Source organism: Psychrobacter sp. R86515 (assembly GCF_042466315.1).
GTDB lineage: Bacteria > Pseudomonadota > Gammaproteobacteria > Pseudomonadales > Moraxellaceae > Psychrobacter.
The window spans coordinates 1,095,759-2,018,504 of the sequence record NZ_JAXHCC010000001.1 but is presented as its reverse complement, the minus strand read 5'-3'; the positions used below and the strand labels follow the sequence as shown (position 1 = coordinate 2,018,504).

The following is a 922,746-nucleotide window of genomic DNA, read 5'->3' as shown; positions in this document are numbered from 1 at the left end:
TGGATAGGCTGCATCTTTATTATTACGGCAGCGAAAGCGATAAACACCATGGGTTTGCGGGAACTGATGCAGCATGGCTTGTAACATCGTAAATTTGTACAAATCATTATCAAGCAATGAAGTAATAATAGGTGCATAAGAAACGGTCATGCTATGGCCTTAAAAGTGCAAAATAAGAAACAAACGTCATTTGATAGACAAAGCGACATCATATGTGGACGATAAACAATACACGCTCATTCATTATGAGCCATCGATAAACCGTTCAGTATAACGAAGTTTGGTATTTATTTCAGAGTTCACTTTTGATTACCGTAAAATGACAGTGAAAAGCCAGTAAAACGATTGCGATTATTTAAACCATTTATAAAAACATCGTATAAGTCTATCCAGACAACCTATTCATGGATGGTTAACACGGCTTACGCTTTTGCACTCATAAACTGCTCCACATAATTATCAGCAGGATTATGCCGCAACTCGCTTGGCGTCCCCGTTTGTATAAGACGACCGCCATTTAGCATACTGATACGCTGACCTACTTTGACAGCTTCATCGATGTCATGGGTGATAAATACAATAGTCTTGTTCAATCGATCTTGTAATTCGAGTAGTTGGTCTTGCAGTTGAGCGCGAATAAGCGGATCAAGCGCAGAGAATGCTTCATCCATTAGTAAAATTGGATTATCCGTCGCTAAGGCACGAGCCAGACCAACGCGCTGCTGCATACCCCCTGACAACTCATCAGGGTAGCTGTTTTCCAAATTCGATAGACCGACTTCATTGAGCCAATGTCGTGCCGTTTCATGTCGCTCGTTTGCGCTCATTTTTCGAACACGCAGCCCATAAGCGACGTTTTGTATGACCGTCATGTGCGGCACTAAGCCGAAATGCTGAAAAACCATACTGACTGTCTGCTGACGATAATGCTGCAACTCTTTATCGTTGAGCGCTAAAATATTAATAGCCATAGCAGAACTGTCTTCTACTGCCGTACTTGTATTATCTGTCACTGATTGCCTATCAGCCATTGTATGAGTCGCATCTTCTCTATTCAGAGCAGTATCTACCCATATCTCACCACTGGTTGGATCGATCAAGCGGTTAATATGACGTATCAGCGTTGATTTTCCTGAGCCTGATAGCCCCATAATACAATGCAACTCGCCTGCCTTAATATCTAGATTAATATCATAAAGACCCACTGAATAGCCCGTTTGCTCTTTTACTTTGATGCTATCCATACCCTCAGCCAGCAATGCCAATGCAGACTGTGCTTGCGTACTACTGGCATTATAAATTTTACTGATATTTTTTAATTGAATATGATTCATCGGTGCTCTCACTATTCACGTGGTTTTTATCATTATGGCTTCGGTCGATTACCATGGATTCAGTCATATACCACCATTACACAACCTTCTACCCAATCGGACGTCTGCCTGCTTCGATGGTTTTTTGACGGGTACGCTTACCTTGACCGAATGCTTGCGTGATACGGTCAATGATAATAGCAACAATAACGATGGCCGTACCTGCTTGTAGACCCTGACCGATATTGAGCGTTTGGATAGACTGCAATACATCTTCACCAAGCCCAGGAGCACCAATCATTGAGGCCAATACCACCATGGCAAGTGACATCATCACAGCCTGATTGATACCTGCCATAATACTAGGCAACGCTTGTGGCAATTTAATCCAGAGAAGTAGCTGTAAATGCGTACTACCAAAGGAGCGTCCTGCTTCGACCATTTCATGATTGACTTGTGTAATCCCTAATGTCGTCAGACGAATCAAGGGTGGCAAAGCATAAATCACGGTCGCGAATAACGCAGGCACTTTACCAATACCAAACAACATCAGCACTGGTATGAGATATACAAAACTCGGCATCGTCTGCATGATATCTAGCACTGGCGTCACAATCTTGCGTAGCAGTTTGCTACCTGACATAGCGATACCAATAGGAATACCAATCACTACCGTGACCAGTACCGATACGATAAGCAGCGCTAGAGTGTCAATTAATGCGCCCCATAAGCCAAAAGCACCTATCAAAAATAACCCTGCACCACATGCCAGCGCAAACCAAATCTTGCGAACACCAAACCAGCCAAGCACAGTCACAAATGCAATAATCAGCCAAGGCGGGATAACCGTTAATAATCGCTCAATAGGTAGTAGCAGATAAGTAAGCGCCATCGTGCTAATAGTACGAAATACATCACCATAGTTTTGAACGACGTTTGCTAAAGCGTTATTGAGTGGGGTCTCAAGTGACCATGAAGGAAAGCTTGAAGCGGGCGCTGACTCATTGATACTAGATGCAGTTGTACCAGTAGAGATAGCACCCGTTGAGCTAAGGCCTAACTTGATAGCGAGATTGGTAGCGGCTTCATCGGATAACCATGCTTGCCAAACCTCTGGGTTGTCACGCAAAAACACCATGGCCTGCTCATCGCCAGTGCGTTTACTTTCACTCATCTCCAAGATAGCACCGTTTAGCTCATCAGAGGTAAATTGCACCTTTTCAAAGACAGCTGCTAGTTCAGGATTGGATTCGACAAACGGGGTAGAAACAGCAATACCTAACGGCGATACTGGGAATCCTGACACGCAATCCATCTTACCATCAGCGAGCAGCAGATTTTGCCAACAAGCATCCTCATAAGCTGGGAACTCTAGTGGCGCAAGGTCATATTTTGCCATTAGCCCAGTGGGTTGCCAGTAGTAAAATAACAATGGCTTATGCTGTTCAAAAGCGGAGGCAATTTCGGCATCGAGAGCAGCACCTGTACCAGGGTGTGCGTTGTTAAAGAGGCTGTCTAGACCGGTAGTTTTTAGCAAACGTGTGTTAAAAATCTCACACGTCCAACCAGAAGGACAGTTCATAAAGCGTGATCTACCAGGATCTTCAGGGTCTTTAAATAGCTCAGTATATTTGGGCAAATCTTGATAGCTGCGTAGTCCTGGGTTCTCTTCCAAGACGTATCGTGGGACATACCAGCCTTGAGTTGCACCACCTTTTAGCGTATCGCCGATGATAGCCACTTTATTCTGCTCAATGGCTTTTTCCATGATTGGCGAGCGACCAACCCACTGCTCCCCGATGACCTGAATGTCATTCTGTGAGAGCGCTGTATCAAGTGCAGGCCCTGCTCCTGGTACTTCCTCTACCGTACAACCGTATCCATCTTCTACGATATGTCTGAGTACGCCGGAGGTGAACTGTCCACTCTCCCACGTCAGTGCGCCAAATTTAATCGGTGATTCACACGCCGCTGACGCCGGTACAGGCAGTAGTATCGCGCTCATCCACAGTAAGCTTAATGCAATCCATTGGCGCATACTCTTTCCTATTATTATGTTGTATCGGCATGAAATCACCATTGAAACAATAGAGCTAAAAAACAGCTGAACGTCGCTATATCAAGTTTACCAATACTGGCTCTAGACCATTCAGCTACTATCTACTGTTGTTTAGACTTACTACAAAGTGTAGCGATTTATAGAAGTGATGACAAACGCTTATTTGTCGATTAACGCATTAGATAAATTTACGATAATTTTGATAAAGCTCTTATGACAAGTCGCTCTTAATTTTAGAAATTTATATTTGAGAAGTCATATTTTAGACAAAAAAATAGCACCTATCTGGATAGGTGCTATTGGTTATGATATCGATTAAAAAGGTCACTATTACTTTCTATAGCTACTATAAAACGTCTACTTCGAAAATAGTTACTTTAAAGACAATTATTTTAAGAGCTGTTATCTTAAAGACCTTTCTTTCAAGAACAGTTATTTCAAAAACAGCGCCATCGCCTTTTTAAACAGTCCACCGTAAGGCGGCAATAATAAATTCAGACCATTGAGCTTGGTTTGGACAAAAACCGGCTTCATATGGCTGAGACGTTCAAAACCAGCCTTACCATGATATGCGCCAGTACCAGAGTCACCCACACCACCAAACGGCAAGTCATGCTGAGCGACATGTATCAAAACTTCGTTGATACATAAGCCACCCGAGACCGTATTATTACGCACATTTTCGATACTGCTGTAGTTGTCACTAAACACATATAGTGCCAATGGCCGTGGACGCGAGTTCACAAAGTAAATGGCATCATCAAGCGTCTCATAATGTATCAGTGGCAAAATCGGGGCAAAAATCTCGTTTTGCATAAGGTCGCTGTCAGGCGCAGGTTCGCTGACGATGACTGGTGGCATTAGACGGGTTTCGATATTAGGCTCAACGGTAGTTAATGCATGTACCTCGCCGCCTGTTAACGCATCTAGATAGCCTTTTACCCGTTTGAACTGCTCACCATTAATAATGCGAGAATAATCTGGGTTTTCTTCGATATCAGGATAATGCTTGGTCATCCACTCTTTTGCAAGTTGGATGAACTGGTCATGGTATTGGCGCTGAATCAAGACATAATCTGGCGCAATACATGTCTGTCCCGCATTTAGTGTCTTACCCATCATCACACGATTAACGACAGACTCTAGATTGACATCATCTAGTACGATCACTGGTGATTTACCACCAAGCTCAAGCGTCACTGGCGTTAGATTTGGCGCAGCAGCAGCCATGACCTTTTTGCCCACCGCAGTCGATCCGGTATATAGCAGATGGTCGAATGGTAGCTCACTAAAGGCGGCAGCAATCTCGACTTCACCGAGTACCACACAGATCATATCTGGCGAAAAATAACGAGCAATAGCGTCAGCAAACGTCTGAGCAAATTGCGGCGCAGCTTCACTCATCTTGACCATAATACGGTTGCCTGCGGTGATTGCATCAATCATCGGGCCAATTGCTAAAAATAATGGATAGTTCCAAGGCACCATAATACCGACTACACCCAATGGCTGCGGCTGAATTTCATTGTGGGCTGGCATATACAGCGCTGAGATAGGCGCACGATGGGCTTTCATCCACTTTTTGCCGTGTTTTTTGGCGTGACTGATACCGGTAAAACTAGGAAACAACTCAGCAAACTGAGTCTCTGATTGGCTACGATAGCCAAAATCTGCACTAATCGACTTTGCAAAACTCTCTTGGTTGTCACTCAGCATCACTTCTAGATTATCTAGCTGCGTCGTACGAGTGCCCCAATCATTGATTGGCTGGGTACGGCTTAACATTTGCAAGCGTGAAAATTGCGCTTTCATCTCATCGATAGTCGTCGCCGTACTTAGGGCTTCAGGCACACGCTGCAGCGCAAAACCTGTCTCGGTCACTGCCTGCTCATGGGCGCTTCGGTTGCTATCTGTCATTTGTCTTCCTTGTCATAATCATAGTAATAGTCATAAGGTTTGTAGTCACTACAGTATATTGGGTTAGAGGCTCTATCTTTCTAGTCAGGTGCACTCTTTGATAACCTACTCTGACTATAAATTTCATCAGATTCCATTCATCACACTTTAATGTAGCGCATCGACTGAGCAATGAACAGCACCTTTGGTTGACTACTGCGTCTGTACTAGCAGCACCGCTATGAACCACTTGCCACTGTTCTATACTTATTATTTCGTCATCAATTGCTAGCTGTTTGCTATCAGAATTTACGCCACTTGCAGACATTACGACAGTATATATCTTTGGGCGATAGTCGCCAAAACTGCTACACTACCGATGAGCATTATTTATTTTAAACTTGATAATAATAAGACAGATACTCTCATGCAAAATGACACACAACCACTCAATGATACGCTTGTCAGCAAATCTCTATCAGCGGCCGATTATGTCCCTACTCTCGATGCGATGCTAGCACGCACCCTCGAACGTATCGATCTAAAAAAACAACAAGGGCTGCGTACGCCTGATGAATTGTGGATTGTCGATCATAACGACGTCTACACGCTTGGACAGGCAGGCAAAGAAGAACACATATTACAGCGTAATGACACGCCTATCATCAAGACCGATCGCGGTGGTCAAGTGACATGGCATGGTCATGGGCAGTTAGTGATCTATTGGTTGTTTGACTTGGACAGTCTCAAATGGAGTGTGCGCAATCTCGTCTCCCATGCTGAGCAAGCGATAGAAGACGTCATCAATGACTGTTTACGTAACTCACCATCTGATAGCGACAATATCAGTGCTCATGCGCGCCGTGATGCCCCTGGTGTCTACTTATATGCAGATACTGCTGCAACAGATGACAGTACCGCTACAGATGACAACTCTCTTGATAATAAGATTATGCTTGGCAAAATGGCCTCGCTAGGCTTTAAAATTAAGCATGGCTTTAGCTACCATGGTATTGCGATTAATCTAAATTGTGACTTGTCTTCATTTAACGCCATCAATCCTTGTGGCTATGCCGGTATGCAAATGTTGCGACTGTCTGATTTTGTAGCCATGCAGACAGATTCAGAGCAAACAGAGCAAACAGAGCAAACAGAGCCAGCGGCGCAAAACGAGCAGCAAATGAGCAACTCATTCAGCTATGAGACAGTCACTCAAAAACTTATTGATAACATCGCCAAGCGCCATGCTGGACTGATTGAGTTGCGAGCTATCGCACCTAAGTAAGTTTTGAGCCTATTTTTGCATAATCTTTTTTTGCATAATATCTTGCACGCTTAGACTTAAGCATTAAGAGAAAATTCAGTACAAACTTGCTATAATCGCATGCAGTACAAATCGGACTCAGCAACTATCCTTGCTGTGTCCCTAGCTCAACCCCTTATTCAAACATTTAAAACAAAAGCAAATTGGAGCATTTTATGGCAGATTTTAACAAAATTTTGGACGCAGGCGACGTAGACGGCGGCATCATCAACGTAGTAGTAGAGATCCCAGCTGGTAGCAGCCATAAAATTGAGTGGAATCGCGAATTAGCAGTATTTGAGCTTGACCGTATTGACCCACAGATTTTTGCCAAACCTTGTAACTATGGTTTCATCCCGCAAACACTTGACGAAGACGGCGATGAGCTTGACGTATTGCTATTGACTGAGCAGCCACTACCGACTGGTATTTTCTTAAAAGCAAAAGTTATCGGCGTGATGAAGTTTGTTGATGATGGCGAAGTAGATGACAAAATCGTTGTTGTCCCTGCTGATGACCGTGACACAGGCAATGCTTACAACAGCTTAGAAGACCTACCAAAGCAGTTGATCAACCAGTTAGAGTTCCATTTCAGCCATTACAAAGACCTGAAAAAAGCTGGTACGACGGTTGTTGAATCTTGGGGCGATGTCGCAGAAGCGAAAGAAGTTATCAAAGAGTCTATCCAACGTTGGAAAGATCTATAATTATCGAATATTGGCAAAAATGCCGATAACGATAAATAATAAAATACCGCAGTCACCATAGTGGCCGCGGTATTTTTTTGCTTGAACATTGCTTATCTAACATGGTTATAATGAGCATATTACTCATTCACACTTATACGCCGTAATAAGGACAGTCATGTTTAACCCCGACCCTAGCGCAAAACCGGTCAATACCAAGTTGCCAAGAGACGTCATTATGATGGTCGAAAAAAACAACCTAGTAATGGCCATTAAAACTTTGGCGGCAGACGAAAACATCAGTATGGATGAAGCCAAAAGTAGAATTGATGCTTATGAGACTCAGCTAAAGGTAAAGCAACAACAGAAGCTCAATACCATCGCTAGTAAACAAGGCATTCCAAATCAAGCCATCAGTTTTGATAGAGAGCAAGAAGAAGACGAGCCTGGGCCATTGGTAAAAAATCGTATTAAAACCACCAAACAGAGTCAAGGGTTTAAGGGGCTGCAAGATGGTGTCGATAGTCAGTTGAATGACTTAGGCTACAAGAAACCTCTACTACCTTATTGGCTAAAACGACTGCTCGTGATTGCTGTCTTGATGATAGGAATATTTTGGATATTGTGGCGAGTATTTGGTTAAGTGATTTAGCTAAACAAAGGACTGAATCAACATACCTTCTATAAAACTGCATACCGACTAGCTACAATTTAAGAATGTAGCTAGTCGAATAGTTCATTGAAAACCTGCCCTTGAATCCTTTCAAGCGTTCATTAATCTCAAATCACTTAGAACAATCCTTTATATAAAAAGTAACAGCCTACGACGGTCAACAGTACTGCAAAGCATTTTTTCAGCAACTGCGGCGATAATGCGTGAGCGACTTTTGCGCCTAGCTTGGCGGTGAAAAAGCTCATGATGCTAATACCTAAAAAAGCATAGATATGGACAAAGCCAATCGTATTGGGCACATCAACTTGAGCTTGCATGCCAAAGAACATAAACCCTAGCGCACCTGCAATCGCGATAGGCAATCCACAAGCGGCTGAGGTTCCAACAGCCTTTTGCATCACCACACCGTAACGCGTGAGATAAGGTACGGTTAAGCTACCACCGCCAATGCCAAAAATAGCAGAAGCGATACCGATACCAGCCCCTGCTGCTAGCTGCTTAGGCTTTGAAGGCAAAGCTATATGGACATTACCAGCATCGCTATTTGCTTTCTTTTTGCCACCCATAAACATTTTATAAGCAACCCAAAGCAAAAACACACCAACAATCAACTGGAGATATAACCCAGATATCTGTCCTGCGATCCCTGCTCCTAAAAAGCAGCCTATTACTAAGCCTGGCGTCAGATTTTTAAAGACAGGCCACATGACCGCGCCCTTTTTGTTGTGTGCCATGAGCGAGCTTATGGACGTAACGATGATAGTCGCCAGTGAGGTGCCCAAAGCCAAATGCATAATACTGTCAGGACTGTAACCCATTTGCGTAAAAACGATAAATAGCAGTGGTACGATAATAGTGCCACCGCCCACTCCAAATAGCCCCGCAGCAAATCCTGCTAGCGCCCCTATTATTAAAAAAGTTATTAATTCCACAGGATAGTTACTTCTTATTTAGATTTAATGAGATGATTATTATAGTTAAACGACTGCTCAATATTGAACGAGCAATAGCCCATAGGCTTAGGTGTTGGATAATAGGTATTGGATTAAATAAGCTCCACTTGCCCAACTCTAGAGTAGGCACGGTTAAAGTAAACCAACCCTTCATCAGTTCCGCCTTGTGGCTCAGCCTGATTGATGGCCACAACGCGGCACATAAAGACGCTATGCGTGCCGACTTCTTGAATTTGTTCAATCTCACAATCAAAGCTGACCAAGGCATCCTCCAATACAGGAGCGCCTGTTTGTAATTGTGTCCAAGAACCATATTCAAACCGTTCTTCTGAACACAGCTTAGAGGCAAAAGCATTGGACAGCTGCTCATGTTGCGCGCCTAACACATTGACAGTTAAAATCTTGTTTTCCAGAAAGTAGCCATGTGACCGAGACGTTTGATTCATACAGACAAGCAAGGTCGGCGGTGTGTCTGTGACACTACATACTGCCGATGCTGTAAACCCATGTACGCCCGTTGCACCTGCTGTGGTCACCACATTGACCGCAGTCGTTAGCAAAGACATGGCATCTCTAAAGTCGGTCGCGTCAATCCTATCTTTAATCATTGCTTCCATCCTGAGAAACGTTAAAAGATAACGTTAAAAAATTGTGCTTCAATTTTAATTTTGCAAAGGAAATTCTTTAAATAGAATTTCCTAAACGGCTAAACTCTAAGCAGTCAGTTCTTGACGAACGATTTGAGCACCAGCGCTTAATGCCGCGAGCTTACCACGTGCGACTTGGCGAGACAAAGGTGCCATGCCGCAGTTGGTCGCAGGATATAGCTTATCAGCATCAACGAATTGTAGCGCTTTGCGTAGCGTATCTGCCACCTTTTCTGGTGTCTCGATAGTGTTTGTTGCCACATCAATGGCACCGACCATCACTTTTTTACCACGAATCAATTCAATCAGATCCATGGGTACACGTGAGTTTTGACACTCCAGTGAGATGATATCGATTTTCGACTGTTGCAGTTTAGGGAATGCTTTTTCGTATTCGCGCCACTCTGAGCCCAGTGTCTTTTTCCAATCAGTATTGGCTTTGATGCCATAACCGTAGCAAATATGCACAGCTGTCTCACATTTTAGGCCTTCAATGGCACGCTCTAAAGTTGCAATACCCCAGTCATTCACATCATCAAAGAACACATTAAATGCGGGCTCATCAAACTGGATAATATCAACGCCAGCCGCTTCTAATTCTTTCGCTTCTTGGTTCAGGATTTTAGCAAATTCCCAAGCCAATTTTTCACGGCTTTTATAATGACCGTCATATAGCGTGTCAATCATCGTCATCGGCCCTGGCAACGCCCATTTAATTGGCTGATCGGTTTGCTGACGCAAAAACTTGGCATCATCAACGAATACGGACTTCGGACGACTTACCGCACCAACGACTGATGGCACGCTCGCATCATAACGATTGCGGATTTTTACCGTTTCGCGCTTCTCAAAGTCAACACCATCAAGGTGCTCGATGAACGTAGTCACAAAGTGCTGACGGGTCTGCTCACCATCACTGACAATATCAATCCCTGCATGCTGCTGTTCTTGCAATGATACACGTAGCGCATCTTGCTTGGCTTCAAGCAACTGCTCGCCCTCTAACGCCCAAGGTGACCAAATTTTCTCGGGTTCTGCTAGCCAAGAAGGTTTTGGTAAGCTGCCAGCGGTAGACGTCGGTAATAGTAGTTTCATACGATTTATCTTCTAATTAATTTATTTTTTATTATGTTGATGAGTGGTGCTCAGTTAAGCGGCTTGCTTCCTAGCCGTTTCTTTATCAGCAGCTTCTTTTTGAGTATCCTCGCCTGTTACATCATAGCTTGCAGCCCATTCCTCAAGGATGGTTTGATACGGCTTGATAAAGTGTGTCTCAGTAAATCTGCCTTGGGTTACTGCCATCTGACTACGTTCGGCGCGGTCATAGACTACTTGCGTCAATGAATAGTCTTGGTAATTCAGGCTAGGTTGATACACTTGTCCAGCGCTTGAGTTGGCATTGTAAATCTCAGGACGGTAGATCTTCTGAAAGGTCTCCATAGTACTGATTGCACTAATCAGTTCAAGATCGGTGTAATCACTGAGCAAGTCCCCTGCAAAATAAAAGGCTAGCGGCGCGGCGCTACCCTCAGGTTTAAAATAACGTACCGTTAAGCCCATTTTATGAAAGTAGTCGTCGGTCAACGAGTATTCATCTTGCTTGTACTCAATGCCCAATACAGGATGCTGATTGACAGTACGGTAGTAAGTCTTGCTGGTTGAAACGCTCAGGCAAATCACAGGTTTTTTATGAAAGTGAGCGTTGTAAGCTTCTGAATTCAATAAGTATTGAAACAATTTGCCATGCAACTCACCAAAATTATCTGGTGTTATGGATGCTAGGTTTTTGTCGCGATGCTCTGGTAACACAATACTAAAGTCATAATCACGCACGTAAGAGGAGAAGCTGTTACCAACCATACCGTCGATACGCTTATTTTCTTTATGATCCACAATCGTGGTTTTTAGCGTTTCGATAATAGGAAACGTCTGACCATTGCCTTTAACATCTAGGTCGACAGAGATGATATCAACTTCAACAGAATAACGATCTGCTGTCAAATTGTCCCAATGCGCCAATGCATTGAATCGATTATTGATCATGGTTAACGTTTTGCGTAAGTTCTCTTCGCGGTGCTCGCCGCGTGCCAAATTTGCAAAATTAGTCGTCAAACGCGTGCTATCTGCAGGCTGATAGTTTTCGTCAAAACGAATGTGCTTAATTGAACAATTGAATTCTTTACTCATGGTGATCCGCTACCTTATTTATCTGAGATAAAACCAAATCTGTGTATGAGGTGAATCATACCGAAATCTAAACATGAATAAAAACGATACAATTTAAACATAAGATGAATTTTATTCATCTTACTAAAACTTAGATATATAAAGGAAATTTAACAGCGGAAGTTTTAAAGGTTTATTTAACGTATAACTAAGTCTTTCACATATAAAAGGAGAAGAAGGCTTTTATACTGCTTAAGAGTATTTGTTAAGATTATTTGAGACATAAAAAAAGGATACCGTAGTATCCTTTCTCATCATATTCGAAGCTAATAATAAATTGATTCTAGTGATGCTCACCAGGGAGAATCTTGGCAAAGGCGCGCTGAGCAAGGTTAGGCTTGCTATCAGTCGTTTGTGCGGCGGTCGAACTTGGGAAAATACGATAGCCAATGGACTGGACGCCAACGTTAAAGGCTGGTACTAGTGAATAAGTCGCTGATGCAAATTTGCCCATATTACTAGCAATGCTATTTGGCTTATGAACGATGGCTTTTGCGACCATCATCGCTGCTTCGTCCGGCATCAGTGCTGGCATGTAGCGATATAGCTTGGTTGGCGCAATCATCGGGGTACGCACAAGTGGCATAAAGATATTGGTCACTTTGATATTATCGCCTTTGACTTCAGCAGCCAGACAGCGACTAAATGCGTCTAAGGCAGCCTTTGACGCGACATACGCTGAAAAGCGCGGACTATTTGCCAATACCCCAATCGAGGAAATATTCACGATTTGACCGGTCTGGCGACCAATCATCGTTGGCAAGAAACCAAGAATGATTTTGACCGCGCCAAAATAATTAATCTCCATGGTACGTTCAAAATCATGAAAACGGTTGACCGACTCATGCACTGAACGGCGAATCGAACGACCCGCATTGTTGACTAGTACATCGACATGCTTAAAGTCAGCCAAAATCTTTTCACTGGTTTTTTCAATCTCATCCATATTGGTCAGATCGCATGGATAGTAACTAGCCGCGCCGCCAAGTGTTTCAATATTTTCTTTGACCATTTTTAGCTTATCTTCAGTACGGGCCAGCAAAATAACATGCGCGCCGCATTCACTGAGCAAAAAAGCCGTACGCTCGCCGATACCACTTGAAGCGCCTGTGATGATAATATTCTTGCCTTTGACGGCTTTGGTGATTGCTTTTTTCGAGAGATTGGCCATAAAAAGTCCTTTTCGTTTATTCTATAGTTATTGGTATTCGGTTATAGCATAGCAAAAAATGTCGTATGGAGTGAACAAAACCATAGTGGGCGTTAGCTAACGGGACTTTTACAAATTTCGTCGACATAAATATTTATAAATATATTTTTAGCTTGTTGTTAACTACTAAGTGCTAAGCTTTTTTCTGATCAATTATGAGGGGTACCTGCTTTGATAGACACACTAACTCACTATATCGACTTAATTGCCAAAATGATCGAAGTCATTGGCGTCCTCATCATGTTTTTTGGGCTATTTCTTGCTTTGTATAGAGCTTTTCGAGCGTCTGGTCATTTCAATAATGATACTTATGTTGAAATCAGACAGACCGTAGGTAAGTCTATACTGTTGGGGTTAGAGGTGCTAATCGCCGCTGATATTGTGGCTACTGTCGTCACCGAGCCATCGCTACGCAGCGTACTGGTGCTAGGTTTTATCGTACTGATTCGAACCTTTTTAAGCTTATCGTTACAGGTTGAATTAGAAGGACGATTCCCTTGGCAAAATAGAAAACCTGCGCCTGACAAACAGCCTGATACTGACAATCATACTGTGCCAATTGATAAAGCATAGCTGATATATAAAAGCGCCATCAAAAAACGATGCATAGACATGGTTAGCACTGATTTATAAAACAATATTTAAGCGATTACTACTCGTGCGCCTGCAAAAAAGTCTCGACCACTTTGAATTGCCCAGCGGTGCTTTCTTCACCATACATCGCCTGTCTAAAGGCGTTAGAGTTTGGAATACCTGTCGTATACCATGCAATATGTTTGCGAGCGATACGGCAGCCTGAGTACTCCCCGTAGAAATCATAAAGCTCTTGCAAATGGGCCAGTACGATCTGTTTTATCTCACTCACGCTTGGTGCCTCTAGGCGCTCGCCAGTACGCAAAAAGTGCTCAATATCGCGAAATATCCACGGCTGCCCTTGTGCAGCACGCCCAATCATCACCGCATCACAGCCTGTCATCTCATAGACGTGTTGGGCTTTTTGTGCACTATCGATATCACCATTCGCAATGACAGGAATACTGATACTTTCTTTGACTTCGCGTATTAGCTCATAGCGCGCATTGCCTGTATACATGTCTTCACGCGTACGTCCATGAATAGCAATCGCTGCAATACCTGCCTGCTCAGCACGCTTGGCGACTCGTAAGATGTTTTCACGACCGTTTTCAAAACCTAGACGTGTCTTTAGTGTGACAGGTGCATTCACAGCATTGACCGTGGCATCTAGCAATCGCGCGACCAAATCTTCGTCTTGCAACAATGCAGAGCCTGCCAGCTTACGACAGACCTTTTTCGCCGGACAACCCATATTGATATCAATAATCTGTGCACCATTATCAATCTGATATCGTGCCGCTTCAGCCAGTTTATCCGGTTCAGCACCTGCTATCTGCGCCGAAATAGGCGCAATCTCATTGTCAAAATTGGCACGATACAAGGATTTTTTGCGCGCATAAAGAGCCGTATCAGCGATGATCATCTCGCTGACCGCATGACCTGCGCCAAATGACTTGCACAGTCGGCGAAAAGGATTGTCTGTCACGCCTGCCATCGGTGCGACCATCAAACGGTTTTCAATCGTTAGGCCACCTATGTTCAATGGCTGCAACAATGGATGGTCAGACAAAGTCGAGGACGAAGGTAAAATGGGAGAATCAATGGACATAAAAAAACGGCTTGATTTGTAAGGAAAACAAGCCGTTATTCTAAGGATTCCTGCGTTTATTGCAAGCGATTAACGTAAATAGCTTGCATAAGCATTACTCGTTTTTAATACATCCCATGCATTATTTATCAAGCACACTGCCCTGCTCTAGCGTGATGTCATCATCATGCTCTTGCATGCGCCACGGCAGACTATCAGGCGATACATTGAGGAAATGTAAATACTTCTCGAACTGATCGATGATGTCATTAATCACTGATTCAGATTTGTAGCCGTATAAGTCATAGGTCTGACCACCACGGCGTAGATATACCTCAGCGCGATGATGATGCTCTTGTGGCAAGGTATCTGCGCTGTCTTCAGTATAATAATCAGGCGCATCATGTTCAGATAAGCGCACCTCATACCAAAACTCGACATCGTCACCACGCTGTAGCTCTAATACGGCTCGGTTATTGACCCCGTCATAGTTGACCTCAGTCGTCCAGCCGGTTTCTGCAAATTTAGACGACACTTCCATCATCGAAGGCATAACCACTTCTTTAATATAGCTAAGAACCTTTTCACGCGTTGGCTTATCGGTCATATAATCAATACGCTCGCGCCATGCAGACGGTTTGAGTAAATGCGGCGGCAGTCTGTTGTCATTACCGAGGCTCTGATTACGATGTCCTTCGATACGCAGCGCACGCCACATACCAAACATTGAAATAAGAATAATAACCGCAAATGGTAACGCACTAACGATAGCCGCTGTTTGTAAGGCTTCTAAACCACCTGCAAGTAGCAATACTGCTGCGACAGCACCTTCAGTCACTACCCAAAAGCTACGCTGCCACCATGGTGTATCACTGCGACCACCTGCCGCTAGCGAGTCGATTACCAATGAGCCAGAATCCGATGACGTCACAAAAAAGGTAATAATCAATAAAATGGTCAACGACGACACAAATTCAGTAAACGGTAGATTCTCTAACAGTTTAAACAAAGCAATTGCTTGGTTGTTTTGTACTTCACTGATTAATGAGGTATAACCATCGACCATAATCATATGTAGCGCGGTATCGCCAAACACCGAAAACCAAAAGAATGTAAAGAAGGTCGGTACTAGCATCACACCCAATACGAACTCACGAATAGTACGACCACGGCTAATCTTGGCGATAAACAGACCCACAAAAGGCGCCCATGCAATCGTCCATGCAAAAATAAACAAGGTCCAGCTGCCGATCCAATTGCTATTTTCGTATGCCTGCAAGCTAAAGGTACGTTCAACGATGTTACCTAAATAGCTACCCGTATTTTCCATGAAGGCATTTAAGATAAAAATCGTCGGACCGACAACAAATACGAATAGCATCAACGCAGTTGCCAACAGCATATTTAAAATAGATAAGCGTTTTACACCCTTATCCATCCCTGCCAATACCGATACCAATGCCGCAGCGGTCACCAAGGCAATGGCAATCACCTGTACGGTCGTATTCACTGGAATGATATCTGGCAACAGATAATTGAGTCCCGCATTAATTTGCGACACCGACAAGCCAAGACTGGTAGCAATACCAAACATCGTACCTAATATCGCAAACACATCGACTGTATGACCGATAGGGCCATGAATCCTGTCACCAATAATCGGGTACAGCGTCGAGCGTATTGATAGTGGTAGACCATGACGAAACGCAAAATAAGCTAGTGATAAACCAACGACACCATAAATCGCCCAAATATGAAAACCCCAATGAAAATACGCTATTTGCATCGCCTCTTTTGCCGCGGCAATAGTCTGTGGATCCGACATTGGCGGACTAGAAAAGTGCATCACTGGTTCCGCTACCCCATAAAACAGTAGCGCAATCCCGTAACCTGCCGAAAACAGCATGGCAAACCATTCAAGGAATCCGTACTCCGCCTCAGCATGATCAGGACCTAGCTTGATACTGCCATAAGACGAAAACGCCAGTACAATAATGAACATCAAAAACAGTGCCACTGCCAGCATATAAAACCAACCGAATGTCTCAGTCGTAAAACTAAGCACATTACTAAACAGAGCACCCGCTGCTTCAGGGTTAATAGCCGTACCAATGACCAATAGCAGCATAATAATTGCTGCAGGTACAAAGACTGGTAATAAAATAGTCGAACGAGGTAATTTACTCATGAAAGATAATATCCTCAAAAGTTGGCGATGCCTTTTTATAGAAAAGTTTTAATTAAGGCAAAGATTAGAAAATGTGTGTGAATGGTTATAATAATTATCACACTCTTTTCCAAAACCCTAGACAAGCGTTCAACTCGTAACATGACTTTAACGAATGTTACATGACTATTACCAAGAAAATAAAAAAGGCAGCTTGTTAGCTGCCTTTTGATTGTATATGTATTCTATTTTAATAGTTTCTAACCTATAAATGCTCGCTAATTCGTAAATACTAATACTTTTTATACCTAAACAGAAGCACTCTGTTTCCTGACTAGGCATCAATCACTGCCGCCAACTTCTGCGCAATATCTGCCAAATCATTGTTGTCGGCTTGGGTCACTGCATGACCTCCCAACTCATGGATACTTGATGGAATGAGATGCACATGATAATGAAAGACTGTTTGACCTGCTTGTGAGCCATTCAACTGCATTTGGATAACGCCTTCACGCTCAAACACTTGACGCTGGGCTTGCATGACCTTTTTAGACGTCATTAATACCGCAGCAGCATACTCTGGCTCAAGATCGGCCAAATCTACCGCTTTTTGCTTCGGTATCACCAATACGTGGCCTTCTACTTGCGGCATGATATCCATAAAGGCGAGCGTTTTATCATCTTCATATACTTTGTGATACGGAATATCACCATCTAACATTTTGGCAAAAATATTATTGTTGTCATAAGCAGTCTGTTGATTCACGTCAGTCATTACTTTTCCTTTAAGAGTTTTATTATCAGTTAATTAATAGCTTAATAGCTTAATAGCTATCCAAGATAGATAAAAGCGTCTGTCATATAGTGGACGAAATATGACTTTAGTACAAGTCAGTATGACAATCGAATTTGAAAAATATCAAGCCATATTCCAACCATGCTAGCTCACTAATTTATTGGCGGGTCATGCCTTTAAAATGTTATATTAACCCTCTATTTTAATAACGCTATGTTTATGGATTTGCCTACTTTGCCAACTCAAACAGATATGGATAACACTGCTGCAACTCTTGATAATAAGGAAGAACACTCTGATATTGAGAGTGGAAGTGGTACTCAAACCATCGATCCGAACGCTATCATATTAGCAGAAGCATTGACTGATAAAGCCATCAGCTGGCAGATACACAACTGTAAAATTATAAAGAAGACTGTCACGCAAGATTTGCCACTGCCCTTTTTGTATCACTATGACAGTTTAGATGATGCGACCAAGCAAACGCACCCGCTCACTCCTGAGCTACTGCTTCAGTTCAACACACCCATGTCGGCTCATCAAGCTGCTAAATTAATCGGCATTGACGAGGAGCTGCTGACCAGTCCTTGGCATGTAAAAATTATCGGCTCGTTGGTAGTCTTTAGTGAGGCATTGCAGTTGGCTGTACGCCTACACTGGACCAATACGGGTAAAGAGACGCAGCAGGTATATACTAAGGATGCTGCCGACGCTATTATTGCCTCTTTTAAAGACTGGCAGTTTTTTGGTCGTGTAGACGTCCTGTATAAAAACAATAAGCAAATATTAATTAGTATTGACGAGCAAAACCCTAACACGCAAGCACTACCTGCCGAATCATTGCTGACGATTGAAGCTAGTGGCGATTATCAACAGCTACTGGCTACTCATGCGCTTGCAGCTATTGTGAAATTAGAAGCAGACAAAGCTGATCTTCCTTGGTTTGACAAAGCCATATTAGAACGTATCGAATAGCTATTTTGAATAACTGTTTTTTCGCTCATCGCTTGTGATTATTAATTCGTTATTATTAATTCACTGTTATTAGCATATTGTTTTTAGTTATTCATATCTAATGGTATGGTAACGAATTAGTATTATTCACTAGTACTCACTCTCTATAAAAAGCACACTATCCCTATTAAAACTGAGGGTGCACATTTTAACAACCCCGCCTATTTGTAAGGAATATCACATGGATTATCGCTCAAAAACCTCTACCGGCGGTCGTAATATGGCAGGCGCGCGCGCATTATGGCGTGCAACCGGCATGACTGACGGCGACTTTGGCAAGCCAATCATTGCGATTGCTAACTCTTTTACCCAGTTTGTACCCGGCCATGTGCATCTAAAAGACCTTGGACAACTGGTCGCCCGTGAGATTGAGCAAGCAGGCGGCGTTGCAAAAGAGTTCAATACCATTGCGGTCGATGATGGTATTGCGATGGGCCATAGCGGTATGTTGTACTCGCTACCAAGCCGCGATTTGATCGCTGACTCTGTCGAGTATATGGTCAATGCTCACTGTGCAGATGCACTAGTTTGTATTTCTAACTGTGACAAAATCACTCCGGGTATGTTGATGGCCGCCATGCGCCTTAACATTCCAGTGGTGTTTATCTCAGGTGGCCCAATGGAAGCAGGCAAAATCTTAGCCAGTACCGTTGGTAAGAGCCATAATACCGATAGTAGTGACAGCAGTGCTGTTCGCAAGCTTGACCTTGTGGATGCGATGATGGATGCTGCTGATGATAGCATCAGTGATGAAGACGTCGCCGCTATCGAAGCTTCAGCCTGCCCTACTTGTGGCTCATGCTCTGGTATGTTTACCGCCAACTCGATGAACTGCTTGACCGAAGCTTTAGGTTTAGCTTTACCAGGTAACGGCTCACTACTAGCTACCCATTCATTGCGTCGCGAGCTATTCTTAGAAGCGGGTCGTACCATTGTGTCGCTTGCTAAGCGTCGTTATGAGCAAGATGACGATTCCGTGCTACCACGCTCTATCGCTACCAAAGCTGCTTTTGAAAATGCCATGAGCTTAGACATCGCCATGGGTGGTTCAACCAATACCATCTTGCATTTACTTGCTGCTGCCAATGAAGCAGAAATTGATTTTAAGATGGCTGATATTGACCGTCTAAGTCGCGGTGTGCCTTGTCTGGCAAAAGTAGCCCCTGCCTCACAGAAGTACCATATGGAAGATGTGCATCGTGCTGGCGGTGTCTTTGCATTATTGGCTGAACTCGACCGTGCTGAGTTACTAAAAACTGACGTGCCAACTATCCATAGCGCAACGATGAAAGAGGCCATCGATAAGTGGGATATCATGAACCCTGACAACCATGAGGCACGCGCACGCTTCCTTGCAGCACCTGGTGGCGTACGTACCACAGAAGCATTCTCACAATCAAAAGAGTGGTCAAACCTCAACGTCAACCGTGAATCAGGCTGTATCCGTAGTGCCAAACACGCCTACTCTACAGATGGCGGCTTGGCCGTACTATATGGCAATATCGCTGAGCGCGGCTGCGTGGTCAAAACCGCAGGCGTCGACGAAAGCATCTTGACCTTTACTGGTCGTGCACGTCTATTTGAATCACAAGATGATGCGGTTGCTGCGGTATTGGCTGATCAAATCGTTGCAGGCGATGTGGTCATCATTCGCTACGAAGGCCCTAAAGGCGGCCCTGGTATGCAAGAAATGCTTTATCCAACGACTTATCTAAAGTCAAAGGGATTGGGTAAAGAATGCGCCCTACTCACTGATGGTCGTTTCTCTGGTGGTACATCAGGTCTATCAATTGGTCATGCTAGCCCAGAAGCTGCTGAAGGTGGGGCGATTGGTTTGGTCGAAGAAGGCGATAGTATTCATATCGATATCCCAAATCGTACCATCAACATGCAAGTAAGCGATGCAGACTTAGCCGCTCGCCGTGAAGCCATGGAAGCACGTGGACGTGATGCATGGAAGCCTGTCAACCGTGACCGTCATGTCTCGCCAGCATTACGTGCTTATGCGGCTATGACCACCAGTGCTGATACTGGTGCCGTACGTGATGTGAGTCAAGTAGAACGCTAGTCTATAAGCTATTGATGATACAAACATACTAATGAAAATATATTAAGCCTGCGCAATGCAGGCTTTTTTTTCACCAAAAAACAACGTAGCTGTCGTTTTGATAACTATTTTTTGCGGTAATTATTTTATTTTGACGTCATGATAAAGAGTATCAATGACTGACTATCAACTATTGCTGTGAATTGTCATCAATAACTAAAATCACCCTCTTAAAATCGATCCTTAAAACATAACGACGTGCGTAAATCTTATGATTGAAAAATATAACCTATTCTTATTAATCTGCGGGATTGCCTTTTTACTCGGGGCCTTGTTTCCTGTTATTTTTAAGCGCACCTCTATATCATTACCGATGCTCCAAGTCAGCTTCGGTCTGATGATGGGCTACTGGTGGACGTCTTTATCCTTTTTAGACCCACTTGATAACGGTTTACTCATCGAGAAACTGACTGAGATTGTTGTATTGGTCTCATTGGTTGGTGCTGGTATTAAAATCGATACTGAGTTGTCTTGGCGACTGTGGCGACCAACGGTAAGGCTACTACTCATCACCATGCCTATTGGTATTTTTGCGATGGCAGTCTTGGGGTATTACGCGTTTGGTTTAAGCCTTGGTGCAGCTATTTTATTAGGTGCGGTACTAGCGCCTACTGATCCCGTGTTAGCTTCGAGCATTCAGGTGGGACCTCCCAATACAGGAGGAGAAGACACACCGCGCTTTACTTTAACGTCAGAGGCAGGGTTGAACGACGGTTTGGCTTTTCCGTTTGTGTACCTAGCGATTAAGATTGCAGAAGCGTTCAGTGAAGGCAAAGCCTTTACTTACGAGATGCTATGGTCGTGGTTTACTCATGATGTCTTATGGAAGATTGGCGCAGGCGTAGTGGTAGGTGTATTGGTTGGTAAATTATTGGCCAAAGTCGTGTTTTCTAAACATACTCGCGACACTACCATCTCGCAAGGCTATGTGGTTATTGCGTTGACGCTACTAGCCTATGGTCTGGCCGAGTATGTACATAGTTATGGCTTTATCGCTGTATTCGTGGCCGCATTTGCGTTTCGTCGCTCAGAGTGTGAGCATACTTATCATCAAAAACTGCATGATTTCGCTGAGCAATCAGAAGGCTTATTGATGTCATTAGTGCTGGTTATCTTTGGCATGTTCCTCGGTCAAGGGCTGCAGGCAGGTGTCGAGTTGACATGGCGCGTCTATATCGTCAGCTTTACCTTCTTACTACTTATACGTCCAATTGGTGGATTTATTGCCTTATCAGGATTGAACTTACCACATACCGAGAAATACGCAATATCGGCTTTGGGTATTCGTGGTATCGGTACTTTGTATTATCTGTCCTATGCGCTCAATCAAGGGTTTTTCGCAGATGAAGATGCGCTTAAACTGTGGATTGTTTGTTCGATTGTCATTTTGACTTCTATCTTTATCCATGGTCTTAGCGCATCAAGATTGCTTAAAATGACACCAAACAAGCAGCATTAAAATTAATGCTGCTTATATTTGAAACAGAATCAATTCGCGAACAAAACTAGCATAATTAAAGTATCTCTTCTACCCAGCTCAAGACGGCTTCTGTCAGCGCAAACTGACGAACGTCATTGAGCATAGTGGTATCAAAATTATGAGTAAAAGCAAATGACAACTGGCGCTCAGGGTCGCACCAAGCAACCGATCCGTTATATCCCATATGCCCAAATCCTGATAATGCAGGACTCATTCTCTTATCCGTATCATCGTTGTTAGCATACAAGCTAAATAATCTATGGTAGCCCAATCGCCATTTCATAGCTGCTGGCATAACCGCATCTAAACCCTCAACCTGCGGAGTAGATAACTGCTCAAAAGTAGCACTATCGATCAGTGTTTTCCCTTGCCATATACCGCCATTAGCGAGCATTGCGTAAATCGTTGCCAGTGCTTTAGCGGAAGCGACACCATTTGCCGCTGGAATGACCGCCTGTAGTGTCTGACTATTATAATAGTCAAGGGCATGTTTGCCAGCAGGTATCAGCGCTGCCTTATAGTTTTTTAGATTAAGCTGACTGGTATTGAAATATAAGCTATTGATACGCGCCGTATTTAATACAGGTTGTACGTTATCAATATCAGAACTATCTAGATTTTCATCAAGGCTGTCATCAAGGCTATTTTGCGTCTCAGCTGCACGCTTGTCATTTAGCATTTTCTGTTGCCAGTAATGATAACTAGGTAAGCTTGCATAAGTACGTAAAGTCTCTTGAGAGTCTACTTTTAAGGTTGGTTTTTGGCGTCTCAACTTTAATTGGGAACTCGTATCCTCTGTTTCTTCAAAATCTTTGGCCAATTTTGCCACCTGATCTACTTTACTCTCTGGCACACCAAAATAGCAGCTGTCGGCAATGCCCAGAGGCTCTGTTAGATACTGGCTCAGTGCTTCAGCGAACGATAGATCTGTGACCGCCTCTACTACGCCGCCCAATACCCAGCCATAGATCAATGCACTATAAGCGCTATCATATTTGGTCGCATCTTCGGGAGAGGTAATGGGCATCACCGCAATGTGGCGCAGCATCGTATTCCAATCGAGTACTGTCTCGCTATCGACATCGATACTTTGAATCGAAAACAAATCGGCTTGATGTGACATGACTTGTCGCAACGTAATTTGGTCTTTGCCGTTTGCAGCAAACTCTGGCCAGTAATACGCAATAGGTTTGTCATATTCGATCAGTTGCTGCGAAACCAGCACATGAACCAACGTTGCCAATACCCCTTTACCGGTAGAGAAATTAATGGCCAACGTATCGGGCTGCCACGGCATATCAGGACGCGCCATACCTGTACTGGCTTGCGCGATACACTGACCTGCCTGATACACGGCCACAGCCCCGCCAGCAGGTACATCATCAAGCTGTAAATCTGTCAGTAATTGCTGTAATTTTTTTTGAAAGTCAATGTTTATGGGTGTATTAGAATTCTCTGTATTATGATCCATTATTATTACCTTGCTCCAGTGATATAAATTATTCTATTTTTAAGATGATAGTAATACACAAGCTATAGTCAAAGAAGTTTAAAACGCATACAAGCTAGCTGATTACAGATTGCACAAGTAGTTCTTTGACTATATAAAATATTTGAACCAGTATAAATGAATTGTGAGCCAATAAAAAAGGCCACCTATTGGTCGCCTTTTTTATTATTTATTTCGATGTTATTTTTAGAGTTTACTCACGTCTAAGACAGCATTGAAATGCAGTGCTGTAAATTTAATTAACGCGGTACTAGCAAACGATTATGGACTTCTTGTTCAAGCTTGGTCAAACCATGACTGCGACCACGTTCCATCGCTGTATCCATCTTACGTCCGCGCAACCATCCTGCCCGCAGCGCTATTGCTGCTCCTACTCTATTACCTGACCCACAGTGCATAGCGACTTTTTTGCCATGGTGCTGGCGCAATACATTATCAAACGCCAATATCTTAAGCTGCTTTAGCTCTTTAGCACCGCTGATAGGCAGCTGTTCGTAGTGCATACCTGCCTGCTCAACTGCTGATGCCTCATCAAAGCTCAACTCGTCATCAGGCTGCAAGTTGATGACCAGCTCAACGCCTGCTTTCGCTAAAGCCGCAACTTTTCCCTCATCTAATGCACCGCACACGATAGTGTTTGCATCTGGACGAAAATAAGGCTCAAAGATATCGGCCAAATCAACGCCATTATCGGCACTAATATGCATGTTAGCGCCGCTATCGTTAGCAGCGACCGTATCGGTTGCTATCGAGTTCTCCGTTTGATCTACGTCTATCGCGTTTTCTTCTGAAGGCATGTTTTGTGAAGTCATAATAATAAATATGTACGTTAAATATGGCTGTTAAAATAGAAGCTTTATGATACTTACTCTACTTGCTGTCACTCTTTAGTGTTACAACACCCGCCAAATGGGGTTTATTGTTTTTAGAGCTATACAGTCCAAACTCACAAATATCATCTACGTTTGTAAGTTGGGCTACTGGCTCAGCAATCAGCTCTACTTCAGCTGGCAAAAAGATAGGCAGCTTAAATGAGACGTCAATTGTGTAAGCATCAGGCAAATCACCCATCAGAGCAAGGCACTTAGCTTTTGACCACATACCGTGTGCAATCGCTTTAGGAAAACCAAAGGCACGTGCTGATAGTGGATGCAAATGAATCAAATTAAAGTCGCCCGACACAAAGGCATAACGACGACCGATATCTTCCGGCACTTCAAAAATGCTATGAACACCTTCTTCGTTTACTTCAGGCTTGACCATGACCGGACGCGGCGCGCTCTTCTTATCTTTACTGCTAGGTTTTTTACTACGTGATAAATAAGTCGACGTACCTTCCCAGATGACTTCATCTTCTGACTTTACGATAGTGACAAAGTCAAACTGCTGACCTTGAGCATGATCGCGTAGGTTATCAAAAGTGACCGACATTGCTACCGTTTCACGCTCTCCAATCGGGCGATACTGAGTGACACTATTATCGACATGGACAAGACCTAACATGGCAAATGGGAATGGCTCTTTGACCATCATGTTCATCTGCAGCGTCTGCGACAATACTGAGAAGTAAGTCGCTGGCACTTTACCATCATCAGCAAAACCGCAAATTTTGCGATAGTCATCTAGGTTTTCTTGATCGATATGCAAGTCATCTACATAGTAAGTAGATTGTGGCAACTGGTCTCTACTGACCTTACCACCATTACCGATAGGCAATAAGCTTTTGACAATATTGGCATAAGTGGTGTGCGCTTTTGGCAACGCATCATAATGTTTGTCTGACATAAGTACATCCTAAGTGTGGCTTGAACAAGTTCTTTAACGTATATAAAGACAATCTGCAGTCATTAACTAAAGCCTACTATTAAATCATCTAATAAGCATTAAATTTAATCAACCTCATGAGTATCTTTAATAGCAAAAAATAGTTTGGCTATTGGTTCTTGTGTTTTTATCATAAAAAAGCCACCCTTGGGCAGCTTTATTACACTTTATCAGAGATTATTTCGTAAGCATATGTGATACAAATGAGAAATAATAGCTCATATGATACAACTACTTTCTCTACCTGCACCTTATTTCTCACATATACTTATTAGTTAATCAACATTATGCACCAAGTAAGCTTTGACCACAGACGCGAACCGTGTTGCCATTTAGACCGCCAGACGCAGGTGAAGCGAACCATGCGATAGTCTCAGCCACATCTACTGGCAGGCCGCCTTGGCTCATTGAGTTCATGCGGCGACCAGCTTCACGAGTAGCAAATGGAATGGCTTCTGTCATTTGGGTTTCGATGAAACCAGGAGCGACTGCATTGATCGTCATGCCTTTAGCATTGTCTTCTAATTGCTTGGCAGTTGCGTTAACCAAACCAATTACCCCAGCTTTAGAAGTGGCATAGTTGGTCTGACCCATGTTGCCAGCGATACCTGAAATTGACGACACACATACGATACGTGCGTTTTCTTTCAGTACGTCATTGTCCAACAAGTAGCGATTCAATCTAGCGATACTGCCCAAGTTGATATCAATGACCATGTTCCACTTTTTCTCATCCATTTTAGCCAACGTCTTATCACGAGTCACGCCAGCATTATGGATGATTGAATCTAAACCACCACGTTTTTGGGCAGCGTCAGCGATTTCTGCACCAGCGTCTTCACTAGTGATATCTACTGTCAAAGCAGAGCCACTGATTTCGCTAGCAACTTTTTGTAGGTCAGCTTGCTGCTGTGGTACATCTAGACAGATAACATGAGCCCCTTCACGAGCCAATACACGAGCGATGGCTTCGCCAATACCGCGACTTGCGCCAGTCACTAGCATAGTCTTGCCGCCCAAAGGCTGGTTCCAGTCAACATCGACTGAGCTGCCTTTACTGACACGTACTACTTGTCCTGATACGTAAGCTGAACGAGCTGAGGTAAAAAAGCGTAAGGTTGAATCTAGGTTTTGTTCTGCGCCTTCTTCAACATAAATCAGCTGCGCTGTGATACCGCGCTTAAACTCTTTACCCACTGATTTCACAAAACCTTCAAGCGAGCGTTGAGCCATTGCAAATTCAATATCAGTGATGTTCTCTGGCGTACGGCCAACCACAACCACACGGCCTGATTTTTCTACGCGGCGTGCAACTGTATGGAAAAACTCGTAAAGCTCTTTTAGCTGTTCAGCATTGCTGATATTACTGGCATCAAAAAGCAGTACTTTGAATTGATCATCGCTACCCGTGTTGGCTTTTGCCTCAACGCCTGCATCAGCAAGTGCGTCTTTGATGTCATCACTGCTGTTTACATATACTTCGGCATGGACGTCTGACAGGATACGGGCAACCGACTCACTGACACTCTTGTCATCACCAGTAGCACGGCCAACCAATACGCTACCACGCACCAAACGCTCACCGCTTTCGAAACGATCAAGCGTCGTTGGCATCGGCAAACCTAAATTTTTTGCTACTTTTTTGCCAATAGAAGATTGAACAAAATCACCGTAACGGTCTGACATAATATAATCCTTATAATTAATGATTCGTAGAATAATAAAAAATGCAATGAATCTATTATATAGAGACATTGACATCGTAATTATTTAAATTTAGTAAATCGCCTCAAAACTAGCCTAACTATACACTTCCCTTATAAACAAGTCCAAAAACAGATAATGTCTACAACAATCTGTAAACAAGTCAGTATACAAGCCAGTCGTTTTTAGCAGCGTTAAGCGCCACTATAACATGTTAAAATCTGACCTATAGGTTATGGCATACTTAATTATTGATAACAATATATTATCAAACGTACTGTTATGCAATGCTAATATTTCTTACTAGTCAGTCTATTAGAGCGATGCGTCATGATCATGAATCTACTACCTACCTCATACAAGCGTCACATAGTTTGCTAAAGAGATACATTAAGTGAATAAAAAACGCCTTATGATAAACAGCTGTATCGCGTAATAAATGATAATATTTGCTTGTATAAAATAACTTAACTATTTTTTATTATTACCTATCACTTTTTACTTCTACCCATACTTTTTAAGGATAATATTATGAGTAATAAAAACAATCATCCAGATAGCCCTGTTGTTGAAAGTACGGTTGTTAAAGCAACGGATACAAAATCAGATACAGCAAAAAAAGAAACCGCTGCAAAAAACACCTCAACTAAAGACGCTAGTGCTAAAGAAACTACTAGCAAAAAAGCGGTCGATGAAAAAGTAGAAACCACTGCTGCCAAAAAACCTGCTCCAGCTAAAAAAGCCAGCGAAACCAAACCAGCTTCAAACCTAAACCGTGTTGCTATTTTAGGTGGTAACCGTATTCCATTCGCACGCTCAAATGGAACATACGCTGATGTTAGCAACACAGACATGCTAACCGCTGCATTGGACGGTTTGATTGAGCGTTATAACCTACAAGGCGAAACCGTAGGTGAAGTGGTATCTGGCGCAGTTATGAAACTTAGCCGTGATATCAACCTTACTCGTGAAGCGACATTGAATACCGCGCTAAACCCACATACGCCAACTTATGATATCTCACAAGCTTGCGGTACTGGCTTACAAGCGACCTTTGCTTCTGCTAACAAGATTGCACTTGGTCTGATCGATTCGGCAATCACTGGCGGTGTAGATACTACTTCTGACGCTCCTATCGCTGTCGGCGATGGCTTGCGTAAAGTACTGATCAAACTTGGTGCAGCAAAAGACAACAAACAACGTCTAAAAGCACTAATGGGTCTCAATCCAAAAGACTTAATCGACTCACCACAGAACGGTGAGCCACGTACTGGCCTATCAATGGGCGATCATCAAGCGATTACCACGCTTGAGTGGAATATCAGCCGTGAAGCGCAGGATGAGCTTGCATTTAACAGCCATCAAAACCTAGCACGCGCTTATGACGAAGGTTTCTTTGACGACTTGATCACGCCATACAAAGGCCTGACTCGCGATAACAACTTGCGTCCAGATACTACATTAGAAAAGCTGGGTAAATTAAAGCCAGTATTTGGCAGAAAAAATGCTAACCCAACGATGACTGCTGCCAACTCTACGCCGCTTACTGACGGTGCTTCTTGTGTACTACTAGGTACTGATGAGTGGGCAAAAGAGCACGGGCTAAAACCACTTGCTTATATCGTCCATCAAGAAACCGCAGCAGTAGACTTCATCGGTAAATCTGGTACTACAGAAGGCTTACTAATGGCACCAGCTTATGCGGTACCACGTATGCTTGAGCGTGCTGGTCTGACTCTACAAGACTTTGACTTTTATGAGATTCATGAAGCCTTTGCTTCACAAGTACTATCAACCTTAGCTGCTTGGGAAGATGAGAAATTCTGTGAAGAGCGCTTAGGCTTAGATGCCCCGCTAGGTTCTATCGATCGTAGCAAATTAAACGTAAACGGTTCATCACTAGCGGCAGGTCATCCATTTGCAGCAACTGGTGGTCGTATTCTAGCCACTGCTGCTAAATTATTGGATCAAAAAGGTTCAGGCCGTGCACTTATCTCTATCTGCGCAGCAGGTGGTCAAGGCGTGACTTGTATCCTAGAAAAATAAGCTTGGTCACTTTTAAGTGGAAAAGATACACTGACTTATTATTTTAATCAGTACATATCTATCAATAAAAAAATGCCCTTTAATTTATTTAAAGGGCATTTTTTATTGTCTGTACTTTGCTATGATAGAAACGACCTAGATAGTAGCCTCTTAAAAAAGCCGATACGCAAAACAAAGGTAATATTTATGGGTAAGACAAAAATTTTCTTAAGAAAAATGAGGCAAGTCATTTTTGGCTCTGAAAAACTGGTGATGACAGAACCGCTTGCAACCGCTGATTTTCGATCTCTAACGACTGAGGAGGATGTAGATCGGTACAATCAGGAACAAGCCATTCTTACTGAACGCATCGAAAAAGACATTCTTGATGATGATTTACGTCGAAAAATGCACCAAGACTTAATCGATACATATGATGAAGAACTAGAAAATGAAATAGATGACTATGCACGTGACTTTCGTTTTAACGGACGTGAGATGAGCGAGCAAGAAAAACTGGATCGACGCACCTACTTTCAAGAGTTGGTACGACTACAGCGAGAACTGATAAAACTACAAGATTGGGTAGTTGATCGCGGTGAGCGTATCGTCGTTATCTTTGAAGGGCGGGATTCTGCTGGTAAAGGTGGTGCCATTAAACGCATTACCCAACGATTAAACCCACGCGTGTGCAGGGTAGCTGCCCTGCCGGCTCCCACTGAGCGCGAGCAAACGCAGTGGTACTTCCAACGTTACGTGGCCCACTTGCCTGCAGCAGGCGAAATCGTATTGTTTGACCGTAGTTGGTACAACCGCGGAGGCGTTGAGCGTGTCATGGGGTTTTGTACTGACGCGCAATATGAGGAATTTTTTCAATCAGTACCAGAATTTGAGCGTATGCTCGTACGCTCAGGCATTCGCTTAGTAAAATACTGGTTTTCTATCACTGATGATGAGCAACATGCTCGATTTATGAGCCGAATATATGATCCGCTTAAGCAGTGGAAACTCTCACCAATGGACCTACAGTCGCGCCGACGTTGGGAAGATTACACCAAAGCAAAAGAAACCATGTTTGAGCGCACTCATATTCCTGAAGCACCCTGGTGGGTTGTCGAAGGCAATAATAAAAAACGTGCTAGGCTGAACTGTATTGCCCATTTGCTCGACCAAATCCCTTACAAAGAAGTGCCTCGTGACGAAATTGAGTTACCCAATCGCAAACGCGATGATGAGTACTACCGCGAACCTATTCCCGATGATATGTATGTGCCGCCTCGTTATTAAGCGACTAGCGCCTACTACTATAAAAATCTAAAGAAACTTGATCTAAAAAAGCAGCCTTACTAAATAATAAGGCTGCTTTTTTTATATTAATAAGTTCAAAACCACAGCCAAACTTATTAAAGATACAGGTGTGATTTCTAGTTATTGCCTAGTTATTACCTAGATACTACATAGTATAAGTCGATTGCAAGCTATCGATTTTTCCTGCTAGCAAGCGCTCAACTTCATTCTTGATTCTTTGACCAGAGACATCACTACCAATTTGCACAGCAAACCCTGCTGGGCGACTGCCTTGACTCTTAGAGTTAATCCAAACAACCTTACCATTCATTGGTAGGCGTTCACTAGAGTTAGGTAGCGTGATAGCAATAAACACTTCATCACCCAATTGCTGAAGTTTGTCCGACGGTACAAACAAAGCGCCATTACTGACAAAAGATAAATAGCTGGCATATAACATTTCGATACTTTCATAATGACAGGTTAAAATCCCGCCACGTCCTGGCATTGCCATAGTCAGCTTCCTTCATCAACTGGGTTTAGTATGTTTATATAAATAATTGATAGTATATAGTTAAGAACAATTGCAAATTTACGAACACAAATTAAGCGTTAAAACATGGCTCTATAAGCTTGCCAACTCTTGCATTAGCTTATCATAGGCAAATTTTTCTTGCACATTTTGTTGCAGCGCAATTTTGGTCTGCTGCACGCTGTTAGCAAATGCCTCTAACCCGCTATCAGTAGGTTGATAAGTAGCCAATATCGTTGATAGATTGACATCCTTTTGTAGTTCACTCAGCCCCAAACAGACACGGCGTATATCAAGGAGCATCAGCTCAGACAGCTGTATAAATTCTTTAATATTGAGCTGACCTTGCCAATAATCACTTGCCGCCACACCACTACGTTTACCGCTACGTAGCGCCTGCCATGTGGTCAGCCATAGGCTGCGCTTGCTATACCATGGTGCTTGCGCCAAAGCTATAGCAGCTAAAGGCGCACCATTGGCCAGTTGTATCAACTGCTCAATCGCAGCGGTACCGACGGCTTCGCGGTTAATCGTGTGACCTAACGCCTGCGTCACGTAATCGACAGCAACAGTCGGCTCAATTGTCTGTAGTGCCAACTGTTGCACACGACTCTTAATCGTTGGCAATAGCTGAGCAGGCGTATCACTAATCAAAAACAGATGTACCTGCGCTTGTGGCTCTTCCAATGTTTTAAGCAACGCATTAGCAGCGGCTACTGTCATTTTTTCAGCGTGATCTAATACACAGATGCGCATCCCCTGCCCACCTTGATAAATAAAAGGCTGCAAAGCACGAATATCATCTACTTTGATCTTAAGTGCGCTATTGCTGGTAGCTTTAGCGCCTTTTTTATCTTTTGTGCTACTTGATTTTTCTTGAAGCGCATCGCTTTCGGCACTGATAGGCATACTAACGAGTGGTAATACTTGCAAGCTCGGATGAGTTCCCGACTTGAGCCACTGACAGCTCTCACACGCTTCACAAGCACCTAATGGGTGTGTGCCACGCTCACGGCATAATAGCCAAGCGACCAATCGCCATACAAAGGCGCGTTTGCCCATACCTTGCATACCAGCAGCGAGCAATGCATGCGGCAAAGACTGCTGCTTAAGTACGCGCTCGGTCAACTGTAACCACAGTACTTTTTGCCATGGTAGTAGTGGCGCAAAATACATACGGTCTGTGTTATCTAGTGCGTCCATATTTCCTGTCAAATTATTCATGGTTATGGCTCTGTCACATTGATTAGATACTTCAGGTATAGCCACGACAACGATACTTTAGCGTTGTAGGAAGCTTAGAATCGTACGCAACTTTGCTCAGACTATTACTTATTAGGGTTCTGAAAGTTATCTAAGCTCATCGCATTTAGACGGTCTAAATCTTCTTGTGTATCGACGCCAGCTGGTAGCTGACAGCCAGCTTCTGCGATGGCGATATGCTGACCGTTTTCTAAAACACGTAATTGCTCTAGACTTTCGAGTATCTCAAGTGGCGTTTGTGGCCAGTTTACGAACTGCTGTAATAGACTGACACGATAAGCGTATAAACCCAAATGGCGATAGGCGTTCTTTGGTGGTTGCGTCTGATTATTATCAGCTAATACGACGTCACGGTCACAAGGAATCGGTGCGCGGCTGAAATAGAGCGCACGCTGTAAGTTATTAGCAGATTGGCTGACTACTTTTACTACCGATGGCCGCTGGAACGTATCATAGTCATCGATAGGCTCACAAAGTGTGGCCATCACGCTATCTTCATCCGCTACCAAAAGCGCCTGTACTTGCTCCAAAAGCAACGGCGGTACAAGGGGCTCATCGCCTTGCATATTCACCACAATATCGTGGTCAGCCCAACCTTTGATAGCTGCTACCTCTGCCAAGCGATCCGTACCTGAAGCATGCTCGCTACTGGTCATAACCACATCAAAGCCTGCATCGGCGCAAACTTTTGCGATTTGCTCATCATCAGTCGCTATACACATGTCATCAGCAAAACTTGCTGTCTGCGCTTTTTCTGCTACCCAAAGTATCATCGGCTTACCATGAATAGTTAGCAATGGCTTACCAGGTAGCCGTGTACTTTTAAAACGTGCAGGAATCACGATATGGGTTTTAGCGGGCGTGGTGGCGAACGACATGGCGTATTCCTATAAAAGTGGTACGGAGATTTAAAATATTGGCTGATGTTTACAATAAGGCTGACGTGTTCATATCATGGTCGTTACGAATCCCTAGCGCCTTTAGTTGCTCATCTAGATTATGATAATTATTCTCTGATAATACAGCCGTCACTGGCAACACCCATAGTCTACTGACAAGTTCTACATACTCATCATTGAGTGCTTGTGTCGCTGTATAGTCTACCAATAATGCGCTGATTTTTACCGCATCTTTACTGGTTACAATAATAGGATAATCACCATATCGTAAAAGCTCAGCCAAACTAAAATCATAGTGATCAGGGTAAGGATGCCCTATGATTTCAAAGCCAATAGATTCTAAGGTATCAAAAAACCGCTGCGGATAGCCGATACCACTAACAGCATGGACGCGGCTATTATTAGTAGGCTTAACACTATTTAATTGAGCTGCGCTCGATATAGGATTCCATAGGCGCTGTAACTCAGCTGGTTGCAAATGCATGGTCAAACGGTCAGCAGACTGTATCGTATTATCACTTCTAGAAGTCTGAGTTGAATCTGTACTTGGCTTTTCATGATAGATAACATTTGCACCTTCTAATCGTGACATCGGCTCACGCAAAAAACCTGTTGGTAATAGCTGCTTGTTGCCAAACCCACGGGCGGCATCTACCACAATCCATTCGATATCGCGCTGTAGTGCATAATGCTGCAAACCATCGTCTGCAATAATCAATTGCAAATTAGGCTCTGCCTTTAATAGAGTGGCAATCGCTTGCTGACGATTGGGGCACACTGCCATAGCAGCGCCTGTCATATGAGCAATCAAACACGGCTCATCCCCGACTATATGGGGTAAGCTAGTAGCACTAACCAATGCTGGCATTTGACTCGTATCACCGCCATACCCGCGACTGATTACCCCTACTTTTATGCCTTTTTTTTGTAAGTAGTTGACCAGAGCAATAATCAGCGGCGTCTTACCACTACCGCCCACACTGATATTACCAATGACCATCACGGGAATAGGTGCTCGATAGCTTGATAACAGGCCGGCCTTATAAGCTTGACGGCGCAGCAATGTGATTAAACCGTATAACCAACTGATAGGCAGCAACAACCACAACCAAGCAGCTTGACGTTGCCATGCGCGGGTAATTGTCGTCTCAATACTCATTAATCAATATCGCTTATCTTATTGGTTCATGGCTGCGTGAAAATTGGCTAAAAACTTCTAAATTGACTACTCAAAATCTCGAGCATACATTTGCGCATAGTGGCCTTGCAGCTGCATCAGCTCATTGTGCGTTCCTAACTCAACAATCTGGCCGCCATCCATCACTGCAATACGATCCGCTGATTCGATAGTCGTCAATCGATGGGCAATGACCAATGTGGTACGGTCTTTCATCACATTATCCAGCGCTTGCTGGATATAATACTCAGACTCATTATCAAGTGCGCTAGTGGCTTCATCTAAAATTAGAATCGGTGCATCTTTTAGCAACGCGCGAGCAATCGATAATCGCTGACGCTGACCGCCTGATAGTTGCAACCCTTCAGCACCAATTTCACTCTGATAGCCATTTGGCATTTTCATAATAAAGTCATGAGCGAAGGCATCTTTTGCGGCTTGTTCAACCTCAGCTTGAGTCTTGTCAGCTAGGCTGCCGTAAGCAATATTATTAAATACGGTAGTATTAAACAATACTACTTGTTGGTTCACCATTGCAATCTGGGCACGCAAACTCTCTAACTTAATATCTTCAATAGGCATACCGTCTAATGTGATTTGCCCTGAAGACGTCTCTAGAGTACGTGTTAATAAATTAACCAATGACGACTTGCCCGCGCCACTTCGCCCTACTAATGCAACTGTCTCGCCTGCTTTAATATTCAAGGTAAAGTCACGTAGAGCCACCGTTGAATCTGGATATACCAAGCTGATATTGTCTAACGACATTTGCCCTGATAGCGCTTTACTGATTGTGCCTGTGTCTTCTTCTTCTGGCTCATCAAGTAGTGCAAAAATCGACTCACCAGCAGCCAGACCTTTTTGCAGCTTCTGATTAATATCAGTCAGCGAACGTACAGGCTTACTTAATAAACCTGCTGCTGCAATGTAGGAGATGAACTCACCTGCTGAAATATCATCTATTACTGCAGGTCGCAACGCAAGCCAGACGACAACGGCCATCGCAACCGCCATCAACAGCTGTACGGCTGGCGTATTAATACTATTGGTAACAACTACCTTCATACCTTGGCGTAGATTTTTCTTCGATGTCTTATCAAAACGTGCTGACTCGTATGATTGACCGCCGTAATTTTTGACCACTTGATAGCCGCCGATGACTTCATTAGTAATGTGACTGACATTACCCATCGTTTCTTGGATACCTTTTGAGAGTCGTAGATAGCGCTTTGATGCAATGCGTACCAGCCATAGTATTGGTGGCAAGACCACAAATAGAATAAGCGTTAGACGCCAATTGCTATAAAACAAAAAGCCGATCAATGCAACAACGGTCAAACCATCACGCAGCAAAGTCTTCATTGAGTCTGTACTGGCGGCCGTGACCTGTTCAACATCAAATATCAATTTCGATGAAATCGTACCGGCTGGATTGGCCAAATAAAACGAACTAGGCAAGCGCAGTAATTTATTAAAAACTTCTACACGTAGCTCATAGACTAAGTTGCGTGAGACCAATGCAGAGTAATAGTTACCCAAAAAACTACCCACCCCGCGCACAAAGAATAGCAATATAATCAATAGCGGAAATAAGGCTTGTTTGCTTCGATCATTCTGATTGATAGCATCAGTAATATATTGCAGAAGCTTGGCAGTCCAAATCTCTGTCCCTGCATTAATCGCAAAACCTAACGCCGTCAATAGCAATGCCCACCAGTAAGGCTTCAAATACCTTAATAAGCGTAATAATGTCTTACTCTTAGGCGTAACGGGCGATACTGCCGATGCATTTTTAGCAGAAGATTTTTTAGAGTCAGGTAAATAAGCTTGGCTCATAAAAGCCTCAATTTGGGTATCAGGGTATGAATGGGCTGTGTGTCACACAGTTTTATGATGATAAGACTATATATGTTATTGCGGCAGCGTTTGGCCAAGTGGCACCACTGTACTGATGTTTAAATTCAAAAATCCGAGCTTTCCAGCGATATCCATCACTCGTACCACAGACTGATGGGTCGCATTGGCATCCGCTGCAATGACAAATAGCATATCGCGATTGCTGCCCGCCTCTTGCTGCAACATACTGGTCAGTTCAGCCTCATTGCTACTAGCAAGTGTAATACCGTTGACCAAATAGCTACCATCCTCTTGCACAGCTACTTCGATACTGTTGTTTTGTTCTGTCAGTGCAACACCTTCCGCTTCCGGAAGAATAATATTTAAACGACTAAAGTGATTGAATGAGGTAGCAAGCAATAAAAAAACAATCAAAAACAGTAAACAATCAATCATCGGTGTCAGATTAATTTCAAGCGGTTCAACCGTTGGTTTTCTAAAACGCATATCAATCTCTTTAATTCAGCTACCATTTATAGGCCCAAGACTTCTATTCTTTAAAACCGTATTTACTACACTGCTGCTATGCTAGGCTTATCCGAATCCAACCCACCGAATGAACGTTCTTGCACAATACTATCTTCTATTGACGTACGGCTAGAAGATGTAGATGGCTGAGCACTAGCAAGCAAGTGATAATCATACAACTCTTGAATCATAAGCCCTGCTTGAGTCTCGAACTGAGCGTTAATATCAATGATACGGCGCTGAAAATAACGATAAGCAACCAACGCGGGGATAGCAACGATCATACCTGCAGCGGTAGTGATTAGTGCCTGTGATACACCAGCGGCTAGCATCGTCGGATCTTGCATTGCGCCATCGGTAATCGCTAAGAATGAAGAGATGATTCCTAGTACCGTACCTAATAGGCCAAGCAACGGCGCTATCGCACCGATAGTACCTAGCATATTGATGTTTTTTTCTAACTGATGAACTTGGACGCTGGCACGATTTTGCATGTGCATCGTCATCGACTCTAGCCCATACTGCCGATAAAGCAAACCCGTTGCCAAGATATCGCCAAGCGCCGTTTTTTCTTTTACATTCATCAATTGTGTACGGCCAATATCGCCATTTTCACGTAAACGAGTTATTAGCTGTTCGCGCAACCTGCTAGGAGCGACTTTGTTAAACTGTAGCGTATGGCTACGTTCAATAATGATGACTAATGCCAATATAGAACAGACCACGATAGGTGTCATTAGCCAGCCACCTGCTTTTACCAATTCCCACATACTTACTCTCTTCCATATTTTTGCAAAAATAATTATTACAGAGGCGATTTAGCGTTTGGATAGATACAGCTAACTCGCAAACGTTCTTAAGCCTGAGCTTCTATATGTTTAATCAACGCAGCTAATTGGTCTTGATTGTGGAAAAATATCTCAACACTACCTTGACCATCTTTTTTATGCTTTAGTTTGACTTCAGCACCAAGCATGTCTGTTAATCTTTGGGTTAAACGCTCTACATCACGAGATTGTGCTTGTTCAGCACGATTGGTTTTGGGTGCTGGCTGCAAGATTGATTTGACCAACTTTTCAGCTTCTCGCACGGTCATACCGCCATCGATAATCTTTTGCGCGATGATAGGTTGTTGTTCAGAGGACAACGCCAAAAGTGTGCGAGCATGACCCATATCTAGCGCACTGTTGGCCAAATGGTCTTTTACTGTATCATGGAGCTGATTTAAACGAAGTAAATTCGATACTGTCGTACGCGCCTTACCAACGACTTCAGCGATCATGGCATGACTCATACCAAATTCGGTATGAAAACGCTGCAATGCTGCTGCCTGCTCAATCACTGATAAGTCTTCACGCTGGATGTTTTCAATCAGTGCTAATGCAATTGCCAACTCATCAGATAAAGCACGCTCAATCGCAGGGATAACCGCTTTTCCTGCCATTTTTGCTGCGCGCCAGCGGCGTTCACCAGCGATAATTTCATGAGTGACAAATGCTTCACTTTTATCTTCATTTGCCAATAGCGGGCGGATAACGATAGGCTGCATTACGCCATGCTGCTCGATAGAAGACGCCAACTCTGCAAGTGCTGTCTCACTCATATCACGACGAGGCTGATACTTACCTGCTTGCAAACGTGTGACATCGATCTGCACAAGGCTAATCTGATCTTCGGTCGCGCTCGTATCTGCACTATTGCTACGCGACTTATTGAGCGACGCCTTACTGGTAGCACGTGGTGCGCGCGATGAGCGAGTGCTATTATCACTAGCAACCGCATTATCCGTGGTTTTTGCCGTCGGCTTTTTACTGGCTTTGGCCGGCGCGGTATCGGTAGACTCACTATCTACAGGCATATTAATATCTGGCGTAGCATTTTCACGCGCCACCATGTCGTCTTGCAAGGCAGAGGCGGTAATTTGCTTTTCTTTTTTGATTGACCCTAATAAGGCATCTAAGCCCCGATTAGCAGCCAACCCTCTTTTCTTCGCCATGATTACCTATCCTCTAACGCTAAAATAAAAGCCAATTGATTACTGATGCGGCTTACTAAATACAATGTTAAGTGTTCTATACTTATACTATTCATTCACTGTGCTGACCAGTGACACTTTTTATCTAAAAATTCTTTGTAAGAGCTTTGGATAAAAACTAGCTACTTTGTTTCATCACTTCAGCGGCCAGCTTTTGATACGCGCGTGCACCTTTTGACCATCTCTCATACGCAATAACTGGTAAGCCATGCGCAGGTGCTTCTGCCAAGCGAATATTCCTTGGAATATGAGTCTTGTACATGATATCGCCAAAATGCGCTTCTAGCTCAGTAGAGACATCACGAGCAAGCGTGTTACGCGCATCAAATAGCGTTCTAACCACACCGCGAATATATAGCTTAGGGTTCAACTCTGTAAGGCGTTCAATCGTTTGTGATAAGTCTGCCAACCCTTCTAGTGCATAATACTCACACTGCATAGGAATAATCACACTATCTGTAGCCACCAACGCATTAATCGTTAGTAGATTCAAACTAGGCGCACAATCGATAATCACATAATCGTATGGCTGTTTTTGTGTGGATACCTGATCGTTAACCAATTCGGCCATCGCAGTCTTAAACAGCTCATGACTGTCCGTCTTACTCATTAGCGTAATGTCCATGCCAGCCAAATCGCGATTAGCACCGATGACATCGAATCCAGCAGGACTAGTAACGATTGCTTCAGACAGCGCGACACCATCTAGCAAAACGTCCGCTATGGTAAGATCTAACTCGTTTTTGTCAACGCCTGTACCACTGGTCGCATTACCTTGTGGGTCTAAGTCAATCAGCAGTACATGCTTGCGTTTAGCAGCCAAGCTGGCGGTCAAATTTACTGCCGTTGTGGTTTTACCCACACCGCCTTTTTGATTCGCAATTGCTATGATTTCCATACACTCACTCAATTCTATTAGGGTCTATTACTTTTGACTCGGTTGGTACAATTATTTTTTTATTCAATCTTGTACAGCGACACTCGCTCAATATTTAAAAATAAGCAATTTATGGTCTAAAATGCTCAGTTTGCGGTCGAGCATTTTAAATGCTTTTAAATACTATGTCATTTAGATACAGACGTAAACTGTGTTTCACAAAAAACAGTGCCTGTTTCATGACTGCGAAGTGTTTATGGTTCAACTATCTTTAGCAGACATTTCAATTAAATGACGACTGTCGTGCAAACGTGGCACCGTCAGTTTAATAGTTTTGATATGCCAATCGCTATCGAGTGCTTGTAGCTCTTCCTCACTCGGCACTTTGCCCTTCATAGCACATAAGAAGCCACCATCTGCTAATCTTGGCTGCGCTACCTCTACAAAATCTATCAAACTGGCAAACGCTCGTGATGTCACCACCGCATAACTTGCTTCATGCGCTTCAATACGCGATGCAATCGGCTGCATATTACTCAAGCCAAGCTCGCTGCTGATTTGCTTAATAAAGCGGATTTTCTTCTGATTGCTATCAAGCGCCGTACACTGGCGCTCAGGCTGACAAATGGCAATGATAACTGCCGGCAACCCTGCTCCCGTGCCGATATCTAGCAACGATCCGGCGGGTAAATGCGTTATAATAGACAGACAATCTATCACATGCTTGATCAGCGCTTCTTCTGGATCAGTGATCGCGGTCAGATTATACGCTTTATTCCATAGTAAAAGCTGGTCTAAGTACAATAATAACGTACGCTGCTGCGTTTCACTTAACGGCAGACCCAGCTCATTTATCGCTTGCGCCAAGATATTGGCCAGCTTTGGCAGTTGCGAACCAAGCTTTGCGAAACCAGTCGGATCAATATTGATATTACCTACACTAGCAGACGATGAAGAGTTTTTAGCGGAAGCTGACATACAACGAGTTATCCAGTTTTGACTTGTGAACCGTTTATTTTATCATGCAGTCTGCCCATTGAATAGTTGCAGATTGCGCCAATGTGGGACATCTTATACTATCTACGCTGATCATGAGGCGTTATTCTGCTTTGATTACCTCCAATTCGCTGATTAAGTCATTCGTTTTTTACTGTTTACGCTCAAGCATTTGCCTGAATATGATACAAAACTGCGCTTAATGACTTCGCTAATAGGTGACTATATCTTGTAAGATGTCATGATTGACTATAAAAAACTCAGAATACGCCTGAACAGATAAAACCAATCACTTCTCATATTCCTTTAATACTTTTTAAGATGATTTTTCAAACGCCTATGACAGAACAACCCTACACCCCTATATCGCCAGTATCAAAAGACGCTAACAATATAGTAGTACCTACTACCGACACAAAAAACTCTAAGCAAACAGCACCTGATACGTCAAACCCTATCTTCACAGAAGTTCAGCAAAATTGTCGCATTTCCGCTGAGCAATTAAAACGCTATAGCGACCCTGATGAATTGCCTACAGACACTCGCACTGCGCCTGACTTAGATGTGGGCTTCGGTCAACAACGCGCGCTCAAAGCATTACATACAGCACTGGATATTAGAGCCAGTGGTTATCATGTGTTTGCCGCTGGTGAAAACGGTTTGGGCAAACGTACTGTCATTAGTCGTCTGTTAACACGTATTGCCGCCGACGCACCGACGCCAGATGATTGGGTATACGTGCATAATTTTACCGATCCACGCACACCATTGGCGCTGCGTCTACCAGCTGGTCAAGCCTCGCTATTACAACAGCAAGTTAATAACTTATGGCAGCAAGCAAAAAAGCGTTTAAGCCAACGCTTTCGTAGCGATCAATACCAGAGCAAAATCGAAGCCATCAAAAACAGTACTCATCAAAAAGAAAGTCATGCCTATGACGCACTTAATGCTGAAGGCAAACAATATGACCTAGCATTGACGTTTCGCTCGTTTGATAATAAAGCCGTATTTGTCCATCCTAGTCAGCTGCCTACAGAAAGCAATAGCGGTGATGATAAGCAAATAAAAATACCTAGCAATCGTCAAGATTCGAAAAAGCTCGATGATAGCGAAAAAGTTAACATTTTGAGCGATGAAGATAATGAGCGTAAGGAAAGCCAAGACTCTACATATGGCAATAATGAGTATGAAGCTGAGCTGAATAACTTTGTACAAAAAAACCATATGCAAAAGCGACTGAGTCAACTGACCATCGCTTTAGAGCAACTAGAAGACGAAGCCAACGATGAGATAGAGGCATTACATCGTAGTATTGCCCAACGTGCTTTACAGCCATTATTTACCCCTATCTACGAGCAGTTTGCGACTCATCCACTTGTCGTGGCATATCTCAAGGCTGTATTTAATGACATGGTCACTCACGTAGAGCGTATCGTCAATGGCGATGATGAAGAGTTTGTGACGGCAGTGTTGGCTACGACGCCTAGTCGTTATGCGGTCAATGTTATTGTCAGTCATACACCTGACAGTGGCGCGCCAGTGGTATTTGAGGATTTGCCAACCCATCTCAATTTATTAGGGCATGTCGAGCAAATCACCCAATTAGGCACAGTAACCACTGACGTGAGTATGATTCGTGCAGGCGCTCTACACCGCGCTAATGGTGGCTATTTACTGTTAGAAGCCAGCCACGTACTTGAACATCCTTATGCATGGCAAGGCTTAAAGCGCGCATTACAGTCACGAAAAATCAAACTATCTAGTCTAGAGCAAATGCTGACGCTGACCGGTAGCTTGTCTCTGTCACCAGCACCTATTGATTTAGATATCAAGGTTATCTTGTTAGGTGAAGCAGATTTATATTACGAGCTACTAGAGCTTGAGCCTGAATTTGATGCCGTATTCAAAGTCCGAGCTGATTTTCATGACGATGTGCCTCGTACCACTGAACATGAATTGGCATTGGTCGCAAAAATGGCTGATATCATCGATTATGCCGACCTTTACCCATTTGATGGCAGTGCGCAAGCCACGCTACTTGAGCACTTAAGCTTGCAAGCTGAAGAACAAGATCGCTTAAGCCTACACAGTGACTTATTGATTAAACTATTGCATGAATCAAACCGTCATGCTCGCTTAAATAATGAGGCTATGGTGACGGCAGATCATGTCACTCAAGCAATCGATGACATGGATGAGCGTTCAGGATATTTACGCGATCTGTACTGGGATGAGCTGAAAAATGGCCAGCAGCTGATCCAAACGCAAGGCGACGCTATCGGACAAGTTAATGCATTAACCGTGGTCAGTTATGCCGATAGTGAGTTTGGCATGCCAGCACGGCTTACTGCGGTCATTCAGCCCAATATTGGCACAGGTGAAATTCTTGATATTGAGCGTGATGTAGACTTGGGTGGTAGTTTACACGCCAAGGGCATGTTGATTATGACCAGCTATTTGCGCGCGCTGTTTAGTCAACATCATGCACTGAATTTTAGTGCCTCACTGGCGTTCGAGCAGAGCTACGCGCAAATCGATGGCGATAGTGCCACCGTTAGCGAAGGCTGTGCATTGCTATCCGCATTAGCAAACGTCCCTATCAATCAGTCTCTCGCGATTACTGGATCAATGAACCAGCTAGGCGAAGTACAGGCAGTTGGTGGCATCAATGCCAAAATCGCAGGTTTCTTCGACGCCTGCCGCGAGCAAGAGCTAACAGGCGAACAAGGCGTCGTCATTCCGATGGCTAATGTCAAACAACTGATGCTACGTGACGACATTATCGATGCAGTAAATAGAGGCAAATTTCATATTTATGGCGTCTATACTCTAAGTGAGGCCCTGACGCTGATGACTGGTTTGCCCATCGACACCATGAATAAAAAAGGCCGTTATCGCAAAGATACTTTATTTGGCAAAGTATTAAGCCGTCTGATGCTATGGGATGAAAATCAAGAAAGCACTGATGACATCGATGATGAAAAGTCAAAAAAGAAAGCGAAGAAGAAGCGTAAAGAAAAACGTCAAAAAAAAGAAAATAAGAGAATAAAAGAAAAGCGAAAAGGTGAGAGAAGTAATGAGAAAGGCAGCGAGGAAAGTAACAAGCAAAGCGATGCTAAGCCTATTGATGACACCCTAAACGATAGCGAGACAACAGCTGTCGATGAGGATGGTAATTAAAATTTAAACGGTGCTACTGATACGTACGCACATTGCTGTTCGACTAGATTCATTGTTATGTTTATGGCTAGATCGAGCAGCAACCATCGAATAGCAACTTTCAAATAAACATACGCATGCATGAACGTTGCTAGACGCTACGCTGCTTTTCTGCGATGATTAACGGTTCCTGATCGAGCAAAATCATGCCAGAAACCGACTTGTAACTTCATAAAGGGTATCTCTTAATGACTGTACATCCTACTGATGCTGATAACATCCAAGCTCAGTCCAATCCTAGTGAGCAGGCAGGTGAGCTTGCAACTGTAGACACTGGCACCTCAAAAGAGGCCAATGCCGCCAATATTAGTGACAATCGGCATGGTGCGGCAACGACTGCACGTCAATGGCAGGTACTATCACAACTACAGCGCAATCGCTGGGTAGGCACCACACATATCTATGAGCAGCTGATGATGGCAGGTTTCGATATCAGCCTACGTACTGTCCAACGTGATTTGAATGCCCTTGCCAAACGCTTCCCTATCGAAAAAAATAATGCCAATCCTCAAGGTTGGCGCTGGAAAGAAGACGCCCCATTACAAAGTTTGCCGCATATGAACTTATCACAAGCGGTTGCTTTTAATATGGTCGAGGCCAATCTGACCCAGTTACTGCCACCTGTGATCTTAGATGAATTATTTCCTTGGTTTGACTTAGCACGGCGACAGCTCAAAAACAGCAAAGTAACCCACTCTTGGATAGACAGAGTGCGTATCGAGCCTGCCACCCAGCCGCTTATTGCACCAGATATAGATTTAGACAGTAAAGACAATATTTACCACGCGCTATTTTATCAACTACAGATTCATGCTTGTTATACTCGTAGCAACAAATTACAAGCCAGCGAATACATCCTAAATCCAATCGCAATTATCCAGCGCGGCGTGATTATCTATCTACTGGCAACTCGTACCGACGACCCAGAAGCCACCATTCGCACCTTTGCCCTACATCGTTTTGATAGTGTTGAGATTCTCGAAACCGCTGCAAAAACACCAGAGAATTTTCAACTCGATACGTATTTGGATGAAGGCAGCATGGGCTTTAGCCACCCACTGTTTGGCGAATTGGACGAGCGTGGCAAGAATACCGCTGTTGAGCTTAGGTTCACTAGGCAAGCAGGTAAAAGTCTGACCGAAAGTAAGCTTAATGATGATCAAACCGTGACGCTAAATGAGGATAACACCCTTACTGTAAAAGCCACTGTTAACTTGACCTCACAGCTGGTTTGGTGGCTACGTGGGTTTGGTAGTGGGTTATTAGATGCTAAGCCTGAACTACTTTATCAAGCAGTATTAGATAAGTCTTCGACAGCAATCAGTGAATGACATCACTGACCTGAGATAGGCTAACATCCGCACGCCTTAAGTAAGCAGACACCAAATCTAGATAACGGTTAAAAACTAAGAATAAAAAAGGAAAGTTATGTCGACCACTGCCCCATCACCACTGTTATCAGATAGTTTACGAGGACTGGGACTAGACGCAGGGACTTTGTTCTTTGCACTCAATTATGAATTTACCAAAATTGAGCCAAAAGGCATATTTAAGCGCTTTAAGAAAAATCAAAGCGCGATGGATATTGATCTGGCTTGTGTGTTGTACGATGATAATTGCGTCATCAGTGATATTGTTTGGTTTAAGCAATTACGAGATAAAGCTGAATCGGTCAAGCATCAAGGAGACAGCTTAAATGGTAAGGATCGCGGTGAACAAGCCATGTATCTTGCCCCACTTGATCAAGAGCAAATCAGATTGGAGCTTGAGAAAATACCCGCTCATATTACTCACATTGGTTTAATGGCCAACTCATACCATGGCCATTCGTTTTCTAGAGTCAAGAAAGGCGAAATTCATCTGAGTGACGATGAAGGAAACCGTTGTTTTGAAGTCAACCTTAAGCAGCTTCCACGCGACTGCACGACGTTATGGGTAGCGCATTTGCGTCGATCTGTTGATGATTGGCACTTAACATTGCAAAACTTACCACTCACTGCAGAAGGTCTAGCAGATGCAGCACAAGAAGTGGCTCATGAGTTAGCACGTGCATTGCCTATCCCTCAGGGAATATAACAGCAACTGGCCATCGCATATCAAAGAGGTCTTATGCTATGTAAACACAAGACCTCTTTTATATGGTCAAAATATTAACTACGATTAACTGCTAAAAACCTATCTCTCATAAATCATTTAATACTTGCCTATAAAACTTCACCGCAATGCGGACAGAAGTTCTTTTGGCGCGTTTCAACTTCTTTTTCACGCCGTTCAAGCTCTTGCTCTCGAAGTACCTGTAAGACGATATTTTGTGCCTGCTCTTTATCTAAACCCAGCTCTCGACGAATTTTATCAATCATCATCTGATTCTGTACCAAATCAAAGTCACTATCAATAAGCTGCTCACGAAAGTGCTGTTCAAGCTCTTCACGGCGCTGAGCCAATTCATTCGCTAGTCCTGTCGCTAGAATACCAGCTGGCAGTGCTGCGAGACCTACGCCCAATATCGTAATGACCGCACCCAATATCTTGCCCGCATTAGTAATTGGCGTGACATCTCCGTAGCCTACTGTTGTTAGTGTCACCACAGCCCACCACATCGCTTTAGGTATAGACTCAAACTCGTCTGGCTGTGCGTGATTCTCCACTAGATAAATACCGCTAGAGGCAGTCACAATCATAATAATAAGAATAAAAATAACGGCCTGAAATGAGCCTCGCTCCTTGCTAATCACGACTAGCAAGATGCGCATCGACGCAAAATAACGAGTCAATTTTAGGATTCGAAATAAACGTAAAATACGCAAGAAACGCAAATCAATATTGACAAAGAAATTCAAAAAGGCGGGCACGATGGCTACTAAGTCAATCAATGCGGATGGACTTCTGAGCCAATCCCATCGCTGTTTCCACGTTGTATTATCGGGCTTTGCTTCAGCTACACTCCACAGACGCAGTAAGTACTCAATAGAAAAAACAACGATAGAGAAATTTTCAAATAAGGTGAAGTAATCTTGATAAGGGTAATACCACTGATCGACAGACTCTGCTATCACAGCAGCTACGTTAGTCATAATCAAAAATATAAGAAAATAATCAACGTAACGGCTAAATAACGTGTCATGTTCTTCATTTTGTAAAATATCATAAACAAAATGACGCAAGCGCCGTATAGATTGGAATAACATGCCAGCCCTATGCGGTGAAATACCGATTTGATATTAGTAGAATAAAACAACAGTCAAACAATAAAGACCAAACTTTCATCACAGAACATAGGATATATTTGCAGCAATCATCCGTGATTTTTATCAACAACGCTTATTTTAAGTACTGGCATGTCCATTATCAGCCATGACTATCGGCTATACAAAATGCAGGTAATAAATATAGACCGATACCAGCAGTATAAACACAATTAGTAGGATAGAGAACCTTAAGAACTGTTCGTCAGCGCGAAGCTGCTGGCTAATATCTTGCGCAGGTATCAAAAACAAGTGACATTCAGGACAACAAGAGTCTACCTGATTCAATATTTTCATCGTACGCGCATTCGTACAGCGTAGAGGGGAGTTACTGCAATAGCCAAGCATAATATATTGCACCTCTTGTTGAATCATAAATAAGAGATACCGACTTACGTCAATGACACTTACTTAAAAAGCAGCTTTTGTTTTGTTTAATTATAGACTGTAGACAATTGAATTACATGTAAATGTAATTTATTGCAGAAATATTGCTACTTTATGCTCAAAACCTTACCAATAATAATGATTTTCGTATTATAATAGACATTAAATGTTACAGATTAAACTTTAATCATGACATTATGTATCAGTAGCTAATGCCATCCCTCATTAGAAAACTGCTGATAATTTTTTATTACGTTAAGGAATGAAATGATGAAACTACAATCCCTAGTTTTAGCAACTGCTGCTGCACTTACAATGACAACTGCTTTTGCAGTCCCTGCTGGTACTTGGTCTGTTGCTGCTGGCGCGCATTATGTTGATCCTAAAAGCGACAATGGTACTCTAGATAACGGTTTATCTGTTGATGTTGATGGCGATGTACGTCCAACTATCAGTGGTGAGTATTTCATCGCTAACAACGTTGGTGTTGAACTGCTAGCTGCTATTCCGTTTCATCATGACATCACTCTGAAAACTGGTGATACTACTATTGATGCAGAAACTCAGCACCTACCACCTACTCTATCTGTACAGTATCACTTCGATGGCTATGATCTGCCTATGAATGTGAAGCCTTTTGTTGGTGTTGGTGTGAACTATACAACTTTCTTCAAAGAAAGAATCTACCTTGGCAACGGTAATGATTTGGAGCTTGATGATAGCGTTGGTGTAGCTGGCCATGTTGGTCTTGATATTCCTTTTGCTCCTACCGAAGCTTTCCGTATTGATGCCCGTTATATGGACATCAAAACAGATGCAAGCCTAAACGGTACTGATATCGGCGAAGTTGATATCAGCCCTTGGGTATACGGCGTAGCATTCGTTAAACAGTTCTAAATTAGTAAAATATAATACGTAATAAGAGCCAGCTTGATAGCTGGCTTTTTTGTGCCTATTAATTATGGATATTACCCTCTACTCTAGTTATTAAGCAATTATTTATAAAAGCGGCTAGCAACCTACAAGAACAAATAATCTCCATAAAAAAAGACCACCCTTGGGCAGTCTTTTTTAATTGCTAGCTAGCTTTAGATCAAGATACGACGTGGGTCCGCTAGTAGCGTTGCGATATAACGAGTAAATACAGCAGCGTCTGCGCCATTAATCACACGATGGTCATAAGACAAAGACAGTGGCAACATCAAACGTGGCTCAAAGCTTTGTGTCTTAGCATCCCAACGTGGCTGCATACTTGCTTCAGAGACACCTAAGATACCAACTTGTGGCCAGTTAACTAGTGGCGTAAATGCCGTACCACCCAAGTTACCTTGGCTCGATATAGTAAAGCTTGCCCCTTGCAAGTCTTTAGTGCTGAGCTTCTTATCACGAGCTTTTACAGCAAGCTCGCCAATCTCAATTGCTATTTGCTTCAGACCTTTATCTTGTACGTTTTTGATAACAGGTACGATAAGACCATCATCTGTTGCCACAGCAATACCCATATTGACACTTTTACGCAATATAACCTGAGTATTGTCATCGCTCAAATGACTGTTGAATCGTGGATGCTGGGTCAACGCATAAGCAGTTGCTTTAACCACGAATGCCAAGATAGTAAAGCCAATACCTTCAGCTTTCATACCACCTTTTAGCTCACCACGTAGCTTTTCAGTCTCAGTGATATCAGAGAGATCGAACTGCGTTACTTGCGGTAGCAAAGTATTGTAGTTGAGCTGTGGTATCGAGACTTTCTGCAAGCGGCTGAGGTCTTGTGTTTCCGTCTCACCCCAGATCTCAGCGTTACTCATGTCAGGCAGTTTCGGTAGACCTGAGCTAACAGGATTACTGCTCACAGGTGCCGCTTTCTGCTTGGTTAGATTGTTTTTAACATGTGCAAACAAGTCTTCTTTTAGAATGCGATCGTTTAGAGCTGAACCATTCACTTGTGTGATATCAACACCTAACTGACGGGCTAGTTTGCGAACAGCAGGACCTGCGTACACATCAACCAATTTTTCATTGACCTGTGCTTCAGTTAACTTACCCTCTGTTTTGCTAGCAGCTGTATCAGTATTGGTCGGTTTGGCAGCTTGTTTTGGCTCACCAGTGGTTTTAGATGGTGCTGGCTCTTGTGGCTTAGGCGCTTCAGATTCACTATCACTAGCATCATCTGTACCACTTGCCATGATAACGATAAAGTCCTGACCATTAGCAACCATATCGCCTGCTTCGACCAAGATTTTTTCAATCTTACCGGCAACTGGTGCTGGTACTTCAACCGATGCTTTATCTGATTCAATTAGCAAAATCGACTGTTCAGCGCTAACAGTATCACCAACGCTCACCATAATTTCAGAAACTTGTGCTTCATCAACACCTAAGTCAGGTAGTGCATGAGTAGTTGCTTTACCAGCATTAGCGGCTGGCTTGGCAGCAGACTCTGATTGCGTTGACTCAGTTGCAGCAGGTTCAGGTTTTGATTCTGGTTTAACATCGTCTGTGCTGTTCGCTTCTTGCTCTTCAGCAGCAGCAATGTCATCGTTGCTTTCTGCGCTATCGTCTGCGCTTTCAAGCTCAATTAGCACCATACCTTCACTGACTTGATCACCGATAGCAACACTAATCTTAGTCACTTTACCAGCAGCAGAGCTTGGTACTTCAACTGAGGCTTTGTCAGATTCTAATAATACGATGTTGTCGTCTTTTGCGATGACATCGCCAACTTCTACCATAATCTCGCTGACTTCGGCGCTATCCACACCTAAATCGGGGGCTTTAATGTCCATGATTTATTTCCTCGTCTTATGGTTATTATTATTTGACATCTTTATCATCAAGTACATTTGCATCTGCTTGATCTTCAGCACGGCCTTCATTACTGATTTCATCATCGTCTTCAGCGATAAATTCAGGTACAGGATTTGGATTTACGTTACCTGGCGCTGGTGCATCTGGAGACTGATCATAGTAAGACTGCTGCTGCCATGCAGGAGGATGATCCACATCGATACCTAAGCTTGAAATCGCGTCTTTAACCAAACGCATCTCAACTTCGCCTTCATCGGCTAGACGTTTAAGCGTTGCCACAACGATATGCGCCGCATCAACGTTGAAGAAACTACGTAGGTTTTCGCGCGTATCAGAACGACCATAACCATCGGTACCTAGAGTCGTGTAAGGACGATTATCTGGTAACCAAGCACGGATTTGCTCTGAGTAGTTACGCATATAATCTGTCGCTGCAACCACGATACCTTCGTACGGTGCTAACTGCTCAGTAACCCAAGGCACTTTCTCTTCATCCATTGGATGTAGACGGTTGTAATCGTCACAAACCATACCATCACGAGTCAACTCATTAAAGCTGGTTACGCTCCAGACGTTAGACGTAATATTGAACTCGTCTTTTAATATTTGTGATGCCTTCTGTACTTCACGTAAAATAACACCAGAACCTAGTAGTTGCACTTGTGTTGAGCCATTGTCTTCAAGTAAGTACATACCACGTTTGATACCTTCTTCGGCACCTTCTGGCATAGCAGGTTGCTCGTAGTTTTCGTTCATCAACGTCAAGTAATAGTAAACGCGCTCGCCTTCACCATACATACGGCGTAAACCGTCATGCATGACCACAGCTAGCTCATAACCAAAGCAAGGATCATAGCTGACGCAGTTTGGCACGACATTGAATAGAATCTGTGAATGACCATCTTGATGCTGCAAGCCTTCGCCATTAAGTGTCGTACGACCAGCAGTTGCGCCTAATAAGAAGCCTTGTGCTTGGCAATCACCTGCCGCCCAAGCCAAATCACCCACACGTTGGAAACCGAACATTGAGTAGTAGATATACATCGGAATCATCGGTAATGCGTTCACAGAATAACTGGTTGCCAATGCAATCCAAGTACTCATTGCGCCCGCTTCGTTGATACCTTCTTCTAGCATGTGACCATCGATAGCTTCTTTATAGCCCATCAACGCTTCACTGTCTTCTGGCGTATATTTTTGGCCAACAGCCGAGTAAATACCCAATTGACGAAACATACCTTCTAGACCAAACGTACGCGCTTCGTCAGGTACGATTGGTACGACGCGATCTTGGATGTCTTTGTTTTTGAGCATTGCAGATAGCAATCGCACAAATACCATCGTCGTCGATTGCTCTTTACCATTGCTGCCTTTTAATACCCGATCAAACATCGATAATTCAGGTATATTCAGTGGGATATGACCACTACGACGGTTTGGTAGATGACCACCTAACGACTCACGACGACCTTTAAGATACTTCATCTCCGCCGAACCTTCTTCAGGGCGGTAGAACGGTAGAGTCTCTAACTGCTCATCAGTAAATGGCAAATCAAAACGATCACGGAAATACATCAACGCTTCTTGATCAAGCTTCTTCACCTGATGCGATTTGTTGACTGCTTGCGTTTGGGCAGACAAGCCATAACCTTTAACGGTCTTAACCAAAATAACCGTCGGTTGGCCTTTAGTTTTCATAGCTTCGCTAAAGGCAGCGTAAACTTTAACTGGATCATGACCACCACGGTTCAGACGTGAAATTTCTTCGTCAGTCAACGCATCTGCCATCTCTTCCAACTCTGGATACTTACCAAAAAACTCTTTACGAGTAAATTCGGGCGTACGAGCTTCATATAGCTGATACTCACCATCCACCACTTCTTCCATACGTTGCTTGAGGACACCCGTATGATCTTTACCAAGTAATGAATCCCAGTTGCCACCCCAAATGACTTTGATGACTCGCCAGCCTGCGCCGCGGAATACTGACTCTAGCTCTTGAATGATTTTGCCGTTACCACGGACTGGACCATCAAGACGCTGCAAGTTACAGTTAACTACCCATATTAGATTGTCCAACTTCTCACGACCAGCGAGAGAAATTGCCCCTAAGCTTTCTGGCTCATCAGTTTCACCATCACCCAAGAATGTCCAAATCTTACGACCTTCTTTTTCTAGCAATCCACGATTTTCCATATAGCGATGTACATGGGCGTGATAAATAGACATGATTGGGCCAAGTCCCATCGATACGGTTGGAAACTGCCAGTAATCAGGCATTAGATATGGATGCGGATAGCTTGATAGACCTTTGCCGCCTACTTCACGGCGGAAATTATCAAGCTGATCTTCGGTCAAACGACCTTCTAAATAAGAACGGGCATAGATACCTGGTGCTGAGTGACCTTGATAATAGATCATGTCACCACCGAAATGATCGCTAGCGGCGCGGAAGAAGTGGTTAAAACCCGTTTCATAAAGCGTTGCACTAGAGGCGAATGTCGCTAAGTGACCACCCAAGTCGTCGTCATTTTTATTGGCACGCATAACCATAGCAAGTGCGTTGTAGCGAATTAGCGCACGTATCTTACGCTCCATGCCTAGATCGCCTGGGTACATTGGCTCATCCTCAACAGCGATACTATTGACATACGCAGTGTCTAGTCTGTTAAACGGCAGTCCTTCTTGAACCGCCATATTGTATAAAGCTTTTAGGAGAAACTGAGCACGGTCCTTGTCTGCATGTTTAACCACAGACTCAAAGGCTGCCAGCCATTCCTGAGTTTCGGTGCTATCAGCATCCTTATAATAATTCATTCTTGTTAATCCTTTTATATCAGTCATACCTACCTAATGGCAGGGCTTCGTTGAATAATGCATGATGAGAGATTTATTTACTTATGACATCCTTGCTACGTTCAAGCATTCCATTGTTTTGTGCGATGACATACTGCTAGATTATAAAAATAGTATTACTCATATCGACAAATGCATCAAATCAACACACCTGCCAAATCGTCATAATGCTATAGCTATTCGTTTAATCATTATTTGACTATGACATTCCATTATAAGCTTTTACGGTTAAGTTGTTTATGGCTGTAGAGAAATGAAGAAATCGCAAGTATTTTTTAAATAAATAATGATTAGTTTTTTTAAAAATGACTATCTATACATATCTCTTCTGTAGTTCACCCATACAGCTATTAGTTCTAATTAAAGATAATTTTTAGATATAATTAAATGTTTATATACAATTAGTTACATAGTGTCTATTATTAGTAATAATATAACTTTCTTTTTTATCAATGTAAGCTGTGTTAAACAAAGTGATTCGTTGATTGAATTAATTTAAAAGTTGTTAACTATTAGGATTGGTATTATGAGAAAAAATAGTGACTTTCTATTCCTATTCTTTAATTTGTTTAACAACACTCTACGCTATATTAAGATATTGGTAGCAACGGGCTTAGTTTTAAGTTTTGGCAGTTCAGCGTTTGCGGCTGCAACATGTCCTGCTGAACAAAGGCTGTATTACGTAGGTGCTGCGCCACCCACCACAGCATACAAGTCACTACCTTTATCTAGCTGGGTAGAAGGCAGCTTAACCCGGACTTACACTTTTGCAGAAAGTACAGGGAATAAAACATTAACTATTAATTTCCCACTATTTCTAGATAAGTATACAACTTACAGCTCACAGCCTCCCTACTATGGCAGTCTCAATGGCGCTACATTAAATGCCATTACCATGATTCATAACTCTACAGCTACCAAAGAAAACCATATCATGGATGTAACGGTCAACAAACCTGTTACGAAACTTGGTTATGTCATACAAGATGTTGATTCAACCAGAGACGGTGTTGGTAATGTTCCTTATCAAGAAGCTGTCGATGTCTCCTCAACTTCTGGCACCTTGACCTACCAACCTGATTTTCACACTATTAACCTTTCCTTCGATATAGTTACATCCATTTTGCGAGCAGCTTGTGTCGGTAATTCGACCATCTATGCTTGTCCTATTGAAGCAACATGGGGCGCCAAAGCCACTAACAGCATTTTTAGAATGACTCATAGTAACCAGCGCAGCGATTATAATGTAGGACATGTTCTTGGTTACTCCGACTTTTACTTTTGTATGGCACCGCCCAAACTTGTAGTGAAAAAAGTGCTAAATGGCTCACGTGTTAACAGCAATGATCAATTTGAAATCTTTGTCACTGGTGGTTCGGTTGCTACAAATAGCTTTACTACTGCTGGTACAGGCTCAACAATCAATAATGGCACTAGTGCTACACTGAGCTTGACAGAAGGCTCAAGCTATACTGTTACCGAAAGAGTGGTGAATGGAACTTTAGGCGATATTGCAAATTACAATGCGACTTATAAATGTTTAAATACCACTACAGGCAGTACGACCATTATGCCAACTGCTGCAATGACTTATGATGCAACAGCTAAAGCTCGCTCTTTTACGCTTGCCAACACTGTATATGGTGATGAGATTACGTGTACGGTTACTAATGAGCCAAACTACATATTTTCAGGCATTGTGTTTAATGATAATGGCGGTATCGTAGCCAGTGATAACAAAAAATCAGACATTTCTAGCACCTTTACTGGTAATAGCAATTATTTCAATGGTATTTACGATAGTGCGAGCGAGTTAGGAATATACGATAGCAATTTGAATATACGTTTGACAGACTGTAATGGAAACAATATTACAAGCACTACTTTAAACCCTCAAAACGTTTTGGATACTTCGACTAACAGAGGTCAATACAGTTTCGTAGTACCTGCCAGTGCATTGGTTAACAAAACAAGAGTCTGTCTCATAGAAAGTGAACCAAATGTGTGGGACTACCCAGTAGACACGACCACAGATAGACGAGAGGTTACGCTCACAAGTAATGTTTACAACTACACCAATCTAAACTTCGGTGAAGTCGCAGCAAACAACGCTGCCTTAGTATTGATAAAATCACAATACATTCATGAATGCGACGACAATTTAAATTACCAGAATATTAGAAACAACAGTACTGACCCAATCACGGGTTTTAGTGTCAATTCAGTCAATGGCGCAAGTCCAGGAAGTTGTGTTGCCTATGCAATACGTGCCTATAACCGCGGTCACTTGGCTCTTGAACAAGTACAGATCCGTGATCAACTACAAAGTGCTCTTGTTATCTCAGTCTTTAGACGTCCTGCTCCTTTGTTTTTACCTACTTCAGTAAGCAGCCCTACCGTCATATACGGTAGCAATGGTGAAATTCGTTCTAATCAATTTAGCTTATCTGCGGTGCCTCTAGGTAGCACGCAGCCGAGTTCGGCCGTTTTATATTTTAATACAAGATATGGTTCAACACAGTAAATCTAGTTTCTGAAACTAACTAGCTAATAATTTTTCTCTTATTAAATACTTATTCTACCACTACATTTGAGCAGACACTTTTGTAAAAAAGGGTGTCTGCTTTTGATTTTATTTATTGAATATTTGCACTTCGTCATATGATAACTACCTTTCGTAACATATTGTTAGTCTTTACTTATCTTTATATTTAAGATTATGTATCGAAGTAATCTAACTACAGTTTTTAGTTAGCTTGTTATCTAAAAAAGCATAAATTAGAAGGTGCGATAGTATGTTTTGTAAAACTCAAAATCATTTGTATTCATACTTGAGTAGTGTATCTATATACCGATTAGTCATTCTAACTGCTTTTTTATCATTGTTTTTAAACAACAGTGCTAACGCTAATTTCGAATCAACGGACAGCTCTAGTACTGGATCATGTCCCATTAATCATAAAATGTACTACATTGGCGCAAGTGCGCCTACATCTACTACTGCTGCGCCTGTAGTAAGCACACCTTTGAATTGGACAGCTGGCAATCTATCAAATACTTTTACATTTAATGAGGCATCAGGAAGTAAAATATTCAAAATTAACTTTTCTTCAGTAATAGATCTGAATAGTAATTACGGTGGTACGCCACCTTTCTATGGGACGTTAAACGGTGTCACCACATCAGCCCTAAACCTTGTTCACAACTCTCCATTATCCGCTACTTCTAGAACCAACCATGTCATGGATGTGAGCATTAACCGCCCAACCAGTAAGGTAGGTTACAAGATTCAGGATATAGACTCAGTAACCAACAATACTTTGACACCATATATCGAACAGGTTGACGTGTCTGCTAACAGTGGACAACTGACGTATAACAGCACTTATCACACTATTAATGCGAATAGAAATATAGTTACTGGTAGAAAAGGCCTTAACTGTGGTACGGGTGGCTGTACTATCGATGCCAACTGGAACTATACACTCGCTGATATTGCACTTAACTTAAAACACAACAATACGGTAAGTGAGACAAATAGCCCCCATGCAGTAGGTTACTCCGACTTCTATTTTTGCCTTGCACCGCCCAAACTTATCGTAAAAAAAGCATTGAGTAGCACACGTGTCAACACTAACGACCAATTTGAAATCGTAGTTAGTGGTGGTTCAGTGGCAACAAATAGCTTTACCACTACTGGTACGGGTTCAACTATTGCAAATGGTACTAGTGCAACACTTACCTTAGCAGAGAGCACAAGTTATACCATTACTGAACGCGTAATGAATGGTACGATATTAGGCGATATAGCGAGTTACAATGCCACTTATACATGTAACAACGCAACTACAGGTAGTGCGACCATTATGCCTAGCTCTGCGATGACCTATAATGCATCAGCTAAAACTCGTTCATTCGCGCTTAGTAACGTCACTTATGGTGATGAAATTACATGTACGATTACTAATACCCCCTCAACCTATACGTTTTCAGGTATAGTTTTTGATGACAATGGTGGTATCACAGCAACTCAGGCAAGTGCAACTAATGCCGATATTACGAACGGTATTTACGCAAATAACTCGAACTATTTTAATGGTATATACAACCCTACTGCTTCAGAAGCTGGTATTAGCGGTAGTACTATCAAACTTGTCAACTGTGCTAACACCTCTACTATATATGGCACACAGGCAGCAACAGGAAGTGGTGCAGCCATTGGTCAGTACCAAATCAGCGTATCAAGTAATATTTTAAATGGTAATACTAGTAACCTTTGTCTTATAGAGGAGCGTACAGGCAGCACCTACCCTTTGCGCACTAACGATAGCAGTAAAACGATAGCTTTTTCGTCAAGTACTTATGACTACCCAAATAATAACTTCGGTAGAGTGATTGCTGAAAATGTTGCTTTAGTACTAAGAAAATATCAATATCTAAATGATTGTCCTTCTACCCTAACCTATACCTCTATTAGTGAAACTAGTACGCCCAATACAGGTTTTAGTACAGCAACTATAAGCAATATTGAACCTGGTCGATGTATTGCCTATAAGATTTCTGCTACCAATCGCGCCAATGTGAATATTGACAATTTTATTATGCGAGATACCTTGCAACAAAAGGGCGTCAGCGGCGCTACTGTAACATCTGTACTTGCTAATCCAGCACTTTCTACAATTGATTATACTGCTAGTGATAATCCAACAATTGGAGCCAATGGTGAAGTAAAAACTAAAACCTTCGTTTTAGGCCCAAGAACCAAACGTGATTTTTACTTCAATACCAAATACGGTACCACTCAATAAAACCGAATCAAGAAGCCTATCTAGAACACTTACTAGATAGGCTTCTTTTCGCTCTAATTATTACTCTCTAAAGATTTTACTCTTCTTTCTATACTCAATTACCAATTGAGACATATTACCACTTAGATAGTCCAAATCACCTTTTGTCGTTTTAATAGTGACTTTTTGTAGATGATTTGTGATTATGATTCCATAGAAAAATACTTCAATTTTAGCGCCTATACAAAGAAAAGAATGTGAAGTATTTCGAGCTTTATACATTGGCTACGTCAATAGTTTTTTCGACATTAATTGCAAATACTTTTAAAACATGAGCCACAAACTCAGTGACCATTGAAAGACTAAAAATAACGATCAGAGGTCATGAAACGTTTACTGAAATCCCGATTCATCATATTAGCTTAGTAAAAATCTACTTTATATTTGGAATCTCTATGAAATCAAAATGTTTTCACTATAGTCTACTACCTATCAGTATCGCAGCCTTTATGAGCTTGAATACAGCAAATGCTGCTACTGCCACTGCTGTCAGCGCTCCAGCGGCAGCGATTAATAACAAAGCGTCTGCAAGTTATAGTATCGGTACGGTAGCTCAGCCTGTCGTCGAATCTAACACAGTGACGGTAAGCGTAACTGAGACAGCAAATTTTTCTTTAATAGCTACGCTCGCTGGTGGCAATGCTGATGCGAATATGAACCAAACAGCGACGCCCGGCAGTACCACTACCTTTACTCATACCCTAAGTAATACTGGTAACGTTAGAGATACCTATACGATTAAAACAACAGGGGATAATGACCCTAATATCGTAACAACCAATCAAGACTACCCTCTCGGTGTAGCAAGCATCAATTTTGTCATCAAACAGACAGGTGGTGCTGTTTTAACAGATGCTCAAAAAACAGCTTTGTCTGAGTTTGGTCAAGCTACCACGACAGGTACGATCGCGAATGGTGGCAGTATCAAACTAATACCAGGGACAATCGTTGAACTTTCTTATGCAGCATTAACTCCTAGTACTCAAATAGGTAATCAAAAGGGTGTAGGTACATTAACTGCAACCAGTACTTTTTTTACTACCGCAAACTCTACTAAACCTACTTTAGTCAATGAAAACCAAAGCATCGTCAAGTTACCTGTGTTTAAGATAGAAAAGACAGCAACATGCCAAAGCTCTACAAATTGTAGCAGTCTCGATCTGAATGCTGCTAATACGGATATCACTTACAGTATTAAAGTAACTAACGCCACTACTGACTATAGTGTCGCTGCTGACAATTTTATCATTAGAGATGTGCTTCCTGCTGGTATGACATTGTCTGGTAATGTGGCTGTGTCCACCACTGGTGCTACCATCACTTCAACGGGTAAAGATAGTAGCAATAGACAAATTATTGATATCACTATTCCAAGCTTGGCTGTTGGCTCTAACACTATAGTTAGCTTCAAGGTGACTGTTAATAAAACTACCCTATCTGCAGCAGGTTCAGCAACTAATCATGCTACTGTCTATGACAGATTTAGCAATGCTGTACCAGTACCTGGGACTGATACTAGTGGTTATGATATCGTTGATAGTACAGATACTGTAGCTGCTAACAACGTCACAAAAGTTCCTGACGAAGGCACAGGTACAGCTGGTGCCGATACTGCTACTACTATTACTTTCACTGATCGTAAAATGACAATAACAGCTGGCACAGTCAAAGAGATTCCTATATTAGGCGGTGAGGTAAAATATACTCATACCCTTACCAATACTGGTAATGCATCAGAAGGGGGTGCTAATCGCCCAATCGGTATTACTATCATAGATCCTGATACCGCAAAACCACTTGAAGTAAAAAATCCTAAATACAAACTCCCAAATGGCAATGAAATCGCGTTAGAAGTTATTGACGCTGCTACAGGCAAATACAAACTACCTGTAGGTGTTACTTTGGCACCAAATGCCACTGTCGAGATTAGCTATACGGTAGTCTCTGACGGCACAAATGCAGACCTTGGTAAATCAGAAACCAATAGTCTACAAGTTGTCTTGCCCCAAGGTGCTACTGCTGACTCAACCTTTCCGACTGTTTCTGCTGTTTCAAATACTACGACCATTAGAGGTCTGACACTACTAAAGCAGCTAGCACTACAAGTCGACTGTACTGGTACAATTAGCGCATATGAAGGAACATTAGGTTCTAACTCGACAGCAACTTTTAATAGCAAACCAGGTGACTGTATATACTACAAAATTACAGCAACCAACACCTTTACTTCGACAAGTTTGAGCAATGTGGTTGTGTCTGACTCGACCAATCAATGGAAGGATTCTACCGGTAGAGTGCAAGCTGTTTATCAAGACAATGCTGTTGGATCTACAGGTGCTAGTAATACTGGTTTGACAGGGACTGGCGATGCTCAAAAAGTCTCTACCACTTTTGCAACCCTTGCTAGTGGAGCTTCAGGTACTTTGATTTTTTCTACTAAGGTAAGTTCATAGTTAGTAAATGTTTAGCCTATCCTTAAAAGGTTAACAAATGATGCTCTGGTTTGAATATCTTTAAACCAGAGCTTACTTTTTCAGATAACGCTACTTTCCAATCGTCCTAAGCTTTTTAAGCTCTCTAAAAACTTCTTATCTATTCTATATTTACCCTATTTAAAATACTCTCGTATAGTCTCCTATCAAAATAATTCTCTCTGTTAAACGTAGCTGTATTCATCATGTTATTGACATAAACATATACAGTATATGAGCAAAATGAGCTTATAAAGCTTTTAGAAATGTCTCATAGGTCCTAATTTCTCTAAATATAAGCCATTAAACTCTTCTAATCTACCACTTATCATATATCTAATGACTAACTGTAATTCGTTTGTAATAATGTAAATATAAAAGATTTATTTTATTGTTATGTAATTGTGTAGCCTGCTATATATATTTTTGGCACATTTATTGCTTATTGAATAATAAATGAAAATCTTACTGACAAATATGGTTTGGCAAGGAATAGAATATGAAAATCTTTAACGCTTTACGTATCAGCTTATTAGCTACCGTAGCATCTGTGTCGTTATTGAGCGTTGCTCATGCTGAAAATGCGCTGAAAATGGAATTGACCGCTAATAAAGTTGTCAAAAATTCAGAAGGGAAAGTAAGCTATTTACCTGTAAGTACAGCGCCTACAGGTACTGTAGTTCAGTATAAAGCGACCTATACTAATACGGTAAACCAAGATATCAATGACTTGGCCGTAACCCTTCCTATTCCTACTAACATGGCGTTCAACGGTGAAGTAACCCCAGCCAGTGCTCAAGCTAGCATCGATGGTAAGAATTATGCTGATATTCCATTAATGCGCAAAGTCGATGGCAAAATGGTAAAAGTACCATACTCTGAATATCGCACTTTGCGTTGGAACATCAAATTGCTACCAGCAAAAAAATCTGCTGCTGTGTCACTCAATACCATTGTTGAATAGTTCCCTTTTAGAACTTTTTATTTAATACCTCTAGGAGATTTACCGTATGAAACCTAACTTATTTAAATACTCAATGTTAACTGTTGGTATCGTCACTGCAATGGGTGCCGCCCATGCAGCTACCAGTGTCTCTTATAATCAAGAACAAGCATTTACTGTAAAAAACATTGCAACAGCTACTTATAATGTTACTGGTAACCCTGCTGAACAAAAAGCTGAATCAAATGAAGTAACTATTAATGTTACTGAAACAGGTGCATTTAGTTTGCTTGCAACTGGTGGTGCTTCTCCTACTGATGATATCAACGAAAATATTAAGATTAATCCACAAACAGGTGCAACGGTCGACTTTACACATACGCTAGCGAACAAAGGTAACGTCACTGATACTTATACAATTAATCTTGCGAATGAAGCAGGCGATAACTTCAACTACAATATTGCAAATAGTACAATTACTTATCAAAAACTGGATGCTAACGGCGCGCCTGTAGGTAGTCCAGTTACTATAGCTAATGGTGGCAACATACAACTTGCACCAGGTCAATCTGCTACTATTATCGTTAATGCTGCTGCCGATACAAATACATCGCGAGTAATCGGTAATACAGGCATCTTAGATGTTACAGCTACTAGTGCTTATTTAACGGGTAAAGGTCAGACTGCCACGGCTACTAACACAGATACAGCTGTCACTGTAACACCTATTTATGCCATTACTAAATCAGCACAAACCAACCTAGGTACCAAAGTCATTGATTTAAACAATGATAATGCATATGTTGATTATACGATTACCGTCCAAAACCAAGGTACTGCTAATGGTACTGCCGTTACTATCGAAGATGCCCTCCCGAATGGTTTGGTTGCCATAAAATCTGGTGAACCAAATTATCTAGCACCTACCACAACTGGTGGTAGTAGCAATGTGACTCCTGTCATTTCTGCTGATGGCAAAAAAATTACTGTGACTGGCCAAGATATAGCTCAAGGCAATACTATAACAATCAAATTCCGTGCCAAGAAAGCTGCAGGTGCTACCACTAGTAGTAACTTTGTCAACTACGCTGTTGTAAAAGATGATACCGATGGTGATGGCATATTTGACCTTGTGGATAGCTCGGGTGATGCAAACGATACCGCTACGAGCGAAAATAACTACGAAGATCCAACTAAACCTACGATCGGTAAAGACAACAACACTGCTGCTACAGTGACTGCTCAAGAGCAGACCCGTGCGATTACTATTAGTCCTGGCCTTGATAAAGAAGTCGCTTTACAAAGTACCGCTAATGGCTATACCTATGTTATTAAAAACGAAGGTAGTAATATTACTGAAGCAGATGCGAAAGGCGAGGTTTTATTCACAGTCAAGCCTGTAACAGATATTACTCAGATTACGACAACCCAAGTGTTTGTAGATACTAACAACAATGGTGTTCTTGATACTGGTGAAACCGTATTGACAGCGAATGCACAAGGTGAATACGACCTAAATGATGCTATTACTGCAGGTTTAGCTCCTGGTCAGTCAGTCAATATCGGTGTTTTAGTCGATACTAATGGCTCAGGTAGTAACAATGGCAAAGACAGTGATATTGGCAAGTCTGAAATTATTACTGTCAAAGTATTACCAAAGACGGTGGTAGACGGTACCCCTGCCCCTACAGATGATATCTCTACAACATCTACCACCACCATGCAAGGCATTGATTTATTCAAATTCCAGGCCGCTGCTGACTGTGGTACGGCACCAAGTACTATTACCAATTGGGTCAACTCTGAAGTTATTGCCAAAGCTGGACAATGTGCTTATTACAGACTAGAAGCCACCAATACCTTTAGTAATAAGAGTGTTACGAATATCGCCTTGACTGATACTTTAGTCGACAAGCTGACTTATCAAAGTGATTTTTCGTCTAAGACATCAAACAACTCACCAGTTGCAACGTCAAACATTTCTGGCCAAATAATTCGTGGTACGTTTGGAACTCTAGTTGGGAAAGAGGTCGGTACTATCTATTTCTCTGCCAAAATATCGCAGGCAGGTGCTACTGTAACGCCATAAATAGATTAGTGGCTCTTTTTATAGGAGTTTTCTTAGTAAAGCGCTAGGAAAACTCCGCTGCCCAAACCTTATCAGCCAAGCTTAAGATCACTTTGTTTTTTTTCACAAGTAGGATTACCGATTATGCGTCAAGTTGTATCTTCGTCTCGTAACCCTAGCTATCGCGCAAGTGCACTGACTGCGCTAGCTGCTTCGATCCTACTTATGCAAGCAAACACTACCCATGCCGAAACTGGCAAGGGTGTTACGACTATTAATAATATTGCACAAATTGACTATAGTATTGAGTCAACTCAACAAAGTGGTACATCAAATCAAGTTAGTTTTAAATCTCTTTCTCTACCACTATACGATGTTAGTCTTACACAGCCCTCACTACAGACCATCTCGCGTGGTAAAACTGTTGAATGGGTAAATATTTTATCTAATAATGGTACGTATGACGAAACCATCGCTTTGAGTTATGACTACTCAAGTACTCTATCTAACTTCAAAGTTTATCAAGACATTAATAAAAATGGTCTTATTGATGACAACGAACTGGCGCTTACCGACCCAAGCCAAATAAAAATTGGTCAAGGCGAGAGTATTCAGCTTATTATCCAAGCCCTTCTTGATTCTGATGTCAATGATGGCGACATTGCTGATATAAAAATCGGTGCAATAGTTGTCAATGATGAGTCAGTGACGGCATCTGCAACTGATCGTCTGATCGTCGTAGAACCTAGTATTAAATTTACCAATGCAGATTTCAATGATACTGCTGGAACTTCTCAAGTCGGCGAAAAAGTCTACGTGAAAGCCAGTTATGCACAATGTAATGTACAACCTGAAAAACCTGATCAAGTATGGGTGACCATCAAATCTCCAAAAACTGGAGACAGTTATTCATTAAAAGCTGTAGAAACAGGCAATAATACGGGCAAATATCACTTATCAGCATCGACTCAAAACAATGCCAACGCTATCGATGATGAGATTGTTCAAACACTAGAAGGTGATGATTTAGTTGTAAGTTTAGATGCCTGTATTGCACCGTCAGTAGACTTAAACGAACAACCAAATCAGTCTGATTTAGACTATATTACTGGCAATATTAGTAGCAATGTCGCTATTATAGATAACTCATCTACTTTAAAAGTTGAAAAAGAAGGTGATGTAAAAGCCGCAGAGTTTGGTGATTATGTCAATTACACAATCAAAGTCACTAACGATGGCAAAGTACCAGTTTACAATGTTGAATTAAAAGATGCACTTCCACGCGGTTTCGATTATGTCGATAATAGTGTCCGTGTTAGCCCGAGTTCTGATCTCAATATCAATCAAGCACAAACGACTGAGTTTAAGGCAGAAGGCAAATATCAAGTACTAAACTTAGGTACTCTCACTGCAGGCGAAACTAAAAACATTACTTATCGGGTACTTATCGGATCATCAGCATTAGGTGGGGATGGCATCAACCGCGCAACTGCCCATGGCCGTGACGAAAACAACAACACCTTAGCTTCATTGGAAGCGCAGTGGCCTATCGAAGTAAGCCGCGGCGTTATGAATACTGATGGTATTATCGTCGGTAAGGTCTATCATGATATCAATCGCGATGGTATTCAGCAAAAAGAAGACGGCGAGCTTGGTGTCGCTGGTGTACGTATCTACATGGAGAACGGCAATTTCATCGTAACTGATCCTGAAGGTAAATATAACTTCTACGGTATCAGCGCCAAAACACACGTACTAAAGGTCGATCGTACTACTATTCCCAGAGCAACTGAGCTGGTTACCCAAAGCAATCGCAATGCTGGTGATGCCGGTAGTCGTTTTGTTGATTTGAAATACGGCGAATTGCATCGTGCAGACTTTGCAATTGTTAGTGGTATGGCTGATAGTACTGAACGCTTAAATCAAGAGTTGGTTACCCGTAGCAAAAGCCTTAGCGCAAAGAATAATGCTCTTGAGCAAGCGGTGAAAACTGAGCTGACTTTAGAGCCTGATTATAATACCGACACTACCGATAATGTAGATGCTAGTGGCTGTAATATTAATGGCGACTTAGATATCGGCAACAACTGTGATTCAGCTATCGTTAATGACATGGTCAATCTAGCAGATGACCGTATTGATATGACGGTAACCACTGTTGCCCTGCCAGTAGAAAAAGAGCTCGAAGAATACTTAAAAGAAGTGGCTAATAACGATGTTACCTTCATTAACTTAAATGAAGGTCAGCAGCTTAGCACGTATAAACAAATGGTCCAGGTTCAAGCACCACTAGGCTCAACTTTTACCTTGTATGCCAATGGCAAACCTGTACCAGAACAAAAGATCGGTAAAACTGCCGAGCAGAAAAAGCAGAGTGTTGTAGCCTTTGATTATTATGCCGTTGACTTACAACGTGGTAAAAACTCCTTGCGCGGTGTCGCAACGGACATAAATGGTAAAGTGATCTCTGAGCAGACGATTAAGGTATTAACCCCTGATAGCCTACAAGCTATCGACTATCGAACTCAGGAAAATCTAGTACCAGCAGATGGTATTAGTCAGTATCAAGTGGTTATTAGTCTAAAAGATCGTGATGGTCGTCCATATATTGCATCAACTCCGATTACTATCGATACCAATATTGGTCGTATTAACCTTAATGACAGCAGTAAAGACCAATCTGGTACTCAAGTAATCGTATCCGGTGGTGAGCTACTAATACCCGTAACTGCACCTAGCGTACCAGGTAAGGGCGAGCTAGTAATTGACACTGGTAGCAGCAAACAAATCATTCCATTACAGTTCACCGCTCAACTACGTCCACTACTTGCTATTGGTATTGTAGAAGGTGCTATTTCACTAAAAGACTTTGATGGTAGCAGCATTACCGATGCTCAAGGTGCATTTGAGCAAGAGCTAAATGACTTTGCTGGTAATGATGATTACACAGCTTCTGGTCGTGCCGCAATGTTCCTAAAAGGAAAAGTGCGCGGTGACTACCTGCTAACGCTTGCTTATGATAGTGATAAAAAAGGCGAGCGTTTGTTCCGTGATATCGAGCCGGGCGAATACTATCCTGTCTATGGCGACTCATCAGCTAAAGGCTTTGATGCTCAGTCTACTAGCAAGCTTTACGTGCGCCTTGATAAAGGTCGTTCGTTCGCTATGTATGGTGATTTGAAAACTCAGATTGATGGTGACGAAGGTATCAAGCTTGGTCAATACAACCGTACATTAACTGGTCTAAAAGCTCAATTTGAAGATAGCAATACTCGTGTTACTGCCTTTTTAGCAGAAACCAGTACTAGCCAACGTGTAAATGAGACTCGCGGTTTAGGCATTTCAGGCCCATATCCATTGGCTGAGAACTTCGATGCGGTATTAGAAAACTCTGAAACGGTTGAAGTTATTACTCGTGACGCTAACAACCCTGGGCTTATTATCAATCGTGAGACGCTTACTCGCTTTGCTGATTATGAGATTGACCCAATCAGCCGTAGCTTATTCTTGACGGCACCGATTGCTAGTCAAGACATCGAGGGCAATCCTATCTATATCCGTGTCACTGTCGAAGTTGATGAAGGCGGTGAAGATTACTTCGTCGGTGGTATTGCCGCGAAGCAACAACTGACGGATAAAGTCGCCATCGGTGGTAGCTATGTGAATAGCGATGACCCACTGAACAAAGAAGAGTTGGCTAGTGTTAATAGTGTTGTTAAATTCAATGATAAGCTAAAGCTAGTCGCAGAATATGCGATCAACAAAGCTGAAAACCCAAATTTTCAGTCAAGTAATCAAATCAACGCGACAGAACTGACTGATAGTGATGTTGAAGGTAACGCACTACGTATTGAGCTTGATTTTGATAATAAGAAAAATACACGAGCTAAAGCTTATTATAATGATGCTGATGAAGGTTTTATCACTGGTGCATCACCGCTTACTGCTGGACGTACTGAATCTGGTGTAGAGGTTACTCATACTCTAAATGATAAGAAAACTGCTCTTAAGTTAGAAGGCATACGCACAGAAGAGCATACTACTGACGCTAGCCGCGAAGGCGTGCAAGCAAGCGTTGAGCATCGTTTAAGTGAAAACATCGTTGGTGAAATTGGGGTTCGTTATTACAAACAAGACGCGACTGCTGCCTCACGTAATACTCAGGCCGCGACAGACGTTGTAGATATTACAGACGACACTTTGTTTAATGATGACATCATCAATCAGTCAGCGTTGAGCAGCGTTAGTAACGCTGAAGAAGATATTGAAGGTACGACTGTTCGTGCTCGTATTGCCTCTCGTCTACCTAAGTTGAATAATAGCTTGGTATTTGCAGAGTATGAGCAAGATATCGAAAATAGCTCACGTAATGCAACTTCTATCGGCGGTGAGACACCGCTCGGAAATCTAGGTCGACTATACGCACGTCATGATTTGATTAATAGCCTATCTGGTACTTATGGTCTTGATGATACAGATGAGCGTCAACGTACCACTGTTGGTTTTGACGCGACTTACATGAAAGATGGTAAGGTTTATAGCGAATACCGCATGCGCGATGCCATTAGTGCACGTGAGGCAGAAGCAGCTATTGGTCTAAAAAACAAGTGGTATGTTCAAGAAGGTCTAACTTTAAATACTTTATTTGAGCGTGTCGAGTCTCTGGAAGGTGAAGAAAGTAACACTGCAACAGCGGCAGGTATCGGTGTTGAATATCTTGCCAAAGAGAATTATAAAGCATCAGGACGTTTTGAAAAACGTTGGGGTGAAACAAGTGATACGCTACTTGGTAGTGCTGGTATCGCCTATCGCTATACTGATGAGATTACCTTCTTAGCTAAAGACATCTACTCACGCACTGACTATAGTGATGGCGATCGCACTATCAATCGTTTTCAGCTAGGTGCTGCGTATCGTGACTACGATAGCAATCAGTTAGATATGCTTGCAAAATTCGAATATCGTTTGGATGATAATAATACTGGCGATGACGCTTATCAAAAAGACACCATGATTTGGTCATGGAATGGTAATTACCATCCTACGCGTCCTTTAACGTTGTCTGGACGTTATGCTGGTAAGTATACAGAATACGAAGCAGATAGCTTAACCAGCGATAACACGGCTCATGCTGTTTATGGCCGCGGTCTTTATGATATCAGTGAGCGCTGGGATATTGGTTTACAAGCAGGTACTTACTGGAATGATCAGGCAAATGACTTAGCTTATATGCTTGGTGCAGAAGTGGGTTATAGCCCAATGACCAACCTTTGGTTATCACTTGGTTATAACTTCATGGGCTTTGAAGATGAAGATATTGCTTATGATGACAGTACTCAGCAAGGTGCTTACTTTAGATTGCGCTTTAAATTCGATGAAGATTTATTCAAACGTGAAGACCCACGTAAGAACCAACGTCTGAGCAGCAATTCTGCATTTTAATTGTTTGATACTGTCGTAAGTATATCCTTAAGACAGTATCATGATCATCTTATGACAAATTATTTCGTCATTCAATAAACAACTAAGTCAGCCCTAGTAATGGTAAATAATACCAACGTTTATTACCTTAACATAAGGTTTACACCATGTTTGATTCAGCCATCAATGCAGCACCTTTCAAGCGCTCAGTATACGTTACACTATCAGCTTTATTCTCGTTAACCTTTATACAGCCAGCTTTAGCTAAGAGTGAGGCTGTCCAAGTGGCTCACTCAACTAGCATGGCTGAATACTGCCGCGATGATAGTCAGACTCAAGCACGCTCTTATAGATATCAAAGCGAACAACAGCGCCTATTAAATTGTATGGTAACGCAGTTAAAACCTTATCAACAAAAGGGCAAGACAGCAGCTCAACAGTATTTCGCTTACAAAGCGCAAGCGTGGTTGAACTATGCTATTCATCAAGACAGTATGAATAGCCGCTCATCCGCAGGTCAAGTTGCGTTAGAAATGGCAGAGCCTATATTGCAAGCGCTAGATAATGACACGGTACAAGACTTGGGCCTGCATCAAGATATTCCGTCTACCTCTGCCTTGATGCGTCCTGATCTATGGGCAACTTTAAGCGCGCTTAAAGACGGTAATGGCATAGCATCAGCACCACGTGAGATGGCATTTAGTGAAGTGGCTTTGATTTGGGCTGCGACCAATCAATGCGCACGAGGCTGGCGCGAATCTGGTATGCATTTTCGCATGGCTGATCGCTGGCTTGAACAAGCTCGCGAAGCTTATGTCAATGCAAATGATGCACAGACCAATGTAGCGCTAGAGAAGTCAATAGTCAGTTATCATAAGCAGTACTCGCCTTTAGATGCGAGCGATGATACTTGCCGTGGACAAGATTTGACATCTGACCGTTAGAATAGTCGCTGTTTTATTAGAGATATTAATCTTTAATATTTCTAATCTTATGCTAAAAACTAAACATAAAAAATCCGACATATTTGTCGGCTTTTTTATGTTTAAAGTGAGCTCAATTAGCGGTTTTTACGTGGCAACTTTTCTGGTAGGTAACAACGTAAATAAGCAATAAATGCTGTATTTGCTTCTTGGATATACTCTTCAGTAATACTCTGATGACGGCGATAAGACAACGTAAAAATAGCATTTACGATGCTATAAGCAATCAACAAGGTATCTTGGATATCATGGAAGTTTGGCATCTCATAACGCTCTGACAAACGCTTATAGACCAGATCAACAATTTGATGATCCATATCTTCACCAAAACTGTCACCTTCAAAATCAGGTGTATTAGTGTCATAGATAAGCTTGGCTTTTGTCTCATCGTTATGGAATATCGTAATACAACGATCGATAAGCGCCGTTAAATACCCTTGCCATCTATCATAGTTACCAATATCGACCGTCTCTACCATCTCTAATATTTCAATCGCATTCAAAAAACGCAATGCTAAAAATATTGCTTCAATATTAGGGAAAAAATGGTAAGCAGAAGCTCTTGGTATACCCGCTTCTTCACACACAGCTGCTAACGTAATATCGTTAATAGCATGCGTTTCGCTCAATTTTTTGGCACCAGCCAATAGTTTTTGACGACGTGCACGGCCTTGTTGGCTAGTAAACTTAAACTTATTAGGTACAAGCTTTTTTGCCAATTCCGAATCTACCAGCACATCTTCAATCTTTTCGTCTTTATTATCACTCATTGTGAATCTCTTAATGTTGCGCCCTATTTTATAAATATAATCTTCATTGAATAGTATTTATCCTCAGATAAAGGATGGTTGACTGTTGGCTAAAATATAAAGCCTGTATGGTCACTACTATATTCAATGCAGAGGCATCATAAACGCTTGCACATTATCAAGCAAGGGACATGAATAGGTTAAAAAATAATACTACGATCAGCAATTTAATAGAGCTAACCGTCTAATTTTATAAAGTTAATCATTGAGTTTTATTTTCGCCCTTATAATACCATGATCAGTGACTCTATCGGCATAGTCCCACTTCAAATGATCATTAAAATAATCGACTCGTTCGACATAACCGAGCGAAAATTTACTATCGGGCAAAAACTCTTCTGAGACAAATAACTGGTCGATAACTTCTGGCATGCCTTGATATATATGGGTATAGGCAACATCCTTCATCCAGCCATATCGTGCTTGAATACGAGCAGCATCAAAAAGTGCGACATCACGCATACTTTTATCGTAATTAACCTCCCCAGTTTCTGTCATCAACTGAGTAGTCACGCTACCTGTGACATCATTCATATCACCCAATAGGATCAATGGTTCACGGGTATGTTGCAATCGCTCTATGATAGACATACGGATAGAGGCCGCTTCTGCCGCGCGCATACATAAACTACGAAGCTTGGCGCGAACTCGAATATTTGGATCGTCCATGTCTTCTAATAAGTCACCATTTTCGTCACGTAAGAAAAAAGCACGTTTGCTTTTTAGATGCGCTGTAATAATTGTGATGGGCTGCCCGTACGCGTCAACACGTAACACTAATGGAGGACGGTTGAAGCGTTGATAAGGACCGATATCAGGTACATCAATAATGGCTTTTGGTGCTATATCTTCTAGCAAACTGGTTTCTAACTGCTCAAATCGGCTGATAATACCGACAGCAGGTGTATTCTGTGCACCCATGCCTTTGGTATATATACTCGCGCTATCGTTACTGGCAAGTGGAATGACCGCATGCTCGGGCTTAAATCCTAATGAAACAGCCAGCGCTTCTAATGCATCACTATCCCAAACCTCTTGTACTGCGATAATGTCAGCATGCGCTTTAGCCAATAAATCTGTAAGACCTCGCAGCTTATGTTCATAGGCTTTATCGTTATAAGCTGGCGCATTTTCATAATAAGTTCGATTAGGGTTCGCAAAGTTCAGCAAGTTTGCCGTTGCGATATAAAACTGTTTATTGCCTTCAGTGTTATTACTCATATATTCCCCATCGCTCTCATTATTATAGTACATAATATTCACGTATATGTATACGTTGCAAATTTTATGCCTAAAAAAACTCCCAAAGTTAAACTTTGGAAGTTTTAAAATAGCATAAATGTTGATAAGTAGATTTACTAATAGAACTGAACATACAATTAATCTATTTTAAGTAATGGTATAGCAATCTCTAATACTGGCCAATTACTAGATCAACTGTCTGCCAAAGTGTCTGCATAACCGCTCTATTAGTTACTTAAACTCTCTTATGATACGCGATTCCATGCGTCACGTGATGCTTGACGCGCTTCGTTCCATTCCATGCGAGACTCACCTTTTACTTCATGCCATGAACGCTCTAAATCTGCTTCATGATCTTCAAAACGAGCATCTACTGGATAACGAGCACGGTTCGCATAACCAACTGCATATGCTGGATGTAAATCACGGTCGAAATCGTATTCTTCTCTATGGTAGTCAGCATTTACATACTCTGCGCGCCAGTACGCTTCTTCATGAGTTGGATCAATGGCTTCTGCTGCTGCATGGCCTGCGCCGCCACCAACAATAGCACCAATAGCACCACCAATTAGCGTACCTAATGGACCTGCCATCGTACCGATAGCTGCACCTGCTGCTGCACCGCCTACACCGCCGATACCTGTACCTACTGGATGTGAACCTGGCTCACCGGTAATGATGTCTGCGTTTAAGTCTTCTTTTGTCTCTTTTGACATATGTTTTACTTCACTGCGATCGATAGCATCATGGTTACTCATAGTATTGTCCTTAAATTATTTATTATTTATTGAATTATTTATTTGCTAATTATTAGCGGTCTTACTAAATCCAATTGAAGTATAGAAATTTATAGGTAAGGACAGATAGGCCGATTTTGTAAACTGTGTCCGTATTGCGATTATCTTGCGTTACAGCCTGTATCTTTATCACATTTGTGTACAGCAGCCTCATACTTTGAGTAATTATAAATGTACGATCACAATAAATTTACTAAATAAATCAATCCTATAACGGCATTAGAGACCTTTTGATAGCCTGTTGCCATTTAGCAAGATGTCGCTCACGAGTATCAGACGACATACTTGGTTCAAACACGCGATCTACCTGCCATGAAGCTTTCATGGTCGATTCGTCATACAGCCCAGTCTTTAAACCTGCGAGGAGGGCTGCGCCCTTTGCCGTAATCTCTGTATCTCTAGGACGTAATACCGGAACACCCAACAAATCTGCTTGGAACTGCATGAGTAAATCATTATTTGCAGCGCCGCCATCTACCCTCAGCTCAGTCAAAGGATGAGGGCTGTCCTTTTGCATAGCGATAAGCACATCATAGGTTTGATAAGCCACAGCCTCCAATGCAGCGCGTGCAATATGTGCTTTAGTAGTACCGCGGCTCATACCAGTGATGCTAGCGCTAATATCAGAACGCCAGTAAGGCGCACCCAGTCCAGTAAAAGCAGGTAATAGAACGACATCTTCGCTACTGTCTACTTGACGGGCTAAGTCTTCGACGTCACTACTCTGCTGAATCATACCCAAATTATCACGCAGCCATTGTACGACAGCCCCCGCCATAAAGACACTGCCCTCCAGGGCATAAGTGACTTCCTTTTTGGGTGGTTGTAGCATACGTTTGCCTGACTGTACGATTTGGTCAAATGATAAATTGTCTGGACGAATTGGTGACGTTTTACGTTGCCACGCGATGGTGGTTAGTAGCTTATGCTCACTCAATTTTGGCTGCTGGCCAATATTCATTAGCATAAAGCAGCCTGTGCCATAAGTGTTTTTAGCCATGCCTGCATCAAGGCAACCTTGTCCAAAGAGCGCTGCTTGCTGATCACCCAATACTGCTTGAATGGGTATTTGCTTTGCAAACAGGCCTTTTTTGGTTTTGCCAAAATCGCCGTCGGACGATAGTACTTTAGGCAATATATTCATAGGTATAGCAAAACGGTCACAAAGTGTCTCTGACCATGCTAGCTTATGGATATCGAATAACAATGTACGAGAAGCATTGGTCACATCGATGACATGCTCCCCGCCTGTGAGCTTATAAATCAGCCAACTATCAATGGTACCGACCGCTATCTCACCTTTGCTGGCTCGTACACTAAGCTTCGGGTTGTTTTCGAGCAACCAAGCGATCTTACTGGCACTAAAATATGGGTCTAAACGCAGACCTGTAATACGCTGAACCTCGTGTGCCATGTTGATACTATCAACATCCTGATGCACAGGGTCATTCATACTATTGCTAGCACTTTCAGCAGCAAGCGTCTTACAGTAATTTGCGGTACGCCTGTCTTGCCAAATGATGGCAGGAGCCAGTGGCTTGCCAGTTTGCTTATCCCACATCACAATCGACTCACGCTGATTGGTAATCGCGATACTGGTAACGTCAGTGGCAAGCAGTCCTGCCCGATTAATAACATCGTGTGCACAGCTAATCTGAGTTTGCCAAATTTGCTGTGCATCTTGTTCAACGAATCCAGCTCTTGGTGTTTGCAGCGTCGTTGGCTGTTGTACCATTTTGATAGGACGCGCATGATCATCGTACAATATCGCACGACTCGATGTGGTCCCTTGATCCAACGCTAAAATATACCCTGCCATGACACACCCTCTACTAATATTATTTATTCTACTTAATAGCCATTTAGTGACTATTCATTGACTGATTCTTATTAATTGCTACTTATTGAGCATTTTTTATTTGTTAATTACTGCCTAAATGCTTTCATAATGAGATTAAAAACAAAATCTAACTAAAAATAAATCGCTTGAATCTAAAATACCTTGTTGGCTATGTTGTTACTTATAAACAGATATTTAAAAATTAAATCAATCCTCTATCATACCGCTACTGGTCACACAATAGAAAACGGCAAAATACTAAGCATTGACCCGTCACTATTGTGGCTCTACAGTGTACCTCTTATGACGAATGACCGCTTGTTAGCGCTTTTAATATAGATATATTTTTATATTAGAATATGAATGATTTATTTAAGCATCATTTTTTCGCTAGCTAGCAAATAGTCTATAATAGTTCAGCAACTTTATATCCTGAGCAATGAAACCTATCGGTGCTGTTCCTTATTTTATAATACCTTACATTCTAATTAATGGCTTATGTGACTTATGAAATTCATTTTATCAGCGCTACCGACTGCTATGATGACAGTTGCAGTCATGAGCGTACCTGTCATGACTTACGCGAGCACTGACACTGACAGTATAGAAGTGTCAGATGATGTTACACCAGTGGCTGTGACACAAATCATAGATACTGATAGTCCAACTGATAATAATAAACCAGCTGTAGCGCCTTTTCATACAGTACCAAAGCCTAATAAGGCTAAATCGCAGGCACTGTCTACGCTTGTTGACCCTATTACACATAAAGCCGTCGATAACAGCTACGCACTAGACGTCTCAAGCTTTTTGAGCTTAGAGCAAGCGCAGAAGCTGCTGGTACAAGTATCACCTAAAATTGCTGCCAATCAAGCAGCGATTGCTGCCAGCGAATACCAAACTGACGCACTCAGAACTATCGACAATCCGCTCGTATTTGCTCGAGTATCTGCCAGTGCCTATCATTTAGATGAGGATATAGATTTATCTTCTCTTAGGAGCGGTATCGTCAACGAAGTAAACAATGGGGTAGATAATATAGTCCCTCCGACAGCAGACTTACCAGATTTTGGTGAGCTGGTTGGTGAGCGTATTCCCGACTCCTACAACCTCAAGCGCTCAGGCTCTACATCAGGCGCAGGTCTTGGAGTCGTTTGGCCTATTTATACTGCTGGACGTACAGACGCATTGACTGGCGCCTCGGATGCACGTACACAAGAAGCGATAGCTGATAGCGTACTGGATAAAAATGAGCTTTATAATACGTTAATTGAGCGTTATTTTAAGGCACAGCTAGCGATTATCGCCGCTTACTTACGAGAAGACGCTTACGATACATTGCAGCAAACCGATCATATGGCCGAGCGTCTGTTTGAAGAAGGTTTTATCTCACGTGTCGATAGACTAGAAGCACAGTCGGCGCTTGCGGATGCCAAGAGTGAATCTGTCAATGCCAATAATGACGCGCGCCTAGCTATGATTGCGCTACAGCGTCTACTACGTACCGACTATCGCATCAAGCCGACCACGCCTTTGTTTGTCTCTAGTCGCCCCCTACCAGATGTGAGCTACTTTCAGGACTTGGCACTAAATAACCATCCCGGACTACAAAAAGTTGCCGCCAAGCGAGCACAGGCGCAGCAGTTACATGCGCTATCAGATACAGGCTACAAGCCTACGGTATTACTATACGGTTATGGTCAGGTAGAGAAAGATCCAAGCTGGGTCGCTGGTATATCTGCCAGTTGGAAGCTATGGGGCGGACTCGATAAAACCGCATCATTAGCATCCAGTAATGCCAAAATTCGTCAGGCCGATCTCTCTGAGATTGAAGTCAGTGACAATTTATTGCTACTGGTAGAAAAAAACTGGCACGATGTCAATAATGCTCAATCACGCTATCAGGCATTGCAAAGCAATGTTGATTTGGCAGCAGAAGTATTACGACTACGACGCTTAGGATTACAAGAAGGTGTAAATACCACCGTTGACGTAGTGCAAGCACAAACGCAATCGCTGAAGGCACGTACCGAGCAAGCACAGGCTGCTAATGACTATGTACAGTCACTGGCTGCCCTTATGCAAAGCTGTGGTACGCCACTTGCTTTTAATGCTTATCTCAATGCCGCTGACATTCAATTGCCTACTTTATATACTGAGCAATGATGTGATATGAGAAACCATAAGTCGTGCTGATAAACGCTTTGTATTACTATAAAGCCGATATCGAAAATACTATTACCAACCCTATTACGAACAGCTGCTTTTATGAAAAAATTGACCTCTAAATCGATAAAAAACTGGCTACAGACGCTACTAGAAACGTGGCGTATTGCCAATAATTCTAACGTTTGGGCGCATTGCGCAAGCGTAGGTTTCTTTGGTTTCTTATCAATTTTTCCAGTGATGGCTGTGTTTGTACTGCTTTATGGTCTTGCGTTTTCTCCTGCCGAGATGCAAGAGCAAATCGCGCTTTTGAGTCAATTTATACCTGATACAGTATATGAAGTACTCAACTCCCGTCTGAGCGAGTTGGTTTCTACGACTACGTCTGCCCTGACTTTCAGCTTGCTTATATCGTCCTTGCTCGCACTTTATGCGGGCTCCAAAGGTATCAAATCTTTAATTATTCTTATTAATCTTGCGTTTCATATAACTCAGGAGCGTAGTTTTGTACAAAGCACGATTCGCGCAGTTGGTTTGACCTTTGCAGCAGTAGTCGTATTGATTATCGCGGTCTCCTCTATCGCGATTATCCCTTTGGGGGCGGCCTACTTCCCTTTCCCTCAGATAGCTAAGACGATTGCGCTTTGGAGCAGGTGGCCCATATTGACAGGTATCATATTCTTAAGCTTTTTGGGTCTTTATCGGCTAGCCCCAAATCGTGATGCCGTCGCCCTCAAAAAATTAATGCCGGGCGCTGCGTTAGCAACTGTCTTATGGATTATATTGTCCATCTTGTTTTCAATTTATGTGCAAAATTTTAATAATTATAGTGCTGAGTTTGGCGCGCTTTCAGCTGCCGTAGTCATTATGCTATGGCTCTATTATTCAGCATTTATCGTCGCCCTTGGTGCTATTTTTAATTCTGAAACTATAGACAACGCCAAGCCTTATGCGTTTCGAGTGTACTAGTAATAAACCCTTTATTTTCAACTTTGTTGCTTTAGGAATCTCATTGTCATGACAGAATTACCACGCGAATCAGACGACTCAAATAAATCAGCTGATGCAACCGAGTCAGTGACCTCTCAAGATACACAAAATTCAGTCGATCCTGTAGAAGACGTGTCTGATATTGAACCAGAGCAACCGACACCTACTTATAATCGTGACGCCTCTAAAACTGACAAATCTGCGCGTATAAAAAAAGCATTACTTGCACTATTCATACTGATTGTCCTCGGTACGATTGCGTATGGCCTATACAAAAGTAATGCGCATAGCGAGCCAGAAGTTATTACGCTGCAAGGGCAAATGCAAATGCAGCAAACGTCGATCGCTGCAAAAGTGCCAGGGCGTATTGCCCAAATTATGGTAACAGAGGGCGATACGGTAACGGCAGGTCAGCAACTGGTTGAGATGGATTCGCCTGAGATTAATGCCAAGATTAATCAAGCACGTGCTGGTAAGCAAATCGCACAAAGTCAATTAGACAAAGCAGAAAATGGTGCGCGCCCGCAAGAAATCGCCCAAGCAAAAGCTGCTTGGCAAGCCAATAAAGCCGCGTCTGACTTGGCAGAAAACACCTATCAGCGTGTCAATCGCCTTTACGAAGAAGGACTGATGGCGCGACAAAAGCGCGATGAGGCGTATGCTCAATATCTTGCTACTCAAGACCAAACCGAAGCAGCCCGCTTGCAGTATGATCTGGCGCTAGAAGGCGCACGTACTGAAGATAAGTCAGCGGCCACTGCACAAGTCGCACAGGTCGATGCAAAACTCGATGAAGCGCTAGTAGCAAAAGAGGAAGCGAACCTAAGAAGCCCTATTGCTGGTATCGTTGACAATGTCATTGTGAGTGCTGGAGAAGTTATCGGTCAAGGGGTTCCGCTTTTAACGCTGGTGGATACCAATGACCAATGGGTAGTACTTAACGTCACTGAGTCTTATTTAAATCAATTTGCTATTGGTCAGACATTTACGGGTACTATTCCAGCGCTGTCATCAGCGGATAAGCCTTATACAAAACAGTTTACCGTCTATGCGACATCGACCTTATCAGACTTTGCCACTTGGCGTCCGACCAATAACGATGATGGTTTTGATGTGCGCACTTTTGAGGTAAAGGCACGACCATCTAAGCCCGATGCCCGTATCCGCTCAGGTATGAGTGTGGTCGTACGTATCAACTCTACTCCTGTCAATCAGAACCAAGAGTAAGCCATGCACTTGACTAAGTTAAGTGAGGCTTTTTTACGCAGTGCAGCCTACGAGCGCCGTTTTTTGGCAAAAAATCACTGGGACTTTAGCATGGTGGTATGGATACCACTGGCAACGGTGCTGCTAATATGGTGGATATTTTCACAGACTCAAATTACCGATTTGCCTATCGGGGTCATCGATCAAGACAACAGCGCTGTTGCCAATACTGCCGTCCGTTACTTAGAGGCCAGTCCTACTTTGACAGTCAGACAGCTTTATTACTCCCAAGCAGATGCAGAGGCTGCGATTTTACAGCGCGATATTTACGCTGTTGTCATTATCCCAGAGGACTTTTCTCGTAATATCTTATCGAGCCAGCCTGCTCCGTTGACTCTACAAGTTAATGCACAGTACGGTACACACTCTGGTATTATTCAGGCAGGTGTCCAAGCAGTCGCTAGTACATTATCCGCAGGTGTAGAGATTAAACGTTTGGTCAAACAAGGCGTAGCACCATCACAAGCGATGACGGCTTACGCGCCTATCAGTGTGCAGCGTATTAGCTTATTCAATGCTGCGACCAATTATCAGCAGTTTTTGGCTTCGACCGTCATACCTGCCTTATTACATATACTGGCAATGGTCATTGGCGCAACCACGATTGGCCGCGAGTTACGTGATAAGAATATCGGTCGCTGGTACCGTTTTATTGATATAGGAAAGCCTAATTTAACCTTATCTAAACCTTCAAAAACGACATCTTCGCTATCAACCAAACAAGATAGCAGCGATAACAAAGCATCATCGTCAAGCGCAAAAGTGCCCCATTCGGTCAGCTTATCAGTGTTAGGATTTGGCTTATTAGGTAAATACTTTTGGCCAATACTGGCTTATAGCTTGTGGTCAGCGTTAATATTGTGGCTGGCAACGTCCAATCAGAATATCAACATCATGTCTCTTATGGCAGTCTATGCTGGGTTTCTGTGCCTAATGGTATTGTCGTTTTGGCTAGGTGCTATTTTTACTTTGAATTCTTTTTCATTACGTATGGGTCTATCGACTACTGGATTTATTTCAGCGCCTTCTTACGCCTTTGCAGGTGTTACTTTTCCTTATATTGCGATTAGTGATAGCGCGCAATATTGGTCAAATGCCCTGCCGCTAACGCATTATCTCAAACTCCATATTGCACAGTTACAAATGCAAGCACCGATCGCCATCTCGCTACCTATCGTCTATGGCCTCATGCTTGCAGCCATAATAGCGCTAATACTTGCGGCACTATTAACCAAACGCGCATTGGCGCATCCTGAACGTTGGGGAGCACGCTAATGTCTGCACAATCAAATAATACACACTCAAAAACTACATCAACGGTCACGCCAGCATCACAAAGTTTTTGGAACAGCTTTATTCAAACTTTCAAAGACGTCTTTAGTGATAAAGGCGTACTTTTGATGTTGATTATTGCCCCTATTATCTATGGGTTTTTCTATCCCTGGCCTTACTCGTCTGAGGTGGTCAATCATGTGCCAGTAGGTATCATTGATCATGATAACAGTAACTTATCACGTACTCTCGTGCGCTATGCGAGCGCTAGTCCATACCTAGATACTAAACGATTTATCAATGAGCAGGCTGCCAAAGAAGCCATATGGTCAGATCAAATTGCAGGCTATATGGTGATTCCAGCTGGTCTTGAAGAACAAGTTCAGTCCGGAGAGCAAGCGCACGTTAGCGTACTGGGTAATGGCGGTTATTTTATTTTAAATAAAAACGTCCAATTGGGATTCTCTCAAGCAGTAAGTACGGTATCGGCTGGTATTAAGGTAAAGAAAAGCATTGCGAAAGGCGCTTATGCATCTACCGCAGCGCAGAATACTCAAGCTGTACCGCTACGGATTATGCCACTGTATAACCAAACTGAGGGCTATGGTGCTTATGTCGTACCTGCTGTCTCTGTTATTATCTTACAGCAGACACTTTTAATGGCGACTGCGATGCTGATTGGCACATGGTATGAGCAGCGCCGTCACAGTACGAGTGTACGTGGCTGGTTAGGACGTATTGGAGCGCTAAGCTCACTTAGCTTTATCGTTGGCTGCTTTTATTATGGGTGGGCGTTTGAGCTACATCATTATCCACGCGGACAAAACATGCTTGGTACGCTACTATTTTTGGCACTATTTTGTCCGACAGTCGCAACGCTCGGCTGCGTGCTCGGATTATGGTTCCGGCAGCGTGAGCGCAGTATGCAGATCTTAATTTTTATCTCCTTACCGATATTTTTCTTAAGCGGCTACCCTTGGCCAGCAGACCAATTGCCTCAAGTATTGCAAGTAATACGTTGGCTGGTACCGACCACGCCTGCAATCAATACCTCTGTACAGCTTAACCAAATGGGTGCCAGTGTCTCTCAAGTCGCTGTAGGATTTTATGCGTTGGCTGGCTTATGGTTGCTCTATTTTGTTTTATTGCTATTTTTACGCAAGCGTATTCCGCAGCGAAAAGCCTACTTATAAATCTTCAAATTAATGAAATCTATGAGCATAAAAAAAGCGCCTGCTAATAGTAGTAGGCGCTTTTTTATTTATACGATATAAATAGACAATGGTTTAAAACACTCGGTTCAAACCATTCAATGCCGCCACACGATACGCTTCTGCCATCGTGGGATAGTTGAAAGTCGTATTTACAAAGTACTCAAGCGTATTGTTGCTCTTACACTTCATCACTGCTTGACCAATATGAATAATTTCTGAAGCGTGATTACCATAGCAATGGATGCCTAGAATTTCTAAGGTATCACGATGGAACAATATTTTTAATACGCCCGAACGTTCACCGATAATTTGGGCACGTGCCAGATGTTTAAAGAACGCCTGACCCACTTCATATGGGACTTTTTCATCCGTGAGCTCTTGCTCTGTCTTACCGATACAAGAGATTTCAGGAATTGTATAGATACCAGTCGGTACACTAGATACTGGCTCGGCATCACTATCACCAACCATAAATGCAGCAGCACAGCGACCTTGGTCATAGGCAGCAGAAGCTAGTGATGGCCAACCGATTACGTCACCAGCAGCATAGATATTGTCGACGTCCGTACAGTAAGTATCATCTACTTTTAGCTGACCACGGCCGTTTGCTTTTAACCCAATGGCTTCTAAGTTCAAACCTTCGGTGTTACCTGAGCGACCATTTGACCAAAGAATGGCATCAGATTTGATGCGCTTACCACTCTTTAAGTGTAAAACCACATAATCATCATGAGTCTCAAGATGATCAATCTCTTCGTTACTACGGATAAGCACACCGAACTGTCTAAAGTCATGCGCGATGGCATCACTGATTTCGCTATCTAAGTAATTGAGCAACTGATCTTGGTTATTGATTAGATCAACTTTGTAGCCAAGACCAGTAAAGATAGACGCGTACTCACAACCAATCACCCCTGCACCATAAATGATGATTTTTTTGACCACATAATCCATTTGCAAGATTTTGTCAGAGTCAAAAACGCGTGGATGGTTAAAGTCCAAAATCTCAGGACGGTAAGGACGACTACCGACAGTGATGATGGCTTTATTAAAAGTGATGGTTTCGTAAACATTTTCATCGACTTCAATACGTAGCGTATGTGCGTCAATGAAACTTGCCCAACCTTGGATGACTTCAATACGGTTGCGCTCATAAAAACGTGTATGGGTACTGACTTGACGACGAATAACTTGACGCGCTTTGGCGAGTACTTCATTTAGCGGTACTTGCTTATATTCCATCGCCTTGGTAAACATTGGATCGCGGCGGAAGTTAATCAAGTTAAATACAGATTGACGCAATGCTTTACTTGGAATCGTACCGACGTGAGTAGAGTTACCACCTACTTGATCACGTGGATCGACGACGACAACTCTTTTACCAGACTTGGTAAATTTCATAGCAGCGGCTTCACCAGCAGGGCCCGCCCCTAAAACAACGGCATCATACTCATACTCATGATCGTCGCTTTTTAGACGACGAGAGTCTTTGGTAAAACCAGATTTAATATCGATTCGTGTGTCATCGAGCGGATTCACTAAGTCAGGATGATGCATGACATCATCAGTCACTTGCTCGTGAGTCTGCTCTATTTTTTCTTTTTTGTTCTTACCTTCGGTATGTTCAGGGCTTGGCACGTGTCCGCTAGATTTATTTGATACTTCGGTATGAATATCTTTACCAGTATCGTTGGTCTCGTCGCTTGCACTTTTACTTACCATGATGTCCTCTTTATATTTATTTATCGAGTAAATGTTTGAGATATAAATGAATCAATATGTAGATGAGTTAGTATCATGTAGATAAATGAATACTGCCCTACTGAGGCATACTCACCATACGTTGTGACAATATGTTTTGCAATGTCCAGTGACCAGTAGCGCTCTGTTGCCCTTCATCAATCTGCGGGCGGGCGCTAATGATGTACTCTGTACCAAGGGTTGGTTTGAAATCGTCGATCCAGTCATAAGGAATCTGGAATACGCTACCGTCTTTAGACTTAGCAAGTAGGCACTGCATTGGCAGTTCTGAGGCACAGGCCACACGGTTTGGCATGACGGTCAGTGTCTGTGCTTCTCCCAATACGATACTTGGAATATATCGCGGCTCAGGTACTGGATCCTTTGTAAATGGTGATGTTTGACAAGCACTCAGTAAAGTCGCTGCACTGATTAAACCTGCCATCAACAACGATGGCTTTATAGATTGATAGGCTGAAATCATAATATTCTCTATATGATAATTATCTAGGATGAAATGATGTATGTTTATTAGTGTTTTATACGCATTTATTAAAGCTGCCTAAACACTTATTGATACCGATTGAACAGATACTGTTTAAGCTGACATTCATTATCCAATACGGCGTTTGAGACCTGTCATCTGCAAAATACGCGTGGCAATTTCTTCAACAGACATCTCCGATACATCTAAGCTCGGGATACCATGCGTGATATAGATACCCTGAATCGCGCGCTGCTCTTGCTGGCATTGCTGATAGCTAGAATAACGACTGCCTGCACGGCGCTCTTGACGGATTTTTACTAAGCGATCAGTATCAATAAGCAAACCAAATAGTTTATCTTTGTGCTCACGTAATGCTTTCGGCAACTGATTGTCGTACAAATCATCTTCGGTTAAAGGATAGTTAGCCGCTCGAATACCGAATTGTAATGCTAAATATAAAGAAGTCGGCGTCTTACCTGAGCGCGATACACCCACCAAAATAATATCGGCTGCATTGTAGTGACGAGTACGCGCACCATCGTCATTGTCTAAGGCAAAGTGAACTGCATCGATCCGCTCTTTATAGGTTTCAGAGTCGACATCATCATGTGCATGCCCCGAATGACCATCTGGCTCTACGCCAGTCTCTTCTGCAACACGGCCAATCAGACCTTCATACATATCTAAGTTACAGCTATGCGCTGAATTAATTTTTTCGCGAATCTCAGGATTGACGATCGTATCGAAAACCAATGGCAACGACCCATCGCGCTGATACGCCATGTTGATTTGTTCAACCGCATCTTCCGCACGCTCTAAGCTATCGACGTATGGCAATACTCTTGTCTCAAAAGGAACTGAGGCAAACTGACTCAAAATAGCACGTCCAAGTGTCTCAGCTGTAATCGCTGTACCATCTGAGATAAAAAACGCCGTTCTAATGGCCTGTGAGCTGTCCAAGTTTAGCGCGTGGCGATTTTGGATAGTGGATTTAACTTGTTCAGATGGATTGCTTGAGTACATATCGTTGACACCTCGGTTGAAAACTCAATAGTGACCTTCATTTAGTTTTTGGTATAGATCTTAGTAATAATTCAGACTTAGCAAACATTTAGCAGTTGACTATTAATAGCATTACTTTGATTATCATTAATAGTGTGGCTTTTACTTAGATTTTTATAGTTGCCTTTATAACTCGTATAACTAGGCTTTATAACTGCCTACTTCAAAAGAGCCTTTTCAGTACCTATACCGCACATTTATTATGCAATGTGCATCAACTATCTATGCGCTACATTATACGCATATTAGCTTCTTAATAGAAATCAATGTTACAGGCGTACACTTAGCACCAACATTGTTTTTCATATTGTCGTCATAGTTAATTCACCTCTCATTAAGGCTTTTTTTATGCTTCTTTTATACAGATACATAAGATTGAAACATAAGTTATGGAAATGCTCTAGATGTAGCTTATTTGAATTCATCTATTTTATGCAGTAATTGGCTTTTGATAGCGCATAACATCGTCACTAGCAATCAGATTTTTCATCTGAGTAAATACGAAACTTGATTAGACTGGCCCTAATTTATGTAGCAAACCCCACAATTTGTATATTTTTAACAAGTTTTTTGGCGAAAACCCTCGAAATTGTCCTAATATGGCGGTATAATTCACCGTTATAATCTTTACTAAATAACCTTATTTTCTGGAGTTATCATGGCAGCGCAATCTACAGCACTTGTAATCAATCTTGATCAGCTAGGAAAAGACGACATCGAAATGGTTGGTGGTAAGAACGCTTCGCTTGGCGAAATGATCAGCCATCTTTCTGATTTAGGCGTTAGTGTTCCAGGCGGCTTTGCCACCACTTCAAATGCATTCAACCGCTTTTTGACTGAAACGGGCTTGCTTGACAAAATTAATAGCGAGCTAAAAACACTAGACGTAAATGATGTTAATAAGCTTGCGGCTACTGGTAAAAAGATTCGTACTTGGATTATTGAACAAGAACTGCCAAAAGATCTTGAGCAAGAAGTACGTCAATCATTTGAAACCATGAGCGGCGGCGAAGACATCGCTGTTGCTGTACGTTCTTCTGCCACTGCTGAAGATTTGCCAGATGCGTCATTTGCCGGTCAACAAGAAACCTTCTTGAACATTCGTGGTATTGATAACGTCCTAATTGCTATTAAAGAAGTATTTGCCTCTCTATACAACGACCGTGCAATCTCTTACCGTGTACACAAAGGTTTTGAGCACGAAGGCGTTGCGCTATCTGCTGCTGTACAGCGTATGGTACGTTCAGAGACTGGTGCTGCTGGTGTTATGTTCACGCTAGATACCGAAAGTGGCTTTGATCAAGTGGTATTCATCACCTCAAGCTATGGCCTAGGTGAAATGGTTGTACAGGGTGCGGTTAACCCAGACGAGTTCTACATCTCTAAGAAATTGCTAGCCAATGGTAAGCCGTCAGTTATCCGCCGTAACCTAGGTAGCAAGCATAAGAAAATGGTTTATGGTGATGAAGGCAGCACGGCTAAATCAGTTAAAACCGTCGATGTTGAAAAACAAGATCGTATGCAGTTCTCTTTATCTACTGAAGAGCTAACCTCACTTGCCAAACAAGCGGTAACGATCGAACAGCATTATGGCCAAGCGATGGACATCGAGTGGGCAAAAGACGGCGATACTAACGAAATCTTTATCGTTCAAGCACGTCCTGAGACTGTTAAGAGCCGTCAAGACAGCAACGTAATGGAGCGTTACGTCATCGACACGACTGGCGCAAAAGTATTGTGTGAAGGTCGTTCAATCGGTCAGCGTATCGGTTCAGGTAAAGTGCGTATCGTTAGCAACCTAAACGAGATGGACAAAGTAGAAGAAGGCGACGTACTCGTATCAGACATGACTGATCCGGATTGGGAACCAGTTATGAAGCGCGCTTCTGCTATCATCACCAACCGTGGTGGTCGTACCTGTCACGCTGCTATTATTGCGCGTGAGCTAGGTGTACCAGCTATCGTTGGTTGTGGTAACGCAACTGAGCTATTGGTTGATGGTCAAGACGTAACTGCTTCTTGTGCTGAAGGCGACACTGGTTTCATTTATGAAAGCCAGATTGATTTTGAAGTACAGACTAACTCTGTTGAATCTATGCCAGAGCTAGCATTCAAAGTTATGATGAACGTTGGTAACCCAGATCGCGCATTCTCATTCACCCAAATGCCAAACGAAGGTATTGGTCTTGCACGTCTAGAGTTCATCATCAACCGTATGATTGGTGTGCATCCAAAAGCCTTGCTAAACATGAACAGCCTGCCACGTGAAATTGCGCAAGCCATCCAAGAGCGTATCGCAGGCTATGCGTCACCTGTTGACTTTTATGTTGATAAATTGGTCGAAGGTATCTCAACGCTAGCTGTTGCCTTCATGGATCAGCCAGTGATCGTTCGTATGTCAGATTTCAAGTCAAACGAATACGCTAACCTGCTTGGTGGTAAGTTATACGAGCCATCAGAAGAGAACCCAATGCTTGGTTTCCGCGGTGCTAGCCGTTATGTGTCTGATAACTTCCGTGACTGTTTTGAGCTTGAGTGTAAAGCACTAAAACGTGTACGTGATGACATGGGCTTGACCAATGTTGAGATCATGATTCCATTCGTACGTACTGTCGGCGAAGCCAAAGAAGTCATCGAGTTACTTGAGAAAAATGGTCTAAAACGTGGCGAAAATGGTCTACGCATCATCATGATGTGTGAGCTACCAACCAACGCCTTATTAGCAGAAGAGTTCCTAGAGCATTTCGATGGTTTCTCAATCGGTTCTAACGATTTGACTCAGTTAACGCTTGGTCTTGACCGTGACTCAGGTATCGTCTCGCATCTATTTGATGAGCGTGATCCTGCTGTTAAGAAACTATTATCTATGGCTATCGAAGCTTGCCGCAAGCAAAACAAATACGTCGGCATCTGTGGTCAAGGCCCATCAGACCATCCAGATCTAGCTTTCTGGCTAATGGAGCAAGGTATCAGCTCAGTGTCATTGAACCCTGACTCAGTATTAGATACTTGGTTCTTCTTAGCTGGTGAAGAAGCGAAGTAAACCGCTACGTTTAATCACGGCGGTCATTCACACAGTCATTAAAGATACCACTATTAGGGTCTATTTGATTTTTTCAAATAGACCCTAATATAATGTCCTAAGACATGACTAACTATGCAGGCAATTATGCAGATTTTCCTTGCTCGAAATAACGTACAAGCTGGCCCATATCAGTTGGAGCAGCTGAATATCATGCTGGCATCTGGTGAAGTATTGCTTGATGATTTGATGTGGCATGAAGGCTTAGCTCAGTGGCAGCGCGTAGGTGATCTTACCAATAACCAAACGGTTTATCGCCCAACTGGTGCTAACACGCCTGAAGTAAACGACTCTATCATCAATAACGTGACCGTCTTCCCTGAAGATACCAATAAAGCGAAAGATGATAAGTCAGTATCGTTAGATAGGCTATATGGCAAGCCTGAACGTCCTAAAAACGTGAAAGCCGATATGACAACCAATCGTCATCAGACGCCGCACAACAATGTCTCATTAAACAAGTCGACTCTCAAAAAGGCTGTTGCAGACAATGATAAAGTTGTCGGCAATGTGGTACTTGCGCCAATCATGTCACGTGTATTGGCGACTGCATTGAATGGCCTACTTTATATATTGGCCATACTGCCGCTAGTAATGGCATTAACTAAAATGGATGTGGACTATACCAAGTTCCAAAACATCCAAGATATGGACGCCGCCTATCAATATTCAATGACGCTGATGGAAAGCCTTCCTAGTAGCACATTGATGATGTCACAGGTGATGGTCTTCGGTCTATTTGCCTTACAATTGGTATTTATCACCATCCGTGGTCAATCGCTAGGCAAGCTGATCACTGGTATTCGTGTTGTGGATCAAACCACGCATCGCCTACCTTCGTTCATTAAATTGATCGGTACACGTACGTTATTGTTGTTTATTATCTATAACTTACTGTTTTCGTTTACCAGCTTTTTAGGCTTTGTGATTATCGCTATCCATTATTACATGGCATCTAAAAGCCCTGAAAACATTGGTTGGCATGACAAACTTGCCAAAACCTTAGTGGTTAAAGCAGACAGTAGTCAATTGGCAAAGAAGTCAAAATCTGAATAACAGTATTTGATTTGGCTATTGGTTTTATAGCTCGTTATACTCAAAAAAGCTGCGTACTATCGCGGCTTTTTTTATTTACCAAAGACTATTTAGCCTCTTTTTATATTTTATTGGCAGTAGCTTGGTGATTAACCTTTGTGTTAGTTGCCGAGTACTGTTATAATACGGCGCTTTATAAACTAAGCTTATTCTTGATTGTTTTTTATAAAATATGACTAGAATTGGGCTTACCTTATAAATCTCCTTGCTATTAACATAGGGTTAATAGCTACTAATCCGTAAGGAGTCATAATGCGACATTACGAACTGGTGTTACTTGTACACCCAGACCAAAGCGACCAAGTGGTCGGCATGGTTGAGCGCTACATCAAGTTAGTTCAAGACAACAACGGTGTTATCCATCGTCTAGAAGATTGGGGCCGTCGTCAACTGGCTTATCCAATCAACAAGATTCACAAAGCTCATTACGTTCTTTTCAACATTGAAACTGACGGTGAAACTTTAGCTGAACTTGAAGAATTATTCCGTTATAACGACGCGATCATTCGTAGTCTAGTTATGCGCCGTGACGAAGCTGTCACTGAAGAGTCGCAGTTAGCCAAGAATGCCGATGAAAAACGCGCACGCAAAGCAACTACTCGTCGTCCAGACAATCGTGAAAACGATAATGACGACAACGACAACAGTGAAGACTAATTAAAGGAGAATACTCATGGCACGTTTCTATCGCCGTCGCAAATTCTGCCGTTTCACTGCTGAAGGCATCACTCACATCGACTATAAAGATGTTGAATTGCTAAAACAGTACATTAGTGATAATGGTAAAATCGTACCAAGCCGTATTACTGGTACATCTACTAAATATCAGCGTCAATTAGCGACTGCTATCAAGCAAGCTCGTTACTTATCGCTACTTCCATACACTGATAACCATCAAGGTTAACCGCTAACTAGGAATGACTCATGCAAATTATTTTGTTACAGCGTATCGTCAACCTTGGTAAACTCGGTGAAACTGTCGATGTAAAACCAGGTTACGGACGTAACTTTCTTATCCCTCAGGGCAAAGCACTACCTGCTACTAAAGCTAACATCGAAAAGTTCGAAGCACGTCGTGCTGAACTTGAAGCTGAAGAAGCAAAAGAGATCGCTGTTGCTCAAGAGCGTGCTGATGCATTAACTGACGTTAATGTTATCATGCGCGCTAAATCAGGTGACGAAGGCAAGCTATTCGGCTCTATCGGTACTCGCGATATCGCTGAAGCATTGACTAACTCAGGTCTAGAAGTAGACCGTGCTGAAATCAAGCTACCTGAAGGCACTTTACGTCAAGTTGGCGAATACAATGTTGATATTCAGCTACACCATGACGTTACTGCTAGCATCTTAGTTACTATTCTTTCTGAAGATGGTAACAACGAAGATTCAGCTGACGAAGAAGCTGCTGAAGAAGACTATTCTGAAGAGTAATCTTCTATGTAGTTAGACTCAGTCTGCAAAAAGCCAGCAACTTAGGTTGCTGGCTTTTTTACGTGCGTCATTTTTGACATTAGAGTTTATGTATTTAGACAATCTATATCGCTAACTTGCACTCCTTTATCTTGATAAATTAGGATTTTATATATTCCTAAACAGCTTAGGATTCTCAAAAAATCTATTGCTATGATAGCGGTGTTATCTATGCAATGTTGTAGTAACTAAATACAACAACTACCTTAAAACGCTATACCAAACAACAAGATACTGCCTATATAATCATCTTTATTACTATTAGCAGAATTGATAATCTACTGCTATTTAATGTACTAATAGGGCGCAAGAATATGAAAGAAAATAATAACATCCATACCAATGACAAGCTTATCTGTACTCAAGGTAATGCGTACTACTCCGAAGGTGAGGTGTATACAGTTGGCAGAATAGTCAATGACAAATACTTCCAGCTGCTGACCAGTGGCAATGATGATCATTGGTATGCCACGTTGGATGATCAAGGCATTTACGTCAGCTTTGATACTGAAACTGCTACCAATAATAAAGCTTTCTTTGATAAGATTGCCTAATTGTTAATCAGGGTACTTCTTAGAATATCTGTCCTAAAAATAATTATTACTCAGGTAGGTAAATATTGTTTAGACAGGAACTGGTCATTATAAATGGCCAGTTTTTTTGGTTTGAAGTATTAGCAATTGCTAGTTATAAAAGTATTTCCACACACGTCTTCGACGTTTTCTTACTAATTTCCGTCATTGCAAAATTAAGTATCTCTCAATTTTTTGTCAACAGCGCCAACTATTTAACGAATCTATTTCCTAGCGGCATCTATTTGCTATAAAATATGCCCCTTCAAAATTTCGTATCGTTATTGATGCCTGTTCGCGTGAATAACTCATTAAGATATAAACCATATTGAGACAGTGATGATTGTATTTTGGCTTGTGCTGACCATTCTTTTTATTATTTTCGCTACCGCAAAATTAAAGTGGCATCCCTTTTTAGTGTTGATTTTATCCGCTTTTTTGGTCGCGCTATTTTATCAAGTACCACTTAACACGGTCGCCAAAACGATTTCTGATGGTTTCGGTGGTATCTTAGGCTATATCGGTCTTGTGATTGTATTTGGTACGATTATTGGCTTAATCCTTGAAAAAACGGGTGCTGCTATCGTAATGGCAGAGTCCGTTATTAAAGTATTGGGGCCACGCTTCCCTACTTTGACCATGTCTATCGTCGGTGCGGTCGTTTCGATTCCTGTATTTTGTGACTCTGGCTATATTATCTTGAACTCTCTAAAAGAGTCTTTGGCTGAGCGCTTACATGTATCAAGTGTCGCGATGAGTATTGCCTTGGCCACTGGTCTATACGCTACCCACACCTTTGTCCCACCTACGCCAGGCCCAATCGCAGCGGCAGGTAACTTAGGTCTAGAGTCAAATTTAGGTTTGGTTATTATGGTCGGTGTGGTCGTGACAGCAGTTGCGGTACTGGCTGGCTGGTGGTGGTCTAATCGCTTCCTTAACGCCACTCCTGACAATATCAATGCGGCAGATGCTCCAGCAGCAATGCCTGAAGGAATGAAAACTCGTGATGATTACAGTCACTTGCCTTCAGCGACAATGGCTTTCTTGCCGATTATCGTTCCTATCATATTAATCTGCTTATCTTCGGTTGCTAATTTCCCAAGCGCACCATTTGGCAGTAGCATGGTAGCGGAAATTTTGATATTTATTGGTAACCCATTGACTGCGTTACTTATCGGTTTGTTCTTATCGTTTTTCTTGATTAAATCAAGCCAAAAAACGCAAGAAATCAGCGACAGTATCTCGCAAGGTTTGGTAGTAGCAGCCCCTATCCTACTGATTACTGGTGCTGGTGGTGCATTTGGTGCCATGCTAAAAGTGACGCCTATCGGTGATTACCTAGGTTCGACGCTATCTGCTTTAGGTTTAGGTATCTTCATGCCATTTATCGTCTCTGCGGCGCTAAAAACAGCACAAGGCTCAACCACAGTCGCATTGGTTACGACTTCTGCTATGGTTGCCCCACTATTGAACCAGATTGGCCTAGACAGCGAACTTGGACGCGTGTTCTGCGTGATGGCAATTGGTGCTGGTGCCATGACCATCTCACATGCCAATGACAGCTTCTTTTGGATTGTTAGCCAGTTTAGTCGCATGAGCGTCGCACAAGCGTACAAGGCTCATTCAATGGCCACTGGTATCCAAGGTGTAACTAGCATCGTATTTATCTGGTTGTTGACCCTAGTGTTTATCTAGTTCATAAAATTGGGTATTTCTACATACGTTTATTTGATGATTGCTAAGTAAACGTTTTAAAACATGACACTATCGCAATGATCGTGTCATTAAGATATTCAAAGAGAACCGTATGAAAATTTTGATCGCCCCTGACTCATTTAAAGAAAGTTTAGAAGCACTTGATGTTTGCCACGCCATTCAATCTGGCTTTAGCCAAGTGTTTCCAGATGCTGACTACAAGCTGTTGCCAATGGCCGATGGCGGTGAAGGTACCTCAGCGGTATTGTCTTATGTATTGGGCGGGCGCTGGAAAGAAGTCAGAGTACATGACCCATTGATGAGACCGATTACGGCAAAGTATCTATTATTGCCTGACGCGACCGCTGTTATTGAAGTGGCTCAAGCGTGCGGATTACATCTACTGACGGCTGATGAGCGTAATCCCGTTATTGCGAGTAGTTATGGTGTTGGGGAGCTGATCGAAGATGCGTTAGCAGAAGGTGCTAAGCGTATCGTTATCGGTCTAGGTGGTAGCGCAACTAATGATGCAGGCCTTGGCATGCTAATGGCGCTAGGCATAACATTTCATGATATTAATGATAGCCTGCTGACTCATGGTGGTGGCGCACTTGCCAGCTTACATAAGCTCGATAATACTAGCCTGCATGCAAAGATATCAGACACGGTATTTGAAGTTGCTTGTGATGTGACCAATCCATTATGCGGTCTGCTGGGTGCAAGCGCAGTATTTGGCCCACAAAAAGGCGCTTGTCCAGAGCAGGTCAATACTTTGGACAAGGCACTCAGTCACTTTGCTACCGTATGTGGACAGCATGGCTATGAAGACTGTCAATACGCTGAAGGCGCTGGCGCTGCAGGCGGTCTTGGCTATGCGATGATGACGTTCTTTGAAGCTCAGCTAAAGTCAGGCTTTGATACGGTTGCCGAAGTGGCTCATCTGTCACAGCATATCGCAGAGACTGATCTCGTCATCACTGGCGAAGGCAAACTCGATGCACAGACAGCCATGGGTAAAGTGGCAGGCGGTATCAGCCAAATCGCTAAGGCTAACCGCACACCTGTTATCGCTATCTGCGGCAGTGTCGATGGACTAAAACCTGCTCAAACCAGTCAGTTCGATGTGGTCATGCCGAGTATCCAAAAAATAGATACAATTGATAATGTGTTAGGCTCTGCTTATAACAATATTGAAACTACTGCTGCTAATATCGCTGCAAGTATCAAACTTGGGCAGACTTTAAGATAGATGCAATTTTTCATAGGCTCAATCTATCAATAAGCCTCCTTCACTAAATGCACAGCTATTGAACTTTCGATTAACCCTTCGTTAGCTGTGCATTTATCATTCTTAACATGTCTATAGCCATTTTTTTACTTCGTCAATGACCGTATGCATTCTATTAGAAAATGCTTGCTGTCGTCTGACTGCCAGATATAGCGTCTCACTAACGGCAACTGGTAAATGATGACTGTTAATCAGCTCAGGCTTTGGATAAGCAGCCACGGCATGTGCTGGCAAAACAGTAAAGCCTAATCCTCTGCTGACTGGCTCTAAGATTAACCCTATCTGATTCGAAAATCCTTTTTTCTCAAAGTCATTGATATGCTGAAATTGCTCATAATTGGCAGTTAGTAGCATGCCTGCATGATGGGCGCCATCCGGATGATCGATAAATCCAAGTGCCATAAGCTGCTCCCAGCTAGGCTCTACTGTAGCCGCAGGGGTTACTAGTATCAATGCTTCTTGTGCCATAGGTTTGCAGCTAACCGTTTCATCGTCTGATATATCTGTCATAAAGCCGATATCAATCTCGTGATTTGCCAACGCCCGCTCAATGTCAGAATTGGGTGCAAAACGGTAATCAATTACTAGTTTTGGATGCTGCTGCTGTAGTGTCAAAAGCTGCGGATATAGCTTGAGTCCCACACTACCCGGTGACATCAAACGCACCAATCCTTCATAAGGTGGATCTTCACCGATGCGCTGTTCTAAATTTGATAATCGCTGCAATATCTCGCCTGCTTCTTTATAAAGCTGCTCACCTGCATTGGTCAACGAAAACTGCTTTCCTTGACGAATCAACAAGTCCGTATCTAGTTGCTCCTCTAACTTACTTATGTGTTGGCTCACACCGGACTGCGTCATATATAGACGTTCAGCTGTGCGGGTAAAGTGCCCAACTTCAGCAAGCGTACAGAAAGTTCGTAGCCATGTGATATTTATCATTACGTTTTATACTTATTTATATAATGTTTGATAATTTTACATAATGATGGTGCATTTGTATACTGGCCTCACGTTAAACAAGAGTACAGCAAACAGGAGCACAAATTATGAACAACGTTTATCCAAGAAGCTTTTCGCACATCGGTCTGTCAGTCCCTGACCTAGATGCAGCCGTGAAATTCTATACTGAAGTAATGGGTTGGTATACGATCATGGAGCCTACTGAGATTGTCGAAGATGACAGCCCGATTGGTGAGATGTGTACTGAAGTATTCGGTGCAGGTTGGGGCAGCTTTCGTATCGCTCACCTATCTACTGGTGACCGTATCGGTGTTGAGATTTTTGAATTTAAAAATCAAGAAAACCCTGAAAACAACTTTGAATACTGGAAAACAGGTATCTTTCACTTCTGCGTTCAAGATCCAAATGTTGAAGAGTTGGCTGAGCGTATGGTTGCAGCAGGCGGTAAAAAGCGTATGGAAAAACCACGCTACTACTACCCTGGCGAAAAACCTTACCGCATGATCTATATGGAAGACCCGTTCGGTAACATCGTTGAAATCTATAGCCACAGCTACGAGCTTATCTATAGCGAAGGCGCATACTAGGTTCAGTATAAATACAGCTTAGTATAAATTTAAGTTAGTATAGATTTAGCTTATATCTGATTGAAAAACCAATAGCGTACTCATCATCTGAGTGCGCTATTTTTTCGTGCGCTTTCTATGTGCTCCATCTATCGTATAGAATATGAGCCATGCTACTATTTATATAGCTTTATATAGCTTTATATAACTTTATAAATAGTAGCATTTGCCAAATCAAACAATCGATTATCAAGGATGATAAATGACTCAATCTGACATTACTCTAGACCTAGACGACCTTTTGGTTATTAGAGAAGACAGTAAAGAAAGTGGCGTCGTCACGCTCACTTTAAACCAACCCAAGCAATTCAATGCGTTGTCCGTTGAAGTGCTGTCTGCCATGCAAACAGAGCTAGACAGTATCGCTCAAGACGATACGATCAGAGTCGTGGTTATTCAAGCGACAGGCAAAGCATTCTGTGCTGGTCATAATCTAAAACAGATGCACACGCATGCAGATGCAGCATTTCACCGTGCCCTATTCCAGCAATGTAGTAAAATGATGCTTACCATCAACCGTATGCCGCAAGTCGTCATTGCAAAAGTACAGGGCATTGCCACAGCCGCAGGATGTCAGCTGGTCGCCGCTTGTGACTTAGCCGTTGCCGCTGATAATGCAAAATTTGCCACCTCTGGGATAAACGTTGGACTTTTCTGTTCCACGCCTGCCGTTGCTGTCAGCCGCAATCTACCTCGTAAGCAAGCGTTTGAAATGCTAATCACAGGTGAATTTATCGACGCGCATACTGCCTTGCAATATGGCTTGATCAATCGAGTCGCACCAGCAGAGCAACTAAATCAAACACTACAGTCACTGATAACGGCGATTACTACCACGTCTCCGGTAGCAGTAAGAACTGGCAAAAATATGTTTTATAAGCAGCTGAGCATGAACATCGAAGATGCGTATGATTATGCCAGTGAAGTTATGACGGGCAATATGATGGCAGACGATGTGGGTAAAGGGATTGATGCATTTATTGATAAACGCCAAGCGGTATGGAAAGGGTGTTAGTACCTATATCACTAATCATTGTACTTTTTAAATGACGTCATATAGCGCAAGCTTTATCTAGAAAGCTTGCACGCCCTTTTTCAATAATTAAATTTGCTTATTACCAAGCATAAAAAAGGCCACGATATCGCTATCATGGCCTTTTTTATTTCTATTTGATACAGGTACTACAGATGCTGCGAGCCGTTTATTACTCAGCAGCGATGGCGATCATCTCAACCAATAGCTCAGGACGTGCTAAAGCTGACTCACCACAAGCGCGAGCTGGTGGCTGAATACCTTCAAACCACTGGTCATAAACTTCATTCATGGCAGCAAAGTCAGCCATGTCTTTGATCCAAACTGTTACTGATAGTAGCTTTGATTTGTCACTGCCTACCTCTTCTAGCAACGTTTGGATTTTTTCTAGACAAGTCAATGTTTGCGCTTTGATATCGTCTTCTGCATTACCTACCTGACCACACAAATAGATAGTTTGGTTATGGATTACGGTTTTGCTCATACGTTGATTGCTGTGTAGCTTCTTAATCATGTCTATACCTTTCATTTATTAATTTAAGTCTGTGCTAACTATAATCAATCCACTATAAAAGCGTTACTGCGTTAACCTCGCTTGAAGTATGACATATACATCTGCACTCGGTTGCCTTGTACCGCTCTTAAATTGGATCAACTATATATCAGATACGCGCTTAGTTAGAAAAACGCTGGGCACTAAATGGTGCAAGATTGACCAATGTAGGCTTATCGTGAATCATCTCTTCAACCAGACGACCTGTCATTGGCCCTAAAGTAAAGCCTTGATGACTGTGACCAAATGCGAACCATAGTTTGTCATGCTTGTCTGCAGGACCGATTACTGGCTTCATATCAGGCATACAAGGACGTGAGCCTGCCCACGCTTCACTTTCAACCGCATCTTCTAATGGCAAGATTTTTTTAGCTAACTTCAATACAGTTTTTAACTGACCAAAGTTCTTTGGCGCATTCATCGTAGTCATCTCAGCACCAGTAGTGATACGAATACCCTGCTGCATTGGCCCCATTACAAAGCCTTTGTCCATATCAAACATACTGTGATTGATAGTGTTCTTCTCTGTCACTTTAAAATGCTGATGATAGCCGCGCATTGGGAATAGTGGCAAGTTATAGCCAAGGGGTCTGATCAAATCATTAGACCATGGGCCTGCTGCGATAACCAATTTGTCACTATAGTAGGTATCGTTATCCGTGATAACTTTCCAGCCTTCGCCATCTTGAACGATTTCTTTCACATCGCTTTCTTTGATCGTACCCTGCATATCTTGGAAGTTTTTTGCATAAGCTTTTACGAGCGAGCTTGGGTTCGATACTTGCCAAGAGTTTTTCCAATGAATCGCGCCAACGAAACCTTCAAAATTGGCACTAGGCTCCATTGCTTTTAGCGCTTCAAGGTTTAGTACGTTATGCTCAACACCTTGGTTACGCGCGTCGATAGCTGATACTTGCGCTTCTTTAAAAGTCTCTTCTGAGCGATGCAATTGCAACCAACCATCACGAGTAATGAGCTCGTCAGCACCAGAAGCGCTAATCATGGTTTGGTGCTCACTAGTACAATGCTCAATCAACGTCTGCCACTCTGATTCGATTTTTTTGACTGAAGCAGGTGTAGAGTATTTCCAGTACTGAAGCAGGGCTTGGTGATAACGCAAAATGGCCGGGATACGATAGCGAATATCGGTACCTTGGTTTGGTAACACTCTGATCATTTCTGTCAGCTGACGAGGAAAAGGATGTGTATGAATGGCTTCGCGCTGAATCAATCCTGCATTGCCGTATGAGGTCTCTGACCCTGGCAATTTTTTGTCTAACAATAATACATTTGAGTTATTTTTTTGTAGATGCCACGCGATTGACGTGCCAACCATACCTGCACCGATAACGATAACTTCGTAGCGCATAACCTATCCTTTTCTTAGGGTGTTAATACAGAGTATCAAATATAAGGGTCTAACAGAATTAGGTGGTAATAGTAACGCATTAGGATAAATTTGAAACCCTTATCTGAGAAATATTTTCGCGTCACATACTTTTGGTTATGGGGTTTTTGAGAAGGTATTTTTGATAGGAATAATACTGGCATTGAGCAATAATCTAGCAACAAATTTGATGAAAATAGCGTCAAATTATCCAATGTTTTTGAACATGAAATTTTCAACTATTTGAAAGCTCACTTATCTATATTACTGAATAGCCTTATTAGCTTATGTTTAATTGATTGGATAATCAACTAAACATAGCGTATTACCACCAAATTGGGTCATCATCTTCTATCATGGTCCGCCTTGTCGTCTCAACCGTTACCTCATCCGCAGATAGCTCAGCGATAAAACGTGAGGGTTTGTCAAAATATCCAGAATAACTAGAAAAGTAATTTGGTGCTGTCAGATACAACTGTGTCTTTGCACGACTACAGGCAACATAAAACAGCTTACGCTCTTCTTCTAATGCTTCAAAGTCATCCAAAGAACGGTGATGCGGCGTGATGCCATCTACCAATGAGTTAACAAACACTACTGGCCATTCAAGCCCCTTAGCACTATGAATGGTCGAGATAGTAACTTTGTCATTGCTACTGTCTTGTCCATTATCTAAATTGCCCATCACGGCAACTGAATCATTAGGTGGGTCTAAAGCGAGATTTTCTAAAAAACTATCAAGGCTTGTGTGCTCTGTCGCTAAATTTTTTAATACCCGAAAGTCTTCGGTACGCTCACGCCAATTGTCTTCGATAAGCTTTAACACTGGGATATAAAACTCAAGAATATGTTCAATAGCTGTCTCGACCGATTCAGCTTGCTGTGCCTTGGCAAGCGCATGATATAGAGGCTCTAACTGATCACTTTTTTTCGCAAAGGGCGCGGCCAGTAAGGATTCAAATGCATTATTGTCAGCAGTAATGGCTTGGGTTAAGCGCGTCGCCGTCATTGCACCCACCCCTTTAAACAAAGTTAAAATACGATGCCAAGCAATCGTGTCATTTGGGTTATAGAGTATTTTGACAAAGGCCAATACGTCTTTGATATGACGTCTTTCAATGAACTTGATACCGCCCACGACGATAAAAGGAATATTGCGCGCCATAAACTCTAGCTGTACATAATTGGACTGAAATGACGTACGGCATAATACCGCAAAGTCTTTGTAGTCATACTCTGGCTTTAGCGCGACAATCTTATCAGTGATATAGCTCGCTTCTTTTGGCTCATCACTGATTCGTCGAAATACTGGCTTGTGTCCTTCTATCGGCGCATCAGAATACAGCTGCTTTTGATAGCCTAGCGTGATTTGCGCTGACAACGCGTTGATATAGTTTAAAACGGACGGCGAGCTGCGATAATTTTGCTCAAGCTTAATAAGTTTGGCTTGAGGATAAGTCTCACCGAATAGCAAAATGTTTTCGTAGTTGGCACCGCGAAAGGCATAGATGCTTTGATTGTCGTCACCGACTACCATCAGCGATACCGTCTCAGGCTCACATATTAAGTCGATTAGCTGCTTTTGTGGAATATTGGTGTCTTGATACTCATCAACCATAATATAACGATATTGGCTTTGCAGCAGCTGTCGAAAAGTGTCATTGGTCTTCAAATGGCGCACTACTTGACTGATGATATCGTCAAAATCATATAAGTGATTGGCGCGCTTGTACTCATGGAAATCGACCGCCAGCTGCTCGATGATAGGAATATGCACGGCAATATCAGGGTAGTTGCTTTCGATTAAGTCGCGAATATGTATACGTCTGTTTCTAGACGTCGATATGATATTTTGCAGCGTTTTTTTGCGTGGAAAGGCGTGTGACTTGGTCTGAGCAGGATACTTTTTTTCTTTATGCACCAAGTCGATAGCATCCTCACTATCACCCGTATCCAAAATCGTAAATCGCGGATTGATACCGAGTAGCCCTGAATACTGACGCAGTAACATATTGCAAAACGAGTGAAAAGTACCACTAGTGATGCTATTTAATGCTTTATCAGTTGGCAGCTTATCCTCAGCCAGCTCTTCATCTGATAGCTCTTGATTTGAAAGACTGCTTGCTAGCAAGGATTTAGCTCGATCTTTTATTTCATTTGCCGCTTTACGCGTAAAAGTCAGGAGCAAAATCTCTTTAGGCGACACCCCATTTTCCAATAGATAACTGGTCCGATAGGTCAAGGTTTTGGTCTTACCTGAGCCAGCTCCAGCAATGACCAATACTTTGCCTTCGATCGTAGTCGCGGCCATTAACTGATCGGGATTTAACTCTCTGGCATAATCGACCTTTAACCCCAACCCACTATCTAGCCTATGCTTTAACAACTTGATATTTGTCGTCTCAGCAGTATCGATTAAATTCGCTTCTAGTTTTTTAATAGCCTGCTCAAGCCGAGTCAGTTTAGGCTTCATCTCAAGAAAGTTTTGCGGGTATTTATAGTGGCGTGTGTCAAAAATCGAGGTTGTCATTGTCTACAATTGCCTTACATTTTATTTTGGCGATATTATCAGCGTATGTCTGACTGTCTATAGCTTTAGAATAATTATGATTTGCTAAACCTAGCAGAATATATGTGCTGAATTTACGTGAACTTTCAGCCCTTATCTATGAGTGACAGTTTAGCATATTAAAAAATAGGGTTTATTAGCCCACATAAACTATGTGTCACTCGTATTGGTTAGCTTTATTCATTTTTAAGCTCCTAATATGACCTGCTTTTATCATAAAGCTGCGTATCGTCATCGGGTAAAAACCTGAGCATATACCGTAACAACCTCACCCCTATTCAGGTAAATTTGCTACAATGTGCCCAATTTTGATTTATCATTTAACCAAACTTTATACCAACTGATTTTATTAATACATTGAGAGAATGTTATGGGTTTTAATTGCGGCATCGTCGGCCTACCAAACGTGGGTAAATCCACCTTGTTTAATGCGTTGACCAAAGCGGGTATCGCCGCTGAAAACTTTCCATTTTGTACCAAAGATCCCAACACGGGTATCGTACCAGTACCAGACCCACGCCTAAAACAACTGGCTGACATCGTCAATCCTGAGCGCGTATTACCAACGACCATGGAGTTTGTCGATATTGCAGGTTTGGTCGCAGGCGCGTCAAAAGGCGAAGGCATGGGCAACCAGTTCCTAGCGAACATCCGTGAGACCGATGCAATTGCTCATGTGGTACGCTGTTTTGATGATGACAATGTGGTACACGTTGATGGCCGCGTTAGCCCGATTGATGATATCGAAACCATCAATACTGAACTGGCACTTGCGGATCTAGAAGCTGTTGAGCGCGCGGTATTTAACTTGACCAAAAAAGCAAAAGGCGGCGATAAAGATGCTGGCGCCATGCTTGATGTGTTCAAAAAGATTGAGCCATTACTAGCAGAAGGCAAAGCGGCTCGTGCTGCTAACCTAGACGCTGATGAGAAAAAACTGATCAGAAGCTATGGTCTAATCACGCTAAAACCAACCATGTATATCGCTAACGTCTCTGAAGATGGTTTTGAAAATAACCCATACCTTGACGCTGTTCGTGATTATGCCACTGGTGAAGACTCTATCGTCATCGCCCTATGCAACCAGATCGAATCTGAAATCGCTCAGCTCGATGAAGACGATAAAAAAGACTTCCTAGCTGAGATGGATATGGAAGAAGCTGGTCTTGATCAAGTTATTCGCGGTGGCTATGACTTACTGGATATGCAGACTTACTTTACCGCTGGCGTAAAAGAAGTACGTGCTTGGACTGTCGCTATTGGTGCGACAGCACCGCAAGCAGCTGGCGTGATTCATACTGATTTTGAGCGTGGTTTTATTCGTGCTGAGGTCATTGCGTATGACGACTTTATCGAATATAACGGTGAAAAAGGCGCTGCTGCTGCTGGTAAATCGCGTTTAGAAGGTAAAACTTACATCGTGCAAGATGGCGATGTGATGCACTTTAGATTTAACGTGTAACTTTAAATAGTATAGCTTGTTTAAAGTTAATTAGCCGATGTTGGATATTCTCCATCATCGGCTTTATTTTATCTATCAATTGTTATATTATAACATATCTTTTTTTGCTTATTTGAGGATTCATACCGTGACTAATTATTTTTCTAAACTTGCAGGTATTACTATACTAGGTAGTGTGATGGCAGGCTCTCTATTGGGCTGTCAGCCAAACAACGATACCGATGCAGTGGCATCTGAAGAAGCACCAATAGATAATCGCGCCGATCATGAACAAGGTCATGAAATGCATGATGATAAAGAGCATGAAGATCACGGCCACGAAGAGCATAGTGATATGGAACACGATCATGAGAGTCATAGCCACGAAGAACATGCGCACGCAGGTCACGATCATGCAGCTCATGCCAGTAACAGCACTCCTTTCTCTTGTGAGCCTACTGCTACTATCGGTGTTTCTTATCATAGCGACAGTACACCGCAGACAGCGCATTTGCTCATCGATGGTATCGAATACGATTTAACAGCTACTGCTAATAGTAAAGCTGATACTGATAAAGGCATCTATACTAGCGATATTGGATTAGACGATACACACGGCATCATATGGCAAGTAAATGGAGACAAAGCGACATTGCTCAATAAGACACTAGACAGCGATGTAGCTATCGACAAGGAAGACGTAATTTTTAACTGTCAAAAGTCTTAATATAGTTGATTCAATATAATTTGGATACAAGCAAAGCGAGTGAAGTTACTACCAGTAGTAGGCTAAGCGAAACTGGCACTGCATCCGATTTATAGGGCATTAACTCTAGTCAAATAAGTCTAAAACGGGTGCAAGGCAGCCGACTGCAGATTATACAAATAGTACCTCTAAGGAGGGTAACATCGTAGCCGTTTAGTAGTTCTCTGACTATACAGCTGTACCAAGGGCTCTATTTTGCTATGCTAGAGGCTCCCTTGGTTCCGGATGTTTAATATGCTAAGTACTCCAACCTCTTCGTCGTCCCCTACCGCACAATGGTCACATCTCCTCAACTCACAGCGTCTTGGTGCTTTCAAAAAATTTAACGCCAATACCAGTACTCGCTCTCAGTTTCATAAAGACTATGACAGACTGGTATTTTCTCACTCTTTTCGCCAGTTAAATCAGAAAACCCAAGTCCATCCATTGACCAATCAGCTTGGTATTCATACGCGCCTGACTCACTCGCTAGAAGTGTCTTCTATTGGTCGCTCTTTGGGAATGATGGCCGCCGAAAAAATTCATGACGCATTAGGTAGCGGCCTACCAGCAGGAGTCTCACCAGCAGATGTCGGCGTGATTGTACAAGCGGCTTGTCTCGCTCATGACATTGGCAATCCACCTTTTGGCCACGCTGGAGAGTATGCGATTCGTGATTGGTTTAGGCAGCCTGAACCGCAAGCGATTTTGCAAAATTTAAGCAGCAACGAGCGATTAGACTTACTGGCATACGAGGGTAATGCTCAAGGGTTTCGCCTATTGGCACGTAATGAGCATCATCCTGACAAGGGTGGTATGCGGCTCACCTGTGCCACGCTGGGCGCCTTTATGAAATATCCGTGGTTGGCGACTCACAGCAACGATGTCAATAACAACCATTATAATGTGCAGAAATTTGGCTGCTTTTATAGCGAAGCGTCTCAACTAGAAGAGTTAGCGGCATGTTTGCACTTACCACGCTCAGAGCAACACGATGGCTTTGCGCGCCATCCATTGGCTTACCTGCTAGAAGCAGCAGATGACATCTGTTATGCGCTAATCGATTTAGAAGATGGCATCAATCTGAATATGCTAACCTATAGCGAAGTGGCTACGATATTTTATGAGCTGATTGGTGAACGTCCAAGCAGCGTAAACTTGCCAGCGCATATGTCTGTCAGACAAAGCCTAGCCTCCCTGCGGGCACGAGCCATGATGCGTTTGGTCAATACCGTCACCGATGCTTTTGTAGCCAATAGTGATGCATTGCTAACTGGAACGCTGCAAGGCAGCCTATTTGCCCATTGCGATACCAGTGTGCAGAATGGTATCAATCAAGCTAAGCAGCTGGCACGCGAAAAAATATTTAACCATCCGAGCAAAGTAAGAATGGAGCTGATGGCCAATCAGTGCTTACATAGCCTATTGAATGCCTTTATGCCACTCGCTTGGACAGGGTCTCAATCTGCTACTATGCAGCCGCCGATGTCTTTTGAGCAGCAACGTCTGTTAAGATTACTACAGCCTCATCTTGACGAACATCGCCGCATCTTGTCTGACGATATCTATCATAATGTCTTAAATATTTTGGATTTTATTACAGGTATGAATGACCATGAAGCTTATCGACTGGCGCAAGAATTGCAAGGCCATTGGGGCACAGTGGTTTAAAAGACCAATGCAGGTTTAGTAAATTAACACGAATGGCGTATTTCAGTCGTATTTATACGTTGAAATGAGTATGATAAACACCTACCGGACAATTTTGAAATATTATGAGCAGTCGCGAACAAAAGAAACTTCAAACTCGGCACGCCTTTTTTAATGCTGTGCTCGATTTATGTATGACAGGGCAATCTTTTAGCTCTATCAGTCTCAGACAAGTAACACGTGAGGTTGGCGTTGTGCCGACGGCGTTTTATCGCCATTTTGATGATATGGAGTCACTCGGGCGCGCTTTGGTCATTGAGGAATTGGGCGGTACGTTGGCCACGTTAAGTGATAGCCTGCAGATTGGGCGCAAACGTAGCTTCGATCGTCAAATCGCAAAAAGTATTCAGCTATTCTTGTATATGGTCAGCGATCAGCCTTACTACTGGCAGTTCTTGGTCAGTGAGCGTTATGGTGGATCAGAAGCAGTACGCAAAGCCATCAATGAGTTGATTAAGATACATGCTCAAGGGTTGGCCGACGACTTAGCGTTGCAGCCAGCGTTTACCCATATCAATGCTTATGACCGTCGCCTATTGGCGGAGGCTGGCGTGAATATGTTCTTCTCTTGGATTATTGATTGGCTAGAGCTGACTTACACGGAAGATCACGATGATGAAATTGATCTAAACGAAATCGAAGAGAACAAGCAGCTAATGCTACATAACTGTACTCGTCAAGCACAAATGCTTTTTTACGGAGCATATAATTGGAAGTCTAGTGAAGAAACACGCCTCAAAGACTAAATACCATCTGCTAAAAGCTCGGACGAAATGCCCATAGTCGCTGTGTCACTACTTTGACTTCCTTGGGCATTTTACCGTCTACCTCACTACTGTTACTCGCCTGATTATTACTAGCAGCCTCACTACTATTAACTACTTGATTATTATCAACGACAGTTTTACTAATCAAAACAGTAGCAAAACGCTCTCTCGCTTGACCGACAGTTGCATTATCAGTCGCTGTGATAAGCGCCATGAATGCTTGGCTATCAACGGCGAGCATGGGTGTTAAGGCTTTTCGTTGCTCATCATTCACACTGCCAAATATCGGTAATTGCCATACTGCATCAATAGACGTCAGCGCCTGCTGTGCGCGCATATCTACCAGTGATTGCATCTGTTGGCTGTTAGCACCATCAATTAGTGCTGCTAACAATACAGGACTGGCAGTATTGATATTGATCGGCACATAATAAGGCACTGCGGTAAGATAAGGCCGTAATACTGCTAGAGTTTCATCGCTCACCCCTGTCACTTCTAGTAGCTGATCGATACTGACAAAAGGTTGATTTGGCAAAGCATCTGTTGCTACAGCATTTGACTGCTGCGCATATACCGTACTTTCATCACCGCCATCTTGGTATACCTCACCGTCTGCATCTTGCCAATCAAGTATAGCAATAGCAATATCAGGCTCTAGATTTAGTTGCGTGAGTAGTCGTTGGAATACTGCTAAAGCAGTGGTATTGGCCGACCCATCTTGATACAAGTTGTTAATGTTAAAACGACCAGACTCATCGCGTAGCTCGATGCTGACACTATGATTAGCCAATGTATAAGGTGGTATAGGCTGCGCCCAGATATCTTGCGCACTATCCGTATCATTGAGGTTGCTATCAGCGCGAATCATCGTCACTGCCAACTGTTGACCTGCATCGATATCTTGCAGCAACTGATTTTGATCGAATAACAGCCCACTACGCCTAATTGCAATTTTTTGGCTAGCAAGCATCGATCCGGCAACCACAGTAATACTTACTACCAGTAATAAGATAGTCAGCAGTGCAACACCGCGTTGAGAGTTCGCAGTCATCGACATACATAGCCTTTGTTATTGAGCAATTGATGCATTTTAACGACTACCTTCTCAATTATTCGTTCCCGCACTGCTATTATTGTCACTATCATCATTACCGCTGTTGTCATTATTGGCATTGGCATTATCATTGCTACCACCATCTGTATCATTGGCTGTGCTTTGACTATTGCTATACGATATCGGTTGCGGAGCAAGTGCCCATTGCCAAGTGATTGGCATGTCTTGGTATGTAAAGCTGACCGCGATTCCTTTCGGTAATAAAACAGATGTAGGCTTAGGACTCACTGTATTCGCTGATTGTCCTACTGCTGCGTTTGTACTACTACCACTGCTAGCATCATCATTTGGAAACTTGGTACTTAGCTCTGGTAGATAGGCTTGCCAGCGTCCTCCTGTGACACCCTCAAGCAATACGCTGTCCAAGCTGACGCTGTCACGCCCGTCTTCCATACTGGTATACTGGCGACGTATCAAACGCTCATCCGCAAAAATATATTCAATACGTTGGAGACTATTGCTACTCTGATATCGTGGATCAGGATCGGCAAAGCGTACAAAGCTGACATGCTCGCCATCTAAGCTCATAAAGGGCTCAGGCGCTATTTCGTTTATTTGCTCGCTTGATTGAGTATTATTACCTGAACTAGTACTGTTGCTTGTATTATTGTTCGCTGCACTGACACTTTGGGTCGCCGCTTGATAAGGGATAATCTGACCCATGTCTTGCTGTAACTGTAAATAAGCGTACTGCAAGACAGCCAGATTGTCAGCATGGAATTGTGCGCGCTCACGAGCACGATTGACCCCATCAAACACTTGCCAGCCTGCAACGGCTAACATCGCAAATATTGCCATAGCAACCATTAGCTCAAGCAGTGTAAAACCACGCTGATGCCTCACAGACCGCCCCCTGCCTGCTCACTATTACCTGTTGTGCTTAGACCACTCCAATCCAAACTGCCTGTATCTTGCTCAGCATTACTTAGCATCACAGTGATATCAGTGACCGATGTGCGAGTCTGTCCATCTATAATAGGCGCAACTGCGATATTTACTTCTTTTAAGGCAGGTGTGATGGCGTCACCGACTGTCATTACTATTTGCCAATCACGCCCTTGAGCATTAACAGCTTGGGTGCGGTTGGCTGTCAGCCACGTCTCTTGAATACGTAAATCAGCGGCGGCATTTTGGGCGACAAAGTGAGCAAGCGTACGAGTACGCAATATATCAACTGAGCTCAGATATGCACTACTAGCACGGCTCGCCGCGACTGCTACCACTGCCAAAATAGCCAGAGCAACCATCACTTCGATAAGGGTAAAACCGCTCTCACGCCCAGAATTGAGTGATACAGATTTTGGTGACATAGGCTGGTTTGTTATATGAGGTTTGTATAATTTAGTCACTATAACCTCTGTCCGATTCGCATGCTACCATCTGGCATTATCGTAATCACCTCACCCACTAAACGCGAATCGTGAAGTACTTCAATGGTGACAGGCGTTGCTTGTCCTGTACCAAACCATAATACTTGGGGTACGTTTTGATCGCTAAACCAAGGCTTTAACGTTTGGGTTCGTCCCGTATTCTGTAAACCGCTAGAATCCAAACTTTGAAATCTAATACTTACGCCAGTAGGCAGTTCAGGCAAGCTAACACCTGACTCAACCTCCCAACTTGGCGTTGGTTTTTTCTCATCAGTAGAGTCTGATAAACCAGCCACCTCTGCCGACAGCTCCATAGCATTTTTAGGTTGACTGTCGATACTATCTGACGTCATCTCAATTGTCTGGTACGCGACATATGGATTTGATAGGGTAACGATGACTGGCTCTACTTGACCTTGCTTATCTGCCTGCATACGCAAACCCATTGGCTGCATACGTTCAGCCGATAATAGGCGAACGTAGCTCAACGAATCAGTCAGATGCTCATAAAAAGCGCGGTTTTTTCGGGATTCACTGCTACCGACAGACAAACTCATTAGGCCAGCAAATATAGACAAGATAACCACTACCACCACGATTTCCACCAATGTAAAACCAGCCTGTGTCCGACTGTTTATTGGTGAGACTGATGATAAGAGATGAGTATCAGTTGATATGCAGGCACAGCTACGACAATGGTCTGTAGGTCTTGTATCTAAGCAGATTGGCCGAGACGTTTGACTAATTAGAGCAAAAGAGCAAATAGCCGCTGAACTGGACTGCGTCTTAACACTGACCGGCATATTGCACCTATAAGCCCAAGTTTAATTGTCGCAGAATGAGAAAGAGTGTTTGAGGAATATTAAAAGATATATAAATTCGTGCTGCAATAGTAAGCATTACAACACGATTTATTAAAGCCAAGAAAGGTTCACAACCCCAAAATTACTTGCTACTTTATTAATAGCTACTTTAGTAGTTGGTATTGCGGTGCTCTTCTGATTCAGTATCGATTTGCTCTACCAGCTCCTGCATATCCTCATCCATGACCTCTTCATCATCAGCAGGATAATGGCTCGGCAACTCTAGCACTTGCTGAACAAAGGCATAACGGAGCGTATCACGGCGACCTAAGTAGCGTTGGTAAAAGCTTGAGTTTAGTAGCCCTGCACCGCCCTGACCAATCGCCCAAATAGACGATAGATAATCACGAGTACTCAAATTACTATGCTCATCTTTTAAGTATGCGCTAATAATATCAATCAAACGCTTCATGCGCTGGCGACGGATATCATATAACTCACCAAACAAACGATTGAGCCCAGTTACTGATGCTGCCAAACGCTCTTCGATTTGGTTCAATAGCATGGCTTTTTGCGGGTTGAACAACTGCTGAAAAATCATGCGGGCAACGCCTGCCGAGGGGCAGTCATCAATACGGTTAATCTCAAACAATTGCTCTTCGTAACGAATAATAATACGCAGATAAAGCTCATCTTTACTGGAGAAATGCTTGTACAGGGTGCCTTTAGCCAAATCGAGCTGATCTGCCAAACTGTCTAAAGTGATATCACCATCGCCTGACTCAAGTAGCAATTGTTCTGCCATCGCTAAGATGTTCTCTTCTCGTGCCTTGAACTGGTGCTGACGACTCATAATCTCTCCTAAAACATGACAAGATTAAGCATATGACCATCAATTATGTGCGTACATTTGGCAATGAGCGTATAAAACTATACAAGAACTGCTGAAATACCATAAAAGGGATATGCTTATATTTACAAATAGTCATTGATAATCATATAGTTACATTTAGTAATTCAAATACTAAAGGGGATTGAACTATACGACTATCACATAAATGACTGACTGGTCATAGCATAACCATTTTAGCGATACTGTGCCAGTAAATTTTCAAAGTTTTTTGCGGTTAATGCTCCAATCTCGTTACTATCACAACCATACATATCTGCGATGAAGCTGGCGACATAAGGTACGTAGGCAGGCTCATTGGGACGACCACGCTTAGGTACAGGCGCCAAATATGGACTGTCGGTCTCAATCAAGATTCTGTCTTTAGGCATGTGCCTTGCAGCATCTTGGATATCTTGGGCACTTTTAAAGCTGACAATACCTGAGAAGGAGATATAAAATCCTAAATCTAAAGCACGTTTCGCGGTCTCCCAATCTTCAGTAAAGCAATGGATAATACCATGCTCAGCACCTTCACTTTTTAAGATATCGATCGTATCTTCTTTTGCGTCACGCATGTGTATGACAAGCGGTTTTTTTAGTTGCTGACTGGCATGGATATGACGTGCAAGACTGGCTTGCTGCTCTTTTTTATTTTCTGTAGACCAGTAGTAATCTAGCCCTGTCTCGCCTATTGCCCATACATGGTCTTTATCAGCAGTCTCTACTAGACGCTCAACCGTTGCTGATTTCAGTACATCGATATCTTCGCAAGGATGAATCCCTACACTCATCCCTAGATTTAATGTCTCGTCACCATAGGTGCTCACAATATTGGCAATCTCGTCATATTCTGCAAAATCACACATGATTGCCATCGCACGGGTAACATTAGCAGTTTTCATGGCGTCAATCGCGCCAGATAATTTACCATCATATTTCGTCAAATCTAAACGGTTGAGGTGACAATGAGTATCTGTAAACATAAATAATCTCGTTGTTAAAAACTTATCAATTAAAAGTCTGGGAATTAAAAATTTGAATCTTGTTTGCATTGATTGCTGTGAAGGAAGCTGTTTTCAAGTGGCATCGTATTTCCTACTTTTAAAAACCTATTCACCAATCCATGTCCTAATACATGAGACTAATCAAGAGGCACGACTCGCATCACCTCTTCTATGGTTGTCACGCCTTCACTAATACGTTTTGCACCTGATAAACGTAATGGCTGTAGACCTTCACGATAGGCTTGTTGTTTGAGCACATCTAAGTTTGTATCGGCTGCAACCAGTTTTTTTAATTCGTTAGACAACGGCATAATCTCGTATAGGCCGACTCGTCCCTGATAACCAGTGTGTCGACAATGCTCGCAGCCTTGAGCAATATAAATTTGTGCTGGGGCAGGCGCACGCCAAGGTTGTACCAACTCCTGCCATTGAATGGCAACCTCGCTGTCTGGCATAACGTCTACCGCTTTTTTGCAATGCGGGCATAGCGTACGTAACAAACGCTGTGCCATTACGCCTAAGATAGTCGCTGATGTCAAAAATGGCTGAATACCCAAATCATGCAAGCGAGTGATTGAACTTGGCGCATCGTTAGTATGTAGTGTCGAGAGCACTAAATGCCCTGTCAATGAAGCTTGTACTGCCATATTGGCTGTTTCGGCATCACGAATCTCCCCCACCATAATAATATCAGGATCTTGACGCATCAAAGAGCGAATGCCGTCAGCAAAGTATAAATCGACACCTGGATTCACTTGCATTTGGTTAAATGCAGTTTCAATCATTTCAATAGGATCTTCAATGGTACAGACATTGACTTGTTCAGTTGCTAACTGCTTGAGAGTACTATACAAGGTCGTGGTCTTACCCGAACCTGTAGGCCCAGTGACCAAAATAATCCCGTTTGGATGAGCAGTCAATTCATGCCACGTTTCAAGCTGCTTACCCGATAGACCAAGCTGAGCAAAGGAACGCACCAGTACTTCAGGATCAAACACCCGCATGACCAACTTTTCACCAAAAGCGGTTGGCATAGTCGACAAACGAAGTTCTGTCTCTAGTCCCTTCGGCGTTCGCGTCTTTAAACGACCATCTTGCGGCTTACGCTTTTCTGCGACATTTAGCCGTCCTAAAATTTTGATACGTGCGGTCACCGCAACGATGATTGCCAATGGCATCTCATACACCGTATGTAGCACCCCATCGATACGGAAGCGCACCTTACCTGTCTCACGGCGTGGCTCTAAATGGATATCACTAGCTCGTTGCTCAAAGGCATATTGCAACAGCCAATCAACAACTCTAACTATATGCTGGTCATTGGCATCAGGATTGGTATTGTCACCCAATTGCAATAATGCTTCGACATTAGTCACATCGGCAGCTGCACGCTTATGGACACTATTTGCGCCTGCAATCGCTTGGGTGACTTGATAGAACTCCTGACGGTAGCGTTTGATCTGCTCAGGATTGATATAGACCGTACGATAGCTTTTTGATTTGATTAATTTTTCAATACTTGAGTGCCAGTCAGTATAAAAAGGCTGATCCGTTCCGATAACCACTTCGTCTACAGCGACCTCAATCGGTAAAATATGCTGTGAACGTGCATATTCGAATGACATCAATTGTGTGACTGCAGGGACATCAACTTTTAGAGGGTCAATACGAACGAGAGACATGTCTGCTTTAGCCGCCAACCACTGATTGAGCCAAGCCAAAGTTAATTTATTTTCAGCGCTATTGTCCGTCGCATGGCCATTCGGCAAGCCAAATTCACTAATCGTTAGTAAAGGATGCTGCGCTTTGTCGCGGCGGCTAGTAATGACTAGGTTATAGCCGCGTTGGTCAATCACTTTATCTGCCAATAGCTCATCTAGACACCAGCGCAAATCAATCACTATCGAGTACTGTTGAGCAGACATATCTCTCTTCTTCTATTGTTTTAAAATGTGTTGTCAAAAATAATATCAATGCAAGCCAGCTACACCGCAACCACAGCGATTATCTGTAGCTGTCCTGATTCTATCAACTGAAAACTCACGTCAGCCGATTTATAACGCATAACAAATGGTGTAGCGATCTCTGTCCGTCGATAAGCTGGACGCGGGTCTTGGGCAATTAATTCTTTGATAATGCTCATATCTGAGGCTACTAATTGATTTTGTATACGATGAATCGTAGACGCAACTGTCGCACTATTCGATCCAGTGTTTGCGTCTTTAATACTTGTATCATTGTTATTAGCATCACTAGGCTCGCCTGCGCTTACTAGCATCATAAACTGTTCGTTAGCAGCATCGGTCACGGTTACGTTTAATAATTCTGGAGCAGTTGGTGCAAATCCACTCTCTGTCTGAATCAACGCATCACTATAGGCCACATATGGCTTTATATCGATGATTGGCGTGCCATCTATCATATCAGCGCCTTTTATAATCAATAGTACACAGCCTTGAACTATTTTGATTTGCTCGAGCTTGACGACAGATAGGCCTAACCCCGAAGGACGATACATGCTACGACTGGCAAACACCCCTATTTTTTGATTACCGCCCAATCTTGGTGGGCGTACTTGAGCGCGAAAACTAGTACTGGTTTCATTGTTGTTTTTATATCGATAATTATGATGAAACTGCCAACTCACCCATATATGGCTAAACTTATCCAAACCATCAAATGCAGCTGGCGTATCATATGGCGCTAACATCTCAATGACACTAGTCAGAGCGACCAGGTTTGGCTGGCGCGGCGCACCAAATTTCTGCGAAAGCGGCGCACGATGATAGCCAATAACAGGAGCTTGATGGTAGTTATCTAACAGGGAATTCTCATCAAGCATAGACCAACTCCAATGATACAAAACTGGCCTAATAAAGCAGTTTTGCCAAATGATACAAAATTACTCACTAACGATATTCCATTTTATCATGCTAGACAATCACTGCTAGACGGATTTTTATTTTAAAGTTTGGTATTATGAGCAAGAAATTTGATGAGAGTCATTTACATTTGGGCGATATGACCGATAATGCTGTCATCGTTGACGCAAATCTACTATGTCTAATGACGTAATAGCTGGCTATATATAAGCTGATAAACCAACTGTATTACGCTTACTCATCATTTACTCATTCATAAAAATAGCAGTTTCGACAACGATTAAAAGACTGATACGTTTTTACAATGTTCAATTTAACATTGAAAATTCTGATTTAATACTTATTCAAACTTAACACACAAATAACAACTTATTAACGAGGACTTTATGTCAAAACTTCGCACCGAAACGGTCACAGAGGTTCATCACTGGAATGACTCTCTATTTAGTATCAAAACCACTCGTGACGATGGCTTGCGCTTTCGTAATGGCGAATTTGCGATGATTGGACTTGTTGTTGATGGCAAGCCACTATTACGCGCTTATTCAATTGCCAGCCCTAACTATGAAGATCATTTAGAGTTCTTCTCTATTAAAGTTCAAGATGGTCCGTTAACTTCGCGCTTGCAACATATCAAAGTAGGCGACGAGCTGTTGGTCAGTAAAAAACCAACGGGCACACTAGTATTGGACGATCTGCTACCAGGTAAGAACCTTTACATGCTCTCTACTGGTACTGGTCTTGCTCCGTTCTTGTCACTAGCACGTGATCCTGAAGTGTATGAGCGTTTTGACAAAATCATCTTAGTGCATGGCGTACGTCATGTTCATGATTTGGCTTATCGCGAGATGTTTGAAAACGAGCTGCCTAATGATGAAATCTTTGGTGAATGGTATCGCGAAAAATTCATCTATTACCCAACCGTTACGCGTGAAGAATTCAGAAACCAAGGTCGTGTCACTGATTTGATGAAATCAGGAAAATTGTTCGAAGATATTGGTTTACCGCCAATGAATAAAGACGACGACCGTGTCATGCTTTGTGGCAGCATGCCATTTAATGCTGAGGTTTCTGCTATTTTAGATGACTTCGGCCTGACTGTTTCACCACGTATGGGTGTGCAAGCAGATTACGCAGTTGAGCGTGCCTTTGTCGGTTAGAATGATGCTATTTAGCATCAGTAGAATAAATGAAAAATTGTATAAAATAATACTTGACGCATGTAAATAGGCTGCTATAATACGCAGCCTATACAGTAAACACTGTAACCCAATTCGGTAATATTTAGTCAATAACTATTATCACCTAACATGCCAGTGTGATGGAATTGGTAGACATGACGGATTCAAAATCCGTTGCCTTTAAAAGCGTGTCGGTTCGAGTCCGACCACTGGTACCAATATTTAGTACAAATCAGCCTCCTTTATCGGAGGTTTTTTTGTGCTTATTATATTTGTTTTAACAAATTCTTAACTCGTTTATATCGATACTTCAAATGGCATAACAGCGCTTATCTTAATCGGTACTGCATAACTCCATGGCATGCCAGCACTACAATAAAAATATCCATCATTAAATGACACAATATAAGCGGTAAAATCATTACCACACTGATCCATCATCGCTTGTTCATCGCTTTCATCACACACCGCACACCATATATTTTCATCACCCCGCGCTAGCATTGCTCGTGTCAAATCGCTCCCTTTTAATTCATGACTCATCATCAGCTCCTTAATTATCTTGAACTTTCTCATTACTATTTTTTTAGAAAGTTAATTTGCCAGTACTCAATTTATAAGTTTGGTATGAGCTATAAACAATGTTTTATCAGGTAAATAAAATTCCTATAAAAAACCATTTATTACTTTCATAACTATTAATTGTTTTGGTTAATATATTGTAAAACGATAGCATTAGAACTGTAACATATAACTATAATATTCATGATGTAAGGCAATAATATTCAGACAGGCGGTATGGAAAATCTGAAAAACTTAAGGTATGTACCATACAGAACATCTATTAGTAAACATATGTTAACTATATTTAATTTATTAGTATTTTAACGCCATATATATCTGACTATTAACTTTACACTATATTTAATTATTGATATATAAATTATTCGCATATTGCCATATTTTTATGGTTCTATATTCGAAAAACCCCTTTACCGTTTAATAATCGATACTGAAATAAAAGTATTGAGTGATGTAAAATATTAATAATGAAAACTCTTACAGCATCCAATCCACGTAAAATCATTCATATAGATATGGATGCGTTTTATGCCAGTGTAGAACAACGTGACTTCCCAGAATTACGGGGCAAGCCACTAGTGGTTGGTGGAGATCCAAATGGTCGCGGTGTTGTAGCAGCGGCTAGCTATGAGGTACGTCAGTTTGGGGTGCGCTCAGCCATGTCTTGTTATGAGGCTCGCAAACGTTGTCCAGAAGTCATATTTGTCAGACCACGTTTTGAAGTATATCGAGCTGTTAGCAGCGATATTCGCAATATCATGTACAGCTTAACGCCTCATGTTGAGCCATTATCGCTAGATGAGGCTTATCTCGAAGTCACTGGTCTCACCGTACATAAAGGCTCAGCGACATTAATGGCCAATTGGTTAAGAGCACAAATATTACAACATACAGGATTGACTGCTTCTGCTGGCGTGTCTTTCAACAAGATGTTGGCCAAGATTGCCTCTGACATCAACAAGCCTAACGGCACCGCTATTATCACACCAGAAGACGCTGATGCTTTTATCAGTACACTACCTATTGAACGATTTCATGGAATAGGTAAAGCAACGGCAAGACGATTACATGCGATGGGCGTGACTAATGGTGCTGATCTACGCCGTATGTCAGCCGATGTATTGATTAATGAGTTTGGTAAGCGAGGACAGTTTTATCATGATATCGCTCATGGTCGGGATGAACGCGCTGTCAAATCTGAGCGCCTGCATAAGTCTGTTGGTTCGGAGACTACTTTTAGAGAAAACCTAAGTGATGACACGGCATTACGTGTACAAATCTATGAACAAAATGCTGATGCCTTCGCGCAACTGCACAAAAAAAATCTCATCGCTCATACTATAACGCTCAAGGTTAAGTATGCCGACTTTACTCAGATTACCCGTACGCACACGCTGACTACCGCTTTTAGTAGTGCTGAATCTGCTCATTACTGGTTAGACAAATTATTCTTAGATATTCCGCGCCAGCTCCCTATCCGATTAGTCGGGGTCACTTTTTCGTCATTGACACCTGCAGCTCAACTATTGCCTCAATTAAATTTATTTGAGTAAAATAAGAAAAGACTAACGTAACAAACATTAGGATAGTTAAATATTTTTGCTTAGGCTATTCAAATATGTTTTGTGCACGGTGACTACTTAGTAAAGCAACCTTTTATAGCAGTATTTCTGCTACAATTATGCCAAAATTTCTATCCATTTAAAGACTGATTATGACCAACGCTCACACTGCATCTTCCAATTCTAATACTCCGCTTGATACCAATAACAACAGTGACGTCTTAGATTATCTAAGCGTGGAAGACTATGACTATGACCTACCAGATAGTTTTATTGCGCGATATCCATTAGCGCAGCGTTCTGCTTCAAAACTTTTATACTTGCCTGCTCGCACTGACACAAATGCTACGCCTATAGAAGACTGTTTGTTTTATGAGTTGCCTGATTTATTAGATGCTGGAGACCTGATTGTATTTAATGATACAAAGGTGATGAAGGCACGCCTATTTGGTCAAAAAGATACTGGCGGTAAACTTGAGGTTTTGATTGAGCGATTGGTTAATATCTCAGACTTAGATGTAGCAACACTGCATTTAGAAGATTCAGATAATGAGTTAGTCAATCAAGAATATATTGCTCTTTGCCATGTTAAAGCCAGTAAAGCACTGAAACTTGGTCAACGTTTTCAACTGGCTGATGGTCATATGAGTGGCGCGATGATTGGTCGTCAGGACAACTTGTTTATTTTAGCCTTTGATGCGCCAATTTTGCCTGATTTAGAACTTTACGGCGAGTTACCTATCCCGCCTTACTTTGAACGTCATGCTGATGACACCGATAATACTCGTTATCAAACGGTATTTCATGATCCCGCTAAGCTTGCAAGTGTCGCTGCACCGACAGCAAGTTTGCATTTCGATGACTTGGTGCTTAATAAACTTTCAGAAAAAGGCATCAATACTGCTTTTGTGACATTGCATGTTGGCGCTGGTACCTTTGCACCAGTTAAAACAGACAATCTACTCAATCATACTATGCACAGTGAGTATGCACATCTGCCACAAGCAACTGCTGAGCTAATTAATCAAACGCATGCAAATGGTAATAAGGTTATTGCTATTGGTACCACGGTGACTCGCGTCCTTGAAACGGCGTATCAAAAAACGGCTATTAATGGACAAGCACTCTCTAGTTGGTCAGGGGACACGGACATTTTTATTTATCCAGGGTTTAAATTCGGTGTCATTGATCGACTGTTAACAAACTTTCATTTACCCAAATCGACGTTGCTAATGTTGGTATCAGCTTTTTCTGGCAAAGCATCGATTGAACATGCCTATCAACATGCTATTGAAAAAGAATATCGATTCTTTAGCTATGGCGATGCTATGTTACTTGACAAGAAAATAAGCTGAACATTAAATAAACATTTATGCATTGGACGCAACAGTTGTGAAATAAACTGGTAAACTAAACCGTACTTTGTTATAACAGCAAAGATAACTTATTTTGTAAAGGACTGCTCATGTCTTGTCATTTATCTCGTCGCTTGACTCCTGTACATCGCGCGGTATCGATGGCATTACTTTATTCTGTAGGTTTGGCCGCTATTATTCCAAGCGCGCAAGCGGCAACTATCGGTAAGACAGTCGTTAGTTCAGCTCAGCATGAACCTTTGAGCGCAAGTATCGTGGTCACCGACATACGAGCAGCTGATTTTTCAGCGAGCTTGGCCAATCCAGTTATCTATCAACAGATGGGATTGACGCCGACTGATTCAATGCAGGTGCGCTTTCAAGCAACTTCAGCGACTAGCGGTCAAGTATTAATCAGCACATCACAGCCTGTGTCCAAGCCTTTTGCTGATTTGGTGTTGTCGATCAATGATAATGGGCAGCAAAATGTCGTACCAAAAACATTATTGATGCCGTTAAATGATAGTCTACCGATTAATAATGCTTCCAAGAACAGTGTTAAAGGCACTCAGAAACTCAATTTACCAAATGTTTCTGCAAGCGCTGCAAAACCGTTAACCGTAAGAAAAGGCGCACCGCCGCTACTAATATCGGTATCTAACGCTGCTGTAAATAAACCAGCTCTAGCAAATACAGCAGCAGTTGATTCTTCCATTTCCAGATCGGTGTCTAACATACAAGCTCCGACAGTGACAGCTACTTCGCAGACTAGCAATCTTACTTACGCGCCTAGTCGGCTTGATAATGGGCGCTTAAATAGCGGCTCTGATATAAAAAACACTAGCAGTAATGCAAAGAAGACTGATAACGGCCTTAGTTTAGCGAACCGTTTAGATAGCAGTTCCTTAAATGTAAATAACAACACTGAAACTACGAAAGTTAGTGCCAATGATAACGCCAAAGCAAGTATTAAAAACACTCCAATCTTAGATAAAGTATTGATTGATAAACCACTCGATACTCTAAATATTCAAGTCACACGGCAGATACAGCCGAGTCGTAAAAAAACAGACGCTGACGTATCACCCATACCTACTCCGACTACTAGCATCATAGCAAGCAATATTGAGAAAAATGATACTAGCGTCTTGGCTGCTTCTACTGACAATACAACGTTGAAAACTACTAATAACACTATTAATAGTGCGCCTTCAAATGATAGAGCAACAGATAGCTCGACAATCAATCAATACCAAGTACAACGTAACGATAGCCTATGGATTATTGCTCAGCAGATCGCGCAAGAAAATAATCTAGATACTTCCATTGTGATGAAGCAAATTCAGTCACAAAACCCTGATGCCTTTATCAATAGAGACGCGGATCAATTAAAAGCAGATGCTAAGCTTATTTTGCCTAGTTATGATGTCATACCATCGCAAAAAAACTTAGAAACGGCTATCGATGCACAAAGACAATATATTCGCAGAGCAAATACAGCGGCGATGCAAAAAACCGTTCAAAAATCTATTAAGAAACCATCCAAAAGCACTCAAGCAGTCAAGGCCAAACGTCCTAAGAAAGTAGTGATTACTAAAACGCAAATATTACCAAAAGCGCAGTTTTCTGTGCTTGCGCCTGGGCGAGACGGTAATGCAGATGGAACTCAAACGAAATCATCTTCAAATACTGGGAGTGGTTTGAGTACCGATATACTGGCAACTCTTAAAGCCACAAGGCAGAAAACTGCTGCACAAGCTCAGCGTTTATCAAGTACTAGTAACGCTCTTAATAGTTATACTAAAAAGCTTCAACTACAGAATCAAAAACTGGCTGAGCTACAAGCTCGTCTTAAAAAATTACGTAATCAATAATTGTCTGGTTGATCAACACAATAGATTGTGATCACAGGCGTAGGAGTAACTATGGACAATATGCTATATATCATCGCTGGATTGGTACTTATTTTATTAGTAGCTGGTTTTTTATTACGCAAAAATAAAGCTCAAAAATCGTCAGCACAATTGCCTACAAATTCAGAAAGAAACACAATTACCCCAACGTCAAAAGTAGATTATGGTGCTCCTACCCAAAATATTGCAATTGATGAGAATAAATTTGATCACGTTACCATTGCTCAGCGTTTTATGGATCAGCAACGTTATGATAAAGCAATTGAAACTCTCAAACGCGGTTTAAGTGACAAACCTAATGATGGAGCACTTTCTCTTAAGTTACTAAGCATATACGCTACGATAGATCAGCCAAAAGACTTTAATAATGTTTATGAGTCTATAAAAACTCATAATGATAGTCAGACTATCGCTCAAGCAGACGAGATAAGAAATCTATCTTTCGATGAATTAGAACCTGCCGCTGTGCAAACGCTAGCAACAGATAATGCTAACAATGATTTTGGTGGTATCGACTTCGATTTGCCTATTAGTCAAACTGATAACATCGATGCAGCAAGCCATCAGTCAATTGAAGAAGAAGAAGAAGAAGAAAATAATGATATTGCAATAAGTGAGCCTATCGACAGCTTAGAAGTGTCAGACGAAGTTAACAGTGTCAATCCTACTACCGAAACTTCGAATGATAGCTTTGATCTGACCCTCAGCGATTTAGAGAACGATTTCGCTGCGCCTAATGCGACCAGTGAAACGCCAGTCACACCATTGGACAATGTAGATAACGACATTTTAGAGAGCTCTGCTAACGATAATGTTAGTAATAACGAAGATAACGATCTTAGTGACTTTGAGTTTGACTTTGATTCATTTGATGATACTTCGAATGAATCAACTATAGACACTAATCTCTCACATAATGACAATGAGAAAGCAGTACTAGAAGAAGATGAGTTTATCTTAGACTTCGACGATCTATCAGCCGATGTAGATGAAGATATAGCCGTAACTAGTAAAGAGGATTCTAATACAGAAGAACACTCTATCGATACTATTCAAAACAGTGAGGATGACTTTGCTTTATCTCTAGATAACCTAGATACATCGGATAATATAGATACTACCTTAAGTGATGAACTACCTACTACTGAAACAAATAGTGATATCGATAACTTTATTTTTGAGGATATTGACTTTGAAGACAATGCCTCCGAAAACACTACTCTTAAAGAAAATAGCTTTGTAGATATTAACCTTGAGGAACCATTACTCAATAATGATATTGAGTTTAATGATGTTGAAGAATCGAATGTCGCACCTACTGCATCATTGAGGTTTGATGACAATACGCTGATGGACGATGATTTTAATATTGACGATACTGATTCTCTATTTGACGCTCCATCGGTCACTACCCCAGTCTCTACAGCTGCGCCTGTTGAGAGTGACACTTCTATCACGCCTCAAGAAACTGAATCAGCAGAAGATTTTTCATCACGTTTCGCAGCAGATTTTGATTTCGTAAAGTCATTAGACAGTAATCAAGTAACGTTAGACTTGGCAGATCAATATCTAGAACTGGGTGAATATGACAGTGCAAAGCGTTTACTCAATGAAGTGATAGCTCAAGGTACTAGTGAGCAGAAACAGCAAGCACAGCTATTACTCGAACGTACTGCGTAGTTAATAGTCTAGTCTCTCATCAGCAAGTACTTCCGAATCACGGGATGCTTGCTGATTTTTTTTGCATTTAACTCTAATACTATCTATTATTGAACCCTTTAGCCATCGTTGCTCAATTCTCCAGCACCTCTTTTCTTCCATACTTGTTTACTGTGTTGATACTATGCCATCTTCTGTTATGCTCAAAAATCTATCCGATCCTATTCAACTGATTTATACTGGTGGTACCTTTGGTAGCTATGGCAGACCTTTAGCGCCATTATCAGCAGAAGTATTTTTGCCTACTCTACAAAAACTTTTATCTGCACAAGACAGTAAGAATAACTTACCGACAGTCTCATGGTTGGAAAACGCCCTGATCAAAGACAGCAGCCAGCTTACCCCTAACGACTTTGCGCATTTCTATCAACTACTACTGAATGCTTATACCAAAGGTGATAGACGCTTTGTACTCATCACTGGCACGGATACGTTGAGTTACTTAGGCGCATTTTTATCAGAAGCTTTTGCAGGTAGTGATATTTGTATTGTTTTGACCGCAAGTATGCGTCCATTATTAGACAGTGAGATATTGCATTCCTATAACATCGATGAACATAGCGATGCTTGGGGCAATCTCAACGACTCATTAAAACTAGCTGCTGCTGGTGAATCAGGTGTGAAGGTCAGTTTTGGCGGGGAAGCATGGCCTGCTCAAACGGTACAAAAAATTCACAGTCATGATCTGATGGCATTTACTGGTCATTCTCGCGCCGCTTATCCAGCCAATAGCTATATAAAAAATCTACCTGACACTCGTAGACAACATTGGCTTGATGATCAACAAGACTTGCTATCCAGTATTCAAACACGCGCTGAAAACGCGAGTGTTCATGCGCTATATTGCCTACCTAACGATGTTTCGATGATAAACAACCAGCTACAAGCTTTATTGTCGCAGCCACCATGTGGCATTATTCTATTGGGATTTGGCGCCGGTAACATCCCTTATTCAGCTGCACTAGCAGAGACACTGACCTTTGCTCATGAGCGTGGACATATGGTGATATCAGCCAGTCAATGTCCGTTTGGCGGCGTCAGCGATAGCTATGCAGCGGGTAGTTGGCAGTACGAGCATCATGTCATTGCTGGTGGGCGTTTGACCATACCTGCTATTTATGCCCGATTACTTTGGTTGCTACTTCGCTATGATAGTCCTGCAAGACGCAGACAGCGTTGGTTGAATAATGTCAATCAAACTGGCACTAGCATCAAAAAGCGATAAGTGACTTTTAATTAACTTTCATTTTATAAGTTTAGAAACCCTAATGTCTGAAACTGAAATTATCGACACTGAGCCAACCTACACTTTAGCGATTGCTATTGAGTTCTTAGGAACTCATTATCATGGCTGGCAACGACAACGAGAGGTTTTGGGTGTACAAGAAGCCTTAGAGACAGCTATCGGCAAAGTTGCCAATGAGCCTGTAGAAGTCATCGCAGCTGGGCGTACTGATGCCAGCGTCCATGCTAGCAATATGATTGCCCATTTTACAACTCATGCGTATCGCCCAACTCATAACTGGTTACGCGGTGTAAATAGCCTGCTTCCCGATGATATTGCTCTACGCTGGATACAACCCATGCCAGCTGACTTTCATGCGCGCTTTGGTGCCATTGCTCGTCGCTATCGTTATATTACACTCAACCAAGCACAGCGCCCTGCCATACTAAATCATCAAGTGACTCATATCTACGAACCGCTTGATTTGGGAGCCATGCAGCAAGCAGCAGCTGATATCGTCGGTACACACGATTTTAGCAGTTACCGTGCTGCGGCCTGTCAATCCAATCAGCCAGTACGTACGATTAGCCATGCAAACCTTTTTGCTCATGGTCAATTTATCGTTTTTGATATACAAGCAGATGGGTTTTTACATCATATGGTTCGCAATTTGATGGGCACGTTGTATGCCATTGGTAGACATGAGCTAGAGCCAGCAGATTTTTTGAATATTTTGCATAAAAAAGATCGAACGATTGCACCACCTACGGCTTCAGGTGATGGATTGTATTTTATCAATGCCTATTATCCTGAACGTTTTCAGAGCTTATTACCAGATGCACCACTAACGCCTGTCTGGTTAAATTTGCCTGACTAAATCAATATCATTTGGCATACATATCACTTACATGCTGTCAAGTCAAAAGCAGGTTCGTATTGCTTTAATCCACTAACTTACGTATAATATGGGCTTATTTTTTAATTGATTGATACAAATTATGGCAAAAGACGATATTATTGAATTTGAAGGCGAAGTCATTGATACCCTTCCTAATACTTTGTTCAAAGTTCGTTTAGAAAACGGGCACGAAATCATCGCGCATATTTCTGGTAAGATGCGTAAGCATTATATTCGTATCTTGACAGGTGATAAGGTTAAAGTTGAAATGACGCCTTATGACCTATCTAAAGGCCGTATCACCTACCGTGGTAAAAACTAAATACTAACTGACCAATATGGTTATGAAAGTATTAGCATTGGTAAGATACAGTCAATAGCCGAATAGCTACGTTATCGCTGATAGCTGATATGACGCTTGGGTAGTGTAACTGATAATAATAATGAAAATGCTAATCTGCTCATTATTGCCTATCAATATTTTAGTTATTTAGTATTGACTGTTTCTACTTACCATAAAAAATACCGCTAGATTTTAGCGGTATTTTTTTGTCCATTTTTTATGACTTAGTACTATCGCATTTAACTAAATTCAACAGTTGCGCCGTTTTTTATGACTCCGAGCAAACTAAGCGCGTCCCAATTGGTCAAACGCACACAACCTGCTGATGCTTGACGACTGATACGAGCAGGATCTGGTGATCCATGGATGCCATAAGTTGGTTTACTAAGCCCAATCCATACTGAACCCACTGGATTGTTAGGACCTGGTGGAATGATAGACTTGCTACCGTCATTGGCCGTGTAAGTGTAGTTCGGCTCGTGCACCTTTACCTTAACAGTATGCGTACCTGTTGGTGATGGTGTCGCTGTACTACCCACTGTCGTCGGATAGCTAGCAATCAAGTTATTGTTCTCATCATATGCGTAGAGTGTTTCAGTGGCTTTATCAGCGACAACGCGATGCACAGGCTTAGTGTTAGGATTGCCAGGATTATATACCGTGATAATTTCACCAGCAGTAAAACTGGCATCAGGATTAAGCGATTTTAAATATTTCTCACTAATATGAAACTTCTCTGCCAATGCCTCAGTAAGACTTTCGTAGTACATTCCCTCAAGCTTGGATTTGGCAACAGAATCAGCAGGTATGGTTGTGGTTTTGACATTCACATCTGCTTCAGTAAGCTGATAACTGACTAGTACTGGTTGAGTCGTGAGCTTCTCATTTTTGGTCAGTGCTTGCCACGTCTCAGCATTTAGCGTATCGGTTATATCTAAATCATTTGCTTTTTGAAACGCCTGCATGGCTTTGCGAGTATTTTTGCCCCAGTAGCCATCGACAGGCCCTACTCCGTTGTGATGCCAGTTTAATAGAGCCTGCAGCTTTGTTCCTATATTACGATCAATATCTGCATCTGCCGTCCAAGTGACATTGTTTATCTTTTTTGCATTGTCAGGTAGGTTCTCAGTTGTGTATTTAATAGTAGGCAGTAGCTTATTCAATGAAGTCGCGGCTTTACTATCTCCTGTTAACTTTTGACTTACGCCATTAGTCACCGGACTGACTTCTGCCGGAGCTTTGATACTATTACTTGAGCTCACACTATCCGTTGTCTCTGCTGCGATGCTTTGCCCCATGAATAGTAAGCTAGAGAGACTAACCACTGTCAATGCTTTACTGATTCTTGTTAATTGATACATGTAACACTCCTAATTTAAGAAATTCTATTTTTATTTTCAGTTTTCAAATACTACAGTCTTTAAATTCTATATAACTTGATTTCGTTAATTTTACTTTTACTCTTATACTTCTGCTAAAAATAAAAGATTTTAACTCCTTTATAAGCTATTAATGTTGTCATATTACCTTGTGAGCATATAACAGCTTTATGTTAAAAGGAGCTTTGTTGTACAGCGTCTCTGTTAATACAATGCTTGTAAATAAGCTTGGCTAACAGATAAACGATAAACGATAAACGATAAACGATAAAAAACCCATAAGCCACTTGGTAGCTTATGGGTATATAACACGCAAAATGAGACTGTGGAAAATGCTATATAAGAATAGCCTTTAAACACAAGTTAACTTATATCAGTTTAGCCAAGACCGCTTGACCCATTTCCTTACAACCTACTTGCTTAAGTCCAGCTTCGCTGCTATCTAAAATATCTAGCGTACGTAGACCATCATCAAGCACATCACTGACTGCCTGCTCGATTGCTTGTGCTGCATCTTCTTGCTTGAAGGTATAACGCAGCATCATAGCAACAGACAAGATAGTCGCTAATGGGTTGGCTTTATCTTGTCCTGCGATATCAGGCGCTGAACCATGACACGGCTCATACATACCCTTACCTGACTCATCTAAGCTCGCTGATGGCAACATACCGATAGAGCCTGTCAACATCGCAGCTTCATCAGATAGAATATCGCCAAACATGTTTCCCGTCACCATGACATCGAATTGCTTAGGATCTTTAATCAACTGCATGCAAGCGTTGTCAGCATACATATGTGATAACGCTACATCGCTATAGTCAGCTTGTTGCATCTCGATCATCGTCTGTTTCCACAGCTCAGTGACTTCTAATACATTGGCTTTATCAACTGAACATACCTTAGCTGCTGTACCTGCTGCTTGCGCACGCGTTTTTGCCAATTCAAAGGCAACTTTACCAATGCGCTGAATCTCACTTGTACTATACACCATCGTGTTATAGCCCTGCTGCTCACCATTTTCTAGTGTGCGGATACCACGAGGCTCGCCAAAATAGATACCGCCTGTTAGCTCACGAACGATCAATAGATCTAAACCTGAGATAATTTCAGGTTTGATACTTGAGGCATTAGCCAACTGTGGATAGAGCTTGGCTACGCGTAGGTTAGCAAATAAACCAAGCTCACCGCGGATTTTCAATAGACCGCGCTCAGGGCGTTTACTACGCTCGATTGCATCCCATTTAGGACCACCAACTGCACCTAGCAATACGGCATCTGCGGCGCGAGCACGAGCCAATGTCTCATCTGGCAAAGGCTTACCAGTTGCATCAATAGCTACACCGCCAATCAATCCAGACTCAAGCGTTAAATCAAGTGAAAACTTATCATTGACAGCCTTGAGCACGTCAATGGCTTGGGTCATAATTTCAGGGCCAATACCATCACCCGCTAATGTTAAAATCGTTGCCATACTGATCCTTTTGGAATGTTTTTATTGGTTGGTTATATTTTTGAGCTTTTCAGTCTCATATTTTATGCTGCCATTTTTTTGGCTTTGGGTGCTGATGTTACTGCTTTATCCATACCCGTCTCTACAAACTCGCCTTGATGCTCAGCGTCTAGTTGCTTGCAGAATCGGCGCTGTACTTTCGTACCTTGCAATAGCTCAATGCATAAAGGCTCAGGTGATGCTGTGTCTAATAGACTGCCTGATTTTTCGCTGTTCTTCTTCTGATAAGCGCGCAGCTGATAGGTACCCGCTTCAGTAAAGTCATGAATCATCGCAAAACGCTCAACATAGCCCATGTTATTTTCTGGATAAAAATTAACATGTACCTCGTGTTTGGCAGGCATGACCCGTGCATAGTAGTTGGTCAATCCTGGCATACTCGAAGGCGCTAACGGCACAACTTTTATGGCATTTTTATTGACGAGTGGTGTCATATCCATGTTCATCGATGTTTTTGCCGTGCCTTCTTGACGTGGTAAAGCTGTCATAATCTGATGACTGATTGGCTCGTGACTGTTGGGCGCGATAATGAGTGTTTTATCTATCTGCACAATTTCGCAATGATATGTACCCACACAGGCAATATTTACTTCACCAGCGATAGGTTTGATTTTACCCACCCATGCTTCAGCACTCTCTGCCTCATTTATTTTTTGATAGCCCGTCAATAGCTGACAGCCTGACAATAATAAGCTTGCAGCAACAATTGTACTTGTCCATAGAGCATAACGTTTTGTATTCATAATGGCGGCTACTATTCAAGAGAGATAATAAAATGTAGTGAAAAACTATCCTTCATTTTAGACAGTTCACCGCCATAACTCAACGCTGCGTTGCGACTACTCGCAGTTTTATAAGCAGTAGATTATAGAATGACTCTCTACGCTCTTACGTCGTTAAATATCCACGGTGTTTTTTGCATCATTTGTTGTTCATAATCTTTGATAGCATCACTTTGCTGCAAAGTTAGACCAATATCATCAAGTCCGTTTAACAAGCAATGTTTGCGAAAGGCATCTACTTCAAAGGCATACTCTTCACCAGTTGGTGTAATAACAACCTGACGCTCAAGGTCTGCGGTCAACTCATAGCCTTCGTTATCAAAAGTCGCCTTCATTAACGTATCGACAATCGCTTCATCCAACACAATCGGCAACATGCCATTTTTAAAGCAGTTATTGTAAAATATATCTGCAAAACTAGGCGCAATTACCGTACGGAAACCATACTCTGATAACGCCCAAGGTGCATGCTCACGACTAGAGCCACAACCAAAGTTTCTGCGTGCTAATAAGATAGTAGCACCTTGATAACGTGGTTTATTCAATACAAAGTCTGGATTGATAACTCGTGTACTGTTGTCTTGACCAGGGTAGCCTTCATCAAGATAGCGCCAATCGTCAAACAGATTCACGCCAAAACCTGTACGTTTAATAGACTTTAAAAACTGTTTTGCGATAATTTGGTCGGTATCGACGTTTGCGCGATCTAACGGGCAAACGATACCTGTTTGGATGTTATAAGCTTGCATAAAATTTCCTATCAATTGTATTTTTGCTGGCTGATGATCTTGATAAGCATATTAAACAGTAAATAAGTTTTTACCATCTTTGACATCATGCTCATATATTTATCGTTAATACGAGCATGATGTCAGTACTTACTATCAGATTTAAAACGTACGAACGTCTACAAAATGACCTGCCAGCGCGGCGGCAGCTGCCATTGCTGGGCTTACCAAATGCGTACGACCACCATTACCCTGACGACCTTCAAAATTACGATTAGACGTTGAGGCACAGTGCTCTTGCGGCTCAAGCTTGTCTGCATTCATCGCAAGACACATTGAGCAGCCCGGCTCACGCCATTCAAAACCAGCTGCGGTAAACAAGGCATCTAAGCCTTCTGCTTCTGCTTGCAGTTTCACTTGTCCAGAACCTGCAACAACGATCGCTTCTTTTACGTTATCAGCAACTTTGCGACCTTTGATTACCGCTGCCGCATCACGTAAATCTTCGATACGTGAATTGGTACATGAACCGATAAATATACGATCAAGTTGGATATCCGTAATTTTCTGACCTGCCTCTAGCCCCATATAAGTATAAGCACGTAACCAGCCCTCTTCTTGAGCTTCATCAATGGCTTGATCTGGTGTTGGTACAGATTGCGTGATATCTACTACCATCTCAGGCGATGTACCCCAAGACACCTGCGGTGCGATCTGACTGCCATCGATTTCTACCACAGTATCAAATACCGCGTCATCGTCTGAATATAGTGTACGCCAATAGGCTTCCGCTTGTTCCCATTGTGCTTCGCTTGGCGCATATGGACGACCTTTGACATAGTCAATCGTCGTGTCATCGACCGCAACCATACCGACACGTGCACCTGCTTCGATCGCCATGTTACAGACGGTCATACGACCTTCCATACTCATGTCTTCGAACACTTGACCTGCAAATTCAATCGCGTGTCCTGTACCACCTGCCGTACCAATCCTCGCAATAATAGCTAACACCACATCTTTTGAAGTAACGCCAGCACCAAGTTGACCAATGACGCGGATTTGCATATTTTTTGATTTCTTTTGAATCAAACACTGCGTTGCCAATACATGCTCAACTTCGGAGGTTCCGATACCATGAGCCAAACAGCCAAGTGCTCCATGGGTCGCTGTATGCGAGTCACCGCAAACAACCGTCATACCCGGCAAGACCAAACCTTGCTCTGGACCGACCACGTGCAAAATTCCTTGACGGGCATCATTAATAGTAAATTCAGCAATATCAAACTTGGTGCAGTTATCGTCCAAAGTGACAACCTGCAAGCGTGATACCTTATCTTTAATCCCTGGCACCCCTTCTAGGCGCTCTTTGGTGACGGTCGGCACATTATGATCCGGACTGGCAATGTTAGCTGATAAACGCCATGGCGCTCTATTTGCTAACTCCAACCCTTCAAATGCTTGCGGACTCGTCACTTCGTGCAACAGGTGGCGGTCGATATAAATCAGGCTCGAACCATCGTCGCGCTTAGTGACTTCGTGAGCGTTCCAAAGTTTGTCATATAACGTTTGACCAGCCATGTTGCTATCCTTTATAGGTTACTAATTACTTAATTTTTACTTACTTGAACATTGCCAAGCTAAGATTCTATGTAAATACTATGTCTATCTATAATGTTTGATAATTACTGTCGTATCTAAGACTTAAATATTATTTCTTCATCAGACTCAACATATGACTAAAATTAACGCTTAAAATACGTTTTAAATGGCAAATAGCCAATTTTTTAGAATAAATATGTCACAATATGCCTCGATGTCTTGTGATTATAGCAGGCAAATCCTATAATAATAATTGATGATTTTTAACCAGACGCAAACTTTTATTTCTAATACGTTGTGATTGGGTCAGCCAACTTTTATTTATAGCTCGTAAAGTAGCTAAGGACATTCGTTTGAACACCACAAACTTGACGACATTCGTTACCGTTATGCACACTGGCAGTATCTCGGGCGCCGCAGAAAAGCTATTTATCACGCAGCCTGCTGTCAGTAAACGTATCAAAAACTTAGAAGACGAGTTTAACATTACCTTGTTTGATACGGTAGGACGTGGAATTGTGCCTACTCAAGCGGCTAGTGAAATGCTACCTCATGCCAAACGTTGGCTAGAAGACTATGAAAATTTTAAAATCAACTTGCAGCATTCTCAGCACATTGTCTCTGGCAAGTTAGTTATTGGTACTAGCCATCATATTGGCCTACATCATTTAGCACCTGTCCTGAAACACTTCATTCAAGCTTATCCAGCTGTTCAGTTAGAAGTACACTTCGTAGATTCTGAAAAAGCGCATAAAGCCGTATTGGATGGTGATTTGTCTTTGGCCTTTGTAACTCTACCTCCTGTATATGATAAGCGCTTAACTTATCACACGCTCTGGTCAGACCCTCTTTATTTTATGACGGGTACGCTATCACCTTTGGCTACTAAATCTAATGTGACGTTGGAGCAGTTAGCGCGCTATCCTGCCATTTTGCCTTCTGCCAATACCTTTACCAGTCAAATTACCTTGGCTGAGTTTGCCAAGCACAATCTGAAGCCTTATGCCACGATGAGCACCAACCCGCTTGAGTCTATCCGTATGCTGGTATCTGTTGGTCTTGGTTGGTCAGTACTACCACAAACGATGGTCAGTCAAGACTTGGAACGTATCGATATGGCTGACAATATTGAATTACAACGCTATTTAGGTGTGGTTATCAATCCAAAATTAACTCAATCTAGCAGCGTGACCGCCCTACTAGACTTACTTGCGCCTATTGAATAAAAAGAGCTCACTATAACAGTCTAAGAATTAAGCTATTCGCATTTGTGACTCTCATGCGTTATAATACGCTTGACGTTGCTTTTATAACAAAAATTTACCACAAGGACACTGATAGTCATATATTGAATACTTCTAGTAAGATATGATGGTTAACAGTAGGTTTAATGGTTTAGATTGATGATGTAGGTTGCTAATACTCATATATAAATAGCAGATGCGAGCAATAACAATAGATAAGTGGAATGCGATGTTCCCGTTGTTCTCTATCTCTATATGAGTGCTAGCCATAGAACAATATCAATCATATAAAACTACAGAAGATACTGAAAAAAGCCATTATGTCTCAATTAATGGCTTTTTTTGTCTTTAAATATTGTTTTGAACATCGCCTTGCAGGACAAAACTTTTATAGTTAAAAAATAATTACAGCCAACCATGTTGGTTAAGGACAATTTATATGAACGGAGTTTCTAGTGGCGTGCTGATATCACTCGGCGCCTATTTCTTAGTGATGATTGGGATTGGTGTTTACGCTTATTTTAAGCAAGCCAATGATACTGAAGGCTATATGTTAGGGGGTCGTAACTTAGGCCCAGCAGTAACCGCACTTTCTGCAGGTGCATCAGATATGTCAGGTTGGTTACTACTTGGCTTACCTGGTTATATGTTTGCCGATGGTGTGGTCAGTATTTGGATTGCGCTAGGTTTGACATTAGGTGCATTACTAAACTATCTCATCGTAGCACCTCGCCTTCGTGTTTATACCGAAGTGGCTGACAACGCTATCACCCTACCTGATTATTTCGCCAACCGCTTTGAAGACAAGTCGCATATGCTACGCGTCATTTCAGCAGTGGTCATCATTCTATTCTTTACCGTCTATACCGCTGCAAGTCTTGTAGGTGGTGGTAAACTCTTCGAAAGCTCACTTAACCTCTCATATAGCACTGGCCTATGGGTTACTGCTGGTGTGGTTGTGGCTTATACGTTATTCGGTGGTTTCTTAGCGGTATCTATGACCGATTTCGTACAGGGCGTTATCATGCTGTTTGCCATGGTAATCGTACCTGTCGTTGCCTTTACTGATCTTGGTGGTATTTCAGCCACGACAGAAGCGGTCAGAAACATTGATCCAACCCTTTTAGACGTTACTAGCGGTATGAGTGTCATCGGTATTATCTCACTCATGGCATGGGGCTTAGGTTACTTTGGCCAGCCGCATATTATCGTACGTTTTATGGCGATTCGTTCAGTGAGAGATGTGCCAACCGCACGTAATATCGGTATGAGCTGGATGGTTGTGAGTCTGGTTGGTTCACTAATGACTGGTTTTGCTGGTCGTGCCTACGTACAAAAAACTGCGATGACGTTGGATGATCCTGAGACTATCTTCTTAGTATTCACTCAGTTCTTGTTCCATCCATTGGTTTCAGGTTTCCTATTAGCAGCTATTTTAGCAGCAATTATGAGTACTATCTCATCGCAGCTATTGGTTGTATCAAGCTCTCTAACCAAAGATGTATACAAACTATTCTTTGATAAAGACGCACCAGAAGCTCGCCAGGTATTGGTTGGTCGTATCTCAGTTATTATCGTTGCTATCGTTGCCATTATGCTAGCGTCTAACCCAGATAGCTCAGTATTGAACCTAGTTTCTAATGCATGGGCAGGATTTGGTGCAGCGTTTGGTCCATTGGTTATCTTCAGCCTTACATGGCGTGGTATGAACCGTAATGGTGCTGTTGCTGGTATGGTTGTTGGTGCGTTGACTGTTATCCTATGGATCTATGGTCCTTTCCAAGTAGATGGTATGGCACTAAATAGCTGGTTATATGCTATCGTTCCAGGCTTTATCTTAAGTACTATCGCTATCTTTGCCGTTAGTATCATGACTGGTGGCCCAAGACCTTCAGTTTCTGCTAAGTACAAAGAAATGGAGCTAAACTTAAACAAATAAGTTTACGTAAAATCTTAAGATTATTGTTATAAAAAAACCTCGTCATTATTGGCGAGGTTTTTTTATGAGTAACGATTTAGTATATTTAACCTACTACAGTATTAAAACAAAAAATTATGACAAATGAGACAGTCGTACGGACAAAGATAGTAGCATGGATATACTACGCTAGATTATCCTAGCCTATTTGGCAGTCCAACTGCTACCCACTCTTGAACGGTAGGCCTTTATTAAGACAATTACCTTTATTTAGCACCGTATTTTACTATCTGCTCATACGTATACATCGTTGTACACCTTGAGTATATTATGCTGTTATTAACAGCTTACTTACTAAATATTCGATAAGATATAAGTACGTATCTGCTCTTGATCCGAAGAATATGCGTTATACATGGATACGGAGCTAAACTAGGCGGTGGTGTATCAAAAAGTATGCTAGCGATAAAAGTCAATAAGAAATCTATGCTAAGTTCCCTGATTCTATAGGGCTTTAAAGGCTTCAAAAATTGTTCGAATTTTAATCAGCATACTTTTTGATACACCACCAACTAGGCAAATAAAATGTAGCCCTACTATATGAATTAGTACTATAAAGATTATCTTTACTGTTGTACCTATATTTGAGCACTAATAATAGAATACTTAATAGAAAACCCATAAAAAAAGCGACCTATTGCAGGTCGCTTTTTTATTATTCAGCAGTTATATAAAAAAGCTATTTACCTTGATAAGAAAGTTTTACACCAGCGATATAGCCATCATTGTCTTGGAAATCGCCAACGATTTTGCCTGTTGGCAGTTGACCTTGGGCATCACCGAACCATAAGTACTTACCACCAGCAGATACTGCCCAGTTCTCAGTGACGTTATATTTGGCCCCAAGACCAACACTATAGTAACCGTCAACAGGACCTAAGGATGTTGTCGGATCACCAGCGCCACTGTCCCAACCAACCGTACCGCTGATCGCAAGTGCTGGTGCGACACGCTTGGCAAGACCAAGTTCTACTTGCCATTGGTCATCATCGTATTCAACCAAGTTCAAACCATCAGGGCGTGCTGCGTTAGTGCTTACTTCATTATACAGTGGTGGCGTGATGACAAAGTCGCTCCATGGTACCCAGCGTACTTTTGCGGTGGCTAGCGTTGTAGGGTTAATGCCTGTCTGGAAGTCAAAGTTAACAGATTTAGGAGTAGTAATACCAATGTTGCCACCTCGATTAGTTGGAATTGCGCGTGGCGGTGTACCACTTCCGCCAATGATTGTAGCTAATGGATAATTCTCATTGATTTGCATATCGTGGTCAATTTCGGAACGATAAGTCAAAGCTGCTTTTAACGCAATCTCAGGTTTACTAAACGCCACACCAGCGATATAACCATAATCCATATCAGGGTTACTGTTTGAAGTATAACCACTAGCAGGTCCATAAGCTAAACCGCGTAATTTAGTTTCGGATTGGATACGTTGAGCAACTGGACCACCGTAAATCTGGAAGTTTTTATTGGCACCAAACTTCATACCAAGGATACCGGTTAAGCTTTCACTACGTACTTCAACCTTAGTGTTTTCACCTGCAGTACCCGCTTCAGCAACACCTATAATCGCTCTGTCAAGCCCACCAGGAGTAGCTACTGGATCATTAGCGAACTCTCCCGCTGAATCAGCTGGATTAGTATTTGCAACAAAATTGTTATCACCTTTATATTCTGCAGAGGCACCAAAAGGCTCATCGTATAAGATACCAATACTAAATGTTTCATTGATATCAGTTTTCACACCATAACGGAAAAAGTCATAGGACTCAGCAATATCACCCGTTTTATTACCGCGTACATAGGTATTATCGAATGGATTGTTGTTTGAACTATCATAACCACTTACATCGGCATCAATGTAGGTATAAACGGCTTCAGCATAGGTACCATCTTGAAAAAAGGCGGTGACATCCTGACCTGAACGATCAAGACCAGCAGCATTAGTCATGCTAGCGACAGAAAGAGTAGCGATTGCTACTGCAAGGGTTTTCAAGTGAAAGGTAGTGCGCATTGTGTATCTCCAACGGTCCTTGTTGTATTACTACTTTGATAATCAATATATAGCATTGCTGCGCTTAACATTGAGAGTGTCAAAGTCGTGTCCTAAGTTGAATACTAATGCCTTTTTGACACTAAAACAACAATTAAAGTGCTTTATTTCTCAATTATGACTGAACAGTACAAATAAGATATAAATCAAACAATGTCGTTTACTTCTACTTTTAAATGTGAATTTTCTGAAATATATATTTATAGGAGAATTTTTCTTTGAGATAAAACGGGTTCACTATGACTGTAATACTGCCTATAAAAAAAGCGACCCATAAAGGATCGCTCTTTTATCAATAACATCTAAAAAATTTGCTGTATAGCTAAGTTGTGAATTACTGAGCTTGGTAAGAAACTTTTACACCAAGTACAAAACCATCATTACTTTCGAAATCGCTAACAATAGCTTTATTTGGTATCTGGCCTTTAGCATCTCCAAGCCATAAATACTTACCACCGGCAGATACAGCCCAGTTTTCAGTAACGTTATATTTAGCACCTAACCCTGCACTATAGTAGCCTTCCGTAGGCCCAAGTGAGGTAACAGGATTACCAGCACCACTATCCCAACCAACAGTTCCACTTACTGCTAATACTGGTGCTAAGCGCTTAGCCAGACCTAACTCTACTTGCCATTGATCATCGTCATAACTAACTAATGCTAGACCATCGTCATCCTGAGTCGAAACCTTACTAACATCGTTGTATAGTGAAGGTGTAATTGCAAAATCACTCCATGGTACCCAGCGTACTTTTGCTGTTACTAATGTTGTAGGATTTATACCAGTTTGAAAGTCAAGGTTTACTGACTCTGGGGTATTAATCTCGATATCGGCATATCTAGTAGTTGGTAATGCTAAACCAGCTCTAGCTCCGGCAGCTGTAGCAATAGGGAAAACCTCGAAAGCTTTTGCATCGTGTTTAATCTCAGAGCGATACGTTAATGCTGCTTTTAGTGCAATCTCAGGCTTACTATAAGACATACCAGCAATCCAGCCGTAGTCTTGATCTGGGTTAATATGTGTAGTATAGCCAGAAGCCGCACTATAAGCCGTACCACGTAGTTTTACATCAGCTTGTACACGTTGGGCTACTGGACCACCATAAGCTTGAAATTCTTTATTTTGACCAAATTTCGCACCAAAAATACCAGTAATACTTTCTGTACGTACTTCTACCTGTGTAGTTTCGCCTGCAGTAGCCGCCAAGCCTTTTGCAGCTTCAAGCCCTATAAGCTGACCCTGAAACTCTTGTAGTTGCTCAGGTGAAAAATTACCTGGGTTACCTGGAGCAAGCGCACCTTTTAGATCAGTAATATTTTGATCAACCAAACCTTCATTTAAACCAAGGTTGCCTGTGAAGCCTTGAATAAGCGCATCTGCATCGTCATTAGTAACGAAATTATTGTTACCAGTATAATCAGCGGCAGCACCAAAAGGCTCATCATATAAGACGCCAACGCTAAAGGTTTCGTTGATATCTGTTTTCACACCATAACGGAAAAAGTCATAAGACTCAGCGATATCATCAATCTTCTTACCCTGAGTGTAAGCTTTGTTGTCTGAACCGACATAAGCGTTGTCGTGACCAGTAACATCAGCATCGATATAAGTGTAGACAGCTTCTGCATACGTGCCGTCTTGTAGGAATGCGGTGATATCTTGGCCTGAGCGATCAAGGCCAGCAGCACTAGCGACGCTAGCAACAGAAAGAGTAGCAACAGCTACTGCAAGAGTTTTTAAATGAAAGGTGTGGCGCATTTTATATCTCCAAACATCCGCATTGTTTTACTGTTTTACCTAGTTTTAATAGGCAATCAGCATCCGAGGTGGAAGATAGTAAAGACTTTTTAACACTAAAACAACTACAAAAACACATTATTTCTATGTTATGACCACATAGTCATCAGACAGTATCTATATATAAAAATACGTATATATCTTCCGCTATTAGATGCTTTCTTTCCAAATTCTACTCATTAATAATGTGGCGGTCTGTCTGCCATTACATCAAATGGTGCAATACCGCTTTCCGTATCTTGACCTTCAATCTGTTTATAAATCAGCTGTAATTGACGTTGCAGCGTATGAATATCTCTGTCTTGTCGCGTGATTACGTCATCCAGTCGTTCGACGGTCACTTCAAGGTGCGCGAGGCTCATTTGCAAATCGATTACTTGGGCTTGCAAATCATTTTGAATATCAGAAGTATCATCTGTAATTCTAGGTTGGTTCATATTTTTCTCTATATTGTAATAAGTATTAAATTGAAAGGATGGATCACTAAGAAGTTTGAAGAGTACCGTAGATTAGCGATAAATCTACAAACATAATCATGGAATAGGAGCCGTTAGTAAAAGCAGTAAATAGTACTGATAAAACTATTTACTCCCACTACAGTGACGCGGTGGCATGTTATACTGCAGACAATTTTGCAACAACCCCTACCTCACTATTATATAAGCTTAAGATACTCTATGGCACTGATTCATTTAAAAGACATTCACTTAGCCTTTGGCGTCGCGCCTGTTCTTGATGGTATTGATTTTTCTATCAATACAGGCGAGCGTGTGTGCTTGATTGGCCGCAACGGCGAAGGTAAATCTACTTTGTTTAAACTGATCAATGGCTCATTGCAGCCTGACAGTGGCGAGATTATTACCAACAGTAGCATGCGTGTAGCAATGCTAGAGCAAGACGTTCCCGAGACCAGTGGTCGCATATTAGACATCGTTATGGGCGGCAGTCGTCGCACGGCTGATTTGCTCATTAACTATAATAAGCAAGTCGATATGTGCGCGAATGGCGATATGGATGCCTGTGAGCATATGGCGACCCTACAGCATGATATCGACGCGGTACATGGTTGGGACTTAGAACGTGATGCCATGCGTCTGATTACGACCATGGGCCTTAATCCAGAAGACGACTTATCATCTCTATCTGGTGGTCGTAAACGCCGCGTGTTACTTGCTCGTGCGCTAGTTACCAAGCCTGATGTACTACTACTAGATGAGCCAACCAACCATTTGGATGTTGAAAGTATCGAATGGTTAGAGCGCTTTTTGCTTGATTGGCAAGGCTTAACGTTGTTGTTCGTGACTCATGATAGAGCATTCGTAAATAAGCTATCGACTCGCATTATTGAGCTTGACCGTGGCCAATTGACCAGTTATGACGTAACACAAGGTGAAGGTGGTTACGCGCGCTATCAAGAGCTGAAAGAGCTACAGTTACAGGCTGAAGAAAAGAACAATGCCAACTTTGATAAAAAACTGGCACAAGAAGAAGTTTGGATTCGCCAAGGTATCAAAGCACGTCGTACCCGTAACGAAGGCCGTGTACGTGAACTAAAGGCCTTACGTGAAGAGCGCAGCGATCGCCGTGAACAAGTGGGCAATGTAAACATCACCATGGGCCAAGGCGAGAAAAGCGGTAAGCTTGTCTGTAAAGTTAAAAACTTACATCTTGAATATGACGGCAACGTATTGGTAGATGATTTTACGACCACTATTATGCGTGGCGATAAGATTGGTATTGTCGGCCCTAACGGTGCCGGCAAAACTACGCTTATTAAAGCTCTACTCGATATGTCTGATGATGAAGTTACCAAGTCTGGTAGTGTCGAATTAGGTACTAATCTGAAAATTGCATTCTTCGATCAGCTGCGTGATCAGTTAGACCTTGAAGCAAGCGTTGCACAAAACGTTTCGGAAGGCTCTGACTTTGTCGAAGTTGGCGGTCGCAAGACGCACATCATGAGCTACTTGCAAGATTTCTTATTTGCACCAGAGCGTGCACGTACACCAGTGAAAGCATTGTCTGGTGGTGAGCGTAATCGCGTCCTACTGGCCAAGCAGTTATTAAAACCTGCCAATATTTTGGTACTCGATGAGCCGACCAACGATTTGGATATGGCAACACTTGAGCTATTAGAAGAGTCAGTCGCCAGCTTTGGTGGTACGATTTTGCTAATCAGTCATGATCGTTCATTCATGGACAACGTCGTTACCTCTACGTGGGTGTTTGGCGAAGATGAAGACGGCAAAGGTACTGTTAGTGAGTATGTAGGTGGTTATCAAGAGTACCTCGTACAAAAAAACCGCGAAGAAGCATCCCGTGCTGCCAAAGCACCTGCCAATAACGCAGCAACCAACAAAGCGACAAACAAGTCTGGCGCAGCAGCGAAGCCAAATAAGGCAGCCAAAAAGCTAAACTATAATGATCAACGCGAACTGGATAACTTGCCAAAAGAAATCGCTGCACTCGAAACCGAACAAGCTCAATTGCAAGAAAAGCTGGCCGATGGCTCTTGGTTCAATACTGACTTTGATGCGGCGACAGCTGCTAGTGAGCGTCTCCTAACCATTGAAGATGAGATGATGCACAAGCTTGAACGTTGGAGTGAGCTTGAAGGCTAGTATTGGCACTCTCTAGCTAAGTTTATTGGAATATCGCATGTGTACTTTATATTGCGTATTTCGATAAACAAGTTTTTGATAGTCTGACAAAACATTATTAATCATTGTGAAGACATCACCACTTTATTATATAGAGTGGTGATATTTGTTTTACAGCAACTTACAAAGTAGTTAGATGGTGAAAGTTAGTGAACATTACCTTAATTTCAAGTATCATTCGCTATTGCTGAAAATCCTTATTATTTATAAGGTCATCACATCATAATCCTTGTTAAAGCAAAGTTAGCGTTAAACGTTGATAATCCAACTGTTTTGGTTTGATTGTCATATTCAACCTTCTAATATGTCCTATTGAGGTTGCTTTATTTTTAACGCAATAATTTATTTTATCACCGAAATAGCTTAGAATAGCAACAATTAGCAAAATTAGGCACAGCTAAAGTGGCTTGATATTGTATATTTTCTAAGCCACAAACCCAGTGTGGGATAATCCCATTTCATTCACCTGGAGGAAGTATTAATGAGCCAAGCCGAAGGCGTTAATGTACAACGCCGTAGAGTTCTTATTGCCTCAACTGCCGCGATTGGTGCAGCTGGGGTAGCTGCCGTGGCGACACCTTTTGTCCGTTCTTGGTACCCAAGCGCTAAAGCTGAGGCTGCAGGGGCTGCAGTGACCCAAGATATTGGTTCTATCGAAGATGGACAAATGATCGTCGTCAAATACCGTGGTAAACCTATTTATGTGGTTAAGCGCACCGAAGACATGGTTGCAGGACTAGAGTCAGTCAAACCTCTATTATCTGATCCTGAGTCTGATGCGTCTCTACAACCTGAATATTGCAAAAATCCTACTCGCTCTTTAGATCCAACCGTATTGGTTGTCGAAGGCGTTTGCACACATTTGGGCTGTGCACCAAACTACCGTCCTGATGTGGGCGCGGTGGATTTAGGTGGTAATGATTGGTACGGCGGATTTTTCTGTCCGTGTCACGGGTCAAAATATGACTTAGCAGGTCGCGTGTATAGCGGCGTCCCTGCACCACTTAATTTACCCGTTCCAGAATATGGTATGGATGGTACCATCTTGACGGTTGGGGAGGCTTAATATGAGTATGGGTAAAAAGTTAATGCATTGGGTGGACGCGCGTTTTCCAGCGACCGAAACCTATGAATACCATATGTCAAAGTACTACGCACCAAAGAACTTTAACTTTTGGTACTTCTTTGGCGTGCTATCAATGATTGTATTGGTCAACCAATTGGTGACTGGTATATGGCTTACGATGATGTACAACCCAAGTGCCGAAGGGGCATTTGCGTCTGTTGAATACATCATGCGTGACGTAAAAGGTGGCTGGCTCATTCGCTATATGCACTCAACCGGCGCATCTGCGTTTTTCGTCGTTGTATACCTGCATATGTTTAGAGCATTGCTATACGGTTCATACCAAAAACCTCGTGAGCTTATTTGGCTCATCGGTATGGGTATCTACCTAGCACTTATGGCAGAAGGTTTCTTTGGATACTTACTACCTTGGGGCAACATGTCATTCTGGGGTGCACAGGTTATCTTGAACTTACCTGCAGCTCTACCTGTTATTGGTGATGGCCTTGCTGAATGGGTACGTGGTGACTATATCATCTCTGGTATTACCCTAAACCGTTTCTTTGCTCTACACGTTGTTGCTATTCCATTAGTACTCGTGGGCCTAGTATTTATGCATATCGTGGCGTTGCACCATGTGGGTTCGAACAACCCTGATGGTATCGACATCAAAAAGCTAAAAGACAAAAATGGTGTACCTTTAGACGGTATCGAATTCCATCCGTACTACACTGTGCATGACATGGTGGGTATCGTAGTATTCTTTATCTGTTTCTTTGCAGTGGTATTCTTCTTCCCAGAAGGCGGCGGTTTCTTCCTTGAACCACCAAACTTTGAGACAGCGAACTCACTGAAAACACCAGCACATATTGCACCAGTATGGTACTACACGCCGTTCTACGCTATTTTACGTGCGGTTCCTGACAAGCTTGGTGGCGTGATTGCGATGGGTGGTGCGATTGCCGTACTGTTCTTGATCCCATGGCTTGATAGGTCTCCTGTGCGCTCTATACGTTACAAAGGTATATTATCTAAGATTGCGCTGACCGTCTTTGCTATTAGCTTTGTTGTATTGGGTTACTTGGGTGCGACGCCTGCTACACCAACGGCAACCATCATGGCTCGTGTATTCACGATTCTATATTTCTTGTTCTTCTTACTGATGCCTTTCTACACTGCGATTGAGAAGTGTAAACAGCCACCAGAACGCGTTACCGGAGGTCACTAATGAACACGCTAATTAAATCCCTAGCTGGTCTAGGCTTAGGCGCGGCATTAACCTTGACTGCTGGTACGGCAATGGCTTCAGGCAGTGGCTGCGGTACATTCACCAATGCAGATGGCGTTGATGAACACCTGGCTTGTAGTACAGCTCCTATTGATTTTACCAATAAGGGCTCACTACAAAACGGCGCGAAGATCTTTATGAACTACTGTGCTGGGTGTCACTCAGCCAAGTACGTTCGTCATTCGCGCATTGCCAAAGATTTAGAGATACCGCCTGAGCTGGTTGAAAAGTATTTGATGGTTACTACCGATCAAATCGGTGACCACATTACTGCTGAAATCGATCCTGAGATTCAAGCGTCTTGGTTTGGCGCAGCGCCTCCTGATCTATCACTTGAGACACGTCTGCGTGGCGACGACTGGGTATATACTTACCTACTGTCGTTCTATGAAGATCCAAGCCGTCCTTGGGGCGCGAATAACTTAGTACTGGCCAATGCAGCGATGCCTCACGTATTGCATAATATGCAAGAAGAGTTGAGCCAAGAAGAGTTTGAATCTGAAGTTGGTGACTTGGTTAACTTTATGGCGTGGATGGGTGAACCTGCTCGCCATGACCGTCAAGTAATTGGTTTCTTTGTAATTCTATTCTTATTAGTACTGCTCATCCCAGTTTACTTATTGAATAAAGAATTCTGGAAAGATGTTAAATAAGTCATAGTTAGCAGACCGTTCTTAGAATTAAAAAAGCACTACTTCGGTAGTGCTTTTTTGTGCCTTGATATAGATCATAAATACTAGAGAAGCCGGAAAATAACTCGCTCAGCGCTAATGTTTACGTACACTACCTTGATAAACGTTGCGAGTTTGTTTACGATGACAACCTTCACTATTAACATTAGGCTTTCATGATTGATGCGAATGACATTCCAAGTAGTCAGCTAATTTTGTATGCTGATGACGGCTACGACAGTCATGTGGTACGCCTATTACTTGAAGAAAAAAAGCTCGCTTACTATTTGTCTCGCTTACATTCTGAGCGCCCTGAAGATTTGACTGAGCTAAACCCCTATCATACCTTGCCTGTATTACAGCAGCGTGAGATTGCGCTTTATGAGATTAACGTCATTTTTGAGTACCTTGAAGAGCGTTATCACACAAATAAATTGCTCCCTGAAACACCGCAAGAGCGTGCACAGTTTCGCCAATTAGCTTGGCGTATTCAGCGTGATTGGTTAGTACTTGGCAAACGTCTGCTGACACATCCAGATAGCTTTAATAAAGCACAGGCTGCCGTTGCCAAAAAACAGCTTAGTGATTCGTTAATTACTCTGTCGCCATTGTTCGCTCATAAGCCTTATTTTATGGCCGATGAGTTTGGTTGGTGTGACGTGTTATTAGCACCACTATTATGGCGATTAGATGAGATGGGTATTGAGCTGCCACGTGCCATTAGCCGTCCATTGTTTGAATACCAAACGAGAGTGTTTGAACGCAGTAGCTTCCAAAAAAGCGTGCGTTGATTAGACAAGTATCGAAAGCTGTCCTAAAATAAAGTATAAATAAGATAGACGTTAATTAGCATTTGTCATTTGATAAGTTGCTGAACGAGATATTTTTCATTATTAAAAATTATTAGTATAGGAAATCATTAAATGAGCGAAACCACCTCTATTACACCTACCCGCCCTTATATGGTACGTGCACTATATCAATGGATAGAAGACAACGCTCTGACACCATACTTGATGGTTGATGCTACCGCTGACAATGTGCAAATACCAACCGAACATGTGCAAGACGGTCGTATTGTATTGAATATCGCCAGCCGTGCTACTGGTAACATGAGTATGGAAAATGACTATATTCATTTTAGTGCGCGCTTCGGTGGTGTATCACAAGAAATCTGGGTACCACTTACTGCGGTGATGGGGATTTATGCTAAAGAGAACTCGCAAGGGATGTTCTTTGATCCAAAAGAGTATGACAACTATCAGCCAGAAGACGACTCAGCACCAATGTCTAACAACAGTCCTGCTAAAGCACCTAAACCAAAGCGCGATAATAAAGCGGGTTTAAAGGTCCTAAAATAAAAATTCTGGAAGTAAATAGAACCTTAGACCAATTCTATTTAACCCAATAAAAAAGCTAGCCATATTTAATATGACTAGCTTTTTTATTAACTATTTAAAGGCTTATTAACTTTCTATAACTGATAAGCTTTTAAACGGACGCTTACTGACTAGGTTCTTGGCAGTGTCACGCCACGTTGACCTTGGTATTTACCACCGCGGTCTTTGTAGCTGGTCTCACAAACATCATCAGCATCGCTTTGGAAAAACAGCATTTGCGCAACGCCTTCGCCAGCATAGATACGGGCTGGCAGATTGGTGGTATTACTAAACTCTAAAGTGACGTGCCCTTCCCACTCAGGCTCAAGCGGCGTTACGTTGACAATAATACCGCAGCGCGCGTAAGTCGACTTACCTAGGCAAATAGTCAATACATCACGCGGAATACGGAAGTACTCCATAGTACGGGCTAAAGCAAACGAATTAGGTGGAATTATACACTCGTCACCAACGATATCGATAAAGCTTTTATCATCAAAGTTTTTAGGATCAACGACTACTGAATGTACGTTGGTAAAAACTTTAAACTCAGGAGCACAGCGCACATCATAACCGTAGCTTGAGGTACCGTAGCTAACCAAACGCTCACCTGCATCATTAAAGCGTACTTGACCTGGCTCGTATGGCTCAATCATGCCGTGCTCTTCGGCCATTTTACGAATCCATCGGTCAGACTTAATAGACATTGTTGTTCCTTAGCAAATATTTAATAGCGGTTATGATAACAGTATTTTGATAGCGACGATTATACGGAATTGGTGGCTGAATTTATAGAGGAGCGGCTACTTAAAACTGAATACAGCCATTAATCTCATTTATTCCCATGTTATGTCTTAGAAGCTACCATTTGGCAAAATGATCTTCTGCGAGCCCCATGACATTATCAAGCCTAATAACTTCATCTCTTATTCGAATTTCACCACTATAAAAACCTATCCACTGCTCAAAGATACTGGCTATCACACCAAAATTATCGGTCTTTTTATAGACGATAATCGGTGTGAAGCTCAAATCAATATCGACATTGCTCCAACCAAGATTTTGATGATAGATACGCCATGGCTCTGAAATGCTAGCGTCAGTTTCTACGCCTTCTATACTTGGCTTAAGACTATTTGGCTGATTTGATCGAATACTTGAACCCTCACGAGCAAACATAACGGGTGGTAAATAGAATATCTGCCCGTCAAGCCAGCAAGCATTTTCACTGGCTCCTGTCTCATTGACACCCATAGACAGATTGAGCAAAAAGTGACGACCATCTGACAAATAGCTAGTGATACAGCTCCAAAACCAATTGGTTTCATGACGCATATAGCCGAGCGTCCAATCTAGATTGGCAATAGTAACATCGGTGAAAGTTATTTTTTGAGATTGAGCATCAGGAGCATCAGGAGCATCAGGAGCATCAGTATGAAATTTTGACTTGGCTTTAATGAGCAAATGCCCAGATAGTGAGGTCAACGGCTCTTTTTGCGTAAACGTCCAGCCACGCCTACCAGTCGGCGTACATATGGCTAACGGTTGTGCGCTTCGTGCTAACGCTGCCGTTATTGCAACATACTGACTGTCGAGCGCAATAGTCATCTGAGCAGGACTAAAATCCAAGGTGACACTCAGCTTTGTATGTGTAAATGCCATCTGCCCTTGATAACCATCACCATCTAAGTGCGTATGATGCGTCAAAGGCTGTAGCGCCTCACAGACTTCCAGCTGCTGAGTATCTTCATTATAAATGTAAACGAAAGCACTAGTCGCAAGCTTAATCGTTGCGAGCGCGAGGCACACTCTATACGGGGGCTGGAGTATCTGAATGAAGCAGAACTGGTTGGCTTTTAATTCTTTACGCCAGTTAGGTAGGGATTTTTGTGAAATGAGATGACTATAATAGTCTAAGTAGTTGATACTTTTGACTTGGGAGAAAACACCAAAAACAGGCTGACCATTTTGGATAAGATATTCGAGATTCGCCAGTTTTAAGTTGGCGGCAGTATACGGTTTGTCGTGGCTTTTATTCATGATATCGGCATCCTAGCCAAATTTTCCTAAAGGTACTATCTGTCCTTGATAGCTTACGGTGCTAAGTGAAATTCTTCTTTTTGCCTGTACAGCACCCACAAAAAGTGCTTCAGTTATCACCTTAACTTCAATATTGGTTAATCCATCTGCTAGTGTTTCTGTAACATTGATTGATGCAAGCGCACTTACCCATAAAAAGTGTCTTGGAAACTTTTTTAACAGCTCAGCGAGAGCTTTTGTGAATTTGTTAAAATCGGCAATTACCATTCGGCGATTGCTAAAGTCAGCATTAATCTGATAGCGTTTGCTACTGCCATCCTTATAGTAGCAAACGGCAATCAACTGATTGTTTGAGAGTTCAATGATGTATATCGGTGGGCGAAATAATCGTAAGACTCTATACTGCTTGGGAGTATTGTCTAAATGGCTTTGATAAATAGATAAGTTCAAGATATCCTCTTTTTAGACAATACATTCACTTTAAAAGTCGCCAGCTTAGGCTACTTCTCCATCATCAAAAAATCCGCTTATCATCGACAGGCTTTGCAAATTTATTGATATTGGTTTCGATATTTTTGGCAATATCTAGATAATACTGTGCAAACTCATCATCAGCCAATACGCTTGGCACGCCTTTATCAACTTGCGCACGAATACCACTGGCAAGTGGTAGCTGACCCAATAGTGGTACATGATACTGCTCAGCGATAAACTCACCACCACCCGTACCAAAGATTGCTTCGGTGTGATTACAGTTGCTACACGTGTGTAGCGCCATGTTTTCAACCACACCTAGCACAGGAATATTGGTCTTATTAAACATCTCAACGCCTTTTTGCGCATCGAGCAAGGCAACATGCTGCGGTGTCGTGACAATGACAGCACCCGTGACTGGAATACGCTGCGCTAATGTCAGCTGTATATCACCCGTACCTGGTGGCATATCAATCACTAGATAGTCCAGCTGCGGCCAATTGGTTTGATTATATAGCTGCATCAATGCACCCGTTGCCTTCGGTCCACGCCATGCAACCGGGGTATTATCTCCATCGAGCAAGCTACCGATAGAGAGCATTGCCATACCATGCGCATCGACTGGTACGAATTGCTCGTTTTCTAGTTGCGGCTTCACATCAGCAACGCCTAGCATCGTTGGCATACTAGGACCATAGATATCTGCATCTAGCACCCCAACGCGATTACCAAGCTTCTGTAGTGCTAGTGCGATGTTGACCGTCGTTGTCGATTTACCAACACCGCCCTTACCTGATGCCACGACAATAATATGACGGATACGAGGATGCGCTGCCAACGATGCTTGGGTAGGTGCAGCTTTCGTAATCGGTGGCTCAGCGTTAGTGCTATTAGCATTGTTATTAGCGCCAGATGAAGGCTGGGATTCCATCGCATTGGTTGTCTTTGGCATCTGCTTTGGTAAGCTTGAACCTGAACCCTTTTCTGGCGCAGGCAGACGCACATTCATATGAATCGTGGTAATACCATGCGGGTTTAGCAACTGCCCGAGCTCCTGCTGGATAACTTCAGGATTGCTATCTTTTGGCAAACGCAGGTCTAACGTAAGTGCTTCGCCATCACGCTCAAGTCCTGTGACCATCGTGGCAATACTGACGGCACCTATCTCATATCCAAGTAGGACTTTGTCGACGGCACTATCACGCTCTGCCTGCTGCTGAGGCGTTTCGGTTTTTGTGGTTTTTTTCTTCATGAAGTTAAACATAGCTACTATTATGGCCTATACAAGTGGGTAGATCTGACAAATCGCTCAAGTCGTCTCGTTGCGCATATTACAACCGATAACGTTAATGAGTATATTAGCCAAACCTTCTATCGTGACAGTGTAGCTGAATTGGACGCATAAAAAAACCACAACGTCAGTAGGTCTGACGCTGTGGTATATGCAAATGGCATATATATTAATTCATAAACCAACCATGACTGGCAACGATAGATTGTCCAGTGAATACATTGGTTGGGAAAGCCGCTAAAAATAGCGCCAATTGGGCAATATCTTCTACTGTCGTAAACTCTTTATCTACGGTATTGACCAGCATAATATCGTTAATAACCGACTCTTCACTGATGCCCTTTTCAGCTGCTTGCTCTGGGATTTGTTTTTCTACCAATGGCGTCTTAACAAATCCTGGGCAAATCACATGCGAGCGTACCTTATGCGCTGCACCTTCCTTGGCTAACACACGGCACAGTCCTAATAGTCCATGCTTCGCGGTCACGTAAGGGGCTTTATATAATGAGGCCTCATGCGAGTGCGCAGAGCCCATATAAATAACTGTGCCGCCCTTATCGCCTTTATACATATGCTTAATCGCGGCTTTAGTGGTCAAAAAAGCGCCATCTAAGTGGATGTTCAGCATTTTTTTCCAATCGCTAAAAGCCATTTTATCGATTGGATCAATGATCTGAATACCAGCATTAGAAACTAAAATATCAATACTACCAAAAGTATCAACTAGCTGTTGCACACCATCGTTTACCGCATCTTCTGAGGTAACATCCATAGCAATCGCCAGAGCACGTCCACCAGCAGCTTCAATAGCATCAACCGTCTTTTGTGCTGCTTCGAGATTAATATCAGCAATACCAACCGCTGCGCCTGCTTTTGCATAAGTTTCAGCGATGTCACGTCCGATACCACTTGCAGAGCCAGTGACCAATGCTACTTTGCCTGTCAAATCCTGCTGTAATTGGGTGGCCATATAGGTTCCTTATTATGATCTATAAATATCAGAAGATAAATCCTATTGAGCAATACTGACTGGCGTTTTTTCTTGTAACTCGTCAAAGCTAACACCATCTGCTAATTCAACCAATTTTAGGCCACTGTCAGTAACATCTAATACGGCAAGCTCAGTAATGATACGATCAACCACGCCTTTGCCCGTCAATGGTAGCTCGCAATTGGCTAGAATTTTTGGGTCGCCGTGTTTATTGACTTGTTCCATGAGGACAATCACACGCTGTACGCCTGCAACCAAATCCATCGCACCGCCCATGCCTTTAACCATCTTTTTTGGAATCATCCAGTTGGCCAAATCACCATTTTCTGATACTTCCATCGCGCCCAATATTGCCAAATTAACATGACCGCCACGAATCATCGCAAAAGACTCTGAGCTGCTAAAATAACTGGAGCCTGGCGCTGCTGTGACCGTTTGCTTGCCAGCATTAATCAAGTCAGCATCAACGTTATCTGCTGTTGGAAACTCGCCAATACCTAACAAGCCGTTCTCTGATTGTAACCACACGTCCACGCCTTTAGGAATATAGTTAGCGACCAACGTTGGTAGACCAATGCCTAAATTTACGTAATAGCCGTCTTGTAGCTCCTGTGCAGCACGCTGCGCCATTTGTTCTCTTGTCCATGCCATGATAAATTCCTTATTTTTTTACGATATTCTATTTTTACTTATCTAAACGATGAGCTATCTAAACTGTCATGAATATAAAGACTGATTATCAGTTTCAAACACAATTAAGCTTTAATCGTGGTTTTTTCGATACGTTTTTCAGGGCTATTATTCAATACAATACGCTGAACAAAGATACCTGACAGATGCACTTCATCTGGATCAAATGTACCCGTCTCTACAATCTCTTCGACTTCAACGATGGTGATTTTACCTGCCATCGCACAATCTGGATTAAAGTTGCGAGCGGTTTTATTAAAGATTAGATTGCCCGCTTTATCTGCTTTTTGCGCTTTGATTAAGGCGACATCAGCACGTAGTGTATGCTCTAACACATAAGTACGCCCATCAAAATCACGCGTCTCTTTACCTTCAGCGACCAGAGTACCTACACCTGTTGCAGTATAAAACGCAGGGATACCTGCACCACCTGAACGCAATTTTTCAGCCAAGGTTCCTTGCGGCGTCAACTCAACCTCTAGCTCGCCAGCTAAATATTGACGCTCAAACTCTTTGTTTTCACCCACGTATGATGAAATCATTTTTTTGATTTGACGTGTCTGTAGTAGCAGACCAAGACCGAAGTCATCGACACCAGCATTGTTACTGATACAGGTCAGCTCTTTAACTTTGCTATCGCGCAATGCTCCAATTAGCGCCTCTGGAATGCCGCATAGACCAAAGCCACCGATCGCGAGCGTTTGCCCGTCACTAACGACGCCTTTTAGCGCTTCTTCGGCACTGTTATATACTTTTGACTGACTCATGCTTGTCTCCTATGACTGTTATTTATATTTTTAATCCGTGCATAACCTAATGCTGAATTAAGTATTTCAATTATCCATTTGCTTGTTGCTTTTAATAAAACCTAACAACGAAAACTCATCATGCTTATTTTTCTTTTGAGCGTTATAACGCCATATAGTCGATTCAATTTAAAAATAGTACAAGGCAACTGAGTGTAGATGTATATTAAATACTTCAAGCGAGGTTAACGCTGTAATACTTTTATAGTGGAATGACTATACCAATAGCCAAAACACGCTCATGATAATAGCACCCGATACTGCCAGTACTATCAGACAGTAACCCATGATAGCGCGTGCATCCAAACCTGCGATACCCAATAATGGCAACGCCCAAAACGGCTGAATCATATTAGTCCACGCATCACCCCACGCAATCGCCATCGCAGTAATGGCTGGACTGACACCTAGCTCAATACCAGCAGGAATCATAACAGGGCCCTGTACCGCAAACTGTCCACCGCCCGACGGTACAAAGACATTGACCAAGCCAGCACTTAAAAATGCAAAGATTGGGAAACTGTCTGCAGAAGCTGAATTGACGAAAAACTCGGTCACTTGCGTACTGATAGAGATACCATCCGCATTGGCACCTGTCATGATGCCCATGATGCCACCGTAGAACGGGAACAATAGCACAATACCCGTGATACCACCTATCCCTGAGTGTACGGCACGATAATAACGCTCTAGCGTGCCATGCGATAGCAAACCTATGAACAAGAATAGCCCAATGACGATGTTTAGCCCTAGGTTAAAACCGTTACTACCAAACTCGCTGATATAGTACATCAGTGCTAAGCCCAATAAGATGACAGCGATAATACGGCTATCATCTAGCTTTTGTGCAGGTGTGTCTCTTTGAGGCGCGACGTAGATCTCTTCTTTGATCAGTTTAGGATCAATAACTGTAGGGTTTTTAGGATGCATAAAGCGATTGACGAGTGGCAAAATAACGATAAGTAAACCTACTAGCAGCATGTTGTAGCCTGCAAATACCGTCTGCGATAAAGGCACTGCTTCTGTCATAGTGTTGCCTGACAGCGTCAGTAGCGTATCACCGCCCGAGCTAAGCGTCAGCGGTATCGAACCTGAAAAACCACCATGCCAAATCACAAAGCCTGAATAGGCAGCCGCGACCAATAGTGGATAATCGACATTAGCCACTTTTCTAGCCAGTGCCTTTGCAAAGATTGCCCCGATGATTAAACCAAACCCCCAGTTTATCCATGAACCAACCAGTCCAACCAAGGTTGATACGATAATGGCGGTCGTAGGAGAATGAACTCTGCTGGCAAGATTGTCCAATAACCGTTGAATAAAGGGTGCACTGGCAAACGCGTAACCTGTGACCAAAATCAGCGCCATTTGCATCGCAAAGCTATGTAACGACCACAGTCCATTACCCCAGTGCCCTGCCATCGCAATCATATCTTGACCAGTAATAGCTAAGCCAACGACAAAGGCAATGAGGGTTAAAACAATTGAAAAGACAAACGGAGATGGTAGATAGCGATTGACCAGCTGTACGCTCACGTTAGTGATGGCACTAAACATATTCACATTCCTTGTAAATTTGCTGTTTGTGATGAGATTTATGACCAGTTTTTATGGTTAGCGCTTATTATCAATAAACTTCCATTTGATAAGCGCGGCTCATATTAAACATTATACTTTATATTTTTATTTATAATAATACATATTATATCGGTATATCATGTATAAAATACTTATGCTAACTTAACATATTATTTTCATAGCGACTAGAAAATAACCATCAGCGCATGTGAGTCAAGGCTGTGTAGGAGTTAAATTGTCGAGATATTAATGATTAGCAGTCTATGAGTCTAGATTTATGTTTGATAAAACAGACGACATAGGCTTATTTTGATTAATTTTATTGACCTATATCGACAGGCACGGCATACTCGCTGCCTTATTTTTTTGCCAAGGAGGGCCGTCATGTTTAGTACACTTGCTATTGTCATTACCCTATTATTACTCATGTTCTTTGCTTATCGCGGTTATTCTGTGCTGATCCTAGCACCGATTATGGCGACATTAGCAGTCTTACTGTCAGGTGACTTCTTAAGCACCATTCCCGCTTATACCGATGTCTTTATGGGCGCGTTGAGTGGATTCTTACTCAAATTCTTCCCGATATTCTTGCTAGGCGCACTATTTGGCCGCCTAATGGCAGACTCTGGCGCAGCAACTGCTATTGCCAATACGGTCGTCGAAAAGCTCGGTGCCAGCAAAGCCATCCTTGCGGTGATTTTGGTCTGTGCTATTTTGACCTATGGCGGCGTATCGTTGTTCGTTGTGGCTTTTGCTATCTATCCAATCGCCAAAGACTTGTTTAGAGCCGCAGATATCCCAAAACGTTTGATTCCAGCAGCGATTGCTTTAGGATCATTTACGTTTACGATGACCGCATTACCAGGCACTCCAGCTATTCAAAACGCTATTCCAATTCCTTACTACAACACCAACGTATTTGCCGCACCTATTTTGGGTATCATCGGTGGTACGATCATGTTTGTTTGTGGTTGGATGTGGCTCCAGTCGCGTGCCAGAAAAGCCAATGCAGCAGGCGAAGGCTATGGTCAGCATGACGAAGAAGATGTAGGCGGCGTTGGCGCAACGGCAAAAGAAGCTGAGGTATTAAACACTCACCACACTTCTTTTACCATTGCGATGATTCCACTTGTATTGGTCATTGGCTTAAACGCTATATTGACCTATGTGGTCTTCCCGTCGATAGATTTCAGTAGTCTACAAACTCAGTTCCCAGACTTAAATGTCGCAGGCTCACTTGGGTTGTGGTCAATTATTATCTCGTTGGTCGTGGCTTGTGTGGTGTTAATTTTGCTGCGTATCGGACATTGGAATAACCTACAAAAAACCATTAACCGTGGTACTTATGATTCTATGCTGCCGATTTTTAATACCGCATCAGAAGTGGGTTACGGTGCGGTTATCGCGTCGCTCGCAGGCTTCCTTATCATTCGTGATAGCATCCTAAACCTAAACCCTGACAACCCTCTGATCTCAGAAGCGGTCGCTATGACTACGCTTGCTGGTATCACAGGTTCCTCGTCTGGCGGTTTGAGTATTGCGCTGTCTACATTGGGTGAAGATTATCTAAGAATGGCAGTCAATGCCGGTATCGACCCTGAGTTGATGCATCGCGTAGCCGTCATGGCGGCAGGTGGTCTAGATACACTTCCGCACAGTGGCGCTGTCATCACCTTGCTAGCGATTTGTGGTCTGACCCATAAGCAGTCTTATTTGAACTTGGCGATGGTTACAATGGTCATTCCATTGGTCGCTGTGGTCGCTGTAATTATTTTAGGTACGATGTTTGGTTCATTCTAAGCTAGCTTAGCCACTTAGTCACTTAGTCACTTAGTCACTTAGTCACTTAGTCACTTAGTCACTTAGTCACTTAGTCACTTAGTCACTTAGTCACTTAGCCACTTAGCCACTTAGCCACTTAGCCACTTAGCCACTTAGCCACTTAGCCACTTAGCCACTTAGCCACTTAGCCACTTAGCCACTTAGCCATTTATTATGACTAACCACTGGTATCTAAGCGAATAATGGATAAATAAAAAACCCACTTTGCATACTGCTTGGTGGGTTTTTTTATGGCTGATTGATAACCATTCTATAACTATCAGATTTAATGTAAGGCTATTGTTTATGGTTAATAAATGCCTGCCAAATGAGAAGTAATTACCAAGGAATATCACAAATTTATTTGATTTACGGTATCATAGGCACACTTTTTGAATTTTTATTATTTTTAGAAGTTTTTAGCATTAACGATGTCGCATCGATGAGCGGTGAACCGCTTGAGATGTTCGATAACTAACCCGTTTATATAAAAATATAGGTGATTTTGTGCGTGAGATTCTAGTAACCAGTGCGCTGCCCTACGCCAATGGCTATATCCATTTGGGGCATCTTGTAGAATATATTCAGACTGACATTTGGGTACGTGCGATGAAAGCGCAAGGCCATCAGGTCACCTATGTCTGCGCGGATGATGCACACGGTACGGCAATCATGCTCAAAGCAGAGGCCAATGGCGTAACGCCAGAGGAACAAATTGCCTCAGTTAAAGCCTCACACGAAGCGGATTTTTCAAAGTTCCTGATAAATTTTGATAATTATCACAGCACTCATTCAGAAGAAAACAAACAGTTCTCTGAGCTGATTTATCGTCGTCTCAATGATGCTGGTCATATCAGCACAAAAGATGTCGAGCAACTGTTTGATCCTGAAAAGCAATTATTTCTAGCCGATCGCTTTGTCAAAGGGACTTGCCCAGAGTGTGATTCACCAGACCAGTACGGCGATAACTGTGAAGTATGTGGTACTACGTACGATGCAACGGATCTAAAAGACCCGCATTCGACACTGTCTAATGCAACGCCAGTACTCAAAACCTCTAAGCATTATTTCTTTGATTTGCCAGAGTTTGAGCAGTTCCTAAAAGATTGGACGCGCAGTGACAACCGTTTGCAAACGTCAGTGGCTAATAAACTTCAAGAATGGTTTGAGGCAGGACTTGCCAGCTGGGATATCTCACGTGATGCGCCCTACTTCGGCTTCCAAATTCCAGATACCCCAAGTGATGAGCCAGACAAATACTTTTACGTATGGCTAGATGCGCCAGTAGGCTACATGGCAAGCTTTAAAAACCTATGTGATAAGCGTGCAGGAACAGACCAAGCGCTTGATTTCGACCACTACTGGGCGCAAGAAAACGAGCATAAAACTGAGGTTTATCACTTCATTGGTAAAGACATTGTTTACTTCCATGCCTTGTTTTGGCCAGCCATGCTAGCTGGTAGTGAGTTACGCACGCCAACTGGCGTCTTTGCCCATGGTTTCTTGATGGTCAATGGCGAAAAAATGAGTAAGTCACGCGGTACTTTTATCAAAGCCGAGACGTATGCTGAGCACTTACATCCTGAATATCTGCGTTATTATTTTGCCAGTAAACTGTCTGACAAAGTTGAAGACATCAACTTAGATTTAGAAGACTTTATGCAAAAGGTCAACTCTGACTTGGTTGGTAAAGTCGTCAATATCGCCAGTCGTAGTGCAGGGTTCTTGGTTAAGAAGTACGACGGCATGCTGTCAGAAGTTTGCGTCGAGTCAGAGCTATTAGAAGACATCACCAAAACGGGTGATGAGATTGCTGCTGCTTATGAGAATCGTGAATTCTCGCGTGCTATGCGCCTAATCATGCAATGTGCGGACAAAGCCAACGAATATATCGATGCCAAAAAACCATGGTCACTCGCAAAATTGGAGGGTACTGAGCAAGAAGTTCAAGACGTCTGCTCGGTCGCTATCAATATTTTCCGTCAATTGATGGTGTATCTCGCGCCAGTATTACCTGAGCTGACTAATAATGCGAAAGCGTTTTTGAACCTTGATGATTTAAGTTTTGCCAGTCGTAATGAGTGGTTACTAGGTCATAAAATCAATAAATTCAAACCACTAATGCAACGTATCGAAGAAAAAGATATCGAAGCAATGGTAGAGGATTCTAAAGCATCCTTAACTCAAGCAGACGCTCCTGCTGCGACTGAAAGTAGCAAGCCTGCCGCAAAAGACAAAGCACCTGCAACAGATGCTAATGTGGATGCTGAACAAACTGACTATATTGGTATCGAAGACTTTGCCAAAGTCGAGATGAAAGTCGCACACGTTTTAGAGTGTAACCATGTCGAAGGTGCTGATAAGCTATTACAATTCACGCTAGATGTTGGTGAAGACAAACCACGCAACGTATTTAGTGGTATTCGTAAGTTCTATGAGCCTGAGCAATTGATTAATAAGAAAGTCATTTGCGTGACCAACCTTGCCCCGCGCAAGATGAAATTTGGCGTATCAGAAGGCATGGTATTGTCAACTGGCGAGCCAAAGACAGGCTTAACCGTCGTTACCTTACCGGATGCTTGTGTTGTTGGCGACGTATTGGCTTAACGGTTATTTTTAGGATTAAGAAATAAAAAAGATGCCCTCAGCGGCATCTTTTTTTATAGTTGATTTGTCAAATGACTAAAAACCAAGCCTGATACTTATCTACTCAAAATATCGATAATCTGCAACGTATCATTAATCACCGTCACAATGTTATTTTCTGGCGTACGAATACGAACGTAACGGTCATCATAACGGTCTAAAACGACAGAACGGTCATAGTCCCTTCTATCAATCTTGCCGACTACTCTATAACCGTATCTATCAAGATCACGCTTAAATGAAGCATTCGGGCTAGCATTGCGATAAGCGTTGATACTTGGGTGGGCATTGCCATTATGTTTATAGTTTTTACTAACATGGGCAGAGTTACCTTTGCTATTACCATGTCCATTACCGTGCCCGTTTCCATGACCATCTTTTGCCATAGCAGGCAATCCAATCAAAGAAGTAGCAGTGATACCGGCGATGGTTAATAATTTAAGATTAGCAGTGTTCATAATATTATCCTTAAAATAGTCATTCGAAAAAGTTAGATAAGTTATAAGGACTACTTCGTATCCACAATGTCACCAAAATGACTGGATTATTCTTAGACTTATCATGTTTCTCGTATGAAAATTAGCTTACATTAATTATGAAGTGAGTACGTAATAGATGCGTTGCTAGGATGTAAGCCTTTTGCATATGGTTTGAGCAAACAAAAGTACCCTAGCGGCATCTGTTATATTTAGATCTACATAAGAGCTTCAATGCACCACGCGTCTTGATAAGATAAAAAGAAGTGATGATTTTTTTATTATCCATCACCATGACCGCTACAGATTAATTTCTTATTGCGATAACTTACATTACTGTCATAATATGAACATAATAATCGATGGAACGATTACTTTATTTAATTGTTAGCCTGCTATCTCAGCATCAACATAGCATTGACTTGGCTAATCTGCATTCTTCAATATCATGGCAAACAACCAAAGTACACCAAACAGATGAGCAAAATGACTACTATATAAGTTAGTAGGCTCAGTCTGTCTGGCCGTATTTACTTAGTTTTTGCGATTGATATAACCTATGAGTTAACCTAATAATGACTATCGCTTCTACTCTACGCTTAAGCCTATATGGCGTTGCTCTTAGTGCCATTAGCACATTTGGACTAATCGGCTGCTCAAACTCCTCTACCGAGACCGCAGCGACTGCTGAAAATAGCACGGCTACAGACAAACCTGCCAAATCTATTGCCATTACTCAAATCGTTGAGCATCCATCATTAGATGATATGCGCCGCGGTATTATTGATGAGTTGGCAGATAATGGTTATGTCGAAGGTCAAAACCTAACTGTTAACTTTCAAAGTGCACAAGGAAACACAGCGACTGCAGGACAGATTGCCAAGCAATTTGCAGGAGACAACCCTGATGCGATCGTAGCAATCTCAACGCCTTCTGCGCAGTCAGTGGTAGCCGCTACCACCACTATCCCTATTATCTACACTGCTGTGTCAGATCCATTGGGTGCCAAACTCATCACAGCAGATGGCAAGCCTTTTCAAAGCAATTTGACTGGACTATCAAGCCAACTACCGCTAGAGCCGCAGTTGGATTTGTTACAGCAGATAAAGCCTGACTTAAAGACCATCGGTTATGTCTATAGCCCAGGTGAGGCAAACTCAGTATCATTACGTGAAAATCTAAAACAAGCTCTGCCAGCACGAGGTCTGTCACTATTAGACATTCCTGCCAATCGTCCAACGGACATCGGTATGGCAACACGCAGTTTACAAGGACGTGCAGATATTATTTATACCTCATTTGACAACAATGTTGCTTCTGCCTTTGAGGCCATGACTCAAGCAGCAAATGAGCTAAAGTTACCAATTATCGCGTCTGATGAATTCAGTGTAAAACGCGGCGCGACTGCTGCGCTTGGTGTTAATGACTATGACTTTGGTCGTACCACTGGCAAGATGGTATATCGCGTGTTAAATGGCGAAGCGGTCAACACCATCAAACCTGAAGTCATGAATGACCTGACCTTATATGTCAGTCCTAAGCATGCCAAAACACAAGGTGTCAGCTTACCAGCAGAGTTACTAAAAAACGCCATCAATGTTGATATTGATGCTGAAACCAAATAAAAAGTAGTAAGCTATCTATTAGCTTGTCAATTATTTATATAGTGTACGGACACACTATTATTTTAGGAGTAAGACCCATGTTGTCTCAAAATCGTTTTGGTCGTTTTAATTTCGGTAAGGCTTTATTATTAGGCGGTGTATGTACGGCTATCTTGACTGGTTGTAACCAATCAGCACAAGATGATGGCTCCACGGATGCTGCCGCTACTGGTGATGCAGCGACGGCTATGAAGACCGTTGCTATTACCGCTATCGTCGAACATCCAGCGCTTGATGATGTACGTAAAGGTGTCATCGACGAGCTAAACGAAGCAGGCTTCAAGGACGGTGAAAACTTAACCGTTAACTTCCAAAGCGCGCAAGGAAACACTGCTACTGCTGGTCAGATTGCCAAGCAATTTGTCGCTGATGCGCCAGATGTTATCGTCGCTATCGCAACACCGTCTGCGCAGTCTGTTGCTGCTTCTACTAGCAGCATTCCATTGGTATTCTCAGCAGTTACTGACCCAGTAGCAGCAAAACTGGTACCTAAGCTAGATGGTTCTGGTACCAACGTGACAGGCGCATCAGATGCCCTACCGTATGAGCCACAGATTGATTTGATGCGTCAAATCATTCCATCATTAAAGAACGTCGGTTATGTCTATAGCCCAGGTGAAGTCAACTCAACGATTATCTTAAAAAATCTAAAAGAGAAGCTAACTCCACTCGGTATCAATGTACTAGAAGCGCCTGCACAGCGTAGTAACGACATCGCGATGGCAGCCCGTAGTCTCGAAGGTAAGGTCGATATGATCTACACTTCAACTGACAACAACGTGGTATCAGCGTACGAGTCACTCTATCAAATCGCCAAACAAAGTAAGATTCCTCTAATTGCCTCAGATACTAGCTCAGTTGAGCGTGGTGCTGTTGCTGCTCTAGGCGTGAACTACTATGAGCTTGGCCGTGAAACTGGTAAAATTGTCGTACGTATCTTAAACGGTGAAAAAGCAGGCGCTATCCCTGTTTACACTCCACAAGCGCTTGATCTATACGTCAGTCCAAAACACGCTAAAGAAGAAGGCATCACGTTGCCACAAGCGGTTATCGATAAAGCAAAAGAAGTGGTAGAATAACGCTCCTTTGTATTTGGCTCACAATAGCAGGTATGAATAGGAAAGCGACACTACTTAATACTGTGTTGTATGCCTTAAAATATACGGCTAATGATTAAACAAGAAACCCAGCTATGAGTCATTAGGCTGGGCTTCTTGTCTAAACAGAGTCTTTTTTGGAAGCGTGTTTAATAGTGCTGTATTTGTCTGACTATTTATCTGATACTTGTTAAGTAGAGGATAGGTTTATTGCTCATATTACAGTGTCTTGAACCGTCGCTTCAAACCAAGGTAGCTTATGATCGTTGTTAATCGTGATATGTTTTGGTTTACCCTAACCGCAGATTGCTTAATCTGTTAAATTCACCGCTTAGCTGTTTAGCAGGTAGATGATTTTGGCAATTGCCATTTACTTATCTTGGTACCATACGCTAGACACTTGGTTATGACTTACTGATCTCTTATGTCTTTAATTGCTTTTTTCGGTGCGCTTGAAAGTGGTCTGATTTATGGCCTAGTAGCACTCGGTGTGCTTATCTCATTTCGTACGCTCGACTTCCCAGATTTGACCGCTGACGGTAGTTTTCCGTTAGGTGGCGCAGTCGCTGGTATTTCTATCATCGCTGGTATCAACCCGTGGTTGGCCTGTGCTTTTGGAATGTTAGCAGGTTCAGTCGCTGGTATCGTCACGGCATGGCTACATGTCAAACTTGGCATCTTGCAGCTGCTTGCCAGTATCTTGGTCATGGTTGCCTTATATTCTGTCAACCTACGCATCATGGGCGCGCCAAACCTACCCCTGCTTGGCGAAACTACAGTGTTTAGCACCTTGGTGACCGATGGTAATGGCTATTGGATGCGCTGCCTGATTATTGGTGTCGTTGTCGCAGCTGCCATGTTATTTTTGAACTGGTTCTATAGTACTGAGACAGGTCTGTCGATGCGCGCTACTGGCTCAAACCTAAGAATGGCACAGGCGCAAGGTATCAATACTTCTTGGATGACTATCATCGGTATGGCTATTTCCAACGGTTTGATTGCCTTAGCGGGAGCACTATTTGTCCAGACTCAGGGTGGCGCAGATATCTCAATTGGTATCGGTACAATCGTCATTGGTCTAGCAGCGGTCATCATCGGTGAGACAATCATTCCTGCCAAGCGTATTTGGCTGATTACCTTTGCCGTTGTTGTCGGCGCGGTATTGTACAAACTGTTTATTCAGGTTGCGCTATCAAGCGATACGCTACGTAGTATCGGCTTTGGTCCACAGGATTTGAACTTGATTACCGCATTGCTCGTGGTACTAGCCTTGGTATTGCCAAAAGCGAAAACCAAGTTTTTATCACGCAAAGTTCGCACCTAATGACAGTCAAAGCAGGTATTTATAACACTTGCGACGCTTGAAGAGACAATAAGGAATAACGATTATGATGCAAGCCACTGATTTACGGTTGACCTTTAACCCAGGCACGCCTATCGAAAACCCTGCCCTACGCGGTATCAGCTTAAACATTGCTGACGGTGAGTTTGTCACTGTCATCGGTACCAATGGCGCAGGTAAATCTACTTTTTTGAATGCAGTAAGCGGTACGACACGCGTCGATAGTGGCTCAATCTTGCTAAATGGTATTGATGTGACCAAAAAATCTGCCCATCAACGCGCGCATTGGGTTGCTCGTGTCTTTCAGGATCCGATGGCGGGCACTTGTGAAGCGCTAACGATCGAAGAAAATATGGCTTTGGCCTACAAACGTGGTGGTAATCGCGGTCTAAAATTTGCACTGAATCAAAACAACCGCGATTTGTTTCGAGAAAAACTATCCGTTTTAAAATTAGGTTTAGAAAATCGTCTAACCGATCGTATGGGCTTGCTCTCTGGTGGTCAACGTCAAGCGGTAAGTTTGCTAATGGCATCATTGCAGCCCTCTAAAATCTTGTTGCTTGATGAGCATACTGCAGCTCTCGATCCTAAGACTGCGGCATTCGTCTTAGAATTGACCGATAAGATTGTCACTGACAATAAGCTAACCACAATGATGGTCACCCACTCTATGCAACAAGCATTGGCACATGGTACACGCACCGTTATGCTGCATCAGGGTCAAGTCGTGTTGGATGTGGCTGGTGACATTCGCAAAGGCATGACCGTACATGATCTACTCGATATGTTTGAGCAAACACGTGGCGAAAAAGTTGAAGATGACAGCCTGATTTTAAGCTAAGTTTTTGAGCTAATGCTGTCCATGACTTACGACTTATAAATTTGTACCTGTCGGATATAACCATTTCCGACAACCTCAAAAACCTTCAAGAGAATTGATTTTTCTTGGAGGTTTTTTGTTATCTATAGTTAATGATCATATGAACTTTTCACTGACCATTATATAGTTGTCGTCTATCAAAGCTTCGCTGTTGTCACTTACTATATGAGGTCTGTCATGCGCAAAATTCCTATTTACTCCCATCCTGCTGCTGGTTGGCCTGCGCTGATCTCATCTACCCAAAAGCTAATGGACTATAAGACATTTTTGCGCGGCGGTATAAGTGTATTTAAAAGCAATCAGCCGCAAGGCGGATTTGACTGCCCAGGCTGTGCTTGGCCTGACCATAAGTCACACAAAGCTATCGATGTTTGTGAGAACGGCATTAAAGTCATTGCCAGTGAGACCATGACCCACAAAGCAAATGCCGAGTTTTTCGCAAGACATACCGTCACTGAGCTACAGAGCTGGACTGGTTACGAGCTTGAGCACAGTGGTCGTTTATCAGAGCCGATGTGTTACGATGCGGCGCAAGATCGCTATGTTCCTATCCCTTGGGAAGCAGCTTACAGCTTAATCGCTGAGCAGTTAGGACAGCTAGATTCACCTGATGAGGCATTATTTTATACGTCAGGCCGTGTGACTAATGAGCCTGCCTTCTTATTTCAATTGTTCGTACGCTGCTTTGGTACCAATAATTTGCCTGATTGCTCAAATATGTGTCACGAGCCAACCTCAGTAATGTTAAGCAGACAACTAGGTATTGGTAAAGCGACGGTCATGCTAGAAGATTTTGAGCAAGCCAAGCTGATATTGATGTTTGGGCAAAATCCAGCGACTAACCATCCACGTATGCTAGAGATGCTCGCTCATGCGCATGAGCAAGGCTGTCAAATCATCTCAATCAACCCGATGCGTGAGCAAGGCCTGAGTAAGTTTAGAAATCCGCAAAAACCAACTCACATGGCAGCCGGTCAAAGTGCTGATATGGTCGATGACGTTATTCAAATTCAAATCGGCGGTGATGCAGCGCTATTGACGGGCATTGCCAAGTGGTTAATCGAAAACGATAAAATCAATCATGACTTTATTACCACTCATACTTCAGGCTTTGAACCTCTCAAACAGTGGCTAACAGAGCAATCATGGGCAGACATCACGCTTGGCTGCGGTATTTCTCAGACAGATATTATCAATCTCGCTGAACTCGTGGCCGATAGTCCAGCAACGATTTGCACTTGGGGCATGGGCATTACTCAGCATGTGCAAGGTGATGACAATGTCGCGATGATTACCAACTTGCTCCTGCTGATGGGCATGATTGGTATCGACGGTGCTGGTGCATCTCCAGTGCGTGGGCACTCCAACGTACAGGGCGATCGCACCATGGGTATCCATGAACGCCCTAGCAAAAGCTTACTAGACAGTTTAGAGCACGTGTTTGAGCACCCTATGCCGCAAGAGCATGGCTACGATGTCGTCACAGGTGCCAAGGCTCTTATCGCAGGTAAATTAAAAGTCTTTATGGGCATGGGTGGTAACTATGCAGTGGCCGCCCCTGATACCAGCGCGATTGAGCAAGCCTTAACCACTACTCAGCTTAATATATTTGTCGGTACTAAGCTCAATGAGACCATGCTATACCCCGGTGCAAACAATTTGATCCTACCTTGCTTAGGCCGTACCGAGCGTATTGTCACAACAAAGGGTGAGCAATTTGCCACTATCGAAGACTCTATGTGTCAGATCGTACCTACTCAAGGCAAGCTCAAACCTGTTAGCGATACTTTAAAATCTGAAGCGCAAATCGTAGCGGATATCGCAACTCATGTACTCGGCGCCGACTCGTCTATTCCTTGGCTGGCGATGAGTGAGGATTTCGATATTATTCGAGACTATATCGCTCAAGCGATTAATGGATTTGAAGACTTTAATCAGCGTATACGTAGCTCTGAGCGTGGCTTTCATTTGTATCATGCGGCGCGTCATCGTGTATGGAATACCGAGAGCGGCAAAGCTCAGTTTGAAGTGCCACAATATCCGATTACTTTTGTCGCTGCACAAATGGCAGCCGCAAACGATATCGATGATATTGAAAATACAGCGCAAAAGGTTTGGCAATTGACCAGTGTCCGCAGCCATGACCAGTTCAACACTATGATTTTTGGGTTTAAAGACCGCTATCGTCAAACGGATCGCCGTGATGTGCTATTCATGCATCCCGATGAAATAAGCCGTTTAGGTTGGCAAAAAGGTGACCGTGTTATGGTCACTCGCCAGCGTGCTAAAGATAGTCTAGAACAGCCACGCATATTAGGCCCATTGGTATTGAGCGAGATGGATATTGCCTCTAACGCTGTTGCCGCTTACTATCCTGAATGCAATGACCTCTTTGATTTAGAGACACATGCGCCAGACTCTCATATCCCAGCGTACAAATCGACCACTGTCTTTTTAGAGCGCGTAGAAGCAAATACATCGATAGCTATGCCTGCGTAAATCATACTGCAGAGAGCCAATAATGACATTTTTATTGGCTCTCCCTTTAAATGATCATAAGCGCGCTCCTACTTTAGGCCATAATAAATCGTGATAACTATTGAAGATAACGCTGAGCAAAGTGATGCTTTTATTGACCCTACTATGATAGATAATTCAACTAGCACTAAGATAGTTACACCTGAGCTGTCTAACGATGATAGGTTGTCAGAGACACCACTTGCTCGTAGTCACTTAGCACAAAAGCATCATTACTCGTCAATTAACAATAATCCTAATCATGACTCTCACCTTCAAATTGAACCTCAGAGCACCAGCTTAGCAGTCGAAGCTGCGATCTCTATCATTATTAATGGGATTCATTATGCTGTGTTGATGGCCAGTCCACATCAGCTAGAGTATTTGGCTGTTGGTTTTTTATTTAGCGAAGGCTTAATTCAATACAGTCACGAGTTACTCGACTGGGAAGTGACTCACCTTGCAGATATCGCTAGCTACCAGCAGTTTGCTCAAGATTCGAGTGACGAAGATCTTGATTCAGTATCGATTGAGCAAAGCTTAGAACAATTTCAAGATTACGATATCTATGTCGTGGAGTTAATATTAAGCCAGCGCTGCCATCAACGTATCCAAGCACAAAAACGTCAGCTAGCAGGGCGTACAGGCTGCGGTATGTGCGGTATTACTGGACTAACCCAAGCTTTGCCTGATCTAAGCGCTTACTCACCAGACCATTTACACCACGAACATAACCGACAAAAAGGTATAAATGACATTCAAACGGCCGCACCAAGTCTTGACTCCCTATTGGCACTGCGTCAACAAGTAGATGCCGCGCAGCATACACATCAGCTGACAGGTGCGGTACACGCCGCATCGACGATACATAATCAGCAGCTGTACTTATTTGAGGATGTAGGCCGCCATAATGCACTTGATAAACTCATCGGTTGGCAATTACGACAAAAAGCAGACGTTAGCTGTGTGCTCATGACTTCGCGTCTCTCTATTGAGCTGGTTCAAAAATCTATTCGAAGTCAAATCCCGTGGCTAGTTGGCATGTCAGCACCCACCAGTACAGCAGTGCGCGTGGCTGAGCGTTATGGCCTTGGATTGGCTGGATTTTTACGTGATAATCGAGTCACTTACTACACCAAACAAGATAATATATAAAAATTCACTTCTACTTGTTCATTGAGAGCACCCGTCTATCGCTCATTATCTATTTTTTTAATGAAAGCTTCAGTTACTTACTCATACTTATAATTTAGCTCATAGTGATATATCACTCGATGCTGCTCATAATAAACCACTATTTTTCAATACCTTATTAAACATCCTATTAAATTTCTTTAATTAAACACTTATATGTCATCTTCGGTCATTGTCTGGTAAATATCAGATAATGTTTGAGGTTAGTGACGTAATAGGTTACTCTTATCGCGCAAATATGTTACAGGTACTTAACAAATATGTAGTTTTATTTATTAATGCCGCTTAGTAATACATCAATCGCAATAGACGAGTAGAGACTTCCTACCTATTGCTTATTACAGCTGATAAGGCTGTCTAAATCGAGTTCGGGTCATGCCATCATGGCTTATTGCTTATTCGTAATTCCGCTATAGACACTCATCAGATGAGTTTTCTTTAGCACGTATCTACCTTTGTGTATGCCTATTAATAGCGTGATGGTTTACCCATTAACTGACGCCTATTGAAAGTAGTCCCTGTCTTTTTGATTTGACACTGTTTGTCTCATTAAGGTTTGGGTGTGTCACTTAGCATTTGCTTACCACTACAGTTGGTATTTTCGCTATTCATATTAGCCACATACGTTCGGTATGAGGGCTATGTAGGCTATGCTGTATTCCTAATGGTTTGGTATCTTTCGTTTTTACTGAACTTTATTCATCAACTAACAATTGCGAGGTCTGAGTTTGAAAACTGAGTCATTGTTCCAATTTTCTTCATTAACGATTATTTTATTATTATTAGCATTTTATGGTGGCACCTATTTACTGTCCTTATTAATCAAAAAAGATAAAGAGACAACTTCTGGGTTTATGGTCGCAGGTCACGGTGTTGGCTTTGGTATGGGTGCAGCCAGCATGACCGCCACTTGGATTTGGGCCGCCTCATTTTATGCTGCGGCTACCTCTGGCTATAAATACGGCGTATCAGGGCCGATACATTATGGCTTTTGGGGTGCATTGATGATTTTGTTCATCTACCCTTTCGGTATGCGCTTTCGTGAATTGGCGCCAGACGGTCATACACTAGGTGAACTTATTCATGCCCGCCACGGTTCATCAAGCCAATTAATCTTAGCCATATCTAATATTATGGGCAGTTTAATTAGCTTGATGGTCAACTTTACCGCTGCTGGAGCATTGGTGTCAGTCCTGTCGCCATTATCGTTCCAAACAGGGGTAATGATCGCAGGTATCGGTGTACTAAGTTACACATTAACATCAGGGTTTCGAGCATCTGTCTTTACGGATTTTGCCCAATTGGTCGCTTTAATGGCCATTGGTATTGTTATTATTCCCGCCGTGTTATTTGCCATGGGTGGCCCTGAAGTTATGGTTAGTGGACTATCAAACCTGACATTAGAGCAGCAGAACTTCTTCTCCTCTGAGGCATTCTTTCAACAAGGTGCGCCCTACTTCGTCGCTGTATTAGCATATGCTATCGGTAATCAAACCATCACTCAGCGATTATTCGCGATTGATAAAACCAAGATTAAAGCGACGTTTATCACTGCTACAGTCGGCTATGCTGGTATCGTTATTGGTCTTGGTATGATTGGACTAATGGCTGTGACGATTGGCGTCGAGCCACTCGATGGCAATATGAATAACCTCATTCCTCAAATGGTCAGTACTTATCTGCATCCCGTCTTTATCGCCTTATTCTTTATTTTAGTGATTGGGTCATTGTCTTCAACCGCTGACTCAGATTTATCAGCGCTATCAACCATTATGATGGCGGATGTCTACGGTAAAAACATCGCCAAAAAAGGCCATGTAAAACCTAAAACGATGATGTTGATTGGTCGTGGCACGATGATTGTTGCGACGGCAGCTGGACTAATTTTTGCGAGCTTTAAGCTCGATATTCTCGTCATGCTAGTGTTTGTTGGTGCACTATGGGGTGCTATTGTCTTCCCTGTTATCGCCAGTGTGTTTTGGAATCGCGTCACCAATACTGCCTTTACCTCAGCAGTGATCGTCGGACTACTCTTATTTTGCGTTGCCCGTTTCGAATTACTCCCAATCACTGGTGTCACCGCTCTATTCTTTGAAATACTGGCTAGTGTAGGTGCAGCAGTCGTTATTGGTCTAATGGTCTTTGGGTTCCTAGGTCGTAAGGTTGGCATGGTCGCCGCAGCTATTACACTTGTGTTGATGCTTATCTTCGCTACTGGCTTCTTGCGTCAATATATGGTCCTACTAGCCTCTCTAACCGCTTATGGCGCTAGTACCGTCGTCTGTGTGATTATCAGCCTGATGGGAGACGAACACTTCGACTTCGACTTAATTAAGCAGCGTGTGGGCAATTACGATAAAAAGTCGGAAATCCCATCGTCACTTAAATCTTAAACCAAAGTCGCTTTATCCGAGTGCCGATTGGCCAGTAGTATTTAGCTAATCGCTACTTACTTAGCAATATTATAAGGAGATATCATGGACAACGTTTTTATCTACGGCTTATATATCTTAATTTGGCCTGCCATTACTCTTGGTGTACTCGTATTAATTTGCACAGCCACTTATCGAGATGTGAAAAGTGCTAAACGTGACAATAGAGATATTGTTTAGCGTATTATATTTTAAACCATCATCATTAAACACTGGGTTACTGATTGCTTGAAAAAGCCTATTAATAGCATAAATGTCCTGAAACTGGGGCTAAATATAGATAAGATAATAAATAAGCTGTTTTTAATTAAAAAAGGACTTGTAATTTACTATATTTTTGCTAATATAGGCGACCTTGATTGGCTGGATGGCAGAGTGGTCATGCAGCGGACTGCAACTCCGTTAACGCCGGTTCGATTCCGACTCCAGCCTCCAATTATTTATTAACTTTACGTTAATTTTGGCTTGCATTATTATCACAACCGATTATAATAGCGACCACTTATCTAGTAACTAGATGGTCTATCAGCTAGTTTACATTTTAGATAAAACAAGTTTTGCCCGGGTGGTGAAATTGGTAGACACAAGGGATTTAAAATCCCTCGCTAGCAATAGCGTGCCGGTTCAAGTCCGGCTCCGGGTACCATTACATAGTCCTATACTATCTTATAGAACAGCTAAAGCCCCTGATATCAGGGGCTTTGTTGTATCTGAAATATAGATAAATAAGAGTGACTAATTTACACTCAAAATATAAAATTAAGCTTTCTTTAGCTAGCTAATACGACTAGTTAAATTCAGTCGATATCATATATAGAATAATTAAACCTTATAAAAAAGATAGCCGTATTACTTTTAAGTAATATGGCTATCTTTTTTGCTCAGCCTACCTTATTTCGATCTCAATACTAAACCTATCTTCTAATTCACTCCACACTACCCTGACCTTCGTAAACTGTACTTTCTTGGGGAACACTGGCTCGCTACGATCTGAATTTCCATTAATTATTTTATAAGTTGCAGAGCGACTAAGAGGAGTATGACAGCTAATACCCTTGATATTTAACATCTAAAAAATATGATTAATATGCTGACCGACAGACTATGTTCTATTAACTCAAGTTTTTCACAATTATCTATTTTGTAAGTTAATAAAGTGTTCCGTCTTCTACAGTTACTACATCTTATGTTCTTATCGCTCCCCATACACTCCAACTATTGGCCCTAGTAGCAGTTATAAAAAGTGCTAAACAAATAGTTATTTTTCTAGGTCAGCTATATACCTTAACTGCTTTGATAAAACATTGTTATCTTTTCTTGAAGATTTGTTCTAAACCAATCGCACTATGCATTGTGTAAAACTCTTTATTGACTGCTACTAATATTTATCGTTTTCAACTGTTAAGAATATCTAGCCAACTAGCACTCATTTAGATACAACTAAAATCTATATGCAGGTACTAGGATGTAATATCGAAATTTTGTTTGTAATTACTACAATTCTAAAGGATGAGTTTAGATAAAATTAAGTAACGTCAGTATGAAGGTGAAATTAATTGCATATTGGTAAAATCTGATAAATCATAATGTTAATCAAACATTTAACGTGCATTATTATGAGAACTGTATTACAATGCGATTACAAAAAATGACAGGTGGTATATATTTAGAGATAAACGGTTTATATTTTTATTGGCTATTGTTGAGTAATTTCCTATAAGAACCTAATTTTAGTAAATTATGAATATCTATAACTCTCAATACTTTATGAAATATAAGCTATATATCTATTTGGTATCACCCCTAACTTATCGAAATACTAAAAACGCTTATATTTTCTGGAGAATACCATGACATTTAACAAACAATTACTTACCGCTGCGTTTCTCACTGTTGGTGGCTTCGCAGCTATCTCTAGTGCAAATGCTGCAGGCAGCAAAACTGGTTCATTTCAAGTGGGCATGACCGTTATATCAGCTTGTACATTAGAAACTAGTGAAACTCAGAATATTAATTTTGGGGAAGTAGCAGGCAATGCTGTAGCCAATGATAACCAGACCTCTACGACTGCGCTATCTGTCATGTGTTCTGAAGGTGCGCCTTATGTGATCAACTTGACACCAACGAGTACAAACAGTACTGATGGTACTGGCACTATGGCTGGTCCAGGATCAGATACAATTGCTTATAGTCTTTATTCAGACGAAAGCTCTACTCCTTGGGGCAATACGAGTACCCTAGAACTTGCTGGAAATGGAGTAAGCAGCACCGGAGAAGGCGCAACTGTAGTGAAATCTCATCCTGTCTATGCCTCTGTAGACGGCCCCACTGATGTCCAAGTAGGCACTTACTCTGATACAGTTAACGTGTCAGTACTTTATTAAACGCTATGAAAAATTTTCCATTACGTCTTGTAATGAATTTGACAAAACATGTCCTGATATTAGGCTCACTGCTACTCGGTTCACTAGAAGTGATGGCGAGTGGATTACAGGTCTCTCCCATCTCGTTGAGCCTACAAGCTCGCGAGACTGCCAATGGTCTGACCCTTAGTAATTCCGGTAACAATATAGTACATGCGCAAGTACGCGTGTATCAATGGTTACAGGATGAACAAGGCGATCAGCTTACTCCCTCTCGAGGACTATTGGCCAGTCCACCGATGCTTGAGCTGAAACCGGGTGAAAAACAACTCATTCGAATCATTCGTGCGAAAGCACCACCGCAAGGTACAGATGCTGTGGAGGCCGCTTATCGTATTTTGGTTAATGAACTGCCAATCAAGTCTGCCAACCAAACGACAGGCTTGCAATTTGCGCTAAGCTATTCACTCCCCGTCTTTGTACAGCCGATAGGGGTTACTGAAACCAGTCCACAGTTGCAGTGGAGTACACATCTGCAACCAGATGGCAAAGCGATAAAACTCCGCGTCAGCAACAGTGGCAATGGTCATGCCCAACTGGCTAGGCTGAGCTTTATAGATACAGCTGGTAATAGTACGGTGATCAATCCGGGGCTGCTAGGGTATGTCTTACCCGATGCAACTATGAACTGGACACTGAAAATACCGCCCTCTGCCCTGGCGGCAGGCGGTAAATTCAAGGTTATGATGAATGGCACTCAGACGACACCAAACGTCACGATGGACACATCCATTCGCTAAAGCAGTTTTTCTACAGTGCGTGGCAGTATCAGCCAGTCACGCCGTAGACCTAAATGCTGTTACTATAAGCATTGACGAAAACGAACTTACCCAACTCAACTTAGACAGCTACAACTCTGGCGACGATGAATTTGGGTTAGATCTATATCTAGACGTTACTCTAAATGGTACTAGTGCAGGCTTGACTCATTTCTATTATCGTGATGATCAACTCTGGGCTAGTAAGACCATTCTACAACAGCTTGGCTTTATAGTACCTGCCGATACGACCACCGACGCCATACTCCTAAATAGCTTACTTGATCTCAATATTGATTATGATGCTCGGCAGCAATCCTTGCGACTTATCGCGCCTCTAAGTATGCTCAATTTAGACACCACTGTCCGTAACACGCGTACCAACAAGCGCCCTCAGCCCACATCATCTTCTGGTATATTGCTCAACTATAATGTTTACGGCACCCAAACTCAAAATAGCGCGAGAAATTTAAGCGTTTATACTGAACTGCGCGCGTTTAACACGTTTGGTGTACTCAGCTCTACTGCTTTGACTAACGCGAATAGTTATACTGATAGCAATGACTGGGATAGTCGTAGCGTACGTCTGGATACTAGCTGGAGTCAGTCATTTCCAGATAAGCTAATTAAGGTTCGTGCAGGCGATATTCTCACGAGTGCGTTGTCATGGACACGACCTACGCGCTTGGGTGGTCTACAAATTGGCACCAATTTCTCCCTTCAACCCTATAGATCAACCACACCATTGCCTTCATTTCTTGGCACAGCCACCCTACCCTCAGCGGTAGAGCTTTATGTCAATGGTCTCAAACAATACAGTGGTGATGTACCCGCTGGACCATTCGAGCTTAATACAGCGCCAAGCTTTAGTGGGGCAGGCACCGCCCAGCTGGTGGTGACCGACGTGTTAGGGCAAAGCACGACGCTTAATTTTTCTTTATATGATGCGCATCGGTTACTACAGTCCGGCCTGTCTGACTGGTCCATAGAGCTTGGCGCAGTGCGAGAAAACTATGGCATTGATTCTTTTGATTATGGTAGCAATATTGCTGCTAATGGAACGTGGCGTTATGGCATGAATGACCGCTTTACTGTAGAAGCTCATGCTGAAGTCACCAATGGCCTGAGTAATGCGGGTGTTGGTGGCACGTGGCTGCTTGGTAGATCAGGCGGTATATTATTCGCCTCATTAGCGGGCAGCAAGAGCCAAGGTCAAGATGGCATACAATACAGTACAAACTACTCATGGAATAACAGTCGCTTGAATATTGGTATCAATGCCATGGGTACTATTGACGATTACCGCGATGTAGGCACACAATACGGCTCTGCTTCTGCTCGTCGAAGTGAGCAAGTCTCAACTGGTTATAGTACAAAGTCTTTAGGCCGTTTTGGTGTGAGTTATAATCAGGTAGCGCAGGCTGAGCATGAGACCACACAATTTGCTAGCGCCTACTGGTCTAAATCCTTTGGTCGCAGATTAAGCTTAAGCGCCAACTACAATCATGATATTAATGATTCTGCTAATAACAGCGCCTCTCTTAGCGCATCCTTATCACTGGATCGCAATATTTCGCTGAGCAACAGTGTACAGCACACCGATAATAGCACCGTTTTCTCATCTGATGTTTCGCGATCTGCTCCGAATGCAGGTGGTATTGGGTGGCGGGCTCAAGCACGTCATAGCCTAGAAGGTAGTACGGATAGAGAGGATGACACTAGCGGTCTTGCCGAGCTGAATTACCTTGGACGCTACGGTCAAGCACGAGCGGGTATCAGTAGCAACAATGGTGACTACGCAAGCTATGCAAGTGCTACAGGCGCCGTAGTTGCGATGGGCGGTGGCTTGTTTGCTGCTCGAACAGATAAACAATGGCTTTGCCGTAGTTTCTACAAATGGTATCGCCGATATACCTGTCTCTTTACAGAACAGTCCCATCGGCACGACCAATAGTAAAGGTCTATTATTGGTAACACCATTGAATGCCTATCAAGAAAATAAGATTGGCATTGACCCTATGCAACTGCCAGCAGACCTGCGTATTGACAAAATAGACATAAATGCCACACCGACCGAGCTTGCTGGTATTCTTGTCGGTTTTGATATCACGCCAGTACGTTCGGCGTCAGTTATCCTAACAGATAGTAATGAACAACCGCTCCCGCTTGGCAGTCAAGTACGTCAGCTTAGCAACAAGGAAGTGCCATCGACCATCATTGGCTTTGATGGTGAGGTATATCTCGACACGCTTGATAAACGCAATGTGCTTGAGGTAACTACCCCCTCGGGTGATGTTTGCACGGTTAGCTTTGATTATTCCAAGCAGGGTGATGAGATTCCACTCATTGGCCCCCTCATTTGTCAAAAGGTACAACCATGATGAAATTACTTCAATGGCGTTACGGTTTGTTATTGCTGCCAGTTGCGCTGTTGTGGCTCCCATCAAATGCGCAAGCACTTACTTGCCAAGTAGACAGCTTTGTCTCACCCAATCTTGGTACGATTACTCTTGGCAATGCCAACAATGCAAGCATCGAGCAAACACTGACTTACAGTTGCACTAATACGTCTGATGTCACCCAGTGGGCATCCGTCTGTATTGGTGTTGATGGCGGTAACAATAATACTTCTCAAATCAGTCCACGTCATCTGACTGGGCGTGATGGTTCAAATTTAAATTTTGACATGACACTTAATGATATGAGTAATGCTACTTGGGGCAATCGCATCGTGGGTGGTACGGAGTTTATTGATTTCTTCAGCGTAGCGCCAGGTACTACTACACCAACCATTAAAACAACCGTTGTTGGAGTATCTCTGCTATATAACAATAATGCTGCCAAAGCAGATGAATACACTGCCGCTTTTACGGGTAGTAATGCAGCATTGACATACGTAACCGTTGTTTCTAGTAGTGACACAAGCCGATGCTTATCAGAAACTGAAGGAACTAGTCCATTCTCATTTACTGTTGAAGCCAATGTTGTTAATGAGTGTAAAATTACTACCCCTCCCGCCAATGTCAACTTGGGAAATGTCCCAGCAAACAAGCTTAATATCGAGGGTAGTAGTAGTATCGGTGTGACCTGTACAAATGCTGCTCCCTATACAATCGGCTTGACTCTTTTCAACGCTGCCAGAAATAATGATGGGATGAGCTTCATGAGTGGCACCGGTAACAATCCCGACCAAGTACCCTATCAACTGCAGCGGGATAGTGAAAGTGGACGCATACCTTGGGGCGATGGAAAAGGAAATTGGGCCGTAGATGTTGGTACTGGCGAAGTTAAAACAAAAAACATATACGTTATTGTGCCTAGCGCCGACTTCACCCCAGATAGCTACTCTGATACGGTAACGGTTCATGTAAACTATTAATATTTGTGTTTTCAATGTTTAGCAGTCAATTAGATTAGCTGTTCTATAGTATGCTGCATGGGTAATTTTGAGTCATACTTCAAGCGAAGAATAAAAGCAACCTAGTTACACTTGTGAAGCAATTAAATTCTGACAAAAAAACAAACTGCCTTACTCTGCACTGTCCAAACTGTTAGATAGCTTCAGTCTATACAAGCAGCTACCTGGCTGTCGGTCCATTATTCAATCCTGCTAATTTTTTATATTACTCCTACTTTCGTCACTCCTATCTACTTAAAGTAACATTACATAATATTATGCTACTTTGTAAAAAAGCACAGCCCTAATATTAGAGGCTGTGCAAAATTTAAGACCATATGCTAACTTTAAGAAATTTATCTAACTTATATACCAAGCTCTTCAAATGGTATTATCAATCTTCTCTTTTGACAGCTAAATCAGCTATCCAACAATACGTTGCCATAGTCATCACGCAAATCTTTTTTGACCATTTTCCCAGCGCCATTTAGGACGATATTATCTACAAATATGACTTTATCGGGTATTTGCCAGCTGGCAATTTTACCTTCGTAAAAGCTCAGTACTTGCGACTCATCGATTTCTGAATCTGGTTCTTTCACCACAATCAATAATGGGCGTTCGCTCCATTTTTTATGCTTTGCAGCAATAGCGGCCGCCATTCTTATCTGCGGATGGGCGACTGCGATGTTTTCTAGCTCTACTGACGATATCCACTCTCCACCAGATTTGATCAAATCTTTTGAACGATCCCGAATATTCATATAGCCATCGGCATCAATGGTTGCAATATCGCCTGTGTCGAACCAACCATCTTCAGTTATCGCATCAGGATTTTCTGTGTAATAATCATTGATGATCCAGTGCCCTTTGATCTGTAAACGACCTTGAGACATACCATCTTCTTCAACTTGCTGTAGTGGCTCGTCAGTATCTATGAGACGTAGCTGAACGCCGTAGGGTGGACGACCTTGAGAGTTACGCAACTCATTAATCTCATCTTTACTCAGCGATTTATGCTTGGCTTTTATTTGATTCATCGTTCCAAGTGGACTGGTTTCTGTCATACCCCAACCATGCACCGCATCGCAGTTAAAGTCTTCTCTGAACGTTTTGATTACCGATGGTGGGCATGCAGCTCCTCCGACAATGGTACGCGTCATGCTATCAAGCTTGCTACCTCTGGCTTTGGCAGCGGTCAATAGACTTTGCCAAATCGTTGGGACGCCCAAAGCAACCGTAACATGATAATCATCAATGAGAGATACTAGGCTGTCACCATCGAGATTTGGACCAGGAAGTATGAGAGAGCAACCAGTCAAGGCAGCTGCATAAGGTGTGCCCCACGCATTGACATGGAACATAGGTACTACGGGTAGCAAAACGTCTTGTGCAGATAAAGCAGAGACATCAGGCATACATAACGCCATCGCATGTAGCACAGAAGAGCGATGCGTATATAAAATCCCTTTAGGGTTACCGGTAGTTCCTGAGGTGTAGCATAAAGAGCTGGCGGTCGCTTCATCGAATTGAGGCCAGTCAAAGTCAGTAGAATTTTCTGCTAATAACTCATCAAAGAACAGTACATTAGGCAGTTTTTCGACAATACTATCATCTCGATCACTTAGACAAATGAAGTGTTCAACACCTTTGATATGCTCTTTGATTGCCATAATTAGCGGTAGGAAAGTAGTATCAAAAAACAGCACACGATCATCAGCGTCATTGATAATGTAGCTAAGCTGCTCGGGGAACAAACGTGGATTGATAGTATGGCAAACCATGCCACTGCCTGAAATCGCATACCAAGCTTCTAAATGACGACGATTATTCCAAGCCAAAGTCGCTATGCGTTCTGATGATTTAAGTCCCAGTGTAGCCAACGCATTGGCTAATCGTTTTGAATTATCTGAGACAGTGCGCCAATTGGTATGAGTCATCTGTCCATCGACTTCTTTGGACAAAACTGCCGTATCACCATGATAACGGGCAGCGTGTTCGATTAGACCACTGATCAGCAATGGCTGATACATCATTTTTCCTAACATAATACATTCCCTGTAGTTATTTGAAAGTCCGCTTATTCTTGCTACTGCATCGTCTGATACTAAGAATAGGCCTCAACTAAGAATAATCAGAATTATTCTTTAAGACAAGCTAATATTATGTTCTCCATAGACAACAAAAAATTGTGATTCAACTTCAAAGACTTGATGATTACTTTATATAAATAGTTTTTATTTACTCACCAAAAGTTTATCAGCATCATTGTTTTTTTTAATTAACTATAAAATTTAGACAAAAAAAATCCGACCACCTAAGTGATCGGATTTTTAATATTTGGTGGAGATGGCGGGAGTTGAACCCGCGTCCGCCAGCATTACGCTCATGAATCTACATGTTTAGTTTCTGTCTTTAAATTTAATCCGCACCGATCCGACAGTCAGGATGGATTGGACGATTCTCTACTTTTGAACCCAAGCAATTGAGACAATCACTTGTGGCGAGCCTACATGCGGACGCTTCAACTTAGTTAACCAACTGTAGGTGATCAGCAACTAAGTAAGCAGGGTTTAAGCTGCTAGAGCGTAAGTTTCGTCGTTTGCGACTATAACAATATATGTTTGATTAACGAGAGGACATACACTCTCGACATGCATCATTGAGTTTCATCACCAGCGTCGAAGCCAGAACATCCCCAATAAGACTGGCTATTATATAGGAGATACCGGTTAGGTTTCAACCTATAAGTAGCCTGCATTACATTACGTTACAGCTTAATAGGTTAGGCCAAGACAGTGTTTAACCATTTGCCGATATTTTGAATCTGCGGCATACAGACTTGATGTGCCATTGGATAAGTATTGTAGGACACATTGTAATCCTTTGCTGTCAATAACTGCTGTGCTTGCTCACCTAGGACGACAGGCACGACTGGATCATGAGAACCATGTTCAATCAGAATCGGCATGTCTTTATTGGCAGCACTATACTCAATATTATCATTGGTCGCTAAGTAGGTAGAGAGCGTCATCAAGCCAGCCAAACGTTTTGGATAGCCAAGTGCCACATGATACGCAACTGCCCCGCCCTGCGAAAACCCTGCGATGACGATATGCTCTGGTAACACGCCGCGCTCTATCTCACGACTGATCAAATCTTGTATCTGCTGAGCAGACTCTTCAATTTGAGCCACATCTACTTTACGCTCCAGACTCATCTCTATGATGTCGTACCATGCTGGCATCACCATGCCACCATTTACTGTGACTGGGCGTTTAGGTGCATGTGGGAAGATAAAACGTACTGCCATATCATTAGCCAACCCAAGCTGCGGTACAACTGGCTCAAAATCATGACCGCTAGCACCTAAGCCATGTAGCCAAATCACTGCGCGATCTATCTTTTTTTGAGAGGGATTGTGCTCAACGACGACGGCGTCTAAATAGTTACTCATAGTTATCCTTAATAATGTAGTGAGATATGCCCTAAGCATTTCTATGTTTTTTGCCAAAATAACGTGTATGTCATTATTTGGTCAATATCATCTGTTAGTTTGAGAGTATGGTCAATAGTAAGGTACTAAACGGACAATAGCGAAATGAAAACAGTATAAGAAGACACGTATGATTTTACGACCGATAAGCTTAATACTATCAAGCTCAAATACTGTCAGCTGTCTATTCTTTAGTACATGTGCCTACAATTGTATCCGCATTAATGCTAAGTTCTTACAAGAATGCATGACCCTTAGTTTCTTTTAGCAAGTAGCAACCAATAGTCAAACGTTAATTTTTCAATTCCTATCCATACGTCCGATGGGATTTTTTTATAATTTTGCAGGAACATTTTACATGACAATTTCTAATAAATCAGCGCTTGAGCTGAGTAAGCAGACGCCGGCTAAGGTTAATAAGATTAATTTCGCCTTACCTTTAACGCTGATCAGCTCATTATTGATAGTAGGCTGCACTACCGATAGCCGCTCAACGCTCACATCAAAAGCCCCTTTATCGACAGCGCAACCGCAATCACAGCCACAATCGCCCTCATCTATCGCATATACCTATGGAGTGCGTCCGTTTTATTTGATAAATGATATGGACGAGGGACCACTAAAAGAAGAGCTACAGGCGTGCAGAGGGCAACTGCCAAGTAAGACAGACTTCTCTATTGCGCATCGAGGTGCGCCATTACAGCTGCCTGAACATACTTATGATAGCTACGTGGCGTCAGCACAAATGGGGGCCGGCATCTTAGAATGTGATGTCGCTTTTACCAATGACGGTGAGCTTGTCTGTCGTCATGCCCAGAACGATTTGCATACCACTACTAATATATTAGCCACGCCGCTCGCCAACCAATGCACTGTACCGCCCATATTGGATGCTAAAGGCAAACTTACTAATGCAGATAGTATCGAATGCCGTACCTCAGATATCAGTGCCGCTCAATTTAAAACCTTGACGGGTAAGATGGATGCTGCCAATAAAAAAGCAACCAGTATTAGCGAATATATGAACGCAACCGCGCCTTGGCGAACAGATTTATACTCACAAAATGGCAAGGTGTTGACGTTAAAAGAGCATATCGCATTGGCTCGTAAACTAGGCATGAAACACACGCCTGAGCTAAAAGCGCCCGCCGTGACCATGCCGTTTGACGGCTATCGTTTGGACGATTACCGTCAACAGCTGATAGATACTTATAAGGCAGCGGACGTGCCTGCACGCGATGTATTTGCCCAGTCATTTAATATAGAAGATCTTGATTACTGGATCAAAAACGAGCCAACTTATGGGGCTAATGCCGTCTATCTGATCGATGACAGCAATGAGACCGCTAAGGATAAAACATTTGATAAAAACGACGCAACCACATGGAAGCACTCACTGGCTGATATCAAAGCACGTGGCATCAACACCATTGCTCCAGCACTTTGGTTATTAGTCACTACTGATGGTAAGGGAAATATGCAACCATCAGAATACGCAAAACAAGCCAAAGCCAATGGTCTAAAAATCATTACCTGGTCGATAGAGCGTTCAGGGCCATTAACCGATGGTGGCGATTGGTACTATAGCGGTCTTGGCGACGCTATCAACAATGATGGTGATATGATGAATTATATTGACGTACTAGCACAGGACGTCGGTGTTCAAGGCATTTTTTCAGATTGGCCCGCTACAGTGAGCTACTATGCCAACTGTAAGGGTCTTAAGTAGGTTTTCGCTTAGTCTATTAATAGATAATCACGCTTAATATTCGTTACCAAGGCCAGCTTATTCATTGAGCTGGCCTTTTTGTTGAATGTATTAAAATGATTACATCGCACACTATCTACTGAGCACCCTACTTTTCCATTAACTTTTCACACCATTTAACTCGTGGCAGCAAAAGCAGTCTGCTGTTTTGTGCTACGATAATTTACTAAGCTTATAAGACGATGTAGAGACTATGACCCATATTTTACTGGTAGAAGATGATCCTGCGATCGCGATGTCACTCAAGGTCACCTGCAAGCGTGAAGGCTGGCAAATAACTTGGCTGGATAACGCCAGTAGCGTGTTACCTATGCTACATAGTCATGAAGCACAAGATCTATCAGCAATTATTATGGATGTCGGTCTGCCAGACGGTGACGGCTTGAGTCTATGTCAACAAATACGTCATACGCCTGATATCGACGCCTTAAAAGATTTGCCTATCGTGTTTTTGACTGCACGTAGCGATGAGGTCGATCGTATTTTAGGATTGGAGATGGGTGGTGACGACTATTGCGCCAAACCCTTTAGTCCACGTGAATTGGTCGCTCGTTTAAAAGCCATTTGGCGACGTGAACAGCTAATTCAGCAGTCAAGCTTTCATACTACAAATTCAGATGACAGTACTGATAATACTTCCTCGAATAATCTATCAGGACAAGCATTAACGTTTGAGAACCAATCTGGTGTTTGGCATTATCAACCGCTCAACTATTCATTAACGTGGCAAGAGCAAAAGCTTGAGCTTAGTAATACAGAACGCAAAATTTTGCTGACACTATTACAAGCGCCGCAGCAAGTCTTTAGCCGTGAGCAGTTGCTTAGCGCAGTAAGCGACTATCCTGACCACCGTTTGGCGCGAACTATAGACAGCCATATCAAATCAATTCGTAAACAGCTCGCTATGGTAGATGCTAATGTCGATGTCATCCATACGCATCGCGGACTGGGTTACGCATTATGTCCAGCTTAACAATGGCTGCTAGTTTATGAATAATAAAACCTATCCTGCTGAGAATGATATTCATAATGACCAAAGCAATTGGTATGCCAAACTGCATCCTATTGGTACTGCTCAGCAAACCCCTAAACGCAAACGACTGCTCAATTTAAGTATATTTTTTAGGATTTGGCTAGCCGTTGCGTTGGTGCTCGTCATATGCGGCGTGGTCGTGTTTACTCAGTTGTTTGGCTACGTCAAGCCAACCGCGCAGCAAGTCATCGAAGACACGCTCCTAGACACCAGTAAATTACTCGCGGCCAGTTTACAGGTGCCGTTATCTACAGGACAATTATATGATGAGGACTATCAAGCGCAACTTGATGCTGCATTTGTCGGCATACCAGCGATTAATGATAATTTAGGTCCCGTCTATCAAACCAAAAGCTATAGTAGCTTTCGGGTATATGTGACAGACAGCAGCGGCAGGGTCATTTATGACTCGCTACCCAAACCTGACAATAATGAAGGACAAAACTATGGGCGCTGGAATGATGTCTATCTCACATTAAGAGGTCAGTACGGTGCAAGAAGTACGCTGCGGAATGGCCAACAGCGTGATGGCTCGGTCATGTATGTCGCACAGCCAATCAAGAATATGTCTGGCAAGATTATCGGCGTGGTTAGCGTCGGCAAACCTGTCTCCAGCGTGCTACCTTATTTGGACGACACACGTAACCGTATGCTTATCACCGCACTACTTATCAGCATCGCAGCCCTTATACTGGCAGGTCTAGTAGCATGGTGGCTTAAGCAAAGCATTACCTTGGTGACTCAATATACCAGTGCGCTGGCAGAAGACACTAAAAAGCCCTATTTCTATCTGGGTCATGAATTAAATAGCCTGACAGATACCATCGAGACCATGAAGCATCGACTCGAAAACCGTGCTTACGTCACTGATTATGTCCATACTTTGACCCATGAGCTAAAAAGCCCTTTGACCGCGATACGTGCCAGTAGCGAGCTATTAGAGGACGATGGACTAGATGGCAATAAACTGGATAATGAAGATCGGCAGATGCTCATTGAGACGGTAGGTGAGCAAAGCGTAAAGATGCAACAGCTCATCGACCGATTACTGTTGCTTGCTAAAGTAGAACAGCCTACCTTTAAGCTTAACCGACAATTGACTCCCCTATTACCACTTTTGCAAAGTTTGATCAAAGATAATACAGCCAAGCAGCAACAGCAGAATCTATATCCTATCGATATATATATTGATAATAAGAATGTGACCAATACTGCAAACTTGCCAGCAGAAATACTGGCAGCGAATAGTGTGTATGCTGACCAATTTTGGTTAATACAGGTACTGCAAAATGTGCTTGATAATGCGATACACTTTGCAAAGCGTACCGTTGAGATTTCATTGCATAGCACTGCTCGGACCGTCACTATCGATATATTCAATGATGGTAAACTACTACCCGAATATGCTGTCGCAAAAGCATTTGAGCGTTACTTTAGCTTGTCTCATCAAAGCCAATCATCATCTCAAACAACGAATCGCACAGACAGCAATGATCTATATACAGAGTCGGCAGATTCGACGACTAAGCCAAGGCAGACTGACTATAGTAGTAATACGCTTAAAAAAGGCACGGGCCTTGGTCTAACACTAGTGAAGCAAGTAATTGAACATCATGGTGGTCAGGTAGCCCTCAATAATGTCCGTACTAATGATGATAAAGCTGACACTAATAAAGCTAGAACTGATAATACTGATACTGGTAAAAACCAGCGTTCTGGTGTGATGGTTAGTATCACCCTACCACTAGCTTTAGAATAAGAATTTTATAAGGATTCATCAACTTTCCATCATGACTATACAGGATTTCTACTTTATTGTTTTACGATAGCACTAAGATCTGTTGAACCGTCAAATTTGTAAAGTAAATGAGGAGTAGACAACCTATGTCACATCAATTAACGGATAACCCTATTATCAAGAACCTAATCGGCTTTAGCCGTCATTACTGTGCACAGACATTAACGAGCCAAGGCGTCGATAGTATTGAGTTTGGTCATTGGTTAGCGATTCCTAGTCAGCGGTTATTATTGGTATTTCGACACCAGCAGTGCGTAGCTATTGATAAATATCAACTGGCAGCCTAATATTTAGCTAGCTTAAAACGTTGATTATATTTAAATCTAATTCATATTATAACGAGCCATAAAAAAGCCCTTTATTATTTCTAGTATTAAACTACTAGAAACAACAAAGGGCTAATTACGTTAAAACAAAAATACTAAGTAATCGATTGTACTGGCGGCTGTACATCCGCGTTTTGACCACGGTGACGTAGATAATGATCAAGCACTACAACCGCTAGCATTGCTTCGGCAATAGGCGTAGCACGCACACCAACGCAAGGATCATGACGACCCTTAGTCAGCATATCGACTGCTTCACCTTGAGTGTTAATGCTCTTGCCAGCAGTGGTAATACTAGAGGTTGGTTTTAGAGCAATACTGACACGGATATCTTGGCCTGATGAGATACCGCCCAAGACACCGCCAGCATGGTTGGCTGCAAACCCATCTGGCGTCAGCTCATCACGAGCGCTATGTCCGAATTGACCTGCCACCGCCATCCCATCGCCAATCTCGACGCCTTTGACCGCATTGATACTCATCATCGCATGAGCAATATCTGCATCTAAACGATCAAATACTGGCTCGCCTAAGCCTACTGGCACACCGCTCGCAATGATATCAAGGCGCGCACCGCAACTGGTGCCTTCACGGCGCAAGTTATCAATCAAGGTTTCAAAACGGCCAATCGCTTCTTTGTCTGCACAAAAGAACGGATTGCTATTTACAAACTCCCAGTCAATTTGGCTTGGGTCTAAGACATTACTATGCTCATTGCCAATCTGAGTCACGTGACCACGAATTTGCACGCCTAGACGTTCTTGCAAGTATTTCTTGGCGATAGCACCAGCTGCTACACGCATAGCCGTCTCACGCGCTGACGAACGACCGCCACCACGATAGTCACGGAAGCCATATTTCATACTATAAGTATAGTCAGCGTGTCCAGGACGGAAAGTGTCTTTGATATCGCTATAGTCTTTGGATTTTTGATTGGTATTACGAATCAATAAACCGATAGACGTACCTGTGGTTTTGCCTTCAAATACGCCAGAAATAATCTCAACTTCATCAGACTCACGGCGCTGGGTTGAATACTTAGACGTACCTGGTTTGCGACGATCCAAATCTACTTGTAGGTCGTCTGCAGATAATGTTAAACCTGGTGGTACGCCATCAACGATGGCCATAAGGCCTGCGCCATGTGACTCACCGCAGGTGGTGACCGTAAAAACCTGCCCAATACTATTGCCTGCCATAACTGTCCTTAAACAAGTAAACGCTACTGATGACTATGTAACCAATCACTCATGGTCATTGCTTATACTGATTTTAATGAGTGATTGTATTGTTATTTATAGTTTCGGCTCATGAAGCCGACGTCTATTTAACCTAATATCTGTCTATTGAAGGCTATCTAATAGCTGAACATAAGAGGCAAACAATTGACGGTTTGAGACTAGCTCATCATAGGTAATCGCAAAGACACCATGCCCGCCATGTGCAAACTTCAACCAATCAAATTGAATTTCAGGATAGGCTTGTTTTAGCGCCCATTCGCTGTCACCCACTTCACAGATCAGCAACCCATCTGGGCTAAGGTAATCTGGCGCTTCAAATAAGATACGATGTACCAAATCTAAGCCATCTTGACCCGCTGCTAGTGCATGCTCAGGCTCATATAAGAACTCAGGCGGCAAATCTGCCATGATAGCCGCATCGACGTACGGTGGATTGGTGACGATAAGCTCATACTGGTTCTCAGCAGGTATCTTGGCAAACAAATCAGACTCGATTACGTTGACTTGATGACCAAGGTCATGATGATCGACGTTGACCATTGCCACTTCTAATGCGCCTTTATCGATATCGACGGCATCGACCAACGCATCAACGAAACGGGTAGCAAGCGCGATTGCGATACAACCAGAGCCAGTGCACAAGTCTAAGATACGCTCAGGCTGCGACAACTGCTTCACATCCAAGCCATGATCATAAAATACCGCTGACTTTTCGTTCGGACTGACACCCAGTGGTTTGGCCAATTCGGTAACTTCAAAGTACGGATGGAACTGCTGACGAATCAACTCTGCAATCGGTGAGCGCGGGATAAGAACTCGTTCATCGACATAAAAAGGCAGATCGCAGAAATACGACAAGTTAATCAAATAACTGAGTGGCTTACGTTCAGCGATACGCTCTTCTAACAGTCCTAGTACCAACTGCTTTTCAGACGTGGTCAGACGACAGTCTAAAATCTGCTCATTGGCAGACCAATCGAGAGACAAAGAGTGTAAGACAATGGCTGACGCCTCTGCAAACTCATCGGTTGTGCCTTGTGCAACAACGACGTCATAATTACGCAACTGCGTGACTGAAAAACGAATAAAGTCGCGAATACTGACGAGCTGCTCACGTGCTTCGTTTAGCTCTGCATGTAAGTTAGCAAATTCATCGTGCTCACCAAGAAGTCCAGTCTCTAAATCATACTCCATCTCACCGTCTAAGCCCTCAGACTCATCATTGAAGTATTGGTTTTGAAACTCTTCTGCACTCATTGTTTGGTCTTCTGACATATCGCACCTTGTGGATTAACTGCTAGCGGGTTAAATTGCTTTTTGCTAAAAATCGTTATATTAAATAAAATTCAGTCATACATTATAGACGTAAACCTCTAATAGCGCCAATAACTGTCATTTTTACTTGCACAAAAAATAGTGCCAATAATGAACAGTTTGCGTAAGAATCGAGCACGACGCCATACACACCTTGGTTAAATTATTACCCAACTGTAGCGAATACGTCAGCAGTTGACGTTTGGCAAGTCTTAAATGCAAAAAGATGTGTCAAAAGTTTGCGATGCAATCAAATTATGCGCATAATAGCCGCATTAGTAGCAACCACAAGTGACTCAATATGATGAAAATAAAGCCAATTATTACTGCCATATCTATCGCAGCTGTAAGTGCTAGTGTAGCCGCACTTGCTGCACCTGCCGATAGTACTCGCACATTGCCAGTACGCACGGCTGACGCTATGCCAGGTCTTGCCAAAAAGGTTAGCCTTAATGTGCAAGAGAACCGTAGTCGCTCAGATGGCGCTGCTACTGTACAGTTAAATACAGAGAAAGCGAAACCAGTCGACAGCATGAACCAGCTTATCAATAATAAGCAAGAAGCCAACCAAAACGTGCCAGCCCCAGCTGCTGACAATATGAGTGCAGCAGAACTAACGCGTAAAGATGAGCAGGCTGACCGTAACGATGACATTAGTGAAGGTCAAGCCGTTGCTGCGCCTAGCGACCTATCATCTATCGACTCGTCTGATCCACTCGCTTTTGAGTTACCAGAGAGTGAGAAGCGTCAAGACTTCAGTGATGACCCAACCATCAAAAATATCGAAGATAAAGATGGTAAGAAACATACAACGCTGAACTTGTCGAACTATGCCAAGCAAGTGAACGGTGCTGTTTGGTCACCTAATATGAAAGTCAACTCAGCGATGACGATCAAAATGCAGGCGCTGCTCGATTGGAACCATGCTTCTCCTGGTCCTATTGATGGCGGTTGGGGTATGAATAGCAAAAAAGCCCTTGTTAACTTCCAAACGATGAAAGGCTTGCCAGCGACTGGTAAAATGGATCAAAAAACTTGGGATGCCTTGATTAAAAACATTCCTGCGAACAAACCTGTACTGGTCACTTATACGTTGACTGCAGACGATATCAATACCAATTTTGCGACTACCCCTTCTGGTTCAGAAGCGAAGTCAAAAATGAAAGGTCTTTATTATCAAGATATCAAAGAGATGCTAGGTGAACGTTTCCATATGGATGTACGTTACTTAGACAAACTCAACAAAAATAAAAAGTACGCTGTTGGCGAGACTATCACAGTGCTAAATACTCGTGACAAGCTGAACCAACGTATCAATCGCGTAGTCGCCAACAAAGCCGACAAAACATTGTATGCCTATAATGGTGACAAATTGGTTGCCACTTATCCGACGACCGTTGGTAGCGATGCCACACCGTCTCCAAAAGGCACGTTCAAAATTATCAATAAAGTGAAAATGCCTTGGTATAAATCAACCGTTGGTGAAGGCGCTCAAAAGAAAGTTCACATGATAGCACCAGGACCAAACAACCCAGTCGGTGTCGTTTGGATGGGATTATCTAAGCCTTCTTACGGTTTACATGGCTCACCAGTACCTGAAGGTATCAGTCGTCAAGGCTCAGCAGGTTGTGTTCGTTTGACCAACTGGGATGTGTTAGAAGTTTATGCCAATATCGAAAATGGCGCGGTTGTCGAACTTCAATAAATAGAACCTTATTAAATCTAGCTTCGGTGCTAGTTAGCAAATAATTCTAACGATAAAAAAGACCTCAACATTGAGGTCTTTTTTTGTTTGTTGATAGGCCGTTCCACTTCACATCGATAACACTGCTTGTCTTTATGTCTTACTGTTCGCCTTTATGTCTTATAGCCTTCCTCATTCCCAGTAATACTGCCAATTTTTTTGGTAAAGAATAATCCTGCAGGTATCGAAGCCAAAACGCCCAATCCAACCGCTATTTGAATATGAAATATCTCATCGAACCCTGTAATGAGAGCACCAATCATAAAAAGCCCGATAGTCACGGTGGCTGTCATTGAGTAGATGACAGAAAATAATGGCCAGTTCATAAGTTATTCCTTATCTTTATTGTGGATATAATATATTTAAACTTAATTCCACAAAAAAAGTAAGTATTTACCGTGAACCCTTGTATCATCTATATCGAATGACTTTAGAATAAAAACCATGCTATTATTAAGGTTTTAGACTTAATCATAAGAAACATCAGTTTTTACTCCCATCTTCTCTCAACTCTTTTTTATAATTTTCAAGAATCCCCTATATCTTTATTTATTTATCATTACAATAATGACTTTCTTTATCTACTAAGAACGCTATCTGCTATGTACTCATCTGAAAAAAATACTGCGCCTAACTCAGTGGATCAAAACGAGTCATCAGCCACTACTGACGCTTCTCACAATCAAGACGCAACAATTGAGCCAGTAGTTGATGATGCCGCTGTAGACAATGATGAAAGCGAAGACAATCAACACAAGCAATCGACTGATACAGATGGCGAAATAGACTCCGAAGTAGACACTGAATGTGCGCAGCCACCTGACGCTGAGATAACCATGGAAACCATCAGTGACGATGTGGTCGTGGCGACATTGGAGTCGACAGAGCCTGAGTCACAATCAAATACTGAAGCGTCAGAGGTTGCAGAATCAGAATCTATAGAAGCGAAAGAAAAGTCCGATTTCTTTCAGTCGGATACGGCGGAAACAACAGAAAAAAGTGCTCAAGACGATAGTGATGCTGAAGTAACGGTAAAAGCAGAAGACGACCCTACCGATGACCAAACTATCGCAGCACAGTCATCAGATAACAAAACAGCCAATAGACAAAAAACAAAAAACAAATCTAGTCGCGATCATGACAATCAAAATAATGACTCAGAAGATGATAACCAAAGTAAAGACACCGATGTAGAAGATAGCGACGATCAAAAGGCTCAAGATGAAAGTGATGAAGATGAGGTTCAAGAGGAAAAAGAAGCCAAACTTGAGTCTTATAAGCAGTTTGTCGCCGAGCAATTCAGCAATCAAAAGGTAGATTACCCAGAAGTACGGGTTAGGATTGAGGCAAACGCCCTGCCTAGCAAGATGTACTTCATCATGAACATTTTGTCTGCCATCATTGCCAGTTATGGGCTAGTGACCAATTCAGCAGCCGTAGTCATCGGAGCAATGTTAGTTGCGATGATGCTAGGCCCTATTACGGGTATAGCGCTAGCAATTATCGATCACCGTATGCCACTGCTACGTAAGTCGCTTTTTACCGTTATTATCGGTGTCTCGCTGGTGGTATTGGTCGGCTTTATCGTTGGTTGGCTACATAAAGACCAACCGCTAACGGCAGAAATCCTATCACGTACCCAGCCCACCTCTATGGATTTAATGATTGCCTTAGCTGGCGGTACCGCCGGTGCTTATGCAATGGTATCCCCGCATCTCTCGGTTGCTGTTGTTGGTGTTGCAGTTGCCACAGCCTTGGTACCACCACTGGCTGCTAGCGGTATCTTGCTCGCTAATGGCGAGATACAGCTTGGGCTTGGTGCGCTGTTATTGGCAGCGACCAACATTCTTGCTATCCAGTTTACCAATGCGCTTGTATTATGGGTATTAGGCTTCCGTCGTTTGGTCGATGACGATTATAAATCCAATACCTATTTGACTTTTTTGCAGCGGAACGCGGTGACTTTATTACTACTTGGCGGCTTAGGTGCCTATTTGACCATCAATCTACAGACCAATGCCAAGCAGCAAGTATTTGAGAGTAGTGTCAAGGAAGCGATCAACAACTATTTTATCGATCAAGGTAATGTATTGACCAATACGCAGTTTGATACCTCAGAAGAGAATCAAGTGGTGCGGGCAATCGTACGTGGAGAGACTTTACCGAGCTCATATGACGTACGCCAGATTGAAACGCTCATTACCAATGATATGGCAGAGAATTTCCCAGAGTACTTGCCAATTAAACTCCAACTACGTTATTTGCCTGTGCAAGTAATCGAGTCTAATCCAACGACGCAAGACAAATTAGATGAAACTGATGCGGCAATTTTGACCAACTAGTCTGCATACTCTACAAATTAGGCGATGACTAGCATACGTATAATAACCTAGTAGTTATAACTCTTGTACCAAGAGCTTGGGCGTTTGTGCTAAAATCGCTTGCAAAATTATTTTATGTCATTTACTCAATTCTATCCGTCAGTAAGGAGCCGCTGTGAGCCAGCCATTTCGCTCAGCCGATATTCGCCAAGCCTTTATCGATTTTTTCATAAGCAAGCAGCACACCCAAGTTTCATCGTCTAGCTTGATTCCACACAATGACCCGACATTGCTATTTACCAATGCCGGTATGAATCAGTTTAAAGAGACCTTTTTGGGTATGGAACCACGTGACTATACACGTGCGGTAACCTCGCAAAAGTGCGTACGTGCTGGCGGCAAACATAATGATTTGGATAATGTCGGCTATACTGCCCGTCATCATACTTTCTTTGAAATGCTTGGTAATTTCTCATTTGGTGATTACTTTAAACAAGCAGGCATCGAGTATATCTGGGAATTTTTGACCTCAGATCAGTGGTTAGCGATTGATAAAAATCGTCTCTACGTCACTATCTATGAGACTGATGACGAAGCCTTTGAGATTTGGAATAAAAACATCGGCATTCCGAGTGAGCGCATCATTCGTATTGGCGATAACAAAGGTGCTCCTTACGCTTCTGATAACTTTTGGACGATGGGTGACACTGGTCCTTGTGGCCCTTGCACCGAGGTCTTTTATGACCATGGTGCCGATATCGAAGGCGGTTTGCCAGGTACGCCAGAAGAAGACGGCGATCGCTATATTGAGATTTGGAACTGCGTATTCATGCAGTTCAATCGTCAAAAAGACGGCACGCTGTTACCACTCCCTGCACCAAGTGTCGATACAGGCATGGGTCTTGAGCGTATTAGTGCCATCATGCAAGGCGTTCATGGCAACTACGAGATCGATTTGTTCGTCTATTTAATGGATGCAGCAGCTGACATCTTAGAGATCAGCAACGAGCAACAATCATCATTGAAAGTCATCGCCGACCATATTCGTGCCGTGGCGTTTTTGATTGCTGATGGTGTTACGCCAAGTAATGAAGGTCGTGGCTATGTGTTGCGCCGTGTCATTCGTCGCGCAGTACGTCATGGCAACAAGCTTGGCGCTGATAGTGAGTTTTTCTATAAGATGGTAGCGCCGCTTGTCGCTGAAATGGGCAGTGCCTATCCTGAGCTAAAGGACAAACAAAGCGTCATCGAAAGTGCTATTCAAAAAGAAGAAGCACAGTTTGCTAAAACATTGGCCCAAGGCTTACGTTTACTTGCCAGCGAACTTGAAGGCTTACAAGATGGCGATACGCTATCTGGTGAAGCGGCATTTAAGCTTTATGATACCTATGGTTTCCCACTTGATTTGACCGCCGATATCACTCGTGAGCGTGGTATCGCTATTGATGAAGCCGAATTTGATGAGCATATGCAGGCACAACGTGAGCGTGCGCGTGATGCTGGTAAGTTTGACGTCGATTACAGCAGCGTTATCCAAGTAGAAACGCCAACGACATTTATCGGCTATGAGCAGCTTGAAGAAGACGGTGTGACTATTGACGCACTTTATCAAGACGGCAACCCAGCAGACAGCTTAACAGAAGGCATGGAAGGCGTTGTGGTATTGGATCGCACCCCATTTTATGCTGAAGGTGGTGGTCAAGTTGGTGAGCTTGGTGAAATCCGTACGGCATCTGGCGTTTTTGAAGTACAAGATACCAAAAAATCTGGTCAGGCGATTATCCATTATGGTGTCGTGACCATGGGCAATATCAGTACTAAGCAAACCGCTGAAGCGCAAGTACTGTCTAGCATTCGTGCAGCCAGTGCCAAAAACCACTCAGCCACTCACCTATTGCATGCAGCGCTAAGAGAAGTGCTGGGCGATGCGGTCACGCAAAAAGGTTCACTAGTCTCAAGCGAAGTGTTACGTTTTGACTTTGCTTACGACAAACCTGTCAGCGCCGCTGAAATCATGCGTGTCGAACGTCTCGTTAATGAGCAAATTCAAGCCAACACCCCTGCCCGTATCGAGCACATGTCGATTGACGAAGCGATGAACCAAGGCGCTATGGCACTGTTTGGCGAAAAGTACGGCAGTGACGTTCGAGTCCTAACCATGGGTACAGATCGTATCGTTGATGGTCAGCGCAAGCCTTTTTCTATCGAGCTATGTGGTGGCTTGCACGTACAGCGTACGGGCGATATTGGTGTGCTAAAAATCACCAGTGAGTCTGGTATTGCGGCTGGCATCCGCCGAGTTGAAGCCGTCACTGGCATGAACGCGGTCAAAAACATCCAGCAAAGCGAGCAACAGCTAAGTGAATTGGCAAGTCAGCTAAAAGTAAAACGTCCTGAAGTGGCGCAGCGTGTCCGTACGATGGCTGATAAGCAACGTGACCTAGAAAAACAACTAGAGCGTTTGCAACAAAAAATAGCCAGCGCTCAAGCAGCCAATTTGCTTGATGATGTACAAACGATCGCAGGTACGCCAGTTCTTATCAGCACCTTAAGCGGTATCGATGGTAAATCTATCCGTACACTGATGGACGATATCAAATCAAAACTGCCTGATAGCGTGATTGTATTGATTGGTGATAAAGATGACCAATTAGCACTCGCAGCGAGCGTCGCAAAATCTGTTACTGCCAAAGTGAAGGCTGGTGATATTATTCGTCATTTGGCAGGTGAGCTTGGTGGTAAAGGTGGCGGTAAGCCTGACTACGCTCAAGGCGGTGCACCGAAGTCTGGCAACAGTACAGCGGTTATCAGCGCTCTACCTGCTTGGATTGAAACCCAGCTTAGCTAAGCTAGTGAATGTTAAATTCGCGAATATATTGGCATAGCGTCTCACAATGTACCTTATATTTACTGTATAGCTTTACTCTACTACGCATAGAATACATGATTGGTTATAACTACTATAACCAATCGCCATATATCTAAGCGCTCCTGAGGCTTAAAGTTATACGGTAGATATGGTATAAAGGTCAACGTTTGGGCATATTGTTCATTCCATAAGGTTGATAGATACCATTAGAAGAACGAAACACCTAAAGGCATAACTCTTATCATCTGGCTTTATCTATACAAGCATTGGCGAGTATCACATTGACTCTCATCAATGACAATAAAAAGTCATTATTGAATAAATAGGTAGATTTTTATGGCGTTAATAGTACAGAAATACGGCGGCACCTCGATGGGCAGTATCGACCGCATCAAAAACGTCGCCAAACGAGTCAAACGCTGGCATGACAACGGTCATCAAGTGGTCGTCGTGGTCTCAGCCATGAGCGGCGAAACCAACCGTTTGATTGATCTAGCTCGCCAAATTAGCACGCAGCCTGATCCTCGCGAATACGATCAGATGGTCTCAACAGGTGAGCAGGTTTCTATCTCACTACTCGCTATGGCGATTAAAGAGCTTGGTATCGGTGCCCGTTCAATGACTGGTCGCCAAGTCGCGATTAAGACCGACAATGCCCATAACAAAGCCCGTATCGAAAGTATCGATGATAAAAACATACGTGAGCAATTAGATGCTGGCAATATCGTTATTGTGGCAGGTTTCCAAGGTATCGATGAAGAAGGCAACGCGACCACATTAGGACGCGGCGGTTCTGATACCACAGGTGTGGCGATTGCCGCGGCCTTAGGCGCTGACGAGTGTCAAATTTATACCGATGTCGATGGTGTCTATACTACTGACCCTCGCGTGACCTCAAAAGCCAAAAAGCTTGAAAAAATTACGTTTGAAGAAATGCTTGAAATGGCAAGTCTTGGCTCCAAGATTCTACAGATTCGCTCAGTAGAATTCGCTGGTAAATATGGCGTGCCGCTGCGTGTACTCTCTAGCTTTGATGAAAACACAGACGGTAGCTTTGACCAAGAATTTCAAGACAACGTTGGTACCCTAATTACGATAGACGAAGGAGACAATATGGAACAGGCAATCATCTCAGGTATCGCGTTCAACAGAGACGAAGCAAAAATCTTGGTACGCGGCGTGCCTGACCATCCTGGTATCGCCTCTGCTATCTTAAGCCCAATTGGTCGTGCCAATATCGAAATCGATATGATTGTACAAAATCTTTCGGATAACGGTACTACTGACTTTACTTTTACGGTTAACCGCACTGATTTAGATAAGACGCTAAAAGTGCTTAACGAAGAAGTGAAAGATGAAATTGGCGCCAAAGAAATATTAGGCAACAGTGAAGTTGTTAAAGTTTCATTGGTTGGTGTTGGCATGCGCTCACATGCTGGTGTTGCTAGCCTTATGTTCCAAACGCTGGCTGAAAACAATATTAATATCCAAATGATTTCAACCAGCGAAATCAAAGTGTCAGTCCTAATTCAAGATCAACACCTAGAAAAAGCCGTTAAGTCATTGCACACGGCATTTGGCCTAGATCGTGAAGACGGTGAAAGCAAAATCGCTGGGCTATAAGACATAAAAACTGTTAAAATATGGCATTAGGATTGATGGTTATCTATTAACCGCTATTAATGACTTTATATAGTATGTAGATAAACAGCATTTAAATTAATAGCGTTTGAATTAATTATATCTAAATAAATACAGTACTTAAATAAAATAGGATCTTTTTAGGTCCTATTTTTATTTTTTAGCATAGTTGAAATGAGCATTTACCTAATAGTTTTGTGAAAAACCGTGACAGTATCTGTTATGCCGCCTATAATGGGGCTTTCATTTGGGCTAAATGAATCTACCTATCATTACCGCTATTGGCACGATATCTGGCATCGTGATAATGGTTATATTGCATGTTTGGTGCTGCGGTAATGTTCTGCAATTGAGAAGTAATCTGATGAGTAATAATTTGTTGATGCGACATAAGGAGTGTGACGCATGTTAATTTTGACACGCCGCGTGGGCGAAACGCTAATGATTGGCGACGAAGTAAGTGTGACGGTTCTAGGCGTCAAAGGCAATCAAGTACGTATCGGTGTAAACGCACCTAAAGATATTGCAGTACACCGCGAAGAGATTTATCAACGTATTCAGCATGAGCGTTCTGTACAGTCGCAAATGCAGCATCTTGAGCAAGGCAACTTTTCGCCTTCATTTGATGACGAAGACTACTTTAATCGCTAAGCTAGCTAAATTATAATGCTGAACGCTCAACGGCTACTATCATCATTGAGCACACATAAATATTATATTGTTTTTTTAATCTGCTCTGAGGTCATTTATTTATGAGTATCCGCCAATCAGATGTATCGGCATTACTTAATGGTTTGAACAAAAAAGCCATTGGATTCAATGATGTCATCAGCTTTATCGATGATTTTTATCGCTATGCGCCTGCCCCTTTTGTAAATGGGATGGTACATAATGCAGCCGGTGAGAACGAAGGTAGCGCAAAGATTTTCGGTTTTGCTAAGCACCATGGCTTGAACCAATTGGACACGCTTAAACTATTTGGCGAGCATTATGCCAAGGTACAAGCAACGCCTAACGGTACCGATCATGCCAATATCCGTAATTTTTTACATTGGGGCTGGCAAGGATTTTTGATGCAAAAGAACCCGCTAACGGTTCGTCCTAGTGTCGATACGACTGCTATTTAATCATTTATGATGATTAAGCTATTTCTGATAATTTAATTATTGATAAAGTAAAAAAAGCCACGCTATATAGCGTGGCTTTTTTGTGAAAATTGTTTTTATAACAACTATTACAACTTATTTATAAATCTATTTATCACGAAACTTAACAGGCTGTACCGCGCCTTTAGGATTCGGCATATTAGGATAGTGATGCTCGTGCTCAACGTCACATTCAGCACCAACGACAGTACCATCGTCTTTTACGGGTTTATGAATATAACCTGTACGCTCAGCTGGCGGCAGATGCTCATGTTCCCATACCATCACAGCTTGCATACAAGTCTCACGCTGCTCAGCGGTAATCTTACGACCGTCAGGCCATTTACCTAGCTCAATTGCCATACGAAATTTATCAACCACTTCGGGCGTTAGACTTGCTAGTATTGTTTGTTTATCCATCTTGCCTACTCTCCACTACCATTTTTTGTATCATATTTGGGTCTAATAGATACGCTTATTCATCGTCTATAATATCATCATCGACATCAAGACTGAATTCTTCGGCATGTACGTTCCAGTGCAGCTTTGTACGGCAGGCCTCATAAAAGTCAAACCCAGGCGGGTGCAACAAAGTAAGCTTATCAGGATGCTTACGAATATGAAGGCGCTGCTCTTGCTCAAGTGGCACGCTTGGCTTACCGTCCGCACTTACCATCGGCTGAGTACGATTGTCTTCGTGGATACGAATACAAACCTCACTATTACCGCTGACCACAATCGGTCTGCTAGATAACGTATGGGGATGCATCGGCACCAAACAAATAGCATCCATACTCGGATGAATGATTGGACCGCCACCTGATAAGGCATAAGCAGTAGAACCAGTCGGTGTTGCCGCTATCAAGCCATCACTATGCTGTCTATAAACGTCATGTCCATCAATTTTCATCTGAAAATCAATCATATGTACCGATTTACCAGCATGCAGTACGATGTCGTTCAGCGCCATGTCTTCATGGATAATTTTGCGCCCTTCTCGTATCTCCATCGTCAATAAAAACCGATGGTCCAGTTGATAGTCTCCCATCAATACTTGGCGTAACTTAAACGCAGCTTCATCAGGTTTTACATCTGCTAAAAATCCTAAACGACCACGGTTTACCCCTAGTACAGGTACACGGTAGCGTGCTAACGCCTCAGCGGCATGTAGTATCGAACCATCACCGCCAACCACAATAACCAAATCACAAATCTCACCAATCAAACCCCGTTTGACGATTTTGACTCTTTCTATGTCTGTGAGGTCAAGCGTTGGTAAATTGGCCGTTTGTACATCCATTATTAACGTCAAATTCATATCATTGACGGTTTGGGCAATCTGTACCAAGCTTTGAGTGACACTACGTTTACCAGCACGGCCCATTAGACCAATGCGCCTAAAGGCGGGGTTTTTAATAGCGTGGAATAGCTCTGATTCATGTAAGTGTGGCAATCTTGCTGACTGCGCTGAGTTTTCCATAAAACGACTCGGTATAACGGTGAAGTACAAGGTAATGATAGCGATAAATGCGCGCTTAGACTAGCATGTTTATGAATTATCGTTGTTAACTGTCGTAACTGACCCCATATAAAAGCTATCAAATGTTTTACTTAGCCGAATCTGTCTGTTCAGTTTTCCAATTAGCGTATTGAGCGATACAGTAGCCCGATGCGCTAGCCAATGAGCAGTCTAAGGTTGCACCGCAGCAGTTGTCACGCAAACACAGTTGACAATAATAGCGGTTTTGCTAAAGTAACTAACATCACTATTTTTATATTTTATTATTAAGGACTTATGTATGGCCAATCCTATTGTCAGTCGCGCAGAACTTGCGATCGGCGGTAATCCAATGACGGTCAAGGGCGTAATTCAAAAGACCAGCTTGTTACTTGGTTTATCAGCCATTACTGGTGTGGGCTTTTTCTTTTATGCGCTTATGGCAGGTTTATCGCAAGGTTTTATTACGATGGCAGCCTTCGGTAGCATGATTGCTGCGTTTGTTCTGGCTCTTTTTATTACCTTTAAGCCGCAAAAAGCCAAGACTTTGGCAGTGCCTTACGCCTTGTTAGAAGGTATATTTTTGGGCGGTATCTCATTATTTTTCATGAGAATGTATCCAACAGTACCAGTTACTGCAATGTGCGCAACTTTCGTCACAGCTGCAGTTATGCTTGGTCTATATCGTTCAGGTTTAGTTAAGGTTACTGAAAAGTTCCGTTCTATCGTGACCTCAGCGGTTATTGCCATTATGCTTGTTTATGTAGCACAGTGGGTACTTTCTCTAGCGTTTGGCTCATCATTGCCGTTCCTATTTGAAGGTGGCGCTATCGCTATTGGCTTTAGCTTATTTGTCATCGTTATCGCTTCTTTCACCTTGCTATTAGATTTCGATAATATTGATCGCGGTGTTGCGATGGGTGTTTCTGAAGATTACGAGTGGTTGTTCAGTATTGGTATTCTTGCAACCCTAGTCTGGATGTATATCGAATTTATGCGTCTGCTAAGCTATCTACAAGACTAATTTTAAGATCGACCTAACAGTATCTCTATATAGAAAAAACCGCCTTCCATTTGATGCAAGGCGGTTTTTTTATGGGCAAATTTCACAGGCTTGTTTAAATTAAGTACGTCTTAAAAAGACTAAGCACGTTTTAAGCGCAATGCATTTAACACAACAAACAATGAGCTGAGCGACATACCAATCGCAGCGAGCCATGGTGGCACATAGCCTAAAGCCGCTGGTATCAGAACGATACTGTTGTAAGCGAGCGCCCAGCGGAAGTTTTGCTTGATAATACGTTCCGTCTTATCAGAGATGCGTTTAGCCGCAGTAATGGCCTCGATTTGTCCATTTAAAATAATACTATCACTGGATACTTGTGCTAAGTCTGCCGCCCCTGCAATCGAGGTCGACACATCTGCTGCTGCTAGCACTGGCGCATCATTGATACCATCACCCACCATCAATACCACAGCACCGTTAGCTTGCAACTGCTGGATATGATTGACCTTATCAGTTGGTGATAGTCCATTGTATGCTGCTTGCATTCCCAAGTTCTCAGCCATGACTAGCGCTTGCGGGCTTGGGTCACCTGTCAACATAACAGTCTCGATACCTAGTCCTTTGAGCGTATCGAGCATCGACTGCGCACTATCACGTACCTTGTCATTGAAATAGAAGCATGCCAGCGCCTGCCATGTTTTGCTATCAGTATTTTGATAAGACAATACTACTGCTGAGCTGGCTCGTTGCGCTACTAGATCGATGATTAGATCATTACTCCCAGAGACATTATTTGCACTGTCATTTGTTCTATCTAATGCAAAGTCTTTGTGACCGATTCGATATACAGTGCCATCAATCATTGCTTCTACACCGCCTGCTGGGTAATGTTGTACGGCTTGTGTCGATGGCAGGTGTAACTGATAGGCTGCCGTCAGTAATGCGTGGGCAATTGGATGACGACTCCCTACTTCTAGTGCAGCTGCAATTGCCAATAGCGTATTTTTTTGCGCCGTTGAGGATAAAACATCAGATTCGGTCTGGCTTTTTGGTGTGATTAACTCAATATTTAATAAATTTGGCTTACCATAAGTCAGCGTACCCGTCTTATCAAAAGCAACATGCGTGATTTCAGCTAGCGTTTGTAATGTATGTCCACGCGTCGTCAAAAAACCATAGCTGGCCAGACGATTGGTAGAGACGGTCAAGGCAATCGGCGTGGCCAATGACAATGCACAAGGACAAGTGGCGACCAATACTGCCACCGTTGCCCAAATGGCTTGGCTTGGATCAACGATATACCAACCAACAAACACTAAAACTGATAGCACTAGAATACGCGCCACAAACCAACGTGCTAGCTTGTCCGCTTGCTGTGCCAGTTTAGGCTTTTCACTCATGGCGCGGTTCATCAACCTATCAATTAAACCTATCTGGCTGTCTTTTGGCAGCGCTGTGACCAGCATCTCAAACGGCTGGCTATCGTTTTGTGCACCGCCGACAATATAATCCCCTTGGGTCTTGATAATTAAATCACCTTCACCCGTCAGTAGACTTTGTGACACCGTTGCAGTAGAACTTAGCAAGATACCATCACTGATAATCTCTGAACCTGCCTCAACCAAAATAATATCACCCACTTGTAAACTATGAGCGGTGACCATTTGCTTTGACTCTATATCGCCTTCGGGTTGTGATTGCGCATTCTGTTGGTTGCGTGACTGCTGCCAATCTTGAGCGATAAGCGATGTGAGCGTATGAACATTAGCATCCATACGCTGCATAAAATCAGGCATGACTTCAGCCGCCATACCTGAATCCTTCTGAGCCTCATCTTCGATAGCTTCACTTTGTTGATATTCATTTTCTTTCAGCAGTTGTAAAATACGCTCGGCAGCTGCTTTGTCTTCAGCGATTTTTTGTACCAATACTGGCTCAACTACGACTAAATCATTAGCCATAGTCGCGGCTTTTAGACGTGCGTTATGCTCGATATAACGCCCTGCCAGCAAAAAGAAAATAAACATACTGACCGAGTCATAGTATGTCTCCCCTTGCCCAGTGATGGTAGCGTAGAGACTGGCAAAGAAGGTGATAATCAAGGCAAGACTAACAGGCACATCCATATTGACTTGGCGCGCACGAATTGCTGACCATGCAGAGGTAAAAAAAGGAATACCAGCATAGAAAAATACAGGCGTACTCACAAACAAAGATACCCAACGCAAAAAGTCACGCTGGAATATCAACATGTCGCTATACTCGCCAAAATAAAGCGCAACGGCATACATCATCGCTTGCATCGAACCTAGTGCAGCGATGCCGAGACGCAATAGCATTTGATTATTATGACGTGCCAGCATGGCTTCATGAGTATCTTGGCGATAAGGCTTGGCTTCGTAGCCGATTTCATTGATGACCGCTAGAATACGACTGATGGGTAATTTGTTTTCATCCCAAATGACCCGCATACGTTGGTTGGTCAAATTCACCTGACATTTACCAATACCCTCTAGCTCATCGAGACGCGACTCAATCAGCCAAGTACAGGCAGCACAGCGTAAGTTATTAACAGACAGCTCTGCTACTGACATGCCATCTTGCGCGTAAACGAATTGTGATTTTATCTCGTCATGATCGTAGACCTCAAGACGCGTCAGCTGAGTTGGCAAACTTGCCGTACGGTTAATTTCCGATCGGTCAAGATAATACTGCTCAAGACCAGCCTCTACTATGCTTTGGGCAGCTAACTGACAGCCCATACAACACATCTCTCGTGACTGACCTAATATCTCAGCATAAAACGGTGGCTGAGGTACGGGATCGCCGCAGTGGAAACAGTGATCAGCCAGCGGAAGCACTAAGCCTTCGATGATAGAAGTGTCTTCATAAGAGTGATTGGTAGCAGATGATACTGATGATGGGATACTAGACATAGTCGCGCTTACTTCCTTTGACAGGCTTGCTCAAAATGCATTCATTTAAAGCAAACTTGCTCGTATTGACTGTACTGTACGTCATGCAATACAGCCGTTTTTAATCACACAAATATCACTACCGCTAGTAGCATAATATTAATAACAAACGGCTAATAGCAAACAATTAGCAACAGCGAATTCATACAAAATACATCGTGAGGACAATCGTAAATTGTTATCTTATATGGCGTTTATTTACCAGATTGAAAGTGACTGACGCTTTATTACAAGTATCGGTATTTTAATAGGGATTATACTATAAGCCATCGCTATGAGCAGTACCATCGCTCATGGTCTACGACCAATAAATGCCTGCGTTGACGATGATAGATTGAAAAATTTGTCAATTTGCGTCATTATGAGGCAGTTTTTTATCCAAAAATGGTGCGACATCCGTGCAAAAACCTAATTACAAGTTACCAAATACCAAGTTATCAGCGTCATCTAAGTCTGCTATGCACACGCTACCCTCGCAGCAGCGCGGCTTGGTCTTTAGTAGTCTGCTATTAATTATCATCATCGCAGGCATGGTGCTGTTGGCGCTGTATTTGATCAAACTTGATCGCACCATTACTCATAAGTTTGAGGGCAAGCGCTGGGACATTCCAGCCAAAGTGTATTCGCAGCCGCTTGAGCTGTATCAAGGTGCCAATGTCGATAGAGATACGATGAAGACATGGCTAGAGTTGCTCAATTATCAAAGCAACAAGGCTTATGATCGCACGGGCACCTATCATCGGACAGGTAATACTTACTTTATTCACACTCGCGGCTTTACTTATAGCGCCAATGATAAAGATGCCGAGCAAGTCATCAAAATGACGATTTCTGGCAATAAAGTAGAGTCTATTCAAAGTACTCTGCCTGCCAAAAGCGGCATCATTCGTTTAGAGCCTGTCAATATCGGTGGGATCTATCCCAACAGCAATGAAGATCGGATGGTTGTGTCTTTGGACGAAGTGCCTCAGCCGTTAATTGATGCCCTTATCGCTACCGAAGATCGCGCGTTTTATGAGCATAAAGGGGTATCGGTACGTGGTATCGCCCGTGCCGTAATCAATAACTTTACTGGTGGTGCCAGACAAGGTGGCTCGACCATCACCCAGCAGCTGATCAAAAACTTTTATCTCAACTCAGATCGCACTATCAAACGTAAAGCCAATGAAGCATTGATGGCCGTGCTACTTGAGCTGCACTACAGCAAAGATGAAATTTTACAGACCTATTTGAATGAGATTTATCTGGGTCAAAATGGCAATCGCTCTATCAATGGTTTTGGTTTGGCATCACAGTTTTATTTTGACAAACCTCTTAATGAGCTGCGCTTAGATCAGCAAGCGATGCTGGTTGGTATGGCAAAAGGTCCAAGTATCTATAACCCACGTCGCAATCCAAATGACTCAAAAGCACGCCGTGACGTGGTACTTAACAACATGCTGACCATGGGCACACTGAGCCAGGAAGACTACGACAAAGCCTTAAAGCAACCGCTTGGCATCGTGGATAAGCCTGCTGAAGGCAAAAGCCAGTTCCCTGACTTCTTAGATATTGTCAAACGTGAGCTAAATACCGTTTATTATTCTGACGACCTCAAGAACGAAGGTCTGATTATTATCAGTACTCTAGACCCTATCGCTCAATTGGCCGCAGACAAAGCCGTTGATAGAAAACTTGGTGAGCTACGTCGCAATAGTAGCAAAACTAAAGATTTACAAGGGGCATTGGTGAGTGCCAACCCTGAGACTGGCGAGCTAGTATCTGTCGTAGGTAGTGGTAGTGAATTTACAGGGTTTAACCGCGCGGTCGACGCCAAACGCCAAGTCGGCTCACTGCTAAAGCCTATCATTTATATGACTGCACTTGAGAGCGGTCGTTATAACTTGGCCAGTTCAGTAGATGACTCCCCTATTACGGTCAATCTAAACGACGGTACTGACTGGAACCCTAAAAACTACGACAATCGTGATCATGGTTATGTACCATTTACCACGGCATTGTCTCAATCCTACAACCAAGCAGCAGTACGTTTAGGTATGGAGTTCGGCGTTAATACCTTTGCTAAGCAATTACAGCGCATGGGTATCAAAGAAAAAATCCCACCTTACCCATCAGCGTTACTAGGCTCGGTTAATTTGAGTCCGATGGATATGCTTGGTATTTATCAAGTCTTTGCCACTGGTGGCTTCCGCACTCCTATTCATAGTATCCGTACGGTCATTGATGATCGCGGCCGTATTTTACAGCGTACTGGGCTTAACACTCAGCGTAGCATTCCACCTGAGACCAACTTTTTGACCAACTATGCATTACAGCAAGTCGTCTCAAATGGTACAGCCAGACGTGCACAATCGCTCGGCAGCAATTTAAACTTAGCCGGAAAAACGGGGACGACAAACGACTACCGCGATGCTTGGTTTGCAGGCTATAGTGGTAACTATGTGAGTGTCGTTTGGGTTGGCCGTGATGATAATAAACCGATTGGTTTGAGTGGTGGTACTGGCGCCTTACCAGTTTGGGTAGATTATATGAAACGCCTAAAACTGACTCCAGTTGCTCTACCAGAGCCAGAAGGTATCGAGTGGTTATGGCTAGAGAACAACTCAGGCAAACTGTCTAATGAGCGCTGTGCTAACGCTCGCTACCTACCAGTAATGTCAGCTCACCTACCAGAAGAAGCCAGCAGTTGTGCGCTGAGCCTGTATCAGCAAGATCGCGCTCGTGAACAGACACAGTTTCAGAACCAGCAAGGTGATATCAATCAACAAAGTCGCCGCGAAGGTTTAGAAATTCCAAATGGTGAAGCTGTTGAGTCTGATGGTGCAGAAGGTAGCAGCGAGCAAAGTGAAGGTGATGAAGACCGTGCTGATACTTGGTATGACCGCGCTGTTGAATGGTTCTAGCTGTTGAATGGCTTTAATAGTGTTTTTGATATTTAGCTTTTAATATTTAAAAAAGGTTTTAACATGATGGTGTCATCTTTACGGACAACTACTTCAGTAAAACAAACCATAATGCTATGGCGTAATAAAATTACGTCAAGCAATACCTTACTTGCAGGCAGCGCGATCATTGGCATGCTCAGCCTAAGTGCTTGTCAGACGGCCCCTAGCACATCGCCCACAGTGCAAACCACGCCTGTTCAAACATTACCAACATCACAACCGACCGTGCCATCAACGACAACTGCTCAAGCGCCTATCACGGAAGCAAATGATCAAAGCAACTATCCAACCGAGCCTTACGATGCAGTTGAACAGTCCGAAACACCAAATCCATTAACGCAAGAGACACCTGTATTTACACCTCCTGCTCCAGAAGTGGTGCAGCCTGATCCTGTTATCATTGCGCCTTCTCGTAACGACTATATAATCTCCGAGCCAACAGTACCGTCGCATAATGAGTTACTTGAGCACGCTAGAAGAAACTCGCAGCAACGTACTCAACAATCTGCCAGCAACAACAGTAATCTGCCTGCCTTTCGCAATTTGATGCAAGTAGGCATCAGTCAATTGAAAGCGGGCAATCTAACCAATGCCGAGAGCAGCTTTACCCGTGCGCAGCGTTTAGCGCCTAAATCATCGGCGGTATACTTCTATTTGGCACAAGTAGCATTAAAAAAGAACCAGCCTCGTAAGGCAGAAGCGATGGCACGTCGCGGTCTTAGTGTCTCTCAAGATAGTAATCGTAGACGAGCACTATGGCAAGTTATATTGCAATCAGGACAAGCTCAGGGTAACTCACGCGTAGTCAATGAAGCAAAACAAGCATTGCGCTAATAACTGATATTTGCATATTTTAGATTCATTATTTAAAACCTCTATATACATCATACATTTCATTGTATGTAGATTTATCTAGGGCAGCCCCTAACACCTACACTTATTTTTATTTCCGCTTAAGGTTATCTTTATGGCATGGCAACAACTGCATTTACAATGCGAAAAATCAAACGTCGACTTAGCTGAAGCGCTTTTGTTAGAAGCAGGCGCATTATCAATAGCTTTAGACGATGCTGGCGATCAACCTTTGTTTGAGCCACTTCCAGGTGAATCACCGCTTTGGGATGAGGTGATACTAACAGGACTATTTGATGCGACTACTGATGCTGGCAGTCGTCAAGCGGTTGAGCAATTAAGTCATGAAATTGCTGCACAAGTGCAGGCTACTCGTATTTGGCTAACGGCAGTTGATGATAAAGACTGGGAACGCGAGTGGATGAGCAATTATCATCCTATCGAATGTGCTAATGACTTATGGATTGTGCCTGACTGGCTAACGCCGCCTAACCCTGAAGCCACTAATATCATTATGGATCCAGGCTTGGCATTTGGTACTGGCTATCATGCTACGACTCGCCTATGTCTAGACTGGCTAACAGAGCAAGACCTAACAGATAAAGTGGTTATCGATTATGGTTGTGGCTCAGGCATTCTAGGGATTGCTGCTTTGCTATTGGGCGCACGTCAGGTATATGCAGTCGACATCGACCCGCAGGCGGTACTTGCTACCAATCAGAATGCGGTACGGAATAATGTAGGCGATCGTTTGCAGGCATTTCTACCAGAAGAATTTACAGAGTACTGCTCGCAAAATGATGTGGTGCCTGTAGAAGTGATCGTTGCCAATATTTTAGCAAAGCCGCTTATTGGTTTAGCACCTTACTTTGCAACACTGATTGCGCCAAAGGGCCGTATCGTTTTGGCAGGTTTGATTGAATCGCAAACTGAGCAAGTCACTGAAGCTTATCAGCCATATTTTGCATTGGATCCAAAGCATGCTTTTACTGCGCAAGAAGACCAACACTGGCAGCGTTTATCAGGTACATTTACTAGCTAGCAACATTTAATTACATCTGTTACGATAGAGGGCAGTCAAATGTTATGTGTTTGACGCCACTCTGTCTTTGCCCATAATTCATCGAAATTAAATAAGTAAAATGAGTATTGTGGGCAGCTATTGGTGAGTGGCTAAGCGGTATTGATAACCATACTTTTTTGGATTCGCCTCTATGACCACACCAATAAAAACCCAATGCCCCCATTGTCAAGCTTGTTATAGCGTTAAACAAACTCAACTGAATCAAGTCAATGCTACCATCAGCTGTGATCGGTGCCAGCAAAGTTTTTTGGTCAATAAGCATCTTGTGGTAAATTCTGAGGTCATTCAAAAGCCAACATCACAAAAAAACATTCCTGCTCAACAAAAAGCTCAAACTCAACCAATATCAAACGAGCAAAAAGCGACTACTAGTAGCAATCAGCATAACCCTCAAAATGTGCCAAATCGCCCTACACCTTCAATCAGTAAGAAAAAATCATCTGATATTTTGATTCATGACGACTTAATTTATGATGATATGGATATAGACGATCCAGAAGAGAACGTTCAAGAGTATGACTCATTAGATAGCATGGATGCATGGTTAACCCAAGCCAGTAATACCAGTCCTAGCGTATCAACCACAGAAAAACCAAAAGCGCCCTCTTCTAAAGAAACTATCAAAAGCCCTAATCCATCAATAAAGAAACCATCTACTAGTACAATATCAGCATCCTCATCAACACAGGACATGCTCAGCTCGGCAGCGGCCAATGATATTCATGCCAATGTTGAGAGTACTGATAACAATACATGGCTGCAAAAACTATTAGAAGAACAAAATCAACCCGAAGAAACACCACCAGATGATACAGACTTATCACAGCTTCTGTCTGATATGGGAGTACCCGTTAAAGATGAAGACCCTGTTGCCGACGAACGTTTAAGAAAAACACAGCTACCGTTTGCACCAACCCAAACGACACGTTCAATTGCATCATTATTATGGATATTAGGTTGTTTGGTCCTAGCACTGCTACTCGCGGCTCAGTATGTTATTTTTAACTTAGAAAATTTAGTCAAAAACCCAGCCTATGCTCAGCGTCTCCAGTCAATATGCTCTGTCGCTGCTTGCAGCTTGCCCAGTGCGGACTTATCAGCACTTACCATCAGCAATACCTTTCATAGAAGCAGTCAGATTAAAACCGCTGGTACATTTAGCGATATAGGCGCTACTCTAAGTAACGGCAGCCCGCAAGCACAACTATATCCCAATGTAAAAATAAGCGTTTATGGTAGAGACAAGCTTATTGGAGAGTTCATTGCAGATCCAAACGATTATTTATTAGGAAAGCAAAGTCAGTTAGCTGCCAATACAGATAGACAGCTATTATTTACTATTCCTGTGGCTAGTGCGCAAATTCGCGACATTACTATGACCGCTCTTTATTAGATTAAGTTGTCATATATAGATAAGCGTGAGTAGAAAACACACCGTAAATTCACTTTCAATTAAACCGTGATAGCCAAGATAACGATGAATCTATCAGCGCTAGGCGATATTAATTTGATATACTATGGTTCTGACCCTTCACAATCAGAATTTTTCTTCATCTCAAGGATATTATTTTATGGCACCTCATGCACAGCATAATGCCAATCATTTTGCTAAAAGCTCTGAGCACCTTGCCGATTATAATAAAGACGAATACCAACCACCTACGCACGGCTTTGATTTTGCTAGTCAAAACTATACAAATAATGCGCAGCAACCTCTACGGGTTCATGTAGAGCGTGTGGTACGTCAATACTTTGCGATGCTGGGAGATGAGATGCCCACTGATTTATATGAGCTGATTTTGAAGCAAGTCGAAGAGCCTCTCTTATCTGTCGTCCTAGAAAAAACAAGAGGCAACCAAACCAAATGTGCTCAGATATTAGGCCTAAATCGAGGCACTTTGCGCAAAAAAATGAAAACCTATGATTTAATGTAACATTGTTATATGAGCTTACCCATCATTGACTATCATTATGTATGGCAATTAAATGTTCCGCGCTTTATCTATCATGATACGGCATACCATTGTCATCATCACCTTGCCAGACGTTTACGTCAGGCTTTTTTTATGGAAAATTTCTTATGAGTACAACCCCACTTGCCCTACTATCGGTCTCCGATAAGTCTAATATCGTTGAGTTTGCTCAAGGCCTTCTCAAAGCAGGTTTTGGTTTATTATCTACTGGCGGTACTTATCGTCTGCTCACAGAAAACAATGTCGACGTGACTGAAGTATCAGATTACACAGGCTTTCCTGAAATGATGGATGGCCGTGTTAAAACGCTACATCCTAAGATTCACGGTGGCATTCTAGGACGCCGCGGTACAGATGATGCAGTTATGAGTGATCATTCGATCGAACGTATCGACTTGGTCGTCGTGAACTTATATCCGTTTGCTGAAACGATCGCACGTGCGGATGTGACTATGAACGACGCTATCGAAAACATCGATATTGGCGGCCCTACCATGGTACGTTCAGCAGCGAAAAACCACGCTCATGTGGGTATCGTCACTGATCCAGCTGATTATGACCGTGTACTTAACGCCTTAGATGGTGGTACCGAACTGACAACCGCTTTACGTTATGACTTGGCAGTAAAGGCGTTTGAACATACTGCACAGTACGATGGTATGATTGCCAACTTCTTAGGTAGCCGTGTCAACGAAACTCAAGAGCCAGAAAACTTCCCACGCACATTCAATGTACAGCTTGAAAAAGCACAAGACCTACGCTACGGTGAAAACCCGCATCAAAACGCGGCTTTCTATACTGAAAACCAGCCTTTAAAAAGCAAACAAGCTTCAATCGCGACGGCTAAGCAGTTACAAGGCAAAGCACTATCTTATAACAATATCGCTGATACCGATGCTGCGCTTGAGTGCGTTAAAGCTTTCAGCGCGCCTGCTTGCGTTATCGTTAAGCATGCCAACCCTTGCGGTGTCGCAGTTGATAATGACCAAGTAGCGGCTTATCGTACTGCTTTTAGCACCGATCCTGAATCGTCTTTTGGCGGTATCATCGCATTCAACCGTCCGTTAACGCTTGCTGCGGCAAAAGCCATTATCGACAATCAGTTCGTAGAAGTGATCATTGCACCTAGTATCGAAGACGGTGTACTTGAAGCAACAGCTACTAAGAAAAACGTACGCGTATTAGTATGCGGCGAGCTACCAGCACCAGATCAGCGTGATATCCAACTTGACTATAAGCGTGTTAACGGTGGCTTACTGGTACAAGAGCAAGACCTTGGTTTAATCACGGCTAACGACCTAAAAATCGTCACTGATGTACAACCAACTGAAGCGCAAGTGGCAGATCTACTGTTCAGTTGGAACGTGGCAAAATATGTTAAATCTAATGCTATTGTCTATGCAAAAGGCCAACGTACTATCGGTGTTGGCGCAGGCCAAATGAGCCGCGTTAACTCAGCACGTATTGCTGCTATCAAAGCAGAACATGCTGGACTCGCAACTGAAGGTGCTGTTATGGCATCAGATGCGTTCTTCCCTTTCCGTGATGGCATCGATAATGCTGCTGAAGTAGGTATCTCTGCTATTATTCAGCCAGGTGGCTCTATGCGTGATGACGAGACTATTGCTGCTGCTAATGAGCATGGTATCGCGATGGTATTCACGGGTATGCGCCATTTCCGCCATTAAACAATCACCTATTAATTTAAGACTGGCATTAGTCACAGCAATTGTATTTATTACTGCGACTAATTTTCAGCTTCTATAGTATTCGTGATAATTATCGTTAAAGCATCATCCATAAAAAAGCCACCGTATCAATCGATACAGTGGCTTTTTTAATAGCTAAGCATAACGAATTAGCAAATACTTAGCGTCCTTGTGCGTTTGCCATGTTGCTTTCATTAATCTCAACCGTATACACCATACGTAGATAGTCCAAATAGTCTTGCAACTGGTCTTGGCCTAAATTGTCACGGATAATACTGGCTGTTTGCGCTCTTTGCATATCAGACAGTGGTGACTGCTGCTCAGTTTTAATACGGTCTCCAACCAGTAGCGTTGCACCCATTTCAGTCTCACTAGCAATCGCAACGACACCATTATCAGCAGCTTGCTGGCTAAATGCCAATCCGCGCTCTTTGTCCGTTAGCTGTGTCGTTTGACGGTTAATCTCACCCAGTGCTTGGAAGCTTACCGACTGCTTACTTATATCAGCTGGCGTCTTGATACTAGCAGCCAATGCTTTAGCATCTTTTAAAGCTAATGCTGTCGCTTTCTGCTGACGGAGTATTTGAGTGATTCTTGGAGTTGCATTTGCTAGAGCAAGCGTCTTAGTAGGACGATAATTGCTTGGCTGTAGCCATACGGTACCGTTACCAACTTCCACGCCTGCCGTTACCGCTTGATCTTGAATAGTAAACTCATCAAAGGCCTGTTTAACCACTGCTGGTTGCGGCAATGCAGACTTATTATTCACTTTACGATAATCTTTGATACGCTTTAAACTGACGTTTTCTTGCTGTGCAATATCTTCGATACTGAAACCATCTGCCGCCAAATCATTGATTGATGTCACTTTATCAGCATAGATTTCCTGACGTTTATACTCTTTTGCCTTTGCAGTCAACTCTTCACGCATACTGTCTAGGCTTGGAGTCTTTTTGCCATTGTCTTCAGTAACCGTAAATATCTGATAACCAAAGCTGGTTTTGATAGGCGCAGTCACATCACCAACGCTCAACCCTTCTAGTGCCTCTTGCACAGTATCTGCATCACTGCCAAACACTGACGGATTAAAGCGTCCGATATTACCACCTGTTTCACCTGATGGATCATCCGACTCTGCTTTAGCAAGCGCAGCAAACGCTTCACCTTTATTCAGACGTGCTTTCACTTTATCCGCTCTTGTCTTAGCATCTTTACCAGTAAACAGAATCTGACTAACTTTACGCTCATCAGTAGCCGCAATGCTCTGCTTATAAGCTTCGTACTGCTGCTGCAACTCTTCTGCAGTTACTTCATCAACCTTGATAGTTTGCGGGCTAAGCTGGATATAAGCCAAGTCAACCATCGCTGCACTTTTCAGTGTGTCTTTGTTAGCATCATAGTAGGACTGAATGTCTGCTTTGCTAAGCTTAACTTTGTCAGCATAGTCTTGCCAATTAAAGCGATGCACCCAAACGTTGCGCGACTCAAGTTGCAAGTCAATCAATTGACTGACCGCTTGCATAGGGTAGACAGCAGTACCAACGATACTAGCGTTCAATTGATCCAAGCTTAACTGATTGCGAAATTCTGCAAATAGCTGGTTTTTGGTCATGCCGCGCTGACGCAAGAAGTTTGAGAACTGATCGTTTGAAAAGTTACCCTCTGCATCTTGGAATATTTCTTCTTGACGCAGTAGGCGATTGATCGTGTCGTCAGACACTGTCATACCAAGCTTGCCTGCTTGCTGCTCTAACAACGTACGGTCGATTAGACCCTTTAATACTTGCTCATGAAGTACATCTTCATTCAACAAGCTAGCATCTTCGACTTGCTCTAGCACTTCAGAACGACGGCTATTGACAGCAGTTTGATACTCGGACAGTCCTACGCTTGCCTCACCTACCTGCGCAATCTGGTTGGGATCGACGTTGCCGCCAAAATAGCTTTCGACACCCAAAAGAGCGAGCGGCGATAGGCATAAAATCAATAAAATGCGACCTGGCCAGCTTTTTAAGAAATCGCGCAATTTATCCATAGTTATCTCTGCTTTATTAACCTATATTGATGAAAAACCATTGTAATACTGTTAGGAGCTGTTAAGTGCAACCTGCCAACATCAGTGCTATCTAAACTAGCAATGGTAAGAGTAAGAGCGTATGCATTTTATAGTAAAAAACAAAATTTACTAAAGAAATCTGACTTAAATGACACACCTATCGCGCGCCCTATGATACGTGATTTTTCATGCAGACTCAAAATATTCACGACGCATGATACAAACTATAGCGATAAAAAAAGCACCTAAATATTAGGTGCTCTCTTCGATGGCTAGCTCATTACCTCAGCTATAGACCACCGACTATCATTTTACGCTTAAAAAGGCGGCTTAGTTCAAGCGCTCTTTTAAGTTTTTACCAGCTTTAAAGCTTGGTACTTTGCTTGCTGGAATGCTTAGCTCTTCGCCAGTCTTAGGGTTGCGACCAGTACGTGCTTTGCGATCTTTTACACTGAAAGTACCAAAGCCAACTAATGAGATGCTATCGCCAGCTTCTAGCGCTTCGCCAACACTTTCCATAACAGCGTTTAGTGCATCACCAGCTTGGGTTTTATTTAGACCACTTTTGTCTGCGATGCTATCAATTAATTCTGACTTATTCATAAAATTTCCTTCAAGTTTAAGGGGGTAATAAATGCTCACGCCAAGTATTGTAACGCTCTCATGGTGCTTACGCAATAAAAACTACCTAACTGGCGCATTAACAGGTTCTTCTTTGTTATCGTCTTTATATCAAGGCAGCATAAGGAGCGCAAGCGATTTTACATATTTTTGTGCTCTACACTACGTATTTGACACCCAATGTTACGCAAAGCGTTAGGAATTTATATATAAGTGGCTCTGCATAACTGAGACGATTGGCTTTCCTATTTTCTACGCTTTGGCAGATTTGTCAATTGCCGTCTGTGTATTGCTATACATTAAGTTTGTATATTGCTGGTCATAAATAAGAGTGTCTTTATTGACTGCTAAATTGTAATGTAATAGTTTAGCCACTACAGAAACTAGCGTTACTTTTTATTATAAAGACGTTACTATAAGCAAAATATCACTGCAAGTCTTGGGCAAATACAGACTTCTGTTTGCTCAATATCTAAAACTTGCTAAATAAAAAACGGATTACTTACATGAAGCGTTCTACGTTGTCTCACTCTTTTCTTAATATCATTTTAGTATTTATCGAGTCGGCGCTGACATTATTGTTACGTTTGGATCCTGAACTGCGTAAGGCCGCTTATCCGCTTGCTAAGCAAGGCACCGTGGTGGCACTTCGCCTGTATTTACCGCATGTAGAAGTATTTGCCACTTTTAGTACCAAAGGCGTGTTATTAGATGCGCAACTACCGATTGGGCGTAGTGAGCCCGACGTAGTTATCAATGCCTATAGCATTCAAGTTATCAACGCCATCACCACTCATGATAGCGAAACCACCGAAAAGCTACAGATGCGCGGTGAGTCGATTCAAGTACAACTGGTCAAACAGTTTATTATGCAACTTGGGCTTGGCAGCTTGATTCAGGGGCTGATCAAAAAGATAAAGGGTGGTAAGACTAAAACCAAACCTACCGAAGCTGACTTGGAAGAAAAAAAGAACAACTACAAACTGCGTATTAAAGAACAGCAAACACAGATTAATACCTTGACCATTAAAAACCGTGAACTTGAAACAACCGTAAAAGAGCTTCAGAGCAAGCAAAAAACGTTGATGATTGTCACTGTTGTCGCAATTGTCATTATGATAGGTTCAATCATCGCGCTATTGATGAATTAGTTTTGGTTCGCTGAATTACCTATAAATAAGCGTTCAATGTCTTCTATAGATATTGAACGCTTATTTTTTACTTCATTAAATGTATCTGTAGCAGACAAATGAAGCTACTTATGTCTCACTCATATGTCTCTTCTGAACATCATTGTTTTTATCAATTACAGCAATAAGCTTGATTAACCATTGAACCACACTTTAATCTTGACTAAATTACTCGGGATTAAGTATAATTACCTTAATCGTTGCACACATCGGGTTAATCATCTGTTGTTCAATAACGATAAGACAAAACTTAGCTGGCGTATTATTGGTTGCTCTTTTTATTTTATGAGTACTTATTAAAACTTTTGGCTAAGATCGTTGTTAAACATAAATGACATCAAGTTTGGAGATAACACATGCGTTTGACTACTCGGGGCAGATACGCTGTTACCGCATTATTAGATTTGGCATTACAGACTAGCCAACAAGACAGTGCTGTATCATTATCCGATATCGCCAAACGGCAATCGATTTCAATCTCGTATCTTGAACAGTTATTTTCTAAGCTCCGCAAACGCGGCCTTGTCACGAGTATTCGCGGTGCTGCAGGTGGTTATCACCTAGCTAAGCCCTTGAATGAGATAGATGTGATGAGCATCATATCTGCGGTTGATGAGTCAGTAAACGCGATGCAGTGTGAAGGACGCGGTGACTGTCAAGGTGGTACAATGTGCCTAACTCACGATCTGTGGTGTGCACTGTCGAATCATATCGAACAGTACTTGAAAAATATAACATTAGCGCAATTATTAGATATGGAAAACGTGCAGTCAGTCTCAGAGCGTCAGCACACCTCTACAAAAGATATTTCCATAAAAGACATTAATACTATTACTCTATCGAACAGCGAGGCAAACCCAGCATGAGCCAACATAACAACCTTATATACTTAGATTATGCCGCCACTACCCCAGTTGCTAAATCAGTAGCTGCTAAAATGAGCGAGTATTTGACTGTAGATGGTGTCTTTGGTAACCCAGCTTCACGCTCACATGGTTACGGCTGGCAAGCGGAAGAAGCAGTAGAAACTGCTCGCGGTCAAGTGGCTGAAGTAATCAACGCTGATCCACGCGAAATCGTCTTTACTTCTGGCGCAACTGAGTCTGACAACCTAGCCATTAAAGGTGCAGCACATTTTTATCAGTCTCGTGGCAAACATATCATTACCAGTAAAATTGAGCACAAAGCTGTATTAGATACCTGCCGTGAGCTTGAGCAAGAAGGTTTTGAGATTACGTATCTTGAGCCACAGCCAAGCACAGGTCTTATCCTGCCAGAGCAAGTAAAAGAAGCACTACGTGATGATACGATTTTAGTATCACTTATGATGGTAAATAATGAGCTTGGTACTATTACTGATGTTGCAGCGATTGGTGAAATCACTCGCGAAGCTGGCGTAGTTTTCCATGTTGATGGCGCACAGTCTGTTGGCAAAGTAAAAATCAATCTTGAAGAAATGAAAATTGATTTGATGAGCTTCTCAGGTCATAAAGCATACGGCCCTAAAGGTATCGGCGCATTGTTTGTTCGTCGTAAGCCACGTATTCGCTTGAAAGCTGAGCAACATGGCGGTGGTCATGAGCGCGGTATGCGTTCAGGTACTCTACCAACGCATCAAATCGTTGGTCTAGGCGCAGCATTTGCTTTAGCTAATGAAAGCTACGAAGCTGACCATGCACATGCAGCCAAACTACGTCAAAAGCTTTGGGATGGTCTACAAGATATCGAAGAGATTTACTTAAACGGTGATCTTGAGAATAGCGTACCAAACATTGTAAACATCAGCTTTAACTTCGTTGAAGGCGAGTCATTGATGATGTCACTTAAAGACTTAGCTGTATCATCAGGTTCAGCCTGTACGTCAGCAACGCTTGAGCCATCATATGTACTACGTGCAATCGGTCGCCCAGATGAATTGGCACATAGCTCAATCCGTTTCAGCTTCGGCCGTTATACCACTGATGAAGACATCGATACTGTTATCAAACAGATGCACGAAGCTGTTGACAAATTACGTGCTCTATCACCACTTTGGGATATGTACCAAGAAGGTGTTGATCTAAACTCAGTCGAGTGGGCTGAGCATTAATTTCTAATATAGCTTTTTAGTATAGCTAGCAATATATTTATTAAACGATTGATCAGACAATTAAATTAAGCGTTTGACCCCAATTATCGATGAGTAGTTAGACACTTAAAGTTGATAAACGACTACTCATCATCTAACTAGGAGAAAACCCCATGGCCTATAGTGACCAAGTTATTGATCATTACGAAAACCCACGCAACGTTGGTAATCTTGATAAAAACGCCAAAAACGTCGGTACCGGTATGGTCGGTGCCCCAGCATGTGGCGATGTAATGCGTCTACAAATCCAAGTCGACGATAATGGTATTATCGAAGATGCACGTTTCAAGACTTATGGCTGCGGTTCAGCAATTGCTTCAAGCTCGCTCGTTACTGAGTGGCTAAAAGGCAAAAGCTTGGATCAAGCTGGCGAAATCAAAAACAACGATATCGCTCAAGAGCTAGCATTACCACCAGTAAAAGTGCATTGCTCTGTACTTGCAGAAGACGCCATTAAAGCCGCTATTAGCGACTATAAAGGCAAGCATGGCGTAGCGGCTCCAACAGAAGAAGCTGCGATCTAAGCTAGGCTAAACCTGCTAGCGTATGCGCTACGTTGTACTAGCAACGCTAAAGTAGCAATGTGTAATCGCTACTGACGCTAAAGAGGTGACAATGACACTTATGTAATTGTCACCTTTTGTTTTCTAATAGTTGTAAGCCTATTGTTTTGGCAATCTTGTAATTCTGGTTGTCAGTTTATCTAGATTTTTTTATTGATATTTATGATTAATAGTCAATGGGAGTTGGCATGATTGAAATGACAGAACGCGCCGCTCAGCATGTTCGAGACTTTTTGGACAATCGCGGCAAAGGCGAAGGCATTCGAGTTGGTATCCGTACAGCGGGTTGCTCGGGCTTGGCTTACGTTTTAGAGTTTGTAGATACCCCTGATGAAAACGACACGCGTTATGAAAGTCGCGGCGTTAGCATTTTCATTGATCCTAAAAGCCTCGTGTACTTAGACGGCTTGTTGATGGATTATGAAAAAGAAGGCCTAAACGAAGGCTTTAAATTTACCAACCCTAATCAGAAAGGTGAATGTGGTTGCGGTGAGTCTTTCACAGTTTAATTGTTCAATGGTTGAAAACTGATATATTTATGCTTCAATAAACTTTCATAAGAATAGTGCAGTATCTCTGCTATCGCTATGAAAAATGGCTAATGTAGTTGAGTAGCCAAGCGATTCAGATATTCTTAGCTAGGTCATGACTTCAAAATAAATAAAAAAGCAAGGCATCAGATTATGACAGATATTACTTCAGAACCACAGTTTGATAACTTCTTTGCCCTATTTGAGCAGCCTGTACAATTTGAAATTAACCAAAGCAGTCTAGAGCAACGTTTGCGATTGTTGCAGAAACGCTATCATCCTGATAATGTTGCCAAAAATCAGACCGATATGGTTCAAGCACAGTTGCAGTCTGAAAAAGCGTCGGCTTTAATTAATCAAGCGTATCAAACGCTAAGCGCTCCTGATAGCCGTGCTGGTTATTTATTAGACATGGCAGATCAAGCACAAAATATAGAGCACTCAATCGCAGATTTAGACTTTTTGGAAGATGCGATGCAGATGCGTATGGATCTAGATGATGCTATCGAAGACAAAGATCTTGTAGCCTTGCAGCAATTACATCCTCAAATTACAAATCGTCTAGCAAATCAATCTGAACGCTTTAATAATGCTTATCAAAATCAAGATTGGCAAACAGCGATTGATGCGACACAGAAGCTAAAATTTTTAGTTAAGCTAAATGCCGATGTGACGACGGGGCTTGATGACGTTGCAAATTCATCACATTCAGATGACGATGACCTATACGTCTAAGCATCTGTGGTTATGACTCTCACTAATAAGCTAAATTCTATATATTTGGTTAAAATAGTGACCGTGATACCGTATAATCTTTGAGCCTAAGCGCGCCAAACTGTCAGAATCCGTATTCCATGGAGTGAGATTACCGACGTTAAGCTCTCGTACTACATATGCTATATTTGCTCCATTTCACTTATTCATTTTATCTCTGAGTTATCCTTATGTCTTTAATGCAAATTGCTGAACCCAATCAAAGCGCTCAACCTCACCAACATAAATTTGGCTTGGGCATCGACCTCGGTACTACACGCTCGTTGGTTGCTGTGGTGCGTTCAGGTAAGGCACAAGTCTTAGAGGCAGGTTCAGCGACAGATACACTATTACCGTCTGTTGTCTATTATCCAGCGACTGGTACGCCATTGGTTGGCTATGACGCCCTAGCGCATTTAGCGGATGATCCAAAAAATACGATCGTCTCGGCTAAGCGTTTTATGGGTCGCAGTCAAGCTGATATCAAATTCTCTCATCCTTATGAGTTGTCTGGTAATAAAGATGATATGCCAGCCTTTGTAACGGCTCAAGGTGAGGTTTCTCCTGTTGCAGTATCGGCGCGTATATTAGCCGCTCTTGAGCAGCGTGCAGCAAGCGCCTTACCTGCAGATAGTATTGAAGGTGCCGTGATTACGGTACCCGCTTATTTTGATGAAGCACAGCGTCAAGCAACCAAAGATGCCGCTCAAGCAGCGGGTATCAACGTACTTCGCTTATTAAACGAACCAACAGCGGCGGCAGTCGCTTATGGGCTTGACCAATCATCAGAAGACAGTAAAAAAGAGAGCTATTACTTAATCTATGACTTGGGCGGTGGTACTTTTGACGTCTCTATTTTAAAGCTTACCGACGGTGTCTTTGAAGTGTTGGCAACTGGTGGTAATAGCGCATTAGGCGGCGATGATATCGATCGTCTTATTACCAATTGGATTATTAAACAATTAAATATCGATCCAAAAGACGTAAGCCTGCATGACAAATCAATACTAGCTCAACAAGCCAAAGCTTATAAACAAGCATTGACTGACGCTGAGCAAGTGGACATCAATGTCACTGTCAATGGTCAGTCTTATCAAGGCGTATTAAGCCGTACAGATGTGCTAACGATTGTAGAGCCTGTTAGTCGCCGTACGCTCAGTGTGTGCGAACAAGTTCTACGCGATGCCAAGCTGTCTACTACAGATCTAGATGAAGTCATCTTAGTGGGCGGCTCAACTCGTATGCCTGCAGTACAGCAAGTCGTGACTGAATTTTTTGCTAAGCAGCCACTTTGCCGTCTGAATCCAGATGAGGTGGTTGCTTTAGGTGCTGCCCAAACTGCTCATCAATTGGTTAATGGTGATAGTGACAACAATTTATTGTTATTGGACGTGACGCCATTATCATTAGGTCTTGAGACCATGGGCGGTTTGGTCGAAGTACTTATCCCACGTAACACGCCTATCCCTGTGAAGAAACGTCAAGTGTTTACCACTTATCAAGATGGTCAAACTGGCATGGTGATTCACGTGGTGCAAGGTGAGCGTGAGACGGTAGAAAACTGTCGCTCACTTGGACGTTTTGAGCTGTATGGCATCCCGCCAATGAAAGCTGGGTTTGCTCGTATCGAAGTTACCTTTAGCATCGACGCTAATGGTCAGCTTACTGTCAGTGCACAAGAAACTACGACCAAAACAGAAAGCAAAATCGAGATTGTGCCTTCTTATGGTCTATCAGATGAGCAGAAAGAACAGTTGCTGGTGGCAGGGTTTAAACACGCAGAAGAAGACAAAAACGCGCGTTCTTTAATTGAGACCAAAGTAGAAGCGGAACGTGAAGTACTTGCCCTAGAGTCTGCACTTAACGAATTTGTAGCATTACTCTCTGTCGAAGAACAACAATCACTATCAGAGCATATACAAGCGCTACGTAACTCTCTTAGTACTGATGACTTAGCGCTTATTGAAGCAAAACAAGCTCAGCTCAAGCCGCATAGTGATGCCTTTGCTGCACGTATTATGAATCAAAGCGTCAAGACCAGTATGGCCGGTACTAGTGCCAAAGACTGGTAATAAATACATCGACATATATCGCTTAACTGACACGTTAAGCTAACTTCTAATATTTTTTAAATTGATTAGCATCGGACAGATAATTTATGCCAAAAGTTACCGTACTACCCCACCACGAAATTTGCCCTGAAGGCGCAGAAGTTGAGCTACAAGTTGGTGAAAACTTATGCAAAGCACTATTAGAAAAAGGCATTAAAATTGAGCATGCCTGTGAGATGTCAAAAGCTTGTACCACATGCCATGTTGTAGTACGTAAGGGTTTCAACAGTTTAGATGAGATGGATGATATCGAGGCGGATCTACTTGATCGTGCTTGGGGGCTAGAGCCTGATTCACGTTTATCTTGTCAGGTCATGCTTGATGATGAGGATTTGACTATCGAAGTTCCTAAATATACCCTCAACCATGCTAAAGAAAATCATTAAACACTGAAGATACTTTCTAGTTAAGATTAAAAAAGGCCAGCTATATGATAGTTGGCCTTTTTCTATATATAATTTTAATATATTAAGCTTGAAATGCTTAACGCTTACTTGCGATTGGCATTCTCACGCTTACTTTCTGCTGCTATGTCCTTTACTACTTTTTCTTCCTCTTGCTCTATGCGTTCCAGCGCAAAATTTAAACGAGCTCTAATATCTTGATAATCATTGTCTTTCATATCTTTAAAATTCAAATGCAAATTGAAACCAGGTAATGTGTGGTCGACCCATTTAGATAAATGACCTGTACTGGCACTAGGATCGAGTACTTGCCATGCATCGACCTTTTCATCAATACCTTTCAAGCAAAATGCGGCAACGTGCTCGCACTCATAGTTATGGCAAATATAATCGTAAGTGCTTTCACTGACCAATATCTGATCTTTGCCCGCACAGGACTCAAGCCTAGAAGCTAGGTTGGCTTCTTTACCAATGATGGTATAGCTTAATCGACTATTACTACCAAAATTACCAACGTGGCAGTAGCCAGTTGTGATACCAACACGTATATATAAGCCTTCAAACCCCATCAACCGCCATTTCTGGCGTAAGGTGCGCATTTCTCGGCGCATATCAATTGCCATCGCTACACAATCTAGTGCATCTTGACGCGAGCCGCGGCTATTAGGTTCACCAAAAAAACATACCATGCCATCACCAATAAACTTATCAAGCACTGCACCATGTTTGTCAGCGATCGACGTCATGCAATGCATATAAGTATTGAGAATATCTGCCAAATTATCAGAGCTTAGACTATCAGACAGCTCGGTAAAGCCAACAATATCCGAAAACATGATAGTTATTTTTGCGCGTTTATTAGAGACACTAACGGGGCTATCCGATTTGACAATAGGCTCCCAAATTTGTGGTGGTACAAATCGAGTCAATTTATTGATCACTGATACCATGGTATTCAGGCGTCCACCAGCCTGATGGGCACGTGCTTTAAAAGTAATATGCTGCTGATAGATACGCCTGAACTGATACAAAATAACGCCTAAACTTGCCACCATTACTATCAATGGTAATAAGCCTTCATCAAAGTCCATGCTATCTGCATTTAAGACTGTGCTAACGTAGAAGAACACAATGATAGTCACTACAGATACAGATAACAGTCTGAGGTGATTCTCAGGTCGGCTAAGAATGATACGTACACCAATCAAAGCAGCCAAGCTGATTGATATGACCGTACAGCATTGTAGTGAGCCGATGACAACCGATAATAGAATAATAACGATATTAGACGTCCAAAAGCTGGTCTGGCGTCGGTAGTTGTATATCAGGATCATGAGGCTTGGCAATGTAATAATAACCAATAGTGCCATTGAGATAGAGCGGAAGTCGTAGTATATAGCACGCAACACAACCGTCAGTATTAACACGAACACTTCTGGATAGTCAAAACGACATGTCCCAGTATCCTTTAACGGCGTCATTGGTTTAAATGTCTCTGAGAAGGTCATATGAGATTCACTTGAATAAGGTGAGCTATCTGAGAGACAAAGGCATACTACACTAACATATGTACGTTATTTGTCCTTATGACGATTTATCATAAGATATATCTAATAATATATTATACTTTTGAAATGAGTTTAAACAAGGTTACTGATGACTATAAGGCGACCTTTTGTCTAGTTTATTCACTGTTTTACAGTTTTTATCCAAATTTAAATAAAAAGAGAGGTCAGATACATTTAAGTATCTGACCTCTCTTTTTACCTATAAAATTAAGGTGCAATCTATTCTTATTGAAGACAGATTGGAATAATAATTACATTTGCCAATCAAATGGCATTTGGTGATGACCACGTAGCGCCATCATCAATGTTTGCTGCATTTGCGCCAATACTTCTTTAGTATATGGGACAGCTGGCACACCCCATACTGGGTTTGGCCATTGCATATCATTTTGGTAACGGACAATGTGATGAAAGTGAAGTTGTGGCACTTGATTACCAAGAGCGGCTACATTCATTTTATCAGCTTGAAAGGTTTTGGCTAACTGGCTCGACAACCAGCTGGACTCTCGTAAGAACTGTGTTTGATCTGCCTCAGACAGCTCATATAACTCTTTGATACCGGATACACGTGGCACTAATATAAGCCAAGGAAATTGGCAGTCATTGATTAAACGACAAGTGGATAATGGAAAATCCCCCACTAAAAAACTATCAGCAGCAAGTTTATGATGAAGTTGGAACATAATGACGGTTCTCTTGTTGTTTAATGCAAATAAAATACAGAAGGTTAAAAAGTTAGTTTGGCTATTTTATCAGTTATCGGGTTGATAAAATAGCACCATGATTTATTGCCTTAGTATGACTACCTAGCCTACTTGATATCCAGCTATGTACTAAGCAGGCTCTGTCACCATGTGCTCGCTAAAATAGCGCAGCAGCTCTTGTATGACCGTCACACGCTGTTGCGGTGTGGCCAATTTATCGCTATTTTGGTAACGGATACCAGATGCGCCATTCATACGATAATGCTGGCCATTTGATTGGATCAACTTAATAATCGCTAACGCATCAACTGGAGTATCTGGCGCAAATTCCAGCGTCATACTACTACTATTGGCATCAATTTTGTTAATCTTAAGCGGCTCTGCTTGTAAGCGTAATCCATGAATAGCGAATAGCTGCTTGGTTTGATCTGGCAGTGCACCGAAGCGGTCTATCATCTCCGTACGAATATCCGTTAATGCTTCTTTATCATCGGTATTACTAATACGTTTGTAAAACAATAAGCGCTGATGCACGTCATGTAGATATTCCTCTGGAATGAGGGCAGAGCTGTGTAAGTTGATTTCACTGGTTAGCGACAATGGTGTATTTAAATCAGGCTCCTTGCCAGCTTTAATGGCTTTAGTCGCCCGCTCAAGCATATCCATGTACAAGCTAAAACCAATCGCCTGCATATTGCCACTCTGCTGCTTACCCAATATCTCCCCTGCACCGCGAATCTCTAAATCCTCACTTGCCAGCATAAAGCCTGCACCTAAAGTATTGGCACGCTCAATCGCATGCAAACGGCGCTTGGCATCACCTTTGAGGCCTTTCAGAGAAGGCACTAGTAAGTAACAATACGCTTGATGATGACTACGTCCTACTCGGCCGCGCAGCTGATGTAATTGCGCAAGACCAAACTTATCAGCGCGCTCAATGATAATCGTATTGGCATTGGGCACATCAATACCTGTCTCGATAATGGTAGAGCAAACCAACACGTTGAATTTTTTATGATAAAACTGCTGCATGATCTGCTCAAGTTGGCGCTCTTGCATTTGCCCATGAGCTACTCCTACTCGTGCTTCTGGCACTAGGTCACGAATAGTCTCTGCCATGCGCTCAATACTGGCAACATCATTGTGTAGCAGATAGACCTGCCCACCACGTAATAACTCACGCAATATGGCTTCTTTCATCAGGGCTTCTGTCTTTTGCATCACAAAAGTTTTGATGGCAAGACGACGGGCAGGCGGTGTGGCGATAATCGACATATCGCGCATACCTGAGAGCGCCATATTAAGCGTTCTAGGGATCGGAGTTGCCGTCATAGACATGCTATCCACATCTGTTTGAATGGCCTTAATACGCTCTTTATGACGCACTCCAAAGCGATGCTCTTCATCAACAATCATCAGGCCAAGGTTGGCAAACTTCACATCTGGTTGTAGTAGTTTATGGGTACCAATGACGATGTCCACTTTGCCAGCAGCCAAATCAGCCAATACCATTTCTTGATGTTTTTTGCCGCCAAAGCGCGATAAGCTCTCGATACGGACTGGCCAGTCGGCAAAACGATCGCGGAAATTGTCTTCATGCTGACCGGCAAGCAACGTAGTAGGCACCAATACGGCAACCTGATAACCAGCACTAACGGCAATAAAGGCGGCTCGCATCGCGACTTCTGTTTTACCAAAACCGACGTCGCCGCAAATGAGACGATCCATAGGCTGGTTTTGTCTCATGTCTTCCATTACTGCATGAATAGCATTGGCTTGGTCGGCGGTTTCTTCAAAGGCAAACTGGCTAGCGAATAGCTCATACTGTGATGGGTCTATTTTGAAATGAATGCCAACTTTGGCCTCACGTCTTGCCTGCATATTGAGCAATTCAGCAGCAACGTCATGAATTTGCTCTAATGCTTTTTGCTTGGCTCGGTCCCATTTACCACTACCAATCTTATGTAGCGGTGCTAAGGCAGGATCACCGCCACTATAGCGACTAATCATTTGCAAATTGGCAACTGGCACATAGATACTAGCGTCATCAGAATATTTTAAATGGATAAATTCTTGCTCACCATCGCCCACATCTAAGGTAATCAAGCCATTATAACGACCAATACCATGCTCAATATGCACCACTGGACTGCCATCTGTTATCTCAGTGACGCTTTTAACCAAGAACTCTTCTGATACACCGCTTTGGCGACGACGGCGTGTCTGTAAGACTTGACGACCAAACAGCTGTGTCTCGCTAATCAACACCAAACGTTCAGGCACATAGACACCGCGCTCAATTGGCGCTACGGTCAGACCGACATGTGGTAGATGACTGTTATTAATAGCGCTGGTTTTATCTGCAGCTAGAAAGGTCTCAAAGCTATCATACGCCTTGATATCAATCTTGCCCTTGAACAGTTCAATGAGAATCTCACGACGGCCTGCAGTCTCTGCAACGATTAGTACAGGTGTTGAAGTCTCTAATTGCGTATTCAAGAAGTTGAGCAATTCTGATAATGGTTCAGACTTTTGATGATTGACTGCTAATTGTGGCGGCTCTTGAGCACTTAATGTCACCAGTCCTTGTTGTTTAGTGACACTCAATGGCAATGGTATTTGTGAGGCATCTATACTTTCTGGCACTGCCACATCATTCATCGTAGCCAGTTCATCACGAGCACTCAATATAACTCGTGGATATTGATTGAGCTGTTCATTAAGCACATTAGATAATAGATACAGCATTGCTGGCTCTACGATAGGCTTATCAATGTCATGGCGACGCTCTTCGTAGCGGCGCTGAATTTGTGACCAGTAATCAGCTTGTTTTTCATTGATTAATTCATCGGTGATAAACAATGCATCACTTGGTAAATAGGAAAATAAGCTACTCTCTGCTTCCCAATCTTTTAAGTTAAAAAATAGCGGCTGATAGTACTCTAATCCACTACTTGCAATCCCTGCCATCACGTCTTTGTGCAGCTCAGACTTGCGACTACTGGTATTAGGGAACATCGCGGCAAAGTTTGTGCGGAACGTCTCACGCCCTTCATCGAGCGGAAACTCTTTTGCGGGCAAGATTTGAAATTGGTCAATAGGTTTAGAGATATCTGGCATTTTGTGCAGTAGTGACAATGACTCTTTTGCCATACTGGTATCGTTGCCCGTTAACATCGCCTTCAAATCATCGGCAGTCAATGTACGCTGCGTTTGAGGATGAAAAAAGCGAATCGTTTCGATTTCATCATCGAACAAGTCTAAACGTAGCGGAAAAGGTTGACCCATGGCAAAAATATCAATAATACTGCCACGTACTGCAAACTCACCTGGTTCAAAGACATTTTCAACAGCGCGGTAACCAGCCTTTGCCAGTAGCCCGCGTTGGGTATTGATATCAAATCGATCACCGACACTCAAATCAAAGTGCTGACCAATTAACCAACTTGGCGGTGCGACGCGATGCATGAGGGCTTGTATCGAAATAAGCAGCACACCTGTTTTTGGCATATCCGTCAACAGATTGATGCGTTCGCTGACGATGTCTTGATGCGGAGATAGCTCATCATAGGTTAGCGTTTCCCAGTCCGGGAATACGTAAGCATCGACTCCGCAAAATGCCAGCTCAGTCTCTATTTGATTGAGTTGGTTTTGGTCACGTGCCACCACAACTTTTAGGCGCTCGGCAACATTCCACATAGGCGTTTGAACCAAGCTTGCCAGCCACAAACTGCTAACCGCACCATGGACAGGCGCTAGCCAACGCCGCTCGGCATTTTGGATAGGAAACAACTGCTGGTTAATAGGGTCAAACGCGTCAGTCAGAGCAGTAATAGGCATAAAGAGTAGAATCAAAGTTAAGGAGTCAGAAAGCTATTATACGAATATTTGAGCAATTACCAAAACTTATGCCGTAACGGTTTGTCACTTAAGAGTTTACTCATTAATGCTTGAGGGTTAACAACGATTATTACGCTTTAACTGTCATTACACAATAAAAAACCCCAACTTATCAGCTGAGGTTTTCGTTTTTGCTAATCAAGCCAAGCCTAAAACCTCAGCTGATAAGTGGTTTATCACTAGCGATGATACCATTGTTATCAGCATAAACGAACATACCTGAATTCAACATCAAATTACCGAAGCTGATTTCGATATCCGTTTGACCTTCATCACGGCGGGTTGATTTACGCGGGATACAACCAAGCGCCATCACACCAAGATCCATCTCTGCCATGTCATCAACATCGCGGACACAGCCATATACAATTACCCCAGCCCAGCCATTATCGATAGCTGATTGTGCAATCATATCGCCTAGTAGTGCACAGCGCATAGAGCCGCCGCCGTCAACGACCAATACTTTGCCATTACCTTCTTTATCTTTGCCATCGCTATTCAATAGTGACTTAACACGACTATTGTCTTCAAAGCACTTAACCGTCACGATTTCACCGCAGAATTTGTCTTTTGCACCAAACTGACGGAATGACTTGCCTTCGATATTTGGCAAGCATACTTGCGACTCAGGATTGGCATCCAATAGATCACAAGTGACAAAATTCCCTCTATCCATTTGTATCGATTCTGACATTGCTCCTGCTCCTTGTTTTAGTGATTCAACTGACTGTTATTCAAATACTTATTGATGCTTTGATAATAGTTATTGTATTTTTTACTCTTGTACTATGGTTTTGATGCAACCTTGTTCTGACACAATTGACAGTCGATATCTATAGATTTCAAGTTTTGAGACTGAGTCTGTCACTAGAAAAAATGTACTTTATTTTTTGACACGGGTCATCGCTAGCATCTGTTTGTTTTCGATAATGTCGATATGCTTGATTTGAGGCTCGGTACGGTACTTACTACGATGATAGATATCATGAGCACTCATGGCCATAGCACTAGCAACGCGCTTAGCGGAAATAGGATGTAACGATAGCGACTCTGACACGAGCGGCGAGATAAGTTTAAAGGCTTTTTGACCAATGCTCTCAAGTGGACGACCTTTATGTTTACCAAGCAATAATGACGGACGAAAAACGACCAATTGGCCAAAATCTAATGCCATAACAGCCTGCTCTGTCTCAGCCTTGACTCGATTGTATAAAAAACGACTGTCAATATCCGCATTCATTGAGGAGAGTAAAAAGAAATTCTCTACCCCTTTGTCACGACATAACTTGGCAAAATTTACGTTATAGTCTCGATCTACCTTGCGAAAAGCCTCATCACTACCAGCTTGTTTTTTTGTTGTACCCAAACAACTAAAAGCATCCGTGGTTCGATCGGCACCAACACTTGCAAACACTTCAGAGAGATTATCAAAATCATTGATTTGATAAAAACGCATGCTGGCATTAATGTAGCGTGGCGGACGACGAGCAATCACAATCAATGTGTCATAAAGCTCACTCAGTTGCTTTACCAAATGCTGCCCTACTAACCCCGTTGCGCCAATCACAATTGCTTTTCGCTGCATACCCTATCCACTTATATAACATTAGATGAACTATATTGATGAGAAAATACCTATATCAAGGCCTATCGTTAGAATATCATACCTAAATTCCTCAATAACTGACGCTATTATATAGGATATATTGTAAGAGATTTTATCAACCCTCTACGTCTATCAACGCTTACTATTGATTTAGTTACTAGAATGACCCAAATTCGATGATATTACGTAACTTCTTTGAGCATTAATCATCAAATATATTGTCCTTAGTTCAATAATTTGCTAAGATAATCGGCTTTACACGTCAACGCTGTTTAATTATTCCAAACAGCTCTGGCGCTTACGATGATCTATTCATATTAGATACTTTAATATCAGACATCGACATCATATTTGACGAGACGGCTGCTCGTCACCGATGATTGTTAAACCCATTATTGCAATCAACATTCATATTTTTATCTATCTTTATCAAGGAGATACGCGTGGCTAATACTGCACAAGCTCGTAAACGCGCCCGTCAAAACACCAAACGTCGTCAGAACTCTGCGTCACAACGCTCTATGGTTCGTACTTACTTAAAACGTGTTGATGCGGCTATCGCAGCTAAAGATTATGACGCGGCTACCGAAGCTTACAAAAAAGCGGTACCAGTTCTTGATCGTATGGCTGACAAAGGTATTATTCATAAGAATAAAGCTGCTCGTCGTAAGAGCCGCCTAAACAAAACAATCAAAGGCCTACAAGCTTAAGATTTGTATTGATTAGACCGCATTTCGCTTTTATAGCGTAATGACTAAAACCTTGTTACTGGTTCTAATACCGTGGCAAGGTTTTTTTATGCCTATTCAAAACGTATTCAATGAACAGCTTTCATATCAGCGCATTTCAATGTTTGAATAAAACATTAATTCCACTGCACTTCTGGCGGCAATAGCAACTTGCTAGGATGGTAGCCAGCTGCACGATAACCGTCTAATAATGAACTAATCGGCCGAGTATATACCTGACCCCGCCAAATAAAATGCGCGCTCGCTTGATCAAATGGCTTATCATCGAACCATAAAAATACGCCTTCCATCATCTTCGGCCAATCATTCCAATCAATCTCTACCACATCGAACATGACTGCTAAGAATGCAGATAGCAACGTATCATGACTCACAGCGAGCATCAGATGGCCATGCTGCGGCTGATTCTGGTAAAAAAGCGACAGAATATCTAAACCGCCTTGATAAGTGTTTTTGGTCCCTTCCAAATTGCCTTGCAAGAAACGATTAATAAAGTTCAACACGCCAATTTCTTTGAACACAGGATTGGCTATTTCAGGCTCAGTGACGAGACTGCCAGGCTCAACTAACAATGATTGATGCGTAATGTCACGCCGTAGTCCTGCCCCCTCTTGCATCAGCTGCGCGGTATCGATACAACGTCCAATGGGGCTAGAGATACTATCGACGTTCGAGCGAATATGGTAGATGACCTGATAACCAACGACCCCAAGACTTTGCCAGTATACGGCCTTTAGGAGTCAACGGTAACTGATAACTGGCAAAACCATTACCATCAGAGCGCTCGCGTAAAGAGTGCCTAGTAAATAGTATCAGTCGCTTATTTTCAGGCAATAAGCTGACAGAGGAAATCATACTATCTGGTAGGTGCGAAGGTGCAGGTGCGCTTGGAGTATGACTCGTAAGCTTGTCAGCAGATATTTTGGACAGGGTGTTATTCAAATATTTACTCATGATAGCAAGCCTAGCAGATTTCTTATCAGGAATGAACCACAGACAAATCTAGTTGCAATATATCTTATAAATACACTTCACTCTTTCAAAAAATGCTTTATTCAAAAGAATCTATGTCTAGAATAAATAAAGATTTGCCAGATATTTATACACGGTCCTAGCCAATATCAATGACTTTGTCCCATGCAAACTCTAATGCGGTACTACTGACCTCATTAGGATAGGCTCGTGGATTGACAATCACTCGCGTATTACCAATTTTATAATCAAATGCTTCATGAGTATGTCCATGTACCCATAGCATCGGTGACCAATCCTCATGCATCCATCCTGACAAGTCACTGACGAAGGCCGCATTACTCGGTAAATTGGCATATTTTTCAGACACCGATAACGCACTGACGCTGTGATGACTCATTACCACTGTTTTTTTACCAAGTTTATGAGACTCAATCAAAGCTTGCTGTAGCCACTTACGATGCTTGGCATGAATTTGCATAGATACCTCAGGTGCAAACAATTCATTGCCTGCGTAAATCTGCTTGTAGTCACGCATAAAATGCCTAGCAGCAGCCATGGTGTCTTCATTAGCATGATACTGATAGTCGGTCCAAAGCGTACAACCTAAAAGGCGTATATCACCGATATCGATATGCTGACACTGTAAGACGCGAACCCCTTTTTTAGACGCAGCATCATAGTTATCCCAAGTTGCCAGTTTACGGTCAAAGCTCAATACGTCTTCATCAAAGTATTCATGATTACCAGCAATAGTAATCAGGGGAACTTCTAAGCGCGCTGCCTGTTCTTGCAGCCACGGCATACCTTTGTCGCTATTAGCAGTATCCCCTGCTACCAGCACTATATCTGCATCGGTTTTAGGAATATATCCAACGGGGTGCGACTGACGTTCATAACTATCAATATGTAAGTCACTCAATATCTGTAATTTCATATTATCCAACATCATTTAGTGGCGTTATTATTAAAAATCTAATTAGCGATAAACACTCATAGCAGTACTACTGATATTTAGCTACATGAGCGTTGTCAATATAGTTATTATATTTTAGAAAGGTTGTAAGAATAAATTTAAGTAGTGTAGCAGCTTTTTCTTGACCATCAAAAAGTAAAAAGACAGCCATTTAGGCTGTCTTTTTTTATTAACGTCTATTCAAACTTAAATACTTTGAAGTATTGTCTGTAGTTTAGCAGCAGGGTCTGAAGCTTGTGTAATCGAACGGCCAATGACTAAATAATCAGAACCGTCTATTAGCGCCTGACTTGGTGTACAGATACGTTTTTGATCATCTGCATTGTCTTCAGCTAGGCGAATACCAGGCGTCACCAGTTTAAAATCCTGACCACATAATGCTTTAAGTGCCTTTGCTTCTTGAGCCGAGCACACCACCCCATCTAGACCAGCTTGCTTAGTCAGTTGTGCTAGTCGGCTCACTTGGGTATCTAAGCTATCAGTGATGCCTGTTTGCATCAACGCTTCACTATCCATAGAGGTTAATACGGTGACTGCAATAAGTAAGGTATCAAGATCTCTATCTAGCAAACGCTGTTTTGCCAACGACATGGCTTCTAACCCTGCGCTAGCATGGACATTCACCATCCAGACACCAAGTTCAGCGGCAGCCAATACTGCTTGAGCAGTGGTATTAGGAATGTCATGAAATTTTAAGTCTAAGAACACTTCAAAATCACGTTGATGCAGTGCCTTGATGATATCAGGGCCACAACGCGTAAACAGCTCTTTACCTACTTTCAATCGACATTGAGATGGATCTAACTGGTCAGCTAACGCTAGAGACGCCTCTACCGTCATATTGTCTAGAGCGACGACAACTGGAGAGTTAATTACATTATTCATGGTTTTACCATATATTTTGAAGTTATCAAAGTATTGTATTTGAGGTCAGTACTGCGTTCGTTGAACTATCACTTAGCAGATCACATAAAAAATCACTTAACGACTTAATCTCGTCTACGCTTAGACAGAGTAGAGCCTTCAGTTAGGCTAGTTGCGTCACTACTTTGTACATTGGCAGCAGAAGCACCATAAACAGCTTCATCTACTGTTGGCGCGCTTGCTTGACGATCGATAACTGTATTGGCTTGAGTCAATTGCTCTTGCAGGTTTGCGTTTGCTTTTTGCAGACGTGAGATTTCCCACTTATTTTGCAGCACACGAAAGATAAGCAATGCCAGTAAAATACCAATAACAATACCTAGCATCAAACACAAAATAAGTAGCAACCCTAGGTTCATCGTAGGTGCTTGCGAAAACAGTAGGTTGACTCCGACCTCAGTATTATTTGCCAATACCAAACCAAGTGAATAGGCAAAGCTCAAGAATAGCAATACAAATAGTAAAAAGCGCATGAGACAGTTACCTCAGTTTGGAATGATAAATTTTGACGGTTAGATAGCCAGTGCTGGTTTAATTAACCGTTTGCTACCGTATCGTTTACTGCTTCGCGTAAGGCCTTGCCTGGCTTAAAATGTGGAATCGCTTTAGCCGGTACAGGTACGCTTTCACCTGTCTTAGGATTGCGTCCCATACGGGCACGGCGATGATGTAGACAAAAACTACCGAATCCGCGAACTTCGACTCGGCCATCATTGGCTAAAGTATGGGTCATCAAGTTTAAGATTTCACGCACTGCGTCATCAACCACGGTATCTGCCATGTTGTCACAGTTTGCACTCAAATTACTAATAAATTCGGATTTGTTAATCGCTTGCTGCATTATTACGCTTGCCTTGTTGATTGATGGATAAGCTGATGATAAGTCAACGCTCTATAGTACGTAAATGCGTTTGTATAATTAAACTATATATACTGAATCTTTGAAAACTAACATTCAGAATCATATTATGACCATAAAAAGCTTATAACTATCATCTCGTTACTCAATGGTGCAAATGATAGCGGATATTAGCGTAAATGGGAATAAGAGTTTGCCCATTTGGCTAAAAACCTCTATTACTAACTGTGTTAATAAAATCTAATCATAAAAAAAAGCGACCGAAGTCGCTTTTTTTATATTACTTTTATATCAATAGTTTGCAGCTTACTGCATTTGCTCTTTGATCAAATCACCAATAGTTTTTGGCTGTGCATCAGAACCTGGAGCAGCAGTAGTGTTGGTGCTACCAAGATCTTTAATCGCTTGACGCTCTTCAGCTTCGTCTTTCGCTTTGATAGACAAGTTGATGTTGCGTGTTTTACGATCAACACTGATGATTTTAGCTTCAACGTCATCACCAACAGTCAGATGCTTAGTTGCATCTTCAACGCGGTCACGTTGGATTTCAGAAGCACGTAGATAAGCTTCAACTTCGTCAGCAAGTTCGATAGTAGCGCCTTTGGCATCTACTTCTTTTACTTTACCATTAACGATAGCACCACGGTCATTGTTGACTAGGTATTCGTTGAATGGATCAGAGCTTAACTGCTTCACGCCTAGGCTGATACGGTTAGCTTCTGCATCTACAGACAATACCATTGCTTCAACGGTGTCGCCTTTATTGTAGTTACGGATAGCATCTTCGCCAGTTTCGTTCCAAGAGATATCAGATAGATGAACAAGACCATCAATACCACCGTCTAGACCGATAAAGATACCGAAGTCAGTGATTGATTTGATAGTACCAGTGATTTTATCACCGCGCTCATGTTTCTTATCAAACTCATCCCATGGGTTAGCTAGAGTTTGTTTGATACCTAGGCTGATACGACGACGTTCTTCATCGATATCAAGAATCATTACTTCAACTTCATCGCCCACTTGAACAACTTTAGATGGGTGGATGTTTTTGTTGGTATGATCCATTTCTGATACGTGTACTAGACCTTCGATACCTTCAGAAATCTCAGCGAAACAACCATAGTCAGTCAAGTTGGTTACGCGAGCTTTTACAACACTACCTACTGGGTAAGTGCCGCCAACGTTATCCCAAGGATCAGTACCAAGTTGTTTTAGACCTAGGCTAACGCGGTTGCGTTCACGGTCAAACTTCAATACTTTAACTTTTAGGTCTTGGCCAACTTCAACAACTTCAGATGGATGCTTGATACGGCGCCATGCCATGTCAGTGATGTGCAATAGACCATCGATACCACCTAGATCAACGAACGCGCCGTAATCAGTAAGGTTCTTAACGATACCTTCGATCTCGATGCCTTCTTCAAGCTTGTTCAATAGCTCTTCGCGCTCAGCTGAGTTTTCAGCTTCCATAACTGCACGACGGCTAACAACAACGTTGTTGCGCTTCTGGTCAAGTTTGATGACTTTGAATTCTAGCTCTTTGCCTTCAAGATGCGTTGTATCACGGATAGGACGTACATCTACCAATGAACCTGGTAAGAACGCGCGTACTGAGCCGATATCTACAGTGAAACCGCCTTTAACTTTGCTTGAGATAATACCTTTAACGATTTCATCGTTATCAGCGATTTTTTCAAGGAAGTTCCAAGTTTCAACACGTTTAGCTTTCTCACGTGACAGCAAGGTTTGACCCATGCCGTTATCAACCGCTTCAACTACGACATCAACGCTATCGCCAACTTCAACTTCAAGTTCGCCTTCTTCGCTTAAAAACTCTTCACGAGCGACGATACCTTCAGATTTAAGACCAGTATCTACTGTGATCCAATCACTATCGATGGCCACAACAGCACCTGTAATAACCGAGCCACGCTCGATATCTAGGCCCTGCTCTTCAATGCTCGCTTCAAATAGTTCAGCAAATGATTCCATTATGTCTACCTTTGTATAGCCGTATCCTGTCCAGCACAGTACGGATCAAATTTATGATTGTATAGAACGAAATACTGGTTTTATATCCCATGCAATCATATAAAAAAACGTTTGTTGATAGCGAGCTCATCGTAATTAAAACTGACTAACAACAACTGTCTTATATCGACTGCAATATCTTAAATAAACTAGGTTTTTCTTACTGCTTCAATAAAATTTAACTTAACCGTATTATTTTATACTAAAACAATGATTAATAGGAAACTTTTTGGTACTTAATATGTTGTTTTTACTAGCTATTAAATAACTAACTGGTGAAAAACACACCTTTATCTTGGCAATGCTTTTTGACCTGCTCATATACTGCATCGGCATTCAGTGCTGAACTATCAAGTAATAGGGCATCTGCCGCAGGCTTTGATGGCGCTGTACTGCGATTTTCATCACGGTCATCACGCTCTTTTATCGTCGCTAAAATTGCCTCAAAATCTGCTGTTTGACCAGCGTTCAACAACTGAGTCACACGGCGCTCTGCACGTGCTTCAGCACTGGCGGTCAAAAACACCTTAACATCAGCATCTGGGAAAACAACCGTACCCATATCGCGGCCATCAGCTACTAAACCAGAACGAGTGGCCATATCTTGTTGTAACTTAAGCAATGCTTGGCGAACCTGTGGAAAGACAGCTATCTGTGATGCATAGCCTCCGACCGTTTCATTGCGTACTTGCTCACCTACTGCTTGTCCATTAACAATGATATCTACACGCCCTGAGTCATTGTTTGGTACAAACGCTATATCCAAGCTTTCAGTCAATGCTAATACAGCATTTTCATCAATTGGTTGGCTGGCATCTGCGCTAATCAAACCCGCTTCAAAGGCTTTTAGACCAACAATTCTATAAAGCGCACCAGAGTCTAATAACTGATAGCCTAACACTTGTGCTAGACGCCATGTGACAGTGCCTTTACCAGCGCCACTAGGACCATCGATACAAATAACAGGATAGCGCACTGATGAGATGTGGCTATTCTCTGTATTGAGTAAAACATTATCAGGTGTAGAACTAGTCATAATACTTACTCAATAATATGCGTTACTTATATCGCTTATCGTATGTCATTAATAAAACAATATTTATTCGTATGTTAAGTCTTTAATAGCCCATCAAGACGGGTGCTATCAAATAGGGCAATATTATAGCAAAAAATCATCGTGACCACTAGCACCAAGACTGATATCTTGTTTATTAGTATTTCTAGCTTAGATATTAGCCTTATTCTTTTTCGCCGCTTGCCTACGCTCACGAAAAAATGTCTTTAGTATTTGGCTACTATGCTCGCTGCATAGTCCATTGTAGGCTTGGATACTATGGTTGTAAAAAGGTTGTAATGATAAGTCCATTTGACTACCAACCATCCCAGCACGCGGTTCACTCGCTGCGTACACCAACTTGTTTACACGCGCATGGATTAATGCGCCGATACACATCGTACAAGGCTCTAGAGTGACATATAAAGTAGTCTGTAGCGGCAATCGATAGTTTTCTAAACGCGCACAAGCATCTCTCAATGCAACTATCTCTGCATGAGCAGTAGCATCATGGCTACTAATAGGTTGATTAAACCCTTGGCCGATAATCTGCTGGTCATGTACCAATACCGCACCTACCGGCACCTCTCCTCGCTCAACACCTTGCTTAGCAAGTTCGATTGCCTCTCGCATCCATCTAACATCTTCAACTGACCAAAAGGTGTTGGATTGAATATTTAAGGGTTGATACGGCATTAAGCTTATATTCTGTATATTTTGCATCTATTGTGGTAATTGCCAGTCAATTGGAGTTTGGCCGTACTGTACCAAGTAGTCATTTGTTTTAGAAAAAGGCTTGGTGCCAAAGAAGCCGCCACGGTTTGCCGCAAGTGGTGAGGGATGTACCGCTGTCAAAATCAAATGCTTATCGGTATCGATATACTTGCCTTTCTTCTGGGCTTTACTACCCCACAAAATAAATACGGTATGCTTGGTCTGTTCATTGACGGCATCGATCACAGCATCAGTAAACTGCTCCCAGCCCTTATTCTGATGACTGTTTGGCTCGCCTTCTCGCACAGTTAGTGAGCTATTAAGCAGTAGAACGCCCTGCTGTGCCCAGTACGTTAGATCGCCATGTGCTGAAGGGCGAATACCAATGTCATCTGCCATTTCTTTAAGCAAGTTATTCAATGATGGTGGCTTTGGAATGGCTTTAGGAACAGAAAATGATAACCCCATAGCCTGACCTGGACGATGATAAGGATCTTGGCCCAAGATTACCACTTTAACTTGTGATAACGGCGTGAGATTAAGCGCATTGAACATTAATGGTGCAGGCGGATAGATACTGTCGTCTGACTGATAGGCTTCCTTTAAAAATGCGCGTAGATTGTCCATATTCTCGGATGTTAATTCATCTGCTAATGCCGTTTTCCAATCCTCTGGTAAACGAACATTGTCTAAAATCGCTTGTTTTTGTTCTGCTGTCTTGGTTGTCGGTTCATCAAACAGTTCCATAGTGTGTCCTTTTTATACTTGTTATAAGTTTCATAGCTTTGTTAAAACTAGCTTACTGTAAATAATCATACTAACAAAAAATGGGTGTGCGCTTTGTTGATGAATTATAGCAATAAAAAAACGGCTACCGCAGTAATACGGTAGCCGTTTTTGTGACATCAACATTAAACAACTTAACTGGCTAAAGACTCAGAATCAGGATGCGGTTCATGAGTTTCAACGACTGTTAGAATAATACGACTATCAGATGAGCCTTTGTCTGACACCTTATCAAGCTTCATCGTATCATTCTCTTGAGAATCATCGATTTTAGGCTCTAAGGTCAGGTGTACTACCCCACCATTAACCAGATCACCAAACAAAATCATACTTGCCAATGGTTTTTTGATTTCATCCTGAATCAGACGTTGCATCGGACGTGCACCCATTAGACGGTCATAGCCTTTATCCGCCAAGTAGTCACGTACATCATCATCAATCTCTAATGTCACTTGTTTATCATCGAGTTGCACTTGCAGCTCAACCAAGAACTTATCGACAACTGATACAACAACTGACGTATCTAGAGGGTTAAACTGAATAATGGCGTCTAGGCGATTACGGAACTCTGGCGTGAAGACACGTTTCAGTGACTCTGTGTTATCACGGCTATGGTCTTGCTGCGTGAAGCCCATTGAAGAGCGACTGATACTATCAGCACCAACGTTCGTTGTCATAATAACGATGACTTGTTTAAAGATTGCCACACGACCGTTGTTATCGGTCAACGTACCATGATCCATTACTTGTAGTAACAAGTTGAAGACATCTGGATGCGCCTTTTCAATCTCATCAAGCAATAACACACAATGTGGATGCTGATTGATTTTTTCGGTGAGTAAGCCGCCTTGATCATAGCCAACATAACCTGGAGGCGCGCCAATCAAACGTGATGCCGTATGCGCTTCCATATACTCTGACATATCAAAGCGTACCAACTCTACACCTAACAGGTTCGCTAACTGACGCGATACTTCTGTTTTACCCACACCAGTTGGACCTGCAAACATAAACGAACCAATCGGTTTATCAGGTGCTTTTAATCCTGCACGTGATAGTTTGATAGCATCGGCCAACGTGGCAATTGCCTCATCTTGACCAAATACCAAGTGCTTAAGGTCTCGATCTAGGTGCTCAAGGATACTCTTGTCATCACTCGATACAGATTTGGGTGGAATACGTGCCAGTTTAGCAATGATAGCTTCGATATCAGCCACATCGATTTTCATCGGTGGCTTTTGACCTTTTGATAATTTAACACCATCTGCTGATTTAGCACTATCGCTTGCTTTCGCAGTCGCTGCTTCATCCTGCATTTCATTATCTGTATCACCATCGATATCAGCATCAATCTGCGCATCAAAATCTTGCTCTAAATCAGCAATGAAACTTTCTTCCGCTTCGATATCATCGACATCAGGCACTACGCCTAAGCGCTTATACGCACCTGCTTCGTCAATCACGTCAATGGCTTTATCAGGTAAAAAACGCTCATGAATATGTTTGGCTGACAACTGTACCGCTGTGACCAACGCTTCATCCGTATACTCAACGTTATGAAATTCTTCATAACGAGGTTTTAGACCACGCAGGATATCGATGGTGTCATCCACACTTGGTTCTTTGACATCGATTTTTTGGAAACGACGCGACAATGCATGATCTTTTTCAAATACTTGACGATATTCAGTAAAGGTCGTTGAACCAATACAACGCAGCTCACCGTTAGCAAGCGCTGGCTTGATAAGGTTCGATACATCCATATTGCTGCTCATAGATGAACCAGCACCAATAATCATATGAATTTCATCAATAAAAAGAATAGCATTTGGTTTTTTCTTTAGCGCATCAAGCAATGACTTCATACGTTTTTCAAAGTCACCGCGATACTTGGTTCCCGCAATCAGTGAACCAATATCAAGGCTATAAATCACGCAACCGTTAAGGGGCTTTGGTGCTTTATCGTTAATGATTAACCATGCTAAACCTTCAGCGATAGAGGTTTTACCTACGCCAGGCTCACCTACTAACAATGGGTTATTTTTACGACGGCGGCACAGTACTTGGGCAGCACGTTCAATTTCAGAGGCACGACCAATCAAAGGATCTGTTTTACCTTCGGCAGCTCGCTGGTTTAGATTGGTTGCAAATTCAACCAATGGATCTTTGCTAGTCTTTTCAGAGGCACTACGACGCTCAGTACCTGCAGCACCACGTGATTCAGATGGCTCTTCTTTATCTTGGCCGTGTGATAAATACTGGGTTAGCTCAAGGCGACTGATGCCTTGTTTTTTAAGCAGGTAGACAGCATAGGTATCATGTTCTGAAAACATAGAGACCAAAATATCAGACCCTTCTACCAATCGACCACCACCGATCGACTGCACGTGAAAAATAGCACGTTGCAAAATACGATCAAAGCTCTGAGTCGGCTGCGGTGACTGTTCTGTATCAGCATCGATGGTTGGCGTGTGTTTATTAATATAAACCTCAAGCTCAGTACGCAACGCCGAGACATTAGCATTACAAGCAGTCAACGTATTGGCAGCATGAGTGTTTTCTAATAAGGCCAAAAGCAAGTGTTCAACAGTGAGATACTCATGCGATTTTTGGCGCGCAAGCGTCATTGCTAAACGTAGAGAAACTTCAAGATGACGACTTAACATAACAACTTCCTACGGTTATATCTATCTTTATAATTGATAGTTTTATGAATGAGTTAGTAAGTAAATCAGGGCGGTAGATGAATTGTTCAAGGGCTATATTCGTATTATTAGAAGTCATGAATAAATGAGGTGAGCGGTAGAGTATTGATTAAATACTATAATCTCGCTATCAGCCAACAGTAATCATAACTATCAATGGCCGCTTTTCTTTATATCAACACGATACTTCGACGGAGTCAATCTATTAACACAGACTAAAATGTATCAAAGCGTGCTACAAGCTAGTAGCGACAACCTTAATAACGAATATTAAATGTTGAAAAACTGATTAGATAGAAAGAGAGATTGATATTTTAGAAGCTAGAAATGACAGAGTTTTAGCAGGTTCAACGGAGATGCTTAGTCTAAGAATATTGAATAGCACTCTTTAATAGATAGGGTTGTTTTCTATAGAAATCAATACCCTATGGATAATAAATCTATTTTTAAAAGATGCTACTTGTATACAAGGGGAGTGACTGAAAAGTCAAAAAAGCTCACTATAAAGGTGAGCTTTGATATGGATTGCTTAGCAGGAGAGAACAGTAGGTAGAGTTTTAATAGAGCCATATATCAGTATAAGAAATTAATAAATTGCTCTACTCGCCTTGATGCGGTTCGATTTGGGTCAATAACGGATAACCTTCACGATGTGCCAGACTATTTACTTTTTTGGCCTTAGTCTCGGCGATATCTTTAGGATAAATGCCAGCAATACCTTTGCTGCTATTATGAATAGTCAGCATAATCTCGACTGCAGAATCCATACTATGACGAAATTCTGACTGCAATATATATACAACAAACTCCATCGGCGTGTAGTTGTCATTATACATAACAACCGCATACATAGGCGGTTTAGCTACTTCAGGCTCTGCGACCAATACATCTGCTTGCGGTGACGTTTCACCATCGGTATCACCGTCTTGTGCACGATGAGCAGGCATATTGGGAAAGTGCCAATCAGCAACCGTTGGCGTGGCTTGTGATATCATTTTTTTCATCATAATCAAAATATAATTATAAGGTAAGTTTAAGATAGAAGAAGTTGTTAAGGCAGGCGATAAGGCATGGTATAAAGCACAACCACTAATTAGGGCTATTGTGCTTTGATTTCAACCACAGCATCGTCACTGAGTATTTCATTAAGACATGAGGTAATTAAGGTACGATAGGACTTTCATCAACTTCTGGTAAATCTAGGAGCGATGGTAGCATGTTATCCACACTATCACCGAGCTTCCAGTCATACAACTGCTCTACTTTTTGACCACCAGCTTGCAAAGTCAGTTTGGCTTGCAATGGTCTAAAGCCTGATGGCATTACAAAGCGGCCACGTATCCGAACGATACCTTCGATCATATGGTATGCAGGGTCAAGTGGCACCTCTACAAGGTCATCATTGTTAAGTAGCGTCAATACAGGCCTTAAGCGCTTGGCCTGACCATCGCTACTGAGCATCCCAATATCAAAACCGTACTCAAAAGCATTTTCAGGTAGTGGCGAAATTTTGGCACCTAATACCTGTAAAGGCATACCACCTTTCTCACGGATGACATCTGAATACAGCTCATTGAGCTGTGATACTTGTTTATTTTCTACTGTTAATTCTTGCTGGCTCTCACGCAGTTCTTTTAAATTAGCCAAACTGATGGCCAGCTCTTGTTTGGCAGTTGCCGCTTGGTTAGTGGCTATCTTATTGCTAAGGCGCAAGTCTTCTAGTGCTTGTGTCGCTTCAGTGCTATCGATGATTGCTTGCTTGGCTTCTGTTTCCATCGAATGAAGACCACGTTGGTAGCCAAGCTTATGACCGAATACCAGCCCAACCACCGCTGTCACTAATACGGCTACAACAAACAGTGCCAATACCAATGTAGAAGCGCCGCGTTGTGAGCTAGCAATACCACTTATCGGGACATTATTATTTCTAAAGGAATGCTGTTTGCGCTCCAAGCTAGGTATAACCGAGTCTTTGCACGATAGACGTGCTGGCTGTGAGCAAAAGCGTAGTACGAGCTGAACACGCATTTAGACAGTATCTCTTAAGGGTAAGGGCAAGTCATTATAGCCGAATTTATAATCAATACCTAGCACCGTAAATGTGAATGATTGGAATATGAAGTCGTTGATATTAAGGAACAATCGGTGCAAAATTCAGCCCCATTGACTCATCAAAACCGAACATTACGTTCATGTTTTGCACAGCCTGCCCAGCAGCGCCTTTGACTAAATTATCTTGAACAACGATAACTGTTAGCTCAGCACGCTCGTTATCTTGATATACGGCAATACGTAGACGGTTACTAGCGCGAACACTGCGCGTATCGGGATAAAGCCCTTTTGGCATGACATCAACAAACAACTCTGATGCATAGCTATTGTCAAATGCTTGCTGCCAATCGATAGCAGCACCTGCGTCAGTCAGCTCCATATGAATAGAGCTTAGCATGCCACGAATCATCGGTACTAAATGCGGCAAAAAACGAATACGATGCGCGAACTGACTGTCTAATAACTGTGCAACACCCTGCTCAATCTCAGGTAAATGACGATGGCCTTCGACGCTATAAGCTTTAAAACTATCTGTTGTCTCAGCATAGTTAAGTACAAGTGATGCTTGACGACCTGCACCAGACACGCCAGATTTTGCATCGATAACGATACGAGACTCGATCAAACGCTCTGCTTGCTTATTCTGAGCCTCTATAATTGGTTTTAGACCCAAAATCGCAGTGGTTGGATAACAACCTGGGTTGCCTACTAGTAACGCATTCGCAAGCTTGTCACGATTGATTTCTGGTAGACCGTAGACTGCTGTTTTCAACAATTCAGGGCAAGCATGTGACTGCTTGTACCAATGCTCAAAGTCAGTCAATGACTGCAAACGAAAATCAGCAGCCAAATCGATGACCTTAACGCCAGCTTGGGTAAGCGCTTCAGCTTGCTTCATTGCTACGCCATGTGGCGTCGCAAAAAACACAACATCACATTTTTGCAATGCAGCAAGCGTATTATCACCTAGGTCGCTGAAAACGATGTCAGACACACCGCGTAAGCTTGGGAAGATTTCATCAGCACGAGTGCCAGCTTCGCTACGAGAAGTTAATAAATCAATAGAAACCTCAGGATGAGCAGATAATAAGCGAATGAGCTCAATACCCGTATAGCCTGTACCACCGACGATCGCTGCTGAAATCATAAAACACCCTTTTCTTAGTAAATACTAAATATGCACTGATAGATTCTATATTCGCTTATAACTCATACAGTTCTATAAATTATACAGTTCCACAAATGCGAACAAATACAGAATCACTCTCTAAATATTCTGACTCTTAAATTTTATAGTCGTGTACTGCATCCACAAACACTTTGGCATTGTCAGGATTGACCCACTGGGTGATACCGTGACCTAAGTTTGCTATGTAACCAGTCTTTTCACCATCAGCGTAAGCACGGTCAAGCATGGCGTTCACTTCAGAACGGATAGTGGCAGGCGAGCCATATAACGTCGCTGGGTCTAAGTTACCTTGGATAGCCTTGCTGCTTTGCAATTTCTTATGCTTTTTGGTCAATTGACGCTGACTCTCAGTCAATACTTGACGCGCACGATCAATCGGCATCGTCCAGTCTAAACCTAATACATCTGCTTCGCTGTCAGCCTGAATATCAAGCCATAACCCACCGCCTTTAGTGAACAGCACTACAGGTACTTGTGGATGACGTTCCTTTAGTTCGGCGACAATACGTTTATTATAAATGTGTGAAAATTCGATAAATTGACGATGACCTAACGCCCCGCCCCAACTATCAAATATCTGAACGATTTGAGCGCCAGCTATGATTTGAGCATCTAAATAGTCAATAACTGACGTTGCAAGCTTGTCTAATAACTGATGCAAAAAATCAGGGTTACTATACAAAAAGCCTTTAGTATAACGATAATCTTTCGAGCTACCGCCTTCTATCATATACGTAGCCAACGTCCACGGACTACCAGAAAAACCAAACAATGGAACTTGACCATTCAATGCTTTACGAATGCTGGTTACAGCACGCATTACATAATCTAGAGAGTCGTTTGGCTCAAGCACTGGCAATCTATCAAGATCAGCCTGCTCACGAATCGGATGTTTGAACTTAGGGCCTTCACCCGTTTCGAAATACAAGCCTAGTCCCATTGCATCAGGGATAGTTAGAATATCACTAAACAAAATAGCAGCATCTAAGTCATAGCGACGCAATGGCTGTAGAGTAACTTCAGTAGCGCGGGCTGTATCTTTGCACAGACTCATAAAGTCACCCGCTTCAGCACGAGTGGCTTTGTATTCTGGTAAATAACGACCAGCTTGACGCATCATCCATACCGGTGTGGTATCAATGGGTTCAAAACGTAATGCACGTAGCAATCTATCATTTTTTAAAGGTGCAAACTGTTGCTGAACCGAGTTACTACCGTCTGAAGCACTCATGTACAAATCTCCAAAACAGCACAATATCCATATTTATAAATGGATATTGTGCTGGATAAAATAAGTTGAATAAAAAAGGTTATATGAAAACGCTATACAGTTAATGCAAGATTGTCGCGGTGTACCATGACGACACGTTCTTCGCTACTGCCAAAGATCTTATCGAACTGTTCGGTACGCTCACGAGCGACGCGGCGCGCATCATTCGATGAAAAGTTTACCTGCCCAACGGCTATGCGTTCGCCCGTATCTTGATGAATGATTTCTACCACATCACCTTCATCAAATCCGCCCTGCACTTCTACAACACCCACTGGCAATAAACTTCTGTTGTGCTCAGTCAATGCTCTTGCAGCGCCTGCATCAACGACCAAGCTACCTGACATACGTAGATGCGCAGCTAGCCATTGCTTACGCGCAATGATTTTATCTTCGTCATTAGTCGTCAATAACGTACCTACCGCTTCGCCTGATACCACACGGGTAATAACGTCATCAATAGCACCGCTGACGATAACGGTAGGACAGCCACCCATAGCAGCAAGGCGTCCAGCACGGATTTTGGTTAACATACCACCGCGTCCAAGCTTGCCGCCGTCTCCTGCAATATCAAATAAATAATCAGCCATTGCACGTTCTTGACGAATCATCTTAGCGTCAGGATTATCACGTGGGTTATCAGTGAAGACACCTTCTTGATCGGTTAAGATAATGTACAAATCAGCATTAACCATTGCGGCTGCCATCGCACCCAAGGTATCGTTATCGCCAAATTTAATCTCATCAATCGTGATGGTATCGTTTTCGTTGATAACAGGTAGTACGCGCCATTCTAATAACTGTGTCAGCGCACCCGTCGTATTAAGGTAACGACTACGATTAGACAAGTCATCATGAGTTAGGAGTAGCTGCGAGCTTTGAATGCCATGCTGAATCAAAGCTGACCACCATGTTTCAATCAACCCCATTTGACCAATAGAAGCACAGGCTTGTAGTGCTGCTAGTTTCTTAGGACGTTCCTCAAGGTTCATACGTACCACACCTTCAGCAACGGCACCTGATGATACTAACAGTACCTCAACGCCTTTTTTGTGCAGCTTAGCAATCTGCTTTGCCCACTCATATATGGCAGTACGATCCAGCCCTCGACCGTTATTGGTTAATAGTGATGAACCAATTTTGACAATAACGCGCTGAATATCAAAGTTGCGAGTTTGCTTAACAAATCTTGCTTCTTCCATCGTGTTTGCTATGTCATCTGCCATATAAACTCCTTTTTTTCATATCAATTGATTGTAGGGATTAAATTCACAATTCAAGTATAACTGCTCAAGCATACTAGCTTAAGGAACGTACATTACCTCAACGCCATCGTCATCATCGTCGTCAAAATCAGACGTATCCAAGCCTTCACGCGCCGCTTTACGAGCTGCACGATATGCTTCACGCTGTGCTTCAGTGTTAAGACGTACTTCAGCTTCTAAACGCTCAAAACGTTCTTTTTGTGCTTCAGCGAAGATAGGATCTTCTATTTCACGCTCACGCTCAAGTTCGATATCATTCATTAAATGATATTTGACTGCATCAACGCCTTCACCAGTTAGCGTTGCCGTACGGAAGACCATACCAGTCCAACCAAGCTCTGCGACAATATGAGTACAAAGCGCATTCAAATCTTCATCATTGACCTGATCGATTTTGTTTAATACCAAAATCTGCGGTAAATTAGCCAATTCAGGAGAAAAACGCTCAAGCTCGTTTAAGATAACGCGAGCATTTTCGACTGGATCGCTACCATCAACAGGCTTGACATCAACTAAGTGTAGCAGACGACGTGTACGCGCAACATGTTTTAAGAAGCGAATACCAAGTCCAGCACCTTCTGATGCACCTTCAATAAGACCAGGAATATCTGCCATTACAAATGAGCGATGGCGACCAATATCGACCACACCCAAGTTTGGTACTAGGGTGGTAAACGGATAATCAGCCACTTTTGGTCTAGCAGCAGAGACTTGACGGATAAAGGTCGATTTACCAGCATTCGGCAAACCAATCAAACCAACATCAGCCACTACTTTTAGCTCAAACTTAAGAACTTTTAGCTCGCCTTCAAAACCTGACGTCGCTTTACGCGGTGCTTGGTTAGTCGAGCTTTTGAAATGGGTATTACCCAGACCACCATCGCCACCTTTGGCAATCAGTAGTGTCTGGCCAATTTCAATCAAATCACCCAATACTTCGTCTGTCTCGGTATCAACTACCGTCGTACCAACTGGTACTGGCAAATAAAGATCATCAGACCCCTTACCTGAACAGTTTCTACTATGGCCGTTCTCAGCACGCATAGCGTCATGACGACGCGTATAACGATAGTCAACTAGGGTGTTGGTGTTGTCTTCTGCAATGACATATACATCTCCGCCCTTGCCGCCATCACCACCATCAGGTCCACCACGCGGGACATATTTCTCTCGGCGAAAACTGGCGATTCCGTTACCACCGTCACCTGCTTTTACCGTTACGACGGCTTCATCAATAAATCGCATCTTACGTTCCTTAATTCACAATCCAGTCTATAAACTGGTTACAACCAACGGTTGTATTTTGGGGTTTTGCTATGTTGTTGCGTCAAAATATACACTGTATAAAGTCTACTTTTACTTAGTGCCCATTATGACAATAACACCCGATAATCAATCGGACTATCGGGTGTTTAAGTATGACAGTTAAAGTCCTACCAAGCTATTTAAAGTAGCATCTACTGCAGCGCAATCTTATGACACGATAGCGCTACTATACTTGGTATGACGTTATTGCTCTACTGTATTTAGTAATCTATGCTGGAATCTGAGCGTAGCTGATTCCAGCCATTTGCGTCGCCAAACGCAATACCTGAGTACTATAACCTACTTCGTTGTCATACCAAACATATACGATCGCTTGGTTGTCAGTCAAAATAGTAGCTTGAGCATCGATAATACCAACATGAGTCGTACCAACGAAATCCGTTGATACCGCTTCTGTAGAATCTGTATAAGCAATCTGCGACTGCCAAGTGCTGCTGTTAGCCATTTTACGCAAAAACTCATTCAACGTATCAGCGCTTGCTGGTGCAGTTTTTAGATTCACGTTCAAGATTGCTAAGCTAACGTTTGGTGTTGGTACACGAATAGCGTTACCCGTTAGCTTACCGTTTAGTTCTGGCAATGCTTTACCAACAGCTTTTGCAGCACCAGTACTGGTGATAACCATGTTCATCACAGCACTACGACCACGGCGGTCTGCTTTATGATAATTATCAACCAAGTTCTGATCATTGGTAAATGAGTGAATAGTCTCTACATGACCATTTACAATACCGTACTCATCATTCAATACATTCAGCGTTGGCGTAATCGCATTGGTCGTACAGCTAGCAGCACTAACGATCGTATCATCACCAACGGTATCATTGTTCACGCCATAAACGACGTTTTTGATATCGCCGCCAGCAGGTGCTGTTAGTAGCACTTTTTTCACGCCAGTAGACTGTAAATGTTTGCCAAGGCCTGCTTCATCTTTCCAAATACCTGTGTTATCGATAACAAGAGCATTGTCGATACCATAAGCAGTATAGTCGATTTCGCTTGGGTCTTTGGCATAGATAACTTGTACAAAACGACCATTAACGATCATGCCGTTGTTATCGTCGTCAATGCTGATGCCGCCTAAAAATCTACCATGGATTGAGTCACGCTCAAGCAATGAGATGCGCTTAGCCAAGTCACCAGCAGCGGCTGGGCGTACAACGATCGCTTTTAGTTGTAGACCTTTCGCGCTTGACGCTTGTGACAATAGCAGACGAGTCAAGATACGACCGATACGGCCAAAACCGTAAAGCACAACATCCGTCGCGCCATTTATAGCACCAGCATTGTTGATAGACTGTAGAGCGGTCTGTAAGTCAGTATCATTAGCAATCAATTGACCAACATCGATACGAGTGGCTTGGATATCAGTGTTTTCTGAGATAACCTTTACCATCGCTAGAGTATCAGCGATATCGATAGCTTTGGCGCCATGGTCGCGTAGCGCTACTTTTTGATGCAAAGCAAGTATTTGACCAACTGAGGTAGAGTCTAGCGTTTCGCCAAACAAAGTCACTTGTACGTCTTGCTTGTTATAGAGCTTGTTTAGTAGCCCCATAAGCTCAATCGCTTGTTGCTCTTGATTGTTGTAGTTGTTCAAGTGGTCTTGATGTAATTGGCGTAAGGTATCAGCGTTGCTCACGAGAAACATCCTTATGGTCAGTAATGTATGATCAATAAAATATGAAGAAGTGTAAAATAGATAGGTCGTGTATGCTCTAAATGGCGACTCTAATATGATAATCAACCACTATCAATATGGGTTATTGACGCTAGAGTATTTGAATCGCCTAGATTTTAGCCTAAAACGCCTCATTTTGCCAGTAGTAACCGATTAGCTAGCGTGCATAATAGGTTTCATTCTCTTATATAGTTCTTATATCTTATATAGCTCTTATATAGCTCTTATATATAGTTCTCATATACAGCTAACAATAAAAATAATGGCAGCCATATATGCTACCTTATCGAGACGTGATGAAATAATAATGGCTATAGAGCTTAACTAACTGAAGCAGTAATTTCAGTTACATCTATTATGGTGCTAGATTCACTGTTTGGTTGCTCTGCGACGTCAATGTAAATTCTTTTAAGTCGTAGCCTTGCTGCTGAGCAATTTGACGATATTTAGTATACGTTTCCTGACTGATATTTGGCGAGCGTGCTAGTAGCCATAAGTATTTTTTATCAGGCGTCCCTACTAGCGCAGTTTTATACTCTGCATCACGTGCTAGCACCCAATAATCAGCACGGCCGACTGGAATCCAACGAATCCACTTCGGTAAGAACGTCACTTTGAGTTTGCTGCCACTTTCATCGACTGGCTTAGCCAAACCTTCTGCCACGATACCCGAACCGTCCTCGCTCACACACTTATTAGTAACCGTGATTCCTGAGCCGTCATCTTTTTGAGCATAATTGGCGGTCACATCACCAGCACATTTACGCTGGAAATACATCGGCAAACGGCCGATTTCATACCAAGTACCTGCATAGGTGTTCAGATCTACGCTATCTACAGTAGTTGGTGTGCTTGCAGATTTATGAATAATATCGCTTGGCTTAACCGATAGCACATCAGTCGTGGTCTTCTCGCTCATCGCATCATCAGACATGCCATTAGCTGCCGTGTTATTAGTTGCCATGTTTACTGGCGGCGTGGCCGCATAGGCTGAGAACGCTGCTAACGGTATAATAATTGCTAAGGCAATGCCTGTATGTTTGATCAGTCCATTCATAAATATGCGCTCCGGTATTTCTTTGTAGGATGAATTATTTGTTGATGCATCACCAATTTGCTCAGCGTCGATAGCCTGTTCAGAACCACTGTTTAGATTATCTATTTGATCCTCTAACAGTCCCGACATTAATGGCTCATCTTCATTTAGCTTTTTTGGCTGCTTATTTTGCGCTGACTTATAGCCAGATGATTTATAACCACTAGCCACGTCATGATTGTTCTCATTGCTATTTTTTAGATCTTTGCTTATCTCATTGTTACTCATAGCTGACTCTTTTGCCCTAAGGCTATTGTCGGCGCTTTTGTATCCAAAATAGCTGTCTTGCGAAGACGTGTCTTTTGCCAGATGGTGCGAATATTCGCCATTCGAGCTGTCGTGATTATAGCTAGCATCGTTACTAGCTTGGTTTGTCTGTTGCGTGTCATCGCCATATTCATTGTCATTGAGCGATTGCTTAGGCTGCTGAAGTTGAGAACCAGCTGCCTGTGAATCAGTCCATGCTGACTCAGGTAACTTATTGGTTTTCATAGGAGTACCATTCTTAAATAGTGATTGTTAAAAACGCTTTATGTACGGCATCTATTTGGTCTCGTTTTCTAAAAGCCATTTGCTTTGGTATAAATTATTCGTGCAAAACTTGACTCTACAAAAGCTTTTTTATTATTGTATTTTGAGCATTACTTTTGGTTAGTCATTGTTCTATAGAAATAAGATCAACGTATCGTAGATATGCAATATATATTAAGGACAACTGGACTATTAAAACAGTAGTGCAATGTAGGAAAACGCAACGGTTTGTAAGTAACTATGGGGTTTGAGTGTTGTTTGAACACATCATAACCACACAGTTACTTGCTGGATAACTAAGTTAAAAATCAGTTATTTGAACTTACTAAGCTTAATACGCAAGTCTAATACGGGTCACATTCAGGCAAATGGCATGATGGATTCCCTATAGCTTTTTTGAGTTATGCGGATTATATGAACTGACGAATACCTGCCACACTGATACCGCCATACTGCAATGCTTGATTGAGCATAGCAGGCTCTAGACCACCTAACCCAATAACAGGCATATCAGCTAACTCTGCCAACGCTGACCATGCTTCCCAGCCAAGCGGTACGTCATTAGGATGCGTTTGGGTGGCGAGCACAGGTGATACGAAAGCACCAATCACTGGTGGTAATGCATTCTGTATGCGCATGCTGGCAAGTTGATTGGCTGCCGTTATGCTCGCGATGTCATGGCAGCTGACAATGAGCGGATGGTCTTTAGATAACGACTGCGTGAGAGCTGTAGGATTGCCATCCTTATTAAAGCACTGCATCAGTGTCGAGTGTGTCAGATGCTTGGCAACTATTCGCTGGCCAGTTTCTGTCTCATTAGCGGTTAGTGATTCCTCAACATTCAAAGGTTGTTCTTTTTCATTAGGTAAAATCGCTAAAATATCTGGACGTGCCGTTATCAATTGCTCAGTAAGATGCTTAGAATTTGCGTCCTTCAAGCGGATATATACCCACGACTCTGATACTAGATTTTCTTGATGATACTGCAGCCATGCCGCGGCTGCATCAGTGTATGTGCCGAAATGTGCTAGAGGATAAGTAATCGCAATCTTCAATGGGAGTTTCAACCATTCAAGGATTGTCTTATTAGCAGCGGGCAGATGATACGCTCCTGCCAAAAGCTGTGATTTGCTTACCCAAGTTAATGCCTGCCCTTCTAAACCCTGCTCACAGTGTCTATGCTGCTCGTACTGCTCTGCTGTCAGCTCAATCCTATAAACCTGTAAGCTGACCTGCTTATCGCCATAATCATGATGCAAACGCCCAAGCTTAACGATAGTATTATTATCAAGTAGGATACCCGTCTCTTCCGCCACTTCTCTTATCAACGCCTGCGCTGCTGACTCATTTGCTTCTATCTTTCCGCCAACGAACTCGTAACGATTTCCCTGATGCTGAGTAGCATCTCGAAATCCAAGTAAATACTGATCTTTATAATGAATGACAGCCACTGCAACATTTACAATGCTAGGTTTGTTAGCTTTCGCCTTACTATTTGTCTTACTTTCCGGCTTCGTCTCTGATTGTTGATTTGACCCTTTCAACATACTTATATCCTTTATTTCAGTGTTTACTCTGATTATTTCTGATTATTTAATAGTTTTTATAGACTAGATGAATTATTGAAATTTATCACCTAACTTATTAATTTATATAGATAAAATATTAATTAGAGATGATTTATAACAGCGAACTTAGATAAGTTTACATAATAACTGCATTTTATTTTATCAATTGCCTTGCAAATTTATCAAATCTAAATGATAATTATTATCGTTAAAAACAATTACGCTATGGTTAGCCAATTTTTTAAGCCACTTCTTCTCAAAAGGAATTTACTATGAGCATGGTCATCTCTCGTTATTTAAACTGTCGTGAAAACCGTCTGCCTACTTTGCAATCACAACATCTATTTGCACTGACTAAGGAGGTACGTATCGAGCATGAAGGCGAAGAGTATCGACTACGCCTAACTCGCAACAATCGCTTAATTCTAACCAAGTAACGCCTATTTCAATATTATCTGTTTCAATACTTCTATAAAAAAACGCCTTCATTATGAGGCGTTTTTTTATAGGCTATCCAACTTAAAAATAATTTCAAAAGCTCTCTAAGTTGACATAAACTCGAAAGCAGTCATCTTCTGAATAAACGATTTAGAACTGCCAACTATAGACCACATCTACTGCATTCTCCGCTGCTGAGCTTGCTTCTACATAGATGCGGCGCGTCAATTGATAACGAACAGAAAGACTATTTTGCGCATTGAAAACACCCACACCATAGCGAATGTACAAATCAGGCGTTACGTAACCTGTGACGTTGACATTGGTGTCCTCGCTACTACCTGAGGCATCGACTGTCAGACTTTGCAAGCCAAACGCTTGCCCAATTTGATTGGTCAGGCTACGAGTGCCACTCAGACCAAAGCTCAATCCAGCGGCGGCCAAATTATTGGTCACTTGCGACTTAAATCCTTGTTCGCTAATTTGCGTTGCACTCTTATTATCGATGCGACCTGTAACCAAGGCGTTCATTGCTTGCTGCTGGGTCAGTCCTGCATTGTTAAAGACGATAATATTGGGGCTTTCAGTCGTTCCTTTGACACGCAGACCAACTGTTTTTCCATTAATCGTTTTGGCCGCTTCAATACTCAAGCTCGGCTTCATCACGTCACCATTGAAACGAACTTGACCATAATTTAGCTCTAGGCTTTGGCCAAAGGCATTGATGTTGGTACGGCGTGAGACCTGCACAACACCTCTGGCACGCATGATACCTGTGCCATTCTGAGTCACATTAATCGCACCTGCCAATGGAATGACTGCGCCAAAACCACGGAAGTTGATATCATCGCCCAAATCAATACCGATATCAGCATTGATTGACCAAGGTTTTGAGATAGCCAGTACTTCATCGATATTACCAATCAAACGACGATCTAGTACGACTGCATCTTCAGTTTGAGTGATGATATCTTCGCTTGCTTCAGGCGGACGAATGGTCGCAGACGGCACACTGATCGCCCCTTTTATATCAACATAACGATCGCCTGGGCGCACGATAATATCGATATCAGGATCAATTTCAGCAACCAGTAATGGCGGCTGGGTAATGACTAGGCCTTCACCGACGATACTCAACTTGGCTTGCAATTTTTGCTGCCAGTTGACTGTCCCTGACAATTCGCCTTCACCTGTACCACTATTGAATGTGCCATCAATAGTCGCTTGTGTGCCGCGGATTTTGGCTACCGCATTTACTTTGGATAGATTCACGGGCAAATCAAGCATGGCTATACGGCCGTCAGAGAGTTTTACGTCGCCATAGAACTGTGGTTTGGTTAAGGTGCCGCCTAGGCCACCCGCCATTGTAACGTTACCTCTTAGGACGCGCATACCGGGGAAGAATGGCTTAAATATCGCAAGATCAAGCTCGTTCAGCACCAGTGCACCAGAAATTGGTTTAGGGTCTTTATAAGGATCGACGATCACCTCAGCATAGCCACGCGCACCGCGTCCAGTATTGATGTCAGTACGCAGCTTGATACCCTCAGGCACAGACAGAGCAATGAGAGAGACACGTTTGTATGGCAAAGTCATTGATGTGCTCTCGCCATCTTGAACAAGGCCAATCTTGCCATTGTCTGAGTATAGCGTGGTATTGATAGTTGGCGGACGACCACGTTGCCATCCGACGATTGCTTTACCATTAATCTTGCCATTCCAGTCAATATCTTCTGGCAAGAACACTGAGAATAACGACGTATCTAAATTCTGCAACGCTACATTGACTTCGCCTTGGTCCGGCGATGCCACTAGTTTTTCTCGTAGACAAAGCTTGCCGGTTTGATCCGTGGCCTGCCAACAATGAGCGGCAAGCTGTACTTTTAGATCACGATTCTCACCACCCTGATTGTAAGGTAAATTCACAATCAGCTGTGCAGGTTGCAATTGATTCAAAGTCGCATATTTAGATTTAATGCGGCCTTTTCCAATGACACCTGACCAGCTTAGCCTGTCTCGATCAAAACCACCTTTTAGCCTAGCGCCGACATCGAGTTGCTTATTGGCCACATTGAGATCGACCACATGAGACTTTTCGGTACCATTAAAAGACGCTTTAACGCTATCGAAACTTTGACCAGCAGCATCTAGGCCTTCAGCCGTCACAATTAGCTGACTGGGGCTATTGGCTAAGTTAACCAGCTTGCCGCGTACACGGCCTTGACGCAATATAAAGCCAGGTAGCGCGAGTCGCTCACCGACCAAATCAATATAAATAGTAGGCAGTGCTTGACCAGTTGGTTGAGACAGCGTGGCACCGCCAGTGACTTTACCAGCCAGTTGGCTAGATAGTTGATCTAGACTGGTGATGTTAATTTTGGTTTGTAGCTGTTTGGCATTGCCGTTAGCCGTGACGTAATTATCACCCCAACGCAGCACCAGATTATTAGCGTTTAAGCTATCAATCAAAGCATTCACTTGCTTGTATTGCGCTTGGGCATCTTGGGTCTGAAGTTGTTTGAAGTAACTTGCTAAATCTTTAGGCAAACGCATTTTCGCTGATAGGCTGCCTTTGGCACTCAGTTGCTGCCCTTTTAGCATGCCATTTAGATTGACTTGTTTAATATTGACGATCTGCTGCGTGTCACTCCAGCGGCCATCTGTATCAATCGTACCAGTGATAAGGCTTGGGGTGTCTTTTAGGAAATAACCAATGTTAAAACGATCCATGACCGCGTTGATATCCCATGCAACGCCTTGACGCACATCAACGGTTCCGCTGGCATCGATACTACCTGCCGCACCCACATGACGGAAACGGTTGATACGTATCAGCTGACTGTCACCACTGGCTTCTATATTCAGCTTACCTGCTGGCAATTGCTCGGCATCCAATATGCCGTTGAAATTTACGGCAAAGCGCTGCAAAGTACCTGCAGTATTTTTGCTGTTTTTTGGCGCATTTTGCCACTCGCCACTGGTTTTTAGATCGCCTGTGATTATCGCTGGATTATTGGGTAAAAAATAACCCAAGTTGAACTGGTCAAAACGACCATCTATATTCCAACCAATATTTTTACGTAAGTCGATGACCCCTTTCGCATCAACTGCGCCCGCTTCACCCTTATAGTTCAGCTTACGAATACTAATCAGCTTTGGTGTACCCGCAGCATCGATAGACAGACGGCCTTGTGGTACATCTGCCGTATCAATTCGACCATCAAAACGCGCATCAAATACTGACAGCTCACCACCTACGATATCGACACTGGCATCACCAGCACCAGTGATACCGATAGCACGATCCGCTTGCGTCGCATCGAGCTGCGCTTGCATGTCAGTATTGTTTAAAGTAATCACATGACGTTGACCGCTGACACCATTTTTGGTGATGTTTAGCAGTCGACCACGCGCACTTATACTACCTGTTAGGCGCTCAAGCGGTAAATCGCTACGATATTTCTTAGGGAGTAAACCTTTGGTACTGGCATCAATCTGCCATGTCAGTGGACGCTGTTTGCTCGCTAACTGAATCTGTCCTGTACCGGATAAGTCTCCTACTATGCCGTTATAATTAAGACGATTGATATCTATGACATCACCAGCCTTACGTATACGTAGATCATAGTTGCCCTTGGGGGCAGCATTGAGCTCATTGATAACGGCATTGGCATCGACTGATAAGGTTGAACCACGAACGATGACGTCTGCCTGCCCACTAGGACTGTCGATATTGCCAATATTGGGTACGTTACGGCGGGTTAGGTTTTTCCAGTTAGCGTCAATATACCAAGGCGCAACTTGCTTAGATTTGGCAGAGGTTTTACCGCGAACCATATTCGCATTGATATGCTCACCATCACGCTGACGCAAATCTGCATCAATCTGCGTGTTACCAGTGGTATTTTGCTGCTGATAACGCAGTGACAGCCTACCGTTAAGGGTTTGCGGAGCATAAGCTTTAAAGTCAGTATATTCATCCGGAATAGCTTGGCGAATATTAAAATTACTACCCGTCGCACGCACTGTGGCCTCAAAGCTGTCTTTCCAGTCTAGAATACCTTGCAACGCCAAACGTCCCGCTGGCACGTCAGCATCCAAGCGATCTATACGTAGCTGACTGTTGGCAATAACGGCACGGCCTTGATAATGACCTGATGGAATGTCTTTGGCCGTCAATTCAGTATTGATACGCAATCGTATCTCAGAGATGATACCAGAAGCTGTGGCTGTACCGCTTTGTAGGCGAATGTTTTGGCTATCGGCGTAAGGGATAAGAATATCATCCCACTGTAGTTTTGCATCAAACGGCGCACCTGCATCTAGCCCCTGCACTACAAAGTCGCCTTTCACATCGCTATCGTTATACCGACTGCGCACCTTACCAACAGTACGTTTGAGCGTTCCCGTTGCAGAGATATTCAATGGGTCGATATAGGCTTTTTCAAGGGCGCTGACTTCCGCAATCGCACTCAAATCTAGTGGATAGTCGCCCTGTAGGTCGATCTCTCCTTGTAAGGCACTGACTTTCACGATATCAGCGTACTGCAAGTCACCACGGCCAACGGTCACCGTACTACCTACCCACGTTAGATCACGCGCCGTAATATCTTGAATAACGATAGGATCTTTGGTTACTTGCTTATAAGTAATTTTCTTAATTTTTGCTTGATCAAAGCGCAAGTTTACTGGCAACTTTAAAGTTTTATAATCAAACGGTTCACCAGTAGGCGGTTTTTTATTGATAATCTCTATGGTCTGGATGTCTGCATCACTTAAATGCACTTCTTTTGCAAATACTGCACGCCAGCCTATTTTTACATAGGCTTTATCTACCAATATTTCAAGATCTTCAGTCGCTTCAATATCGATATCAGTGACCCAAATACCATCGCGCAAGTTACCGCGTCCGTATTTGAAATCAATACCTGTCTCAACACTGATTTTTTCTAATATAAACTTCGTACCAGCGTCAGTCCCTGCTGCATAAAAGAATATGGCAAACATAATTGCTAGTACGATAAGCACCAATACCAGCAGTTTAAGCAGAAATGACAACGGATACCAACGCCTAACGGCACGGGCATCACGCTGTGCTGGATCTTCATCTGGAGCATTATTAGGCGGGGTATTTTCTGTCAGCATGACACTCAACTACGTTAAAAAATGAAGACCAGCAATCGGTACGATAAATGATAATTAGAACATTTGGAGCTACTACATTGAGCGATTATAACGGTGAACCAATAAAGAAGTGTAGTCGTACTGGAATGCTTTCCTCGGTCACGCCAGCAGCCACATCGACACGCACCATTCCTACAGGCGATGCCCAGCGGATACCGACACCAACGCCGACTTTTGTATCAGTATCAAAATCTTTGTCGTAGGCATTACCGACATCAGTAAAGAATGCGCCACGGAAACCTGGTTTAAATTCATAGTTATACTCAGCACTACCGACCGCTAGAACCTGTCCACCCGTTAGATAGCCTTTGTCTAATGGTGACAAGCTCTCATAGTCATAACCGCGGATACTCTGATCGCCACCTGCAAAGAAACGCAACTTATAAGGCACATCGTAAAAATCATCCGCCCAGATATAACCGGCATTGGCACTACCTAATACTTGATGCTTTTTGTCTTCGCCAAAGCTATAGATACCACTAACGCCTGCGCGAATAATCGCCATATCGGTATCACTGAATGCGCTATCAGTGCCAGCCTCGATTGAATAGTACTGGCGCATACCCTGCGTTGGGTTGGTAGCGTTGTCGGTATCTGTTTTATTCATACCATAGCCAAACAATAACGCGCGCTGTTTCGGACTTGAAGAGGTAAAGCGGATAGGCAAATCATCTAATGCTGTCCCATCAACCCCCGTCTCAAGCTCATCCAAGCGGTAACGCACAGAGTAGCTACGATTCCAACCAGTATCACTACGGATATTACGTGCCAAAGCTGCCTTCAGCGTTGTCGTCGACAGATCGAAATTGCCTTCACCTTGGTCAATCACTTCCTCTTCATAAGTAAGACGTGCATCTAGCTTATCATTGAGCGGATGATTCCATGGTCGACTGGCATACACAGCCACGTTTTTGCTGATTCTCGATACTTCTGTTTCTGCCCCTGCTTGGTAGCCTTGGCGATTGAGCAAGTTATAGTCTATTTTTGCGGTGGCGCGAACGCCTGTATCTGTTCCATAACCCAGACCAACTTGAGCATCACGTGGTTTATCCGCGTATACAAACACATATAAAGGTACTTTTTTGCTTTCTGCGACGTCTTGCGGCGTTTTACGTCCTGCTAGCGTTGGTGGTACAAAGTTTTCGTCAGCAATCAGACTCTTTTCGTCAGGGAATATCTTTTGCGCGACATTACTGATTGAGTCACTGATTTTGCCCAATAGATTATCGGCTTCCTGATCTTTTTCATCGAGCACGCGATCATTCGGCAAGCGGCTTAGTCGTTCTGCTTTTTGTCTGATGGCTTGCAGCTTATCAAGGGTGGCTTCATCAGCTTCAAAATCAATCGCAGCGATATCCGCTTCATTGACCGTCTCGCCGCTGTTAGCACTCAGAGCATTATCGCTCTCTGCACCTATGTCGCTATTATCATTGACCGTATCTTCTTTGCTAGCAGTTACATTTGAGGCAGCTGCGCCATCATTGCTACTCAGACCTGCGACGCCATCATTATCTACATTGTTAATATCGTCATCTAATGTGTCGTTACCCTCGGTAGCAGCATTGTCAAACGCTAAGGTACCAGCTTCACTACTATCACTTGGCGGTAGTATCGACTCGACGTTGACCGTATTAAAGTAACGAGTTGCCGATAGGTCATTACTGAACTTCGTGACTGCTGGACGATAAAACGGCTCACCCGGCGTAAAGCCATAGAGCTGTTGTAACAATGAAAGCTCTACTGGTAGCTTGTCAGGATCTTGGGTCAGCGTATTGGTTTCTTTGTCATAGGTAAAAAACACCACATCGTCAAAATCGTAACGATCACCTGTGTTGTAAACCAACGAGACATCTGCTTTATTGTCCGGCAAGATGATATCAACGGATTTGTTCAGCCAATACTGATCAAAATAGCCGTAGGTATTGCTCAAGGACTCTAAAGCCGCTTTACTGCTCTTATAAACACGATGATTAAAAATATCCCCTTCTTGCGGCGGCAAGTCTGCCTCAATCGCTGCAAACTCTTCTTGCTCACTGCCCTCACCGCGAATCTCAATAATACGGCTGTCTACCAGTACCGGCTCGCCTAGCTCTTCAATCACAACATTGACTGTATCGCGGTCAGGTTGGGTCAGACGCAGCTCAACCTCGTAGTAACCAACGGCTTTAGCAGCATTCTGTGCCGTCTCACGCAAACGTGGCAATGCCGCAGTAAAGTCAATAACCGACTGAACAGAAGTATCATCTAGTGCTGCTTTGATGTTTTTCATTGGCTGAATATCATTGTCAGCTTCAATCAGTTGAGCCTTACCGTTAGGAGAGTCTTCAGCGGATACTTGTTCTAGATAAATAGCAGTTTCTACATTTGGCAAAGCCACCACGCCACCGTCGTTAAAAAAGCGATTGTAAAGACGCGTCACGATATTACCTCTATTGCGTGAGCGTGGCCGTGGTCTATTGGCTTGTTCGATACTTTGATCAACGGCCTGAGTATCATTCTGATAATCTGGTAGATAGTCATTAGGATTGATAATATCTGTTGTCGTATCTTCTACATTGGCAGGCGCATTCGTACCAGCTATCAGCTCATCACTACTATCATCAGTCGTCAGGCCACTTTCATTCTTAACAGTAGCTTCGTTGCTAATGACATCTTCATTGCTAACAGCACCACTTACCTCAATCGGACGTGACATCCCTTCAGCTGCGTTCGCCTGCTCTTGCGTTGTTTCACTTCTACCCAACGTATCAAGGTTGTTAGGTGCTGGCAAGTTTGTTGCATCTAGCTCTGTATCTAGACCAATTGGCGATGTTGTGTCATCTAACGTAGCGATTGGCGCATCAAAGTCACTGTCGTTATTGCTAATATTGTTACTGTCAATGTCTTGAGCATTCTGCGCATCCATTGCCGCTAGCTCACGATCGATCTGCTCAGGCGTCATCATTTGATAGACTTGCTGCTGAATCTCGGTTGCTTGTTGCAACAGGTCATCATTAGAAGCGATTGATTGAGCGTTATTTGGATTATATGAAGTACTTGGACTATCAGTGAAAGTTTCTAGATTTTGAGAGTTATTTCTTTGAGAAGTTGTGTTTTGAGCATTGGCATTTTGCGTCGTTGAGTTTCTAGAGCCTGACTTTGTTGAGTTAGGTTTTTTAATGCCCAAGCTCTGTTCGCTATAGTCGTCCAATACTGACTGATCGATAATGCCTTGTTCTACTGCTTTTTTTAGACGTAGCGCATCTAGAGCCATATCTAGCTGAGTATCGTCATCTGACAATGTAGCTGATTGCTTGATAGATGCTTGATCATTCGCACTTTGACTATTGTTAGTCTGGTTACTAAGCGTTTGATTACCGTCAGTTTGCTCAGCAGCAGATGAGTTGGTGATAGCCGTATTGTTTACATTGTTAGTAGTGTCTGCCATTGCCGCAGGTGCTATACCGAACAAACTGGTCGCAAGCGCAGTGCACAGTGCAGAGCGTCTGAAATTTTTACGCGGCGGTGCTGGATATGTACTTGGGTTATTACTATCGTTTTGGATTATGGCTGTGTCACGCTGCATCATGAGACCCTTGCATGCTCGAGTTGAAGGCTGCTTTATCATCTTTACGTCCTATCAGCTCACGCGGCACAATCTTATCAACGATAACAATCGTCAAGTCTGACCGGTGAATAAACTTATAGCAGTTATCTGGAATTAATGGTTTACTACTTTAACTTTATGACTGGTTATCTATAGTGTCGGCTTTAGCAATGTATGTCTACTGCCTTGTAGGTCTACTAGCTTAGAGAAGGCTACTAGCTTATAGATAGTGTTGATGGGTAGTAGCCTTTGTTTTCACTACTATTTATACCCTAAAACGCAATCACATAAAATTTATAAATCATAACTTAGTTAAATATCGAATCATAGCATTGACTGCATGTATTTTCACCGAAGCCTTGCTATTATACGGCTTAATATTGATAAAACCTATGCTATATCTTGATATAGTTTTTAATAAAATTTACGATTATTATCATAAAAAAATTGTCGTTCAGCGCCGCTCTTTTCTCTATCAGTCGCGATTTATCTGTAGGAATGTCCATGTCCAACCAGTTTCAGTTATTCAAGCGCCGTCGTTTTAGCGCTATGTTTTTTACCCAGTTTTTGGGCGCATTCAATGACAATATTTTTAAGCAGGCGCTCATACTGGTGCTCACTTATACTGCCGCCAGTAAATTGGGCGTAGAGGTCAGTATCCTTAATAACTTGGCCGCCATGTTATTCATCCTGCCCTACTTTTTGTTTTCTGCCTTGGCAGGACAGATTGCTGATAAATATGAAAAATCAAAGCTTACGCAGTTTATCAAACTCCTTGAGCTGGTCATTATGGCAGTTGCCGCAGTCGGCTTTGTCTTTGAATGGTATGCACTGCTATTTGTCGCGTTGTTTTTGATGGGCACACATTCGACCTTCTTTGGACCGATTAAATACGCTTATCTGCCGCAAGCGATGAAAGAAGATGAACTGGTCGGCGCCAACGGCCTTTTTCAGATGGGCACTTCGCTGGCTATTTTGGTCGGGATGATTGTCGCTGGTATTTTGACTCAGCTATCACAATCACTGTATTGGATTAGTGCCACGGTGTTGGTTGTCGCTGTCTTAGGATATTTAGCTGCACGCTATATCCCTAATATGCCAGCGATGCAGCCTGACCTGAAGATTAATTGGAATATTATTACCACCAGCTTAGCCACTGTCCGTTACTTATACTCTCTGCCTTTTTTATTCTTTATCATTCTTGGTAACAGCTGGTTTTGGTTTTATGGGGCGACGTTTTTGACCCAAGTGCCAGAGTTCAGCAAGGTGATTTTGCTTGGTGATGAGTCAGTCGTTATTTTCTTACTCACATTGTTTTCTGTTGGCGTGTCGATCGGTTCGGTGCTGTGCAAAACATTGACCAAAAACAAAGTCAGCTTGCGTCTATTGCCTTTTGGTATTGCTGGATTAAGTATCTTTGCTATTGATTTGTATTTTTCACTTTCAGGTTTAGATATAAATGTGAATAATGACACAACATTACTTGGCATCGGTGATTTGTTTAATATAAGTGGTAGCTGGCGAGTGTTTGCAGATTTATTTTTATTAGGGTTCAGCGGTGGTTTGTATATCGTACCGCTATATGCTTCCATGCAAGCCTACGCACCTAAGAGTCATCGAGCACGTATTGTCGGTGCAAATAACATCTTTAACGCGATATTTATGGTTACTTCAGCGATTTTTGCGATTGTTATCTTAAACGTTTTAGGGTTTACGCTACCACAGCTATTTTTGGTGACAGGGCTGTTGAATATTGTATTTGGTGCATTTTTATACATCAAACTCAATAAACATATTAAGCATGCCGTTATCCAAACCAACGATGGTATAGCGCCTTAAATAAGTTTGGCTCCATAGATATAGTCTAATGTTGGGCTGATGACTTCGTTGCTTTTACTGCTATAGCAACCTACCAACCATCTATAGATTATTTATGGGCTACCTAGACAGTAATATTCGAGCCGATAATTTGGATTGTTTGTTATAGTAATACGCATTATGCCATTACGTTTAAACGGTAATACATTTTATTTTATTGACAGTTTTTAACACCATCAGGAGTGAGTTATGACCCTGCGTCCTTTATCTAAAATTGACCAGTTGTTACTTGGGGTCGATAAGGCATTACGAGCTGTCGTGCCACATTCTAATCCAAGCACGCGTCCGTTGCCCGTCAGTAGCGATGAGATTCCTGAGCTGACCATCACAGAAGCGCGGCACGTTTCAGGTCTTATGCGTATCAATCATACAGGTGAAGTATGTGCGCAAGGTCTATACCATGGCCAAGCGTTTGCCGCGAAAGATAGTGGTGTCAAACAAGCCATGCAACAATCGGCCGAAGAAGAAGTCGATCATTTGGTCTGGTGCGAGACTCGTCTAAGCGAACTTGGTAGCCATGCCAGCGTATTTACACCGCTTTGGTACGGTATGTCTTTTGGACTCGGTGCAGTCGCAGGCGCGATCTCAAATGAGTTTAGTCTAGGGTTTGTAGCGGAGACAGAAGCGCAGGTCAGCGAGCATCTACAAGATCATATCAAGCAGTTACCTGAGCATGATCAGCGCTCAAAAGAAATACTGGCACAAATGGATAAAGAAGAACTGCATCATCGTGAGCTTGCACTTGCAAGTGGCGGCGCGGCCCTATCTCCAGCAGTACGTCGGACCATGCGATGGATGGCAAATCGTATGAAAGATACCGCTTATCACTTATAGCTTATGGTTACAGGTACTATTGTTAGCTGCTGTCATAATATTTTTGCTAATCAGTGGCTGCACAGATTTACGTAGGTTTGCTTAATTCTAGCGATTAACAATCCTACCACAGATAGCGTAAAGCTTAATTTGCTACGGTATTAAAAATTTGTACGATTTTGCAGCAATGCGCTATTTATATTACCGTCCAATCAATGAATAACAACCAAATAAATTAAACAAGGTAACGATTTTTATGAAAGCGATTCTCTCTAGTAGCCACTCTATTAAGTCACCAAAGTTTGCAACGTTGACCGTCATGGCTGCAACCTGTGCCATGCTGTTATCTGCGCCTGTGAACGCTGCAGAAACTGATGCCACTGCAACAGCTGTACCTAGTGCGATGGACTCAAGCAAACGTGTGATTCGTCTTGCTCGTCCTAATGCAGCTATCAGTCCTGCTCAAGCCAACACCGCTCAAACGAGCTTGCCAGCAACACCTGCGAGCAACAGCCAGCCGACTAATGCACAAACAACTAACATGCAACTAAGCGGTACTCAGCAAAACAATGCATCTGTCAGTACTGCTCAGCCTCAAACACCGCAAATGATGTCGCCTGCTGCTGCACCTGTCATGAACGGCACTACTTGTATCTATGAGCCTGGTCCAATGACAGCTACTGGTATCGACTTGCGTAGCGGACAACTTCCGAATATTCCTACACCGCAAGTACAACTATCAGACATGAGCTTTGTCAAAACCATACTGATTCCGCAACAAAAAGGGCTAGGTACTGATAAGCTTGATGTCAGTTTATTAGACGATTTCATCGCTGATGTATCCCCCAACGCACGTCACTATCCACCAAACTTCCCTAATCGCTCACAGCGCCATTACACTCGTGAAAAAATCAAAGTATTGGCTGATTGGATCGAACCGTATGCCAAGTCGCCAGACGCGTCTTTTGATGTATTGCTTCGTGCTGCTAAGCTAAATGGCATGGGTCGTAACCTAGACTTGGGTTCAGACTACACGGTACGTGGTGGTCAGTATGTCGATCGCGCTATCAAGCTGCAACCTGATAGTGGTGAGGCTAACTTCCTATACGGTATGATGCTATCAGAAGGTGGCGGCTTCAAAGAAGGTCAAAAGTATCTAGACCGCGCTGTCGCTTTAGGATATACCGAAGCGGAACAAAGCTTAGCACAGTCAGATCTACTTAGTGACCGCCGTGCTAATGCGTTAGAGCGCCTACGTCGTCTTGAAGGGCAATACCCTAACAATACTGTTATTCCTCAACAAATCAAACTCGTTGAAGAAGGCAAATTCTACATTTGGGATATTCCTGCCCCTGACATCAGTGTAAAACCAGGTGCTTAGAAACTCTATATTTGTTGAGATTAGCTATTGAGGAGTTGATTCATAAGATATTTGTTTCATAAGACTTTCACTAGGTCAAATCTCTAATAAATAATCTAAGCTTTAAATACCAAGCGCTTTTGTTTTATATCTATAAGACAAAAGCGCTTTTTTTCGACTAGTAGAAACCCTTTCGTTTTAAAACACGCCTTTATAGAACTGCAAATGAATAGTCTAACGCCAAAAGTTGCGCTACACTCATTGTCAATTGCTACTTTCATTATTGATACTCTCATAACCACCGTTTATTGGACTGACTTATGACTTTCGCTGGCTTTAGCAAACAGACAGTAATGCATACTAATAAAAAAACCCTGCCCATTACGTCACTTATGCTTTTGGCGGCAGCAGTATTGCTACCAGCGTGTAGTACGGTGACGGTCGATAAACAAGCCTCGGCCAAGACCATCTCAGCGCAGCGCGGCAATATCGTCACTGACAATGCGCTAAGCAGCGACACAGCATCTGCCTTGCTATCAGCAGGACTGAATGAGCAAGCCTGTATGCAGCAATTTGACTTATGCTTGACTCAGCTCTCTGATAGTATGCTTAACAGGCACTATCGGCCTGCCTTAGCTATTTTTGCAGAACTGCACTATGCAAAAGCGCGTCAACTATCTGACTCAAAAAACTGTCGTAATGCACTTGCACGCCCGCCACTTAATCCGTATTACGCCAACGCCCCCTTAAGTGAGGATGATGCAAAAACACAGCAAGAAGAGACAGACCTGTGTTTGACCGACTATCAAGCAAGGTTGTTTGATGCCGTCAAATACAGCTACACCTACCTATTTTATGACAGCTTGACCCATGACTTTGAAGGTACAGAGCAAAATAGCAATAGCCATCGTGCGCAAAACCGTATTCCAAATGACAACGACATCCAAACCCAAGACATTTATAACGCTGCTAGCAATGACGTTATTACTCAAATCTACCAATCGACTGAAAATGCCAATAAATTGATGGGTGATACAACAGTAGAGTATTTGCCGATAACCTCTACCAAGCGTGATAACACGGATGAAGCAGCGATTGCTAATCGACCACCATTAAAGGGCAAAGCAACAGACCAAGTCAAAGTCATGAAAGTTACCGTAAATGACTACAATCTTGATATTTATTTGCCCAACGAAAACAACTATCTGCAAAATGCTCATAAACAAACTTCCGCTTTGGCAGACTTATCATCTACTTATGAGCTGCGACTATCGGGTCTCAATTCTGTGAGCAAACGCCCCGGCTTAGGCATCAGCTTGGTGGCGTCGTTAGATGATCGCTACACCACCACAATCCGTCAGTTGTTGGTCGCTTCCTTATCTGGTCGGCTAACAAATGAAGATAAAAACACCGACGACAGCGAGCCAAGCTCTCGTATTTATCCCACGGGACATCTTTTACTAACTGGATTGATTAAGCCAGATGGCGATAGCGTATTAGATGCGCTGAGCAGTCGTAAGCTTGATATTCATTTATATAACCCGTACCAAACCGAATCCGTTAATATTCTCAACGATGACTACCCACTGGCAGCCAACTTTTCGGCGGGATATGGCTTATGGCTATCAGAGAACCAGTTAGATGGCGTAGGCTATTTAAATTTGATTACGCGCCAACCAGATGCTCAGCTGCCCAAACTCTTCATGCTTGAGCCTTATGATCCTGATAAACGCGTGTTGATTATGTTGCACGGGCTAGCCTCTAGTCCGGCCACATGGGTCAATCTGACCAACGATATTCTTAATGATGACAAGCTGCGTGATAATTACCAAGTTTGGCAAATATTCTATCCAACCAATCTACCTATTTTAGAAAATCGTTATCAGATTCAGCAGTTAATCAACAGCACGTATCAGCAGACTGATCCCAATGGACAAAATCGTGCCAGTCAAAACAGTGTGATTATCAGTCATAGTATGGGTGCCATTATCGCTCGTATGATGCTGTCTGATGAAAATTTAGTCGATGATTTAGATAAGCTTAATGATAAAGATATACTCTCTAGTAATGAGAAACAGCAAATCCGTAACGCGCTCAAAACGTCTTTTGGCGAAGATGAATTAAAGGAACGATTTGAGCTACAGGCGTTGCCACAAGTAGACACCGCTGTTTTTCTATCTGCACCTTTTCGTGGTACCGATTATGCAGATCGTTGGTTTACCCGTGCGCTACGCCGCATCGTTTACTTACCCGTAGGTCTGGTCAAAACATTCACTGATAACTTAGCGACCATTGCCACTCAAGGCGATTTGGCACAAAACCCACTGGGGGCCTTATATTTGCAGAACGGTGCCAGCCAGTTAAGTGACAAGTCTTCTTTTATAGAGTTAACCAAAGACATCACTATTAACGAGCGGATCACTTACCATTCAATCATTGCCAATAATGATGCCGATATCACTAAAGGACTGGCACAAACGCAACCAAATGGTGCCAAGATTGATTTGTCTCAAGCGGTAGAAGACAATTCTGGAGATGAATCGGCGAGCGTTGATGTGAGTAATAATACTGAGACATCACAGCTACCACCCGAGCCGCTTGTTGCCGCTGTGACAGTCAATGATGATATCAGTCAGGCACTGACCGAGCGTTTGTCAGATGGTATTGTTCCTTACAACAGTGCCCATCTCGATGGTGCCGCGTCTGAGACAATTATCAATGGCGGTCATAGTATTCAGACTAATCCGCAGACCATTTTAACGTTGCGAAGAATTTTGCATAAGCAGCTACAAGAATGATGTAGATTTTTGTTATTTCACAAGGTTTTTGACGTATAAATCGTAACCTTTAAACATCAGTTATAGGTTTCAAATAAGCAGTATGTTCACGCATACTGCTTTGTTTTTAATAATATTAATTTTATTTTTCAATGTTTGAATTATGTTATTTTGGTGACTCTTAGGTCTGTAACAGACAGACTGGGTTGCTTGCGTGTATATCTAGGTGAGCGCATAATATATCTATAGCACATGACAGTAATATGTAAATTTATAAGGACATAAATTATTCAATTCAGCTAAACAGTGAGTCGCAAACTTAGCCACAATTTATGTCTAATGGAGCTAAGTCCACGTCACTGAGCTATTGCCCGTAATGCTTGCCACTTTGATCAATGGATAGTTACGGACAGTTACTTGAGCGTTGTATGGAAGTCAGCGCTATTCAGCTAACAGATGAGAGTAACCGTTTATGTTCGCTACATTTATGATTGACCAGCTCGATGCGCTGATGCTTGCGCGTATCCAATTCGCTTTTGTTATCTCGTTCCATATCGTCTTTCCTGCCTTTTCTATCGGTCTTGCCAGCTGGCTTGCGGTGCTTGAATTCCGCTGGTTAAGAACTGGTGAACCTATCTATGCTGAAGTCTACAAGCATTGGGTCAAAATATTTGCTGTCGTCTTTGGTTTAGGCGTTGTATCAGGCGTGGTGATGTCCTACCAGTTCGGTACCAACTGGGCCGTATTCTCTGATAAAGCCGGTAACGTTTTAGGCCCATTACTCGCCTATGAGGTACTGACAGCGTTCTTCTTAGAAGCGTCCTTCTTAGGTATTATGCTATTTGGTTGGGGTCGCGTGAGCAAACGCATGCATTTTGCTTCAACTGCTATCGTTGCTATCGGCACATTGATTTCAGGTTTTTGGATATTAGCCGCCAACAGCTTTATGCAAACCCCTCAAGGTTTTATGATGGGCGCAGATGGCTTGCTCTATCCTACCGACTGGCTTGAAATTATCTTCAACCCCTCGTTCCCTTACCGTTACGCTCATATGATGACCGCGGCATTTCTGACCACTGCTTTTGTTATTGGTGGTATCGGTGCATATTATATTCAATCTAAAAAGCATGTCGAGCATCGCGCGCATGGTCGTGTAATGCTAGGTATGGCGATGATTATGGCCATCTTTGTTGCGCCGGCGCAGGTATTGATTGGTGATGAGCATGGTCTAAATACCCTTGAACACCAACCTGCTAAAGTTGCTGCGATGGAAGGACTCTGGGAGGATGAGCGCGGTGCCGCACTACGCTTATTCGCGATTCCTGACCAAGAAAATCAGACCAATAAGTACGAAGTAAAAATTCCTTATGTGACTGGTTTAATCTTAACCCATTCGTTAGATGGTGAAGTTAAAGGGCTTAAAAATTGGGCACCTGAAGATCAACCACCTGTCATTATCGTGTTTTGGGCATTTCGTATCATGGTTGGTATTGGCATGCTTATGGTGCTGGTCGGCCTATTCAGTCTATACAAATACTTCAAAAAACAGCAGTTCAATACTGACAGTGTTTGGTTCCACCGTGCTTGGATGATGATGACTCCGCTTGGTTTTATCGCCTTATTATCAGGTTGGTTCGTAACCGAGACAGGACGTCAGCCTTGGACGGTTTACGGTGTCATTCGTACTGCTGAAAGTATGTCTCCGCTTGCAGCACAGCAAGTAGCCACTACCTTGATTGGCTTTATCGTACTGTACATATTTGTCTTTGGTGCAGGCAGTTTTTATATCTTGCGCTTGATTGCTCAAGGGCCGAAACCTTATACAGATCCTGCAGAAGATAACTTCTACGAGCACTCAGTGACCGAGAGTCAAGGCCGCGCATTAAGTGGTGATAGTAATCCTGCCAAAGGTACTGAAGAAGGCTTAGATGAGCCTGCAAACGATGTCGATGATGGAGGATTACGCTAATGTTTAACTTCGGTGATGTATTAGATTTACCTCTCATTTGGGGCGGTTTGATTGCTTTATCTGTCTTTGTCTATGTACTGCTTGATGGCTTTGATTTGGGCTGCGGTATCTTGTTCCCATTTGCAGGATCAGATAAAAACCGTAGCCGCATGATGAATTCTATCGCCCCATTTTGGGACGGTAATGAGACGTGGCTAGTGCTAGGCGGTGGTGGTTTATTCGCAGCATTCCCTGTTGCTTATGGCATCATTATGACAGGTCTATATTTGCCAGTAACTGCCATGTTGTTCGGTCTTATCATGCGCGGTGTGGCGTTTGAGTTTCGATTCAAATCCTCTTCACGTCGGCATGTATGGGATACCTTTTTCTTTGTCGGCTCAGTCGTTGCCACTTTCTCTCAAGGCATTATGCTTGGGGCATTAGTGCAAGGACTGGAAGCCAGTAACCGTCTATATACTGGTGGCCCATTTGATTGGCTCACGCCCTTCTCGATTGTGTGCGGATTTGCCATGATTATCGGCTATGCCTTACTTGGTTCAACGTGGCTTATCATAAAAACAGAGCACACGTTGCAAGTGTGGGCGCGCCAAGTTTCTAAATGGATGCTTACTGCGTTACTAGTGGCGATGGTTGTGGTCACAGCATTTATGTATTTCTCAGACATCGATGCGTTAGAGGGATGGTTTAGTTTCCCAGATTTATTGTATCTTGCTCCTATGCCTATCATTGTCATGCTCTTATTCTTTATCATGCGTAAAGACTTAAAAACTGAGCGTGAGTATCGTCCATTTTTACTAACGGTAGCTCTATTTTTAATGGGTTATATTGGGGTTTGTTTCGCCCTGTTCCCTTATATCGTACCGTATCAAATGACGATTTATGAAGCTGCTGCTGCCGATACTTCGTTATCATTCATGCTGATTGGCGCCTGTATCATGTTGCCGATTATCTTGAGCTATACGGCATTTGCTTACTATACCTTCAAAGGTAAATCTGATCACAATCCGATGTATTAGTCGCTAATCGCGGCGGGCAACGGATCAGCTAAAAAGGATGGCTATCATCGTTTATAGATGGTAGTCACACTTCAAACGCTAATCAGGAGATCTCTATGAAAAAGTTCAGTAAAAAACAATCGCAATGGGCATGGTTCGTGGGTCTATATTTAGCAGGGTTTTTAGTGGTGTTTACCATTGCTCAGCTAATTAAACTGGCTATGGGTGTTTAGCGTAATTGTCTAATCATACGATTGAGTGCCAGTTAGTTAGCTAATGAGTAGCTTGCTTTCTAAATGCTATATTTGCATTTTTGTCTTGCCAATATACTTTTTAGACATGTCGTAAAAAATATCTCTATATGCATAAAAAAAGCAGCGTTGAATAATCGACGCTGCTTTTTATTTATCTTAAATTTATCAGCTTGGTTTACCTGCATGCTCGATATCATTCTGTTCGATAAACTGATTGACCTGTGTTAGACGCTCTGGGGTCCCAACGTCTATCCAATTATCTGTTGTCACTTCAGCGGTAATTTGAAACTTTATCATTGCTTGCTTTAGTAGTGGTGCTAATGCAGCAGGCTGTCCTGACACCAGACCTTCTACCAATTTGGGTGACATTACGCTAATACCCGCAAAGGTATACTTATCTGCATCGCCCACCGGCTGCTCACTAGCAAGACCATTATTGATGGCGAAATCACCGCCATTATTGTGCTCTGGATTGTCAATCAATAATAAATGGGCGCGCTGATCCGCTCCCAATGTATAGTCTGTTAATTGAGAGAAATCATAAGTAGTCCAGACATCAGAATTGACCAGAATAAATGGCTCATCCTTTAGTTTACCTGATTGTAATGCCTGAAAAATGCCGCCTGCGGTCTCAAGTGGTTCATCGTCTTCTACTGACCAATGCAGCTTTACGCCATATTGTGAACCGTCACCTAAGGCGTCCATTAGCTTATCTGCCAACCATGAGGCATTGACCGTGATATCAGTAATGCCTGCTGCTTGTAGTGCTCTAATATGCCAAACAATAAGCGGTTGACCTGCGACTTCAACCAAAGGCTTAGGTATCTCAAGTGTTAATGGACGTAGGCGTGTGCCCTTGCCCGCTGCCAAAATCATGGCTTGTGTAATCGTAGAGGTAGACATCTGCGCTCCTATCTTTATTATTTAAATTGATTTAGTTGAGCGTCATCTACGCTGAAGCAAACTTCTCTTTATAAGCAGGTAGCACTGCCACTTGCAGCCATTGATTAAACGGTATAATTGATTGCTTTAGTTCATCGTTGCCATGTTCGGCAAGCCAGTTTAATTCAATAATCAAATCACGCATAACTTTAGGAATATCCGCCAAATAGCGGTCTTTGCCATCGCGCTCAGACAAACGAATAAAAATCCCTAATACCTTTAAGTGACGTTGTATGCCTATGACATTTACATCGTTTTCAAACTGCACCGCGCTATCAGCAGTGGTCAGTGACTTTTGCTTTTGTAACTGCCAAAAGTCATTAATCCATGTAGATATTTGGCTCTCTGGCCATTCAACATAAGCATCGCGTACTAACGACACTAAATCATAAGCATACGAACCAATGACAGCATCTTGAAAATCAATCACGCCCAACTTTGATTGATCTACTTGATCTTGCATGAGGTTGCGGCTGTGATAATCACGATGGACCACCACTTGTGGCTGTTGCAAAATCTCATTCATTAGTGCTGTTTTTAGGTTTCCCCAAACCTGCTCATTTAGCGCTATACCAATATAAGGCATAAACCATTCGCTAAATAAATCCATCTCACGGTCTAATAGTGCTATATCATAATCTGGAAGCTGGTGTTGCGACTTTGCCGTTTCTACTGGTACCGTTTGTAGCGCGACTAATGTATGCATTGCTAGCTGATAGTAGTCATTGATTTGGTCTGCAGTGGCATCGACAAGCAAATGAGCAAATTCTACTGTGCCAAAATCTTGTAATACCAAAAATCCTTTTTCTACATTTTGCGCAGTCAGTGTCGGCACGTTGACAGCATGTGTCATCAGCTTAGCGACATTGATAAACTGCAGCATCGCATCTTGCTCGTCAGCGGAGTCCATGACGATATAATGTTTATTGGCATTATTATCTGTCTCTGATAGTTCGATACGATGATATCGGCGGGCACTAGCGTCACCAGGTAAGCTGTCTAGACTAAATGTTTGACCTAAAAATACTTGCTGTAACCATTGTTCTAATTGCTGTTGGCGGTTGTTATTTTCATCGATCATATCAGTCTCTAAAGTCGTTTTGTCAGTCATATTGGGCATCGCTGGTTAAATATAAGTCATAAATAATTAAAGTAGTGATAAGTCTGACAAATACTTGCTAAAATAGCGATATGTATCGGTGCTATACAAGCTGCCACAGACGTATTGCTATATCATTCAATACTTGATGTCGGATAGAATCGCTATCGCTACTTAAAAATCAGCATGGCTATATTATAAATTTTGGTAAATAGTGTAGCTGATTTGGTTTTTTTTGACTATGATTAGTCGTCATTATATGTAAAACATTCAAATTTTTGAGAATACATTAGTCATATTTTAGTTGCTCGTTCACTGCTTTATGTCGTTCGGTGATACCGCTACTAAACTCAGTCATGCAATCCAATAAGCTCTGCAATCATAGGTGTGCCCTTGTTATATTCTCCGCTTTACCAAAGCATCCGCTTGATCTTATTTGGTGCCTTAGGCTTATCTAGCCTAACTGTCAGTGCTGCCATTGGTGATACCAATACGCAAAAAACTGAACCACTCACTACGGATAGTACAGGCAGCTATGCGTCTAATAGTGTGGCGACTGACGCCAGTAGTATTAGTCGTACTCAAAGTAATGATGGCTATCAAGAAGCAGATATTCTAAATGATAGCTATCCAGACGATGCTAATTCTACTAATACGAATAATTCTACTAATACGAATAATGCTGCTTTATCGAATGATACTGCGTTAGATAGCAGATTCTCTGAAAACAATGACCTAGATATTACAGATATTAATGAAGCTGCTGACTCTGAAGCTTTTAGCAACGAAGTTTCTAATGCTAGTAATCTAAATACAGAAACTAGCAACCAAGCAAGCAGTAATACACCAGATAGCAATGCCTTTGTCCCTAAAGCGATAACAACAGATAATGGCAAGCTAGATCTTAATGATGAGAGTATTCAAGCCAGCTTAATGCGCTTAGCAGAGTTTTATGAGCTAACACCAGATACCGATGCTTCAACATTAAACAATGAGGCTGTCAGCACTGAGGCGGACAATTCTCATAATAATGCCATGCCTGCCGCACAGACGATTCCAAAGGTCGGTAGAGATTTACGTCTACTGCCAAATGCCGTGGACAGTGCCCAGCGCTGTGAAGGTCAATGGGTATATCCGCAGAGTAACCCCAATTATCAACGCGCTGTCAATGAAGCTGGTACGGCAAACGGACGACCAGCACCAAATGTAGCTAGCGTTCCGAACAATCAAGCCCCTTTATTTACCGAGTCTGATTACGGTTATTACAATAACGTGAATTACGCTGAGCTATCTGGCAATGTAAAAATCGATCAAGGTACTCAGCATATCGAAGCAGAAAAAGTCATGATTGACCTGAGCAATGGCGTTGCCGCTGCTCAAGGCAAAGTCATGTTTACAGATAATGCGACTGGACAGCGTACAAACAATGCCGCTACAAAAAACGGCCAAGCCAGCTTTAATGATAGAGCGGCACAAAGCGGCCTAATTGGCGTTGCAGACAGCTTGAATTACAATACTGAGACTGGTCAGTCAACAGCCAATGATGTGGCATTTGCTAGTGTTGGACTACAAGCGCACGGCTATGCCAAACGCTTAAATAAACCTAACGAGAGTGAATACGAGCTGGATCAGGTTATGTTTAGTACCTGTCCACCTACCAACCGCAAATGGCAGTTTGAAGCGAAGAGTATCGATCTAAATACCGATACAGGACGCGGCGAAGCGTATAACACCACTTTCCGTGTGGCTGACATACCCGTATTTTATCTCCCCTACTTTAACTTCCCGATAGACAGTCGCCGTAGTAGTGGATTTTTATTACCAAGTGCTAACGTCAGTAGTGAAAGTGGTCTTGAAGTTGATATTCCTTATTATTTCAACTTAGCACCTAACTATGATGCCACTCTTAACACGCATATTTATACTGACCGTAACCCTATGCTATCAGGTGAGTTCCGTTATCTGACTGAAAATTATGGGGAAGGTATTTTAAACGGTTCATACTTACCTAACGACAAAGAGTATGACGACGAAGATCGTACCAGCTTGTTTTATGACCACACTTGGTCGTCGAAAAGCATTCCACGATTAAGCGCTGATGCCGAATACAACTATGTGTCGGATGCCGATTACCTTAATGATTTTGATACGTTGGGCTTGTCAGACAGCACCATAAACTTGCCACGTCGTGCCCGCGTCAATTATTACAATGATTATGTCGATGGTGAACTAAAAGTAGAAACTTTTCAGACTCTAGATGCATTCACTGATAGCGGTGAGGCGTTAGAAGACAAAGACAAACCGTACTCACGTTTGCCACAGCTCAAATTAAATTATCGCTTGCCTTGGGCCGAGCGCTTCGATATCACTGGTATTCATGATTCTGCATACTTCAAGAAGTCTATCGATGATGGCTCTGAAAACGAAAAAAGTGGCGCACGTATTTATAATAAACTAAGCGCTGTCTATCCGATGGAGACCTCTTGGGGTTATATCAAACCTAAGCTTAGCTTGCAGCATCTATATACGTCATATGATGAAGATAGCTTGGAAGATAATCAGCTTAGTGAAGAAGATGGCAGTCAATCTGTGTTTGTTCCGCAAGCCAGTATCGATGCAGGACTACACTTCTATCAAGCGGGCTCACCATTTGGTGCGTTTGACGATACGATGGGCGGCTATCGTTTACTTAGTCCACGCGTAAAATATACGTATTCACCGTATAAAAACCAAAACGACATTCCTAACTTTAATACGCGTATTGCCTCTATTAATTATGAACAGCTGTTTTCGGACAGTTGGTTCTTAGGTCATGATCGTTTGCAGGATTTGCATTCTATTACGCCTGGTGTCAATTATCGTTACATCGATGCAACGGGTGTGACACGTTTTGATGGTAGCATTGCAGAACAGTTCTATCTAGATGATGGACGTGTAACACTCGATGACGATCAGCCAGTGTTTACCTCGTCTTCTTCAGGTATGGTATGGGATACCAGCACTCAGCCTTATAATAATTTTTGGGTTGATGTCAGCGGTGCCTTAACCAGCAATTATGACTTGAATTATATTACGACTGAACTGCGCTATCAGCCGTCAGACAATAGCTTATTTAACGTGGGCTATGTTAAGCGTCAACGTGATGACAATACCGATCAGTTGCCGTTATCTGCGTTTACCGCTTCCGCTGTTTTCCCTATCAATAACAGCTGGCGTATATTGGCTCAGGGTCAGTACGATTATAATCGTAACAAGATGCTCGATTCACTTATCGGCGTTGATTACGAAGACTGCTGTTTCGGCTTTGCTGTTTATGGTCGCCGCTATTACAATGACCTAAACGTAAAAGACGAGCCAACACAAGCTATTATGGCAGAAGTTAGATTAAACGGTCTTGGCAGCGGTAGTAGCCGCTTGACACGATTACTTGCTGATAAGATTTTGGGCTTTGAACCTGTGCAAACGGCATGGAAAGACTAACCAGTTTTTTGCTAGATTAGAGTTATTTACGTAAATATTTATAAGACACTATTTGAACCCCTATTATGGGAAACGCTGTCGAATATTTTATTATTAAGAGTATTGGATAGAGTTGACCGACTACCATCCGATGCAATGACATTGATGAGGAGCATCATGAGATTTTTTTCTTTACGTCAGACTAGCAGAGCAGTATTGCTATCTATGGCAGGCCTTACGCTTACGTTAAGTGCCAACGCTGCTACTGTAAAACCTGCAGCAGCTCAAGCTTCTACTTCTGCTGCGCAAAACTCAGTTGATCGCTTAACGCCAGCCAATAGCACAGACGGTATTATTGCCCTAGTTAATGAAAATGCTATCTTAAAAAGCGAACTGGTTGATGCTATCGAGCAAACTCAAGCACGTGCAAAAGCTGCTGGAGAGCCTATCGCAAACTCAGCACAACTACAATCTGAAGTGTTAAACGCACTTATTTTGCGTGAACTACAACTGTCTATGGTCAAACGCGCGGGACTGTCTGCCGATGAAGCAGAAATCAATCAACGTCTTGGTCAAATCGCTCAAGCTGAAGGCCTTAATAGCATCGCAGCATTGCAGCAACGTCTAGATGCAGCGCAACCTGGTAGTTATGCCAATCTACGCGCCAAACTGATCGAAGAGGCTTCTATCCAAGCGCTACAGCAGCGTCAAATTACTCGCCGAGTACGTATTAGCGAGCAAGACATTGATGCATTTTTGGCCTCACCTGAAGCCAAACGTCTGAATCAAAGCGAATATCAAACCATTCACGTACGTGTGCCTTATATAGATGACTATAGTCGCCTATCGGCCGCTCAACGTGAAGAAGCATTAAAAGTCGCGCAAGCATTACGTACGCGTTTGCTTGAGCCAAATGTCAACGTCGCTGAAGCCGTTGCTGCTAGCCAAGGTAGCTATCCGATTCCATTGCAAGGTGGAGACATGGGCTTTCACAAGGCTGCTTCTTTACCAACAGAGCTGTCTAGCAAAATTACCAAGTTAGACGTTGGTACCGTAAGCGAGCCATTATTGACTCCTGAAGGGATTGACATCATCAAGCTTGCTGATAAAAAAGCCAGCAATACGATGCTGATACCACAGTGGCATACTCGCCATATCCTAGTTAAAGTCGATGATTTACAGACTGATGCGCTTGCTGAACAAAAAATCAATGATCTATACGAGCAGCTTCGTGGCGGCGCTGACTTTGCTAGCTTAGCCTCAACGTATTCAGACGACCCAGGTTCTGCGGGACGTGGCGGTGACCTTGATTGGGTTAGCGAAGAAGATATGGTTGGTCCATTTGAAGCCACAATGAAGAATACGGCTGTTGGCGACTATTCTGCACCATTTAAGACACAGTTTGGTTGGCATATCCTAAAAGTTGATGGTAAGCGCGATCAAGATATTAGCGAGCAATATCGTCGCAATATGGCACGTCAAGCATTGTATCAACGCTTAGCACCACAAGCTCAAGAAGACTGGTTACAAGAGCTACGTGCTGGCGCTTATATTCAGATACTTGGCTAATAGGTTGTAATAAGCTAATAGTATTAAGTTAGCGAAAGTACTGAATCGATTTAAATAAAGAAGGGTATATGCAATGGCATATACCCTTCTTTGGTTTGCGCAGTTAAATATTTAATTGAAAGCTTTGATGGGAAAATCCCAAAGTTAAATAGTTTAAATCTTGATAAACCAAAATCCACACAAAGAAAAACCCCGAACCTAGGGCGATTGGTTCAGGGTTTCAATACTTCGTGTTATTGTTATTATCTCTCTTCCGTGCTGACTCATCCTAAGTCATTTAACAGTATTATATAAGACAGCGGGCTGACCTGTGCTTTTATTGATACTATCTCAACACTACATCCATGCGTATCCTTGTGTTGATGGATGTATTATAGGCCAATGGGTTTGGTGCCGATAGAAGCTAAAGACTCTATTTTGCGTAAGCATATGCTTACATCACATTTATGTATTACAGCTAATAAACAGCCTATTTTATTAACCAAAGCTGCGCTGATCTTGTCTGTGCTCTTCTGACACTTTTTCGCCTTCTTTCTTGCCTTCTTCGATTTTGTTATCAGTCTCTTGGATATCTTCTGCTTGTACAGTAGGCGCATTGCCTTCTTGCTTGCTTGCTTCTTCTGGCTCATATTGCAAGGTAGTCATCACAGGGAAATGATCAGACCCTACGGATGGCATACGCTGAATATCAACTACCGTAAAACAGGCACTATGAAAGATATGGTCTAAAGCCCAACGTAGAAATGGATATTTAACATGAAAGGTATTAATAAAATGTCGACCAATACGAGGATCTAGTAGTCCTGAGATACGTTGGAAACGACGTGTGGTTTTTGACCATGCGACATCATTGAGATCACCTGCCAGTATCGCCGTTTGGTCGTTTTCTTTTATATGTTTACCAACCATGAGCAGCTCAGCATCACGCGTGGTGGACTTATCAGCTTCAGTTGGACTAGGCGGCATGGGATGCAAGCAATATAACCAAACGACGCGGCCTCCTTGCAAACGCAACTGTGTATGAATAGACGGTATATCATCTATCATCAAATACTTAACTTCAGGATCAATCAGCTCAAGCTTAGAGTACAAATGCATACCATATAGATTATCTAGTGGCACTTTCACGGTGTAGGGATAGTCAGACTCGACTTGCTGTAAGGCTTGCTCCCATTTCTTGTCACTCTCTAATGTAATTAAGATATCCGGCTGCTTTTGCTTAACCAAATCGACCAGTTTTTTTGTTTCGTCATTGGGCGTCAATACGTTTGATACCATGATTTTTATTTGATGCGCTTGCCCTTCTGGCTTATCTTTTGCCTTTTGAACTTCTTTTTTCCATAGCTTAGTATACGGCAGTACCATTCTCAGCTGAAATGCTAACGTACCGCTCAGTACAACAAATAATATCCACTGCCCTAACTCCCACTCTGAGAAAAACACTATCATGCCGACCCAAGCGATAATACCAAGCATCATTATTTGGATGCGTGGAAACTCAACACCACGCACCCACCAGTTATCCAGCGGCAGCCAGCCCCAGATTGTGACAAAGGCGATGAATCCTGCTAGACCTTGTAAGGCGTAATATAATAGTGAGAAATCCATAAGTAGGTACTAACCGTTGATTGAAATATTAATAGAGCCGATGATGTATATTGGTTAAGCTTTTGTTTGATAAGAAATATCGTGGTTGTAACTCACCTGACATCAAATAACTAACGTCGAGTAATTAGATTTGAGACTTACTTTAGCATTTCAGAAGATTCTCGCCTACTGGTGAGTCTCAATTATGCGACAACTATCATAAAACGTTACAATATTAGATTACGCAATGTAATGAGTGCTTTATTAAACACCATATTTTTGAGGTCGTCAGATAGCCAAGTATCTCTTCAATAGTAATAACTTAAAGTTATAGCCGACATAGTTAATAGTGTATGGAAAACGACCAAATAATAGCCAAAACGCCTTGCTTTTTCGCGCCATTCACGGCATTGTTATCGGTTGACGATGCAACAAATAATTGTAAATAGGATTGAACTTCATGAGTGATTTAACAGTAGGTTTGGTAGGCTGGCGCGGTATGGTAGGGTCAGTATTGATACAACGTATGCAGGAAGAAAATGACTTCAACGGTATTACACCGGTGTTTTTTTCTACCAGTAATGCTGGTGGTGATGCACCAAAATTCGATGGTATTGAAACCGGCCAACTAAAAGACGCTCATGATATTAAAGCACTTGCTGCTTGTGATGTCGTTATTACTTGCCAAGGTGGTGACTATACGTCAAAAGTCCATCAACCACTACGTGATAGTGGTTGGAACGGCTATTGGGTTGATGCGGCAAGTACGCTGCGAATGAAAGATGACAGCATCATCATCCTTGATCCAGTCAACCGTAAGGTTATTGATAGTGCCCTAGCCAACGACAAAAAAGACTTCATCGGTGGTAACTGTACCGTATCGTTGATGCTGATGGCTATCGGTGAGCTGTTTAATAAAGGCTGGGTCGAATGGGTCAGCGCGATGACATATCAAGCTGCTAGTGGCTCTGGCGCAAACAACATGCGCGAGCTCATCAATGGCATGGGTGTGTTACATGGTGCCGTTCAAGACGAATTGGCTGACCCTGCTAGTGCTATTCTTGAGATTGATAAAAAAATCGCTCAGACTCAGCGCTCAGCAGACTTCCCTACACAATACTTCGGGGTACCATTGGCAGGTAGCTTGATTCCTTATATCGATGCGCAGCTAGAAAACAAACAGTCAAAAGAGGAATGGAAAGGCGGCGTCGAGACCAATAAGATCTTGGGTAATGATGAAACCAGTACGATTCCTATCGATGGCATGTGTGTACGCGTCGGTGCCATGCGTTGTCATGCGCAAGGTTTAACGATCAAACTAAAAAAAGACATTCCACTAGAAGAAATCGAAGCTGCACTCAAAAACAGTGGCAACGAGTGGTTGGACTTGGTCGAAGATGACAAAGAAGCTACTATGGACCGCCTAACTCCAGTAGCCGTAACTGGCACCTTAACTGTTGCGCTAGGTCGCTTACGTAAGCTTAATATGGGCCCTGAATATTTAGGTGCTTTTACCGTTGGTGATCAGTTGTTATGGGGCGCAGCAGAACCATTACGTCGCATGCTTAATATCATCCGTGAGCAAAACGTCTAACTCAGATATTTTAAATGAAGCACAAAAAAGACAGCGATTGCTGTCTTTTTTTATGGGCTGATTACTATTCAGGTTGATACGCAATCATCACCTCATTACGACGTAAAAATGGTAGCGTCCAAGGCGGGTTATAACGGGCCAATTCAGGCTCGCCTATAGGCGTCAAATTCTGGTCTTGCATCCATGTTTGCAGCGCTTCGGTTTTTTCCGCTACTTTATCTTCTCCTGCGAGCCAAGAGAACTTAATCACACCGTACGTCTGTGCAGGCACTTCTATAATCTCAACGTTTGGATTATTTGGTTTAGGCAACGTTTGCATCGTATATTTACTAGGCATCGTAAATTGTACGCGCCACTTACCATCGTCTTGTTGCATACTGACTGGTGCTGTCATGGCAATTTTTTGTGACTCATTGTCACTTTCTTTGTTATCAGCTTGCATCGTGACAGGTGCCGTCATACTAATTTTACTACTGTCTCCACTTGGTGCTGTGTTATTACCAAAAATATAGTCCGCTAAAACCTTAAATCCTTCACGACTTGCTGAGTCTTGGTCACCACTCACCCACGTTTGCGCCACTAGCTGCTCATCATAACGACGCAACTCAAAGTCATCTATTTGGGTCAACACCGTATATTTCGGCTCTTCGGTAGCCATAGCCCCTCCTGATATTAATAATGAACCACTCAATAATAAGTAAGCTGTCTTTTTCATGTCATGTCTCCAGCATCTAAAAGCATGATGTGGCAATGATTATCACCTCACCTGTATAACTTCTACTGTATCAACAGACCTTTAGCACTGTCTGTGTCTTTTGGCGTGCTATCTGTGTTTTTTGGTTATGGTAAAGCGGTATTGACCAAAGTGTATATTGCGCGTATATCGATGACACCTAGTAGGTATAGTTAAAGAATGCTAAAAATGAGTACAAGGCCGCCGACTGAAAATTGTACAAGTAGTACATTTAGGGAGAGTAACGCCGTAGCAGTTCAGTGATTCTCTGACTATATGTCCAAAAAACCGCTAACAATGCTATAATTAACGCCATTTTCATAGCTTAAATAGCGGTTATCATATGCAATTTGTCTTACATAAAACGGCCAGCGGTGCAACGCGTGCACGCCGTGGTACGGTTCATCTCAATCATGGCGACGTGCAAACGCCTGCTTTTATGCCTGTTGGTACTTATGGTACGGTCAAAGGCATGCTGCCACGTGATATCGAAGCCATCGGTGCTGATATTATTTTGGGCAATACCTTTCATCTATGGTTACGTCCGGGTACCGAAGTCATTGATAAATTTGGTGGCCTGCATAAGTTTATGCATTGGGACAAGCCTATCTTGACCGATTCGGGCGGTTTCCAAGTATTCAGCCTCGGCGCAATGCGTAAAATTACCGAAGAAGGCGTAAATTTTAAATCTCCTATCGATGGCGCAAAGGTATTTCTCTCACCAGAAAAATCCATGCAAATTCAGTACAGCTTGAACTCAGACATCGTCATGCAGTTTGATGAGTGTACGCCGTATCCAGCCACTCATGACGAAGCGAAAAAGTCGTTAGAGCTATCATTACGTTGGGGACAGCGCTGTATCGATGAGCACAACAGACTGGGCAGCACCAACGCATTATTCGGTATTGTACAAGGCAGTATGTACCCTGATTTGCGTCAGCAATCACTCGAAGGTCTGTTAGAGATTGGCTTCGATGGTTATGCTATTGGCGGTCTTTCGGTTGGCGAGCCTAAAGAAGAGATGATAGATGTTCTAGACTACCTGCCTGACGATATGCCAGCAGATAAACCGCGCTATCTTATGGGTGTTGGTAAGCCTGAGGATTTAGTTGAAGGTGTACGCCGCGGCGTGGATATGTTCGACTGTGTGATGCCGACGCGTAACGCGCGTAATGGCCATTACTTTGTGACGGGCGATGCAGATAATGCTGGTGTGGTACGTATTCGTAATAGCCAATATCGCAATGATGAAGGTTCATTAGATCCTGAGTGCGACTGCTATACTTGCCAAAACTTTAGCCGTGCTTATCTGTACCATCTTAATAAGTGTAAAGAGATGCTAGGTGCTCAGTTAGCGACCATTCATAATTTACGCTATTACCAACGTTTGATGCAGGGTATTAGAGATGCTATCGAGCAAGATAAATTTGATGAGTTTGTCAGCGAGTTTTATGCCAAACGCGGTCAAACGGTTCCTGAGTTAAACTTGCGTTAATCCTGTTTAATATTTACTACTTATTATCTAAATCTGTTGAAATAAAAAAGGGCTTAAGAATAATCTTAAGCCCTTTTTTTGTGCTGCTTTTATCATTTAATGATTCAAATAGTGTCAACTCTGACTACTATCCCATCAATGACGTCACAAATACTACAATAACAGCGATTGGCGCGATGAATTTTGCAACGATTTGCCACAGCTGCCATGTACCATTAGATAAACCAAGCTCTTGCTGAATGTTACGCTGATCCATTTTCCAACCAACAAATACAATTGCAGCCAGACCGGTTAGAGGCAATAGGAACTTACTAGTAAGCTTATCTAATGCATCAAAGATACCATTACCCATGATAGTAAAGTCAGACCATAGGTTGAACGATAGCAATGCTGCAATACCTAACAACCAGATTACTGTACTTGCCACGATAGTAGATACAGTACGACTCATCGACGTACGCTCTTCTAACAACTCAACGGTTGGCTCAAGTAACGAGATAGATGAGGTAATAGCGGCAAAGGTAATAAGTAAGAAGAACAATGCGCCAATGATAGTACCCGCACCCATGCTACCAAAAGCAATTGGTAAACTTACAAAGATAAGACCAGGACCTGATGCAGGATCTAGACCATTGCTGAAGATAATTGGGAAGATGGCAAGACCAGCAGCCAACGCAATAACCGTATCCAAAATAACAACGGTACGTGCTGTTTTTAGCAAGTTCACTTCACGGCCCAAATATGAACCATAAGCAACCATGATACCCATACCAATTGATAGAGTAAAGAATGCATGACCTAATGCTGCAAGCATAACATCAGCCGTTAGTTTGCTAAGATCTGGCGTAAATAAGTAAGCAACTGCTTCACCGAATCCACCGTTCATCACGTTATAACCAACGATAACGAACAGAATCACACCCAATAATGGCATTAAAATCTTAGCTGTTTTTTCGATACCACTTGTCACACCAATACCAACGATGACAGCGGTTAAAATCATAAATACCGTATGCCAAATCGTCAATGTACCAGCTGATGCAAGCATAGCATCAAAGGTTGCAGCAACAGAGTCACTGTCTTGACCAGCAAAGCTACCTGTTGCAACTTTAGTGATATAGTTAAGCGCCCAACCACCGATCACACTATAGAACGATAGAATTAAGAAGCCACCCAAAACACCAGTAGCACCAATAATACCCCAACTACGCGATTTACCTTCAGTCGCTGCTACGTCTGAAAAAGTATTGACTGGGTTTTTTTGACCACGTCGACCAATTAACCATTCAGCAACTAATATCGGAAAACCGACCAGCGCGATACAGAACAAATAAGCAATAACAAAAGCTGAACCACCGCTTTCGCCAACCATGTATGGAAATTTCCATATGTTTCCTAAACCAACTGCTGAGCCTACTGCTGCCAATACGAAGCCAAAGCTTGAGCTCCATTGGGCATGTTCTTGTTTATTGATAGCCATTTTTTCCGTCCTCGTGCTTCAATTAACGTTACTGATAATCTTCCTTGATCAACATAAATAGTCGGCCTTACCATTGAGCTATTTAGTAAACGCTTCGATGTGAAGCGCCCAGCAACATTAAGAAAGAATTGATTACAATATCGTAAACGCTCAGTTTCTGCTAAGCGACCAAAAAAGTCAAGTGCTCATAAATATAAAAAGCCATAACAAATAGTTATGGCTTCTACGTAATTCGCCTTCATTCCATAAGAATTTAGCTCATTAAAAGTATCAAACTCATCATTAATCGAGTTATGCTTTTTTAGCGCACAACACCACGGCTGCTATTTTGTAATGAGTCAATAAGCAGCTGAATTCTTGGCTCTTTAGCCAATAGCTCACTATGTAAGACTTCCAACGCTTGTGCAGTGGTCAAACCTGATCTGAAAATCGTACGGTACGCTTGACGTAAGACATTAATCGTTTCTTTTGACCAACCTTTACGGCGCATACCTTCGATATTGAGTCCATGAGCCTTTGCTGGATTACCAGATACCATCGTAAATGCAGCGACATCTTTTAGAATGAGGCTTGCTCCGCCAATTAAGCTATAGTCATCTACTGTACAAAACTGATGTATGCCTGAGTTACCACCAATGATGGTATGGTCGCCGATAGTTACATGCCCCGCTACACCGACATTGTTAGCCAGTACGTTATGATCGCCAATGACACAATCATGTGCGACATGGGTGTTTACCATCAGTAGATTATGGCTACCAATTTTAGTCAGCTCGCCGTCTTGCGCTGTACCGCGATGTAAGCTACAGGCTTCACGAATCGTATTGTGATCGCCGATTTCAAGCCAAGTGCGCTCACCTGCATATTTCAAGTCTTGAGGATCTTCACCAATACTCGCAAATTGATAAAACTCATTGTGTTGGCCAATACGAGTCAGCTTAGTCACAACCACATGTCTATGCAAAACCGTATGCGCACCAATTGATACTTCATCACCAACGATACAATAGGGCCCGATGATAGCAGTCTCGTCAATCTGCGCGGACGGTGAGATGAGTGCTGTAGGATGAATCTGACTCATAAGATGGGCCCTTGTATCATTTGATGCGAGTAAATAATAAAAAAGTATCGCTATTTCAGTGTTACTAACGAAGCTAATACCAGTTGCGTTGTTGAGTTTACATATAGCTATTTGTTGCAGTTATAGTGAGCAATTTAATATCGCTCTTCGTACAGTATGGGTTATTAAAACCTTAAGCGCCCTTCACATTAGCAGGTTTTTGCTGCTCCTGACGTGCAATCATGATTTGCGCACTAGCAGCCAGTTCATCTTCGACATGGACAGTACAATCAAATTTGTAGATACCATGTCTTTGCATCACGGTTTTTGCACGAATGATAAGCTGATCACCGGGAATCACACGGCGTTTAAAACGGACCTTATCCACACCTGCAAACAGATAGAGGTAACCGTCTTCTGCCGTTAGCCCTGCACTGATAAAACCAAGCACACCTGACACCTGTGCCATTGACTCCACCATCAATACACCTGGCATAATCGGCTCGTCAGGAAAGTGACCGTTAAAGAACTCTTCATTAATAGTCACGTTTTTGATACCAGTAATACACTCACCTGGCGTACAAGCTACAATACGATCTACCAGCATAAAAGGATAACGATGCGGTAAATAATGCTTAATCGTATGATACGTCAATGGTAGCGTAAGACCTTGCTCAGCCAAGCTTTTAACGTCTTCATCAGTTGGGATATCTATATTGTTATTGCTCATAATGACGCTTCCTTGCTGTGTTTTGAATATCTATTATTTGTTTGTGTTTGCATTAGTTATTGCCTAGCTGACGAAAACGTACAGCAGCACGTCGCCAATTAGCAGTTGGCATTGCAGCAGTACCAGATGAATATGAGCCAGCGGTTTTAATGGATTTGGTTACCATGGTCATGCCAGACAAAACGACATCATCTGTAATCTCAATATGCCCTGTGATACCGACAGCGCCGCCTATTATACAGCGCTTCCCTATCGTAGTACTACCCGCAATACCCGTTTGAGCAGCAATAGCAGTACCGTCACCGATACGGACGTTATGGGCAACTTGTACTAAATTATCAATAATCACGTGATTACCAATAACGGTATCATCGATAGCGCCACGATCGATACACGTCTGGCTACCAACTCGTACATAATTACCAATAATGACACGGCCTAACTGGGCAATGCGCTCCCAACCTGTGTTACTAGGATCTTTAGTAGGCGCAAAACCGAACCCTTCAGATCCGATGCTTACTCCTGCATGCAATCTAACGTGATTGCCAATGACACACTCAGGCCCAACAACGACTTGCGACTTAATGACACAATCGGTACCGATACTAGTATTGGCCTCAACCACGACATGAGCATCAAGTGAGCTACGCGCCCCTATTTGTACATTGTCACCAATCACACAAAAAGGACCGATATTGACTTGCTCGCCAATAGCAGCACTGTCTGCAATCACAGCACTAGGATGAATTCCGTTAGATAAAGAATGACGTGCAAAAAGCTGACTGGCACTGGCATAAGCCAGGTATGGATTTGAAACGACTAGCGCTATCGCTGAGGTAGGCACCTGGTCACGATATGCTTCCGTTACCAACACTGCCCCTGCGTCACTGCTCGCCAAGCTAGAAATATAGTGAGGATCTGCCAAAAAGCTTAACTGCTGCTGACTGGCTGTCGTCAAACTACCGACGCTACTGAATGGTTGACACAATTGCTCAGTATCAATCTCAGCCTTATTAATAATAGGCTGACGCTGCTCAATTCGAGTAATGAGTTGCTCAATCGTTATCATAATGACTATTAATAAAATATGTTTATAAATGAAACGGTCGCCAAAATAACAATGCGTTTTGACGACCTACTAAGCTCTAATGATATTTCCGTCTATTTGAGACAATCTTTGAAACTGCTCAGATAGATGAGAGTAATGTCATTAATTTAGAATGTATTACCAATCTGGAACTGGACTTTTTCAGTCTCATCGCCTTCTTTGTCACCAAATGGTACCGCGTAACTAAGTGAGATTGGACCAATGGGTGTATACCAAGTGATACCAGCACCTGCACTGTAGCGGAAGTCATTATCTTGGGTCAGTAATGGAACATCTGAATCATTAAAAGTGCGATCTTCTTTATCAGACGTGTCAAAGACCTGACCACCTTCAGCAAACAATACTGGGCGTACTTGATCTGCCCAATCACCTTTAAACGGCATTGGTAAAATTAGTTCAGCACCAAACGTTGCTAGCGCATTACCACCAACCTCTTCTGCAGTGAAGGTTTGGTTGTCTGGATCATTGACCGCATCAAGATAAACTTGTGATTTAGGTCCTAGAGTAGATGATTCATAACCACGTACTGAGCCATAACCACCAGCATAGAAGTTTTCATAGAACGGTAAATCATTACCATAACCAAGCTTAGTATAACCACGCGCGATCACATCTTTATAAATAGGGTAATATATATTGCCGCTATAAGTTAGCTTTTGGTAATTGGCATCGCCAAGACCGATGGTTGCATCAATCGCATGGCTCATACCTTTGGTAGGGAATACTGGACGGTCTAAAGTGCTGTAGTCCCAACCAAACAATAGATTATAAGTCTGATAATCATTCTTGAAGGTGGCAACACCATCAGTATCAACTTCAGGCGTTTTCGTACCGCCCTCGTCTAGAATCTCTTGGACATTAGATATACCTAAATAACGACCACCACGAACCTTTGTGTTGTCCACATTCAGACCAGCACTCAGGCGTTTGGTTTCATCAATAGGATAACTGTAGTTCAGCGTCGCACCATATGAATCGGTCACATAGTTACTAACGTTGTCGTCATCATATTTGGTTTTGCGATAATAACCGCTGATACCTTGAGAAACACCGTTTTCTGTAAAGTACGGATCGGTATAACCTAGGCTATAAGAGTCGCGTGTTTCTGAACGAGAAAGCGCAGCCTTAACACGGTTACCGGTACCCATAAAGTTGTTCTGGGTCAGATCCAATTGGAAAGTCACACCACCACTTTGTGAGTAACCGGCTGCAATCGTTGAGCTACCAGAAGGCTGCTCTTCAACCACATAGTTTACATCAACTTGATCTGGCTGGTTGGGTACTGGCTTAACATCGACAGTAACATTTTTAAAGAAGCCAGTACGCATCAAACGCGTGCGGGATAACTGAATTTTGTCATTAGAAGACAGCGTACCTTCTAACTGACGCATCTCACGACGTAATACTTCGTCTTGCGTTTTGATATTACCCGTAAAATTGATCCGGCGAACATAAATAGGGCGTGCAGGGTCAATATAGTAATCAACATCGACCATTTTCGTATCGTCATTGATACGTGGTACTGGTCTGATTTGAGCTAGATAATAGCCTTCATTACCATAGCGTCTTTTAAGAGAAGCAGTGGTTTCGTCTAGTTTTGCTTGCGAGTATTTTTCATTAGATGCAAAGCTAACCAGCTCTTTTAGCTCACTATTCTCAAAGGTAGGTTTACCTAAAAAGTTCACTTCGCCAAACTGGTATTGCTCGCCTTCGCTTAGGCTAACTTCGATAAACACGCTACTCTTGTCTTCACTGATGTTTAGTACGGCATTATCAACTGAAAAACGCACATAACCATCGTTTTGATATAGCGCTTTTAAACTCTCTAGACTGGCAGCCAATTTTTCTTGAGCGTAACGATCAGACTTAGATAACAGACGCGTCCATGAAGATTCTTTTACCGCGAAAACGTCTTTAATCTCTTCATCACTAAAGTGTTTGTTACCAATAATATTGATATCGACAACTTTAGCAGGCTTGCCTTCTACAAAGCGTACGTCAAGTTTGACGCGGTTACCATCAAGGACCGTTTGATCTACTTCGATATTACTATTGTAATAACCTTGGCTAATGTATTGCTGTTGTAGCTCATTGGCCACACCTTGCAAAGTAGACTGCTTGAGCACGTCACCAGCAGAAAGGCCAGCATTCTTCAATCCCTGCTCAAGCCCTTCTTTAGGAATAAGCTTATTACCTTCAAAGGTTACTTCAGCGATCGTTGGACGCTCAATGACGTCAAATCTTAGCTTGCCACCTTCGACACGGCTTTGAATATCAGCAAAGTTTTCAGTTGCATATAGCGCCTTAATACTGGCAGCTAAGCTACTATCATTCACCGTATCGCCTACCGTAACAGGTAAGACCGGATAGAGGCTATCAGGGGTTAGACGTTGTAAGCCATTAAAACCGATGTCAGTTACTACAAATTCTGCAGCCTGTACTGGCATACTCATCATCGCTACAACTAACGGCAACCCAGCCGCGCTCATAATTAAAGGCGTACGCATAAACACTATCCGTCAATAAAAAAATTGCTTAAGTTAAGTTAAAAGGCACGTATTGTATAACCCATTCACGCAAGGTTATAAATCCATGCAAGGGTAACTCAGAACACTTTATATAAATTGCATCACAAAATAAACTAAAAATTACGATTAGTACAGAGGCTGCGACACAGAGTAGCATGCCTATCATAACAATAATCAGCCTATAATAGGCGTAAAACCATTAGTATATCGTGCTTTATCAGCCATATTGCTCATCCGCCGATCAAAATAGCCGACTGATGTCATTACCAATTGCTAACACCATGAAACCTGCCAGTAAGAGTAAACCGATATTTAGACCGACCATTTGCACACCTTCAGACAGTGGCTTACCGCGAATCAGCTCAATAAAATGATAGACAATATGACCACCATCTAATACTGGAATCGGCAAAAGGTTTAAGACGGCAAGACTTAAGCTAATAAGCGCCGCTGTCGATAATACCATCTGCCAACTGATATCAAAGCTTTGTTTGGCGACTTTGGCAATGGTAATTGGCCCTGATAGATTATCTAAACCAATCATACCTGATAGCATTTTTCCCATCGAGCTTACGGTCATTACTGCGAGCTGCTCAGTCTTTTCAAACGACTTAACTAACGACTCACTAGGACCGTAGACCACGGTAGTCTTGTAATCATCAGGAATCACAATCTCAGTCTGATCCACCATCGCACCAATCTGTCCGTAATCATTACCCAAGTTGTCTTTTTTACCTTGAGGCATAATCTGCAACTGTACAGGCTTGTCATCACGCAACACCGTAAAGTTCAACAGCGTCTCAGGATTATCACGAATGATACGCGTGGCAGTAATCCAATCTTCGATTGCTGTATCATTAATAACAGTAATGCGGTCGCCAACCTTCAGACCTTGGCGGCTAGCGGCACCATCGGGAGCCAAACCGCCTACAATCGGCACAATCTGCGGCTGCCATGGCAACATACCAAAGCTGGTCAATGCGTCTTTGCCTTGAGCCTCACCTTGCATAAACTGCGTAACTGGTGCTTGATAGGTCTTAGTCGACTGATTGGTTTGGGTATCTGGCTGCAAGGTAATGCTGACATTATCCGTTTCACCCATACGTCCTGCAAGGCGATAGTTAATACCTTCCCATGTCTGCACATCATGTCCATCAATCGCAACGATTTTGTCACCGACTGGTAGCTGTGCCATTGCAGCAGGCGTATCTGGTAGTACCTGTCCAATCTTAGTCGCCAACTGCTCAGATGGGGTCATAAATAGTACCCAAAATAGCGCGATAGCGATAACAAAATTCATGATAGGGCCAGCTGCAACGATAGCAATTTTCTTGAGCGGATGCTGCCGATTAAATGCAAGATGCTGCTCATCTTTTGCGACATTACCTTCACGCTCATCTAGCATCTTTACATAGCCGCCGAGTGGCAATGCTGAGATACGATAGTCGATACCGCTCTTTTTGCTAGTCCAGCCAAAAACTTTAGGACCAAAACCGATAGAGTACGTTAGCACTTTGACACCGCAAAGCCGCGCCACAATATAATGTCCCCACTCGTGTAAGGCAATAAGCGGGCCCAAGACAAATATTGCGGCAAGAAGTGTTAGTAAAAACGTCATGATTTTTTCTCAGTATTGTCTCTCAGCATTTTTATTAACATCTTCGCTAATATCGTTTATCAATGTCATATATCAGCTAAGAGACGCTTGCTACGATTATGTCAGCTTTGCTACCAACTTATCAGTCAAGTGGCGTGCAATCTTATCAATTGCCAATATGTCTTCTATGTCAGCAGTTTCGTTCAATGGTGGCAGCTGTATGTCATTTAAGGCTTGTTCGTTAATATTAGCAATGTCCGTCAAACGAATCTTCCCATCTAGGAACGCTGCTACTGCAATTTCGTTTGCCGCATTGAGCACAATCGTGGCTTGCGTCCCTGCTTGCATAGCTTGACGAGCCAAACGCAGGCAGGCAAATTTTTGCAAGTCAGGCTCAATAAATTCCAAACCACTAAGTGCAAATAAGTCTAACGGCTGTGAGCCACTATCAATCCGATTAGGATAGCTCAGCGCGTGCGCAATGGGCGTTTTCATATCTGGACTGCCCAGCTGTGCTAAAAAGCTGCCATCGCTATATTCTACCATTGAGTGAATGATACTTTGAGGATGAATAACCACATTTATCTTATCTTCAGGCAAATCAAATAAGTGACAGGCCTCTATCAGCTCAAGCCCCTTATTCATCATTGTTGCCGAATCGACAGATATCTTTTGACCCATTGACCAATTCGGGTGTTTAACCGCTTCTGCGACGCTTGCTTGCTGCATTTGCTCGAACGACTGCTGCAAAAATGGCCCGCCAGAGGCTGTTAACCATAGTTTACGAACACCATGATTTGACTGATGAATTTGAGTATTGTCTTGCTGAATAGCGAGTGGTAAGCATTGAAAAATAGCATTGTGTTCAGAGTCTAGCGGCAGCAAAGTGGCTTTGTGCTTTTTGACCGCATCAATCATGACTTTACCTGCCATCACTAGGGCTTCTTTGTTGGCCAATAAGATACGCTTACCTGCACGTGCTGCTGCCAATGTAGACGGCAACCCTGCCGCACCTACGATCGCTGCTACAACCGTATCAGTCTGTGAGTCAGTGGCAATATCTACCAATCCTGCCTCGCCTCCTACGACCTCACTATCAATCCCTGCTGCTTTAAGCCTTTTAGCAAAGTCATCTACGGCTGATATTGGCACACTAACGCGCTTCGGCAAAAACTGCTGACAAAGTACAAATAGCTTATCTAAGCGATGATAGCCTGATAAAGCATAGACTTCGTAGGTGTGCGGTTGCGCCGCTAATATTGCTAAAGTGCTATCGCCAATCGAGCCTGTCGCGCCTAGTACGGCGATGCGTTGCGTCATAACCATCAATGCCCATGATACTTAAAAATAATAAAAATAGAATATCGTCTGTTAACTATAAAATTGTCATGCTAGTAGCCACGCTTGCCATACCAATGCATTACTCGCTCTCGGCTCACTTATACCAATATTATGATGGACTGACTACAGAACAGGTTTAAATAGAAAAGTGCTGCTATATAAACTTATACCACTATCAAACCAAGCTGCTGTATCGCCCAAAAACCAAGGGCAAATATCGGTGTAGCAGACAATAGTGAATCGATACGGTCAAGGATACCACCATGACCTGGCAAGATAGTGCCTGAATCTTTTACATCAGCACGACGTTTGAGCATCGACTCAAACAAGTCTCCAAGTACAGAAGCAAGAATAGTGATGGCCGATAACGCTACAAATGTGATTAACGGTACACCGGTCAGCTGTAATTTAAAGACGCTGATAGCTATCACAACTAACAGCCCTGTGACGAGACCACCAGCCAACCCTTCCATGCTCTTATTGGGCGAAACATTGGGTGCCATTTTTCGGCGACCAAGCTTGCGTCCAACGAAATATGCGCCACTATCTGCACACCATACTAATAAGAACACATACAGCAGCCACCACGCCGACAGTTGCCAGAGATAGAACATCGCCGTGATAGATGCCGTCAAAATAACTGCGCCCATCATTGCCAGCTGGTTGCCGTACCACCTCGTTTGTGTCGGGAAAGCTCGAACCCAAGACAGCGCCATCAGCCATATAACGAGTGAAGCCACCCACCAGAACAGCCAAGTCACCTTGAACATCAGTGAGAATATAGTAAGCGCTAAAATCAATAGAACGAATACCACAGGCTGGCGCCACTTAGGCATTAATTTGGCCCACTCATGAGCGGCGATAATGACCCCAATGGCCAACAGTGGTGCAAATAAAATAGGCGTTTGGCTCGCAAACATTGCAATACCAACGATAATAACGAGAACAATTGCCGTCTTAATTCGTTGCCACATACTTATCGAGCCTTATAATAATGAAGAACAGATAGTCAAAAAATGTATTATAGCAGCTAACTAACGATGGCCTAGTGATAGCATTCAATACTCATTCAAGCCGTTTATCATTGCATAAACCAACCCTATTGACCAGTCATACAATACTAACTGAACTGAACCGACTGAACTTATCTATCAGCTCACTGCTCAGTGACCTTGCTGCTCTATCACTACTTGCTCGCTGGTTTTGCCAAAGCGACGTTGACGTTTAGCAAACTCTGCGATCATCAAAGCCAGCTCTTCTGCTGTAAAATTCGGCCATAATGTAGGAGTGAAAAACAGCTCAGCATAAGCAGATTGCCACAATAAGAAATTAGAAATACGATACTCGCCGCCCGTACGCACCAGCATATCTACTGCTGGGGTATCGGCTAATTGTACGTAGTTACCTAACAACTCTTCGCTGACATCTTCAGCTTTTAATTCGCCATCTTGCACTTGCTGAGCCAGCTGTTTTGCTGCATTTGCGATATCCCACTGTCCACCGTAGCTAATCGCAATCACCAAGGTCATTGCGTCAAACTCTGCCGTCTTTTCTTCTGCGTCAGCCATTAGCGTTTGTAATGACTCACTAAGCTGACTACGGTCACCGATGAAACGCAAGCGAATACGATACTCATTCATGCGCGGCATTTGCTCATGAATCGTCGATGTAAGTAGCTGCATCAAAAGTGCTACCTCACTAGGCGGTCTCTGCCAATTTTCGCTAGAAAACGCAAATACAGTCAGTACTTCAATGCCTGTATTGACACAATACTCAACGATAGGATCGAGCGCGTCTTTGCCAGCCACATGCCCTTGACCGTGGCCCAAATCATTGGCCTTACCATAGCGATTATTACCATCCATAATGATGGCGATATGACGAGGAAGAATAGCGGGCGCCAAAACGGCTGAAGTGGACATAGGCGAACTTGCTTATTGTTAAGGTAAAATAATAATAACGTGTGCAACAGCGATTAAAAAGCGCCATTTATATAATTCACTAACTTATCATAATTGCGTCGTTAGTTTTTAGTGCTCAGAATGCGATGGATCCAGTTCAATCAACCACACCTTTGGCTTGCTTTAGATATGGCTTTATATAGTTAATTCAGTTTACAAGAGAAACAAGGCAACCGAGTGCAGACGTAACTGTGATACTTCAAGCGATGTTAACGCTGTTACTCTTTTATAGAGAATTGACTATATCAGTCTACACAATAATAAACAGCCAATAGCTATAAAGTATTGGCTGCTCAATTACAGATAATCTACCGAACTGACTCTTGCTATAAATACCAGATATATCAGTATTAAACTTCCATCAAATCGCTTTCTTTCTTACTCAAGCGAGCATCGATTGTTTCGATATACTTGTCAGTGATTTTTTGAATGTCATCACTAGCGCGGCGCTCGTCATCTTCTGAGATTTCTTTTTCCTTTGCCAAGTCTTTGATGTCATTCATCATGTCACGGCGAATATTACGGATAGACACTCGGCTGCTCTCAGCTTCACCACGTGCAAGTTTTTGCATATCGCGACGAGTATCTTCTGTCAATGCTGGCATTGGCACGCGAATCACATCAGCAGACATTGGGTTTAGACCCAAATCTGCTTCACGAATAGCCTTGTCTACTGCTTGTACCATCGTACGGTCAAATGGTTGAACCAGTAAGGTACGTGAATCTTCGACGTTGACGCTTGCTACTTGGTTCAATGGTGTATCAGAACCGTAGTAGCTGACCATCACACCTGATAACATGCCTGGATGCGCACGGCCAGTACGAACTTTACTGAAAGTGCTTTCAAGCGCTTCCAATGTTTTTTGCATGCGTGCTTCGCCGTCTTGCTTAATCTCTTTAATCATTGTGTATCCTTATTTATCGTTACCGACAAATTTTTTATTTGCTATTGGGATATTAATTATTTATTGCTAATCGTTAGCTATTTACTGACGTTAATTACCAGTATCGCACCAATTAATGAAAAACTCGTGTGCCTTCATTCTCACCCATGATGACATTCAACAATGCATTAGGCTTTGTCATATCAAACACTTGTAGCGGCACGTTATGCTCACGGCACAGTGCAATAGCCGTTAAATCCATAACACCTAGCTTTTGCTCTAGTACTTCATCAAAAGTCAGACCGTCATATTTGACTGCATCATCATGTAGGCTTGGGTCTTTGTCATAAACGCCATCGACCTTAGTCGCTTTCAAGATTAAACCAGCTTCGATTTCGATACCGCGCAAACAAGCAGCGGTGTCAGTGGTAAAGAATGGGTTACCCGTACCTGCAACAAAGATACAAACTTCGCCATTTTTGAGATAGCGAATGGCATTACGACTGCTATAGCTTTCGGTGACTTCACCAATCGGTAATGCTGACATCAAGCGAGTTTTTATGTTGCGACGCTCAAGCGCATCACGCATTGCCAGTCCGTTCATAACGGTCGCTAGCATACCCATCTGATCACCAGTAACGCGGCCAACGAGACCTTCTTTTTGCAATTGCGCACCGCGATATAAGTTACCACCGCCAACTACGATACCCACTTGGACACCAAGTCCACGCAAGTGAGCGATAGACAAGCTCATTTTATCAAGCACTTCGGTATCAATACCCATGTCTTTACTACCAGCTAAGGCTTCACCGGAGAGTTTCAGCAAGATACGAGCGTAACGCGGGTTTTTGTCAGACATGAGGTCACCTTGTTATCATGAAATTATAAAGAAAATTATCGGTAAAATACAAATCGAGTTTGCCCACAACGCCACACTTACAGCTAAGCGTATTAAAAAGGCTAAATTGCGCTAATTGTAGCAAAAACTGCCCGCCATTGGGCAATTTTCACTCGCATATCTTATTGGATATCTAGCCTTGATAACTGGCGAATAGATCGTATTCGCTAGCATCATCGATAGTCACTGTTAAGAACTGCCCTACTTTGACTTGAGCGTTGATGTCATCAACATAGACATGACCATCAATTTCAGGTGCATCAGCATAGCTACGGCAAATAGCAATATTTTCATCGCTATCAATTTCATCGACCAATACCGTTAAGGTCTTGCCGACTTTTTCCTGTAGCTTTTGCGCTGAAATATCTTGCTGTAGCGCCATTAGTCGCTCATAGCGAGACTGCTTGACGTCTTCAGGGACATGATCAGGCAAGTCGTTGGCAACTGCGCCTTCTACTTCTGAATAAGTAAATGCGCCCACGCGATCGAGGCGTGCTTCAACTAACCAGTCAAGCAAGCACTGAAAATCTTCTTCTGTCTCGCCAGGGAAGCCAACCACAAAGGTCGAACGAATGACGATATCAGGACAGATATCACGCCATGCTTTGATACGGGCCAAGGTATTTTCGCTATGCGCAGGGCGTTTCATCGCTTTTAGGATGCGATGGCTGGCATGCTGGAACGGAATGTCCAAATAAGGAAGCAGTTTCTGCTCACCCATCAACTCAACGACTTTGTCTACATGTGGATACGGATAGACATAATGCAAGCGAACCCAAATGCCCAAATCGTTCAATGCTTGGCATAAGTCATAAAACTTAGACTTGAGCGGCATGCCATTCCAAAAGCTGGTCTTATACTTTAGGTCAAGACCATATGCCGAAGTATCTTGCGAGATAATAAGTAATTCTTTCACGCCAGCTTTTTTGAGCGCCAGTGCTTCGTTCATTACATTATCAATCGGGCGCGATACCAAATCACCGCGCAAGCTTGGGATAATGCAGAACGTACAACGGTGATTACAGCCTTCTGATATTTTTAGATAAGCATAATGGCTTGGGGTCAGCTTGATACCCGCTTCATTAATCAAATCTATTTTTGGATCATAGTTGGCGTCCTGACTGCGATTTGGCTTAGGCACATGCTGCGCCACTGCCGTAATCACTTCGTCATAGGCATGCGCGCCCGTCACTGCTAATACAGCTGGATGCATCTCACGGATTTTGTCTGCTTCTTTGCCCAAACAGCCAGTGACAATCACTTTACCGTTTTTGCTAATGGCCTCGCCGATCGCATCAAGCGACTCTTGTACTGCTGATTCAATAAAGCCGCAAGTGTTTACCACGACTAAGTCAGCACCATCATAATCACTGGCTACTTGATAGCCATCACGGCTTAGCTCAGTGATAATACGCTCACTATCCACCAATGCTTTTGGGCAACCTAGTGATACAAAACCAATCTTTGGCGCTGCACTAACTGGCATCGTAGCAGTCGCATTGGCAGTCGTAACATCACTGCTTTGGGCTACACTACGGTTCTGGTTGTGGTTGGCTTTATGATGGTAAGGTTGTTTAGCATCTGTTTGACTGACATCTGCCTGACTCTGCTCTTGTACTATGGTAGGCGCGGCAGGATTGAAGATAGTGGCAGTGTCTTTTACGGCAGATAGAGGAGCTGTTGCTGTCGTATTCACTGACTCGGTAGAAGTTTTGGACATGGCTGACCTTGCTAGAGATAAATTGGCTGAGCGCATTGTACGTTTTTTTTGCAAAAATCACCAGTTTTGCCGCTCTATAGTCTTGATTTGTGGTTAAATATTATCTCAAGCATCTGACTTTTTTGGGCCCTACTGATGAACGCTGATTTTATAACCGCCAAAACAACCCCTGACCTCGCATTTATATCTCAGCATTTATTCACCGCTATTTTATGGGTCAACGATGAGCTATCAATCACGCGGTTGAATGCTCAAGCCGAGCAGCTACTTGCCATTAGTAGCGGCAGATTAATCAATCAATCCATCTTGACACTGCTCGCACCCGATGAATTAAAGACTAAAGATACTGCATTTATCGATAATAATAGTAATGATGCAAATGAAAACGAGGCTTCGAGCGAGCCAGCATACTCGTTGACCGAGCGTTTTGTGCAGGCGCAAAACTACCAACAGCCTTTCATCGATCATGACCACATCATAAAAACACCGCTAAACGGTAATTTATCATTGTCAGTCGACTATAGCGTCACGCCAGTCATCTATGAACAGCAGCCTTATTTTATTATCGAGATGTGGGGCAAAGATCGTCAAAGTCGTATCTCTGAGGAGCAGCGTCAACAGCAGCAGTATACAGTTGCCCGTCATATGCTACGCTCAGTGGCACACGAAATAAAAAACCCTCTTGCTGGTATTCGCGGGGCAGCACAACTGTTGCAACGGCAGTTTATTAAATTCAGTGACGCATCTACTACTAGCGTCTCTAGTGTTGATAATGCTTTGACAACTACTAACATTGATACGCAGCATGATTTGCAAAAAATGAATCAAAAACTGCGCAACTATACGGACATTATTATTTCAGAAACTGATCGATTAACCCATCTTATTGGGCAGCTTCTGGGTTCCAATCAACTGCCAAACTGGCAAACGCTCAATATCCATGAGCCTTTGGAGCATGTCTTAACCTTAGTGACCAATCAGTATCCACAGGTAGTGTTACAGCGTGATTATGATTTATCATTGCCAGAGTTGTGCGCTGATAAGGATCAGCTGATTCAAGTGTTTTTAAACCTCATTAATAATGCTTGTGAGTCGATGACTGAGTTCGAACAAACGCTACAACAGAATAAAATCTCAGAGTCTCAAGAGTTACAACAAGCTACTATGCAAACTGAGAGCAATTCTGACTATCAACCGACATTGCATATCCAAACGCGGGTTGCTTTTCAGCATACAATCGTCGGACAGCAGCACAAGCAAGTGATGCAAATTACTATTACTGATAATGGCTCAGGTATTGATCCAGCCTTGATTGGTCAAATATTTTTCCCAATGGTCACTAGCCGTGCAGCCGGTACAGGTCTTGGATTATCCATCGTCCAAGATATTATCAGTCATCATCATGGTATGATTGATGTGAGCTCGACAAAAGAACAAGAGGACAAGCAAACCCGATTTACGCTATACCTACCATTTACTCAACCCATCACTGAGACATAAAACAAATTATGAATTTATGAATTAAAGGCTGCTAAGTTTCCTAATGCCCAACTCCCAATCCCCAACTTACTATCAATAATTGCTGATTAGGCCCAATACATGACTGAATATAGCGACGACCTCCAACCTAAAAGCGATAATCAATCACCACAATCACAAATAGTAACTGTGAATAATGCACCCAGCGACCACCCTGCAACATTGTGGTTAATCGATGACGATGCAGCCCTACGTATGGTGTTGGCCGACACGTTTGAAGATGCTGGATTGACCGTTATCAGTTTTACTCAAGCACAAGCAGCATGGACTCGCCTTAATGATGTTTTAAAGCAGCAAGAGTCAGCTGAGCAATTACCAGACGTCATATTGACCGATATTCGCATGCCAATGATGGATGGGTTGTCTTTTAGCGACTGGGTCCATCAGCATTTCCCTAAAATGCCAATCGTAATTATGACGGCACACTCAGACCTGACCTCCGCTATCAATAGCTATCAGACTGGTGCTTTTGAATACCTGCCCAAGCCTTTTGACTTAGATGACGCGGTTGCAACGATTTATAAAGCAATCAATTACCAACCCAATTTAGAAACAACGACTGTTTCCCTTTCAGATGAATCCAATACCAATACAACGTCTGGCACGTCTACCGAAGACCTGATAAAACCTAAAGCAGCATCTTCTAGTAAGACAACCAAAGACAATAAGAGCAAAGGTGCCGGCGTAACCAAAGATAATGGGAACCCTAGCGGCATCATTGGACAGTCTCCAGCCATGCAAACGGTGTTTCGTGCTATCGGCAGGTTGGCACAATCTCCCATTTCCGTCTTAATCACTGGAGAGTCTGGAACGGGTAAAGAGTTGGTAGCCAGTGCATTGCACCAACACTCCCCGCGTAGACAGCAACCGTTTATTGCGCTTAATATGGCAGCCATACCGCATGACTTGATCGAGTCTGAGCTATTCGGTCACGAAAAAGGCGCGTTCACTGGTGCAACAACGATGCGTCAAGGCCGTTTTGAGCAGGCAGACGGCGGTACTCTATTTTTAGACGAAATCGGCGACATGCCTTTTAGCACTCAAACACGGCTGTTACGCGTATTGGCCAATGGTGAGTTTTATCGTGTTGGTGGTCAGCAGCCGATAAAGGTCGATGTACGTATCATCGCAGCCACTCACCAAAACTTAGAAGAGCTGGTAAAACAAAGCCGATTCCGCGAAGATTTGTTTTATCGTCTTAATGTCATTCGATTACCCCTACCACCATTACGTACACGCCCTGAAGACATTCCTGCATTAGCCCTCTACTTTATGCAGTCTGCCGCATTGCAAATGAATACCTCTCCAAAGCATCTACATCCTGCCGCATTGCAAATTATGCAGACGTTTGACTGGCGCGGTAATGTGCGTCAATTAGAAAACGTCTGCTTGTGGCTCACTGTGATGGCCACTGGTGATACGGTGATGGCGACAGACTTGCCACCAGAGCTACTTGAAAATATCTCACCTAATACGGTGCTTTATGAAGAGCATGGCTCATCGAAGGAAGACGCTCAAGAGAACTTGGTACAAAGTGGCGATGTATTAAATAGTAGTGTGTTAAACAGTCGTCAAAATAATCAAAGTAGCCCGTTGCCTAAAAGCCAAAGTTGGCAACAAGCATTGGCTGATTGGGCTGAGCAGTCGCTAAGCACGGGTGAAACTGATATTTTGCAAACAGCAACCCCTGAGTTTGAGCGCGTTTTATTAACAGCAGCACTCAATCATAGCGGCGGTAAAAAGATAGAAGCCGCGAGCTTACTTGGCTGGGGACGCAATACTCTGACACGCAAATTGCAGCAATTGGATATCTCTGCCCCGAGAGTACCAACTAAAGAATAAAGAAACGCATAAATCACGATAATAAATTATTATTAATATCAATTACTTAAAATTAATGTCGAAAATAAATGATAAATAATTAAAAATAATTGCAAATAGGGGTTGCCAAACAATTAAAACTCTATATAATAGCCAACCACTGAGACGCACTACCGAATCAGTTAACTATCTAGATAGCGTTTGAGTTTAATCGCTTTTGATGATAGAGTAACGAAAATGGGGCTGTGGCGGAATTGGTAGACGCACCAGATTTAGGTTCTGGCGCCGCAAGGTGTGAGAGTTCGAGTCTCTCCAGCCCCACCATTTTCGGATAGTACATCTTAGACCAAATATCAAAACCTGCTTTTTAGCAGGTTTTTTTGTGTCTGGAATTTGGTATTAGAACTATAAAATAACTTATGAGAAGTATTAATCTACTTTTCTACCTTTTATAAATCCTTTAACACTTCCTACATACTCTGATAGCGCCCACTTATCCGCTGCATTAATGCTTTCATGCACCTACCATAGCCAGAACTAATTAATAGAAAGGTTTCCCTCACTGTCATTGAATAATGCACTACGTTGATTTTTACGCAGGGTTTCACGCTTAATGATATTTTTTGCATCGACTTTTTCTAAAGGTAATCTTGTTTCGCGAGAAAGATCGCCATCAGCTATTAAAGATAAATAACGAGAACAACAAACTCTCAAAAAAGAGGTGAAATTACCAATATCATGATCAGCATCGAGAGATTCAAGGTATAGCTTAGTGATCAGCTGATTAACCGTCATTTGATCCCGAAATGACAACTCTTCTAATATATCCCAAAAAAACACCTCTAAACGAATTGAGGTGACAACTCCCTGAATTCGAAGTGATTTGGTCTTAGAGCTCCACAAGCTGTCGTCAGCACTAATAAAAAGTTGGCACATATATATTCTCTCTCGATATTGGGGTCTATTGAACGTTCAACAGACCCGAATTAACGCTTATAGCAAGGCAACAAACTGCTTTAGCATCGCTGGGTGGGCGGGCCATGCAGGTGCCGTTACCAGTTGGCCATCTGTAATAGCGCCATCCATAGGTAACTCGATATACTCAGCGCCAGCCATTTCTATTTCTGGCTGACACGCAGGATAAGCAGATACTTTTTTACCCTTTAATACGCCAGCAGCCGTCAGCATTTGTGGCCCATGGCAAACCGATGCAATCGGTTTATCAGTATTTGCGAAATGCTGAATCATTGCAATGACCTTAGCATTCAAGCGCAAGTATTCTGGCGCACGTCCACCCGGTAAATACAAAGCATCGTAATCTTCTACATTGATATCAGCAAAAGACGCATTAAGGAAAAAATTATGACCGCGTTTTTCGGTATAAGTTTGATCACCTTCGAAGTCGTGTATTGAGGTAGCAATGCTATCACCTGCCACTTTATCTGGGCAGACCGCATCAACCTCATGTCCCATCGCTAGTAGCGCTTGGAACGGAACCATGTTTTCATAGTCTTCAACAAAATCACCGGTTATGATAAGTACTTTAGCCATGATATTCTCACTGTATTGTAATAAAACATTGTAATGAAATATGGGAACCCAAATTAGTTTATAGCGACTTCGCTTAAAATGAGCCTGAATATCCATTCAAACATAAAAAACAACGACTGGGTAATATGTGAATACTACAAACAATCACTTTTTAAAATAAAATAATAAATTCAGCTGTTGTCTAATAACTTCAAATCTATCAATATCTTATCCATTTCCTGATACCGTCTCTCTACCCGTTTCGCCAATGCTTTGTCGACAATACATTGATAGTGACTACATTCTGCTGATAACGTTGGAATAGGTTGTTGGCAATGCTGAATCGCCCACACTTTTAATTTCTCATTGCTATTGGCGCTTACCTGAAACGGGCGCTTGCCTGTTAGTATCTCAACCATCATTACGCCAAACGCGTAGATATCACTTTGCACCGTTGCACTCTGTCCTTGCCAGCGCTCAGGTGCGAGATACGCTGGTGTTCCAGCAGGATTTGGTTGGCTATTAGCCACCGTCATACGTTGTGCTAAAGCAAAATCAGTGAGTAATAATCTAGGAGGCAGACCATTACTCATAGTATCTGCGGGCCATTCATCGTCAGAACCTTTAATCAAAATATTGCTGGGCTTGATATCATTATGTAGCCAACCAGCCTGATGCAAATTAGCTATCAAGTATGCAGCCCGAGTGATGAAATGATGCTTTTGTGATGCTATTAGTGACAGGTGTTTTGAAGCGGTCAGCTGACTCGCCAAGCTACCATTAGGGTAATAAGGCATGACTACTATAACTAGTCGTTGCAACTGCGATAGTATCTGAACATTTACGCAATGATGAGCCAATAGTGGCGGTGCGATAGTGTTATCTTTGATTTTCGATAAAGCATTTACAGCAGCTAAAATATCCGCTTCATGAGTTAAATCAGAAGCGATAGGATAAGCGCCATCACTCAACTGCCACTTAATCATCACGCTACCAAATTGCGGATGCTGGGCACGTGTTAGTCCTTGGAAGTAGGTCTTGTCGATATGTTGCGTTTGTTCTGTGCTTTGCTGAGCAATACGTTGATGCACTATCTCCCTAAAATATTGTGCGTCCAGTTCTTGGGTAATAATGGCCAATAGCTGCATCGCCTGCGCTTGCAAGGCTTGCGTAATAGACGGATTACTGGCACTATTTTCCATGGTATTGTTTCTCATAATATAGTGAGATTATTGCCTTCCCATTCGTATCATTTCCAAAGATAATAATAGCGCGAATAATGATTACAAGTACTAAGATTGTAGGCACTGAAATTTCAGCAGCGTTAATTGTATTTTTGGGTATGGTATTAAAGACAACCTTAATTGCTAGAGCCACTATGTCACGACCAACTATCTCAACCATGCCATCTAATCAACCTACTTATGCCCTACCCGCACCTTTGTTAGACTTACTCAGTCAGTACTTACAAGAGCGAGTCACACCAACTATTGAAATCGATCCGAGCCAGCTTGCTTATCGCTGGGTTGGTGGACGCACTGGTCACCTGCAGCCTTTGTCGGTCAACCTGTTTTTGAGCTTAGATGACTTGCATGGTATCGATACGCAAAAGTCGAAACTGGTACAAAATACCCGCCAGTTTATTAAAGGTTATCCTGCCAACCATGTATTGATGTCAGGCACACGCGGTGCCGGTAAATCATCATTGATTCGCGCTTTGTTACAAGCCCATCATAGTGAAGGCTTACGTATTATTGAGGTTGCCCGCGATGATCTGCAAGTATTGGATAAGATTCGTGCTGCTATTAATGCCCTACCAACAGATTGTCATTGCCGCTATATCGTATACTGTGACGACCTCGCTTTTAATGGTCAAGACGAAAGCTATCGTGCGCTAAAGAGCGTACTCGATGGCTCGCTAGACTCTGAGCAAGACAAACTACTGGTCTACGCCACCAGTAATCGCCGTCGCTTGCTACCGCAGATGATGAAAGACAATGTCGATATCTATAATGGGCAGACGGATGAAGTCAATCCTTATGAGGCCATTGATGAGACCGTGTCATTATCAGATCGATTCGGTTTGTCCCTCACTTTCCATCCTATGGATCAGCAGACTTATTTGCAAATCGTTCAGCATTATCTGAATTTAGAGCAGCAAAAAATCTCAGCTGATATGGATAGTGATGCTAAGGACATTTTGGAAAGTCAGTCTATGCCTGATAAGATTAGAAAGGATGCGCTACGTTGGGCCTCTGAACGTGGCGGTCGCTCAGGACGAGTTGCTTATCAATTTAGCCGTTTTTGGAGTGGTGAAACACAATTGGCTATCGAAGACAGTAAGCGCTAGGTCGTACTTAACGCTAAATCATATCTAAGCTTAACGATGTCTAATCATTGCGTGCAGAGCCTGTATACTGCACGCGATTTTCTTCTTGACTGCCCTTTTGGCTGCCCTCTTGATTGCTTACCGACTCAATTGCACCATCGACCATATATTGGTCAAAATCTGCCGCCAGCCAGAGATTGCCTTTGTAGACGCTCTCAGCATCTAAACGAATATTTGCCATGTTTGGCGTCTTGCTATTAGGGTTATCAAAACCCTGATAACGGGCGCTAATGTGCGTCAAAATTAGGTTTTTGAGTCCAGCCGCTTGGGCAAATTCGCCGAGCAATTGGGCGCTACTATGCATCGGATCATAGTCTGGGTTTTTGGCTTGAATCTTAGTCAGCACTTCATGGGTGTAAGTGGCCTCATGTACCAATAAGTCCGCATCTACAACGACTTTACTTAACAAATTTGGCGCATCATTGTCTCCTGCCACCACCACTCGCGTCCGCTGTATTTCCTCATCAATATAGTCTACTGAGTGCAATTGTCTATTACCCTCAGTCGTGACATCTTCGCCTTGCTGTAACTTGCCCCATAGTGCACTTGCTGGAATACCATCTGCCACAAGCTTATCTGTATTAAGGATGCGGCGGCTAATAGTCTGGATAATACCAAAGGCATAAGAAGCAACTCGATGTGATAGCGGCGTGATATCAATATCAAGCTGATGTTGGTCGCTTAAGCTAATACTGACCTTGTTCGTATCACCTTGCTCAGCTAACACCTCTTCAATCGCTATAAAGTCGAGAGCGAAGGGTAGATACAGCTCTGTAGTAGCGACAATGGCTTCAAGCAAAGTAGCAATCGCTTTTGGAGCAATCAAAGTTAATGGCTCACGACGTCCTGACATGGCAGCACTTGCTAATAGTCCTGGCAGACCGTAGCAATGGTCACCATGCACATGAGTGATGCAGATAACGGCCAATTGATGCAAGGAGAGCTTGGTATGTAGCAACTGCTGCTGTGCGCCTTCACCGCAATCAATCAGCACCCATGGGCGCGATTTTTTACTCTGATTATTCTGTTGACGACTTCCTTGCTGTGCGCCAGAGGTATGCGGATTCAAACACTCTATTGCTAATGCGGTCACATTACGCTGTTTAGTCGGTACACCTGCAGAGGTACCCAAAAAGGTTAGCTTTAGCATAGTGATGCCTTTTATTTATCAGGAGTACTGGCTCAGAAGTACGAGAGCATCTCTTCATCGTAAATCAATGACAAAAATAAGATAAACGAAGAATATGCCCTAGCTACGACAGTTGGCATATCATGGTTTTTTGACCTTCAACCATTTGTCCACCATTGGCGGTGCACTCATTTACCATATTTGATTCGTAAGATTTCCAGCCACCATAAAAGCTCGCTGCACACAGAATTACCACCAGAATTTTCTGTGACCACGACTTGATAGAGACTTGCTGGCTATTAATCTGTTGGCTATTATTTTCTTGCATACTGGTATCTTGCTTATTAAGTGACGTTTGAGTTGCTGACTGATTATCGTCTTTATCTAGGCTATCTTGTTTCAGATGGTCTTTATTCGAGGTGTTTAGATCTGTCATAACATTATCCTAAAAAAGGCTTTGTTTATTCATAAACAAAGCCTTTGGTCTACATGGCTACTTAAGCGTTGAGAGATGATTATACCAGTATCCTCTAAAAATTCAGACGGCCGCCCTTTTTTTCTGCTCGCTTAAAGGCATCTCGTTCTTCGCATCGTTTGAGCCAGTTCAAAAGATTGGTATATTTACTCTGATCTAAACCTGCACCAGCATTGGCACCTAAGACCGCAAGATGCATTTGAATATCAGCGGCGCTAAATTCGCTACCTGCAAACCAGTGATTTTCATGTAAATGACGCTCCATCATATCTAGCATCTTCTCCAAACCGCTACTGATCATGTTTTTTTCAATCTGACCTTGGATTTTTTTGCTGATAGGTTTGATTAGCATTGGCGACTGAGACACCACTTTTGTAAATACCAAACGCATGACCAACAGTGGCATTAATGAAGCCTCTGCAAAGTGTAGCCAAAACGTATAGGCTTCCCATGCTGCTTCGTTATTATCATCAGGTTTGAACTGCTTTTCTTTATCATAGTGCTTAATCAAATATTCAATGATAAACCCTGACTCAATCAGCACACGATCGTCTGCTTCTAGTATCGGTGCATTACCAATCGGATGCACTTGCTTTAAGCTATCAGGAGCACGGTATGCCTTGTTGCGCTCATAGCAAGTCAGTTTATAATCGGCGCCGAGCTCTTCCAACAGCCAGATAATACGAAACGAGCGCGAGTTTGCTAAATGATGAAGATGTAACATAAACCGTCCTAGTTATATATTGTAGTAAATCAGCCATAATATCTCAGATATAGCGCCATATGTTCACTCAATCGCGGCACTACTGCTCTCGATAATAGCGTAATTTCTACTTCTTTAATACTGTGAGTTGGCAGACATACTGGAAAACAATGCCTACCGAATCGATACTATCTAAGACGGTGTACTCTTTGACATCAATCTAAATGTAATGCTTCAATCTTACGCGTCATTTTATCTATCTTTTGCTGATATTTTTTGATCTGGCGGAATCGATGCGCGATTAGCACGCCTTTTATACGGCGGTTTTTGAGACGACGACGTGGTGGAAAACTGCCTACTTGTGGCTCATTGTAGCCGTGTAAGCGGTCTTCACGTTTACGCGCCATATAGCCCAACGCACTATCAGCAATCATAATCAGCAGTGCGATGAAAATCATGCTGTACATCAGCATGGAGCCACCATCATGTAAATTACGATCTAAAATTGCGATTGAGAAGATGAACAAGAATATTGGCTCAAGGTAACACAGAGTGCCAAATAGTGAGACAGGCAGCTTCTGACTCGCTACCATTGTTAGTGACATCGCAGCGGTACTGATGATGCCTAATAACGGTAACAGATACCAAAGCTTGTGGTTGGTGATTGCTACTTCAAAACCACCATTCATATACAGCGCGACCAATACCACTGGCAACAACAATACAAGGTCTGAAATCAAACCAGTAATAGGCGGTACTGCAAGCTTACGGCGTAGTAGATAATAAGGAGGATAACCCAAGCAAACAAATAAAGTTGCCCAAGAAATAGCACCATACTCAAAAATATCGTAAGCGATACCAAGACCTGCACATACGATAGCAGCCCACTGAAGTAAGCTCATGTCTTCGTTGTAAAAGAACCTGCCGACAACGATCATAATCATCGGATATAGGAAGTAACCCAACGTTACTTCAAGCCCCAACCCATTGACTGGCGCCCACATAAATATCCAGATTTGCGCGCCCAAAATCGGTGTGGGTAATATGAATAAAAACCACTCTTTTGCGTTCTTTAGTGTTTTTAGATAATCAAAAATGTGCTGCCATTGCTTTAGTACGCTGACCAGCAGCACGAGACTAAAAAACATTGTCAGCACGCGCCACGAAGCGACTTGCGTACCTGATAATGGTTGCAGCAATAGACCAAATAAGAACAGTAATGAGTATAAGAAGTTTGCAGCGACAGCGGTGATTATACCCTGCGAGGTTTGGTTAGTAGTCAGCATTACAACAGCCTTTAAAGATTGGGGCACATCCATGGCAATTTTTAAAAAAAACAAAAGCCTCAGACGAGAACGTCTGAGGCTTTTGCATATAAGGTCGTCGCGCAATCTAAGTTGAACGCTTTTGATGTACTAGGCTTACATCATGGTCGGCATTATGTCAAAGTCAGAATGAATAAGCAATGCCACTGTTCATCTAGTGTCTAAACTTTTAAATTGAGTAAATTTAATGCAGGTAAGTACTTATTTTGCATCAAGTTGTTCGATTTTTTGCTGTATCTTATCCATCTTCTTTTGGTAACGACGAATCTTACGAAAACGATGGGCTTTTAGCACGCCATCGATACGCTGATTGATAAAATGACGACGCGGTGGAAAGCCGCCAATTTGAAGCTCTCTATAGCCGTGCAAGCGGTCATTACGCTGACGAACGAGGTAGCCTTTTACGCTATCAGCCATCATGACCAGTAGCGCAAGCGTAATCATGCCGTACATAAAGAGCGAACCACCTTCTTCAAGGCTTTGACTCAAAATAGTAATAGACAACACAAATAACAGCATCGGCTCGATGTAACTTAATGCTCCAAATAGTGATACTGGCAACTTGCTACTGGCAATCATCGTCAGCGACATCGCAAGCGCACTAAAAGCACCAAGCAGCGGCAATAGATACCAGAACTTCATGTCTTGCGCCGCAACATCAAAACCGCCTGTCATGTAGAGCACGATGAGCACGACTGGTGTCAACAGCGTCAAATCAAACAACAACCCCGTAATGGGCGGTACAGAAAGGGTGCGCCGTAGCAGATAATACGGTGGATAACCCAAGCATACAAACAGTGTCACCCAAGAGACCGAACCATACTGAATAATATCGTAGCCGATGCCGAGCGCTGCAAATATCGCGGCAGCCCATTGCAGGATGCTCATATACTCATGGTAAAAGAATCGACCAAGCACAATCATCACTAGCGGCAATAAGAAATAACCCAACGTGACATCGAGACCAAACCCATTGACCGGTGCCCACATAAACAACCAAATCTGCCCACCTAGGATTGGCGCAGGTAGTATAAATATCAGCCATTCTTTTAGTGTCTTTAGCGTCTTTATATAATCAAAAACACGTTGCCATTGCTGAGTCAAACTGACCAATATCACCAAACTGAGTAACATCATGAGCACACGCCATGAGGCTACCTGTGTCCCTGTTAAGGGCAGCATAAACAGTCCAAACAAAAACATCATCGAGAATAAAAAGCTCGATGATACCGAAGCAACCGTTCCCTGAAAAGTTTGATTGGTCGTAAGCATAACAACAGCCTTAAAAAATAGAACCTTATTTACAGTATTGAAAAAATGAGAGTTAAAAAACAAAAGCCTCCGACGATAACGTCAGAGGCTTTTTTCTAGAAAAATGCTAAGAGACTAGACTCAAAAGCTAATTACCAAGACTATTACTCGTCATCTTCTTATGCATAGTTAGTCTATTATAGATTATCACTTGGTTTATGATCGTTTGCAATATCAATCGCATCATCGACGTCGGTAGTTGCAGTATTGTCAGTTGTCGCATCAATATCTATCTGCTCCTGACCTTCTACGTCAAACGTACCGTCTTCTCTCATGGCATCGATAAGCTCATCATCGCTCTCTTCGTGCTCAACACGCGCCATGGCAACCAGTTTTTCATCTTTTGACAGACGAATCAATGTTACGCCTTGCGTATTACGACCAGAGCTAGCAACATGCTCAACTGGGGTACGAACCAACGTGCCTTTATCAGAGATTAGAATAATATCATCGGTAGAGTCAACCTTGGTCGCTCGTACTAGTGCGCCGTTACGCTCACTGGTCTTGATAGCGATCACACCGCCACCGCCACGATTTTGCGTATTGAACTCATCGATGAAGGTACGTTTACCAAAGCCATTTTCACAAGCAATCAGGATTTCACGTACATCATCTTCGATAACGACTAATGATTTGATAAATTCATCAGTAGCCAGACGCATACCGCGGACGCCTTTTGCCGTACGGCCCATCGCACGCGCATCATTCTCATCAAAACGAATGGCTTTACCACTTGAAGCAAACAACATCACTTCTTGGCTACCGTTAGTGATACGAGCGCTGACCAATTTGTCACCGTCTTCTAATCCAACCGCAATCAAGCCGTTCGAGCGAATATTGGCAAACTGCTTCAGCTCTACCCGCTTCACTGTACCGTTGGCCGTGGCAAAGAATACAAAAGGCGGCTCTGCTTGGTTGCTATCTTCTACCGAATCGTCATCATTGCTTACTTCTGATACTTCACTTACTACTGATGTATCTTCTACGATTTTTGGAATTGGTAGTATGGTCGTAACGGTTTCGTCGCTATTTAGGCCAATTAGATTGACCAATGGACGACCACGAGCACCGCGACTGGCAATCGGCACTTCAAAACCACGTAAGCTAAAGACACGTCCACTATCAGTGAAACACAGTACCGTCGAATGCGTTGATGTCACGACTAAATGATCGATTACATCATCTTCTTTCATTGCCGTAGCAGACTTACCTTTACCGCCGCGTTTTTGTGCAACATAATCATCAATCGGCTGAGTTTTGGCGTAGCCAGTACGCGATACGGTCATAACAACAGTTTGCTCAGGGATAAGGTCTTCGCGACTAAAGTCCATACGTGAATCGATGATATCGGTACGGCGCTCATCACCAAAGTTATCACGAATCTCGATCATCTCATTAGAGATAATAGCCATCAGCTTATCAAAATCACCAAGGATAGACTCTAAGTGTGCAATTTCACGCAGTAAGTCTTGGTATTCTTCAGTCAATTTATCTTGCTCAAGACCCGTCAAACGATGCAATTGCATGTCTAAAATCGCATTGACCTGCTCAAGTGATAAGCGATAGCGCTCTTCGCCTTCGATCAGACCAAACGGCGCTTTAGGATCTTCGCCATCGATAAACTCAGGACGTACTGATTGACTACCAGCAGCCGTAAGCATCGCAACGACGCTACCTGAACCCCATGTATTATTTAATAAACTTTCACGCGCCAAGCCACGGTTTGCAGAGGCTTTAATCGTCGCAATAATTTCGTCGATATTGGCTAGTGCGACCGTTAGACCTTCTAGCAAATGACCACGAACGCGGGCTTTGTTCAATTCATAAATCGTACGGCGGGTCACCACTTCTTGACGATGACGGACAAATGCAGCGATAAGCTGTCGCAAGGTCAATAGTTTTGGCTGACCATTATCGAGTGCCACCATATTGATACTAAAGCTAGACTCTAGTGGCGTTTGTAAAAATAGGTTATTAACAATAACTTCAGCAGTCTCACCGCGACGCAAGTCAATAGCGATACGCATACCGTCTTTATCAGACTCATCACGAATCTCGCTAATACCTTCGATTTTTTTATCACGTACCAGCTCTGCGATACGCTCAATCAGCTTGGCTTTATTGGCCTGATAAGGTACTTCGGTAAATACGATGCGCTCACGATCACGGTTAACGCCAGAATTGCTCATCGGCTCGATATGATAACGACCACGAATATGCAAACGGCCTTTACCCGTACGATAAGCATCTAAAATGCCCGCGCGACCATAGATAATACCGCCCGTAGGGAAATCAGGACCTGAGATATGCGACATCAACTCTTCGGCTGAAACTTGTGGGTTTTCAGCATAGGCCAAACAAGCATTGATCACTTCAGTCAGGTTATGCGGGGCCATATTGGTCGCCATACCAACGGCAATACCCGTCGCACCATTGACCAATAAGTTAGGAATACGCGCTGGCATCACGCTTGGCATGCGCTCAGAGCCGTCGTAGTTGTCTTCCCAATCGACCGTGTCTTTGTCCAAATCAGCGAGCATCTGGTGGGTCAGTTTGGTCATACGTACTTCGGTATAACGCATCGCTGCCGGAGGATCATCATCGATCGAGCCAAAGTTACCTTGACCATCAACCATTGGATAGCGCAAGCTGAAATCCTGTGCCATACGTACGATGGCATCATAGACGGCACTATCGCCATGTGGATGGTACTTACCGATAACATCACCGACCACACGTGCTGATTTTTTGTACGGTTTGTTATAATCGTTTGATAGCACGTGCATGGCATACATCACGCGGCGGTGTACAGGTTTGAACCCATCACGCACATCAGGCAGCGCACGCGAGACGATCACGCTCATCGCATAATCCAAATACGACTGCTTTAGTTCATCTACGATGCCAATAGGACTGACCGATTCGCTCATATACACTCCTTCACTCACATTTTTTTCTAACGTTGACACATCGCTTATGGCACCCATAGATCATATAAAAATACTGCCACATAAATGGGCAGTCATGACCAAAATAGTTACCATAAAAAAACACTGCTACACGTGCAAAACAATAGGAAAATAGCGATAGTTTTAATGTTTAATAAAAGAAGCTATTTTAGCACAAATTTGCTGATTTAGGGGGCTTTGACTGCCATTAAAATCAAGCTAGACGGTTCATTCACAGTGATATTTTGAATTATTGATACACACTAAAATAATTCTAATGACAGGTTTTTTTTGATTGGCTGATTTTGCCATTTTTACAAACAAACTTACCATCTGCTGAGCAATGAGATACCCCGCCCATTTTACCTGAACAAGGCGTATTGCGAGCTTGGGCTTGGCTCATAGATGTAAAGGTAAATACTAGGGCGAGTAGCGCTGTGATGATTGATTTCATTGTTTATTCTCCGTATCCGATGGATATTAAATAGAAAAATACTATACTCATTCAGTACAGCTCGACAAGATTTATTTTGACTAACTGAGTGGATACTTATATTTCTATCTACAATTCAACACGACATTTAATTTAGCGCTAAAATCTTGAGCATAGAGCTCATACGTGGTTTGCATATAAGCTCTATTGGCACACAACTAGGATGCTTAGAATATTTAGCCAATACCACAACACCTACAACTGTCTCTGACGTGAACTGATTGTTTTTATGGTCATATTGTTTTCATAAGCATAATGCTTTGCCATGAGCTAATAGCTTTCAAAATCACATTATTCTCATGAGCACATTATGATTTAAACCACTTTAATGCGGTTATTTTTTAGTGATACTGGACAAAAAAATTCTAAGCGCTACACTACCTCATCTTTTATAGCACTTAAATAACGACCTAACAGGCTACTATTACTATGGATATCATTCTTGCAATTGTTTGGATTTTAGCAATGGTGCTATACAGCTTTTCGAGCGATTATGTTGCTAGCTTTCCTAACCATAACAATCGCGCTGTCCCTTATGTCCGTTGGGGAGCACTTTTAGTCGCGATGGCTTTATCAGCATACTTCTCAAAAGCCTATCAAGAGAATCTACAAGGCAATGGTATGTGGGTGTTTGTTATCGTGGTATTTGTGGTTATTGTTTTAGCGAAGGTCGTTTTTAAATGGGTAATTAACAGACGTTTGAAACGCTAGTTCATACTGAATAGTTTTATTAATTTGACCCTCTTAATTATTGATCTAAATACCTTATGACAATCAAACATCAAGATAGCCAGCCTGACTCAAACCTTTCTATACTAGCAGAAGACGATCGAGAAGATCGTAGCTTCGATGCCATTGCCGATCATTTCGAAAAGAAAGTCTATGGTGGTTTAAAAGGCGAGATTCGATTGGCTGTGCTACGCCGTGATATTTTCGAATATAGCGCACAAATGAGTGAGGCGCTTGGGCGACCTTTACGTATCTTGGATGTAGGTGCAGGGCTTGCGCAAATTGCGATAGAACTTGCTGCTCAAGGTCATAGCGTAGTCATCAATGATATATCAGCAAATATGCTTGAGAAGGCGAAAGTGAGCGCAGAAAAAATTGATAAAAATTTAGACATCACTTGGTATGTTTGCCCTTATCAAGCGCTTGAAGAAAAACTGGCTCAGACAGAGACAGAAAAATTTGATTTGATTATGTCGCATGCGCTACTTGAATGGTTGGCAGAACCAGCAGCGGTCATGAACTTTTTTGATGAGCATTTAACAGATGATGGCGCGTTATCTGTCTGCTTCTATAATCCAGCAAGTTTCGATTATCGCAATCTTATCATGGGGAATTTTAACTTACTCGATAGCTTACTTGATGGTAACGATTACAAAGCGGACAATAAGAAAAGTCTAACCCCCAACCATCCCGTGGCCAAAGAAGAGGTTCAGTCTTGGTTAAAGGCGCATGACTATCAGACGGTGCGCAGCAGTGGCTTGCGGGTATTTCATGATTATGCACCACTCAAGCGTGGCGGGCATAACGACCCAGATGCAGTGATCAGAATGGAGTTACGCTACTCACAATTAGAGCCGTACAAATGGCTTGGCCGTTATTTACACATTTTGGCTAAACGGTAAATTTAGAAGATTACCCAAGAATGATGAAGACTACTAAACCTCTTCATCCATTCTCGATGATCTATCATATTCTGACCAAGTAGTGGCATTGATGTCTTTTTCATCGAAGACTACGACATGCTCCAGCAACGGTAGAATGCCAATATGCGAGCCGATTGCATGATTATGATGGCTTGCAACCAAGGATAAGACAGTCTGTCCGTCATCTAACTGCAGTCGATACAAGTAGTTGGCACCGCGAAAAACACGTCCGATAACCAAAGCTGTCTGCGTACTGTCGTCATCATGAATGATGTCATCAGGGCGTACGAGTACTTTGATCGGTGTGCCATTTGGATAATCATATTCGCAGTACTGTGGTTGGCCAGATTCATCATAGACTTCCATGCGGCGATAGATATTCCCTAGCGCCGTCTCAACATGACCTTCTTTGATGATACCGTCTATCATAGCGCCTTCACCCACGAACTCAGCGACAAAAGGACTGACAGGCTCATGATACAGCTCGCTTGGTCGCGCCCACTGCACCAATCGTCCTTTATCCATTACCCCTACTTTATCCGCTAGCGCAAACGCTTCATTTTGATCATGAGTGACCAAAATCGCTGTAGTGTTGGTACGTTTGAGAATATCACGGACATTCATTGCCAGTGACTCACGCAGCACCACATCTAGATTAGAAAACGGCTCGTCAAGTAATAGTAGTTTTGGTTTTGGGGCGAGCGCTCTTGCTAGAGCCACACGCTGCTGCTGACCACCAGAGAGCTCATTAGGACGTTTATCCGCATGCTCAGTCAATTCAACTAAGCTTAGCATCTCAGCCACTCGAGCTTTTTTGTCAGCAGCTGACCATTTATTTAGGCCAAAGGCGATGTTCTTTGCCACGCTTAAATGACCAAACAGAGCATAGTCTTGAAACACCATGCCCATGCCACGCTTGGCTGGCGCCACTGCAAATGATTGGCGAGCTGTCTTTTCAGTTAGGCGTTGATTATTTAGATAGATAGTGCCGCCACGACTTTGCTCCAATCCCGCGATTGCTCGTAGCGCTGTTGTCTTCCCACAGCCGCTATAACCTAAGAAGCAACCAATCTCGCCTTGTTCCAACATCAACGATAGACCATTAACGACGATAGTATCGTCATAGCCTACGATGAGATTTTGCACCCTAAAATAAGGATCTGTCGCGATATTTTTCTCAGTATTTTGTTGTGAGGTATTACTTTGTTCTACAGTTTTATTCGGCTGAACTGGATTGATTCTATTTTGTGACAGTGGTGATTTTGCTACAGGCATGTGATTAGCCCGAGCTTTTTCTGACTTAGAATTTGTTGAGTCGTTCATTGAATCAGTGTACATAAACGGTACCAGTTCGCTATTAGTAAGTAAAACCATCGATAAAACAGAGCAAATTATAATATAGCTGACACTACGAGTGTGCTGTTAAACTTATGTCAAATTATTGCTATTAACTTTGTTGCTATTAGCTGTGTTTGTCACTTTGACGGAGTAGTATCCAGACAGGGAGCAAACCAACCAGCACGATTAGCAAACTCGGCAATGCGGCTCGTCCCCACATACCTTCGCTCGTCATTTCAAACACTCGTACTGCGAGCGTATCCCAGCCTTGACGCCGTGTCATTAGCGTAATGGGCATCTCTTTCATCACTTCGACAAAGCCCATCAATAATGCGGTCAATACACCGGGGCTAAGTACAGGCAGCATTACATGACGCCAACGCTGATAAGGACTGTCGCTCAGTAATTTTGCAGCCGCTTCTTGATTGACTGTCAATCTTTGCAGTTGTCTGTCAACTGGCTGAAAACTCACCGTCATAAAACGTGTCGATAATGCCAGTAGCATAACAATGACACTGCCAGAGAGCACTTGCTGTGAGGTGATACCAAAGGCAATCATTCGATTATCAAGCCACGCAATGGGTATAAATATCCCTACCGCCAACACAGTCCCCGGTACAACATAGCCTAGATTGGCTAAAGTGGTCATTAGCTTAGTCGACTTATCAGGATACTGGCGTTTGATCCACGCAATGATAATGGCCAAAAAGGCGATAAACAGCGTGGTCATACTAGCAATCATGAGGCTATTGGTGACAAAATCAATATAACGCGCATCAAAATCTTGGCGAAAGTTAAGTGCTGTCCAATAGATGAGCTGTAAGAAAGGAATTAAGAAGGCGATTAAAAAAATGAGCGTACACAGCAGTGTCATGGCGAGTTTGGCAGGTTTGCTAGTGTCAAAGCGTTGGCTGCTACCTTGGGTAAGTGAGCTACCACGCTTCGCTTGCCAATACTGCTCAAACAATACCACAATAAATATCACACCAATGAGCAAGGCTGCTAGCTGAGCCGCTGTGGTCAAACTAAAAAAACCAAACCACGCTTTATAAATGGCGGTAGTAAAAGTATCGACATTGAATACCGATACTGCACCAAAATCCGCTAAGGTTTCCATACTAGCGAGCAATAAGCCGCCAATGATCCACGGTAATGCTTGCGGTAATGCCAATCGGAAAAACACACGGCTACGACTCAAACCAAGCATCTGCCCCGCTTCTATCGCTCGTCTGCCTTGCGACAAAAATGCCTGACGCGCTAGCAAATATACATAAGGATAAAACGCTAGCGATAATACCAAGCCTGCGCCCCATACATTCCTTATCGACGGTATGGCAGTACTGATACCGGAATCGCGCAACGCGGTCTGTAGCGGCCCACTAAAATCAACAATCCCAATAGTGACAAATGCCAATACATAAGCAGGGATGGCAAGTGGCAACATCAATGCCCACGAAAAAAAACGCTGACCAGGGAAACGATACATACTAGTAACCCAAGCCAGAGCAGTACCAATAGTGCCTGAAACAACAGTCACCATAAGCAATAAAATCGCCGTGTTTTTGAGCACTTGCGGCAGTACATAGTCTGCCATATGTGTCCAAATCTCTGCCACTGGTTGAGTCCATGACAGCAGCACGATTAAAATCGGTACTAGCATAAACAACGAAATCAGCCCTAAGACTGATTTCGAGATAATACGTTTACGAAGGGCGTGGTCTTGGCTGACAGTCTGCTGGTCATTAACACCGTCATTGACAGTATCATTTTGACTAACAGACGCATCTGGCGTTGTGATCATATTATCATTACCGTGTCATACGTATAGAGACCTTGTAAGCTTATACCAAACTCAAAATCGTCATTACCTGAATAACTCATCTGTAATGACTAACCTTTGAACCTATTCTTTAAAAGCTGTGGTTTAAAAGCTACTGTTTCGAGAACTATTGTCTAAAAGTTATGATTTTAAGATTGGTATCAGTATTACTGGCGATCCCCTATTTATAACCCGCTTTATCCATCATTTGGATAGCTTGAGTTTGTAGTTCACCGAATTTCTGTACATTGATATCGTCTTTTTTGAACTCGCCCCATGATCTGAGCATGTCTGACTCATCGATACCTACTTTTACTGGGAATTCTTTGTCAGAGCTGGCATAAAGACCTTGTGCCTCATCAGATGACAACCACTCTATCAGTTTAAGCGTACCATCTGGATTGTCCGAACCTGCAACCACGCCAGCGCCTGAGATGTTTACGTGCGTACCAGTCGTATCTTGGTTTGCCCAGAATATCTTCACAGGGAAGTTTGGTTTTTCGTCCAATAGACGACCATAGTAGTAGCTATTGGCGATACCGACTTCACACTGACCAGCAGCGATGGCTTCTAGCATCGCAACGTCGTCACTGAACACATCAGTCGCTAGGTTATCAACCCACCCTTTGATAACTGCTTCGGTCTTCTCTTCACCCAAATGCTCCATCATGCTAGCGACAAGCGATTGGTTATAAACCTTCTTAGAGGTGCGTAAGCATAGTTTGCCTTTCCATTTTGGATCGGCCAAATCTGCATAAGTAGATAACTGGTCGGCAGTAACTTTGTTTGGATCATAAAAGATAGTACGTGCACGTAGTGACAAACCAGTCCACTGACCTTTTGGATCACGGTATTTTGCAGGGACATTAGCTTCTAATACAGTAGACGATACTGGTTGTAATAGGCCTTGCTCTGCAGCCTGCCATAAGTTACCAGCGTCAACGGTCAATAGCATATCAGCAGGAGTATTCTGACCTTCAGCTTTTAGACGCGCCATCAAAGGCCCAGTTTGGTCTGTAACCAGTTCAACTTTTACGCCTGTTTGCTCAGTATAGCGATCTAGCAATGGCTTAATTAGCTGCTCATTACGTGATGAGTAGATAGTAATTGTCTGACCATCAGCAGTCGTAGCTTCGTCAGTTGCTGCTTGCTGCTCAGCACCTGTTTCTGTTGACTCTACTTCTACGTTCTCTTCTGTGGTTGAAGAATTACTACAACCTGCCAAACCCAACATCATGCCAAATACGGCTGCAGGTAGGATAAGCTTCGTAGAGGTTAGATTAGCGCTGATAGCGTTCAATGACATGGTTTTCCCCATAGTAATGCTATAAAAAAAGTAAGACGGATGGTGAGACAAAATAACAGTAATTATAACGATGACTTGCTAAGCGTTAACAGTAATCAGGCCATAATATATCAAAGCAACATACTAATGGAAGTGAGATTAATTATCAATACATTTGTTTAACTGGCAAATATATCAGTGATGAGTCTTGAGCATTGATTTTTAAGAACTATTTTTCACCAGCTCTTTCAATAGTTTGGTCTAGCGACGCGTTTTAGTGTCCATCTAAAGCAACCATTGTCCTAAGATCGCATTGACCGCAGCTTCTGTACGTAAGATACGAGAGCCTATATGTACAGGCGTGCAGCCTTGTGCTGACAACAGCTCTATCTCATAGTCAATCCAACCACCTTCAGCGCCTATACAGACTATACTCGGTAGCTCTCGTGATGGTTGCTGTTGTAAAAATTCAGAAAAAGACTGCTGACTATAAGGATGCGCGACAATCGCTCGACTGTTCATTAGGCTTGCAAGTGAGTCTTCAACAAACGGTTTAAAACGTTTTTGTAGCGTAATACTAGGAACGATCGTATCGATGCTCTGCTGTAAGCCTTCTAATACAAACTCGTCAATCCGCTCAAGCATTGGGCTTTGCCAATAGCTTTTTTGGGTACGGTAGCTATTGATAAGAATGATATCGCGTACACCAAGCGCCGTCATATCCATGATCAAACGCCGTAGCACTTTAGGACGTGGTAACGCCAAAATGACAGTTAAATCCAATTTGGCCGGCGGTACAGTATTGAGCTGAACGTTACTTAACCGAATACTGTCGGCGGTAATATTTTTAATGATAGCAGTACCAAGGGTGCCACCGACTTGTCCAATTTTAAGCGTATCACCTACTTTTGCGCCTAGCACTTTAGTCACATGGCTGACTTGAGACAAGGCATCGATTTTTGCTGTGTCTGATGAGAAGTTTTCAGCGGGCAATAATATACAGTTCATAAATTATCTTGGTTGGAGGACAGTTCGATTGCGTCTTCAATCATCGTAAATTGGCGGGTCAATACCGCTTGCTGCTGTATCGTCATTTGCTCGCCAGATTGCCCTGCCTGCGCGGCCAATGGCAAATTGCATAGCCAAGTCGCTAGCTGCGTATAAATGCTCACAGCGTCTTCACGGTTATAAGCTGTTTTCTTGCGAGAGGATTTTTTGTTCGCCTTTAACTGATCATCAATGGTCATCTGTGTATCCGAACTACTTGAGTTATTTGACTCGACTGGACGATAGAAGTCATTATTTGGCTGATATACAGCGCCTACGCTAGCCAGTTTGTTTATCACGCTTTGACAAGACTGAGTATAACGTCCCATCAGTACAGGCGTGGCCACACTAGCAGGCTCCACTGGATTATGCCCACCAATATCTACCAGCGAGCCGCCCACAAATGCTACGTTTGCCAATGTATACCAAGTCATCATCTCACCCATGCTATCTGCCAGATAGACTTGCGTGTCTGCATCAATCACGTCTCCATCACTACGCCGAGCCATATTTAACCCAGTTTTTTGAATGAGTTCTGCTACTGCGTCAAAACGCTCAGGATGCCTAGGGACAATAACAAGCAACGTATCTGCTAATGTGGCTTGAGACAATAGTTGCTGCTGTAATGACAACGCTGCGGCCTCTTCGCCATCATGAGTACTCGCAGCTACCCACACAGGACGATCTGCTATACCAAACCCTGCTCGCAGTTCAGCTTTCTTATTATAAATACTATTATCTGCTACCGCTTTGTCATCAATTTTGGAAGCATTGATTACCCACTTTAATGAGCCTGCCACACGAATTTGGGCGCTACTAGCCCCTAACTGCCGAAAGCGTTTAGCAGAGTCGCTGTCTTGCGCAATAATTAAAGAAAGATTTTTCATCATACTGGTGCTGACTGCACCAATCTTTTGATAGCTCTGAAAAGAAGAAGCAGATAGTCGACCGTTGACTAGAATACTTGGAATACGGTGCTGAGATAATTTGGTCAAGATATTTGCCCATAGCTCTGTTTCTACAAACAGTGCAGCGATAGGCTGTACGTGCGTCAAGAAAGTCTCGATAACAGCAGGACTGTCGACTGGCACATAGCTGTGACTCATCTGACCTTGAGCTATCTGTTCTGCAAAACGACTGGCGCCACGAGCAAAACCTGTCTGAGTCGTATTGGTCAACCATATCTGATAGCCATTAGCCAATAACATATCTAATAAAGGCGCAACCGTATTGGTTTCGCCTAATGAGACTGCATGGCACCAAATTACCCCTTTATCGCTATCAGCATTGACCACTGGACGCAGTGGATACTGCTTACCAAAACGCTGCTCGATTTCCTGCTGATAATTGTCGTTCTTATGAGATCGACGCCATACTTGCAGACGATATAGTGGCTTTAGCAGCCCAATAAGAGACTGATAATATAAAGGTGTCTCATGTACCGCTCGATTAGGCGATGATACAGGGTCAATTAAATTTGCAGAGTGGTCAGACGAAGTATTAGATGATGGCATGGAACAGCCCAGATTAGTTATGAATCAAACAATAAAAGGGTAAATGTAGAGCGCGCCAATTCTACCTGAATTTAAGCTGTAACAATAAGCTTTTAAAAAGTTACTGAGTAAATAGTTATTAGATAATGATTGTTAGATAATGACTATTATCAATAGAGCGACTGCGATGATTGCGCCGATTAACAGCTGATAACGCTTGGTGCTATGCTGCTCTTGCTTCTGTGTGGTCAGCAGCATTTCTGCTTGCTGCCATTGCTTGACCAGATTGGCCGCTTCTGCATGACCATTATCTGCCGCTTGCTCTAACCAGTATTTACCGCTATCTATATCTTGAGACACCCCTACTCCTTGGTAATACATTTTACTGAGTAGACGCTGAGCACGGCTGTCGTTTTTGCTGGCAGCTTGATTGACCCACTCTACGCCAGATTTTTTTTGATTGTCACTATCCGCTGTCAAACCTTCACCTAACAATTCATACATGGCCAAACGTAGCATAGCCGCTGTATTCCCATCTTCAGCAGCCGCTTGTAGTATTAGAAGCGCTTTGTTTTTTGCTGCGATGTGATCATCTGAAAATATAACTTGGCGACGAGGCTTGTCCTGCTTGGCAATATGCTGCTCGAACTGATCCATTACTTTGCGCGCTTGCTGATATTGAACATCACCAGTTGGTTGTGGCACCGCTATCTCATCTAACTCTACGAGCAGCTGCGTAAACATCTCTGGCGTTGATGTATTCTTTACAGACGACGTAGGCCTAGCTATTGGTTGCACTACTTTAGTCAGCTCAGGCTTTATTGGATTTCCAGACTCAGGAGGCACTACGCTTGTTTGCAACTTAGTTACAGTATCAGGCATAGCAGATGGAGCTGCGCGACTCTCACTGTCGGTTACAACTACATTGGCTTGATTATACTCAGTTCCTATCGATACTTCCTCTGGCTTGTTAAGAGAAACATTTAATTGGCTAGTACCGACATACGCATTTGAATCGGTGCTCGGAGCGGTACTATCAGTGGTTTGATGAGTGGTTGCTTTATGCGTTGTTGCTTTGTTTGTTGTTACTTTATCCGCTGTTAATTCAGGCACTGAATGAACATCGTTGCTTAAAGTAGTTGGTAGTCTAAGGCTAACCGCTTGATACAGCCCACTCTCTACTTGCCCGCCTTTTACTGCGTCGAACTGCCGATCAATATGACCAAACAGACGCAGCCCTATTGGCTCTAGTGCAAAAAACAAGCTTTCTTTAACCCCGCTATCATCATAACCGACCGCCATATGCTGATAAAAATCATCGGTGATCAATGTTAGCTCAGGGTAACGTTTACGCAGCTCAAACTGACCATACCAATGTGGCTTGTTTTGCCACTGCTGCGCCAATACACGACCGGCATAAAACGCCAAAAACACCATGAAATTACGATAGCGCTCATCGACCAGCAGCGTCACTTCATCCCATATACTGCTCTTGATCATATCTCGGCGCACTTGGGACAATAGCGTATCGATACGCTGTAAACTCTCAAGCGACTCGTCTAGTGTACAAGCGCGCAGCTCAGTTTCGTAGGCGATACCGCCCGCAATAGAACGCCCAGCTAAGAAATCTTGCCAATAGCCTTCTGCAATATAGTCCAGTGGTGTTAAAGGTGATGCAGACATAGACGGACGTGACCTCTTTGCAGATAGATAAACCGAAAAAGTATAAGGTATAAAAGTGCTACGACTAAAATAATAGAACGGTACTGGTAGATTACCTTACCCTAAAAATTCAAGTGCTACAATAAAGGACTGAACAAGCGCACGACATTATCAAACAATCGTTGTGACCCGTGACGCTGTTGCCACTCATCACTATCTAGGATTCTGCAGCTTTCTAAATAGACTTCCTGACAGTCCGCTACTTGGGCAACCATTTCTGGCGTATAAATCGCCAAACTGACTTCCATATTTAGATAAAAGCTGCGCATATCAATATTGACGGTGCCAAATAGACAGTAGTCATCATCGATAACCACTGTTTTTGCGTGTAGCAAACCACCTCTAAACAAGGCAATCGTTACTCCAGCATCCAACAACTCTTGATAATAAGCTTGAGAGGCATGCTGTACCAGAAACGAGTCTACTTTTTCAGGAACAATAATCGTCACATCGACGCCGCGCTTAGCCGCTATCGTCAGTGCACCCGATAGGGACTCATCAGGGACAAAGTAAGGTGTAGTAATACGGATGCGCTTATTGGCACGATGAATCACAGTAACTAACGTATTGTAAATCACATGAGCCGTTAGCTGCGGTGCTGAAGGTATTAGCTGCGCCAAGACTTTGTCCACGACAGGCATCTTTGGTACGACAATCGAAGTGGCACCTACATCTGGCTGCTCATGATCATCAATCGTATCCGCCAATACCTTCACTCGGCTATTTAGATCATTGATGGTCGGATGCATCACATATAACTTACGAGTGTAGTTATTAACCCGCTGATGCAGCTCAGCAAGATTGTCATTACTTTCAGCACCAATATCGGTAACTATCACCTTAGCCATCGCTGTATTGATACTAATCGAGTGCTGGCTAGTTGTTCGTAGCGCCACATCAATCCATTGACCGACGTTTTTATTTTGCTTAAAAAACCTTGGATCAACCAAATTAAAGCTGCCGATATAACCGATATGTTCATCGATAACCACCATTTTACGATGATTGCGCAAATCAGAACGTTTAAATAATGTCTTAAACAACCCTACTGGCAATGACTGATGGACATAAACCCCTGCTTTTTCTAATTTGCGGTGCACGCTACTATTAATAAAGCTAAAGCTGCCTACACTATCAGCCAATATATGACACTCTACGCCGCGCTGAGCCGCTACAGACAGCGCCTCTATGACTTCTAGCACCTGTCCTTTCGGATAAACAATATAAAACTCCATAAGGACAATACGCTGGGCGGCACGGATATCTTCAATCAAACGTTGAAAAATAGAAGCGGGATCCGTCAACAGCTGCATTTGATGATTGGGAAATACGCCAAACCCTGTCCAGCGCGTTCCTATTTGGCTAACACCGCGGTAGTTAGCTGGTAATAAGTCCTGCCCTTTGTCAAAAATCAGATGCTCACGCCTTGCCATATCATTCATCAAGATGCTGGCTTGATCCACGCGTTCACGATAGCGCCGTCCAATCATCGGCTCACCGAGCAGAATGTAAGCCACAAAACCAAATACTGGTAACGTGTAAAGCACAGCCACCCAAGCAATAGACACGCCAATATTGCGCTGCACAGAAACCACTCGCAGCGTCATTACTATCATAAGTACAATATGCAGTACCAAACCCAGACCCGCTAAGTCTCCCCAAGTCCAGCTCGTAAAAGTATCTTTAATAGTAAAAGTGTTTATATTGGCCTCCATCAACCGTGTTCAACGAGCAAAGCATCCATAGTATAGTAGCTTTTCAACGCCAAACAACAAATAATGATAATAAGTGTATTTTTAGAAATGCTATATAATACATGGCTTTGAGTGCTATTTTTGATAGATTACAAGTCCGATTTATAATTATTTTCTAAAAACATTAAAATAATATTTGACACCCCACAGTAAATCTATATAATACACACCCACAGCAACGGAGCTTAGTGACAAACTAAAAGGCTCAGTTGATGTTGAATAAATTGCCTAGCAATTTTTCGAAGGGTGATTAGCTCAGTTGGTAGAGCGTCTGCCTTACACGCAGAATGTCGGCGGTTCGAATCCGTCATCACCCACCACTTCTTAGCAAGTGGCTAAACAAGCTAAGAGACCTAAGCAGCGGTAGTTCAGTTGGTTAGAATACCGGCCTGTCACGCCGGGGGTCGCGGGTTCGAGTCCCGTCCGCTGCGCCATATTTAAAACGAATTTAAACCTTTGGGTTTAAGCAAGTTTCGCCTCAAGCATTAGATTGTTTGAGGTTTTTTTGTGTCTGCGTATTTTGCTTAGACATTGTTTATATAGCTGCTGCGCTACCTAACACTTAACTCGCATGCAAATATTTCAGTACTATGGACGTTGACTTATTCGGCTCACACTAGCGATTAACGCTACCATCACTACACCCATAATAATCAGAATACCAGACATCATATGCGCCGCCTCATAGTTGAGCGCCTCTACTTGCTCATATATCGCAATCGATACCACCTTAGTTTCGCCTGAGATGCTGCCGCCTATCATCAGTACAACCCCAAACTCTCCAATGGTATGAGCAAAGCTTACCAAACTACCCAAAATAATACCCACCCGCGCTTGCGGTAAGGCTACTTTCATAAACCGTCGCATACGACTTGGTTCTAAGAGATGAGCAACTTCTGTGACACTTTGTGGAATACGCAAAAACTGTGCATAGACAGGCTGTATATAAAAAGGTAACGAGTAAATGATGGAGCCAATGACCAGACCTTCAAAGGTAAAAATTAGCGGGCTAATATTATGTTCGCTCAACCATTTACCGATACCTACACTAGGACTGAGCAGTAACAGTAGATAAAAACCAATCACGGTAGGTGGTAGCACCAGAGGCATCGCAATGATGCCCATGAGCAGTACCTTAAGACGTCCTATTGCTTTTATACGGCTCGGCTTAGCCAACCAATAAGCGATAGGCGTTGCAAATAGTAATAGACATAAAGTGGTCACGCAAGCGAGCTTGATGCTCACCCAAAATGGACTGAGCATATCTGACATGAGAGACTGGTCGATCATATAATGTCACTGCTCGTTCTATGATGAGAGGGGTTAGTCTAACGTATTACTGGACGGCCAGATAGCCTGCTTGTAAGAAGTGCTGCTGCCCTGCTTTTGAGCGCAGGTAGTCGGTGAAGTCTGCTGCTTGGTCAATGTTATTAACGATTATCCCATCTTGGAAGATAGCTGGATAAGACGCTGGCAGCAAAGTAATAAATTGCTCAGGCTTGGCTTTAATCGCAACAAGCTGAGACTGTGCTACAAAACCATAGTCCACACTACCCGTATGCGCATATTGAAATGCTTGACCGATATTCTCTGACTGTATTAAGCTTTTTTGAGCATTCAACTTATCATACATATTTTGTGATTGCAGATAGGATTTTGCAGAGGCACCATAAGGAGCAAGGTCAGGGTTAGCGATAGCCACCTTGCTGTCCTGAGTAAAGTCAGCGCTGGTAAACATATCGCCTAGCGATGTTGGCGTAAAATCGTTTAAAGGTTTGGTGACACTATAGAGTGCTAATTGACCTCTGGTATACGTAAAAGGCTTGGTTAGCTTATTACCTTCGTTAATAACACTAGCTGAATTTTCATCAGCCAATTTAGCAGGAAAATCTTGATTGGCAGACAAGAATATATCATACGGTGCCCCTGCTTTGATTTGCGCATATAATTTGCCAGAAGAGGCATAAGTAACTTCAATATCTGAGATACTTGAAACATTTTGGGCAGATGAGCTGTTATCAGCCTGATAGCTATCAATAATATGAGGGAGTACATCAGATAAGTTAGCAGCCGCAGCGATACGCAATGTTTGAGCTGGTTCAACTTTTTCAGAAGCAAGCGCCATATTGGCGTCTTTGTCTTGCGTACAAGCATTTAGTGACAATAGCAGACAAGCAGATACACAGACAGTAACTAATGACTTACCCATTATTACTGAGCCATTTAGATGAGTCGTCTTCGTAGTATTCTTGCTTCCACACAGGAATGTCTGCTTTGATGGTATCTAATATCCAGCGACACGCATCAAATGCTGGGTAACGGTGCGCTGACACTACCCCAACCCACACAGCTACATCGCCAATTTCTAACGCACCGATACGATGTATCGCAATAGCATGCGTAATTTCAAAACGCTTTTTGGCTTCTTCTATAATGGCGCGGCCCTGGTTGATGGCCAAATCTTCATAACCATAATAGGTAAGGCTATCAACGCTCGTGGCGTTATTATGGTTGCGTACTCGCCCTTCAAAGCAAACAAACGCGCCGCAGCTGTCATTATCTAGCGTACTTTTTAGCCTATCTTCGTCTATAGCAATATCTAGTAGCGCAAAACCATCACGCTCAGCGATAAGGTAAGCTTCATCAGCACTACGTTTGATGCTCATTGAATGATCGTGGACATTGTCTGTCATTTTTCTTCTCTATTTATTATTTTTTCTTTGTAACCACTGAATAGCTACTGACACTGGATAGCTACTGACAAAATGGACACTAGTAAACGCTTATCTAACCACCAGCGACTGGCGTGATGAAAACCACGCTATCACCATCGTTTATCTGGTCAGTCCATTTAGCAAAGTAGTCATTTACTGCAACACGTAGCTCTGACTGTGGACGGCTAAAGCGATGCTTTTGACTCAGCTGTTCGTACAGTTCAATCAGTGACGTATCCTGCTGTACGCTTACCGTCTCTTGCTGACAATTGGCCTCGTCAGCCAAACTGGCAAAATACATGACATTGATATTCATCGTTGATTCGATATCGGCTTTCACGTCGGTAGCACTCATAAACCTCTCCATCTTATGCAAGCTTCCTTGCTTGATATTCAGCATATCTTTATTGATTGATGACGCACTCTGCAACTTTGTCACTTTAGGCATGACTATAATCTGACTTACCACCTGTCTTTTTAACCAGATGGATATCATCTATAACGATGTCATGCGATAGTGCTTTGGTCATATCGTAGATAGTTAAGCAGGCAACGCTAACTGCGGTTAATGCTTCCATCTCAACCCCTGTCTTATGCGTAACCTTGACCACCGCACTGACCGTGATGCTGCTGAGCGCGTCGTTGTACTCAAAGCTCAAACCTATCTTGTCTAGCGGTAGTGGATGGCAAAGCGGTATAAGATCATGAGTGCGTTTGGCCGCCATGATACCAGCGATGTGAGCCGTTTGCGTGATGCTGCCTTTTTTGGTCATTCCATCAGCCGCTTTAATCTGCGTATAAATCTCACTGGGAAAGCGTACTTGTCCAGTGGCATTGGCTTCTCGCGTCGTTGCGACCTTGCCACTGACATCAACCATGGTAATATCACCATCACTATCTAAGTGAGATAAAGTAGATTGTTGATTTATCTGTACGCTGTCACTCATTTATATAACCTTTCTTATGTGATATTTTTATTATTTTGGTAGAGCAGCACATGCTTGCTTAAAATCTTCAGGCGTATTGAAGTTGGTCAAATTTTGCCACTCTTTGCTAAATGGTACGGCTTGCACCAATGGCTGAATAAACTGCATCACTCTACGCTGACCGTTATCTATATAGGCCTTCAAATCAGGCTCAATACTTAGCTGATACAGGCCTAACAATGGATATAAGTGACTGTCATCTTTTAAGCAAATTACTTCTTTATCGGCAGCAAGGCTTATTTCACATTGTAATTTCTGCCACAAGTCAGTTACTGGTATTAAGCTATCGCAGCTAATAACCAGTAACCACGAAGCTTGTACGTTTTTTGATACGCCTGAATCATTCAAGCTGATCAAATCATTCAATGTTTGTAAGGCTGATTCGATAGCGACCAATGCGCCGCCAGTTTTAATCTGCTCATCATGCTTACTAGAGTCAACATCAGTACCATAATCAGCAATGTGAATAACAGGCGCATTAGGTTTTTCTGAATGGACATCTAAACCAGCTTGAAAGCCGCGACCATTATCTGCAATCAATATAGGAACCTGTAACTTGCTCGCATGACGAACATGATAGTCTAGCAGCTGCTCACCTGACGGTAGTGTTAGCATCGCCTTGGCCGTTCCCATACGTCTAGATGCGCCGCCTGCCAAGATAACCACACCTGCCAAACCATCCAGATTATTTGAGCAATTTGTCATTTACCATTACCTGTCAGGCTTGATTGTATAACACTCATAGCTCAATTATTTATAACTCAATCATGGCTAGGATTTTGTGCCAAAAAATGCGGCACGAAGTTACATGGACGAGTACGACTATCAAACTGATCTTTTAAAATATTTTCCCAACCCGTACGGCAAGCACCAGAAGAACCTGGTAGACAGAATATACCCGTACCATTGGCCATGCCAGCAACTGCTCGCGATTGTACGGTAGACATACCAATTTCATCTTTTGAGATTAAACGGAACATTTCGCCAAAACCATCGATCGACTTGTCAAACAGTACACTCACCGCTTCTGGCATGCTATCTCTGATGAAGAACCCTGTACCGCCAGTGGTGATAACCGCATGAACGTCTGGACTAGCAATCCAGCCACTAATGACTGCGCGAATTTGGTAAATATCGTCGGTAATTAGTTGACGATCTGCTAAATGATGCCCTGCTTCAGTCAAGCTATCTACTAAGTACTGGCCTGACGTATCTTCTGCCAGCGTACGGCTATCAGAAACGGTCAATACAGCAATATTAAGCGGTGTAAATTGTGCAGCAGGCTTACTCATAAATAATCCTTTATAGATGTCATTTTATAATTGTATTAAAGATCCGTTGTATCAAAAAAAGCTATGTAGAAAAATGATTGCGTTGGAAAACAATCTCTATCAGCGTCATGGTTGCAGACTCAAAATGTTTTAACCACCGATTATCGATAGATTGTGCATGATGCCACTGTTAGAGTCATGCAGATGATGATGCTCAGGTTTGATCGGCATAAAGCTATGTAAAGTGTTTACCAGTCCTTGGATATCGTCTTGCTGTAAGTATGGACGGATATCATAGTTACCTTGATCAAACAGACACAAATGCACCTTGCCTTGGCTGCTTACACGCAGACGATTACAGGTATCACAGAAATGCGCCGCATACGGGGCAATCATACCGATACGACCGACATATTCAGGGTGGCTATACTCTACTGCGGGACCATCGGCACTACCGCGCTCGTGCGGCTGCCAGCCATTTTCTAACAAGTAATCGATGATAATATCAGACTGAGCATGTTGAGCAAAAAACAAATCGCTATTGTCACTGGTCTGCATAAATTCAATAAAGCGATAGGTCACTTGTCTGTCTTTGACATAGTCGATCGCCGTGATTAAATTCTCAAACGCAGTCTCTGCCATCAAAACACTATTTATTTTCAGTTTGATATCAGTCGTTTCTAACAATGTATCCATGTCAGCCAATATCTGCGGCAAGGTATCAAAGCCTGTCATTTTATGAAAGGTAGCGGCATCAAAACTGTCCATACTGATATTGAGCTGATCAAGTCCAGCAGCTTGCCAGTTAGCTATATGTTTACCCAATTTATAACCGTTGCTGGTCATCGCAACTGTCTCAATACCGTCAGTTTGCTTAATCGTTTCGATAATTTCGACGACATCACGACGAATAGAAGGCTCACCACCTGTAATTCTAACTTTTTTAGTACCTACTTGAGCAAAGCCACGCACCAAAGTGGCAATTTCAGAGATACTTAGCTCATCATCAGGGCGCTTACCTTGATAACCATTTGGCAGGCAATACTCACAGCGAAAATTACAGAAGTCAGTAATAGATAGACGCAAGTAAGTCAGACGCCGTGCAAACCCATCGGTTAGCGGCTGGTGATAGTCACTCATCTGCTCAGTATGCACGACCAAGGAAGGCTCTATGTAGCCGTCAGATAATGCCGGTGCCAAGCTCGGTGAATACAGTTGCGGGCTGTCTATTTTGTGTTTGTCATCTATGTTGTCATCAATCATATGTTACTGCCATCAGTACTGCTTATTATAAGCACTACTTTATTATTCGTGTTTAGCATACCAGTGTAAGGTTACTCTCTAGCATTGTATGACAACCTTACAATAAATTGGCAAACGATGAATTAGCGATGTAGCCAAGGAAACGGTTGTACAACGACGTCATTACCTGCTGCTACGTTCCCACTGTCTTTGTCCAACACAATAAAGCAATTGGCGCGGCTCAGCTGTTTGATTCTATGTGACTGCTGTCTTGAGAAGCACTCAACTTGATAATGACCTGTCTCGTCTCGTGACAATACGCCACGCTGAAAGTCTTTGCGGCCGGGAGACTTTCTGATATCACTGATAAGTTTGGCCTTGATAGTTAGCGGCATCGGCTGCTCTGATACGCTAGCACCTGACATTTGCCATAATGCAGGTATCACAAACTGTAGCGTACCCACGACCGTAGAGAGCGGATTGCCCGGTAGGCCAAAATACAATACTGGCTTATCGAGATTTTTATTCAATTCACCAAATACAAAAGGCTTACCAGGTTTCATCGCTACTTTATAATGGTTAATCTGACCTAATGTTTCGATCACAGTGGTCAAAAAATCATAGTCACCAACAGAGACACCTGCAGTCGATATCAGTACATCACAGTCCTGCATAGCCTCATTGACTGCGATAGTTGTCTGCTCTAGGTTATCAGAGATAATGCCATAATCACGAATAGTGATAGGCAAATCTGATAGCAAGCTTTTGAGCGTTGGAGTATTAGAATTATATATTTGGGCTAGGCTTTGTAGCTCATTGCCAATAGCCACGAGCTCATCACCTGTTGCCAACACGCCTACAACAAGCGGCTGGAACACGTTCACTTGGCTAATACCAAGGTTGGCCAGTAAGCTAATATCTGCAGAATTGAGGCGTTTGCCGATTTTTAAAACGGCTTCGCCAGACTCAATTTCTTCACCTTGTGAGCGGATATTATCATCAACTTTGGCAGTTTGCGTGAGCGTGATGTCGTAAGGTCGAGATTTATCAACGGTCGCTTTGATATCTGCAAAGTTCGTATTCTCTTGCATAATGACCGTATCACAGCAATCTGGTACGACTGCACCAGTAAAAATCCGAACCCCTTGCCCTGCAGCTGTCTTACCAGTATAAGCACTGCCAGCTTGCGACTCACCAACGATTTCGATAATACTGTTTTCTAATAACTCACTACCTTTGGCAATCGCATAGCCATCCATTGCAGACAAGTTTTGTCGCGGCACATCAAAGGGTGAAGCAATATCTTGAGCCAGTATGTGGTTTAGGCTGCCCAGCAACTCTAGAGTGTTAACGGCTCTTTTTTGTAGTGGAAAGTCAGTAATATGATAATTATCTATTCGCTGCTGTATCGCAGCTTGTAATTCTTCCATGGTAATCATAAGGTCACGCTCTTTCTGTCGTTCTAATTATTTATAATCGAAACTGTTATTTAAAATGGTCGTTAAAAACTGTTACTAAACACTATGAGTAAAAGTCATCGTTAAAAAACACATTATCTAGAGTCTATCATTCAAAGTATCAACTTTCTTGTATTAACCTTGTCCTGATAAGTTTTGAATAAAGCCAGATTACACTGGTCTTAATATTTGATATTTATTGCATGGTCCATTGTGTTAAAGATGTCAGCAAAATCAGACATAGATTGAGACAAAAAAAGCACCTTGGCAAGGTGCTTTTTGTAGAACAAATTAAATTATCGTTTGATGACTAGTGGCTGATGCATAATGGCTAAGCACGATTAAAAAGAGCCACTTTTATACAGTGTATAAATACCGTCAGCCTACCTCACCAACCAGCCAGTGAAGACGCACTGTTTTGAGTAATAAATCCGTCTGGCGTTTGGCCATTATCTGCTTGCCAGCGCTGGAATGCCATACGAGTATTGGTACCCACGATACCATCAGCGCCTTTGGTATCGTAACCCATACTAGTCAAACGACGTTGTAAATTAGTCACTTGCGTGGTCGATAATGGACGCTCGTAACGAGGCCAAGATTTTTGCAACCCGCTTTGTCCATTAATCGTTTTGCCTAGCAGACTAACACCCAACGCATAACTTGATGAGTTGTTATAGACTTTGATCACATCAAAGTTTGGGCTTAACAGTAACACTGGACCGTCTTTACCAGCGGGTAACCATAGCTCCATCTGAGTATTGGCATCTAAGTAAACATCCGCTATCGTATCGACACCCATTGCAGCCCATCTAGCCGCAGGTTGTTTGCTACCAACTACGGAGTAATCAAACGAGGCTGGCACCGTTGCTTCATAAAAAGGCGCTAAGCCACGAACCCAACCTGAATTGCTAAGATAGTTGGCCGTCGAAGCCAATGCATCACCAGTGGCCCATGGATTGCGATGCCCATTGCCATCACCATCGACCCCTTGTTTGAGCCAAGTCTCAGGGATAAACTGGGTTTGTCCCATACCGCCCGCCCAAGAACCATCGAGCTGTGACCATGATACGTCACCGCGTTGTAGCAAGGTCGCTAACGATAGCAACTGCGTTTCAGCGAACTCTTGACGACGACCATCATAAGCAAGGCTGGCAAGCGAACTTGGCAAATCGCTACTACCCGTCACAGCGCCATACGATGACTCCATACCCCATATCGCAGCGATAATCTCTGCATTAACCCCATACTGAGACTCTAGCTGAGACAAATAAGCACGCTGCTCGGCAAATTTGCGCTTCCCTACACTGACGCGTCCACTTGATACCGCAGAATCTACGTACTCCCACGGCATCTTAGAAAACTCGGGCTGACCTGAATCTAATGAGATGACTTGCTGATTTAGATAAGCAGAGTCAAGCAATCGACCAATCACTTGGGCATCATAGCCTGACGATATGGCCCGCATAGAAAAGTCTGACTTCCAATCAGAAAAGCTACTATAGCTAGGCTTTGGCGCAGGCTGCGGTTTTACAACTGGCGCAGGTGTTGGTTTGACCTGAACGGTTTGAGTTTGAGTAATCTCAACGCCGCCTTGACGAACAGGCTTACTTTGCATTGCCTGCTGGCTTGTACACCCGACCATCACTAATGCTGGCACAAAGGTGAGGTATTGCTTTTTTAATCTCATAAAAAATCTCAAACATGAATAAATAAAATGGCTCACAGTGGCCAAGCTATCCGTAGCTATTATTTAAGTCTAACGCCCAAGTACGCTACGTGGGTCAATAGGATTACCATTTAAGCGAACTTGAAACTCTAAGCCTACCTCATTGGTCTGACCACTGCTGCCCATACTAGCAATACGTTGACCACGCTGTACTGTATCGCCCTCTTGCACCAACAACTGGCTATTGTGCGCGTAAGCTGTGATGTAGTTATCACTATGACGAATCATAATTAGATTGCCATACTCTGGCAGACCGTTGCCTGAGTAAAGCACAGTTCCTGATTGACTGGCAAGTACTGGATCACCAACTTTGCCTGCAAACCACATTCCCATATTGCCCGCAGCAGGGTCAATGTTACGAGTTACTGGATTACGCGTAGGATAATCATAACCAGAGGTCGAGTTAGCAGTGGCTTCATAAGCTGGTGTTTGAGACTGAGTGACAGGCGGCGTATAAGTTGGCTGCGTTCGAACTGGTGCACTATAGCTATTGTTACTTGCAGTGGTGGCCGCATTGCCTTGCCATAGTTTGAGCCATTGGCCACTATAGATGGTGTATTTACTATCTAGATTGTTCATCGCCCCGATTTGGCGGTAGTTCAGACGATAGCGCGCTGCAATCTGGCTGACCGTATCGCCGCGTTGTACACGGTGATAGTTAGGGACGCCTTGCGCGTTAGTGATAATCTTAGGCCCTGCTTGGTTTGCTGACTGATAGGTAGGCTTCGTTGCACAGCCGACGACAGATAGAGTAGCGACTGCCATAGTACCAATCAACGCGGCTTTAACAAGGTGCGATCCAGCTATGATTTTTTTCATACAAGGTTCCTATTCTTTGTGTTGCTCATTCATTGTTTAATCATTCAAAAGCGCTTGATATCATACAAGAGTCTTCTGATATTCTCATAACACGTCAGTGTTTAATAAGCCGGTATGGATTATATCTTATAGAATTTATAGCGCGAGTGTTGATAATCTATCCAGCGCTGCCGTTGGCGTATGATGTAGGCGTACTGGTGATAAACTGACATACCCTGCCGTTACGGCTTGATAATCTGTCATCACATCCTGCTTCGCTTGTATCGCATCGATTGATGTCTCTAGTGGTCGCTCATTTTTACCTTTTCGTAGAGACAACCAATATGCATCTCGGCCGCGTGGATCTATCATCTGGCGTACTGGCTGAGCAGCCTGCTTATGGCCTAGCGAGGTTATTTTTCGACCCTTGATATCATCGGCATGCTGTACATCAGGAATATTAACGTTTAATACATGATAGGGCAAACTTTTGAGCATCTCTAAAATCGAAGTCTCAGTAAGCAGTTTGACGATTTCATGTGCGGCCACTTGATAATCACTGGCTGATTCTTGCCCGCCGTTTTTGACACCCCCGCCTACCAAAGACGTTGCTATAGCAGGAATACCAGATAGTTGCGCGGTCAATGCAGCACCGAACGTACCAGAGAACATCACATCTTGTCCCAAGTTAGCCCCTGAGTTAATGCCTGTAATCACGCAGTCAAAGTCAGTATCACGATACAACTCATGGATTGCTAGATAAACACAATCAGCTGGTGAACCATTTACCGCTACAAATCCAGAAGGCAGCTGATGCGTATTCAGTGGTCTTGAGACACTCAGCGCACTGGCATAGCCGCTTTGTTCATCGTTCGGGGCGACGACCACCACTTCACCAATAGTCGATAATGCCTGAGATAGTGCCAATAATCCTGGCGCATACACACCGTCATCGTTACTAATTAAAAATCTCATTTCTGCTCAGTATATGGTTAATATTTTATTGCCGATTTTTCTACAGCTCTATTTGATAATTCTGCTATCGTGCCATATCTGTTCAAGATAGCCATCAAAGAACGATGCTCATATTTAAAATGAAAACATGATACTCTAATTCTCCAATAACATGACGTCTCAGTCTAACGAAAAAGTATCGTTTTGATAGCATGGGCGATTATAACTGAATAATATAAAGACACGAACCCTGTCTTTAGCAAAGTATCATGCTCTTCTTATGCTGATAATTATACGATGAAAGTAGCGTAACAAGATCTGTATCAAACGAATAACAACTAGTAGATTAAGCATCGCGTTACAATAAGCAACACCCCACAACAATACAAACCGATGTACTGATACTGAAGTAACGTCATTAGAGTATGCTACTGATATGTTGCTAAAAAATGGTTTTGGCTCACAAGATATCTACACATAAATCAATATTTTATGTGACTTTTGTTTTTTTACCGATTAACATATGACCATTAAATAAAGATGAGCGAGTGTAATACTGAATGAATAAACAATCGATATTATCTATAGCTTCTGTGATAGCAAATACTGCCTCAAAAATTGGGATTGCAGGACTGATAACGTCTGTTGCTATGCTGTCTCAAGCTTCTAATGCTGCGAATAACTCTGGCACTACCATTCCGCTAGACATGTCTGGCATCAATATCACTAAGCACGAAATTGCGGTGATGCAGGTACTATCAGAGATATGCCCACCAATGCTAAATGGTAAGCAAAAACAGCGGTTCTATAAGTCGTACACTGTACAGCTGCATGAGCTAATGCCTTCTCTAGAAGATCCAAAAGCGGCTATTCAATACCTATCTACACAGCAAGACTACCGCCAGATACTACAAGGTATTCGTAGTTGGACGATGGGATTCTCAAAGCAAGAAAACAAAGCACTATGTGAAGATTTGGCAAACGCAGATTATTAGGCAACTATCTAGTTTAATTCAATGACTAGCGTCATCTGCTTAGCTTATTAATAATATTAGTATTAACGATAATAAAATAAAAGCTATGTACTCTTTATAACATTGGTTAAGCAAATATTATCAACTGGTTGTTTAGACGTCTGTAGCATCAAAGCTTGCTGTCACTTTACTTGTTATTCACAAGCAGTGCAGCAGGCTTTTTTGTGAGCGTTGAATTCTCTATTGCAGAGACTGGTCAGATGATAGTCAGAATAAATATATGATAGGCCTTCATTTTTCTTTTCAAACTTGCCTTATTTTTGCATTTATTGATTCCCCATCGGTAGTCATTTTGCTAAGATAAGGCGTTAATTTTATGTCTATTGTGTAGGCGTTACTATTTTCGTCGATACATTATTTTAAACACTGCATTTAAGACATGCTGCTTAAAATAATGTATGGAAATAGGTACAAAACATAAGCGATAGATACATTTGGTTCCATGATGCGGTGTAATGATATATGACAGTAAAGCGTGTAAAAAATCAGCTGGTACAGCTGGTAGTTGGTGTAAGTATCTCGATGAGTGCAGTAGTGGCAAACGCAGCCATTCAACCACCTGAAATGGACAATACTGCCTATGTGTTGATGGACTATAACACTGGCGAAATTTTGGCTCAAAAGAACGCCAATGAGGCGCTGCCGCCAGCATCTCTAACTAAGATGATGACCAGTTATATCATTGAGCAACGCTTAGCATCAGGCGACCTGAAAGAAGATGAACAGGTATTGATGAGTCCAAATGCATGGTGCCGTGGTAGCAGCAGCCAATCTTGTATGTATGTGCCTGTGAACAAAACCGCCAGCGTCATCGATATGCTACGCGGTATTATCATTCAATCAGGTAATGATGCATCAAAAGCCATGGCTGAACATATTGCTGGTAGCGAAGCCTCGTTTGCAATATTGATGAACGAACAAGCACAAAAGATTGGCATGGAGAACTCTAACTTTGTCAATGCTACGGGTATGCCTGACGAAGGTCATTTAGCATCTGCTTTGGATTTGTCTAAACTTGCGCGCGCTATTATCAAAAACAGCGGCGATTACTATAGTATCTACGCAGAAAAAGAGTTTACTTATAACGGTATTACCCAAGGTAATCGTAATGCTCTGCTGATTACTGACCCAACCGTTGATGGCCTAAAAACCGGCCACACTGATGCGGCAGGCTACTGCTTGGTTGCATCAAGCAACCGTGAAGGCATGCGCCTAATCTCTGTCATTATGGGTACCAAGAGCCAACAAGCTCGCGCCGATCAGTCACGCGAACTACTTAACTGGGGTTTCGGTCACTTTACAACAGTTACCAAGGCGCCTGCTGGGCAGTTCGTTAGCAAGCTTCCAGTATGGTTTGGAGAAGCTGACGAGGTAGAGCTGGCAACTGGCGACAACTTGCAAATTCTAACCAGCAAAACCCAGAAAAACAAAATCACCACAGTGGTCGATATTCCTGAGAGCTTAGAAGCACCGATCAAGAAAGGTCAGGAAGTTGGTAAAATGATGGCTGTTATTGATGGCAAAGCGGTAGCCTCAGTTCCTATCATCGCAACCAATGATATCGAACAGTCTGGCTTTATGAGCCGTACTTGGGAGCATATCGTACGCTGGGTAAAGAATCTTCTCTAAGAGAGACCTTTAGAAAGCAATACTAGCTAAACACTGTTTAAAAAAAGACGCCCATTTTAAGGCGTCTTTTTTCTTTTTATGCTTACTTTAATTCAACAGTGCTTCGATAGTAAAAAATATGAAAAATGCTACCTAGTCAATTAAATAAACCTAACTAGGAACACCGATTCAATAGAACCGTACTACGTCTAAACCAACCATTGTTTTAATAAGTCGCTTAACGCTTTGTCTTTATAAGTAGCAATATGACAATAGTCAACGCCAGCTGCTTTTAAACCATACTCAAAACTGTCTACATAGCGCGCCCGATGCTGCGGATACCAATATACCAATAACGCACGATGCTCGCTCTTACTACCCTCATCGCTTTCATATTGACGGATACGTTTGGCTAGCATCGCAGCTTTTTCTGGGAAAACATCTTCAGCAAACATCACTATGTCAACTTTCTGCTTACGCATCTCCTCTATGACGAGTTGGTTACCTTGACGACAAATAATCGTAGCTCCTAGGTATTCCAGTTCCTCTAACAAGGAGCCTGTCTCATGATAGTAATAATAAATAATTGTTAGGCCAGACAATAAGCGCTGCTGTTTTGATTGCTGTTGATTGGGCATCGCTATGGTCAGCGTAAATTGTGTACCTACGCCAAGCACACTATCAACATCTATAGTAGCACCCATAAGCTGCGCCATTTGTCTAACGATAGGTAAGCCAACCCCCGAGCCTTCATACTGGCGAGTTTGCGAAGAATCTACCTGAAAGAACGGGTTAAATATATCGTCTAGGTGCTCATTATCGATACCAATACCGGTATCTTTCACGCTAATCTGCCAGCGATTACTCTTATTAAAATGTGTCAGTTGCGACGTAATCGTAATTTTTCCGACAGGCGTGAACTTAATCGCATTGTTGAGCAGTATCGATAGTATCTGATGTATTTTTTCTGAATCACCGTATAGGCTATAGTCTATATGATGAATATTACTAATCAGCTCTAACCCTTTTTGCGTAGCCATATTTTCAAACTTAGCTAGCAGATCAGCGATTAGCTGTAATGGGTTAAACTCATTTTTATGAATTCTTATCTGGCCTTTTTGAATCTGGTTCAACTGTATAATATGATCTAAAGACAATACCAATTTATCACTACCACTACTGATAATCTCTACCGCGTCTTTTTGCTCTCTGTTGAGCGTCTCATGATCCAATAGTTGTAAACCACCTACAATTGCATTCAACGACGTTTTTAACTCATGAGAAATCATGCTTTGAAAATTATGCAACTGTACATCAAGTGACACATCTTTATTGTGTAACTGCTGTTCGAAGGCCGCAAGGGTTGCATAACCTTGCCGTGCTTCTTGTAAACGGTTGAATAACACAATTAATGCTTTTTTGATTTGGGTCAGTTCTTGAAAATTAAATTGTTGCGGAATGACTGGCAGTTGCTCTAGATTTGCGTTGTTCATGACAATGGCACAAACATCCGTCAATGCTTCGATATCTCTGACTGGCCAATTAAGCTTTCTGAAAATGTATAAGGCAAACATGACAATCAGTACCACTGTTGTTAGCCATAACCACAGGATATTTTGGAACCAATGTAAACGTAGCAACTCTACGTCCATCGTAATATTGATATAACCAATCAATGTGCTATTTTCGGTAGCTATATCAGTCGTCTCATCTGGCGCTGACGATTCGCTCATAATATTTGATAAAGCCAGTGCTAACTGTTGATTGGAATCAGACTTATTCGACGCGGCACTATTGGCATCAAGGTCTTTACTAATCACTGGATAGTTGAAACTGACCGTATGCGCAAATAAAGCGTTTTTCCAATCATCAATCGACTGGTCTATATCTTCAATTGGCTCAGAAGTTGAATAGAAAACAATACTCTGAATCGTCGGCTCGTTTTCTAATAAGATATTGACTTGTTCAGCCACGATATCTGCGCCATCTGCAGTCGATGCGCTAGTCGTTAGTAGCGATGCCAATTGTTGAATATGCTGGTTTTTTTCTTGATAGTGATGCACTAAACCATAAATAAAAGGCAATAAAAAACCTGCCAGCACTGCCAATACGACAGCTTGTATGACAGAACGCCAAATAAGTACGGGAATGGTTTGAGACGAACGGTTGTTCATATCACTCTACTGAGTCGCGTGCAGCTTTCATTTATAGTACAGGTATTTTAAAGATGTGATAAGTAAAACATTTGAGTATTTTTTGAAACTAAGATAGTTATTTATAAGCCCAAACTATAGCGTATTAATATAAAAATGTCATCGCGCTATCGAACGCGATGACATTAATCATAAAGCTAAAGATATAAAGCCTAAAATACGAGGATTAACGAGGCTTTTTATCTTTGGTAGTAAATTTCTGTGATCTATTACGCTCACGCTGACGCAATTGCTGAGCTTTAGCTTTAGTCGGCGTATCACTCTTATTCGCATATGGGTTGTCATTTTGCTTCAAGATAACGTTAAGCGGTGTGCCTTCTAGCTTAAATACTTGACGGAATTGATTCTCAAGATAACGCTGATAGCTCTTAGGAAGCGCACTGGTTTGGTTACCATGAATAACAATAACGGGTGGGTTGTGGCCACCAATATGCGCATAACGTAACTTGATACGACGACCAGCAACGGTCGGTGGCGGATTGGCCGTTACCGCATCTTGCAAAATCTGGGTCAAACGGTTGGTCGATACTTCGAACATCGAAGATTTATACGCACGCAAGATAGACGGATATAAATTACCAACGCCTGTACCATGTAGTGCTGAAATCAAATGTATTTTTACATAAGGAATAAAGCTAAAACGGCGATCCATTTCAAGCTTGATATAGTCTCTTTGATCTTGCGTTAGACCATCCCATTTATTGATCGCAACGACTAACGCTCGTCCAGCGTCAAGCGCGTAACCAATCATATGCAAATCTTGATCAACGATACCTTCGTGAGCATCGATGACAATCACGGTTACATTGGAATCTTCAATCGCTTGCAAGGTCTTGATGACAGAGAATTTTTCTACTTTTTCATCGATTTTACCACGGCGACGTACACCCGCAGTGTCGATCAAGACATAGTCTCTGCCTTCACGCTGATAAGGAATATAAATACTATCACGCGTTGTGCCTGGCATATCAAATACCACTACTCGGTCTTCGCCAAGCAGGCGGTTGACGAGCGTCGATTTACCAACGTTTGGACGACCAATAATGGCAAGCTTTAAGCCTCTTGGCTCTACTATGTTTTCTTGCTCAGGCATATCAGCCGTTAGCACTTCAAGCAAATTGCCTACACCGCGACCATGACTGGCTGCCATCGGATATGGCTCACCCAAGCCTAGTGCATAAAACTCGGCAGGCGCTGCATCATGTACGCCGTCGACTTTATTGGCAACAACATAGACAGGCTTGCCTAATGTATGCAAAAACTTACCAATTTCAGCATCAGCGCCAATCATACCGGCACGAGCGTCAACGACGAATACAATAATATCTGCTTCATGGATTGCTGTATGCGACTGCTCAGACATATAGTCATCAATATTACCGCTACCGTCATCAGCTTCACCGATACCACCCGTATCTACAACGATAAAAGATTTGTCTTCATAAGTTGCATCACCGTACTGACGGTCACGAGTCAATCCTGAAAGGTCAGCGACCAATGCCTGCCGACTTTTTGTGAACTGATTAAATAAGGTGGATTTACCGACGTTTGGACGACCAATTAAGGCGACCACAGGCTTGATACTCATGGGTTACTCTCAGTGAAAGGCACAATGACGGGCAGTACAGTTATTCTTATAACCAGTGACATAACAATAGTAATAGATATGCTGCAATTGACCGTGAATTAAAATGAATGATAGAACAATAGCAAAAATAATAGATGGCTATTTTACGTTTAAAAATAGTATATAGGATGGCTTCATAATACCTATTATACATAAATAAGTAGTATATATGGATAGCACATCGGTCGCATAGAGTACGCGAAAGCCTGTGTTTAAACAAGCAATTTACACAAGGCACTAAACGCTGACTGAGCAGCGTTTGTGTTTTATAAATGATAATCAAGAATAGGCTTAAGGGCTATAGTGAAATATTACACTTCGTTAATTATCTATAAGCACCTATCTATATAGTTATTAGCGCACTAACTGCCAGATAGCAACTTGTCCTGACGTACTTTGAGTCATTAAACGACTACCTTGTACTTGCAAGTTGGTCAACGCACCTTTTGTCTCTACACGACTAACAATGCTACCCGTAGCAGGATCAAACAAATGCACTACGCCATCGAAATCACCAATGGCGATATAGTTGCCAATCATCACAGGATTGGTTAGATCACGATAAGCCAATTCGTCACTTTCCCAGAGTGTCTCGCCACTGTTGCGATCATAAGCAACTACTTTGCCATCTAGACTGGTAGCGATGACTTGCTGAGTATTTACTGCTAGTGATTTGAGACTCGCAATTTCATTAACGAACATTACCTGACGTGAGGCCAAATCAATACCTAATAGCTGACCACTATAGCTGATCGCAAACAACTGATTTTTATCTACGATAGGTTTGCCATCGACATCACTCATGCGCTCAACTTCACTACTACCAGCGCCTACGCCAACACGTCTTGACCATAGCGGAAGACCGTTATCGACAGTAATTGCGTGCAGGCGACCATCAGCTGTCGCCAAAAGTGCCGTCTCATTGTCTAATAAAGTTGGCGCAGCGCTACCGCGAACGCTGATAGCAGGTACTTGAGTTGCGAACTGCCATACTGACTGTCCAGTTTGCAGCGATAGACCATGTAAGAAACCATCATTCGCTGATAATACCACACGATTATTAGTAATCAGTGCTGGCGTCAAAACCGAACCTGATAACTGCTGCTGCCAACGCTTTGCACCAGTCGCGCTATCAAATGCCATGACCTTGCCACCACGAGTACTAACGATAGCTGTCTGGCTCAATGCATCTACTGCAACACCGCCGGTGATTTGATCGTCAACATTGATTGACCATACACGTTCGCCTGCGCTATTAAACCCTGACAGCTCACCACCGCGTGATGCAGTAACGATTTGACCATTGGCATAGCCAACTTGCAAATCTAGCGGATCTTTTTTACTGGCTTTTTTGTTGCCAACATCGGTACTAAATACAGGCTGTAGTATGCTAATCGGCTGAGCGATTTGTACCAATTTTACCGGATCATTAACGACTGGCTTAATACCGCGATTACATCCAATCACTGCCGTGCTCATTACTGCCAGTACGGCCACATGCATGACTGTCTTTTTGATAGTCTTGGTGTTTAACATTTTGCTAGAGTGAATAGATTGAGTCATTGTATGTTCTCACTACAGATAAATTATTATTAATTGGTAAATTGGCCAACCGCAAATTAGTAATCATTAGGTTATATTAAAAAAGAGCTTTGGATGATTACCAACTCTCAATACTATCCTACTGACTTACTGCCCTGCTTCGACAGCGACTTCGTTCGAGGTATCCATCACTAGCGACGGCTCAGGAGCTGATGCCTCTTGAATAAGACTGGTTTGCTCAGCAATCGGCTCAGCCGTGATACCTAAGCTTTCCATCTTTAGTGCCAATACTGCACGCGTTTCTTGACGGCTACGTAATAGCTCCCACGCATTGCTATAAGATTTAATCGCTGAGTCTTTATTGTCTTGAGCTAAGTAAATATCCCCTAGCAGCTCCTGCTGACTTGCTTCAAACGAGCTTGGCATGTCATTGTTTGCTTCTGACAGTGCAGCATCTGTATCACCTGCGGCCAATAAAGTTTTTGCATAGCGTAAACGAGTAATCGCTTCTAGACCAGCATCACCCAAATCGATGGCCAATGCTTTTTTAAATGTCTCAGTCGCTGCTGCAAAGTCATCATTGTCTACTTGTTGACGTGCCTTTATCATTAGCGCTTGCCATGCATAAACCGACTCACCGTGCGTGCTGACCAAAGTATCAATATCTTTGTCTAGCTGGCTACGACTTTGGGTAAGTGCTTCTTGAGCCTCTGCCTCTAAATCTGGGTTTTGCGAGGCCAGTTTGACCTCTTCGTTTAGCTGCTGAATATCAGCATATTGATCGGCGGCGACGGTATCTACTCGCGCATGGTTGTTTTGCCAGTACGTCCAACCAAAATAGGCGGCCAGTGCTAACAAAATCGCAGTGACGATATAACTACCATATTGCTTTAACGCTTGCATGGAGTTATCTGCATTCGGCGAATTAGGTGTCAGAGCCATATATATTTACCTGATAAAATTTACATTAAATTGCTGGTGCGACAAACAAATCTGATTAGTCAAAGTCGATTAGCGACGAGAAAAGTTATCTTTATTTGATAGCCAATCTTGGGCGACCGTCTTTTGCTCACCTGTCTGCATATCTTTAATACTAATCGTATTATCATCTAGCTCTTGCTGGGCGATGATGACTGTCAATGCCGCACCTGACTTGTCTGCCTTCTTCATTTGCGCTTTTAGACTCGTGGCACTGGCCATCTTTACTCGTACATCTGGACGACTGTGACGTAAGTTCTGTGCATAGCTTATACCAGCACTATATACCTCAGGATGGGCCACAACGAATACATCACAAGCAGGTATGTCAGCAATCGGCGCAACCGCTTCTATGAGTAGCAATAAACGCTCAAGCCCCATTGCAAAACCAACACCAGGCTCAGATTTTACTGGTTTACTACCGTCTGTACCGATTGATTTTAATTGCCCTACTAGCCCATCATAACGACCACCCGCACAAACAGTAGCTTGGCTTCCAAGCTTATCTGTTACCCACTCAAATACCGTCTTATTGTAATAATCAAGGCCACGTACTAAGTGCGGATTGATTTCAAAATCGATATTAAGCGCAGTCAGATAGGCTTTAACTTGCTCAAAATGCGCTACACTCTCTTCACCCAAGAAGTCAGCAAGCTTTGGCGCATCTGCCAATACTGCTTGCGTACTCGCCTCTTTGCTGTCCAAGATACGTAAAGGGTTAGTCGTTAGACGACGTTTGCTATCTTCGTCTAGCTGGTCTTTTTTATCAGTTAAATAGGCAACCAATGCTTCGCGATAAGCATAGCGCTCATCCAACTCACCCAAACTGTTTAGCTGCAAACGCATCTCATTGTTGAGGCCTAACTCTTGCCACATCAGATGAGTCATCGCAATCAGCTCAGCATCAGCATCTGGTAATGCACTACCGAAGCTCTCGACCCCTAACTGATGAAACTGGCGATAGCGGCCTTTTTGCGGACGCTCGTAGCGGAACATTGGGCCGATGTACCAAAGCTTGGGCGTGTCACCACGTAGCAAGTTATGCTCGATGACTGCGCGTACTGCTCCAGCCGTGCCTTCAGGACGCAATGCTAATGGCGTTGGTGGCTCAGATTTATCCGTAAAGCTGTACATTTCTTTTTCGACGATGTCAGTCGCGCCGCCAATAGCACGGGCAAATAGATCCGTCTGTTCAACGATAGGCAAGCGAATATGCTCGTAACCGTACCTACCAAGTACATCAGCCAATATCGCTTCTAAATGCAGCCACTTTGCTGATTGGTCAGGCAAAATATCATTAAAACCTTTAATAGCTTTGATCATGGTACGGTCGTATCCTTAAATGTTTAACAGGTATTCTATTATTGTTTTCTATATATTCAAATAAGCGTCGTATCTAATTGATACTGTGACGGTATGGCCTAACGTATCAATCTATTCTATGGCTTATTTTACGCGAATGATTTCATTCTCACGTTTTTTCGCCAAGTCTTCTGCATGAGCGCGAACCATACCTTCTATTTCATCAACCAGATTGCCTGTGTCGATAAGGTGGCTTTTTTCACCCATACGATAGACCAGTGATCTAGGGGCAGCACCAACGATACCAATATCGGCTTCTTTTGCCTCTCCTGGACCGTTTACCTTACAGCCAATCACAGATAGGTTCATCGGTTCACGAATATCTTCTAGGCGCGACTCTAACGCTGTCATTACTTTAATCACATCAAACTCTTGACGCGAGCAACTTGGGCAAGCGATAAAGTTTACGCCGTTCGAACGAATATTAAGCGATTTTAAGATATCAAAACCAATCTTAATTTCTTCTTCAGGCTCGGCGGCTAATGAGATACGAATAGTATCGCCAATACCATCTAGCAATAATCCACCTAGCGCAATGGCAGATTTGACAGCGCCCGTACGGTAGACACCCGCTTCCGTCACGCCCAAATGTAATGGATTATCAATTTGCGCTGATATTAAACGATAAGCATCCAGTGTCAAAAACACGTTACTGGCTTTGACAGATACTTTGTACTGGTCAAAGTTAAGACGCTCTAAAATATCGATATGGCGCATTGCTGATTCAAGCATTGCCTCACCAGTTGGCTCAGTATACTTACGCTGTATATCTTTTTCTAAAGAACCAGCATTGACGCCAATACGAATCGGAATATTATGATACTTAGCACAAGCGACCACTTCACGTACTTTGGCATCGCTACCAATGTTACCCGGATTGATACGTAAACAATCAGCGCCCGCTTCAGCAACGGCCAAAGCGATTTTATGATCAAAATGCACGTCAGCGATCAAAGGCACGCTTACCAGTTTGCGAATTTCACCAAAGGCTTTAACGGTATCCATCGTTGGCGTAGATACACGCATCAAATCTGCACCTGCTTCGACACAACGCTCGATTTGAGCGACAGTCGCTGCTACATCACAGGTATCAGTGTTGGTCATGCTCTGTACGCTAATTGGTGCATCACCACCAACCGCGACATCACCGACATAGATTTTTTTGGTCAGACGACGATTAATAGGCGATGGCATTGACATACATAAATCCTTGAATCAAAAATAGAAAAGCCCTAGGCCTTTGTACATATAATATAAACCAGCTAAATCAGCCTACACATGTGCGCTTTATTCAAACACATGGCTGCTTCATCCAAACATATAAGTGCCTTATTCAAATTTGGCACTTATGCAACTGGCTATCTATGGTGCCAATTCAAAAGTGGCTTGCTTATCTGTTGCATACGTCTCTAACGCGACTGGTTGTTGATTGAGCATCAAGCTAACATTATCAATACTATCAATTTGCACATTAAACGGTGGCACACCTGATAAGTCATAGTTACCTGCAGACTGAGAACCATTTATCAAACTGTTTCCAGAAGAATCCGTGATACTAACCACAGCGTCGCTTGTCAATACAAGGTTTAGGGTAGCAGTCGTTGCAGCATCACCCAGATTCAATGCAGAGCCAGAAGCACCAACGCCACTTGCATCACTATTGATGGCGGCACCTTGGGCTTGCTCTATCGCTGACATGTCTTCAACAGCTGATACAGGCTCTTGCGTGTTTTCTTTGCTAGCGTTACTCACCATGCGGAATAGGAATACCGCCAAGATAATCAATCCGATAACGCCTATGATCAATAGCGGGTTAAAGCGGATACGGTTATGAGTATCACGCTGCAAAGTCCCCATTGGACGCAGCGGCGTATCGATATTGCTGGCTGATTTGGCCTTTAGCTCATTAGGATAGGCGGCATCGAAGCTACTAGCGATTTTTGCTGAGTCTAAGCCCAAATATTTGGCATAGTTAATCGCAAAACCACGAGCAAATGCAGCTTGTGGTAGCTCAGCGAAGTTTTCGCTCTCTAGCGCCTCTAGATGACGCTTTAGAATGAACAGCTCAGCCGCCGCTGCTTCTAAAGTTACTTGCTTGTTTTTACGGGCTTGCTGCAACACGGCACCAAATGATCCCTGAGCGTTAGATTGAGTGTTAGATGATGGGGTGATCATTTCCATGGTGCCTCTGGATTGTTAAGCCAAGTCTTAAGTTGTTTTGCTTCATCACTTAGCGGATAAGCGGATAAAAGCTGCTGTGCCAATTGCTGGCGCGTTGTTATATTATTTTGTGCTGCTGCAAGCTTGATACCTTGTAAGAGCAAGCGCGGGCTAATACCCTGCCCCTGCACCAATATCAGTGTCTCATCATACAGTCTCTGTGCCTGAGGTATACGCTGTTGTGCCAGCAGCAAATCTACCAATTCAATATGAGCAATGATGCTATTACGATTGCCATCAAGTGCCCGTAAAAATGCTTTTGAAGCGGCACTATTATCACCTAACTGCAGATAAGTACGACCTAGGTTTTCTAGCGCGCCAATACGGCCTTCATAGCCTAGCGTCGCCCCTGCAATCTCAAACTGTTCTGCTGCTTCACGATAGCGCTTTGTCTGTGACAGATACACGCCATAATTATTGTGTGCTTGTACAAAGTCTTTATCTAGCGCGATTGCTTTTTTGAAGTACTCATCAGCTTTGGCTAGATTGATACGGCTGCCTTCTTGCTGCAACAAAACGCCCATCATATCATAGGCTGGCGCATAACGGCTATCGGCAGCAAAGGCTTTTTCGAGCTGCTGCTGCGCGGTATCAAGCTCATTTTTTCGGATGTATTGCGCGGCAAGTGAGGTACGTACACGGGCGATTTCCTGCTGATCTAAATTTCGATCATTGCTTGCGCGCGTAGATGTTTGATAAGGAGAGTTACCTAGCAAATCATTAGTCGGTGTGGTCTGACAGCCACTTAATACAAGAACGCCAAATACTGCCGACAGCACTGCACGCTTTGGCAAAGCGGTTTGGGCAGCACTGATACTCGACTGCTTATAAAACTTAGAAAATGATTTTTGATATTTGAACTGACAAGAATTTTTAGAAGTCATCATGGCCGCCATCATAAAACTGGGATTCAATGCGTTCGATCTTCGAGGCCTCAGTTTAATAGATTTAACCCCTATAAGTACAATTTAGTTGTTATTAATTGCCACGTTCTGCAATCTTGACAGTCATTGCTACATTTTCTTACCATTGCGACAGAAAAAAGACAGCTAAAACGCTATACCAGTCAGATATAACGCTTATCTTCTCAAAGACTACTAAACGCTTTCACGATCTTTAATGCTCTGCTGCCACGCGGCTGAGCGTCTAGTACGATCGGCAACTTGTCCAACCAACTGACCACAAGCAGCATCGATATCATCACCACGTGTTTGACGAATCGTACAAACAAAACCTGCCTCGCTCAATATATTACTAAACGCATGAATACGGTTGTTGCTTGATTTATCATACGGTGCATGTGGGAATGGGTTGAACGGAATAAGGTTAATCTTACTTGGCAACCCTTCTAATAGAGCAACCAACTGATGGGCATGCTCATTGCTATCATTGACCCCATCAAGCATCACATACTCAATCGTAACGTGCTTCTTATGACGTGGATTGACATCATAAACGTAGTTTTTTGCCGCTGCAATCAGCTCTTCTAGCGGATATTTTTTGTTAATTGGTACCAACTCGTTACGCAGCTCATCATTTGGCGCATGCAGTGAAATGGCCAATGCCACATCGATGTCTTGTGCTAGCTGATACATTTTCGGGACGACACCAGAAGTTGATAACGTAACGCGGCGCTTTGATAATCCATAAGCATGATCGCTTAGCATCAGCTCCATTGAGCCTACTACAGGCTTGTAGTTCAATAGCGGCTCACCCATGCCCATCATCACCACATTGGTGACGTTATTTTCCCATAGGCTATGGTCGACGTTTTCTAAACTTTCATTTTCATCTGTCATATATGACGCATTAGCGACCCATAACTGACCGATAATCTCAGCCGCACTCAAGTCACGCTCGAACCCTTGCTTACCTGTACTACAGAAGCTACAGTCTAGTGCACAGCCTACTTGAGAAGACACGCATAATGTCTTACGGCCATTTAACTTGCTATCATCTGCAGGGATAAGCACCGTCTCAACCAACGAGCCGCCAGTGACTTCAAATACCCACTTACGCGTACCATCATCACTATATTGACGATGAATCACTTTGGGCGGTACCACACAAGCATTAAGCGATAACTTGTCTCGCAACGATTTACTCAAATTGGTCATTTGCTCAAAATCTGTCACGCCATGCTGATAAATCCACTTAATCACCTGAGTAGATCGAAATGGCTTTTCGCCAATACTCTTGAAGTAATCAGCCAGTTGCGCTTGCGTCATACCCAATAGATTGGTTTTGGCATGTGCCTCATCTACTAGCTTGATGCTATCAGTAATCTTAGCAGGTACGTGCTGAGTAGGTGCTTGAACAGTTGACATAATAGGTAACCTTTTTGCAGAAGCTTAGATAAGCGGTGCAATTATTTATATGGGCTTTGCCATACATACGTGAGTGCATGAGCAATCCGCTATGAGCGCAGTTTTTCGAATTAATGAAAACATGCTGATAAGGGATTGATAACGCTAAGTAAAATCAATAATGAGGCAAGTCGCTAAGAATTTCAATGAATAAAATAATTACAGAACTCTAAAGCAGATACAAGGCTGCAGATTGTACAAATAGTACATCTGATGAGGGTAATACCGTCGCAGTTTAGTAGTTCTTTGATTATAGGATTATTACAATAGCTAAAACGGCCTATACCCATAAGATATAAGCCGTCTCGCAAACCAATTATAAACAATCAATGTTGTAAATAATTCGTATATAGTCAATCAAGTATAAAACTCATACAGGTAAGATCAGTCTAAATCGTAGCTGTCTTATTATAGCAGTTACCTCAAACAAATCGAACGCCATAAAAACTTATAGTTTATTTACTATATTAGCGTGTACGTGCACAAACTTCATCATCGCTGAAGAAGTAGCTGATTTCACGTGCTGCTGATTCGGCTGAATCTGAACCATGTACTGCGTTTTCGTCGATGCTGCTAGCGAAATCAGCACGGATAGTGCCTTCAGCAGCTTCCTTTGGGTTAGTTGCACCCATGATTTCACGATGCTGAGCGATAGCGTTTTCGCCTTCTAGTACTGATACCAATACTGGACCTGACATCATGAAAGATTTTAGGTCGTTGTAAAATGGACGCTCAGCGTGCTCAGCATAAAAACCGCCTGCTTTTTCATCATCAAGTTGTAGCATTTTAGCTGCAACGATTTTTAGACCAGCTTGTTCAAAACGGCTGTAGATAGCGCCGATATGGTTGCCAGCAACTGCGTCAGGTTTGATGATAGATAAAGTACGTTCGTTAGCCATGAGAAGCTCCTAATAAATGATAAATTCAATAAAATATGAAAAATTAATGCATTGTTTTAGCTTTAGCCACAATGTTGGCTTGGACTGTTTTACACAACTCATGGTATATCAGTGTATAACCATAAGCGCCAACATCGGATTGCTGCCTATTATAATGATTAAGGCCATAAATGATAGGGTTAATTTATGACCATACCTTGCATAAAAGTAAATTTATAACAGTATCTTACTTACATCCAAGTTAAGTACTCATCAACAACAGATGCATGAGCTATCGACTTACTTACCTTATCGCTACTCATATTTATCATTTATAGCTACCAGACTGATTTTATAGAGTATTTATATCATTATTAATGATTAGAAACCCTCAACACACCTTGCTAAGAGTTTTGCTAATACATACTACCAATCAAAACATTTAATCATCTAAGCGACTGTCTCGACAACTACCTGCATTGCATTCACGCACACGTTCATTCAAAAAATTAACTCGATTAGCTGTCTTATTGGTGGCACATTTCATATTGACAAAGAAACCATCGCCATCGTTATAACTACATTGGTCGTTGCGCTCGCGCATCCACGCTAACTGTCCGCGTTTAAGCGTGGCTTTTTGCTGTTTGTTTAGGAGTTTACTCAATTTATTGTAAGAGTTGTTAAGCTCCTTATCTGCTTCCAAATATACTTTCGTGAGGCAATATAGCCCATCAAAGTCATTGTTTGGTTTGTCACAGTTTTCTGCACCCCAAGCAAACAAAGGTAACATGAAAGCTGCGGATGTAACTATTGCTATAGAGGTATTGCGAATCGTGGATTTAAGCGTATTCGTTGTCATAGCAAATTCCTTTTTGTATGTTAATAAAACCAAATCCGTCTATAATATCTTACACTTAATTAAGCCAAAATAATGTCAGTATATCCATTATTTATGATATTTTTAGATGACATTATAGCTAGTAGCTCTACTCTTACACTGTTGAAATTCAAGGTAATCAATCAATTTCTTGAAGTAGCACACACAAAAAACCCCAACGCTCAGCATTGGGGTTTTTTATTAATACTAAAAACTATTTAATCAAGTCTGTAGTAAAAACTAAGCGTCGTACGGATCACGCAATACGATAGTCTCTTCGCGATCAGGACCAGTTGAGATAATATCAACTGGGCAACCAATCAATGCTTCGATACGTTTGATGTATTTTTTAGCATTTTCTGGAAGCTCATCATAGTTAGTAATACCAACAGTAGACTCGCTCCAGCCTTGCATTGTTTCGTACTTAGGCGTGACTGACTCATAGAATTCAGCATCATGTGCGCCTGCACACTCAGTTTCAGGTAGGTTGTAACCCACGCCGATTAGCAATTCTTCAAGACCATCTAGTACATCAAGCTTGGTCAAGCAAATACCTGACATAGAGTTAAGTACTACTGCACGGCGTAATGCTTCTGCATCGAACCAACCACAGCGACGTGCACGGCCAGTTGTCGCACCAAATTCATGACCGACTTTGGCTAAGTGAGCACCAACATCATCGAACAATTCAGTTGGGAACGGACCACTACCAACGCGCGTAGTGTAGGCTTTGGTAATACCAAGCACATAGTCTAAGTACAATGGACCGATACCTGTACCCGTTGATACACCGCCAGCGGTTACGCTTGAGCTGGTTACAAACGGATAAGTACCATGATCGATATCAAGTAGCGTACCTTGAGCACCTTCAAACATTAGGTTTTTGCCAGCTAGACGTAATTGATTTAGGTCTTCAGTTACATCAGTAACCATACCTTTAATCTCTTCTTTCCACTCTTTACAAAGCTTAAGTGTCTCATCAAAATCAATCGCTTCAACTTTATAATACTCAGTCAGTTGGAAGTTGTGATATTCGATTAGGTTACGTAGTTTTTCCTCTAGATCTTCACGGAACAAGTCAGCAAGTTTAATCGCACGACGTGCTACTTTGTCTTCGTATGCAGGACCGATACCGCGACCTGTTGTACCGATTTTACCGCTGCCACGCTTGGCTTCACGAGCTTGGTCAAGTGCCACGTGATAAGGCATGATAAGTGGGCAATTAGGAGAGATACGTAGACGCTCACGTACTGGTACGTTGTTGTCTTCTAGCTCTTTCATTTCCTTTAGTAGTGCGTCAGGTGCTAACACCACGCCATTACCGATAAAGCAAGTGACGCCTTCACGCAAGATACCTGATGGAATCAAATGCAAGACAGTGGTTTTGCCATCGACAACCAACGTATGACCAGCATTATGACCGCCTTGGAAGCGGGCTACTGCTGAGGCTTTTTCGGTAAGTAAATCAACGATTTTACCCTTACCTTCGTCGCCCCATTGGCTACCCAAAACTACAACATTCTTACCCATGATCAATCCTTACCTTTATGTATTGAGGTGTGTGCAATAAAAGCTGAAAAATTAAAATGATTTTCTTAGCTATATCTTTTTATCTTAGTGCTTCACGAAATAGAAACACTGAGATATCTAACAAATAATTTTACGTTCTCATAATGTGTACTGAATAATTTTGGCTGCGTGCGCCATTCAATCGCCTACTATCAGACAGTTAAATAGTCTGTAGCTGCCATTGACTGTCATCAGATATGCTCAAACGATGCGTCACATCATCTGGACTGTCCTGTGCATCTAACGGCATAGTGACGCGATAGCCTTGCTGACGTAGACTCTCTACTTGTTGCAGTAGCGTCTGCATCTCATCTGTATTTGCATTAGATAAAGCGGCAAAATCAACCAAGACAACGGTTGGCGCATCTAACTGTGTATGAGCCAGCAATCGGCTGACATCCATACTAAACCCTGTAGCCGCACGTAACGCTTGTGTCTGGCTTTGCATACCATCAAAACGACCACCACGTACTAGTGGCTGCGTTTCGCTATTGATATAACCATTGAAGACGATGCCAGTGTGATAGTGGTAACCTGATAGCTCCGTCACATCAACACTGACTGGGCACTGCCATTGGTCTTGTAGATAGTTTTTCAGACGCTGTAGCTCATCAATTGCCGTTGCGATTTGGCTGTCTTGCTGCGCCGCATCTGATAATTTGGCTAATAGGTTTGCGATATCGTGACCAAAGCGTGCCAACACATAAAAATCATCACCCATTAGCAAAGCGCGGCAAACACGCTTAAGCTCTGGTAGGTTTTTATTGGCATATAAGTACATCAATTGTTCAGTATCACTGTCTGACAGTTCAGCCAATTCAGCCAAACGTTTGAATATTGCCACGTGACCCAAATCGATATGGAGCGCTGCACTCATATTGAGTTTGTTTACCATCGTAAATAGCACATCTATCAGCTCAATATCTGCTGCTAGTGACGCACAGCCAAATATCTCAGCACCCAACTGTAGCGGCGTACGTGAGCCAAACAGACCTGATGGCAAGGTATGAATCACATCGCCCACATAGCAATAACGCGCAATACCTGTACCGCCATGATGCGCATCTATACGCAAAATCTGCGGGGTGATGTCAGCGCGCACGCCCATTAGGCGACCCGTCAACTGATCGATAATCTTAAAGGTTTGACGTTTCAGATCTTCTGACGCATCACTTAGCAAGGACTCAGTAAACTCGATCATCGGCGGACAAACCAGCTGATAACCATGAGTAATAAGCTGCTCGATTAACTGATGTCTAAGCACTTCTTGCTTATGCGCATCTTCAAACAGGACATCAACCACCCCATCAGGCAATAGCCAACTATTGGCAACATCACTGCCAAAGTTACTCAAATATGGCATGCGATTGGGTGCAGCACTGTTTTCGGCAGGCTGAGACACTGTTTCGTTGGTAGAATTTGGCTGGGCAGGTTTTGCAGAATCAGAACTAACAGACACAATAAATCCTTGTTTGGCGTATCGCTTACCAAAAACGCGGTACTGATGCGGTACTTAAAGGGTGATTTGCCGGGCATTGACGCTGTGTGTGTTTATTTTTAACGCGCAACATCATTGACCCAATTATTTATAAACAAACCAGGTAACCGCAAAAGGGTGAATAATAAGTATAATTTAGAATGATAAGACGAGTATCTTCATGCGCTAAAAAATTGCGACAAATAATCAAGGCACTTTATGCTTTAGTTTAGCATAGCACTCAAGGTTCGCATAGTGACAATTAGCTACAATCACTATCTAATTACAGTTCAATTGCCGCTTATTAGCTTAGCAGGTGTGACAGTCATCATTGATATATTTGGCTCAATATTGGGCGAATAGCCGAGAGGTTTATTTTTTGTTAACCATAAGATAATGAGCGTGATTACGGCAGCGTCATCAACACAGACTCATGATACACTAACACATATTTTTATCTCGGAAGCCTTATGTCATCTGATTACCACCCAAACCCTGCCATCAACCAAACCAATATCTTAGGCACCGCACTTGCCAGCTGTTGTTTCGATCCAATTACTGGCTATTATCGCAATGGTTTTTGCCATACTGGCAACCATGATGTTGGTCAACATACCGTCTGCGCCAAGATGACCAGCGAGTTTTTAAACTTCTCTGCCAGTCGCGGTAACGACCTGATTACCCCACTACCTGAATACAACTTTCCTGGTCTCAAACCTGGTGACTACTGGTGCATCTGCGCGCTACGTTGGGTTGAAGCATTGGACTTTGATATCGCACCGCAAATCAAACTAGAAGCGTGTCACGAGAGCCTACTGACATTAGTAGATATCGATACGCTAAAAAGCTATGCCCTATAGATAGTATTGGCACACGATAAAACCGTAGCAGCGTTCACAGCATATTTGGATTATTGAAGTTTTTTATTATATGACAGGAAAGTATATGGAAAATGATAATAATCAATTGATTAAAAAAACGGCTCATATTGCGCCTGATTCCAATATGAATCATATCTATGCCAATATGAATGACAAGCACCTCTATTTGGACGATGATGATAGCTATATCTATGGTGATGTGGACGCCACTACTGAAGATACTATTGAGACCATGACGGTCTACGATCCTGACTCTGAACGCTATGAAGATATTGATTCATCAAGCGCAGGTGAAGTGGTCAATTGCTACGCTTACTCACGTAAAACAGGTGAGAACCTTAATAGAGTGGCGCTTAATGATGTGAGTCGTACGCTAGGGAACAACGGTCAATTTATTTGGCTTGGGCTATATGATCCAAGCTTAGAAACCATGGTCAAAGTAAAGGAAGCCTTTGACCTGCATGAGCTAGCGATTGAGGATGCCTTTGCTGATCATCAACGTGCCAAAGTCGAAAACTACGATAATGACATGGTCTTTGTGGTGCTACGTACGGCCAAGCTAGAAGACAATGTCATTCGTTATGGTACTACTGCGATATTTATGGGTAAAAACTACCTCATTACGATTCGCAATGGTCCGTCAAACTCTTATGCGCCAGTACGTGAGCACTGCCATCGTCGCCCCGAAAAGCTGCGTATGGGTCCTATATTTGTACTGCATGCTATCCTCGATTTTATCGTTGATAACTATATGCCGATTACCGATCGATTAGGCCGTTACTTACGCGAGCAAGAGCGCTACGTATTTACCTCTGAGTTTGATAAGGGCACCCTAAAAAACCTTTACGAGCTCAAATCGCAACTGGTACATATGCGTGCCATTATTTTACCTGTGCAAGACATCTGTAGCTTTTTTATCAATCATAAAAAGAGTGAGATTGTCTCTGGGTTTTCTCAAGCCGCTAAGCCGTATTTTCGCGATGTCAACGATCACCTCTTACACTCACTAGATGCCATTAATGGTCTCAATGAAATGCTGAGTGTGGTGATGAACACCTATATGGCGATGGTCAATATGGGTCAGAATGAAGTGGTGCGTAAGCTTGCTGCATGGGCAGGTATTCTAGCAGTGCCGACAGCCATCGCTGGCATCTATGGCATGAACTTTGATTTTATGCCTGAGCTTCATTGGAAATACTCTTACCTTGTCATCATGGCCATTATTATCGCCTTATGTAGCTATCTGTACTATAACTTCAAAAGATTGAAATGGTTGTAATATCAAATGCCATCCGTAAAAAAAGAGCAACCACTGGTCGCTCTTTTTTTATGTTGCTATCTTTTTATATTGCTATCTAATTATTCACGGCGATGCTTGGTATGGCTATCGGGTGCCTGAGCATTATCAGGCAATAGCGCCTTAACTGTTAGGTTTGCATGCTGCTTATCGAGATTATCCTCTGGACGACCAAATGTTTTTGCTGTCCAAGTCAGGATTACAATAGAGCCACTCAGTAGCATGATGGCCACAGAAATTGTCGCAAGCAGCCATAAATGGAAATAGTCTGAAACTGCCTGTACATCAACCACCAAATGTCGTGACAAGGCCGTTATGGCAATAAATATCAAAAACTGTACTGGCAGTCGGTGGGTTTTAAAATAAATCCCTATCATAGCCAGTAGCTCAAGGTAAATAAACAACATCAATATGTCTTTTAGATCCGCTGAACCCTTTTGGACAATATAAATAAACTCTTTACCTGCGGTCCAAACGACAACCACACTGATTAGAAATAAAATAACGTAATGACAGACATCGACAAACTCTCTACCAATACCCTGTAGTCGCTCATGAACACCTACGTTTTTTTTAGCCATGTTTAGGTCCTATCAACTGAAATGTGGTTGATTTAGCCTGAGTTTATGTTACCTCAGGCCCCTTATATATCGGCAATCAGTATTCGTATGACTATCTTTTTAGCCGTTATTCAAACCCGCTGATTTTTCAGCAGCATCGACCGTTTGGCGAATAAGCGTGTTGATAGTCATTGGGCCAACGCCGCCTGGTACTGGCGTATAAGCACTGGCAATGTTTTCCATGCCTTTCATTTCGATATCGCCAACACCGCCATCATCTGTCGGATGGAACCCTGCATCAACGACAACCGCTCCTGCTTTGATCCACTCCGCTTTAATCAGCTCAGGTACACCTACCGCACCAACCACGATATCTGCACGCTTAATATGTGCTGCCAAATCTTGAGTTCTTGAATGGCAGATAGTCACCGTACAGTTAGCATTCAATAGCATCATCGCCATTGGCTTACCTAGGATAGCACTACGCCCTACGACTACTGCTTCTTTACCTGATAGCTCGATATTATAATGCTCTAACAAATGCATAATGCCCTGCGGTGTGCATGAGCCATAAGCTGACTGCTGCATCGCCATACGACCAAAACCAAGACAAGTCACACCATCGACATCTTTTGCTAAGTCAATCTGCTCAAAACAAGCACGCTCATCGATATGCTCAGGAACCGGATGCTGTAGCAAAATGCCGTGTACATCTGGATTACTATTTAACTCATCTATCTTTGCCATGAGCTGCTCAGTGGTCGTGGCACTTGGCATCTCAACGCGTATAGAGTCCATGCCAACACGCTTACAGGCGTTGCCTTTCATACGAACATAAGTGGCAGAGGCTGGATCGTCACCAACCAATATCGTCGCTAAGCTTGGGGTGCGGCCAGTCTTTTCCTTAATCGTATCTACGCGCGTGCGCAGATCCTGTTCTATTTGTTTGGCAAGTGCTTTGCCGTCCAAAACGGTGGCGGATTCTTGGGCAGTAGACATAGTAACTCCAATAGAGGGTACGATATAAAAAAATAAAGACAGCGCGCGCAAATACTTTGCATGCCTGTCCTTTGCTTCGTCAATCTTTGACTAAGAGTAATATTGTACCTGTGTACGCTACAAAATCCTAGCGTAAGATAAAGCCTGCGCACTGATAATTTTTTATAATAAGTGAATGAAACAGTATTACGTATATATAGGCAAATGTATCTTGTGCTTTCAGTAAAAATAGCGTCAAATTCAAAGTAGATTTCTAAAAATAATCATTAATTATCGTCTTATTCGACCATCGAACCAAATACGCTATCGATCGCCTGTATTGTCAGTTCAATTTCAGCCGTCGTAAGCGTAGGATGTACTAGAAACATGAGACTACTCTCTCCTAGTTGCTTTGCTATTGGCAATCTAATGCTTGGACGCAACCCAGTATTATCAAAGGCCTTCTCCAAATAGACTTCTGACGCAGATCCAGAGAAGCAAGGAACACCTTGATTATTAATTGCCTCAATAATGCGGTCACGTGTCCACCGATCAGGTAGATTATCGGACTGCACATAGACATATAATTTATAGTAAGCATGGTTCGTATTGGAGAACTGCGCTAAATGCTCTAGTCTCGGCACACAAAGGTAACCTTCGGACTCCCACTTGCTACAGGCCTCTAGTATGGCTTGCGCATTAGTAGTCCGTTTTGCTGTCCACTCATTCATTTTCTCCAGTTGAATACGTCCCAGAACGCCTTGCATCTCAGTCATACGCCAATTGGTGCCAAAGCTTTCATGCAGCCAATTGTAGCCAGGTGATTGCTCCGTTTCATAGACTGCCGCATAGCTCTTACCATGATCCTTATACGCCCACATTTTTCGCCATAGTAGCTCGCTATCAGTAGTGACCATACCGCCCTCACCTCCTGTGGTCATAATTTTATCTTGGCAAAAACTCCATGCCCCAACATGACCAATACTGCCAACACTTCGCCCTTTATATCGTGCGCCATGAGCTTGTGCGCAATCTTCAATGACATATAGGTCATGCTCATCTGCCAATGCCATAATGCTGTCCATATCACATGGCCAGCCAGCCAGATGGACGCACACGATACCTTTGGTTTTATCACTCAGTACAGCTGTGATGGTCTCAGCGGTGATATTGCCAGTTGCTTCATCGACATCTGCAAATATGGGCATCGCACCTGCATTGACGATTGACGAGATACTAGCAATAAAGGTACGCGGTGTGACAATGACCTCATCACCTGCACCTATATCGAGTGCTTGTAACGCGACATCCAATGCCAAGGTGCCATTACCCAATGCTATTGCGTACTTACTACCTACCCAGTCAGCAAACTCTCGCTCAAACTGACGACATTCTTCGCCTGTCCAATAATTGACTTTGTTAGATAGTAGCACTCGACTGACAGCGTCGGCTTCATGCTGCGTGAATTTTGGCCAAGGTGAAAAAGGGGTATTTAGCATATGTTCCTCTATGGTACTTATGTCTAATGTTGTGTCACGCTCTACAATAAACTGCTCACTATGTTATTAACCTTTTTATCTCTCACAATTTTTCTAATACTTAATGTCTTTTGATTAGCTGTATTGCTATCAGCAAAGAGTACTCTTAAAGCATTTCTTCATTAATACTATTGCCCATAAATTTACTCATAGTTGCTTCGCCCTCAGCACTGATACCCTCTTTAACAATGACTTTTTTTACCGTTTTAAATAAAATCTTGATATCCAGCCACAGCGACTGATTGTCAACATACCATGTATCAAGTGCAAACCTCTCATCCCACCCAATAGCATTGCGACCATTAATTTGGGCATACCCTGTAATACCTGGGCGGACGTCGTGTCGACGCGCTTGTTCATCATTATATAAGGGCAGATATTCCATCAATAATGGTCGCGGGCCCACTAAACTCATATCACCTTTTATGACATTCCAAAGCTCAGGCAACTCATCAAGGCTGGTATTACGCAGCGCTTTACCAAACGATGTCAATCGCGCGCCATCCTCCAAAGGATTGCCATTTACGTCTATATCATCTTTCATGGATCGAAACTTTATCATCTCAAATGGCTTGCCATACAGACCTGGACGAATCTGACGAAATAGAACAGGCGCACCAAGATTTTTACTCACCTTATATGCAGTTGCAGCATAGACAGGAGACAGCACTACTAACGCTGTCGTTGCACCTACAATGTCAAATAGTCGTTTTATCATTTATAAACCCAACATATTTATTAGTCGTTTATTGACTTTATCTGCATCAAATTTCTCTTGTGCTAGCTTGTAGCTTTCATCACCCATCTCTTTAATTTGTTCAGGATGTTCTATAAAGTAAATCATTTTCTCTGCCAAAGCTTTCGGATTCCATTTCTCTACTAAAAACCCATTTACTCCATCAACAACCGTTTCACGGCAACCAGGTACATCAGTAGTAATAATAGGTCTTCCAATTGCCATCGCTTCCTGAGTACTGCGCGGCACACCTTCACGATAAGACGGCAGTACAAATACATGATGATTTGCAATCCAGTCTTTTACATTATCAACATGACCAGGATAGTTTACGATGTTCGAGGCAATCAACTCATCTAACTCTGATTTCTGCAATGCACCCATATTAGAAGCATCTATCTCTCCCAAAATAGTGAAATACGCTTCAGGGTATACTTTCTTTACTATTTTTATAGCCGAAATAAGATCATGGACACCTTTTTCTTTCAATAAGCGACCAATAAATAAAAATTTGATAGGTTCTTCGATATTTACTATGGACTGATATTTGTACTGGCTTAGATTTAAGCCGATACCACCTAGCACATTTACCTGTTTCACTTGTATTTTATACCGCTTCAATAAATCATTAGGATCATCAGTATTTAAAAATATAAGACGATTTAACCGTGGCAAAGCAATTTTATACAATAAGACCTGGATACCTTTAATCACTTTTACCTTCTTGCTGAGGCCTTCAGGTTGATCTGTAAAACAATAACCCAATCCTTCGAGCATACCTACAACCTGTGGAACCTTTGCTATTTTTGCTGCTAACGTGCCAAAGATGACTGGTTTAGAAAAGTAAGAGAACACAATATCTGGCGCTATTTTCTTAATAACTTTGGACAGATGATAAGCTGCTGTGATATCCGCTAAAGGATTTAAACCCCCTCGATTTAAACTATAGGTTACAGGTATGGCACCCAACTTCTCTATTTTCTTTAGCTCATCTTGAGTATATTCAGAAGTAAACGCATAGACAGTATGCTGCTGTCTGACCAACTCCTGAATAAGGTCAGCGCGAAAGCCATAAAAACTATAAGCAATGGTGCCTAAAATAATTATTTTCATCCATTCACCACCTATACTCTATTTGAGGAGGACTTTCTAAAAGACGATCTTTTAAGCCTTAAGATATAAAAAAAACTGATATATATAGCCAAATAGTTGTATATCCTTAAACGTACTGCGGTGCCTAAATTATCGTTTCCGATCAGCCAAACACTGCCGTAGAATATGAAAAATATAATGAGAAAACGTACAAAGCTGTCTGCTAACTTAATGTTCTTTAATACATATATGAGCATGAAAAAGAAAGGAACGGTTTCGAGTACGAATAGTACAAGCGCTAGCGGGTTAGTAATGTACAAGCCCAGCATCTGACCCAAAAAGCTAATTATAAAATTAGGTATAAATAGTATAGGATTAGAGAAGCTGAGACCTAGAGTCGAGCCACCTTCCGACTCTTCAAATCCAGACCGATACTCAGTTAGCAAGTCCAAAACGCCTAAATAGTTTGCTGCAAACAGAAGTCCAAGATAGAGAAGACCTAAATAAAAAGCTCTACTTTTAGTAAATTTTATTTTTAAGAAAAGTAGACTAAGCAAGTAGGCATACCCTAAATAAGGTCTTATCTCTATTAAGAAGAATCCAATCACCACAGATAATAAAAAATAAAAGACAGTACCAAAGACACTATGACTACTTAAGAACCACTTTACTGTCAGGCATCCTAATAGAAAACTAAAGGCCATAAATATATCGCGAAATATATCTGTTGAAAAAAAGAATATCGTTGGATGAATCAAGCAAACTAAAAGAGCGTATAAATAGTATTTTTGATTTCTTTTGAACGTTATGCCTGAAAGTCTAACTACCATAATGGGAATAGCTATTAAACTTAGAAAAAATAAGAAATAAGTAGTCAAATCACGCGAATACAAGCCAAAATCGTTTAACCACCTTAGTAATACTGGCCAAATATTTACTGCGGTATCTGTAAAGCCTTCAGCATAAGAGTTATAGTAATTAGCATCGCTGCCACCGCCCAAGTTTATTATTAAAATATCGTATTCCATCAGTACGAATGCAATTATTTTTGAGAAAAAGATAGCGGTAACTAATAAAAATATATTAGAGTTAGAAAATCTCTCGAATAATTGCTGATTATTTCTCATGGTATATTTCCACCCATTCATCGGAAATAATCTTTATATCAAATTTGTCTTTGGCATATTGTCGACCTAGAATATTCTTCTGTTCAATTAATAAATTAGCTTCGATGGCTTTTGCTAAAGCTTCAGGCTTCTGGATAGGTACGATACTTCCATAACCGTCTAATATCTCACGGGCGCCGCTAACATCAGTAGAAACGACGTTTGCTTGACAAGCTAAAGCTTCAATCAATACTGTCGGCAGCCCCTCATAATCAGATGATAAAACGAACGTATCACAAGCACTCATCAACGTTGATATATCACTCCTTCTACCTAACAGAATAACTTCTTTATCTAACTCTAACTCTATAATATGCCTTTCGATTTCTGACCTTAATTCACCATCACCTGCAATAATCAGTACAAAAGGAATAGAATTAGCGGTTTTTAAAAATCTTATAGACCTCAAGAGATTAAGGTAGTTCTTTGCTTTATTAAACCTACCAACTGCTAAGATTACCTTGCAGTTCTGATCTAGCCCGAGCTCATCCTTTATTGCGATTTTTGCCTGCGTACTATAACTAAAGTCATCAAAATTCACTCCGTTATATATAGCTTTCATTCCTTTTTTTGGTACTGCATATCTTGATTCAAAAGAGGCAACTGCCGTGTTGCTGACATTGGTGCTTACATCGGCCAAGCGGTTAGTCAGTCGATAAGCTAGCATACGTAGTGCACCGCCCTCATTGCTACTGTGGGCGGTGGATATCAATCTATTTATTGGAGTTACTATTTTGACTAAACGCGTCAAAATATTTGCATGGACCATATGCGAGTGCACAACGTCAGGCTGATAACTTTTAATTATTTTTGATAGCAAAATATATGCAGCAGGTAGAGAGATTATATTGGTCAAGCTAACTTTCATTAACTCAATACCTTCACATGTTGGTCTAGTAAGTACCTCACCTACAAAATACACAATTCTAACTTGATGCCCTTTTTGGACCATGGCATCCGCCAAGTCACAAACAACTCGTTCAGCGCCTCCTTGTCCTAAGCCTGTAATAACATATAGTATTTTCATTGTTATCCTATAGCTATAAAATTGTTATATGAGTAGGCATACATCCATTATTTTAATTCTATTTATTCTATTTATTCTATTTATTCTATTTATTCTATTTATTCTATTTATTCTATTTATTCTATTTATTCTATTTATTCTATTTATTCTATTTATTCTATAATTAGTCACTCTTTTCTAATAGCTCAATCCACTGCCCTATTATTTCTTTAGGTTGATATTTTTTAGATTTCTCTTTTCCTCGTAAGCCAATTATTTTTCGATCTTCTTTACTATTCATCAGTTCTATCAAGGCTGAAGCAAGCTCATCGATATTGTTTTTCGGTACTAAAATTGAACCTGTACCTTCTAATATTTCTGCAGGGCCTGTATCACAATCAAAGCTAACAATAGGTAGTCCAAAAGCTAACGCCTCAAGCAGCACCATTGGAAAACCTTCAAAACGAGAGCTTAAACAAAATATTTCTGCTTCTTTATAGTATTTACTTACATCCGAAGTCTCACCCACCAAGCTCACTTTTTCAGTTAACTCATTCTCTTCGATAAATTTTGTGAGTTTGTTTCTCTCTTTGCCCTCGCCAACTATGACTAGTTTCCAATCTGGCATAAAGTCACTTACCTTAACCCAAGCCTCAAGCAACATATCGAAACCTTTCACCTGAATCAACCTACCTACTGCCAATACGGTTCTTGTGTTTTCTCGCTTGATATAGTCTTGTGGTGGGAATGGACAAGCATTTTCTATTGCTAAGATTTGTGATTTATGATGCGTGCCGTCTAACCAATACCGCTTATCTCTTTCCGTTAAAGTCACTACTGAATCGCAATATCGTGCTGCTAGTTGACGAGCGACTCTTCTACTTCTAACTCCTAAATCGTGATTAAAATTCAAGTGCTCCCAACATATATGCTTGACCGGTAAGCCTATGGTGGCAGGTATAGTAAATTGAGAGCATAATGTCTCTACTACTATCAATGCATCAATCTCCTCTTCTTTTAGTAGCTTCCTTAATTTATAAATAGTATTAGGAATACGGAGCAACCTATGGTCTGAAAAACTCATTAGAGACACTAGTTTTATTTCTTTATTTATAGGAAAAAAAGGTTTATCTCCATAGGATATGCTGGCTAGTATTACTTCATACCCTACTTCAGATAAGCTATTCGCAAGCATACATCCTACTCGCTCAGTACCGCCCGAGCTATTGACACTACTAATTACTATTAGAACTTTCATGTCGCTCTCCTTATTATTTATTTCTAAAGGCTATAACATAAATGGATTTCATATAAGTAACTTTTATGAATATGCGTAAGCTAAATATTGATCATATCTCATGCTATTACTATTTATACTAAAACTATATTTGATAATTATTACCCGCCCAAAAAATACTAAATCTCTTATCTGGATTAATATAGTCATATAAAAAATAATCTTAGCTCTTTAAACCCTCTAACAAAAAAACCCACTGGCTTATTATTTCTTTAGGTTGATAGTTTTCAGACTTGCCCCTACTTTTTATGCCAATCATTTTTCGATCTTCTTTATTGTTCATTAGCTTTATCAATGCTGAAGCCAGTTGCTTAGTATTATTTTTTGGCACTAAGAGAGAACCCGTACCTTTTAATATTTCTGCAGGGCCTGTATCACAATCAAAGCTAACAACAGGTAGTCCAAAAGCCAGCGTCTCAAGTAATACCATTGGAAAACCTTCAAAACGAGAGCTCAAGCAAAATATTTCCGCTTGTTCATAATATCTACTTATATGAGAGGTATTACCTACTAGGCACACGCTTTCTGTCAATTTGGTCCTTTTAATAAATCCTGTTATTTTTTTTCTATCTTCTCCCTCCCCAACTATGACTAGCTTCCAATCAGGCATAGAGCTATTTACCTGCACCCAAGCCTCAAGCAACATGTCAAAGCCTTTTATTTGAGTCAATCCACCAACTGCCAATACGATTTTTGTGTTTTCTTTTTTGATATATGTCTGCGGTGGAAATGGGCAAGGGTTAGGTATTGCTACTATTTGAGACCTATGATGTGTGCCATCTAACCAGTACTGCCTATCTCTTTCTGTCAAAGTCACTACTGCATCACAATATCGTGCGGCTAATTGACGAGCTAACCTTCTAACAGGTTTTCCTAAGTCATTTTTAAAATTAAAATGCTCCCAGCAAACATGATTGACATTCAAACCCGCTAGCGCAGGTACTGTAAATATGCATGAAATACTATCAACCACAACGAGCGTATCGATTTTTTGCTTTTTTACAAATTGACGTATTCTATAAATTGCTTGCAAAATTCTCTTTTTAAAAGACACACTCTTAGAGTATAAAAAGTGATTTTCTATATTATCATTTAGATTAAAAAAAGGATTGTCGCCTCCTACAAGGCTTAAAATTGAGATATTATAACTTCTTTCGGCAAACCCATTCGCAATTAAACTGGTTACTCTTTCAGTACCGCCAGCGTGATTAAGATTACCTATAAGAAAGCATATATTTTTCATATTTTATCTCTCGAATAAATCCATATACTCTATTGCGTTTATTGTTAAAACTTCATAATCGTTATTTACCATAGAAAATAGTGATTTATGAAAATAATTTTTTATTATTTCAACTATGAATACATAGCCATTTTTTCGAACGTTGGGTTGCTATTTATTAACTGTTGATAAGTGCCTTGTTCAATCACTTTACCTTTTTCCATAAAATAAATAATATCGCAATTTTTTACTGTTTTTAGACGATGGGCTATCATTACGATGGTCTTCTGCCCACTTAGCTCTTGAATAGCGTCCATTATGACTTTTTCAGTAATACCGTCTAAGGCACTTGTTGCTTCATCAAACACCAATACATCAGCTTGATTGTATAATGCTCTAGCTATGCCAATACGCTGTCGCTGTCCTCCAGATAGTTGTACGCCTCGTTCACCAACTTTAGTATTTAAACCTTCAGATAAACTGTCTACTAAGAACTCTAGATGGGCAAGCTTAATTGCCTGTTTTACTCTTACTAAATCAATATCTTTACGACATATGCCAAAAGCGACGTTTTCAGCGATACTACCTTCACTCAAAAATATACTCTGCGGTACGAAACCTATGTATTGCTGCCAAGCCTGTTTGTTTTTTTCATCGATAATTAAGTCATCAAGCATTAACTGTCCGGTATTTGGTGCAATAAGACCTAGTAATAGATCGATAGCTGTAGATTTACCAGACCCCGACTCACCGACAAAACCAACTGTAGAATTGATAGGTATATTTAGATTTATATTATCTAATGCTGGCATTACTTTATTAGGATAGGTAAAGCTAACCCTATTCAGTCGTATAGTCTTAATTTTTGCTAAATCAATTGTTTGACCGCTCGCAATATCTGAAGCAGCACCCTGCTCACTATTTACGGTCAACGATGCAAGCAAGTCTTCTTTTATAGAATAAAAAGCAGCCGTATTGCCTCTAATCGTAGCAACGCTATGGTATATTTGCTGCAAAGCAGGTAATAACTTAAAACCAGCAAGAGCATAAACGGTTAATATAGGTAATACTTGGCTCAAATTCCCTTCGCGTGTTGTCAACAAAACTAAAACTAGCCCAATCATTGCACCAAAAGCTAACAACTCCATTAAATATCTAGGTGCTTGGCTTAATGCTGTATTTACTCCTTGAGCATGCGCAAATAACTTTCCACTTGTCTCAAACTGATGTACAAAATCATGTCTACGATTGTAGAGTAGTACATCTTTGATCCCCCCAAAGCCCTCATTCATTAAACGAAATCGATCAGTTGAGGTAGTAGAAACGTACTCTCCATACAAGGCGATACGCTTACGAATCATTCTGTATATAATTACGTAACCGCTAGCAAACAATACAACCCCTACGGTTGCTATCAATGGGTTATAAATAAAGATACTAACTGAGATAAATACTGCTAATACTAGACGAGCATTCATCTGTATAAATGGCAAAATAATAAAGTTTGTTACTCTTAATGCCTCAGTTGCAATTTGCTTAGTCAATTGAGCGCTGCTTCCACTAGCGTGGAACAACCAGTCTTTTTGCAAATAATAATGATACAAACGATCACTAATCTCTGTACCGACCGAATAAGCAAATAAAGACAAACGCCATGTCGTAATCATCGACAAAATAGACGCTAAACTAAGCATCAACAGTACAAATAGACCCGTTATGAACAAAAAATCTGTATGTGTACTCACACCGCTGGCTACATATATACGATTAAGAATTGCATTGGTTTCAAGCAGCTGCATATCAGCCACTAAGGCCATAAAGGGCCCTATAGAAGCAATTCCCAACAGCTCCATAAATGCCATGAACACCATCATAATCTGCAAAGACAAATAACGTCGTCGCTGGTCTACAGTTAACAGGGCAAACAATTCTTTGGCTAATCGCAACATACTTTTAACCACTCTATTAGTTTACTTACTTCAATTTTTTATTCTATTAACTCACTACGTCCATCAGTTCTATATCTATCTTTTCGGCATCAGCTTCATCGCCTTCTCGGTAGCCTTCAACGAAGGTCCTAAATTGTGCTTTCAACCATTCAGTATCGTGCCGCTTTGATCTTTCGATAAACTCAAATAAGATAGCTTCGATATCTTCCAATGGAAAACTATGTTCCATTGCTTGCATAATGAGTGGATGAAACGTGGTCTCTATATTGTCAGCACCAATGATTAGCTCTTCATAGAGCTTTTCACCTGGTCTCAATCCAGTAAATACAATTTCGATATTACCATTAGGATTGCTCGCATCTTTTAGCTCACACCCTGTCAGACGAATCATACGTTTGGCAAGATCCACGATTTTGACAGGTGCACCCATATCAAGCACAAATACTTCACCACCGAACGCCATGGCCCCTGCTTGGATAACCAAACTGGCCGCTTCTGGTATGGTCATAAAGTAGCGCGTGATGTCTGGATGGGTGATGGTAATCGGACCACCCTGCTCAATTTGTTTGGTGAATAGTGGTACCACAGAGCCTGATGAACCCAAAACGTTGCCGAAACGCACCATACTAAAACATGTATGACTGTTGCTTTGGCTCAGTCCTTGGCAGACGAGTTCAGCCAAGCGTTTAGAGGCTCCCATCACGTTGGTCGGCCGCACTGCTTTGTCAGTAGAGATCAGTACAAACGTATCAACGTGAGCCTTTATTGCGGCACAAGCACAATGGTAGGTGCCTTTAGTATTGTTGATTGTGCCTTCAAATGGATTGGACTCGACAATCGGTACATGTTTATACGCTGCAGCGTGATAAATCGTTTTTATATGGTATTTTTCGAATATATTGATTAATTTTTTTTCGTTACCAACGCTTCCAATGACGCTAACAATCTCAGTATCTTGATATTCAGTATTACTAATGACATTGCTAGTGACGTTACTAGCGACAAGGCTTCTAAGTTCTTGATCGATTGTGTACAAAGCATATTCAGACTGCTCGTATAACACCAAGCATGCAGGTTTATTTTTCATGATTTGTCTGCATAACTCACTACCAATAGAGCCGCCTGCGCCTGTCACGAGTACGTTTTTACCCGTAATGTTTTTTTGAAGGAGCTCAGCAACTGGTTCGACAGTCTCTCTTTCAAGCACATCTAATATATCGACTGGCCGTATATGGCTGACTGTTACGATCTCATCAGCAAGCTCTCGTAAGCTCGGTAAATCCTTTAATTTGACAGAAACGCCTGACAGGCTATCCATAATCTGTTTTTTACGACCACGGCTCATAGAAGGCATTGCCAAAATCACTTGCGCGACATTTAATTTTTCTATTAACCAAGGTAACGCATGAGCAGCATATATTTTTTTACCATGTAGATAAGCCCCTATCAGCTGCGGATCATCATCGATATATGCCACTACATTATATTTATGAGAATGTCTCAAGCTCTCTAATAGCTCTCTACCAGCCGATCCTGCGCCATAAATAATCACGTTATCGCAGCAACTATCTAGGCGACCTTGATTGTCTGGTTTCTGTAATCGATTCAGCAACCCGCGAATCATTAGCCGACTGTTCCATAACCAAATAAAAAATAAGAACAAAAATATAATTGGCGCTGAGCGCGGCATCATTGATACTGGATTTACATAAATGATGAACTGATAAACGATAATAAGTAATAAAAACAACTGTAGTACTCGACCCATCGCCGCATCGAAAAACCCTCTAGAGGCGCCTCTATAAAAGCCAATCAGATATAAGCTGACGACAGGTATCATTGCATAAAAAGCTAATACCGTAAGGCCGATTTGATCATCGACATAACCTTGACGCAATGCCAATGCCGCTACCAAGCAAAGGACAGCAACCGAAAAATCGATACCAAATAAGATAGAGCATTTAGCAAAGCGTGGTAAGGCTAATAAAAACAGCATCATACGCTTCGACCATCGATTGATATCGCTTGGCGTGTGATAAGCATTGTTAGACTCTGTTTTTATAAACATAAGATCCACCTACCTAAGTTATGTCGCTCGTTTGCCATGGACAATGAACAGTAGCTAACTACGAATTGTGTCCATAAGCATAATGGTAGTGATAGCTGTACCTATTCAAAATACTTTGCTGTATGTCATTTAAGATGATGCCATCGACTTGTACGTTTGCTTTACTCATCTGTTTGATGGCATAGACCAGTTGGCCTTCTACTGAATGATCAAATTTGGTGACAATCAGTACTCTGTCTGCGTGTTGTGCCAATACCATGGCGTCTGATGCAGCCAATATAGGAGGCGCATCGATAACGATATAGTCATACTTCGTTTTGAGCGCTGCCATCAAATGATTGAACTTCTCTCCTATCAATAAAGAAGTCGGATTATGCGACGGTCGTCCCCGCGATATAAGGTCAATATGCTCCATACCAGTCGGCTGAATAAAGCTTTCAAGGTTTAACTTAGCCATGTCAGTATCTAATCGAGGCTCATTAACTGTTAGAGAGCTATCTTTATCCTGCAGTAAGTAGTCTGTGAGACCACTGTCTGGATTCAGACCAAACATTTTGTGCAGCTCCCCTAAACGCATATCTCCATCGATAATCAGCACTTTTTTGCCAAGCTGTGCAAATACCTCAGATAAATTAGCCGTAATAAAAGACTTACCGACACCTGGGCTTTCTCCAGTGATTAATATGGTCTGAGCGGACTTTTCATCTGCTGTCTTCGTCGTCTTACCAAATAAAAGGTTTGTCCGTAAATTTTTAATTGCTTCATAACTCAAGCCATTGTGATCAACGTGAGCAAGCATTCGACCAGTATTTTTTTTGTTCCCACCTAGCTTAGATATCGAGGTCGAACGTGGAATCGTTGCAATGACAGGAATTCCCGTTTTAGACTCTAGATGTTCTGGGTCTTTTACGACATTTCTAATTAAGTTTCTGATTAGAACCAGCATTACCCCCAGTACAGTACCTACGAGTAGCGCCAGCAGCATAATTTGGAATTTGTTTGGTGCAATGGCATCGAAAGTACTGGTCGGTCTATCTAGAATACGGGCATAACCAACCTGACCAGCTCTAACGATTTTTAGTTGCTCATAATTTTTGAGCAGCGTGAGGTAAATCTCTCTATTAATGGCTGTATCTTCCGATAACTTTAAGAACTTTCGCTGGATTTCAGGCAGTCCTGCCACTGTGCTACCTATCGCTCCTATTCGACTGTTGAGGACTTTTAGTTGCTCATTTATCTGGATAACGAGTGGGTGCTCATTGGTATAGTAAGTCGTTAAATCCGCTCTCTTTAATTTGAGATCATTGAGCTGCTCATCGATTCGAGACTTTTCATTTAGTAACAGCTCAGCTTCTTTACCTACATCGATGGTGCCGTGCTTTTTACGAAACTCATTAAACTGAGCTTCAGAGGTGTCTAATTTTTCTTTTAATGCTGGAATCTGCGTTTCCATGAAAGCCAGTGTTTTGGTCGTTTCTTCCGTACCACGAGATTGGTTTTGATCGATATAAGACTGGACTATCTGATCAAGTGTGGTCGTGATTTGCTGTTGGTTTGTGCCTGTCATCGACAGCTGAATAATATTGGTTTTATCGCCTTTTTCTTCCACAGACAATGCGCTGTTAATCGCATCTGTCGTGGTCTTTAAGGTCTGCTTAGTGATGCTAATAGGATAACCATCTGTAGGTAGCTCAGTCACCGTAATATTAATCTCACCGTTTACCCCATTGAACTGATGTGGCTGACCTAACTGTCCTTTGAAATCATCTAGTCCATTGCTCAAGACAAATCCTGTTTCAGACTGTGATAGCGTAAAAGATTGGTTTAAATACGCTGGTGACACATCGAACTGATTGATTTGAACCGAACCGTTTTTTGTGCTCAAAGACACACCATCATTTGTATTCAACTGAGTATTAATGCGGTCGTTTGTTATTTTATCGAGATAGCCAATATTAGGATCGGTCAGTTTGATGTCTAGATGTAGCATATCGACGACTGGCTCTAGTATCATCCGAGACCGTATGAGCTCGGCTTCAGCCTCAGCCTTGCTCGCTTCTTCTCCAACCAACTCTGAGATGTTTGCACCAAGCGCATCGACTCCTTGGGAGTTTTCTTCAATTTGGATCAGTGCATCAGACTTGAAGGTCGGATTAATATAACGTGTATAAAAGAAACCTATTAAGAGTCCGACTGCTGCCATGAGCGCTATGATTTTCCAGCCACGCAACAAAACCAAAACCAGCGCCGTTAAGTCGATGTTGTCATTGTCGTTGTCACCCTTAGGTGTCGATAGGTCTTTTGAATCTATATTATTCATAACCATATACCCATTATTCAATGTTAATCGCTTAATAGCTTTCGCTTAGCTTCAAGTCCCTAACTGCCCTTGACTGCCCTTGACTGCAGTTAGATTGCTCTCTGCCTCATCGCACCTTATAAAATCTATCACTCTACTTCCTATTCTTATTTCAATTAATCTCAGTATTGAAATTCAAAGCACATCCAGTATTTTCACTAGCTATCATTTATAACCCTGATATCACGTTGATGGCAGAGGTTGATGGTAGTATCGCGCTAATCACACGATTCCAGCGAGCCAAGCCTGTTGGATCTACATAAAGAATGTCATTGGCTTGCATGTCAAAGCGACTGGCTAGTGCCAAGCTTGTAATGCTCTGCATGTCGACGTAATAGATATTGGTATACTGGTACTGAGGGTTGTCGCGCACGATATATACTTTGGCGGCGTTAGCCGTACTGGAATTTAGCCCATTTGACTCGCCCAATACATGCGCTAAGCTCAGCCCTTGTTCTGGAATCGCCACTGGCTCAATTTTGCCAAATTCACCCAATACGTAGACCTTATTGCGGTTTTGGCTATTGACGTGGATAGAGTCACCATCCCGGAGATAGATTTGATTGGCAGACAGCCCCATTCTTTGTAGTGACTGCACTCCTAAGCGATAGCTGTTGCCCTGACGATTTAGCACAATGTTATTTGAATCGCCTGTCTCAGTAGTACCACCTGCCATAGAGATAGCCCCATATACCGACACTGGCACATCAGCAATAGCAAACTCACCAGACTGCTTCACCGCACCATCTACGAAAAACTTGCTACCACGGTAATTGATGATTTTGACTTGAGGATCTGAGTACTTGAGATAGCGCTGTAGTTTGCTTTGCAACGTAGCGGTGAACTGCGGCACGCTCAGCCCACTGGCTTGAACTCTGCCTATCAATGGAAACTGTATATACCCTTGTTGATCTACCGTTAAGCTAGCAGTTGACGCATTAATATCTGGATAATTGGTAAGGATGATATTCAGCACATCCCCTTTCGCAATGCCGTAATTGACTCGTCCAGAGGTTTTGATCAAATGAGAGAGATCTTGAGTAACAGTAGGCGGCGCTGTACGCGGTAAAGTTGCCAGACTTAAAGGCTGAATATGAAATTGAAGACCGTTTTCTGCGGTAAAGGTGCCAGATTCAGGAAGATTTCCTGACTGAAGTCCTGAGTTGATCGTACAGCCACTAAACAACCCCATTAGAAATAAGCAAAATATGCTCATTACCAAAAAGCGTCTGTGTACAAAAATGAAATATTTATTAACCATAACAGTTACTCATATTTATATTTGTGAATCAAACCAGTAAACCTACCCACAGCATTTATATTCGTAAAAAAGAATATATTTAATAAATATACACCTAAACTATATTCAGTGCAATACATATAATATTCATAAAATAATTAACTGACTATTTTGCAATTTCTCATCAATCCCTTTATTTGCGGCTAATTACGAAAATTAATATCAACTTTCAAATTGCTGAGCGATAAAAAAATGGAAGTAAAAACAGCTTTGTAATAAATAAAGTTTTTATTTTTAATTTGAAAAATTTCAGCTCAATGAAGGATTGTTTCGATTACACTTATGATTGGAACTATCCTTTTAATGCCGGAATAGTGTAAGTGTTTGTATCTATGTAATCATTCATACAATCAGGCACTGAGAATCTTCAAGTCTATATTTCGTATACGACTAATAAACTTTTATTGATTAGCATTATGTTTGTTTAGGCATCAATAACCAGTAAAGTATTGGTTTACGTGCTAAATTTGTTAAAATAGCGTAGAATAGTCAATCCAATTTTTTACATTGAGAAATGTAAACCCACCGACTCAAGGATATTATGATGAAAGATGAAAAATTACAGAAAGCACTCGCCCGTATGGGACTTGGTTCACGCCGTCAAATGGAAGAAGTCATCAAATCTGGCCGCGTAACGGTTAACAATGGTCCTGCGACCATCGGTGATCGCGTCTCGCAAGGTGATGAGATTCGCGTTGATGGCCGTCAAATAAAATACACTTCTGAAAATGAGAAGCGTCGCCGTGTTATCGCTTACTACAAGCCTGAAGGCGAAGTTTGCTCGGCTAAAGATCCAGAAGGCCGCCCAACTGTTTTTGAACGTTTGCCAAAGCTGACGCATGATCGCTGGGTAATGGTTGGACGTTTGGATATTAACTCAACTGGCCTATTGTTATTTACTAACGATGGCGAAATGGCGCATCGCTTGATGCATCCATCTGGTGAAGTCACTCGTGAATATGCCGTGCGTGTATTGGGTGAAGTAACGCCTGATATCGCCCGTGCATTGACCGCTGGCGTCATGCTAGAAGATGGCCTTGCCAAATTTGAAGACATCAAAGAAGGCGGCGGCGAAGGCGTCAACAAGTGGTATCACGTCCAGCTAAAAGAAGGCCGTAACCGTGAAGTACGTCGTTTGTTTGAGTCACAAGGTCTAAAAGTTAGTCGTCTACTACGTACACGCTATGGCACGATTGTTCTACCAAAAGAGCTACGTACTGGCCGTTTCTTAGAGCTTGATAAAAAAGAAATCAACACGTTGACGGATTTGGTCAGCTTGCGTCCACGTTATGGCACGGGTCTACATGGCGCAGCCAAAGAAAAGCAAGAACGTATCAGAAACAAGCCGCTTAAAGCGCGTCGTACTGACACTCGTAGCGATAACCGCAATAGCAGCGCGAAACCTAAAAGTAGCGCTAGCCCTGCCAGCCGCGGTACACGCAACACCCGTGATCGCAATGATAAGCGCTAGTTAAATTGGTTTAACATTATTCTAAGTCTTAAATAGATTTGGGATAAACGTAAAAAAGCGGTCAATGATGAATAGTCATTGACCGCTTTTTTTGCGTCTTTTTATAGGCTTCACAGTTTACAGGCGTCACATTCGCTCAGTATAAATGTAACGGCTCAGCTATCGTGGCTATTAATATAGTGTTTCATAACTCGCAGCTCTTGTAGCTGTTCCTCCTCCATTTGCGCCAGTAGTCTATCCAAACGCTGCTCAATATTATCTAAAACACTCTGCAATAATTCATTAGCTTCCAATCTCTTATCGTTATTCCCATTATTGACATTTATATCCGTTAATTGGTAATGAGTGGCTAGCATTTCGGGTAACCGTGTTTGCAGCATTTTATTTAATACAAACTGCGCTTCTGTTATCGCTGGTGTCTTATGTTGAACATGTAATGCTGCTTGATAAGCGTAATAGCTGCTTACTTTTTCATCGATACGTTTTAACTGGCGTAGTTGCTGCTCAGACAAGTTTTTTAAGTGCTGTTTATTTAACGTTAGCTGCTGCAAGCGTAATGTGGCTAATGACAAGGGCGCATCGTAATCCTGATACGTGAGCACGCCAGGTGAGATACCGACAGCTTTATGAAAAGCCTGCCAGCCTTTTCTACCTAGATAAAAGGTAGTGACGGTCGTTACAATACCGATGCCTATTAAGATACTCATATACGCTTGCTCTTTACCCTTTCACCATTCAACTTTGTATTTATAACTTAATATCTTTAGCGCTCACATTTTCACCAGTTGGGCTTTCAATCGCTTGGATATCTACATTACTGCTCGCATTTCTACTGGCAGTGCTAGTGCTATCGGGCTTTTGAAACTCTGTGTTGCTAGTAGGATTATCAAAACGTTTTTGGAGATAGCGATTGGTTGCAAGTAGTTTTTGTCCGTCTTGATGATATGACGCGTTGAGCAGGTCATCGAACTGTGTGTTAATTGTCTTAAGCACATCTAACAAGGCTTCTTTGCCAGTGACATTAGAATGTTTAATTTTGGTAGTATCAGCAAGCGCGCTATCCGTCACATCTAAATCATGTAAGCGGCGATAGTCAGCGACTGCTTGTGGCACATGCCTATCCATTAAGTTTTGAATCATAATATAAGTTTCATTAACTGTATCTTTGTCATCAATCTTGCCATCATTATTGGTATCGCCATACATGACACGCAACTTTTCACCCTTTGTATTAATTTGATCAAGAGCGGTCTTAACGTCGACGGGTAGGCTTTTTTCAGGTATATAACCCAGTTGCGGCATTGCCTTATATTCGAGCATTTTGGGTGCTGTGACTTTTTTAATGCCACGATAACCTAGATATAGCCCAGCCGCTGGCAACAGCCCATACAAAACAAACATTACGAACATCGCAGTCATTTGGGTCATTATATTGTCCTTATTACTTATCAGAATGTCGTGGCTGATTTCTTATGGTTGTTATTATTAAACAAAAAAATAAGGCTCTATTAAAGCCCTATATTGTTATGCACTGGGTCGATTGTGTTTTTTGATAATACTTAACTTTTGCAAATGTACGAGAGAAAGTGTCATCAGAGAATATTTAACTTTGCGTACGGCTTTTAACGTAGCGGTGGGTTGAGGCAAGGCGGTTTAAGACTGTCTGATGCAATTCATCCAATAATTCGTCAAGCTCATAATCAATCTCTAAGAACAAATCTGTCAGCATATCACCGGCAGTCATCTTGCCCTGCACCATATTATTTTTGGTGCGATGCGGACTAAAGCGTTGTAGCTGCTCATAATGATGTAATGCTTCAGGGATACTTTCGGACACTAATTTATCGATGACGAACTGACGCTCGTTATGCTGCTGCTGTTGCTGTTCGTTCAGCTCACTACTCCACTCACGATAACGCTTTAGCTTACCGTTGATACGATCTAATATCGCAACGGCTTCGATAGGCATGGCATTTAGGGTGGCCTCATCGACCACATCAATAAGCTCAGTCATAATCGGACAACGTCCATGTTTGAGATACCACAAGGTATCTGGGTCAAAAGGCGGTCTATTGGTTGGGCGCATTTGAGCACGATTACTCAGATAGCGATCAGTCAAAGGCGTGGATGATTGGCTATCACTCACTTGTGCCAACGCATCACATATACGGTTTACACGTTCAGGCGGAGTTAGTGTAGAACGCTCTTGTACTGCATGATTGCTATCACTATTAGCAGCAGCATCCTGTTCATGATTGACGCTCATCTCCTGAGCATTCTTTGCTGCCAACGTCGGTAGGTCATCTTGAGCTTGCCCAAATGACTGTAGCATTCTTGTCAAACTGACTACCATGACTTGCTCTGCCCCTCGTCTATTACACTCACATTGTGCGCATATTGCATACATTCATTCAATAGCGTATCTTAGCAGGTTTTTGCTGGCCTGCCAGTAAGCAAAATGTCACCATTCCTACACTCCAACCGTTAAGCGCCGTATTATGAATGCTCCCGATTATATTTCTGGCTTCCTACTTGGGCTATCTCTCATCATTGCTATTGGCTCTCAAAACGCCTTTGTACTCAAACAAGGTCTCAAACGCGAGCACATATTTTTTGTTTGTTTATTTTGTGCGGTGAGCGATGCGTTTTTAATCTCAGCAGGTGTTGGTGGTTTTGGTGCAGTCACGGCCCGTTATCCTCACGTTATAGATATCGCAAAAATAGCAGGTGTTATATTTTTATTAGGATATGGTTTACAGAGTTTGTATGCCAGCGTACGTGTGTCACACGCTTTGACTGTCGAAGGACAAGTCGTGACTAGCTTAAAAAAAGCCTTATTACTATGCTTTGGCTTTACTTGGTTAAACCCGCACGTCTATCTAGACACATTGGTACTCGTCGGTATGGTCTCTACGGGTGCAAGCAGTAAATTGACGTTTGCCGCAGGTGCAATTAGCGCTTCGTTCTTTTTCTTCTTTGCTCTTGGGTATGGTGCGCGATTACTCAGGCCTCTATTTGAGAAACCTAAGGCATGGAACATACTGGATGCTTTGGTAGGGTTACTGATGCTCTATCTGGCTTGGCATTTGTATCAAAGCTGATAGAGGTATGACTGAGAAATGATAAGTAAGCTGAGTGTTGAATAAACTGAACATTAAGTAAACGACGTATTGGATAATACTGAATCAGGTCGATATCCGCTAACCACTGTATAAATTATGTGGTTAGCGGTAGTATTAATTATTTACATCAAGCTAGGAAAGAGCGTACGCAGTCCATTAACGATAATCTCGATAGAAACGGCTGCCAATAGCATACCCATGATTCGGCTCATGATGTTCAAGCCAGTATCGCCTAGTAAGCGACTGATACGACCTGCTGCCATCAATGCCAAATAGCAAAACAAACTGATAAATAAGCCAGCAATCAAAATGGCAGATACCTGCAAAATACCTGATACTTGTGAAGAATAAATGATAACCGTAGAGATACCACCAGGCCCAATCATCATCGGAATCGCGAGGGGAACCACGGCAGCTGCCATTGAAACCGGCGCATCTTTCACATGATCAACATCGAAGTTCTCTTGATCAGGTTTAACCGGGTTACCCTCTCCATTCATCATATTTAGGGCAATTAAAAACACCAATATACCGCCTGCCAATTGGAACGAGCCGATAGAAATACCAAGGGTTTTTAGTAGCGTCTCACCTGCAATCGTGAAAAAGCTAATGGTGATAAAAATGGTCAAACAAGCAACGCGTGCGACCTTACGTCGATTGTTCATCGAATAGCCGCGAGTCAAATCTAAAAATAACGTCAATGCGCTAAATGGATTGATCAATACCATAAAGGCTAGGATTATCTTGATAATTTCAGTATTCACTGAGCGCTCGCTTGTCTATTGATACCGCTTGTGCAAAAAGATAAGGTCATCGTGCGAGTGCAACGATGACCCAATAGGCAACTAAAAATAGCATTGTAGCATAGGCAGATAAGCTAATAAAATCATTAACTTTGCGCCGTTACGCCTACATGTCACCTTAGTAAAGCTTCAGTGTAAAAACAAACATTTAACAGATGATCAGTACAAGCTATCAGTATAAATTACCATTTTACTAACTCTGTGATAACCCTGGTCATAAAATCGAGCACATGTAGTGCTATTAGTCTTTATTACGTCTGCACTTATGCACTTATGCACTAAAATCTAGCCCAATATCTAAGGCTGTCGTACTGTGCGTCAAATAACCCATCGCGATAAAATCAACCCCTGTACTTGCCGCCGCTTGTACCGTTTCAGGCGTAATACCACCTGAGGCTTCAGTCTTTGCGCGACCCTTACACATAGTAACCGCTTGCGACAATGTTTCAGGCGACATATTGTCCAATAGTACTAAACTTACACCTGCATCGAGCGCTTGCTCTAATTGCTCTAGCGTATCGACTTCGACCTCAATAGGAATCAGATGCCCAGCAAATTTCTGTGCTTGCTGAATGGCTGTTTTGATGTCACCAGCAATAGCGATATGATTGTCTTTAATTAAAATTGCATCATCCAACCCCAAGCGATGATTACGTCCGCCGCCGCAGCGTACGGCGTATTTTTGTACAATACGCAAACCTGGAATGGTCTTACGCGTACAAGTAATTTGTGCAGGATATTGCGCTACGCTATCGACAATTTGACGGGTCGCTGTCGCAATACCGCTAAGATGGGTCATAAAGTTCAGTGCCGTGCGTTCTGCAGTCAATAAATGACGCGCGTTACCTTTTACGGTCGCTAACACTGCACCAGCCTCTACTGTTTCGCCATCCTGTACTTGTGCAATAAACTCAATTTGTGCATCGACTAAGGCAAAAGACAAACGTGCCAAATCTATACCGCATATCACACCTGATTGCCGCGCCTTGATCTGTAGCTGCGCTTGCATATCGGCTGGGATAGTAGCTTGTGACGTTACATCACCACGCCTACCCAAATCTTCAGTTAGTGCATTCTCAACCAATGGCTTGAGCAATACGTCATCCAATGCTGGCTCTTGTTCAATTGTCATCTTTGACCCTTATATAGGCATGATATTGATAAAAAATGCTTGTTATTTAAACTCAAAATGAGCATAAATATAGCGTAAAGTTAGCGACCCTGCAAGGGAAGGTGACAAATTTTTCGTTTTACTAACCATTTCAAGTACGAGATATTATTGGATGGTCATCGTTATTTGCGCTTAGGAAGTTTGCTGTCCATCAATAAACTCTGTAATTCAATATCATGGCGGAAGCGATATAGCTTGGCAGGACGACCGCGCTGAGCAGTACTACTCTCTCCTGTCTCCATTACCAAGTTTTGTGAATCAAGCAATCGACGAAAGTTTTGCTTGTGCAAACGCACGCCTGATAACGCCTCAACACTCTGCTGCAACTGCGATAAGGTAAAGACGTCTGGCATCAGACCAAAAATAAGCGGTCTATATTCAATCTTCGCGCGCAGTCTTGAGATAGCAGTAGCAATCACGCGACGGTGATCATAATACATGGGGACGCCTATGCGTTGTGACCAGTCCTCTGGCAAAGCAACAGCCTGATAGTTGGGCGGATAATTAGGGGCTTCGGGTATCAGACCTGCTTCATAAAGCATCTCATAGCGTAGTAATACATGCTCTGCAATCCATTCTCTACTTTCATTATCGTGTTCGTTGACTGATTGACTGTCAGTGAGTTTACCACTTGCCAAAAACGCTTCGTCCAGCCCCCAACATAAGCCAATACGCTGACGCCTGCGCTGTTGAACGATTGAATCGTTGGCAGTATTGGCCCATTCAAGTAGCGCAGGCACGATAAAGTCCATAATAATACTGGGCATACCGTCCAAATGATTTTCCCATGGGAAATAGTCGTACCAATCTCGCCATAGCGCTTTGCTTTGGAGTGCCTGCGTTTGCGTCTCTTGCACCAAACCTAAATAACTCACATACACCAACGCATGACCGTCGATGTTGCGTCTATTGGTATCGACAAAGGTATATAACTGCTCCAAATATCCAAGCGGTTGCTGCGTTTGCTCTTCTACCCACTGACGTACGCCTGCTTGTAACGAGCGATGTAGCGGCATAAGTGGCCCATTTGGCAATAGCTTGCCTTGGTCAACGGTTAGAACGCGCGCGATATGATCGGTGATAGCGACCAATACGGCGACCACTTCTGTCGTGCCGCTACCTTGCTGGTGCGCATGTGAATAAGACAACGTCATGGCTTTGGGAATTATCCTTTTTCTCTGAAATGTGAAAGGCTATTGAGGTCAATAGCTATGGTATGGCTTAGTATAGCTCGAATCTAAAACTATCATAGTCTGTGGTTGTAAGTATGAAAAATCAATAACGATAAATAGTTATAAAGGGCATGAATTAGCATTATTTTTAAACTTAGTACGGCTTAATTGCACATCACTTTGAACACTAAAGCCTAATCTTTTGACTTTTTAAGTATAAAAAACTACTTGTAATTATGCTCAAAATGAGCATAATTAAGATAACTTATAAATTTGTTATGCCCAATTACCCATTTTTTAGCACATACATTTATCGTTATTGCACCAACAAAGGCTGCCATTATGAAAAAATATCCTTACGACGCACCTATCATGAGTACGGACAATCGCATCGCCACTCAGATGAACATTGAATACGCCAAGGCTAAAATGCCAGCAGACTTGCCTCGCGCTGAACGCATCGTAGTCGAAGAAAATATCAAGAAACTACTGAAAGAGAATAATGCCGTACTGGTAGCACACTACTATGTCGACCCTTTTATTCAAGACTTGGCATTGGCAACCGGTGGCTGCGTCGGTGACTCACTTGAAATGGCTCGGTTTGGACAAGCACATAGCGCTCAGACTTTGGTTGTCGCTGGTGTACGCTTCATGGGTGAATCAGCAAAAATATTAAGCATGGAAAAGACTGTCCTCATGCCAGATTTGGAAGCCGAATGCTCGCTTGATTTGGGCTGCCCTGCTGATGAATTTTCAGCATTTTGTGATGCCCATCCTGAGCGTACTGTGGTCGTCTACGCCAATACCAGCGCCGCAGTAAAAGCGAGAGCTGATTGGGTAGTGACCTCATCTGTCGGTATCGACATCGTTCGTCATTTACATGCCCAAGGTGAGCCGATTATTTGGGGACCTGACCGTCATTTGGGTAAATATATCGCTCGTGAGACTGGCGCAGATATGCTGCTTTGGCAAGGGTCTTGTTTGGTACATAACGAATTTAAAGCCACTGAGCTAATGCAATTAAAAGAGGAACATCCAGAGGCCAAAGTATTGGTACATCCTGAGTCACCTGATAGCGTGGTTGAACTAGCCGATGTGGTCGGCTCGACTAGCAAGCTTTTGCAATCAACGTATGAGATGGATGCTGATACCTTTATCGTCGCTACTGATTTGGGCATATTGCACGAGATGCAAAAACGCTCACCAAACAAGCGATTCTTGGCCGCACCAACTGCTGGTGAGAGTGCAAGCTGTAAGAGCTGTGCGTTTTGTCCTTGGATGGCCATGAACGGTCTAAAAGGGATTGAACAGTGCTTAACCAATCAAAGCGGTGAAGTGCTAATGACACCTGAGTTAGCGACTGCAGCAAAAAAACCATTACAACGGATGCTCGATTTTGCCGAATCACAAAAGCAACGTGTAGCCGCCAGTGGCGACATAGTAAAAGACCGTACACTGTTCGCTAACGTTGGGGCAGCCTAGCATGAGTCAGTCGCATTCAGTTGATTGTTCCAACACCACTCGCTATAAAAATAACAGGAGCAGCAGTGATATGAGTAATATGATAAAAACTGATGTTCTTATTATTGGGGCTGGTCTGGCAGGTTTGAGCACCGCGCTATCTCTGCCAAAATCGCTGAATATTACTGTTTTAAGCAAAGCGGCACTTGAGGTTTGCTCAAGTCACTACGCTCAAGGTGGTATCGCAGCTAGCTTAGACAAAGCAGACTCTGTGACTGATCATGTCGCTGATACCTTAATTGCTGGTGCAGGATTGTGTGCGACGGACAATACTGCCCGTATCTTGGGTGCAGGACAGCAAGCGGTGCAGTGGCTATGCGAGCAAGGTGTGCCATTTACTCAATCTAATTTAACTAAAGAAAATGATAATGCACCTGATTTTGCAGTCTTAAAAACCAGTGACTTACACTTGACCAAAGAAGGCGGTCATGGCTGTAGACGTGTGGCTCATACGGATGATGCAACGGGTCGACACGTGATGGATGCCTTAACCACCAAAGTACAGACTGCGGCCCATATCACTATCTTGCCTTATCATGAAGCATTGGAATTACTAACTTCACCTATGATTAGCAGCTCTTCTTTTAGCATGAACGATAGCGAGATTAAACATTGCCGAGGGGCGCTGGTCTTTGATCATAACAATGAGCGCCAACTCACCATTCATAGTGCGGCTGTTGTACTCGCTAGTGGTGGCTTAGGTCAACTATTTAAGCGTGCCAGTGCACCTAACGTCTGTGTCGGTGATGGTGTCATGATGGCATGGCAAGCAGGCTGTCGTTTAGCAAATTTAGAATTTATTCAATTTCATCCGACGGGTCTGGCATTAGATGACAGCAGTTTTTTGATATCTGAAGCGTTACGCGGTGAAGGTGGACGACTCTATTGTCCAAAGACTGGCGTGCGCTTTATGTTAGACATTGATGAACGCGCTGAATTAGCCCCACGCGATATCGTCGCTCGGGCAATAGCCAATCAGATTAGTAGTAACGGACTTGGCTACGTGCATCTTGATATCAGTCACTTGCCAGCCGCATTTATACAAGCGCATTTCCCGCAGATTTATCAGACGCTGCTAGCACTCGGCATCGATATGACCACAGACCCTATTCCGGTCGCTCCGACTGCCCATTATAGTTGTGGCGGCGTGGTGACTGATGCCAATGGATTGACCGATATTGCAGGGCTGTATGCAGCAGGTGAAGTTGCTTATACAGGGCTACATGGGGCTAATCGTTTAGCAAGCAATTCATTGTTGGAGTGTGTGGTGGTTGGTCGTAACATCGCCGCCAACTTACCTCATTATTTAACAAAATTGGAACGCTTAAAAAACTTAGAAGCTTTAGAGAAAACGGCTGAAGCTTTAGAAAAAATGCCGCAGCCACATACGACTGCCTATTATGAACTGCATCAGTTGGCTACCGATATTTGGCAATATCCGACACTAGAAAACACGCAATTTGTTATCTTGCCATCTTCCAAGCAGTCATCATTTTCAACTTATAATGTCGATAAGGCGTTTCATTCTGACGTAGATAGTGCAGAGATAACTATAGCATTGAAAGCTCTTTTGACAGCCAATATGGGCATCACACGTAGTGCCAAACAATTAGAGCAAGCATTGCGACAAATTGAGCAGTGGCAAGAGTCAATCGAACATAATAAAACCATGCTATCTGATATGAGCAGTAAAGCCCCTACTACTTACAGTGAGCTTGTCATTTTTCAATTGGTGAGGCAATTAGCGTTAGCAACGATGATTGTTCAATCGGCTTATCAGCGTTTTGAGAGTCGCGGTGGGCATTACCGTGAGGATTATCCTAACTTAGCTGAAACGCCTTTAACCAGTATCATTCTGCCACGGAGAGACGCTATGCTTAGCTCCTTTTCTCACATTATAGAAAATGAGCGTTGTCCGATACCTGTTACTGACCATATTTAAGCGTACGACAGATAATAGCCAAACCCATTAAGGGCGATATCTAACACTATAGTTAAAGAGGCATTTAAGCTATCATTATGGATAGACTTAAAATATTACCTCTTCTTTGAGTGCCCATGGTATGGCTTCTGATATTGTGTTTGTGATTGCCCTGATGATAATCGTCAGCTTGGCTTGGAGTGTACTTGCCGTACCTCGTCTGCGCAAGCGCTTGCCAAAAATCTACCTGATAGCCCGCTCGTGGTGGTTGATGCTAGCCGCGCTCTGCACTTGTTATGTGATTGCAAAAATAACGAACGATACGCAAGGTTCTCATTTGCAAGTATATGCCTATCAATGGCTGCTCATTTTATTTTTTATATTAATTGGTTTACGCGGCAGCTACGAGATTAAACGCATATGGTGTTTACATAGTAAAGCCGTACTCATTCATAAACTCCAAGCGCAAGGCTTACAGCCAAGTACTGTCCTGCTACCGAAAACCTCTCTCAATCTGACTCAACAATATACGCGGCTCAACTCCTTAGATCTGCTACTGAGTGTTGCATTCATCTCACTCGTCATTAGCCTTATTGTTTTGCAGCAATTGACTTGGCAACGCCAACAATATGGTGTTTTACTCTTCGTATTATTTGCCAGCCAGTTTAATGATATTGCCCAATATCTATGTGGGCGACTGCTTGGACGTAAGCTGTTTAAACGAGGTCTAGCGCCGACTATTAGCCCCAATAAAAGCATTGAAGGTGCTATCTTTGGCAGTTTAGTTGCGGCAATGTTGGCAACAGTATTAGGTCTTTGGCTCACTCCTTTTACTTGGTGGGTCTGTCTATTAGCTGCCTATGGCTTGGCTGTAAGCGGTATCTTTGGAGACTTATTAGAATCAGCATTCAAACGCCAGCACGGGGTAAAAGACACTGGAACGATGCTCGCTGGTCATGGTGGGGTATTAGATCGGATAGACAGTTTGCTGATTGGAGTGCCAGTATTTACCTTACTCTATTGGCTACTTGGTTAAACCTAGCCAAAATATTGATAGACATACTATCTGGCTTTATCCAGCTTACTGCGCAATATCCAATTTAGTACAGGCTTAGGTAAATGATTTAAGGCACTCGTGATATAGCGCATTGAGCGTGGGAATATCGCTAGTTCTACATCAGCGTCAATCGCTTGCATAATATGATTAACCGCGGCTTGCGTGCTCATGATAAATGGCTTATGGCTAGCATCGCCGTCGTTTAAATCACACAATGCTTGGGTATCAATATAGCCTGAGGCAATACAGTTCACTTGGATATCATAAGGTATAAGTGCTGCTCGATAAGCACTAGCTGTAGCAATCATTGCGCGTTTGCTTTTTGCATAAAGGCTGGCATAAGGATAATCCATCGTGCCAGCGATAGAGGAAATACAGATGAGGCTAGGTCTGTCACTTCCAATCAAATCCAACGCCTGATATTGCTGCTTTAACTGGCTGCTTGCCCATCTAAAAACATGCTCAAACGCTTGTAAGTTGATCGCTAGCATTTGATCGCTATCTGCTTGATTTAAGTGATGGATACGCTCATTGGTATAGCTACCAGCACTATAGATCAGTCTTTGAAGTGGAATACCTGATAAATTGTCTAATAGCGTCTGCGTTTGACTTGGGTCAGTTAAGTCGCATGCATAAGTCACAATAGCAGGATGCTGTCTGTTGATATCGGCTATCTTTGCTGCGCTACTTCCGACAACGCTGACTTGCCAGCCAAGCGTCTGATGATGCAACGCCAATGCCAAGCCAATGCCACTTGTCCCACCAAAGATAACAATATGCGGCGTATAGGTTTCGGCGATATCTTCTACGAGAGTCTTCATAATTTATGTTGCTGTATATAGTCGACCGTACGCTGATAGCCATATTGCCATTGCGCCTGCATTTGCTGCACAAAGCCATCGTAATCACTGTGTATTAGCTCGACGGTCATTTGCTTTAGGTTAAAACGCTTTTGCACATTTTGCCCTCTCAGTTGCTGCTCGTTATCTGCAAATGGTAACCAGTGTAGCTGATGGTGATTGCTAGTAGCATAAGATGGCTTTCTCATTGGTTGATAATCGTGTACTGCTGCCAATCGCCTATTAGGATCAAAACCAAAAACGCGCTGAATCGCTGGGGCGGCAAGCCATGGGTCATAACCTGCCTTTGTCTCTGCAAATACGCTGTCACCCAACTGACAGGCTAGCTCAATCGGTGTGAGATTGATTACCCCACCCAAGCACCAGCCAAGCTCTGGGATATGTGTTGGCGGTAGATAGTACATGTCAGCCATAGACGCGCGGATCACTGGGGCAAAATCCCATTGCGTCTGCACCTTTACAGATGGATGGATGCGTCCATTAGCTAACGTATGCGTTGGTGACGTTATTTGCTCTTCAGCCAGACCTAATATAGAATCTGGCAAATTTGCTAAGCACGGCGGCGCAAATAACAACTCTTGCAGTGTGAGTTTTTCATTATATAAGCCATCAGTAGATGCTTGATACAATCGACTGGCAATGATAGCTATCTCTGGCGTTGTTTTATCAGCAGCGCTACCATTAATACTAGCAGCGAACCGCGTCAGCTCATCTAGCCAGTACTGCTCATTATCGATACGAAACATCGCTAACTGCTGTAGCTCATTTAACAGTCGCTCGTAGCTGTCTGCTTGACGTTGTCCTTGTCCATTATCCCTTTGCTTTGATAACCGCCAACGTTTGAGTGCATGGGTCATATAGCGCAGCTTTAAACGTTTATTGGCTTCCTCTGGTGCGACATGTCTGATGGCAGTAATGACGCGATACAACTTACAGCTGCACATCAACGCTTGCAAATCATTAGGGTCAGGCGCAAGTTGTACTAAGTAAGCAGATAAACTCCCACCGCAAGTACCAACGATAATATCTGGCGTCAAATCATGCGCCGCTAGTGCTGCATAACTGCCCAAATAATAACCAAAACGTGAACCGCCGCCTGAAAACAGCTGAACACGCTCGTAAGGTTTAACCTGCTGATTATTCATCTATCACTCATCATCAGCTGGTACAGTTTTAATCGCTAACGAAACAGTAAATATCCCAAAGCGATCGATACGCATCGTGACTTTCTTAAAGCCTGCACGCTCAACCAATTGATCCATTTCCGCCTGCGAACGGCAACGCATAACCCAACTACTGCCACGGTGATTGTTTAATGTTTTACTGATAAATTCTTGCTCAGGATGCCAAGGTTGGTTGGTATAAATCAGATAACCGCCCGATTTTAAACTATCATAAATACCTACTAAAGCTGTCGCCGGTAGCGCATTATCAGAGAACAACTCAAACAACCCAGAAGCAATAGCAAGATCTGATTTTTTAGTATCGGTGCTAGTGTCATTCGTATGTACATCAATATAGCTAGTAGGATCAAAGGCATCCTTTTGACTGGTCATTACTCGATTGCTTATGGCTAAATGCTCTGCCTTTGCTTGCAATGCTTGGATATTATGCATCTCATAATCACGCAACTCAGCATGCAAATCTGTAAACTCTGTCAGCAGATCAAATGCATAAAAACCATGTCCACTAGCGATATCTAACATTTTTGGTCGGTATGGTTTATTACTACTTTGATTTTTGTCTTCAATATCTGCAAGTGCTAAGCGTGCCAACTCCAGTATGTGCTCACGGCGAATGCGAATACCTTGCCAGCCGATATTATTTAAATAAAACTTATCGACTGCCTGTCCAAATTTATTCTGACCGCTGGGTTTATTATAATAGACATGATCCAGTGAATGACCTGAATCAAACCCATGCTCGAGCCCTGTGGCAATTGCATCGCTGACATGACCGAACTTCTGCATCGCAAAACGCGTAATGGCAAAGCTTGGGTTAAATGGCTTAATCGCTAGGCGATCGACTTTGTCTTTACTGGCACTATTCAAATGAGCGGTACTCAAATCAGGCGCTTGGACTTGTGTGCTAAACACTTGCTCAGCAAAGTCAATGCAGTCGGCAAAAACGTCTGCTTTATTGGTCTCATGAAAAATTGCATGATAGCTGTCTGGGTACAACTGCCAGCGTTTGGTAGATGTATTAATCGCTTCATAAAACGTGCGTTCAGCCTGCTTATCAACCACATAATCCTTGCCTGCACACAATACAAACGTCGGTACAGTGATAGCCCCTGCATCGTCGAGCAAGCGCTGACCCGTTGCATGGGTATCGATGAGTAAGTCGGTTGAAATGCTATTCGATATCAATGGATCAGCATTATAAGCTTGCTGCGCGTCTTTATCATGAGTCAATACTTGCGCTTTGACATAGCTACTAACACGCGACATCAAACCCAATGTCCGTGCTACCTTTAATGACGGTATCGCAAAAGGCATATATAAGCGAATACTTAGCGCAGGTGTGCCGAGTATCATCCCGCGAATACTGGGCGCATAGTCATGTACCCATGCTGCTGCCAATACCGCGCCGATACTACTGGCGACAATCAGCGTATCCTCGATAGCAATGCCTGTGTGCTCAATCACCAGTTGGACAAAACCTTCTAAATCTCGCTCAAGCTCGGTAACGCTCTCTGCATGATCTTTGATACCCCCTGAGCGACCATTGCCGCGCGCATCCCAAGCAAACACTTGATAGCCAGCTGTTGCAAACTGCTCTCCTAGCTCTGCCAATCGTCCCGAATGCTCATGTCCTCGGTGCAATAAGATAACTTGGCGCAACGGTTGGTTGGCTTGCTTGATAGCTGATTTTTTCATGTCTTCTAAAGGCATCGTTAGCCAATAGCGATAATAAATAGCCGTGCCGTCGTAAGCGTTATAACAGCTTTCACCATTGATGATTTTAGATGCAGGCAAGTCAAAACCAACACTGGCCTGTTCTTCGGATTTTTGACTATCAACGGTTGTGGTTGGCATTTCTTTGAACTCCAATGGGCGAGCGTTATCAGTAGAAGTATTTGGCAAAACAACAGTAAGGGATAGTGAGTTGTTTGTTGACTCACCCAGTACGGATCGCAGCTCAGGTGGATTGAGCATCAAGTATAACTCTGTCATATAACGTAGTCGATTGAGACAGGTCTTTAGTAGCATTATCTCTGTTAGTATAAATAATTGACTCATTCTGATAGCAGGTAAAGTCCCCTGCGTTTTAATACCTACTGGCGCTTTGGCTCTAATGCCCATAAACGCACCAAGCATACCTAATAAGAAGGCACGATCGCTTTTGCCCAAAGGCCCTTGATTAGCACGAACACCTAACATGGTATTACTAGTAACGCCTAACAGCTCGGTGCCAATACTAAGGGCGATCAGAGCAATGATATGATGCTGAGAAGTTGATATATACGTTGGCAAATTAACTATTAACGTTTGCTGTTCTTTATCATTGATATGATGGGTCAGAATATGAGGGATCAGGCTCGCTAATAGCGCCGTATCGGCAACCATATCACCTACTTCGTTTAACACGGCTCCTAGCGTTGATGCCTGCCCATGCTCACGCGCCATCATGCCATCGATGGCATTGAGTGCCATACGTACAAACAATGATGATGGTAATAAAAGCCACAGCCGCTGCTGTTCAGCCGTTGGTTTGGCAATGATATAGGCAGTACCGATACTTAATAAAACAGCGGATACTGTCACTTGATTAGCAGTAATATTTTGCTCAACCAGCGCATTACTTATCGGGCGTAGTTGATTTTGAAACTGAGTTTTGAGCTGATATAGCGACATGGGTCTAGCCAAATATTTTCAGTACTTTAATGTAGCAACAAAAGTTTGTAAGGTAAAGAATTACAAAGCACTCAAAAACGTTCAAACATTTCGAAAAAGATATTTATTATCATCATTATAAGCGGCCAGTTTTTTCCATTTTAGTCAACAACGACCAATGATTTGCAATGAATCTCAGTGGCTCATATCAGTATTGCTGACCTTATATGGTACAATCTTCAGCTTCTTAAAAACGCCTTATTAAAAATGCTGCGAGCCCGTCATCATGGAAAGCCTAGTCACCCTTGTTCTGGTATTAATGCCAATGTTTATTGGCTTTGCCATTCCGTCTAATCCTACTATGACAAAAGTGGCCGACAAAGGTCTATCATATCTAGTATTTATCATCCTAGCGTTGATCGGTATTGAGCTGTCTCAGGTAGAAGGTCTGGGTAATCAGCTGGGTGAAATTGCGCTGTATGTCACTGTATTATCAATACTGACGATTGGTTCAGGATTGTTTGCGCTTATGCTGTTTGACCATCTGCGTCCATGGCATGCCAAAAAACCAAGTGTAAAATCTAAAGAGCATCGGGTGAGCATTCGAGGTAGCTTGGCGCAAGTGGTTTGTGTGGTGATTGGGATGGTGATTGGCTATTTCTTGCCTGCTGATTATATGCCGCCTGAAAACTCTATGACCGTCATGCTGATGATTTTAATTTTACTGGTTGGTATAGGCTTAAAAGGCTCGGGCATTACCTTAAAAGAAGTATTACTGAATAAACGCGGCGTAGAAATGAGTGTCATCTTTACGCTAGCGGTATTGGCAGGCGGGCTTATTTTCGCGCTACTATTTACGGATGTGTCATGGACGAAAGGCTTAGCACTATCGTCAGGATTTGGTTGGTACTCGCTGTCAGCGATTGTCATGACCGATGCTTATGGCGCGGTTTGGGGTAGTGTCGCGTTGTTCAACGACTTGGTACGTGAGTTCTTTGCATTAATCTTTATTCCAGTATTCATGCGTAAATACCCTTCCGCCGCAGTTGGGCTTGGTGGCGCGACCAGCTTAGACTTTACCTTGCCTATCATTCAGCAGTCAGGTGGTTTAAAAGTCGTACCACTAGCGATTAGCTTTGGCTTCCTAATTAACATTGTCTCGCCAGTGCTGATGGTGTTTTTTTCGGCGCTTGGCTAAGCTATATTTTGTAGATCAGCTTATTCGTATTTGATATTACGATTATTTTATTACTAACCATCTGTGTAACTAGCTTATCGATGGTTTTAGAGTCTTCATTGCGTAAATGGCTTTTAAGATAGTTTGTTAAACTTGACTTTTTGGATGGTTGAGTACCTGCTGGTCTACTTTTTAGCTGTGCTATTGCACGTTGATATGTTGTAGCAGAGTCTTTGCTATTCTTATTATCATCTTGTGAAACTTTACTCGAATTTCCTTTGATATTATCGAAAGGTGAGTAGTAGATAGCTTTGTTATCCTGTTTTATTATTGCCTTCTTTTTGAGGTAAGTTACAACTAAATCAATTTGATCCTGACTATTTGCTTGGCGATAACTTGCAAGTTTTTGCTTGATCACATTATTCAATCCATCAATTTCTTTTGCCTTACTTCGTAAAACTTGATCAATGACTAAATCTAATATTCCTTGACTGTCTACTTTATAACTTAGTTTTTCTTCGTTTTGATCATGCCTAATAAGACCTAATTTAATAAACTTATCAAAAACCTGTTCAAAAATATAATCTTGCTCAGTACTATTAAATCTCTCTAGTGCTGTCACTGGAACGTACTTCTTTATCGAGTACAATAGGTTAGATTTATAGCTCGGTAAAAAAACCTTACGATTGACAATGCTATCAAAAACCAATACATAACACTCATGTATAACCGATTTGGGAACGCTCTCTTCAAGGCTTTGCGCTAAAGATTTCTTATTGTCCATGGCAACGCTAGTAACGTCATCACACAAAACATGATGACTATCTTCGATGACAAGTTGGCTTTTTTTTATATCTGATGCACTTTCTATGTTTGACTCGTAAGCCACAGTTAGCTGATTAGCATTTTCTAACCGCATGATGTTCATACCATCATAAGCACTATTGAGATGCTCAACCAAGATATCATAACCACTATCTCTTGCTAAAATACAAACATCAGCACTAGGATCAATTTCAGAGATTTTGCCAAGATAAAAAGACAAGTAAAAATCTAGCGCATTCTTCCCTGCATGTTGCATCTTAATAATGTGCACATTTTCATTATCAAACCTGAGCAAGTTTTCAATCAATTCAAGAGGTAAACTCTTCTGCTGATTGATACCCAAAAACAGCCATACATGGCATTCATCCACCTCTACATTATCGAAGCTTTTAGGCTGAATGTTTTCATAATCAATTAAAATATGCTTCATCAAAATATTCTTATCATTTAATAAAAGTTACGATTACTTATACCCCACTGGCCTGCTTAGCAAACAAACGCATTAATGGCTTGATTTTGCCGACTCGGTACATACCCTCATTACGTATCTGCTGCACGGGACGCACTTGTGCAAGCGACCCTGCAAATAACCAGTTAAGCGCAGAAAAGCTGTGCATCATTAGACTATTATGCGGACGGCGCGAACGCTCATAATGACGTAGCGTTTGATTGCTGCCCCAAAGCGTACCGCCACTACGGGCAAAATCATGCGTTAACTGCTCACATAATACTTGCACATCCAGCATGCCGAGGTTCAATCCTTGACCTGCCAGCGGATGCACGCCATGAGCAGCGTCACCGATGAGCACCAAGTTATCCGCCACGTAGCTTTTCGCTTGCTGTGCCGCTAATGGAAAACTAGCGATAGACTCAATCTGATTAATCGCACCCAGCTCGTAATTGCTAGCAGCTGCTAACTTATCAGCAATAAAACGATCTTCTTCCTCTATCAATGCCAATGCCTGATTGCGCGGCAATGTCCATACGATCGACTGCCAATGCTGCGGGCTTGCCTTATCAACATCGGTTATATCTGCTAATGGCAATAGTGCCAGTGTACCCGTCGGTAGCATAGCTTGGCGTGCAGTTGCCTGATGCGGTTTCTCAGTCTGAATCGCACAGCAGATGGCAGTTTGATTATAATCAAGCATATCTACGCCAATCCCTGCTTGCTGACGGACAAATGAACCGCGCCCATCAGCGCCAACTAATAGACGTGTATCAATCGCTTCGCCATTGTCCAGAATTACACGATAACCTTGCTGCGCCCCTAACCAATCCACATTGACAACTTTATGACCAGCGATAAGGGTCAGATAGTCACTGACATCAGCTTCATGCAAGCGTTGCCATAATGCGTGCTCGATAACAGCAGGCTCAACCATACTACCTAATAATGTAGGCTCATGAGTTTCACTACTATTATCCTCAGCGCCGCTATCTTCACTTTCGCCAAATAATAGCTCACCCATCCCATTTAGCTGCCATACCTGCATTTGCGAGTAATCAGCCTTACGCTCAGATCTAGCAATCTTTTGCCACGCGCCAATGTCATTGAGCAGATTAATACTAGCCATACTGAGTGCATAGACACGTGCATCACGTTTGCTAAGTACGTTTTGCCAAGCTGATTCATCACGCTCAGGACGGGCATCAATTAACGTCACGGGCATTTTTGCTTGTGCCAGCTTTAGAGCAAGCGTTGCCCCAACGATACCGCTACCGATAATCAGCGTATGGTTATTTTTCATAAGGTGTCTCTCAATATTGCTCAATATTAGAATGCTTATTATCAATCTTAATTACAGTTAGTTGATTCAGTTTAAAAGAGAGACAATGCAACCGGGTGAAGATGTATAGGCAATACTTCAAGCGAGGTTAACGCTGTCACTCTTTTAAAGAGGATTTAACTATAGCGCTATGATTTTAGACCCATCGCATAAGTGGCGACTAGTGGTTTAAGATTTGGCAATTTATCAAAGGCCAATAACGCCATATTTCGCGCCAGCTTAATCGCTGGGTTAGGATGCGTGAAGCCATGTACTACCGCATCACAAAAACGAATCACTCGCTTCTGGTCGGTTTGACGTGCTTTTTCATAACGCTTTAATAACTGTGCATCACCGATATCTGCGCCTTTGAGCACTTGTGCATTTAGCATTTGTGCCAGCACATGCGCATCTCGCATACAGAGATTAAAGCCTTGACCAGCGACAGGATGCAGAGTGTGAGCTGCATTGCCCATAATGACGCAGCGCCCTTCTACCTGCTTATCCGCTAGTACGCGGGTCAATGGATAGGCGCCGCGGCGACCTGCAGTGGTGAACTTGCCAGCGCGTTGGCCAAAGGCTTGCTGTAGGGTCTGCAAGAAATGGGCGTCGTCTTCTAAGTATCTGGTTTCTTCACCTGTTGGGCATACCCACACCACAGAGCGTCTGTAGCCTTGTTGATACTCATCATTGCCATCGCCCTTTGGATCAGTCAGTGGGAGCACGGCAAGCGGGCCAGCTGGACTAAAACGCTCAATCGCTGCATGCTCGTGTGGCGTATCTGTCTCTACTACGCCAACGATGGCCGTTTGCTGATAGTCATACGTCGTTGTACCGATATCTAGCAGTTGGCGTACTGTAGAGTCGCGCCCATCACAGGCAACTAATACGCTAGCTTGTAGCTGCTGCTCGTTTTCGGCTTCATCATTGTAATTAAAGCTAAGTGTCACACTATCGGCCTGCTGTTGGACAGTCGTCACATTGGCATTATCTATCAAGGTAATTAAGGGCTCTTGCTGCGCGGCTAATAAAAGCTTACGACCCAGCCAAGCGTTTTCGATGACTTGCCCAAATGACTCAACGCGCTCTTCTGCTTTGTTCAGCTGCGCGCGCCCAAAACTACCTTGCTCACTAATCTGTACGGTATCGATACGGCAGGCATGGCTCTGTAATTCATCCCACAGTCCAATCTCTTGATATATCTGTACCGTGCGCCGCGATAACGCCGTATTGCGACTGTCTAAATAATGGCTGCGAGTACTATCATCCGTTGGACTGATGGTTGGATAGCTGTTTTTTTCTAATAAGGTGCTCGCAATACCGTGATGGGCCAATAGCAATGCAAAAGACAAACCAACATGACCACCACCTGCGATAAGCACTTGCTGGTCAGTTATCGATTCTTTGTTTTTAGATATGCTGTCAAACTTTTTAGGTATGCTGTCAGCATTGGATAAATGTGAATCAGTATCTTGCATCGTTATTTTCCTATTATAATTTTTTGGACAAACAATTGATTAATGATAAATAGCCGCTCGTCACTGACTTTATTTTATAATTTTTATCATGTTACTACCGTTGTTAGATGGGTTGCAGCAAAATATGGTATCGCCCATAGATTACCACAAATTGTCTATTCTGCCGTGGTCTTAACCGTAGACAAATCGTTTCTCCACTATCACCGTAAACGAGATGTATATTTATAAAACTCAAAAACCTTAATCTTATTAGAGCACTGTCATACGATGGGTAGCGATGAATTATATAGAACTAATAGCAACATCTAGTCAATCTATAGAAAATCGCTGTAGCAGTTGCAATCTGCATACAAAAACAGCGTTATCTATCTAATGTATGGCTTGAAATTTAAAAATTCTCTACCATAATGAAGGCAAGACTTTTCATTACTTTCATTTATTACCTTCCACAAAAACAACAATAATATCGCCGTCATTTTTATTATCTACAATCTTTGCATCACCTAAACACTGTAACGCCACTAACTATTTTATCTATGCAACCCGCCACGCAATTAAAACCAAATCATAGCGTCGGGTACACAATAAAAGGATAATCGCTTGACTGATTCCATGAGCCGCCGTATAAAGTTTGAATCATTAACCCCAGCACAGCTGAAAACCGTGCTTGGTGAATACAACAATCACATGAAATATATCCAAGAACGCCTCGATATTAAAATCATGCAGCGCCAAGGCGATTTTTGCCTGAGTGGCGATGTGACCAATGTCGAACGCGGTGAACGTATTATCTACAAAATGGTAGATGAAGCACAGAACACCAAAGACATCAGTGCAGAAGAGCTGCACCTTATCATCCAATCTAGCCTCTCTCGTGATGAAGACATGGAAGAAGACGAGCAAGACCATGATGATATGGAATATGATGAAGACTTGGATGAGGCTAGCGAGTTTACGCCCATCAGTTTACGTACACGTAAAGGCCGCATCGTTCCGCGTGGTGGCAACCAACAGCGCTATGTGAAAAACGTCCTGAGTTCTGATGTGTCATTTGGTATTGGGCCAGCTGGTACGGGTAAAACGTATCTAGCAGTGGCATGTGCCGTCGATATGCTTGAGCGTAATGAAATTGAGCGTATTTTGCTAGTGCGTCCAGCGGTAGAAGCTGGCGAAAAACTGGGCTTCTTGCCAGGTGATTTGACCCAAAAAATCGACCCATACTTACGCCCATTATATGATGCGCTCTATGAGATGATAGGCTTTGAGAAAGTTGGTAAAATGATTGAGCGTCAGATTATCGAAGTAGCACCGCTGGCCTATATGCGTGGTCGTACTTTGAATAACTCGTTTGTCATTCTAGATGAAGCGCAAAACACCACGCCTGAACAGATGAAAATGTTTTTGACCCGCTTGGGCTTTGGCTCACGTGCCGTCATCACTGGTGACATTACTCAGGTGGATTTGCCACGTGGTCACAAATCAGGCTTGGCACAAGCAATGGATATTCTAAAGGATATCGAAGAGATTCATATCACAAAGTTTGATTCAAAAGACGTCGTACGACATCAATTGGTACAACAAATTGTTGAAGCCTATGATGTGTTTGATGAAGAGCAAATGGCTTTAGAAGAAAAACGTAAGTTTGAACGTATTAAAGAACAAGAGCGTAGACAAGCCGTTGCTAATGCAGCAGCCAATCTGTAATAATCAAGCTAATCATTGAATTACAATCATTTGCTATAAGCATTTATCTTGCATAAGAAAACCGGATTACTAAAAGTAGTCCGGTTTTTTCTTACCAATAGTTTATTGAATTTAGCTCTTTCGCTACTAGTCGCCTACCAGCAACTTAGCTATAGTAGCCTCTATGTATTCTATACATTGGCCTCTATTTATTAGCCAACAATTTAGCGATGAGATAAACAGTGATTGAACTACTTTTATGATAAAAAAACCACTAAGTAAATAACGCAGACGATGCAGCATTAGAAACGCATTTATTTATAATAAAAAGGACAGCAATATGAGCCAACCTGACAATACTAACTTCGATGACAAGATCGCTAGCAACCATGCTAGCTTAGCAGCACTTGATATCAGTGCGACCGACAGTATTGATGATGAAATATTAGATACTTTTTATAATCGCGAGCATTTACTGTCAGTCATGATGGCGACTTTAGATTATATAGACGGTCGTATTAATAATGGTCTGACCCTACCCTATTTTGCAGATATCGATCCTGAGCTGTGGCAAGAAAAGTCTAAAACACTAGATATATATATCACTGATGACGTCGAAGGCCGTGCTTTAAATCTAGAAGCACGGGGTAAGGACTATGCGACCAATATTTTGTCTTATCCAAGCGAATTACCTGCGGCCGTCATTGAGCTGATGCCAACATTGCCTCTTGGAGAGCTGATTATCTGTCATGAAGTGATGGTACGTGAAGCGGCTGAACAGGACAAAACAGTGGCGCAGCACATCAGCCATTTATTGGTACATGGCGTACTGCACCTACTGGGTTTTGATCATGAACTTGGACAAGCTGAGCAAGATGAGATGGAGTACTTTGAAATTGAGATTTTGGCAGGCCTAAACCTACCAAACCCTTATATCTAAACTAGCCCTGCTTTATTAAACAGTCTTCTAACTATTAGGCAGCTACTCATTAATCTTTAGTTAATGGTAGCTTTTGCGCTTGACCCATTTGGTTGATCATATGATCTAAGCCTTTAACATGGACACTGCGCTGCGGGAATGGAATCTCAATCTTCTCATCATCTAGAGCTTGCTTGAATTGCTCTAGTAGCTCGCATTGCATCGACCACCAGTCGGCATTGGTTGTCCAAACGTTCAGGGTAAGATCTACTGAGTTGTCGCCTAGATTGGTCACTCGTACGATAGGCTCAGGATCAGTGAAAGCCAATGGGTTATTTCTTGCCAGACTTAACATCACGTCTTTAGCCGTTTTTATATCAGCATCGTAACCAATACCGACAGTGATATCGACGCGGCGATTGGGTAGCGCTGTATAATTGACCACAGGTGAAGTCGTGATATCGCTATTAGGAATGATGATATCGTGATTATTAATGGTCGTCAGATGGGTATTAACCAAGGTAATCTCTGTCACCGTACCTGTGTAGTTACTAATCTGTACATAATCACCGCGCACAAACGGGCGAAATGTCACAATCATAATACCAGCGGCAAAATTTGATAGCTGGTCTTTTAGTGACAAACCAACGGCAACAGCAGCACCACCTAAGATCGCGACGACAGACGTAGTCTGTACACCGACTTTGCTAAGCGCAGCTAAAATCACCACGACCAGTAGCACGCCATACAATAGACGACTTAAGAAGCTAGCAACCGTCTCGTCCAGATGGCTACGCGTCATCAGGCGATCGGAAAAAGCGACTGCCTTTTTGGCAAGCCAACGTCCAACGATAAATATAAGTATTGCTAAACCGACTTTAATGACCAGCTCTAGGGCGTTGCTCGTTAAGGTAGCGACATCGACGGTAAAACCTAAAAATTCCATACTGACTCTTTATTTTATAGCTGTGTGTTATGAACTTGGATATCTGTGATTATAAAAAATAGTGCGTTAAGCGTTATTCTTAACAGTCGTGTTTTCAGTGACATTTTTTCCAGTAACTTTAATTTCAGTAGCTTTTTTCTTAGCACCTATCTTCTTAGTGCTTGAATACGTTAACCCTAGTACGTTACTTCGACTGTATCACTATAGCGGTAAGTACGTATCAAGCGCAGCTCAACGATATCGCTCATATCTTCGGTGAATTTACCAAAAGGTGCAGCTTGTCGTACCGACTGCTTGGCCGCTTCATCCAATATCGTAGAGTTTGAGCTTTCAAGTAAACGAATGGCTTTGATATTGCCGTCATTACTGATGATAACCATAAGCCGTACTTCACCCGTAATGCCTTGAGCACGCGCTTGCACAGGATAATGCAAGTTGCCCACTCGCTCGAACATGCTCGCGGAATGTATTGATATAGTCTGCTGCCGCACCCCGTGTGGTCGAATTACTATCCATCGTCACGACTTTGGATTTGGTCGCGTAGACCTGCTGACGCTGGGATAGCTGAGCTTCTAAGGTAGCAATCTGCTTACGTAGCCGCTCTTCTTGCGCCATCGCGTCATCTTGCGCTTGCTCGCTGTCATTATCCGACTCTACAGTAGCCTGACGCCAACTCAACGTCGTGCGTAGATAACTCTCTTGATAGCGCTGCTGACGCACTTTACGCTGTAAATTAACGATGTCTTGAGTCTCACTCATTTGCTCAGCAGACATTGCACTTAACTGATTGTTCTCTTGTCTGAGCTGCTCTTCTATTGTACCGCCGCCCTCTTGTGAAGCGTTGGCAATAAAGTGCGCATCTTCATTGGGCTGCATGTTATCGGTCAGCGCCTTTGCCACATCTTGCATCATAGCAGCTGGGTCTTTTCCCATAGAAAAGCTAATCCCGAAGATAATCAGCACATGGACAGCCACCGCAATAACAATAGCGACAGGCAAACTTATATCGCGCTTGGGAGCTTGCGCGGAAAAATGATAGCTCTGTGAGTCTTTTATATAGGCCACAATGAATCTCAGCTTGTGAGCACATCAGTACAAAGCACTATTTAATAAGTGTTGTAACGATAGGCATGATTTATACTGGCGCTATCATAACATGACATAGAATTATGTCGCCAGTATAAGCACTGAGACGGCATTTTGACATCTGCCATGCAGTATTGGTAACCTTATCTGCTGATTAAAAAACATGCATTTGAGAATATATAAGGCAGAAAAAACACTGTCTATAACAAATGAATTGCTATAAAACGCATGTGTTCATTTTGAAGCCACTGTATTTGTTATATACTGCTTTATCACAATAGCATTAGTAGCACGTTACTTTGCAACAATCAGAACTGTGCATCGTCTTAATTAGGCACGGCAGATGGTCAAGCAGCACAGTAAATGTATATTCACTATGCACTAGTATCAGAGGTCAGTTTTTCGCTTTTGCTACCTATCAGTATAAAAATTACTAATGGTCGTAGATATTCAGAAATTATAGATAATTAGCTTTCGTTTAAATCAATGATAGCCTGCAAAGTTTGTTTAGCCATTTTTACGTCACCGATTGAATGACGCGCCCTATAAGGATAATAAGTTTGAGTGACTTTGATAACGTGAATAATTCAGACAATTTTGATGAGTTCTTCGAGAGTATTGGCTATCGTTTTGACGAGTCATTCGGCAGTGGTTGGGAGCGTATCGCCCAATCGGTTAAAGATATCTATAATAAGACGACGGACAAGTTCGAAGATGAGTTGTCATTACCAGTGGCACAGACTTACGTCAATGATGCCCTACAAACATTCGTCACCGACAATGTAAAAGCCATTTTAGAGCTACGCGTCGAGATGCATGATGATTGGTTTCGTTTGTACTGCACTGTCAATGCAGGCGGCATCTATGCTGAAGTAGCAAGTAACTTTAGCTTAGTTCACGTTCAGCTCGATCGCAATGTGCAGCGCTTTGTATTTGGTCAGCAAACTTATACCGATATATTAAATCTGCGCTGCGAATCTTTTGTGAAACGCCAAGGCGTCAAACTGGCAATTTGGTTTTATCATAGCGTCCTCAAAAAAGACCCTTTAGGCTTCATTCTGTCGTACGTTAATATTGCTCGCGCAAAAGACGAAGTGATTTATCTCGATATCCATCGTTGGTTAAAAAACAACAAAAAAATCATGAGTACCTTGCATAAGGTACAGATAAATTATGGCGAGCTAGAAGAAGAGCAAATGATTTTGAAGGCTCAAATCAACTATCGTGATTTGCTGGCGGCCAGCAGTAACGAAGATATCATCGGTGATGATGACGATCCTGAATTGATGCAAGGCCCTATTAACCCTGTAGACGATGCGACTGAGCCAAGCCAAGAGTAAGTTGCTAATGCCTTATCCCATAAGACGATTTTTTATTAAAGTCATCAACTACCAGTAGTTCTCTACGGCAATATTACCCTCACCGCGGCGATTCATCACTAGTCCTAATGTCTTTAATGCCTCTTTGGTATCTTCTACCATATCTGGGTTGCCACATAGCATGACATGCGTATTATCAATATCTAATGCGATACCTGCGCGCGCTTGTAACGTCCCCTCTAGCAGTAGCTTCGGCAGACGCTCTGACAATGCACCTTCGACAGGCTCACGAGTGACGATTGGGATAAAGATAAGCTTTGCTGGATTATCAACCAGCGTGCCGAAGTCTTCTTGTAGGCTCTCGATTTTCTCAACGTAAGCAAGTTCATCGAGCGAGCGGGCACTATAAGCCAATACAATGTGCTCGTAATCTTCCCATGTCTTTAAATCTTGTAGCATTGACAAAAACGGTGCTAAGCCAGTGCCTGTTGCCAGCAGCCATAAATCTTTTGGCAATGGTTTTTGGTAACGTGCTAACGTCAAAAACCCAAATGGCATGGTGTTGAGCAGCAGTTCATCACCCACTTGCAAGTGCTGTAATTGCGAGGTAAATGCACCGTCAGGAATTACGATAGAAAAGAATTCTATCACCTCATCAAAGGGCGAAGAGACAATCGAATACGCGCGAAAGACATCTTCATTCAATGCGGTATCAGCAGTTTCATCACCTGCCTCAGTCTGTTGATAATATTTCAATTGACTAGGATTGACGCCTAAACGTACAAACTGCCCCGCTGTAAACTTAAAACTATCGGGACGGCTGACGGTAAAGCTAAATAAATTTGGCGTCCATGTGGTTTTACTGAGCACCGTTACGGTTTGAATATTATCACTCATAATTATTCGTCACTTATACTTTATTAAACTGTATTTTTATAAGATACCTTTGATAGGCAAAAGAAGATAAACACCAAAAAGGTAAGCACAAAAAAAGATGCGCCAAGCTTATCATAAAGCTGGCGCATCTTGGTTTTTTAACCGTAACAACAGATAGATCGCAGCGACTTATCTGCCGTATTGACTCAGCAACATTACCAAATGCGAGCCAAACTTGCCCACTCAATCATACTGTTTGGTAAGATACCAAAGAATAGAATAATCGCCGTCACAGCAATGACCATGATACCACCGGTACGAATACCCCATTGCCCAGACACGTCAAACTCGATGAACTGCTTAGGACGTTTGAACAGCGTGAGTAACACACGTAAGTAATAGAATAGACCAATCGCACTACCCAAGATAATCATCGCGGCCAAGAACCAGTTGGTTCCCTGTACCGCAGCTAAGATAGCAAATAGCTTGGTGATAAAGCCTGCCGTCAACGGAATACCAGCCAATGACAACATCATGATGGTCATGACAGCAGTCAATACTGGACGACGCCAGAATAGCCCTTGATAATGCGTCAACTCATCAGCTTCACCAGATAAGCGATACGGACTCGACATCAACGTCACTACCCCAAAGGCACCGATAGAGGTAAAGGCATAAACCGCCATATACATACTAGAGATACTATCAGCGGCCGAGCCAATGCTGACAATCACGATCATCACATAACCCATATGGGCAATAGATGAGTAACCGAGTAGACGCTTCAGGCTAGTTTGACGTACTGCCAACAAGTTACCTACCAAGATAGATAAAGTGGCCATTACCATCAATAGCATCTGCACTGATGGCAATGCCAGCAAAGCAGTATCGATTAAGAAACGCACGGCTAGTGCCATCATCGCCACTTTTGATACTGATGCTAAAAAGGTAGCGATAGGCGCTGGTGCACCTTCGTAAACATCTGGCGTCCACATATGGAAAGGAGCAGCCGAGAGTTTAAAGGCGATACCAAACATCATCATTGCCGCGCCCAGTATCAGTAGTGGCGACTCAAAGATATTACCCAACACCATGCTGATTGGCTTAAATGCTAGTGAGCCTACTTCTGCATAGATAAAGGCCATACCCATCAGCAACGTCGCTGATGCAGTCGCAGATAATACCAAATACTTCAGTCCCGACTCAAGTGACTGGTTGCGCATGTAAGTATAAGCAAGCAAGCCATATAGTGGTACTGACAGCATCTCCAAGCTCATAAAGAATGACGCCATATGCTGCGCGCTTACCATAAGCAGTGCACCAATGGTTGATAGCAGCATGAGCAAATACAGCTCTTCTTTGTTATCTTTGAGGTTGGCCAGATACGCGTAAGACAGCGTACAACAAGCCAAGGCACAGATAAAAATCACCACCATATTAAACTGAGCAAAGTTATCAATAACAAATAACTGCTCAGCGTTTGGTGCGATAGATCCGCTGTCAATCACACCGATCATCTGACCGATAAGGGTAAATAGACCAATGTTTAAGCCTGCCACCGTAATCGTACCAGTGACCATGTGCGAGCGTTTAAAGGTAATCGCGATCATAACCGTCAGTACCGTAATCACTACGGCGATAATCGGCGCGTAAGGCAACAATCCTATCAAATCATTCATCATAATATCATTCATGACTTAACGTGCCTCCATTACATCAAGCAGCTGCGACGCATCTACCTGTGTCACTTGACTGTATATATATGCGTTATTGATCCACTGCATTGCGTGACTTGAGGTATCAAGGAACGGCTGTGGGTACAGTCCAAGCCATACCAAACCTGCAGCTAGCATCAGTAGTAATGACAGCTCGCGCTTGCCCAAATCTTTTAATTTGCGTGCAGGTAAGCCATGTGACTTAGTCTCTCGCTCTGCCAATGCGGCAATATTGTTTTCACCAAATAGTGCGCGATGAATCAAAATAAGCGAATAAAGGCCTGCTAGTACCAAACTGAATGTTGCAAAAACAACGAATACTGGATACTGAGCAAATGAGCCAAATAAAATCATGAACTCGCCAATGAAGTTACCCGTACCAGGAATACCAAGCAACGCAGCACAGAAGAACATCAATATCGGTGCGTAGTAACGGAACTGTCCCCACATACCACCCATTAAGGTCAAATCGCGTGTATGCAGACGCTCATATAGCTGTCCTGCCATGATGAATAGTGCGGCTGAACTCAAGCCATGAGCAAGCATCTGAATCATCAGACCTTGTAAGCTGAGCAATGTTCCAGCATAGATTGCCAATACCACAAAACCCATGTGCGAGATACTGGTATACGCCAGCAGACGCTTCATGTCAGTCTGCATAAATGCAAGCCATGCACCGTAGAAGATACCAATCGTACCTAGAGTAATCGCTATCGGCGCAAACTCTTGTGACGCTGCTGGAAATAGCGGCAACACAAAACGAATCAAGCCATATGCAGCAGTTTTAATGAGCACCCCTGCCAAATCCACCGAACCTGCCGTTGGTGCCTGCGCATGCGCATCTGGCAACCAGCCGTGGAAAGGAATGATTGGCAACTTCACCGCAAAGCCAATGAAGAAGCACAGCATGATTGGATATTCCCAGCCGCCAAGTGACGTACCGAGCAAGTCATTATAGTTAAAGCTCACTACCCCTTTTTGGGCGTAGCTGATAATGACCAATACCAAAATACCGATGAGCATGATAAGCCCAGACGCTTGGGTATAGATAAAGAACTTGGTTGCGGCGTATTCTTTGGTTTTGCCAACCACATCATGACCCCAAATGGCGATCAAGAAGTAGATAGGAACCAGCATCATCTCCCAAAAGAAGAAGAATAAGAACAAATCAATGGCTAAGAAAACACCGATGACGCCGCCCAAACTCCATAGCAAGTTCAGGTGGAAAAAGCCAACGCGGCGCTGAATCTCATTCCACGAACAAGCAACGGCGGCCACACCAAGCAAACCTGTTAAGGCCACCATCATCAATGACAAACCATCTAGTGCTAAGTGAAAGCTAATACCAAAACTTGGTATCCATGGCACACTGAACTCCGCTACCCAAGGCACTGCAGCATCTGGCGCAATGACCTGCTGACTCATACCGCTAAAATCGCCCTGCTGCCAAAGCACTAATGACAAAGCAAAGGTCAACGCCATACCGATCAAGGCAATCCAGCGCGGCAGACGTTTATTAAATCGCTCTACCACCCAGCATAGCAATCCTGCAATAAAAGGAATTGCAATTAATGCTGGTAGCATCCACGTTTGTTGTAACTCAATCATCTTTTACACCACCGTCATCATTACCAGCACCAGCAATACAGCCATACCCAAGCCAAAGCTTGTGGCATAACTTCGAAGAGACCCTGTTTGTGTCGCAGACAATACTTTATTACCAGCTGAGGCCAGCTTAGGTAACAGCAACCACGTTTTATCGATAGGGTCGGCTTTTAATAAGCGGCCGATGAATAAAAAGGGTTTTACAAAAATTACATCATATAGCGCGTCGAAACCTAGGCCATGATAGCACCAGTGATATAGCGCCCCACCAATACGTGAACGCTTAAAGCTAGTGAGCAAGCGACCTTTGTTGACGACATATAACAGTGCGGCCAATATCAAACCTGCTGCCATGGCACCCATCGCGATATATTCTGCGGTGTGCTTAGCATGTGCTTGACCTGCGACTTCTAATAGATGACCAACGCTCTCTGGCAATACACCATCTAATGGTGGCGTAATCCAAGCACCAACGGCTGTAGATAGCACTAGCAACACGGTCAAAGGCAACCAATACGATACACCTGATAGCTTATGAGCATGGGTTTTTTCTTCGCCAAAGAATATGATCCAAATCATACGGAATGTATAAATCGCGGTTAAGAATGCGCCGAATACACCCATATAAAATAGTACTAAGTGACCTGTGGCATAAGTTTCCCAAAGAATCGCTTCTTTAGAATAAAAACCAACGGTAACCCAAGGTATGGCAGCAAGTGCACCGCCACCGATGATATAACACCAAAATACCAATGGGATCTTTTTACGTAGGCCGCCCATCTTAAAGATATCTTGCTCATGGTGTACTGCAAGGATGACCGCACCTGATGATAAGAACAGCAATGCTTTAAAGAAAGCATGGGTCATCAGATGGAAGATTGCCCCTTGCCATGCGCCCACGCCAAGTGCTAAGAACATATAGCCAATTTGACTCATGGTCGAATACGCAAGAATACGTTTGATGTCTGTTTGCGCGAGTGCACAGAATCCAGCAACGACCAGCGTCAATGCCCCTACGCCGCCAACCCAATACAATAAGATGCCTGGGGTCAACTCAAACAATGGATGTAAACGAGCAATCAAATAAACCCCTGCCGTCACCATTGTTGCCGCGTGAATCAATGCCGATACTGGTGTCGGACCTGCCATCGCATCAGCAAGCCATGTATGTAGTGGCAACTGGGCTGATTTACCCATCGCACCGCCGACCAACATCATCGTGGTAAGCATCATCGTTGGGTTATTAACATCGAATACTTCTGGCGCGCGCGTAATAATCTCTTGAATATTAAGCGTACCGAATTCGCGGAATAATAAAAACAAACCAAAGGCTAAGAAAACATCACCGACACGCGTGACGGTAAAGGCTTTCATCGCAGCACGGCCGTTGGCTCTATCATGGTAATAATAACCAATCAATAGGTACGAACAGATACCCACGCCTTCCCAACCTAGATATAGCAGAAATAAGTCATCTGCGAGTACCAGTAACAACATACTGGCCACAAACAAGTTCATATAGCTAAAGAAGCGAGCAAAGCCAGTGTCGCCTTTCATATACCAAGAGGCAAACAGATGAATCAGAAAGCCAATCCCAGTGATAACACCTGTCATGGTCAATGCAAGACCATCAAAGCTCAAACCGAAATGTGGGGCAAAATCGCCCACTTGGAACCAAGTCCACAGCGGAACCTCTACTACCGTTCCAGCTGGGTTGGTGGTCAAAAAGGTATAGCTAACCACTAGCGTGCATAGTGCTGAGAGCAGCATGCTACCTACGCCAACAATCGCTGCGACCGTCTCTGATAATTTGTCGCGCATAAAGGCTAAAATCAAAAAGCCAATGAGCGGGAATATAAAGGTTAATGGTAATAAACTCATGACATCATCCTTTCATCTCATTGGCGCTATCGACATCGAGATGCCCACGCTGATGATAAAAACGCAATAATATTGCCAGACCAATTGACGCTTCAGCCGCGGCCAAGGTCAAAATAAAGATAAACATAATCTGTCCGTCTGGATCGACCCAGCGACTACCTGCTACTACAAATGCCAATGCTGCCGCATTCATCATGATCTCAAGACTCATTAGCATGAATAGGAAGTTACGTCGTACCATGACGCCGCACAGACCGATGGCAAATAAAATACCTGCCAAAATCAGTCCATGACTCATGGGTATCATACCCAGTACATTTTGCGCCTCAGCAACTGGCTGTACTAAGCCTGCCACCTCGTGGGCAAACGGCACGTTTGACACATCTTGTGCCACGCTTGCTGCTAGTACCATTAGTCTGACTCCTTGCGCGTAACTTTGTTCGCACCTACTTGACTACCTGCTTTCATGCCTACCTTCATACCTACATAGTCATGCGGGTCAACATCTTTATATTCGTAAGGCTTAGCCATTTCTACGCCGTCATGCTGTGTAAGCGTACTATCATTGTCGTATTGTTTGATACTGCCTAAGCTTGGCTTGAAGTTTTGGCTATCGTTACCGATGACCTCATCGTCGACTGTCTCTTTACCTAAATGATAAGCGGCGACCAAGGCTGCCAATAATAGCAATGCAGCTACTTCAACCAACATAATGTATTTGGTAAATAGCACCGTACCCACTGCTTTGGCAGAGATAGTCGTGCCACCCATCATGACAGCTTCATCATGATTAAGACCAATCATCGCGTAAAGCACAACGGCAATGATTATCGTCAATCCTGTTGGTATTGCCCAAGTGCCTGCATCGAGCCAACGCTCTTCGCGCTCGTCATTACTCATGCCCAAATTAAGCATCATGATAACGAAAACGAATAGCACCATGATGGCACCGGCATAGACAACAATTTCTAGCGCACCCGCAAACGGCGCACCTAATACAAAAAATATCCCTGCAATTGCCAACAACGACACAATCATCGATAAGATAGCATGCACTGGATTGGCCTGAGTCACTACGCGCAGACTGGCAAATATTGCCACTGCCGCCAGCGAATAAAACCCAGCCAATTCAGGATGGTTCAAAATATTCATCATGGTAGCAAGCTCCTTAGATCAATCGGTGCAGACTCATTTTGTGCTGCGCCTTTTGGTTTATCTGCTACCGCCATACCTGTCACACGATAATAGTTATAATCAGGGTATTTACCTGGTCCTGAAATGAGCAAATGCTCTTTTTCATAGACCAAATCTTGGCGCTTATATTCACCCAATTCAAAATCTGGGGTCATTTGAATCGCTGTCGTTGGACAGGCCTCTTCACACAAACCGCAAAAGATACAGCGTGAGAAGTTAATACGGAAAAACTCTGGATACCAGCGTCCATCTTCACGCTCGGCTTTTTGTAATGAGATACACCCTACCGGACATGCCACCGCACACAAATTACAAGCGACACAGCGCTCGTCTCCATCAGGATCACGCGTTAGGACAATACGTCCACGAAAACGCGGCGGTACAGGTACCGGCTCTTCAGGATAAAGGATGGTGTCACGCGGTCTGAGCGCATGACTATTGACCATCCACATGCTGCGGACAATGGTAAATATACCAATGACGGTCTTTTTTATGGTAGTAAACATGGGATTATTATCCTTATCAGCTTTACCCTAGTTCATCAGTGATGGCTAGTAATGACTATAACGTTGGGGAAAAGATCAAAATGACCGCAGCAGTAATCAACAAATTGATCAAGGTTACGGGCAGACATACTTTCCAGCCAAAGTTCATCACCTGATCATAACGCGGACGCATGAGTGAGCCTCGAGCCAAAACAAACATGGTCATAAAGAACAGCGTTTTAATCATGAACCAAAAAGCTGGTGGAATAAATGGAATATCTAAATTGAACGGCGCAAGCCAACCGCCAAAGAACAAGCAAGTCATCAATGCAGAAATCAAGACAACGTTGACATACTCACCAATAAAGAACATACCAAACTTCATGCCAGAATATTCGACATGATAACCTTCAGCCAGTTCTTGCTCTGCTTCTGGTTGGTCAAATGGATGTCTGTGAGTGACGGCTACACCAGCCACGACAAAGGTCAAAAATCCGAAAAACTGCGGGATGATATACCAGCCGTCTGCTTGTGCTTCGACAATAGCGCGTAAGTTAAATGAACCTGTTAGCGCAACAACGCCCATCAACGACAAACCCAAAAACACTTCGTAACTGATCGTCTGTGCTGCTGAGCGCAAACCACCGAGTAGCGAGAACTTATTGGCAGATGCCCAACCACCGAACATCACCGCGTAAACAGCAATACCAGCCATGGCAAAGAAAAACAGAATACCAATATCCCAATCAACCACGCCAAGCGTTGGCGAGATAGGAATAATGGCAAATGAAGCTAAGGCAGTAAACATTGCGACCGCAGGTGCCAACGTGAACATAAACTTATCGGTAAAATTTGGTGTCCAATCTTCTTTAAAGAAGATTTTGAGCATATCGGCGACCAACTGCAACGAACCAAAAGGCCCGACGCGGTTTGGACCATAACGATCTTGCCATAAGGCCAACATACGGCGCTCATAAATAATCATCATCGCGGCAACCAATACCACGACCAAAAAGATGACTAAAGACTGACCCACCAAAAACAGAATAGACCAAGTATCAAAGCTCATGCTATTGGCCAAAAAGCTTGGCACATCAGGGATAATACGGGTAACTTGCATATTACACCTCCTGTGTGGTGGTCGGCGCTGCGTTTATTTGCGCAGTATCGTTATTGTTCATTATATCGTTAGCCATGCTACCCATCATCGTCACTGGTGCATCTACTTTACGCACCGACGCTGGCATTGATGGGTGAATGATACTCACCTGCCCAACTGGGTAACCGATACAGCCTTCCGCCAAATAACCGACCAGCTGTACTGGCAAGGTGATTTGTTGCTTATCAATCTCAATCGCCAAGTAATCACCAGCAGCAATATTCCAGTCCTTAGCATCATCCATACCGATACGCCATGCAGCAACAGGCAGTTGCTCAGCGACGATTGGACTGCGAGAGGCCATCATTGAACTGGCATAGATATTATAGATAGGCACTAGTTTCGCTTGGCCTTGCTGCATATCAGTCGTCGTCGCAGACATTGCTTCTGGCGCAACATACTGACGTGTTTCTAAACGTGCTAGCTGATCGAACAAACGTACACCCGGATCACCATTTTTTAGATGACCGCCGACTTTGTCTTGGTATTTGTTCCACGCTTGCGGTGAGTTCCAACCTGCCGCATTGGCAAAAGGAATCATCGAGCTTGGCGTTTCTTTACCGCTATAACCTTCCATTGAGAAGGTCAGACCAGTGTCCAAATCTTTCGGCTGCATTGGCTCGTGCACTGAGATTGGCGCACGCATAGCAGTACGACCTGAATAACGACGCGGTTGACGCGCGATTTTCAGACCCGTTATACGGTAGTCAGCATCAGGCGCAGCACCTTTGATACCTGCAAGTTTAGGATGCGTTACGATCAATGCATTGATAACATCATCTAGCTGCGTCCAATCGACATCACGACCTTCGATGCTGCTATGCACAGCATGTATCCAGCGCCAGCCTTCTTTAATGCTGCTCATTGGATGGTAGTATTCGTTATCGTAAACTTGGAAGAAGCGTTGCGCACGGCCTTCAGCTGATATCAACGTGCCATCTGCTTCTGCAAAGCTAGCCGCTGGCAATACAATATCGACATCTTTATGCCAATCAAGGAGCTGATGATCTAATGCAATGACCGTTTTATCAGTCAGTAGCTGCGTCAATTTATTGGCATCAATCGCATCTGTTAGCTGGTTTTCTGCAACCACAACCACATCGTACTCAGTGGCTAGCAGCTCTTCTACTGATTGACCGCCAAGCATACAAACGCCCATGCTATTGGCATCAGGAACCGTTAGATAGATACCTGCTTGTGCCTGATACTTGTTATTTACTTCTTTTAATTCGAGTTTTTCAGCAGGTTCACGTTCGACATCATCCTGCGCTTCTGTATTCACGCCTGTTTCAGGTTTGTTTGGCTTAGCAGATAAATCTTGATCTTCTTCAGGCTGGTCATTAGCCGCTTTTGCTTGGGCTGCTTGTACTTTGGCATTATGTGCCTCAACCTGCTGCTGCTCAGTCGCTTTGATTGCCACGCGTTTTTGGGTCAATGCTTGGGTAATCTGTGCCGCTGCTTCTATCAATGCGGTAGAAGACAAGCTGCCACCCGAAACAACTAACGGCTTATCAGCTTGAATCAAGTCATAAGCGATTTGCTGCGCCAACGCTTGCATACCGTCAGTTTCAGCACTTGCATCAGCTGCTTGCGGATCTGTTATGTCTGCTAAATCATCAGCGAAATTAGCAATTTCATCAGCAACTTTGAAGCCAAGTTTGGTGATGTCTTCAGGTGTCGCCACTACGCTCACTTTACTGATATCTTCTAGCTTAGTTTGCGTTACATCGATGACATAGACCGGGCTTAACGCATCTTGAGCGATACGCTTGACTGGTTCAGCAAGCCACGGCTGCGTTTGCAGCGCCGCCGCCATTTTCAATCCTTCATTTTTTGCGGCTTGACGTACTGACAGCGCAACACGTGATGAAGTTTGTGTGATGTCTTCACCTAATACGAGCACCGCATCATGCGTTTCGATATCGGTCATGCTAGGGTTATAAATGCCTTCCGTGCTAAGCACTTCGATGCATTTATTGACCAGTGCTTGCTGCTGGTGATTCAGACCTGTTGAGAAGTTATCAAAGCCAACGAGATTTTTTAGCGCAAAGTTGGTCTCTAAACTGGCACGCGGTGAGCCAATCCCGATGACTTTTTTATCTTTGATACGTTTGATGGTTTCATCAAGTGCGTAGTCAATATTGATTTTGACATGCTTATCATTGATACGTTCAAGCGCTTGGGTTGGACGATCATCACGATTGACATAGCCATAACCAAAACGACCACGGTCACATAAGAAATAGCGGTTTACTTCACCGTTATAGCGGTTTTCGATACGGCGCAATTCACCATAACGCTCACCCGGTGAGATATTACAACCAGCTGAGCAACCATGACAGATGCTTGGCGCATACTGCATGTCCCATTTACGGTTGTAGCGCTCAGAGTGGGTTTTATCAGTAAACACACCCGTTGGACAGACTTCCGTCAAGTTGCCTGAAAACTCGCTTTCAAACTGACCATCTTTATCACGGCCAAAGTAAACACGATTATTTGAGCCATACACACCCAAATCTTCGCCGCCCGCGTAGTCTTTATAAAAACGTACACAGCGATAGCAAGCGATACAACGGTTCATCTCATGTGCGATGAATGGACCAAGCTCTTGGTTATGGTGCGTGCGTTTGGTAAAGCGATAGCGACGACGGCTATGACCTGACATATAGGTCATGTCCTGCAAATGACAATGTCCACCCTCTTCACAAGTTGGACAGTCATGTGGATGGTTGGTCATGAGTAGCTCAACCATCGACTTGCGGAATGCTTTGGCTTCATCGTCAGTGACCGAGATATACATGTCATCGCCAGGAGCGACCATACATGACATCACAAGGCGACCGCGACCTGCTTCCATATCTTCTTTATTTTGGAATTGCTTGACCGCGCACTGACGGCACGAGCCTACTGAGCCAAGGGCTGGATGATAACAAAAATACGGCACATCAATGCCGAGTGATAAGCAGGCTTGTAGCAAGTTATCTGCGCTATCTACTTCGACAGTGGTTCCATCAATATGTATGACTGCCATGCCGCTCTCCTTATTTCACTACTGGCTGTTGGTTGGCTGCAGCATCAATAACATCGACACCAACCGCCTGCGCGATTTTTTGATCAAACTCTGGACGGAAATATTTAATCGCACTCATTAGTGGTTCCATCGCACCTGGAGCATGCGCACAGAATGTTTTACCAATCCATAAGTCACGCGTTAGGCCTTCTAGTTTTTCTACATCGCCCACTTGCCCTTCACCATCATTGATGGCGGTAAGCAGTTTCACGCCCCACGGTAGACCATCACGGCATGGTGTACACCAACCACATGACTCACGCTGAAAGAAAATCTCAAGGTTGCGCAGTAATGGCACCATATCTTGTGATTCATCGACGACCATAATGAGACCAGTACCCATACGGCTACCAGCGTTTTGAATGGTGTCAAAATCCACAACTACATCTAAATGCTCTGCGGTCAAAAAGTCAGTCGAGGCGCCGCCCGGTAACCAAGCTTTCAGTGTTTTACCATCTTTCATACCACCCGCTAAATCTTCAATGATTTCGCGAGCTGTATAACCAAACGGTAATTCCCACAGGCCTGGATCATTAACTAAACCTGAGCAGCCGAATAGTTTGGTGCCTGGCGTTTTGCTTTTGCCTTTGATTTCAGATAACGACTGATACCATTCAACGCCATGATTCAAAATCGCTGGCATATTACACAGAGTTTCAACGTTGTTAACAACGGTTGGACGACCCCATGCACCAGAGATTTGCGGAAACGGCGGCTTAGTACGTGGGTTAGCACGGCGGCCTTCTAGACAGTTAATTAGCGCTGTTTCTTCACCGCAGATATAACGTCCAGCGCCCGTATGCACATGCAGATTAAAACTAAAATCTGAGCCTAAAATATTATCGCCCATGAGATTGTTAGCCAAGCACTCTTCGATAGCAGCGACCAAACGCTCAGCGGCCAAGATATACTCACCGCGGATAAAGATATAACCGTCAGTGGCACCAATTGCATGAGCAGTAATGAGCATACCTTCGATCAGCTGAAACGGTAGACGCTCCATGAGCAAACGGTCTTTGAATGTGCCCGGCTCCATTTCATCAGCATTACAGATCAGATAACGCGGCAAACCGTCTGGTGGCGACATAAACGACCACTTTAGACCAGCGTTAAAGCCCGCACCACCGCGGCCTCGAACATTGGCGGCTTTAATCATATTACCAACGTCTTTAGGCGATTTGGATAGCGCTTCTTTTAGACCCGTAAAGCCTTTTAGAGACTCATAAGTAGCTAAATCAAGCACCGCATCATGATGCGCTAGACGCCAAGTCAAAGGCTTAGTTTCGCTAGTGGCTGTCGCTTTATCACCATAGATTGGAACACGCTGTGCATTTAGCTGGCTTGGCGCTTGGCCTTGACCGCGACGAGCAATTTGCTCTGAAATCGTTAAACTCATGCGTATAGCTCCAATAATTGCGCGACCTCAGATGGCTGGACAGGGCCGTAAGTGTCTTCATCAATCAGTACCGCTGGTCCCTTATCACAGTTGCCCAAGCAGCAAATTGGCAATAGCGTAAAACGTCCATCAGCAGTGGTTTGACCGTACTCTATACCCAGCTGCGATCTAATCTCAGCTGACAGCGCCTCATAACCTGTCAAATAACAAGCCACAGAGTCACATATGAGAATCACATGGCGACCGACAGGTTGGCGATAAATACGGTTAAAGAAAGTCGCAACCCCATCCATGTCTGACATCGGAATGTCTAGGATGTTGGCAATGGCATTTGCTTGCGCATCATCGACCCAGCCGTTGCGCTTTTGCACGATTTTTAGCGCATCTAGCGAGGCAGCACGCGCCTGTGGGTAATGATGCATAAACTCATGAATGGCAGCGATTTCATCACTAGTGAGAATGCTTTCCACATCTACTTTTGGCATTTTGTCGGAAACAATTTTCATAATCTTCTGTCTTTCCTCACTCATCCTGCTCTATCACAAGCCAATATCAGTCTGATTGAAACTGTAGTTATATTGGCGAATGACAGCATTTTGGTGTGCCATCAGGCAATAATATATTGATGAACAAATACTTTTGAAGCAGCGGCTCTAACGATCACAATCCGCCATCACAATATCAATCGATGCTAGGTACATAATGGCATCAGAAACCAGCGAGCCATTGATGACCGACGGCATCTGTTGCAAATGCGCAAATGTCGGTGTACGGATACGGGTACGATAGCTCATCGTGGCCTTGTCTGAAGTGATGTAATAACTGTTCAGACCTTTAGTCGCCTCGACGATCGTCGTACATTCGCCCGCTGGCATCACAGGACCCCAAGATACTGAGATAAAGTGATTAATAAGCGTTTCGATATCATTTAGCGTACGGTCTTTCGGCGGTGGTACGGCCAGTGGATGATCCGCTTTGTAAGGGCCTTGTGGCATATTGTCCATACACTGGCGGATGATACGTAACGACTGACGCATCTCTTCGACTTTGACCATACAGCGATCATACGCATCACCGTTGTAACCGACTGGCACTTCAAAATCGTAATTCTCATAACCCATGTATGGACGCGCTTTACGCAGGTCGAAATCAACGCCTGTCGCGCGCAGACCAGCGCCCGTCACGCCCCAAGCAAGTGCTTGCTTAGCATTATACTGAGCAACCCCTTGGGTACGGCCTTTGAGCACGCTGTTTTGTAATGCCGCTTTGACATACTCGTCCAAGCGTTTTGGCATCCAATCTAAGAACTCACGAACCAAACGCTGCCAGCCACGTGGCAGATCAGCAGCAGTACCGCCGATACGGAACCAAGCGGGGTGCATACGATAGCCAGTCACGGCTTCGATAACGTCATAAGCTTTTTGGCGATCGGTAAACATATAGAATACAGGGGTCATACCGCCCGCATCCTGAATGAACGTACCGACGAATAGTAAGTTATTGGTAATACGGAAAAACTCGCTCATCATCACGCGAATAGTTTCAGCGCGCGGTGGAATAGTGATTCCAGCAAGCTTTTCGACCGACATGATGTATGGCAGCTCATTCATTACGCCGCCAAGATAATCGATACGGTCGGTATAAGGAATAAATGAGTGCCAAGTTTGACGCTCAGCCATCTTTTCTGCGCCGCGATGGTGATAGCCAATATCAGGAATACAATCGACGACTTCTTCGCCATCTAGCTGTAATACCAAACGGAATGCACCGTGAGCAGAGGGATGGTTAGGACCGATGTTCAAGAACATAAAGTCTTCGTCACGACCTGAACGCTTCATGCCCCACTCTTCTGGGACGAAACGCAGGTTCTCTTGCTCGTATTGCTGCTTGGCCGTATTCAAGAAGTACGGGGTAAATTCCGTCGCGCGTGCATGATATTCTTTACGCAGTGGATGTCCTTCCCAGTATTTTGGTAATAAAATACGGGTCAAATGCGGATGACCTGTAAAGACGATACCGAACATGTCCCACACTTCACGCTCATACCAGTTGGCGTTTGGCCAAATATTGGTGGCGCTCGGTACATTGACATCGTCTTCGCTCAGCGCGACCTTGATACGTACATCACTATTGCGCTCAAGCGACATTAAGTGATAAAACACCGTAAAATCACTGTCAGGCAAACCCGCGCGATGCTGGCGTAAACGCTCATCTATCGCTGACAAGTCAAATAGCATGACGTAAGGTTTAGGCAGTTTACGCAAGAATAAAAGAATATCTAATAAATCAGCACGCGCCACCCAAACCGTTGGAATCTCATCCACAGTCTGCTGCACGACAAATTTACCAGCATACTTTTGCTCCAGCTCTGTGATAACTGCTGGGACGGGCTTGATCTTAGGATCTATGTTTTCGACTACCGTGACCATGAATGATGTATTCCTTCATTAATCATAACTGAACTATGTTAGTCATAACCGAACTATGTCAACCATAACTGAGCTATGTTAATCATAACCGAACTATGATAAGCGCATAAAATATTGAAACTGTTGCTACAAGTCTAAATGCTGTTTGAAACTTAAATGCTATCTGGGCTGCGCAAGTTTTTAACAGCGATACGATCTGCCTGCTTGCGGTCACGCTCAGGCGTCATTTGCGGCTGATAGATACCCTGCTCATTGACATGGATACCCAGCGGACGACGCTCTTTAGTAATAGATTCTTGTAACAACATCAAACCCTGAATAAGCGCTTCTGGACGCGGCGGACAACCTGGCACATACACATCAACAGGGATAATCTTATCGACGCCTTGTACGACAGAATAAATATCATACATGCCGCCCGAGTTGGCACAGGCACCCATAGAGATAACCCATTTTGGCTCAAGCATTTGCTCATATAGGCGCTGGATGACAGGGGCCATCTTAACGAAGCAAGTACCAGCGACGATCATGACATCCGCTTGACGAGGCGAGGCACGAATAACCTCTGCCCCAAAACGTGACAAATCATGAACGGCGGTTAAGGTAGTAGCGTATTCAACATAACAGCAAGAGGTACCAAAGTTAAATGGCCACAGTGAGTTCTTACGCCCCCAGTTTGCTGTTGAATGAACGAGGTCTTCGAGACGACCCATAAAGACGTTTTTATTCACTTCATCTTCGATAGGATCATTGACCGTTTGACTGGTCTGTGCAGGATAGGTATCTGCATCGGGGTTGGCTTTTGTTAATGTGTATTTCATAACATACAACCTTCATATTAGGCTTGGCGTGGCAATCATCTTGCTCGCGCTGTCGCCATAATTTTATTATTAATAAGTGGCTAATCATCAGCGATCATTAATACAAACAGAACTGACGCCTTCATGCTTTGCTGCTCGTTTTTGCAAACGCTATAAGCTGAGCATCAACTGCTACTAACGTTCAGTTTTGTCCTGCTGAGCAGACGTCGCAAAATCCACAGAAGTAACGTTACCCGTGGTATTAATATGATCGATGTTTTGTAGATGACGACGATTGGTCTCAATATTGTTTGAGACATTGATTTGACCGGATGACTGCGCGGGTACTTTACCTGTCGGATCGACCATTAGCTCATGAGCACCATCAAACTTGGTGATGTCTGCCAAATTAAAGCCTGCAGGCGCCGCATATAAGCGTGCTTTTTTGCGTAACTTATCAGCAGGTGCCCAGTTCATCGCACCCAAGCTCAGCTCATAAATCAAACCGATAATTAGAATAGTGATAAACGTGCCAGCGGCGGCAAAGCCAAGCCAACCAGCCTCCCGTACCGACACAGCATAAGCGTAGAGATATAGCGCCTCTAAATCAAAAATCACAAAGAAGATTGCGACCAAATAAAATTTGGCAGACAAACGAATACGGGCGTTGCCAGATCCGACAACACCCGCTTCAAATACTTCTTCCTTTTGTGAGCCTTGAGAGCGACCGCCAAGTAAGCGCGGTACGACCAGCATAAAGACAACTAGCCCAATGGCGGCTAAAATAAAAGCAATGGCTGACCAATTAAAAGCAGACATGATAATACGTGCTCCTCACCCAATCGAGTGTTAGACACAGCGCAAGCACTGACCCACTCAGGCCATGTTGCGACAGGTATAACGCAGACGAAAACACAAAGTGACTTTATTTAAAAAGTGACTTTATTTAAGTAATTGTCACTGCACTTCAGCAACTGTCACTGTGTTTAAGTAACTGTCATTGAGTCACATGTTAGGTATTTTGCTGGTAACAACCAATTATCAAGCTTATTGACGACGATGTCAGACGTGACCAACTGTAGAGATTCCGGTATGCGCGCGGATAAAGGCTGGTCGCCCAACGCATCTTCTAACAACGTAAGATCAACGTATTAAATCAATATCATATCTGACTGCTTACTTAATTGATTTAATAGCTCATTACACGTGGTCAACAATGACGTGACAACTGGCATAAATTATTTACGTACTATACGCATATCAGTGCCTAAAAGCTAGTTTTTAACTGTATTGAACGGTCACTTTCTGTGTAAAAAAAATGTGTTTTTTTTACTATGAATTATGATATAGACCTTACCTTATATTAACCCCAAATCCGTACTTTTGGCTACGAGCAAACACTGCCACGCTATTTGTCAAAAATTAAGTGTCCGAATACCCCACTTTCATCACCCAAGTCCTCCCCCAAAGTGAGCATTTTTGCTTTATAATGACCCACCAGATTTTTATGATATGCCATCATCAAACCTTAAATTCTATTATTCTTACAATAAAGATTATTAAAATATCGCAACGATACGAATTTTGATGATGCACGCTGCGTTTATCTATCTTTGTCATATCAGCGCTACCCTCTTTTTTGCTTTTGTCTTACAGGTCACGTTATGAGTCAACTCAATCCCAAACAATCCGAGGCCATGCTCTACGTATCTGGTCCATTACTTGTACTTGCAGGTGCTGGCTCCGGCAAAACCTCTGTGATTACGCGTAAGATTGCTTACCTAATCCAAGAATGTGACATGCCAGCTGAGCGCATCACCGCCGTGACCTTTACCAATAAAGCGGCACGTGAAATGAAAGCACGTGTCAGTAAACTGCTACCAAGCGAAAAAATGCGCGGGTTAACGGTATCGACCTTTCACCAATTTGGTTTACAGTTTTTGCGCTATGAGCTGATTCATACTCCGCTAAAAGGCAACTTTTCCATCATGGACAGCGACGACAGTAAGCGATTGCTGATGGAACTAATGATGCGCGACAACTTGAGTGGCGCTGAAAGTCGCGAGTTGGTCGGTAAAGCCATCAAAATGATTTCGGATTGGAAAAATGATTTGGTCGAGCCCGATAAGGCGATGGAAACGCTAGACGATCCAGAAGACATGATTTTTGCCACGTTATATGCGCTTTATGAGCGTAACTTGCGTGCTTATAATGCCGTCGATTTTGATGACTTGATTGTACTGCCAACCAAGATATTACGTGAGAACAGAGAACTGCGTGACAAATGGCAAAACCGTATTCGTTATCTATTGGTCGATGAGTATCAGGATACCAATACCGCCCAGTATGAGATGATTAAATACTTGGTTGGGCCGCAAGGTCGCTTTACCGTGGTTGGTGATGATGACCAATCTATCTATGCGTGGCGCGGGGCAAAGCCCGAAAACATGGCACTGCTAAAAGAAGATTTTCCAAAACTGAAAATCGTTATGCTTGAGCAAAACTATCGCTCAACCACGCGTATTTTGACTTCGGCCAACGCCGTCATTCTAAATAACGAGCATTTATTCGAGAAAAAATTGTGGTCAGATAAAGGCCAAGGCGAAAAAATCCGCATCATTAACTGCCGTAATGACGATGATGAATCCGAGCGCGTGGCCAAAGAAATCGTCACGCATAAGCTGCGCTTTGGTAACGAGTGGGAACAGTATGCGGTGCTGTACCGCAGTAACTTTCAGGCACGTATGCTAGAGGCACAATTACGCCAGTTGCAAGTACCTTATAAGTTATCGGGTGGTCAATCATTCTTTGCGCGTAGTGAAATCAAAGACATCATGGGCTATCTGCGTCTGATTTTGAATCCCGAAGATGACAGCGCATTTTTGCGTATTATCAATACACCTAAGCGCGGTATGGGACCAGCCACGTTAGAAAAACTCGGTTTGTTTGCGCAAGAGCACAGCATATCGTTACTGGCCTCTTGTACCCACGCTGGTCTGACTCATGTATTGCCGTCAAAGGCTTATGGTACGATAAAAGAGTTTGGTGAATTCATCGAGCACTATACGCGTGAGCTAGATCAACATCCTGACCCTGTACCTATCGTACGCCAAATGATTGATGAGACGGGTTATATTGATTTTGTCCGTAGCGATGCCAAAACGCCGCAACAAGAAAAAAACCGTATTGATAATATCGATATGCTGTACACCAGTATTCAGTCCTTGATTAATCGCGCTGAAGAAGACGAAGATCGAACGATTGATACCATCATTCGTAAGCTGGTTTTGCTTGATATGCTTGAGCAGCAGCAAGAAGAAGAGAATACCAACAAAGTTAACTTGATGACCTTACATGCGGCAAAAGGTTTGGAGTTTGATTTTGTTTATATCATGGGTCTTGAAGAGGAGATGCTACCGCATCGCAACTCTATCATGAGTGAGACGGTCGAAGAAGAGCGCCGTCTGATGTACGTGGGCATTACCCGTGCACGCCGTGAGCTGACATTGACACTCGCGACCCAGCGCCGTGCTGGTGGTCAGATGCGAGTTACCTCAGAATCAAGATTTCTGGATGAGCTACCTGAGGATCATATTGACTGGCCTGCCAAAGCGAAAAAGAAAAAAGCGACCAAAGACCCAGAAGCCGTCGCTGATGAATATCTGGCCAATATTCGAGCATTACTGGGTAAGCGTTAATCTTACTCAAGACATTTAAGCACCTAAGCAATAAACACCTAAGTAAAACGCTTGCGAGAATACGCTTTAGACTGTGCAAAAGGCGATTGTTATAATCGTCATTGTTATTGTTCTTTATATACTGTAAAAACTTGACTGTAAAAACTTGGAACACTTATGCCTACCCCGACGCCCAATCAGGAACGAACTGCCATGCTGTCAGGAGACTATAATTCGGCTGAATATAGTGCCGAATATAAGCTTCTGTATCTGCAGGGTTTGGTTGCTGATAAAGCATACGAGGCCATTACAGAGTTTCTGGAAAAGCAGTCCGAATATGAGATTGCCAACCTACTAGAGTCCTTCCCAACTCAAAACCGTCTGTTGATTTGGGCGCAGGTGCCAGAGCATATCAAGGGTGAGGTACTTGCCGAGCTAGATGTCGATACCCGCCAGCCGTTGATGGAGAACATTTCTTCTCAAGAAATATCGTTGTTTACCCAAGATCTTGATGCGCAAGATATATCTGAGATTTTGGACACTGTTACTGAGAGCGTACGTACCTCAGTCATGGCAACGCTAGACGAAGAGACGCGGGTTCAAGTCAACAAACTTGATACCTATGCCGACTGGGAAGTAGGTAGCTATATGGATCCCGATATTATCCAGATAAGGGATGATATCTATTTGGCTGATGTGCAAGAGTGGCTACGTGAAAACGACGACCTGCTCGATGACGAGAGCCAAGAGCTGCTCGTTGTCGATCAAAGCCAGCAATTGCTGGGACTACTGAGTCTAGTAGATTTAATTAAGCATAAACAGAATACATTAGTTTCGGATCTGATTGACACTGCCATTACGATTAACGATCGCTTGGATATTCAAGATGCTGCTGCGATTTTTCGTTCAGAAGACATCCGTTTTGCCCCCGTCATCAATAGCCATGGCGAGCTGGTTGGTCAACTAAACGGCGAGGACATCATGGAGATTATCCAAGATGATGTCGACAGTACCATGAAAAACCTCGCTGGTGTTAGCCAAGATGAAGAGCTGTTTGCCCCTATCCTAACCAGTGCCAAAAGCCGTAGCGTCTGGCTAGGTATCAATTTATGTACCGCCCTATTGGCCGCAGCAGTGATTGGACAGTTTGAAGAAGTATTGGCACAAGTCGTGGCGCTAGCGATATTGATGCCAGTAGTCGCCAGTATGGGCGGTATTGCTGGCTCGCAGACGCTAACGGTCGTTATCCGCGGGATGGCGATGGGTCAAATCGGTGGTTCTAACCGTGTCTGGCTGTTGAATAAAGAGCTGTGGGTGGGCGCAATCAACGGTATCATCTGGGCGATAATTATGGCGTTTATTGCTCAGCTATGGTTTCATGATATTAAGATCAGTGCCGTCATCGGTTTTGCCATTGCGATCAACATGACTGCGGCTAATGTCTCGGGGATCAGCATACCGCTGATGCTAAAACGGATGAATATCGACCCTGCTCTATCTGCTTCGGTTATCCTAACGACCGTCACAGATATCGTCGGCTTTATGTCCTTTTTAGGATTGGCTAGCGTGCTGATACTTTAGTTTTTTGCTGAATTACTGAATTACTGAATTACTGAATTACTGAAATATAGAATTGTTATTTGTATAAAAATTTCGAATAAGATTTATTTAGACCTTAGTTCAAGACCTTAGTTCAAGACCTTAGTTCAAGGCCTTAGTTTTAAATCATAATTTAAAAACCATCAAATCGTTAAGTGAGTGTGTTATGCAAGCTGTACAAGTTAAAGTGGTAAACCCTAAAATTACTGAAGATAAAGCGTTTTCTCTACCCACTCGTGCCACCGATGGCAGTGCAGGTATTGATTTGCGTGCTTGTATTGACGAGCCATTAACGATTAAAGCAGGTGAAACCCATTTAATTGGCACAGGCCTTGCGGTTTATATCCAAGACCCTAACTATGCAGGTATGATTTTACCGCGTTCAGGTCTTGGTCATAAGCACGGTATCGTCTTGGGTAACTTAGTTGGGCTAATCGATGCTGACTATCAAGGCGAGCTGATGGTTAGTATTTGGAACCGCAGTAACGAAGACTTTGTTCTTAATCCAGCTGAGCGTATGGCACAGTACATCGTGGTACCTGTTGCGCGTCCTGAGTTTAAAGTGGTTGCAGAATTCAGTGATGAAAGCGTACGCGGTGCAGGCGGGTTTGGACACTCAGGTCGTCAATAGTAGCTATTTTGATGGTCCATCCTGTTAGTAATTTTTAGATAGCGATTAGAATTTTGCTTGAGCTATATATAAAGCCTTGCGCTATTCATTTTTTATTTATCATTGAACACCTATCACGGTTATAAGGAGAGTAAGCAATGCCACCTTTTGCGGCGCAGCAATCCTTATTCCGTGCTTATGATATTCGTGGTGCCAACCAGTATTTTACTAGTAGTTTTATACAAGCGTTAGGCCATGCTTTTGCTACTCTCTATAATGCGCAAAATAGCCAACCGACTCAAGACATCAATGCTAATGCCACTGTTGAGACTAAGCAGAATGTTGTCGTTGTTGGTTATGATATGCGTATTGGCAGTGAGGCCATTGCATCCACACTTTCTACTGTACTAGCTCAGCAGGGTTTACGCGTAATCCAGTTAGGTCTGGTTACCACGCCGATGATGGCATTTTGGGCAGCGCAATATCAAGGTCATGGCATAGTTGCAACAGCGAGCCATTCCGCTAAAGACATATTAGGCATCAAATGGTTAGTAAATAACAAGTCTCCTAGTAGCTCAGAGATACAGACGCTCTATCATCAAATAACCGCTAATCATAGTTGTCACGCCTATCCCGATAGCCAAGCTACCAATCCTATCTTACATTCAGAAAACATTGATAATAACTACGACTCAAAATTGCCAACAGATTTGCTTGAGCAATCACCTACTAATCAAGTAGGTAATGTATATATCGATGCTATTGCGCAGGTATTTGAAAAATTATTTCAGCACAATCACTCGGCAACTAAAGCCAATCAAAAAAACGCTTATAAACTTGATTTAGTCATAGTTATTGACTGTATGCACGGTGCAACCGGTAGCATTGCTCAACGCTTGTTCGAACGTTTTTGCCAGCATGTTATTTTTCTCAATGATACCCCCAATGGCAATTTCCCCCTTGGTAATCCAGACCCTACCGAACCAAACCGCTTAAACGAATTGCAACGAGCCGTTGTGCTGCACGTAGCAGATATCGGCTTGGCGTTTGATGGCGATGGCGATCGTTTGATGATCGTTGATAACAACGGCAAAATAGTTACGCCCGATCATTTGCTCTATCTACTGGCACGTATTGCTATTACTGAACATCCTAACTCTCTTAGCGCCTCTTTATTAGCGTCTGAAGTTCTTTTCGATATTAAGTGCGCCCATCATTTACCAAGACTGTTATCTGAGCTTGGTACTATACCTGTGATTAGCAAGACTGGCAGCAGCTTTATGCGCCAGCAGGTACAGCATCCTGACAATCAGATTGTTTTCGCTGGTGAATTATCAGGGCATTTCATCTTTAATGATAGCCGCTTTATCCCTTATGATGATGCGATGTATGCTGCATTACGGTTGCTGCATTGGCTTGACCAACCTCATGATGATACTAATGATAAAAAACCGCTAGCAGATATCATCCAAAACTTGCCCACTATAGTCAGTACTGCTGACCATTACTTGCCAATGCCGCAGACCGCTACTACCGACTGCTCTCTCGTAGAGCAATTAACGAGATTTTGTCATTACTTGCAGCATCTAGTAGATATGTCTACTCATACTGATTCTTCATCTAGTCAGCAGTTAAAAGATACTTGCCTGCCCGTCACAATATGCAAGTCGTCAGTGTGTACTTGCGCTACTGCGAAGGCGCAAATAGCATTAAAACAGACGCATGAATTATTACCTGTAGGGACCAAGCTGAGCTGTATCGATGGTGTGCGTTTAGATTTTGCGCATGGCTTTGGCGTACTGCGTCAATCAAATACCAGCAATAGCCTGACCGCGCGCTTTGCGGGTGACAGTATAGATGACCTAAAAGATATTCAGGCGACATTTGCCGTTTTATGCCGACCATTTAACGCAGCGCTAGCTGAACAGATTCTTGCTATTCCTGCGGAGTAGCCTCATAAAACATATCACTGTCTCATTAGATATAATAGAAAAACAACCAATTTAAAACCGGCCCTTAGGAGTTTGTAATGACGCTTAATTTAGATGATGCCAAAAACACCGCTGAAGTATTGACCACTGCTCTGCCCTATATCCAGCGTTTTGTTGATAAACTCATCGTCGTAAAATACGGCGGCAACGCCATGACCGACCCTGAGCTTGAGAGCTCATTTGCTCGTGATATTGTTTTGCTAAAGACCGTCGGTATGCACCCAGTAGTCGTACATGGTGGTGGCCCGCAAGTTGACAATCTCCTAAAAGAGCTCGGCCGTCAATCAGACCGTATCGATGGAATGCGTGTCACTGACAAAAGCACCATGGATATCGTAGAAATGGTCTTGGGCGGTAGCGTCAACAAATCGATTGTTAGCTTGATTAACAAACACGGCGGTCGCGCGATTGGTCTTACAGGTAAAGATGCTAACTTGATTCAAGCAAAAAAACTGATGATGGAAAAAATTGGCGCAGACGGTATTGCTGTACCAGTTGATTTAGGATTCGTCGGTGATGTGGTCAGCGTCAATAAAGACGTGATTAACATGTTAATTGCCTCTGATTTTATCCCTGTAATCGCGCCACTTGGCGTTGACGCTGAAGGCAATACCTATAATATCAATGCTGATCTCGTTGCAGGTAAAGTAGCGGAATTTTTACAAGCAGAAAAGCTGATGCTATTAACCAATATCAAAGGTGTATTGGGCCGTGATGGCGAAGTGGTAACTGGACTCACGCCAAAGAAAGTCGATAGCTTAATCGAAGATGGCACTATCTCAGGCGGCATGATTCCTAAGATTCAATGTGCGCTTGATGCGGTACGTAGCGGCGTCAAAAGCGCGGTAATCGTTGATGGCCGTGTCCCTCATGCGACCTTGCTTGAGATTTTTACCAACGAAGGGGTTGGTACGCTCATCAGTCGAGAAATAGATTCATCATTGAGCTAGCAAAATCTAGCAATGTTAAATGTAAGAAAGCTAAATGTAGAAAAGCCCGAGTTGATATAAACGCTCGGGCTTTTTTATGCATTTTTATCTTTAATAATCAGCCTAGCTTAGTTTTTATAGCTCAATTTTACGAAAAAACTTTATCAAACTCCGCTTCATCGAAGCCGCATAGTAATACTGCTTGATCTTTATCTTTATCTGCCGACTGACCTTCTACAATCGGACGTTTAATCATACTGTTATTTTCCACGAGTAAACCTATCGCGTTGTCTACATTAGCATCAGCTGCCTGCTTTTGACTATCGTCTAGCTTGCGCCACGTCGTACCGCGCTTATTAAGCACTTTGTCGATACCTAGCTCACTTACCCAGCGCTGTACTGTATCTTTATCAATACCTTGCTTTTTATAATCGTGAAAATCATAGCTGACATCTAGATCGTTTAGCTTAGTAAACGCTTTTTTCATCGTGCTACAAGACTTGATACCGTAAATGGTGATGGTCATGATAAATCCTCATAAATATTCATTAATTTGTCTATTATACCTAAGGCTGACTGGATATAGAGAATGCATTACTTTTAATCGTCAAACCTATTAAGCAACTGCATCATATCGTCGCAATTTTCGCCAAATTACGCTATGCTATGGCATTGTCAAATTCCACCTATTTTGATCAGTATTAAACAAATCCGTATTAAACAAATCAGTATCAACCAATTTCGAGCCGACTATGAGCAACGCCGTGACAGCAGACCAAACAGAAAACAACTATTACAACCCGCAAGCGATAGAAGCCGCGCAGCAAACCAAATGGGCAACTGACAAGCGCTTTGAAGTAAGCAATGAGCCAAGCAACAAGCCAAGTCGTTACATGCTATCAATGTTCCCTTATCCAAGTGGCAAGCTGCATATGGGCCACGTCCGTAACTATACGATTTCTGACGTATTAAGTCGTTATTATCGCCTAAAAGGCTATGAAGTCATGCAGCCAATGGGTTGGGATGGTTTTGGCTTGCCAGCAGAAAACGCAGCGATTGCTAACCAGACGCCACCTGCGGCATGGACATTTGCCAACATTGACAGCATGCGTGCACAGCTTAAATTGCTAGGCCTGTCTATTGATTGGTCACGTGAATTTGCCACTTGTAGCCCTGAGTATTATCAGTGGGAGCAGTGGTTATTCTTGCAATTGTACAAAAAAGGCTTGGTCTACAAAAAGCTATCGACGGTCAACTGGGATCCTGTTGACAACACTGTTTTAGCAAACGAGCAGGTCATCGATGGCAAAGGCTGGCGTAGTGGAGCTGCCGTCGAAAAGCGCGACATCCCTATGTACTACTTCAACATCACTGACTATGCTGATGAGCTATTGGATGATTTGGATCAGCTAGAAGGTCACTGGCCGTCTGAAGTACTAACCATGCAGCGCAACTGGATTGGTCGTAGTGCCGGTATGGAAGTCCACTTCCCTTATGAGCTTGCTGGTGAAGAAAACACCTTAGATGTGTTCACCACTCGTCCTGATACCTTGATGGGTGTGACTTATGTTGCTGTTGCCGCAGAGCATCCACTTGCACAGTATGCCTCTGAGCAAGATGACGCAATCGCTCAATTCTGTGCATTATGTAAAAAAGGCTCAGTAGCTGAAGCTGATTTGGCCAAAGCTGAAAAAATCGGTATGGATACAGGCCTCACTGTGACGCATCCTTTAACTGGTGAAGAAGTTCCAGTGTGGGTTGCCAACTATGTGCTAATGAGCTACGGCTCAGGCGCAGTCATGGCGGTACCTGCTCACGATGAGCGTGATTATGAGTTTGCGGTTAAGTACGACCTACCAATCAAACAGGTCATCAATACCCCTGAAGGTTACTTTGATGAGCTAAAAGCAGATGCCAAAGCGAACGATAGTGAAGTGAATCTTGCTTATACTGAACGCAACACTTTGGTTAATTCAGGTGAGTTTGACGGTCTAAATTTTGAGCAAGCATTTGAAGCAATGCTAGCTAAGCTTGAGCCAAAAGAGCTGGCTAAGAAAAAGATCCAGTATCGCCTACGTGATTGGGGTGTCTCTCGCCAGCGCTATTGGGGTTGCCCTATCCCAATGATCAACTGTGAGCATTGTGGTACGGTACCTGTTGAAGAGCAAGACTTACCAGTTGTGTTGCCAACCGACGTCGTACCTGACGGTCGCGGTAACCCACTTAAAAATATCCCAGAATTTGTCAATACTACTTGTCCTAAATGTGGCAACCCTGCTGAGCGTGAGACCGATACCTTTGATACCTTTGTAGAGTCTAGCTGGTACTATGCACGCTTTGCTAGCCCAAATGATGCGCAAAACATGGTCAATAAATCTGCTGCCAATAAATGGTTGCCAGTCGATCAATACGTCGGCGGTGTCGAGCATGCGGTGATGCATCTGTTGTATGCACGCTTCTTCCATAAGCTGATGCGTGACGAAAACTTAGTCACAGGTGATGAGCCATTTGCCAACCTAATGACCCAAGGCATGGTGCTCGCTGGTACGTTCTACCGCGTCAATGCGGATGGCAGTACGACTTACTACTTTGCAGAAGATATCGATATTGACTTCAACGAACGTGGTCAACCCATTAAAGCTATCTTGAAGTCAGACGGCCAGCCAGTGACGATTGGCAAAATCGAAAAAATGTCTAAATCAAAAAATAACGGTGTCGATCCACAGCTAACCATTGATAAATATGGTGCTGATACGGTTCGTTTATATACGCTATTTACTGCGCCTGCGGATCAAACGCTTGAATGGTCAGACGACGCGCTAAAAGGCCCTTATAACTTTGTGAAGAAAGTATGGCGTATTGCAACCGACCATATGCAAGCGCTAACAGCCGCCAATATCAGCATTGATACGCTTAATAGTGCTACCTTGAACACAGACGGATTGAGCAAAGAAGCCAAAAACTTACGCCGTAAAACGCACGAAACAATTGCTAAGATTGATAGTGATTTGGGTGATCGTCTGGCATTGAACACGCCAGTATCAAGCCTAATGGAACTTGCTAATGAGCTGACTGGCTTTAATGCGAGTAATGAGCAAGAGCTGCACGTCAAACACGAAGCATTGACCAATCTGCTGATTATGCTGTCTGTATATGCGCCGCACGTTGGCGAGCATCTGCTTGAGCAGCTAGGTCTTGATACCTTAACGTTGGACTACCCAACCGTGGATGAAAGTGCGCTGGTACAGGACATGATCACGATGGTGGTACAGGTCAATGGTAAGATGCGTGGTAAGATGGATGTCGCACCAAACAGCGATCCTGAGCAGCTAAAAGAGCAAGCTCGCACTATGGAAAGCGTGGCAAAATTCATCACGGGCGAGATCAAAAAAGAAATCGTCGTTCCTAACAAACTGGTTAACATCGTGGTTGTAGGCTGAGGTATCTTGAGCTAAGTATTTTAGGCTTAGTGTTCTAAGCCTTCTTATCATATGAGGATAGCGTTTATGTCATACAAGCATCGAGCTGAGCAGGCGCAACCAGAATTAAGTGCAAACAGCCTAGCTAATAAAAAGTCCCATGGCCAAAAGCTCGGAGCAGTCTTACTTGCCACGCTGCCAATGTTTGCAGTGGTAGGTGCAGCCGCTGCTCTTAGCGGCTGCGGCTTTCAGCTGCGTGGCTACGACTCAGCGATGCTGCTTGACGTCGAAAAAACAGCAGTTATTATCGAAGACAATCGCACCTCATTCCCGCTGAAACTACCATTGACGCGCCGCCTAAAGACGTTAGGTGTCGATGTTATTAGTAATATCAGCTCGGAAGAAGTTGCCCGCAATAACCAACAAGCAGGGGCTGAGTCTATTGCCGCTATCGACATCCGTAATGTACGTTTTAAGCGTTACGAATTGGTTGGCGTATTAACAGAGATTCGCTTGGTACTATCAGCAGATGTCAGCTATCAAACGATGGAAAATGGCAAGCCTGTAACACTAAGCAACCCCATTCAGGTTGAGCGAAGCTACCAGTACAACGAAGCATCTGTTAGTACTGACGATCAGCAAGGCGATCAGACACGTGATTGGCTCTATGATACTTTAGCACGCCGTATCACTGACCAATATGTCGCAATCTCGCTTCCAAAAGTCGCACCTGCTGCCAAACAATCTGTGCAAATGAATAAAGGTGTGACACCAACCGTTGTCGTCGTACCACAACCGTAAGAGTTAGTTGTTCTGATTATCAAACGATACCATTTCTAGAAGTATGAGTAGCAAAATAAGCAAGTGCATGTACTACTTTAAGTAGGCTAAGCTAGCTTGACACTGCTGATCATATTTTTGGAATTGGTATTACACGCTCATCAACCTGTGTAACACCACGCTATGCAAAATACTTTCATAAAAGCCTATCCAAAACTACTGCAGCCTTCCGTTGCGGTAGCGGGCTTGTGGCTAGCGCACGGTGACGAGCCACTGCTGAGTCAATGGTTGATAGATGCGCTGCGTCCACACTGGCGCGCGCAGAACTATGCAATCAAACGTATAGAGCTAATTTCTGTCAAAAGCTGGCAAGAAGTACTGTCTGAGCTTGGCAGCCAGTCTCTATTTGATGATGCCAGTGCCTTAATCGTGACGGGCAACCATAAACCTGACAAAGCAGTTATCGCCGAGCTGGAACGTTTTGCGGTCGAGGCACAAGCTGGCACACACGGTCATAGTGTGTTGTGGCTCACACCTAAGCAAGACAAACGCAGCCAAAGCAGCAAATGGTTTGCTCCTTTTGCACAATATGGCAATGTCATCGATTGCAATTTATACAATGAGCAGCAGCGCCAACAGCTACTACAAATACAAGCTCAGAAGTTTGGCTTACGACTGTCTCAAGAAGCGTGGCAGCTACTCATGTCACACACTGAGCATCATTTGCTAAGTGCTTATCAAACCCTATGGCGACTGTCCTACCTGTTTGCACCGCAGCTAGTTGCTAATAACAGTACTAGTGAAGATAGTGCTAATGACACAAGTACCGAACAATCTAATAGCTTTTCACAACCTGTGAATAATGTGGCATTAGATATTGCAGACCTACAAGCAGCGTTGGTCAGCGACGCCCAATTTAGCGTGTTTGATTTGTCTGATGCGATGCTCGCGGGCAATAGTACGCAGGTTGCCAAAATTATGTTTCAGCTAAAGTCAACCGACGAGCCTACTACTTTAGTACTCTGGGCTATTAGCAAAGACATGCGTCAAATTATCCAACTTATGGACGGTCAAGACCCTCAAGCATTAGGCATTTGGCGTAGTAAGCAAGGGTTGTACAAACAAGCCTGCCGTCGTCAGTCAAAAACGCACACGGCCGAATGGCCTGCCCTGCTTTACCGCTGTGACCAAGCTATTAAAGGACTTATTCGCCAGCCAGCATGGGAGCTATTATTGCAAGCAGCATTGGAGCTCGCAGGTAAGCGTTTATTTGCTATGCGCTAAGACTGAGCCACTTGTCACCACCTTTTATTGTTGCGCTTAGCCACGAGTTATCCATCTCTTCTCTTACTGATCTATACGTTTTTCTTATTGGTTTATACATTTAAACGCTATAAATCCAGATTCTACTACCCTATCTTATTCTCCTATAATCTCCGTTTTATTGATTTTTAGTAAGCATTTCTTTTCTGTACCTGTCTCTATTCTTGGCTACCTTAACCTTTCGTAAACTAATTTCCATTCCCTTTTGTAGGTGAAGTCTCTACTATATCTACACTTGATTTAATTGTGATTGGATTGTTGTCATGCGCAAAATAAGCAAAAAGTCTGCTATCAAATGGGGTGTTATTGCCTTAATTATCGTAGCATTAGGGGCTTTGGCCTATACTTTTTTAAAACCAGAAGAAGCCACACCTAACTATTTAACCGCAACAGTCGAAGTCGGTGATATTGAAAACAATGTCATGGCATCCGGTAAAGTAAAAGCGTTAAATACCGTCGATGTAGGGGCACAGGTGTCTGGTGAAGTAAAACGCCTGTATGTTGAAGTCGGTGACGAAGTTAAGCAAGGCGATTTGATTGCGCAGATTGATCAAGTGACTCAGAAGAACAGCCTGAGTAATGAGCAAGCCAGTCTTGAACAAAGCGAAGCTGCGCTACAAAGTGCTCAAGCAGAATCGTTAAGCAAACAAGCCAGTCTAAAAAGTGCCTATGCTGATCTTGCCAGCCGTCAGTCTGAGCTCAAACAAGCACAGTCTGATTTTGCGCGTTTGCAAGACTTAGTCGCTATCGACGCCATCTCGCAGCAAGAATATGACACGCAAGCAACCAGTGTCGAGACCGCAAAAGCAGCGGTTGCCAATGCACGTGCAGCTATCGATACAGCAAAAGCAGCGATTGCGACCACCGAAGCCAATATCAACAGCCAACAAGCAGCATTACGCAAATCACGAACCAACGTCAGTACTGCTGAAGAAGATTTGAGCTATACCACGATTCGCGCCCCGATATCAGGTACTGTCGTTTCTATTACGACTGAGCAAGGCACTACGGTCAACGCCAACCAAACAGCGCCTACACTAGTAACGCTAGCAGATTTATCGACCGTACGTATCAACGCGCAAATCTCCGAAGCTGATGTCATTAACGTCAATGCTGGTATGCCCGCTTATTTTAATATCATCGGTAATCCAGACCAGCAGTATGATGCGACGTTGACTGCTATCGAACCTGCCCCAGAGCAGATCAGTAGCACCAGCTCGACAGACGCTGCTATCTATTATGTCGGCTACGTAGAAGTACCGAACCCCGACCGCTTGTTCCGAATTGATATGACGGCGCAGATTTATATCATCGTCAATGAAGCCAAAAATGCGCTATTAGTACCGTCAACAGTGATACAAGAAAAACGCTCTAAAGGTAAAGAAAAAGGCAAAGCAGCCACGGGCAAGTTTGTACGTGTATTAAAAGAGGACGGAACCGTAGAAGAGCGTACTGTAGAAGTCGGTATCGATAACCGAGTAAATGCGCAGATCTTAAGTGGTTTAAAAGAAGGGGAAGAAGTCATCATCAGTGAAGAAAGCGGTAAGAAATCAGGTAGCGGCCGTATCCCTGGTGGACCTCGAATGTAACTTGTTCTTTGACTATGTTGAATAAAAAAGGGCTTGTTAAATATCGCAGCCCTTTCATAACAACACTATAACGCTTATTAGCCTTTATTAAAGACACTGCTATGACTATATCTCAATCTCCTAAACCGTCGACTGAAGATAGCTCTGAAAATAGTACGGCTCAAAACTTAGGGTCACAGACTTCTGCTAATCCTTCAAACAACTTAGATAATTTAGACAATTTGGATAACTCAGATAACTTGGCAAAAACCAATACTGCTAACCATCCTGCATCAGGCCAGCCCATTATGGAGCTGTCTGGCATTATCAGAGAGTTCCCTGCTGGTGAGCAAACCATTCGTGTCTTGCATGATATCAATCTAACTATCAATCAAGGTGAGATGGTTGCCATCATTGGACAGTCAGGCTCTGGTAAGTCCACCTTGATGAATATCTTAGGCTGCTTAGATCAAGCCACTGCTGGCGATTATAAAATTTATGGTCAGTCCGCTCGTAAGCTTGACGCCGATCAGTTGGCAGAGCTACGCCGTGAGCATTTTGGTTTTATTTTTCAGCGCTACCATTTGCTTGGTGATATCAGTGCCAAAGATAATGTCGCCGTTCCTGCCGTGTATGCGGGTATGGATACCGAGGCACGCACCAATCGTGCTGAGAAGCTATTAACGGATTTAGGCCTTGGTAGTAAGGTCAATAACCGTCCCAATCAGCTCTCAGGTGGACAGCAGCAGCGTGTTTCTGTTGCTCGTGCACTGATGAATGGTGGTGACGTAATCTTAGCAGATGAGCCAACGGGTGCCCTAGACAGTAAGTCTGGCGAAGACGTCATGGCGATTTTGCATGACCTCAGCGCACAAGGTCATACCATTATCATGGTCACGCATGATCCAAAGCTGGCGGCACAAGCGGAGCGTGTGATTGAACTAAAAGATGGCTATGTCATCGCTGACTATCAAACTGAGCATTACAAGCACACAGACAAAAAGCCAGAGTCTATCCTTGGTGAACATCGTAAAAGTGCCTTTAGTAGCTTTATAGATCGATTGCTTGAAGCGTTTAAGATGTCTTTGCTTGCTATGCGCGCGCATAAGATGCGTACCCTACTGACCATGCTCGGCATTATCATCGGTATCGCTGCGGTTGTATCTATCGTAGGTCTTGGACAAGGCTCTCAGCAGCAAATCCTCGCCAATATCAGCTCGTTAGGTACTAATACCATTACCGTCAATGATGGCTATCCTAGAGGCGACCCTAGACGCCGTTACAATGATGACAACCTGACCCCAGAAGACGCAGAAGCGGTCGGCAACCAGCCCTATATTATCAGCGTCAGCCCTCAGGTAAATGCCAACTCGAGCGTGCGCTATCGTAGTATACAGGAGGATGCTACCGTCAACGGCGTTGGTGAAGACTACCTAACCGTCACTGGTGAGACATTGGCATTGGGCCAAGGGTTTGATGCAAAAAGCGTCACATTACGTAGTCAAGATATCATCATCGATGACAATGCTAAGCAGACCTTTTTCTCAGATGTTGATAATCCTATCGGTGAAGTGATACTGGTTGGTAGTGTGCCTGGGCGCGTGATTGGCGTCCTCGAAGAGAGTGATGGTGGCTTTGGCCCCAGTGTGACGACGCCTACTATCTATATGCCTTATACGACGGTGATGTCGCGCGTCACGGGTAGTACCAATATCGACCGCTTTGTAGCGTTGTTAGATGACAGTATCTCTTCTAGCGCCGCAGAGACGGCCATCTCTGACTTAATAGAGAGTCGCCATGGTAAAGATGACTTTGAGTTGCGCAATTCAGACTCTATCCGTCAAACGATCGAGTCGACGACGGGCACGATGACCCTGCTTATTTCATCAGTCGCGGTTATTTCATTGATCGTCGGCGGTATTGGGGTCATGAACATCATGCTAGTCTCTGTCACCGAACGTACCAACGAGATTGGCGTACGTATGGCAGTGGGCGCGCGTCAGAGCGATATCATGCAGCAGTTCCTCATTGAGGCCGTTTTGGTCTGTATTTTAGGGGGACTGATTGGTATCGGACTGGCCTTTGCCATTGGTGAGCTGATTAATAGTGTGGGCGGTGATAATTTCAAAGTTATCTATTCATCAACCTCTATTATTGCCGCTTTTGTTTGTTCGACGTTAATTGGTGTGGTATTTGGATTCTTGCCAGCACGTAATGCTGCCAAATTAGATCCTGTTGAAGCACTTTCTCGAGACTAATAATCGATTATTGACTCGCTTTAGACAGAAATAGAGCAGTCAATATCGATATAATGGCAAAAATTTAAAGAAACTGGAATAAATTGGCAATTTTATAAGAGAATTACACTTTTTTTATCATGTGGGGTTGTAATTGTCATAATAATATATATAATGTGCTCTCACGTTTAGGGATACAAACACTTTAAACGTTAGGGCTGTTAGCTCAGTTGGTAGAGCAGTTGACTTTTAATCAATTGGTCCCGCGTTCGAGTCGCGGACAGCCCACCATATTTAGTTTAATCTTTATTAATCGTTCTACCCTATCCGGTAGTAGACTAATAAAGGTAAGTTTAAAAGACATCGTTAAGATGTTTAGTTTTAGAAAGTTCTTTAGTTAGAATTTTCTCTTGCAGAGTTAGAAAGCATCGCTTTTTTATATACTCTTCAGGGCTGTTAGCTCAGTTGGTAGAGCAGTTGACTTTTAATCAATTGGTCCCGCGTTCGAGTCGCGGACAGCCCACCATATTTAGAAAGCCCAGTTACTATCTTAGTAATTGGGCTTTTTTTCGTCTGAGCTTTTTAAACGTTTTTTTAGCTATTAGTTTCTTAACTTTTATATACCTCTACTTATTATGCTTACGTTTAAACAGTCGAAAGTTATCTCTCTTGCGCCATAGTAGTTTATGTCTGATCGTATCCTTGATGGTACGTGGATGCTTGGGCGCATGAGCGATAAACTCATCAAACTCTGCCTCACTCATCGCCAGCTCTCGTCCATGTGCCATCATCACCATTGACGGTTGCAATGCTCTGATTTTTTTTAGCGACTGGACATAATCTTTAGGATAGTAGACAGGAAATGGCGCTACGAACTTATGGCGCAATTTAATGATTAAATCAGCAGTGTATACTTCGCGACTGGGCAGGTGAAACAAAGACAAATCACGATCCGTGTGACCTGGCGTCTCTAATACTTGCCATTCATCAAAATGTGGCACAAGCTCGCCATCTGTGACAGTGATATCTGGTTTCAGACTTGCCGAGTAATATAGGTTTTTAAATGGTTTACCTTGACGTCTGGCCACATAATATCCTAGATGTATATCTACGAAGTGCATCGTGTGCCCGCCAATACCGCTATACCATTGCTTTTTTTTATCTGCTGAGACAATTAGACAATCAGTCTTTTCTCGAAACTTATTCGCACCACCTGCATGATCCGGATGCATATGCGTGACCACTACTACTTTTAGATCGGTGATAGGTCGTTTTAACGTCGACTTGATATAGTCAAGCACCATCGGTACATCAGCACGGCAGCAGCCATCTAACAGCATTATTTTATCTGGATATACTGCCAGATAGCTACTCTGGATATATCCTTCTAAACGTACAATTTCACATAGACTCATTGGTGTTCCCTACCTCATTCGTCGTTATTATTGTGAGGCTTTTGTTCAGTTTTATAGCCAATCTTTAGTATAGCGCCCGTCACCACAAATAAAACGACTTTGGGTGAACGCTTGTGACTATATATAGAAGCGATGCGGCACACAAAGACGGTGCAACTAATAATTCTTAATAAAGAACGATTAGAACCTGTATACATAGTTTTATACGTGGCAATTCTCACCTTACCAATAAAAAGCAAAAACCCAGCACTTAGGCTGGGTTTGAGAAAACATTTAGTATTTAGATAATTCGTAAATTACCTATTTATCGACTATGCAAGGTCACGAACCTTTGGCTCACGTTCCCATAGACGAGACTTAGCATTGCTGATAAAGGCATCTAGCTCAGCCAATGGCGTCACAAATTCATCTTTTTCAACTGGAAGTTTACTTAGGATAAATTCATCAGTCGCGCCGCAATAGGCGATGGCTTTGCAATGGTTGTACGCGTCGTTGAACCAATCTAATGCTGAACTGTCTTTTGCGAGCTTTTTAGCTTGGTCAGGCATGATGATACTAACGACGGCATCAAACATCACTGACGGACCACCAGCGAGGCGCTCATCAGCTTGTATACGTGTACCATCATCCAATACGACTTCTTTGTTAGGCGCTACAATCTTGACACTAGCACCCTGCGCTTTGGCAGCATCTTCGAATTTTTTGACTTCACTACTATTAGAACCTTCTGCAACTAAGATACCAATCATGCGACCTTTTAAGCTATCAGGCGTTAGGCCAATAGTTTGTACCGCTTTAGAGGTTCCCAAGTCTTGGACAGGTGCAGCTGCGTCAGCTGGCTCTGGTAGCTCCATACCCAGTGCAGTCGCTACGCGATTGGCCAAGTCTTCATCGATATGAATCAAATGGCTAAGCATACGCGTACGTACATGGGCTGTATCTACTTTACCTAGCTCAAACGCATAAGCGGTTGCGATATGTGCTTGCTCAGTTGCTGTCTGACTACGGTAGAACATACGTGGCTGACTATAATGATCTGCAAAGCTCTCGTCACGGACGCGACCTTTTACGCCATCATCTAGTTGCTCATGGAATGAGTTGAAACCACGTTTAGCGCTTTCACGAGGGCGAGTTGGATCTAGGCTTTGTGGCTCATAGAGTACACGTGTCTTAGGCACTTGCATCTGCATATGACCATCTTGCTGATTGTTAGCAAACGGACATTTTGGTGCATTGATAGGAATCTGGGCAAAGTTTGGCGAACCTAGACGTGATAGCTGCGTGTCTAGATAACTGAACAAACGACCTTGTAATAATGGGTCATTACTAAAGTCAACACCCGGTGGTAAATGCGATGGGCAGAATGCCACCTGCTCAGTCTCTGCAAAGAAATTATCTGGATAACGGTTCAATACCATCTTACCCACGACTTTCACTGGCACCAACTCTTCTGGAATCAGTTTGGTCGCATCGAGATGGTCAAATGGGAATTCGTTGGCTTCTTCTTCAGTAAATAACTGTACGCCAAACTCCCATTCAGGATAGTCGCCATTATTAATTGACTCAAACAAATCACGGCGATGATAGTCAGGATCAGCACCTGAGATTTTTACTGCTTCATCCCATGTGGTTGACTGTACGCCTAGTACTGGCTTCCAATGGAAACGTACAAAGGTACTCTTACCGTCTTTGTTGATTAAGCGATAGCTATGAATACCAAAACCTTCCATCATACGTAGGCTACGTGGTAAACCGCGATCACTCATTAGCCAAATTAGGTTGTGCATGGTTTCAGGGCTTAATGAGACAAAATCCCAAAATGTATCATGGGCGGAGGCCGCTTGCGGGAAACCGCGATCTGGTTCTGGTTTTACTGCATGAATCAAATCTGGAAACTTCATTGCATCTTGAATAAAGAAGATTGGCATATTGTTACCAACGATATCCCAGTTACCTTCTTCTGTATACATTTTCACAGCAAAACCGCGAACATCACGTGGCGTGTCTTTTGAGCCTTTATTACCCGCTACCGTTGAGAAACGCGTAAAAAGTGGCGTTTGCTTACCTGTTTCGGTCAACACTTTGGCAGTCGTATATTCTTCTAGTGACTCTGTCAGCTCAAAATAACCGTGTGCGGCACTACCTCGAGCATGGACGATACGCTCAGGGATACGCTCATGGTCAAAATGATTGATTTTTTCACGTAATACAAAATCCTCTAACAGCGTCGGTCCACGTGAGCCTGCTTTTAGAGAGTTTTGATTATCAGCGATTGCCACACCTTGCTGCGTGGTTAATACTTTAGTGTCGTCGCCTGCACGCTGATGGGTTTCGCCACCATTGCCACGTTCCGTATTCATGTTTTTGGCGGGGTCCGTATGATCGATATTATTATTCATAAAAAGTCCTAGCTAATAGATTGAGAGTGCTCTTTTAGATCATTAAAAGAGTGCCTACACAGGTTTGATATCCTTTGAGATCGTGGTGACTTCATCTGTCATTTATTTGTCTGTGTTTCCAGCATTGCCAAGCGTTAAATTGATACCGCACTAAAATTCGTAAAGGAATAATAGGCTTAGGAGTTATACTACCCAAAAAATAAGTCAAATATAGTTGCGTATATAGTAAACCTTGTTGATATTTAGTTAACGTTTATAGATGCTATAAAGCGACTACTTTAGATGGTCTTAAAGGCGCATAAACGTTAACAATAGAATCTTGTAATGTAGTTATTCTTTAAGGTATGCTTTTTATGCAGTACTAGAGACTATTGATAAATAAATTGGCAGGGTTTTAGCCTTATATTTATCTTCTTTATATCGTTGGATTCAAATAATTTCGATACAAGAAAACCGAGCGCAAGCTATACATTAGTATGGTTAGCGAGGATGACGATGTAACGGATTTATAGGGATTTGATGATGCGACTATTTTTTATATAACTATAAGGCTACCTACCATGTTACCAACTCTAAGCTCCCCGATTAAAAAACCTTATCACTCATTGCTAGTAGGCGCGTCAATGGGTCTAATGGCATTAACGTTCAGTCAAACGGCTGCTGCTATCACGACCAAAAACGTGACCTATACGGTCGATGATAAAGTGTACGAAGGCTATTACGCTAAGGCGGACAAAGCTAATGCACCTTTTATCTTATTGATTCATGATTGGGATGGTCTAACTGACTATGAGCGCAAACGTGCTGACATGTTAGCGGCTGAAGGCTACAACGTATTGGCGGCCGATATGTTTGGACAAGGCATTCGTCCTACTTCTATCGAAGAAAACAAACGCCTAACTGGGGAGCTATATGATGATCGTAATAAAATGCGCCGCATATTGGCAGGGGCATTAACGGCAGGACAACTACAAGGCAATGATGTGCGTAAAGGCACGACCATGGGATATTGTTTCGGCGGTACGGTTGCGTTAGAGCTAGCACGCTCAGGTTTTGAGCAAAAAGCCTTTGTACCCTTCCACGGTGCCTTTGACATTCCAACCGGTCAAAGCTATGACAAAACTACGGGAGAAATCCTAGTATTCCATGGCTCTGCTGACCAATCTGTCTCGCTAGAGAGCTTTGCGACTTTGGGCAAGACATTAGAAGCAGCCAAGATACCTCACGAAATGGTTACCTACAGCGGCGCGCCACATGCCTTTAGCGTATTTGGCAGCGATAGATATGATGCACGCGCCGATGAACGCTCTTGGAAACGTTACTTGGATTTTTTAGCAGAAGAATATAAATAGACTAATAGTATAAAAAAATAAGAAAACCCAAATAAAAAGACACCTCAATTAAGATCTGATAACGATCCATTGAGGTGTCTTTTTTTATACAATCTTAAGCATTTAATTCTTTCGAAATACCAATAGCTGATTATTAGCAGGCATCGCATACGTTTTAGAAAATTGTAGATGATGAGCATTTGCTAAACTAACGACATCTTCTTTATCGCGAATGCCACTATCAGGATTACCTGCTCTCAACATCGCATCAAATCGCTGATTCCCCTCACTGGTATAGTTACCATTCTCGTTAAATGGGCCATATATAATCAACTTACCGTCAACAGGTAGCGCATCACTAGCCAATGTAAATAACCGCTCCACCAAAGCCCAGCTAATGATATGCAAAGTATTGGCCGTAAATATCACATCGTAAGGTTTGTCTACATAACTGCTATCTAAATGACTACTATTTAAATGACTACTAACAGGTACAGAGTCTTGCGCCAAATCAAACGCTAATGGCAAATATAAATTAGGTGCAGGATACGCATTATGCCAAGCGATTATATGGCGATGATTACTAATCACATCGCTAGTTTGCCACTGTATCTCAGGCAGATTAAGCGTAAAGTAAACGCTATGCTGACCTGTCCCAGAGCCAATCTCTAGCACATGACTAAAGCCTTGTAGCTCTGTTTGAAGTACTTCTAGAATAGGCTGTTTATTATTCTCACACGCTTGAGAAAACGGCAATGCAGAGATATCTACTTTATTATTTGGATTATCACTATCCAGATTATCGTCTTGCATAACTATTCTCCCAGACTGTTTGTTATGCTCTCAGTATTGATAGCAGTAGATGGACAAGCACTGCCTAATACTGACCTGATGCCCGCCAAACAACTCACAACTAATAAATACCTGCCTCTACCCCAGCAGCCAAGGTCATAGCAAGCTCTTCTACTTGCTCAGCAAAGCTATCTTGCCAATCGCCTTGTAGTATCAGCGCCTCTTGAATCCATGACCAACGTAGCCCCGTTGTAATCGTTTTGAGCGCAAGCTTGGTACCTGTACCATCATGCCCTGCCCGTATATATACCGCAAACGGCATACCTTGCTTTTCTTCTAACACGGGATAATAGCAACGGTCAAAAAAGTCCTTGGTCAGCCCTGCCATATACGCCAGATTTTCGGTCGTACCTAATAGCAAGGCATCAGCAGTCAACACATCCTCAGGCTGCGTATCCTGAGGTGATTTCAAAATGACGTTGATATCTATATCAGGATGATTGGCACCGTCATAAGCTGCCTGCGCCAATTTCTGAGTATTGGGTGATGGTGCATGAGCGACGATGAGTAAAGTCTTAGTAGACATATTAGGCTTCTGTGCCATTGTTAAACACTAAGTTTTGAGTAATAGCAGGATCCAAGCTATTGCCTACTGGGCAGGTCAACGCGGTTTTATAAAATCGCTTTAAGGTACTCTCGTCCAATGCCTTTGAGAAATTGACCACAATATGTATTTCACTCACACGCCTTGGTTTCGCCGCCATGACTTTGGTGACTTCTGCGGTCGTACCTGAGATATCGATATCCATCGCTTCGGCTTTGATACCAATAATCGTTAAGATACAACTGCCCAAACTGGTCGCTAGCAAATCAGTAGGAGAAAACGCCTCACCCTTGCCATGATTGTCCGTCGGCGCGTCGGTAATGATTTGATTATTCGACTGTAGATGGATAGCTTGGGTACGTAAATTGCCTTGGTAGGTTACTTTTGAGGTGGTCATGGGACTCTCTTTGGTAGTTTTTTTTAGCTTGAATCACTTTAGAATATTTTAAGTAGCTCAGAGATAAAGAGTAAGTGCTTTAAACTCATTAGCCAAAACGTGAAAATTTCGACATGGAAATTGTTATATAAATATTCCATATATAGAGTTTAAACAAGGTATCACAAGCACCCATTATTGTTTAATGGACTGGTTACAATATGGGTGCGTAAGTTGAACGTTTTCAGCACGACCATCACCACCCTCTCTAACTCTTTCAATATGGTCATAGGATACAGATTTATCGACATCTAAATAACCCTTACAAATAGGACACGTAAGAGCATTATTCAAAGCGATATTTATAAATAACTTGCTTTTCTGCTCTTCTGTAATTCTAGAGTTGTTACTTTGAGAATCACCAGAAATTAGCTTTCCATCTAACTGAGCAAACAGGATTAGATCGTCTTGACTCACTTCTTTACTTTCAGATAAATGTTGTATTATTTTCTCTAATAATTCTTTAAATATGTTGATGCGCTTATGACTCATATGTTTTTGCAAAACTGTAGCTATCAGTTCTTTATTTAGGATCAAAATATCTTCTAACTCGGCTCTAACGTTTGTAAATTTAGTAAAAAACATTTTATTATTTTGATCTAATTTTTCATTAAAAAGAGACGCCGCTCCAAGAAACATAGCACTTGAATGACGACCTGTAGGACCATAGAAATATATTGCCGGATGAAGCCCTAAGCTACCACGATCATTCCCCGTTATCCTAGAAGCTAAATTTATTGTTTTTTTCAATACGTTTAGTGTCCCATCTCCATTAATATCGTCTGGATAGTCTTCCAATTTAGTTATACCGTCTTGTTGGTTTGAATTCGATATAGCAATAAACTCAATTAGTATCTGGAGCGCAGTTCGTATGCCTTTTGACCCGCTGAGGGGAAGGTCTAATGTTTTAATAGGTTTCTTAATTTCAGGATCAAATAAAAGTCGATGTAATTTAAGCGACTGCTCTTCTATTTTTCCTGCTTTTTCCTCATCAAACAAAGACCAATAACGATGCCCTTTGCCTGCCCTAATTATTGCTCTCGCAGCGATAGGAACAGGTTTTTTACGATTTCTTAATAGTAGTTCCTCAAGTGTATCTAATGGAGTTCCTTTCATATTGATATTAAAAAACGATGTTTCAGCTTTATTAGTATCACCCTTAACCCATTGCACAGGTAATCCACGAGCGGTTAAAGTAGTAAGCTTTCTTCTTTGCTCGGCCGTTATATCATTATTATCATTATCATCCAAAAGGCTTTTATAGTAACTCCAGGTTCCTATCTGTTCTTTTACTAACTTTCTAGTCTTGTCCGCAGCTTTCTTTTGTTCAATCGATATATCATGACCAAATAGTTTATGCGATATATAGCCATCACCGTAATCGTCTTCCATCCAAGCTCGAATAACACTCAATCTATGGCCACCATCAATCACAAATAAATATGAAGGTGACATCCATAAGATTACTGAAGGTATCAAATCACCATTAATATAGCATTCAAGCAAAGATACAACCTGATTTGGCGTCCAATGATTAGTCTCTCTTTGAAAATCTGGCTTCCTGAGCAAAGCTACTATCGGGCTTCCTGTAGCTAACTCTCTTGCAGGAATACTATTAAAAGTTTCAAAAGATGAATTTTCATCCTGTCTATGTGCAAAATCAGCTCTTTTTATCATTGCATCAAGATTTACTAAGTTAGACTTGGCAGCCATAAATTTCCTTAACTAAAGATCATAGATTCATCATAATACACTATTCTACACTTGTTGGTATTTGTGCCAATATAACTCAACCACTAAATTCCGAACAAAGAAAAACCCCCATTGCGTTAGCAAAGGGGGCTAGATATGAGTCTATTATTTTTATAATATGACTATAAACATTACTTTTAGGCTAAAACGACAACTAGAGCGCACTAAACAACTTATAGAACATTATTCCGTTCACAGTACCTCTTCAAATTATTCAAGCGAACCTGCATTTCCCATCCAAAAATCAAGGCACTAATAGGACCAAATAGCTTATTAAATACTTTACCTTTTAATTCATAATTGTAAGTAAAGATAACCAAAGACTCTCCGATACCAGTGCTCTTTACATTCCAAGCACCGCTAAACTTTTCAAGTATTCTTGGACCTTTTATCATTTTTACTGCTGCCACATCTGGACTTTTGTAAGATATATACTTGGAAACCATAACCATCCCCAGTTTATTTTTACAATATGATTCTTCGCCAATACCAGCATTCTGTGAATTGCCTAAAAGCCTAGCTTCATTCAAATAAGGGTCCCAGTCTAATCTTATGTAATAGTCTTGAGTAACTTCAAATACATAATTCTGACTTAAATTAATTTTAATAGAGCGTTTTATTGTTTTCATTTTTTTAGAAAATACTGTAGTAAGTAACCCCTCAACAAAGCAGAGGGCTAAAATGTGTGGCAGAAAAAATGTCTATTTATCTAAATCACACTAAAATATATATCCGATAACCTAACAGTAGAATGAGTAAGCCCTAAAATAACGAAAAGCATAAATAGTATGAGTCGCTATTAAGTGCCAAATAATAGTGAAGATCCAGTCCAATAGTCACTAGCAGAAATCTTTTATCGAAAAAACCAACTGCACAGCGTAAATAGTTAAATAAAATTAGTAAAAAAGGAAAATCTGTTCCAACCAAAAACTCTTGCCAAACCCTCTACACTGGCCAAGCGCTCCAGCCTATCTATAGATTATGCTATTCTATATTGGATATATATAAGCATTTATTTAGTTTTAGCAAATTTTTTAGTTATTGCTAATTAAATTATGAATCCAGACACAAATACTTTAAATAGGCGTCCCATATGTTTATAAAAAAACATTTTTTTCATTTATCTATTTTTACCATGATACTTATGTTTTGCAGTAATGCACAAGCTGAAACTCATCAAGATAAAATCCAAGTAAAGGTATTTATCGCAGCGATGTTTGAAATTGGTGAAAATAGCGGAGATAAAGCAGGCGAATTTCAGCATTGGTATAATCAATACTTTACAGATAGTAAGCCTATAAAAGTAGAAGGCGCTCATAGCCCAGTTTATTGTAACTCAGAAGGTGTCTGTGGTTCGGTATTAGGGATGGGTAAAGTAGGATCTTCAGCATCCATGCAAGCAATTACACTTTCTCCTAAATTTGACTTTAGCAAAAGCTACTTCGTTCTAAGCGGTGTCGCAGGAACACCACCGAGTAAAGGTACGATAGGTGATGTAAGCTGGGCGTCTTGGCTTGTAGATTATGACTTAGGTCATCGCTGGAAAGCCGAAGAAGGTGAAAAAGGTGCACCTACGTTTACACCCCGCAAAGGCTATGAAGATATTCGCCGATATCAACTTAACTCTGAACTGCTAAAATGGAATCTACATCTCAGTCAGTCAGTTGCTTTAAAAGATTCAAAAGAAGCCAGCGCATATCGAATGAAATATCCTGATGCAGCAGCGCGACGGAGCCCAGCTATAACCGTAGGCACTCATATGACGGGAGATACCTTTTTTCACGGTCCAGGGTTGTCAAAACAAGCGCAATACATCGCTGAATTATATAATGCAGATGATTACATTATCACTGAAATGGAAGCCGCTGCAATAGCACAAGTACTTAATAGAACGGTAGGTATTGAACGCATAATGAGCTTACGTGGTGCAGTGAATTTTGACCAAGGTAATCCAAATGAGACTACGCTTCAACATCTAGATCCAGCGCCAGGAGAAACAGCTGGTGGTTTTGCAGAGACAGTAGAAAATATCGTGCTAGTAGGTTCAAAAACTGTCGATCACATCGTTGATAACTGGGATGTCTGGGAAAAAGGTGTGCCAGAATTCAAAGAAGAATAAAGAACTCCAAGATAAATTTTAAGTAGTACAACAAACAGTTAATAGTTAGCAGTCAGTAAGTAGTTTCTAGAATGGGTTTACGCTCATTCTGGGAACTACTATGGCTTATAGATTTACTACCAATATAGCTCTCCACTACAGCTTCATTAGAAAATAATTAAACCCTCTATCCGCTTACGCTCATTAGATAGCATACGATTAAGTAAACTACAAGATTCATCCTTGATATAGACCTGTATTTAATATTCAGCGAGTTTTCTCACTCTATTTGAATTACTCAAAAGATGACAGTGCCACTCTGCTAAGTGTTAAAAATACTGCATCACTTGCAGTAAAAGGTACTTCTTATCCCAATATTAATACCTTACAGCTCTCTCCTTTAGCATACTAAAAGATGGAAACGAATATTGTGGTGTTGTTTATCGCTTATAAACTCTACTGGCTAGGTATAGTTTAATACATTTGGTTAGATTCAACGGCATAGTCTTGCCTAATAATAGATATTTATTTCGTCTTAGGGCACGGGTTTAGCTTTAAAATAGTACATACGCAATGAAAACATCTATGGTTCTGTAAGTAGTAAGGTTCGCATATACGTTATAGGATTGGCAAAATAATTTTTAATGTTAGATAAAGAAAAGCCCCCTTTGCTAACGCGAAGAGGGCTTTATTTAGAATAGAGAGCTGACGAACGAGAAGAGCACTGTTAAGGAAAAGCATTGTTTTGCTAGGCAGCGCAAGAGCTATCTATAGGCATAGCCTTTCGTCTTGCGCTGCGGACGACTGTCTCCCAGACAGTCGTTACTCCTTACTCACCTTTAAATAGGATTTGCTACGTAAGTCACTAGGAATAAAAGACAGACGCAAAGAAAATCCCCCGACAAGCTAATGTTGGGGGATATTCAGAATAGAGAGCTGACGATGACCTACTCTCACATGGGCGAACCACACTACCATTGGCGCTACGATGTTTCACTTCTGAGTTCGGGAAGGGATCAGGTGGGGCCATCGCGCTATTGTCGTCAGCAAAGGAGGTTAGATATGAGTCTGTTATTTTTATTGTTTGACTATAAATGTTTAGTTTATGGTCGATCAACTTGTAACCTAACTGAATCAAGGTTAAAGGTGATATCGAAATGTTCTTTCTTATTCTATAGCCTGAGCTATACAAGATAGATTAATTAGACTTGCATACAAACCACTTGGGTGTTGTATGGTCAAGCCAAACGAGCAATTAGTACAGGTTAGCTACACGCATCGCTGCGCTTCCACACCCTGCCTATCAACGTCCTAGTCTTGAACGGCTCTTTAGGGAAATCTAATCTTGAGGTGGGCTTCCCGCTTAGATGCTTTCAGCGGTTATCCCATCCGAACGTAGCTACCGGGCAATGCCACTGGCGTGACAACCCGAACACCAGAGGTTCGTCCACTCTGGTCCTCTCGTACTAGGAGCAGATCCTCTCAAATTTCCAACGCCCACGGTAGATAGGGACCGAACTGTCTCACGACGTTCTAAACCCAGCTCGCGTACCTCTTTAAATGGCGAACAGCCATACCCTTAGGACCTGCTTCAGCCCTAGGATGAGATGAGCCGACATCGAGGTGCCAAACACCGCCGTCGATATGAACTCTTGGGCGGTATCAGCCTGTTATCCCCAGAGTACCTTTTATCCGTTGAGCGATGGCCCTTCCATACAGAACCACCGGATCACTAAGACCTACTTTCGTACCTGCTCGACTTGTGGGTCTCGCAGTTAAGCGCGCTTTTGCCTTTATACTCTACGACCGATTTCCGACCGGTCTGAGCGCACCTTCGTACTCCTCCGTTACTCTTTAGGAGGAGACCGCCCCAGTCAAACTACCCACCATACATTGTCCTCGGTATTGTTATACCTGAGTTAGAACCCCAACATGACCAGGGTGGTATTTCAAGATTGGCTCCACCGAGACTAGCGTCTCGGCTTCAAAGCCTCCCACCTATCCTGCACAAGTCAGGTCAAAGTTCAATGTAAAGCTGTAGTAAAGGTTCACGGGGTCTTTCCGTCTAGCCGCGGGTACACAGCATCTTCACTGCGATTTCGATTTCACTGAGTCTCTGCTGGAGACAGCGCTGCCATCATTATGTCATTCGTGCAGGTCGGAACTTACCCGACAAGGAATTTCGCTACCTTAGGACCGTTATAGTTACGGCCGCCGTTTACTGGGGCTTCGATCAAGAGCTTCGCTTACGCTAACCCCATCAATTAACCTTCCAGCACCGGGCAGACATCACACCCTATACGTCCACTTTCGTGTTTGCAGAGTGCTGTGTTTTTAATAAACAGTTGCAGCAGCCTGGTATCTGCGACTGCCAACAGCTCAAGGAGCAAGTCCTATCACCATCAACAGCGTACCTTCTCCCGAAGTTACGGTACCATTTTGCCTAGTTCCTTCAGCAGAGTTCTCTCAAGCGCCTTGGTATTCTCTACCTGATCACCTGTGTCGGTTTAGGGTACGATTCGTTTATAACTATTGCTTAGAAGCTTTTCCTGGAAGCATGGTATTTGCCACTTCGCTGTACAAGTACAGCTTGCTATCAGATCTCGGTATAGAATAGCCCGGATTTACCTAAGCTATAAACCTACATCCTTTCACCTGGACAACCAACGCCAGGCTGACATAACCTTCTCCGTCCCTCCATCGCATTATAAACAAGTATCGGAATATTAACCGATTTCCCATCGACTACGCCTTTCGGCCTCGCCTTAGGGGTCGACTCACCCAGCCCCGATTAACGTTGGACTGGAACCCTTGATCTTCCGGCGTGCGAGCTTTTCACTCGCATTATCGTTACTCACGTCAGCATTCGCTCTTGTGATACCTCCAGCATGCTTTACAACACACCTTCACAGGCTTACACAACGCTCCCCTACCACTTGAAAACAAATTCAAATCCGCAGCTTCGGCTCCTAGTTTGAGCCCCGTTACATCTTCCGCGCGGGCCGACTCGACTAGTGAGCTATTACGCTTTCTTTAAAGGATGGCTGCTTCTAAGCCAACCTCCTAGCTGTCTATGCCTTCCCACCTCGTTTCCCACTTAACTAGGAATTTGGGGCCTTAGCTGGCGGTCTGGGTTGTTTCCCTCTCCACGATGGACGTTAGCACCCACCGTGTGTCTCCCGGATATCACTCATCGGTATTCGGAGTTTGCATCGGTTTGGTAAGTCGGTATGACCCCCTAGCCGAAACAGTGCTCTACCCCCAATGGTGTTCGTCCGAGGCGCTACCTAAATAGCTTTCGGGGAGAACCAGCTATCACCGAGTTTGATTAGCCTTTCACCCCTATCCACAAGTCATCCCCTGGCTTTTCAACGACAGTGGGTTCGGTCCTCCGGTGCCTGTTACGGCACTTTCAACCTGCTCATGGATAGATCACTCGGTTTCGGGTCTATACCCTGCAACTAAACGCCCTATTAAGACTCGGTTTCCCTACGGCTCCCCTAAACGGTTAACCTTGCTACAGAATATAAGTCGCTGACCCATTATACAAAAGGTACGCGGTCACCCAACAAGTGGGCTCCCACTGCTTGTACGCACACGGTTTCAGGTTCTATTTCACTCCCCTCACAGGGGTTCTTTTCGCCTTTCCCTCACGGTACTGGTTCACTATCGGTCAGTCAGGAGTATTTAGCCTTGGAGGATGGTCCCCCCATCTTCAAACAGGATTTCTCGTGCCCCGCTCTACTTAATATGTTAACTCTAATGTTTCGAATACAGGACTATCACCTACTACGGTCAGCTTTCCCACGCTGTTCTTCTACATTAGAATTAATCGGCTTCTCCCCGTTCGCTCGCCGCTACTAGGGGAATCTCAATTGATGTCTATTCCTAAGGGTACTGAGATGTTTCACTTCCCCTCGTTCGCTTCCTAATAAATTAGGATACCTACCTTATGGTAAGTGGGTTTCCCCATTCAGAAATCTCCGGATCACAGGATATTGCCGCCTCCCCGAAGCTTATCGCAGGCTGTCACGTCTTTCATCGCCTCTGACTGCCAAGGCATCCACCATGTGCGCTTCATTACTTGACCATACAACCCCAAGTAGTCTTTCGACTTCTAAGTGTCATACAATCTAATTATGATAACGATATCACCTATGTTTATACGCTTGATTCAGTTCTCTTTACTTTTTTAATAACTCACCCCTGGGATAACAACTGATGTCGTTAAGAGGTGAGTTATTAAGGTTAAGAAGTGCGCGTGAACACGCTCTTCCTAACCCAGACTCATATCTATGTTTTTAAATAGTCTCTATGCTCTCGTCGAGTCACAGATTCTGTATAAAACAGAAAGAAGTAATCAATCACAATCACTTGTTTCTATTTAATACCTATTTATTTATTAGCATCTAAAGCTTACTTAACCGTCTTAGTAGTGGTGGAGCCAAACGGAGTCGAACCGTTGACCTCCTGCGTGCAAGGCAGGCGCTCTACCAACTGAGCTATGGCCCCATTGTAAAATGGTGGGTCTAGGTGGACTTGAACCACCGACCCCCGCGTTATCAACACGGTGCTCTAACCAGCTGAGCTACAGACCCTAATACGTTTGTTAAAAACGTAAGCTTAAACTAAAGAACAACTTGTTGTGAATTCTTGCTGACCGAATGCGTCTATAAGGAGGTGATCCAGCCGCAGGTTCCCCTACGGCTACCTTGTTACGACTTCACCCCAGTCATCAACCACACCGTGGTGAACGCCTCCCCGAAGGTTAAGCTATCCACTTCTGGTGCAATCAACTCCCATGGTGTGACGGGCGGTGTGTACAAGGCCCGGGAACGTATTCACCGCGGCATTCTGATCCGCGATTACTAGCGATTCCTACTTCATGGAGTCGAGTTGCAGACTCCAATCTGGACTACGATAGGCTTTTTGAGATTCGCATCACATCGCTGTGTAGCTGCCCTCTGTACCTACCATTGTAGCACGTGTGTAGCCCTGGTCGTAAGGGCCATGATGACTTGACGTCGTCCCCGCCTTCCTCCAGTTTGTCACTGGCAGTATCCTTAGAGTTCCCGGCTTAACCCGCTGGTAACTAAGGACAAGGGTTGCGCTCGTTGCGGGACTTAACCCAACATCTCACGACACGAGCTGACGACAGCCATGCAGCACCTGTATTCTAATTCCCGAAGGCACTCCCGCATCTCTGCAGGATTCTAGATATGTCAAGACCAGGTAAGGTTCTTCGCGTTGCATCGAATTAAACCACATGCTCCACCGCTTGTGCGGGCCCCCGTCAATTCATTTGAGTTTTAACCTTGCGGCCGTACTCCCCAGGCGGTCTACTTATTGCGTTAGCTGCGTCACTAAGTCCTCAAGGGACCCAACGACTAGTAGACATCGTTTACGGCGTGGACTACCAGGGTATCTAATCCTGTTTGCTACCCACGCTTTCGAGCCTCAGTGTCAGTATGATGCCAGGAAGCTGCCTTCGCCATCGGTATTCCTTCAGATCTCTACGCATTTCACCGCTACACCTGAAATTCTACTTCCCTCTCACCTACTCTAGCCTAACAGTTTCAGATGCAGTTCCCAGGTTAAGCCCGGGGATTTCACATCTGACTTATCAAGCCACCTACGCTCGCTTTACGCCCAGTAATTCCGATTAACGCTTGCACCCTCTGTATTACCGCGGCTGCTGGCACAGAGTTAGCCGGTGCTTATTCTGCAGCTAATGTCATCGTCTCCGGGTATTAACCGAAGAGTCTTCTTCACTGCTTAAAGTGCTTTACAACCAAAAGGCCTTCTTCACACACGCGGCATGGCTGGATCAGGGTTTCCCCCATTGTCCAATATTCCCCACTGCTGCCTCCCGTAGGAGTCCGGGCCGTGTCTCAGTCCCGGTGTGGCTGATCATCCTCTCAGACCAGCTACAGATCGTCGCCATGGTAGGCCTTTACCCCACCATCTAGCTAATCCGACTTAGGCTCATCTAATAGCGAGAGCAGTAAACTGCCCCCTTTCTCCCGTAGGTCGTATGCGGTATTAATACGAGTTTCCCCGTGCTATCCCCCACTACTAGGTAGATTCCTAAGTATTACTCACCCGTCCGCCGCTCAACGCCTGGTAGCAAGCTACCATCGTTTCCGCTCGACTTGCATGTGTTAAGCCTGCCGCCAGCGTTCAATCTGAGCCATGATCAAACTCTTCAGTTTAATCTTGCTATGAAGCTCTTTAAAGAAGCTTCTAAACTTGGCTCATTTAATCTGGCAAAATCGCTAAAAATTATGTTCGTAATGAATTAACTTTGAGTTTTTCTGCTGTCTTAAATGACAATTTTTATAGTTAATAATCTTCCCGAAAAGAAAAGATAGTCAACTTTATTTTTTAGCATTCTGAATCAGCAAAAATCCACACAAGTTGTTCTTTAGTTATGCTTTTAAATAATGTCTGACACTGTCGTCCAGTGCTAGTATTTCAAACTAAATAAGTCAGCCAATATGGCTTATCCTATTTAGCGAGCTGACCATCATATCATGTTTTAATAGTCTGTCAACTTCTTTTTTTAATTTGTTTCAACAAGTTAACTGGGTTATTAATGTGTAATCTACACACTAGCTACTTCCAGCTCGTCTTGATGAGGTGCGTATTATAGACGCTATATTTATTTAGTCAAGAAGTATTTTCTATTTAATTTAAACAATCTGCATCATTCAAATTAGTAACCCACTTCCCTTTCGACTGGGTGGCATTATACGGAGTTTTAGATAGAAAACAAGAAGAGTTTTCAAAAACATTTTAACTTGATAAATTGAATTGATTGAGCCTACTATTAAAGACAATAGTAGGCTCAAGTATTTCCTTATTTCTTAGATCTACATATTAGTCGAAAGTATAGCTTACGCCAACATTGCCACCATTTTGGCTGCCACTACCACCAAAAGCACTACTGATAGAAAACTGTCCGTCAGATGTAGTGTAACCGACACCAAATGCGTACCCTGTCTCACCTTCCCATGTACCACCGCCCAGACCAACACTTACTTTACCTGGCGTGTTGGGATAACGTAGAGCACCGAAAGCAAGCGCACCCGCTACTGCTGAGTGAGTCTCACCTTCTAAATCATTTATTCTTCTATCTGTATAACCAAAGGCTTCGGCACGATTTTGGTTAAGCTGAGAAACGTTAACTGCATCATTTGAATTAATACCAGCGGCAACATTGGTAATTCGGCGCTGGTTGTTTGCACTGCCTACCGATACGGTATTATCTGCCGTTGATTGTGAGTTTGCTCCTAATGCTACCGCATTGCTATGAGTCGCACTGCTATTAGCACCGATAGATACTGCATTAGCTGCTTGGACGTTCACCGACTCACCGATAGCAACAGAGTTTGAGGCATTAGTCTCGTTAGCAAAGGTTGGTGCACTATTAGTATCAACTGTGGCCGCTGTAGCACCAACTGTCGCATTACTACCTAACACTACTGAATTACTAGTAGTATCACCGATAATGTTGTCGTTGCCAACTGCATAATTAGCGCTGCCGCCGATAATATTCGGGTCTCCAAACGCACCTGAGCGATCACCTGAAACGATGTTGCCATTACCCACGCTGGTAGATTGATCGCCAGTCACCGTATTGTTAGTGCCCATAGCGATGCTGTCCTTACCTTTGGATTGAGCATTAACCCCAATTGCTATTGCACCGTCAGCAGTAGCGCCATTGCTGTTATAATTGCCTGCATCTTCACTGTTACTAGAGCCATTAACGCTAAAGAAGCGAGCTTGGCTGTCTTCGATTTTACTTTCTAATTCAATTTTAGCTGCTTCGCTAATACCTGAGTCGCCTTTATCACCTTTAGCACCGTCGATACCATCCTGACCTGCTGGACCTTGTTCACCTTGAGGACCTTGCGCGCCATCTTGACCATTGATGCCGTCAGATCCTGCTGAACCTTGCGGACCGATTGGACCCTGTAAACCATCAACACCATCTTTACCGTTAGTGCCATCAGTACCATTTAAACCGTCAACACCGTTTTGACCCGCTGGTCCTTGTTCACCCTGAGGACCTTGCGCGCCATCTTGACCATTGATGCCGTCAGATCCTGCTGGACCTTGCGGACCGATTGGACCCTGTAAACCATCAACACCATCTTTACCGTTAGTGCCATCAGTACCATTTAAACCGTCAACACCGTTTTGACCCGCTGGTCCTTGTTCACCCTGAGGACCTTGCGCACCATCTTGACCATTAATGCCGTCAGATCCTGCTGGACCTTGTGGACCAATTGCTCCTGTATCACCTTGTTCGCCTTTAGGTCCAGGTGTCAGCTCAATCGTATTTATCTGTGTTTGCAAATCTGTCAACTTGCCATCAACTGCAGTAAATGCAGCACCCACGTTATTGTAGTTCGCATTGTTTATTTTATATGTGGGTGCTTGGAATACACCTGTATTACTGAACTGTGCACCCCCACCTAAAGCGGTTGCTACATTACTGAAATAAGAAATACCTGTTGTTTCTAACTTTTTTAACTGAGCAATATTCACTGCATCAGTATCAGATGTGCCTGCTGCTACACCCGTAATTTGGCGGGTTTTCCAATTATTTGAGTCAACACTAGACGTATCGCCAACACTAAGTGCTGCCAAAGTAGATTGCCACGTTGAACTAGTATTACCGTCAGCTGAATAACCTGCTACACTTGCATCTACAGTAGTGACGCTTCGCTCTCCTAGAGCAATGCTGTTATCAATATTAGCGGTCGCGTTTGACCCTACGGACAAGCTATTGGCGCCTGATGCCCTACTAAAACTACCTATCGCTGAACTAGAAACACCTGATGCAATATTGTAGTTCCCCAATGCTGAACTTCTCTCTGCTAACGCTTGATTACTAAAACCCAATGAAGAGCTATCGTTAGCTGAGGCTGTATTATTGTAGCCTACTGCTGAACCACCTAAACCAGATGCTATATTGTTGTAGCCTACTGCTGAACTATTGTTACCTGATGCAGCATTATTGAAGCCTATTGCTGAACTGTTGTTGCTCAAAGCCTGATTATTGCGACCTAACGCTGAGCTACCCTCCTCAGAGGCATTATTATTAGAGCCTACTGCTGAACTATCGTTACTTGATGCAGTATTACCATACCCCACTGCTGAGCTACGTTCTCCCGAAGCAGTATTATTAGAACCTAGCGCTGAACTACGCAACTTAGAAGCTACGTTTAGACTACCAACTGCAGTACTACGCTCCTCAGCGGTTGAGTTGTCGCTACCTATTGCCAAGCTACGAACTCCGGAGGCTGTATTTTCGTTACCTATTGCGGAGCTGGCTTGACCAATTGCCTTATTACTAAAACCTACAGCCGTACCAACATAGCCTTCAACCTGATTAAGGCGACCTGCTGCCAATCCAAAACCTTCTGTTATTCTATTTTCGTTACCAAATGCTGAGCTTCTAAAACCTACAACATAATTTTCTGAACCTATAGCTGAACTGGAATTCCCTAATGCTCTATTGTAAGCACCTATCGCTGAGCTACTTTCACCAGAGGCAGTATTAGTGTTGCCTACCGCTGAGCTATATAGACTTGATGCTTCATTTCTATGGCCCATTGCTGTGCTAAAAGGACCTGAAGCAACATTGACATAACCTATTGCTGTTGCATTAGTATTCAAAGCTCTATTTTGGAAACCTACTGCTGAGCTAGAAGGAGCTGAAGCAACATTGATATAACCTATTGCCGTTGAATTGGTATTCAAAGCTTGGTTTTGAAATCCACAAGCTATAGATGTATTTTGTGGGGCGGTACTGCCATTTGTTCCACTGGGTTGCGTTATACACACTTCCGCTTGGCTACTCATTGCCGTCAATCCTAGCACGCCAGCAATAGCAACCCCTATAGCACTCCGGCGTAGTGAGTTGCCTAGTTTCGCAGCTGGCACTGTGCCCACTTGACCTGATCTATTATTAGACTTTCCACCCGACTTGCTGATTTCACTAACGGCGGTATAGCAACCCGTAGAACGATTAAAAACAACGCGGTAAACATGGTTTAACATGAGAGTATCCTGTATATATAAAGTCGCTATTAGGGCAACTATATGATGGCTATATAAATAGACTGATAGTTAAGCTATCACTATTAGACATAGACGTTAGTGTTGATAAATAGTTAAACAAGGAAGCTATTGGTTGAGTGTTTCTATGAACAGCCTGTCCACTAGAAAATTAAAATATTATTCTTAAAGTTTTGAGAGCTAAAACTCTCATCTCTAGAAATATTTCTGTGTAATTTTGATATAAAAGGGAACATTATAGATACATAATGAAATATTATATATTAATTGTAAAATTCTTGTTTTGAATTTGTAACTTATAAATATATTCTTTAAAGAATATATTATGAGGCTGGAACAGAAAATACTGGCTAATATATATGTTTGACGAGTATTGGTTTGATGGAGTTATCTATTACATGTAGATGAGAATACTCATTAACCTATGTATGACAGTATGCAAGTCATTAAGAGAATAATGGTTTTTCATAAGACACAAAAAAGCCGCTTATCAATAGATAAGCGGCTCTTGTAAGATATGTTTAGAGTTGTTTTAGTATTAACTAACTTAAATGGTTAAAGTTTGAAAATAACTCATAGCAATCTAAAATAGGATATGGAAGATATCAAATTTAGTGTTTAAAATTTGCTTTTATCGTAGTCACGATACCTGATAACGCATAGATAATGCCGATGGCTAAGATACCAACAGGAATATCATAGAGCACGATGCTCATGACTAGCACCCCAATGATAAGCACTACAAAAGGTACTTTCTTTTTATCAAATTCTTTAAAGCTATAGTATTTGACATTGCTGACCATCAGTAGACCGCAAGTCACGACCCAAGCTGCAAACAGTAGCATGACGGCTGTATCGTATTGACCAATCCACTCATTATGATCGACTGCGACCATCACAGCGGACGTTACCAATATAGCAGCCAGGGGACTTGCCAAGCCAACAAAGTACTTTTTATCGACGATGCCGACTTGAACATTAAAGCGTGCAAGGCGAAAAGCAGCACAAGCGGTAAAGACAAACGCACAGCCAATGCCGATACGACCCAATGGCTCTAAAGCGAAGCTATAAATCAAAATAGCAGGGGCAACACCAAACGCTAGCATATCTGCTAAAGAGTCGTATTGCTCACCAAATGGACTTTGCGCATTGAGCATACGTGCGACACGTCCATCTGCGCCATCAAGAATAGCGGATAAAAAGATAGCCAAAGCTGCCTTATAGAACTCGCCTTGGGTACTCGCCAAAATCGAGTAAAAGCCTGACAGTAGCGATAAGGTAGTGATCAGATTGGGTGCCAAATAGACGCCGCGACTGACCACTCGCTTACCTTCGGCTACTTCAGCTTCAATCACCTCAAATGTCAAACCATCATAGCTGTCGTTATCCGCTAAGCGGATATTAAACTCATGCTCATCAATAAACGGTGGCTGAGTCGCTGCATTATCTTGCAGCGAGCCGTCGTTTAGCGATGAATTGTTCACAGGTGCATTATTCGGCTGGCCGATAGGTGGCTGAGTCGTCATCTTAATATCCTTATTGGCCGTTATTGCTATTCGCCGACAAGCCAGCGCACATTGGTCGCACTATCAGGCGTCAAGTTTGGCGCGTCTTCTACTTTTAGTACTGGCTGTAAGAAACGTAATATCTCACGTGCATGATTATCAAACTGCCATGGCGGATTGATAACCAGTAGACCTGTACCGTTCAGACCAACCGCAACATCATTAGGATAAATGTTTAGCTCACAAACCAGCTGACGTCTCATTTCAGTACGTTTGAGCTTTTTATAGAAGAGCTCTACGGCTTCGATGTTTTTGATTGGGAACCAAAGCGCATAAGTGCCCTGTGGCCATTTGTTATAAGCCGCGACCAATAGGTCGATAAGACGCGTAAAATCTTTATGCTCTTGCTCATAAGGAGGATCAAGGAAAATCAAACCGCGCTTTTCTTTTGGTGGAATAACAGCGGTAATACCTTCAAAAGCATCACGATGTTGGATACCAATTGGCAACTTATGTAGCTGATAGTTCAACGCATCGTATTCAGTCGCTTTGGCTTCAAAAGCCTCAGCACGCACGCCAGCATCAGGCTTTTTAGCGGCGGTTTTTTCAACGTGATGGGCCACCCACCATGGCGAACCAGGATAGACTTTATTGTCGTAAGTGAATTTGGCTTGCTTAATGCCTTCCATATAATCTTTGACAGCAGCTGGTGCCTTTTCGGTATCTGCTTTTAGAAAAGCTTGAATACCGCCTTTGGCCTCACCTGTTTTGCGCGCTTCTTCACTGCTTAGTGAATACAGTCCACGACCGCCATAAGCGTCAAGCACATAAAAAGGTTTGTTTTTCTGCCCCAGTTGATTAAGCAGTTGTACCAATAAAATGTGTTTAACCACATCAGCAAAGTTACCAGCGTGGTAGGCGTGTTTATAGTTCATAATCTCAAAAGTTTAAATAAGAAAAATTGCATCTATGGTAGCATAGGCAGAGTAAAAGATAATGTGGTTTTAGTAAGTGCTTTCAATAAAAACGTATTGAATGACGGTATATTGACAGCTGATTAATAATAATGAGATGAAATGACGCAGATTATTAGCAACCTTAACAAGACAGCGTTGGTCGTTGATCATCCGATAGGTCAGGATAATCCACCATTACTGCTGCCAAATACTCATAATGATAGCCAAGAAACTCCTACTCAGCATATATTGCAAATGTCTGACTTTGCGGTTAACTGGAAAGATAAGCTGACGGATAAACAGCTTGATACCTTTGTCACTGATGGCTGGCTCATTATTGATAACGTATTCAATAGTACTGCCTTATTGGCACTACAAGCAGAAAGCGGTTTTATTGACTATCGTGATGCAGAGCTGACCGCTGGTGTTCGCATCAGTGATATTCGCGGTGATAGAATACGCTGGATTACCGAAGACTTTTTTGCAGGCTATTACTATCTACAAAGCATCAATGCTTTGGCCTCGCTATTCAATCGTAGTTTATTCGCTGGTATTCGCCATAGTGAAGCACATTATGCGTGCTATCCGACTGGCTTTGGCTATCAGTGGCACAGTGATAACCCCGCTGGACGTGATGAACGGGTTATCTCAGCAGTGTTTTATCTCAATGATGATTGGGGAACAACTGACGGCGGTGCGCTAGAAGTCGTTGATAAACATGGCACGCACCATGAAGTGATGCCAGTTGCCAATAGACTGATTATTTTCGATAGCGATTTACGTCATCAAGTACAAACTGCACATCGCCAACGCTACTCTATCGCCACTTGGATGCGCCGTGACGGTCTTGTACCCTTTGTCGAAGTAGCCGTTTAGCATTTATCCTCTATTATTCATTTATATTTACCATTTCAATTTATTATATAAAAGGTTTATCCATGTCTGACTCTCATAACCAATCAAGCGCGTCGCAACACACGACTCATCAGCAAGAAACCTTAGATTTAAGTATTGCACTGTTAGAGCGTCCTTCAGTAACGCCCGATGATGATGGTTGCCAAGATATGTTGTCAGCACGGTTAGAACAAGCAGGCTTTGATTGCGAGTTTATGTATTTTGGTGATAGAAAACAAAGCGGCGAACATGCCGAAGTTAAAAACTTGTGGGCACGCCGCGGTACTACCGATCCAGTGATTTGCTTTGCTGGTCATACTGACGTCGTGCCAACGGGTGACGAAAAAAACTGGACATATCCTCCGTTTACACCAACCATCGCTGATGGTTATCTATGGGCACGCGGTGCCGCCGATATGAAAACGGGTATTGCAGCTTTTACTGTTGCAGCCGAACGCTTCGTCGCCAATCATCCTGAACATGATGGCTCTATTGCTTTTTTAATCACCTCAGATGAAGAAGGCCCGTCAATTAATGGTACGGTCAAAGTGATCGAGACTTTAGAGGCACGTCAAGAAAAAATCACCTACTGTCTCGTTGGTGAGCCATCAAGTACCGATACGTTAGGTGATATTATCAAAAACGGTCGTCGTGGCTCATTGGGCGCAGAGCTTACTGTTACAGGTAAACAAGGCCATGTCGCCTATCCACATCTAGCATCTAATCCGATTCATGCGGCGATGTCTGCCCTTGCTGAACTGACGTCTACCGCATGGGACAATGGCAATGACTACTTCCCAGCCACGTCATTGCAAATATCAAATATTAACGGCGGCACTGGCGCAACCAATGTCATTCCTGAAACGTTAGACGTGGTCTTTAACTTCCGTTTTTCAACTGAAACGACTGAAGATGAACTAAAGGCAAAAACGCATGCTATCTTCGATAAGCACTTTGCCAACAGTAAAGCGAGCTACGATATTCATTGGAAATTATCTGGTCAGCCGTTTTTAACCCCTGAAGGAAAACTGGTTTCGGCATGTCAAAATGCCATCAAAAAAGTGACCGATGTTGATACGACATTATCAACTTCTGGTGGTACCTCCGATGGACGTTTCATCGCGCCAACTGGTGCACAAGTCGTCGAACTGGGTGTGCGTAATGCGACGATTCATCAAGTAGATGAAAAAGTAGAAGTCGATGACCTAGGAAAGCTTGCGCAGATTTACGAAGGCATTTTGGAAAATCTACTGTTGGATTAATTGTAAGATTAATTACGCCTTTTTAATTAATTGCATCTGTCCAAAGAAAAAGCGCTACCTGATTTAGGTTAGCGCTTTTTTGTCATTGTTTTTTTCGGTAATATCTTGAGCAGCTTAAATTACTTAAGCCAATTACTAGCTTTACTCGATACCAATATAGACATCAACTTGACCGTATTCTAAGTTGCCACCGATATAATGCTCGAAGTCTATATTGAAAGTACGGGTATGCTCGCAATCGGGCGCATTAAAATACTCCCAAGCACTTTCCCATGCATTCATCACAGTGTTAGGCATATAACCTTCTTCAGAAAATACCAAGTACTTTCCTGCAGGAATATCAACCGTCACTACATTACTAGCATTGGCCACACTGTCGCTTTCTGATTGTGCATCTTGCTCGCTGGCTACTTTCCAACTGGCCACAACGTCAAAGGCTCCTGCCAGATCATCGCTTTCGTAGTTGTGATAGACACCATAAATGTCTTCACCTTCAGGAAGTTCACCCGCGTGATTTTGATAAAATTTCTGCCATAATCTACCAAGTTTGGCAGTGTCATGGCTTATCTCAGCGTTGTTAGTGGTACGAACGCTGATACCGCGACAAGCTATCGCTTCTGGTAGCTCTTTAATTTGTGAGGTCATGATGCGGCCTTTTTTATCTGTTTATTTAGTTTTCTATTTATGGCAATGCTGGCAGATCGAATCGATTAATCTGCTTCATCAATCCAGTTCATTTGAATGGCTTCTAAGATGCCTTCATTTGATTTTTGTGGATCATCATCAAAGCCTTCAAGCTCAGTTACCCAGCGATGCAAATCAGTAAAGCGAATATACTGTGGATCTGTTTCTGGAAATTTCTCATAAAGCTCAATCGCGATATCTAAGCTGTCTGTCCATTTTAATTTTTGTGGTGTCATAACGGTACCTTATTTTTAGTCGTTTTGAGAATCATCATTTTAAAAACGATGCCATCGTCCTAATACTGACGATTTGATGGGCTCTATCCTACCAAAATTCAGCAAATGATTATAGCCAAGTTATTTTATGATGTTGTTTTCCAATACTGGGTTTCAATCCTGTTTTGCGATGTAGCTTAGGCTGACTTAGTCGATTTTACCGCGACTTGATGCTCATTCCATGTGTTAATGGTGTCTGTTAATTGCTCGCCCATCATATCTAATACTTCTGGTGTGCGCATACCTTTACTATCTGTAAAAACAAACTTGGTCATACCAACGCCCATCAGCTGGTTTTTGACAAAAAAACGATGCTCAAAATACACATATTTATGATCCCATCCTGCGACTACACTGCTAAGCGTCATTTTATCCAAAAATTTAATTTGCTTAAGATAAATCATCTCTTGCATGGCAATCACCCAATTCAGTGACTTAATGCCTTTTTCGTGACAGCACGCCTTTACCCAGCGTGTCACGTTTAGCTCAATAAATGATAAATAACGATAATTGGGTAAATGATCGCGAAATCCCATATCGTGAGGCAAAATTCGATAATGACGAACGGTCGGTGCAGTCAACGTCTCTAGACTGATAGTCTCACTCGTCGATTGATGCTTGAGCTGTTGCTTAAGCAAGTTAACCATAATAAAAAAACGCAGTAACATGTTCATAAATCTTTCTCTTATTTCATCGTATTTATAATTGGTAATCGTCTAACGTTGAAGCTGTTCAGATGGGTTAAAAGGTTAATCAGGCGCAAATCGTATACTGAGTAGATAAAGCACAGTTAATATTATGATTATTAAAAACTCACCGTAATTGGAAATAACCTCAGTCTATAGTCGGCTCATAAATGCCGCCCACTTTAACGCAAAAAAAGCCACCTCAGTGACTTTCTTTATCTAAAAACTTATCTGCAAATAATAATGGTTAAAAACATAGCTTAGAGATTAATGACCGCCGCCATTGATAGTACGTACCATCTCTTCTACCATTTTCTTAGCATCACCAAAGATCATCATGGTTTTGTCCATGTAGAATAAGCTGTTATCCAGACCTGCATAACCGGTACTCATTGAACGCTTGATGACCATGACCGTCTGGGCTTTGCTAACTTCTAGAATCGGCATACCAAAGATTGGGGAAGTAGGATCATCTTTCGCAGATGGGTTTACAACGTCGTTTGCACCGATAACCAACACCACATCTGTACTCGCAAAGTCTGAGTTGATCTCGTCCATTTCTAAAATATCATCATAAGGTACATCAGCTTCAGCCAATAGGACGTTCATATGGCCTGGCATACGACCCGCGACCGGATGAATGGCAAAGCGAACGTTAACGCCTTCTTCTTTTAATAGCTCATATAGCTCTTTTACTGCATTTTGTGCACGGCCTTGTGCCATACCATAACCTGGTACAATGACCACACTGCTAGCATTAGACATGAGGAACCCTGCGTCTTCTGCTGAGCCTGCTTTGTAGTTCTTCGGTGCACCATCATCGCCGCCTACGGCAACAGCTGACGTACCCATACCACCGAATAAGACATTAAGTAGTGAGCGGTTCATGGCTTTACACATAATATAAGACAAGATCGCACCTGATGAACCGACTAGCGAACCCGCGATAATCAGCATCGAGTTGCCAAGCGTGAAACCAATACCTGCTGCTGCCCAACCTGAGAATGAGTTCAGTAGTGATACAACTACTGGCATGTCACCGCCACCGATTGGCGCAATCCACATCCAGCCAAAGATAACGGCAATCACTGCCATCGCATAAAATGCCGGTAATGAGTCAGTGACGAAATACACACCACCGAAACCAATCATCGCAATGAACAGTAGCGCTTGAACTGGTTTTACCCAGCCGCCAACCAATGTTTTCGCCCAGCTTTTCGCTGCCAATTTACCAAAGGCAAAGACTGAAGCTGAGAACGTAATTGCACCAATGAAGCAACCGATAAATAGCTCGATGCGAGCAACGGCACCATGCTGCTGTTCAGTGTGTAATACCGTCGCAAGTGCAATCGCAACCGCTGCTAAACCGACGAATGAATGCATCAAAGCAACCGTTTCTGGCATTTGTGTCATCGCGACTGTTTTCGCTTTCCACATACCAACGAGGGCACCCAACACCATCGCCCCGATAATCAACCAAAGCACAGGACCTTCTGCTAAAAAGAAGGTTGTTACGACGGCAATCGCCATCGCTGCCATACCAAAACGGTTACCACGAATCGCGGTCTTTGGGCTAGACAAACCACGTAACGTTAAAACAAAGAGGATAGCGCCGACTAGATAGAACCAATCTGCATTTGCCGCAATCATTGCTGAGAAGTCGTTCATGCGTCACCTCCGGCATCGGTGGTTGCTACTGGTGCTTTTTTCACTTTCGGTTTGAACATCGCAAGCATACGCTCAGTCACAGCAAAGCCACCGAAAATATTGATACTGGCTAAAAATACCGCAAAGGCACCAAGCAAACTGGTCGGTGTAAACATTGAACCATCAATCGTGACGGTCTGTAGCATCGCACCCACGATGACGATACTTGATAAAGCGTTGGTTACCGCCATCAATGGCGTATGTAATGCAGGCGTAACGCCCCAAACCACGTAGTATCCGACAAAAATAGCGAGCACAAACACAGTGAAAATCGCTACAAATGGTGTGCTACTCATGGCCGCACCGGCTGGCGCTGCAGCTAAAATAGTGGCAATCATCTAATCCTCCTAAAAATTTATTCATTACTGGCAAATGTGTAGTGACAAAATATGTGGTAATAGACTATTCAAACTAGCGTTTGGCCAGTCGTACCTGACTGTCATGCGTCACTGCCAGTGCGCCCTGAATCTCGTCTTCCATGTCTAAGTTAAGTGCTAAGCTAGCTGATGCTTCATCGCCAGCAGGTGCAATCAATGTCGTAATAAAGTTAACAAGGTTATTGGCATACAAATCTGAAGACTGTGCGGCTAGCATAGATGGGATATTGGCGGCGCCAACGATACGTACGCCGTTGTCTGTGGTGATGGTTTCGTTAGGCACACTGCCTTCGACGTTACCACCGGTACCAGCCGCCATATCGATCAGTACAGAACCTGCCTTCATTTTGGCAAGCGTTGCGCCATGTACCAAGCGCGGAGCGTTACGACCAGGAATCTGCGCCGTAGTAATAACGATGTCAGCGTTGCTCAATGCTTTGTCCACGACAGCCGCTTGATCTTTGACATATTGCTCTGATGGCGTCCATGCATAACCACCGGTAGACTTAGCTGTTTCAGCCTCCTCTGCGCTCATCGGCACATCAAGCCATTTACCACCGAGTGACTCTACTTGCTCGCGAGCGGTTGGACGTAGGTCACTGGCTTCTACCACTGCACCCAAACGCTTTGCTGTCGCAATCGCCTGTAAACCTGCAACACCAACACCTAGGATAACGACTTTGGCTGGCTTAACCGTACCTGCCGACGTCATAAACATCGGAAAAGGACGTGAATACTCATTGGCCGCGAGCAATACGGCTTTATAACCAGCAAGGTTGGCTTGTGATGATAATACATCCATATTTTGTGCGCGTGACAGTGTACGAGGCAATAACTCCATCGCAAAGACTGTTGCGCCTTTGGCTGCATAAGTGTCAAGCTGAGTGTTACGATACGGGTCAAGCATGCCAATGACGATCTGACCAGACGACAAGCTTTCAGTGGCTTCCGCTGGTAGGTCATTGACGGTGGTAATAATCTTAGACTGGGTAATCACCTCGGTACGACTACTGGCAATGTCGGCACCCGCAGCCTGATACAACTCATCAGCATAGTATGCTGATTGGCCTGCACCTGACTGAATGACGACTTCAAACCCAAGTTTACGCAATTTTTTGACTGCGTCTGGGGTTATGGCTACACGGCTCTCGCTCGTGATATCTGCACTGATTACACCGATTTTCATACCGTCTCCTTACTTACGTCCAATGACTATATTTACGTCTCACGACTACCTTTAATACCCTCAACGCACATCTAAAAAGCACAGGGGACAAAACCCTTTGATCATGATTAATCCATTACAGCGACCAAAGGTTATCAATTTAATAAATGATAGCTACTTTACCATCATGCCTTTTTATTATAGAGATATCGTTCGTCAAGTTTCATTGTCTAATGATGACCCACAAGTAAAATAAAAATTTAGGTATTTACACCATTGGCATACTTTTTGTTGGTATATTAAAGCCTTTTATTTTTCTGAAAAACGCTTAGCCCTTATAGGTACAGGCCTAACTCCATTTATTTCCTAATGTTAAATCCGTTCTTTTATTAAACAAATAACGTCAATAAACATAAAATAAGCAAGGTGAAGTCAAGTTCCACCCATGCATACCGTATAATAAGAATACTTGACACTCGAAAAAACCCGTCATCGATTCATTATAATAAGGAATAAACATGTATTTTTTGCTCTCCCCTGCAAAATCCCTGAACGAAACAGATGCTATACCATTAAATTTAGGCAACTACTATAGCCAGCCCGAGCTAATCGAGCGCTCACAAGAATTGATGAAAGTACTGAAGTCAAAAGAGCCCGTTGACCTACAAGAATTGATGAGTATATCTGACGATTTGGCTCAGCTTAATGCTACGCGCAATCAACAATGGCATTGGAGCGAAGAGCAACCATTTACTAACGATGCCTCTGATAATGCCGCTAAGCCTGCAGGCTATTTATTCGATGGCGATGTCTATACTGGACTTGATATGTATCATATGGACAAAGATACCGCTACTTATGTCAATGAGCACTTAGGTATTTTGTCTGGACTGTATGGAGTACTAAAGCCACTAGATCTGATCCAGCCATATCGTTTAGAGATGGGCACCAAGCTGAAAAATGAGCGCGGTGACAATCTTTATGAGTTTTGGGGTGAGGAAGTCACTAACGTTATCAATGCGCGTATGGCTGACAGCGATGACAAAACATTGGTTAATTTAGCTTCTAATGAATACTTTAAGGCGGTAAAAAAGAAAGCACTGAAGGCAGATATCGTCACGCCACGATTTGAAGACGAGAAAAATGGTCAATACAAAGTGATTAGCTTTTATGCCAAAAAAGCCCGTGGACTGATGGTGAAATATGCTGCTGATAATAAGCTGACCGATGCTGAACAGCTAAAGCAGTTTGATTTGGCAGGATATTACTATTGTGAAGATGCGTCCGATAATAAGACGTGGACGTTTAGAAGGGATGCGGCGGATCAGTAACTTGATATAATATGAGTCACAATTATAAAAGACCCATCATAAGCCGAAACTTATGATGGGTTTTTTATTCTCCAACCACTAAATGTTTTAGTACCTATATTCTAAAACGCAACTTATCTCTTGATACATCAAGTACCACTGTTTCATCATAAATATTATAGGTATGGAGACGATCAATATCTGTCTCCCAGTCCGGTTCAATATAACGTACAAAAGTTTCTTTATAAGACGTCGGTGTTAGCTCTTCTACTAGGTACAAAGCAATCCTACGCCCGTATCTAATAGTTCCATCTTGAGCAGTACGAAATAACTGACCATTTTTTCGAAATAGTGCTCCCGCTAGTCGTGAGCCACGCACATCAATCTTGAATGGTGCACAAGGATGAATGACCCAGTTATCTGATTCTAAGCTGTCAGAAGTATAGATATGCAGCTCTAAATCTATTGTCATATTTGAAACTGAACCATGCGTTGTAAAAAGATACCATAATCCATTGTGCTCTATGACTGCACTATCTGCTGCCTGAATGCCCAAAACTAACTCATTAACTTTCTTCCACTTTCGGGGAAAATCTACTGCCTTCAATAAGTTGATACAATGAGTATCTGCAGCTTCTGGAATCATATATACCGCACCTTTATGCTCAAACACATTGGGAAAGCTTAAATGCGTACTAATACCTAAATCTGCGAGGCCAGTGTCAATAATTTGACGGCTTTTATTTAGTTCTATCCACTCTATTCGACCAATATTCTCTTTATAGTTCAGACTCTCAAAAAATATGTAACGTCTTGAGTCGTGTTCAATATAAAAAGGATCAGCCCAAAAGCAGCCTTTCGCAGGCGGTATTTCTGTATATGTATGTATTGGTTGATCAACAGATCCAATAAAGAGGCTCCACTGATTGAGATAAAAACTCTTATAAAAAGTTTTGACAGTATAATATTTTAAGAATCTAGGTAAGTGTTTGATGGTCATTGATAAGTCGGGTTTGTGATGAACCGTGTGTTCGCCAGTTGTCTTAATAGGCTTTCCGGTATTAACTCCAACTCTATTCCTATGGAAGTACCAATATAATACCGATGCTGCTATCCCATTTGACTTACGCTTAGTTAAGTTATAATCCCAATAAAATAGCGTGCCATAACCCTCCCCTACAACTTTATCTACATTAAGATGTTCATTTAATAATTGCAGAGTCACGACACTACTTTCCCATTGTTCAGCAAACTGCCAATATAACGTAGGCTTATCATGTTGTATCGCATTGTTGCCATAATGAAAAAAAAGCACGCCATTTTTTGTAATACTTAAAATTTTTCCTGTCAGCGCTCTGAAACCAATATTAAGCAGGTAATCTAAATCCGCCGCTTCGATTTTCTCAATCACTGAATCTTCAATTTCTTCAGTGTACTCACCCTGCTTCGGTATAGACATGATAGTAGGCATTGAGCCATTTTTTGATAAGTCGTGGATAGAATAATGCTTAGCATTACTCTTAGTTCGAGAAAGAGAAGAGAATATTTTTTGATTAATTAGGGGAATAGACTTTAGTACACTGCGTTTTTGTTTTATATTTCGTTGAATAGCGATACAAACCTCAACAACTCCTTCATCCACTAATGACTTAAGTGGTTCAAAGTTGTACCACGCCAAGGTCTTATCTTCTACAAGGATTCCAAGTCTAATCTTCTTCATCGTGATCACATTAAATGGCACACGATATTTTGCGCATTCTGACCCGCAACACGTGTCCAAACTCCTTTTAATTGAATTGTCACTCCATCATATATTCAAATAATAACATATATAGTAGTACATGTTAAAAGAAACTCACCATTAAATTAGACACAAAAAAGCCCTGCTATCTTTCGATAATAGAACTTCTAATAGCCAAATAGACTTTATGACAAAATCATACTTTTAGCGAAACGCGATTCATCGAGAAAGGTGAGAAAATGGTCAATATAAAGTGAAAGGCTGAACAGCTAAAACAGTTTAATTTGGCGGGATATTATTACTGCATCGAGGCGTCTGATGATAAGACGTGGTCGTTTAGACGAGGCGAATCAAGCCAGTAGCTTGATATAAAATACATTTACTACAGTCACTAGAAGCATTGCATTCAGTGCTTCTAGCCCAATCATTAGATATCCTTTAGTTGAACATATGAACAGATTACAACAACCCTTCTTGTGCCATCATTTCTTGTACCGAGGCGCGGTTTAGCATGGCTTGATAGTGTGCACTTAGGTGTGTCCAGTCTTGTGCTCGACTCGCATATCGCTGACTCCAGTGAGCAATCATAAATAAATGAAAATCAGCCCCACTTAATTTATCGCCCAACAACCATGGACCATGACTCACCAATCCCTTTTCAATAATATCCCAGCAGTGGGTTAGTACGTCATTCGCTTTATCTTTCACTTGTTGCAAATTGTGCTCGCCGCTAATGTACTGCTCGGGATGTGCCCAACGATTGGCAGCTTCTTGTAGTGTAGAAGACATCCAAAACAAATACTGGTAATAGACACCGCGCTTAGAGCATCCTGTGTCAGGTGCTAGCCCAGACTCTGGGTGCTGATCTAACACATACATTAAAATTGCTGCAGACTCATAAATAACCTGTCCCTGATGCACTAACGTAGGTACTTTGCCATTTGGATTAATGGCTAGATACTCAGCTGATTTTTGCATGTTTTTAGACAGGTCTATTTCTATCATTTCATAAGACACGCCTAACTCTTCAAAGACAGCATGGGTGGCCATATTGGCACCACCCTTATCCCAATATAAAGTATAAATAGTCGTGTCCTTCTTGACGTTGCGATTAATGCATAAAATATTGCACTGAATAATAAAGATTATTCTCTAACGTGAAATAATCGACATGATAGCGTCCGCCAGTTGAGGGATTTCCGTCATTTTCAAACCGGCAATATTGATTCTGCCATTTGGCATGCCGTAGATAGCGAACTCATCTTGCAGTATCAGCATTTGATTTTCTGTTAGCGGTAATAGAGAAAACATGCCTTTTTGGTGCGAAATATCCAAAAACTCTGCAGGTGCACCTCTATCTTTTAATGCTGTGCCCAATGCTTGGCGAATAGTATCTACCCTATCGCGGTAGCTTGCCAGCTCGTCTAGCCAATCGTCTGGTTTGTCTAGCAAATAAGATGCCACTGCAGCACCGTGGTTGGGCGGCATAGAGTAGTTGGCACGTGTGATGGTTTCTAAAAGTGTCTGTATACCTGCGTGACGCTCATGGTTCGTCGTTACCACCATGGCAATACCCGTCCGCTCATTGTATAGACCCATGTTCTTTGAACAGCTGGCGGCGATAAATGCAAAATCAGCGTCTTCAATCATTAAACGAAGTCCTGCAGCATCGGCATCAGGATCATCTCCAAAACCTTGATACGCCATATCAATAAACGGGACAATATTTTTCTGTTTACATTTATCAGAAAACAGTTGCCACTGCTCTAAAGAAGGATCTATACCGGTAGGATTGTGGCAGCACGCATGTAATAACAACACGTCTCCTTCTTTTGCTTCTTCTAGCGCAGCAAAACACGCATCCATATCTAACTGGCCATTTTTATTTTGCCAAGGATACGTATTAACTGCTAACCCAGCACCTTCCATTAGCGGACGATGATTGATATAGCCAGGGTCACTGATCCAAACGGTTGAATCTGGAGAGAGCGTAGCGATCAAATCCGCAATGAGTCGTAACGCACCTGATGCCCCAACCGTCTGAATCGTGCATTGTTTGTTTAGACTTGGACTGTCACCCAGTACAAATTTCGCCATTTGCTGGTTAAAACTAGCGTTACCCGATAACATGCCATAAGCCTTCGAATGAGCTTCATGAGCAAGATGCATTTCTGCGTCTTGCACGGTTTTCATCACAGGCGTATTGCCATACTCATCCCGATAGACACCAACCAATAGATCTATTTTATGTTTGCGCTGGTCAGTACGAAACCTACCTAACAACGCCCACAATGGATCACCATTAATGATAGGCATATTGTTTAACATCATGATACTTCCTCAATTAATTTATTTTGCTCGATTGGACAAAATGACGCCAATGGTACTGAGTACGATGCCGCATATCATAATGACCGATAAAGATTCATTGAGTATCAGCGTAGCCAGTATAGCGGTTAATCCTGGTGACAAAGAGCCAAGTAATAAGGTACGAATGGAGCCCAGTTTTTTGACCGCATAAGAAAATGCAATAGTTGATACCACCCCTACACCAAGTCCTTGTACTAGGATAAACGGAAACGCTTCATCAAAAGATACAGAACCTATATTGGTCTCCACAATACCAGACAGGACCATCATCAATGTCAGAAAAAACGAGGTATAAGAGAGCACGATAGCAATAGCGATTGGACTCAACTTGGTGCTTTTTAACCCTAAGGTATAACCCGCCCAAATCAGGCTTGCCATCAACAGTAACCCTACACCGTACAGAAGACTATTAGGCACTGACTGTGCACGCCCGCCAATCATAGTAGCGATACCAAAAAGAATAAGGATTAATGCGGCAAATTTCTTCAATGATATTCGCTGACGATAAAAAATAAAAGACAATATTGCGGCAAAGAAGACTGGTGTCCCTGTCAAAATAGTACCAACGTAAGCTGCTGGTACCGTACTTGCACCAAAAGCGGCCAATAAAAGAAAAGGCACGCCACCAAGTAAAACAAACATGATGTCTGGCAGTCTTATATTTTTGACTTCATTCAAACTAGAGAGTACCCAAGGAGTCAATAAGACCAGCGGTACACTAAAGCGAATAAGCATGACATCGGCAATAGTTAGCGACGATGCTCCAACCGCTCGTACAGTCAACGCAAAGCCTGACCAAATCAATAATACGACGCTCATCGCCACATAGCCTTTGGTTAGTGGCGACATTACAAACAAAGGATTTTTGCGCGATGAGGGATGGAATATCGTATTCATAGTCGTGTCTTATGCTGGTATACAAAGACCAATTATCGATTAAAATACGCGCTTTTATCTCTATTTATTCATTGCAATTTTACAAATATTTGGTGGATAATGCTAATTAAATAAAAATTATTGGCATAAAAAGCCAAAAGGTAAATTATGGACAAAATCGACCGCCATATCTTGGAAGTGCTCCAAAAAGAAGCGCGCTTATCTACGGCGGAATTGTCCGAACGTATAGGGCTGTCGCCGTCTCCTTGCGCGCGACGCCTAAAACGTTTGGAAGATGAAGGTTATATAGAGAACTATCAAGCAAACGTAAATAAAGCCAAAGCGGGTATTGCGATGAGTTTCTTTGTGGAAGTCAGTCTCAACAGCCACCAAGAAGAATCTATCGCAGCTTTCGAGCGTGCCCTTTCCAATATGGACGAGGTGATTAATGGACATGTGGTATCGGGTTCTTACGATTATTTATTAGAAGTGGTGAGCCCCAATCTCGATGGTTATGAGCGGTTCACCCGTAAGCTACACAAGCTTGCTAGCGTAAAAGACATACATACTCATTTATCGGTGAGAAAGGTAATCAATAAGACGACTCTACCTATTTTTGTGTGAGATTTTTTTATACCGACTAAGAGAATAATGTCTCAATCGACCCTTTATGATTTCATTTGAGTTAAGCGAGATACAATGAATTAGTAGATAGTATTGGAGAAAATGTATATCTTATATTCCTTTTCTTGCATCACTTTCAATAATTTTCTAGCTGCTCTTTGAGCTGTTTCAGTGTAAGTGTAGAATTAGGACGATGAATCATACGATGGCAATTTGAACAAAGTACACAAACATCGTCAATTGAACTCCTATAAGAAGTTTCTCTTTCAGATAAAGGATTTAGATGATGGCACTCTATGTAATGTTTACCTAACTCTCCATAAACGTCTTCAAAATTGAATGTGCAAGCTTGACATGTATAACCATAAATATCCTTAGCTGCTTTTACTAGCTGAGGGTTTCTTGCAAAATAAGATACCTCCCTAAGTTTCCGTTCACCTTCTTCATATTCACTAGCATGACCAGAGGCATCAATTTGGTACTGTAATACTGACTCACTTATCTTTAATCCATTGATTAAAAAATCAATATAACTTTCAACATTGCCAAAACTTGATAGTTTGCTGTCTGCTTCTTTGACTCTGTAAACATTACCACTGGGTCTAAAATTCATCTTATAACCAACGTGCTCTTTAAACTGACTCCAAGTGAGTTCGATTTTTTGTGTTTTAAAGAAAAAAACAAAAGGGTAATGGCCGCTCTCCCAAAGAAAGTTAGACAGTTCTGACATTGGCTCTCTCCAAAACTCTTTAACTATACAAAGAGCTGGCAAATCTCCTGAACCACCTGTTGTTCTTATTAACAGCATTGCATCATTAACATTCAAACGTTTAATGACACTTTTAGCGCCTGCAGGAACTCCCCATACGTTGCAGAAACCATCAGGAAAACTCTCTTTTAGTCTCTTACTCATTTCATCTTTTAAATCAGCTGGGACATTCTGAAGAATATGCTCTACCGAGATTTCACTGAAAATAGTTTTAGGAAAATCTCTTGCTGAACCTTTCAAGCCAACATCGTGAAAAAATAATTGCATATTCAATCCTTCAGAAATTTATTGATAATTATTTATACTTCAAGTCTAAATAATAGCTGAAGTATAGTTTATACAATTGTAATAAATTTATATGAAATTTAGACATAAAAAACCCCAATAAGCTAACGCTCATTGGGGTCTCATTTCACAAAGTGCTATGGAACAAAAACTATAACACTAAGACTTATATACATGAACGACATATATTACATCATGCCGCCCATTCCACCCATACCGCCCATTCCAGCACCGCCGCCCATAGCAGCCATACCGTCATCACCTTGCGGTAAGTCAGTGATCATAACTTCAGTCGTTAGCATTAAGCCTGCAACAGATGCAGCATTTTCTAGCGCTGAACGAGCAACTTTAGCTGGATCAAGGATACCCATCTCTAGCATATCGCCATATTCGCCAGTCGCTGCGTTGTAACCGTAGTTACCACTGCCACTCTTCACTTCGTTAACCACAACTGAAGCTTCTTCGCCAGCGTTGGTTACGATTTGACGTAGTGGTGCTTCCATCGCACGACGTAGGATGTTCATACCAGCGTTCTGGTCGTCGTTATCACCGCGTAGTTCAGACAATGCATTCATCGCACGAACTAACGCAACACCGCCACCAGGTACAACGCCTTCTTCAACCGCTGCACGAGTTGCATGTAGCGCATCGTCAACACGGTCTTTCTTCTCTTTCATTTCTGTTTCGGTTGCTGCGCCGACTTTGATAACTGCTACGCCGCCTGCTAGTTTAGCAACACGCTCTTGTAGCTTTTCTTTGTCATAGTCAGAAGTAGACTCTTCGATTTGACGGTTGATAGACTCAACACGGTTTTCGATGTCAGCTTTGTTGCCAGCGCCATCAACGATAACGGTGTTTTCTTTACCGACAGTCACTTTCTTAGCAGTACCAAGTTGCTCTAGAGTAGCAGTCTCTAAGCTTAGGCCAATCTCTTCAGAGATTACAGTACCGCCAGTTAGCGTTGCGATGTCTTCTAGCATTGCTTTACGACGATCGCCGAAACCTGGTGCTTTAACGGCACAAGTTTTCAAGCCGCCACGCATGTTGTTTACAACTAGTGTTGCTAGTGCTTCGTTTTCTACATCTTCAGCAATGATTAGCAACGGCTTGCTCTGCTGCATTACTTGCTCAAGTAATGGCACGATTTCGCGAATGTTGCTGATTTTTTTGTCAACTAGCAAGATATATGGGTTTTCAAATTCAGCAGTTAAGCTGTCTTGCTTGTTAGCAAAATATGGGCTGATATAACCACGGTCAAACTGCATACCTTCTACAACTTCTAGGGTATCTTCAAAGCTTGAACCTTCTTCAACAGTGATAACGCCTTGTTTACCAACTTTTTCCATCGCTTGCGAGATCAGCTCACCGATTTTGGTGTCTGAGTTTGCAGAGATAGAACCAACTTGAGCGATTGCTTTGTGATCGTCAGCTGGCGTCGATAGTTTATGGATTTCTTTAACCGCTTCACGTACCGCTTTGTCAATACCGCGCTTAAGATCCATCGGGTTCATGCCAGCAGCAACTGACTTCATGCCTTCTTGCAAGATTGACTGAGCCAATACAGTCGCAGTGGTTGTACCATCACCAGCAACATCATTGGTACGGCTAGCAACTTCGCGTACTAGCTGTGCGCCCATGTTTTCGAATTTGTTTTCTAGTTCGATTTCTTTGGCAACGGATACACCATCTTTAGTGATGGTAGGTGCGCCAAATGATTTATCGATAACAACGTTACGACCTTTAGGGCCTAATGTTACACGTACTGCGTTTGCTAGAACGTTTACGCCGTCCATCATTTGTTTACGGGCATCAATGCCGAATTTTACGTCTTTTGCCATGTTAAATTACTCCACTATTATAAGTATGAGAATACAATTGATTTGATAGTTGCTTATCAAAAGCGATTATTAGAAACTGCTATCAAAATGTGCTGAGTATAAAATAATACTCAAAAGGACTAGCCTTCTAGCACACCCAATACATCAGACTCTTTCATAATCAATAGTTCTTCACCGTCAACCTTTACGGTTTGACCAGCATATTGACCGAACAAAACTTTGTCGCCAGCTTTTACATCTAACGCACGAGTTTCACCGTTGTCACGAACTTGACCATTACCAACTGCAAGCACTTCACCTTGTGAAGGTTTCTCTTGTGCTGAACCAGGAAGCAAGATACCACCAGCTGTCTTTGTTTCTTCTTCTATGCGGCGGACGACAATACGGTCATGTAAAGGACGAATGTTCATCGATATGACTCCAAAAGTTGGTTAATAAAATTAAGGGTTTATTTGAATTAATGGTCTCAATACCAGTATCTATAGGGAACACTGCCAAAAACAACGCTTTATAGATAAGCCTTGAGCTTGTAACAAAAAGTGGGGGCAAGGTGAGTTCGGTTCAAGTGTAAAGCCCAAAAATTTACAAGATTATTTTGCAAAAATTTATCAACCAACATCTAATATCGATGCTTTACGTTTAGTAAAACCAATATGCTAATCAAATGAAGAACAAGAAGTAAGAATATTTAAAATATTAGCGAGCTGAATTTATATTTTGACCAATGCCAAATTAGCTATAGAAACATTTGCTACAAGCTCTACACGAAGCGGTATGACACTACGCTTGAAAATGTAACAGCGTATGACCATTATAGGTCTGGTAAACATAATAAGAACGAACGAAAAATAATTGCTATATCGGCAATAAATTAATGAAGGGGTATCTATGAGTTTTTCATCAATGCACAAAAAGTCATCAAGCGACAATGTTAGTAATGCTAATAACGCAAAACGCAGTCCATCTAAATTTTTATCTGCCTTAGTGACAGGCATCAGTATCTCTACCGTTGGAGCTTTGAGTATGACCGCACCCACCCTTGCCAGCGCAAAAACCGTCCAACCATCAACTGCCGATTATAGTTTTACCGTTGAGGACAAATACAAAGGCACAGCAACTCGTACGCTAAGCAAATCTGGTAATACGTGGAAATATAACGTTAAGGCTCGTGTCGCTGGTGTGGCTAGTGCCTCGCAAAACAGCACTTTTACGCTTAATGGCAACAACGTTAGCCCCACACAGGCGAGCACTACGTACAAACTACTTGGCATGGGCCGCACGCACAAACTAGACTTTAACCCAAGCAGCAAAAAAGTCACCAGTAACTATAAGGGCAAGTCGACGACTATGAATATGTCGCAACAAGCCTTTGATGACTTGAGCCTTGAGGTACAGATTCGTCAGGATTTATTAAACGGTAAATTCTCTGGCAACTACTACATGGCGAAAAAAGACAAAATTGAGAAGACGCCATTTAAAAAGTCAGGCAGCACTAAGATTACCGTACCAGCGGGTACCTTTGATACGGTACGTGTTGACCGCGTCCACGATGACGATAGCCGCTCTACCAGTTTTTGGTTAGCCCCAAGCTTGGACTATATGCCAGTTAAAGTTAGCCAAATTAACGATGGTAAGAAAATGGATTTAGAATTGACTAAGATTAACTAATCTACTTATCTTGAAAGTTATAAACAAAAAAGCGGCGCCCCAGATGGAGTGCCGCTTTTTTATGATGTTAGATTGATAGGTATAACTTATTAGGCTTCAGATAACCTCAATTATTGACGAGGTTTCTTCACAACATTGTTCATCGAAGGCAAACGTTTGAGCAGAATAAATAGCCAAATATTGATAGCAAGCAATAGTAAAAAATCCACTAAATACACGGCGATTTCTGCCCAACTACTGCCATATATACGAGTAAACAGCACCACGCCACTCGCGCCCAAATATACTAGGGTAAACATACTACTTATCAACAACGCATAAGGTGAACGACCACGCAATATCCATGGCGTCAAAATCAATGCTGGCACTAGCCATAACGCCTGCCAAGCAATACCGCCAACGATATCAGGGCTACTAGGATTAAAGATACTAATAAAGATAGGCAATCCGAGCAGTCTATAAACGAGCCAAATTAACCACGTAACCTTTAAGCGCTGTGCAATAGGTGCGATAGCCTTAACCGTTTTAAGAGGCTTTGTATTAGAGCGGGTTGTGGCCATTAGATATTTTGATTTCCTAAATGAATAATATACTGCTGAATATGAATAGTTAGTGCTTGCTTATAACCGAGTGGTTATAAGCATTTAATCATAAACTTTGAGACTTAGACAATTCTAGACAGCAGGTTTATAAAAGTTACTTATCGGCCCCAATTAGCCTGCGCTAATGCAGCCGCAGTAATCGCTAAACGGCGACCCTGCGCAATACCCAAATCTCGCTCGTCAGCAGATATTGGCTGATCATGTGATGCTCCGCTGACATGGCTAGCACCATAAGGTGTACCGCCGCGATGCGTACGGTTCAGTGCTGGCTCTGCATAGGGCACACCTACGATGACCATACCGTGATGCATCAACGGCAACATCATCGTCAACAATGTTGTTTCTTGGCCACCATGCATAGAGCCTGTCGCCGTAAACACTGATGCAGGCTTGTTCTGTAGGTTCCCTGCCAGCCATAAGGTCACGGTATTATCCCAAAAATACTTCATGGGTGCGGCCATATTACCAAAGTGCGTCGGGCTACCAAGCGCAAGACCGCTACAGTCTTTTAGATCGTCCATCGTACAGTACAAGTCGCCTTCATCAGGTATCGCAGGCTTGCTTGACGTGGTTTCAGGTGCCACTGTCGGTACCGTACGGATACGCGCAGTCATGCCAGCATCTTCAATACCTTGAGCGATAGCATATGCTAATGTCTTAGTCGTACCGTAATTAGAATAATAAAGCACCAAAACATAAGGGTCGGTCTGACTCATTAGCAAAGCTTCCTTATAAAATCGTTAGTCGTACTAGCCACCAAAAATGCGGCGAAATATACGACTAACTGGCATTGTAGAATATGTGCACATTATGCCCGAGTCATTCACTGTCATGCAAATAACCATGATTGATAACCTGACTTATATTGTATCTGATGTGCTACGTGGTGCATTTTGACACAATTAAACCGCAGATGATAACCGTTCATCTTTGTTACACTATTGTCACTCTTACTTTTGCTTAATGGTCGACATGGAAAAATTATCTCAAAAAATCCCGTTTTTACAACAGCGCTGGTTTCAGTTCTTACGGTTTTTGACTCGGCATTTTTTTGAAGATAATTGCCAGCAAAAGGCAGCTTCGCTGACGTACACCACTATGCTGTCGATCGTACCGGTATTAACGGTATTACTAATGATTTTGTCATCCGTACCAGCACTCGCGTCGGTTAGAGCTCAGATTTATGACGTCATTTATAGCAATCTATTACCGCAGTCGAGCATGCAAGTTAGTGAGTACATTAATAGCTTCGCCGAAAAGTCATCCAACCTAACCATTATCGGTGCCATGATTTTATTTTTTACGACTATCATGACCTTGACCACTATTGAGCGCGCGTTTAACCAAATTTGGCGAGTAGAAGATCGCTCTGGTGGCATTAAAAGCATGCTGCGTTATTGGACTATCGTTACGTTGGGACCATTGGTATTGGGTACCGCTTTTATCGCTTCCAGTACCGTACAGAGTCTGAGTTTTCTTAATCGTCAAATTGCAGGCTACGGTATCGACTGGAGCTTTTGGGTACAAATGGCATCGATTGGTATTACGATGGCGGGCTTTATCGGTATGTACTGGTTTATTCCAAAGGCGCGCGTACCAGCAAAGAACGCAGCTATCGCTGGCGTGTTTGTGGCCATTGTCTTTGAATTAATGAAGCATCTGTTTGGTACAGTGATGGCTAACTTTACCAGCTACGAAGCGATTTACGGCGCTTTTGCCGCACTGCCTATCTTTCTACTATGGATTTATCTGTCGTGGAATTTGATTTTATTAGGCGTTGAGATCAGCTATACCTTGACGATTTTTGAGACAGAAGAAGTCTACCCTCGTCACCCGTTACTCAGCTTGTTAGACATGTTGAATTTGGTTTATACCCACCACTTAAAAGGTGAAGCTGTTAGCGAGCAAGCACTGCGTAATGTCTTAGGTCGCAAAGAGCTGCCAAAATGGTATACCTATATCAACTACCTACAAGACAGCAATCTGATTACCATGACAGATGATGACGACTATGTACTCAAAAGAGACCTGAGTAGGATGACGTTATGGGACTTTTATCGTACCTTGCCCTACCCACTTCCTATCAAGGACGAGTTGGATGAGATGAAATTGGAAGGTCAAAAGCCTTGGCTAAGTTTACTGGTAAAACGCTTTGAAAATACTGAGGCGTACGCCAAACAGCAACTGCATCTGCCGCTAAATGCTATCTTTGCCAATAGCGAACCGCGTAAACAATCTAACAGTAAGCATAGCGATGACCATAAATTATTTAGAAAAACCTCTGCCGCCACTGAAAATGTACAACGACATGATAATCTAGATAGACATAATGAGAATATTTATAACGGTAATGATTCAAATATTGAAGCCTCACCGCACCTAGAGCCTATGGCTTATGATAAAGACAGTGATATTGAGTATGACGATCACGACAATGAAGCCATCATACCTCTAGGGACTAGTGAGAGTCATGCTGAGACAAATATGAGCAGACGTACGCACAAAAACGCTATTATTACAGAAGCAGATAACCCTAAGGCTCATCACAGTGAATAAAAATGATGGAGACAGTGTCTGGACACGTACGATCAATGCAGGTCAAAACAGGCTTAAGCAGTTCACTAAGTTGTGGTCAATACAAACGCTGACCGACTTGCCTGATCGCTTAAATAACTTGTGGCAATGGCTGATTGGCTCTTATTGGTTTATTCCAACCGCTTGTGTCATCGTCGGTATTTTGCTTGCTCCTTTACTAGTCGCGATTGATCAGCATTTTGATCGTGAAACGGTAAAAGAGATATCCTTTGCCTTTACTGGTGATGACGAGGCGGCGCGCGCGATTATGACAGCCATCGCTGGTGCGGTATTGGGCGTGGCCGGTACGACATTTTCGATTACGATCGCCGTCCTGTCGATGGCATCCTCACAGTTTGGCCCAAGACTGCTACGTAACTTTTTGACTGATACCCCAAACCAGTTTGTCCTTGGCGCTTTTATCGGTACATTTAGCTATAGCTTACTGGTACTAAAGTCGATCCATAAGTCTGACGTAGCTTTTGGTGTACCGCAATTGGCAGTGACTTTTGCCATTATTATGGCGATTATCTGTGCGCTGCTCTTGGTTTATTTTGTACAGCATATGGTGCATGCTATTCAGGCGTCACATGTCATTCAAAATGCTAGCAACGATGCAATTGCAAACATTTACTATTGGTATAACGATCGATGTGATATTCAACATCAACGCGATGCTGAGCACCATGATATCGAGCAGTTCCAGAACTGGCCTGCTATGCCAATTTATTCACCAAATTCAGGTTATTTACAGCAGATTTATCTTGAGTCATTGATTGCGCTGTCACAGGATTATGGTGGCGTGGTACAAATGCATGTCAACCTCGGTAATTACGTCACTGACAAAAACGTCATTGGCTACTTTTATCAGCGGCCTGCATCTCATCCAAATAATCGCCAAAGGACAGCAACACCGCATCTAGCAGTAATACCTAGAGCACCTGATGGACTGTTTTGGCAACGTCTTGCAGGTTGCCTACGACTTGAGCAACGATTGGCGCACTCTAACGACATTGCCTATAGCTTAGGTCAAATGACGGAGATTGCTGTACGCGCGTTATCCCCTGGTATCAATGATCCAAAGACTGCGGTCAATTGCGTCCAGTCTTTAACCAGCTGTCTGAGTATCATGATGCGTCGTCAGCCACCGAGCCCTTATCATTTTCACATACCGCAATCAGACACTAACGATAGCTCTGAAAATACTGTCAAACAGAAGCGACTGGCCATATTGGCACTAGTCACTCATATCCCCAAAATCTCTGATTTTATCAATGTATCACTCGGTGAGATACGTCGTTATGCAGCTGCTGACCTAATGGTCTTAAAAGCATTATGTCAGGCAATGGTCAATTTGAACTATGCACGAGTAAACAGCGCACAGCAGCAAACGCTATTACATGAATTGCATCTGATTCAGCGCGCCGGAGAAGAGAATTTAAATTATCAGGAGCTGGTCGATGACTTGGTCGCTATGTGCGAACAAGCCAAGCAATTTATCCTTGATAAAGATGCGCAGCACAAGCATTTTATTTATGTTAGTGAGTTTGAAGCGGATATTCGTCAAGCGTTACAGACACAGTCTAGTTAATGACATGACCAATTAATTGTTTAAATAAACGGCCGTATCAGCCTTTATAAACACCTTACTTATAAGCACAACACCTATAGCTAACAACACTTACAACGTCCCTATAAGCCCTGCGCTTTAGATACTTTTTATATTCATATGAGACCTACTTTTTATGGCATCTGCAACCAGCCTCACCATTCTAGAAATCAGCGCCATATTTTTGTCGATTACCGCTTCATTAACTTATATTAATCACCGTTTTATTGGTTTGCCGACCACTATCGGTGTCATGGTCATCTCTATCTTACTGTCAATCGGTGCGATATTTTTAGGCTTCTTAGGGTTTGATCAGCTGATTGATTACGAGGTCAGCTTACTGGAGCAGCTTGATTTTACCGAAGTACTCTTAGACGGTATGCTATCAATGTTGCTATTCGCAGGTGCATTACACGTTAATATTGGTGATTTAAGACGTTACAAGTTACCTATCGGCATCCTTGCCGGACTTGGTACGATCATATCAGCGATGCTCATTGCGACTGCGATTTACTTTATGCTGCCATTATTCGGTTTCGGCTTACCGTTTCTCTGGTGCCTGTTATTTGGTGCGCTTATCTCCCCTACCGATCCTATTGCTGTCATGGGCATTCTCTCATCAGCAGGCGCTCCAAAGAGTATCGAGACTGTCATCGCTGGCGAGTCATTGTTCAATGATGGTATCGGCGTGGTCATCTTCGTTTTATTGCTAGGAATTTTATCTAGCGGCGATATTCCTACTGCCAACTATGTCGCACATACATTAGCGGTTGAAGCTGGTGGCGGCGTTGTATTCGGACTGGTACTTGGTGCGATTTTGTACTACTTGCTCAAGAGCATTGATAGCTATCAAGAAGAAGTACTATTAACATTAGCGGGCGTCATCGGTGGCTATGCACTGGCCAGCCATTGGCATTTATCAGGGCCACTCGCCATGGTCATGATGGGTCTGATGGTTGGTAATCGTGGTCGAGAGCTAGCCATGAGTGATAAGACACGGCACTATATTGACTTGTTCTGGGAATTGATTGACGAGATTTTAAACGCCATTCTATTTGTGCTCATCGGTCTAGAAGTTGTGATGATTGCTTATTCAGGCAATTTATTTATTGCGAGTGGTTTGACGATTTTGATTGCGCTCATTGCACGGTTTATCGTGGTAGGTATGACGACCAAGACTTTTCATCGTCAGCTTGATTTGCCTACGGGCGCATGGAAAGTCCTGACATGGGGCGGTTTACGCGGAGGTATCTCAGTCGCGCTAGTATTACAGCTACCTATCGGAGCTGAACGAGAGATTCTATTAGCACTCACTTATGCAGTGGTGATTTTCTCTATCTTGGTACAAGGTCTGAGCGTTGGAAAAGTCGCTAAAAGCATTCGTACAGATGAAAAAACAGTAGAAGTATAAGCCAAAAATATAGCAGGCACAAAAAATCCAGCATGAGATACTTGTCTTATGCTGGATTTTTTGACTTAAATTTAAACGTTATATCAAGCCCTTTCGTTTCATATTACGATAAACCACAATAATAATGAGCAGATTAGAAACCAATATCCCAAGCTTAAACCAGTCAAACGGGCTAACGATCAGATAGTAGATTTCTATAGGAATAAATACTCCGTAGCCTAGTACCCCAAACCAATACGCCCATGTTTTGTCATGCCATAAGCCATATGCTTCTAGGAAGCGCAAACTGGCATAAGCGAATATCAATAATAAAAACATCGGCCAGTTTTTACTTGCTTGCTGAGCAATACGTACGGCACTATCGATTTGCGGGGCAAGCATATGGCCGAAGCTGCGCTGCCAAGTAACCGTTGCGGTCGTCAGCCAATGCTCAAGATTGGTATGCCACCACCATAATGCCCCTGCTCCTAGTAACGCACCAACACCTTTTACTACCTCATAAATGGCCACTGCTTTGATAGACTCACTCGCCGTACTGCGCGATTTTTCTTGCTGACCATTCATAGTAACCCCTTTATCCTTCGAGGATGGCGGCAGACGGTCATCCTGTCGGGGCAAATTAGCCAAAGAATGTCTCCACAACACGTCCTTGCAACTGCTGATTGAAAAACGGCGTGTTCTTACCACTCGATAGCATAGATTGCGCGGTTACTTGCCACTCAAGGTTAGGATCGACTAATACTGCACCGCCGATAGCTTCATACTGCTCACTGATACCAGCGATTTTTGCAGGATTCAGGCAGATTTTGTCTACTAATTGCGAGAGTGTTAATACCTCATCATTGACCAGCTGACAAGCCAACGCCATAAACGTATCGAAGTTTGAAATACCTGGCGTACTTTCAGCAAATGGTGCTTTTTTGGCGGTGCTATTTAGTGGCTCGTGATGACTACAAATAGCATCGATAGTGCCATCTTTTAATCCACGGCGAATTGCCTGCTGATCCGTATTACTACGCAGTGGTGGCAACACATATGCCTGAGCATTAAAGCCTTCAAGGTTATCATCAGTTAAATACAGCTGATGCATCGCAACATCACACGTAACAGGCAAGCCTTTATCTTTTGCCCAGCGCATAAGCTCAATCGAAGACTTACATGATAACTGGCTAAAATGGGCAGCGATTCCAGTCTCTTCAACCATCAGCAGCTGCGTAGACAATGCAACAGTTTCCGCAATCCAAGGAATCCCTTGCAGACCATGATAAGAAGCAATATAGCCCTCATGTGCCACGCCATCTCCAGACAGACTTGGCTCATCAGGATAAAAGAATACTTTCATACCAAAAGTCGCCGCGTATTCTAGTGTACGTAGCAATACTAAGTCATTACGAAAAGGTCTACGCGCATTAGATACCGCAATACAGCCGCCCTTCTTAAGCCCTGCGATATTAGACGGTCGTTCGCCCTCTAACCCTGTGGTCAATGCACCCAAAATATGCAAGTAAATCCCGCCATCACTCAAGGCGCGCTCACGTAAACCTTTCAAGAGTGAGCCGTTTTCTAAAATAGGATTGGTGTCAGGCGGTGTGACTACATGCAAGAACCCATTACCACGTGCAGCACTGCCTTCTGATTTTAGCGTACCGTGTTGCTGTTGGCCTGGCTCACGCAAGCGCGCGCATAGATCTACTAGTGGTGGTAATAACCACATTTCACGGCCAGAATCGAGTGTAGACAGTTTTTCTGTTGCAGTTTGCGGCAATGCATCTTTAAATGCTTTTGGTAAATGGTCAAGAATGGGTGCATCCGTATTAAGCATGGTAGACATAACGTTATTACCGTATCAATAAAATGAAATAAATGAGAATAAGTCGCGCGGCAGCCTGTTACTTACCAGCCGCTTGATGAGCACGTTGACCTTCCATCGCAAGTGATAAGACTGCCATTCTAATAGCAATACCGTTATTTACCTGCTTTAAGATAACGGATTGTGCGCCATCAGCCACACTAGAGGCAATCTCAACACCGCGGTTCATCGGCCCTGGATGCATCACCAATGCATCTGGCTTGGCAAGAGCTATGCGCTCTGGCGTGATCCCATAATGCTTATAGTATTCACTTGATGATGCCAATAGCGGCGAACCAATACGCTCATTTTGTATTCTTAAGCCCATGATCACATCACAATCGGTGACACACTCGTCCATGTTTTCGTATACCTGCACACCGAAACGTTCGATACCTTTGGGCAGTAGAGTACGCGGCGCACAAACACGGATGTCTGTCACACCTAGCGTTTGCAGTGCACTGATATCGGAGCGTGCCACGCGTGAATGCTTAATATCACCAACGATTGCGATAGACAGCTCTTCAAATGGGCGCGGCGCTTCACGGTGAATAGTCAACATGTCGAGCATTCCCTGAGTAGGATGCGCATGCCAGCCATCACCACCATTAATGATAGCGATATCAGGCGTCACTTCTGTCGCCATAAAATGCGCGGCACCTGATGCTGAATGGCGTACTACAAAGATATCCGCGGTCATTGCCTGTAGATTCCACAGCGTATCACGCAGACTCTCGCCTTTTTTGGTACTAGAACGTTCGATATCGATATTGAGTACATTGGCACCCAAGCGTTTTTCTGCCACCTCGAATGTCGTCCGGGTACGAGTCGATGGTTCGAAAAACAAATTCATGACCGTATAGCCGTCTAACTCAGGACGATTGATTAGCTGTCCATTTTCATCAAAGAAAGTCTCTGCTTTTGCGATAATAGCTTTGAGCTGTGCTTTATTAAGACCTTCAACACCTAAAAAATGCCTAATACTGCCATCAGTGTTGAGCTGCGGACGACTCAATGAGGTATTGAGTCTTTGATGAATCGTACTGGGATCAAATTTTGCATAATCAGTCGGTGAGACTGGTTGTGTAGCGCTACTATCGATAGAATTTGACATAATGGCGAGTCTTTATTGTGGGTTTATATGAGTCTATAGTAATCACTTATTCATCTTTGTTCGATCATTTATCACTGATAGGCATAGATACAAAGGACTTTTTGACGCTTATTTGCTACAATTTACCGTAATCAAACTCGACCAAAAAATAGCCTCAGCAGACAATCAGAAAGCGTGAGTAGACATGCTGTATTCTCATAGAGAATAATTCTGACAAAACTATAAATGAATAACAATAGATATAGTGTAGCCGATTTTGTGGTCGGGACAAAGATGCCGTATTAGCTATTTAAGAATTTACCTATTTCAGGTGTGCGAAACGCCACCTACTTCTTTACTTTGACACCTATCCGTTCTTTTACTTTCCATATCATTTATTAGGAAGCCTTATGACGACCTTAGCAGACTATCTAAACCAACATGCCACTAGCCCTGCACTTAACGATGTGATTACCACTGTCACTGATGTCGGTAAGACGATTTCACAACTGCTCAGAAAAGGCGCTTTAGCAGACATTTTGGGCGAAGCTGGTAATCAAAACGTCCAAGGCGAAGAGCAGAAAAAATTAGATGTACTGGCCAATGACTTATTGCTAGATGCATTGGCAAAAAATACCCATTGTGCTGGTGTCGCGTCAGAAGAGCTCGATGACGCGACACCTGCTAATGACGATGGTAGTTTATTGGTTTTATTTGACCCACTAGATGGCTCATCAAATATCGATATCAATATGGCTGTAGGTACGATTTTTTCTGTTTTACCGTATGAGCGTCAAGGTCAAACCAGTGAAAACAGCGACTATTTGCAAGCCGGCAATAAACAGCTAGCAGCCGGTTATCTGCTATATGGTACGTCTACCGTACTGGCGCTGACTATCGCAGACAAGGTCGTGATGTTTAGCCTAGATCCAGAAACTTCTGACTATGTGCTGATAGAAGACAACGTCCAAATCGATACCGATACGAGCGAGTATGCTATCAATAGCTCAAACTATCGCTACTGGCGCGCCCCGATGCAACAGTACATCGACGAGCTCATCGCTGGTGAAGCAGGCGTACGTGGACGCGATTTTAACACGCGTTGGGTAGCCGCCATGGTTGGTGACGTCCATCGTATCTTATGTCGCGGCGGTCTATTTACTTATCCGTTTGATACCAAATACGCTCACAAAGCGGGTAAACTACGCTTGATGTATGAAGCCAACCCAATGAGCTTATTGATTGAGCGCGCAGGTGGCGGTGCGACAGACGCCGTCAATCGCATCCTAGATATCGAACCGACTGATATTCATCAGCGTGTTCCTGTGGTACTCGGTAGCAAAAATGAAGTCAATTACGTGAAAGACTTACACGTCAATTATTCTGAAAAATAATTGATTGACGCACCTGTTAAGAACAGCCAGCAGAATGCTAAATTAATAATAGGTATTCTGCTGGTTATTTAAACGACTCCTTTACCCTTCTCTAAGCGATCCACTATGGTATTAAATCCCACCGAGCTGATTACCTCAGATAAGAACACAACAGTGAAGCTTGTAAAAGCACTGTTGTCCCAAGCACGCCAGCGTAAAAAGAACGGTCAGACAGTTATAGAAGGTGTCCATTTGATAGATGCCGCCCTGCGTAGTGACTATCCTTTCGCTCAGATACTACTGTCTGAGTCAGCGCGTAGCCACCCTGAAGTTCAGCAGATATTGACTCGCCTGCCCACTTATACACCTATCCTCACTTTATCAGATGCGCTCTATGAGAGTATTCGTAGCTTGGGTGCTGGCATCGATATCATGGCGATAATCAAAGTACCAACGCCTAGTCTATCGATGATCGATGAAGACTGCTTAATCTTGAACGATGTGCAGGATAGCGGGAATGTCGGTACGCTGCTACGCACAGCTGCAGCCGTTGGTATCCGCAATATTCTATGTACCAGTGCGACCGCTCAAGCTTGGTCTCCCAAGACGCTACGAGCAGGTATGGGTGCACAGTTTGCCCTGACTATCTATGAAGGCTTGAGTACGCAAGATATTTTAGATCATGTACAAGTGCCGCTTTTGGCGACTAGCTCACATACAGATACTATCATTTACGAGCACGATTTATCTGCGCCTGTGGCTTGGATTATGGGTCATGAAGGTCAAGGCGTTAGCGACGATTTAATGCAATGTGCCACGCCGATAGCCTTACCGCAGCCAAATGGTCAGGAGAGCTTAAATGTAGCGATTGCAGGCTCTTTATGTCTGTATGAAACCTTACGACAAAGACAATACTCTTAGCGTCCGTTTATGATTGCTATTAAAACCCTATCTATCAAGCATAAAAAAACCCACTATCATTTAATAGTGGGTTTTTTATTATCTGTCTACTACTGATGTAGTCAAAGAAGTCTAAAACGGATAAAAGGCAGCCGACTGTAGATTGTACAAGTAGTACATCTCAGAAGGGTAACGCCGTAGCTGTTTAGTAGTTCTGTGACTATATATTAAACCTTGCTAGTTAGCTCAGGCAATGCTTCGAACAAATCAGCTTCTAAGAAGTAGTCAGCAACGCTAGCGATAGGTGCTTCTGGGTCATTGTTGATAGCAACGATGACTTTAGAATCTTTCATACCAGCCAAATGCTGAATCGCGCCTGAGATACCAGCTGCGATATATAGCTGCGGTGCAACGATTTTACCCGTTTGACCGACCTGCATATCATTTGGTACATATCCTGCGTCAACAGCGGCACGTGATGCACCAACAGCAGCGCCTAGCTTGTCAGCCAATGGCTCAATGTACTTGGTGAAGTTTTCACCGTTTGCCAAGGCACGACCACCAGAAACAACGATACCAGCTGAGGTCAATTCTGGACGATCAGACTTAGCCATTTCTTCGTTAACGAAGCTAGCTTTACCAGTTTCTTGTACGTTGTCGATAGTTTCAACAGTCGCTGAACCACCTTCGCTTGCCACTGGGTCAAACGCAGTAGTACGTACTGTTAGTACCACTTTGTCTTCTGTTGTTTTTACTGTCGCCGTTGCATTACCTGCATAGATAGGACGCTCAAACGTTTGCGCATCTACTACACCTGAGATTTCAGACAGCATGCTTACGTCAAGTAACGCAGCAACGCGTGGCATAAAGTTTTTACCAGTCGTGGTCGCAGCCGCTAGGATATGGCTGTAATCACTAGCGATATCAGCAACCAATAGTGCCACGTTACCTGCCAATTGATGCTCATAAGCAGCATTGTCAGCCAATAGTACTTTAGTCACGCCTTCTGCTTTTGCCGCTTCATCAGCAACAGCCTGGCTACCACTACCAGCAACCAATACATGGATATCATCACCCATTTGTTTAGCAGCAGCGATCGTGTTTAAAGTTGCCTTTTTTAGACTGGCATTGTCATGTTCTGCATATACCAAAATTGCCATGGTTTTAGTCCTTTATATATTCGTATTATCTATTCATGCGGTTGTTTGTGCACAAAGCTATTTGAGCAACTATCATTTAGTATGAAATAAAGCAGTCAAATTCATAGCCTTGCACAAGATATGCCGTAGCGAAGTATCCAATCATTAAAACATTAAATGACTTTTGCTTCGTTTCTTAGCTTATCGACCAACTCATCAACTGACCCTACTGTAATACCAGCTTTACGGTCAGCAGGTGGCACGACTTTAATAATCTCTTGCTTAGATGTCATATCAACACCGAAATCCGCTGGTGTTTTCTCATCAAGTGGCTTTTTCTTCGCTTTCATGATGTTAGGCAATTTAGCATAACGTGGCTCATTCAAACGTAGGTCAGTCGTGATAACTGCTGGCAAATCAAGTGCAACAGTTTGTAGGCCGCCATCGATTTCACGTGTTACGTTTACTTTGTCGCCTTCAACTTTCACTTCTGATGCAAACGTACCCTGACCGATACCCATCAATGCCGCTAGCATCTGACCAGTTTGGTTGTTGTCATCATCAATCGCTTGCTTACCTAATAATATGATATCAGTGCTTTCAGCTTCGGCGATACTTTTTAGAATCTTAGCAACTTGTAGTGGATATGGTTTTTCGTCACTTACGACCAACACACCACGGTCAGCACCTAGTGCTAGGGCTGCACGAATCTGCTCTTGTGACTCTTTCGGACCGATTGAAGCAACAATGATCTCATCAATGACGCCAGCTTCTTTTAGACGAACCGCTTCTTCTACTGCGATTTCATCGAAAGGGTTGATTGACATTTTAGTGTTTGATAAGTCAACGCCAGAGTTGTCGGCTTTTACACGAACTTTTACGTTATAATCAATGACACGCTTGACCGCTACTAATGCTTTCATACGTTCCTCGTTTATTAATGTTATGAGTTAAAAATTGTCAGTTAAGAACCAAAGGTTCGTTGTGGTTCAAATTGTCGTTCAAAATACTGCTCAAGGTTATTACTACATCAACAGAATATAGTTAACTAAGAAAGATGAGCCAATATCTAAGAGCATATTAGCATTGTATCTCTTACTAATGAAATCTGCTAAAGCTAAGCCAACCGTTATTATCAGACCTATGTATCTTGCGTCAGCAGGCAGATAAGGTCAAGACAACGCCGTGAATAATGCGTCATAAATTTGTCAACACTCTATAATAAATACTCTATAAGCGCATCGTTTCACGATTTTCATGGTTCAACAGCTCAAAATTCTTATACCCTTTATAGCACTCTAAGCCTTAGCTTTACTTAATATTTTGTTATTATTTATCTCTTCAAAGTTAACGGATGAGAATAGTTAGGCAATCTAGACCTGCGAATTAACATTCTTACTAGCATCAAGCAATAATTCGCTATCACGTATATCATCAAATAAAGACCAATCAGGTTCAATCTCATTATTCTTGATAACACTCATATCACCTGTCGTCTCCATAATCACTGCAAACACTTCTGTTTTCGCTTTGATACCATTTTTACGTAGCACTTCCTGAACATCACTAGTACTAAGATTGGCTTCTCTTAAGTTGTCTTCTAAATACTCACCATGAGCCATTAGGATAATAGCTTGATTATCTATCAAAGCTTTTAGCGGTTTTATTTTGCGCCTGATAATTGAGATAACGCCCTGAATTAAGAATAATACTGCAACAGCAAATAACCCTTGAAGTAGAGAAGGCTCATCTGACAATACCGTCGACGCCAATATACTACCAATACCAACCGTCATCGCAAAATCATGGCTTGATAGCTTGGAAAAACTGCGTAAACCCATCAATCGAGTAAACAACATCAGTCCTACATAAAAGCCTATAGCAGATAAAGAAATCCCGAGCACCTGTTGCCAGTCAATTGAAAGCCAGTTTTCCCACTTCATAATACAACCTTGTCTATTACATCTTTATTAAATCGTTATTTGTTATTACCTGATGATGTTGACCGTCAAAATCAATAGCACCTTATGTAAAGAACACTTTGGCCTATCAAAAAAGTCCCATAAAAAAAGCAACCTGATAAGAGGTCATCTTTTGATAAAGCCTGATAAAACCTGATAATCTCAAAGCCTTTATTTCACATGCCTTTAGTGCTAATATGTCACTTGTGATAACGTTTGTACAAGTGTGAAAAAGCCAATTAAATGGCTACCAAAATGGCTACCAGTTTGCAGGTGATATGATGACGATCAAAACAGACTTAACAACCGATACCCAAATTAAGCGAGCAATTAAAGACACTATCAAAGCTGGCAAGATGACCAGTTACCCCATTGCAGGCTATAAGGGCCTAGAGCTAAGAGTTAGGCCACAGAAAGACAGCCAAGACGCTACAGCCGACTTTAGACACCGTTACACCCACCCTATCACTGCCAAACGGCCTTACATGACGCTAGGACAATACCCAGCGTTAAGCCTTGCCGATGCCCGTCAATATCACAACGACAACATGCAGCTATTAGCTAAAGACATAGACCCAATAGAGCATAGAACCGATACCAAGCAAAAAGACATAACAGACCGCCAAAACACCTTACAGCACTTCATTAATGAATGGCGTGATATTCAAGCCAGCAAAAATCTATCTGCAGGTACTATTAGCAAAAATAAAGAGCTACTAAAACCGATTGAAACCCAGCTAGGGCATATGAGAGTTACAGATATAACCCCTAGTACCGTTATTAAGTTTGTTAATGGTATTCAAAAAAAGCACACTTACAAAGGGTTAAGAGTAAGAACACTACTAAAAAGCATCTTACAGATTGCAAAGGCTCATATGATTATTGAGTACAACCCAGCAAGTGACCTACAAGGAACGCTTAAAAACCATAAGGTCAAACACCGCCCAGCGTTAAGTAATGACGTTACCGCATTTGCTAAACTGCTAAGAGATATTGACCAGCTAGACAATACAAGCCAGCTTTATAACAAAAGCATCTTACAGCTATTAGCCCTTACGTTTGTTCGCATTGGTGATGCTTGTTCTATGCAATGGGCAGATATTGACCTGAACGCCAAGCAATGGCATTTAGAGCCGCAAAAAGGCAAAGGACGGGGCGATATGGTGAACAGTATAATCATACCCCTAGCACCGCAAGCTATTGCCATATTAGAGCGTATGCAGCCACTGACAAGCGATCAAAAATATGTATTCCATAATAGCAGACGCAAAAAAGCACCCTATCACCACATGCAAGAAGTTAATAAAGTGCTAAACAGTGAGTTAATGAATGACGGTAAAGGCTACAAACATATTCACAGCCCCCACGGGTTTAGAGCCAGCGCAAAAACCATGCTAATGGAACGACTAGGCTATGATGAATTGATAACCGAACTAGCACTAGGCCACGCAATGCTGAATAAGTACGGCAAAGCATATAACCGCATGACGGCAATAGATGATAGAACGCGTATGATGACCAGATGGGCGAACCACCTAGACGATATAAAGGCTGGCAAGTTTGATAATGTCATTCATGCCGATTTTAAGAAAGCAGCCAAGCAAAAACACGGCTAAAACCTAACCAACAAAACCCACCAATGGAGAAGCAACAATGATGACACTAGACACCAAACCAACACGCCAGCAATTAGATGACCGCGCATTTTGGGATAACCTACCGCCAGATGGTGCAGAATATGACGGCTTTGAATACTCACCTTGTTATTCTATTTTACAAGATGGTGAGCCTATCGACTTTAAAACAGATGACGGCAAAACATTAATGAACTCATTCCCTTATGAGTTGGCAGTTACAGAGATGCAACGCCTATCTAAAAAGCATGACAATATCACTTTAAAGATCACTGGCTATTATGAAAGCCTAGTAAGACGCGATAGACGATTAACAGCATAACCCTATCTAGCGGATAACACCCCTACAATGACCATGCAAGGCTAGGACTAATTACCCGAACGCCAGCCATTTCATGCCTTAGGCTGGCATGCCTTGCACCTATTTTTGTTAAGGTATGAATGACAAGTAAGGCATGACTGATGGAAATAGATGTTAATAATGAGTTGATTGAACTAGAGGGCAACCCCTCAAAGCTTATAAGTAACTTATTGAAAAACTGTAATGAAGTAGAAAACCTGACATTATTAATAAATCATATAGCCCCAAAATTAGATGAAAATACTACAATACTTTTTTTGCATAAAATACAGCTTGATATATTTAAGCTGCTAAAAGATGAGTATTTTGCTATAGCCACAAGGCCATACTCTATAGCTAAAAACGCTTGCGCTGATGCCTTAGACAATATTTATAAAGAGCTGCAAACCCGAACTTTTTTTAGAACGTACATAGACAATCCTGAAATACGTAGAGCATTAATAGACTGCCTAACACTGGCAGCACTGGCCGATATTTGCCAAGAACATGAGAAGTACGCCTTAGGATTAGAGATTTATAAAACACTTACTAAGATAAGCACCTTTATTTTTACTCACAGACCGCTACCCATAGAAAAATCGTCTTACTTTCAAAAGAATACAGCTACCCTTATGGCTGATTATATATGGGACAAAGATGTATCTAATGTATTAATGCCTATACACGTAGCAAAGCTTGTTAAGAGATTTACAGGCCTAACCCAGACACCTGAAACTATCGTTAAATGGCTTAAAGAAACAGGCGTTATACCCAAAGAGATTACGCAAAAGATAGAAAATGGGAAAATGCCTAAGAAGAAAGCCGATGTTAAGCAGCAAAAGCTTTTATATGACAGCCTATACAATGAAGAATATGCTGCATTTCTCAATAGCTTAAAAAATAAATGTATTGATAGGTAACTATTAAGCCTATTTTCTAGTTTGACCCCCTCAAGCTAGAATGCCCATCTACCGCCTTATCTATCATAATCCTAATATGACACCTGTTACTAATCATTAACTAACAGGTGATCTTATGACCCATACTAATCCAACCATCAATAACAGCCAACCTACCACTACTGAACAGCCTACCCCATTAAACCCTCAAGGCTATTCACGCATTCAGCCTACAGCCGACCTAATCGGACTACACCACCAAACACTAAGACGCTGGTGGAAAGCTGATAAATTCCCAAAACCTATCAATGTAAACGGTATTCCAATGTTTAGGAATGCCGACCTATTGCTATGGCTCGAAAATCACACTTCAACCGCTAGTGAGGTGTAAGCCATGATGACCACAGCCAACACCACCGCCCCAGTGACCAACGAGCCAGCACCTAAGACACAGATAGAGATTGTTAGAGCGCACCTGATGACAGGGGCAACGATCACCACATGGGACGCATACCGCCTTTATCAAATCACATGCCTAGCCCAGCGCATACATGACTTAAGAACCGCAGGGCTAACCATTCAAAGCGAGATAGTCACGCACAATGACAAGCGTTTTTCGGTCTATTGGCTTGATGAACAAACATTACTTGAAAGTGAGTTATCTAACAGTGAGGTGAACTAAATGAATAACCACCCTAGCATATCAATCGACACCCCAGCCAGCCGCCTAGTGACTGTGGATAGCCTTTACTTACGTCTTATGAATGACCGCGTACAAGATATTTATATTAATACCGACCACCTAGCCACCGCGCTAGATGCTATCAATACAAAAGACGATGTTAGCCAAGGCGTACTTGTGGCAGTCAAAGCAGCACTTTATGCCAGTAGCGAGCTGGCAGGTATTGTTAGCGATATGTTTTGTGAGCACGCATTACCGTACCAAGCGGAGGCAACAGACCATGAGTAATGACGATTTTACAACTCAAGTAATGGACGCGCTAAAAGATGAAGGCGTGCTGATGATACCTGATGACTTTATAGACCAATTAATCATTACCTTACACGCTAATGTAAACATCATTAACACCATGACCCAATTAGCAGAAATAGAAGTAAAAATGTTAGGCAGCTTGTTACCGACAGGCAGCCGACAAGTGGAGTCACTCAAAGAGCTGTCAAAAAACATAGCAGAAATAGCCTTTAACGTGGAGGACGTAAGAAATGACCAACGATAACAAAAGCAATCTAAAAGCCGACCACGGGCAGCACAGTGGTAACCAGCCACCTAAACAAAGTAAGCGTAGTTTTACTGGCTTTTTATCAGTCATGGCTTGTTTGTTAATGCTACTACTAATCGCCTCATGCCAGCCCGTCAACGTCCAAACATTCATAAAATCAAAGGTAACTACTCATGCATAACTCAATTACAACTACTCAAACGAGCCAGCGCAAAGTTATAGACCTTACCAATAAAGATGATGACGAAGTGATCTTAATGCCGTCTATCATGCTGTCCGATATTGCATGTGACATTAACGGCGCTGCTACTGCATTGCATGACATAGGGCAACTGCTACACCTTATCGCTACCCGTCAAATAGAACCCCATGCCGCCATAGCATTGGCCCGTCTATCGCAAGATGCCGCCGATACTTGGATTAATCTGCTTTACAGTCAACTGGACATTATCAACGAACCATTAGCCCAAACTGGCTTTGGTAAGGTAGATGCTTGTGCCTACTGATAACGATAACCCTAAAACCTTTATGGACGCTCAACTTGCCTATGCAAAGTCAAAGCATGGCAAAGAGCAGAAAAGAAAGGACACACAAGGCAGCCGCTACTATCAAATCAAGCAAGCAGCTAAACAGGCACAGGCGCAAGACAAGGAGGGCAAATAATGAAAACCTACCCACCCAAACAGAGCCGTAAGCACGCCAAGCGTAAGAGCTACTACAAGAAGTATAGAGAGCAGCGCAAGCCGAACCAGTCAAAAGCAAGGGGTAATAAATGACCACCACACCAACAGACAGCCAAGAAAAAACCCACGGCAAGGTGGGCTTATCTGGCATTTTAGGCGACTATCCAATAGCAACTATTGAAGCACTATCAGGCTTTAATATTTTAGCCCAAAACTACCCATTATTGAACCCTAAAAGCTTAATAGTTATTGATGACAGGGTAACAGTAACCAAAGGAGAAAATGCAGGCGAAAGGCTAGACACAGTAGGCACTATAGGGCTAGTTTTGCATAACAAAGATTATGAGGCGGTAAGCTTACTATGCTTGAATGCTAATAATCATACCAAACCGATCATAACCGATACTAGCCAGCCGTCTGCTTACTTTATTGGCCCATCGAGCAATGATAGCGAGCTTATCGCAGCAAGCAACCTTGATGATGGTATGGCGTTAGCTGAATGCTTAAAAGCTGACCATGTAACAATGGCTATCAGTCCTAATGAGTGGCTTTTTAATGACACCGTTAAGCACTTATCACAAGATAGGCCCGTTACTGTCTTTACGACATTAAACAAGGCAGACGAAGTAAGCAAGCCGCTGGCAGGTCATAACGTAAAGGTAGTAGTGACCAGTGACAGAACAGTATTAGAGCACTTAGAATATGGCGGCTTAAGTTATGCCGATATATTAGCCCTTGATGATACAAAGATAATCGACCTTAAAGCCGTGGCATGGCCTACACCTGAACCGCTTGCAAGTGACCCCAGCAAACCGACACGCTACCCAATAGAGGCATGGCCGCCGATACTACGAAAGCCAATAGAAGCGATTGCTAACTATACACAAGTACCGTTAGCAATGTCAGGACAAGCCGTTTTAGGTGCAATAGCGCATATAGGGCAAGCACATATTGATGCACCGATGGGCAGCGAGCACAAGCCAACGAGCCTTATTATCATTACAGAGGGCGAAAGTGGTACAGGCAAAACACAAGTAATGGGCTTAAGTCACTTTAAGATAGATCAGCATGAGAAGCAGCTATATTCTAATTATTTAAGTGACGTATCATCATGGGAAAATAATTTATTAAGTCTAAAAGGTAAAGACAGAGCCGCTTTTTTAGATGAAAACCCAAAGCCGCCTAATCCCGTTACTATGTTTGATGATGCAACGATTGAACCACTTATTGATCGTTTTGTTGATGGTGAGATGTATAACGCCAGTTTATCCACTGATGAAGCAGGCCAGTTCTTTAATGGCCACACCATGAAAAGTGACACCGCTGGCAGTGCGTTAGGCGCGATAACCAAGCTTTATAGTAGTGGTATAGCAGGGCGCACACGCTCGCAAAAGAACGCTTACGCAAACCCAAGAACCAAAGCTTATGATGTGCGTATGACTTTTTTACTACAAGGACAGCGCGTAGTCTTAGAGAAAGCATTAACCGACCCACTAATGAGCGGACAAGGATTTTTAGCACGGGCTATGATTGCTTGCCCTGAGGACTTAAGAGGTAAAAGAGTATGGAATGATCCAAAGCGTAGAAATGACAGGCCACATGATAACCCTTGCTTAATAGACTACTGGTCACGCTGTCAAAGCTTACTTGACCCACTGCCAGCCAATCTACCTAGTGACAGCACAGGCGCACCTAGTCGCATTAAAATGCAATGGGCAAGCAATGAAGCATTACAAGCTTTTGAGGACGGCATGCAAGCGATAGAGAACCGCCAAGCAAGCGGACAGGTTTTAGAGTATCTCAAAGCGTACGCCTCACGTATGGCAGAAAATGCCACGCGCATAGCCTCACTAATGGCATTCTTTGATAGCCGCAAGACCGTTACCACTGATGATATAAAACGCGGCTTTATGTTAGTAGAATATTCAACAACCGAACGCTTACGCTATCTTGATGCAATGCCCACAGGTGAACAGAACGACAGTGAGAAGTTAAGCGGCTGGCTAGTGGATAAAGCGAGGGGTAAAACACCGCATAAACTAGGTAGGACATACATATCAAATAATGCACCTAGTCCGATGCGTAAAAACACCAAGCTATTGCAAAATGAGCTTGATAAGTTAGAAGCCGCTGGACATATCAAACAAGAATTAGAGGGCCGCATGAAAGTTATCTCTATTAATCCAAAACTTTATAAGTAATGTTTGATACCTAAGAAACCTTGCTTAAACTGCTTAATTAGCCTCTATCCTTTATGGTTAGGGGCTTTTTGTTAAGACAGCCAAATCTTAAGCTTGCTTAAACTGCTTAAACTGAACTCAAAACAGCCTTACTCAAGATGAACTTAAGCAACTTAAGCAGACTTAAGCAAACGCCTATCTTAAGCCAATCGCTTACCATTCATACGTTACAGCCAATTTAAGCAACTTAAGCAGCTTTTTATAGGGTATAAAGTGATATTGCAGATATAACTATTATCTAAGTATAGAAAACATAAGGTTAAATATATTCACTATGTTATGATAAAGATGAATTTACCTAATGATTTAGATAACAATTAGAGATCATCATGCCAGCCATTGCCACCACTCGCAGCCTTAGCGACTATTCAAAGATTAATATCTCAACATATCGCCAACAGATGAAACAAGCAGCCGAACCGTTTATAGATATTAATTATCAATACCGTGGCAAGGCTTACGACTACTCTATTCAGGTATCAAAGACCCCATGCAATTATGGCGGCTATCGTCATTGGTGGCTATGCCCTAAATGCTCAAAGCGTGTCAGTGTTTTATATTGTGCTGGCGTGTATGTATGCCGTCATTGTATAGGCGCTAATTATGGCTCGCAGTTACAGCAACCAATAGACCGCTTATTCAGTCGCTTACATACGATTAGACAGCGTTTAGGCTGGCAAGCAGGGATTGCCCACGGCATTGGTGAACGTCCTAAAGGCATGCACCACAGCACGTATAACAAGCTGGTGAACGAGCATGAGCAGCTAACAGCTAAGGTATGGCAATCAACACTTGATAAACTAAATTGCACCCATTGAGGCTAAAAGATGCGACTACCTGACATTAACGACCTGATACAAGATTTACAGTTAGCCAAGCAGATAGCGATTGAGGATAGAAACCCAAACGCCTTAATCATGGCCACCATTAGCCAAGCTAAATTACTAGGATTAGATAAGCCACAGATTAGAGATGTTAATGCCGATGCTGTGCAGTCAATCAGTGATCTAATGAACGAGCTATCAAGCGATGAGCATACAAGGGCGGTAACTTATGAAAGTAACAGTTAATGACTTAATAAAAGAATTGGACGATGCAAGACAGACAGCCAAAGAAAACGGCCAAGCGTCTGCTATGGTGGCATCAATACTAGCTAAGGCTAAATTACTAGGACTTGATAAAGCAGACAGCGAACTTAATAACGAACCACAGCCAGTACAAATCATAGTTAATGTTAAGAACGCTCGCAAACCTGACAGGTAACAGCTAAATAATTACCCTACCCTATGGCTACCAATAACCAAAAAATAAAGCTACTGGCTACCAAAACGGCTACCAAATCTTAGCGCCATTTATAAACAACTAATAAAATCAATAACTTAAGAATAAAAAAAGCAACCTGATAAGAGGTTGCTTCTTTTTAAAGTCGATACAGTATTTTTATTGTTTTAACAAACAAAGTAATCAATGCGTATTAATAATCTTATTGTCATTAAGCTTACTGGCAAGCAGTTAGCCTAATAATAAATGAGATTAGATAGCTTCGATTTGCTCAGCTTGTGGGCCTTTTTTGCCATCACCTAAGATGAAAGACACTTTTTGGCCTTCGGCTAGAGTTTTGAAACCGTTACCTTGGATAGCGCTGTAGTGAGCGAATACGTCTTGTCCGCCGTTGTCTTGAGCGATAAAACCAAAACCTTTAGCTTCATTAAACCACTTTACAGTGCCTTCAACTTTATCTGACATAAATTTTCCTGACTCTTTAACTGTTGGCGAGACTTGTGTCATCACCGATTAATTGATATATACCCTAATATTTTCTGCTAAATGCGGCGGCCAAAAATGCTAAACAATCTTAAAGAAAATTTGGATTTTTTGCCTCAAATATTTTGAGTACAGTCTGATTATAACAGTTTTCCATGGTAGGAACAGTCTAAATTGCTGATTTTTGTAAATAAATACTAACCATTGTTGCAAGCTAACATCGATAGTAATCAGCTCTATATCTTATTGATATAAAATAGTTTTTATTTATAGATATAATACAACTTCATCAGTAAATCACAAATTAAATAAGTCGACATAGATGATAGCAGGTTGGAAGATTAGTTACTGCAATGGTGATGTCGGTAGCCATGCTGAACTCAATACGAGCAAACATAACGCAAAAAACACCAATGAAAATGACTGACTATAGGCAATATACTTGGCTGGAATGACCAAATCTTTAGGAGAGTCAGGGATGCCTTTGCGCTTCAGCAGCTTGGTACCATATATCCAACCAAAGGTCGTGTATATGCCATATGCAGCAGGCACTGCGATAGCTAACGGGGTCAAATCAATAACGTATAAAATCACCACTGATATGAAGAACCATAGAGTATCTAACAATGAACTGACTTTGAAGAACTTAGATTGAGGCAGTTTACCATCGGTCTGTTTGAGCATCTCCCCTTCTATCCAAATTAAAACTGCTACCACAGCGCTAAGAGTAATATATACGAATTGCGGCGTTAGCCAGTCTGAATAAGATATTTGCACAGCATACAACCTATTATCTATAGAAAGTGAGAATGAAGCATTCACCCGATTCAATTACTTAGAAACGGGTAAGAACAATGATGAATGTTGATCGTAAAGGCACTTTTGCCAATGTTAAGGTGCCTGCTTATATTGGGTAGCAATTAATGGTTTTCAACCGATAACCCCGATTCAAATCAAAGCGCAAAGCGCCTATCAAATACTTTGCATAAAAAAAACCCATGCTATCAAGTGATAACACGGGCTACTGCATCTAAATCAGATTTTTATCTGAATAAAACTTTTATCTGTATAAGACTTAGTTTTTGTCTTTATCGATGATTTTGTTACCACCGATCCATGGCATCATGCCACGTAGCTTAGCACCAGTGATTTCGATTTGATGATCAGCGTTGTTACGACGACGCGCAGTCATTGATGGGTAGTTGGTTGCGCCTTCAGAGATGAACATCTTCGCGTATTCACCAGACTGGATGCGTTTTAGTGCATTACGCATGGCTTCACGTGACTGCTCGTTGATAACTTCAGGGCCAGTAACATATTCGCCGTATTCAGCGTTGTTACTGATTGAGTAGTTCATGTCAGCGATGCCGCCTTCATACATCAAGTCAACGATAAGCTTTAGCTCATGTAGACATTCGAAATAAGCCATTTCTGGTGCATAGCCTGCTTCTGTTAGCGTCTCAAAGCCCATTTTAACTAGCTCTACTGCACCACCACAAAGTACGGCCTGCTCACCGAATAGATCCGTTTCAGTCTCATCTTTGAACGTTGTTTCGATGATGCCTGAACGACCACCACCAACGCCAGCAGCATACGACAATGCTAACTGTTTGGCTTGACCAGAAGCGTCTTGATAGATAGCGATAAGATCAGGGATACCGCCGCCTTTAGCAAATTCTGAACGTACAGTATGACCTGGTGCTTTTGGTGCAACCATGATGACATCAAGATCGCCACGTGGTACCACTTGGTTATAATGGATTGCAAAACCGTGAGCAAAAGCTAGTGTAGCGCCTTCTTTGATGTTCGGCTCGATCACATCATTATAAAGCTCTTTTTGGAACTCATCAGGCGTCAAAATCATGATAACGTCAGCAGCTTTTACCGCTTCTTCTACTTCAGCAACTTTTAGGCCAGCATTTTCAGCTTTTTTCCATGAGCTTGAGTTTGCACGTAGACCAACAGTTACATCGACGTCTGAATCTTGTAGGTTAAGCGCGTGTGCATGGCCTTGTGAACCGTAACCGATAATGGCAACTTTTTTACCTTGGATAATAGATAGGTCACAATCTTTGTCATAATAAACGTTCATAAATAGAGTCCTTGTTCTCAATCATGGCTTGCCATGGATAGTAAACGCTTATGCTGTAGTCAATATAATAACTAAGATAAGCGCTTTGTTGATTAGATAAATAAATATTGGTTTAAACTGGTTTTGATAAATAATTAAATGCTTAGGGTTTTTTCACCGCGGGCAATACCAATCACACCTGAGCGAACCACTTCCATAATACGCTCACGGCCAATCACATCGATAAAACCATCAAGTTTGGCTTTGTCGCCCACGATTTGAATCGTATATAAGTTCGAATTTACATCGACGATTTGTGCGCGGAAAATATCTGCGCTACGTTTAATCTCTTCACGAACACCGCCTGTTGCACGGACTTTAATGAGCATCAATTCACGCTCAACGTGTACGTTCTCCGTCAGATTAAGCACTTTAACCACTTCAATCAATTTATGCAATTGTTTGGTGATCTGTTCAATTCTTTCAGGTGACGTAATGGTCGTAACCGTTAGACGTGAGATACTTGGGTCATCAGTAGGCGCGACGTTCAAAGTTTCGATATTGTAGCCACGTTGCGAGAACAAGCCGACTAACCGCGACAACGAACCCGCTTCGTTTTCCATCAATACCGAAATCAGATGTTGTTGTTGCATTAGGTACGCTCCCCTTTTGTTAACCACATATCACGCATGGCCTGTCCAGCGATTTGCATTGGATATACATGCTCATTACGATCGACGTAAACATCGATAAATACCAGTTTGTCTTTCATAGCCATTGCTTCAGCTAATTGTGCTTCCATAGTCGCAGGGTCAGTAATTTTGATACCGACATGACCATAGCTTTCAGCCAATTTGACAAAATCTGGTAAGGAGTTCATATAAGACTGGGCATGACGACCTTCATACAGCATATCTTGCCACTGCTTCACCATACCTAGCTGCGCATTGTTAATGTTCAGAATTTTAACTGGTAAGTTATATTGCAAGCAGGTTGATAGCTCTTGGATATTCATCTGAATAGAGCCTTCACCAGTAATACAAACCACATCACGCTCAGGATTGGCAAGTTTGGCAGCCATTGCATACGGCAGACCAACACCCATGGTACCAAGACCACCTGAATTCAGCCATTGACGTGGCTCATTGTAAGTATAGTAAAGTGCCGCAAACATCTGATGCTGACCGACGTCACTTGTGATAATAGCGTTACTGTTAGTCACTTTATCTAGAGCTTGTACGACACTTTGTGGCTTAATGCCATTATCTGTACTGGTGTCATAACGTAAACCATGACGCTTACGCCACTCATTAATTTGTGACCACCAATCGAGCAATGCGTGCTGCTCTAACTGCTTGTCTTGACCAACAATCTCTAGCATGTCCGTTAAGACCGACTTCACATCACCTACGATAGGAATGTGCGCAAGAATCGTTTTTGAAATTGACGCAGGATCGATATCGATATGAATGATGGTTGCGTTAGGGCAGAATTTTTTAACGTTATTGGTCACACGATCATCAAAACGCGCGCCGACAGCTAAAATCACATCAGCGTGATGCATGCTCATATTGGCTTCGTAAGTACCGTGCATGCCAAGCATACCTAAGAACTGACGATCAGAGCCAGGGAATGTACCAAGACCCATCAAGGTATTGGTCACTGGTAAATTCAAACGATGTGCAAGATCTGTTAATTCTTCGTGCGCATTGCTCCAAATCACACCGCCACCTGCATATACAACAGGACGCTGCGCTGCTAATAGCGTTTCAATGGCTTTTTTGATTTGACCGCTATGGCCTTTGAGTGACGGCTGATAAGAGCGTATAAATACTTCTTCTGGATATTCGTAAGCGAATTTTTCGCTAGGCGCAGTCATGTCTTTTGGCACATCAATGACGACAGGGCCTGGGCGACCAGTCTGTGCAATATAAAATGCCTTTTTTACAATCATTGGAATTTCGCTAGCATGGCGTACCTGAAAGCTATGCTTAACGATAGGACGTGATACACCTACCATATCTGTTTCTTGGAAAGCATCTTCACCGATTAGGCTGCTTGGCACCTGACCTGCGATTACAACCATTGGTACAGAGTCCATAAAGGCAGTAGCAATAGCTGTCACGGTATTGGTCGCACCAGGGCCTGATGTGGCCAACACGACGCCAGTATTACCAGTCACTCGCGAATAAGCATCGGCCATGTGACCCGCTGCTTGCTCGTGACGTACTAAGATGTGCTCAATATTTTCTTGCTGAAACAGCGCATCATAAATGTGTAAGACCGCGCCACCTGGATAGCCAAAGATGTATTCGACACCTTCGTCAGTCAGTGCTTGCACCAGCATTTCAGCGCCCGATAGCATCACAGGCTGTGCACTACCTTCTGCAAGACGTTGTTGCTTTTGTTCAAAATTTTTGGCGGCATTACCCGTTTGGGTATGTCCCGTCATGTTCGGACTTTGCGTGGTTTGCGTCACTGTCATCACCTTTTTTTGCGGCGAGAATTTGCGGGATTCTATGAGCAAAAATAATCACTTACCGTCGTTATTTCTACTTATTGAATGATCGCTAATTCTTGTCCATATCAAGAATATCTGCGTAATAGGTTTAGTTAACACTGTCTGATAGGACAATACTAATCAAACATAGCAGTGTATTTTAGGTCAGCTTTGTGATGGATATTTATCGATATACAGTGACAAGATGCGAGTGCATCTATAAAAGAAGGCGCTTATTATTGAGGTTCGATACTAGCAAGTACCTATTGTGACTTTATTCGTGTGACTTTATTTGTACAGATGCATCGATATATACAAGCAAAAAAACTTCATGGCCAATACTAAATTATAAGATTTTTAAAACTTACAATAGGCTTTGGGGAAATTTCTTAACGTCATACTATATCGCTTTTGATACAACTGCTAAAAACACATTTAGCACATTTCAAATAATAAGTTTATCTTAGTCATTGTAGACAGATAAGTCCGGAGACAATGTATCGCTATCAACAGTGGTCGTTATGCCACCATACTTGCTATATCATTATCACAAAGGAAATAAAACTGCGTAAGCTACCGATAAGTAACTCGTAGTTCTCATTCTCAAGTGCCACGGCAACATCGTAAAAGCCGCTCACTGACCAATCAACTGCTATTATATTCGACGGTTTGCGAGTTATTGTCAAGAAAAACTTCTAAAGCCTATCCCAAACTATTAGTTATTAAATAATATACATTGATAAGTATTATTTGCTAGAATCAGAAGTAGATACATTATTACTACTAATTAAACGCTCAAGTGTTATATTTACACCTATATACATTTGATTTTTACTACATGAGAGGATTGCTATTATGGCATATGCGTCTAAGATAAATACCGCAGCCAAATTATTAACGAGTACCGCGTGTATGCTAATGTTGTCTATGAACGCCAGTCAGGCTATTCAGGTTTATAAGTCTATTGGAGCGCATGGCGAAGTTAAATATAGTCAACATGCCCCTCAGATCGGTAAAAATATCGAACTGATTGAATTTCGTAGTGACGGTAGACAAAGTAACGCAGGCCAAATGGCAGGAAAAACAGATCCCAACCAGAGTAATAATGCCCAAACTGCAGAAGAGCAAAGAATTGCACAATTGGAAGCACGTATTAAAGAGCAAGATGCAAAAGAAAATGCTCAGCGCTGCCAATCACTACGTAATAACTTGACCAACCTCAATGTCGGCGGCCGTATCTATGAAATGGATGCCAACGGTAAGCGTCAATATCTAGATGGTCGTGAAATTGAGCTTAAGCGCGAGCGTGTACAGCAGGCGATTGATCAATACTGTGCTAACTCTTCTACTTAACTCTCTATCTCAAGCAATACATCAAACTATCATAAGCTGCATTACATGACGAATGGCTGCTAGCATATCTTGAGCTTGTAGCCCTCGTTGCCCCACTAGCAATGTATTGGTGTCGCTATAATGATTGTTCCTTTGATTTACTAATACATCTCCTGCAAACCCATGTATAAGAACCGCTTGATGCAAGCTACGTGCCTCTGCTGATAAATCTTGCTGTGCCAATAGTCCAGCGGTTACCCCAGATAGCACATCACCCATGCCAGCGGTTGCCATGCCAGCATTACCCACATTACAGACATATACTCTTTCTTTTCCCTCTTCTTGCTCTAGCACTAATGATCCTGCCCCCTTTAATACCCAGTCACCACCATATGCTGCGGCACACTGTTTTATAGCTTGCAGTCTATCTGACTCAATCTTACTTACTTTTTGCTCAAGTAATCTAGCTGTTTCCCCACTATGCGGCGTCAAGCAAACCCGATGATTAGCACTATATTCTCGTAGCTTTGTTATTAGCTCATGATTTTCTCTATGTAGTGATGCCAAGTAATAAAGACCATCAGCATCGATCACAATTGATTTTTCATTCTCTATAGCAGCCTGTACATAATCAATAAATAATGCTTTGGCTTTTTTATCACGGCCAAGCCCCATCCCAATGGCAATAACACTAGCCTGCTTAATCAAACCTTTTACGCCGCTTGCGTCATGTAGATTAACGGTCATCGCATCTGGCAATGAGGTCAGTAACGACCCATGAAAAGCCTCATGGCAGGCAACTGTTATTTTACCGGCGCCTGTCGCCATCGTACTGGCCGCAGACAGTATGGCAGCGCCGCCCATACCTTGTGAGCCATCAACACGATTTCCGCCAATGACTAGCACATGACCATAGCTACCTTTATAGCTGTTTTGGCGACGCGGCTGCATACTATGTGCAGCCGTCAGCAGCGTAGCAACTGGCGTAAATGCTTGACTGGCATTTTTCTCAGCTATCATATGATGGCTAACTGTTTGCTGACATACCTTTTGATAAGGTATCAACGGTATATCGACTATGTCTCCGCTATAGTCTGTACCATCTTTAGTATGCAGACCAAACTTACGCGCAATCAAACATAGAGTCACGTCAGCTTGTATTGCCATGCGCTCAAACACCTCACCGGTAGAGGCCACTAACCCACTCGGAATATCGACTGCAATTGCTAAGGCGTTATTTTGCTGAGTAAGACTATTGAAGGCGTTAATAGCTGATTTATAAACGCCTTCTGGTGCACGATCTAAGCCAATACCAAATAATGCATCAATATAGACATCAGCTGGAAATTTTCTTTTATCCGAACCATTATGATTAATAATATCTTCAAATCGTTGATAGTGACAGTTGCTCGCTAAAGCTATCTGTAATGCCTTTGTCGCGTCCGTTATATTTCTACTATCGCTATCTTTACCTCTAGGAGTTTTAGAAGTTACTGATTGATCATGGAGATCAAAATCATTTTCGCTAAAGCCAACCGTTATTACTTCTACTTGCCAGCCAGCTTGCTGTAGATAATAAGCGATAAGCCAACCATCACCGCCATTGTTACCTCTCCCTACCCAAATACTTGCTCGACGTGGATGAGCGCTACGGTGATAAACGTTAGTATTGGCAGAATAGCTAGTACTGACGTTTCTTTGCTCATAAATCTGTTCTATTTGCTGTGTCATTTGCCAAGCAGCTTGTTTCATCAAACCAAAACTGTCGTATCCCTCTACAAACCAAGCCTGTTCCATCGCATAAACCTGCTCACTATTATATAACGCAATAGGTTTTGTATTTGGTATAGATGATAAATTGGTATTATTTCTCATAACTTATCCCTGGTGTTTCTACTCATTTTTTATTTTGTCTAAATTTGGTTGCTCATTTCTCATATCAGCTTAGCAAAAGCTTACCTCGACTTATGTATCAATATGAATATGAGTTTATTTTCTTTTATACTTGCACTCATTGCTCACTGGCTTATCATAGCGGTATTTACATTACCGCTGATTGTCAGATATGAATAATCTGATTAAAACAAACGAGAAAACATCTAATAAGCACCTACTCTCATGCCTACTGATAAAAACAAAATTACCATTACCAATCCAACTGTGTTTGCAACTACAGCTGATGTTAAGCAGTGGATCAAAGCACAAGCACAGGCACTAGGATTTGCTGATTGTGGTTTTTTATCTGTGCATCATCCTTTGTTTACTAAGCAGATTGAACAACTACAGAAGTGGCTAGATAAAGGCTATGAGGGTCAACTGCAGTTTATGCATAATAATCATGATCTCCGCGCTCATCCTGATCAGCTAGTCGAAGGCGCAAAGACCATCATCAGCGTACGTATGGACTATCTAACTCAAGCACCCACACCGCGTGCTGTCACTGATAACGATCACCCTAATAAAGGCATCATTGCGCGTTATGCAAGAGGGCGTGACTACCACAAAACGATGCGTAGTCGTTTAAAGCAATTGGCTTTAAAGATAGAAACAATGCTTCCTGAATGGCAACATTTAGATATCGGTTCAGAGAAAGAATTTGTGTTTAGACCTTTTAGCGATTCGGCGCCTATCTTTGAGCGGCCGATTGCAGATGCAGCAGGTCTTGGTTGGACAGGTAAACATACACTACTTATAAATAAGCAAGCTGGCTCATTTTTTGTACTCGGTGAGCTATTTTTGAGCCTTGAGCTACCCGATGACAAACCAGTTAAGGAGCATTGCGGTAGTTGTAGCGCTTGTATTGACATATGCCCTACTCAAGCAATTGTAGCGCCCCATGAGCTCAACGCTTCTGCTTGTATCTCTTATTTAACTATCGAGCATGATGGCGTCATCGATACCAAATATCGACGCGCAATTGGCAATAGGGTTTTTGGCTGTGATGATTGCCAGTTAATCTGTCCATGGAATCGTTATGCCAATCTGACTACCGTCGATGACTTCGCACCAAGACATGGATTAGACAATAGTAGCTTGCTTGAACTATGGCATTGGAAAGAAGCCGACTTTATGAAGAACACTCAAGGTAGTCCGCTAAGACGCACCGGCTATGTGAATTTTTTACGTAATATCGCTATCGGCCTTGGCAATGCTAATGCCAGCTTAGAAGTAGTCGAACAGTTAAAATCTAAATTAACCATACATAATGACATGCTAGATGAGCATATCGAATGGGCTCTAGCTGAGCAGCACAACAAGCTAGACTCGACTAATTAACCAATCACTTTATAACTATCAAATGTCACTGAAATAAAGTGTTTATTTGAAGTGTACAACATAAAAAAAGCCTCTTAATAATAAGAGACTTTTTTATTAGAATGTCATATTCAAAATACTATCTTTCTATACACTACCTTTCTATACGCTTCTTCTAGAATTATGGCTTAGGAATGCGTAGTACTTGACCTGGATAGATTTTATCTGGATCAGATAACATTGGCTTGTTTGCTTCGAATATCTTCATATAATCACCAGATGAACCATAAACTTCTTTAGCAATCTTAGATAAGCTGTCACCAGACTTTACCGTATACATTGTAGATTCAGGTGCATCTTCTTCGATATCGATGTTATCAATAACTTTTGCAACGTTTTGCACGTTACCGATAGCGATAATTGCTTTTTCACGGTCAGCTTGAGTTTTAGCATTACCGCTAATTTCTGCAGTATCTGTAGAACCATTGTATTTAATTTTCAGGTTACTGATATTGAGATTCTGCTGCTGAATACGGCGCAACAGAATATTGGCAACTGATTGTGCACTCGGTTCACTGCTTTTTACTTGTGTATTAGCATCTGCTTTCGTTTCTGTCTTAGCATCATGCTTTTCGTCATCACGGTTAAAAATCTTATCACCGATATCTTTTGCAAAGCTAAACATACCCATATATCTACTCCTTGAAATATTATTATTTATCATTCTTTTAATAAAACACATAGTCAGACAATATACTGAAAATCTAACTGGCGTCTTTTTCTACGACTTACTATTATGAGTATAGATAAAGTGAGTCGATGTAGATAGTAATAGTATGTTGAATAATGTTGAATTGACGTAGTCAATGTTAAATTCGATTACTGCGTTTAAAAATAACAATCACGCGCCCATAAAAAAAACCGCCTATCTAATCAGATAAGCGGCATTATAAATCTGCTAAATAAGTAGCAAATTATAGTTGGGCTTGTACGTAATCGATTGCTTTTTGAACAGTAGTCAATTCTGCAGAATCTTCATCAGGAATAGTGATACCAAAATCACTTTCAAATGACATAACCAATTCAACTAGGTCTAAAGAATCTGCACCTAGGTCTTCCATGAATGAAGCATCGTTATTGATGTCTTCAACATTCATACCTAGTTGCTCAGCTACTGCTGCTTTTACTCTTAGCTCGATATCATTACTCATGTAGATCACTCCGTTATCATCTATTATTTTTAATAAACTGCTATATCGCCTTGTTTAAACGCTATAGCATGGTATATAAAATGCGTTTGCCAGACCAGCAATGCTGTCTGAGTACTCTATGACATGTTATACAGTCTGTCTGATGTCTAATAAAGCCCTGCTATCATACAGGGCTTTGACTCAAAAGTATCCGTCATTATAGCACCCTTTATTATAGTTTACACTCGTTCACACAGTTTTTTATTATAACTATGTAACGCTCGTATATTGGCTACATATACATGCCGCCATTGACAGGAATGACAGCACCTGTGATATAGCTAGCCTCGTCGCTAGCCAAGAAATGTACCGCTGCAGCGATGTCTTCTGGCTGACCAAGACGGCTGATAGGTACAGCATCTAACATAGAGTTCAATAAGCGCTCATCAAGCTCATCTGTCATATCCGTTTCGATCAAGCCTGGTGCCACGCAGTTGATGGTCACTTGGCGTGAACCAATCTCACGTGCAAGCGTACGGCTAAACCCTTCTACGCCAGCTTTGGTCGCCGCATAGTTAGATTGGCCTGCATTGCCCATTTGAGCGACGACAGAGGTAATGTTGATAATACGACCACGGCGTGCTTTCATCATACCGCGTACGGCACGTTTACTCATGCGATATACCGATGTCAAATTGGTATCAATCACATTTTCCCAATCTTCATCTTTCATCCGCATCAGTAGACCATCTTGAGTGATACCTGCATTGTTAACCAATACTTGTACCGCGCCGTAGACGCTTTCGATCTCTTCAAACAGTTTGTCAATTTGAGCAGTATCACGTACGTCTAAAACACGACCAATACCACCAGTATCATGCAGGTAGTCATCGATAAGCTCAGCGCCTTTTTCAGTGGTCGCAGTTCCAATGACAAAATGTCCTTCTTTAGCAAAACGCTTGGCCACTGCCTTGCCAATACCTCGGCTAGCGCCAGTTACTAATGTGATCGTACGGCTCATGATAACACCTCCAATAATTTTTCTAGACGGGCAGGCTTGTCAGTAGGATAGCTGGCGATTGGCTGCGCCTGACGCTTCGCCAAATTGCTCAGTACATTACCACTGCCGCATTCGATTAAGATATTAATTTGCTTATCAGCCAGCTCTTGCATGGTTTTTGACCACAATACTGGCTCACTCAGCTGTTCAGTCAATGCTTGCTTGATTCCAACCGCACTGGTTTCAACGCGTGCATAGCGATTTTGTATAACAGGAATGGTTGCCTGATCAAACTTGATACCCGCTAGTATCTTAGCCAATGCATTGCTGGCAGGTTCCATAAGTGCGCAATGAGAAGGCACACTCACTTTTAGAGGAACAGATTTTTTGCCCGTGTTTTTGACTTTATCAATAACAGCATTAACACCAGCAGCGTTACCTGAGATAACCACTTGTCCTGGACTATTAAAGTTGGCTGCACCGACTACGGCATCATCAACGTGTTCGGTTGCTTGTTCACACAGGTTTTCGACTCGGTTGTCTTCTAGTCCTAGTACTGCTGCCATAGCAGTATCGACACCTACAACGGCCTCTTGCATCAACTGACCGCGCTTATATACTAAGGTGACTGCATCACCCAGCGATATCACATTGGCAGCACACAGGGCACTGTACTCGCCTAGAGAGTGACCAGCTAAATAACAAGGCGTCTCTTCTATTTTTTGTTGTAGGACACGCCAAATAGCAATACTAGCTGTCAAAAGCGCAGGCTGAGTATATTGGGTTTGATTGAGTTTTTCTTCGTCCTGACAGATTGCCCACAAATCCTCACCAAGCGCCTCACTCGCTTCGGTAAATGTATCACGTATCTCTGGATAGATTTCGGCAAGCTCACTCGTCATTGCGACTGCTTGAGATCCTTGTCCAGGAAAAATAACCGCGATACGAGCGGGTTGCTTTTTTACCATATCGGGTACAGAAGCCATAACCAATATTCCTTATCTGATTAGAAATATCCCTAAAAACAATGGGGTGTATTATATTATTAGATGTTATACAAGGCCGCTACTTCAAGTATTTATGCAAGAAAACGGATTGTCAGTAAACTATACACTGACAGACACGATTATCATAGCGGATGCAAACCAAACAGCAAGAGTAACGCTGCTCAAACTAAAGGAGCAGATTATATCAGCACATTTTTAAATCTACTAAAAATAACAAGCGAATTAAGCAATGAGTCTAGCTATAAATAACAAAAAGCCAAGTTATCCAGCCACATAATATATGATAGCGAAATAACTTGGCTTTTTTTAGCTCAAAGCTTATTGACTAATAATAACTAGGCAAAAACAATAATAGTCACCAGTACTATTACTATCTTCGCCTAAGCTATCGTAGAGCCAATGTCTTAGGCGTCTTGGCTGACTTTGAACAGTTGACGACCACGGTAGAAACCATCTTTAGTCATGTGATGACGACGATGTTTTTCACCAGTAGTAGCATCTACGCTTAGTTCAGCAATTTCCATACGGTGATGTGAACGGCGCATGTCACGACGAGAACGGCTTTTACGACTTTTTTGAACAGCCATGATATAGCTCCTATACTTAAAAGGGATAAGCTTGAAATTCAGCTTAAGTCGATACTGACAGAGGCTATATAATCACAACAACCTAAGTCTTAAGCATCATTAGTTAAATAGATTGCCACTCACATAAAGCACTGACCAAGGCTGAATTCTATAAAAAATTTACCCAGTCAGTTTCTATCAGCAAGCAACAGGTTGCTCGAATGCAATAAACCGGACATTATACGCATGTTTATTAAATTAATAAAGCCCTGCCTCGCACTCTTCTGTACAAAGCTGATAAAAGGTTTTTTAAATGCATCGAGTAGATAATTTTGGCGCTTATATTTTGCCTTTTAGCGAGGCTAAAGCAGCAAAAGGATTTTCACCTTCCTCTTCTTCTGGTATTTCACCAAACTGCTCAACAGACATCTCGCAATCGTCATGCTTTGGCGCCATTGGCGTTTTGAGCAAGATTTCGTCTTCTACCAATTTCTTAAATGGTAACAGACGCTCTGGAGATTGCTCGGTGACGATTTCATCCAGTAATAAATAATCTTGTTCATCTTTAACTAAACGAACCTGACTATCGTTTTCTAGTAGCGCGATGTCATAATCATCAGACAAGTCTATCGCGATTGGTTGTAAACAGCGCTGACAAGTTAGCCAAACATCACCTGTCAAAGTAAATGCTAAATGCAAGACGTTGTTACGACGATACAAGTTAGCGTTGAGCTGTATGTCTGACTGCTCATGTTCAGTACTCAAAGTAGTAGCAAGACGATCAAACGAGCTTGGCTTGACCTCTCCTGACCATTCGTAACCAGTGTCTGCCCACTTATCTAAGGAGATGTGCTCAGGCATGCCAGTAGATACAGGCGCTTTTTTATTGTCAGCGTGAGGTGCTGACGGTTTAGTTTCTGGAGTGCTTGACATGCGCGGCCTCATTCATAAAAACGGTGTATAATATTGCCTGCCATACTAACGGAAAGTGCCATATTCTGCTAGCGCTAGTATGTTAAGATTTTTTGATAGTAAATTTGTTTAAGCTCTTCTACTACTTACCTTTTACCTAAAGTTTTTTGTCTTTAGTATTTATTAAGTCAATGTCTTCTCTATGAATCTATCCGATAATAAAATGAATTTTTCTGACTTACTTCCTCCTGCTGAAGCAAGTTCGTTGCTACAACAGCTTATTCAATTAAGGGGTCATACTGAAAATGTTCCTAATAATAGACTGTGCTTCGATAAAGATGAGTATTTAAACGAATTAAGAAGTCAGTGGCAAGAGTTGTCTATTACTCAATTTGACAATACTCACACAGCAGAATTGATAATTGATAGCGAACGATTAGCTACCGATTGGCTCATACAGCTATTTAATACTTTGTTCGCTAATCAGGAAGTTATATTGGCTCGTAGCAATGATGAACCCGAGTATTTTCCAGCTCAAGATAATGAACCCGCTCGAATTGAATTTGCTCACGGATTTTTTGCCAGTGCTCTGCATGAAATCAGTCATTGGTGCGTGGCTGGTGATGCTCGTAGACAACTATCTGACTTTGGTTACTGGTATGCACCAGATGGACGATCAGCGGCGCAGCAGCAGGCATTTGAGCGTGTAGAAATCAAACCTCAAGCATTAGAGTGTTTGTTCACCTTGGCGTGTGGACGAAATTTCCAAGTCTCACAAGATAACTTGTTTGCCGACTTCGACACTAGTAGTAGCACCTTTGCTATTGATGTCTATCAGCAAGTAGAAGGCTATATAGCCAAACCTCATACTCTGCCGCGTGACGCTAAGACTTTGCTGACTGCTTTACTTAGCGCTTGCACCTCTTCATCTGAAATCAACGCTTAATTCAAATTACTAAGCGTCCCTACTTATTAACGATTTTCTACGGTTGGTAACGCCTTGCCACTAAACTTATATCTGCTTTGAGCTATACTGATAATTGAAGTGGTATTTTAAAGATATCGATCTACTTTATTTCTAGAGTAGTTTTTCTAATGTATCCAGTGATTGAAACACATCTAATTAATGAAAAATTTGTCTCAATTAAAAACCAATAATTATAAAATAAGGAACCACTATGGAAGTTTTCTATATTCATCCCGATAATCCACAGCCACGCCTCATTGAGCAAGCCGCTGACCTATTGCGCAGAGATCAGTTAATTATTTATCCAACGGATACCAGTTACGCTTTTGGTTGCCGTTTGGGTGCAAAGGATGCGCTAGCGAAGCTTAAGCAAATCCGTGAACTCGATGATAAGCATCAATTTACCTTACTATGCCGCGACCTAAGCGAAATTGCCAATTATGCAACAGTTGATAATGTGCAATTTAAACAGTTGAAAGCCCACACCCCTGCCCCAATTACTTTTATTCTTAATGCCACTAAAGACGTACCGAAAAAACTGGCGCATGCAAAGAAAAAAACCATTGGTATTCGTGTACCTAGCAACCCCATTGCTCAAGCATTGTTAGAAGCGATGGATGAACCTATCTTAACCAGTTCACTGATTTTGCCCAATCGAGACGATATTTTGGATGATCCGTTTGAGATTGAAGACTTACTAGGTAACCAAATCGATGGATTAATCAATGCAGGTATAAAGACGACCAAGCTTACTACTATCGTAGATATGACTAGCAGCGTTCCTGAAGTTATCAGGCAAGGTGCGGCTGATGTCGATTCGTTATTACTCTAAATCGCTAGCTATTGCTCTAAACAGCTAATAGTATAAATAGTCAGATTTAAGACATAAAAAAGCTCCAATTGCATTGGAGCTTTTTTATGAAATATGTCTTAGGCGTAAAACTAGTCACGATCAACTAATTCTACATAAGCCATTGGCGCATTGTCACCATCACGGTAACCGCATTTTACGATACGCAAATAACCACCTGGACGCGTCTGGTAACGAGGACCTAACGTGCCAAATAATTTGCCTACCATAGCTTTGCTACGCATACGGCTGAATGCTAAACGACGGTTAGCAACGCTGTCTTCTTTAGCCATAGTGATCAATGGCTCGGCAACGCGACGTAGTTCTTTAGCTTTTGGTAAAGTTGTTTTGATCAGTTCATGCTCAAATAATGAGTTAGTCATGTTCTGAAACATTGCCTTACGATGACTGCCGGTACGACCCAGCTTGACTCCACTCTTACGATGGCGCATAGTCAAAAATCCTTAAAGTTTAACGGCTACGATAAGAAAAGCGATCATCAACACGTAAATCAGCTGGTGGCCAGTTATCTAGGCGCATACCGAGCTCTAAATCTTTAGACGCTAATACGTCCTTGATTTCTGTCAATGATTTCTTACCAAGATTTGGGGTTTTTAGAAGTTCAGTCTCTGAACGCTGTACCAAATCACCGATATAGTAAATGTTTTCAGCTTTCAAGCAGTTGGCTGAGCGAACCGTTAGTTCAAGATCGTCCACAGGGCGTAATAGCACCGGATCAACCTCTTCTTTCTCTTTCACAGGCTCAGGCGCTTCTTCAGCTTCTAGGTCAACAAAGATAGAAATCTGTTGTTGTAAAATAGTGGCTGCTTTACGAATTGCTTCTTCTGGATCTATAGTGCCATTAGTTTCAAGCTCAATGATAAGACGATCAAGATCAGTACGCTGCTCTACACGAGCGTTCTCAACCTGATAAGCAACACGAAGCACAGGACTAAAACTTGCATCAAGCTTTAAGCGTCCAATTGCTTTAGTATCACCATCTTCACGGCGCTGGTTTGCTGGCTCATATCCACGACCCATCACTACACGCAAACGCATCTTAAGATGACCACGATCGCTCAATGTACCCAAGACCAATTCTGGATTGATGATGTCAACATTGTGCGGCAACGCGATGTCTGCAGCAGTAATAGTGCCTGGACCTTGTTTATCCAAGGTCAAAAATACTTCATTTTGGTCATGAAGCGTAATTGCTAAGCCTTTTAAGTTCAAAAGCAAATCAAGTACATCTTCTTGCAGGCCTTCAAGCGTTGAGTATTCATGGTCAACACCATCAATCTCAGCTTCAATGACTGCAGCACCAGGTAATGAAGATAACAAGATGCGACGCAGAGCATTACCTAGGGTATGCCCAAAGCCGCGTTCTAACGGTTCGAGCGTGACTTTCGCAATCGTTTCGTTAACCGTATCCACATTAATGGCATTCGGCGTTAGAAACTCAGTTGCATTTAGCATCATGATGTCACCTCGATTTATTAAACTGGTTTAATTAACGTTAATTGCTCAATGCCATTTTCATAACATTGAGCATCACGTCATTACTTAGAGTATAGCTCAACGATCAAGCTTTCGTTGATTTCAGCAGGTAGATCAATACGATCAGGCGCATGTTTAAACGTGCCTTGGAGTTTGCTGTGATCAACATCAAGCCATTCTGGAATACCACGTTGTGTCGCTAATTCGATAGCGTTTTTAATACGTAGCTGTTCGCGAGACTTCTCTTGGATAGCGATGACATCACCATCTTGAAGCTGAATTGATGGAATGTTCACACGAACAAACTCATCACGGCCAGCTTTTTTTACCATAACAGTACGATGACTGACTAGCTGACGTGCTTCTGCGCGAGTTGAGCCAAAGCCCATGCGATATACAACGTTATCTAGACGGCTCTCAAGCATTGCTAGCAAGTTTTCACCAGTAGCGCCACGCTTACGAGCAGCTTCTTTATAGTAGTTCGCGAATTGACGCTCTAGTACACCATAAATACGCTTAACTTTTTGCTTTTCACGCAACTGTAGAGCATATTCTGAGGTCTTGTTACGGCTTACGCCATGTTGACCTGGTGGACGACCAGCTTTCTTCGTTTTTACGTCATACGGTTTAACGCCAGACTTAAGGCCTAAATCCGTACCTTCACGACGTGATAATTTCAGTTTTGGTCCAATATAGCGGGCCATTGTTATGTCTCCTATAAGCTTTTAGTATAAAAAGCTTCGTCTTTAATATTAGACGCGGCGCTTTTTCGGCGCACGGCAACCATTGTGTGGGATTGGGGTTACATCAGAGATGCTGTTAACTTTATAACCCAATGCACCTAGTGCTCTTACCGCAGACTCACGACCCGGTCCTGGTCCTTTGACCAAAACATCGATATTCTTAACACCATATTCTTGGGCCGCTTTACCAGCGACTTCAGCTGCAACCTGAGCTGCAAATGGTGTAGATTTACGTGAACCACGGAAGCCTTGTCCACCTGAAGTGGCCCAAGCCAATGCATTACCTTGACGATCGGTAATCGTAACAATGGTGTTATTAAAAGACGCATGGATATGGGCAATGCCCTCCGATACTGAACGACGAGCCACCTTTTTGCGACTGCGAGTGTCTTTTGCCATCTTTTAGCTTCCTAAGTTAATTATCTTTTGAGAGGGCGTGTCGGACCCTTACGAGTACGAGCGTTGTTCTTGGTGTTCTGACCTCTAACTGGTAGGTTACGACGATGACGGATGCCACGGTAACAACCAAGATCAACTAAACGCTTGATGTTCATTGAAACTTCACGACGAAGGTCACCTTCAGTCATGTAGTTTGCAACTTGTGCACGGATAGCATCTAACTGTGTATCATCTAACTGACTGACTTTAGTAGTAGGGGCGATGCCAACTGCTTCTAAGATTTTCTGAGCAGTGGTACGACCTACACCAAAGATGTAAGTTAGTGAAATAACAGCATGCTTATTATCCGGAATGTTTACGCCGGCAATACGAGCCATTGATTTCTCTCCATTAAAGAAAAATAAGCGTTATCTAGCGATAAGGCTTTACTCTTCAGATTTGTTGCTGTTAATACTAGAGCTTTTATAGTCATTATCGATGTTTTGACTATAAGTCTGCTCATCGATTCTATTATAAAAGATTTTGTATAAACACGGCAAGTGGCGGATGATATCGCATCCGCCGTTATTTTTCAAGTATTAATTTAATTAGCAGCGAAAACTAGAGGTTTTCTAATACTAATTATTAACCTTGACGTTGCTTGTGGCGAGGTTCTGCTGTACAAATAATATGTACACGGCCTTTACGGCGCACAACTTTACAGCTACCACAAATCTTTTTAACTGATGCTTGAACTTTCATAGCATGCTCCTTGAAATATCGTACCGCTCATTTAAGGTTGAGTGGGCGATTGAATTAACGTCTGATCATGATATTGATGGGTCATCAAATGCGCTTGAATCTGCGAGATGAAGTCCATTACCACAACCACCATAATCAGTAAAGACGTACCACCGAGTTGAAACGGCACACCAAACGATGACTGGACGACCATTGGCATTAAACAAATAACCGTCATATACATCGCGCCAATAAAGGTCAGTCGGTTTAATACATGATCGAGGTAACGCTGAGTTTGTTGTCCTGGGCGAATACCTGGGATATACGCACCACTACGTTTAAGGTTCTCTGCTACTTCACGCGGACTAAATACCAGCGCCGTATAAAAATAACAGAAGAAAATAATCATTGCGCCGAACAGTACTAAATATAGCGGCTGTCCTGGAGACAACACCAATGCCATATTTTGAAGTATTTTTTGTACAAAGGTAGGATCAGTCGATTGACCAACCCACTGCCCTAAACTTGCAGGAAACAATAACAAAGAACTGGCAAAAATAGCTGGGATAACCCCTGCCATATTTAGCTTAAGCGGCAAATGTGATTGCTGCTGAGCATAAATTTTGCGACCTTGTTGCTGTTTTTGTGCGTAGTTCACAGGAACACGGCGTTGAGCACGTTCAATATAAACGATACCCGCAGTAACCGCGATACCTAGCAGTACAAAAATAAATAGTACAATCAAGTTCATCTGACCTTGATTGACCTGTTCAATAGACTGCGAAATCATACCTGGCGTACCAGCCACAATACTCGCAAAAATGAGCATTGAAATACCATTACCTACGCCACGTTCTGTAATCTGCTCACCAAGCCACATTAAGAACATTGCGCCTGCTACTAAAGAAGTAACAGCTGGAATATAAAAGGTAAGACCAGTAGATAAAGTAAGGTTTTGGCTGATTAAGCCGGCACACATTCCTAATGACTGTACTAGGGCTAAAGCAAGCGTTCCCTGACGGGTATACTTGTTTAGCTTGCGTCGTCCCGCTTCACCTTCTTTTTTGAGGGCTTCAAGCGATGGCAATACTGCAGACATCATCTGTACAATAATCGATGCTGAGATATATGGCATAATGCCAAGTGCCATGATAGACATACGCTCTAGCGCACCACCTGAGAACATATTAAACATGCTCAGAATGGTGTTTTCGTTGCGCGAAAACAGATCAGCCAAGTTAACTGGGTTGATACCCGGAACTGGAATATGTGACCCTAAACGATAAACAATCAATGCGCCGATTAAAAATAATAAACGCGTCCATAGCTCATCATACTTACGTATAAATGCGAATGGATTAAGCGGTATACCAGCCGATGACATTGATTGTTTTGACACGTTACTACTCCTCGATGCTACCACCAGCAGCTTCGATAGCTTGCTTAGCACCTTTAGTCACTTTAATACCTTTGAAAGTATAAGCTTTAGTGACTTCGCCTGATAGCATTACACGAGCACGTTTCATATCGTGACGGATAAGGTTAGCAGCTTTAAGTGTTTCAAGGCTAACTACATCGCCTTCAATTTTATTCAGTTCAGAAAGACGTACTTCAGCAGTCTTCATAGCCAGTTTACTGGTAAAACCAAATTTTGGTAGACGGCGATATAGAGGCATCTGACCACCTTCAAATCCTGAGCGAATGCTAGAACCTGAACGAGATTTCTGACCTTTTACACCACGACCACCAGTCTTACCAAGACCTGAACCGATACCACGACCACGACGTTGGGCAGTTTTCTTCGCGCCAACACCTGGTGATAATTCATTTAATCTAAGACCCATTACGCTTCCTCCACTTTTACCATGTAGTTAACGCGATTGACCATACCACGAGTCGAAGGAGTATCTTCTACTACTACAGTATGATTAATACGGCGTAAACCCAATCCTTTCAAGCTCGCTTTGTGGCTCTTTAGGCGATGGGCACCCGATTTAAATTGAGTGACTTTCATTTTTTTCATCGTAACTCACCTAGTCTAAGTTAACCCAAGATTTCGTCTACAGATTTACCACGTTTAGCTGCCATCTTCTCTGGAGTTGACATATCACGTAAACCGTTAAACGTTGCGCGAACAACGTTAGCAGTATTGGTAGAACCATAACATTTAGTCAAAACATCTTTGACACCAGCAACTTCTAATACAGCACGCATTGCGCCACCAGCGATTACGCCAGTACCTTCAGATGCAGGTTGCATATAGACTTTACTAGCACCATGACGTGCTTTGATTGGATGATGCAAAGTTGCATCATTTAGCTCAACAGTAATCATATTACGTTTGGCAGCTTCTAGTGCTTTTTGGATAGCAGCTGGCACTTCACGTGCTTTACCACGACCAAAACCTACACGACCATTGCCATCGCCCACTACAGTCAATGCAGTGAAAGAGAAAATACGACCACCTTTAACAACTTTCGCTACGCGATCAACGGTAACTAAGCGTTCTACTAGACCGTCAGTCTGTTCATTTTTATCATTTTTATCATTTCTAGCCATGATTAAAACTCCAATCCGTTTTCGCGAGCAGCTTCTGCTAAAGCTTTAACTCGACCATGATATTTGAAACCACTACGGTCAAAGGCAACTTTAGTAATGCCAGCTGCTTTTGCGCGTTCTGCGATCATTTGGCCTACAGACGTTGCTGAATCAGCATTACCAGTCGCGCCTGAACGCAAGCTGCTGTCTAAGGTAGATGCCTGAGCAATCACTTCACCACCATTTGGAGAGATAATCTGGGCATAAATATGTTTTGACGTGCGGTTAACCGTTAAGCGATGAACGCCTAAGAAACGGATATGCGCGCGTGTTTTCTTAGCTCGACGCAGACGAGCTGCTTTTTTATCAAACATTTCAACTCACCTTATTTTTTCTTAGCTTCTTTGCGAATCACATGCTCGTCACTATAACGAATACCTTTACCTTTGTAAGGCTCAGGTGGGCGGAAACCACGGATGTTGGCGGCTGCTTGACCAAGCTGCTGTTTATTGTTTGATTTCAAAACAATTTCAGTTTGCGTTGGCGTTTCAGCTGATACACCTTCAGGTAACGTATACTCTACTGGATGAGAATAACCAACGTTCAAGGTTACCTTGTTACCAGTAACTTGCGCGCGATAACCAACACCAATCAACTGAAGACGTCTTTCAAAGCCTTCGTTCACGCCAGTAACATAGTTGTTAACAAGAGCGCGCATGGTGCCAGTGTGCATCATAGCTTCTTTCGAATCGACTGTAGGTGAGAAAATGATAGCATCATCTTCCTGTTTCAGCTCGACCAATTCATGCAGGCGTAAAGACATAGAACCGTTCTTGCCTTTAACTTCGACCTGCCGATCGTTCAAAGTAACGCTTACGCCGTTTGGCAGCGTCACTGGGGCTTTAGCCACACGAGACATAGGAATATTCCTTAAAAAATTTAACTTCTTTATATTAGCGAAAAAACTAACAGGCTAAAAAGCGTGTTAGTTTAGCATAGTTGACTGTGTTAGACATCTATCAATTCGAAATAATTTAATATTACTCAATCAATAGAAGCCTAACAACCATCAAATAGACTTCATCGTCGTATAGCTTACGCTACAAATGCGACGATTTCACCACCGATACCAGCAGCGCGTGCAGCACGATCGCTCATGATACCTTGGCTAGTAGATACGATAGCAACACCCATACCTTGCTTAACAGTAGGGATAGCGTCTTTACCGCGGAACTGGCGTAAACCAGGACGGCTATAACGTTGGATAGTTTCGATGACAGCACGGCCTTCGAAATATTTCAATTCAATAGTAAGGGTTGCTTTGTTGTTTTCTTCTTCAGCAACAACAGCGCTAGCCACATAACCTTCGCTAACTAGCAAATCAGCAATTGATTTACGTAATTTAGAGCTCGGCATTGCTACCGATACTTTGTTAGCCATTTGTGCGTTACGGATACGGGTTAGCATATCCCCAACGGTATCTTGCATACTCATATAGTTACTCCTTACCAGCTTGCTTTACGAACACCAGGCACATCGCCTTGCATGACACGCTCACGCAGCATATTGCGTGACAAGCCAAACTTGCGGAAGTAACCGTGAGGACGACCGGTGATAGCACAACGATTACGCAGACGTACTGGTGATGAGTTGCGTGGAAGAGCTTGTAGCTCTAACATCGCTTCCATACGAGTTTCGTCACTTGCAGTCATATCACTGATAGTTTCTTTTAGCTTGATACGCTTTTCAGCATATTTAGCAACCATTTTTTCGCGCTTTAATTCGCGGTTAATCATGCTCTTCTTTGCCATAACGTCTTTACCTTATTTAAATGGGAAGCCGAATGCTTTAAGCAACGCACGACCTTCTTCATCAGATTGAGCTGACGTGGTGATTGTCACATCCATACCACGGATACGATCAATCTTGTCAAAATCTACTTCTGGGAATACGATTTGTTCTTTGATACCCAATGAGTAGTTACCACGTCCGTCAAAGGCTTTAGGTGAAAAACCGCGGAAATCACGAATACGAGGAATTGCAATGGCAACGAGACGATCTAAAAATTCGTACATTTGCTCACCGCGTAGCGTTACTTTACAGCCAATTGGCCATTCTTCACGAATCTTAAAGCCAGCAACTGATTTACGCGCTTTGGTGACAACAGGTTTTTGACCAGCAATCGCGGTCATATCAGCTACAGCACCTTCCAACAATTTCTTGTCTTGAGACGCGCCGCCTACACCCATGTTAAGTGTGATTTTAGTGATTTTAGGCACTTGCATCACATTTGCCAAACCAAGCTCTTCTTTGATTTGCTGCTTTAGTTCATCGTTATATAAAGATTTTAATCTTGCCATTACCATTACACCCTTAGTGTCTTACGCAGTCGCCACTACTTCACCGCTTGAACGATAGACGCGTTGTTTCTTGCCGTCTTCGCCAAACTGATAAGTAATACGGTCTGCTTTTTGGGTTTGCGCATTTAAGATTGCGACATTTGAGATATGCAGAAAAGCTTCTTGCTTAAGAATGCCACCTTCAACGCCAGTTGCCTGATTTGGCTTCTGATGTTTAGTAACAATATTAATGCCTTCAACTTTAATACGATCGTTTTTTACAGCTTGTACAGTACCCTGCTTGCCTTTGTCTTTCCCAGCAATCACGATAACTGTATCGCCTTTACGTAATTTTGACATGGATTACCTCACAATACTTCTGGTGCTAGTGATACAATTTTCATAAACTGATCACCACGTAGTTCACGAGTTACCGGTCCAAAAATACGAGTTGCAATCGGCGCTTTGTTTTGGTTCAACAATACCGCAGCATTGTCATCAAAACGTAACACAGAACCATCTGGACGACGAACGCCTTTTTTGGTACGTACAACTACTGCATTCATCACGTCGCCTTTTTTAACACGACCACGAGGAATGGCTTCTTTAACCGTTACTTTAATAATGTCGCCAACTGATGCATAACGACGATGAGAACCACCCAGTACTTTAATGCACTGAACTCGCCTTGCACCGCTATTGTCTGCAACTTCCAGCATTGACTCAACCTGAATCATAGCGTTACTCCACACGTATGAGCAATAAAAACCAGTTGCTGCCGCTAGCACAGAATGAGTAGGACGGCATTTTAATATAAATAACCGCGACTTACTCTTAATGTGAGTGATATACGCTCGGCGCAATCAGCATCCTTAAAAAGGCGGCTATTTTAACAGCTTCTGGCTTTTAATGCAATTTACTTAGATTTTTTCTACTTTTTCAACCACATCAACTAAAGTCCAAGACTTAGTTTTTGAGATTGGACGCGTTTCTTTGATGCGGACAAGGTCGCCTTGTTGGCAAACGTTATTCTCATCATGAGCTTTGATTTTCGTAGAACGACGAAGCTGCTTGCCATACAAAGGATGACGAACCAGACGCTCAATCAAAACTGTGATGGACTTGTCCATCTTGTCGCTGACAACTCGTCCTGTCAATACGCTAGCATTGGTAGCTGTTTGATTGTTATCGCTCATGAGTCGCCTCGTTGTTTCTCGTTAATCAAAGTCTGAAGCTGGGCAATCGTGCGACGATTGGCTCTAACTTCATGGGTATTACCCAACTGACCAGTTGCTTTAGCCATACGAATACGGAAAGCATCAAGTTGCTTTTCATCAAGTAACTGGGTCAGTTCTTCTAATGATTTATCACGTAATTCACTGATCTTCATTACATTATCGTCCGCTTAACAATGGTAGTTTTAAAGGGCAATTTTGCTGCAGCGAGCGTTAATGCATCACGAGCAAGCTCTTCAGATACCCCTTCAATTTCATATAGCACTTTACCAGGTTTGATTTCGCATACCCAATATTCTACTGGACCTTTACCTTTACCCATACGTACTTCTAATGGTTTGTTGGTAATTGGTTTGTCAGGGAATACACGAATCCAAATCTTACCGCCACGCTTAATTTTACGAGTGATGGTACGACGTGCTGCTTCGATTTGACGAGCTGTCATACGACCACGCGTCAATGATTTTAGACCAATTTGTCCGAATGCAACGGTGCTTCCACGATGAGCTAGCCCAGTGTTACGACCTTTGTGCATTTTACGAAACTTGGTACGTTTTGGCTGTAACATAGTTTAACCTCTGTCTGAGTTTCGACGGTTTCCACGACCACGGCGTTTTGGCGCACGAGTCTGCTCTTCTTTGACGGGATTATATACACTGTTCATACCGTCAAGGATTTCGCCACGGAAAATCCAAACTTTAACACCGATGGTGCCGTAAGTTGTCTCTGCACGAATTGACGAGTAGTCAATATCAGCACGGAGTGTATGCAATGGCACACGACCTTCACGGTACCATTCACTACGAGCAATCTCAGCACCGCCTAGACGGCCAGACAGCTCAACCTTGATACCTTTAGCACCAGAACGCATGCTGTTCTGTACTGCGCGTTTCATCGCACGACGGAACATAACACGACGCTCAAGCTGGCTACCGATGCCGTCTGCTACCAAACGTGCATCAAGGTCAGGTGACGTGATTTCTTCAATGTTGACCTGAGCAGGTACGCCCATAATTTTGGTCAATTCTTTTTGAAGTCTTTCGATATCTTCGCCTTTCTTACCGATAACAATACCAGGACGCGCAGTGGCGATGGTAATCTTAGCAGCGCCAGTAGGACGCTCGATCATGATGTTGCTGATCATAGCGTTGTCTAGCTTTTTGCGTAGATATTCACGAACTTGAATGTCGTTGATGAGGTATTCTGAGTATTGTTTAGGGTTAGCATACCAGTTTGCGTTATGCTTTTTTACAACACCAAGACGAATTCCGATTGGATGTACTTTTTGACCCATAACTTATTCTCCTACCTTTATAGTGATGTGACAAGTACGCTTGCTGATACGATCAGCACGGCCTTTGGCACGTGGTAGGATACGTTTTAGCGTAATGCCTTCATCAACATAGATAGTAGCGACTTTTAGGTCGTCAATATCTAAGCCGTGATTATGTTCGGCATTGGCGATGGCTGAGTTAAGGCATTTCTTAACAAACACAGCGCCTTTTTTATTGCTATACGTTAGGATATCCAAAGCACGCTCAATAGATTTGCCACGAACTTCATCAGCAACGAGTCTAACTTTTTGTGCCGATATGGCGGCACCGCGTAATTTTGCAGTTACTTCCATGGTAAGCACCTTATCTCTTAGCTTTTTTGTCAATGCCGTGACCACGATACGTACGAGTTGGGGCAAATTCACCTAGTTTATGACCAACCATCTGCTCGCTCACGATAACCGGTACATGAGTACGGCCGTTGTGAACAGATAAAGTTAGGCCAACCATTTGTGGCAGAATCATCGAGCGGCGCGACCAAGTCTTAATTGGCTTGCGTGAGTTGGTGTCTAATGCATTCTCAACTTTAGCAAACAAGTGCGCGTCTATGAATGGACCTTTTTTCAATGAACGAGGCATGAAATTCTTCCTTTATTTCTTCTTGGCGCGACGGCGGATGATCATGTTGTCAGTACGCTTATTGTGACGCGTTTTAAGTCCTTTAGACTTCTGACCCCAAGGGCTGGTTGGATGGCGACCTTTGTTACGACCTTCACCACCACCGTGTGGGTGATCAACCGGGTTCATAGCGACACCACGAACAGAAGGACGAACACCACGCCAACGTGAAGCACCGGCTTTACCAAGTGATTTCAAGTTGTTTTCAGTGTTAGAAACTTCACCAATAACAGCGCGGCAATTTACGTGTACACGGCGAGTTTCGCCAGAACGTAGACGTAGAATAGCATAAACACCGTCACGACCTAGTAACTGAACGCTAGCACCCGCAGAACGAGCCATCTGTGCACCTTTACCGATTTTAAGTTCGATATTGTGAATCACAGTACCCAATGGGATGTTTTTTAGCGGTAAGCAGTTACCTGGGCGAATTGGAGAAGTCTCGCCTGACATTACTGTATCACCAACTACTTGTTTCTTAGCAGCGATAATGTAACGACGTTCGCCATCAGCATACTTAAGTAGAGCAATATGAGCAGTACGGTTAGGATCGTATTCGATACGCTCTACCGTTGCTGGGATATTGTCTTTAGTACGTTTGAAATCGATAATGCGATAATGTTGCTTATGACCACCGCCAATGTGACGAGTAGTAATGCGGCCATTATTGTTACGACCACCTGACTTGCTTTTTGATTCTAGAAGTGCTGCAAACGGACGACCTTTGTACAGGTGTGGATGCACTACTTTTTCAACAAAACGACGGCCTGGTGATGTTGGCTTTGCTCTTACGATAGGCATGAGTGTAATCCTTATTCGTTATTCGCTGTTTCACTAGTAGAATCAGTAGTATTCGCTACTTCTTCACCAGCATCAGCCATTTGTACATCTTGACCAGCTTTTAAGGTAACATAGGCTTTTTTGTAGTCGTTACGACGGCCGATGCTTTTACCAAAACGCTTTGTCTTACCTTTAACATTCAAAGTGTTTACTTTAGTAACTTCAACACCTTCAAACATCAACTCAACTGCTTTCTTGACTTCAAGCTTAGTAGCATTAGAATCAATTTTAAATACCTGCACACCAAGTGAGTCGCCAAGCATTTGAGATTTTTCTGAGAATACAGGCCCTCTTAAGACCTGATAAAGTCTTGCGTTATTCATGCTAGTGCTTCCTCAAATTGTTTCGCAGCTTCAACTGACATGATCACTTTATCAAATGCGATCAAGCTCACTGGGTCCACTTCATTTGTACCAAGTACATTGACGTGTGGAATGTTGCGAGCAGCTAAGTATAAGTTTTCATCAACTTCTTTAGTAACGATTAGTGCACGAGGTGCATTCAAATCGTTTAACTTAGCAATCAGTTCTTTGGTTTTCGGCCCAGAAACGCTCAACTCTTCTACCAAAATCAGACGCTCTTGACGAATCAATTCTGCTAGGATGCACTGCATCGCACCGCGATACATTTTACGGTTTACTTTCTGTGACCAATCTTGTGGTTTTGCAGCGAATGCACGACCACCTGAACGCCAGATTGGGCTACGAATAGAACCCGCACGAGCGCGACCAGTACCTTTTTGGCGCCATGGCTTAATACCACCGCCAGAAACTTCGGCACGTGTTTTTTGTGCGCGTGTACCTTGGCGAGCACCAGCTAAATAAGCGGTGACGACTTGATGCACTAGTGCTTCGTTGAATTCACGACCAAATGCCGTATCAGAAAGCTCAACCGCCGCACCTGTAACTGTTTTTAAATCCACGTTAATCCCCTTGCTTAGGCTTTGACTGACGGACGTACGATAACATCGCCACCGGTGGCACCTGGGATAGCACCCTTGATGACAAGTAACCCTTTTTCGGCATCAACCGAAATCACTTCTAGGCCCTGAACGGTAACACGTTTGTTACCCATCTGACCCGCCATCTTCTTGCCTTTGAATACTTTACCTGGTGACTGGTTTTGACCAGTTGAACCATGCGCACGATGAGACACTGAGTTACCATGAGTAGCATCTTGCATACTAAAGTTGTGACGCTTAACAGGGCCTTGGAAACCTTTACCTTTGCTCTGTCCTGTCACATCAACCATCTGACCTTGTTCGAACAAGTCAGCTAGAATCTCGCCACCAATCTCACGACCTTCAAGATCGCTTTCGTTGGCACGGAATTCCCAAACACCACGGCCAGCTTTAACACCAGCTTTAGCGAAGTGACCCTTTTGTGCAGCTGTTACGCGGCTGTCACGACGAGTACCTGTGGTAATTTGGATGGCTTGATAACCATCTACATCAGTATTTTTTACTTGAGTAATGCGGTTTGCATCGACCTCAACAACTGTTACAGGGATAGATGCGCCTGTTTCAGTGAAGACACGGGTCATGCCGCACTTTTTACCGACTAAACCGATCGCCATTTTAGACCTCTTTATATCTTATATTAATGGGTTGGGTGTTTAATGTGCATTAACCCAAAGCAATTTGAACGTCAACACCCGCCGCTAAATCTAATTTCATTAGCGCATCCACAGTTTTGTCAGTTGGCTGAACGATATCAACCATACGCTTATGAGTACGGATTTCGTACTGGTCACGAGCGTCTTTGTTAACGTGTGGTGAGGTTAGAACGTTGAAGCGCTCAATGCGAGTCGGCAACGGTACAGGACCACAAACTTGCGCACCGGTGCGCTTTGCAGTATCAACAATCTCTTGTGCAGATTGATCAATCAGACGATGATCAAAAGACTTAAGACGGATACGGATTCTCTGGTTAGCCATGCCAGCAAGCTCCTAATATGTGCCTTTGTCATTCTTGCGTCGCAAGACCATGATCAAAAGCAGTTTGGTTAAATATTCACTTAAAGCGGCCTTCTGTTCTTAACCAGAATGAGTTCTTTATCCGAACTTATAGCGTGCCAAAAGCAAAATAGTTTAAAGCCCCGCCAACCCTCCTATTAATTGGAAAGTAGCAAAGGCATAATGAAATAGTGCTAGAAACGATGCTCTAGCTGTCATAGCGCCAGCTTTTTTTATTCAGCTGCGCATATATAATTCAGTGGTGTATATTATACATAGTATTTTAGGTATTGCAAGAGCAATCTCTAGTATCATTAGAGATGCTCCTTCTTATACTGGCCACTAATCACACAAATAGTTTCATCTAAAATTATTATTTGTTTTTAATAAAATTAATCTAAAACAATATCATACTGCTCTTGGGTATATAGATTCTCTACATCAAAAGTAATGACCCTACCCAGTAGATACTCTAAATCAGCCACTGTGTCTGACTCTGTTGTGAGTAGTAAATCAATGACTGCTGCATGAGCTACTACTGTGAACTTTTTGGGAGAATTATAAGTACGGGCGCAGCGCATAATCTCGCGGAAAATCTCAAAGCAAACGGTCTCTGCGGTTTTGACAAACCCTCGACCTTGGCAAGTTGAGCACGGTTCACAAAGCTGCTGGCCCAACGACTCACGCGTGCGCTTACGTGTCATCTCTACTAGTCCAAGCTCACTAACCTGAGTAATTTTGGTTTTTGCATAATCTTGAGTAAGCTGCGCCTGTAAGCTCTCAAGCACATCATCTTTATGCTGTTGCTCAAGCATATCGATAAAATCTAGAATAATAATGCCGCCTAGATTACGTAAGCGCAACTGTTCGAGCGATAGCATGTGTGGCTTCTAGATTAGTCTTATAAACCGTATCCTCTAATGAGCGACCGCCTACAAAAGAGCCTGTATTAACATCAATCGTGGTCATTGCTTCGGTTTGATCGATAATCAGATAGCCGCCAGACTTGAGATCGACACGGCGCTTTAATGCGTCACGCAAGTCATCTTCAACACGGTGTACATCGAATAGCGACTGCTCAGCAGTGTAATGCACAATACGATCATAGACAAATGGAACAAACTCTTTAGCAAAGTATCTGACTTGCTCATAGATTTGCGTATTATCAATGATGACTTTTTCGGTATCAGCGTGAACCAAGTCACGAATAGAACGTAATGGTAATGACAGTTCTTGATAGATCAGCTCTGAGCTCTGATGATGATTAATCTCTTGGCGACGAGCACAGATAGTACGCCATAGCTGCAATAGATAATAGATGTCCTCTTCTAGCTTATCGACAGGAACACGCTCAGCAGCGGTACGGGCAATCAGTCCACCTTTTAGATTGACCGTCTGCATCAGGCTACTAAGTTCGGTCTTTAATCGGCTACGCTCTTCTTCACCATCGATACGCTGCGATATACCAATATGATCACTCGATGGCAAATATACTAGATAACGTGATGGCAGCGAGATATTGGTGGTTAGACGAGCACCTTTACTTCCTAACTGGTCTTTGGTTACCTGTACTAAAATACGCTGACTTTCATGCAGACGATGCTGAATCAATGTTTTAGACGCTGGTACGATCTCCGTACTTTGCGCACTGACAATAGGCGGCGTCACAGCCAAGCTATCAGCAGAAGCCTTGGCAGTCGCATCGTCCTCATTTATCTCGTGCTTAGTGGCCTTAGCCGCTTTGTTTTTTTCTGCAGCGGGTCGTGGTTCACGCTGCATATCGTTGACATGTAGAAATGCGGTCCGTGATTGACCAATATCTACGAAGGCTGCCTGCATACCAGGAAGGACACGTACGACCGTCCCCAGATAGATATTGCCGACCAACCCCAGTTTGTGATGTCGTTCAATATAAATCTCGCCCAAGATACCATTGTCTAAAACCGCAACACGGGATTCCATTGGACTAATATTAATCAGCAGCTCTTCGGACATAGTTTTTTCTCTTATCTCTCAGCTTTCTTATTAGACGGTCATCGCCTATTAGATTGACAGTGTAACAAATGCGACTTGCTCTTGCCCATTACCCTACCGTGTCATTATGTGCATATCTCATTATAACGGGTTGACTGTGTCCATACTGCCTTCTGTCATTTCTTTGATTAGTGCCAGCGTTTGCGCCAGTGGCAGACCAACGACATTGGTATAGCTGCCATTAATACGACTAACCCATGCCGCACCCAGTCCTTGAATGCCGTATCCACCCGCTTTGTCAGCTGGCTCTCCACTATCCCAGTAGTCGCTCATCATTTGTGTCGTCAATGGTATAAAGGTCACTTCCGTACGTTCAGTGATTCGCTGCTGATTAACAATTTGCAAGCAATGTGTAGGTTGTGATGGGCTTTGCTCTGCTTTAGGCAATAACTGTACTTGAGTCGCTTGAACGGCAGTCCATACTTCGTGAACGTTATCAGACATACGCTGCCACATACTATATGCGTGCTCGCGATCGATAGGTTTGACCAATACTGTCTTACCATCCGACAGCACGCCAATGGTATCAGAAGTCAAAATAATAAACGGTGAGGTGAGATTATCGTGATCCGCTTGAGAGGTATCGCTTAATTGTTGTATCGCGGCATCGGCTTTGGTTGCGACCATGCGTTCGATATAGTCTGTTGGCGACTCATTATCTAACGGCGTCTCATCAATATCCACGCTTAAGATAGTAAAGTCTAGTTGCGCTCTTTCTAGTAGCTCACGACGACGCGGAGAGCCAGATGCCAAAACGATATCCATCGATATTCTCTTCATTTATAAATTTATGATGTGTGTGGTCATACAGTATTGTGGGCCGAGCAAGCTAAGCTGTTAATCAGAGTAACAGCTATAACTAGTGATTCATTAACGCGAAAACTTGCGCAAAGCAAACAGCACGAGTGGCCAGCTAATGATACTCATAAACAATGACAAAGCAGACTGAGCGACAAAGACGTTTTGAATAAACATCTGTAGTATCCATAGATTTAACTGAAAGACAATCAGCCCTAGACTAGCAATTAACCAAGCGCTAACGGTATTCAACTGTCTGACATAGATACTGGTAATTTTGATAACCAGTGCAACCACAACAGCGGCAAAAGCTTGCTGTCCTAAATGGGTATCCATCAATAAATCAGCAATCAATCCAACCGTAAATGCGGTAAAAATACCGACATAGCGCGGCTGAAACAGTAACCAATAGATCAGTACCATGATCATGACCATGGGACGCAGTGTGGCCATACTTGGACTTAATGGATAGACATTGAGCGATGATGCAGCGATGAAACTCAGAACAATCACAACTATCAATAGTACCGTGGCATTCTCAGAATCAGGATACGACATGGGTACTTACCTTAGCGAGTGTTTGATGGTTGCTGTGATATTGTTGATTGGATATTGGCAAGGTGGATACCATAAATGGAAAGCTTTAAAACATTAATAAGCCAGCTAATTAGCCGTCAATACTGTGGCTTACGTCATTATCTACGGGGCACTAGCAGTAGCATTGTTCTCATTTAACAGCTTGTCTTGAAGTATTAGTACATAGGCATTGTCAATAAAGTTAGCTGCTGGAGTAACTTCGATCGTTCTAAAGTTATCGGTTTGCTCGTCTTTGACATGCGCGATACGCCCTACTCGATAGCCTGCCGGAATACGACCGCCCAATCCTGACGACACTAGCTCATCACCTACTCGCACATCCGATGTTTTGAAGACGTAATTGAGACTTAATGAAGATGGAATACCTTGGCCTGTGACGATAGCACGCTGACCAGTACGCTTAACGGTAACCGCAACTGACTGCTGCTCATCTGTAATCAACAACAGACGGCTAGTATTCGGATAGACATTGATAATCTGTCCTAATACACCGTCTTCATCGATGACCGTTTGCCCAACTTGTACGCCATCTTGCTCACCTTTATTAAGCACGACAATTTGTCTGAGCAAATTGGTATCTGTACCAATGACTTGCGCCAAATTAAGATCGAACTGCTCAGGCTTGGTGGTAGATAAGATACCTTGCAGACGTGCATTCTGCGCCAAAATATAATCTTGCTGTTGTAGCTTGGCATGTGCATGTATCAATTGCGACTTTAGCTGCATGTTTTCGCGACGCAGTGCTTCTTTTGATTGCAGACTACCACTAGCCCAATGCTTGGCATAGCTTGGTAATAGAGACAGCTCATAGATTGGCTGCATGGCGGCATGACTGGTGCTACGTACGGGCTTGAACCAATCAGAGTTTTTGCTATCAAACCACATCAAGATTAAGGCTGCTATCAATACGATAACAGTCTTACGAAGTGATAACGGCTGGCGAGCGAAAATACTTGGAGTCATAAGTCGTCTGATTTAAGGATTCTAAAATGAACAATAGCACTTATTTACAGCATGAGTGTTTATCGAGGATATTGGGTTCTAGCACAAATGAATGCAATTAAAGGTAGCACAATCGGCTACCTTTAATTTTATATATAGTCAATTTTCTATAAATTGGGTACGGTGTCAGTCACGCTCAGCCTACTACTTGTAGTACTTTCGCTCGGCTTTCCTGTATCCAAGTTATATTGAACCGACTATATTTATAGTTTCATCATTCACATAAATCATCATATATTGCCAAGACTATATATCAATTAAGGATAAATATGAATTAAACAAAAATCATGTTTAAACTTTTGTTATTGATGAAATCAAGCGCGATACCACCACCACGGCTAACGCAGGTTAATGGATCTTCTGCTACCGTCACTGGCAAACCAGTCTCTTGTGAGATAAGTTTGTCTAAGTCACGTAATAGCGCACCGCCGCCTGTCAATACGATGCCACGCTCAGCGATATCTGATGACAACTCTGGCGGAGTCTGCTCAAGTGCTACTTTTACAGCGCTAACAATACCGCTCAATGGATCAGTCAACGCTTTTTGCACTTCTTCTGAATTGACAGTAAAGGTCTTTGGCACACCCTCTGCCATGCTACGACCACGAACTTCTACTTCTAGTTGGCTGTCTTCATTCAATGCAGAACCGACTTCTTTTTTGATACGCTCAGCAGTCGTCTCACCGATGACACAACCATGCGTACGGCGTACATGAGTGATTATCGCTTCATCAAACATATCACCACCGATACGAATCGACTCAGCATATACGCAACCAGACAGGGCGATAACAGCAATCTCAGTTGTACCACCACCGATGTCCACCACCATAGAACCACTGGCTTCATGAACTGGCATACCAGCACCGATAGCCGCAGCCATCGGCTCTTCTAGCAATAGTACTTTGCTCGCACCTGCTGATGACACTGCCTCACGAATCGCCTTACGCTCAACTAGAGTAGACTTACATGGTACACAAACCACGACGTTAGGCTGTGCCATAAAACGCTTGGCTTTTACTTTAGCGATAAAGTGCTTAAGCATTTTTTGCGTCACTTCAAAATCGGCAATGACGCCATCTTTTAATGGGCGAATCGCTGTGATATTGGCGGGCGTACGACCGAGCATCTGCTTGGCATCGATACCAACAGCGGCGACGGTCGGGTTCTGAGTACGATTGCTTCGTAACGCGACCACCGTAGGCTCGTCAAGCACGACGCCTTTATTAGGAATAAAAATTAGGGTGTTCGCAGTACCGAGGTCGATAGCGATATTATTTGATAAAAATCCAAACAGGTTCATGACTAATATATCCAGCGTCTTACGAATGAGGCGAATGAGATTGACTGAGGTGTTACTCGTCAGTGTTGAGCAGGTCGTCGTTAAACATTACTTGTGGCAACAGTTAATCATCCCAACAAGTCAAAATCCAAACTATAATGATGAAATGAAAAAACTGAGCTAAATTATACCGATTTAGCTCAAAAAAAACATAGATATTTGCATCAGTAAGTAAGGATTTTTGTCTTAGACGCCAAAAGTTGTTACAAAGTTTGAAATAGTAGTGAATATCATTCAACTCAATGAAACATCATTTAATCTGATAACTAACAAGGCTCTACAGGCAGATGAATGTTTTGCTTAATAGCAGATGCATACTGTAACGTATTTTAGAAGCTAATTGGAGAGCAATTAAGGAACAATGATGAATTAGGGGGTCAGTTTTGCAATTCTCTGTAAATCATTGTGTCTTAATTGGCATTATGGCTCGGCTAGCACCATATCTTGTTTAATATTACGTCTTTATCAATTCAGTCTCTTGGTTGAGATTGTGCATCAATCAAGCGTCATGCTCTGTAAACTTGAGTCAGATGCTTTATAATAAGCCCACTTACTATTTATTTCTATTTTAGTTGTTTCTATTTTAGCGCTTACGTATTTTCGTTTTCGTAACCAACTACTCTAACAAAAACTGTCCTTAACTGGAGAAACTATGTCTCAGCAACCAGCAACGTCTGACAGCAACGTCAGCCGTGAAGAAATCCTAGAAGTTGCCAACCTTGCCCGCTTAGGTGTCGATGAAAGTACAGCCGATAGCTATGCTGATGATATCAGTAAAGTATTAAAACTGATGAATACGCTATCTAACGTTGATACCACAGACATCAAGCCACTAGCCAATATCCATGAAGCTTGCCAAGAGCTGCGTGCTGATGTAGCAAAACACGATATCAATCGTGAGCGTAATCAGTCAGTCGCACCTGCCGTAGAAGAAGGCTTATATCTAGTGCCTCAGGTGATTGAATAATAGTGGCTGAGTAATACAATCACGCATTTGCCATTACCTCATTTTATTTTATGCTATTAACATTTTGACGGACGACACCTTATGTCTGAACTTCATTTATTAAGTACCGAGCAGCTCATTACTGGCTTACAAAACAAACAATTTAGCAGCGCAGAATTAACCGAGCATTACATCAAGCGTATCGATGCGCTAGACAGTAAGATCAATAGCTTTATCACTCATACTTCTGAGACAGCACGCGCACAAGCGAAAGCAGCAGACGAGATGCGTGCACAGGGCGATCAGCGTCCACTACTTGGCGTACCAATGGCGCACAAAGACATCTTTTGTACTCAGGGCGTACTGACCACTTGTGGCTCAAAGATGCTACACAACTTTGTCTCACCATATGACGCGACCATCGTTTCTAACATCGATAAAGCTGGCATGATTAGCTTAGGTAAACTCAATATGGATGAGTTTGCGATGGGCTCAGATAACAGTAGCTCTTACTACGGCACTGTACAGAACCCTTGGAACCTAGAGCGTGTCCCTGGTGGCTCGTCAGGTGGTAGTGCTGCCGCCGTTGCCGCAGGTTTTGTCCCTGTTGCTACCGGTAGTGATACGGGTGGCTCTATTCGTCAGCCTGCTTCATTCTGTGGCCTAACAGGTATCAAACCTACTTATGGCCGTGTGTCACGCTTCGGTATGATTGCCTACGCCTCAAGTCTAGACCAAGCAGGTAGCATGGGACGCAGCGCTAAAGATTGTGCCTATCTGCTTCAACCAATGATTGGTCATGATCCGCGCGATGCAACTTCTATCAAATACGAAATGCCTGACTACGTACAAGACATCAATGATGCAGAAGCCGCTGCTGGTGATAAGCCATTTGAAGGTCTTCGTATTGGTGTGGCCAAAGAATACTTCGGTACAGGACTTGATAGCGAAGTTGAGCAAGCAGCACGTGCCGCGCTCAAAAAATACGAAGAGCTGGGCGCAACGATTGTAGAAGTGAACATCACTGATCCTGAGATCACGCTTGCCACTTACTACATGCTAGCGCCTGCTGAAGCGTCATCGAACCTATCACGCTTCGATGGCGTACGTTTTGGCTATCGCTGTGAGAACCCAACGGACCTTATCGATCTATACACACGCTCACGCTCTGAAGGCTTTGGCCCTGAAGTACAGCGCCGTATTTTGACAGGGACTTATGCGCTATCGGCTGGCTACTTCGATGCTTACTATACTAAAGCACAGAAGATTCGCCGTTTAATCGTTAAAGACTTCGACGAAGCCTTTGCTAGTTGTGATGTGATTGCTAGCCCAACTGCACCGACTGCGGCTTATAAGCTCAGTGAAGACCTAGATCCTGCAACGATGTACTTAGGTGACGTTTATACCATCGCGGTCAACCTAGCGGGTCTACCTGCCCTCAGTCAGCCAGTTGGTTTGACGACAGAAGGCCTCCCTATTGGCTTGCAATTAATCGGTAAGCACTGGCAAGAGAGTCAACTGCTCACGACTGCGCACCTGTTCCAGCAGCATACTGATCATCACCTACAACACTCTACCATCGCAAAGGAGACGGTATAATGAGTACAGCTACTACTGATAACAATGCCGTCCGTGAACACGCCGTGCGTAAAGAGCTATTTGTCGATGGCTATGAAGTGGTCATCGGTATCGAGATTCACTGCCAGCTAAATACGGAAAGTAAGATCTTCTCAAGTGCGCCGACTGACTTTGGTCATGAGCCAAACAGCCAAGCAAGTATCGTCGATCTAGGTCTACCTGGCGTATTACCAGTGCTAAATGCTGGTGTGGTCGATCGCGCATTAAAATTCGGTATCGGTGTCAATGCTGAGCTGGGGCTGTTTAATACGTTTGACCGTAAAAACTACTTTTACCCTGACCTGCCTAAAGGCTATCAAATCACTCAGATGGCCAATCCTATCGTAGGTGAAGGCTACATCGATGTCGTGGTAAATGAGGGCGAAAAGAACGAATATCCGAAGCGTATGGGTATCACTCGCGCACATCTAGAAGAAGATGCAGGTAAATCTGTCCATGACGCAGTCGATGGTATGACTGGTGTGGATTTGAACCGTGCTGGTACGCCATTGATTGAAATCGTCTCTGAGCCAGATATGCGCTCTGCTCACGAAGCACTTGCCTACATCAAAGCTATCCATCAGCTAGTCACGTGGCTAGGTATCTCAGACGCAGTGATGGCCGAAGGCTCATTCCGCTGTGACTGTAACGTCTCTGTGCGTAAGCCAGGCGCTGATCTCGGTACGCGTACTGAGCTAAAGAACCTAAACTCGTTCCGCTTTATCGAGCGTGCTATCAATCGTGAAATCGAACGTCAAATCGATATCTTAGAAGATGGCGGCAAAGTCGTACAAGCAACGATGCTGTATGATCCAGAGCGTGATGAAACGCGTACCATGCGTACCAAAGAAGACGCTAACGACTATCGCTACTTCCCTGATCCTGACTTGCTGCCTGTCCGTATCGAGCAGCATACGGTTGATGCGATCAAAGCAGCAATGCCAGAGCTACCAGTCGCTCGCCGTGCACGCTTTGAAGAAGCGCTTGGTCTGTCAGAATACGACGCTCGTATCTTGACTGGCAGTCGTCAAATCGCTGATTACTTCGAAGATGTAGTGGCTGAAATCGGTCAGCAAGATGCCAAAATGGCTGGTAACTGGGTCATGGGTGACTTACTCGGTGCCCTGAACAAAGATGACACTGACATCATCGACTCTCCTATCAGCGCCAAACAATTGGCTGGCATGCTCAAGCGTATCAAAGATGACACGCTATCTGGCAAATTAGCTAAGAAAGTCTTTAGTGCTCTATATGAACGCGAAGGCGGCGATGGCGATGACGCAGCAGATAAAATCATCCAAGACAAAGGCCTCAAGCAAGAAACCGATACTGGCGCTATCAAAGCGATGGTAGAAGAAGTCATCGCAAAAAATGAAGCGATGGTCGAAGAATATCGCGGCGGTAAAGAAAAAGCCTTTAACGGTCTAGTCGGTCAGGTCATGAAAGCCAGTCGCGGTAGTGCTAACCCACAGCAAGTGAACCAAATTCTAAAAGAATTATTGGGCTAACATTGGCTGCTAAGCGATTATACTGACTATGCTATGCAGAATAATATTGTAGAGTTTGGCTACTATAAATAGCCCTTGCAATATACATAATTTTGCGTAAAATAGTCAGTCACTCGGGGCGTAGCGCAGTCTGGTAGCGCACTACACTGGGGGTGTAGTGGTCGCAGGTTCAAATCCTGCCGTTCCGACCAAACATAGCAGTAATAAGAAAAGCCAATCATTGTTTTCAATGGTTGGCTTTTTTTTGTGCTAAATTTGTTTAGTTAGTTTGTAGTGTACTAAATAGAAAGTGAGATAGACTCGTTCAATCTAAAGATGTAGGAATATAAATTATGAGTTTAATGGATAAACCTAAAACAGACTTCTACAAAGAATATGTATCCATAAAAGATTTTCTTTTCTACGTTGCATTCACTCAAAAAGAAACAGTTAGCGACGTTGCTTCATGGTTACTTTACAACGCCTTTTCAAAGGATATTACATCTTATGAAATTGATCGGCACTACAGAGTCTTTAAAGGTAGGATAAAATCTGGAGCTGATAAAAACATAGAAAGATTTTTTGAACAGATTACCTTTGATGGTTACCATGCTTACTATGCATATGTATGTTTCATTAGAGACAAAGAAGACGGTATAGATAGTAGCCATTGGAAAGATAGCTTTATAAACGAAGATTACTATAAATTAGTTTATTCCAACTTCTACCTAAATGAAGCAGAGCTTTACGAGTTAGATTACATAAAAGGCTTGAATCTCAATTTTGATCAAGCAAGTGATTATATTTATCATACTTATAGCTGTGATGGTATTGATTCTACGGTAAAGCCTGAGGGGGGGTTCTAGCGGTATGGGTTGGCGTCCTATCACTTTACAACAGAAAAAAATAAATTTAGCTAAAGAGCGTGATAAAGATGTCCCACAACCTAAGCTGTCATTAGAGACATTAACCAAGGCTATAGATCTTATAGCATCAATGCCTAATGAGATACCACAAAAAGAAGCGCTAACAAAAACTATAAATGAAGAAGTTAGTAGTAGAAGCCAAGATAAAAAATTGATAGCAATGTTAGCGATTTTACTTGCTCAAAAATCCAATGTATTCCAAGTAGGTAATAGACCTAATGCGACACAGATAAATGAAGCTATCGTTAACCTTGCACAACAAGAACTACAAGTTATTGATGATGATATGTTTGGACTAAAAGGTAATACAGCTAAAATAAGCAACGCCATTAAAGAGTATTCTCACATTATTAAAAATAAGCTGAAAGATGAACTTTAACTTTAATTAATCAACCTTAATTTATTCACTAACTTCACCTCATAAACTAGCAAGCATAAGCCGTAGCAATCAAGTTACGACAAATATGGAGCTAGACACATGAAACAGAAAAATCACATCCCAACGAATCCAAAGCAAAAGCCATCTCAATATCAGCCTAAATGGCAACTCTCTCTACTTAAAGCAGTAATTAGCATTCTACTACCCTACCTGCTATCGACGCCTGATATCAGAATTCACATCCATCACATTAGTATCATGTTTTGAAGCCGAAAAGCTGAGCACTGCCCTAGCAGATACTTGTCATCTATAGACTTTTATAGAGCGAGCCGTTAGGGTAAATGCTATATCTCTACACTGGTTTACTCTATGTCCGAGCTTGTCAATCAGCCCATATCTAATCGCCTCATGAATGACGCTCCTTGGGAACGTTACCGCCGACCCTATGTGCGTGATTTGGCTTATGTACTGGCATGCCCCAATGTTTTGACGCAGTGGCTAGACTTTGCGCTGCATCAGATTACACATACCGTTGCCGTGCATAGCGCACAATTTTGGCAGACGCAGTTTGAGGCGTATAAGCAACGATTAGTAAAGCTAGACACCACTGCCGCCTATCAAGAGCTGACTCGCTATTTACTCAAACGCCCAAGTCCCAATCGACTGGGTTTTCATTTTGAAGGCTTAGTGTCATATTGGTTAGAGGATGGGTTCGCACGCAAGCTGCATCCGTATGAGACACTGGCTAGCAATGTGCAGCTCTATAATGGCAAGCAGACGACAGGTGAGCTTGATTTAATTTTGTATAACCATACAGAACAGCTGGTTGAACATTGGGAGCTAGCCATTAAGTTTTTTATGGGGTCAGCACCTTTTGAGCCTGTAAACTGGGTTGGGATTAATTCTAATGATAATCTACAGCGCAAGATGACACACATGCAAACCAAGCAGTTTCGAGCGGTGTGGGTAGATACGGAAAATCATGGACAGGTAAAAATCGATAAGCGTTATGGCGTGATCAAAGGCCGATTCTTTCTACCGATTAACACAACTGGTTGCGGTGATTATGACTGGCCATATTGGCTAACGCCGAGTTTTCCAATACATGAATGGTGTGATAAGAGGGACATGGCAGGTCTTGCAACGATTGACACTACAGATTTGCGAGCCGCGCATTATATTGAATGGTTCACCAAGCGCGACTTTTGTGATGAGCGAAATGCTTATGATGGTCGGCAGCAGCCGATAGTTTGGTCAGATAGCGAGCTACCTAAAACAGGTTTATATTTTGAAGGTAATCGACCAATCGTTATTTATCCAAGGCAGTCAGACCAAATCGATGAATAACTTTAGCTAACCTAAACTTTTAAAATGAAACTGCTTGGATAATATTCTGTTCTTAACAATCGGACAGCTTTCACAGAATGCTTAATAGCTCTCAATCACTTGCATTAGCTCATATCTAAGCATATCGGCACTCGGCATACGCTCAGCGTGGAAGCGCACCATCGCAATACCTGCACTGGCAAGTGCCTTATCTTTTTTATCATCCGCTTTTTGGCGAGCTTTGCTGCTATGCGTCCAGTCATCAAGCTCGATAGCGACCAAGGTAGTCTGAGCATCGACATCCACAATCACATAGTCAACACTTTGACGACAAATACGATTGAACCAAAAGCTACGCTCTGATGTCTCGCTACTATTGGCTTCAATGATCCGTGACAGCTGTACTTGGACAAATATGTGATACTCCGGCAGCGCATTTTTTAACTTATTAAAAAATATCACTTCCGTATCAGTCATAATCGGCATCGGCGCGAATGGCCAAATAGCCAACTCATCACCGCGCACAGGTTTTGGATCAGGCTCAACGACAGGGCGCTTCGTCAGTAGTGTTGGTAGCAGCTTCGGTAACGTAATCAGCCCCAAAAACCCAACGGCCAATATTAAAAATATAACACCAAACGACATGGTTCTACCTTATACAATATGAGAGTGATGGGCTAATTGTCATTATTAATAGCAATTAATAATGCGCCGACCACGACAAGGCAACCTATATAGGCTGACAGGTTATACAACAACGAATTATAAAAATGGCGCTCATCTTAACTAAGGCAGCGCCAATCAGCAATCTATAAAACAAAAAACACGACAGTATTTGTCGTGTTTTTATATAAAGTAGATAAAAGTCGCATTGAGACCGTTAGAAACGCTCTAGCTTAACGCCAGTAAAGCACCCAAGCACTGGTCGTATTTACCTTAGGATCGCTATTGATTTTATCTTTTAGTGCCAATGCTGCGACTTTGCCACGTTCAGGCCCAACCACAACACGCACTCCACGACTGGTGGCACTGGTCTTGACTTGATAACCTGCTGCTCGGAACTTTTTCGCTAACTCATCGGCTTTGGCTTGGTCATTTGCTAGAGCCACTTGCACTCCAAAGCTACCCTTAGCGTCTGTTTCTTTGACTTCTTTACGCGCTTCACTCAGTTTTTGCTGCGCTTCACGTTTTGCATCGGCAGATTTCTTCGCGAGTGCCTCTTCTTGCTGACGCTTCTTCTCACGTGCTTGTTCAGCGGCCGCCGCTTCACGCTCTAAACGCTGTACCTGTTTGCTCGATGGGATGGTGATACTTTGACCCAGTTGTAGCGCTGCTGATGGAGATAGGTTGTTGGCTTGAGCCAATACTTCTACAGGCATATTGTATTGTCTTGCCAGTTTTATGAGTCCGTCACCTTTCTTGATTTGATATTCAGAAGGCGATTTTGGTGGCTCGTTTTTAGCCGCTTCAGCTGCTTCTCTTTTTCTCTCAGCCGCAGCTTGGGCTTCAGCCTGCTTTTTTGCTTCGGCTAGTTTCTCTGCCTCCGCTTGTTTTTTGCTCTCAGCAAGTTTTTTGGCGGCCGCTTGCTCTTTGATAGCCACTTGCCTTTGGGCTTCTTGTTGCTCTTGAGCCGCTTTTTGCTTCTCGGCTTCGCTAGACTTTGTAGTATCAGTAGCAGACTGACTCTCCGTACGAGGCTGAACGGTCAGATCTGTCGTAACGTCTTTTGTAGACTCTGTATTGGTAGTTTCGTCAGTAGCTGGCGCACTATTATCGACATATTGCTGGCTCTCAGCACGTGCCTTAGCCAATGCTTCTGCCTCAGCAATCTCTTGCTCTGTCAGAAACTCTTTTGCACGTTTTTCTTGCTCTGCAACGCGGGCTGCACGCTCTTTTTGCTTTTGCGCAAGGATACGTTTTTCTGTCTCGATATCAGTTGTGAGCGGCTGCGGAGACTCTTGCTCCGAGCTTAGTTTGTCGACCATCGCTGACATCGGCTCTGGTTGGTCGCTATCGCCAATCTGTTGCACCATGGCGTATAGCATCACGCTACCGCCGATAATCATCCCAATGCCCAATAAGGCTTGTCTCGAAAAGTTCATCCGTTTACGTCTCTTAGTTGGTAATAAGGTTGATTGAGCGGTGCAGCGACTATCTCAAAGCAGTATATCAAATCGCTTCAATCATGATCTCTTACCGCCAGTTACTGTCAGTTAATGCCATCAAAGTTCAAAATTTGTGCCGACCGTCTTCTACCAGTCTGGCAAATCATTTTGATTATAAAGCATATTTTTCATGCTGTCTGCTATCAGGCTACGACTAAGATTAACATTAAACAGGCACTACTTTAACTTAAATTATCATACGCTAAGGGCACTTAACGCTTCCCCAATCGTATGGAACGAACCGCATACGACGATAAGGTCTTGCGGTTGGCTCGCCTCTATCACTGAATGGGTCGCTGTATGCAAACCATCGAACGCATATATATTGGTGCTATCAACATATTTGGCCAAGACATCTTGCAGTTGCTCAGTAGTCGCGGCACGAGGGTAATCAATCTCAGCGACAAACCAGTCACTAATTGGTAAGCCTGCTTGGGTTAAGCGCTGCACAACCTTATCGATATCTTTATCACCTAACATAGAAAATAGCATTTTTATCTTTGGTGTAGGGATATCCGCTGAGCTATTTTGATTACTTTGCTTGGCTACATGCTGCTGCCAAAACGGTAATAGCTGTGCTAGTAAGAACTCAACGCCTTGCTCATTATGCGCCACATCAAACAACCAATGGCGGCTATGGCTCTCACGATAATCGAAGCGACCTGCCAGTTTGACAGTTTGTAGCGCTTGCTCAATCGCATTGATATCGACATCTAATGGACTTGCTAATACTGCTGATAGTGCATTTGCGGTGTTAGTCAACGATAACGCAGGACGTGGTAACTGCAAGGTAACCGCTGCATTACTGTATTGCCAAGTCGTTGAATTAATATCGCGGTAGCTAAAATCTTGTCCAATCTGATAACAAGTTGCCTGCTGAGTATCGATGGATTGTTGCACGCTAGCTGGCATCTCAGTAGCACCATAAATCAGAGGAATACCTTTGCGCAAGATACCTGCTTTTTCGCGGCCAATATCCTCAACATTGTCACCCAACCAGTCAACGTGATCGATACCGATATTGGTAATGACTGCCATGTCAGGATCAATAATATTGACCACATCTAGCCGTCCACCCAGTCCCACTTCTAATACCCACACGTCACAATCTGCCTCAGCGAATATCAATAGCGCTGCTAGTGTGGTCATCTCAAAGAACGACAACGTCAACTCGCACTGTAAGCGTGCTGCTTCTACTTTGCTAAAAGCCTCAATCAGCGTCTGGTCGCTGACCATCTCGCCATTGATACGTACACGCTCATTGAAAGCGCTAAGATGTGGCGACTGATATAGTGCCGTCTTATAACCTGCGGCTTTACACATTTCGGCAATGACAGCAGTTGTAGAGCCTTTGCCATTGGTACCTGCCACAGTAAATACATAAGCGTCATCGTTAGCTGACTGCACCACGCCTAACTCTTCTGCAACAGGCAATACACGTGACAATCCCATGTCGATTGCAGACACATGAATCTGCTGCATATAATCGAGCCACTCAGTTAGGCTAGCACTTTCATTAGGACTATGGACGTTGGGGCTGCGAAGGTCAGATGCTAAAAGGTCAGACATGAATAGAACCTATATAAAATTTAATAAGAGATAAAAATATATGTGCTAGCTAAAACCAAAAATAGCACTTACCGTGCAATGACGATAAATGCTATTAGGGGTCTTGCATATGCAGTAGATGTTAGCACGCAGCTAAGTCATTATGCACTCAATAAATGATTCATTATACTGAGTCATTTACCTTATCGAGCATCTCATTTTACTGAGCATCTACATTTGGCACGCGGCATAGTTTTGCAAGTAGACGATAAATCGTATCGATTAGCTGATGACGATGTACCACTTCATCCACTACGCCATGCTCTAATAAGAACTCAGCGCGCTGGAACGGCTCTTCTAACGTCTCACGTACAGTCTGCTCGATCACACGCTTACCAGCGAAACCGATCATCGCTTTTGGTTCTGCTAGATGGATATCACCCAGCATCGCCAGTGATGCAGTTACGCCGCCATACACAGGATTGGTCAATACCACAATATAAGGAATCCCAGCGATTCTTAGACGCTCAATTGCTGCTGCCGTGCGTGCCATTTGCATCAATGACAATAGCCCTTCTTGCATACGTGCACCACCAGAAGCGGCAAAGCAAACTAAAGGTACTTTTTGCTCTAGCGCTTTTTCAGCTGCTTGGACGAAACGATCGCCAACGACTGAACCCATTGACCCACCCATAAAACGGAAGTCAAAAGCACAGGCAACGATATCAAGGTTACGCAGTTTGCCATACATAGCAACCAACGCCTCAGACTCACCTGTTTTTTCTTGTGCTTCACTCATACGCGCAGGATACGGCTTACTATCCACAAAGCTCAATGGATCTTTTGCCGTAAACTCTTGTCCTGTCTCACCGTCTACTTGATCAAGTAACCAGTTCAAGCGCTCACGAGCACTCATCGGTAAATGATGATCACAATGTGGGCACACATAACAGTTAAAAATCAGCGCTGTGTTGGTAATCATCGAATGACAATTACTACACTTAGTTGACGGTTCAGTCTCTACCGCAGACAGTGGCGCAGTCAAATGCTGCTTGATACCTGGGATAGGACGGTTAAACCATGACTGCCTATCCGTATTGCTGTTTGGCGCGGCTTTAGCAGTATTGTTGTCGGGTTTTGTTATTGTATCAGTCATATTATTTGCCATCATAAAAGGCTTGTTGACAAGTTTGCTCATTCGCTTGTCATTGAGAGTTTAATGGTTGTCTAAACAAAGCGTCTAGCACAGTCATAACATGAGCAGTCATGCGACATACTGATAAATAAATCTCGTATGTCAGTAATTTGATTATGCGCTTGTTGATAGATAATGTATTCGCCAATCAAAATGACGAATAAACCACTGCTATCAGACACCATATAATAGTGATGTTAGTTTACACTCGTAAACTAATTTTAGCAAAGTCATTTAGTATTGTCTTCACGTAAAGCTTTTAAGTAAAGTCTTAGGTAAACAATAGCTGCAATTTGACTTTGCCGTTTCAAATAACTACTTCTTCAAGTAACAGCAATATGAAAGCAATAGCTATTAAGCGCTTAAGCTGTCTAACGCTTCACGTAGCTCATCCATTTTTGCCATGATGTTCTGCTGTGCATTTGCAACCGCAGCGGTATCGTTGGCATCAATATCGGCAAAATTCTGTACCAAGGCACTACCGACGATAACACCATCTGCATGAGTACCGATCGCTTTTGCAGAAGCACCATCACGGATACCAAAGCCGACGCATACTGGCAAGTCTGTTTCTGCTTTGATTGCTTGTACTTGAGTTGCTACATCGTCAGTATCTAGCGTGGCTGAACCAGTCACACCTTTTAGTGATACATAATAAATATAGCCGCCACAATGAGTCAATACTTGCTCACGGCGCTCGGGCAACGTCGTGGGCGATAGCAAGAAAATCTCATTCATCGAATGATCAGTCAAATGCTGAGTGAAGCTACCCGCTTCTGCTGGCGGCAAATCTACCATCAATAAACCATCAACGCCTGACTGCTCACATAGCGCAACAAAGTTATCATAGCCAATGATTTCAACAGGATTAAGATAGCCCATTAGGATAATTGGCGTTTGCGTATCTGTTTGACGGAACTCTGCAACCATTTTTAATGCATCACGAGTACTCGTACCTGCAGCTAATGCACGCTCGCCAGCCAATGCCACAGTTGGGCCATCGGCCATTGGGTCAGAGAATGGTAAACCGACTTCGATCATATCGGCGCCGTGTTTCACTAAGTCGTGCAACAGACCTACCGTAGTGGTCGGATGAGGATCGCCTGCCATCACATAAGGAATCAGGGCTTTTTTATTTTGTGATTTTAGAGTTTCAAAGGTACTTTCAATTCTGGTCATAGTGGTCTCTTAATTGTTATAAACTGGCTTGTTTGACCCTTTATCTAATAATGTATATCGAACAATAAAAGGTCAAACAATTTTTCTTATGAAGAAGAATCTAGTAACTTATAAATTTGATAACTTATAAAGATACTCGTTACTACAACTCAATCCCTTCTGCCTTCATCACTGAATGCAGATCCTTGTCACCGCGACCTGACATATTAACGATAATCGTCTGATCAGGAGTCATGGTTTTAGCCAGTTTCAATGCATAAGCGACAGCATGAGCAGTCTCAAGCGCAGGGATGATGCCTTCTTTGCGCGTTGCCTCATGGAAGCCTTCCAACGCTTCTTTATCCGTACAACCAACATACTCAACACGCTTCATGTCTTTTAAGAAGCTATGCTCTGGACCGACACCAGGATAATCAAGACCCGCTGAGATAGAATGCGTCTCTTGAATCTGGCCATCATCATCTGCCATGAGGTAAGTACGGTTACCATGTAGCACGCCGATACGACCAGCCGCTAATGGTGCTGAATGACGACCTGACTCGATACCATCACCTGTTGCTTCAACACCATACATCTTGACTTCAGTATCGTTCAAGAAGTCAAAAAACAAACCAATAGCGTTTGAGCCACCGCCAACACAGGCAACCAAGGCATCTGGCATTTTGCCTGTTTTCTCTAGATGCTGAATGCGTGCTTCTTTGCCAATGATCGCTTGGAAATCACGAACCAATAGCGGATAAGGATGCGGGCCTGCTACAGTACCGATAATGTAATAGGTGCTATCGACATTGGTCACCCAGTCACGCATGGCTTCATTCATTGCGTCTTTGAGAGTGCGTGAGCCAGAAGTGACGGGCACAACTGTCGCGCCAAGCAAGCGCATACGATAAACATTCATCTTTTGACGTTCGACATCGTCAGCACCCATATAGACGATACATTCTAGCCCTAAGCGTGCCGCAATGGTTGCCGTGGCGACGCCATGCTGTCCTGCACCAGTCTCAGCGATGATACGTTTTTTGCCACACATTTTGGCAAGCAGTGCCTGACCAATGGTGTTATTGACTTTATGCGCGCCTGTATGGTTTAGATCTTCACGTTTGAAGTAAATTTGCGCACCGCCAATCTCATCGCTCAAACGCTTAGCATGATACAGCGGCGTTGGACGACCGACATAATTGACCAAATCATTGTGATACTCTTCCCAGAATGCTGGGTCTGCTTTTACTTTGGTATAAAGCGTTTCTAGCTCTTCTAGAGCAGCCATTAGCGTCTCAGAGACAAAACGTCCCCCATGTACACCGAAATGACCGCGTGCATCAGGATACTGGTTGAAGTCCTGTACGTTTTCAGGATTGGTAAAAGTGTTTACAGACTGTGCGGTAGCAGATAAATCTTTGTTCTCGACATGACTCATGGTAATTCCTACTGTAATAAGTGGTATTTTTTAGATAACTTTAGATAAATAGAGAAAAAATAATAAAAGGGATAACAATCTAATAAGATTTAAGCAGAAAAGTCGGAATAACGATCAACTAAGCAGATTATGTATAGCGAATAGCTAGATACACACCCACTTAGATGGCGCCAGTGACCGTAGCGTTTTGCCATCGATCGCGTTTGACCGCTTTCATAAAGGCACGCATTTTGGCAGCGTCTTTTTTACCTTTATCAACCTCAATACCACCGCTCACATCGACGCCATAAATAGGTAAATCTAATGTAGCGGCAACATTGTCGGCATCGAGCCCGCCAGCCAGAACGATTGGTAGTGCGCTGTCATGTGGAATGAGACTCCAGTCAAAACGTGCGCCTGTACCGCCATACTTATGCTGATGATAAGCATCCAGTAAAATACTACTGGCACCTGCGGTCGCAAACTGGTTAATTTGGGCGCGAACACTATCGAGAGTGTCTTGCTCTGTATTGATACGCAATGCTTTGATCCAGCGTTTATTGACCATACCTGCCAGCTGTTGGCATTGCTCAGGTGTTTCATCACCATGGAATTGGATAATATCAAAAGAGACGTTGTTTGCTAATTTGATTAGCTCATCTTTGGTCATATTGACGACCAATGCCACCACGCTGATAAAAGCAGGTACGGCAGCACTCAGGGTTTGCGCCTGCTCTATCGTGACCGCACGTGGACTTGGTGGATAAAACACCAAACCCACTGCATCTGCACCTAACTGTGCAGCAGTCTGTATATCACTAGGCTGAGTAAACCCGCAAAACTTAACGTGCATTTTGTGACCTTGCGTTTCATGGTACTGAATATGACACCGATTATAGCGGCATCAGATAGTTTCAAGCTAAAGATAAATCGTTAGATGTGATGAGGTTTTGTTAACCAAACGGCAAAGCCATTGCATCCAAAAACTTATCCTAGCATACTTTTATCCTTAGTTTTGTTTATGATTGCGATTGATTAATATAGGGATACTTTAATGTCTAAGACTGCACAGACAGCCGCTAATAATGCTGATACTGACGACAATGCTACTAGCAAAAATCCACCGCATTACTTGATGTGGTTTCGTCGTGACCTACGTATCCATGACAATACTGCTTTAGCAGCGCTTTGCGAACGTGCAAAAGAAAACAACGCCTCAGTGTCTGCCATATTCTTTTTGACGCCTGAACAGTGGCAAGCGCATGATACGTCTCTTGTACAAGTTGATCATATTGCTCGCACACTACCTCTCCTAGCAAAGGACTTGCAATCGCAACTGAACATCACTTTAACAGTACAGCTCTGCTCAAGCTTTGCTGACTGTATAGAGGCGCTCACGACTTTATGCAATGATAATGAAGTAAGCTGCGTCATGGCCAATCACGAGTACGAAGGCAATGAGATTGATCGTGATGAGCAATTAAGCAAACAACTTGCAAAAGGCGATATCGAGTTTGTCCGCTGGCATGACCAATGCATTTTGCCACCGCAAAGCATTACGACCAATGATGGCGATAGTATGTATAAGGTCTTCACCCCATTTTATAAAAAATGGCGACATACGTTGGACGTCAGCACCATTCAAATGCATGAAGCACCCGCAGTGGTTAGCGATTATAAAATCAAACTACCATCATCGCAAACGTTTGCCAATACAATCGACGATATCGAAGCACTAAGTGAAAAAATGCTCAGTGATTATCAGCAGACATTAGAGAAGAACGACTCCTTGCAGCATATCGATATGATAGCTCAGCTTGACCAAGCAAGAGACGCCTATCCTGCAGGTGAGTCGGCCGCTTGCCAGCGTCTAGAGGCATTCGTCGATGATGATATCAATAATTATGATGTGAGCCGTGATGTTCCCCATCTGCACGCAACGAGTCAGCTATCGGCTTATCTCACTATAGGCTCTATCAGTCCTAGATTCTGCTATCTACAGGCGAGCAAAGCACAAGAGAAGCTACACGGTAATGACGGTGATAATGAAGACATCAATCGCTGGATAAGTGAGCTTGCGTGGCGAGACTTTTATCGTCATGTACTGGTCGAAAAACCAAACCTGATCCGTCATCAAGCGTATAAAGAAGAGACTGACACTAAGGTTAATTGGTCATATGACAATGATGATTTTGAAATATGGTGCGCTGGCAAAACAGGCGTGCCATTGGTCGATGCAGCAATGCTTTGCCTAAATGCGACAGGGTTTATGCACAATCGCCTGCGAATGGTCACAGCGATGTTTTTGACGAAGGATTTATTAATTGATTGGCGCTTGGGTGAGCGTTACTTTATGCAGCAGCTGATAGATGGCGATTTTGCCTCCAATAACGGCGGTTGGCAATGGAGCGCGTCGACAGGTACGGACTCAGCGCCCTACTTCCGCATTATGAACCCCTTTAGCCAAGCCAATACGCACGATTCTAAAGCTCTGTTTATTAAAACTTGGCTACCAGAGTTAAAAGATATTCCTAACAGTATCTTGCACAACGAAGATAAGATGCGTAAAGAACTGGCAAAAGGTGGTAAGTTTGCCAATGTTGACTACCCTGCGCCGATGATCGAGCATAAATCAGTACGCAAGCTAGCTATTGCTGAGTTTAAAAAAGAAGCTTAAGTCTAAAAAAACAACTAGCAGACTAGCCATTGGTAGTGACTGGCAACTGACACGCGCCTGCACCCTGAGTGGTAACCGTCACTACCGCTCCCGTAAGTGAAAACAGCTGCTGCAACTGCGTTTGCGCATTTTGCAATGCCATATTCATGACATCACCTCGGCAGGCACGTTCAAGCACTTCTTTTTTTGCCATGGTCTGTGCTTGTGCCAATATCTTAGGATCAACTTGCATCATCCCAAAAGCCCCTGTCTGCCAGTCATAAATCTTGATATCATCCAAATATACTGAAAATATCTCTGTAGGCGGCAAAGTAATATTGATTTGCGGCATAGTGACAACTGATGAGTTGGTGTCAGCTACTTGCTCTTCATCCTCATTAGCTTGAGCAGGTTGCACCACTTGTACCATCTCAGGTGTCAGTGCACTCAGATCAACGCCTGCCTCTACGCGACCATGAGCGATAAACAATGCCTTTTGCTCGTCTTGCCACAGCTTCATCCAGCTCCCAGGTCGCTCGCTCGTAATTACTGTATCAACGCTGAATGCGACGGTATGTAAGCGATTTAACTGCTGAATTTGCGTAACCACCCCTTCGCGAGTAATAGTTTCTATCGGCGCTTCTTCTGGTTTGTTTTGCGCGCTATAAATAGCAAAGGCAATCGCTGCTAGACCGATAAGTAACATCACCCACGACATTGTAGCAATAGGACGTTTCGCAGGCTTTTGAGTGGCATTAGCGTTATTCATATCAGGATTATCCATAGAAGCTACCTTTATAATGTTGCATCGTTTGGTAAGGCTAACTGTATTATCAAAACTCTGTAATACCTGATCTATAAATGCGACTATTGTGCAGTAACTTCAAGTATTGGCTACCATTCCTCTACATAACTTTATCCATAAACCTCTACGCAACCACCTCGATAAACTGTCGCCAAAATAAGCAGTGCTTTCGCTATAAAATCATATGAATAGCTCAATTATTTACCCCTTATTGAAGCCTTTGCGTCACGTTCGGTCTGAAAAGACAAAAAGTCATTGCGTCTTAGGCGAACTTTACCTAACATAGTCAGATTGTATGAATAAAATGTCATTCTTAGAGCATTTATCAGGGTTTTGACCTGAATATATCGCATTTTTGGCATATTGATACATCAAATCAAATTTGCCTCTCTTTTATGAGAGTGGTTTTTACTGATGTGCTTTGTATATAAGCAGGTTGGTAACTAGGAAATACCCTAGATTATTGCTAAGTGATAAAGGTAAGCTTGCGGCGGCAATGAAACGATTAGCCATACGCTCAACATCCTACTATTTCTTATTTTTTTATCGTTGATAAGGTTACGCTTTATTTATGAAAGCCAGTCAATTTTTATTTGCCACACTAAAAGAAACCCCAAGTGACGCCGACATCGCCTCAAGCCAATTGATGGTGCGTGCTGGTCTTATCCGCAAGATTGCTTCTGGATTGTATATTTGGTTGCCTATGGGTCTGCGCGTCTTGCAAAAGGTCGAACGTATTGTTCGTGAAGAGATGCAAAACGTCGGCGCACAAGAAGTGCTTATGCCGATGACTCAGCCTGCTGAACTTTGGCAAACGACCGGACGTTTTGATGATTATGGTCCTGAGCTATTGCGCTTCAAAGACCGTCATGATCGCGACTTTGTGCTTGGTCCAACGCACGAAGAAGTCATCACCAATCTAGCACAAGGTGAGCTGCGTAGTTATAAACAACTACCGATTACCTTCTTCCAGATTCAAGGTAAATTCCGTGACGAGATTCGTCCACGCTTCGGTGTGATGCGCGCCCGTGAATTCACCATGAAAGATGCTTACTCTTTCCATGTGGATCAAGCCTCATTGGCCAAGACTTACCATGATATGTATGACGCTTATACACGCATCTTTACCCGCTTGGGCTTAGATTTCCGTGCGGTACAAGCAGATACAGGCTCTATCGGTGGTTTTGCTTCACATGAGTTCCATGTATTGGCAGATAGCGGCGAAGACGATATTGCGTTTTCAGATTCATCTGACTATGCAGCCAACGTTGAGCTAGCAGAATCTGTCAGCACTGCTGAGCGTCAACCGCCGAAAATGGAACGTGAAGACGTTCTAACCGAAGGCATGACCAGCTGCAAAATGGTTGCTGAACACTTGGACATCCCATTAGAAACGACGGTTAAAACCTTGATCGTTCATGGTCATACTGAGAATGATGAGCCACAACTGATTGCTATCGTGTTGCGCGGCGATCATCAGCTCAACACTATTAAAGCTGAGAAAATCGAAGAAGCCAACGTACCATTGACATTAGCATCTGACGAAGAGCTAAAAGCAGCAGGTCTGCATAAAGGCTATATCGGCGTTAATTTAGATATGCCTGTATTCGTTGATCGTTCAGCAGCTGCGTTGTCAGATTTTGTTTGCGGTGCCAATGAAGTGAACAAACATACTATCGGTATGAACTGGGCACGTGATACTCGCATTACTCGCATCGTTGATGTGCGCAATGTACAAGAAGGCGACCCGTCTCCTGATGGTAAAGGCAGCCTAAAAATCAAACGCGGTATCGAAGTCGGTCATATCTTCCAGTTGGGTGATAAATACTCACAAGCGATGAACTGTACGGTTTCTGGTGAAGATGGCAAACCTGTTACCTTGATGATGGGCTGTTATGGTATTGGCGTTAGCCGTATCATTGCCGCTGCTATCGAGCAGAACAATGATGAAAACGGTATTATGTGGCCAAAAACACCAACGGTTGATGATTCAATCGCTCCTTTTGAAGTCGCCATCATCCCGATGAAGTCTAAAGAAGAGACTGTCATGCAGACGGCAACCGTCCTGTATGAAGAGTTAAAAGCTCAAGGCATCAACGTGCTACTGGACGATCGTAACGAGCGCCCAGGCGTTAAGTTTGCTGATCTTGAGTTGATTGGTATACCGCATCGTATCGTCGTGTCTGATCGCAACTTGGCTGAAGACAAGTATGAGTACGTCAATCGCCGTGAAGCTGAAAAACAAATGCTGAGCCGTGAAGAAGTCATGGCAAAAGTAAGCGGTAAATAGTTGTATAAATAAAGACTATATAACAAAAAGCGCCTATCTCACATGATGAGATAGGCGCTTTTTTATAGGCTTAAAAACTATTTAACATTGTATTTTTATTCACATTGTATTTTTAGCGAGAACTTACTGGCGGATTAAACGGCTTGGCTTAGGTAATAAACTAATATCACTAACACGACAAGGATTGATATCGATACCACCGCGGCGCGTATACCACGCCCGTACCATCAGCTCGCTTGGCTGATAGTATTGGCTCAAATCAGCAAATATTTGTTCGACACACTGCTCATGGAAACCATTGTGCTGACGGAAGCTCAATATATAACGCAGCATATTTGCATTATTAAAAGGCTTATCAGTCGTTATCGAAACGGCCAATGTGCCCCAATCTGGTTGATTGGTCACTGGGCAATTACTACGCAGTAGATTGGAATAAAAGGTATACGGCTGCGTACCATCATTTGCCACGCTTTCATCGCTTGCCTTTACTTCGTTAGTACTCAGTAATGACGCATCAGGATGTTCCGTTAACGCAACTTTATCCGTGCTATCTACCAATGCCTCATCAATGCAGATACCCTCAGGCTGAGCAATCAATAACGCTGTCTCGTTACCATTTATGTCATCGTTTAAACCGAATAACGCTACCTGTACGTCTGCTTGCAAACAAGCTGACAAGTCTTTCGCAATCAACGCTTGTACATCATTCCAACTGGCAAACTCGGTAAAGTTGATGCTATTCAAATATAGCTTAAGCGATTTTGATTCTACGATAAATGGTGAGCTAGCAGGAATACTAAAACGCGCGATAGCTACTTGCGAGATACCTTGCGGATTTAACCAAGATATTTCAAAGGCCTGCCACCAATCGACACCGACGGTTAGCTTGTCGTCTTGCCAACCAATCGCATCACGTCCCATGCTGCGCGCAATCGGATATAGCGTCTCTGGGCTATACTCAGTTGGATAGTCTGTGGTTTGCTCGCCCAAGATACCGTGAATACTCATCTGTCTTCCTAATATTAAACCGTTTTAAATTTGCTCTAAATAATATACTTAGCGAATAGTACGCACTATAGACGTACACGCGAACCGTTACTTAGCAAGCGATAAGCGATCGTATAAAATATCGCACAGAACACAAAAATAGCTGCCATCGAATACCAAACATTGACATCAGAATAGCCAAGAATACCGTAACGGAATGAGTTAACCATATAAACGATAGGATTCAGTAGCGAGATATTCTGCCAAAATGGCGATAAGTTCTCCATCGAATAAAACACACCGCCAAGATAGGTCAATGGCGTCAGTACAAAGCTTGGGATAATAGAGATATCATCGAATGAGCGTGCAAATACCGCATTGATAAAACCGCCTAACGAAAACAAGATAGATGTGCCAAGTACGGTAAATACGGTCACAAATAAATGCTCGATACCCAGATCAGTAAAGAATAGCGCCACTATCGAGACAATCACACCGATAGCCAATCCACGGAAGATACCACCACTGATATAACCCATCAAAATAGCATGCTTGGATACTGGCGATACTAGAAGCTCTTCGATACTAGACGTGAACTTGGCACTAAAAAAGCTTGAGACCACGTTAGAGTAACTGTTGGTAATGATCGACATCATGATCAAACCAGGCACAATAAACTGCATGTATGGCACGCCGCCCATCTCACCCACGCGCGAGCCAATCATCTTACCGAAGATGACAAAGTACAGACTCATCGTAATAACTGGCGGTAGCAACGTCTGCGGCCAGATACGTAAAATACGGCGCACTTCTTTGAACCAAATAGTACGAAACGCAATCCACTTCTTACTCAATGACATTGTTTTATTATGATCGATTAGTTCCTGACTCATAACCCCGCCTCCTTCATGCTGTCTGCACTCTGAATGTTTTTGTCCACCAAGCGCATAAATAACTCTTCTAGTCGGTTGGCTTTATTGCGCATACTCGCCACACTGATACCTTTCTCAGATAGCTGATCAAAGACACCGTTTAGTGACTCACCTTCTGTCAAGGTAACTTCTAGCGTTTGCTCATCTGGTTGCGAGACCCCTGTAACTCCTGTCAGAGCCAACTGCTCAGTGAGCGGCGTATCCAAATCAAATACAAACGTCTCTACGGATAACTGCGCCAGTAGTTCTTTCATTTCTGTATTAATACGAATCTCGCCGTGATCCAAGATCGCAATACGCTTACACAATTGCTCAGCTTCTTCGAGATAATGAGTCGTCAGAATAATAGTAGTATTTTCTTCGATATTAATCTGCTGCATAAATTCCCACATCGAGCGGCGAAGCTCGATATCGACACCCGCCGTTGGCTCATCGAGAATCAATAGCTTTGGCTTATGAATTAATGCACGGGCAATCATCAAACGGCGTTTCATACCACCAGATAGCTCACGTGACTTACTGTCGCGTTTATCCCATAGTCCTAGCGCTGTTAACAGTCTCTTTGCGCGTGGTTTGGCTTCTTTTGCCGGAATACCAAAATAACCCGCTTGCGTAATCAGGATATCTTCGACTTTTTCGAACATATTAAAGTTAAATTCTTGCGGTACAACGCCAAGGTATTGCTTGGCAATCGAAGGGTTCTCTAATAAATCTGTACCGAAAATATGGACGCTACCGGTGGTTGGCTTAAACAATGAGCTAATAATACCAATCATGGTAGATTTGCCTGCGCCGTTTGGCCCGAGTAACGCAAAGAATCCACCTTGTGGTACTGTTAGATCAACCCCTTTTAATGCCGAAAACCCATTATCGTAGGTCTTGGATAGTTTTTTTATGGAGAGTGCTGGTGCATCAGACATGAAGACCTCTTTATTTGTTATCAATTTATATAAAATGCGATTTTAGAATAATAGGCCGTGTTGAACATTCGACTATCATTATCATATAGGCAAAAGCCGTATAAGAATGTTCAACACACTCTACTATCTAAAGGTGACAATGTACGGTAATAAACGAACTAATCTCATAAAATGAGGCTACTCGTGGCGAATTTCAACTGCCTTATATTCGAAGTACCATATTAATAATACTCATCATGAAAAAGCGCCTATCTCATCACTGAAATAGGCGCTTTATAGATAACTATCGTAAAAGCTTGGAAGGTAATCAACAAAGATTAGCTTGCTTCTGCGACCATATAATCTACGGCATTTTGAACTTCTTCATCAGGAATATCCGCGCCACCTTTTGCAGGCATCGCATTGAAACCGTTGATAGCATGGGTATATAGCGTATCTTTACCTTTTGCGATACGTGGGCCCCAAGCGCCAGCATCACCAAAGATAGGAGAGCCTAGCAAGCCTGCAGTATGACAAGTATGACATACAGCATTATATACCGCTTTACCGTCACGAGGACCGTCGCCAGCAGCTGGGCCAGATGAGCGTGCCGTTACATCACAAGCTTCACCATCTTCAAAACAGATATTGGCAACAGGCTGGATACGCGCAATCAGATTAGGATATAAAGCAATTAGCTTCTGTACTTGCGGCGTATCTTGTGGAATTGGCTCTTCATCAGCGGCAGGCGCTGCAGCGGCAGTTTCTTCGCCTTCTGCTGGAGCGGCTTCGTCAGTAGGCGCAGCACCATCTGTCGTATCTGCAGCAGCTTGGGTATCGTCACCTAGCGTTTCAGGAGCAGCTTCTACGACTTCTTGGCCTTCTGCTACGTCTGACGCAGTTACAGGAGTGTCTACAACATCTTCAGCTTGGCTCACCGCGATACTAGCGATTCCTAGAATGGCAGCTGCCGATAACATAACTACTTTTCTCATTCGTCACGTTCTCTTATTACGTATACAAGGACTAGCACGGCTCGGACATTCTGTCTGTCCTCCTTTGACGACTTCTAAGTCTTCAATAGCAGACAGCCATCCCGCGTGCCAGCGCACTTGCAATCGGTGATTATAAATATGAATTCTCCCCAACATTATAAGGGAAAAGGCAGGTAAATTGCCATGCTTGTTTAATGACTTGGCTGTTTTTTCTTAAAAAACCTCAATCGCGACTGTCATTTATTGGCTTTATGCTTTTTATTTGTTAGACTAAGCGGTCTTTATTTCTAGACACCTTATGCTAATTATCATGCGTATCTAAGCGTGACAGTCAGACATATCGTTATCATATGCGCTCGTAGCTCAGTTGGATAGAGTATCGGTCTCCGAAGCCGAGGGTCGTGGGTTCGATTCCCGCCGAGCGCACCAATCATATTGTTTATAACCTCGCTCTACCCTTCCCTTAGTACTATCTTAAACTTCCTATACTTATCAAGCCTATACATCCAAAATTTTTGCGGCTTTTCTGTGCGCGCATACTTCTAGTGCTCTCACCTATAGTCGATTCAGTATAATTTGGATACAAGGAAGCCGAGTGAAAGTACTACAAGTAGTAGATTGAGCGAGACTGACACCGTAGCCAATTTATAGAGGATTGACTATATAGAAATTACTCTGCATCCTGTAGATTGGCAGTCAATTGAGCACGGCTAGGTATACGGTGATAATTAATCACTGGCACATCACCCAAACGGCGCTGACCCTCAGCAATCTTTTTATCAATCGTAATCATCGCAATTTTTTTGTCTTGTTTGCTAACGAGCAAATGATTTGCCTTACGCGTAACTCGATAATCAGCAAGATGCTGTTTTAATATCGCTGATGTTTTTTGCAGCGCATCATTCGGTGTTACATTTTTTGGTTTTGCGCCGCGATGCTTTTCGCCTGCTTTTGCACCGCGCGATTTTGCCACGAACCATAAAACTGCGATGACAGCGAACAATATGACAAGCCACCAAATTCCGTCTATCATAAGTAAAAATATCCATTATTAGCAAGGGTTGGCTCATGTTAGCAGAATTATCACCAGCGTTAATAGCAGAAGTAAAACTTGCAGCACAACTACTGGCATCCAAACAGCGTATCTGCATTTTGACTGGGGCTGGCATTTCAGCAGAAAGCGGTATCCCAACGTTTCGAGATAAGCAAACAGGGCTGTGGGAGAACTATGGTGTCGAAGACTTGGCAACCCCTGAAGCGTTCACTCGTGATCCAAGGCTAGTGTGGTCATGGTATCAATGGCGTCGGCAAATGGTCGCAGACAAAGCACCAAATCCAGCCCATCATGCATTGGCTCAGTGGCAATATCATGCGCAAACCTCCAATCAGCAAGTGACACTCATCACCCAAAATGTCGATGATTTGCACGAGCAAGCTGGTAGCGCAGTGACGCACCTGCATGGTCATCTGTGGCGCAACCGCTGTGGTCAGTGTGAGATACCCTATCAAGATCAATCGAGAGCGTCATACGATAATCAAGGTACTATGAGCTTTGATGAATCACTGCTTAGCTGTCCGCATTGCGACGGTTACATCAGACCGGATATTGTTTGGTTTGGCGAAGCTCTACCTGTACAGGCATGGCAGACTGCCGAAGAATCTGCGGCTAATTGTGAGGTGTTTATCAGTATTGGTACCTCAAGCTTGGTTTACCCTGCTGCTGGATTGGCACAGTTGGCCAAACAGAATGGCGCGCAAGTTATTGAGATAAACCCTGACCCCACACCAAATACTATCGTCGATATCACTCTAGCAGAAAAGGCTGGAGTAATACTACCGCTGCTTATAGCAGAGATTACTGCTCTATAACTACTATTTATAGATATTACTGAATGATAGACAATAAAAAAGGCTTAACGATTTGTATAAACCGTTAAGCCTTTGCTACTAATAATAAACTTGTTGTAGCTTATTTCAATGCAAGATCAACTCTCGCTAAGTAAGCTTCTTTTAACTCATCATTGATAAATGCCGATTTAAAAGAGTTTTTTACCAAAGTAATAACATCATCTTCCGTAATCGGTAAATTCTCATATAGGTTAATGAAGTTTTGATTCACATAGCCTTTGAAATACGCAGGATCGTCTGAGTTAACGCTAATATTCAGACCGTAGTCTAAAAGCTCTTTAATATTGTGCTCTTTATAAGTTTCAAAGACTTTTAGCTCAATATTTGAGTTCGGGCAAACGGTCAGTGGCATTTGCTCATCTTTGAGTCTTTGCATCAACTCTGGGCTTTTTATAGACTGCACGCCATGATCGATTCTATTGATATTCAATAGGTCTAATGCTTCGTAGATGTATGAAAAGTCTGCTTCTTCGCCTGCGTGAGCAACCAGCTTAAAGCCTTCTTCTTTAGCTTTTTGGAAGACTTCTTTAAATTTCGATGGTGGGTTGCCCAATTCTGATGAATCAAGGCCAACACCGATAATGTCATCTTTATAGTCCAGTGCTTGCTCTAATGTCTCAAACGCTTCTTCTTGCGATAAATGACGCAAGAAACACATGATGATACATGACGTGATACCGTATTTTGCTTTAGCATCGGCGAGCGCTTCTTTGATACCTGTAATGACCGCTTCAAAAGGCACGCCGCGTTCAGTATGCGTCTGCGGATCAAAGAATATCTCTGTGTGGATGACATTATCTTCAACACATCTAAGAATATATTCCCACGTCAAATCATAAAAATCATCTTTGGTCAGTAAAACATTTGCGCCGGCATAGTAAATATCTAAAAAACTTTGCAGATTGTTAAAGTTATAGGCGGCGCGCACGTCTTCTACGCTGTCATAAGGTATCTCTACATTGTTCTTTTTGGCCAATCTAAACATCAGCTCAGGCTCTAGCGAACCTTCAATATGTAGATGAAGTTCAGCTTTCGGTAGTTTCTTTATTAATTCAATCATAGTATTCCAATAATGGTGGTATCGAGACGAGCCCTAGTGAATGTTGCACAGTAGGATAATCAAACTGTATATATAAGGCATTACCTGTCCCAGAAAAGTCATTTTAACACTAAAAGCATATCGCCTAAAACAAAACCCTTTGAACGTATAGATAAGCTACTTATAAAAGCAACCTTCTTAATAAAACCGTATAAGGCGCGAACTACTTTAAAAATACCACTGTATCAGACAGCTCATTACCTTCTGGATCGTGCTCTAAATGATAGTATTGACGTAATACCTGCCCCACTTCGTCTAGCAGTTCAGCCAAGCTCTCTTCTGTCTTTTGAGTAGCAATACCAGATACCGCCTTTTCACACATTGCATTCCATACCGTTGGACTAACGTGAGCGCTGATACCTCGGTCTGCGACAATCTCTAGTTTGCGCTCGCATACATTGACATAGATCAAGACGCCCGTATTTTCTTCGGTATCCCAGACGCGATATTCGCTAAACAAATCAATCGCACGCTCACGGCAGTTCATGCGATAGGCCTCTTGGATAGGCAGATGGTTTTCTACAATTAAGAACACCTCACCACGATGCCCACGCTCGGCTCGTGTCACAGCATCTGTTAGGCAGGCTTTGGATTCTGTTGTTAGCCACTTACTATGTAATAAAGGGACGAACAAAACTTGACGCCACCAGCGGGCAAAACTGGGGTTTGAAGCGTTGTCTTCTACCATTATATTATTTCCTCAAGTACGTCATTTCGATGGTTATGTAGAGTTTATTTTGTTTGAGTGTGTGGAATACTTACCACGAGCCACCTGCACCGCCGCCGCCGAAACCACCGCCGCCACCGCCAAAGCCGCCGCCGCCGAAACCACCACCGCCAAAGCCGCCTCCACTACCGCCGCCCATACCGGGTAAGAAAATCATGCCGCCTCTGCGCCCACCTTTACCGCCGCCGCCCTTTCCACCGCCACCGCCGCGTGAGATCAAAAACATCCAGATAAAGATTGCCATAATCAGCGTCATAAAGAAGCCGCCACCTAAGACCATCGAACCTGCAAAAAACCCGCCAGCGGTAATAATAGAACCAAATACTCGGCCCAATATATTAGTAATAAAGCTACCAAAAATCATCGCCATGATAAATAAGAAAATAGGTGATGGCAGCTCGTCTGAGCTTTGCTGGGCAGTACGTTCTGCAGCTTGTGCATCAGCACGGGCTAAGACTTCAGGATCAGCAGTTAGGCGTGTTTTGAGCGATTCAACGCCAGCGATTATCCCTGCACCATAGTTATTTTGCTTAAATAACGGCGTGATATCTTCTCGAATGACACGGTTAACCGCTGCATCTGGTAATACGCCTTCTAGCCCATAACCCGTTAGGATGTACATATCACGGTCATTGACAGCGACGACAATCAGCAGACCATCATCGATAGCTTCATCACCCAACTCCCACTTCTCAGCAACTTGCAAGGCATAATCAAATATTGGTACGCCATTGGTAGTTGGTACGATAACCACCGCTGCTTGTGCTAATCCCTGCTGATAGATACTTCGAAGCTGAGCCTCTAGACGTAGCTTTTCTTGAGGATTTAGAATATTGGCCTGATCAACGACTGGTTCATTAAGTATCAATTTATCAGCGTCAACACCCTCGGCACTGGAGCGTACAGGTGGCTGAGCGGTTGTTTGGGCATTGGCTGTATCATTTGCTGTGCTTTGGTTATCTGCGTTTTGAGTGATAGCGTCGTTGCCTAGCACAGCTTCATTGATGGCATCGTTATTTAATACAGCATCATTGATTGCTTCGTTAGACTCGCCTGCTTTAGCAACAGCCACCAACTCTTCGACACTACGGTTTTGCAGATTCGAGGTGCTATCTGTCGCCACCGCTGTATCATTGGGTGCAGCGTGCAATGCAGGCACGCTGACGACACCTAACGTAAACAGTAATGCTGATAAGATTGCTTTTGAATTATTCATCTAATCTATACCACCTCAGATAACATCTTTACCAATTGATAGACTCTAACTAATCATCATTGAACCATTAGCTAAATGAACAGAGCTGCCTATGCCACTCTGTCGTCACGTTCATTCTAAATTTTATTCAGCAGACTTTTCTGTAGAGTCGCCAAAATCAACACTTGGTGCGGTTGAAATCGCCTCTTCATTGGCCACACTAAAGTTGGGCTTAGTGTCCATACCAAATACTTTGGCAGTGATGTTGGTTGGGAACTGACGCACCGTTGTATTGTATCCCTGCACTTCTTGGATATAACGGTTACGAGCCACAGCAATACGGTTCTCAGTACCTTCTAACTGCGCTTGTAAATCTTGAAACAGTGCATCTGACTTTAGATCTGGATAACGCTCAGACACCGCCATCAAACGTGACAATGCGCCTGTCATCTGCTCTTGCGCTGCTGCATAACGCTCCATCGCTTCTGGATCGTTAAGCACTTCTGGCGTTACCGTGATACCGCCCGCACGTGAGCGAGCTTCTGCCACTTGGGTGAAGACTTCTTGCTCTTGCTCGGCATACTGCTGTACGACTTTGACTAAGTTTGGCACCAAATCAGAACGGCGCTGATACTGGTTGACCACTTCTGACCATGAAGCAGTGACCTGCTCATCTTGTGCTTGCAAGTTGTTGTAGCCACAGCCGCTTAGACCAACCGTAGAAGTTGTCAATAAAGCGGCTAGCAACATCGGCTTCATAATAGATTTACGCGTCATTGTTGATTCTCCTAATAATGATAAATAACAAATATCCAGTACCACATTTTTAATATTTTTAAGTTTTCTTAGTATTCATACGGCAGTCATACGCTCTATATATTGTATATCTGCGCATCACTCCATCAGCATGATATCAAAAGAAGTTGTCCTAATGATGGCGTTATATACGGCTTTTTACAATTGACCGTTACCAAAACACAACCGCATAGTGTCAACGATAACGCGTTTTTATCATGATAGGTATAGAGCAAAAATCTAGCAGTCTAGCGCAATCAGACAAAATGTTATGAAAGTACAAACAATTATTTATATATAATCTAAATCTTGCTAATGTATCAGCCAAATAAAATACGAATATATCTACCGTCTATAAAGAAATTTCTAGTAATTAGTACAAAAATATGGCAAATTGCAGTTACGTAGCCGTACGGTTTGAATACATTTGGTAGTGGACTTATAGTTTGATTAGTATTAGCGAGTTGTTAATTTCTTAATAAAAACATCAATTAACTGTCAAATTATCGCTAAATACTATCAATTCGCCATACCAGTCATGTATTTATTCAAGACAGCTCATAGTAAGTTGAATGCCATCATGGTGATGGATATTTAATTATATAACCGCCTGTTTTATCCGCCGGTCAACTTATGACTCATCTGATGTATAACATGATGATAGAAGACCGCAGTAGTTGAGGTTGTAGAATAATAGTAAACGCAGCTGATATTTATATTGTCAGTGATAAGCGCTATGCAAATAGTCCGTATTACTGACGAGATACGCGGGTAAATACAGACAACTACAGTCCATTCTTGGTGGCCAAGCAAATGAGACTTAGACAACAAATAAGTCGATGCAGAGACTTTAACTGCTTAACTTAAATAAGTAAGTTAACCAGTTAGTTTACTCCTAGCAAACAGTGCCACCTTGAGACAGTACTAGGAACATAAATATGGAAGGTTTAGTTAACTTAGTAAATGGAATTATCTGGAGCCCAGCGCTGATTTATCTCTGCTTGGGTGCCGGTCTGTTCTATTCCATTATGACGCGCTTTGTACAAGTACGTCTATTCGGTGAGATGATCAAACTCCTATTCACTGGTAAATCTAGTGCACAGGGTATCTCATCATTTCAGGCACTTGCCGTCTCACTCGCCGGTCGTGTGGGTATGGGTAACATCGCTGGGGTAGCTGCTGCTATCGGCTTCGGTGGCCCAGGTGCCGTATTCTGGATGTGGATCGTAGCCTTCCTAGGTGCATCTACAGCCTATGTCGAATCTACTCTTGCTCAGATTTATAAAGAAAAAGATGTGGTAACTGGCGAGTATCGCGGTGGCCCAGCTTATTACTTTGAACGTGCCCTTGGTCAAAAGTGGTACGGCATCCTCTTCGCAATCGCTTCTATTTTATCATGCGGTATGTTCTTACCTGGTGTACAGGCGAACGGTGTTATCAGTGCATTTGCACAGGTAATGGGCGAAGGTACGATCATGAACGTTGCAGGCCTAGAAGTTGGCTCTATGCGTTTGGTCGGCTTGGCTATCATCTTAGTGGTGCTAGGTATCATCATCTTTGGTGGTATTAAGCGTATTGCAACCTTTACTGAGTTTGCAGTACCTTTCATGGCATTAGGTTATATTGCCCTAGCGCTCATCATCATGTTCAGCAACTTCAGCTTGATTCCAGATGTATTTGGTATGATTGTTGGTGATGCATTCACTGCACAAGCAGGTTTTGGTGCTGCTATCGGTTGGGGTGTGAAACGTGGTATCTACTCTAACGAAGCTGGTCAGGGTACAGGTCCTCACGCTGCTGCTGCTGCTGAAGTTGAGCATCCATCACAGCAGGGTCTAGTTCAGGCATTCTCAGTATATGTTGATACATTACTAGTATGTTCTGCTACTGCATTCATGATCTTATCTACTGGTATGTACAACATTCAAGGTACGCTACCAGATGGTCAGTTCATCGTACAGAACGTTGCTGCTACTACTGAAATCAATGCTCCTGCGTTCACGCAAATGGCAATGGAATCTGTATACGGTACGTTTGGTAATGCCTTTATCGCAATCGCTGTATTCTTCTTTGCCTTTACAACGATTCTGGCTTACTACTACATCGCTGAAGTAAACGTCGCTTACTTAACACGTTTCCTTGGTCGTAGTGCGAACAGAACTGGTTTATTCCTAGTGAAAGTGCTTATCATGGCGATGGTTGCTTATGGTGGTCTAAACTCAGCTGGTTATATCTGGGCAATCGGTGATATCGGTGTTGGTCTTATGGCTTGGCTTAACATTGTTGGTATTCTTGTCATCTTCATCGTGGCTCGTCCAACACTTACTATGCTTAAAGACTATGAAGCTCAGCGTAAAGCTGGCGTAACTCGCTATAGTTTTGATCCTGCTAAATTCGGTATCAAAAACGCGCCGTATTGGGAAGAGCGTCATCTAGCACAGCAGAGAAGCATGAACGCTGATCCATTACGTAAAGATAAAGTGTAAATCGATTTAATAGGATTGCTCCTTAGTCTTATTGAATAAAAAAAAGCCCGAGACCATGTTCTCGGGCTTTTTTGTTTGGATGTTTTTCTACACCGCTACAGAATGGCTTACCGAAAAAACATTGAAGCCCACGTTCATACGAGCTGATTTAATACCTTAAAATTACCTTTCTAACTTTTAAAATTAACTTGTATTTGGCACAACATATAACTGTCATTTTGCATTTTTCCTGCCTTTGTATAGAGCTTACTTTGGCATTTTATATTTCCATACTGATCGGGTAGCCGTACCAGTATAGGTAAACCACAACTCCCCTATTTTTAATTTATAGACATAAAAAAGCCTAGCACGATGGCCAGGCTTTCTTTAAATAACTTGTAGATTCAAGACCTACAAACTAAGAAATAGCTTATTCAGGCATTAATACTGCATCGATAGTATGAACCACACCATTGGTTGCCATGATATCTGTACCAGTGATATTTGCTGTGTTACCAGTAGCATCAGTAATTACATTGTCTTCACTGATAGTGATAGTTTTACCATTCGCCGTTTCAATCTCAGTACCGTATGGGATATCAGCCGCTTTAACTTCCATTGCTAGTACATGGTAAGGAAGGACAGTTTTTAGCAAATCTGTATTGGCCAATAACTCTTCTTTAGTTACGCCTAGTTTTTCTAGTACTGGCGCAAAAGCATCATCAGTTGGAGCAAATACAGTATGCTTAGTTTCTTCCATTAGCATAGTATCAAGACCAGCAGCCTGTAGCGCAGCGGTTAAGATAGTTAGGTTTTCATTCTCTGCTGCGATTTCAGCGATAGTTTGAGTCGCTTCCATATCCATTTCGGCCATTGGCTCTGCTTCAACAGCTTCTGTCTCAGCAACTGGCTCAACTGCCATCTCTTCAGTCGCTTCTGGTTCAGTTGGCTCTGCAACAGTCTCAGTGTCGTTACACGCTGCTAGTGACATAGCTGCGGTTACAACTGCGATAGATAACAAGTTCTTCTTTAACATAGGTAATTCCTTTTTGGATAAATAATTGATTAAGGGATTTATTTAAATTAATAACTTTCGATAAATATAATGGCGACCAATGATTGATAAATGTATCAATTACTTAGTCATACTATTTGGTCCGTTATATTGATAGTTCTCAGTCTAACTGTTTAATTTTCAAATGGTATTTACTTAAGTAGCAACACTGTATCAATCACGTATATAGCATTGTTTGCTTGTATATCAGTTATTGCGATGTTTGAGACAAAATGCTGTTGATTAACTACTTTTAGATGTCTGTTTTAAAATTTAAACCTAAACAGAAACTTATATAGATAAAGCTCTAAAGTCTAAAACAGCCATTGTCTGATAATGAAATCATCACAAACAATGGCTGCTTAGTCTTACAATAAATACAGTGAGTATGCCTCAGTTAATACTTATTTAGGCAACAATACTCTATCAATTACATGGACGACACCATTGTTGGCAGCGATATCAGTCTTCACGATATTCGTTGTGCGACCATTCTCATCCATCAATTTGCCTTCTTTGGTTACCATCAACGTATCTTTGCTAGCGGTCATTACGTTACCAGGCTTCACATCTTTGGCATACATAGCCATATCACCAGCGACTACGTGATAACCCAATACTTTGGTCAATAATGGTTTATTGGCAAATAACTGTGCTTTAGTCATACCTGTTTCTTGCAATGCTTGCATAAAGGCGGCATTGGTCGGTGCAAATACCGTATAGTGGGCGTTAGGATCAGACAACATATCTACTAGACCTGCTGCTTGTACCGCTTCTACCAATACTGAAAAATCAGGATTGCTTTGCGCAATTTGTACAACATTCATCTTAGCCATACTCTGACTGTGCATTGGTGCTTTCATATCGCCCGTCTTTGCTGGCATCATATTATTACAAGCACTTAGACCTGCGATTGAGATAGCCAATGTACCGATGGTGGCAATTTTAGTAAGTTTCATAACATTTTCCTTAATGATTTGAATTTTTTTAACGTTGGTATTGTTTCAACTATGATATTACTGTCTTACAGATCATCCTGCCTGATAATGCCATTTGCTCACCATACTGTACTGCTAACAATGATACTCTTAGTGCCAGTTACTGCTAATAAATGAGCCTACATTTATAAGTAGGACTTACTAAGACCTTGTATTTCTGAAATTAAATTAACATGTAAATAATCTTTATCAACCTGCCTTTGCGCAATTTTTTGTGGTATGGGTGTAAATTCTGTCTGACTTCTGAGCATTCCCGTTGGCTTTCATTTGCAAAAGAAAAGCTTTATGTAACCCCTTAGCGAAATGATATTCATTTGTGCGTATCTACTTTATGAAATAGACTCTAATACCTTGCTTTGTTACTTAGCTCTCCTCTTATTTATCTATTGCCAAAGAGGAATATGCAGTATCCCTATATAGCAAACTTTTCATGCTAAAATAATGCAAATTTGCGGTCCTCTTCGTGAGACTCTGCACGCTACTGATTTGTTATTCCTTCTTTTTTTAATAATTACGATATAAGCAGCACACCTATGATTCCAACGACGACCTCACCAACCGATTCTCATACCGATACCGCCTCTAGTTCCTCATCCGCTAATGATTTTATATTAACGCCGCCTGCTGTGTTTCCGTTTAAGGAGCAGCAGCTAACCGCTCGTGCCCGTATTACTGAGCAGATGGCATCACGCATTTTGATGTTAGACGGTGCGATGGGTACGCAGATTCAGACTTATAAACTAGAAGAAGCGGATTATCGTGGTGAGCGTTTTGCTGATATCGACCAAGATGTACGCGGCAACAACGACTTGCTGGTACTGACTCAGCCGCACATGATTAAAGACATTCATCACGATCATCTGCTAGCGGGCGCTGATATCATCGAGACCAATACCTTTAACGGTACGCGTCTGTCGATGGCTGACTATGACATGCAGTATCTAGTGCCAGAACTAAATAGAACAGCGGCCAAGATTGCTCGAGAAGCAGCGGATGAATTTACCGCAAAAACGCCTGAGAAACCGCGCTTCGTTGCAGGCGTCGTGGGTCCGACTTCGCGTACGTGTTCGCTATCACCTGATGTCAATGATCCTGCGTTTCGTAATATTACCTTTGATGAGTTGGTACTCAACTACCGTGAAGCGACCTTATGCCTGATAGAAGGCGGCGTCGATATCATCTTGATTGAGACAATATTTGATACGCTAAATGCCAAAGCGGCGATATTTGCGATCACTGGTGTGTTTGACGATATTGGCTTTGAGTTGCCAATTATGATTTCGGGTACGATTACCGACGCGTCAGGTCGTACGCTATCTGGTCAAACGGCGGAAGCTTTCTATAACTCGATTCGCCATGCCAAGCCTCTATCTGTTGGCTTTAACTGTGCGCTAGGTGCTGATGCGCTGCGTCCACATATTCAGACATTGTCAAACATCGCTGATACTTACGTCTCTGCGCATCCAAACGCTGGTCTGCCCAATGAGTTTGGTGAGTATGATGAAACCGCTGAAGGAACAGCTGCTCTACTCGAAGGTTTTGCCAAAGCAGGTATCCTAAATATCGTGGGCGGCTGCTGTGGTACAACGCCTGAGCATATCCGTCAAATTGCTAAAGTCGTGGCGAACTATCCGCCGCGTGTTATCCCTGAGATAGCGCCTGCCTGCCGACTATCAGGTCTAGAGCCATTTACCATCAACTCTGATAGCTTGTTTGTCAATGTCGGTGAGCGTACCAACGTTACAGGCTCCAAAAAGTTCTTACGTTTGATCAAAACAGAAGCCTATACCGAAGCACTCGATGTCGCGCGTGATCAGGTCGAGGGCGGCGCGCAAATCGTCGATATCAATATGGACGAAGGCATGCTTGACTCCAAGCAGGCGATGATTCACTTCGTCAATTTGGTTTCAGGTGAGCCAGATATCAGCCGTGTACCACTGATGATTGACTCGTCTAAATGGGACATTATCGAAGAAGGTCTTAAACGTACGCAGGGCAAATCTGTCGTCAACTCTATTTCTCTAAAAGAAGGTCATGCTGAGTTCGTTGAACGTGCCAAATTATGCATGCGTTATGGTGCTGCGATTATCGTTATGGCATTCGATGAAGACGGACAGGCTGACACTTACGAGCGTAAGATTGAGATATCTAAGCGCAGCTATGATGTACTAGTCAACGAAGTGGGCTTCCCGTCAGAAGACATTATCTTTGACCCAAATATCTTTGCCGTTGCCACGGGTATCACCGAGCATAATAACTACGGCGCTGACTTTATCAATGCCACACGTTGGATTACGGAAAATCTACCGAACGCGATGGTTTCGGGCGGCGTATCCAACGTGTCGTTTAGTTTCCGTGGTAACCCAATCCGTGAAGCGATCAACTCCGTATTCTTATACCACGCAATCAAAAACGGCCTGACCATGGGTATTGTCAACCCAGCCATGCTTGAGCTGTACGATGATATTCCAAAGGAAGCTCGTGATGCCATCGAAGACGTCATGCTCAACCGCAATCAAGGTGAAACTGGTCAAGATGCGACTGAGCGCCTGATGACCGTCGCTGAAAACTACCAGGATGGCGGTAAGAAAAAAGACAGTACCGTCGATATGAGCTGGCGCGAAGGTACGGTAGAAGAACGCATTGCCCACGCACTGGTCAAAGGCGTGACCACCTTTATCGAAGCGGATACCAAAGAAGCATGGGAGAAGTATCCTAAACCACTAGAAGTCATCGAAGGGCCGCTCATGGACGGTATGAATATCGTCGGTGACCTATTCGGTGCAGGTAAGATGTTCCTACCGCAAGTCGTAAAATCTGCCCGCGTGATGAAGCAGTCTGTTGCGTGGCTAAACCCATATATCGAAGCGGAAAAAGTCGAAGGCGAAGTCAAAGGTAAAATCCTAATGGCAACCGTCAAAGGCGACGTGCATGATATCGGTAAAAATATCGTCGGCGTGGTGCTTGGCTGTAACGGCTATGATATCGTCGATTTGGGCGTCATGGTGCCATGTGAAAAAATCCTCGATACTGCTATCGCAGAAAAAGTCGATATCATCGGTCTGTCTGGTTTGATTACCCCGAGCCTCGATGAGATGGTCTATGTCGCCAAGCAGATGCAAGAGCGCGGCATGACACTACCACTGATGATCGGCGGTGCAACGACGTCGAAAGCGCATACTGCTGTCAAGGTCGAGCCACAATATCAAAACGACGGCGTCATCTATGTATCGGACGCTTCGCGCTCAGTCGGCGTGGTGACCAAATTGCTATCAAAAGAGCATCGTCAAGCACTCATCGATGAGACACGTGAAGAATACGTCAAAGTGCGTGAGCGTCTGGCTAAGCGTCAACCAAAAGCTGCCAAAGTTACCTATGCTGAATCGGTCAAGATTGGCTTTCAGTATGATTGGGAAACCTATGTGCCACCAGTGCCAAATAAACTAGGACAAGTGATATTGGATGACTATCCAATCGCGAATCTGCTGCCTTATATTGACTGGACACCGTTCTTTATCTCTTGGGGTCTGACCGGTAAATACCCGAAAATATTGCAAGATGAGGTGGTTGGTGAAGCAGCTCGTGATCTGTTTGAAAATGCCGAAGATCTGCTACAAAAGATGATCGATGAAAAATCAATCGTAGCTAAAGGAGTGTTTAAACTCATGCCCGCGCGCCGTACTGGTGCGGATACTGTCACTGTCTATGACAATGTGCCTGCTGATGGCGGCAAACCGACCTATCAGTTTGAACACTTACGTCAGCAAAGCGACAAGGCAAGCGGCAAGCCAAACTTTAGCTTGGCAGACTTTATCTCACCATCAGAGACGCATACCGATCACTTGGGCGGCTTTACCGTCTCAATCGTCGGTACAGAAGCACTGGCTGAGCAATATAAAGCAGCAGGTGATGACTATAATGCCATCATGGTACAGGCGCTGTCTGACCGTTTAGCCGAAGCATTCGCCGAACATCTACACGAGCTCATCCGTAAAGAGTATTGGGGCTATCAGCCGACTGAGTCACTCACCAATGATGAGATGATTAAAGAAAAATACGTCGGCATCCGCCCTGCACCTGGCTACCCTGCTTGCCCTGAGCATACGGAAAAAGGCAAATTGTTTGATTGGCTCGGTACGGTAGATGCTATCGGTACGACCTTGACCGAAAGCTATGCGATGTGGCCTGCGTCATCGGTCAGCGGATTCTATTACTCGCATCCTGATAGTGAATACTTCAATGTCGGTAAAATCAGCCGTGATCAGTTAGAGAGCTATGCTGAGCGTAAAGGCTGGGATATGAAGACTGCTGAGAAGTGGTTAAATCCGAACTTGTAGTGGATTGGCTAATGCAATTATAAAAACCTAATAGTTCTTTTCTGGCTTACTCATTTAATATGGGTAAGCCATTTTTTATGGCATTCTATTTTGCCCACCATCAGCAAACTTATCGCTACGTTCATAGCAAAATACTTTCATCATTTGCTAACAATAACCATGCTAGATTATTGTCTACTTTATTATTTTGAGATAGGCTATGAATCAGATTGCATTACTTTCTAGTTGGATTGGCAAAACCTTTGCAATTTGGGCATTGGTCAGTGCTGTTTTGGGATTTATTTTTCCTGAATTTTTTGCATCATTGGCTTTTTTAATCGTCCCAATACTTGGCATCATTATGTTTGGGATGGGCATGACGCTCAAAACGGAAGATTTTCTGGAAATTGTCAAACGACCAAAGCCTGTATTGATTGGGCTATTGGCACAGTTCACGCTAATGCCTCTTATCGCTTACTTATTGACAGTAATTTTCAACCTCGATCCTTTAATAGCTGTCGGTGTTATCTTGGTTGGTTGTTGCCCGGGTGGTACTTCTAGTAATGTGATTACGTTCTTAGCCAAAGGTGATGTGGCATTGAGTGTGGCGATTACCTCTATTTCTACCCTACTGGCACCTTTTTTGACCCCGATTCTATTAAATGTGTTTGCCGGTCAGCTGATCGATATCGACCTAGCCAGTATGATGATGACCATTACTAAAATTGTCATCTTACCTATCTTACTCGGTGTTATCTTTCATAAATTTTTGGGTAAAAAGATCGAGTTCGTTACCGAGGTATTACCGATGGTGTCGGTATTGGGTATCTCCATTATTATAGCGGCAGTGGTTGCCGTGTCTAAAGCGACCATCTTAGATAGTGGTGCTATCGTATTTATCGTGGTTGCCTTACACAATATGACGGGTTATACCTTGGGATATGTAATCGCTCGCTTGTCTGGCTTTACGGAGAAACAACGCCGCGCGATTATGATAGAAGTGGGCATGCAAAACTCTGGTCTAGGCGCTGCCCTTGCGGCAACTTATTTCAACCCTGTCGCTGCCTTACCTAGTGCAATATTTAGTGTGTGGCATAACTTTAGCGGTGCGTTGGTTGCGAATATTTTTGCTAAGAGAGATGGTAGGTAGGGGTTTTATTGGTTACTTAAATAGGAATAATTCAGAATCAATGGAAACAATTATGGCTAGTTAAAAGTTTATATTAAAAATAAAGGTTGAAAAGCATTTGAATTTTTAAAGCTAGTTTTCATTTAAGTAGTTTAAAGAAATACTTGATACCATATGTTACTTAGGTAGCTAATATAGACGACGAAGGGATAGCTAAGTTTTAACCTATTCCTATTGTCCTAATAATTTTTAAACATTAGTCTACTATACTATACCTATTAATATAACCATAACTAGAATTTGTATAATGCTTCTACAGGAACTTATCATGTTTTAAACAATGCTACTTTAGAAAAAACAATAACCTTTACATAACCTCTTATTAAAGTTATTCATATTGAATATAGGAGACAATAAATTTACCTTACTATTGGAAAAGTATTGACAGTATCTACTTCACCTTGTTTTATTTTTTTAAACAACCCTTCTTCCAACAACTTAATCTCATTAACTACATCAATCATTGATAAAAAATGACCCTTACAAAAAATGAAGACCGAATGTATCAATAGCTTCCTAGTATTACTTAGAATAAATTTATCATTCATAGAATCATATATTAATTTCGCAATTCTCTTTTCAGCTTTTACCTGACTACCTATATTCAAAACCGCACAGAAAACACTATTTATCAGGCAAATCAAAGCTGCTCTCGTTTCAATTTTGTATTGCAATCTAATTACTAAAGACGATAAATACAATCTATCTAACGTTAAGATTAGGATATTCTTTAAAAAATTAAAGTTATATTCAGAATCTTGTAATTTAGGCTTTCTTATAATATTAGATATTAAATAATAGTTATCATCGCCTCCTTCAAGAAGGAGCTTATTAACATCGTCGAATAATACGTTGAAAGGCAACCCATAAAATGCATAACAAGCTAAACCATTCTTTTTATCTTCCAATTCCATTGTTTTCGTTAACGATGAAACCAAATCACTTGAATTAAGAAGCTTTACACCTAACCCAGTGACGTATTGAGCAAGTAACATATCTAAAGCTAAGATCGGTTTATCATGAGCAGCTGCTATTTCCAAGCTTGAAGATAAAGATATATCCATATAGTCTTGATTGGTAACCCTAACTAAACCTAATGGTAGATCCATATCTAATATTGATAAAACTTTTGTACAAGTTAGCAATTTTTTGACGTTTATTCTCAAAGTTGAAGTCATACTATATATATCATGATTACTGACAATATTAAAATCACTCTCATTTATCTGACTAATCCCACCTTCTTTATCTTTATTATCTTCAATACTGCTCAGCCAAAACCTAATTAATTTCTTAGTTTCTTCACTGATTAATAACTGATAATTTTTCTCAATCAAAGGTTTAAATAAACCTGTCAAAACTAGATAAATAAAAGAGTGAACATCTACTATAAACTCTTTACTAGCCACTCCATGATCAAAAGTGGACAATTGACCTGCCGTATACTCATTTTGCATTAAAGAAAGTGCAGAACGAACCATCTCCTTATTAAATAAGAAGTGAGCTTTTAAGAAGTAAGGTATCTCTTGATCCTTAATTATTTCCTCATTTTTATTAAGCTTAATAATATTAAATATACGAGTTTTTAACTTTTCAATATCGTTAATGTCAGCTGGAATGGAACGAAAAGGATCACTGCCATCATTAATACTTTGGCGGATCTCTAAACTAATTTGAAAGGCTAATGCAAGAGGTGGGTATTCTTCAAGCAAAGTCAATTCACCAAAGTGATTTGAAATCGTATTATCAGTTTCGAGAGAGAGGAGACTTCTAGCTAGCTCTGTATCTTTTGAAAGAACATATTCTGTATTAACACTTACATCATCACTATCAATTATAAGCTTCTCATAGACTTTATCATAATTTCTATACCTAATAGCTTTGACGACATTCTTAACTGTTTGAGAAGGTACAAAATTAATACCTTTAGGGATAGTACCTAAGTAGAATTGCGTCAACAATATACTTGAATTTTCTGTACTTTTAATAAAAAACTCACAAAGAATTTCTTCAACTTGAGACGTACGACCAACCTTACTCATTGCATCCAAGATATGGATAATTTCAAGACAAGGCTTCTGAAAAAAATCGTCTGGCAATAAGCCAAACAAATGATAATTATGATCTATCAAATCATTTGTAATTAAGTGGCAATGAAAGTGCCAATACTCTATAGTATAAGGCGCTTGTATAATAGCTTGCTTGATGAGCTTTAAACTTTTATCTATTTTTTCTTTATTGAAAGCGATTAGTGCTTTCATATAGTAAAAAGATGAGTTCCAACTGTTACTATCAACCTGATTTAGTAAAAAATTAAATGACTTATACTGTTTAGCATTAAATAAAGATTGAGCATAAATAGTAACTATTGGTGAACACCAAAGATTATCATAACCCTCATACACTATCCTGCTGAGTAATTTATTGATTGACGAGAATAAACCTTTTTGAAAAAAATCCTGACAAGTTATTAATATAAATTCAAGAGTTATATTCTTTATATTCTCAATTCGCTGAATATCTATCAATATCTCATTTTCATCAAACTGTCCACTCTGAACTAGAAGACGGATCTTACTTAATACTGATACAGCATTACTCTGACCTTCAACACGAATACTTCGAATATCTATATCATCAAAATTACCATAATGTATAAGGTAATTAGCCTCATCATTTGTCCATACTGACTTAGCTTTTATTTCAAATATTACTTTGTTTACAAAATTTTTATCCTCAGACTCTCTGTACCTATATATCCAAAGATCTTGTTCAGTACAACTAACTTCATCAGACTGAAAAGCTAGCTTTAACCACAATTCATAACCAATCAGTTTGATCTTATCTGCATACCCAATACACGCTTGTAATAAAATCTTATTAAAATCTATATAATTAAATAAAGGTAAAAATATATTGATAACATATCTAACATCATATTTCTTAAGTTTTATAGCTTGTTCGCATTCAACTATTAAACCATATAGCCAATTTTTCTGATTAACTGTTAGTAAATAATACTGATTTTCAGAAAACTTGAGTATAAATAGCCTTCTTTTTAGCCAAAAAACTACAAAACTCTTATCTAAAGAATCTTGTCCTGTTTCAATCTCTTTGATTAATAATTCACATTGCTCTTCATTAGCTGATAGCCCACAACCCATTGCTACCATCAACTTTTCACATGTAGGTAGTTTGAAAAGTTTTCTAATAACTTTATCAATACCTTCTTCATCAATCAAGTTGCTTATATAGATACTATTTATATAATAATTTGAGGTGTCAGAGTCCTTGTACACATTCAAAGCATCTTCTTTTCTATCTGATTGAATTAAGTGATGAATGAAGGTGGCAGCAGCAATACATTTATTATCTATACTTGCATTTGTTGATGACATCACACACTTTAAGAAATCAATATTTTCATCTGTGATATTAAGTGCTGCAAAGCTATCAAGTAATATTTTGATTATCTTTATTCTATTATCTATATTAGCATCTTTTCCTTGAATTGAAGCTAGCACACCTATACTCTTGCTTGCTTCATTCGCCTTTAAAAGAATAATATCGTTAAAAATTGAACGTAATATAATATCTAAGTTATCAACATTGACACCTAAATTGAATATTTTCTGATCTCCTCCTACATTAACACCATGGACATTACTTTGAGTTAATGTGGTAGTTTCACGATCTATATCAGTAGAATTTTTTGCCATAATAGTCCTTTACCTATTTATTTTGTCTCTACCAATATTATCGCCATAAACATTATGCTGGCTAATATTCTGATTATTCGCTGGTGGGATTGCACTAATCAATTTAACTAATGACTCTGACGACTCGATTTTTCGCTCTATCGACTTTTCACTCATTTCATCATTTAGTTCTAACTCTGCTACCTTGTCAGCAATTCTATTAATAATATCTTCATCCTGAATAATATTTTGCTTAACAACGTACGAAATGAATTTATCTTTAGAAAAAGTTACTGACTTCTTTAGAAACTCATAGCAGGTATTCGATAAAACATTTATTGTCATAGTACTTAACATAAGTATTCCTTTTTAACATAATTATTTTCTATTGAATTAGGTCTTATTGCCGACTTTTCAAGTAATTGTAGTGTATATATGCAAGGAAATCTAAAAGTATTAACTATGAGTGCATATAATGTTAGCTAAAACTTAGGGTATGTCCTCAATTCAATCGATAGTTATCTAAATGGGTTAAAAATGGCTAAATCTTGCCAAATGGCGTCAAATAGCTGACTAATATCTCGATATTATCTGCGCTATTTTCCTTGTTTGACGGCAATTTATCTCATTTTTATCACCATTTTTAAAATGAGGACACGCCCTAGTATAATTTATCTTTATTTTTCCGACACCGCTCAGAACAATAAATCACCTGCTCCCAGTCTTTCTCCCACTTCTTACGCCACGTAAACGGGCGCTGGCAGACGGGGCAGGTTTTTTGCGGTAAATTTACTTTTTTGTGTGCCATCATCTGCCCCCTTGTGCCGTATATCTAATATCTATGGTTAATATTTACTGCCTACTTATCTTCTTTTTGATGATCTAGCCCTTCATACTTTTTCACCCGTCGGCATTGGTCTGAGCAATAGACCATGCTCTCCCAGTTTTTATTCAGCTTCTTAGTCCAGCTAAACTCACGCTCGCAGACAGGGCAAAGTTTTTTGCGGACGTTCTTCTTTTTGTGCGCCATAATTTTCTCATTGGTTTGATATAGTCGATTCACTACCATCGGATACGGTGTCAGTCTTGCTTAACCTACTGTTTGTAGCACTTTTACTCGCTGTCATTGTATCCAAAGTAGCTGTTGCCGACTATATTACCACTGTCTCTTAATCATAAGCCCTATTTATAGTGCTATTCATAAGTGATGTTCATAAGTGCAAGTCATCAGCATTGCTCATAAGCGTTAATAATCAATCATTAGTTGTTAATCGTCAGCTATTAATCATAATCGTCAAATATTTTATTTAGGCGATTGAGACTATTAACGATTAACTTACCTGATTGATCGGTGCTGGTATCAATCGCCAGCTTCTCATCCATCCGCATCGTCAATGGCTCTAATGCTTGCTTGAGGGCAGTTGCCATCAATGCGGTCTGCTGATGAATATTAGGGATATCGCTATCGGCTGTTTGATTATCATTATTGCTAACCAAGCTATCTGCCATTCTTTGCGCCAGTTGTTCAACAGCATTGACCAACTGTACCATCAGTGCTTTTTGCACATCTTGGTTTTGCTTGAGATACTCGCCTTCCGCCTTTCCAGCATTGTGATCGTGCTTATATATTTGCAGCAATTGACTCACGCTTTTCTCAAAGCCATTATCGATACTGTCGCTGACAACTTTGGCATTATTAATCACGCTATCAGCAAGGATTTTTTGTGCTTCTAATTGGGCGTTTAACTGCGCATCGAGTTGCGCTTGCTGTCCTGCTTCTCGTAAGCGAGCGATTTGCTCTGGGTCATTTTTGGTTAAGTATTTTTCAAACTGGCTACTGATGGCATTGAAGCCACTGGCCAAGTCGACCAACTGGGCAACGATACGCGCGCCCGTATCGCCATCTTCACCGCCCATGGCTTTGTTACGTAAGAAGTCAGCCTTGATTTGCGCCCAACGCTCCATTTCTGCTTCGGTCAAGACACCGCGCATCTCACCAAGCTTGAGCAAGTTGCTCTCTGCGCCTTGGGTCAATAGCTGCGACTCGCCCAGATAATGATCGTCTATCAGCTGGTTCAGCTCTTCTTCATTCATGACCGCCGACAGCTTTTCAGTCATCTTATTCATATTACGATAACTGCCCTGTAGCTTAAATATCGGCTCAACGCGGTATTTATCATCTTGCGAGGCGGAGGCAATATAGGCTTGGTTGACGTCCAAAATGACTTCTTGCACCCTAAACATATGGCGCAAGATGGCGATAATTTCGTTAACTTCTGAGGTGCTATACGGATACGTCAGATCGCTGCTTTGTGCTTGAGCGAGGTTAGCATTGTCTGTTTTTGCCATTTTAATCAAACGATGCACATCGCTTAAGTCACGGTTGGCCATTGGTGCGAGGACGGTATTAGAGGTCAGCGAGTTTTCGATATAACTGAGTGCAAATACCTCTTCCATGCCGCTCATGATATCGCCTAAATTGTAGATATCGGCACGGTTGGCAAGCATATCAGGCACTTTGAAAGCTTCACCACTTTCAGTATATGGGTTACCTGCCATGACCACGCAGAACTTTTTGCCACGCATGTCATACGTCTTGGTTTTGCCTTGCCAGACACCATCGATACGGCGTGTGCCATCGCCGAGTGAGATAAACTTCTGCAAAAATTCTGCATGGGTATGCTGAATATCATCGAGATACAGCATGACGTTATTGCCCATCTCAAATGCCAAGTTGATTTTATTCAGCTCTTCTCGGGCGGTAGCATTTGGTGCTTTTTCTGGATCTAATGAGGTGACGTCATGACCAAGTGACGGACAGTTAATCTTCATAAAGATAAGGCCAAGACGATTTGCCACGTATTCCATCAAGGTGGTTTTACCATAACCTGGCGGCGATATCATCATGAGAATACCCATCAAATCGGTACGCTTATCCTCGCCGACCGTGCCCATCTGTTTGGCAAGATTGTCACCGATAAGTGGCAGATAGCTCTCGTTAATCAGACGGTTACGCACAAACGAAGACAGTGGACGCGGCATAAACTCATCCAGACGCAACGTCTCTTTTGAGTCATGCAATATCTCTGAGCGCATGGCCAGATAACGTCTGTAGGCAGGGATAACTTGGGTATCATGATGATGCAAACGATTTAAGAAATCATCAACGGCAAAGGTTAAGGTCTGCTGATGAATACGTATATGCTCACCCAGCAGGTTATTGACTTGTATCTCAAGCGATACCTTACCCGTACTACGCTCAAAGCTCTGTACTTGATTAAGCGGGTTATTAATACTGGTCAATGATGTAGTCGATGAAACTGGCGACGAGGTGATTGAAGAAAATGACAAGGCCGATGGCGTGGTACTTGCGCCTTGATTGCCTACTCCTTTAGCACTTAGCCCTTTATTAAAAGCCCCTTTATTAAAAGTAGCACCTGAATCAATCAATCGTTGCACCAAAGCTTCACGCTGAGCATCATTTAACTGGGTAAGCAAGACGGCAATGGCTTCTGGCACATAATGACGGCCGCTCTCTAGCTGTTGCTTGCGTAGCGCTTCTTTTTCTTTACTCTCAGCAAGCTGCTCTTCACTGAGTGCCTCGCCTGCCTCATCCGTGCCATCAGTCGCTACGTTAACCGATTCTGTCCCACCATAAGTCTTATCAAGTAGTGCATGGAACCATGTGGCTAGTAGCTCATAGGCTGATTTGGGCTGAAAGCCAAGCTTGCCGATTGAGGACTGCAATTGGTCAAAACTAGCAGTATTTTGCGTGCTGCCTGCAGCGCTGCTATTCAACGTTTGGCTTAGCTGCTCACACAACTGCTGCGCTTGTTGGCTGGTTTGCCATTTTATTGTGTTATGTGCGCCGGCATTGGTTTCAGCCGACTGTCCCATGACGCTCACCAAGTACTCACAAGCAAGCTGAACGTAGCTTGGTTTGAAAATGTTGGCGTTGTTATCAACGCTACCTTCTTTATCAGCGCTAAGACTGTCGTCATTATGAGCCATAACAAAATGACGCATCACTTGGCTCATGTCTTCAACCAGCAAAGATTTGGCCGTATCACTGCCCAATGCACGGCGCAATTGCTCAGCGGTAGCCGCTCTATCCGTCCAGTTATTTGCGCGTGTCAGCACTGATTCATTTAACCAAGCGTCATAACCAAATTGACGTAAGCTGTCTAAACCAAGCGCTTGTACAATATTTAGTTGCCAATAAAACAACTGAGCCAGGGCACGTACTTGTGGGGTATAAATCAGTAGCCCTGCCTCACGCAGTGTCGGCAATATTTGCATCAATAATAGCGTGGCATCATGGTCATGAATGCCTTTGTCATAGCCAAGCTGATAGCGAGGGGTGGCGTAAGCTTTAACCAGTTTAGACAATGAGCTGTCATTATCAATATCACCATTAACATCTAGGGTAATGATAGTCGCATCATATGCTTGATATAGACGGGCTTCGGTTAGTCCATTTTGGCTATTTTTAGCACTTTCGATAATACTATAGGCCAAGTACTCCGCGCGGTATACTTTGTCAGACTCGGAGGCGGTATTCATATCCCAATACGGGCGCAAGGCGTTTAGCTCAGCATTATTAAGCACTTCATAATAGTCGGTACCCGTTAGATGCAAATTCAGCACACGCTTGCCATCTGACTGCTGACGACTCAATAAGGTCAAATCTAATGGCTGAGTATTAACCGAAAAGCGATGCTTACCCAGTTTGATGATTTGGCCACCATCTTCAAACAAGTCCGACTTGTCTTTTAGACTCTTATAACTCTCGATTTGAATGGCTTTTAGACGCGCATCGATGTCATCGGCTTTTACACTAAAGCCCATCGCTTGCAGTTCTTTTGCGATGTTGCGGACTTTTTGCACCAGACCATCAGCGGCAAAATACGTATTTAACGCTTCTTCCTCTGTAAAGCCTGTGACGCCTGTGCTTTGCGTGCGTTTTTTAATACTCTCAAGCATCCGCAGCGCGCCATCACCTAAATTTTGCGCTTTGCGATTACGAGCATCAAGCAGTTGCTGCTTATGGTTTTCAAAGGTTTCGTAAATCTCTTCACGCTTGCTGATGATATCTGCTAAAAACTGGTCGCCACTATTGGTTTCTGGATCAGCGAACTGACTCTCTAACTCTTCTAACTGTACCAATAACTTTGCCATTTGCTCGTCTGATTTCTCAGGCGTATTGGCAATGGATAATGCATTGGCAATAGATTGACCAAACAGCTTAAACTGCGCACCAAATTGCGCGACAGCCTCCGCTGAGCCTAAATTTTTGCGTTTATGATTAAGCTTTGCTTTGCTTTGGTTCAGGCTGGCATAAATGGTCGATATGTCATCGATAATTTGCGTACGTACCGTGGCATCGGCCACATCTAGCGTCCCTAGCAACTCGGTTAATAGATCTAACCCTTGCGCTGTTTCATCGATTTTTTCTAGTACGGGTTTTAGTTCAGCATTGGTTTCAGCGGTATTCAAGCGCTCGCTGACATCGACCAATATGCCTTCGTAGCTTGATAGCGCTTCTTCGCCGCTTAAAAACAGCACCGTTTTTTCAGCCAGCTCGCTTTCTGCCTCCTCTAATTGCTTTTGCAATGCTTGTAACTTATCGGCATCTAGATAGCGCAAATCCTCCAAGCTAACCAAACGGCCTTTTTGGCGTCTTAATGCTGACAACTGATCGACATAATCACTGGCAGACTCAAAGCTAGTAACGCGTATCTGCCGCAAAATCTCACTTTGCTGCGTATCAGCATCGGCTAGCGCAGTTTGGGTTTGCTTTTGGATACTTTGTACTTTGGCGAACTCATCGATGACAAGCTCAGCCGTGGCCGTCACTTCCTTGATACTACTGGCGACTTCGCTCAGCTCAGGCTCAGACAGCCAATAATAGCTGTCAAAGAGACGACTGGTATTGTCAGCCAACTCTTCATAGAGCTTTTGAGAGACACTTTGATTATCAATCAGGCGAGTAATGCTATACAGGTCTGAGATACCACGTACCAGCTCTTTATTGCCGATTTTGCCATAGAAGCTCGTGCTTTCTGGCAGCTCACTCACATACTCGTGTGAGGCATAAGGGGTATGCCATATCTGCATCGGGTGAATACGAGATGGCTCACTTTGATCGCTAAACAGCACCAAACGGCCATTCTCAGCCAAAGCCATACCGTTGCAATAGATAGGGTTTGCTAATTGCTTTTTAATCAAATTATAAGGAAACAACCCCGTGACGCCCAAGTCTCTGTCATAAAATAAAAATAGAACGTCTTCCCCATTTGGCGATATGATTTTGCGTTTGAACTTTAAGTCTTTGGCGTCCACATTATTGGCATCAAACAGTTTATATTCGCCCGTTTGCAAATAGTAGCCACCCGGAAATATGATGCCGTGGTCTTCTGGTAGCTGCACACACGATTGTCCAATCGCATCCAAACGCAGCACCGCTTCGGTCAAGGTGTTATAAACAAAATAACGGTAGTCCTCTTCACGATAGGGCAATATTTTGAGCAGTATTAAACTGCCCACTTTGGCATACGCAATCTCAGCATCCGTCAGCGACTGGGTACGGTCATTAACTGGTTCGCTATAAATACCCTGACCGGATTGCGTATTGTCCTCAATCTTAATGGTCAAATCACCACCAACCGTTTCTACAAATATCGTGTCTAAGATATTCATATGGGGATACTTGCCATTCACCATTTGATCGCGTGTGGTCTCAATCCAGTCAAAATCATAAGCAGGCGGCAGTTCAATGTCACGCTCGCCTCGATTGTCCACATAAGCGACTTGTGCCGACTCTGGCGTACCTTGGCTAAAATCTAACGCAAAACGGAACACTCGAATATCAGTGATGCGCTCACCAATCTGAAATGCCAATAGCAATTTGCTGTCTTTCACCGTTATTTGAATCAGGCGCGTTTGCTTGTAATATCGATACAGCTCATTGAAGTCTTGGACAAAGGCGTATTGATCCAAAAAAGTGCCTTTTAGGTCAACCTCTTCGAGCTGATACTCTTCTTCATTACCAGCTGGCTCGTTCAGACGATATAACGACAATACATCCTTAACATTGCTCGCACGTTTGAGTCCCATAAAAACGTTGTAGCCAAACAGTAGATATTCGCCTACTTGCACCATATCCTGCGCCACACAGTTATGTTCGGTACGGATACGCGTACGGGCGATGACTTGCATTTGAGTACTGCCGAACTCTTCAAGGCGTGCAGTATTTAGCGTGGCCGTCTGTTGCTCTAAACGAGCACCTTGTTCTGTCAAACGTTTTTTGATGAGCTCATAAGCATTGCCCGAGGCAACCGCCTGATCAGTTTGGCTTGCTTGACTAGCATTAGGGTTGTCATTGCTATCTGGAGTGGTTAGGTTTTGCGTGTCCGCCATTGTTGCTCGTCCGTTTCTGTTTTTACATAATAAGAGAATTTTTTGGCAATAAGGAAAATAAGAAGTTATTTGAGATAAAGATCATCGAAAGTAAAGAAGCACTTGGCTAATCTAAAAAAACGATTCATCACTGCTGATTTTTTAGATTAGCCAACTCATTATTAATAATAAGTTGGCTATCGCTCTATGAAGATGTATAGAACAAGTTGGTTAGATTCAGCCTGCCTCCTAAATGACAGGCTAGTTATCAAGGGAGAAATGCATTAATTTTGGCGCGTGTCTTCAATCTATAAAGACATGTCTTAATATTAAATGGTTTTATCATCATTTTGCTTGGTTGCTTTCATAGCTTGACTAGCCATCACGCCATTGATAATACCGCTCAACGTATCTGACTTACCTGCTAGGCCATCGATGGCTTTGCCGATAGATAGTGACTTGGCAAAGTTATCAAAGAAATGCGCTTCGCCGCCAACAATATCAATTTTGGCTTTTTGTAGTGCCACTGCCAACACTTCAGCGTTTTCTTTGGCAATCTCTTTACCTGCGTCGATCGATGCCAGTGCTTCTTGCAAGGCTGTCTCAAGACTCATGCGGAACTCTTCGTGCTCACGCGCTTCTTTATTCATACTACCCATTGCATTGAATTTCTCGACTAGACCATCTGCTTCGGCTTGGAAATGCGCGCGAGTGACTTCGGCTTTTGCCAGTCCAACTTCGCGTTCTGCTTTGGCATTAGACTCACCGCGTGCTGCGATGATTTCAGCATCTGCCATGCCTTTTTCGCGTTCAGCCTTGGCAGTAGATTGACCACGAGCAGCAATAATCTCTGCATCGACCATACCGATATCACGCTCAGCTTTCGCCTTAGATTCACCGCGAGCCGCGATAACCTCAGCATCTGCCATACCTTTTTCACGCTCTGACTGCGCTTCAGCTTGTCCAGTCGCTTTAATAATATTGGCTCTAGCAATGCCTTCTTTTTCCATAGAGACCGACTTAGCTTCTTGGATAGCAGCTTCAGCAAAGCCATGTGCAGACTCTTCGGCTTTAATACCTTCAGCCATTCTGATTTTGGCTTCTGACTCTTTGGCAGAGGCTTCAAGGTTAGCCGTAGCAAGCGTAGTGATTTCAACGGCTTTATGCTTGGCTGACAGCTCTTCGGCTTCGGCTTTTTTCACCTGACGTACTTTGATTTCTTCAGCATCCGCTTCAGCAGCTAGCACGCGTGTTTGCTTAGAACGCTCAGCCTCACTAACTTCGCGAACTTCTTTGATACGCTCTTCTTCTTGCGCCACTGTTTTGTCGACCGCAATACGCTCGCGGATGACATTGGCGATTTCTTTTTTCTCAAGTTCAATCGCACGTTCAGCCTCGATACGTTGCAAGTCAACTTCACGCTCACGAGAGACGATTTCTAAGTCACGAGCACGCGTAACTTTTTCTTCTTCGATGACAACTGCACGCAGACGATTTTGACCTGCTACTTCAATTTCACGTTGCTGATTCTCTCGCTGAATCGCTAAGTCCTGCTCAACCATTATGACGGCCGTTTCTGACTTCTTACGCTCTTCTTCTTCAATCTTACGAGTTTCAGCCGTTTCACGAGCAATCACTGACGATATTTCACGCTTTTGCTTGGCTTCAGCATCGGCTTGTTGACGCTCAAGCTCTAGCATCGCCTCTCTGGTTTCAACGTTCTTTTTCTTAACCGCTAGCTCTTCATCACGCTCAAGCTCATTGGTAATAACGTTTTGAAAAGCCGTTAGTTGAGTAATCTTTTTGATACCTTCAGCATCTAGAATATTACTTGAGTCCAACGACACTTTCGGTGTTTGCTCTAGATAATCGATTGCGACATCTTCTAAGACATAGCCGTTTAGATCGTTACCGATTTCTTGAACGATACTGTCACGAAACTCGCTGCGGTTTTCAAACAATTTAACGAAATCTATTTGCTTACCAACTGTTTTTAGTGCCTCTGAAAACTTGGCATTAAACAGCTCATTAACAGCGACTTTATCTGAGGCTCTCTCAACTCCAACCGATTTGGCAACTTTTAATACATCTTCTTCGGTTTCATTGACACGTAGATAAAATGCGACTGTAATATCAGCACGCATATTATCGGCGCAAATTAGTCCTTCTTTACCGCGTCTATCAACTTCTAACGTGATGAGCGAGATTCTCATCAGCTCTTTTTTATTAATAACTGGCCAAACAAAGCCACCATCAAAACGTACGGCTATTTTGCTCACACCGTTGATAATTAGTGCTTTGCCCTGCTCAACCTTGAAGTAAAAGGCTTTGAGCATCAACAGTGCTGCCATAATGAAAACAAACGCCAGCACCACAACCACGCCGACGATAATGAGTATGTCCATGTTTATTCCTTTAATTGAAACATTCTATAGTCAGTTCTATATCTATCAGATGCTCGGTCCGGCTTGCTCAACTACTCTATGTAGCAGTTTCACTTGCCTTTCTCATATCTAAACTAGTTGAACCAACAATAACTAAATTTAAAACCGTTCGTATGATGTGAAAAATAGAGATTTTTTAGCTCAATATCTGTTTATTGTTTATCAGCGCTTATCTAATTTTCGAGTTTACTCTATGCTAAAAGCGATGATAGAAAGTCGTATCGACTAAACGATTTATAATTATTTATCTTCAACACGAGCGACTTGATAGGTATGTGTTTCTTCTAAATACGCGATCAACATCACTCTATCGCCCTTTTTCAGTAAGCTAGTACTGTTGTCTGAACGAACCTTGAGTATCAAACCTGCACCGCCATCATTCAATTCTGCCTCACCGTGCTTGTCCGTCACACTAAGTGTGCGCACAATCGCGATTTTGCCTACATTATTAGCAGAATTACGTTTGGGGATTCTGGCAATATTTTTGCGAATGGGTGAAATGATCATGCCTGTCAGCCACATAGAAACGACCAATACGAATATTAGTGCCCCTGTGCCAAACACGTAATACAGAACACCAGAGTCAAAATTTTGATGTAAAAAACTGGTATACAAATAGCTCAACAACCAACCGATTAAACTAATTAAGCTTAATATAATGACTAAAGGCACACCGTAGAGACCAAACTTCAACATGAGACCTGTAAAAAAACCGGTCGATGATAAATCAGAGACAGCAGCATCACTACCTGTCTCTCCAACATCCACGCTGTCCATATCTGCCATGCCGAGTAAAGATACTACCCAATATAGAGTAACGAACATCACAAGACCGGTGAAAACAATCGTTGGATATAAACTTATTTTGGTGATAAACACGAAAAAAGCCTCTTGCATTACGCGGGTTCTCCCTTTGTGAACCTAATCTTCTATTTGTAATAACCTACTACAAAAGCTGAGGCACTTCACTTAATATTTATAAACTTATGTTGTTTTACAAATAAGTTTATATACATATCACGGCATGAGACATACTTCTCTAAGGACCCCATATCGGTGAGCGCACGACTCCACCATTTTGACCACTAATGGCATAGCTGGTATTGCCTGACAGCGAATGGATAACTAGACTACCACCATTTTGGCTTGCTGCTTGCCCGCCCACATTCAAGTGGCGAGTTGGATAGACGGCATAATTGCCAGAGGGAGATAGACGTGCGGGCTCATCAAGCCCTGTTTCTGCCAAGTTGACCACCTGTCCAGTCGTCAAGGTCATGACAGCCGCCTTGCGACCATTTAGATAAGCCATACGCTGACCATCTAAGCTAAGCTGAGGACTAGCCACATACCCATTTGTTGATACAGGTGTCGCATTGCCTGTAGCGAAGTCATAACGATAAATTCGCGGTCGTCCAGCACGGACTTTATCACTGGTATAGACAAAACTCTTACCATCCGCAGCATAACTTGGCTGTACCTCTGTACTCGGCAGAGTCGTTAACTGCTGGGTACTGCCATCACTCAGACGCATCTTATAGATATCAGCATTACCACCGACAGTAGAGCTATAAAGCAAATCTTGACCATCGGGTGAGAATGACGCTGACATATTGCTGCCTTCAGCATTTACCACTAGATTGCGCGTATTGCTACTACGATCATAAATATAAATTTTGGGATGCTCACGCGAGGCTTGTTTGCTATAGGCAAGCAGTTGTCCGTCTGCCGACCATGCTGGCGCATAGATATAGCCATTAAGCTGATCGATGAGCTGACGATCGCTACCGTCAGGACGAATACTATAGAGTGCCGATACTTTCGCTGTACCTACGCCCTGCTCTTCTATATAGGCAATATATCCTTGGCGATCAATCACTGGCATACGTGCAGTCAGCGGACTGGTCTCAACTGTACTGATTGGCTTTTTTACTGAGGTATTAGGTAATGTCTGGCAACCGTTAAGCACAGCAAATACGCCGATGGCAATAGGTGTTTTTATCATTAGCCTATCTATGTTTGATTTAGATAGACTTCCTTTACATATGGTTGTTTTATTTATGGCAGTTTTCAGCATAGCGTCATATCCAACAGAACTTGATGATAAAAGTCTTATAAATATCTAAAAAAGCGATCGTTATCGACATAAATTCAGAGCCATCACCATCAATTTAAAAAATCAAATATATTACAGAAACATTACTCTAGTGTAACCTAAACTGGACTAAATTTTGGATAAAAAAATGCCCCACTTGATAGCGAGGCATTTTGCGTTTCAAGAAGAGTAACTTTAAATGAGCAATTTTAGACAAATAATTTTAATTGTTTAAACTCACGAACCAGTCAAACTGTTTACTCAATCATTAAGCTATTTTGTAACGGCTTTAAAATAAGCGACTTGATCATCGTTTTTTATGGTCAAGATAGGCACATTATTGGCATTCTTACTAAGGCTATACTTACCTTGTACAGTGGCTAGTGTGGCAGTATCAAAGCTGGCTTGCGGTTCAGGACATGCCATCATAGTACTGATGCCGTTTTTAATCTCTACCTCACCGTTTGCGACACTATATCCAGCGCCCATGCTATTACAGGTATTCATAAATGCCACGTAATCCCTACCGTTATCATTCATAAAATTCAACGTTAATGGCTTGGCTGGGTCAAAAAACAGCTGAGTCACTTTATCACCATTGCTGCGTTTGGCATCAACGAGCTGCCAGTTGTGTGCTTGCAAGACATCTGCAGTGATTGGCTGACTGACTGGCGCAGGCAAATTCGTCGTCTGGCAACCCGCAGCAAGCGTACCAACTGCCAATGTCGCGACCATCATTACTTTAGTCATGTTCTTCATTTCAACTCCTCGCTTTATTGCATCCGATACTTTTACTAAACACACTATCTGCATGCGCCATCAGCGCTAATAGACAGGCGATTAGCTCTAATAAACATAGTAAAAGCTCAGACTTATTATGATTCATTTATTGTTTTATTTAATGCTCTAAACAATGGCAATATTGTGCATGACTCACAGGGAGGTGTCATCATAAACTGAGTAGTTATTCGGAATGCATTTTGTACTACTTTGCAAATATCTAGCTACTTGCTCTTGCCAGTACCTAAATGAGCTGCTAACTATAATCTTGCTCACTCTATCTATCCGTATCAACGATGGTTATTGACGGTAGCTAGTGACAGTAATTATGGATTATTGACAGCTTGCTGTCGTTGCAATGCCGCATAACCATCCAGACGCTTACGCTCAGTATCATCAAATAATTGCTGCTCAAGCTGATCTATCTGAATTTGCGCTTGGGCTGCATCGACACCTTGGCTTAATAAGCGACTTTTTTGAGTTTCATACTGGGTGAAGCGTTGGTCAAAATTAGCGTCTTCTTGATCTACTTGTGCAAGCCTTTCTGCTGCTGGTGCACCTACTAGCTCTCGGCGCATATTATATAATTCCTCAGGCGTTGCACCGCGAGCTTTCATCTGTTCAGTGCGAGTCATTAACTTGCTAATATTGGCCTGTTGCATGATATTGGCTTTAGTAGCATTCTCTGGCAATCGACTAATATAGTCCTGACGGGCAGCTTGTTTTTGTGCGTCAGACATCTGCTTATTTTGGTCAATTCTGACCATCTCTATACTATAATTATCGTAATCATCCTCTGCGCCAAAAAATGCTGTAATGGTTGGCTTGTCAAAGTACTGCTGTCGTAGATTAGCGATATCTTGTTTTTGTTGGGCAACTGCATTCAAGTCCAGCTCACCACTTTTGGTCGCCTGTAATTGCAGATTACCATAGCGCTTTTCTATCTCAGGAAGTGCTTTAAGGTAAGCAACATATTGATTAAAAATAGTGACCGCTTGGCTAGCGGCAGGCTCTGGTGTGTGATGGCGAATATAACTCTCCACACGGGCAAATATAGTAGCTTCTTCTTCCTCACCTAGGGCGGATAAAAAATAATCAAACAAGCGCCGCAGACCTTCAGTGACGACCAACTGTTTATTTTCATCGATGATGATTTCACCATCAATTTGGGTACCCTTTAATGAGCGTGGTAAATTTTCTAATCCTGTGACAAATTGAGACTGGCTGGGTGGCGTTGTCGCTTTTACGACTTGTCCCGCAGCCAACTCAGTTGTCACTGACTCGATATTCTCATTATCGGAGACGGAGGATTTGATTGAAGTTGAAGTTGAATTTACATCGTTACTAGGCTTGAACCACAAAATAACCGCCGCTGTGGCAATGATAACCACGGCGATGATAGCAATTGTTGCATAGGTTGGACGGCGGTTATTTGACATAAACGATATTTCTCAATTAATGAGCATTCTTGTTTTGTAGTTCAGCTTATAGGTTGGCGTTTTTCAGACGGTTTACCTGAGTACGATAGATAGATTTTGGCTCAGACTCTCCCCATGCCGTCAGACCCAAGACTTGATCAGCGGAATCCAAATGGTTCATTCTATAATTATCACGAATCACATAGCCAAGACGACTTGAGCAAGCAGATACCAATCCATCATTAGACTCACCTGCAAACGGTACGCCCGTTGCGGCTAATAGGTAATCGCTAGGATCAAGTGCGCTCGTTATTTGCCCGACGCCGCTAAACGAATAGTACTTGATGCCATTGACCGCCGTACTAGTCGGTTGACCACAATAGTTTTTTGGCATTGCTGCAGGAAATTTGGCATTGAACTTAGCAGCACCATCGGTCGATAGAGCCACGAGCGCTTGCCAGCCATCTTGTTGTTGAATTTGATTGAAACTGATACCAGAACCAATATCTGTAAAGCCACCAATCAGATTAAACACGCCTGATACTAGCTGGGTGGTGACATTAGATGGCTGTCCAGAAGTATTATTTGGCTCAAGGACATTTTTAACAAAATCAGCGGTTTTTGATCCTTGCTCTGGGCTTGATACCGCAGTTACTGAGGCCACGTACTTTGGCGCGACGCCAGCGACATAACGAATATCTATACCGCCCTGACTGTGTCCAAACAAATTGACTTTAGACTCACCTGAAATGGCAGCAATGGTCTTGACCTGTTGTAGCAGTTGCTCACCTCGAACTTCGCTATTATTGACCGCTGACGTTTTGGTGGTATATACCTCTGAGCCACCTTTCATCAAGTCTTCTGGAATCCCGTTGAAATAATCAATGACTCCAAATAACGTCGTGAAGCCGCCAAGTCCATGTGCTAAGACGACTGGATATTGAGTTTTAGTGTAACTAGAAGTGAAATATTTACTGTCTACCAACTTGCAACCGTTAGCATTGGCACAATTATAGTATTGTCCTGCAGCTTGAGCAGAAGTGGTTTGTATGGTCATTAGAAGTACACCAGCACTGATTGAACCCAGTATCGGTAACAATGTCTTTGGTGTGAGAGCTGCACGAATGTACAAAGAAAGCGTCATAACAACATCCTTGTTATCATTGATTTGGTTATTTTTACTGCACAACTACAGTAAAAATTGCTGCTAATTCCGTTAGCAGGCAAAATTACATTACTTATATATCCTGCAACATTCAACTAATTTGTCAAAATATGAATATATTAGTCTGACTAATGAGTCATATAAGCCCTCACCATGTTGTAAAGCAATTATTATCAATGATAATGATAGGTACACTATCACTTAACGTAAAAGTGTCACTAGTACGTTTATGGTATAATCTATCCACAATGAACCCATAATTATAAGATATACGATGATGACTAAAAAATCCCTTATCCAGTCTCCAGAAGCCATAGAAAAAATGCGTGTGGCCGGTAAACTCGCTAGTGATGTGCTTGTCATGCTCGACGAGCATGTCAAAGTGGGCGTCAGTACCGAAGCGCTCAATCAGATTGCCCATGACTATATTGTTAATGTGCAGCAGGCTATCCCTGCCCCACTTAATTATAATGGTTTTCCAAAATCTATCTGTACCTCAGTTAACCATGTTGTCTGTCACGGTATCCCAACCGAAAGCAAGCTACTAAAAGATGGTGATATTATCAACATCGACGTGACTGTTATCAAAGACGGTTACTATGGCGATACCTCAAAAATGTGGATTGTTGGCAACGGCTCTATCATGGCACAGCGTATTTGCAAAGTGGCACAAGATGCCCTTTATGCGGGTATGAGCGTGGTCAAGAACGGTGCACGTCTAGGTGATGTCGGTGCTGCTATTCAGGCCGTTGTCGAGCCTGAGCGCTTCAGTATCGTTCGCGAGTTCTGTGGTCATGGTATCAGTGATGAATTTCACCATGAGCCACAAGTCATGCACTATGGCAAAAAAGGCACTGGCTTTGAGCTAAAAACAGGTATGACGTTTACCATCGAGCCTATGATTAACCAAGGCACGTGGCAAACTAAGATTTTGCCTGATGAGTGGACGGCGATTACTAAAGACCGCAAATTGTCTGCTCAATGGGAGCACACCATGGTCGTAACAGACAATGGCTGTGAGGTATTTACTACTCGCCCCGAAGAAGATTTAAGTTTTTTGACGCAGTAGTACAATCAAAGATCGCTTAGGCGGTCTTTTTTTTGGTCTTTAATTAGGGCGTGTTTGATATTCAACCATGGCACTGACAGAGACTATTTTTTAGACAGTTCGACGTTAAAAATAGTAAGTTTAGTCATTCTAACCGTCTATTTTTAACAATGAAATGGCAAAAAATAGTCCTGTCTCCTTCTATTAATATTGGAGCTGAGGCTAAAACTGCCCCATACCGCGTTGTAAACCTAGTTAAGGCACAAGCATTACCGTCGTTTTACGCCTTGTCTAAAACAGTTTTAGCAATCAGCAGTGCCTATTTGTGAATATCAAACACGCCCTAGTCCATATTGAGTATTGTGCTTATAGGCGCTTTGTCTTTATACTCAGATGACCTGATAACTTCTATTGATATATTTATCAGCACTTTTATTGATAATTGCTATTCGTAATTTTTATTAGCCATCAGCACATTAGTTGCCCAATAGCGCTCAGCTCAAACGTTCTATTTCTAAACTCTTAACTGGATAACACTCATGTTTAATTGTGATATCGCCTCTGTTGATTTGACGCCTTTACCGATACTACCAAGTGAGGTGGCGATAGACTCATCCCCACTGTCAGCCAAAAATATGACAGACAAGAATCTGCTTGGCATTCCTGAATGGTTGGCCCAGATCAACGACGATATCAGCCGCTCACTAGAACGTGGTACTAATATTCGCCAACTGGTTTCAGCACGTGCTTGCGCTATCGACAGCCTATTGATTGCATTATTCAAATGGTTTGAGTTAGATAAGACTGATTTGGCGTTTTTTGCGACTGGTGGTTACGGGCGCGGTGAGCTATCGCTTTATTCAGACATCGATATTTTGCTACTGTCTCCTGGTGAAATAGGTGCTGATGCCAGTAGTAAAATCGACAAACTGGTCGCTCTACTATGGGATATAGGACTAGAGCCTGCGCTCTCTGTACGTAGTGTCAATGATGCGCTAGAGGCCGCGCTTGACCATACTATTGCCAGTGCTCAGCTAGAGGCTCGACTCCTAATCGGCAATGAGGCATTGCAAGACATGCCCGCTCAAATCGTCAATAAACAGTGGTCTCCTCGCGCCTTTTTTGATGTAAAAATGGAAGAATCCAAGGCGCGTTACTTGCAGCACAATGCAACCGAGTACAATCTTGAACCCAATATCAAAACAGCACCGGGCGGGCTACGTGATATCCATATCATCGGCTGGGTCACCAAGCGTTATTTTCGCGTGAGCAAGCTATATGATTTAGTGCAACAGAACTTTTTGACCGAAAAAGAGTTTGACGAGCTGAGCTTTGCCGAAGGGTATTTATGGCAAATTCGTCATTACTTGCATGTACTGACGGGCCGTAATGAAAACAAGCTGTTGTTTGATTATCAGCGTGAGATTGCTCAGCTAATGGGCTACGAGACCCAGCCTGATGACCAGCCTAATGCTGCGGTCGAACGGTTTATGCGCGACTACTATCGCTGTGCGATGCAGATATCAACGCTATCTGAGATGCTGACCAATCACTATTATGAAACGATAATAGAGCCACAGCTGCCTGACGATGAACGTCCAAAAAAACAGCCTATAAATGCACGGTTCAACCGCATTGGTAACCAGATTGCCATTGCGCATCATCGAGTGTTTGCACAGCACCCAGATTCTATCTTAGAGATGTTTTTATTGATGGGTCAGCACGGTATCGATAAAGTTCGTACCCATACCCTGCGCGCACTCAAAATTGCCGCACGAGGCATCGATCAGATATATAGAGACAACCCTACGCACAAAGCGTTGTTTTTATCGAATCTAAAAGAACAGAATTACTTATTCCATCGTCTACGTACCATGAATCGCTACGGGGTATTGGGTAACTATATTCCTGCTTTTGCGCAAGTCACTGGCCTCATGCAATATGACTTGTTCCATCGTTATACAGTAGATGCGCATACTTTATTTTTAATTAGAATCTTGCATCGATTTACAGATCCGACCTTTCACGAAGAGTTCCCGTTGGTCAGCTCTATCTTTCAGCGTATCGAGCGTAAAGAGATTTTGGTATTGGCAGCGATGTTTCATGATATTGCTAAGGGCCGTGGCGGCGACCATAGTGAGCTTGGTCAAACAGAATCGATTGAGTTTTGTTTATCGCATGGTATGAGCTTGGCGGATGCGAACTTAGTAGGTTGGCTCACGCGCTATCACCTTCTTATGTCGATTACTGCACAGAAAAAAGATATCTCAGACCCTGAAGTGGTGACTATTTTCTCTGATCTCATCGGTAACGTGACTCATCTAAACCATCTGTATGTACTGACGGTGGCTGATATGAATGCGACTAACCCACAGCTATGGAACAGCTGGCGGGCGACCCTCATGAAACAGCTGTACTCACAAACTCGGCGCATCTTGCGCGCTGATATCGATGCGCCTACCAATCGTCAAGATATGATTAGTGCCACACGTAAGCAAGCGTTGACGATGCTAGATAATGTCAATAACCAACATATGAACCGCGATGAAGTATTGCGTCTGTGGGATGACTTGGGCGATGAGTATTTCTTGCGAGAGATTGCAGAAGATATCTTATGGCATACCGAAGCTATTTTGAATCACCCACCGATTGGATTGGCTTCTAATGCTGATAGTCCACCGTTGGTCGTTTTGCGTGAACATCGCGAATTGGCACTTGATGCGGTACAGGTATTTGTTTACACCCAAGATCAGATGAACCTATTTGCCGTTACCATGGCGGTGTTTGATCAGATGAATCTAGATGTTTTAGATGCACGCATTATCACAGCGACCCGTGACTTTGCTTTGGATTCTTATGTATTGCTAGATCCTAGTGGCACATTGCTGGTCGATGAAGACAGTCAACAAGAGCTAAAACAACGCTTAATTGACTCGTTCAAAGACCCTACCGTACTTAAACTGACGAACAAGCGTATGCCGCGTCAGTTAAGACACTTTGAAGTAAAAACGGTGATTAACTTTGAATTCAATGAAGCATCAGACCAGCACATCATGAGCTTAGAAACGCTTGATCAGCCAGGGCTATTGGCACGAGTTGGGCAAGTATTTTTGCAAGAGCAAATCGAAGTACATGCTGCACGTATTACCACTCTAGGTGAGCGTGCGGAGGATATGTTTTATATCAGTGATCAAAACGATAAGCCACTCTCACCTGATAGACTGGAAGCATTAAAGGCAGCTCTGTTAGCCAGTCTTACCGTTCAGAAAGAGCATAATAGCGTAATATATTTTTGATACGGCTAGATAGTTTTGGTTAGCCATTATTTTGAATATTAACTAGCAAAAGTAGTCTGATAGTCATCATAGAAGTACGTTTTATAACGTACTTCTATAGGTTATCTCGCTGGCATGTTCATTCAGTTCATCGTCAGCAAGCTCTGGCGGCAAAACACCTACTTCGGGTGGCTGCTGCTCCATGATTAATCGTCCAGCATCGACTTCTTTTTGTAGCAAACATTGCAAGCTTGCTAGGTGAAACTGTCCGTCTAGATAATCGTCTAAGGCTTCTAAAGAAATAGGCGACTTGGCATGTACATCAGGATACAGACTATCCTCTGCCAAAATAATCATCTCATTGAGCGCCTCTTCGCGCATCAGCTCATCGTTGTCTATTTTGCGCTGGAGTTTGTTTTCCAACTGACCTTTAGCAGCAAGTGCACTGACAAAAAATATAGTCTGTATCACAAACAAAGAGACGTATTGCCATAGCGGTAATGAGATACCAAACATATTATTGAGCAGCATCAAGGCCATCGCCACTACCACGTAGCCGACCAATTGCCACAACAGCCACATAATGAGGCTGTTTTCACCATACCAAAACATTTTCTTTTCTTGACGTTCGATCAGTTGCTGGCGCGCTTGCCACCAGCTCTGTTCACGCTCTTTGAGCAGTTTATACAGGTTAGAGCGCTGTAAATTGTTATCAAGTTTTTCATTATTGATATCTTTAGCGATGAGATCATCATTATTTAGCACACTAGACATATCAAACTATCCTTAAAACGATCTACCACGTTTGTGATGTAGTCATTTTTTATATTGTTATAGGTTATAAATTATGAAAGGTTCAAAAGACTTTTGAGCGACTACCTATTTGGTAGTCGTACAATGAATAGCTTACGCTTGGTAAATGCCTACTCACGATATAAGAAGAAAAGGACAAAAAATTAGAGAAGTGCTACACTGCTCTAATGTAAATTTTCTTTATAACTTTATTATTAATTGTCTATTATAGTTATCACACTTATGAATCACAACTTAAAGCATCTACATCCTTATCCATTCGCAAAGATGGCAACCTTGCTTGCCGATAGCATGCCTGCCAATGGTTACAGTGAAATAAAGCTCGGTATTGGTGAGCCAAAACATGAGCCACCTGCATTTGTGCTGGACGTCCTACGCGAAAACTTGGACAAAATAAGTCGTTATCCAACCACAAACGGTATGTTTGAGCTACGTCAAACTATCGCCCACTGGTTAGAGAAGCGGTTTTTTCTTAATCACGTCGATGCCAATACTCAAGTATTACCCGTGATGGGTACGCGTGAAGCGATTTTTAGCTTTGTACAAGCGGTCGTTGATCATGATGTAGCTGACAAAGAGAGCAATTCTCTAGCACCCAATACATCGCCTACGGTTGTCATGCCCAACCCTTTTTATCAGATATATGAAGGCGCAGCGATACTGGCACAGGCAACGCCTTATTTTGTCCCTTGTACATCAGATAATGACTACAAAGGTGACTATCGCGCGGTGCCAAAAGACGTTTGGACGCGTACGCAGCTATTGTTTGTCTGTAGTCCAAACAATCCAACAGGCTCCGTCATGACAATGGATGACTGGGAATACCTCATTCGTCTGTCAGATCAGTACGGTTTTATTATTGCCAGTGACGAGTGTTATAGCGAGCTGTATTTCGATACAGCTCCGATTGGATTGCTCCAAGCTTGTGCTGCCCTCGGTCGCCGTGATTTCAAAAAATGTATCGTGTTCCACTCTCTATCCAAACGTTCAAACTTACCGGGTTTGCGCTCTGGGTTTGTGGCTGGTGATGCCAAAATTTTGCAGGCTTATTTGCAATATCGTACTTACCAAGGTTGTGCGATGCCGATACCTCATCAGTTGGCCTCTATCGCTGCGTGGCAAGACGAAAAACACGTCGCTCATAATCGCGCGCTATACCAAGAGAAGTTTGCCCTATGGATGTCTGAGCTTGGGGAATTGCTAGAGTTACGCATGCCTGATGCTGGATTTTACTTCTGGGTCAAAGTACCTGAGCAATTCGGCGGTGATGATGAAATCTTTGTCAAAGCGCTGTATGAGCAAGCCAATATTCATGCATTGGCAGGACGCTATTTGTCACGTGAAGTTGATGGTCATAATCCTGGACAAGGTTATGTGCGTATCGCTTTGGTCGCGAGTGTCGATGAGAGCCGAGAAGCAATCAGCCGTATCCGCAAATTATTAGGTGCTTAAAGCTAATTAGAAAAATCTAATGTATCTAAAATAAATGTCACAATATTAAAAAGCCTCTAATAACCACAATATAAATAGGGTTATTGGAGGCTTTTTGTTTTATTAATGCTATAGTAAAGTCTCTACCGAAAATATGCCATCAAGGATGATGCCATGCCCCATCTTGACTTTAGCCAACCGCCCTTTGACGTACTGAGCTTAGCCGAGCGTCAAAGCATTAGAAAAAACACCCAGATACGATACCTTGCCAAAAACGAAAGCTTGCCTGCGGAAGAACTGCAATGTTTGTATGTGGTCATCAAAGGGCAAATCGAGCAATCATTAGATGGTGAGTTTGTCGCGTCCTATGTCGGTAGCAATCATGCTGACGGTCTGAATAATAATGATTGGTTTGATAGCCGCCGCCTACCTGAATCACTTACCAAGGATAATCAGCTAGAGCCTGAAAGTACACCTATACAGCCCTATCAATTCCGAGCCAATGAAGAGACGTTACTGCTCCAAGTCGCTGGCACTGCTATCGATAAAATCAGCGCGCAAAATCATCTGGTACGCCAAATGCTATCAGACAAGCTGCCTGAGCGATTAAAAGCATTGCGCCAACGACGTCATAACAAAACGCTAGATCCTGCCAGCTATACTGACCAACAAGAAGTACAGCAAATCATGTTGCAGCCAGTGGTAGATGTTCATCTATTACCAGTGCATATCGTCGATGCCAATGATAGCTTGTACGAAGCGGCCCGCATCATGACCAAAGCTGGATTAAAACATGTACTGGTCCGACCGCTACATAGCTTATATGATTTGAATGACTTAGATGGCTCACAAATAGCGCAACTTGAGACAAGATTACTCTTAGGAATTTTGACAGATACTGATATCTGCCGCGCCGTAAGCGACAGACAAAATCCTGCCACCACACCTTGTCAACGCTATGCCAATTTCAATCTACGTACGATCAAAGCCAGTGATGAGATTGGCGATGCGCTGCTGACCATGACTCGCTATCGTATTCATAGACTGCCAGTCGTTGATAAGAGTGGTGATGTCGTCGGTGTGCTTGGGCAAAGCGATATGCTCGCTCATATTGGCCATCATTCGCAGCTGATTAGTATTCAAATCGAACAGGCACAAGACTTATCGAGCCTAGATACCGCTGTTGAGCTAATCGGTCGCTACATTCGGGCACAGCATCACAATGGTGTCAAAATCGGCAATATCAGTCGTATGGTACAGACGCTAAATGCGCAAGTATTTACCAAACTATGGCAGCTGATCGTACCTGATGAAGTGATGGCCAATACCTGCCTTATCGTTATGGGTTCAGAAGGGCGCGGTGAGCAAATCATGCGTACAGATCAAGACAACGCGCTCATCATTCGTGATGACTATACGCATCCCGACCTAGCACAGTTCACTGATACTTTTAATAGCCATTTAGCAACGCTTGGCTACCCACTGTGTGATGGCAATATCATGATGACCAATCCTATGTGGCGACAACCGTTCAAGCAATTTACTGCGCAAATTGGTCTATGGTTTAGAAATTCAGATCCGATGCATGGTATTTACTTGTCTGCGATACTAGATGCTGAATACGTCTGCGGCGATGAGTCACTACTTACTCAAGTACGTCAGCATTTAAAGCTTGCTCATCAACAAGCAGACCCTATGTTTGTCAGGCAGTTTGCGCGGGCAGCGCTACAGTTTGGTGATGTTAATCAATGGTGGCAGAAGTTTGTACCTTTACTAGGTGGTAAATCAGCATCATCCGATATTGACCTAAAAAAAGCTGGTATCTTTCCCTTGGTTCATGGTATCCGCACTTTAGCATTAGAAAACAATGTGCTCGATGTGCCTAGTACCAAAGCGCGTTTAAAGGCTTTGGTGCAGGTTGACGCTATGACCCAAGAGCGCGCCGATACTTTGCTTGAAGCCTTAGAGTTTTTTATGGCGCAGCGCTTATCTGTGGCTCTCTCAACCGATGATAAGCATGCACGGCAAGTAGATCCAACGACTTTGACCGCACTTGAACGTGACTTACTAAAAGAGTGTCTGGCCGTGGTCAAAAGCTTTAAGAATCAATTGCGTCAACACTATCAACTAGAAATCGCATAAATGTGGCAGTTTTAATACAGAGGATTCATGAATAGATAAATATCCCAAATACAAAAATAACATAGATGGATGAGCAACCAATATGAGCTGGTTACAGCAGTTATCTTGCGCTTGGCAAAAAACGCAATTACAGCGTCCAGAGCTTGCCTCAATGTTTACGACACCTTCGGCTGAGCAGTGGGTGGCGATTGATTGCGAGATGACAGGACTGAACCCTAAAAAGCATCACCTGCTGTCTGTGGCAGCGATACATATTAATAGCAATACCATCGACACGGGTAATGGCATGCATTTGGTTTGCAGACCTCCTGTGATGCCAGACCGCGACACTATTGTCATTCATGGCCTGCGTACCGCCGACGTTGAACATGGCATGAGTTACGATGACATGTTAGCCCTACTACTACCATTCATAGGTAATCGACCAATCGTTGGATTCTGCACACAGCTAGACATGGCTTTTTTGAATCCATTGGTAAAGCGCTATATGGGAACGTCTCTACCAAACGAAGTCATAGATTTGCGGCACCTGTACAGTCGGCGTATCAGTGGACATACACAAGGGCTTTCTAGCCAAGCTCAACATCTGAATCGTATCCTAGCCCATTACAATATTCCTGAACTGGGCGCGCATGATGCTTATAACGATGCTGTTATGACGGCGATGGCTTTTTTGCATGTGCGTTAGCAGCAAGTCATGCTCGCAGTTCAATCTATAGTTAGAGTTAGTTATCTAAATAAGGGCGTTGTTATTGCTAAAATTGTACTGCTGACATCGTGTGCGAAAACAGCAACTCATGTTACCATAGGCTGTTTTTGCCACCTGATGAAAGATGCTCATGCGATACCCTTCTAAACACCGTCATTACTCTACTGCTGCAACCAAAACCACCACGCTTTGTCGTCATTTGCGACCGTTAAACCAACCTAATAAACGTCTATCTAGGTTAGCGTTATTGGCAGCGGTTATAGTCGCACCGATACATGCACAAGCCGTGTTACCAGCAGCCATTCAAAAAGCCTTGGCGCGTGCCGACTTGACAGAAGCGGATATCAGTATCGTTATTACACCTGTGGGTGACAAAACTACCAGCCGTCTGCCTACCCCTATTCAAGTCATTGATAGTGATGAATCTGATAGCCAATCTGCATCTACTATAGTATCTGACCCAGTTACAAACACCTCTAAGGCTACAAGTACTAGCGACCCGAGCCATCAGAGCGCTTTAGTTACCATAGAGCAGCGCACTATTGAGAAGCACGAGCAAAAAATACATGCTTATACTGATGACCCTTATACTTATCAGAGCGTAGAGAGTATTCCAACGGTTATCCCTGACGAACCTCAGCATACGCTTAATCAAAATGCCAAAGCTCAAGACACCGCTAGCAATAATAAAACCTCTATAAAGATTTCATTTTCGCCTTTGCTAGATCACCAGTCCGATATTCCTCGGACGCCTGCCAGCACCATGAAACTCGTGCCTAGCTTCATCGCTTTGGACACTTTAGGGGCCGATTTTGTGTGGCATACACGGGTGTATCACACAGGTATTGTCATCGGCAACCGTCTACATGGTGACTTGATTATTCAAGGAAGTGGCGACCCGAAAATGACCCACGAGCGCTTAAAACAGTTGCTGTATAAAGTGAAAGCATCCGGTATTCGTCATATCGATGGTGACATCATCATCGACAGCGCAGTTTTTAACAATGTTAGTAAAGATCCTGCTGCCTTTGACAACTCACCTCTACGCCCTTATAACGCTAGCCCAGATGGGTTTTTGGTCAACTTTAGCACCATTGGCATCAAAACTTACCCTCAGGATAATGGCCAAGCAAGCGTGACCTATAAGCCGCGGTTAGCCAATTATCAGCTGCCTGCTACAATCAATACCCGTGCAGCCAGTTGTGGGCAAGCAAGCTATAGCCTAGCGCCGCAGTGGCAAAACACGCAGCTTGTGTTAAATGCCAGTCTGCCAGAGAGCTGCGGCGAGCATGTCTTTTACGTGGCATATCCCAATGCCAAAGAGTTTGCTGCACACGTCATCGCTGCCAAATGGCAAGCATTAGGGAATACTTTGAGTGGACAGGTAATCTCACAAGAAGCCCCTGACGATGTAACCAAGACGAAAAAACGAGCGCACGGACTTACGGCTATCGCGATGTCGCCTCTACCTATGGTCAGCTATCCATCGTTAAATTTAACCGAGCAGATTCATGACATTAACCACTTCTCAAACAATGTCATGGCTGAGCAAGTGGCGTTATCTATAGGTGCTTACGATAAAGAAAGGCTAACTCAATCAATACCTGCTAGCACAACTGCAACTAGTCCAAGCAGTCATGAAGCCAGTGCTAGTAATGAGATGGATAATAAAGTAGCGGCTGATAAATCTAATGGCAAAAAGGCTGATAGCTTATATCAGTTTGGTAAACCTGCTACGACAGACTATCCAGCAGCCTTACAAACTATCAATCAATGGTGGCAAACCAACCTCAGTACGCCGCCGCCTCATTTGACCAATGGTTCAGGACTTTGCCGTGAGTGTACAATCACCGCCGCCAACCTAAGCGAGCTACTGACTTATGCTTATGGTCGACCAAATTTTGAAGCCTATGTCGACTCGTTAGGGGTCGCTGGGGTTAGTGGCACTATTGCCGCTCATAGCGATCGCTTGCCTAAATCTGCAGCCACTGGCCGCGCATGGATAAAAACTGGCACGTTAAATAACGTCACCTCAATGGCAGGTTATGTCAAAGGACTGTCAGGACAGGATTACGTTGTCGTCGGCATAATCAATACTGATCAGGCATTAAATCCTTATGCCGCAAGGCCTGTATTAGATGCCATGCTCGACTGGACAGCGCAGCGTTGATATTTTAATTAACGCTTTAAGTCGACTTATTATCAATACTCTATTTTTTACCTTTATAAAGGTTAGCTTATGTCACGCCAGACAACCAGTCTCAACAAACCCCAGACACTTGTACAAGTGCAGCCTAAACTGGCTCGATATGTTGGTTTTTTTGCGATTGGATACACGCTTGCCAGTACCATATTTATGATGATACAGACCAAACTTGCGCTCAATCCCCAACTGGTCATGGTGGTTTCTATTATCGTGGGTGCTTACATCGCTGTCAGTAAATTTATCAAACATCAGAAGCGAGCATTAGCGCGAGATGAGATTAATAAATTGATGTTTGGTGGGGTTGTGATTGTTTGGATGCTGACTGTTATTTATTTTTCAGCCATCTGGTTTTGGCTGTTTGATACGATAAGCCGTGAGGTACTGTTTGAGATGGCGATGCAACGTCCATTGCCCCTGCTTTCATCATTAATGCTAATGCTGGTTCTCACTCTAGTTAGTGCGCGAATCAGTCTATGGTCTATCAATCGATTATTAGACCCTATACGCAAATCAACGTAAGTACAAACCATCATCTACAAGGTGCTACAAAGTTTTCCCCTGTTAATGCGTAAAATCCGTTAGGCTAAGTTTAAGGCGTGTCATTATTTTAAGAATAGTACTAAAAATGAGACAAAGTAAGGTGCGCCCTAGTAAGTAGTATTTTAGCGATGACTTGTTTTACCTTTATAATAGGAGCGAACATTATGGACATGATCTTTTTTGACAACATAGACAAGCTTGGTCGTATTGTTTTGACGACTGTTATGGTTTACGTGTTGATCGTGACAGTTACCAAAATCTCTGGCAAACGCTCAACGTCGCAGCTAAACAACTTCGATTGGATCGTGACGGTCATGATCGGTTCGTTAGGTGCCAGTACGATTTTGCTCAAGGACATTCCCTTTGTTGAAGGGGTTTCGTCTATTTTAGTATTGTACCTATTGCAATTTGCGGTGACCAAATATGCGGCTATTTCACCGCAATTTAGTAACTTTATTTTATCAGAGCCGCGTATCGTTTTTTATCAAGGGCAGTTTTTGCCAGATGCCATGCGTGATGAGCGCTTGACGCGTCAAGAAATCGAGTGTGCCATGCGTTCTGAAGGGATTAATAGTTTTGATGATGTCGAAGCCATTGTCTTTGAGTCTGATGCCAAGCTGACTGTCATTCCAAAGCCGAGCCAAAGTGATAAAAGCGACGATGATCAAGGCGCAGGTAGCAACGTATCAGAGACGATTAACCCTCTGATGTAAATTGCAGACAATGAAGAACGAGCGATACAACTATCAAGAACACACCCTAGTAAGCTTGAATTCAATTATCGAGATGGTAAGCATTATGAAAGTAAGGATTTTGACCGTTGGCAATAAAATGCCTAGCTGGGTACAGACGGGTTTTGACGAATATTACAAACGCATTCAACCGATGCTAAGCACAGAAATTATCGAGATTGCGGCAGCCAAGCGGGCAAAAAACCCTTCAGATGCCAATTTGGCACAGTACCGTGAGCAGGAAGGTCAGGCTATATTAGCTGCTCATAATGCATCAAGCCGAGAGCAATTGTGGGTATTAGATGTCAAAGGCAAGATGATTTCGACCGAAGGACTGGCTGATAAACTCGCAGATGGCATGCAACAAGGCGATGATATTGCCTTGGTCATCGGCGGTGCGGATGGCGTCTCGCCAGAAGTATTGGCAAAGGCCGATGCAAAATTATCACTATCAGCACTGACATTGCCGCATCCGCTAGTACGCGTCGTACTCATGGAACAACTGTATCGCGCGATGAGTATCAACAATAATCACCCTTATCACCGTGGTAATTAAATAAAATACTAAGCTATTTCTTTGATTTGAAACATCAGTAGCAGAATAGATTGAAATACTGGCGCACGCCCTAATAAATGCAACATGAAATATCCAAAACGTGCGACACCCAACGCCTCTAAGCTATCTCATCAGCGTGATGACCATCATAGCGTGCAGACGCCTATCACAGCGGCTGCCGTATGGGAAAATACGTCTGATGTAGCGCCCAATATATCTAAGCTACCAGCGCTATTTATCTCGCATGGTGCGCCCACGCTTGCGCTTGAACAGTCTGCGACGACCAGCGCACTGGCACGTATTGGTCAAAACTTACCTAAGCCACGTGCCATCGTCATTATGTCAGCGCATTGGCAGTCAGCAAAGCTAGAGATTAGCAGTAATCCACAGCCAAAGACGTGGCATGACTTTTCAGGGTTTTCGCCTGAACTTTACGACATTCAGTATCCTGCTATAGGCCAGCCAGCACTGGCTGAGACTCTTGCACAGCAGCTGACCGCACGTGGCATTACTTGTAGTGTCAATCCAGTACGTGCCTGTGATCATGGCGTGTGGGCGCCGCTCAGACATCTGTATCCAGAGGCCGATGTGCCTATCGTACAGATATCACTGCCCCAACATTATGACAGTATCGCCTGCTATCAGTTAGGCGCGCAGTTGGCACACCTACGTGATGAGCAAATCCTCGTCATTGGCTCAGGTAACATTACGCATAATTTACAAGCATTGCGCTGGGAAGCTGACAGCATCGATCAAGCAGCCAAAACGTTTAAGCAATGGTTGTTGCAGCAGCTCAAAATAGACATTCCCACGGCACTCGATTGGCAGCAATACCCAGACTACAAGAACATTCATCCAAGTGATGAGCACTTGCTACCGCTGTTTTTTGCATTAGGTACTGGCCAGCGCGTCTCTGTCATTCATCAAAGTATGGCTCATCATAGTTTGGGTATGGACATTTATCGCTTTGATTGAGTGCTAACAATCCAAACCATAGAATTCAATCCTACTTCTCAAAAGCGTGTTTGGTAAATAAACCTGCACGCTCCATCTCGCCCGCCACACTGAATAATGTTGCTTCATCATTCATACGCCCAATTAACTGCATACCAATTGGTAGGCCTTTTTTGCTCATACCGACTGGTACTGACATCGCGGGTAACCCCGTAACATTACCCAATAACGTAAAGCCCATCTTACCTAATACAGGGGCACTGAGCTTTTCTATCATGCCTGAGCTAAAGGCATATCTACCCATATTAAAGCCTTTATTAAGCACCTCAGCGCTACGCATCATCATCTCATCCATACGACTTGGCGGTAGCACACCATGCTTTACCGCAGGCGTGGGCACAGTCGGGCACAAAATCATGTCGTAGTCTTCTAGCAATAGACCCGTCTGATACTGGCTATGATGCCAGCCATGTTTGGCATGTGCCAAATCAACCGCTGACAATGAGCGCCCAAGCAATGCCATATTATAAGTTTGCGGCTCTAGGTTTTTAATATGGTCAGCACCAAACTCACGCTCGATATTATCAATCGTAAAAGCAGTATGCGCGCAGACCACAACGATAAAGTCATGCCAAAACTGCTCGATATTGATGTTTGGCTCGGCTGGTACTATTTCATGACCCATAGACTCTAATTGCTTAGCCGTTTGCTCAAGTACCGCCAGCACTTCTTTGTCCACTGTCGTCTTGGCTATCAAAGGCTGCTGATGCAAAGCTATTTTTAGCTTTCGCGGTGCACGCATTGCTGCTTGCAAAAACGTGCCCTCTGGTGGAGCAATAACGTAAGGGGCGCCAATCTCTGCTCCACTAGTGGCATCTAGCATCGCTGCACTATCGCGCACTGAACGCGTAATCACATGGTCAGCCACGGCCCCCTCCCAGCCTTCACCAAGATTAGGACCCATTGGATTGCGTCCGCGACTTGGCTTTAACCCAAACGTACCACACCAAGCCGATGGAAAACGTATCGAGCCGCCACCATCACCGCCGCCTGCCATCGGGACAATACCGCTCGCAACTGCTGCTGCACTACCACCGGACGAGCCGCCAGAACTGTAGCCTTTTTTAAAAGGATTGTGAGTAGCGCCATGCGCTTTTGGCTCAGTGGTGATAATCAAACCAAACTCAGGCGTATTAGTCTTGCCAAAGGTATTAACACCTGTCGCTTTCATCCGTTTGACGATTTCGCTGTCTTTTTCTGAAATGATATTGACGCTGCGACTGCCCATCGTGATGAGCTCGTCAGCGAAGCTAAATGATAAATCTTTTAGCAAATATGGCACCCCAGTAAATACACCTGAAGGCAAACCCGCCTGCGCAGCATTGTAAGCACGCTCATCAAATCGATGCACAATGGCATTTAGCTTAGGGTTGATTTGATTGGCTTGATGGACAGCAGCGTCTAGTAACTCCTTTGCGCTGACCTCACCTGAATTGACCAATGCCGCTAAGGCTAGCCCATCATACTGAGTATATTCTTTAAACATAACTAACCTTCCTTGGAGAGTAATTTTATTAAGACTATGTAGCACTCATATTTTCTAAAACTGATGACTATTTTTTCACAAACTCCTGTCAGTTTAGTATAAAAAACCGTGCCTGATATTTGATAAACGGACTCGTTAGTCATCTGGTCGATTTCGCTAGTTAATGAGCCAGTATACGAATCTACTCTTCGCGCCCTAGAGCATATTGAACAATAAAAGCTTACTTCTAAAACCACAATTTATGAAAGTATTATTAAGTTTCTTCCATAAAAAAACGAGCCATTTTCATGACTCGCTTTTTCGTTATCAACTTAAGGACTAATGCTACATCAATAGTTCACGTTTACCACTTTTGCCCATCGAGCTGACCAATCCAGCTTCTTCCATAGAGTCGACAATACGCGCAGCACGGTTATAGCCGATGCTGAATTTACGCTGAATGCTTGAGGCAGACACTTTACGTGTTTCCATGATAAAGGCCACGGCATCATTATATAAATCATCATCTTCACCAGAGGCATTGGCTGTACTACCACCGCCTGGGCTAGACAATTCAAAGTTGCCTGCCATATTATCAATATAGTCAGGGGCGCCGCGCTCACGCCAAGCGTCACAGACACGGTTAACTTCTTCGTCACTAACGTAAGCCCCATGCACACGATCTGGCTCGATTTGCCCTGGCCCTAAGAACAACATATCGCCGTTACCCAGCATATCTTCAGCACCGCCACTATCTAGTATCGTACGTGAATCGACTTTTGAGTTGACTCGTAGTGCCGCACGTACAGGGATGTTTGCTTTAATCAGACCTGTAATGACATCGACTGACGGACGCTGAGTCGCTAGCATTAAATGAATACCAGCAGCGCGCGATTTCTGCGCTAAACGTGTGATGAGCTCTTCGGCTTGTTTACCGACCTGCATAATCATATCGGCAAACTCATCCGCGACAATGACAATCATGGGTAAGGTTTTTAACTTGGGTGCTTGGCTAATACTTACGCTATCATTTGGACGCCATAGAGGATCGAGCATAGGATTGCCTGATTTCTCCGCTGCGATGACCTTCTTATTAAACTCATTGAGCTTACGAACCTTTAGCAAGCTCATCAACTGATAGCGACGTTCCATCTCCGCCACACACCATGACAAGCTACTAGCCGCTTCCGTCATATCGGTGACTACTGGCGTTAACAAATGCGGAATATCATTGTAATTGGCAAGCTCAAGCTGCTTTGGATCAATCAAGATAAGACGCAGCTCATTGGGCGTATATTTAAGTAGCATCGATAATAGCATCGAGTTGACCAATACTGACTTGCCAGAGCCTGTGGTACCAGCGACCAGCATATGCGGCGCACGCGCAAGGTCGGTAATGATTGGGTTACCACCGATATCTTTACCCATCGCCATGCTAATCTGCGCTTTCGGGTCTTTGAACGTTTCGGTATTGAGCAGTTCAATCAAACGTACCATTTCACGTTTCTTGTTCGGCACTTCGATACCAATGTACGGTTTACCCGGAATCACTTCAACCACACGCAAAGAAGCCATCGATAATGAACGTGCTAAATCACGCGAAATACCGGTTACTTTACTAGCCTTCACCCCAGCAGCTAGCTCTACTTCAAAACGGGTGACGACAGGCCCTGGAATAGCATTAACCACAGAGGCTTTTACATTAAATTCTTGTAGCTTAATTTCTAGCAACTCAGATAACTTTTCAAGCTCAGCCACAGTATAGCTAGGCTTGCGGTCAGGATCCGGCTTATCCAATATAGAGACTTCTGGAATAGGCGTTAGACTGCTGCGATAAGCTGCCGTTTGCATCGAGCGTGATTTCTGACTGAAGGCTGCGTCATCACTAATATGCGGCATGACCGGTACATTGGTGTCGTCATCACTGTCATCCTCTGGCATCATATCAGTGATATGGTTGCTGCTATCGCCCTCTGGGACAGCAAAACTAACAGATGGTTGCACGGGCGCTTTCAGATCAAGCTGTACATTTGAGACTGGGCTCTTCGCCTCCACCGTTGGCGCTGCTTTTGGATTGGCAGGAGGCGTATTGGTTGGTGTCATGTCTGAAACGTCTGGCACATCTGACAATGCAGGCTCAGTCTCTACTGTTACCGGAGCAACTTCAGGCTCAGAGACTACTGCTGTCTTTTCAGTATGTGGCAAATCTACAGGCGTATCAAACGGCTGACTGGCTGAATCCTGTGCAAAGCTAATAGGCTCTTCTACGATAGGTTCTGGCGTCTTCTCTGGTACGATTGGCTCAGCTACGACAGTTTCCCGAACAGGCTTAGAGTATTCAGACGTTTCTACAACAGATTCTGTAGGTTCTGATATGTCAGCATGCTCTGCCAACCATGCTTCTGCCAACTTATCTACTTCCGCAGTCTCATGTGTCATAGAGATTTTAGGCTCAGCAGGTTCAATGACTGGCTGACTGGCTAAATTACTACTCACTGACTCATCAACTGATGACTGAGCTAATGATTCTTTATCATGTATATCTGGTTGAGCAACCGCTTCCGTCATGGTAGTAGTCACAGTAGCAGGTACTGTTTTTTCTAACGATGCCGTGGTACTAGTGACCGTTTGGGAATAGTTGGGTACAGGCATAGCGGAGCTGCTCATGCCGCTGGCACTGTAAGCCATCTGCTCACTTGCTAGTAAGTCATCGACCGTACTGGCATCATTCCACGCAAAGCTTGGCTCAACTTTGCGAGCAATAGATGCAGTCAAGTTTGAAATTAATGGCTGGACTGTATGGTTGGCTGTATTATCAGTAGCAGCGTTAAGCGTTTCTGTATCGGTATTTGCCTTATCACTTTTTGAGCTATTGGGTGTCGCCGCTGCTTTTGCTGCGATGACAGAGGCTTTGACACTATCTGCCAATCCTGATGTTGCCAAAAAGTCTGACAATACACTACCGAAACGTCCACTACTGCTGACGTCTTGAGTACCGCTAGTATTTTCCGCAGACTGCAACTCAAGTGGCAGTTGCTCATGTTCTACTTTTTTATCTACCGACTCATCTAAGTTCTGGGTATCATCTTGTGATGTAATGCTCGGTTCAGTAGCTTCAATAGCATCATGACTTTTTACACCTGAACCAAGCCACGACAGCGCCCGAACCTTTTGATATATCGTCATCCAATGGATATTAAAGGCAAACGTAGCGGTAATCACAACGAATACTGCTAAGAAAACCACACTCCCCCACTGCGATAGCAGCTGTGCCAAACGCGCTTGTAGTTCTAGCCCAATGATACCACCAGCGACACCTTCGAGGCCGATTGCGTCAGGGTTCGTGACTTGTTGGACTAAAGAGACCAATTGTGCAAATAATGCGCTAGCACTTAATAGTAAAAACACATAAGCGACCAATCGCATGAGCCAAAACGTTGGCTTGTTTTCCCACCAAATCAAGATAGATTCATAAACCACAAATGCCAAAAACCACCAAGCACCAAACCCAAAAAAGCTATAAAGCAAATCGGACAACCATGCGCCTGCCTCGCCGCCCATATTATTAATCGTGGTCATATCACTACTGATGTGCGACCAGCTAGGATCGTTGCCTGTATAAGTCATCAAAATGACAAACAGATAAACGGCCAGTATTAACCCAAGGAGGGTAAACATTCCCTTTTTTAAATACTCAATAAGCGGTGCTGATATCACGTAAGATCTGCCTTGTTATTAATACTAAATGGTCGCCAATGCATGACTAAGCCTAATCATGCTGACATAAAGTGTTGACATAAATGTACCGAGCGAAGTGTTTGTTTGGCATGTGCCGATCATAGAGCCTTGAAACAACCGTTATCGCTTGGCTCCTACTACACTTGGCATAACTTCTTATAATAACAAATACATAGGTGCAGTGGCGACAGTCTTATCAAGAAAGCGTGTAAGAAAGTAAATCAGTAGACACTTTGCGTAAGAAAACAGCTGGTTAGCGAAACACGAGTGGCAAAATATGGCTAACTGTATTGCCTAAATTCTATAAAATAGTCTCTGTTTTTGCACTTATGTTCCAAAGTTATTTATTCTTTGATTCTAATGATACCTGTGTTTGTTTTAGCAAACTTGCACTTTGTGCGCTGTGCCCTTATGTTATTATCACACAGCAATTAGAAGAAGCATATTCGTAGTCATTTTTGATATTCCTCTTTTATTATATTTATAACTTACATTTTTAATTCGTATATTTAGCAAGGAACAACTCATGGCAACTGACACTACTGCTCCACGTCACGAAAAGCTCATTATTTTAGGCTCAGGCCCTGCTGGCTACTCTGCAGCCGTTTATGCAGCGCGCGCTAACCTTAAGCCGGTTATGGTTACTGGCATGGAAGTCGGTGGACAATTAACCACCACTACCGAAGTCGACAACTGGCCAGGCGATGCGCATGATTTGACAGGTCCTGCATTGATGGAACGTATGAAAGCGCATGCAGAGCGTTTCGGTACTGAACTGGTCTACGATCATATCAACGAAGTAAACCTAAATGAGCGTCCTTTTCAGTTGACAGGTAACAATGGTAGCTATACTTGTGACGCGCTCATTATCTCAACTGGTGCCTCTGCACAGTACTTGGGGCTAGAGTCAGAGACTAAATTCAGAGGGCTTGGCGTATCAGCCTGTGCCACTTGTGATGGTTTCTTTTATAAAAACCAAAAAGTTGCGGTGATTGGTGGTGGTAATACAGCGGTTGAAGAAGCTTTATACTTATCTAACATTGCGTCTGAAGTGACCTTAGTGCATCGCCGTGACAGCCTACGCTCTGAAAAAATCCTACAAGACAAGCTATTTGAAAAAGCCAAAAATGGTAATGTCAAAATCGAATGGAACCATCAAGTAAAAGAAGTGGTCGGTGATGACATGGGCGTCAATGGCGTCGTCATCGAATCTATGATTGATGGCAGCACCAAACAACTAGATACAATGGGTATGTTTGTCGCTATTGGTCATAAGCCAAATACTGACTTGTTCAAAGGTCAGTTGGATATGAAAGATGGCTATCTAATCGTTAATAGTGGCTTGAATGGTAATGCTACTCAGACCAGTATCGAAGGTGTGTTTGCCGCAGGTGACGTAGCTGATCATGTTTACCGTCAAGCCATCACTTCTGCTGGCACTGGCTGTATGGCTGCGTTGGATGCTGAAAAGTACTTGGATGCACTGGGCGAAACCGTCGCTCGTGATCACACTTACGATTCAACACTAACTGCAGATAAAGAAGCCTAAATGGGCAACTTTACTCAACAGAACGATAAACACATTACGCCTGAGACTTTAAAAAGTCTTGGGCGTTATGACTTTCCCGATCCTATTTCTATCGATCCTGATGGCATTGGCATCATCGCTATGGGTGGTGACTTAGCGCCTGAGACACTGATATCAGCCTACGCTCAAGGACTATTTCCTTGGTTTAACGAAGATAAGCCTATTGCTTGGTGGTGTCCTGAGCCGCGTTGTGTGATTGTCCCCTCTGCCTATCAACCGAGTAAGTCTCTACGTAAGCAAGCAAATCGCGAACGTTGGCAAGTGACGCTTAATCAAGCTTTTGACGATGTCATACATGCCTGTAGCTTACCGCGTAGCGATGGCCTTAATGACAATCAGCCTGAAGGTGAGCATACTTGGATTCATGATGAGATGATCGAAGCTTATACCAAATTGCATGCGCAAGGCTTTGCTCATAGCATTGAAGTTTGGGACGAAGCAGGTCAACTGATTGGCGGATTATACGGGTTAAAAATAAACGGCATCTATTTTGGTGAATCAATGTTTCATCGAGCGTCTAATGCGTCAAAGCTAGCGTTTTGGGGTCTGATGCGCCTATGTGAGCAAAGTGATGTCGCACTCGTTGACTGTCAGCTACCGAACGATCATTTGCTGAGCTTAGGTGCGACTACTTTACCGCGTGCTGATTTCCTAGCTCAGTTAGACAACCTGATTGGCAGCCAGTCTGTGCCATGGCGAAAGCACTCTCATAAACCGTTAGCGGTATCGCTACTGGATAGCGATACGCCGTGGCAACTAGAGTTATGATTATCATAGCGAAAAAATAAGAGGTTATTATGGCACTTGATACATCGTTTCTATTGATTGGAGAGCTAGCAGCAAAGGCCAATACGACCAAAGATACGGTTCGCCATTACGAGCAATTAGGCCTGCTAAAATCTCGCAAGCGTCAGGCAGGCTCCCGTCTATATACCGAATTTCATCCAGAGTGTATCGAACGCATAGAGCTGATCAAAAGCGCGCAAGCTATTGGCTTTACGCTTACTGAAATCAAAAACAGCTTAAATGATTATTATGATGGTCACTTGGATATTGATTCGCAGCTTTTACTCACTCAGCAAAAATTAGAACAAGTTAAAAAACAACAAGCTAATATCAGCATAATGGTTGAGCTACTGAGCGAACGCTTGGATATTTTAGGTCGAATGAAAGCAGATAGTGATTATCAGCTTGATGTGGAAGTCTGTAAAAAGAAAATTCCTTTGCAATAAAGTTTAAATCTTAGTTAATTCTGCTTTTATATCGTAGCTGTTATAGCCACCTTTATCATAATCGCTTATTTTTTATTAAGATTTATTTTCTTTATTAAATATAATTATGCTGCATGATTAATGCATCGACTGCTGGTTTATGTGGCATTTTATAATAGCCTTTACGCTTATGAATAATATTGAATGCCTGTTGCTCGTATAACGCTATCGCCGCTGTATTATCGGCACGTACTTCTAACAAAAGACTATCTACTTGATTGAACTGTAACAGTTCATGCAGCCTATTCAATACCTGCGAAGCGATACCTTGTCGTTGGTGCTCTGGATCAGTTCCGATACGTAACACCTCTGCTTGCTCAAAAGTCGTTTGATATAAGCAATAGCCAACTATCTCACGGTAAGAAGTACCCTCTTCTTCGATTTGATCGTAAGCAATCAGTAGACTAATACTGTCCTGCTCAAGCAACTCAGTCAATATTTTCTGATTCCAAGCATCATCTGGTTGCACTATCGCTTCTATATTAGCGACAGTTTGAATGACGTGTTCGAATTCTACTGCATTCGTTGGTAGTGCTTCTATCGCAAACATGATGTTCCTTTCATTTAATTAGTCTCATCATTTGGTTGTACTTAGATTATATAAGTAAGTGACCAAATTATTTATTTTTTATCGCAAAAAAAAGGCCACCCTAAATAGGATGGCCTTTTTTATGACTAATTCATAAGCTCATTGCTGAGACTTAAATCTTAGTTCAATACGTTAGCAACAACACCAGCGCCTACAGTACGGCCGCCTTCACGAATAGCGAAGCGAAGACCTTTGTCCATAGCGATTGGGTGGATAAGCTCTACGCCCATCTCAACGTTATCACCAGGCATTACCATTTCAGTACCGTCTTGTAATTGGATTGCGCCAGTTACGTCAGTAGTACGGAAGTAGAACTGTGGACGATAGCCGTTTAGGAATGGTGTGTGACGACCACCCTCTTCTTTTGACAATACATATACTTCAGCGTCAAACTTGGTGTGAGGAGTGATTGAACCTGGCTTAGCTAGTACTTGGCCACGTTGTACGTCTTCACGCTTAGTACCACGTAGTAGTACGCCACAGTTTTCACCTGCACGACCTTCGTCAAGCAGTTTACGGAACATCTCTACACCAGTACAGGTGGTTTTTTGAGTGTCACGGATACCAACGATTTCGATCTCGTCGCCAACTTTAACGATACCAGATTCAACACGGCCTGTTACTACAGTACCACGACCTGAGATTGAGAATACGTCTTCGATTGGCATTAGGAATGCTTTGTCGATGTCACGCTCTGGCTCTGGGATGTAGGTGTCTAGTACGTTTAGTAGTTCTACAACAGCTGGTTGGCCGTATTTTTCTTCTGAGCCTTTTAGGGCTTCAGTAGCAGAACCTTTAACGATAGGAGTGTCGTCGCCTGGGAAGTCATAGTCGTTCAATAATTCACGAACTTCCATTTCTACTAGCTCTAACAATTCTTCGTCATCAACCATGTCACATTTGTTCATGAATACGATGATGTACGGTACGCCAACCTGACGTGAAAGCAAGATGTGCTCACGAGTCTGTGGCATTGGGCCGTCAGTTGCAGATACGACTAGGATTGCGCCGTCCATCTGAGCAGCACCAGTGATCATGTTTTTAACATAATCGGCGTGACCTGGGCAATCTACGTGTGCGTAGTGACGGCTGTCTGTGTCATATTCTACGTGTGAGGTGTTGATTGTAATACCACGTGCTTTTTCTTCTGGTGCTGAGTCAATAGACGCGTAGTCTTTGGCTTCGCCACCAGAGGTGATTGCAGCTACGGTTGCGATTGCAGCGGTAAGGGTTGTTTTACCATGGTCAACGTGTCCGATTGTACCGACGTTGACGTGTGGCTTGTTACGTTCAAACTTGGCCTTTGCCATGGGTATTTCCTCTTTTTTTGGTGAATGATCAATAAAAAGCTGTTTAATGGCTCATAATAGAATTAAATCATCATAAACCTAGCTATCAACCGCACGAACCACTGCTTAAACAATGCTCCGAACTAATTCTTGTATCCGTTATTATACGCTGACTTGTCTTAAATAGTCATACATCTCTCAATCGAAATCAACTTCTCTCTAACTAGTAGATATCAAGCTCGATTGATTATAACCTTTCTTATAACCGTATAATTATCTTGATATGCAAGGTCGCGATATTAGCTGACCGACATCATCAAACAATCCGTAAAATCCGTTAACATATGGAACAGCAATCCAATTCCAATGATGTTAAAAGGCTTACGAAGAAAGAGTAAAGCAAAATACACTAGCATCGCATAATAAGTATGTAACGGATGAAAATTAATGCTACATCTATTTGCCTGAAATATTGGGTTTGCTACCAGATGATCTATATCAACTAGCATGGTCGCAAGCAAAATCAGATATGCTTTTTTCCACTCTTTTTTAAAACACGCAATCGCAATAAAAAAAGGGAAACCAAAGTGCAAAAAATAATGTATTAATGTCTGCATACTGACCTATTAGTTTTAGTCTTTTCTATATAAGACCATCAAAACCAATATTTATTAATATACTGACAGCACTAAAAGGCAACACCTCAGTGTCACCTTTGAATCATTGTCTACCGCACTACTGTTATATATTTCAATATTCTATAATTTCGATATCGACGCAAAGTTATATAAATAGCAAAACAAGCATAAAAGGTATAAACAATAAATGGAGCTCATATCGAGAATTGAACTCGAGACCTCTCCCTTACCAAGGGAGTGCTCTACCGCTGAGCTATATGAGCGTATGTTAAGACCTTTGAGTTGCACTAAAAAAAATATCACGATGCAGCAATAATTACTGACTCTCGTGATGATTTATTGTTATGCTTTGCGATGGTGTATATATGGAGCGGGTGGCGGGAATCGAACCCGCGTCATTAGCTTGGAAGGCTAAGGTGTTACCATTATACCACACCCGCATTTACTCTTATTCAGGATAACTCTAATCGAGAGTTATGAGATATAGAGAGTATGCTTGGCGCTATGACAAACTTTAGAAAATATGGTGGTGGGGGAAGGATTCGAACCTTCGAAGCTTTCGCGACAGATTTACAGTCTGTTGGGTTTGACCGCTCCCCAACCCCACCTTAGGTTGCTTTGAACAAAAATGACTTACATTTAAGACAAATTCATAAAAAGCTACTTTAAGAGAGATGGTGCCGACTGCCGGGATCGAACTGGCGACCTACTGATTACAAGTCAGTTGCTCTACCAACTGAGCTAAGTCGGCTTGTTCTCTTAAAGTGGTGGCTATTCTATCAAATTTTTTGAGATGCGCAAGTACTTTTTCATCTTTTTTTAAATTAATTTGATATAAATATTTAAGTTACTGATTAATCTGGTTTTTTTATAAATAAAAATATGGCAATAAATTGGCTTTTTACTTGCAGCCCTTATTTTTATCATATTACTGGCTATTTAATTAGCGAATGCGCAAGCCATTACATGCCATTTCTACCGCTTTTATTAATGCCAATGCTTTTTTATTGGTTTCATCCCATTCTTTTTCTGGCACAGAATCAGCGACAACCCCTGCTCCGGCTTGAATATGTATCTCACCACGGCGCATCACCGCAGTACGGATAGCAATGGCCGTGTCCATATTACCATTCCAACCTAAATAACCTACTGAACCGCCAAACACCGTTCGACGTACTGGTTCTATCTCATCGATAATTTGCATGGCGCGGATTTTGGGTGCACCCGATAGCGTACCAGCTGGGAAAGTGGCACAAAACACATCTAGTGCATCTTTGTCAGCTCGTATCGTACCCTCAACGTTGGATGCTATATGCATCACTTGTGAGTAGCGCTCTATAAACATCTTTTCTGTGACTTTGACACTGCCATACTCGCAAACGCGGCCAATATCATTGCGACCTAAATCAATGAGCATCAAATGCTCGGCTGTCTCTTTCTCATCATTTAATAGCTCTTGCTCAAGCGCTAGGTCTTCAGCCTCATCTTGGCCACGTTGCCGTGTCCCTGCCAGCGGCCTTACCGTCACTTTTCCATTTTCGATACGGGATAGGATTTCAGGAGAAGCACCGATAATATCAAAGCGTTTGTGATCGTTGAGTGTATAGCCATGCACTAAAAACAGATACGGTGATGGGTTTAGGTAGCGAAGCGCACGATAGACGGCTAGAGAGTCGCCTGTATAGTCCGCTGTCAAGCGCTGCGCTGGCACTACCTGCATGACGTCACCTGCGGCAATGTAATCCTTTATTTTATCGACATCGCTACAGTATTTTTCAGCACCTGTTTGCGATATAAATTTAGGCGTAGGCATTACAGGTGCGCGCAGGTTTGATGGTTCTGCTAGCTTTTCTTCGATTTGTTCTAGCTCGCGAATAGCTGAACTGTAGCCATCCTCAGACTGGCAATCAGCATAGACGATGATTGATAGCGTATTCTCTAAATTATCAAATACAATAACGCTCATCGAAAGCATCAGCCACATATCTGGCATCGACATTGGATTGGGCGCATCAGATAAGCCGACACTTGGTTCAATAACACGTACCATATCGTATCCAAAGTAACCGACTAGACCGCCACTAAAGCTCGGCATCGTCGGCACATCTTCAGCGGTTGGCATATGATATTGCGCCATCAGCTCACGCAGGTAATCAAAGGGATTCTCTACTGACTCTGTATCAATATGATCGTTTCGTTTAGTCGTCATATTGCCATCAGCGTACTGCAAAATCAGATCGCTACCCAATCCAATCATGGAGTATCGTGCCCAGCGCTCACCGCCTACCACAGACTCAAACAGATAGGCAGAGCCGTTCAGATCACGTACTTTGGAGAATACAGATACGGGAGTCTGCGCATCCATCAGACGCTTTTTTACTAGCGGTGCGTGACTAAAGCCTCTATCTCTAAAAGCTTGGTATTCTTCAAAAGTCATCATAATAGCGCTCTCTTAGCAGCTTATAGGCAGTAATAAACTATAAGCTACTCTATAAAATATAACGCCAATATTCGCTAAAATATCGACGCTATAATGAGTCATTTGTTCAAAAAACGGCAAGCATAACAAGGCTCTATATCAAAAATTACAACAAAGACCTAGTGTAGAGTTGAATTATGCACCGCCCATATTAAACAACCATAAGGCCAAACCGATAATTAGAATGGTTACAAATACCCATATAAACCAGCCGCCGCTCGCTTTTTTCTCTACATGACCTGCATGAGCAGGGTTGCTGATTTCTTGATCCATCGCATTATTGCCTTCGGTACCAAGATCGCGCGGCTGCCCTAAATTAGCCGTGCCTGAAAACTGTGCACTAGCTGCTTGTTTGGCTTTTAAAACTTCAGGGTCAGCTTCTTCTTGTAACTCTGTTTTTGTTGTTTTGTCGTGTTCGTCTTGGACTGCTGGCTGCTCTTCTACCACTGGCTGCTCTTCTACCACTGGCTGCTCTTCTACCACTGGCTGCTCTTCTACCACTGGCGCGCTATCAGTAGATGCTACATGTAATGACTCTGTAGTCGTCACAGCTTCTGTTTCAGTTGCTGTTGGTACAGATGCGTCAGTTACTACCTCTGTGGCAACTGGCGTTTCTTCTACTGGCGTAGGCGATGCCGCATCCGCGTCAGACAGTACTTCATCAATCCCTGTTTCTTTGACAACTGGCTCTGTAGCAACGGCTTCTTCAGTAGCTAGCTCTTCAACAGCTGGTTCTTCAACAACTGGTTCAACGGTTTCGTGCGTAGGGGTTACTGATTCTTCGGTCATATCTGAGCCGGCATCTACAGATAAAGGCTCTACAGGTACAGTATCATCTGTAGCAGGTAACATTTCTTCGATACCAGTTTCTTTGATCACTGGCTCATTACCTGCTTGCTCTTTGATGGGCTCTTCTTCAATCGGAGCTTCTTTGCTCGCACTTTCTTCAAGAACGCTTTCTTCAACTATTTGCTCTTCAGTCACAGGCTCACTAACAGGAGTTTCTAGCACAGTAGCCGTGTCAGCATTCTCATGTATATCTGCTATTTGCTCTTCTGTGGTCACTGGCGCTAGTGCCTCACTCTCTGTCATTGCAGGTGCAGTAGATGCCTGTACTTGAAAGCTAAAACTTGCAAAGCCAAGCGTATCGTCTGCCTTTAGATGACTAGATTCATTACCTGCAATACGTTGCTCATTGATAAACGTGCCATTAGAAGAGTCTAAGTCTTTTACGTACAACTGACCATCTAACACACTGAGCACTGCATGGTTGCGAGAAACCTGCTTACTACCTAGCACTACGTCGTTATCACTACCACGACCTATAGATAAGCTATCACTAACTGTCAGTGTTAGGTCACCTAGCGCTTCCGTCAATGCATTCAGCTGCCAAGTTGTACTTGCTGCCGTATTCATACTATCTGTCTCGTTTGTCATGTTATAACTCCTTATTTTTCTATTGAATATCCAATGATGCTAAAAATAATAACTCTAAAATATTACTGCCAATTCATGATAAGTATTGTCGCTATTTCTTTAATAATATTTGCCTAGTACGGTTTATTAAGTACTTTCCTCAGACACCATACAGTATTTACTTTGGTATAAAGTGAGGTTTTATGACCTTATCAAGCTTACTATAGGGGATATTAAGGACAGGCATACCGTAAGCATATGGACCAATAGAATAATGCTGATAACGAATGCTAACGCCTGTATCTGTCAAAGTCACATTATCGCTCAACGTAAATGGCCAGTTTTTCTCATAACTGCTCACGTCTTCGGCAACCGTTTTAACCCACACTTTATACGCATCATAGGCAAGCGCCTCAAAACGAGGTTTTTGCCTTGAGATAAGCATGTCGTCAAGCGTGACTTGCTTTTTGGTACTTGGGTCAAACACTAGGTACTCGCTATAAGGCATGCCGTGTGCACCACCAGTATAGACGTAAGAGCTTATCTCAAACAGTTCAAAGTCATCGACATGACCTAGATAATTGGGCGCTACCATCAGATTATAACCCCATGACACATCATCAGGCATATCTTGGAATTGCGAGCTCACAAAGCTATCAAGAGCATCTGTAACTTCTTTTTCGCTGCTTTTACCCTTGATAGATGCTGACTCTGTCATCTGACTATTGACGACTAAGTTATCGATACGGGTATTGGTAATCTTATCTATCCAGTTCTGACTGCTTTTGAGATACTTAACTTCAATCTCTGGACAGTTATCACGCTTGTCACACGTCTCTTGTATGTTACTGGGTAGTTGATACGGTAGATACTCCGTGCTGCTAATAAAGCTACCTGCATTTACCGACATACTAACGGCACTTAACAATAGGCTGCCAGTCAACATAGCAATTGAACGTCTCTGGCTTACCTTCATCGAAAATAGATCAGCCGATATAGATTTATCATCAGTTTGAGTCGTAGTGTGCATATGTCCTCTTTTACAAATATAAAATGCCATTCAATATTCTACCGTAACAATTGCAATGTATTGTAGGAAGACTGTTCACGTTTTTGAGGTGATGTAAGCGAACGATTATCTGACTCTTACTACTTAAGTCGTAAAAACAGGCAATAAAAAAGACACGGCTGGCGTGTCTTAATCAATAAACGATATGAGCGTATAGATAAACTAAGTGTATAAATAAACTTAATGTTCGCGAGTGCTACTAAAAGTCACTTCTGGGTAGCGGTCTTGCATCAGCTGTAGATTGACGCGTGACGGTGCAAGATACGTTAGATAACCACCACCATCTATCGACAACTGGTCATGGGCTTTTTTCTTAAATTTCGCCAATGCTACTTCGTCATCGCAATGAATCCAGCGTACCGTAGCTATCGAGACTGGCTCAAAGGTACATTGAACTTTGTACTCTTCTTTTAGACGATGCGCGACTACTTCAAACTGTAGGACACCGACCGCACCCAAAACCAAATCATTATTAATCTGCGGCATAAACACTTGCGTTGCACCCTCTTCGCTTAACTGCTGTAGACCTTTTTGCAGGGCTTTTGATTTAAGCGGATCTTTTAGAACTACACGGCGGAACAATTCAGGAGCGAAATGCGGAATACCCGTAAAGCTCAACTCTTCGCCTTCAGTAAAGCTGTCACCGATAGAGATGGTGCCATGGTTATGCAAGCCAATGATATCACCCGGATAAGCTTCTTCTAGCGCCTCGCGGTCACCTGCTAAAAAGGTCAAAGCATCAGCGATACGGACGTCTTTACCCAGACGCACATGCTTCATTTTCATGCCCTTCTCGTACTTACCAGAGCACACTCGCAAGAACGCAATACGGTCACGGTGACGCGGATCCATATTGGCCTGAATTTTAAAGACGAAGCCCGTAAAATCTGTCTCGGTGGCTGATACTTCGCGCTCAGTCGTTGGATGGGCTTTTGGCGGCGGTGCATACTTGACCAAGGTATCAAGCACCATGTTTACCCCAAAGTTACCCAATGCCGTGCCAAACAATACTGGCGTCATCTCGCCAGCCAAAAATGCTTCAACACTGAACTCTTCTAGCGCCATCTGTACCAGCTCAAGCGACTCTTCGAAAGCATCAAACATCAACTGTCCTAGACGCTCACGGATATCTGGATAATCGTAGCCTTCTCGGGTTTCAGAGACCGTCATCTTGCCGCCATTACCTTTTTCATAAAAGTAAGTTTTATTTTCAGTCAAATGATAAACGCCGATGAAATCTTGACCCATACCGATAGGCCAAGTCACTGGGATACATTTGATTTTCAACACTGCTTCGATTTCACTAAGCAACTCAAGCGGCTCACGAATCTGACGATCTAGCTTGTTGACAAATGAGATGATAGGCGTATCGCGCATACGGCACACTTCCATCAGCTTGATGGTTCGTTCTTCGACACCTTTTGCACCATCGACCATCATCAACGCACTATCCACTGCAGTCAAAGTACGGTAGGTATCTTCACTAAAGTCGGCGTGACCTGGGGTATCTAGTAGGTTGACCATATGGTCTTTATACGGAAACTGCATGACAGACGTCGTAATCGAGATACCACGCTCTTGTTCCATGCTCATCCAATCTGAGGTTGCATGACGATCTGTTTTACGGCCTTTTACTTCGCCCACTACCTGAATCGCTTGACCCCATAACAGGAGTTTTTCGGTCATGGTGGTCTTACCAGCATCGGGATGCGAGATAATGGCAAAGGTGCGGCGCTTAGCAACTTCTTTGTTTAATTTCTTTGGATCTACGCTCATAATTTTCAGCTTCAACAGTTATGTGATTTAGAAGTGACTCTAAATAAATAAAATAAATAATGGGCGTATTGTAGCGGATTTAGCATCAGGGTGCAGAATTAGCGTATAAAAAACACGCCCCGTTATTTCAACGAAGCGTGTTTTTGGGCTTTTAATTGCGATCATCATGCTTAATTAGCACGACTAACAGCCATCAATTCATCTTAATAGTATCGTTCGATTTTCTCAGCCAAGAAGTCGCCAGCCACTTCATTGACGATTGTACAATCGACTACGTCAAAACGGCTGTCTGTGTTCGGATCAGTGCTACCTTTGGCGACATAGTTTGCCTCATAGACGTCTTTTCCGTATTCAACACCGCTATACTCATAAGCAGGCTGATCATCATACTCAAAAAACATAACTTGCGCAGCTTGTTGCTGATTGCCTACGCCAACTCCGAATTGAGAGGTTCTATGATCTCTATCCACACTAAAGCGGGTTTTGGCCACTTCAATCCATCTCTCTATTGAGGCGTAACCAGTCTTGTTTTTCTCATTAAATGCCAAAAACGAACGCTCGCTGGTTACCACAGGGATATAACAAACCGACCCTTCGGGAAAAGCAACATTGGTCGGAATTTCAGAATAGTTGTTTAAGTCGGTAATAATACCGTATCTATTGTTCACGTTTGTACTAGCAACATAGCTGTTAGCACGCAGCCCTGATAAGTTAAGCGTCTTATAAGTGGTTTGGTAGTCTAGCTGGTTGTTGGTGTTTTTTTCATAAATGGGGCGTTTAACCGTCCGACCATTAACCTCGATGTCTTTATTTTCAAGTCGACCTTCGAAATCATCTGCTAGCACGGTTCTGTCTAAATCATTCAGGCTTTGATTGCTATAACTGTTGATGAGATTGGTTGTTTTGATCTCGCGCGCACCAGTACGATACGTTTCATCAATTCGCGCAATTGCCGTAGCATTGGCTTTGCTATCATAACTATTAGCAAAGCTTGTCAATGTAATCTTGCTACTAGCCGTCCCATAAGCGCCGTCTTCTTCCTCGCACCCTATTAAAGCGAGCGTCGTCAAAAAGCAAACACTAGGTATCGCAATCCATCTATTCATCAAACAATGTCCTTATGATTCAGATCTCTGTTACCTGTACTGATAACGTATATATGGCTCATTACCGCTATTGTACCTCTTCAACGTCTGTACGATAAGCTTGTAAATCTAGAAACGAATAAAACTGTGCTCGAAATCTCATTTACAAACTAGCAGTATATATTTACTCTCTATGCACTGAGCTGCGTGAGCGATTTGTTATGCTAAGTTTCATATTAAGATTTACCACTTAAATATAAACATAAAAACTTACAACAAAGGATGTGTCATGAAATCTCTATACTCTACCAAATCTACTGTTACTGGCGGTCGCATGGGTACAGCAACTCTAAGCGATAGTGATCTTGAAATCAATATGGTACCACCAGGCGGTAATGAAAAAGGTAATAATCCTGAGCAATTACTCGCTATGGGTTATGGTGCTTGTTTTGATGGCGCCTTAGGCGTAGTCAAAAAGATGGAAAGCGCAACATTTGGCTCAACTGTTGAGACCTCTGTAGACCTATTACAAGGTGACAATCACGAATATAAGCTTGCCGTAAAAATCCATGTCATCGCTGACAATACAGACCTATCTGCTGACGAGATCCAAAGATTGGTCGAAAAAGCGCATGAAGTATGCCCGTATTCGAAAGCGACTAGCGGTAACATCGATGTCGAAGTCTCTTCAGAAGTAAAATAACGCATTTAGAGACTCGTTATTAACGTCTATTAAATTATAAATAGTCGATATTCATCAGATATTAAAAGAACTCAGTTTATCTGGGTTCTTTTTTTATTTTTAGCAATTTATTTATCCTAGACATGAAATATCGAAAACTCCAATATAGATTTCAATAAAAAAGAACACGATAGAACATCTCGTAACGGTTAAGCAGTTCGGCACGCGCTAATTTTATCGTTATAATAAGCGTATATATTTTTATCTAATAGCTGATAAGTGACTTTTATGACTGATGACATAGCTGACAATACCACCGATAACAACCACAACTCTCACCAAGCGCTTGACCCCAAAGCATTACCAAACTTCGATACCATGCCTAACGTGGCGCTGATGGATACCAGTCATGTAGACAAAGATCAGCCGCCTTTTATTTTGGTTGATGGCTCCTATTATCTGTTCCGCACTTATCACGCCCTACCAAAAACCATGCAAAACTCGCAGGGCCTAATCACCAATGCGATACGCGGTACACTCAACGCGCTACTCAAGCTGATGCGTCGCTATCACCCTACCCATATGGCTGTCTGCTTCGATACCAAATCACCGACTTTTCGCCATCATATGTCTGCTGACTATAAGGCTGCTCGTCCACCCATCGATGTCGAGCTGGTAGAGCAAATTCCTTATATTCATCGTTTGGTCACTGCATTAGGTATTCCGCTGTTGCGTATCGAAGGTGCAGAAGCTGACGATATCATCGGTACACTTGCCCATCGCGCTGTCGAGCAAGGCCATCATGTAGTCATCTCAACGGGTGATAAAGACATGATGCAGCTGGTCAATGACTGCGTGATACTAGAAGACAGTTTTACAGGTAAAGTCACGGATACGCCAGCAGTAATCGATAAGTTTGGTATCAATCCAAATCAAATGATCGATTTCTTAACGCTAATGGGTGATGCCTCTGATGGTATTAAAGGCGTACCTGGTATCGGTAAAAAGACTGCTAAAGACCTACTCGTTGAGTATGGTGATATCGAAAATATACTCAAGCATATTGGCTTTATCAAAGGTCGCGGGGCGAAAGGTCTGATTGAGCATGCTGACGATATTCCTTTTAACAGAAAGCTTGCTACCATCGTCACTAACTTAGCCATCGGTCAAGATTGGAATGATCTAAAAATCAATACCGATCCTTGTGCGCATATAGATGAATTACGCGACTTATATAATGAGCTTGAGTTTAGAAATGAGCTGGCATCGCTCGATCACCCGAATCACCCTGCCAATGGCTCTAAAAGTGTTGCTGATAGCCAAGCCAATACTGAGTCACAGGCACAGGTGGCAAAATCGCTCCAATCAACCAATAGCGACAACATCAAAGACAGCGCTAACCATGATAAAGCGTGGCACACTATACTCGACGAGCCAGCGTTTGATAGCTTGGTCGAATTGTTAGAAGCTGCTCCGCATTTTGTCATCGATACCGAAACCACTAGCGTTCATTGGCGTGACGCACAAATTGTCGGTTTATCCTTTGCGTTGCAAGCACATGAAGCCTATTACATTCCGCTTACGCATAGCCTAGAAGGTGATGAGCTAACTGCTAAGCAGCTTGATCGTGATACGGTATTAGCTCGCTTAAAACCTGTACTAGAAAATCCAAATATCGGTAAAATCGGTCAGCATCTAAAGTACGATGCGCACATCCTCGCTCACTATGATATCGATCTAGTCGGCGCCATACATGAGCAGCCAAATAACTGGGCAATGGACACCATGCTTGCCAGCTACGTCATCAATGCGGCAGCCACTCGCCACGGTATGGATGATTTGGCACGTCATTATTTGCAAACGCAAACCATCAGCTTTGAAGATGTGGCAGGTAAAGGCGCTAAGCAAGTTACTTTTGACCAAGTGGCTATCGATATCGCGAGCGACTATGCTTGTGAAGATGCCGACATCACCTATCAATTATTTGACGTGTTCAGCGTTGAGCTGGCTAACGATGCTAATAATGCCAAATTACTACACGAGCTAGAGATTCCAACGGCAGAGATACTTTGCCAAATGGAAGCGCATGGTATTTTGATTAAACGCTCCTTTTTAAACGAACTATCTAAACGCTTCGATGAAGAAATTATCGCCCTAGAGAAGCGCGCCTATGAAGTGGCAGGTGAAGAGTTTAACTTAGGCTCTCCTAAGCAGCTCGGTGAGATGCTGTTTGAAAAGCTAGGCGTCGCTGGTGGTAAAAAAACCAAGTCTGGTCAATACTCAACTGGTGAGGCGGTACTATCAAAAATCGATCATCCATTGGTCGATATTACGCTAGAGTATCGTGGATTATCTAAGCTCAAAAGTACTTATACCGATGCGCTGGATAATGTCGCGGATAGCGAAACCGATCGCGTGCATACTAGCTACCATCAGGCATTAACGAGCACTGGTCGTTTGTCATCAACAGATCCTAACTTACAAAACATCCCAATTCGCACTGCAACTGGTCGCTTAATTCGTCAAGCTTTTATCGCACCAGAAGGTCGCGTTATTTTAGCCGCCGATTATTCACAAATTGAACTTCGTTTAATGGCGCATTTTTCGGGTGATAAAAACCTAACTCATGCCTTTAACGAAGGGTTAGATATTCATGCAGCCACCGCTGCCGAAGTACTTGGTAAAGATGTCGCAGACGTCACTTCGACCGAACGTCGTAATGCTAAAGCTATTAACTTTGGTCTGCTATACGGGATGAGTGCCTTTGGACTGGCCAAGCAGTTACAGATGAGCCGCGGCGAGGCACAAGACTATATTGATATGTACTTTGAGCGTTATCCAGGCGTCAAAAACTATATGATCAATACGCGTGCCAGCGCCTATGAGCAAGGTTATGTCGAGACGATATTGGGCCGTAAGCTCTATACGCCTGATATCAATCATAGTAACCGTATGGTCAAGCAAGGTGCTGAGCGCGCGGCGATTAACGCCCCACTACAAGGCTCTGCTGCTGATGTAATCAAACTTGCTATGATTGCCGTTGATAAAGTGCTGCCAAAAGAGCAAGCCAAAATGCTGCTACAGGTTCACGATGAATTGGTGTTTGAAGTGGATGCCGATAAAGTAGACGAAGTTAGCCAGCTAATTACCGATGCTATGCAAGATGTATTGACGACTACGGCAGTAGAAAAAGGCTGGAATGTCGACTTTACAGTGCCTTTATTAGTCGAGACTGATAGCGGTCAAAACTGGGATGAGGCGCACTAGACATAAACTGTCATTAACTGTCATTTAATCAAGCATGTAAGGCACAATTATTTATATACCTTGCAGATATGAGAGTTTTTGATAAATGATACTACAATAATTCATTACATATTGTTTATATTAACAATCACTTATGACCAGTTAGTTATATTTCATAACAGTAATATCTGGGTATGGGGTTTATAATAGGTCATCTGTTAAACACTAACTATTCGATATTTTTGCTTTAAAGTGAGCCTTTGGGCTCACTTTTTTTTATAAAATCAGGAGTCATTTATTTTGAGTTCAGATGGCATCATTGAAGTCCCTGGCATTATACTTTTGATAATATGCCTATTGCGCAGTTCACAATATGTTATGAAAAGTCATGTCAAACAAATTAAGGCTTTTTGGCTAGCAGCCGTACTTATATTTGTCTCTGTCATTCGTCGAGAGTTGAACTATCTACCAGACTTACTGGTTCCAAGCGACTTTTCGATGCTTGGTCAGTCTTATGACTGGTGGGAGGACAGCGTCCTTACCGTTATTTATCTCGTCGCGCTTGGTTTGCTGGTCTACTCGAGGCATTACCTATGGGCAGTGTTAAAAAACGTACCCGTTTCGCTCTATCTTAGCGTTACTGTACTGGCTATCATTCAATATATGGGCGAGAACGCTATTATGTTTCCTCATACATTTGGTGAAATTGTCGAAGAGCTAGCTGAGACTGCAATCTACGGTATTGCCTTGACCTATTTATGGCGATTTAAACTGGCTGACTATGAGTCATGTCTGGTACAGAAGTTAAATTACAAGTTTGACCATGCCAATAATTAACACTATAAGTTTTATTATTTATGTAGCGATCTGGCTATCGTACAAAGACTTAGCATAAATTTCATAAATAGTTACGGCTACTCATCTTGAGTAGTCGTTTTGCGTTCTAGTCATTGTCTTACATTTTTTGAACATCCTGTCACACCTTACTACTAGTGAAAAGTTGAATAAGCGTACAAACTGAGAAGCATATAATCTACATTGCAATGAGCGATGCTTTAACAAGCCAGCGCGATATTTTACTTCTAATGATGGCGACATCTAATAACTACAATAAGGAATTATTCATGGAAAACTCAAAAAACCCATTACCAGAAGAGATGGATCATATTGACGGTAATCGTCGTGACAATAATGACAGCGTCGATAACTCAGATAATTTAGATAACAACAATCAGGATGAACAAAACAACCAATTGGTCGATTTGGACAATCCTATGCTGCATACCATTGATAACGATGATGTAATTGATAATAGTGCAGGATTTAATAACTCAGAAGTTGGTAGTGATGCGACCCAAGGACTCACACCTGCGCATCGTCGAAATATCGATGAGTCACGGGTCGATGAGATTTTGGTTCAGGACAACCTCGATGACAGCAATTATCCAGATGCGATGGATATTGTGGATAGAGAAGCGGCCGAACGTAGCAACGATGATGATTTTTAGCACTTAATACGATTGTTGATCTACCTCTCTAAACCAAAAAAGCACGCTTAATATAGTTAAGCGTGCTTTTTCTTATTTTTCTATTCAACTTACTAAAACAGCGACTCTCGATTGTCTAAACCCAGCCCTCTAACGTGCCAGCCCAACCTTTTACTAGAGGCAAGCTCAATGCTTCAAGCAATTCAATATGTGTCTCATCAAGGTTTAGTGCAGGAATATAATGATACTCTTGCCCGCCAGCATTAAGGAAGTTATCACGGTTTTCAATGGCCAACTCCTCTAGTGTCTCTAGACAATCTGCCGAGAACGCCGGACTAATCACCTGTACCGAGCGCACACCTGACTGACCCCAATCTTCCAACACCACATCGGTATACGGCTTGACCCACTCTTGCTTGCCAAAGCGTGATTGGAAACTGATAATCCATTCGTCATCGTTCAGGCCAAGTTCATGCGCCACTTGCGCAGCCGTACATTTACAGCGTTTAGGATAAGGATCGCCTTTATCAGCATAAGGCTGCGGAATACCATGAAAACTAAACATCAATTTTTCAGGCTTGCCATGCTTCTCTTGAAAACGGCGAATAGAGTTGGCCAAAGCTTGAATATATAGTGGATGGGCAAAGTAGTCTTTGACAATCGTATAATTTGGCAAGTTGCGTTGCTTGAGCGTCCACTTCGTCAGCGCATCATATACAGCACCACCTGAAGAGGCAGAGTACTGTGGAAACAACGGCAGTATGACAAAGTGATCTACCCCTTCACCACGTAGCGCATCCATGACGTCAGGCAAACCAGGATTACCATAGCTCATCGCAGGATGCACAGAGACACGAAATGGTGCCACACTATTAGCCAAACGTGGTTCTAATAGCTCAACTTGGCTTTTTAGTATTTTACGAATCGGTGAATCACCTTCCCAGATACTGGCGTAAGCCTTTGCTACGCGTTTAGGACGACTGGGCAAGACAAATAGATTCAGAATAATAGCCCATAGGAATTTGGGAATCTCGATTACTCGTGGGTCTGACAAAAACTGTTTAAGGTAGCGACGTACGGCAGGGGCCGTTGGCTCATCTGGTGTACCAAGATTCACTAACAAAACGGCAATACGTGGGGGCAATTTAGGTTTCATAGCAGCACTTTATTAGCAGTAAGTTATTAAGGGTGAGGTCAAAATAATAAGAGACGATACTGTTAAGACACAACTGAATAGACACCTCATTAGTGTAGCATTTTATCCATTAATGACGCGGGCTAAAAGCGCACCTATACAATTTGATACGCAGTTGCTATTTATTAACTCTTGATTACTTGATGCTGGCGACTTACTCGTTATTCATTTATAAAGTATGTTCCATAAAAACTACGATCGATACGCGCGAAAGGCGCGCTCAACGGTTGTACTCCAACGCGCATCACCATACAATAGGCAGGCGCAGTTTATAAAAACCGTGTAGCTAAAATAGCCTGTTAGCAATGTGCTATTTTGCTTTTATTTTATTGATGATTGTAGTCTTGCGAGGTAGCTTTGAACGCACGCTCTGATAATACCAGTGACCAGCATCCTAATTCACAACCTCACCCTAATAGCTCAGCCAATACCGACAATGCTGCAGGGTCTGTGGGTGTCGTTACACCTCAGAATTTTCATTTTGCTGAGCCCTTAACGTTAGAATGCAACCGTACCCTGCCCTCGTTTGACTTGATGGTAGAGACTTACGGTACGCTCAATCGCGATAAATCAAATGCGATTCTGATTTGCCATGCGTTATCGGGTAATCATCATGCAGCTGGCTTCCATAGCGCTGATGACAAAAAAGCAGGCTGGTGGGACAACATGATTGGCCCTAATAAAGCGATTGATACCAATCAGTTCTATGTGGTGTGTGTCAATAATATCGGCAGCTGTTTTGGTTCAACAGGGCCTACCACTATTAATCCTGATAGTGTTAGTTCGGACAGCCTTGATGCAAATAGCAGCGATGAGCCACAAGTGTATGGCCCTGATTTCCCGCTGATTACCATCAAAGACTGGGTAAAAACTCAAGCAATGCTTTCAGATCGTTTAGGCATTGACGTTTGGCACGCCATCGTTGGTGGCTCAATGGGCGGTATGCAAGCGCTACAATGGTCTGTTGATTATCCAGAGCGATTAAAGCGCTGTGTGGTCATCGCCAGCACGCCAAAGCTATCTGCTCAAAATATCGCCTTTAACGAAGTGGCACGCCAATCTATATTATCCGATCCTGACTTTAAAGATGGTCGCTATATACAGGAAGGCACTTATCCTCGTCGCGGACTGATATTGGCGCGTATGGTTGGCCATATTACCTATCTAACTGATGACGCGATGAAAGCAAAATTTGGCCGTGATTTAAAATCAGGCAAATTTATGTATGGCTACGATGTCGAATTTCAGGTCGAAAGCTACCTACGCTATCAAGGCGAGCGCTTTAGTGAAAATTTCGATGCCAATACCTATCTGCTCATGACCAAAGCCTTAGATTACTTTGATCCGACGCGCGACTATCCAATACGCGACTACCCATCAACCGTAGCAAAAGATACTACAGAGTCGGCAGTACAAATAGAAGACTCAATCGCGGCGTCAGTCGAATCTAGCAAAGCGAATGCACAGAGTGAATTAGAAGGTGCAGTGACGACGATTGAAGATATTGAGTCTGATCGTCAGCAAGAGCTTTCTGCACTTAAAGCTGCCTTTGCCCATACACAATGCCAGTATCTGGTCGTGTCATTTACCACTGACTGGCGCTTTGCACCTGAGCGCTCGCAAGAGATTGTCGATGCGCTAATGGCCACTGGCAAACCAGTCAGCTATATCAATATTGACGCGCCGCACGGACATGACTCTTTCTTATTTGATATTCCTCGCTACATGGGTGCAGTTAAAGGATTTTTGACTGCGCCATTTATTACCCCTAGCCGCTCAGCCACAGGAGAACGCTCATGAGAATGGACCACCAACTGGCAGAGCGCTGGATTGCGCCGCAAGCACATGTACTGGACTTAGGTTGTGGCAATGGCGAGCTACTTGCCCACTTACAGCAAAAACTAGGCGTAACAGGTTACGGACTAGAGATTGATGAAGACAAAATCAATGAGGCAATTGGCAATGGCTTGTCAATTGTTGAGCAGGATCTCAACGATGGTCTAGCGCGCTTTGCTGATAACAGCTTTGACACGGTCGTCATGGCACGTGCCCTACAAGCAGTAAAAGCACCTGACGAGTTGTTGCTTGATATGCTGAGAGTTGCTCGTGAAGCAGTCATCACCTTTCCTAACTTTGCGCATTGGCAAAACCGTATTCATTTAGGGCTAAAAGGTATGATGCCTGTCTCTGAAGCACTGCCTTACGAATGGTACAACACGCCAAACATTCACCTATGTACCTTCAAAGATTTTGAGCTGTTGTGTGCGCAGCATGATATTCATATTATTAACCGTTTTGCGGTTAGTGATTCTGAAAAAGGTCACACACCGCTAATGAAAGCTTTAATAAGACAAGCCCCTAACTTGTTAGCAGACGTCGCTATCTACCGAGTGACCAAGAAATAGCCGCTAAATTATCAGCTGTCTTTATGTTTTATAGAATGTTAAACAGTGCTGTAAGTACTGATATTAACCTTAATAGATTGTTAACTTAATATAATTTTTTAGTAACTGTCTGATTTTGTTAAGGACAATCAGGTACAAACGTCTATTAGACCTTGTAATTAGTATTTGAGTTTCGTAAGTTTGGGTGTTAAGCTAGCAAAATATTGTCAGCCACCCCACTATTACGACCGTTTGTCTAATCAGTTAGGGTGAAATCTCTGGTTTAGAGATGACAACCCCTTTTGCTAATGATTAGGTAAGTTCATATCGCAAGATTCCACCTAATTGTTATCGCCGTCTGACTGTCTTTAGCGAGACAATGTTTAGCGGTACAATTTTTTTTGCTTATTAACTGCCTAATTTTGGAGCTGCTATGAAATTATTAAAAGCTGCGTTGTTTACTGCATTATTTTCTTGTGCTGGTTTAGCCAATGCTGAGTTAATATCAAACGTACCGCTTGATACCTCACGTTTTGAGCTTATGCCTGTGAGCGAATTGTCTAGTCGTGCCGCTCAAGGTAACGATCACGCTCAGTTCTATTTGGCCAAGCGTTTGCAAAAAGGTGAAGGTATTGCTCAAAATACCCAACAAGCAATCCAGTGGTATACAAAAGCGGCTCAGCAAGGTGTTGCCCCTGCTCAGTTGAATCTTGCCATCATGTATTTGCGCGGTGAAGGTGTACAGCCTAACTTGCAACAAGCTCGTCTGTGGTTAGAAAAAGCTGCAATGCGTGGCGATAACCGTGCCAGTTACACGCTTGCGTTATTAGATGAAAAGCAAAAAAATCTGGTCGATGCCTATAAATGGTATGACTTAGCTGCCCGTGATGGCATGCTAGACGAAAAAGTCCGTAACAAAGCGCGTGGTAAAATTGGTCAGTTGGCATTAAACTTATCAAGTGATGATATCGCCAGTGCTCGTAGCAAAGCAGATACTTGGTTCCAGAGTAAATAGTATCTAGTTTTCGTATTACGAATTGAATATAAAAAAAGCTCAGTATTTTACTGGGCTTTTTTGTTTTTTATCATATTCATCAGTGGTCGAACGTTTTCTATAACAAGAATCCAAACATTACAAACTATTCAAAACTCTAGAAAAATTTGCTACACTACGCGCGCATTAATCAATTCCACAATTTTGTTAATGCTTTAACCTGAAAAGATACTTTAACCCCAACGCACTAGGTTTGCGACCTAGCCAGCAGGAGAAAGACATGAGCACCTCTCAAGATAGTAATATCAAAGAAACCGCGATAATTGACAACAATTCAGCCCCTGTATACGATAGTGTGAATAATAATATCGTCGTCGCCGCGCTATATAAGTTTACGCGCTTTGCTGATTTTGAACAGTATCGTGAGCCTATCTTAAACACTATGCTCGATAACGATGTGAAAGGTACGTTGTTGCTTGCCAGCGAAGGCATTAACGGTACGATTTCTGGTACGCGTCAAGGTATCGATACCGTACTTGACTACCTGCGTAGTATTGAGGCGATTGGTACGTTTACCTTCAAAGAATCCTATACTGACGCACAGCCTTTTTATCGCACTAAGGTGAAGCTGAAAAAAGAAATCGTTACCATGGGTGTCGAGAATATTGATCCATTGGAATCCGTTGGTCGCTATGTAAAACCAAGCGAGTGGAATGCGTTGATCTCAGATCCTGAAGTCACCTTAATCGACACGCGTAACGACTATGAAGTGCAAATCGGCACCTTCCAAAATGCAGTCAACCCAAATACTGAAACGTTCCGCGAGTTTCCAGAATACGTTTCAAAAGAGCTTGATCCAACCAAGCATAAAAAAGTGGCGATGTTCTGTACAGGTGGTATCCGCTGCGAAAAATCTACTGCCTATTTACGCGAGCAAGGGTTTGAAGAGGTCTATCATTTAGAAGGCGGCATCCTAAAATACCTTGAAGAAGTCCCTGCTAGTGACTCTATGTGGCAAGGCGACTGCTTTGTTTTTGACAACCGTGTGTCAGTAAACCATAACTTGGAGAAAGGCAGCTACGAGCAGTGTTTTGCATGCCGTATGCCGATCACTGTCGATGAGATGCAAAGCCCTGCCTATATCAAAGGCGAGTCATGCCCACACTGTATCGACAAAGCGACCGACGAGCAGAAAGCCCGTTTCCGTGAGCGTGAGCACCAAATGCAGCTAGCCAAGAAGCGTGGTGAAGCCCATATTGGTAGCGACGTGATGGATGTAATCGAAAAACGTAAAGCTGCTAAGACGGAAGCTCGTCTACAAGTGGAAGCTGCAAACAACGCTAAAGCAAACTAAACTTAGTATTAGTACAATAAAAAAGAAGTGAAATAAAAAAGAGAGGCTCTAATCAATAGAGCCTCTCTTTTTTTATGATAAATCTTCAATGCGTATCAAAACTATTAGCACTGATATAGTTAATCCAATTTGAAAGCGGATTGACTATATTAGAATAAGATACGTACGCGGATAGTCTCTTCTACATCTTTTAATTGGTCTAGTGCAGCGGTCGAATCATTGTAATCGACATCCATCACTAGATAACCAACATCACCTTCTGTCATCAGGCTCTGCGCTAGGATGTTAATGCCAGCTTCAGCAAATAAACGGTTAATCTGAGACAGTACGCCTGGTACGTTTTTGTGAATGTGTAGTAGACGATGCGAGTTTTCTTTGAACGGAATAGAAACTTCTGGGAAGTTCACAGCAGTCGCCGTATCACCTTGGTCAGAGTATCTAACAAACTTATCTGCTACTTCTAGTCCGATATTGGCCTGTGCTTCTTGTGTTGAACCACCGATATGCGGCGTCAAAATCACATTATCAAACTTACGTAGTGGTGACTCAAACTCTTCGTCAGCTGATTTTGGCTCTTTTGGGAACACATCGATAGCCGCGCCCAAAATTTTACCAGACTCAAGCGCATCCGCCAGATCATCAATCTCGACGCACGTACCGCGAGCCGCATTGATAAAGTAGCTGCCTTGTTTCATCTGAGCGAACTGCTCAGCTTTCATCATATAGCGAGTGCTTGGTACATCAGGCACATGCAATGTCACGATATCAGCCGTTGATAGTAGCTCTTCTAGGCTACCAACTTGTACCGCGTTGCCTAGCGGCAATTTGGTCACAGCATCATGATAAATGACTTTCATACCGAAGCTTTCTGCTAAGACAGATAGTTGCGATCCAATAGAACCATAACCGACGATACCGATGGTCTTGCCGCGCACTTCGTGTGAGTTAGTCGCAGACTTACCCCAGCCGCCGCGATGTACGGTTGCATTCTTCTCAGGAATACCACGGTACAGCATAATGGCTTCTGCCAATACTAGCTCAGCTACCGAACGGGTGTTCGAGAATGGCGCGTTAAAGACAGGGATACCAAGATCACGAGCGGCGTCTAGATCTACTTGGTTAGTACCAATACAAAAACAACCAATGCCGATAAGCTTGTGTGCGTGCTCAAGTACTTCACGCGTCAGCTGAGTGCGCGAACGAATACCGATAAAGTGAGCATCTTTGATCTTTTCAATCAGCTCGTCTTGATCTAAAGCGTGACTGATATTCTCGATGTTGTGATAACCAGCTCCTTCCAATACTTTTAGGGCATTGTCATGTAGACCTTCAAGCAATAAAAACCGGATTTTGTCTTTTTGTAGTGATAACGCCATATGAGAACTGTCCTATAATTGTTTTATAAGATTACCTGTTGGATAATCTATGATGGAGGAAACGAAAACAGTCCCGATATCTTACACAAAATTTGAAGTCGATGTTAGCAGATTAGATGAATTATTGGTTATCAGGCCTGAAAAATTTTTATGCTATAGTGAATTATTCTGTTTGAAACCGCTCGAATCAATTATTACTTACTTACCTCTTCTTATAGGTAAAAATTATCATCCACTTATTACCTCTACGAGCTGACTCACCACTGAATTTATAGTTATTTCCCTATATAATAAGCAGTCCCAGCATCGTGCTTACGCCAATATTGAGATTTGACCATGACGCCAACTACCGCTCAGAACACATCAGAAACCAATGCCGTGCAAACCATCTTGAGCACGCTCACTGATACCCATGACTTTGATCCAACCCAAATTAAAACTGACGCTGTGAGTCTAGAGCATTGGGGTAAAGACTGGACCAAACACTTTGCTCCTGCTGCTGCTGCCATCGTCTTTCCAAAGACCACTGAACAAGTACAGACTATCGTACTGCTTGCCAATGAGCACAACGTCGTCCTCACCCCAAGTGGTGGTCGTACAGGCCTGTCTGCTGGTGCCGTGGCTGCTAATGGCGAGATAGTCGTTAGCATGGATAAAATGAACCAGATCGGACAGTTCTATCCTGCCGATCGCATCGTTGAGATTGAAGCAGGTGTGGTCACCCAGCAGTTGCAAGAATTCGCTGAATCAAAAGACTTATACTATCCTGTCGACTTTGCCTCAGCAGGATCAAGTCAAATCGGCGGCAACATCGGTACCAACGCTGGCGGTATCAAAGTCATTCGCTATGGCATGACCCGTCAATGGATCATGGGTCTGACTGTCGTCACTGGTAAAGGCGATATCTTGCAGCTAAATCGCGGCATGGTAAAGAACGCCACCGGCTACGACTTGCGCCAATTGTTCATCGGTAGTGAAGGCACGCTTGGCCTTGTCACTCATGCGCAAATCAAACTTGAACGTCAACCACAAGACTTAAATGTCATGGTGCTTGGCATGGACAGCTTTAACGATGTGATGAACGTACTCTCTGCCTTTCAAGCACAAATTGATTTGACCGCTTTCGAGTTCTTTGATGATGTAGCGATTGATAAGCTGATGGCACATGGTCAAGTACAAGAACCGTTTGAATCACGTACCAAGTTTTATACGCTATTAGAGTTTGAAGCACCATATGAGCCTATCATGGACAAAGCCATGGCCATATTTGAGCATTGTATGGAGCAAGGTTGGGTCGTCGATGGGGTGATGAGTCAAAATCTCACACAAGCGGCAGAGCTATGGAAGCTACGTGAGTATATCTCAGAGACCATCTCAGTCTTTACGCCTTATAAAAACGACGTGTCTGTGCTTATCAGCCATGTACCGACCTTTATCGAAGAGATTGATCATATTGTCAGCAGCAACTATCCTGACTTTGAAGTTTGCTGGTTCGGTCATATTGGCGATGGTAATTTGCATTTGAATATATTAAAACCTGAGAATATGAGCAAAGATGATTTCTTTGCAGAGTGTCAGGTCGTCAATAAATACGTGTTTGAGACGGTACAAAAATATGGTGGCTCAGTGTCTGCTGAGCATGGGGTGGGTATGACGAAGAAGCCGTACTTGCACTATAGCCGCAGTGAGACTGAGATTGAATACTTAAAAGAAGTCAAAAAAGTATTCGATCCAAACAACATTATGAACCGTGGTAAAATTTTTGATATGTGATTAGTACTCTAAACGCTTAACCCAAATAAAAAGACGCTAACCCGAAAGGCTAGCGTCTTTTTTATGAATTTATAATTCGCAAAAACTACGATTTATAAATATAACAGTATTAGTGCAACGACCAGTAATATGCTCAAAAACCCTTGAATAATCAGAAATGCCTGATGCGGTGCCGCGATATGACGCACCATATTACCCAATGCATTATAAGTAATACCTGCTGCTTTAAGGTGGGGTGGGCTATCGAAAGTTTTGATAATTTGCAAAAACTGCTCAGTTCGATCAGACGACCAACCATGCGGCGCAAAGGGTAAAAACGGAGATAGTTGTACGGCCTGTTTCTTGGTCGCGGGGGACCACAACCAACGCTCTAAAAACAGCAAGCGCATACGCCAGTCGGCAAAGCTGCGATGATTGATAACTTGTAATAGCAATACTTCTACATTCTTATGACGACTATCGACAAAGATACGCTCTTGCAGATTAAATACGTCTGATTTTTTGCCTTCGATACATTGCAGAAAATGACCATTACCGTAGCATAGCGTGCCTGTGATGTTATGCTGCTGATTGTAGTTACGTGCGTGGCCTTCTACTTCATCAAAAATAGAGGTACTCAAACGCGAGCCAAGAGTCAGCGTACTGACATAAACCAACTGAACCAAAGCGGAGTCATCTATGTCATCCCACTTCATGATTCTATTGGTATGATTTAAAGGCATAATAAAATAATCCTAAGAAGCCGATGAGATACGGCTAAACGAAACAAGCAACACAATACTATGCCTGAGTTGAACCAAAAAACTGACTCACAAAAACGTAGCAAATATTTACTACGTGAGACTGTTATTACCGTTACAGCTTGCTATGATAACAAGCAAAACAAAAGGTGCTGATAGATATTATTTAGATTCTATATTGAGATAATAAATAGCAAGACAGTTGTAGGTACAATGATAATGCAAAGTTAGGCGCTTATCGGTGCTCACAAACCTAATAGGTATAAAGCAATATAGAATGCGGCAGTCGCTATCCTTTAGCCCTCTATGTTAGCCAAAAACAGTACTAAATAGAGTGAGCAAAACAGCCTAATATATCAACATAACCTATTGTAAATATGGCAATAAATTATTGTAACGACAATATCTTCCTATTGGAATGTTTTTATTACTTTTTTGCACAAAAATCGGCACATCAATGTGCTATGACACCATTATTTGATACCACTACATTCGATAGCTATTTAAAACAGGAAACTTATGAGTAAGATGGAAAAACTAGATGATTTTCACCTCACAATTGCTGAGATTAAGAAAAAAGATTATCCACAATTAAAAGCCTTGATGGATCGTGTCTATGTAAACTTGGGTGGCGCTTGGTCAAAGACAACCATTCATACTTTGATTGACGCGTTCCCTGAAGGTCAGATTGCTTTGTTTGATCATGATCAGCTGATTGGTATTGTGCTCTCTATGCGCGTTGACTATGCCAAGTTTTCAAACCCGCATACCTATGACGATTTGATTGGGCAAAAAGAAATCATTAGAGACAATCCAGAAGGTGATGCAATCTATGGTTTAGATGCGCTCATCGACCCTGATTATCGTGGCTACCGCCTCGGTCGTCGTCTGTATGATGCACGCAAGGAGCTATGCCGACAGTTGAATTTCCGTGCTATCTTAGCCGGCGGACGCATACCTAACTATCATAACCATAAAGATCTGACTCCAGGCGAATATATTGATGCCGTTGAAAGCCGTGAAATCCACGATTCAGCTTTGTCGTTCCAGCTATCTAATGGCTTTATCGTTAAACGTATTTTGACCGCTTATCTGCCAGATGATAAGCAATCAAAAGGCTTCGCTACCTTGCTTGAGTGGGCAAATATCTACTACGAGCCGAAAGACTATAAGCCTAATACTCGCAAGTCTGAAGTACGTATTGGTGGTATTCAGTGGCAGATGCGTGAAGTCGAATCACCTGAAGAATTACTGCAACAGGTTGAGTTCTTTGTCGATATCATGGCTGACTACAACTCAGACTTTGCCTGCTTACCTGAGTTTTTCAATGCGCCATTGATGGGTCTATGTGAAGAAACCGATCAAAATATTGCCATTCGATTTTTAGCGGGTTATACCGAGTGGTTCAAAAATGAAATCTCGCATTTAGCCGTCAGTTATAACGTCAACGTCATTACCGGTTCGATGCCGTTATTGGACGAAGACGATACCTTATATAACGTCAGCTATCTGTGCCGCCGTGATGGTACGGTTGAAGAGCAACGCAAAATTCATATTACTCCGCATGAGCGCAGTGCTTGGGTAATCGAAGGTGGCGATGAAGTCAAAGTATTCGACACGGATGCGGGTCGTATCGGCATCTTGGTCTGCTACGATGTTGAGTTCCCTGAGCTTGCACGTCTAATGGCACTCGATGACATGGATATCTTGTTTGTGCCCTTCTGGACTGATACCAAAAACGGCTATCTACGTGTTCGCCACTGCGCGCAAGCCCGTGCTATCGAAAACGAATGTTATGTGATGATTTGTGGTTCAGTGGGCAACTTACCGCAAGTTGAGAGTTTGGATATTCAATACGCTCAGTCATCGATTTTTTCACCGTCAGATTTTGCGTTCCCGCATGATGCGATCATGGCAGAAACCACTGCCAACACGGAGATGGTATTCTTCTCTGATGTAAACTTAGACAAGCTCACTCACGTTCGTCATGAAGGCTCAGTACATAACTTAATCGACCGCCGTGATGATTTGTTCAGCTTAAAATGGAAGCGCAAAGCTAAAGTGCCAGCGAGTAAGTTGAGTGATGAGCAGCGCCGCGAAAATTCAGGCAGCGTGCTGATTGGCGACCCATTACAAAACCGAGCACAAAAGCCATAATAGGTTGACGTAGTACACTTATAGTAGACTTTATAAATAATACGGCTGAATTTCAGCCGTTTATTTTTATCTGCTGTCTACTCTTTGTGCAATGACCATATAGGCAATTACGATAAGATAAGCAGTAACGATAAGCCATCATTTGAAAACAATATGCAAATTAAAAAGCGGATGTCATGACGACCGATATTGAGCAAGCAGAAGTAAAGCCAAAGAAGCAGCCGAAGCGAAAGATCATTTCGATACTTAAAACGATAATGTTATATGGTCTCATGTTTGTTGTGATCTATAGCGTGGTCAATTGGTGGCGACAGCCTGTCATGCCTGCCAACCCTCAGTTGCAACTGACCGATTACCAAGGACAAACTATCGATCTAGCAGCGATGAGTCATGAGCGGCCTACGCTGGTATACTTTTGGGGTACGTGGTGTTCAGTCTGCAGCTTTACCTCACCCACCATCAATAAGTTAGCAGCAGATAATTATCCCGTTGTCACTGTTGCCGTACAGTCCGGCTCAAATCAAGAGTTACACAGCTACCTCGATCAGCATCAGTTTGATTTCACCACCATAAATGATCAACAAGGCGATATCTTTGCGGATTGGCAAGGACAAGTCACACCGTCCTATGTGGTATTAGAGAATGGCGAGATGACACAAGGGCTAACAGGGATTCAGCCATTATGGTCATTGAAACTGCGCTTATGGTTGGCGTCTGTTTTTTAGCAGTTGAGTCGTACTGTATGTTTCAATGAATAAGCATTTAAGGAGCTTATAGCTGCATCTTTGCTAAGGATATATGACACAGATAAACGATTGATATTGGACAAAATTGGGTCGACCTCGCACAGCTCTTTTTACCCTACCCTTTTTGTCATATAATAGCTGCCGATCTAAATATTTTTTTGAATTATTTTTACTAGCATATTTTATGTTGCAATCGTCTCGTTACCATTTATTATTGACGTAACTATTTACCGACTAATGAGCGACAATTGGTATTTATTGACATGATGGTTGATAAACCGACTATGATGAGCAATATACCTACTATTAGTAATTGAATAATATCGACACAGCATTAACCTCAGCACTATATTGAAATACATTGAACATCGAGCCTTGTATCCGGTTTTGAACCGACACACAAACCTACCTTTTAAAAAGATACCTTCTATGACTGATAAAAGCACTGACACACCAAACCAAGATTACAAAGACACGCTGAACCTTGCGGATACGCCATTTGCGATGCGCGCAAACCTTGCCAAGCGCGAGCCAGATTGGCTTGCTGCTTGGGAAGCAGATGACGTGTACGGTAAAATTCGTCAGGCGCGTGCTGGTGCAACCAAATATATTTTGCACGATGGCCCTCCATACGCCAACGGTCAGATTCACTTGGGTCACGCGGTCAATAAAGTACTAAAAGACATTATTGTCAAATCAAAAACCTTATCAGGGTTTGATGCGCCTTATGTCCCTGGTTGGGATTGTCATGGTCTGCCAATCGAACAAAAAGTCGAAGCCAAGGTCGGTAAAGTTGGTCAGAAAGTGTCTGCTACCGAATTCCGTGGTCTATGCCGCGAATATGCGAGCACTCAGATTGAATTGCAAAAGGCAGACTTCAAGCGTCTAGGCGTGTTCGGTGATTGGGACAATCCTTATCTGACCATGAACTTCCATCAAGAAGCCAACATCGTACGCGCGCTTGCCAAGATCTATGACAATGGTCATGTGACTCGCGGTATGAAGCCAGTCAACTGGTGCTTGGACTGTAGCTCTGCTCTCGCAGAAGCTGAAGTAGAGTACCAAGACAAAGTTTCTGACGCCATCTATGTCAGCTTTGATGTGCTCGGTACGGACAAAGTAGCCGCATTGGCAGATATCGCAGATAATATCGCTGCCGTTATCTGGACGACAACGCCATGGACGCTGCCTGCTAACCAAGCTATCTCAGTACATCCTGAGCATAACTATAGTGTGGTTGCTACCGAAAAAGGCAACCTGCTACTAGCAGCCGATCTTGTAGAAACGGCGTTGAACGAACTCAAACTAGAAAATAATGGCATCTTAGCAACCGTATCAGGCAGTGAGCTTGAAGGATTGAACGCTCAGCATCCACTGATTGCAGACCGTCAAGTGCCACTCATCTTGGGCGATCATGTAACCACCGATAGTGGTACTGGTTTAGTGCATACTGCACCCGGTCATGGTCTAGACGATTATATCGTTGGTCTAAAATACAACTTACCAGTGGAAAACCCAGTGAGCGGTACGGGCGTTTATCTAGACAGTGCTGCGGTATTTGCAGGTGAGCACATCTATAAAGCCAATCCAAAAATTATTGCCGCATTGCACGAGAACGGCCATTTAATCAGCCATACCAAAATTGAACACAGTTATCCGCATTGCTGGCGTCACAAGTCACCGATTATTTTCCGTGCCACGCCGCAGTGGTTTATCAATATGGAAACCAAAGGCCTACGTGCTCGCGCGCTTGCTGATATTCCTACAGTCAACTGGACACCAGCATGGGGACAAAACCGCATCGAAGCGATGATGACGGGTCGCCCTGACTGGTGTATCTCACGTCAACGTACGTGGGGCGTGCCAATTACTTTCTTCACGCACAAAGAAACAGGCGAGCTGCATCCAAACACGCTTGAGCTGATGGAAACTGCCGCGCAAAAAATCAATGAGGGTGGTGTAGAAGCGTGGTTTGATGCTAGCTGTGAAGACTTCTTAGGTAGTGAAGCCGCTGACTATGACAAAGCAACGGACACATTGGACGTTTGGTTTGACTCAGGCACAACGCATTTCGCCGTACTTGAGCAGCGCGATGAATTAACCAACCCAGCTGACATGTATTTAGAGGGTTCTGACCAGCATCGTGGCTGGTTCCAGACGTCATTACTGACGTCGGAAGCCATGTATGAGCGCCCACCGTTTAAGCAAGTATTGACCCATGGTTTTGTGGTCGATGAAAACGGTCGTAAGATGAGTAAGTCACTGGGCAATATCATCACGCCGCAGGAAGAGATCAACAAAACGGGCGCGGACATGTTGCGCCTGTGGATTGCTTCTAGTGACTATCGTTACGAGATGAGCGCTGGTAAAGCATCATTTAAAGGGGCAATAGATCAATATCGCCGTATCCGTAATACATTACGCTTCTTACTTGCCAATACCGATGACTTTGATCCAGCGACTGACAGCATCGATGTCAACGAATTGGTCAGCCTTGATAAATTCATCATTGAGCGCGCGCAGACCGTACAAGCACAAATTATGAACGCTTATGATGCGATGGACTTTCACCAAGTCACTCAGCATGTGACGGCGTTTTGTTCACAGGACTTGGGTAGCTTTTATCTAGATATCATTAAAGATCGTCAGTACACCACGCAGGCGGATGGCCAGCCTCGTCGCTCTGCACAGACGGCCATCTACCACATCACTCATGCACTGATTCGCTGGATCACACCAATCCTATCATTCACGGCGCAAGAGGCATGGGAAGTACTGAACCAACGTGAGGCTGACAAAGGCGGCTACGTGTTTACTCAAGAGTGGTACGAGTTCCCAGCATTTGAGCTAAGCGCCATCAGCAATGATGACTGGCAGCGTATTATGTTTGCCAAAGACATGGTAAACAAGCATATCGAAACCGCACGTGGTGAAAAAATCATCAATGCAAACTTATCTGCCGATGTGAGCCTATACGCTGACGGTGCCATGTATGAAAGTCTAGCCAAGCTTGATGAAGAACTGCGCTTTGTACTCATCACTAGTAACGCAGAACTAAAGCCAATGAGCGAAGCACCTACTGATAGCACTGTACAGGTAGATGAAGCAACCGAAACGAATACAGAAGAGGCTGTCGATTTAGTGGTACAAGTTAGCGCTGCCACTGGTACTAAGTGCGTACGCTGCTGGCACATCCGTGATGACATCGGCATAGATAGCGCGCACCCTGAGCTGTGCGCGCGCTGCGTGACCAACGTCAGTGGCGATGGTGAGGTGCGCCATTATGCCTAACCCAACGGATACACCTGACAGCCAGCACGATCAGCAGCCGCAAGCTGAGGTTGATCAGTCGCCCAAGCCTGCTCATGCAACCACGGGTAGCTCAACCACACCTAGAAGCCGTCTGAACAAGTCAACAAATAGGACACCAAAGCTGGTGGCAAATGGCAGTCGTGCTTTTGTATGGTATATATTGGCATTGGTTATTGTCATTATCGATCAGTGGACCAAATGGTTGGCAGAAACCAAACTGACCTTTCATGATCCAGTGCCGGTAATTGAGCCATTTCTCAATTGGACACTCGCTTACAACTATGGCGCAGCTTTTAGCTTTTTGGCAGATGCTGGCGGTTGGCAGAAGTGGTTTTTTTCAGGACTGGCTTTACTAATGTCATTGTTTCTAATCATTTATCTGATTAAAGCACCTCGCAAAGCCACGCTGTTATCTTTTGGCCTAGCCTTAGTATTGGGCGGTGCAGTTGGTAATTTAATCGACCGCTTATTACATGGTCATGTGATTGATTTTATCCATGTGCATTATGCTGATGTTTGGCATTATCCGATTTTTAATATCGCGGATATTGGTATTTCTATCGGTGTATTATTGATTGTCATTGATATGCTGTTTTTGGAAAGGAAGCGTGAAATGCCACGGTCATAATTGTGTGTAGTTAGATAAACCAGTTCAATTCATAAACAAAAAAGGTGGGTTACGTATTCGTAACCCACCTTTTTTTGTCGATCGTTTTAGTGCTTTCGTCAGACACGTAGCAATACTGCTAATCGTGAATGCAATTATTTATAGAAATTCTGACAGTAAACCAGTCACAGTCTCTAACCCACCACCTGCCAATAGAAACAACAAACCTGCCATGTTCACAACGACGGTCAAATAATAAGTAACTCGAAACTCAGGCTTTTGTGATTTGTGACGCAGATACGTCTGAGCCAATAGCGCACCTACCCAACCGCCAAGCGCGCTTAGTATGTGCAATGTAGACTCAGGCGTACGCCAGTCGCCACTTTGCGCAGCAGCTTTGTCTTTGGCATACATACCATAAGTAATAATCCCTAGCACGACGTACCAGCCGACCACTAGCCAGCTCAGTTTATCTGTCGCTGCTAATAAAGCTAAGACACCATAAAAAGCCAGTCCAAGAAATGAGCGTTTCTTTTGACCCGCTTCAAACTCTGCCTGATGGCTACGTTTCTGATTGCGCTGACGGATCTGCTGATTTTTTTGTGCCATTTTTTGCTGTACAAACCCAAGCTCTTGTACTTGCTTGGCTCGCTTGCGTCCCTCCGCATCTCGTCCAATGCTAAAGACCACTGCCTCACCGATATTAGGACGGCGCTGAGCCTTAAACTCACTCACATGAAAGAAGACAGACTCGCCTGCTTCAGTTTCAATAAAGCCAAACCCTTTATCATCCTGCCATTTTTTGACAGTGCCTTGTTGTTTATTCACTACCGACACCTCATATATTTTAGAATTGCCAATTATAGTACACCATCTGCGTTACATTATTGACGCTTACATCTGGTCTTAGATGGCTTATTATTTCTTACACTATAATACTGCAATTAAAGAGACTGCAATCAAACACATTATTTTCTATTCTTTTATTCTAGCAACTGATGGCTTTTTATTATGACTCAATCTCAATTTATCAATCCAAACGAAGACACTCGTATCGCTCACGGCAGCCTTGTGAAGCTGCACTTTGAAGTTTCACTAGAGAACGGCACCATCATCGACTCAACCTTTAATCGTGATGCACCTGTGTCTTTGACCATTGGTGATGAGAGCTTATTACCTGGTTTTGAACAAGTACTAATGAATCTACGCGCCGGTGATACTCGCACCGCACACCTTGAGCCAGAGCAAGCATTTGGTGAGTGGAATCCTGAAAATATCCAACATTTTAGCCGTATTCAGTTTGCGCTAGTCGCTGACAATCCAGAGATTGGCATGATGGTTGAGTTCGAAGACAAAGGTAAAAACACGCTGCCCGGTACGATTAGTGCCATCGATGAAGACCAAGTCGAAGTCGACTTTAACCACCCACTGGCAGGACAAGACGTATTATTTAAAGTAAAAATCTTTAAAGTCACACCGCCCGGTGTCACAGGTATCAAATTGATGTAGTCACTTAAAGACTATCAAAAACTCGTTAGGCATTAACTAGGATAAAAACTAGCGACGATAAAAATTAATATCGATAAAAACCGTCAAGAAGGAGACTTATATGCAGTATCAAACGTTACCGCAACTCGATGAAAAAGTATCTAAAATCTGTTTAGGCACGATGACATGGGGACAGCAAAATACTGAGTCCGAAGCACATGAGCAAATGGACATGGCGCTCAGTGAAGGTGTGAATTTTTGGGATACTGCCGAGATGTACCCGTCACCACCAGATAAAGACAAACAGGGTGATACTGAGCGCTTTATGGGCACTTGGTTTAATAAAACCAAACAGCGTGACAAAGTCATTCTCGCAAGCAAAATATCGCCAATGAATTTTTTGCGTGATGGACAAACGCGCTTTAACGCCGAGCACATTAGCAGCGCTATCGATGGTAATTTGGAACGTCTACAGACAGACTATATCGATATCTATCAGCTGCATTGGCCAGAGCGTCAGGCGAACTTCTTTGGTCAGCGCGGCTATGATGAAGAAATGGCAGCACAGCCATTAGACGATTTAACGCCATTTTTAGAGACTATTCAAGCGTTGAACGATGAAATCAAAAAAGGTCGTATTCGTGCTTACGGCCTATCAAATGATACCGCGTGGGGACTGATGCGCTATCTATGGGAAGCAGATAAAAATGGCCTAATTCCACCACTTACCGTGCAAAACCCATATAGCTTATTGAATCGTTTACACGAAGTTGGTATGGCTGAGATTGCCCATCGCGAAAACGTCGGGCTACTTGCTTACTCGCCACTTGGTTTTGGTGTGTTGTCTGGCAAATACCTTGATGGCAAACGTCCAACTGGCGCACGTTTGACCATGTATGATCGTTTCGGTCGTTATGTGAACGAGCAAGCCAAATCAGCCACTGAACAATATGCCAAGATAGCTGCTGATGCAGGTTTGGACATGGCGCAGATGTCATTGGCTTTTGTAAACTCTCGTCACTTTGTCACCAGTAACATCATTGGAGCGACGACGACCGAGCAACTCAAATCAAACATCGACAGTGTCAATGTGGAGCTAACAGCAGATGTATTAGAAGCGATTGAAGCGGTGCATACACAGCAGCCTAATCCATCGCCATAATTGGTCTTTCATAGAGATTGAATTTTAATAGAGCCTGCTGAATAAATAATATTATGTGTGCTCTATTAAATTTCCTATAGAAAAGGGCGCAAATCGTTTCGATTTGCGCCCTTTTATTAACTGGCTGAGATTAGCTACACTAGCTCAACTCTAAATAATCAGTCTTCAACTGGTGTGCTAAGAACTCTTGAATGTAGATCTGCCAATCCTTCGTTCATGCGTGCTTGTAATAAATTGGTCAGCTCGCTTTTGTTACGACCTTCTGGATCTATAGGCGCGAGTGGCAATACGTAAGCGGTCACGTTTTTGCTATCGAGCACTTTTTTCATACTTTCTTTCATCGTCAGCTTACCATAGTATGGCAATGCGTCGCTTAGTGTGCCGTCTTTGTTGACATAAGCGATGATAATCGGTCTGATAGGCACATCAGCGTCAATGGCTGCTTGCAGCAATGTTCCATGAATGCGCTTTACTTTTTTACCACTGGTGGTGGTCGCCTCAGGGAAGAAAATAATCGAAAAACCTTTGGCTAGAAAGTCAGCAATCTGTGCCGATACTGAGCTTGCATCACCGGAGCCGCGCTCGATGAAAAGCGTCCCTGCGGCATGAGCAAGTTTGCCAAATACAGGCCATTCACCGATTTCAGCCTTGGATAAAAAGAACGCTGGGCTCACAGTACCAACGACAGGAATATCCATCCATGATACGTGATTCGATACCCACAAACCATGGAACTGCTCTACAGGTTCCACTTCTACTACTTTTACCCCAAAAGAGCCTGCCATCTTGCGGCAGAATGTCTGGATATAGCGTGGTAGGGTTTCGCGTGGTGGCTGCTTAAATGCACCGATACGCTTTGCCGCGCGTATGCCGCCGACCATGGTTGTGGTCATACCAGCAACCTGCCTGCCTCGGCTCAACTGTCGTCTGAGTGAAAAGCTTGATTTAGCTTGGCTCATCTTCGCCCTCATGATTAAATAACGGGTGTTTAATAGTCAAAAAACGAGCCCAGTATAACAAAGTTCACACACTCAGTGATAGCTTGTTCACTCAGTGAGTGCCGACTTTTATACAAACGGGTAATAAAGCAGATTTATAAAAAATTATCCGCAGCAAACGCTGTAACATAAAACCATCGCTAATTATGCTAATACGCTTTAATATCAAGTGATAAGACCATATATAGATAATCATATGAACGCTACGTTGAAGCTTATTGAGCTGATTATAGCGAGACATTTACTTTATTAAATAGGTGATACTCTTTGGATTATTTTGAAAGACATGAAGGTGGCGAACGCGCCATTTTAGTACATTTAGACATCCGCCAAATTCAAGATCCTGACGATCTTAGTGAATTTGAGCTGTTGGCTGATTCAGCAGGTGCCGATCGTTTGGCATTAGTCACTGGATCACGCTCACGCCCTGACGCCAAATACTTCGTTGGTAGCGGAAAAGCAGAAGAAATCGCAGAACTAGTGCGTGAACACGAAGCAGACATCGTACTGTTTAACCACAGCCTGTCGCCATCACAAGAGCGTAATATAGAAGCGCTAGTGAAGTGCCGCGTGTTGGATCGTACTGGTTTGATTTTGGATATTTTTGCGCAGCGTGCCCGTACCTACGAAGGTAAGCTGCAAGTAGAGCTGGCTCAGCTTAACCATCTATCAACACGTCTGGTACGTGGTTGGACGCATTTGGAACGTCAAAAAGGTGGTATTGGTCTGCGTGGACCTGGTGAGACTCAGCTTGAGACCGATCGCCGTCTACTACAGACTCGCGTCAATCAGCTAAAGAGCAAATTAGAAAAAGTCCGTCAGACTCGTGCGCAAGGTCGCGCTCGTCGCCAAAAATCAGACGTACCGACTATCTCATTGGTCGGCTATACCAATGCGGGCAAATCTACTTTGTTCAATCGTTTGGTCGATGAAAACATCTACGCTGCTGACAAACTATTTGCGACGCTAGACCCTACTCTACGTCGTTTAGACTGGCAGGGAGTTGGTCGTGTCGTCTTAGTCGATACGGTTGGTTTTGTCCGTCATCTGCCGCATGAGCTGGTTGAGTCTTTTCATGCAACTCTAGAAGAGACGCTAGAAGCAGACTTGTTATTGCACGTCATCGACTCCTCCAGCGAGGACATGCACGAGCAGATTCAGGCGGTCAAAGAAGTGTTGGCAGAAATCGATAACGACGTACCTGTGCTCAATGTGTACAATAAGATTGATTTGACTGATGAGCCTGCACATATCGGCTATGCTAGCGAAGGTCAGCCAAACCGCGTCTATGTTTCTTCTAGACAGAACCTCGGCATGGAGGAGCTGACGCTTGCCGTACAGCAATTGTTGACAGGTAAACTGACGACGTTTGATTTAACCTTGCCGTATGATGCTGGACAGTTCAAAAACACTCTATATGAACTGGGTGTTATTGAAGAAGAAAGCTATGACGATACGGGTCGTGAATGTCTGACAATTCGTTTGCCAAGTGACCGTCTAAGACAGCTACTTGGTCAAGCAAACTTGAAACCTATCGATGTATTGCCGCTTGCACAAGCAACACTGCTGATGCCAGTACTTGAAGAGTTTGAGAAGGTTGATGACGTTGAAGAGCCAACCATGACAGAGGCTGAAGAAAAAGCATTTGACGAGTTTGATGCATTACACTCAGAAACAGCTGATTCAGAAAAATAATCGTTGTTTCTGTATAATAAGAGCTATTGTTAAAGTGAGACATTTGCGGCAGTAACTGAATGAACGTTTGATTCATACTGTTAGATCACAAACCCTTATATAGTACGTTAAAATAGAATAGACGATATCCATTGATATCGTCTATTTTTTTTGGATATGACCAGTCACGGTGCATAGGCTTTATTAGTTGCCCCACTCTCTATATAATCGCCTGTTATACATTCAACAAATATTGATAGATAGCGTTAATCTCTCGAAAGTGAATCATTGCTACTATCAATATTTATAGCATCATTTTCTACGTTGTATTCTTGGTGCGATCACATACTTTGTTTGGTACACCATCCATTTATATCTGACTTGGCCAGAATTGCTTATGAAGCCTGCTCACTCTCCCCATCTTCCACTATGGCTTGCGTTAATTCTAACGTTGACCATGGTTATCGTTGTCCGAGAAACGGCGGTTGTTCTCTGTCAAATGGCAGGCATCGAAAAAGCGGCCAATATTGTCGGTTTGGTTGCAATGTTTGTTATCTTGATGGCGTGGCGACTGCTTAAAGGGTTGCCGAGCTGGCTCACACAGGCCAGTAATACGTTACTAGTCGATAGTGGTTTTGCCTTCTTACCAGTTTCTGCTGGTGCAGGCTTGTTGCTATTTGCTCTAGGAGATGAGCTATTGGGTGTGATGATAACAATGATTATTAGTACGCTCATCCCATTGTGGGGACTGGCATTACTGGCCAATCGTTGGCTCAACCATGCTGCAAATACTGATAGTACGACTACTACTGAGCAAAAGGGACAGCCGTGAGCTGCGGAGAGATATTATGACTTTTGACAGCGTATTTATGGCAACCCTAGCCGCAATACTATTAACCTTGGCAGCACACGTAATTGCACGTGTATTGGCGCGTAAGTTGTCATGGTTACCGATGGTCATTACCGCACTTGTCCTAGTACTTGTTTTCCTATTTATACTGCAGTGGGATTACAACAACTATTACAGCGCGGCAAAACCTGTATTTGACCATCTATTGGGATACGTGACAGTACTCTTGGCTGTGCCATTGGCGGCGATGAATTTTAAAGGCTTACCAGTCAAAAAGCTCACTCTAATTGTCGCTATTGCTAGTGTCGTTGGCGCATTACTGCCTATGTCGTTGGCTTACTTATTTTCACTCAGCCATGAGACCCTCTTGGCTTTCGCTACCCGCTCTGTTACGACGCCGATTGGCTTGAGTGTCGCAGATTTAATCAAAGCACCATTGGCAATGGCTAACCTAATTATCATCGTCTCAGGATTGATAGGTGGTACGGTCGCTCGCTTTTTGTTCCGCGGTATCAATGATGACCGCGCTAAAGGATTGGCACTAGGTTTAGCAGCTCACGCATTTGGTACTGTAGAAGCATGGCAAATCAGTCATACAGCAGGACGTTATGCTGCATTTGGCTTGGCAGTGAACGGGTTAGTTACCGCGGTTTGGGTGCCTATCTTTATCAGTGCTATCGGTATCTAGTCGTAACTAGAACCCTACCTAAACTATTCTTATATTTTTAAAAACCTAACCATTAATAGGCTTATCTACTGTTAATTTCAGATTGAAAATCACCTCAACTATTCAAATGTCATTATTATCTCTTAAAAAATTGAGACACTTTATTTATATGAATTCATAAGCGTAAAAAACCCACTATAAATGGCTCATTAAGTCACTTAGAAAAGTTAGTATATTGATTTATCTAAGGTTATTTAATAATAGAAATCTGATTTTACAACTTAGTTTGTCAATCTGATGCGCCAAAAAGTTATTATATGTTATAGTAAGCAACTATTATTTTTTGTATCTATTGCAAGTGGTTCCTTATTGAAAGTGATAATTGCTAAGCTGCTGTCTTCACAGTGGGCTAAATAATTCTGCAAAATCAGTAACCGCTTAAGCGCCTAAATCAACGCATATATAGGCAAAACAATTTGCTGTTATTCGATAAAAAGTGATTTTACTATGATAAATACGGCTACTTTGATGACTCGCTGCTTATCTCCCCTTTTACTAAGTGCCATTGCTCTTTCGACCTTTTCTGTCGCTGCCAATGCAGGCAACATGTATATCTACAAAGACAAAGGTGGACAAGTACTGTTGACCAATGTCAATCCTAGTGGAAATTTTGATAAGTTTACGAAAAAAGTAAAAGTAACTTATTATAAAGACTCTAAGATGTATGACGGAAGCAGCGATAGCTATGGTAGCAGTGCCGCTAGCAACAGCGGAAGTCGCAACTCTTATGACAGCTACATTCGTGCTTCCGCTGAACGCAACGGTGTGGACCCTGCCCTAATGAAAGCAATGATGCATACTGAATCCGCTTTCAATCCAAACGCACGCTCACCAGTAGGCGCACAAGGCCTGATGCAGTTAATGCCAGCGACTGCGCGCCGATTCAATGTGAGCAACCCTTGGAACCCTGCAGACAATATCGAAGGATCAGCCAAGTATATTGCATGGCTCATGCGCCGCTTCAATAACAATGTCGAACATGCTGTCGCAGGCTACAATGCGGGCGAAGGCAATGTCGATAAATACGGTGGCATCCCTCCATTCAAAGAAACACGTAACTATGTTCAAAGAGTGATGAGCCGTTATCATAGCTTGTATAAGAATGATGCAGGACTGTTTGGTGCAAGTATCAGTGCTAACAATCAAACCAGTAGCACCAGTACAAATAATGGCTTACAAAATGTCAGTTATGGCACTAGCAGCAATGTGAATAGTGCTAGCTATGCCAACTCAGCCTATGCTGCTTTACGCTAAGCCAGTTACCTAAAAGCCAGACATAAAAAAGCCCATTAACGAATTAATGGGCTTTTTTATGTCTGGACGCTTTATGTCATGATGCTTTATATCTTGATGCATTAAGAGTAATAAAGCCAAACTGTGAGCCATAATTAAGGACTCACAGCCTGATCCAACACTATTTGGTACTTACTTGTTAGCAGCCTGAGTTGCAGCAACTTCAGCAGCGAAGTCTTCTTGCTTCTTCTCGATGCCTTCACCAACTTCTAGACGTTTGAAGCCAAGTACTTTTACGCCTTCAGCTTTTAGGACTTCGCCAACTTTCTTGTCGTTGTCCATAACGTATGGCTGACGTAGTAAAGTTACTTCGTCTAGGTACTTACGTAGGCCACCTTCGATCATTTTTTCAACGATGTTGTCAGGCTTGCCAGACTCACGAGCTTTCGCTTCGATGATGTCTTTTTCGCGTGCCAATACGTCAGCAGCAACATCTTCGTCATCTACAGCAACAGGGTTGAATGCAGCGATATGCATAGCAAGGTTTTTACCAGTGTCAGCGTCGCCGCCTTCAAAAGATACAACTACACCGATACGTAGACCATGACGGTATGCAGCGATGTTAGCACCTTCAAGTGTTTCAACACGGCGAATCTGGATGTTTTCACCGATTTTCTGTACTAGTGATACACGTGCTTCTTCAACAGTCTGACCTTCGCCATAAGACAATTCAGAGATAGCAGCAACGTCAGTTACGTTGTTTTCTAGTGCAAGGTTAGCAACTTTTTCTGCAAATGCAGTGAAGCTGTCATCTTTTGCAACGAAGTCAGTCTGGCAGTTAACTTCTAACAAGAATGCTTTATTTTCGCCTTGAGCGATGATGATAGCGCCGTCAGCTGCGATGTTACCCGCTTTTTTAGCTGCTTTAGCTTGACCAGATTTACGTAGGTTATCAATGGCAACTTCAACATCACCGTTTGATTCTTCTAACGCTTTTTTACATTCCATCATGCCAAGACCAGTACGGTCACGCAATTCTTTTACCATTTTGGCAGATACTTTTACTTCTGTCATAAGAGTCACCTTAGTATAGTTATGTATAGGAGTGCTGTATTTCTAAATGCTGTATTTCTATTCAATATCTTAGTATTACTTAAAATCTAACAGACAGCTCGTTTTGAACGATTACTAATATAGCCATCAATGATGTCAAACAAATAACATCTGTACAATATAGCGATATGACCAGTAGGAGCGATAATACTCGCTCAATAGCTGCTCGCTTATACGCATGGCATTATTAATAAGGCTTTATTCAATAACAAGGCATGACGAGTAAAACTACATCATGCCTATTATGAGCTTATACGCTGTTCAAAACATTATATGGATGCTGATAGATACACTATCAAGACATCCTTACAAAGTTAAACTTTTTAAGTCAGCTACTTATTCTGCTGGAGTTGCAGCAGCTTCTTCTGTAGCTGGCGCTTCTTCAGTTGCAGCAGGTGCTTGTTCAGCTTTACCACCAGCTTGAGTTTGTGCGTATTCTTTACCAGCGATGATAGCATCAGCCATAGAAGTTACGTACAAAGTCACAGCACGGATAGCATCATCGTTAGCTGGGATGATGTAATCAACGTTGTCTGGGCTAGAGTTAGTATCAACGATACCGATAACTGGGATACCCAAGTTCTTGGCTTCTTTAATAGCGATAGCTTCGTGATCTACATCTACTACGAAGATAGCGTCAGGTAGGCCGCCCATGTCTTTGATACCACCTAGTGAACGCTCAAGTTTTTCCATATCGCGAGTACGCTCTAGCGCTTCACGTTTAGTTAGCTTAGCGAAAGTACCGTCTTCTGCTTGCTTTTCTAGCTCTTTTAGACGGTTGATTGACTGGCGTAGAGTTTTCCAGTTAGTCAACATACCACCTAACCAGCGATGGTCAACGTATGGCATGCCAGCGCGAGCTGCTTGCTCACGTACGATACCGCTTGCAGCGCGTTTAGTACCAACAAATAATACTTTGTTTTTCTTAGCAGCTAGGCCGTTTACGTAAGTCAACGCTTCGTTGAACGCTTTTACGGTGTGCTCTAAGTTGATGATATGGATTTTGTTACGTGCGCCAAAGATGTATGGACCCATTTTTGGGTTCCAAAAACGTGTTTGGTGACCAAAGTGAGCGCCTGCTTGTAGTAAGTCGCGCATTTCGATTTTGGTTGGATTCTTTGTAGCCATGAGAATATATCCTATTGGTTGGGTTATGCCTCCACATCACAAAAACAGCCTATTTAGCGACACGCATCTGCTACCGGTTAGTTTTCATTAGTAAAGCACTAACAGATCACAAATTAATCAAGTCGCCAAACACCCAGCAATTTTTTGCCATGATGTGTGTGTCATTGGTTGGTTTAAAAAAAGAAGCTATCGCTAGATTGAAGCAAATGCCCAAATCTAAACTATAAAGTGAATTATAAAAATAGCTGCGCTGTATTTTATCACATAACGTCTTAGAATCTCCAGCAGTTTGTGTGTAGCGTATCAATAAGATAAAAACAAAATATGGTGATAATAAAACAAAAAAAGCGACACATTTGCATCGCTTTTTTCATGATTATCTTTTTAATAGCTATTTTTCAAGCAAGGTTAATGCTGTCGCTCTTTTATAGTTATCACTCGTTTACAGAGGATTGACTATAACTTATGCAATGCAAATACCAATGACCGCCTTGTAACCACGCCACGTAAATGGTGTGATATAGCTTTGACGATCTTTAGGTAAATAAGACACGCTTGGCGCACTCTCTACAATGTGCGGCGGCGAAATAATAAACTCTGAACCAAACTCTGTACGAGCGTTACCTGAGATTGTATTGGCCATTTCACCCAACAAATCTTTCATCATGGTGATTGAAGAGTCAGGCTCTCCCATCACTTTGATGACTTCTCGCAACATCACGCTTGGTGCACTGACATAGACGCAGCCTTCCAAAGGCCCTGATATCTTAATGACACCGCTATAATCAAAGCCAATCGCGCTTTTGTTGTTGTTCAAGTAAGGGGTATCAATTGACACTTCTGAGCCATCGATTTGTGCAAAAAATGCATTAATCGAGCTTAGAAATACACCCAATTTTTCTACTTTAACCATAATATATTAATATCCATCTGTATTACGTGGCAGCATTAGTCTTGCAAACAAACCACAATCTCGCCTACTTGAGAATGCCAAGTGATGGGGATGATAAAAGAACGTTCATCGTTCGGCAACACAATACTTTGCGGCGCACCTTTGAACACAAATGGTACAGAGATATGAAACTCTGAGCCAAACTCTTTGCGTGCATTGCCTGCAATTGTATTGGCCACTTCCCCAGCCAGATCTACATAGTTCTCTTCACTTTTATCGGTCTCGCCCATGCTGTCTAAGATTGAAGACAGCAAGTCACGCGTCGCCGAAAAATATACCACGCCTTTTTGGCCACCAGATATACCAATCACGCCCGTATAATCGTGGACTTTTGGCTGTTTGTTTTCTAGTAAGTAAGGGGTATCGGCAATAAGCTCTTCTCCCCCAAACTGGTCAAAATAATTACTAATAATACTTAAAAAAATCTGTAGCTTTTGCTCTTTCATAATGACATCTGCTTTGGTCGATGAATGGTATTAGTCTTGCATCAGCTCATACAAAGACTCTACAAGCTCCTCTTCCGAAAAAGGCTTGCACAAAAATCCGCTAGCACCTAGCGACAGTGCTTCGATGCCGGTGGCTTTGTCCGATAACGCTGATACCACTAAAATGCGTACTTCAGGATCAATCGCGATGATTTTTTCAATACATTCTAGCCCATCCATTTGTGGCATGGTTAGATCCATGGTGATCACATCAGGGCGATGAACATTGAACTTTTCGATGGCTTGAACACCGCTGGTCGCTGTCGCAACCAACATGAACTTTCCTGAATCGTATGCGCGCTGAATACGGTTTCTAATAATATTTGAATCATCAACAATCATTAACTTATGCATAACTTATCTACTACCTTTAATGAAGTGCTTGTCGTCCCTGACAATATAATTACTATTTTGATTAAGCTTTAGGTAAAGTAATGACAAACCGTGTCATCTGACCCAGCTCGCTATTTACGTTAAGCTTGCCATCATACTCTTTTACTTTTGCTTTAATGATATCAAGTCCAACACCGCGGCCACCATCTTCATCTGAGTGCTCTTTGGTAGAGAATCCAGAAGAGAACAGCTGTTTGAGCAAGTCACCTTTGCTAAGCTGATTTGCTTCTTCCGTACCGAAACTACCTTCTTGAATCAGTTTATTACGGATGCTGTCGTAGTTGATACCTTGTCCGTCGTCTTGCACCACTAGCATAAAGTTTGAACCGTTGTCTTGCACTTCCAAATCTATGATCCCAACGTCAGTTTTGCCAGTAGCATGACGCACACTTGGCGACTCGATACCATGTACTACCGCATTACGCAGCAACTGAATACTGATTTCTTTGATTGGCTTTGCCAGATTTGCCGGAATGCTGGTTTGGGTTAGCGTCGTACTTTTTAGCTGTACTTGCTTGCCCTGTCTTGCAGCAATCTCTTTTGTAAATTCATTGTAAAAAGACAATAAATCGTCATCTGCTTCATTGTCTAAGTCGATATCTAGCCCACCATCAAAATCAGCATTGCTAGCTGCATGGTCTGCTACTGGATTTTGAGTAGCGACTGGTGCTTGTACGGTTGACGACTTAGCTGCTGTCGGTGCTGAGCGGTTGATACGCTCACCCAATGTCGCAATCGTGTTCGATAAGCTGAGCAAGTCATCCAAATGTACTGCCAATGGTAAGAAGTCATTACCAGACAACTGACCTTGGTTTTGTAATGCATGTAACTTGTCTTCAGCATCAGAAGCAATCTTAGTAAAGCTGTGTAGTTTTAGTGCTGAGGCTTCACCTTTTAAACTGTGCATTTCACGATAAATAGCTTTCAATTTACCTTCAAGCTCGTATTGTGAGCTACCAGGATTTTTCAAGATGTTATTCATCTTCTCGATATGCGCTTGGGTATTACCAATAAACTCATTAATAATCTTCGGATTTACATTCAAGATAGTCGTTAACATCTCAATCTGCATATCGTTTTGTGAACGCTCTTTTTCTAGGCGCTGTTCTAAGTAGACTGCATCTGATACATCGTTAACGTTGACCAAGATACGGGCAATGTCTTTATTATCATAAACACGTGAGAATTTAAAATCTAAGAAGCGGTTATCAAGATTTTTGTCTTCAGACAAATTATGCAGCATGACTTTGTTTAATGGGTTAAGTGAATCTACCAGCTTTTCTTTAACGCGAGGGTTATAGAGCTGCTCAATAAACTGCTGTGTGGTCTTGAGGTCTTTATCAGAAATACGACCGCGCAAGACATTGGTAAAGTTTTCCCCTGCTAAGCTATCAGAGCCGATAATATTGTTCAGCGCGCGAGAATGCTGTTGACCAATATTCAAGTCCTTATCAAGTAGGAAAAGACCCGTATTTACTGTTTCCATAATTTCTTGCGTTTCTTGTCGAGCGGCAAGTGCTTCCGCATCCGTCTCACGTAGACGACGTACAAAGAAGAATACGAAGATTAGGAAGTAGGTAAAGATAGCGGCAACACCAAGTACCTGAATAAGACGAATGGTAGTTGCTTGACGTTCTGCACTATTAAATACATCTTTTGTCAGACTATCTAAAGAATCGTTAATAAACAAACTTGATGTTTTAGCCTGCTCAACGGCCTGCGTCAATTCATCAGCAGAAGGCACCATAACGTTATCAGCATCTTTTAAGTATGCTTGAATTTTGGGCTCTAGCGCTTTCCATTGCTCATTGGCAGCGGCTATGTTGGTTTGTGCGTTGCTATCAATTTTTGGTAAATCGTAGCTATTACCGTCTTCATCTGTGATCGTGCCACCTTGCTCAATCGCTGCAATAGAGTTGGTAATCAACGTAGTGTTTTGCTCTAAACGACTTAATGCTCGTTGTATGTGTGGAGACTTAGTATCCTCACCATAACTGCTGTCCAAGTCGAAAAGATCTTTAATTACCGCCTGTGCACTGTTTGCAACTTGGTTGGTTTGGTCAATTAAAGCGGTGTTTCTTTCTAATAAGTTTGAGGTATAAAACGTGAACGCTAGCAAAGCACCGATTAGAGATAAAAATAGTGCAATTGAAATAATCAGACCTTGATAGCGCTTATTGTCGACATTAGGTACGGTTGCCATCTTCAGAATTCCTTAGTTCACTTGCTTAGTATTAGTATCAGAATCACTCTTTTCAGCAGTCTCTGCTGCGCCTAACCAACGATTCTCAATCTCTTTAAACGTTCCTTTTTGTTTGAGCTTTGCAATACCTTCATCCACTTTACGAATTAAGTCATTATTGCCTTTCGCCATCAGAATAACCTGCTGGGCTGACGGGTTGTCTTCACCCTCATAAGAGACGATAGTGACGTCATACTCTGGATGGTTTTTTGCCGTAAACTGTAAAATAGGTAAGTCATGCAAAATGACATCGACCTTGTCCTGCATCAAATCTTCAAATAATAGATAAGCAGTGCTTCGAGTCGTCATTTGGCTATATTTACCCATCGCTCTGAGCTGATCATCTTGCTTTGAGCCTTCCATTGCCGCAACATGCATGCCTTGCAAATCATCTAAGCGATTTATTTTTAGGTCAGCATTTTTGTACATGACTGCAGATGGATTAAAGAAATAAGGAGTAGAAAGGCCATATTTTACAGCGCGGTCATCTTTGTAAGAGATACCTGAGATTGCTAGATCACGTCCACCAGACTCTACTGTGTCAAACATGTTCTGCCAAGTTTCCTTGTAGAACTCAACTTTGAAGCCTTGTTCTTCACCGATAGCACGAATTGAATCAATATCAATACCTTGCATATTGCCATAGTCATCTTGAAACGAGAACGGTGGCATCGTACCTGTTGTGGCCACCTTTATGGTTGGCGCCGAAGCAGGCAGCTTGCTCACAAAGCTATCTGTGTTTTCCGTTACTGTTGCGCTTGCATTTTCTTGAGTAGAAGAGTTGCCACAGCCAAATAGGCCAACACTCAATAGAATTGGTAACGCTCGATATAACTGCATCATAATCTATCCTTGAAACCTAACGTTGTTTTACATCTTAGTGAATGACAATCTAGCAATGTTAAGTAATGTCTATACATATTTGCTTACAGAAAGTTACGTTAGATAATACTTGTCTAATTTTATGATTGCAATAATTATGTTTGGTCATTATCTACGATTAGTTATATATAGCAAAGTATGCATATATTTTTGAACAACATATACTTGTTTATAATCAATAAATTCCATTATATAAAGTGCCTATAAAATTTAATTTTGCTCTAAATAAAAATAAATAGAGCGCACAAAAAAGCACTCATACGCTGTGAACGTATGAGTGCCTTTTTAAAATACAGCTAGCTTAAAATAGAGAGGGTTTTACTCTGCATCATCTAAATTAAGGTTACGATCAATTTTCCAAATCAGGAAGGAACCGAGACTCATTAATGAGAACAGGGCAATACCGACCTTGAGGACTGGGTTGACTGGAAACAGATTCAATAATAAACCGCCGAAGATACCGACTGAAAACATTAGCGAGCCTTGTAGCGCACTTGCCATACCAGCACGGCGCTTCTGAAAAGCGAGCGCAATTGCAGAAGCATTGGGCTGGGTCAGACCCAATCCTGCGATACAAAAGAAAATACAAGCCAGCACTAGTGGTAGCCAAGCATCCGTCCCTAAAAGCAAGCCAGTCACGAATAGCACACCCGCAGAGATAACCTGCATCATCGCCCCAAATCGCAAAATACTTAGTATTCGAAAGCGATTGGTAAGCCATTGGTTCAACTGAGTCAAACCGACAAAACCCGCCGCATTCATTCCGAACAACCAAGCGAAATGTGTCGCTGAGACGCCATAGGTATCCATAATTAACTCTGAAGCCGAGCTGATATAGACAAACATCGCTCCCATTAACAATCCACCACCAATTGCTGGATAGTTAAAAGTCGGGTCTTTTAATAAGTCCCAATATTGACTGAGCACTTCTCTTGCAGGGCGTACGTTACGGTTTTCTTCAGTCAAAGTTTCAAAAAAGAAAAACTTAGTAAGTAGCAAGTTTAGAGCGCCAAATGCAGCTAAAAACCAGAAGATAGAGTGCCAATCAAAAAACTGTAAGAATAGCGCGCCAAGCGATGGTGCCAATATGGGTGCTAAGCCCATCACTAAAATCATAATGGAAAAAGCTTTTGCCGTTTGTTTGGCAGTGAGGCGATCTCGAATCGCAGCGCGAGTAACTACTGCACCGACGCACGCGCCCAATGCTTGTAAAGTCCGGCCTGCAAACAGTACGTACTCATTGTCAGTGGTCGCACAAAGGATAGAAGCAATAACGTATAACGTCATACCTATATACAAGGGTTTGACACGGCCGACACGGTCACTGAAGGGTCCGTAAAATAGCTGCCCGAATACCAAACCTAAAAAGTATGCAGGGACAGAGTTGGCCATAAAGGCCGTTGAAACACCGAAATCATCGGCCATCGATGGTAGCGCTGGCAGATACATATCAATGGATAATGGGCCCACCGCAACCATCAGCCCAAGCATCATAATCCATGCAACAGGCAAATCAGCAGAGCGCACTCGTTCAGAAGCGATAGGTTTGTTTGGAAGGGAGGGTTTTGAAGCAGACATATTTAGACCGTTTTATATAGTGGCTATTATTTTTGATATTTTATTTTTCGACGTTTAATTGCTTGCACGTGTTGTTAGGTAGGCTTTCGTCATTTTACTGGCTTATCCAGTAATCAAAATAGATACCTTTAACAACAATAGTGCATCTTTACCCACATCGGTGCAAGCAGACAATGCTATATCGTGCTATCTGCTTGCATTTCAATGGCTATAAGATATTGGCGAAACAACCGCTAACAATTAAAACTCGTCGAAAGAACTTATCAAAATATGTCTGGTATTCTTAGGAAGCAACCTCTTCTATTAAAGCGAGTCAAATAAAAAACAGAACTAGCAAAGTTGCTAATAGGAAAAATTTAGCGGAATTGACGTTTGCCAAATAAGGTGCTGGCCTGCTTTGCTTTTCTGAGGGCAAGCTTACGATTACGACCAAGCATCATTTTAAGCTGCCATGCTTTTTCTTTATATAAAGTCTTAGCAGGCTGATCGTACATCGCATTTATCACACGTTTACTTGCTAGCACCGCATCAGGAGAGCGCTCTGCAAACTCGGCAGCAAGCTTTTGTGCTTGTTCAAGAGGCACTTCACTACAATGGCTAATCAAGCCTAACTCTTTGCCTTCATTAGCATCGATGATACGGGCGCTCATGGCGAGCTCTTTTAGAGTGTCTTCTCGTAGAACTCCAAATGCCGATTGGGTCAGTCCCATGTCTGGCACTAAACCCCATTTAGCTTCCATAATAGATAATTGACAATCAGGATGGCTGATACGTACGTCACAAGCCAACGCCAACTGTAACCCAGCGCCGATACAATACCCTTCTAATACGGCTATGACAGGTACTGGCAGATCACGCCATACCAAGCATACTCGTTGGAACGCACTTTGCCATGGCTTAATCAACTCCCAAAGCGCAAATGCTGTGTTTTTTGGATGATTTAAGTCTCCTAAATCAATCCCTGCGCAAAACGTCCCCTCTGCCCCATTTAGAATGACTGCGCGTATGGTTCTGTCCTTGCTAATACGACCTGCCAGCTTAATCAGCTCATTGATTACCTGAAAGCTCATGGCATTTTTTTTATGTGGACGATTTAAGGTAACCGTCAGTATGTTGTCTGTAATACTAACTTGTAAGGTCTCATACTGGTAACTTGCAATCGCGTTCATAACAATCCTTATTAATGAATAAAACAAATATGGTTCTAATATTCACAATATTAGCAGGCTTGTCTTTGTTGTACCGTAGTAATAACTGACTGCCACGATACTATAGTCAATTTCATATACAGCAGACACAGAGCACCTAGCTAATAGCGATAAGCAGATCTAACGAGGTTACTTATCGCTCTCTGAATCTGAATGATTCTGACCTTCTTACCTCATCTTCAACTTATATCATTTTCCACGTCATGTCATTTTCGCTCAAGCGATGATAATTAAGCTGCGGATAAGAAGATAAATCTACTTTTTGCAAGTTGTCTAGCGCCGTTAATAATGCCTCATAATAAGGCTCAATCATTGCAAATTGCACAGGTGTCGTATGCTGTACATTCAGCAGGCACTTATCTTCCAAATCTTGGCTAGCCTGACGCAGTTGCGGTACACCTGTATATCGACTACCGCCCAATATACGATGGGCAATTTGTGCCAACATATTACGATCATGCGCTTCCCATGCCTGAATGAGTGCCTGTTTTTCATCATTGATAGTATCTATCATCATGATAATAAGCTTGGCCGCTAATTCAGGTTTATTCGCTGAACGAGTGAGCGCATCTTGCCAATCTAAAATGTTTGAGGTATCACTTTTGCTTATATTATTGTTACTAAGGTCATTATTGATTTGCTCGTGTAAAGTCGTATTATCGTGAGCTGTTCTATCTTGAAAGCTTTGGTCTTGAGGGCTTTTATCTTGAGAGTTATTGATAGACTTTGTTGGTGATTGTAGTAGTTGCGATTGACCTTGTTTTTGTAAACGTAAGCTTTCATAGCGCGGCTGAATATCACGCGCAGTATCCCGTCTATAGCCTTCACGAGGCTGGCTATCGCGCAAATAATCATCACGGATTTTTTTCAGGGATAGTGGGCGGGTAATTTTCGGCTCGCTACTGACAGAAGTACTATTACGATCTACCCCGTCTCCTCTTATTATTGGATAAGTAGCGGTTAATGTATCTGAAGATATACCTGAACTGGCTTGAGTCTCTAGCCCATTTACATTGTTAGAGAGCAAGTCGTTCGATAAATCATTATCATTGATTGAGTAACCGCGCAGCGAGTCAATAGCAGTTAACTCAGCCCCTGTTGGGTCGATACTCTGTACATTAGCACCTTGTAAGTTATCACCCTGTAAATCTGGATGCTGTAAACCAAAGCTCTGTAAATCTGTATCGGGCAGCGCGGTCAATTGTGGTGTGGTACTCTTGCGACCAAGCCATTTCTGTAGCACTTGCAATAACTGCGGTTGGCTAATAGGTTTGCCAACATAGTCGTTGATACCACTGGCTATGAGTTTGTCACGTTCATCTGCTAACCCGTGAGCTGTCAGAGCGATAATAGGGATACGACTATCCGTATTTTCGATATTTCGAATCTGCTTAGCTGCCTCATGACCTGACATACGCGGCATTTGAATATCCATAAATATCAAATCAATATTGTCTTTGTCTTGCGTAGCCGCCTTATCGTCAGCGCTCGTGTCCTCATGATAGAACGCGCTATTTGTTTTCTTGTTTATCTCATCACGTGTTTCTGCTTTAGAAAGTTGCGTTTTATTCGATAGGCTTTGCTTATCGCTCTTAGCAGTTTTGATGTTTTTGGTTTGCTGTTTACTGATAATCTCAATAGCATCAAACCCACTGCTCGCAGTAACTACCTGAATCCCTAGCTCGCTCAATAGAGCATCAAGCACTAGTAAATTGGGCAAATGGTCATCAACTGCCAGTACCGTGACCCCTTTCCAGCGTGGTTCCTGCAAGCTTTGCGGCGTACTACGGCTTTGCGTATCGAGCATCGCATAGAGTTGTCTTTTGTCTAATGGCTCATACAGTATGTTGGCATGATAGCGGTTGAGTAGCGCTTGATCGGCAGCTACTTGGTAGCCGAATACAGCAAGCTTGCCTTGATAATGCAGACGAATTTGCTTGAGGAGCGCCATCATATCGTCTTGCGTGTCATCATCAACGATGACCCAATCCCAATAATTACCATGCTCTTTCAACGACTCCAGTACACCCGGCAATGAGTTGGCTTGAGTCAATTTAATTGGTAAGTATTGCAAGCTGGCCTTCAGTACTTGTATCGAAGCGGTATGATTGATCCAAACCAACACGTTAAACTCGTCAGTCTCGCTTGCCAGTGGTGCTAATACTGGTAATTCAATTGTCTGCCCTGTAGCTGCTTCTAGCACATCGACATGGGCTGGCATGCGAAACCAAAAAGTCGCGCCTTGATTGGCAATATTCTCTTGAGCATTATCATGAAATCCAATATCCCCGCCCATCAAGCGCGTCAACTGTTTTGAGATGACCAGACCCAACCCTGTACCACCATACTGACGCGTGATTGATGGATCGCCTTGACTAAAGCTTTGGAACAGCATTTTTTGATCTGCCAGAGAAATACCTTTACCACTATCTTGCACACTAATCATCAGATAATTATCACGGTGATCGTCTAAGCTAACACGCACCACCACATCACCACTATCGGTAAACTTAATGGCATTACCAACGATATTGGTCAATACTTGCTTAAGACGTAACGCATCGCCGTTGATGCGCATCGGCACATCATTGTAAAACAGCACTGCCATGCGTAAACCCTTCTCCGCAGAGACAGGAGATAGCATATCGACCACATCATAAATGGTGTCATAGAGATCGAACTCATGGCGATCCAATACCAGCTTGCCTGCCTCAATTTTAGAAAAATCTAAGACATCATTTACCAAAGCGAGCAAGTGTGCTGAGGACTTACGTATGGTCTGTACATACAAGTCCTGCTCAGGATTAAGCTCACCATGACGTGCCAGCAAGTTAATAAAGCCATCGATACTGTTCAATGGTGTACGCAGTTCATGACTGATATTGGCTAAAAACGCAGATTTTGCTTGGCTGGTTGAAATAGCTGCATCACGTGCATTTCGAATAGAGATGTTTTGCATCTCCATCTCATCAAATGCCAACCGTAAATCATCCTCAGTTTGCTCGGCATGGTCTTTGAGCTCTTGAAAGCTTCTATGTAAGCGGCGCAATGTTCTGACTAGATCTTGCTGTAATAAATTCAGCTCACCATCTGACTCTACTGGTACAGGTTGGTATAAATTATCGACATGAGTACGTTGCAACTGCAAACGCAGCTCATAAATTGGGGCAATCCAACGTTTCGAATAGATATTTAAACTCAGTAGTAGAATCAAGATAGTAAACAAGCCGGTAATCACTAATGCCATCGCAATACGGTAGCGTGCAATATAAAGCGGCTCATTATCCATATCGACGAGCAACCACAATGTCTGCCCTTCAAACTCTCCCAATACACTGCCATACGCTGTGCCTACAGGCGTTGGACGTTGTGACAAAAAACTGGCGGAATCACTGATCAATGGCCATTCTTCATTGAGGCCATAACCGACGGTTGCCAGTATTTGGTTGCCTTCATTAATAATAGCAATGCGCTGTACATGCTGTTCAGACTGCATACGTCCAAGCTTATCTTGGATACCCTCTAGCGTCGTCATTGCCGCTCGCTGAGTACCTTCAGCACTACTCCCTACTTGCTGGCGCTCTTGTTCTAGCAGTTCAGGAATCAGTTCAGCTATGACTGGTGTGTAGCGAATAAGTACCGCTTCGGCCAATACTTCTTGCTCAGAGTCGCTTGCACGCATGGTTTCGTGAAATACCAAGATGCCGCCTACTGCTGCCAACACACAGATAGGCAAAAACACCAGTATGATCAGCTGACCATAAGCACTACTGGTATCGAAACGTTTTTTATATGCCATGCTAGGTCTACTCTCTACTAAGGTTCTTGCCATGAATTTTTGTGATAACGTCAGCATTTGTGATACTTGCAGCGCGTCATATCAGAGCATCTGGGTAAGACGCTACTCTTAATGAAGCTATTAATCGTTAATAAGGTCACTAATTTTGATAAGACAGTTGATAAATAGTTCAAGATTATCTTAACAGGATTCTATAAGTACTGGTTAGGCATTCCATGTGATGAATAACGTTATAATTAAAGTGCCCACCACTCTGTGTCAAAGAAAATATGGCTTTAAGCAATGCTCCTACTTTTGCAACCCTCAACGTAACATTGACATTGACCTGATACAGTGACTATTAATCCTTGATGCGATAAGCGCAGCTGAAAACAAAATGATATAATAAAGCCACTTTTTATTTACCACAATATATCGCTCATAGTCATAACATATGAGAGCGCACTCTAATGCCTTTCGTTTTTAGCTCGCTTATCACCGTAAACCTATATACCAAGCGACTGTCTAAAATTATGATCAAACAATAAGAACAGCGTTTCCATCAAAAACAAGCCATTAAAAACATATTTAAAAAATAGAAAAGGATACTTTATGTCCACTACGGCCATGTCAAATGCTAACTTTATCACTCAAATCACTACCCTCGCTAATTGCGTTGGTCAAACGCCATTGATACAACTTCAACGTCTGCCTGAGCAAGAGCACATTGCCAATGGCGCCACAGTATTAGCTAAGCTTGAAGGCAATAATCCAGCGGGCTCTGTAAAAGATCGTCCTGCTTTTAATATGATTTATCAAGCAGAACAACGCGGTGATATCAAACCTGGTGATATGTTGATTGAAGCCACTAGCGGCAATACTGGCATTGCATTGGCCATGGTCGCTGCAATGCGTGGCTACCCGATAACGTTGCTGATGCCAACCAACTCTACCCAAGAACGTAAAGATGCCATGATTGCTTATGGCGCAACGCTGATTGAAGTAGACGAAGGTATGGAAGCTGCGCGTGATTTGGCATTACAGATGCAAGCAGAGGGCAAAGGGGTTGTATTGGATCAGTTTAATAATCCTGATAATAGCCAAGCACATTACCTGACTACAGGCCCTGAGCTATGGGCACAGACAGAAGGTAAGATTACGCATTTTATAAGCTCAATGGGTACGACAGGTACGATTACCGGTGTATCACGTTATTTAAAAGAGCAAAATCCTGACGTTAAAATCATTGGCCTACAGCCTGATGAAGAAGCTTCTATTGCTGGTATTCGCCGTTGGCCAGCGGCTTATATGCCTGGTATTTTTGATGCAGACTTGATTGATGAAGTGATGGATATCGATCAGCGTATTGCTGAAGTTTATATGCGTAAATTGGCGAAGACTGAAGGTATCTTTGCTGGAGTATCTTCGGGCGCAGCTGCATGGGCAGCGACCCAAGTGGCAAAAGCAAACCCTAATGCTGTGATTGCCTTTATTGTCTGCGATCGTGGCGATCGTTATTTATCAACGGGTTTATATAACGTTGACGATAGCGATATGGATAACAGCAGCGCAGAAGTTAATTAATCCATAAAAAATACCATTTAGTACCGTTAATTTAAAAGAAGTGCAGAGCAGCCAAGTGCAGATGTAATACTTCAAGCAAGGTTAGCGCTGTCATTCTTTTATAATGAATTAACTATAAGCTCATAAATAGTCAGGATTATCTATGTCACAAGCGCTACCATCCGACCCTATATTGGTTTTTGATATCGAGACTGTCGCCGATGTCGATGCAGCACGCCGTATCTATCCGCAACTGGCCGATCTTAACGATGCAGATGCCTTAAGCGCGCTGACAGCCATACGTACGCAAGAGGCAGGGCACGACTTTATGCGCTTGCCACTACAGCGTATTGTCTGTATCTCAGCTCTGTATATCAAGGATGGTAAGTTATCGCTATTTTCTTTGACTGCCGATAAATTTAGTGAAAAAGAAATCCTAGCCAAATTCTTTAGAGCATTTAACGACATTGAGACACTGCCGCAACTTATTAGCTGGAATGGCTCAGGCTTTGACATACCTGTACTGATATATCGTGCCATGCAATATGATTTGTCAGCACCATGGCTGTTCGAAGAAGGCGAACGTATTAAAAACATGCGCTTTGATAACTATGTTAATCGTTTTCATACACGTCATCTAGACTTGATGGATCGGTTTAGCCAGTATGGTGCTAGTCGCCGCGAAGCCATGGATATCGTCGCAAGTCTGTACGGATTACCCGGTAAAACTGACGTGGATGGAAGCATGGTTGGCGCGCTTGTTGGTAGCGGTGACTGGCAGACCCTATCTATATACTGTGAGTCTGATGTTATGAACACTTGGCTTATTTATTTACGCTGGTTACGTCTAACAGGACAGTTGTCTTCACAAGATTTTGATGCTTGGCAGCAGCAGAGCTATGACTATCTGGCAAAGTATACCCAAGCTGACGGTAGTCCGCGACATCAAGAGTTTATCGCTGACTGGTCATCGGCACCCGAATTATAGAAATCGCATTATTAGTAGTTTTTTATTCCCCTCTTCTAGTTATTTATTATTAAGGCAGGTTTATGCAACCCACCGATTCAAAAACATCTACAGCATCTGATATGGCAGCGCAAAACAGTAACGCTCAAACGAATGAAGCTCAAACCAACGACACCCAAACGATTGTCATTCCACCTAGTAAGAAAAAATCAAAGCCATCATCAAAGACACGTCGTCGCCTAAAAGATGCAGAGCCAATTCCATTTAATATTGATGGCTTGTCACATGATGGTCGCGGTGTTGCTGTTTATGGTAATGGTTTTGATGTTGCGGAAGGTCATGCTGAAGACAAACATGGCAAAAAAATCTTTGTTAGCTTTGCTCTACCAGGTGAAAGCGCCTTAGTGAAAATAACCAACAGCCGTGCTAGCTTTGAAGAAGGCGATGCCATTAGTATTACTGCCAACCCAAACCCTGAACGTGCTGTACCACCCTGCCCGCATTTCGGTACTTGCGGCGGTTGTAACTTGCAGCACTGGCAGCCAGATGGACAAATAAACTTTAAGCAGTCAGTACTGGCTGAAATGCTAATGCACCAAGCCAACGCAGAGCCTGACAATTGGCTCGCCCCTGTGGTCGGTGATCGTCTTGGCTATCGTACCAAAGCACGTTTGGGCGTACGCTATGTTGTCAAAAAAGAAACCGCGCTTGTCGGCTTCCGCGAGCGTTCAAGTAACTTCTTAGCAGAGCTAAATGAATGTCATATCTTGGATCCGCGTATTGGTTTTGAGATTGAAAACCTAAAAACGCTTATTAGTACCCTAGAGAGTCGTGACAAGATTGCCCAGCTTGAGCTTGCAATGGGTGAGCAACTGCCAGAACTACCTGATGGCAATCAGCCAGTTGCGCTCATCGTACGTAATTTAGAACCGTTGTCAGACGCTGATATAGACAAACTAAAAGTATTTTTCGCAGCGCGTAATTGGCAGCTATATTTGCAGTCGAAAGGTGTTGATAGCATCCAACGTATTGCGTTGACAGACGCTGATGATTTGAGCGAGCAATTTGGGCGTTTATATTATCAATTGCCAGAGTATGATCTGACTTTTGAATTTATCCCTACTGACTTTACTCAAGTAAATCTATCTGTGAACCGTCAGATGACCAAGCTTGCCTGTGACTTATTGGACTTAAAAGCAGGCGAACGCGTATTAGACTTATTCAGTGGTTTGGGTAACTTTAGCTTACCACTAGCGCGCCTCGTTGGCGAGACAGGCTCAGTAGTCGGTGTCGAAGGCAGTGAAGCCATGACCGAACGTGCTGCTGACAATGCCCGTCGCAACGGTATCAACAATACTGAATTTTACAGTCAAGATTTGACTCAAGACTGTACTGATAAGCCATGGGCCAACCAAGGTTTTGACGCACTATTGATTGATCCACCGCGCTCTGGTGCTTGGGAGATTATGCAATATTTGCCAAAATTTAATGCTGAGCGCATTGTTTATGTCTCTTGTAATCCAGCGACCCTTGCCCGTGATACAAAAGCATTGTTAGAACAAGGCTATCGTCTGACTCATGCTGGCGTAATGGATATGTTCTGCCATACGGGCCATGTTGAATCTATCGCTCGCTTTGAAAAAGTAGCGGTTTAACATTGTTAATCTTCAAAAATGATTAATAGTTAATAACAACTGATAGTTGAACCTAATTAAAGAGACAATTAAGCGTTATTAAAATTATCTAAGATAACTCAAAGCTTTGATAAGTTTGTGCTAATAAATAGCCATTATTTGGCGTAATTGTCCACAGCCGTACAGAGGCTCGCTTGATTTGTCACTTTAAAATGAGATAATAGTAAACAATCTTCCTATGTTTTTGATGATGTTTCCAATCGCTACATAGTAAGCATTTGCACTCATAGCTTTATATATTTTACGCGCATTTTATAGCTGCTCAAAATAAAATTTTTAGCAGTTGTATTGGTTTATAGCTGACACTTTATGGATCGTTAATTCAGAGTGTGTGCATAGTAGATGAGGTTATAATCAATTCAAAATAGCTAAGAGGAGTCGGCTATGGTAAAAATTCGTGAAGGATTACCGCTGGTGGATGGACAGACCACGCAGGCCGATAGTGCAACACTTGCGGCGCAACTGGTGGCGAGCCAACGCTCTCACCAGTCAGCCAATAGCTATGCCCAAATTCCCCTCGACATCAAATACCAGTTGGCAACCCACAAGCTACATACTACTTTTGATCGCTCAGCTGCACACACTTATCATTTGCATGACCCTCACACTGAAGACGAGTATTTGGATGATACCAATGCGCTATCAAACAAAGAGCTTGAGGCGGTCGACTTGGATCAAGCCAACATTGACGTACCTACTTGGCTAGATAATGTGGCCAAACGTATTGGACAAGAGTCAGTACCCAACCTAAGTGCAGCTTGCGAGTTTATTCGCAGTCATATGAATACCAGTGAATCTGAGCGTTCAGGCGCTTATGTTACTGGTATCGGTATGACCGATATTCTGACCTATCTTTATCAAGATGAAGACGCATTGGTCGCGGCCATGCTGTATCGCAGTGCGCGCAAATCAATCATTAGTCTCGCTGAAGTGGAAAAACACTTTGGTCCAGATATTTTGACGCTCGTCAAAGACACTCTTGCAATGGGTAAGCTGTCGGAGATTATTGAGAGTAACAAGCGCTTAGAAGACCATTTCGTCAATAATCAACGTGATCAGCTATCAAATATTTATAGCATGCTCATCTCTGTTACTAACGATGTGCGCGTGGTACTGATAAAACTGGCTGAACGTACTTTCGCCATGCGTGAGTTGACGTTTTCTAGGCCAGAGCGTCAAACTCGTGTCGCGCGTGAGGTCATGACTATTTATGCGCCATTAGCCCATCGTTTAGGTATTGCGCAGCTAAAATGGGAGCTCGAAGATTTAGCTTTCCGTTATCTTGCGCCTGATCGCTATAAAGAAATTGCCAAGCTGCTGTCAGAAAAACGTAGCGAACGTGAGTCCTATATTCAGCGCGTACAAGACAAATTGAATGAATCATTAGCAGACGCCAGTATCGAAGGCGAAGTATCTGGGCGCGTCAAACATATCTACTCTATTTATCGAAAAATGAAGCTCAAAGGCTTATCTTTCGATCAGCTTTATGACATTCGTGCCTTGCGCGTCTTGGTCAATAGCCCTTCTGACTGTTATCACGTTTTAGGCCTAGTACATGGCTTATGGCGTTATATTCCTGAGCAGTTTGATGACTATATTACCAACCCTAAGTCTAATGGCTATCGCTCGCTACATACGGCTGTAATCGCGGAAAACAAGTCACTAGAAGTCCAAATTCGTACTCATGAGATGCACTTTGAGGCCGAACTTGGCATGTGTGCTCACGTTAATTATAAAGAAGGGCTAAAGAACAAGAAAGACAACTATCTGAATCAAAGAATCAGCTCACTACGCCAATTACTATCTATCAATAATGAAACACGCAATCAGCCACGCTCTGCTGTGGTAGCGGGCGAAGAGATAGACGATATCGAGTTTGACGAAGAAGAGCAACTCGTTGATTTTGATGAGCTAGAACGTATTTATATCTTTAGCCGTGACGGTGATATTACTGAGCTACCAAAAGGCGCGACCGTTCTCGATTTTGCCTACTATGTGCATACTCAAGTTGGCAACCGTGCGCAGGCAGCCCGCGTCAATCAGCGCTATGTGCCACTGACCTATCAGTTGAAAACAGGTGAGCAAGTTGAGATTATCACTAAGGCATCACGTGAGCCCAATCGTGATTGGTTGGTAGCATCGCTAGGTTATATTCATACCAATCGGGCCCGTTCAAAACTGCGCCAATGGTTTAATAAGCAAGACCGTGATAAGAACATTGAAATAGGTCGCCAAATGCTCAGTAAAGAGCTTGAGCGCCTATCTGTTCATCCTAATAGTATTGATCTAAACGACTATATTCAGCATTTTCATGTCAATACGACCGATGATATTATCGTGGGTCTGGTGACAGGTGATATTGGCCTGAATCAGTTGACCAGTCATATCTCTCGTCAGCTACACCTTGAACCTGAGATACCACCAGAGAGCTTTGTACCGCATGTAGATAACAGAGATACAGGTAAGCTCGATGCTTATAAAATCCATATCGATGGTTTGGATAATATCGAAATCAATTTGGCAGGTTGTTGTCATCCTGTGCATGGCGAACCGATTGCTGGTTACATCACTTTATCGCGTGGCGTTAGCGTGCATAATCGAGGCTGCCCAGAGTACTTACGTCTGGTCGAGCGTGACCCTGAGCGCAAGATAGAAGCCGCTTGGCAAGTACAGACGGGGCGTTATCAGCCCGTTGATATTCATGTCGAAGCATATGACCGACGCGGATTGCTACGTGATTTGACACAGATAATTGATAAAGAAAACGTCAATATTCGCCAAGTGCAAACGTTAAGCAATGACGACAATATTGCTTTTTTAAAGTTCCATATTGAAGTCTCAGGCTTGGCACATCTGTCTAAGTTGCTCGCAAAATTAGAACAGCAACATGGTATTTTGCACGCGCGCCGTGCAGTCGTGTAAATAAAACGTTAAGTCAGTCGTTGTTTATTCCACAATAGAGTTTTCAAAAATACTATGCCTGAATTACCTGAAGTAGAAACCACTAAAGCCAGTCTTGCTCCATTATTGGGGCAACAGGTAGTTGATGTTAAAGTATTTCAACCAAAGCTACGATGGATGATGCCAGATAACTTGGATGAGCTGGTTAATTACACCTTAGATAGTGTCGAGCGCCGAGCAAAGTATCTGATTCTTAATTTTCTGCCAGTAGCTGCACAGAATAACGCTCCAATGTCAGCCAGCAAAGTTGAACCACGTCAGCTTCTTATTCACTTAGGAATGTCAGGTAGCTTACAACAGCACAGCTATGGTACTGATAAGCGTAAACATGACCATCTGGTCGTCGTTTTTAATGATGCTGATAATAAAAAGTCTCAGCTACATTACTATGATCCAAGACGCTTTGGTTCAGTACTATGGCATGAGGATTACGGCAATAAACTACTAGATCATCTAGGTCCTGAACCGCTTTCAAAAGATTTTACCGCAGACTATTTATACAGTTTAATCCAGCGTATAAACTTATCTAGCCAAGATGGCAGTGGGTCATCGTCAGATAATACTAAAACGAATAAGCGACTAAAACCCATTACTCGGGCTATTAAATCTGTCATCATGGAACAAGAAGTCGTGGTCGGTGTTGGCAATATTTATGCGACTGAAAGCCTGTATTTATCCGGCATCCATCCTGCTACGCCAGCCAGTCAAATTTCATACGATCAGATTGTCATTTTAGTGAATCATATTAAAGAAATTTTAAAGAAAGCGATAAAACTGGGCGGTTCGACACTACGGGATTTCACAGTAGCAAGTGGTCAAACTGGTTACTTTCAGCAAACCTTAAATGTGTATGGTAGACAAGGAGAGAGCTGTCTGCATTGTAGTACGACGCTAGAGAACATCAAGCTTACTGGTAGAGCTAGTGTTTATTGTCCAAATTGTCAGCCGTTAAAATAGCTAATAACTGATACACGCTTACTTGTGCTACGTTTATATTAAATGAAGACAATATTTGAACAGAGTATTTATTCTAAAAGTATCAAATATTGTCAAAGCTATAACTAGATTATTCTCATTTTTGTTGCTTATTAGCGCACATCTTGCTTTAATAGTGCTAGCGCTTACATAAATAGTGCGTATCATTTATTTTTCTGTAATATTTAGACTAACTATTGTTGCCGCAAGATTCCTGTGTGAAGATAGCAGCAGCCATTAATCATACTACTATGAGTTTCAGGATATCGTTATGACTGTTAAAGCAAAAACCCAACGCACAGTTAAGCAGAGATTTTTTACTGTATTGGCAACTTTAGGATTGGTAGTTGTGACCATTCAGCCTACTTTTGCAGCTATAGAAATTGATGAAACTGATTTCGGTCCTTCATACGAGACGATGGTAGTCGATACGATTGTTGGCAAGCCACTGCAACTTGTAAATGCTGTAGCTGGTACAGCAGCTTATATCGTAAGCCTACCTTTCTCACTTATTGGTGGTAATGCAGATCAAGCACAGCAGAAACTGTTCGTTGAACCTTGGGATGCGATGGGACGCTGTTTAGGCTGTACAGTTGCAGAAGACAACTATTACAAATCTCAAGTTATTGATAATAATGTAGTACGTATCGTTGTCGATCAACCATCAGAAATTTTAATTAATACCAATGACTATGTAGTGGTCACTCCATAACAATTTGCTTTTAGTAGGCACATCAAATAGTTCATAAAAATGACTGTGACTATTTCATAGCAAAAAGGCTAACGAGGAGTTAGCCTTTTTTATTGTCGAAAAGTCGATAATTTATTTCGTAATACTGGTATTACTTAATTTGGCACTGATTTCACGTAGCAATTTCACTTCCTCTGATGGCTCTTCTACTGCTTCTTCTATAACTTCCTCTACTTCTTCAGCACGGCGCATTTTATTGACACCTCTAACCATCATGAAGATGATGAAAGCTAAAATTAAGAAGTTAATAAGTACGGTAATAAAACTACCATAAGCCAATACAGGAACGCCTGCTTCTTTGAGTGCATCATAAGTCGTAGCAATACCGTCAGGTGCATCGCCTAAAACTAAGAACATATTTTCAAAATTAATCTCGCCGCCAAAAATAAAAGCGACAATCGGCATAATAATATCATCTACCAAAGATTTTGTGATGGTAGCAAAAGCCCCGCCGATGATGACACCGACTGCCAAATCCATCACATTACCTTTGACAGCGAACTCTCTAAACTCTGAAACCATACTCATTGTTTTTTCCTCAAAATTTATCTATAAGCAAATAGATATTTATATAATAAGTGTCACATCTAGCTTTCATGTTAATAATTGAATACATTAATGCCACTATTCATTCTGTCTGTATTTTTCCAAGATTACAACACAAAAAAAAGCAGTATAAAGTGAACCACTAATAGCTCACCTTATACTGCTCATTTTTGAATCACTCAGTGCCAGTAAAACTACTGACACTAAGTGTTTGCGTCAAACATCAATACTATGAATCACTAAGTAATTCACTTATTGATATTAAGCACCTTTTTTACCACGGCCGTGACGCTTACGCTCACTTTCAGTTAAGTAGCGTTTACGAATACGTACCGCTTTTGGCGTTACTTCAACTAGCTCATCGTCTTGAATAAATTCAAGCGCTTGCTCAAGAGTGAACTTCACTGCTGGCGTCAACGTCAATGCTTCGTCAGTACCACTAGCACGTACGTTAGTTAGCTGTTTAGCAGTCGTTGGGTTAACAGTCATATCATCGTTACGAGAGTTAAGACCAACAATCATACCTTCATAAACTTCAAGCTGTGGTTCAGCAAACAACTTACCACGTTTCTGTAGGTTAAACAGAGCAAAACCTAGGCAAGTACCATTTGCCATAGAAACCAATACGCCGTTAGAACGACCACCAACATCACCAATCTTCTGTGGACCGTAATGTGAAAAGCTCGAGGTCATGATACCACTACCTGAAGTCAGGGTTAGAAACTCAGAACGGAAACCGATCAAGCCACGCGCTGGTATGGTCGCCTCGATACGCATACGGCCTTTACCGTCCAGCTCCATGTTAGTCATCTCGCCTTTACGTAGACCAACTTGCTCCATGATAGAACCTTGATGCTCTTCTTCGATATCGAAGACAACGTTTTCATACGGCTCTTGTAGCTTACCATCAACTTCTTTAACGATAACTTCTGGACCAGAAACACCTAGCTCAAAACCTTCACGGCGCATGTTTTCGATGAGTACTGATAAATGAAGCTCACCACGGCCTGATACTTTGAATTTATCAGGAGACTCAGTGTCTTCTACACGCAATGCTACGTTATGAATCAATTCACGCTCAAGACGCTCACGAATGTTACGTGAAGTCACAAACTTACCTTCACGACCAGCAAATGGTGAATTATTTACTTGGAAGTTCATAGATACTGTAGGTTGATCTACCGTTAGTGCTGGTAGTGCTTCAACGTTGTTAGGATCACAAATAGTATCAGAGATGTTTAGCGCATCGATACCTGTGATACAAACGATATCACCGGCTTGTGCATCTTCAACGTCAATACGATCAAGACCATGGTAACCCATGATTTTTAAAATACGGCCGTTACGCGTCTTGCCATGTTTGTCAATGACAGTTACTGGCGTGTTAAGTTTAACTTTACCACGCTGAATACGGCCAATACCGATTACACCAACAAAGCTGTTGTAATCAAGGCTTGAGATTTGCATACGGAACGGAGCATCAGCATCAACCTGTGGAGGCTGAACAACGTCAACGATAGTTTTGAACAATGGGGTCATGTCGTCAGCTAAATCATCTGCTTCTAGACCTGCGATACCGTTCAATGCTGAAGCATAAACAACTGGGAAATCAAGCTGCTCATCGTTTGCACCTAGGTTGTCAAACAAATCAAAGATTTGATCCATTACCCAATCAGGACGTGAGCCAGGACGATCGATTTTGTTAATAACAACGATCGGCTTTAGACCTTGTTCGAATGCTTTTTGCGTCACAAAACGAGTCTGAGGCATTGGGCCATCAACAGCGTCAACAACCAAAAGTACGCAGTCAACCATAGACATTACACGCTCAACTTCACCACCGAAATCGGCGTGACCTGGGGTATCAACAATGTTGATACGGTATTCAGTTTCTGAAGTTTTATCTGTCCAGCGGATAGCTGTGTTTTTAGCCAAAATGGTAATACCACGTTCTTGCTCAATATCACCTGAGTCCATTGCACGCTCAGCAATGTTTGCACGGTCGCCAAAAGTACCAGACTGATGTAATAACTTATCAACCAAAGTTGTCTTACCGTGGTCAACGTGGGCAATAATTGCAATGTTACGCAGGTGTTTGATATCGTTCGCCATATAAAATGCTCGTTTCGTCTTAAAAAAATGCAGTAGCAGTAAGCGCTGCTGAATAAACTTTCATCATCAATCAGATAGATATTGAATCTAAGATGACGCAAAAAAGAATGCTATCAAATAAAAAAGTTCAATACAATCAAATATCTATACTGACGAATTCATCATACAGATTGCTATGCTAATGTACATACTGTTAATTTACAGAATGTTTGGGTGGCTAGTATAACATTATTGATTCATAAATTTATGTAATAACTCACTTTTCTCAATACATAAATAAAAAAAAGCCACCCATTGGGTGACTTTTTTTGTAACTGTATATTTAACTATACGGTTATTTTGCTAATACTTATTGAACAACCATATCTTTAGTTTGTTCAACAGTCATTGTTTTGTCACCAGTGATGATGGCATAAACACGACGGTTCATAGCACGACCTTCTTCAGTGTCATTTGAAGCGATTGGGTTGTTGTAACCATAGCCTACAGTTGATAGACGGTTTGGAGCGATACCGAATTCGTTAGTTAGCATAGATTTAACAGCAACGGCACGAGCTTCAGACAGACGTTGGTTATAACGTGCTGAAGGACCAGTCTTAGAAGCATGACCTTCTACACGAGCGGTAGAGTTAGGATACTCACGCATCTTCTCTGCTACTTTAGCGATTTCTGGCTTGTACTGGTTTTTGATAGCTGACTTGTCGTTATCAAAGAATACACGTAGTTCCATTTTCAGTTCGTCAGTAATGTCTACTGGTACTGGGCAACCGCGCTCATCAACTACAACGTTCATTGGAGTGCCTGGGCATGCATCGATGCTATCAGGTACACCATCACCGTCAGAATCAAGATCAGCTTCAACAACAACTACTGGAGTGTTGTCAACTACTGGCTCTTGCATAGGTGGTACTGCTACTGTAGGTGCTAGATGGCCACCTAGTACTACTTCTAGACCGGCCAAAGCCATGCCTTCCCACCAGTTGTTATCAAAGTTATGAATCGCACGAGCTTCACCACGTAGGCTTAGCGCGTCATTGATGCGATACATAGCACCTAGACCTAGGTTACCGATAGTGTCTTTAGAGTTTGATACTTCAGTACCAGCAGCAACTACTTCGTTATCAGAATTAGTGTATTGCTCTTGGTTTTCTACTTTAATCTTAGATTGACCAGCACCTATTAGTACATATGGCTTAAGTGCACTATCAGTATAACCAGTAAATTCTTCAGTACCGATCAAGAAGTTACCAGAAATCATTTCTTGTTCGATATCAAAGCGGTTAACGCCTGCATCAGCTGAGTCTTCAGAAGCTTCGCCGTTTGCGTCAGATACACCATATTCTACTTGGAACTGAGTAGAAGGAGTAAGTTCGATACCTAAAGCTGCACCAGTGTATAGGCTGCTTTCTTTGGCTACGCCACCATTGCTATTACCACGGCTACCATCACCGATAACATCGCCATTAGCGTTTTCATATAAGTTTTTACCAGTAGTAAGAACTTCACGCTGTTTGTCAGAGGTATCACTGAATTCTTCAGTCATGTGATAACCAAGTAACAATGGGCTAATAGTAACACCAGCATTAGCTGCCATCGGTGCAGCCGCTACAGCAACAAGGGCTAGAGCTATTTTGTTCAATTTCATGGACTTCCTCCAAAGGATAATTTTAGTGATGCATTAAGCAAAACCGATTCTCAAGACGTACTAAGATAGACATCTCTTACGCATTTTAAGTTACAAAGCAAAACCAATTAAGGAGTAGCTTAGCGATTATTAATTCAGTTTACAACTTTTTTCGTTAACGAGCTACACATTATTACACGATAATGTTGTAACTAAAACACAATAAACAGTCTAAGTTACCCAGAACTAACACACCTTACGCTTCTTATCTTTTACACATCAGTTTGCGATAGATGAATAGTCTATTGATAGCTATTTTCTTGAAGCATTTTATTACAATTAGAATTTTTTCTCTATTGCTAATGTCGTTCTTTCACTAATTGAAACATTTTTTGACAGTCGCTATATATTACATATATATTGTAAAAAACCAATATTCTTCTGAAAATCAAGTAATTAGGTGTTGTATGTGTTTTATATACAGTGGAATAAGAGAAAATTTAAAGAATTTGGACAATTGGTTTGCTTAAAAGATAGTCAACACAAGGATGTGTGAGACGTTGTTTTTTACTTAAATGACAAATAGCTATGGGATATAGCGCTTTATGAACTTATTTAATAAGGTACTAGCCAGTTATAGAAGAATAGTAACTTTTGTTCTTTATATATCTATTCGCAGAAAAGACAGATATAGAGTTGGTAAGTTTTTAACCATTACATCTAGGTTATTCAATAAACTATTGAAGTTAGTCAGTTATAGGAAATCAACCCTTCAAAACAATAATATTTTAAATGCAAAGCAATCAAAAGGCTTTACTCTCGTTGAGCTAACTGTGACGACAATGGTATTGGGAATTATCGCAGCTATTGCAGCGCCAAGCATCTTAACGCACTTAGCACGAATGGAGGCGCAACGTGTCAAGCATCAACTAGAGAACACTTTATCCTTAGCAAAGGCCGAAAGTTATATAAGTCGGCAGGATGTCTTAGTTTGTTTATCGAATGATGCACAGCAGTGCCATAGGAACAGTGATAAAACGCTTCTGCTATTCGTAGATAAAAACAACAATAAGCACTTTGATTCTCAAGTAGATACCTTATTAACACAGCAATCCTTAAACCTAAGATATAGTACAGTGAAATTAAGAGTTGGCGGTAGGCGTCACTATACTAAATTTTGGGGTGATAGCGGCAGACCACGCGGACACTTCGGTCATATAAAATACTGCCCTACCTCTTCTTATAACAAGTCGATGTACCAAATCTCTTTTAACCAATCCGGTATCGTCAAACACAAACTTAATGCAGACCACCCTACGAAATGTAGCGGTTAATAGATACCATATATGTAAACCTATCTATACATGGCCTCTTTCATCATTGTTACAGCGCTTTCTAGTCCTACAAATACGGCATCTGCAATAAGTGCATGACCGATATTTAATTCATATATACCATCAATTTTTGCAATGGCATTAACGTTGTCACACGTTAAACCATGACCTGCGTTAATAAGCAAATTATCGTCTAGGCTCTGTGCTGTAGCTACTGCTTGTTCAATTCTTTGAAGCTCAGCCAACTGTGCGGCAGTATCATTTGCTAAGCCTGCTTCGGCATAAGCACCAGTATGCAATTCTATCGCGTCTGCACCACACTCTATCGCGGCTGCAATCTGCTGGTCATCAGGATCAATAAACAAAGAAACCTTAATATTAGAGGCTTGTAGTTTATGAACATACTCTTTTAAAGACGTAATTTGCCCTGCAACATCAAGACCACCTTCTGTCGTTAACTCTGCACGCTTTTCAGGTACTAGACATACCCAAAAAGGTTTAACTTCGCAGGCAATTGCAAGCATCTCATCAGTTGCGGCCATCTCTAGATTCATTCTCGTCGACAACTGCCCTGCCATTTCATAAACATCTGCATCTTGTATATGACGACGATCTTCGCGTAAATGTATAGTGATACCATCTGCCCCTGCCTTTTCGCACAGTAATGCAGCAGCTAGAGGACTCGGATAATTCACACCGCGCGCTTGACGCAATGTTGCCACGTGATCAATATTCACGCCTAACAAAGGTTTTTTTGAATTGTTTTCAGATGAGGTAGATACAGAGATGCTCATAAAAAATCCTTCGGGCAATTAAGCCTAACTAATATAGTTGATACTACGATAATATTTGAGACTTTATTGATAACGCTGCTGCTGCTGCCATAACAGACGGCTTTGTAGCGGCTGATAATCAAGTAAATGATCAATAAGATGTCGATGTAGTTTTGACCAATGGCTCAGCGTTTGCTCAGTAATACCTAAACGTGCCATTTCTATGATATCCGCACCTTTAAAAACAGTCTGTCCAGATTCACTGGCTAAATGCTCAGACTCTTCATTATGTACCAATACAGGGAGCAAGCCGACATCCGGTAAAAAACGGTAAGTACAATCAGACTCGATGGGATCTTCAACGTTGTCATGCGTTAACGTTAAAGTGAATCCTAACTCGGTAAATAGATACTGCTCAAACTGACGTAGACAGAGACGAAGCTCGCTATTACTTAAGGGCTGCTTGAGTTGTTGTAGACTGATTTGATAATGCTGCCACAATACTGGCATTGGGTCTTCATTAGGTAACAACCGCCACAGAATCTCGTTTATATATAGTGCAGCATATTGATGTTGGCCTCTGATATTAGCGTAAGGTACGGCTTCTAAGACAGCAGATGTACTATCTTTTTGAACACTGTCAGCTTGAGTTGTATCTTGCGAGGCAATATTAATTTGACTAAAAGTTTTTAAGTCGCGTTTACCAGTAGCAAAAAGCTGCAACGGCATAAATAGCGGCGCGCCTTTTTTCCCAACACCATGTATCACACCATGCTGTTGAGAAAAAAGATAATACAAAGCGCGCTTTTCTTGATAAGGACGCTGATGCAATAAATACCCGACGAGCGCTTCATTACGCATTTTTTATTACCTAAATAGCTAAAAGGCAGACAGTGCTTTTGAAGCGTTCGTTTTTAACCGCTATCAATAGCCCAAACTGGTCAATGCACGCTCGTCATCAGACCAACCACGTTTCACTTTGACCCACAAAGTTAACATGATTTTTTTACCGAACAATTGCTCCATATCTTTACGAGCATCCATACCAACTTGTTTGATACGCTGACCTTTGTCACCGATAACGATGGCTTTTTGACCACCGCGTTCAACATAGATAGTCGCATCGATGAAAGTACAAGCTTTGCGTGGACGCCCTGTTTTTGGATCAGTATGTGCAGGTTCGTCTTTAAACTCATCAATCTGTACCGTTAAATCATAGGGTACTTCATCGCCTGCACTACGCATGATTTTTTCGCGAATGATTTCACTGGCCAAAAATCGCTCAGAGCGATCTGTGATTTGTTCTGTATCGTAAATAGGCGCAGCGACTGGTAAATGCGAAGCAATCACTTCTTGCAAACGATCTAAGTTTTGATTTTTTAGTGCAGATACAGGAACGATATCAGCAAAATCGAAACTATCGTTGAAAGTTTCGATAAGTGGTAGTACGCTGCCTTTATCTTTTAGAGTATCTGACTTATTAATAACCAATACGACTGTTAGATTGGTCTCGCCGAGCTTTTGCAAGGTCAATAAATCATCGTCACGCCATTGATCTGAATCAACAACAAACAGTACTAAATCTACATCTACTAACGCTGATACCGCCGCTTTATTCATACGTTCGTTAATAGCACGTACTTCGTTACGGTGAATACCTGGTGTATCAACAAACACCGCTTGCATTTCATGGTTTGACAAAATGCCATGAATACGATGACGGGTAGTTTGTGGTTTGCGTGAAGTAATAGACAGCTTTTGACCTAATAAGTGATTCATCAAAGTTGACTTGCCCACATTTGGTCGTCCAACAATGGCCACATAACCTGCTCTAAAATCATCAGCCATCCGAGTATTGCCACTTGGCGCAAAAAATTCTTCAATAGCCATATCATTGTCTAATGCAATATCTTCTGCATCAATACCATGAGTCTCTTCGGTAACTTCGATATTGTTTTGGCTTGAATCAATATCTGTATTCTCACCCAAATTTTGGGTGCTGTCTTCATTGTTTGATGGCAAATCAGTATGATTGCTCATAAGTTAATCCTATAGGGTTTGTGACTAGCCGAACAGTCTCTAATGGTAAATTTATTTAGTCACCATTAAAAACGGGCTAGAGACATTTAAAGTTTTAAAATAAATAATATGTGAGGTAGTTTTAATGTATGTTTTGCAAGTTATAAACCAGTCTAAACCGATACTATGCATCTAAAAATGCATTAATAGACATCAGCTATACACGTTTTTTGGCAGATCCTGGCAATTTATGTAATTGGTTAATCATAAGCTCAGCTGCTTTTTGTTCAGCAATACGGCGGCTCTCACCAGATTCAGTAATATCAGGACAGTTATTGATATTGACATGGCAACGTACAACGAAAATTTGATGCGGTGCATTACCACGCGTTTCCATGAGCTCGTAATTAGGCAAGTCAAACTGTTTAGATTGTAGCCACTCTTGTAACCGACTCTTGGCGTCCTTTAGCGCTTTTTGGTCATTGACATTATCAATCAGATCACCATACCAAGAGAGAACACATTTACGAGTAATATCCATATCTTGACTGTCTAAATAGATAGCACCGATCAGAGATTCTACCGCATCGGCCAGTATAGAGGCACGATTGCGACCGCCACCTTTGCGCTCACCTACTCCTAATATAAGATGGTTAGACAGCTCTAGGTTTTGAGCGATAATTACCAACGACTCTTGGCGCACCAGTGTTGCACGCATACGCGTTAAGCGACCTTCATTTTGACTAGGATAACGATGATATAAAGCTTCACCCACAATCATCCCTAACAGTGCATCACCTAAAAACTCTAGGCGCTCATAGTTTTTTTTGCTATCAAATGAGCGATGCGTTAACGCAAGTTTAGGTAGACTCAAGTCATTGAACTCGTAGCCTAACTTACGCGTTAATACTGCTAACCGCTGAATAAATTCTGAGCTAACAACAAGCGTGTCAACAGATGTACTATTTTTTTGGGAAGTAGAAGCCGCTTGGGAATGGTGCAAAGTTGGTTTCATGCGAGGTTTGTGGTTATCCCTTCTGCTTGACAGATTTAGTTTAATAATATTATTTGATATATCTTATGAAATAATGAAGGTGCTATGTCGTACTATTGCGACTTACTCTGCTGTTGCCATTTCGACGTCACCCTCGAAACGGTTAATAATATCAACATTGCTAAAAAAGTTGTTAGTTATTGCATATTCTTTATGAATAGCCAATTGACCTGTTTTTTTATCGGTAAAAGTAAATACGTCTTCGGCTTTAGTATCGTAATCTGCGTTAATTGATAACTGCTTATCAACACGCTCAACGAATTGCTTAGCTGTTTCGTTATTACTATTGGCTTCTTTTAGCTGTGCACTTAATACCTTGGTCAATTGGTAGTCACCAATTTGAGCTGGTACGATAGCTACTGTCAATTTAGTCGCAATACCCAAAAGCATAATAATGAGAACAATGTTTGTCACACTGGCACCGCGCTGCGTAGCCAAACCAGATAATTGCTGCATTACAAGATCCTTCTAAAGATAAACGACTATTTTGAATACGTGTATAAATAATAAATAGCTATTTATTAGATAGCAATGATATTAGCATAAAACTATTATAGATAAATCAATCGCTAAGCAATCACATTGCCTTAATTGATACTACCATTACGTTCAAAGGTTGGTAGGTTAAGACCAGGTGGTTTATGCATCCAAATATAAACTGCCTTACCTGCTAGGTTTTCATCAGGAACGAATCCCCAAAATCTACCGTCTGCACTGCGATCGCGGTTATCACCCATTACAAAATACTGACCTTCTGGTACGTCAATGCGCCACTCAGTACCTTCTGATTCAACCACTTCTGGTGATTGTTGCTGCAAAAATGGCGCGTATTGTGAACTGTTCATACCGTCTAAATAGCGCACGAGATGCTTGTTGTCACCTTGTATTTCTTCAAAATATTTTGCCGCATCTTCTTCTTGCTGGCCCATTGCAGAAGCACTCTCTTCGGTCAGCACTTGACCTGGACCAACTTGGCCTGGTAAGTATAGCTGTGAAGTCAATTCAGCATTTGCTGCGAAATCTACAGACTTAGTCTCAACAGGTACATCATTGATAGACAGCGTGCCTTGACTATAACTTACGCTATCACCAGGCAAACCGATAACGCGTTTAATATAATAAATACTCGGGTTCTCAGGATAGCGGAACACTGCCACATCGCCATGCTCAGGTTCACCAGTATCTAGCACCTTATTATAGGTTAACGGTAGGCGCACACCATATGCATACTTATTGACGGCAATAAAGTCACCCGTATATAGCGTCGGCACCATAGACGATGATGGGATATTAAATGGCTCAATCAAAAATGAACGTACTATTAACACCACTGCTAACACAGGGAAAAAGTCATAAGCCCAGCGAACTAGTAAGCTTTCTTGACCTCGACCACGAGTTTTGCGCTGTTTGAGCGCTAGCTTATCTAACAGCCAAACAATTCCTAGGACTATAGTTAACGGCACTAAAATTAAATTAAAATCAAAATCCATACCAAATTGCCTATTAACGAGCGGCTTATCTAATACCTTTACGATAAGACTCACTACATTTGACTGTTATCTACAATGGCTATCTTAAATTAAGCTCAATGATTAGCTATCAACTTGCAACACAGCTAAGAAGGCTTCTTGCGGGATTTCCACATTACCTACTTGCTTCATACGTTTTTTACCAGCTTTTTGCTTAGACAGTAGCTTTTTCTTACGTGACACATCGCCACCATAGCATTTTGCTAATACGTCTTTACGCATGGCTTTTACCGTACTACGACCAATGATTTGGCTACCGATAGCCGCTTGAATGGCGACATCAAACATTTGACGTGGAATCAACTCTTTCATCTTAGTAACTAGGGCATTACCACGATAACGTGATTGGGTTTCGTGCACGATCATCGCTAAGGCATCAACCTTATCGCCATTGATTAGTACATCAACTCTCACCAACTTATCGGCTTGATAACGTTCAAAGTTATAGTCTAGCGATGCAAAACCACGTGAAACCGACTTTAGGCGATCAAAGAAATCCATGACAACTTCGCCCATTGGAATATCAAATATCAGCTGTACTTGTCGACCCATAAAACGCATATCAACCTGAACGCCGCGACGCTCAATACATAGCGTCATTACATTGCCTAAGAATTCTTGCGGTACTAAAATCTGACAGCGGGCAATTGGCTCACGGAATTCTTCAATGTTGTTTGGCTCAGGTAGATGTGATGGATTATCTACATAGATTACATCACCGTTCTTTTTCTCAATTTCGTAAATAACTGAAGGCGCTGTAGTAATCAAATCTAGATCATATTCACGCTCTAGACGCTCTTGGATAATCTCCATGTGCAGCATACCCAAGAAGCCACAGCGGAAACCAAAGCCAAGCGCATCCGACGTATCTGGCTCAAAAAACAGCGAAGCATCGTTAATTTGCAGTTTTTGCAAAGCTTCACGGAATTTTTCAAAATCACTCGAATCCACTGGGAACATACCAGAATAGACTTGTGGCGTGACTTGTTTAAAGCCTGGGATACGATCCACATCAGGGGTCTTAGCATGAGTGATAGTGTCGCCTACTGGCGCTCCGGCAATATCCTTAATACCCGCAATAACAAAGCCGACTTCCCCTGCTTCTAAAACACCCGTATCTACAGGCTTAGGCGTAAAGACACCAATCGAGCCAACCAGATGCGCCTCTTGAGTCGATTTGATGTATAACTTGTCACCTTTACGTATAGTACCTTCACGCACCCGTACCAATGAGACTACGCCCAAATAATTATCGAACCAAGAGTCAATAATTAGTGCTTGCAGTGGTGCTTCACGATCACCAGTTGGTGCCGGAATAAACTCTACTAGCGCTTCTAGCAGCTTATCAACACCAAGACCAGATTTGGCTGATACTCGCGGTGCATCAACGGCATCGATACCGATAATATCTTCAATTTCTTGAATGACGCGCTCAGGCTCAACTTGCGGTAAATCAATCTTATTTAACACCGCCATGACTTCTAAGCCTTGATCAACGGCTGTATAGCAATTGGCCACTGACTGCGCTTCTACGCCTTGAGCGGCATCAACAACCAATAGCGCACCTTCACAAGCTGCTAATGAACGCGAAACTTCATATGAAAAATCGACGTGACCAGGGGTATCAATAAAGTTAAGCTGATAGCGCTCACCATTTGGATGATCATAAAACAGTGTTACTGACTGTGCTTTGATAGTGATACCGCGCTCACGCTCAATATCCATTGAGTCGAGCACCTGCGCCTGCATCTCGCGATCTTGCAAGGCACCGCACATTTGAATAAAACGATCGGCAAGGGTCGACTTACCATGATCAATGTGGGCAATGATTGAAAAGTTACGAATATTGGCTAATGCAGTCACAAAGCGCCTACTAAATTAAGGGTGATAGAATAATAAAACTAAAAAATAAATACTGTCAGATGCAATTGATAAGATGCTTGTACTTCTTTTAAGGTTAACCGTTATAACAAGCCGATTCGGCTAATACTACCGTCTAAAACCCATAGCCAAGCACATTAACTCTTATGCGCAGACATAAAAGAGTATTCTAGCAGTTTTCCACTGCAAAGTAAGGCGATTTTGTTAGAAGAGATGTGACTTGCAGATGAAATGACAAGCTAAAAAAGGATAACGCAACAATCGTTACACTTGTTGAACTTCGTTTCTTTATATAGATACCATTATAGTTACTATGACCTCTTAGAAAGAAAAGCAAATAAATGACTAGGGTAAATTGGTTTTAGACATATCTACGTCTGTCGTTTCGCTGCCAGTTTGGCACAAATACTTATACATCCATGGCGATCTGCCATAAAAAGCACCATTTATTTGAGTTTGCTCTATCAAGTACTCACGAAATCTCAAATAAAATTCATTATCTGGGCCTTTAGGCTGCTGCCAAAAATCATCAAGCGGCTTTTGATCTGTTAGCTTAGGAATATCATAAATTGCGCGACCCATAACCTTAGTAGGTTTCTTATGATAAACCGACTGCAAGCCTGTCGTACTGTTAATAGTCACCATGCCAATACTATATTTCATCAAAGTTGGCAGGTGCATATCACAACCATAGAAAACACGATGAGACACTTGATAGCGCTCAGCTAGGCTAGCTACCAGCTCCCGATAGTCTCTATGACCACGATCCAATGGATGATGCTTAAACACGAGTAACTGTTTTTGCTTAGCAAAATTTGCAAAGCTTGCGATAGACTCGTCAATGAACTGTACCACATCACGATAATCACTATGATGGGTAATCTGTGAGTCATTATGTACTTGCAAGCTAATCAAAAAGTAATTGTTACTTTCTTGCTTGGTCAGTTTATTTTGCAGGTGTTTGTCTGGTAAATACCCTCGAAGCTTCCGCCACGGTGCTTTTAACCAAGCGATAGCCTCTTGCCAAGCAGTCATGCCACGATAATGCGAATAATGTGGATAACGGCTTTTATAAAGCCAAGCAATAATGTAATAGACGATGGCTGCGATACTGAGGCGATAAAATCGATTATGTGTATATAAAGGCTGATCATTGGCTTTCTTAAGTGCTTTGATCTCAGCAGTGTTTAGACGTGAATAGCCATTAATCCCATGCTCTTGCAAGGTAATGTAATCAGGACGCAAGTACCCCTCTTCAAAGACAAAGAATGAAATACCCAGCTTCTCACTAACACATGCTGCTTGAGTATGATGCGGTCGACAATCACCAAAGCATACAATTGCATCAATACCATGCTCTTGAATAAACACCTGCAACCAAGAGGAAAATTGCGCTAACGTATTGGTATATTCGTAAGTATTGTCGTGATGATAAAAAAAGGCATCGCCTGCATTAAAATTGATTTTGCTTACTTTAATGTCTTGAGTTTGCAAGAATGACGAAAATCGATTAAAAAACCCACCCATTTTCCCTTGTAGTAGCAAGACATGTCGATGAGTAAGCAAGTGAGACATCGAAGCTGCCATAATACAGGGCTACCATTAAATGAGAAAATAAAAGATAAAAATGAGAAAGGTCGTGCTACCGTGTGAAAACACATAGCGTAAAAGTGATTATACCGAAAAAGCACCTATTTGTCGCAATGCAATTATACGGTGCTACTCTGGTAAATTAACGAGACATTTTACGCAATTTCTGTTGCCACTGGTGACGCTGCTGCATAAAACGTATAGTCGCGTGACGTTTGAACTTTGTAGATAAAGACGAGTTCATAGTCTTAGCTGAACTATTTAAAGTACTAGCCATTTCAGATTGCGATTCTTCATTACTCGCAAGCAGCTGTAAATCTTTAAGAGGATACAAATAATCAATCACCTGCTCTACTTGTGCCAGCCCATAGCCGTCAGGTAGACGATACAACGGGTAACATATAAGCGCGCCATATATTAGCTGCTCAAGAGTCAAAGGTATATCTCGTTGACGCCTTTTTAGATAGGTAGCTTTCGGTAACGACTGCTCGTCAATATCTGTGGTCAATCCCCAACCTGCATAAAACGGCAATCCATAACAGGTAACGTCTAACCCTCGCAGCAACGCTTCAAAACCAGTCAATGAGCTGATCGCATGAACCTCATCCACCCATTCTAAGCAATCAGGCATTGCAGTATCGTAGGCAACCGCTTGAACTTGTCGTAGATGAGCTTCTGATACTTTACCTGCTCGCAGTCCTGCTTCTACATCAGGATGCGGCTTATAAATTAAATAAGCGTCTGGGTTATCTTGTCGTACACGTTCGATCAAACCACTGTTTGTCTTTATTGTAGAGCCGCAGTACTGTACTGACAAATCGTCCTCTACCTGACCGATAATAAGAACGCGTCGTCTCCCAGATATTTTGGCCTCCTGCATCCACGAGTTATTTTGAATACTAGAAACATCTATACCAACCCCAACATTGTATTTACTTACCCGCTGATTCAGCAGTTTGTCTTGCAGTTTGTTTACGCGAAGACGCTGTTCAGAACTCAGTGGCTGACAATTTTGCAGCAATGTTTCTAAGTCTGAAGGCTGGGTCGCATCGTAATAAATACCTTGCTTATCTATCACAACAGACAGTGGTGCCAATAAAGTAGCACCTAAACCATTTGATCGGATAAACCCATCTTCCATACAATAAATAGCTGGCATATCTAAAATTTGCTCAACAAGTTTACTCTGTAGCTTCTTCTGTACTTGCTGACGTTTGGCCAAACCCCATACCAATAAAGGCTGTTGGTAGTTGACACGGAAATGGTCTGGATGTAGAAGGTTCTTTAGACGCGGTTTTGGTTTGATAAATAATGTCGTACGCGGTAGATCTGTAAAGGCTTTGACAAAAGGCAGTTTCCAACGGCTAAACTCATATATTGTCAAATCGCCTTCAAGGCGCGCTTGCCATCGCCGATTGGTCACCAACCACTCAATGGCTGCATCAATATCACAAGCTTGTTTCGTTGCTGGATCTACATAACGACTGTAATCAATATAAGCACTATAAAATAATGTTTCTAGTGACGTTTCAAGCGTCTTATGTGATGTTGTAGGAAACATTGCTGAGTTTGACAAATCTCTATTATTGAGGAGTATCTTAGCTGACTCTAAACGACGTTTTTGAACTGCTTTAAGTAAATTTTTAGGTGCGTTAGCATCATCGGTCAGCCCCCAGCCACTGTACCAGCTCACTCCAAAGCAATGTACTTTTTTACCTAGCATTAATGCTTCAAAGCCCATATGTGAGCTGACGGTATAGACCTCACTTACTTGTTTAAGCAATTCAATAGGATTGAGAGACTCTGTCAATAACCTAACGTTTTTAGGCAGTTTTAAGTTGGATAAATAGCCTGATTTTGACGCAGGATGAGCCTTTATCCAAATATGGGCGTTAGGATGGTTGCGACATGCAGATTTTAGCATCTTCTTAAATTGACGTTTATTCGCACCAGCACCTTTAACAGAGGCATCACCTGCTACTTGGTCAATCAATAGGACATGGAATTGTGAAGCGCTTTCTTTTTCGTTAATACTTTCTTTATTAATCAATTTATCCAATGACGGACAATCGATTATAGAATTATATTTACTCAGTTTTTCTTCACATATGCGTGCCATCAGATGACGAGCACGTGCCTCGCCTACTGCGCGATCATTGCTAGTACTCTTGGTACGCTCAACAATCAACTGCTCAAGGCGTGAGTGGTGCATCATATCAAAGTAGATGCCAATGTCATCGACAACCACGCTTAAGCCATGGCGACTACTAATACCTGAAACCAATGAACGCAAAAATCCATCTTCAATACTTAATGTATTCAGGTCCTGACGAGTGGCAGCTTTATCAGCTCGTTGAAAGCTTTTCTTGTGCCCCCATCCAATAAATGCCTCAGGTTGTGGTTTTTTCTTGCGATTTACCAGGCTTTGTTGCAAGCCTGACCATGGATACCAGCGTTGGATATCAGCTTGCAATACTTGCGAGAGTAGCAAGTTATTGCGGCACATACCTTTACCAACTACTGCCAGTTGTTTTGTCGGTGATTGGTACTGTGACGATGGCGAAAGTAGCGCATGATCAGAGGTGGACATAGTAGATACCTTGATTTCATTCGCTGCTTCTTTTGCCATATCTTTGATACCTTTACTCATTGGTTTTGGTTAAATTCGTTCAACAGTCATCGTTAAGTCATGACTGGCTAACCGTTATAGATCTAAAACTACCTTGGCAGCAATTGCTAACTGATAAACAATCTGTGATAGACCGCGCGCAATCTCCACACGCTTAGTTTTGACTTTCGGTAATACCATAATCTCGTCACCCTGCTGGATACGATACGCAGTATTGACCACTTGGCTCGCTCCATTTTGATGAATAATTAAGATATCCTTTGTATCAGCGTTATCAGAGAAACCACCAGAATTAGCCACATAATCCCCAACGGTATAGTCAGCATTAAAGGTAAGTGCCCCTTGTGCTCGTACTTGACCATTGACTGTAATGACTGATGTTTGTGCTGGTATCTCAATGATATCGCCTTGTTGCAGAATAATATCTTGCCATGAATTTGGCACAACAACGATTTGACCATCTGTCTGAACATTACGAGCTTTGGCAACGAACTGCTTAACCAATGCTGCATCATCTTGACGCAATGCGGCTTCTTCACGAGTCGTTGATTGAGTAGCAAGCGTTAGCTCTTCTAGACGATCGAGCGACTCGTTAATCATGCGTTTTTGTTGCTCAGCAACAGATTCACGATAGATGGTTAGATGTGTCAATTTGGCCAGTGGGCTTGGCTGTAATTGTGGCACGATATCTTTTAGACGCGCGCCATATGGCACAACCATTGCGCCATTACCAGTATGTGCACCTTTTACCTGCACCGCGATGGTACCTGCGTAACGATCTGACGTTACTACCATTTGATCGCCATTATAGACAGGGACATTTTGGGCTTCACTTAATGAGTAGTACTCTGCCGTCTGTGCACGTCCTGCACTACGAGTAATGCTGACATTAGTAGCATTGGCTGCCGGATTAGACACTTGCAACACATCACCAATAGTCAGATCATTCACATCAAATTCAAAGGTATATTCGTTTTGTACTTGACCGCTTACCACAAATGTCTTTTTCTGCGGTGCCACGGTGATGACATCACCATCACGGAATGAAAATGCTTGTAATTTACCTGCTAGCAAAAAGTCATATAAATTGACTTGCTGTAGCATTTGACCGTTACGTTTGATTTGAATGTCGATATAACTACCACGTGTTGGGTCAACGCCGCCTGCTCTATCTAAATAAGACAATACCGAGTCTGCTGCTAGACCACCGTAATAGCCTGGCTGTTTAACAAAACCTGTGACGAACACTTTAACTGGCTGCGCCTGCTCTAATGAAGCATAAACCCCTACATTCGAGCGATAGATACGACTGACAGCATTTTTAACCACGTTTTGTAAGCTGCCATTTTGTACACCAGAGACGCGGACTGGTCCAACGTTCGGCAAGAAAATATTACCTTGTGGATCGACGGTCATGGTAGCAGCATACTGGTAAGCGCCCCACATTCTTACTTGGACGTTATCGCCAGGGTTAATCACATAACTGTCATTAAAAGTAGAGCCTGAAGTCGTCGAAAATGCCCCACGGAACAATTGCTCACCGAACATCATATCTTGAGTTTTGATATCTTGATAAGGACGCGTGGTATTGATAACTGACTGGCTTGGTAAGCTTGCTGCGTTAACCGCTTCTTGAGTCGTTGCTTGCCCTGGCACTGCCCCAGCAAATGCTTGGGTAGACACGTTAATATTGCTCTGGTTCTGAGATTGACTCATGTTATTGTTGCTTGTGCCAAAGCCTGAACCTGATATTTGATCTGCATAACTGCTTGCAGCTGTTGCAGACATACTAGTCGCCGCCATTGCCAAGCTTGTCGCTATCACGATAGAACGTGGTTTCATATTCATGAGTTATATTCCTTTCCTGATCTATCGATCATTACTGATATCTGGTTTTTCAAGATTAGCTACGGTGATCACGGACAACTGCCATTACCAAACGCACAAATCCGTATAGCATTAAGAGCAATGCAAGCGATGTCCAAATAAGATACGCTTGACGCGGATATGTTGCATCTTCAGCTTCATAGGGCGTTGAGATCACAATCAAGTTTTTCATTTTCTTGAACGCTTCTAGTCTTGATTTTTCAAGCGATGACAACGACAATTTATATAACTCGGTAGCAAAATCCACATCTGCCTTGATGGTCTCAAACTGTACGGCTTGACGGTTCAACTTGGTTGTATTTGGTGATGTCAATTTAGTTTGTTCTTGAGTGATTTGCTCTTCGACAGCCTTTATTTGGCTTCTTAGTGAAACCACTTGCGGTGCATCTGGATTTAGATAGCTGAGTAACTGACGCTCTTCGGTACGCAACGAGCTTAATTGCGCTTGCAAGCTGCCAATTAACTGGTTGACGATTTGCGCATTGGCTTGTGGGTCATAGATTTCGTTTTCATTCTGATAATTTAATAGCTGCTCTTTGGCATCGTTTAAACGCTCTTCTGACTCGTCTAACTGAGTTTCTGCAAACGCCAATTGATCACGAGCCACTTCTTGTGAAATGCGGTTCACAAAACGCTCAGACTCACCTAAGATAGCTTTGTTCAGCTCAAAAGCATACTTTGAGTCAAAGCCTTCTGTTGATACTGAAAGCACATAGCTCTGCTCGTCAAGATCAATGTGAACCCGTTTTTTGAAGTACTCAAGTAGATCTTCTTGCGTCGCATCAGGATCGATTTCATAAATAGGGTCTGAACCATCAACATAGTAAGCGTCTCTGAACTTAAACTTATTATCGAGTCGCTTCACCATATCATTCGATAGAATATACTCTGTCAAATAGGTCGCATCTTCTTTACTGGTACTATTTACGCCCAATAGAGCTGATATACCACCTCCAGAAGATACGTTAGTATCACTGACTTGTTTGACCACTACATCTGCAGTCGAAACGAAGCGCGGATGCGCCAGTGTCATTACATAGTATATAACGAGCAACCAAGGAAGGATGACCAAGCCGATAAACAGCGAGAAGTTAATTATCTTACTTTTTTGCTTTGTGGATATGCTTTTCATAAACCTCAATCGCTTCTGTTGTATCGTCAAACACGTGTGCTGTTTGATCCATTAGTACAATACCAATATCGCAGTTTCGTTTGATATCACCAATATTGTGCGACACTATTAAAAATCCTGCTTGTGCGCGGCGGGCCGCTAAAATCTCTTCGCTACGTTTTCGGAATGCCGCATCACCAACAGCACCCGCTTCATCGAGCATATAGTAGTCAAAATCAAAGGCCAAGCTAAGTCCAAACGTTAATCGAGCTTTCATTCCTGATGAGTAGCTTTTTACTGGCATATCAAAATAACTGCCAATATCAGCAAACTCTTCGACAAAACGAATTTTTTCATCAATATAAGGACCACTTGAATATAAGCGACAAACAAAGCGTACATTTTGACGACCTGTTAGACTACCTTGAAAACCACCTGCCACCCCAACTGGCCAAGAAATAGTCGAATCGGTAATAACCTCTCCATGATCTGGCTCATCAAGTCCACAGATAATACGTAGTAATGTTGACTTACCAGCACCATTACGACCGAGTAAGCCCACACTTTGTTTATCACCAATAGTCAGATTTAGATCTTTGAACAAGTAATGACGGCCTTTCTTTGTCATAAATGACTTAGAAATATTCTTTATCTCAATCATTCACTCACCTTTCTTATTATTAGCATTTATAACTATTGATACTAACTTATCGAGAACGAATCATGTCACGCTCAGCATACTTGTAGAGTAAAAGACCTAGGAAGTTTACGATAAACATCCACTCTAGAAAGTACCAGATATCAATATGATATGCTGGATAATTGGGTGCAAAAGCATGTCTCATTAGCTCGATATTATGAATGAAAGGATTGTATAGTAAATAGCTAAAATACGGCTCAGGAATAACATGGATTGGATAAAGAATACCAGAAATAAAATATAGTATCGTAAAAAATATGGTGATCACTTTACTGATTTCGCCACCATAATATCCAACCACCATCATAATTAGAGCAAGACCAAAGCTAAATATAAATAGCGTTATCCAGCAAAATAATACAATGTGCAGATTTTCCAAATTGGCATAAATATCAAAAAAAGCCAAGCCTAAAAGTAGAAGTATAGATGTAAAAAAATAGATTACTAATTCTAAGAATGAACGCGCGATGATCACATCAATGTGCTTAATCGAACGGTACATCAATAAACCTTTATTGGCATCGACTGCCCCTAACGCTCTTGTCGCTATCTTTTGAAACATCCGAAAAGGAACCATTCCAACAATAAGAAATAAAGAAAAATCCATACCAGGAACTAAGCGTTCACGGATAGTGCCAAATATTATTAAAAAAATCAGAACTTGAAAAAGAACTTCAAGTGGTGCCCAAAGGTAACCCAAACGGTAACCACCAAAGCGAGTCTGTAGCTCGCGCATGATCAATGCATGGAAGGCTGCACCCATGACTTTAAGGCCACTGCGATGCTTGATAGGACGATAAGGAGGTAGTTGGACAGACATGGCGTTACAGGACTTTACCGAAAACAGCCCCTATGATAAGTAAGCGCGACATAAGTTACAAGAATTAATCTGTATATAGACAGATAAACCTATGATTTAGTAAGAAATCTGTAAGTAAATCACACCTAAAATGCTATGTATCAACAGCTTTTAGTTTATAAAATCATTTATTTTGGGCAAAAAAAAACCAATCTCGATAGATTGGTTTTTTTCGTACTGCTATATATGGTGGCGATGAAGAGACTTGAACTCTTGACCTCACGATTATGAGTCATGCGCTCTAACCAGCTGAGCTACATCGCCGTTTTAGGCTGCACATTATGCCCAAGCTGTTGACTGCCGTCAACCCCTAATAAGCATTTTTTGCAAAAAAACGAATTTAATTCAGATTAATCGCAACTATTACTACATCAAACAGTAAAAAAGGTTTGGTAAACCGATAAGCCGGGTTCTGTCGTGGACGATCATTCCTCTAGGCGTATCATCGCTAATACGCTCAAGCAACCTACCCGCATCGAACGCGGGCCGCGCCATGCCGATGCCTATTTGGTCTTGCTACGCGTGGAGTTTACCATGCCGTGAACTGTTGCCAGCCACGCGGTGCGCTCTTACCGCACCCTTTCACCCTTACCGATAATACCCTAAGATACTAAAGGCGGTCTACTCTCTGCTGCACTGGTCGTCAAGTTACCCTGCCCAGCCGTTAGCTGGCACGCTGCCCTATGTAGCCCGGACTTTCCTCCCCTGCTCATCTGTTGCCAGTGTGCAGCGGCGATCGCCTAGTCTACCAAGCGCGCTAGTATAGCAAACTTATGACTGCCTGCGAATGTCTTTTGAATTTATTTTTAAAGACAACATAAATAGGCTAAACAAAATTTTCTGACAGTGCTTCAATATTACCGACCAAGTTATCTTTTAGATATGGTATCTGCAGCCAATGCGCTTTAGGATAATGATTGTCCAAATATTTTCGTAGAAACTCAATAGTGCTATTTGCGATCTCAGTATCCGTTTTTTCAGCATCATCATGAATATGATTATAAATTATGCTATGTACCGTTAAACCGCGCGATTTTATAGCTTCTAAACTGAGTAAAGTGTGATTGATACTGCCCAATCGACCAGAGGTGACCAAAATAACTGGATAGCCTTGCTCGGCAATATAATCTAATATCAGTAGATTCTCTGTAATCGGCACAAGTAAGCCACCTGCACCTTCTAGTAGTACCAGCTCATACTCAGATTGCAGTCGCTTGGTGGCGTTAGTAATCATATCAGGATCAAGAGTTTTCCCTGATAGCTTAGTAGCCAAATAAGGGGATGCTGGCTTCTTATAACGATGAGCACAAGTCGTAAAATCGAGGTCACATTGCTGTAGAGGAATATCCATTAATTGACGATGAGTAATGATATCATCAGCAATATTCATCTCACCATTATTTGGATTAATCGATACGCCCGTTTGCACTAACTTTTGAGTGATGACATTTAAGCCTTGCTGCATAAGCGCTTTGGCAAGCAGTCCAGTAGCATAGGTTTTACCAATATCGGTATCGATACCAGAAACAAATAGAACACTCATGGTTGACCTCGATTTTCTAAATACGTACTCACTACTTTTAGCAGTGATTGGCATAAGGTAGTCAGCTCATCATCAGTAATCACGTAGGGTGGCATGATATACACCAGCTTGCCAAATGGTCTGACCCAGATACCATTATCAATCAACAAAGACTGAAATGTAGGCATATCGACCGCTTCATGCAACTCAATGACGGAGACTGCACCCAAACAACGTACCTCGGCAACACCGTCTAATAACGCAGCAGGCGCTAACTGCTGTTCTATAATAGTCTGCATGTTTGCGGTACGCGTTTCAATATCATAAGACAGAATCAAATCAATCGAGGCACACGCAACCGCACAGGCCAGTGGGTTGCCCATAAAGGTTGGGCCATGCATAAGGGCTGGATAGTCACTATTATGGATGGTATCGGCAATCTTTCGGGTACATAGCGTTGCGGCAAAAGTCATATAGCCACCCGTCAGCGCCTTGCCAATGGTCATGATATCAGGGCTAATAGCTGCATGTTCACACGCAAATAATTTACCACTACGCCCAAACCCAGTGGCGATTTCATCTGCAATCAATAGTACATCATGCTCATCACACAGTTGACGCAGCAATTGTAGATATTCAGGACTATAAAAACGCATCCCGCCTGCGCCCTGAATAATCGGCTCAATGATAAACCCCGCCAGCTGCTCGCCATATTCTACAAAAAACTGAGCTAATGATTCACGCTCATCTACTGTCAATGAGCGCTCAAAGCCAATGGGCGGTGCAGGGACGAAATGCTGCATCGGTAATTGCTTGCCATATAGGCTGTGCATACCATTAACAGGATCACAGACACTCATGGCATGCCACGTGTCTCCGTAATACCCTGAATGGGTTGAGGCAAACTGCTGCTTATTTGGACGCTTGGCAGCTACTTGATATTGCAGCGCCATTTTTAGTGCCACTTCTACCGCGATACTGCCACTGTCCGCATAAAAAATCGCATCGAGACCAGTAGGTACAATGTCGAGCAGTTTTTTGCCCAAATCTATTGCTGGCTGATGGGTTAACCCACCAAACATGACATGCGCCATTTTACCCAACTGCTTAGTTAGTGCTTCATTCAGTTTTGGATGATTATAACCATGAACGCTCGCCCACCATGATGACATACCATCGATCAGGCGCGTGCCATCTTCGGTGATGATATAAACACCTTCAGCACGATCGATTACGATATTAGAATAAGTGGGTGGCAGGCTAGCATAAGGGTGCCAAAGATGTTGCTGATCGAAGTCATTTACGACTTGGATGGATTGCGTGGTTGTTGTTTCCATGGTCATCGTGTTGTCCCTAAAACGTTGTAAACCCAAACGTCATCAATCGCTTATAAGTACTCTATTGACCCGTAATACGTTTGTATTTAGATAGCAGGTCGCTTTCAGTTTCGACATGATTGGGATCGTGAGGAATACAGTCGACTGGGCAAATCACAACGCATTGTGGCTCATCAAAATGTCCGACACATTCTGTACATAGATCAGGGTCGATGACATAGATATCATCCCCTTCTGAGATGGCTTCATTGGGGCAAGCAGGCTCGCACACATCACAGTTGATGCACTCATCAGTGATTAATAGTGCCATGAACTGTTCCTTATATTTTTGCTTATATCAGTCATATATGGCTGCTCCTTACTGTTTTAGCAAGTGCTAGCAGCATATCTTTAATGCAGTATCTTTTACTTAACATTTAGCTTTTTATCGAATGCTTGCAAAACGCAGGGTGGAACGAATTTATTGACGTCACCGCCAAGCTTAGCAATTTCGCGAATCATAGTAGATGAGATAAATGAGTAGTTTTGAGATGGGGTCAAAAACACTGCCTCAAAGTTTTCATCAAGCTCACGATTCATATTGGCTAGCTGAAACTCATACTCAAAATCTGACATTGCTCGCAAGCCACGCAAAACTGCCGTGGCGTTTTTCTCACGCATAAAGTCAACAAGTAGCCCTTCAAAACCAATGACAGATACTTGCGGTAAATCTGCAAATACGGTTTCGACCAAAGCAACTCGCTCTTCAAAATTAAACAAGGGTTTTTTATGATGGCCTGAGGCAACCGCGATAACGACTTCATCAAATAGCTTGACGGCGCGTGTGACCAAATCTACATGACCATTGGTAATAGGATCAAAGGTACCAGGGTATAGAATTTTGGTATGTAGCTTTGAGGAATTGGGAGAAATAGAGTGGCTCATAGCATGACTGATATAATCGGTGATATTAGGCCATATGCTAGCAAATTTTGCTCAAACTTAATACTTATCTGCTACATTTGTCCTAACAGCTGATTTACCTTTTCATCAGAGGCTTTGATACAATAGGCAGTTCGACTCATCCATCTCATAATCGAAATAAAAAACAATACTAGTTATTGGATTAGGATGAGGAATTAGTGGGACTGATTAAATAAGGAGCCTGCGTTTTAGGTCATTCTTATGGAGAAATTATGTCAAAAAAATCAAAAAAGCCAGATAATCAGATTTGCGCCAATAAAAAGGCGCGTCATGAGTACTTTATCGAAGAAACCTTTGAGGCAGGACTGGCATTACAAGGTTGGGAAGTCAAAGCCATTCGCGCAGGAAAAATGACCATCACCGAAGCGTACGTCATATTTCGCAATAACGAAGCTTTCTTATTCGGGGCGCACATTCAGCCATTGCTATCGAGCTCAACGCACGTTAGTCCAGACAGTATTCGTACTCGTAAACTGCTGCTAAACCGTCGTGAAATCGAGAAACTATCTGGGGCAATTAACCAGAAAGGCTACGCTTGCGTACCGCTGTCTTGCTACTGGAAAAACTCATTGGTGAAATGCCAAATTGGCCTAGCCTTGGGTAAGAAGCAGCATGACAAACGCAAAACGCTAAAAGATCGTGATTGGGAACGTGATAAGCAGCGCGGTTTCAAACAGCATTTAGATTAAGTGTTATTTAATCTATATAAAAAAGGACGGCTCAATATTTACTGAGCCGTCCTTTTTTGTTGTTTGTGACGTTTAATAAAATAGTAACCTCTATGACATCCAACCAGTGGCTTTCTATGCCATTTGCTCTTCTAGAGATAATGCTGTCTTTCTACTAGCCTGACGCAATTGCTTAACACCATGAGCAATCAGACATGCAATACCTAGCCAAATCAGACCGTAGCTATAAATCATCGCTGACTCAAATGGGTTACCTAGTACGGTCACTGCCAAGATAAATAGCAACGCAGGTTCCAAATAGCTTATCATGCCATAGACATTGACTGGTAGCATTTGACTGGCATCAATATTGGTCTTCATTGCCAAGACACTGAGTACACCTAAACCTATTAGCATCATGATAAAGAACCCAGAGCCGCTAACCAATGCCAAACTGCTTGGGTCAAAGAAGAACAAGTAAGCCAGCGCAAAGGGCGCAAATATCGTTAAATCAATCAATAATCCAGTCACTGCGCCAATTCCCTGCAGTCGGCGTAAAATGTAGTAAACAGGATACGTACCGCATACCCATAGCGTCGCCCAAGAGACACTTTGGGTACGAATAACTTCGCTACCTACGCCCAGTGCAGCAAAGGCCACTGCCAACCATTGCAAACGGCTTAGTTTTTCGCCAAAGAGGACACAACCAAACACCACCATCATTAATGGGAATAAGAAGTATCCCATCGCGGTTTGCACGCCTTGTCCGTTAACTGGCGCCCACATAAATAACCAAAATTGACTAAGAAATATCGGCGTAGGTAATAGCAGCCAAGCCCACTGCTTAGCACCTTTGAGCAATTTTAACTTATCAATGTGCAACCCCAGACGCCCACTTACCATTAGGTATCCGACCAGCGCTGCCCACATCGCGAGCATGCGCCAGATAAAAACTTGCGTCCCTGATAATGGCGACAAAAAACTGCTATACGCATAGAGTACGCCAAATAGCACATTGGACAATATGGCAAAAGACACCCCTAATATCAGAGTGCGTTGTTGTGCGCTACCTGTCGTCCAAATCGCAGGTAGTGGCAAACGTGCAACAGTCGTTGCTAGCGTATTAGCGAATACATTGGAGAGCATTGAGATAGACATGATAAGCACCGTAGATATTAATAGATGATAAAAAACCAATTGCTAGCTCTTATTTTGAAGCAGCTCTAATTGATATGGTCTATTTTACTAGGGTGCTTTGATATATTATCTCTATATAGATGTACTTATGAATAAAAATATCAAATATGTGTCGTACAAATCATTATTTTCTTATATTAGAATTTTTAGTGATAATATTTATAAAAAAAGATAAAAACTGCCGTTATTAAGGATGTCCTGATATGAGCCATACTTTAGATAATATTGATAAAGCTATTTTGAACTTGCTACAAGATGATGCGACATTACCGCTTAAAACTGTCGCAGAGCGGGTGCATGTATCTATTGCGACGGCGCAGCGGCGTATACAGGCGCTCATAGATAGTGACGTGATTACCAAACAAGTAGCCATCGTCAATCCTGACAAAGTGGGCTACGGTCTGACAGCAGTGGTAATGATAGAAATGGAGCGCTCTAATACCTCAATGCAGCATCGGTTTGAGCGCCTAATGGATGCGCAATCACGAATCATGAGCTGCTATGAGGTATCGGGCGATTTTGACTTTATGCTCATGGTCAATGCAAAAAACATGAGCGACTATCATCAGTTCACTCGCAGCTTACTGACTTACGAAAATAATGTACGCAATTTCAAAAGCCAGTTTGTGATGAACTTTACCAAGAGTGGAACCAAAATTACGCTAGATTAATTATAATTAATCCGTCTCAGCTAAACTTATAGATCATATGACAATGGATGATAAGTAGCTAAGTTCCCTCTGAACCCTGTACGATATCGTTAAACGTTCGATGGAAATTAAATTCTAATAGCTGATTCATAAGCCCATTTTTTAGACAAGGAAGCCTAACCATGACTGACCATACAAACGCTGATAACAAGAATACTCAATTGTCACTAAACCCGTTAAAACCATTAAATTCAAAAAAGGCAATAGCAGGTGCTCTGTTTGCTACGGTACTAGCCAGCTCAGGCTGTGCGACCAGCTCGCTATTAGACGATAGCAGACACGTCACCACAAACACAACAAAGCAGATACTGTCTGAAGATCAAATTGTTGCCTTTGGTCGTCCTGCTCAGGCGTTACCAAAAATGCCAAACGCGTCAATGGTTATCGTAGGAGAGAAGAACAGCTACGTTCTCACCCAAGGTGGGACAGAAATGGTGAACTTACTGAGCAACCTCACGCAAAAAAATATTCAAGTGGATAATGACATGAGCTTTCATATACCCAAGAATGATGGGTACTTTCAAGGTGAGATGAAATTGTCTTATGCTAAATTAAAAGATGAGTTTGGGCGCTCAGACTATCAGTTCTTTTTGCAAAATAACGGTAAAGAGTGCACCTCAGCGAGTGATCAACGTATCAATGCTCAGCGCTTTTGTTTTAGTGTTCCTGTCAAAGGCGCTATCTATCCGCAAGTTAGTAACTTAGGGTTAATTCAGTCAAACTATCGCGCACTGACCAAACCATATACGGTGAGTTTTTATACACAAACTCAGCAAGATGTCGTCACTCGTAGCGGTCCAAATGGCGCACAAAAGCTAGTACTGCTACCCTTTGCCCTCGCCTTTGACGTGGTTACTTTCCCACTTCAGCTATTGGACTAGATAGCTAAATACTATTAGACCGCTCATCGCCTAGTATCAAGTTTCAAGGTACGTTATGAAGGCTACATAATGAAAGATGCGTCATGAAAGCTATCTCATGAAGACTACGTTATAAAAACTACATTATATAAGGCACGTTATCGAAAGGTATTCCGTACCCAACCGTAACGTGCCGACTCAACATTTTAGAATAACTTTTCGACCAGTTTTTTCGGATAGCTCTGTTTCGCCTTCTCTGCCGCTCGAAACATCATCTCATCTGCTTCGACAGGGCCTGCAACATCACATAAGCACACATAAGCCAGCTGCATCAAATTATTCAACAGGTGCTCATTATCAGGTACAGAAGGGCGATTGCCTTCTAAAAACTTACCAATGTTAAGACTATGCCCTTTGAAGGTGCGTTCTTGCGAAACAGTTTGGTGCATGGTCAGAAATAGGTTACGACTTTCTGTTTCTGATAGCTGACTGCGCAGCGCTTCTATGACAGTATAAAACGCCAAAACCAACTCAGAGACAGGGACCGGCGCTTTGGCTGTTTCATTATGGCTATTGTGGCCATTGTGACTGTCAGACTCAACTGTTTGCTGACTGCCCGTTTGCAACGTAGCCCAAAAGCCTTTCCTAATATCAGACTTATAAGCTTGCAGCTCAGGATAGCGCCTTGTCGCATCCAAGACGCACTGTTGCATCATTTTTACGGAGACCGTCGAGTATCGCTGCCACTGTGATTTAAGCAGTCTCACTTCTTCAGGATGCAAATATTCGGCAAGTACTTCTGCCATCGCAGTCACAGCTTGGTCTACGGATTGAGTATCAATATTCATCAGCTCTCTCCTATAAATGCCGCTCAGTTAAACTCTTGGAATCAAACATTTGCTTCTGGAACTCAGGGTAACCAAGCTCTGCATGCTCGGTATAATCAAGGCCGCGCTGCTCATGTAAGCGGCTTGCTTTTAACCCAAAGCTTAAATCGATAAGCTTATACATCACCAGACCCAATCCCAGCCCCCAGCCTAATGCCACGCCGACACCCAGCGCTTGTACGCCAAGCCGTGATAAGTTAAACAAATCTCCTGTATAGAATAATCCTGCTGCGAGCGTACCCCATGCACCGCCAAAGCCATGTACTGCCACTGCCGAGACCACATCGTCTACTTTGAATTTTAATAATGCTTGCGACGATAAGATATAAACCACGGAAGCAACCGCACCGATAATAATGGCAAAGACAGGAGTCGTAGTCGCACAACCTGCGGTAATCGATACGAGACCAATCAAACTGGCATTAACACTATCGCTCAGTAAAATGGCTTTGTTGAGCGATCGGGAGATCAACATATAACTCACCACCGCACTGACTGCTGCGACAAAAGTATTGACTGCGATTAAACCAATATTGCCCGTGATAGATAAGGTCGATCCAGCATTGAACCCGAACCAGCCAAACCATAAGATAAATCCGCCAAGCGCTAGCAACGTCATGTTATGTCCAGCGATGAGTCTTGGCGTACCATCAGGTGCAAAGCGACCTAATCTTGGACCAATGACCAAGATACCTGCCAAGGCCAACCAACCACCGATAGAATGCACGACAGTAGACCCAGCAAAATCAATAAAACCAAGCTCAGCTAGCCAGCCTATACCACCGAAGTAACCGCCCCACACCCAACTGGCAAACACAGGATAGATAAATAAGCAAATCAAACATGCCGCCACCGCATAGCCGATGAACGAAACACGCTCTGCCATCGCACCACTCGCAATCGTCACCGCTGTCGCTGCAAACATCATCTGAAAAAACATCAATGCCCAGTCCATATTGGACAACGCGACTGGCATAAAGTGATCCGTACCGACAAAGCCTGAATGATTGGTACCCATCATCAACCCAAAACCAACCAAGTAGAACGCTAGACCACCGATACACATATCAGTATAGTTTTTCATCATCACGTTTACCGCATTCTTTGCGCGTACCGATCCGCTCTCAAGTAGAGCAAAACCTGCCTGCATAAAGAACACCAATACCCCGCCCCAGATAATCCAAGCGATATTTTGATATTCGAGCAGCTGTGCCACGGTCAATGTGTCAGTCTCAGCAGCTTGGGCACTACTTATCATTGCAAACGATAATATACTTAGCACCAGCCTATTACTTAGCGATAGTTTTGATGGTTGTAATAGTTTTAATAATGTCTTTATCGTGTCCAGTCCAACAGATGATGTTCTCATTTTATCTCCAAACACTTATCTATCCGTTAAAATTTTATCGGTGCACTATTTTTACTCATTAATGCACACAAATAAGCCCTAGTAAGGGTGGAGCAAAACCTGTGCCAAAACCTATTATTAGAAATTGAAGGAAGTCATAAATATAAGAAAACAAATGACCAGTAGCAGCTAAGTCAGTATTTTGACTATTACGTTTGCGAGGATGTGGCTATAAGTTGAGATAGGATAGAGATTAATTATTAGAAGGAAGTTCTATAGATCTGATAATGACCTTTATAAAATTAGTGATGAAACTAATAGCGTGACAGTGATAGCTAAGCTATTTTTGCTATTATCTTGCTATGCTAGCAGCTTACTTTGCATGAGCAGTTTATCTCACGCTATCAATAACTTATCGGCAATCGCCCCTCATAGAATAGGTCGCATAGTGAAGGCGATTCATGTTAAAATGAGCGCTTTTAAATTCGCCTTTATTATCATTGGGTAATAAGGGCTGTATTTTTAGTGCCATTTTTCTAATTAACAGGTCCGCCCATGTCTGCCGATACCATCGCCCGCACTGCCTTTAAACAAGGCACCAAGCCACTTTATGATTATGACAAACACTGGGCGAGCTGCTACGAGCCGGCGCCTTATCTACCGATGAGCCGCAAAGAGATGGACGATCTAGGCTGGGATGCTTGTGACGTCATCATCATCTCAGGTGACGCCTATGTCGATCATCCAAGCTTTGGTATGGCCATCATCGGTCGTCTATTAGAGTCGCAAGGCTTCCGTGTTGGTATCATCGCTCAGCCAGATTGGAAGAGCAAAGACGCCTTTATGGAACTGGGCAAACCTGTATATGCGTATGGCGTGACCGCGGGCAACATGGACAGCATGATCAACCGCTATACCGCCGATCGCAAAATCCGCAGCGATGATGCTTACTCTCCAGGCAACGTGGCAAACAAACGCCCTGACCGCGCAGCTATCGTCTATAGCCAGCGCTGCCGTGAAGCCTATCCTGATGTGCCTATTATCTTGGGCGGTATTGAAGGTAGCTTACGCCGTATCGCTCATTATGATTATTGGTCAGACAAAGTCCGCCGTAGTATCTTGCTAGATGCGCGTGCTGATGTCTTACTATATGGTAATGCTGAGCGCGCCATCGTCGATGTAGTACATGGTCTGTCTAAAGGCTATAGCTTCGAGCAAATGAGCAAACTGCGTGGTACGGCTTACTTATTGACCCCGACTCGTCGTCATTGGCAAGAAGATATGACCGAGGTCGCGAGTAATGATGTCGATACCGTTGGCCGTGTCGATCCAATCATCAACCCTTATGTGATGACCGAGGACGTTGATAGCTGTTCAATTGAGCAGAGCAAACCATCGGACTCACCTGTTGGCCAAGCTATGTCATCTATGTCATCGCAATATCAGGGTTTTGTCGCAGAACCAGTTGCCAATAAAGTTATCAACGTTGAACAAGTCGATGAAGAGACGCAAGTGGTTCAAATGCGCGGCTTTGATAAGCCAATGACCGCACGTAAGCATAAGCTAAAAATGCCACCACGTGAAAAAACCGTCATTCGTCTGCCCGATTACGAGCACGTCAAATCTGACCCTGTACTTTATGCTCATGCAAGTCGTATCCTGCATTTAGAAACCAATCCAGGTAACGCCCGTGCGCTTGTACAGCGTCATAGTAGCGGTGCTGGTAACTCACATACCTCTATCGATGTTTGGCTCAATCCACCACCAGTGCCACTCTCGACAGAAGAGATGGATTATGTGTTTGACTTGCCGTATGCACGCCTGCCGCATCCAAGCTACGGCGATGCGCGCATTCCTGCTTATGACATGATTAAATTTTCGGTCAATATCATGCGCGGCTGTTTTGGTGGTTGTACATTCTGTTCGATCACTGAGCATGAAGGCCGTATTATCCAGAGCCGTTCAGAAGATTCAATCTTGCGTGAAGTAGAAGCGATTCGCGATACCGCACCGAACTTTACTGGAGTGATATCTGACCTTGGTGGCCCGACTGCCAATATGTATCGCCTCAGCTGTAAAGATGAGACCATTGAAAAGAACTGCCGTAAGCCATCTTGTGTCTATCCTGATGTCTGTGAAAACCTGATTACCGATCACAGTAATTTGACCAAGCTATATCGCAAGGCACGTGATATCAAAGGCGTGAAAAAAATCCTGATTGCTTCAGGCTTACGTTATGACTTGGCAGTAAAAGATCCTGAATACGTTAAAGAATTGGTCAGTCATCACGTCGGTGGTTACCTCAAGATTGCGCCTGAGCACTCTGAAGAGGGCGTGTTATCGAAGATGATGAAGCCGGGCATGGGCAGCTATGATCAATTCAAAGCCATGTTTGAACAGTTCAGTCAGGAAGCTGGCAAAGAGCAATATCTGATTCCTTACTTCATCGCTGCCCATCCGGGAACTAAAGATGAAGATATGATGAACCTTGCGCTTTGGCTCAAAAGTAATGGCTACCGTGCTGACCAAGTACAGGCGTTTTATCCAAGCCCAATGGCGACCGCGACTACCATGTATCACACGCACAAAGATCCGCTACATAAGGTCAGCCGTGATGAAGGTGACATGGATATCGTCAAGTCTGGCAAGCAGCGCAAATTGCATAAAGCGTTCTTACGCTATCATGATCCAAAAAACTGGGTACTACTACGTAAAGCGCTACAGGACATGGGTCGTAGTGATTTGATTGGTAAAAATCGTGGTTGCTTGATTCCACCATTTAACGCCAGTTTAGAAGGGCGTGATGCCGCGCAAGATACTTATCAGTCAGCGCGCAAAAAGAATAGCCGTGTTGGCAATGACTCAGTGAAGCGCAGTAATGGCTCGTCAAACAACAGTGCGTCAGCTAAAGGTGCAGCGGGTAAAAATGCTGTCGGTAAAAACAGTAAGAAGAAAGTCAGCAAAGGCAATTTCCAGACTCAGCATACTGGTCTACCACCACGTAAAACCAAGTAGTGTTCATAGCAAGTAATGTTCATAGCAAGTAATGTTCATAGCAAGTAATGTTCATAGCAAGTAATGTTCATAGTGTAAAAATGCATGCTCAATCTAGAGCATGTTAAGTAAAACAAAAAAGCGTCTATCAGCCACTCGTTGATAGGCGCTTTTTTATGCGCTAATTTTATAGTTGCGCATTTCAAACTAACACTGTTTACTTTTCACCCTGTCACAGATTACAAGTTACATTAGACAGCGGTTGGGTAACGAAGCTAACAGGTAACGAACAATTTCTAACATTGAAATGGTTCGTTTTCGCTACTATAACCCTCATATGCTAAACGCATCATTAAGAACAAGTAAACGACATCAGTGAAAAGCTTTGGAGAGCACTATGAAAATGACAACTAAAATTGCGACTACCCTACCAGTCCTTGCCCTATTGAGCGCTTGTGCGACTACCGCACCAACTACCCCAGATGCAACTGATACGCCAGTTCCAGAAAAAGTAACCGCTGCCTATGATCGTATGGCACCAGCACCATACACCTGTACCGATGACAGCAAAATCATGGCAAAGCAATCTATCAATAAAGAACAAGTGATGCTCAACGCTACCTTGCCAAAAGTAAAATGGGCCGAGCAGCCAATTATCCTAAACGGTAAAGTGAAAGGCGAAGTCGCAAGCTATGTAAATGACTCAAACCCAGAGGTCGTCTATGCATGGCACATGAAAGGCGACAAAGGTATCTTTGCGATGAAGTGGGCTGACGGTAAAGAATACCAAGTAAACTGCCAAATCTAATCAGCTAGAGATACGCTCATATCGTAATAGACAAATAGTCGTAATAGACAAAAAGCAGTCATTAAATAGTGGCTGCTTTTTTATGCGTGTTCGTTTGATACGCGTATAAAGATGGCTATGGAAATCAGCATCAGATAGACGGTTGTATAGTCAGTTCAATATAATCTCGATACAAGGAAACCGAGTGCAAGTTATACATTAGTATGCTTAGCAAGGATGACGATATAGCGGATTTATATAGACTTGACTATATAGTTGATTCAATTTAAAAGTATTACAAGGCAGCCGAGCGCAGTAATCATTGTGATACTGCAAGCGAGGTTAACGCTGTCATTCTTTTATAGAGGATTGGACTATATCAAAACTTGCCATCTAATGTATTTCGCTAGAGAAGCATAAAGAAAGCTGTCAAAATAGCAGGTAGAGCAAATCAATCATGACCAACAATCAAAAGGGTAACTCGATGGCAAAGCGTCTGATAAGTATGATGGTAATTGCAACGGCAAGCATGTGGGCGCTAACAGGCTGCGACAATGCTACCGATTCTGTCGATACCGCTGAGCAAACTGCGGAGACAGCAACAGATCCAACTGCATCGGCAGCCGACACCATCGACTGGTCACTGGTAGATAGCGGTACAAAGCCTGCTGACCCTACCAACTATAAGTATCCGTTTGCGATTGATAGTCAAAACGTCCGAGACTATGCAGATTACTTCAAAGTGGACGCTGCGACCGCGCAGCATAATCTGACGGTGAGCATGGCAAGTAACGAGGCACTATCGAAAGCATTAGATCAACTCAGCGAAACCTATGTCTCGCACGAGCTAACCGATGGCAATGAGATGACGCTTATCATTCATACCACGCCTGACGTCGCTGCAAGCCGCTATGATTATGTGCTGTCTGATGACTTTGCCAAAGGGTTAGTGCTGCCTATCGTGATTCAGCCAGATGGTAAGAAAGGTGAAGTGAAAGCGCATGGTGAGATGGCGGAGTAGAAGTTAAGAGAGCAATGACGATCTCAGATTTTCCATAAGTTAGAAGGAGTTATCTTTCAAAATGCTTGTGTTCCTTTGCTAAAATAAGGTGAAAAATGATATTTGGAAATCCAGGAATTACATGTGATGGTACATATAGCAATTTTGCTATTGTCATTGAGCATCTAACAGCAGACTTTTATAGTCTTAATCTATGTATCGATATACAGATGATTCCACCACATCTGGCTTACAATATGAAAAGCATATTTGTAACTCCTCTTACTGATAGAGATATTTTCGAGAGCCAGTCACCTGCATTATTTCATCTAAGCGATAAAGAATTAATGATTACCTTAGCAAAACAATATTTCTCTGAGTGGAAAGTAGAAGAGCGTATAAGGTTAGGTCTTCAACCGACACTGTACACGCCGAATAAAATCGAAGAATACGAAGAGAGCTTGTACGATGATAGCTACTTTGATTTTGAAAATTTTGTAGACCATCTTTGGGATATAGAGCCACATGAATATGGAGACAAAGGGTGGTACCCGTTTATTATCAACCATAAAGATGAAACCAAACTCGTCATCATTCATATACATCGTAATCCTAAAAATTTAGACGATTATCCTGATGATTTAAAAGAATATGAAAGATTTTTTAATGCTGATAAGTCGCCTAAACAACCGAAATATTTCGATGAACATTATTGGTCAGTAAAAGTGATCAAGATGAAGACAGCAGAGATGCTTTCAGTTATAGATGAAGCCTATGAGTATTTATTTGGTACTAAAGTAAACTGACAAAATGTACACTGGGGTAACGCACGCTTTTTATTTTAATGACTGTTGGGTAAACAGAAAGGGTTATTTGAAATCTCAGCAATAATCAAAAATCTTTAAAAATGTCGTTATAAGGGTGTACAAACGCAATCTAGCCACTTGGTTGTTCACCGCCACAGTTGGTATTGTGAACCATAATTTGATCAACACCACCAACACAGTAGGTGTGATAGTCCTCAACTTCAAGGTTATATACTGTGGTAGTATAAGGAATATAAGACTTTGTACCATCATCATGAGTGGTGATATTGTAGTTATCGCAAGAAATATCCGTTTTTTGAAACTGACCAAAAGTTTTACGAATATTGTCCATATCAAATAGCGTGCCTTTACTTAGGCTTTCCTCCATACCTTCAATATCTTCCACAGCATGAGTATAATAAGGTGTGGCATGCATCCATGCCATATTACCGACCTGATCACTCCCGTACTGGTATAATGGTTTAGCAGCTATCACTGCATAATGATTGCCATTTTCTGGATTCACTAGTATATCCCCAAACGTTAGCTGATCTGCACGTCTCCATTCAGGTATATCAAACAACGCTAAATCCTCTGGCGGGCCAACGAGCGAACGATCTCGGTCAGTATGATATCCTTTACCCACGACAATAAAGGGGTGGTTAGGCGTAACACCAACATGGTTTGGTAACATTGCATAATGGATATCCTCTATATCTCTTACATCTGTTAGAGCTGGGCGCGTGATGTCAATAAATCCAACGTACCATATCTCTTTGTCTTCAAATTTAAAGGCTTTGGTCACTCTTTTAAAGACAGGCTCTCCGATACCATTTTCAGGTGCTGATAGTACTTTGTCACCCACTTCGATATCTTGTATCGGTTTGTAGCTAAACCTATTTGGACCCTCTACTCTGACTGATGTTCCTTTAACAAAACAACCAATTTCGCGCTGGCTGGCCTCTTGTATTATTGTTTTCATAGCATCATCCAATGTTTGCAAGTGGTAGCGCCCAGCGCATCTATAAATCTCAGTTGAAGCTAAATCTACTCCCCAACCATCGTCAAAAACTCTTCCTCAGCTACAATTTTGACGCCTAGTTTTTCTGCTTTGGTCAGTTTAGAGCCAGCCTTATCACCTGCCAGTAGCGCAGTGGTTTTTGCCGAGATGCTGCCCGAGACTTTTGCACCCAGTGCTTGTAGTTTGGCTTTGGCTTCATCACGCGCCATGCTATCGAGCGCGCCTGTGATGACCCACGTTTGCCCATCGAGTGGTAGACCTTCTGAGGCGACCTGCTCGACCTTATCCCAATAAACACCAGCTTCACGTAGTGCCATGATGACTTCAATATTGTGCGGCGCACGGAAGAATTTATAGGTCAGCTCGGCAGTGATTTCTCCAACATCTGGCGTTTTTATCAAGGTCTCAATACTGGCCGCCATCAGACTATCTAAATCACCAAATTGCTGAGCAAAGTTCTGTGCTGTGCCTTCACCAACACCGCGGATGCCAAGTGCATAGATAAAGCGAGCCAACGTCGTATGCTTGCTGGCTTCAATAGCGTTGATAATATTTTGTACCGATTTTTCACCCAGTTTTTCAAAGGTGACCATCTCATCTGCATGATTGTGCAACTGATAGATATCAGCGACGGTTTTGACCAGACCATGCTCAAAGAAGCTAATGAGCCAACTCGCACCAAGCCCATCGATATCCATCGCACGACGCGAGACAAAATGAATAAGTGCTTCTTGCTGCTGCGCTGGGCAAAACAGTCCGCCCGTACAGCGCGCCAATGCTTCATCTTCTGGCAGCACTACAGGGGAGTCGCAGACAGGACAAGTAGAGGGTAGCGTGACTGGCTCGCTATCAGCTGGGCGCTGATCGTGCCAGACACGAGTGACCTTGGGGATGACATCGCCTGCACGGTGAACGCTGACCGTATCGCCTGCGCGCACATCTAACCGCTGAATCTCGCCAAAGTTATGCAAGGTGACATTGCTGACAGTGACGCCGCCAACTTTGACAGGTTCAAGCTTACCGACTGGTGTGATTTGACCTGTACGGCCGACTTGCCACTCGATATCGTTGAGACGTGTCATCACAGTCTCGGCAGGGAATTTATAGGCAGTTGCCCAGCGTGGCTCGCGTGATAGGTAGCCAAGTTGCTGCTGTAACGCAAGGCTGTTTACCTTAATTACCATGCCATCAATCTCAAATGGCAGATCGCTACGCCCTTCTATCACTGACTCATAATAGGTCTGCGCGGCGCGTGGATTTGCTACCACTTCTACAGCGCTGACCGTAAATCCAAGCTCAGTGAGCCACGCCAACGCCCCTGATTGGGTATCGATAGTATCTGGCAAACCCTGATTGACCGAATAGCCGTAGAATGCCAATGGACGACTAGCAGCAATGGCTGGATCTAACTGACGTAAGCTACCAGCAGCGGCATTGCGCGGATTGGCAAAGGTTTTACCTTCGTTCTCTTCTGCTAGACGATTAAGCCGCTCAAACCCCGCCTTTGGCATCAATACTTCACCACGCACTTCTAGCAACTCAATATCAGCAGCATCGGCTATCCATAGTGGCAGGTTACGAATGGTTTTGGCATTCTGGGTAATATCTTCACCCGTCTGCCCATCACCTCGCGTGACCGCTTGGACAAATTTACCATGCTCATACTTCAGTGAGACGGCCAGTCCGTCAAGCTTTAGTTCCATCTCATATTCAGGGTTTTGCTGCGAGTCACTTAGGCGATCATTGACGCGGCGCATAAAATCGCGCAAATCATCATATTCAAATACATTGCCTAGCGATAGCATCGGAATGTCATGCGTGACTTGGGTAAAGGCTGATAGCGGCATATCGCCGACTTGATTAATTGGGCTATCAGGCTGCACCAAATCTGGATATTCTTCTTCGATCTCAAGCAACGAGCGACGTAATTGGTCGTATTCGCTGTCTTCTAATATTGGATTATCGAGCACATAATAGGCATAGTTATGCGTCTTAATCGCTTCAATAAGCGCACGCATTTTTGAGACAATCTCTGCACTATTATTGGTACTACTGTCGGTCGGACTGGATGTATTAGATGTGGCAGGCGCTTGGTTTTCTACTTGAGTAGATGAGTTTTTAGAATTATTTGATGAGGTAGAGTCAGTCATAGTCGGCGTCTTTTTTGCAATTCAAGATGTCGATATGATAACAAGTTTGTAGGAAGCTCGGTATAGTCAATCCTATATAAATCAAATACCATGTCAGGCTTGCTCAGTCTACTATGGTTAGCATTTCGCAGAAACTATAGCCCATTAAAAAAGGCAAATAACGTTAATCGCTATTTGCCTTTTTTATGATTTCTGCTATTAATCAGCTTTTAACTTTCGTAGCTTTTGAGCTGCTAACCCTCATAATCACGAACTTGATTACGTAGCTGCTGCTTGTATTCAGGCGTGATTGGTTCGTTCTCTTCATCAAGCATAATCGCGTCCAGATCGCTCGCCATCATATAAGCAATGCTCATCATACTATCAAAGCTGCGCACGGCCTGTGGATGCGGAAGTGATAAGAACACGACGACACCGTTATAAGTGTTGGTCGCGACACTATGCGGATCAAACGGCGCGATACCGCTATCAGTGATGCCCATCATGCTAAACCACAACATACCCGTGCCGTCTTTCTGCTCATAGCGATGGAACATATTCATCGCGCCATAGCGTAGACCGTATTTATCAATCAATGCTAGCAAGTCACGACCACGAATAATCGCCGCTGGGCGGTCACGATATTGGTGCGGCAAGATGGTAATATTGATATTGTCTTTGGCATTAATCAAAGGACCATTTTGCGCGTCATCACCTGACTCTGATAGATGCTGATCCAGTATCGGGCTGTTGTCATCGAAGCTTGGCTCTTCTGCCGTATCAATGGTTGGCATCAGGCTATCAGTCGCTGACATTAGGCTAGAGAACGCATCAGGCTCTTGCTCGATATGCATCTGATCGGCGACTTCTACAAACTCAGCACTATCGGCACGGCGTTGCTCTTCTTGCCAGCGCGCGTAGTCGGCTTCATCGATGACGTCATGGTCGTCAGCTGCTACATGGTCACGCTCAGCCGTTAGCTGGGCATCAACGTTGGTATGCGATTGCGTCAATGGCTCTTCTTCAACCACGGCATCCAAGTAGCTACGATCTGGACCGATGCTCGTCTCGCCTGCGACCGTATCATCAAGGTCTGGCTGATCAACGATGTTGCGCTCGTGACGCGGTATGATGGGAATACCATTTTTATCATAATTGACCGCAGCAGCTTCAGTAGCACCGCGGCGCTTAAAGCTACGAATGACCATAAACAGCCCTGCGAGCACGATAAACGCGGCAATGGCAATCAATATAAACTGAATAACGGTCATGATAAATACATCCTAGTATATATAACAAAAGGGAATACACAAACGAGCATAAATGGCAATATTCTAGCATGGCTGACCTATATCGTCACCACATTGTGTACTTTATAACCAGTATGCTGGACTGAGGTCAAGCTTATTTGCATTTATGCCAATTGATTGATTATATTTGCATCGCGCTGATTCTCATAGCACTTTTAGTGTCGGCTGTTTCACACTTAGCTCTCTACGTAACGCGCAGCTTCATCGAGTGACACACTGACTAGTGTAGAAATGCCTGCACTTGGCATAGTGATACCTTTTAGCTCATCAGCAATTTGCATCGTCAGTTTATTATGACTGATAAAGATAAACTGCAAGTCATCTGCTAGCTCATGAATGAGACTGGTAAAGCGCGCAACGTTGGCATCATCAAGCGGTGCATCGACTTCATCAAGCACACAGAACGGTGCAGGATGCTGCTTAAATATCGCAAAAATCAAACTCAATGCAGTAAGGGTTTTTTCACCACCCGATAGTACCGCTAAGCGACTGTTACGTTTACCCTTCGGCTGCGCCATTAAGGTAAGCCCTGCCCGCCACTGTTCTGACTTTGGCGTATTGGCTGGCATCTCGTCAGTGTTCAACGTCAGGCTAGCCTGTCCACCGCCAAAGACTTTGGCAAATAAATTGGCAAGCTCATTGTTTACCGCATCAAGTGTCTGCATAAACAGTGTCTTGGTCGTCTCATCAATAGAGGCAATCGCTTCAGTCAATGTCTGCATACTGTCCGCGATATCTGCCGTCTGCTGTGCGAGTGGCTCTAGGCGTTCGTTCACTTCGGCCAACTCTGCGACCGCAGCCAAATTGACTGGTCCAATCTTACTCAATTGCTGAGTTAACTTAGCTCGCTCGGACTCTAGCTCAGCGATTTTGTCTGGACGGACGCGGCGATCATGAGCGATGAAATCTGCTAGCAAGTTTGAGACGCTCATGCTTTGTTGTGGTTGCTCTGCTTGCGCTTTATATTTATGACTTACACGATAATAAGCATCTAAAGCGTTCTGTGTGTGTGCGCTAGCATCTTCCAAGCGCGCTGCACTCAGTGCCAATTCAGTAGCATGACGGGCAAGCTCGCTTTGCTGCGTTTGTAACGTATTTTGCAATGTATCAAATGCTGTCTGCTGCTCAGCGTACGTTTGTTTTAATGCCATTAGCGCAGTATCACGCTCGTTCAATAGCACTTGCTGCTCATCGCGCGTTACCTGTGCAGACTGTAGCGCTGCTTGTAGCTCTGGCAATTTGGCCTGCTGCTGATCGTGACGCGTCTGTAAACTTTGCTCATTCTCTAACGACTTGTTATGTTGCTCAGTCGCACGAGCCAGACTGCTAACACTATGCTCCAAGCGCATCTCATACTGCTGAATACGCAGCTGCAATGCTTGCCACGCATCATCATCAGCTTGACGCGCGCGGTTTAGCTCGCTGCGCTCAGCTTGCAGTTGCTGAGTTGTCGCTCGTGCTTCTACTATTTGCGGCGTTAGCGTAGCAGTCTCGCTTTCAATGTGCTGTTGTTCTTGCTCAAGCGTCTGTTGCTCTTGCATCAGTTCTTGCTTTTCCTGCTCAAGCGTTGCTTTATCAGCGTTCAGACGCTGGCTATCCGCTTGCAAGCGCTCGGCGTTGGCTCTCTCGGTGGTTAATTGCTGCTGGTATTTATGCTTATCACGGGTTAACTGCTCAGCTTGCGCACGCGTTTCTTCCAAGCTAACTATTAACGCATCATAATCGCGCTGGTCTTTTACAATAGATTTTTGCTGATCTTGTATTTTGGTTTCAAACTCATCAAGCAAGTCTTCTAACGTTTGCAAACGCGTACGCTGTTGCAAGCGCTGCGTGAGGAATTGGCTATTGCTATCGTTTTGCTCATCCTGTGCACCAGCGAATTTGCTTAAATTAATCGTTCCATGACGACTGATCAGCCAACCATCTGCGGTAAGTAGGATAGCGGATAGTGGTAATGACTTTAGTACATCAGCAAGAGTATCGATCTCATGCTGCTCACTGGTCTCAAACTGCGCCGTATATATATAGCACTGCTGCCATATCGAGAGTAGCGGCTGAGTAATCAACTGCGATAATGGCAATACTTTATCAATCAAATTGTCTGGCAATTCGCTGACAAATTCTTGGTCACTAATAGCACTTTGCGCAGTAGGTAACCATAAGCTATGACCTGTCTTCTCTACTAGAGCTTTATCTTTTGCACTGTCAGGTGTATTTTGTGCCGTCTGATAAGTCAATAAACCTGCAATGTCATGTTCAAGCGCTTGCCAGAGGCTATCAGTTTTCTGAGAAATGCTATTAGCGTTGTTAACGTCTGATTGCTTGATTTGATTAGCTTGTTGGTTAGCTTGTGGATTAGATGTCAGCACATGGCTGTCTAGCCATAATGCCAAGATACTATCGAGTAGCGGCGCATACTCCTGCCCTTTGGCACTTAGCTCAATCTGCTCACGCAATGTTGCAATCGCTAACGGCTGATGATGTGTGCCATTGTTATCCGTCCTATCTGTCGCGGTAACTTTCGACTTTGCTGATTGCTGTTGTTTAGGTTTCGGATGCAGTATCTGATGCAGAGTATCGTATTCGCCTGCCAGTAGCGCATGACGCTTTTCATTGTCGCTCAGCTCGCTCTGCTGTGCGTTTAATTTCTGCTGCAAGCTATGCGCTTGCGGTTGTATCTCGGACAATCGTTCATCGACGGCTTCACGTTGACGCTCAACCTGCTGCAACTGCATGCTTAGCTCAGTGACTTGCTGTTCTAGCAGTTGACTTAAATCTTGCACACCATCCGTCTTACTCACATCAGTACTGTCAGATGCAGATGGCGTTATAGACTGCTGTAATTGCAGCCATAGGTTTTGCCAGTTTTGCTCGCGGCGCTGCCATTTATCATAGCTTTGCTGATGACGCTTTTGTGCTTGAGCGTTAATAGCTTGCTGCTGCTCAAGCGAACGGGCTTTATCTTGTAAGCGTGACAGATTATTTTGCGCTTCGTGCCACGCGCGTTGTAGTGGCTGCTCATTACGCTTACAGTTATCGCGTTTGTCTGTCAGCTCAATAAGCTGCGGACGTAACGCTTCTAACGCTTGATTCTGCTCAGCTTGTTCAGCGTTGAGCCGTTCGATATCAGCGAGTGATTGCGCACGCTGCTGAGCCAAGCCAGACAGTTGCTGCTCAATAGTAGCTAGCTGTGACTTAGCATCACTTAGCTTATGTTCCGCTTGTTGATAGCCGAGCTGCTGCTGATAGTGAGCGCTTTGGGCATCGTCTTTGAGCCATTGCTCTTGATTGATACGCGCAGTGAGCTTGTCTTGCTGAGCTTTGAGCGTGTCGTAGTCAGCTTGAAGTGTCGACACCTCCGTAGCACTACGTTCATGCGCTACTTTCTGCTGTTGATGCGTTTGCTTGGATTGATAGAGCTGTTGGATGGCAAGCTGCTGCTCGATATCAGCTAGTGTTAAGGCGAGCTCTTCGTAACGCTGTGCGCTAGCTGCCTGTTTAGACAGTGTCTTTTGTTGACGCAGTAACTCGCTTTGCATATCGTGCAGACGCGCTAGATTGTCCCTTGTCTTCTCTAACTTCTTCTGTGTTTCTTCACGGCGAGCCTGATAGCGCGAGACACCTGCCGCCTCTTCAATAAACTCACGCAACTGCACAGGACTAGACTCAACGATGCGCCCAATCATGCCTTGCTCAATTACCGCATAGCTACGTGCACCCAGCCCTGTACCTAAAAACACATCGACCACATCACGGCGACGACAACGCGTGCCATTGATAAAATAATCTGAGCGGCCATCCTTATTTACCTGACGGCGAACCGATAACTCTTGGTACAAGTTAAACTCGTGGCGAATACCAGTCTGCTCATCTTGGGTATGCTCAAATGTAAGCTCAACACTGGCGACGCTTTTGGCTGTCTTATCCTGCGTACCGGCAAAGATAACATCACTCATCGCCCCGCCGCGTAACTGCTTGGCTGAGGTTTCGCCCAGCACCCAGCGGATAGCATCAATCACATTCGATTTGCCACAGCCGTTCGGCCCGACGATGGCGGTGATACCATGACGAAAAGTAAAAGTGGTTGGATTGGCAAAGGATTTGAAGCCTGCCAGCTTTAGAGATTTTAAACGCATGAAGAGTCAATAAACTTAGCAAAAACAGGCGGCTATTCTACCTGAAATTGTGCTGGGTTTTTAGGGTTAAACGGCTAAGTGCATAAACGATTTTGATTCAAGGCTCTGATGGAACCCTCGTAGCAGTTTTTGCTCCACTTGGCAGACGTTATTTTCTGCTAAGTAGCGATTATTAAACTCGATAAAGGCTGACCAAGAGATACTTGCCACTTCTAAATGATCGACTATCTCTAACAGCTCTGGTCTTAGCAAATGCTGATACTTCCTTGGCCGTTTATGACACAGAGCCAGCTCCCGATCTACGAGCGTTTGCTTGTTTTGCTTTAGCGCGTCACCACCGATAAATAACAGCAAAAACTTTGCCCCTTTATCGATAAAGCCTTTTTCTAATAAGTGCTCATACATCAAACAATACTTTAGGATTGGGTCTGGGTTTTTCCGACCAACGAGTTTTAACTCATTGGCTATCAGCACATTCGCCTGATGGTTATAGGCTAGGTTGTCCATATACATTGCTTTTAGCTCTGTACTGTTTTCAAACATGCCGCTGTTGCCATGTGTCGACCATGAGCCGCTTGTCTCAAAGGCTATAAATTGCTGATAAAATAAGTTCAGATAAACATCACTGCACAAACTCAAAAAGATATCGAACTCTTTATTGAGATAGTCTTCAGAAAAGAACGTTACGCGGCGCACGGCTTCTCTCGCATTACAGATACCCATCGTCTGCGTTGAATACGTCTCTAGCTGCTCAGTTTCATTCATTTTTGTATTGAGCTTTTTGATGACTGATTGCTCAATCTCTTCTATATTTTTATCTTTCAAATCTGGGTGGGCGACCCATTCGATGATTTGGCGTACGTATTGCTTTTTAGTGATGCCTAAAATGCGCTGCGGCTCCCATGCCAAAAACTCTACCATATTAGAGAGACCTGTCGTCCATGATAACTGGTCTTTTAGATGATTCATTGAGCCGAAAACACGGCGGTATTTTTCTGCAGCTTTCATACTAATAATGTCTCACGGTTTGCATACTAATTTTATAAAAACTCATTATTGCTATAAAACACCTAATCCACTCAATAACAACTGCCCTCCAGCAAATATTAACAACACGCCAAACGCGCGCTTAAGCATCAGCGCAGGTAAGATATGGGCAAGCTTGGCGCCAACTTTTGCCATGGCAAAGCTGGCGACTGAAATAAACAAGAATCCTGTGACATGGACAAACCCTATCGTACCCTCGGGCAGATTAACCACGTCTTGACCGAACCAAGCAAACCCTGCCGCCCCAGCCAATGCAATTGGTAGACCGCATGCCGCTGATGTGCCGACCGATTGTTTCATCGGCAGCCCTGCCCAATTTAAGAACGGTACGGTTAGACTGCCGCCGCCAATGCCAAAAATAGAGGACGCCATACCAATGCCAGTACCGGCACCAAACTGTACACCAGCCGATGGTAACGGTTTACCCACTTGTTCTTTATTCGAAAAGAACAGCATTTTTAGAGCGACCAATAGCGCACCGAAACCAATGATAGCCTGTAGTGCCTGTCCATCAATCATATCCGCGATACCAGCGCCAACCAAACTACCGATGACCAACCCAAGCGCCATCTTGCGCCATACTTCCCAGCGCACGCCGCCGCGCTTGTTATGGGCAGTCAGTGAGCTGATTGAGGTCACAACGATGGTCGCCAATGACGTCCCAATGGCCAGATGGGTGATTACTTCTGGCGAAAAGTCATAAGCGGTAAAAATCCAGACCAATGCGGGCACGATAATCATGCCACCGCCGACGCCAAACAAGCCCGCGCTGACACCCGCAAACGCGCCTGCAATCACAAACCACACATATAACATCATAGAACGAACCTTTTATAATACTGACTGGCACTATAGTACTCACTAGCGCTTAGGCGTGCTTAATTGTATTTGCCAAATCTCAACGCGACCTTTATGCTGTTTACTCGGTACTGTCTGACCGCAACAATCGCTCAGTATATCAAAGTTTCCTTTAACCACATCGACTAAACTTATGCCGCCACTCACTAGTTTTTCTACCTATTTATCCGAGCTCAATCACCGTCATGTGGCTAGTAGTGCCTCGACCAATAGCGAGCTGATAGAAGCCTTGCAAAACGGGTCGTTAGATGTCGCCACCGTACACGTTTTAACCGCGGAAGCCCAAAGCGCAGGTCGAGGACAGCACGGACGCTCGTGGCAATCACCACGTGGTAATGTCTATCTGTCGCTATATCATCCTGTGCATATGCCAATCAGTGGCTTGCTATCGCTCATCATTGGTCTTGAGCTGGCAAAAATGCCCGTCATTCAAATGTTGAACGAGCAACTGCAAGCGCAAGGGATGACGCCAATTGGTGTGAAATGGGCAAATGACTTGGGTTTTTATCAGCAAGCTCAGAGCCAATGTAAAGAGCTATCTAAAGAACAATCTATAACGGACAGCTCGGTATTGGAATCAGCATTGAATAGTGATGTAGCAAATCAGCGTACGCTACCATTTAATAAACTGGCTGGAATTTTGATAGAGCCAGTGACTAAAGCTGGCAGGTTGGTCGGTGTGGTGCTAGGCATTGGCTTAAACGTACAGGCAGCACCAAAGCTCACTACGCAAACGTCTGAGGGCATGAGCTACCAAGCGATTAGCTTACAAGACATTAATGAGATGCTACCTTTAGAGACACGATCTGCGAGCCTACCAGACCTACCAACGCTCTATCAGCAAATGTGCAAAGCATTGATGGCGGCGATGACACGCTTTGAGCATTTGGGCATAGAGCAGCCAACCGGTCATACTTATTATTTGGATAGTTTTTTGGAGCAGTTTGCGACGATGGATGCGCTATCAGGTCTACATTTGCGCGTCACCCAGGACTATAATAACGAAGAAAAAGTCATAACGGGAATCGCTTGCGGTGTCGACACACATGGCTGTTTGCAATTGCGCCAAGATAGCGGTAAGATTTCTACGCTTTTTACTGGACGCATCGACGTTATTTATTAGGCTTAGACAACTATATTGATGAACACCATCATTAACGAGCACTATATAAAGGGACTTTTATGCTCTGGCTTGATCTTGGAAATACCCGCCTAAAATACTGGCTAACCGATGATATCGGACAAATAGTCGCGCATGATGCCAAGCAGCATTTGCAAGCGCCTGCCGAATTACTTATGGGTCTGACGGATCGCTTTGAGCGTTATGCGCCTGACTTTATTGGTATCTCATCAGTATTGGGTGACAATCTCAATGCCAAAGTATCAGAGACGCTCAGTCGTTTGAATATTCCGTTTGAGTTTGTCCATGTCGATGCGGCGCACGCGCTGATGAAAAGTGCTTACAATGATCAGCAGCTCGGCTGTGATCGTTGGCTACAGATGCTGGGCGCGGTCGATAAGAAAAAACGCCAGTGTGTGATTGGTTGCGGTACAGCGGTGACCATTGATTTGATTGATCATGCTGAGCATTTGGGCGGTTATATTTTCCCCAGTATCTACCTGCAACGTGAGTCACTGTTCTCTGGTACTAAGCAAATCACTATCTCGAACGGTACTTTTGATAGCGTCAGTCAAGGTTTGACTACTCAAGACGCGGTGCATCGAGGGGTTTTGCTCTCTATCGTCGGCGCGATCAATGAGATTAGCCATCGTCATCCTAACTTTGAGTTGATTATGACAGGTGGAGATGCAGCCATTATCTCCCAGCATGTTAATCGCCCAGTGCGCTTACGTGATGATTTATTATTAAATGGTTTGGCAAGGTATTTTGATTATCGCAATAAATCGTAGTCGATAATAGGTAACTTAGTAGCACGTTGTCACGTTGGCACATTGTTATATTGACACAAAAAAAGCAGCACGTTTTACACGTGCTGCTTTTTTATTTTATATTAGAAAATAGCTAAGGCGTCATTAGCTACTTCTTATTTGGTTTCGTTAAACAGCTCACGACCGACTAGCATACGGCGAATTTCACTGGTACCTGCGCCAATTTCATATAGCTTAGCATCACGCCAGTAGCGACCAAGTGGATACTCATTGGTATAGCCGTTGCCGCCAAATATTTGAATGCCCTCGCCTGCCATCCATGTGGCTTTTTCGGCACACCATAGAATCACACTGGCGCAATCTTTACGCACTTCTCGACTATGACCCGCACCGCGCGCGTCCAACATGTCCAAATTCTTGCCAACGGTATATAAGAAGCTACGACCTGCTTGCAGTATTGTATACATGTCCGCAACTTTACCTTGGATAAGCTGGAACTCACCAATCGCTTGACCAAACTGTTTACGATCATGGATATAAGGCACCACATTGTCCATCACTGCCTGCATGATACCGATAGGACCTGCAGCCAATACAGCGCGCTCGTAATCTAAGCCGCTCATCAGTACCTTAACGCCCTCATTGAGACCGCCTAAAATATTTTCGCTTGGTACTTTTACATTATTAAAGGTCATTTCACCAGTATGACTACCACGCATGCCGAGCTTGTCTAGCTTTTGTGCGGTACCAAAGCCTTCCATACCTTTTTCAACGATAAAGGCCGTCATGCCTTTAGCACCTAATTCAGGATTGGTCTTGGCATAGACTACCATTACGTCAGCATCAGGACCATTGGTGATCCACATTTTGCTACCGTTTAAAATATAGCTGCCGTCTTTTTCTTCAGCTTTTAGCTTCATACTGACGACGTCTGAGCCAGCGCCTGTCTCACTCATGGCCAGTGCACCGATGAATTCACCGCTGATTAGCTTTGGCAGATATTTCTGCTTTTGTGCCTCAGAGCCGTTACGTTTGACTTGGTTAATACATAGGTTTGAGTGCGCACCATAGCTAAGCGCTACCGATGCCGAAGCTCGGCTAATCTCTTCCATCGCGACCATATGGGCAACATAGCCCATGTTGGAGCCGCCGTACTCTTCAGGAACGGTAATACCATGTAGACCGAGGTCACCCATCTTTTGCCACAGATCCATTGGAAACTCATCACTGCTATCAATCTCAGCAGCACGTGGAGCGATCTCGTTTGCCGCAAACTGCTGCACGACATCACGTAGCGCGTCAATATCTTCGCCAAGTTGAAAATTTAATCCAGGTAAACTCATAACTATTCCTTGTATTTTAATATTTAGTTTTCGAATTTTAATCTGTTTTTTAAAGCCAATGTAACTGTATTTTTGCTACCGTTTTTAATGTCATAGTCAACTCAATGTGAAACTGTGACAAGGCAACCGAGTGTAGATGTATATCGAATACTTCAAACGAAGTTAACGCTGTCATACCTTCACAGTGCATTGACTATACTAATTAAGACTGACGTTTATTAATGATGGCACGTGCTACGTTTGAGCCATTTGGTCGCTTTAAAAATTCACTGATACGTTCACCTGCCCCGACCAATTTATCCAAATCGATACCCGTGTTGATACCCATACCATGCAACATATACACCACATCTTCGGTCGCGACATTGCCCGTTGCGCCTTTAGCATAAGGACAACCGCCTAACCCGGCGACAGAGGTATCAAACTCACTAACACCCATTTGTAAGGCAGCCAAAGTATTGCTCAATGCTTGACCATAAGTATCATGAAAATGACCCGATAGCATAGAGATATCAGCATACTCCAGTGCAGCTTGCAACGCTCGTTGTACTTTGAGCGGTGTACCCACACCGATCGTATCGGCAATGCCAATCTGCTCTGAACCGATCTCAATCAATCGCTTGGTGACGTAAGCTACTTGGCTAGGGGCAATCTCGCCTTCATAAGGACAGCCAACCGTACAAGAGATCACGCCGCGTACTTTTATACCCTGCGCCTTTGCTGCCGCAGCCACTGGTGCAAAACGTTCAATACTTTCATCGATACTACAATTGATGTTTTTTTGACTAAAAGTTTCACTGGCTGAGCCAAAGATGACGATTTCATCAGGGCGATGCAAAATAGCATTTTCAAAGCCACGCATATTGGGCACGAGTACCGAGTAGCAGACGTCCGTCTGCCGCGTAGGCACTAGCGCTTCGAGCAACGCGCTGTTATCACCCATTTGTGGCACCCACTTTGGCGAAACAAAACTGGTCGCTTCCAATTTTTTGACACCAGCCGCGATTAAATCATTAATGAGCGTTTGCTTAACCTCAGTCGGTACCGTCATGGATTCGTTTTGTAGTCCATCACGTGGACTGACATCAACAATGGTGACATGGCTTGGATACGAATGGCTCATACTTGTCGTCCTTTTTATTATTTGCGCTTGATGAGGCTTTTTTATTAGGCTTCGTCAGCTATGCGCTCTCACTATCGATGCGCAGTAGCTCATCACCATCAGCAACCAAGTCACCTGCTGCAAATAATAGCTCTGCTACCACACCATCTGTCGGTGCGGTAATCGTATGTTCGATTTTCATGGCTTCGATAACGGCAAGTGGTTCGCCTTTTTTCACAGTATCACCAACAGCTACTTTGAATGCAACCACTTGTCCTGGCATTGGTGATTTTAAACTGCCAACCGCTGCTGTGTCTTCACCCACATGTGCCATGATATCAATAAGCGTAATTTCATCACGTCCGCTATCTGTGAATACGTAGACTGTCTCGTTATTTACCCAGCTTTGGGCACTGATACGTGCACCCTCTAACCATAAAGTATGATTGTGCGCGTCACTGCTATCATAGTTGACCTCACCTTCATAAACCGTTTCGGTCTGAGCAGCCACATTGATATTGCTATCATCCTGCGTATTTGCGATTTCTTTACCAATGACAAGCGTAAAACTACTGAGATTATCGCTGCCTTTTTTGCTATCAGCACAACTCGCATTATGCCAATTACTGATGCGAGCGCTATAAGCCTGCTCATCATAAACCAAGCTAAATGAACGAGTATAATCGCTATAAGCACGGAAACCCGTTGGCTTGCTAAATGGATCTGAGCCCTGCGTGGTCGCTTCGCTCGCAAGCTGCTGGGCAATAGCAGTCACCACAAGCGTCGATAATCCAAGCGGATGCTGGTCAAAAAGCTTATCCTGCTCACGCTCTATCAATGCGGTATCAAGATTGGCTTTGCTAAATGAATCGGTATTTAAAATATAACGCAAAAATGCCACGTTGTTTGGCAGACCAACGATACGCGTCTGTGCTAATGCACGATCAAGTCTCGCCAACGCTTGCTCGCGCGTAGGAGCATGGACGATAAGCTTAGCAATCATAGAATCGTAAAAAGGACTGATCACATCACCCTCTCGTACGCCATCATCGATACGCACATCAGTAATGTTGAAGGTACTATGCTCAGGCTTTTGATAAGTGAATAAAGTTCCTGTCGCTGGCAAGAAATTATTGTCAGGGTTTTCGGCACAGATACGTGCCTCAATTGCATGACCGTTGATAGCCAGATCGTCTTGTGTTTTTGGCAATGGCTGACCCGCTGCAACCAACAGCTGCCACTCGACCAAATCGACACCCGTAATGGCTTCACTGACTGGATGCTCAACCTGCAAGCGCGTGTTCATTTCCATGAAATAAAAATTCATAGAGTCTTCACGCTGCTCCACGATGAATTCAACCGTACCTGCACCAACGTACTCGACCGCACGTGCTGCTTCGATTGCCGCTGTGCCCATTGCTTCACGCATGGCAGTATCGACACCTGGTGCAGGCGCTTCTTCTAGTACTTTTTGATGGCGACGCTGTACTGAGCAATCACGCTCAAACAGATGCACATAATTACCGTGCGTATCGCCAAATACTTGGATTTCGATATGACGTGGTTTTAGCGCATACTTTTCGACCAATACTTGATCATTGCCAAAACTGGTAATCGCTTCACGGCGACATGAGTCTAACAGGTCAATAAAATCGCTGCTTTTTTCAACGATACGCATGCCTTTACCGCCGCCACCTGCACTGGCTTTAATCAAGACAGGATAGCCAATGTCATCTGCCTGCTGCTGCAAAAACTGTGCGTCTTGGTTATCACCATGATAGCCCGGTATCAGCGGCACACCAGCTGACTCCATTAAGCGCTTAGACTCAGACTTGCCGCCCATAGCACGGATAGCTTCCGCTGATGGACCGATAAATACTAGACCAGCATCTTGGCAAGCCTGCGCAAAATCTGCATTTTCGCTCAAAAACCCATATCCTGGATGAATCGCTTGAGCGCCCGTTTGCTTAGCGATAGCAATAATAGCATCGCCTTTTAGATAACTGTCTTTCGGTGCCGAACCGCCCAAATAGATAGCCTCATCACAGACAGCCACATGCTTGGCCTCACGATCCGCATCAGAATAAACAGCGACGGTGCTGACACCCAGACGCTTGGCAGTCGCGGCCACTCGGCAAGCAATTTCACCACGGTTGGCGATTAGAATTTTAGAAAACATAACTATCCCTGTGTCTTGTCGTTATTATTTAACGTCTTGTCTATTTGCCCATTTGCCTATCATTGTTCTACTACTAGTTAGTCTGCCATTAACCAATCAGGTTTACGTTTCTGCAAAAAGGCTTGCACCCCCTCGCGGCCTTGCTCTGATGAGCGAATATCAGCGATACCTTTGACCGTATCCGCAATCAGCTCATCTGTAATAGGCGCACCAGCGACATCGTGTAATAGCTGCTTGCAGGTTTTGACTGCGTCAGGGCTATTTTTGACGACCTTATTACAGAATGCAGCCACTTCATCGCCTAGCCACTCTTCGCTAACACGCTCATGGATAAAGCCAAGCTGACGTGCCTTTTTGGCATCAAACACTTCAGCACTTAAAAAATAACGCTGCGATGCTCTAGCACCTAGCGCTCGGATAACATAAGGACTGATAGTGGCAGGGGCTAACCCTAACCGCACTTCACTCAGGCAAAAATTAGCAATCTTAACGGCGATAGCCACATCACAAACAGCAACTAAACCCATGCCACCTGCATAAACATCGCCTTGAATAGCCGCAACTGTTGGCTTAGGACATTCATAAATAGTCTTAAGCATTTGCGCCAATTTATCAGCATCCGCTAGATTCTCTTCATAGCTATAGTCCGCCATGGCACGCATCCAATTGAGATCAGCACCTGCACAAAAAGCCTTGCCAGCAGCCGCTAGCACAATGACACGTACCTCATCATCAGCACCAAGCGTATTGAACGCATCGGTTAGCTCAGCAATCATTTCATCGTTAAAAGCATTACGTATCTCAGGACGATTCAACGTCACTGTTGCCACATGCTGCTCAACATTAACCAGTAAGCTTTTATAATTCTTATCACTGTCTTTTTGCATAACTTTCTCTATATTTTTTATGTAAATACTCAAACAAACTCTTGGTCAATCCATAATAATGTTAATACAAGGAAACCAAGTGCAAAGACTAAGCGTAGATGTACAAATCGTATTTCAAATGAGGTTAACGCAGTAGTCGCTTATTATGGGAAGCCTTTAGAACGCTTACATTCTAAAGACACCAAATGTCGTCTCTTCAATCGGCGCGTTATATGCAGCGCTTAGACCTAAAGCTAATACATTACGGGTATCAGCAGGATCAATTACGCCGTCATCCCACATACGTGCGGTAGCATAGTACGGATGACCTTGCTCTTCATACATTTCACGAATCGGCGATTTAAATGCCGCTTCGTCCTCATCGCTCCACGCTTCACCTTTGCGATCAAAATTATCACGTTTGACCGTTGCCAGTACTGATGCAGCTTGCTCGCCGCCCATGACAGAGATACGGGCATTTGGCCACATCCATAAGAAACGCGGGCTATAAGCACGGCCACACATACCGTAGTTACCAGCGCCGAACGAGCCGCCGACGATGACCGTGAATTTTGGTACTTTGGCATTAGCCACCGCCATTACCATCTTGGCACCATGACGAGCGATACCTTCGTTTTCGTATTTGCGGCCAACCATAAAGCCAGTAATATTCTGCAGGAATACTAATGGGATTTTGCGTTTACAGCACAGTTCGATGAAGTGCGTACCTTTTTGCGCTGACTCACTGAACAAGATACCGTTATTGGCAATAATACCAACAGGCATCCCTTCGATATGAGCAAACCCGCAAACTAACGTCGTGCCAAAGCGTGCTTTAAACTCATCAAAGGCACTGTCATCAACGATACGCGCGATGATTTCTCTGATATCAAACGGCTTGCGCTTGTCTGTTGGAATCACACCATAGAGTTCTTTGGCATCGTAACGTGGCGGACGCGGTGTGATTTGATTAGGGATATTTTTCGCAGGGCGATTTAGGTGACTGACGATATTACGGGCAATCGATAGTGCGTGCGTATCATTCTGCGCTAGATGATCGACTACTCCTGACAGTCGGGTATGTACATCGCCACCACCTAAGTCTTCTGCCGTGACCTCTTCACCCGTCGCTGCTTTGACCAGTGGTGGACCACCCAAAAAGATTGTACCTTGCTCTTTGACGATAATAGATTCATCGCTCATGGCAGGCACATACGCACCGCCAGCTGTACAGCTACCCATAACCACAGCAATCTGCGGAATACCTGCTGCACTGAGATTGGCTTGATTAAAAAAGATACGACCGAAATGCTCTTTATCAGGGAATACATCATCTTGATTCGGTAAGTTTGCACCACCTGAATCAACCAAATACACACACGGTAGATGGTTTTCTTGCGCGATTTCTTGTGCACGTAAATGTTTTTTGACCGTCATTGGGTAGTACGTGCCGCCTTTTACCGTGGCATCATTACAGACAATCATACATTCGATGCCATTGATACGGCCGATACCTGCAATCACGCCAGCCGCTGGAATCTCTTCGCCATACATATCATGTGCGGCCATCGGAGCCACTTCTAGGAACGGCGTGCCTACATCCAATAAACGCTCGACGCGCTCACGTGGTAACAGCTTACCACGCGCTAGATGCTTGGCTCGTGCGCGCTCTGAGCCACCTTGGGCAACTTTACGCAAGTGTGTATACAGGTCATCGACTATCTCTTGCATCGCGGCACTGTTTTGCTGAAAATCGCTTGAGTTTGGACTCAGTTTACTGGTTATGATAGCGCTCATGATATCCCTTTTTTTTCTTATACATAGATAGATACGTAGATGTGAATAGCTTTTTATATGAATGATACTAACTGCTATTTTTAAGCATTGCTCACATTAAGCGTTGCTCACATATAGTCGATTCAATTTAAAAGTAGTACAAGGCAACCGAGTGCAGAGGTATGTGTGATACTTCAAGCGAGGTTAACGCTGTAATACTTTTATAGTGAAATGAATATGGTTAGTCTTTTGTTTTTTAGAGCAGATAAGTAAGCTTACTACAAACCCAGCTCTTCTTTCATTTGCTCAATGATTTTATATTTTTGAATTTTGCCAGTGATGGTCATTGGATATTCAGTCACAAAGCGATAGTAAGTCGGCACTTTATAATGAGCGATATGCTCACTACAGAACTCACGCACTTCCTGTTCAGTCAAGCAGCCAGGCTCTTTCGGAATAATCCACGCTGCGAGCACTTCACCATAACGCTCGTCGGGTATACCCACGATTTGCACATCACGAATCTTTGGATGACGATAGAGATAATTTTCAATTTCTACTGGATAGATATTTTCGCCGCCGCGAATCACCATGTCTTTACTACGACCGACGATTTTGACGTAGCCATCTTCATCCATTGTGGCCAAGTCACCCGTATGCATCCACCCATCTTGGATAGCCTCACGCGTTTTAAAACGGCTGCCCCAATAGCCTTTCATCACTGAATAGCCTCGTGTAAGCAACTCACCTGTCTCACCCAGCGGGACAATTTCACCTGTTTCTGTATCGACGACCTTGACCTCAAGCGCAGGCTGTACCAGTCCTACCGTTGAGACTTGTTTATCAAGTGGCGTGTGCTCATTGGTCTGGCAAGATACAGGACTGGTCTCCGTCATACCATAGGCAATAGTGACTTCGCTCATATGCATCTTATCAATGACACGGCGCATAACCTCAATCGGACAGCTAGAGCCAGCCATGATGCCCGTGCGCAAGGTAGACAAATCAAAGTTTTCAAATTCAGGATGGTCAAGCTCTGCGATAAACATCGTTGGCACGCCGTGCAGACCTGTACACTTTTCTTCTTCGACTGCTTGTAATACGGTCAATGGCTCAAAGCCGTCGTTTGGATATACGATACAACCGCCATGCGTGAGAATCGCTAGATTACCAAGCACCATACCAAAGCAATGATACAAAGGTACTGGAATACACAGCCTATCCTCTTCGGTAAGGTTCATGGCCTCACCGATAAAGTAGCCATTATTTAAGATATTACGATGGCTTAAGGTTGCACCTTTTGGTGTGCCAGTCGTACCACTGGTGAACTGTACATTAATAGCATCGGTGTTTTTAAGCTGAGCTTGACGTTCGGCAACACGCGGATCATTGGCATCGCCCTCGCTCATCCACGCAGAGAATTTTTGCATAAAACCAAAGGTCTCATCCGACTCTGGCTCATCAATCCAAATGATGCGTTCAATCGTTGGAATCTCAACCAAATCAAGCTGAGTGTAGTCTTTGTGGTAAATCTCAGGACATAGCTCACGGATTAAACTGGCATAGTCACTGGTTTTGAAATGACGCATAAGTACGAGCGCTGAGCAGCCCAGTTTATTTAGGGCATATTGCAACTCAAAGGTGCGGTAGGCAGGATTGATATTGACGAGGATAACGCCGACTTTTGCCGTGGCCAATTGCATGAGCAACCACTCGGCATTATTGTGTGACCAAATACCGATACGATCGCCAATCTCTAATCCCATTTCAATCATGCTACTGGCTAGCTGATTCACTTGCTGCTGTAGCTCACGATATGTCCAGCGGATATTTTGATGGCGGACGACCAATGCTTCGCGCTCAGGATATTTGGAGACAATAGCATCAAAAAAGTCACCAATTGTCGCTTCAATCAGCAGTACATCAGGACCTTTGTCATAGCTTTGAGTAAGTGGTGCATTGGCTGAGCGTGCGCCCATATTGATACTAGGAATGTTGTTTAAAATAGTGTCGAAGTCAACGCGAGTCGAATCGAAATCAGGAGTTTGAGTCATAACGAGTCCTTTCGTTTTACTTTTTATATTATTTATAAATAGCACTTATTAATAGCCTGCGTGCAAACCTTCTTCCTTGGGCAGGTCTTACATAGCATTCAGCTACTATAACGCCATCAATGAAAGCCTGTCAACAATATCAATACAGTATGTATCATTTAATTAGATAGTCTGCCTTTCTACTTAGTAAAAGGTAGCATAGAATCATGGCAAATATTTGACACAAAAAAGCCAGCCACATCATAAGCAATGGGCTGGCTCAATCATCGATACTGTCTTTTCAAAGAATTGTCTGGAAAGCATCTAATAAAGGACATTATTTATAAATGATGTGCTTTATTAGTTTTTCAAAAGACGGTATTGCAATCGTTATGCTTTAGAAACTGCAGGCGCTTTAATCGTTACTGTTGCGCTAACGGCTTCATTATCATCGAGCAAATCCATGATTAGCTCATCATCGCTTTCAGTCTTTACTTGCCAATTACCTGCTGCTTGCGGTACACCCGTCACCATCACAGAGATGGCTTTGTTCTTCAGGCGAATCATCGGCGGCTTATGATCATAGCCACTGTGCTCGTGACCTAAGATATCATCAGCGATAGTCGCAGCCTGCGCGCGTAATGGCGCAACATAACGACAAGCGACCCCATTGATAGACATACAGTCGCCGATGGCATAGATATTCGCCGCATTGGTACGCAACGTCGCTGCATCCACCACGATACCTGTACGGCGATCGAATTCCACACCAGCCGCAGCAGGTAATTGCTCATCGACTGTCAGACCTGTACTGGCAATAACATGATCTACAATCAGTGGTTCGAGCGGCTGAGTATCAGCATTGTCTGCATCCGATGATAATGGGGCATAGTCTACTTGTAGTTTCTCAGCATCTTCGCTGTCGTCGTCATTACTGCCAACACGAGTGACAGCTGATACTTGATAACCACCTAAGAATTGAATGCCCTGTGATTCGATTGCTTTGGCGATACGTGCAGTCGCTTTGGCTGGTAGCATCTGCGAAAGCGGTGCATCGTTTAAATCAATGAGCGTTACCTTATGGCCAGCCTTGAGCAGGTCTTCTGCGATTTCTGTACCCACCATACCAGCACCAACGATCGCAACATGCTGGCTACCTGTTGCTAGCTTTTCTTGTAGCTGACTAAAACGCTCTATATGATTAACATGCCAGACCAAATCTTGCGGCAGACTTTTAGGGAAGATAGGATGAGCACCCATCGCTAGCACCATTTTCTCATAGCCAATAGTCGTCAGTGCGTCATCTGACTGCGTAGTAGAGCGCACCTGTACGGTTTGGCTCACTGGATCAATATCTGTCACTTGAGTATTGGCTAGCAACGTCACTTCTGCTGTGTTCGCCGCTTCGCTACCAGATGCCCGTACCAAATCTGATGCTCGTTTGTTTTGGCTGATTGCCATCGTCAACATCGGCTTATGATAACGGTCTCCACTATCAGCCGTGATTAGGGTGATTGGAATCTCTGTGTCTTTGGCACGAATGGCATCAATGACATGCCAGCCTGCCAGTCCTGCACCAATAATAACCACACCTTTTTTTGCTGCTGTGCTCGATGCTACAGATAGGTTTTCTACGCTCATACAAACTCCAATATGGTTTATGAATTATTTTAATTATCAAAAATATTGACCGCTATTGTATCAGTAAACAGCCATTCACTCACCTATCTAACAATTCACTTAGTCAATATCGAACTCCATGCGATGTGCTGTTGCACGCATAGTTTCACTATCTATTAATTTTTCTATACAGTATAGACTTGCATGGATGCCTGCACTTATCCCCGCTGATGTGATGATATTACCAGTATCATCACTGGCATCTACAAAACGAGTATGCGAGATCACATCAATATCAGGATAGGATGCTAAATTATCCAAGTCCATCCAGTGCGTGGTTGCTGACTTACCAGTTAGCAAACCTGCCTTAGCCAATAGCAATGCTCCTGTACACACTGAAAGCGTCAGCTCTGCCAAACTTGCTTGAGTGATAATCCAATCAATTACCACCTTATTATATATTTCTGTTTTTTCGGCACCGTATCCACCGGGGACGATTAATACATCAATGTCTGGATGATTGGCAAAGCTATAGTCAGGAATGACTTGTAGACCGTTTCTAGCGGATATTGGAGCTTCGTTCTCGGCAATAGTGATAACCTCAAAGTGCTTATCATCACTAGAACTGGCAGCATTTTCAGCCAACGAAAACACCTCAAAAGGTCCTGCAAAATCCAATACTTCTACTTCATTGAACAGTAGTATGCCGACGGTTCGTTTTAGCGTCATATTCAATCCTAATTCAGTTGATAGCGTTAAATTAAATTAAGTTTATCTATATTGTGACTACTATCTCTTCAAACTTGCTTGATTAATCAGATGAACCATTTCATCAGCCTTTGCTATTTGCAATCTCTCTAATCCTGCAACTATTCCCGCTTTATTTTCAGCGGCTTTATAGTCTCAAAGCTATCTTATTTAAATTCCTTGTGTGTAAACATCATAGGCTCTAAATCGTTTTTCAAATAGCTATACAAAAAAGGCTAAATACAAAGCGCCCTATTAAAGATAGCGTTTAACTGTCTTTAATAGGGCGCTTTGTATAATCATTAGTAGTGGAAAGAAAAGTAAGCTTTAGAACATGTCTTTATCTTAGAAATACTGCTATAAACAATCGTAAATCAAAGTGTATTTAATGGTTTAAAATCTTCGATAAGAACATCTGCGCACGGTCACTTTTCGCGCCTTCAAAAAACTCATCTTTACTACAGTTTTCTACGATATGCCCTTCATCCATAAAGATAATACGATTGGCCACCTGACTGGCAAAGCCCATCTCATGCGTCACGCACATCATAGTCATACCATCACGAGTCAGCTCGACCATCACATCTAGCACCTCTTGAATCATCTCAGGATCAAGCGCGGACGTTGGCTCATCAAATAGCATTGCGACTGGATCCATGGCTAACGCTCGTGCAATCGCAACACGCTGCTGCTGACCACCAGAGAGTTCTGCTGGATATTTCGCCGCTTGTACCGTTAGGCCAACACGGTCGAGATAGGCCATCGCTTTTTGTTTGGCCTCAGACTCTTTACGGCCCAACACTTTGATTTGCGCCACAGTCAAATTATCAATAATAGTCAAATGTGGAAACAACTCAAAATGCTGAAACACCATGCCGACACGGCTGCGTAACTTGGGCAAGTTGGTCTTTGGGTCACCGACAGAGATGCCATTGACCATGATGTCACCTTTTTGAAAAGGCTCAAGTCCATTAACTGTCTTAATCAAAGTTGATTTACCACTGCCCGATGGACCACAAACAACAACGACATCACCTTTATGTACATGCGCCGTACAGTCAGTCAGTACTTGAAAATCTCCATACCATTTGCTGACATTAGATATCTCGATGACCATCTCATCACTAGCATGACCACTATTGGTAACCAGCCCGCCAAAGGCATTTAAGTACGTATCAGCATTGCTCATCACTGGCTCCTAACCACATTATTTTCGATAATCATTATTTAAAAAAGGTAAATCAAACATTCAATTCAAGCTCTCAACACTCAAAAGCGCAAGCCGTATCAAAATAACTATACTAAAACCGTAAACGCTTTTGTAATTGTTGCACACCAATAGAAGCACTTAAGCTAATCACAAAATAGACAGCACCAGCACCTAAGATATACGGCGTTAGTAAGCCCATTAGCTCACCGCGTACATAGGCTGCGCGGAAAAAGTCGGTCAAACCAATGGCAAATACCAGTGTCGTATCTTGGAATAAAATAATACATTGCTGCAAAATCAGTGGCAGCATCTTACGAAAGGCTTGTGGCAAGATGACCAGACGCATGGTCTGCCCATAAGTCATACCGAGCGCTTTTGCTGCATTGACCTGCCCGCTACCAATCGATTGAATACCAGCACGTACCACTTCTGAGAAGTAAGCCGCCTCAAACATCATAAATGCGACTACACAGGAGGCAAACGCAGCATCGAGTTGCAGGTACTTACCCGCTACCCAAAGATAAATCATCGGTACGGCAAAATAAAACCATAACAGTACCAATAGCAGCGGCACAGAGCGAAAGTAATTAACGTATAGCTTTGCTGGAATCTCAAGCGCTTTGATACCTGACAAGCGCATCAATGCCAATATAGTTCCTAAACTGATACCGCCCAAAATAGCTAAAAACAGTACTTTTAAAGTAGTAAGCATGCCACCCATCAAACCAGGATAGGCTGTTGCCAATTCGGTCATATTCATTTCTGACCTCCCGCAATAAGCCCAGGCACACGCAATTTACGTTCAATCAACCCCATAATAGCGATCAAGGATAAATTGAAAACCAAGTAAATAATCGTCGCGTAAGTATATATCTCGATACTATTTTGAGTATATTCGCTGATGGTTTTGGTTTGGCTAATCAGCTCCATTACCCCTACTAGCGAAGCCACAGAGGCGTTTTTGAAACAGTTGGTTAACTCAGAGCTGAGCGGTGGCAAGATAATACGGAATGCTTGCGGTAGCAGTACTTCTTTATAGACTTGTGGAATGCTAAACCCTAACGCATAGGCCGCGTTAATCTGTCCATCTGGTAATGACTCAATACCCGTCCGTACCTGTTCAACGATACGAGCAGCGGTAAATAAGCCAAGACCGATACTAGCTGATAACATGGCTGAGGTATTCGGAGACAAGTCCTTATACCACCATTCTTGTATCGTCGGCGTGAGCCAACCAGGCGCGATATAAAACCAAAAGAACAGTTGAACAAGCAGTGGAATATTACGAAAAAATGTCACATAAGCCGTACCGATTGCACGAGCGGTCTTGTTTGGTAAGGTACGCATGATACCGAAGACGGTACCGACGACCATCGCGATAGCCCATGCGATACTGCCAATCAATAGCAGCCAGCCAAGACCAGTGATCATCCAATGGATATAGAGCTCGTTGCCAATACCAGTCTGCTCAAAGAGCACACCCCAGTTCCAGCTATAATTCATGGTTGTCTCTCCGAGCAACGATTGATAAGCCTATACGTCAAATAAAATTACTGGCTATCTGAACGTATAGGCAAGCTATGTTGAGGGACAATGAGCGTTACTGCGCTGCTGCTTCTTTAGGCTGAGCGCTGTCATGCGGATTGGCAATCAAGGCCTTTAAGTTGTCTGACATCTCAAAGTTTAGATTGACGTTCTTTGGTGGGATTGGGTTCAAGAACCACTTGTCATAAATGCTATTGATTTCGCCTGAACTAAACACATTAGCAAGTGCTTCATCGACCACAGCTTTGAATTCAGGGTCATCTTTGCGCATCATACAACCATAGATTTCAAACGATTGCGGCGTACCAACAATGACCCACTCATCAGGATTTTTTGCTTTGGCTTTTTCGCCTGCGAGCAGTACATCATCCATCATAAAGGCATCAGCGCGACCATTTTCTAGCATTAGGAAGCCTTCGCCATGATCTTTTGCCGAGATGATATTGGTATCCATTTTATTATCATCGTTGTACTGACGGATATAACGCTCTGAAGTCGTGCCTGCTGTCGTTACCAGAGTTTTGCCTTTTAGATCTTCAAAATCTTGAATACCAGAGTCTTTTTTGGTCAACAGACGCGTACCGATTTCAAAGAAACCATTAGAGAATGCGACTTGCTTTTGACGTTCTTCGTTATTGGTGGTTGAGCCACACTCAAAATCTACCGTGCCGTTTTGTACCAATGGGATACGAGTCTGCGAAGTGATTAGGTTATAGCGAACGTTAAGGTCTGGCATGTTTAGCTTTTGCTTAACTGCTTCAACCACTTTCATTTCCAAGTCGTGAGCATAGCCAATCGGTTGGTTAGGATCATCAGCGATATAAGAAAAAGGAATAGAGGAATCACGGTGACCGACGACAATAGTGCCAGAGTCTTTGATTTTCTGTAGCGTACCGTTGGTGGTTTCTGTCGTCGCTGCATCATCTGCTGGAGCATCAGTGCTGGTCTGGCTGCTGTTATTACATCCCGCTAAACCTAATGCCATAACAGCAGCTAAAGTCAACGGTTTGGAAAATGAGTATGTCATGAAATACATCCTTTTATCGCAAGATTGAGTGAGTGCTTGGACGACATAGGTCTGATTGACCAGACTGCCCCGCATCCGTACGGTTGTTGCTGTTGTTTATCACAATGCAACTTAATGTTACTGTACAACAAATTTGCAGTAGAGGGTGAATTTTTTTTGAGAGAGTTCATATTTATGAATATATTTATATTCTAACTATAAAATGTTGGCTCATAGCGGCTATCTACTCAGAGTTTTGTACAAACAGCTGATTGGTTTTTTAAGCTCGTTATTAACCTTTACTGCTTATAATAGTCAAAACAGTCTACTAAGTGAGATTGATAAATCGGCAGTAATCCCCATAAAGCAAACAACTTCTCTATACTACAAATGACTTATGACTCAAGATATCCAAGTCCCAAATACGGACAGCCAAACTACTGGCAACCATGGCAGTAACGACATTCGCCAACGTTTCTTTGTTGAAGACTCTCCCGTGCGCGGTGATGTGGTACGCCTATCACGCAGCTACGCGAGCACGATTGCGCAAAAGCCCTACCCTGAAGCCATCAAACGCTTATTGGGTGAGATGCTGACCGCAGCGAGTTTGCTAATCAGTACGGTCAAAATCAATGGTCGCCTATCTATTCAGCTGCAATCATCAGACAGTGACAGCTTACTAAACTGGGCGATGGCAGAATGCGATCAAGACGGCATAATCCGTGCACTTGCTAGTTGGAAAGGCGAAACGGATGAGCAAGTACAAGCGTGGGACAAAATGACCCATGCCAAAGAAGCGTTTGCTGAGCTTGGTGCGATGGGACAAGGCGTATTGTTTATCAATATTCAGCCTGATGGCGGTGAGCCATACCAAGGTATCGTTGAGCGTAGCCACGACAATCTAGCGGATTGCTTAGCGCATTATCAAAAGCAATCAGCACAGATTCCAACGTTGATTAACTTGGCATCTGATGGCCTGCAAGCTGGTGGTATCTTGGTACAAATGCTACCGCGTACTGCTGAAGAAACGTCTGAAGTCGAGCAAAATCAAGATGCGGGTATCGACGATGATTTATGGACGCGTTTGTCTGTATTGACGCGTACGGTCAAACCAGAAGAACTAACAACGCTGGACGCTAACGAAATACTCTATCGCTTGTATCACGAAGAAAACATCGTTGCCCCTGAGCCTGCCCCTCTATCATTTGGTTGCACTTGCTCACGCGAGAAGTGTGAAATGGCAATCGAGCAAATCGGTGAAGCGGAAGCGTTAGATATCGTCGAAGAGCAAGGCGGGACATTTGAGATGGATTGTGGATTCTGCGGTGAAGTCTATAAATTTAATAAAGATGATGTAGCAGCGATATTTGCTGAGTAAGTTTTCTTACTTCCTATAAATTAGTGTTTATAAAAAAACCCTCAAGCGTCATGCTTGAGGGTTTTTATTTGCAATTTTGAAAAATACATCACTACTTTGACATTGAACGGTCTTTAATCTTGATGCCATTTTTCCATGTAATCGATCGCCATGGTGTTGATTGGCTGCCAGTCAGCTAAATGATTTTTTGAAAACTGAAGTCTTACATAGTTGCTGTACTCAGGATACATGTAATCCATTTGGCACATTCTATCTTGGTCTTCATCAACTGTAGGCATACAGCGAATCATAAAAGGTGAGTTTAGATCAATATTTCCTATATAGTATATAAAGGGATTATCGCCTGACCCAATATATGCTTCTAGTTCATAATTGTCTTTATCCAAATCTCTATTCTCTTCTTGCTTGATACTATCTATTCTAGTCGGTATATCAGCACCTTCAATTTTTGAATTTCTAGCTGCCCAACGAAACTGTATGATATCGTCGTCATGTTCAAAAATGTTTGGATCTTTGTCATTGTTGTTTAGCCCTCAACCACTTGGCCAAAAGAAATAAACGCGACCCATATCCGTCTCAAAACTTTCGTAACTACCCGTATCTGGTCTGACAATATGGTTTAAGGGAATGAGATAATTGTCACCATCTACATTTACTTCAATTTGAGCGTTAGGGTCGTATATATTTGGCTTTGCACAACTAATGACTATGAGTGCGCCGCCTAATAGCAAAGACAAATTTCTCAGTAGCCCTTTCTTAAATGATAAGAACGTCATTACGCAGTACACATAGCGTAGGTAACTCGAAATAATACCCACCACTCTCTACCTACACCGCCACATCCAAACTTCTAGGATAAGAATGTATGCGCGGACGTCCAGCATAGTCACTGCGACCATTATCAAGTAGCCATTCAACCACTTGTTCGCGTACTCGTCTACTATGAATTAAGTTCATATGATTGACGCCGTAGAATACCGCTTTGTGACCATCTGGCACAAACAAGGCATGCTCAGCGTCATCCTCGCCTAAGGCTGAAGCCACCGATACCAAACTGTCTCCTAGCAGGTCCGTTACCTTAGAATCATAATGCGTCTCAAGCAACGCACTAGCGACAAAGTAAGTTTTAATACCACTTGGCAGCCGTGCAGGATGACGGAAATCTTGTGGCAACACGCTACGTCCTTCTAATGCTTTCCAATCTGCATCACGAATACTGCCATGACGTAGATCAATGATACCGGCACTGCGCATATCACCGAGCTTGGCCAGTGAGCCTGCAAATGGCAGCTTGGCAATGATGTCTTGCACATAATTACCGATACGCTCAAGGACTGCTCCATGATGCGGCGAACCTAGCGTGATGAGATTGCCCACGCGCTTGATCCAGTCTAGGCGATCTTGCTCACCATAAAACAGTGCGCTGCGAGAGACCAAACCGCCCATACTATGTCCAACCAGATCTATCTGACTGATATTTGGGTTATCATCGACCAGCGCTTGTAGCAATTGAGAGAACTTACGACCGCTACGTGAGATACGTCGACCCGTATTGTAATCCAAATACAGCACCGTGGTATCAGGCTGACTGATATGAATTGCCTCGCCCAAATCATTATCTGCTTGGGCTTGCCAGCTTAAATGACTCATACATAGACCATGGCACAAAATAACGATGCGACCTGATAGGCTCTCACTTTGCGGCTTGCCATCTTGAGTGTATAGCATCATCGGAATGGCGAGCGCATTTTGATTATTGACAAGATGATCACCCATGACACCATTGAGTACATTGACCAGCTTTTTTAGTGAGTCTGGTAGTGGCTGCACTGACTTTTGAAGAATCAGGTTTTTATATATGCGTAGTACAGACGCTAGGTTATTACCGACCATTTGCATGACATGACGTATCGTGCCATAGATACGTCCAGTAAATCCGCGCGACCATTTATTTAAATGTTTGTCATTGAAGCGGCCTAGCGGACGCAAGATAACTTCACGGTGGATGGCTTCTACGATTTCTGTAATCTCAACCACACCCATGGTGGCAAGCTGCGCCAATCCTTCAAAAAAATCAGCCAAAGACACAGGTGTTTTGTTGATTTCATCACTGTCATCCGAATCTGCTAGTAGCTTGACCAGTTCATCCATATCGATGGCTTCGAGTTGGTCAATTTGTTCATATAGATGACTATGTAGCGGTACACTCGCATCTGGGACAAAATGCGCATCGAGCTCATGATGAGTACGAGTATAGCTGCTATCATTTTGAGCGTCGCTGTCACTAACACTGTCGTTATAAAACACCTTTGGACTGCTCATAATATTTGCACATTCAGCGAGAAAAGTAATGGTCTATATTATCCTGTAACTGCAGCAAAGAGAAGTGAATGGTTTGACTTTAGAGCGGGATGACGACTAGCAGAGCTAGATAGGTGATAGACGGTCTCTTTAACTATTAAATCAATATAATAATAAAAAATCCCAAGCCTTAACTTGGGATTCTTATGGTTATGAGTACTCTGGTTGTGTCTAATATACGCTTACAGCTTATCCATCTACGTCGTACTGTCAGCCGTATCAAATGATTCTGCCAGAATGACATCACCATCCTCGCGAGTAATCATCACAGTCGCTGAGCGAGGAATACTACCGCCAGCGACAGCGCCCCATGTGTTACCAGGATGCTGAATATTGATAAACAACGTTTTGAAATCTGGTGCCATAGTGATGCCTGTTACTTCGCATCCTTCAGGACCGACAAAGAATCGTTTAATATTATCATTGCTAGCAGATGTGCCGACTCGGGTTGACTGCCCTGCCGATGTGGTCGTCATCGAGCCATCACTGACTTTGCCTGGCAGAGCTGCGAGCAACATACAGCTACTGGTATCGGTGTAAGCGCCGTCATCTGTCTGAATCCATAAGACACCGCGTGGGTCAAAATACAGTCCATCAGGTGAGGAAAAGTCATTATTGTCATTTAGCTGAGATAAGTTTTCTGCTGATAAATCACTTGGCGCACCAAATAGATAAATATCCCACTCAAAGCTCGTTGCGGCATGGTCGCCGCCCGCTTCTGCCCAGCGAATGATATGGCCATTGTCATTACCAAGCGCTTTTCCGCTTGATTGATAGCTACGCGGATTGGAAGCTGAGACAGGTTGGTCGTCACGTACGCCGCGATATTTATTATTGGTCAATGTCACATAGACATCGCCTGTCATAGGACTGACCGATACCCATTCTGGTCGATCCATTTTAGTAGCACCAGCAGCATCGGCAGCTGCACGAGCAAAGACCAATACTTCATCTTGTCCATTGAATGGCAATACACTATTAAAAGCATCCAGTCCATTTTGACCATGGACGAGTGCCTTCCACTCGCCGCTACCATCTTCGTTAAATACCGCCACGTATAGCGTGCCTTCATTCAGATATTTGTCACCTGCTTTTAGTCCGCCGCCGATGTCCGAGTTTGACCACATCGCTTTGGAGACAAATTTATAAATGTACTCACCTCGGGCGTCATCACCCATGTAGAACACCACTGGTTTGCCTTGCTCGAACAGGAGCATACGCACAGTTTTCATGAGCGAATCGGCCCAGTGCAGTACGTTTTTGCGGTATAGAGTTTTGGTCAAATGGGTCAATTTCAGTAATATAACCAAAAGTGTTAAAGCCATAGCGATAATCTTCAGCAGCACTGGCACCGACAGCTGTCATATCCCAACGTGAGAACTCGTCTGCTATCTTGGCATCCTTTGCCTCTGGGGTATGCCATAGATACTCCCAACCTGGGAAATTTTCGGTCGCACCGTAGCGCTCGCGTGCATAGTTATCACCAGCGCTCAATTGGCTGGCATCTTGTCCACGGGCAAACACACCTAAGAAGTTCTCTTCGGTAGTCAGATAGGTGCCCCAAGGTGACAGACCTGCGCCGCAGTTATTATTGATACCGCGAGTCTGATAGCCTGTCGGATCAAACTTGGTCTTGACCAGAGCAGAGCCTGCCACAGGGCCAGCCAATTGCGCTGTTGTACTACTGGTAATACGGCGATTGTATTTAGAGTCAGATACCATCTCATAACCCATACCATCTGCGCGGCGAGTTAACTCAACCACCGAGACGCCATGACAGTTGACTTCGCGGCGGACGTCGCTTGCAAGACGACGTTTTTGAAAGATAGGCGCAGCATCGTTGTCTTGAGTAACGTAATAGCCAAATGGACTAAGCTCACTGCTGTTGACGTATTCGTGGTTCATGACTAGCAAGCTGTTTTCTGACGCTTTGGCATCGTAAGCGTTACCGTTTTTGCCAAAGAACCACATCCCATCATGATTGTCACCCATACGCCATTCAAATGACTCTGCTGATTGCTCGCGATTGTCTTTCCAATCCTCGATACCAGAATTCAGCGGCGTACCAAGCGGTAATATCATCTCTGCCTTGTAGCCTGCTGCTACGGTCATTGTCTCTGCTGTTGAATGCGCGACTGCCTCAAACTTTAAGGTATCAGGACGCTTTAAATCACCTTGTGCAGGGATAGCGGCATTATCGTCATCACCAACAATACTGCTATCGTCGTCTTCACTACAACCGACCAAAGGTAATGCGCCAAAAAACGCAGCAGCCGTCAACCCTGTGCCACCTTTTAGGATACTACGGCGGTTCAATCGACGATTGATAATCGTCTGAAAGTCAGTATTGTTAGTAGGATTTGAGTCTTCAACCACTTCGTGGGCAAGCGTTCGCTCATTGTTCAATAATGTCATTATCAGTCACCTTGCTATTAGGCTAGATTGGCAGAGAGTTGATCGCGGCTTTCTCATTACGACCACAAAAATACGAATTCCGCTTAAGTCTACTCAACCTTTATGACATTACGCTGAACAATAGGTGACAAACTGATGACAATTGTCAGTCCGATGACAACTAAGAACCATTAAGCCCATAAGAATCATCGAACAGATAAAATAGTGTAATAATCAGGCTTAATATAAAGAGCACAAACGCAAAAAACCCCAAGCAATTGCTCAGGGTTTTTAATATGCATTTGTTATTGCAATCAAGCTTACTGTACTTGTGACACCCACTCATGAGCACCCAGTTTTAGCTTAAGCTGATCGCCTGCTTGCAACACACCAACGCCGCTTGGCGTGCCAGTCATAATCACATCACCTGCTTGTAAGCTAAAGGCGTGGCTAATATTGACCAGCAATTCATAGACAGGAAATAGCATTAAGGCACTATCGCCATCTTGCATTAATTTATCATTGATAGATAGCTGATACTGTACATTCTGCAGATTGCCAAACGCTTGTGGGTCGACCCAATCAGCAAGGACGCAAGCTCCGTCAAAACACTTAGCACGCTCCCACGGATGACCTTTTTCTTTTAGCTTGCTTTGCAAATCACGCAAGGTCAAATCCAGTCCCAATGTCACGCCACCAATCGCTTGCTGAGCTTGCTCAATCGTCGCCATAGATAAGTCAGCTGATAGCTGAACACATAGTTCGGCCTCGTAATGAGTCTCGCCAAACAGCTCTGGACTTGGGCGAACCACATCACCACGGATAGAGACCACTGAAGACGCAGGCTTCATAAACAGTATTGGCGTGGTTGGTACTTCATTGCCCAACTCTGCAGCATGGGCCGCATAGTTGCGACCAACACAGACAACTTTACCAATGGAAGCACGCAATCTTTCATTATGATTGATAGCGCCCTGCTCGGCATTGACACCAGCTGCAATGGCGTTCGCTAATGACTCGTGTGGCGATTGGCTCATACTAAACTCTCCCTGTAAATGATGGCTATTTTATCAGCAGTCCATACCATATTGTCTACAGTGACTTTGACGATTTTTAGTTGCTAACTGCTAACTGCTAACTGCTAACTGCTAACTGCTAACTGCTAACTGCTAACTGCTAACTATGGAATCGTATTGGTCACAACATCTGGTGGTACATAACTGGCATGACGGTTCATACGCTTTTCAAACATTCTAAAGCTAAACAAGATAACCCATGACAGCAATAGATAGACGATACCAGCGGCAAAGAATAGCTCCATCAAGGTATAGGTACGCGCACTAATCGTACGAGCAACACCTGTGATATCCATCAATGCAATAGTCGAAGCGAGCGCACTGCCCTTTAGCATAAAGATAACTTCGTTACTGTATGCTGGAATCACAATACCAAATGCGCGCGGCAGCGTAACCCGTGTTAGCTTTTGCCATTTCGACATGCCAAGCGCATCAGCGGCCTCAAGCTCTCCAATCGGAATCGTCTGAATCGCACCGCGTATAATCTCTGCCAGATAAGCACTGGTATTGAGGGTAAAGGCGATGATGGCACACCAATATGCTTGGCTAAGTACTGGCTCCCATAAGAATGACTCGCGTACGGCCTCAAATTGACCCAAACCATAATAAATCAGGAATATCTGTACCAGCAGCGGCGTACCACGGAAAAAGAAGATATACAGAAACGGTAGTATCTGTACCACCCAATTCTTAGACAGTCGTAACAACGCCAAAACCAAACCAAACAGCAATCCAATCACACCTGAAAACAAGACCAGCTGTACGGTCAATACCGCCCCGCCTAGTAAATCAGGGATATGGTCAAAAATGACCTGCCAATTCCAATCCATAGTATCTCTCCTCTACCCTATGGTCGATTGACTGTGAGTGGATTGACGGCTTATCTTTTTGGCATAGCGTGCCGCAGGATTGGCACGCCACTCAAGCCACATCATAAAGCCAGTAATCAACATGGTCAGACCCAAATAAATAATCGCTGCTGCCATATAAAAGGTAAACGGCTGCTGTGTAGACTGTGCCGCACGCGATGACTGATACATGATGTCCTTGAGACCCACGACCGATACCAATGCGGTATCTTTAAGCAGTACCAGAAATAAATTTCCCAGACCTGGTAAAGCAATCTGCCACACTTGCGGCAAAGTGATGCGATAAAAAGTCTGAAAAGGACGCATACCAATCGCTTGCGCAGCCTCTCGCTGCCCTACTGGAATCTCTTGAATGGACATGCGAAAAATCTCAGTCGCATACGCACCAAAAGCAATAGACAGTGCCATGACACCACCCCAAAAAGCGCTAATTTCGACATAGTCGTTATAGCCGAACTTTTTGAGGATGCTCATCAATAAAATAGAGCCGCCATAGTAAATAAAGAGCACCAATAGCAGCTCAGGAATACCGCGCATCGTCGCAGTATAGACAGTCGCAAGTTTACGCAGCAACCAGATATTGGACATCTTTGCGGTTGCGCCGAGCAAGCCTAAAGCCAAACCAATAATTAAACTGGTCACAGCTAGCTGTATGGTGACGGTAGCGCCGCTTAATAAAAGCGCGCCAAATCCTTGTAAGTCAAACACGATTATCCACTCAGTCTCTTTATATTAGCAATTTGCAAAATATGAGTTAAAAGAATCAGCATCAATAGCTGAACGCGGCGAAACACCGTATTTTATACCAAATCAATAGGGATGGTCGGCGTCAAAAAATGACGTCAGAAGAATACGATTAACGCTGCGATAATTGACACAGTAGAAATGAGCGCTGATTTTATCATATTCACTCGCCGTGATGTTAATACTGACGCGTAAAAGCTGCGCCTAAACCGTACTTAAACAGACACTTGCCTCTAGAGACATACAATAAGCCGACTAAATTTGAGCAAAATTAATAGGCGGCTATTATGTATATTCGTTGATATAACGACAAATAAAAAAGGACATCACCATGATGGCGATATCCTTTTATTAATCAAAACAATATTTTTTGACTGCTATCTTTGACTACTGTTAACTATTAACTAGCGCTTTCTGTCGTTGGTTGCTCGCTAATGTCTGCATCTGCACCCGTATCTACATCTTCACCAACTGTACTCGTTGCAGACGCTGGTACCGCAAAGTACTTTTGATTAATTTTATCGTAAGTACCATTAGCTTTTATATTAGCAAGAGACTGATTAATCTTGGCTTGTAGCGGATCGCCTGGGCGTACCGCTATCGCAAAGTTATCATTAATATCGATCTCATCACCTTTAAGCGCATATTTGCTACCAGCATTTGAGCTCAGCCATTCTATCGCAGGCAACTTGTCAGAAATCATCGCATCGACACGGTTTGAACCGAGATCCAAAAACGCATTGCTCAACGTATCATAAAGCTTCATATCGGCTTTTGGATACGTGTCTTCTAGCCACTGCGATGAGATAGTTGAACGCTGTGCAGCAATAGAATGCGAGTCGATATCACTGTTGTTACTAGGGTCAAAGCTGCTGTCTTTTTTGGCCAAAAAAACCAAGGCATTGCTAAAGTACGGATCGGTAAAGCTCACCTGCTGCGAACGCTCTGGAGTAACAGACATCGCGGCTACGATTGCATCGTACTTACCCGCTTTTAGACCAGGGATAATACCGTCCCAGTCCTGCGCCACAATCTCACAGGTCACCTGCATATCCGCACAGAGTGCATTTGCTATCTCAACATCAAAACCACCCAGTGTCCCATCGGCATTGGTATAGTTAAAAGGCGCATAGGCCCCTTCTGTACCGATGCGTAATACATCACCTGTAGAGGCTGCCGTTGTTTCGGTAGCCTCTGGATTGGTATCAGCGGCATTCTCTTGGCTATTGCTACAGCCAGCAACAGTAAAGGCCGTCGCTAGTGCAAACAATGACATAGACAGACGACTGGCTACATTAATGTTAAATTTGCCAGTCGTGGTACAGATTGGGGCACAATGGTTGCTCATGATCATCCTTGGTTTTTTCTTGAGTAAACAACACGTCTTCAAACAACAGCAGTCAAACTGCTAGATATCGTATTAGTTAGCTGGCGCTTCTTCTTCAGCGACCATTACTTCTTCGACACTATCAGTTGTTGCCACCGCTTTTTGTGCTGCAGCCGTTGAGCTAGTACCAAAATAGCTACCCGTGATTTGATCATAGGTGCCGTTGTCTTTTAGCTCAGCCAATGCTGCATTGAACTTAGCAACTAACGGATCGCCTTTACGGAAGGCAATACCCATTGCATCATCATTGGTGCTGATTTCTTCACCTTTAACTTCGTAGCCTTTGCCTGCGTCTGTTTTTAACCAGTCGATACCCGTTACTTTGTCAGACATCATACCGCGCACGCGACCTGAGGTCAGATCTAAATAAGCATTGTCTTGCGTATCGTATAGTTTGATATCAGCATCTGCATGCTCGTCTTGTAGGTATTGCGAAGCAACAGTTGAGCGCTGTGACGCAATTGGCAGACCTGTTAGTGACTCTACGCTTAAGTCATCACCTTTTTTACCGATCAAGATGATACCGCTATGGAAGTAAGGGTCACTGAAATCAACCACTTCTTTACGCTCAGGCGTGATAGACATACCTGCGATAGCTGCATCAAACTTCTGTGCGTTAAGCCCTGGAATCAAACCGTCCCAATCTTGAGAGATGACTTCACACTCAGCTTTCATTTGCGCACATAGTGCGTCAACCAGCTCAATCTCGTAACCAATCAGCTTGCCATCTGCATCGGTATAACTAAAAGGCTTGTAGCTTGATTCTGTCGCGATTTTGATATTTAAAGGCGCTTCAGTAGCGGTATCAGCTTCAGCATTTTCTGCTGGTGCTGAGCTATTGTTACAACCTGCCAGCATTAGCATTGCTGCGCTAAGCGGTGCTAGCCACAATGCTTTTTTGCTCATTGATGATGTCATTGAAATTGTCATAAGTTTTATTCCTTAATGTATTTACCAGCTGTATCGTCAATCACTGCTTGCTGATTTATGCTTATAAACACCGTTTATTTGAAACATGCTTGGTTTTAAGCATTACTTGCATCAAACGTTACTTGTTCTAAGCATAAATCTTCAGTGAGTCATTATTGACCAAAGTTCATCTGCTCAAGACGTGCAAGCTCACCGTTACTACGGATTTCGCTCAATGCTTTGTCAAAGTCAGCTTTGAGTGAGTCACCTTTACGTACAGCAATGGCAATATTGTCATCGTTATCAATTTCATCACCAACGACACCGAAGCCCGCTGCGTTTTCTGCTAACCATGATTTGGCAGAAACTTTTTCAGCCAATACGGCATCGCTACGACCAGATTTTAGATCTAGATAGGCATTGTCATAGTTGTCATACAATTGAACTGTGTTGCCTTCTTTGCCTTCGTAGTTATCCTGTAGATAAGCACCTGGCGTAGTAGAACGTTGACCACCAAGCGTTGCATCTTTAATCGCCATAGGATCAAAACCACCATCCGTATTGGTCAGCCATACCATCGTATTGGCAAAGTACGGCTCGCTGAAATCAACTTTTTCTTGACGCTCAGCGGTGATAGACATACCTGCAATCACAGCATCATATTTCTGTGCCAATAGACCTGGGATAATACCGTCCCAATCTTGTGCAACGATTTCACACTTGGCTTGCATTTGATCACACAAGGCATTGGCAACATCGATATCAAAACCTGCCAAGCTGCCGTCGGCGTTGGTGTAGTTGAATGGAGGGTAAGCGCCCTCGGTAGCGATACGAATGGTTTTACCAGTGGTTTCTGCTGCAGGGGCATCAGCGTTGGTATCGGTAGTTTCATCGGCAGGTTGGCTACAAGCGCTCAACATCAATGCAGCAGTAACGGTCATCGATGACCACAATAGGCGAGAATTCGACATCATACGTTCCTTAAATTCTGATGGGTTTTACATAAGTTTTTGACAGGATTTTCTGACTTAGGGTTCTGATATTTTGTTCTCTGACGTCCCTGCCAGACAAGCAATATAGATAGCAGAATAACAGACAGCCACGAGACGTGACGGCCTATAAACCTTTTGATAATACCTGAGTAAAATATCAAAAACAAACGTTTTGCATACTCATAGTTATCATTGGGCAATAAACAGTCAACAATGGTTACGTTACAGTGATTTTACATTTGGTAGGGTAAATGGTGGCAAGCGTGTTGCCACCATTTGTATTGGACATGATATTAAGCGAAAAACTAATGATTAATAACTAAGTAGGACGGTGTGATGCCATAAAGTCTTTGACGCGCTCGGAGGTAGGGTTATCAAAGACTTGCTCAGGTGTGCCAATTTCTTCAACCACACCTTGATGTAAAAAGACGACTTTGCTTGATACTTCACGGGCAAAGCGCATTTCGTGAGTAACGATAAGCATTGTACGCCCCTCTTCTGCTAGCTCACGCATTACCGCAAGTACTTCGTTGACCAGTTCGGGATCTAGCGCAGAGGTTGGTTCATCAAATAGTAGAACTTGTGGCTGCATAGCAAGCGCACGAGCAATAGCGACACGCTGACGCTGACCACCAGATAAGTTGGCAGGATAAGCATCTTTTTTGTCGAGCAGGCCGACTTTATCGAGCAGCTTTTCTGCATCGCTAATCGCTTGGTCTTTTTTAATCTTTAAGACCTGCGTTGGCCCTTCGATGATGTTTTGTAGAATTGTCTTATGCGGCCATAGGTTGAAGTTCTGAAAGACAAACCCCACACGAGCGCGCAAGCTTTCTAGTTGCTTCACGTCTGCCGCTTGTAACTCACCTGATTTGGCAGGTTTTAGCATCAGCTCTTCATTACCGATCAAGATACGGCCATGATTTGGGTTTTCTAGAAGATTAATACAACGCAGCAACGTCGACTTACCTGAGCCAGATGAGCCCAAAATAGAGATAACATCGCCATCATAGGCAGTCAGGGATACCCCTTTCAATACCTCTAATGAGCCGTAGCTTTTATGGATGTCTTGTAAGTCTAGGGCGATAGGCCGAGTCGGGTTTTTTGCAGTATCAAGCATGGTTCAGCAGACTTCCAATAAATATGAGTGAAAACACGAATAAAATAAGAGCTATATCTATATATAGTACAAGCATCTAGATGCATTATCGTAATATGCCTGATGAGGCAAAGAGAAAAATGCCATATTGTCTCTTATTACGCAGTAAAAAGGCAAATATTGTATTTAACCAACGGGTTAATCAGCTTCTAACAAACCGCGAATACAAAAAAGCCCAGACTGCATTTATCGCTCTGGGCTTTATTTTATCACTTTAGAATACGAGACGTTGTGTTATCTGATAACTGCCTATTTATAGTATCTAGTTAGTACACTTATGATGTAGCTAATATATTCTATAATATGCGATTAATACGTCGATACATGCTCTGAGTCTTCAGTACCATCCATCATATCCGCATCTTCTGCTGTCGCCACTGCCACATCATCGTTATTGGTAACGTCCATACCTTCATCATCGGCACTAGCAACGGCCACATCATCATTGTCGCTCGCTGTTGCATTTTCTTCTACAGAGGTTTGAGCGTCTACAGTAGTATCAGCTTCAGTTTCCATCGGTGTATCGTCTTTTTTGCTACAAGCGCCTAATGCCAGAGCACCTGCTACCAAGCCAACCGTTAACCAATTTTTATAAGTTGTATTTTTCGTAGCCATGTTCGTTCTCCATCACTCATTATAATAAGATTAAGTACTATCTACTGATAGCCTTGCTGTTTTAATGCTTACTATACTGAGGATATCTCGCAGCTACCTTAGTATTTACAGCGCAATTCTGTTAAAAACACGTAAAGATATAGTGTAATACTGATAACGTGCCTATCTTAAATAAATACCGCTTATCATGAATAATATTACTTTGAATAAGTCCTTACAAGAGCGCTGCAAAGCGGATTCTGTTCACAAAATCATCTTTACTATCGCCTCAATCTGCTCTATGTTAAATAGCATAATGACCTACCGCTATCTAAGTAGGCATTCAAAACTTCTTTTTTTGCGACATTTTTCGCCTTTTTAGGTACTTTTACCTATATAAAATTGGGCGCTTTTAGTTATAAAAAACCTGTATCACATAAGGAAAATAATTTATGAGTCAATCGAATACTACGGATATTACGACCTATATGCAGTCTGTCGGCAAGCAAGCACGAGCTGCTTCGCGCGCGCTGGCTGCTGCCAACACTGGCGATAAAAATTCAGCACTCTTAGCCATTCATGATGAGCTGGTCAATGCCAAACAAGACATCTTGGCTGCCAATAAAATCGATATGGACAATGGTCAAAAAAACAATCTTGATAGCGCCCTCCTCGACCGCTTGGAGCTAAACGAAGCACGATTTAACGGTATGCTACAAGGTCTTAAAGATGTCGCTGGCCTTCCTGATCCAATCGGTGAAGTCACTGATATGACCTATCAGCCATCGGGTATTCATTTGGGCAAAATGCGAGTACCACTTGGTGTGGTCGGTATGATTTATGAGTCGCGTCCTAACGTAACATTAGAGGCTGCCTCACTGGCACTCAAATCAGGCAATGCTATTATCTTACGCGGTGGTTCTGAGGCATTTGAATCTAACCAAGCCATTGCCAAATGTATCATTAAAGGACTTAGCCATACTGATCTATCGGAACATAGCGTGCAAGTGCTACAGACAACCGATCGTGCAGCCGTCGGTGAGCTGATTACCATGACTGAATATGTCGATGTCATCGTGCCACGTGGTGGTAAAGGTCTGATTGCGCGTATTAGCAACGATGCCAAAGTACCTGTAATTAAGCATTTAGACGGTAACTGCCATACCTTTATCGATAGTGATGCGGATCCTGAGATTGCGATTAAGGTCAGTGTCAATGCCAAAACGCATCGTTACGGTACTTGTAATACGATGGAGACGCTACTGGTCGATGAAACAGTCGCAGATGAGCTATTGCCTAAAATTGCAGAGGCTATCGTCGCTGCTGATGACGCAATGCAACTACGCCTTGATGACAAATCGCAAGCTATCCTAAATGACAATGCTAAGCTTAAAGGTCATCTATCAGCTGCCACCTCAGAAGATTGGGATACTGAATATCTAGCTCCTATCCTAGCGGTAAAAGTGGTCGCAGGTATTGATGAGGCGATTGAGCATATCAATACGCACGGCAGCCATCATACCGATGTCATCATCACTGATAACTATACCAAGTCACAGCGCTTCATCCGTGAAGTGGACTCGGCCAGCGTTATGATTAACGCCTCTAGCCGTTTTGCTGATGGTTTTGAATACGGTCTCGGTGCTGAAATTGGTATTTCAACGGACAAAATCCATGCGCGTGGCCCTGTCGGTCTCGAAGGTCTGACGTCACAGAAATGGATCGTTTATGGTCATGGCGAAACCCGTGCTTAATCATACCAACATCGACTATCAAAACGAATAATCAAAAACGTCAGCAATTATGCTGGCGTTTCTTCGTTTGCATCATAAGTATTTTAGTTAAGGCATTTAAATTATAGGGAGCGGTACGACCATGCAAAGTGGCAAGATTAAGCACTGGAATGAAGATAAAGGCTATGGCTTTATCGATGTAGATAATCAAAGTGAAGATGTGTTCTTTCATATTAGCAAAGCAAGACTGGCCAAGCCTATAACGGTTGGACAAAGTGTCTATTTTAACAGTGTCCGTAACGATAAAAATCAATTGAGAGCCACTGAAGTGACCTCATCTTCGTTGAGCCTTGACCGAGATACTGCATCAGATGTTCCAAGCTACACACCTACTAATGCTAATAGAAATAGTCATCATAGCACTCGTAACTCAAATCGTAGCAGTCAAAACAGCAGACCCAATAAAAGAAGCTTAGGCTCTACACTATTTAGCCTTATCGCTATCATCGCCGTCGCTTTCTATTTCTTTGGCGACTTAAATTCGACATTGTTTGCTGATAGCATTGAGTCGACAACGGTATCGCAAGACGTCACTAATAATACGAACCAAGTCGTCCGTGCTGATATAACGGGTGATGCACAGGTTGATAATACGATTGCACTTATTCAGCAAGGCGGCCCGTTTCCTTATCCAAATAAAGATGGAACGACGTTTTATAACCGTGAAGGTAGACTACCCGCTCAGTCACAAGGTTACTATCGCGAATATACCGTACCCACCCCTAGTGTCTCCCATCGCGGCGCACGGCGTATCGTCACAGGTGGTAACCCTCCTACTGTCTATTACTTAACTGTCGATCACTATGATAGCTTCCAAAGACTACAGGTGCCTTAATATGAAAAAGAAAATATCAACCAAGCTGATATGAAACAAGCGAATACGGACAAAGCCGATATGAACCGAGAAAGTATAAACCAAGCCATCCACTACGTTAATCAAAGCCATGTTAATCAAGACCACATTAACCAAAACGGTACAGCACTGGGTACTAGCATTCCTGCGCAGGCTGTTACTATAGCCGTAGGTGACACGCTCGAAAAAACTGAGCTATTGACGAGTTTGGCCAAGGCCTGTGACTTCCCTAGTTATTTTTCATACAACTGGGACAGTGCATGGGATTGTCTAACAGACAGTGAGGCAATTCATTTAAGGCTTGATTTAACAGACGTCAAAAGGATAAACACTGAGGACTTCAATGTCTTTAAAAGCATCATTGAGGATGCCTTTAGAGAATTTGGCAAACCACAATTGTGGATCATCGTGCCATCTGAGGATGAAGCTTATGCTTTAGAAAGTTAGTCGCTAACAGCTTATATATTGCAAGCCTGACCGCCGATAGTCACCGATAATTATTCGTCATCATAGAAACCTGAATTCGAGATAAAGCCATATTTATCCCGAATTCAGGTTAATTTATTTTATAGAAAGGATTAACCTATGGAGATTACCTTAAACGGTTATTACACCCTGATATTGGCCACCTTAGTGCTGCTACTTGGGCGGTTTTTGGTGCGAAGGGTCAAGTTTTTAGAAGACTTTAATATTCCAGAACCTGTTGCTGGTGGTTTGGTCGCGGCAATTGTTGTCTATGCTCTCAATATGGTTTGGGGATATAGTTTCAACTTTCATCAAGGACTACAGACCGCCACCATGTTGATGTTCTTTGCGTCCATCGGTCTGAGCGCTGATTTTAGTCGTCTAAAAGCAGGCGGCACACCATTACTAATTTTTACTATCGTTGTTTCAGTGTTTATTGTATTGCAGGACGTCGTCGGTGTGGCCATGGCAAGTGCATTGGGACTTGATCCTCTGCTCGGTCTGGTGACAGGTTCTATCGCTCTAACTGGTGGTCATGGTACAGCAGGCGCTTGGGGCATTACGCTAGAACAAGACTACGGCGTGGTCGGTGCGACTACACTTGGTATCGCGGTTGCTACTTATGGTTTGGTCGCGGGTGGTATTGTTGGCGGTCCTGTTGCCCGCCGCTTGATTAATCGACTTGGCCTAAAACCAACGCCAGCCAACCCTGATCCTAGCGATATCGAAAAAGTTGCTGGTGCACAGTCGTTATATAGCACCAAACACGATGAGGAGTCTGCAGGTAGTAATAAAGATATCTTTGAAAGACCTGATAGCATGCGCTTTATCACCGCTTCTTCTACTATCGAAACCTTGGCACTATTCGCAGGTGCTTTGGCTTTTGCCGATGTGATGGCCATAGTTGCTGAAGGCACCTGGTTTGAGCTGCCGACGTTCGTATGGGCACTGGCAGGCGGCGTCATCATTCGCAATGTGCTGACGATGGTCTTCAATTTTGATATGTTTGACCGCTCAATTGATGTACTTGGTAATGCGTCTTTAAGTCTATTTTTAGCGATGGCATTATTGTCTTTAAAACTTTGGCAATTGACCGATTTGGCAGGCCCTGTACTCGTCATATTGGTCGTACAGACCATCATTATGATTATCTACGTTTACCTCATTACCTTTAAAATTATGGGTAAAGACTACGACGCAGCTGTATTATCAGCGGGTCATTGTGGTTTTGGTATGGGTGCGACACCGACTGCAATTGCAAATATGCAGGCAGTCACTGATCGCTATTTGCCTTCACCTAAAGCATTTCTAATCGTACCGATGGTAGGTGCGTTCTTTGTTGATATCGTCAATGCCACGATATTGCAGATATTTACGAAGCTGCCGTTTATGTAGGCTGATGCTGTTATAGATCAAAACTTAATAGATATCTAGTAAATACTAGCCATCGAAAAGCCCGCCAAGACTCATCTTGGCGGGCTTTTTTAATTATCAAGTTATAATAGAGTGTTTAATCAAACCTATTATTTATACTTCTTAATTTCACCACTTTTCACACGCGCTATGAAAGAATTAACCTCTCTTTTCACAATTGGCATCAAGAAGTACAGACCGATGATGTTAAAGATAGCCATAGCGAACAGAGCCGCATCTGAGAAGTCGATAACGAAGCTAAACTGTACGATGGTACCGATAACAACGAAGATTAAGAAGATAAGTTTGTATATCATCTCGCCGCCTTTACCTTCACCGAAAAGGTAAGTCCAAGCTTTTAGACCATAATATGACCATGAAATCATCGTTGAGAAAGCAAATAATAATACCGCGACAGCTAGGAAATACTGGAAGATAGGCGCCGTTTCCATAAAGGCCGCACGGGTTAGATCCACACCAGTAAGCGCCTGGGTTTGTAAGTTTGCGGCAGTGTTCACCCCAGAGATAGTAATAACAAGCGCCGTCATCGTACAGATAACAACCGTATCAATGAAAGGCTCTAATAGCGCTACTAGACCTTCAGTAGCAGGCTCTTTGGTTTTTACTGCTGAGTGAGCAATAGCGGCTGAACCAACACCCGCTTCGTTAGAGAAAGTGGCACGTTTTAAACCTTGAATTAACGCGCCAATAAAACCACCAGCTACACCAGCACCAGTGAAGGCACCCGAGAAAATCTCACCAAATGCAGCGCCGATATGATTAAAGTTAGCAATCAGTACGATTACCGCCATAGTAATGTATAACAAGGCCATAAAGGGTACGACTTTTTCGGTAACGGTTGCGATGCGCGGCATACCACCAATGATAACCATACCGACTAAAAATGCTAAGCCAATACCAAAGAATACACTGTAGTCCGTTGGAATGCTAAACGTAGAGCTCATCACTGCAAAGGCTTGGTTACCCTGAAACATGTTACCGGCACCAAAGGTCGCCAATATACACATAAGTGCAAAACCAACAGCCAGAAACTTACCTAATCCGCCCATACCACGTTCAGCCATACCGCGGCTTAGGTAGTACATAGGGCCACCTGATACGACGCCAGATGGTAATACCGTACGGTATTTGACACCTAACGTACATTCTACAAACTTAGTCGCCATACCGAATAGGCCGACCATAATCATCCAAAAGGTAGCGCCAGGTCCACCAATAGCAAGTGCTGCACCAACGCCTGCGATATTACCAAGACCAACAGTACCTGATAACGCAGTAGCTAAAGCTTGAAAATGGCTGACCTCGCCTTCTTCTTTGTTAGCGGGATTGGGATCGGTATATTTGCCTCTGACAATATCCAGAGACAAGCCTATTTGGCGAAACTGAATAAATCCAAAGTAAAAAGTGAATACGAGTGCAGCAACTAATAACCAACCCACAATGAGCGGGAAGCTGACGTCTCCAAGAGGTACTGAAAAGAAAATAAGGTCGACGAACCAGCCAAATATATTGGCCATAAAGCCATCGAGACCTGCTCCAAATGCTGCTAAACCTGATTGTTCTGCTGCTTGCGCAAGAGTCGTGCTGAGTAATAGCATCGTTGCGACTAAAGATTGTTTTTTCATGTAAATCCCTCTATTGAAAATAATATTTATATAATTATTCAATCAATTACAGCGATACTAATACAAAGTGTAACTATTTATTATAATTTGTATTAGTATTATTAATAAATGCTCAATACCGACTATATACTAATATTTTTGTATAAACAAAGAGATTTACACATTTTTCTTAATTAAACATCAACTTAGCTCTTTAAAACTAATAGCGGAACTCAGTCAAGCTCACTATACTTATCGAAAAATGTCGGTAATAATCTTCAGTTTAAATAACAGACTTAAATATAATTAAAAGAGCTAAATAGCAATACCAATATAGGTTTGCGTTAAATGCTCTAATATTTATAAAGAGCAATAACAAAAAAACCGCTAAGCAAAAGCTTAGCGGTTTTTTTTATTACCATTCTAAAGTTTACTGATTTTTAGCATAGACTGGTAATTCTGCACAGATAGCTTCTACTTTAGCGCGTACTTCAGTAGCAACCGCTTCATCACCGCGACTGTCTAGTACGTCACATATCCAACCTGCCAACTCACCCGCCTGTGCTTCATTGAAACCGCGAGTAGTAATCGCTGGCGTACCGATACGGATACCAGAAGTCACGAATGGTGATTTTGGATCGTTTGGTACAGCGTTTTTGTTGACAGTGATGTGTGCTTCACCAAGCCATTTGTCCGCTTCTTTACCCGTCATTTCTTGCTTAACGAGGCTGATTAGCATTAGATGGTTTTCAGTACCGCCAGAGATGACTTCATAGCCGCGCTCTTGAACCACTTTTGCCATTGCTTGCGCATTTTTCACTACTTGCTGCTGATACGTTTTGAAGTTATCTTCTAACGCTTCTTTAAAGCAAACCGCTTTTGCAGCGATAACATGCATCAACGGGCCACCTTGGTTGCCTGGGAATACAGCTGAGTTTAGCTTTTTAGCCAATACTTCATCACGCGACAAAATCATACCTGAGCGTGGGCCACGTAGAGTTTTGTGCGTCGTCGTTGTAACCACATCAGCGAAAGGTACTGGGTTTGGATAAACACCGCCAGCAACTAGGCCTGCAACGTGAGCCATATCGACCAATAGATACGCGCCTACTTCGTCCGCGATGTCACGGAAACGCTGCCAATCAACTACTTGTGAATATGCTGAGAAACCCGCGATGATCATTTTTGGCTTATGCTCACGCGCCAAGCTCTCTACTTGATCATAATCAATAAGGCCAGTGCCATCTACCAATCCGTACTGTACGGCATTGTAGTTCAGACCTGAGAAGTTGATATGTGCGCCATGGGTCAAGTGACCACCAGCGTCTAAGCTCATGCCTAGTACAGTGTCATTTGCCTCTAACAATGCTAAAAATACGGCTGAGTTTGCTTGGCTACCAGAATGTGGCTGAACGTTCACATACTCTGCACCGAACAACTCTTTAGCGCGGTCAATAGCCAATTGCTCAACCACATCTACATGCTCACAACCACCATAGTAACGCTTGCCAGGATAGCCTTCTGCGTATTTGTTGGTAAGGTCGGTACCTTGTGCTTCCATCACTGCTTGTGAGCAGTAGTTTTCAGAGGCGATAAGCTCGATGTGGTTTTCTTGACGAACGCTTTCTGCGGCCATCGCTTCAGCAAGTACTGGATCAAAATCTTTGATAGAAATATCTTTAAACATAGTGATGTCCTAAGTAGTGACTGTCATTAAAAAACGTCATTGAAAAGAAGCCTATAGCCTGCCCACAATAAGACAACTACTGCGTCAACGTCGCTCGAAGTACTATTAATACCTCTGCACGCTGTTTTTCTGCAGTCTGTTTTATGGTATGACCATTATTGTGAATGGAGTCTATTAGCAAAGATTGAAATAAGAATAAATACAGGCGACTGACCTGTTATTAACTTGACTGATTCGTCAATAAAATCGATGTACATTTGCATCGATATCATCGCGAAAGATTAAGTGTAACATGAAAATTTGTGCTGTGAGCGCAAAAAAACCTCACCTTAAGATGAGGGAATTAAATGACTATATAACATAGATAAATAGCCAATAAAATAAAGGATTTACCCGCTTAAAATTTTCGCCAATATGCCTTCTTATGCTGTTTTAGGCATAAAATATTTTTAAGCATGGCTAGATATAGTCGATTCACTTTAAAAGTAGTACAAAGCAGCCGAGTGTAGATGTATATTAAATACCTCAAGCGAGGTTAACGTTAACGCAGTAATATTTTTATAGGTCGCTAGTTAAAAACGCAGGTAAGAACGTTTCACTAATCATAAGCGTGCGACCATACCAGTCATAACACGTTTGTCGTTGCCAACCGTCATTCGTACGACTGATAAAACGCTCATTTGGCAAGGTACGGCGACGCTTAAATAAAACGTAGCCGATAGGTGTGTTTTTCAGATGTTGAAGACGACGTGACTGACCTTTTAAACTGTTTAAAGGAAAGATACTCTGTGCTTGTACCCATGGCATTTCATCATTGCCATATAGCTGCACTTCCCGTATCCATGCCAGCATTGGACGATTTAGCATCATGCCTCGTACACCCAGCTGCTTTTTTTGACCTAAAGTTAGCGAACGATAGCCTTCAAAGCTGCGTTTTACGCACAGCGGCTGCCCCGCCTTCTCTTCTAATATCGTAGTGAGAGAACCTTCAGCATTTAGCCAAGGTAAGAGTTCAGTAGGAGGTAGGTCATTGGTAGAACTAAAAGAATTGCTGGTCATAGTTTATGGCTAGTATTTTTTAAAGAGTTTTTAACAGTTAAAAGGTGTGTGCAAATAGAAGTAGAGTTAATCAAAGCTGATTACCGTTATAAATTACTGCTATGAGTCACTACCATCAAATTCAGGCATATTGTCTGCATTAAAAGGCAAAGCTTCAAAGGCCTGCTGACGATACTGCGCCATGTGCATTCGATCTCTAGCACAAAAATCGCCAATCGCCGGTACAAAACGCGGATCATAGATACGGTGGATAGAATGTGTCGTGGTTGGGATAAAACCACGTACCAGCTTATGCTCGCCTTGCGTACCCGGATCAAAGGATAACAACCCTTGCTCAATAGCAAACTCGATACCTTGGTAATAACACAGCTCAAAATGCAAGCTGTCATACTCACCGAGCGCACCCCAGTAACGACCATATAAGGTGGCATTATTATCAGCCTTGTCACCATCAACATTCTCGCTATCAGCCTTGTTATTATCAGGTCTGTCATATAAGAACAAACTGCTCGCGATAATCTCACCACTGGCATCAAGTGCTTGTGCAAGCATTATATGCTCAGGCATGCTCGCTGCCAATGCCATAAAAAAGTCTATCGTCAAATAAGGCTGCTGTCCGCGTACTGCATAGGTCATCACATAACAGTGATAAAAAGCCTTCCAGTCAGCATCGCTAATAGCATCACCGCACTTGCGCTGGCAACTAATGCCTTGCTCGGCAACTTTACGGCGCTCAGCCCGAATGGTTTTGCGCTTTTTGGCTTTTAAGGTCATCAAAAAAGCATCAAAATCTGCAAATGACTTACTATCATTAAGTAAGTCTTTATTTTGCCATAAGAACTGGCAGCCTTGACGCTCAAATATCGGTAGCTCAATAGCAGCTGACTCTACGCCGCTTTCTTGAGCCGCTATCGCAAGCTCTACATCAATTTCAGTTGGCATAGATGTAGTAGCAATAGAGGTCAGCTTTGGTGTCACAAACAGTCCATGCCAGCTTGAAGCGCCCACTTGTTGAGCGATATCATCGATACCTGCGATGGCTGTTTTGAGGATATCTTCATTTAATATTTCACCTTTTGCCAACCAAACTCTCTGACCAGTAATCGGTGTATATGGTGCGCTAGTGACCAATCGCGGATAATAATCAACACCATAGCGTGCATAAGCTTCAGCCCATGCATGATCAAATACAAACTCACCGCGATGATGACCTTTTATAAATACTGGCATGACAGCCACAGGCTGCAATGTATTTTCTGCCGCGCTATCTACTAAGGTATCGGTGTTATCTTCACTATCGGCATAGTCTGTGACACGATGTACCAAAATAAATATCGGTAGCCACCCTGCCTGCTCACCAATGGCTCCGGTGTCAGTCAGCGCTTGCCAAAAAGCAAATGACATAAAAGGGGTATCTGGCGTCTGCCACTCTGTTTGGCTCTGCCAGCTGGTATCATTAATCAGCGCATACTCTAAACTCATATTCACCGTCACTATTATAATCGCGATATATTTATCGATAACCAATCTATTGATGACCTAGACTAGCAAATTTTTACGCCATTGCTGTCACAATTTGCAAAAACTTATCTGCATCCAATAAAAAACCACCAACGATAACGCGAGTGGTTTGCATGACTGCGCTCATGGGCAGTAAGATCAATATAAAACGTCATGAAAAAACAGTAGTTGTATGGAAAAGATGATATCGAAGCCGATGACTGGTAGAATAAGGTTGTTATTAGCTTAGTATAATTCGAAACCATAGGATACGAGCTAAAACAGTATACTTAGTTCATGGTATACGATTGACATCCTATCGGATTTATAGTGGATTGATTATAATGTAGCGTCAGTGATTCACTTTTAGGCAATTTTGCACCGACTGTTAACGTGTTGCCTTTAAATGCTTTTTTCATGAATATTATTAAAAGAAAATGTCTGACCTGTCTTAAAAATTTCTAAGAAGCTACATATGAAGTACTTGTTCTAACCATATCATGGATTATTGCATAGTATCATTGACGCATATTCAACACTATATTTGAGCTTTATTATTAACTACAGCCTAAAGGAAGATCTAACTAAAATGTCAAAAATTATTTATACAAAAACTGACGAAGCCCCAGCGCTGGCGACTCTGTCGTTCTTACCTATTGTCGAAGCATTCACTAAAACGGCAGGCGTTGAAGTTGAAACTAGCGACATCTCTGTTGCAGCGCGTATACTGGCTGAATTCCCTGAATACTTGACCGAAGAACAACGTGTTCCTGACAACTTAGCTGAGCTAGGTCGTCTGACTCAAGATCCAAATACCAATATCATCAAACTGCCAAACATCAGTGCTTCTGTACAGCAGTTAAAAGCCGCTATCAAAGAGCTACAGAGCAAAGGCTATGCTATCCCTAACTTCCCAGAAGATCCACAAACTGACGAAGAAAAAGAGCTACGCAAGCGCTATGGCAAAAGCTTAGGCAGTTCAGTGAACCCAGTACTGCGTGAAGGTAACTCAGATCGCCGCGCTCCTAAAGCAGTTAAAAACTATGCACGCAAGCATCCACACTCTATGGGTGAGTGGAAGCAATGGTCAAGCACGCACGTATCACACATGCATGGCGGCGACTTCTACGATGGCGAGCAATCTATGACATTAGATAAAGCTCGTACAGTACGTATGGAATTGTTACTTGATGATGGTACTCAAAAAGTATTAAAACCTAAAATTGCTTTGCTTGATAAAGAAGTCATCGATCTGATGGTCATGAGCAAAAAAGCACTATTAGAGTTTTATGAGCGTGAAATGGAAGATTGCCGCGAAGCTGGTATCTTGTTCTCATTGCACGTAAAAGCAACCATGATGAAGGTCTCGCATCCTATCGTCTTTGGTCATGCGGTTAGAATCTACTACAAAGAAGCCTTTGAAAAACATGGCGCATTCTTTGATGAGCTAGGTATCAACGTCAACAACGGTATGGCAGATTTGTACGACAAGATCTCAACGCTACCAGCTTCAAAACGTGAAGAAATTGAGCGTGATTTACATGCGTGTCAAGAGCATCGCCCACGTCTGGCGATGGTCGACTCTTCAAAAGGTATTACTAACTTCCATTCTCCAAGTGATGTAATCGTTGATGCTTCTATGCCAGCGATGATTCGTTCAGGTGGTAAAATGTGGGGTGCTGATGGCAAAATGTATGACTGTAAAGCCGTCATGCCAGAGTCTACCTTTGCTCGTATTTACCAAGAAATGATCAACTTCTGCAAATGGCATGGTAACTTTGATCCAAAAACAATGGGCACCGTTCCTAACGTTGGCCTAATGGCTCAAAAAGCTGAAGAATACGGCTCGCATGACAAGACTTTTGAGTCTAGCGATGCTGGTATTGCACGTATCGTCGATATTGATACTGATGAAGTATTACTCGAAAAACGTGTTGAGAAAGGTGATATCTGGCGCATGTGTCAGGTCAAAGACGAGCCTATCCAAGACTGGGTAAAACTTGCCGTACGCCGTGCTCGTGAATCAGATACGCCTGTTATCTTTTGGTTAGACCCATACCGTCCACATGAGAACGAGCTAATCAAAAAAGTTAGAACATATCTAAAAGATCATGATACTACTGGCTTACATATCGAGATTATGTCTCAGGTTCGTGCGATGCGTTATACCCTAGAGCGCGTTGCTCGTGGTCTAGATACTATCTCTGCCACCGGTAACATCCTACGCGATTACCTAACTGACTTGTTCCCTATCCTAGAGCTAGGAACCAGTGCCAAGATGCTATCAGTTGTACCACTAATGAAAGGCGGCGGTTTGTTTGAAACTGGCGCTGGTGGTTCTGCACCAAAGCACGTTGAGCAGCTGACAGAAGAAAACCATCTACGTTGGGATTCACTCGGTGAGTTCTTGGCCTTGACGGTATCGTTGGAGCATCTAGCAAACAACGATAACAATGCTAAAGCTCAAATTTTAGCTGATACGCTAGATACAGCAACAGAAAAACTGCTACTAAACGACAAGTCGCCATCACGCAAAACTGGCGAGCTCGACAACCGTGGTAGCCATTTCTATCTAGCGATGTACTGGGCAGAAGAGCTTGCAGCGCAAGATAAAGATAGCGAGCTAAAAGCGCAATTTACACCATTCGCGCAAAAGCTAAAAGAGAACGAAGAAGCCATCGTTAAAGAGCTTAACCAAGCTCAAGGCAAGCCAGTAGATATCAAAGGCTACTACTATGCTGATGAAGAATTGGCTAAGAAAGCAATGCGTCCAAGCGCTTTGTTTAACGAGACTTTGGCATCGCTATAATTTTAAGCAACTGCTCTTAAACCATTAAGCCTAATCGCTTTTGGTTTTTATACTCAGAAGCGATTAAGCGAGTTCAAGTTTTAGTAAAAAACACCTCAACCGTTTTCGAACGTTGAGGTGTTTTTTTGTGTTTTCTAAAATCTTTATAAAGAGTGACATAAAAAAAGCCACCTATATAATCAGGCGGCTTTTGATACATAGTAATAAAATAGAATGCTGAGAGCTTAAGTAGTCTTATGCTTCCATATGCTTAATAATCGCCTTACCAAACTCAGAAGTACTCAATAAGGTAGCATCTGGCATCAGACGCTCAAAATCATACGTGACTGTTTTATTAGCAATCGCTCCTTGGATACCGCTAATGACAAGATCAGCTGCTTCCGTCCAACCCATATCACGAAGCATCATCTCAGCAGACAATATCAGTGAACCTGGATTTACTTTATTCTGACCAGCGTACTTGGGCGCAGTACCGTGCGTCGCTTCATAAACCGCAATCGCGCCACCTTTATTTGCACCAGGCGCGATACCAATACCGCCTACTTCAGCCGCCAATGCATCAGAGATATAGTCACCGTTTAGATTGAGTGTCGCCACTACAGAGTAATCTGCAGGACGCATCAAAATCTGCTGCAAGAAGGCATCAGCGATGACGTCTTTAATAATAATATCGTTACCCGTTTTTGGATTTTTCATGGTCATCCATGGACCGCCATCTAATGGCTCTGCACCAAAACGCTCTGCCGCTAGCTCATAACCCCAATCCTTAAATGCGCCTTCAGTGAACTTCATGATATTACCTTTATGCACTAGCGTCACATTTGGCAAATCATTATCAATGGCATGCTGAATCGCTTTGCGTACTAAGCGCTGAGAGCCTTCTTTTGAGACAGGCTTGATACCGATACCGCAGTCTTCAGGGAAGCGAATACTGGTCACACCCATCTCATCTCTTAAGAAATTGATAACTTTTTTGGCATCGTCGCTGCCCGCTTTCCACTCGATACCCGTGTAGATATCTTCTGTATTTTCACGGAAAATAACCATATCCGTCAGCTCTGGATGCTGTACTGGGCTTGGTACGCCCTCAAACCAGCGTACGGGGCGTTGACAGACATACAGGTCGAGGTTTTGGCGCACTGCGACGTTTAACGAACTAAAGCCGCCACCCACTGGCGTGGTCAATGGACCCTTGATACTAATGACGTAGTCTTTTAGAATCTCTAGCGTCTCGCTTGGCAAATAATCGCCGTCATATACTTTCGCTGCCTTTTCACCAAGATACGTCTCCATCCAAATGATAGACTTCTTGCCATGATACGCTTTATCAACTGCAGCATTGACTACTTTTATCATGACAGGCGTGATATCTACGCCGATCCCATCACCTTCCACAAACGGAATAATCGGATGATTAGGAACATTTAATGTTAAATCTGCGTTTACGGTCACTTTTTCGCCGTCTCTTGGCACGATAACCTTATCATATGACATCGACGATACTCCTTGGTTGTATGTTGGACGTCGCAAGCGAACTAGGCACTTTGTTATGCTAACCGTTTTATTATAGTTGTAACGCTCTGAGCGCTTATTGGTTAAGCAAAACTTTGATGAGTACGACACTTGCGACATTGATTTAAACAATGTTAAAAATAGCTCGAAGCTAAAAAATTAAAATAAAGACCCAAATAATGATTGTCGCTTACAGATAGTAGATATTTCTCTATTAAAAATATCAATACCACTATCAGAATACGGATTTAGGATAACAGCAAATTTATATAAGCGCTGTCCTACTTTTGTAGCAGGTCATGTAGCATACAGCACATTAAATATATCGCCTTTAGTCTTGTTGCTTAATACTAGCTCTGCATCACAAAACATACGCTACAATGGTTCATTGTCCATCAAAAACTAGGAAACACCTTTTTATGTCTACTTCTAGTCTCATTCTATTCAACAAGCCTTATGGCGTGCAAAGTCAGTTTAGAGATGACAGTAATAACGACCACACCACCCTATCGCAATACTTTACCGATAAGGCTTTACGAGTTGCTGGTCGGTTAGATGCTACTTCAGAGGGCTTGCTGATTTTGACCGATGATGGTCGCGTTAATAAAGCAATTACTCATCCGCCAAAAGCCAATGCAGGGCGCAAACAAGGTAAAACTTATTTAGTGCAAGTAGAAGGAACACCTACTGCTGAGCAACTCAATAAGCTTAAACGTGGCGTGGTTTTAAAAGATGGTAGAACGCTACCTGCTGAGGTCAAACACGTCAGTGAAGAAGAACTACCGATGGCGCTTTGGCAACGTAATCCACCAATACGTGAGCGTAAAAGCGTACCGGACTCATGGCTGATGCTGACAATATATGAAGGTAAAAATCGCCAAGTTAGACGTATGACAGCGCACGTCGGTTTGCCTTGTCTGCGTTTGATACGTTGGTCAGTGGCAGGGTTTGAACTGGGTGATTTAGCTGTTGGGGAGTTTGTACGTGTTCATCTAACTAGCGAACACTGTCGTCAGCTAGGTATTTTTAACTAGTTTATATGGTTTTGAGTTTAGATACTGTTGATTAATTCACACTGTTTGGCTGTTTAGCCCCTAATATAAAGCTTCAATATTAATATATTACGACCTGTTAAACATAGTGTCTCGAATGGGTAAGGTTTATCTGCTAACATTCAGCACGTAATTGATTATGTATAATAAGTATTATCCATTTATCGTTTGGTTTTTTCACAATAGGGATATGTCATGATTGCTTCTCGTCGTTTTCTTTCGTTGGTCACTAGCATTTCTGCAGCGCTTGTATTGAGCGCCTGTCAGCCAACGACAGAGGACAACCAATCAAATCCTGCAGAAGAAACCTCACCGCCAGTGACTGATATGCCACATGCTGAGCATGACGGTATGGCAGACGACACTCTAACAAATGACAGCGATAACAGTGTCAATGATGAGTCTCAAGTGAGCGATATGCTCAGAGACTATACGAGATCAATGACTAGAATGCATGATGAGATGATGATTGGTATGGGTTATAACGATCCTGATACCGCTTTCGCTAAAGGCATGTTGGGACATCATCGCGGCGCGGTAGAGATGGCAAAAATAGAGCTCAAGTATGGTACTGATGAAGCGATGCGCCAGCTTGCTCAGGACGTCATCACAGCACAGCAAGCTGAAATCGACGTCTTAAACAAGTGGCTGGCTAGCCATCCTGATGCTGCCAAACCTAAGCCAAATACTGTGGCGATGCAGCAAGCATACGCTAAAAGCATGGAAAACATGCATGGCGAAATGACTTTGGGTGTGGCTGATCCCGTGCCTGATATGGCATTTGCACGCGGTATGCTACCACATCATATTGCCGCTGTTGATATGGCAAAAGTTCAGCTCGAATATGGGACAGATGAAGAGATGCGTCAGTTGGCTCAAGATGTCATTGATAACCAGCAAACTGAAATTGATGTGATGAAAAACTGGATTGCTGCGCTTGAGGCTGCAAGTAGCAACGAAGACGATAGCTCCGTAGATGAAAATATTGAGCATGAAACTACCGATAATAAGAACCTAGATAATCTAGATAACAGAGCTAAAGAGCAGTAAACGTATATCTTCTCGCCAACCTCTGACCTATCGAGCATTTAAGTTGCTTGGATATATCTACAATATTAAAAGTGTTTAAAAAACCCTCTTCTAAGCAGTATTGCTCGGAAGAGGGTTTTTTGTATGGAAAGGTATTTTATATAGCATCGAGGCTATCGTTTCATAACATTAAGCCATGTCTCCCAACCTGCCTCACCTTTTAATTGCTCATTATCATTCTCTAAAGTCTTATCTCCTTTTGCTAAGCGTAGGCTTACTTTATGAGGAGGTACTGCTCCAGTCATGCCAGTTGTCTCATCTCGCGGCTTAACTTTAGTTGTCGTTTCGGGTTGAACCTGAACACACATCAGCTCATCACGACGGAATAAATAGCATTCAACAGGATGCTCTGTATTAACCAAGGTGATAAGTTGTTTCGTATCTGCTTTGATGCCGTCAATCGCGATAATAACGTCATGCGCTGAAATACCAGCTTTAGCCGCAATACTACCTCGCATCACACGATTGACCTTGAGCCCAGCTGGCGTCTCATTACATCGCATACCCCAAGGCACATGCTTGTCAGCGGTTTCTTTGGTATTCGCCTGTATTTTGACACCGTTTGCCACTAGCAACGCTTCAATTGGCAGCTCTTCTACCCCGTTGACATAACGGCGTTCAAAATCTTCCCATTCTGCTAGCGGCATAAACTGCTCAATGACTGAGCCCATGTCAGCACTACTGATACCAATCCGCTTACTGTCGTTCTGCTTGGCTTGAGTATAAAAAGCTTTGACCACATCAAACAAACGATAACGACCGTCGCTATTTTTGAGTAAGATTAGATCCAGACATAGAGCTACCAACGCGCCTTTATTATAGTAACTGATACCCGCATTGCCTGTATTTTCATCGGTACGATACAGCTTAATCCAAGCATCAAAACTTGACTCTGCCACGCTTTGATTACCACGCCCTGGAGTCTGGTAGTAGCGATTGATTTGCTCGGCTAGCAGTCGCAGATAATTGGCTTTATCAATCACACCTGACGCTTGCAACATAAAGTCATCGATATAAGACGTAAAACCTTCGAATACCCAAAGTAATGGCGTAAATGCTTCACGTCGTAAATCGACATCGATCATGACATCAGGACGTACCGTCTTCACCCACCATGAGTGAAAATACTCATGACTACATAATCCTAAAAATCGCTGATAATCTGTACTTGGTAACTTTGGCTCATTAGTGCTGGGTAAGTCATTGCGCGGGGTAATAAGGCTAGTAGAGTTGATATGCTCAAGCCCACCATAGTCCTGACCGCTGGCAAAAGTCATAAACGTATAATCGTCAAATGGCGCATCGCCTAACCAATCTACGTAGGTCTGACAAATCTGAGTAATATCTTGCTGCAATCGACCTAGATTGGCATTCTGCTTACCCGACAGGTAAAAGCTATGATGTAGCGTCTGGTGCTCATTATCATGAATAATAAAATCAAACTTTTCTTGTTCTGCGATTTCGAATGGATAATCAATCAGCTCGTGATAATTGGCTGCCTGTAACTTGTAAAGGTGCTGACTATTCGCTTGCTGACTGCCTTTTTGCTGCTGATCAACATGCAGGTGCGTAGCGTCCAACCCACAAGCCAACAGTAATTTGCTACTTTCTTTGTCTGCAAAAAATGTCTCAGGCACAATCAAGCTAACTTGGATAGGCGCCTGCTCTTGCCCTTCGACGGCGAGCGCAAGTGAGGTGAAATTACCGTAAAGTCGTTGCTGATCGACATAGGCTGTACGCACGGACAAGTCATAGCAATAGACTTCGTACTCAACGATGACACTCTGCCCTGCTTGCGCCGCTGGCAGCTGCCATGTATTTTTGTCGATTTTTTGCGCGCGATAAGTTTCTGGTTGCTTGTTACTATCCGCTGTTTGAGCCTCTACTATTTGATAATGTACCGCAGTGATGTTTCGAGCAAACTCGCGCATTAGATAACTGCCTGGTATCCACGCTGGTAACCAAAGCTGCGGAGCGTCGGATACTGCTGTAAAGCTCAGGGATACATCGACCAAATGCTCGTAGAAACGGGCAAAATCAAATTGATAGCTTATATCAACTATCGTTTTAGCCTTAGTATCATCATGATTGGTTGAAACATTGCTCGCTGGTTGTTTAGTAGTGGTATTGGCAAATGCAGTCATCGTATCTCTCATCCTTATTTTTATAATTATGCTAGAAGTCCTGCTCTAAAAAAGCAACTCCTAAACCATGAATAGCCAATAGCTATGCATTAACTATAGAAAATAGCAGTTATTATTGTAAATTGTGGCATTAATTGGCATTTTTTATGTTTTTTGCCTTGAAAGTTATGTGGGCCATCTCAATTAAAGATGCTAACTGCTAAAGTTACTTTAATAAACTGATGATAATTGACTAATGACGTGGCCTTTTGGCTTGCAGATTGGCTTTTTTAGGTTTATTGCAACCGTATTTAATTTTTTACATAGATATATTTAGGATATTTTATGACTACTATCGCAAAAGACACTGCCGTCAAATTCAATTACACACTAAAAGACGACGAAGGCAATATCCTTGACCAGTCACCAGAAGGTCAGCCACTTGCTTATCTACATGGTCACAGCAACATTATCCCAGGCCTAGAAGCACAATTAGAAGGTAAATCTGCTGGCGAAAAAGTTAATGCAGTCGTTGAACCTGCTGATGGCTACGGCGAATACCAAGAGCAAGCAGTACAGCACGTACCACGTGACAACTTCCAAGGCGTTGATGACATTCAGCCTGGTATGCAGTTCCAGTCAGAAGCTGGTGGCCAAGTAATGTTGGTTACTGTGACTGCTGTAAACGATCAAGAAGTTACTGTTGATGCAAACCATCCATTGGCTGGCAAGCGTTTGACATTTGATGTTGAAATCCAAGAAGTACGTGCAGCAACTGAAGACGAACTAAACCATGGCCATGTACATGGTGCAGGTGGCGTTGAGCACTAATCTCTTCTAGAGTATAGTGAAAATAGTTAGATAATAAATTATTAGATTTATCATCTAATCTAAAAGGCCAGTAGCCGATCAGGTTACTAGCCTTTTTTTATGCTTATCTCATGGTAAGTTTCGAATTAATATAAATATGATCAACTTGAGTACTATCTATTTAAAGAATCCGCTATAAACATTATTAATATCCAGACGTAACAAAGCCGCATAACGACAAGCGTCATGCGGCTTTTATTACCAACCATCCATGTTAGCGTTACGTGATACCTAATCCCGGGGTATCTCATAACTGACAGGCATCCAGCCTTATCATCCTTAATCAGCAAACTACTTATCCCTAGTGCGACCTTCAAGATACCAATCCCTAGTATCAATGAACCGTTTCGTTCAATCGTGCCGTACAGTTATAGTCGCAGATTGACCCTTCGTTGGTAAGAGGTCTAAACGTCAATCTATGTAAGCATATGCTTACATAGATTACGTAACGCTATAATAACTTCATTTTATAGCTTCTCTTCAGGGCTAAGCATTGTCTTAGGTTCAGCGCTGAGCATGAGATAAGCCGCCTCATTGATAAATGCTTCATCCTCTGGCAACTCTGGACGTTCAGCGGCTTTCATGCGGCTACGTTCTTCAAATTTTGCGTCCATCGCTGCCTGATAAGTGTTCCAGTTAGAGTACGGACGCTCACCAGTTGCGATAAGGCGCTTGTTTTCTGCTTCTAATGAGCGTTTTTCAATTAGTTGCATTTTAGCTCGGCGACTATTGATATCTAATCGAACAGGTTTCTTTTCATCATCCATGTTACGAATATCATTTAGCGTCGATAGATAAGTAAACTGCGGGTCTTTTTGTTGGCGAATCTTAGACTGCTGATTAAGCGTCGCCAACGTGTCACTGGTAAACTTCCCTTCAGGCTTGTACGGTGCTGTTCTGATAGTGTCCCAAGGCAATGCTTTTTTCTGAGCGCGCTCGCCAAAGGTTGCATCATCATAGATATTGACTAGCTCAACATCTGGTACAACACCTTTATTCTGTGTACTACCGCCAGTGACACGATAAAATTTACGCTGAGTTAAGGTAGCAGAGCCTAAAGCTAAGCTATCGAGCTGAATCTGCGCCGAGCCTTTACCAGTCGTCGTACTACCAACCACTAATCCGCGACCATAGTCTTGAATAGCAGCAGCAAAGATCTCACTGGCTGATGCCGATGCTAAATTGGTAATGACCGCCATCTTGCCATCATACAGCTGCTCGCCGCCATCGTTGTCGCGATACACTTGAATATTGCCGCGATTATCACGAATCTGTACCAGTGGTCCGCTCTTGATAAAGAAACCTAACATCTTGGCAACTTCATCTAATGAACCGCCAGGATTATTGCGCAAATCAACCACTAGGCCATCGATATTTTGTTTATTCAACTCTTTTAACGCTTTTTCAGTATCGATACTGACGCTACGGTAGTCCTCACCATTACGACGCGCCCGATAGTTTAGATAAAAGCTCGGTATCTCAAGTACGCCAATACGTTTTGGCGTCTTATCAATATTAGGACGCTGCACTTCTACTACTCGCTGAGTGACGCCAGACTCTTCTTGCTGGATGATATCACGTACTACCGTGACCGTACGGGCGCTAGCATCTGGCGTGTTAGGTTGACGTAATTTCAGTGTGACCGATGTACCGCGTTTCCCGCGAATCAAGCTGACAATCTCACGCGTTGACCAACCAACCACGTCCGTCATGGTTTCGCCATCTTTTGCGATACCAACGATCAAATCATTGGGCTTGATTTGACCTGACTTAGCGGCTGGACCACCATCGACCAAAGTCACAATACGGGTATAATCCGGATTTTTGCGATCTGGACGAATAGAGACACCAATACCTTCTAACTGAAGACTCGACTGGATTTGCAGTTCAGTCGCTTGAATCGGTGCATAGTAATTACTGTGCGGATCATAAGTCAGCATCGCCGTATTTAAGATAGTCTCCATGATTTCATCATCTTTGAGACGCTTAAACTGTTCCTGTTGACGTGACAAACGATTTTGCAAAATCTCATTTGGCGTACGCTCATCGTTACGTACCAAGTCTTGCCCACGAGTGATATCTGGGTTGCTTAAAAATACTTTTTCTTTGGCTTTTTCGTCCTCTTGACCGAGCGTAATGCTCATCAACTGAAACTTTAGCTGACGTTCCCAGTAATCACGCTGCTCTTTTTTGGTTTTAAAATGGCCGAGTTTTTCGCGATCAAGAATGATTGTGTCGTTACCTGTCAAATCAATATCTGTTTTGAGCATCTTGGTGGCCATCGCAAAGTACTCGTTTGAGCGTTTGCGGTAACGATCAAACACCTCTACCCCTGCAGATAGATCACCTTGCTTTAGGCGAGCGCCAAAATCTTCAGCATGTTTTTTCTTAAGCTCATCGACATCAGATTGCAAAAATAACGTATGGTTTGGGTCAAGGCTATCGATATACATTGATAGGATTTCGCTACCAGTCTTGCTATCTAAAGGCTGATTGAGATAATGACTGCGATCCAGCAAGGCGGCTACTTGACGAGTTGTGACCTTTTGCTCAGGGGTCTGAACGAAACTTCCCGTATTGGTCTCGGCGACTGCAGTACCATAGCTTTGGGTCAGGATAATACCGGCGATGCCCACTGACGCTGCACTGAGTAACCACTGTGCTGGTTGTTTTTTCATCATATGTACCTAGTTATTTGAAGTTAATAGTAATGGGTAATTCATCAGAATTAGAAATGCTTAAATCTGTTATGAACTATAAATGCTGTGTTTTTTATTCTTATACTTTATGCATCATTAAATACTGATATATAGTCAAAAATCAATCAATATTATCACGCGCATAAATACTGAACTGTCTCAAACTGTATAAGCAATCTTACACGCTACACCTGTACATACCAAACTTTCTATCACTTTTATCATACATAGTAATTGAGGGCTATCAACATCAATTTAATGCCTAAATCTAATGGCTATTAGCAAATTGATTTGACCCCGATAATCTGCCACATTATGCTCAATTAATAATAACTGTCATAATAAGACATCTGAACAATGATTGATAAGCGATAAGACAGCCATAGATAGATAATCAGTCACCCTCATAATATAACCATATATAAAATAATAAGGAATACGCGATGTACGGCGTTTTAATGATAGATATCGATAGTACTGCTTTGACCGCTGAAGATGTCAGCTTGATTAAACAAGCACAGGTCGGTGGAGTAATATTGTTTGGTCGTAACGTCACAGATGCGGCCCAAGTCAGAGCACTGTGTGAGGATATACGTTATCACAATCAAGACATACTTATCGGTGTGGACCAAGAAGGTGGACGAGTCGCAAGGCTACGTGAAGGCTTCACGCCCCTACCTGCTATGGGTCGATTGGGTGAGCTATTCAATCAAGACCCGAGTCAGGCACTTAGCTGCGCCTACGATTGCGGTTATCTAATGGCAGCTGAAGTACTAGCTGTAGGAATTGATTTGAGCTTTGCACCCGTACTGGATAGAGATGGTATTAGCCAAGTCATCGGTGACCGCAGTTTTCATCATGAGCCGCAAGCCATCACTGCGCTTGCAACACAGTTCATGCGTGGTATGAAAGTGGCTGGTATGGCAACCACTGGTAAACACTTCCCTGGTCATGGTGCCATCGCTCCTGACTCGCACGTATCAGAAGCCATCGATACGCGTAGCTTAGATGAAATTATCAATAGCGACATGCAACCTTTTGCTCAAACGCTACATAGTCTGGACGCTCTTATGCCAGCACATGTGATATTTTCACAAGTAGACGACAAGCCAGCAGGTTTCTCCAAAATTTGGCTACAAGATATCATTCGAGATGAGCTTAAATTTGATGGGGTACTATTCTCTGATGATTTATCGATGGCAGGTGCAAAGGCGGCTGGTGATGTCAGTGCTCGCGTAAAAGCAGCCATTGATGCTGGTTGTGATATTGCCCTCGTATGTAACGACCGTGTGGCTGCTCATGAGGCGGCTAAAGCTGCTCAAGATCTGCCTTACCCTAACCAGCAACGTATCAAAACCATGCGCGGCAATATCCCAACATGGCAAGGCGACCTTGAATCTACTTGCCAGCAATTTGAATACTGGCAGCAAGCCAAGCAGAATGTTACTCAGACTTTTTTTGGTAGTCAAACGGATACTCAGACTGCTAAAGAATCAACAGATCCTACTCTGTATAAATAATAGCTTACTTAACTATCATCGAGTAGCATACAAAAAACCGCGCCTTTATAAGATGCGGTTTTTGTCATTTAACTATTATTGTCTAACTGCAAGAAAAAGAAAAATATATAAATTAATTGGTTGGGTCTACCGCAGTACCTTGGGTAGCATCATCGCCATCTGGTAACAAATCATCATTGTTACTATCCAATGGGTTCATATCTGGATCTAGCGAATCACTGTTTATCATCATGCCGTCATTTGCGCTGACCACTTCGTCATTGACCATAAATTCAATACGGCGATTGCGGAAGCGACCTTGTTCGGTCGAATTATCTGCGATTGGTTCTGATTCGCCTAAGCCTTTGGTGGTTAGTTTACTAGCATCAACTCCCTTAGACACTAGATACGCTTTCACTGACTCAGCACGCTCCTGAGACAGCTCCATATTATAGGTATCAGAGGCTTGACTGTCTGTATGACCGACAATCATCAGCTTAATATCAGGTACATTATTGATGATTTCTGCAGCACGGTCTAGCAGCGCCTTATTGACTTCAGGTATAACCGCTTCATCTACTTGGAAGTTAATCACCTGAATACTCAAAGCGCGAGCAACATCACGTGGATCTGGGTTATCACCCAGATTGGTCATCGCCACATCTGCAGCAGCCAGACTATCATCAATCTCACCTTGTAGGTCTAATGGACCTTCAGCTTGCACGGTCATGGCAGGAGCAGCTGCTTGTAAGTCAGCAACCAACTTGTCCAACGCAGCTTTATCAGGAGCATTAACAGTAATGTTATCGCCTTTGATAATCATGCTCGCGTTCGGTACATTTTTGATAATTGGTAATATCGTTGCCAGTTGAGCAGATGCTGGCATATCTACTGCAAAGTTATCATCAACGTCAGCACGGCATTTATTGGCTTCATCACCAAATGCACCAGTCAAAGCATTCATAACATTGGTTTGTAATGTCTCATCACCTACGCTCATACGACAAGCATACAGCTCGCTATTTTCACCAGTTGCGATACTCAGTGATGCAGGTTCAATCGCGCCTGCAACCGCTAGTGCCTCATTACCTTGCACCCCTTGCTGCACTGTAGCCGCTGGTGTTGCTACAGGCTCAGGGTTTTCTTGACAGCCTCTGAGTAGAGCCCAAGCCAATGCACCCAAGATAATCAAACCAATAATAGGTAGCAGCGCTTTCATAAAACTCTCTTTTGGCTCTTCTTCTTCTTTTTGTAGTGGCGCTGTACTGGTCGTATCAGAAATCGGTGCACCAGCCGTAGAGGTGGCAGCGACCGCACTAGCAGGCAAAACAGTACCCGCCCATGCAGGTATATGATGCTGATAACTGTTCAGGTTATCATTCAAAAATTGCGGAACAGGCGTGGTACCAGCTAAGCTTTTTATTTCATGAAAAGCTAGTGGCGCTGCCATCGCAATTAGACCGCGTGAAGCGGTTGCATCGACATTGTGTTTGCCTGCCAATTCGCGAGAAATTTGGTCGCGGTGTGCCCCTTCTGTCCATACACGATCATAAAAAGCGTTGTCATCACGGGCAATGTTTTCATTGGCAAAGCGGCTAAAAGTATCATTGTCTGCAAGACGAGCAGCAAAAATGGCATAAAACTGCTCTAATAGGTTTTTCTTAGCTGGGCTACGGTCATCTTCCAATACGGCTGGGCTGACGGTGCGTGTCAAATGGCTAATAATATCCATAATATGGCTCTCCCCTTAATTTTTATTTATATCATTTGTTCGCTCAAAAAGCAGCTATATCATTCTTTTGTATTCAATCATTATAGTATTAGATAGTCATGGTAGCGATAAATCCATCAAACTACTTTATTTGGCTTTGATTATTATAAAATTCTTAAGCTGCTATTCACAGTCTGTGCGTTGTTGTGCAAATGATACAGTAAGTAATGTTTCGGTTGGCACACGTAACTGTAGCTAAATTACATGAAAAGATAGGCCATATAAAAAGACACGCCCTATGAAACGGCGTGCCTTATAAAAACTATCTAACTTGAGCTGGTTCAGCAACGATAACCGTGTTTGCCATCTCATCCACTTCTGAAGGTGAAAAAGGGCCTGGCGGTCTGGTGGCTTGATTATTCGAAGGAAAGTTGTTGGGAATATTACTCGCGCCATTGGTAGGCAGATTGTTGGGCGCGTTATTAAAGCTATTATTGTTAGGCAAAGGAGTTGGTATCACACGATCTCCAGTATCATCATCCGATGCTTGGTATTCGCCAGAGTTACTATTTACCCCATTATTGTTGTATTGATTATTAATCCCCGCCCCATCATCTACAAACTGATTATTTGCGTTTGCCATGTTGTTCGTAGCATCACCAATGTTGCTATTATCAGGCAACGGCAGTGGCGCTGTACTCTCGACCACCATCGCTGGTACTAAGCTTCGTATTTCTGCGACCAGTTTTTGCAGCAGCATATTGTCTGGTGCCTCCAGAGTGAGACGGTTGTTTTGCACATGTAAACGTGCAAATGGTGTTGATCTAAGCATCGTCAAGACATTGGGCAGTGTCTCCGCAGGCATATTAGCGATTGTGGTTGCTACCCCATCCTGTATGTTTAATTCACAAATACTTGCCTGCTCACCAAAACTTGTATTGAGTGCCTGTTGTAACGTGCTTTGCAGTGCAGCATCGCCAACGGTCGCGCTACAAGTGTACAAGTTGCCGCCGTTATCTACACCGACAATAATCTCAACAGGAGTCGTTGTTGGTACAGGAGGCACGGGTGCTGGCGGTGGTTCAACAGGTACTGTGGCCACGGGTTCTACTGGTATTTCATTATTGGGTTTCACTAATAATGCCCATGCTGCTAGGGCAAGCGCAGCCAAAGCTACTATCAATAAAAATACGCGTATTAGTAGATCGTTTCGTTGATTACGAGTGCGCACCTGTGCACGCTTCAAATTACTGTTTTCTGCCAGATGATAAGCTGCTGGATTGGCATGAATAGCATCACTACTGGCAATCGCATCGTTATCTAACGCTTCAGTGCTTACGCGTTCAGCAGTTGATATTTGCTCTATACTTCCTACATCATTATTCGTTATTGCTGTGTCTATGCCAGCTATGCCAGTATCTAAAGTAGCGTCATCAAGTCTATTCGATATGTCGTCACTTACTGGCACATGTACTGGCACATTATTATCATCTGAACCAAAGCTTTTCTGTATTTGCTGATCCACACCTTGAGTAGCAGTAATCGCAGCTGCTGCCCAGATAGGTAAATATGGACGTAAAGCAGCCTGTTTTTCTTGTAAAAATGCTGGCAAGAACTGCCCATTGGCCAATACTTTTAGCTCACGATATGCCAACGGCGCGGCACTAATTAGTAATTGCTCAGTTGTCTGCTCATCAATGTGATGAGTGGCTGACAACTCTTGGACGATTGTTTCTTGCAGGCTTTTATCTTGCCATATTTGTTCAAATAATGGGCTTTCATTATTAGTGCTAGTAATTACTTGATCAGTACGCAGCAGTTGTGAGTAAACCTGTGGCACAGCTAGGCGCGCGGCCAAAACAGCATAAAACTGTTCAAGTAGACTGACATAGGCGACATTGTTGCTATCATCATTACCCATTACAGCTGGGGTTACCGTTTGTTCTAGCTGGTCAATAATGTTCATATTTCACTGCCTCTATCAGCCTTATTGGAATGTGCAAAATTAAGCACTTATTTTATTTTCGTCCATGTCATTTGTGTATTTTGCTTCTTTGTCTAAAAGATTCATTGCAGCGCGGATGCATGAACACTACTCTCGTCTTTAACCTTGCTTTAAAAGTTTCACTTATGTTGCATGGTACACTGCTACATTATTCACTATAACCGCATAAAAAAGCATCGTTTTGTCACACAATAGGTATTCGCGTTATCGCAACTGCTGTTAGTATTAGTCTATTGCTAATAGTTAGTACTTAATACGGATCAGACGTCAAACTTATTTTTTACTCAGCCGTAACGCTTAGGCTTTGAATATTGTCATTTGTAGCTTGTCATTTGTAACATTGTCACATATCAGGCACGGCCTAAGGATTTTCCTTTGTTAAACCATACGACGCTTATTATCATTATTACCGTTATTGTCAGCTTATTGGCTTGGCAAAACAAGACGCTATTTAATCGATTGATTTTTTACCCGCCAGCAGTTAACAATGGGCAATGGGATCGCTTTGTGACCCATGGCTTTATTCATGCTGATAGTATGCATTTGCTCTTCAACATGTTTACTTTGTATTTTTTTGGGCGTGCTATCGAAGGACTATATCAGCCGTTTTTATTTGGCTACGGTTTTGTGGTCTTTTATGTGTTGGCAATTATCGTTGCCATGATTCCAAGTTACGTGAAAAACAAGAACAACGCCAGTTATTTGAGTTTAGGCGCATCAGGCGGCGTATCAGCTGTGCTGTTTGCTTTTATCCTGCTAGCACCATGGGAGAGAATTTACCTCTTTGCCGTGATCCCTATTCCGGCGATACTATTTGCCGTGGCTTATATATTTTATAGTATCTATGCTGATCGACGCGGTGGCTCAAACATCAATCATATGGCTCATATGTGGGGCGGCGCATTTGGCGTTATCGCTACGATTGTTTTGGAACCAAAAGTACTACCGCATTTTATCAATGCCTTGCTATCACCGGGATTTTAGACATTTTTACGTATAATAAAGCTAGCACTTTAAACACAGTTATATTTTATAAACTCTATTTTGCGCAGGGTACACTTCTACATTTGAGATTTAGTAATACATTATGATTATAGATATTATCGGTGATATACATGGTTATGCAGACAAACTGATCGGTCTGCTGCATCAGTTGGGCTATGAGCATAACGGTCAGCATTTCATGCCACCGACAGGTCATAGGGCTTTGTTCATTGGTGATTTGATCGATCGTGGTTCGCAGCAACTAGCTACACTGGAAATTGTCTTTGCAATGCTAGATGCCGATGTAGCCGATGCAGTAATGGGCAACCATGAATATAATGCGTTGGCATATGCCACGCGCGATCCTGATAATACTAGCCAGTATTTACGCCCGCACAATGATATCCATAGACGCCAACATGAGGCGTTTTTAGCAGAGATACCATTTGGCTCAGAGCAACATGAGTACTGGTTGCAGCGTCTATACGAAATTCCATTATGGATTGAGACCGACTACGCCTGCTTTGTACATGCTTGCTGGGATACAGTTAGCATGGCAATACTAAAGCCTCTCTTGACTGACGATCACTGTCTGACTACGGCAGGTCTAATCGCAACGGCTAAAGAAGATACCATCGCCTTTGACGCTTTAGAGCGAGTGTTAAAAGGGGTTGAAACAGGTTTACCTGATGGTATTGTGATGGTAGATAAAGAAGGTACCGAGCGTACACGAGTGCGAGTACGTTGGTGGCTAGATGAGTTAAATACACGCACCCTGCGTGAAGTGTCTCGTGCTCCATCGTCCGCATTGGCACAAATACCGCCTGACGCACTGGCTGAAAATATTGAATTTGCGCTAAAAACTCATAAACCTGTGTTTGTCGGGCACTATTGGCTCACTGGCACCCCTGAGCCACTCAGCCCGCAAGTTGCCTGTACCGACTACTCTGCAGCAGTGGATAGCGGCTATCTAACATGCTATCAGCTAGATACCGAACATCCATTACCATTGACGGCCAAGCATTTTGTTCAGCATTATCACGATGAAAAACATATATAAAATCGTGATATCAATGCAATTAGCGCCATACCAGTATTAAAAGTCAAACTTGGCTTTACGAGTGTAGCAAAATTTTTGTATGATGGTCTTTTTGAGGATATCCAATCATGAGCACCACGAATACTGCTGCTAACCAGAACGGTCCAATCACCTCCCCTGCTGGTCAGCCAAAAGTCGGCATTATCATGGGTTCGCAGTCTGACTGGGCAACTATGAGTGCTGCTGCGCAATTGCTTGCAGACTTTGACATTGCTTTTGATTGTGAAGTTGTCTCTGCACACCGTACGCCTGATAGATTATTTGATTATGCCAAAAGCGCAAAAGACAATGGTCTACAAGTGATCATCGCTGGTGCAGGCGGTGCCGCTCATCTGCCAGGCATGTGTGCCAGTCAAACGCCGCTACCTGTCTTTGGTGTCCCCGTAAAATCATCTATGTTGAGCGGTTGGGATAGTCTACTGTCTATCGTACAAATGCCAAAAGGCGTCGCTGTTGGTACTTTGGCGATTGGTGCTGCTGGTGCTTATAACGCTGCCCTACTTGCAATTCAAGTATTAGCATTGCATGATGCTACGATTGCTACTAAGCTCGATCAGATGCGCCAGTCTCAGACTGAGACTATTCTCGCTAGCCCAACACCAGGTACTATTAATCCTTAAGTAAATATAAATCGATCAGCTTTTATAGCAGAGTCTTCTAGATTGACCGCTTAACAATTGAAGCTATCACTGTATACTTTTAAGCAATTCTGATTAGAGATAAGGTGCATACAGTGCACCTTTTCCTATTTTCACCCATTGAGTTTTAGTTTTTCATATACCAAACATCTTATTCACTTTTATTCAAAGAGCCTGCCATGACTACAGCAAACGCTTATCCTGTTACCCAAACCATTCGTACCATCGGTATTTTAGGCGGTGGTCAGCTTGGTATGATGCTTGCCGAAGCCGCTATGCCATTGGGTTACCAATGTGTATTCTTAGAAGACAATCCAGAATGCCCTGCCAGCTTATACGGTCGTGTCTTTCATAGCGATCAATTAGAAGACTTTATCGCAGCAGCGGATGTCTTTACGTTAGAGTTTGAAAACACGCCAACGTCTACGGTCGAACAGCTGGTTAGCTTGTCAAAATCTGGCAGCAAGCAAGGCATGTTCCCACCATTGATTGCGCTTGATATCGCTCAAGATCGTCTCAAAGAAAAGCAGATGTTCAACACGCTTGATATTGCAACCGTGCCATTTATGGAAGTCAATTCTGAAGCTGAGCTCAAGCACGCTTGTAAAGAATTGGGCCTGCCTATCGTTCTGAAGACCAGCCGCGGTGGTTACGACGGTAAGGGGCAGTTCGTTATCAAGCAGGACAGTGATATTAAAACTGCTTGGCTAGATCTAAAAGACGCGGTCAGTGGTAAAGGCTCACTTACGCCAACACCTGCGCCGTTAATTGCTGAAGGCTTTATTAACTTTAGCCGTGAAGTGTCTATCATTGCAGCAAGAGCGCAAAATGGTCAGGTACGCTGTTACGACTTGGTCGAAAACCATCATCACCATGGTATTTTGGCCAAAACTCAAGCACCTGCTGTTGGCACGAGTCACCTGTTTCAGCAAGCAACAGATGCTATCACCAAAGTCATGAATCACTTGGATTATGTCGGCGTTATGGCGCTTGAATTATTCGTCACCAAAGATGCTCGCGGTCATAACGCGATATTGGCGAATGAGATCGCACCACGGGTTCACAACTCTGGACACTGGAGTATCGAAGGCGCTATTACCAGTCAGTTTGAGAATCATATCCGTGCCGTGGTTAACTTGCCATTAGGCGATACAGACAACGTGCATCCTGCGATTATGGTGAATGTACTGGGTCAATATCCTGATATCAGTGCAGTATTAAATATTGATGGCGCTCATTATCATAGCTATCATAAGGCTGAGCGTGACGATCGCAAGATTGCTCATATCACTTTGATGCCTAATGACGTGACTGATTTAGAGCCTGCTATGGCAAAACTGGTTGCTATATTGCCAAACAAGGTTGGTCTGGATAAAGAGTATGCAAGTGTAGATACTCAGCCTAGTAAAGCAGACGTCGATGCTAAGAGTAATGCTAAAAACAGTGCTCAGAACAGTGTTCAAAGCGATGCCACAGCTGGTGAACTAGACACTAAAGATAGCCAAACAGACAGCCTGACTGCTACTCCATTAAAATCTGAGAAGGCCAAAAAATAATGCAGATTTGGGTGGACGCAGACTCGGTACCATTGATTGCCAAAGACTTGATTATTAAAACGGCTGAACGTACCAAGACCATGGCTATATTTGTGGCCAATCAGCCGATTAAGCTACGCAAGTCGCCCTTACTTGTCATGACAGTCGTGCCATCAGGGTTCGACAAAGCTGATGATTATATCGTCGAGCAGATACAGGCTGGTGACTTAGCTATCACTAGCGACATTCCTTTGGCTAATGACATTTTGGACAAAGGTGGTATGGTATTGACGACGCGCGGCGTGGTCTACGATAAGAACAACATCAAGCAAAAGCTCAATATGCGCGACTTTATGGACACCATGCGTGGTACTGGCGTCCTAGAGTTACAGGAAATGAGCGGTCAGAAACCCTACGGCGATCGAGATAAAAAAGCCTTTGCCGATGGGCTTAATCGCTTGGTCCGTTAGTATTTTTTATCGTTCTATCTGACGCCTACCCATCCTGTCTTCTATTAAGTAACATTATCTAGCCAACGTTTGCTTCCTTGCAAACGGTATACACTCTATAACCAAACACTATTCAATCAGCACGCTTTATAACGAAGCGTGCTACCTATCTTTGTTACTCTATATTCGGTTTTTAAGATAAATAAACTTACTGAATAATTCAAACAATAGCATTTAAATAAGAATAGGAATGATTATGAAAATTTTAGTCGTTGGTGCAAGTGGTCGAGTGGGCGGTGATTTGGTTAAGCAGTTATTGGCTGATGACCATCAAGTTATTGGCACGACTCGTCAGAAAGAAAAACTATTTGATAATGACAATTACACCCAGCTAGATTTAGACATTACAGCCAGTAAAGACTCTATTGAAAAACAACTAGATCAGGATATCGAGGCTGTTTACTTTGTAGCAGGATCTGGTGGCAAAAATGTCTTAGAAGTTGATTTGCACGGTGCCGTGAAAACGATGCAGGCTGCACAAGATAAAGGCATTAAACGTTATATTATGCTGAGCTCAGTCTTTTCATTAGAAACTGACAAATGGGACGAAAACCCTGGTATTGCAGATCTAAAAGAATACTATATCTCAAAGCACTACGCCGATCACTGGTTAGTGAATAACAGCTCGCTGGATTACACTATCGTACAGCCAGGCGCACTAAAAGAGCGCGCAGGCACTGGTAAAATTACTATTAATGATACCAGTTCTGGTGAGAATGCCATCGAAGATGTAGCGACAACGCTAGCCGCGGTGCTAACCACAGATAACACCATAGGCAAAGTCTTCAATCTACATAATGGTGATATCGATATCAATGAAGCAGTTGCTACGGTATAAATAAATTTAGTATTAGCAAAATTGGTTGTAGACGCTAGATTTTAAAAGCAGCCAATACAAAAGGTCCTTATCGATTCGCCAATATCTAATTGGTAAATCGGCAACGACCTTTTTATTATGTATTTAGATTACAGCTAATCTAAAAGAAGCTCATTCAATTATGCTTGCCCACTGGGAAAAGGAATGACTTCTTCCAAGCTGCTTGCACCTGTCAACACCATTAGCAATCTATCCATACCGACTGCGATACCGCTACATGGCATCAAATCATTGGATGCATCTAATAGATATTCATCGATTGGCATTTGAGGTAGGTTATGACGCGCACGTAATTGATTGTCTTGTTCAAAACGGTCATGCAATGCTTGACCATCTGCTAGTTCATCATAAGCATTGGCAATCTCAATGCCATTGATATACAACTCAAAACGTTTTGCTATTTTATTACCGTCTTTGTCCATAGCTGTCTTCGCTAGTGCAGCGGTCGCAGGTGGATACTCTATGATTAATGTCGGCAAATCATGACCTAGGTTTGGCTCTACGGCATGACTGAATAACAAATCTAACCAGCTCTGACGACGGTTTTCTTCGCTATCATCAGCATTATTAAAATCAAACCCTGTCAAACCCATATCTTCTGCCACGGCTTGCAATGCAGTTAAACTCGCTGTCAACGGATGTATGCCAACATAATCCATAAAAGCATCGACATAACGATAATGACTCATCACAATTGAATGACCATAAAGTGCCTCTAACAACTCATTAAGTTCAGTTGCCATCTCGTCCAGACTATAATTCGGTTGATACCATTCAAGCATCGTAAATTCAATATTATGACGTGTGCCTATTTCGTTATCACGAAAGACAGGGCAAATCTGATAAATAGGTACTTGCCAGCTGGCTAATAAACGCTTCATCGAAAACTCAGGCGAGGTATGCAAATAATAAGTGCGTGGACGGTCTTGATAGGTCACGTGAGCTGCTACAGACTGCAAAAAAGTGTCTGTATTGCCTGCTTGGGATAATAGCGGTGTTTGCACTTCTAGCACTTGTCGCCTGGTAAAAAACTGACGAATATTACTGATAAATTGCGCACGCTGTTGTGCCATCGTAAGCGTCATGGTTGGTGCGTAGCTAGGCTTAGAAGTAATAGGCTGCGAAGAAATATTATTTGCTTGAGTCATTGGGCTCTACTGCGACTGATGAATAATTGGTTGCTGAATATCTTGTTTAATTAAAACTGCCACTCACGGCGCAAGTGGTAATCACGTCTCAGACCGTCAAAGTCAGCACCATTTACTTGCCCATCCACTGCTTTATTTCGCAACGAGGTATCATCCTGCATAATGTCATAAAACTTTGGCAGTCTATCTGGATATGATTTTAGTTCAGACCATAAGAACATATTTAGCGGTAGCAGATTGGACATAGATTGAGTGGGAGGTATCGATAATTTTTCACACAGTGCATCATAAATGATTTGTGTGCCACGTAGCTTACCTTCTAGCGTATAGCCAGCGATATGCGGTGTTGCAATAGCAAGTCTGGATAGTAAGCTTGCTGTGACTTCTGGCTCATGCTCAAACACGTCTAGCACCACTTGACGCCCAGTACGCTCAATATCTGCTTCAAGTGCTCTTTCCTCGATTACAGGTCCGCGCGCACTATTAATTAACATTGTATCGGCAGGCATCATTACTAATGCAGCTGCGTTGATAAGGTGACGTGTTGGGTAATCACTACCTTTAGAATTCGTCGCATTCCTTTCATTGGTTAAAGGCACATGCAGACTAACCACGTCACTTTGGCTAAGTACCTGCTCCAAGCTAGCATTATTAGTTTTAGAGGTTGGTAACAAGGGATCATAACCTAGCACCTGCCAACCCAAATCATAGGCATACTGAGCAAGCGTGCCGCCGATATTGCCAAGACCAATGATGCCTAATGTTAATGACGCCGACTGCTGCCAATACTGTGGACGCAAAGTTAAGATAGCCGTCAATACATATTGAGCCACAGAATGCTTGCTACAACCAGCCGCATTGGCGAAAGTGATATTGCGAGACGCTAGATAATCTTGATCTACATGGTCGGTCCCAATAGTCGCAGACCCAACAAACTGCACACTGTTATTATCAACCAGTAAAGTCTTACCTACTTTTGTCACCGAGCGTATCAGCAGTACATCTGGCTGTACTTCGGTAAGTAGCGCTGCATCGATATCTCGACCAGCGACAGTAATGATATCAACCGTATGCTCAGTCAGCTGACTAAGCATAGCGTCATTAAAAAAATCATTCAGACTAGCGATGTTGCTGTCCGCTAAAATAGTGATATTTTTAATCGCGCTTAACTTATCGGTCTTATTATTCGTCAACTCTGCCATATTCTCATTTGTCATTATTCATCGTCTCTATCGATAATTTTTTACATCGTATTTGCTAGCGACTCATTATTCCGGTCCATGCACAGGATCTATCGCACGAGGGTCAGAAAGCATTATCTCCTGCTGAGCAAATATCTCATTCTTATGCTGCGATATCCACTCGCGCCATACCGCAAGCCCAATAGCCAGCACGACAGGCCCAATAAACAAACCAACAAAACCAAATGCTGTAAGACCACCCAGTACACCAATAAAAATAATGATAAAAGGAATCTTGGTCGCGCCGCTAATGACGATAGGACGAATCAAGTTATCTACCCAGCTAATCACCAGTACACCCCACAGTGCCAAACCAATACCTTCTGCAGTATGCCCTTGACTCAATAGCCAAATCGACACACCTCCCCAAACGAATGGTGTGCCGAATGGAATCAAGGCAATAATAAACGTGACAATGGTCAATAAGATAGGACTTGGCGCACCAGCGAAGTAATAGCCGATACCAGCCAATAGTGCCTGAGCCAATGCCGTCAGCCCAATGCCGTATACCACAGCGCGCGTAGTTGTACCCACAGAATCGATGTAACCATCAATGCGATTACCGATGATGTTACGCAGCGCTTGACGAATCTGCCGAACCAGACTGGTGCCATCACGATAAAAAAAGAAGAGTGTCATTAACGCCATACCGAGTTTGGCCAAACTACTGAACACCACATCAAAGGCTATTTTGCCATAATATAAATGCGACTGAACCCAAATGCGAAAAGCTTCTAGCGTCCCTTCTGGGTTTTTATTGATGCGCCACAGTACGTCTTTGACTTGCTGACCGATGATAGGCAAATCTTTGAGGGAGTCAGGCACATCTAAGTAACCTACCTTGATACGGTAAATCAAATTACTGATTAAACTCAAAGCTTCTTGCTGTAAGATAAACACACCGATGACCAGTGGCACGCCTATTATCAGTGAGATACTCACCGTCATAATAGCAGCACTAAAATCTGGGCTTAGCTTCACCTTTTCATGGAAGAAATTATAAATAGGAAAAGTCACATAGGCCAAAATCGCTGCCCACAGCGCTGGTACAATAAAAAACTGCACCACTTGAAAACACAATACGAATAGCACCACTAGCAACGTAATTGCCAATAAGCGCTGAATAATAAATTCTTTTGTCCAGTTTTCAATCATAGCGTATAAACCAAAAGCGGACAGCAAACGATAATTTTGCTGGCGAGTTTATAAATGTGTGATGAATATCAGCTTTTAGACATTGTCTGTAAGCCATATCCATTAGCGAGAGTTGCGAATCATACAAAAAAGCATTGGGTCGGACTTATGAAATCATATAACGATTAAGTAATATGGCAATTAAATAGTATGACGATTAAATAGTATGACTGTGCCCAGTTCCATACTACAAATTCACAGCCATTCATTATCATAGACAACACAATAAAAATGCAGTTAGCACGCTTTATTATGCAATAAAGCGTGTGAATTATATAACGCGTTGTTGTAATCTTTACTTACAACTTTGTCTATGCAAGCTTACTAGATGACGACGATAATGACTAGCGCATAATGCATGAATTTAGTGTGTAAAAATGATGTATCGAAAACTGCTTTTATGTTCAGCTTTTAAACTGTTATCTTATAAGGGAATCCACTGGTGCGTTCTATTTGTCGCGACAATTGATGTTATACTAAAGCAATTATTTTAAGCTTTTCAGTGTAGTTAAGTTTATTTGCACATATTTATTTACATCGTCGTAAAGACATCGAATCCTCTGAGCCAGATTTCAACACCCGCTTATATCGTCTTCTTTTAGACTATCATAAGTTCTAATTTTAGGGTGTCGCCATCATTTAGAGTGAGTTACTTGAGCAAAATCATAAGTCTTTTATAAAGGCTTATACGAGATTTAGACTCAGCATATCAGCTCAATATTTGAGCTTGATATGCAAGAGCGCAATTTTGAGTTAATTTCGGATTTACTTTGATTTTATTTGAAATCAATACAGACACACCAAATTTTAATAATATATCGATAGGAACAATAACAATGTCAAAAGACACTGATAACCCCAACTCTAACACCTCAAACGAAGCCAGTAAGACCAATAAACCACAAGATACTGTCACTTTTGCCTTAGCTCAATCACATTTTTTGGTCGGTGATATCGCAACCAACGTCGAAAAAATGCGTACCCTAGCATTACAAGCACGCGAACAGGGTGCTGACGTAATCGTATTCCCAGAGTTAGCGCTACTAGGCTACCCTCCACAAGATTTATTGCTACGTCCAAGCTTGTCTGGCCGCGTCAAAAGCGCTTTGTCTACTTTGAGTGATATTGATGATATCGTCATGATTGTCGGCTATCCGCATGTCGATCATCACGGTACTTTTAACTCTGCTGCCATCCTACATAATGGTCATCAAAAAGGCTTTTATCATAAGCAAATTTTGCCAAATTATGGCGTGTTTGATGAACGTCGCTATTTCGATAAAGGTCGTAATCAAGTTTTATTTGACTATAAAGGTATTACTATTGGTCTGCTTATCTGTGAAGATTTGTGGGAAAAAGGTCCTATCTCTGAGCTTAAAAAACAGGGTGCTGATCTAATCGTAAGCTTAAACGCCTCACCTTTTGAGATTGAAAAGCAAGACAATCGCAAAACCATGCTTGCCAAGCGTAGCCGTGAAAACAAACTACCTATCGTCTATGTCAACGCAGTGGGCGGGCAAGACGATCTAGTGTTTGATGGCGGCTCTATGGCTGTACAAGCTGACGGTAGCGTTGCCCATGAAGCGCCACGCTTTATGAATCAATTACTATTGGCTACGTTAGATGTAAAAACTGCGAAGTTTAATGAGCAGACCAAAGCGCCTCTAACCTTAAGCCGCGAATCTGAAATGTATCAAGCGTTAGTCGTCGGTCTACGCGACTATGTCAACCATTCAGGATTCTCTGGTATTATTGTCGGGTTGTCAGGTGGTATTGACTCGGCATTGACGCTTTGTATCGCTGTTGACGCTCTAGGCGCTGACAAGGTATATGCGGTCATGATGCCATACGAATACACCTCTCAAATTAGTCTAGAAGATGCTCAAGCCCAAGCACGTCGCTTAAATGTTTCTTACACCGTCTGCCCTATTTTTGACGCTGTCGAAGGCATCCGTCATACGTTAGCGCCGTTATTCAATAAGTCGCCAGCGGACACTACTGAAGAAAACATCCAAGCGCGCGCTCGCGGTGTCATTTTGATGGCCTTGTCCAATAAGTTTGGTCATTTAGTTATCACGACTGGTAACAAGTCAGAATTGGCGGTTGGTTATTCAACGCTATATGGCGACATGGCTGGCGGCTTTGACGTACTAAAAGACGTATACAAGTCTCAAGTTTATAAATTGGCGAGCTATCGTAACCGTTTAGAAGATACTCCTGTGATTCCTGAGCGCGTTATCACTCGTCCACCATCAGCTGAATTACGTCCAGATCAAAAGGATCAAGACAGCTTGCCAGACTACGATGTGTTAGATGGTATCTTGACATCATATATCGATGAAGATATGGGCTATCAAGAGATTATTGATAAAGGCTTCGATGCTGAGATGGTCGCTAAAGTCATCAAAATGGTAGACAACAGCGAATACAAACGCTTGCAATCTCCTATTGGTACCAAGATTAGCCACAAAGCTTTCGGACGTGAACGCCGTTATCCGTTAGTCAATAAGTGGTCAATCAAAGGTTAATTACTACATATCTCTCAACTTCTACTATCTATAAGTTGAGAGGTACTAGTTAGCCAGTTTTACAAGATATCGAATTTTTTACTATTAGCTGGGTGCTTGCCCAGCTTTTTTGGTTTTTATCTACCAAAAATTTTTATACCTAGCCGTATTCTTTTCCACACAGTTTCACCAACTATTTTGCCTTAATTATCTTTATTTCTTTTTCGAGTACGTCATGAGTTTGCTAACCGCTAGTGTCTTTCTTCTTTTACTGCTTGCCTTAAGCACCTTTGTCTCTGCTGCTGAGATTGCCATCGCCGCAGGACGCAAAATCAAGCTCCAAATTATGGCAAAAGAAGGCGATGTTCGCGCGCTTGATGTCCTTAATATGCAAGAGCACCCTGGTAGCTTTATCACCGTCGTACAAATAGTGCTAAATGCGGTCGCTATTTCAGCTGGTGCCGTGGGTGAATCGGCCATCAGTCCATATCTCGAACAGTTATTGAATAGTGAAACGATAGCATCAGTTATATCATTTGTACTTATCACGAGTTTGTTTTCACTACTTGCCGACCTAATGCCCAGACGTTTGGCCATGTCAAATGCAGAGACGATAGCTGTACGGCTTGTACGCCCGATGATGTTGTTGATATTTATACTAAAGCCCATTATATGGGTGTTCGATGGGGCCGCAAATATCCTGTTTAAGCTTTTTGGCATCTCAACCATACGTCAAGATGATATGACACCAGAAGATATTTATGCAGTGATGGATGCTGGTGCTGAAGCGGGTGTACTAAAGAAGCAAGAGCATCACTTGATCGAAAATATCTTTGATATGCAAGAGCGTACCGTCACCTCAGTGATGAATCCTCGAGAAAATATCGTTTACTTTGATACCAAGACAAGTACCGAAGAAGTCGTGAATATCATGATTGAGCAGCCACATAATAAGTTCTTGGTCTGCCATGATGACGATTTAGAACATATCATTGGTTATGTGGAATCTCGTAGCTTTTTGGCTTTGGTTTTGAACCAACAAGAAGTTAGCCTAACGAACAAAGCTCTATTGAAGCCAGCACTTTTCGTGCCTGATACGTTGTCTTTATTTGAAGTACTAGAAATGTTTAAATCTACTGGCGCTGATTTTGCAGTTATCGTGAATGAATATGCTCTAGTCGTTGGTGTTATCACATTAAAGGACGTGATGAGCATTGTGATGGGTGAGTTGGTAACGCTAGAAGAACAGCCTATTGTCCAGCGCACTGACAACTCGTGGCTAATCGATGGCATGACCCCTATCGAAGATGTGATTCGTGCATTAGATATCGTCGACCTACCACGCAGTCAAAATTACGAGACTATCAGTGGATTCATGATGTATATGCTTCGAAAAATCCCTAAAAAGACCGACACGATTGAGTATGCCAATTATCGATTTGAGATTATTGCAACTGATAATCTTAAAATTACGCAGATGCTAGTAACCAAATTAGAAGATGTCACTTAACTTACTGGCTAGTTAAAGAATACTTAGCTAGCCTATTCACATTGTTTCAAGCACGCTGACCAAAGATAGCAGTGCCGACACGTACCATTGTTGTGCCGTTTTCTATCGCTTCTGCCATATCACCACTCATACCCATACTAAGCGTATCCCAGCTATCTAGCTCTGGATAGTCGGCTTTAACCTCTTCAAACAACTGCTTAGTTCGAGCAAAGGCATCCGTATTTGCTTTAGCAGGAATAATCATTAGGCCTCGTAACTGTAGACGCTCGTAGCCTTTAATCGCTGTTATCAGCTCTGGCAACTGGGCTGGCAAACATCCTGACTTGCTATCTTCGTTATCGATATTTAATTGAATCAACACATTCAACGGTGGCAGGTCAGTTGGTCGCTGGTCATTCAATCGCTTGGCGATGATATCGCGCTCAACCGTTTGCACCCAATCAAAGTGCTCTGCAATGTCACGTGTCTTATTACGTTGAATACTACCGATATAATGCCAAACGATACTCTTACCTACAGGCTGAGCTTTAAGTTCAGTAATTTTTTCGATGGCTTCTTGTAGATAGTTTTCACCAAAATTGCGCTGTCCTTGAGCTGCTAAAGTTGCGATCATGTCAGCAGGTTTCGTTTTCGAAACAGCTAGCAGCATAACATTATCAGTCTGTCTGTCAGTATGATCACATGCTTGCTTCATCTGCTTACTAACTTGCTGCCAGTTATCGATAAGTGTCACTTCATCAATATTTTGATCTTTTTCTTTCATATTCGGCCTTTAATATTTATTAGGTTTTCAAAACTTCTTCAAAAAATAATTACTCGATATTTATGACTATTTTATGCAGAATCGTTTAATAAAGATTGATAAAAGATTATTCATATAAAAATATCTTTATTAAAACTAATTTTGAGTTTTATTAACTTAGTAGATGGTTAAATACTCACAGTCTTGTTATGATATTGTTACATGCTTTAACATATGCTACTGAATGTGCTAGCGATAGTAAAAAAATTGGTTATCTCTTCAACGTTTCTTGTTCAGTTGAAATTGCTGATAGATAGTTTACCACGTGTTTTTGTAGTGTTCTGTTTTACCCGAACTAAGTGATAGGAATATCAAATTATGGCTGAAAAAAATAATCTAAGTATCGAAGATTTGCTGCGTTTTACTGTTAAACATAAGGCATCAGATTTACATATTTCAGCAGGCATGCCGGCAATGATTCGTGTTGACGGTGAAATGACACGTATCAATATGCCAGAGATGACCCATCAGGTTGTGCATCAGCTTATTTATGACATCATGAATGATAAACAACGTGCTGACTTTGAAGAATTTTTTGAGACGGATTTTTCTTTTGAGATCCCTAATCTAGCACGTTTTCGTGTCAATGCTTTCAATCAAAACCGCGGTGCAGGCGCTGTATTTCGTACCATTCCTTCCAAAGTATTAACGATGGAAGACTTAGGTATGGGCGATGTCTTTAGACGCGTTTCTGACTTTAAGCGTGGTGTGGTACTGGTAACGGGCCCAACAGGTTCAGGTAAATCGACAACGCTTGCGGCGATGATTGATTATATTAACGAAAGCCGTAAGGAGCATATTCTAACTATCGAAGATCCGATTGAGTTTGTTCATGAATCAAAGAAAAGCTTGATTAACCAACGTGAAGTTCATCGTGATACTTTGGGTTTCGAACCAGCATTACGCTCTGCTCTACGTGAGGATCCTGATGTTATCTTGGTCGGTGAGCTACGTGACCTTGAGACCATTCGTTTAGCATTGACCGCAGCAGAAACTGGTCACTTAGTATTCGGTACCTTGCATACTAGCTCAGCCGCTAAGACAATTGACCGTGTCATCGACGTGTTCCCTGCTGCTGAAAAAGACATGATTCGCGCGATGCTGTCAGAATCATTGCAAGCCGTTATTTCACAGACCCTGTTACGTCGTCAAGCAGGTGGACGTGTGGCAGCCCATGAAATCATGTTAGGTACCCCCGCTATCCGTAACTTGATACGTGAGAATAAAATTGCTCAGATGTATTCTGCTATTCAAACTGGTGCAGGCGAAGGCATGATTACGCTCGATCAAACATTAAAGAACTTGGTAGGCAAAGGTACTATTAGCAAAGATGTGGCGCGTCCTTATGCAAAACAGCCTGAAGCGTTTCTATAGTATATATAGAGAGACCATTAGAAGTGAATAATTGGTGATATCCACTATTATTTAATAGCCTTCTACTTACGAACTTTACAGCATGATTTTAAATATTTTCTTAATCGATTTACATCTAGTGCAGGTACGATATGGACATTGATAAACTATTGCAGTTAATGATTAATAAAAATGGCTCTGACCTTTTTATTACTGCTGATGTAGCGCCTTCCATGAAAGTCAATGGAAAGATATTGCCTGTTGGTAAAACGCCCTTGAGTGCTGAGCAAACCATGAGGTTGGTCAAGGGTGTGATGACGCCAAGCCAACGAAAAGAGTTTGAAGATACCAATGAGTGTCAGTTTGCTATTGCTGATGAGGCGCAGCAAGCACGTTTTCGAGTCAGTGCATTTATACAGCGTGATATGGCAGGAATGATTTTACGGAAAATTGAAAACAACATTCCAACGGTCGAAGAGTTACGTTTACCGCCAGCACTAAAAGAGCTGTCCATGAAAAAACGCGGTATTATTCTATTAGTTGGCGCAACGGGTACGGGTAAATCCACTACCCTTGCTGCAATGATAGGACATCGCAATCAAAATTCTCATGGTCATATTATTACGATAGAAGACCCTATCGAATTTGTCCATAAACATCGCGGCTGTATTATCACCCAACGTGAGGTTGGTATCGATACCCATTCATTTGAAGCGGGCCTAAAAAACACGCTACGCCAAGCACCCGATGTCATCTTAATCGGTGAGATTCGTAACCGTGAAGTCATGAGCTATGCTATTCAGTACGCAGAAACTGGCCATCTAGTGTTTGCAACGTTGCACGCAAACAACGCTAACCAAGCAATCGATCGTATCATTCACTTCTTTGAAACCAGTCGCCATAATCAGTTGTTTATGGATTTGTCGTTGAACCTGCAAGCTATTATCGCGCAGCAACTTATTCCCACACCTGATGGTAAAGGACGACGCGCTGCTATTGAGATTTTGCTAAATTCGCAGCTGATCAGTGACTATATCCGTAAAGGGGAAGTCCATGAAATCAAAGATGTGATGACACGCTCACGAGACAGTGGTATGCAAACCTTTGATCAGGCGCTTTTTGATTTGTACGAACAAGGAGAGATAACGTATAAAGAAGCGATTCTACATGCCGACTCTCCTAACGATCTACGCCTCAAAATTAAGCTCAGTAGCAAAAACGGTAAAGCTAATTTAGATGAAGGTGCTGATAGTTTATCGTTAGATGTAAGCTAAATTATTGCGCTTTCTACGCATAATAGACATATAAAAAGAAGCCCTCGTTATTTATAACGAGGGCTTCTTTTATTGTTCGATATCGTAGTGCTGATAGAAATAAGCGTTTCTACTTATACGCTAGACAATTACTTCGCGCTGTCTCTACAGGCTTGATCCGCGCAGATACCATATAGCACGAGAGAATGCCCAGACAGTTTAAAGCCATGTTTTTCTGCTACTTTCAATTGCTCTTCTTCGATGACTTCATTATGAAACTCTATAATCTTGCCACACACATCACAAACTAGGTGATCGTGATGCTCTTCTTGGGTAATCTCAAATACAGATAGATTGTTTTCAAAGTTATGACGCTCAACAATACCTGCTTGTTCAAACTGTGTTAGGACACGATAGACAGTGGCAAGACCTACGTCTTCACCTTGCTCGATAAGCGCCTTGTACACTTCTTCTGCACTCATGTGATGCAGCTCTGCGCTTTCTAATAGCTCTAAAATTTTGATACGAGGTAACGTGACCTTGAGTCCTGCTCTACGTAAATCTTGATTGGTAAAAGAAGCCATAATATCCCTTTTGACTGTGACAGCCTTAACAAATAGAAAATATGAGATAAATAATCAACAAAGATTATTTTTATTTAATATAAAGTAAATGATTAATAATAAACTGATGAAACTTACGCAGACATCTCTCTTATTATTTTCTAAATATCGAGATGCAAGCCTATGAATTTAAAATATAATTAATCTAACTATTCAGATTGTGTTTGGTAAATAATGTCGTAAGTGGTAGGCAATTGCAAGTAAATGACGTATCATTTGTCCAAGATTGTCGGTCAGACTGGTACCACCTAACGCTGGCCACACCTAATTCATTTCTTATGAGTCATCTTACCATGATAAAGACATTAAATTTCCGTCCGTTAAGCCACACAAGCGCATTACGTAAGATCGTTATCACCAGTATGCTTAGCGCTACTGTTGCTATGTCTGGCTGCTCATTATTGAGTGTTTATAAGATTGATTTGCCACAAGGCACAGCGATTACTCAAACCCAAGCTCAAAAGCTAAAAGTGGGGATGAATCAAAACCAAGTTCTTTATACTCTTGGCAGCCCTGCGATTCGAGATACTCTTGAGCCTAAACGCTGGGATTATATCTATGACTACAAAGCAGGCACTGAAGGTAGCCGTAAAGGCATCGCAGATGTCAAAAACGCCAGCCAGCATTTAGTTGTTTACTTTGATGATAATGGTTTGGTCACGCGCATCGAAGGTATTGAGAGTCTGCCAGCATCATAGTTAGCGAAACCTATTAGCTTAGATAGTTAATGGTTTAGCTACGAGATTTATTTTTGCGCTGAGACATAGGATCAGCGCTTAAACTGCGATATACCTCGATACGGTCAAAAGGCTGTAGCAAATAGCTTAATGGCTGTTTCTGTGCATAAATCCCTACATGCCAACGTTTCGCAGTTGGCGTGGTGATATCTATTACTTGCTCACACCACGCTGCCAGTTCTACAAATTTCTCAAGCCATCCTGCTTGCGCCAATGCTTCACGCAAACTAGTACCTTGTCTAACCTGCAAAGCTAGATAATGCTGGCGCTGCTCATCTTCAGCATACGCCAGATATACGGTCATTAGATTGGCTTGCGTAGACTGTGGCACACTGCTGTCACGACCTTCGACTGTTAGCTCAACCACTGCATCACCCAACCTATCAATGCTAGCAGCAATGCTAATGGTACGACTAAACGTATCGCCACTCGCCACAAGTTATAAACTGCTTCATTACTAAAATTTAACGACTTGCGTAGATGGCTAATCTTCATCTGCCAACCCGCAAATACTGATAATAATAGTACAGCAATGCTACTAATAATGACCAAGATGCCAACTAACCATGCTGTCGGAATCGCAACCACTAATAATAACGCTACAGCAAAAGTGATTATCAAACTAACTAACAATCCAAATTTATGCGTTAACTGTTGCGTGCTGTAATGTAGCAAGTAACTGGCTACAAATAACACCCCACCCCAATATAACAGCTGTCCAATTGGTGGTAGCGACATACCACTAGTAAATAAAGCCACTACTCCTATCAGCAGTTGTAACACCCAAATCGGTAACACTAGCTTGGTTGCACGGTACTCACGAGTAGCCGCTCTGTTTTTTACTTGCTGATTGTTTGCTTCTACCGCTGTGACTGTTTGCTTACTCACCAAGTTCTGACCGAACCAGTATAGTCCTGTACCTGCACCGACACTCACTAACGCTAACGCGACTGCGCGTGCCCATTCCGTCAAACTGACATCAGTCATAGCAAAACCAGCACTTGGCACACCGTTTGCGAACCCTAGCAGCAACCCTATTACCATCAAACCCAAACCAATAGGTAGAGGCGTAACACCCAGCAAGCTTAAAAGTAACGCAATGACCATCAGGCCTGCAGCAATTGCAAAGTTCGGTACATCGGGTATGCTATTTAGCTCAGTTAACGCAGACAATATGCCCGTACTTGCACCAGATATAACTAATGCTGCAATCACAATAGAAACCAGCGCCGCTAACCAACCAAAGCTACGCCAGATCGGACTGACATCTGCTTCACGAGTGAGCTTTTGCATACCCGCTAGAGGGCCTTCGACACTGCGATAGGCCAATGCTATCTCAGCGTAAACAACTGGCAGCGCAACCAATACCATGGCTAATAGCCATAGTAACCAAAAGTCAATCTCACCAATTGACGCAGGTGCAAACCAACGAAATAGCAATAACGGTAGTAGCGCCGCGATAAAATAAGAAGCATAACGGATCATCATAATTTCAATCCAAACGATCTAATACCATTCACAAAAACTGGATTAGCAAACAAAACAAGTGCAAGTACCACGCATAGTAGACTGAACATGTTTGAAAAAGCCAATCGTATTTTGAAAATTGGTATAAAGTGAATAACGATAATTTATAATTATACAGAGCAAAGACTGGCCTCTGTAAATGAATTCATCTAAATATTGTCTTAATATAAGGGACAAACAGTTATAAAAAAACCCCGAAATCGGGGTTTAGTCATTCAGATATAATCAATATGCGATTCAATACTCAGTGGCTTTACTCAATAGCCTTCTATGCAAAGCAAAACGTGTATCAGATATTGAATCAGTGCGAATCAATTAGTGAATAGCACTTACATAGTCTGACAGGATACGAATGTCACGATCTGATAGTTTAGATGCAACCGTTTGCATCATACCCATCTCGCCTTCTTTGGCTGCATCATTAACTCGTTTTTGATCATCACTATCGATATCATCAACACGTCCAGCGGCACGGAATAGTTTTAGCTGAGTAGCAATATACTGAGCGTGCTGTCCGCCTAGCTTTGGAAATGCAGCCCAAGTGTTACCTGCAGCGTCTGGACCATGACAGCCGGCACAACCAATGACGCCGCGCGACTTGTCGCCACCCAAGAATAGCTTAGTCGCTTCTTGGTTGGTTGCAGGATTGCCGTAGCCAACGCCCCAAGGCGCTTGACTGGCGTAATAACCTGCTACGTTGGCTAGGTCTTGCTGAGACAGATTAGCAACTTGTGACTGCATGATACCGTTTTTGCGATAGCCTGCTTTAAAGTTGACTAGCTGTTTATATAGGTACTTTACGTTTTGGCCGCCAAGGTTTGGCTGTGCAGGAACAATGCTGACGCCATTAAGACCATGACAAGCGGCACAAACGGTTTCTGCAACTTTTTGACCTGCATTGACGTCATATTCAGGAACAATAATAGCAGCTTGTACGCTGAAACTTGCAACGCATAAGCTGGCAGCAGCGATTAACTTTTTCATTGATACAAATCCTACTAGCTCGGCGTAAGCATTATTTAGAGTGATTGCACTGATAAGATACCTGATATAGCCGCCTCTTTAATCATGAGAATGGCGTATATTTTGAGGTCTTGGACACAAGCAGTCTGAAAGTACTTACTAACATCAGGGTTTATTTTCGATTATTATAGCAAGACTTTGTATCATTTGCCTACTTAATCATAGTATCTATCAGTTTTCTGGCAACACAATATACAATATGACGCAAAAACAAAAAGCGCAGATAGGTTGTTAGCCCAGCGCTTTATTTTATATGCTTAACTTATATTTATAAGTCGATTATTTGCTCATATATTCGATAAGTTTACGATAATCGTCATCACTACATTTGTCGCAAAGACCACCTGCTGGCATCTGTGGCATACCACCTTTGACGGACTTGATAAGCGTCGGCATACTTTTTTGTTTAATCAGCTGTTGCCATTTGGCACTATCACCTTTTTTAATGGCATTTAGCGCCCCACTATCGTGACAGGCTGCACATGAGTTATTATAGGTAGTGGCGATATCCGCCGCACCTGCGCTGCTAATCATAATGCCACTTAATAATATTGCAGCACTGCTAGCCGTTATAGCGCGATAACTCGTGCTAAGAAGTTTACTGATTGAAAACATAGAGCACCTCCTCGTGATATTTCACGTGTCTCATCAATCGTTCTATTAAACGTCTCTCGTTAAACATTGTAACAATATATGTCATATAAACATAGATAATTTGGATATGGCTTTTTTAAAGCTGAGAACTTGTCTTAATGACAGGCCAACTTTAATGTTATCCTACTATTTATATGATGCTAATCGCAGTTATTTCAATAAGTAAGACGCGGAATAGTATAGAATAGCCAGTAATATTAAATAGCTACTTTTATGATTTGCACATAACTGTATTGATAAAGAACAGCCTTTTACCTTGATTTACCTATTTCTTGACCAATTACTTGACCGCACCGATGACCTGAATCATCAGGTGACTAAAATTTTATAATCGCATCCAATTTTTTAAGATTAATGAGCCATTTATGAGTACCCCGTTTAACGATGTCGCCGCTGAACATGCCTTGTTCAATACCAAATCTCGTCAAAAAATTCAGCAAACTGAGTTTATGATGTCAGCACCTACCTTTCGTCTCTGTCCGCCTGATATGGGATTGGAAGTCGCTTTTGCAGGTCGCTCAAACGCTGGCAAATCATCAGCCATCAACGCCTTAACCAATCAGCGTCAATTGGCTCGCTCGTCTAAGACACCTGGACGCACGCAGATGATTAACTTTTTTAGTATCGGTGATACTGACAGACGTTTGGTTGATTTGCCTGGTTACGGCTACGCAGCTGTTCCGCTAGAGATGAAAAAAGAATGGCAGGTTGAACTAGAAGAATACTTGGTGTCACGCTCAAGCCTTGCAGGTCTGGTATTGATGACAGATATTCGTCATCCGCTTAAGTTTTTTGATGAGCAAATGTTACACTGGGCAAACGATGGTGAGCTACCAGTACATATTCTGCTGACCAAAGCAGATAAACTGAAGTACGGTGCTTCTAAAAACGCCCTCCTTGAGACTCGTAAACGCCTGAAAAAACTGGGCTTAAACTGTACCATTCAGTTGTTTTCGGCTCTCAGAAAAGAAGGTCTCGATGAGTTGGCTGGAATAATGGGCAACTGGTATGAGTATCAGCTTGATGCAGATAAAATTATCGAATCTTCTTTTGCGTTGCTAGAAGGCGCTGAGTTAGAAGACGCTATTGAAAAAGAAAGCGGTGAAAAAGAGAGCGTTGATAAAGAAAACAAATAAATATCGTTGTCTTTAATAAAAAGGGTTTATCGCTATTACGATAAACCCTTTTTATTGTCTGTTTATTCACTCATTACTATTATCGGTGTGATATTAAAATAATAAGAATTATAAAAGTAGCTCTACCCGCATAGCAAATCCACTAGCGCTTGTGGAGTATCAACTTGGTAGGTTGGATTTTGCTCCGCAAGCTCTGCACTCGTTGCCGTACCATAGTTCACCGCTATACTGGTCATACCCAATGCTGTTGCCATTTGAATGTCATAGATACTGTCGCCGATAAACACAGCATCAGAAACCTGCTGCTGCGTATAATCCAAGATATCGGTCAACATCTGCGGATCAGGTTTTGAGCCTGACTCATCAGCACAACGCGTAATCGCAAAGTAATCATGGCTATCTGAGGCATCTAATACACGATCTAGCCCTTTTCTTTTTTTACCCGTTGCTACGGCGAGCGTTTTGCTTTGCTGTTGCAAAACTTGCAACATACCCTCTATTGGTTCAAAGAGCGGCGTACTGTGACTATTAGCAACATAGTATTCTGCATAGGTTTGCTGAATCTCACGCAACTGCGTATCGTTTGCCTGCGGATATAAAATCTTAATGCCATTCATCAAACTCAGACCAATAATATTTTTTACGGCTTTATCAGTCGTCTCAAACCCGTGTGTTTCCCCAGCCACATGCATAGAATCAACAATCAGGCCGATTGAATCCATTAGCGTGCCGTCCCAATCAAAAATAATTAACGTCTTATCAGACAGATTGTGTTCTGCTGATGGTTGAGTATTTATAACACACTCTGAAGTTGTAGCTGGTTTGGTCATGAATTTACCTTAATGAATATCAATAATAAATAGCAGATACTAAAACGTCACGGTGGCTTATTCGTAAAAATAAGATATCGTGACGTTTAGGAAAATACAAAATAGTTTGGCTTAAGAGTTTATTTTGAAAAACTATTCAGGCAATTTCGTTGTTTCTGGAAGCCAATCTGCCATATCGTCTGGCAATGGCGCAGTAATGGTCTTGTAGCCTGGAATGTCTAAGCGCCATGCATGTAAACACAGACGATGGACGCCTGATTTATCATGAACATTATATTTGTCATCACCTAAAATGGCATGACCGATATGCGCTAAATGCACGCGGATTTGATGCGTGCGACCCGTCAATGGCTTAGCTTCAATTAAGCTGACTGGCTGACTATTAATCATAAGGCGATCATGGATAACGATATCAGTCTGACTTTCTTTCGCTTGTGGGTCTTGGCTATCTACTTTCACTCGGCGCTCACCACTGGCAAGCGTATAACGTAGCAATGGCGCATTAATACGTTGCTCATTAAGTGCAGGTTGACCTTTGGCAAGACATAGATAGTGCTTTTGAATGGTCTTATCTACCAAATGCTGCTGCAATACTTTGAGCGTTGAGCGTTTTTTGGAAATCATCAGTAGCCCTGATGTGTCTTTATCAATGCGATGGATTAGCTCTAGGTATTTTTTACCCGTCACTTCACGCATCGCTTCGATAACCCCAAAGTCCAAGCCGCTACCGCCATGCACAGCGATACCAGAAGGCTTATTCAGCACTAGCAAACCGTCATCTTCATAGACCACACGAGCCAGTAAGCTTTTGGCAAATTCGGTACTAATAATTGGTTTCTCGCGCGTTGCTAGCTCTACAGGGGCAATACGTACCACATCTTCACGCTGCACTCTATCGTGTGCTTTGCAGCGCTTATTATTGACTCGTATCTCATCTGAGCGAATCATTTTATAGATATGTGATTTTGGCAAACCTTTTAAACGGTTTAACAAAAAATTATCCAAACGCTGGTCGTGTTGATGGCGCGTTACTTCGAGGTAGTTCACCTTACCGAAGTTGCTAATCTCATCGTCAGCGCTTTGTGGGCGTGTTTTGCTATTAAAAATAGCAGGGGCTTCATGGGTAGGAGCGTCGTCAGTCATTTTTGAGTTTGTCATTTTTAGTTAGGTATTTACACAAAGATTTGCTATAGTTTAGCATGTTGAGCGACAATTAAGCAGAGGCGACAGCAATAATCATTGTTGTTACAAATAGTTGACCACCGTTTTATTGCCTGTTAGTTTTCTACTACCTGCTAGTAAAGAGGTTGACACTATTTACCCTGCTGACATTAGACGTTTCATCTGATTTTAGGGCGCATTATTTATTTAAAGGTATTACTTACCAAATATAGCCCTACAAATTAAAAATACTGTACTGAATATTATTTGGTACCATAAAATAAATAGTGACACTAAATACCATCGCGTTAGTAAATTTGACCATAAGTCTGTTTATTAACCGATTACAACACAACACTGACTCACTAATTGCATGACAATGACCGTACTCGATAATCAATCATTATCTAATGACTATTTATCTGATGGTTCTTTATGCCAGCGTAGTTGAGCAAGTATGGGTAGTTTAGCGTTAGGATCGAAAAGTATATCGATAGCTGCCTATGTATTGGTGGTCAAACAGATGACGATAACAATGTAAATACGATACCACGCTGACAAGCTGGTCCATTACTCTGTTTGCCAAGTACGCCCCGCTGATAACAAAAGCTGCGACACCTAACCTTGAGACACCCAAGATATTATTGACGTTATACAAAGAACGATAAACAAAGAGTAACCAATTGCTTCGCCTGAATAAACAACTGCTGAATGACGCCACTATATAGTAGCAATCATGACCGCGATATTATTGTTAGACTTTGATGGATGAATGGCAACAGCACCATGCCTTTTTAATATCAGTATTTTTTAGAACTGTAACTGACCCTCGCTCACGCTTACAACGTGCGCTGAAATCACTACCAATAGAACGTACTGAAAATAAGAGCGCTTTGACTCGCTGACCCAATCATATATGTACCAAGTTTACTAATGATAAAATATAAGTACCGTAGCCTTACACCCTATATTACTGATATTAACGTGAGCGCCGCTCATTACTTCAGGTAAAAAAGAAGCCATTGAAAAAGCCCATGTGCTTTATAAACCCACGATTTACGTTCTACCGTTAATGAATATCTACACACGCTAATCACAATATTAGCCACACTTGCCACTATGTCCTAAAGACTGTCTTATCGTTGTCGTGCGTACTCATAGGATACAAATATGAAACGCATTTTGATCAACGCCACTCAAAACGAAGAGATTCGTGTCGCCTTATGTAAAGGCAACCACCTGTACGATTTCGACCTAGAAAACCGTACTCGCGAGCAAAAAAAATCTAACATTTATAAAGGTCATGTGACCCGTGTCGAGCCATCGCTTGAAGCGGTATTTGTCGAATATGGATCTCAGCGCCAAGGCTTTTTGCCGATTCGAGAAATCTCTGCTGAATACCTAAGCGGCAATCCACGTGACGAAAACATCAAAAAACTGATCAAAGAAGGCGATGAGCTAATCGTCCAAGTCGAAAAAGAAGAGCGCGGCAATAAAGGCGCTGCCCTATCGACGTATGTCTCATTAGCAGGTCGCTATCTGGTATTGATGCCAAACAACCCTCGTGGTGGCGGTATCTCACGTCAAATCTCAGGCAAGCTACGCGAAGACATGAAGCGTATGCTTAGCAATCTTGATTTACCAAAAGGCATGAGTGTTATCATTCGTACTGCTGGTATTGGTAAAACTCAAGAAGATTTACAGCACGATTTAAATCACTTGCTCAACATTTGGCAAGCCATTCAAGAACAAAATCAAAAATACCCTTCGCCGCGCTTGGTTCATCAAGAAGCGGGCGTTGTCACACGTGCTGTTCGTGATTATCTGCGTGATGATATCGCTGAGATTTGGATTGATAACGAAAACGCTTATATTGAAGCGGCTGGGTTTATCGATGCAGTAATGCCAAAACAAGCCGAAAAGCTACGCAAATATACCGATTATGAGCCGATGTTTTCGCGCTTCAATATCGAAAAACAAATCGAAACCGCTTATCAGCGTGAAGTTCGTCTACCATCAGGTGGTTCAATCGTTATTGACCAAACAGAAGCATTAGTCTCTATCGATATTAACTCAGCTAAGTCAACCAAAGGTTCAGACGTTGCTGAGACCGCTTACCATACCAACTTAGAAGCAGCTGATGAGATTGCTCGTCAGCTTCGTTTGCGTGATATGGGTGGTTTGATCGTCATTGATTTTATTGACATGAATGACAATAAGCATCAAAAAGAAGTAGAAAAACGTCTAATCGACGCGACCAAATATGACCGTGCGCGCGTTCAGTTTGGTGATATCTCTAAGTTTGGTTTGATGGAAATGAGCCGTCAGCGTCTACGTCCTTCACTAGAAGAGTCAACTGGCTATATTTGCCCACGTTGTCATGGCAACGGTATGATTCGTGACTTGCGCTCATTGTCGCTATCTATTATGCGTCAAATTGAGCAAATAGCTCTTAAAGAACGTCAAGGTGAAGTACAGGCAGAAGTCCCGACTGACATCGCAGCGTTCTTATTAAATGAGAAGCGTGATAGCTTGGTCTATCTTGAGCAAGACAGTGGCACGCGTATCACTATTTTGCCACACGCGCATTTAGAATCACCAAACTTCAAGCTCCATTTCAACCGTGATGGCTTTGCACCATCGAGCTATGAGCGTATCACTGATACTCAGCAACAAGAGCACAGTGACCTTGGCTACAACGTTGACTGGCAGACTGCTGAAAAAGAGCGTCCTGAACAGCAACCTACTCGCCAGCCTCGTAAAGCTGCAGATGATAAGCAGAGCCGCTCAAACACGCAGCAGAATGCAGCCACGCAAGCGCAGAACGATACGGTAAATCATAGCAATGATCGTCGTAATCATAAAAATACCAACGATGTGTCGCCTGCACATGCACCGCAAGCCAATAAAACTGCTAGTGTTGCCGCTCCAGTAGCGCCGCAGACACAGAGTGTGGAAGCTACTGCTCAACCAAAAGCCGTTGCATGGTTATCAAACCTATTCGCTCAAGCGCCGCAAGCCACAACCACACCTAGCGTTAGTAGTCGTGATGCCGCTGAAGCAATCGAAGCACTAGTAAATACTGGCGCGCAAAGCTTAGGCTCGTTTGGACAAGTTGATAGCAATGCATTGAATAGTGCCGCTGCAACTAGTGAGCAGCCAACTCAACAAAGCAACAGTCAGAAAAACGACAGTCAACAGTCAGATAACAATGCTAATCGTCAACAGGCGCGTCGCAATGACAGCGATACTGACGACAGCAGCAATGAAGACAGAAGAAGACGTAAGCCGCGTAAGTCTAGATCTTCTAAACCGCGTCAAAGAAAAGAGACAACTGACGAGAATACTGGCAACGTAAACAGTAGCTCAGAAAGTACTAACTCAAACAGTGCTGATGACAAATCGTCTGATACTCAAGACCAAAGACAGCAAGACAAGCGTCAGAACGATAACAGACGTACGAACGATCGCAATCGTAATAACCGCCAAGATAACAATCAACAGAACAGCAATCGTAACGCAAGCGAGCGCAGTGATACTGATAACGAAAACAGCTCTAAAGCAGATGAGCAAACTCGTACTAAGCGTAAATCGCATAGCCAACGCGGTTCACGCGGTAAGCTAGAACGCGGTGAAACACTAACGGCTGACAGCGTTAAGCACAGCAAGCAGCAGAACGCTAGAAATAACGATGCTGCCAATAGCAAAAATCAGCATAGTGCGCGCCGTAATCAGGACCCTAACGAGGTCGTGCTACAGGTTAATGAAGCGCCAACTGAGCTAAAGGCGCCTGAAGTGGTGCATCTATCTTTAGATGATAGCAAATCAACACAGGCCAAAACTCAGCCTAGCGAGCAGCGAAGCGCGACAAATAACGTAGCAAAAGATGAGCGTTCAAACGAAACAGCTGCTCAAAAACCTACTGATAAGCACAGTAGCAATGAGCAGAACATTGATAAGCAAAACACCAGTGCTTCGAATGCTGTTAAGAAAAATGATAACGAAAAAAGTACGGTGGAAACCCATGCTAATCAGGTAAATGATGATAAGCGTGCATCTGCCGAACAAGCTAAGGTGCAAAACGATGTACCTAAGCATGAGCAGGCTGCTGAAGAGAAAAAAGCACCTGTAGCTGTAGAGGCACCATCGACTTCTACGAGTAACACCGAAAGTAAAGCGGAAGTTCCAACGTCAGTAACTGCTGACGTAGAGGAAGCTAAAGAAACTCAGACTCCAAAACAGCAGGAAACCAAGACTGCTGAAAATGTGAGTAAGAGTGATGAAGCTCAAAATACTCAGGCTGATAGTAATAGTGCAAGCACAAGTAATGTAAGTAACTCAGCACTTGAGCTAACCCATGAAGCACTATTTGGCGCACGTTACGTGACTGCTGAGAAATTTGGTCAAGCGAGTAACGATCCACGTGTAGTACTCGCTCAGCAAGCCGCTCAAGCGGATAAGCCAGCTGCTACTAATGTTCCAGCAATACGTGGCACGGTTGGTGAGTTTATTCGTGCCACGCTACCAGAGGCGCAAACGCGCTTAGCAGAAGAAGGCATTATCAACTGCTTTATTGCGACTATTGCGTTACATAATGAGCAAGCTCAGAGTGCTGATAATAGCTCTGATGCTGCTAACCAGAGCTTTGACTTTAGCAACTATGGCTATCAACCATTGGCTGCCGACTACCTTGCACGCTTTGAATCGATGACCCAAGCTGTCAGTCAATTCGCAGCAGCGCAAGGTAAGACAGACGTTGAGCCACATGCTATCACTAAGCGTGCTAGCAACGATCCACGCGGTCAGCACCCTGATTATCAGGAACCCGCTGTATTGAGCGTAACTGCTGAACAAGTAAGTGACGCGGAACCAGCTATCACTGAGCAAACCGATAGCGAAGTCGATGCGCATGACGTTGAAGCGACTGCCCTCGCCAATCAGACACAGACAGAAAACGTCAGTGCTGATAGTGAGCAATTGCTAGAAGTCGAGCGCGCTCAGTCAGAAGCTAAGGATGCAGAAGTCGAAACCTCTACAGAGCAAACTGTCAATGAGGTAGAAGATACTTTAGAAAACATAACTGCAGAGACTGAGCAGACGACTGAATCGGCAGTAGAAGAAACTATTAAAGAAGCTAGCAAAGAAGACAGTCAGGCAGCTAAGTCTAAGACGACCATAGCCAGCTATAAAAACATGATCGAAAATGTGGCTGAGCAATTGCTACCACAGACCGGTATGTTCAATCTGACTACGCCAAAAGTACCAAAGGCGCGCAGTCGTAAGCCTAAGACGGAGCATAAGAAGCCGACGCAGGCTGAAAAGCTCGCATCTGATGATGTAGACAGCGACAGCTAGTCATATAAGCTCAAATGTAAAAGCCCCAAAGCTATTCGTAGCTATGGGGCTTTTTATTTTGATACAGTCAAACTTACTTGCTAATTCAAACGAGAGACAATAGAAAGCAGATAAGCTTAGTGCGCAGAAGACGCTGTGTCATCTTTACCACGCATTTTGCCAATAGTAGTAACAATAGCAACCACAATAACGCCAACAATCAGTCCGACCAATCCATTTAACAATGACGCGGTTAACCCTTCAAATACCCCAGTAAGATGGGCAATGTCTTCTACACTGTGATGCAAAAAGCCGATACCGTGAACGATAATACCGCCGCCCACCAAGAACATCGCAATCGTGCCCGCTATAGATAAAAACTTCATAAGCTTTGGCGCAGCTGCAAGCATAAACTCGCCAAACTTGCGCTTACTATCACCTGCTTGTGAGTTTTCAATCAAATGCAGACCCGCATCATCAATCTTTACGATGCCTGCAACTAAGCCGTAAATACCGACGGTCACGACAGCAGCCACTATCGAAAGTACGATGCCTTTTTGGACAATATCGCCACCAGCTGCTGTAATTGCGCCTAAAGAGATAACAATAATCTCAGCTGATAAGATAAAGTCTGTACGTATGGCACCTTTGATTTTGTCCTTTTCAAACGCGACCAAATCTACCGACTCATCTGCGTTGGCTTTTAAACGAGCATTTTGCTCTTCATCATGAGGCAACAACTTCGGCCAAAACTTGTGAATGACCTTCTCAGCCCCTTCATAACTCAGGTATAACCCTCCGATCATCAATAGCGGAGTAATCAACCACGGTATAAAATAACTGATCAATAGCGCCGCTGGTACTAAAATCACTTTGTTCACGGCAGAGCCTTTGGCAACTGCCCAAATGACGGGGAGCTCACGATTTGGCTTAACCCCTGTGACCTGCTCGGCATTGAGTGCTAAATCATCACCAACTAAGCCCGCGGTTTTTTTGGCGGCAACTTTGGTCATGACGCTCACGTCATCCATTAAGACGCTGATGTCATCGAGTAAGGTTAATAAACTGGCACCTGCCATGTGTGCTCCTTAAAGCAAATTTGTTAAAGTAAGTCGTTCTCAAATAGTTTATACAACGCATTTTATATAGATTTTTATAAAAACAATGCGATTAGCCTTAGACTACAAGTTCAAGCAACTATGTTAAATAGCACAAATGTATCTTGTTTTTTGAATTTATGTTGATAGCTATTCTTTAAAGTTGGCTTTATTGATACTTCTTGGCTGCCTTCCGTTCGCTATTATTTGGCGTAAATATGGTAATATGAAGGCTATTACTACCTATCTTTTATTATCAATAAGTTATAAAAACTTCTTCAATGTTAGACCTTTAAAACACTGCCAAGACACATTACTATATAGAAAAGTTTATAGCGCTTTTTATAACGAACTCATGATTAGGCGCGACGCCTATAGGAAACCCGTATGCCGTTCCCCACTATCAAAAATACCACCTTGCGTAATCCTCTTTCTCGTACCGTTCTATCTCGTTTTATGATGAGTGCGCTGCTGGTTGGTATCGCTGCTGGCTGCTCAAACAATGCCGCTGATGCAACCAGCAATACCAGTGTTGTAAACGCTGCACAGACAAAATCCAATGCTACTAAGCCTTCAGCTGGTAATGATACAACCGTGGTGAAGGCGTTACAGGCGAACCTAAAAAGCTCTGGTATCGAGGAAACTATCGTTTCAGCTGTACCGACAGATATGGATGGTATTTATTGGGTGACCGCTGAAGGTCTACCTTCTTTCTTTACTGATAAAGCTGGCAAGCATATTATTCAAGGTCAGATCATCGCTGTGGGTGATGCCGATCCAGTCGATATCAGTGCTGCATTGGTTGCTACGACAGCACAAGAAGCGCTAAAAGCCGTCGATAAAAAAGACATGGTGATTTATCCAGCGAAAGGCGAAACTAAAGCCGTCATCTATGCCTTTACCGATGCAGACTGTGGCTACTGTCGCAAACTACATTCAGAAATGGATGATATCAATGCGCGCGGTATCGAGGTTCGTTATCTGGCATGGCCACGTAGTCAAGAGTCTGTACCAAAGATGGAAGCTATCTGGTGTAGTCAGGATCGTAAAGCTGCGATGGATCAAGCAAAAATCGGTGCTAACGTACAAGCCCCTAGCTGTGCCAACCCTGTACAAGAACATATGGCTCTAGGCTCAAGACTTGGCGTGCGCGGTACGCCTGCGGTGTTTACCGAGACAGGACAACAAGTAGGTGGCTACTTGCCTGCAGCAGAATTGGCACAAGCAGTAGGCGCTAACTAATAATATGAGTTATCAGTATTAGTCACTCATATTAGAGCGACTAATATGAGTAACCAAGCATAAATGACATATACATATGCCAAACAAGATTGAAGCTACTGCTTTTTTATAATCGTAAGCTGATATAACCTTGATGACGTTGTCTTTATAACATTGGCTTTTATGACGTCAACCTTCAGAATATTGGCTTTTATGAGATTGTATAGACGTCACAATGCCTTGTCGGTATGATACGATAAAGCGCGATGCAAAATGAGCAACACCCTTTTTATTTGAGCTTTTTTTATTCAACTATGATGAAGTAGATAGGCAGGCAGCACTAAACAATGCGCACAGATATTCTGTTTGATGTCGCAGACTTATTTGATGCTGTTACCGCTTATCCTGACTTCATTGTATTTAACCTCTTGAGGATACTGTGAGTAATTCCATCAAACTAGCGATACTTGGTCTGGGCACCGTCGGAACGGGCGTGATCAATCTGATCAATGACAATTTAAATGAGCTAAAACGCCGTAGCGGACGCGACATTATTATTACCGAAGTCGGTACACGTCGTCAGCGTGATGATATTGATGCCGATATCATGCAAAACAGCGATCTGATGGCAATTGCCGCAAGCGACAACGTCGATATTGTTATCGAAGTGATTGGTGGTACCACCTTAGCTAAAGACGTCATTATGCAGGCCATTAAAAACGGCAAGCATGTGGTTACGGCAAACAAGGCTCTACTCGCTGAGCACGGTAATGAGATTTTTGCTTTCGCTGAAGAAAACAATGTACACGTTGCTTATGAAGCAGCGGTTGCAGGCGGTATTCCAATTATCAAGGTAATGCGTGAAGCACTGGCTGCCAACAAAATCGACTGGCTCGCGGGTATCATAAACGGTACTGGCAACTTTATCATGACCGAAATGCGCGATAAGGGTCGTCCTTTTGCTGACGTATTGAGCGAAGCGCAAGAGTTAGGTTACGCAGAAGCAGATCCTACTTTTGATGTTGAAGGTATTGATGCTGCTCATAAATTGGCGCTACTCGCCTCTATCGCTTTTGGTATCCCGCTACAGTTTGATAAAGTTTACTGTGAAGGTATTACTGGTATTACCCTGCAAGACGTGAACTATGCCGAAGAGCTTGGCTACCGTATCAAGCATTTAGGGTTTGCAGTACGCCGTGATAGCGAAAACGATGGTGACGCAGGGGTTGAACTACGCGTACACCCGACACTTATTCCACAAGATGCGCTATTGGCGAACGTCAATGGTGTGAAAAACGCAGTACTGGTCAACTCACATCCACTTGGCCAGACGCTCTATTGCGGCGATGGTGCTGGTGCTGGTGCAACTGCTTCTGCAGTGATGGCCGATGTCATGGATTTGGTTCGTGTACTGGGTAGCAAAGACCGCGACGATCAGAGCAACACTGGACATCATGTCCCGCATTTAGCATTTATCCCTGACCAGCTATCAGACACGCCTATATTGCGTGCCGATCAGATGGTAACTGGCTATTATTTGCGTGTGCATGCTTATGATAGCCCAGGCGTACTAGCAGATATCACGCGCATCCTAAGTGATGCCGGTATCAATATCGATGCAATCTTACAAAAGCCTGCGCATAAAGTAGGTCAAGTGCCGGTGATTATTCTGACGCTACCTGTGGTCGAGAGTCAGATGAATCTCGCTATCGAAAAAATTGAAAAGTTAGAGACCATTACTGATAAAGTAGTACGCATACGATTGGATGAGCTAGCATAAACCACATACTGAAGAAGACAGATGCTTATAATATAAGCAAAAGCTAGCCAATCGGCATCTGATTTCTTGGTAGATACTTAATCAAAACGCACAACAAGGAATAATAACGATGTCAAATGATGCAATTGTAATCCTAAACGGCGCACGTACACCAATGGGTGGCTTTCAAGGCGCACTAAAAGACATGAGTGCTACCGAGCTGGGCGCCGCCGCTATCAAAGCTGCTGTCGAACGCTCAGGTGTTAGCGCTGACAGTGTCGATGAAGTCATTATGGGTTGTATCTTGACGGCAGGTCTAGGTCAAGGCCCTGCCCGTCAAGCCATGCGTAAAGCAGGTCTACCGGATGCGACTGGTGCTGTCACAATCAATAAACTTTGTGGTTCAGGCCTAAAAGCAGTCATGCAAGCGCATGATGGTATCAAGGCAGGCAGCTTCAACGTCGCTGTTGCAGGTGGCATGGAGTCAATGACCAATGCACCGTATATCATGCCAGGTTCACGTGGCGGCTATCGTATGGGTCACAAAGAAGTCAAAGACCATATGTTCTTAGATGGCCTAGAAGATGCTGATACTGGTAAGCTAATGGGTATGTTTGCTCAAGAAATGGCCGATGAAAAAGGCTATACACGTGAGCAAATGGATGAGTTTGCTATTGAGTCATTGAACCGTGCGCTGACTGCTATCAAAGACAACCACTTTAAAGATGAGATCGAGCCTGTTACGTTTGCAACGCGCAAAGGCGAGCAAACTGTTGATACCGATGAGCAACCTGCCCTTGCTAATGCTGATCGCATTCCTACTTTACGTCCAGCATTTGCTAAAGATGGTACGATTACTGCCGCAAACGCCAGCTCAATCTCAGACGGTGCTGCAGCCGTCGTAGTAATGAAAGAGTCACAAGCGAAAGCTGAAGGTCTTGATTATCAAGCTCGTATCGTTGCTACTGCGTCAAACTCACGTCACCCAAGCGAATTTACCATCGCGCCAATCGGTGCCATTGAAAAAGTACTATCAAGTGCTGGCTGGTCAGTAGATGACGTAGATCTATGGGAAATTAACGAAGCCTTTGCAATGGTTACTATGGCTGCGATGGACGAGCTGAAACTTGATCATGCTAAAGTAAATATCGAAGGCGGTGCATGTGCCCTTGGCCATCCAGTAGGCTGTTCAGGTGCTCGTATTCTGATTACGCTTATCAACTCTCTAAAACGTACTGGTGGCAAAAAAGGTATCGCAACGCTATGTATCGGTGGTGGTGAAGCGGTAGCTGTTGCTATTGAACTTGCTTAAATAAAGCAGGTCTAACTGACTTAAAGTAAGTTAGCTAAATAATACTTAGATAATTATTGTTTATTGGGAAACCGCATTGCTAATGGTAATGCGGTTTTTTGTGTCTGTTTTCTTTCGATGAATGTTGAATATTACTGTGTGTAAAGACTCGTTAACTTCTACCCCCTCCTATGTTATGCCACTTACAGCCTATTACACGCAATTACTGCAAGCGCACACTTTGCTACCTTGCTCATATATCTCATCAAAAATCACGGTGTTAGGATAGCTACAAGTTGATAGGGAAGCTATTCATTTTCTTCACTGTTAACTGTAATAAATATGGTTTTACTAAAAATTAATAACAACATCAACCATTACATTATAAAAAATAAACTCGCAAAAAAGGAATATAACAATGAGTCAACTAATCCGTTTAAAAGATATTCAAGCTACTCATCAAGATTTGATTGGTGATGACTATTATGACCCAACGCACAAAACTGCTTATGGCATTAATGAAGAGAAAATCGGTAAAATCGAAGGCGCTCTAGTCGAAGACACTACTGGTCGTATCCGCTACTTAATCGTAGACGCAGGTGGTTGGTTTAGTTCAAAAGAAGTACTAGTACCAGCAGGTCTAGCACGTATCGTTGGTGATGACGTCTTCTTTGATAGCTTGACCAAAACACAAGTAGAAGCCATGGAAGTATACGATCACGATTACCAGTACAGCTATAAAGAGCAGTATGAAAGAGATCGTCAAGCGTTTACCGCCGATACACTCCCTGTAGAAGATCGCGTTGATATTGCAGACCACTCTTACGATGCACCAAATACACTAGAGCTATTAGAAGAGCGTCTGACAGTCAACAAAGACCGTATCGTTGCTGGTCTAGTAAAAGTGGGTAAGCATGTCGTCACTGAAGAGCGTAATGTCGATGTAGATCTAGAAGAAGAACATGCCAATATTCAACGTACCAGCGTAGATCGTCCAACAGACTGTCGAATCGGCGATCTCGATGCTACTGAAACAGTTGAAGTCGAACTACAAGCTGAACGTGCTCGTGTCAGCAAAGAAACCTATGTTTCTGAAGAAGTAAACGTGGGCAAGACGACTGATCATCACACTGAAACTTTGATTGAGACTATTCAACGTGAAGAGCTAGATGTTGATGGCGACGGCAACGTAGTAGACCGTGAAGGTAACTTAGTAGATCGTGATGGTATCACAGCAGAAGATGTGCGCCGTGCTCGCGGCATGTAATATGCTAATAAGTCATAGTTTAACGACGTAAGTTTCCTATATCGTTAGTTAAATATGATAGTAATAATTAGCTAAACTCATATGTTTAGCCATTAAGATCAGAGCATGTCTCTGGTCTTTTTTGTATTCATAACATGAGCTAATGGTTTATAGTATTCAATGTAGCTAGTTAATATATGTGGTTGATTAACATATAACGTTTGAAATTATTAGAAATTCATCATTTTATAATTATAAAGGAATAATAATGACTACTGAAAATGGAAACAGCCTTTACCAAGATAACTTAGATAAAGAACAAAATATCTCAACGAAGCAGACGAATAATACTGTTAATGTTGGACACTTAGAGCTATTAGAAGAACGTCCTGTGATTAACAAAGAACGCTTGGATGTGGGTAAAGTGACCGTCACCAAGCATTCACGTACTAAGACTGTCGAAGTGCCAATTGAGTTAGTAGAAGAATATATCACCATTCGTACTGAGTACCATGACGCAGAGAGCCAAGACTTACTCTCTGGTAATTACGATGACAAAGACATATTGCGCCACGTCGAGCCTTCTTTAGATAGCAAAGCTGTAGTGACCATTAATGGTAAACAAATCGAGATTGGCGATGAGCCGATTGATATTGTGCTATCTCGCCAAGTGGCTACTATTACCAAAGACACCTACGCTATTCAAAACATCGAAATCAATAAGAGCACCCATGTACATACTGACAGCATTCAAGTAGAGCTCAAGCATGAAGAGTTAGATGTGACTGAAGAAGGTCTATTGGCTCATGGTTCTGATCCAACTCCGTTAAAATAAGCGCTGATAGTTTAGCCACTACGAAATTGTATGATTGATAAAGATTATTTCACAACATGAAAAAGCAACGCTATCTTAGCGTTGCTTTTTTAATGATTATTACCTGCTAAGTATTGCAGACCAACTATGAGGCTTCATTACACTCAAATGTATTAACATTTGACTCATCTGCACCAGCAGTACGCATGACGCCAGTTTTACGAGCTTCGTGCCCTACGCGCCATTGTGTAAAGCCTTGACCACCATCAATTGCGGTCGCCACTTCAAACACTTCAGGATTACTACCTTCATTGGTTTGGTTCAACGTTACTGTACCCATGTCAGTTGCGACAACAACTTGATTGGCATCTTCTTTATAAGTCGCCTCAACTTTTAGTTCAGGTGTACATAGATACGACATCTGCATCACGCCGCTGTTTACTGAAGCGGTGGTATCACCTTCTACTTCGTTAAGTGAAGCATCTTCAGTATCGACGACGACATCGCTAGGTTCAGCAGGCTCCGCTGACATTGGAACGGACTCTTCTGTATTAGCACCGTCTTCCATTCCCGACTCTGGCTCTGCCTGTTGCTGACAAGCACTGACCGTCAAGGCGCTAGCCAACAAACTTATTAAAACTACTGAGCTGCGTACTTTTTTTAAGAATTCTACACTCATGACACTCTCCCAAATAAATATGTTAAACACTATAGCGTGTCCATAAATTCACGCCTATGCTGAATTTGTAAGTAATCAATACAAAGTGTTTGTTGGACTTAGTCTAGCAAGTTTTAAGTGTGCATAAGTTATCTAACAGATATAAAAAAACCCCTATCTACTTAAGATAAGGGCTTTTTCAGATAAAGGCTCTCTTTAATAGCAGTTCAATACATAGCTATTAACTTGCTATGATTAACGACTAGATTTTACCATGACACTGCTTGTACTTAAGACCTGAGCCACAAGGACACGCTGCATTACGACTGATATTCATACCTGCATATGGGTTTGGTTCATTAGCATTACTACCGTTACCTGCTATAGCAGCACCAACACCAGCTGCGGCAGCTCCACTGTTTAGAGTGCGGCTTTGTGGTTGCGGCTGAGCAGTTGAACCACTCGCATTGCTATCCAAGTTATCTACATCGTCATGCTCAAACTGCATTTGCATATGGGCAGCGTTCTCACGTTGCTGAATTTCTAATGCTTCCAGCTCTTCCTTGGTTGGGATATGCACACGTGACAAGTCTTGTACGGTCTCAGACTTAATCGCACCAAGCATCATCTGGAATAATTCAAACGACTCACGCTTGTATTCCTGCTCAGGGTTCTTCTGTGCATAACCACGTAAATGAATCCCTTTACGTAGCTGATCCATTTGCGTTAAGTGCTCTTTCCAATGCTTATCTAGACTCTGTAGCATGAAATGACGCTCAAGCTGAGCGGCGTCCTTTTCACCCATCTGCTCACGGCGACTATGATAACGATCTATCGCTGTTTGAACGATTTTCTCACGCAGCCCTTCTTCATCCAGACGACGATCCTCATCTAACCAATCATTAATCGGCATTGAGATTTTGAATTCGTCTTCTAACTCGTCTTCTAAGCCGTCAATATTCCACTGATCATCAATAGAGCCAGGCGGAATAAACTGATTTATCATCGCGTTATACACTTCATGATGCATCACTTCGATGGCTTCTAATAAGTCCATCTCTGCTAATAAATCATCACGCTGACCATAGATAACTTTACGCTGCTCATTGGCAACATCATCGTATTTCAATAGGTTTTTACGGGCATCAAAATCGCGACTCTCAACTTTGCCTTGCGCATTTTCGATCGATTTAGAGACCATTTTATGTTCGATGGCTTCGTCTTCTTTGAGACCCATCGCACGCATCATATTGACCACACGATCGCCTGCGAAGATACGCATCAGATCATCTTCGAGCGATAAGAAAAAGCGTGACATGCCAGGGTCACCCTGACGACCAGCACGACCACGTAGCTGGTTATCGATACGACGTGACTCATGGCGCTCAGAGCCGATGATATGTAAACCACCAGCTGCTACAACTTGGTCATGTTTGACTTGCCACTGAGACTTTAGACGCTGCATCTCCTCTGGACTAACCGCATCGATATCTTCGATAAACGACTGCCAGTTACCACCAAGGATAATATCCGTACCACGGCCCGCCATGTTGGTGGCGATTGTGACTGATTTTGGGCTACCTGCCTGTGCAATAATTTCTGCTTCACGCTCATGCTGCTTGGCGTTTAAGACGTTATGCTTAACGCCTTCTTGGTCAAGCAAGTAAGACAACTCTTCACTAGCCTCGATCGTCGCTGTACCAACCAGTACTGGCGCGCCTTTGGCTTGAATTTCTTTAATTTCGCGAATGATGCCTTTGTATTTGCCTAACTTAGTTAAGAAAATCTGGTCATCCATATCGATACGAGCAATCGGCTCATGCGTTGGAATCACGATGACATCTAGATCATAAGTAGATTTGAACTCGGCAGCTTCAGTATCAGCGGTACCCGTCATACCAGATAACTTGTCGTATAAACGGAAGTAGTTCTGGAATGTCGTGGTGGCAAGCGTTTGGTTCTCTGCTTGGATCTCAACGTTCTCTTTCGCCTCGACTGCTTGATGCAAGCCTTCTGACCAGCGACGACCAGGCATGGTACGGCCTGTATTTTCATCAACGATGACCACTTCGCCTTCATCCACGATATAGTGAACGTTTTTGACAAATACGTGATGCGCACGGATGGCAGCTTGAACGTGAGCCAAAAGTGGCAAACGACTTGGGCTATATAAGCTTTCGTTTTCACCCAGCTCGCCCACTTCGATTAAGAAGCGCTCGATTTTTTCATAGCCTTTTTCACTGATCTCAATCTGGCGATTCTTTTCATCAATCCAGAAGTCTTCTTCTTCATTGTTCTTGTTTGCTTCTTCATCTTTTGAACGAATCAGCACAGGAATAATCGTATTAATCAGCGCGTACATGCGTGAAGAATCTTCAGCTTGACCCGAAATGATAAGCGGCGTACGAGCTTCATCAATCAAGATTGAATCAATTTCATCGATAATACAAAAGTTTAGCGGGCGCTGTTTTTTCTCAGCAAGACTAAACACCATGTTATCGCGCAGATAATCGAAGCCGTATTCGTTATTGGTACCATAGGTAATGTCAGCTTGATAAGCTTCGATTTTTTCTTGTGGTGGCTGCTGTGAGTAAATCACACCAACAGTCATACCCAAAAACCCAAACAACGGACGGTTTAGCTCAGCATCACGGGCGGCCAAATAATCGTTGACCGTGACCAGATGAACCCCTTTACCGCTGATCGCATTTAGGTACATGGCCAAGGTTCCCATTAGGGTTTTACCTTCACCAGTTTTCATCTCAGCGATTTTACCTTCGTGCAAGGTGATACCACCGATCAGCTGCACGTCATAGTGACGCATGCCGTTGACACGTAATGATGCTTCGCGGCAGACAGCAAATGCTTCTGGCAATAACGCATCTAAGCTTTCGCCTTTTTGATGTCTGGCTTTAAATTCTTCAGTTTTTTGTTGTAGTTGCTCATCAGACAGGGCTTGTATTTCAGCCTCTCGTGCGTTGATCTTGCTGACCACTTTACGCATGCGTTTTAATTCGCGGTCATTTTTAGTGCCAACCACACTGCCTATAATCTTTGATAACATAATTTTTTGACCTATGGAATATTCGATAATTAGTGCGCATTAGCCAAAGCTTAGCTCTCTGCCTTGTCATCACCCGACTAAGTACTACCTAATTTAGTATCGCCCAATTAAGTGTGCCGTCATTATATATGGTTATGACGCTGATGGATACAAGGGCAGCGAGTAGATATTTGCCACAGTAAAAACCTAGTAGGACGTGTTAAAATAGCGAATACCTTCTTAAATTTCTTAGCTTTTTCAGCGACTTTATTTGTTTGTCGCGGTTTGATTTTTATACGTTTGCTACCACTGCATCTTGGCTCAAAATTTGTCGTGGAGCCATTTATCTACAAGTGACTAGCTTCTTAATAAAGCCAAAGCTATCTATCAAATTCGTACATAAGACAAATAACCCTTTAGTATCTCTATCACAAAATACTTATTAACACTCATTAAAGCACTATAAGAGACTCTGCATGACCGTAAAACCATCTGTACAAAATCAGTCGTCAACGCCTAATTCATCAGAAAAACCCTTATCAAAACAAGAGACCTCTGACTGCTTAAGTATAGGCGATACCGTCTATAACCTAGCAGACCATACACCGATGATGGTGCAATATCTAACCATGAAAGCCAACTATCCACAAGCATTGCTCTTGTACCGGATGGGTGACTTTTACGAGCTGTTCTTTGATGATGCTAAGCGGGCGGCGCAAATATTAGATATCACATTGACGCACCGTGGTACGGATAAAGCAGGCAATACGATAGCTATGGCGGGTGTACCGTTTCATGCAGCCGATAGCTATATGGCACGCTTAATCGCTGCCGGTCAGACAGTAGTCGTATGCGAACAAATTGACGAGTCAACAACTGGCAATGCTAGTGACAAGGCCAACGTCCCTGCAATGGGCGACAAGCAAAAGAAAGACAAAAGTAAATCTGCTGCTGGTAGCATCATGCGCCGTGAAGTGGTTAAAACGCTTACCGCAGGTACTATTACTGATGATGCGTTAATTGCACCTAATCATACGCCGACTGTGGTCGCCATCGATATTGCGACTATGAAAACGCAAGACAATAGCCAGACGTTACAAGCAGCCGTTAGCCAGATGGATTTGGCTGCGGGTACACTGACTACCCAGACATTGATAGCAGATAAAAACGATATAGATGGTCTGCAAACTCAAATGCTTACTGTATTAGCACGTTTTGCGCCTAGTGAGTGCATCATTAGTGAAGCACTCAGCGATAGTATTGGTGGCAGCATTGGAAGCAATGATTCAGAGTGGCTACTGTGGTTACGACAAAATCTGGACTGCCCTATTATAGAAGTCGCTGCCAATGACTTTCATCGTGAGCATGCCAGTGACACGCTTTGTCAGCAGTTCGAGGTTCAGCGTCTCGATGGGTTGGGCATTGCTGAGGCTCCACTTGCGCAAACCAGCTGCGCTGCACTTATCCACTATGCGCGTCAAACTCAGCAACGCCACGTGCCACAAGTGAACCAACTCATCGTCGAGTACAGCGATGACTACCTAATTATCGATGCTAACAGCCAACAAAACCTCGAGCTATTTACCCCTGCTAGTAGCAATGGCACTTCTTTGATATCTGTGCTGAATCATTGTCAGACCCCGATGGGCAAGCGTTTACTCGTGCAGCAAATGAAGCGTCCACTGCGTCAGCATTCACGTATCAATATGCGTCTAGATGCGATAACCTGTTTGCTAAGCCCAGAGAGTGACTCAATTGAGTCAAAACAAGATATAAAAGATAGCTTACTGGTTACACGTTTACGAGAAACGCTGAAGACTATTGGCGATATTGAACGAATCAGCAGTCGAATCGGGTTAATGAGTGCCAAACCCCGTGACTTGCGCAAGCTTGCCGATGGTATCGATAGTAGCGCCCAGCTTACTACCTTATTGACAGCATCAGGCATCAGTCATGAAAACGCTGGCCTGTTACCAATGCTGATGCAGCAATTGCCAGATCAACTACCTGCTGTTCAATCCGTCACCGAATTAATCGAACGCGCTATTGTCATTGAACCACCTGCGCATATCCGCGATGGAGGAATGCTAGCAGCGGGCTTTGATGAAGAGTTTGATCGTCTTACCCACTTGCATGACAATATTCAGGTAACGCTAGACGAGATGGTAGAGCGCGCACGTCAAGACAACCAATTACCGAGTCTAAAAGTTGGCTTTAATAAAGTTAGCGGCTTCTATTTTGAATTGCCCAAAATGCAGGCGAATAATGCCCCTGCCCACTTTATCCGTCGGCAAACGCTTAAAAGCAGTGAGCGCTTTATCACTGATGAGCTAAAGGAAGTCGAGACAGAATATCTAAGTGCCCAGTCCTTAGCGTTGGCTCGTGAAAAACAGCTATATCAAGAGCTCTTAAATCAATTAAACCAACACTTGGCTGACCTACAACAGCTTAGCGCGGCTATCGCCCAATTAGATGTGCTAAGCAATTGGGCCCAGCTTGCCATGACGTATAACTGGCAGCGCCCAATCATGGGGCTACATACAAAAGACCAAAACGAATCGGTGGCCAAAAATCAAACCAACATTGATATTCGTCAAGGTCGTCACGTCGTGGTCGAAGCGGCATTAAATCAAACGAACGCGAACAGCAGGAACGGTAATTCATCAAGTACAAACCAATTTGTCGCCAATGACTGTGCACTAGGTAGCGCCAATGCTGATGAAGGACACCCTGAAAGATTACTTCTGATTACTGGCCCTAATATGGGTGGAAAATCTACCTATATGCGCCAGACTGCCCTGATTGTACTGCTCGCGCATTGCGGCAGCTTTGTGCCAGCTGAGCATGCGCATATCGGTGATATCGATCGCATATTTACCCGTATTGGTTCAGCTGATGACTTGGCTGGTGGCAAATCGACCTTTATGGTAGAGATGATTGAGACAGCCAATATCTTGAATCAAGCAACGAATAAATCACTGGTATTAATGGACGAAGTCGGACGCGGTACTGCCACTACTGACGGTTTGGCCATTGCCCATGCCTGTGTCAATCGCCTAGTCGAGATTGGCTGCCTGACATTATTTGCCACTCATTATTTTGAGCTGACGCAATTGGCTGAAGGCTTGCCAGAGAGTGGCAAAACTCATCATGCCGATATCCGTAACGTTCATGTAGCAGCCAGTGAAGTCGATGGTCAATTATTGTTATTGCATCAAATTAAAGATGGCGCAGCGAGTTCTAGCTTTGGGCTGCATGTCGCAAAAATGGCTGGTATTCCCACCCAAGTGCTAGAGGATGCTAAGCGCTATTTAGCAGACAACTTACAGTCAGACCATTTAACCGTAGATAAAGCAAAAACTATTGATGATAAAAATGAATTAGCTAAGTCAGTAAAGGATAAACGGGAAGATAGTTATAATGATGCTACTCTCAATCAAGAAGTAAGTCATACTACTCAAGCGGCAGACACATTGAACAATCCAAAACAAAATCAGCTATTTAGCTTGCAAGATGAGCTGAGCATAATTGACCCTGATAGTCTGACACCTAAGCAAGCGCATGATTTACTTTATCATCTTAAGAAAATCATTAGTCATTAAAGGGAATTGTCAAAGCGTAGTAAAGGCGCTAAAATACGCTTTATTTTCCAACTATTCTATGTAGCCCCTATAGTTGATTTAATTTAGAAGAATTACACTGCAGCTGAGCGCAGAGGTATAAATAATACTTCAGGCGAGGCTGATACAATAATTCTTTTGAAAGAGATTGACTATATCAGCCAATCCAATAACAGGTAGACCTCACTATGACCTTTGTCGTTACAGATAACTGCATTCTTTGCAAATACACCGACTGTGTAGAAGTCTGTCCTGTGGACTGCTTTTATGAAGGCCCAAACTTTCTCGTCATCGACCCTGATGAGTGTATCGACTGCGCATTATGCGAACCTGAGTGTCCCGCCAATGCTATCTTCTCAGAAGATGAAGTGCCGAAAGACCAAGAGATGTTTACTCAGCTAAATGAAGAGCTGGCACAAAAATGGCCGAATATCACCGAGATGAAAGGGCAAATGCCAGAAGCTGAGAAATGGGATGGCGTGGAAGGTAAGATTCAGTATTTAGAGAGATAGCATCCTTCTCGAAGTACCAAGATATTATAATAATAAAAAATCACCTAGTGGCAATATGCTGTTAGGTGGTTTTTTATTGCTTAGAAGATAAATATTATACTAGCCAAACACACTACAGATTAGCATTGTGGCTACAAGAATTGGGTAGATATATTGCTTCTATATTACTACTACAACTCCAAGAACCTGCACTGGTACGCAACCATTTTATTTTTTTCCCAACTAGTTTTGGATTCACCTGTGTCGAGACAGTAGCTGTGATACCAGTCGTCAATACCAGCGGATTAGTAATTTGCGCTACTCCCATATTATTGGGTAGTACAACTCCTACCTGTGAACCACCTATTATTAGATTAGAGGCGGTGGCACGTGGGTCACAGTCATTAGTATTTAACCCAATATTAACTCTGCCAGTTTGCAAACATTCTTCTACGGTTAGTCGTAGCTGACCTAACTCATTAATCACTCTTGTCGCTTGGGTTTTGCCCACGTAGATTTGATATTGGGGAATAGCAATAGCGGCGAGTATGCCAATAATTGCCACCACAATCATCAGCTCAATCAAAGTGAATCCAGATTGACTCAGTAAGTGACGTTTTTGAGTCTTTTTAATAATAGTCATAACATTTACATCGAATTATCATAGTTAACATAACGATGCATACTGCATGCCATTATTCATTTGAATATAGTAAGTTATAAACTAAGCTTTTCAATCGATTGATAGTAGTATTTATCTAATCTTGGCATATCATCAGTATGTACTTGTTGATTCTGGTCAAAGAAATTAGCTTCTGAGAGCTTTTGACTATTAGGACATAAAAAATTACATAGCATAATATTTTGCAAGTTTGCCCCATTATTCCTATTAATCACATAAGCAGAATCTCCAAATACTTCATACCAATTTTTAAAGATAGTCTGGGTATAACCATGCTCTTTTATAGGTATACCTACTACATTTGCCATAATATATTTACTAGTATTCTTAAACCTAGTTAAGGATTCAAGCGTATACAAGTTACTGGCCACATATCGACCTTGGAACGCATCAATCAGCATAAAGTCGTATTTAACATCTCTATAGCGAGTCAAATAACCGCGAGCATCATCACCTACAAAACTAATATTTTTTGCGATTGGCGCTTTTAAAAAATGAGTCTCAATAATTTTCGGTAGATCTTTATCAATATCGATAACAGTAAGCGACATATCAGGATTGTGGTAAGCAACTTCGCTAGGCGTTCCCATGCCAGCCCCCCCCAAAAATACTAGATTCTTAGGTGACGTTTGTTTTATACCTTCGACTGTCATTTCACCATACCAGTGACAATTTTTTTTAGTAGCGTATACCCAGCAGCTACTCGTTGATTTTATAGGATTATCAGAAATAGTGACCGCTGGCCGACCCTTATAGTCAATATACTCAACAAACCAAGCGCCTGTTGCCGTTTGATAACCCGTATCTACTTTATCGAAAGAGATGAACACAATAGTAATAAGAAATGCCAGGGTAGCTATAATATAGTTCTTAGAAGCAGCATTATCTTTAGTAGGAACTGAACCTCTCACTTGAATTGCCAGTTTTGTACATAACCAAGTACTGATAGCTAGCGACGCTACAAAGAGTGTCAAACTACTTCTAAGGCCAATATATGGTAACAAGAAAATCGGGGTCAGAGTTGAGCCTAATACACTACCAACGGTAGTAATAGCAACCATCATCCCAGCATTTTTACCGGCATCGATACTTTCTTGATTATTGAATTGTAAGGTCAAGAACTGCGTAATTAGCGGAATAGACATCGAACCAAAAGCAAGCCCAACACCATAGAGTAATCCCACCCCTATTGCAGCAGTGATTGGACTATCCGTATTTAAAGTAATAATTTCTAATAAAGGTAGTTGAATAACACATGCTATGGCGTGAGAAAAAGCAGACAAAGACAACACGTATCCCGCCTTTAGTAAGGCTTGTTCAGGCGTATAGATAGATCGAGACAACCTACCCCCTACCCAATAGCCCATAGCTATGGCTATCAATACCATTGCTAATATGACACCAGTTATCGATATTGAAGAGCCAATATAGGTTGCTGAGATTCTAATAGCATAAATTTCTATACCCAAACCTGCGAAGCCTTCAAGTAGGGCAATAGTAAGACATATAGCTATTATTTTCTTTTGCATAATGATTACTCAAAGCAAATATTTAATTTATTGACTGAGGTTTCATTTCAATAAACTATAAATATTATGAATTTAGGTGACAAGAAGATTATCTACAAACTATAACCACTACAAGGTTGATTATTTGTTTAGTATTTTATCCAACTCATAAAACTCTTCTAAGCTCACATAAACTTGTTTTTTCAGTTGGTTCTTGACCTCATGGTTTGGAGAACTGGCGCCACGATACAAAGCAAGAATACCACCATGACTATCAACGTATATGTCCGTATTTACACCAGGGAAAAATCCCGACTTATTATACAAGGTAAAGTCATGTCCGCTCATTTGGTATGGTAATAGTGCATAACCATAGCATCCATCAATTTGATTGATAGCACATGGCGCATCTGCTCGTGACAAAATATTGAGAGGCTTTTCTTTTAACATCTCACGAGTAAGCATTACCATAGATTTTGCTGAACCTGATAATCCACCTACTGCTGATAATGAATCTTTAAAATCAAAGTGAGTATAATAATTTTTTCCATAAAAATTTTCATAACGATAATCATAAATAATTTCATCACTTAAAAATGCATCATCAACAAACTTTATATCTCTATTATTAAGCTGATATATGTCTTCTGCAGCCTCACGAAAAGTAGTGCCCGTAATTACTTCTACTACTGCTCCTAATAAGCAATAGCCTACATTAGAGTATTGAAACTGTGTATTAGGATCAAAATCAAGCATGGTTTCAGAAAGAACTGCTAAATTAGTAGGACACCAAGGTTTGACATCCATCGTCAGCATGGGTGTATAAGTCTTCAGTCTATCGAAGCCAGCGCTATGCTGTAATAGCATGCTGATAGTAATGTCATTGACGCGTTTGTCTTTTGGTTCTGGAATATCGATAATGTCTAGGATTTTTTGATCTAAGCTTAGCTGACTTTCATTGATTAAATTAAGTATAATCGCTGAGGTAACCACCTTTGACACACTGGCATAACGAAAACGGCTGTCTACTGTCAGTGGTTTATCTCCGCGAAAACCATCCTCCCATCCACTTTCACAATGTAATATTTTTTCATTATTATCTTGATAAAATATTTGATTATGCATCGACTTTTGCTGAATTATAAGGTTATCCATAAGGGCTAGCATAAAAGTTGGAACTTTATCAGAACATCGGATACTTGACTTAATGAAAGGCACTTGTATCTTATAAAGGAACCGATTAAGGATTAAATGCTGCGCGGTATACAGGTAAGTACCACCAAATATAATAGCTAAGCAAACCATAATAAGAATAATATTTGTAAGGGCAGTTTTTTTACTCATAGCCTTTATTATCATATGTTAATAATATTAAATACCTACAGATACTTAATAAAAAAAGAGAAGGCTCGGCCTTCTCTTCTTTACTTCAATTCTATCAGACTTGATATTTTTCAAATAGTTTTATTCTGCTGCTGGGCAACCACTAGATGCAAACTTATCTGCTACACTAGTTTCACACGTCCATGTACCTTCTGGTGTACGAGTCCATACAACAGTACTATCAGTTAGTATCTGAGCGGCGCTTTGACCGAATGTACCGGTAATCGTAGCATCATCTGTAGCATCCGCTGGATAGCCAATAACCAAGCCATCTTGTCCAGTATCAGCAGCAGTAGACTCAGCAGCTGCATCAGTAGCTGCTAACAAGTTACTTTGTGTCCAGCCAATGTTACAGTCAGCTGCGGCTTTGCCATCTAAAAGACATGTTTCAATTGCAGTTTTTACAGCGCCAGTTTCACTTACGACGCGGCTTACCTGTGACTTAGCGATATAGTTCTGATACTGAGGAATAGCGATCGCAGCTAGAATACCGATAATAGCAACAACGATCATTAGTTCGATTAAGGTAAAACCTTTTTGAGCAGTTTTCATAAACATTCCTTATGGGAGTAGTACGAAGACAGATTCCTGATAGTCATCAAAATTTATCTGTCGATGATATAGCAAAATTGTTTCTTACTAATATTGCTGCATGTTGTGTGCCAAATTAACGAATAAAGCTATTAGTATAGATTTTTGATTGAGAAACAATGAAATTTGCTATAAGAAAATGACAATCGCTGTTTTATGTACTTAAATTGTCCAACAATGTTACGCTTAAGCTGCTAAAAATTGTCAGTTTGACACTAAGGGTAATAAAAAGTAAGAAAGGCTGACGATTTTTGTCAGCCTTTCTTACTTTAGTGACTATTTATTTATTCCAGTCGTCTCCAGTACTACAGACGCTACCCTTGCACTTAATACCCTGATAATTAAAAGTTAGAGTACCATCGCTACTCATCTGAGTATTAGCTTTAGGCACTGCAGTAATTACCCATTTAGCAGTTAATGGGTTCGGCGTGATGGCAACAGCATAAAGGGCTGTGCCTTGCTTAGGATAATCACCACCTAACCCTGTAAGAAGGGCATTACTATAAGCACCCTGTGCCAATTTGCGACTTTGAATTTCAGAAGCAATGTTATACATCTCACTCATCATATCAGTACGTTTAGTTTTAATAACGTATCTTTGATAATTAGGATACGCAATGGCTGCAAGCACACCTATGATAGCTACTACTATCACTACTTCAATGAGAGTAAAGCCTTTAATATTATTGCGTCTATTGCTCAATTTAACGTTGTTTATATTTGTGATCATAGTATTCGCTTTCTTATTGCAGTCATGATGCATGAAACTATTAGTTAGTTTTTTGATAGGACTACCAACTTTCTTGACCAGTACCACAATTAGTAGATGCTGCAGTAATAGTTTTATCTTTGCTCTTGCATTGTGTGCCAGTGCTACTGGTCATAATAACGCTAGCATGTTCAGTAATACCCGTACTCTTAGGTATAGCTACCATACGCCATGAACTACCTGCAGTAGAATATCCAGTCGCTGCGGGTGCTAGCGTATTACCTGTGTTGCCATCCACTAGAGTAATCAAGTAGCTATAGTTTGTATTATTACTACCTCTCGGGACATAGATAGTCTTGTTATCGGTTGCGTCATAGCCATAACTTATATCACCATTACTTGCGAGCTTTCTAGGTACAAAGCCTTTATAAGTTAAAGCGCTAGCTCGCCAACGATTAAGCTCTATTGCCAATTGTTGCATAGTTGCTTGAGCTTGTGACTCAGCGTTTCTCACAGCGTACTGTCTATAAGAAGGTATCGCAATCGCTGCCAAAATAGCAACGATAAAAACGACAACCATAAGCTCAATAAGTGTAAATCCTGTCTGATTTTTGAGCATTTGTCTGTTCATAAGTTCGCCCTATTAGTCTACTTCATACCACGTTTTTGGTTGTAGAATGAAACGCTCATGAAATATCAATTCGGGCGCTGTACCATTACCCAATATCTGATCAGCATTTGTCAGACCTTGTGCCTCATCTATTAAGCTATTACCACTCTTATTGCTATCAGAACCAAAACTTACTCTGTCAGTCTGGCGCTCTGCTAATGTCTGTGTACCGATAAGTAGACGTTGGTTTGTAAGCGTTGAACTACGTGGGCCTAGAGTTAGCTCCTGAATTCCCTGTCCTGCTCTAACGAATCCACCAGTACCGTTCTTAGAAGTATCATCTAAACAGATACCATAAGGTAGACAATACAACTGTCGCTCTGATCCACCTACAATTTTAGCAGTGCATGAATCTGTAGGACCGTAACTCATATCTGGGTTATAGACTGTGGTGTACAAGAAGTTGTCGATAACTTCAGACTTACCAATACCTTTTGTATATCTGACATTGTCGTAGCCATCGAAGCGTGTTAATGGATAGTACCAGCCTCGCTGAACACTTGATTGCATTGTACTAATGACATTATTCTTTTGGGCTAAACTATAGCCAGCTGTTGACCCAGTTCCTATCGCCGTCGGTAACTGAACCAAATTGCTGTCCGCTAGATCAACGACTTTTTGACCATTAATGTTACTAGCTGTCGTAAAGTTGCTAGCATAAAATACTTCATTGGCTTTGGTAACATCGCTATCTATAATTCCATAAAGTCGATCCGCATATGCAGTGGTATTACGTATTTTAGATAATGGTGAGCTGCGATCGCCTGAAATCACGTTGACCAGTGCAAATAATGTATTTGTGGTTGAATTACGGTAGAAGCTAACTACTGGACGTTCATAAAAACGATAAGCATACTTTTGACTTACCGTTGTCGCATGAGTGCTTTTAAGCACGCGTGTTACTCGAGTATTACTAAATTTTGATTCAGGAGATGCTGTGCCTGATGTTACTGGCTTGACGAAACCAGCATTGGTAAAGTCCGCACGAAACACCTGACCACCCAAATCTGCAAAGTAGATATGGTCCATAAAACCGTCATTATCACGATCCAAAGTCGTAACACCACCAACAATACTGTTCTTCATGTCCGTAACTGTTTTAGTAGCCCCACTATCACTAGATGCCGACCATATTAATGCACCATCTTTTGCGTTGATAATGTAGACCGCATTACCTTTAGCTGAGGTTTTTGCAGAACAGCCACCTAACAATGAATCTACGATACCAACCTGAAAGCTTTCATTCTCATAACATGTATCATAACCACCACCAAATACCAGAACATCAGTCCCTGTATCTGAGCTACTGGTTTTAATTTTTGCTTTGGTCGGTTTTGCCCATATTTGCCCCATGCGGCTAAAACCTGCAGTCGAAGGCGTAATAGAGAACAACATCTTTGGACTGTCTATATTGCCAAGATCGATGCCGTAAAAAGCCTCACCCCCCATTCTTAATCCGCCATAAGCAAATACACCTTTGTTACCACTAGTATCGATAGATACTCGTTTATTTGGAAAATCATACTGATAATCTGTATTGACTAACCATGGTGCATCAATACCAAAATTTGGCGTTCCAATCTCAGTTTTGGTACTATCCTTTATGAGCGCATCTGACTGGCTAGTACTTCTCAGCATCTCTCTCGGAATAATGACGAATCTTTCCTTTCCGCCATCACCAGCATTACTATAGTTGTCGGCATTGACAAGGTGCAATCCGCCTTCAGTAGATCCAAATAATATATAATCGTCACGTTGGTCGGTAACTTTACCATCAGCATCTAGTGTTGCAGAATAAGACACAGATGCTGGTGTAGAGTGCAATGTCGCACCAACAACTTTGATTGCTTTCGAAGCATTCGCAGTACTCAGTGTCATGTCCTTAACTGCTGTAGCAGTACTTGGAAGAACATCGAAGCCTAAAAAGTTCAATAGCTTCCTCAAAGAAGTCTCAGAGTAAGTGCCTGTATCATTGAACTTATTAGTACTAGAAAGTGGAGCATTATCTAGTGTTACTTTTCCAGCACTGTTTACACCAAATTTCCTCAACATAGTGGTTTGGTTTGTAGCACTCTTCCAGTCCTCTACATATAACGTCCTAACTGAAGATACACCTGTATCTGGTGTTTTTAGTTGCGCATAGAACCCACCAGATTCCACTTTATCATTTGCATTGGTATAGTCTTTGTCAGACCATAAATCTTGTGTCGTTTTGTTCAACTCCCCTGCTGTATTTTTGAACAGCTTTGCACTATTTTTACCGTATAGTGTTCCTTCATTCAAATTGTATTTTTTCATATTACCTTCCCAAATCACTGAGTTCTCAGCAACTTTAGGCTGTAGGGTTGGGTAATAAGCGATAGCAAGTTGGCTATCAGCACGATAAGGATCGTTAGGAACGATGATAGTACCTGAAGGTGTAGAAGGTAATGTTTGATTAAGGTCACTAACAAAGGTTGTAATACTATTAACAATATCATCTGTGGATTGTGCTGAATAGAAACCACCTTCACCAAACCCACCTACATTGGGTAACGATGGGTGTGACTTTGCTCCCCAGTTACAAGCATTTTTTGCATCAACGCCTGTAATTTTTTCACAGTTATAAAAATCACTTGTTTTCTGCGTGCCTTTGGAATCTACGTACGAAAGCCTACGAATTACCCTTTCTGTTTCAGGCAAGGCTGCATCGGCTACACGATCAACGTCGAAACTTGAACCAAACCCAACCACAGCTGTTAAGATTTCACCATTTACCCCTAATGGATTGAGAGCTGGATTACGCAACGCTTTAGCAAATGCTCCTACTTCAGGCATACCATTGTTATTTTCACTACCGCTTGGTAACGCTCCTGAAGATGGCACACTAAAAGTATTTCCCGTAACGTTCAGTGCTGACCTCATGAGGGTAGTAGGAGAAGGTGCACTATTTGGATTACCATCTGTTAAGAAGTATATTCCTCTTCCATCACAGCTAGCACTAGTAGTAGACGACAATGGGCTAATATAATTATTACCACTCTTAGAAGATGACACAGAGTCACTAAAACCACTATAGGAAGAGTTAGAGGTATTGGTACCCAACATATAAGCGCCAGCCTCAGCATAAGCATTGGCTGTTGGCGTACCATTTTCACCATTCAAGCCTGCTACTGCTACTTTAATAGCAGTACGCTGTGCTGGGGTAATTAATGCTGCTGGCACAAGGATTTTTCCACTCCTACCATCGCCACCTTTATACTGGTTGTTACTATTACTCTGTGTAGAAAACTGACCAATACCGATAGCAACCTTTGTAGAATCTAACTGAGTACTGTCCATCAAGGTAAATATGGCATCTTTAAGACGTGTTAGGCGATCATAAGTGCGATAGTCATTCGTGTAATAGTAACCATTACCACTGTTAGTCCCGTAATTTAACCCACTAACTGAAGGAGCTGATATTTCTGTATTACACTCCGTAGTGCCGAAATTAAAGCTCCCCAAGCCATCACTATCGCCACAACGATACCACTTATTATTACTTGCCTTACGATAGAAAAACTTCCTAGTCTCACAATAGTTTTTAGGATATGTAGGTACAGTTGAAGATATTTCAGACCTTCTAGTATAAGACACTCCTGAAGGTAAATCACAAGCATAACTCACTTGGTTGATACTCATACTACCTGAGGTATCCAACATCATGGTAATAGTAGTTTTACCACCTTCAGCCGCTTTATAAATCTCTAAGTCGCCAATTTGTTTATTTGCGACATCCGCTTGTGATATTGGCATCGCAACCATTGATGCCATTACAACGACTAAATATTTCAGTGGTAACGTACGTTTTTCCGTGTTTTTTGATACGTTGTCAAGTCGTTTCATGACATCTATCCTTTATGAAATTAGCGTAATTAATAAGCAGATTAGGGGGTAACTGAGAGTATGCATTTTGATGACAGTGTGCCTTTACCATATGGTATACATAAGGTGGACGAAGAAGCATTTTCTACATCTACTTGCTCATATAGCATTTTGCTTGGCGTAGATGCAGACAACATACAATCGCTTAGAGATTTTTTGCCAGTAGCTACATTGGCATTTATACTGGTTTGCTCAAAACACTTGTCACTGCCTACTTTTGGTTCGTTGTAAGCTGGTAGAGCGGAAGAGGCTCGAACGTCAAACTGGTAACGTTTACTGGTCCTATCTTGTACCTCTTTACCGATAACCATATGATCAAACACAGGTGTATTGGGGTTGGTAGGCGTAACTGTAACACTCATTTGTGTCATGACTGTCTGTCTAGCACTGGTATAGTCATTGGCGTTGGTATAATCACAGAATCCACCGCTTAAACTACTCCAATAGCCACCAGTCGATTTTTTGACAGAGGCATTTGCGGCCAAGTATTTTTTAGTGCGAGGATTGAAACAATAAATAAATTCGTTGGTTGCATTGTCTGGATTCAATAAAAAATGACCAAACACCCCTGCTGCACTTGTTACGTCGCGGTACTCTTCAGAACTCGGACTACCATTAACCATCATTTCTAGCTTTTGATTGGCGCTATCAGATGATTGTAATAAAACCGTATTTATTTGATCACTCGTTGCAATTTTTAAATCGGTATTACTTTGTCTAACGGCTATCGCGCCTGCTAACATAATGAGAACTAAGAACAATAGCACCACGATCAGTGTTGCCCCACGCTCTCCATTAGAATATATCTGACCACTTTTCTTTCCTTGGTCTAAAGAATGTGATAAACGATAGTGGTTGCTCATTTCAAATTATCCTAATAGGTCTTAAGGAGTTAAGCTAGTATCAACATCAATCACTCGTGCATTACGCAATAGCGTTGTAGATTCATAACTTGTACGCACTTGCTGTTGGCGAGTAGTGTCTGTCTTCAAACTATTACTTTGGCCCAGTAAGGTAAATGAAGATTGGTCATTACTACCTATAATAGGTGTCGTACCATGAACAATAAGACCTATCTTCACAGCTGTTATTGACGGCTTCGTCGCCATCAATAAATATGAGCTGCTTGGTAGATACATCATTTGGCCTGCACTGGCTGCTGCTGACGATTTTGTACCTAGTAAAATTTTAAATTGGTCAACATTGATAATAAACTCTTGACCAGCTGTGCCAAAATTACGAGAGTCTGTTGACGCACCAACAGTGAGTATGCCACCAGTTGGACTAACCCTTCCTGCATCACAGGCTAGTACTAAATTTCTTATATTACCGGTACTCGTATCACCTGTTGCTCTGCGTAAAAAGTAGCGCTCCACTACAATATCATTAACAGCAGCATCCGCACCTTCACAATCACTCATGACATTGCCCGTTGTATTGGTGTATTGAATGGTCAACTGATCGCTATTAACATTAGTATTAGAGATACCTGTCCATCCATTGGTGCCAATAGCACTATCACCATCACGTCTTGTTAGATAGGCGGTATTAGTATAAGGTGTTGTTATACCTAGATTAGCAGCAGTTAATACAATTCCCCCATTTACCGTTGTACTGGTAATTTGAGTAGTTGGATTACCTAAATTTGCGATTCGTACTTTTTTCTCTAACTGTTGTAGTCCAAATATACTTGCATCTTGTAGTTCGCTACCACTAGATTGAATACTACTGGTTTTAACATTGATTAAATATACTTGCATCACGGCAGCTGATACTAGTAAACCTAAAATCAGAGAAATCATAAGCTCTATTAACGTAAAGCCTTGTTGATGTTCATATCTGCGACTATAGCTTGATATCATCAGTAAGCCTCCATAATAAAGCACTCTGCACCATTCTTATAAGTACCATCTGCATTAGCACAAGCAGTCGATAAACTATTATCCAACGTAATCGTTGTATCTCCCCAACTAGCAACAAAACACTGACGCTCTTGGTTACCCGATGTACCAGGACAGCCATTTGGTACTAAACCAATCGTAATATCATTCGCACTTGCATACGATCTGACTAATAGGCCATCACGAGTCGCAAGCTGCGCAAGCGTACAACTATCAGCAGCTACTGGTACGGTATTGGTGTTTTTTATACAACTGTCTTTTGTAATACTAGTACCATCGATAGTAACTGAGTCAGCTGTACCGTTTATAGCTGTTTTAAAAGCACTGATACCATCAGGATTGGTGCGCATTATCTCAGCACCACCTCTCATTATAGTTAGTGCCCGAGTGCGCATAAGACTTTCATCTGTGGCTTTTACTGCTGACATTTGCATAGCCGTAAAGCCCAATACAGCGACTGCTAACAGTAATAGCGCTACTAACACTTCTACCAATCCTACACCTTGTTGCTGGCTGACGTTTTTCATTAACAACTCCCAGCGTTTGTAATATCAACATTAGCAATACTCGTAAGACTAACCTGCTTAGGAGATTCACTAGTAGAGCCGCTATCGCATACTGTATAAACTACTGTTGCACCCCCATCTATTGACTTACTAGGTCGAAAAACAATATTAGTAACAGTAGCAGGACTAATTTGTTGTGTTACCGCGCTCTGTCTATTGAGATTATAGCTAGAGATACTAGTTCCATTAGCTTGCAATACAATTTTACTAGGAGTAGTAGACGTATCATATAAAACAGTAATATTCTGCCGACGAAGAATGCTTTCTACTTTAGCCTCTTTTAACGCATTAGCAATCGTCGCCGCCGTCGACTTAACCCGTTGGTCTGCAAGCTGAGTACTAATATTAGGCGCCGCAATACCTGCAATAATGGCGAGTACAGTAATGGTTACCATTAGTTCAATCAAGGTAAAACCTGAACTAGTATTTTTTAGCTTAGGTAATAATTCGTTCAAAGATGCGTTCACATCATATTCCTATTTAAAACGGCAATTAACTATCTTTCGTCTATATCTCACTAAAATTTATTGTAAGTATCTTATATTTTTAGCTTACTACTATTTTTATACTGACTACCCTAATAACATGCAATTTTCGTTCCACGACATATAACTAATAATGTTTAAAAAAGTCGATATTTGTCACTTGATATATGTAACTTATCCATAAATATGTAAAATCATTATCGACGTATACAGCCGTAAAACAACAAATTAGTATACATAATTATAATAATATAGCGTTAAGGAAATATATTAGCAATAATTAGATATTACTGATAAAGATAAATTGAGTTTAGAATTTGCTGCCATGTGCTAATACGTAAGCAGAAATTTGATAACTATTGTGGCTGTTAGCCGTTGCTGATTTTACTGTTGCAGGTGGAATGAACGCTCGTGCTAATGCTTGTAAGCTTGCACCTGTGGTAGATACGTCATCAAATAATAGTAAGCGTTTTGTAGGAGGGTTTTCGATTAGAGCAAAGGCGTCATTTAGGTTGCTAAGACGTTCGGCACGAGACAGTCCCTGCTGACTAACTGTATCGTCAATACGCTTGACGCCCTGCCATAAAGGAATTTGCCAATGTTTAGACAATTGGGCAGATAGAATACTGACAGGATCGAACCCACGTTTGACCAACCGTTGATTTGTCGTTGGCATAGCAACAATCACGCTGTTATTGCGATGACAACCGTGTGGACGCGGTAATTGACGTATGGTATGTAATAGTAACGGCAATTTCGTCATATCCTCTTGATGCTTAAATGCTCGGATAGATTGACGTATCGGATACTCATAGTAAGTGGAGGCTTGGATAGATAGAGATACGCTAGGAGCGATATCAACTTTAAAAGGTCTTGGCAACCAAGTAATATCGTTGTGACAGTGAGCACAAAGTAAACCACTGCTCAAATGGCTGTTTGCTTGATGAACGATGTTAGTAAGAAAGGAGTGTTTCTTTAAGGCTGTCCGTGTAGGCGGCGCATTCGTTATGTTATCTAGGCTAGATTGTGTTTGATGGTGTAGTAGTTGAGATTGTGGTGTACTACGATAAATACGGCATAGTTGGCAGCGCATATCCATATACTCTGCCAACCACAGTCCAGTTTGATAAGGCACTAAACGGCGCATAAACTATAACTTGTCATAACTTATCATAAATTTCATCTATGTTAGAGCCTTTTTCAAATTGATACCACTTCCGAATTAAAGCCCTTTCCAATCGTTCAGTACGATACCAAAGCCGATAGAGGTATTTTCATGATTATAATCAATGATCGACTCACCATAGCCTTGGAATAGCTGAACCATACCATTAACGTTCTCTGATATAGGATAGATATAGTCGATTTGCGCAGCACCTTTATTGGTACCTGGATTGTAGCGCAAGGTACCGCTAATGCTCTGATCAGCCGGCAAGTCATATAAGAATTTGATATCACCGTAGCCCATGTAGTCTTCGATATCTGGATTATCGTCATCACTACTACTTTCATTATTTACTCGAGCCCATAGGCGCGGTATGACTGAGAGCCTGCCCCACTCTGCACCCGCCATGAGGTAAGCACGATTCCATGAACGTGATAATGGATCATCTTGTCCATTCGAGTGATGGACAGCACCTGCGCCCAACATACGTAGACGTCCACCAAAAGGTAGATCTGCTGTCACAGGTTGGGTTAAGAATATTTCAGGTTGATAATCGGTAGCACGGAATGGACGCGAGTTGTCTTCGTTATAAACTTGCCAATGTGATTCTTGAGTATAGCCAAACCATAGGTCAGCACTGGTATCAAACAAATCTTCTGCGACTTTTGTTTTTAGGGATAATTGGAATTTTAGCTCAGTTTCGCGTATGTCATTAGAATTAAAAGGATCTGTTTCTTGTGATGGTGTGCTTGGATTCAAATTAGGATCGAAAGTATAAAATAATGGCAACAGATACGTCGGTCGATATGGTCTAACCGTCCAAGTACCACGCTCACTGTTTTTATCTAGGTCATAAGATAGACTGAGTGGCGAGAATTTTTCGATGTCTGTTTGAGTGACACCTACATTTTCTAAAATCTGTGCTTCACTATTCGTCTCAGCATCTATTTCTACGTTGCCATTTGCCTTCAATTTGCTGGCTGCTGTTTGCTGATTGGTCATCAAGATGGTATCTGCATCTTCAACTGTCGTACCACTCATCGCCGTTTGAGACTCAGCCAATATCACTTTTGGATTACCTGAGACCGTACTTTGAAAGGTTTTTGCCAAATCAATTGGTTGTTTGGTTGAGGTATAGCTTGGTGTCTTACCTTGTTCAGCTACTTTATCAAAACAAGCTAGGCGAGCAGCACTAGACTGGACTTGCGTACATTCAGAAAACAGCTTGGCTTGTTGAGCAATAAATTCTTTGCTAATTATTTTGCCACTTTGTGTACTCATATCAGAAGATATCGCACTGTTATCAAGACTCTGTGATAGGTCAAGATCCTCATATTCAAATGCAGCTTCAGGTGCTGGCAGTTCGTTATAGGTTTGAGAATCATCAGCAGCTTGTACTTGTATCGCGGTACAACTCAACGCAAGAGCAACTGCAATACGAAGAGGCATATGTGCATTCTGGTAAGACGGCTGTTGGTGACGCTGAGTAATGGTATGGGCAAACATAAGTGTCCTTTATCTAACTAGCATTAGCGCTAGCAGAGTATATGAGGTAATTAATATAGCCATTAGCGTTATCGCTAAAATAGAATTGACTGAAACTATCAGCTAATCGCAGATATTAGGAGCGAAAAAAATGACAATTAGTGCCCCTGCTGCATTGTTTCTTTATTGTAATGAAAATATAAGCACGATACTAGCTTTATCGATAGTTAAAATAAGCATCTATCAATATAATTACTTATATAACAAATACTTAATAAACATTCTATAGTATGAATTTAATAGTATCAAAAAAGCCAGCATACTTTTCTTAGTATACTGGCCTTATTAATATTCTTAAGAATTTTCGAAATATTACACTGATTTCTTAAGTGTTCATTGTTAAATATTAGTTGTTCAACGCCGATAATGTTTGCTCAAATTCTGAGCGACCAATCTCACCCACTTGCTGATTTACTAGCTGACCATCAATATAATACAGTAACGCTGGTGGACCAAAGAGTTGGTAACGAGACAACACGGCTTTTGAGTCTGCTGTCGTCTCAGTGATATCGAGCTTTACTAGTTGCCAATCTTGCATCTGTGCTGGACGATTATGAAACAGGTTCTTGTCCATAATGCGGCACTCAATACACCACTCTGCTGTCAGATCAACAATGACATTCGGATTGGCTGCGACAATGGCCTCTAGCTCTGCAAGCGTCGTGATCGTCTTATCAGTGGTGCTATCACTATTCACTGGTTGACCAGATGTTGACTGTACCATCATCGGTGCTGCACCCAACGACGCTAATGGATGTAAGCTATCATCATTACCCAATGCAGCGCCGACTATTAGGCAAGCGGCCCAAATACCAGCGATAAGGCTTAGTGCTTGGGTCAGCATACGACCTTTACCTAGCCAACTCCATGCCCATGTTGCCACGACCATAAACCACAATGCCCATACCATCAGCATGACTGGCGATATAAAAACTCGCTCAATCAATAACAAAGCCACGGCAAATAGTAGTAAAGCAAAGCCTTGCTTGACCCAATTCATCCACTCGCCTGCTTTTGGCATAATCTTGCCTTGAGTAGCACCGATTAGGATAAGCGGCGCTGATAACCCAAAACCTAGCATAAATAAAGCGGCAAAGCCGAGCAACGGACTACCAATGGTAGAGACCGCTAATAATGCCCCAAATAATGGCGCAGAAACACAAGGTGACACGACTAGCGCTGATAAAAACCCAGCGATTAAACTGCCGCCTGTACTACCAAGCTTACTGTCACCTGCTTGGCTTAGGCCTTGCATCTTTCGACTGATCGCTTGTGGCAAACGTATGCTGAAAAGACCTAGCATATATAGCGCCAGCAGTATGAAAACAATAGCAAAGCTAATGAGAATAATTGGATTCTGCAGCCAACCAATAATACCTAAAGATTCACCGAATATTGCGATAACAGCGCCCAAAATTCCGTAAGCAGTCGCTACCCCAATCGCGTAACTGGTGGTCAAGATGACACCGCGTTTGACCGTTGGGTTTTGTTCGCGGGCTACAATGTTGGCCACGATAGGTAACATCGGTAACACACATGGCGTCAAGGCCAAGCCTAAGCCTGCTAAAAATAATAGTACTAATGCCAGCCAAGGGTGAGAAGCCAAACCAAAAGGATCGCTATCAACGAAACTATTGTTTGATGCGTTTTCGCTATTGGCCGTCTCGCCTGTTACGCTGCTATTTGCTGCAGAAATCGTATTCGTCGCTGCACTACTATCTAAAGAATCATACTCTACAGCGCTGTCATCAATGAGATCATAGTCAATAGCACCATCGTCTGTCAGTGCTTGCGCCTCATCAGGCAAAGTATTATCAAGAGCTGTTGAGCTTACTTCCTCTAGTTTCGCCGTAGCACTATTCTCTGAGTCGGTTCGAGCTCGCAGTACTCTCACTATCTGCTGATACCTGTGTCGATGCGGCTACAATATTGACAGTCGTATTAATCTTTTCAGGTGGATAGCATAGTCCTGCTTTTGCACAGCCCTGCCAGCCTACGACGATAGCGGCACTATCTATATTCTTACCACTATTGTTCGTCAGTGTGGTGGTAGCGACCATATTCGCTTGGTCAAATACCAGTACTTTGCCAAATGTTGGATCATCTATCGAATATGGTGTCTGGCTAAAGGTAAAAGGTGCAGCCGTCACGCCAGCGGGTAGCGTAAGCTTAATTTGCTTTTTATAGACGTAATGTTCAGGAGTGATATCAAAATTAACAGATAACCGCGTACCTGCTTTGACAGGGGTACTATCTGTACTTACCTGAAACGCTTGATCTACTGGCAAAAACTTTGACTTCGATGAGCTTTCACTACTACCGAAAAGGTCGCCTAACCCTGCCGCTTGTACCGTCGATGTCGCTGATAAACCTGTCAGCAATGAGCCACTAGCGATGGCAAGCGCTAAGATATGGGATTTTTTCGAATGGGTAGATACGCTAAATGATGAAGACTTTGGTGATGTCTTGATGGACATGAATGGCTACCTATTATTACCGATATTTTAATCAATCTGCTCGCTATTTATCTGCGTGTCGCAGCAATGTCTATCTTGGTTTTAATTTTTTCTGGTGGATAGCATAGCCCAGCCGTTGCACACCCTTGCCAACCAATAATAATAGGCGCGTTTTTGGCGCCCTTACCATTACTGGTCGTCAGTGTCGTGGTTGCAATGACGCTTCTTTGCGTAAATACAGGAACCTGACCAAAGGTCGGATCATTGATTGATACTGGTGATTGATTAAAAGTGAACGGCGTGGCGCTTATTCCTTTAGGGAAGCTCAACGTAAGCTTATCCTTGTAGACATAATGCCCTGGCGTAATTTCAAAACTGATCGACAACCGCGTGCCTTTGGAAGTCGCTTTGGTATTACTGACCACCTGAAAGGCTTCATCCACTGGTAAGAACTTTGATTTTGCCGAGGAGCTATTTTTAAATAAGTCGTTTAGACCTGCTGCTTGGGCACTGACCGATGTCATTGACAAGGCCGTTACCAATGAAGTGCTTGCAACGGTTAGAACCAATTTATAAAGGTTTTTAGAAAAATATTTATTAGAATTTTGGATCAACATAAATGATTACCTTTAATTGCAGTTTGCGATGACTATTTTGGTGAGCGCCTAGATATATTTATAGCACTGACTATCAAACTTGTACTGAACAGCAGGCGATTTATCTACTGATAAAAAATATCAACCAATAAGGGAATATTGGTTGATATTTATAAATTGTTGAAAGTGCATGGATGAACGAATGTTTCATTCTACAAAGCTATATCAGTATCAAAATTTATTTACTATACCTTTGTTATTAAGCTTTATAGCTGAGCATAAAGATCCGCATCTTGACCTTCACCACCTTGTTGACCATCAGCACCTAACGAAAATAAATCATAAGGGCGCCCTTCACTACCTGGTGCAACATACTGCATCTCATTTTCCCAGCCATCGGTTGGATAGCCACCTTTAATATACCCACCTTCAGGATAGTTTTTTGCATCAGCAGGCGGTGTCGTAAGCGCTTCTAACCCTTGGGCGGTTGTCGGATAGCGTGAATTATCAACCTTATACATATCTAGCGCATTTGAGACAGTGGCAAGCGCCGTTTCAGTTGTTTTCACACGGGCCTTATCACTTTGACCAACTACTTTTGGTACCACTAATCCAGCAAGAATGGCTAGGATCACAATAACGACCATAATTTCGATAAGAGTGAATCCTGCTTGACCAGACTTTTTTGTCGCACTGCGCTGCATAGCTGAAGAAGCACTCTTATGGTCACTTACAATATTTGAATGGGATTGCGTATCCTGAGTAGCACTTTTTGGCGTTATATTTACTTGGAATTTGTCAGTCATAGTCATCGCATTGGTCATCACAGTTATGTAAATAGTAAAAGTGGCGTTCTATCATAGCTCTCATTAATGATATATCAATGAGCTCTGAAACTACTGTCACTATAAACCATGGTTTTATTTTTATCCAGCGCTGCGCCCAGTTTGGGTTTGGGTTTGCTATTTTAGCCAAAGCTAAATATTGAATGACACCAACTGTATGACTATTAAACCGTGCTTACTATAGCGCGGCGCTGGTGTTTGCCATAGCAAAAATAGCGTTCGTTCAACAATATACAACAGTAAGCAAACCTTAAGAAAGCTAGTCCAAGGTTTAGCAAGCAAGTTAAGTGATATAAATAGAGTAAAAGAGAACTAAATAGAGGTTTTGGAGATTGGCAGCTAGCTATACATAAAGAATGATAAATCATTGGCTAGCGAATGAGCCTAGCCTGCTAAATCATTCATATTAACGATAGGTAGCATAACCGCCATCACAATAATCATGACTACTACGCCCATTAGCACCAGCATTAGAGGTTCAAGTAATGATAATAAGGTGCTGATAAAATTGGTTGCTTCTGCCTCCTGCATATTGGCGGCACGGCTGAGCATATTTTCAAGCTCGCCTGAGTTTTCTCCGCTTTTTATCATCTGTACCATCATCGGTGGAAAGTAAGTAGATTTCTCTAGCTGGCTAGACAAGCTAGAGCCTTCTGTCACCCTATCAGCCGCAGTGATAATGGTTTTTTGAATATGCAAATTGGTTGTGACCGCAGCCCCAATATGTAATGCCTCAATCAATGGCACCCCTGAGCGTACTAGTATCGCAAGAGTACTGGCAAAACGCGCGGCATTCAGACCTTTGGACAATCTAGCTAGTATCGGTAATCTTAGTACCACGCTATCGATAGTTAATTTACCTGCTTGCGTTTGGGCAAAACGGTAGAATAAAAATGCGGTACTTACCAATACCAATAGTATTAGCCACCACCACTGAGTAATGATATTTGATAGTGTGAGAACGATTTGAGTAATTAAAGGCAGCGCTTGCTCAGACTGTTCAAAGACTTTGACAATTTTGGGCACGACGAAGCTCATTAGTCCCATAATTACTGCAATTGCCATTACCATCAGGACAATTGGATAGACCATGGCCCCTTGGATTTTCTTTTGAAGGGCAAAGCGGTTTTCGGTGTAGTCTGCTAGTTGATTGAGGATAAGGTCGAGGTGACCAGATTTTTCACCTGCGGCAATCGTAGCGATATATAATGGCGGAAAGCTAGCGGCTTGTTGCAGAGCACGTGCTAAGCTGAGTCCTTCCAGAACATGTGAGCGTACCGCAAGCATCAGGGATTTGATATGAGTCTTTGGTGATTGTTTAGCAACCGCTGCCAAGGTTTCCTCAAGTGGGATACCCGCTGCCAATAATACAGACAACTGACGTGTCAGCAATGCCAGCTCGTATGCAGACGGTTTTTTGTAGCGGTTCTTGCTCTGACTCTGTCTGTCATTGACAGGGTTGACTTCAACGGGCGTCCATTGCTTATCACGCAACTGCTGGCGAATTTGCCGCGCAGAATCCCCCTCTAGCAAGCCTTTTTGGACAATACCATGGTCGTCAAGCGCTTTGAAATGATAGGCAGGCATGGCAACAGATATCCTAAGAGGCTTACAGGTAGACAGTTATAATTTACGACTTAATAAAACTCTATTAATTTGACATGCGACGCTTAGAAAAGTGGCGTTGAGTCATTACTATCAGGCATCAAACCTTGTAATAGCAAAACATCCAAATGCTGCTGCTGTAGTTTTTTATCGAAGTCATTGACCTCAGCGATTAGCATTCTTTCAATACGTTTATCACTCGCAAAAACGCTCAAGCGCGCACAGATGACAGCCAACTGATAAATACGTTTTTTGCAATAACCGTCAAGACCTTGTAATAGCCTAACCATATGTGGTGTCTCAAGACTGGCGTAATCATAGTCAGCCACGACTTGCTGGCCAAGAGCTGTGACGCCATAAGTAATCGACAGATGGGCACAATAATAACAGCTGAATAAATAACCAACCACATGGCCGATATAATAGCCTCGATCGTAAGTAAAACTACTCACACCAAAGTGCCCAAGTACATAACTATTGAGGCTACCTTGGTCGCGAATTGGCTTGCCGTGCTTTAACTTACCGACCGTAGCAAAGCACAATGGATTGCGACCATCTTGAGTCGTTAGCTGCCAACCGGCGGGTTGCTGTGCAGGCATATGGCGTACGATATCTGCAATAATGTCATCGACTACATGCAGCTGCTGCCAGAGTCTTTCGAGCGTATCCGTATCCATCAACCCACGTTTATCAAGCTGCTGCGCAAGTAAATATTGCTGATATTCTGCGAATTGCGGCTTCAGGGTTTGTACTAAGTAAGTAGGACGCGTATTGGCAGATGCCATATATAACAGTCGAGTACGCTCATGCTGAGCACGATAAAGCGCAACACGCTGCGTAGCGACATTAGTTTCTTGAGCCACAGGTTTTGCAGCTACTGTAAGACTATCGGATGACTCAGATATTACTGCTTCAGTTGCTACCGCCTCGATATCTGACAAAGTAAACATCGTCAATAATGCCGCCTTATCAGGTGTCTCTACCGGCTCATTTTTGCCGACATGCGGGTTCTCTATAGCAGTGTTTTTATCAACATTACTTTCTGTTTTAGCAGTTGCAGCAGCCTCTTGTTGGCCATTGTTTCCTGCATTTAGCTTTGCGGTCGGTTCAGTCATAACATACCATCAGCAGCGAAAATAAACATCGTCTCAATCCTTTTATATGCTTATCGTATAAGGACATATAACGCGCTACAACATCAACGCTTTTGTCTCGACGACTCATCAACCCATAGTACCTGAACACAGACTCATTGTCAGCTGCCCTTAACTAAAATAGCCATAGCAAGTTAACAAAGGTTTTATAGATATGAGTGGTTCAACATCTAAAAATGATATGTATTCACAAACTAAAAAAGCGCCAAGGACATATAAATGACCTTAGCGCTTCTAATCGAGATTCTACTTGAATAACTTAAATAAACAGCAACTAGAGCTATGCAAGATTGTTTTGTCGATACTGCTGACGGTATGCTTTTGGCGAGACGCCATACACACGTTTAAATGCCTGACTAAAAGTCGAGTCTGAGGCATAACCTACCATCTCGCTGATACGGCTAATACTGTTTTGCTGTAAGCGTAAATAGCGAGCCGCCAATCGTAAGCGATAATCGATCAGATACGTCAGTGGCGGCATGCCAACGGTGTCTTTGAAACGCTGTGCAAAGCTAGAACGCGACATCCCTGCCACTTCAGCAAGCTGATGAATGGTCCAGCTTTCACTCGGTGCCCCATGCATCGCGGCTAGTGCCTTGGTCAAAAATGGATCCTTCATGGCTTTGAGCCAGTTTTCTGTGGCTTCAGGCAAGCTTTCGATATAGACGCGCAAACACTCAATCATCATGATGCTTGCCCAATGATTGATTACAGCCGTTTTGCCCATACGCTCGCGCTCAGCTTCTAGTGTTAGCAGCTTTATCTCTACATCGATCACTTCAAACCGACCGTCAGCAGCATCATTGAGCTCCGGTAATATTGGTGGTAGTACTGACAACAGAGGATTAATCATCTCTTTGTCGTATTTGCATTCGATCAGTATCAAAGAAGAATTGGGGTCTCCATCGCCATCGATATCAAGTGTACGCTCAGTGCAATTGCTCAATAGTTCATCAAGCGACTCAGCAACATCGCCATGGTGATTAAGTGCGTAACTCACATGCTTGTGCGCATTCGGAATCATAATCATGTCGCCAGCGCGAGCTTCTCGTAGACCATTACCGACATCGATGCAAAAACCGCCAGACATTACTAAGTAAAATAAAATGGTGTCTTTTCTAGTAATAGAATAAGACCAATTGCCAGTGCCATTCAGACGGTAATACTTAGTCTCAAATAAATGCACGTTTTGCAGCAATACACTCAGTGCGTCCATCAATCAATTCCTCAATAATGCAGATTAATAACGATTCATCTTAAAAAAATAATACTCTTAATAACAAGTTCTGTCGGTTTGCTCTATGCGAATACTTGCTCCAATAAATAATTTTTATTAAATACAATGAATGTGATAACACTTAAGCATAATGCATCATTTAAAACGTCATGTCTATTTACTTATTAGAATTACTAAACAATAATAGAATAGACACAGTCACGCTAGGCTTTAAGGAAAACCTACAGGAAATGTTGATAAGAATTTGGGGGATTATCTAGTATTGAAGGTGCTATCAAACTCAATCTGTTTAATATTATAAAGATAATATAGAGATAAAATCGAATAGGCATAAAAAAATCGCCATCAAGGGCGAGTGCTATTACTAATATATTTTTAGGTTAAGATATGATTTGTATTGTAGATACATACAGAATAAAATATGGGGCGACTGATGGGACTCGAACCCACGACAACCGAGATCACAACCCGGGGCTCTACCAACTGAGCTACAACCGCCATAACTATTGCCAAAGAATAGGCAAGATTTGCAGGCTAAATGGTGCGCCTGGCAGGATTCGAACCTGCGGCCACCTCCTTAGAAGGGAGATGCTCTATCCAGCTGAGCTACAGGCGCTCTTAGAGGACTTTTATATACTAAGCTTACTTTACGATATATTTTACTATATCAGAAACTAAACCGTTATACATAAAAAAAAGCCTGTAAGGCTCTTAAAATAGATGGTCGGAGTGATAGGATTCGAACCTACGACCCTCTGGTCCCAAACCAGATGCGCTACCAAACTGCGCCACACTCCGAAATTCTCTATTATCACGATAGTTTGTTAATAAACTCGTTGTTGGCAATGCCGCTAACTTGTTAACGTTCCTCGCTATCGAGGTGCACATATTAAGGGGTAAAGGCGATTGTGTCAACACCTATTTTCGATTAATTTCAAATAATCGCTAATTTTTTTAAAATTACGTCAATTTCGCCAAAATAGTGACAGCCAGACCCTTTATCCATCAGTCATTCACGCTGTCATTGATAATGATATTAAGCTTTGTCCAAATGTGGCAGTACTTCACCGTTAAGTGTACCTGTCAAAACATCAAACGGCATTAACCATAAATGGGCATCAATTGATTCATTTTTTTTAATATCATCGTCACTGTCATTACTACCATAATGAGTTTGCTGCTTGAGCGCTACTGGCTGCCTATCACTACCTAGCACTGGATAAACCAACCAGACCTGCCCCGCCAAGTAAGCTTGTGCATAGCTGGTCAATTGATAAGCGTCGCTCGCACCAATTGCGGCAGCATGCGGTAAATATTTCCACTTAATATCGATGACATGACTGTAGCGACCTTTGGTCTTGCCTTTGGCTGTAGTTTGACTAGCTGCTGTATCACTCTGAGCTTGACAATCATCAGAGGCAGTTTTAAATATTAGCAAATCAGGCCGTATAGATAAGCATGCTAGTCCCTCAGCATCGTTTAGCCAGACACTTTGGGTCTGATAAAAAGGACGGTAACTACTACTAATCTGTTGAAACATCGATGCGATACGCTGACTTGCCCATTGCTCAAAAGCTTGATTCATATCAATCAATAGACATAATCTTAGCTGAGAGCTATTTTGTCTGCTTGGATCAATACCGTTACCTGTTACTGCTGCCCTCTGTTTCAATAGCCAGTATGCCAAGTCTACTAACTGATGTGCGGCGTGCAATTTTTGCTTTTGGAGTGGCTGAACGTCTAGCTGACGCTTTGCTTGAGTATATATTACCGCTATCTGCTGCATTTCACGGTTGTTGAGCGTAGACACCTGCCGCCATGGCTGCAACAGTTTTGAAGAAATAAACTGGGGTAATAAAGGCATCAAGTAAACCAATGCACTCTTAATCAATCGATTGGCCAACATGTCGTGACTTAATACGCTACTTTCACAGATGAACTTATGCGGTTGCATACTATTATGACGCAGTTGTTCTTTAATGAGCAGTCGACCTTGCAGTGATGCCTGATTGTCAATCTGAGCCTGATAATGCTTGGTGGGTTGATAATCCATTAAACGCTGCAAAAACTGCTCAATCAGCCAGTCTGATATAGGCAATACTTTTAACGGTAAAGGAGTGGACTGGGAACTAAACTGACCGAAGTTTTTCGTATTGGGTAGCTTACGATTGTTATGCGCATCAAGATGTATCAAATCCGATAGCATACCCTGTACCCAATGACGAGTCTGGACGATATCGCTAGTCTGAGTAGACTGATTGAGCTTTGGCAGTATCTCAAGCGTCATGCCACTAGGTAGGAGAATAATCCCAATGTAGTGCCCAACCTTAAGCTGCCACTGTCCTTGCTTACGCTTGATAGTAAATACTGCAGACTCTTGTGCCATTAGCCAATCGAAGTCAGACGCTTGCAAAAAATCATGCACGGTCAAATGTTGATGCTCAAACACGGTGATAACATTCATGGTAGCGACACTACTGTTAGGGATACGAGTCTTGCAACTGTTTGCCCTGATAGCATGTTGCTTGATGTAATATTGATTATTCGTTATCACTGAACAGTCACCCTGCTAGTACAAACGCTGATAGATAGCAGCATGATTAAACTCACCATCCCTAGCAATCAAGTCGGCATTGATAGTATAACTATTCACATTCATAGACTGACCAAGAAAAGAACCCTGCCCTGCAAACATTTGGTGTTCAGCGGAAGCATTGTTTTGGTTGCCCATCGGATTGTACAAGTCGTCATTCATCAATGCTTGACTGTCCTGTACGAACTGCTTGCTCGTCGGTTGCTGCTCATCTCTAAAGATATACTGCAGCACCGTAATTTGACCACCAGCTGCTTGAGCCAATTGAGGAATAATTTGTTCAACGAGAGCCGTTTGTAATTGCTCTAACTGAGTGACTGCGAATAAAAACGCATGCCCCAACTTTGCTTCTGCTCCCAGTGTTTGCACGATACGTCTATTCAAGCCTATTAGTAATTTACTCAAATTTATCGTACCTGCTTCTGAACCGTCAGATAGACCAGTATCAATGTCATTGCCGTGATAAATTGCAGATAATAGATTAGGCTGCGGTGGGCAATCCACAAAGCGAAAACGTCGGCGTAATGCCATATCAAGTGGTGCTAAAGAATGATCTTGGGTATTCATAGTGGCATAAATATCGACATTGGCAGGCACACTAAAAGTACGCCCAGAATACGCCAAACTTACTATCATCGCATTCGGCTTGTCCGCTCGTTTATCAGGCTCTATCAAACTGAGAAGCTCGCCAAACACCCGTGACACGTTAGCACGGTTAATCTCATCAATCAGCATTGCATAACGCTGCTGAGGGTCGCGGGCGGCACGTTGGCATAGCTTTAAAAACGCTCCATCTTGCACCGCGTAACTCATTTGAGTTTGATTAGAAGGGCTGTTATTTGCTTGTACAGCGCCACTCATGACAGGCCGTATACCTTCTACAAACTCTTCATAACCGTAGGCTTGATGGAAGCTCACCATACTAAAACGTTGCTGACCGATGTTTTGATTTTGATGGGCTTGGTTGTCACGCTGTGCCTGCTGAAACTCAGCTAATTGCTGCGATAAATCTTCTAGTAACACTATACTTTCAGGTAATAAATACCATGCCCCACTATTGTCTTTATCAAAATAAGCTTGGCTAGCGCGGTTATCAAAACTGACTGTTTGAGAGTTCGTAGGACTATGTCTGCGTAGCTCTAACCAAGCTGTACTATCCAGATTTTTCTCACGTGAGTTCTGAGCAGCTTTGGTCATAAAAAAAGGATGATCAATAATTTCTCGTACCTTTAACAAATCCTGCTGCTCAGCACGTAGATCTAAAAACACCAGACACAATACTTCGCGCCAGCTTAGACCTTGCAGCAGCTGTTCTAATAAGTCCTCATTTTCAGTCTTGGGTAGATAGTCGGTATATTGCTTCGCGATTTGCAGCAATCTATAGGTTTTACCTGTACCAGCAACGCCCGTATAAATAATATTGGTCGGTTCATGATCAGACATATCAGGCATAACGTTATCCAGCGGCATTGAAAACAGGTTTGAAATAGACATGCTAACATTTTGTCATTATAACGTGGCTGTCTATTGGCATGGTAACTATAGTCAACCCTCTATAAATTAGATGCAGTGTCAGTCTCACTTAATCTACTATTTGTAGTACTGTTCCTCGGCTTCCTTGTATCCAAATTATATTGAACTGACTATACCAATCACTTAATAATATTAATGCCCAAATGATGCTGATAGATAAGATGACTAGGCTGCTTTAAGTGACGATCTAAACTGATGACATAACCTAGCAACATAGCCACGCTACTATAGTTTTGTAAGCGCAGCAGTTCATGCTAATAATAGTAGGAAGGCAATGGTTGATGTACCATAGTATTTATAGAGACTTTCATTATCTATATTTGTGTCGCTATCATAAAAAGCCATGCTAAGAATGTCATTCAACTCATTTACGTTAAGGAATTTTGTATGTCAGGATTATTAAAAAAACTACCCGCCAAGTTGACCAATAAACTGCCAGCCAAAGTATCTGACAGCACAAAATCTTCAGTTGAGAAACCTAGCAGCACGCTAAAACCAATTAGCAATCAATTTACCAAACTGTTATCCGTTACCAAATATCTGCCTGCTGGAGCACGCTCAAGTATTTTATCTAAAGCCTTTGGCAAGGTCGTTCCCTATGTCGGCACAACTGGCATTTATTATGAGACGGTAGAACCAAACCAAGTCGTCGTTAGTTTAAACAACAATAAAGCCGTCCAAAACCATATCGGCTCTATCCATGCAGTCGCCATCACATTACTGGCTGAGACGGCAACGGGTTTTATTTTGGGTTTGAACTTGCCTTCTGATCGCATTCTGCTGATTAAATCTTACTCGGTAAATTTCCATCGTCCAATCAAAAAAGGTCAAATTGCTGCTATTGCAAGCTTGTCTGATGAACAGCGTTTGGATATCCTAAACACGCCAAAAGGTGAGATGATTATCCCTTGTGTCATCAAAGATCGTGAGTCTGACAGTGACCGCGATCCAATTGTGGTTGAGATGACGTGGGCATGGATACCAAAAGCGGAACTAGAGGCACGCCGCCAAGGTAAAGCGTTTGAAAAAGTCGCAGAAGATGACACTGAAAACAAGGCTTCAATCGAAGAAAGTAATGCCTCATCTACTCAAAATAATAGTGCTGATAAGTAGTTAATAAAAAATTGATAACAAACCCAATGAGGAAACAGTATGTTCAAACCTAGTACTTGCCTATCTACGCTAGCGCTAGCCGCTATGTGCTCATTGGGTTTTGTTCATAGCGCTAGTGCTAATACGACGACAGCTGTCAGCATTGCTAAATCTAACCCTACTTTCTTGGGTGATGGCGGTACTTATCCTTTTTCAGAGGCTGTACGCGTGGGCAATACATTGTATATGTCGGGACAAATTGGCTTTAAAGAGGGCAAACTGGTCAAAGGCGGTATCAAAGCTGAAACCAAGCAAGTGCTCGATAACATCCATAGCACGCTATTAAAATATGGCTACCGTAAGTCTGATATCGTTAAATGTATGGTCATGCTGACTGATATGGATGACTTTGATGACTTTAACAAAGTCTATAAAGCTGAGATGATAAAGCCTTATCCTGTACGCTCAGCTTTTGGTGTATCAGAACTGGCTGCTGGAGCAAGCGTTGAGATTGAGTGTATGGCTGCCAAATAATAGCGGCTAAAAACTCTAAAGCTCCAAAATTAGAAAAATATCAAAATAACTGGCTATTCACACCAGCTATTTTTTTGTCGGTTATACCAATGTCCAGTCCGCAAATTTATACCAGTATCGTGTCATCTGTTAACGCACTCTCCTTCGTCACTCGCAGCACTTCTTCCAATGTTGTGCGCCCTTCTATGACCTTACGTAAGCCATCTGCACGTATCGACGGTGTTTGCTGGCGTGCATACTCTTCCAGCTCATACTCAGCCGTATTACTATGAATCATACGGCGCAATGTATCATCGATTGGCACGACTTCATATATAGCGGTACGTCCTTTAAACCCTGACTGATTGCATTTATCGCAGCCTACTGGCTTGGGTAAGCGAATTGACTTATTTACTATATCTTTGGCATCACTTTTCAGCATTGACCCAATGCCAATTTCGGTAAACAGCTTGGCTTGCTCGGTATCGGCAGCCTGCCAGCTTTGACAATGTGAACATAAAGTACGCACTAAACGTTGTGCTACTACGCCAATAAGCGAAGACGACAACAGAAACGGCTCAACACCCATGTCCTGTAAGCGAGTGACTGCACCAATAGCAGTGTTGGTATGCAGCGTCGATAGTACCAAATGCCCTGTCAAAGACGCCTGTACGGCAATCTCTGCCGTTTCTAAATCACGAATTTCACCAACCATCACCACATCGGGATCTTGTCGCAACATCGCGCGCAAACTTTTAGCAAATGTCATGTCTACTTTATTGTTGACCTGCGTCTGCCCGATACCATCAAGCTGAAACTCAATCGGATCTTCAGCGGTCAAAATATTGCGAGTTTGATCATTTAAATCGGTCAATGCAGAGTATAGCGTCGTAGTTTTACCCGAGCCAGTCGGCCCTGTCACCAAAATAATGCCATGCGGACGATGGATTAAGCGTTTTAGCTCAGTATAGTCATTATCAGACAGCCCTAAGTACGTCATATTCAAACGACCAGCTTGCTTGTCTAATAGACGCATCACCACACGCTCACCAAAGCTCGATGGTAAGGTCGATACACGCACATCGACCTCTCGCCCTGCCAGTCTTAAACTGATACGACCATCTTGCGGCACTCGCTTTTCGGCGATATCTAATTTAGCCATTACCTTAATACGTGAGACTAATAGTGGAGCCAATTGACGTTTTGGTGTGATGATTTCTTTTAGCTCACCATCAACTCGGAAACGAACGACCAAGCGCTTTTCAAAGGTTTCAATATGAATGTCTGAAGCACTTAAGCGAATGGCTTCGGACAACAAAGCATTGATCAAACGAATGATAGGTGCATCGTCTTGTTGATCCATCAAGTCTTCAGTTTCAGGGACACTATCTGCCAAGCTATCGAGATCAGGATGGTCCTCAAGTCCAGCAGCAATATGCTGCGACTCCCCTGTATTGCCCGCATAAGCCGCGTTCATACGTTTTTCAAAATCATCCGCGCTGACACTTTCGTAAGTGGGTACACCGCGACTGCCTTGCTGCTGTAAAAACCGTACCGCTTCATTGATCGCTGACAACGGAGTTGCTTTGGTGAGTACCAATGTCGGCGGTAATTCAGGGTCTATCGCAAGTATGGCCAAAATCTGATGGCGTTTCGCAAAGCTGTATGGCAACTGCATCATAAATACGGCCCAATAAGTGAGGAGAGGATAAAAAGAACGCACGCCAAGACAGGGTGGATGCCTTGTCCTTAACAGTTCGAATCAAAAAAGACTGCCAGTAAGGTTGCATGAGTTTGTTATAATAGCATTTTGTTTTAGACGGGTATTATTTTATGTGACTGGCGCTTTATACCTATTGCCTAGCACATATTATTACTATCAGAGTTAGCATATCATGCGATTTTTTCGCTGACAGCTTGCCATTGCCTATTACACCTTTTAGATTACTTAGATTACCCATCATATTTTGTCTGTCCCCTTCTCCCGCTCGATATTAGGATTTTCCGTTATGTCAGAGAACGTTAGCACTACTCACCCAACACCACTTTTACAAGATACCTTTACTGTTGGTAGCCGCACCTTTTCTTCGCGTCTGTTAGTCGGTACCGGTAAATATAAAGACATGACAGAGACTGGAGAAGCCATTGCCGCTTCAGCAGCCGAAATCGTGACCGTCGCCATTCGTCGTGTCAATATTGGACAAAATAGTGATGAGCCTAACTTATTAGATGTGATTTCACCTGATAAATATACGATATTACCGAATACTGCTGGCTGCTTTGACGCCGAAACAGCCATTCGCACTTGTAAGCTTGCTCGCGAGTTATTGGGTGGGCATAATTTGGTTAAGCTTGAGGTATTGGGTGATGAAAAAACCTTGTATCCAAACGTTATGGAAACTTTAAAAGCTGCCAAAGTACTGATCGATGATGGCTTTGAAGTGATGGTTTATACGTCAGATGACCCTATCGTTGCACAAGAATTAGAAAGCATGGGCTGTGTCGCTATTATGCCGCTTGGCAGCTTGATTGGTTCAGGACTTGGTCTACTCAATCGTCATACGCTTAGCTTAATAATCGAAAATGCTAAAGTACCCGTATTGGTTGATGCTGGTGTCGGTACTGCGTCTGATGCTGCACTTGCGATGGAGCTTGGCTGTGATGGTGTACTGATGAACTCAGCCATTGCCAATGCACAAAACCCGGTAATGATGGCACACGCAATGAAACATGCTATGTGGGCAGGTCGCGCTGCGTTTTTGGCAGGTCGTATGCCAATGCGTAAGATGGCTACTGCCAGCTCACCACAGACTGGGTATTTTTTTCAATAAATTGAAGTATAGATGACATGTCATAATAGAGCCTGTTGAGTATTTACGTATAGTGCTGTCAGTGCTATGGTTGATGGCTTAACACGCTCTATAAAATAATAAAAAATGTTATTTGATTGAATATCTACTCATTATAATTTTCACATAACACTTATCGTCATAAAAGGATTTATTATGCGACTTCTCACAGCAGTCGACCAGTTGTTTCTACTTCTTGAGTCGCGTAAACAGCCCATGCACGTTGGTGGGCTGTTTGTATTTGAATTACCAGACAATGCGGATAGCGATTTTGTCTATCAATTGGTAAAACAAATGCAAGAGTCTGATGTGCCGCCCAGCTTTCCTTTTAATCAGGTACTTGAACATTTAGCCTTTTGGAAAAAAGATAAAGACTTTGATGTCGAGCATCATTTGCATCATGTCGCGCTACCCAGTCCTGGACGCGTACGTGAATTATTAATGTACGTTTCAAGAGAACATGGGCGTTTATTAGATCGCGCAATGCCTTTGTGGGAATGTCATGTTATCGAAGGTATACAGCCAGAAGTCGAAGGTGGACCTGAACGTTTTGCATGGTATTTTAAGATTCATCACTCTTTGGTTGATGGTATCGCGGCGATGCGTTTGGTTCAAAAGTCCTTATCACAATCGCCAACCGAGCCAGTTACTCTCCCTGTCTGGTCGTTGATGGCGCGCCATCGTAACCAAGTAAACGCTATATTACCTGCCGAACGATCTATCAGAGGCATCATAAAAGAGCAGATATCTACCATCAAACCTGTATTTACAGAACTGCTAGATAATGTAAAAAACTATGGTGATGAAGGGTACGTCGGTACTTTTGACGCCCCAATGAGTATCTTGAATAAACGTATATCAGCCTCACGGCGTATAGCCGCACAATCTTATGATATAAAACGTTTTAACGATATTGCTGAAAGGCTCAAAATTAGTAGAAACGATGTGGTACTGGCGGTCTGTGCAGGTGCTATTCGCCGTTATCTAATCTCAATGGATGCGCTACCGAGCAAACCATTGATTGCTTTTGTACCGATGTCACTGCGTACAGATAATAGTATCTCGGGCAACCAGCTGTCATTTGTACTGGCGAACTTGGGTACGCATTTGGACAATCCACTGCGCAGGATAGAGCTTATCCATCGTAGTATGAATAACGGCAAACGTCGCTTTCGCCGCATGAACCAAGCGCAGGTCATTAACTACAGTATCGTCTCATACGCGTGGCAAGGCATTAATTTGGCGACAGGACTGTTTCCTAGAAAGCAGGCATTTAACCTGATTATCTCTAACGTACCTGGCTCTGAAAAACCGCTGTACTGGAATGGTGCACGTCTGCAATCACTGTACCCTGCTTCTATCGTCTTTAATGGTCAAGCGATGAATATCACCTTAGCCAGTTACCTGGATAAGATTGAGTTTGGTATTACCGCTTGTAGCAAGGCGTTACCTCGCGTACAAGATATGCTGATGCTCATAGAAGAAGAGTTGCAGCTGCTAGAAACTACCAGTAAAGAGCTAGCATTCAAAGGTATTACTGTCGAAGATAAAGCAGGCAATAAGGGTAATGATAAAACAAAAAAGCTGGCTCCATAATGGAACCAGCTTTTTTCATTCATGCTCAATCTAGATATTAACTATATCTAGGCGCTAAACGTTAATACCAATGAGGTTAACGTTTAGATTGCGTCACCCCAGATTGGTACAACTGTCTGCATCAATGGCTTGAGCAATTTCACATTACAAGCGAAGATAGAGCCTGATGTCATAGAGTTGTGCGCGCCAGTATGATCAACCACCACACCGCGTGCTTCAGTTACGATAAGCTCGCCCGCAGCGATGTCCCAAGGCTTGATAGACATCTCAAAATAACCGTCAAAACGACCAGCAGCAACATAGCACAAATCAAGCGCAGCTGAACCCATACGACGTACCTGACCACCTGCCTCAGATATCTTCTGTAAGCTCTCAAAGTGCTGTTTGGCATAAGAGATAACTTCGCCATTGCGCTTACGCTCAAGCGGATGACCGGTCGTAAAGAAACCGCCATCAATGGCTTTGCGTTCACTCACTTGCATGCGGCGATTGTTCAAACGCGCGCCTTTACCGCGGCTCGCTGAGAACATCTCATCACGTACTGGATCATAGACCACACCGTGCTGGGTGACGCCTTTATGCTGTACAGCGATAGATACGCAGAACTGCGGTACACCGTGGACAAAGTTCTTAGTGCCGTCTAGTGGATCGATAATCCAGCACCAGTCAGCATCTTCGCCGCGGCCTTCTTGCATACCGAACTCTTCACCCAAAAATGAATGATTAGGATAGCTGGCTTTGAGCGTCTCAATCGTGAGCTCTTCGCTAAAGCGATCAATGCGGGTAACCAAACCATCAAGTCCTTTAGACTCAATATCTAACTCGATTTTGTGGCGGTTTTGATGCGCATATAAAATCTCTTTACCAACTTTTTCAGCAGTACGCGCTGCGATGACGACCATGGGTTCCATAAATAACCTATTTGCTTGATGAATGAATATAAAAAAATAAGACTAGCTTTGTGCCCACAACATGCCAAACAGCCGCCGCATCACACCACATCTATGCGATTAAAAACGTGTCTCTTATAAACGAAAACTTATAAAAGACACCCGCATTATACTAAAATTGTTCAATAAAAACGAAAAAACCGTCACGCTGACCAAGCCAGTACTTTGGCGATTATCTAAACTGCGCAAGTTGTAAAAAAGTTAGCACCTGCGGCTAGCAGGCGTTTGCTCTGTTTAAAGAGCTTATGTTAGTTTTAAGTAACACATTTTTAACGTATTAATTTTTTAAAATAATATTGTAACGCTAGGAACATTGCTTATGATAAGAGCGTTTTAAGCTGTTTAATTACGCCTTCGACATCTAAACCACAGTCAGCCAATTGTTCTGCTTGGGAGCCATGAGCGATAAAACGATCAGGAATACCGATATTAGCAATAGCTGGACGACTTTGCTTAAAGGCAGCCGATTCATTGAGCAAATATTCATTCACTGCACTACCCGCGCCGCCCATAATCATATGCTCTTCTAGGGTGGCTATATGAGTGACCCCTTGCGCTAATAACGTCTCAAGCATGGCTGTATCTAACGGTTTTACCCAGCGCATATTAACCACCTGTATCTGGCAATCTAACGCTGCATCGTTATTTGTTAAGCTTTCTGCTGCTTGCTGAGCAGTTGCTACCATCGTACCAAAGGCCAGTACAGCTATCTTGTTAGGCGCATTAGCTTTACCTAATACTGACTCGACAACCGCTTCACCAACTTTATAAGTTTGAGCTGGCTGCTTAATATCAGCACCTGTGCCTGTACCACGTGGATAACGTACCGCCGTGCAGCCTGAATATTCATAGCAAGTATTGAGCAAATGGTAGCATTCGTTCTCATCTTTTGGCGCTGCAATCACCATATTAGGCACACAACGCAAGAATCCGAAATCAAACACGCCAGCATGCGTGGCACCGTCTTCACCAACTAGGCCCGCTCGATCGATGGCAAACATCACATCGAGATTCTGTAAGGCCACGTCATGAATCAGCTGATCATATCCACGCTGCAAGAACGTCGAGTAAATTGCAACAATAGGTTTGACACCCTGAGTTGCCATCCCAGCCGCTAGTGTGACAGCATGTTGCTCAGCAATGGCCACATCAAAGAAACGCTCTGGAAAGTGACGAGCAAAGTCCGTCATCCCTGAGCCTTCTTCCATGGCAGGGGTGACAGCTAGTAGCTTATCGTCCTCGGCCGCTTTATCACATAAGAACTGGCCAAACACTTGCGAATATTTTAACGCTGGCTTTGTGCTTCGTTGTTTCGTTGGCTGCTCTATGGAGTCAGCTTTAGACGCTTCATGCTCTTTATGATTTTCGACTGGCAATTTACTGATTGCATGATAGCCCACTGGATCTAATTCTGCTGGGGCAAAGCCTTTACCCTTAGTAGTATAGATATGTACCAATACTGGGCCTTTTACTTGCTTCGCCAGTGACAATACGCGCAGTAGCTCAGGAATATTATGCCCATCAAATGGACCAAAATAGGTAAAACCAATCGCTTTGAATAAGTTATCTTCTAGCTGCGGAACATCACGCATCTCTTTATGACGCTTGCGGCGATCGAACGCCTGCATATCAGGACGGTGACAGAGTACTGGCTCACCTGACTCAGAGATATCTACTTGATAACCTGACTCCCAAAGCATCGCTAAATGTCGTGAAAATCCACCAATAGAACAAGATATCGACATATCATTATCGTTTAGGATAACCAGCAAATCAGCATCTTGCTGTACTGCGTCATTCATGGCTTCAAATGCCATGCCGCCTGTCATTGCACCATCGCCGATGATGCAAGCAACCGTTTGCTCGCGGCCTTGATAACGCAGTGCGAGGCTCATGCCCAGACCAGCTGAGATAGAGGTCGATGAATGCCCAACGCCAAATGTATCGTAGACAGATTCTGCGCGCTCAGGGAACGCCGTCAGACCGTCTTTAGATCTGATAGTACCTAGCTGCTCACGGCGACCGGTCAGTACTTTATGAGCATAGGCTTGATGACCCACGTCCCAGACGATTTGGTCTTGCGGCGTCTCTAACAAATAATGCAATACTATGGTCAGCTCAACCACACCTAAATTGGCACCAAAATGCCCACCGCTTTGACCAGCTGAATACAATAGAAAAAGGCGCAATTCATCAGCCAGCGTAATAAGCTTGGCAGCCGAAAGCGTGCTGAGGTCAGTGGGTGTATCAATTGCATCAAGCAATGGCGTATGAGGACGCACACGTGGAATCACAGTATAGGTCTGCTGTAAGCTCGATAGCTGAGCAGCAGAATCCAGCACTGATGTAGATAGGGACTGAGACTTTGGAGAATGAGGTGACTGCTGCATAAACCGTACGATACCTACCAATCTGCTGACAAGACGTGTCTTTAAAATATAGCGGTGACTATAATCAAAAGACGTCAATAATACCTACATCATTATTGATGTAATCGACCATATAATTATTCATGCAACTTTTGTATTTGTATAGCTGCGCTACTTACGACAATAGACACGCTAGCACAATAGACTGCGCGTCAATACCAACGTTTTGATATCAAAATATTGATGCTTTTACACTATTGACTACTGAGGGGTGACATTATGCCCTATTATTTTGCATCAATAGCGGATGTTAGTGACGACATAGTAATGTAAGGGTAAAGACTTGTCACTGTATCCGTCAAAATAGTATGGCATAATAGCATTTTTTTTTAATTGTCGCTTTAATCATCGTGCGTCGTCTGTGAACTTTGTGTGTTTTTATAAAAAATACAATGAGCACGCTGTCTTTATGAACAGGTTATACTGGTATCATCTTAATCTTAGCAGTAAAGTTTAGATGACATGCTCATCTCAACTAATAGTTATTTCGAAAACCATAGTTATCTCGAACAGTAACCGTCTCAAACAGCGCTCGTTTCAAACAGCAATAACATACTTTTCACCGCCACGACTTTAGGCTTATGTAGGACAGCAATGTCATATCAATTTATCACTAGTGCCAAATTACCCACTCGTCACGGCGAGTTTGATATTCATATCTTTGAAAATAGCGAAGGTCAAGAGCATGTCATGCTGACCGTTGGTCTAACTGTGGTCGATCAAAAGACAGACGATATCGCTAACCAACCCTTAGACGACATGGTATTGAACCAAAAAGATGAATCTATAGCGAAGCAAGTGCCGCTCATTCGCATTCATTCTGAATGTCTAACAGGCGACGCATTTAGCTCATTGAAATGTGACTGCGGTCCGCAGCTCAATACTGCCATGCAAGCCATCCAAGAGTCAGGTTGCGGTGCGATTTTGTATTTGCGTCAAGAAGGCCGCGGTATTGGTTTGACCAATAAGATTCGTGCGTATGCCCTCCAAGATCAGGGCCATGATACATTGGATGCTAATCTCATGTTAGGCTTGCCTGCTGATGCGCGTATCTATGATATGTGTGGTCCGATGCTTGCCCATGTCGGGGTCGACGCTGTCAGGCTCATTACCAACAATCCAAACAAAGTCGCCTATCTAACTGAGCATGGTATTGATGTTGTCGAACGGGTGCCATTGTTGGTCGGTGTCAATGATATGAATGCTGAATATCTAGCAACCAAACGTGATCGCATGGGCCACTTGTTTGATAAAAATATCAATCTTGATATAGATGCTTCTCTCGATACAGACCTTAATACCGCCATACACCTGAATAAATAGATATCTTATGAGTATTACAAATACAAATAACGAAACAGACTTATCAACGGTGGCGTCTGTGACGACGCCAACCAATAACGACATCATGCGAGTGCGCGAATTTTTGGTTGATTTACAGGCACGTATCTGTGAATCGCTAGAAGCACAAGAGCGTGACGGCAGCACTAATGAAAATGAGCTTGCGACCTTTGTACCTGATGACTGGGAACGTCCTGAAGGCGGTGGCGGACGGTCGTGCGTATTGGCAGATGGCGAGGTCATCGAAAAAGCAGGCGTCATGTTTAGCCATATTCATGTACATAACCTACCCGCCTCGGCGACCGCGCGTCACCCCAATATCGCTGGACGTAAAGCTCAAGCAATGGGCGTGTCACTGGTTGTCCATCCCAAAAATCCAAACGTGCCTACGAGCCATGCTAATGTGCGTTTATTCGTAGCGGAAGCGGAAGGTGAAGCTCCTATTTGGTGGTTTGGCGGTGGCTTTGACTTAACGCCATTCTATCCAGTACTCGCTGATTGTGTACACTGGCATCAAGTTTGTCATGACTTGTGTGCGCCTTTTGGGGACAATATCTACGCTGATTTCAAACAGTGGTGTGATGAGTATTTCCATCTACGCCATCGTGATGAGCAGCGCGGCATTGGCGGCTTGTTTTATGATGACGTCAGTACTGAAAGTCGTGGCTGGGACTTCGAGACTTGCTTTAACTTTATGAAAGCCGTGGGCAACGGTTATCTTGACGGTATCATGCCGATTTTTGAACAACGTAAAAATACGCCTTATACTGAAGCGCAGCGCGAGTTTCAGCTCTATCGCCGTGGTCGCTATGTTGAATACAATCTGGTCTACGATCGCGGAACGCTATTTGGGCTACAGAGCAACGGACGTATCGAGTCAATTCTAGTCAGTATGCCGCCACTTGCCAGCTGGCATTATCGTTTTGAGCCTGCTGAAGGAACGCCTGAATTTGAGTTGACCGATTATTATCTAAAACCGCGTGATTGGTTAGCACTGTAGTTTTCGTAAATATTAAAAAGGTCAGCTACTATTCGCTGGCCTTTTTTATTGTCAGTACCATCCAAACTAGCCATTCTCACGTTGTTATCGTAAAGAATACGTTGTGTAGCTACCATAAAATCACTGCAACCAACTATAAGCAGTAACAACCAAGTTAAGTTATGCTTATTTAAAATATTACGAGGATATAACAACTATATAATTCCCATCGCGCAGATAACCGTTACAATAGAAGACGTTCTTTATTAGCAACTGTGCTCAAAAGAATTTTAGGCAGTATTTTGTATAACTATATTTTAAGTCAAAGCGAGCGTTTGTAATCGCGCTTACTATTAGCCAAGTTTAAAGGAGTAAGTCATATGGCACAGGTTCATACCAACAAATCTTTCAAATCTCTGTTTAGCATTACTTTGATGGCGGCTGCACTGGGTTTAACGGCCTGTAGTACCTCAACAGGGTCTAACCCTGACGTGCAAGCGCGTCAAGACACCATGAAAAACTGGGGCGATGCAATGGGCGTCATGGGTGATATGGCAAAAGCACCTGACACATTTGATGCCGATGTATTTAAAGAGCAAGCGGCGTTCTTGGCAGAAGATGCCGCCAAGCCTTGGAGTCATTTTGAAGACCCAGAAGCGGTAGGCAATGCTACCGAAGCGGTTTGGTCTAATGCTGATGGCTTCAGTGCTGAAGCGGAAAACTTTCAAAAAGTTACTGCTGAGCTAAACGCCGCCGCCCAAAATGCCACTAGTATGGACGATGTTAAACCTGCCTTTGGACAAGTTGGTGCAAGCTGTAAATCATGCCATACCGACTTTAGAGCAAAAGACGAATAAATCTTTGTATTTATAGCAAGTAGACACGTATAAAAAAACCGCCATATCAGTTGATGTGGCGGTTTTTTTAGTTTTCTAAATGTTGTGGAAATCAAAGTTTCGAAACTAATTAAATATTTCACCGAGCGCACTACTCTGCCACTGTTTTATTCACATCCACAATGTCTTGCTGCTCGTTCATCTTATTAACGATTGCACTTACTGAAGGATCACTCAAATCGATCGTACGTATTGGGAATGGAATGTTTACGCCCGCTGCATCCAACGAGTTTTTGATACCTACAATTACTTGATGAATCGAGGCAACCTTATTGGCTTGCGTACCATCTTCGATGAACCAGCGTACCATGAGATCAATGGACGAACCGCCGAAACCAGTGGCAATTACGCTTGGTGTTGCTTTCTTCGAAACGCTCTCTATCTTATCTAGTGCTTTTATAATCTCAGCTTTGGCCGCTTCAATATCATCTTCATAGCCGATACCAACTGCGACTTGTAGACGGCGCTGCTTGTAAGCAGTATTAACGGTCAACGCCGAAGTATAAAGATCTGAATTTGGAATCACTACTTGTCTGCCATCATAAGTCCTGATGGTAGTTGCACGGATTTTGATATCTTCGACTGTTCCTTCATAGTCGCCTGAAACAATCTGATCACCGATACGAAACGGCTCTGAAATCAGCAGCAAAATACCAGAGAGCAAGTTTTGAAAGATATCTTTAAAAGCAAAACCGATAGCAACGGAACCAATACCGAGCGCGCCAATCAACTTAGCAGGAGTGAACCCCGGCACCGCAATAACCATCGCTATCATAAAACCGATAAAGAAAATAAGCGCCCCGCCTACCCGCTGAAACACTTTGACCAAGTTCTGATGCCGACTACGACTGCCTAATAATTTGTGAACGATTTTTTTAAAGACAATCGATAAAAACCAAAAAATCAGGATAACGATAATTGATGCGACAAAATATGGAATGCGCTCAACAAAGCCAACCCATATCTCATTTGCCGAACCAAGGATGCTTTGATAGGTTAATCCATCCGTTGTCGTAGACTGCGCAGCTGTCTCAGCACTCAGTGTCGTGTCTGCCTCAGAGGTAGGCATCTGGGTGATACTCCTTTATTCTATTTATTTCTATTAACGCACTTATCTTAATAGGTGCTGTCATTCTGACAACTAGCCCATCAAATCGGCCTGTACGATTTCGATCCAGTAGCCGTCCACATCTTTGATAAAGGCAATGTTTTTCATACTGCCATCTTCTGGACGTTTTTTAAATTCGACGTTGTTTTTATCAAACCAAGCAACCGCTTCATCCAAGCTTGGAACGCTAAAACAAATATGACCAAAACCTTGTGGATCTTGATTGCCATCATGATAGCTAAAGTCAGCTTTTGTCTCGGTGCCGTAGTTATGCGTCAACTCTAAAATACCACGCTGACGGAAAGCAAAAATTTCTAGATCATCGCCAGTTGGCAAGTTTTCGCGCTCGCTTTCGGTCAATTTAGCCAAAAAGTATAAGTCAAACCCCATGTCAGGGAACTTCTTAACGGCAAGCAAGGTCATGCCCAAGACACCAGTGTAAAACTCTAGCGATTTAACAGGATCTTTGACACGCAGCATGGTGTGGTTAAAAGTAAAACCGGTCGTCTGTGATGAGATTGGCTGAACACCATCAGTATTAACGCTGCTAGCAGGTTGGTCTAGTGCGTCGTTATTGTTGTTAGATGAAGTAGACATAATTATCCTAATATAATTCAAAAAATAAAGGCAAAAACACGCAAATCACGATTTTCGTAATTTGCGTCGTTCTCTTATCATAATAAAAAATGGCGAAATAACTGATAGGGTTTTGTAAGAATATGAACAAGGTGTGTTCGTCTGTATGCCCTAACTAGCTAGTTATCTAAGACTGACTAGCTATCTAAAAAACGCACTTTTCCTGTCTCAAGATCATACTCAGCACCGACTACCAGCAGCTGACCACTATTAGTTAAGTCCTCTAATGCACGTGAGCCATGCTTTAGCTGACTGACTGACATACGTACGTTCGCGCGGATAGAGCGATCGACCAGCTCGTCTGCATCGACGTCTTGACCATTGGCAGTTGCCAGTTCGTGCAAGTTATAAACGCTTGGGCGAATACGATCAACGATAGATTGCAAGTTAGGTGAATAATTCTGCTCAGGGTTAATCAATGTCTCAACACAAGCCGTGACAGCACCACATTTTGAGTGTCCAAGTACCACTACCAATTGCGTGCCAAAGGCTTCGGCTGCAAACTCGATTGAACCAATCTGTGATGGTGCAACCACATTACCCGCGACTCGTATAACAAACAAATCTCCCAAACCTTGATCAAAAACAATCTCAACTGGTACTCGTGCATCGGAGCAACCCAAAATAATGGCCAACGGATTTTGATCCTTGACCAACTCTGGACGGCGCTGCATATACTCATCGGTACTGGTGAGGCTATCAACATAGCGTGCATTACCTGCTTTTAAAAGCTCAAGTGCTTCTTGACCTGTGGTTGGACGTATATCGGTAGGCATGAGAGATCCTTTATCATCAATAATATTAGAGTTATAAGCTGTTTTGCATACATGTATTCAAACACAGATTGACTAATTATCGTCAAACTATGAGGCTAATCATGTTTGTCAGCCATAACGTGATTGTATAGCAATAAAAACCAAAAAACGGTAAAAAAATTTGTCTAAATATCGTTAGGTGAATGTAGTCACATGTAAAAATACAGCTGTATATATCGCTGCTACGACAGTATGACTCGCGTAACTTATAACGAACTTGCACTGACTTATATTAATGGTTTGTTATAATACGCAGCACTCAGGCAGCATTTAGACAGTAATCAAATCGTGCTTACGCTCATGCCAATCCCTATAATGACAGGCAGCTGCATATAGCTATTGGACGCTCAGGAACAGATATTATGACCGATTTATCTCAAAATACGCATAACACCTCTGCGTTACCTCATGATGATCAGGTGCTGCTGCAACTGACTGGTCTAAAAAAAACCTATGATCAAACCGAAGTCCTAAAAGACATCAACCTTGATATCAAGCATGGTGAGTTTTTGACGCTGCTTGGCCCATCAGGCTGTGGTAAGACGACATTACTACGCTTAATTGCAGGCTTTGAGCAGCCGAACGCTGGAGCGATATATTTGGATGGCGTACAGATGGCGGGATTGTCCGCTGATAAACGTCCGGTCAATACCGTATTTCAGCAGTATGCGTTGTTTCCTCATATGAGCGTTGCCCAGAACGTGGCTTATGGCCTAAAGCTAAAGAAAGTCCCAAAAGATGAAATCCAAAGACGTGTTAGCGAGATGCTAGCGATGGTACAGCTAGAGCATTTGGCCAACCGCAAGCCGCAAGATTTATCTGGTGGTCAGCAGCAGCGAGTTGCGATTGCTCGTGCGGTGATTAACCGTCCTAAACTACTATTGCTTGATGAACCGTTATCCGCACTCGATCATAAACTGCGCCTGCAAATGCAATCTGAGCTAAAGCGTTTGCAACGTGAGCTTGGCATTACCTTTGTTTTCGTGACTCATGACCAAGAAGAAGCGCTGTCGATGTCAGACCGTATTGCCGTAATGAAAGACGGCACGTTCCAGCAAATCGGTACGCCTATCGAGATTTATGAAACCCCTGCCAATTTATTTACTGCAAAATTTATCGGCGAGACCAATTTATTTAGAGCCGAGGTCAAAGGGGTTTATCCAGACCAGCCAGATCGCGATGGTAAAGTGACCAACGGACGTATCGAGGTCGAAGTCTGTGAAGCACAGGCGCAAGAAGGGCCGACCACCTTACGCAACTTACGTCGTCCCAATTTTTCCAATGACGTGCAAGTGGGAGATATCGTCAACTTACTACTTCGCCCCGAAGATTTACGAATATATGATCCAAAAGATAACGAGCATAGCGGACTGTTAGGCCGTGTCATCGAAAGTAACTATAAAGGCAGCACCTTAGATTCGATTATCGAACTGGCAAATGGTCATATCATTAAGGCTTCTGAATTTTTTGATGAAGATGACCCGAGCTTTGATTACAAACTAAACGAGGGCGTTAAAGTCTCATGGGTAGATGGCTGGGAATGGGTATTGCCAGAAGACTCTGAAGCTGTGCCAGACACAACTGCACAAAAGGATGGTAGCTGATGGCTCGCAACCACTTAGGCAGTAAAAGTCCATTTCGTACTGCCACGCTTTGGCTAATCTGGGGTTGGCTACTGATATTTGCACTATTACCGAATATCTTAGTCATCGCTGTCAGTTTTTTAACTCGTGATAGCAGTGCGTTTATTAGCTTGCCTGTCAGTATCGACAGCTATGTGCGGATGATTGACCCATTGTATTTTGAGGTATTTGTCCACTCATTATGGATGGCAGGTATCACAACGGTTATCTGTCTATTGCTTGGCTACCCTTTTGCATGGTTAGTTTCTAAGGCGAAAGTGCGTTGGCAACCGCTGCTAATGATGTTACTGATACTGCCATTTTGGACCAACTCTTTGGTACGGACTTATGCGCTCAAATTACTATTTGCTAATAACGGTTTGATTAACAAATTGCTATTGGCAATTGACGTAATCGACACCCCTATCGATATTTTATATACCCAAGGCGCAGTGATCGCAGGACTAACTTACTTGTTATTCCCATTTATGGTACTGCCGCTATACGCAGTATTTACTGACTTGCGTAATGACATGCTACTGGCTTCTCAGGATTTGGGTGCAACTAAAACACAGACCTTTTGGCATGTAGTACTGCCATTAACGACACCTGGGATTATCTCTGGTGTGCTACTCGTGCTATTGCCTGCAATGGGCATGTTTTATGTGGCGGATATCTTAGGTGGCTCTCGTAACTTATTGGTCGGTAATATCATCAAAAACCAATTTTTGGATGCGCGTGACTGGCCCTTTGGTGCTGCGGCCAGCGTTTTATTGACACTAGCGATGGCGGTATTATTACTTGCCTACCGTGCCAGTAGCCGCCGCATTGGCAAGACTGACTTTAACGAGGTGGCCTAATGTCTTATAGCTCACCGAACAACAAAACTCGTCCGCTCAAGATTGGTAATATCGCCGCCAAAAGCTATCTCGGACTGATTTATGCCTTGTTGTACCTGCCCATCATTGTCTTGGTGGTAATGTCCTTTAATAAGTCAAAAATCGGTTATAACTGGGGCGGCTTTAGCTTAAAGTGGTACGAGTCACTGTTTAACAACCAAGCGATGCTCGATGCATTTTGGCACTCCATTGTCTTAGGACTGGTGGCGGCCACTGTCTCGACTTTGATAGGCACGCTTACAGCGCTGGCGTTACACCGTTATAATTTTCGTGGTAAAGGCTTACTAAATGGGCTGCTGTTTGTCCTGATGATGTCGCCTGAGATTGTACTCGCTATCTCATTACTAGCATTGTTCTTACTGATTGGTTTGCAATTGGGCTTTGTCTCACTGCTATTGGCGCACATTACTTTTTGCCTACCTTTTGTTGTGATTACCGTCTTTGCACGATTGAGTAGCTTGGATGAGCGCTTGATGGAAGCGGCACGCGACTTGGGTGCTAACGAATCAACCATGGTGCGCACCGTATTGATCCCAGTTATCTTGCCAGCAGTCATGGCGGGTTGGTTACTGGCCTTTACCTTGTCGCTAGATGATGTAGTGGTGTCGACCTTTGTCACAGGGCCTAGCTATGAGATTTTACCGCTACGCATTTATTCTATGGTGCGCGTAGGACTCAAGCCAGAAGTCAACGCCATTGGTACTTTATTACTGGTTGCTTCACTAGTATTGGTCGTTATCTCACAGTTGTTGTTACGCAAGCGCTAGATGTTAATTGCTGACTAATTGCTTATTAACTGAGCATTAATACCGGACTATGAGTGAAAGTCAGCGCTATATTGACTATAATGACTATAATGAATTTTTCTCACCTTAGCGGTTAGGTTATATTATGCTTGAGCTACGTCATCTTAATACGTTAACCGCGCTACGGGCGCATGGTTCACTTGCAGCAGCGGCGGATGAGCTACACGTTACTGCCTCAGCCGTTTCGCATCAATTAAAAGAGCTTGAGAACTATTACGACATCAGCTTAGTCAATCGTCGGACACGCCCGCTTAGCTTTACGCCCGCAGGTAAAGCAGTATTGGCATTGGCAGACAATATCCTACCGCAAGTTACTCGCACCAAATCTAACCTTAAACGCTTAGCGCACGGTCAAGCAGGTAGATTACGCCTAGCATCAGAGTGCCACAGCTGCTTTGATTGGCTCATGCCAATACTTAACCACTATCGCCGTGAATGGTCGGATGTTGAGCTAGACTTTGCCACAGGGTTTGAGCCTGAGCCGCATCATCTATTGATGGAAGGTGATATTGATCTGCTTATCACTACCAGTGATTTACCGCTCGACGGTATCAGCTATCAGCCATTGTTTGAATATGAGAGTCGTTTGGTGCTTTCACCAACGCATGATTTAGCTGCTCAGAAATTTATTGAACCTGATGATTTGGTTAATGAGACATTGATTGCCTATCCCGTAGAAGCCAAACGTCTCGATATCATTGCTAACTTTATGACGCCAGCACAAGTAAGCTTTGAGAGTGTTCGTACGACAGAGCTGACCGCGATGCTGATTCAGTTGGTTGCCAGTGAACGCGGCGTAGCAGCATTGCCTGATTGGGTGGTTGCTGAATACGAGAAAAAAGGTTGGGTCGTCTCGCGGCCACTAGGAGAAGGTGTGCATTGTCAGCTATACGCCGCGACGCGTACCTCAAGTAAAGATACGGCGTATATGCAGGGATTTGCCAGTTTATTGGAAGGGATTGTAAAGCCAGTTTAATATTCCACTGTTTATTATATTTTTTGGTTATCAAATATCGTTCACTTTCTTACGTTATGATAGGCGTTGGGGAAAATAATGGTTCTCTAGTGAGGACTTGAATGTTTGGCTGTGGGCTAATGGTATCAAGGTTTTAACTTTTTGATATAGCCACAGTGTACTTCATGGTGTACCTATCATACATGTTCTGTCTATGGTCAGTGCGCTACATAGTAGCCATACTCAATATTTACTTTATATTGCGGTTACTTTAAATTCGTCACTGTAGTTTCTTACTTTCTTGGTCATGATAAACTCCGATTAATACGCTTAGTTTACCAAGTTTACTTGTACGGTTTCTTCAGCATAGCTCATAAGGATGTAAATGATGAGGAAAATATTTAGGAATAAGCTCGTCGTTTATTGTTTGATTGCACCAAGTATAGGAGGCTTTATTTTTATATTGTATATATTGCTCACAACACAAATGAATAAAAATTTTTATACTCATAATGATTTATGGAGTGGTCTTTTATTTCCTTTACTTGGGTCACCTGTTTTAGGTTTAGTGTATTGTGTTCCAGCTTTTATAACTTATATTTTTTCAGAATTATTATTCTTTTTAAAATTTAATAATAAAGCAACAGAGGTAGGACTGATCTTAATTTTTGGAGGAATAGTATCTATGTTATTCACTTTGATAGTAATTCCTTACTCTAGTCCGAGCTTGAGGTTAATGACTTTTTTCATTGGTATTATTTGTTCTGGAGTGGCTGAATATATTTCATATTATAATAGATCTCTTGCGTAAGTTGGCTTTATCCATTAGAAGTCAATAAAATGGAACCTTTACAAGGAATCTTGTAAATCATCTAAAAATTATCAGTAAATATTTTTGTACTTATCGATTCAAAGTAAAGATTGTAAATTAGGGTATACCCCAGTGGAACCAGCTAATTCACCCCTCAATCCCATTAACAGACCACTTAAAACAGACTGTATTTTTGGAACTACTTATAACAGACTATTAAACGATTAATATTTATCAACGGCTATAAAACTAGCTTAAAGAAATAAAATCCAAGCGCGGTTGCCAATAAGGTTAATCCAACATGTAAGCCGATGAGCGCTAAACCTGCCAGCAGCCGCCCGTCATGGATAAAGCCAAACACCTCTGCACTAAACGTACTAAAAGTCGTCAATCCGCCCAAAAATCCTGTAATCACGAACACGCGTATATGATCGGATAGATTGCTACCCATGCGCTCAAACCATACTAGCGCGAGCCCTATCAGCAGTCCGCCTAAGATATTGGCGCTCAGAGTACCGAGTGGCACCCAACCGTGCAAGGCATTAAAACGCGATAACCAAGCTCGCAGACAAGCACCAAATGCTGCGCCCAAACCAATAGCAAGCCACTGCATAGACTGTCCTTAATTCATATAAACGTGTTGGACCAAATGCTCATTTATACGGCTGGCAATTCTGTCATCGGCCAACGCGGAATACAGCTAACGGCTAAATCATCAGACTGTCCTGCTTGCAAGCGCTCAAAACCTGCATAAGCAATCATCGCGCCATTATCCGTACATAGCGCAGGCGGTGCATAATGAACCGTCGCATTGATCTTAGCCAGTTCCGCTTCTAACGTCTCGCGCAGATGAGTATTGGCACTGACCCCGCCTGCAATTACTAAGCGGCTCATATCTGCTTGCTTAAGTGCTTTGACACATTTTTTCACTAGCGTGTCAACCACTGCATGCTGAAAACTCGCGGCAATATCAGCACGAATCTGTGGATCACTATCAGCGCCATTACCCGACCCTCCTGAATGTGGCGTATCCTTAATCAGATTATGTACGGCTGTTTTCATACCACTAAACGAAAAGTCTAGACCGCGATGTAGCATTGGTCTTGGTAGTGCATAGGCATCAGGGTTGCCATTTTCTGCCAGTTTGGCAATATTAGGGCCGCCAGGATAAGGCAGGCCTAGCATTTTAGCTGCTTTATCAAAGCACTCACCCGCCGCATCATCTATCGACTCGCCCAATATCTCATATTGTCCAACACCGTGAGCAGCAATCAGTAACGTGTGCCCACCAGATACTAGTAGCGAGACAAAAGGAAACGCCGGAGGGTTTGCACCCATAAGCGGTGCCAAAAGATGGCCTTCCATATGATGAATACCGATCGCTGGAATATCCAAACCATATGCCAAGCTACGTCCAAATAGTGCGCCCGTCATCAATGCACCAATTAGACCAGGTCCTTTAGTATAGGCAATCGCATCAATGTCACTTTTTTTCATATCGCACTGCTCGAGCAGCTCATTGAGTAACGGTACTAGCTTACGAATATGATCACGACTAGCAAGCTCAGGCACAACGCCGCCATAAAGGGCGTGCAGCTCAATCTGAGAGTACAGTACCTGCCCGACCAAACCTTGGTTGTCGCTATTTATTTGCTCACTATCAAAAATCGCCAGCCCCGTCTCATCACAAGAGGTCTCTAAGCCCAATACTTTCATACTTTTGCCTTTATACTTTCGTTTTCGTGCTATTTTTGTCGCACTTTTATCTTACATCATTTTGAGAAACTGGATAACTATAGTCAAAGAACTCTAAAATGGATACAAGGCAGCCGACTGCAGATTGTACAGGTAGTACATCTAAGGAGGGTAACGCCGTAGCGGTTTAGTAGTTCACCGACTATAATACAATCAGCCACACACTATCTCGAATTCGCTTGATACAGCTGTATATTCTCAGACTGGCATGACAAAAAACGTGCATAAAAAAACCGTCATTGTCAGTCACAATGACAGCCAGTTTAGCAAATTTCAATAGCTAACATACTCTATATATACCGTATCAGCTTACCGACGCTAGCATATAATCAACAGCCGCTTTGACTTGTGCTTCGGTCACACCATTTACTGCTTGCGCTGGCATTTTATTAAAGCCTTTAGCCGAGTGCATATACAGCGTTTCTTTGTCTTTAGTTAGACGAGCTGTCCAAGCCGCTGTATCACCATACTTTGGCGCATCGAGTAAACCTGCAGCATGACAAACCTGACAGTTTGATTCATACAGTTTAGCACCTGCATCTGCTGCCAACACTTCAAGCTCAGAATCAGTTTCAGGTGTTGCCACTGCCTCATCTACTGTGTCGGCAGACTCTGTTGCTGCTTTTGATTCTGTATCTGGCTCAATCACAGACTCAGGCGTCGTACCCTCGGCTACAGCTGTTTCTTCTATAGCGGTAGCAGGCTCATTGGCTACTGCAGACTCTTCAGTAGCTGTATTATCACCGCTACAAGCACTCACTGCAAATACCACGCTCATGCTGATTACAGACAATTTCAGTTTGTTCATATACGGTTGTATATCAATCATGGTTTTACCCTTACTTAGTCAGTCTGCAATCAATTAGTGATGCGTTATATCAGCTTAAATTACTTACATATACGACCAACGACTGTTTAATAGTCCATTGAGCTAATGGTCAATTCAGCACGAAGTTACTCGGCAGTGGCTGCAGCTGTATCGTCAGTAGCCGCCATATCAGCGCTGTCAGTAGGAGCAGCGGCTGTATCCGAACTATCAGTAGCTGCTGCTTCTGCAGTATCAGCGTCAGCCGTTCCTGTTTCAGCAGTAACTGTACCATCAGCTTCTGTACCCGCTGCATCAGCCGCTGGCATTGGTGCTGTCTCTGGGAATTCCATTTCTTCAGCTGGTGGCGCATTTTTGATGGCAAGCTCAGCAGCTTCGTCAACGCGATCGATTGCCATTACTTCTTCATGCTCTTCGCCGCCACTACAAGCGCTCACGCTCACACCTAAAGCTATGATAAGTGCGGTGCTTAATGCCGTGTTAAATACTGTTTTTTTCATTCCAACATCCTCAATAAAATACACACAAAACGGTTCATAGGCTTACTAGGGTCTATTGAACTTTCAAATGTGGTGCTGGCAGTCACTATTTTTTAGACAATATGCAGTGAAATTGTTGAAGCCTAGTCATTCTAGGTTAAATTATTTCGCCATATATTGGCAAAAAAGAGTACTGCCCTCCACTCGAGCACAGCTCTTGCCTTGCGAACGGGCAAAGCAGTGCTTTGCTCGATCCGTTCTCAAGGCTGATGCTAAAATTACCCCAACCGTTGTTGAAAACCTAGCTAAGGTCTCGACATTATCGTCGGTTTTCGCCTAGTTTGGGGTAACTTTAGCCATCAGCAGCCCTAATATTTGAATGTTCAATAGACCCTATAATATGGGAATTATCATAGCATAAACTCCAATCAAACCGTTATAGACGGTAGGGATTTTTTATTGATAAAGCGTTGTATATATGTCGAATTCATAGTTTGTGAGCCAAATTCAAATAGCCATCTAATTGAATACTCTATCCGCAATAAATGCTTAAAATCATTGACTTTGTTGGTATTTTTTATTAAAATACGTGCCCTTACGCTAATGCGTGAGAATTGTCCTAGTTTGAGCTGATGCCTGTAATCTTGAGATATTACGGCTAAATACTAATACACAGCCAAACTAATGCCCTTATATCTCATCCTAATCGAGGAGTCTTCATGCCTGCAGTTAAGGTTAAAGAAAACGAACCAGTTGATATCGCTATCCGTCGTTTCAAACGTGCTTGTGAAAAAGCTGGTGTATTATCAGACGTACGTAAGCGTGAGTTTTATGAAAAACCAACGCAAGTACGTAAGCGTAAAAAAGCTGCTGCCGTAAAGCGTTATAAGAAGAAGTTACAACGCGAAACTATTCGTACCACTCGTATGTACTAATCAGTAATCTGATTAGCTAAGTACAAGCGCTACACTAACGCCACTGTTATCAATCGATATCAGTGGCGTTTTTTATGCTACAATTTTTGTTATTACTGCTGACATAATTTTTTATTAAAACCACTATCAGCAGGTTTTGTTCTAAAAATTTAACAAACAACCTCTAACGAATAGCATTTAACAGATCGATAAGGATAATAGCAGTGAGCCAACTTAAACAGACGTTATCAGACAATATCAAAGTTTCAATGAAAGCTCGTGAACTTGAGCGCGTCAAAGTACTGCGCAATGTACAGTCAGTAGTGAAACAAATCGAGATTGACCGTCAGACAGAACTTGATGATGCGCAAGTATTAGAAGTTTTGCAAAAGCAGCTAAAGCAGCGCCAAGAGTCACTAACTATCTTTACAGAAAATGGCCGTGATGACTTAGCCACAAAAGAGCAGTTTGAGATTGATATCATCAACGAGTTTATGCCGCAGCAAATGAATCAAGACGAGATCATGGCATTGGTAAATGCTGAAATCGCTGAGCAAGGTGCGACGTCTATGCGCGATATGGGTAGCGTCATGGGTGTGTTGAAGAATAAAACAGCTGGCCGTGCTGACCCTGCTTTGATTTCTAAAATGGTCAAAGACGCGCTACAAGGCTAGCACTTGCTATTGATTGGCAGGCTAATCTGTACAAATAACCGCCTAAGGCTTAAAGTCTTTGGCGGTTTTTATCGCTTTGAGTTCTGCATTAATATTGGCCAATAACGGACGCGCACTATTGGCCTGATCTGTAGTTTGCAGATTTTCCGTCAATTGTTTGGCCTGTGTCAAAGAGGTCAGCGCACTCTCATAGCGTCCATTCCATAGCTGATCATAACTGCGATAGCGCAATGCATTAATCGTCGCGATATTGGCTAATTGTGGTGAAGTGGTGGTCTTAGCAAGTTTTTCATTGGCAAGTTGCAAGCTTTGCCATGCATAACGATCGCTTGGCTGCTGTTCTGTTAGTGGCTTCAACAGCGCTTGAGCTTTTATCGGTTGATTGCTATTAGTCAGAGCTTCGGCTAGATAAAGGCGTAAGTCACGGCGCTCAGGATATAGGCGCTGTTGGCTCTCTAAAACATCTACGGTTTGTTGCCATTTGCCTTGTTCACTCAGTAGCTGACTGTGGGTAATCGACAATAGAGGCTCTAAATTTTGACGCTGCGTGCTTGATAACGCATTTATCTCAGCCAATACCTTATTAGCATCTGTAAAGCGTTGCTGCTCTCCATACCAATGCATTAGCGCAAGTTTGGCTCCAAGACTGTTTTTAGCAGCTGTTGTCAATGTGACTTCTGACGCATGTTTACCAGTCACTTGCACACGCCAATACAGTAAATCAAACAGTGCTTGATGGCGCTGCTGTTGGCTCAATGAGAGCGCTGGATACTGTTGGGCGCGACTCTGTGACTCGCTCAACCGCTCATTACTCAGAGGATGTGAGCGTACAAAGCTCGGTAAAAATTGATTCTCAGCTTGGTTTAACTGACTCTGCTGATTCATCGTGGCAAAGAACCGTGGCATCGCCCGAGGATCATAACCCGCTTGGGTCATAATCTGCATTCCTACTCGGTCAGCCTCACGTTCGTTACTACGGCTAAAGGCCATGCTGCTATTCATAGAGGCTGTCTGACTGCCCATCATCACAGCCGCAGCGGCATCACCATCGACAGCTGAGGCAGCAATCGCAGCTAGCATACCGCCTAGCTGCATTAGCAAGGCTTTTTTACGTTCATCAGCGCCACTTTCGTAGTGCCGTTGACTGATATGCGCGACTTCATGCGCGACGACGCTCGCCAGCTCATCCATGCTACTAGCTGACAGTATTGTTCCAGTGTTGATACCGATTACGCCACCAGGCGCTGCAAAAGCATTGATACTGGGGTTATCAATGATAACAACGCCAAGTGGTGCTTGCTGACGAGCTTGGGCATTGAGACGCCATGTCATGTCTTTTATCGTTTCTTGTACCCAAGGATCATGTTCCATTCTGACACGGCCATTGATATTCTGTAATGACCACTCGCCAAGCATTTTGTTTTGATATTGCTCAGCAAAGCTCAAGCCTTGCCCGCGCAGATTTGGTAGATCTAGCGTTTGCGGATCTGTGACTTGCCACGAGCTATCAGCCAATGGCAGCGTTTGGCTCTCACGACTATGTGCACCGCTGGCTATGGCTAGTAGCATTATTGACAACCCTATCTTGATACTATTTGGCACAGCTACACTCATGAAATGACGTTTACCTTTTTGCTTAGATAACATAAGTGGCAAGCCTACAAAGCTTTTGGCTACTAAAGATTTGTTGCTGTTGGGTCGCTTCGTTCTATTAGCCTGGTACAAGTGCATATCCTATAAGATGATTGACGACGTCTTTTCGACTATACGAGCTTGTCTATATAAGGTCAATTATACAATGAACTTAACTACCAATAACTTAGCCACCCGTCACGATTGCGCAACATGGCTGTGTAATTATTCATTGGGTCATTATTTATGCAGTAAGTCTCAATCGTATAACTACTAATAGGCCAATTGCTAATCGTGTAACTCTTGGTTATATGATTCTAGTGAACCGAACGCAGCGTTGATTATATTCAACTGCAACTATACATTGTCTATTTGGTATAATAAGCAGCAATGATAGTAGGTTGAGGTGAGTGTTATGACGACCTCATAATTTATGATTGATAGATTATGTTCGTACTCAATATCAGAGCCTATTGCTAATAAAACAAATTAAAATATAGATATCTACAAGGTTTAGGTTATGCCCGCTGCTAGTGAATTAGTCGTCGAACGTGTATCGCATTCTATACAGTTATCAGCGAATTTGACTGATGCACAGCAGAACGACATTGCGAGTTTACTAGAGCTGCTACTGACTGAAAGTCATAAATCAGATGATGTAGCTACAGCGCAATCTGAACTAAATATAAAAGGTTTCGTTGATGGACGCGGTCTTGCATGCCCGATGCCACTATTAAAAACTAAAGTGGCATTACGTGACGTAAAAGCTGATGAGTCGCTGTATGTGGTTGCAACTGACCCTAACTCGCAAGCTGATATCACAGCGTTTTGTCGACAAAGTCAGCAATCACAATCGGCAGATTATTTGAAGCTAGTGGTCAATGAAGTTACTGACCATTCGTCAGTTGATGGCACATCATTACAGCGTTTCGCTACAATATATCACTTCATCATTACCAAAACTGATAGCAACTAAGCGCTGCTATCCTTTACAATTAAATCATAAAGATTTTTATCTGACTATTTGCTTAACTATTTAACCAAGGTCAAGAATATGGCTAATACTTCTACTGATGCTGTAAATACAAATAAAAAAGATAGCTCAGCTCCTATGAAAAACGATGCACGCGATGCTGCATTAAAGGCCGCTGCTCAGCGACCACCCTATGACGCGAGTGCATTGGGCAATACCAGTACGCGCGACTTAGTACCAGCTATGCCAACTCACCTGTCAGCGCCAGGGGTCAACTTGGGTGCGTATATCAATACTGTCCATCAGATCCCTATTTTGACGCCGGTACAAGAGCAGGAGTTGGCTCATCGCTATTATGATGAAGGTGATGTCGAAGCCGCTCGTCTACTGGTGATGTCGCATCTACGTTTTGTAATTCATATCGCACGTAGTTACTCGGGTTACGGATTGCCGCAAGCAGATTTAATCCAAGAAGGTAACTTAGGATTGATGAAAGCAGTCAAACGTTTTGACCCGAATAAAGGCGTACGTCTGGTGTCCTTTGCCGTACATTGGATCAAAGCTGAAATTCATGAGTTTGTGATTCGCAACTGGCGTATCGTCAAGGTTGCGACTACCAAGGCTCATCGTAAACTGTTCTTTAACTTACGTAGCCTTAAGAAGACTAACAATCAGCTGACACTAGAAGAAGCGGATGCTATCGCTAATGACTTGAATGTCACGCGTAAGCAAGTGTTAGAGATGGAGTCACGTCTAACCTCTTATGATGCTTCGTTTGAAGCACAATCAAGCGACGATGATGATGGTCGCTATGCCCCTCAGCTATTTTTGGAAGATGGGATTGATCCAGCTGAGCAGTTAGAGGAAGCGGATTGGGAAGAAAACAACTCATCAGCACTTATCGCTGCTATGGGTACTTTAGATGATCGTTCACGCGATATCGTCGAACAGCGTTGGTTATCTGAGCAAAAATCCACCTTGCATGAGTTAGCTGCAGTTTACTCTATTTCAGCCGAACGCGTCCGTCAGATCGAGAAAAATGCTATGGACAAGATTCGCGATGCGATGACCATTGATAGTGTGATTCTGCCAGATGATATCCAGTAGCCTTAAGATGATACGAGTTGTTCAATGTTAAATTGGATCGGTATTGCCGCAATTAATATGGCTATTGCTGTTGCTCTGGGCGCGTTTGGTGCTCATGGTTTAGAAGGCCGCGTCAGCATCCAACAGCTTGAATGGTGGCATACGGCAACGCTGTATTTGTTCGTACATGCGCTAGGATTATTGCTTGTTGGCTTACTGATTCGTTTGAAATATATTACTCAGACAACCGCTTGGTTACTACAAATTGGTATTATGATTTTTGCTGGTAGTTTGTATGCAATGACGCTTGGTGCACCGCGTTGGTTCGGTGCGATTACGCCTATTGGCGGTGTTCTTATGATTGCAGGTTGGCTATGGTTAGCCATTTCCGCCTTTCGGTTGAAGGACTCAGTTAGTTGAGCTATTTAATAGTTATTGTAATTTTTAACTCTTTGCATTAGCTGCGACAAACTATCAGTAACAAAACAAAAGATACGTAGTGAATAGCGGATAAACAGGAATTTTAAAATATTAAGGAGTATTTAGTATGAGCACCATTAGTGTCAATGGTAAAAGCTTGCAAACCACTCATCAGACTGTGCAACTGGTTATCAATGAGCTTGGTCTTAGCCAAGGTCGTTACGCTGTAGAAGTCGACGGCGAGTTGATGCCAAAGAGCGAGCTTGCTCAACTGCGTATCGTAGAAGGTATGAATATAGAAGTAGTACAAGCCGTCGGCGGTGGTTAATAATGTTTAGATAGATAAGCTTGAGCTGACAGTTAGCTTATTTTCGTTCTAAGCTTACCAACTAAGTTTACTAATGCTAAAAAAGACCTCAACGTATTATACGTTAGAGGTCTTTTTTTATGTCAATTACAAACTAATGCGCAGCTACTTATAAATTTTTTATTCTCTTAGTCTACTTTCACTAGCTTGTAACGATAGTGTTCAAATTTTTAACCTCGAACTATGCTGCTGGTACTGCTTCTGCAGGGGTTAGATCCTGATAGCGACTATCGCGTCCTGCACCCTGAGTCTTTTTGCGCTCTTGACGGGTTTTATACTTACGTACTTGTCTATCTAGCTTGTCTGCCATCTCGTTAATGGCTTTATACATATCATCTTCATACGCTTGGACAAACATTTCTTGACCCGAGACACGCATAATTGCTTCAGCTTTATGGCTCTTTTTACCGCCATCGCTAGCACCGCTATTGTCTAACGATAAAATCACTTGAATACTTTGTATCTGATCAAAGTGACGCTCTACTTTTTCAAGCTTCTCGCGTACTGCTGTGTCCATAGCTTCGGTAACGCTGATATGATGACCACTGATAGAAACATTCATATTGTTGTCCTTTTATTTGTAACTTACAATCAACAGATGAGGTAGCATTCTTGCTCTTATCATCCTGCCTTACCACCAACTACACCAATGCCTCTAGTAATGTGTCGACGTATCCTTTTATCGTCTCCTTTATTAGTTGTAAATAAATACTATAAATCGGCACTTGGGTTTCGTTGTTGGTATGACTCTAATTTGTCATGAAAATCGCCAAGTAGCAAGCTGTTAAATTGTAATTAAGTGTAACAATACCTATTATTTCTACTTGGTTTCTATATAATCAAAAAATTTTATTTTTTATATCTGTACTACCCTATACAGACAGGTAGCCATTAAGCTTATAGAAAGATGAACTTAGATAGTTAGTATTTCTGTTTACGCTGAGTAGACGAGCCAATATTCATTGCTTCACGATATTTGGCGACGGTTCTTCTGGCTATATCGATACCATCTGCTAACAGCTCATCTTTGATACGACTATCTGATAAGGGTTTTTTGGGATCTTCGTCAGCGATGAGCTCTTTGATCATGGCACTGATAGCGGTCGATGAGATATCTCCATCAGCACTACTTACGTGAGATGAGAAGAAGTGTTTCAAAGAAAACAACCCTTGCGGCGTCAAGATAGTTTTGCTGGTAGTAAGGCGTGAGACCGTAGACTCATGCAAGTCAACTTCTTCAGCAATGGCCTTTAATATCAGGGGCTGCATAGCGGTTGCACCATGCTGCAGGAACTCTTGTTGATAGCGTACAATGCTAGTCGCTACTTTGAGTAGGTTTTGATTGCGCTCTTCGATACTACGAATAAACAGCCGTGCATCGGTGAGGTTTTCGCGCAGATATTGATTGTCAGGGCTGTCATCGCCACGCTTGACCAAGTTGGCATATTCTTGGTTTACGCGTAGTTTTGGTAAGGTATCTGGATTGAGGCGTACATACCAGCCATCCTCTTCTACTTCAGAGTTACTTGTCGCCTTATTTTTTCTAACAGGGGTGACCAACACATCTGGAATATCATAGCTCTCAGGCGGCTGGGCATAGTCGGGCTGGCTAGACTGAAACAGTAGCCCTGGCGAAGCGTTTAAGGTACGTAGTAGCGTAAGCGCAGGTGTGATGTATTCTGGAGCAAGCCCTGTGCGTTCTGTCAGTGCTTTAATATTATTACTGACCAAATATTCGCTCGCTGATAGCAGCGCTTGGGCTTCTTGTAGATATTCGGTGTGGGCATCTAGCTTAGATAGCTGAATCGATAAGCATTCACTTAAATTACGCGCCCCTACGCCAACTGGATCACAGGACTGGATAATACGTAATACCGTCAAGACCTCTTCTTTCTCAACGCGCTCATCCCATTGATAGAAACTTGCCATCGTATCAAAGCTCTGCAGCAGCTCCTCTATATCAATTCGAATAAAGCCCATATCATCCATAGAGTCTATCAAATACTCTGCAATCAGCGTATCGGCCTCTGATAAACGCTTAAAGTTCAGCTGCCAGCGCACATGATCTTGAATGGTGGACGAAGTACCGCCTTGGTAACTATCGAAATCTTCATCACCCCTACTATTGCCAGCGCCTGTTGCGGTAGAAGCATAGTTACCCGTGTCAAAGCTACCTATATCAAAGCTATCGGCATCAGAACTGCTGTAGCTATCTACATCTATTGCACTATCATCGATATTGGGCTGTTGAAGCTTATCCAAACTATCACTGAAGCTATCACTACTATCGCTGCTGTACTCTGTACTGGTAGTAGGTACTGAGTCGAATGAGTCACTGCTACTTTGATTCCAGCTATCAAGCGTCAACGGCTCGCTCCACTCCTCTATTTCATCGTCACCACTGTCGTATTCGTCATCATTTTCGATACGTTCAAGTAATGGATTACTATCTAGCTTTGCCTGAACCTCTTGTGCGAGCTCAAGACTAGAGAGCTGCAGCAATTTTATGGCTTGCTGCATTTGCGGGGTTAGCTTTTGTGAGTTGCTCAGCGTGGTCGCCAATCCGAACGACATACTCATGGGCGGCTTATTGCACTCCGATCTTAGTGATATTGTGTTTATTCTGTCAGTAAAGGTAACGACATAAATCTTATCAGGACATGACGATAGCATTTTTTGCCACAATTTTGCTATGATAATTTATGTTTTGTCCGGATACGTTTGGTTTGCTATCGCTAGTAAACTATCATCTTGGCAAGGATGAGCAACCCATAAATACGAGCAGTCTGCTCATTACCGCGAAAATATTATAATAAATAAATTACGGTAAATGGCCAATACAGCTCACACCCAATAGGAATATTGTCATGAATTCAAGTAACCACCAACTTAACGTCGCTGCTATTCAAATGAACAGTCAGCAGAATGTTGAGGATAATCTAGCAGATATCAAAGCCGCCATCACAGACGCACAAGCTCAAGGTGCTAAGCTCGTTGTATTGCCTGAGAACTGCTGTAGCATGGGACAGCAATCTGCTACTGCTGAGCGTTTTGATGATTTATCAGCGACGATAGCAGACTACGCCCGCACCGCTGGTATCCATGTACTAGCAGGCTCGTTACCCTGCCATTATCGCCCTAATGGCACTGTCGTTCCTGATGGTAGATTGCGCCAAGTGAGCCAGCTGTTTGCACCAGATGGTACCCGTGTCGCACGTTACGACAAGATTCATCTGTTTACCGCAACTGTAGCCGATAAGCATGGCAGCTATAACGAAGCGGCGACCTTTGAGCCGGGTACACAGACTGCAATTGCGCCATTAGCAGTAGGCAATACAGTCTATCAGCTCGGCATGATGGTATGTTTTGATTTGCGCTTCCCAGCATTGGCGCAGCGTCTGCGACAAGCAGGTGCTGAACTATTGAGTGCCCCTTCTGCCTTTACGTACTTGACTGGGCAAGCGCACTGGTCGTTGTTATTACGGGCGCGTGCTCTAGATAGTCAATGTATGGTCATTGGCGCAGCGCAAGGTGGTGATCATCTTTATAAAGATGGTAGTACTCGTCAAACATGGGGACATGCAGCTATTACAGCGTTTGATAGTAGTGTTATCGCAAGCTATGACGATAGCGAACTGGATAAACAATATGCCATCGTCATGGCGTCATTAGACAAGCAAGCGCAAGAGCAAGGCCGCCAAAAACTGCCTATCTTTGATTGCCATCGTTTGGCGTAGATTATGAAATACAGTAGACAGTAGATTGCGTGCCTAATTGCTAGGACAAATCTTCATTTTGAGCATGAGTTGCTCGTGGATGCGCGCGATCATAAACCTGCGTTAATTTTGCAAAATCAACGTGGGTATAAATTTGCGTGGTGCTAATATCACTATGCCCGAGCATCTCTTGTACGGCGCGCAAGTCGCCACTGCCTGACAGCATATGTGATGCAAAACAATGACGCAATAGATGGGGATACATGTTTTGGGCAATACCTGCGCGGGTGGCAGCGACTTTTAAACGCTGCTGCACTGCCCGTGTTGATAATCTGGTGCCGAGCTTTTCACTGATGAATAATGCGCTATCCATCTGCTCTACCCAAAGGTTACGATGCGGCAGGTAGCGACTAATCGCTTCTGCAGCCTTTATCCCTAATGGTACTAGGCGTGTTTTATTACCCTTACCCGTGACGCGTACCCGTAACTCAGACAAATCCACATCTGCCATATCGAGTGCAACCAACTCGCCAACTCGCAAGCCACTACTATAGAGCAGTTCAAACATAGCTTTGTCACGCAACCATAAGCGCGCTTGCTCTGGTGTATCAGGGATCTCTTGATCGAGTAGCTGAGTCAGTAAATCGACATCAGCGATAGAAGGCAGCGGTCTAGGACTACGCTTAAGCTGATAGCCAGTGGTTGGGTTGATACGTGCTAGCGCTTCTTCAATCATCCAACCATAGAAATGCCGAATCGCAGACAACTCTTGCTGAACACTGGCAAGCGCCAGCTTATCTTCATCAAGGCGCTGACTGATATGCTGGGCCAATTGGCGCTTATCACAACGTGTCCACGTCAAACGCTTACCACGTAAAAATAACGCCAGCTGGTTTAAACCCGCGAAATAAGCAGTCAAAGTATGCGGCGAGTGATTACGTACCGATAAAGTATTTAACCAACGATGCACTGGTGCTAGCAGCTCTCGTAACGCTGTGTCCGACTCTATAGTGGCTGCCAGCTCAGTAGATAGCCAAGGTGCTGAGCTCGCAGCCTGACTGTCTTTATCAATGGACATATTAGAACCATCCTTGGCATTTATACGATTGGCCTAACAACAGTTATCAGCCTTCAGCATTGGGTTTAAGACCTGCTTGTGCCATCAGGCCATCTGGACTAAATACACCTTCATAGACAAAAGCGGTCGGACCCGTCATCGTAACTGAATAGCCTGGCTGCCACTTGATAATCATACTGCCACCATATAGCTGTGCGCGAACTTCCTCACCCTCATCAAGCCAGCCTTCACGTATACCAACGGCTACTGCTGCACACGCGCCGGTACCACAAGCTTGGGTCTCACCCACACCGCGCTCGTACACACGTAGACGAATGTGTCGCTGATTCATCACTTGCATAAAGCCCACATTGACGCGGTCTGGGAAGGCAGGATGCGATTCAATTGCTTTGCCTAAAGTCTCAACCTCAGCATCAAGTACGTCATCGACTTTTATCACAGCGTGCGGGTTACCCATATTGGCAACGTACAGCTGTACCGGTGTACCATTTACATCAAGATGATAGGTATTTTGGATTTTGGTCGTCGCTCTTGGGCTAAACGGAATCTCATCTGGCTCAAATTTAGGCTTGCCCATATCGACATCTACCCAACCGTAACGATCAGTAGTCAGGGAAATAATACCACTGGCCGTCTCAACGCGTAGACGCTGCTTAAATGACAGTTTACGTGCCTGCACAAAACGCGCGAAACAACGCGCGCCATTGCCGCACTGTTCGACTTCGGTGCCATCAGTATTAAAGATACGATAACTGAAATCAACATCAGGGCGCATGGGTGGTTCGACTACGAGCAGCTGATCAAAACCAATACCTAGATGACGATCGCCCAATAACTGCACCAAATCCTTGGTCAAATCTAAGCGCTGGGTCACTAAATCAATGACCATGAAATCATTACCCAACCCATGCATTTTAGTAAACTCTATTAGCATATCTTTGATGTCCTATCCTATTTTTATGTATGCCTTATATTAGCACGCTGTCAGATACAATCATAATTATCACCACTATCAAATACCAAGTTATATATATATCTCACAACTGACCTACTTACTTAGCATTGAGCACAAAAAACCCACTGTTATCGTCACAGTGGGTTCTCTTTAATCAACAAAGCTATGAGCAAAAAGCTATTTAATTAAAGCAGCCATCGATGACCATATCAACATCAATTACCGCTTCTTATAATACTATTTACCCTGCCACAACGCTTCATCTGCATATAACGCTTCAATAGTTTCGCGCTTGCGAATAAGCTGATGACTATCACCAGACACCATCACTTCGCTAGCACGCGGGCGTGAGTTATAGTTACTGCTCATGGTAAAGCCGTAAGCACCTGCACCCGTGATGGCCAATACATCACCTGTGGCCAATGATAGTAGGCGGTCTTTTGCCAAGAAATCACCCGTCTCGCAAATCGCGCCAACGATGTCCCATGGCTGTGTACCATCTGTATCGATACCGGCACTAGGTAGTACACTTGGAATCACCGCCATCTCAGCTTGATATAAAGCAGGACGAATCAAGTCATTCATAGCGGCATCAACGATAGCAAAGTTTTTATGCTCAGTCGGCTTGAGTACGTCAACTTGGGTCAACAGCACTCCTGCATTGGCAACGATACTACGACCTGGCTCAAAGAACACAGTCAAACCAAGCTCGCTAAGTTTTGGCAATAATGCTTGGGCAAACTCATCGATAGATACAGGCGTCTCATCGATATAGCGCACACCCAAACCACCGCCCAAATCGATATGCTGTAACTCAATACCTGCGTCACGCAGGCTATGTATCAGCTCAATAACTTTATCTAATGCTGCAACAAATGGCTCTACCTCAGTCAACTGCGAGCCAATATGACAGTCAATACCAACGATGTCGATATGTGATAAATCGGCCGCTTGCTGATAGACCGCTAATGCGTCTTCGTGAGTGATACCGAACTTATTGTCTTTAAGACCTGTTGAGATATATGGATGGGTTTTGGCATCGACATTAGGGTTGACGCGTAACGAGATTGGCGCAGGCTTATCAAGTGACTTTGCCACGTCATTGATTAAAGTCAGCTCGCTGATAGACTCAACATTGAAGCAGCCAATACCTTGAGTCAGCGCATATTCGATATCACTATACGTTTTGCCTACACCTGAGAATACCACACGTGATGCTGCGCCACCTGCGGCTAACACACGCATAAGCTCACCGCGGGAAACAATATCAAACCCAGCGCCTGCCTGTGCCAAGACACCAAGCACGGCAAGGTTAGAGTTTGCTTTTACGGCATAGCATACTTGATGATTCAGACTGGCGAAGCTATCAGTATAAGCTTGATAAACGTCCAATATTGCTTGCTTTGAATACACGTAGCAAGGTGTGCCATATTGTTTTGCCAACTCATCGATACTGACCTGCTCCATATACAGTGCATCGCCGCGATAACTTAGCGCTGGCAAGTGAGCACTCAACGCTTTCGGGTCAACATATAGCCCTTGCTCAGTTTGGATAGTAACGGATTCGCCAGTAGTAGAATCGGTTAAGTCAGCAGGTAGTTCAGAATGACTCATATAAACATCTCTAATATAATCAGATTATCAAGGGTGAAAATTAAATTTAGGTAGCAAAGCTATGTAGCCAATCCAGTAGCAAGAAAATCTACAGTTAGTTAGACAGCCAATTAAAAGGCATCTGACCACTATCTATTGGTTCAGCTTAGCGATTATTAGCCTCGCAACTATTAGTCTAGTAATTAATAGCTTGGCAATTAATAGTCGTTGGGATCGGTGCTAGGCTCAGGCAATACCATTTGCTCTTCTAGGTAGCGGTTTTGTTGATAGTTATCATCGTCGATACCCGCAAAGGCTGCATCTTGTGGATGGCTAGTACTATCCAGTACAGACGCACTGCCCTCTATCGTTTGACTACTAGAGTTTGCCAGATATAGATCGCCTTTTTGCCCGCAGCCTGACAATCCTAGCATAACCGCACTGCCAATAAATAAAGTAGCGACAGCCTGACGACTGGCACGAGCGAATGAGCTAGCATGCTTGGCTGCTGAGGGGCTGTGTATAGTAGACATATAATAGATAACCTGTGAGCTTACGACGGCATAATGGCGATAGTAAATCGTGATAAATAAAAAACAAACGGACAGCCAAACCGACAGCGAAAGCACTATCATTATGACCATTTTAATCATAGCATTATTACATAAAGCTGTACGGATACTGAATATGATTGGTGAATAAATTTGCGTGATGTTGGATATTTTCTAAAACATTAGTCGAATTTTTATAGTAATATCGTCTGCGAGCTTAGATATGAATGTATGCCATATGGGTGTTTCGACAATATTTCTTACAATTTTGTGAGCAATAGCGCTGTTATGTAGCCCATACAAGTTATCCACTTATATTTCTATAACTCACTGAATATAATCGATTTATTTTATATTTAGCCATTTATTAATCACACATTTTAAACCTTACCCCTGTCGTGGTGTAGAAACAAAAATGTGTTACATTATATTCCCAGTTTGCGGCGGCAATAGGATGCTAGCCTGAGATGCAGACGCATTACCTCATAAGCATGGATGCATAGCACTGTCAGAAATAGTAGCCCAAGTATAAACAAAATCGCCAATATGCTTGCTTGATATGATCAGCATATATATGGCTTATTTTTATTTACTCGACGGTTATCAACTTCATCAATTCCATATAACAATGACATCATGTCTCAGCTGTGAGCCTTACTACAGCACTTGAGATATCGGCGATGTAGCATTTGATGATAATAAAACAGGACGTGGCAATAGACGTCTTTTTTGTATCGAACGAACGATATAATTGATTTGCCCTTTATAAAAACCAATCTAAGGATAGAGTATGAGCGCCAACCTAAGTACCACTTTTGATGATAAGAACAGTGAAACATCAACCCTAACTAGCCCCACTTTAGTCCTCAACTGCGGTTCGTCTTCTATCAAATACGCGTTGATCAGCGATGACAACTCTACTCGTATCACCGGTCTTGCCGAAAACTTAGGTCTCGATACAGCCCGTATCAAACACACCACGCTAAATGGCGATAAGTTAGAGATCTCTATTCCTGGTGGTAGTCACAAACTCGCCTTACAAAAAATTCTAGAGCTACTAGAGCAATATCACTTTATCGCAGTCGGGCACCGCGTGGTACATGGCGGCCGTGAGTACTCTGAAGCGGTTCGCGTTGATCAGCATGCGCTAGAAGAAGTAAAACGCTTAAAGATACTAGCTCCACTACATAACCCTGCAAATGCTTTGGGTATTGAAGCGGTTCAAGCTATTTATCCTGATATCCCACAAGTTGTGGTATTTGATACCGCCTTTCACCAAACCATGCCGCCTGTCGCCTTCCGCTATGCGTTACCAAAATACCTGTACGAAGAGCACAAAATCCGTCGTTACGGCTTCCATGGTACGTCTCATGCCTACGTCTCAGAACGTGCTAGCCAAATCACTGAAGCAAAAGGTCCTCATGGCTGGATAACCGCGCATCTAGGCAATGGTTGCTCAGCAACCGCCGTATATGATGGCAAAAGTCTCGATACCAGTATGGGTCTGACCCCACTTGAGGGACTGATGATGGGCACACGTAGCGGCGATGTCGACCCAAGCTTACATATGCATCTGAAACGTCAGCTCGGTATTAGTCTAGAAGAAACGGACAAAATGCTAAATAGCGAAAGCGGTCTGCTTGGTATCTCTGGCCTATCAAATGACTTACGTACTATTGAGCAAGCCGCGAGCGAAGGCCATAAAGATGCGCAGCTCGCTATCGAGATGTTCTGCTACCGCGCTGGTAAATACCTCGCCAGCTTAAGCTGTGCACTGCCTGAGTTTACCGGTATTGTTTTCACAGGTGGTATCGGCGAAAACTCTGTCACCACGCGCGCAAGTATTTTAGCCGTCATGCGTCATTTCGGTATCAAGATGGACGCTGAAAAGAACGCTGGATTGTACGGTGGCCAAGAAGGCAGCTTCCAAGCAGAAGGTAGCAGTGTCGAGCTGTGGGTTATACCAACAGATGAAGAATACCGTATCGCTCAAGAGACTCGTCAAGCATTGAAATTAGTATAAGACGATTGATTATAATGCCTAGCGCTTATCGTTCTAAACGCTTATAAAAAGCTGAAAACAAATAAGATAAAGCGCTTGGTGTTTTTATACTGCATTTCTTATGCTGCTCAAAACGACTCAACGTCTAAAATAAAATAAATTGTAGGACACATTATGCAAACCATTTTACTTGTTCCCATTAGTCGCGGTATCGGTGTAACATCAGCCGCGCTAGGGCTAATCCGTGCCTTTGATTATAACGGTATCAAGGCGGGCTTTATGAAGCCGTTTTTACAAGATGATACGCTAGATAAACAACACAGCTTAGACAGCTCAAGCGCATTGACCATGCACGCATTTGGCCTAAATCCGCCTGACTCTATCAGCCGTCAACACGTTGAGCGTATGCTAGGCGATGACAATCTTGATGACTTGATGGAAGAAGTAATCGCCAATTTTCATACGATCGATGATGGTCATGACGTGATTATCTGTGAAGGTCTGGTGCCAACCACTGAGACCTCTTATGCTTCACAAATTAACCGTGCACTTGCCCACGCGCTCGATGCCAAGATTATATTTGTCAGTACTGCTGACATCAGTAAACCTGCTTATTTAGCAGACAAACTGGATGTCCATGCTCGTGAGTTTGGCGGTGTCATCGATTCACGGACGCTCGGTGTGATATTGATGCGGGTACAAGACGTGCCGAACACCTTTGATAATCAACCTGTCGCGCCTGGTGAGGCCGTTGTCAGCTTAGATCCGAACTTCCTGCAAGAGGTTCAGCGTCTATCGCCTTCGTTTAATACCGAAGTATTCCGCCTTATCGGGGTTGTCCCTTTTAGTGACTCCCTATCTGTGCCTCGCACATGGGATATCGCAACAGAGCTCGATGCAACTTGGCTAAATGTTGGCGAAGCAAAGACACGTCGTATCAATCGTATCAGCCTAACCGCTCGTTCAGTGGCGCGCGTCAACGAAGTCTTTAAGCGTGGTACGTTAATGGTCGTGCCCGGCGATCGTGATGACTTGCTATTGGCTGCTGGATTGGCCTGTATCAATGGAATTCCATTGGCAGGTCTAGTATTGACAGGTGGTATCACCCCAAGTGAGACAGTTGCTGAGCTTTGGCAGTCAGCGCTCAAAACTGGCATCCCTGTCATGAGTGTCGAAAGCGACAGCTACGAGACAGTACAGAGTCTCATGCATATGAGTTCTGAGATTCCAAGTGATGATACAGAACGTGCTGATGAAGTTGCTCGTTATGTGGCTGCGCATTTGGATCTAAGTTGGATTAAAGAATACTTCAGCCGCAATCATGAACCGCGTCTGTCACCATCAGCGTTTCGCCATCAATTGGTCAAAAAATCACAACACGCCAAAAAACGTATTGTGCTGCCAGAAGGCGCGGAACCACGTACGGTCGAAGCGGCCTGTATCTGTCAGAGTCGCGGTATCGCCAACTGCGTGTTACTTGCTAAGCGTAGTGAAGTTGAACAAGTAGCCAAAAACCGTGATCTAACGCTACCTGAAGGGTTAGAAATCATCGATCCTGACAACCTAGATATGAGCAAATATATCGCTGCTGTCGTAGAGCGTCGTAAAGGCAAAACCACTGCAGAAGTCGCTGCTGAATACCTAAAAGACACTGTCTATCTAGGTACTATCATGCTTCAACTAGACGAAGTCGATGGCCTGGTCTCAGGTGCAATTCATACCACTGCCAATACGGTACGCCCAGCATTTCAGTTGATTAAGACCGCGCCACAATACTCACTCGTGTCGTCAGTGTTCTTTATGCTGTTGCCTGAGCAAGTGGTCGTCTATGGTGACTGTGCGATCAACCCAGATCCTAATGCTGAAGAGCTTGCAGAGATTGCCATTCAATCAGCACAGTCTGCTGCTGCCTTTGGTATCGATCCAAAAGTTGCAATGATCAGCTATTCTACTGGCTCATCAGGCGCAGGCGCAGATGTCGAAAAAGTCGCCCGTGCCACACAAATCGTTCGCGAGCGCGCACCAGACCTCAAGGTCGACGGCCCACTACAGTATGATGCGGCGTCTGTCATGAGCGTCGGTAAGCAAAAAGCGCCTGACTCACCCGTCGCTGGACAAGCCAACGTCTTTATCTTCCCTGACCTCAACACTGGTAACACCACATATAAAGCGGTACAGCGCAGTGCCAACGTCGTCAGTGTCGGCCCTATGCTACAGGGCTTGAATAAACCAGTGAATGATTTATCACGTGGTGCCTTGGTCGACGATATCGTCTATACCATTGCGCTAACCGCTATCCAAGCGTATAGCGATTTGATTTAATTACGGTAAGACTCGCTAATTAAAGTTCTATGCAAAGCCGACTATCATTATGATGGTCGGTTTTTTATTGGTACTGTGGGGTCAGACAGTGGTGACAGATGCTCGCCTGCCCTCTACAATAGCGCTATCATCAAATCATTTAACCTAAAAAGGTCAGACAGTAAAACAGCAAGGTGCATGAAAGTTTACGTGCGCCCTATCTACTTTTACACATTTATTTATGCCAAATATGAGCAACAGCCCTCAAGAGAAAACACCTACACCTGCCATTCGTGCTTATCTTGGCGGCTCGTTCGATCCAGTACATAATGGTCATTTAGAAGTAGCGATGTCTGTCTATCAGCACCTACTACCAATCACCAAGCAGCTACAGTACACATTGCATGTGTCCTTATTACCCAATGCGCGCTCGCCATTTAAGACGCAAAGTACAGACCCTAACCATCGCTTAGCGATGTTAAAACTAGCGACAGAGAATACGCCGATACAGATTAATGAGCTAGAGCTGTGGCAAGCGCCGCCTGTCTATACGATCGACAGTGTGCGCACATTAAGACAACAATATCCTAATGACAGTTTGATATTTATCATGGGTATGGACAGCGCCCATAGTTTGGATAAATGGAGAGATGGCTTATGTCTCACTGACTATGTCAATTTATGGGTATTTAATCGTCAGAGCAGTACCGATGTGAGCGATGGCATTAGCAATAAACTTTCTGACAGTATTATATCTTCTAAAAATAATACAGCGACTACGGAAGATGTTAATTTCTTAAAATCGCAATTGCCGTTGTCATTGCAGCCTCATATAACAGATTCACCTATCGAGCTATTAACTCCAACCATTCAGCAACTAACAGATAGCTCGAACTCAAGCTCAAGCTCAAGTAACCCTGACTTGAAAAATGCCAATCAAGGACGCATTTATATAGATCCTCGGCCCATTACTGCAGTATCAAGCACACAAATACGTGAACAGCTACAGAAATTGGACGATCAAACAAATAAAATGCCAGTCGCTGAGAGGCAAATCGCATCTATAGCAGCAATAAATGATATCATTAGCAATACTGAATCTAATCCATTAGCTAAATGGCTAAATCCTGCTGTTTATCAATATATTATCGCCCATCAGCTATATTCTGCTGCTCAATTCCGTTAAAATCGCCTTATCTATGTCATTTTGCCTATCCTGTCTGTATGCGTGACTGACAACATATGATCAGTCGGATAAGACAAATTGACGTTTTACCCCTTTATTTTACATATTTACGATTCAAGAGATTAAAATTTATGACCAACACCATGACTGCAGAACGCCTAACAGAATGTTTGACCCTAGTACAAAGCGCTCTAGATGATATGAAAGCAAAGAACATCACTGTAATGAATGTAGAAGAGTTGACTGACGTAACAGAGCGCATCATCATCGCTGATGGTACCTCAAAGCGTCATGTACGTGCGATGGCTGATAGCGTCGGCGCTGAAGCTAAGCAAGCTGGTTTTATGCCACTTGGCCGTGAAGGCGGCATCGATTCTGACTGGACGTTGATTGATTTGGGCGCAGTTGTCGTCCATATGATGACGCCGCAAGCACGTGAGTTTTATGATCTAGAAGGCCTATGGTCATCACCTGAGCAGTTGGCTGAGCTAGTTGCTACGCCGCGTGAAAAGAAAACTGCAGGTCGTCGTAACAAAAACAAATAAGCTTGTCAGTGACGATATTCGTTCAAAATTAAGAAACGCTACACCAAAAAGACCAGAATACTTATTCTGGTCTTTTTTTATGTAAATTTTATGGTGATGAACCAGTATAATCAGATACATCATTGAGTACAGATAAGCTCATTTCATATTAATATCTATTAGCCACTAAAATTAAACCGCCTTAGCCTATTCATTTTACCTATTAGGAAACCTTATGAGCGCAGAATCGATCACATCATCACCTGAGCAAACTTCAACAGATTTTAACCAAAACTTGCCCCTACATATCGCTACCCTCACGTGTGTTCGCGCTGGTAAGTCTATGCCATTTGCCCGTGAAGAAATGAGCGCCATTGATAAAGCACCTATCAAATCTCCTGTCGCCGTCAACTTTATGGGCTTAACCACTGATGAACAGGCTGACCGCAAACATCATGGTGGCCCATTAAAAGCCGTGCATCAGCTAGCGCCTGCGACGTATGAAAAAATCAATGCAGAGTTTGGTTTAAAAGTGCGTGTCGGTACGCTAGGAGAAAACCTTACGACTGAAGCTATCGATGGTTTGCCTGAAATGACCGAGTCTACCGTTTGTATTGGTGATGTTTTTCAATATGGTGGGCATTCTGGAAGCGGTCAAGACACTAGTAATGATGGTGCTAGTGTCCAGCTACGTATCGTCCAACCACGCCGCCCCTGCTACAAAATCAACGACCAAATCGGCCAATTTACCAAAGTACCAAATATCGCGGCGTGGGTCAGCAAGCAAGGGATCTCTGGCTGGTATTTCCAAGTTGTACGCGATGGCGTTATAGACGCTGATTTACCCGTGTATTTGGTTGAGCGCCCTTATCCGTTTGCAACATTGGAGACGCTATGGCAATTGGCAAACTCAAAAGAAAAGTTTGATACTAATGTGATTGAACCGTGGCTCGCGATTGACTGTTTAGAGGACAGTTGGAAAAAGGTTCTGGCTAAAAAAATCCAACAGGATTGAAAAGGTAACACTCAACAAAAACCTTTAATATGACTTTTCTATTTATAAAAGATAGCCAGTACCCTGCGTAATGGCGTCACAAGGTTTTTCATGTTCTATGTCAGCTCCATAATAAACACTCTCTCCTTCTCTATCTTTAATCGTGGAGGAGCATTCCATGAGTGAAAAGACGGAAAGTATCAGCTACCTACAAGCGATAGCGATTAGTGTTGGTGCGATTATCGGCTGGGGTGCTTATGTTATGCCAGGCGATTTGTTTTTGCCGCAGTCACAGCTATTAGGCTCTTCTGTTGCTATTATTATCGGTACTTTAGCCATCTATATGGTTGCGCGTGCCTATATTAATTTGCTGACCCAAACGCCAGAGAATGAGTCAGGCGGTATCTATTGGATTGAAAAATACATCAATCGCAAGCATGCCTATATTTATGGTTGGGGCGTCACAATAGGCTATATTTCTATTATCGCGCTCAATATATCAGCCGTCGCTTTGCTGCTGCGCTATCTGTTACCTAGCGGCTTACAACTAGGTTATCTGTATACGATTGCTGGTTGGGAAGTCTACGCCAGTGAGGTGTTCCTATGCAGCGCGGCTATTATTTTGTTCAGTTATATCAATCTAAAAGGCGTACGAGTCGGCGCAAAAATTCAACTCTATATTGCCCTCTTTATGATTCTATCAGTCACCGCGCTGTTTTTTGCCTCGCTTTGGATGACACCAACCACCCAAACATTTTTGCCAACTGATATGTCTAGCGGCTCTATTACCAGTCTGGCGTGGTTACCTATCTTGGCCGTTATGCCATGGGCGTATGTTGGTTTTGAGACCACACCGCAGATTTCAAAAGCCATCAGCGATTCAAAAACTAAGACCAAAAGTATTATCCTAATTTCACTCATCGCCGGTGTGTTGTTTTACTTTTTAATCAACTACTTTACCGCGCTAAACATGAGCTTTGACTATCAAGCGATTAAAGACAGCCACTGGGCGACAGGTGAAGGCATAGACAATCGGATTGGTAGCATCGGCATCTGGCTACTGTCCATCGCTATGATTGGCTCGATAATGAGCGGTATCAATGGCTTTATATTGTCATCGGTTAAGCTCTTAGAATCTATGGGCGATACGTCATTATTGCCCAGTGTATTTACGGATAAACACAACCAATTCAGTAAGCAAAAGACCGTTATATTGATATGTTTGGTCTGCCTACTCTCTCCTTGGCTAGGCAGAAACTATCTACTCGATATCGTGACAATGGCATCCTTGGGTATAACCGTTGGCTTTGCTTATGTCACGACCGCCGACCTCATCAATGAGCGAAAAAAGAAACAGGCAAGTCCGTTAAATTATCTCTCTGTATTAATCAGTGTGGTCTTTATATCGCTGTTACTGCTACCATTTTCACCAGCAGCGCTGTCATTCAATGCTTATGTCTTGCTAGTATTTTTTATTCTGCTTGGGGCAATTGGTTATAAAAAAATCGCAGTCAACCCTAACGTTAATCCTGACATTAATTAACGGCAAGTAGCATTTACCTGTTGAGAGAGATAGACACCAATAGCATCAAACGCAAACGATGCTATCATCACAACCATTCCCACACAGAGCATTTCATGGCAAAAAACATTTCCTCGATGGCATTGGCATCAGTACTAGTATCATGCGCTATGCTATCGCTTGTAGGCTGCGTATCAACGACAGCGCCGCGTTATGTCATCGATAGCGATAGCTATCAAGCGACTGGCAAAAGCCAGCGCATCAAAACCATCGTCTTGCACTATACGGTCTCAGATAACGAGCGCTCGATAAAGACATTGACCACGGGCAATGTGAGCGCGCACTATCTAGTATTGGACAATGATGATAATAAAATCTACAACCTAGTGCCAGAGAGCGAGCGCGCATGGCATGCAGGTGATGGCGGCTTTGCAGGACGGACGATATTAAACGATACCTCTATCGGTATCGAGATCGTCAATAGCGGCATCAAGCCTGAATATCGAGACGCACTAAAAAATGGCACACTCGATTATCATCCTTATGAGCATTATGTGGCATTTGATGAGTTGCAGATTAAAAAAGTCGCACAACTGGTGCAGGATATCGCCGCGCGCTATGACATCTCACCAAAGAATATCATCGGTCACTCGGATATGGCACCCTCGCGTAAGATAGACCCCGGTGCCAAATTCCCGTGGGAGCGACTGTATTTCGATTACGGTATCGGCGCTTGGTATGATGAATTTGATAAGCAGTTCTTTATGAATCAAGATGGATTTGCGTCGGCCACGATACCTGAAATTAAGCAAGCGTTTCGCAAGTATGGCTATCAAATCAACGATACCGATACATGGGACAAAGCCAGTCGCGATGTCGTCTATGCGTTTCAGCTGCATTTTAGAGCGCAGCAGCCAACGGGTAATATGGATAGCGAGACCTATGCGATATTGCAAGCACTAAATAAGAAGTATGCTGGTCGGGATGATTTTTATTAAGTGATTAAAATATTAGGAGACACAATCCATGAATAATTCTCAAAAAGATGAGCAAAATGATCTGCAAAAATATCTAGAAGAAAAAGCCAAACAAGAGCAGGAGCAGGAAGAGAAAGAGGAGCAAGAACCTGAGCCACTCTCTGCCTATGATGCTTGTGTGCTAAAGGAAAGTGCGAAGATTCATGAGTTGATCGCTGAAGCTCAGAAACATCCCAAAGATGATTAACTGGATAGACAGTACTTAGCAATCAAGAATATATAAATGCGCAAGTTGATGTCTTATGTTTTGAGACATAGCTAAGCCGCTATGAGACCAACACTACAACTAAACAGCACTATATAGCTTTATAAAAGAAGGCCTATCTACCGACTATTTAGGCTATTTATTGCGATAGGCTAATGATAAAATCACCGCTCACAGGGTTATAGATAGTATCACTGCTCGCACCATCTCATCGGCTTCCCGTCTCTTTAGTTTTATCGTTGGTTTTAATGATGGCTAAGATGCTGCGCAGATTTGATAGCTTGGCTTTGATAACTTGATTCTATGACCAGTCCAAATATCTCTATTATCAAACGAACACCAATAATACTAAAAAAGGAATATTTATGTATCAAGCCTTTCAAAAACATCTACAACAAGAAATCAGTGATATACGCGCGGCAGGACTGTATAAAAACGAGCGCGTTATCACCTCTCCGCAAGATGCGCTCATCAAGATTGCCGATGGTCGTGAGATGCTTAACTTCTGTGCCAATAATTACCTTGGATTGTCTGACCACCCTGAGATTAAAAAGGCGGCGATCAAAGCCATCGAAAACTCAGGTTATGGCATGTCATCAGTGCGGTTTATTTGTGGTACGCAAGATTTGCATAAGCAATTAGAGGCGTCGATTTCTAAGTTTTTTAATACCGAAGATACGATTCTTTATGCCGCCTGTTTTGATGCCAATGGCGGTGCATTTGAGCCCCTACTAACTAGCGAAGATGCCATTATTTCTGATTCGTTAAATCATGCCTCAATCATTGATGGTGTGCGCCTTTGTAAAGCCGCACGTTATCGCTACGCCAATGCAGATATGCAAGATTTAGAGACGCAATTACAAGCGGCGCAAGCACAGCGTTTTCGTTTGATTGTGACCGATGGTGTGTTTTCGATGGACGGTAATGTAGCGCCAATGGATGAGATTTATGCGTTGGCACAGAAATATGATGCCATGGTGATGATTGACGAGTCGCATTCAGCTGGCGTGGTCGGTCGCACCGGTGGCGGCGTGACTGAATTGTTTGATCTACGTGGCGATATCGAGCTGATCACTGGTACATTAGGCAAGGCATTTGGCGGTGCTATTGGCGGCTTTACCACGGGTAAAAAAGAAATGATTGAGATGCTGCGTCAACGCTCACGCCCGTATCTATTTTCAAATTCTATTCCGCCTATGGTGGCTGCCGCTGGGGTAAAAGCGTTTGAGATGCTGTCACAAGACAATACCCTACAAGACCAATTGCATGAAAATACCGCCTATTTTGTGAAGCAAATGCAAGATGCAGGCTTCGATATCAAGCCTACCGAATCGGCCATCTGTGCGGTGATGCTGTATGATGCCAATGTCTCGCAGCAAATGGCAGACACACTGCTTGAAGAAGGCATTTATGTGATTGGCTTCTTCTATCCTGTCGTACCCAAAAATGAAGCTCGCATTCGTGTGCAGCTCTCTGCTGCTCATACTCGCGAGCAGCTAGACCAGTGTATCGCCGCCTTTATCAAAGTCGCCAAACAAATGAAGGTGATTGATTAAGCGCCGTTCGATATTTATCTAAATTCAATAATTAAGTACAACACAGCTAAATAAGAGAAAAGTATGAAAGCATTGGTTAAAGCTCATGCCGAAAAAGGCATCTGGATGCAAGACATGCCTGAACCTACGGTCGGCATCAATGACGTTAAAATAAAAATTAAAAAAACCGCCATCTGTGGGACAGATTTGCACATTTATAAGTGGGATGAATGGTCACAAAAGACCATAAATACGCCGATGATTATCGGACATGAATACGTGGGTGTCATTAGTGAAATGGGCGATGGCGTAAAGCATCTTGAAGTAGGTGACCGCGTCACAGGCGAAGGCCATATCGCTTGCGGGCATTGCCGTAACTGCCGCCGTGGTAAGCTACATGTGTGCGAAAACACCATCGGCGTGGGCGTCGACCGCGATGGCGCGTTTGCCGAATATTTGGTGATACCTGCCGATAATGTCATCAAACTCGATGAGCGTATCAGCGATGAAATGGCCGCCATTATGGACCCCTTTGGCAACGCTACTCATACTGCCCTTTCATTTCCTGTCCTTGGTGAAGATGTGCTAATCACGGGTGCAGGTCTGATTGGTTCGATGGCAACAGCGATTTGCCGCTTCGCAGGGGCGCGTAATATTGTAGTCAGTGATATTAGTGATTATCGTCTAGAGCTTGCCAAAAAAATGGGCGCGACTATGACCATCAACCCAGCCAAGGGTGAAACCATCGAAGGCGCTATCGATGAGTTAAAAATGCACGGCTTTGATATTGGGCTTGAGATGTCAGGCTCGCCTCAGGCCTTTGATTCGATGATTAGCAATATGTATAACGGCTCTAAAATCGCGCTCTTGGGCATTTTGCCTAACACCACCACGGTGGATTGGAGCAAGATTATCTTTAAGGCGCTAACCCTAAAAGGTATTTATGGCCGTGAGATGTGGGAGACGTGGTATCAGATGGAGCAAATGCTGATTAGCGGTATTGATCTGTCGCCCATCATTACTCATCGCATGCACATTGATGACTTTCAAGAAGGCTTTGATATCATGGAAAGCGGACAATGCGGTAAGGTGATTTTAAGCTGGGATTGATTTTAGTGATTTAGTATCTGAGAAATCATGGTTAGAGTTTACGTCGTCACGACTTATAAAATGGCACTGATTTCAGTGCCGTTTTTTTTGATGTTAAGAAGTGCTAAGATTCATGAGTTGATAGCTGAGGCTAAAAAGTGTTCAGAGGATAAGTAGTAGTTTTATTGCAAAACTATTGTTTCACTGGATTCCAATAATCTATTTTTACTGGCCAAAAGCAAGGGTTCAGTAACCAAATGATATGTCTTCTTCGTATTATTTACACGCAAGAATATAACCTTCCTTTCCAAGGAGTCACTCTAAAGCTTGTTCCGCTTTCGCAAGAAATAATATTGTAGATGCTGTCATATGAAGTATATAACTTGCTAAATACTCTGGAATTACTTTCTCATTATTGCCTTTACCATGGCTGCCAAGCTTATTTCTAGGTGTTGCTATACTAGATGTTAATAGACTTTTAAGAGAGTTAAAGTGACTTTGCCAAAAATCGGGGATCAAGTTATTATCCATGCAAATATTAACAAGCGTACTAGCCGTAGCTTTTTTATCGTACTCCCACCCTTGAGTATCGCAGATGGTTAACATAGTACTTTCAAAAGCTTTTAAACATTCGCTTAGTACGTTTCCGTAATCACCATGTCTATAATGCTCGTGAGCTTTCAAGAATTCTTCTTGCGCTCCTTTATACATCGATTTATTGAGTAACTCTAGAGCAGGTTTTACCACTTCAGCATGAATCAGTTGCGAATCTACTCGTATAATTTGTCCATTCTCATACTGATAACCGATACCATGTTCTTTAAGCCTCGTATTTGTTTCTTCAATCGCTTCAGATTCGCTATAATCTACAAGATCTTTACCTTGATACAAGAGTATTATTTGACACATCAACTCTAATACAGTTAAAGCCAGTTCGACATCGTCAACACTCAAAAAATACTTTGAAACTTTCTGAAAATAGCCGTCATATGATTCATGTTTAACAGGTAGCTCGAATAGTCCAAGTTCTTTTAATAGAATGTTATGCACTGTCTCATATGCTTCTCTTGAAGCTTTGCTACTGCCGCCTAAGCTTGTAGTATGATATTGCCTTATTGGTAAATCTGTTTCTATTGTTTCTTTCCAAATATGAACAATCTGTACTCTAAATTTTTGAGGTAGCTCATCATACTGATAAACATCACTATACTCGCCTCGTTCACGCATACGACGCTTAAAATATAAATCTGTTATAGCCATATATTTTCTCTTATAGTAATTTTCAATTTAAAATATTAGTAGTATTTAATCGTTATATTACAAAATTTGAAAGTCATAGTATTATCCTTTAAACTCAATAATAGACTCTTTTTGAAGCTGTAGTATGGAAGATTATATTTTTGTCTTAAACCATTAGATTTTTACTTCAAAACAAAAAAGGTGAGCTTCGTGCTCACCTTTTTATTCTAAAAAATAGCTATCGATAATAGTATTCTAAACGAACTTAGTCACTCTTAATGAAGCAACTAAAAGTGTCAAAAAGCTTTATATCTTACTCAACTCATTTTGTCTAAAGTGTATTTTTTAGATATCAAACCAGTACAAGGAAAAAACATGCAGATCGAATGTCCTGCCTGTAAAGAGATTAATCAAATAGAGTATGAAAATAATATAGCATGTGCGAGTTGTAACAAAACACTAGAGGGATATTTTTACAAGCATTTTAAAAAGCCAATTATATTAACCTCTTTCGTTATCTCTTTATCTGCATTTGGAGGGTATGAAGTTGGAAAATTTATATCAGATGATCGATACCCAATGGCAACAGAATATGAGTTAATCAGTGCCTGCTCTTCTGGTCGACTCCATGCATTATCTCGTGATTCTGTTAAAGAAAAGACCGCTCTGTGCATATGTGCATTAGAAAAAACAATGGATGATATCAGTCAAAGTGACATTGTAGGAAACGAGAAACAATTTGTTTCTCGTTTTAGGAAAAATATTGCTGCTTGCTACTAACTATTTGCCACGCGGTGAATTGTTACCACGACCACCACCAGAAGGATTGCCTGTAGTGCTTGGGCCGTTTGGTGGCGTGTTTCTTGCTGCTTGTACATTAGTAAATTTCAACATAGTTATTACTCCTTTAAATTAAGTAGATGTCCTTGAGGACAAAACCATATTAACTAATGGAAAAAGACAAATGAGGACAACAAGCGAGAATAGAACAGAAAAAAGGGAAGAGAGCAAGCAATTAATCTCAGAGATTAAGAGAGTTTGCGAACGACTTAGTTGGTCTCAAAAAGAACTTGCTGAAAAAATTTATTTAGAATTAAACGATGATGATAATGAAAAGAATATCGAAGCTTTCTGCTTTGCTTTCGTGAAGCAGTTACAACGTGCTACAACACACCCAGAGCGACTCAAAGAATACCTCTCAATCATGTCAAATCTGCCTGAATTTAAAAAAAGCAACTTAGTCCTAAATAAATACACTCCTCTTGATCATTTGAGTGATTTTATCCAATACGAAATGCTCAGAATTTCAAAAGACTTAGATAAAAAATTTCATGCTATAGAAATAGCAAAAGATTCGGAAAAATAACCCGTATTAGTCTGGTGGTAATACAATAAAACCTTCTATAACATTACAGTACGTAAGGTTCGCCTAGCGCACCGGTAAGACTAACGTTAAGGTTAAAACTAATTTATCATAAAACGGTTATTTAGAGGCGCTGTTTAGCCCCGACTGGCAGATACAAGTGGAAGGCGGGAAATAGCTCACTTACTTATAAAACACCTTATATATTACTCAGCTCTTTTAACGCTGATAGTGCCTGCTCCGCCTTATCGTCCGACACAAATATATGGTCATGATAATAGGCAGCGATCACATTAGCACTGATACCTTTTGAGGTCAGTTTGGTTGCTATTGCCGCGGTTAGACCGACCGCTTCTAGGCTTGAATGCACTGTCAGAGTGATTTGCCGAAACACGCCTTCATAATGCAAATCTGCCTCATCAGCGCTGTCTTTTGTCAAAACTAAAGTCAGCCCTTCTGGTTCTACAAATGTCGCAATTGGCGCTAAGTTTACGTATTCGGCCAGTTGACCTTTTACGGTACAAAACACAAATAACTCATCAACCAGTGCTGGCTGCATCGAACTCAATAGCTCATTGATATCTGTAATTCCTGACATTTTATTCTTCCTTATTTTGCTTAATGCTAGTCTTTATTGACCGCAATTTTAGCATGGGTGTCATTACCTATACTTGTGAAAACACGGTATAAACGCTAACCCTTATCTCCAAACACTCAACTCTTAAACACAAAAAAGGTGAGCCTAAGCCCACCTTTTTATCTTAAAAAACAGCTATCTAAAACTATAAGCGATTACTAGAAGTCTGATTAGCGACTAGCGCAACCAAGCGCGAGCGTTACGGAACATACGCATCCACGCGCCGTCTTCGTCCCACTCTTCTGGTTTCCAGCTGTGGTTATAGGCTTTTAGGTTACGCTCAGGATGCGGCATCATGATAGTGACGCGACCATCAGTGCTACATAGACCTGTGACACCGCCGAGCGAACCGTTTGGATTGAGCGGATACGTCTCAGTTGGATGACCTTGGCTGTCGACATAACGCATCGCAAGCTGACCGTGTTTTGCCATACCGTCGATTTCGTTGTTGTCTAGCGTGGCGTAGCCTTCACCATGCGCCACAGCGATTGGCAAGATACTGTCTTGCATGCCTTTGAACAGGATAGACTTGGTACGCTCGATTTTGACATTGACCGTACGCGCTTCAAATCGAGCGGATTTATTAGCGACAAAACGTGGGAAATTTTCTGCACCTGGGATGAGGTCTTTTAACTGAGCCATCATCTGACAACCATTACAGACACCTAGTGAGAAGGTATCAGGACGGGCAAAGAAGCGGACAAACTGCATGCGTAGCTCGTCATGGAACAAGATAGAGTTTGCCCAGCCAGAGCCTGCGCCGAGTACGTCACCATAACTAAAGCCACCACAAGCGACCAGTCCGTCGAAGTCACGTAGATTGATACGACCACTGAGTAGATCGCTCATGTGTACATCAACCGCTTCAAAGCCAGCTTGGGTAAAGCCTGCTGCCATCTCTGTCTGACCATTGACGCCTTGCTCACGCAAGATAGCAACTCTTGGTTTACTCTCGCGACTGGCTAAGTATGGTTCTTCAACTTTTTGATTGAGATCAAAGTTTGGCGCAGCGATTAGGCCTTTATGGCTCGCGTCGCTAATCAAGTCATACTCTTGCTGTACGCACGCTGGGTTATCGCGGCGACGCGCAATTTGATAGCTGACCTGCGTCCACGCTTGCTGCAATTCAGTACGGCTAAAGCGTAGAGTGTCGTCACCCATGAGCATTGGCGTTTGGATCAGTAGGCTATCTTCTTCAGAGCTTTGACCCACGAGGCTTAGCATATCGCTGACGTTAAATTCTTCTGCCAATTGCATGAGCGCCGCGACGTTTTCTGGCAATACTTGGATGACTGCGCCCAATTCTTCACTGAACAGCTGACCCAGTAAGTTGTCATCATCTAATGACAGCTTGATACCCTGACGGCTAGTAAACTGCATCTCTGCGATAGTCGCTAATAGACCACCATCACCGATATCGTGATAGGCGCTGATGACGCCTTGCTCATTACCCGCTTGGACAAAGTTAAAGAAGTCGACCAAATCGCTTGGCTGCGCTAAATCTGGGCAATCGTTACCTAGTTGGCTAAGCGTTTGCGCAAGGATTGAACCACCTAGACGCAGCTTGCCTTTAGACAAGTCAATACGGTAAAACGCGCTGTCACCATTGATTAGCTCAGGGGTTAGCGTTTTTGCGACGTCAAACACAGGGGCAAACGCAGTCACCACCAAACTCATTGGCGACACGACTGATTTGTCTTGGTTTTCACCATTATCATTATCTGTCCAGTTAGCACGCATCGATAGCGAGTCTTTACCGACTGGGATAGCGATACCGAGTGCTGGGCAAAGCTCTTCACCGACGGCATGTACCGCGTCAAACAATGCAGCATCTTCTACGTCATCACCACATGCGGCCATCCAGTTCGCTGACATCGTGATATCAGACAATTGAGCAATACGCGCACCAGCGATGTTGGTAATCGCTTCACCGACTGCTAGACGCGCAGAGGCTTTTGGACTGATAAGCGCAACAGGCGTACGCTCGCCGACACTCATGGCTTCGCCAGTCATTGGCTGACCATCTAGCGCCACCAAGCCAGAAGCGGTCACTGCGCAATCTGATACAGGCACTTGATAGCGACCCACATACTGATCACGCACGACCATACCCGTGATAGAGCGGTCACCAATGCTAATCAAGAATGATTTGCTCGCCACAGTTGGGTGACGCAATACATCGGTGATTGACTCGGCTAAATTCACATCGCTAAGCTCTAATGCTGGTAGCGTGCTATCAGTACGCTCAAAGCTGCGTTGCATTTTCGGTGTACCGCCGAGCAGTACTTGCATCGGCATATCGACTGGTTGCTCGTCCAACAGCTCATCATCAACGATTAACTGACGAATATCCGTCGCCTCGCCCAAGATGGCATATGGGCAGCGCTCACGGGCACAGATAGCATCGAACTGATCTTTGCTCTCTGGGCGAATCGCCAGCACATAACGCTCTTGCGCTTCGTTTGACCAGATGGCCATTGGCGACATGCCAGCTTCTAATGATGGAATCTTACGCAAGTTCAGATGCGCGCCCATTTCATGGTCATTGACCAGTTCTGGCATAGCATTAGACAGACCACCTGCCCCTACATCATGTAGTGAGACAATTGGGTTGCCATCTTTACTGTTATTGCTTACATCGACATTATCACCAGCGAGTGCCCAGCAGCGATCAAGGACTTCTTGGCAACGACGCTCCATCTCAGCGTTATCGCGCTGAACTGAGGCAAAGTCTAAGCCTTCATCAAGGTCACCACTATCGACCGACGATGCGGCACCGCCGCCCAGACCGATTTGCATCGCAGGGCCACCAAGGACGATGAGCAAATCGCCTTTTGTGATTGCATTTTTTTCAATCAGATTGCGTTTGATATTGCCGTAACCACCCGCCAACATAATTGGCTTATGATAGCCACGCATCTCGCTACCGTTTTTTGCCGCAGAGGTATCTAGCTGAAAACTACGGAAGTAACCGCATAGATTTGGACGACCAAACTCGTTTGAGAAGTTGGCTGAACCTAATGGCGCTTCGGTCATGATCTCAAGGCTGGTTGCCATACGATCTGGCGTACCATAATCCTGCGTGCTCAATTGACCTGACTGCTCCCATTTTTCGCTAAGCTCTGGAATATGCAGATGTGACACGTGGAATCCTGTTAGACCCGCTTTTGGCTTACCGCCACGGCCTGTCGCACCTTCGTCACGAATCTCACCGCCCGCACCTGTTGCCGCACCAGAATAAGGGGCAATCGCCGTTGGGTGGTTGTGCGTCTCAACTTTCATTAAGATATCGATGTTTTCTTGATGAAAGTCGTAAGGATGGATTGCATTGGCATCCATCGCGTCGGTTGGGATAGGATAAAAACGCATGCCATCAGACCCTGCCATGACCGCAGCATTGTCTTTGTACGCTGACAAGATACCTTGTGGGTTCGACTGGTAAGTGTTTTTAATCATTTGGAACAATGATTTTGGTTGTACTTCACCATCAACTGTCCACTGAGCATTGAAAATCTTATGACGGCAATGCTCTGAGTTGGCCTGTGCAAACATCATCAGCTCAACGTCAGTTGGGTTGCGTTTCAACTCATTGGCATAGGCATTCATCAGATAATCAATATCTTCACTTGATAACGCAAAGCCGAACTCTGTATTGGCCGATTCTAGCGCTGCCTGCCCTTGTCCTATTACATCAATATGGTTCAATGAGGCAGGCGCTTGATCATCAAACAATTTGCTGACATCGCTCAAGTCATAGACCAAGCTCTGAGTCATACGGTCAAACAATAATTGCTCCGCGTCTACTGGTAGTTTTTCGCCTGCGTCACCATCAACTGTCAACGTATAAACAACAACACGCTCAACACGATTGATCTCGATTTCACAGTTATTAAAGATGTCTGTCGCTTTACTTGCCCATGGCGATATCGTACCAAAACGTGGCCCAACGATGACTTGTAGTTGGTTGTCTTGCGGCGCATTTAGCGTTGCTGACTGGTCAACCGCCAGTAGATCTAGCGCTTTTTTATGTTCATCACCAGATAGCTCTCGTGATAGCACATACACTTGCTGAGTACTTATTTGACTGACATTTAGCTCGGTTTTTTGCTGAAACTGACTGATGAGTTGCTGCGTCTGAAAATCGGTAAGAAACGGTTGTCCGGCGATGGTCATCATAAAGGCATAATCCGTAAGATCAAGGCATCTCTGCCATGCTAAGTAAATGGTCTGGGTATTATAACAAGAAGACCTGTAATAAGCAGGTCTAAACCGATATAAATTGCCGATAAGTTGCGTTCTATCGCGACTTACTATTTGCGAATCGATAATTCAAAAAAGTATCTTTCTAAATCGTTTTTGATTAATCCATTGAAAAATAGAACGCTCAAATCTACGCTGTCACAATTTTTACCTAACCTTCATATTCCTTACAAACTCTCACATCGCATTACTGGGAACCTATATAAAGGTAGGGTCACAACTCGGTATTCTAGTCTCAGTTGTTAAGGCGACGATGACGTTTAACTTTTAGTTTTATTTAACGGTTAAATATATCTAGCCTAAAGAAAAATTACTATAAATAATCAACTGTTCAATTCGGCTAATTAAAACAACGCTATACAGGCCCAATTAAAACACTATAAAAAAGGAAATTTATTATGAGTAGACAAGACCATATCGATAAAGTACAAGAGCTGGTGAAAGAAGTAAAATTTGCCATGATGACCACTCGTACTCATGAAGGCCATCTACACGCCTGCCCAATGACGACTAGCGAGACAAGCATTGGTGCAAAAGAGATTTGGTTCATTGGTGATAAGACTACCGAAACTATCAAAGATATCGAAAAAGACCCACAAGTAAACTTGGCCTATGTCAGTCAAGATTCAAAAGATTATGTTTCTATTAACGGTAAAGCAGAACTGGTCGAAGACCAAGAGAAGTTAGACGAGCTATGGTCGCCAATTTACAATGCGTTTTATGAGCAAGGTAAAGAAGATCCAAATGTCCAATTAATTAAAGTCGTCCCACATGGTGCAGAGTACTGGTTAAGCGGTAGCTCAGTAGCCAATATGTTTAAGATGACCACTGCTGCAGTAATGGATGGCAAAAAAGCGACCAACTTAGGTGAAAACAACTCAGTGACACTATAAGTTGTCTGCATTTAAGCAGTAAAAACAAAAACGCCAGTGACTAATGCGACTGGCGTTTTTTATTGTCTAAGTTTTAAGCTTATTATTTTCGTTTTATGGAATTATCCGCTTTGCTTTAAATAAGGCCAAGCAGCTTTTAGATAAATCATCATCGACCATAAAGTAAGTATTACAGCGGCGACCATTAGTACGTAACCGATGGTTTCAAGCGACTGCCAGTTAAGCAGTAGTACGGTAATTGCTACCATTTGAAACGTGGTCTTTAGTTTGCCAACGTAAGATACCGCGACGCTAGTGCTCTTACCTAACTCCGCCATCCACTCGCGTAATGCTGATACTGCGATCTCGCGCGAGATAATGACGATAGCCGCTATCGCCATAATGATATTGGGATGCCACTGTACAAGAACGATGAGCGCTACAGCTACCATTAATTTGTCAGCGACAGGGTCCAAAAATCGACCAAAGGCTGACATGACATTTAGTTTACGAGCAAAATAGCCATCGAGCCAATCGGTAATCGCGGCAATAATAAAGACGCCGGTCAATAATAAATGGCGCAACAAGCTATCGCTAAACTCGCTCATCCCAACGCGCGCAATGACATTGTCTGAAATTGCAGGCATACCAATACCCATGGCGGGCGGCCAATAAGCAATCGCGACAAATAGCGGAATCATTAAGATACGCGCAATCGTAAGGTTGTTAGGCAAGTTAAAAATACTCTTGGTATTTTGCGAACTTGGCGGTTCTTCCTGCGTATGCAAATGCGTGCTGTCAGTCATGGCAAACCCAGTTTAATATGAACATAATAATGGCAGATAGCTTAGCATTTTTCGGACAAGGCGTCATGCCATCTCTGCAGCGATTGAGTTATCAAAGATATCAAGAAAGGCATCAAGATTGTCTAGATGGCCTTCTATCGACATAAGCTATTGAAATTATTAGAAGCCTTTATGAATAATTGCATCATAAAGCTCCGCTACTTACTCTAAATACCAGTGCTTCATACCAGTCTTGGCGTGTTTTTGATTTTTACAACGTAATATACTGTAACCAAAACCGCCAGACAGCACTCAATTGCGCTATCATAGCGACTGTACCAGAACACTTGTACACTTAAATCAGTAAATATCAGTAAATATAAATAGCTAAGTAAATATCTCTACCTATTGTATTGATAATTATTACCCTTATAAATAACAGTAGAGAGCACCAATAATTACAACAACTCTTGACCACGGCCTGTGTAGCTAATACATGACCCGTTTTCCTCAGCCCACAGTACCTCCTCTGTGGGCCTTTTTTTTGCTTACGTTTTGCTAAACCTAAATATCGTTAAACGATGCAAAATAATGAGCATGGATATTACGCTTACTGCGTTTACACGATTGCCCTAAC

At 42.8% G+C, this 922,746-nt stretch carries 740 protein-coding genes, 20 tRNA genes, 3 rRNA genes, 2 other RNA genes and 4 pseudogenes (2 of these 769 running past the window's edge); 298 read left to right on the top strand and 471 right to left on the bottom strand.

From position 1 onward, the window contains the following. From pncB to SJY28_RS08480, 4 genes are all read right to left on the bottom strand, one after another. Window positions 1–150 carry the beginning of a nicotinate phosphoribosyltransferase gene (gene pncB / locus SJY28_RS08495; RefSeq protein WP_379544105.1) on the bottom strand. It extends 1,077 nt beyond the left edge of the window, so only the first 150 of its 1,227 coding nucleotides appear in the window; its start codon is at window positions 148–150; its stop codon lies off the left edge, out of view. Window positions 151–422: 272 nt separating this feature from the next. Next, window positions 423–1,334, bottom strand: a complete 912-nt coding sequence (locus tag SJY28_RS08490) for an ATP-binding cassette domain-containing protein (protein WP_379544104.1) — start codon at window positions 1,332–1,334, stop codon at window positions 423–425. An 88-nt stretch (window positions 1,335–1,422) separates the two neighbouring features. Further along, window positions 1,423–3,351, bottom strand: coding sequence for a glycine betaine ABC transporter substrate-binding protein (locus SJY28_RS08485; protein WP_379544103.1), 1,929 nt, complete (start codon window positions 3,349–3,351; stop codon window positions 1,423–1,425). 453 nt (window positions 3,352–3,804) lie between these two features. Then, on the bottom strand, window positions 3,805–5,289 hold the full coding sequence (locus SJY28_RS08480; RefSeq protein WP_379544102.1) for a coniferyl aldehyde dehydrogenase: 1,485 nt from the start codon (window positions 5,287–5,289) through the stop codon (window positions 3,805–3,807). A 406-nt stretch (window positions 5,290–5,695) separates the two neighbouring features. Here SJY28_RS08480 and lipB point away from each other — a divergent pair, with 406 nt between their 5' ends. The 3 genes from lipB to SJY28_RS08465 all read left to right on the top strand — a co-directional run bounded on the left by lipB (window position 5,696) and on the right by SJY28_RS08465 (window position 7,900). After that, window positions 5,696–6,553, top strand: coding sequence for a lipoyl(octanoyl) transferase LipB (gene lipB / locus SJY28_RS08475; RefSeq protein WP_379544101.1), 858 nt, complete (start codon window positions 5,696–5,698; stop codon window positions 6,551–6,553). Between the two features lie 194 nt (window positions 6,554–6,747). After that, entirely contained in the window at window positions 6,748–7,278 is a 531-nt protein-coding gene (locus tag SJY28_RS08470; RefSeq protein WP_057759479.1) for an inorganic diphosphatase, read from the top strand. A 157-nt stretch (window positions 7,279–7,435) separates the two neighbouring features. Next, a complete protein-coding gene (locus SJY28_RS08465) occupies window positions 7,436–7,900 on the top strand; it encodes a hypothetical protein (RefSeq protein WP_379544100.1) in 465 nt (154 codons plus the stop codon). Between the two features lie 146 nt (window positions 7,901–8,046). On the opposite strand, the gene SJY28_RS08460 is transcribed toward SJY28_RS08465, so the two are convergent. The 5 genes from SJY28_RS08460 to SJY28_RS08440 form a co-directional block, all read right to left on the bottom strand. Continuing rightward, the gene (locus SJY28_RS08460) at window positions 8,047–8,862 is read right to left on the bottom strand and encodes a sulfite exporter TauE/SafE family protein (RefSeq protein ID WP_379544099.1); all 816 of its coding nucleotides are present in this window, start codon (window positions 8,860–8,862) and stop codon (window positions 8,047–8,049) included. 113 nt (window positions 8,863–8,975) lie between these two features. After that, window positions 8,976–9,491, bottom strand: a complete 516-nt coding sequence (locus SJY28_RS08455) for a flavin reductase (RefSeq protein WP_379544098.1) — start codon at window positions 9,489–9,491, stop codon at window positions 8,976–8,978. A gap of 105 nt (window positions 9,492–9,596) precedes the next feature. Then, window positions 9,597–10,625, bottom strand: a complete 1,029-nt coding sequence (locus SJY28_RS08450; RefSeq protein WP_379544097.1) for a methionine synthase — start codon at window positions 10,623–10,625, stop codon at window positions 9,597–9,599. Between the two features lie 54 nt (window positions 10,626–10,679). Then, window positions 10,680–11,717, bottom strand: coding sequence for a DUF1852 domain-containing protein (locus SJY28_RS08445; RefSeq protein ID WP_379544096.1), 1,038 nt, complete (start codon window positions 11,715–11,717; stop codon window positions 10,680–10,682). A gap of 322 nt (window positions 11,718–12,039) precedes the next feature. Beyond that, window positions 12,040–12,927: an SDR family NAD(P)-dependent oxidoreductase gene (locus tag SJY28_RS08440; protein ID WP_057759469.1), complete on the bottom strand. Its 888-nt coding sequence runs from the start codon at window positions 12,925–12,927 to the stop codon at window positions 12,040–12,042. Window positions 12,928–13,137: 210 nt separating this feature from the next. Here SJY28_RS08440 and SJY28_RS08435 point away from each other — a divergent pair, with 210 nt between their 5' ends. Further along, on the top strand, window positions 13,138–13,539 hold the full coding sequence (locus tag SJY28_RS08435; protein WP_298807801.1) for a DUF1622 domain-containing protein: 402 nt from the start codon (window positions 13,138–13,140) through the stop codon (window positions 13,537–13,539). Window positions 13,540–13,618: 79 nt separating this feature from the next. On the opposite strand, the gene dusB is transcribed toward SJY28_RS08435, so the two are convergent. The 3 genes from dusB to SJY28_RS08420 form a co-directional block, all read right to left on the bottom strand. Next, the gene (gene dusB, locus SJY28_RS08430) at window positions 13,619–14,650 is read right to left on the bottom strand and encodes a tRNA dihydrouridine synthase DusB (RefSeq protein WP_379544095.1); all 1,032 of its coding nucleotides are present in this window, start codon (window positions 14,648–14,650) and stop codon (window positions 13,619–13,621) included. A 121-nt stretch (window positions 14,651–14,771) separates the two neighbouring features. Next, a complete protein-coding gene (locus SJY28_RS08425) occupies window positions 14,772–16,817 on the bottom strand; it encodes a BCCT family transporter (RefSeq protein WP_379544094.1) in 2,046 nt (681 codons plus the stop codon). Between the two features lie 313 nt (window positions 16,818–17,130). Continuing rightward, window positions 17,131–17,571 carry an HIT family protein gene (locus SJY28_RS08420; protein WP_379544093.1) on the bottom strand — a complete coding sequence of 147 codons (441 nt, stop codon included), beginning with the start codon at window positions 17,569–17,571 and terminating at the stop codon, window positions 17,131–17,133. A 240-nt stretch (window positions 17,572–17,811) separates the two neighbouring features. Here SJY28_RS08420 and SJY28_RS08415 point away from each other — a divergent pair, with 240 nt between their 5' ends. The 3 genes from SJY28_RS08415 (at window position 17,812) to SJY28_RS08405 (ending at window position 22,172) form a co-directional block, all read left to right on the top strand. Continuing rightward, window positions 17,812–18,567 carry a hypothetical protein gene (locus tag SJY28_RS08415; protein WP_379544092.1) on the top strand — a complete coding sequence of 252 codons (756 nt, stop codon included), beginning with the start codon at window positions 17,812–17,814 and terminating at the stop codon, window positions 18,565–18,567. Window positions 18,568–18,787: 220 nt separating this feature from the next. Continuing rightward, on the top strand, window positions 18,788–20,674 hold the full coding sequence (gene ilvD, locus SJY28_RS08410; protein WP_379544091.1) for a dihydroxy-acid dehydratase: 1,887 nt from the start codon (window positions 18,788–18,790) through the stop codon (window positions 20,672–20,674). A gap of 250 nt (window positions 20,675–20,924) precedes the next feature. After that, on the top strand, window positions 20,925–22,172 hold the full coding sequence (locus SJY28_RS08405) for a cation:proton antiporter (protein ID WP_379544090.1): 1,248 nt from the start codon (window positions 20,925–20,927) through the stop codon (window positions 22,170–22,172). 55 nt (window positions 22,173–22,227) lie between these two features. Here the strand turns inward: SJY28_RS08405 and SJY28_RS08400 are convergent, their stop codons facing one another. The 4 genes from SJY28_RS08400 to SJY28_RS08385 form a co-directional block, all read right to left on the bottom strand. Further along, a complete protein-coding gene (locus SJY28_RS08400; RefSeq protein ID WP_379544089.1) occupies window positions 22,228–23,664 on the bottom strand; it encodes a serine hydrolase domain-containing protein in 1,437 nt (478 codons plus the stop codon). Between the two features lie 278 nt (window positions 23,665–23,942). Then, window positions 23,943–24,410 (bottom strand): serine/threonine protein phosphatase, encoded by a 468-nt coding sequence (locus SJY28_RS08395; protein WP_379544960.1) that lies wholly within the window; start codon window positions 24,408–24,410, stop codon window positions 23,943–23,945. 163 nt (window positions 24,411–24,573) lie between these two features. Continuing rightward, the gene (locus tag SJY28_RS08390) at window positions 24,574–25,488 is read right to left on the bottom strand and encodes a MaoC family dehydratase (RefSeq protein ID WP_379544088.1); all 915 of its coding nucleotides are present in this window, start codon (window positions 25,486–25,488) and stop codon (window positions 24,574–24,576) included. Between the two features lie 324 nt (window positions 25,489–25,812). Continuing rightward, complete coding sequence (locus tag SJY28_RS08385; protein ID WP_379544087.1) at window positions 25,813–27,213, bottom strand: 3-oxoacyl-ACP reductase; 1,401 nt, start codon at window positions 27,211–27,213, stop codon at window positions 25,813–25,815. Window positions 27,214–27,762: 549 nt separating this feature from the next. On the opposite strand from SJY28_RS08385, the gene SJY28_RS08380 reads away from it, so the two are divergent. Both SJY28_RS08380 and ppk2 read left to right on the top strand, forming a co-directional pair. After that, on the top strand, window positions 27,763–29,277 hold the full coding sequence (locus SJY28_RS08380; RefSeq protein WP_379544086.1) for an acetyl-CoA C-acetyltransferase: 1,515 nt from the start codon (window positions 27,763–27,765) through the stop codon (window positions 29,275–29,277). 186 nt (window positions 29,278–29,463) lie between these two features. Next, window positions 29,464–30,543, top strand: a complete 1,080-nt coding sequence (ppk2, locus tag SJY28_RS08375; RefSeq protein ID WP_379544085.1) for a polyphosphate kinase 2 — start codon at window positions 29,464–29,466, stop codon at window positions 30,541–30,543. A 166-nt stretch (window positions 30,544–30,709) separates the two neighbouring features. On the opposite strand, the gene SJY28_RS08370 is transcribed toward ppk2, so the two are convergent. The 10 genes from SJY28_RS08370 to rsmG form a co-directional block, all read right to left on the bottom strand. After that, window positions 30,710–31,057, bottom strand: coding sequence for a PilZ domain-containing protein (locus SJY28_RS08370; protein ID WP_201572079.1), 348 nt, complete (start codon window positions 31,055–31,057; stop codon window positions 30,710–30,712). A gap of 111 nt (window positions 31,058–31,168) precedes the next feature. Further along, the gene (locus SJY28_RS08365; protein ID WP_379544084.1) at window positions 31,169–32,299 is read right to left on the bottom strand and encodes a DNA polymerase III subunit delta'; all 1,131 of its coding nucleotides are present in this window, start codon (window positions 32,297–32,299) and stop codon (window positions 31,169–31,171) included. A 104-nt stretch (window positions 32,300–32,403) separates the two neighbouring features. After that, window positions 32,404–33,216, bottom strand: a complete 813-nt coding sequence (gene kdsB / locus SJY28_RS08360) for a 3-deoxy-manno-octulosonate cytidylyltransferase (RefSeq protein WP_379544083.1) — start codon at window positions 33,214–33,216, stop codon at window positions 32,404–32,406. A 49-nt stretch (window positions 33,217–33,265) separates the two neighbouring features. Next, complete coding sequence (gene lpxK / locus SJY28_RS08355; protein WP_379544082.1) at window positions 33,266–34,396, bottom strand: tetraacyldisaccharide 4'-kinase; 1,131 nt, start codon at window positions 34,394–34,396, stop codon at window positions 33,266–33,268. A gap of 66 nt (window positions 34,397–34,462) precedes the next feature. Further along, window positions 34,463–36,250: a lipid A export permease/ATP-binding protein MsbA gene (gene msbA / locus SJY28_RS08350; RefSeq protein ID WP_379544081.1), complete on the bottom strand. Its 1,788-nt coding sequence runs from the start codon at window positions 36,248–36,250 to the stop codon at window positions 34,463–34,465. A gap of 75 nt (window positions 36,251–36,325) precedes the next feature. Further along, the gene (locus SJY28_RS08345; RefSeq protein ID WP_057759437.1) at window positions 36,326–36,757 is read right to left on the bottom strand and encodes a biopolymer transporter ExbD; all 432 of its coding nucleotides are present in this window, start codon (window positions 36,755–36,757) and stop codon (window positions 36,326–36,328) included. 65 nt (window positions 36,758–36,822) lie between these two features. Further along, the gene (locus SJY28_RS08340) at window positions 36,823–37,548 is read right to left on the bottom strand and encodes a MotA/TolQ/ExbB proton channel family protein (RefSeq protein WP_201566782.1); all 726 of its coding nucleotides are present in this window, start codon (window positions 37,546–37,548) and stop codon (window positions 36,823–36,825) included. Window positions 37,549–37,634: 86 nt separating this feature from the next. Next, the gene (locus SJY28_RS08335; protein WP_379544080.1) at window positions 37,635–38,774 is read right to left on the bottom strand and encodes a ParB/RepB/Spo0J family partition protein; all 1,140 of its coding nucleotides are present in this window, start codon (window positions 38,772–38,774) and stop codon (window positions 37,635–37,637) included. 157 nt (window positions 38,775–38,931) lie between these two features. Further along, window positions 38,932–39,711 (bottom strand): ParA family protein, encoded by a 780-nt coding sequence (locus tag SJY28_RS08330; RefSeq protein WP_102078567.1) that lies wholly within the window; start codon window positions 39,709–39,711, stop codon window positions 38,932–38,934. 240 nt (window positions 39,712–39,951) lie between these two features. Beyond that, complete coding sequence (rsmG, locus tag SJY28_RS08325) at window positions 39,952–40,668, bottom strand: 16S rRNA (guanine(527)-N(7))-methyltransferase RsmG (RefSeq protein WP_379544079.1); 717 nt, start codon at window positions 40,666–40,668, stop codon at window positions 39,952–39,954. Between the two features lie 357 nt (window positions 40,669–41,025). Here rsmG and SJY28_RS08320 point away from each other — a divergent pair, with 357 nt between their 5' ends. The 3 genes from SJY28_RS08320 (at window position 41,026) to SJY28_RS08310 (ending at window position 45,981) form a co-directional block, all read left to right on the top strand. Beyond that, complete coding sequence (locus SJY28_RS08320; protein WP_379544078.1) at window positions 41,026–43,866, top strand: AAA family ATPase; 2,841 nt, start codon at window positions 41,026–41,028, stop codon at window positions 43,864–43,866. Window positions 43,867–44,093: 227 nt separating this feature from the next. Continuing rightward, complete coding sequence (locus tag SJY28_RS08315) at window positions 44,094–45,236, top strand: helix-turn-helix transcriptional regulator (protein WP_379544077.1); 1,143 nt, start codon at window positions 44,094–44,096, stop codon at window positions 45,234–45,236. A gap of 97 nt (window positions 45,237–45,333) precedes the next feature. After that, window positions 45,334–45,981 carry a TerD family protein gene (locus SJY28_RS08310; protein WP_379544076.1) on the top strand — a complete coding sequence of 216 codons (648 nt, stop codon included), beginning with the start codon at window positions 45,334–45,336 and terminating at the stop codon, window positions 45,979–45,981. Between the two features lie 128 nt (window positions 45,982–46,109). Here SJY28_RS08310 and SJY28_RS08305 read toward each other — a convergent pair whose 3' ends face one another. After that, window positions 46,110–47,093: an ion transporter gene (locus tag SJY28_RS08305; protein ID WP_057759421.1), complete on the bottom strand. Its 984-nt coding sequence runs from the start codon at window positions 47,091–47,093 to the stop codon at window positions 46,110–46,112. A 714-nt stretch (window positions 47,094–47,807) separates the two neighbouring features. Between SJY28_RS08305 and SJY28_RS08300 the strand changes: the two genes are divergently transcribed. Continuing rightward, window positions 47,808–48,434, top strand: a complete 627-nt coding sequence (locus SJY28_RS08300) for an OmpW family protein (RefSeq protein ID WP_379544075.1) — start codon at window positions 47,808–47,810, stop codon at window positions 48,432–48,434. A gap of 191 nt (window positions 48,435–48,625) precedes the next feature. Here SJY28_RS08300 and SJY28_RS08295 read toward each other — a convergent pair whose 3' ends face one another. Next, entirely contained in the window at window positions 48,626–50,323 is a 1,698-nt protein-coding gene (locus tag SJY28_RS08295) for a 2-oxo acid dehydrogenase subunit E2 (RefSeq protein ID WP_379544074.1), read from the bottom strand. 28 nt (window positions 50,324–50,351) lie between these two features. After that, entirely contained in the window at window positions 50,352–53,162 is a 2,811-nt protein-coding gene (gene aceE / locus SJY28_RS08290) for a pyruvate dehydrogenase (acetyl-transferring), homodimeric type (protein ID WP_379544073.1), read from the bottom strand. A gap of 565 nt (window positions 53,163–53,727) precedes the next feature. Between aceE and SJY28_RS08285 the strand changes: the two genes are divergently transcribed. The 7 genes from SJY28_RS08285 (at window position 53,728) to SJY28_RS08255 (ending at window position 69,895) form a co-directional block, all read left to right on the top strand. Continuing rightward, entirely contained in the window at window positions 53,728–55,725 is a 1,998-nt protein-coding gene (locus SJY28_RS08285; RefSeq protein WP_379544072.1) for a hypothetical protein, read from the top strand. Window positions 55,726–56,164: 439 nt separating this feature from the next. Beyond that, complete coding sequence (locus SJY28_RS08280; RefSeq protein WP_379544071.1) at window positions 56,165–58,009, top strand: hypothetical protein; 1,845 nt, start codon at window positions 56,165–56,167, stop codon at window positions 58,007–58,009. Between the two features lie 434 nt (window positions 58,010–58,443). Then, entirely contained in the window at window positions 58,444–60,501 is a 2,058-nt protein-coding gene (locus SJY28_RS08275; RefSeq protein WP_379544070.1) for a hypothetical protein, read from the top strand. A 517-nt stretch (window positions 60,502–61,018) separates the two neighbouring features. Further along, the gene (locus SJY28_RS08270) at window positions 61,019–61,483 is read left to right on the top strand and encodes a hypothetical protein (RefSeq protein ID WP_379544069.1); all 465 of its coding nucleotides are present in this window, start codon (window positions 61,019–61,021) and stop codon (window positions 61,481–61,483) included. 46 nt (window positions 61,484–61,529) lie between these two features. Then, the gene (locus SJY28_RS08265) at window positions 61,530–63,551 is read left to right on the top strand and encodes a hypothetical protein (protein WP_379544068.1); all 2,022 of its coding nucleotides are present in this window, start codon (window positions 61,530–61,532) and stop codon (window positions 63,549–63,551) included. Between the two features lie 123 nt (window positions 63,552–63,674). Next, entirely contained in the window at window positions 63,675–68,972 is a 5,298-nt protein-coding gene (locus tag SJY28_RS08260; RefSeq protein ID WP_379544067.1) for a hypothetical protein, read from the top strand. Between the two features lie 146 nt (window positions 68,973–69,118). Next, the gene (locus SJY28_RS08255) at window positions 69,119–69,895 is read left to right on the top strand and encodes a hypothetical protein (RefSeq protein ID WP_379544066.1); all 777 of its coding nucleotides are present in this window, start codon (window positions 69,119–69,121) and stop codon (window positions 69,893–69,895) included. A gap of 116 nt (window positions 69,896–70,011) precedes the next feature. Here the strand turns inward: SJY28_RS08255 and SJY28_RS08250 are convergent, their stop codons facing one another. The 4 genes from SJY28_RS08250 to glpK all read right to left on the bottom strand — a co-directional run bounded on the left by SJY28_RS08250 (window position 70,012) and on the right by glpK (window position 74,601). Then, the gene (locus SJY28_RS08250) at window positions 70,012–70,704 is read right to left on the bottom strand and encodes a TetR/AcrR family transcriptional regulator (RefSeq protein WP_057759404.1); all 693 of its coding nucleotides are present in this window, start codon (window positions 70,702–70,704) and stop codon (window positions 70,012–70,014) included. Between the two features lie 237 nt (window positions 70,705–70,941). Beyond that, window positions 70,942–71,964 carry an endonuclease/exonuclease/phosphatase family protein gene (locus SJY28_RS08245; RefSeq protein WP_379544065.1) on the bottom strand — a complete coding sequence of 341 codons (1,023 nt, stop codon included), beginning with the start codon at window positions 71,962–71,964 and terminating at the stop codon, window positions 70,942–70,944. A gap of 266 nt (window positions 71,965–72,230) precedes the next feature. Continuing rightward, the gene (locus tag SJY28_RS08240; RefSeq protein WP_379544064.1) at window positions 72,231–72,743 is read right to left on the bottom strand and encodes a hypothetical protein; all 513 of its coding nucleotides are present in this window, start codon (window positions 72,741–72,743) and stop codon (window positions 72,231–72,233) included. 247 nt (window positions 72,744–72,990) lie between these two features. Next, window positions 72,991–74,601, bottom strand: a complete 1,611-nt coding sequence (gene glpK / locus SJY28_RS08235; protein WP_379544063.1) for a glycerol kinase GlpK — start codon at window positions 74,599–74,601, stop codon at window positions 72,991–72,993. 528 nt (window positions 74,602–75,129) lie between these two features. Here glpK and SJY28_RS08230 point away from each other — a divergent pair. The 5 genes from SJY28_RS08230 (at window position 75,130) to SJY28_RS08210 (ending at window position 81,509) form a co-directional block, all read left to right on the top strand. Further along, window positions 75,130–76,788, top strand: coding sequence for a TolC family protein (locus SJY28_RS08230; protein WP_379544062.1), 1,659 nt, complete (start codon window positions 75,130–75,132; stop codon window positions 76,786–76,788). A gap of 102 nt (window positions 76,789–76,890) precedes the next feature. Continuing rightward, complete coding sequence (locus tag SJY28_RS08225) at window positions 76,891–77,757, top strand: YihY/virulence factor BrkB family protein (protein ID WP_160020943.1); 867 nt, start codon at window positions 76,891–76,893, stop codon at window positions 77,755–77,757. 48 nt (window positions 77,758–77,805) lie between these two features. Continuing rightward, entirely contained in the window at window positions 77,806–79,005 is a 1,200-nt protein-coding gene (locus SJY28_RS08220) for an HlyD family secretion protein (RefSeq protein WP_379544061.1), read from the top strand. A gap of 3 nt (window positions 79,006–79,008) precedes the next feature. Further along, window positions 79,009–80,319, top strand: coding sequence for an ABC transporter permease (locus SJY28_RS08215; RefSeq protein WP_379544060.1), 1,311 nt, complete (start codon window positions 79,009–79,011; stop codon window positions 80,317–80,319). Beyond that, on the top strand, window positions 80,319–81,509 hold the full coding sequence (locus SJY28_RS08210; protein ID WP_379544059.1) for an ABC transporter permease: 1,191 nt from the start codon (window positions 80,319–80,321) through the stop codon (window positions 81,507–81,509). The genes SJY28_RS08215 and SJY28_RS08210 overlap by 1 nt, the downstream gene beginning before the upstream one ends. 93 nt (window positions 81,510–81,602) lie before the next feature. Here the strand turns inward: SJY28_RS08210 and sthA are convergent, their stop codons facing one another. The 3 genes from sthA to SJY28_RS08195 all read right to left on the bottom strand — a co-directional run bounded on the left by sthA (window position 81,603) and on the right by SJY28_RS08195 (window position 84,780). Further along, window positions 81,603–83,252 (bottom strand): Si-specific NAD(P)(+) transhydrogenase, encoded by a 1,650-nt coding sequence (gene sthA, locus SJY28_RS08205; RefSeq protein WP_240990630.1) that lies wholly within the window; start codon window positions 83,250–83,252, stop codon window positions 81,603–81,605. Between the two features lie 97 nt (window positions 83,253–83,349). Continuing rightward, on the bottom strand, window positions 83,350–83,754 hold the full coding sequence (locus SJY28_RS08200; RefSeq protein ID WP_379544058.1) for a DUF4377 domain-containing protein: 405 nt from the start codon (window positions 83,752–83,754) through the stop codon (window positions 83,350–83,352). 129 nt (window positions 83,755–83,883) lie between these two features. Then, entirely contained in the window at window positions 83,884–84,780 is an 897-nt protein-coding gene (locus tag SJY28_RS08195) for a pyruvate, water dikinase regulatory protein (protein WP_101205440.1), read from the bottom strand. A 697-nt stretch (window positions 84,781–85,477) separates the two neighbouring features. Here SJY28_RS08195 and ppsA point away from each other — a divergent pair. The 8 genes from ppsA to SJY28_RS08155 all read left to right on the top strand — a co-directional run bounded on the left by ppsA (window position 85,478) and on the right by SJY28_RS08155 (window position 93,982). Next, the gene (ppsA, locus tag SJY28_RS08190; RefSeq protein WP_379544057.1) at window positions 85,478–87,862 is read left to right on the top strand and encodes a phosphoenolpyruvate synthase; all 2,385 of its coding nucleotides are present in this window, start codon (window positions 85,478–85,480) and stop codon (window positions 87,860–87,862) included. 114 nt (window positions 87,863–87,976) lie between these two features. Then, on the top strand, window positions 87,977–88,957 hold the full coding sequence (locus tag SJY28_RS08185) for an RDD family protein (RefSeq protein WP_379544056.1): 981 nt from the start codon (window positions 87,977–87,979) through the stop codon (window positions 88,955–88,957). 291 nt (window positions 88,958–89,248) lie between these two features. Next, the gene (rpsF, locus tag SJY28_RS08180) at window positions 89,249–89,653 is read left to right on the top strand and encodes a 30S ribosomal protein S6 (protein WP_101205443.1); all 405 of its coding nucleotides are present in this window, start codon (window positions 89,249–89,251) and stop codon (window positions 89,651–89,653) included. Window positions 89,654–89,669: 16 nt separating this feature from the next. Further along, window positions 89,670–89,900 (top strand): 30S ribosomal protein S18, encoded by a 231-nt coding sequence (gene rpsR, locus SJY28_RS08175; protein WP_010198808.1) that lies wholly within the window; start codon window positions 89,670–89,672, stop codon window positions 89,898–89,900. Between the two features lie 20 nt (window positions 89,901–89,920). Beyond that, window positions 89,921–90,427, top strand: coding sequence for a 50S ribosomal protein L9 (rplI, locus tag SJY28_RS08170; RefSeq protein ID WP_057759378.1), 507 nt, complete (start codon window positions 89,921–89,923; stop codon window positions 90,425–90,427). 353 nt (window positions 90,428–90,780) lie between these two features. Then, window positions 90,781–91,020 carry a hypothetical protein gene (locus SJY28_RS08165; RefSeq protein ID WP_379544055.1) on the top strand — a complete coding sequence of 80 codons (240 nt, stop codon included), beginning with the start codon at window positions 90,781–90,783 and terminating at the stop codon, window positions 91,018–91,020. A gap of 357 nt (window positions 91,021–91,377) precedes the next feature. Continuing rightward, the gene (locus tag SJY28_RS08160) at window positions 91,378–92,733 is read left to right on the top strand and encodes a GntP family permease (protein ID WP_102091298.1); all 1,356 of its coding nucleotides are present in this window, start codon (window positions 91,378–91,380) and stop codon (window positions 92,731–92,733) included. A gap of 112 nt (window positions 92,734–92,845) precedes the next feature. After that, the gene (locus tag SJY28_RS08155) at window positions 92,846–93,982 is read left to right on the top strand and encodes a glycerate kinase (protein ID WP_379544054.1); all 1,137 of its coding nucleotides are present in this window, start codon (window positions 92,846–92,848) and stop codon (window positions 93,980–93,982) included. A gap of 111 nt (window positions 93,983–94,093) precedes the next feature. Here the strand turns inward: SJY28_RS08155 and SJY28_RS08150 are convergent, their stop codons facing one another. After that, entirely contained in the window at window positions 94,094–94,963 is an 870-nt protein-coding gene (locus SJY28_RS08150; RefSeq protein WP_379544053.1) for a LysR family transcriptional regulator, read from the bottom strand. A 107-nt stretch (window positions 94,964–95,070) separates the two neighbouring features. On the opposite strand from SJY28_RS08150, the gene SJY28_RS08145 reads away from it, so the two are divergent. Continuing rightward, window positions 95,071–95,571 carry a lactoylglutathione lyase family protein gene (locus SJY28_RS08145; RefSeq protein WP_101205448.1) on the top strand — a complete coding sequence of 167 codons (501 nt, stop codon included), beginning with the start codon at window positions 95,071–95,073 and terminating at the stop codon, window positions 95,569–95,571. Between the two features lie 241 nt (window positions 95,572–95,812). Next, complete coding sequence (locus SJY28_RS08140; protein WP_379544052.1) at window positions 95,813–96,625, top strand: enoyl-CoA hydratase; 813 nt, start codon at window positions 95,813–95,815, stop codon at window positions 96,623–96,625. 190 nt (window positions 96,626–96,815) lie between these two features. Here SJY28_RS08140 and SJY28_RS08135 read toward each other — a convergent pair whose 3' ends face one another. From SJY28_RS08135 to SJY28_RS08125, 3 genes are all read right to left on the bottom strand, one after another. Further along, window positions 96,816–97,154, bottom strand: coding sequence for a RidA family protein (locus SJY28_RS08135; protein ID WP_055124581.1), 339 nt, complete (start codon window positions 97,152–97,154; stop codon window positions 96,816–96,818). Window positions 97,155–97,317: 163 nt separating this feature from the next. Further along, complete coding sequence (locus tag SJY28_RS08130) at window positions 97,318–98,565, bottom strand: NAD(P)/FAD-dependent oxidoreductase (RefSeq protein ID WP_379544051.1); 1,248 nt, start codon at window positions 98,563–98,565, stop codon at window positions 97,318–97,320. A gap of 343 nt (window positions 98,566–98,908) precedes the next feature. Next, a complete protein-coding gene (locus SJY28_RS08125) occupies window positions 98,909–101,113 on the bottom strand; it encodes an ATP-dependent helicase (RefSeq protein WP_379544050.1) in 2,205 nt (734 codons plus the stop codon). Window positions 101,114–101,522: 409 nt separating this feature from the next. On the opposite strand from SJY28_RS08125, the gene ychF reads away from it, so the two are divergent. From ychF to SJY28_RS08105, 4 genes are all read left to right on the top strand, one after another. Beyond that, on the top strand, window positions 101,523–102,614 hold the full coding sequence (gene ychF, locus SJY28_RS08120) for a redox-regulated ATPase YchF (protein WP_102094907.1): 1,092 nt from the start codon (window positions 101,523–101,525) through the stop codon (window positions 102,612–102,614). 127 nt (window positions 102,615–102,741) lie between these two features. After that, window positions 102,742–103,320 carry a hypothetical protein gene (locus tag SJY28_RS08115; protein ID WP_379544049.1) on the top strand — a complete coding sequence of 193 codons (579 nt, stop codon included), beginning with the start codon at window positions 102,742–102,744 and terminating at the stop codon, window positions 103,318–103,320. 273 nt (window positions 103,321–103,593) lie between these two features. After that, a complete protein-coding gene (locus tag SJY28_RS08110; protein WP_298807906.1) occupies window positions 103,594–105,009 on the top strand; it encodes a deoxyguanosinetriphosphate triphosphohydrolase in 1,416 nt (471 codons plus the stop codon). Between the two features lie 104 nt (window positions 105,010–105,113). Beyond that, window positions 105,114–105,794 (top strand): TetR family transcriptional regulator, encoded by a 681-nt coding sequence (locus SJY28_RS08105; RefSeq protein WP_057759356.1) that lies wholly within the window; start codon window positions 105,114–105,116, stop codon window positions 105,792–105,794. Between the two features lie 10 nt (window positions 105,795–105,804). Here the strand turns inward: SJY28_RS08105 and gspK are convergent, their stop codons facing one another. From gspK to tsaA, 8 genes are all read right to left on the bottom strand, one after another. Beyond that, entirely contained in the window at window positions 105,805–106,872 is a 1,068-nt protein-coding gene (gspK, locus tag SJY28_RS08100; protein ID WP_298807909.1) for a type II secretion system minor pseudopilin GspK, read from the bottom strand. Window positions 106,873–106,920: 48 nt separating this feature from the next. Continuing rightward, the gene (gspJ, locus tag SJY28_RS08095; protein WP_379544048.1) at window positions 106,921–107,772 is read right to left on the bottom strand and encodes a type II secretion system minor pseudopilin GspJ; all 852 of its coding nucleotides are present in this window, start codon (window positions 107,770–107,772) and stop codon (window positions 106,921–106,923) included. Next, entirely contained in the window at window positions 107,769–108,239 is a 471-nt protein-coding gene (gspI, locus tag SJY28_RS08090) for a type II secretion system minor pseudopilin GspI (protein ID WP_379544047.1), read from the bottom strand. Before gspI ends, gspJ begins: the two co-directional genes overlap by 4 nt. Before the next feature lie 38 nt (window positions 108,240–108,277). Beyond that, window positions 108,278–108,937 (bottom strand): prepilin-type N-terminal cleavage/methylation domain-containing protein, encoded by a 660-nt coding sequence (locus SJY28_RS08085; RefSeq protein WP_379544957.1) that lies wholly within the window; start codon window positions 108,935–108,937, stop codon window positions 108,278–108,280. Between the two features lie 334 nt (window positions 108,938–109,271). After that, window positions 109,272–109,955 (bottom strand): TetR/AcrR family transcriptional regulator, encoded by a 684-nt coding sequence (locus SJY28_RS08080; protein ID WP_057759351.1) that lies wholly within the window; start codon window positions 109,953–109,955, stop codon window positions 109,272–109,274. A gap of 233 nt (window positions 109,956–110,188) precedes the next feature. After that, complete coding sequence (locus SJY28_RS08075) at window positions 110,189–110,977, bottom strand: TatD family hydrolase (protein ID WP_379544046.1); 789 nt, start codon at window positions 110,975–110,977, stop codon at window positions 110,189–110,191. A gap of 158 nt (window positions 110,978–111,135) precedes the next feature. Continuing rightward, window positions 111,136–112,923, bottom strand: coding sequence for a GspE/PulE family protein (locus SJY28_RS08070; RefSeq protein ID WP_379544045.1), 1,788 nt, complete (start codon window positions 112,921–112,923; stop codon window positions 111,136–111,138). Window positions 112,924–112,982: 59 nt separating this feature from the next. Then, window positions 112,983–113,840, bottom strand: coding sequence for a tRNA (N6-threonylcarbamoyladenosine(37)-N6)-methyltransferase TrmO (tsaA, locus tag SJY28_RS08065; RefSeq protein ID WP_379544044.1), 858 nt, complete (start codon window positions 113,838–113,840; stop codon window positions 112,983–112,985). Between the two features lie 426 nt (window positions 113,841–114,266). Between tsaA and SJY28_RS08060 the strand changes: the two genes are divergently transcribed. Both SJY28_RS08060 and SJY28_RS08055 read left to right on the top strand, forming a co-directional pair. Further along, window positions 114,267–115,040 carry a ferredoxin--NADP reductase gene (locus SJY28_RS08060; RefSeq protein WP_101205461.1) on the top strand — a complete coding sequence of 258 codons (774 nt, stop codon included), beginning with the start codon at window positions 114,267–114,269 and terminating at the stop codon, window positions 115,038–115,040. A 152-nt stretch (window positions 115,041–115,192) separates the two neighbouring features. Next, window positions 115,193–115,279 (top strand) — tRNA-Leu (locus SJY28_RS08055). Window positions 115,280–115,358: 79 nt separating this feature from the next. On the opposite strand, the gene SJY28_RS08050 is transcribed toward SJY28_RS08055, so the two are convergent. Continuing rightward, a complete protein-coding gene (locus tag SJY28_RS08050; protein ID WP_057759343.1) occupies window positions 115,359–115,604 on the bottom strand; it encodes a hypothetical protein in 246 nt (81 codons plus the stop codon). 506 nt (window positions 115,605–116,110) lie between these two features. Here SJY28_RS08050 and dinB point away from each other — a divergent pair. From dinB to infA, 7 genes are all read left to right on the top strand, one after another. Continuing rightward, window positions 116,111–117,196: a DNA polymerase IV gene (gene dinB, locus SJY28_RS08045; RefSeq protein ID WP_379544043.1), complete on the top strand. Its 1,086-nt coding sequence runs from the start codon at window positions 116,111–116,113 to the stop codon at window positions 117,194–117,196. 161 nt (window positions 117,197–117,357) lie between these two features. Continuing rightward, window positions 117,358–118,560 carry a tRNA preQ1(34) S-adenosylmethionine ribosyltransferase-isomerase QueA gene (queA, locus tag SJY28_RS08040; RefSeq protein WP_379544042.1) on the top strand — a complete coding sequence of 401 codons (1,203 nt, stop codon included), beginning with the start codon at window positions 117,358–117,360 and terminating at the stop codon, window positions 118,558–118,560. A 110-nt stretch (window positions 118,561–118,670) separates the two neighbouring features. Next, window positions 118,671–120,434, top strand: coding sequence for a FimV family protein (locus SJY28_RS08035; protein ID WP_379544041.1), 1,764 nt, complete (start codon window positions 118,671–118,673; stop codon window positions 120,432–120,434). 51 nt (window positions 120,435–120,485) lie between these two features. Further along, on the top strand, window positions 120,486–122,153 hold the full coding sequence (locus tag SJY28_RS08030; protein ID WP_379544040.1) for a FimV/HubP family polar landmark protein: 1,668 nt from the start codon (window positions 120,486–120,488) through the stop codon (window positions 122,151–122,153). A gap of 163 nt (window positions 122,154–122,316) precedes the next feature. Further along, window positions 122,317–123,417: an asparaginase gene (locus tag SJY28_RS08025; RefSeq protein WP_379544039.1), complete on the top strand. Its 1,101-nt coding sequence runs from the start codon at window positions 122,317–122,319 to the stop codon at window positions 123,415–123,417. A gap of 43 nt (window positions 123,418–123,460) precedes the next feature. Beyond that, complete coding sequence (gene truA, locus SJY28_RS08020) at window positions 123,461–124,294, top strand: tRNA pseudouridine(38-40) synthase TruA (protein ID WP_379544038.1); 834 nt, start codon at window positions 123,461–123,463, stop codon at window positions 124,292–124,294. 121 nt (window positions 124,295–124,415) lie between these two features. Further along, window positions 124,416–124,637, top strand: a complete 222-nt coding sequence (infA, locus tag SJY28_RS08015) for a translation initiation factor IF-1 (RefSeq protein ID WP_021814850.1) — start codon at window positions 124,416–124,418, stop codon at window positions 124,635–124,637. A gap of 260 nt (window positions 124,638–124,897) precedes the next feature. Here the strand turns inward: infA and SJY28_RS08010 are convergent, their stop codons facing one another. From SJY28_RS08010 to leuC, 5 genes are all read right to left on the bottom strand, one after another. Continuing rightward, entirely contained in the window at window positions 124,898–126,019 is a 1,122-nt protein-coding gene (locus SJY28_RS08010; RefSeq protein ID WP_379544037.1) for a L,D-transpeptidase family protein, read from the bottom strand. A 386-nt stretch (window positions 126,020–126,405) separates the two neighbouring features. Beyond that, window positions 126,406–127,509 carry a 3-isopropylmalate dehydrogenase gene (leuB, locus tag SJY28_RS08005; RefSeq protein WP_379544036.1) on the bottom strand — a complete coding sequence of 368 codons (1,104 nt, stop codon included), beginning with the start codon at window positions 127,507–127,509 and terminating at the stop codon, window positions 126,406–126,408. Window positions 127,510–127,571: 62 nt separating this feature from the next. After that, entirely contained in the window at window positions 127,572–128,291 is a 720-nt protein-coding gene (locus tag SJY28_RS08000; protein ID WP_379544035.1) for a hypothetical protein, read from the bottom strand. Window positions 128,292–128,428: 137 nt separating this feature from the next. Further along, window positions 128,429–129,079 (bottom strand): 3-isopropylmalate dehydratase small subunit, encoded by a 651-nt coding sequence (gene leuD / locus SJY28_RS07995; protein ID WP_379544034.1) that lies wholly within the window; start codon window positions 129,077–129,079, stop codon window positions 128,429–128,431. Window positions 129,080–129,220: 141 nt separating this feature from the next. Further along, window positions 129,221–130,639 carry a 3-isopropylmalate dehydratase large subunit gene (gene leuC, locus SJY28_RS07990; protein ID WP_379544033.1) on the bottom strand — a complete coding sequence of 473 codons (1,419 nt, stop codon included), beginning with the start codon at window positions 130,637–130,639 and terminating at the stop codon, window positions 129,221–129,223. A 374-nt stretch (window positions 130,640–131,013) separates the two neighbouring features. Here leuC and SJY28_RS07985 point away from each other — a divergent pair, with 374 nt between their 5' ends. Both SJY28_RS07985 and putP read left to right on the top strand, forming a co-directional pair. After that, the gene (locus SJY28_RS07985; RefSeq protein ID WP_101205469.1) at window positions 131,014–131,886 is read left to right on the top strand and encodes a LysR family transcriptional regulator; all 873 of its coding nucleotides are present in this window, start codon (window positions 131,014–131,016) and stop codon (window positions 131,884–131,886) included. 457 nt (window positions 131,887–132,343) lie between these two features. Next, entirely contained in the window at window positions 132,344–133,843 is a 1,500-nt protein-coding gene (gene putP / locus SJY28_RS07980; protein WP_101205470.1) for a sodium/proline symporter PutP, read from the top strand. Window positions 133,844–134,561: 718 nt separating this feature from the next. Here the strand turns inward: putP and SJY28_RS07975 are convergent. The 3 genes from SJY28_RS07975 to SJY28_RS07965 form a co-directional block, all read right to left on the bottom strand. Then, entirely contained in the window at window positions 134,562–135,896 is a 1,335-nt protein-coding gene (locus SJY28_RS07975; RefSeq protein ID WP_379544032.1) for an outer membrane protein transport protein, read from the bottom strand. A 373-nt stretch (window positions 135,897–136,269) separates the two neighbouring features. Then, window positions 136,270–137,694, bottom strand: coding sequence for an outer membrane protein transport protein (locus SJY28_RS07970; protein WP_379544031.1), 1,425 nt, complete (start codon window positions 137,692–137,694; stop codon window positions 136,270–136,272). A gap of 218 nt (window positions 137,695–137,912) precedes the next feature. After that, window positions 137,913–138,170, bottom strand: a complete 258-nt coding sequence (locus SJY28_RS07965) for a SlyX family protein (protein ID WP_179798783.1) — start codon at window positions 138,168–138,170, stop codon at window positions 137,913–137,915. A 240-nt stretch (window positions 138,171–138,410) separates the two neighbouring features. Here SJY28_RS07965 and SJY28_RS07960 point away from each other — a divergent pair, with 240 nt between their 5' ends. The 6 genes from SJY28_RS07960 to SJY28_RS07935 all read left to right on the top strand — a co-directional run bounded on the left by SJY28_RS07960 (window position 138,411) and on the right by SJY28_RS07935 (window position 144,779). Then, a complete protein-coding gene (locus SJY28_RS07960; RefSeq protein WP_379544030.1) occupies window positions 138,411–140,354 on the top strand; it encodes an ATP-binding cassette domain-containing protein in 1,944 nt (647 codons plus the stop codon). 520 nt (window positions 140,355–140,874) lie between these two features. Continuing rightward, the gene (gene petA / locus SJY28_RS07955) at window positions 140,875–141,459 is read left to right on the top strand and encodes a ubiquinol-cytochrome c reductase iron-sulfur subunit (RefSeq protein ID WP_057759305.1); all 585 of its coding nucleotides are present in this window, start codon (window positions 140,875–140,877) and stop codon (window positions 141,457–141,459) included. Window positions 141,460–141,466: 7 nt separating this feature from the next. Further along, a complete protein-coding gene (locus tag SJY28_RS07950; protein WP_370587744.1) occupies window positions 141,467–142,687 on the top strand; it encodes a cytochrome bc complex cytochrome b subunit in 1,221 nt (406 codons plus the stop codon). Beyond that, window positions 142,687–143,400, top strand: coding sequence for a cytochrome c1 (locus tag SJY28_RS07945; protein WP_101205476.1), 714 nt, complete (start codon window positions 142,687–142,689; stop codon window positions 143,398–143,400). Before SJY28_RS07950 ends, SJY28_RS07945 begins: the two co-directional genes overlap by 1 nt. A 194-nt stretch (window positions 143,401–143,594) precedes the next feature. Then, a complete protein-coding gene (locus SJY28_RS07940) occupies window positions 143,595–144,209 on the top strand; it encodes a glutathione S-transferase N-terminal domain-containing protein (RefSeq protein ID WP_058024136.1) in 615 nt (204 codons plus the stop codon). Window positions 144,210–144,341: 132 nt separating this feature from the next. Next, complete coding sequence (locus SJY28_RS07935; RefSeq protein ID WP_102078541.1) at window positions 144,342–144,779, top strand: ClpXP protease specificity-enhancing factor; 438 nt, start codon at window positions 144,342–144,344, stop codon at window positions 144,777–144,779. A 149-nt stretch (window positions 144,780–144,928) separates the two neighbouring features. On the opposite strand, the gene dcd is transcribed toward SJY28_RS07935, so the two are convergent. The 8 genes from dcd to SJY28_RS07895 form a co-directional block, all read right to left on the bottom strand. Beyond that, window positions 144,929–145,504 (bottom strand): dCTP deaminase, encoded by a 576-nt coding sequence (gene dcd, locus SJY28_RS07930; protein ID WP_058024138.1) that lies wholly within the window; start codon window positions 145,502–145,504, stop codon window positions 144,929–144,931. Window positions 145,505–145,658: 154 nt separating this feature from the next. Continuing rightward, window positions 145,659–146,837, bottom strand: a complete 1,179-nt coding sequence (locus SJY28_RS07925; protein ID WP_379544029.1) for a DUF2804 domain-containing protein — start codon at window positions 146,835–146,837, stop codon at window positions 145,659–145,661. 12 nt (window positions 146,838–146,849) lie between these two features. Continuing rightward, entirely contained in the window at window positions 146,850–147,287 is a 438-nt protein-coding gene (locus SJY28_RS07920) for a hypothetical protein (protein WP_379544028.1), read from the bottom strand. A gap of 64 nt (window positions 147,288–147,351) precedes the next feature. Next, window positions 147,352–148,575, bottom strand: a complete 1,224-nt coding sequence (gene apbC, locus SJY28_RS07915) for an iron-sulfur cluster carrier protein ApbC (RefSeq protein ID WP_379544027.1) — start codon at window positions 148,573–148,575, stop codon at window positions 147,352–147,354. Window positions 148,576–148,771: 196 nt separating this feature from the next. Beyond that, entirely contained in the window at window positions 148,772–149,572 is an 801-nt protein-coding gene (locus SJY28_RS07910; RefSeq protein ID WP_101204306.1) for a 3-hydroxybutyrate dehydrogenase, read from the bottom strand. Between the two features lie 42 nt (window positions 149,573–149,614). Next, window positions 149,615–150,244 (bottom strand): 3-oxoacid CoA-transferase subunit B, encoded by a 630-nt coding sequence (locus SJY28_RS07905; RefSeq protein WP_379544026.1) that lies wholly within the window; start codon window positions 150,242–150,244, stop codon window positions 149,615–149,617. A gap of 104 nt (window positions 150,245–150,348) precedes the next feature. Further along, entirely contained in the window at window positions 150,349–151,050 is a 702-nt protein-coding gene (locus SJY28_RS07900) for a CoA transferase subunit A (protein ID WP_379544025.1), read from the bottom strand. 255 nt (window positions 151,051–151,305) lie between these two features. Then, window positions 151,306–152,646, bottom strand: coding sequence for a short-chain fatty acid transporter (locus SJY28_RS07895; RefSeq protein ID WP_379544024.1), 1,341 nt, complete (start codon window positions 152,644–152,646; stop codon window positions 151,306–151,308). Between the two features lie 405 nt (window positions 152,647–153,051). On the opposite strand from SJY28_RS07895, the gene SJY28_RS07890 reads away from it, so the two are divergent. Beyond that, window positions 153,052–154,467 (top strand): GntP family permease, encoded by a 1,416-nt coding sequence (locus tag SJY28_RS07890; protein WP_379544023.1) that lies wholly within the window; start codon window positions 153,052–153,054, stop codon window positions 154,465–154,467. 528 nt (window positions 154,468–154,995) lie between these two features. Beyond that, window positions 154,996–157,095: a methionine--tRNA ligase gene (gene metG / locus SJY28_RS07885; protein ID WP_379544022.1), complete on the top strand. Its 2,100-nt coding sequence runs from the start codon at window positions 154,996–154,998 to the stop codon at window positions 157,093–157,095. Between the two features lie 95 nt (window positions 157,096–157,190). On the opposite strand, the gene SJY28_RS07880 is transcribed toward metG, so the two are convergent. Further along, the gene (locus SJY28_RS07880; RefSeq protein WP_102094938.1) at window positions 157,191–157,592 is read right to left on the bottom strand and encodes a hypothetical protein; all 402 of its coding nucleotides are present in this window, start codon (window positions 157,590–157,592) and stop codon (window positions 157,191–157,193) included. 593 nt (window positions 157,593–158,185) lie between these two features. Between SJY28_RS07880 and SJY28_RS07875 the strand changes: the two genes are divergently transcribed. The 10 genes from SJY28_RS07875 (at window position 158,186) to SJY28_RS07830 (ending at window position 169,382) form a co-directional block, all read left to right on the top strand. After that, window positions 158,186–159,235 carry an ABC transporter substrate-binding protein gene (locus SJY28_RS07875; protein WP_238053165.1) on the top strand — a complete coding sequence of 350 codons (1,050 nt, stop codon included), beginning with the start codon at window positions 158,186–158,188 and terminating at the stop codon, window positions 159,233–159,235. Window positions 159,236–159,312: 77 nt separating this feature from the next. Then, window positions 159,313–160,353, top strand: coding sequence for an ABC transporter substrate-binding protein (locus tag SJY28_RS07870; RefSeq protein WP_114700879.1), 1,041 nt, complete (start codon window positions 159,313–159,315; stop codon window positions 160,351–160,353). 442 nt (window positions 160,354–160,795) lie between these two features. After that, window positions 160,796–161,695 carry an ABC transporter permease gene (locus tag SJY28_RS07865; RefSeq protein WP_379544021.1) on the top strand — a complete coding sequence of 300 codons (900 nt, stop codon included), beginning with the start codon at window positions 160,796–160,798 and terminating at the stop codon, window positions 161,693–161,695. Window positions 161,696–161,759: 64 nt separating this feature from the next. Beyond that, complete coding sequence (locus SJY28_RS07860) at window positions 161,760–162,554, top strand: ABC transporter ATP-binding protein (RefSeq protein ID WP_057759272.1); 795 nt, start codon at window positions 161,760–161,762, stop codon at window positions 162,552–162,554. Between the two features lie 216 nt (window positions 162,555–162,770). Then, the gene (locus SJY28_RS07855; RefSeq protein WP_379544020.1) at window positions 162,771–165,092 is read left to right on the top strand and encodes an FdhF/YdeP family oxidoreductase; all 2,322 of its coding nucleotides are present in this window, start codon (window positions 162,771–162,773) and stop codon (window positions 165,090–165,092) included. A gap of 90 nt (window positions 165,093–165,182) precedes the next feature. Continuing rightward, window positions 165,183–166,265, top strand: a complete 1,083-nt coding sequence (locus tag SJY28_RS07850; protein WP_379544019.1) for a formate dehydrogenase accessory sulfurtransferase FdhD — start codon at window positions 165,183–165,185, stop codon at window positions 166,263–166,265. Between the two features lie 782 nt (window positions 166,266–167,047). Continuing rightward, complete coding sequence (locus tag SJY28_RS07845) at window positions 167,048–168,697, top strand: sodium:solute symporter family protein (protein WP_379544956.1); 1,650 nt, start codon at window positions 167,048–167,050, stop codon at window positions 168,695–168,697. 84 nt (window positions 168,698–168,781) lie between these two features. After that, complete coding sequence (locus SJY28_RS07840) at window positions 168,782–168,916, top strand: putative transporter small subunit (RefSeq protein ID WP_211181310.1); 135 nt, start codon at window positions 168,782–168,784, stop codon at window positions 168,914–168,916. Between the two features lie 181 nt (window positions 168,917–169,097). Next, window positions 169,098–169,171 (top strand) — tRNA-Cys (locus SJY28_RS07835). 124 nt (window positions 169,172–169,295) lie between these two features. Then, window positions 169,296–169,382, top strand: a tRNA-Leu gene (locus SJY28_RS07830). Window positions 169,383–169,622: 240 nt separating this feature from the next. Here SJY28_RS07830 and SJY28_RS07825 read toward each other — a convergent pair. Then, window positions 169,623–169,805: an AlpA family phage regulatory protein gene (locus SJY28_RS07825; protein ID WP_379544018.1), complete on the bottom strand. Its 183-nt coding sequence runs from the start codon at window positions 169,803–169,805 to the stop codon at window positions 169,623–169,625. 781 nt (window positions 169,806–170,586) lie between these two features. Between SJY28_RS07825 and SJY28_RS07820 the strand changes: the two genes are divergently transcribed. The 5 genes from SJY28_RS07820 to SJY28_RS07800 are packed head-to-tail and all read left to right on the top strand — an operon-like array spanning window position 170,587 to window position 175,296. Further along, window positions 170,587–171,120: a spore coat U domain-containing protein gene (locus SJY28_RS07820; RefSeq protein ID WP_379544017.1), complete on the top strand. Its 534-nt coding sequence runs from the start codon at window positions 170,587–170,589 to the stop codon at window positions 171,118–171,120. Window positions 171,121–171,152: 32 nt separating this feature from the next. Continuing rightward, entirely contained in the window at window positions 171,153–171,899 is a 747-nt protein-coding gene (locus SJY28_RS07815; protein ID WP_379544016.1) for a molecular chaperone, read from the top strand. Then, entirely contained in the window at window positions 171,850–173,871 is a 2,022-nt protein-coding gene (locus tag SJY28_RS07810; protein ID WP_379544015.1) for a fimbria/pilus outer membrane usher protein, read from the top strand. The genes SJY28_RS07815 and SJY28_RS07810 overlap by 50 nt, the downstream gene beginning before the upstream one ends. Then, window positions 173,759–174,298, top strand: coding sequence for a FimD/PapC C-terminal domain-containing protein (locus tag SJY28_RS07805; RefSeq protein ID WP_379544014.1), 540 nt, complete (start codon window positions 173,759–173,761; stop codon window positions 174,296–174,298). Before SJY28_RS07810 ends, SJY28_RS07805 begins: the two co-directional genes overlap by 113 nt. Further along, complete coding sequence (locus SJY28_RS07800) at window positions 174,295–175,296, top strand: spore coat protein U domain-containing protein (protein ID WP_379544013.1); 1,002 nt, start codon at window positions 174,295–174,297, stop codon at window positions 175,294–175,296. Before SJY28_RS07805 ends, SJY28_RS07800 begins: the two co-directional genes overlap by 4 nt. 437 nt (window positions 175,297–175,733) lie before the next feature. Here the strand turns inward: SJY28_RS07800 and SJY28_RS07795 are convergent, their stop codons facing one another. From SJY28_RS07795 to SJY28_RS07785, 3 genes are all read right to left on the bottom strand, one after another. Continuing rightward, window positions 175,734–177,362 carry a long-chain-fatty-acid--CoA ligase gene (locus tag SJY28_RS07795; RefSeq protein ID WP_379544012.1) on the bottom strand — a complete coding sequence of 543 codons (1,629 nt, stop codon included), beginning with the start codon at window positions 177,360–177,362 and terminating at the stop codon, window positions 175,734–175,736. 293 nt (window positions 177,363–177,655) lie between these two features. Then, window positions 177,656–178,014: a transfer-messenger RNA gene (ssrA, locus tag SJY28_RS07790) on the bottom strand. 85 nt (window positions 178,015–178,099) lie between these two features. Beyond that, window positions 178,100–178,771: an alpha/beta hydrolase gene (locus SJY28_RS07785; RefSeq protein WP_379544011.1), complete on the bottom strand. Its 672-nt coding sequence runs from the start codon at window positions 178,769–178,771 to the stop codon at window positions 178,100–178,102. Window positions 178,772–179,168: 397 nt separating this feature from the next. On the opposite strand from SJY28_RS07785, the gene SJY28_RS07780 reads away from it, so the two are divergent. The 4 genes from SJY28_RS07780 (at window position 179,169) to SJY28_RS07765 (ending at window position 183,696) form a co-directional block, all read left to right on the top strand. Beyond that, complete coding sequence (locus SJY28_RS07780; RefSeq protein ID WP_379544010.1) at window positions 179,169–180,539, top strand: glycerophosphodiester phosphodiesterase family protein; 1,371 nt, start codon at window positions 179,169–179,171, stop codon at window positions 180,537–180,539. A 232-nt stretch (window positions 180,540–180,771) separates the two neighbouring features. Further along, the gene (locus SJY28_RS07775) at window positions 180,772–181,551 is read left to right on the top strand and encodes a response regulator (RefSeq protein ID WP_379544009.1); all 780 of its coding nucleotides are present in this window, start codon (window positions 180,772–180,774) and stop codon (window positions 181,549–181,551) included. 16 nt (window positions 181,552–181,567) lie between these two features. Further along, complete coding sequence (creC, locus tag SJY28_RS07770; protein WP_379544008.1) at window positions 181,568–183,370, top strand: two-component system sensor histidine kinase CreC; 1,803 nt, start codon at window positions 181,568–181,570, stop codon at window positions 183,368–183,370. A 125-nt stretch (window positions 183,371–183,495) separates the two neighbouring features. Beyond that, window positions 183,496–183,696, top strand: a complete 201-nt coding sequence (locus SJY28_RS07765) for a hypothetical protein (protein ID WP_379544007.1) — start codon at window positions 183,496–183,498, stop codon at window positions 183,694–183,696. Window positions 183,697–183,830: 134 nt separating this feature from the next. Here SJY28_RS07765 and aroC read toward each other — a convergent pair whose 3' ends face one another. Continuing rightward, window positions 183,831–184,934: a chorismate synthase gene (gene aroC, locus SJY28_RS07760; protein ID WP_379544006.1), complete on the bottom strand. Its 1,104-nt coding sequence runs from the start codon at window positions 184,932–184,934 to the stop codon at window positions 183,831–183,833. Between the two features lie 144 nt (window positions 184,935–185,078). Beyond that, complete coding sequence (gene prmB, locus SJY28_RS07755; RefSeq protein WP_101206117.1) at window positions 185,079–186,251, bottom strand: 50S ribosomal protein L3 N(5)-glutamine methyltransferase; 1,173 nt, start codon at window positions 186,249–186,251, stop codon at window positions 185,079–185,081. Between the two features lie 340 nt (window positions 186,252–186,591). Between prmB and SJY28_RS07750 the strand changes: the two genes are divergently transcribed. Then, window positions 186,592–187,995 (top strand): L,D-transpeptidase family protein, encoded by a 1,404-nt coding sequence (locus SJY28_RS07750; protein WP_379544005.1) that lies wholly within the window; start codon window positions 186,592–186,594, stop codon window positions 187,993–187,995. A 152-nt stretch (window positions 187,996–188,147) separates the two neighbouring features. On the opposite strand, the gene SJY28_RS07745 is transcribed toward SJY28_RS07750, so the two are convergent. Beyond that, a complete protein-coding gene (locus tag SJY28_RS07745) occupies window positions 188,148–188,360 on the bottom strand; it encodes a hypothetical protein (protein ID WP_057759250.1) in 213 nt (70 codons plus the stop codon). Window positions 188,361–188,636: 276 nt separating this feature from the next. Between SJY28_RS07745 and SJY28_RS07740 the strand changes: the two genes are divergently transcribed. From SJY28_RS07740 to SJY28_RS07720, 5 genes and pseudogenes are all read left to right on the top strand, one after another. Continuing rightward, window positions 188,637–190,376: a DUF389 domain-containing protein gene (locus SJY28_RS07740; RefSeq protein WP_379544004.1), complete on the top strand. Its 1,740-nt coding sequence runs from the start codon at window positions 188,637–188,639 to the stop codon at window positions 190,374–190,376. 154 nt (window positions 190,377–190,530) lie between these two features. Beyond that, a complete protein-coding gene (gene alaS / locus SJY28_RS07735; RefSeq protein WP_379544003.1) occupies window positions 190,531–193,203 on the top strand; it encodes an alanine--tRNA ligase in 2,673 nt (890 codons plus the stop codon). A 357-nt stretch (window positions 193,204–193,560) separates the two neighbouring features. Further along, window positions 193,561–194,847, top strand: a complete 1,287-nt coding sequence (locus tag SJY28_RS07730; protein WP_057759246.1) for an aspartate kinase — start codon at window positions 193,561–193,563, stop codon at window positions 194,845–194,847. A 423-nt stretch (window positions 194,848–195,270) separates the two neighbouring features. Next, window positions 195,271–195,438: pseudogene (gene csrA, locus SJY28_RS07725) on the top strand (carbon storage regulator CsrA); the annotation flags it as partial. Window positions 195,439–195,617: 179 nt separating this feature from the next. Next, window positions 195,618–195,992 (top strand): HopJ type III effector protein, encoded by a 375-nt coding sequence (locus SJY28_RS07720; protein WP_057759243.1) that lies wholly within the window; start codon window positions 195,618–195,620, stop codon window positions 195,990–195,992. 126 nt (window positions 195,993–196,118) lie between these two features. Here SJY28_RS07720 and SJY28_RS07715 read toward each other — a convergent pair whose 3' ends face one another. Continuing rightward, window positions 196,119–196,430 (bottom strand): YeaC family protein, encoded by a 312-nt coding sequence (locus SJY28_RS07715; protein WP_102094259.1) that lies wholly within the window; start codon window positions 196,428–196,430, stop codon window positions 196,119–196,121. Window positions 196,431–196,485: 55 nt separating this feature from the next. Then, the gene (locus tag SJY28_RS07710) at window positions 196,486–197,490 is read right to left on the bottom strand and encodes an NAD(+) kinase (RefSeq protein WP_179798759.1); all 1,005 of its coding nucleotides are present in this window, start codon (window positions 197,488–197,490) and stop codon (window positions 196,486–196,488) included. A 319-nt stretch (window positions 197,491–197,809) separates the two neighbouring features. On the opposite strand from SJY28_RS07710, the gene SJY28_RS07705 reads away from it, so the two are divergent. Then, window positions 197,810–198,532, top strand: a complete 723-nt coding sequence (locus tag SJY28_RS07705) for a Bax inhibitor-1/YccA family protein (RefSeq protein WP_057759239.1) — start codon at window positions 197,810–197,812, stop codon at window positions 198,530–198,532. Between the two features lie 119 nt (window positions 198,533–198,651). On the opposite strand, the gene SJY28_RS07700 is transcribed toward SJY28_RS07705, so the two are convergent. Then, window positions 198,652–201,450: a heavy metal translocating P-type ATPase gene (locus tag SJY28_RS07700; RefSeq protein ID WP_379544002.1), complete on the bottom strand. Its 2,799-nt coding sequence runs from the start codon at window positions 201,448–201,450 to the stop codon at window positions 198,652–198,654. 437 nt (window positions 201,451–201,887) lie between these two features. Here SJY28_RS07700 and mrcB point away from each other — a divergent pair, with 437 nt between their 5' ends. The 6 genes from mrcB to purH all read left to right on the top strand — a co-directional run bounded on the left by mrcB (window position 201,888) and on the right by purH (window position 210,031). Further along, entirely contained in the window at window positions 201,888–204,392 is a 2,505-nt protein-coding gene (gene mrcB, locus SJY28_RS07695) for a penicillin-binding protein 1B (protein WP_379544001.1), read from the top strand. Between the two features lie 63 nt (window positions 204,393–204,455). Then, window positions 204,456–205,268, top strand: a complete 813-nt coding sequence (locus SJY28_RS07690) for a tetratricopeptide repeat protein (protein ID WP_379544000.1) — start codon at window positions 204,456–204,458, stop codon at window positions 205,266–205,268. A 133-nt stretch (window positions 205,269–205,401) separates the two neighbouring features. Further along, entirely contained in the window at window positions 205,402–206,328 is a 927-nt protein-coding gene (gene prmA, locus SJY28_RS07685; protein WP_379543999.1) for a 50S ribosomal protein L11 methyltransferase, read from the top strand. A 172-nt stretch (window positions 206,329–206,500) separates the two neighbouring features. After that, on the top strand, window positions 206,501–207,763 hold the full coding sequence (locus SJY28_RS07680; RefSeq protein WP_379543998.1) for a DUF3426 domain-containing protein: 1,263 nt from the start codon (window positions 206,501–206,503) through the stop codon (window positions 207,761–207,763). A gap of 178 nt (window positions 207,764–207,941) precedes the next feature. Further along, on the top strand, window positions 207,942–208,304 hold the full coding sequence (gene fis / locus SJY28_RS07675; protein WP_379543997.1) for a DNA-binding transcriptional regulator Fis: 363 nt from the start codon (window positions 207,942–207,944) through the stop codon (window positions 208,302–208,304). Window positions 208,305–208,450: 146 nt separating this feature from the next. Further along, window positions 208,451–210,031 carry a bifunctional phosphoribosylaminoimidazolecarboxamide formyltransferase/IMP cyclohydrolase gene (gene purH / locus SJY28_RS07670; protein ID WP_379543996.1) on the top strand — a complete coding sequence of 527 codons (1,581 nt, stop codon included), beginning with the start codon at window positions 208,451–208,453 and terminating at the stop codon, window positions 210,029–210,031. Between the two features lie 181 nt (window positions 210,032–210,212). Here the strand turns inward: purH and SJY28_RS07665 are convergent, their stop codons facing one another. Continuing rightward, window positions 210,213–212,087 carry a SurA N-terminal domain-containing protein gene (locus tag SJY28_RS07665; RefSeq protein WP_379543995.1) on the bottom strand — a complete coding sequence of 625 codons (1,875 nt, stop codon included), beginning with the start codon at window positions 212,085–212,087 and terminating at the stop codon, window positions 210,213–210,215. 351 nt (window positions 212,088–212,438) lie between these two features. Next, window positions 212,439–212,711: an HU family DNA-binding protein gene (locus SJY28_RS07660; RefSeq protein ID WP_045445077.1), complete on the bottom strand. Its 273-nt coding sequence runs from the start codon at window positions 212,709–212,711 to the stop codon at window positions 212,439–212,441. A gap of 524 nt (window positions 212,712–213,235) precedes the next feature. Between SJY28_RS07660 and SJY28_RS07655 the strand changes: the two genes are divergently transcribed. The 8 genes from SJY28_RS07655 (at window position 213,236) to fdx (ending at window position 220,390) form a co-directional block, all read left to right on the top strand. Then, on the top strand, window positions 213,236–213,880 hold the full coding sequence (locus tag SJY28_RS07655) for a hypothetical protein (RefSeq protein WP_379543994.1): 645 nt from the start codon (window positions 213,236–213,238) through the stop codon (window positions 213,878–213,880). Between the two features lie 395 nt (window positions 213,881–214,275). After that, window positions 214,276–214,785, top strand: a complete 510-nt coding sequence (locus tag SJY28_RS07650; RefSeq protein WP_057759222.1) for an Rrf2 family transcriptional regulator — start codon at window positions 214,276–214,278, stop codon at window positions 214,783–214,785. Beyond that, window positions 214,782–216,008 carry an IscS subfamily cysteine desulfurase gene (locus SJY28_RS07645; RefSeq protein ID WP_057759220.1) on the top strand — a complete coding sequence of 409 codons (1,227 nt, stop codon included), beginning with the start codon at window positions 214,782–214,784 and terminating at the stop codon, window positions 216,006–216,008. The genes SJY28_RS07650 and SJY28_RS07645 overlap by 4 nt, the downstream gene beginning before the upstream one ends. Before the next feature lie 152 nt (window positions 216,009–216,160). Then, a complete protein-coding gene (gene iscU, locus SJY28_RS07640; protein WP_101206131.1) occupies window positions 216,161–216,571 on the top strand; it encodes a Fe-S cluster assembly scaffold IscU in 411 nt (136 codons plus the stop codon). A gap of 227 nt (window positions 216,572–216,798) precedes the next feature. Further along, window positions 216,799–217,119, top strand: a complete 321-nt coding sequence (gene iscA / locus SJY28_RS07635) for an iron-sulfur cluster assembly protein IscA (RefSeq protein WP_021814983.1) — start codon at window positions 216,799–216,801, stop codon at window positions 217,117–217,119. Window positions 217,120–217,293: 174 nt separating this feature from the next. Continuing rightward, window positions 217,294–217,875, top strand: coding sequence for a Fe-S protein assembly co-chaperone HscB (gene hscB / locus SJY28_RS07630; protein WP_379543993.1), 582 nt, complete (start codon window positions 217,294–217,296; stop codon window positions 217,873–217,875). Window positions 217,876–218,084: 209 nt separating this feature from the next. Then, on the top strand, window positions 218,085–219,965 hold the full coding sequence (gene hscA, locus SJY28_RS07625; RefSeq protein WP_379543992.1) for a Fe-S protein assembly chaperone HscA: 1,881 nt from the start codon (window positions 218,085–218,087) through the stop codon (window positions 219,963–219,965). An 86-nt stretch (window positions 219,966–220,051) separates the two neighbouring features. Continuing rightward, window positions 220,052–220,390, top strand: coding sequence for an ISC system 2Fe-2S type ferredoxin (fdx, locus tag SJY28_RS07620; protein WP_379543991.1), 339 nt, complete (start codon window positions 220,052–220,054; stop codon window positions 220,388–220,390). A gap of 104 nt (window positions 220,391–220,494) precedes the next feature. Here fdx and SJY28_RS07615 read toward each other — a convergent pair whose 3' ends face one another. The 5 genes from SJY28_RS07615 to SJY28_RS07595 form a co-directional block, all read right to left on the bottom strand. Next, entirely contained in the window at window positions 220,495–221,916 is a 1,422-nt protein-coding gene (locus tag SJY28_RS07615; RefSeq protein WP_379543990.1) for an adenylate/guanylate cyclase domain-containing protein, read from the bottom strand. Window positions 221,917–222,227: 311 nt separating this feature from the next. Beyond that, window positions 222,228–222,659 carry an HIT domain-containing protein gene (locus SJY28_RS07610; RefSeq protein ID WP_057759208.1) on the bottom strand — a complete coding sequence of 144 codons (432 nt, stop codon included), beginning with the start codon at window positions 222,657–222,659 and terminating at the stop codon, window positions 222,228–222,230. Between the two features lie 150 nt (window positions 222,660–222,809). Next, window positions 222,810–226,520, bottom strand: coding sequence for a transcription-repair coupling factor (mfd, locus tag SJY28_RS07605; RefSeq protein ID WP_379543989.1), 3,711 nt, complete (start codon window positions 226,518–226,520; stop codon window positions 222,810–222,812). 217 nt (window positions 226,521–226,737) lie between these two features. Further along, window positions 226,738–227,274, bottom strand: a complete 537-nt coding sequence (gene rraA / locus SJY28_RS07600; RefSeq protein ID WP_379543988.1) for a ribonuclease E activity regulator RraA — start codon at window positions 227,272–227,274, stop codon at window positions 226,738–226,740. 189 nt (window positions 227,275–227,463) lie between these two features. Next, window positions 227,464–228,165: an NAD-dependent epimerase/dehydratase family protein gene (locus SJY28_RS07595; RefSeq protein WP_057759204.1), complete on the bottom strand. Its 702-nt coding sequence runs from the start codon at window positions 228,163–228,165 to the stop codon at window positions 227,464–227,466. Window positions 228,166–228,629: 464 nt separating this feature from the next. Here SJY28_RS07595 and rpsT point away from each other — a divergent pair, with 464 nt between their 5' ends. Next, window positions 228,630–228,896, top strand: a complete 267-nt coding sequence (rpsT, locus tag SJY28_RS07590) for a 30S ribosomal protein S20 (protein WP_010200097.1) — start codon at window positions 228,630–228,632, stop codon at window positions 228,894–228,896. A 155-nt stretch (window positions 228,897–229,051) separates the two neighbouring features. Here the strand turns inward: rpsT and SJY28_RS07585 are convergent. The 19 genes and pseudogenes from SJY28_RS07585 to SJY28_RS07495 form a co-directional block, all read right to left on the bottom strand. After that, a pseudogene (locus SJY28_RS07585) lies at window positions 229,052–229,889 on the bottom strand (histidine phosphatase family protein). A gap of 157 nt (window positions 229,890–230,046) precedes the next feature. Continuing rightward, window positions 230,047–230,844 (bottom strand): metallophosphoesterase, encoded by a 798-nt coding sequence (locus tag SJY28_RS07580; protein WP_379543987.1) that lies wholly within the window; start codon window positions 230,842–230,844, stop codon window positions 230,047–230,049. A gap of 225 nt (window positions 230,845–231,069) precedes the next feature. Continuing rightward, entirely contained in the window at window positions 231,070–231,768 is a 699-nt protein-coding gene (gene pyrF / locus SJY28_RS07575; RefSeq protein WP_102091941.1) for an orotidine-5'-phosphate decarboxylase, read from the bottom strand. A 104-nt stretch (window positions 231,769–231,872) separates the two neighbouring features. Continuing rightward, window positions 231,873–232,280 carry a lipopolysaccharide assembly protein LapA domain-containing protein gene (locus SJY28_RS07570; RefSeq protein ID WP_102091942.1) on the bottom strand — a complete coding sequence of 136 codons (408 nt, stop codon included), beginning with the start codon at window positions 232,278–232,280 and terminating at the stop codon, window positions 231,873–231,875. Window positions 232,281–232,342: 62 nt separating this feature from the next. Then, window positions 232,343–232,648, bottom strand: a complete 306-nt coding sequence (locus SJY28_RS07565; protein WP_057759195.1) for an integration host factor subunit beta — start codon at window positions 232,646–232,648, stop codon at window positions 232,343–232,345. A gap of 324 nt (window positions 232,649–232,972) precedes the next feature. Continuing rightward, window positions 232,973–234,661: a 30S ribosomal protein S1 gene (gene rpsA, locus SJY28_RS07560; protein ID WP_057759193.1), complete on the bottom strand. Its 1,689-nt coding sequence runs from the start codon at window positions 234,659–234,661 to the stop codon at window positions 232,973–232,975. A gap of 307 nt (window positions 234,662–234,968) precedes the next feature. After that, on the bottom strand, window positions 234,969–235,736 hold the full coding sequence (gene cmk, locus SJY28_RS07555) for a (d)CMP kinase (protein WP_379543986.1): 768 nt from the start codon (window positions 235,734–235,736) through the stop codon (window positions 234,969–234,971). A gap of 189 nt (window positions 235,737–235,925) precedes the next feature. Beyond that, complete coding sequence (tadA, locus tag SJY28_RS07550; protein ID WP_379543985.1) at window positions 235,926–236,450, bottom strand: tRNA adenosine(34) deaminase TadA; 525 nt, start codon at window positions 236,448–236,450, stop codon at window positions 235,926–235,928. Window positions 236,451–236,477: 27 nt separating this feature from the next. Next, a complete protein-coding gene (locus SJY28_RS07545; protein WP_238053193.1) occupies window positions 236,478–237,215 on the bottom strand; it encodes a uracil-DNA glycosylase in 738 nt (245 codons plus the stop codon). 335 nt (window positions 237,216–237,550) lie between these two features. Next, a pseudogene (gene clpA, locus SJY28_RS07540) lies at window positions 237,551–239,920 on the bottom strand (ATP-dependent Clp protease ATP-binding subunit ClpA); the annotation flags it as partial. A gap of 638 nt (window positions 239,921–240,558) precedes the next feature. Then, a complete protein-coding gene (locus SJY28_RS07535; protein WP_101206289.1) occupies window positions 240,559–240,954 on the bottom strand; it encodes an ATP-dependent Clp protease adaptor ClpS in 396 nt (131 codons plus the stop codon). A 166-nt stretch (window positions 240,955–241,120) separates the two neighbouring features. After that, a complete protein-coding gene (locus tag SJY28_RS07530; RefSeq protein ID WP_165596904.1) occupies window positions 241,121–241,987 on the bottom strand; it encodes a hypothetical protein in 867 nt (288 codons plus the stop codon). Between the two features lie 103 nt (window positions 241,988–242,090). Beyond that, window positions 242,091–243,158 (bottom strand): N-acetyl-gamma-glutamyl-phosphate reductase, encoded by a 1,068-nt coding sequence (gene argC, locus SJY28_RS07525; RefSeq protein WP_379543984.1) that lies wholly within the window; start codon window positions 243,156–243,158, stop codon window positions 242,091–242,093. 136 nt (window positions 243,159–243,294) lie between these two features. After that, a complete protein-coding gene (gene hemE, locus SJY28_RS07520) occupies window positions 243,295–244,431 on the bottom strand; it encodes a uroporphyrinogen decarboxylase (protein WP_379543983.1) in 1,137 nt (378 codons plus the stop codon). Between the two features lie 92 nt (window positions 244,432–244,523). Next, on the bottom strand, window positions 244,524–245,696 hold the full coding sequence (gene proB / locus SJY28_RS07515) for a glutamate 5-kinase (protein WP_057759177.1): 1,173 nt from the start codon (window positions 245,694–245,696) through the stop codon (window positions 244,524–244,526). A 78-nt stretch (window positions 245,697–245,774) separates the two neighbouring features. Then, complete coding sequence (gene cgtA, locus SJY28_RS07510; RefSeq protein ID WP_101206151.1) at window positions 245,775–246,980, bottom strand: Obg family GTPase CgtA; 1,206 nt, start codon at window positions 246,978–246,980, stop codon at window positions 245,775–245,777. A gap of 289 nt (window positions 246,981–247,269) precedes the next feature. Continuing rightward, a complete protein-coding gene (locus SJY28_RS07505) occupies window positions 247,270–248,712 on the bottom strand; it encodes a glyceraldehyde-3-phosphate dehydrogenase (RefSeq protein ID WP_379543982.1) in 1,443 nt (480 codons plus the stop codon). 385 nt (window positions 248,713–249,097) lie between these two features. After that, window positions 249,098–250,330: a lipocalin family protein gene (locus tag SJY28_RS07500; protein WP_379543981.1), complete on the bottom strand. Its 1,233-nt coding sequence runs from the start codon at window positions 250,328–250,330 to the stop codon at window positions 249,098–249,100. A 449-nt stretch (window positions 250,331–250,779) separates the two neighbouring features. Beyond that, on the bottom strand, window positions 250,780–251,916 hold the full coding sequence (locus SJY28_RS07495) for an NUDIX domain-containing protein (RefSeq protein ID WP_379543980.1): 1,137 nt from the start codon (window positions 251,914–251,916) through the stop codon (window positions 250,780–250,782). 299 nt (window positions 251,917–252,215) lie between these two features. Here SJY28_RS07495 and hemP point away from each other — a divergent pair, with 299 nt between their 5' ends. Beyond that, a complete protein-coding gene (gene hemP, locus SJY28_RS07490) occupies window positions 252,216–252,374 on the top strand; it encodes a hemin uptake protein HemP (protein ID WP_227672156.1) in 159 nt (52 codons plus the stop codon). A 151-nt stretch (window positions 252,375–252,525) separates the two neighbouring features. On the opposite strand, the gene SJY28_RS07485 is transcribed toward hemP, so the two are convergent. Both SJY28_RS07485 and SJY28_RS07480 read right to left on the bottom strand, forming a co-directional pair. Next, entirely contained in the window at window positions 252,526–257,520 is a 4,995-nt protein-coding gene (locus SJY28_RS07485) for a translocation/assembly module TamB domain-containing protein (RefSeq protein WP_379543979.1), read from the bottom strand. Window positions 257,521–257,605: 85 nt separating this feature from the next. Continuing rightward, on the bottom strand, window positions 257,606–261,124 hold the full coding sequence (locus SJY28_RS07480) for an autotransporter assembly complex family protein (RefSeq protein ID WP_379543978.1): 3,519 nt from the start codon (window positions 261,122–261,124) through the stop codon (window positions 257,606–257,608). Window positions 261,125–261,649: 525 nt separating this feature from the next. Between SJY28_RS07480 and SJY28_RS07475 the strand changes: the two genes are divergently transcribed. The 7 genes from SJY28_RS07475 to SJY28_RS07445 all read left to right on the top strand — a co-directional run bounded on the left by SJY28_RS07475 (window position 261,650) and on the right by SJY28_RS07445 (window position 271,170). Continuing rightward, window positions 261,650–262,984 (top strand): MFS transporter, encoded by a 1,335-nt coding sequence (locus SJY28_RS07475; protein WP_379543977.1) that lies wholly within the window; start codon window positions 261,650–261,652, stop codon window positions 262,982–262,984. Between the two features lie 228 nt (window positions 262,985–263,212). Beyond that, the gene (gene coq7, locus SJY28_RS07470; RefSeq protein ID WP_057759163.1) at window positions 263,213–263,857 is read left to right on the top strand and encodes a 2-polyprenyl-3-methyl-6-methoxy-1,4-benzoquinone monooxygenase; all 645 of its coding nucleotides are present in this window, start codon (window positions 263,213–263,215) and stop codon (window positions 263,855–263,857) included. A gap of 235 nt (window positions 263,858–264,092) precedes the next feature. Next, window positions 264,093–265,217, top strand: a complete 1,125-nt coding sequence (locus SJY28_RS07465; protein WP_379543976.1) for a hypothetical protein — start codon at window positions 264,093–264,095, stop codon at window positions 265,215–265,217. A 299-nt stretch (window positions 265,218–265,516) separates the two neighbouring features. Further along, window positions 265,517–267,994, top strand: a complete 2,478-nt coding sequence (locus tag SJY28_RS07460; RefSeq protein ID WP_379543975.1) for an esterase/lipase family protein — start codon at window positions 265,517–265,519, stop codon at window positions 267,992–267,994. 451 nt (window positions 267,995–268,445) lie between these two features. Next, complete coding sequence (locus tag SJY28_RS07455) at window positions 268,446–269,942, top strand: cytochrome ubiquinol oxidase subunit I (RefSeq protein ID WP_101206159.1); 1,497 nt, start codon at window positions 268,446–268,448, stop codon at window positions 269,940–269,942. Continuing rightward, on the top strand, window positions 269,942–270,958 hold the full coding sequence (cydB, locus tag SJY28_RS07450; RefSeq protein ID WP_114700807.1) for a cytochrome d ubiquinol oxidase subunit II: 1,017 nt from the start codon (window positions 269,942–269,944) through the stop codon (window positions 270,956–270,958). The genes SJY28_RS07455 and cydB overlap by 1 nt, the downstream gene beginning before the upstream one ends. Before the next feature lie 95 nt (window positions 270,959–271,053). Continuing rightward, window positions 271,054–271,170: a DUF2474 domain-containing protein gene (locus tag SJY28_RS07445; protein ID WP_101206161.1), complete on the top strand. Its 117-nt coding sequence runs from the start codon at window positions 271,054–271,056 to the stop codon at window positions 271,168–271,170. A 186-nt stretch (window positions 271,171–271,356) separates the two neighbouring features. Here SJY28_RS07445 and murU read toward each other — a convergent pair whose 3' ends face one another. Continuing rightward, window positions 271,357–272,094 (bottom strand): N-acetylmuramate alpha-1-phosphate uridylyltransferase MurU, encoded by a 738-nt coding sequence (gene murU / locus SJY28_RS07440; RefSeq protein WP_379543974.1) that lies wholly within the window; start codon window positions 272,092–272,094, stop codon window positions 271,357–271,359. A 46-nt stretch (window positions 272,095–272,140) separates the two neighbouring features. After that, window positions 272,141–273,244 (bottom strand): aminoglycoside phosphotransferase family protein, encoded by a 1,104-nt coding sequence (locus tag SJY28_RS07435; protein ID WP_379543973.1) that lies wholly within the window; start codon window positions 273,242–273,244, stop codon window positions 272,141–272,143. 381 nt (window positions 273,245–273,625) lie between these two features. Here SJY28_RS07435 and SJY28_RS07430 point away from each other — a divergent pair, with 381 nt between their 5' ends. Together SJY28_RS07430 and SJY28_RS07425 are read left to right on the top strand one after the other, a co-directional pair. Further along, entirely contained in the window at window positions 273,626–276,712 is a 3,087-nt protein-coding gene (locus tag SJY28_RS07430; RefSeq protein ID WP_379543972.1) for an LPS-assembly protein LptD, read from the top strand. Between the two features lie 156 nt (window positions 276,713–276,868). Then, on the top strand, window positions 276,869–278,260 hold the full coding sequence (locus SJY28_RS07425) for a peptidylprolyl isomerase (RefSeq protein ID WP_201567023.1): 1,392 nt from the start codon (window positions 276,869–276,871) through the stop codon (window positions 278,258–278,260). 477 nt (window positions 278,261–278,737) lie between these two features. On the opposite strand, the gene SJY28_RS07420 is transcribed toward SJY28_RS07425, so the two are convergent. Further along, window positions 278,738–279,868 (bottom strand): endonuclease/exonuclease/phosphatase family protein, encoded by a 1,131-nt coding sequence (locus SJY28_RS07420; RefSeq protein ID WP_379543971.1) that lies wholly within the window; start codon window positions 279,866–279,868, stop codon window positions 278,738–278,740. 439 nt (window positions 279,869–280,307) lie between these two features. Here SJY28_RS07420 and asd point away from each other — a divergent pair, with 439 nt between their 5' ends. Further along, on the top strand, window positions 280,308–281,441 hold the full coding sequence (asd, locus tag SJY28_RS07415) for an aspartate-semialdehyde dehydrogenase (protein ID WP_379543970.1): 1,134 nt from the start codon (window positions 280,308–280,310) through the stop codon (window positions 281,439–281,441). A 64-nt stretch (window positions 281,442–281,505) separates the two neighbouring features. On the opposite strand, the gene SJY28_RS07410 is transcribed toward asd, so the two are convergent. Beyond that, entirely contained in the window at window positions 281,506–282,156 is a 651-nt protein-coding gene (locus SJY28_RS07410; RefSeq protein WP_379543969.1) for an SOUL family heme-binding protein, read from the bottom strand. 361 nt (window positions 282,157–282,517) lie between these two features. On the opposite strand from SJY28_RS07410, the gene tgt reads away from it, so the two are divergent. Then, window positions 282,518–283,669 (top strand): tRNA guanosine(34) transglycosylase Tgt, encoded by a 1,152-nt coding sequence (gene tgt, locus SJY28_RS07405; protein ID WP_102078127.1) that lies wholly within the window; start codon window positions 282,518–282,520, stop codon window positions 283,667–283,669. A gap of 127 nt (window positions 283,670–283,796) precedes the next feature. Here the strand turns inward: tgt and SJY28_RS07400 are convergent, their stop codons facing one another. The 12 genes from SJY28_RS07400 to rimO all read right to left on the bottom strand — a co-directional run bounded on the left by SJY28_RS07400 (window position 283,797) and on the right by rimO (window position 298,976). Further along, window positions 283,797–285,149 (bottom strand): sodium-dependent transporter, encoded by a 1,353-nt coding sequence (locus tag SJY28_RS07400; RefSeq protein ID WP_298808105.1) that lies wholly within the window; start codon window positions 285,147–285,149, stop codon window positions 283,797–283,799. Window positions 285,150–285,450: 301 nt separating this feature from the next. Beyond that, window positions 285,451–286,230 (bottom strand): acyl-ACP--UDP-N-acetylglucosamine O-acyltransferase, encoded by a 780-nt coding sequence (gene lpxA / locus SJY28_RS07395; protein ID WP_379543968.1) that lies wholly within the window; start codon window positions 286,228–286,230, stop codon window positions 285,451–285,453. Window positions 286,231–286,402: 172 nt separating this feature from the next. Next, entirely contained in the window at window positions 286,403–286,939 is a 537-nt protein-coding gene (fabZ, locus tag SJY28_RS07390; RefSeq protein WP_238068215.1) for a 3-hydroxyacyl-ACP dehydratase FabZ, read from the bottom strand. 52 nt (window positions 286,940–286,991) lie between these two features. Beyond that, complete coding sequence (gene lpxD, locus SJY28_RS07385) at window positions 286,992–288,008, bottom strand: UDP-3-O-(3-hydroxymyristoyl)glucosamine N-acyltransferase (RefSeq protein WP_379543967.1); 1,017 nt, start codon at window positions 288,006–288,008, stop codon at window positions 286,992–286,994. Between the two features lie 146 nt (window positions 288,009–288,154). Next, window positions 288,155–290,554 carry an outer membrane protein assembly factor BamA gene (gene bamA, locus SJY28_RS07380; RefSeq protein ID WP_296207503.1) on the bottom strand — a complete coding sequence of 800 codons (2,400 nt, stop codon included), beginning with the start codon at window positions 290,552–290,554 and terminating at the stop codon, window positions 288,155–288,157. Between the two features lie 262 nt (window positions 290,555–290,816). Further along, window positions 290,817–292,193, bottom strand: coding sequence for an RIP metalloprotease RseP (gene rseP, locus SJY28_RS07375; protein ID WP_379543966.1), 1,377 nt, complete (start codon window positions 292,191–292,193; stop codon window positions 290,817–290,819). Window positions 292,194–292,289: 96 nt separating this feature from the next. Beyond that, entirely contained in the window at window positions 292,290–293,498 is a 1,209-nt protein-coding gene (gene ispC / locus SJY28_RS07370) for a 1-deoxy-D-xylulose-5-phosphate reductoisomerase (protein ID WP_379543965.1), read from the bottom strand. Window positions 293,499–293,677: 179 nt separating this feature from the next. Continuing rightward, window positions 293,678–294,487 carry a phosphatidate cytidylyltransferase gene (locus tag SJY28_RS07365; RefSeq protein WP_379543964.1) on the bottom strand — a complete coding sequence of 270 codons (810 nt, stop codon included), beginning with the start codon at window positions 294,485–294,487 and terminating at the stop codon, window positions 293,678–293,680. A gap of 189 nt (window positions 294,488–294,676) precedes the next feature. Then, the gene (uppS, locus tag SJY28_RS07360) at window positions 294,677–295,435 is read right to left on the bottom strand and encodes a polyprenyl diphosphate synthase (RefSeq protein WP_379543963.1); all 759 of its coding nucleotides are present in this window, start codon (window positions 295,433–295,435) and stop codon (window positions 294,677–294,679) included. Window positions 295,436–295,824: 389 nt separating this feature from the next. After that, window positions 295,825–296,379: a ribosome recycling factor gene (frr, locus tag SJY28_RS07355; protein ID WP_057759123.1), complete on the bottom strand. Its 555-nt coding sequence runs from the start codon at window positions 296,377–296,379 to the stop codon at window positions 295,825–295,827. 112 nt (window positions 296,380–296,491) lie between these two features. After that, window positions 296,492–297,217 carry a UMP kinase gene (gene pyrH, locus SJY28_RS07350; RefSeq protein WP_057759121.1) on the bottom strand — a complete coding sequence of 242 codons (726 nt, stop codon included), beginning with the start codon at window positions 297,215–297,217 and terminating at the stop codon, window positions 296,492–296,494. Between the two features lie 172 nt (window positions 297,218–297,389). Then, window positions 297,390–298,976, bottom strand: a complete 1,587-nt coding sequence (gene rimO, locus SJY28_RS07345) for a 30S ribosomal protein S12 methylthiotransferase RimO (protein WP_379543962.1) — start codon at window positions 298,974–298,976, stop codon at window positions 297,390–297,392. Window positions 298,977–299,111: 135 nt separating this feature from the next. Between rimO and SJY28_RS07340 the strand changes: the two genes are divergently transcribed. From SJY28_RS07340 to SJY28_RS07330, 3 genes are all read left to right on the top strand, one after another. After that, window positions 299,112–300,476, top strand: coding sequence for a nitrogen regulation protein NR(II) (locus SJY28_RS07340; RefSeq protein WP_379543961.1), 1,365 nt, complete (start codon window positions 299,112–299,114; stop codon window positions 300,474–300,476). 99 nt (window positions 300,477–300,575) lie between these two features. After that, complete coding sequence (locus tag SJY28_RS07335) at window positions 300,576–302,357, top strand: sigma 54-interacting transcriptional regulator (RefSeq protein WP_379543960.1); 1,782 nt, start codon at window positions 300,576–300,578, stop codon at window positions 302,355–302,357. A 218-nt stretch (window positions 302,358–302,575) separates the two neighbouring features. Further along, window positions 302,576–302,660: transfer RNA gene (locus SJY28_RS07330), tRNA-Leu, on the top strand. A 213-nt stretch (window positions 302,661–302,873) separates the two neighbouring features. Here the strand turns inward: SJY28_RS07330 and SJY28_RS07325 are convergent. From SJY28_RS07325 to SJY28_RS07315, 3 genes are all read right to left on the bottom strand, one after another. Then, window positions 302,874–303,272, bottom strand: coding sequence for a ribbon-helix-helix domain-containing protein (locus SJY28_RS07325; RefSeq protein WP_379543959.1), 399 nt, complete (start codon window positions 303,270–303,272; stop codon window positions 302,874–302,876). A 57-nt stretch (window positions 303,273–303,329) separates the two neighbouring features. After that, window positions 303,330–303,890: a DJ-1/PfpI family protein gene (locus SJY28_RS07320; protein WP_290178455.1), complete on the bottom strand. Its 561-nt coding sequence runs from the start codon at window positions 303,888–303,890 to the stop codon at window positions 303,330–303,332. 167 nt (window positions 303,891–304,057) lie between these two features. After that, window positions 304,058–305,068 carry a serine/threonine protein kinase gene (locus SJY28_RS07315; RefSeq protein WP_379543958.1) on the bottom strand — a complete coding sequence of 337 codons (1,011 nt, stop codon included), beginning with the start codon at window positions 305,066–305,068 and terminating at the stop codon, window positions 304,058–304,060. Window positions 305,069–305,268: 200 nt separating this feature from the next. On the opposite strand from SJY28_RS07315, the gene SJY28_RS07310 reads away from it, so the two are divergent. Further along, window positions 305,269–306,216, top strand: a complete 948-nt coding sequence (locus SJY28_RS07310) for an ATP-binding protein (RefSeq protein WP_379544954.1) — start codon at window positions 305,269–305,271, stop codon at window positions 306,214–306,216. Between the two features lie 40 nt (window positions 306,217–306,256). On the opposite strand, the gene SJY28_RS07305 is transcribed toward SJY28_RS07310, so the two are convergent. The 7 genes from SJY28_RS07305 to SJY28_RS07275 form a co-directional block, all read right to left on the bottom strand. Continuing rightward, entirely contained in the window at window positions 306,257–307,405 is a 1,149-nt protein-coding gene (locus SJY28_RS07305) for a ribonuclease Z (RefSeq protein ID WP_379543957.1), read from the bottom strand. Window positions 307,406–307,508: 103 nt separating this feature from the next. Continuing rightward, entirely contained in the window at window positions 307,509–307,820 is a 312-nt protein-coding gene (locus tag SJY28_RS07300; RefSeq protein ID WP_102092000.1) for a hypothetical protein, read from the bottom strand. 94 nt (window positions 307,821–307,914) lie between these two features. After that, the gene (locus SJY28_RS07295; RefSeq protein WP_057759100.1) at window positions 307,915–308,583 is read right to left on the bottom strand and encodes a glutathione S-transferase; all 669 of its coding nucleotides are present in this window, start codon (window positions 308,581–308,583) and stop codon (window positions 307,915–307,917) included. Between the two features lie 194 nt (window positions 308,584–308,777). After that, entirely contained in the window at window positions 308,778–309,848 is a 1,071-nt protein-coding gene (rarD, locus tag SJY28_RS07290; RefSeq protein WP_102092002.1) for an EamA family transporter RarD, read from the bottom strand. Between the two features lie 240 nt (window positions 309,849–310,088). After that, entirely contained in the window at window positions 310,089–311,159 is a 1,071-nt protein-coding gene (rarD, locus tag SJY28_RS07285) for an EamA family transporter RarD (protein WP_379543956.1), read from the bottom strand. Between the two features lie 176 nt (window positions 311,160–311,335). Beyond that, the gene (gyrA, locus tag SJY28_RS07280) at window positions 311,336–314,128 is read right to left on the bottom strand and encodes a DNA gyrase subunit A (RefSeq protein WP_379543955.1); all 2,793 of its coding nucleotides are present in this window, start codon (window positions 314,126–314,128) and stop codon (window positions 311,336–311,338) included. Window positions 314,129–314,420: 292 nt separating this feature from the next. Next, window positions 314,421–314,600: a hypothetical protein gene (locus tag SJY28_RS07275; RefSeq protein ID WP_379543954.1), complete on the bottom strand. Its 180-nt coding sequence runs from the start codon at window positions 314,598–314,600 to the stop codon at window positions 314,421–314,423. A gap of 468 nt (window positions 314,601–315,068) precedes the next feature. Between SJY28_RS07275 and SJY28_RS07270 the strand changes: the two genes are divergently transcribed. After that, the gene (locus SJY28_RS07270; protein WP_379543953.1) at window positions 315,069–315,350 is read left to right on the top strand and encodes a hypothetical protein; all 282 of its coding nucleotides are present in this window, start codon (window positions 315,069–315,071) and stop codon (window positions 315,348–315,350) included. Between the two features lie 56 nt (window positions 315,351–315,406). After that, entirely contained in the window at window positions 315,407–316,270 is an 864-nt protein-coding gene (locus tag SJY28_RS07265) for a methyltransferase domain-containing protein (protein ID WP_379543952.1), read from the top strand. Window positions 316,271–316,303: 33 nt separating this feature from the next. Here SJY28_RS07265 and SJY28_RS07260 read toward each other — a convergent pair whose 3' ends face one another. The 7 genes from SJY28_RS07260 to SJY28_RS07230 form a co-directional block, all read right to left on the bottom strand. Next, window positions 316,304–317,629, bottom strand: coding sequence for an ABC transporter ATP-binding protein (locus SJY28_RS07260; protein WP_379543951.1), 1,326 nt, complete (start codon window positions 317,627–317,629; stop codon window positions 316,304–316,306). Window positions 317,630–317,753: 124 nt separating this feature from the next. Then, complete coding sequence (locus SJY28_RS07255) at window positions 317,754–319,430, bottom strand: ABC transporter permease (protein ID WP_379543950.1); 1,677 nt, start codon at window positions 319,428–319,430, stop codon at window positions 317,754–317,756. Between the two features lie 199 nt (window positions 319,431–319,629). Continuing rightward, window positions 319,630–320,754, bottom strand: a complete 1,125-nt coding sequence (locus SJY28_RS07250; protein WP_379543949.1) for an extracellular solute-binding protein — start codon at window positions 320,752–320,754, stop codon at window positions 319,630–319,632. A gap of 264 nt (window positions 320,755–321,018) precedes the next feature. Then, a complete protein-coding gene (locus SJY28_RS07245; RefSeq protein WP_379543948.1) occupies window positions 321,019–321,741 on the bottom strand; it encodes a 16S rRNA (uracil(1498)-N(3))-methyltransferase in 723 nt (240 codons plus the stop codon). Continuing rightward, complete coding sequence (locus SJY28_RS07240) at window positions 321,738–323,294, bottom strand: 3-deoxy-D-manno-octulosonic acid transferase (RefSeq protein WP_379543947.1); 1,557 nt, start codon at window positions 323,292–323,294, stop codon at window positions 321,738–321,740. Before SJY28_RS07240 ends, SJY28_RS07245 begins: the two co-directional genes overlap by 4 nt. A 132-nt stretch (window positions 323,295–323,426) precedes the next feature. Beyond that, window positions 323,427–324,956, bottom strand: coding sequence for a tetratricopeptide repeat protein (locus SJY28_RS07235; protein WP_379543946.1), 1,530 nt, complete (start codon window positions 324,954–324,956; stop codon window positions 323,427–323,429). 116 nt (window positions 324,957–325,072) lie between these two features. Continuing rightward, on the bottom strand, window positions 325,073–326,710 hold the full coding sequence (locus SJY28_RS07230) for a cardiolipin synthase (RefSeq protein WP_379543945.1): 1,638 nt from the start codon (window positions 326,708–326,710) through the stop codon (window positions 325,073–325,075). Between the two features lie 283 nt (window positions 326,711–326,993). Between SJY28_RS07230 and SJY28_RS07225 the strand changes: the two genes are divergently transcribed. Further along, window positions 326,994–327,069, top strand: a tRNA-Val gene (locus tag SJY28_RS07225). Between the two features lie 37 nt (window positions 327,070–327,106). Continuing rightward, window positions 327,107–327,183, top strand: a tRNA-Asp gene (locus tag SJY28_RS07220). A gap of 154 nt (window positions 327,184–327,337) precedes the next feature. On the opposite strand, the gene modB is transcribed toward SJY28_RS07220, so the two are convergent. The 12 genes from modB to surE all read right to left on the bottom strand — a co-directional run bounded on the left by modB (window position 327,338) and on the right by surE (window position 337,918). Further along, window positions 327,338–328,039 carry a molybdate ABC transporter permease subunit gene (gene modB, locus SJY28_RS07215; protein ID WP_057759074.1) on the bottom strand — a complete coding sequence of 234 codons (702 nt, stop codon included), beginning with the start codon at window positions 328,037–328,039 and terminating at the stop codon, window positions 327,338–327,340. Between the two features lie 46 nt (window positions 328,040–328,085). Further along, window positions 328,086–328,958: a molybdate ABC transporter substrate-binding protein gene (gene modA / locus SJY28_RS07210; RefSeq protein WP_379543944.1), complete on the bottom strand. Its 873-nt coding sequence runs from the start codon at window positions 328,956–328,958 to the stop codon at window positions 328,086–328,088. Continuing rightward, window positions 328,951–329,442, bottom strand: a complete 492-nt coding sequence (locus SJY28_RS07205; RefSeq protein WP_379543943.1) for a molybdenum cofactor biosynthesis protein MoaE — start codon at window positions 329,440–329,442, stop codon at window positions 328,951–328,953. Before SJY28_RS07205 ends, modA begins: the two co-directional genes overlap by 8 nt. Before the next feature lie 94 nt (window positions 329,443–329,536). Next, on the bottom strand, window positions 329,537–329,818 hold the full coding sequence (locus SJY28_RS07200) for a MoaD/ThiS family protein (protein WP_379543942.1): 282 nt from the start codon (window positions 329,816–329,818) through the stop codon (window positions 329,537–329,539). Between the two features lie 85 nt (window positions 329,819–329,903). Next, window positions 329,904–330,410, bottom strand: coding sequence for a cyclic pyranopterin monophosphate synthase MoaC (gene moaC / locus SJY28_RS07195; RefSeq protein ID WP_379543941.1), 507 nt, complete (start codon window positions 330,408–330,410; stop codon window positions 329,904–329,906). A gap of 30 nt (window positions 330,411–330,440) precedes the next feature. Further along, entirely contained in the window at window positions 330,441–331,154 is a 714-nt protein-coding gene (locus SJY28_RS07190; protein ID WP_379543940.1) for a molybdenum cofactor guanylyltransferase, read from the bottom strand. A 56-nt stretch (window positions 331,155–331,210) separates the two neighbouring features. After that, the gene (gene moaB, locus SJY28_RS07185; protein ID WP_102078147.1) at window positions 331,211–331,741 is read right to left on the bottom strand and encodes a molybdenum cofactor biosynthesis protein B; all 531 of its coding nucleotides are present in this window, start codon (window positions 331,739–331,741) and stop codon (window positions 331,211–331,213) included. A gap of 129 nt (window positions 331,742–331,870) precedes the next feature. Further along, on the bottom strand, window positions 331,871–332,983 hold the full coding sequence (gene moaA / locus SJY28_RS07180) for a GTP 3',8-cyclase MoaA (RefSeq protein WP_379543939.1): 1,113 nt from the start codon (window positions 332,981–332,983) through the stop codon (window positions 331,871–331,873). A gap of 122 nt (window positions 332,984–333,105) precedes the next feature. Next, window positions 333,106–334,401, bottom strand: coding sequence for a gephyrin-like molybdotransferase Glp (gene glp / locus SJY28_RS07175; RefSeq protein ID WP_379543938.1), 1,296 nt, complete (start codon window positions 334,399–334,401; stop codon window positions 333,106–333,108). A 406-nt stretch (window positions 334,402–334,807) separates the two neighbouring features. Further along, complete coding sequence (locus SJY28_RS07170) at window positions 334,808–336,106, bottom strand: lytic murein transglycosylase (RefSeq protein ID WP_379543937.1); 1,299 nt, start codon at window positions 336,104–336,106, stop codon at window positions 334,808–334,810. A 69-nt stretch (window positions 336,107–336,175) separates the two neighbouring features. Next, a complete protein-coding gene (locus tag SJY28_RS07165) occupies window positions 336,176–336,964 on the bottom strand; it encodes a M23 family metallopeptidase (protein WP_201579374.1) in 789 nt (262 codons plus the stop codon). A 135-nt stretch (window positions 336,965–337,099) separates the two neighbouring features. After that, window positions 337,100–337,918 (bottom strand): 5'/3'-nucleotidase SurE, encoded by an 819-nt coding sequence (gene surE / locus SJY28_RS07160; protein WP_379543936.1) that lies wholly within the window; start codon window positions 337,916–337,918, stop codon window positions 337,100–337,102. A 539-nt stretch (window positions 337,919–338,457) separates the two neighbouring features. Between surE and SJY28_RS07155 the strand changes: the two genes are divergently transcribed. Further along, window positions 338,458–338,892 (top strand): MCR_0457 family protein, encoded by a 435-nt coding sequence (locus SJY28_RS07155; RefSeq protein WP_201579372.1) that lies wholly within the window; start codon window positions 338,458–338,460, stop codon window positions 338,890–338,892. A gap of 501 nt (window positions 338,893–339,393) precedes the next feature. Continuing rightward, window positions 339,394–340,560: a D-alanyl-D-alanine carboxypeptidase family protein gene (locus SJY28_RS07150; protein ID WP_201579371.1), complete on the top strand. Its 1,167-nt coding sequence runs from the start codon at window positions 339,394–339,396 to the stop codon at window positions 340,558–340,560. Between the two features lie 188 nt (window positions 340,561–340,748). Here the strand turns inward: SJY28_RS07150 and SJY28_RS07145 are convergent, their stop codons facing one another. The 13 genes from SJY28_RS07145 to SJY28_RS07085 form a co-directional block, all read right to left on the bottom strand. Continuing rightward, window positions 340,749–342,713, bottom strand: a complete 1,965-nt coding sequence (locus tag SJY28_RS07145; protein WP_379543935.1) for a sensor histidine kinase — start codon at window positions 342,711–342,713, stop codon at window positions 340,749–340,751. A 205-nt stretch (window positions 342,714–342,918) separates the two neighbouring features. Next, complete coding sequence (der, locus tag SJY28_RS07140) at window positions 342,919–344,340, bottom strand: ribosome biogenesis GTPase Der (protein WP_057759046.1); 1,422 nt, start codon at window positions 344,338–344,340, stop codon at window positions 342,919–342,921. Between the two features lie 393 nt (window positions 344,341–344,733). Beyond that, complete coding sequence (gene bamB / locus SJY28_RS07135; protein WP_379543934.1) at window positions 344,734–345,942, bottom strand: outer membrane protein assembly factor BamB; 1,209 nt, start codon at window positions 345,940–345,942, stop codon at window positions 344,734–344,736. 126 nt (window positions 345,943–346,068) lie between these two features. Then, window positions 346,069–346,863, bottom strand: a complete 795-nt coding sequence (locus SJY28_RS07130; protein ID WP_379543933.1) for a YfgM family protein — start codon at window positions 346,861–346,863, stop codon at window positions 346,069–346,071. 69 nt (window positions 346,864–346,932) lie between these two features. Next, complete coding sequence (gene hisS, locus SJY28_RS07125; protein ID WP_335731507.1) at window positions 346,933–348,222, bottom strand: histidine--tRNA ligase; 1,290 nt, start codon at window positions 348,220–348,222, stop codon at window positions 346,933–346,935. Window positions 348,223–348,345: 123 nt separating this feature from the next. Then, window positions 348,346–349,461 (bottom strand): flavodoxin-dependent (E)-4-hydroxy-3-methylbut-2-enyl-diphosphate synthase, encoded by a 1,116-nt coding sequence (gene ispG / locus SJY28_RS07120; protein WP_057759039.1) that lies wholly within the window; start codon window positions 349,459–349,461, stop codon window positions 348,346–348,348. 162 nt (window positions 349,462–349,623) lie between these two features. Continuing rightward, window positions 349,624–350,436 (bottom strand): RodZ domain-containing protein, encoded by an 813-nt coding sequence (locus SJY28_RS07115; protein WP_379544952.1) that lies wholly within the window; start codon window positions 350,434–350,436, stop codon window positions 349,624–349,626. Then, the gene (gene pilW / locus SJY28_RS07110; RefSeq protein ID WP_379543932.1) at window positions 350,433–351,368 is read right to left on the bottom strand and encodes a type IV pilus biogenesis/stability protein PilW; all 936 of its coding nucleotides are present in this window, start codon (window positions 351,366–351,368) and stop codon (window positions 350,433–350,435) included. The genes SJY28_RS07115 and pilW overlap by 4 nt, the downstream gene beginning before the upstream one ends. A 210-nt stretch (window positions 351,369–351,578) precedes the next feature. After that, the gene (gene rlmN, locus SJY28_RS07105; RefSeq protein WP_057759033.1) at window positions 351,579–352,808 is read right to left on the bottom strand and encodes a 23S rRNA (adenine(2503)-C(2))-methyltransferase RlmN; all 1,230 of its coding nucleotides are present in this window, start codon (window positions 352,806–352,808) and stop codon (window positions 351,579–351,581) included. 506 nt (window positions 352,809–353,314) lie between these two features. Further along, window positions 353,315–353,746 carry a nucleoside-diphosphate kinase gene (gene ndk / locus SJY28_RS07100; protein WP_057759031.1) on the bottom strand — a complete coding sequence of 144 codons (432 nt, stop codon included), beginning with the start codon at window positions 353,744–353,746 and terminating at the stop codon, window positions 353,315–353,317. Window positions 353,747–354,167: 421 nt separating this feature from the next. Continuing rightward, entirely contained in the window at window positions 354,168–354,584 is a 417-nt protein-coding gene (locus tag SJY28_RS07095; RefSeq protein WP_379543931.1) for a lysozyme inhibitor LprI family protein, read from the bottom strand. Between the two features lie 258 nt (window positions 354,585–354,842). Next, a complete protein-coding gene (locus tag SJY28_RS07090; protein WP_057759029.1) occupies window positions 354,843–356,132 on the bottom strand; it encodes an adenylosuccinate synthase in 1,290 nt (429 codons plus the stop codon). A 199-nt stretch (window positions 356,133–356,331) separates the two neighbouring features. Further along, window positions 356,332–357,630: an ATP phosphoribosyltransferase regulatory subunit gene (locus tag SJY28_RS07085; protein ID WP_379543930.1), complete on the bottom strand. Its 1,299-nt coding sequence runs from the start codon at window positions 357,628–357,630 to the stop codon at window positions 356,332–356,334. Between the two features lie 488 nt (window positions 357,631–358,118). Between SJY28_RS07085 and SJY28_RS07080 the strand changes: the two genes are divergently transcribed. Together SJY28_RS07080 and corA are read left to right on the top strand one after the other, a co-directional pair. Beyond that, window positions 358,119–358,508 carry a DUF2237 family protein gene (locus SJY28_RS07080; protein ID WP_379543929.1) on the top strand — a complete coding sequence of 130 codons (390 nt, stop codon included), beginning with the start codon at window positions 358,119–358,121 and terminating at the stop codon, window positions 358,506–358,508. Between the two features lie 145 nt (window positions 358,509–358,653). Then, window positions 358,654–359,808, top strand: a complete 1,155-nt coding sequence (gene corA, locus SJY28_RS07075) for a magnesium/cobalt transporter CorA (protein ID WP_371546973.1) — start codon at window positions 358,654–358,656, stop codon at window positions 359,806–359,808. A gap of 80 nt (window positions 359,809–359,888) precedes the next feature. Here corA and SJY28_RS07070 read toward each other — a convergent pair whose 3' ends face one another. The 13 genes from SJY28_RS07070 to SJY28_RS07010 all read right to left on the bottom strand — a co-directional run bounded on the left by SJY28_RS07070 (window position 359,889) and on the right by SJY28_RS07010 (window position 377,013). Next, a complete protein-coding gene (locus tag SJY28_RS07070) occupies window positions 359,889–360,407 on the bottom strand; it encodes a phosphate-starvation-inducible protein PsiE (RefSeq protein WP_165597444.1) in 519 nt (172 codons plus the stop codon). A 99-nt stretch (window positions 360,408–360,506) separates the two neighbouring features. Beyond that, a complete protein-coding gene (folD, locus tag SJY28_RS07065) occupies window positions 360,507–361,385 on the bottom strand; it encodes a bifunctional methylenetetrahydrofolate dehydrogenase/methenyltetrahydrofolate cyclohydrolase FolD (protein WP_379543928.1) in 879 nt (292 codons plus the stop codon). Between the two features lie 278 nt (window positions 361,386–361,663). Continuing rightward, window positions 361,664–362,863, bottom strand: a complete 1,200-nt coding sequence (locus SJY28_RS07060) for a DegT/DnrJ/EryC1/StrS family aminotransferase (protein ID WP_379543927.1) — start codon at window positions 362,861–362,863, stop codon at window positions 361,664–361,666. A 145-nt stretch (window positions 362,864–363,008) separates the two neighbouring features. Beyond that, window positions 363,009–363,620, bottom strand: coding sequence for a sugar transferase (locus tag SJY28_RS07055; RefSeq protein ID WP_379543926.1), 612 nt, complete (start codon window positions 363,618–363,620; stop codon window positions 363,009–363,011). Next, window positions 363,621–364,751: a glycosyltransferase family 4 protein gene (locus tag SJY28_RS07050; RefSeq protein WP_379543925.1), complete on the bottom strand. Its 1,131-nt coding sequence runs from the start codon at window positions 364,749–364,751 to the stop codon at window positions 363,621–363,623. It abuts the gene before it with no gap. Window positions 364,752–364,762: 11 nt separating this feature from the next. After that, a complete protein-coding gene (locus tag SJY28_RS07045) occupies window positions 364,763–365,857 on the bottom strand; it encodes a hypothetical protein (protein WP_379543924.1) in 1,095 nt (364 codons plus the stop codon). Further along, on the bottom strand, window positions 365,847–366,923 hold the full coding sequence (locus tag SJY28_RS07040) for a glycosyltransferase (RefSeq protein WP_379543923.1): 1,077 nt from the start codon (window positions 366,921–366,923) through the stop codon (window positions 365,847–365,849). The genes SJY28_RS07045 and SJY28_RS07040 overlap by 11 nt, the downstream gene beginning before the upstream one ends. Before the next feature lie 163 nt (window positions 366,924–367,086). Next, window positions 367,087–368,160, bottom strand: coding sequence for a glycosyltransferase family 4 protein (locus SJY28_RS07035; RefSeq protein WP_379543922.1), 1,074 nt, complete (start codon window positions 368,158–368,160; stop codon window positions 367,087–367,089). Between the two features lie 202 nt (window positions 368,161–368,362). Continuing rightward, window positions 368,363–369,442, bottom strand: a complete 1,080-nt coding sequence (locus tag SJY28_RS07030) for a glycosyltransferase family 4 protein (RefSeq protein WP_379543921.1) — start codon at window positions 369,440–369,442, stop codon at window positions 368,363–368,365. A 113-nt stretch (window positions 369,443–369,555) separates the two neighbouring features. Continuing rightward, window positions 369,556–371,070: an ABC transporter ATP-binding protein gene (locus tag SJY28_RS07025; protein WP_379543920.1), complete on the bottom strand. Its 1,515-nt coding sequence runs from the start codon at window positions 371,068–371,070 to the stop codon at window positions 369,556–369,558. A 346-nt stretch (window positions 371,071–371,416) separates the two neighbouring features. Next, window positions 371,417–373,438 (bottom strand): polysaccharide biosynthesis protein, encoded by a 2,022-nt coding sequence (locus SJY28_RS07020; RefSeq protein WP_379543919.1) that lies wholly within the window; start codon window positions 373,436–373,438, stop codon window positions 371,417–371,419. Between the two features lie 58 nt (window positions 373,439–373,496). Then, window positions 373,497–375,758: a polysaccharide biosynthesis tyrosine autokinase gene (locus tag SJY28_RS07015; RefSeq protein WP_379543918.1), complete on the bottom strand. Its 2,262-nt coding sequence runs from the start codon at window positions 375,756–375,758 to the stop codon at window positions 373,497–373,499. Window positions 375,759–375,966: 208 nt separating this feature from the next. Further along, window positions 375,967–377,013, bottom strand: a complete 1,047-nt coding sequence (locus tag SJY28_RS07010; protein ID WP_379543917.1) for a polysaccharide biosynthesis/export family protein — start codon at window positions 377,011–377,013, stop codon at window positions 375,967–375,969. A 628-nt stretch (window positions 377,014–377,641) separates the two neighbouring features. Here SJY28_RS07010 and rluB point away from each other — a divergent pair. Beyond that, entirely contained in the window at window positions 377,642–378,568 is a 927-nt protein-coding gene (rluB, locus tag SJY28_RS07005; RefSeq protein WP_101206234.1) for a 23S rRNA pseudouridine(2605) synthase RluB, read from the top strand. Window positions 378,569–378,723: 155 nt separating this feature from the next. Here rluB and SJY28_RS07000 read toward each other — a convergent pair whose 3' ends face one another. From SJY28_RS07000 to SJY28_RS06990, 3 genes are all read right to left on the bottom strand, one after another. After that, complete coding sequence (locus tag SJY28_RS07000; RefSeq protein ID WP_379543916.1) at window positions 378,724–379,275, bottom strand: hypothetical protein; 552 nt, start codon at window positions 379,273–379,275, stop codon at window positions 378,724–378,726. Between the two features lie 40 nt (window positions 379,276–379,315). After that, a complete protein-coding gene (locus tag SJY28_RS06995; RefSeq protein WP_379543915.1) occupies window positions 379,316–379,996 on the bottom strand; it encodes a hypothetical protein in 681 nt (226 codons plus the stop codon). Between the two features lie 175 nt (window positions 379,997–380,171). Continuing rightward, window positions 380,172–380,900: a hypothetical protein gene (locus SJY28_RS06990; protein WP_379544949.1), complete on the bottom strand. Its 729-nt coding sequence runs from the start codon at window positions 380,898–380,900 to the stop codon at window positions 380,172–380,174. A gap of 166 nt (window positions 380,901–381,066) precedes the next feature. Here SJY28_RS06990 and SJY28_RS06985 point away from each other — a divergent pair, with 166 nt between their 5' ends. Next, window positions 381,067–381,669 (top strand): LysE/ArgO family amino acid transporter, encoded by a 603-nt coding sequence (locus SJY28_RS06985; RefSeq protein ID WP_101206238.1) that lies wholly within the window; start codon window positions 381,067–381,069, stop codon window positions 381,667–381,669. 143 nt (window positions 381,670–381,812) lie between these two features. Here SJY28_RS06985 and SJY28_RS06980 read toward each other — a convergent pair whose 3' ends face one another. The 3 genes from SJY28_RS06980 to SJY28_RS06970 all read right to left on the bottom strand — a co-directional run bounded on the left by SJY28_RS06980 (window position 381,813) and on the right by SJY28_RS06970 (window position 384,818). Then, window positions 381,813–382,454 (bottom strand): MarC family protein, encoded by a 642-nt coding sequence (locus tag SJY28_RS06980; protein ID WP_082624565.1) that lies wholly within the window; start codon window positions 382,452–382,454, stop codon window positions 381,813–381,815. Window positions 382,455–382,764: 310 nt separating this feature from the next. Next, a complete protein-coding gene (gene nadC, locus SJY28_RS06975; RefSeq protein WP_379543914.1) occupies window positions 382,765–383,625 on the bottom strand; it encodes a carboxylating nicotinate-nucleotide diphosphorylase in 861 nt (286 codons plus the stop codon). A gap of 161 nt (window positions 383,626–383,786) precedes the next feature. Further along, on the bottom strand, window positions 383,787–384,818 hold the full coding sequence (locus SJY28_RS06970; RefSeq protein ID WP_101206240.1) for a hypothetical protein: 1,032 nt from the start codon (window positions 384,816–384,818) through the stop codon (window positions 383,787–383,789). Between the two features lie 360 nt (window positions 384,819–385,178). On the opposite strand from SJY28_RS06970, the gene nadA reads away from it, so the two are divergent. From nadA to SJY28_RS06955, 3 genes are all read left to right on the top strand, one after another. After that, window positions 385,179–386,318 (top strand): quinolinate synthase NadA, encoded by a 1,140-nt coding sequence (gene nadA / locus SJY28_RS06965; RefSeq protein WP_379543913.1) that lies wholly within the window; start codon window positions 385,179–385,181, stop codon window positions 386,316–386,318. Between the two features lie 70 nt (window positions 386,319–386,388). Continuing rightward, window positions 386,389–388,299 (top strand): L-aspartate oxidase, encoded by a 1,911-nt coding sequence (nadB, locus tag SJY28_RS06960; RefSeq protein ID WP_379543912.1) that lies wholly within the window; start codon window positions 386,389–386,391, stop codon window positions 388,297–388,299. A gap of 121 nt (window positions 388,300–388,420) precedes the next feature. Continuing rightward, entirely contained in the window at window positions 388,421–389,314 is an 894-nt protein-coding gene (locus SJY28_RS06955) for a phosphatidate cytidylyltransferase (protein ID WP_379543911.1), read from the top strand. Between the two features lie 26 nt (window positions 389,315–389,340). On the opposite strand, the gene SJY28_RS06950 is transcribed toward SJY28_RS06955, so the two are convergent. The 3 genes from SJY28_RS06950 to SJY28_RS06940 are packed head-to-tail and all read right to left on the bottom strand — an operon-like array spanning window position 389,341 to window position 394,052. Then, window positions 389,341–390,156 carry an SDR family NAD(P)-dependent oxidoreductase gene (locus SJY28_RS06950; RefSeq protein ID WP_379543910.1) on the bottom strand — a complete coding sequence of 272 codons (816 nt, stop codon included), beginning with the start codon at window positions 390,154–390,156 and terminating at the stop codon, window positions 389,341–389,343. Next, entirely contained in the window at window positions 390,153–391,340 is a 1,188-nt protein-coding gene (locus SJY28_RS06945) for a patatin-like phospholipase family protein (RefSeq protein ID WP_379543909.1), read from the bottom strand. The genes SJY28_RS06950 and SJY28_RS06945 overlap by 4 nt, the downstream gene beginning before the upstream one ends. Before the next feature lie 3 nt (window positions 391,341–391,343). Beyond that, a complete protein-coding gene (locus SJY28_RS06940; protein ID WP_379543908.1) occupies window positions 391,344–394,052 on the bottom strand; it encodes an alpha/beta fold hydrolase in 2,709 nt (902 codons plus the stop codon). Window positions 394,053–394,317: 265 nt separating this feature from the next. Between SJY28_RS06940 and SJY28_RS06935 the strand changes: the two genes are divergently transcribed. Further along, window positions 394,318–395,229 carry a lysine exporter LysO family protein gene (locus tag SJY28_RS06935; protein WP_347161710.1) on the top strand — a complete coding sequence of 304 codons (912 nt, stop codon included), beginning with the start codon at window positions 394,318–394,320 and terminating at the stop codon, window positions 395,227–395,229. A 1-nt stretch (window position 395,230) separates the two neighbouring features. Here the strand turns inward: SJY28_RS06935 and SJY28_RS06930 are convergent, their stop codons facing one another. The 3 genes from SJY28_RS06930 to SJY28_RS06920 all read right to left on the bottom strand — a co-directional run bounded on the left by SJY28_RS06930 (window position 395,231) and on the right by SJY28_RS06920 (window position 399,280). Continuing rightward, the gene (locus SJY28_RS06930; RefSeq protein WP_379543907.1) at window positions 395,231–396,463 is read right to left on the bottom strand and encodes a PIN domain-containing protein; all 1,233 of its coding nucleotides are present in this window, start codon (window positions 396,461–396,463) and stop codon (window positions 395,231–395,233) included. Window positions 396,464–396,500: 37 nt separating this feature from the next. Continuing rightward, window positions 396,501–397,784, bottom strand: a complete 1,284-nt coding sequence (locus SJY28_RS06925) for an FAD-dependent monooxygenase (protein WP_379543906.1) — start codon at window positions 397,782–397,784, stop codon at window positions 396,501–396,503. 167 nt (window positions 397,785–397,951) lie between these two features. After that, the gene (locus tag SJY28_RS06920) at window positions 397,952–399,280 is read right to left on the bottom strand and encodes a UbiH/UbiF/VisC/COQ6 family ubiquinone biosynthesis hydroxylase (RefSeq protein WP_379543905.1); all 1,329 of its coding nucleotides are present in this window, start codon (window positions 399,278–399,280) and stop codon (window positions 397,952–397,954) included. A gap of 600 nt (window positions 399,281–399,880) precedes the next feature. Here SJY28_RS06920 and SJY28_RS06915 point away from each other — a divergent pair. Both SJY28_RS06915 and ybeY read left to right on the top strand, forming a co-directional pair. Then, complete coding sequence (locus SJY28_RS06915; RefSeq protein ID WP_201547628.1) at window positions 399,881–400,984, top strand: PhoH family protein; 1,104 nt, start codon at window positions 399,881–399,883, stop codon at window positions 400,982–400,984. A 319-nt stretch (window positions 400,985–401,303) separates the two neighbouring features. After that, complete coding sequence (gene ybeY, locus SJY28_RS06910) at window positions 401,304–401,903, top strand: rRNA maturation RNase YbeY (protein ID WP_379543904.1); 600 nt, start codon at window positions 401,304–401,306, stop codon at window positions 401,901–401,903. A gap of 49 nt (window positions 401,904–401,952) precedes the next feature. Here the strand turns inward: ybeY and SJY28_RS06905 are convergent, their stop codons facing one another. The 3 genes from SJY28_RS06905 to SJY28_RS06895 form a co-directional block, all read right to left on the bottom strand. Then, window positions 401,953–402,828: a mechanosensitive ion channel family protein gene (locus SJY28_RS06905; protein ID WP_379543903.1), complete on the bottom strand. Its 876-nt coding sequence runs from the start codon at window positions 402,826–402,828 to the stop codon at window positions 401,953–401,955. Window positions 402,829–403,004: 176 nt separating this feature from the next. Next, a complete protein-coding gene (locus SJY28_RS06900; RefSeq protein ID WP_379543902.1) occupies window positions 403,005–403,250 on the bottom strand; it encodes an energy transducer TonB in 246 nt (81 codons plus the stop codon). Beyond that, window positions 403,219–403,893, bottom strand: a complete 675-nt coding sequence (locus SJY28_RS06895; protein WP_379543901.1) for an energy transducer TonB — start codon at window positions 403,891–403,893, stop codon at window positions 403,219–403,221. Before SJY28_RS06895 ends, SJY28_RS06900 begins: the two co-directional genes overlap by 32 nt. 581 nt (window positions 403,894–404,474) lie before the next feature. Between SJY28_RS06895 and SJY28_RS06890 the strand changes: the two genes are divergently transcribed. After that, the gene (locus SJY28_RS06890; protein ID WP_227676866.1) at window positions 404,475–405,254 is read left to right on the top strand and encodes a hypothetical protein; all 780 of its coding nucleotides are present in this window, start codon (window positions 404,475–404,477) and stop codon (window positions 405,252–405,254) included. A 48-nt stretch (window positions 405,255–405,302) separates the two neighbouring features. Here SJY28_RS06890 and SJY28_RS06885 read toward each other — a convergent pair whose 3' ends face one another. From SJY28_RS06885 to ndhC, 14 genes are all read right to left on the bottom strand, one after another. Then, window positions 405,303–406,130, bottom strand: coding sequence for a ferredoxin--NADP reductase (locus SJY28_RS06885; RefSeq protein ID WP_379543900.1), 828 nt, complete (start codon window positions 406,128–406,130; stop codon window positions 405,303–405,305). 194 nt (window positions 406,131–406,324) lie between these two features. Next, entirely contained in the window at window positions 406,325–407,803 is a 1,479-nt protein-coding gene (locus SJY28_RS06880) for an NADH-quinone oxidoreductase subunit N (RefSeq protein WP_201567162.1), read from the bottom strand. A gap of 3 nt (window positions 407,804–407,806) precedes the next feature. Beyond that, on the bottom strand, window positions 407,807–409,432 hold the full coding sequence (gene nuoM / locus SJY28_RS06875) for an NADH-quinone oxidoreductase subunit M (RefSeq protein WP_379543899.1): 1,626 nt from the start codon (window positions 409,430–409,432) through the stop codon (window positions 407,807–407,809). Between the two features lie 3 nt (window positions 409,433–409,435). After that, window positions 409,436–411,310 (bottom strand): NADH-quinone oxidoreductase subunit L, encoded by a 1,875-nt coding sequence (gene nuoL / locus SJY28_RS06870; RefSeq protein ID WP_379543898.1) that lies wholly within the window; start codon window positions 411,308–411,310, stop codon window positions 409,436–409,438. A gap of 4 nt (window positions 411,311–411,314) precedes the next feature. Continuing rightward, window positions 411,315–411,623, bottom strand: coding sequence for an NADH-quinone oxidoreductase subunit NuoK (gene nuoK, locus SJY28_RS06865; RefSeq protein ID WP_025653102.1), 309 nt, complete (start codon window positions 411,621–411,623; stop codon window positions 411,315–411,317). A gap of 98 nt (window positions 411,624–411,721) precedes the next feature. After that, window positions 411,722–412,465, bottom strand: coding sequence for an NADH-quinone oxidoreductase subunit J (gene nuoJ / locus SJY28_RS06860; RefSeq protein ID WP_379543897.1), 744 nt, complete (start codon window positions 412,463–412,465; stop codon window positions 411,722–411,724). After that, window positions 412,462–413,010 carry an NADH-quinone oxidoreductase subunit NuoI gene (gene nuoI, locus SJY28_RS06855; RefSeq protein WP_010198902.1) on the bottom strand — a complete coding sequence of 183 codons (549 nt, stop codon included), beginning with the start codon at window positions 413,008–413,010 and terminating at the stop codon, window positions 412,462–412,464. Before nuoI ends, nuoJ begins: the two co-directional genes overlap by 4 nt. A gap of 55 nt (window positions 413,011–413,065) precedes the next feature. Continuing rightward, window positions 413,066–414,058 (bottom strand): NADH-quinone oxidoreductase subunit NuoH, encoded by a 993-nt coding sequence (gene nuoH, locus SJY28_RS06850; protein WP_179798733.1) that lies wholly within the window; start codon window positions 414,056–414,058, stop codon window positions 413,066–413,068. Between the two features lie 52 nt (window positions 414,059–414,110). Next, the gene (gene nuoG, locus SJY28_RS06845; protein ID WP_379543896.1) at window positions 414,111–417,179 is read right to left on the bottom strand and encodes an NADH-quinone oxidoreductase subunit NuoG; all 3,069 of its coding nucleotides are present in this window, start codon (window positions 417,177–417,179) and stop codon (window positions 414,111–414,113) included. Window positions 417,180–417,189: 10 nt separating this feature from the next. Then, window positions 417,190–418,614: an NADH-quinone oxidoreductase subunit NuoF gene (gene nuoF, locus SJY28_RS06840; RefSeq protein WP_114700720.1), complete on the bottom strand. Its 1,425-nt coding sequence runs from the start codon at window positions 418,612–418,614 to the stop codon at window positions 417,190–417,192. Continuing rightward, the gene (gene nuoE / locus SJY28_RS06835) at window positions 418,611–419,120 is read right to left on the bottom strand and encodes an NADH-quinone oxidoreductase subunit NuoE (protein WP_057758927.1); all 510 of its coding nucleotides are present in this window, start codon (window positions 419,118–419,120) and stop codon (window positions 418,611–418,613) included. The genes nuoF and nuoE overlap by 4 nt, the downstream gene beginning before the upstream one ends. Before the next feature lie 147 nt (window positions 419,121–419,267). Further along, window positions 419,268–421,043: an NADH-quinone oxidoreductase subunit C/D gene (nuoC, locus tag SJY28_RS06830; RefSeq protein ID WP_057758925.1), complete on the bottom strand. Its 1,776-nt coding sequence runs from the start codon at window positions 421,041–421,043 to the stop codon at window positions 419,268–419,270. A 152-nt stretch (window positions 421,044–421,195) separates the two neighbouring features. Then, a complete protein-coding gene (locus tag SJY28_RS06825) occupies window positions 421,196–421,864 on the bottom strand; it encodes an NADH-quinone oxidoreductase subunit B family protein (RefSeq protein WP_101206265.1) in 669 nt (222 codons plus the stop codon). Between the two features lie 174 nt (window positions 421,865–422,038). Next, window positions 422,039–422,662, bottom strand: a complete 624-nt coding sequence (gene ndhC, locus SJY28_RS06820) for an NADH-quinone oxidoreductase subunit A (RefSeq protein WP_102091044.1) — start codon at window positions 422,660–422,662, stop codon at window positions 422,039–422,041. A gap of 845 nt (window positions 422,663–423,507) precedes the next feature. Between ndhC and SJY28_RS06815 the strand changes: the two genes are divergently transcribed. The 5 genes from SJY28_RS06815 (at window position 423,508) to argB (ending at window position 430,670) form a co-directional block, all read left to right on the top strand. Further along, a complete protein-coding gene (locus SJY28_RS06815) occupies window positions 423,508–425,541 on the top strand; it encodes a UvrD-helicase domain-containing protein (RefSeq protein ID WP_201547616.1) in 2,034 nt (677 codons plus the stop codon). A gap of 156 nt (window positions 425,542–425,697) precedes the next feature. Beyond that, window positions 425,698–427,101: a magnesium transporter gene (gene mgtE, locus SJY28_RS06810; RefSeq protein ID WP_201555958.1), complete on the top strand. Its 1,404-nt coding sequence runs from the start codon at window positions 425,698–425,700 to the stop codon at window positions 427,099–427,101. 184 nt (window positions 427,102–427,285) lie between these two features. Next, on the top strand, window positions 427,286–427,750 hold the full coding sequence (gene dut / locus SJY28_RS06805; RefSeq protein WP_379543895.1) for a dUTP diphosphatase: 465 nt from the start codon (window positions 427,286–427,288) through the stop codon (window positions 427,748–427,750). A 137-nt stretch (window positions 427,751–427,887) separates the two neighbouring features. Further along, window positions 427,888–429,681 (top strand): phosphomannomutase, encoded by a 1,794-nt coding sequence (locus SJY28_RS06800; RefSeq protein ID WP_379543894.1) that lies wholly within the window; start codon window positions 427,888–427,890, stop codon window positions 429,679–429,681. A 77-nt stretch (window positions 429,682–429,758) separates the two neighbouring features. After that, entirely contained in the window at window positions 429,759–430,670 is a 912-nt protein-coding gene (gene argB / locus SJY28_RS06795) for an acetylglutamate kinase (protein ID WP_057758912.1), read from the top strand. A 127-nt stretch (window positions 430,671–430,797) separates the two neighbouring features. On the opposite strand, the gene SJY28_RS06790 is transcribed toward argB, so the two are convergent. Further along, entirely contained in the window at window positions 430,798–431,175 is a 378-nt protein-coding gene (locus SJY28_RS06790) for a Spx/MgsR family RNA polymerase-binding regulatory protein (protein WP_379543893.1), read from the bottom strand. Between the two features lie 226 nt (window positions 431,176–431,401). Here SJY28_RS06790 and leuS point away from each other — a divergent pair, with 226 nt between their 5' ends. From leuS to SJY28_RS06755, 7 genes are all read left to right on the top strand, one after another. Further along, window positions 431,402–434,089, top strand: a complete 2,688-nt coding sequence (leuS, locus tag SJY28_RS06785; RefSeq protein ID WP_379543892.1) for a leucine--tRNA ligase — start codon at window positions 431,402–431,404, stop codon at window positions 434,087–434,089. A gap of 66 nt (window positions 434,090–434,155) precedes the next feature. Next, a complete protein-coding gene (locus SJY28_RS06780) occupies window positions 434,156–434,869 on the top strand; it encodes a hypothetical protein (protein ID WP_379543891.1) in 714 nt (237 codons plus the stop codon). Between the two features lie 162 nt (window positions 434,870–435,031). Continuing rightward, window positions 435,032–436,132: a DNA polymerase III subunit delta gene (locus tag SJY28_RS06775; RefSeq protein ID WP_379543890.1), complete on the top strand. Its 1,101-nt coding sequence runs from the start codon at window positions 435,032–435,034 to the stop codon at window positions 436,130–436,132. Window positions 436,133–436,434: 302 nt separating this feature from the next. After that, on the top strand, window positions 436,435–437,760 hold the full coding sequence (locus SJY28_RS06770) for an efflux RND transporter periplasmic adaptor subunit (protein WP_379543889.1): 1,326 nt from the start codon (window positions 436,435–436,437) through the stop codon (window positions 437,758–437,760). A 287-nt stretch (window positions 437,761–438,047) separates the two neighbouring features. Next, entirely contained in the window at window positions 438,048–439,997 is a 1,950-nt protein-coding gene (locus SJY28_RS06765) for a MacB family efflux pump subunit (RefSeq protein ID WP_379544947.1), read from the top strand. 194 nt (window positions 439,998–440,191) lie between these two features. Next, a tRNA-Lys gene (locus tag SJY28_RS06760) sits at window positions 440,192–440,267 on the top strand. 159 nt (window positions 440,268–440,426) lie between these two features. Then, a tRNA-Lys gene (locus SJY28_RS06755) sits at window positions 440,427–440,502 on the top strand. A 100-nt stretch (window positions 440,503–440,602) separates the two neighbouring features. Here the strand turns inward: SJY28_RS06755 and SJY28_RS06750 are convergent. Then, window positions 440,603–441,391 carry an MBL fold metallo-hydrolase gene (locus tag SJY28_RS06750; protein ID WP_379543888.1) on the bottom strand — a complete coding sequence of 263 codons (789 nt, stop codon included), beginning with the start codon at window positions 441,389–441,391 and terminating at the stop codon, window positions 440,603–440,605. A 311-nt stretch (window positions 441,392–441,702) separates the two neighbouring features. Continuing rightward, the gene (locus SJY28_RS06745) at window positions 441,703–443,790 is read right to left on the bottom strand and encodes a catalase (protein ID WP_379543887.1); all 2,088 of its coding nucleotides are present in this window, start codon (window positions 443,788–443,790) and stop codon (window positions 441,703–441,705) included. A gap of 560 nt (window positions 443,791–444,350) precedes the next feature. Here SJY28_RS06745 and SJY28_RS06740 point away from each other — a divergent pair. Further along, the gene (locus SJY28_RS06740; protein ID WP_379543886.1) at window positions 444,351–445,142 is read left to right on the top strand and encodes a dienelactone hydrolase family protein; all 792 of its coding nucleotides are present in this window, start codon (window positions 444,351–444,353) and stop codon (window positions 445,140–445,142) included. Between the two features lie 102 nt (window positions 445,143–445,244). Here SJY28_RS06740 and SJY28_RS06735 read toward each other — a convergent pair whose 3' ends face one another. The 5 genes from SJY28_RS06735 to SJY28_RS06715 all read right to left on the bottom strand — a co-directional run bounded on the left by SJY28_RS06735 (window position 445,245) and on the right by SJY28_RS06715 (window position 449,334). Beyond that, window positions 445,245–445,934: a DUF938 domain-containing protein gene (locus SJY28_RS06735; protein WP_379543885.1), complete on the bottom strand. Its 690-nt coding sequence runs from the start codon at window positions 445,932–445,934 to the stop codon at window positions 445,245–445,247. A gap of 100 nt (window positions 445,935–446,034) precedes the next feature. Further along, window positions 446,035–446,499 (bottom strand): flavodoxin family protein, encoded by a 465-nt coding sequence (locus SJY28_RS06730; RefSeq protein ID WP_379543884.1) that lies wholly within the window; start codon window positions 446,497–446,499, stop codon window positions 446,035–446,037. A 1-nt stretch (window position 446,500) separates the two neighbouring features. Further along, complete coding sequence (locus SJY28_RS06725; RefSeq protein ID WP_379543883.1) at window positions 446,501–446,914, bottom strand: OsmC family protein; 414 nt, start codon at window positions 446,912–446,914, stop codon at window positions 446,501–446,503. Window positions 446,915–447,088: 174 nt separating this feature from the next. After that, window positions 447,089–448,666: a DUF262 domain-containing protein gene (locus tag SJY28_RS06720; protein ID WP_379543882.1), complete on the bottom strand. Its 1,578-nt coding sequence runs from the start codon at window positions 448,664–448,666 to the stop codon at window positions 447,089–447,091. A 212-nt stretch (window positions 448,667–448,878) separates the two neighbouring features. Next, window positions 448,879–449,334 carry an SRPBCC family protein gene (locus SJY28_RS06715; RefSeq protein ID WP_379543881.1) on the bottom strand — a complete coding sequence of 152 codons (456 nt, stop codon included), beginning with the start codon at window positions 449,332–449,334 and terminating at the stop codon, window positions 448,879–448,881. A 464-nt stretch (window positions 449,335–449,798) separates the two neighbouring features. Here SJY28_RS06715 and SJY28_RS06710 point away from each other — a divergent pair, with 464 nt between their 5' ends. Further along, the gene (locus tag SJY28_RS06710) at window positions 449,799–450,824 is read left to right on the top strand and encodes a purine-nucleoside phosphorylase (RefSeq protein WP_379543880.1); all 1,026 of its coding nucleotides are present in this window, start codon (window positions 449,799–449,801) and stop codon (window positions 450,822–450,824) included. 913 nt (window positions 450,825–451,737) lie between these two features. Here SJY28_RS06710 and rrf read toward each other — a convergent pair. The 8 genes from rrf to SJY28_RS06670 form a co-directional block, all read right to left on the bottom strand. Continuing rightward, window positions 451,738–451,851 (bottom strand): 5S ribosomal RNA (rrf, locus tag SJY28_RS06705). Window positions 451,852–452,037: 186 nt separating this feature from the next. Next, window positions 452,038–454,893: ribosomal RNA gene (locus SJY28_RS06700) — 23S ribosomal RNA — on the bottom strand. Between the two features lie 346 nt (window positions 454,894–455,239). Continuing rightward, window positions 455,240–455,315, bottom strand: a tRNA-Ala gene (locus SJY28_RS06695). A gap of 9 nt (window positions 455,316–455,324) precedes the next feature. Then, window positions 455,325–455,401 (bottom strand) — tRNA-Ile (locus SJY28_RS06690). 75 nt (window positions 455,402–455,476) lie between these two features. Next, window positions 455,477–457,015 (bottom strand): 16S ribosomal RNA (locus tag SJY28_RS06685). Together the 16S, 23S and 5S rRNA genes with 2 tRNA genes alongside form the textbook arrangement of a ribosomal RNA operon. Before the next feature lie 667 nt (window positions 457,016–457,682). Continuing rightward, window positions 457,683–460,874: an ESPR-type extended signal peptide-containing protein gene (locus tag SJY28_RS06680; protein ID WP_379543879.1), complete on the bottom strand. Its 3,192-nt coding sequence runs from the start codon at window positions 460,872–460,874 to the stop codon at window positions 457,683–457,685. A gap of 629 nt (window positions 460,875–461,503) precedes the next feature. Then, window positions 461,504–462,418 (bottom strand): CDP-diacylglycerol--serine O-phosphatidyltransferase, encoded by a 915-nt coding sequence (gene pssA / locus SJY28_RS06675; protein WP_379543878.1) that lies wholly within the window; start codon window positions 462,416–462,418, stop codon window positions 461,504–461,506. Between the two features lie 26 nt (window positions 462,419–462,444). Beyond that, window positions 462,445–463,332: a 23S rRNA (adenine(2030)-N(6))-methyltransferase RlmJ gene (locus tag SJY28_RS06670; RefSeq protein WP_057758888.1), complete on the bottom strand. Its 888-nt coding sequence runs from the start codon at window positions 463,330–463,332 to the stop codon at window positions 462,445–462,447. A 141-nt stretch (window positions 463,333–463,473) separates the two neighbouring features. Here SJY28_RS06670 and SJY28_RS06665 point away from each other — a divergent pair, with 141 nt between their 5' ends. Beyond that, the gene (locus SJY28_RS06665; RefSeq protein ID WP_379543877.1) at window positions 463,474–464,229 is read left to right on the top strand and encodes a 2OG-Fe(II) oxygenase; all 756 of its coding nucleotides are present in this window, start codon (window positions 463,474–463,476) and stop codon (window positions 464,227–464,229) included. Between the two features lie 62 nt (window positions 464,230–464,291). After that, window positions 464,292–465,509: a succinyl-diaminopimelate desuccinylase gene (dapE, locus tag SJY28_RS06660; RefSeq protein ID WP_379543876.1), complete on the top strand. Its 1,218-nt coding sequence runs from the start codon at window positions 464,292–464,294 to the stop codon at window positions 465,507–465,509. Window positions 465,510–465,650: 141 nt separating this feature from the next. Here dapE and SJY28_RS06655 read toward each other — a convergent pair whose 3' ends face one another. The 6 genes from SJY28_RS06655 to SJY28_RS06630 form a co-directional block, all read right to left on the bottom strand. Next, window positions 465,651–466,154 (bottom strand): GyrI-like domain-containing protein, encoded by a 504-nt coding sequence (locus SJY28_RS06655; protein ID WP_379543875.1) that lies wholly within the window; start codon window positions 466,152–466,154, stop codon window positions 465,651–465,653. Between the two features lie 65 nt (window positions 466,155–466,219). Beyond that, entirely contained in the window at window positions 466,220–466,429 is a 210-nt protein-coding gene (gene iscX, locus SJY28_RS06650) for a Fe-S cluster assembly protein IscX (RefSeq protein WP_021812734.1), read from the bottom strand. A gap of 176 nt (window positions 466,430–466,605) precedes the next feature. Further along, entirely contained in the window at window positions 466,606–467,142 is a 537-nt protein-coding gene (locus tag SJY28_RS06645; RefSeq protein ID WP_379543874.1) for an acyl-CoA thioesterase, read from the bottom strand. A gap of 279 nt (window positions 467,143–467,421) precedes the next feature. Further along, complete coding sequence (locus SJY28_RS06640) at window positions 467,422–468,822, bottom strand: NAD(P)(+) transhydrogenase (Re/Si-specific) subunit beta (RefSeq protein ID WP_379543873.1); 1,401 nt, start codon at window positions 468,820–468,822, stop codon at window positions 467,422–467,424. Beyond that, complete coding sequence (locus SJY28_RS06635; RefSeq protein WP_197707696.1) at window positions 468,819–469,157, bottom strand: proton-translocating transhydrogenase family protein; 339 nt, start codon at window positions 469,155–469,157, stop codon at window positions 468,819–468,821. Before SJY28_RS06635 ends, SJY28_RS06640 begins: the two co-directional genes overlap by 4 nt. A gap of 115 nt (window positions 469,158–469,272) precedes the next feature. Next, window positions 469,273–470,424 carry a Re/Si-specific NAD(P)(+) transhydrogenase subunit alpha gene (locus SJY28_RS06630; protein WP_379543872.1) on the bottom strand — a complete coding sequence of 384 codons (1,152 nt, stop codon included), beginning with the start codon at window positions 470,422–470,424 and terminating at the stop codon, window positions 469,273–469,275. A gap of 497 nt (window positions 470,425–470,921) precedes the next feature. Here SJY28_RS06630 and yaaA point away from each other — a divergent pair, with 497 nt between their 5' ends. Beyond that, entirely contained in the window at window positions 470,922–471,734 is an 813-nt protein-coding gene (gene yaaA / locus SJY28_RS06625) for a peroxide stress protein YaaA (RefSeq protein ID WP_379543871.1), read from the top strand. A 94-nt stretch (window positions 471,735–471,828) separates the two neighbouring features. Here the strand turns inward: yaaA and SJY28_RS06620 are convergent, their stop codons facing one another. The 4 genes from SJY28_RS06620 to SJY28_RS06605 form a co-directional block, all read right to left on the bottom strand. Further along, window positions 471,829–473,433: a hypothetical protein gene (locus tag SJY28_RS06620; protein ID WP_379543870.1), complete on the bottom strand. Its 1,605-nt coding sequence runs from the start codon at window positions 473,431–473,433 to the stop codon at window positions 471,829–471,831. A 480-nt stretch (window positions 473,434–473,913) separates the two neighbouring features. Next, entirely contained in the window at window positions 473,914–474,540 is a 627-nt protein-coding gene (locus SJY28_RS06615; RefSeq protein ID WP_379544945.1) for a glutathione S-transferase family protein, read from the bottom strand. 66 nt (window positions 474,541–474,606) lie between these two features. Further along, window positions 474,607–475,785 carry an aromatic amino acid transaminase gene (locus SJY28_RS06610; RefSeq protein ID WP_379543869.1) on the bottom strand — a complete coding sequence of 393 codons (1,179 nt, stop codon included), beginning with the start codon at window positions 475,783–475,785 and terminating at the stop codon, window positions 474,607–474,609. Between the two features lie 18 nt (window positions 475,786–475,803). After that, window positions 475,804–476,721, bottom strand: a complete 918-nt coding sequence (locus SJY28_RS06605; RefSeq protein ID WP_379543868.1) for a DMT family transporter — start codon at window positions 476,719–476,721, stop codon at window positions 475,804–475,806. Window positions 476,722–476,868: 147 nt separating this feature from the next. Here SJY28_RS06605 and SJY28_RS06600 point away from each other — a divergent pair, with 147 nt between their 5' ends. Further along, the gene (locus tag SJY28_RS06600) at window positions 476,869–477,324 is read left to right on the top strand and encodes an Lrp/AsnC family transcriptional regulator (protein ID WP_057758867.1); all 456 of its coding nucleotides are present in this window, start codon (window positions 476,869–476,871) and stop codon (window positions 477,322–477,324) included. Window positions 477,325–477,460: 136 nt separating this feature from the next. Here the strand turns inward: SJY28_RS06600 and SJY28_RS06595 are convergent, their stop codons facing one another. From SJY28_RS06595 to groES, 3 genes are all read right to left on the bottom strand, one after another. Further along, the gene (locus SJY28_RS06595) at window positions 477,461–478,360 is read right to left on the bottom strand and encodes an HNH endonuclease (RefSeq protein ID WP_379543867.1); all 900 of its coding nucleotides are present in this window, start codon (window positions 478,358–478,360) and stop codon (window positions 477,461–477,463) included. A gap of 206 nt (window positions 478,361–478,566) precedes the next feature. Then, window positions 478,567–480,216 carry a chaperonin GroEL gene (gene groL / locus SJY28_RS06590; RefSeq protein WP_101204842.1) on the bottom strand — a complete coding sequence of 550 codons (1,650 nt, stop codon included), beginning with the start codon at window positions 480,214–480,216 and terminating at the stop codon, window positions 478,567–478,569. Between the two features lie 119 nt (window positions 480,217–480,335). Next, entirely contained in the window at window positions 480,336–480,626 is a 291-nt protein-coding gene (groES, locus tag SJY28_RS06585; RefSeq protein ID WP_057758860.1) for a co-chaperone GroES, read from the bottom strand. 478 nt (window positions 480,627–481,104) lie between these two features. On the opposite strand from groES, the gene SJY28_RS06580 reads away from it, so the two are divergent. After that, window positions 481,105–481,884: a DUF3108 domain-containing protein gene (locus SJY28_RS06580; protein WP_379543866.1), complete on the top strand. Its 780-nt coding sequence runs from the start codon at window positions 481,105–481,107 to the stop codon at window positions 481,882–481,884. 110 nt (window positions 481,885–481,994) lie between these two features. Here SJY28_RS06580 and SJY28_RS06575 read toward each other — a convergent pair whose 3' ends face one another. Beyond that, entirely contained in the window at window positions 481,995–482,444 is a 450-nt protein-coding gene (locus SJY28_RS06575; RefSeq protein WP_379543865.1) for a hypothetical protein, read from the bottom strand. 140 nt (window positions 482,445–482,584) lie between these two features. After that, window positions 482,585–483,202 carry an NAD(P)H:quinone oxidoreductase gene (gene wrbA, locus SJY28_RS06570; RefSeq protein ID WP_057758854.1) on the bottom strand — a complete coding sequence of 206 codons (618 nt, stop codon included), beginning with the start codon at window positions 483,200–483,202 and terminating at the stop codon, window positions 482,585–482,587. A gap of 256 nt (window positions 483,203–483,458) precedes the next feature. Between wrbA and SJY28_RS06565 the strand changes: the two genes are divergently transcribed. The 3 genes from SJY28_RS06565 (at window position 483,459) to SJY28_RS06555 (ending at window position 488,080) form a co-directional block, all read left to right on the top strand. After that, window positions 483,459–485,042, top strand: a complete 1,584-nt coding sequence (locus tag SJY28_RS06565) for a YihY/virulence factor BrkB family protein (protein WP_379543864.1) — start codon at window positions 483,459–483,461, stop codon at window positions 485,040–485,042. Then, a complete protein-coding gene (locus SJY28_RS06560) occupies window positions 485,035–486,651 on the top strand; it encodes a DUF2254 domain-containing protein (RefSeq protein ID WP_298810404.1) in 1,617 nt (538 codons plus the stop codon). The genes SJY28_RS06565 and SJY28_RS06560 overlap by 8 nt, the downstream gene beginning before the upstream one ends. A 154-nt stretch (window positions 486,652–486,805) precedes the next feature. Beyond that, window positions 486,806–488,080, top strand: a complete 1,275-nt coding sequence (locus SJY28_RS06555) for a sodium:proton antiporter (RefSeq protein WP_298810407.1) — start codon at window positions 486,806–486,808, stop codon at window positions 488,078–488,080. A 78-nt stretch (window positions 488,081–488,158) separates the two neighbouring features. Here SJY28_RS06555 and SJY28_RS06550 read toward each other — a convergent pair whose 3' ends face one another. Genes SJY28_RS06550 through SJY28_RS06540 form a run of 3 tightly spaced genes read right to left on the bottom strand, consistent with a single transcriptional unit; the run spans window position 488,159 to window position 491,043 of the window. Further along, entirely contained in the window at window positions 488,159–488,644 is a 486-nt protein-coding gene (locus SJY28_RS06550) for a DUF2127 domain-containing protein (RefSeq protein WP_379544943.1), read from the bottom strand. 55 nt (window positions 488,645–488,699) lie between these two features. After that, entirely contained in the window at window positions 488,700–489,911 is a 1,212-nt protein-coding gene (locus tag SJY28_RS06545; RefSeq protein WP_191114803.1) for a dihydroorotase, read from the bottom strand. Window positions 489,912–489,969: 58 nt separating this feature from the next. Next, window positions 489,970–491,043, bottom strand: coding sequence for an aspartate carbamoyltransferase catalytic subunit (locus tag SJY28_RS06540; protein ID WP_379543863.1), 1,074 nt, complete (start codon window positions 491,041–491,043; stop codon window positions 489,970–489,972). Window positions 491,044–491,432: 389 nt separating this feature from the next. On the opposite strand from SJY28_RS06540, the gene SJY28_RS06535 reads away from it, so the two are divergent. Together SJY28_RS06535 and SJY28_RS06530 are read left to right on the top strand one after the other, a co-directional pair. Next, window positions 491,433–492,416, top strand: a complete 984-nt coding sequence (locus tag SJY28_RS06535; protein ID WP_379543862.1) for a class 1 fructose-bisphosphatase — start codon at window positions 491,433–491,435, stop codon at window positions 492,414–492,416. Between the two features lie 105 nt (window positions 492,417–492,521). Continuing rightward, a complete protein-coding gene (locus SJY28_RS06530; RefSeq protein ID WP_379543861.1) occupies window positions 492,522–493,316 on the top strand; it encodes a TrmH family RNA methyltransferase in 795 nt (264 codons plus the stop codon). Between the two features lie 206 nt (window positions 493,317–493,522). Here SJY28_RS06530 and SJY28_RS06525 read toward each other — a convergent pair whose 3' ends face one another. From SJY28_RS06525 to SJY28_RS06515, 3 genes are all read right to left on the bottom strand, one after another. Further along, complete coding sequence (locus SJY28_RS06525; protein ID WP_379543860.1) at window positions 493,523–494,455, bottom strand: electron transfer flavoprotein subunit alpha/FixB family protein; 933 nt, start codon at window positions 494,453–494,455, stop codon at window positions 493,523–493,525. A gap of 152 nt (window positions 494,456–494,607) precedes the next feature. Further along, complete coding sequence (locus SJY28_RS06520; protein ID WP_057758837.1) at window positions 494,608–495,357, bottom strand: electron transfer flavoprotein subunit beta/FixA family protein; 750 nt, start codon at window positions 495,355–495,357, stop codon at window positions 494,608–494,610. Window positions 495,358–495,807: 450 nt separating this feature from the next. Further along, on the bottom strand, window positions 495,808–496,377 hold the full coding sequence (locus SJY28_RS06515; RefSeq protein ID WP_379543859.1) for a DUF421 domain-containing protein: 570 nt from the start codon (window positions 496,375–496,377) through the stop codon (window positions 495,808–495,810). A gap of 296 nt (window positions 496,378–496,673) precedes the next feature. On the opposite strand from SJY28_RS06515, the gene SJY28_RS06510 reads away from it, so the two are divergent. The 14 genes from SJY28_RS06510 (at window position 496,674) to SJY28_RS06445 (ending at window position 504,695) form a co-directional block, all read left to right on the top strand. Then, on the top strand, window positions 496,674–498,011 hold the full coding sequence (locus SJY28_RS06510) for a tyrosine-type recombinase/integrase (RefSeq protein ID WP_379543858.1): 1,338 nt from the start codon (window positions 496,674–496,676) through the stop codon (window positions 498,009–498,011). 37 nt (window positions 498,012–498,048) lie between these two features. Continuing rightward, window positions 498,049–498,351 (top strand): hypothetical protein, encoded by a 303-nt coding sequence (locus SJY28_RS06505; protein ID WP_334222064.1) that lies wholly within the window; start codon window positions 498,049–498,051, stop codon window positions 498,349–498,351. Window positions 498,352–498,491: 140 nt separating this feature from the next. Next, entirely contained in the window at window positions 498,492–499,289 is a 798-nt protein-coding gene (locus SJY28_RS06500; protein ID WP_379543857.1) for a hypothetical protein, read from the top strand. A gap of 115 nt (window positions 499,290–499,404) precedes the next feature. Beyond that, window positions 499,405–499,659, top strand: a complete 255-nt coding sequence (locus SJY28_RS06495) for a helix-turn-helix transcriptional regulator (protein ID WP_379543856.1) — start codon at window positions 499,405–499,407, stop codon at window positions 499,657–499,659. Between the two features lie 3 nt (window positions 499,660–499,662). After that, window positions 499,663–499,950 (top strand): helix-turn-helix domain-containing protein, encoded by a 288-nt coding sequence (locus SJY28_RS06490; protein ID WP_379543855.1) that lies wholly within the window; start codon window positions 499,663–499,665, stop codon window positions 499,948–499,950. Then, the gene (locus SJY28_RS06485) at window positions 499,951–500,238 is read left to right on the top strand and encodes a hypothetical protein (protein WP_379543854.1); all 288 of its coding nucleotides are present in this window, start codon (window positions 499,951–499,953) and stop codon (window positions 500,236–500,238) included. It begins immediately after the preceding gene. Next, on the top strand, window positions 500,231–500,506 hold the full coding sequence (locus SJY28_RS06480; RefSeq protein ID WP_379543853.1) for a hypothetical protein: 276 nt from the start codon (window positions 500,231–500,233) through the stop codon (window positions 500,504–500,506). Before SJY28_RS06485 ends, SJY28_RS06480 begins: the two co-directional genes overlap by 8 nt. Continuing rightward, window positions 500,493–500,690, top strand: a complete 198-nt coding sequence (locus SJY28_RS06475; protein WP_379543852.1) for a hypothetical protein — start codon at window positions 500,493–500,495, stop codon at window positions 500,688–500,690. The genes SJY28_RS06480 and SJY28_RS06475 overlap by 14 nt, the downstream gene beginning before the upstream one ends. After that, window positions 500,683–501,015 (top strand): hypothetical protein, encoded by a 333-nt coding sequence (locus tag SJY28_RS06470; RefSeq protein ID WP_379543851.1) that lies wholly within the window; start codon window positions 500,683–500,685, stop codon window positions 501,013–501,015. Before SJY28_RS06475 ends, SJY28_RS06470 begins: the two co-directional genes overlap by 8 nt. Then, a complete protein-coding gene (locus tag SJY28_RS06465) occupies window positions 501,005–501,172 on the top strand; it encodes a hypothetical protein (protein ID WP_379543850.1) in 168 nt (55 codons plus the stop codon). The genes SJY28_RS06470 and SJY28_RS06465 overlap by 11 nt, the downstream gene beginning before the upstream one ends. Window positions 501,173–501,281: 109 nt before the next feature. Continuing rightward, window positions 501,282–503,393 carry a DUF3987 domain-containing protein gene (locus SJY28_RS06460; protein ID WP_379543849.1) on the top strand — a complete coding sequence of 704 codons (2,112 nt, stop codon included), beginning with the start codon at window positions 501,282–501,284 and terminating at the stop codon, window positions 503,391–503,393. 368 nt (window positions 503,394–503,761) lie between these two features. Continuing rightward, window positions 503,762–504,250 (top strand): hypothetical protein, encoded by a 489-nt coding sequence (locus tag SJY28_RS06455; protein ID WP_379543848.1) that lies wholly within the window; start codon window positions 503,762–503,764, stop codon window positions 504,248–504,250. A 9-nt stretch (window positions 504,251–504,259) separates the two neighbouring features. Continuing rightward, on the top strand, window positions 504,260–504,502 hold the full coding sequence (locus tag SJY28_RS06450; RefSeq protein ID WP_192520539.1) for a hypothetical protein: 243 nt from the start codon (window positions 504,260–504,262) through the stop codon (window positions 504,500–504,502). After that, a complete protein-coding gene (locus tag SJY28_RS06445; protein ID WP_192520538.1) occupies window positions 504,486–504,695 on the top strand; it encodes a hypothetical protein in 210 nt (69 codons plus the stop codon). The genes SJY28_RS06450 and SJY28_RS06445 overlap by 17 nt, the downstream gene beginning before the upstream one ends. 270 nt (window positions 504,696–504,965) lie before the next feature. On the opposite strand, the gene SJY28_RS06440 is transcribed toward SJY28_RS06445, so the two are convergent. The 5 genes from SJY28_RS06440 to SJY28_RS06420 all read right to left on the bottom strand — a co-directional run bounded on the left by SJY28_RS06440 (window position 504,966) and on the right by SJY28_RS06420 (window position 509,632). After that, window positions 504,966–505,178, bottom strand: coding sequence for a cold-shock protein (locus tag SJY28_RS06440; RefSeq protein WP_057758834.1), 213 nt, complete (start codon window positions 505,176–505,178; stop codon window positions 504,966–504,968). A 363-nt stretch (window positions 505,179–505,541) separates the two neighbouring features. Further along, window positions 505,542–505,973 (bottom strand): hypothetical protein, encoded by a 432-nt coding sequence (locus SJY28_RS06435; protein WP_101204855.1) that lies wholly within the window; start codon window positions 505,971–505,973, stop codon window positions 505,542–505,544. 298 nt (window positions 505,974–506,271) lie between these two features. Then, window positions 506,272–507,288: a ketol-acid reductoisomerase gene (ilvC, locus tag SJY28_RS06430; RefSeq protein WP_101204856.1), complete on the bottom strand. Its 1,017-nt coding sequence runs from the start codon at window positions 507,286–507,288 to the stop codon at window positions 506,272–506,274. 134 nt (window positions 507,289–507,422) lie between these two features. Further along, entirely contained in the window at window positions 507,423–507,920 is a 498-nt protein-coding gene (gene ilvN, locus SJY28_RS06425) for an acetolactate synthase small subunit (protein ID WP_057758828.1), read from the bottom strand. Beyond that, window positions 507,920–509,632 (bottom strand): acetolactate synthase 3 large subunit, encoded by a 1,713-nt coding sequence (locus SJY28_RS06420; protein ID WP_197411831.1) that lies wholly within the window; start codon window positions 509,630–509,632, stop codon window positions 507,920–507,922. Before SJY28_RS06420 ends, ilvN begins: the two co-directional genes overlap by 1 nt. A 990-nt stretch (window positions 509,633–510,622) precedes the next feature. Here SJY28_RS06420 and SJY28_RS06415 point away from each other — a divergent pair. Continuing rightward, a complete protein-coding gene (locus SJY28_RS06415) occupies window positions 510,623–511,120 on the top strand; it encodes a DUF4124 domain-containing protein (protein ID WP_379543847.1) in 498 nt (165 codons plus the stop codon). 21 nt (window positions 511,121–511,141) lie between these two features. Here SJY28_RS06415 and SJY28_RS06410 read toward each other — a convergent pair whose 3' ends face one another. Beyond that, complete coding sequence (locus tag SJY28_RS06410; RefSeq protein ID WP_379543846.1) at window positions 511,142–512,974, bottom strand: NAD(P)H-hydrate dehydratase; 1,833 nt, start codon at window positions 512,972–512,974, stop codon at window positions 511,142–511,144. A gap of 243 nt (window positions 512,975–513,217) precedes the next feature. On the opposite strand from SJY28_RS06410, the gene queG reads away from it, so the two are divergent. Next, entirely contained in the window at window positions 513,218–514,375 is a 1,158-nt protein-coding gene (gene queG, locus SJY28_RS06405) for a tRNA epoxyqueuosine(34) reductase QueG (RefSeq protein ID WP_379543845.1), read from the top strand. 160 nt (window positions 514,376–514,535) lie between these two features. Here queG and lysM read toward each other — a convergent pair whose 3' ends face one another. From lysM to SJY28_RS06375, 6 genes are all read right to left on the bottom strand, one after another. Then, window positions 514,536–515,045: a peptidoglycan-binding protein LysM gene (lysM, locus tag SJY28_RS06400; RefSeq protein WP_379543844.1), complete on the bottom strand. Its 510-nt coding sequence runs from the start codon at window positions 515,043–515,045 to the stop codon at window positions 514,536–514,538. A 283-nt stretch (window positions 515,046–515,328) separates the two neighbouring features. Then, window positions 515,329–515,565 carry an acyl carrier protein gene (acpP, locus tag SJY28_RS06395; RefSeq protein WP_057758815.1) on the bottom strand — a complete coding sequence of 79 codons (237 nt, stop codon included), beginning with the start codon at window positions 515,563–515,565 and terminating at the stop codon, window positions 515,329–515,331. A gap of 271 nt (window positions 515,566–515,836) precedes the next feature. Then, a complete protein-coding gene (gene fabG / locus SJY28_RS06390) occupies window positions 515,837–516,565 on the bottom strand; it encodes a 3-oxoacyl-ACP reductase FabG (protein WP_057758813.1) in 729 nt (242 codons plus the stop codon). Further along, window positions 516,562–517,530, bottom strand: a complete 969-nt coding sequence (fabD, locus tag SJY28_RS06385; RefSeq protein ID WP_379543843.1) for an ACP S-malonyltransferase — start codon at window positions 517,528–517,530, stop codon at window positions 516,562–516,564. Before fabD ends, fabG begins: the two co-directional genes overlap by 4 nt. Before the next feature lie 425 nt (window positions 517,531–517,955). Next, a complete protein-coding gene (rpmF, locus tag SJY28_RS06380) occupies window positions 517,956–518,138 on the bottom strand; it encodes a 50S ribosomal protein L32 (protein WP_057758809.1) in 183 nt (60 codons plus the stop codon). Between the two features lie 318 nt (window positions 518,139–518,456). Then, window positions 518,457–519,050, bottom strand: coding sequence for a YceD family protein (locus tag SJY28_RS06375; RefSeq protein WP_379543842.1), 594 nt, complete (start codon window positions 519,048–519,050; stop codon window positions 518,457–518,459). Between the two features lie 181 nt (window positions 519,051–519,231). Here SJY28_RS06375 and SJY28_RS06370 point away from each other — a divergent pair, with 181 nt between their 5' ends. Then, window positions 519,232–519,975 carry an elongation factor P hydroxylase gene (locus tag SJY28_RS06370; protein WP_379543841.1) on the top strand — a complete coding sequence of 248 codons (744 nt, stop codon included), beginning with the start codon at window positions 519,232–519,234 and terminating at the stop codon, window positions 519,973–519,975. Window positions 519,976–520,207: 232 nt separating this feature from the next. Beyond that, complete coding sequence (locus SJY28_RS06365; protein WP_379543840.1) at window positions 520,208–520,828, top strand: L-threonylcarbamoyladenylate synthase; 621 nt, start codon at window positions 520,208–520,210, stop codon at window positions 520,826–520,828. 110 nt (window positions 520,829–520,938) lie between these two features. On the opposite strand, the gene rplQ is transcribed toward SJY28_RS06365, so the two are convergent. The 33 genes and pseudogenes from rplQ to SJY28_RS06200 form a co-directional block, all read right to left on the bottom strand. Further along, window positions 520,939–521,298, bottom strand: a complete 360-nt coding sequence (rplQ, locus tag SJY28_RS06360) for a 50S ribosomal protein L17 (protein ID WP_021813387.1) — start codon at window positions 521,296–521,298, stop codon at window positions 520,939–520,941. A 19-nt stretch (window positions 521,299–521,317) separates the two neighbouring features. Continuing rightward, window positions 521,318–522,325, bottom strand: coding sequence for a DNA-directed RNA polymerase subunit alpha (locus tag SJY28_RS06355; RefSeq protein ID WP_021813386.1), 1,008 nt, complete (start codon window positions 522,323–522,325; stop codon window positions 521,318–521,320). 80 nt (window positions 522,326–522,405) lie between these two features. Further along, window positions 522,406–523,047 (bottom strand): 30S ribosomal protein S4, encoded by a 642-nt coding sequence (gene rpsD / locus SJY28_RS06350; protein WP_057758723.1) that lies wholly within the window; start codon window positions 523,045–523,047, stop codon window positions 522,406–522,408. A gap of 48 nt (window positions 523,048–523,095) precedes the next feature. Further along, window positions 523,096–523,485: a 30S ribosomal protein S11 gene (rpsK, locus tag SJY28_RS06345; protein ID WP_010196728.1), complete on the bottom strand. Its 390-nt coding sequence runs from the start codon at window positions 523,483–523,485 to the stop codon at window positions 523,096–523,098. 20 nt (window positions 523,486–523,505) lie between these two features. Continuing rightward, entirely contained in the window at window positions 523,506–523,862 is a 357-nt protein-coding gene (gene rpsM / locus SJY28_RS06340; RefSeq protein WP_021813384.1) for a 30S ribosomal protein S13, read from the bottom strand. A 247-nt stretch (window positions 523,863–524,109) separates the two neighbouring features. Continuing rightward, entirely contained in the window at window positions 524,110–524,226 is a 117-nt protein-coding gene (rpmJ, locus tag SJY28_RS06335) for a 50S ribosomal protein L36 (RefSeq protein WP_010196721.1), read from the bottom strand. 31 nt (window positions 524,227–524,257) lie between these two features. Next, the gene (gene secY / locus SJY28_RS06330) at window positions 524,258–525,589 is read right to left on the bottom strand and encodes a preprotein translocase subunit SecY (RefSeq protein ID WP_166739245.1); all 1,332 of its coding nucleotides are present in this window, start codon (window positions 525,587–525,589) and stop codon (window positions 524,258–524,260) included. Window positions 525,590–525,608: 19 nt separating this feature from the next. Next, on the bottom strand, window positions 525,609–526,049 hold the full coding sequence (gene rplO, locus SJY28_RS06325; protein ID WP_057758719.1) for a 50S ribosomal protein L15: 441 nt from the start codon (window positions 526,047–526,049) through the stop codon (window positions 525,609–525,611). Then, complete coding sequence (rpmD, locus tag SJY28_RS06320) at window positions 526,049–526,228, bottom strand: 50S ribosomal protein L30 (protein WP_057758718.1); 180 nt, start codon at window positions 526,226–526,228, stop codon at window positions 526,049–526,051. Before rpmD ends, rplO begins: the two co-directional genes overlap by 1 nt. A gap of 20 nt (window positions 526,229–526,248) precedes the next feature. Further along, window positions 526,249–526,764 (bottom strand): 30S ribosomal protein S5, encoded by a 516-nt coding sequence (rpsE, locus tag SJY28_RS06315; protein ID WP_057758716.1) that lies wholly within the window; start codon window positions 526,762–526,764, stop codon window positions 526,249–526,251. A 2-nt stretch (window positions 526,765–526,766) separates the two neighbouring features. After that, entirely contained in the window at window positions 526,767–527,117 is a 351-nt protein-coding gene (gene rplR / locus SJY28_RS06310; protein ID WP_057758713.1) for a 50S ribosomal protein L18, read from the bottom strand. An 11-nt stretch (window positions 527,118–527,128) separates the two neighbouring features. Beyond that, a complete protein-coding gene (gene rplF / locus SJY28_RS06305; protein ID WP_057758710.1) occupies window positions 527,129–527,662 on the bottom strand; it encodes a 50S ribosomal protein L6 in 534 nt (177 codons plus the stop codon). Between the two features lie 176 nt (window positions 527,663–527,838). After that, window positions 527,839–528,237, bottom strand: coding sequence for a 30S ribosomal protein S8 (rpsH, locus tag SJY28_RS06300; RefSeq protein ID WP_101204864.1), 399 nt, complete (start codon window positions 528,235–528,237; stop codon window positions 527,839–527,841). An 11-nt stretch (window positions 528,238–528,248) separates the two neighbouring features. Then, entirely contained in the window at window positions 528,249–528,554 is a 306-nt protein-coding gene (rpsN, locus tag SJY28_RS06295) for a 30S ribosomal protein S14 (protein ID WP_010196705.1), read from the bottom strand. A gap of 12 nt (window positions 528,555–528,566) precedes the next feature. Next, window positions 528,567–529,103, bottom strand: a complete 537-nt coding sequence (gene rplE / locus SJY28_RS06290) for a 50S ribosomal protein L5 (RefSeq protein WP_101204865.1) — start codon at window positions 529,101–529,103, stop codon at window positions 528,567–528,569. Window positions 529,104–529,124: 21 nt separating this feature from the next. Then, a complete protein-coding gene (gene rplX, locus SJY28_RS06285; protein WP_101204866.1) occupies window positions 529,125–529,442 on the bottom strand; it encodes a 50S ribosomal protein L24 in 318 nt (105 codons plus the stop codon). Between the two features lie 8 nt (window positions 529,443–529,450). Then, window positions 529,451–529,819, bottom strand: a complete 369-nt coding sequence (gene rplN / locus SJY28_RS06280) for a 50S ribosomal protein L14 (protein ID WP_010196702.1) — start codon at window positions 529,817–529,819, stop codon at window positions 529,451–529,453. Window positions 529,820–530,002: 183 nt separating this feature from the next. After that, entirely contained in the window at window positions 530,003–530,278 is a 276-nt protein-coding gene (gene rpsQ, locus SJY28_RS06275; RefSeq protein ID WP_021813375.1) for a 30S ribosomal protein S17, read from the bottom strand. Continuing rightward, on the bottom strand, window positions 530,275–530,472 hold the full coding sequence (gene rpmC, locus SJY28_RS06270) for a 50S ribosomal protein L29 (RefSeq protein ID WP_025644397.1): 198 nt from the start codon (window positions 530,470–530,472) through the stop codon (window positions 530,275–530,277). Before rpmC ends, rpsQ begins: the two co-directional genes overlap by 4 nt. Next, on the bottom strand, window positions 530,472–530,885 hold the full coding sequence (gene rplP, locus SJY28_RS06265) for a 50S ribosomal protein L16 (protein ID WP_025644399.1): 414 nt from the start codon (window positions 530,883–530,885) through the stop codon (window positions 530,472–530,474). Before rplP ends, rpmC begins: the two co-directional genes overlap by 1 nt. 3 nt (window positions 530,886–530,888) lie before the next feature. Beyond that, window positions 530,889–531,611: a 30S ribosomal protein S3 gene (gene rpsC, locus SJY28_RS06260; RefSeq protein ID WP_057758704.1), complete on the bottom strand. Its 723-nt coding sequence runs from the start codon at window positions 531,609–531,611 to the stop codon at window positions 530,889–530,891. A 3-nt stretch (window positions 531,612–531,614) separates the two neighbouring features. After that, complete coding sequence (gene rplV / locus SJY28_RS06255; protein WP_021813373.1) at window positions 531,615–531,944, bottom strand: 50S ribosomal protein L22; 330 nt, start codon at window positions 531,942–531,944, stop codon at window positions 531,615–531,617. 10 nt (window positions 531,945–531,954) lie between these two features. After that, on the bottom strand, window positions 531,955–532,230 hold the full coding sequence (gene rpsS / locus SJY28_RS06250) for a 30S ribosomal protein S19 (protein ID WP_010196682.1): 276 nt from the start codon (window positions 532,228–532,230) through the stop codon (window positions 531,955–531,957). A 12-nt stretch (window positions 532,231–532,242) separates the two neighbouring features. Next, window positions 532,243–533,070 (bottom strand): 50S ribosomal protein L2, encoded by an 828-nt coding sequence (rplB, locus tag SJY28_RS06245; RefSeq protein ID WP_379543839.1) that lies wholly within the window; start codon window positions 533,068–533,070, stop codon window positions 532,243–532,245. An 11-nt stretch (window positions 533,071–533,081) separates the two neighbouring features. Further along, complete coding sequence (rplW, locus tag SJY28_RS06240) at window positions 533,082–533,432, bottom strand: 50S ribosomal protein L23 (protein ID WP_057758700.1); 351 nt, start codon at window positions 533,430–533,432, stop codon at window positions 533,082–533,084. After that, window positions 533,429–534,031, bottom strand: coding sequence for a 50S ribosomal protein L4 (gene rplD / locus SJY28_RS06235; RefSeq protein ID WP_057758698.1), 603 nt, complete (start codon window positions 534,029–534,031; stop codon window positions 533,429–533,431). The genes rplW and rplD overlap by 4 nt, the downstream gene beginning before the upstream one ends. A gap of 14 nt (window positions 534,032–534,045) precedes the next feature. Continuing rightward, window positions 534,046–534,684, bottom strand: coding sequence for a 50S ribosomal protein L3 (gene rplC / locus SJY28_RS06230; RefSeq protein ID WP_057758696.1), 639 nt, complete (start codon window positions 534,682–534,684; stop codon window positions 534,046–534,048). 49 nt (window positions 534,685–534,733) lie between these two features. Then, window positions 534,734–535,045 carry a 30S ribosomal protein S10 gene (gene rpsJ, locus SJY28_RS06225; protein WP_010196670.1) on the bottom strand — a complete coding sequence of 104 codons (312 nt, stop codon included), beginning with the start codon at window positions 535,043–535,045 and terminating at the stop codon, window positions 534,734–534,736. Window positions 535,046–535,455: 410 nt separating this feature from the next. Continuing rightward, a pseudogene (locus tag SJY28_RS06220) lies at window positions 535,456–537,058 on the bottom strand (ribonuclease E/G). A gap of 120 nt (window positions 537,059–537,178) precedes the next feature. Then, window positions 537,179–537,862, bottom strand: coding sequence for a Maf family protein (locus SJY28_RS06215; RefSeq protein ID WP_379543838.1), 684 nt, complete (start codon window positions 537,860–537,862; stop codon window positions 537,179–537,181). A 105-nt stretch (window positions 537,863–537,967) separates the two neighbouring features. Next, window positions 537,968–538,453: a rod shape-determining protein MreD gene (gene mreD, locus SJY28_RS06210; protein ID WP_057758689.1), complete on the bottom strand. Its 486-nt coding sequence runs from the start codon at window positions 538,451–538,453 to the stop codon at window positions 537,968–537,970. Window positions 538,454–538,594: 141 nt separating this feature from the next. Then, complete coding sequence (gene mreC / locus SJY28_RS06205) at window positions 538,595–539,455, bottom strand: rod shape-determining protein MreC (RefSeq protein WP_379543836.1); 861 nt, start codon at window positions 539,453–539,455, stop codon at window positions 538,595–538,597. A gap of 313 nt (window positions 539,456–539,768) precedes the next feature. Next, window positions 539,769–540,797, bottom strand: a complete 1,029-nt coding sequence (locus tag SJY28_RS06200) for a rod shape-determining protein (RefSeq protein ID WP_082624553.1) — start codon at window positions 540,795–540,797, stop codon at window positions 539,769–539,771. Between the two features lie 34 nt (window positions 540,798–540,831). Between SJY28_RS06200 and SJY28_RS06195 the strand changes: the two genes are divergently transcribed. The 8 genes from SJY28_RS06195 to SJY28_RS06160 all read left to right on the top strand — a co-directional run bounded on the left by SJY28_RS06195 (window position 540,832) and on the right by SJY28_RS06160 (window position 547,538). After that, window positions 540,832–540,960 (top strand): hypothetical protein, encoded by a 129-nt coding sequence (locus SJY28_RS06195; protein WP_264757031.1) that lies wholly within the window; start codon window positions 540,832–540,834, stop codon window positions 540,958–540,960. A 528-nt stretch (window positions 540,961–541,488) separates the two neighbouring features. Next, entirely contained in the window at window positions 541,489–541,803 is a 315-nt protein-coding gene (gene gatC, locus SJY28_RS06190; protein ID WP_057758683.1) for an Asp-tRNA(Asn)/Glu-tRNA(Gln) amidotransferase subunit GatC, read from the top strand. 81 nt (window positions 541,804–541,884) lie between these two features. Beyond that, entirely contained in the window at window positions 541,885–543,381 is a 1,497-nt protein-coding gene (gene gatA / locus SJY28_RS06185; protein ID WP_341610543.1) for an Asp-tRNA(Asn)/Glu-tRNA(Gln) amidotransferase subunit GatA, read from the top strand. Continuing rightward, a complete protein-coding gene (gene gatB / locus SJY28_RS06180; protein WP_379543834.1) occupies window positions 543,381–544,907 on the top strand; it encodes an Asp-tRNA(Asn)/Glu-tRNA(Gln) amidotransferase subunit GatB in 1,527 nt (508 codons plus the stop codon). The genes gatA and gatB overlap by 1 nt, the downstream gene beginning before the upstream one ends. Before the next feature lie 114 nt (window positions 544,908–545,021). Continuing rightward, a tRNA-Pro gene (locus SJY28_RS06175) sits at window positions 545,022–545,098 on the top strand. Between the two features lie 141 nt (window positions 545,099–545,239). Continuing rightward, window positions 545,240–545,752, top strand: coding sequence for a hypothetical protein (locus tag SJY28_RS06170; protein ID WP_379543832.1), 513 nt, complete (start codon window positions 545,240–545,242; stop codon window positions 545,750–545,752). 4 nt (window positions 545,753–545,756) lie between these two features. Next, window positions 545,757–546,191, top strand: coding sequence for a hypothetical protein (locus SJY28_RS06165; RefSeq protein WP_379543830.1), 435 nt, complete (start codon window positions 545,757–545,759; stop codon window positions 546,189–546,191). A gap of 369 nt (window positions 546,192–546,560) precedes the next feature. Next, the gene (locus tag SJY28_RS06160; RefSeq protein WP_379543828.1) at window positions 546,561–547,538 is read left to right on the top strand and encodes a DUF1853 family protein; all 978 of its coding nucleotides are present in this window, start codon (window positions 546,561–546,563) and stop codon (window positions 547,536–547,538) included. An 81-nt stretch (window positions 547,539–547,619) separates the two neighbouring features. Here SJY28_RS06160 and SJY28_RS06155 read toward each other — a convergent pair whose 3' ends face one another. The 7 genes from SJY28_RS06155 to SJY28_RS06125 form a co-directional block, all read right to left on the bottom strand. Further along, on the bottom strand, window positions 547,620–548,162 hold the full coding sequence (locus SJY28_RS06155; RefSeq protein WP_057758628.1) for a DUF2726 domain-containing protein: 543 nt from the start codon (window positions 548,160–548,162) through the stop codon (window positions 547,620–547,622). A gap of 251 nt (window positions 548,163–548,413) precedes the next feature. Beyond that, complete coding sequence (locus SJY28_RS06150; protein WP_379543827.1) at window positions 548,414–549,619, bottom strand: LysM peptidoglycan-binding domain-containing protein; 1,206 nt, start codon at window positions 549,617–549,619, stop codon at window positions 548,414–548,416. A gap of 258 nt (window positions 549,620–549,877) precedes the next feature. Continuing rightward, window positions 549,878–551,251 (bottom strand): bifunctional tetrahydrofolate synthase/dihydrofolate synthase, encoded by a 1,374-nt coding sequence (gene folC / locus SJY28_RS06145; protein ID WP_379543826.1) that lies wholly within the window; start codon window positions 551,249–551,251, stop codon window positions 549,878–549,880. Window positions 551,252–551,450: 199 nt separating this feature from the next. Beyond that, window positions 551,451–552,398, bottom strand: coding sequence for an acetyl-CoA carboxylase, carboxyltransferase subunit beta (accD, locus tag SJY28_RS06140; protein WP_180952657.1), 948 nt, complete (start codon window positions 552,396–552,398; stop codon window positions 551,451–551,453). Between the two features lie 381 nt (window positions 552,399–552,779). Continuing rightward, the gene (gene trpA, locus SJY28_RS06135; protein WP_379543825.1) at window positions 552,780–553,604 is read right to left on the bottom strand and encodes a tryptophan synthase subunit alpha; all 825 of its coding nucleotides are present in this window, start codon (window positions 553,602–553,604) and stop codon (window positions 552,780–552,782) included. Window positions 553,605–553,746: 142 nt separating this feature from the next. Then, window positions 553,747–555,021 carry a tryptophan synthase subunit beta gene (gene trpB, locus SJY28_RS06130; RefSeq protein WP_057758619.1) on the bottom strand — a complete coding sequence of 425 codons (1,275 nt, stop codon included), beginning with the start codon at window positions 555,019–555,021 and terminating at the stop codon, window positions 553,747–553,749. A gap of 160 nt (window positions 555,022–555,181) precedes the next feature. Beyond that, window positions 555,182–555,883: a phosphoribosylanthranilate isomerase gene (locus SJY28_RS06125; protein ID WP_379544940.1), complete on the bottom strand. Its 702-nt coding sequence runs from the start codon at window positions 555,881–555,883 to the stop codon at window positions 555,182–555,184. A gap of 171 nt (window positions 555,884–556,054) precedes the next feature. On the opposite strand from SJY28_RS06125, the gene SJY28_RS06120 reads away from it, so the two are divergent. Further along, on the top strand, window positions 556,055–557,677 hold the full coding sequence (locus SJY28_RS06120; RefSeq protein ID WP_379543824.1) for a cryptochrome/photolyase family protein: 1,623 nt from the start codon (window positions 556,055–556,057) through the stop codon (window positions 557,675–557,677). A gap of 22 nt (window positions 557,678–557,699) precedes the next feature. Here SJY28_RS06120 and SJY28_RS06115 read toward each other — a convergent pair whose 3' ends face one another. Further along, on the bottom strand, window positions 557,700–558,440 hold the full coding sequence (locus SJY28_RS06115; protein ID WP_379543823.1) for a DUF4230 domain-containing protein: 741 nt from the start codon (window positions 558,438–558,440) through the stop codon (window positions 557,700–557,702). A 592-nt stretch (window positions 558,441–559,032) separates the two neighbouring features. On the opposite strand from SJY28_RS06115, the gene SJY28_RS06110 reads away from it, so the two are divergent. After that, window positions 559,033–560,751 carry a proline--tRNA ligase gene (locus SJY28_RS06110; RefSeq protein ID WP_379543822.1) on the top strand — a complete coding sequence of 573 codons (1,719 nt, stop codon included), beginning with the start codon at window positions 559,033–559,035 and terminating at the stop codon, window positions 560,749–560,751. Window positions 560,752–560,874: 123 nt separating this feature from the next. Here SJY28_RS06110 and queF read toward each other — a convergent pair whose 3' ends face one another. The 4 genes from queF to SJY28_RS06090 form a co-directional block, all read right to left on the bottom strand. After that, window positions 560,875–561,759: an NADPH-dependent 7-cyano-7-deazaguanine reductase QueF gene (queF, locus tag SJY28_RS06105; RefSeq protein ID WP_379543821.1), complete on the bottom strand. Its 885-nt coding sequence runs from the start codon at window positions 561,757–561,759 to the stop codon at window positions 560,875–560,877. Between the two features lie 65 nt (window positions 561,760–561,824). After that, window positions 561,825–562,598 carry an ABC transporter permease gene (locus tag SJY28_RS06100; RefSeq protein ID WP_057762348.1) on the bottom strand — a complete coding sequence of 258 codons (774 nt, stop codon included), beginning with the start codon at window positions 562,596–562,598 and terminating at the stop codon, window positions 561,825–561,827. A gap of 29 nt (window positions 562,599–562,627) precedes the next feature. Beyond that, a complete protein-coding gene (locus SJY28_RS06095; protein ID WP_379543820.1) occupies window positions 562,628–563,590 on the bottom strand; it encodes an ABC transporter ATP-binding protein in 963 nt (320 codons plus the stop codon). Window positions 563,591–563,907: 317 nt separating this feature from the next. Continuing rightward, a complete protein-coding gene (locus SJY28_RS06090; protein WP_101204943.1) occupies window positions 563,908–564,564 on the bottom strand; it encodes a cytochrome c5 family protein in 657 nt (218 codons plus the stop codon). A 352-nt stretch (window positions 564,565–564,916) separates the two neighbouring features. Between SJY28_RS06090 and SJY28_RS06085 the strand changes: the two genes are divergently transcribed. Then, window positions 564,917–564,993 (top strand) — tRNA-Arg (locus tag SJY28_RS06085). 241 nt (window positions 564,994–565,234) lie between these two features. Here the strand turns inward: SJY28_RS06085 and SJY28_RS06080 are convergent. After that, complete coding sequence (locus SJY28_RS06080) at window positions 565,235–565,597, bottom strand: hypothetical protein (RefSeq protein ID WP_379543819.1); 363 nt, start codon at window positions 565,595–565,597, stop codon at window positions 565,235–565,237. A gap of 35 nt (window positions 565,598–565,632) precedes the next feature. Between SJY28_RS06080 and SJY28_RS06075 the strand changes: the two genes are divergently transcribed. Beyond that, window positions 565,633–566,433 carry an NAD-dependent deacylase gene (locus SJY28_RS06075; protein ID WP_379543818.1) on the top strand — a complete coding sequence of 267 codons (801 nt, stop codon included), beginning with the start codon at window positions 565,633–565,635 and terminating at the stop codon, window positions 566,431–566,433. A 100-nt stretch (window positions 566,434–566,533) separates the two neighbouring features. Here SJY28_RS06075 and SJY28_RS06070 read toward each other — a convergent pair whose 3' ends face one another. From SJY28_RS06070 to SJY28_RS06055, 4 genes are all read right to left on the bottom strand, one after another. Continuing rightward, window positions 566,534–567,532 carry an adenosine deaminase gene (locus SJY28_RS06070; RefSeq protein ID WP_134292763.1) on the bottom strand — a complete coding sequence of 333 codons (999 nt, stop codon included), beginning with the start codon at window positions 567,530–567,532 and terminating at the stop codon, window positions 566,534–566,536. 202 nt (window positions 567,533–567,734) lie between these two features. Next, window positions 567,735–568,259 carry a TPM domain-containing protein gene (locus tag SJY28_RS06065; RefSeq protein ID WP_379543817.1) on the bottom strand — a complete coding sequence of 175 codons (525 nt, stop codon included), beginning with the start codon at window positions 568,257–568,259 and terminating at the stop codon, window positions 567,735–567,737. 70 nt (window positions 568,260–568,329) lie between these two features. Beyond that, on the bottom strand, window positions 568,330–569,514 hold the full coding sequence (locus SJY28_RS06060; RefSeq protein WP_379543816.1) for a TPM domain-containing protein: 1,185 nt from the start codon (window positions 569,512–569,514) through the stop codon (window positions 568,330–568,332). Window positions 569,515–569,637: 123 nt separating this feature from the next. Next, window positions 569,638–570,270 (bottom strand): LemA family protein, encoded by a 633-nt coding sequence (locus SJY28_RS06055; RefSeq protein WP_057758539.1) that lies wholly within the window; start codon window positions 570,268–570,270, stop codon window positions 569,638–569,640. 956 nt (window positions 570,271–571,226) lie between these two features. Between SJY28_RS06055 and SJY28_RS06050 the strand changes: the two genes are divergently transcribed. Further along, on the top strand, window positions 571,227–572,774 hold the full coding sequence (locus SJY28_RS06050; protein WP_379543815.1) for an alanine/glycine:cation symporter family protein: 1,548 nt from the start codon (window positions 571,227–571,229) through the stop codon (window positions 572,772–572,774). A gap of 409 nt (window positions 572,775–573,183) precedes the next feature. On the opposite strand, the gene SJY28_RS06045 is transcribed toward SJY28_RS06050, so the two are convergent. Both SJY28_RS06045 and SJY28_RS06040 read right to left on the bottom strand, forming a co-directional pair. Then, window positions 573,184–573,789: a fasciclin domain-containing protein gene (locus SJY28_RS06045; RefSeq protein ID WP_057758535.1), complete on the bottom strand. Its 606-nt coding sequence runs from the start codon at window positions 573,787–573,789 to the stop codon at window positions 573,184–573,186. A gap of 422 nt (window positions 573,790–574,211) precedes the next feature. After that, window positions 574,212–574,766 (bottom strand): fasciclin domain-containing protein, encoded by a 555-nt coding sequence (locus tag SJY28_RS06040; protein ID WP_057758533.1) that lies wholly within the window; start codon window positions 574,764–574,766, stop codon window positions 574,212–574,214. 572 nt (window positions 574,767–575,338) lie between these two features. Between SJY28_RS06040 and metH the strand changes: the two genes are divergently transcribed. After that, on the top strand, window positions 575,339–579,142 hold the full coding sequence (metH, locus tag SJY28_RS06035; protein WP_379543814.1) for a methionine synthase: 3,804 nt from the start codon (window positions 575,339–575,341) through the stop codon (window positions 579,140–579,142). A gap of 199 nt (window positions 579,143–579,341) precedes the next feature. Next, on the top strand, window positions 579,342–580,271 hold the full coding sequence (locus tag SJY28_RS06030; protein ID WP_379543813.1) for a bile acid:sodium symporter family protein: 930 nt from the start codon (window positions 579,342–579,344) through the stop codon (window positions 580,269–580,271). Window positions 580,272–580,669: 398 nt separating this feature from the next. On the opposite strand, the gene SJY28_RS06025 is transcribed toward SJY28_RS06030, so the two are convergent. The 11 genes from SJY28_RS06025 to SJY28_RS05975 all read right to left on the bottom strand — a co-directional run bounded on the left by SJY28_RS06025 (window position 580,670) and on the right by SJY28_RS05975 (window position 599,284). Continuing rightward, window positions 580,670–584,029: a hypothetical protein gene (locus SJY28_RS06025; protein WP_379543812.1), complete on the bottom strand. Its 3,360-nt coding sequence runs from the start codon at window positions 584,027–584,029 to the stop codon at window positions 580,670–580,672. A gap of 9 nt (window positions 584,030–584,038) precedes the next feature. Further along, window positions 584,039–584,365, bottom strand: a complete 327-nt coding sequence (locus SJY28_RS06020) for a hypothetical protein (protein WP_379543811.1) — start codon at window positions 584,363–584,365, stop codon at window positions 584,039–584,041. A gap of 304 nt (window positions 584,366–584,669) precedes the next feature. Further along, entirely contained in the window at window positions 584,670–584,816 is a 147-nt protein-coding gene (locus SJY28_RS06015) for a DUF2256 domain-containing protein (protein ID WP_379544938.1), read from the bottom strand. Between the two features lie 51 nt (window positions 584,817–584,867). Then, window positions 584,868–585,038: a DUF2256 domain-containing protein gene (locus tag SJY28_RS06010; protein WP_379543810.1), complete on the bottom strand. Its 171-nt coding sequence runs from the start codon at window positions 585,036–585,038 to the stop codon at window positions 584,868–584,870. 251 nt (window positions 585,039–585,289) lie between these two features. Next, window positions 585,290–591,427, bottom strand: a complete 6,138-nt coding sequence (locus SJY28_RS06005; protein ID WP_379543809.1) for a DNA repair ATPase — start codon at window positions 591,425–591,427, stop codon at window positions 585,290–585,292. Window positions 591,428–591,735: 308 nt separating this feature from the next. Continuing rightward, the gene (locus SJY28_RS06000; protein ID WP_160023089.1) at window positions 591,736–593,811 is read right to left on the bottom strand and encodes a hypothetical protein; all 2,076 of its coding nucleotides are present in this window, start codon (window positions 593,809–593,811) and stop codon (window positions 591,736–591,738) included. A gap of 279 nt (window positions 593,812–594,090) precedes the next feature. After that, complete coding sequence (locus SJY28_RS05995; RefSeq protein ID WP_160023087.1) at window positions 594,091–594,747, bottom strand: DUF1449 domain-containing protein; 657 nt, start codon at window positions 594,745–594,747, stop codon at window positions 594,091–594,093. A gap of 142 nt (window positions 594,748–594,889) precedes the next feature. Beyond that, entirely contained in the window at window positions 594,890–595,852 is a 963-nt protein-coding gene (locus tag SJY28_RS05990) for a Xaa-Pro aminopeptidase (protein WP_379543808.1), read from the bottom strand. 363 nt (window positions 595,853–596,215) lie between these two features. Continuing rightward, entirely contained in the window at window positions 596,216–596,701 is a 486-nt protein-coding gene (locus SJY28_RS05985) for an META domain-containing protein (protein ID WP_379543807.1), read from the bottom strand. 347 nt (window positions 596,702–597,048) lie between these two features. After that, complete coding sequence (locus SJY28_RS05980) at window positions 597,049–598,161, bottom strand: lipase secretion chaperone (RefSeq protein WP_379543806.1); 1,113 nt, start codon at window positions 598,159–598,161, stop codon at window positions 597,049–597,051. Between the two features lie 46 nt (window positions 598,162–598,207). Beyond that, window positions 598,208–599,284, bottom strand: coding sequence for a triacylglycerol lipase (locus SJY28_RS05975; protein WP_102091119.1), 1,077 nt, complete (start codon window positions 599,282–599,284; stop codon window positions 598,208–598,210). 298 nt (window positions 599,285–599,582) lie between these two features. Between SJY28_RS05975 and map the strand changes: the two genes are divergently transcribed. Together map and glnD are read left to right on the top strand one after the other, a co-directional pair. Further along, window positions 599,583–600,374 carry a type I methionyl aminopeptidase gene (gene map, locus SJY28_RS05970; protein WP_371548431.1) on the top strand — a complete coding sequence of 264 codons (792 nt, stop codon included), beginning with the start codon at window positions 599,583–599,585 and terminating at the stop codon, window positions 600,372–600,374. Between the two features lie 518 nt (window positions 600,375–600,892). Then, window positions 600,893–603,649 carry a [protein-PII] uridylyltransferase gene (glnD, locus tag SJY28_RS05965; protein ID WP_379543805.1) on the top strand — a complete coding sequence of 919 codons (2,757 nt, stop codon included), beginning with the start codon at window positions 600,893–600,895 and terminating at the stop codon, window positions 603,647–603,649. 81 nt (window positions 603,650–603,730) lie between these two features. Here the strand turns inward: glnD and SJY28_RS05960 are convergent, their stop codons facing one another. Beyond that, window positions 603,731–604,402 carry a hypothetical protein gene (locus SJY28_RS05960; RefSeq protein WP_379543804.1) on the bottom strand — a complete coding sequence of 224 codons (672 nt, stop codon included), beginning with the start codon at window positions 604,400–604,402 and terminating at the stop codon, window positions 603,731–603,733. A 261-nt stretch (window positions 604,403–604,663) separates the two neighbouring features. Here SJY28_RS05960 and dapC point away from each other — a divergent pair, with 261 nt between their 5' ends. The 8 genes from dapC (at window position 604,664) to SJY28_RS05920 (ending at window position 613,731) form a co-directional block, all read left to right on the top strand. After that, window positions 604,664–605,893: a succinyldiaminopimelate transaminase gene (gene dapC, locus SJY28_RS05955; RefSeq protein WP_379543803.1), complete on the top strand. Its 1,230-nt coding sequence runs from the start codon at window positions 604,664–604,666 to the stop codon at window positions 605,891–605,893. Between the two features lie 153 nt (window positions 605,894–606,046). Then, entirely contained in the window at window positions 606,047–608,014 is a 1,968-nt protein-coding gene (locus SJY28_RS05950; RefSeq protein ID WP_379543802.1) for a DUF294 nucleotidyltransferase-like domain-containing protein, read from the top strand. Window positions 608,015–608,096: 82 nt separating this feature from the next. Further along, window positions 608,097–608,702, top strand: a complete 606-nt coding sequence (locus SJY28_RS05945) for a 3'-5' exonuclease (RefSeq protein ID WP_379543801.1) — start codon at window positions 608,097–608,099, stop codon at window positions 608,700–608,702. A 151-nt stretch (window positions 608,703–608,853) separates the two neighbouring features. After that, a complete protein-coding gene (locus SJY28_RS05940) occupies window positions 608,854–610,893 on the top strand; it encodes a D-alanyl-D-alanine carboxypeptidase/D-alanyl-D-alanine-endopeptidase (protein WP_379543800.1) in 2,040 nt (679 codons plus the stop codon). A 69-nt stretch (window positions 610,894–610,962) separates the two neighbouring features. Further along, on the top strand, window positions 610,963–611,448 hold the full coding sequence (locus SJY28_RS05935; RefSeq protein ID WP_057758504.1) for an ABZJ_00895 family protein: 486 nt from the start codon (window positions 610,963–610,965) through the stop codon (window positions 611,446–611,448). Between the two features lie 185 nt (window positions 611,449–611,633). Next, the gene (locus tag SJY28_RS05930) at window positions 611,634–612,182 is read left to right on the top strand and encodes a DUF421 domain-containing protein (RefSeq protein ID WP_379543799.1); all 549 of its coding nucleotides are present in this window, start codon (window positions 611,634–611,636) and stop codon (window positions 612,180–612,182) included. A gap of 85 nt (window positions 612,183–612,267) precedes the next feature. Then, entirely contained in the window at window positions 612,268–612,756 is a 489-nt protein-coding gene (rlmH, locus tag SJY28_RS05925; RefSeq protein WP_379543798.1) for a 23S rRNA (pseudouridine(1915)-N(3))-methyltransferase RlmH, read from the top strand. A gap of 84 nt (window positions 612,757–612,840) precedes the next feature. Next, entirely contained in the window at window positions 612,841–613,731 is an 891-nt protein-coding gene (locus tag SJY28_RS05920; RefSeq protein WP_379543797.1) for a DODA-type extradiol aromatic ring-opening family dioxygenase, read from the top strand. Between the two features lie 31 nt (window positions 613,732–613,762). On the opposite strand, the gene SJY28_RS05915 is transcribed toward SJY28_RS05920, so the two are convergent. Together SJY28_RS05915 and SJY28_RS05910 are read right to left on the bottom strand one after the other, a co-directional pair. Continuing rightward, window positions 613,763–615,256, bottom strand: coding sequence for an amidase (locus tag SJY28_RS05915; RefSeq protein WP_379543796.1), 1,494 nt, complete (start codon window positions 615,254–615,256; stop codon window positions 613,763–613,765). A gap of 324 nt (window positions 615,257–615,580) precedes the next feature. After that, window positions 615,581–618,952 carry a DNA translocase FtsK 4TM domain-containing protein gene (locus tag SJY28_RS05910; RefSeq protein ID WP_379543795.1) on the bottom strand — a complete coding sequence of 1,124 codons (3,372 nt, stop codon included), beginning with the start codon at window positions 618,950–618,952 and terminating at the stop codon, window positions 615,581–615,583. Between the two features lie 547 nt (window positions 618,953–619,499). Between SJY28_RS05910 and trxB the strand changes: the two genes are divergently transcribed. The 3 genes from trxB to SJY28_RS05895 are packed head-to-tail and all read left to right on the top strand — an operon-like array spanning window position 619,500 to window position 621,793. Continuing rightward, window positions 619,500–620,522, top strand: coding sequence for a thioredoxin-disulfide reductase (gene trxB / locus SJY28_RS05905; protein ID WP_057758497.1), 1,023 nt, complete (start codon window positions 619,500–619,502; stop codon window positions 620,520–620,522). Then, window positions 620,523–621,329: a leucyl/phenylalanyl-tRNA--protein transferase gene (aat, locus tag SJY28_RS05900; RefSeq protein ID WP_379543794.1), complete on the top strand. Its 807-nt coding sequence runs from the start codon at window positions 620,523–620,525 to the stop codon at window positions 621,327–621,329. 29 nt (window positions 621,330–621,358) lie between these two features. Next, on the top strand, window positions 621,359–621,793 hold the full coding sequence (locus SJY28_RS05895) for a MerR family transcriptional regulator (protein WP_057758493.1): 435 nt from the start codon (window positions 621,359–621,361) through the stop codon (window positions 621,791–621,793). 94 nt (window positions 621,794–621,887) lie between these two features. On the opposite strand, the gene rimI is transcribed toward SJY28_RS05895, so the two are convergent. From rimI to SJY28_RS05835, 12 genes are all read right to left on the bottom strand, one after another. Then, window positions 621,888–622,382 carry a ribosomal protein S18-alanine N-acetyltransferase gene (rimI, locus tag SJY28_RS05890; protein WP_379543793.1) on the bottom strand — a complete coding sequence of 165 codons (495 nt, stop codon included), beginning with the start codon at window positions 622,380–622,382 and terminating at the stop codon, window positions 621,888–621,890. 158 nt (window positions 622,383–622,540) lie between these two features. Next, window positions 622,541–623,731 carry an elongation factor Tu gene (tuf, locus tag SJY28_RS05885; protein WP_057758488.1) on the bottom strand — a complete coding sequence of 397 codons (1,191 nt, stop codon included), beginning with the start codon at window positions 623,729–623,731 and terminating at the stop codon, window positions 622,541–622,543. Window positions 623,732–624,009: 278 nt separating this feature from the next. Then, entirely contained in the window at window positions 624,010–624,327 is a 318-nt protein-coding gene (locus SJY28_RS05880) for a DUF6122 family protein (RefSeq protein WP_379543792.1), read from the bottom strand. Window positions 624,328–624,536: 209 nt separating this feature from the next. Further along, a tRNA-Thr gene (locus SJY28_RS05875) sits at window positions 624,537–624,611 on the bottom strand. A gap of 103 nt (window positions 624,612–624,714) precedes the next feature. Continuing rightward, window positions 624,715–624,788: transfer RNA gene (locus SJY28_RS05870), tRNA-Gly, on the bottom strand. 84 nt (window positions 624,789–624,872) lie between these two features. Continuing rightward, window positions 624,873–624,956: transfer RNA gene (locus SJY28_RS05865), tRNA-Tyr, on the bottom strand. Between the two features lie 67 nt (window positions 624,957–625,023). Next, window positions 625,024–625,099 (bottom strand) — tRNA-Thr (locus SJY28_RS05860). 192 nt (window positions 625,100–625,291) lie between these two features. Further along, window positions 625,292–626,788, bottom strand: coding sequence for an anthranilate synthase component I (trpE, locus tag SJY28_RS05855; RefSeq protein ID WP_379543791.1), 1,497 nt, complete (start codon window positions 626,786–626,788; stop codon window positions 625,292–625,294). 174 nt (window positions 626,789–626,962) lie between these two features. Next, window positions 626,963–628,264, bottom strand: coding sequence for an FHA domain-containing protein (locus SJY28_RS05850; protein WP_379543790.1), 1,302 nt, complete (start codon window positions 628,262–628,264; stop codon window positions 626,963–626,965). Window positions 628,265–628,421: 157 nt separating this feature from the next. Further along, entirely contained in the window at window positions 628,422–629,273 is an 852-nt protein-coding gene (locus SJY28_RS05845) for an RsiV family protein (protein ID WP_379543789.1), read from the bottom strand. Between the two features lie 219 nt (window positions 629,274–629,492). Beyond that, window positions 629,493–631,088, bottom strand: coding sequence for a peptide chain release factor 3 (locus SJY28_RS05840; protein ID WP_102094627.1), 1,596 nt, complete (start codon window positions 631,086–631,088; stop codon window positions 629,493–629,495). 203 nt (window positions 631,089–631,291) lie between these two features. After that, window positions 631,292–632,194 (bottom strand): hypothetical protein, encoded by a 903-nt coding sequence (locus SJY28_RS05835; RefSeq protein WP_379543788.1) that lies wholly within the window; start codon window positions 632,192–632,194, stop codon window positions 631,292–631,294. A 268-nt stretch (window positions 632,195–632,462) separates the two neighbouring features. On the opposite strand from SJY28_RS05835, the gene SJY28_RS05830 reads away from it, so the two are divergent. From SJY28_RS05830 to SJY28_RS05815, 4 genes are all read left to right on the top strand, one after another. Then, entirely contained in the window at window positions 632,463–632,876 is a 414-nt protein-coding gene (locus tag SJY28_RS05830; protein WP_298808379.1) for an Ohr family peroxiredoxin, read from the top strand. Between the two features lie 267 nt (window positions 632,877–633,143). After that, window positions 633,144–636,122 carry a DNA polymerase I gene (polA, locus tag SJY28_RS05825; RefSeq protein ID WP_379543787.1) on the top strand — a complete coding sequence of 993 codons (2,979 nt, stop codon included), beginning with the start codon at window positions 633,144–633,146 and terminating at the stop codon, window positions 636,120–636,122. Window positions 636,123–636,479: 357 nt separating this feature from the next. After that, on the top strand, window positions 636,480–636,938 hold the full coding sequence (locus tag SJY28_RS05820; protein WP_290178122.1) for a hypothetical protein: 459 nt from the start codon (window positions 636,480–636,482) through the stop codon (window positions 636,936–636,938). A 287-nt stretch (window positions 636,939–637,225) separates the two neighbouring features. Continuing rightward, a complete protein-coding gene (locus SJY28_RS05815) occupies window positions 637,226–637,609 on the top strand; it encodes a hypothetical protein (RefSeq protein WP_379543786.1) in 384 nt (127 codons plus the stop codon). A 115-nt stretch (window positions 637,610–637,724) separates the two neighbouring features. On the opposite strand, the gene hemH is transcribed toward SJY28_RS05815, so the two are convergent. After that, window positions 637,725–638,744 carry a ferrochelatase gene (gene hemH / locus SJY28_RS05810; protein ID WP_379543785.1) on the bottom strand — a complete coding sequence of 340 codons (1,020 nt, stop codon included), beginning with the start codon at window positions 638,742–638,744 and terminating at the stop codon, window positions 637,725–637,727. Between the two features lie 489 nt (window positions 638,745–639,233). Between hemH and SJY28_RS05805 the strand changes: the two genes are divergently transcribed. The 4 genes from SJY28_RS05805 to SJY28_RS05790 all read left to right on the top strand — a co-directional run bounded on the left by SJY28_RS05805 (window position 639,234) and on the right by SJY28_RS05790 (window position 643,515). Then, window positions 639,234–640,583: a homoserine O-acetyltransferase gene (locus SJY28_RS05805; RefSeq protein WP_379544936.1), complete on the top strand. Its 1,350-nt coding sequence runs from the start codon at window positions 639,234–639,236 to the stop codon at window positions 640,581–640,583. Further along, a complete protein-coding gene (metW, locus tag SJY28_RS05800) occupies window positions 640,580–641,188 on the top strand; it encodes a methionine biosynthesis protein MetW (RefSeq protein ID WP_057758464.1) in 609 nt (202 codons plus the stop codon). The genes SJY28_RS05805 and metW overlap by 4 nt, the downstream gene beginning before the upstream one ends. A 412-nt stretch (window positions 641,189–641,600) precedes the next feature. Beyond that, a complete protein-coding gene (locus SJY28_RS05795) occupies window positions 641,601–642,182 on the top strand; it encodes a tetratricopeptide repeat protein (RefSeq protein WP_057758462.1) in 582 nt (193 codons plus the stop codon). 334 nt (window positions 642,183–642,516) lie between these two features. Next, window positions 642,517–643,515 carry a rhodanese-related sulfurtransferase gene (locus SJY28_RS05790; protein ID WP_379544934.1) on the top strand — a complete coding sequence of 333 codons (999 nt, stop codon included), beginning with the start codon at window positions 642,517–642,519 and terminating at the stop codon, window positions 643,513–643,515. 149 nt (window positions 643,516–643,664) lie between these two features. On the opposite strand, the gene serA is transcribed toward SJY28_RS05790, so the two are convergent. Beyond that, window positions 643,665–644,891, bottom strand: coding sequence for a phosphoglycerate dehydrogenase (gene serA / locus SJY28_RS05785; protein WP_114701151.1), 1,227 nt, complete (start codon window positions 644,889–644,891; stop codon window positions 643,665–643,667). 336 nt (window positions 644,892–645,227) lie between these two features. Here serA and SJY28_RS05780 point away from each other — a divergent pair, with 336 nt between their 5' ends. Beyond that, window positions 645,228–646,664: an FAD-binding oxidoreductase gene (locus tag SJY28_RS05780; protein WP_379543784.1), complete on the top strand. Its 1,437-nt coding sequence runs from the start codon at window positions 645,228–645,230 to the stop codon at window positions 646,662–646,664. A 92-nt stretch (window positions 646,665–646,756) separates the two neighbouring features. Here the strand turns inward: SJY28_RS05780 and SJY28_RS05775 are convergent, their stop codons facing one another. After that, window positions 646,757–647,386: a BLUF domain-containing protein gene (locus SJY28_RS05775; protein WP_379543783.1), complete on the bottom strand. Its 630-nt coding sequence runs from the start codon at window positions 647,384–647,386 to the stop codon at window positions 646,757–646,759. A 537-nt stretch (window positions 647,387–647,923) separates the two neighbouring features. Here SJY28_RS05775 and SJY28_RS05770 point away from each other — a divergent pair. The 4 genes from SJY28_RS05770 (at window position 647,924) to lspA (ending at window position 654,247) form a co-directional block, all read left to right on the top strand. After that, complete coding sequence (locus tag SJY28_RS05770; RefSeq protein WP_102094613.1) at window positions 647,924–649,561, top strand: carbon-nitrogen hydrolase family protein; 1,638 nt, start codon at window positions 647,924–647,926, stop codon at window positions 649,559–649,561. A gap of 176 nt (window positions 649,562–649,737) precedes the next feature. Further along, complete coding sequence (locus SJY28_RS05765) at window positions 649,738–650,286, top strand: protein disulfide oxidoreductase (RefSeq protein ID WP_379543782.1); 549 nt, start codon at window positions 649,738–649,740, stop codon at window positions 650,284–650,286. 450 nt (window positions 650,287–650,736) lie between these two features. Further along, window positions 650,737–653,598 (top strand): isoleucine--tRNA ligase, encoded by a 2,862-nt coding sequence (gene ileS, locus SJY28_RS05760; protein WP_379543780.1) that lies wholly within the window; start codon window positions 650,737–650,739, stop codon window positions 653,596–653,598. Next, window positions 653,591–654,247 (top strand): signal peptidase II, encoded by a 657-nt coding sequence (gene lspA / locus SJY28_RS05755; protein ID WP_379543779.1) that lies wholly within the window; start codon window positions 653,591–653,593, stop codon window positions 654,245–654,247. Before ileS ends, lspA begins: the two co-directional genes overlap by 8 nt. Window positions 654,248–654,385: 138 nt before the next feature. Here lspA and SJY28_RS05750 read toward each other — a convergent pair whose 3' ends face one another. Beyond that, on the bottom strand, window positions 654,386–655,054 hold the full coding sequence (locus SJY28_RS05750; protein WP_379543778.1) for a DUF1294 domain-containing protein: 669 nt from the start codon (window positions 655,052–655,054) through the stop codon (window positions 654,386–654,388). A 183-nt stretch (window positions 655,055–655,237) separates the two neighbouring features. On the opposite strand from SJY28_RS05750, the gene SJY28_RS05745 reads away from it, so the two are divergent. Together SJY28_RS05745 and SJY28_RS05740 are read left to right on the top strand one after the other, a co-directional pair. Then, window positions 655,238–655,735 carry a peptidylprolyl isomerase gene (locus SJY28_RS05745; RefSeq protein WP_379543777.1) on the top strand — a complete coding sequence of 166 codons (498 nt, stop codon included), beginning with the start codon at window positions 655,238–655,240 and terminating at the stop codon, window positions 655,733–655,735. A 100-nt stretch (window positions 655,736–655,835) separates the two neighbouring features. Further along, window positions 655,836–656,876 carry an aldo/keto reductase gene (locus SJY28_RS05740; protein ID WP_379543775.1) on the top strand — a complete coding sequence of 347 codons (1,041 nt, stop codon included), beginning with the start codon at window positions 655,836–655,838 and terminating at the stop codon, window positions 656,874–656,876. Between the two features lie 158 nt (window positions 656,877–657,034). Here SJY28_RS05740 and SJY28_RS05735 read toward each other — a convergent pair whose 3' ends face one another. Next, window positions 657,035–657,835: a 1-acyl-sn-glycerol-3-phosphate acyltransferase gene (locus SJY28_RS05735; RefSeq protein ID WP_191114729.1), complete on the bottom strand. Its 801-nt coding sequence runs from the start codon at window positions 657,833–657,835 to the stop codon at window positions 657,035–657,037. A gap of 306 nt (window positions 657,836–658,141) precedes the next feature. Between SJY28_RS05735 and hflX the strand changes: the two genes are divergently transcribed. From hflX to SJY28_RS05715, 4 genes are all read left to right on the top strand, one after another. Then, complete coding sequence (gene hflX, locus SJY28_RS05730; RefSeq protein WP_057758442.1) at window positions 658,142–659,569, top strand: ribosome rescue GTPase HflX; 1,428 nt, start codon at window positions 658,142–658,144, stop codon at window positions 659,567–659,569. Between the two features lie 376 nt (window positions 659,570–659,945). After that, window positions 659,946–660,380 carry a CidA/LrgA family protein gene (locus SJY28_RS05725; protein ID WP_290178107.1) on the top strand — a complete coding sequence of 145 codons (435 nt, stop codon included), beginning with the start codon at window positions 659,946–659,948 and terminating at the stop codon, window positions 660,378–660,380. A gap of 16 nt (window positions 660,381–660,396) precedes the next feature. Continuing rightward, the gene (locus SJY28_RS05720) at window positions 660,397–661,086 is read left to right on the top strand and encodes an LrgB family protein (RefSeq protein WP_102091538.1); all 690 of its coding nucleotides are present in this window, start codon (window positions 660,397–660,399) and stop codon (window positions 661,084–661,086) included. 486 nt (window positions 661,087–661,572) lie between these two features. Continuing rightward, window positions 661,573–662,379 (top strand): lytic transglycosylase domain-containing protein, encoded by an 807-nt coding sequence (locus SJY28_RS05715; RefSeq protein WP_102094603.1) that lies wholly within the window; start codon window positions 661,573–661,575, stop codon window positions 662,377–662,379. Window positions 662,380–662,550: 171 nt separating this feature from the next. On the opposite strand, the gene tsf is transcribed toward SJY28_RS05715, so the two are convergent. From tsf to SJY28_RS05665, 10 genes are all read right to left on the bottom strand, one after another. Further along, a complete protein-coding gene (gene tsf, locus SJY28_RS05710) occupies window positions 662,551–663,432 on the bottom strand; it encodes a translation elongation factor Ts (protein WP_057758434.1) in 882 nt (293 codons plus the stop codon). Between the two features lie 375 nt (window positions 663,433–663,807). Beyond that, window positions 663,808–664,599 carry a 30S ribosomal protein S2 gene (gene rpsB / locus SJY28_RS05705; protein ID WP_335731855.1) on the bottom strand — a complete coding sequence of 264 codons (792 nt, stop codon included), beginning with the start codon at window positions 664,597–664,599 and terminating at the stop codon, window positions 663,808–663,810. Window positions 664,600–665,062: 463 nt separating this feature from the next. Next, a complete protein-coding gene (locus SJY28_RS05700; RefSeq protein WP_057758429.1) occupies window positions 665,063–665,512 on the bottom strand; it encodes a chemotaxis protein CheX in 450 nt (149 codons plus the stop codon). A 35-nt stretch (window positions 665,513–665,547) separates the two neighbouring features. After that, window positions 665,548–665,997, bottom strand: a complete 450-nt coding sequence (locus tag SJY28_RS05695; protein ID WP_057758427.1) for a chemotaxis protein CheX — start codon at window positions 665,995–665,997, stop codon at window positions 665,548–665,550. Window positions 665,998–666,027: 30 nt separating this feature from the next. Next, the gene (locus SJY28_RS05690; protein ID WP_057758425.1) at window positions 666,028–666,390 is read right to left on the bottom strand and encodes a response regulator; all 363 of its coding nucleotides are present in this window, start codon (window positions 666,388–666,390) and stop codon (window positions 666,028–666,030) included. A 61-nt stretch (window positions 666,391–666,451) separates the two neighbouring features. Continuing rightward, window positions 666,452–668,632, bottom strand: a complete 2,181-nt coding sequence (locus SJY28_RS05685; protein ID WP_379543774.1) for an ATP-binding protein — start codon at window positions 668,630–668,632, stop codon at window positions 666,452–666,454. A 12-nt stretch (window positions 668,633–668,644) separates the two neighbouring features. Next, the gene (locus SJY28_RS05680; protein WP_379543773.1) at window positions 668,645–669,514 is read right to left on the bottom strand and encodes a substrate-binding periplasmic protein; all 870 of its coding nucleotides are present in this window, start codon (window positions 669,512–669,514) and stop codon (window positions 668,645–668,647) included. Window positions 669,515–669,871: 357 nt separating this feature from the next. Further along, complete coding sequence (locus tag SJY28_RS05675; RefSeq protein ID WP_201571507.1) at window positions 669,872–671,131, bottom strand: multidrug effflux MFS transporter; 1,260 nt, start codon at window positions 671,129–671,131, stop codon at window positions 669,872–669,874. Between the two features lie 356 nt (window positions 671,132–671,487). Then, a complete protein-coding gene (locus tag SJY28_RS05670; protein ID WP_379543772.1) occupies window positions 671,488–672,300 on the bottom strand; it encodes a crotonase/enoyl-CoA hydratase family protein in 813 nt (270 codons plus the stop codon). Between the two features lie 223 nt (window positions 672,301–672,523). Then, window positions 672,524–676,138, bottom strand: a complete 3,615-nt coding sequence (locus SJY28_RS05665) for an ATP-binding protein (protein ID WP_379543770.1) — start codon at window positions 676,136–676,138, stop codon at window positions 672,524–672,526. A 591-nt stretch (window positions 676,139–676,729) separates the two neighbouring features. On the opposite strand from SJY28_RS05665, the gene cysM reads away from it, so the two are divergent. The 6 genes from cysM to SJY28_RS05635 all read left to right on the top strand — a co-directional run bounded on the left by cysM (window position 676,730) and on the right by SJY28_RS05635 (window position 684,989). Beyond that, complete coding sequence (gene cysM, locus SJY28_RS05660; protein ID WP_379543769.1) at window positions 676,730–677,701, top strand: cysteine synthase CysM; 972 nt, start codon at window positions 676,730–676,732, stop codon at window positions 677,699–677,701. 142 nt (window positions 677,702–677,843) lie between these two features. Then, a complete protein-coding gene (locus SJY28_RS05655) occupies window positions 677,844–678,668 on the top strand; it encodes a 3'-5' exonuclease (protein ID WP_179799039.1) in 825 nt (274 codons plus the stop codon). Between the two features lie 62 nt (window positions 678,669–678,730). Beyond that, the gene (gene rlmD / locus SJY28_RS05650) at window positions 678,731–680,302 is read left to right on the top strand and encodes a 23S rRNA (uracil(1939)-C(5))-methyltransferase RlmD (protein WP_379543768.1); all 1,572 of its coding nucleotides are present in this window, start codon (window positions 678,731–678,733) and stop codon (window positions 680,300–680,302) included. Window positions 680,303–680,725: 423 nt separating this feature from the next. Beyond that, entirely contained in the window at window positions 680,726–683,263 is a 2,538-nt protein-coding gene (locus SJY28_RS05645; protein WP_379543767.1) for a RelA/SpoT family protein, read from the top strand. Between the two features lie 54 nt (window positions 683,264–683,317). Next, a complete protein-coding gene (gene mutM / locus SJY28_RS05640; RefSeq protein WP_379543766.1) occupies window positions 683,318–684,259 on the top strand; it encodes a bifunctional DNA-formamidopyrimidine glycosylase/DNA-(apurinic or apyrimidinic site) lyase in 942 nt (313 codons plus the stop codon). Window positions 684,260–684,548: 289 nt separating this feature from the next. Further along, on the top strand, window positions 684,549–684,989 hold the full coding sequence (locus SJY28_RS05635) for a hypothetical protein (RefSeq protein WP_341609762.1): 441 nt from the start codon (window positions 684,549–684,551) through the stop codon (window positions 684,987–684,989). Between the two features lie 111 nt (window positions 684,990–685,100). On the opposite strand, the gene mscL is transcribed toward SJY28_RS05635, so the two are convergent. From mscL to SJY28_RS05620, 3 genes are all read right to left on the bottom strand, one after another. Then, on the bottom strand, window positions 685,101–685,556 hold the full coding sequence (gene mscL, locus SJY28_RS05630) for a large conductance mechanosensitive channel protein MscL (RefSeq protein WP_379543765.1): 456 nt from the start codon (window positions 685,554–685,556) through the stop codon (window positions 685,101–685,103). 279 nt (window positions 685,557–685,835) lie between these two features. Then, on the bottom strand, window positions 685,836–687,686 hold the full coding sequence (gene typA, locus SJY28_RS05625; protein WP_057758402.1) for a translational GTPase TypA: 1,851 nt from the start codon (window positions 687,684–687,686) through the stop codon (window positions 685,836–685,838). A gap of 349 nt (window positions 687,687–688,035) precedes the next feature. Beyond that, window positions 688,036–689,331, bottom strand: a complete 1,296-nt coding sequence (locus SJY28_RS05620; RefSeq protein ID WP_379543764.1) for an OmpA family protein — start codon at window positions 689,329–689,331, stop codon at window positions 688,036–688,038. A gap of 584 nt (window positions 689,332–689,915) precedes the next feature. On the opposite strand from SJY28_RS05620, the gene SJY28_RS05615 reads away from it, so the two are divergent. Next, window positions 689,916–690,644 (top strand): prepilin-type N-terminal cleavage/methylation domain-containing protein, encoded by a 729-nt coding sequence (locus tag SJY28_RS05615; RefSeq protein ID WP_379543763.1) that lies wholly within the window; start codon window positions 689,916–689,918, stop codon window positions 690,642–690,644. A 20-nt stretch (window positions 690,645–690,664) separates the two neighbouring features. Here the strand turns inward: SJY28_RS05615 and SJY28_RS05610 are convergent, their stop codons facing one another. From SJY28_RS05610 to coaD, 19 genes are all read right to left on the bottom strand, one after another. Continuing rightward, on the bottom strand, window positions 690,665–691,438 hold the full coding sequence (locus SJY28_RS05610; protein ID WP_379543762.1) for a pyridoxine 5'-phosphate synthase: 774 nt from the start codon (window positions 691,436–691,438) through the stop codon (window positions 690,665–690,667). A gap of 63 nt (window positions 691,439–691,501) precedes the next feature. After that, window positions 691,502–692,278 (bottom strand): DNA repair protein RecO, encoded by a 777-nt coding sequence (locus SJY28_RS05605; protein WP_379543761.1) that lies wholly within the window; start codon window positions 692,276–692,278, stop codon window positions 691,502–691,504. A 63-nt stretch (window positions 692,279–692,341) separates the two neighbouring features. Next, window positions 692,342–693,307, bottom strand: coding sequence for a GTPase Era (gene era, locus SJY28_RS05600; protein WP_227526679.1), 966 nt, complete (start codon window positions 693,305–693,307; stop codon window positions 692,342–692,344). Between the two features lie 346 nt (window positions 693,308–693,653). Then, entirely contained in the window at window positions 693,654–694,451 is a 798-nt protein-coding gene (rnc, locus tag SJY28_RS05595) for a ribonuclease III (protein ID WP_341609767.1), read from the bottom strand. A gap of 102 nt (window positions 694,452–694,553) precedes the next feature. Further along, window positions 694,554–694,946: a DUF4845 domain-containing protein gene (locus SJY28_RS05590; RefSeq protein ID WP_379543758.1), complete on the bottom strand. Its 393-nt coding sequence runs from the start codon at window positions 694,944–694,946 to the stop codon at window positions 694,554–694,556. 131 nt (window positions 694,947–695,077) lie between these two features. After that, window positions 695,078–695,980: a signal peptidase I gene (lepB, locus tag SJY28_RS05585; RefSeq protein WP_379543757.1), complete on the bottom strand. Its 903-nt coding sequence runs from the start codon at window positions 695,978–695,980 to the stop codon at window positions 695,078–695,080. A gap of 102 nt (window positions 695,981–696,082) precedes the next feature. Then, the gene (lepA, locus tag SJY28_RS05580) at window positions 696,083–697,882 is read right to left on the bottom strand and encodes a translation elongation factor 4 (RefSeq protein WP_101204270.1); all 1,800 of its coding nucleotides are present in this window, start codon (window positions 697,880–697,882) and stop codon (window positions 696,083–696,085) included. A 363-nt stretch (window positions 697,883–698,245) separates the two neighbouring features. Next, window positions 698,246–699,487: a capsule biosynthesis protein gene (locus SJY28_RS05575; protein WP_379543756.1), complete on the bottom strand. Its 1,242-nt coding sequence runs from the start codon at window positions 699,485–699,487 to the stop codon at window positions 698,246–698,248. Between the two features lie 145 nt (window positions 699,488–699,632). Then, a complete protein-coding gene (locus SJY28_RS05570; protein ID WP_379543755.1) occupies window positions 699,633–702,119 on the bottom strand; it encodes a capsular polysaccharide biosynthesis protein in 2,487 nt (828 codons plus the stop codon). A 75-nt stretch (window positions 702,120–702,194) separates the two neighbouring features. Then, on the bottom strand, window positions 702,195–703,967 hold the full coding sequence (locus tag SJY28_RS05565; protein WP_379543754.1) for a polysaccharide biosynthesis/export family protein: 1,773 nt from the start codon (window positions 703,965–703,967) through the stop codon (window positions 702,195–702,197). A gap of 55 nt (window positions 703,968–704,022) precedes the next feature. Beyond that, window positions 704,023–705,138, bottom strand: coding sequence for a capsule biosynthesis protein (locus SJY28_RS05560; protein ID WP_379543753.1), 1,116 nt, complete (start codon window positions 705,136–705,138; stop codon window positions 704,023–704,025). Further along, complete coding sequence (locus tag SJY28_RS05555; RefSeq protein WP_201547916.1) at window positions 705,107–705,778, bottom strand: ABC transporter ATP-binding protein; 672 nt, start codon at window positions 705,776–705,778, stop codon at window positions 705,107–705,109. The genes SJY28_RS05560 and SJY28_RS05555 overlap by 32 nt, the downstream gene beginning before the upstream one ends. Window positions 705,779–705,824: 46 nt before the next feature. Further along, on the bottom strand, window positions 705,825–706,637 hold the full coding sequence (locus SJY28_RS05550; RefSeq protein ID WP_379543752.1) for an ABC transporter permease: 813 nt from the start codon (window positions 706,635–706,637) through the stop codon (window positions 705,825–705,827). Window positions 706,638–706,863: 226 nt separating this feature from the next. Continuing rightward, a tRNA-Met gene (locus tag SJY28_RS05545) sits at window positions 706,864–706,940 on the bottom strand. A 121-nt stretch (window positions 706,941–707,061) separates the two neighbouring features. Beyond that, window positions 707,062–707,428, bottom strand: an RNA gene (gene rnpB, locus SJY28_RS05540) — RNase P RNA component class A. A 74-nt stretch (window positions 707,429–707,502) separates the two neighbouring features. Further along, window positions 707,503–708,219 carry a dethiobiotin synthase gene (bioD, locus tag SJY28_RS05535; RefSeq protein WP_379543751.1) on the bottom strand — a complete coding sequence of 239 codons (717 nt, stop codon included), beginning with the start codon at window positions 708,217–708,219 and terminating at the stop codon, window positions 707,503–707,505. After that, window positions 708,216–709,541, bottom strand: a complete 1,326-nt coding sequence (bioA, locus tag SJY28_RS05530; protein WP_379543750.1) for an adenosylmethionine--8-amino-7-oxononanoate transaminase — start codon at window positions 709,539–709,541, stop codon at window positions 708,216–708,218. Before bioA ends, bioD begins: the two co-directional genes overlap by 4 nt. Before the next feature lie 55 nt (window positions 709,542–709,596). Further along, window positions 709,597–709,845 carry a YfhL family 4Fe-4S dicluster ferredoxin gene (locus tag SJY28_RS05525; RefSeq protein WP_021814308.1) on the bottom strand — a complete coding sequence of 83 codons (249 nt, stop codon included), beginning with the start codon at window positions 709,843–709,845 and terminating at the stop codon, window positions 709,597–709,599. Window positions 709,846–709,940: 95 nt separating this feature from the next. Then, window positions 709,941–710,459, bottom strand: a complete 519-nt coding sequence (gene coaD, locus SJY28_RS05520; RefSeq protein WP_379543749.1) for a pantetheine-phosphate adenylyltransferase — start codon at window positions 710,457–710,459, stop codon at window positions 709,941–709,943. Between the two features lie 251 nt (window positions 710,460–710,710). Between coaD and smpB the strand changes: the two genes are divergently transcribed. Beyond that, window positions 710,711–711,187 carry an SsrA-binding protein SmpB gene (smpB, locus tag SJY28_RS05515; protein WP_057758370.1) on the top strand — a complete coding sequence of 159 codons (477 nt, stop codon included), beginning with the start codon at window positions 710,711–710,713 and terminating at the stop codon, window positions 711,185–711,187. Window positions 711,188–711,301: 114 nt separating this feature from the next. On the opposite strand, the gene rarD (SJY28_RS05510) is transcribed toward smpB, so the two are convergent. Continuing rightward, window positions 711,302–712,324 (bottom strand): EamA family transporter RarD, encoded by a 1,023-nt coding sequence (gene rarD, locus SJY28_RS05510; protein ID WP_379543748.1) that lies wholly within the window; start codon window positions 712,322–712,324, stop codon window positions 711,302–711,304. A gap of 242 nt (window positions 712,325–712,566) precedes the next feature. Here rarD (SJY28_RS05510) and SJY28_RS05505 point away from each other — a divergent pair, with 242 nt between their 5' ends. Then, window positions 712,567–713,034: an Lrp/AsnC family transcriptional regulator gene (locus SJY28_RS05505; protein ID WP_101204277.1), complete on the top strand. Its 468-nt coding sequence runs from the start codon at window positions 712,567–712,569 to the stop codon at window positions 713,032–713,034. Between the two features lie 161 nt (window positions 713,035–713,195). Continuing rightward, on the top strand, window positions 713,196–713,954 hold the full coding sequence (locus SJY28_RS05500) for a hypothetical protein (RefSeq protein ID WP_379543747.1): 759 nt from the start codon (window positions 713,196–713,198) through the stop codon (window positions 713,952–713,954). Window positions 713,955–714,139: 185 nt separating this feature from the next. On the opposite strand, the gene SJY28_RS05495 is transcribed toward SJY28_RS05500, so the two are convergent. Both SJY28_RS05495 and SJY28_RS05490 read right to left on the bottom strand, forming a co-directional pair. Continuing rightward, window positions 714,140–714,781: a hypothetical protein gene (locus SJY28_RS05495; RefSeq protein ID WP_379543746.1), complete on the bottom strand. Its 642-nt coding sequence runs from the start codon at window positions 714,779–714,781 to the stop codon at window positions 714,140–714,142. Between the two features lie 10 nt (window positions 714,782–714,791). Continuing rightward, window positions 714,792–716,078, bottom strand: coding sequence for an ammonium transporter (locus SJY28_RS05490; RefSeq protein ID WP_379544932.1), 1,287 nt, complete (start codon window positions 716,076–716,078; stop codon window positions 714,792–714,794). Between the two features lie 645 nt (window positions 716,079–716,723). Between SJY28_RS05490 and SJY28_RS05485 the strand changes: the two genes are divergently transcribed. From SJY28_RS05485 to SJY28_RS05470, 4 genes are all read left to right on the top strand, one after another. Continuing rightward, window positions 716,724–719,183 (top strand): YgiQ family radical SAM protein, encoded by a 2,460-nt coding sequence (locus SJY28_RS05485; RefSeq protein WP_379543745.1) that lies wholly within the window; start codon window positions 716,724–716,726, stop codon window positions 719,181–719,183. Between the two features lie 376 nt (window positions 719,184–719,559). Next, on the top strand, window positions 719,560–719,970 hold the full coding sequence (locus SJY28_RS05480) for a hypothetical protein (RefSeq protein ID WP_379543744.1): 411 nt from the start codon (window positions 719,560–719,562) through the stop codon (window positions 719,968–719,970). A gap of 436 nt (window positions 719,971–720,406) precedes the next feature. After that, the gene (locus SJY28_RS05475; protein ID WP_379543743.1) at window positions 720,407–720,970 is read left to right on the top strand and encodes a hypothetical protein; all 564 of its coding nucleotides are present in this window, start codon (window positions 720,407–720,409) and stop codon (window positions 720,968–720,970) included. A 95-nt stretch (window positions 720,971–721,065) separates the two neighbouring features. Beyond that, window positions 721,066–721,755 carry a hypothetical protein gene (locus tag SJY28_RS05470; protein ID WP_379543742.1) on the top strand — a complete coding sequence of 230 codons (690 nt, stop codon included), beginning with the start codon at window positions 721,066–721,068 and terminating at the stop codon, window positions 721,753–721,755. A 130-nt stretch (window positions 721,756–721,885) separates the two neighbouring features. Here SJY28_RS05470 and SJY28_RS05465 read toward each other — a convergent pair whose 3' ends face one another. From SJY28_RS05465 to SJY28_RS05440, 6 genes are all read right to left on the bottom strand, one after another. Then, a complete protein-coding gene (locus tag SJY28_RS05465) occupies window positions 721,886–722,737 on the bottom strand; it encodes a hypothetical protein (protein WP_379543741.1) in 852 nt (283 codons plus the stop codon). Between the two features lie 65 nt (window positions 722,738–722,802). Next, a complete protein-coding gene (gene ligA, locus SJY28_RS05460; protein ID WP_379544930.1) occupies window positions 722,803–724,794 on the bottom strand; it encodes an NAD-dependent DNA ligase LigA in 1,992 nt (663 codons plus the stop codon). Between the two features lie 365 nt (window positions 724,795–725,159). Continuing rightward, complete coding sequence (locus SJY28_RS05455) at window positions 725,160–726,176, bottom strand: cell division protein ZipA C-terminal FtsZ-binding domain-containing protein (protein WP_191114706.1); 1,017 nt, start codon at window positions 726,174–726,176, stop codon at window positions 725,160–725,162. 215 nt (window positions 726,177–726,391) lie between these two features. Next, the gene (locus SJY28_RS05450) at window positions 726,392–730,351 is read right to left on the bottom strand and encodes an AAA family ATPase (protein ID WP_379543740.1); all 3,960 of its coding nucleotides are present in this window, start codon (window positions 730,349–730,351) and stop codon (window positions 726,392–726,394) included. A gap of 66 nt (window positions 730,352–730,417) precedes the next feature. Further along, window positions 730,418–731,359 carry a hypothetical protein gene (locus SJY28_RS05445; RefSeq protein ID WP_379543739.1) on the bottom strand — a complete coding sequence of 314 codons (942 nt, stop codon included), beginning with the start codon at window positions 731,357–731,359 and terminating at the stop codon, window positions 730,418–730,420. Window positions 731,360–731,410: 51 nt separating this feature from the next. Beyond that, complete coding sequence (locus SJY28_RS05440; RefSeq protein WP_379544928.1) at window positions 731,411–732,214, bottom strand: sulfite exporter TauE/SafE family protein; 804 nt, start codon at window positions 732,212–732,214, stop codon at window positions 731,411–731,413. A 175-nt stretch (window positions 732,215–732,389) separates the two neighbouring features. Between SJY28_RS05440 and SJY28_RS05435 the strand changes: the two genes are divergently transcribed. Continuing rightward, window positions 732,390–733,379: a biotin--[acetyl-CoA-carboxylase] ligase gene (locus SJY28_RS05435; RefSeq protein WP_379543738.1), complete on the top strand. Its 990-nt coding sequence runs from the start codon at window positions 732,390–732,392 to the stop codon at window positions 733,377–733,379. Between the two features lie 59 nt (window positions 733,380–733,438). Further along, window positions 733,439–734,167, top strand: coding sequence for a pantothenate kinase (locus SJY28_RS05430; protein WP_379543737.1), 729 nt, complete (start codon window positions 733,439–733,441; stop codon window positions 734,165–734,167). A 134-nt stretch (window positions 734,168–734,301) separates the two neighbouring features. Here SJY28_RS05430 and SJY28_RS05425 read toward each other — a convergent pair whose 3' ends face one another. The 12 genes from SJY28_RS05425 to SJY28_RS05370 form a co-directional block, all read right to left on the bottom strand. Beyond that, window positions 734,302–735,489 (bottom strand): isovaleryl-CoA dehydrogenase, encoded by a 1,188-nt coding sequence (locus SJY28_RS05425; RefSeq protein WP_379543736.1) that lies wholly within the window; start codon window positions 735,487–735,489, stop codon window positions 734,302–734,304. Window positions 735,490–735,691: 202 nt separating this feature from the next. After that, on the bottom strand, window positions 735,692–736,612 hold the full coding sequence (locus tag SJY28_RS05420; RefSeq protein WP_379543735.1) for a hydroxymethylglutaryl-CoA lyase: 921 nt from the start codon (window positions 736,610–736,612) through the stop codon (window positions 735,692–735,694). A 58-nt stretch (window positions 736,613–736,670) separates the two neighbouring features. Continuing rightward, entirely contained in the window at window positions 736,671–738,770 is a 2,100-nt protein-coding gene (locus tag SJY28_RS05415; RefSeq protein ID WP_379543734.1) for an acetyl/propionyl/methylcrotonyl-CoA carboxylase subunit alpha, read from the bottom strand. 77 nt (window positions 738,771–738,847) lie between these two features. Then, window positions 738,848–739,657, bottom strand: a complete 810-nt coding sequence (locus tag SJY28_RS05410) for an enoyl-CoA hydratase/isomerase family protein (RefSeq protein ID WP_379543732.1) — start codon at window positions 739,655–739,657, stop codon at window positions 738,848–738,850. A gap of 165 nt (window positions 739,658–739,822) precedes the next feature. Next, window positions 739,823–741,433 carry a carboxyl transferase domain-containing protein gene (locus SJY28_RS05405; protein ID WP_379543731.1) on the bottom strand — a complete coding sequence of 537 codons (1,611 nt, stop codon included), beginning with the start codon at window positions 741,431–741,433 and terminating at the stop codon, window positions 739,823–739,825. A 257-nt stretch (window positions 741,434–741,690) separates the two neighbouring features. Continuing rightward, complete coding sequence (locus tag SJY28_RS05400) at window positions 741,691–743,466, bottom strand: AMP-binding protein (protein ID WP_379543730.1); 1,776 nt, start codon at window positions 743,464–743,466, stop codon at window positions 741,691–741,693. Window positions 743,467–743,835: 369 nt separating this feature from the next. Then, window positions 743,836–745,086: an FAD-dependent oxidoreductase gene (locus SJY28_RS05395; protein ID WP_379543729.1), complete on the bottom strand. Its 1,251-nt coding sequence runs from the start codon at window positions 745,084–745,086 to the stop codon at window positions 743,836–743,838. A gap of 99 nt (window positions 745,087–745,185) precedes the next feature. Continuing rightward, entirely contained in the window at window positions 745,186–745,794 is a 609-nt protein-coding gene (locus SJY28_RS05390) for a DJ-1/PfpI family protein (RefSeq protein ID WP_379543728.1), read from the bottom strand. Window positions 745,795–746,197: 403 nt separating this feature from the next. Continuing rightward, on the bottom strand, window positions 746,198–746,929 hold the full coding sequence (locus SJY28_RS05385; protein WP_057762314.1) for an amino acid ABC transporter ATP-binding protein: 732 nt from the start codon (window positions 746,927–746,929) through the stop codon (window positions 746,198–746,200). Between the two features lie 184 nt (window positions 746,930–747,113). After that, window positions 747,114–747,782: an ABC transporter permease subunit gene (locus SJY28_RS05380; protein ID WP_102091653.1), complete on the bottom strand. Its 669-nt coding sequence runs from the start codon at window positions 747,780–747,782 to the stop codon at window positions 747,114–747,116. After that, window positions 747,779–748,525, bottom strand: coding sequence for an amino acid ABC transporter permease (locus SJY28_RS05375; protein WP_379543727.1), 747 nt, complete (start codon window positions 748,523–748,525; stop codon window positions 747,779–747,781). Before SJY28_RS05375 ends, SJY28_RS05380 begins: the two co-directional genes overlap by 4 nt. 97 nt (window positions 748,526–748,622) lie before the next feature. Then, window positions 748,623–749,594 (bottom strand): glutamate/aspartate ABC transporter substrate-binding protein, encoded by a 972-nt coding sequence (locus SJY28_RS05370; RefSeq protein ID WP_379543726.1) that lies wholly within the window; start codon window positions 749,592–749,594, stop codon window positions 748,623–748,625. A 376-nt stretch (window positions 749,595–749,970) separates the two neighbouring features. On the opposite strand from SJY28_RS05370, the gene SJY28_RS05365 reads away from it, so the two are divergent. Further along, entirely contained in the window at window positions 749,971–750,951 is a 981-nt protein-coding gene (locus SJY28_RS05365; RefSeq protein WP_379543725.1) for an Hsp33 family molecular chaperone HslO, read from the top strand. Between the two features lie 113 nt (window positions 750,952–751,064). On the opposite strand, the gene SJY28_RS05360 is transcribed toward SJY28_RS05365, so the two are convergent. From SJY28_RS05360 to SJY28_RS05305, 12 genes are all read right to left on the bottom strand, one after another. Continuing rightward, entirely contained in the window at window positions 751,065–751,337 is a 273-nt protein-coding gene (locus tag SJY28_RS05360) for a hypothetical protein (protein ID WP_379543724.1), read from the bottom strand. Between the two features lie 442 nt (window positions 751,338–751,779). Then, window positions 751,780–753,273 carry an alpha/beta fold hydrolase gene (locus SJY28_RS05355; protein ID WP_379543723.1) on the bottom strand — a complete coding sequence of 498 codons (1,494 nt, stop codon included), beginning with the start codon at window positions 753,271–753,273 and terminating at the stop codon, window positions 751,780–751,782. Between the two features lie 236 nt (window positions 753,274–753,509). Further along, a complete protein-coding gene (locus SJY28_RS05350; RefSeq protein WP_379543722.1) occupies window positions 753,510–754,544 on the bottom strand; it encodes a PhoX family protein in 1,035 nt (344 codons plus the stop codon). Continuing rightward, on the bottom strand, window positions 754,483–755,727 hold the full coding sequence (locus SJY28_RS05345) for a PhoX family protein (protein ID WP_379543721.1): 1,245 nt from the start codon (window positions 755,725–755,727) through the stop codon (window positions 754,483–754,485). Before SJY28_RS05345 ends, SJY28_RS05350 begins: the two co-directional genes overlap by 62 nt. Before the next feature lie 299 nt (window positions 755,728–756,026). Then, window positions 756,027–756,656, bottom strand: a complete 630-nt coding sequence (locus tag SJY28_RS05340; RefSeq protein WP_379544925.1) for a fumarylacetoacetate hydrolase family protein — start codon at window positions 756,654–756,656, stop codon at window positions 756,027–756,029. Window positions 756,657–756,886: 230 nt separating this feature from the next. After that, entirely contained in the window at window positions 756,887–757,612 is a 726-nt protein-coding gene (locus SJY28_RS05335) for an ABC transporter permease (RefSeq protein ID WP_101205569.1), read from the bottom strand. A 12-nt stretch (window positions 757,613–757,624) separates the two neighbouring features. Then, on the bottom strand, window positions 757,625–758,359 hold the full coding sequence (locus SJY28_RS05330; protein ID WP_057758316.1) for an ABC transporter permease: 735 nt from the start codon (window positions 758,357–758,359) through the stop codon (window positions 757,625–757,627). A 436-nt stretch (window positions 758,360–758,795) separates the two neighbouring features. Continuing rightward, entirely contained in the window at window positions 758,796–759,743 is a 948-nt protein-coding gene (locus tag SJY28_RS05325) for an ABC transporter substrate-binding protein (protein WP_379543720.1), read from the bottom strand. A gap of 72 nt (window positions 759,744–759,815) precedes the next feature. After that, window positions 759,816–760,712, bottom strand: coding sequence for a transporter substrate-binding domain-containing protein (locus SJY28_RS05320; RefSeq protein ID WP_101205565.1), 897 nt, complete (start codon window positions 760,710–760,712; stop codon window positions 759,816–759,818). A 152-nt stretch (window positions 760,713–760,864) separates the two neighbouring features. Further along, a complete protein-coding gene (locus SJY28_RS05315; protein ID WP_379543718.1) occupies window positions 760,865–761,665 on the bottom strand; it encodes a transporter substrate-binding domain-containing protein in 801 nt (266 codons plus the stop codon). A 337-nt stretch (window positions 761,666–762,002) separates the two neighbouring features. Next, on the bottom strand, window positions 762,003–762,800 hold the full coding sequence (locus SJY28_RS05310) for an ABC transporter ATP-binding protein (RefSeq protein ID WP_057758311.1): 798 nt from the start codon (window positions 762,798–762,800) through the stop codon (window positions 762,003–762,005). Between the two features lie 348 nt (window positions 762,801–763,148). Next, on the bottom strand, window positions 763,149–763,454 hold the full coding sequence (locus SJY28_RS05305) for a hypothetical protein (protein WP_379543717.1): 306 nt from the start codon (window positions 763,452–763,454) through the stop codon (window positions 763,149–763,151). A gap of 431 nt (window positions 763,455–763,885) precedes the next feature. Here SJY28_RS05305 and SJY28_RS05300 point away from each other — a divergent pair, with 431 nt between their 5' ends. From SJY28_RS05300 to gltS, 4 genes are all read left to right on the top strand, one after another. Continuing rightward, on the top strand, window positions 763,886–765,187 hold the full coding sequence (locus SJY28_RS05300) for a glutamate-5-semialdehyde dehydrogenase (RefSeq protein ID WP_379543716.1): 1,302 nt from the start codon (window positions 763,886–763,888) through the stop codon (window positions 765,185–765,187). A gap of 121 nt (window positions 765,188–765,308) precedes the next feature. After that, on the top strand, window positions 765,309–766,061 hold the full coding sequence (locus tag SJY28_RS05295; RefSeq protein ID WP_379543715.1) for a ribonuclease domain-containing protein: 753 nt from the start codon (window positions 765,309–765,311) through the stop codon (window positions 766,059–766,061). Window positions 766,062–766,121: 60 nt separating this feature from the next. Further along, window positions 766,122–766,526 carry a barstar family protein gene (locus SJY28_RS05290; protein ID WP_379543713.1) on the top strand — a complete coding sequence of 135 codons (405 nt, stop codon included), beginning with the start codon at window positions 766,122–766,124 and terminating at the stop codon, window positions 766,524–766,526. Between the two features lie 138 nt (window positions 766,527–766,664). Continuing rightward, entirely contained in the window at window positions 766,665–767,939 is a 1,275-nt protein-coding gene (gltS, locus tag SJY28_RS05285; RefSeq protein WP_057758303.1) for a sodium/glutamate symporter, read from the top strand. 128 nt (window positions 767,940–768,067) lie between these two features. On the opposite strand, the gene SJY28_RS05280 is transcribed toward gltS, so the two are convergent. The 4 genes from SJY28_RS05280 to SJY28_RS05265 all read right to left on the bottom strand — a co-directional run bounded on the left by SJY28_RS05280 (window position 768,068) and on the right by SJY28_RS05265 (window position 773,810). Further along, the gene (locus SJY28_RS05280; protein ID WP_341609807.1) at window positions 768,068–769,603 is read right to left on the bottom strand and encodes an alanine/glycine:cation symporter family protein; all 1,536 of its coding nucleotides are present in this window, start codon (window positions 769,601–769,603) and stop codon (window positions 768,068–768,070) included. Window positions 769,604–770,012: 409 nt separating this feature from the next. Beyond that, entirely contained in the window at window positions 770,013–771,269 is a 1,257-nt protein-coding gene (gene glyA / locus SJY28_RS05275; protein ID WP_379543712.1) for a serine hydroxymethyltransferase, read from the bottom strand. Window positions 771,270–771,827: 558 nt separating this feature from the next. Next, window positions 771,828–772,328, bottom strand: a complete 501-nt coding sequence (locus tag SJY28_RS05270; protein WP_379543710.1) for a chorismate--pyruvate lyase family protein — start codon at window positions 772,326–772,328, stop codon at window positions 771,828–771,830. Window positions 772,329–772,427: 99 nt separating this feature from the next. Beyond that, complete coding sequence (locus SJY28_RS05265; protein WP_379543709.1) at window positions 772,428–773,810, bottom strand: GNAT family N-acetyltransferase; 1,383 nt, start codon at window positions 773,808–773,810, stop codon at window positions 772,428–772,430. Between the two features lie 607 nt (window positions 773,811–774,417). Between SJY28_RS05265 and SJY28_RS05260 the strand changes: the two genes are divergently transcribed. After that, window positions 774,418–776,637, top strand: a complete 2,220-nt coding sequence (locus tag SJY28_RS05260) for an NADP-dependent isocitrate dehydrogenase (protein ID WP_191114679.1) — start codon at window positions 774,418–774,420, stop codon at window positions 776,635–776,637. 234 nt (window positions 776,638–776,871) lie between these two features. Here SJY28_RS05260 and icd read toward each other — a convergent pair whose 3' ends face one another. Next, window positions 776,872–778,131, bottom strand: a complete 1,260-nt coding sequence (gene icd, locus SJY28_RS05255; RefSeq protein ID WP_379543707.1) for an NADP-dependent isocitrate dehydrogenase — start codon at window positions 778,129–778,131, stop codon at window positions 776,872–776,874. A gap of 437 nt (window positions 778,132–778,568) precedes the next feature. Here icd and SJY28_RS05250 point away from each other — a divergent pair, with 437 nt between their 5' ends. Continuing rightward, window positions 778,569–779,183 carry a pseudouridine synthase gene (locus SJY28_RS05250; RefSeq protein ID WP_379543706.1) on the top strand — a complete coding sequence of 205 codons (615 nt, stop codon included), beginning with the start codon at window positions 778,569–778,571 and terminating at the stop codon, window positions 779,181–779,183. A 213-nt stretch (window positions 779,184–779,396) separates the two neighbouring features. Continuing rightward, a complete protein-coding gene (locus tag SJY28_RS05245; protein ID WP_379543705.1) occupies window positions 779,397–780,251 on the top strand; it encodes a DUF305 domain-containing protein in 855 nt (284 codons plus the stop codon). Between the two features lie 152 nt (window positions 780,252–780,403). Here SJY28_RS05245 and SJY28_RS05240 read toward each other — a convergent pair whose 3' ends face one another. Then, complete coding sequence (locus tag SJY28_RS05240) at window positions 780,404–782,434, bottom strand: M61 family metallopeptidase (protein WP_379543704.1); 2,031 nt, start codon at window positions 782,432–782,434, stop codon at window positions 780,404–780,406. A 324-nt stretch (window positions 782,435–782,758) separates the two neighbouring features. Here SJY28_RS05240 and SJY28_RS05235 point away from each other — a divergent pair, with 324 nt between their 5' ends. Further along, window positions 782,759–783,244: a peptidylprolyl isomerase gene (locus SJY28_RS05235; RefSeq protein WP_057758283.1), complete on the top strand. Its 486-nt coding sequence runs from the start codon at window positions 782,759–782,761 to the stop codon at window positions 783,242–783,244. A gap of 506 nt (window positions 783,245–783,750) precedes the next feature. On the opposite strand, the gene SJY28_RS05230 is transcribed toward SJY28_RS05235, so the two are convergent. Next, the gene (locus tag SJY28_RS05230) at window positions 783,751–785,961 is read right to left on the bottom strand and encodes a carboxy terminal-processing peptidase (RefSeq protein WP_101205548.1); all 2,211 of its coding nucleotides are present in this window, start codon (window positions 785,959–785,961) and stop codon (window positions 783,751–783,753) included. A 464-nt stretch (window positions 785,962–786,425) separates the two neighbouring features. Here SJY28_RS05230 and nagZ point away from each other — a divergent pair, with 464 nt between their 5' ends. Continuing rightward, a complete protein-coding gene (gene nagZ / locus SJY28_RS05225) occupies window positions 786,426–787,502 on the top strand; it encodes a beta-N-acetylhexosaminidase (protein ID WP_379543702.1) in 1,077 nt (358 codons plus the stop codon). A gap of 112 nt (window positions 787,503–787,614) precedes the next feature. On the opposite strand, the gene SJY28_RS05220 is transcribed toward nagZ, so the two are convergent. Further along, the gene (locus SJY28_RS05220) at window positions 787,615–789,213 is read right to left on the bottom strand and encodes an OmpA family protein (protein WP_379543701.1); all 1,599 of its coding nucleotides are present in this window, start codon (window positions 789,211–789,213) and stop codon (window positions 787,615–787,617) included. A gap of 301 nt (window positions 789,214–789,514) precedes the next feature. Beyond that, entirely contained in the window at window positions 789,515–791,158 is a 1,644-nt protein-coding gene (locus SJY28_RS05215; protein WP_379543700.1) for a hypothetical protein, read from the bottom strand. Window positions 791,159–791,572: 414 nt separating this feature from the next. Between SJY28_RS05215 and SJY28_RS05210 the strand changes: the two genes are divergently transcribed. The 6 genes from SJY28_RS05210 (at window position 791,573) to SJY28_RS05185 (ending at window position 796,800) form a co-directional block, all read left to right on the top strand. Next, the gene (locus SJY28_RS05210) at window positions 791,573–792,181 is read left to right on the top strand and encodes a rhomboid family intramembrane serine protease (RefSeq protein WP_165598370.1); all 609 of its coding nucleotides are present in this window, start codon (window positions 791,573–791,575) and stop codon (window positions 792,179–792,181) included. Between the two features lie 103 nt (window positions 792,182–792,284). Further along, window positions 792,285–793,241 (top strand): metallophosphoesterase, encoded by a 957-nt coding sequence (locus SJY28_RS05205; RefSeq protein WP_379543699.1) that lies wholly within the window; start codon window positions 792,285–792,287, stop codon window positions 793,239–793,241. A 107-nt stretch (window positions 793,242–793,348) separates the two neighbouring features. Then, window positions 793,349–793,900 (top strand): 5-(carboxyamino)imidazole ribonucleotide mutase, encoded by a 552-nt coding sequence (gene purE, locus SJY28_RS05200; protein WP_379543698.1) that lies wholly within the window; start codon window positions 793,349–793,351, stop codon window positions 793,898–793,900. A gap of 197 nt (window positions 793,901–794,097) precedes the next feature. Further along, the gene (locus tag SJY28_RS05195) at window positions 794,098–795,474 is read left to right on the top strand and encodes a 5-(carboxyamino)imidazole ribonucleotide synthase (RefSeq protein WP_379543697.1); all 1,377 of its coding nucleotides are present in this window, start codon (window positions 794,098–794,100) and stop codon (window positions 795,472–795,474) included. Next, window positions 795,474–795,923, top strand: a complete 450-nt coding sequence (locus SJY28_RS05190; protein WP_102093310.1) for a DUF188 domain-containing protein — start codon at window positions 795,474–795,476, stop codon at window positions 795,921–795,923. Before SJY28_RS05195 ends, SJY28_RS05190 begins: the two co-directional genes overlap by 1 nt. Before the next feature lie 235 nt (window positions 795,924–796,158). Beyond that, a complete protein-coding gene (locus tag SJY28_RS05185; protein WP_341609822.1) occupies window positions 796,159–796,800 on the top strand; it encodes an NAD(P)H-binding protein in 642 nt (213 codons plus the stop codon). Between the two features lie 158 nt (window positions 796,801–796,958). Here the strand turns inward: SJY28_RS05185 and epmA are convergent, their stop codons facing one another. The 3 genes from epmA to SJY28_RS05170 all read right to left on the bottom strand — a co-directional run bounded on the left by epmA (window position 796,959) and on the right by SJY28_RS05170 (window position 800,383). Further along, entirely contained in the window at window positions 796,959–797,987 is a 1,029-nt protein-coding gene (gene epmA / locus SJY28_RS05180) for an EF-P lysine aminoacylase EpmA (RefSeq protein ID WP_379543696.1), read from the bottom strand. A gap of 50 nt (window positions 797,988–798,037) precedes the next feature. Continuing rightward, window positions 798,038–799,147: a 4-phosphoerythronate dehydrogenase gene (locus tag SJY28_RS05175; protein ID WP_379544923.1), complete on the bottom strand. Its 1,110-nt coding sequence runs from the start codon at window positions 799,145–799,147 to the stop codon at window positions 798,038–798,040. 108 nt (window positions 799,148–799,255) lie between these two features. Continuing rightward, the gene (locus SJY28_RS05170) at window positions 799,256–800,383 is read right to left on the bottom strand and encodes an AI-2E family transporter (protein WP_379543695.1); all 1,128 of its coding nucleotides are present in this window, start codon (window positions 800,381–800,383) and stop codon (window positions 799,256–799,258) included. A gap of 875 nt (window positions 800,384–801,258) precedes the next feature. Here SJY28_RS05170 and SJY28_RS05165 point away from each other — a divergent pair. Both SJY28_RS05165 and SJY28_RS05160 read left to right on the top strand, forming a co-directional pair. Next, entirely contained in the window at window positions 801,259–802,950 is a 1,692-nt protein-coding gene (locus tag SJY28_RS05165; protein WP_290175498.1) for an NAD+ synthase, read from the top strand. A 214-nt stretch (window positions 802,951–803,164) separates the two neighbouring features. Further along, window positions 803,165–804,439, top strand: coding sequence for a hemolysin family protein (locus SJY28_RS05160; RefSeq protein WP_379543694.1), 1,275 nt, complete (start codon window positions 803,165–803,167; stop codon window positions 804,437–804,439). A 46-nt stretch (window positions 804,440–804,485) separates the two neighbouring features. Here the strand turns inward: SJY28_RS05160 and SJY28_RS05155 are convergent, their stop codons facing one another. Next, window positions 804,486–805,202, bottom strand: a complete 717-nt coding sequence (locus tag SJY28_RS05155; protein WP_379543693.1) for a YggS family pyridoxal phosphate-dependent enzyme — start codon at window positions 805,200–805,202, stop codon at window positions 804,486–804,488. A 357-nt stretch (window positions 805,203–805,559) separates the two neighbouring features. Between SJY28_RS05155 and SJY28_RS05150 the strand changes: the two genes are divergently transcribed. Both SJY28_RS05150 and SJY28_RS05145 read left to right on the top strand, forming a co-directional pair. Beyond that, on the top strand, window positions 805,560–806,615 hold the full coding sequence (locus SJY28_RS05150) for a type IV pilus twitching motility protein PilT (RefSeq protein ID WP_296209488.1): 1,056 nt from the start codon (window positions 805,560–805,562) through the stop codon (window positions 806,613–806,615). Between the two features lie 131 nt (window positions 806,616–806,746). Further along, window positions 806,747–807,868, top strand: a complete 1,122-nt coding sequence (locus SJY28_RS05145; protein ID WP_114701246.1) for a PilT/PilU family type 4a pilus ATPase — start codon at window positions 806,747–806,749, stop codon at window positions 807,866–807,868. A gap of 128 nt (window positions 807,869–807,996) precedes the next feature. Here the strand turns inward: SJY28_RS05145 and fur are convergent, their stop codons facing one another. Next, on the bottom strand, window positions 807,997–808,431 hold the full coding sequence (gene fur / locus SJY28_RS05140; RefSeq protein WP_057758249.1) for a ferric iron uptake transcriptional regulator: 435 nt from the start codon (window positions 808,429–808,431) through the stop codon (window positions 807,997–807,999). A gap of 317 nt (window positions 808,432–808,748) precedes the next feature. Here fur and SJY28_RS05135 point away from each other — a divergent pair, with 317 nt between their 5' ends. Next, window positions 808,749–809,168 (top strand): outer membrane protein assembly factor BamE, encoded by a 420-nt coding sequence (locus SJY28_RS05135; protein ID WP_057758247.1) that lies wholly within the window; start codon window positions 808,749–808,751, stop codon window positions 809,166–809,168. A 34-nt stretch (window positions 809,169–809,202) separates the two neighbouring features. On the opposite strand, the gene SJY28_RS05130 is transcribed toward SJY28_RS05135, so the two are convergent. The 4 genes from SJY28_RS05130 to SJY28_RS05115 all read right to left on the bottom strand — a co-directional run bounded on the left by SJY28_RS05130 (window position 809,203) and on the right by SJY28_RS05115 (window position 812,372). Next, on the bottom strand, window positions 809,203–809,574 hold the full coding sequence (locus SJY28_RS05130; protein WP_379543692.1) for an RnfH family protein: 372 nt from the start codon (window positions 809,572–809,574) through the stop codon (window positions 809,203–809,205). Next, window positions 809,562–810,695 (bottom strand): hypothetical protein, encoded by a 1,134-nt coding sequence (locus tag SJY28_RS05125; RefSeq protein WP_379543691.1) that lies wholly within the window; start codon window positions 810,693–810,695, stop codon window positions 809,562–809,564. Before SJY28_RS05125 ends, SJY28_RS05130 begins: the two co-directional genes overlap by 13 nt. Before the next feature lie 354 nt (window positions 810,696–811,049). Further along, on the bottom strand, window positions 811,050–811,718 hold the full coding sequence (locus SJY28_RS05120; protein WP_101205531.1) for a cytochrome c: 669 nt from the start codon (window positions 811,716–811,718) through the stop codon (window positions 811,050–811,052). A 318-nt stretch (window positions 811,719–812,036) separates the two neighbouring features. Next, window positions 812,037–812,372, bottom strand: coding sequence for a cytochrome c5 family protein (locus tag SJY28_RS05115; protein WP_296209474.1), 336 nt, complete (start codon window positions 812,370–812,372; stop codon window positions 812,037–812,039). Window positions 812,373–812,776: 404 nt separating this feature from the next. Between SJY28_RS05115 and yihA the strand changes: the two genes are divergently transcribed. After that, the gene (yihA, locus tag SJY28_RS05110; RefSeq protein WP_102078084.1) at window positions 812,777–813,547 is read left to right on the top strand and encodes a ribosome biogenesis GTP-binding protein YihA/YsxC; all 771 of its coding nucleotides are present in this window, start codon (window positions 812,777–812,779) and stop codon (window positions 813,545–813,547) included. 122 nt (window positions 813,548–813,669) lie between these two features. Here the strand turns inward: yihA and SJY28_RS05105 are convergent, their stop codons facing one another. After that, window positions 813,670–814,377 (bottom strand): HAD family hydrolase, encoded by a 708-nt coding sequence (locus SJY28_RS05105; RefSeq protein ID WP_379543690.1) that lies wholly within the window; start codon window positions 814,375–814,377, stop codon window positions 813,670–813,672. A 132-nt stretch (window positions 814,378–814,509) separates the two neighbouring features. Then, window positions 814,510–815,520, bottom strand: coding sequence for an RluA family pseudouridine synthase (locus tag SJY28_RS05100; RefSeq protein ID WP_379543689.1), 1,011 nt, complete (start codon window positions 815,518–815,520; stop codon window positions 814,510–814,512). Window positions 815,521–816,708: 1,188 nt separating this feature from the next. Between SJY28_RS05100 and SJY28_RS05095 the strand changes: the two genes are divergently transcribed. Beyond that, entirely contained in the window at window positions 816,709–820,893 is a 4,185-nt protein-coding gene (locus tag SJY28_RS05095) for an Rne/Rng family ribonuclease (RefSeq protein WP_379543688.1), read from the top strand. Window positions 820,894–821,009: 116 nt separating this feature from the next. On the opposite strand, the gene SJY28_RS05090 is transcribed toward SJY28_RS05095, so the two are convergent. After that, complete coding sequence (locus tag SJY28_RS05090) at window positions 821,010–821,951, bottom strand: DUF808 domain-containing protein (RefSeq protein WP_379543687.1); 942 nt, start codon at window positions 821,949–821,951, stop codon at window positions 821,010–821,012. A gap of 405 nt (window positions 821,952–822,356) precedes the next feature. Between SJY28_RS05090 and SJY28_RS05085 the strand changes: the two genes are divergently transcribed. From SJY28_RS05085 to SJY28_RS05065, 5 genes are all read left to right on the top strand, one after another. Further along, window positions 822,357–823,211 carry a DsbC family protein gene (locus tag SJY28_RS05085; protein ID WP_379543686.1) on the top strand — a complete coding sequence of 285 codons (855 nt, stop codon included), beginning with the start codon at window positions 822,357–822,359 and terminating at the stop codon, window positions 823,209–823,211. A gap of 418 nt (window positions 823,212–823,629) precedes the next feature. Then, window positions 823,630–824,970, top strand: coding sequence for a homoserine dehydrogenase (locus SJY28_RS05080; RefSeq protein ID WP_379543685.1), 1,341 nt, complete (start codon window positions 823,630–823,632; stop codon window positions 824,968–824,970). 109 nt (window positions 824,971–825,079) lie between these two features. Beyond that, window positions 825,080–826,261: a thiolase family protein gene (locus SJY28_RS05075; protein WP_057758226.1), complete on the top strand. Its 1,182-nt coding sequence runs from the start codon at window positions 825,080–825,082 to the stop codon at window positions 826,259–826,261. A gap of 397 nt (window positions 826,262–826,658) precedes the next feature. Next, window positions 826,659–827,507, top strand: a complete 849-nt coding sequence (locus SJY28_RS05070; RefSeq protein ID WP_379543684.1) for a DUF2382 domain-containing protein — start codon at window positions 826,659–826,661, stop codon at window positions 827,505–827,507. 247 nt (window positions 827,508–827,754) lie between these two features. Then, entirely contained in the window at window positions 827,755–828,321 is a 567-nt protein-coding gene (locus SJY28_RS05065) for a YsnF/AvaK domain-containing protein (RefSeq protein ID WP_379543683.1), read from the top strand. 124 nt (window positions 828,322–828,445) lie between these two features. Here SJY28_RS05065 and SJY28_RS05060 read toward each other — a convergent pair whose 3' ends face one another. Both SJY28_RS05060 and secA read right to left on the bottom strand, forming a co-directional pair. Continuing rightward, entirely contained in the window at window positions 828,446–828,979 is a 534-nt protein-coding gene (locus tag SJY28_RS05060) for a hypothetical protein (RefSeq protein WP_379543682.1), read from the bottom strand. A gap of 241 nt (window positions 828,980–829,220) precedes the next feature. Beyond that, window positions 829,221–832,022: a preprotein translocase subunit SecA gene (gene secA, locus SJY28_RS05055; protein WP_379543681.1), complete on the bottom strand. Its 2,802-nt coding sequence runs from the start codon at window positions 832,020–832,022 to the stop codon at window positions 829,221–829,223. 455 nt (window positions 832,023–832,477) lie between these two features. Between secA and mutS the strand changes: the two genes are divergently transcribed. Next, the gene (mutS, locus tag SJY28_RS05050) at window positions 832,478–835,603 is read left to right on the top strand and encodes a DNA mismatch repair protein MutS (RefSeq protein ID WP_379543680.1); all 3,126 of its coding nucleotides are present in this window, start codon (window positions 832,478–832,480) and stop codon (window positions 835,601–835,603) included. Between the two features lie 206 nt (window positions 835,604–835,809). Beyond that, window positions 835,810–836,133 carry a ferredoxin FdxA gene (gene fdxA / locus SJY28_RS05045; protein ID WP_101205516.1) on the top strand — a complete coding sequence of 108 codons (324 nt, stop codon included), beginning with the start codon at window positions 835,810–835,812 and terminating at the stop codon, window positions 836,131–836,133. Window positions 836,134–836,245: 112 nt separating this feature from the next. Here the strand turns inward: fdxA and SJY28_RS05040 are convergent, their stop codons facing one another. From SJY28_RS05040 to SJY28_RS04920, 25 genes are all read right to left on the bottom strand, one after another. Continuing rightward, a complete protein-coding gene (locus SJY28_RS05040; RefSeq protein WP_379543679.1) occupies window positions 836,246–836,755 on the bottom strand; it encodes a pilin in 510 nt (169 codons plus the stop codon). Window positions 836,756–836,829: 74 nt separating this feature from the next. Next, window positions 836,830–838,323 carry a fused MFS/spermidine synthase gene (locus tag SJY28_RS05035; RefSeq protein ID WP_379543678.1) on the bottom strand — a complete coding sequence of 498 codons (1,494 nt, stop codon included), beginning with the start codon at window positions 838,321–838,323 and terminating at the stop codon, window positions 836,830–836,832. Window positions 838,324–838,443: 120 nt separating this feature from the next. Continuing rightward, window positions 838,444–839,646 carry a serine hydrolase domain-containing protein gene (locus tag SJY28_RS05030; RefSeq protein WP_379543677.1) on the bottom strand — a complete coding sequence of 401 codons (1,203 nt, stop codon included), beginning with the start codon at window positions 839,644–839,646 and terminating at the stop codon, window positions 838,444–838,446. A gap of 120 nt (window positions 839,647–839,766) precedes the next feature. Further along, window positions 839,767–840,237, bottom strand: coding sequence for a pilin (locus tag SJY28_RS05025; RefSeq protein WP_379543676.1), 471 nt, complete (start codon window positions 840,235–840,237; stop codon window positions 839,767–839,769). 319 nt (window positions 840,238–840,556) lie between these two features. Further along, on the bottom strand, window positions 840,557–841,006 hold the full coding sequence (locus SJY28_RS05020; protein WP_379543675.1) for a type IV pilin protein: 450 nt from the start codon (window positions 841,004–841,006) through the stop codon (window positions 840,557–840,559). 61 nt (window positions 841,007–841,067) lie between these two features. Then, window positions 841,068–841,616 (bottom strand): type IV pilin protein, encoded by a 549-nt coding sequence (locus tag SJY28_RS05015; RefSeq protein ID WP_379543674.1) that lies wholly within the window; start codon window positions 841,614–841,616, stop codon window positions 841,068–841,070. Window positions 841,617–841,628: 12 nt separating this feature from the next. Next, a complete protein-coding gene (locus SJY28_RS05010; RefSeq protein ID WP_379543672.1) occupies window positions 841,629–845,522 on the bottom strand; it encodes a pilus assembly protein PilY in 3,894 nt (1,297 codons plus the stop codon). A 41-nt stretch (window positions 845,523–845,563) separates the two neighbouring features. After that, window positions 845,564–846,424 (bottom strand): pilus assembly protein PilX, encoded by an 861-nt coding sequence (locus SJY28_RS05005; protein WP_296209429.1) that lies wholly within the window; start codon window positions 846,422–846,424, stop codon window positions 845,564–845,566. 21 nt (window positions 846,425–846,445) lie between these two features. Next, the gene (locus SJY28_RS05000; RefSeq protein ID WP_379543670.1) at window positions 846,446–847,423 is read right to left on the bottom strand and encodes a PilW family protein; all 978 of its coding nucleotides are present in this window, start codon (window positions 847,421–847,423) and stop codon (window positions 846,446–846,448) included. Continuing rightward, window positions 847,423–847,989, bottom strand: coding sequence for a type IV pilus modification protein PilV (gene pilV / locus SJY28_RS04995; RefSeq protein ID WP_379543669.1), 567 nt, complete (start codon window positions 847,987–847,989; stop codon window positions 847,423–847,425). Before pilV ends, SJY28_RS05000 begins: the two co-directional genes overlap by 1 nt. Further along, on the bottom strand, window positions 847,989–848,495 hold the full coding sequence (locus SJY28_RS04990; RefSeq protein ID WP_379543668.1) for a Tfp pilus assembly protein FimT/FimU: 507 nt from the start codon (window positions 848,493–848,495) through the stop codon (window positions 847,989–847,991). The genes pilV and SJY28_RS04990 overlap by 1 nt, the downstream gene beginning before the upstream one ends. A 328-nt stretch (window positions 848,496–848,823) precedes the next feature. Then, window positions 848,824–849,660 (bottom strand): ComF family protein, encoded by an 837-nt coding sequence (locus SJY28_RS04985; protein ID WP_379543667.1) that lies wholly within the window; start codon window positions 849,658–849,660, stop codon window positions 848,824–848,826. Window positions 849,661–849,735: 75 nt separating this feature from the next. Next, complete coding sequence (locus SJY28_RS04980; RefSeq protein ID WP_379543666.1) at window positions 849,736–851,184, bottom strand: phospholipase A; 1,449 nt, start codon at window positions 851,182–851,184, stop codon at window positions 849,736–849,738. A 385-nt stretch (window positions 851,185–851,569) separates the two neighbouring features. Continuing rightward, window positions 851,570–853,117, bottom strand: a complete 1,548-nt coding sequence (locus tag SJY28_RS04975) for a protein-disulfide reductase DsbD family protein (RefSeq protein WP_379543665.1) — start codon at window positions 853,115–853,117, stop codon at window positions 851,570–851,572. Further along, on the bottom strand, window positions 853,080–853,700 hold the full coding sequence (locus tag SJY28_RS04970) for a protein-disulfide reductase DsbD domain-containing protein (RefSeq protein WP_379543664.1): 621 nt from the start codon (window positions 853,698–853,700) through the stop codon (window positions 853,080–853,082). Before SJY28_RS04970 ends, SJY28_RS04975 begins: the two co-directional genes overlap by 38 nt. Window positions 853,701–853,747: 47 nt before the next feature. Continuing rightward, window positions 853,748–854,296, bottom strand: coding sequence for a protein-disulfide reductase DsbD domain-containing protein (locus tag SJY28_RS04965; RefSeq protein WP_379543663.1), 549 nt, complete (start codon window positions 854,294–854,296; stop codon window positions 853,748–853,750). Window positions 854,297–854,541: 245 nt separating this feature from the next. Continuing rightward, window positions 854,542–854,979 carry a type II secretion system major pseudopilin GspG gene (gene gspG / locus SJY28_RS04960; RefSeq protein WP_102094728.1) on the bottom strand — a complete coding sequence of 146 codons (438 nt, stop codon included), beginning with the start codon at window positions 854,977–854,979 and terminating at the stop codon, window positions 854,542–854,544. Between the two features lie 525 nt (window positions 854,980–855,504). Continuing rightward, window positions 855,505–856,707, bottom strand: a complete 1,203-nt coding sequence (gspF, locus tag SJY28_RS04955) for a type II secretion system inner membrane protein GspF (protein ID WP_379543662.1) — start codon at window positions 856,705–856,707, stop codon at window positions 855,505–855,507. A gap of 83 nt (window positions 856,708–856,790) precedes the next feature. Beyond that, window positions 856,791–857,840 carry a hypothetical protein gene (locus SJY28_RS04950; RefSeq protein WP_379543661.1) on the bottom strand — a complete coding sequence of 350 codons (1,050 nt, stop codon included), beginning with the start codon at window positions 857,838–857,840 and terminating at the stop codon, window positions 856,791–856,793. 319 nt (window positions 857,841–858,159) lie between these two features. After that, entirely contained in the window at window positions 858,160–859,095 is a 936-nt protein-coding gene (locus SJY28_RS04945; RefSeq protein WP_102094695.1) for an AraC family transcriptional regulator, read from the bottom strand. Between the two features lie 443 nt (window positions 859,096–859,538). Beyond that, window positions 859,539–859,614, bottom strand: a tRNA-His gene (locus SJY28_RS04940). 41 nt (window positions 859,615–859,655) lie between these two features. Then, window positions 859,656–859,732: transfer RNA gene (locus SJY28_RS04935), tRNA-Arg, on the bottom strand. A 105-nt stretch (window positions 859,733–859,837) separates the two neighbouring features. Next, window positions 859,838–859,914: transfer RNA gene (locus SJY28_RS04930), tRNA-Pro, on the bottom strand. A 238-nt stretch (window positions 859,915–860,152) separates the two neighbouring features. Continuing rightward, on the bottom strand, window positions 860,153–861,580 hold the full coding sequence (locus tag SJY28_RS04925) for an McrC family protein (protein WP_379543660.1): 1,428 nt from the start codon (window positions 861,578–861,580) through the stop codon (window positions 860,153–860,155). Window positions 861,581–861,685: 105 nt separating this feature from the next. Then, a complete protein-coding gene (locus SJY28_RS04920) occupies window positions 861,686–863,203 on the bottom strand; it encodes an McrB family protein (protein ID WP_379543659.1) in 1,518 nt (505 codons plus the stop codon). Window positions 863,204–863,629: 426 nt separating this feature from the next. On the opposite strand from SJY28_RS04920, the gene SJY28_RS04915 reads away from it, so the two are divergent. Together SJY28_RS04915 and SJY28_RS04910 are read left to right on the top strand one after the other, a co-directional pair. Beyond that, window positions 863,630–864,355 (top strand): DUF4442 domain-containing protein, encoded by a 726-nt coding sequence (locus SJY28_RS04915; protein ID WP_379543658.1) that lies wholly within the window; start codon window positions 863,630–863,632, stop codon window positions 864,353–864,355. Between the two features lie 39 nt (window positions 864,356–864,394). Next, complete coding sequence (locus SJY28_RS04910) at window positions 864,395–864,868, top strand: RidA family protein (RefSeq protein WP_379543656.1); 474 nt, start codon at window positions 864,395–864,397, stop codon at window positions 864,866–864,868. 106 nt (window positions 864,869–864,974) lie between these two features. On the opposite strand, the gene gspE is transcribed toward SJY28_RS04910, so the two are convergent. After that, window positions 864,975–866,528 (bottom strand): type II secretion system ATPase GspE, encoded by a 1,554-nt coding sequence (gene gspE / locus SJY28_RS04905; protein WP_379543655.1) that lies wholly within the window; start codon window positions 866,526–866,528, stop codon window positions 864,975–864,977. Between the two features lie 328 nt (window positions 866,529–866,856). On the opposite strand from gspE, the gene SJY28_RS04900 reads away from it, so the two are divergent. Continuing rightward, entirely contained in the window at window positions 866,857–867,678 is an 822-nt protein-coding gene (locus tag SJY28_RS04900; protein ID WP_101205496.1) for a thiazole synthase, read from the top strand. A gap of 174 nt (window positions 867,679–867,852) precedes the next feature. Continuing rightward, the gene (locus SJY28_RS04895) at window positions 867,853–869,292 is read left to right on the top strand and encodes a wax ester/triacylglycerol synthase family O-acyltransferase (RefSeq protein ID WP_201568312.1); all 1,440 of its coding nucleotides are present in this window, start codon (window positions 867,853–867,855) and stop codon (window positions 869,290–869,292) included. Between the two features lie 83 nt (window positions 869,293–869,375). Here SJY28_RS04895 and SJY28_RS04890 read toward each other — a convergent pair whose 3' ends face one another. Continuing rightward, window positions 869,376–870,203: an inositol monophosphatase family protein gene (locus SJY28_RS04890; protein ID WP_114701277.1), complete on the bottom strand. Its 828-nt coding sequence runs from the start codon at window positions 870,201–870,203 to the stop codon at window positions 869,376–869,378. Between the two features lie 356 nt (window positions 870,204–870,559). After that, a complete protein-coding gene (gene dxs / locus SJY28_RS04885; RefSeq protein ID WP_379543653.1) occupies window positions 870,560–872,632 on the bottom strand; it encodes a 1-deoxy-D-xylulose-5-phosphate synthase in 2,073 nt (690 codons plus the stop codon). A 633-nt stretch (window positions 872,633–873,265) separates the two neighbouring features. Between dxs and ribA the strand changes: the two genes are divergently transcribed. The 3 genes from ribA to SJY28_RS04870 all read left to right on the top strand — a co-directional run bounded on the left by ribA (window position 873,266) and on the right by SJY28_RS04870 (window position 875,848). After that, complete coding sequence (gene ribA, locus SJY28_RS04880) at window positions 873,266–873,994, top strand: GTP cyclohydrolase II (RefSeq protein WP_379543652.1); 729 nt, start codon at window positions 873,266–873,268, stop codon at window positions 873,992–873,994. 7 nt (window positions 873,995–874,001) lie between these two features. After that, window positions 874,002–875,012, top strand: coding sequence for an oxygen-dependent coproporphyrinogen oxidase (gene hemF, locus SJY28_RS04875; RefSeq protein ID WP_379543651.1), 1,011 nt, complete (start codon window positions 874,002–874,004; stop codon window positions 875,010–875,012). Between the two features lie 359 nt (window positions 875,013–875,371). Beyond that, window positions 875,372–875,848: a cytochrome c gene (locus SJY28_RS04870; protein WP_134292367.1), complete on the top strand. Its 477-nt coding sequence runs from the start codon at window positions 875,372–875,374 to the stop codon at window positions 875,846–875,848. 130 nt (window positions 875,849–875,978) lie between these two features. Here the strand turns inward: SJY28_RS04870 and SJY28_RS04865 are convergent, their stop codons facing one another. The 3 genes from SJY28_RS04865 to SJY28_RS04855 form a co-directional block, all read right to left on the bottom strand. Then, entirely contained in the window at window positions 875,979–876,956 is a 978-nt protein-coding gene (locus SJY28_RS04865) for a mechanosensitive ion channel family protein (RefSeq protein WP_379543650.1), read from the bottom strand. A 72-nt stretch (window positions 876,957–877,028) separates the two neighbouring features. Continuing rightward, the gene (gene gloA, locus SJY28_RS04860) at window positions 877,029–877,592 is read right to left on the bottom strand and encodes a lactoylglutathione lyase (protein ID WP_379543649.1); all 564 of its coding nucleotides are present in this window, start codon (window positions 877,590–877,592) and stop codon (window positions 877,029–877,031) included. A 176-nt stretch (window positions 877,593–877,768) separates the two neighbouring features. Next, a complete protein-coding gene (locus SJY28_RS04855; protein ID WP_057758161.1) occupies window positions 877,769–878,407 on the bottom strand; it encodes a carbonic anhydrase in 639 nt (212 codons plus the stop codon). Window positions 878,408–878,808: 401 nt separating this feature from the next. Here SJY28_RS04855 and potA point away from each other — a divergent pair, with 401 nt between their 5' ends. The 4 genes from potA (at window position 878,809) to SJY28_RS04835 (ending at window position 882,749) form a co-directional block, all read left to right on the top strand. Beyond that, window positions 878,809–880,050, top strand: a complete 1,242-nt coding sequence (gene potA, locus SJY28_RS04850) for a spermidine/putrescine ABC transporter ATP-binding protein PotA (RefSeq protein WP_379543648.1) — start codon at window positions 878,809–878,811, stop codon at window positions 880,048–880,050. Then, on the top strand, window positions 880,050–880,928 hold the full coding sequence (potB, locus tag SJY28_RS04845; RefSeq protein WP_379543647.1) for a spermidine/putrescine ABC transporter permease PotB: 879 nt from the start codon (window positions 880,050–880,052) through the stop codon (window positions 880,926–880,928). Before potA ends, potB begins: the two co-directional genes overlap by 1 nt. Continuing rightward, window positions 880,928–881,734, top strand: coding sequence for a spermidine/putrescine ABC transporter permease PotC (potC, locus tag SJY28_RS04840; RefSeq protein WP_379543646.1), 807 nt, complete (start codon window positions 880,928–880,930; stop codon window positions 881,732–881,734). The genes potB and potC overlap by 1 nt, the downstream gene beginning before the upstream one ends. 124 nt (window positions 881,735–881,858) lie before the next feature. Continuing rightward, window positions 881,859–882,749, top strand: a complete 891-nt coding sequence (locus SJY28_RS04835; RefSeq protein ID WP_379543645.1) for a LysR family transcriptional regulator — start codon at window positions 881,859–881,861, stop codon at window positions 882,747–882,749. A 1,031-nt stretch (window positions 882,750–883,780) separates the two neighbouring features. On the opposite strand, the gene crcB is transcribed toward SJY28_RS04835, so the two are convergent. The 4 genes from crcB to SJY28_RS04815 form a co-directional block, all read right to left on the bottom strand. Further along, on the bottom strand, window positions 883,781–884,152 hold the full coding sequence (gene crcB, locus SJY28_RS04830) for a fluoride efflux transporter CrcB (protein WP_379543644.1): 372 nt from the start codon (window positions 884,150–884,152) through the stop codon (window positions 883,781–883,783). Between the two features lie 44 nt (window positions 884,153–884,196). Next, window positions 884,197–885,255, bottom strand: coding sequence for a tRNA (adenosine(37)-N6)-threonylcarbamoyltransferase complex transferase subunit TsaD (gene tsaD, locus SJY28_RS04825; protein ID WP_379543643.1), 1,059 nt, complete (start codon window positions 885,253–885,255; stop codon window positions 884,197–884,199). Between the two features lie 343 nt (window positions 885,256–885,598). Beyond that, the gene (locus SJY28_RS04820; RefSeq protein WP_341609870.1) at window positions 885,599–886,123 is read right to left on the bottom strand and encodes a c-type cytochrome; all 525 of its coding nucleotides are present in this window, start codon (window positions 886,121–886,123) and stop codon (window positions 885,599–885,601) included. A 125-nt stretch (window positions 886,124–886,248) separates the two neighbouring features. Then, the gene (locus SJY28_RS04815; RefSeq protein ID WP_379543642.1) at window positions 886,249–886,620 is read right to left on the bottom strand and encodes a hypothetical protein; all 372 of its coding nucleotides are present in this window, start codon (window positions 886,618–886,620) and stop codon (window positions 886,249–886,251) included. A 698-nt stretch (window positions 886,621–887,318) separates the two neighbouring features. Here SJY28_RS04815 and rpsU point away from each other — a divergent pair. Beyond that, a complete protein-coding gene (gene rpsU / locus SJY28_RS04810) occupies window positions 887,319–887,534 on the top strand; it encodes a 30S ribosomal protein S21 (RefSeq protein ID WP_010195908.1) in 216 nt (71 codons plus the stop codon). A 203-nt stretch (window positions 887,535–887,737) separates the two neighbouring features. Then, window positions 887,738–888,187: a GatB/YqeY domain-containing protein gene (locus SJY28_RS04805; protein ID WP_057758141.1), complete on the top strand. Its 450-nt coding sequence runs from the start codon at window positions 887,738–887,740 to the stop codon at window positions 888,185–888,187. A 42-nt stretch (window positions 888,188–888,229) separates the two neighbouring features. Here the strand turns inward: SJY28_RS04805 and SJY28_RS04800 are convergent, their stop codons facing one another. Further along, entirely contained in the window at window positions 888,230–889,834 is a 1,605-nt protein-coding gene (locus SJY28_RS04800) for a M48 family metalloprotease (protein ID WP_379543641.1), read from the bottom strand. A gap of 505 nt (window positions 889,835–890,339) precedes the next feature. Between SJY28_RS04800 and SJY28_RS04795 the strand changes: the two genes are divergently transcribed. From SJY28_RS04795 to thiS, 4 genes are all read left to right on the top strand, one after another. After that, window positions 890,340–890,795 carry a sulfurtransferase TusA family protein gene (locus tag SJY28_RS04795; protein WP_379543640.1) on the top strand — a complete coding sequence of 152 codons (456 nt, stop codon included), beginning with the start codon at window positions 890,340–890,342 and terminating at the stop codon, window positions 890,793–890,795. Between the two features lie 240 nt (window positions 890,796–891,035). After that, window positions 891,036–891,899 (top strand): RNA polymerase sigma factor RpoH, encoded by an 864-nt coding sequence (rpoH, locus tag SJY28_RS04790; protein WP_197099889.1) that lies wholly within the window; start codon window positions 891,036–891,038, stop codon window positions 891,897–891,899. A 24-nt stretch (window positions 891,900–891,923) separates the two neighbouring features. Further along, on the top strand, window positions 891,924–892,298 hold the full coding sequence (locus tag SJY28_RS04785; protein ID WP_379543639.1) for a DUF423 domain-containing protein: 375 nt from the start codon (window positions 891,924–891,926) through the stop codon (window positions 892,296–892,298). 127 nt (window positions 892,299–892,425) lie between these two features. Then, window positions 892,426–892,626, top strand: a complete 201-nt coding sequence (gene thiS / locus SJY28_RS04780) for a sulfur carrier protein ThiS (protein ID WP_057758131.1) — start codon at window positions 892,426–892,428, stop codon at window positions 892,624–892,626. A gap of 220 nt (window positions 892,627–892,846) precedes the next feature. On the opposite strand, the gene hpf is transcribed toward thiS, so the two are convergent. Next, window positions 892,847–893,227 carry a ribosome hibernation-promoting factor, HPF/YfiA family gene (gene hpf / locus SJY28_RS04775; RefSeq protein ID WP_057758130.1) on the bottom strand — a complete coding sequence of 127 codons (381 nt, stop codon included), beginning with the start codon at window positions 893,225–893,227 and terminating at the stop codon, window positions 892,847–892,849. A gap of 359 nt (window positions 893,228–893,586) precedes the next feature. Next, window positions 893,587–895,245 carry an RNA polymerase factor sigma-54 gene (gene rpoN / locus SJY28_RS04770; protein WP_379543636.1) on the bottom strand — a complete coding sequence of 553 codons (1,659 nt, stop codon included), beginning with the start codon at window positions 895,243–895,245 and terminating at the stop codon, window positions 893,587–893,589. A gap of 287 nt (window positions 895,246–895,532) precedes the next feature. On the opposite strand from rpoN, the gene SJY28_RS04765 reads away from it, so the two are divergent. Further along, complete coding sequence (locus SJY28_RS04765; protein ID WP_379543635.1) at window positions 895,533–896,402, top strand: nitrilase-related carbon-nitrogen hydrolase; 870 nt, start codon at window positions 895,533–895,535, stop codon at window positions 896,400–896,402. A gap of 40 nt (window positions 896,403–896,442) precedes the next feature. On the opposite strand, the gene SJY28_RS04760 is transcribed toward SJY28_RS04765, so the two are convergent. The 4 genes from SJY28_RS04760 to SJY28_RS04745 form a co-directional block, all read right to left on the bottom strand. After that, window positions 896,443–897,459 (bottom strand): tyrosine recombinase XerC, encoded by a 1,017-nt coding sequence (locus SJY28_RS04760; protein ID WP_379543633.1) that lies wholly within the window; start codon window positions 897,457–897,459, stop codon window positions 896,443–896,445. Between the two features lie 46 nt (window positions 897,460–897,505). Continuing rightward, window positions 897,506–898,393 (bottom strand): diaminopimelate epimerase, encoded by an 888-nt coding sequence (gene dapF / locus SJY28_RS04755; protein ID WP_057758121.1) that lies wholly within the window; start codon window positions 898,391–898,393, stop codon window positions 897,506–897,508. Between the two features lie 258 nt (window positions 898,394–898,651). Then, window positions 898,652–899,881 (bottom strand): diaminopimelate decarboxylase, encoded by a 1,230-nt coding sequence (lysA, locus tag SJY28_RS04750; RefSeq protein WP_379544921.1) that lies wholly within the window; start codon window positions 899,879–899,881, stop codon window positions 898,652–898,654. Window positions 899,882–900,225: 344 nt separating this feature from the next. Then, complete coding sequence (locus SJY28_RS04745; RefSeq protein ID WP_379543631.1) at window positions 900,226–900,540, bottom strand: lipoprotein; 315 nt, start codon at window positions 900,538–900,540, stop codon at window positions 900,226–900,228. An 808-nt stretch (window positions 900,541–901,348) separates the two neighbouring features. On the opposite strand from SJY28_RS04745, the gene SJY28_RS04740 reads away from it, so the two are divergent. The 10 genes from SJY28_RS04740 to tdh all read left to right on the top strand — a co-directional run bounded on the left by SJY28_RS04740 (window position 901,349) and on the right by tdh (window position 912,974). Continuing rightward, window positions 901,349–902,581, top strand: coding sequence for an acetate/propionate family kinase (locus SJY28_RS04740; RefSeq protein ID WP_201568268.1), 1,233 nt, complete (start codon window positions 901,349–901,351; stop codon window positions 902,579–902,581). Between the two features lie 153 nt (window positions 902,582–902,734). Beyond that, a complete protein-coding gene (pta, locus tag SJY28_RS04735) occupies window positions 902,735–904,882 on the top strand; it encodes a phosphate acetyltransferase (RefSeq protein ID WP_379543630.1) in 2,148 nt (715 codons plus the stop codon). A gap of 229 nt (window positions 904,883–905,111) precedes the next feature. Beyond that, window positions 905,112–906,047: a nicotinate-nicotinamide nucleotide adenylyltransferase gene (locus SJY28_RS04730; protein WP_379543629.1), complete on the top strand. Its 936-nt coding sequence runs from the start codon at window positions 905,112–905,114 to the stop codon at window positions 906,045–906,047. 131 nt (window positions 906,048–906,178) lie between these two features. Next, entirely contained in the window at window positions 906,179–906,592 is a 414-nt protein-coding gene (gene rsfS / locus SJY28_RS04725; protein WP_057758112.1) for a ribosome silencing factor, read from the top strand. A 214-nt stretch (window positions 906,593–906,806) separates the two neighbouring features. Then, complete coding sequence (locus tag SJY28_RS04720) at window positions 906,807–907,586, top strand: MOSC domain-containing protein (RefSeq protein ID WP_379543628.1); 780 nt, start codon at window positions 906,807–906,809, stop codon at window positions 907,584–907,586. A gap of 157 nt (window positions 907,587–907,743) precedes the next feature. Beyond that, the gene (locus SJY28_RS04715) at window positions 907,744–909,108 is read left to right on the top strand and encodes an APC family permease (RefSeq protein ID WP_379543627.1); all 1,365 of its coding nucleotides are present in this window, start codon (window positions 907,744–907,746) and stop codon (window positions 909,106–909,108) included. A 95-nt stretch (window positions 909,109–909,203) separates the two neighbouring features. Beyond that, window positions 909,204–910,085, top strand: a complete 882-nt coding sequence (locus SJY28_RS04710) for an N-acetylmuramoyl-L-alanine amidase (RefSeq protein ID WP_379543626.1) — start codon at window positions 909,204–909,206, stop codon at window positions 910,083–910,085. A 28-nt stretch (window positions 910,086–910,113) separates the two neighbouring features. Continuing rightward, window positions 910,114–910,311, top strand: a complete 198-nt coding sequence (locus SJY28_RS04705) for a hypothetical protein (protein ID WP_379543624.1) — start codon at window positions 910,114–910,116, stop codon at window positions 910,309–910,311. Between the two features lie 383 nt (window positions 910,312–910,694). Continuing rightward, window positions 910,695–911,885, top strand: coding sequence for a glycine C-acetyltransferase (gene kbl, locus SJY28_RS04700; protein WP_379543623.1), 1,191 nt, complete (start codon window positions 910,695–910,697; stop codon window positions 911,883–911,885). Window positions 911,886–911,948: 63 nt separating this feature from the next. Further along, window positions 911,949–912,974, top strand: a complete 1,026-nt coding sequence (gene tdh, locus SJY28_RS04695; RefSeq protein WP_379543621.1) for an L-threonine 3-dehydrogenase — start codon at window positions 911,949–911,951, stop codon at window positions 912,972–912,974. A 294-nt stretch (window positions 912,975–913,268) separates the two neighbouring features. On the opposite strand, the gene SJY28_RS04690 is transcribed toward tdh, so the two are convergent. Next, window positions 913,269–914,213, bottom strand: coding sequence for an STM4504/CBY_0614 family protein (locus tag SJY28_RS04690; RefSeq protein WP_379543620.1), 945 nt, complete (start codon window positions 914,211–914,213; stop codon window positions 913,269–913,271). A 354-nt stretch (window positions 914,214–914,567) separates the two neighbouring features. Between SJY28_RS04690 and SJY28_RS04685 the strand changes: the two genes are divergently transcribed. Both SJY28_RS04685 and SJY28_RS04680 read left to right on the top strand, forming a co-directional pair. After that, window positions 914,568–914,972: a hypothetical protein gene (locus SJY28_RS04685; RefSeq protein WP_379543619.1), complete on the top strand. Its 405-nt coding sequence runs from the start codon at window positions 914,568–914,570 to the stop codon at window positions 914,970–914,972. Between the two features lie 184 nt (window positions 914,973–915,156). Then, window positions 915,157–915,558, top strand: a complete 402-nt coding sequence (locus tag SJY28_RS04680; protein ID WP_379543618.1) for a hypothetical protein — start codon at window positions 915,157–915,159, stop codon at window positions 915,556–915,558. 196 nt (window positions 915,559–915,754) lie between these two features. Here the strand turns inward: SJY28_RS04680 and SJY28_RS04675 are convergent, their stop codons facing one another. Next, window positions 915,755–916,153: an ACT domain-containing protein gene (locus SJY28_RS04675; RefSeq protein WP_379543616.1), complete on the bottom strand. Its 399-nt coding sequence runs from the start codon at window positions 916,151–916,153 to the stop codon at window positions 915,755–915,757. A gap of 216 nt (window positions 916,154–916,369) precedes the next feature. Next, a complete protein-coding gene (purL, locus tag SJY28_RS04670; RefSeq protein WP_379543615.1) occupies window positions 916,370–920,368 on the bottom strand; it encodes a phosphoribosylformylglycinamidine synthase in 3,999 nt (1,332 codons plus the stop codon). Window positions 920,369–920,850: 482 nt separating this feature from the next. Between purL and SJY28_RS04665 the strand changes: the two genes are divergently transcribed. Further along, complete coding sequence (locus tag SJY28_RS04665) at window positions 920,851–921,345, top strand: pyridoxamine 5'-phosphate oxidase family protein (protein ID WP_379543614.1); 495 nt, start codon at window positions 920,851–920,853, stop codon at window positions 921,343–921,345. Between the two features lie 101 nt (window positions 921,346–921,446). Here SJY28_RS04665 and pgsA read toward each other — a convergent pair whose 3' ends face one another. Further along, window positions 921,447–922,130 (bottom strand): CDP-diacylglycerol--glycerol-3-phosphate 3-phosphatidyltransferase, encoded by a 684-nt coding sequence (pgsA, locus tag SJY28_RS04660; RefSeq protein WP_057758088.1) that lies wholly within the window; start codon window positions 922,128–922,130, stop codon window positions 921,447–921,449. Between the two features lie 598 nt (window positions 922,131–922,728). After that, on the bottom strand, window positions 922,729–922,746 hold the 3' end of the coding sequence (locus tag SJY28_RS04655) for an NAD(P)/FAD-dependent oxidoreductase (RefSeq protein ID WP_379543613.1). The gene runs 1,179 nt beyond the window's last position; the window shows 18 of its 1,197 coding nt (coding positions 1,180–1,197); its start codon lies off the right edge, out of view; the stop codon is at window positions 922,729–922,731.

Coding starts and splice junctions, on each gene's coding strand:
- SJY28_RS08215 (WP_379544060.1), top strand. CDS start 79,009: ATGCACTTGACTAAGTTAAGTGAGGCTTTTTTACGCAGTGCAGCCTAC.
- SJY28_RS08025 (WP_379544039.1), top strand. CDS start 122,317: ATGCCATCTTCTGTTATGCTCAAAAATCTATCCGATCCTATTCAACTG.
- frr (WP_057759123.1), bottom strand. CDS start 296,379: ATGATTAAAGAGATTAAGCAAGACGGCGAAGCACGCATGCAAAAAACA.
- hemE (WP_379543983.1), bottom strand. CDS start 244,431: ATGAGTGCTTCAGACGGTAGTAACTCGGTTCAGCAACAGTTTGCACCT.
- SJY28_RS06940 (WP_379543908.1), bottom strand. CDS start 394,052: ATGTCGCTATATCAGCTCAAAACTCAGTTTCAAAATCAACTACGCCCG.
- SJY28_RS06930 (WP_379543907.1), bottom strand. CDS start 396,463: ATGAAGCATATTTTAATTGATTATGAAAACATTCAGCCTAAAAGCTTC.
- glnD (WP_379543805.1), top strand. CDS start 600,893: ATGTTTAATTGTGATATCGCCTCTGTTGATTTGACGCCTTTACCGATA.
- SJY28_RS06415 (WP_379543847.1), top strand. CDS start 510,623: ATGGCATATGCGTCTAAGATAAATACCGCAGCCAAATTATTAACGAGT.
- SJY28_RS06215 (WP_379543838.1), bottom strand. CDS start 537,862: ATGGATATCGTTTTGGCATCTGGCTCTCCGCGTCGTCGTGAGCTACTA.
- SJY28_RS06150 (WP_379543827.1), bottom strand. CDS start 549,619: ATGAACTTTTCGAGACAAGCCTTATTGGGCATTGGGATGATTATCGGC.
- coq7 (WP_057759163.1), top strand. CDS start 263,213: ATGACCCTGCGTCCTTTATCTAAAATTGACCAGTTGTTACTTGGGGTC.
- gspI (WP_379544047.1), bottom strand. CDS start 108,239: ATGTCACCAAAATCTGTATCACTCAATTCTGGGCGTGAGAGCGGTTTT.
- SJY28_RS05780 (WP_379543784.1), top strand. CDS start 645,228: ATGACGCCAACTACCGCTCAGAACACATCAGAAACCAATGCCGTGCAA.
- SJY28_RS08380 (WP_379544086.1), top strand. CDS start 27,763: ATGAGTAATAAAAACAATCATCCAGATAGCCCTGTTGTTGAAAGTACG.
- SJY28_RS06110 (WP_379543822.1), top strand. CDS start 559,033: ATGAAAGCCAGTCAATTTTTATTTGCCACACTAAAAGAAACCCCAAGT.
- folD (WP_379543928.1), bottom strand. CDS start 361,385: ATGTCTACTGCCCAAGAATCCGCCACCGTTTTGGACGGCAAAGCACTT.
- lpxD (WP_379543967.1), bottom strand. CDS start 288,008: ATGATAACGATTGAGCAACTCATTACTCGAATTGAGCAGCGTCAGCCT.
- groES (WP_057758860.1), bottom strand. CDS start 480,626: ATGAACATTCGTCCTTTACATGACCGTATTGTCGTCCGCCGCATAGAA.
- SJY28_RS07655 (WP_379543994.1), top strand. CDS start 213,236: ATGAAGCGTTCTACGTTGTCTCACTCTTTTCTTAATATCATTTTAGTA.
- SJY28_RS08245 (WP_379544065.1), bottom strand. CDS start 71,964: ATGAGTAATAACACTGAAGGCAATAAACAGTTTTATATCGCAACGGCA.
- SJY28_RS07780 (WP_379544010.1), top strand. CDS start 179,169: ATGACAATTTCTAATAAATCAGCGCTTGAGCTGAGTAAGCAGACGCCG.
- SJY28_RS08165 (WP_379544055.1), top strand. CDS start 90,781: ATGAAAGAAAATAATAACATCCATACCAATGACAAGCTTATCTGTACT.
- SJY28_RS06630 (WP_379543872.1), bottom strand. CDS start 470,424: ATGAAAATCGGTGTAATCAGTGCAGATATCACGAGCGAGAGCCGTGTA.
- smpB (WP_057758370.1), top strand. CDS start 710,711: ATGTCAAAAAAATCAAAAAAGCCAGATAATCAGATTTGCGCCAATAAA.
- gatB (WP_379543834.1), top strand. CDS start 543,381: ATGAGTACAGCTACTACTGATAACAATGCCGTCCGTGAACACGCCGTG.
- SJY28_RS07240 (WP_379543947.1), bottom strand. CDS start 323,294: ATGCCATCATCTAATACTTCGTCTGACCACTCTGCAAATTTAATTGAC.
- SJY28_RS07260 (WP_379543951.1), bottom strand. CDS start 317,629: ATGTACACTGATTCAATGAACGACTCAACAAATTCTAAGTCAGAAAAA.
- truA (WP_379544038.1), top strand. CDS start 123,461: ATGTCTGAAACTGAAATTATCGACACTGAGCCAACCTACACTTTAGCG.
- SJY28_RS05410 (WP_379543732.1), bottom strand. CDS start 739,657: ATGCAAAAAGACAGTGATAAGAATTATAAAAGCTTACTGGTTAATGTT.
- SJY28_RS04910 (WP_379543656.1), top strand. CDS start 864,395: ATGTTCAAACCTAGTACTTGCCTATCTACGCTAGCGCTAGCCGCTATG.
- SJY28_RS08030 (WP_379544040.1), top strand. CDS start 120,486: ATGGACAATATGCTATATATCATCGCTGGATTGGTACTTATTTTATTA.
- SJY28_RS06170 (WP_379543832.1), top strand. CDS start 545,240: ATGAGTTTAATGGATAAACCTAAAACAGACTTCTACAAAGAATATGTA.
- ndk (WP_057759031.1), bottom strand. CDS start 353,746: ATGGCTAACGAACGTACTTTATCTATCATCAAACCTGACGCAGTTGCT.
- SJY28_RS05235 (WP_057758283.1), top strand. CDS start 782,759: ATGACTACTATCGCAAAAGACACTGCCGTCAAATTCAATTACACACTA.
- SJY28_RS08155 (WP_379544054.1), top strand. CDS start 92,846: ATGAAAATTTTGATCGCCCCTGACTCATTTAAAGAAAGTTTAGAAGCA.
- SJY28_RS05305 (WP_379543717.1), bottom strand. CDS start 763,454: ATGGCTACGAAAAATACAACTTATAAAAATTGGTTAACGGTTGGCTTG.
- SJY28_RS07315 (WP_379543958.1), bottom strand. CDS start 305,068: ATGGAAAATAGTGCCAGTAATCCGTCTATTACGCAAGCCTTGCAAGCG.
- SJY28_RS05945 (WP_379543801.1), top strand. CDS start 608,097: ATGAGCTGGTTACAGCAGTTATCTTGCGCTTGGCAAAAAACGCAATTA.
- SJY28_RS06780 (WP_379543891.1), top strand. CDS start 434,156: ATGTCATACAAGCATCGAGCTGAGCAGGCGCAACCAGAATTAAGTGCA.
- SJY28_RS07535 (WP_101206289.1), bottom strand. CDS start 240,954: ATGATATCACAAGCCACGCCAACGGTTGCTGATTGGCACTTTCCCAAT.
- groL (WP_101204842.1), bottom strand. CDS start 480,216: ATGGCAAAAGACGTAAAATTCGGCATTGATGCCCGTAAACAAATGATG.
- SJY28_RS05450 (WP_379543740.1), bottom strand. CDS start 730,351: ATGCGTTTAAAATCTCTAAAGCTGGCAGGCTTCAAATCCTTTGCCAAT.
- SJY28_RS07310 (WP_379544954.1), top strand. CDS start 305,269: ATGCCATCTAATCAACCTACTTATGCCCTACCCGCACCTTTGTTAGAC.
- SJY28_RS07455 (WP_101206159.1), top strand. CDS start 268,446: ATGTTCGCTACATTTATGATTGACCAGCTCGATGCGCTGATGCTTGCG.
- mreD (WP_057758689.1), bottom strand. CDS start 538,453: ATGTCGTATCCTGATTCTGAGAATGCCACGGTACTATTGATAGTTGTG.
- SJY28_RS05190 (WP_102093310.1), top strand. CDS start 795,474: ATGCAGATTTGGGTGGACGCAGACTCGGTACCATTGATTGCCAAAGAC.
- SJY28_RS05620 (WP_379543764.1), bottom strand. CDS start 689,331: ATGAAATTGAACAAAATAGCTCTAGCCCTTGTTGCTGTAGCGGCTGCA.
- SJY28_RS06375 (WP_379543842.1), bottom strand. CDS start 519,050: ATGTCAAGCACTCCAGAAACTAAACCGTCAGCACCTCACGCTGACAAT.
- SJY28_RS07530 (WP_165596904.1), bottom strand. CDS start 241,987: ATGCGTGTTCAGCTCGTACTACGCTTTTGCTCACAGCCAGCACGTCTA.
- SJY28_RS04950 (WP_379543661.1), bottom strand. CDS start 857,840: ATGACTGAACCGACCGCAAAGCTAAATGCAGGAAACAATGGCCAACAA.
- SJY28_RS07130 (WP_379543933.1), bottom strand. CDS start 346,863: ATGGCTCTGACACCTAATTCGCCGAATGCAGATAACTCCATGCAAGCG.
- SJY28_RS05475 (WP_379543743.1), top strand. CDS start 720,407: ATGACCAACAATCAAAAGGGTAACTCGATGGCAAAGCGTCTGATAAGT.
- SJY28_RS06790 (WP_379543893.1), bottom strand. CDS start 431,175: ATGACCATCACCATTTACGGTATCAAGTCTTGTAGCACGATGAAAAAA.
- SJY28_RS07000 (WP_379543916.1), bottom strand. CDS start 379,275: ATGAGTATCTTAATAGGCATCGGTATTGTAACGACCGTCACTACCTTT.
- SJY28_RS08450 (WP_379544097.1), bottom strand. CDS start 10,625: ATGAAACTACTATTACCGACGTCTACCGCTGGCAGCTTACCAAAACCT.
- SJY28_RS05380 (WP_102091653.1), bottom strand. CDS start 747,782: ATGAATATGACCGAATTGGCAACAGCCTATCCTGGTTTGATGGGTGGC.
- SJY28_RS06995 (WP_379543915.1), bottom strand. CDS start 379,996: ATGACCCAAATGACTGCGATGTTCGTAATGTTTGTTTTGTATGGGCTG.
- glp (WP_379543938.1), bottom strand. CDS start 334,401: ATGATTACCATGGAAGAATTACAAGCTGCGATACAGCAGCGAATAGAT.
- SJY28_RS07145 (WP_379543935.1), bottom strand. CDS start 342,713: ATGAACAACCGTTCGTCTCAAACCATTCCCGTACTTATTTGGCGTTCT.
- cmk (WP_379543986.1), bottom strand. CDS start 235,736: ATGACTAGTTCTACACCTGATAATGTTTTACTCAATACAGAGAATAGC.
- SJY28_RS04800 (WP_379543641.1), bottom strand. CDS start 889,834: ATGTTATCTAAGCAAAAAGGTAAACGTCATTTCATGAGTGTAGCTGTG.
- SJY28_RS05485 (WP_379543745.1), top strand. CDS start 716,724: ATGTCTGCCGATACCATCGCCCGCACTGCCTTTAAACAAGGCACCAAG.
- SJY28_RS06800 (WP_379543894.1), top strand. CDS start 427,888: ATGCCACCTTTTGCGGCGCAGCAATCCTTATTCCGTGCTTATGATATT.
- SJY28_RS07615 (WP_379543990.1), bottom strand. CDS start 221,916: ATGACCTTCTCAGAGACATTTAAACCAATGACGCCGTTAAAGGATACT.
- iscA (WP_021814983.1), top strand. CDS start 216,799: ATGATTGAAATGACAGAACGCGCCGCTCAGCATGTTCGAGACTTTTTG.
- SJY28_RS05030 (WP_379543677.1), bottom strand. CDS start 839,646: ATGAGTAAAAAAACTGCCCTTACAAATATTATTCTTATTATGGTTTGC.
- SJY28_RS07445 (WP_101206161.1), top strand. CDS start 271,054: ATGAAAAAGTTCAGTAAAAAACAATCGCAATGGGCATGGTTCGTGGGT.
- SJY28_RS04745 (WP_379543631.1), bottom strand. CDS start 900,540: ATGTCTACTATACACAGCCCCTCAGCAGCCAAGCATGCTAGCTCATTC.
- SJY28_RS07710 (WP_179798759.1), bottom strand. CDS start 197,490: ATGGAAAACTCAGCGCAGTCAGCAAGATTGCCACACTTACATGAATCA.
- SJY28_RS05735 (WP_191114729.1), bottom strand. CDS start 657,835: ATGAGCCAAGCTAAATCAAGCTTTTCACTCAGACGACAGTTGAGCCGA.
- SJY28_RS05005 (WP_296209429.1), bottom strand. CDS start 846,424: ATGAGCAACCACTATCGTTTATCACATTCTTTAGACCAAGGAAAGAAA.
- SJY28_RS05315 (WP_379543718.1), bottom strand. CDS start 761,665: ATGATGTCGAATTCTCGCCTATTGTGGTCATCGATGACCGTTACTGCT.
- SJY28_RS08050 (WP_057759343.1), bottom strand. CDS start 115,604: ATGAGTCATGAATTAAAAGGGAGCGATTTGACACGAGCAATGCTAGCG.
- SJY28_RS07750 (WP_379544005.1), top strand. CDS start 186,592: ATGATGAAAATAAAGCCAATTATTACTGCCATATCTATCGCAGCTGTA.
- SJY28_RS07055 (WP_379543926.1), bottom strand. CDS start 363,620: ATGATAAAACGACTATTTGACATTGTAGGTGCAACGACAGCGTTAGTA.
- SJY28_RS05390 (WP_379543728.1), bottom strand. CDS start 745,794: ATGACGCTAAAACGAACCGTCGGCATACTACTGTTCAATGAAGTAGAA.
- SJY28_RS06075 (WP_379543818.1), top strand. CDS start 565,633: ATGTTAGCAGAATTATCACCAGCGTTAATAGCAGAAGTAAAACTTGCA.
- SJY28_RS05715 (WP_102094603.1), top strand. CDS start 661,573: ATGATAAATACGGCTACTTTGATGACTCGCTGCTTATCTCCCCTTTTA.
- rplW (WP_057758700.1), bottom strand. CDS start 533,432: ATGAATAACGCAAGACTTTATCAGGTCTTAAGAGGGCCTGTATTCTCA.
- moaA (WP_379543939.1), bottom strand. CDS start 332,983: ATGATTGATGACAACATAGATGACAAACACAAAATAGACAGCCCGCAA.
- SJY28_RS06725 (WP_379543883.1), bottom strand. CDS start 446,914: ATGACCACCTCAAAAGTAACCTACCAAGGCAATTTACGTACCCAAGCT.
- SJY28_RS04965 (WP_379543663.1), bottom strand. CDS start 854,296: ATGTTGATCCAAAATTCTAATAAATATTTTTCTAAAAACCTTTATAAA.
- coaD (WP_379543749.1), bottom strand. CDS start 710,459: ATGAGCCACTCTATTTCTCCCAATTCCTCAAAGCTACATACCAAAATT.
- SJY28_RS07410 (WP_379543969.1), bottom strand. CDS start 282,156: ATGAAAAAGACAGCTTACTTATTATTGAGTGGTTCATTATTAATATCA.
- SJY28_RS08390 (WP_379544088.1), bottom strand. CDS start 25,488: ATGTCAGACAAACATTATGATGCGTTGCCAAAAGCGCACACCACTTAT.
- SJY28_RS04865 (WP_379543650.1), bottom strand. CDS start 876,956: ATGCCTACCTCTGAGGCAGACACGACACTGAGTGCTGAGACAGCTGCG.
- SJY28_RS05120 (WP_101205531.1), bottom strand. CDS start 811,718: ATGAAAAAGTTAATCGCTGCTGCCAGCTTATGCGTTGCAAGTTTCAGC.
- SJY28_RS07115 (WP_379544952.1), bottom strand. CDS start 350,436: ATGATCACCCCATCATCTAACACTCAATCTAACGCTCAGGGATCATTT.
- SJY28_RS07460 (WP_379543975.1), top strand. CDS start 265,517: ATGACTTTCGCTGGCTTTAGCAAACAGACAGTAATGCATACTAATAAA.
- fdx (WP_379543991.1), top strand. CDS start 220,052: ATGCCAAAAGTTACCGTACTACCCCACCACGAAATTTGCCCTGAAGGC.
- SJY28_RS06745 (WP_379543887.1), bottom strand. CDS start 443,790: ATGAATAATAATATCGATCATACGGACCCCGCCAAAAACATGAATACG.
- SJY28_RS05550 (WP_379543752.1), bottom strand. CDS start 706,637: ATGTCTGTCCAACTACCTCCTTATCGTCCTATCAAGCATCGCAGTGGC.
- SJY28_RS06030 (WP_379543813.1), top strand. CDS start 579,342: ATGAATCAGATTGCATTACTTTCTAGTTGGATTGGCAAAACCTTTGCA.
- SJY28_RS07325 (WP_379543959.1), bottom strand. CDS start 303,272: ATGTGCCAACTTTTTATTAGTGCTGACGACAGCTTGTGGAGCTCTAAG.
- SJY28_RS07745 (WP_057759250.1), bottom strand. CDS start 188,360: ATGAACTGGCCATTATTTTCTGTCATCTACTCAATGACAGCCACCGTG.
- dinB (WP_379544043.1), top strand. CDS start 116,111: ATGAAAACTCTTACAGCATCCAATCCACGTAAAATCATTCATATAGAT.
- SJY28_RS06450 (WP_192520539.1), top strand. CDS start 504,260: ATGCGACTACCTGACATTAACGACCTGATACAAGATTTACAGTTAGCC.
- iscX (WP_021812734.1), bottom strand. CDS start 466,429: ATGACACCACAAAAATTAAAATGGACAGACAGCTTAGATATCGCGATT.
- folC (WP_379543826.1), bottom strand. CDS start 551,251: ATGTCTGACCTTTTAGCATCTGACCTTCGCAGCCCCAACGTCCATAGT.
- rplR (WP_057758713.1), bottom strand. CDS start 527,117: ATGTTTGATAAAAAAGCAGCTCGTCTGCGTCGAGCTAAGAAAACACGC.
- rpsE (WP_057758716.1), bottom strand. CDS start 526,764: ATGGCTAGAAATGATAAAAATGATAAAAATGAACAGACTGACGGTCTA.
- SJY28_RS07855 (WP_379544020.1), top strand. CDS start 162,771: ATGCGCAAAATTCCTATTTACTCCCATCCTGCTGCTGGTTGGCCTGCG.
- SJY28_RS07595 (WP_057759204.1), bottom strand. CDS start 228,165: ATGCAGCGAAAAGCAATTGTGATTGGCGCAACGGGGTTAGTAGGGCAG.
- rarD (WP_379543956.1), bottom strand. CDS start 311,159: ATGCTTACGACCAATCAAACTTTTCAGGGAACGGTTGCTTCGGTATCA.
- SJY28_RS07365 (WP_379543964.1), bottom strand. CDS start 294,487: ATGTGGCAACGAATTAAGACGGCAATTGTTCTCGTTATTATCGTTGGT.
- ybeY (WP_379543904.1), top strand. CDS start 401,304: ATGAGCCAACCTGACAATACTAACTTCGATGACAAGATCGCTAGCAAC.
- SJY28_RS04820 (WP_341609870.1), bottom strand. CDS start 886,123: ATGATTGATATACAACCGTATATGAACAAACTGAAATTGTCTGTAATC.
- hemP (WP_227672156.1), top strand. CDS start 252,216: ATGGTCATCTCTCGTTATTTAAACTGTCGTGAAAACCGTCTGCCTACT.
- SJY28_RS08305 (WP_057759421.1), bottom strand. CDS start 47,093: ATGTTATTCCAATCTATACGGCGCTTGCGTCATTTTGTTTATGATATT.
- SJY28_RS04705 (WP_379543624.1), top strand. CDS start 910,114: ATGAATAATTCTCAAAAAGATGAGCAAAATGATCTGCAAAAATATCTA.
- asd (WP_379543970.1), top strand. CDS start 280,308: ATGAGTGATTTAACAGTAGGTTTGGTAGGCTGGCGCGGTATGGTAGGG.
- SJY28_RS05070 (WP_379543684.1), top strand. CDS start 826,659: ATGAGTCAACTAATCCGTTTAAAAGATATTCAAGCTACTCATCAAGAT.
- queA (WP_379544042.1), top strand. CDS start 117,358: ATGACCAACGCTCACACTGCATCTTCCAATTCTAATACTCCGCTTGAT.
- rseP (WP_379543966.1), bottom strand. CDS start 292,193: ATGACGTTTTTACTAACACTTCTTGCCGCAATATTTGTCTTGGGCCCG.
- SJY28_RS04685 (WP_379543619.1), top strand. CDS start 914,568: ATGCAGATCGAATGTCCTGCCTGTAAAGAGATTAATCAAATAGAGTAT.
- SJY28_RS05895 (WP_057758493.1), top strand. CDS start 621,359: ATGGCACTTGATACATCGTTTCTATTGATTGGAGAGCTAGCAGCAAAG.
- SJY28_RS06950 (WP_379543910.1), bottom strand. CDS start 390,156: ATGAAGACTCTCGTAGAAGATATCGCCGAAACCTATACGCCGCATATT.
- nagZ (WP_379543702.1), top strand. CDS start 786,426: ATGTACGGCGTTTTAATGATAGATATCGATAGTACTGCTTTGACCGCT.
- cydB (WP_114700807.1), top strand. CDS start 269,942: ATGTTTAACTTCGGTGATGTATTAGATTTACCTCTCATTTGGGGCGGT.
- SJY28_RS05770 (WP_102094613.1), top strand. CDS start 647,924: ATGAGTAAGATGGAAAAACTAGATGATTTTCACCTCACAATTGCTGAG.
- SJY28_RS05695 (WP_057758427.1), bottom strand. CDS start 665,997: ATGAAAGAGCAAAAGCTACAGATTTTTTTAAGTATTATTAGTAATTAT.
- SJY28_RS05635 (WP_341609762.1), top strand. CDS start 684,549: ATGACTGTTAAAGCAAAAACCCAACGCACAGTTAAGCAGAGATTTTTT.
- nuoG (WP_379543896.1), bottom strand. CDS start 417,179: ATGGCAGTCATACATATTGATGGAACCACTGTCGAAGTAGATAGCGCA.
- SJY28_RS05125 (WP_379543691.1), bottom strand. CDS start 810,695: ATGATGATCCGTTATGCTTCTTATTTTATCGCGGCGCTACTACCGTTA.
- rpsN (WP_010196705.1), bottom strand. CDS start 528,554: ATGGCAAAGAAGAGCATGATTAACCGCGAATTAAAGCGCGAAAAAATG.
- polA (WP_379543787.1), top strand. CDS start 633,144: ATGACTGATGACATAGCTGACAATACCACCGATAACAACCACAACTCT.
- rplV (WP_021813373.1), bottom strand. CDS start 531,944: ATGGAAGTAACTGCAAAATTACGCGGTGCCGCCATATCGGCACAAAAA.
- SJY28_RS08060 (WP_101205461.1), top strand. CDS start 114,267: ATGTCAAAACTTCGCACCGAAACGGTCACAGAGGTTCATCACTGGAAT.
- pta (WP_379543630.1), top strand. CDS start 902,735: ATGCAAACCATTTTACTTGTTCCCATTAGTCGCGGTATCGGTGTAACA.
- SJY28_RS05100 (WP_379543689.1), bottom strand. CDS start 815,520: ATGACTGACGACGCTCCTACCCATGAAGCCCCTGCTATTTTTAATAGC.
- SJY28_RS07480 (WP_379543978.1), bottom strand. CDS start 261,124: ATGCAGCGTGACACAGCCATAATCCAAAACGATAGTAATAACCCAAGT.
- dcd (WP_058024138.1), bottom strand. CDS start 145,504: ATGTCTATTAAGTCTGACCGATGGATTCGTAAAATGGCCGAAGAGCAC.
- SJY28_RS06200 (WP_082624553.1), bottom strand. CDS start 540,797: ATGAACCTGTTTGGATTTTTATCAAATAATATCGCTATCGACCTCGGT.
- SJY28_RS08490 (WP_379544104.1), bottom strand. CDS start 1,334: ATGAATCATATTCAATTAAAAAATATCAGTAAAATTTATAATGCCAGT.
- SJY28_RS05165 (WP_290175498.1), top strand. CDS start 801,259: ATGTCAAAAGACACTGATAACCCCAACTCTAACACCTCAAACGAAGCC.
- secY (WP_166739245.1), bottom strand. CDS start 525,589: ATGTCATCGGCTGGTATACCGCTTAATCCATTCGCATTTATACGTAAG.
- fdxA (WP_101205516.1), top strand. CDS start 835,810: ATGACCTTTGTCGTTACAGATAACTGCATTCTTTGCAAATACACCGAC.
- SJY28_RS06525 (WP_379543860.1), bottom strand. CDS start 494,455: ATGGCAATTTTGGTATATGCAGAACATGACAATGCCAGTCTAAAAAAG.
- SJY28_RS04740 (WP_201568268.1), top strand. CDS start 901,349: ATGAGCGCCAACCTAAGTACCACTTTTGATGATAAGAACAGTGAAACA.
- SJY28_RS07275 (WP_379543954.1), bottom strand. CDS start 314,600: ATGAAATCAATCATCACAGCGCTACTCGCCCTAGTATTTACCTTTACA.
- SJY28_RS06050 (WP_379543815.1), top strand. CDS start 571,227: ATGGAAGGTTTAGTTAACTTAGTAAATGGAATTATCTGGAGCCCAGCG.
- SJY28_RS06920 (WP_379543905.1), bottom strand. CDS start 399,280: ATGCAAGATACTGATTCACATTTATCCAATGCTGACAGCATACCTAAA.
- SJY28_RS07895 (WP_379544024.1), bottom strand. CDS start 152,646: ATGTTTAGTGCCATCACTAACGTGAGCGTACAGCTGGTCAATCGCTAT.
- gspE (WP_379543655.1), bottom strand. CDS start 866,528: ATGATGCAGTTGCCATACAGCTTTGCGAAACGCCATCAGATTTTGGCC.
- SJY28_RS05725 (WP_290178107.1), top strand. CDS start 659,946: ATGAAGCCTGCTCACTCTCCCCATCTTCCACTATGGCTTGCGTTAATT.
- SJY28_RS06000 (WP_160023089.1), bottom strand. CDS start 593,811: ATGGACATACTCATTATCGTCGGCGTGGTTGTGGTGCTGGCGTTTGTT.
- SJY28_RS07945 (WP_101205476.1), top strand. CDS start 142,687: ATGAACACGCTAATTAAATCCCTAGCTGGTCTAGGCTTAGGCGCGGCA.
- SJY28_RS07880 (WP_102094938.1), bottom strand. CDS start 157,592: ATGAACACTGCTAATCTTAAATTATTAACCATCGCCGGTATCACTGCT.
- kbl (WP_379543623.1), top strand. CDS start 910,695: ATGTATCAAGCCTTTCAAAAACATCTACAACAAGAAATCAGTGATATA.
- argC (WP_379543984.1), bottom strand. CDS start 243,158: ATGATTTCAGCAGCGATCGTCGGTGGTACAGGCTATACGGGTATTGAG.
- rplX (WP_101204866.1), bottom strand. CDS start 529,442: ATGTCAAAATTACGTAAAGGCGATACAGTTATCGTGATTGCTGGGAAA.
- gspF (WP_379543662.1), bottom strand. CDS start 856,707: ATGCCTGCCTATCATTTCAAAGCGCTTGACGACCATGGTATTGTCCAA.
- SJY28_RS07795 (WP_379544012.1), bottom strand. CDS start 177,362: ATGTTAGGAAAAATGATGTATCAGCCATTGCTGATCAGTGGTCTAATC.
- SJY28_RS07665 (WP_379543995.1), bottom strand. CDS start 212,087: ATGGATAAATTGCGCGATTTCTTAAAAAGCTGGCCAGGTCGCATTTTA.
- rplC (WP_057758696.1), bottom strand. CDS start 534,684: ATGGCGATCGGTTTAGTCGGTAAAAAGTGCGGCATGACCCGTGTCTTC.
- SJY28_RS06510 (WP_379543858.1), top strand. CDS start 496,674: ATGATGACGATCAAAACAGACTTAACAACCGATACCCAAATTAAGCGA.
- SJY28_RS07040 (WP_379543923.1), bottom strand. CDS start 366,923: ATGAAAATACTATATGTTATTACAGGCTTAGGACAAGGAGGCGCTGAA.
- nuoE (WP_057758927.1), bottom strand. CDS start 419,120: ATGAAAATTGTTTCCGACAAAATGCCAAAAGTAGATGTGGAAAGCATT.
- SJY28_RS05930 (WP_379543799.1), top strand. CDS start 611,634: ATGGACATGATCTTTTTTGACAACATAGACAAGCTTGGTCGTATTGTT.
- SJY28_RS05075 (WP_057758226.1), top strand. CDS start 825,080: ATGTCAAATGATGCAATTGTAATCCTAAACGGCGCACGTACACCAATG.
- SJY28_RS07165 (WP_201579374.1), bottom strand. CDS start 336,964: ATGAAAAAAATCATAGCTGGATCGCACCTTGTTAAAGCCGCGTTGATT.
- SJY28_RS05455 (WP_191114706.1), bottom strand. CDS start 726,176: ATGACCGTTATTCAGTTTATATTGATTGCCATTGCCGCGTTTATCGTG.
- gatC (WP_057758683.1), top strand. CDS start 541,489: ATGTCTCAGCAACCAGCAACGTCTGACAGCAACGTCAGCCGTGAAGAA.
- SJY28_RS05500 (WP_379543747.1), top strand. CDS start 713,196: ATGACTGACCATACAAACGCTGATAACAAGAATACTCAATTGTCACTA.
- SJY28_RS06680 (WP_379543879.1), bottom strand. CDS start 460,874: ATGTTAAACCATGTTTACCGCGTTGTTTTTAATCGTTCTACGGGTTGC.
- surE (WP_379543936.1), bottom strand. CDS start 337,918: ATGAGATTTTTAATTAGTAACGATGACGGTGTGTATGCGCCAGGATTA.
- rpsC (WP_057758704.1), bottom strand. CDS start 531,611: ATGGGTCAAAAAGTACATCCAATCGGAATTCGTCTTGGTGTTGTAAAA.
- SJY28_RS06545 (WP_191114803.1), bottom strand. CDS start 489,911: ATGTCTACCATGCTTAATACGGATGCACCCATTCTTGACCATTTACCA.
- SJY28_RS05295 (WP_379543715.1), top strand. CDS start 765,309: ATGCAAAGTGGCAAGATTAAGCACTGGAATGAAGATAAAGGCTATGGC.
- SJY28_RS06565 (WP_379543864.1), top strand. CDS start 483,459: ATGGAAAAATTATCTCAAAAAATCCCGTTTTTACAACAGCGCTGGTTT.
- apbC (WP_379544027.1), bottom strand. CDS start 148,575: ATGTTTAACTTCATGAAGAAAAAAACCACAAAAACCGAAACGCCTCAG.
- SJY28_RS07080 (WP_379543929.1), top strand. CDS start 358,119: ATGTCATCTGATTACCACCCAAACCCTGCCATCAACCAAACCAATATC.
- rpmJ (WP_010196721.1), bottom strand. CDS start 524,226: ATGAAAGTTCAAGCATCAGTTAAAAAGATTTGTGGTAGCTGTAAAGTT.
- SJY28_RS08105 (WP_057759356.1), top strand. CDS start 105,114: ATGAGCAGTCGCGAACAAAAGAAACTTCAAACTCGGCACGCCTTTTTT.
- SJY28_RS06605 (WP_379543868.1), bottom strand. CDS start 476,721: ATGAATACGATATTCCATCCCTCATCGCGCAAAAATCCTTTGTTTGTA.
- SJY28_RS06535 (WP_379543862.1), top strand. CDS start 491,433: ATGACGACCTTAGCAGACTATCTAAACCAACATGCCACTAGCCCTGCA.
- SJY28_RS07305 (WP_379543957.1), bottom strand. CDS start 307,405: ATGCTAAAGCTAACCTTTTTGGGTACCTCTGCAGGTGTACCGACTAAA.
- fabD (WP_379543843.1), bottom strand. CDS start 517,530: ATGGCTTCTGTACCCGATATGGTAAAAAAGCAACCCGCTCGTATCGCG.
- SJY28_RS07860 (WP_057759272.1), top strand. CDS start 161,760: ATGATGCAAGCCACTGATTTACGGTTGACCTTTAACCCAGGCACGCCT.
- SJY28_RS07900 (WP_379544025.1), bottom strand. CDS start 151,050: ATGAGTCAGTCAAAAGTATATAACAGTGCCGAAGAAGCGCTAAAAGGC.
- map (WP_371548431.1), top strand. CDS start 599,583: ATGACTAAAAAATCCCTTATCCAGTCTCCAGAAGCCATAGAAAAAATG.
- SJY28_RS07205 (WP_379543943.1), bottom strand. CDS start 329,442: ATGACAGACAATGTCCACGATCATTCAATGAGCATCAAACGTAGTGCT.
- SJY28_RS04785 (WP_379543639.1), top strand. CDS start 891,924: ATGTTAAATTGGATCGGTATTGCCGCAATTAATATGGCTATTGCTGTT.
- tsaD (WP_379543643.1), bottom strand. CDS start 885,255: ATGAAAGTATTGGGCTTAGAGACCTCTTGTGATGAGACGGGGCTGGCG.
- SJY28_RS05350 (WP_379543722.1), bottom strand. CDS start 754,544: ATGAAAACTGTGCGTATGCTCCTGTTCGAGCAAGGCAAACCAGTGGTG.
- rlmD (WP_379543768.1), top strand. CDS start 678,731: ATGCAACCCACCGATTCAAAAACATCTACAGCATCTGATATGGCAGCG.
- rsmG (WP_379544079.1), bottom strand. CDS start 40,668: ATGTCAGCTTCCGCTAAAAACTCTTCATCGTCTGCTAGTGTAGGTAAT.
- bamA (WP_296207503.1), bottom strand. CDS start 290,554: ATGCGTACGCCTTTAATTATGAGCGCGGCTGGGTTGCCGTTAGTTGTA.
- SJY28_RS06015 (WP_379544938.1), bottom strand. CDS start 584,816: ATGGCACACAAAAAAGTAAATTTACCGCAAAAAACCTGCCCCGTCTGC.
- gatA (WP_341610543.1), top strand. CDS start 541,885: ATGTCTGAACTTCATTTATTAAGTACCGAGCAGCTCATTACTGGCTTA.
- SJY28_RS07420 (WP_379543971.1), bottom strand. CDS start 279,868: ATGGATTTCTCACTATTATATTACGCCTTACAAGGTCTAGCAGGATTC.
- SJY28_RS07200 (WP_379543942.1), bottom strand. CDS start 329,818: ATGAGTGCTACCGACGTGAAAGCCGATATCGAATCAACGATGAATATC.
- proB (WP_057759177.1), bottom strand. CDS start 245,696: ATGGCAGATGACATAGCAAACACGATGGAAGAAGCAAGATTTGTTAAG.
- SJY28_RS07400 (WP_298808105.1), bottom strand. CDS start 285,149: ATGGCTATCAATAAACAAGAACATGCCCAATGGAGCTCAAGCTTTGGC.
- SJY28_RS06195 (WP_264757031.1), top strand. CDS start 540,832: ATGAGATTGACTGAGGTGTTACTCGTCAGTGTTGAGCAGGTCGTCGTT.
- SJY28_RS07150 (WP_201579371.1), top strand. CDS start 339,394: ATGACAGTAAAGCGTGTAAAAAATCAGCTGGTACAGCTGGTAGTTGGT.
- SJY28_RS07030 (WP_379543921.1), bottom strand. CDS start 369,442: ATGAAAAATATATGCTTTCTTATAGGTAATCTTAATCACGCTGGCGGT.
- SJY28_RS05435 (WP_379543738.1), top strand. CDS start 732,390: ATGCCGCCACTCACTAGTTTTTCTACCTATTTATCCGAGCTCAATCAC.
- SJY28_RS07070 (WP_165597444.1), bottom strand. CDS start 360,407: ATGGCTAAAAAAAACGTAGGTGTTCATGAGCGACTACAGGGTATTGGT.
- pyrF (WP_102091941.1), bottom strand. CDS start 231,768: ATGAATAATGTAATTAACTCTCCAGTTGTCGTCGCTCTAGACAATATG.
- SJY28_RS05310 (WP_057758311.1), bottom strand. CDS start 762,800: ATGCTTGATACTGCAAAAAACCCGACTCGGCCTATCGCCCTAGACTTA.
- SJY28_RS05570 (WP_379543755.1), bottom strand. CDS start 702,119: ATGGCAAAAGAAGCAGCGAATGAAATCAAGGTATCTACTATGTCCACC.
- SJY28_RS06730 (WP_379543884.1), bottom strand. CDS start 446,499: ATGTCTACTAAGACTTTACTCATCGTCGCTCATGCACCATCACCCAAT.
- infA (WP_021814850.1), top strand. CDS start 124,416: ATGGCAAAAGACGATATTATTGAATTTGAAGGCGAAGTCATTGATACC.
- SJY28_RS08295 (WP_379544074.1), bottom strand. CDS start 50,323: ATGGACATTAAAGCCCCCGATTTAGGTGTGGATAGCGCCGAAGTCAGC.
- SJY28_RS07815 (WP_379544016.1), top strand. CDS start 171,153: ATGAATTTGACAAAACATGTCCTGATATTAGGCTCACTGCTACTCGGT.
- glpK (WP_379544063.1), bottom strand. CDS start 74,601: ATGGCAGGGTATATTTTAGCGTTGGATCAAGGGACCACATCGAGTCGT.
- SJY28_RS07300 (WP_102092000.1), bottom strand. CDS start 307,820: ATGACAGATCTAAACACCTCGAATAAAGACCATCTGAAACAAGATAGC.
- SJY28_RS05575 (WP_379543756.1), bottom strand. CDS start 699,487: ATGGCAGCTTCGATGTCTCACTTGCTTACTCATCGACATGTCTTGCTA.
- SJY28_RS06410 (WP_379543846.1), bottom strand. CDS start 512,974: ATGAGAAATAATACCAATTTATCATCTATACCAAATACAAAACCTATT.
- rpmC (WP_025644397.1), bottom strand. CDS start 530,472: ATGAAGATCAGTGAATTACGTGATAAATCATTAGAAGAACTGACCCAG.
- SJY28_RS05645 (WP_379543767.1), top strand. CDS start 680,726: ATGGTAAAAATTCGTGAAGGATTACCGCTGGTGGATGGACAGACCACG.
- aat (WP_379543794.1), top strand. CDS start 620,523: ATGGGCAACTTTACTCAACAGAACGATAAACACATTACGCCTGAGACT.
- trxB (WP_057758497.1), top strand. CDS start 619,500: ATGGCAACTGACACTACTGCTCCACGTCACGAAAAGCTCATTATTTTA.
- SJY28_RS06825 (WP_101206265.1), bottom strand. CDS start 421,864: ATGAAATACACATTAACAAAAGCCAACCCCGATGCAGATACCTATCCT.
- tsf (WP_057758434.1), bottom strand. CDS start 663,432: ATGACAGAAGTAAAAGTATCTGCCAAAATGGTAAAAGAATTGCGTGAC.
- trpE (WP_379543791.1), bottom strand. CDS start 626,788: ATGATGACTTTTGAAGAATACCAAGCTTTTAGAGATAGAGGCTTTAGT.
- gspG (WP_102094728.1), bottom strand. CDS start 854,979: ATGCAGCGCAGTGCGACAAAAAAGTCTGGTCAAGCAGGATTCACTCTT.
- SJY28_RS08200 (WP_379544058.1), bottom strand. CDS start 83,754: ATGATTTCAGCCTATCAATCTATAAAGCCATCGTTGTTGATGGCAGGT.
- SJY28_RS06985 (WP_101206238.1), top strand. CDS start 381,067: ATGAATGCTCCCGATTATATTTCTGGCTTCCTACTTGGGCTATCTCTC.
- SJY28_RS04760 (WP_379543633.1), bottom strand. CDS start 897,459: ATGTCCATTGATAAAGACAGTCAGGCTGCGAGCTCAGCACCTTGGCTA.
- SJY28_RS06815 (WP_201547616.1), top strand. CDS start 423,508: ATGAGTCAACTCAATCCCAAACAATCCGAGGCCATGCTCTACGTATCT.
- SJY28_RS08415 (WP_379544092.1), top strand. CDS start 17,812: ATGGATTTGCCTACTTTGCCAACTCAAACAGATATGGATAACACTGCT.
- SJY28_RS05370 (WP_379543726.1), bottom strand. CDS start 749,594: ATGACATACTCATTTTCCAAACCGTTGACTTTAGCTGCTGTTATGGCA.
- SJY28_RS07925 (WP_379544029.1), bottom strand. CDS start 146,837: ATGAATAAAAGCCACGACAAACCGTATACTGCCGCCAACTTAAAACTG.
- SJY28_RS07650 (WP_057759222.1), top strand. CDS start 214,276: ATGCGTTTGACTACTCGGGGCAGATACGCTGTTACCGCATTATTAGAT.
- SJY28_RS06160 (WP_379543828.1), top strand. CDS start 546,561: ATGTCCGAGCTTGTCAATCAGCCCATATCTAATCGCCTCATGAATGAC.
- pilV (WP_379543669.1), bottom strand. CDS start 847,989: ATGAAAAACGTCAGCCAGCAACAAGGTGTAGGATTGGTAGAAGTGTTA.
- epmA (WP_379543696.1), bottom strand. CDS start 797,987: ATGACTCAAGCAAATAATATTTCTTCGCAGCCTATTACTTCTAAGCCT.
- SJY28_RS06080 (WP_379543819.1), bottom strand. CDS start 565,597: ATGATAGACGGAATTTGGTGGCTTGTCATATTGTTCGCTGTCATCGCA.
- SJY28_RS07715 (WP_102094259.1), bottom strand. CDS start 196,430: ATGGATAAACAAACAATACTAGCAAGTCTAACGCCCGAAGTGGTTGAT.
- bioD (WP_379543751.1), bottom strand. CDS start 708,219: ATGAGTGTTCTATTTGTTTCTGGTATCGATACCGATATTGGTAAAACC.
- SJY28_RS08440 (WP_057759469.1), bottom strand. CDS start 12,927: ATGGCCAATCTCTCGAAAAAAGCAATCACCAAAGCCGTCAAAGGCAAG.
- SJY28_RS05940 (WP_379543800.1), top strand. CDS start 608,854: ATGCGATACCCTTCTAAACACCGTCATTACTCTACTGCTGCAACCAAA.
- SJY28_RS06670 (WP_057758888.1), bottom strand. CDS start 463,332: ATGAACTATAAACACGCCTACCACGCTGGTAACTTTGCTGATGTGGTT.
- rpsB (WP_335731855.1), bottom strand. CDS start 664,599: ATGGCTACAAAGAATCCAACCAAAATCGAAATGCGCGACTTACTACAA.
- SJY28_RS07950 (WP_370587744.1), top strand. CDS start 141,467: ATGGGTAAAAAGTTAATGCATTGGGTGGACGCGCGTTTTCCAGCGACC.
- SJY28_RS08270 (WP_379544069.1), top strand. CDS start 61,019: ATGAAAATCTTTAACGCTTTACGTATCAGCTTATTAGCTACCGTAGCA.
- pilW (WP_379543932.1), bottom strand. CDS start 351,368: ATGATGACTTCTAAAAATTCTTGTCAGTTCAAATATCAAAAATCATTT.
- secA (WP_379543681.1), bottom strand. CDS start 832,022: ATGTTATCAAAGATTATAGGCAGTGTGGTTGGCACTAAAAATGACCGC.
- acpP (WP_057758815.1), bottom strand. CDS start 515,565: ATGAGTAATGATATCGAGCTAAGAGTAAAAGCAGCAGTAGCTGAGCAA.
- ileS (WP_379543780.1), top strand. CDS start 650,737: ATGACTGATAAAAGCACTGACACACCAAACCAAGATTACAAAGACACG.
- SJY28_RS08320 (WP_379544078.1), top strand. CDS start 41,026: ATGACAGAACAACCCTACACCCCTATATCGCCAGTATCAAAAGACGCT.
- gspK (WP_298807909.1), bottom strand. CDS start 106,872: ATGTCGATGACTGCGAACTCTCAACGCGGTGTTGCACTGCTGACTATC.
- rplF (WP_057758710.1), bottom strand. CDS start 527,662: ATGTCTCGTGTGGCTAAAGCCCCAGTGACGCTGCCAAACGGCGTAAGC.
- gyrA (WP_379543955.1), bottom strand. CDS start 314,128: ATGAGCGAATCGGTCAGTCCTATTGGCATCGTAGATGAACTAAAGCAG.
- rpsF (WP_101205443.1), top strand. CDS start 89,249: ATGCGACATTACGAACTGGTGTTACTTGTACACCCAGACCAAAGCGAC.
- mscL (WP_379543765.1), bottom strand. CDS start 685,556: ATGAGTATGGTTTCAGAGTTTAGAGAGTTCGCTGTCAAAGGTAATGTG.
- SJY28_RS06090 (WP_101204943.1), bottom strand. CDS start 564,564: ATGAGAAAAGTAGTTATGTTATCGGCAGCTGCCATTCTAGGAATCGCT.
- SJY28_RS04870 (WP_134292367.1), top strand. CDS start 875,372: ATGGCACAGGTTCATACCAACAAATCTTTCAAATCTCTGTTTAGCATT.
- SJY28_RS06470 (WP_379543851.1), top strand. CDS start 500,683: ATGCATAACTCAATTACAACTACTCAAACGAGCCAGCGCAAAGTTATA.
- hscA (WP_379543992.1), top strand. CDS start 218,085: ATGTCTTTAATGCAAATTGCTGAACCCAATCAAAGCGCTCAACCTCAC.
- SJY28_RS06505 (WP_334222064.1), top strand. CDS start 498,049: ATGATGACACTAGACACCAAACCAACACGCCAGCAATTAGATGACCGC.
- SJY28_RS05115 (WP_296209474.1), bottom strand. CDS start 812,372: ATGTTTTCAATCAGTAAACTTCTTAGCACGAGTTATCGCGCTATAACG.
- SJY28_RS08110 (WP_298807906.1), top strand. CDS start 103,594: ATGCTAAGTACTCCAACCTCTTCGTCGTCCCCTACCGCACAATGGTCA.
- SJY28_RS06010 (WP_379543810.1), bottom strand. CDS start 585,038: ATGGCGCACAAAAAGAAGAACGTCCGCAAAAAACTTTGCCCTGTCTGC.
- SJY28_RS07570 (WP_102091942.1), bottom strand. CDS start 232,280: ATGCGCTTTTTACTATTTGTATTGCTATTCTTGAGCTTTGCCTATTCA.
- SJY28_RS08385 (WP_379544087.1), bottom strand. CDS start 27,213: ATGTCAGACCGTTACGGTGATTTTGTTCAATCTTCTATTGGCAAAAAA.
- SJY28_RS08310 (WP_379544076.1), top strand. CDS start 45,334: ATGTCGACCACTGCCCCATCACCACTGTTATCAGATAGTTTACGAGGA.
- SJY28_RS05025 (WP_379543676.1), bottom strand. CDS start 840,237: ATGAAAACTGCTCAAAAAGGTTTTACCTTAATCGAACTAATGATCGTT.
- SJY28_RS05590 (WP_379543758.1), bottom strand. CDS start 694,946: ATGCAGCAATTATCTGGTTTGGCTACGCAGCGCGGTGCCAGTGTGACA.
- SJY28_RS08480 (WP_379544102.1), bottom strand. CDS start 5,289: ATGACAGATAGCAACCGAAGCGCCCATGAGCAGGCAGTGACCGAGACA.
- SJY28_RS05265 (WP_379543709.1), bottom strand. CDS start 773,810: ATGAGTTTAGAGTATGCGCTGATTAATGATACCAGCTGGCAGAGCCAA.
- SJY28_RS04835 (WP_379543645.1), top strand. CDS start 881,859: ATGCTTGAGCTACGTCATCTTAATACGTTAACCGCGCTACGGGCGCAT.
- SJY28_RS07050 (WP_379543925.1), bottom strand. CDS start 364,751: ATGAAAATAATTATTTTAGGCACCATTGCTTATAGTTTTTATGGCTTT.
- SJY28_RS05320 (WP_101205565.1), bottom strand. CDS start 760,712: ATGACAATTTCAATGACATCATCAATGAGCAAAAAAGCATTGTGGCTA.
- SJY28_RS07095 (WP_379543931.1), bottom strand. CDS start 354,584: ATGACAACGAATACGCTTAAATCCACGATTCGCAATACCTCTATAGCA.
- SJY28_RS08455 (WP_379544098.1), bottom strand. CDS start 9,491: ATGATTAAAGATAGGATTGACGCGACCGACTTTAGAGATGCCATGTCT.
- SJY28_RS05240 (WP_379543704.1), bottom strand. CDS start 782,434: ATGACTGCATTTGCCAATACCACTACTAAACAACCAGCGAGCAATGTT.
- SJY28_RS05685 (WP_379543774.1), bottom strand. CDS start 668,632: ATGGCAACCGTACCTAATGTCGACAATAAGCGCTATCAAGGTCTGATT.
- SJY28_RS07425 (WP_201567023.1), top strand. CDS start 276,869: ATGAGATTTTTTTCTTTACGTCAGACTAGCAGAGCAGTATTGCTATCT.
- SJY28_RS06475 (WP_379543852.1), top strand. CDS start 500,493: ATGACCAACGATAACAAAAGCAATCTAAAAGCCGACCACGGGCAGCAC.
- SJY28_RS07700 (WP_379544002.1), bottom strand. CDS start 201,450: ATGTCTAGTATCCCATCATCAGTATCATCTGCTACCAATCACTCTTAT.
- SJY28_RS05745 (WP_379543777.1), top strand. CDS start 655,238: ATGACTCAATCTCAATTTATCAATCCAAACGAAGACACTCGTATCGCT.
- SJY28_RS07970 (WP_379544031.1), bottom strand. CDS start 137,694: ATGCGCCACACCTTTCATTTAAAAACTCTTGCAGTAGCTGTTGCTACT.
- rpsD (WP_057758723.1), bottom strand. CDS start 523,047: ATGGCCCGCTATATTGGACCAAAACTGAAATTATCACGTCGTGAAGGT.
- SJY28_RS05995 (WP_160023087.1), bottom strand. CDS start 594,747: ATGCAAGAGGCTTTTTTCGTGTTTATCACCAAAATAAGTTTATATCCA.
- prmB (WP_101206117.1), bottom strand. CDS start 186,251: ATGTCAGAAGACCAAACAATGAGTGCAGAAGAGTTTCAAAACCAATAC.
- nuoJ (WP_379543897.1), bottom strand. CDS start 412,465: ATGATGAATATTTTGAACCATCCTGAATTGGCTGGGTTTTATTCGCTG.
- SJY28_RS04690 (WP_379543620.1), bottom strand. CDS start 914,213: ATGGCTATAACAGATTTATATTTTAAGCGTCGTATGCGTGAACGAGGC.
- nuoI (WP_010198902.1), bottom strand. CDS start 413,010: ATGTTTACTACCATAAAAAAGACCGTCATTGGTATATTTACCATTGTC.
- SJY28_RS07235 (WP_379543946.1), bottom strand. CDS start 324,956: ATGTCTGCATCACCTTTAACACCACTGGACTATATTGCAGAAGGCTAT.
- moaB (WP_102078147.1), bottom strand. CDS start 331,741: ATGAGTAAGCCTGCTGCACAATTTACACCGCTTAATATTGCTGTATTG.
- SJY28_RS08220 (WP_379544061.1), top strand. CDS start 77,806: ATGACAGAATTACCACGCGAATCAGACGACTCAAATAAATCAGCTGAT.
- SJY28_RS07690 (WP_379544000.1), top strand. CDS start 204,456: ATGATGGTGTCATCTTTACGGACAACTACTTCAGTAAAACAAACCATA.
- SJY28_RS07810 (WP_379544015.1), top strand. CDS start 171,850: ATGGCACTCAGACGACACCAAACGTCACGATGGACACATCCATTCGCT.
- aceE (WP_379544073.1), bottom strand. CDS start 53,162: ATGAATTATTATAAGGATGCTGATAGCACCGAAACTCAGGAATGGCTG.
- SJY28_RS07020 (WP_379543919.1), bottom strand. CDS start 373,438: ATGTTTATAAAAACAGAGTCTAACAATGCTTATCACACGCCAAGCGAT.
- SJY28_RS08400 (WP_379544089.1), bottom strand. CDS start 23,664: ATGGATCATAATACAGAGAATTCTAATACACCCATAAACATTGACTTT.
- SJY28_RS06055 (WP_057758539.1), bottom strand. CDS start 570,270: ATGACGCGTAAATCTATTATGAAGCCGATGTTGCTAGCCGCTTTATTG.
- tgt (WP_102078127.1), top strand. CDS start 282,518: ATGCAATTTGTCTTACATAAAACGGCCAGCGGTGCAACGCGTGCACGC.
- mfd (WP_379543989.1), bottom strand. CDS start 226,520: ATGCCTATTACTGCTCTGACTGACGCGTTTGACCCTATTAACCAGCAG.
- SJY28_RS04925 (WP_379543660.1), bottom strand. CDS start 861,580: ATGAATGTTATCACCGTGTTTGAGCATCAACATTTGACCGTGCATGAT.
- SJY28_RS06885 (WP_379543900.1), bottom strand. CDS start 406,130: ATGAGTGATAATATTCAAACCGTAACGGTGCTCAGTAAAACCACATGG.
- SJY28_RS08130 (WP_379544051.1), bottom strand. CDS start 98,565: ATGCGCTACGAAGTTATCGTTATCGGTGCAGGTATGGTTGGCACGTCA.
- SJY28_RS05405 (WP_379543731.1), bottom strand. CDS start 741,433: ATGAGCGCTATCATAACCAGTAAACTGAGTCCAAACTCAAGCGATTTT.
- SJY28_RS07505 (WP_379543982.1), bottom strand. CDS start 248,712: ATGTTTCTCGTGAGCAACGCTGATACCTTACGCCAATTACATCAAGAC.
- SJY28_RS08370 (WP_201572079.1), bottom strand. CDS start 31,057: ATGGCAATGCCAGGACGTGGCGGGATTTTAACCTGTCATTATGAAAGT.
- SJY28_RS04915 (WP_379543658.1), top strand. CDS start 863,630: ATGTCAGGATTATTAAAAAAACTACCCGCCAAGTTGACCAATAAACTG.
- SJY28_RS07975 (WP_379544032.1), bottom strand. CDS start 135,896: ATGCGCACTACCTTTCACTTGAAAACCCTTGCAGTAGCAATCGCTACT.
- SJY28_RS05935 (WP_057758504.1), top strand. CDS start 610,963: ATGTCACGCCAGACAACCAGTCTCAACAAACCCCAGACACTTGTACAA.
- fabZ (WP_238068215.1), bottom strand. CDS start 286,939: ATGAGCAATAACAATATAGATATCCCAACTGATGAAGACGTTAAAAGC.
- trpA (WP_379543825.1), bottom strand. CDS start 553,604: ATGACCAGAATTGAAAGTACCTTTGAAACTCTAAAATCACAAAATAAA.
- SJY28_RS05105 (WP_379543690.1), bottom strand. CDS start 814,377: ATGACCAAACCAGCTACAACTTCAGAGTGTGTTATAAATACTCAACCA.
- SJY28_RS07230 (WP_379543945.1), bottom strand. CDS start 326,710: ATGGAGGCCAATATAAACACTTTTACTATTAAAGATACTTTTACGAGC.
- lysM (WP_379543844.1), bottom strand. CDS start 515,045: ATGGGTATGTTTAGCTTTGCAAAAGATATCGGTGATAAGATTTTTAAC.
- prmA (WP_379543999.1), top strand. CDS start 205,402: ATGGCATGGCAACAACTGCATTTACAATGCGAAAAATCAAACGTCGAC.
- ligA (WP_379544930.1), bottom strand. CDS start 724,794: ATGCGTGCGCTTATTGAAGCGATTAAGACGCATAACTATGCCTATTAT.
- hscB (WP_379543993.1), top strand. CDS start 217,294: ATGACAGATATTACTTCAGAACCACAGTTTGATAACTTCTTTGCCCTA.
- SJY28_RS07960 (WP_379544030.1), top strand. CDS start 138,411: ATGGCACTGATTCATTTAAAAGACATTCACTTAGCCTTTGGCGTCGCG.
- SJY28_RS05565 (WP_379543754.1), bottom strand. CDS start 703,967: ATGAATATGAAACCACGTTCTATCGTGATAGCGACAAGCTTGGCAATG.
- rpmD (WP_057758718.1), bottom strand. CDS start 526,228: ATGAAAAAAATGAAAGTCACTCAATTTAAATCGGGTGCCCATCGCCTA.
- SJY28_RS04980 (WP_379543666.1), bottom strand. CDS start 851,184: ATGTTTGCCCATACCATTACTCAGCGTCACCAACAGCCGTCTTACCAG.
- SJY28_RS06665 (WP_379543877.1), top strand. CDS start 463,474: ATGACGCAGATTATTAGCAACCTTAACAAGACAGCGTTGGTCGTTGAT.
- SJY28_RS05260 (WP_191114679.1), top strand. CDS start 774,418: ATGTCAAAAATTATTTATACAAAAACTGACGAAGCCCCAGCGCTGGCG.
- rplP (WP_025644399.1), bottom strand. CDS start 530,885: ATGTTACAGCCAAAACGTACCAAGTTTCGTAAAATGCACAAAGGTCGT.
- SJY28_RS08210 (WP_379544059.1), top strand. CDS start 80,319: ATGTCTGCACAATCAAATAATACACACTCAAAAACTACATCAACGGTC.
- rluB (WP_101206234.1), top strand. CDS start 377,642: ATGAAAGATGAAAAATTACAGAAAGCACTCGCCCGTATGGGACTTGGT.
- SJY28_RS06155 (WP_057758628.1), bottom strand. CDS start 548,162: ATGTCGTTTGGTGTTATATTTTTAATATTGGCCGTTGGGTTTTTGGGG.
- rplE (WP_101204865.1), bottom strand. CDS start 529,103: ATGGCAAGATTAAAATCTTTATATAACGATGAACTAAAGCAGCAAATC.
- lepB (WP_379543757.1), bottom strand. CDS start 695,980: ATGGATTTTGATTTTAATTTAATTTTAGTGCCGTTAACTATAGTCCTA.
- SJY28_RS06060 (WP_379543816.1), bottom strand. CDS start 569,514: ATGAATAATTCAAAAGCAATCTTATCAGCATTACTGTTTACGTTAGGT.
- SJY28_RS06025 (WP_379543812.1), bottom strand. CDS start 584,029: ATGGCAAAAAATTCTACTGATATAGATCGTGAAACTACCACATTAACT.
- ilvC (WP_101204856.1), bottom strand. CDS start 507,288: ATGAACGTTTATTATGACAAAGATTGTGACCTATCTATTATCCAAGGT.
- tdh (WP_379543621.1), top strand. CDS start 911,949: ATGAAAGCATTGGTTAAAGCTCATGCCGAAAAAGGCATCTGGATGCAA.
- SJY28_RS06710 (WP_379543880.1), top strand. CDS start 449,799: ATGTTTATAAAAAAACATTTTTTTCATTTATCTATTTTTACCATGATA.
- nadB (WP_379543912.1), top strand. CDS start 386,389: ATGAGTAATATGATAAAAACTGATGTTCTTATTATTGGGGCTGGTCTG.
- SJY28_RS04895 (WP_201568312.1), top strand. CDS start 867,853: ATGCGACTTCTCACAGCAGTCGACCAGTTGTTTCTACTTCTTGAGTCG.
- SJY28_RS05765 (WP_379543782.1), top strand. CDS start 649,738: ATGACGACCGATATTGAGCAAGCAGAAGTAAAGCCAAAGAAGCAGCCG.
- moaC (WP_379543941.1), bottom strand. CDS start 330,410: ATGAGTGACAGCGTACAGATAAATCAACAATCTACTTTATCTCACTTA.
- SJY28_RS05980 (WP_379543806.1), bottom strand. CDS start 598,161: ATGTCAAATAACCGCCGTCCAACCTATGCAACAATTGCTATCATCGCC.
- SJY28_RS08230 (WP_379544062.1), top strand. CDS start 75,130: ATGAAATTCATTTTATCAGCGCTACCGACTGCTATGATGACAGTTGCA.
- SJY28_RS08240 (WP_379544064.1), bottom strand. CDS start 72,743: ATGAGTAACCATGATGCTATCGATCGCAGTGAAGTAAAACATATGTCA.
- SJY28_RS07010 (WP_379543917.1), bottom strand. CDS start 377,013: ATGAGCATATTTTGCTTATTTCTAATGGGGTTGTTTAGTGGCTGTACG.
- SJY28_RS04665 (WP_379543614.1), top strand. CDS start 920,851: ATGAGTAGACAAGACCATATCGATAAAGTACAAGAGCTGGTGAAAGAA.
- SJY28_RS05975 (WP_102091119.1), bottom strand. CDS start 599,284: ATGACGCTTTCTTTGTACATTCGTGCAGCTCTCACACCAAAGACATTG.
- SJY28_RS05300 (WP_379543716.1), top strand. CDS start 763,886: ATGAGTCAATCGAATACTACGGATATTACGACCTATATGCAGTCTGTC.
- sthA (WP_240990630.1), bottom strand. CDS start 83,252: ATGGTAAGTAAAAGTGCAAGCGACGAGACCAACGATACTGGTAAAGAT.
- SJY28_RS08150 (WP_379544053.1), bottom strand. CDS start 94,963: ATGATAAATATCACATGGCTACGAACTTTCTGTACGCTTGCTGAAGTT.
- ilvD (WP_379544091.1), top strand. CDS start 18,788: ATGGATTATCGCTCAAAAACCTCTACCGGCGGTCGTAATATGGCAGGC.
- SJY28_RS04985 (WP_379543667.1), bottom strand. CDS start 849,660: ATGCGCCGTTTAGTGCCTTATCAAACTGGACTGTGGTTGGCAGAGTAT.
- trpB (WP_057758619.1), bottom strand. CDS start 555,021: ATGAGTCATGTCGAGAACAAAGATTTATCTGCTACCGCACAGTCTGTA.
- SJY28_RS05815 (WP_379543786.1), top strand. CDS start 637,226: ATGGAAAACTCAAAAAACCCATTACCAGAAGAGATGGATCATATTGAC.
- rpoN (WP_379543636.1), bottom strand. CDS start 895,245: ATGAGTATGTCGTTCGGATTGGCGACCACGCTGAGCAACTCACAAAAG.
- SJY28_RS08425 (WP_379544094.1), bottom strand. CDS start 16,817: ATGAGTAAATTACCTCGTTCGACTATTTTATTACCAGTCTTTGTACCT.
- SJY28_RS06065 (WP_379543817.1), bottom strand. CDS start 568,259: ATGGTAGAAGACAACGCTTCAAACCCCAGTTTTGCCCGCTGGTGGCGT.
- SJY28_RS05355 (WP_379543723.1), bottom strand. CDS start 753,273: ATGAGCAGTCCAAAGGTGTTTTATAACGACAGTGTTAGTGACAGCGAC.
- SJY28_RS08300 (WP_379544075.1), top strand. CDS start 47,808: ATGAAACTACAATCCCTAGTTTTAGCAACTGCTGCTGCACTTACAATG.
- rpsS (WP_010196682.1), bottom strand. CDS start 532,230: ATGCCTCGTTCATTGAAAAAAGGTCCATTCATAGACGCGCACTTGTTT.
- SJY28_RS06120 (WP_379543824.1), top strand. CDS start 556,055: ATGTCTAAGACTGCACAGACAGCCGCTAATAATGCTGATACTGACGAC.
- SJY28_RS05915 (WP_379543796.1), bottom strand. CDS start 615,256: ATGTTTAAAGAATATACTCAGTATGATGGGCTAGCCTTAGCGGCATTG.
- SJY28_RS07905 (WP_379544026.1), bottom strand. CDS start 150,244: ATGGCATGGACAAGAGAACAAATGGCGCAGCGTGCTGCACAGGAGCTA.
- SJY28_RS06500 (WP_379543857.1), top strand. CDS start 498,492: ATGGAAATAGATGTTAATAATGAGTTGATTGAACTAGAGGGCAACCCC.
- SJY28_RS08315 (WP_379544077.1), top strand. CDS start 44,094: ATGACTGTACATCCTACTGATGCTGATAACATCCAAGCTCAGTCCAAT.
- SJY28_RS05145 (WP_114701246.1), top strand. CDS start 806,747: ATGGACATTGATAAACTATTGCAGTTAATGATTAATAAAAATGGCTCT.
- SJY28_RS05740 (WP_379543775.1), top strand. CDS start 655,836: ATGCAGTATCAAACGTTACCGCAACTCGATGAAAAAGTATCTAAAATC.
- SJY28_RS08330 (WP_102078567.1), bottom strand. CDS start 39,711: ATGGAAATCATAGCAATTGCGAATCAAAAAGGCGGTGTGGGTAAAACC.
- rpsR (WP_010198808.1), top strand. CDS start 89,670: ATGGCACGTTTCTATCGCCGTCGCAAATTCTGCCGTTTCACTGCTGAA.
- SJY28_RS04900 (WP_101205496.1), top strand. CDS start 866,857: ATGTCAGAGAACGTTAGCACTACTCACCCAACACCACTTTTACAAGAT.
- thiS (WP_057758131.1), top strand. CDS start 892,426: ATGAGCACCATTAGTGTCAATGGTAAAAGCTTGCAAACCACTCATCAG.
- SJY28_RS08265 (WP_379544068.1), top strand. CDS start 61,530: ATGAAACCTAACTTATTTAAATACTCAATGTTAACTGTTGGTATCGTC.
- SJY28_RS05215 (WP_379543700.1), bottom strand. CDS start 791,158: ATGAACATTATTGACCAGCTAGAACAAACGGTAACCCCAGCTGTAATG.
- SJY28_RS05365 (WP_379543725.1), top strand. CDS start 749,971: ATGACTCAAGATATCCAAGTCCCAAATACGGACAGCCAAACTACTGGC.
- SJY28_RS06040 (WP_057758533.1), bottom strand. CDS start 574,766: ATGAAACTTACTAAAATTGCCACCATCGGTACATTGGCTATCTCAATC.
- SJY28_RS07870 (WP_114700879.1), top strand. CDS start 159,313: ATGTTGTCTCAAAATCGTTTTGGTCGTTTTAATTTCGGTAAGGCTTTA.
- era (WP_227526679.1), bottom strand. CDS start 693,307: ATGGCTATTGAAGAATTTTTTGCGCCAAGTGGCAATACTCGGATGGCT.
- SJY28_RS04720 (WP_379543628.1), top strand. CDS start 906,807: ATGAGCGCAGAATCGATCACATCATCACCTGAGCAAACTTCAACAGAT.
- SJY28_RS05290 (WP_379543713.1), top strand. CDS start 766,122: ATGAACCGAGAAAGTATAAACCAAGCCATCCACTACGTTAATCAAAGC.
- SJY28_RS05675 (WP_201571507.1), bottom strand. CDS start 671,131: ATGTCTGCTTCAAAACCCTCCCTTCCAAACAAACCTATCGCTTCTGAA.
- metH (WP_379543814.1), top strand. CDS start 575,339: ATGATTCCAACGACGACCTCACCAACCGATTCTCATACCGATACCGCC.
- SJY28_RS05205 (WP_379543699.1), top strand. CDS start 792,285: ATGATTATAGATATTATCGGTGATATACATGGTTATGCAGACAAACTG.
- SJY28_RS05920 (WP_379543797.1), top strand. CDS start 612,841: ATGAAATATCCAAAACGTGCGACACCCAACGCCTCTAAGCTATCTCAT.
- serA (WP_114701151.1), bottom strand. CDS start 644,891: ATGGCGTTATCACTACAAAAAGACAAAATCCGGTTTTTATTGCTTGAA.
- mutM (WP_379543766.1), top strand. CDS start 683,318: ATGCCTGAATTACCTGAAGTAGAAACCACTAAAGCCAGTCTTGCTCCA.
- SJY28_RS05665 (WP_379543770.1), bottom strand. CDS start 676,138: ATGGCATATAAAAAACGTTTCGATACCAGTAGTGCTTATGGTCAGCTG.
- SJY28_RS07435 (WP_379543973.1), bottom strand. CDS start 273,244: ATGACTGACAAAACGACTTTAGAGACTGATATGATCGATGAAAATAAC.
- SJY28_RS06005 (WP_379543809.1), bottom strand. CDS start 591,427: ATGGCGGACACGCAAAACCTAACCACTCCAGATAGCAATGACAACCCT.
- SJY28_RS05470 (WP_379543742.1), top strand. CDS start 721,066: ATGATATTTGGAAATCCAGGAATTACATGTGATGGTACATATAGCAAT.
- SJY28_RS08395 (WP_379544960.1), bottom strand. CDS start 24,410: ATGCATATTAGTGCCGATAATGGCGTTGATTTGGCCGATATCTTTGAG.
- rplO (WP_057758719.1), bottom strand. CDS start 526,049: ATGGGTCTTAGATTAAATGAATTATCACCAGGTGTTGGCGCGAAGAAA.
- SJY28_RS05335 (WP_101205569.1), bottom strand. CDS start 757,612: ATGGATTGGAATTGGCAGGTCATTTTTGACCATATCCCTGATTTACTA.
- SJY28_RS05655 (WP_179799039.1), top strand. CDS start 677,844: ATGTCACAAGCGCTACCATCCGACCCTATATTGGTTTTTGATATCGAG.
- SJY28_RS06600 (WP_057758867.1), top strand. CDS start 476,869: ATGGACAAAATCGACCGCCATATCTTGGAAGTGCTCCAAAAAGAAGCG.
- SJY28_RS08160 (WP_102091298.1), top strand. CDS start 91,378: ATGATTGTATTTTGGCTTGTGCTGACCATTCTTTTTATTATTTTCGCT.
- mgtE (WP_201555958.1), top strand. CDS start 425,698: ATGCCTACCCCGACGCCCAATCAGGAACGAACTGCCATGCTGTCAGGA.
- SJY28_RS04715 (WP_379543627.1), top strand. CDS start 907,744: ATGAGTGAAAAGACGGAAAGTATCAGCTACCTACAAGCGATAGCGATT.
- ppsA (WP_379544057.1), top strand. CDS start 85,478: ATGGCAGCGCAATCTACAGCACTTGTAATCAATCTTGATCAGCTAGGA.
- tsaA (WP_379544044.1), bottom strand. CDS start 113,840: ATGCTTGATGAGAATTCCCTGTTAGATAACTACCATCAAGCTCCTGTT.
- SJY28_RS05135 (WP_057758247.1), top strand. CDS start 808,749: ATGAGTCATCTTACCATGATAAAGACATTAAATTTCCGTCCGTTAAGC.
- rpsQ (WP_021813375.1), bottom strand. CDS start 530,278: ATGAGCGATAACAATCAAACAGCTACCAATGCTAGCGTATTGACAGGA.
- SJY28_RS04920 (WP_379543659.1), bottom strand. CDS start 863,203: ATGTCTATTTCAAACCTGTTTTCAATGCCGCTGGATAACGTTATGCCT.
- SJY28_RS05150 (WP_296209488.1), top strand. CDS start 805,560: ATGGCTGAAAAAAATAATCTAAGTATCGAAGATTTGCTGCGTTTTACT.
- tuf (WP_057758488.1), bottom strand. CDS start 623,731: ATGGCAAAGGCCAAGTTTGAACGTAACAAGCCACACGTCAACGTCGGT.
- ndhC (WP_102091044.1), bottom strand. CDS start 422,662: ATGTCTGCTTTTAATTGGTCAGCCATTGCTTTTATTTTAGCCGCCATT.
- accD (WP_180952657.1), bottom strand. CDS start 552,398: ATGGCAAATAATATGACTGATACAATAACAAAACCCGACAACAATACT.
- leuS (WP_379543892.1), top strand. CDS start 431,402: ATGAGCAACGCCGTGACAGCAGACCAAACAGAAAACAACTATTACAAC.
- SJY28_RS05960 (WP_379543804.1), bottom strand. CDS start 604,402: ATGTCTAGTGTGCTAAATAATGATGATCTCATCGCTAAAGATATCAAT.
- SJY28_RS04730 (WP_379543629.1), top strand. CDS start 905,112: ATGAGCAACAGCCCTCAAGAGAAAACACCTACACCTGCCATTCGTGCT.
- rlmN (WP_057759033.1), bottom strand. CDS start 352,808: ATGTCAACTGTTCAAGCACCTACTCAGCACGTACCTGCTAAGATTACT.
- SJY28_RS04675 (WP_379543616.1), bottom strand. CDS start 916,153: ATGTCAGGAATTACAGATATCAATGAGCTATTGAGTTCGATGCAGCCA.
- SJY28_RS05850 (WP_379543790.1), bottom strand. CDS start 628,264: ATGACAAACGAGACAGATAGTATGAATACGGCAGCAAGTACAACTTGG.
- SJY28_RS07840 (WP_211181310.1), top strand. CDS start 168,782: ATGGACAACGTTTTTATCTACGGCTTATATATCTTAATTTGGCCTGCC.
- SJY28_RS05245 (WP_379543705.1), top strand. CDS start 779,397: ATGATTGCTTCTCGTCGTTTTCTTTCGTTGGTCACTAGCATTTCTGCA.
- SJY28_RS06355 (WP_021813386.1), bottom strand. CDS start 522,325: ATGATGCTAAATGCAACTGAGTTTCTAACGCCGAATGCCATTAATGTG.
- purL (WP_379543615.1), bottom strand. CDS start 920,368: ATGATGACCATCGCCGGACAACCGTTTCTTACCGATTTTCAGACGCAG.
- wrbA (WP_057758854.1), bottom strand. CDS start 483,202: ATGAGTCAGACCGACCCTTATGTTTTGGTGCTTTATTATTCTAATTAC.
- SJY28_RS06100 (WP_057762348.1), bottom strand. CDS start 562,598: ATGTCATTGAGTAAGAAGTGGATTGCGTTTCGTACTATTTGGTTCAAA.
- SJY28_RS07265 (WP_379543952.1), top strand. CDS start 315,407: ATGACAATCAAACATCAAGATAGCCAGCCTGACTCAAACCTTTCTATA.
- SJY28_RS07580 (WP_379543987.1), bottom strand. CDS start 230,844: ATGAAATTACAGATATTGAGTGACTTACATATTGATAGTTATGAACGT.
- der (WP_057759046.1), bottom strand. CDS start 344,340: ATGAGTATCAAGCCTGTGGTCGCCTTAATTGGTCGTCCAAACGTCGGT.
- SJY28_RS07465 (WP_379543976.1), top strand. CDS start 264,093: ATGAAAGCGATTCTCTCTAGTAGCCACTCTATTAAGTCACCAAAGTTT.
- SJY28_RS05385 (WP_057762314.1), bottom strand. CDS start 746,929: ATGGTCATCGAGATATCTAATGTCAGCAAATGGTATGGAGATTTTCAA.
- SJY28_RS06485 (WP_379543854.1), top strand. CDS start 499,951: ATGAATAACCACCCTAGCATATCAATCGACACCCCAGCCAGCCGCCTA.
- SJY28_RS05015 (WP_379543674.1), bottom strand. CDS start 841,616: ATGAACAGACAAATGCTCAAAAATCAGACAGGATTTACACTTATTGAG.
- SJY28_RS05170 (WP_379543695.1), bottom strand. CDS start 800,383: ATGATTGAAAACTGGACAAAAGAATTTATTATTCAGCGCTTATTGGCA.
- fabG (WP_057758813.1), bottom strand. CDS start 516,565: ATGAGCCGTACGATCACATTAGTAACTGGCGCTAGCCGAGGTATTGGC.
- SJY28_RS07060 (WP_379543927.1), bottom strand. CDS start 362,863: ATGCTAAATACCCCTTTTTCACCTTGGCCAAAATTCACGCAGCATGAA.
- dxs (WP_379543653.1), bottom strand. CDS start 872,632: ATGCAGCAGTCACCTCATTCTCCAAAGTCTCAGTCCCTATCTACATCA.
- rpsU (WP_010195908.1), top strand. CDS start 887,319: ATGCCTGCAGTTAAGGTTAAAGAAAACGAACCAGTTGATATCGCTATC.
- lspA (WP_379543779.1), top strand. CDS start 653,591: ATGCCTAACCCAACGGATACACCTGACAGCCAGCACGATCAGCAGCCG.
- hemH (WP_379543785.1), bottom strand. CDS start 638,744: ATGAAACCTAAATTGCCCCCACGTATTGCCGTTTTGTTAGTGAATCTT.
- murU (WP_379543974.1), bottom strand. CDS start 272,094: ATGTCTACCTCTACGATTACACAAGCCATGATTTTGGCAGCGGGCAAG.
- SJY28_RS07935 (WP_102078541.1), top strand. CDS start 144,342: ATGAGCGAAACCACCTCTATTACACCTACCCGCCCTTATATGGTACGT.
- SJY28_RS05085 (WP_379543686.1), top strand. CDS start 822,357: ATGCCGTTCCCCACTATCAAAAATACCACCTTGCGTAATCCTCTTTCT.
- SJY28_RS05560 (WP_379543753.1), bottom strand. CDS start 705,138: ATGAAAAGCATATCCACAAAGCAAAAAAGTAAGATAATTAACTTCTCG.
- SJY28_RS08250 (WP_057759404.1), bottom strand. CDS start 70,704: ATGAGTGATAATAAAGACGAAAAGATTGAAGATGTGCTGGTAGATTCG.
- SJY28_RS04815 (WP_379543642.1), bottom strand. CDS start 886,620: ATGAAAAAAACAGTATTTAACACGGCATTAAGCACCGCACTTATCATA.
- SJY28_RS08470 (WP_057759479.1), top strand. CDS start 6,748: ATGGCAGATTTTAACAAAATTTTGGACGCAGGCGACGTAGACGGCGGC.
- rplQ (WP_021813387.1), bottom strand. CDS start 521,298: ATGCGCCATCGTAAGAGTGGAGTCAAGCTGGGTCGTACCGGCAGTCAT.
- SJY28_RS08255 (WP_379544066.1), top strand. CDS start 69,119: ATGTTTGATTCAGCCATCAATGCAGCACCTTTCAAGCGCTCAGTATAC.
- potC (WP_379543646.1), top strand. CDS start 880,928: ATGTCTTATAGCTCACCGAACAACAAAACTCGTCCGCTCAAGATTGGT.
- SJY28_RS06775 (WP_379543890.1), top strand. CDS start 435,032: ATGCAAAATACTTTCATAAAAGCCTATCCAAAACTACTGCAGCCTTCC.
- SJY28_RS06420 (WP_197411831.1), bottom strand. CDS start 509,632: ATGCTATCGGGCGCTGAAATGCTGGTGCAAGCACTGACTGACGAAGGT.
- rarD (WP_379543748.1), bottom strand. CDS start 712,324: ATGTCTATCTCAATGCTCTCCAATGTATTCGCTAATACGCTAGCAACG.
- SJY28_RS07680 (WP_379543998.1), top strand. CDS start 206,501: ATGACCACACCAATAAAAACCCAATGCCCCCATTGTCAAGCTTGTTAT.
- SJY28_RS05605 (WP_379543761.1), bottom strand. CDS start 692,278: ATGCGTAATGAAGCGCTCGTCGGGTATTTATTGCATCAGCGTCCTTAT.
- SJY28_RS07295 (WP_057759100.1), bottom strand. CDS start 308,583: ATGTTACATCTTCATCATTTAGCAAACTCGCGCTCGTTTCGTATTATC.
- SJY28_RS06955 (WP_379543911.1), top strand. CDS start 388,421: ATGGCTTCTGATATTGTGTTTGTGATTGCCCTGATGATAATCGTCAGC.
- ppk2 (WP_379544085.1), top strand. CDS start 29,464: ATGGGTAAGACAAAAATTTTCTTAAGAAAAATGAGGCAAGTCATTTTT.
- SJY28_RS06715 (WP_379543881.1), bottom strand. CDS start 449,334: ATGAAAACAATAAAACGCTCTATTAAAATTAATTTAAGTCAGAATTAT.
- lpxA (WP_379543968.1), bottom strand. CDS start 286,230: ATGAGTCAGATTCATCCTACAGCACTCATCTCACCGTCCGCGCAGATT.
- pgsA (WP_057758088.1), bottom strand. CDS start 922,130: ATGACTGACAGCACGCATTTGCATACGCAGGAAGAACCGCCAAGTTCG.
- rsfS (WP_057758112.1), top strand. CDS start 906,179: ATGACCAACACCATGACTGCAGAACGCCTAACAGAATGTTTGACCCTA.
- SJY28_RS05280 (WP_341609807.1), bottom strand. CDS start 769,603: ATGAAAAAACAATCTTTAGTCGCAACGATGCTATTACTCAGCACGACT.
- SJY28_RS07015 (WP_379543918.1), bottom strand. CDS start 375,758: ATGAATAATATAGATTCAAAAGACCTATCGACACCTAAGGGTGACAAC.
- rarD (WP_102092002.1), bottom strand. CDS start 309,848: ATGCTGACTACTAACCAAACCTCGCAGGGTATAATCACCGCTGTCGCT.
- SJY28_RS05835 (WP_379543788.1), bottom strand. CDS start 632,194: ATGAATAGATGGATTGCGATACCTAGTGTTTGCTTTTTGACGACGCTC.
- SJY28_RS08145 (WP_101205448.1), top strand. CDS start 95,071: ATGAACAACGTTTATCCAAGAAGCTTTTCGCACATCGGTCTGTCAGTC.
- SJY28_RS08035 (WP_379544041.1), top strand. CDS start 118,671: ATGTCTTGTCATTTATCTCGTCGCTTGACTCCTGTACATCGCGCGGTA.
- SJY28_RS06640 (WP_379543873.1), bottom strand. CDS start 468,822: ATGAACGACTTCTCAGCAATGATTGCGGCAAATGCAGATTGGTTCTAT.
- SJY28_RS05490 (WP_379544932.1), bottom strand. CDS start 716,078: ATGATAAGTAGTGCCCAAGCTGCTGAGACTGACACATTGACCGTGGCA.
- SJY28_RS04795 (WP_379543640.1), top strand. CDS start 890,340: ATGCCCGCTGCTAGTGAATTAGTCGTCGAACGTGTATCGCATTCTATA.
- ilvN (WP_057758828.1), bottom strand. CDS start 507,920: ATGCAACAACAACATCTGATTTCGGTATTGATGGAAAACGAAGCGGGT.
- SJY28_RS05845 (WP_379543789.1), bottom strand. CDS start 629,273: ATGCACACTACGACTCAAACTGATGATAAATCTATATCGGCTGATCTA.
- SJY28_RS05010 (WP_379543672.1), bottom strand. CDS start 845,522: ATGAAACGACTTGACAACGTATCAAAAAACACGGAAAAACGTACGTTA.
- SJY28_RS05830 (WP_298808379.1), top strand. CDS start 632,463: ATGAAATCTCTATACTCTACCAAATCTACTGTTACTGGCGGTCGCATG.
- SJY28_RS06540 (WP_379543863.1), bottom strand. CDS start 491,043: ATGTCAAATTCTATCGATAGTAGCGCTACACAACCAGTCTCACCGACT.
- SJY28_RS05525 (WP_021814308.1), bottom strand. CDS start 709,845: ATGGCACTATTAATCACTGATGAGTGCATCAACTGTGATGTGTGCGAG.
- SJY28_RS05440 (WP_379544928.1), bottom strand. CDS start 732,214: ATGTTATATGTGTGGTTTGTGATTGCAGGCGCGTTTGCGGGTGTCAGC.
- SJY28_RS07890 (WP_379544023.1), top strand. CDS start 153,052: ATGTTTAGTACACTTGCTATTGTCATTACCCTATTATTACTCATGTTC.
- SJY28_RS05035 (WP_379543678.1), bottom strand. CDS start 838,323: ATGCAAAAGAAAATAATAGCTATATGTCTTACTATTGCCCTACTTGAA.
- SJY28_RS07785 (WP_379544011.1), bottom strand. CDS start 178,771: ATGAGTAACTATTTAGACGCCGTCGTCGTTGAGCACAATCCCTCTCAA.
- SJY28_RS06440 (WP_057758834.1), bottom strand. CDS start 505,178: ATGTCAGATAAAGTTGAAGGCACTGTAAAGTGGTTTAATGAAGCTAAA.
- SJY28_RS08340 (WP_201566782.1), bottom strand. CDS start 37,548: ATGTGGGAATTGGTAAAAGCAGGTGGCTGGCTAATGACACCTATCGTG.
- SJY28_RS05950 (WP_379543802.1), top strand. CDS start 606,047: ATGCCCCATCTTGACTTTAGCCAACCGCCCTTTGACGTACTGAGCTTA.
- SJY28_RS08195 (WP_101205440.1), bottom strand. CDS start 84,780: ATGTACTCAAGCAATCCATCTGAACAAGTTAAATCCACTATCCAAAAT.
- SJY28_RS07730 (WP_057759246.1), top strand. CDS start 193,561: ATGGCGTTAATAGTACAGAAATACGGCGGCACCTCGATGGGCAGTATC.
- SJY28_RS07035 (WP_379543922.1), bottom strand. CDS start 368,160: ATGAAAGTTCTAATAGTAATTAGTAGTGTCAATAGCTCGGGCGGTACT.
- SJY28_RS05415 (WP_379543734.1), bottom strand. CDS start 738,770: ATGTTTTCTAAAATTCTAATCGCCAACCGTGGTGAAATTGCTTGCCGA.
- SJY28_RS06480 (WP_379543853.1), top strand. CDS start 500,231: ATGAGTAATGACGATTTTACAACTCAAGTAATGGACGCGCTAAAAGAT.
- SJY28_RS06020 (WP_379543811.1), bottom strand. CDS start 584,365: ATGTTAAGTACTATGACAATAAATGTTTTATCGAATACCTGCTATGAG.
- SJY28_RS05040 (WP_379543679.1), bottom strand. CDS start 836,755: ATGACTATTATTAAAAAGACTCAAAAACGTCACTTACTGAGTCAATCT.
- SJY28_RS06635 (WP_197707696.1), bottom strand. CDS start 469,157: ATGAGTAGCACACCATTTGTAGCGATTTTCACTGTGTTTGTGCTCGCT.
- SJY28_RS07910 (WP_101204306.1), bottom strand. CDS start 149,572: ATGGCCACCCAATTACAGCAGGATTTGACAGGCAAAGTAGCATTGGTC.
- SJY28_RS08445 (WP_379544096.1), bottom strand. CDS start 11,717: ATGAGTAAAGAATTCAATTGTTCAATTAAGCACATTCGTTTTGACGAA.
- rpsJ (WP_010196670.1), bottom strand. CDS start 535,045: ATGGCTAACCAGAGAATCCGTATCCGTCTTAAGTCTTTTGATCATCGT.
- SJY28_RS06455 (WP_379543848.1), top strand. CDS start 503,762: ATGCCAGCCATTGCCACCACTCGCAGCCTTAGCGACTATTCAAAGATT.
- SJY28_RS06550 (WP_379544943.1), bottom strand. CDS start 488,644: ATGAATGGTCAGCAAGAAAAATCGCGCAGTACGGCGAGTGAGTCTATC.
- SJY28_RS06770 (WP_379543889.1), top strand. CDS start 436,435: ATGCGCAAAATAAGCAAAAAGTCTGCTATCAAATGGGGTGTTATTGCC.
- SJY28_RS06045 (WP_057758535.1), bottom strand. CDS start 573,789: ATGTTAAAGAAGAACTTGTTATCTATCGCAGTTGTAACCGCAGCTATG.
- nadC (WP_379543914.1), bottom strand. CDS start 383,625: ATGACAATTGAACAAGAGCCAGCATTGGATGACGTATTGCTCAAGCCA.
- creC (WP_379544008.1), top strand. CDS start 181,568: ATGAATAATAAAACCTATCCTGCTGAGAATGATATTCATAATGACCAA.
- SJY28_RS06655 (WP_379543875.1), bottom strand. CDS start 466,154: ATGACCTCACAAATTAAAGAGCTACCAGAAGCGATAGCTTGTCGCGGT.
- SJY28_RS05690 (WP_057758425.1), bottom strand. CDS start 666,390: ATGCATAAGTTAATGATTGTTGATGATTCAAATATTATTAGAAACCGT.
- rraA (WP_379543988.1), bottom strand. CDS start 227,274: ATGTCAGAATCGATACAAATGGATAGAGGGAATTTTGTCACTTGTGAT.
- SJY28_RS06740 (WP_379543886.1), top strand. CDS start 444,351: ATGTTACCAACTCTAAGCTCCCCGATTAAAAAACCTTATCACTCATTG.
- fis (WP_379543997.1), top strand. CDS start 207,942: ATGGCACCTCATGCACAGCATAATGCCAATCATTTTGCTAAAAGCTCT.
- mutS (WP_379543680.1), top strand. CDS start 832,478: ATGACCGTAAAACCATCTGTACAAAATCAGTCGTCAACGCCTAATTCA.
- modA (WP_379543944.1), bottom strand. CDS start 328,958: ATGGGTAAGTCATTAGTTACTGTCTGTGTATCTGCTTGTCTGCTATTG.
- rpsM (WP_021813384.1), bottom strand. CDS start 523,862: ATGGCTCGTATTGCCGGCGTAAACATTCCGGATAATAAGCATGCTGTT.
- hemF (WP_379543651.1), top strand. CDS start 874,002: ATGAGTATTACAAATACAAATAACGAAACAGACTTATCAACGGTGGCG.
- tadA (WP_379543985.1), bottom strand. CDS start 236,450: ATGCCGTATCAACCCTTAAATATTCAATCCAACACCTTTTGGTCAGTT.
- SJY28_RS07270 (WP_379543953.1), top strand. CDS start 315,069: ATGGATATCATTCTTGCAATTGTTTGGATTTTAGCAATGGTGCTATAC.
- SJY28_RS06750 (WP_379543888.1), bottom strand. CDS start 441,391: ATGAGTCTATGTGAAATTGTACGTTTAGAAGGATATATCCAGAGTAGC.
- SJY28_RS08000 (WP_379544035.1), bottom strand. CDS start 128,291: ATGAATACAAAACGTTATGCTCTATGGACAAGTACAATTGTTGCTGCA.
- SJY28_RS05670 (WP_379543772.1), bottom strand. CDS start 672,300: ATGAACGCGATTGCAAGTTACCAGTATGAGACCTTACAAGTTAGTATT.
- SJY28_RS05480 (WP_379543744.1), top strand. CDS start 719,560: ATGAAAATGACAACTAAAATTGCGACTACCCTACCAGTCCTTGCCCTA.
- nuoH (WP_179798733.1), bottom strand. CDS start 414,058: ATGAGCTTTGATACTTGGTCTATTCTGTTTTTGGTGGGTCAGTCTTTA.
- SJY28_RS07255 (WP_379543950.1), bottom strand. CDS start 319,430: ATGATCACAACGCCAGATGCGTCTGTTAGTCAAAATGATACTGTCAAT.
- lpxK (WP_379544082.1), bottom strand. CDS start 34,396: ATGAGTATTGAGACGACAATTACCCGCGCATGGCAACGTCAAGCTGCT.
- SJY28_RS07340 (WP_379543961.1), top strand. CDS start 299,112: ATGAACGCTGATTTTATAACCGCCAAAACAACCCCTGACCTCGCATTT.
- rimI (WP_379543793.1), bottom strand. CDS start 622,382: ATGTTTGCGATAGAAGCACTACCAACGAATGCAGTAGAATTCGAACAC.
- cysM (WP_379543769.1), top strand. CDS start 676,730: ATGTCCACTACGGCCATGTCAAATGCTAACTTTATCACTCAAATCACT.
- metW (WP_057758464.1), top strand. CDS start 640,580: ATGAGAATGGACCACCAACTGGCAGAGCGCTGGATTGCGCCGCAAGCA.
- modB (WP_057759074.1), bottom strand. CDS start 328,039: ATGATCGACCAGTCTCTCATGTCAGATATGCTCAGTCCATTTTGGGTG.
- crcB (WP_379543644.1), bottom strand. CDS start 884,152: ATGCAGTGGCTTGCTATTGGTTTGGGCGCAGCATTTGGTGCTTGTCTG.
- SJY28_RS05195 (WP_379543697.1), top strand. CDS start 794,098: ATGACTACAGCAAACGCTTATCCTGTTACCCAAACCATTCGTACCATC.
- SJY28_RS07660 (WP_045445077.1), bottom strand. CDS start 212,711: ATGAATAAGTCAGAATTAATTGATAGCATCGCAGACAAAAGTGGTCTA.
- msbA (WP_379544081.1), bottom strand. CDS start 36,250: ATGAGCCAAGCTTATTTACCTGACTCTAAAAAATCTTCTGCTAAAAAT.
- SJY28_RS05185 (WP_341609822.1), top strand. CDS start 796,159: ATGAAAATTTTAGTCGTTGGTGCAAGTGGTCGAGTGGGCGGTGATTTG.
- SJY28_RS06935 (WP_347161710.1), top strand. CDS start 394,318: ATGGAAAGCCTAGTCACCCTTGTTCTGGTATTAATGCCAATGTTTATT.
- SJY28_RS07090 (WP_057759029.1), bottom strand. CDS start 356,132: ATGGGTAAGAATGTTGTAGTTTTGGGTAGCCAATGGGGCGACGAAGGT.
- SJY28_RS06530 (WP_379543861.1), top strand. CDS start 492,522: ATGGTATTAAATCCCACCGAGCTGATTACCTCAGATAAGAACACAACA.
- SJY28_RS07045 (WP_379543924.1), bottom strand. CDS start 365,857: ATGAGAAATAATCAGCAATTATTCGAGAGATTTTCTAACTCTAATATA.
- SJY28_RS08080 (WP_057759351.1), bottom strand. CDS start 109,955: ATGAGTCGTCAGCACCAGTTCAAGGCACGAGAAGAGAACATCTTAGCG.
- SJY28_RS05395 (WP_379543729.1), bottom strand. CDS start 745,086: ATGAGCGTAGAAAACCTATCTGTAGCATCGAGCACAGCAGCAAAAAAA.
- nuoF (WP_114700720.1), bottom strand. CDS start 418,614: ATGAGTTTAACGATTTCAGAGCAAATTGCTCGTCGCGGTCAAGGCCAA.
- nadA (WP_379543913.1), top strand. CDS start 385,179: ATGAAAAAATATCCTTACGACGCACCTATCATGAGTACGGACAATCGC.
- gloA (WP_379543649.1), bottom strand. CDS start 877,592: ATGTCTACTTCATCTAACAACAATAACGACGCACTAGACCAACCTGCT.
- leuD (WP_379544034.1), bottom strand. CDS start 129,079: ATGCAAGCTTATAACATCCAAACAGGTATCGTTTGCCCGTTAGATCGC.
- SJY28_RS05270 (WP_379543710.1), bottom strand. CDS start 772,328: ATGACCAGCAATTCTTTTAGTTCTACCAATGACCTACCTCCTACTGAA.
- SJY28_RS05425 (WP_379543736.1), bottom strand. CDS start 735,489: ATGAGTTTACCTGGATTAAATTTTCAACTTGGCGAAGATATTGACGCG.
- SJY28_RS06495 (WP_379543856.1), top strand. CDS start 499,405: ATGACCCATACTAATCCAACCATCAATAACAGCCAACCTACCACTACT.
- SJY28_RS05090 (WP_379543687.1), bottom strand. CDS start 821,951: ATGGCAGGTGCCAGTTTATTAACCTTACTCGATGACATCAGCGTCTTA.
- SJY28_RS07765 (WP_379544007.1), top strand. CDS start 183,496: ATGTCACATCAATTAACGGATAACCCTATTATCAAGAACCTAATCGGC.
- SJY28_RS08485 (WP_379544103.1), bottom strand. CDS start 3,351: ATGCGCCAATGGATTGCATTAAGCTTACTGTGGATGAGCGCGATACTA.
- SJY28_RS06515 (WP_379543859.1), bottom strand. CDS start 496,377: ATGAAGTGGGAAAACTGGCTTTCAATTGACTGGCAACAGGTGCTCGGG.
- SJY28_RS08345 (WP_057759437.1), bottom strand. CDS start 36,757: ATGCGTTTTAGAAAACCAACGGTTGAACCGCTTGAAATTAATCTGACA.
- rpmF (WP_057758809.1), bottom strand. CDS start 518,138: ATGGCTGTTCAAAAAAGTCGTAAAAGCCGTTCTCGTCGTGACATGCGC.
- nuoC (WP_057758925.1), bottom strand. CDS start 421,043: ATGGTCACGGTAGTCGAAAACATAGATCCTAAGATCAAGCCCGTCCCA.
- SJY28_RS07545 (WP_238053193.1), bottom strand. CDS start 237,215: ATGGAACTGTTTGATGAACCGACAACCAAGACAGCAGAACAAAAACAA.
- SJY28_RS04855 (WP_057758161.1), bottom strand. CDS start 878,407: ATGCCTACCGATATACGTCCAACCACAGGTCAAGAAGCACTTGAGCTT.
- SJY28_RS05445 (WP_379543739.1), bottom strand. CDS start 731,359: ATGAAAGCTGCAGAAAAATACCGCCGTGTTTTCGGCTCAATGAATCAT.
- dapE (WP_379543876.1), top strand. CDS start 464,292: ATGTCTGACTCTCATAACCAATCAAGCGCGTCGCAACACACGACTCAT.
- SJY28_RS06595 (WP_379543867.1), bottom strand. CDS start 478,360: ATGCAATTATTTTTTCACGATGTTGGCTTGAAAGGTTCAGCAAGAGAT.
- SJY28_RS07820 (WP_379544017.1), top strand. CDS start 170,587: ATGACATTTAACAAACAATTACTTACCGCTGCGTTTCTCACTGTTGGT.
- SJY28_RS08465 (WP_379544100.1), top strand. CDS start 7,436: ATGTTTAACCCCGACCCTAGCGCAAAACCGGTCAATACCAAGTTGCCA.
- SJY28_RS06970 (WP_101206240.1), bottom strand. CDS start 384,818: ATGACGTTGTCTTATTCACATGCGCACCAGCAAGGTAGCGGCACGACA.
- SJY28_RS06765 (WP_379544947.1), top strand. CDS start 438,048: ATGGAGCTGTCTGGCATTATCAGAGAGTTCCCTGCTGGTGAGCAAACC.
- SJY28_RS07865 (WP_379544021.1), top strand. CDS start 160,796: ATGTCTTTAATTGCTTTTTTCGGTGCGCTTGAAAGTGGTCTGATTTAT.
- SJY28_RS05680 (WP_379543773.1), bottom strand. CDS start 669,514: ATGATGCAGTTATATCGAGCGTTACCAATTCTATTGAGTGTTGGCCTA.
- SJY28_RS06370 (WP_379543841.1), top strand. CDS start 519,232: ATGAATCTATCCGATAATAAAATGAATTTTTCTGACTTACTTCCTCCT.
- SJY28_RS06365 (WP_379543840.1), top strand. CDS start 520,208: ATGGAAGTTTTCTATATTCATCCCGATAATCCACAGCCACGCCTCATT.
- SJY28_RS07825 (WP_379544018.1), bottom strand. CDS start 169,805: ATGTTAAATATCAAGGGTATTAGCTGTCATACTCCTCTTAGTCGCTCT.
- SJY28_RS07245 (WP_379543948.1), bottom strand. CDS start 321,741: ATGAACTGTATATTATTGCCCGCTGAAAACTTCTCATCAGACACAGCA.
- SJY28_RS05400 (WP_379543730.1), bottom strand. CDS start 743,466: ATGACTCAAACTCCTGATTTCGATTCGACTCGCGTTGACTTCGACACT.
- lysA (WP_379544921.1), bottom strand. CDS start 899,881: ATGGAGCAGGTCAGTATCGATGAGTTGGCAAAACAATATGGCACACCT.
- SJY28_RS05465 (WP_379543741.1), bottom strand. CDS start 722,737: ATGAAAACAATAATACAAGAGGCCAGCCAGCGCGAAATTGGTTGTTTT.
- rplI (WP_057759378.1), top strand. CDS start 89,921: ATGCAAATTATTTTGTTACAGCGTATCGTCAACCTTGGTAAACTCGGT.
- SJY28_RS05720 (WP_102091538.1), top strand. CDS start 660,397: ATGACTTTTGACAGCGTATTTATGGCAACCCTAGCCGCAATACTATTA.
- SJY28_RS08075 (WP_379544046.1), bottom strand. CDS start 110,977: ATGTTTACAGATACTCATTGTCACCTCAACCGTTTAGATTTGACGAAA.
- SJY28_RS05000 (WP_379543670.1), bottom strand. CDS start 847,423: ATGATATCAAGCTATAGTCGCAGATATGAACATCAACAAGGCTTTACG.
- SJY28_RS06115 (WP_379543823.1), bottom strand. CDS start 558,440: ATGGATAATCCTGATATGAATAACGCTAATGCCACTCAAAAGCCTGCG.
- SJY28_RS04680 (WP_379543618.1), top strand. CDS start 915,157: ATGAGGACAACAAGCGAGAATAGAACAGAAAAAAGGGAAGAGAGCAAG.
- queG (WP_379543845.1), top strand. CDS start 513,218: ATGCCTACTGATAAAAACAAAATTACCATTACCAATCCAACTGTGTTT.
- SJY28_RS06645 (WP_379543874.1), bottom strand. CDS start 467,142: ATGAACATGTTACTGCGTTTTTTTATTATGGTTAACTTGCTTAAGCAA.
- mreC (WP_379543836.1), bottom strand. CDS start 539,455: ATGACTCCAAGTATTTTCGCTCGCCAGCCGTTATCACTTCGTAAGACT.
- SJY28_RS08125 (WP_379544050.1), bottom strand. CDS start 101,113: ATGACAACCTCGATTTTTGACACACGCCACTATAAATACCCGCAAAAC.
- SJY28_RS05820 (WP_290178122.1), top strand. CDS start 636,480: ATGAAAAGTCATGTCAAACAAATTAAGGCTTTTTGGCTAGCAGCCGTA.
- SJY28_RS07705 (WP_057759239.1), top strand. CDS start 197,810: ATGGCCAATCCTATTGTCAGTCGCGCAGAACTTGCGATCGGCGGTAAT.
- SJY28_RS07250 (WP_379543949.1), bottom strand. CDS start 320,754: ATGTCATTGAACGCTATCAGCGCTAATCTAACCTCTACGAAGCTTATC.
- pssA (WP_379543878.1), bottom strand. CDS start 462,418: ATGACGACTCAGCCACCTATCGGCCAGCCGAATAATGCACCTGTGAAC.
- SJY28_RS05795 (WP_057758462.1), top strand. CDS start 641,601: ATGAAATTATTAAAAGCTGCGTTGTTTACTGCATTATTTTCTTGTGCT.
- rpsK (WP_010196728.1), bottom strand. CDS start 523,485: ATGGCAAAAGACACTCGCAGTCGCAAAAAGGTGGCTCGTCGTTCAGTA.
- SJY28_RS05775 (WP_379543783.1), bottom strand. CDS start 647,386: ATGCCTTTAAATCATACCAATAGAATCATGAAGTGGGATGACATAGAT.
- gltS (WP_057758303.1), top strand. CDS start 766,665: ATGGAGATTACCTTAAACGGTTATTACACCCTGATATTGGCCACCTTA.
- SJY28_RS05700 (WP_057758429.1), bottom strand. CDS start 665,512: ATGGTTAAAGTAGAAAAATTGGGTGTATTTCTAAGCTCGATTAATGCA.
- purE (WP_379543698.1), top strand. CDS start 793,349: ATGAGCACCACGAATACTGCTGCTAACCAGAACGGTCCAATCACCTCC.
- SJY28_RS05495 (WP_379543746.1), bottom strand. CDS start 714,781: ATGAATATTGATACTCAATCCGTAGACCAAGCTGTGACTGCGATGGCA.
- rlmH (WP_379543798.1), top strand. CDS start 612,268: ATGAAAGTAAGGATTTTGACCGTTGGCAATAAAATGCCTAGCTGGGTA.
- SJY28_RS04945 (WP_102094695.1), bottom strand. CDS start 859,095: ATGGACGCACTGAGTGTATTGCTGCAAAACGTGCATTTATTTGAGACT.
- leuC (WP_379544033.1), bottom strand. CDS start 130,639: ATGGCTGGTCAAACGTTATATGACAAACTTTGGAACGCTCACGAAGTC.
- SJY28_RS05420 (WP_379543735.1), bottom strand. CDS start 736,612: ATGAGCCATTCGTATCCAAGCCATGTCACCATTGTTGATGTCAGTCCA.
- SJY28_RS06095 (WP_379543820.1), bottom strand. CDS start 563,590: ATGTCTGATGCACCAGCACTCTCCATAAAAAAACTATCCAAGACCTAC.
- SJY28_RS05345 (WP_379543721.1), bottom strand. CDS start 755,727: ATGACATTATTGAACAATGAGCGAACGCTTGCCCACGAAGTGGTTGAA.
- SJY28_RS05985 (WP_379543807.1), bottom strand. CDS start 596,701: ATGAAGAACATGACTAAAGTAATGATGGTCGCGACATTGGCAGTTGGT.
- SJY28_RS06720 (WP_379543882.1), bottom strand. CDS start 448,666: ATGGCTGCCAAGTCTAACTTAGTAAATCTTGATGCAATGATAAAAAGA.
- rpsA (WP_057759193.1), bottom strand. CDS start 234,661: ATGGAATCATTTGCTGAACTATTTGAAGCGAGCATTGAAGAGCAGGGC.
- SJY28_RS06555 (WP_298810407.1), top strand. CDS start 486,806: ATGGCATCTGCAACCAGCCTCACCATTCTAGAAATCAGCGCCATATTT.
- SJY28_RS07610 (WP_057759208.1), bottom strand. CDS start 222,659: ATGTTCCAACTTCATCATAAACTTGCTGCTGATAGTTTTTTAGTGGGG.
- SJY28_RS07720 (WP_057759243.1), top strand. CDS start 195,618: ATGAGTATCCGCCAATCAGATGTATCGGCATTACTTAATGGTTTGAAC.
- SJY28_RS06445 (WP_192520538.1), top strand. CDS start 504,486: ATGAAAGTAACAGTTAATGACTTAATAAAAGAATTGGACGATGCAAGA.
- hisS (WP_335731507.1), bottom strand. CDS start 348,222: ATGATCAAAGCTATTAAAGGTTTTAATGATATTTTGCCTGACCAATCA.
- rpoH (WP_197099889.1), top strand. CDS start 891,036: ATGCCAACTCACCTGTCAGCGCCAGGGGTCAACTTGGGTGCGTATATC.
- rpsH (WP_101204864.1), bottom strand. CDS start 528,237: ATGAGTATGCAAGATACCGTTGGGGATATGCTAACCCGTATCCGTAAC.
- SJY28_RS06620 (WP_379543870.1), bottom strand. CDS start 473,433: ATGAAGAAGATTAGACTTGGAATCCTTGTAGAAGATAAGACCTTGGCG.
- typA (WP_057758402.1), bottom strand. CDS start 687,686: ATGGCGAACGATATCAAACACCTGCGTAACATTGCAATTATTGCCCAC.
- SJY28_RS08225 (WP_160020943.1), top strand. CDS start 76,891: ATGAAAAAATTGACCTCTAAATCGATAAAAAACTGGCTACAGACGCTA.
- uppS (WP_379543963.1), bottom strand. CDS start 295,435: ATGTCCACTTCAGCCGTTTTGGCGCCCGCTATTCTTCCTCGTCATATC.
- SJY28_RS07965 (WP_179798783.1), bottom strand. CDS start 138,170: ATGAACCAACCTAGAATTACAGATGATACTTCTGATATTCAAAATGAT.
- SJY28_RS07940 (WP_058024136.1), top strand. CDS start 143,595: ATGATTGATGCGAATGACATTCCAAGTAGTCAGCTAATTTTGTATGCT.
- nuoL (WP_379543898.1), bottom strand. CDS start 411,310: ATGAGTTTATTACCATTAACCTTTATATTCCCGCTCATTGGCTTTTTG.
- lipB (WP_379544101.1), top strand. CDS start 5,696: ATGCAAAATGACACACAACCACTCAATGATACGCTTGTCAGCAAATCT.
- SJY28_RS07875 (WP_238053165.1), top strand. CDS start 158,186: ATGACTATCGCTTCTACTCTACGCTTAAGCCTATATGGCGTTGCTCTT.
- SJY28_RS05610 (WP_379543762.1), bottom strand. CDS start 691,438: ATGAGCATCTCTGTATCTACCTCATCTGAAAACAATTCAAAAAAACCT.
- SJY28_RS08260 (WP_379544067.1), top strand. CDS start 63,675: ATGCGTCAAGTTGTATCTTCGTCTCGTAACCCTAGCTATCGCGCAAGT.
- SJY28_RS05220 (WP_379543701.1), bottom strand. CDS start 789,213: ATGGATATTATTAGCCATTTGACACGCACCGTCAGCCCAGCCGTATTG.
- SJY28_RS07335 (WP_379543960.1), top strand. CDS start 300,576: ATGACTGAATATAGCGACGACCTCCAACCTAAAAGCGATAATCAATCA.
- SJY28_RS05840 (WP_102094627.1), bottom strand. CDS start 631,088: ATGAGCGTAGATCCAAAGAAATTAAACAAAGAAGTTGCTAAGCGCCGC.
- SJY28_RS07485 (WP_379543979.1), bottom strand. CDS start 257,520: ATGCTGACAGAAAATACCCCGCCTAATAATGCTCCAGATGAAGATCCA.
- yaaA (WP_379543871.1), top strand. CDS start 470,922: ATGTATTTTTTGCTCTCCCCTGCAAAATCCCTGAACGAAACAGATGCT.
- purH (WP_379543996.1), top strand. CDS start 208,451: ATGAGTACAACCCCACTTGCCCTACTATCGGTCTCCGATAAGTCTAAT.
- petA (WP_057759305.1), top strand. CDS start 140,875: ATGAGCCAAGCCGAAGGCGTTAATGTACAACGCCGTAGAGTTCTTATT.
- SJY28_RS06945 (WP_379543909.1), bottom strand. CDS start 391,340: ATGAATAATCAGCAGGTTAAACCTTACGAGCGTGTTCAGCTGTTTTCA.
- pyrH (WP_057759121.1), bottom strand. CDS start 297,217: ATGTCTGACAAAAACCCGCGTTACGCTCGTATCTTGCTGAAACTCTCC.
- argB (WP_057758912.1), top strand. CDS start 429,759: ATGACGCTTAATTTAGATGATGCCAAAAACACCGCTGAAGTATTGACC.
- SJY28_RS07565 (WP_057759195.1), bottom strand. CDS start 232,648: ATGCAGCAAGCGATTAACAAATCCGAATTTATTAGTAATTTGAGTGCA.
- leuB (WP_379544036.1), bottom strand. CDS start 127,509: ATGGCAACGATTTTAACATTAGCGGGTGATGGTATTGGCCCTGAAATT.
- potA (WP_379543648.1), top strand. CDS start 878,809: ATGACCGATTTATCTCAAAATACGCATAACACCTCTGCGTTACCTCAT.
- SJY28_RS08335 (WP_379544080.1), bottom strand. CDS start 38,774: ATGGCGAAGAAAAGAGGGTTGGCTGCTAATCGGGGCTTAGATGCCTTA.
- SJY28_RS05020 (WP_379543675.1), bottom strand. CDS start 841,006: ATGATCACAAATATAAACAACGTTAAATTGAGCAATAGACGCAATAAT.
- dapF (WP_057758121.1), bottom strand. CDS start 898,393: ATGCTAATAGAGTTTACTAAAATGCATGGGTTGGGTAATGATTTCATG.
- yihA (WP_102078084.1), top strand. CDS start 812,777: ATGAGTACCCCGTTTAACGATGTCGCCGCTGAACATGCCTTGTTCAAT.
- SJY28_RS05990 (WP_379543808.1), bottom strand. CDS start 595,852: ATGATAAAAACACCTATTGCCATCGGCGTATTTGCTGTGCTTAACGGT.
- SJY28_RS06580 (WP_379543866.1), top strand. CDS start 481,105: ATGAGTTTTTCATCAATGCACAAAAAGTCATCAAGCGACAATGTTAGT.
- SJY28_RS05250 (WP_379543706.1), top strand. CDS start 778,569: ATGTCTACTTCTAGTCTCATTCTATTCAACAAGCCTTATGGCGTGCAA.
- ribA (WP_379543652.1), top strand. CDS start 873,266: ATGTCATATCAATTTATCACTAGTGCCAAATTACCCACTCGTCACGGC.
- rimO (WP_379543962.1), bottom strand. CDS start 298,976: ATGTCCAAAACTTCTACCGAGTCAGTGAATACGACAGCAACAGCTCCT.
- SJY28_RS08185 (WP_379544056.1), top strand. CDS start 87,977: ATGCAGGCAATTATGCAGATTTTCCTTGCTCGAAATAACGTACAAGCT.
- aroC (WP_379544006.1), bottom strand. CDS start 184,934: ATGGCAGGCAATAGTATTGGGCAGGTTTTTACGGTCACCACCTGCGGT.
- SJY28_RS08140 (WP_379544052.1), top strand. CDS start 95,813: ATGACTCAATCTGACATTACTCTAGACCTAGACGACCTTTTGGTTATT.
- SJY28_RS06520 (WP_057758837.1), bottom strand. CDS start 495,357: ATGAAAGCATTAGTAGCGGTCAAGCGTGTCATTGATTATAACGTAAAA.
- SJY28_RS05555 (WP_201547916.1), bottom strand. CDS start 705,778: ATGATTGAGATAAAGAATATTTCTAAGTCATTTATGACAAAGAAAGGC.
- SJY28_RS04710 (WP_379543626.1), top strand. CDS start 909,204: ATGGCAAAAAACATTTCCTCGATGGCATTGGCATCAGTACTAGTATCA.
- SJY28_RS05155 (WP_379543693.1), bottom strand. CDS start 805,202: ATGAAAGAAAAAGATCAAAATATTGATGAAGTGACACTTATCGATAAC.
- corA (WP_371546973.1), top strand. CDS start 358,654: ATGAATCATATCTATGCCAATATGAATGACAAGCACCTCTATTTGGAC.
- SJY28_RS04890 (WP_114701277.1), bottom strand. CDS start 870,203: ATGGAACCCATGGTCGTCATCGCAGCGCGTACTGCTGAAAAAGTTGGT.
- SJY28_RS08010 (WP_379544037.1), bottom strand. CDS start 126,019: ATGTATCAATTAACAAGAATCAGTAAAGCATTGACAGTGGTTAGTCTC.
- SJY28_RS06610 (WP_379543869.1), bottom strand. CDS start 475,785: ATGATGTTAAACAATATGCCTATCATTAATGGTGATCCATTGTGGGCG.
- SJY28_RS06070 (WP_134292763.1), bottom strand. CDS start 567,532: ATGATTGAATTAATAAAGAAACTACCGAAAGCTGAACTTCATCTACAT.
- SJY28_RS05505 (WP_101204277.1), top strand. CDS start 712,567: ATGAGCCATACTTTAGATAATATTGATAAAGCTATTTTGAACTTGCTA.
- SJY28_RS07155 (WP_201579372.1), top strand. CDS start 338,458: ATGAATAAACAATCGATATTATCTATAGCTTCTGTGATAGCAAATACT.
- fur (WP_057758249.1), bottom strand. CDS start 808,431: ATGGCTTCTTTTACCAATCAAGATTTACGTAGAGCAGGACTCAAGGTC.
- SJY28_RS05880 (WP_379543792.1), bottom strand. CDS start 624,327: ATGCAGACATTAATACATTATTTTTTGCACTTTGGTTTCCCTTTTTTT.
- ispC (WP_379543965.1), bottom strand. CDS start 293,498: ATGGTTATGACGCAACGCATCGCCGTACTAGGCGCGACAGGCTCGATT.
- SJY28_RS08275 (WP_379544070.1), top strand. CDS start 58,444: ATGAAATCAAAATGTTTTCACTATAGTCTACTACCTATCAGTATCGCA.
- SJY28_RS06905 (WP_379543903.1), bottom strand. CDS start 402,828: ATGGAATTTTTAGGTTTTACCGTCGATGTCGCTACCTTAACGAGCAAC.
- ispG (WP_057759039.1), bottom strand. CDS start 349,461: ATGTCAATGCCATCGCCTATTAATCGTCGTCTGACCAAAAAAATCTAT.
- SJY28_RS05615 (WP_379543763.1), top strand. CDS start 689,916: ATGAACTTATTTAATAAGGTACTAGCCAGTTATAGAAGAATAGTAACT.
- SJY28_RS05375 (WP_379543727.1), bottom strand. CDS start 748,525: ATGAATTATAGCTGGAACTGGGGTGTGCTCTTTGAGCAGACTGGTATT.
- SJY28_RS08280 (WP_379544071.1), top strand. CDS start 56,165: ATGTACTACATTGGCGCAAGTGCGCCTACATCTACTACTGCTGCGCCT.
- SJY28_RS05065 (WP_379543683.1), top strand. CDS start 827,755: ATGACTACTGAAAATGGAAACAGCCTTTACCAAGATAACTTAGATAAA.
- SJY28_RS06490 (WP_379543855.1), top strand. CDS start 499,663: ATGATGACCACAGCCAACACCACCGCCCCAGTGACCAACGAGCCAGCA.
- SJY28_RS07645 (WP_057759220.1), top strand. CDS start 214,782: ATGAGCCAACATAACAACCTTATATACTTAGATTATGCCGCCACTACC.
- SJY28_RS05060 (WP_379543682.1), bottom strand. CDS start 828,979: ATGAGTGTAGAATTCTTAAAAAAAGTACGCAGCTCAGTAGTTTTAATA.
- queF (WP_379543821.1), bottom strand. CDS start 561,759: ATGAGTATTCACGGTATCTTGGGCGAGCAAACCACAGACTATCCAACT.
- SJY28_RS07775 (WP_379544009.1), top strand. CDS start 180,772: ATGACCCATATTTTACTGGTAGAAGATGATCCTGCGATCGCGATGTCA.
- SJY28_RS06575 (WP_379543865.1), bottom strand. CDS start 482,444: ATGGCCACAACCCGCTCTAATACAAAGCCTCTTAAAACGGTTAAGGCT.
- ychF (WP_102094907.1), top strand. CDS start 101,523: ATGGGTTTTAATTGCGGCATCGTCGGCCTACCAAACGTGGGTAAATCC.
- glyA (WP_379543712.1), bottom strand. CDS start 771,269: ATGTTTAAAGATATTTCTATCAAAGATTTTGATCCAGTACTTGCTGAA.
- SJY28_RS07495 (WP_379543980.1), bottom strand. CDS start 251,916: ATGTTGAAAGGGTCAAATCAACAATCAGAGACGAAGCCGGAAAGTAAG.
- SJY28_RS07475 (WP_379543977.1), top strand. CDS start 261,650: ATGTCCAACCAGTTTCAGTTATTCAAGCGCCGTCGTTTTAGCGCTATG.
- SJY28_RS08405 (WP_379544090.1), top strand. CDS start 20,925: ATGATTGAAAAATATAACCTATTCTTATTAATCTGCGGGATTGCCTTT.
- SJY28_RS05230 (WP_101205548.1), bottom strand. CDS start 785,961: ATGAAAAAACAACCAGCACAGTGGTTACTCAGTGCAGCGTCAGTGGGC.
- nuoM (WP_379543899.1), bottom strand. CDS start 409,432: ATGATTGAGTTACAACAAACGTGGATGCTACCAGCATTAATTGCAATT.
- SJY28_RS08285 (WP_379544072.1), top strand. CDS start 53,728: ATGAGAAAAAATAGTGACTTTCTATTCCTATTCTTTAATTTGTTTAAC.
- SJY28_RS07800 (WP_379544013.1), top strand. CDS start 174,295: ATGATGAAATTACTTCAATGGCGTTACGGTTTGTTATTGCTGCCAGTT.
- rplN (WP_010196702.1), bottom strand. CDS start 529,819: ATGATTCAGGTTGAGTCAATGCTGGAAGTTGCAGACAATAGCGGTGCA.
- SJY28_RS05095 (WP_379543688.1), top strand. CDS start 816,709: ATGAAACGCATTTTGATCAACGCCACTCAAAACGAAGAGATTCGTGTC.
- SJY28_RS05430 (WP_379543737.1), top strand. CDS start 733,439: ATGCTCTGGCTTGATCTTGGAAATACCCGCCTAAAATACTGGCTAACC.
- SJY28_RS05325 (WP_379543720.1), bottom strand. CDS start 759,743: ATGAGCAACCATTGTGCCCCAATCTGTACCACGACTGGCAAATTTAAC.
- hpf (WP_057758130.1), bottom strand. CDS start 893,227: ATGAATGTTTCTATCAGTGGTCATCATATCAGCGTTACCGAAGCTATG.
- SJY28_RS06990 (WP_379544949.1), bottom strand. CDS start 380,900: ATGCTACAGTCATTTGGGCAAGCTCAAGATGACCTACCGACGTTGGCA.
- putP (WP_101205470.1), top strand. CDS start 132,344: ATGAACGGAGTTTCTAGTGGCGTGCTGATATCACTCGGCGCCTATTTC.
- SJY28_RS07190 (WP_379543940.1), bottom strand. CDS start 331,154: ATGACAAATTGCTCAAATAATCTGGATGGTTTGGCAGGTGTGGTTATC.
- SJY28_RS06880 (WP_201567162.1), bottom strand. CDS start 407,803: ATGAATGATATTATGATGAATGATTTGATAGGATTGTTGCCTTACGCG.
- SJY28_RS04970 (WP_379543664.1), bottom strand. CDS start 853,700: ATGTCCATCAAGACATCACCAAAGTCTTCATCATTTAGCGTATCTACC.
- dapC (WP_379543803.1), top strand. CDS start 604,664: ATGAATCACAACTTAAAGCATCTACATCCTTATCCATTCGCAAAGATG.
- icd (WP_379543707.1), bottom strand. CDS start 778,131: ATGTCATATGATAAGGTTATCGTGCCAAGAGACGGCGAAAAAGTGACC.
- dusB (WP_379544095.1), bottom strand. CDS start 14,650: ATGTCCATTGATTCTCCCATTTTACCTTCGTCCTCGACTTTGTCTGAC.
- SJY28_RS04765 (WP_379543635.1), top strand. CDS start 895,533: ATGAATTCAAGTAACCACCAACTTAACGTCGCTGCTATTCAAATGAAC.
- bioA (WP_379543750.1), bottom strand. CDS start 709,541: ATGACCATGGAAACAACAACCACGCAATCCATCCAAGTCGTAAATGAC.
- kdsB (WP_379544083.1), bottom strand. CDS start 33,216: ATGTCGTTCGCCACCACGCCCGCTAAAACCCATATCGTGATTCCTGCA.
- rnc (WP_341609767.1), bottom strand. CDS start 694,451: ATGAAACCAACTTTGCACCATTCCCAAGCGGCTTCTACTTCCCAAAAA.
- SJY28_RS07500 (WP_379543981.1), bottom strand. CDS start 250,330: ATGAAAACCAATAAGTTACCTGAGTCAGCATGGACTGATTCACAGGCA.
- potB (WP_379543647.1), top strand. CDS start 880,050: ATGGCTCGCAACCACTTAGGCAGTAAAAGTCCATTTCGTACTGCCACG.
- SJY28_RS06925 (WP_379543906.1), bottom strand. CDS start 397,784: ATGAAAAATAACCATACGCTGATTATCGGTAGCGGTATCGTTGGGGCA.
- SJY28_RS08070 (WP_379544045.1), bottom strand. CDS start 112,923: ATGTCTGCTCAACAGTACTCGATAGTGATTGATTTGCGCTGGTGTCTA.
- SJY28_RS05160 (WP_379543694.1), top strand. CDS start 803,165: ATGAGTTTGCTAACCGCTAGTGTCTTTCTTCTTTTACTGCTTGCCTTA.
- iscU (WP_101206131.1), top strand. CDS start 216,161: ATGGCCTATAGTGACCAAGTTATTGATCATTACGAAAACCCACGCAAC.
- SJY28_RS06460 (WP_379543849.1), top strand. CDS start 501,282: ATGACCACCACACCAACAGACAGCCAAGAAAAAACCCACGGCAAGGTG.
- rplB (WP_379543839.1), bottom strand. CDS start 533,070: ATGCCTATCGTAAGAGCAAAGCCAACATCACCAGGCCGTCGTTTTGTT.
- bamB (WP_379543934.1), bottom strand. CDS start 345,942: ATGACTCAATCTATTCACTCTAGCAAAATGTTAAACACCAAGACTATC.
- SJY28_RS07170 (WP_379543937.1), bottom strand. CDS start 336,106: ATGAGATTAAAAAAGCAATACCTCACCTTTGTGCCAGCATTAGTGATG.
- SJY28_RS08365 (WP_379544084.1), bottom strand. CDS start 32,299: ATGAATAATTTGACAGGAAATATGGACGCACTAGATAACACAGACCGT.
- SJY28_RS06165 (WP_379543830.1), top strand. CDS start 545,757: ATGGGTTGGCGTCCTATCACTTTACAACAGAAAAAAATAAATTTAGCT.
- cgtA (WP_101206151.1), bottom strand. CDS start 246,980: ATGCGATTTATTGATGAAGCCGTCGTAACGGTAAAAGCAGGTGACGGT.
- dut (WP_379543895.1), top strand. CDS start 427,286: ATGCAAGCTGTACAAGTTAAAGTGGTAAACCCTAAAATTACTGAAGAT.
- SJY28_RS06735 (WP_379543885.1), bottom strand. CDS start 445,934: ATGCAAGACGATAATCTGGATAGTGATAATCCAAATAATAAAGTAGAT.
- SJY28_RS07740 (WP_379544004.1), top strand. CDS start 188,637: ATGTACTCATCTGAAAAAAATACTGCGCCTAACTCAGTGGATCAAAAC.
- SJY28_RS08420 (WP_379544093.1), bottom strand. CDS start 17,571: ATGACTGACGTGAATCAACAGACTGCTTATGACAACAATAATATTTTT.